This window comes from Helicobacter felis ATCC 49179 (assembly GCF_000200595.1).
Classification (GTDB): Bacteria; Campylobacterota; Campylobacteria; order Campylobacterales; family Helicobacteraceae; genus Helicobacter; species Helicobacter felis.
In genome coordinates this window covers 400967-1323712 of the sequence record NC_014810.2, presented here as the reverse complement: position 1 = coordinate 1323712, position 922746 = coordinate 400967, and the positions used below count along the sequence as shown (strand labels likewise).

General features: G+C 45.1%; 906 protein-coding genes, 23 tRNA genes, 3 rRNA genes, 1 other RNA gene, 14 pseudogenes and 1 other annotated feature (2 of these 948 only partly in view). Of the genes and pseudogenes, 495 read left to right on the top strand and 452 right to left on the bottom strand.

All coding sequences use genetic code 11. The features are described from left to right. From HFELIS_RS06740 to HFELIS_RS06685, 12 genes are all read right to left on the bottom strand, one after another. Window positions 1-448, bottom strand: the beginning of a protein-coding gene (locus HFELIS_RS06740; protein WP_231844160.1) for an SH3 domain-containing protein. 641 nt of this gene lie to the left of the window's left edge; 448 of the gene's 1089 nt are visible here — the first part of the coding sequence; the start codon lies at window positions 446-448; the stop codon falls past the left edge of the window. A 9-nt stretch (window positions 449-457) separates the two neighbouring features. Continuing rightward, window positions 458-1822, bottom strand: coding sequence for a S41 family peptidase (locus tag HFELIS_RS08795; RefSeq protein WP_013469796.1), 1365 nt, complete (start codon window positions 1820-1822; stop codon window positions 458-460). Window positions 1823-1964: 142 nt separating this feature from the next. Continuing rightward, on the bottom strand, window positions 1965-2807 hold the full coding sequence (locus HFELIS_RS06730; protein ID WP_013469795.1) for a thiamine-phosphate kinase: 843 nt from the start codon (window positions 2805-2807) through the stop codon (window positions 1965-1967). Next, window positions 2797-3627, bottom strand: a complete 831-nt coding sequence (gene nadC / locus HFELIS_RS06725) for a carboxylating nicotinate-nucleotide diphosphorylase (protein ID WP_013469794.1) — start codon at window positions 3625-3627, stop codon at window positions 2797-2799. The genes HFELIS_RS06730 and nadC overlap by 11 nt, the downstream gene beginning before the upstream one ends. Beyond that, window positions 3624-4628: a quinolinate synthase NadA gene (nadA, locus tag HFELIS_RS06720; protein ID WP_013469793.1), complete on the bottom strand. Its 1005-nt coding sequence runs from the start codon at window positions 4626-4628 to the stop codon at window positions 3624-3626. The genes nadC and nadA overlap by 4 nt, the downstream gene beginning before the upstream one ends. Further along, window positions 4621-5436, bottom strand: a complete 816-nt coding sequence (locus tag HFELIS_RS06715) for a phosphatidylserine decarboxylase (RefSeq protein ID WP_013469792.1) — start codon at window positions 5434-5436, stop codon at window positions 4621-4623. Before HFELIS_RS06715 ends, nadA begins: the two co-directional genes overlap by 8 nt. Further along, on the bottom strand, window positions 5436-5957 hold the full coding sequence (locus tag HFELIS_RS06710) for a DUF6115 domain-containing protein (RefSeq protein ID WP_013469791.1): 522 nt from the start codon (window positions 5955-5957) through the stop codon (window positions 5436-5438). The genes HFELIS_RS06715 and HFELIS_RS06710 overlap by 1 nt, the downstream gene beginning before the upstream one ends. Then, a complete protein-coding gene (locus HFELIS_RS06705) occupies window positions 5948-6490 on the bottom strand; it encodes a hypothetical protein (RefSeq protein WP_013469790.1) in 543 nt (180 codons plus the stop codon). Before HFELIS_RS06705 ends, HFELIS_RS06710 begins: the two co-directional genes overlap by 10 nt. Continuing rightward, complete coding sequence (mqnP, locus tag HFELIS_RS06700; protein WP_013469789.1) at window positions 6483-7358, bottom strand: menaquinone biosynthesis prenyltransferase MqnP; 876 nt, start codon at window positions 7356-7358, stop codon at window positions 6483-6485. The genes HFELIS_RS06705 and mqnP overlap by 8 nt, the downstream gene beginning before the upstream one ends. A 42-nt stretch (window positions 7359-7400) precedes the next feature. Beyond that, window positions 7401-8687 carry a ComEC/Rec2 family competence protein gene (locus HFELIS_RS06695; RefSeq protein ID WP_013469788.1) on the bottom strand — a complete coding sequence of 429 codons (1287 nt, stop codon included), beginning with the start codon at window positions 8685-8687 and terminating at the stop codon, window positions 7401-7403. Then, complete coding sequence (gene dnaB, locus HFELIS_RS06690; protein ID WP_013469787.1) at window positions 8684-10189, bottom strand: replicative DNA helicase; 1506 nt, start codon at window positions 10187-10189, stop codon at window positions 8684-8686. Before dnaB ends, HFELIS_RS06695 begins: the two co-directional genes overlap by 4 nt. After that, window positions 10189-11571, bottom strand: a complete 1383-nt coding sequence (locus HFELIS_RS06685) for a bifunctional ADP-dependent NAD(P)H-hydrate dehydratase/NAD(P)H-hydrate epimerase (protein WP_013469786.1) — start codon at window positions 11569-11571, stop codon at window positions 10189-10191. The genes dnaB and HFELIS_RS06685 overlap by 1 nt, the downstream gene beginning before the upstream one ends. A 59-nt stretch (window positions 11572-11630) precedes the next feature. On the opposite strand from HFELIS_RS06685, the gene gatC reads away from it, so the two are divergent. Continuing rightward, on the top strand, window positions 11631-11900 hold the full coding sequence (gene gatC, locus HFELIS_RS06680; RefSeq protein WP_013469785.1) for an Asp-tRNA(Asn)/Glu-tRNA(Gln) amidotransferase subunit GatC: 270 nt from the start codon (window positions 11631-11633) through the stop codon (window positions 11898-11900). Here the strand turns inward: gatC and HFELIS_RS06675 are convergent. The 4 genes from HFELIS_RS06675 to HFELIS_RS06660 are packed head-to-tail and all read right to left on the bottom strand — an operon-like array spanning window position 11897 to window position 16467. Further along, complete coding sequence (locus tag HFELIS_RS06675; RefSeq protein WP_013469784.1) at window positions 11897-12958, bottom strand: tetratricopeptide repeat protein; 1062 nt, start codon at window positions 12956-12958, stop codon at window positions 11897-11899. The two genes, gatC and HFELIS_RS06675, sit on opposite strands and share 4 nt — an antisense overlap. Window positions 12959-13001: 43 nt before the next feature. Then, window positions 13002-14285, bottom strand: a complete 1284-nt coding sequence (locus HFELIS_RS06670; protein WP_013469783.1) for a 2,3,4,5-tetrahydropyridine-2,6-carboxylate N-succinyltransferase — start codon at window positions 14283-14285, stop codon at window positions 13002-13004. Continuing rightward, window positions 14272-15357 (bottom strand): flavodoxin-dependent (E)-4-hydroxy-3-methylbut-2-enyl-diphosphate synthase, encoded by a 1086-nt coding sequence (gene ispG, locus HFELIS_RS06665; RefSeq protein ID WP_013469782.1) that lies wholly within the window; start codon window positions 15355-15357, stop codon window positions 14272-14274. The genes HFELIS_RS06670 and ispG overlap by 14 nt, the downstream gene beginning before the upstream one ends. 30 nt (window positions 15358-15387) lie before the next feature. Next, the gene (locus tag HFELIS_RS06660; protein ID WP_013469781.1) at window positions 15388-16467 is read right to left on the bottom strand and encodes an ATP-binding protein; all 1080 of its coding nucleotides are present in this window, start codon (window positions 16465-16467) and stop codon (window positions 15388-15390) included. A 140-nt stretch (window positions 16468-16607) separates the two neighbouring features. On the opposite strand from HFELIS_RS06660, the gene rpsJ reads away from it, so the two are divergent. The 30 genes from rpsJ (at window position 16608) to HFELIS_RS06510 (ending at window position 31582) form a co-directional block, all read left to right on the top strand. Then, window positions 16608-16922: a 30S ribosomal protein S10 gene (rpsJ, locus tag HFELIS_RS06655; protein WP_013469780.1), complete on the top strand. Its 315-nt coding sequence runs from the start codon at window positions 16608-16610 to the stop codon at window positions 16920-16922. 24 nt (window positions 16923-16946) lie between these two features. Further along, entirely contained in the window at window positions 16947-17519 is a 573-nt protein-coding gene (rplC, locus tag HFELIS_RS06650) for a 50S ribosomal protein L3 (RefSeq protein WP_013469779.1), read from the top strand. Between the two features lie 13 nt (window positions 17520-17532). Beyond that, window positions 17533-18141 carry a 50S ribosomal protein L4 gene (gene rplD, locus HFELIS_RS06645; protein WP_013469778.1) on the top strand — a complete coding sequence of 203 codons (609 nt, stop codon included), beginning with the start codon at window positions 17533-17535 and terminating at the stop codon, window positions 18139-18141. A 10-nt stretch (window positions 18142-18151) separates the two neighbouring features. Further along, the gene (locus tag HFELIS_RS06640; RefSeq protein ID WP_013469777.1) at window positions 18152-18433 is read left to right on the top strand and encodes a 50S ribosomal protein L23; all 282 of its coding nucleotides are present in this window, start codon (window positions 18152-18154) and stop codon (window positions 18431-18433) included. Window positions 18434-18442: 9 nt separating this feature from the next. Continuing rightward, complete coding sequence (rplB, locus tag HFELIS_RS06635) at window positions 18443-19273, top strand: 50S ribosomal protein L2 (protein ID WP_013469776.1); 831 nt, start codon at window positions 18443-18445, stop codon at window positions 19271-19273. Between the two features lie 2 nt (window positions 19274-19275). Then, entirely contained in the window at window positions 19276-19557 is a 282-nt protein-coding gene (rpsS, locus tag HFELIS_RS06630; RefSeq protein WP_013469775.1) for a 30S ribosomal protein S19, read from the top strand. Between the two features lie 31 nt (window positions 19558-19588). Next, complete coding sequence (gene rplV, locus HFELIS_RS06625; RefSeq protein WP_013469774.1) at window positions 19589-19918, top strand: 50S ribosomal protein L22; 330 nt, start codon at window positions 19589-19591, stop codon at window positions 19916-19918. Next, a complete protein-coding gene (gene rpsC / locus HFELIS_RS06620; RefSeq protein ID WP_013469773.1) occupies window positions 19919-20626 on the top strand; it encodes a 30S ribosomal protein S3 in 708 nt (235 codons plus the stop codon). It abuts the gene before it with no gap. 2 nt (window positions 20627-20628) lie between these two features. Further along, window positions 20629-21054, top strand: a complete 426-nt coding sequence (rplP, locus tag HFELIS_RS06615; RefSeq protein ID WP_013469772.1) for a 50S ribosomal protein L16 — start codon at window positions 20629-20631, stop codon at window positions 21052-21054. Continuing rightward, a complete protein-coding gene (rpmC, locus tag HFELIS_RS06610; protein WP_013469771.1) occupies window positions 21041-21232 on the top strand; it encodes a 50S ribosomal protein L29 in 192 nt (63 codons plus the stop codon). Before rplP ends, rpmC begins: the two co-directional genes overlap by 14 nt. Continuing rightward, the gene (gene rpsQ, locus HFELIS_RS06605) at window positions 21232-21495 is read left to right on the top strand and encodes a 30S ribosomal protein S17 (RefSeq protein ID WP_013469770.1); all 264 of its coding nucleotides are present in this window, start codon (window positions 21232-21234) and stop codon (window positions 21493-21495) included. Before rpmC ends, rpsQ begins: the two co-directional genes overlap by 1 nt. Then, window positions 21492-21860, top strand: a complete 369-nt coding sequence (gene rplN / locus HFELIS_RS06600) for a 50S ribosomal protein L14 (RefSeq protein WP_013469769.1) — start codon at window positions 21492-21494, stop codon at window positions 21858-21860. The genes rpsQ and rplN overlap by 4 nt, the downstream gene beginning before the upstream one ends. Next, a complete protein-coding gene (gene rplX / locus HFELIS_RS06595) occupies window positions 21860-22093 on the top strand; it encodes a 50S ribosomal protein L24 (protein ID WP_013469768.1) in 234 nt (77 codons plus the stop codon). The genes rplN and rplX overlap by 1 nt, the downstream gene beginning before the upstream one ends. 5 nt (window positions 22094-22098) lie before the next feature. Then, on the top strand, window positions 22099-22644 hold the full coding sequence (gene rplE / locus HFELIS_RS06590; protein WP_013469767.1) for a 50S ribosomal protein L5: 546 nt from the start codon (window positions 22099-22101) through the stop codon (window positions 22642-22644). After that, window positions 22644-22829 (top strand): type Z 30S ribosomal protein S14, encoded by a 186-nt coding sequence (locus HFELIS_RS06585; RefSeq protein WP_041302866.1) that lies wholly within the window; start codon window positions 22644-22646, stop codon window positions 22827-22829. Before rplE ends, HFELIS_RS06585 begins: the two co-directional genes overlap by 1 nt. Before the next feature lie 9 nt (window positions 22830-22838). Then, window positions 22839-23234: a 30S ribosomal protein S8 gene (gene rpsH / locus HFELIS_RS06580; protein ID WP_013469766.1), complete on the top strand. Its 396-nt coding sequence runs from the start codon at window positions 22839-22841 to the stop codon at window positions 23232-23234. Between the two features lie 9 nt (window positions 23235-23243). Beyond that, on the top strand, window positions 23244-23780 hold the full coding sequence (gene rplF, locus HFELIS_RS06575; protein ID WP_013469765.1) for a 50S ribosomal protein L6: 537 nt from the start codon (window positions 23244-23246) through the stop codon (window positions 23778-23780). Window positions 23781-23789: 9 nt separating this feature from the next. Then, on the top strand, window positions 23790-24146 hold the full coding sequence (gene rplR / locus HFELIS_RS06570; RefSeq protein ID WP_013469764.1) for a 50S ribosomal protein L18: 357 nt from the start codon (window positions 23790-23792) through the stop codon (window positions 24144-24146). Between the two features lie 8 nt (window positions 24147-24154). Next, window positions 24155-24595: a 30S ribosomal protein S5 gene (rpsE, locus tag HFELIS_RS06565; RefSeq protein ID WP_013469763.1), complete on the top strand. Its 441-nt coding sequence runs from the start codon at window positions 24155-24157 to the stop codon at window positions 24593-24595. 9 nt (window positions 24596-24604) lie between these two features. Further along, on the top strand, window positions 24605-25009 hold the full coding sequence (gene rplO / locus HFELIS_RS06560; protein WP_013469762.1) for a 50S ribosomal protein L15: 405 nt from the start codon (window positions 24605-24607) through the stop codon (window positions 25007-25009). Further along, the gene (secY, locus tag HFELIS_RS06555; RefSeq protein WP_013469761.1) at window positions 25006-26265 is read left to right on the top strand and encodes a preprotein translocase subunit SecY; all 1260 of its coding nucleotides are present in this window, start codon (window positions 25006-25008) and stop codon (window positions 26263-26265) included. Before rplO ends, secY begins: the two co-directional genes overlap by 4 nt. Then, complete coding sequence (gene map, locus HFELIS_RS06550; protein ID WP_013469760.1) at window positions 26265-27026, top strand: type I methionyl aminopeptidase; 762 nt, start codon at window positions 26265-26267, stop codon at window positions 27024-27026. The genes secY and map overlap by 1 nt, the downstream gene beginning before the upstream one ends. Further along, entirely contained in the window at window positions 27026-27244 is a 219-nt protein-coding gene (infA, locus tag HFELIS_RS06545) for a translation initiation factor IF-1 (RefSeq protein ID WP_013469759.1), read from the top strand. Before map ends, infA begins: the two co-directional genes overlap by 1 nt. Window positions 27245-27311: 67 nt before the next feature. After that, window positions 27312-27425 (top strand): 50S ribosomal protein L36, encoded by a 114-nt coding sequence (gene rpmJ / locus HFELIS_RS06540; protein WP_013469758.1) that lies wholly within the window; start codon window positions 27312-27314, stop codon window positions 27423-27425. A 2-nt stretch (window positions 27426-27427) separates the two neighbouring features. Further along, window positions 27428-27790, top strand: a complete 363-nt coding sequence (gene rpsM, locus HFELIS_RS06535) for a 30S ribosomal protein S13 (RefSeq protein ID WP_013469757.1) — start codon at window positions 27428-27430, stop codon at window positions 27788-27790. A 9-nt stretch (window positions 27791-27799) separates the two neighbouring features. Beyond that, the gene (gene rpsK / locus HFELIS_RS06530; RefSeq protein WP_013469756.1) at window positions 27800-28192 is read left to right on the top strand and encodes a 30S ribosomal protein S11; all 393 of its coding nucleotides are present in this window, start codon (window positions 27800-27802) and stop codon (window positions 28190-28192) included. A gap of 9 nt (window positions 28193-28201) precedes the next feature. Next, a complete protein-coding gene (rpsD, locus tag HFELIS_RS06525; RefSeq protein WP_013469755.1) occupies window positions 28202-28828 on the top strand; it encodes a 30S ribosomal protein S4 in 627 nt (208 codons plus the stop codon). Between the two features lie 11 nt (window positions 28829-28839). Continuing rightward, a complete protein-coding gene (locus HFELIS_RS06520; RefSeq protein WP_013469754.1) occupies window positions 28840-29850 on the top strand; it encodes a DNA-directed RNA polymerase subunit alpha in 1011 nt (336 codons plus the stop codon). After that, complete coding sequence (rplQ, locus tag HFELIS_RS06515) at window positions 29850-30200, top strand: 50S ribosomal protein L17 (protein WP_013469753.1); 351 nt, start codon at window positions 29850-29852, stop codon at window positions 30198-30200. The genes HFELIS_RS06520 and rplQ overlap by 1 nt, the downstream gene beginning before the upstream one ends. 41 nt (window positions 30201-30241) lie before the next feature. Beyond that, on the top strand, window positions 30242-31582 hold the full coding sequence (locus tag HFELIS_RS06510; protein WP_013469752.1) for an outer membrane family protein: 1341 nt from the start codon (window positions 30242-30244) through the stop codon (window positions 31580-31582). On the opposite strand, the gene HFELIS_RS06505 is transcribed toward HFELIS_RS06510, so the two are convergent. Beyond that, on the bottom strand, window positions 31574-32212 hold the full coding sequence (locus HFELIS_RS06505; RefSeq protein WP_013469751.1) for an ABC transporter ATP-binding protein: 639 nt from the start codon (window positions 32210-32212) through the stop codon (window positions 31574-31576). The two genes, HFELIS_RS06510 and HFELIS_RS06505, sit on opposite strands and share 9 nt — an antisense overlap. Beyond that, window positions 32212-33402, bottom strand: a complete 1191-nt coding sequence (gene lnt / locus HFELIS_RS06500; protein WP_231844159.1) for an apolipoprotein N-acyltransferase — start codon at window positions 33400-33402, stop codon at window positions 32212-32214. Before lnt ends, HFELIS_RS06505 begins: the two co-directional genes overlap by 1 nt. A gap of 209 nt (window positions 33403-33611) precedes the next feature. Here lnt and HFELIS_RS06495 point away from each other — a divergent pair, with 209 nt between their 5' ends. Genes HFELIS_RS06495 through HFELIS_RS09365 form a run of 11 tightly spaced genes read left to right on the top strand, consistent with a single transcriptional unit; the run spans window position 33612 to window position 44379 of the window. After that, window positions 33612-34169 carry a CvpA family protein gene (locus tag HFELIS_RS06495; protein ID WP_013469749.1) on the top strand — a complete coding sequence of 186 codons (558 nt, stop codon included), beginning with the start codon at window positions 33612-33614 and terminating at the stop codon, window positions 34167-34169. 8 nt (window positions 34170-34177) lie between these two features. Then, window positions 34178-35668: a lysine--tRNA ligase gene (gene lysS / locus HFELIS_RS06490; RefSeq protein ID WP_013469748.1), complete on the top strand. Its 1491-nt coding sequence runs from the start codon at window positions 34178-34180 to the stop codon at window positions 35666-35668. After that, entirely contained in the window at window positions 35661-36905 is a 1245-nt protein-coding gene (locus tag HFELIS_RS06485; RefSeq protein WP_013469747.1) for a serine hydroxymethyltransferase, read from the top strand. Before lysS ends, HFELIS_RS06485 begins: the two co-directional genes overlap by 8 nt. Window positions 36906-36914: 9 nt before the next feature. Further along, window positions 36915-37457: a DUF1882 domain-containing protein gene (locus HFELIS_RS06480; protein ID WP_013469746.1), complete on the top strand. Its 543-nt coding sequence runs from the start codon at window positions 36915-36917 to the stop codon at window positions 37455-37457. 20 nt (window positions 37458-37477) lie between these two features. Further along, window positions 37478-38470: an SPOR domain-containing protein gene (locus HFELIS_RS06475; RefSeq protein ID WP_013469745.1), complete on the top strand. Its 993-nt coding sequence runs from the start codon at window positions 37478-37480 to the stop codon at window positions 38468-38470. Window positions 38471-38498: 28 nt separating this feature from the next. Next, window positions 38499-38879: a RidA family protein gene (locus tag HFELIS_RS06470; RefSeq protein WP_013469744.1), complete on the top strand. Its 381-nt coding sequence runs from the start codon at window positions 38499-38501 to the stop codon at window positions 38877-38879. 8 nt (window positions 38880-38887) lie between these two features. Next, complete coding sequence (locus tag HFELIS_RS06465; RefSeq protein ID WP_013469743.1) at window positions 38888-40129, top strand: NAD(P)/FAD-dependent oxidoreductase; 1242 nt, start codon at window positions 38888-38890, stop codon at window positions 40127-40129. Beyond that, complete coding sequence (locus HFELIS_RS06460) at window positions 40126-41478, top strand: alanine/glycine:cation symporter family protein (RefSeq protein WP_013469742.1); 1353 nt, start codon at window positions 40126-40128, stop codon at window positions 41476-41478. Before HFELIS_RS06465 ends, HFELIS_RS06460 begins: the two co-directional genes overlap by 4 nt. Next, entirely contained in the window at window positions 41459-42595 is a 1137-nt protein-coding gene (gene alr / locus HFELIS_RS06455) for an alanine racemase (RefSeq protein WP_013469741.1), read from the top strand. Before HFELIS_RS06460 ends, alr begins: the two co-directional genes overlap by 20 nt. 48 nt (window positions 42596-42643) lie before the next feature. Continuing rightward, on the top strand, window positions 42644-43462 hold the full coding sequence (locus HFELIS_RS09370; RefSeq protein ID WP_013469740.1) for a DUF262 domain-containing protein: 819 nt from the start codon (window positions 42644-42646) through the stop codon (window positions 43460-43462). Between the two features lie 20 nt (window positions 43463-43482). Further along, complete coding sequence (locus HFELIS_RS09365; RefSeq protein WP_013469739.1) at window positions 43483-44379, top strand: HNH endonuclease family protein; 897 nt, start codon at window positions 43483-43485, stop codon at window positions 44377-44379. Here the strand turns inward: HFELIS_RS09365 and HFELIS_RS06445 are convergent. After that, window positions 44376-44771, bottom strand: a complete 396-nt coding sequence (locus HFELIS_RS06445) for a DUF1104 domain-containing protein (protein WP_013469738.1) — start codon at window positions 44769-44771, stop codon at window positions 44376-44378. The genes HFELIS_RS09365 and HFELIS_RS06445 overlap by 4 nt on opposite strands. Before the next feature lie 112 nt (window positions 44772-44883). On the opposite strand from HFELIS_RS06445, the gene HFELIS_RS06440 reads away from it, so the two are divergent. After that, on the top strand, window positions 44884-49767 hold the full coding sequence (locus HFELIS_RS06440; protein WP_013469737.1) for a restriction endonuclease subunit S: 4884 nt from the start codon (window positions 44884-44886) through the stop codon (window positions 49765-49767). A gap of 2 nt (window positions 49768-49769) precedes the next feature. Next, complete coding sequence (gene carB, locus HFELIS_RS06435) at window positions 49770-53042, top strand: carbamoyl-phosphate synthase large subunit (RefSeq protein WP_013469736.1); 3273 nt, start codon at window positions 49770-49772, stop codon at window positions 53040-53042. Between the two features lie 80 nt (window positions 53043-53122). On the opposite strand, the gene HFELIS_RS06430 is transcribed toward carB, so the two are convergent. After that, window positions 53123-53710: an Hpy99I family type II restriction endonuclease gene (locus HFELIS_RS06430; RefSeq protein WP_013469735.1), complete on the bottom strand. Its 588-nt coding sequence runs from the start codon at window positions 53708-53710 to the stop codon at window positions 53123-53125. Beyond that, on the bottom strand, window positions 53700-54500 hold the full coding sequence (locus HFELIS_RS06425; RefSeq protein WP_013469734.1) for a DNA-methyltransferase: 801 nt from the start codon (window positions 54498-54500) through the stop codon (window positions 53700-53702). The genes HFELIS_RS06430 and HFELIS_RS06425 overlap by 11 nt, the downstream gene beginning before the upstream one ends. Before the next feature lie 43 nt (window positions 54501-54543). Between HFELIS_RS06425 and HFELIS_RS06420 the strand changes: the two genes are divergently transcribed. The 11 genes from HFELIS_RS06420 (at window position 54544) to HFELIS_RS08540 (ending at window position 71912) form a co-directional block, all read left to right on the top strand. Then, window positions 54544-54963 carry a DNA-methyltransferase gene (locus HFELIS_RS06420; protein ID WP_049776960.1) on the top strand — a complete coding sequence of 140 codons (420 nt, stop codon included), beginning with the start codon at window positions 54544-54546 and terminating at the stop codon, window positions 54961-54963. Window positions 54964-55249: 286 nt separating this feature from the next. After that, window positions 55250-56428 (top strand): hydrogenase small subunit, encoded by a 1179-nt coding sequence (locus HFELIS_RS06410; RefSeq protein ID WP_013469731.1) that lies wholly within the window; start codon window positions 55250-55252, stop codon window positions 56426-56428. Next, window positions 56421-58193 (top strand): nickel-dependent hydrogenase large subunit, encoded by a 1773-nt coding sequence (locus HFELIS_RS06405; protein WP_013469730.1) that lies wholly within the window; start codon window positions 56421-56423, stop codon window positions 58191-58193. The genes HFELIS_RS06410 and HFELIS_RS06405 overlap by 8 nt, the downstream gene beginning before the upstream one ends. Beyond that, window positions 58177-58860, top strand: a complete 684-nt coding sequence (gene cybH / locus HFELIS_RS06400; RefSeq protein ID WP_013469729.1) for a Ni/Fe-hydrogenase, b-type cytochrome subunit — start codon at window positions 58177-58179, stop codon at window positions 58858-58860. Before HFELIS_RS06405 ends, cybH begins: the two co-directional genes overlap by 17 nt. A 3-nt stretch (window positions 58861-58863) precedes the next feature. After that, complete coding sequence (locus HFELIS_RS06395; protein ID WP_013469728.1) at window positions 58864-59406, top strand: HyaD/HybD family hydrogenase maturation endopeptidase; 543 nt, start codon at window positions 58864-58866, stop codon at window positions 59404-59406. Further along, window positions 59403-60980, top strand: a complete 1578-nt coding sequence (locus HFELIS_RS06390; protein ID WP_013469727.1) for a hypothetical protein — start codon at window positions 59403-59405, stop codon at window positions 60978-60980. The genes HFELIS_RS06395 and HFELIS_RS06390 overlap by 4 nt, the downstream gene beginning before the upstream one ends. 19 nt (window positions 60981-60999) lie before the next feature. Further along, the gene (locus HFELIS_RS08545) at window positions 61000-63795 is read left to right on the top strand and encodes a hypothetical protein (RefSeq protein ID WP_013469726.1); all 2796 of its coding nucleotides are present in this window, start codon (window positions 61000-61002) and stop codon (window positions 63793-63795) included. A 56-nt stretch (window positions 63796-63851) separates the two neighbouring features. Beyond that, window positions 63852-65210 carry a BspA family leucine-rich repeat surface protein gene (locus HFELIS_RS06380; protein ID WP_013469725.1) on the top strand — a complete coding sequence of 453 codons (1359 nt, stop codon included), beginning with the start codon at window positions 63852-63854 and terminating at the stop codon, window positions 65208-65210. Between the two features lie 131 nt (window positions 65211-65341). Further along, complete coding sequence (locus HFELIS_RS06375) at window positions 65342-66361, top strand: GDP-L-fucose synthase family protein (RefSeq protein ID WP_013469724.1); 1020 nt, start codon at window positions 65342-65344, stop codon at window positions 66359-66361. Continuing rightward, the gene (locus tag HFELIS_RS06370; protein ID WP_013469723.1) at window positions 66343-68526 is read left to right on the top strand and encodes a hypothetical protein; all 2184 of its coding nucleotides are present in this window, start codon (window positions 66343-66345) and stop codon (window positions 68524-68526) included. Before HFELIS_RS06375 ends, HFELIS_RS06370 begins: the two co-directional genes overlap by 19 nt. Further along, a complete protein-coding gene (locus tag HFELIS_RS08540) occupies window positions 68523-71912 on the top strand; it encodes a hypothetical protein (protein WP_013469722.1) in 3390 nt (1129 codons plus the stop codon). Before HFELIS_RS06370 ends, HFELIS_RS08540 begins: the two co-directional genes overlap by 4 nt. Window positions 71913-71926: 14 nt before the next feature. Here the strand turns inward: HFELIS_RS08540 and HFELIS_RS06360 are convergent. The 5 genes and pseudogenes from HFELIS_RS06360 to HFELIS_RS06340 form a co-directional block, all read right to left on the bottom strand. Continuing rightward, a pseudogene (locus tag HFELIS_RS06360) lies at window positions 71927-72448 on the bottom strand (restriction endonuclease subunit S); the annotation flags it as partial. An 85-nt stretch (window positions 72449-72533) separates the two neighbouring features. Then, window positions 72534-73109 carry a restriction endonuclease subunit S gene (locus HFELIS_RS06355; protein WP_013469720.1) on the bottom strand — a complete coding sequence of 192 codons (576 nt, stop codon included), beginning with the start codon at window positions 73107-73109 and terminating at the stop codon, window positions 72534-72536. 118 nt (window positions 73110-73227) lie between these two features. Then, window positions 73228-73746: pseudogene (locus HFELIS_RS06350) on the bottom strand (restriction endonuclease subunit S); the annotation flags it as partial. 11 nt (window positions 73747-73757) lie between these two features. Next, on the bottom strand, window positions 73758-74363 hold the full coding sequence (locus HFELIS_RS06345) for a restriction endonuclease subunit S (RefSeq protein WP_013469718.1): 606 nt from the start codon (window positions 74361-74363) through the stop codon (window positions 73758-73760). Window positions 74364-74401: 38 nt separating this feature from the next. Continuing rightward, window positions 74402-76465 (bottom strand): HsdM family class I SAM-dependent methyltransferase, encoded by a 2064-nt coding sequence (locus HFELIS_RS06340; protein WP_013469717.1) that lies wholly within the window; start codon window positions 76463-76465, stop codon window positions 74402-74404. A 103-nt stretch (window positions 76466-76568) separates the two neighbouring features. On the opposite strand from HFELIS_RS06340, the gene HFELIS_RS06335 reads away from it, so the two are divergent. From HFELIS_RS06335 to HFELIS_RS06315, 5 genes are all read left to right on the top strand, one after another. After that, entirely contained in the window at window positions 76569-77060 is a 492-nt protein-coding gene (locus tag HFELIS_RS06335; protein WP_013469716.1) for a KdsC family phosphatase, read from the top strand. Between the two features lie 7 nt (window positions 77061-77067). Then, window positions 77068-78294 carry a glycosyltransferase gene (locus HFELIS_RS06330; RefSeq protein ID WP_013469715.1) on the top strand — a complete coding sequence of 409 codons (1227 nt, stop codon included), beginning with the start codon at window positions 77068-77070 and terminating at the stop codon, window positions 78292-78294. Continuing rightward, window positions 78288-79313, top strand: a complete 1026-nt coding sequence (locus tag HFELIS_RS06325) for a glycosyltransferase family 4 protein (protein ID WP_013469714.1) — start codon at window positions 78288-78290, stop codon at window positions 79311-79313. Before HFELIS_RS06330 ends, HFELIS_RS06325 begins: the two co-directional genes overlap by 7 nt. Then, window positions 79310-80053: a glycosyltransferase family 2 protein gene (locus HFELIS_RS06320; protein WP_013469713.1), complete on the top strand. Its 744-nt coding sequence runs from the start codon at window positions 79310-79312 to the stop codon at window positions 80051-80053. The genes HFELIS_RS06325 and HFELIS_RS06320 overlap by 4 nt, the downstream gene beginning before the upstream one ends. Before the next feature lie 61 nt (window positions 80054-80114). Beyond that, window positions 80115-81569 carry a DASS family sodium-coupled anion symporter gene (locus HFELIS_RS06315; RefSeq protein WP_013469712.1) on the top strand — a complete coding sequence of 485 codons (1455 nt, stop codon included), beginning with the start codon at window positions 80115-80117 and terminating at the stop codon, window positions 81567-81569. A gap of 40 nt (window positions 81570-81609) precedes the next feature. Here the strand turns inward: HFELIS_RS06315 and HFELIS_RS06310 are convergent, their stop codons facing one another. The 10 genes from HFELIS_RS06310 to HFELIS_RS06265 all read right to left on the bottom strand — a co-directional run bounded on the left by HFELIS_RS06310 (window position 81610) and on the right by HFELIS_RS06265 (window position 91819). Next, a complete protein-coding gene (locus HFELIS_RS06310; protein WP_013469711.1) occupies window positions 81610-82518 on the bottom strand; it encodes a PDC sensor domain-containing protein in 909 nt (302 codons plus the stop codon). Next, entirely contained in the window at window positions 82508-83161 is a 654-nt protein-coding gene (locus HFELIS_RS06305) for a hypothetical protein (RefSeq protein ID WP_013469710.1), read from the bottom strand. Before HFELIS_RS06305 ends, HFELIS_RS06310 begins: the two co-directional genes overlap by 11 nt. After that, on the bottom strand, window positions 83154-84809 hold the full coding sequence (locus HFELIS_RS06300; RefSeq protein WP_013469709.1) for an ABC transporter ATP-binding protein: 1656 nt from the start codon (window positions 84807-84809) through the stop codon (window positions 83154-83156). The genes HFELIS_RS06305 and HFELIS_RS06300 overlap by 8 nt, the downstream gene beginning before the upstream one ends. 3 nt (window positions 84810-84812) lie before the next feature. After that, the gene (copP, locus tag HFELIS_RS06295; protein ID WP_013469708.1) at window positions 84813-85013 is read right to left on the bottom strand and encodes a copper-binding metallochaperone CopP; all 201 of its coding nucleotides are present in this window, start codon (window positions 85011-85013) and stop codon (window positions 84813-84815) included. Next, complete coding sequence (gene copA / locus HFELIS_RS06290) at window positions 84991-87189, bottom strand: copper-translocating P-type ATPase CopA (RefSeq protein WP_013469707.1); 2199 nt, start codon at window positions 87187-87189, stop codon at window positions 84991-84993. The genes copP and copA overlap by 23 nt, the downstream gene beginning before the upstream one ends. Then, window positions 87186-87890 carry a CDP-diacylglycerol--serine O-phosphatidyltransferase gene (gene pssA / locus HFELIS_RS06285; protein ID WP_013469706.1) on the bottom strand — a complete coding sequence of 235 codons (705 nt, stop codon included), beginning with the start codon at window positions 87888-87890 and terminating at the stop codon, window positions 87186-87188. Before pssA ends, copA begins: the two co-directional genes overlap by 4 nt. Beyond that, complete coding sequence (ftsH, locus tag HFELIS_RS06280) at window positions 87890-89806, bottom strand: ATP-dependent zinc metalloprotease FtsH (RefSeq protein WP_013469705.1); 1917 nt, start codon at window positions 89804-89806, stop codon at window positions 87890-87892. The genes pssA and ftsH overlap by 1 nt, the downstream gene beginning before the upstream one ends. Window positions 89807-89815: 9 nt before the next feature. After that, on the bottom strand, window positions 89816-90727 hold the full coding sequence (prmA, locus tag HFELIS_RS06275; protein ID WP_013469704.1) for a 50S ribosomal protein L11 methyltransferase: 912 nt from the start codon (window positions 90725-90727) through the stop codon (window positions 89816-89818). A gap of 15 nt (window positions 90728-90742) precedes the next feature. Next, window positions 90743-91117: a chemotaxis response regulator CheY gene (locus HFELIS_RS06270; RefSeq protein WP_013469703.1), complete on the bottom strand. Its 375-nt coding sequence runs from the start codon at window positions 91115-91117 to the stop codon at window positions 90743-90745. A gap of 81 nt (window positions 91118-91198) precedes the next feature. Then, window positions 91199-91819: an XRE family transcriptional regulator gene (locus HFELIS_RS06265; RefSeq protein ID WP_013469702.1), complete on the bottom strand. Its 621-nt coding sequence runs from the start codon at window positions 91817-91819 to the stop codon at window positions 91199-91201. Window positions 91820-91996: 177 nt separating this feature from the next. Here HFELIS_RS06265 and HFELIS_RS06260 point away from each other — a divergent pair. The 6 genes from HFELIS_RS06260 (at window position 91997) to putP (ending at window position 97490) form a co-directional block, all read left to right on the top strand. Beyond that, a tRNA-Pro gene (locus tag HFELIS_RS06260) sits at window positions 91997-92073 on the top strand. Between the two features lie 22 nt (window positions 92074-92095). Continuing rightward, window positions 92096-92172 (top strand) — tRNA-His (locus tag HFELIS_RS06255). Between the two features lie 37 nt (window positions 92173-92209). After that, window positions 92210-92286: transfer RNA gene (locus HFELIS_RS06250), tRNA-Arg, on the top strand. 1 nt (window position 92287) lies between these two features. After that, window positions 92288-92364: transfer RNA gene (locus HFELIS_RS06245), tRNA-Arg, on the top strand. Between the two features lie 112 nt (window positions 92365-92476). Further along, the gene (locus HFELIS_RS06240) at window positions 92477-96025 is read left to right on the top strand and encodes a bifunctional proline dehydrogenase/L-glutamate gamma-semialdehyde dehydrogenase (RefSeq protein WP_013469699.1); all 3549 of its coding nucleotides are present in this window, start codon (window positions 92477-92479) and stop codon (window positions 96023-96025) included. Beyond that, a complete protein-coding gene (gene putP / locus HFELIS_RS06235) occupies window positions 96015-97490 on the top strand; it encodes a sodium/proline symporter PutP (protein WP_013469698.1) in 1476 nt (491 codons plus the stop codon). The genes HFELIS_RS06240 and putP overlap by 11 nt, the downstream gene beginning before the upstream one ends. Before the next feature lie 190 nt (window positions 97491-97680). On the opposite strand, the gene HFELIS_RS06230 is transcribed toward putP, so the two are convergent. The 6 genes from HFELIS_RS06230 to HFELIS_RS06210 are packed head-to-tail and all read right to left on the bottom strand — an operon-like array spanning window position 97681 to window position 104104. Beyond that, window positions 97681-98424, bottom strand: a complete 744-nt coding sequence (locus HFELIS_RS06230; protein WP_013469696.1) for an MIP/aquaporin family protein — start codon at window positions 98422-98424, stop codon at window positions 97681-97683. A 9-nt stretch (window positions 98425-98433) separates the two neighbouring features. Further along, on the bottom strand, window positions 98434-99921 hold the full coding sequence (gene glpK / locus HFELIS_RS06225) for a glycerol kinase GlpK (protein ID WP_013469695.1): 1488 nt from the start codon (window positions 99919-99921) through the stop codon (window positions 98434-98436). A 1-nt stretch (window position 99922) separates the two neighbouring features. Continuing rightward, window positions 99923-101479 (bottom strand): glycerol-3-phosphate dehydrogenase/oxidase, encoded by a 1557-nt coding sequence (locus HFELIS_RS06220; protein ID WP_013469694.1) that lies wholly within the window; start codon window positions 101477-101479, stop codon window positions 99923-99925. A 10-nt stretch (window positions 101480-101489) separates the two neighbouring features. Then, window positions 101490-103325: a selenocysteine-specific translation elongation factor gene (gene selB / locus HFELIS_RS06215; protein WP_041302862.1), complete on the bottom strand. Its 1836-nt coding sequence runs from the start codon at window positions 103323-103325 to the stop codon at window positions 101490-101492. A gap of 1 nt (window position 103326) precedes the next feature. Further along, a complete protein-coding gene (locus tag HFELIS_RS09060; RefSeq protein WP_013469692.1) occupies window positions 103327-103482 on the bottom strand; it encodes a hypothetical protein in 156 nt (51 codons plus the stop codon). Between the two features lie 49 nt (window positions 103483-103531). Continuing rightward, window positions 103532-104104, bottom strand: a complete 573-nt coding sequence (locus tag HFELIS_RS06210) for a DedA family protein (protein WP_013469691.1) — start codon at window positions 104102-104104, stop codon at window positions 103532-103534. 50 nt (window positions 104105-104154) lie between these two features. Between HFELIS_RS06210 and HFELIS_RS06205 the strand changes: the two genes are divergently transcribed. The 3 genes from HFELIS_RS06205 to HFELIS_RS06195 are packed head-to-tail and all read left to right on the top strand — an operon-like array spanning window position 104155 to window position 106120. Then, window positions 104155-104970, top strand: coding sequence for a flagellar hook-basal body protein (locus HFELIS_RS06205; protein ID WP_013469690.1), 816 nt, complete (start codon window positions 104155-104157; stop codon window positions 104968-104970). A 53-nt stretch (window positions 104971-105023) separates the two neighbouring features. After that, window positions 105024-105677, top strand: coding sequence for an outer membrane protein (locus tag HFELIS_RS08785; RefSeq protein ID WP_013469689.1), 654 nt, complete (start codon window positions 105024-105026; stop codon window positions 105675-105677). Window positions 105678-105721: 44 nt separating this feature from the next. Next, a complete protein-coding gene (locus HFELIS_RS06195) occupies window positions 105722-106120 on the top strand; it encodes a DUF4149 domain-containing protein (RefSeq protein ID WP_013469688.1) in 399 nt (132 codons plus the stop codon). Here the strand turns inward: HFELIS_RS06195 and fliP are convergent. Then, on the bottom strand, window positions 106117-106875 hold the full coding sequence (fliP, locus tag HFELIS_RS06190) for a flagellar type III secretion system pore protein FliP (protein ID WP_013469687.1): 759 nt from the start codon (window positions 106873-106875) through the stop codon (window positions 106117-106119). The genes HFELIS_RS06195 and fliP overlap by 4 nt on opposite strands. A 68-nt stretch (window positions 106876-106943) precedes the next feature. On the opposite strand from fliP, the gene glmU reads away from it, so the two are divergent. Beyond that, the gene (gene glmU / locus HFELIS_RS06185) at window positions 106944-108242 is read left to right on the top strand and encodes a bifunctional UDP-N-acetylglucosamine diphosphorylase/glucosamine-1-phosphate N-acetyltransferase GlmU (RefSeq protein WP_013469686.1); all 1299 of its coding nucleotides are present in this window, start codon (window positions 106944-106946) and stop codon (window positions 108240-108242) included. An 82-nt stretch (window positions 108243-108324) separates the two neighbouring features. On the opposite strand, the gene HFELIS_RS09510 is transcribed toward glmU, so the two are convergent. Continuing rightward, window positions 108325-108459, bottom strand: coding sequence for a hypothetical protein (locus tag HFELIS_RS09510; protein WP_013469685.1), 135 nt, complete (start codon window positions 108457-108459; stop codon window positions 108325-108327). 189 nt (window positions 108460-108648) lie between these two features. On the opposite strand from HFELIS_RS09510, the gene rpsB reads away from it, so the two are divergent. The 7 genes from rpsB to radA are packed head-to-tail and all read left to right on the top strand — an operon-like array spanning window position 108649 to window position 115027. Further along, complete coding sequence (rpsB, locus tag HFELIS_RS06180) at window positions 108649-109437, top strand: 30S ribosomal protein S2 (RefSeq protein ID WP_013469684.1); 789 nt, start codon at window positions 108649-108651, stop codon at window positions 109435-109437. Continuing rightward, window positions 109424-110491, top strand: a complete 1068-nt coding sequence (gene tsf / locus HFELIS_RS06175; protein ID WP_013469683.1) for a translation elongation factor Ts — start codon at window positions 109424-109426, stop codon at window positions 110489-110491. The genes rpsB and tsf overlap by 14 nt, the downstream gene beginning before the upstream one ends. Continuing rightward, a complete protein-coding gene (gene metK, locus HFELIS_RS06170) occupies window positions 110484-111632 on the top strand; it encodes a methionine adenosyltransferase (protein ID WP_013469682.1) in 1149 nt (382 codons plus the stop codon). The genes tsf and metK overlap by 8 nt, the downstream gene beginning before the upstream one ends. Window positions 111633-111641: 9 nt before the next feature. Then, entirely contained in the window at window positions 111642-112259 is a 618-nt protein-coding gene (locus HFELIS_RS06165; RefSeq protein WP_013469681.1) for an NAD(P)H-dependent oxidoreductase, read from the top strand. Further along, window positions 112250-112819 (top strand): TlpA family protein disulfide reductase, encoded by a 570-nt coding sequence (locus HFELIS_RS09360; protein ID WP_013469680.1) that lies wholly within the window; start codon window positions 112250-112252, stop codon window positions 112817-112819. The genes HFELIS_RS06165 and HFELIS_RS09360 overlap by 10 nt, the downstream gene beginning before the upstream one ends. Further along, window positions 112819-113703 (top strand): signal recognition particle-docking protein FtsY, encoded by an 885-nt coding sequence (gene ftsY / locus HFELIS_RS06155; protein ID WP_041302858.1) that lies wholly within the window; start codon window positions 112819-112821, stop codon window positions 113701-113703. Before HFELIS_RS09360 ends, ftsY begins: the two co-directional genes overlap by 1 nt. Continuing rightward, the gene (radA, locus tag HFELIS_RS06150; RefSeq protein WP_013469678.1) at window positions 113687-115027 is read left to right on the top strand and encodes a DNA repair protein RadA; all 1341 of its coding nucleotides are present in this window, start codon (window positions 113687-113689) and stop codon (window positions 115025-115027) included. Before ftsY ends, radA begins: the two co-directional genes overlap by 17 nt. A gap of 43 nt (window positions 115028-115070) precedes the next feature. Here radA and HFELIS_RS06145 read toward each other — a convergent pair whose 3' ends face one another. The 6 genes from HFELIS_RS06145 to HFELIS_RS06120 all read right to left on the bottom strand — a co-directional run bounded on the left by HFELIS_RS06145 (window position 115071) and on the right by HFELIS_RS06120 (window position 122408). Continuing rightward, the gene (locus HFELIS_RS06145) at window positions 115071-115298 is read right to left on the bottom strand and encodes a hypothetical protein (protein WP_013469677.1); all 228 of its coding nucleotides are present in this window, start codon (window positions 115296-115298) and stop codon (window positions 115071-115073) included. Between the two features lie 74 nt (window positions 115299-115372). Further along, window positions 115373-117655, bottom strand: coding sequence for a GmrSD restriction endonuclease domain-containing protein (locus HFELIS_RS06140; RefSeq protein ID WP_013469676.1), 2283 nt, complete (start codon window positions 117653-117655; stop codon window positions 115373-115375). Continuing rightward, window positions 117652-119427, bottom strand: a complete 1776-nt coding sequence (locus HFELIS_RS06135) for a DUF262 domain-containing protein (protein WP_013469675.1) — start codon at window positions 119425-119427, stop codon at window positions 117652-117654. The genes HFELIS_RS06140 and HFELIS_RS06135 overlap by 4 nt, the downstream gene beginning before the upstream one ends. Window positions 119428-119527: 100 nt before the next feature. After that, window positions 119528-119833: a PIN domain-containing protein gene (locus tag HFELIS_RS09235; protein ID WP_013469674.1), complete on the bottom strand. Its 306-nt coding sequence runs from the start codon at window positions 119831-119833 to the stop codon at window positions 119528-119530. Between the two features lie 259 nt (window positions 119834-120092). After that, on the bottom strand, window positions 120093-120752 hold the full coding sequence (locus tag HFELIS_RS06125) for a hypothetical protein (protein WP_013469673.1): 660 nt from the start codon (window positions 120750-120752) through the stop codon (window positions 120093-120095). A gap of 156 nt (window positions 120753-120908) precedes the next feature. After that, a 16S ribosomal RNA gene (locus tag HFELIS_RS06120) occupies window positions 120909-122408 on the bottom strand. A gap of 819 nt (window positions 122409-123227) precedes the next feature. On the opposite strand from HFELIS_RS06120, the pseudogene HFELIS_RS09560 reads away from it, so the two are divergent. Then, window positions 123228-123409, top strand: a pseudogene (locus HFELIS_RS09560) (hypothetical protein). A 122-nt stretch (window positions 123410-123531) separates the two neighbouring features. Next, entirely contained in the window at window positions 123532-123918 is a 387-nt protein-coding gene (locus HFELIS_RS06110) for a hypothetical protein (RefSeq protein WP_013469672.1), read from the top strand. Window positions 123919-124106: 188 nt separating this feature from the next. Here the strand turns inward: HFELIS_RS06110 and HFELIS_RS06105 are convergent, their stop codons facing one another. Next, a complete protein-coding gene (locus tag HFELIS_RS06105) occupies window positions 124107-124832 on the bottom strand; it encodes a hypothetical protein (RefSeq protein WP_013469671.1) in 726 nt (241 codons plus the stop codon). Between the two features lie 72 nt (window positions 124833-124904). Here HFELIS_RS06105 and HFELIS_RS06100 point away from each other — a divergent pair, with 72 nt between their 5' ends. The 12 genes from HFELIS_RS06100 (at window position 124905) to mnmE (ending at window position 132317) form a co-directional block, all read left to right on the top strand. Further along, the gene (locus HFELIS_RS06100) at window positions 124905-125390 is read left to right on the top strand and encodes a peptidylprolyl isomerase (RefSeq protein ID WP_013469670.1); all 486 of its coding nucleotides are present in this window, start codon (window positions 124905-124907) and stop codon (window positions 125388-125390) included. 11 nt (window positions 125391-125401) lie between these two features. Next, window positions 125402-125644, top strand: a complete 243-nt coding sequence (locus HFELIS_RS06095) for a carbon storage regulator (protein WP_013469669.1) — start codon at window positions 125402-125404, stop codon at window positions 125642-125644. Next, window positions 125641-126426, top strand: coding sequence for a 4-(cytidine 5'-diphospho)-2-C-methyl-D-erythritol kinase (locus HFELIS_RS06090; protein WP_013469668.1), 786 nt, complete (start codon window positions 125641-125643; stop codon window positions 126424-126426). Before HFELIS_RS06095 ends, HFELIS_RS06090 begins: the two co-directional genes overlap by 4 nt. Beyond that, entirely contained in the window at window positions 126423-126884 is a 462-nt protein-coding gene (gene smpB, locus HFELIS_RS06085) for an SsrA-binding protein SmpB (RefSeq protein WP_013469667.1), read from the top strand. The genes HFELIS_RS06090 and smpB overlap by 4 nt, the downstream gene beginning before the upstream one ends. Before the next feature lie 14 nt (window positions 126885-126898). Further along, the gene (gene exbB / locus HFELIS_RS06080) at window positions 126899-127354 is read left to right on the top strand and encodes a TonB-system energizer ExbB (protein WP_104579071.1); all 456 of its coding nucleotides are present in this window, start codon (window positions 126899-126901) and stop codon (window positions 127352-127354) included. An 8-nt stretch (window positions 127355-127362) separates the two neighbouring features. Beyond that, window positions 127363-127761, top strand: coding sequence for an ExbD/TolR family protein (locus HFELIS_RS06075; protein ID WP_013469665.1), 399 nt, complete (start codon window positions 127363-127365; stop codon window positions 127759-127761). Between the two features lie 65 nt (window positions 127762-127826). Beyond that, the gene (gene rpmH, locus HFELIS_RS06070) at window positions 127827-127961 is read left to right on the top strand and encodes a 50S ribosomal protein L34 (RefSeq protein ID WP_013469664.1); all 135 of its coding nucleotides are present in this window, start codon (window positions 127827-127829) and stop codon (window positions 127959-127961) included. Then, window positions 127961-128329: a ribonuclease P protein component gene (rnpA, locus tag HFELIS_RS06065; RefSeq protein ID WP_013469663.1), complete on the top strand. Its 369-nt coding sequence runs from the start codon at window positions 127961-127963 to the stop codon at window positions 128327-128329. Before rpmH ends, rnpA begins: the two co-directional genes overlap by 1 nt. After that, window positions 128319-128648 carry a membrane protein insertion efficiency factor YidD gene (gene yidD, locus HFELIS_RS06060; RefSeq protein WP_013469662.1) on the top strand — a complete coding sequence of 110 codons (330 nt, stop codon included), beginning with the start codon at window positions 128319-128321 and terminating at the stop codon, window positions 128646-128648. Before rnpA ends, yidD begins: the two co-directional genes overlap by 11 nt. Beyond that, on the top strand, window positions 128635-130293 hold the full coding sequence (gene yidC / locus HFELIS_RS06055; RefSeq protein ID WP_013469661.1) for a membrane protein insertase YidC: 1659 nt from the start codon (window positions 128635-128637) through the stop codon (window positions 130291-130293). Before yidD ends, yidC begins: the two co-directional genes overlap by 14 nt. After that, complete coding sequence (locus tag HFELIS_RS06050) at window positions 130271-130969, top strand: Jag N-terminal domain-containing protein (RefSeq protein WP_013469660.1); 699 nt, start codon at window positions 130271-130273, stop codon at window positions 130967-130969. The genes yidC and HFELIS_RS06050 overlap by 23 nt, the downstream gene beginning before the upstream one ends. Then, window positions 130944-132317: a tRNA uridine-5-carboxymethylaminomethyl(34) synthesis GTPase MnmE gene (gene mnmE / locus HFELIS_RS06045; RefSeq protein ID WP_013469659.1), complete on the top strand. Its 1374-nt coding sequence runs from the start codon at window positions 130944-130946 to the stop codon at window positions 132315-132317. Before HFELIS_RS06050 ends, mnmE begins: the two co-directional genes overlap by 26 nt. Here mnmE and HFELIS_RS06040 read toward each other — a convergent pair whose 3' ends face one another. The 5 genes from HFELIS_RS06040 to HFELIS_RS06020 are packed head-to-tail and all read right to left on the bottom strand — an operon-like array spanning window position 132318 to window position 137406. Then, window positions 132318-133991 (bottom strand): hypothetical protein, encoded by a 1674-nt coding sequence (locus HFELIS_RS06040; RefSeq protein ID WP_041302854.1) that lies wholly within the window; start codon window positions 133989-133991, stop codon window positions 132318-132320. 42 nt (window positions 133992-134033) lie between these two features. Next, window positions 134034-135029, bottom strand: a complete 996-nt coding sequence (locus HFELIS_RS06035; RefSeq protein WP_041302853.1) for a hypothetical protein — start codon at window positions 135027-135029, stop codon at window positions 134034-134036. Further along, window positions 135020-136210: an HD domain-containing protein gene (locus HFELIS_RS06030; RefSeq protein ID WP_013469656.1), complete on the bottom strand. Its 1191-nt coding sequence runs from the start codon at window positions 136208-136210 to the stop codon at window positions 135020-135022. Before HFELIS_RS06030 ends, HFELIS_RS06035 begins: the two co-directional genes overlap by 10 nt. Then, window positions 136207-136812, bottom strand: a complete 606-nt coding sequence (locus HFELIS_RS06025; RefSeq protein ID WP_013469655.1) for a TerD family protein — start codon at window positions 136810-136812, stop codon at window positions 136207-136209. Before HFELIS_RS06025 ends, HFELIS_RS06030 begins: the two co-directional genes overlap by 4 nt. 9 nt (window positions 136813-136821) lie before the next feature. Next, a complete protein-coding gene (locus tag HFELIS_RS06020) occupies window positions 136822-137406 on the bottom strand; it encodes a TerD family protein (protein ID WP_013469654.1) in 585 nt (194 codons plus the stop codon). 113 nt (window positions 137407-137519) lie between these two features. Here HFELIS_RS06020 and HFELIS_RS06015 point away from each other — a divergent pair, with 113 nt between their 5' ends. After that, window positions 137520-138518 carry a HoxN/HupN/NixA family nickel/cobalt transporter gene (locus HFELIS_RS06015; RefSeq protein ID WP_013469653.1) on the top strand — a complete coding sequence of 333 codons (999 nt, stop codon included), beginning with the start codon at window positions 137520-137522 and terminating at the stop codon, window positions 138516-138518. Window positions 138519-138617: 99 nt separating this feature from the next. Next, window positions 138618-139646, top strand: a complete 1029-nt coding sequence (locus HFELIS_RS06010; RefSeq protein ID WP_013469652.1) for a HoxN/HupN/NixA family nickel/cobalt transporter — start codon at window positions 138618-138620, stop codon at window positions 139644-139646. Here the strand turns inward: HFELIS_RS06010 and HFELIS_RS06005 are convergent. The 14 genes from HFELIS_RS06005 to tatB form a co-directional block, all read right to left on the bottom strand. Next, a complete protein-coding gene (locus tag HFELIS_RS06005) occupies window positions 139612-140421 on the bottom strand; it encodes an urease accessory protein UreD (protein ID WP_013469651.1) in 810 nt (269 codons plus the stop codon). The genes HFELIS_RS06010 and HFELIS_RS06005 overlap by 35 nt on opposite strands. Next, entirely contained in the window at window positions 140421-141020 is a 600-nt protein-coding gene (gene ureG, locus HFELIS_RS06000; protein ID WP_013469650.1) for an urease accessory protein UreG, read from the bottom strand. Before ureG ends, HFELIS_RS06005 begins: the two co-directional genes overlap by 1 nt. Window positions 141021-141041: 21 nt before the next feature. Continuing rightward, on the bottom strand, window positions 141042-141719 hold the full coding sequence (locus HFELIS_RS05995) for an urease accessory protein UreF (RefSeq protein ID WP_013469649.1): 678 nt from the start codon (window positions 141717-141719) through the stop codon (window positions 141042-141044). A gap of 2 nt (window positions 141720-141721) precedes the next feature. Then, window positions 141722-142246: an urease accessory protein UreE gene (locus tag HFELIS_RS05990; RefSeq protein WP_013469648.1), complete on the bottom strand. Its 525-nt coding sequence runs from the start codon at window positions 142244-142246 to the stop codon at window positions 141722-141724. A gap of 13 nt (window positions 142247-142259) precedes the next feature. Then, window positions 142260-142847: an AmiS/UreI family transporter gene (locus HFELIS_RS05985; RefSeq protein ID WP_013469647.1), complete on the bottom strand. Its 588-nt coding sequence runs from the start codon at window positions 142845-142847 to the stop codon at window positions 142260-142262. A 143-nt stretch (window positions 142848-142990) separates the two neighbouring features. Beyond that, window positions 142991-144700: an urease subunit beta gene (gene ureB / locus HFELIS_RS05980; RefSeq protein WP_013469646.1), complete on the bottom strand. Its 1710-nt coding sequence runs from the start codon at window positions 144698-144700 to the stop codon at window positions 142991-142993. A gap of 9 nt (window positions 144701-144709) precedes the next feature. Continuing rightward, window positions 144710-145423: an urease subunit alpha gene (gene ureA / locus HFELIS_RS05975; RefSeq protein WP_013469645.1), complete on the bottom strand. Its 714-nt coding sequence runs from the start codon at window positions 145421-145423 to the stop codon at window positions 144710-144712. A 148-nt stretch (window positions 145424-145571) separates the two neighbouring features. Beyond that, window positions 145572-145659: transfer RNA gene (locus HFELIS_RS05970), tRNA-Ser, on the bottom strand. A 38-nt stretch (window positions 145660-145697) separates the two neighbouring features. Continuing rightward, the gene (locus tag HFELIS_RS05965; RefSeq protein WP_013469644.1) at window positions 145698-146081 is read right to left on the bottom strand and encodes a hypothetical protein; all 384 of its coding nucleotides are present in this window, start codon (window positions 146079-146081) and stop codon (window positions 145698-145700) included. Further along, window positions 146081-146287, bottom strand: a complete 207-nt coding sequence (locus tag HFELIS_RS05960) for a PP0621 family protein (protein WP_013469643.1) — start codon at window positions 146285-146287, stop codon at window positions 146081-146083. The genes HFELIS_RS05965 and HFELIS_RS05960 overlap by 1 nt, the downstream gene beginning before the upstream one ends. Then, on the bottom strand, window positions 146275-146817 hold the full coding sequence (gene rsmG / locus HFELIS_RS05955; protein WP_013469642.1) for a 16S rRNA (guanine(527)-N(7))-methyltransferase RsmG: 543 nt from the start codon (window positions 146815-146817) through the stop codon (window positions 146275-146277). The genes HFELIS_RS05960 and rsmG overlap by 13 nt, the downstream gene beginning before the upstream one ends. Then, entirely contained in the window at window positions 146814-147839 is a 1026-nt protein-coding gene (gene queA, locus HFELIS_RS05950) for a tRNA preQ1(34) S-adenosylmethionine ribosyltransferase-isomerase QueA (RefSeq protein ID WP_013469641.1), read from the bottom strand. The genes rsmG and queA overlap by 4 nt, the downstream gene beginning before the upstream one ends. Next, window positions 147832-148539 (bottom strand): twin-arginine translocase subunit TatC, encoded by a 708-nt coding sequence (gene tatC, locus HFELIS_RS05945; RefSeq protein ID WP_013469640.1) that lies wholly within the window; start codon window positions 148537-148539, stop codon window positions 147832-147834. Before tatC ends, queA begins: the two co-directional genes overlap by 8 nt. Further along, window positions 148532-148933 (bottom strand): Sec-independent protein translocase protein TatB, encoded by a 402-nt coding sequence (gene tatB, locus HFELIS_RS05940; protein ID WP_013469639.1) that lies wholly within the window; start codon window positions 148931-148933, stop codon window positions 148532-148534. The genes tatC and tatB overlap by 8 nt, the downstream gene beginning before the upstream one ends. 109 nt (window positions 148934-149042) lie before the next feature. Here tatB and rpoD point away from each other — a divergent pair, with 109 nt between their 5' ends. Genes rpoD through HFELIS_RS05920 form a run of 4 tightly spaced genes read left to right on the top strand, consistent with a single transcriptional unit; the run spans window position 149043 to window position 154053 of the window. Beyond that, a complete protein-coding gene (gene rpoD / locus HFELIS_RS05935; RefSeq protein ID WP_013469638.1) occupies window positions 149043-150908 on the top strand; it encodes an RNA polymerase sigma factor RpoD in 1866 nt (621 codons plus the stop codon). Then, complete coding sequence (locus tag HFELIS_RS05930; RefSeq protein WP_013469637.1) at window positions 150905-151360, top strand: low molecular weight protein-tyrosine-phosphatase; 456 nt, start codon at window positions 150905-150907, stop codon at window positions 151358-151360. The genes rpoD and HFELIS_RS05930 overlap by 4 nt, the downstream gene beginning before the upstream one ends. Then, a complete protein-coding gene (locus HFELIS_RS05925; protein WP_013469636.1) occupies window positions 151353-152648 on the top strand; it encodes a C40 family peptidase in 1296 nt (431 codons plus the stop codon). Before HFELIS_RS05930 ends, HFELIS_RS05925 begins: the two co-directional genes overlap by 8 nt. A 43-nt stretch (window positions 152649-152691) precedes the next feature. Then, window positions 152692-154053, top strand: a complete 1362-nt coding sequence (locus tag HFELIS_RS05920) for an FAD-dependent oxidoreductase (protein ID WP_013469635.1) — start codon at window positions 152692-152694, stop codon at window positions 154051-154053. Window positions 154054-154162: 109 nt separating this feature from the next. Here HFELIS_RS05920 and HFELIS_RS05915 read toward each other — a convergent pair whose 3' ends face one another. The 5 genes from HFELIS_RS05915 to HFELIS_RS05895 are packed head-to-tail and all read right to left on the bottom strand — an operon-like array spanning window position 154163 to window position 158831. Next, window positions 154163-154642, bottom strand: coding sequence for a methylated-DNA--[protein]-cysteine S-methyltransferase (locus tag HFELIS_RS05915; RefSeq protein ID WP_013469634.1), 480 nt, complete (start codon window positions 154640-154642; stop codon window positions 154163-154165). Continuing rightward, window positions 154639-156018 (bottom strand): glycolate oxidase subunit GlcD, encoded by a 1380-nt coding sequence (glcD, locus tag HFELIS_RS05910; RefSeq protein WP_013469633.1) that lies wholly within the window; start codon window positions 156016-156018, stop codon window positions 154639-154641. Before glcD ends, HFELIS_RS05915 begins: the two co-directional genes overlap by 4 nt. Window positions 156019-156020: 2 nt before the next feature. Then, window positions 156021-157106, bottom strand: coding sequence for a plasminogen-binding N-terminal domain-containing protein (locus tag HFELIS_RS05905; protein ID WP_049776955.1), 1086 nt, complete (start codon window positions 157104-157106; stop codon window positions 156021-156023). Beyond that, the gene (locus HFELIS_RS05900) at window positions 157099-157683 is read right to left on the bottom strand and encodes an NUDIX hydrolase (RefSeq protein WP_013469631.1); all 585 of its coding nucleotides are present in this window, start codon (window positions 157681-157683) and stop codon (window positions 157099-157101) included. Before HFELIS_RS05900 ends, HFELIS_RS05905 begins: the two co-directional genes overlap by 8 nt. Continuing rightward, window positions 157683-158831, bottom strand: coding sequence for a peptidoglycan DD-metalloendopeptidase family protein (locus tag HFELIS_RS05895; protein WP_013469630.1), 1149 nt, complete (start codon window positions 158829-158831; stop codon window positions 157683-157685). Before HFELIS_RS05895 ends, HFELIS_RS05900 begins: the two co-directional genes overlap by 1 nt. A gap of 86 nt (window positions 158832-158917) precedes the next feature. Between HFELIS_RS05895 and HFELIS_RS05890 the strand changes: the two genes are divergently transcribed. From HFELIS_RS05890 to flgK, 4 genes are all read left to right on the top strand, one after another. Next, on the top strand, window positions 158918-159103 hold the full coding sequence (locus tag HFELIS_RS05890) for a hypothetical protein (protein WP_013469629.1): 186 nt from the start codon (window positions 158918-158920) through the stop codon (window positions 159101-159103). A gap of 63 nt (window positions 159104-159166) precedes the next feature. After that, on the top strand, window positions 159167-159382 hold the full coding sequence (locus HFELIS_RS05885; RefSeq protein WP_013469628.1) for a flagellar biosynthesis anti-sigma factor FlgM: 216 nt from the start codon (window positions 159167-159169) through the stop codon (window positions 159380-159382). 62 nt (window positions 159383-159444) lie between these two features. Further along, entirely contained in the window at window positions 159445-159873 is a 429-nt protein-coding gene (locus HFELIS_RS05880; protein WP_013469627.1) for a hypothetical protein, read from the top strand. Between the two features lie 9 nt (window positions 159874-159882). Beyond that, window positions 159883-161703, top strand: a complete 1821-nt coding sequence (flgK, locus tag HFELIS_RS05875) for a flagellar hook-associated protein FlgK (RefSeq protein ID WP_013469626.1) — start codon at window positions 159883-159885, stop codon at window positions 161701-161703. Window positions 161704-161705: 2 nt separating this feature from the next. On the opposite strand, the gene HFELIS_RS05870 is transcribed toward flgK, so the two are convergent. From HFELIS_RS05870 to HFELIS_RS05840, 7 genes are read right to left on the bottom strand one after another with little or no spacing between them, the layout of a single operon-like run. Beyond that, complete coding sequence (locus HFELIS_RS05870; protein WP_013469625.1) at window positions 161706-162191, bottom strand: glycosyltransferase family 10 domain-containing protein; 486 nt, start codon at window positions 162189-162191, stop codon at window positions 161706-161708. Beyond that, window positions 162143-162832 carry a hypothetical protein gene (locus tag HFELIS_RS09055; protein ID WP_013469624.1) on the bottom strand — a complete coding sequence of 230 codons (690 nt, stop codon included), beginning with the start codon at window positions 162830-162832 and terminating at the stop codon, window positions 162143-162145. Before HFELIS_RS09055 ends, HFELIS_RS05870 begins: the two co-directional genes overlap by 49 nt. A gap of 30 nt (window positions 162833-162862) precedes the next feature. Next, the gene (locus tag HFELIS_RS05860) at window positions 162863-163663 is read right to left on the bottom strand and encodes a DNA-methyltransferase (RefSeq protein ID WP_013469623.1); all 801 of its coding nucleotides are present in this window, start codon (window positions 163661-163663) and stop codon (window positions 162863-162865) included. Continuing rightward, window positions 163656-164474 (bottom strand): type II restriction endonuclease, encoded by an 819-nt coding sequence (locus HFELIS_RS05855; RefSeq protein ID WP_013469622.1) that lies wholly within the window; start codon window positions 164472-164474, stop codon window positions 163656-163658. The genes HFELIS_RS05860 and HFELIS_RS05855 overlap by 8 nt, the downstream gene beginning before the upstream one ends. Window positions 164475-164503: 29 nt before the next feature. Next, window positions 164504-165571, bottom strand: a complete 1068-nt coding sequence (locus tag HFELIS_RS05850) for an LptF/LptG family permease (RefSeq protein WP_013469621.1) — start codon at window positions 165569-165571, stop codon at window positions 164504-164506. After that, window positions 165550-166125, bottom strand: a complete 576-nt coding sequence (gene pth / locus HFELIS_RS05845) for an aminoacyl-tRNA hydrolase (protein ID WP_013469620.1) — start codon at window positions 166123-166125, stop codon at window positions 165550-165552. Before pth ends, HFELIS_RS05850 begins: the two co-directional genes overlap by 22 nt. Before the next feature lie 2 nt (window positions 166126-166127). Beyond that, window positions 166128-166664 (bottom strand): 50S ribosomal protein L25/general stress protein Ctc, encoded by a 537-nt coding sequence (locus HFELIS_RS05840; RefSeq protein ID WP_013469619.1) that lies wholly within the window; start codon window positions 166662-166664, stop codon window positions 166128-166130. Window positions 166665-166722: 58 nt separating this feature from the next. On the opposite strand from HFELIS_RS05840, the gene HFELIS_RS05835 reads away from it, so the two are divergent. Continuing rightward, on the top strand, window positions 166723-167352 hold the full coding sequence (locus HFELIS_RS05835) for an outer membrane beta-barrel protein (RefSeq protein WP_231844158.1): 630 nt from the start codon (window positions 166723-166725) through the stop codon (window positions 167350-167352). A gap of 35 nt (window positions 167353-167387) precedes the next feature. Here the strand turns inward: HFELIS_RS05835 and HFELIS_RS05830 are convergent, their stop codons facing one another. Beyond that, on the bottom strand, window positions 167388-167984 hold the full coding sequence (locus tag HFELIS_RS05830; protein ID WP_013469617.1) for a peroxiredoxin: 597 nt from the start codon (window positions 167982-167984) through the stop codon (window positions 167388-167390). Window positions 167985-168106: 122 nt separating this feature from the next. On the opposite strand from HFELIS_RS05830, the gene HFELIS_RS05825 reads away from it, so the two are divergent. Then, window positions 168107-169861, top strand: a complete 1755-nt coding sequence (locus HFELIS_RS05825) for an ABC transporter ATP-binding protein/permease (protein WP_013469616.1) — start codon at window positions 168107-168109, stop codon at window positions 169859-169861. Here the strand turns inward: HFELIS_RS05825 and HFELIS_RS05820 are convergent. From HFELIS_RS05820 to HFELIS_RS05810, 3 genes are read right to left on the bottom strand one after another with little or no spacing between them, the layout of a single operon-like run. Continuing rightward, window positions 169806-170474 carry an HAD family hydrolase gene (locus HFELIS_RS05820; protein ID WP_013469615.1) on the bottom strand — a complete coding sequence of 223 codons (669 nt, stop codon included), beginning with the start codon at window positions 170472-170474 and terminating at the stop codon, window positions 169806-169808. The two genes, HFELIS_RS05825 and HFELIS_RS05820, sit on opposite strands and share 56 nt — an antisense overlap. A gap of 9 nt (window positions 170475-170483) precedes the next feature. Then, window positions 170484-171164, bottom strand: a complete 681-nt coding sequence (locus HFELIS_RS05815) for a di-trans,poly-cis-decaprenylcistransferase (RefSeq protein ID WP_013469614.1) — start codon at window positions 171162-171164, stop codon at window positions 170484-170486. Then, a complete protein-coding gene (locus HFELIS_RS05810) occupies window positions 171161-173974 on the bottom strand; it encodes an FAD-binding and (Fe-S)-binding domain-containing protein (protein WP_013469613.1) in 2814 nt (937 codons plus the stop codon). The genes HFELIS_RS05815 and HFELIS_RS05810 overlap by 4 nt, the downstream gene beginning before the upstream one ends. 55 nt (window positions 173975-174029) lie before the next feature. Between HFELIS_RS05810 and HFELIS_RS05805 the strand changes: the two genes are divergently transcribed. From HFELIS_RS05805 to crcB, 3 genes are read left to right on the top strand one after another with little or no spacing between them, the layout of a single operon-like run. Beyond that, complete coding sequence (locus HFELIS_RS05805; protein WP_013469612.1) at window positions 174030-174350, top strand: rhodanese-like domain-containing protein; 321 nt, start codon at window positions 174030-174032, stop codon at window positions 174348-174350. Continuing rightward, window positions 174350-175042 carry a uroporphyrinogen-III synthase gene (locus HFELIS_RS05800; protein WP_013469611.1) on the top strand — a complete coding sequence of 231 codons (693 nt, stop codon included), beginning with the start codon at window positions 174350-174352 and terminating at the stop codon, window positions 175040-175042. Before HFELIS_RS05805 ends, HFELIS_RS05800 begins: the two co-directional genes overlap by 1 nt. A gap of 12 nt (window positions 175043-175054) precedes the next feature. Next, window positions 175055-175438, top strand: coding sequence for a fluoride efflux transporter CrcB (gene crcB / locus HFELIS_RS05795; RefSeq protein ID WP_013469610.1), 384 nt, complete (start codon window positions 175055-175057; stop codon window positions 175436-175438). Here the strand turns inward: crcB and HFELIS_RS05790 are convergent. Beyond that, complete coding sequence (locus tag HFELIS_RS05790; protein ID WP_013469609.1) at window positions 175427-176155, bottom strand: EI24 domain-containing protein; 729 nt, start codon at window positions 176153-176155, stop codon at window positions 175427-175429. The two genes, crcB and HFELIS_RS05790, sit on opposite strands and share 12 nt — an antisense overlap. Before the next feature lie 72 nt (window positions 176156-176227). Here HFELIS_RS05790 and HFELIS_RS05785 point away from each other — a divergent pair, with 72 nt between their 5' ends. The 3 genes from HFELIS_RS05785 to efp are packed head-to-tail and all read left to right on the top strand — an operon-like array spanning window position 176228 to window position 178611. Further along, window positions 176228-177103 (top strand): peptidylprolyl isomerase, encoded by an 876-nt coding sequence (locus HFELIS_RS05785; protein WP_013469608.1) that lies wholly within the window; start codon window positions 176228-176230, stop codon window positions 177101-177103. Between the two features lie 8 nt (window positions 177104-177111). Next, complete coding sequence (locus HFELIS_RS05780; protein ID WP_013469607.1) at window positions 177112-178035, top strand: class II fructose-bisphosphate aldolase; 924 nt, start codon at window positions 177112-177114, stop codon at window positions 178033-178035. Between the two features lie 9 nt (window positions 178036-178044). Continuing rightward, window positions 178045-178611 carry an elongation factor P gene (efp, locus tag HFELIS_RS05775; protein ID WP_013469606.1) on the top strand — a complete coding sequence of 189 codons (567 nt, stop codon included), beginning with the start codon at window positions 178045-178047 and terminating at the stop codon, window positions 178609-178611. Window positions 178612-178697: 86 nt separating this feature from the next. Here efp and HFELIS_RS05770 read toward each other — a convergent pair whose 3' ends face one another. From HFELIS_RS05770 to pxpA, 5 genes are read right to left on the bottom strand one after another with little or no spacing between them, the layout of a single operon-like run. Next, complete coding sequence (locus HFELIS_RS05770; protein ID WP_013469605.1) at window positions 178698-179672, bottom strand: 5-oxoprolinase subunit C family protein; 975 nt, start codon at window positions 179670-179672, stop codon at window positions 178698-178700. Further along, window positions 179669-180565 (bottom strand): 5-oxoprolinase subunit B family protein, encoded by an 897-nt coding sequence (locus HFELIS_RS05765; protein WP_013469604.1) that lies wholly within the window; start codon window positions 180563-180565, stop codon window positions 179669-179671. Before HFELIS_RS05765 ends, HFELIS_RS05770 begins: the two co-directional genes overlap by 4 nt. 2 nt (window positions 180566-180567) lie before the next feature. Then, window positions 180568-181929 carry an acetyl-CoA carboxylase biotin carboxylase subunit gene (locus HFELIS_RS05760; RefSeq protein ID WP_013469603.1) on the bottom strand — a complete coding sequence of 454 codons (1362 nt, stop codon included), beginning with the start codon at window positions 181927-181929 and terminating at the stop codon, window positions 180568-180570. Window positions 181930-181932: 3 nt separating this feature from the next. Next, window positions 181933-182166, bottom strand: coding sequence for an acetyl-CoA carboxylase (locus tag HFELIS_RS05755; RefSeq protein ID WP_013469602.1), 234 nt, complete (start codon window positions 182164-182166; stop codon window positions 181933-181935). A gap of 9 nt (window positions 182167-182175) precedes the next feature. Next, complete coding sequence (gene pxpA / locus HFELIS_RS05750) at window positions 182176-182949, bottom strand: 5-oxoprolinase subunit PxpA (protein WP_013469601.1); 774 nt, start codon at window positions 182947-182949, stop codon at window positions 182176-182178. Window positions 182950-183114: 165 nt separating this feature from the next. Here pxpA and HFELIS_RS08770 point away from each other — a divergent pair. From HFELIS_RS08770 to HFELIS_RS05735, 5 genes and pseudogenes are all read left to right on the top strand, one after another. After that, window positions 183115-183255 (top strand): annotated as a pseudogene (locus tag HFELIS_RS08770) (sodium:solute symporter family transporter); the annotation flags it as partial. 9 nt (window positions 183256-183264) lie between these two features. Further along, window positions 183265-183423, top strand: coding sequence for a hypothetical protein (locus tag HFELIS_RS08935; RefSeq protein WP_013469599.1), 159 nt, complete (start codon window positions 183265-183267; stop codon window positions 183421-183423). Between the two features lie 9 nt (window positions 183424-183432). After that, complete coding sequence (gene rocF / locus HFELIS_RS05745; RefSeq protein ID WP_013469598.1) at window positions 183433-184407, top strand: arginase; 975 nt, start codon at window positions 183433-183435, stop codon at window positions 184405-184407. Then, window positions 184391-185527 (top strand): NAD(P)-dependent oxidoreductase, encoded by a 1137-nt coding sequence (locus HFELIS_RS05740; protein ID WP_013469597.1) that lies wholly within the window; start codon window positions 184391-184393, stop codon window positions 185525-185527. Before rocF ends, HFELIS_RS05740 begins: the two co-directional genes overlap by 17 nt. A 46-nt stretch (window positions 185528-185573) precedes the next feature. Beyond that, on the top strand, window positions 185574-186305 hold the full coding sequence (locus HFELIS_RS05735) for a hypothetical protein (protein WP_013469596.1): 732 nt from the start codon (window positions 185574-185576) through the stop codon (window positions 186303-186305). Here the strand turns inward: HFELIS_RS05735 and rlmN are convergent. The 8 genes from rlmN to rsmA all read right to left on the bottom strand — a co-directional run bounded on the left by rlmN (window position 186289) and on the right by rsmA (window position 195080). Continuing rightward, a complete protein-coding gene (rlmN, locus tag HFELIS_RS05730) occupies window positions 186289-187359 on the bottom strand; it encodes a 23S rRNA (adenine(2503)-C(2))-methyltransferase RlmN (RefSeq protein WP_013469595.1) in 1071 nt (356 codons plus the stop codon). The genes HFELIS_RS05735 and rlmN overlap by 17 nt on opposite strands. Continuing rightward, window positions 187359-188216, bottom strand: a complete 858-nt coding sequence (locus HFELIS_RS05725) for a glycosyltransferase family 25 protein (protein ID WP_013469594.1) — start codon at window positions 188214-188216, stop codon at window positions 187359-187361. Before HFELIS_RS05725 ends, rlmN begins: the two co-directional genes overlap by 1 nt. Then, a complete protein-coding gene (glmS, locus tag HFELIS_RS05720; protein ID WP_013469593.1) occupies window positions 188200-190011 on the bottom strand; it encodes a glutamine--fructose-6-phosphate transaminase (isomerizing) in 1812 nt (603 codons plus the stop codon). Before glmS ends, HFELIS_RS05725 begins: the two co-directional genes overlap by 17 nt. Before the next feature lie 8 nt (window positions 190012-190019). Next, on the bottom strand, window positions 190020-190259 hold the full coding sequence (locus tag HFELIS_RS05715) for a DUF2443 family protein (RefSeq protein WP_013469592.1): 240 nt from the start codon (window positions 190257-190259) through the stop codon (window positions 190020-190022). Window positions 190260-190261: 2 nt separating this feature from the next. Beyond that, window positions 190262-191239 carry a KpsF/GutQ family sugar-phosphate isomerase gene (locus HFELIS_RS05710; protein ID WP_013469591.1) on the bottom strand — a complete coding sequence of 326 codons (978 nt, stop codon included), beginning with the start codon at window positions 191237-191239 and terminating at the stop codon, window positions 190262-190264. Beyond that, window positions 191239-192267, bottom strand: a complete 1029-nt coding sequence (gene msrB / locus HFELIS_RS05705) for a peptide-methionine (R)-S-oxide reductase MsrB (protein ID WP_013469590.1) — start codon at window positions 192265-192267, stop codon at window positions 191239-191241. Before msrB ends, HFELIS_RS05710 begins: the two co-directional genes overlap by 1 nt. Window positions 192268-192269: 2 nt before the next feature. Continuing rightward, entirely contained in the window at window positions 192270-194108 is a 1839-nt protein-coding gene (locus HFELIS_RS05700) for a ribonuclease J (RefSeq protein ID WP_407918932.1), read from the bottom strand. Window positions 194109-194201: 93 nt separating this feature from the next. Next, the gene (gene rsmA, locus HFELIS_RS05690; protein WP_013469587.1) at window positions 194202-195080 is read right to left on the bottom strand and encodes a 16S rRNA (adenine(1518)-N(6)/adenine(1519)-N(6))-dimethyltransferase RsmA; all 879 of its coding nucleotides are present in this window, start codon (window positions 195078-195080) and stop codon (window positions 194202-194204) included. Between the two features lie 88 nt (window positions 195081-195168). On the opposite strand from rsmA, the gene HFELIS_RS05685 reads away from it, so the two are divergent. The 4 genes from HFELIS_RS05685 to HFELIS_RS05670 are packed head-to-tail and all read left to right on the top strand — an operon-like array spanning window position 195169 to window position 198350. Further along, on the top strand, window positions 195169-195438 hold the full coding sequence (locus HFELIS_RS05685) for a NifU family protein (RefSeq protein WP_013469586.1): 270 nt from the start codon (window positions 195169-195171) through the stop codon (window positions 195436-195438). A gap of 9 nt (window positions 195439-195447) precedes the next feature. Further along, window positions 195448-196065 (top strand): hypothetical protein, encoded by a 618-nt coding sequence (locus tag HFELIS_RS05680; RefSeq protein WP_013469585.1) that lies wholly within the window; start codon window positions 195448-195450, stop codon window positions 196063-196065. Then, window positions 196058-197386, top strand: coding sequence for a UDP-N-acetylmuramoyl-L-alanyl-D-glutamate--2,6-diaminopimelate ligase (locus tag HFELIS_RS05675; RefSeq protein ID WP_013469584.1), 1329 nt, complete (start codon window positions 196058-196060; stop codon window positions 197384-197386). The genes HFELIS_RS05680 and HFELIS_RS05675 overlap by 8 nt, the downstream gene beginning before the upstream one ends. A gap of 1 nt (window position 197387) precedes the next feature. Next, window positions 197388-198350, top strand: coding sequence for a transaldolase (locus HFELIS_RS05670; protein WP_013469583.1), 963 nt, complete (start codon window positions 197388-197390; stop codon window positions 198348-198350). Window position 198351: 1 nt separating this feature from the next. Here the strand turns inward: HFELIS_RS05670 and HFELIS_RS05665 are convergent, their stop codons facing one another. Further along, window positions 198352-200043 carry a methyl-accepting chemotaxis protein gene (locus HFELIS_RS05665; RefSeq protein WP_013469582.1) on the bottom strand — a complete coding sequence of 564 codons (1692 nt, stop codon included), beginning with the start codon at window positions 200041-200043 and terminating at the stop codon, window positions 198352-198354. Window positions 200044-200086: 43 nt separating this feature from the next. Then, window positions 200087-200971, bottom strand: coding sequence for an aspartate carbamoyltransferase catalytic subunit (locus tag HFELIS_RS05660; protein WP_013469581.1), 885 nt, complete (start codon window positions 200969-200971; stop codon window positions 200087-200089). Between the two features lie 15 nt (window positions 200972-200986). Here HFELIS_RS05660 and HFELIS_RS05655 point away from each other — a divergent pair, with 15 nt between their 5' ends. From HFELIS_RS05655 to HFELIS_RS05630, 6 genes are read left to right on the top strand one after another with little or no spacing between them, the layout of a single operon-like run. Continuing rightward, a complete protein-coding gene (locus HFELIS_RS05655; RefSeq protein ID WP_013469580.1) occupies window positions 200987-201487 on the top strand; it encodes a hypothetical protein in 501 nt (166 codons plus the stop codon). Further along, entirely contained in the window at window positions 201488-202189 is a 702-nt protein-coding gene (tlyA, locus tag HFELIS_RS05650) for a 23S rRNA (cytidine-2'-O)-methyltransferase TlyA (protein ID WP_013469579.1), read from the top strand. Beyond that, complete coding sequence (locus HFELIS_RS05645) at window positions 202158-203033, top strand: bifunctional riboflavin kinase/FAD synthetase (protein WP_013469578.1); 876 nt, start codon at window positions 202158-202160, stop codon at window positions 203031-203033. Before tlyA ends, HFELIS_RS05645 begins: the two co-directional genes overlap by 32 nt. A 29-nt stretch (window positions 203034-203062) precedes the next feature. After that, the gene (tkt, locus tag HFELIS_RS05640; protein WP_013469577.1) at window positions 203063-205006 is read left to right on the top strand and encodes a transketolase; all 1944 of its coding nucleotides are present in this window, start codon (window positions 203063-203065) and stop codon (window positions 205004-205006) included. Continuing rightward, the gene (locus HFELIS_RS05635) at window positions 205000-207306 is read left to right on the top strand and encodes a PD-(D/E)XK nuclease family protein (protein ID WP_013469576.1); all 2307 of its coding nucleotides are present in this window, start codon (window positions 205000-205002) and stop codon (window positions 207304-207306) included. The genes tkt and HFELIS_RS05635 overlap by 7 nt, the downstream gene beginning before the upstream one ends. Window positions 207307-207335: 29 nt before the next feature. Further along, window positions 207336-209201: a DNA translocase FtsK gene (locus HFELIS_RS05630; RefSeq protein ID WP_231844156.1), complete on the top strand. Its 1866-nt coding sequence runs from the start codon at window positions 207336-207338 to the stop codon at window positions 209199-209201. 1 nt (window position 209202) lies between these two features. On the opposite strand, the gene HFELIS_RS05625 is transcribed toward HFELIS_RS05630, so the two are convergent. The 11 genes from HFELIS_RS05625 to bamD all read right to left on the bottom strand — a co-directional run bounded on the left by HFELIS_RS05625 (window position 209203) and on the right by bamD (window position 217820). Then, window positions 209203-209607 (bottom strand): hypothetical protein, encoded by a 405-nt coding sequence (locus tag HFELIS_RS05625; protein WP_013469574.1) that lies wholly within the window; start codon window positions 209605-209607, stop codon window positions 209203-209205. Then, entirely contained in the window at window positions 209597-210358 is a 762-nt protein-coding gene (gene motB / locus HFELIS_RS05620) for a flagellar motor protein MotB (protein ID WP_013469573.1), read from the bottom strand. Before motB ends, HFELIS_RS05625 begins: the two co-directional genes overlap by 11 nt. Next, the gene (gene motA / locus HFELIS_RS05615) at window positions 210358-211128 is read right to left on the bottom strand and encodes a flagellar motor stator protein MotA (RefSeq protein WP_013469572.1); all 771 of its coding nucleotides are present in this window, start codon (window positions 211126-211128) and stop codon (window positions 210358-210360) included. The genes motB and motA overlap by 1 nt, the downstream gene beginning before the upstream one ends. Window positions 211129-211146: 18 nt before the next feature. After that, on the bottom strand, window positions 211147-211923 hold the full coding sequence (locus HFELIS_RS05610) for a HesA/MoeB/ThiF family protein (protein WP_013469571.1): 777 nt from the start codon (window positions 211921-211923) through the stop codon (window positions 211147-211149). Window positions 211924-211947: 24 nt separating this feature from the next. After that, the gene (locus tag HFELIS_RS05605; RefSeq protein WP_013469570.1) at window positions 211948-212565 is read right to left on the bottom strand and encodes an MBL fold metallo-hydrolase; all 618 of its coding nucleotides are present in this window, start codon (window positions 212563-212565) and stop codon (window positions 211948-211950) included. 98 nt (window positions 212566-212663) lie between these two features. After that, window positions 212664-212801 (bottom strand): hypothetical protein, encoded by a 138-nt coding sequence (locus tag HFELIS_RS09050; RefSeq protein WP_013469569.1) that lies wholly within the window; start codon window positions 212799-212801, stop codon window positions 212664-212666. Between the two features lie 59 nt (window positions 212802-212860). Then, window positions 212861-213628: a UDP-N-acetylmuramate dehydrogenase gene (locus HFELIS_RS05600; protein ID WP_013469568.1), complete on the bottom strand. Its 768-nt coding sequence runs from the start codon at window positions 213626-213628 to the stop codon at window positions 212861-212863. Then, entirely contained in the window at window positions 213625-213891 is a 267-nt protein-coding gene (gene fliQ, locus HFELIS_RS05595; RefSeq protein ID WP_013469567.1) for a flagellar biosynthesis protein FliQ, read from the bottom strand. Before fliQ ends, HFELIS_RS05600 begins: the two co-directional genes overlap by 4 nt. A gap of 10 nt (window positions 213892-213901) precedes the next feature. Next, window positions 213902-214735: a prephenate dehydrogenase gene (locus HFELIS_RS05590; protein WP_013469566.1), complete on the bottom strand. Its 834-nt coding sequence runs from the start codon at window positions 214733-214735 to the stop codon at window positions 213902-213904. Continuing rightward, window positions 214735-217170, bottom strand: coding sequence for an endopeptidase La (gene lon, locus HFELIS_RS05585; RefSeq protein ID WP_013469565.1), 2436 nt, complete (start codon window positions 217168-217170; stop codon window positions 214735-214737). Before lon ends, HFELIS_RS05590 begins: the two co-directional genes overlap by 1 nt. An 8-nt stretch (window positions 217171-217178) precedes the next feature. Further along, window positions 217179-217820: an outer membrane protein assembly factor BamD gene (gene bamD / locus HFELIS_RS05580; protein ID WP_013469564.1), complete on the bottom strand. Its 642-nt coding sequence runs from the start codon at window positions 217818-217820 to the stop codon at window positions 217179-217181. 114 nt (window positions 217821-217934) lie between these two features. Here bamD and fliW (HFELIS_RS05575) point away from each other — a divergent pair, with 114 nt between their 5' ends. From fliW (HFELIS_RS05575) to HFELIS_RS05555, 5 genes are read left to right on the top strand one after another with little or no spacing between them, the layout of a single operon-like run. Further along, window positions 217935-218333: a flagellar assembly protein FliW gene (fliW, locus tag HFELIS_RS05575; protein WP_013469563.1), complete on the top strand. Its 399-nt coding sequence runs from the start codon at window positions 217935-217937 to the stop codon at window positions 218331-218333. Next, complete coding sequence (locus tag HFELIS_RS08765; RefSeq protein WP_013469562.1) at window positions 218333-219718, top strand: pyrroline-5-carboxylate reductase dimerization domain-containing protein; 1386 nt, start codon at window positions 218333-218335, stop codon at window positions 219716-219718. Before fliW (HFELIS_RS05575) ends, HFELIS_RS08765 begins: the two co-directional genes overlap by 1 nt. Window positions 219719-219727: 9 nt before the next feature. Continuing rightward, window positions 219728-220408: a F0F1 ATP synthase subunit A gene (locus HFELIS_RS05565; protein WP_013469561.1), complete on the top strand. Its 681-nt coding sequence runs from the start codon at window positions 219728-219730 to the stop codon at window positions 220406-220408. Between the two features lie 3 nt (window positions 220409-220411). Next, the gene (locus tag HFELIS_RS05560) at window positions 220412-220633 is read left to right on the top strand and encodes a hypothetical protein (RefSeq protein WP_013469560.1); all 222 of its coding nucleotides are present in this window, start codon (window positions 220412-220414) and stop codon (window positions 220631-220633) included. Next, window positions 220630-221187 (top strand): thiamine phosphate synthase, encoded by a 558-nt coding sequence (locus tag HFELIS_RS05555; RefSeq protein WP_013469559.1) that lies wholly within the window; start codon window positions 220630-220632, stop codon window positions 221185-221187. The genes HFELIS_RS05560 and HFELIS_RS05555 overlap by 4 nt, the downstream gene beginning before the upstream one ends. Here the strand turns inward: HFELIS_RS05555 and modB are convergent. Then, entirely contained in the window at window positions 221175-221855 is a 681-nt protein-coding gene (modB, locus tag HFELIS_RS05550; RefSeq protein ID WP_013469558.1) for a molybdate ABC transporter permease subunit, read from the bottom strand. The two genes, HFELIS_RS05555 and modB, sit on opposite strands and share 13 nt — an antisense overlap. Beyond that, a complete protein-coding gene (gene modA, locus HFELIS_RS05545; RefSeq protein ID WP_013469557.1) occupies window positions 221855-222568 on the bottom strand; it encodes a molybdate ABC transporter substrate-binding protein in 714 nt (237 codons plus the stop codon). The genes modB and modA overlap by 1 nt, the downstream gene beginning before the upstream one ends. A 128-nt stretch (window positions 222569-222696) precedes the next feature. Here modA and HFELIS_RS05540 point away from each other — a divergent pair. Then, a tRNA-Pro gene (locus HFELIS_RS05540) sits at window positions 222697-222774 on the top strand. Window positions 222775-222842: 68 nt separating this feature from the next. On the opposite strand, the gene HFELIS_RS05535 is transcribed toward HFELIS_RS05540, so the two are convergent. Then, entirely contained in the window at window positions 222843-223748 is a 906-nt protein-coding gene (locus HFELIS_RS05535) for a DMT family transporter (protein ID WP_013469556.1), read from the bottom strand. A 119-nt stretch (window positions 223749-223867) separates the two neighbouring features. Next, window positions 223868-225079 carry a saccharopine dehydrogenase family protein gene (locus HFELIS_RS05530; protein WP_013469555.1) on the bottom strand — a complete coding sequence of 404 codons (1212 nt, stop codon included), beginning with the start codon at window positions 225077-225079 and terminating at the stop codon, window positions 223868-223870. Between the two features lie 80 nt (window positions 225080-225159). Between HFELIS_RS05530 and gltS the strand changes: the two genes are divergently transcribed. The 4 genes from gltS to HFELIS_RS05510 are packed head-to-tail and all read left to right on the top strand — an operon-like array spanning window position 225160 to window position 230470. Next, on the top strand, window positions 225160-226389 hold the full coding sequence (gene gltS / locus HFELIS_RS05525) for a sodium/glutamate symporter (protein WP_041302835.1): 1230 nt from the start codon (window positions 225160-225162) through the stop codon (window positions 226387-226389). A gap of 7 nt (window positions 226390-226396) precedes the next feature. Further along, window positions 226397-227428: a dihydrofolate reductase family protein gene (locus HFELIS_RS05520; RefSeq protein WP_013469553.1), complete on the top strand. Its 1032-nt coding sequence runs from the start codon at window positions 226397-226399 to the stop codon at window positions 227426-227428. Further along, entirely contained in the window at window positions 227398-228108 is a 711-nt protein-coding gene (locus HFELIS_RS05515; RefSeq protein WP_013469552.1) for a tRNA1(Val) (adenine(37)-N6)-methyltransferase, read from the top strand. Before HFELIS_RS05520 ends, HFELIS_RS05515 begins: the two co-directional genes overlap by 31 nt. Further along, on the top strand, window positions 228101-230470 hold the full coding sequence (locus HFELIS_RS05510; RefSeq protein ID WP_013469551.1) for a heavy metal translocating P-type ATPase: 2370 nt from the start codon (window positions 228101-228103) through the stop codon (window positions 230468-230470). Before HFELIS_RS05515 ends, HFELIS_RS05510 begins: the two co-directional genes overlap by 8 nt. 19 nt (window positions 230471-230489) lie before the next feature. On the opposite strand, the gene HFELIS_RS05505 is transcribed toward HFELIS_RS05510, so the two are convergent. The 4 genes and pseudogenes from HFELIS_RS05505 to HFELIS_RS09595 all read right to left on the bottom strand — a co-directional run. Beyond that, a complete protein-coding gene (locus HFELIS_RS05505) occupies window positions 230490-231011 on the bottom strand; it encodes a hypothetical protein (RefSeq protein WP_013469550.1) in 522 nt (173 codons plus the stop codon). Between the two features lie 24 nt (window positions 231012-231035). Beyond that, complete coding sequence (locus HFELIS_RS08530) at window positions 231036-231581, bottom strand: tetratricopeptide repeat protein (protein ID WP_081458346.1); 546 nt, start codon at window positions 231579-231581, stop codon at window positions 231036-231038. Window positions 231582-231599: 18 nt separating this feature from the next. Continuing rightward, window positions 231600-231716: pseudogene (locus tag HFELIS_RS09600) on the bottom strand (hypothetical protein); the annotation flags it as partial. A gap of 32 nt (window positions 231717-231748) precedes the next feature. After that, window positions 231749-231916 (bottom strand): annotated as a pseudogene (locus tag HFELIS_RS09595) (hypothetical protein); the annotation flags it as partial. 279 nt (window positions 231917-232195) lie between these two features. Between HFELIS_RS09595 and HFELIS_RS05490 the strand changes: the two are divergent. Next, on the top strand, window positions 232196-232735 hold the full coding sequence (locus HFELIS_RS05490) for an outer membrane protein (protein ID WP_013469548.1): 540 nt from the start codon (window positions 232196-232198) through the stop codon (window positions 232733-232735). A 122-nt stretch (window positions 232736-232857) separates the two neighbouring features. Here HFELIS_RS05490 and HFELIS_RS05485 read toward each other — a convergent pair whose 3' ends face one another. From HFELIS_RS05485 to ilvC, 16 genes are all read right to left on the bottom strand, one after another. Next, a complete protein-coding gene (locus HFELIS_RS05485) occupies window positions 232858-233385 on the bottom strand; it encodes a tetratricopeptide repeat protein (RefSeq protein ID WP_013469547.1) in 528 nt (175 codons plus the stop codon). Window positions 233386-233476: 91 nt separating this feature from the next. Further along, window positions 233477-233719, bottom strand: coding sequence for a hypothetical protein (locus HFELIS_RS05480; RefSeq protein WP_013469546.1), 243 nt, complete (start codon window positions 233717-233719; stop codon window positions 233477-233479). Next, window positions 233703-234086: a flagellar export chaperone FliS gene (gene fliS / locus HFELIS_RS05475; RefSeq protein ID WP_013469545.1), complete on the bottom strand. Its 384-nt coding sequence runs from the start codon at window positions 234084-234086 to the stop codon at window positions 233703-233705. The genes HFELIS_RS05480 and fliS overlap by 17 nt, the downstream gene beginning before the upstream one ends. Before the next feature lie 17 nt (window positions 234087-234103). Continuing rightward, on the bottom strand, window positions 234104-236158 hold the full coding sequence (fliD, locus tag HFELIS_RS05470) for a flagellar filament capping protein FliD (protein WP_013469544.1): 2055 nt from the start codon (window positions 236156-236158) through the stop codon (window positions 234104-234106). A 5-nt stretch (window positions 236159-236163) separates the two neighbouring features. Further along, window positions 236164-236535 carry a flagellar protein FlaG gene (locus tag HFELIS_RS05465; protein WP_013469543.1) on the bottom strand — a complete coding sequence of 124 codons (372 nt, stop codon included), beginning with the start codon at window positions 236533-236535 and terminating at the stop codon, window positions 236164-236166. Window positions 236536-236590: 55 nt separating this feature from the next. Next, the gene (locus HFELIS_RS05460) at window positions 236591-237838 is read right to left on the bottom strand and encodes a murein hydrolase activator EnvC family protein (RefSeq protein WP_013469542.1); all 1248 of its coding nucleotides are present in this window, start codon (window positions 237836-237838) and stop codon (window positions 236591-236593) included. Then, window positions 237835-238644 (bottom strand): hypothetical protein, encoded by an 810-nt coding sequence (locus tag HFELIS_RS05455; protein ID WP_013469541.1) that lies wholly within the window; start codon window positions 238642-238644, stop codon window positions 237835-237837. Before HFELIS_RS05455 ends, HFELIS_RS05460 begins: the two co-directional genes overlap by 4 nt. Further along, the gene (locus HFELIS_RS05450; protein WP_013469540.1) at window positions 238631-239302 is read right to left on the bottom strand and encodes a cell division ATP-binding protein FtsE; all 672 of its coding nucleotides are present in this window, start codon (window positions 239300-239302) and stop codon (window positions 238631-238633) included. Before HFELIS_RS05450 ends, HFELIS_RS05455 begins: the two co-directional genes overlap by 14 nt. Beyond that, window positions 239299-240447: a tRNA (guanosine(46)-N7)-methyltransferase TrmB gene (gene trmB, locus HFELIS_RS05445; RefSeq protein WP_013469539.1), complete on the bottom strand. Its 1149-nt coding sequence runs from the start codon at window positions 240445-240447 to the stop codon at window positions 239299-239301. The genes HFELIS_RS05450 and trmB overlap by 4 nt, the downstream gene beginning before the upstream one ends. A gap of 3 nt (window positions 240448-240450) precedes the next feature. Next, complete coding sequence (locus HFELIS_RS05440) at window positions 240451-241707, bottom strand: fibronectin type III domain-containing protein (protein WP_013469538.1); 1257 nt, start codon at window positions 241705-241707, stop codon at window positions 240451-240453. Continuing rightward, window positions 241652-242617, bottom strand: a complete 966-nt coding sequence (locus HFELIS_RS05435) for an RluA family pseudouridine synthase (protein WP_013469537.1) — start codon at window positions 242615-242617, stop codon at window positions 241652-241654. Before HFELIS_RS05435 ends, HFELIS_RS05440 begins: the two co-directional genes overlap by 56 nt. Continuing rightward, window positions 242614-243000: a Holliday junction resolvase RuvX gene (ruvX, locus tag HFELIS_RS05430; protein WP_041303266.1), complete on the bottom strand. Its 387-nt coding sequence runs from the start codon at window positions 242998-243000 to the stop codon at window positions 242614-242616. The genes HFELIS_RS05435 and ruvX overlap by 4 nt, the downstream gene beginning before the upstream one ends. 8 nt (window positions 243001-243008) lie before the next feature. Further along, window positions 243009-243815, bottom strand: coding sequence for a DNA-processing protein DprA (gene dprA / locus HFELIS_RS05425; RefSeq protein ID WP_041303264.1), 807 nt, complete (start codon window positions 243813-243815; stop codon window positions 243009-243011). Continuing rightward, complete coding sequence (gene minE / locus HFELIS_RS05420; protein WP_013469534.1) at window positions 243805-244047, bottom strand: cell division topological specificity factor MinE; 243 nt, start codon at window positions 244045-244047, stop codon at window positions 243805-243807. Before minE ends, dprA begins: the two co-directional genes overlap by 11 nt. Next, window positions 244044-244835, bottom strand: a complete 792-nt coding sequence (minD, locus tag HFELIS_RS05415; protein ID WP_013469533.1) for a septum site-determining protein MinD — start codon at window positions 244833-244835, stop codon at window positions 244044-244046. The genes minE and minD overlap by 4 nt, the downstream gene beginning before the upstream one ends. Then, complete coding sequence (gene ilvC / locus HFELIS_RS05410; protein WP_013469532.1) at window positions 244835-245848, bottom strand: ketol-acid reductoisomerase; 1014 nt, start codon at window positions 245846-245848, stop codon at window positions 244835-244837. Before ilvC ends, minD begins: the two co-directional genes overlap by 1 nt. 72 nt (window positions 245849-245920) lie before the next feature. Between ilvC and HFELIS_RS05405 the strand changes: the two genes are divergently transcribed. Together HFELIS_RS05405 and HFELIS_RS05400 are read left to right on the top strand one after the other, a co-directional pair. Beyond that, window positions 245921-248548 (top strand): phosphoenolpyruvate carboxylase, encoded by a 2628-nt coding sequence (locus HFELIS_RS05405; RefSeq protein WP_013469531.1) that lies wholly within the window; start codon window positions 245921-245923, stop codon window positions 248546-248548. A gap of 1 nt (window position 248549) precedes the next feature. Then, entirely contained in the window at window positions 248550-250277 is a 1728-nt protein-coding gene (locus HFELIS_RS05400) for a hypothetical protein (protein ID WP_013469530.1), read from the top strand. A gap of 35 nt (window positions 250278-250312) precedes the next feature. Here HFELIS_RS05400 and HFELIS_RS05395 read toward each other — a convergent pair whose 3' ends face one another. After that, complete coding sequence (locus HFELIS_RS05395) at window positions 250313-251143, bottom strand: outer membrane protein (protein WP_013469529.1); 831 nt, start codon at window positions 251141-251143, stop codon at window positions 250313-250315. Between the two features lie 205 nt (window positions 251144-251348). Here HFELIS_RS05395 and flgG point away from each other — a divergent pair, with 205 nt between their 5' ends. From flgG to HFELIS_RS05375, 4 genes are all read left to right on the top strand, one after another. After that, window positions 251349-252137, top strand: a complete 789-nt coding sequence (gene flgG / locus HFELIS_RS05390) for a flagellar basal-body rod protein FlgG (RefSeq protein WP_006016181.1) — start codon at window positions 251349-251351, stop codon at window positions 252135-252137. A 192-nt stretch (window positions 252138-252329) separates the two neighbouring features. Next, entirely contained in the window at window positions 252330-254288 is a 1959-nt protein-coding gene (locus HFELIS_RS08525) for a methyl-accepting chemotaxis protein (RefSeq protein WP_013469528.1), read from the top strand. A gap of 57 nt (window positions 254289-254345) precedes the next feature. Next, entirely contained in the window at window positions 254346-255635 is a 1290-nt protein-coding gene (gabT, locus tag HFELIS_RS05380; RefSeq protein ID WP_013469527.1) for a 4-aminobutyrate--2-oxoglutarate transaminase, read from the top strand. Continuing rightward, window positions 255632-257059: an NAD-dependent succinate-semialdehyde dehydrogenase gene (locus tag HFELIS_RS05375; RefSeq protein ID WP_013469526.1), complete on the top strand. Its 1428-nt coding sequence runs from the start codon at window positions 255632-255634 to the stop codon at window positions 257057-257059. The genes gabT and HFELIS_RS05375 overlap by 4 nt, the downstream gene beginning before the upstream one ends. Before the next feature lie 68 nt (window positions 257060-257127). On the opposite strand, the gene HFELIS_RS05370 is transcribed toward HFELIS_RS05375, so the two are convergent. From HFELIS_RS05370 to HFELIS_RS05350, 5 genes are all read right to left on the bottom strand, one after another. Next, window positions 257128-258009 (bottom strand): outer membrane protein, encoded by an 882-nt coding sequence (locus HFELIS_RS05370; protein WP_013469525.1) that lies wholly within the window; start codon window positions 258007-258009, stop codon window positions 257128-257130. 137 nt (window positions 258010-258146) lie between these two features. Further along, a complete protein-coding gene (locus HFELIS_RS05365; RefSeq protein ID WP_013469524.1) occupies window positions 258147-261266 on the bottom strand; it encodes an efflux RND transporter permease subunit in 3120 nt (1039 codons plus the stop codon). Then, window positions 261266-262210, bottom strand: a complete 945-nt coding sequence (locus HFELIS_RS05360; RefSeq protein WP_013469523.1) for an efflux RND transporter periplasmic adaptor subunit — start codon at window positions 262208-262210, stop codon at window positions 261266-261268. The genes HFELIS_RS05365 and HFELIS_RS05360 overlap by 1 nt, the downstream gene beginning before the upstream one ends. Continuing rightward, window positions 262207-263433, bottom strand: coding sequence for a copper resistance outer membrane protein CrdB (crdB, locus tag HFELIS_RS05355; protein ID WP_231844155.1), 1227 nt, complete (start codon window positions 263431-263433; stop codon window positions 262207-262209). Before crdB ends, HFELIS_RS05360 begins: the two co-directional genes overlap by 4 nt. A gap of 23 nt (window positions 263434-263456) precedes the next feature. Beyond that, entirely contained in the window at window positions 263457-263834 is a 378-nt protein-coding gene (locus tag HFELIS_RS05350; RefSeq protein WP_013469521.1) for a FixH family protein, read from the bottom strand. 112 nt (window positions 263835-263946) lie between these two features. Here HFELIS_RS05350 and fumC point away from each other — a divergent pair, with 112 nt between their 5' ends. The 13 genes from fumC (at window position 263947) to hsrA (ending at window position 274691) form a co-directional block, all read left to right on the top strand. Beyond that, window positions 263947-265338, top strand: a complete 1392-nt coding sequence (gene fumC, locus HFELIS_RS05345; protein ID WP_013469520.1) for a class II fumarate hydratase — start codon at window positions 263947-263949, stop codon at window positions 265336-265338. A gap of 1 nt (window position 265339) precedes the next feature. Continuing rightward, the gene (holA, locus tag HFELIS_RS05340; RefSeq protein WP_013469519.1) at window positions 265340-266317 is read left to right on the top strand and encodes a DNA polymerase III subunit delta; all 978 of its coding nucleotides are present in this window, start codon (window positions 265340-265342) and stop codon (window positions 266315-266317) included. A 62-nt stretch (window positions 266318-266379) separates the two neighbouring features. Beyond that, entirely contained in the window at window positions 266380-266802 is a 423-nt protein-coding gene (gene rpsF, locus HFELIS_RS05335; RefSeq protein WP_013469518.1) for a 30S ribosomal protein S6, read from the top strand. Continuing rightward, entirely contained in the window at window positions 266792-267241 is a 450-nt protein-coding gene (gene ssb / locus HFELIS_RS05330) for a single-stranded DNA-binding protein (RefSeq protein WP_013469517.1), read from the top strand. The genes rpsF and ssb overlap by 11 nt, the downstream gene beginning before the upstream one ends. Before the next feature lie 12 nt (window positions 267242-267253). Beyond that, a complete protein-coding gene (rpsR, locus tag HFELIS_RS05325; RefSeq protein WP_013469516.1) occupies window positions 267254-267508 on the top strand; it encodes a 30S ribosomal protein S18 in 255 nt (84 codons plus the stop codon). Between the two features lie 69 nt (window positions 267509-267577). After that, window positions 267578-268099 (top strand): LPP20 family lipoprotein, encoded by a 522-nt coding sequence (locus tag HFELIS_RS05320; RefSeq protein WP_013469515.1) that lies wholly within the window; start codon window positions 267578-267580, stop codon window positions 268097-268099. 23 nt (window positions 268100-268122) lie between these two features. Continuing rightward, complete coding sequence (locus HFELIS_RS05315; RefSeq protein ID WP_148229941.1) at window positions 268123-268527, top strand: hypothetical protein; 405 nt, start codon at window positions 268123-268125, stop codon at window positions 268525-268527. Next, entirely contained in the window at window positions 268514-269140 is a 627-nt protein-coding gene (gene lpoB / locus HFELIS_RS05310; RefSeq protein WP_013469513.1) for a penicillin-binding protein activator LpoB, read from the top strand. Before HFELIS_RS05315 ends, lpoB begins: the two co-directional genes overlap by 14 nt. A gap of 244 nt (window positions 269141-269384) precedes the next feature. Continuing rightward, entirely contained in the window at window positions 269385-270734 is a 1350-nt protein-coding gene (locus HFELIS_RS05305; protein WP_013469512.1) for a Na+/H+ antiporter NhaC family protein, read from the top strand. Between the two features lie 147 nt (window positions 270735-270881). Continuing rightward, on the top strand, window positions 270882-271499 hold the full coding sequence (locus HFELIS_RS05300; protein WP_041303256.1) for an LPP20 family lipoprotein: 618 nt from the start codon (window positions 270882-270884) through the stop codon (window positions 271497-271499). A 32-nt stretch (window positions 271500-271531) separates the two neighbouring features. Further along, window positions 271532-272143: an HP0838 family lipoprotein gene (locus tag HFELIS_RS05295; RefSeq protein WP_013469510.1), complete on the top strand. Its 612-nt coding sequence runs from the start codon at window positions 271532-271534 to the stop codon at window positions 272141-272143. Window positions 272144-272146: 3 nt separating this feature from the next. After that, window positions 272147-273874, top strand: coding sequence for an OmpP1/FadL family transporter (locus HFELIS_RS05290; protein WP_013469509.1), 1728 nt, complete (start codon window positions 272147-272149; stop codon window positions 273872-273874). A 136-nt stretch (window positions 273875-274010) separates the two neighbouring features. Further along, window positions 274011-274691 carry a homeostatic response regulator transcription factor HsrA gene (hsrA, locus tag HFELIS_RS05285; RefSeq protein ID WP_013469508.1) on the top strand — a complete coding sequence of 227 codons (681 nt, stop codon included), beginning with the start codon at window positions 274011-274013 and terminating at the stop codon, window positions 274689-274691. Here the strand turns inward: hsrA and HFELIS_RS05280 are convergent. The 5 genes from HFELIS_RS05280 to tsaD are packed head-to-tail and all read right to left on the bottom strand — an operon-like array spanning window position 274688 to window position 280773. Beyond that, the gene (locus tag HFELIS_RS05280; protein ID WP_013469507.1) at window positions 274688-275035 is read right to left on the bottom strand and encodes a hypothetical protein; all 348 of its coding nucleotides are present in this window, start codon (window positions 275033-275035) and stop codon (window positions 274688-274690) included. The two genes, hsrA and HFELIS_RS05280, sit on opposite strands and share 4 nt — an antisense overlap. Next, complete coding sequence (gene dapE / locus HFELIS_RS05275; RefSeq protein ID WP_013469506.1) at window positions 275025-276170, bottom strand: succinyl-diaminopimelate desuccinylase; 1146 nt, start codon at window positions 276168-276170, stop codon at window positions 275025-275027. The genes HFELIS_RS05280 and dapE overlap by 11 nt, the downstream gene beginning before the upstream one ends. Next, window positions 276167-278047, bottom strand: a complete 1881-nt coding sequence (gene mnmG / locus HFELIS_RS05270; RefSeq protein WP_013469505.1) for a tRNA uridine-5-carboxymethylaminomethyl(34) synthesis enzyme MnmG — start codon at window positions 278045-278047, stop codon at window positions 276167-276169. Before mnmG ends, dapE begins: the two co-directional genes overlap by 4 nt. Before the next feature lie 48 nt (window positions 278048-278095). After that, entirely contained in the window at window positions 278096-279694 is a 1599-nt protein-coding gene (locus HFELIS_RS05265; RefSeq protein WP_013469504.1) for a methyl-accepting chemotaxis protein, read from the bottom strand. Window positions 279695-279747: 53 nt separating this feature from the next. Further along, window positions 279748-280773, bottom strand: coding sequence for a tRNA (adenosine(37)-N6)-threonylcarbamoyltransferase complex transferase subunit TsaD (gene tsaD / locus HFELIS_RS05260; protein WP_013469503.1), 1026 nt, complete (start codon window positions 280771-280773; stop codon window positions 279748-279750). 48 nt (window positions 280774-280821) lie between these two features. Here tsaD and HFELIS_RS05255 point away from each other — a divergent pair, with 48 nt between their 5' ends. From HFELIS_RS05255 to HFELIS_RS05210, 9 genes are all read left to right on the top strand, one after another. Next, window positions 280822-281817: an agmatine deiminase family protein gene (locus HFELIS_RS05255; RefSeq protein ID WP_013469502.1), complete on the top strand. Its 996-nt coding sequence runs from the start codon at window positions 280822-280824 to the stop codon at window positions 281815-281817. Then, a complete protein-coding gene (hypF, locus tag HFELIS_RS08760; protein ID WP_013469501.1) occupies window positions 281817-284042 on the top strand; it encodes a carbamoyltransferase HypF in 2226 nt (741 codons plus the stop codon). Before HFELIS_RS05255 ends, hypF begins: the two co-directional genes overlap by 1 nt. Beyond that, window positions 284024-285013, top strand: a complete 990-nt coding sequence (gene hypE, locus HFELIS_RS05245) for a hydrogenase expression/formation protein HypE (protein WP_013469500.1) — start codon at window positions 284024-284026, stop codon at window positions 285011-285013. The genes hypF and hypE overlap by 19 nt, the downstream gene beginning before the upstream one ends. Before the next feature lie 171 nt (window positions 285014-285184). Next, window positions 285185-285997: a hypothetical protein gene (locus tag HFELIS_RS05240; RefSeq protein ID WP_041302828.1), complete on the top strand. Its 813-nt coding sequence runs from the start codon at window positions 285185-285187 to the stop codon at window positions 285995-285997. A gap of 81 nt (window positions 285998-286078) precedes the next feature. Continuing rightward, entirely contained in the window at window positions 286079-290908 is a 4830-nt protein-coding gene (locus HFELIS_RS09045) for a hypothetical protein (RefSeq protein WP_231844153.1), read from the top strand. Window positions 290909-291041: 133 nt separating this feature from the next. Beyond that, the gene (locus HFELIS_RS05225; protein WP_041302826.1) at window positions 291042-291800 is read left to right on the top strand and encodes a DNA-methyltransferase; all 759 of its coding nucleotides are present in this window, start codon (window positions 291042-291044) and stop codon (window positions 291798-291800) included. Between the two features lie 50 nt (window positions 291801-291850). Continuing rightward, a complete protein-coding gene (locus HFELIS_RS05220) occupies window positions 291851-292063 on the top strand; it encodes a hypothetical protein (protein WP_041302824.1) in 213 nt (70 codons plus the stop codon). Between the two features lie 301 nt (window positions 292064-292364). Further along, a complete protein-coding gene (locus tag HFELIS_RS05215) occupies window positions 292365-294122 on the top strand; it encodes a portal protein (protein ID WP_013469496.1) in 1758 nt (585 codons plus the stop codon). An 819-nt stretch (window positions 294123-294941) separates the two neighbouring features. Further along, on the top strand, window positions 294942-296057 hold the full coding sequence (locus HFELIS_RS05210; protein WP_041303250.1) for an RNA-guided endonuclease InsQ/TnpB family protein: 1116 nt from the start codon (window positions 294942-294944) through the stop codon (window positions 296055-296057). A gap of 54 nt (window positions 296058-296111) precedes the next feature. Here HFELIS_RS05210 and HFELIS_RS08750 read toward each other — a convergent pair. Further along, window positions 296112-296216 (bottom strand): annotated as a pseudogene (locus HFELIS_RS08750) (type II toxin-antitoxin system HicB family antitoxin); the annotation flags it as partial. Window positions 296217-296333: 117 nt separating this feature from the next. Here HFELIS_RS08750 and HFELIS_RS05205 point away from each other — a divergent pair. From HFELIS_RS05205 to HFELIS_RS05175, 7 genes are read left to right on the top strand one after another with little or no spacing between them, the layout of a single operon-like run. Beyond that, a complete protein-coding gene (locus HFELIS_RS05205; protein ID WP_013469493.1) occupies window positions 296334-296543 on the top strand; it encodes a hypothetical protein in 210 nt (69 codons plus the stop codon). A 9-nt stretch (window positions 296544-296552) separates the two neighbouring features. After that, complete coding sequence (locus tag HFELIS_RS08520) at window positions 296553-297263, top strand: hypothetical protein (protein WP_013469492.1); 711 nt, start codon at window positions 296553-296555, stop codon at window positions 297261-297263. Between the two features lie 44 nt (window positions 297264-297307). Further along, window positions 297308-298897, top strand: a complete 1590-nt coding sequence (locus tag HFELIS_RS09225) for a hypothetical protein (protein ID WP_197531839.1) — start codon at window positions 297308-297310, stop codon at window positions 298895-298897. Window positions 298898-298919: 22 nt separating this feature from the next. Further along, window positions 298920-299885, top strand: coding sequence for a hypothetical protein (locus tag HFELIS_RS05190; RefSeq protein ID WP_049776951.1), 966 nt, complete (start codon window positions 298920-298922; stop codon window positions 299883-299885). After that, complete coding sequence (locus tag HFELIS_RS05185) at window positions 299885-300775, top strand: hypothetical protein (protein ID WP_013469489.1); 891 nt, start codon at window positions 299885-299887, stop codon at window positions 300773-300775. Before HFELIS_RS05190 ends, HFELIS_RS05185 begins: the two co-directional genes overlap by 1 nt. Continuing rightward, a complete protein-coding gene (locus HFELIS_RS05180; protein ID WP_013469488.1) occupies window positions 300772-301251 on the top strand; it encodes a hypothetical protein in 480 nt (159 codons plus the stop codon). The genes HFELIS_RS05185 and HFELIS_RS05180 overlap by 4 nt, the downstream gene beginning before the upstream one ends. Window positions 301252-301260: 9 nt before the next feature. Next, window positions 301261-301878 (top strand): DUF1804 family protein, encoded by a 618-nt coding sequence (locus HFELIS_RS05175; protein ID WP_148229940.1) that lies wholly within the window; start codon window positions 301261-301263, stop codon window positions 301876-301878. On the opposite strand, the gene HFELIS_RS05170 is transcribed toward HFELIS_RS05175, so the two are convergent. The 8 genes from HFELIS_RS05170 to HFELIS_RS05140 form a co-directional block, all read right to left on the bottom strand. Continuing rightward, window positions 301850-302179, bottom strand: a complete 330-nt coding sequence (locus tag HFELIS_RS05170; protein WP_013469486.1) for a hypothetical protein — start codon at window positions 302177-302179, stop codon at window positions 301850-301852. The genes HFELIS_RS05175 and HFELIS_RS05170 overlap by 29 nt on opposite strands. Beyond that, window positions 302176-302466, bottom strand: coding sequence for a phage holin family protein (locus tag HFELIS_RS05165; protein ID WP_013469485.1), 291 nt, complete (start codon window positions 302464-302466; stop codon window positions 302176-302178). Before HFELIS_RS05165 ends, HFELIS_RS05170 begins: the two co-directional genes overlap by 4 nt. Beyond that, a complete protein-coding gene (locus HFELIS_RS05160; RefSeq protein ID WP_013469484.1) occupies window positions 302453-302725 on the bottom strand; it encodes a hypothetical protein in 273 nt (90 codons plus the stop codon). Before HFELIS_RS05160 ends, HFELIS_RS05165 begins: the two co-directional genes overlap by 14 nt. Beyond that, window positions 302722-303225, bottom strand: coding sequence for a DUF5675 family protein (locus tag HFELIS_RS05155; protein ID WP_013469483.1), 504 nt, complete (start codon window positions 303223-303225; stop codon window positions 302722-302724). Before HFELIS_RS05155 ends, HFELIS_RS05160 begins: the two co-directional genes overlap by 4 nt. Window positions 303226-303767: 542 nt before the next feature. Further along, window positions 303768-303959 (bottom strand): outer membrane beta-barrel protein, encoded by a 192-nt coding sequence (locus tag HFELIS_RS08745; RefSeq protein WP_081458345.1) that lies wholly within the window; start codon window positions 303957-303959, stop codon window positions 303768-303770. 225 nt (window positions 303960-304184) lie between these two features. Further along, window positions 304185-304523 (bottom strand): hypothetical protein, encoded by a 339-nt coding sequence (locus HFELIS_RS05150; protein ID WP_148229939.1) that lies wholly within the window; start codon window positions 304521-304523, stop codon window positions 304185-304187. A 142-nt stretch (window positions 304524-304665) separates the two neighbouring features. Next, window positions 304666-306234 (bottom strand): ribonuclease Y, encoded by a 1569-nt coding sequence (rny, locus tag HFELIS_RS05145; protein WP_041302822.1) that lies wholly within the window; start codon window positions 306232-306234, stop codon window positions 304666-304668. Then, window positions 306167-306772 (bottom strand): 5-formyltetrahydrofolate cyclo-ligase, encoded by a 606-nt coding sequence (locus tag HFELIS_RS05140; protein WP_158305099.1) that lies wholly within the window; start codon window positions 306770-306772, stop codon window positions 306167-306169. Before HFELIS_RS05140 ends, rny begins: the two co-directional genes overlap by 68 nt. 64 nt (window positions 306773-306836) lie before the next feature. Here HFELIS_RS05140 and greA point away from each other — a divergent pair, with 64 nt between their 5' ends. Genes greA through gmhA form a run of 12 tightly spaced genes read left to right on the top strand, consistent with a single transcriptional unit; the run spans window position 306837 to window position 316040 of the window. Then, window positions 306837-307328 carry a transcription elongation factor GreA gene (gene greA / locus HFELIS_RS05135; RefSeq protein WP_013469477.1) on the top strand — a complete coding sequence of 164 codons (492 nt, stop codon included), beginning with the start codon at window positions 306837-306839 and terminating at the stop codon, window positions 307326-307328. Further along, window positions 307315-307746, top strand: a complete 432-nt coding sequence (dut, locus tag HFELIS_RS05130; RefSeq protein ID WP_013469476.1) for a dUTP diphosphatase — start codon at window positions 307315-307317, stop codon at window positions 307744-307746. The genes greA and dut overlap by 14 nt, the downstream gene beginning before the upstream one ends. Further along, the gene (locus HFELIS_RS05125) at window positions 307746-308351 is read left to right on the top strand and encodes a hypothetical protein (protein WP_013469475.1); all 606 of its coding nucleotides are present in this window, start codon (window positions 307746-307748) and stop codon (window positions 308349-308351) included. Before dut ends, HFELIS_RS05125 begins: the two co-directional genes overlap by 1 nt. Continuing rightward, the gene (locus HFELIS_RS05120; RefSeq protein WP_013469474.1) at window positions 308348-309547 is read left to right on the top strand and encodes a hypothetical protein; all 1200 of its coding nucleotides are present in this window, start codon (window positions 308348-308350) and stop codon (window positions 309545-309547) included. Before HFELIS_RS05125 ends, HFELIS_RS05120 begins: the two co-directional genes overlap by 4 nt. After that, window positions 309544-310161: a type III pantothenate kinase gene (locus HFELIS_RS05115; protein ID WP_013469473.1), complete on the top strand. Its 618-nt coding sequence runs from the start codon at window positions 309544-309546 to the stop codon at window positions 310159-310161. The genes HFELIS_RS05120 and HFELIS_RS05115 overlap by 4 nt, the downstream gene beginning before the upstream one ends. Continuing rightward, on the top strand, window positions 310158-310862 hold the full coding sequence (locus HFELIS_RS05110; RefSeq protein WP_013469472.1) for a sulfite exporter TauE/SafE family protein: 705 nt from the start codon (window positions 310158-310160) through the stop codon (window positions 310860-310862). Before HFELIS_RS05115 ends, HFELIS_RS05110 begins: the two co-directional genes overlap by 4 nt. Further along, a complete protein-coding gene (locus HFELIS_RS05105) occupies window positions 310859-311383 on the top strand; it encodes a D-glycero-alpha-D-manno-heptose-1,7-bisphosphate 7-phosphatase (protein ID WP_013469471.1) in 525 nt (174 codons plus the stop codon). The genes HFELIS_RS05110 and HFELIS_RS05105 overlap by 4 nt, the downstream gene beginning before the upstream one ends. 10 nt (window positions 311384-311393) lie before the next feature. Further along, window positions 311394-312374, top strand: coding sequence for an ADP-glyceromanno-heptose 6-epimerase (gene rfaD / locus HFELIS_RS05100; RefSeq protein WP_013469470.1), 981 nt, complete (start codon window positions 311394-311396; stop codon window positions 312372-312374). Continuing rightward, window positions 312356-313783, top strand: a complete 1428-nt coding sequence (rfaE1, locus tag HFELIS_RS05095) for a D-glycero-beta-D-manno-heptose-7-phosphate kinase (RefSeq protein WP_013469469.1) — start codon at window positions 312356-312358, stop codon at window positions 313781-313783. The genes rfaD and rfaE1 overlap by 19 nt, the downstream gene beginning before the upstream one ends. A 1-nt stretch (window position 313784) precedes the next feature. Continuing rightward, the gene (locus HFELIS_RS09355) at window positions 313785-314666 is read left to right on the top strand and encodes a phosphoethanolamine transferase domain-containing protein (RefSeq protein WP_013469468.1); all 882 of its coding nucleotides are present in this window, start codon (window positions 313785-313787) and stop codon (window positions 314664-314666) included. Next, complete coding sequence (locus tag HFELIS_RS09350) at window positions 314633-315436, top strand: phosphoethanolamine transferase (protein WP_013469467.1); 804 nt, start codon at window positions 314633-314635, stop codon at window positions 315434-315436. Before HFELIS_RS09355 ends, HFELIS_RS09350 begins: the two co-directional genes overlap by 34 nt. Window positions 315437-315473: 37 nt before the next feature. Next, window positions 315474-316040, top strand: coding sequence for a D-sedoheptulose 7-phosphate isomerase (gene gmhA, locus HFELIS_RS05080; RefSeq protein WP_013469466.1), 567 nt, complete (start codon window positions 315474-315476; stop codon window positions 316038-316040). 1 nt (window position 316041) lies between these two features. Here the strand turns inward: gmhA and HFELIS_RS05075 are convergent, their stop codons facing one another. Genes HFELIS_RS05075 through HFELIS_RS05050 form a run of 6 tightly spaced genes read right to left on the bottom strand, consistent with a single transcriptional unit; the run spans window position 316042 to window position 321985 of the window. Further along, window positions 316042-316848: a shikimate dehydrogenase gene (locus tag HFELIS_RS05075; RefSeq protein WP_013469465.1), complete on the bottom strand. Its 807-nt coding sequence runs from the start codon at window positions 316846-316848 to the stop codon at window positions 316042-316044. Beyond that, the gene (locus tag HFELIS_RS08515; RefSeq protein WP_013469464.1) at window positions 316845-317426 is read right to left on the bottom strand and encodes an SH3 domain-containing protein; all 582 of its coding nucleotides are present in this window, start codon (window positions 317424-317426) and stop codon (window positions 316845-316847) included. Before HFELIS_RS08515 ends, HFELIS_RS05075 begins: the two co-directional genes overlap by 4 nt. 8 nt (window positions 317427-317434) lie before the next feature. Further along, the gene (locus HFELIS_RS05065) at window positions 317435-318499 is read right to left on the bottom strand and encodes a microcin C ABC transporter permease YejB (RefSeq protein ID WP_013469463.1); all 1065 of its coding nucleotides are present in this window, start codon (window positions 318497-318499) and stop codon (window positions 317435-317437) included. Continuing rightward, window positions 318499-320292, bottom strand: a complete 1794-nt coding sequence (locus tag HFELIS_RS05060; protein ID WP_013469462.1) for an extracellular solute-binding protein — start codon at window positions 320290-320292, stop codon at window positions 318499-318501. The genes HFELIS_RS05065 and HFELIS_RS05060 overlap by 1 nt, the downstream gene beginning before the upstream one ends. Then, window positions 320289-321269: a tryptophan--tRNA ligase gene (gene trpS, locus HFELIS_RS05055; RefSeq protein WP_013469461.1), complete on the bottom strand. Its 981-nt coding sequence runs from the start codon at window positions 321267-321269 to the stop codon at window positions 320289-320291. The genes HFELIS_RS05060 and trpS overlap by 4 nt, the downstream gene beginning before the upstream one ends. Further along, window positions 321269-321985, bottom strand: a complete 717-nt coding sequence (locus tag HFELIS_RS05050; RefSeq protein WP_013469460.1) for a methyltransferase domain-containing protein — start codon at window positions 321983-321985, stop codon at window positions 321269-321271. The genes trpS and HFELIS_RS05050 overlap by 1 nt, the downstream gene beginning before the upstream one ends. Before the next feature lie 55 nt (window positions 321986-322040). Between HFELIS_RS05050 and secG the strand changes: the two are divergent. The 10 genes and pseudogenes from secG to HFELIS_RS05000 form a co-directional block, all read left to right on the top strand. Continuing rightward, window positions 322041-322409, top strand: a pseudogene (gene secG / locus HFELIS_RS05045) (preprotein translocase subunit SecG); the annotation flags it as partial. 11 nt (window positions 322410-322420) lie between these two features. Continuing rightward, on the top strand, window positions 322421-322978 hold the full coding sequence (frr, locus tag HFELIS_RS05040; protein ID WP_013469458.1) for a ribosome recycling factor: 558 nt from the start codon (window positions 322421-322423) through the stop codon (window positions 322976-322978). Window position 322979: 1 nt separating this feature from the next. Beyond that, on the top strand, window positions 322980-323591 hold the full coding sequence (gene pyrE, locus HFELIS_RS05035) for an orotate phosphoribosyltransferase (RefSeq protein ID WP_013469457.1): 612 nt from the start codon (window positions 322980-322982) through the stop codon (window positions 323589-323591). Then, window positions 323581-324000, top strand: coding sequence for an RDD family protein (locus tag HFELIS_RS05030; protein ID WP_013469456.1), 420 nt, complete (start codon window positions 323581-323583; stop codon window positions 323998-324000). Before pyrE ends, HFELIS_RS05030 begins: the two co-directional genes overlap by 11 nt. Before the next feature lie 48 nt (window positions 324001-324048). Then, window positions 324049-325389 carry a flagellar hook-length control protein FliK gene (gene fliK, locus HFELIS_RS05025; protein ID WP_013469455.1) on the top strand — a complete coding sequence of 447 codons (1341 nt, stop codon included), beginning with the start codon at window positions 324049-324051 and terminating at the stop codon, window positions 325387-325389. A 46-nt stretch (window positions 325390-325435) separates the two neighbouring features. Beyond that, on the top strand, window positions 325436-326563 hold the full coding sequence (gene flgD, locus HFELIS_RS05020) for a flagellar hook assembly protein FlgD (RefSeq protein WP_013469454.1): 1128 nt from the start codon (window positions 325436-325438) through the stop codon (window positions 326561-326563). Further along, on the top strand, window positions 326560-328365 hold the full coding sequence (locus HFELIS_RS05015; RefSeq protein WP_013469453.1) for a flagellar hook-basal body complex protein: 1806 nt from the start codon (window positions 326560-326562) through the stop codon (window positions 328363-328365). Before flgD ends, HFELIS_RS05015 begins: the two co-directional genes overlap by 4 nt. Before the next feature lie 3 nt (window positions 328366-328368). Beyond that, a complete protein-coding gene (locus tag HFELIS_RS08510) occupies window positions 328369-330024 on the top strand; it encodes a DUF262 domain-containing protein (protein ID WP_013469452.1) in 1656 nt (551 codons plus the stop codon). 53 nt (window positions 330025-330077) lie between these two features. Beyond that, a complete protein-coding gene (locus HFELIS_RS05005) occupies window positions 330078-330626 on the top strand; it encodes a hypothetical protein (RefSeq protein WP_013469451.1) in 549 nt (182 codons plus the stop codon). A 26-nt stretch (window positions 330627-330652) separates the two neighbouring features. Beyond that, window positions 330653-331204 carry a hypothetical protein gene (locus HFELIS_RS05000; RefSeq protein ID WP_013469450.1) on the top strand — a complete coding sequence of 184 codons (552 nt, stop codon included), beginning with the start codon at window positions 330653-330655 and terminating at the stop codon, window positions 331202-331204. Between the two features lie 22 nt (window positions 331205-331226). Here the strand turns inward: HFELIS_RS05000 and HFELIS_RS04995 are convergent, their stop codons facing one another. Next, window positions 331227-332921, bottom strand: a complete 1695-nt coding sequence (locus HFELIS_RS04995) for an MBL fold metallo-hydrolase (RefSeq protein WP_013469449.1) — start codon at window positions 332919-332921, stop codon at window positions 331227-331229. Between the two features lie 79 nt (window positions 332922-333000). On the opposite strand from HFELIS_RS04995, the gene thrC reads away from it, so the two are divergent. Further along, window positions 333001-334443 carry a threonine synthase gene (thrC, locus tag HFELIS_RS04990; protein WP_013469448.1) on the top strand — a complete coding sequence of 481 codons (1443 nt, stop codon included), beginning with the start codon at window positions 333001-333003 and terminating at the stop codon, window positions 334441-334443. A 29-nt stretch (window positions 334444-334472) separates the two neighbouring features. Here thrC and HFELIS_RS04985 read toward each other — a convergent pair whose 3' ends face one another. From HFELIS_RS04985 to petA, 3 genes are read right to left on the bottom strand one after another with little or no spacing between them, the layout of a single operon-like run. Further along, window positions 334473-335330 (bottom strand): c-type cytochrome, encoded by an 858-nt coding sequence (locus tag HFELIS_RS04985; protein WP_013469447.1) that lies wholly within the window; start codon window positions 335328-335330, stop codon window positions 334473-334475. Next, window positions 335330-336559, bottom strand: coding sequence for a cytochrome b (locus HFELIS_RS04980; RefSeq protein WP_013469446.1), 1230 nt, complete (start codon window positions 336557-336559; stop codon window positions 335330-335332). Before HFELIS_RS04980 ends, HFELIS_RS04985 begins: the two co-directional genes overlap by 1 nt. Window positions 336560-336569: 10 nt before the next feature. After that, window positions 336570-337073 carry a ubiquinol-cytochrome c reductase iron-sulfur subunit gene (gene petA / locus HFELIS_RS04975; RefSeq protein WP_013469445.1) on the bottom strand — a complete coding sequence of 168 codons (504 nt, stop codon included), beginning with the start codon at window positions 337071-337073 and terminating at the stop codon, window positions 336570-336572. Between the two features lie 106 nt (window positions 337074-337179). Between petA and HFELIS_RS04970 the strand changes: the two genes are divergently transcribed. The 3 genes from HFELIS_RS04970 to HFELIS_RS04960 are packed head-to-tail and all read left to right on the top strand — an operon-like array spanning window position 337180 to window position 339374. Continuing rightward, window positions 337180-337704, top strand: coding sequence for a hypothetical protein (locus HFELIS_RS04970; RefSeq protein ID WP_013469444.1), 525 nt, complete (start codon window positions 337180-337182; stop codon window positions 337702-337704). Next, window positions 337705-338451, top strand: a complete 747-nt coding sequence (nadE, locus tag HFELIS_RS04965) for an NAD(+) synthase (RefSeq protein WP_013469443.1) — start codon at window positions 337705-337707, stop codon at window positions 338449-338451. Then, window positions 338448-339374, top strand: a complete 927-nt coding sequence (locus HFELIS_RS04960; protein ID WP_013469442.1) for a tetraacyldisaccharide 4'-kinase — start codon at window positions 338448-338450, stop codon at window positions 339372-339374. The genes nadE and HFELIS_RS04960 overlap by 4 nt, the downstream gene beginning before the upstream one ends. Here HFELIS_RS04960 and speA read toward each other — a convergent pair. From speA to HFELIS_RS09340, 3 genes and pseudogenes are all read right to left on the bottom strand, one after another. Further along, entirely contained in the window at window positions 339332-341212 is a 1881-nt protein-coding gene (gene speA / locus HFELIS_RS04955) for an arginine decarboxylase (RefSeq protein WP_013469441.1), read from the bottom strand. The genes HFELIS_RS04960 and speA overlap by 43 nt on opposite strands. Window positions 341213-341421: 209 nt before the next feature. Beyond that, a pseudogene (locus HFELIS_RS09505) lies at window positions 341422-342114 on the bottom strand (methyl-accepting chemotaxis protein); the annotation flags it as partial. Window positions 342115-342138: 24 nt separating this feature from the next. Then, window positions 342139-342393: pseudogene (locus HFELIS_RS09340) on the bottom strand (PAS domain-containing protein); the annotation flags it as partial. A 649-nt stretch (window positions 342394-343042) separates the two neighbouring features. On the opposite strand from HFELIS_RS09340, the gene HFELIS_RS04945 reads away from it, so the two are divergent. Next, window positions 343043-343342, top strand: coding sequence for a type II toxin-antitoxin system mRNA interferase toxin, RelE/StbE family (locus tag HFELIS_RS04945; RefSeq protein ID WP_013469439.1), 300 nt, complete (start codon window positions 343043-343045; stop codon window positions 343340-343342). Window positions 343343-343350: 8 nt separating this feature from the next. Here HFELIS_RS04945 and dxr read toward each other — a convergent pair whose 3' ends face one another. The 7 genes from dxr to HFELIS_RS04910 form a co-directional block, all read right to left on the bottom strand. Further along, window positions 343351-344454, bottom strand: a complete 1104-nt coding sequence (dxr, locus tag HFELIS_RS04940; RefSeq protein WP_013469438.1) for a 1-deoxy-D-xylulose-5-phosphate reductoisomerase — start codon at window positions 344452-344454, stop codon at window positions 343351-343353. Next, the gene (locus HFELIS_RS04935; protein WP_013469437.1) at window positions 344447-345223 is read right to left on the bottom strand and encodes a phosphatidate cytidylyltransferase; all 777 of its coding nucleotides are present in this window, start codon (window positions 345221-345223) and stop codon (window positions 344447-344449) included. Before HFELIS_RS04935 ends, dxr begins: the two co-directional genes overlap by 8 nt. Before the next feature lie 3 nt (window positions 345224-345226). After that, the gene (locus HFELIS_RS04930) at window positions 345227-346837 is read right to left on the bottom strand and encodes an SLC13 family permease (RefSeq protein WP_013469436.1); all 1611 of its coding nucleotides are present in this window, start codon (window positions 346835-346837) and stop codon (window positions 345227-345229) included. A gap of 70 nt (window positions 346838-346907) precedes the next feature. Beyond that, entirely contained in the window at window positions 346908-347963 is a 1056-nt protein-coding gene (locus HFELIS_RS04925) for a DNA-methyltransferase (RefSeq protein WP_013469435.1), read from the bottom strand. Window positions 347964-347971: 8 nt separating this feature from the next. Continuing rightward, entirely contained in the window at window positions 347972-348724 is a 753-nt protein-coding gene (locus HFELIS_RS04920; protein ID WP_013469434.1) for a pseudouridine synthase, read from the bottom strand. Continuing rightward, window positions 348724-352296, bottom strand: a complete 3573-nt coding sequence (gene dnaE / locus HFELIS_RS04915; RefSeq protein WP_013469433.1) for a DNA polymerase III subunit alpha — start codon at window positions 352294-352296, stop codon at window positions 348724-348726. Before dnaE ends, HFELIS_RS04920 begins: the two co-directional genes overlap by 1 nt. Window positions 352297-352350: 54 nt before the next feature. Continuing rightward, complete coding sequence (locus HFELIS_RS04910) at window positions 352351-353943, bottom strand: methyl-accepting chemotaxis protein (protein ID WP_013469432.1); 1593 nt, start codon at window positions 353941-353943, stop codon at window positions 352351-352353. 110 nt (window positions 353944-354053) lie between these two features. Between HFELIS_RS04910 and waaF the strand changes: the two genes are divergently transcribed. Continuing rightward, on the top strand, window positions 354054-355046 hold the full coding sequence (gene waaF / locus HFELIS_RS04905) for a lipopolysaccharide heptosyltransferase II (RefSeq protein WP_013469431.1): 993 nt from the start codon (window positions 354054-354056) through the stop codon (window positions 355044-355046). Here waaF and HFELIS_RS04900 read toward each other — a convergent pair. From HFELIS_RS04900 to HFELIS_RS04880, 5 genes are read right to left on the bottom strand one after another with little or no spacing between them, the layout of a single operon-like run. Beyond that, window positions 355026-356708, bottom strand: coding sequence for an SEL1-like repeat protein (locus tag HFELIS_RS04900; protein WP_013469430.1), 1683 nt, complete (start codon window positions 356706-356708; stop codon window positions 355026-355028). The two genes, waaF and HFELIS_RS04900, sit on opposite strands and share 21 nt — an antisense overlap. Before the next feature lie 9 nt (window positions 356709-356717). Then, the gene (locus tag HFELIS_RS04895; protein WP_013469429.1) at window positions 356718-357305 is read right to left on the bottom strand and encodes a hypothetical protein; all 588 of its coding nucleotides are present in this window, start codon (window positions 357303-357305) and stop codon (window positions 356718-356720) included. Then, a complete protein-coding gene (locus HFELIS_RS04890; protein ID WP_013469428.1) occupies window positions 357302-358135 on the bottom strand; it encodes an MlaD family protein in 834 nt (277 codons plus the stop codon). Before HFELIS_RS04890 ends, HFELIS_RS04895 begins: the two co-directional genes overlap by 4 nt. Next, window positions 358120-358902 (bottom strand): ABC transporter ATP-binding protein, encoded by a 783-nt coding sequence (locus tag HFELIS_RS04885; RefSeq protein ID WP_013469427.1) that lies wholly within the window; start codon window positions 358900-358902, stop codon window positions 358120-358122. Before HFELIS_RS04885 ends, HFELIS_RS04890 begins: the two co-directional genes overlap by 16 nt. Before the next feature lie 8 nt (window positions 358903-358910). Further along, complete coding sequence (locus HFELIS_RS04880) at window positions 358911-360020, bottom strand: MlaE family lipid ABC transporter permease subunit (protein ID WP_013469426.1); 1110 nt, start codon at window positions 360018-360020, stop codon at window positions 358911-358913. A gap of 104 nt (window positions 360021-360124) precedes the next feature. Between HFELIS_RS04880 and HFELIS_RS04875 the strand changes: the two genes are divergently transcribed. The 5 genes from HFELIS_RS04875 to HFELIS_RS04855 are packed head-to-tail and all read left to right on the top strand — an operon-like array spanning window position 360125 to window position 365291. Then, window positions 360125-360766, top strand: a complete 642-nt coding sequence (locus HFELIS_RS04875) for an outer membrane beta-barrel protein (RefSeq protein ID WP_013469425.1) — start codon at window positions 360125-360127, stop codon at window positions 360764-360766. A gap of 52 nt (window positions 360767-360818) precedes the next feature. Then, the gene (gene eno, locus HFELIS_RS04870; protein ID WP_013469424.1) at window positions 360819-362087 is read left to right on the top strand and encodes a phosphopyruvate hydratase; all 1269 of its coding nucleotides are present in this window, start codon (window positions 360819-360821) and stop codon (window positions 362085-362087) included. Then, window positions 362071-362562: a shikimate kinase gene (locus HFELIS_RS04865; RefSeq protein ID WP_041302815.1), complete on the top strand. Its 492-nt coding sequence runs from the start codon at window positions 362071-362073 to the stop codon at window positions 362560-362562. Before eno ends, HFELIS_RS04865 begins: the two co-directional genes overlap by 17 nt. A gap of 38 nt (window positions 362563-362600) precedes the next feature. Continuing rightward, window positions 362601-364088, top strand: a complete 1488-nt coding sequence (gene pta, locus HFELIS_RS04860) for a phosphate acetyltransferase (RefSeq protein WP_013469422.1) — start codon at window positions 362601-362603, stop codon at window positions 364086-364088. Window positions 364089-364091: 3 nt separating this feature from the next. Continuing rightward, a complete protein-coding gene (locus HFELIS_RS04855) occupies window positions 364092-365291 on the top strand; it encodes an acetate kinase (RefSeq protein ID WP_013469421.1) in 1200 nt (399 codons plus the stop codon). A 20-nt stretch (window positions 365292-365311) separates the two neighbouring features. On the opposite strand, the gene HFELIS_RS04850 is transcribed toward HFELIS_RS04855, so the two are convergent. From HFELIS_RS04850 to HFELIS_RS04840, 3 genes are all read right to left on the bottom strand, one after another. Continuing rightward, window positions 365312-366616 (bottom strand): methyl-accepting chemotaxis protein, encoded by a 1305-nt coding sequence (locus HFELIS_RS04850; protein ID WP_013469420.1) that lies wholly within the window; start codon window positions 366614-366616, stop codon window positions 365312-365314. A 102-nt stretch (window positions 366617-366718) separates the two neighbouring features. Continuing rightward, window positions 366719-368206, bottom strand: coding sequence for a 2,3-bisphosphoglycerate-independent phosphoglycerate mutase (gpmI, locus tag HFELIS_RS04845; protein WP_013469419.1), 1488 nt, complete (start codon window positions 368204-368206; stop codon window positions 366719-366721). Continuing rightward, a complete protein-coding gene (locus HFELIS_RS04840; RefSeq protein WP_013469418.1) occupies window positions 368206-369018 on the bottom strand; it encodes a hypothetical protein in 813 nt (270 codons plus the stop codon). Before HFELIS_RS04840 ends, gpmI begins: the two co-directional genes overlap by 1 nt. Before the next feature lie 96 nt (window positions 369019-369114). Between HFELIS_RS04840 and glyS the strand changes: the two genes are divergently transcribed. Genes glyS through HFELIS_RS04765 form a run of 15 tightly spaced genes read left to right on the top strand, consistent with a single transcriptional unit; the run spans window position 369115 to window position 385325 of the window. Then, the gene (gene glyS / locus HFELIS_RS04835; protein WP_013469417.1) at window positions 369115-371190 is read left to right on the top strand and encodes a glycine--tRNA ligase subunit beta; all 2076 of its coding nucleotides are present in this window, start codon (window positions 369115-369117) and stop codon (window positions 371188-371190) included. After that, complete coding sequence (locus HFELIS_RS04830; protein WP_013469416.1) at window positions 371165-372454, top strand: TolC family protein; 1290 nt, start codon at window positions 371165-371167, stop codon at window positions 372452-372454. Before glyS ends, HFELIS_RS04830 begins: the two co-directional genes overlap by 26 nt. After that, complete coding sequence (locus HFELIS_RS04825; protein WP_013469415.1) at window positions 372451-373509, top strand: efflux RND transporter periplasmic adaptor subunit; 1059 nt, start codon at window positions 372451-372453, stop codon at window positions 373507-373509. Before HFELIS_RS04830 ends, HFELIS_RS04825 begins: the two co-directional genes overlap by 4 nt. Then, entirely contained in the window at window positions 373509-376571 is a 3063-nt protein-coding gene (locus HFELIS_RS04820) for an efflux RND transporter permease subunit (RefSeq protein WP_013469414.1), read from the top strand. The genes HFELIS_RS04825 and HFELIS_RS04820 overlap by 1 nt, the downstream gene beginning before the upstream one ends. Then, window positions 376571-376843: a DUF3240 family protein gene (locus tag HFELIS_RS04815; protein ID WP_013469413.1), complete on the top strand. Its 273-nt coding sequence runs from the start codon at window positions 376571-376573 to the stop codon at window positions 376841-376843. Before HFELIS_RS04820 ends, HFELIS_RS04815 begins: the two co-directional genes overlap by 1 nt. Window positions 376844-376880: 37 nt before the next feature. After that, window positions 376881-377816, top strand: a complete 936-nt coding sequence (locus tag HFELIS_RS04810; RefSeq protein WP_013469412.1) for an NAD(P)H-dependent glycerol-3-phosphate dehydrogenase — start codon at window positions 376881-376883, stop codon at window positions 377814-377816. Window positions 377817-377825: 9 nt separating this feature from the next. After that, the gene (glyQ, locus tag HFELIS_RS04805; RefSeq protein ID WP_013469411.1) at window positions 377826-378731 is read left to right on the top strand and encodes a glycine--tRNA ligase subunit alpha; all 906 of its coding nucleotides are present in this window, start codon (window positions 377826-377828) and stop codon (window positions 378729-378731) included. After that, complete coding sequence (locus HFELIS_RS04800) at window positions 378725-379477, top strand: Nif3-like dinuclear metal center hexameric protein (RefSeq protein WP_013469410.1); 753 nt, start codon at window positions 378725-378727, stop codon at window positions 379475-379477. The genes glyQ and HFELIS_RS04800 overlap by 7 nt, the downstream gene beginning before the upstream one ends. Further along, on the top strand, window positions 379474-380199 hold the full coding sequence (locus HFELIS_RS04795; RefSeq protein ID WP_013469409.1) for a zinc ribbon domain-containing protein: 726 nt from the start codon (window positions 379474-379476) through the stop codon (window positions 380197-380199). Before HFELIS_RS04800 ends, HFELIS_RS04795 begins: the two co-directional genes overlap by 4 nt. Next, window positions 380189-381361: a lipid IV(A) 3-deoxy-D-manno-octulosonic acid transferase gene (gene waaA / locus HFELIS_RS04790; RefSeq protein ID WP_456236129.1), complete on the top strand. Its 1173-nt coding sequence runs from the start codon at window positions 380189-380191 to the stop codon at window positions 381359-381361. Before HFELIS_RS04795 ends, waaA begins: the two co-directional genes overlap by 11 nt. Beyond that, window positions 381345-382088, top strand: coding sequence for an RluA family pseudouridine synthase (locus HFELIS_RS04785; protein WP_013469407.1), 744 nt, complete (start codon window positions 381345-381347; stop codon window positions 382086-382088). The genes waaA and HFELIS_RS04785 overlap by 17 nt, the downstream gene beginning before the upstream one ends. Then, window positions 382085-382918 (top strand): prolipoprotein diacylglyceryl transferase, encoded by an 834-nt coding sequence (gene lgt, locus HFELIS_RS04780; RefSeq protein ID WP_013469406.1) that lies wholly within the window; start codon window positions 382085-382087, stop codon window positions 382916-382918. The genes HFELIS_RS04785 and lgt overlap by 4 nt, the downstream gene beginning before the upstream one ends. 24 nt (window positions 382919-382942) lie before the next feature. Then, window positions 382943-383980 carry a flagellar basal body P-ring protein FlgI gene (locus HFELIS_RS04775; RefSeq protein ID WP_041303220.1) on the top strand — a complete coding sequence of 346 codons (1038 nt, stop codon included), beginning with the start codon at window positions 382943-382945 and terminating at the stop codon, window positions 383978-383980. Next, on the top strand, window positions 383977-384279 hold the full coding sequence (locus HFELIS_RS04770; protein ID WP_013469404.1) for a hypothetical protein: 303 nt from the start codon (window positions 383977-383979) through the stop codon (window positions 384277-384279). The genes HFELIS_RS04775 and HFELIS_RS04770 overlap by 4 nt, the downstream gene beginning before the upstream one ends. A 2-nt stretch (window positions 384280-384281) precedes the next feature. Beyond that, entirely contained in the window at window positions 384282-385325 is a 1044-nt protein-coding gene (locus HFELIS_RS04765) for a sensor histidine kinase (protein ID WP_013469403.1), read from the top strand. Here HFELIS_RS04765 and HFELIS_RS04760 read toward each other — a convergent pair whose 3' ends face one another. After that, window positions 385326-386390, bottom strand: a complete 1065-nt coding sequence (locus HFELIS_RS04760; protein WP_231844152.1) for an O-antigen ligase family protein — start codon at window positions 386388-386390, stop codon at window positions 385326-385328. Between the two features lie 185 nt (window positions 386391-386575). Beyond that, window positions 386576-386848, bottom strand: coding sequence for a 30S ribosomal protein S15 (gene rpsO, locus HFELIS_RS04755; protein ID WP_013469401.1), 273 nt, complete (start codon window positions 386846-386848; stop codon window positions 386576-386578). 103 nt (window positions 386849-386951) lie between these two features. Between rpsO and flhA the strand changes: the two genes are divergently transcribed. The 9 genes from flhA to HFELIS_RS04710 are packed head-to-tail and all read left to right on the top strand — an operon-like array spanning window position 386952 to window position 397412. Then, window positions 386952-389150, top strand: coding sequence for a flagellar biosynthesis protein FlhA (gene flhA, locus HFELIS_RS04750; protein ID WP_013469400.1), 2199 nt, complete (start codon window positions 386952-386954; stop codon window positions 389148-389150). Between the two features lie 8 nt (window positions 389151-389158). Continuing rightward, window positions 389159-390247, top strand: a complete 1089-nt coding sequence (locus HFELIS_RS04745; RefSeq protein ID WP_013469399.1) for a DHH family phosphoesterase — start codon at window positions 389159-389161, stop codon at window positions 390245-390247. A gap of 17 nt (window positions 390248-390264) precedes the next feature. Beyond that, window positions 390265-390945: a hypothetical protein gene (locus tag HFELIS_RS04740; RefSeq protein ID WP_013469398.1), complete on the top strand. Its 681-nt coding sequence runs from the start codon at window positions 390265-390267 to the stop codon at window positions 390943-390945. Between the two features lie 5 nt (window positions 390946-390950). After that, window positions 390951-391949, top strand: coding sequence for a phenylalanine--tRNA ligase subunit alpha (gene pheS, locus HFELIS_RS04735; protein ID WP_013469397.1), 999 nt, complete (start codon window positions 390951-390953; stop codon window positions 391947-391949). After that, window positions 391949-394243 (top strand): YtpR family tRNA-binding protein, encoded by a 2295-nt coding sequence (ytpR, locus tag HFELIS_RS04730; RefSeq protein WP_013469396.1) that lies wholly within the window; start codon window positions 391949-391951, stop codon window positions 394241-394243. Before pheS ends, ytpR begins: the two co-directional genes overlap by 1 nt. After that, window positions 394240-395562 (top strand): 3-phosphoshikimate 1-carboxyvinyltransferase, encoded by a 1323-nt coding sequence (gene aroA, locus HFELIS_RS04725; RefSeq protein ID WP_013469395.1) that lies wholly within the window; start codon window positions 394240-394242, stop codon window positions 395560-395562. The genes ytpR and aroA overlap by 4 nt, the downstream gene beginning before the upstream one ends. Further along, a complete protein-coding gene (locus HFELIS_RS04720) occupies window positions 395543-396367 on the top strand; it encodes a 4-hydroxy-3-methylbut-2-enyl diphosphate reductase (protein WP_013469394.1) in 825 nt (274 codons plus the stop codon). The genes aroA and HFELIS_RS04720 overlap by 20 nt, the downstream gene beginning before the upstream one ends. 11 nt (window positions 396368-396378) lie before the next feature. Then, entirely contained in the window at window positions 396379-396693 is a 315-nt protein-coding gene (locus HFELIS_RS04715; RefSeq protein ID WP_013469393.1) for a thioredoxin family protein, read from the top strand. Window positions 396694-396752: 59 nt separating this feature from the next. Continuing rightward, entirely contained in the window at window positions 396753-397412 is a 660-nt protein-coding gene (locus HFELIS_RS04710) for a non-canonical purine NTP pyrophosphatase (RefSeq protein ID WP_013469392.1), read from the top strand. On the opposite strand, the gene HFELIS_RS04705 is transcribed toward HFELIS_RS04710, so the two are convergent. From HFELIS_RS04705 to HFELIS_RS04670, 8 genes are all read right to left on the bottom strand, one after another. After that, window positions 397409-400198 carry a hypothetical protein gene (locus tag HFELIS_RS04705; RefSeq protein WP_013469391.1) on the bottom strand — a complete coding sequence of 930 codons (2790 nt, stop codon included), beginning with the start codon at window positions 400196-400198 and terminating at the stop codon, window positions 397409-397411. The genes HFELIS_RS04710 and HFELIS_RS04705 overlap by 4 nt on opposite strands. Window positions 400199-400330: 132 nt before the next feature. Next, window positions 400331-401428: a citrate/2-methylcitrate synthase gene (locus tag HFELIS_RS04700; RefSeq protein WP_013469390.1), complete on the bottom strand. Its 1098-nt coding sequence runs from the start codon at window positions 401426-401428 to the stop codon at window positions 400331-400333. Between the two features lie 38 nt (window positions 401429-401466). Beyond that, window positions 401467-402192: a YebC/PmpR family DNA-binding transcriptional regulator gene (locus tag HFELIS_RS04695; protein WP_013469389.1), complete on the bottom strand. Its 726-nt coding sequence runs from the start codon at window positions 402190-402192 to the stop codon at window positions 401467-401469. After that, window positions 402192-403163 (bottom strand): porphobilinogen synthase, encoded by a 972-nt coding sequence (gene hemB, locus HFELIS_RS04690; protein ID WP_013469388.1) that lies wholly within the window; start codon window positions 403161-403163, stop codon window positions 402192-402194. The genes HFELIS_RS04695 and hemB overlap by 1 nt, the downstream gene beginning before the upstream one ends. 14 nt (window positions 403164-403177) lie before the next feature. Beyond that, the gene (locus HFELIS_RS04685; protein ID WP_041302805.1) at window positions 403178-404452 is read right to left on the bottom strand and encodes an ArsS family sensor histidine kinase; all 1275 of its coding nucleotides are present in this window, start codon (window positions 404450-404452) and stop codon (window positions 403178-403180) included. Between the two features lie 5 nt (window positions 404453-404457). Next, on the bottom strand, window positions 404458-405141 hold the full coding sequence (arsR, locus tag HFELIS_RS04680) for an acid response regulator transcription factor ArsR (RefSeq protein WP_041302803.1): 684 nt from the start codon (window positions 405139-405141) through the stop codon (window positions 404458-404460). 52 nt (window positions 405142-405193) lie between these two features. Further along, a complete protein-coding gene (locus HFELIS_RS04675; protein ID WP_013469385.1) occupies window positions 405194-405469 on the bottom strand; it encodes a CiaD-like domain-containing protein in 276 nt (91 codons plus the stop codon). Beyond that, a complete protein-coding gene (locus HFELIS_RS04670; protein WP_013469384.1) occupies window positions 405460-405729 on the bottom strand; it encodes a hypothetical protein in 270 nt (89 codons plus the stop codon). The genes HFELIS_RS04675 and HFELIS_RS04670 overlap by 10 nt, the downstream gene beginning before the upstream one ends. Window positions 405730-405797: 68 nt before the next feature. Here HFELIS_RS04670 and HFELIS_RS04665 point away from each other — a divergent pair, with 68 nt between their 5' ends. The 17 genes from HFELIS_RS04665 to pepE all read left to right on the top strand — a co-directional run bounded on the left by HFELIS_RS04665 (window position 405798) and on the right by pepE (window position 424509). Next, a complete protein-coding gene (locus tag HFELIS_RS04665) occupies window positions 405798-407051 on the top strand; it encodes a cation:proton antiporter domain-containing protein (RefSeq protein ID WP_013469383.1) in 1254 nt (417 codons plus the stop codon). Between the two features lie 54 nt (window positions 407052-407105). Continuing rightward, window positions 407106-408887 carry a M3 family oligoendopeptidase gene (locus HFELIS_RS04660; protein WP_013469382.1) on the top strand — a complete coding sequence of 594 codons (1782 nt, stop codon included), beginning with the start codon at window positions 407106-407108 and terminating at the stop codon, window positions 408885-408887. Further along, window positions 408884-409348 (top strand): hypothetical protein, encoded by a 465-nt coding sequence (locus HFELIS_RS04655; RefSeq protein WP_231844151.1) that lies wholly within the window; start codon window positions 408884-408886, stop codon window positions 409346-409348. Before HFELIS_RS04660 ends, HFELIS_RS04655 begins: the two co-directional genes overlap by 4 nt. After that, complete coding sequence (locus tag HFELIS_RS04650; protein WP_013469380.1) at window positions 409345-410844, top strand: DUF5644 domain-containing protein; 1500 nt, start codon at window positions 409345-409347, stop codon at window positions 410842-410844. Before HFELIS_RS04655 ends, HFELIS_RS04650 begins: the two co-directional genes overlap by 4 nt. A 10-nt stretch (window positions 410845-410854) precedes the next feature. Continuing rightward, window positions 410855-411172 carry a hypothetical protein gene (locus HFELIS_RS04645; RefSeq protein ID WP_041303214.1) on the top strand — a complete coding sequence of 106 codons (318 nt, stop codon included), beginning with the start codon at window positions 410855-410857 and terminating at the stop codon, window positions 411170-411172. A gap of 10 nt (window positions 411173-411182) precedes the next feature. Continuing rightward, a complete protein-coding gene (locus HFELIS_RS04640) occupies window positions 411183-411917 on the top strand; it encodes a tellurite resistance TerB family protein (protein WP_013469378.1) in 735 nt (244 codons plus the stop codon). Next, the gene (locus tag HFELIS_RS04635; RefSeq protein WP_013469377.1) at window positions 411905-412921 is read left to right on the top strand and encodes a TrbG/VirB9 family P-type conjugative transfer protein; all 1017 of its coding nucleotides are present in this window, start codon (window positions 411905-411907) and stop codon (window positions 412919-412921) included. Before HFELIS_RS04640 ends, HFELIS_RS04635 begins: the two co-directional genes overlap by 13 nt. A gap of 8 nt (window positions 412922-412929) precedes the next feature. Beyond that, window positions 412930-414009, top strand: coding sequence for a DNA type IV secretion system protein ComB10 (locus HFELIS_RS04630; RefSeq protein ID WP_013469376.1), 1080 nt, complete (start codon window positions 412930-412932; stop codon window positions 414007-414009). Window positions 414010-414076: 67 nt separating this feature from the next. After that, window positions 414077-414418 (top strand): 4Fe-4S binding protein, encoded by a 342-nt coding sequence (locus HFELIS_RS04625; RefSeq protein WP_013469375.1) that lies wholly within the window; start codon window positions 414077-414079, stop codon window positions 414416-414418. After that, window positions 414415-415545, top strand: a complete 1131-nt coding sequence (locus HFELIS_RS04620; protein WP_013469374.1) for a 2-oxoglutarate synthase subunit alpha — start codon at window positions 414415-414417, stop codon at window positions 415543-415545. The genes HFELIS_RS04625 and HFELIS_RS04620 overlap by 4 nt, the downstream gene beginning before the upstream one ends. Then, on the top strand, window positions 415545-416372 hold the full coding sequence (locus tag HFELIS_RS04615; RefSeq protein WP_013469373.1) for a 2-oxoglutarate ferredoxin oxidoreductase subunit beta: 828 nt from the start codon (window positions 415545-415547) through the stop codon (window positions 416370-416372). The genes HFELIS_RS04620 and HFELIS_RS04615 overlap by 1 nt, the downstream gene beginning before the upstream one ends. A 2-nt stretch (window positions 416373-416374) precedes the next feature. After that, on the top strand, window positions 416375-416941 hold the full coding sequence (locus tag HFELIS_RS04610; protein ID WP_013469372.1) for a 2-oxoacid:acceptor oxidoreductase family protein: 567 nt from the start codon (window positions 416375-416377) through the stop codon (window positions 416939-416941). Beyond that, complete coding sequence (lysA, locus tag HFELIS_RS08740; protein WP_013469371.1) at window positions 416938-418860, top strand: diaminopimelate decarboxylase; 1923 nt, start codon at window positions 416938-416940, stop codon at window positions 418858-418860. The genes HFELIS_RS04610 and lysA overlap by 4 nt, the downstream gene beginning before the upstream one ends. Beyond that, on the top strand, window positions 418850-419725 hold the full coding sequence (locus HFELIS_RS04600) for a DUF2156 domain-containing protein (RefSeq protein WP_013469370.1): 876 nt from the start codon (window positions 418850-418852) through the stop codon (window positions 419723-419725). The genes lysA and HFELIS_RS04600 overlap by 11 nt, the downstream gene beginning before the upstream one ends. A gap of 1 nt (window position 419726) precedes the next feature. Further along, window positions 419727-421385: a chorismate-binding protein gene (locus HFELIS_RS04595; protein WP_013469369.1), complete on the top strand. Its 1659-nt coding sequence runs from the start codon at window positions 419727-419729 to the stop codon at window positions 421383-421385. A gap of 29 nt (window positions 421386-421414) precedes the next feature. Next, a complete protein-coding gene (gene ppsA, locus HFELIS_RS04590; protein ID WP_013469368.1) occupies window positions 421415-423820 on the top strand; it encodes a pyruvate, water dikinase in 2406 nt (801 codons plus the stop codon). Further along, window positions 423817-424509: a dipeptidase PepE gene (gene pepE, locus HFELIS_RS04585; RefSeq protein WP_013469367.1), complete on the top strand. Its 693-nt coding sequence runs from the start codon at window positions 423817-423819 to the stop codon at window positions 424507-424509. Before ppsA ends, pepE begins: the two co-directional genes overlap by 4 nt. Here the strand turns inward: pepE and HFELIS_RS04580 are convergent. The 14 genes from HFELIS_RS04580 to thrS form a co-directional block, all read right to left on the bottom strand. After that, a complete protein-coding gene (locus HFELIS_RS04580) occupies window positions 424506-425303 on the bottom strand; it encodes an outer membrane protein (RefSeq protein WP_049776945.1) in 798 nt (265 codons plus the stop codon). The two genes, pepE and HFELIS_RS04580, sit on opposite strands and share 4 nt — an antisense overlap. 148 nt (window positions 425304-425451) lie before the next feature. Beyond that, a complete protein-coding gene (locus tag HFELIS_RS04575) occupies window positions 425452-425859 on the bottom strand; it encodes an outer membrane beta-barrel protein (protein ID WP_158305098.1) in 408 nt (135 codons plus the stop codon). Window positions 425860-426042: 183 nt separating this feature from the next. After that, window positions 426043-427062, bottom strand: coding sequence for an RIP metalloprotease RseP (gene rseP / locus HFELIS_RS04565; RefSeq protein ID WP_013469364.1), 1020 nt, complete (start codon window positions 427060-427062; stop codon window positions 426043-426045). Beyond that, window positions 427062-427637, bottom strand: coding sequence for a CDP-diacylglycerol--glycerol-3-phosphate 3-phosphatidyltransferase (gene pgsA, locus HFELIS_RS04560; RefSeq protein WP_013469363.1), 576 nt, complete (start codon window positions 427635-427637; stop codon window positions 427062-427064). The genes rseP and pgsA overlap by 1 nt, the downstream gene beginning before the upstream one ends. A 9-nt stretch (window positions 427638-427646) precedes the next feature. Then, window positions 427647-428261 (bottom strand): hypothetical protein, encoded by a 615-nt coding sequence (locus HFELIS_RS04555; RefSeq protein ID WP_013469362.1) that lies wholly within the window; start codon window positions 428259-428261, stop codon window positions 427647-427649. Window positions 428262-428275: 14 nt separating this feature from the next. Beyond that, window positions 428276-429067, bottom strand: a complete 792-nt coding sequence (locus HFELIS_RS04550; RefSeq protein WP_013469361.1) for an enoyl-ACP reductase — start codon at window positions 429065-429067, stop codon at window positions 428276-428278. After that, window positions 429064-429942 carry a 4-hydroxy-tetrahydrodipicolinate synthase gene (gene dapA / locus HFELIS_RS04545; RefSeq protein ID WP_013469360.1) on the bottom strand — a complete coding sequence of 293 codons (879 nt, stop codon included), beginning with the start codon at window positions 429940-429942 and terminating at the stop codon, window positions 429064-429066. Before dapA ends, HFELIS_RS04550 begins: the two co-directional genes overlap by 4 nt. A gap of 3 nt (window positions 429943-429945) precedes the next feature. Continuing rightward, complete coding sequence (locus HFELIS_RS04540) at window positions 429946-431286, bottom strand: M16 family metallopeptidase (protein ID WP_041302797.1); 1341 nt, start codon at window positions 431284-431286, stop codon at window positions 429946-429948. 6 nt (window positions 431287-431292) lie between these two features. Continuing rightward, the gene (pyrD, locus tag HFELIS_RS04535) at window positions 431293-432333 is read right to left on the bottom strand and encodes a dihydroorotate dehydrogenase (quinone) (RefSeq protein WP_013469358.1); all 1041 of its coding nucleotides are present in this window, start codon (window positions 432331-432333) and stop codon (window positions 431293-431295) included. Next, complete coding sequence (ppk1, locus tag HFELIS_RS04530) at window positions 432326-434347, bottom strand: polyphosphate kinase 1 (RefSeq protein WP_013469357.1); 2022 nt, start codon at window positions 434345-434347, stop codon at window positions 432326-432328. The genes pyrD and ppk1 overlap by 8 nt, the downstream gene beginning before the upstream one ends. Before the next feature lie 230 nt (window positions 434348-434577). Continuing rightward, complete coding sequence (gene rplT, locus HFELIS_RS04525) at window positions 434578-434928, bottom strand: 50S ribosomal protein L20 (protein WP_013469356.1); 351 nt, start codon at window positions 434926-434928, stop codon at window positions 434578-434580. Between the two features lie 76 nt (window positions 434929-435004). Next, complete coding sequence (gene rpmI, locus HFELIS_RS04520; protein WP_013469355.1) at window positions 435005-435199, bottom strand: 50S ribosomal protein L35; 195 nt, start codon at window positions 435197-435199, stop codon at window positions 435005-435007. Window positions 435200-435220: 21 nt separating this feature from the next. Further along, a complete protein-coding gene (gene infC / locus HFELIS_RS04515; RefSeq protein ID WP_197531894.1) occupies window positions 435221-435718 on the bottom strand; it encodes a translation initiation factor IF-3 in 498 nt (165 codons plus the stop codon). A gap of 11 nt (window positions 435719-435729) precedes the next feature. Then, a complete protein-coding gene (thrS, locus tag HFELIS_RS04510) occupies window positions 435730-437568 on the bottom strand; it encodes a threonine--tRNA ligase (protein WP_013469353.1) in 1839 nt (612 codons plus the stop codon). A gap of 282 nt (window positions 437569-437850) precedes the next feature. Between thrS and recA the strand changes: the two genes are divergently transcribed. From recA to HFELIS_RS04450, 12 genes are all read left to right on the top strand, one after another. Continuing rightward, complete coding sequence (recA, locus tag HFELIS_RS04505; RefSeq protein ID WP_013469351.1) at window positions 437851-438864, top strand: recombinase RecA; 1014 nt, start codon at window positions 437851-437853, stop codon at window positions 438862-438864. Window positions 438865-438873: 9 nt separating this feature from the next. Beyond that, window positions 438874-439125, top strand: coding sequence for a hypothetical protein (locus tag HFELIS_RS04500; protein ID WP_013469350.1), 252 nt, complete (start codon window positions 438874-438876; stop codon window positions 439123-439125). Beyond that, window positions 439125-439721 (top strand): AMIN domain-containing protein, encoded by a 597-nt coding sequence (locus HFELIS_RS04495; protein ID WP_013469349.1) that lies wholly within the window; start codon window positions 439125-439127, stop codon window positions 439719-439721. Before HFELIS_RS04500 ends, HFELIS_RS04495 begins: the two co-directional genes overlap by 1 nt. A gap of 12 nt (window positions 439722-439733) precedes the next feature. Continuing rightward, a complete protein-coding gene (locus HFELIS_RS04490) occupies window positions 439734-441356 on the top strand; it encodes a CTP synthase (RefSeq protein ID WP_013469348.1) in 1623 nt (540 codons plus the stop codon). Further along, window positions 441356-442264: a pseudouridine synthase family protein gene (locus HFELIS_RS04485; protein WP_013469347.1), complete on the top strand. Its 909-nt coding sequence runs from the start codon at window positions 441356-441358 to the stop codon at window positions 442262-442264. The genes HFELIS_RS04490 and HFELIS_RS04485 overlap by 1 nt, the downstream gene beginning before the upstream one ends. Before the next feature lie 134 nt (window positions 442265-442398). Then, the gene (locus HFELIS_RS04480; protein WP_148229938.1) at window positions 442399-444822 is read left to right on the top strand and encodes an N-6 DNA methylase; all 2424 of its coding nucleotides are present in this window, start codon (window positions 442399-442401) and stop codon (window positions 444820-444822) included. Window positions 444823-444926: 104 nt separating this feature from the next. Continuing rightward, entirely contained in the window at window positions 444927-445373 is a 447-nt protein-coding gene (rplI, locus tag HFELIS_RS04475; protein ID WP_013469345.1) for a 50S ribosomal protein L9, read from the top strand. Window positions 445374-445376: 3 nt separating this feature from the next. Further along, window positions 445377-445922, top strand: coding sequence for an ATP-dependent protease subunit HslV (gene hslV / locus HFELIS_RS04470; RefSeq protein ID WP_013469344.1), 546 nt, complete (start codon window positions 445377-445379; stop codon window positions 445920-445922). 8 nt (window positions 445923-445930) lie between these two features. Then, window positions 445931-447247 (top strand): HslU--HslV peptidase ATPase subunit, encoded by a 1317-nt coding sequence (gene hslU / locus HFELIS_RS04465; protein ID WP_269446231.1) that lies wholly within the window; start codon window positions 445931-445933, stop codon window positions 447245-447247. Continuing rightward, window positions 447244-448137, top strand: coding sequence for a GTPase Era (gene era / locus HFELIS_RS04460; protein ID WP_013469342.1), 894 nt, complete (start codon window positions 447244-447246; stop codon window positions 448135-448137). The genes hslU and era overlap by 4 nt, the downstream gene beginning before the upstream one ends. A gap of 31 nt (window positions 448138-448168) precedes the next feature. Further along, the gene (locus HFELIS_RS04455) at window positions 448169-449176 is read left to right on the top strand and encodes a L,D-transpeptidase Cds6 family protein (RefSeq protein WP_013469341.1); all 1008 of its coding nucleotides are present in this window, start codon (window positions 448169-448171) and stop codon (window positions 449174-449176) included. Window positions 449177-449219: 43 nt separating this feature from the next. Further along, window positions 449220-449549: a hypothetical protein gene (locus HFELIS_RS04450; protein WP_013469340.1), complete on the top strand. Its 330-nt coding sequence runs from the start codon at window positions 449220-449222 to the stop codon at window positions 449547-449549. A gap of 43 nt (window positions 449550-449592) precedes the next feature. Here the strand turns inward: HFELIS_RS04450 and HFELIS_RS04445 are convergent, their stop codons facing one another. The 3 genes from HFELIS_RS04445 to queC form a co-directional block, all read right to left on the bottom strand. Continuing rightward, complete coding sequence (locus HFELIS_RS04445; RefSeq protein ID WP_013469339.1) at window positions 449593-449958, bottom strand: heat shock protein transcriptional repressor HspR; 366 nt, start codon at window positions 449956-449958, stop codon at window positions 449593-449595. A 10-nt stretch (window positions 449959-449968) separates the two neighbouring features. Next, window positions 449969-450820, bottom strand: coding sequence for a DnaJ family protein (locus HFELIS_RS04440; RefSeq protein WP_013469338.1), 852 nt, complete (start codon window positions 450818-450820; stop codon window positions 449969-449971). A 65-nt stretch (window positions 450821-450885) separates the two neighbouring features. Beyond that, window positions 450886-451617: a 7-cyano-7-deazaguanine synthase QueC gene (gene queC, locus HFELIS_RS04435; protein ID WP_013469337.1), complete on the bottom strand. Its 732-nt coding sequence runs from the start codon at window positions 451615-451617 to the stop codon at window positions 450886-450888. Between the two features lie 26 nt (window positions 451618-451643). Between queC and HFELIS_RS04430 the strand changes: the two genes are divergently transcribed. The 13 genes from HFELIS_RS04430 (at window position 451644) to HFELIS_RS09550 (ending at window position 467519) form a co-directional block, all read left to right on the top strand. Beyond that, complete coding sequence (locus HFELIS_RS04430) at window positions 451644-452873, top strand: [cytidine(C)-cytidine(C)-adenosine (A)]-adding enzyme (protein ID WP_013469336.1); 1230 nt, start codon at window positions 451644-451646, stop codon at window positions 452871-452873. A 14-nt stretch (window positions 452874-452887) separates the two neighbouring features. Next, window positions 452888-453877, top strand: coding sequence for a tRNA dihydrouridine synthase (locus HFELIS_RS04425; RefSeq protein ID WP_041303198.1), 990 nt, complete (start codon window positions 452888-452890; stop codon window positions 453875-453877). Then, on the top strand, window positions 453877-454917 hold the full coding sequence (locus HFELIS_RS04420) for an outer membrane beta-barrel protein (protein WP_013469334.1): 1041 nt from the start codon (window positions 453877-453879) through the stop codon (window positions 454915-454917). Before HFELIS_RS04425 ends, HFELIS_RS04420 begins: the two co-directional genes overlap by 1 nt. 87 nt (window positions 454918-455004) lie before the next feature. Next, a complete protein-coding gene (gene exbB, locus HFELIS_RS04415) occupies window positions 455005-455454 on the top strand; it encodes a TonB-system energizer ExbB (protein ID WP_013469333.1) in 450 nt (149 codons plus the stop codon). A 3-nt stretch (window positions 455455-455457) separates the two neighbouring features. After that, the gene (exbD, locus tag HFELIS_RS04410; RefSeq protein WP_013469332.1) at window positions 455458-455847 is read left to right on the top strand and encodes a TonB system transport protein ExbD; all 390 of its coding nucleotides are present in this window, start codon (window positions 455458-455460) and stop codon (window positions 455845-455847) included. After that, a complete protein-coding gene (locus tag HFELIS_RS04405) occupies window positions 455813-456793 on the top strand; it encodes an energy transducer TonB (protein WP_013469331.1) in 981 nt (326 codons plus the stop codon). Before exbD ends, HFELIS_RS04405 begins: the two co-directional genes overlap by 35 nt. A gap of 101 nt (window positions 456794-456894) precedes the next feature. Continuing rightward, window positions 456895-457956 (top strand): phospho-N-acetylmuramoyl-pentapeptide-transferase, encoded by a 1062-nt coding sequence (gene mraY, locus HFELIS_RS04400; protein WP_013469330.1) that lies wholly within the window; start codon window positions 456895-456897, stop codon window positions 457954-457956. 55 nt (window positions 457957-458011) lie between these two features. Further along, window positions 458012-459235, top strand: coding sequence for a UDP-N-acetylmuramoyl-L-alanine--D-glutamate ligase (murD, locus tag HFELIS_RS04395; protein ID WP_013469329.1), 1224 nt, complete (start codon window positions 458012-458014; stop codon window positions 459233-459235). Then, window positions 459232-461139 (top strand): mechanosensitive ion channel family protein, encoded by a 1908-nt coding sequence (locus tag HFELIS_RS04390; protein WP_013469328.1) that lies wholly within the window; start codon window positions 459232-459234, stop codon window positions 461137-461139. Before murD ends, HFELIS_RS04390 begins: the two co-directional genes overlap by 4 nt. Continuing rightward, window positions 461132-463183: a methyl-accepting chemotaxis protein gene (locus HFELIS_RS09500; RefSeq protein WP_013469327.1), complete on the top strand. Its 2052-nt coding sequence runs from the start codon at window positions 461132-461134 to the stop codon at window positions 463181-463183. Before HFELIS_RS04390 ends, HFELIS_RS09500 begins: the two co-directional genes overlap by 8 nt. 8 nt (window positions 463184-463191) lie before the next feature. Continuing rightward, window positions 463192-463401, top strand: coding sequence for a hypothetical protein (locus HFELIS_RS04380; RefSeq protein ID WP_041302789.1), 210 nt, complete (start codon window positions 463192-463194; stop codon window positions 463399-463401). Next, on the top strand, window positions 463386-465449 hold the full coding sequence (locus HFELIS_RS09555) for a methyl-accepting chemotaxis protein (RefSeq protein WP_013469326.1): 2064 nt from the start codon (window positions 463386-463388) through the stop codon (window positions 465447-465449). The genes HFELIS_RS04380 and HFELIS_RS09555 overlap by 16 nt, the downstream gene beginning before the upstream one ends. Window positions 465450-465491: 42 nt before the next feature. After that, window positions 465492-467519, top strand: coding sequence for a methyl-accepting chemotaxis protein (locus tag HFELIS_RS09550; RefSeq protein ID WP_331429263.1), 2028 nt, complete (start codon window positions 465492-465494; stop codon window positions 467517-467519). A gap of 3 nt (window positions 467520-467522) precedes the next feature. On the opposite strand, the gene HFELIS_RS04365 is transcribed toward HFELIS_RS09550, so the two are convergent. The 4 genes from HFELIS_RS04365 to feoB all read right to left on the bottom strand — a co-directional run bounded on the left by HFELIS_RS04365 (window position 467523) and on the right by feoB (window position 471528). After that, on the bottom strand, window positions 467523-467852 hold the full coding sequence (locus tag HFELIS_RS04365) for a hypothetical protein (protein ID WP_013469324.1): 330 nt from the start codon (window positions 467850-467852) through the stop codon (window positions 467523-467525). Window positions 467853-467924: 72 nt separating this feature from the next. Next, window positions 467925-468929 (bottom strand): formamidase, encoded by a 1005-nt coding sequence (locus HFELIS_RS04360; protein ID WP_013469323.1) that lies wholly within the window; start codon window positions 468927-468929, stop codon window positions 467925-467927. A 124-nt stretch (window positions 468930-469053) separates the two neighbouring features. Then, on the bottom strand, window positions 469054-469554 hold the full coding sequence (locus HFELIS_RS04355) for a ferritin (RefSeq protein WP_013469322.1): 501 nt from the start codon (window positions 469552-469554) through the stop codon (window positions 469054-469056). Between the two features lie 72 nt (window positions 469555-469626). Next, on the bottom strand, window positions 469627-471528 hold the full coding sequence (gene feoB / locus HFELIS_RS04350) for a ferrous iron transport protein B (RefSeq protein ID WP_013469321.1): 1902 nt from the start codon (window positions 471526-471528) through the stop codon (window positions 469627-469629). A 132-nt stretch (window positions 471529-471660) separates the two neighbouring features. Here feoB and trpE point away from each other — a divergent pair, with 132 nt between their 5' ends. Then, the gene (gene trpE / locus HFELIS_RS04345; RefSeq protein ID WP_013469320.1) at window positions 471661-473169 is read left to right on the top strand and encodes an anthranilate synthase component I; all 1509 of its coding nucleotides are present in this window, start codon (window positions 471661-471663) and stop codon (window positions 473167-473169) included. Then, on the top strand, window positions 473166-473750 hold the full coding sequence (locus HFELIS_RS04340; RefSeq protein WP_013469319.1) for an aminodeoxychorismate/anthranilate synthase component II: 585 nt from the start codon (window positions 473166-473168) through the stop codon (window positions 473748-473750). The genes trpE and HFELIS_RS04340 overlap by 4 nt, the downstream gene beginning before the upstream one ends. Before the next feature lie 7 nt (window positions 473751-473757). Here HFELIS_RS04340 and HFELIS_RS04335 read toward each other — a convergent pair whose 3' ends face one another. Then, complete coding sequence (locus tag HFELIS_RS04335; RefSeq protein WP_158305097.1) at window positions 473758-474492, bottom strand: tetratricopeptide repeat protein; 735 nt, start codon at window positions 474490-474492, stop codon at window positions 473758-473760. A gap of 233 nt (window positions 474493-474725) precedes the next feature. Here HFELIS_RS04335 and HFELIS_RS04330 point away from each other — a divergent pair, with 233 nt between their 5' ends. From HFELIS_RS04330 to HFELIS_RS04285, 10 genes are all read left to right on the top strand, one after another. Next, entirely contained in the window at window positions 474726-475766 is a 1041-nt protein-coding gene (locus tag HFELIS_RS04330; protein ID WP_013469317.1) for a SurA N-terminal domain-containing protein, read from the top strand. Window positions 475767-475772: 6 nt separating this feature from the next. Continuing rightward, a complete protein-coding gene (locus tag HFELIS_RS04325; RefSeq protein ID WP_013469316.1) occupies window positions 475773-476825 on the top strand; it encodes a tetratricopeptide repeat protein in 1053 nt (350 codons plus the stop codon). 8 nt (window positions 476826-476833) lie between these two features. Beyond that, the gene (gene rnhA, locus HFELIS_RS04320; protein WP_013469315.1) at window positions 476834-477277 is read left to right on the top strand and encodes a ribonuclease HI; all 444 of its coding nucleotides are present in this window, start codon (window positions 476834-476836) and stop codon (window positions 477275-477277) included. Then, window positions 477271-477948 (top strand): ribonuclease III, encoded by a 678-nt coding sequence (gene rnc / locus HFELIS_RS04315; RefSeq protein WP_013469314.1) that lies wholly within the window; start codon window positions 477271-477273, stop codon window positions 477946-477948. The genes rnhA and rnc overlap by 7 nt, the downstream gene beginning before the upstream one ends. Beyond that, window positions 477945-479000, top strand: a complete 1056-nt coding sequence (gene aroC, locus HFELIS_RS04310) for a chorismate synthase (protein ID WP_013469313.1) — start codon at window positions 477945-477947, stop codon at window positions 478998-479000. The genes rnc and aroC overlap by 4 nt, the downstream gene beginning before the upstream one ends. Further along, window positions 478990-479544, top strand: coding sequence for a DUF2603 domain-containing protein (locus HFELIS_RS04305; RefSeq protein ID WP_013469312.1), 555 nt, complete (start codon window positions 478990-478992; stop codon window positions 479542-479544). Before aroC ends, HFELIS_RS04305 begins: the two co-directional genes overlap by 11 nt. Before the next feature lie 2 nt (window positions 479545-479546). Further along, window positions 479547-480914, top strand: coding sequence for an oxygen-independent coproporphyrinogen III oxidase (hemN, locus tag HFELIS_RS04300; RefSeq protein WP_013469311.1), 1368 nt, complete (start codon window positions 479547-479549; stop codon window positions 480912-480914). Further along, a complete protein-coding gene (locus tag HFELIS_RS04295) occupies window positions 480862-482238 on the top strand; it encodes a (Fe-S)-binding protein (protein ID WP_407918926.1) in 1377 nt (458 codons plus the stop codon). The genes hemN and HFELIS_RS04295 overlap by 53 nt, the downstream gene beginning before the upstream one ends. A gap of 31 nt (window positions 482239-482269) precedes the next feature. Beyond that, window positions 482270-483325 (top strand): NAD(P)-dependent alcohol dehydrogenase, encoded by a 1056-nt coding sequence (locus tag HFELIS_RS04290; protein ID WP_013469309.1) that lies wholly within the window; start codon window positions 482270-482272, stop codon window positions 483323-483325. Window positions 483326-483472: 147 nt separating this feature from the next. Continuing rightward, complete coding sequence (locus tag HFELIS_RS04285) at window positions 483473-484942, top strand: outer membrane family protein (protein WP_013469308.1); 1470 nt, start codon at window positions 483473-483475, stop codon at window positions 484940-484942. 123 nt (window positions 484943-485065) lie between these two features. Here the strand turns inward: HFELIS_RS04285 and HFELIS_RS04280 are convergent, their stop codons facing one another. From HFELIS_RS04280 to HFELIS_RS04220, 13 genes are all read right to left on the bottom strand, one after another. Further along, entirely contained in the window at window positions 485066-486556 is a 1491-nt protein-coding gene (locus tag HFELIS_RS04280; protein WP_013469307.1) for a Na+/H+ antiporter NhaC family protein, read from the bottom strand. A gap of 31 nt (window positions 486557-486587) precedes the next feature. Beyond that, a tRNA-Ser gene (locus HFELIS_RS04275) sits at window positions 486588-486675 on the bottom strand. Window positions 486676-486709: 34 nt separating this feature from the next. Continuing rightward, a tRNA-Cys gene (locus HFELIS_RS04270) sits at window positions 486710-486784 on the bottom strand. Between the two features lies 1 nt (window position 486785). Next, window positions 486786-486872 (bottom strand) — tRNA-Leu (locus tag HFELIS_RS04265). 42 nt (window positions 486873-486914) lie between these two features. Beyond that, a complete protein-coding gene (locus HFELIS_RS04260; RefSeq protein WP_013469306.1) occupies window positions 486915-487226 on the bottom strand; it encodes a TRL-like family protein in 312 nt (103 codons plus the stop codon). Between the two features lie 25 nt (window positions 487227-487251). Then, window positions 487252-487326, bottom strand: a tRNA-Gly gene (locus tag HFELIS_RS04255). A gap of 13 nt (window positions 487327-487339) precedes the next feature. Next, window positions 487340-488893, bottom strand: a complete 1554-nt coding sequence (locus HFELIS_RS04250) for a dipeptide ABC transporter ATP-binding protein (protein WP_041302787.1) — start codon at window positions 488891-488893, stop codon at window positions 487340-487342. A 6-nt stretch (window positions 488894-488899) separates the two neighbouring features. Beyond that, on the bottom strand, window positions 488900-489916 hold the full coding sequence (locus HFELIS_RS04245; RefSeq protein WP_013469304.1) for an ABC transporter permease: 1017 nt from the start codon (window positions 489914-489916) through the stop codon (window positions 488900-488902). A gap of 236 nt (window positions 489917-490152) precedes the next feature. Continuing rightward, window positions 490153-490734, bottom strand: a complete 582-nt coding sequence (locus HFELIS_RS04240; protein WP_013469303.1) for an outer membrane protein — start codon at window positions 490732-490734, stop codon at window positions 490153-490155. A 36-nt stretch (window positions 490735-490770) separates the two neighbouring features. After that, on the bottom strand, window positions 490771-491247 hold the full coding sequence (locus HFELIS_RS04235; RefSeq protein WP_148229936.1) for a hypothetical protein: 477 nt from the start codon (window positions 491245-491247) through the stop codon (window positions 490771-490773). Between the two features lie 7 nt (window positions 491248-491254). Next, a complete protein-coding gene (locus HFELIS_RS04230; RefSeq protein WP_148229935.1) occupies window positions 491255-492745 on the bottom strand; it encodes a hypothetical protein in 1491 nt (496 codons plus the stop codon). Between the two features lie 336 nt (window positions 492746-493081). Further along, window positions 493082-493333 carry a hypothetical protein gene (locus tag HFELIS_RS04225; protein ID WP_013469300.1) on the bottom strand — a complete coding sequence of 84 codons (252 nt, stop codon included), beginning with the start codon at window positions 493331-493333 and terminating at the stop codon, window positions 493082-493084. A gap of 228 nt (window positions 493334-493561) precedes the next feature. Then, complete coding sequence (locus HFELIS_RS04220) at window positions 493562-493744, bottom strand: hypothetical protein (protein WP_041302783.1); 183 nt, start codon at window positions 493742-493744, stop codon at window positions 493562-493564. 203 nt (window positions 493745-493947) lie between these two features. Here HFELIS_RS04220 and HFELIS_RS04215 point away from each other — a divergent pair, with 203 nt between their 5' ends. From HFELIS_RS04215 to HFELIS_RS04140, 16 genes are read left to right on the top strand one after another with little or no spacing between them, the layout of a single operon-like run. Beyond that, entirely contained in the window at window positions 493948-494340 is a 393-nt protein-coding gene (locus tag HFELIS_RS04215; protein ID WP_013469298.1) for an NAD(P)H-quinone oxidoreductase subunit 3, read from the top strand. After that, window positions 494322-494831, top strand: coding sequence for a NuoB/complex I 20 kDa subunit family protein (locus HFELIS_RS04210; protein WP_013469297.1), 510 nt, complete (start codon window positions 494322-494324; stop codon window positions 494829-494831). Before HFELIS_RS04215 ends, HFELIS_RS04210 begins: the two co-directional genes overlap by 19 nt. A gap of 9 nt (window positions 494832-494840) precedes the next feature. Continuing rightward, window positions 494841-495638 (top strand): NADH-quinone oxidoreductase subunit C, encoded by a 798-nt coding sequence (locus tag HFELIS_RS04205; RefSeq protein WP_013469296.1) that lies wholly within the window; start codon window positions 494841-494843, stop codon window positions 495636-495638. Continuing rightward, window positions 495638-496867, top strand: coding sequence for an NADH dehydrogenase (quinone) subunit D (gene nuoD, locus HFELIS_RS04200; RefSeq protein ID WP_013469295.1), 1230 nt, complete (start codon window positions 495638-495640; stop codon window positions 496865-496867). The genes HFELIS_RS04205 and nuoD overlap by 1 nt, the downstream gene beginning before the upstream one ends. Then, window positions 496864-497118, top strand: a complete 255-nt coding sequence (locus tag HFELIS_RS04195) for an NADH-ubiquinone oxidoreductase subunit E family protein (RefSeq protein ID WP_013469294.1) — start codon at window positions 496864-496866, stop codon at window positions 497116-497118. The genes nuoD and HFELIS_RS04195 overlap by 4 nt, the downstream gene beginning before the upstream one ends. Continuing rightward, window positions 497106-499541 carry an NADH-quinone oxidoreductase subunit G gene (locus tag HFELIS_RS04190; protein ID WP_013469293.1) on the top strand — a complete coding sequence of 812 codons (2436 nt, stop codon included), beginning with the start codon at window positions 497106-497108 and terminating at the stop codon, window positions 499539-499541. The genes HFELIS_RS04195 and HFELIS_RS04190 overlap by 13 nt, the downstream gene beginning before the upstream one ends. After that, on the top strand, window positions 499538-500530 hold the full coding sequence (gene nuoH, locus HFELIS_RS04185; protein WP_013469292.1) for an NADH-quinone oxidoreductase subunit NuoH: 993 nt from the start codon (window positions 499538-499540) through the stop codon (window positions 500528-500530). Before HFELIS_RS04190 ends, nuoH begins: the two co-directional genes overlap by 4 nt. A 10-nt stretch (window positions 500531-500540) precedes the next feature. Then, complete coding sequence (nuoI, locus tag HFELIS_RS04180) at window positions 500541-501164, top strand: NADH-quinone oxidoreductase subunit NuoI (RefSeq protein ID WP_013469291.1); 624 nt, start codon at window positions 500541-500543, stop codon at window positions 501162-501164. Beyond that, window positions 501157-501681 carry an NADH-quinone oxidoreductase subunit J gene (locus HFELIS_RS04175; RefSeq protein WP_013469290.1) on the top strand — a complete coding sequence of 175 codons (525 nt, stop codon included), beginning with the start codon at window positions 501157-501159 and terminating at the stop codon, window positions 501679-501681. Before nuoI ends, HFELIS_RS04175 begins: the two co-directional genes overlap by 8 nt. Further along, entirely contained in the window at window positions 501681-501983 is a 303-nt protein-coding gene (nuoK, locus tag HFELIS_RS04170; protein WP_013469289.1) for an NADH-quinone oxidoreductase subunit NuoK, read from the top strand. The genes HFELIS_RS04175 and nuoK overlap by 1 nt, the downstream gene beginning before the upstream one ends. Before the next feature lie 2 nt (window positions 501984-501985). Then, window positions 501986-503842 carry an NADH-quinone oxidoreductase subunit L gene (gene nuoL, locus HFELIS_RS04165; protein ID WP_013469288.1) on the top strand — a complete coding sequence of 619 codons (1857 nt, stop codon included), beginning with the start codon at window positions 501986-501988 and terminating at the stop codon, window positions 503840-503842. Between the two features lies 1 nt (window position 503843). Then, a complete protein-coding gene (locus tag HFELIS_RS04160) occupies window positions 503844-505340 on the top strand; it encodes a complex I subunit 4 family protein (protein ID WP_013469287.1) in 1497 nt (498 codons plus the stop codon). Between the two features lie 8 nt (window positions 505341-505348). Next, window positions 505349-506767 (top strand): NADH-quinone oxidoreductase subunit N, encoded by a 1419-nt coding sequence (locus tag HFELIS_RS04155; protein WP_013469286.1) that lies wholly within the window; start codon window positions 505349-505351, stop codon window positions 506765-506767. After that, the gene (locus tag HFELIS_RS04150; protein WP_013469285.1) at window positions 506757-509129 is read left to right on the top strand and encodes a DUF7494 domain-containing protein; all 2373 of its coding nucleotides are present in this window, start codon (window positions 506757-506759) and stop codon (window positions 509127-509129) included. Before HFELIS_RS04155 ends, HFELIS_RS04150 begins: the two co-directional genes overlap by 11 nt. 4 nt (window positions 509130-509133) lie before the next feature. Beyond that, the gene (locus HFELIS_RS04145; RefSeq protein WP_041302780.1) at window positions 509134-510123 is read left to right on the top strand and encodes an alpha-2,3-sialyltransferase; all 990 of its coding nucleotides are present in this window, start codon (window positions 509134-509136) and stop codon (window positions 510121-510123) included. A 9-nt stretch (window positions 510124-510132) separates the two neighbouring features. Then, window positions 510133-511527 (top strand): phosphomannomutase/phosphoglucomutase, encoded by a 1395-nt coding sequence (locus HFELIS_RS04140; protein ID WP_013469283.1) that lies wholly within the window; start codon window positions 510133-510135, stop codon window positions 511525-511527. On the opposite strand, the gene HFELIS_RS04135 is transcribed toward HFELIS_RS04140, so the two are convergent. Beyond that, on the bottom strand, window positions 511495-513354 hold the full coding sequence (locus HFELIS_RS04135; protein WP_013469282.1) for a 6-hydroxymethylpterin diphosphokinase MptE-like protein: 1860 nt from the start codon (window positions 513352-513354) through the stop codon (window positions 511495-511497). The two genes, HFELIS_RS04140 and HFELIS_RS04135, sit on opposite strands and share 33 nt — an antisense overlap. A 93-nt stretch (window positions 513355-513447) precedes the next feature. Here HFELIS_RS04135 and HFELIS_RS09495 point away from each other — a divergent pair, with 93 nt between their 5' ends. The 4 genes from HFELIS_RS09495 (at window position 513448) to HFELIS_RS04120 (ending at window position 515900) form a co-directional block, all read left to right on the top strand. Continuing rightward, complete coding sequence (locus HFELIS_RS09495) at window positions 513448-513573, top strand: hypothetical protein (RefSeq protein WP_013469281.1); 126 nt, start codon at window positions 513448-513450, stop codon at window positions 513571-513573. Window positions 513574-513585: 12 nt separating this feature from the next. Next, complete coding sequence (locus HFELIS_RS04130; RefSeq protein ID WP_013469280.1) at window positions 513586-514485, top strand: carbon-nitrogen hydrolase; 900 nt, start codon at window positions 513586-513588, stop codon at window positions 514483-514485. Continuing rightward, on the top strand, window positions 514482-515774 hold the full coding sequence (locus HFELIS_RS04125; RefSeq protein ID WP_013469279.1) for a Na+/H+ antiporter family protein: 1293 nt from the start codon (window positions 514482-514484) through the stop codon (window positions 515772-515774). The genes HFELIS_RS04130 and HFELIS_RS04125 overlap by 4 nt, the downstream gene beginning before the upstream one ends. Before the next feature lie 41 nt (window positions 515775-515815). Beyond that, window positions 515816-515900, top strand: a tRNA-Leu gene (locus HFELIS_RS04120). A gap of 5 nt (window positions 515901-515905) precedes the next feature. Here the strand turns inward: HFELIS_RS04120 and HFELIS_RS04115 are convergent. The 4 genes from HFELIS_RS04115 to HFELIS_RS04100 form a co-directional block, all read right to left on the bottom strand. Further along, entirely contained in the window at window positions 515906-516718 is an 813-nt protein-coding gene (locus HFELIS_RS04115) for an SDR family NAD(P)-dependent oxidoreductase (RefSeq protein WP_013469278.1), read from the bottom strand. Continuing rightward, window positions 516711-517727 (bottom strand): UDP-glucose 4-epimerase GalE, encoded by a 1017-nt coding sequence (gene galE / locus HFELIS_RS04110; RefSeq protein WP_013469277.1) that lies wholly within the window; start codon window positions 517725-517727, stop codon window positions 516711-516713. The genes HFELIS_RS04115 and galE overlap by 8 nt, the downstream gene beginning before the upstream one ends. A gap of 71 nt (window positions 517728-517798) precedes the next feature. Further along, window positions 517799-518365, bottom strand: coding sequence for a DUF535 family protein (locus tag HFELIS_RS04105; RefSeq protein ID WP_013469276.1), 567 nt, complete (start codon window positions 518363-518365; stop codon window positions 517799-517801). Further along, on the bottom strand, window positions 518322-518924 hold the full coding sequence (locus HFELIS_RS04100; RefSeq protein WP_013469275.1) for a hypothetical protein: 603 nt from the start codon (window positions 518922-518924) through the stop codon (window positions 518322-518324). Before HFELIS_RS04100 ends, HFELIS_RS04105 begins: the two co-directional genes overlap by 44 nt. A 184-nt stretch (window positions 518925-519108) precedes the next feature. Here HFELIS_RS04100 and HFELIS_RS04095 point away from each other — a divergent pair, with 184 nt between their 5' ends. Further along, a complete protein-coding gene (locus HFELIS_RS04095) occupies window positions 519109-519651 on the top strand; it encodes an acyl-CoA thioesterase (protein WP_013469274.1) in 543 nt (180 codons plus the stop codon). On the opposite strand, the gene pdxA is transcribed toward HFELIS_RS04095, so the two are convergent. From pdxA to HFELIS_RS04080, 3 genes are read right to left on the bottom strand one after another with little or no spacing between them, the layout of a single operon-like run. Continuing rightward, the gene (pdxA, locus tag HFELIS_RS04090) at window positions 519648-520568 is read right to left on the bottom strand and encodes a 4-hydroxythreonine-4-phosphate dehydrogenase (protein WP_013469273.1); all 921 of its coding nucleotides are present in this window, start codon (window positions 520566-520568) and stop codon (window positions 519648-519650) included. The two genes, HFELIS_RS04095 and pdxA, sit on opposite strands and share 4 nt — an antisense overlap. After that, on the bottom strand, window positions 520558-521337 hold the full coding sequence (locus HFELIS_RS04085; protein WP_013469272.1) for a pyridoxine 5'-phosphate synthase: 780 nt from the start codon (window positions 521335-521337) through the stop codon (window positions 520558-520560). The genes pdxA and HFELIS_RS04085 overlap by 11 nt, the downstream gene beginning before the upstream one ends. Before the next feature lie 8 nt (window positions 521338-521345). After that, window positions 521346-522302, bottom strand: a complete 957-nt coding sequence (locus HFELIS_RS04080; protein ID WP_013469271.1) for a glycosyltransferase family 4 protein — start codon at window positions 522300-522302, stop codon at window positions 521346-521348. A gap of 39 nt (window positions 522303-522341) precedes the next feature. On the opposite strand from HFELIS_RS04080, the gene HFELIS_RS04075 reads away from it, so the two are divergent. The 7 genes from HFELIS_RS04075 to HFELIS_RS04045 all read left to right on the top strand — a co-directional run bounded on the left by HFELIS_RS04075 (window position 522342) and on the right by HFELIS_RS04045 (window position 528611). Then, window positions 522342-522932 carry a phosphatase PAP2 family protein gene (locus HFELIS_RS04075; protein WP_049776943.1) on the top strand — a complete coding sequence of 197 codons (591 nt, stop codon included), beginning with the start codon at window positions 522342-522344 and terminating at the stop codon, window positions 522930-522932. An 89-nt stretch (window positions 522933-523021) separates the two neighbouring features. Then, entirely contained in the window at window positions 523022-524023 is a 1002-nt protein-coding gene (locus tag HFELIS_RS04070; RefSeq protein ID WP_013469269.1) for a cache domain-containing protein, read from the top strand. Window positions 524024-524036: 13 nt separating this feature from the next. Beyond that, window positions 524037-524399 (top strand): hypothetical protein, encoded by a 363-nt coding sequence (locus HFELIS_RS04065; RefSeq protein ID WP_013469268.1) that lies wholly within the window; start codon window positions 524037-524039, stop codon window positions 524397-524399. A gap of 30 nt (window positions 524400-524429) precedes the next feature. Then, window positions 524430-526106, top strand: a complete 1677-nt coding sequence (locus HFELIS_RS04060) for a methyl-accepting chemotaxis protein (RefSeq protein WP_013469267.1) — start codon at window positions 524430-524432, stop codon at window positions 526104-526106. Window positions 526107-526155: 49 nt separating this feature from the next. Continuing rightward, window positions 526156-526893, top strand: coding sequence for a UPF0323 family lipoprotein (locus HFELIS_RS04055; protein ID WP_013469266.1), 738 nt, complete (start codon window positions 526156-526158; stop codon window positions 526891-526893). Window positions 526894-526902: 9 nt separating this feature from the next. Continuing rightward, window positions 526903-528075 (top strand): glutathionylspermidine synthase family protein, encoded by a 1173-nt coding sequence (locus HFELIS_RS04050; RefSeq protein ID WP_013469265.1) that lies wholly within the window; start codon window positions 526903-526905, stop codon window positions 528073-528075. Next, window positions 528075-528611 carry a PepSY domain-containing protein gene (locus HFELIS_RS04045; protein WP_013469264.1) on the top strand — a complete coding sequence of 179 codons (537 nt, stop codon included), beginning with the start codon at window positions 528075-528077 and terminating at the stop codon, window positions 528609-528611. Before HFELIS_RS04050 ends, HFELIS_RS04045 begins: the two co-directional genes overlap by 1 nt. Here the strand turns inward: HFELIS_RS04045 and corA are convergent. From corA to gap, 3 genes are read right to left on the bottom strand one after another with little or no spacing between them, the layout of a single operon-like run. Beyond that, window positions 528608-529561, bottom strand: a complete 954-nt coding sequence (corA, locus tag HFELIS_RS04040) for a magnesium/cobalt transporter CorA (protein ID WP_013469263.1) — start codon at window positions 529559-529561, stop codon at window positions 528608-528610. The two genes, HFELIS_RS04045 and corA, sit on opposite strands and share 4 nt — an antisense overlap. Window positions 529562-529603: 42 nt before the next feature. Continuing rightward, on the bottom strand, window positions 529604-530824 hold the full coding sequence (locus HFELIS_RS04035) for a phosphoglycerate kinase (protein ID WP_013469262.1): 1221 nt from the start codon (window positions 530822-530824) through the stop codon (window positions 529604-529606). Next, window positions 530818-531810, bottom strand: a complete 993-nt coding sequence (gap, locus tag HFELIS_RS04030; protein WP_013469261.1) for a type I glyceraldehyde-3-phosphate dehydrogenase — start codon at window positions 531808-531810, stop codon at window positions 530818-530820. The genes HFELIS_RS04035 and gap overlap by 7 nt, the downstream gene beginning before the upstream one ends. 166 nt (window positions 531811-531976) lie before the next feature. Between gap and HFELIS_RS04025 the strand changes: the two genes are divergently transcribed. From HFELIS_RS04025 to HFELIS_RS08505, 7 genes are all read left to right on the top strand, one after another. After that, on the top strand, window positions 531977-532282 hold the full coding sequence (locus tag HFELIS_RS04025) for an HU family DNA-binding protein (protein ID WP_013469260.1): 306 nt from the start codon (window positions 531977-531979) through the stop codon (window positions 532280-532282). A 28-nt stretch (window positions 532283-532310) separates the two neighbouring features. Beyond that, window positions 532311-532387 (top strand) — tRNA-Arg (locus HFELIS_RS04020). Window positions 532388-532525: 138 nt separating this feature from the next. Then, window positions 532526-533776: a TolC family protein gene (locus tag HFELIS_RS04015; protein ID WP_041303180.1), complete on the top strand. Its 1251-nt coding sequence runs from the start codon at window positions 532526-532528 to the stop codon at window positions 533774-533776. A gap of 3 nt (window positions 533777-533779) precedes the next feature. Continuing rightward, on the top strand, window positions 533780-534481 hold the full coding sequence (locus HFELIS_RS04010; protein ID WP_197531884.1) for an efflux RND transporter periplasmic adaptor subunit: 702 nt from the start codon (window positions 533780-533782) through the stop codon (window positions 534479-534481). A 9-nt stretch (window positions 534482-534490) separates the two neighbouring features. Next, window positions 534491-537541 carry an efflux RND transporter permease subunit gene (locus tag HFELIS_RS04005; protein WP_013469257.1) on the top strand — a complete coding sequence of 1017 codons (3051 nt, stop codon included), beginning with the start codon at window positions 534491-534493 and terminating at the stop codon, window positions 537539-537541. Further along, window positions 537538-538107: a hypothetical protein gene (locus tag HFELIS_RS04000; RefSeq protein ID WP_013469256.1), complete on the top strand. Its 570-nt coding sequence runs from the start codon at window positions 537538-537540 to the stop codon at window positions 538105-538107. The genes HFELIS_RS04005 and HFELIS_RS04000 overlap by 4 nt, the downstream gene beginning before the upstream one ends. 59 nt (window positions 538108-538166) lie before the next feature. Continuing rightward, complete coding sequence (locus HFELIS_RS08505) at window positions 538167-539579, top strand: outer membrane protein (protein ID WP_231844198.1); 1413 nt, start codon at window positions 538167-538169, stop codon at window positions 539577-539579. A 23-nt stretch (window positions 539580-539602) separates the two neighbouring features. On the opposite strand, the gene HFELIS_RS03990 is transcribed toward HFELIS_RS08505, so the two are convergent. The 6 genes from HFELIS_RS03990 to dapF all read right to left on the bottom strand — a co-directional run bounded on the left by HFELIS_RS03990 (window position 539603) and on the right by dapF (window position 543967). After that, window positions 539603-539878, bottom strand: a complete 276-nt coding sequence (locus tag HFELIS_RS03990) for a hypothetical protein (RefSeq protein ID WP_013469254.1) — start codon at window positions 539876-539878, stop codon at window positions 539603-539605. Then, complete coding sequence (locus HFELIS_RS03985) at window positions 539878-540147, bottom strand: TrbC/VirB2 family protein (RefSeq protein ID WP_013469253.1); 270 nt, start codon at window positions 540145-540147, stop codon at window positions 539878-539880. The genes HFELIS_RS03990 and HFELIS_RS03985 overlap by 1 nt, the downstream gene beginning before the upstream one ends. A gap of 114 nt (window positions 540148-540261) precedes the next feature. Further along, entirely contained in the window at window positions 540262-540684 is a 423-nt protein-coding gene (locus HFELIS_RS03980) for a hypothetical protein (protein WP_148229933.1), read from the bottom strand. Window positions 540685-540818: 134 nt separating this feature from the next. Further along, complete coding sequence (locus HFELIS_RS03975; RefSeq protein WP_013469251.1) at window positions 540819-541616, bottom strand: HinfI family type II restriction enzyme; 798 nt, start codon at window positions 541614-541616, stop codon at window positions 540819-540821. Beyond that, on the bottom strand, window positions 541606-542676 hold the full coding sequence (locus tag HFELIS_RS03970; RefSeq protein ID WP_013469250.1) for a DNA-methyltransferase: 1071 nt from the start codon (window positions 542674-542676) through the stop codon (window positions 541606-541608). Before HFELIS_RS03970 ends, HFELIS_RS03975 begins: the two co-directional genes overlap by 11 nt. A gap of 493 nt (window positions 542677-543169) precedes the next feature. Next, complete coding sequence (gene dapF, locus HFELIS_RS03965) at window positions 543170-543967, bottom strand: diaminopimelate epimerase (protein WP_013469249.1); 798 nt, start codon at window positions 543965-543967, stop codon at window positions 543170-543172. 45 nt (window positions 543968-544012) lie between these two features. Here dapF and HFELIS_RS03960 point away from each other — a divergent pair, with 45 nt between their 5' ends. Continuing rightward, window positions 544013-545074 (top strand): AI-2E family transporter, encoded by a 1062-nt coding sequence (locus HFELIS_RS03960; RefSeq protein WP_013469248.1) that lies wholly within the window; start codon window positions 544013-544015, stop codon window positions 545072-545074. Here the strand turns inward: HFELIS_RS03960 and HFELIS_RS03955 are convergent. The 3 genes from HFELIS_RS03955 to HFELIS_RS03945 all read right to left on the bottom strand — a co-directional run bounded on the left by HFELIS_RS03955 (window position 545046) and on the right by HFELIS_RS03945 (window position 548978). After that, window positions 545046-546698 (bottom strand): L-lactate permease, encoded by a 1653-nt coding sequence (locus HFELIS_RS03955; RefSeq protein WP_013469247.1) that lies wholly within the window; start codon window positions 546696-546698, stop codon window positions 545046-545048. The two genes, HFELIS_RS03960 and HFELIS_RS03955, sit on opposite strands and share 29 nt — an antisense overlap. A 186-nt stretch (window positions 546699-546884) precedes the next feature. Beyond that, the gene (locus tag HFELIS_RS03950; protein ID WP_013469246.1) at window positions 546885-548270 is read right to left on the bottom strand and encodes a multiheme c-type cytochrome; all 1386 of its coding nucleotides are present in this window, start codon (window positions 548268-548270) and stop codon (window positions 546885-546887) included. Window positions 548271-548303: 33 nt separating this feature from the next. Next, complete coding sequence (locus tag HFELIS_RS03945; protein WP_013469245.1) at window positions 548304-548978, bottom strand: cytochrome c3 family protein; 675 nt, start codon at window positions 548976-548978, stop codon at window positions 548304-548306. Window positions 548979-549161: 183 nt separating this feature from the next. Between HFELIS_RS03945 and HFELIS_RS03940 the strand changes: the two genes are divergently transcribed. Then, window positions 549162-550268: a DUF2130 domain-containing protein gene (locus HFELIS_RS03940; protein WP_013469244.1), complete on the top strand. Its 1107-nt coding sequence runs from the start codon at window positions 549162-549164 to the stop codon at window positions 550266-550268. Between the two features lie 205 nt (window positions 550269-550473). Then, entirely contained in the window at window positions 550474-550848 is a 375-nt protein-coding gene (locus tag HFELIS_RS03935) for a hypothetical protein (RefSeq protein WP_013469243.1), read from the top strand. Here HFELIS_RS03935 and mnmA read toward each other — a convergent pair. The 14 genes from mnmA to HFELIS_RS03870 form a co-directional block, all read right to left on the bottom strand. Beyond that, window positions 550845-551885: a tRNA 2-thiouridine(34) synthase MnmA gene (gene mnmA, locus HFELIS_RS03930; RefSeq protein ID WP_013469242.1), complete on the bottom strand. Its 1041-nt coding sequence runs from the start codon at window positions 551883-551885 to the stop codon at window positions 550845-550847. The genes HFELIS_RS03935 and mnmA overlap by 4 nt on opposite strands. Before the next feature lie 64 nt (window positions 551886-551949). Next, window positions 551950-552306: a hypothetical protein gene (locus tag HFELIS_RS03925; protein ID WP_013469241.1), complete on the bottom strand. Its 357-nt coding sequence runs from the start codon at window positions 552304-552306 to the stop codon at window positions 551950-551952. A 10-nt stretch (window positions 552307-552316) separates the two neighbouring features. Next, window positions 552317-552643: a hypothetical protein gene (locus tag HFELIS_RS03920; protein WP_013469240.1), complete on the bottom strand. Its 327-nt coding sequence runs from the start codon at window positions 552641-552643 to the stop codon at window positions 552317-552319. 8 nt (window positions 552644-552651) lie between these two features. Continuing rightward, window positions 552652-553050, bottom strand: a complete 399-nt coding sequence (locus HFELIS_RS03915) for a hypothetical protein (protein WP_013469239.1) — start codon at window positions 553048-553050, stop codon at window positions 552652-552654. Beyond that, complete coding sequence (locus tag HFELIS_RS03910) at window positions 553040-554344, bottom strand: ATP-binding protein (protein WP_013469238.1); 1305 nt, start codon at window positions 554342-554344, stop codon at window positions 553040-553042. Before HFELIS_RS03910 ends, HFELIS_RS03915 begins: the two co-directional genes overlap by 11 nt. After that, window positions 554341-554613 (bottom strand): hypothetical protein, encoded by a 273-nt coding sequence (locus HFELIS_RS03905; RefSeq protein ID WP_013469237.1) that lies wholly within the window; start codon window positions 554611-554613, stop codon window positions 554341-554343. The genes HFELIS_RS03910 and HFELIS_RS03905 overlap by 4 nt, the downstream gene beginning before the upstream one ends. A 9-nt stretch (window positions 554614-554622) precedes the next feature. After that, entirely contained in the window at window positions 554623-554784 is a 162-nt protein-coding gene (locus HFELIS_RS09040; protein WP_013469236.1) for a hypothetical protein, read from the bottom strand. Between the two features lie 14 nt (window positions 554785-554798). Beyond that, window positions 554799-555092, bottom strand: a complete 294-nt coding sequence (locus HFELIS_RS03900) for a YkgJ family cysteine cluster protein (RefSeq protein ID WP_013469235.1) — start codon at window positions 555090-555092, stop codon at window positions 554799-554801. Between the two features lies 1 nt (window position 555093). Beyond that, window positions 555094-555507: a hypothetical protein gene (locus tag HFELIS_RS03895; RefSeq protein WP_013469234.1), complete on the bottom strand. Its 414-nt coding sequence runs from the start codon at window positions 555505-555507 to the stop codon at window positions 555094-555096. A gap of 207 nt (window positions 555508-555714) precedes the next feature. Continuing rightward, window positions 555715-557019, bottom strand: a complete 1305-nt coding sequence (gene purB / locus HFELIS_RS03890; protein ID WP_013469233.1) for an adenylosuccinate lyase — start codon at window positions 557017-557019, stop codon at window positions 555715-555717. Continuing rightward, complete coding sequence (locus HFELIS_RS03885) at window positions 557019-557963, bottom strand: thiamine pyrophosphate-dependent enzyme (protein WP_013469232.1); 945 nt, start codon at window positions 557961-557963, stop codon at window positions 557019-557021. The genes purB and HFELIS_RS03885 overlap by 1 nt, the downstream gene beginning before the upstream one ends. A gap of 11 nt (window positions 557964-557974) precedes the next feature. Next, window positions 557975-559198, bottom strand: coding sequence for a 2-oxoacid:ferredoxin oxidoreductase subunit alpha (locus HFELIS_RS03880; RefSeq protein WP_013469231.1), 1224 nt, complete (start codon window positions 559196-559198; stop codon window positions 557975-557977). Continuing rightward, the gene (locus tag HFELIS_RS03875) at window positions 559188-559616 is read right to left on the bottom strand and encodes a 4Fe-4S dicluster-binding protein (RefSeq protein ID WP_013469230.1); all 429 of its coding nucleotides are present in this window, start codon (window positions 559614-559616) and stop codon (window positions 559188-559190) included. The genes HFELIS_RS03880 and HFELIS_RS03875 overlap by 11 nt, the downstream gene beginning before the upstream one ends. Before the next feature lie 9 nt (window positions 559617-559625). Then, entirely contained in the window at window positions 559626-560186 is a 561-nt protein-coding gene (locus HFELIS_RS03870; protein WP_013469229.1) for a pyruvate flavodoxin oxidoreductase subunit gamma, read from the bottom strand. Window positions 560187-560845: 659 nt separating this feature from the next. Between HFELIS_RS03870 and HFELIS_RS08735 the strand changes: the two genes are divergently transcribed. Then, complete coding sequence (locus HFELIS_RS08735; RefSeq protein WP_013469228.1) at window positions 560846-561280, top strand: glycosyl transferase family 90; 435 nt, start codon at window positions 560846-560848, stop codon at window positions 561278-561280. Here HFELIS_RS08735 and HFELIS_RS03860 read toward each other — a convergent pair. After that, window positions 561277-561543, bottom strand: a complete 267-nt coding sequence (locus HFELIS_RS03860; RefSeq protein WP_013469227.1) for an EscU/YscU/HrcU family type III secretion system export apparatus switch protein — start codon at window positions 561541-561543, stop codon at window positions 561277-561279. The genes HFELIS_RS08735 and HFELIS_RS03860 overlap by 4 nt on opposite strands. Then, entirely contained in the window at window positions 561543-562160 is a 618-nt protein-coding gene (gene ribE / locus HFELIS_RS03855; RefSeq protein ID WP_013469226.1) for a riboflavin synthase, read from the bottom strand. Before ribE ends, HFELIS_RS03860 begins: the two co-directional genes overlap by 1 nt. A gap of 79 nt (window positions 562161-562239) precedes the next feature. Here ribE and HFELIS_RS03850 point away from each other — a divergent pair, with 79 nt between their 5' ends. From HFELIS_RS03850 to mrdA, 8 genes are all read left to right on the top strand, one after another. Further along, complete coding sequence (locus tag HFELIS_RS03850) at window positions 562240-563022, top strand: TatD family hydrolase (RefSeq protein ID WP_013469225.1); 783 nt, start codon at window positions 562240-562242, stop codon at window positions 563020-563022. Continuing rightward, on the top strand, window positions 563022-564104 hold the full coding sequence (locus tag HFELIS_RS03845; RefSeq protein WP_013469224.1) for a lytic transglycosylase domain-containing protein: 1083 nt from the start codon (window positions 563022-563024) through the stop codon (window positions 564102-564104). Before HFELIS_RS03850 ends, HFELIS_RS03845 begins: the two co-directional genes overlap by 1 nt. After that, on the top strand, window positions 564101-565126 hold the full coding sequence (locus HFELIS_RS03840) for a septal ring lytic transglycosylase RlpA family protein (protein ID WP_013469223.1): 1026 nt from the start codon (window positions 564101-564103) through the stop codon (window positions 565124-565126). Before HFELIS_RS03845 ends, HFELIS_RS03840 begins: the two co-directional genes overlap by 4 nt. Beyond that, window positions 565127-565705, top strand: coding sequence for a hypothetical protein (locus HFELIS_RS03835; RefSeq protein ID WP_041302773.1), 579 nt, complete (start codon window positions 565127-565129; stop codon window positions 565703-565705). A gap of 20 nt (window positions 565706-565725) precedes the next feature. Beyond that, a complete protein-coding gene (gene lptA / locus HFELIS_RS08730) occupies window positions 565726-566241 on the top strand; it encodes a lipopolysaccharide transport periplasmic protein LptA (RefSeq protein ID WP_013469221.1) in 516 nt (171 codons plus the stop codon). Then, window positions 566228-566845 carry a ribosome biogenesis GTP-binding protein YihA/YsxC gene (yihA, locus tag HFELIS_RS03830; protein ID WP_013469220.1) on the top strand — a complete coding sequence of 206 codons (618 nt, stop codon included), beginning with the start codon at window positions 566228-566230 and terminating at the stop codon, window positions 566843-566845. The genes lptA and yihA overlap by 14 nt, the downstream gene beginning before the upstream one ends. 94 nt (window positions 566846-566939) lie before the next feature. After that, on the top strand, window positions 566940-567290 hold the full coding sequence (locus HFELIS_RS03825) for a hypothetical protein (RefSeq protein ID WP_231844197.1): 351 nt from the start codon (window positions 566940-566942) through the stop codon (window positions 567288-567290). Beyond that, entirely contained in the window at window positions 567277-569049 is a 1773-nt protein-coding gene (gene mrdA / locus HFELIS_RS03820) for a penicillin-binding protein 2 (protein WP_013469218.1), read from the top strand. The genes HFELIS_RS03825 and mrdA overlap by 14 nt, the downstream gene beginning before the upstream one ends. 38 nt (window positions 569050-569087) lie before the next feature. On the opposite strand, the gene HFELIS_RS03815 is transcribed toward mrdA, so the two are convergent. Further along, window positions 569088-570356 (bottom strand): adenine-specific methyltransferase EcoRI family protein, encoded by a 1269-nt coding sequence (locus tag HFELIS_RS03815; RefSeq protein ID WP_013469217.1) that lies wholly within the window; start codon window positions 570354-570356, stop codon window positions 569088-569090. 29 nt (window positions 570357-570385) lie between these two features. Beyond that, window positions 570386-571006 carry a phosphoserine phosphatase SerB gene (gene serB, locus HFELIS_RS03810; protein WP_013469216.1) on the bottom strand — a complete coding sequence of 207 codons (621 nt, stop codon included), beginning with the start codon at window positions 571004-571006 and terminating at the stop codon, window positions 570386-570388. A gap of 48 nt (window positions 571007-571054) precedes the next feature. Between serB and HFELIS_RS03805 the strand changes: the two genes are divergently transcribed. Next, window positions 571055-571504, top strand: a complete 450-nt coding sequence (locus HFELIS_RS03805) for a phosphatidylglycerophosphatase A family protein (RefSeq protein ID WP_013469215.1) — start codon at window positions 571055-571057, stop codon at window positions 571502-571504. A 1-nt stretch (window position 571505) separates the two neighbouring features. Here the strand turns inward: HFELIS_RS03805 and HFELIS_RS03800 are convergent, their stop codons facing one another. The 9 genes from HFELIS_RS03800 to kdsA form a co-directional block, all read right to left on the bottom strand. Further along, a complete protein-coding gene (locus tag HFELIS_RS03800) occupies window positions 571506-572384 on the bottom strand; it encodes an outer membrane protein (RefSeq protein WP_013469214.1) in 879 nt (292 codons plus the stop codon). A 70-nt stretch (window positions 572385-572454) separates the two neighbouring features. Next, complete coding sequence (locus HFELIS_RS08725) at window positions 572455-573435, bottom strand: outer membrane protein (protein ID WP_013469213.1); 981 nt, start codon at window positions 573433-573435, stop codon at window positions 572455-572457. Window positions 573436-573516: 81 nt separating this feature from the next. Beyond that, complete coding sequence (locus HFELIS_RS03790; RefSeq protein WP_231844196.1) at window positions 573517-574473, bottom strand: metallophosphoesterase; 957 nt, start codon at window positions 574471-574473, stop codon at window positions 573517-573519. A gap of 157 nt (window positions 574474-574630) precedes the next feature. Next, the gene (locus tag HFELIS_RS03785) at window positions 574631-575332 is read right to left on the bottom strand and encodes a hypothetical protein (protein ID WP_013469211.1); all 702 of its coding nucleotides are present in this window, start codon (window positions 575330-575332) and stop codon (window positions 574631-574633) included. Between the two features lie 73 nt (window positions 575333-575405). After that, window positions 575406-577010, bottom strand: coding sequence for an ABC-F family ATP-binding cassette domain-containing protein (locus tag HFELIS_RS03780; RefSeq protein ID WP_013469210.1), 1605 nt, complete (start codon window positions 577008-577010; stop codon window positions 575406-575408). A gap of 30 nt (window positions 577011-577040) precedes the next feature. Further along, window positions 577041-578207: an MFS transporter gene (locus HFELIS_RS03775; RefSeq protein WP_013469209.1), complete on the bottom strand. Its 1167-nt coding sequence runs from the start codon at window positions 578205-578207 to the stop codon at window positions 577041-577043. Window positions 578208-578278: 71 nt separating this feature from the next. Then, on the bottom strand, window positions 578279-578683 hold the full coding sequence (gene nusB, locus HFELIS_RS03770; RefSeq protein ID WP_013469208.1) for a transcription antitermination factor NusB: 405 nt from the start codon (window positions 578681-578683) through the stop codon (window positions 578279-578281). Next, on the bottom strand, window positions 578683-579156 hold the full coding sequence (gene ribH / locus HFELIS_RS03765) for a 6,7-dimethyl-8-ribityllumazine synthase (protein ID WP_013469207.1): 474 nt from the start codon (window positions 579154-579156) through the stop codon (window positions 578683-578685). Before ribH ends, nusB begins: the two co-directional genes overlap by 1 nt. A gap of 9 nt (window positions 579157-579165) precedes the next feature. Continuing rightward, a complete protein-coding gene (gene kdsA / locus HFELIS_RS03760; protein ID WP_231844212.1) occupies window positions 579166-579942 on the bottom strand; it encodes a 3-deoxy-8-phosphooctulonate synthase in 777 nt (258 codons plus the stop codon). Window positions 579943-580064: 122 nt separating this feature from the next. Here kdsA and pyrF point away from each other — a divergent pair, with 122 nt between their 5' ends. Genes pyrF through HFELIS_RS03745 form a run of 3 tightly spaced genes read left to right on the top strand, consistent with a single transcriptional unit; the run spans window position 580065 to window position 582340 of the window. Continuing rightward, a complete protein-coding gene (pyrF, locus tag HFELIS_RS03755; protein ID WP_013469205.1) occupies window positions 580065-580766 on the top strand; it encodes an orotidine-5'-phosphate decarboxylase in 702 nt (233 codons plus the stop codon). After that, the gene (gene panC, locus HFELIS_RS03750) at window positions 580750-581568 is read left to right on the top strand and encodes a pantoate--beta-alanine ligase (RefSeq protein ID WP_013469204.1); all 819 of its coding nucleotides are present in this window, start codon (window positions 580750-580752) and stop codon (window positions 581566-581568) included. Before pyrF ends, panC begins: the two co-directional genes overlap by 17 nt. A 1-nt stretch (window position 581569) precedes the next feature. Next, window positions 581570-582340, top strand: a complete 771-nt coding sequence (locus HFELIS_RS03745; protein WP_013469203.1) for a hypothetical protein — start codon at window positions 581570-581572, stop codon at window positions 582338-582340. A gap of 11 nt (window positions 582341-582351) precedes the next feature. Here HFELIS_RS03745 and HFELIS_RS03740 read toward each other — a convergent pair whose 3' ends face one another. Both HFELIS_RS03740 and HFELIS_RS03735 read right to left on the bottom strand, forming a co-directional pair. Beyond that, entirely contained in the window at window positions 582352-583002 is a 651-nt protein-coding gene (locus HFELIS_RS03740; protein ID WP_013469202.1) for an outer membrane protein, read from the bottom strand. A 362-nt stretch (window positions 583003-583364) separates the two neighbouring features. Next, a tRNA-Ala gene (locus HFELIS_RS03735) sits at window positions 583365-583441 on the bottom strand. Window positions 583442-583578: 137 nt separating this feature from the next. Here HFELIS_RS03735 and gatA point away from each other — a divergent pair. The 9 genes from gatA to HFELIS_RS03690 all read left to right on the top strand — a co-directional run bounded on the left by gatA (window position 583579) and on the right by HFELIS_RS03690 (window position 595305). Continuing rightward, window positions 583579-584937, top strand: a complete 1359-nt coding sequence (gene gatA / locus HFELIS_RS03730) for an Asp-tRNA(Asn)/Glu-tRNA(Gln) amidotransferase subunit GatA (protein ID WP_269446229.1) — start codon at window positions 583579-583581, stop codon at window positions 584935-584937. Window positions 584938-584939: 2 nt separating this feature from the next. Beyond that, entirely contained in the window at window positions 584940-586385 is a 1446-nt protein-coding gene (gene guaB, locus HFELIS_RS03725) for an IMP dehydrogenase (protein WP_013469200.1), read from the top strand. 9 nt (window positions 586386-586394) lie between these two features. Then, window positions 586395-586595 carry a sulfur carrier protein ThiS gene (gene thiS / locus HFELIS_RS03720; protein ID WP_013469199.1) on the top strand — a complete coding sequence of 67 codons (201 nt, stop codon included), beginning with the start codon at window positions 586395-586397 and terminating at the stop codon, window positions 586593-586595. After that, entirely contained in the window at window positions 586592-587326 is a 735-nt protein-coding gene (locus HFELIS_RS03715; RefSeq protein ID WP_041302768.1) for a hypothetical protein, read from the top strand. The genes thiS and HFELIS_RS03715 overlap by 4 nt, the downstream gene beginning before the upstream one ends. Window positions 587327-587370: 44 nt before the next feature. Beyond that, window positions 587371-588309: a chemotaxis protein gene (locus HFELIS_RS03710; protein ID WP_013469197.1), complete on the top strand. Its 939-nt coding sequence runs from the start codon at window positions 587371-587373 to the stop codon at window positions 588307-588309. A gap of 61 nt (window positions 588310-588370) precedes the next feature. After that, window positions 588371-590764: a hybrid sensor histidine kinase/response regulator gene (locus HFELIS_RS03705; RefSeq protein WP_013469196.1), complete on the top strand. Its 2394-nt coding sequence runs from the start codon at window positions 588371-588373 to the stop codon at window positions 590762-590764. Between the two features lie 9 nt (window positions 590765-590773). Then, window positions 590774-591274: a chemotaxis protein CheW gene (locus tag HFELIS_RS03700; protein ID WP_013469195.1), complete on the top strand. Its 501-nt coding sequence runs from the start codon at window positions 590774-590776 to the stop codon at window positions 591272-591274. A gap of 44 nt (window positions 591275-591318) precedes the next feature. Next, window positions 591319-593358: a methyl-accepting chemotaxis protein gene (locus HFELIS_RS09490; protein ID WP_013469194.1), complete on the top strand. Its 2040-nt coding sequence runs from the start codon at window positions 591319-591321 to the stop codon at window positions 593356-593358. Between the two features lie 12 nt (window positions 593359-593370). Beyond that, a complete protein-coding gene (locus tag HFELIS_RS03690) occupies window positions 593371-595305 on the top strand; it encodes a transglycosylase domain-containing protein (RefSeq protein ID WP_041303163.1) in 1935 nt (644 codons plus the stop codon). Here the strand turns inward: HFELIS_RS03690 and HFELIS_RS03685 are convergent, their stop codons facing one another. The 3 genes from HFELIS_RS03685 to HFELIS_RS03675 form a co-directional block, all read right to left on the bottom strand. Beyond that, the gene (locus tag HFELIS_RS03685) at window positions 595306-596742 is read right to left on the bottom strand and encodes a Do family serine endopeptidase (protein ID WP_013469192.1); all 1437 of its coding nucleotides are present in this window, start codon (window positions 596740-596742) and stop codon (window positions 595306-595308) included. A 54-nt stretch (window positions 596743-596796) separates the two neighbouring features. Then, window positions 596797-598236 carry an amino acid permease gene (locus HFELIS_RS03680; protein WP_013469191.1) on the bottom strand — a complete coding sequence of 480 codons (1440 nt, stop codon included), beginning with the start codon at window positions 598234-598236 and terminating at the stop codon, window positions 596797-596799. Window positions 598237-598364: 128 nt separating this feature from the next. Further along, window positions 598365-598802 carry a hypothetical protein gene (locus HFELIS_RS03675; RefSeq protein ID WP_013469190.1) on the bottom strand — a complete coding sequence of 146 codons (438 nt, stop codon included), beginning with the start codon at window positions 598800-598802 and terminating at the stop codon, window positions 598365-598367. Window positions 598803-598955: 153 nt separating this feature from the next. Here HFELIS_RS03675 and HFELIS_RS03670 point away from each other — a divergent pair, with 153 nt between their 5' ends. After that, window positions 598956-600080, top strand: a complete 1125-nt coding sequence (locus HFELIS_RS03670; RefSeq protein ID WP_269446226.1) for an outer membrane protein — start codon at window positions 598956-598958, stop codon at window positions 600078-600080. On the opposite strand, the gene sppA is transcribed toward HFELIS_RS03670, so the two are convergent. Further along, on the bottom strand, window positions 600077-600934 hold the full coding sequence (gene sppA, locus HFELIS_RS03665) for a signal peptide peptidase SppA (protein ID WP_013469187.1): 858 nt from the start codon (window positions 600932-600934) through the stop codon (window positions 600077-600079). The genes HFELIS_RS03670 and sppA overlap by 4 nt on opposite strands. 57 nt (window positions 600935-600991) lie before the next feature. Here sppA and HFELIS_RS03660 point away from each other — a divergent pair, with 57 nt between their 5' ends. The 7 genes from HFELIS_RS03660 to HFELIS_RS03630 are packed head-to-tail and all read left to right on the top strand — an operon-like array spanning window position 600992 to window position 606929. Continuing rightward, window positions 600992-601210, top strand: a complete 219-nt coding sequence (locus tag HFELIS_RS03660) for a hypothetical protein (protein ID WP_013469186.1) — start codon at window positions 600992-600994, stop codon at window positions 601208-601210. Continuing rightward, complete coding sequence (locus HFELIS_RS03655) at window positions 601211-602563, top strand: MFS transporter (RefSeq protein WP_013469185.1); 1353 nt, start codon at window positions 601211-601213, stop codon at window positions 602561-602563. Between the two features lie 13 nt (window positions 602564-602576). Continuing rightward, complete coding sequence (locus tag HFELIS_RS03650; protein ID WP_013469184.1) at window positions 602577-603347, top strand: tRNA 2-thiocytidine(32) synthetase TtcA; 771 nt, start codon at window positions 602577-602579, stop codon at window positions 603345-603347. Between the two features lies 1 nt (window position 603348). After that, window positions 603349-604467 carry a TerC/Alx family metal homeostasis membrane protein gene (locus HFELIS_RS03645; RefSeq protein ID WP_013469183.1) on the top strand — a complete coding sequence of 373 codons (1119 nt, stop codon included), beginning with the start codon at window positions 603349-603351 and terminating at the stop codon, window positions 604465-604467. Between the two features lie 21 nt (window positions 604468-604488). After that, window positions 604489-605439 carry a catalase family peroxidase gene (locus tag HFELIS_RS03640; RefSeq protein ID WP_407918931.1) on the top strand — a complete coding sequence of 317 codons (951 nt, stop codon included), beginning with the start codon at window positions 604489-604491 and terminating at the stop codon, window positions 605437-605439. Then, entirely contained in the window at window positions 605440-606300 is an 861-nt protein-coding gene (locus HFELIS_RS03635) for an ATP-binding cassette domain-containing protein (RefSeq protein WP_013469181.1), read from the top strand. It abuts the gene before it with no gap. Further along, on the top strand, window positions 606300-606929 hold the full coding sequence (locus HFELIS_RS03630; RefSeq protein WP_013469180.1) for a class II aldolase and adducin N-terminal domain-containing protein: 630 nt from the start codon (window positions 606300-606302) through the stop codon (window positions 606927-606929). The genes HFELIS_RS03635 and HFELIS_RS03630 overlap by 1 nt, the downstream gene beginning before the upstream one ends. A 164-nt stretch (window positions 606930-607093) precedes the next feature. Here the strand turns inward: HFELIS_RS03630 and HFELIS_RS03625 are convergent, their stop codons facing one another. From HFELIS_RS03625 to secA, 3 genes are all read right to left on the bottom strand, one after another. Beyond that, complete coding sequence (locus HFELIS_RS03625) at window positions 607094-607339, bottom strand: RNA recognition motif domain-containing protein (RefSeq protein ID WP_013469179.1); 246 nt, start codon at window positions 607337-607339, stop codon at window positions 607094-607096. Window positions 607340-607416: 77 nt separating this feature from the next. Further along, window positions 607417-608649: an ABC transporter permease gene (locus HFELIS_RS03620; RefSeq protein ID WP_013469178.1), complete on the bottom strand. Its 1233-nt coding sequence runs from the start codon at window positions 608647-608649 to the stop codon at window positions 607417-607419. Next, window positions 608646-611228 (bottom strand): preprotein translocase subunit SecA, encoded by a 2583-nt coding sequence (secA, locus tag HFELIS_RS03615; protein ID WP_013469177.1) that lies wholly within the window; start codon window positions 611226-611228, stop codon window positions 608646-608648. Before secA ends, HFELIS_RS03620 begins: the two co-directional genes overlap by 4 nt. A gap of 78 nt (window positions 611229-611306) precedes the next feature. Here secA and lolA point away from each other — a divergent pair, with 78 nt between their 5' ends. Then, window positions 611307-611822, top strand: a complete 516-nt coding sequence (gene lolA / locus HFELIS_RS03610) for a LolA-like outer membrane lipoprotein chaperone (RefSeq protein ID WP_013469176.1) — start codon at window positions 611307-611309, stop codon at window positions 611820-611822. Here lolA and HFELIS_RS03605 read toward each other — a convergent pair. From HFELIS_RS03605 to metG, 5 genes are read right to left on the bottom strand one after another with little or no spacing between them, the layout of a single operon-like run. Then, window positions 611816-612943, bottom strand: a complete 1128-nt coding sequence (locus tag HFELIS_RS03605) for a glycosyltransferase family 4 protein (protein ID WP_013469175.1) — start codon at window positions 612941-612943, stop codon at window positions 611816-611818. The genes lolA and HFELIS_RS03605 overlap by 7 nt on opposite strands. Continuing rightward, entirely contained in the window at window positions 612943-613362 is a 420-nt protein-coding gene (locus HFELIS_RS03600) for a PaaI family thioesterase (RefSeq protein ID WP_013469174.1), read from the bottom strand. The genes HFELIS_RS03605 and HFELIS_RS03600 overlap by 1 nt, the downstream gene beginning before the upstream one ends. Before the next feature lie 2 nt (window positions 613363-613364). Next, on the bottom strand, window positions 613365-614165 hold the full coding sequence (gene cmoB / locus HFELIS_RS03595; RefSeq protein WP_013469173.1) for a tRNA 5-methoxyuridine(34)/uridine 5-oxyacetic acid(34) synthase CmoB: 801 nt from the start codon (window positions 614163-614165) through the stop codon (window positions 613365-613367). After that, a complete protein-coding gene (locus HFELIS_RS03590; protein ID WP_013469172.1) occupies window positions 614152-615102 on the bottom strand; it encodes a hypothetical protein in 951 nt (316 codons plus the stop codon). The genes cmoB and HFELIS_RS03590 overlap by 14 nt, the downstream gene beginning before the upstream one ends. Then, window positions 615102-616949, bottom strand: a complete 1848-nt coding sequence (gene metG, locus HFELIS_RS03585; RefSeq protein WP_013469171.1) for a methionine--tRNA ligase — start codon at window positions 616947-616949, stop codon at window positions 615102-615104. Before metG ends, HFELIS_RS03590 begins: the two co-directional genes overlap by 1 nt. Before the next feature lie 50 nt (window positions 616950-616999). On the opposite strand from metG, the gene HFELIS_RS03580 reads away from it, so the two are divergent. Next, window positions 617000-618169 (top strand): class I SAM-dependent methyltransferase, encoded by a 1170-nt coding sequence (locus tag HFELIS_RS03580; protein ID WP_013469170.1) that lies wholly within the window; start codon window positions 617000-617002, stop codon window positions 618167-618169. 39 nt (window positions 618170-618208) lie between these two features. On the opposite strand, the gene HFELIS_RS03575 is transcribed toward HFELIS_RS03580, so the two are convergent. Beyond that, window positions 618209-619153 carry a glycosyltransferase family 10 domain-containing protein gene (locus HFELIS_RS03575; protein ID WP_231844210.1) on the bottom strand — a complete coding sequence of 315 codons (945 nt, stop codon included), beginning with the start codon at window positions 619151-619153 and terminating at the stop codon, window positions 618209-618211. Window positions 619154-619389: 236 nt separating this feature from the next. Further along, window positions 619390-620715: an L-seryl-tRNA(Sec) selenium transferase gene (gene selA, locus HFELIS_RS08720; RefSeq protein ID WP_081458366.1), complete on the bottom strand. Its 1326-nt coding sequence runs from the start codon at window positions 620713-620715 to the stop codon at window positions 619390-619392. A 124-nt stretch (window positions 620716-620839) separates the two neighbouring features. On the opposite strand from selA, the gene HFELIS_RS03565 reads away from it, so the two are divergent. Next, window positions 620840-622423, top strand: coding sequence for a DUF2779 domain-containing protein (locus HFELIS_RS03565; RefSeq protein ID WP_041302761.1), 1584 nt, complete (start codon window positions 620840-620842; stop codon window positions 622421-622423). A gap of 82 nt (window positions 622424-622505) precedes the next feature. On the opposite strand, the gene HFELIS_RS03560 is transcribed toward HFELIS_RS03565, so the two are convergent. Then, window positions 622506-622961, bottom strand: a complete 456-nt coding sequence (locus HFELIS_RS03560) for an S-ribosylhomocysteine lyase (RefSeq protein ID WP_013469166.1) — start codon at window positions 622959-622961, stop codon at window positions 622506-622508. Between the two features lie 810 nt (window positions 622962-623771). On the opposite strand from HFELIS_RS03560, the gene HFELIS_RS03555 reads away from it, so the two are divergent. Then, on the top strand, window positions 623772-624593 hold the full coding sequence (locus HFELIS_RS03555; RefSeq protein WP_049776937.1) for an outer membrane beta-barrel protein: 822 nt from the start codon (window positions 623772-623774) through the stop codon (window positions 624591-624593). A 150-nt stretch (window positions 624594-624743) separates the two neighbouring features. Here HFELIS_RS03555 and HFELIS_RS03550 read toward each other — a convergent pair whose 3' ends face one another. Then, window positions 624744-625028, bottom strand: coding sequence for a hypothetical protein (locus tag HFELIS_RS03550; RefSeq protein ID WP_104726394.1), 285 nt, complete (start codon window positions 625026-625028; stop codon window positions 624744-624746). A gap of 124 nt (window positions 625029-625152) precedes the next feature. Between HFELIS_RS03550 and HFELIS_RS03545 the strand changes: the two genes are divergently transcribed. Beyond that, window positions 625153-626736, top strand: coding sequence for a DUF2779 domain-containing protein (locus tag HFELIS_RS03545; RefSeq protein WP_041302761.1), 1584 nt, complete (start codon window positions 625153-625155; stop codon window positions 626734-626736). A gap of 82 nt (window positions 626737-626818) precedes the next feature. On the opposite strand, the gene HFELIS_RS03540 is transcribed toward HFELIS_RS03545, so the two are convergent. From HFELIS_RS03540 to HFELIS_RS03530, 3 genes are read right to left on the bottom strand one after another with little or no spacing between them, the layout of a single operon-like run. Then, entirely contained in the window at window positions 626819-627274 is a 456-nt protein-coding gene (locus HFELIS_RS03540) for an S-ribosylhomocysteine lyase (RefSeq protein WP_013469166.1), read from the bottom strand. 11 nt (window positions 627275-627285) lie between these two features. Continuing rightward, a complete protein-coding gene (locus tag HFELIS_RS03535; RefSeq protein WP_013469165.1) occupies window positions 627286-628428 on the bottom strand; it encodes a cystathionine gamma-synthase in 1143 nt (380 codons plus the stop codon). Window positions 628429-628442: 14 nt separating this feature from the next. After that, a complete protein-coding gene (locus HFELIS_RS03530; protein WP_013469164.1) occupies window positions 628443-629360 on the bottom strand; it encodes a PLP-dependent cysteine synthase family protein in 918 nt (305 codons plus the stop codon). A 66-nt stretch (window positions 629361-629426) separates the two neighbouring features. Between HFELIS_RS03530 and HFELIS_RS09635 the strand changes: the two genes are divergently transcribed. Continuing rightward, on the top strand, window positions 629427-632195 hold the full coding sequence (locus tag HFELIS_RS09635) for an AAA family ATPase (protein ID WP_013469163.1): 2769 nt from the start codon (window positions 629427-629429) through the stop codon (window positions 632193-632195). After that, window positions 632192-633577, top strand: a complete 1386-nt coding sequence (locus tag HFELIS_RS03520) for an McrC family protein (protein WP_013469162.1) — start codon at window positions 632192-632194, stop codon at window positions 633575-633577. Before HFELIS_RS09635 ends, HFELIS_RS03520 begins: the two co-directional genes overlap by 4 nt. A gap of 2 nt (window positions 633578-633579) precedes the next feature. Here HFELIS_RS03520 and HFELIS_RS03515 read toward each other — a convergent pair whose 3' ends face one another. From HFELIS_RS03515 to alaS, 14 genes are all read right to left on the bottom strand, one after another. Continuing rightward, the gene (locus HFELIS_RS03515; RefSeq protein WP_013469161.1) at window positions 633580-634221 is read right to left on the bottom strand and encodes an ATP-binding cassette domain-containing protein; all 642 of its coding nucleotides are present in this window, start codon (window positions 634219-634221) and stop codon (window positions 633580-633582) included. Further along, window positions 634218-634832, bottom strand: coding sequence for an ATP-binding cassette domain-containing protein (locus HFELIS_RS03510; protein ID WP_013469160.1), 615 nt, complete (start codon window positions 634830-634832; stop codon window positions 634218-634220). The genes HFELIS_RS03515 and HFELIS_RS03510 overlap by 4 nt, the downstream gene beginning before the upstream one ends. Beyond that, complete coding sequence (locus HFELIS_RS03505) at window positions 634825-635598, bottom strand: ABC transporter permease (protein WP_231844209.1); 774 nt, start codon at window positions 635596-635598, stop codon at window positions 634825-634827. The genes HFELIS_RS03510 and HFELIS_RS03505 overlap by 8 nt, the downstream gene beginning before the upstream one ends. 5 nt (window positions 635599-635603) lie before the next feature. After that, window positions 635604-636578, bottom strand: a complete 975-nt coding sequence (locus HFELIS_RS03500; RefSeq protein ID WP_148229982.1) for an ABC transporter permease — start codon at window positions 636576-636578, stop codon at window positions 635604-635606. Further along, the gene (locus HFELIS_RS03495) at window positions 636553-638088 is read right to left on the bottom strand and encodes an ABC transporter substrate-binding protein (RefSeq protein ID WP_013469157.1); all 1536 of its coding nucleotides are present in this window, start codon (window positions 638086-638088) and stop codon (window positions 636553-636555) included. The genes HFELIS_RS03500 and HFELIS_RS03495 overlap by 26 nt, the downstream gene beginning before the upstream one ends. Before the next feature lie 107 nt (window positions 638089-638195). Next, window positions 638196-639071, bottom strand: coding sequence for a rod shape-determining protein MreC (locus HFELIS_RS03490; RefSeq protein WP_013469156.1), 876 nt, complete (start codon window positions 639069-639071; stop codon window positions 638196-638198). A 6-nt stretch (window positions 639072-639077) separates the two neighbouring features. Then, window positions 639078-640115 carry a rod shape-determining protein gene (locus tag HFELIS_RS03485; RefSeq protein WP_013469155.1) on the bottom strand — a complete coding sequence of 346 codons (1038 nt, stop codon included), beginning with the start codon at window positions 640113-640115 and terminating at the stop codon, window positions 639078-639080. A 13-nt stretch (window positions 640116-640128) separates the two neighbouring features. Next, window positions 640129-641469: an ATP-dependent protease ATP-binding subunit ClpX gene (gene clpX, locus HFELIS_RS03480; RefSeq protein WP_013469154.1), complete on the bottom strand. Its 1341-nt coding sequence runs from the start codon at window positions 641467-641469 to the stop codon at window positions 640129-640131. Next, window positions 641466-642260 (bottom strand): acyl-ACP--UDP-N-acetylglucosamine O-acyltransferase, encoded by a 795-nt coding sequence (lpxA, locus tag HFELIS_RS03475; RefSeq protein ID WP_013469153.1) that lies wholly within the window; start codon window positions 642258-642260, stop codon window positions 641466-641468. Before lpxA ends, clpX begins: the two co-directional genes overlap by 4 nt. After that, complete coding sequence (fabZ, locus tag HFELIS_RS03470; protein ID WP_013469152.1) at window positions 642257-642754, bottom strand: 3-hydroxyacyl-ACP dehydratase FabZ; 498 nt, start codon at window positions 642752-642754, stop codon at window positions 642257-642259. The genes lpxA and fabZ overlap by 4 nt, the downstream gene beginning before the upstream one ends. Window positions 642755-642819: 65 nt before the next feature. After that, window positions 642820-643365 carry a YbhB/YbcL family Raf kinase inhibitor-like protein gene (locus tag HFELIS_RS03465; RefSeq protein ID WP_013469151.1) on the bottom strand — a complete coding sequence of 182 codons (546 nt, stop codon included), beginning with the start codon at window positions 643363-643365 and terminating at the stop codon, window positions 642820-642822. A gap of 91 nt (window positions 643366-643456) precedes the next feature. Beyond that, window positions 643457-644413, bottom strand: coding sequence for an NAD(P)-binding domain-containing protein (locus tag HFELIS_RS03460; RefSeq protein ID WP_013469150.1), 957 nt, complete (start codon window positions 644411-644413; stop codon window positions 643457-643459). 1 nt (window position 644414) lies between these two features. After that, the gene (gene ccoS / locus HFELIS_RS03455) at window positions 644415-644612 is read right to left on the bottom strand and encodes a cbb3-type cytochrome oxidase assembly protein CcoS (RefSeq protein WP_013469149.1); all 198 of its coding nucleotides are present in this window, start codon (window positions 644610-644612) and stop codon (window positions 644415-644417) included. Then, window positions 644612-647230: an alanine--tRNA ligase gene (alaS, locus tag HFELIS_RS03450; RefSeq protein WP_013469148.1), complete on the bottom strand. Its 2619-nt coding sequence runs from the start codon at window positions 647228-647230 to the stop codon at window positions 644612-644614. The genes ccoS and alaS overlap by 1 nt, the downstream gene beginning before the upstream one ends. Before the next feature lie 107 nt (window positions 647231-647337). On the opposite strand from alaS, the gene HFELIS_RS03445 reads away from it, so the two are divergent. Continuing rightward, window positions 647338-647679 (top strand): hypothetical protein, encoded by a 342-nt coding sequence (locus HFELIS_RS03445; protein ID WP_013469147.1) that lies wholly within the window; start codon window positions 647338-647340, stop codon window positions 647677-647679. On the opposite strand, the gene HFELIS_RS03440 is transcribed toward HFELIS_RS03445, so the two are convergent. From HFELIS_RS03440 to HFELIS_RS03420, 5 genes are read right to left on the bottom strand one after another with little or no spacing between them, the layout of a single operon-like run. Beyond that, the gene (locus HFELIS_RS03440) at window positions 647662-647973 is read right to left on the bottom strand and encodes an SEL1-like repeat protein (protein ID WP_013469146.1); all 312 of its coding nucleotides are present in this window, start codon (window positions 647971-647973) and stop codon (window positions 647662-647664) included. The two genes, HFELIS_RS03445 and HFELIS_RS03440, sit on opposite strands and share 18 nt — an antisense overlap. Window positions 647974-648014: 41 nt before the next feature. Next, a complete protein-coding gene (locus HFELIS_RS03435; RefSeq protein ID WP_041302756.1) occupies window positions 648015-649292 on the bottom strand; it encodes an RNA polymerase factor sigma-54 in 1278 nt (425 codons plus the stop codon). After that, window positions 649292-650014, bottom strand: coding sequence for an LPS export ABC transporter ATP-binding protein (gene lptB, locus HFELIS_RS03430; protein ID WP_013469144.1), 723 nt, complete (start codon window positions 650012-650014; stop codon window positions 649292-649294). The genes HFELIS_RS03435 and lptB overlap by 1 nt, the downstream gene beginning before the upstream one ends. Further along, window positions 650007-650426: a tRNA (adenosine(37)-N6)-threonylcarbamoyltransferase complex ATPase subunit type 1 TsaE gene (gene tsaE, locus HFELIS_RS03425; RefSeq protein ID WP_013469143.1), complete on the bottom strand. Its 420-nt coding sequence runs from the start codon at window positions 650424-650426 to the stop codon at window positions 650007-650009. The genes lptB and tsaE overlap by 8 nt, the downstream gene beginning before the upstream one ends. Beyond that, window positions 650423-651898: a DNA polymerase III subunit gamma/tau gene (locus tag HFELIS_RS03420; protein ID WP_041302754.1), complete on the bottom strand. Its 1476-nt coding sequence runs from the start codon at window positions 651896-651898 to the stop codon at window positions 650423-650425. The genes tsaE and HFELIS_RS03420 overlap by 4 nt, the downstream gene beginning before the upstream one ends. 87 nt (window positions 651899-651985) lie before the next feature. On the opposite strand from HFELIS_RS03420, the gene ggt reads away from it, so the two are divergent. From ggt to coaE, 3 genes are read left to right on the top strand one after another with little or no spacing between them, the layout of a single operon-like run. Beyond that, complete coding sequence (gene ggt / locus HFELIS_RS03415; protein WP_013469141.1) at window positions 651986-653668, top strand: gamma-glutamyltransferase; 1683 nt, start codon at window positions 651986-651988, stop codon at window positions 653666-653668. After that, window positions 653668-654387 carry a spermine/spermidine synthase domain-containing protein gene (locus tag HFELIS_RS03410; RefSeq protein ID WP_013469140.1) on the top strand — a complete coding sequence of 240 codons (720 nt, stop codon included), beginning with the start codon at window positions 653668-653670 and terminating at the stop codon, window positions 654385-654387. Before ggt ends, HFELIS_RS03410 begins: the two co-directional genes overlap by 1 nt. Next, entirely contained in the window at window positions 654384-654977 is a 594-nt protein-coding gene (gene coaE / locus HFELIS_RS03405) for a dephospho-CoA kinase (protein ID WP_013469139.1), read from the top strand. The genes HFELIS_RS03410 and coaE overlap by 4 nt, the downstream gene beginning before the upstream one ends. A gap of 155 nt (window positions 654978-655132) precedes the next feature. On the opposite strand, the gene HFELIS_RS03400 is transcribed toward coaE, so the two are convergent. Then, window positions 655133-655312 carry a hypothetical protein gene (locus tag HFELIS_RS03400; protein ID WP_013469137.1) on the bottom strand — a complete coding sequence of 60 codons (180 nt, stop codon included), beginning with the start codon at window positions 655310-655312 and terminating at the stop codon, window positions 655133-655135. 110 nt (window positions 655313-655422) lie between these two features. On the opposite strand from HFELIS_RS03400, the gene HFELIS_RS03395 reads away from it, so the two are divergent. Next, window positions 655423-656190, top strand: coding sequence for a DNA-methyltransferase (locus tag HFELIS_RS03395; protein ID WP_013469136.1), 768 nt, complete (start codon window positions 655423-655425; stop codon window positions 656188-656190). Next, window positions 656180-656758 carry an HNH endonuclease gene (locus HFELIS_RS03390; RefSeq protein ID WP_013469135.1) on the top strand — a complete coding sequence of 193 codons (579 nt, stop codon included), beginning with the start codon at window positions 656180-656182 and terminating at the stop codon, window positions 656756-656758. The genes HFELIS_RS03395 and HFELIS_RS03390 overlap by 11 nt, the downstream gene beginning before the upstream one ends. Window positions 656759-656777: 19 nt before the next feature. Here the strand turns inward: HFELIS_RS03390 and HFELIS_RS03385 are convergent. From HFELIS_RS03385 to glmM, 3 genes are all read right to left on the bottom strand, one after another. Further along, window positions 656778-656853, bottom strand: a tRNA-Val gene (locus tag HFELIS_RS03385). Window positions 656854-656873: 20 nt separating this feature from the next. Continuing rightward, window positions 656874-657326, bottom strand: coding sequence for a signal peptidase II (gene lspA, locus HFELIS_RS03380; RefSeq protein ID WP_013469134.1), 453 nt, complete (start codon window positions 657324-657326; stop codon window positions 656874-656876). After that, window positions 657323-658660, bottom strand: coding sequence for a phosphoglucosamine mutase (gene glmM, locus HFELIS_RS03375; RefSeq protein ID WP_041302752.1), 1338 nt, complete (start codon window positions 658658-658660; stop codon window positions 657323-657325). The genes lspA and glmM overlap by 4 nt, the downstream gene beginning before the upstream one ends. Window positions 658661-658738: 78 nt before the next feature. On the opposite strand from glmM, the gene rpsT reads away from it, so the two are divergent. The 7 genes and pseudogenes from rpsT to HFELIS_RS09315 all read left to right on the top strand — a co-directional run bounded on the left by rpsT (window position 658739) and on the right by HFELIS_RS09315 (window position 662359). Next, window positions 658739-659014 (top strand): 30S ribosomal protein S20, encoded by a 276-nt coding sequence (rpsT, locus tag HFELIS_RS03370; RefSeq protein WP_013469132.1) that lies wholly within the window; start codon window positions 658739-658741, stop codon window positions 659012-659014. A gap of 3 nt (window positions 659015-659017) precedes the next feature. After that, a complete protein-coding gene (gene prfA, locus HFELIS_RS03365) occupies window positions 659018-660067 on the top strand; it encodes a peptide chain release factor 1 (protein ID WP_013469131.1) in 1050 nt (349 codons plus the stop codon). A 178-nt stretch (window positions 660068-660245) separates the two neighbouring features. Next, window positions 660246-660446, top strand: a complete 201-nt coding sequence (locus tag HFELIS_RS03360) for a hypothetical protein (RefSeq protein ID WP_013469130.1) — start codon at window positions 660246-660248, stop codon at window positions 660444-660446. 76 nt (window positions 660447-660522) lie between these two features. After that, window positions 660523-660879, top strand: coding sequence for a hypothetical protein (locus HFELIS_RS03355; protein ID WP_013469129.1), 357 nt, complete (start codon window positions 660523-660525; stop codon window positions 660877-660879). A gap of 376 nt (window positions 660880-661255) precedes the next feature. After that, window positions 661256-661549, top strand: a pseudogene (locus tag HFELIS_RS09485) (putative barnase/colicin E5 family endoribonuclease); the annotation flags it as partial. Between the two features lie 324 nt (window positions 661550-661873). Next, window positions 661874-662176: a hypothetical protein gene (locus tag HFELIS_RS09480; RefSeq protein ID WP_269446228.1), complete on the top strand. Its 303-nt coding sequence runs from the start codon at window positions 661874-661876 to the stop codon at window positions 662174-662176. Between the two features lie 39 nt (window positions 662177-662215). After that, window positions 662216-662359, top strand: coding sequence for a hypothetical protein (locus HFELIS_RS09315; protein WP_158652855.1), 144 nt, complete (start codon window positions 662216-662218; stop codon window positions 662357-662359). A gap of 454 nt (window positions 662360-662813) precedes the next feature. On the opposite strand, the gene HFELIS_RS03340 is transcribed toward HFELIS_RS09315, so the two are convergent. After that, a complete protein-coding gene (locus tag HFELIS_RS03340; protein ID WP_013469127.1) occupies window positions 662814-663206 on the bottom strand; it encodes a hypothetical protein in 393 nt (130 codons plus the stop codon). A gap of 162 nt (window positions 663207-663368) precedes the next feature. On the opposite strand from HFELIS_RS03340, the gene HFELIS_RS03335 reads away from it, so the two are divergent. Beyond that, window positions 663369-665015, top strand: coding sequence for an alpha-keto acid decarboxylase family protein (locus HFELIS_RS03335; protein ID WP_013469126.1), 1647 nt, complete (start codon window positions 663369-663371; stop codon window positions 665013-665015). Window position 665016: 1 nt separating this feature from the next. Here HFELIS_RS03335 and HFELIS_RS03330 read toward each other — a convergent pair whose 3' ends face one another. Beyond that, complete coding sequence (locus HFELIS_RS03330) at window positions 665017-666366, bottom strand: acetyl-CoA carboxylase biotin carboxylase subunit (protein WP_013469125.1); 1350 nt, start codon at window positions 666364-666366, stop codon at window positions 665017-665019. Window positions 666367-666374: 8 nt separating this feature from the next. Then, a complete protein-coding gene (gene accB, locus HFELIS_RS03325) occupies window positions 666375-666872 on the bottom strand; it encodes an acetyl-CoA carboxylase biotin carboxyl carrier protein (RefSeq protein WP_013469124.1) in 498 nt (165 codons plus the stop codon). Window positions 666873-666947: 75 nt separating this feature from the next. On the opposite strand from accB, the gene dcd reads away from it, so the two are divergent. After that, window positions 666948-667508 carry a dCTP deaminase gene (gene dcd / locus HFELIS_RS03320; protein WP_013469123.1) on the top strand — a complete coding sequence of 187 codons (561 nt, stop codon included), beginning with the start codon at window positions 666948-666950 and terminating at the stop codon, window positions 667506-667508. 51 nt (window positions 667509-667559) lie between these two features. Here dcd and HFELIS_RS03315 read toward each other — a convergent pair whose 3' ends face one another. Beyond that, window positions 667560-668138 (bottom strand): outer membrane protein, encoded by a 579-nt coding sequence (locus HFELIS_RS03315; protein WP_013469122.1) that lies wholly within the window; start codon window positions 668136-668138, stop codon window positions 667560-667562. 152 nt (window positions 668139-668290) lie between these two features. Continuing rightward, a tRNA-Asn gene (locus HFELIS_RS03310) sits at window positions 668291-668365 on the bottom strand. Window positions 668366-668480: 115 nt separating this feature from the next. Between HFELIS_RS03310 and HFELIS_RS03305 the strand changes: the two genes are divergently transcribed. The 4 genes from HFELIS_RS03305 to HFELIS_RS03290 are packed head-to-tail and all read left to right on the top strand — an operon-like array spanning window position 668481 to window position 672146. Then, complete coding sequence (locus HFELIS_RS03305) at window positions 668481-668735, top strand: YfhL family 4Fe-4S dicluster ferredoxin (RefSeq protein WP_013469121.1); 255 nt, start codon at window positions 668481-668483, stop codon at window positions 668733-668735. Further along, a complete protein-coding gene (locus HFELIS_RS03300) occupies window positions 668735-670198 on the top strand; it encodes a Ppx/GppA phosphatase family protein (RefSeq protein WP_013469120.1) in 1464 nt (487 codons plus the stop codon). Before HFELIS_RS03305 ends, HFELIS_RS03300 begins: the two co-directional genes overlap by 1 nt. Further along, window positions 670195-671211: a lipopolysaccharide heptosyltransferase I gene (gene waaC, locus HFELIS_RS03295; RefSeq protein WP_013469119.1), complete on the top strand. Its 1017-nt coding sequence runs from the start codon at window positions 670195-670197 to the stop codon at window positions 671209-671211. Before HFELIS_RS03300 ends, waaC begins: the two co-directional genes overlap by 4 nt. Then, a complete protein-coding gene (locus HFELIS_RS03290; RefSeq protein WP_013469118.1) occupies window positions 671208-672146 on the top strand; it encodes a lipid A biosynthesis lauroyl acyltransferase in 939 nt (312 codons plus the stop codon). Before waaC ends, HFELIS_RS03290 begins: the two co-directional genes overlap by 4 nt. Here the strand turns inward: HFELIS_RS03290 and lpxE are convergent. Further along, the gene (gene lpxE / locus HFELIS_RS03285) at window positions 672139-672705 is read right to left on the bottom strand and encodes a lipid A 1-phosphatase LpxE (protein ID WP_013469117.1); all 567 of its coding nucleotides are present in this window, start codon (window positions 672703-672705) and stop codon (window positions 672139-672141) included. The two genes, HFELIS_RS03290 and lpxE, sit on opposite strands and share 8 nt — an antisense overlap. 159 nt (window positions 672706-672864) lie before the next feature. Between lpxE and HFELIS_RS03280 the strand changes: the two genes are divergently transcribed. The 4 genes from HFELIS_RS03280 to HFELIS_RS09310 are packed head-to-tail and all read left to right on the top strand — an operon-like array spanning window position 672865 to window position 674746. Continuing rightward, window positions 672865-673395: a hypothetical protein gene (locus HFELIS_RS03280; RefSeq protein ID WP_013469116.1), complete on the top strand. Its 531-nt coding sequence runs from the start codon at window positions 672865-672867 to the stop codon at window positions 673393-673395. 39 nt (window positions 673396-673434) lie between these two features. Beyond that, on the top strand, window positions 673435-674103 hold the full coding sequence (plsY, locus tag HFELIS_RS03275) for a glycerol-3-phosphate 1-O-acyltransferase PlsY (RefSeq protein ID WP_013469115.1): 669 nt from the start codon (window positions 673435-673437) through the stop codon (window positions 674101-674103). A gap of 9 nt (window positions 674104-674112) precedes the next feature. Continuing rightward, window positions 674113-674460 carry a dihydroneopterin aldolase gene (locus tag HFELIS_RS03270; protein WP_013469114.1) on the top strand — a complete coding sequence of 116 codons (348 nt, stop codon included), beginning with the start codon at window positions 674113-674115 and terminating at the stop codon, window positions 674458-674460. Then, window positions 674453-674746, top strand: a complete 294-nt coding sequence (locus HFELIS_RS09310) for a TonB-dependent receptor plug domain-containing protein (protein ID WP_013469113.1) — start codon at window positions 674453-674455, stop codon at window positions 674744-674746. The genes HFELIS_RS03270 and HFELIS_RS09310 overlap by 8 nt, the downstream gene beginning before the upstream one ends. Here HFELIS_RS09310 and ruvC read toward each other — a convergent pair. Beyond that, window positions 674703-675200: a crossover junction endodeoxyribonuclease RuvC gene (gene ruvC / locus HFELIS_RS03260; RefSeq protein WP_013469112.1), complete on the bottom strand. Its 498-nt coding sequence runs from the start codon at window positions 675198-675200 to the stop codon at window positions 674703-674705. The two genes, HFELIS_RS09310 and ruvC, sit on opposite strands and share 44 nt — an antisense overlap. Beyond that, window positions 675200-676873: a methyl-accepting chemotaxis protein gene (locus HFELIS_RS03255; protein ID WP_013469111.1), complete on the bottom strand. Its 1674-nt coding sequence runs from the start codon at window positions 676871-676873 to the stop codon at window positions 675200-675202. Before HFELIS_RS03255 ends, ruvC begins: the two co-directional genes overlap by 1 nt. Window positions 676874-676942: 69 nt before the next feature. Between HFELIS_RS03255 and HFELIS_RS03250 the strand changes: the two genes are divergently transcribed. Continuing rightward, window positions 676943-677380, top strand: coding sequence for a hypothetical protein (locus HFELIS_RS03250; protein ID WP_013469110.1), 438 nt, complete (start codon window positions 676943-676945; stop codon window positions 677378-677380). On the opposite strand, the gene HFELIS_RS03245 is transcribed toward HFELIS_RS03250, so the two are convergent. Next, window positions 677377-677853 (bottom strand): DUF1104 domain-containing protein, encoded by a 477-nt coding sequence (locus tag HFELIS_RS03245; protein WP_013469109.1) that lies wholly within the window; start codon window positions 677851-677853, stop codon window positions 677377-677379. The two genes, HFELIS_RS03250 and HFELIS_RS03245, sit on opposite strands and share 4 nt — an antisense overlap. 63 nt (window positions 677854-677916) lie before the next feature. Beyond that, window positions 677917-678651, bottom strand: coding sequence for a DsbA family protein (locus HFELIS_RS03240; RefSeq protein WP_013469108.1), 735 nt, complete (start codon window positions 678649-678651; stop codon window positions 677917-677919). 115 nt (window positions 678652-678766) lie between these two features. Here HFELIS_RS03240 and HFELIS_RS03235 point away from each other — a divergent pair. From HFELIS_RS03235 to murG, 3 genes are all read left to right on the top strand, one after another. Beyond that, window positions 678767-678857 (top strand) — tRNA-Ser (locus tag HFELIS_RS03235). A gap of 81 nt (window positions 678858-678938) precedes the next feature. After that, window positions 678939-679352 carry a flagellar assembly protein FliW gene (gene fliW / locus HFELIS_RS03230; RefSeq protein WP_013469107.1) on the top strand — a complete coding sequence of 138 codons (414 nt, stop codon included), beginning with the start codon at window positions 678939-678941 and terminating at the stop codon, window positions 679350-679352. A gap of 3 nt (window positions 679353-679355) precedes the next feature. Next, on the top strand, window positions 679356-680423 hold the full coding sequence (murG, locus tag HFELIS_RS03225) for an undecaprenyldiphospho-muramoylpentapeptide beta-N-acetylglucosaminyltransferase (RefSeq protein WP_013469106.1): 1068 nt from the start codon (window positions 679356-679358) through the stop codon (window positions 680421-680423). Between the two features lie 69 nt (window positions 680424-680492). Here murG and murI read toward each other — a convergent pair whose 3' ends face one another. The 13 genes from murI to murJ form a co-directional block, all read right to left on the bottom strand. Further along, a complete protein-coding gene (murI, locus tag HFELIS_RS03220) occupies window positions 680493-681251 on the bottom strand; it encodes a glutamate racemase (RefSeq protein WP_013469105.1) in 759 nt (252 codons plus the stop codon). Next, a complete protein-coding gene (gene rho / locus HFELIS_RS03215) occupies window positions 681251-682552 on the bottom strand; it encodes a transcription termination factor Rho (RefSeq protein ID WP_013469104.1) in 1302 nt (433 codons plus the stop codon). The genes murI and rho overlap by 1 nt, the downstream gene beginning before the upstream one ends. 165 nt (window positions 682553-682717) lie before the next feature. After that, window positions 682718-683128, bottom strand: coding sequence for a methyl-accepting chemotaxis protein (locus HFELIS_RS09630; protein WP_456236128.1), 411 nt, complete (start codon window positions 683126-683128; stop codon window positions 682718-682720). A 1712-nt stretch (window positions 683129-684840) separates the two neighbouring features. Then, window positions 684841-688479 carry a phosphoribosylformylglycinamidine synthase gene (locus HFELIS_RS03205; protein ID WP_013469102.1) on the bottom strand — a complete coding sequence of 1213 codons (3639 nt, stop codon included), beginning with the start codon at window positions 688477-688479 and terminating at the stop codon, window positions 684841-684843. After that, the gene (gene purD, locus HFELIS_RS03200) at window positions 688476-689714 is read right to left on the bottom strand and encodes a phosphoribosylamine--glycine ligase (RefSeq protein WP_013469101.1); all 1239 of its coding nucleotides are present in this window, start codon (window positions 689712-689714) and stop codon (window positions 688476-688478) included. Before purD ends, HFELIS_RS03205 begins: the two co-directional genes overlap by 4 nt. A gap of 8 nt (window positions 689715-689722) precedes the next feature. Further along, window positions 689723-690880 (bottom strand): phosphoribosylaminoimidazolecarboxamide formyltransferase, encoded by a 1158-nt coding sequence (locus tag HFELIS_RS03195; protein WP_013469100.1) that lies wholly within the window; start codon window positions 690878-690880, stop codon window positions 689723-689725. Then, window positions 690880-691584, bottom strand: coding sequence for an IMP cyclohydrolase (locus HFELIS_RS03190; protein ID WP_013469099.1), 705 nt, complete (start codon window positions 691582-691584; stop codon window positions 690880-690882). The genes HFELIS_RS03195 and HFELIS_RS03190 overlap by 1 nt, the downstream gene beginning before the upstream one ends. Next, window positions 691572-692594, bottom strand: a complete 1023-nt coding sequence (purM, locus tag HFELIS_RS03185; protein ID WP_013469098.1) for a phosphoribosylformylglycinamidine cyclo-ligase — start codon at window positions 692592-692594, stop codon at window positions 691572-691574. The genes HFELIS_RS03190 and purM overlap by 13 nt, the downstream gene beginning before the upstream one ends. A gap of 9 nt (window positions 692595-692603) precedes the next feature. After that, entirely contained in the window at window positions 692604-694007 is a 1404-nt protein-coding gene (purF, locus tag HFELIS_RS03180) for an amidophosphoribosyltransferase (protein WP_013469097.1), read from the bottom strand. 2 nt (window positions 694008-694009) lie between these two features. After that, entirely contained in the window at window positions 694010-694720 is a 711-nt protein-coding gene (gene purC / locus HFELIS_RS03175; protein ID WP_013469096.1) for a phosphoribosylaminoimidazolesuccinocarboxamide synthase, read from the bottom strand. Beyond that, window positions 694717-695217 (bottom strand): 5-(carboxyamino)imidazole ribonucleotide mutase, encoded by a 501-nt coding sequence (gene purE / locus HFELIS_RS03170; protein ID WP_013469095.1) that lies wholly within the window; start codon window positions 695215-695217, stop codon window positions 694717-694719. Before purE ends, purC begins: the two co-directional genes overlap by 4 nt. A gap of 8 nt (window positions 695218-695225) precedes the next feature. Then, entirely contained in the window at window positions 695226-696650 is a 1425-nt protein-coding gene (gene cysS, locus HFELIS_RS03165; RefSeq protein WP_013469094.1) for a cysteine--tRNA ligase, read from the bottom strand. Between the two features lie 8 nt (window positions 696651-696658). Beyond that, window positions 696659-698086 (bottom strand): murein biosynthesis integral membrane protein MurJ, encoded by a 1428-nt coding sequence (murJ, locus tag HFELIS_RS03160; protein ID WP_041303149.1) that lies wholly within the window; start codon window positions 698084-698086, stop codon window positions 696659-696661. 114 nt (window positions 698087-698200) lie between these two features. On the opposite strand from murJ, the gene HFELIS_RS03155 reads away from it, so the two are divergent. Genes HFELIS_RS03155 through HFELIS_RS09475 form a run of 4 tightly spaced genes read left to right on the top strand, consistent with a single transcriptional unit; the run spans window position 698201 to window position 702065 of the window. After that, window positions 698201-699997: a FapA family protein gene (locus HFELIS_RS03155; RefSeq protein ID WP_013469092.1), complete on the top strand. Its 1797-nt coding sequence runs from the start codon at window positions 698201-698203 to the stop codon at window positions 699995-699997. Beyond that, on the top strand, window positions 699994-700539 hold the full coding sequence (gene ruvA / locus HFELIS_RS03150; protein WP_013469091.1) for a Holliday junction branch migration protein RuvA: 546 nt from the start codon (window positions 699994-699996) through the stop codon (window positions 700537-700539). The genes HFELIS_RS03155 and ruvA overlap by 4 nt, the downstream gene beginning before the upstream one ends. Window positions 700540-700541: 2 nt before the next feature. Beyond that, window positions 700542-701876, top strand: coding sequence for a class II 3-deoxy-7-phosphoheptulonate synthase (locus HFELIS_RS03145; protein ID WP_013469090.1), 1335 nt, complete (start codon window positions 700542-700544; stop codon window positions 701874-701876). Window positions 701877-701930: 54 nt separating this feature from the next. Next, a complete protein-coding gene (locus tag HFELIS_RS09475; protein ID WP_013469089.1) occupies window positions 701931-702065 on the top strand; it encodes a hypothetical protein in 135 nt (44 codons plus the stop codon). A 22-nt stretch (window positions 702066-702087) separates the two neighbouring features. On the opposite strand, the gene HFELIS_RS03140 is transcribed toward HFELIS_RS09475, so the two are convergent. From HFELIS_RS03140 to HFELIS_RS03125, 4 genes are read right to left on the bottom strand one after another with little or no spacing between them, the layout of a single operon-like run. Continuing rightward, complete coding sequence (locus HFELIS_RS03140; RefSeq protein ID WP_013469088.1) at window positions 702088-702408, bottom strand: hypothetical protein; 321 nt, start codon at window positions 702406-702408, stop codon at window positions 702088-702090. Next, window positions 702408-703184 (bottom strand): hypothetical protein, encoded by a 777-nt coding sequence (locus tag HFELIS_RS03135; protein WP_013469087.1) that lies wholly within the window; start codon window positions 703182-703184, stop codon window positions 702408-702410. The genes HFELIS_RS03140 and HFELIS_RS03135 overlap by 1 nt, the downstream gene beginning before the upstream one ends. Then, window positions 703181-703843 (bottom strand): ABC transporter ATP-binding protein, encoded by a 663-nt coding sequence (locus HFELIS_RS03130; protein WP_407918930.1) that lies wholly within the window; start codon window positions 703841-703843, stop codon window positions 703181-703183. Before HFELIS_RS03130 ends, HFELIS_RS03135 begins: the two co-directional genes overlap by 4 nt. Then, window positions 703840-704994 carry a hypothetical protein gene (locus HFELIS_RS03125; protein WP_013469085.1) on the bottom strand — a complete coding sequence of 385 codons (1155 nt, stop codon included), beginning with the start codon at window positions 704992-704994 and terminating at the stop codon, window positions 703840-703842. Before HFELIS_RS03125 ends, HFELIS_RS03130 begins: the two co-directional genes overlap by 4 nt. A 170-nt stretch (window positions 704995-705164) precedes the next feature. On the opposite strand from HFELIS_RS03125, the gene HFELIS_RS03120 reads away from it, so the two are divergent. Next, window positions 705165-707063 (top strand): methyl-accepting chemotaxis protein, encoded by a 1899-nt coding sequence (locus tag HFELIS_RS03120; RefSeq protein ID WP_041302745.1) that lies wholly within the window; start codon window positions 705165-705167, stop codon window positions 707061-707063. 1 nt (window position 707064) lies between these two features. Beyond that, window positions 707065-708228: a hypothetical protein gene (locus HFELIS_RS03115; RefSeq protein WP_013469083.1), complete on the top strand. Its 1164-nt coding sequence runs from the start codon at window positions 707065-707067 to the stop codon at window positions 708226-708228. On the opposite strand, the gene HFELIS_RS03110 is transcribed toward HFELIS_RS03115, so the two are convergent. Further along, window positions 708225-709052, bottom strand: a complete 828-nt coding sequence (locus HFELIS_RS03110) for a sulfite exporter TauE/SafE family protein (RefSeq protein ID WP_041303147.1) — start codon at window positions 709050-709052, stop codon at window positions 708225-708227. The two genes, HFELIS_RS03115 and HFELIS_RS03110, sit on opposite strands and share 4 nt — an antisense overlap. A gap of 215 nt (window positions 709053-709267) precedes the next feature. Beyond that, window positions 709268-710545 (bottom strand): isocitrate dehydrogenase (NADP(+)), encoded by a 1278-nt coding sequence (gene icd, locus HFELIS_RS03105; RefSeq protein WP_013469081.1) that lies wholly within the window; start codon window positions 710543-710545, stop codon window positions 709268-709270. 161 nt (window positions 710546-710706) lie between these two features. On the opposite strand from icd, the gene HFELIS_RS03100 reads away from it, so the two are divergent. From HFELIS_RS03100 to HFELIS_RS08480, 3 genes are read left to right on the top strand one after another with little or no spacing between them, the layout of a single operon-like run. After that, a complete protein-coding gene (locus tag HFELIS_RS03100; protein ID WP_013469080.1) occupies window positions 710707-711987 on the top strand; it encodes a citrate synthase in 1281 nt (426 codons plus the stop codon). Between the two features lie 18 nt (window positions 711988-712005). After that, on the top strand, window positions 712006-712443 hold the full coding sequence (locus tag HFELIS_RS09470) for a phosphoethanolamine transferase domain-containing protein (protein ID WP_013469079.1): 438 nt from the start codon (window positions 712006-712008) through the stop codon (window positions 712441-712443). Then, entirely contained in the window at window positions 712362-713558 is a 1197-nt protein-coding gene (locus HFELIS_RS08480) for a sulfatase-like hydrolase/transferase (RefSeq protein ID WP_148229930.1), read from the top strand. The genes HFELIS_RS09470 and HFELIS_RS08480 overlap by 82 nt, the downstream gene beginning before the upstream one ends. Before the next feature lie 38 nt (window positions 713559-713596). On the opposite strand, the gene hemC is transcribed toward HFELIS_RS08480, so the two are convergent. Genes hemC through HFELIS_RS03055 form a run of 8 tightly spaced genes read right to left on the bottom strand, consistent with a single transcriptional unit; the run spans window position 713597 to window position 719909 of the window. Next, window positions 713597-714514: a hydroxymethylbilane synthase gene (gene hemC, locus HFELIS_RS03090; protein ID WP_013469077.1), complete on the bottom strand. Its 918-nt coding sequence runs from the start codon at window positions 714512-714514 to the stop codon at window positions 713597-713599. Beyond that, window positions 714504-714863 (bottom strand): FxsA family protein, encoded by a 360-nt coding sequence (locus HFELIS_RS03085; protein WP_013469076.1) that lies wholly within the window; start codon window positions 714861-714863, stop codon window positions 714504-714506. Before HFELIS_RS03085 ends, hemC begins: the two co-directional genes overlap by 11 nt. Beyond that, complete coding sequence (proS, locus tag HFELIS_RS03080; RefSeq protein WP_013469075.1) at window positions 714863-716596, bottom strand: proline--tRNA ligase; 1734 nt, start codon at window positions 716594-716596, stop codon at window positions 714863-714865. The genes HFELIS_RS03085 and proS overlap by 1 nt, the downstream gene beginning before the upstream one ends. Next, entirely contained in the window at window positions 716596-717906 is a 1311-nt protein-coding gene (gene hemA, locus HFELIS_RS03075; RefSeq protein ID WP_013469074.1) for a glutamyl-tRNA reductase, read from the bottom strand. The genes proS and hemA overlap by 1 nt, the downstream gene beginning before the upstream one ends. Beyond that, window positions 717907-718794 (bottom strand): polyprenyl synthetase family protein, encoded by an 888-nt coding sequence (locus HFELIS_RS03070; RefSeq protein ID WP_013469073.1) that lies wholly within the window; start codon window positions 718792-718794, stop codon window positions 717907-717909. Next, entirely contained in the window at window positions 718794-719201 is a 408-nt protein-coding gene (locus tag HFELIS_RS03065) for a hypothetical protein (RefSeq protein WP_013469072.1), read from the bottom strand. The genes HFELIS_RS03070 and HFELIS_RS03065 overlap by 1 nt, the downstream gene beginning before the upstream one ends. After that, window positions 719194-719469 (bottom strand): DUF2018 family protein, encoded by a 276-nt coding sequence (locus tag HFELIS_RS03060; RefSeq protein ID WP_013469071.1) that lies wholly within the window; start codon window positions 719467-719469, stop codon window positions 719194-719196. Before HFELIS_RS03060 ends, HFELIS_RS03065 begins: the two co-directional genes overlap by 8 nt. Further along, complete coding sequence (locus tag HFELIS_RS03055) at window positions 719469-719909, bottom strand: Dps family protein (protein WP_013469070.1); 441 nt, start codon at window positions 719907-719909, stop codon at window positions 719469-719471. Before HFELIS_RS03055 ends, HFELIS_RS03060 begins: the two co-directional genes overlap by 1 nt. A gap of 117 nt (window positions 719910-720026) precedes the next feature. Between HFELIS_RS03055 and HFELIS_RS03050 the strand changes: the two genes are divergently transcribed. Beyond that, complete coding sequence (locus tag HFELIS_RS03050) at window positions 720027-720776, top strand: carbonic anhydrase family protein (protein WP_013469069.1); 750 nt, start codon at window positions 720027-720029, stop codon at window positions 720774-720776. On the opposite strand, the gene miaA is transcribed toward HFELIS_RS03050, so the two are convergent. Genes miaA through HFELIS_RS03020 form a run of 6 tightly spaced genes read right to left on the bottom strand, consistent with a single transcriptional unit; the run spans window position 720745 to window position 724725 of the window. Next, window positions 720745-721653: a tRNA (adenosine(37)-N6)-dimethylallyltransferase MiaA gene (gene miaA, locus HFELIS_RS03045; protein ID WP_013469068.1), complete on the bottom strand. Its 909-nt coding sequence runs from the start codon at window positions 721651-721653 to the stop codon at window positions 720745-720747. The genes HFELIS_RS03050 and miaA overlap by 32 nt on opposite strands. Further along, window positions 721653-721979, bottom strand: a complete 327-nt coding sequence (gene rsfS / locus HFELIS_RS03040) for a ribosome silencing factor (protein WP_013469067.1) — start codon at window positions 721977-721979, stop codon at window positions 721653-721655. The genes miaA and rsfS overlap by 1 nt, the downstream gene beginning before the upstream one ends. Next, complete coding sequence (gene nadD, locus HFELIS_RS03035) at window positions 721972-722550, bottom strand: nicotinate (nicotinamide) nucleotide adenylyltransferase (protein ID WP_013469066.1); 579 nt, start codon at window positions 722548-722550, stop codon at window positions 721972-721974. Before nadD ends, rsfS begins: the two co-directional genes overlap by 8 nt. Further along, window positions 722534-722986: a nickel-responsive transcriptional regulator NikR gene (nikR, locus tag HFELIS_RS03030; RefSeq protein WP_013469065.1), complete on the bottom strand. Its 453-nt coding sequence runs from the start codon at window positions 722984-722986 to the stop codon at window positions 722534-722536. Before nikR ends, nadD begins: the two co-directional genes overlap by 17 nt. A 46-nt stretch (window positions 722987-723032) precedes the next feature. Next, on the bottom strand, window positions 723033-724292 hold the full coding sequence (locus tag HFELIS_RS03025) for a GIY-YIG nuclease family protein (RefSeq protein ID WP_013469064.1): 1260 nt from the start codon (window positions 724290-724292) through the stop codon (window positions 723033-723035). Next, window positions 724282-724725 (bottom strand): hypothetical protein, encoded by a 444-nt coding sequence (locus HFELIS_RS03020; protein WP_013469063.1) that lies wholly within the window; start codon window positions 724723-724725, stop codon window positions 724282-724284. The genes HFELIS_RS03025 and HFELIS_RS03020 overlap by 11 nt, the downstream gene beginning before the upstream one ends. A gap of 132 nt (window positions 724726-724857) precedes the next feature. Here HFELIS_RS03020 and HFELIS_RS03015 point away from each other — a divergent pair, with 132 nt between their 5' ends. From HFELIS_RS03015 to HFELIS_RS03000, 4 genes are read left to right on the top strand one after another with little or no spacing between them, the layout of a single operon-like run. Continuing rightward, window positions 724858-725988 carry a succinyldiaminopimelate transaminase gene (locus tag HFELIS_RS03015; RefSeq protein ID WP_013469062.1) on the top strand — a complete coding sequence of 377 codons (1131 nt, stop codon included), beginning with the start codon at window positions 724858-724860 and terminating at the stop codon, window positions 725986-725988. Next, window positions 725982-727316, top strand: a complete 1335-nt coding sequence (murC, locus tag HFELIS_RS03010) for a UDP-N-acetylmuramate--L-alanine ligase (protein WP_013469061.1) — start codon at window positions 725982-725984, stop codon at window positions 727314-727316. The genes HFELIS_RS03015 and murC overlap by 7 nt, the downstream gene beginning before the upstream one ends. Further along, the gene (locus HFELIS_RS08900; protein ID WP_013469060.1) at window positions 727316-727660 is read left to right on the top strand and encodes a hypothetical protein; all 345 of its coding nucleotides are present in this window, start codon (window positions 727316-727318) and stop codon (window positions 727658-727660) included. The genes murC and HFELIS_RS08900 overlap by 1 nt, the downstream gene beginning before the upstream one ends. Next, window positions 727657-729873 (top strand): endonuclease MutS2, encoded by a 2217-nt coding sequence (locus HFELIS_RS03000; protein WP_013469059.1) that lies wholly within the window; start codon window positions 727657-727659, stop codon window positions 729871-729873. The genes HFELIS_RS08900 and HFELIS_RS03000 overlap by 4 nt, the downstream gene beginning before the upstream one ends. A 10-nt stretch (window positions 729874-729883) precedes the next feature. Here the strand turns inward: HFELIS_RS03000 and HFELIS_RS02995 are convergent, their stop codons facing one another. Next, on the bottom strand, window positions 729884-732574 hold the full coding sequence (locus HFELIS_RS02995; RefSeq protein WP_013469058.1) for an AAA family ATPase: 2691 nt from the start codon (window positions 732572-732574) through the stop codon (window positions 729884-729886). A gap of 32 nt (window positions 732575-732606) precedes the next feature. After that, the gene (lepA, locus tag HFELIS_RS02990; protein ID WP_013469057.1) at window positions 732607-734400 is read right to left on the bottom strand and encodes a translation elongation factor 4; all 1794 of its coding nucleotides are present in this window, start codon (window positions 734398-734400) and stop codon (window positions 732607-732609) included. Between the two features lie 75 nt (window positions 734401-734475). Between lepA and HFELIS_RS02985 the strand changes: the two genes are divergently transcribed. From HFELIS_RS02985 to acpS, 4 genes are read left to right on the top strand one after another with little or no spacing between them, the layout of a single operon-like run. Beyond that, window positions 734476-734799 carry a hypothetical protein gene (locus tag HFELIS_RS02985; protein ID WP_013469056.1) on the top strand — a complete coding sequence of 108 codons (324 nt, stop codon included), beginning with the start codon at window positions 734476-734478 and terminating at the stop codon, window positions 734797-734799. Further along, a complete protein-coding gene (gene rsmD, locus HFELIS_RS02980; RefSeq protein ID WP_013469055.1) occupies window positions 734799-735383 on the top strand; it encodes a 16S rRNA (guanine(966)-N(2))-methyltransferase RsmD in 585 nt (194 codons plus the stop codon). The genes HFELIS_RS02985 and rsmD overlap by 1 nt, the downstream gene beginning before the upstream one ends. A 12-nt stretch (window positions 735384-735395) precedes the next feature. Then, window positions 735396-735944 (top strand): flagellar basal body-associated protein FliL, encoded by a 549-nt coding sequence (gene fliL, locus HFELIS_RS02975; protein WP_013469054.1) that lies wholly within the window; start codon window positions 735396-735398, stop codon window positions 735942-735944. Next, entirely contained in the window at window positions 735941-736300 is a 360-nt protein-coding gene (acpS, locus tag HFELIS_RS02970) for a holo-ACP synthase (protein WP_013469053.1), read from the top strand. The genes fliL and acpS overlap by 4 nt, the downstream gene beginning before the upstream one ends. A 16-nt stretch (window positions 736301-736316) precedes the next feature. Here the strand turns inward: acpS and HFELIS_RS02965 are convergent, their stop codons facing one another. The 16 genes and pseudogenes from HFELIS_RS02965 to HFELIS_RS02895 form a co-directional block, all read right to left on the bottom strand. Further along, on the bottom strand, window positions 736317-737147 hold the full coding sequence (locus HFELIS_RS02965) for an HpaA family protein (RefSeq protein WP_013469052.1): 831 nt from the start codon (window positions 737145-737147) through the stop codon (window positions 736317-736319). 424 nt (window positions 737148-737571) lie between these two features. Then, complete coding sequence (locus HFELIS_RS09300; RefSeq protein WP_013469051.1) at window positions 737572-738402, bottom strand: hypothetical protein; 831 nt, start codon at window positions 738400-738402, stop codon at window positions 737572-737574. 212 nt (window positions 738403-738614) lie between these two features. Continuing rightward, window positions 738615-739229, bottom strand: coding sequence for a hypothetical protein (locus HFELIS_RS02955; protein WP_013469050.1), 615 nt, complete (start codon window positions 739227-739229; stop codon window positions 738615-738617). A 166-nt stretch (window positions 739230-739395) separates the two neighbouring features. Continuing rightward, window positions 739396-740895 (bottom strand): 16S ribosomal RNA (locus tag HFELIS_RS02950). Window positions 740896-741228: 333 nt separating this feature from the next. Further along, window positions 741229-742319, bottom strand: a pseudogene (locus tag HFELIS_RS09215) (DNA methyltransferase). 62 nt (window positions 742320-742381) lie between these two features. Then, window positions 742382-742668: pseudogene (locus HFELIS_RS09585) on the bottom strand (ApaLI family restriction endonuclease). Then, a complete protein-coding gene (locus HFELIS_RS09200; protein WP_269446227.1) occupies window positions 742658-742981 on the bottom strand; it encodes an ApaLI family restriction endonuclease in 324 nt (107 codons plus the stop codon). The pseudogene HFELIS_RS09585 and the gene HFELIS_RS09200 overlap by 11 nt, the downstream one beginning before the upstream one ends. A 225-nt stretch (window positions 742982-743206) precedes the next feature. Beyond that, window positions 743207-745579: a hydantoinase B/oxoprolinase family protein gene (locus HFELIS_RS02935; protein ID WP_013469046.1), complete on the bottom strand. Its 2373-nt coding sequence runs from the start codon at window positions 745577-745579 to the stop codon at window positions 743207-743209. A 10-nt stretch (window positions 745580-745589) separates the two neighbouring features. Next, complete coding sequence (locus HFELIS_RS02930) at window positions 745590-747731, bottom strand: hydantoinase/oxoprolinase family protein (protein ID WP_013469045.1); 2142 nt, start codon at window positions 747729-747731, stop codon at window positions 745590-745592. Window positions 747732-747740: 9 nt separating this feature from the next. Then, window positions 747741-748160 carry an acetone carboxylase subunit gamma gene (locus HFELIS_RS02925; protein WP_013469044.1) on the bottom strand — a complete coding sequence of 140 codons (420 nt, stop codon included), beginning with the start codon at window positions 748158-748160 and terminating at the stop codon, window positions 747741-747743. A 10-nt stretch (window positions 748161-748170) separates the two neighbouring features. Then, window positions 748171-750081, bottom strand: a complete 1911-nt coding sequence (locus HFELIS_RS02920; RefSeq protein ID WP_013469043.1) for a hydantoinase/oxoprolinase family protein — start codon at window positions 750079-750081, stop codon at window positions 748171-748173. Between the two features lie 27 nt (window positions 750082-750108). After that, complete coding sequence (locus tag HFELIS_RS02915; protein ID WP_013469042.1) at window positions 750109-750726, bottom strand: 3-oxoacid CoA-transferase subunit B; 618 nt, start codon at window positions 750724-750726, stop codon at window positions 750109-750111. Window positions 750727-750728: 2 nt separating this feature from the next. Next, window positions 750729-751424, bottom strand: a complete 696-nt coding sequence (locus HFELIS_RS02910) for a CoA transferase subunit A (protein ID WP_041302741.1) — start codon at window positions 751422-751424, stop codon at window positions 750729-750731. 14 nt (window positions 751425-751438) lie between these two features. Further along, window positions 751439-752623: a thiolase family protein gene (locus HFELIS_RS02905; RefSeq protein WP_013469040.1), complete on the bottom strand. Its 1185-nt coding sequence runs from the start codon at window positions 752621-752623 to the stop codon at window positions 751439-751441. A 111-nt stretch (window positions 752624-752734) separates the two neighbouring features. Next, window positions 752735-753406, bottom strand: a complete 672-nt coding sequence (locus HFELIS_RS02900; RefSeq protein ID WP_013469039.1) for a potassium channel family protein — start codon at window positions 753404-753406, stop codon at window positions 752735-752737. Next, complete coding sequence (locus tag HFELIS_RS02895; protein ID WP_013469038.1) at window positions 753403-754728, bottom strand: TrkH family potassium uptake protein; 1326 nt, start codon at window positions 754726-754728, stop codon at window positions 753403-753405. Before HFELIS_RS02895 ends, HFELIS_RS02900 begins: the two co-directional genes overlap by 4 nt. A 443-nt stretch (window positions 754729-755171) precedes the next feature. Next, window positions 755172-755480 (top strand) — a sequence feature (23S ribosomal RNA rRNA prediction is too short). Window positions 755481-755676: 196 nt separating this feature from the next. On the opposite strand from HFELIS_RS02895, the gene rrf reads away from it, so the two are divergent. The 4 genes from rrf to HFELIS_RS02865 all read left to right on the top strand — a co-directional run bounded on the left by rrf (window position 755677) and on the right by HFELIS_RS02865 (window position 760744). Beyond that, window positions 755677-755792, top strand: a 5S ribosomal RNA gene (rrf, locus tag HFELIS_RS02885). 194 nt (window positions 755793-755986) lie between these two features. Beyond that, window positions 755987-757132: a glycosyltransferase family 4 protein gene (locus tag HFELIS_RS02880; protein WP_013469037.1), complete on the top strand. Its 1146-nt coding sequence runs from the start codon at window positions 755987-755989 to the stop codon at window positions 757130-757132. 109 nt (window positions 757133-757241) lie between these two features. Then, the gene (locus HFELIS_RS02875) at window positions 757242-757790 is read left to right on the top strand and encodes a lecithin retinol acyltransferase family protein (RefSeq protein WP_041303142.1); all 549 of its coding nucleotides are present in this window, start codon (window positions 757242-757244) and stop codon (window positions 757788-757790) included. A 290-nt stretch (window positions 757791-758080) separates the two neighbouring features. After that, entirely contained in the window at window positions 758081-760744 is a 2664-nt protein-coding gene (locus tag HFELIS_RS02865; RefSeq protein WP_013469035.1) for a hypothetical protein, read from the top strand. Between the two features lie 11 nt (window positions 760745-760755). On the opposite strand, the gene gatB is transcribed toward HFELIS_RS02865, so the two are convergent. The 7 genes from gatB to HFELIS_RS02830 form a co-directional block, all read right to left on the bottom strand. Beyond that, on the bottom strand, window positions 760756-762177 hold the full coding sequence (gene gatB / locus HFELIS_RS02860; protein WP_013469034.1) for an Asp-tRNA(Asn)/Glu-tRNA(Gln) amidotransferase subunit GatB: 1422 nt from the start codon (window positions 762175-762177) through the stop codon (window positions 760756-760758). Window positions 762178-762208: 31 nt separating this feature from the next. Beyond that, a complete protein-coding gene (locus HFELIS_RS02855; protein ID WP_041302734.1) occupies window positions 762209-762502 on the bottom strand; it encodes a hypothetical protein in 294 nt (97 codons plus the stop codon). Between the two features lie 76 nt (window positions 762503-762578). Continuing rightward, entirely contained in the window at window positions 762579-763802 is a 1224-nt protein-coding gene (locus HFELIS_RS02850; protein WP_049777003.1) for a M16 family metallopeptidase, read from the bottom strand. Window positions 763803-764023: 221 nt separating this feature from the next. Then, the gene (locus HFELIS_RS02845) at window positions 764024-765070 is read right to left on the bottom strand and encodes a dehypoxanthine futalosine cyclase (protein ID WP_013469032.1); all 1047 of its coding nucleotides are present in this window, start codon (window positions 765068-765070) and stop codon (window positions 764024-764026) included. A 9-nt stretch (window positions 765071-765079) separates the two neighbouring features. After that, window positions 765080-767575 carry an outer membrane protein assembly factor BamA gene (bamA, locus tag HFELIS_RS02840; RefSeq protein ID WP_013469031.1) on the bottom strand — a complete coding sequence of 832 codons (2496 nt, stop codon included), beginning with the start codon at window positions 767573-767575 and terminating at the stop codon, window positions 765080-765082. A gap of 95 nt (window positions 767576-767670) precedes the next feature. Continuing rightward, window positions 767671-768687 (bottom strand): lipid A deacylase LpxR family protein, encoded by a 1017-nt coding sequence (locus HFELIS_RS02835; protein ID WP_013469030.1) that lies wholly within the window; start codon window positions 768685-768687, stop codon window positions 767671-767673. Window positions 768688-768749: 62 nt separating this feature from the next. Beyond that, entirely contained in the window at window positions 768750-770666 is a 1917-nt protein-coding gene (locus HFELIS_RS02830) for a methyl-accepting chemotaxis protein (protein WP_013469029.1), read from the bottom strand. A gap of 237 nt (window positions 770667-770903) precedes the next feature. Here HFELIS_RS02830 and HFELIS_RS02825 point away from each other — a divergent pair, with 237 nt between their 5' ends. The 7 genes from HFELIS_RS02825 to asd all read left to right on the top strand — a co-directional run bounded on the left by HFELIS_RS02825 (window position 770904) and on the right by asd (window position 778395). Further along, window positions 770904-771635 carry a (Fe-S)-binding protein gene (locus HFELIS_RS02825; RefSeq protein ID WP_013469028.1) on the top strand — a complete coding sequence of 244 codons (732 nt, stop codon included), beginning with the start codon at window positions 770904-770906 and terminating at the stop codon, window positions 771633-771635. A gap of 1 nt (window position 771636) precedes the next feature. Beyond that, window positions 771637-773082 (top strand): LutB/LldF family L-lactate oxidation iron-sulfur protein, encoded by a 1446-nt coding sequence (locus HFELIS_RS02820; RefSeq protein ID WP_013469027.1) that lies wholly within the window; start codon window positions 771637-771639, stop codon window positions 773080-773082. After that, complete coding sequence (locus HFELIS_RS02815; RefSeq protein ID WP_013469026.1) at window positions 773075-773746, top strand: LutC/YkgG family protein; 672 nt, start codon at window positions 773075-773077, stop codon at window positions 773744-773746. Before HFELIS_RS02820 ends, HFELIS_RS02815 begins: the two co-directional genes overlap by 8 nt. A gap of 9 nt (window positions 773747-773755) precedes the next feature. Further along, entirely contained in the window at window positions 773756-774211 is a 456-nt protein-coding gene (locus HFELIS_RS02810; protein WP_013469025.1) for a peroxiredoxin, read from the top strand. Between the two features lie 113 nt (window positions 774212-774324). Continuing rightward, window positions 774325-776028 carry a methyl-accepting chemotaxis protein gene (locus tag HFELIS_RS02805; RefSeq protein WP_013469024.1) on the top strand — a complete coding sequence of 568 codons (1704 nt, stop codon included), beginning with the start codon at window positions 774325-774327 and terminating at the stop codon, window positions 776026-776028. 64 nt (window positions 776029-776092) lie between these two features. Then, a complete protein-coding gene (hisS, locus tag HFELIS_RS02800) occupies window positions 776093-777403 on the top strand; it encodes a histidine--tRNA ligase (RefSeq protein ID WP_013469023.1) in 1311 nt (436 codons plus the stop codon). Then, entirely contained in the window at window positions 777400-778395 is a 996-nt protein-coding gene (gene asd / locus HFELIS_RS02795) for an aspartate-semialdehyde dehydrogenase (protein WP_013469022.1), read from the top strand. The genes hisS and asd overlap by 4 nt, the downstream gene beginning before the upstream one ends. Here asd and HFELIS_RS02790 read toward each other — a convergent pair. Then, the gene (locus HFELIS_RS02790; RefSeq protein WP_013469021.1) at window positions 778379-778885 is read right to left on the bottom strand and encodes a DUF2147 domain-containing protein; all 507 of its coding nucleotides are present in this window, start codon (window positions 778883-778885) and stop codon (window positions 778379-778381) included. The genes asd and HFELIS_RS02790 overlap by 17 nt on opposite strands. A 13-nt stretch (window positions 778886-778898) precedes the next feature. After that, window positions 778899-779396: a YhcH/YjgK/YiaL family protein gene (locus HFELIS_RS02785; protein WP_013469020.1), complete on the bottom strand. Its 498-nt coding sequence runs from the start codon at window positions 779394-779396 to the stop codon at window positions 778899-778901. Between the two features lie 90 nt (window positions 779397-779486). Here HFELIS_RS02785 and HFELIS_RS02780 point away from each other — a divergent pair, with 90 nt between their 5' ends. From HFELIS_RS02780 to HFELIS_RS02745, 8 genes are read left to right on the top strand one after another with little or no spacing between them, the layout of a single operon-like run. Then, window positions 779487-780083, top strand: a complete 597-nt coding sequence (locus tag HFELIS_RS02780; protein WP_231844193.1) for a DUF3943 domain-containing protein — start codon at window positions 779487-779489, stop codon at window positions 780081-780083. Window positions 780084-780143: 60 nt separating this feature from the next. Beyond that, the gene (gene ribA, locus HFELIS_RS02775; RefSeq protein ID WP_013469018.1) at window positions 780144-780731 is read left to right on the top strand and encodes a GTP cyclohydrolase II; all 588 of its coding nucleotides are present in this window, start codon (window positions 780144-780146) and stop codon (window positions 780729-780731) included. Continuing rightward, window positions 780731-780952: a MoaD/ThiS family protein gene (locus tag HFELIS_RS02770; RefSeq protein WP_013469017.1), complete on the top strand. Its 222-nt coding sequence runs from the start codon at window positions 780731-780733 to the stop codon at window positions 780950-780952. The genes ribA and HFELIS_RS02770 overlap by 1 nt, the downstream gene beginning before the upstream one ends. Before the next feature lie 2 nt (window positions 780953-780954). Next, window positions 780955-781395, top strand: coding sequence for a molybdopterin synthase catalytic subunit (locus HFELIS_RS02765; protein WP_013469016.1), 441 nt, complete (start codon window positions 780955-780957; stop codon window positions 781393-781395). Beyond that, window positions 781392-781919, top strand: a complete 528-nt coding sequence (gene mog, locus HFELIS_RS02760; RefSeq protein WP_013469015.1) for a molybdopterin adenylyltransferase — start codon at window positions 781392-781394, stop codon at window positions 781917-781919. The genes HFELIS_RS02765 and mog overlap by 4 nt, the downstream gene beginning before the upstream one ends. After that, window positions 781919-782395, top strand: coding sequence for a cyclic pyranopterin monophosphate synthase MoaC (gene moaC / locus HFELIS_RS02755; RefSeq protein ID WP_013469014.1), 477 nt, complete (start codon window positions 781919-781921; stop codon window positions 782393-782395). Before mog ends, moaC begins: the two co-directional genes overlap by 1 nt. Before the next feature lie 2 nt (window positions 782396-782397). Beyond that, window positions 782398-783153 (top strand): HpaA family protein, encoded by a 756-nt coding sequence (locus HFELIS_RS02750; protein WP_013469013.1) that lies wholly within the window; start codon window positions 782398-782400, stop codon window positions 783151-783153. Next, window positions 783153-785270, top strand: coding sequence for an LTA synthase family protein (locus HFELIS_RS02745; RefSeq protein WP_013469012.1), 2118 nt, complete (start codon window positions 783153-783155; stop codon window positions 785268-785270). The genes HFELIS_RS02750 and HFELIS_RS02745 overlap by 1 nt, the downstream gene beginning before the upstream one ends. Here HFELIS_RS02745 and flgL read toward each other — a convergent pair whose 3' ends face one another. Further along, complete coding sequence (gene flgL, locus HFELIS_RS02740; protein ID WP_013469011.1) at window positions 785271-787802, bottom strand: flagellar hook-associated protein FlgL; 2532 nt, start codon at window positions 787800-787802, stop codon at window positions 785271-785273. A 121-nt stretch (window positions 787803-787923) separates the two neighbouring features. Between flgL and rplU the strand changes: the two genes are divergently transcribed. The 13 genes and pseudogenes from rplU to HFELIS_RS02675 all read left to right on the top strand — a co-directional run bounded on the left by rplU (window position 787924) and on the right by HFELIS_RS02675 (window position 798315). Continuing rightward, the gene (rplU, locus tag HFELIS_RS02735) at window positions 787924-788235 is read left to right on the top strand and encodes a 50S ribosomal protein L21 (RefSeq protein WP_013469010.1); all 312 of its coding nucleotides are present in this window, start codon (window positions 787924-787926) and stop codon (window positions 788233-788235) included. Between the two features lie 10 nt (window positions 788236-788245). Beyond that, complete coding sequence (gene rpmA, locus HFELIS_RS02730) at window positions 788246-788512, top strand: 50S ribosomal protein L27 (RefSeq protein ID WP_013469009.1); 267 nt, start codon at window positions 788246-788248, stop codon at window positions 788510-788512. A gap of 36 nt (window positions 788513-788548) precedes the next feature. Next, window positions 788549-790132 carry an ABC transporter substrate-binding protein gene (locus HFELIS_RS02725; protein WP_013469008.1) on the top strand — a complete coding sequence of 528 codons (1584 nt, stop codon included), beginning with the start codon at window positions 788549-788551 and terminating at the stop codon, window positions 790130-790132. Window positions 790133-790150: 18 nt separating this feature from the next. Continuing rightward, window positions 790151-791155, top strand: coding sequence for an ABC transporter permease (locus tag HFELIS_RS02720; RefSeq protein ID WP_013469007.1), 1005 nt, complete (start codon window positions 790151-790153; stop codon window positions 791153-791155). Next, a pseudogene (locus HFELIS_RS02715) lies at window positions 791155-792014 on the top strand (ABC transporter permease). Before HFELIS_RS02720 ends, HFELIS_RS02715 begins: the two are co-directional and overlap by 1 nt. Before the next feature lie 9 nt (window positions 792015-792023). After that, entirely contained in the window at window positions 792024-792896 is an 873-nt protein-coding gene (locus tag HFELIS_RS02710; protein WP_013469004.1) for an ABC transporter ATP-binding protein, read from the top strand. Further along, window positions 792893-793693: an ABC transporter ATP-binding protein gene (locus HFELIS_RS02705; protein WP_013469003.1), complete on the top strand. Its 801-nt coding sequence runs from the start codon at window positions 792893-792895 to the stop codon at window positions 793691-793693. The genes HFELIS_RS02710 and HFELIS_RS02705 overlap by 4 nt, the downstream gene beginning before the upstream one ends. Window positions 793694-793696: 3 nt before the next feature. After that, window positions 793697-794692, top strand: a complete 996-nt coding sequence (obgE, locus tag HFELIS_RS02700) for a GTPase ObgE (RefSeq protein ID WP_013469002.1) — start codon at window positions 793697-793699, stop codon at window positions 794690-794692. A gap of 17 nt (window positions 794693-794709) precedes the next feature. Then, complete coding sequence (locus HFELIS_RS02695; protein WP_013469001.1) at window positions 794710-795351, top strand: tetratricopeptide repeat protein; 642 nt, start codon at window positions 794710-794712, stop codon at window positions 795349-795351. A gap of 406 nt (window positions 795352-795757) precedes the next feature. Beyond that, window positions 795758-796810 (top strand): restriction endonuclease, encoded by a 1053-nt coding sequence (locus HFELIS_RS02690; protein ID WP_013469000.1) that lies wholly within the window; start codon window positions 795758-795760, stop codon window positions 796808-796810. Window positions 796811-796867: 57 nt separating this feature from the next. Continuing rightward, a complete protein-coding gene (locus HFELIS_RS02685; protein ID WP_013468999.1) occupies window positions 796868-797677 on the top strand; it encodes a tetratricopeptide repeat protein in 810 nt (269 codons plus the stop codon). Window positions 797678-797689: 12 nt separating this feature from the next. Then, the gene (locus HFELIS_RS02680) at window positions 797690-798109 is read left to right on the top strand and encodes a sel1 repeat family protein (protein ID WP_013468998.1); all 420 of its coding nucleotides are present in this window, start codon (window positions 797690-797692) and stop codon (window positions 798107-798109) included. A gap of 17 nt (window positions 798110-798126) precedes the next feature. Then, window positions 798127-798315, top strand: coding sequence for an SEL1-like repeat protein (locus tag HFELIS_RS02675; RefSeq protein ID WP_041302731.1), 189 nt, complete (start codon window positions 798127-798129; stop codon window positions 798313-798315). A 191-nt stretch (window positions 798316-798506) separates the two neighbouring features. Here HFELIS_RS02675 and HFELIS_RS02670 read toward each other — a convergent pair whose 3' ends face one another. Further along, window positions 798507-799526, bottom strand: coding sequence for a VirB6 type IV secretion protein (locus HFELIS_RS02670; protein WP_013468996.1), 1020 nt, complete (start codon window positions 799524-799526; stop codon window positions 798507-798509). 84 nt (window positions 799527-799610) lie between these two features. Between HFELIS_RS02670 and HFELIS_RS02665 the strand changes: the two genes are divergently transcribed. Then, window positions 799611-800402, top strand: coding sequence for a hypothetical protein (locus HFELIS_RS02665; protein ID WP_013468995.1), 792 nt, complete (start codon window positions 799611-799613; stop codon window positions 800400-800402). Here the strand turns inward: HFELIS_RS02665 and HFELIS_RS02660 are convergent. Continuing rightward, on the bottom strand, window positions 800395-801147 hold the full coding sequence (locus HFELIS_RS02660; protein ID WP_013468994.1) for a type IV secretion system protein: 753 nt from the start codon (window positions 801145-801147) through the stop codon (window positions 800395-800397). The two genes, HFELIS_RS02665 and HFELIS_RS02660, sit on opposite strands and share 8 nt — an antisense overlap. A 56-nt stretch (window positions 801148-801203) precedes the next feature. Between HFELIS_RS02660 and HFELIS_RS02655 the strand changes: the two genes are divergently transcribed. Continuing rightward, a complete protein-coding gene (locus tag HFELIS_RS02655; RefSeq protein ID WP_013468993.1) occupies window positions 801204-803546 on the top strand; it encodes a VirB4 family type IV secretion/conjugal transfer ATPase in 2343 nt (780 codons plus the stop codon). A 12-nt stretch (window positions 803547-803558) separates the two neighbouring features. Next, entirely contained in the window at window positions 803559-804863 is a 1305-nt protein-coding gene (locus HFELIS_RS02650) for an anaerobic C4-dicarboxylate transporter (protein ID WP_013468992.1), read from the top strand. On the opposite strand, the gene nusA is transcribed toward HFELIS_RS02650, so the two are convergent. From nusA to HFELIS_RS02565, 17 genes are all read right to left on the bottom strand, one after another. Then, the gene (nusA, locus tag HFELIS_RS02645; RefSeq protein WP_013468991.1) at window positions 804860-805990 is read right to left on the bottom strand and encodes a transcription termination factor NusA; all 1131 of its coding nucleotides are present in this window, start codon (window positions 805988-805990) and stop codon (window positions 804860-804862) included. The two genes, HFELIS_RS02650 and nusA, sit on opposite strands and share 4 nt — an antisense overlap. A 63-nt stretch (window positions 805991-806053) precedes the next feature. Further along, window positions 806054-807325, bottom strand: a complete 1272-nt coding sequence (locus HFELIS_RS02640) for an HP0729 family protein (protein WP_013468990.1) — start codon at window positions 807323-807325, stop codon at window positions 806054-806056. 123 nt (window positions 807326-807448) lie between these two features. Further along, window positions 807449-816109 carry a DNA-directed RNA polymerase subunit beta/beta' gene (locus tag HFELIS_RS02635; protein WP_013468989.1) on the bottom strand — a complete coding sequence of 2887 codons (8661 nt, stop codon included), beginning with the start codon at window positions 816107-816109 and terminating at the stop codon, window positions 807449-807451. 122 nt (window positions 816110-816231) lie between these two features. Further along, on the bottom strand, window positions 816232-816606 hold the full coding sequence (rplL, locus tag HFELIS_RS02630; protein WP_013468988.1) for a 50S ribosomal protein L7/L12: 375 nt from the start codon (window positions 816604-816606) through the stop codon (window positions 816232-816234). Between the two features lie 9 nt (window positions 816607-816615). Then, a complete protein-coding gene (rplJ, locus tag HFELIS_RS02625) occupies window positions 816616-817098 on the bottom strand; it encodes a 50S ribosomal protein L10 (RefSeq protein WP_013468987.1) in 483 nt (160 codons plus the stop codon). A gap of 85 nt (window positions 817099-817183) precedes the next feature. Further along, window positions 817184-817885, bottom strand: a complete 702-nt coding sequence (gene rplA, locus HFELIS_RS02620; RefSeq protein ID WP_013468986.1) for a 50S ribosomal protein L1 — start codon at window positions 817883-817885, stop codon at window positions 817184-817186. A 2-nt stretch (window positions 817886-817887) separates the two neighbouring features. Continuing rightward, complete coding sequence (gene rplK, locus HFELIS_RS02615; RefSeq protein ID WP_013468985.1) at window positions 817888-818313, bottom strand: 50S ribosomal protein L11; 426 nt, start codon at window positions 818311-818313, stop codon at window positions 817888-817890. Window positions 818314-818322: 9 nt separating this feature from the next. After that, on the bottom strand, window positions 818323-818850 hold the full coding sequence (nusG, locus tag HFELIS_RS02610; protein ID WP_081458362.1) for a transcription termination/antitermination protein NusG: 528 nt from the start codon (window positions 818848-818850) through the stop codon (window positions 818323-818325). Between the two features lie 19 nt (window positions 818851-818869). Continuing rightward, on the bottom strand, window positions 818870-819049 hold the full coding sequence (gene secE, locus HFELIS_RS02605; protein ID WP_013468983.1) for a preprotein translocase subunit SecE: 180 nt from the start codon (window positions 819047-819049) through the stop codon (window positions 818870-818872). Between the two features lie 33 nt (window positions 819050-819082). Beyond that, window positions 819083-819158: transfer RNA gene (locus HFELIS_RS02600), tRNA-Trp, on the bottom strand. 22 nt (window positions 819159-819180) lie between these two features. After that, window positions 819181-819339 (bottom strand): 50S ribosomal protein L33, encoded by a 159-nt coding sequence (rpmG, locus tag HFELIS_RS02595; RefSeq protein ID WP_013468982.1) that lies wholly within the window; start codon window positions 819337-819339, stop codon window positions 819181-819183. Between the two features lie 9 nt (window positions 819340-819348). Then, window positions 819349-820548, bottom strand: a complete 1200-nt coding sequence (gene tuf / locus HFELIS_RS02590) for an elongation factor Tu (RefSeq protein ID WP_013468981.1) — start codon at window positions 820546-820548, stop codon at window positions 819349-819351. A gap of 47 nt (window positions 820549-820595) precedes the next feature. Beyond that, window positions 820596-820670, bottom strand: a tRNA-Thr gene (locus tag HFELIS_RS02585). Between the two features lie 5 nt (window positions 820671-820675). Beyond that, window positions 820676-820752, bottom strand: a tRNA-Gly gene (locus HFELIS_RS02580). 2 nt (window positions 820753-820754) lie between these two features. Further along, window positions 820755-820840, bottom strand: a tRNA-Tyr gene (locus HFELIS_RS02575). A gap of 3 nt (window positions 820841-820843) precedes the next feature. Beyond that, window positions 820844-820919 (bottom strand) — tRNA-Thr (locus tag HFELIS_RS02570). Between the two features lie 42 nt (window positions 820920-820961). Continuing rightward, the gene (locus tag HFELIS_RS02565) at window positions 820962-821663 is read right to left on the bottom strand and encodes a 5'-methylthioadenosine/adenosylhomocysteine nucleosidase (RefSeq protein ID WP_013468980.1); all 702 of its coding nucleotides are present in this window, start codon (window positions 821661-821663) and stop codon (window positions 820962-820964) included. Between the two features lie 105 nt (window positions 821664-821768). Here HFELIS_RS02565 and HFELIS_RS02560 point away from each other — a divergent pair, with 105 nt between their 5' ends. Next, on the top strand, window positions 821769-822797 hold the full coding sequence (locus HFELIS_RS02560; RefSeq protein ID WP_013468979.1) for a bifunctional 3,4-dihydroxy-2-butanone 4-phosphate synthase/GTP cyclohydrolase II: 1029 nt from the start codon (window positions 821769-821771) through the stop codon (window positions 822795-822797). A 17-nt stretch (window positions 822798-822814) separates the two neighbouring features. On the opposite strand, the gene HFELIS_RS08475 is transcribed toward HFELIS_RS02560, so the two are convergent. From HFELIS_RS08475 to bioD, 5 genes are read right to left on the bottom strand one after another with little or no spacing between them, the layout of a single operon-like run. Beyond that, on the bottom strand, window positions 822815-823501 hold the full coding sequence (locus tag HFELIS_RS08475) for a tetratricopeptide repeat protein (protein ID WP_148229929.1): 687 nt from the start codon (window positions 823499-823501) through the stop codon (window positions 822815-822817). Between the two features lie 11 nt (window positions 823502-823512). Further along, the gene (gene cmoA, locus HFELIS_RS02550) at window positions 823513-824211 is read right to left on the bottom strand and encodes a carboxy-S-adenosyl-L-methionine synthase CmoA (protein ID WP_013468977.1); all 699 of its coding nucleotides are present in this window, start codon (window positions 824209-824211) and stop codon (window positions 823513-823515) included. Continuing rightward, entirely contained in the window at window positions 824208-824984 is a 777-nt protein-coding gene (locus tag HFELIS_RS02545; RefSeq protein ID WP_013468976.1) for a thiazole synthase, read from the bottom strand. The genes cmoA and HFELIS_RS02545 overlap by 4 nt, the downstream gene beginning before the upstream one ends. Next, window positions 824984-825625 carry a superoxide dismutase [Fe] gene (sodB, locus tag HFELIS_RS02540; protein WP_013468975.1) on the bottom strand — a complete coding sequence of 214 codons (642 nt, stop codon included), beginning with the start codon at window positions 825623-825625 and terminating at the stop codon, window positions 824984-824986. The genes HFELIS_RS02545 and sodB overlap by 1 nt, the downstream gene beginning before the upstream one ends. 47 nt (window positions 825626-825672) lie before the next feature. Beyond that, complete coding sequence (gene bioD / locus HFELIS_RS02535) at window positions 825673-826332, bottom strand: dethiobiotin synthase (RefSeq protein WP_013468974.1); 660 nt, start codon at window positions 826330-826332, stop codon at window positions 825673-825675. A gap of 85 nt (window positions 826333-826417) precedes the next feature. Here bioD and HFELIS_RS02530 point away from each other — a divergent pair, with 85 nt between their 5' ends. From HFELIS_RS02530 to lpxB, 16 genes are all read left to right on the top strand, one after another. Then, window positions 826418-826834 (top strand): universal stress protein, encoded by a 417-nt coding sequence (locus HFELIS_RS02530; RefSeq protein WP_013468973.1) that lies wholly within the window; start codon window positions 826418-826420, stop codon window positions 826832-826834. Window positions 826835-826850: 16 nt separating this feature from the next. Then, window positions 826851-829058: an AAA family ATPase gene (locus HFELIS_RS02525; protein ID WP_013468972.1), complete on the top strand. Its 2208-nt coding sequence runs from the start codon at window positions 826851-826853 to the stop codon at window positions 829056-829058. Between the two features lie 8 nt (window positions 829059-829066). Beyond that, window positions 829067-829423 carry an aspartate 1-decarboxylase gene (gene panD, locus HFELIS_RS09295; RefSeq protein ID WP_013468971.1) on the top strand — a complete coding sequence of 119 codons (357 nt, stop codon included), beginning with the start codon at window positions 829067-829069 and terminating at the stop codon, window positions 829421-829423. 3 nt (window positions 829424-829426) lie between these two features. Then, the gene (locus tag HFELIS_RS09290; protein WP_013468970.1) at window positions 829427-829732 is read left to right on the top strand and encodes a YbaB/EbfC family nucleoid-associated protein; all 306 of its coding nucleotides are present in this window, start codon (window positions 829427-829429) and stop codon (window positions 829730-829732) included. A 42-nt stretch (window positions 829733-829774) separates the two neighbouring features. Further along, on the top strand, window positions 829775-830734 hold the full coding sequence (locus HFELIS_RS02510) for a DUF7488 domain-containing protein (protein ID WP_013468969.1): 960 nt from the start codon (window positions 829775-829777) through the stop codon (window positions 830732-830734). Then, the gene (locus HFELIS_RS02505; protein ID WP_013468968.1) at window positions 830721-831611 is read left to right on the top strand and encodes a polyprenyl synthetase family protein; all 891 of its coding nucleotides are present in this window, start codon (window positions 830721-830723) and stop codon (window positions 831609-831611) included. Before HFELIS_RS02510 ends, HFELIS_RS02505 begins: the two co-directional genes overlap by 14 nt. Then, window positions 831608-832375, top strand: coding sequence for a 5'/3'-nucleotidase SurE (gene surE / locus HFELIS_RS02500; RefSeq protein ID WP_013468967.1), 768 nt, complete (start codon window positions 831608-831610; stop codon window positions 832373-832375). The genes HFELIS_RS02505 and surE overlap by 4 nt, the downstream gene beginning before the upstream one ends. Before the next feature lie 49 nt (window positions 832376-832424). Further along, window positions 832425-833075 (top strand): hypothetical protein, encoded by a 651-nt coding sequence (locus tag HFELIS_RS02495; RefSeq protein ID WP_013468966.1) that lies wholly within the window; start codon window positions 832425-832427, stop codon window positions 833073-833075. Between the two features lies 1 nt (window position 833076). Then, the gene (locus tag HFELIS_RS02490) at window positions 833077-833703 is read left to right on the top strand and encodes a 6-pyruvoyl trahydropterin synthase family protein (protein WP_013468965.1); all 627 of its coding nucleotides are present in this window, start codon (window positions 833077-833079) and stop codon (window positions 833701-833703) included. Next, window positions 833700-834428, top strand: a complete 729-nt coding sequence (locus tag HFELIS_RS02485) for a 7-carboxy-7-deazaguanine synthase QueE (RefSeq protein ID WP_013468964.1) — start codon at window positions 833700-833702, stop codon at window positions 834426-834428. The genes HFELIS_RS02490 and HFELIS_RS02485 overlap by 4 nt, the downstream gene beginning before the upstream one ends. Continuing rightward, the gene (locus HFELIS_RS02480; RefSeq protein WP_013468963.1) at window positions 834428-835729 is read left to right on the top strand and encodes a DHH family phosphoesterase; all 1302 of its coding nucleotides are present in this window, start codon (window positions 834428-834430) and stop codon (window positions 835727-835729) included. The genes HFELIS_RS02485 and HFELIS_RS02480 overlap by 1 nt, the downstream gene beginning before the upstream one ends. Next, window positions 835729-836064 (top strand): hypothetical protein, encoded by a 336-nt coding sequence (locus tag HFELIS_RS02475; protein ID WP_013468962.1) that lies wholly within the window; start codon window positions 835729-835731, stop codon window positions 836062-836064. The genes HFELIS_RS02480 and HFELIS_RS02475 overlap by 1 nt, the downstream gene beginning before the upstream one ends. A gap of 77 nt (window positions 836065-836141) precedes the next feature. Then, window positions 836142-838298: a flagellar hook protein FlgE gene (gene flgE, locus HFELIS_RS02470; RefSeq protein ID WP_013468961.1), complete on the top strand. Its 2157-nt coding sequence runs from the start codon at window positions 836142-836144 to the stop codon at window positions 838296-838298. Between the two features lie 8 nt (window positions 838299-838306). Beyond that, window positions 838307-838651: a hydrogenase/urease nickel incorporation protein HypA gene (gene hypA / locus HFELIS_RS02465; RefSeq protein WP_013468960.1), complete on the top strand. Its 345-nt coding sequence runs from the start codon at window positions 838307-838309 to the stop codon at window positions 838649-838651. After that, entirely contained in the window at window positions 838648-839247 is a 600-nt protein-coding gene (gene mua / locus HFELIS_RS02460) for a nickel-binding protein Mua (protein WP_013468959.1), read from the top strand. Before hypA ends, mua begins: the two co-directional genes overlap by 4 nt. Beyond that, on the top strand, window positions 839244-840317 hold the full coding sequence (gene lpxB / locus HFELIS_RS02455) for a lipid-A-disaccharide synthase (protein WP_013468958.1): 1074 nt from the start codon (window positions 839244-839246) through the stop codon (window positions 840315-840317). Before mua ends, lpxB begins: the two co-directional genes overlap by 4 nt. Before the next feature lies 1 nt (window position 840318). On the opposite strand, the gene carA is transcribed toward lpxB, so the two are convergent. The 6 genes from carA to HFELIS_RS02425 all read right to left on the bottom strand — a co-directional run bounded on the left by carA (window position 840319) and on the right by HFELIS_RS02425 (window position 845979). Continuing rightward, window positions 840319-841449 carry a glutamine-hydrolyzing carbamoyl-phosphate synthase small subunit gene (gene carA, locus HFELIS_RS02450; protein WP_013468957.1) on the bottom strand — a complete coding sequence of 377 codons (1131 nt, stop codon included), beginning with the start codon at window positions 841447-841449 and terminating at the stop codon, window positions 840319-840321. Then, complete coding sequence (locus tag HFELIS_RS02445) at window positions 841449-842000, bottom strand: DUF507 family protein (protein WP_013468956.1); 552 nt, start codon at window positions 841998-842000, stop codon at window positions 841449-841451. The genes carA and HFELIS_RS02445 overlap by 1 nt, the downstream gene beginning before the upstream one ends. 160 nt (window positions 842001-842160) lie before the next feature. After that, the gene (gene ppa / locus HFELIS_RS02440) at window positions 842161-842679 is read right to left on the bottom strand and encodes an inorganic diphosphatase (protein WP_013468955.1); all 519 of its coding nucleotides are present in this window, start codon (window positions 842677-842679) and stop codon (window positions 842161-842163) included. Between the two features lie 8 nt (window positions 842680-842687). Further along, on the bottom strand, window positions 842688-843260 hold the full coding sequence (locus HFELIS_RS02435; RefSeq protein ID WP_013468954.1) for an adenylate kinase: 573 nt from the start codon (window positions 843258-843260) through the stop codon (window positions 842688-842690). After that, window positions 843257-845011 (bottom strand): aspartate--tRNA ligase, encoded by a 1755-nt coding sequence (aspS, locus tag HFELIS_RS02430; protein ID WP_013468953.1) that lies wholly within the window; start codon window positions 845009-845011, stop codon window positions 843257-843259. The genes HFELIS_RS02435 and aspS overlap by 4 nt, the downstream gene beginning before the upstream one ends. Window positions 845012-845028: 17 nt before the next feature. Further along, window positions 845029-845979 (bottom strand): chemotaxis protein, encoded by a 951-nt coding sequence (locus HFELIS_RS02425; RefSeq protein WP_013468952.1) that lies wholly within the window; start codon window positions 845977-845979, stop codon window positions 845029-845031. A gap of 63 nt (window positions 845980-846042) precedes the next feature. On the opposite strand from HFELIS_RS02425, the gene ligA reads away from it, so the two are divergent. After that, the gene (gene ligA, locus HFELIS_RS02420) at window positions 846043-848244 is read left to right on the top strand and encodes an NAD-dependent DNA ligase LigA (RefSeq protein WP_013468951.1); all 2202 of its coding nucleotides are present in this window, start codon (window positions 846043-846045) and stop codon (window positions 848242-848244) included. Window positions 848245-848247: 3 nt separating this feature from the next. Here the strand turns inward: ligA and HFELIS_RS02415 are convergent, their stop codons facing one another. The 5 genes from HFELIS_RS02415 to zwf are packed head-to-tail and all read right to left on the bottom strand — an operon-like array spanning window position 848248 to window position 854110. Continuing rightward, on the bottom strand, window positions 848248-849459 hold the full coding sequence (locus HFELIS_RS02415; RefSeq protein ID WP_013468950.1) for a sugar MFS transporter: 1212 nt from the start codon (window positions 849457-849459) through the stop codon (window positions 848248-848250). Next, window positions 849443-851107 carry a glucose-6-phosphate isomerase gene (gene pgi, locus HFELIS_RS02410; protein ID WP_013468949.1) on the bottom strand — a complete coding sequence of 555 codons (1665 nt, stop codon included), beginning with the start codon at window positions 851105-851107 and terminating at the stop codon, window positions 849443-849445. Before pgi ends, HFELIS_RS02415 begins: the two co-directional genes overlap by 17 nt. 10 nt (window positions 851108-851117) lie before the next feature. Beyond that, the gene (locus HFELIS_RS02405) at window positions 851118-852107 is read right to left on the bottom strand and encodes a glucokinase (protein WP_013468948.1); all 990 of its coding nucleotides are present in this window, start codon (window positions 852105-852107) and stop codon (window positions 851118-851120) included. Continuing rightward, window positions 852088-852768, bottom strand: a complete 681-nt coding sequence (pgl, locus tag HFELIS_RS02400; RefSeq protein WP_013468947.1) for a 6-phosphogluconolactonase — start codon at window positions 852766-852768, stop codon at window positions 852088-852090. Before pgl ends, HFELIS_RS02405 begins: the two co-directional genes overlap by 20 nt. Then, entirely contained in the window at window positions 852761-854110 is a 1350-nt protein-coding gene (gene zwf, locus HFELIS_RS02395) for a glucose-6-phosphate dehydrogenase (protein WP_013468946.1), read from the bottom strand. The genes pgl and zwf overlap by 8 nt, the downstream gene beginning before the upstream one ends. 92 nt (window positions 854111-854202) lie before the next feature. Here zwf and edd point away from each other — a divergent pair, with 92 nt between their 5' ends. The 15 genes from edd to mfd are packed head-to-tail and all read left to right on the top strand — an operon-like array spanning window position 854203 to window position 873191. Continuing rightward, a complete protein-coding gene (gene edd, locus HFELIS_RS02390) occupies window positions 854203-856002 on the top strand; it encodes a phosphogluconate dehydratase (protein WP_013468945.1) in 1800 nt (599 codons plus the stop codon). Then, window positions 856003-856632: a bifunctional 4-hydroxy-2-oxoglutarate aldolase/2-dehydro-3-deoxy-phosphogluconate aldolase gene (locus HFELIS_RS02385; RefSeq protein WP_013468944.1), complete on the top strand. Its 630-nt coding sequence runs from the start codon at window positions 856003-856005 to the stop codon at window positions 856630-856632. A 7-nt stretch (window positions 856633-856639) separates the two neighbouring features. Continuing rightward, window positions 856640-859420 carry a RecB-like helicase gene (locus HFELIS_RS02380; protein WP_013468943.1) on the top strand — a complete coding sequence of 927 codons (2781 nt, stop codon included), beginning with the start codon at window positions 856640-856642 and terminating at the stop codon, window positions 859418-859420. 8 nt (window positions 859421-859428) lie between these two features. Continuing rightward, a complete protein-coding gene (gene nhaA / locus HFELIS_RS02375; RefSeq protein ID WP_013468942.1) occupies window positions 859429-860739 on the top strand; it encodes a sodium/proton antiporter NhaA in 1311 nt (436 codons plus the stop codon). A gap of 58 nt (window positions 860740-860797) precedes the next feature. Further along, window positions 860798-861112, top strand: coding sequence for a preprotein translocase subunit YajC (gene yajC / locus HFELIS_RS02370; protein WP_013468941.1), 315 nt, complete (start codon window positions 860798-860800; stop codon window positions 861110-861112). Between the two features lie 3 nt (window positions 861113-861115). Continuing rightward, window positions 861116-862741: a protein translocase subunit SecD gene (secD, locus tag HFELIS_RS02365; RefSeq protein WP_197531871.1), complete on the top strand. Its 1626-nt coding sequence runs from the start codon at window positions 861116-861118 to the stop codon at window positions 862739-862741. Continuing rightward, on the top strand, window positions 862728-863699 hold the full coding sequence (secF, locus tag HFELIS_RS02360) for a protein translocase subunit SecF (RefSeq protein ID WP_013468939.1): 972 nt from the start codon (window positions 862728-862730) through the stop codon (window positions 863697-863699). The genes secD and secF overlap by 14 nt, the downstream gene beginning before the upstream one ends. A gap of 9 nt (window positions 863700-863708) precedes the next feature. Continuing rightward, entirely contained in the window at window positions 863709-864050 is a 342-nt protein-coding gene (locus tag HFELIS_RS02355) for a DUF6394 family protein (RefSeq protein ID WP_013468938.1), read from the top strand. Beyond that, window positions 864050-866464, top strand: a complete 2415-nt coding sequence (gene leuS, locus HFELIS_RS02350) for a leucine--tRNA ligase (RefSeq protein ID WP_013468937.1) — start codon at window positions 864050-864052, stop codon at window positions 866462-866464. Before HFELIS_RS02355 ends, leuS begins: the two co-directional genes overlap by 1 nt. After that, on the top strand, window positions 866461-866964 hold the full coding sequence (gene lptE / locus HFELIS_RS02345) for an LPS assembly lipoprotein LptE (RefSeq protein WP_013468936.1): 504 nt from the start codon (window positions 866461-866463) through the stop codon (window positions 866962-866964). The genes leuS and lptE overlap by 4 nt, the downstream gene beginning before the upstream one ends. Beyond that, window positions 866961-868124 carry a bifunctional folylpolyglutamate synthase/dihydrofolate synthase gene (locus HFELIS_RS02340; protein WP_013468935.1) on the top strand — a complete coding sequence of 388 codons (1164 nt, stop codon included), beginning with the start codon at window positions 866961-866963 and terminating at the stop codon, window positions 868122-868124. Before lptE ends, HFELIS_RS02340 begins: the two co-directional genes overlap by 4 nt. Beyond that, the gene (locus HFELIS_RS02335) at window positions 868114-868998 is read left to right on the top strand and encodes a M23 family metallopeptidase (protein ID WP_013468934.1); all 885 of its coding nucleotides are present in this window, start codon (window positions 868114-868116) and stop codon (window positions 868996-868998) included. The genes HFELIS_RS02340 and HFELIS_RS02335 overlap by 11 nt, the downstream gene beginning before the upstream one ends. Then, window positions 868985-869923, top strand: a complete 939-nt coding sequence (locus HFELIS_RS02330; protein ID WP_013468933.1) for a M23 family metallopeptidase — start codon at window positions 868985-868987, stop codon at window positions 869921-869923. The genes HFELIS_RS02335 and HFELIS_RS02330 overlap by 14 nt, the downstream gene beginning before the upstream one ends. Then, window positions 869836-870228, top strand: coding sequence for a bactofilin family protein (locus HFELIS_RS02325; protein ID WP_041302724.1), 393 nt, complete (start codon window positions 869836-869838; stop codon window positions 870226-870228). The genes HFELIS_RS02330 and HFELIS_RS02325 overlap by 88 nt, the downstream gene beginning before the upstream one ends. Continuing rightward, a complete protein-coding gene (gene mfd / locus HFELIS_RS02320) occupies window positions 870225-873191 on the top strand; it encodes a transcription-repair coupling factor (protein ID WP_013468931.1) in 2967 nt (988 codons plus the stop codon). Before HFELIS_RS02325 ends, mfd begins: the two co-directional genes overlap by 4 nt. On the opposite strand, the gene HFELIS_RS02315 is transcribed toward mfd, so the two are convergent. The 5 genes from HFELIS_RS02315 to HFELIS_RS02295 form a co-directional block, all read right to left on the bottom strand. Further along, window positions 873188-875656, bottom strand: a complete 2469-nt coding sequence (locus tag HFELIS_RS02315; protein WP_013468930.1) for a protein phosphatase 2C domain-containing protein — start codon at window positions 875654-875656, stop codon at window positions 873188-873190. The two genes, mfd and HFELIS_RS02315, sit on opposite strands and share 4 nt — an antisense overlap. Then, on the bottom strand, window positions 875649-876323 hold the full coding sequence (locus HFELIS_RS02310) for a vWA domain-containing protein (protein WP_013468929.1): 675 nt from the start codon (window positions 876321-876323) through the stop codon (window positions 875649-875651). Before HFELIS_RS02310 ends, HFELIS_RS02315 begins: the two co-directional genes overlap by 8 nt. Before the next feature lie 24 nt (window positions 876324-876347). Continuing rightward, a complete protein-coding gene (locus HFELIS_RS02305) occupies window positions 876348-877742 on the bottom strand; it encodes a protein kinase (RefSeq protein ID WP_013468928.1) in 1395 nt (464 codons plus the stop codon). Between the two features lie 316 nt (window positions 877743-878058). Beyond that, on the bottom strand, window positions 878059-879165 hold the full coding sequence (locus HFELIS_RS02300; RefSeq protein ID WP_013468927.1) for a Cj0069 family protein: 1107 nt from the start codon (window positions 879163-879165) through the stop codon (window positions 878059-878061). Window positions 879166-879217: 52 nt separating this feature from the next. Continuing rightward, window positions 879218-879436, bottom strand: coding sequence for a hypothetical protein (locus tag HFELIS_RS02295; RefSeq protein ID WP_013468926.1), 219 nt, complete (start codon window positions 879434-879436; stop codon window positions 879218-879220). 145 nt (window positions 879437-879581) lie between these two features. On the opposite strand from HFELIS_RS02295, the gene HFELIS_RS02290 reads away from it, so the two are divergent. Beyond that, window positions 879582-880052 (top strand): glycine-rich domain-containing protein, encoded by a 471-nt coding sequence (locus HFELIS_RS02290; RefSeq protein ID WP_013468925.1) that lies wholly within the window; start codon window positions 879582-879584, stop codon window positions 880050-880052. 70 nt (window positions 880053-880122) lie between these two features. On the opposite strand, the gene HFELIS_RS02285 is transcribed toward HFELIS_RS02290, so the two are convergent. Next, the gene (locus HFELIS_RS02285) at window positions 880123-882030 is read right to left on the bottom strand and encodes a motility associated factor glycosyltransferase family protein (RefSeq protein WP_013468924.1); all 1908 of its coding nucleotides are present in this window, start codon (window positions 882028-882030) and stop codon (window positions 880123-880125) included. A 16-nt stretch (window positions 882031-882046) separates the two neighbouring features. Beyond that, window positions 882047-883591 carry a flagellin B gene (locus HFELIS_RS02280; protein ID WP_013468923.1) on the bottom strand — a complete coding sequence of 515 codons (1545 nt, stop codon included), beginning with the start codon at window positions 883589-883591 and terminating at the stop codon, window positions 882047-882049. Between the two features lie 107 nt (window positions 883592-883698). Between HFELIS_RS02280 and topA the strand changes: the two genes are divergently transcribed. The 4 genes from topA to HFELIS_RS02260 are packed head-to-tail and all read left to right on the top strand — an operon-like array spanning window position 883699 to window position 887978. Then, window positions 883699-885981, top strand: coding sequence for a type I DNA topoisomerase (gene topA / locus HFELIS_RS02275; protein WP_013468922.1), 2283 nt, complete (start codon window positions 883699-883701; stop codon window positions 885979-885981). Then, the gene (locus HFELIS_RS02270; protein WP_013468921.1) at window positions 885981-886895 is read left to right on the top strand and encodes a radical SAM protein; all 915 of its coding nucleotides are present in this window, start codon (window positions 885981-885983) and stop codon (window positions 886893-886895) included. Before topA ends, HFELIS_RS02270 begins: the two co-directional genes overlap by 1 nt. A gap of 43 nt (window positions 886896-886938) precedes the next feature. Beyond that, window positions 886939-887547, top strand: a complete 609-nt coding sequence (locus HFELIS_RS02265) for a nitrate reductase cytochrome c-type subunit (RefSeq protein ID WP_013468920.1) — start codon at window positions 886939-886941, stop codon at window positions 887545-887547. 2 nt (window positions 887548-887549) lie between these two features. Further along, a complete protein-coding gene (locus tag HFELIS_RS02260; protein WP_013468919.1) occupies window positions 887550-887978 on the top strand; it encodes a hypothetical protein in 429 nt (142 codons plus the stop codon). Here HFELIS_RS02260 and HFELIS_RS02255 read toward each other — a convergent pair whose 3' ends face one another. The 4 genes from HFELIS_RS02255 to HFELIS_RS02240 all read right to left on the bottom strand — a co-directional run bounded on the left by HFELIS_RS02255 (window position 887979) and on the right by HFELIS_RS02240 (window position 891376). Then, window positions 887979-888392, bottom strand: a complete 414-nt coding sequence (locus tag HFELIS_RS02255; RefSeq protein WP_013468918.1) for a hypothetical protein — start codon at window positions 888390-888392, stop codon at window positions 887979-887981. A 104-nt stretch (window positions 888393-888496) separates the two neighbouring features. Beyond that, window positions 888497-889732 (bottom strand): MiaB/RimO family radical SAM methylthiotransferase, encoded by a 1236-nt coding sequence (locus HFELIS_RS02250; RefSeq protein WP_231844206.1) that lies wholly within the window; start codon window positions 889730-889732, stop codon window positions 888497-888499. 52 nt (window positions 889733-889784) lie between these two features. Continuing rightward, window positions 889785-890249, bottom strand: a complete 465-nt coding sequence (locus tag HFELIS_RS02245; RefSeq protein ID WP_013468916.1) for a phosphoribosyltransferase — start codon at window positions 890247-890249, stop codon at window positions 889785-889787. Beyond that, complete coding sequence (locus HFELIS_RS02240) at window positions 890249-891376, bottom strand: pyridoxal-phosphate-dependent aminotransferase family protein (protein WP_013468915.1); 1128 nt, start codon at window positions 891374-891376, stop codon at window positions 890249-890251. The genes HFELIS_RS02245 and HFELIS_RS02240 overlap by 1 nt, the downstream gene beginning before the upstream one ends. A gap of 72 nt (window positions 891377-891448) precedes the next feature. Here HFELIS_RS02240 and HFELIS_RS02235 point away from each other — a divergent pair, with 72 nt between their 5' ends. Beyond that, entirely contained in the window at window positions 891449-891898 is a 450-nt protein-coding gene (locus HFELIS_RS02235) for a hypothetical protein (protein WP_013468914.1), read from the top strand. Here the strand turns inward: HFELIS_RS02235 and ffh are convergent, their stop codons facing one another. From ffh to HFELIS_RS02220, 3 genes are read right to left on the bottom strand one after another with little or no spacing between them, the layout of a single operon-like run. Then, window positions 891899-893230 carry a signal recognition particle protein gene (gene ffh / locus HFELIS_RS02230; protein WP_013468913.1) on the bottom strand — a complete coding sequence of 444 codons (1332 nt, stop codon included), beginning with the start codon at window positions 893228-893230 and terminating at the stop codon, window positions 891899-891901. A 3-nt stretch (window positions 893231-893233) separates the two neighbouring features. Further along, a complete protein-coding gene (locus HFELIS_RS02225) occupies window positions 893234-895828 on the bottom strand; it encodes a valine--tRNA ligase (RefSeq protein ID WP_013468912.1) in 2595 nt (864 codons plus the stop codon). Between the two features lie 50 nt (window positions 895829-895878). Next, window positions 895879-897927: a carbon starvation CstA family protein gene (locus HFELIS_RS02220; protein WP_013468911.1), complete on the bottom strand. Its 2049-nt coding sequence runs from the start codon at window positions 897925-897927 to the stop codon at window positions 895879-895881. 160 nt (window positions 897928-898087) lie between these two features. On the opposite strand from HFELIS_RS02220, the gene ung reads away from it, so the two are divergent. Continuing rightward, window positions 898088-898825, top strand: a complete 738-nt coding sequence (gene ung / locus HFELIS_RS02215) for a uracil-DNA glycosylase (protein ID WP_013468910.1) — start codon at window positions 898088-898090, stop codon at window positions 898823-898825. 71 nt (window positions 898826-898896) lie between these two features. Next, the gene (locus HFELIS_RS09465) at window positions 898897-899019 is read left to right on the top strand and encodes a hypothetical protein (RefSeq protein ID WP_267891124.1); all 123 of its coding nucleotides are present in this window, start codon (window positions 898897-898899) and stop codon (window positions 899017-899019) included. Between the two features lie 84 nt (window positions 899020-899103). On the opposite strand, the gene HFELIS_RS02210 is transcribed toward HFELIS_RS09465, so the two are convergent. The 6 genes from HFELIS_RS02210 to HFELIS_RS02190 form a co-directional block, all read right to left on the bottom strand. Continuing rightward, complete coding sequence (locus HFELIS_RS02210) at window positions 899104-900231, bottom strand: NAD(P)/FAD-dependent oxidoreductase (RefSeq protein WP_013468907.1); 1128 nt, start codon at window positions 900229-900231, stop codon at window positions 899104-899106. Further along, window positions 900225-901325 (bottom strand): zinc-binding dehydrogenase, encoded by a 1101-nt coding sequence (locus tag HFELIS_RS02205; protein WP_013468906.1) that lies wholly within the window; start codon window positions 901323-901325, stop codon window positions 900225-900227. Before HFELIS_RS02205 ends, HFELIS_RS02210 begins: the two co-directional genes overlap by 7 nt. A gap of 41 nt (window positions 901326-901366) precedes the next feature. Then, entirely contained in the window at window positions 901367-902188 is an 822-nt protein-coding gene (locus tag HFELIS_RS02200) for a YihY family inner membrane protein (RefSeq protein WP_231844191.1), read from the bottom strand. Between the two features lie 17 nt (window positions 902189-902205). After that, on the bottom strand, window positions 902206-903045 hold the full coding sequence (locus HFELIS_RS02195) for a biotin synthase (protein ID WP_013468904.1): 840 nt from the start codon (window positions 903043-903045) through the stop codon (window positions 902206-902208). A 16-nt stretch (window positions 903046-903061) separates the two neighbouring features. Next, window positions 903062-903156: transfer RNA gene (locus HFELIS_RS08875), tRNA-Sec, on the bottom strand. Between the two features lie 87 nt (window positions 903157-903243). Continuing rightward, on the bottom strand, window positions 903244-903696 hold the full coding sequence (locus tag HFELIS_RS02190) for a phospholipase D-like domain-containing protein (RefSeq protein WP_231844190.1): 453 nt from the start codon (window positions 903694-903696) through the stop codon (window positions 903244-903246). 165 nt (window positions 903697-903861) lie between these two features. On the opposite strand from HFELIS_RS02190, the gene HFELIS_RS02185 reads away from it, so the two are divergent. From HFELIS_RS02185 to HFELIS_RS02175, 3 genes are all read left to right on the top strand, one after another. Beyond that, window positions 903862-905532: an AAA family ATPase gene (locus HFELIS_RS02185; RefSeq protein ID WP_013468902.1), complete on the top strand. Its 1671-nt coding sequence runs from the start codon at window positions 903862-903864 to the stop codon at window positions 905530-905532. Continuing rightward, complete coding sequence (locus HFELIS_RS09285; protein ID WP_013468901.1) at window positions 905529-907076, top strand: vWA domain-containing protein; 1548 nt, start codon at window positions 905529-905531, stop codon at window positions 907074-907076. Before HFELIS_RS02185 ends, HFELIS_RS09285 begins: the two co-directional genes overlap by 4 nt. Before the next feature lie 71 nt (window positions 907077-907147). After that, window positions 907148-907906 carry a TSUP family transporter gene (locus HFELIS_RS02175; RefSeq protein ID WP_013468900.1) on the top strand — a complete coding sequence of 253 codons (759 nt, stop codon included), beginning with the start codon at window positions 907148-907150 and terminating at the stop codon, window positions 907904-907906. 1 nt (window position 907907) lies between these two features. Here HFELIS_RS02175 and HFELIS_RS02170 read toward each other — a convergent pair. After that, a tRNA-Phe gene (locus HFELIS_RS02170) sits at window positions 907908-907983 on the bottom strand. A gap of 83 nt (window positions 907984-908066) precedes the next feature. On the opposite strand from HFELIS_RS02170, the gene HFELIS_RS02165 reads away from it, so the two are divergent. The 3 genes from HFELIS_RS02165 to HFELIS_RS02155 are packed head-to-tail and all read left to right on the top strand — an operon-like array spanning window position 908067 to window position 909632. Further along, window positions 908067-908834, top strand: a complete 768-nt coding sequence (locus HFELIS_RS02165; RefSeq protein ID WP_013468899.1) for an exodeoxyribonuclease III — start codon at window positions 908067-908069, stop codon at window positions 908832-908834. After that, window positions 908824-909306, top strand: coding sequence for a 4Fe-4S binding protein (locus HFELIS_RS02160; protein ID WP_013468898.1), 483 nt, complete (start codon window positions 908824-908826; stop codon window positions 909304-909306). Before HFELIS_RS02165 ends, HFELIS_RS02160 begins: the two co-directional genes overlap by 11 nt. Then, a complete protein-coding gene (locus HFELIS_RS02155) occupies window positions 909303-909632 on the top strand; it encodes a chaperone NapD (protein ID WP_013468897.1) in 330 nt (109 codons plus the stop codon). Before HFELIS_RS02160 ends, HFELIS_RS02155 begins: the two co-directional genes overlap by 4 nt. On the opposite strand, the gene HFELIS_RS02150 is transcribed toward HFELIS_RS02155, so the two are convergent. The 4 genes from HFELIS_RS02150 to panB all read right to left on the bottom strand — a co-directional run bounded on the left by HFELIS_RS02150 (window position 909629) and on the right by panB (window position 912397). Next, window positions 909629-910126 (bottom strand): hypothetical protein, encoded by a 498-nt coding sequence (locus HFELIS_RS02150; protein ID WP_041303102.1) that lies wholly within the window; start codon window positions 910124-910126, stop codon window positions 909629-909631. The genes HFELIS_RS02155 and HFELIS_RS02150 overlap by 4 nt on opposite strands. Window positions 910127-910169: 43 nt before the next feature. Next, window positions 910170-910528, bottom strand: a transfer-messenger RNA (tmRNA) gene (ssrA, locus tag HFELIS_RS08685). 64 nt (window positions 910529-910592) lie between these two features. Further along, complete coding sequence (gene ruvB / locus HFELIS_RS02145; RefSeq protein ID WP_013468895.1) at window positions 910593-911591, bottom strand: Holliday junction branch migration DNA helicase RuvB; 999 nt, start codon at window positions 911589-911591, stop codon at window positions 910593-910595. After that, the gene (gene panB / locus HFELIS_RS02140) at window positions 911591-912397 is read right to left on the bottom strand and encodes a 3-methyl-2-oxobutanoate hydroxymethyltransferase (RefSeq protein WP_013468894.1); all 807 of its coding nucleotides are present in this window, start codon (window positions 912395-912397) and stop codon (window positions 911591-911593) included. Before panB ends, ruvB begins: the two co-directional genes overlap by 1 nt. A 72-nt stretch (window positions 912398-912469) precedes the next feature. Between panB and HFELIS_RS02135 the strand changes: the two genes are divergently transcribed. The 12 genes in view from HFELIS_RS02135 to HFELIS_RS02080 are tightly spaced (at most 53 nt apart) and all read left to right on the top strand, a layout consistent with a single transcriptional unit that may run on beyond the window. Then, window positions 912470-913165, top strand: a complete 696-nt coding sequence (locus tag HFELIS_RS02135; RefSeq protein WP_049776998.1) for a hypothetical protein — start codon at window positions 912470-912472, stop codon at window positions 913163-913165. Further along, a complete protein-coding gene (locus HFELIS_RS02130; protein WP_013468892.1) occupies window positions 913140-913841 on the top strand; it encodes an outer membrane beta-barrel protein in 702 nt (233 codons plus the stop codon). Before HFELIS_RS02135 ends, HFELIS_RS02130 begins: the two co-directional genes overlap by 26 nt. Before the next feature lie 8 nt (window positions 913842-913849). Beyond that, a complete protein-coding gene (locus tag HFELIS_RS02125) occupies window positions 913850-914803 on the top strand; it encodes an outer membrane beta-barrel protein (RefSeq protein ID WP_013468891.1) in 954 nt (317 codons plus the stop codon). 34 nt (window positions 914804-914837) lie between these two features. Further along, window positions 914838-916166, top strand: a complete 1329-nt coding sequence (locus HFELIS_RS02120) for a M23 family metallopeptidase (RefSeq protein WP_231844205.1) — start codon at window positions 914838-914840, stop codon at window positions 916164-916166. Window positions 916167-916171: 5 nt separating this feature from the next. Then, complete coding sequence (locus tag HFELIS_RS02115; protein WP_013468889.1) at window positions 916172-916771, top strand: septum site-determining protein MinC; 600 nt, start codon at window positions 916172-916174, stop codon at window positions 916769-916771. Further along, the gene (gene lpxC, locus HFELIS_RS02110) at window positions 916768-917673 is read left to right on the top strand and encodes a UDP-3-O-acyl-N-acetylglucosamine deacetylase (RefSeq protein ID WP_013468888.1); all 906 of its coding nucleotides are present in this window, start codon (window positions 916768-916770) and stop codon (window positions 917671-917673) included. The genes HFELIS_RS02115 and lpxC overlap by 4 nt, the downstream gene beginning before the upstream one ends. Continuing rightward, window positions 917660-918151, top strand: a complete 492-nt coding sequence (locus HFELIS_RS02105; protein WP_013468887.1) for a putative glycoprotease family protein — start codon at window positions 917660-917662, stop codon at window positions 918149-918151. The genes lpxC and HFELIS_RS02105 overlap by 14 nt, the downstream gene beginning before the upstream one ends. A gap of 53 nt (window positions 918152-918204) precedes the next feature. Next, window positions 918205-919104, top strand: coding sequence for a homoserine kinase (gene thrB, locus HFELIS_RS02100; protein ID WP_041303094.1), 900 nt, complete (start codon window positions 918205-918207; stop codon window positions 919102-919104). After that, a complete protein-coding gene (locus HFELIS_RS02095; protein WP_013468885.1) occupies window positions 919094-919354 on the top strand; it encodes a YlxR family protein in 261 nt (86 codons plus the stop codon). The genes thrB and HFELIS_RS02095 overlap by 11 nt, the downstream gene beginning before the upstream one ends. After that, the gene (infB, locus tag HFELIS_RS02090; protein ID WP_013468884.1) at window positions 919351-922017 is read left to right on the top strand and encodes a translation initiation factor IF-2; all 2667 of its coding nucleotides are present in this window, start codon (window positions 919351-919353) and stop codon (window positions 922015-922017) included. Before HFELIS_RS02095 ends, infB begins: the two co-directional genes overlap by 4 nt. Beyond that, window positions 922017-922361 carry a 30S ribosome-binding factor RbfA gene (rbfA, locus tag HFELIS_RS02085; protein WP_013468883.1) on the top strand — a complete coding sequence of 115 codons (345 nt, stop codon included), beginning with the start codon at window positions 922017-922019 and terminating at the stop codon, window positions 922359-922361. The genes infB and rbfA overlap by 1 nt, the downstream gene beginning before the upstream one ends. Window position 922362: 1 nt before the next feature. Further along, window positions 922363-922746, top strand: partial view of a ribosome maturation factor RimP gene (locus tag HFELIS_RS02080; protein ID WP_013468882.1) — the 5' portion only. The gene runs 87 nt beyond the window's last position; only the first 384 of its 471 coding nucleotides appear in the window; its start codon is at window positions 922363-922365; the stop codon falls past the right edge of the window.

The following is a 922746-nucleotide window of genomic DNA, read 5'->3' as shown; positions in this document are numbered from 1 at the left end:
GGGCGACCACGCCTGCATAGTTAGGGTGATCTCCAAGATCAATAACATTAAGAGGGATACTCGGGGTAGTGGCTGTGTCTAAGTAGCCTTGATCTTGCACAAATGCGCTCACCTTAAGAGCAGGGATAGCCGCCTTAGTCCCCATCACCTTATACAAGTAAGTTGCGCTCAAACTCCCATCTTGTCCTGCCTTCCATACAGGAGTGAAGTTAAGCCGTTTGAGCTGTTTGCTATTTGGGATATGGAGCAACTCTGCTCCTAAAAACTTGGCTTGAGAAAAGAGTAAAACGCTGTAGTGCACAGCAAGCACCTGCCCCACATAAACGCTTTTAGCCCCGATTTCTTGAGCATCAAGCGCCTTAATATAAATGACCTTTGTTTGTGTATTCTCAGCCTCTGCGCACAAGAAAGCCCAAAACAAAAGCCAAATTCCTAAAAATATCCGCAAGGGTTTCCCCTACTTTTTTGTGTCTTTTTTATTGGCCATCAAAATGTCCCACACTTTTAGAGTGTCAATAGCGACCTTGAGTTGGATATCCGCACTAATATCTTTAGCTGTGATGGGCTTTTCCTCTTTATTAGAAGCAAACATCTTCGATTTGAGATTTTTTGAGTTCTTTTTATCCAAATCATGGAGCTCTTGCTCTAAGTGGTGTTTTAAATCCGCCTCTTTGATGCTAAAGCTATTATCCTCTTTGGGCACAGGACCGGGGTGAATTACAATGTCAGGCTTGATTCCTACTGCCTGAATGGTGCGCCCGCTGGGCAGATAGTAGCGCGCGATGGTGATCTTAATCGCCTCTTCTCTGCCCACAGGGAAAGTGGTTTGTACACTGCCCTTACCAAAGGTGTCTTCTCCAATAATAATGGCGCGCTTGTGATCTTGCAGGGCTCCTGAGACAATTTCACTCGCGCTCGCCGTGCCTCCATTCACCAAAACCGCAATGGGCAAATGCGCATAAGGCGCGCGCCCAGTGGCGCGATAAGCAATGTCCTCAGATTGGATACGCCCTTTTTGGGACACAATGAGTCCCTGCTTGATAAAGAGATTGGAGAGATCGATGGCTTGGTTGAGCAACCCGCCCGGATTAGAGCGCAAATCTAGCACAATACCCTCTAATTTGGGAACTTTTTTAAGTTCAGTAAGCACACCCTTAACCACATTGCGATCAAAGGAATTGACACGCACATAGAGATAGTTTGTGCCCTCGATCTTTTTGGCATGCACAGACTTAATTTTAATAATGTCGCGCAACATTTTGATCACCAAAGGCTTACTCTCAGATTTGCGCACAATGGTCAATTCAATGGGGGTTTTGGGTTTGCCCCGCATCAAGTTTACAGCATTATCAATAGTCATGCTCAAAGTGCTCTCAGAGTTGATCTTTAAGATCACATCCCCAGCTTTGATTCCAGCCCTAAAAGCGGGTGTGTCATCTAGAGGAGCGATCACAGTGAGCGCGCCATCGCGAATCCCCACAGTGATCCCAAGACCGCCAAATTCCCCTTCAGTCTGAGCTCTAAAATCTCTAAATTTTTTGGGAGTGAGATAAGAAGAGTGTGCGTCTAAATTGCTCATCAAACCATCAATGGCTTTATCTACAATATCATTAATGCTCACTTCATCCACATAATAATGCTCAATTTGTTCTACAACACTGGAAAATTTCTTTAACGCATTGATGCGTTCTTGAGTTGTGAGCTTGTAATTCTTTTTAAGACCTGGCTGAGTGATTTCGCTCTGGCTTGCTTCTAGCGCATTTATCACCAAAAAAACACTCAATACAGAAGAAACCACCCCCGCCATGAAAAATTTATTCATCACTGCCCTTTATGCACTTTAAACCGGGCATTCTATCCAAAACTCCTTGATTTTACAATAATCCTTAAGGGCGATGTTGGGTGTGTGTGCGCTCAAAACAACCAGCCTTTTTCTTTTCAAATATTTGGAATATTTCACTATGTCAAGCCGTATGCCACACCAATGCCCGGTAACGCGATCGCCCTCTACACACCCTGCCCACAACACTTAAACGCACCCGATGCGCGCGCGCCCGTCTGCTCATGGCTAAATAATCTTTAGGCGCAAAACAAAAGAGCATTTCGTATTCTTCTCCGCTTTTGTAAGCGCGCGTGCGGGGTTTGTGCAACTTAAAAGCGAGGCGATTGATCGCACTTAGGCGGTTGCATTCGCTCAAAAGTCCATCGGAAATATCTAGTCCTGCATGCAAGAATTGACGCGCGCCAGTTATAAAGCGCGCATGCTTTAAATACGGGGTGATGAACTTGTTTTTAGGGCTCACCTTGCCCCCCCTAAGTAGAGTTTGCAGGGCTTTATAACTCTGTCCTAGTGTGCCTGTGTGCGCAATGAGATCGCCCAAGCGCGCGCCCTTGCGCTCTAAGAGTTTGCGCGCCCTGCCTAGCATGGTGATGCTCAAATGCAGGCGATCCCCCACTGTGGTATCTCCGCCAACAATACGAATCTTAAATTCCTCGCATGCGCGCTTGAACCCTGCCACCAAAGCACGGATCGCGCTTTTATCCATGTGTCTATCCAAGCTCACTCCTAACAAAGCGTGCGTGGGCGTGGCGTTCATGGCAATCATATCGGAGATATTGACCACCATCGCCTTATAGCCAATGCGCTCAAAACCCAACCATTCGGGTTTGAAATGCACATTTTGGGCAAAAATATCTAGTGCGATCACCGCTCTCTTAAAGGGGGGTAGTAACACCCCATCATCTCCAAGCCCCCAAGTGATCCCGCTAGCCTGCAGGGTCTTTAAAAAATACGCTTCAAGATCCAAGTTTCATACTCATATCCACCCACACCGCTTGGTGGATGAGCGCCCCACTACTAATGGCATCTACCCCACTTTGCGCGTAGGCTAAAATATTCTCTTGGGTGATATTCCCGCTCGCCTCTAATAGCACCAAAGGGTAATGCGCGTTGCGGTAGGCGACCACTTCTTGAATATCTTGTGCGCTCATGTTATCGCACATCACAATGTCCGCGCCCACTTGCATAACCTCCTTAGCCATATCCACGCTATCGCACTCTATTTCAATCTTAGCCGTCCATGGGAGTTGTTGGCGCGCTTTGCGCATGAACGCCTGCAGATCGCCAATATGAGCTAAATGCGTGTCTTTGAGCATGAGCGCGTCATCTAGCCCTAAGCGGTGGTTTTGTGCCCCCCCATTGCGCACCGAATACTTTTCAAACACCCTTAAAAGTGGGCGGGTTTTGCGCGTGTCTAGCAACTTTAAGGGCAAACTTTTAAGCATGGCCACATAGCGTGCGGTGTGGGTGGCAATCCCGCTAGAATGCTGTAAAATGTTCAAAAGCACGCGCTCAATTTTGAGCAAGAGGGCATAATCTCCCCATAGTTCTAAAAGAATGTCTTTAGAGGCGTAGGGCGCGCCATCTTGGATATTCCATACCCTCCTAATGCCCATGTGCTCTAAGAGCATGTCCGCATACAAGTGCCCGGAAAACACGCCCTCCTGTTTGGCAATCACGACCGCCTTGACTTCCTTAGGTTCTGCCAATCTCTCAAAGAGATCACCTGAGCCTAAATCTTCTTGCAGGCATGCGTCTAAAAAGGCGAGAATAGCTGGGTCTTTCATGAAAGCTCCATCATGCGATCTAGAGCAACTTTGGCGAGCGCGCCAATTTGTGGATCGAGTTGTACGCAATTATAAGGGCGATGATTCTTATAGGCTTTAAGCACCTCAAAAAGGTCTTGCAAAGTGGTTTCGTTCATGGTCGGGCATTCGGGCAGAGTGCTCGAGAGCACAAAAGTAGTTTGTTCCCCTTGATAGGAGGGACGCAGGCGTTGGATAAAATTAAACTCTGTGCCCACGGCGACCTTTTGCTCTAGGGGCAAGCTTCTAATGAATTTGAGAATTTGACTGGTTGAGCCCACAAAATCGGCTAACTCCACTACGCTAGGATCGCACTCAGGGTGCACTACGATCAAAATCCCGGGATATTTTTGCTTAAAAAATTCCACATCGCTAGGTTTAAAGAGTTGGTGCACGGCACAAAAGCCGTTATAGTTGATCACATCAGCTTGTATGATCGCCTCCTTAGAGTCCATGCCCAAAGTCGCGCTTTTCAAGCCATGCATGTGGGCTAAGTTCGTGCCCAAACAGCGATCGGGTAAAAAGAAGATTTTTTGCCCCTTTTGGCGCGCGTGGGCAAAAATCTTAGAGGCGTTGGCACTGGTGCATACCAGTCCCCCTAGTGCGCCCACTTTTGCCTTGACCTGCGCGCTGGAGTTGATATAGGTAATGGGGAGGAGATTAAAAAGCCCATAGCTATTTAACACTTCCAAAGAGCGATCAAAATAGTTTGAATCGATCATGCGTGCCATCGAACAACAGGCGAGTTTGGGCATGATGACTTCCTTATGGGGAGCTAAAATTTTCACACTCTCGCCCATAAAACCCACCCCACAAAAGACGATCAAATTCTTAGGGTGCGCACTGGCTTGGCGCGCAAGCTCCAAACTATCCCCTACGATGTCGGCTAGGGCTACGATCTCATCTTTTTGATAAAAATGCGCCACTAACAGCGCGTCTAAATCCTCTAAAAGGGTTTTAATGCTTTGGGTCAATTCATCCATGAGTCTCTCCGATGGGGTGTAGCGTGCTTAAAAATTCCCCAAAACGCGCCTTGTGGTAGAGAGTGTCTGGGGGCATAGAGCAATCGCGCACAAAAAGTACAATGGTAGAGCCCATTTCAAAACGCCCTAGCTCTGCTCCCTTAGTTAGAGTGATGGGCGGATCGTAGCGCTTTATACTTAGGGGAGGATTGGTAGGGGCGTTGGTGTGGATGCTAGAATCAAAATGCATCACAATCTGCCCAACATTGAGCGCGCCCACGGCCACAAAGTAAAGCAGTGCACCCCTAGGGTCTTTAGCCACCACCACCACCCGCTCATTACACACGAACAAATGGGGGTGCTTATGTAAAGCCGAGTCGTTAACAGGAAAGAGCAAACCGGAGAAGTGGCGCGTTTCTAAAATCTGCAGATCGCAGGGGGCGTGGAAGCGGTGGTAATCTTTAGGTGAGAGGTAAAGGTTAAAATAGCTGTAAGATTCTTCTAGTTGTGAGCCTAGTAGCGCGCCCACTAGATAGGCTTTGCCCTTGATTTGCAAGGCTAGCCCCTCTTGCACACTCCCACATTCTTTGAGCACGCCATCACAAGGAGAGAGGAGGGCGTGAGGGTTTTGATCTAAGGGGCGGGGGTTCTTGAGTTCTCTAGTAAAAAGGGCGTTGAGAGTGGGATAGGATTCAAGGGGAGCAAACTCGCTTAAATCAATCTTGAAAATCTTAACATAGATTTTATTGATGAGTTTTTGAAAGGGGGTAGGAAAAGCACAGCGGGCAAATTTGCCAAAAAGCCTTGAGGCGGTGTTAGAGAGTGCCATTACTGCATGTCCGCTAGTTTTAGAATAAATTCGATCTCACCCTTGCCGGTGCGCAATTCTTTAGCAATAGAATCCACACTCCAGCCCTCCTTATACATCTTGATCACCTTTTTTTCATCAATGTCATCATTACTAGGGGTGAAGTGTCCGAATTCTTTAAATTTATTCTCTAGGACGATGATTTTTTCTTCCAAATAGTCGCGCTCTTTTTGGATAGAGTCTTGAATTTCTTTAATGTGGGCGTAAAGATTGCTCAAACTGGCGTTGAGGTTATTATTCACTTCATTTTTCACACTCGCCCCAATGCTGGAGGCGTTGAACTCAGCTTGCATTTGGCTCTCTTGAATCCATTTGCGGATTTTGTAAATCTCTTGGTTGATGGTATCTAGGGCTTTTTCTAGTTGTTTGGTTTTGCTCACAAATTCCTTATCCTTGATGTAGCTATAGGCGATCAAGCATAAGAAAATCAAGAGCACCACCCCCGTGATGATCCAAGTGAATTCATTCGATCCTAATTGCATGTTTTTAAACCTTTCAAACTGGCTAATTCTTGGGCAGCAATGTAGCTATCCATTTCTTTAATGTGGGCAGGGTGCATGCGCGCCACTTCTAAGAGTTTGGCATCAAAAGCGCGCGCGCTCAGAGCAAAGACACGATAAGGTGCATTGGGCAGAGAAAAGCGCAGATAATACGCGCAATTGAGCTCAAACAAGGGATCGCGCACGCCTAAAACCCCATGCCCTAACACCTCTAAAAGTCCCTGAGATTGCAGGGGAATAAAATGTCTTTGCTTAATCTCTAAGGCCTGTTCAATACGCATGAGTTTGTCATAAATATCGCTCAACGCCTTAAAAAGCATCGCGTCTTGATCCTTGCCATGGCTTAAAGCTTCCCAAGGGCGTGCTGTTTCACTTTGAGCTAATTGGAGGTATTCTTCTTCAAAATGGGGATCGTAGGGGGCGTATTCTAGCGGGATCGCACAGCGCACCAAGCGGGTAAAATGCCCATGTTGGTGGCAAATTTCCCTAAAACTCTCTAAATTTAGTTCAGGCATACAGACGCACTCCCCCATCTAGCAGAATGAATACAAAGAACACCACGCCCAAATAGCCATTGCTCACAAAAAAGGCTTTGGGAATGTTTTTGAAATCTCTATGCACTAAAAGTTGTTCATAAACCAAGATTCCTATAGACACTACTAGCCCGCTAAAAGCCAACCATCCCAAAGAGGCGCACCACACAAATCCCCCCCAGCACAGCACGGCTAAAACATGCGCTAAACGCGAAAGCTCTAAAGTTTTTTGCGCGCCAAACTTGGCCGGCACAGAATGCAATCCCACACGCTTGTCAAATTCCATGTCTTGCAGGGAATAGAGCAGATCAAAGCCAGCCACCCAGAAAACCACACCCAAAGCTAGAAACACACTCCAAAGCGGGATTTCTCCTAGCACGGCGACTACTCCGGCAATGGGAGCTAGCCCCAAGCTCACCCCCAAGATCACATGGGCTAGCGCGCTAAAGCGTTTCATGTAAGAATATCCCCCCAAGACCAGCAAAAAAGGGAAAGAGAGAACAAAGGCTAGGGCATTGATGAGGTAACTCACGCCCACAAAGAGCAGGGCGTTTAAAACACAAAAGAGGATTAAGCCCCCAAGCTGAATGCGCCCATCCACGCTAGGACGGCTTTGCGTGCGGGGGTTGTTGCGATCAAACTTGCGATCCACGAGGCGGTTAAAACCCATCGCAAAATTGCGCGCGCCCAACAGAGCCAACAAGCAGAGCAATAAGAGTTCAGGCCCACACCACAGACTAGCATAACGCTGCACACTGGCGACCACAATGGCGATTAAAATAAACATGCTCGAAAAAATAGTATGTTCTAACGCGACCAGCTCGCCAAACAGCTTGATCCTAGCCCACATCTCTGACCTCATTTCCAAATTCTTTATTATAACTGAATTTAGCTAAAACACCCGCCATGCCAATACAAGAAACAGCCCCCCACTCATTAAATACAGCCCCCAATAGGCGTATTTAGAGCGCACAGCAAGCAAGGATAGTCCTAAATAAGGAATTAGAAACCAAGCAGGGGTGTGGTAATTTACACTTGGAAGTTGCCACTCTAAGGCGCGTGTTAGAACAGAGTCAAAGAGCGCGCCCCAACCCAAAGCGTGCAAAAGGAGGGAGAGGGGAAAAAAGATCACAAAGACAAAGCTTAAAAGAACCCCGCTAAGTTGATACAAACTAAAGGGGGTAAAAAAGGCGTGCACAATGGGGAGCATACAAAGAAAAAGGGCTGAGTTAAACAAAAGGGCATAGAGGGGGGCAGAAAGTCTAGGGGTGTATTGAATGAAGAGGTAAATATAAAAGACTCCACAGACTGAGAGCAAAAAACCAATATTGACAATCAAATTAGGGAAAAAAGCTAGGCAAAGCAGGGCGCACAGCCCCAAAAGAGCGAAGTTAAACACCTCAAGGGCGCAAAAATAGAACCCAAATCCCAGCAGTGCCATCACAAAGGCGCGCAAAAAAGAAGGTTGGAAGTTGAGCAAGATGAGGTAGCCCAAGAGCAAGATAAACACCACCAAGCCCAAGTCATAATGGGCGTTGCGGTAGGGGAAAAAGCGTTGTTGGAGGGGGCGATAAAGCAAAAAGAGCAACCCATAGAAAAACGCGCCCAAAATCCCCAAGTGAAACCCACTAATCGCGATGATGTGGCTGATCCCAAGACGCATGGCGATCTCTCGTGTGGATTTGTCCAAAGGGTCGGCTAAAAAGAGGGTGTTGTAGAAATTGCCCATGCGCGTGTCTGCATGTTGGGCATTGATAAAAGCGCGTAAGCGCGTGTGCAGGTTTTGGCTGGGTTCTAGGGTTAAGTAAAAAGTGTGGAAATAGCAAGATTTAAAGAATTGCCAAAAAGAGCAAGAGGGGCTCATTTTGCCATAGGCGCGCACGCGTGCATGGATTAAATCCTTAAGTTTTTCTTTGCTGGTGGTGTAAAAGACATTCCCCCACGCATCTTTGAGTTGCAGGACAAAATAGGATCGCCCCTGCGCGTCCTGTTTAACATATTGCAAGCGCACCTGTGCGTGCAAACTCACGGGCTTTTTAGATTTAAAATGCTGGTATTGGGCGTATTTGATAGATAAACTCACGCCCCCCACACTTCCTAAAAAGACAAAGACACATAACCACTCTAGGGGTGTTTGTATGAGAGAAATATGAAAAGTAGAAGTTTTAATAAAGGTCAAAATAACTCATTGGCAGGGGTCAGCTCACTGGCAGGAGCAGGAGTAAACTTAGTGGGTTGCGCCTCTTCTTGTGGGGGGTTATCTTTAGCCTTGCGATCTTCAAAGCGAGTATAAGGTTTGTTGAAGGCGACTCTAATTGTCCCAATATCCCCATTACGATTTTTAGCCAAAATAATCTCAGCATCCTCCACGCCCTGATTACGTTGAAACTCCTCTTTGCGCTGGGTGTCAATTTGGACTTCGAGTTTTTTGACCTCTTCATGCTTGCCATCTTTGCGCAATTTGGCCAAAAGATCGTTTTGGGCGCGGTGTTTATAAACCTCATCGCGATAAAGAAAGAGCACTTGATCGGCATCTTGTTCGATCGCCCCGCTCTCTTTGAGATCGGAGAGAATGGGGCGTTTGTCCTCACGACTCTCTAGTGAGCGGTTGAGCTGGCTTAGGGCAATGATGGGAATTTCTAGCTCGCGGGCTAAGACTTTCAGCCCGCGCGAAATCTCAGAAATCTGGGCGTGGCGGGGCAGTTCGGTATGATTGCTAGACATCAACTGAATGTAGTCAATGATGACTAAGGCAATTTCTGGGTGCTGGGCTTTGATTTGGCGCATTTTGGAGCGGACATATTCTAAGGTGAGCATGCTAGTGTCATCAATAAATAGGGATTTATCGTTCAAGATTTGCGCGCTCGAAGTTAATTTTTCCCACTCATAGTCTTGAAGACGGCCCATTTTAAGGTCATAAGCATGCACAGAAGCCAAGCTTGAAAGTAAACGCAACATCAGTTGCTCTGCGCCCATTTCCATGCTAAAAAACGCCACACCTTTATTGTGGCTTAGAGCGGTTTGGGTGATATTGAGCACAAAGCTTGTCTTGCCCATAGCCGGGCGCGCGCCCACTACAATTAAATCCCCCTTTTGAAATCCAGCAGTGTAGCGGTTGAGTTCGCTAAAACCTGTATCTAAACCCAAGATTTGACTATTGCCCCTAAGTTTGGCCTCATAAATCATATCCATCGTGGTTTTAACCACTGTGGGCGCGTCTTTAAAGCCTCCGCGCACGCTTTGCACAGAGAGGGCGTAAATCTCTCGTTCCAAGTTATCTAAAATCTGCGCACTGGGGCGTTGGGCGTAGCATTGTTCGCGCCCATCCATGCAAATCCTCAAAAGGGAACGGCGCATGGATTCTTGCTTGATAGCCTCAATATAAGGTTCTAAATGCACGACAGGAGATGTAGCCATCACCTCAAAAAGGATTTTTCGATCTTTCTCACTAGAAAGTTTGCTTAATAGAATCTTGCCATCAATAGGGAGATTTTCTTGATGCAGTTGCCCGCAAAGTTGGAAAAGGAGGCCATGGATAGGATGAAAAAAATCGCTTGGCTTGAGCAAAGCCGCCATATTTTCGTAACAATCTCCCTCTAAAACCGCAGCAAGGACCATGCGCTCCATATCAAGAATAAAATCATCTTTGGGGGGGAGAATCTGCGCCGTTGAAAATGCCATCACAACCCACTTAAATGATTGATTAGAGATGTGGGAGTGAGCGCGTAACTTTGCGCTTCTGAGCGTCCTGCTAGAGCGTGGGCCAAACTCGCACTAATTGCGGCATCTAAAGGGCTATAACCCTGTGCGAGCAATGCGCCCACCATGCCCGCTAACACATCCCCACTTCCCCCCTTAGCCAAAGAGGGCGCGCCTAAATTGTTGATATAAATTTGTTCATGGTGTGCAATATAAGTATTAGCCCCCTTGAGCAACACCACTACATGGGGGTAGGCATGACTGAAAGCTTGCAGGTATCCTAAGCGCGATTCTAGCACTTGGGATAAATCCACTTTAAAACCTATAGCTTGGAGCAAGGCGGCAAATTCCTTAGGGTGGGGGGTGAGCACGAGTTGGCTAGAACCCTCTAAAATCTCTTTAAGATGGGGCAGGTAAAACATGTCCGCATCCAGCACACAGGGGGCTTGTTCTAGCATTTGTTCAAGACATGGCGGAGGGGTGCCCATGCCCATGCCCATTACAAACGCATTTGCTTGGGAGGGAATGTCTGGCGCATACATCAACTCTAGGGGTTTTTGCTCTACAAGCGCGTGATCCCCTAACACACTCACCAAACCCGCCCCAAACTTGAGCGCACTCAAACCCGCCAAAAAGCCCGCGCCCCTCTGCGTGCCCACCCACACACCCACATGCCCAAAATAGCCCTTGTGCACATTGTGCTTAGAGCGCAGGGGTAAGATCAAATCTTTTTCTTCTAGTAAAAACAGATCGCTAGGTTCTTCATAGGGCGCGCGCCCTATGCCCAAATCCCCCACCACGATTTCCCCTACAAAATCCTTAGCCACATCGCTAAACAGCGCACTTTTGAGCGCGCCCATGCTAATAGTGGTGTCCGCCTTGAAAGCTAGCGCACTGACGCGCCCTTGTGAATCTAATCCGCTGGGCACATCGCAGGCAATTTTCACCCCACTCATGGTATTCAAACGCGTGATCAAGTCTTGATCTTGCGCGCTCAATTCCCCTTTAAAACCCGAACCATAGAGGCAATCTAGCACAATCCCACAAGGCTCTATTTGATCTAGCATGCGCACTCCTGCGCGCCGTGTGCGCTCAAATTGTAGTTGGCATAGCGCACTTTTTGGGGGTTTGTGCGCATAACAACACACTTCATAGGCACTTCCTTGCAGATGTCGCGCTAAAGCGTAGCCATCGCCTCCATTATCGCCCCCTCCGCACACCACTAACACGCGCTGAGGTGGGTGTTTGTAAATCGCTTGCTGGAGAGCCATAGCTGCATTCTCCATTAAGAGTTCTGCGCTCACATGAAACTTTTCTTGGGCGCGCGCATCTAATTCTCGCGTGCTCGAATAGACAAATTGCATTAAAACCTCTTTATATCTGTGCTTAGGACATGGTAAAATGCTTCTAAAAAAGGATGCCTATGCATATTGATGAACCTCTGCTTCACAGACTAACTCAGCTTTCTATGCTGGAAATTGATGACCCTCAAATTCAAGAGCATTTGGAGGAAATCTTAGTCTTCATGGAAGCTTTAGAAACCCTAGACCTAGAGAACACACCCCCCTTAGAGCAACCCCCCACTCCTTTAAGAGCGGACACGCCCACACATGCCCCCTCAATCTCTACAGATATTTTATCCCACGCGCCCCGCGCCCAAGAGGGGTATTTTATCGTGCCCAAAATTCTTTAGCGTTCCAAAGACATAAAAAGCCGCCCGTAATTGGGATTGGCTTTAAGAAGTTTTTCTTTAAAAAGGCTGTAATTATCACACCCTGACTGCAGGCCGTAATTACACACATAAGAAAAGAGATCCAAAGCGCGCTGATCGTTTTGGGGCACACCCAAACCTTTTTGATAGAGCACACCCAAATTATTGCACCCTGAGAGATTGCCCCCCTGACAGGCTTTTTCAAAATACTTGGCTGCAAAGAAATTGTTCACAGGCACTCCCTGCTCACCCTTAGCATAAATCCAACCCAAATTAGCACAACCTTGAATATCTCCCGCATTGCATGCCAAATAATTTAAATCCACATTGCTCAGTTGTGCTTTATTAAAGCCATAGATATTTTTTACGTTGGACATCAGCCCTAAATTATAACACCCTAAATCACTTCCATGTTCGCAGGCGTATTTGTAGTATTCAATCGCCTTGTAGTAATTCTTGGGCACACCCACGCCATTAGCATACATCCAGCCTAAGTTATTGCAGGCCAAGACATCCCCCCCAGAGCACCCTACCGCGTAAAGCTGGGCAGCTTTTTCTTTATCATCTAGGGTGGCTTGTTTTTTGGAGTCATAGACTTGGGCCAGATCCGCGCACGCGCTCGCATCCCCCCCAGAGCACCCTAATTCGTAATAGCGTTGCGCTTTATCCATGTCTACTTGAATCCCCACACCATTAGAATACATCGTGCCCACGGCAAAACAGCCTGCCGGATTGCCTTGATCACAAGATTGCACAAACAATCTGAACGCGCTTTTATAATCCCCGCGCTTTACGGCTGTAATTCCTGCACTTAGAGCGTCTTGAGCCATTGCCGGAGGTGTGAGGCGATCGGTCATAGGCGGTGTAGCGGGGGGTTGTTGCAAAGTGGGAGGATTTTTAGGAGGGGTCGGGGGTGGGACGGGTGTTTCTTGAGCATTTTGAGAGGGTGGAGGAGTTGGGGTGGAATCAGCACCTTCGAGCCAAAGCACACATAAGAGCAACCCCAATAACCCACGCAACACGATATTTAAGGACATCATACAAACCCCTTAGAAAACTTGAGTTTGTATATTAACACAAAACTTAGTGGTGTAAACTTTCATTCAAAGCGATCTTGCGCACACTTCTAAAAGCGATCATCTTCCCACTCCGACTCTCTTGTCTGAAGTGCAGACCATGCAAGCCTGAGAGTTCCTTACCCTTGTAAAGTCCCTCAGGTTTGGGCGTAAAGGTAGGGTTGACTTTTTGTAACTCGTGCGCGCTCTTAGGAGCAATCTCAAAAATGGTTCCTGCTAGCACTCCAATACCTGCATCCACAATACAGCCATCTCCCAAGCTAATGCCCAGCACGCAATTAGCCCCCAACAAACAATTCTTACCAATACTGATAGGCTGGCTATTGCCTCCAGAGAGCACGCCTAGCACGCTAGCCCCTCCGCCTATGTCCGTGCCCTCACCCACCACTACAGAAGAGCTAATACGCCCTTCATTCATGCAAGCCCCCTCTACGCCTGCATTAAAATTAATGTAACTGGCTCCGGGCATCTGTGTATACCCCCCCTTGCCCAAATATGCCCCAAAGCGTGTTTTAGAGCTATCAAGTAGGCGGATGTTATCATGTTGGGGGATCATCTGCATTAAATAGCGTGGGAATTTGTCTACAAAATCAATGCAAGGGTATTTATCTTGCATTTTAAGCGCAATTTCGTGTTCGCGAAGCCATTCAAGTTCATAAGGTGTGTGGCCACTCCAAGCCACATTGGGCAATAGAGAAAAAATGCCCTCTAAATTCAAACTGCGCAAGGGGGCTTTACCCAAAGAAAGGGCAAGCAGTTTCATGTAAGCACTCTCCAAACTTAAACAAGGCTTATCCTCATAGATCACTACAAGATGATAATTATGGTGGTATTGTGTAGAGAGGTTAGTGGCGTGTTCTTTTGTGGCGAGCTCACAACTAGGGTGTACTTCTTGCACTAAGGATGTGTAGAGTTGATCGTTTTCTAAGGCTTTGGCTAACTCTAAGACCACTTGAATATTTTTGTGGCTGTTTTTATCATGCAAGACCTCTTGTAAAAAGGGAGCATAGAGTTCTAAGGCACGATGGATAAAGTTCTTATCAATCCCATAAACAACCTCGCTAACCCTCTCCTCCTCTTGCGCATACAGGGGTAGGCAATGCTTGATGGCTTCCATAAACACCGCATAGGAGCCTAAACACTCCTCTCCCCAGTTTAGCACGGGAAAAGTGGCGCACAAGGGTTTAGCACTCTTTTGCCCGCGTGCAATTTTAGCGATCCCAAAGGCTAAAGGTTTTCTATACTCAGGAGAATTTTGATAATCGCTTACGAAAAGTTTAAATTTTTGCATGGATGTCCTCTTTTTGTTGTTCTAAGGCTAAGGTTTGCACTTCGGTTACGAAAGTTTCTAAAAGTTGGTCTTCGGGGAGTTTGTGGATCACCTTGCCTTTTTTGATAATCAAACCGCTTTTTTTACCAAAGGCGATGGCTATATCGGCGTGTTTGGCCTCTCCTAGCGCATTGACCACACAGCCCATCACGCTCACATCTAGGGGAATTTTGATATGGGCTAGGCGTTGCTCGACTTGACTCATCATCGCCACCAAGTTGGACTCAATGCGCCCGCAAGTGGGGCAGGAAATAAAAGTAATGCCTTCTTTTTGCCGCCCACTATAGCGCAAAATCGCCTTAGCTACGCGAATCTCTTCCTCAAGTTCTCCCGTGATAGACACGCGCATGGTGTCTCCAATCCCCTCGCGCAGTAATTGCCCTAAGGCCATCGCACTTTTAATGCTGGAGTGGAACAAACTCCCTGCTTCTGTTACCCCCAAGTGAAAAGGGTAGGGCACAAGGGGGCGTAATTGCTGGTAAGCGGCAATCGTGCGCTCCACATCGCTAGCTTTGAGAGAAATTTTTATATTAGTAAAGCCGGCATCTTCTAAGAATTTAATATTATAAAGGGCGGATTGCACCATCCCCTCAGGCGTCGCGCCATATTTGAGCTCAAAGGGTTTTTCTAGGCTCCCTCCATTGACTCCGATTCGAATAGGCAAGTTGCGCGCATTACAAGCTTGGGCTACCGCCTTGATTTTCTCAGGCGCGCCGATATTGCCCGGATTAATGCGGATCGCATCCACACTTTCAGCTGCAATCAAGGCTAAATGATGGTGAAAATGGATATCAGCAATCAAAGGCAAAGAGGCGACTTTTTTAAGTTCTTTAAGAGCTAAGGCGTCTTTTTTATGGCGCACGGCTACGCGCACCAAATCCGCCCCGGCAAGTTTGAGGCGATCGATCTGGGCTTTAGTCGCCTCAATGTCGCAGGTTTGGCTAAAGGTCATGCTTTGGGTGCTAATGGGGGCATCACCTCCGATGAGAACATGCCCGATAGAGATTTGTTGCGTGGGAAAACGAGGGTGCAAAGGTGTCCTTAAATTTTGGGGGCATTATAGCTAATTTGCTAGCAGTGTGGGCAAAATCTCTAGGGCAAAGGTGGTAAAGCTGTAGGCGTGGTAGGTGCGCGTGTTAATCACGCCACTTCCTTCAAAGTTGATGGTGATGATGTATATATGCGTGATTTGGAAAGTGCAATGTTTTAAGAGATGATCTATCCGTGTTTCTAAATTTGTAGGGAATGCCCATGGGAGGAAGCAAAAAGTTTCTGTGGCTCTGCGTCCAATAAGCCAAGAATCCTCATAGAAAAGTTGATAAAAATATTGGCGGAGTTCGAGGGCGACCATGTTTTCAAAAACAGGAGGGAGAGGGTGGGTATGACTAAAAGCATAGGGTAGAGCGAAATCACAAAAATAAAGCTTTTTGGGACTCATTAAATTGGACTCAAGTGGAGGAACACAAAGGATACTTTGACTGGCCTGCAAAAACTGCATGAACTCATAAAGTTTATCTTTAGAGATTTTGAGAATTTTTTTAAGCTGTATGTAGAGATGGTGTGTGGTTACACTTAGAGATTGGAAGCGCAACAATGCCTTGAATATGGGCAGCTGATTGCCTAGAAACAAGGCATAAATTTCTTGTTTACGGCGAACTCTTTGAGTGGGGGACATGTGCAGAGTTTCTGGGAGATTGCCCTCTTTGAGAAAGCGGGCCAGTAGGGTATTGTTGGGTTCTTTTTTTTGCAATAGGGCGAACTCTTGAAAACGCAGAGGCCAAATGGATTTGCTCATAAAATTTTTTGGGGCTGAGGGTGTGTAGCCAATGAGAATAATAGGCTCTAAAGGAGGCAAAAAAATATCTTTAGGGCAGTGTTTAGCAATGAGAATATCCATGCGTCCCTCAACATGGAGTTTGATTAAAGTCTCTTTGAGCGCGTTAAAATCTAAGCGCGCATCGCTACCATCTATGTAAATAGGATGTTTGAAAGCATGGGCAATCCCTAGTGCGCATGCGCTCTTGCCTACCTTCGTACTTCCATAAAAATAAATTTTGGAGGCATTTAAAGCATGGAATCTAGGAAAAATTTCCTGTGTCATAGTGGCGTTTGTAAAGCCTTCTTCTAAGATAACATCCCACATGCGAGCATTCTATCAGAGTTTCCTTTAAATAAGGAAAACATTAAGATGCTCAAATGCGCAAAAAAGGCTCATGGCTTGACTAGATAAGCATTTTTGCCTAAAATCTAGGCTTTTAAAAATTTGACTTTAAGAGGATATGGATGGAAAAGATACGCCTCAAACTTAAAGCGTATGATCACAGGGTGTTAGATCGATCTGTGATGGCAATTGTAGAAGCAGTGAAACGCTCAGGGTCTGAAATCAGGGGACCCATTCCCTTGCCCACACGAAACAGACGCTACACGGTTTTGCGTTCCCCTCATATCAACAAAGATTCTCGAGAACAATTTGAAATTCGTGTGCATAGCCGTTTAATTGACATCATGTCAGCCACACCTGAAACTGTGGACAGCTTGATGAAATTAGATTTGGCTCCAGAGGTGGATGTAGAAGTTACCTCTATGGAAGGCAAATAGCCCACAATCAAAAGAAGGATGCAAATGGAATATTTGGTTCAAAAAATCGGCATGAGTCGTGTTGTGGGAGCACAGAGTGTGCCTGTTACTCTGCTCAAAGTCTTGGAGAGTAAGGTGTGTGAAATCAAGGATAAGCAGGTTTTGGTCGCTTATCCTCTGCACAAAACTCACAATAAAGCCATTGCTGGGCAACAAAAAAAATACAATCTGAGCAAGGAATTTAACCACTTTGCTACTTTGGACGCTCAAGTAACAGAATTGGGCGATCTGCCTTTAGAGCCTTTAGAGAGTGCTAAACATATCAAGGCCACTTTTTATACCAAAGGACGGGGTTTCAGCGGGGCGATGAAACGCTGGAATTTTCAAGGTGGTCCAGCAGCACATGGAAGTCGTTTTCATAGACGCTTAGGTTCGATCGGAAATAGAGAATGGCCCGGGCGCGTGCAAAAGGGTAAAAAAATGGCAGGGCATTATGGTAATGAAAAAGTTACTTGTCATAATGAAGTGCTTTCTTTTGATAAAGAAAGTAAAATTTTGGTGCTTAAGGGTTCTGTAGTAGGCTATGCTGGAGCCTATGGCAGGATCGCCATTAAGTAGGTAAAGGGAAGGTATGAAAGCGAAGGTACTAAATCAGCACTGCGAGCAGGTGGGGGAGTTAGAGTTACCTGCACACTTTAAGGAAATTAAAGAACACAATTTATACTTGTATGTCAAATATTATCGTGCTCAGGCTAGAGCTAACAGCGCGCAAACGAAAAATCGTGGGGCTGTGAGCGGGGGAGGTAAAAAGCCTTGGAATCAAAAGGGAGGCGGACGCGCGAGGGCTGGGAGTATCACCTCTCCTATCTTTGTAGGTGGGGGTGTATCTCATGGTGCGACCAATGAGCGCAACTACGATCTTAAGATCAATAAAAAACAGAAAAAGCTGGCTTTAGAATATGCTTTGGGCCAAAAAGCTTTAGCAGAAAAGTTGCTTATTGTAGATAAAGTGGATATTTCCAGCAAGAAAACAAAAGATGCCCATGCGTTTTTACAAAAGTTTGGTTTTCGGGATGTGTTGTTAGTTACTCACGCGCTTGAAGAATATAATTTTTTAGCATTTAGAAATTTGCCAAATTGTTATTTGATTGAAGCGAGCGAATTAAATGCCTATTTAGTGGCTACTTACAACGCCGTGGTTATAGAAAAATCCGCATTTGATGCGTTTGTAACAGCTTAAAGGAGAATGCATGGCAGACATCACAGATATTAAGTCTATTCTTTATACAGAAAAATCTCTATCCATGCAGGAAAGCGGGGTGCTTGTGGTGCAGACAGCCGCTAATATGAGTAAAAATCAGCTCAAGACGATTTTTAGAGAATATTTTGGTTTTGTGCCATTAAAGATCAACGCGCTCAGGCAACCAGGAAAGACCAAACGCTTTAAAGGTAGGTTGGGCCAGCGGAGTGAAACTAAGAAGTTCTATGTTAAGCTCCCCAAAGATGCTAATATTAACGCTTTAAGCGCATAAGGATAGAGTATGGCGATTAAAACTTATAAACCCTACACGCCTAGCCGTCGCTTTATGAGCGGTGTGGATTCTAAGGATATTACAGACAAGGCCAGCGTGAGAAAACTTTTAGTTAAGTTGCCCGTGCATGCCGGGCGCAACAATACAGGGCGCATCACAAGCCGCCACAAAGAGGGAGGGGCTAAAAGGCTCTATCGTCTCATTGATTTTAAACGCAATAAATTTGGTATAGAGGGTAAGGTAGCTAGCATTGAGTACGATCCTTACCGCAATTCCCGTATTGCTTTAGTGGTTTACCCTGATGGAGATAAACGCTATATTCTACAGCCTAGCGGATTGAAAGTGGGCGATGTAGTGATTGCCGCAGAAGAGGGATTAGACATTAAGGTAGGCTTTGCGATGAAACTAAGAAGTATTCCCATCGGAACCATTGTGCACAATATTGAAATGCATCCGGGTGCTGGAGGGCAATTGGCCCGTAGCGCAGGAATGAGCGCACAAATTATGGGAAGAGAGGGCAAGTATACAATTTTGAGAATGCCTAGTGCGGAGATGCGCTACATTTTAAGCGAATGTATGGCCACCATTGGTGTAGTGGGTAATGAAGATTTTATCAATACTAGCATTGGGAAAGCAGGACGCAATCGCTATAAGCGTGTGCGGCCTCAAACGCGCGGAAGTGCTATGAACCCTGTGGATCACCCCCATGGTGGTGGTGAAGGTAAAACAGGCTCTAGTGGCCATCCTGTTTCGCCTTGGGGTCTACCAGCTAAGGGTTATAAAACTAGACGCAAAAAGGCTGGCGATCGCCTAATCATTTCACGAAAGAAAGGTAAATAGCAATGGGAAGGTCGATTAAAAAAGGTCCCTTCATTGATAAGCACCTCATGGATAAAACACTCAAGCATAAAGCTAAAAAAGATAATAAGCCTATCAAAACTTGGTCGCGCCGTAGCACCATTTTACCTGAAATGATTGGGTTAACTTATAGCGTGCACAATGGGCGGATCTTTATCCCTGTTTATATTACTGAAAACCATGTTGGCTATAAGCTCGGTGAATTTGCGCCCACACGCACTTTTAAAGGGCATAAAGGCACAGTGCAAAAGAAGATAGGCAAGTAAACATGGCAGAAAAATACATAAAGGAATGCAAATGAGCACGGCGTTACTTCGATATAGCAGGCTGTCTCCCACCAAGGCGAGATTGCTGGCTAAACAAGTACAGGGCATGAATGCAGAGGTGGCCATTGCGCGCCTAGAATTCACGCCCAATAAGGCGGCGCGGATTCTCTCAAGAGTAATCAGTGCGGCCGTCTACAATGGTGGGCATGATTCTAAGTCTGTATCTGTTTTGAGCTGTCGTGTAGATGCAGGTCCCGTGCTCAAACGCCACATGCCCCGCGCTAGAGGTAGAGCGACCGCTATTCGAAAACCCACAGCGCATATCCTTGTTAAAGTAGGTAAAAAGGGAGGAAGCAACTAAATGGGTCAAAAGGTTAATCCGATTGGTTTGAGATTAGGAATCAATAAGAATTGGGCTTCTAGGTGGTTTCCCGGAACGCACGATACAGTGCAGAATATCGAGGAAGACCATCGTATCCGCAAGTTTCTTAAAAAAGAATTGTATTACGCAGGGGTGAGCGAAATCGTGATCGAGCGGGCTGCTAAAAAGTTGCGCATCACTGTTGTGGCTGCCCGACCAGGGCTCATTATTGGTAAGCAGGGTGTCGATATTGAAAAGATCAAAGTTTCTTTGAAAAATCTTATCAAAAGGGACATTGCCTTGAGCATTAAAGAGGTCAAACGCCCTCAAGCCGATGCACAATTGGTCGCTGAGAATGTGGCGACTCAATTAGAAAAACGGGTAGCTTTTAGAAGAGCTATGAAAAAAGTGATGCAAACAGCCATGAAGTCTGGAGCACGGGGAATTAAGGTGCGTGTTTCAGGGCGTTTGGCTGGAGCTGAGATCGCGCGCACAGAGTGGTATATGGAAGGGCGTGTGCCTTTGCATACTCTACGAGCTAAAATTGATTATGGTTTTGCAGAAGCTATGACCGTTTATGGAATCATTGGCGTAAAGGTTTGGATCTTTAAAGGTGAGGTGCTTCAAAAAGGTATCCAAGCAGAAAAACGCGAAGAAGAAGGCGAAGAGAGAACCCCTAGAGGGCGCACTAGAAGAGGGAGAGAATAGCTATGTTAATGCCTAAAAAAACGAAGTATCGCAAGCAGATGAAAGGCAGAAATCGGGGAAAATCTACTAGGGGGGTTAAGCTAGCCTTTGGAGATATTGGAATCAAGGCTGTTGAACATGGCCGTATCGATTCGCGTCAGATTGAGGCTGCAAGGGTAGCCATGACTCGCCATATTAAAAGAGCAGGTAAGGTGTGGATTCGAGTTTTCCCCGATAAGCCTCTGACAGCCAAACCCTTAGAAACTCGGATGGGTAAAGGTAAGGGTTCTGTAGAAAAATGGGTGATGAATATCAAACCGGGTCGCATTGTCTATGAGATGCTAGGGATTGAGGAGAGTTTAGCTAGAGAGGCTCTGACTTTAGCACAGAGAAAATTGCCTTTCAGGACAAAAATTGTAACTAGAGAGAGTGAAAATGAAATTTACTGAATTGAGAGAGAAGGATAGAAAGGAGTTAGAAAAGTTGCTCAAGGAAAAGAAGTTAGAACTCTTTGAGTTGCGTATCAAACTCAAAACCATGCAAATCAAAAACCCTAATGAGGTTAGAGCGGTGCGTAAAGACATTGCCCGTATTAACACTGCGCTCAGCGCCTTAAAGAGGTCTTAATGGAAACTAAACAACCCCATAAACGCACCATTCAAGGGAAAGTAGTCAATAAAATAGATGCTTGCAGTGCCGTGATTTTGGTGGAGAGAAAAGTATTGCACAAAAAATACCGCAAGATTGTTAAGCGTTTCAAAAAATACACCATCGACGATCGCCAAAATACCTCTCAAGTAGGAGATTTTGTGAGCGCGATTGAGTGCAAACCTATATCAAAAACTAAAACCTTTGCTCTTAAAGAGATTTTAGTGAAGGGAGTTTCATGATACAGAGTTTTACGAGGTTAGTTGTCGCAGATAATAGCGGTGGCAAAGAGATTATGTGTATCAAGGTTTTAGGAGGAAGCCACAAACGCTATGCGAGTGTGGGCGATGTGATTGTTGCTTCTGTCAAAAAAGCTATTCCTAATGGCAAAGTCAAGAAAGGACAGGTGGTTAAGGCGGTGATCGTGCGCACTAAAAAGGAAGTGCAACGCCCTAATGGTTCTCTGATTCGTTTTGATGATAATGCTGCAGTGATTTTAGATGCCAAAAGAGATCCCATTGGCACACGCATTTTTGGCCCCGTAAGCCGAGAAGTGCGTTATGCCAATTTTATGAAAATCATTTCTTTGGCTCCGGAGGTCCTTTAATGAAGTGCAAGATTAAAAAAGACGATATGGTCAAAATCATCGCCGGAGATGATAAAGGTAAGGTGGGCAAAGTGTTAGCTGTTTTCCCTAAGAAATCTACACTATTGGTAGAGGGTTGCAAGCTGGCTAAAAAGGCACTAAAACCAAACCCTAATGAAGAAAATCCTCAAACCGGGCATATTTTTAAAGAGATGCCTATCCACATCTCTAATGTTAAGAAAGAGAAGGAGTGAGCGCGATGTACGGCTTGAAGAGCTTCTATGACAAAGAAGTGAAGAAAAAGTTAGCAGAGGAGTTAGGGATTAAAAATCCTATGTTGTTGCCTAAGCTGGAAAAGATTGTGCTTAGTGTCGGGGCAGGGGATTATGCTAAAGATGCCAAGATTATGCAAAATATTGCCCAAACCCTCTCGCTCATCGCAGGCCAAAAGGCTGTGATCACTAAGGCGAAAAAATCTGTAGCAGGGTTTAAAATTCGCGAAAACATGGCGGTGGGTGTTAAGGTAACACTTAGAAATAAGATCATGTTTAACTTTTTAGAAAAATTGATTGTGATTGCACTTCCTAGGGTAAAAGACTTTAGAGGGGTTTCTAAAAATGGGTTTGATGGGCGGGGGAATTATGGTTTTGGTCTCAATGAGCAGTTGATTTTCCCTGAGGTAGTCTACGATGACATCATGGTTACACACGGACTCAACATCGCTATTATTACTTCTACAAATAACGATAAGGAGGCATTCAAATTGCTAGAATTGCTTGGAATGCCCTTTTCTAAAGGGCACTAATGGCTAAAAAATCGATGATCGCAAAGACCCATAGGAAAGCGAAGTTTAGGGCGCGGGCTTACACCCGTTGTAATATCTGTGGACGCCCCCATTCAGTCTATCGCGATTTTGGATTGTGTCGGGTTTGTTTGCGCAAAATGGGCAACGAGGGTTTGATCCCCGGTCTTAGAAAAGCTAGTTGGTAAGGGGCATACATGGTCAATGATATTGTCGCGGATTCTCTGACACGCATTCGGAATGCGAGCATGCGTCGTTTGGAGGTTACAGAGCTCTATTACGCTAAAATCGTGGTGTCTATCTTGGAGATTTTTAAAAATCGTGGTTTTATTACCAATTACCAAGTGGTGCAAAAAGAAGGGAAAAACTTTATCTCTGTGGAATTGGCCTATGATGATAAGGGGCGTGCGGTCATCAGCGAAATCAAACGATTAAGCAAACCGGGGCGCAGGCTTTATAAACAAGCCAGTGAGCTCAAACGCTTTAAAAACGGGTATGGGGTGATTGTGGTCAGCACCTCCAAGGGCGTGATCACTAATGAAGAAGCTTACAAGCAAAATGTAGGCGGCGAGGTGCTTTGTAGCATTTGGTAGGAGTGTGGCATGTCAAGAATTGGTAAAAGAGTGATTAAAATCCCTAGTGGGGTGCAGGTGAATGTTGAAGGCACTAACTTGCATTTTAAAAATAGCAAGACAAGCCAAGTTTTGGAGACGCGTGGGCGTGTTAACATCGTGTTGGAGGGAGATTCTCTACGCTTTGAGCCTGTTGGTGAGGGGGCGCAGAGTCGCGCGTTTTGGGGAACTTATAATGCCTTAGCGCATAATATTGTCGTAGGTTTGGATAAAGGCTTTAGCAAAGTCTTAGAAATCAATGGAGTAGGCTACAAAGCGGCTCTAGGTCATAAGGTTTTGGAACTCAGTTTGGGGTTTAGCCATCCGGTAAAACATCCCATCCCTGAAGGTGTGGAGGTGGTTGTGGATAAAAACACCATCACTCTCAAAGGGAGTGATAAGCAACAAATTGGCCAACTTGCTGCAGATATTCGTGCTTATCGCCCCCCAGAACCCTACAAAGGCAAGGGCATTAAATACAGCGATGAAATTATTTTACGCAAAGCTGGCAAAACCGCTAAAAAATAAGGAACGAACATGACAGCTAGTGTTTTAGCAAAAAAGAAACTCCAAAGAGTTAAGCGCAAAATGCGTGTGCGATCTAAGGTTTTTGGCACGCAGGAGCGTCCCCGTGTGAGTATTTTTAGATCCAATAAACATCTCTATGCCCAAGCCATTGATGATAACGCACACGCGACTTTGGCGCATGTGGATGGCAAAAAACTAGGGCTGGGGAAAAATGTAGAAGATAGCAAAAAGCTTGCGCTGATCTTTGCAGAAAGTCTTAAGCAGAAGGGAATCACTAAGGTGGTCTACGATCGCAATGGATACTTATACCATGGAGTCGTGGCTGCTTTTGCAGAGACTTTACGCGAACAAGAGATTGCGCTTTAAGGATGGGCATGGAGATTAATAGAGAAGAGTTTTCAGAAGTTGTGGTGAATATTGGGCGCGTTACTAAAGTAGTGAAAGGCGGGCGGCGTTTCCGTTTTAATGCCTTAGTGGTTGTGGGCAATAAAAATGGTCTTGTGGGCTTTGGCTTAGGCAAGGCTAAGGAAGTGCCAGATGCGATTAAGAAGGCCATTGATGATGCGTTTAAAAACATCATTGAGGTTAAGATCAAGGGCACGACTATCGCCCATGACATTGAGTGTAAGTACAATGCGAGTCGCATTCTGCTCAAACCCGCCTCTGAAGGGACGGGTGTGATTGCCGGGGGATCGACACGCCCTATGATCGAGTTAGCTGGTATTAAGGATATTTTGACCAAATCCTTGGGATCTAACAACCCCTATAATGTAGTGCGTGCCACCTTTGATGCGCTCTCTAAAATCAAAGGATAGGAGTTTTTTATGGCATTAGAAAAATTAAGTCCGGCTAAGGGCAGTGTCAAAAAAATTAAGCGTGTGGGTCGTGGACAAGGCTCTGGTATGGGTAAAACGGCCACTAGGGGAGGCAAAGGACAAACCGCGCGCACAGGTTACAAACAAAAACGCGGTTTTGAGGGAGGACAACAGCCCTTACAACGCCGTTTGCCTAAAGTGGGTTTTAGAAGCCGCACTAAGGGCCTAGTTTATGCGATCAATGTTTCTAAACATAAGGAAATTTTTGAGTTAGAAACTTTGAGTTTAGAGCTCATTAAAAAAGTGCATCCCTTTCCCTCCTATATTGAAAAAATCAAACTCATTGGGGCAGGAGCTAAGGATTTAGCACCCAAGATTCAAGATGAAAGAATTCGCACCAGCGGGCAAAAATGACAAAAGCCATTGCAACCAAGATTTTTATCACTCTAGGGTATTTATTCCTCTATAGAGTGTTGGCTTACATCCCCATTCCCGGGGTGGACCTAGCCGCCATCAAGTCCTTTTTTGATAGCAACTCTAGCAATGCTTTAGGGCTTTTCAACATGTTTAGCGGAAATGCAGTTTCTCGCTTGAGCATTATTTCTTTGGGGATCATGCCCTATATCACCGCCTCCATTATCATGGAGCTCTTGAGCGCAACTTTTCCCAACTTAGCCAAGATGAAAAAAGAGCGTGATGGCATGCAAAAATATATGCAAATTGTGCGCTATGCTACCATTGGGATTACCATCATTCAGGCTCTTAGTGTCTCCTTTGGACTGCGTTCTATTGGGCATGGGCCCAATGGGGCGATCATGGTTTCTATGCAAACTTTTTTGATTTTGGCCACTTTCTCCATGCTCACGGGTACAATGTTATTGATGTGGATTGGCGAGCAGATCACCCAAAGAGGGGTGGGCAATGGGATTAGCCTTATCATCTTTGCAGGTATTGTCTCTGGTATCCCTTCAGCCATTGCGGGGACTTTTAATCTTGTGAATACGGGTGTGATCAATGTTTTGGTTTTAATTGGGATCATAGCAATTGTCCTAGCAACTATCTTTGCGATTATCTATGTGGAGTTGGCTGAACGGCGCATTCCCATTTCTTACGCCCGCAAGGTGATGATGCAAAATCAGAATAAACGCATCATGAACTATATCCCCATTAAATTAAATTTGAGCGGAGTAATCCCTCCCATTTTTGCTTCTGCACTTTTGGTTTTCCCCTCTACGATTTTGCAGGCCTCTTCCAATAAGGTTTTACAGGCTATCGCAGATTTTCTCAACCCACATGGCTACGCCTACAATATCTTAATGTTTTTGCTGATTATCTTTTTTGCCTACTTTTATTCCTCCATCGTCTTTAACGCTAAAGATATTGCAGATAATTTGAAGCGCAATGGAGGCTTTATTGCGGGGCTAAGACCAGGTGAAGGGACTTCGAACTTCTTGAACACCGTGGCGAGTCGCTTGACTTTTTGGGGTTCTTTGTATTTAGCCATTATTTCTACTCTGCCTTGGATTTTGGTCAAGGCAATGGGCGTGCCCTTTTATTTTGGGGGCACGGCGGTGCTCATTGTGGTGCAAGTGGCCATTGATACTATGAAAAAGATCGAAGCACAAATTTATATGGGCAAATATAAAACCCTGAGTGCTGTAGGCTTTTAATGGCGATCGCCATCCGCAACCCTAAGGAGATTGAGGCACTACGTAGGGCGGGGGCTGTGGTGGGGCAGACTCTCAAATTGCTGAGTGAAAAAATCCAAGTGGGCATGAGCTTGTTGGAGTTAGATGCTTTAGCTGAAGAACATATCCACAAACTCAATGCCAAGCCCGCTTTCAAAGGGCTTTATGGTTTCCCTAACACGCTTTGCACTTCGCTGAACGAAGTGGCTATCCATGGGATTCCTACAGATTACAAGTTGCGCAGTGGAGATATTATAGGCTTAGATTTGGGGGCACAAGTACAAGGGTGGTTTGGCGATGCGGCGATCACTTTGGGCGTAGGAGAGGTTTCTAAAAAAGATCAAGCCCTAATTGCCTGTGCTAAGGATACGCTTTATGAAGGAATTGCCTACCTAGAAGTAGGGATGCGCTTTAAAGAGCTAAGTCATATTTTAGAAACTCTTATTAGACAAAAGGGCTTTGTGCCTTTGGAAAAATTTTGTGGGCATGGGATTGGGCGTAGCCCTCATGAAGAGCCCTCTATCCCTAACTACCTAGAACCCTCCAGTAAGCCCAATAGTGGTCCAAAAATTAAAGAGGGTATGGTTTTTTGTATAGAACCTATGATCTGTCAAAAACAGGGCGAGCCTAAAATTTTGGAAGACAAATGGAGTGTGGTGTCTGTAGATGGCTTGCGCACTAGCCATTACGAACACACTATCGCGATGGTGGGCAAAAGAGCGCAAATTTTAACGGAGGCTTGATGGCAAAAGATGATGTGATAGAAGTAGATGGGAAGGTGATTGAGTGTTTACCCAATGCTACTTTTAAGGTGGAATTGGACAATAAGCATGTTGTGCTGTGCCGTATTTCTGGGAAAATGCGCATGCACTATATCCGCATCGCGCTAGGCGATCGGGTGCGCTTGGAGCTCACGCCCTATAGCTTGGACAAGGGGCGGATCACTTTCCGTTACAAGTGAGTGATTAAGTTAGTTCTAACCAAAGATAGTTAGAATAGAGGTTTTGCTTAAGATAAGGAGAGAAAAAATGAAAGTTAGACCCTCTGTAAAGAAAATGTGCGATAAGTGTAAAGTGATCAAAAGGCGGGGTGTGATTCGTGTGATTTGCACCACTCCTAAACATAAACAAAGACAAGGATAGACATGGCAAGGATCGCAGGGGTTGATTTACCCAAGAAAAAACGCATCGAATATGCTTTGACCTACATCTATGGCATAGGCTTAAAAAGCTCTAGGGATATTTTGCACAAGGTGGGCATCTCCTTGGATAAACGCGTCCATGAATTGGGTGAAGATGAAGTTTCTAGTATCACTAAAGAAATTCAGGCTAATCACATAGTAGAAGGGGATTTGCGCAAAAAGGTGCAGATGGACATTAAAGCACTGATGGATTTGGGAAGTTATCGGGGCATTCGACACCGCAAAGGCTTGCCTGTGCGCGGTCAAACCACTAAAAACAACGCACGCACCCGCAAGGGCAAAAAGAAAACTGTAGGCAGTAAGTAAGGAGAGCGCATGGCCAAGAGAACCGGCATTAAAAAGAAAATTGTTAAGAAAAATATCGCGCGAGGTATTGTCTATATTGCCGCCTCTTTCAACAATACCAATATCACCGTTACAGACGAGATGGGTAATGCTATTTGTTGGGCGACTGCTGGAGGCTTGGGCTTTAGAGGGTCTAAAAAATCCACTCCCTACGCTGCCCAGCAAGCTGTAGAGAGCGCGATGAGCAAAGCTAAAGAACATGGCATTAAAGAAGTGGGCATTAAAGTGCAGGGGCCCGGAAGTGGGCGCGAGACAGCCATTAAGAGTGTAGGAAGCATTGAGGGCATTAAGGTGCTTTGGATCAAAGACATCACACCCCTACCTCATAATGGTTGCCGTCCTCCCAAAAGAAGAAGAGTGTAAGGAGAGTATATGGCAAGATATAGAGGTGCAGTTGAGAAATTAGAACGCCGTTTTGGGATTTCTTTATTTCTTAAGGGTGAACGCCGTTTGAGCGGCAAGAGCGCGTTGGATAAACGCGCCTATGGTCCCGGACAACACGGGCAAAGACGCGGCAAGATTTCAGACTATGGCTTGCAATTACGCGAAAAGCAAAAAGCTAAAGCGATGTATGGCATTTCGGAAAAGCAGTTCCGCTCGATTTTTAGAGAAGCCAATCGTATGGAGGGCAATACGGGGGAAAATTTAGTCCGCTTGTTAGAGCGCCGCTTAGACAATGTGGTTTATCGCATGGGTTTTGCAACAACGCGTAGTTTTGCGCGCCAGCTCGTAACACATGGACATATTTTGGTGGATGGTAAGCGCATGGATATTCCTTCCGCCTTTATTAAGAGTGGGCAAAAGATCGAAATCAAAGAAAAAAGCAAGGAAAACCCTCAAATCACGCGCGCAGTGGAACTCACCAATCAAGTGGGGATCGTGCCTTGGATTGATGTGGACAAGGATAAAAAGTTTGGCATTTTCACCCGTTATCCTGAAAGAGATGAAGTGAGCTTGCCTCTTGAAGAGAGATTGATTGTTGAGCTCTATTCTAAATAATAGGGGATTGCATGAAAGTGATTAAAGTAGCTCCACAAGCACCTATGGATATCAGTGTGGAGAAGATTAGCGATAGACACATCAAAGTGTGTGTCTCTGCCTTTGAAGCGGGTTATGCTATCACACTAGCCCACCCTCTAAGACGATTCTTGCTCTTAAGTTCTGTAGGCTATGCACCCATTGGGATCAAAGTTGAAGGGGTTAACCACGAGTTTGACTCGTTGCGCGGGATTTCTGAGGATATGGCTTTGTTTATCGCCAATTTGAAGAATATCCGCTTGGTTGGCAAGCATTTAGACAGCGCCCAGAACGATCAAGTGGTGGTGCATTATACTTTCAAAGGCCCAGCCAAATTAAGCGGTAAAGATTTAGAAAACGAAGAAATTAGCGTGGTCAACCATGATGCCTATCTAGCCACAATCAATGAAGATGCGCATTTAGAGTTTTCTCTTATTGTGCAAAAGGGCATGGGATATGTGCCTTCCGAGAGCATTCGAGGCTACATTTCTAGCGATTATATCCCCCTAGATGCCTATTTTACACCTATTAAAAAAGTGGTTTATAACATTGAAAACATGCTCGTGGATGGCAATCCCAATTTCGAGAAACTCATTTTTGAGATTGAGAGCGATGGGCAAGTAGACCCTCAACGCGCCTTCCAAGAGGCAATTAGAACCATGAACGCCCAAATGCACATCTTTAACACAAATATTGCCGATTACAAAGGCAATGCCCATTTAGAAGAGGGCTTGGAGAGAGACCTCTTGATGGAAATTGAGGGGCTGAATTTGAGCGCGAGATGCTTTAATTGCTTGGATAAAATCGGGCTTAAGTATGTGGGCGAGTTAGTGCTTATGGACGCTTACGAGCTCAAAAATATTAAAAATCTTGGCAAGAAGTCTTATGATGAAATTGCTGAAAAATTAGAGGGATTGGGTTATCCTGTAGGTTCTGAAATTTCAGCAGAGTTCAGGGCATCTTTAGAGACCAAGTTAGATAAAATCAAAAATCAGGAGAGTTAATGCGACACCAGAATCGTTTTAGAAAATTGGGCCGCACCAGCGCGCATCGAAAGGCCTTGCTCAAAAATCTTGCCATTTCTTTAATCACACATGAGAAAATTGAAACAGGGGTTTTCAAAGCAAAGGAATTGCAATCTTATATTGAAAAGCTCGTAAGCATAGCTAGAAAGGGCGATTTTAACGCGCATCGCTATGTGTTTTCTTATCTACAAGACAAACACGCCACTCATAAGCTAGTAACCGAGCTGGCCCCCAAATACGCCACCCGCAATGGGGGTTATACCAGTATCCACAGAACAGCTATTAGAAGGGGTGATGCTTCCATCTTAGCTTCTATTGCTTTTGTTTAACAAGCAAACTTTAGGGGCGATGCCTCTTACGAGTTTGAACCTTGCCTGAGTCTTTTTTGCTTTTTGTCCCTCTGTTCCTCTACGCCTTAGATTATCAGGTAAGTGGGCAGATGGGATCCTTTTCACGCATAGGTTTTAATAATTCCCCCATCAATTCTGCTAAGGGACTCTACCCCACGGGCAGTTATGTTACAGCTATTGGTGCATTGCAAATAGATATGGATTTGTTGCCCAAGTCCATAGACACCCAACGCTTGAAAGTAGGCATTGGGGGCGAGTTAGGTGGCTTGGCTTACGACTCGACAAAGACACTTGTCGATCAGAGTGGGGACAATTCAGAATTTCAACCGGCTAACTGGTATTATATGGGGCGTTGGGAGGGGTATTTGATGAACGCTCCTTGGAGACACTCGCGCTATGAGGATAGCGTGCATGCCAAAAACTACATTCTTTATAACGCCTATTTGGATTATAGCTATAAAGATATTTTTGGTATCAAGCTAGGGCGTTATGTGAGCAAAGAGGCTCTATTTCTAAGAGGCTTTAATCAGGGATTTGAAGCGTTTGTCCAATTCAAACATCTTAAGCTTGTGTGGTTTAGCACTTATGGGCGTGGGTTGGCTAATATCCAATTCATTCGGGATTTTTATGCGCCTGTGAGCTATGAGTTTCCTGATGGCAGACGCACTAATTATGGCATGCATGCTCTCAGTCTAGCTTGGAACTCCAAGCACTTTACTGTCATGCCATTTTTATGGTTTTATCCCAAAAATTTCAACGCGCCCGGTCTGCAGGCTAATGCGATCTTTACTCCGGGAAAATGGAAAATACAAACAGATGTCTTTGCGTGGTTTCCCATTTATAGTGCCACTCTAGCAAAAACCTACTATCGGGGTAATTTAGTGGGCAAAAATACCGCAACTCTATTGGTGCGCCAACGCTTTTACATCCATGATTATTACTTTGGTTGGGGTGTTTATAAGAATTTTGGTAATGCTAATGCGCAACTTGGATGGAATGGATCACCCGTGTCTTTTGACACCACGGATGACACCCCCTATGAAGATGCTTACACTAACCTCTATGATGCTAACGCCCTCACTGCCCACGCTCTCATAGGGGGCAAGTTTAAAAACTTTTCTTGGTTTCTCTTGGGCAAGATCACCACAGGTCCTAGGGCGTATGCGCAAAGTTTGGGCCTCACTTGCAAATACGATTGGAAGCATCTACATTTGATGTTGCGTATCAATGGCTATCAAATTTCTATGCACAGGGGTTATAAGGTGGCTTATTTTGACGCGCCTAATCAAAAATTTGCCCCCTCCACTCAAGATCGTAGCTATATGATGACATCCTTAAGCTATGATTTTAAACTACACTAGGCGTAAGCGTTGGTTTTCTAAAAGATAGGTGCGCGTGCAATGGCGCGCCATTTTCTCATCATGAGTGGCTAGGATCAACGCGCCTTGTTGGGTGTGGATATAGTTTTGCATCGCCTCCATAACTCCTAAAGCTGTAGTGCTGTCTAAGTTTCCTGTAGGCTCATCAGCAAAGATAATCTTGGGTTTCTTGGTGAGAATACGCGCGATAGAGAGGCGTTGTTGTTGCCCTCCACTGAGTTCCCCCACGCTTTGAGAGAGCACATGGGCTATGCCCAATGTTTCTAATAGCTCCTTTTGAATAGGTTGTTGGCTCAAAATTGAAGCCACTTGAAGATTTTCTAGGGCGTTGAAACCCTTAAAGAGATAATGTGCTTGGAAAATAATTCCTACATGGTGGCGGCGAATATCTAGGAGAGTTTTAAGAGGCAAGGCGTAGATATTGGGGTGCTCTAATAAGCGCACATGCCCCTCTAAGGGTGGCAACATGGTTGAGAGATGGTTTAAAAGACTGGATTTTCCACTCCCACTCACTCCCAATAATGCGATGGATTCGCCCGCTTTTGCTTGCAAATGGATGTCTTGATAGAGCCAGTGCTCAAAACGATGGCCTAAATGCGTGGCTTCTAACATTAAAAATCCTTGTTTTGATCGCCTAGGAGAGTAGGCATTAAGATATAGGAGGGAGAAAGATTGGTGCTGTGGATAATGATTTTTTGAAAACGCCGCGCATAATATTTTAAAAGCATTCTTTGCAAAAAGGGTTCAATACTGGGCACAAACCAACCATTATTGCTAATGACAATGAAAGTTTGCGGGCTGTGTGGGTATGCCTGCATGGAAGTGCCTTCGTAACAAACTAAGGGCCTAAATTTGAAGCCCGCGATGTCAAAATTTTTAAAGACTTCCCCGCTTCCCAATTTGAAAGCATTAGGACCAAAGAAAACCGAGTCAAGATAATTAGCTAAGAATTTGGGGAGAGGCATGGTTTCTCCAAAGGGGGCTAAAATCACCTTGTGGGCGTATTGATAGGTGTTGTTGTGAAACACATAAGTGGAGTTGTAGATGATATGACCCTTCTTATAGAGTCCGCCGGTGATGATAGTTATTTTTTCGCTCAAAGCAAGCAAATCAGAAAGCACCTCACTTGTATTAAGCACAAAGGGAAAGGCGGTTTCAGGCAAAATAACGATACTTTTGTGTGCCACGATGGCTTTTTGGATCGTTTGGAAATTTTGTGCTACGATGGTGTCTAAATGGGTTTGTTGCCATTTGACATCTTGGGCGGTGTGGGTAGTTACCACCTGCATAGGGGGCAAAATAGGGGGGATGGCTTGGGGTTGCCAATCTATACTCAAGGCCAGCAGAAAAGAGGCTAGGAACTTGGTATAGAAATGTGTGTGAGATTTTAAGAATAAAAGCCGCTCCCCTTCTGGTTGGGGTTTTAAAAGAGCGATAGCGCTAAGAATGCATAAAAAGCTGAGTTTATCCACTTTGAATACAGAGTAGGCAAAAAGAGACTCAGGCACAAACCAGTCAAAGCCAAAGGGGTGGATATAGCTAGCTAGCCAAAGACTAAGCACGCGATAAATAGGAGAAGAACGCCAACAAAGCAGGTAAAACACTCCGCCATAACAAAGAGCGACAAGGGCGATCATTAAGGGAACAAGAAAGCTATAATCGCTGTAGCGAAAACTCAGAGCAGACCAATAAAACATCCCTAGGCCTACTAAAAATCCAAACCCAAAAGCCCTGCGTTTCTCTACGCACAAATAAACCAATACGCTTAGAGGGGCTAACAAACTCTCTGTGGCTACAAGCAATAAGGGATGCTTTGTAAGAAGTGAGCCTATGTAGAGTGGAGTTAGAAAAATTAGGGCTAGCCCCCAGTGCACACGGAATACTAGCCAATCCCATGTATGATGTTTAAGCCCTAGTGAAGGCAACAGAACTCCTTAGACTGGATGTAAAATTAAGCTTACAGAGTTTATAATTCTAGGATAGATTGTCTTAAATTCACTTGGAATGCGTGATGGATTATATTGATGTGGCTTTAGTTGCTATTGTTCTTATTGCAGGTATTCGTGGTTTTTATAATGGCCTGATCGATGAAATTGCAGGCATTCTAGGAATTGTGTGTGGGGTGTGGTTGGGTTCTAGGTTTGCTAACGATGCAGGCGTGTTGTTCTCTACCCATGTGCATAATTTTCATAACACATCTATAGAAAGTCTTATCGGCTTTACGATTGTCTTAGCCGGTGTTTGGATCGCCTTTTTGATTGGAGGGGTGATCGTGAGCAAGGCGGTTGGGCTGAGTAACTTGGGAGCTATTGATAGGGTTTTGGGGTTTTTCTTTGCCTGCGCAAAGATATATCTTGTATTCGCTTTCTTGCTCTATGGGGTTTCTCATTTTAGCTTTATGAAACCTTTGGATACCTATCTGCGCGCCCACAGCCAGTTTTACCCCACCATGCAAGAGGTGGCCTCCTATGTGATGCGCCGACCTGAAGTGCAAAAACTAGGGGAAACCATTCAGAATAAAGCCAATGAAGTCAAACAAAAGAGTCAAGACGCATTTCCATCTAACTAAGAGTTTTCATGTTTAGTAATCCTTATATCCAGCAACGCATCCAAAAGGGTGATCTTCTACGCTCATTGGCGCAGAACCCTTATAACAACCAAGTCCAACGCACTCTAAGCAATGCGCAGTTTTTAGAAGCTTTTAAAACCCTCACAGAGGGGCAAAAAGACCCCGCTAGCTCCCATGCTTTAGTGGGACGGGTGCGCTTTATCCGTTTGATGGGCAAGGCTTGTTTTCTAAAAATAGAAGATCAAAGTGCGCTCGTGCAGGTGTATTTGTCTCAAAATGACTTGGGTAAAGAGGCCTTTGATAGCTTTAAAAAATGTGTAGAAGTGGGCGACATTGTGAATGTGGAGGGTTATCCCTTTGTTACTAAGACCAATGAGCTTAGTCTACACGCCACTTCTTATAAAATACTCACTAAAGCCATCGTACCTTTGCCTGAAAAGTTTCATGGATTAAGCGATATTGAATTGCGCTACCGCCAACGCTATGTGGACTTGATCGCCAACCCGGAAGTTAAAGAGGTTTTTAAAACTCGTAGCCAAATTGTGGCGATCATCCGCCGTTTTTTTGAGCAAAAGGGCTTTTTAGAGGTGGAAACCCCGATGATGCACCCCATTGCCGGAGGAGCCAACGCGCGCCCCTTTATCACCTACCACAACGCCCTAGAGGTGGAGCGTTATTTGCGCATTGCCCCTGAATTGTATCTAAAACGCCTTGTAGTTGGGGGGTTTGAAGCGGTGTTTGAGATCAACCGCAATTTTAGAAATGAGGGCATGGATCACTCCCACAACCCCGAATTTACCATGCTGGAATTTTATTGGGCGTATAAAACCTATGAAGACCTAATCGCGCTCACCAAAGAGCTCTTTGAAGAATTATTACAAGCGTTAAATTTACCCACACAGATCACTTACCAAGAGCACACCATCGATTTTAGCGCGATAAGAGTGCTAGGTTTTAAACAGGCTCTTATAGAGATTGGAGGGTTAGAAAATAGCATAGTAGAGAATAGTGCGCTTTTGCAAGCTTTCTTGGAAAAGCAGGGGGTTAAGCTGGAAGGTTTAATCACACATGGCAAATTGCTCGCTGAAGCCTTTGATTTGTGCGTGGAATCTAAGCTGATCAATCCTACTTTTATTACGGAATATCCCATTGAAATCAGTCCTCTAGCGCGCCGTAACGACACAGACCCTAACATTGCCGATCGCTTCGAGCTCTTCATCGCGGGTAAAGAGATCGCCAATGGGTTTAGCGAACTCAACGATCCCCTAGATCAATACCAACGCTTTGAAGAACAGGTGAGAGCAAAAGAGAGCGGGGATGAAGAGGCGCAATTTATGGATAGCGACTATGTGTGGGCCCTAGGGCATGGCATGCCTCCTACAGCCGGGGAAGGGATTGGCATTGATCGCTTGGTGATGTTGCTCACCAATTCTAAAACTATCAAAGATGTAATTTTATTCCCTGCAATGAAACCTGAAAATAAGGACAAACATGTCTAAAGTTTTCCATTTGGAACAGAGCGATCCAGAAATTTTTAATCTAATTGAGGCTGAGTTAACGCGCCAAAGCGAGCATTTGGAGATGATCGCTAGTGAAAATTATACTTTTGAGAGTGTGATGGAAGCGATGGGGAGCGTGCTTACCAATAAGTATGCAGAGGGGTATCCTTTTAAGCGTTATTATGGGGGCTGTGAAGTAGTAGATCAGGTGGAAAAATTAGCCATTGAGCGGGCTAAGACATTATTTAATTGCCAATTTGCCAATGTGCAACCCCATTCGGGCAGTCAAGCCAATATGGCAATCTACCACGCTTTGCTAAAACCCCATGACAAGATTTTGAGTATGGAGCTTAGCAGTGGTGGGCATTTAACCCACGCCTCTAAGGTGAGTGTTACCGGACAGCATTTTCAGGGTTTTCACTATGGAGTGAACCAAGAAGGCTGGATCGATTATGAAGAGGTGCTTAAAATTGCCCAAATCGTGCGCCCTAAATTATTAGTTTGTGGGTTCTCAGCCTACCCTAGAGAAATCGATTTCAAGCGCTTTAGAGAAATTGCCGACTCTGTGGGCGCGTTGTTGATGGGCGATGTGGCTCACATTGCCGGGCTGGTGGTGGCAGGCGAACACCCCCACCCCTTCCCTCACTGCCATGTAGTCAGTAGCACCACACATAAAACTCTCAGAGGTCCTAGAGGGGGCTTGATTCTTAGCAATGATGAGGAATTGGCCAAGAAGATCGACAAAGCCCTTTTTCCGGGCACTCAAGGGGGGCCTTTGATGCATGTGATTGCAGCTAAGGCAGTGGGATTCTTAGAGAACTTAAAACCTACTTGGAAGACCTACGCCCAACAGGTTAAAGCCAACACGCAAGTTTTGGTTGAGGGGCTTTTAAAACATGGGTTTGACTTAGTCAGTGGCGGGAGTGATAACCATTTATTACTCATGCGTTTTAAAGATTTTAGCGGAAAAGAGGCTGAAGAGGCTTTGGGAAGGGTTGGTATCATTGTGAATAAAAACACTGTGCCACAAGAAACAAGAAGCCCTTTTATCACGAGCGGCATTCGCTTAGGATCACCCGCACTCACAAGTCGAGGCATGAGCACAACAGAGTTTGCTTTTATTGCAGATAAGATTGCCGAAGTTTTGCACAATCTCAACGCAGATCACAGCTCCATTAAAGAGGAAATTAAGGCCTTGACACAAGGGTTTCAGGTCTATAATCAAGCAATTTTTTAAAGGAAGCCCATGGTAGAGATGGATTTACAGCTCATTAAAATGCAGACAAGTCATTACTATCTCAAGCAATCTGGTCTTGGAGAGCGCGTTACCTACTTAGGCCGTTGTTATTACGATAAATTTGAGCGAGTCGATGCCACTCTAACCTCTATGCTCATTCAAAAGCATTGGCGTAAGGAAATCACTCTTGCCCATAATTTAATCCTCCCTAATAATAAAGTAGAAAATATTGTTTTTGATTACAATGGACGCACTCCCGATCGTTTCTATCACAAGGCGCAGTTACTCTTGAGAGAAGAAGGCTTTATGAATTTTACCGCCTATGAAACCAGCACCCCCGGACATTTACATCTTTATGTGCATAAGGGACATACCGAACTTGGCGAGGGTTACCGCCTAGCTAAGACTCTCTCCATGAAACTTGCGCAAGGCTTGCCCAATGAATGGCGGACTTTTCCTAGTAGCGATCTCCCTCCTCAGTTTAATATTTTGGTATTACCCTATGATGTGTTTGCGAAGGAAAGAGGGGCAAGCTGGGCGCGGCATATGTAGTAGTATTTTAAAGGACATTTATGGACAACTCAGAATCTAATCAAGACTTCAATATCAATAAAAGACAATTTGATGAAGCGATCGAAGAGCACGAAAAAGGTTCTAAACTTAAAAAAATCTTGCTAGGCGGGGCTGTAAGTCTTATTATCCTAGGTGTGGTGTTGGTGGTGTTTTACAAAAGCACCCGTGAGCCCTCTAAAAACCCTCCTCTAACTCATGATTTAGGCTTACAAAAAGCAGACCCTAACACTTTTAATCAAAGCAATTTTGAGAGTCTCACTTTGGACTCATCTCCCAAAAAAGAAGAAGACAAGTTTGATCAAATTGTCAAGGACATTCAGGCCAAACAAGCTCAAAAGATGCCCGAAACCCCTGTTATGCTCCCAGCTAGTCCCTTAGACAAACCCACCCCTCCACCTGCCCCACCTACTCCAAAGGCAGAAACGCATCCAAAAACTGCACCCAAAAGAACAGAGCACAAAGAGGTTAAGACTGCCAACCATGAAAAACGCGTCTCCCATGCGCATGAAAAAACCAAGCATGAAAAAGAAAAACATGAGAAACACGAAAAAGTTGCGCACAAGACTCCCGAGAAACACCCTGTAAAGCCTCCTCATAAAACTGAGGCAAAGCCGGTGGTCAAAAAAGCACCCCCAGCCCCCAAAGAGGCTCCAAAAGTCGCTAAGGCTGAAGCAAAAATTCCACCCCCTCCACCCTCCAAAAAGCAAGAGATGCCCATCGATCATGTAAAACCTGAAAAGGTAAGCAAACCTGAAATCAAACCTGTAAATGCGGTGCCTAAAGGTTTTTATTTACAAGTGGGTGTGTTTAGCAAGATTCCTAATGTAAAATTTATGGAGGCTTTTATGAAATACCCCCATCAAATCCAAGACCTCAGTAATGGCCAAAAACGCTACCTTATTGGACCTTATGGCACTAAAAGTCAGGCCGATGCCAAGATGGAAGAAATCAAGAACAATATTTCCAAGCCTGTGCACATGGAAGTTAAGTAAGATTAGAACAACATAAAAAGGAGTCATTATGCCATCAAAACAACAAGTCAATACAGAACACGCCCCAAAAGCCATCGGCCCCTATTCCCAAGCCATTAAAAGCGGGGGGTTTGTTTTTGTTTCTGGGCAACTGGGTATCGATCCTAAAAGTGGAGAATTTGCTGGAGGAATCAAGGAGCAGACCAAGCAAGCGATGGAAAACATGCGCGCCATTCTCCAAGAAGCGGGCTTAGGTTTTAGTGCGGTGGTTAAAACGACTATCTTGCTTAAAGACTTAGAAGATTTCGCGGTGGTGAATGAAATTTACGGGAGCTATTTTAGCGAGCCCTACCCCGCGCGCGCGACTTTTCAGGTAGCCAAGCTTCCTAAAGATGGATTAGTAGAGATTGAAGCGATCGCCAAAGCATAGGGGGATTCATGCAAAAAGACATTGTCATTATTGGCGGAGGGATTGTAGGTTTGAGCTGTGCCTATGCCTTGCATAGGGCGGGACGACAGGTAACACTCATTGAGCAAAATGACGGCAGTCATGGAACTTCTTTTGGGAATGCGGGTTTAGTATCCGCTTTCAAAAAAGCCCCTCTTTCTAGTCCGGGCGTGGTGTGCGACACGCTCAAACTCATGCTCAAAGGACAAGCCCCTTTGAATATCCATTGGGGGCTCAATCCTCAACTCTATAAATGGCTGTGGAAATTTGTCAGAAGTGCCAATGCGAAGTCTTTAAAACGCACTTTGGCTTTGTTTGAACGCTATGGGTGGATGAGTTTGGAAGTCTACCACCAAATGCTAGATGAGGGCATGGATTTTTGGTTTAAAGAAGATGGGCTATTGATGATCTACACCCTGCAGGAAAATTTCGAGAAAAAGATCAAATCTTGCGCGCATTACGACCCGAGCACTTATGAAATCTTTGATCCTCGCGCCACGCTAGAATACATGCCCATTGCTAAAGAAGAGAATATTTGCGGGAGCGTGTTGCTCAAAGAAAACGCCCATGTGGATGCTAAAGAAGTGATGGAGAGCTTGCAAGCTTACCTCAAAAACGCAGGGGTGGAATTTTATTACAACGAAGAAGTGCGCGATTTTGAATTTAGCGGGCAAAAAATTAGCGGCGTGATCACTAATCATAATAAGTTTAGTGCTGATACCATCGTTTTAGCCACAGGGGCTAATCCCTACCTGCTCAAAAAGACCCATAATAACTTTTTGATGATGGGAGCTAAGGGCTATAGCATCACCTTTAAAATGCCCGAAGAACTTAAGCCTAAAACCTCTTCTCTATTTGCAGACATCTTTTTAGCCATGACTCCTCGCAGAGACACCGTGCGCATCACTTCTAAGCTCGAGCTCAACACCACAGATCCGGGCGTTGTGCGCGCTCAGATTGACAATATCAAGAAAAATTTCACCACTTTTACACGCCCCTTTGAAATGCAAGAGGTCAAAGAGTGGAGCGGGTTTAGACCTCTTACTCCTAATGACATTCCCTACTTGGGCTATGATGCGCGCTATAGCAACTTAGTGCACGCCACAGGTTTAGGCTGGCTAGGAATCACCTTTGGCCCAGCGGTAGGTAAGATCATCGCAGAACTTATTGCCTGTGGGTGCAATGAAAAGAGTGCGGATATCATGCTCTTTTCTGCCTTTTTCAGAGAATGAATGCCCTCAATTCTGCTTTAGAAATTGCCAAAGAATGGATATGGGGTTTGCCCCTGCTCATTTTATTAGTGGGCACAGGATTATTTTACACTTTCTTACTCCGGGGGATTCAATTTAGCAAGGCTGCGCATGCTTTTAAAGTGCTTTGCACGCGCGATAAACATTCCAAAGGCGACATTTCTCAATTTTCTTCTTTAATGCTCTCCATTGGCGCAACCGTGGGGATTGGGAGTATTATCGGGGTGTCTGTGGCGATTGTGATGGGGGGTGCTGGGAGCATTTTTTGGATGTGGGTTACTGGCATTGTGGGGATGGCAACTAAATACGCTGAGGGGGTGCTCTCGCTCAAATACCGCGAGGTGGGCAAGTTTGGCTACAAGGGTGGTCCAATGTATTACATCAAAAACGGCCTCAACATGCCCAAACTCGCCTTTGTGTTCGCGCTCTTTACTTTGATCGCCTCCTTTGGGATTGGGAGCATGACTCAAGCTAACGCGGTTTCTTCTATTTTATTACACCGCGCTTCTATGCCTACTTGGCTCTCGGGTTTACTGATCACAGCGATCACGGGGTTTATTTTGATGGGGGGAATCAAATCCATCAGCAAATTTAGCGATTATTTTGCCCCCTTCATGGTGTTGCTATATGTGCTCACCACCCTTTACATCGTGCTCACCCACCCTAGCGCGGCTTGGGACGCTTTAAAGTTGATTGTGGCCCAAGCTTTCCACCCCCAACCTGCCTTAGGAGGCATAGCTGGGGGGGTAAGTTTGCTCACCATTGTGCAAATTGGCGTGTCTAAGGGACTTTTTTCTAATGAGGCGGGTATGGGGAGTGCGGCCATTGTAGCGGCCGCCTCTAAGAGCGCGCACCCGGTTAAACAGGCCTTAATCACCATGTTACAACCTCTCATCATCACGATGGTCGTCTGCACCTCCACCGCTCTATTAGTGCTCATGACCCCAGTTTACCACCAACTCCATGACGCTAATTTGCTCACCTATGAGAGTGTGCGCTACTTTTATCCTAATGGGGGCTGGATTGTCTTTGCCTCTATTATTTTCTTTGCCTACTCTACAATAGTCGGGTGGGCTTATTATGGGGAGAGAAGCGTAGAATTTACCTTTGGGGTGAAATACATCATCGCTTACCGCCTGCTTTATTTGGTGGGTATCTTTGTGGGCGCGCTCACCAAATTAGAATTTGTATGGAATTTTTCTGACATCGCTAACGCGCTGATGGCCATCCCCAATCTCATCGCCCTACTCTTGCTCCATAAAGTCGTGCTAGCTGAAACTAAATCTTATTTTGCGACACCACAGGAAGCTTATGCGACCCACACGCGCTAGCTATGTAGAGATTGACACCCACGCCCTAGCGCATAATTTCCAAGTCATGCACGCCTTGTTGGGGACTAAGATGAGCGTTATGGCAGTGGTCAAAGCAAATGCCTATGGGTGTGGCGCGCTGGAGGCTAGTGCTGTTTTCTTAGAGCAGGGGGCGGGGTATTTGGGGGTAGCAACTTATGATGAAGCCCTAGAATTGCGCGCACGTTTTGCCCAAGTGCCTATTTTAATTTTAGGTTTCACTCCCAATCACATGGCCCAAGAGCTCATACAAGCCAACATTACCCAAACCCTCTTTTGTGAAAAGCAGGCGCGTTATTTCTCTGATGCCGCGCTTAAGCTAGGGCGCAAACTCAAGGTGCATATTAAAGTGGACACAGGCATGAGTCGCTTGGGCTTTTTCCCTACGCAACAGAGTGCGATCGCAATCGCTAAAATCGCTCAGCTCAAAGGCCTAGAACTAGAGGGAATTTTCACCCACCACAGCAACGCAGACGCGCTTTATAAGAATTACGCCCAAGAACAAGCCACGCGCTTTATAGAGTTTTTAGAGCAACTAAGGCGCATGGGCTTGGAGTTTAAATACCAACACATGGCCAATAGCGCGTGCGCACTGAGCATGCCCTCTTTTGGCATGAATATGGCGCGTATCGGACTAGCCCTTTATGGCTTACACCCTTCCATTTACACCCAAGATGCCCTAGAAAAAAAGGGTTTTGCTCTGCGCCATGTGCTCACCCTTAAAGCCCAAATTGTGAGTCTAAAAGACATCCCAGCCGGGAGATTGGTAGGCTATGGGGAAGATTACTATTGCACACAAACTACCAGAGTGGGAGTCTTGCCCTTAGGCTATGGGGATGGCTTTTCTAAAATCTTGGGCAACAAGGCTTGGGGGCTCTTGCATGGGCAAAAAGTGCCTGTGATCGGGGGAGTGTGCATGGATCAGTGCTTTATTGATGTGGGCGATATAAAGGCGCAAGAGGGCGATGAGGTGATTCTCTTGGGCGATCCTCAAAGTGGAGCTATGGGAGCGGGGGATATTGCTAAAATCTTAGGCATTATCAATTATGAGGCCATCACCATGCTCACCAAACGCCTCCCGCGCGTGTATTTATCCTAAAATTTTTATGCTAAGCTTCTAGCTTCAACTTTTTCATAGAGGTGTTTTATGGTGATGATGAAAACGGAGAAAAAGAGTATTTTAGAATATCTGTCTCAAAACAGATTTGTCATTCCCGTTTTTCAAAGACATTATGCTTGGGGTGAAGATCAGTGCACACAGCTTTGGGAGGACATTGTAGCGTTCTTTGAAGGGGAGGGGGGGGGCGATAGTGCCCAACTAGAAGATGACCCCTATTTTTTAGGCTCAATTGTCATGTACTCCTTTCAGGGGGCTAAGGAGCAATACATCGTTGATGGGCAACAGCACACCACAACTTTCGTTCTCCTGCTTAGAGCCATGCATGCCAAGCTCGTCAATGAGAATAACACCAATATAAAGGGAGTGATAGATAGCATACAATCCTGTTTGTGGCGTGTCGATCACATCACCAAAGAGCCCGACTACAACGCCCCTCATTTGCGCAGTGAGGCGGTTGCTGATGAAGAGCGCGCGATCTTGGAGCGTATCTTAAAAGAGGGGTTGCCTACAGAAGAGTTGATAGATGATAAAAATGCTTCCAATTACGAGAAAAATTACCGCTATTTTTGTCAGCAACTAGATGAGTTTGCTAAAAAATACCCTAATAGTTTCCATGCGTTCTGTGTATGCGTGTTGCGCGCTTGTATTGTGCTCCCCATTGGGTGCGAGGGACCAGATGGAGAAATGAGTTTAGAGTTTGCTCTGCGCATTTTTCACACCTTAAATGCCCGTGGACTTCCTTTAAACGATACCGACATTTTTAAAAGTGTGATTTTTACTTATAGGAAAGGGCAGGAGAGAGAAGCTTTTATCCAACGCTGGAAAGAGCTAGAACAGGTGGCCTAGAATTTCTCTTTAGGCAATACATGCATGTGGTGCGCGCGCAAAAAGGGGACAAGAGTCGTGAGATTGGCCTAAGAACTTTCTTTTTAAACAAACATAAACAGATGTTGCAAGATGGCTCTATCATGCAAAACATTGAAACACTTGGTCGATTTTGGCATGAGGAGGAGGTTTGTTCCAAATACAGCCTCAAATCGCTTCAATTTTATAATATTTTGGACCTCACTGAAAGCGAGTATTGGAAGTGTTTAGATTCTGCATATTACATGTATTGCCTAGAAAAGGGCAAGGATTATTTTAAGAATCACGAAGAGTTTTTGATGCGTTTGTGCGCACATCTCTTACTCTACAGCATTAGTAAAAAAACCATCAGCTTTAAAAATGTGATTTACAACGCCTACACCTCTTTATACAAAACCGGCACTATGGATTTTCACGCCGAAAGCAAAGACATTTTAGAGGGCAAAATTCTATCCGCTAGAAAAAATGAACGCAATTTCCGCAACCTTTTTAACACCTCTAGCAAATCTAGCAAGAAGCTTACTAAGGTCTTGTTGGCTCTCAACATGTATTTAAAATATCCCAAAGAGGCGGTGGGAATATGTGATCGGGCACAGATCGAGCACATCTTCCCCCAAACCACGCAGTGGCGCAGGAATTACACCGGCTGGGATAAGACTAAGGCTAAACCCTTCCTTGAGTCCCTTGGCAATAAGATGTTGCTAGAAAAACCCCTCAATATCAAAGCCAGCAATGGGTATTTTGATGATAAGAAAGTCCAATACGCTAAGTCTAATTTCCTAGAAGCCCAAGCCTTAGCCAAGCTCCCTCAAGACGATTGGTTGCAACAGGATATCGAAGCGCGCAACGAGGAGATTTACACGCGCTTACACACTTTCTTTAAGCAGTATGCGATCTAATGAGAACTCTTAGGGGCGCACCAAACACGGCGTTCTTTGCCCGTGCAGATGTCAATATTCAAACCCATCGCCTCAAGCTCTTTGGGGCTATATTTCTTTTTCGCCTTAGCTAAGTGCTTGCGCACCTGCTCGCGCATGTGCGAAAACTCTTTCCAGCTCATTTTGCTCAAATTCGCCCGCGCGCTCTGGCCAAAAGCCTTTTTAAACTCCTTTTGGTGCTCCTCATCAAGTGATCTCAAGCGTTTCACCACTTCCATGCGATAATTCAAGGCCTGACTAGCCGGCAGAGTGCCCGCGATTTTAAGCAACTCCTCATCGCTCAACTTAGCAAAATCCTGCCCCCAAGCCAGCCCCACAGCCAAAGAAGCCAATACTAAAGCGCGTTTATACATGTTTGTCCCTTTATATGGTATTGCTAAAGCATTCTAGCATGGATTGCGCACATGTAAGTTTGAGCCTTTTTAGAACTTTTAAGTTACAATGCCCCTTTTCTAAAGGCACGCCGTGATTACCAAAGACAACCTAAAAGAAGTTCTACAAGTCCTCAACTTCACCCAAGAGGAAGAGACCTACACCCACGCCTATGCAAACGGGGCCAAAATTATGGTGGATTTCAAAGCCCAGACCATTGACTATAGCCCACAAGACCCAAACTTCAAAGAGGGCGATTATCCTAGCAAGACCAATCCCAGCACGGGCTTTATCATCCACAGAAACACCACAACCAATTTTAGCTCCAATGAAAACTTTGTCTGCTTAGTGGCGGTGCATAAACTCCTAGAAAAAGGCTACGCCCCTAAGCACATCATTTTAGAGCCCACTTTTAAGGTCGGGCATGGGCAAAAGGCCTATGGGGATATTTTAGTGCTCGATCAAGAATTTAAACCCCTCGTGCTCATTGAAAATAAAACCTATGGGGAGGAGTTTAACAAAGAGTGGGAGAACATGCTAAAAAACGGGGGGCAACTTTTCAGCTACTACGCCGTGCATAAAGTCCCCTATTTATGTATATTAGCCTTTGGTTTTGAAGCCCCTACACTGCTCACAGAAAAGCATATCATTTACACCAAAGACAATGAGGACTATTTAAGACTCATCAATGCCAAAAGAAAACCTCAAGAGCAAAAGCGCGGGTTTGGCAATGAAAATAATAGCAATGTTGAGGATTATTACCGCGTGTGGAGCGAAACCTACCAATGCGAAAGCATGGACCTAGGCTTGTTTGGCAAGAACATTGAGCCCTACCACATCGGACAGAAACGCTACACTCTAAGCGATTTAGAAGTCGTGCCCTATGAGAAAATCAGCACGATTTACCACAAATTCGCCACGATTTTACGCCACCACTCCATTGGCAACTACGAAAACAGCTTTTATATTTTGGTGGATTTGTTCTTGTGCAAGGTCATGGATGAGCTCCAAAACGAGGGCAAAGATGAAGAAGAGCAAAGCCTTGACTTTTACTACAAGGGTCCAGCCGCTGATAGCCCCTTAAAATACTGCGATCGCCTTTTAGACCTCTATGCAAAGGGGGTTGAAGAGCTGTTTAAAAAAAAGGTGGTGAATGTCAAAAAAGAGGAAATCGCTAAACTTTTTGACACCGCCAAGCGTTACAAGGGCAAGTTTAAAAAAGACCTCGATGCCCTCTTTGACCAACAAAAATACTTCAACATCAAAAAATTTAACTTCATTGAGATTGAGAATGAGGAGGAGTTTCAGCTCAATTTTAAAATCTTGGTGCAAGTGGCGGACTTGATTAAAAAATTCTACATCTGTAAAAGCGAGAACAACCAATTTTTAGGCGACCTCTTTGAGGGCTTTTTAAACCGCCACATCCACCAAACCGAAGGGCGTTTTTTCACCCCCACCCCTATCACCAACTTCATCATCCACTCCTTGCCCCCCCTAACAAGCAACCCCAAAGTTTTAGACTTTGCCTGTGGAGCGGGGCATTTTTTAACCGAGTTTATGGCGCGCCACAAGGACGCTAAAGTATATGGCATTGAAAAAAACAAAGACCTCTCCAAAGTGGCTAAGCTCGCCTGTATTTTCCACAACCCCAAAAGCCCCTCTTTAATCATCTTCCAAGACGCTCTAGATCACATTCACCACACCCACAGCCAAGAATTTGAGATGGAAAGCTTTGATTATATCTTAAGCAACCCGCCCTACTCGGTCAAGGGTTTTTTAAGCACGCTAGACTCTAGCGTGATCAAAAGTTATGAGCTACACCACAGCGTAGAGGAAAAGAGCTATGAGAGCAACAACGCCATTGAGTGCTTTTTTATCGAACGGGCATGGCACTTTTTAAAAGAGGGCGGAGTATTTGCCCTCATCTTGCCCGTGAGTGTGTTACAAAAGGGAGGGATTTATGAGAAGACCCGCACTTTGCTTTTAGAGCACTTTAAAATCTTATGCATCGTGGAGCTCAACTCGCGCACCTTTGGGAGCACCGGCACGCAGACCATCATTTTATGCGCCCAAAAGCTCAAAAAGTACAGTGCAGACCTCATCGAGGCGTTGCAAGAAGTGGGCTTTGAGAACGCAGATTTGAAGAAAGACTTCGCCCAAAACGCCCTTTTAAACGCTTATTGCGCCTTTAGGGGCTACCCCCAAGAGGATTTTAAAGTCTTTTTAAAAGAGCAGAGTCTAAGTCTAGCATTAGAGAAAAGTTTTAAAGAGTATTTTGATGATTTCAACGCCAAAGAACCCAAGGTGTTTAAAAAAGCCATCCCCACCAAAAGCCAACAAAATGCGTGGTTTGAAGCCTCTAGCCCACAAGACAAGCGGGCGTATAAAGCAGAGTTAGAGCGTTATTTAAAAAGTGAGACTTATCAAGAAAGCCTAAAAGCGTGGCAAAGAGAACAGGTTTTAGCGCAAATCCACGCCCTAGAGCTAGAAAAAATGCTTTTATTTGCCAGCGTGCAAGAGGAGGAGGTGTTGATCTTAAAAAGCCCCCCTGAGAAAAAGGGCAATGCCAGCAACAAGGCTAAAATTGTAGAGTTTTTGGGCTATGATTGGAGCAAACGCAAGGGCGATGAGGGCATTAAATACACCAGCACCCAAACAGAGGACCCCGACAATCAGGCACTAAGCAACATCCAATCGGCTAAACACATCCAAACCCCCCTTTATAACCCCAGTAACCCAGATGACCCCAGCAAATTAGCCTATGCACTCAAAAGCTTTATGGGTTCTATTCTAGCAAACACCCCCCGCCCTAATTTGTTGCGCTATACCGACCAAGACCCTAATGGGTATCAGCTTTTTAGCACGCCACTAAGTGGGTTGATAGATTTTTCTAAAAGCGTCTTAGACAAAGCGATTAGTTTAAATCCCCAAAAAGCCCGCCAACAAATAACTTCTACTTACCCCATTGTGAAATTAGAAACTTGTGGCAAGTTTTTAATGGGAGGTACACCTTCAAGGAAAAACCCCCAATATTGGAACGGCACAATCAAATGGCTCACCATAGGCGATTACGCCGAATACCAAAGCATTACAGACACCAAAGAAAGGATTACAGAGGCGGGGCTACAAGCCTCTAATGTCAAGCTTGTCCCAAAAGGGGCCGTGGTGGTTTCTATCTATGCGACCATCGGCAGAGTGGGGATTTTAGAGGGGGAGATGACGACTAACCAAGCGATAGTTTCGATTATCCCTAACCAAGATTTTAGAGCTAGATACCTCATGTATGTTATCGGTTACTACAAGTTTCAGCTTTTAGATGAGGTCATCACCACTTCACAGAAAAACATTAATCTAGGCATTTTGCAAAATATGCGTATCCCAAAACCGCCCCTGCAAGTGCAAGAGCAAATCATTACAGAATGCGCTAAGGTGGAAAAACGCACCCAAGAGTTGCAAGAGGGCATACAGAGCTATCAAAACTTGATTTTAGCAGTTTTAGGGGTTTGTGGTGTGGCTAAAGACCCCAAAACCCCTCCAATCGAGCAAATCCTAAAAACCCTAGCTACCCTAAAGCTAGAGTTAGAGCCCACAGACCCCAAGTTAGAGGCGTTGAAAAACTTAGTCCAAGATTTGCCTAACCCACCAGCTGATGGGTGGGAGATGGCAAAATTGGGAGATATATGTGATTTTAGGAGGGGACCATTTGGCGGAAGTTTAAAAAAGGAAATTTTTGTCAAAAATGGATATAAAGTCTATGAGCAACAACATGCTATAAAAAATGACTTTGAAATAGGGAATTACTTTATCACACAAGAAAAATTTGATTCTATGAAAAGTTTTGAGGTTATACCCAATGATTTAATAGTCAGTTGCTCTGGAACAATCGGGAAAATTGCCATAGTGCCAAGCAACGCAAAGCAAGGTATTATCAATCAAGCTCTCTTGAGACTAAGACTAAAAAATGGCAGGACAAATAGCAAGACACTAAAAATAATCCTAGATAATCTCAATAACCCTTTTAATGAAAGAGCACATGGTGTTGCCTTAAAAAATGTGGCAAATATTGAAGTTTTAAAACAAATACAAATCCCCCTCCCACCCCTAGAGGCACAAGAGCAAATTATGAGCGTATTGACCCAAATCGAGCAAGAAATCGCCCGGCTCGATGATGAGATCGCTAGCCTTGAGGGCAAAGAACAAGAAATCTTAAAGGAGTTTCTTAGGCTAAGCAGAGAGAGAGAGAGAGAGAGATCGCAAAAACCTAAAGTAATCTTAGAAAAACTAGAGCGCGCCAAAGCCCTCAAAGAGTCCTATCTTGCCCTTCTAACCCACGCCCTAGAAAAAGCAGGGCTAAAACCCACCCTAGCCACGCTTTTAGACAATCTACCCACACCCCCCGCCAGCGGGTGGGATTTGGTGAAGTTAGGAGCGGTGTGTCAAATTCTCATCGGAGGCACGCCCTCAAGGAAAAAACCCGAATATTTTAAGGGCACGCATTTATGGGTATCCATTGCTGAAATGGACGGGCAAGTCATCACCAACACAAAAGAGAAAATTACAGACGAGGCAATCAAGGTTTCTAATGTCAAGTTAATCCCAAAAGGCACAACGCTTTTAAGCTTTAAACTCAGCATTGGCAAAGTCGCTCTAGCAGGTAAGGACTTATACACTAATGAAGCCATAGCGGGCTTAATTCCCAAAGATAACCAAGTTTTAGACCGCTTTTTATTCGCATTGTTTAAAGGCGGGGCAATCAATTTAGATTTAAAGGGAAATAATGCTTTTGGCAAAAGTTTAAATTCTCAGACTTTAAATGATGAGGTAAAAATCCCCCTCCCACCCTTGCAGGAGCAAGAGCAAATCGTGGACGTGATTGCCAAGATCGAGCAAGAGCGCACCGCCCTAGAAAACGCTATGAAGTCTTTAAAGGGACAGCAGGAAGCCACTTTAAAAAAATATCTGAACCCAGACATGTAACCATGCCCACAAAAACCCAAGCAACCCCCAACTTCTGCTATAATCCCCCTATGCAAAACTTTAAGAAAATTTTACTCATTGGATCGGGTCCCATTGTTATAGGGCAGGCGTGCGAGTTTGACTACTCCTCTAGCATCGCCCTTAAAACGCTTAAAAATTTGGGCTATGAGGTGGTGCTACTTAATTCTAACCCCATCACCATCAACACGGATAAAGCCCTAGCCTATAAAACCTATATTGAGCCCATTAACACGCAAAATGTGCTTAAAATTGTCGAGCAGGAGGGCATAGAGGCGATCTTGCCCACAATGGGGGGGCAGACTGCGCTTAATATCATGGTGGAGTTGCACCAGCAGGGGCATTTTGAGGGCGCTTTAAAACATGTCAAACTCTTAGGGGCTAAGATTGAGAGCATTTTAAAGGCAGAAGATCGGCGGGCGTTTAAAGAGTGCATGCTAAATATCGGGTTGGACTTACCCAAAGGGGGGTATGCCTACAGCGAGGAGGAGGCTTTAGGCGTGGTCAAGGAGGTGGGTTTTCCTTGTATTATCCGCTCAAGCTTTACTTTGGGCGGGGAGGGGAGTTCTGTCGCCTTTAATATTGAGGAGTTTAGGGACTTAGCCAAATTCGCCCTAGAAGCCTCGCCCATTAGCGAGATTTTGATTGAGGAGAGTTTATTAGGCTGTAAAGAGTTTGAAATGGAGGTGGTGCGCGATTGCAAGGATAATTGCGTGATTGTGTGCTGTATTGAAAATGTCGATCCGATGGGAATCCACACGGGCGATAGTATCACCATTGCCCCCGCCTTGACTTTGACAGATAAAGAATACCAACGCATGCGCGATGCCAGCTTTGCGGTGTTGCGCGCGGTGGGCGTGGATACGGGGGGGGCGAATGTGCAGTTTGCGATCAAAGATCGGCGTTTGTTAGTCATTGAAATGAACCCTAGAGTTAGTAGAAGCTCCGCGCTTGCTAGCAAGGCAACCTTGTTTCCTATCGCCAAAGTCGCCACGCTTTTAGCTCTAGGGCACACGCTAGAAGAGATACAAAATGACATCACCCAGAGCACGACCTGCTTTGAGCCCACGCTCGATTACATCATCACCAAGATTCCGCATTTTGACTTTGAGAAATTCCCCCAAGTGGATACAACTTTAGGGACTTCTATGAAGAGCATAGGCGAGGTGATGGGCATTGGGGGGAGCTTTAAAGAGAGCTTAATGAAAGCCTTAGAGAGTGATTATCTCTTAAAAAATCTGCGCGCCTTTTTAGAACAACCCCTAGATTTGGAGTTTCTTAAAAAAGAGTTGCGCCGCCCCAATCCTAAACGCCTTTTGTATGCTATGCATGCCTTTAGCGATGGCTTAAGTGTTAATGAGGTGCATGATCTATGCTACATTGACCCCTACTTTTTAAACGAGATCAAAGAAATCGTGCAAGCCCTTTTAGAATTAAGAGAAGCTAACAAACAAGCCCTGCTTAGCGACAAACAAGCCTTATTTAAACTTAAAAGCATGGGTCTAAGCGATGCACTGATCGCTAGCTTTTTAGGCGTGAGTGAGCTAGAGGTGCGCCAAGCCAGAGAGGCTTTAGACTTGCACCCTAAGATGTATCAAGTGGATTTGAGCGCCAATGAGTTTAAAAGCCCCACGCCCTACCTATATAGCACCTACGCCCCTTTTTTTCCCAGCCACAAAGCCCCTCCTAAATCCACACGCCAAAAGGTCATACTCATCGGATCAAGTGCCAATAAAATCGGGGTGGGGATGGAGTTTGACTATGCCCTAACTCACGCCAGCCTCGCACTTAAAAAAATGGGCTTAAGCCCTATTATTATTAACAATAATCCCGAAACCATCAGCACCGACCACGACACCAGCGACACGCTTTACTTTGAACCCATTACTTTAGAACATGTCTTAGAGATTGTGGCGCGCGAAAGAGATCATTTATTAGGCGTGGTGGTGGGCTTTGGGGGGCAAACCCCGCTTAAAATCGCCAAAGACTTAGAAGCCCTAAATATCCCCTTGCTAGGCACAGCCTTTAAAAACATTGAGATCGCCGAAGAGCGGGATTTATGCCACAAACTCTTAGATAGCCTCAATATCGCCTACCCCAAAGGGTTATGCGCTAACTCTAAAGAACAGGCTTTAGAATGCTTAGAAAATCTAGAATTGCCCCTTATCCTGCGCCCCAGTTTTGTGCTAGGAGGGGCTAAAATGCGTATTTTACGCAGTAAGCAAGAATGCCTAGACTACATAGAAAGTTATAATTTTGAAACCAGTCTTTTAATGGATAACTTCCTAGAGGACGCGCTAGAGCTAGATGTAGATGCCATTTGTGATTTAAAAAGTGTGTTTGTGTGTAGTGTGTTAGAACATATCGAGCCTGCTGGGATTCACTCCGGGGATAGTACTTGTTTTATCCCCCCAAGCCTAAATCCTCAAGTGTTAGAAGAAGTCTATAGTCAGACTCAAAAAATCGCTTTGGGCTTGCAGGTTTTGGGGCTGGTGAATATCCAATTTGCCTATAAAAATAACCAGTTATTCGTGCTAGAGATCAACCCGCGTTGCTCGCGCACTATCCCCTTTGTCTCTAAGGCTTTGGGATTAGACCTTGCGGCAATGGCCATTAGTGTGGTGGTGGGACAGAAGCTAGACACACGGGGCTTAGAATCTAAGGGCGCGGGGGTATTTGTGCCTAAGCCCTTGAATTATGTCTTTGTCAAAGAGAGTGTATTTCCTTTTAATAAACTTTATGGAGCGGATTTAGTGCTAGGACCTGAGATGAAGAGCACGGGCGAGGTGGCTGGTGTAGGGCGCACTTTGGCTGAAGCCTTTTATAAATCCCAACTGGCTTGTAATAACCCTATTAAGCTCTCAGGCAATCTCTTTGTGTCCTTGAAGGATGGCGACAAACAAAGGGCAATGCCCTTAATGCGCGCTTTTGTGAGTTTGGGTTTTAAGCTGTATGCTACTACCGGCACGCATAAAGCCCTGCAAGCTGAAGGCTTAGAGAGCGTGCAGGTGCTTAAAATCTCTGAGGGACGGCCTAATATTTCAGATTTCATGCTAAATCAGCAGATAGACATGGCGATTAACACCAGCGATCGACTCAATGAGGATTCTAAAATTATCCGCATGCAAGTGTTGAAAAATAAAATCTCCTACTTCACCACTCTTAAAGCGGTCGAAAAGGTGCTTTTAAGTTTGTTAGAATATTCTAAATTTAGCCACAATCCCTCGATGAGTTTGCAGGAATTACAGGGAGGCTAAGCGTGGCTTAGACTCAAAACAAAGTTTAGATTAAAAAGCAGATATTGGGATGTAAGGACAAAATTTTATACTAAAAGAGTTTAGAATTCTTTGGCTTCGTCGTTTTCGTGTTTTTTAAGATATTCGATCACCTTCTCTAAAAATTTGGGGTTGTCTTTAAATCTACCTAGCCCCGTGTTGCAACTATCGCATATCCACTCCCTACCCTTGCCGGTTTTGTGGTCGTGGTCTCTTACTAATTGAGCTGTAACGCCCACAATGCTTCTTTTCTCGCAAATGGGGCAGACAAAAATGCTTCCTTTAGATGGGGCTTTTGCGTCCATTTTGGCTTTTTCTGCAGGCAAGAGTTTTATACCATCAATGTTTTTACGGCACTCTCTACAACTCGGTCTTGTTGTTTTATTGCCCTTCGCGTCTGTTTGGTTGATTTCAAAATCCTCTGTGCTTTTTAAAACATGGCAAATGTTGCAGATTTTAACGCCAAACCCCTTGCCTGTTTTCCAAATGTCGATAGTTTCTAAGTCTTCAAAGGCGACGCGTAGCATTTCATTGACACCGATAAACCACACTAAAGCGTATTTTCCATTAAGGGCTCTAACCACCCCCACTGAATTTTTTAACACATGGCTTAGGGGTTTTGTGGCGATCACAAAATCATTACATCGCATGTTTAAAAATCCCCATGTATTTATCCAACCTTTGTTGTGCCAAGTCTATATATTCTTGGCTAATGTCAATGCCGATAAAATTTCTTCGATTTAAAAAAGCCATTTTGCAAGTCGTGCCGCTCCCGCACATCGGGTCAAGCACAAGGTCCCCCTCATTGCTCCATGACAGGATATGGTCTTGGGCGAGTTGTTCGGGATAAGTGGCGGGGTGTTTAAACGCCTCTTTGTCGTTTGTGGTGCCGCCCAGCCCTACAGCGTAATACCAAATATTCGTTCTTGTTTTTTCCTTTTTTAATTCTCTTGGGACTTTATGGTTTTTGCCATCGGCTTTTTTGTTTGCCACCAACATTTCCACCCCATGCCTTGCAGTCGCCTCCTTAAGGGGGTTAAAAGTCTTGGGTTTGCCCTTAGAAAAAACGAACATGTATTCGTAGCTGTTTGTGTAGGCGTTGGATCGCATGAAGGGGGTGTTTTTCTTGGCATAAATCATCACATCATGCACATTAAACCCGATTTCTTGGAAGTAAAGGGCGTGCCTAAAGCTGGTGAGGCTCTTGTTGCCATTTTTGATTTTATCGCCCACCACCCACACAGCCACCCCACCCTTTTTAAGGACTCTAAAAATTTCACAAGCCATTTTTTCAAACTCAAAGGTGTAGCCATTGTAGTGACGCAAATCATCATAGGGCGGAGAGGTCAAAACCATATCCACGCCACCACTAGGCACATGGCTTTTTAAAAACGCCACCGCATCGCTGGCATATAACCGATTGAGAAAACCACTATCCATAAAAAACCTTGATTGCAATTTAGGGGCATTATACACGATTGGGGTGGCAGGGCAAATATTTAATTCTATCCGCCATGCTAAAAAGTGCGATAAACATCCATGTCAGTTGCCTGTGCATTTATTAGAAAGACTGCTTTTAATGAGTACAGAAGAGGGCGAGGTGGTGCTTGACCCCTTTTTGGGCACGGGCACCACCGCCCTAGCTGCCAAAAGACTACAAAGGCATTTCATCGGCTTTGAAAAGGATGCGCAGTATTGCCAAATCTCCACAGAAAAACTTAAACTTGAAAACTTTGTGTCTAAACTGGGTGATTCTTTTGTAAGTTTCTACTTAAATGAAATCGTAACGCTACGAGATAGTGATTGGAACAAGCTCAAGACCTTTTTTGAGATTCCAGAAGACATCAAAGAGATCGACACGCAAAAAATCGTTAAAAAGCAACTTCTTAGTTTATTTGTGTAGGTTCGGCTAATTTGGCACGCCAAGGATGCACGGCCAACTCAGTGGGGAGTTTAAATCTTTCGTTGCAACCAAATTCAGCGCGGGGAGTCTTGAGCGCATAGACTTAAAACTAAGATGCAATGTCAAAAAGGGATTGAAAAACTTTGCACACACGCAAAGTGTTACTGATACCAAGTCGGGCACAAAATTAGTTCTTAAGCATTTTATGCTCACACAAGGAACTTAAGCCCGCTGATATTTGCTTTGATGTATTATTAAGGTCTTATTTTGAGATTAGGGGAACTTCATGCAAGAGTCCTATGACGCGCTTTTTAAGAGTATGACCGAACGCCTAGAGAAATTAGAATCTTTAAATGCCCACAATGCTGATAAGAATCTCCATGTGGAGATCGAGAAAGGCGGTTTTGAGCGGCGCGATTTTATGAAGTGGGTGGGCGCGATGACAGCCACTTTAGCCCTGCCAGCTAGTTTTGCGCCGCTCACAGCCAAGGCGGTGGAGATGGCTAACCGCCTCCCTGTCATTTGGTTGCACATGGCTGAATGCACGGGGTGTAGCGAGAGTTTGCTTAGAAGCGAAGACCCTAGCATTGATAGCATCATTTTCGATTACATCAACTTGGAATACCATGAAACCATTATGGTTGCTAGCGGCCACCAAGCGGACTTAAGCCTAGAACAAGCCATTGAAAAGCACAAGGGCAATTATATTCTTATGGTGGAGGGGGGTATTCCTCAGGGCACAGAGTATTTTTTAACAATGGGTGCTTTGGCGCGCACGGGGGCTCAAGAGTGTATCCACGCTGCCAAGCACGCTAAGGCAATCTTTGCTATTGGGACTTGTTCTAGCTTTGGGGGCGTGCAAGCGGCTTATCCCAATCCCTCCAATGCGCAAGCCTTAAGTAAAATCATTTCTCAACCCATCATCAATGTCCCCGGTTGCCCCCCAAGTGAAAAAAACATCGTGGGCAATATCATTTACTTTTTGATGTTTGACGCGCTCCCTCGCTTGGATGCCTTCAATCGTCCTACATGGGCTTATGGACGGCGCGTGCATGATTTATGCGAAAGACGCGGACATTTTGACGCGGGCGAATTTGTGCAACATTTTGGCGATGAAAACGCTAAGGAGGGGTATTGTTTGTATAAAGTGGGCTGTAAGGGACCCTATACCTTTAATAACTGCTCCACTCTGCGCTTTAACTCGCATACCAGCTGGCCCATCCAAGCCGGGCATGGCTGTATTGGTTGCTCTGAACCCAATTTTTGGGACACCATGAGTCCCTTTGAAGAACCTATCTCTAACCGCTTGATTGTGCCCATTACCAGCGCGTTTGGAGGAGTAGGAGCAGATAGAGTTGCAGACAATGTAGGAATCATTGCCCTAAGTGCAGCTGGGATTGGCATAGCGATGCACGCCCTTTTAGCCGGATTAAAAAAAGATGATCAAGGAGATGCCTATGTCTAAAAAAATCATTGTCGATCCCATTACCCGCATTGAGGGGCATTTGCGTATTGAGGTCGTTGTAGATGATAACAATGTCATCACAGACGCGCATTCTTGCTCAACCCTCTTTAGGGGGCTAGAAACCATCATTAAAAATCGCGACCCTAGAGATGCGGGCTTTATCGCCCAACGCATTTGTGGGGTTTGTACTTATTCGCACTACAAGGCGGGCATTAGCGCGGTAGAGGACGCTTTAGGCATTGTGCCCCCTTTGAATGCCCAGCTTGTGCGCTCACTGATGAATATCGCACTCCTCTTGCATGATCATGTAGTGCATTTCTACACTTTGCACGGGCTAGATTGGTGCGATTTGTTGAGCGCTCTCAAAGCCGATCCCAAAAAAGCCAGCCAAATCGCCTTTGATTATTGCGACTATCCCTTAGACACGGGCGAGGACACTTTAAAAGCGGTGCAAAAACGCGTGGGGGATTTTGCCAAACAGGGCGCGCTGGGTCCCTTTGCCAATGGCTATTATGGGCATAAAACTTACCATTTGAGCCCGGAGCAAAATTTGATCGTGCTCTCACACTATCTAAATCTGCTTGCTATCCAGCGTGAGGCGGCAAAGATGACGGCGATCTTTGGGGCTAAACAACCCCATCCCCAAAGCCTCACGGTGGGGGGGATCACCTCCGTGCGCGATGTGCTTGATCCAACCCGTTTAGCCGAGTGGAAAAGCAAATTTGAGATTGTAAAAAACTTCGTAGAGCGCGCCTATTACCCGGATTTAGTGATGGCAGCCCAAATGTTTAAAAATGAACAAAGTGTTTTACATGGCTGTGGGGTGAAAAACTTCATCGCCCATGAAGAAATCTTGCTCAGTCGGGACAAATATTTATTGAGTTCGGGCGTGGTGCTCAATGGCGATCTAAACACCTTACACCCCATTAATGAAGATTGGATCAAAGAGGATGTAACGCACTCGTGGTATAAATACGACAGCAAAGAAACAGAACTCCACCCCTATGATGGGCAAACAACCCCCGATTATACCGGCTTTAAAGAGGGGCAGAGTATAGGACTAAGTGGCAAACTAGAACCTAGCAAGGTGCTAGACACTCAGGGCAAATATTCATGGATCAAAGCCCCGCGCTACAATGGCATGCCTATAGAAGTGGGACCCTTAGCCTCTTTGGTGGTAGGCTTGGCAGCTAAAAACCCACACACGACAAAAGTCGCTACCCAGTTTTTAAAAGATACAGGCTTGCCCACAGAGGCGATCTTTAGCACCCTAGGGCGCACGGCAGCGCGCTGTTTGGAAGCTAAGATTTTAGTGGAAAATGGGCTACAAGCTTGGGATTCGTTGGTAGAGAATTTAAAATCCGATCAAAGCACTTGCGCGCCCTATGTGATTGATAAGAATAAAGAATACAAGGGGCGTTATATTGGGCAAGTGCCAAGAGGTATGCTCAGTCATTGGGTGCGCATTAAAAACGGCGTGGTGGAGAATTATCAGGCGGTCGTGCCCTCTACTTGGAATGCGGGCGCGCGCGATGCAAAAGGGCAGAGCGGACCTTATGAGATGAGCTTAATAGGCACAAAAATCGCGGATTTGACTCAGCCCTTAGAAATCATCCGCACCATCCACTCCTTTGACCCTTGCATCGCCTGCTCGGTGCATGTGATGGATATCAAGGGGCGCGATTTTGGCGAGTTTAGAGTCGATCCTAGCTTTGCGCGCTTTGATAAAGCTAAAAAGGAGGACTGCCATGCCCCATCCCAATAACACCCGCTACTATGCGCATCAAGAGTATTCAGGTTGGGTGCGCTTTTTCCACTGGGTGCGCGCTTTGGCGATTTTTGTGTTAATGCTCACAGGCTTTTATATCGCCTTCCCCTTTCTGCAACCCCGCTCGAGTGTTTATACAAACATGTATTTCTTGCAAGCCTATATCCGTAGCGCGCATATCATGGTCGGCTTTGTCCTCATTGCCATCTCTCTTTTTAGGTTTTATCTCTTTTTCTTTGATCGCAAGAGTCGCGAGGAACGCCTTTCTGTTAAGGGAATTTTTAGCCTGCGCACTTGGCTAGATCAGCTTAAAATTTACTTTTTAATGGGCAGGTATTCTTTGCGTCAGGGGCTGTATAACCCCCTGCAATTTGTGGCGTATTTCTCTCTCTGCGCGCTTTTGGTGCTGGTGATCTTGAGCGGTATTGTGCTTTACTATAATGTTTATCATGAGGGTTTGGGCGCGCGCTTACAACCTCTTTTTCAATGGTTTGAGGTGTTGTGTGGGGGGCTCTCCAATGTGCGCTATATCCATCACTTAGCAACTTGGGGAATCTGTCTTTTTATTCCAGTGCATGTTTATATGGTCGTGTTCCACTCCCTGCGTTTCCCCGATGGGGGCGCGGATGTTATGGTGAGTGGTCGCCGTTATATAAAAGGCTAGCGTGTGGATATTTTGGTGCTAGGGGTGGGGAATATCTTACTAGGCGATGAGGGGGTTGGGGTGCATTTGTGCAACCAACTAGCCCATAATTACGCTTTTGACTACCCTCATAAATTAGAATTTATGGACGGGGGCACCATGGCGCAGGCTTTAATCCCCTGGATTGTGGAATACGATAAGGTTTTGATCTTGGATTGCGTGAGCGTGGCTAACGCGCGCGTGGGCGAAGTCTTTTGCTTTGACTTTGAAAGCATCCCCCCTGAGATCACTTGGGCGGGTAGCGCGCATGAGGTGGAGATGTTGCAAACCTTGAGATTGACCGCTTTAATGGGCGATCTACCGCCCACGACCATTATCGGACTTGTGCCCTCCATTGTGCAGGAACACACGACCTTTGAACTCAGCGCGGAAATGTTGCAAGGCGCGCAGGTGGCTAGGGATTGTGCGCTGGAAATTTTGAGTAAATGGGGCGTGCGCATATCCGCTAAAGCCAATGCACAAAGTTTAACAGAGATCGCACAACACTCTTATAGGATGGCACTATGATGGTTTTTAGATTTAAATTTGAGCTACTAGGAGAATTTGGCGCGCAGATTGGTGCGTTGTTCATGGATTTTTTAAGCGCGCACGCGCACGTGCTGGGTTTATCCTATGCGAACACTACAGAGTTTTTTTATTTACAAGCCAGTTTAGAGCAGGCAGAAGACTTTACCAACTTAATAAGCCAACGCCTCCCGCTTTCTTTGAGTTTTCGTTTTGTCAGCGTGGAGGTGGTGCAGGATAAGATAGAATGGCAGACACAAGAGAGATTAAAACCCTGCATTGATGTTTTAGAAGAGCGCGTAGCCTTAGAAGAAAATAGCGCGCATTTTGGCACACTAGAGCCTAGAATTTCAACTTTTATCTATGCCAATCAGCCATGCCAAACACCTACAGAGGTCCAAGCAGCCTTAGACGATATGGTGCGCCGTTTGCAGGCAGGTGAAACCCTCATTGTAGAAACCTCTAGGGGACAAAAGGCTCTTTCTTGCACGCCTAAGGAGGACTCAAAAGTATTGTTTTTAGATTTGGCGAGTGTGCTCTCTTTAACGCGCATGGATGCCAAGAGCGCGCAAACACTCTGCGCCTTTGAAAAACCCAATCTCATCGCAACTTTAAAAGAGGTCTTTGTAGAGGAGTTTAAGAGTTTAGAAATTTGCGCAGGACTGCCCTATGATTTTGGACTAGCGCTTTTAGGGCGTTGCTTACTACAAAAAGGCATTTCCTATCTCTTTTTAAGCGAGAATGCAGGCGCTAAAGCTAATTGGAGCTACACCTGCACTATTTTAAGCATTCCAGAGCAGGTTTTCAGTGTCGCTAAAAATGGGCTTTTGCTCCCCCACACGCGCACGACCATGAGCCCTACTTTAGAATTTGTCAGTCAAGAAGCCCCTAAAGAACCTCATCTTCTCATATATTTAAACTTTGATCGCCCTAGTTGCTTTTGGATTTATGATGAGGGCGACTATAAACAGCTCATGCGCTTAGATTTGCCCACCCATCCTAGCGCGCTCATTAAGCAACTCCAAAGCAATGCCAAGGGGCGCAAACTCTATGCCAACTACCAAAAAGCTTACCCGGAACTTTGCGCGCGCTTAGCCCAAGAACCCTTCACACCCCTAGAGTCTAGCGCGAATTTGATGGATTTTTTAGCTGGATTGGTGCAGGTGCTAGGCTTTAGCCCCATCCATGACACACGCGCCATCACCAACTATGCTAAAACATTTTTGCGCACCAAAGGTCCGCATATTGATTTTAAACTCACCAAAGACCCTCCCAACCTCAACCCCGCGCCCACTCTTAGAAGCGCGGTGAGCTACACGCTGGGGGGCACGGACGCGCCTACCATGTGCTTTGGCGTGCTCGACTCTTTAGCGGAGTTTTTAGGCAATATTATCTATGATGCGCACACCAAATTTAATTTAGGCAAGGTCTATTTGTGTGGAAATGTCTTTTTAGAAAAGGTCTTTTTAGACCTCTGCTTAGAGTATTTTCCTAGAGAATGCGCCCTAACCTTTCCTCTAAAATACATGGATTACCACACCCAAAGCACATGTGAGCAACAAGTGGCGCAGTCATAGGCTCTTGCAGGACTAGCTGATGCATAGACGCTGGGCACGCGTAGGTTTTGCGTCTCTATTGCTAGTTCTTGTCTTATTGGCATGCGCATGGCTCCTCACACGCGTCCATCCCAAAGATGAAACCCCTCAACCCCCCAAATGGAGTTTAGATAAAGGCACTTTTTTAAACGCCTCACAAGAGATTTATCATTCCATGTTAGGGGCGTTTCAAGAAACCACTAAGGGGATGTTGTGCCCTAAGGGCTTTGATCCAGACATCTACTCCATGGATATGGTGAAGAAATATGCCCCCACTTGGATTAATCTAGCTAGCAAAATGGTAGATGCGCTCCCCACTATCAAAGCCATCCAAGCGCAGTTGCCCTCACCCCTCGCCCAAGAAATTAGAAGTTTTGAAATTTTGCACGCTATTGCGCTCATGCGCTATAAGATTCCGGGCATGGATTGTTATGACGATCCCGATTTCTACACGATGGTGGGAGATCCTGAAATCCAACCTCTCAACCCAGAGGTCTTTTTAGAAAATTTTTCTACCAGTTTAGAGGTGGTCTATCCCCTACTCATACAGGCGTTCAAACAAGGCTTAGATTTAAAGGAATATCTACGCTTTTTGGGCGAAAAGTTGAATTGGGAGATGAGTCCCATGCTCGAATATAGCTTACCCAAAATGGTGCAAGATTTTTTCCACAATTTCCGCCTTATTGCCTTCAAACAACCCTGCCTCTATCTCACCCCCCAAAACACGATCCAAACCTTCCCCTCCAAAGAACCCCTTTGCCAAATCCTCAAAGACAACCCTCCTCATGTTAGCGCGCCCCTGCCTAAAGGTTTGGTGCAAGCCTTTCAAAATACTCAAGATTTTCTCATACAGGCTTTTAATGATCACGATGAAAAGGGGATGACCCTTGCACAGATCAAGCCCGCCCTAAGCCAACACCTACAAGCTATTATCCACGCCACCCCTCTGCTAGCCCCCCTCAAAGACAAAGAGTGGGATCACCTGCTAGATTACACGCAATTCCAGCTTTTAACTCTCTTGCAAGCTTATATGCGCAAAGTCAATGAAACGAGTAATGATCTGCACCGCATCATACGCCCCGCCACCTTTATTGCGCAAGATTATTTACACATGCTAGATTTGATCTACCCCTCTTTGCTCCAAGCTAAAAAGCAAGGACTTGATCTTAGCTTGTATTTAAAGGCCTTGCAAGTTTCTAAGCCCCTGCAAGCTAGACCCTGCAAAAATTCCTGTGATCCTATTCCTGATATCGTCTCTAGGGCATATCCTAAAGATTTAATGGGCATGGGTTTAGCCAAAAAATTAGCTTTACACCAAAGAATAGTCCCCAAGCCTTGCAATCGTAACTCTACCGACTATTGTATAGAGTGGGACGATCTCCAATGGGATTTAGCTAGCCAATGGCTTAAGAGTATGGATACGCACACCCAAGAAGTTTTTCAATTATGGGATTTGCACGCCCAAAGACGCGTGGAGGCGTTTTTGTATAACCAAGAGTTTTATATGGATAGTATCCGCAGGTCTGAACTCATCTCGGCGGAGCGTTTGCGCGCTAATCCCACCCCCTGCTTTGCTCCCCAATACCTAAGCGCGCAGAGCGTGCAAAATTGCCAACATATCTTTAAAGCCCAGAGTTTTAACCCCCTCTATTTTAAGGATTACATAAGAAGTGTTAGACTCTTGAGCATAGGCAATAGCCCCTGCTTGTATTTGAATGCTCAAGAACAATTAAGCGGTTTTGACTCCAAAGAACCCGCATGCCTTGCCCTGCAGGATTGGGCACTCTACACCCCGCCCAAAGAGCTCACTTTGCCCGCTGTGTTCTTACAAAACCTAGATTCTATGCACACCCAGATGCAGCACGCCCTGCAAAATGCCCCCTGCAAGCAAAACGCGCCCCTTTTAAAACCCCTCCTCCCCAGTCTAGAACAACAAGCCCAAAACGCCCTAGAATCTTTGCCCCTATTTGCGCACTTTAAAACTAAACTAGAGAAATACGACAAATACAGCGATGGCACCAATTTAAAACAGGTCATGGAAGGCGAAGCTGTTGCCTTAAAAAAACACATGCAAACCCAAGCGATCATCTTTCTCTTTGCCCTTTTGGAGGGTAACTCTAGCCCGTGCCAGAAAAACCCCCTCTCTACCCAAGAGATTGCCCAAACCTTGGTGCGTGTGCTTGACTTTCTCTACAAACCTCTGCGTTACCAATCTCTGCTATCTGTCTATGATGCCTCTGAATATGTGAGCTTCCTTGCCCATCGTGCCAAGGATAGACCCCAAGCGCAATGGGCGCATGTTTTAGCCCCCCTTATGGATGCGCATAAATTTGAAGAAAACAGCTACAATGGCAAACGCGCCTACGCGCTTTATCAAGATTATAAAATCGCTTTGCTAGCCTATCAAATGGTGCGCGCAATCCCCACGAAACTACTAAGTTGGGATTTAGCCACAGCCTTTAAAGAGTCCAACTCTTTAGGGTGTCAAGTAAGGCAAACAGATCCCTTAGACCTCTCTACTGCAAGTCTTGCTAGACTCTTGAAGCAACCAAGCCCATCGGGCGAGCTAAAGTTTTTTGCCCTCCAGCGTATCGCCCAATTCTTAGAAGGTTTGGAGGTGGTGCTCATGGATCAACATGCGGGGGATAGCGTATTTTACTTGCCTAAACACCCTAGCGCGTGTCTGCACCCTGAATACCTGCGCCCCAGCACCCAAGCACAATGTGCCAATATGTGTCATAGTTTAAGAAAATCTACTAGCCAACGCGATTGGTTTGATAAAAATGAGGGGCGGTAGTATTTAGGGCTAAATTTATGCTAGACTCTAAGCCTACACTATTTGGGAGGTTTTTTATGCAACAAGTTTTAGAAAAGTTAGAGCAAGAGCTCAAAAATGTCAAGCGGGCTATGCGTTTGGGCAAAAGTGCCCTAGAAGAGGGCTTAGAAGTGCAACAAGAGGCTGAGGAACTTCGCGCGAGTTTTAGCGCATTTTCTGAAGGTTTGGGCGGTGCGCTAAAGGCTTTAAGAGAGCATTATGCTAGCTTAAAAGAGGATGACTTAGAGCTAGAAAAAAGCTTGACTAAGCTAAAGCACGCCCAAGCTAAGATAGTTGCGTCTTTAAGCGCGCTAGAGAAACCCAATAGCGCCCAAGAGGTCTTAGAGGTGCTAGAGGGCTTGCAAAATAGCGTTACAGATTTAGAGGGCGTGCTAGGCGCGATTGCATCCAAACCCAGCCAGCCCACGCCCCAAAATTTTTCTACACCTAAGGGTGCTAAAAAATATGTCCCCCAAAGCAAAGAGGAGCTTAAAAAATTAGTCGCCGATGAGAGTGTGCATCTAGGGGATATTGACATTAGCAAGATTACGGATTTGAGTTATGTGTTTTCGCATTCAACTGGTGTGGGTGTGCCCCCAGCCTTCACCCGCAAAAACTTTGAAGGCTTAGAAACTTGGGATACTTCGCATGTAACCGACATGCGAAACATGTTTAATAATGCTATCCACTTTGACCATGATATTTCAAGTTGGAATGTGTCTAGGGTAGAATGCATGAGCGGTATGTTTTCTCATTGTATATGCTTTAATCAGCCCTTAAACAACTGGAATGTGTCTAGTGTCATGGAGATGTGGTGTATGTTTTTTTGTTGTGAGGATTTTAACCAGCCCCTAGATAACTGGGATGTGTCTAGTGTGGAAAAAATGGGAGGTATGTTTACTAAGTGCAAAAATTTTAATCAATCCCTAAATAATTGGAACATCTCCAGTGTAAAAAGCATAGATGGTATGTTTAATGGATGCTCTAGTTTTAACCAACCTTTGGATAACTGGGATGTGTCTAGGATTACAAATATGTATCGTATGTTTCAAGATTGTGAGAATTTTAACCAGTCTTTAGATGATTGGAATGTGTCTAGAGTGGAAGACATGCGTGCCATGTTTCAAGATTGTAAAAACTTTAATCAACACTTAAATAGCTGGGATGTTTCTAATGTTAAGGATATGAAACACATGTTTAATGGTTGCACTAGCTTTAACCAACCCTTAGGAGACTGGGATGTATCTAGTGTCAAAAACACTTTTGGCATGTTTGCTGGTTGCGAACAATTTAACCAACCTTTGGATAGTTGGGATGTGTCTAAGGTTAAGGATATGGATTGCATGTTTGATGATTGCGACCGCCTCACAACCCTCCCCCATTGGTATCGCGCCTAAGATTGCTTCAGCTACACCCCTAAACTTTAAGCCCCGCGCTTAAGAAGTAAAGCGCGCACTTAAGGGTGCTAGCTTGCCTTGACATGCCCGCCCTGCCCTGCTATCATAGTTGTTTAAGACTAGGAGAGTGCATGCAAGAGGGTGATAAAATTTTTGTAGCCGGGCATAGGGGCTTAGTGGGGCGCGCGCTAGTGGCGTGTTTGCAAGAGCAAGGTTTTAATAACTTAATTTTAAAAACCCATTCTGAGTTAGACTTAACACAGCAAAATGCGGTCGAACAATTTTTTGAGATAGAACGCCCCGACATCGTCATTTTAGCCGCGGCTAAAGTGGGGGGGATTTTGGCTAATAACACTTACCGCGCGGATTTTATCTACCAAAATTTAGCCATCCAAACCAACACAATCCACTGCGCCTACAAGTATGGGGTTAAAAAACTTCTCTTTTTAGGCTCCACTTGTATTTACCCCGGAGAGTGCCCTCAGCCTATTAAAGAGCAAGCCCTACTCACCAGCCCCCTAGAGTCCACTAACGAACCTTATGCTATTGCCAAAATCGCCGGGCTTAAGATGTGCGAATCTTACAACGCCCAGTATGGGACTCATTTTATCAGCGCGATGCCCACCAATTTATACGGCGAGCATGATAACTTCGATCTGCAAAACTCCCATGTTGTGCCCGCGCTCTTAAGAAAAATGCACCTAGCCCATTTGCTAGAAAACAACCGCCTAGATTTGGTGTTGCAAGATTTGCAAGTGTCTAGCCAACAAGAAGCCTTAAATCTCTTAGAACAACACGGAGTGAGCGCACAAGGGGTGCAAATTTGGGGCAGTGGCGCGCCTAGACGCGAGTTTTTACATGTGCGTGATTTAGCCCGGGGGTGCGTATTCCTCTTAAAACACCAACAAGCTAGTGCTACACTCAATCATACCAACATTGGCACAGGGGAGGATATTAGCATTAGAGATTTAGCCAACTTGATTAAAGAGATTGTGGGCTTTAGGGGAGCGTTGGTTTTTGACACCTCTAAGCCCGATGGGACTTTGTTAAAGTGTAGCGATGTGAGTAAAATCGCTAGTTTGGGCTGGAGGGCAAGTATTCCCTTAAGAAAGGGCATTGAAGAAGTGTATCAATGGTATCAAAACAGGTAAGAAAACATTCTTGGGCTATCATCTCTATTTTCTTATTCTTCTTTATGCCTAGTTTTGGCTTAGGCGCACACACACCTACAAATCCCCAAGAACAAGCCTTTTTCAAGGCGGCTAAGGACCTCTATGATTCGCTTGTAAATGCCCACAACACCGCCTTAAAAGTGGCTCTTAAGGCAGAATGCGTGCCTAGCCAAATGGACCAATCGGCGATGACCCCACAGGTCGTGGCACGGCGTTACAAAACATGGATTAGCCTAGCTACCCAAATGATAGACCATGTGCCTTTTATGGCGCGCTTAAAAAACCTCCCCCTTTACAACCAAATTAGGAGCTTTGAGGCCTTGCATGTCTTGGCAATAGTGCGCGCTAAGATTAATAACGAGGTAGATTGTGAGGACGCGCTAGAACACGGCGCACCCCCTCCAAAGCCCCTTGAAGCTCAAAAACTCTTAGAGGTCTTGCAACAAAACCTAGAGTTTTTTTGCCCCTTACTACTCAACGCCTCTAAACAGGGCTTGCCCTTAGAATCTTTTTTGCGCACTTTAAATTGGGGAACTGGCTTTGTGTTCAGCACATACGATTACCAAAGCGCCCTGCTAGCACAACTGCACTTCTCCTCAGAGGACTACGACACCAAGCTCAAAACCTTAAAAGACATGTTAGCCAAAGATTCCTCGCCGACTATCTTGCGCCTTAAAATCCTAAGAGCGGGTCTAGATAATTTCCTCTTCAATAGATTCGATTATGGGATTGACGGGCAAGAAGAAATGGCTTACTATAAACAGGTCCAAAAAATTCTAGGCTTGAGCCTGCAAGATATACAGCGTTGGAAAAATTATTACGCTTATCGCTTTCAAACTTGGTTAAATGGTGTGCGCGCCCTAAGCACCTCTAAGCCCCCTATTCCTCTTGATCGTCTAAATATCTATGACTGCCTCAATGCCTCTAAAGAAGACATCCTAGCGTGCCAAGCCTTCTTAAAGAATCCCAGTGCGCCTCTCTATTATTACTTCCGCATAAGCCGCCTCATCGCCTTTGGTAATCAACCCTGCCTCTATCTCACCCCCCAAAACACGATCCAAGCCTTCCCCTCCAAAGACCCCCTTTGTCAGAGCTTACAAGCAAACCCTCCCCAAATGGGTGTAGTTGTGCCCTCCAATTTAGTCAAAGCCTTTCAAGAGGCACAAGACACCTTAATGTACATGTTAGATACACCCCCCCATGACCTCAAACCTTTTAAAAAACGCCTGCAAGCCATTTTGCAAGCCACCCCCCTAGCCTCTCTGCGGGGGGCTAAATGGCATCATTTGCTCGATTACGAACGCCTCCATCTTTTAGCCCTTCTGAGAGGTTCTTTGGGCTCTTTTGATTTTGACATGGATAAACACTATCCTGCATTCATTTCTGCCCCCATGTTGGCATACCATTACCTCCATCTGATCCATTTTTTCTACACCCCCTTAATAGAAGCCACTAAGCAAGGCTTAGACCCTAGCGTGTATTTAAAAGACCTCAAAAAATCCGCCCCCAAATTCCCCAACCCCTGCGCCCAAGATAAACTCTGCGCGCGCCCTGACAATACTCCAGAGAGCCCGTGGCTTGAAGATTTTAGAATCGCCAAATTAGGTAGTTATCTTGTAAGGAGGTATAAAGATGGTTATTCTTCTGAAAGTATTTCCCCTGTAGACTGGAATGTTCCCGCGTGGGATGAAAAGCGCGGGTTTTTATTTTATAGGGATTTAGCCAAATGGTGGACTCCTAAAGAGGCCCCGCTATGGGATTTGTATTATAAAAAACGCATTGAGGCGTTTTTTGCCAACAAAGACTTTTATATAGACACGCTATTACACCCAGAAAAAATTTCTGCAGATCGCTTGCGTGCCAACCCCACCCCCTGCTTCACCCCCAAATATTTAAACCAGCAGAGCGTGCACGACTGCCAACTAATCCTAGAAAAGCAAAGCTTTAACCAATCTAAAATCCGCGACTATTTAGAAAGCATGAGACTTTTAAGCGTGGATAATAGCCCCTGCTTGTATCTACACGCCAAAGAGCAATTACGCGGCTTTAACTCTAAAAACCCCCTCTGTCAAGCCCTGCAAACACGACCCCCTAATTTCTCTCCCCCAAGCCATATTTTAAAAAGGACACTTGTCAACCGATGAAAAAACATGCAGTATGGCCATGGTTTGTGATCCCTACCTTTCTAGCAGTCTTTTTACTGAGCTTTTGGTTTATCGCGCGCGCCCAGCACACACCCCCCAACAGCGCGCAATTCCCCCTAGACAAAGAGGCTTTTTACCAAGCCAGCCAAAACCTTTATGACTCCATCCTCAAGGCTGTTAAAGAGACCTCCAAGGAGGCAACTTGCAACCATGTAGACACCACTATTTATGATGCTGGCGAGCTCTACGACCATGCCAAGGCTTGGATTGATCTAGCTACAAAAATGGTAGATGCACTCCCTACAATTAAGCAGATTCAAGCCAGTTTGCCCAAGCCCCTAGCCATGCGCATTAGAAGCTTTGAAATTCTGCATGTCTTTTTTTTGGTGCGCGACAAAATTCCTAGTGTGAGTTGTTATAGTGATCTCTCCCCAGATGACATCTATGCCGATGGTGTCTTTAATCCTGATCCGCTTGACAAAGAAGCCTTATTAGAAAATTTTTCTACCAGTTTAAAGCTAGTTTATGCGCTCCTGATCCAAAGCGCGCAACAAGGGCTCGATGTGAGTGCTTACCTGCACTTTTTGGGGCAACAGACTAGCATCTCTAAACCTGAAGGATTTGAGGCGGAGGGCTTTTTAAAAGATCGCAATCTCGCCTCTGCAAACCCTACGATCTTCGCACAACTAAAAACTCTGTATTTGAGCGCAAGACCTATTCCCGGGCTGAGTATTTTTAGCATCGAATTAGGACCCTATACCGGTGAGGCTTATTACAATGAAATGTTCAAGCCTTTGGGCTTGGATGTAGAATTTTTTCAGGCGTTGAGTCAATCCTATGTTGCTGCACTTTATGTGCGCGCTGATGGTTTGCAAGAGATGGCCAGTCAAACTAAGCCCCTAGAGCAAACCCTTAAGAGTTTCCCCCATCTTTGCTTTAACACGGCATTATCTAAGCAGATGAAGGCAACATGCCACGATGTCTTGGCACGCCCTAATGCCCCCTTGCAAAAGTATTTACGCGCCTTTCGCCTCATAGGCTTTGACAACCAACCCTGCCTCTATCTCACCCCCCAAAACACCCTCAAAACTTTCCGCTCTAAAAATCCCCTTTGCCGTGTGTTGCAAGCCCACCCCCCTCAAATGGGCGCGCCACTACCTAAAGACTTGATGATAGCTTTTCAAAACGCTCAAGATTTTCTCAAAAATATATGGAATTCTCCTATGGATCAGGATGGCTACCTGCATCCCCCCTCCAATTGGTTTTTGACCCTGCAACAATATGTCCGTGCCATTTTACAAGCCACCCCCCTAGCCTCTCTGCAAGGCTCTAAGTGGGCTTACTTGTTAGATTATGAGAGCCTGCATCTCTTAGCCCTCTTACAAGGCTCGATTGCTCGATTCGACCCATCAAATTGGTCTATAGAGCCCCTGCTCTTTCTTGCTAGCACCCCCGCCCCCCTATTAGCTCAAGAATACGCACGCCTACTAGACTTCATCTACACCCCCCTCATCCAAGCGCACCAACAAGGGCTCGATCCTAACGCGTATTTAAGCGATCTTAAAACCTATTATAACTCCACCCATGTTTGTGAAACTAAAGACGCTTGCGCCCTACCCGCTGACATCCCCCCTAGCCCATGGCTAGAAGATTTTAAAAGTGCGCAACTGGCATGGGATCTAATTTGGGACAAGGATAAGTTTCATCTCCCTCTTGGCAGTGCTTGGGCTATGGATTGGTACGATGCCAAAGCTAGATGGTTGAAGAATCTTTCTGTTAACCAACAGCAGACCCTTAAACTATGGAATTTGCACTATAGGGCGCGCGTAGAGGCGTTTTTTTATAGCAAAAACTATTATATAGATACTCTCAAACACCCCGAGTACCTCTCTGCATGGTTGTTGCGCACCAACCCCACCCCCTGCTTTCACCCCAAATACCTAAGCCCAGCTAGCGTACAAAATTGCCAGCAAATCTTCAACACCCAAAGTTTTAGCCCCTCTGCGTATCGCGCTTATCTCACAACCTTTAGGCTCTTGAGCTTTGATAATAACCCCTGCTTGTATCTGCACACTAAGGATCAATTACGCGGCTTTAACTCTAAAAACCCTCTCTGTAAGGCCCTACAAGCGTGGGCACTCTACTCCCCTCCCAAAGAGATCGCCCTAGCTGCGCTATTTTTGCAACGCCTAGATACCATGCACACGCGCCTAGAAAACGCCCTACAAGAGGCGCATGCACAAGACCCCACCTGCAAGCAAGATCACGCGAGTCTGTTGCAAAGCGTGTTGCCTGAATTGGAACAACAAGCCCAAAGCGCGCTAGAATCTCTGCCTTTACTGGCTAATTTTAAACCCAACAATGATAAAGAAAAAGCGTTATTAAAGCGTATCCAACAACAAGCGATGTTGTTTCTCTTTGCCCTCTTAGAGGGGGGTTCTAAGGATAATTGCCAAAAAAACACCCCCGCTTCTACAAAAGAAATCGCCCAAACTTTTATGCGTGCTCTAAATTTTATCTACCAACCCCTCATGCGCGCCCACGCGCAAGGGTTAGATGCGGTGTGGTATGTGCACACCCTAGCGCGGATTCAAGAGTTTAAATATGGGGGAGGTTGTGGGGATTTGGGCAGAAGAATGCAGGATTTTATCAATAGTCGTCCTGAGTTAGGAAATGCCTATGATGGGCGCATTGCCTACACCATTTACCAAGACTTTGATAGCGTGTCCTTAGTTTACGACCTCATCATGGGCAATTCTAATCCCCATCTGGGCTACAATCTGCTCAACGCGCTCAAAATAGCCCGCACCCATGCGCGCCAAAAAGACTCTAAGGGGCAATGTATTTGTATCTGTTCTTGTAGCCTAGATGAGGACACGCATTTTTGGGGCAATTACTGCCTACCTACCAATCAAAATGACAATTATAAAGCCCTTGACCCTTCTAAAGAGAAAACCGCTACCCTGATGGACGAACAACAGCCCCTACGCCCTGTAAATTTCTTTGCCTTGAGGCGAGTCGCCCAGTTTTTAGAGAATCAAGGGACTTTGGAGATCGATCGCAATGATGATCTTTATAACACCTCCACGCTTTACAACGCCTCTACTTTCTTTTCTAAATACCCCGGGGCATGTTTGCGCCCGGAATATTTGCGTGCGAACACACAGGCGGAGTGCGCGCAGATGTTTAAGAGTGAACAATACGATGTGTCCGCCTTGAAGGCGTATTTGCAGGATTATATAATGGTGAGCATGCAAGGCGTGCCTTGTTTGTATTTAGATGAGAAAAAACAGGTTAAGGGCTTGGGTTCTGCTAGTAGGCTATGCCAAAGCTTGCTAAAACCCTTGAGTAAAAAGGGATGGTTTTATCACGATGAAGGACATTAGGGGATGGGTGGTATCTAGCGCGCCTTACTCACCACGCTAGCATACGCCCCTAATTTTTCCTCCCACAACGCTTCGACTTTCTCAATTTGTTGTTTCTCTAAAGCTTTGATAAAGTTTTCCATTAAGTCGTAGGCGATTTGCTTATGCGCATGGACGGGCAGGCTAAATTTTTCCTCTAAAAGCCTCTCTTTGTTGATTTCCCTATTAAAGCCGTATTTGTGTTGCACGCCATGCCTTAAAATCGTGGTGCAAAAAAGGGCTAAATGGCGGTTAAGCTCCTTTTCTTTAAGCCAAATGACCATGCAATGATCAGAAGCCACAAAGGGGTAGGGGTGGTAAAAGCAACTCCCCACACTCCCGCTATTGGCTAAAGTGATTTTGTTGGCATAGATTTTCATATAAGGAGGCGGGGCGACATAGCCATCCACGCCATTATTCATGGCACTTGAAGAGATATAAGCGATTTCCCCCTTTGTGTGATCCTCTTTTTTATAACGCCTCCCCCTTTCATAAATAAAGACTTCGCTAAAGCTAAATGCTTGCCATTTAAGATTTTCTAGGCTTACCCCCCCCCCCCAGTGGCAACAGGGCTGTTATCTTTAAGTTCCATTGATAAGTCCTTTAATTTTTATCATAGATTGTATCCTCATACGCCTTTAATCTTTGATCCCACAATGCCATAACTTTTTCGATCTGCTGCTTTTCTAGGGCTTTGATAAAGTGTTCCATTAAGTCGTAGGCAATAGTGCCATCTTTGTGAGTGGGTAATTTTATGAAAAGATTCTCTAAGATACCTTGTTTAAAGGAGGTGCTACCCCAACTAAAGGCACTAAAGGTTTTACGCATGCAAGTAATTAAGAATAAAGCCCTATACCGACTTAAGTATTCCTCTTTAAGCGTGAAAACTTTAATCTTATCCCCCGTAAAGTAGGGTTTGTCTTGGTAAAAAATCGTAGCAGTGTCCTGTCCAAAACTAATACTAGGAGCCTCATTTAAAAAAATAGGGTCTTCATCAATATAGCCCCTAATGCCGTTATTATTAGCTCCCCTAGCTACATAGGGGTATCCATCTATACAAAAGCGCACCTTATTAGCGTCAAATTTTCTCTTAGGGGTGTTGATGTGAAAAAGCTCTCCTACTCTAAACTCTCGCCATTTTAAGCCACTAAGAGTAACATCTACCCCCCCCCCCCGCATAAATAGGGGTTATTTTTGTCAAATCCCATCATTTAACCTTTAGAATTTTTAAAGAATCTTAGCTCACCCTTTTTTAAGGTGGATTAATACGCCCCTTAAAACTGGATTGAAAGCGTTCTTAGCCTTGATCTAGCACGCTAGTATATGCCCCCAACTTCTGATCCCACAACGCTTTAACTTTTTCGATCTGTTGTTTTTCTAGGGCTTTAATGAAGTTTTCCATAAATTCAAAAGCAATTGCGCCATTTGAATAAGTGGGCAAGGGGATTATTTCCTCTCTTAAAGCCTTTTGTGAGCGTTTGTGAGCATAAGAGTAGCCATAACACAGAGCTAAACGATTCAAGGCGGTTACAAAGTATAGAGCAATGTTGCGGTTAAAGGATTCAAATTTTGGGCGCAAAATCTCCACATGGTCGCTAGCACTAAAATTTTTAGTTTGATAAAAGCATGTGCCTAAAACTGCGCTATCAATGGTCAAGCAATGTCCTTTTTCTGTCCAAAAGTTGTAATAACCCGCAATGCCATTATTGGTAGCTTGGGTGGTTACATAGGGATAATCCCCTTTGCCGTATTTCTCTAGTTGTAGTTTAGGGGTGGTCTTGCTTCCGCTAATGATGAATAAATCTCTCATCCTAAACTCCCGCCATTTTAAGTTACTAGGGGTAGCACCATTGCCCCCCCCCCCCCGCGATTTGCAAAGTGCGCGCTAAAGATATTTAAGGCGTGTGCTTCCTCTGGGGTTAGCTTGGTGTCCTCCAATCCTGTTACTTTTAGATACGCTTGAAGTTCCTCCAAGCGCTCCGCTTGAAGTTCCTTTATAAAGGCTTCCATAGCCTCAAAAGCGATTTCCCCATTAGGGGTGTGGGGCAAGGGAATTTGCTCTTTAGACACCTTAGCCCAACCGGATTTATTGTTCCAGTTGTATTTAGCCAAGACCTTGTTAAGGCACACGACCAAAAACAAATATTGCGCGTGGCTTAACTCCCTTTCCTTAAACTTCAAAGCGTAGCAATCCTGCAAAAGCGCAAATTCTCTAGATTGGTAAAAGGCAGGCGCGTCCCCATTTGCCCCCACAGAGATCATATTTTCCAACACCTCAGCCCCCTCTTTTGGCATATAACACGCTATGCCGTTGTTTTGTGTGGTGCAAGTGATGGCGGAGATATACCCCTCTGTGGGCTCTGTGGGTAAAAACCGCTTTTGGTAGTTGTGCTTGGTAGGCTTAAACACCTCAAAAATCTCCCCTAATTGCACCCCCCGCCAGCTTAAGGCTACTAGAGCCTTCCAACTTGCTAGGCGGGGGTTAGCGACTTTCCCGCGCTATCGCCTTTAAGCACTAAAGAGACTTCATAAGCCAAAAACTCCGCTACGCTCCCCTTAAAATCGCCCATTTGGGGCATGGTGTCGATTTTTTGATGCTGGGCATAGGTCCAGTCCTTGCCCTTTAAATTGATGGTGTCCTCTATGTAGTGGTCTTTATAAAAGTTTGTTGCGCGCTTTTTACCCAGCACTAGGGCAATCAGCTCAGCGTAACGCTCCTTAGCGTGATCGGTGTCGCGTAAATTTGTGCTAGCTCTTGCCTTTTTGCGCGCCGCTCTTGTGTAGCCATCATGGCTAAAGTCGATGAATTTCACTAACTTATCTTCAGAGTGAGGTGTGCCTACTTCAAAGACATAAATGGCGGTCTGCACGCTGGATTTGCCCACAAATAGATCTAAGGGCATTTTAATGCTGGCTACTAAAGTGCTGTGCTCTAAAATCTGTGCGGTGTAGGGCCATCCATTCCCACTTCCGGCGTTTTCTTGAATAATCACCACCGCGCGCCCCTTCTCCATCCTCTCTAAGGCCCGTTCTACAAAAATAAAGCCCTTGCCCTTTGCGCTGTAGGGGGGGTTGAGTAAAAACACATTGGCGTTAAAGGGTTCGCCCTTAAGATCGCCCTGTTCGTAGTTGATAGGCTTTTTGGCTTCAAAATCCTCTAGGCTGTCCCTGTGTAAAAAATTGGTGCTCCCATCGCCCAGTAAGAGCATGTTTAAAATCCCCATGAGGTAAATTTCTGTGTTTTTCTCAATGCCTAGCATTTGTTCGTTTTTAATTTTGTTGATTTTATCCGCCCTAGCTCTGGGCTCTGTGATTTTTTCCTCACAATCTTTAAGCATTTTATTCATGCTAGAGATCAAAAACGCCCCCGATCCGGCGGCATAATCCCACACAAACGAGTCCTTATTGACTTGGGCGAGTTCCACCATCAAATCTACCACCTCACGGGGGGTTAAAACGACATCGTTTTTCTTATTGTCGGGGACATTGAGCCACTTAGTGAGGGTGTTAAACAACCTACCCGCAATGTCTGCCGTGCTGGTGAGCTTTTTAACCAAGGGATAAACCCCCTCTAAAAACCGCCCATAAATCCTTTTTAAAGGGCTTTCGGCAGTGTTGGCACTGGTGTAGCTGTTTAAAGACCACAGCTTAGAGTGGATAAAAACTTTCTTCAGTTCATCAATCACCATTTCGTTTTTTTCTAGAGGTAATTTCTTGGCGTTTAAAAAGGCTTTGATTTTTTTAATAAACTCTTGCCCATCGTGGGTGTCCTTGTCTTGCTCGCTTTTCAAATCTTCTAAGCCCAAAGCCCCTACCCCGGGGCGATCCTCTGTCTTTGGCACGCCTGTAGCCGCCATGATCATGCCAACCAACAAGGCAACCCGTTTGTTTTCCTCAAGGTCTAAAATGTCATCATTTAAGAACTGGTTGAGCTTGTTGAGTTGTGTCTCGGTTTGGCTCTCTAAAGTTTCAATCGCTTGAGCGCGCGCCTCCTCGCTGAGAGCAAGATTGTCTAGCTTTCTCTCCAGTTCTTCTAAATGGCTTAGAATGCTCAAGTCTTTAAAATCGCCGATCTTTTGGGGCACGGCTAGGTGTTTGGTGTTGAGATAGTAAAGGGCGTATTGCTTGTAGAGTTTGCCCGCTTCTTCATAGCCATTGATCCCTATGGCGATCGCCTCGTTATAGCTGTGGCTGTAATCTAAAATCGCATTGGCGTAGTGCAACGCCCCATTGAGGGCGTAATTTTTAATGGCGTTGGTGCTTAAATCTGGGCTGTGATCCTTGCCAAACTTGGCTAAACGCCCTTTAAGCCCCTTGACCTCGATCATCACGGGCAATTTGCGTGCGCTGGGCGTGTTTAAAAGCAATTTGAGATCGGGGTAATTCTTGCCACTCCCCCCGTTCTTTGAGGGGGCTTGTTCTAACGCCCTTTGGGTTTCCTCATTGATGGGGGCTGTTTTTGCGTAGTAGGCAATGTTAAGGGCTTCTAGCTCTTTTTTGATTCCGTATTCTATGGTTTCTTCTTGGCTGGGCATATTTTCCTTTCATCAAAATAGGGCATTATAGGAGATTTTGACTTTGCTTTAACCTCCTGCTGTGCTAGAATACCCCTTATTTTCCAAATATTAAAGGAATGCCATGCACCAGATTAAAGTCTTTTTATGCGATTGTGATGGCACGCTCACTGATGGGGGCATGTATTATTTAGAAGATGGACAACAATTTAAAAAATTCAGTGTCGCCGATGGGATTGGTTTTGAATTATTGAAAAGCGCGGGCATTAAAACGGGCATTCTTACCGGCGAGGTTACGCCCATCGTAGAACACCGCGCTAAAAAACTTAAAGTAGATTATCTCTATCAAGGCTGTAGCCCGCAGGGCAAATTAGAGGCTGCGCGTGAAATTTGCGCCAAAGAGGGGATTAGCCTAGAACAAGTGGCTTATGTGGGCGATGATGTAAATGATCTCCCCCTTTTGGAGCAAGTGGGGTTAAAAGCCTGCGTGCAAAACGCTCAAGAGAGCCTAAAGGCTTTGCCGGGGATCATTCTCTTAAACACGCAGGGGGGACAGGGCGCGCTAAGAGAGCTGATCAACCTGATTTTAGAACACCCTACAGAACTTAAAAGTTAAGCAAATCATGAAAGTTATTCACCTCAACGCTACGCTGACAGGGGGCGCGGCGCGCGCGTGTTTGCGCTTACATAGCGCACTTTTAAAAGAGGGGGTAGATAGTTTCGTGTGGGTGCAGGACACACGGGGCGGAGCGGTAGATGATCGCATCTTATACCCCAAAAGCACTCTAGGCAAATTTTGGGCGCATGTGCGCCCCTATTTGGATAAAGCCCCGATCTTGCTTTATCCCAAACGCAAAAAAGGAACTTTTAATTTAGGTTGGTTGCCCTTTAGCCAGGTGGTGAATGCGCTCAACGCCCTAAAGCCCGACATTGTGCATTTGCATTGGCTAGGGCGCGGGGTCTTGCCCTTAAGGGATTTGCCCAAAATCCACGCACCCTTAGTGTGGAGCTTGCATGACATGTGGGCTTTTAGTGGTGGAGATCACTACTACAACGATCAGAACGAACACACCTACAAACATTCCTGCATTTTAAATAGCCCTTTTGAGCGCGATTTGGCCACCTTAGGATTTAGCATGAAGCAAAGGGCTTATGCAAAAATTCCTCATTTATGTATTGTGGGGGTGAGTTCTTGGATTTCTAAACGCGCTAGCCAAAGTGCGCTTTTAAAAGATAAAACCCATGTTGTGATCCCTAATCCCATTGACATAGAACTTTACAAGCCCCTAGATAAAAACCTTTGCCGGCAACTCTTAGGGCTACCCACTTCTAAAAAATTAATAGGCTTTGGGGCGATGGATATTAGCGATCCTAATAAGGGTTATGACCTCTTATTAGAAGCTTTGGGTAAGTTAGAATCTACGCAGATAGAATTAGTAATTTTTGGCGCAAACGCGCGCGCGCCTCATCTATCCTTTAAAACCCACTCCTTAGGCGCACTACACGATAACACTAGCCTCATCGCCCTCTATAACGCCTTAGATGTGCTCATCGTGCCCAGCCGTCAAGAGAATTTAAGCAATGTAATTTTAGAAAGTCTGGCTTGTGGCACGCCTGTTGTGGGATTTGAGATTGGGGGCAATGGCGATCTGATTGCTCATCAAAAAAATGGCTATCTAGCCCGCCCCTTTGACACCACCGATTTAAAAGCGGGCATGGAATGGGTGTTAAATGCCCCTGACTATCCCAAGCTTTGTGCTCATGCGCGCGCGTGGGTGTTAGAGCGCTTTAGCGAAGCGGTGGTCGCCAAGCAGTATCGCGCGCTCTATGAGAAAATCACACCATGTTAGACTACCTCATCATCACCCCTTTACCCGTCTTTTACAAGGTGAATCTTTATAATAAATTGGCTAAGTCCCTAAAAATTTGCGTGGTGTTTTTGGCAAGCCATACCCAAGAGGTGCGCTCCAAAGATTTTAACACCCTAGAAAAGGCGTGCTTTGATTATCATGTGCTTTTTGAGGGCGCGTTGCAACAACGCCCTGCATGGAGTAATGTTGCTAAATTGCTCAAAATTTTAAGACAAAGACCCTATAAAACGCTGTTGTTAGGGGGTTGGGATTGCTTAGAGTTTTGGGCGGGGGCGTTTTTAAGTCCCAAATCATGTAATGGCGTGGTGGTGGAGTCCAGCATTATGGAAAGTGCTACCGGTGGGCTTAAAGGTTTTTTAAAACGCCTGTTTTTAAAGCGCATCTCTAAGGCGTTTGTGTGCTCGAATTTACATGCCAAACTTTTAGAAACTCTACACTTTAAAGGCGAAATCAAAATCACACACGGGGTGGGAATTATCAACCCCCCCCCACACCGCAGAGATAAGCGCCCCTATGCCCAAAAATTTATCTGTATCGCCCGCTTGACATCGGTGAAAAATTTAGAATTTTTACTTGGCGTGTTTGCTAAATTACCTAACCTATCTTTAAGCCTTGTAGGCACGGGGGAGTTAGAGGAGTCATTAAAAAACATGGCAAGTTCGAATGTGGTCTTTTTGGGGGCGGTGGAAAACACGCGCCTAGGCGCGCTTTTGTGCGCACATGATGTTTTGATCTTGCCAAGTCTTAGCGAACCTTGGGGTTTAGTGGTGGAGGAGGCTTTAGCTGTGGGTTTGCCTGTCTTGGTGAGCAAAGCTTGCGGAGCGCAGGTGTTGGTGCAAGAGGGAGTTAATGGGTATCTCTTTGATTCACAGGATGAAGCGCAGTTAAAGGAGCGCTTAGAGAAGTTAAACCCTGCTAGTTACCAAACCCTCCTAGAGGGAGCTTTAAGCTGGAGTTTAGAGGCTAAAGATCGAGAGCAGATCGGGGCGTATTTGTGAAAATTTCTATCATTAGTGTTGTTTTCAATGGGGCTAAAACCCTAGAAACCGCTATCCAATCTGTTTTGGCACAGCATTATCAAGAAGTAGAACATATCGTGGTAGATGGGGGGAGTTGTGATGGGAGTGTGGAGATTTTAAAGCGTTATGGCGCGCATTTGAGTTTTACAAGTGAACCTGATCAAGGACTCTATGACGCGCTGAATAAAGGCATCGCGCGCGCGCGCGGAGAGGTTATTGGCATTTTGCATAGCGATGATATTTTCGCACACCCCCAAGTCTTACACAAGGTCGCTAGCACCTTTCAAGAGAATCAAGAAGCGCAGATGGTCTATGGGGATTTGATCTATGTCAAAGACTCCCAAGTCGTGCGTTATTACCAAAGCGGGGAATTCGACCCTAAACTCTTTTTTTATGGGCGTGTGCCCGCACATCCGACTGTGTTTGTAAAAAAGAGTGTCTATGATCGTTTTGGGGGTTATAAGATCGATTATAAAATTTCTGCTGATTATGAATGGCTGTTGCGAGTACTGGTGTTGGGCGGGGTGGAGTGGGTATATCTTCCTGAAGTGTTGGTAAAAATGGGGGTTGGGGGTTTGAGCACGCGCGGGTTAAAAAGCCTTTGGATTGCCAATAAAGAAAATTTGCGCGCGTGTAGAGAAAATGGAATCAAAGCCCACTGGGGGACAATGTTATTGAAATACCCCTATAAAATTAAAGGATTGTTTAAAAGGTCTTAAAATTAAGACTTTTTAATTATTTAATGGACTACAATAATCTAAAAATCCTCTAGGAATGCAGATGTCTCAAATTCTCTCTTTTTGGCGTTACCTTGTGCCTGTGGGCGTGGGCTTGATTCTTTCTTTTTTGCCCGTTCCAGAGGGTTTAAACCCAGTGGCGTGGCTGTATTTTAGCGTTTTTATCGGCGTGGTTTTAGGCCTCATCATCGAGCCTGTGCCTGCCTCCTTTGTGGCTGTCATTGGAGTGGCGTTGTGCGTGCTCTTACGCATAGGTCCTAGCCCTGAGCATGTAAGCCCCAGTGCAGCCATCGATTGGGGCTTAAAAGGCTTTGCTAATAAAACCGTGTGGTTGGTCTTCATCGCCTTTATGCTAGGTTTGGGTTATGAAAAAAGCGGATTGGGCAAGCGCATCGCTCTATGGCTCATCTCCCATTTGGGTAAAACCACTTTAGGTTTGGGCTATGCGGTCGCTCTAGCCGATCTAGTTCTAGCCCCTTTTATCCCCTCCAACTCTGCGCGCAGTGGGGGAATCATTTACCCCATTGTGGCCAATATCCCCCCTTTAGTAGGAAGCCATCCGGACAAAGAGCCCCAAAAATTGGGGGCATATTTGATGTGGGTGGGGATTGCGATCACTTGTGTCACTTCCTCCATGTTTTTCACCGCCCTAGCGCCTAACTTACTGGCGATGGAAACCGCACTAAAAAGCAATGTGCCTGAAATCTCTTGGCTGGGCTGGTTTTTGGCATTCTTGCCCGCTGGGGTAGTGCTCTTTTTGCTCACCCCTTATCTAGCTTACCACCTTTGCAAACCCACGCTTAAGGGCTCGCAAGAGGCGTGTTTGTGGGCTAAAGAGGAGTTAAAGAAAATGGGCAAAATGCACCATAAGGAAATTTTGATGTGTGTTTTAAGTTTGCTCACTCTGGCCCTTTGGATTGGGGGCAAGGCTTTTGGGGTGCAGGCGACCACGACCGCGCTTTTAGCGATGGTGCTGATGGGGGTGAGCCGTATCATTAGCTGGAAAGACATTATTTCCAATAGCGCAGCCTATAATATTTTCTTCCTCTTTGGGGGGCTGATCACTTTGGCCAGCGGGCTTAAGAGTGTGGGCTTTTTGCAGTATTTGGGGGATTTGACTCAAAGTTTTATGGTGAATTTGGGCTTTTCTAGTCTTAGCATGGTGGTGATCTTGGTGATTGCTTTTTATCTTTTGCATTATTTCTTTGCGAGCACCACCGCCCATGTGAGCGCGCTTTTAACCCTCTTTATTAGCATGGGGGCGGGCATGGCTGGGGTTAATGTGCAAGAATTAGCCCTCTTTTTAATGTTGGGCTTAGGACTGATGGGGATTTTAACCCCCTATGGCACGGGACCCTCTTTGGTGTGGTATGGTAGCCATTACATACCGGGCGCGCAGTTTTGGAAGCTAGGGCTTATCTTTGGCTTGCTGTATTTGATCGCCCTTTGTGTGCTCTGCGTGCCTTGGGTGGAATTAGTGGCGCACCGCTGGCTATAGGGAAAAGACGCGGGACTATCCGCGTGCAATCTCTAAAACTTTAATTCTTGTTATTGGAGTCGTTAGCAGCTCCATAAGCAAATCTCACATAAATAGCTAAACTGATGAGCAGGGCAGAAACTCCAATGGTCAAATACACAGCATAGATAATTTTATTAGGCGCGCTAATGCTAAATTTGAAAACCAGCATCAAGGCTTCGATCGCTAGGGCGATGATAATCGAGCCCAAAAAGCGAATCATGGTGCGGTGGATGGCGTGGTGGCTATCTCCACTATTTTTACCTAAAACTTCTTCTTCAAAAATGGCTTTAACAAGGTCCACTGTAGCTAAGGCTAAGGTTAATAAGACAATGGGGTGGAAAACTTCTTTGACATCAAAACTACTAAAGTGCGTGAGAGCTGTGTAGAGACTTGAAAGACTTTTGATAAAGAGGAGCAGAGAAACAAGGGATAGGGTGATAGAGATGCCAAAGTACATCACCACGCTACTCTCTGCAAAAAGCTTATAATGCTTAGAAGAAGAGCTTAGGGCAATGGCGATCTTGATAGGGATGTGCATGCACACCACATAAAATAATTCTTCCTTATCATTATAGATAGGATAAGCAGCCGTAACCACCAATCCGCGATTGCTACGAGTGGGGTAGGGATTAGTTAAAATACAGCGGCGTTCCGTGATCGCTTCATAAAAATACCCTCTTTCTAGGGAATTTTGCGCAAAACTGCCCTTAGCTCTGCCTTCCTCATCAATCAAATCTCCATTTGCATCCAAAATAAAAATATCCTCTTTGATGCGCACTTCCTGCTTGATGCGCTCCATGGCGAGCTGAATATATCGTAAAGTGGGTTTTTTGAGGTAGTTCTTGATATTTTGCGTGAGAAGATAAGACACATAGGCGTAAAGCTCGTTTTTGACTTTGGCGTATTCGGTAACATCTTTAGAGAGCATGGCTAGTCTTTGAGGGGGATTTTAATTGGTTTTCTAAGGTTTGCAAGCTTTTTTGATAAAGCTTGTTGAGGGTTTGAATAAGCGCGTCATTGTAAATCTGCACATCGCTACGGCGATCATTAGGGTCGCTATCTAATCGGTTAGCTCTCAAAATAGGTTGTTGCACCTTTGCATAGATTTCCAAGCCACAAAAGGGTGCATGAAATGGCGCGCATTCAATTTTAAATGTGCTGGTAGCGACCAACAGACGCAAAACGCGCACGGGATCAACACCATCATTATCGGTAGCTTTAAGTAAGGCTTGGGTTTCTTTTAGGGTTTTTGGGGGTTTTTCAAAAGTTAAGCGAATAGTGCCTTGAAGTTTGGCACTCGGGGCGTTAGAAACACTAGGATAACCAAAATGCGCCAAAAGAAGACCCACGCCTTTTTGAAGGGCATCTGTGTAGTGCTTTTGGTAATAGTGAGGCACAAAATCCTTAAGGAAAGTCAGATGAGGCGGTTGTAAGGTGATTTGACTTTTTAAGGGCACTTGGGGGGCTGTGCTTTGGTAACTCAAATTCAAAGAGGGAGAGGTAAAAATTCCATGTGTGCAAGCTCCAAAGAATGTAAGGGTCAAAAACCCTAAGCAAAGCTCTTTAAGCAAAGGAGTTTCCTTGCAGCACACCACAATCTAAAGTGTAGATACGATCAGCAATCTCTAAATTTGCTTGATTATGAGAGATAAGAATGATGAGGCGATCTTCTCTCAAATTGTAGATTGTCTGTTTGATCCCCTCCTCTGTAACACGATCCAGAGCTGAGGTGGCTTCATCAAAGATGAGCACGCTAGCATCGCGATAAAGCGCGCGCGCGATGGCGATTCTTTGGCGTTGCCCTCCGCTTAAATTTGCCCCAAATTCCTCAAGTTGTGTCTCTATGCCTCCCATGTTTTGCACAAAATCAAGAGCTTGGGCTTGCACTAAACAAGCATGCACCTTCTCTTCTTGAATGTCCAAACCATAGGCGACATTTTCTGCAACACTGCCTTTAAAAATAAAAACCCTTTGAGTTACAATCCCGATGTGATCGCGCAGACTTTTTTGTTGCAAAGATTCAATGGGCATTCCATTAATCAAAATATCTCCAAAACTAGGCTCATAGAGCCGTAAAATCAAATTGATCAAAGAACTTTTTCCGCTCCCACTTTTGCCCTGTATGGCCACAATTTGATTTATTGCCAAGCGTAGGTTAATGTTCTGTAAAGCGTGTTGATTAGATTGCTCATAAGCTAGATTCACGCCTTTAAATTCAATGGTGCGAATAGGTTCTTGCAGAGTTTGTGTGCCATCACTAATAGCTGGAGTGCGTCCTAAGATTTCAGAAATTCTCTCCCCTGCTACAAACGCTTCTTGAAAATTGGAGGCAATTCTTACCAGTCGCTTAAAGGGTGTGTAGAGCATAAACAACGCGGTGATGAAAGAAAAAAACGCCCCCACGCTAATATGCCCTCTAATCACCTCCAGCCCACCTAAATAAATCACCAAAGCGATAGCTAGCGAGCCTAAAAGCTCCATCAAGGGCGAGGATATTTCAGCCACCGCGATATTCTTAAGCCCGAGCTTAAAAAACATTTCATTTTCTTTTTGGAAAGCTTGGGTCTCTAAAATTTCTCCATTAGAGGTCTTGATCACCTCGATATTGTGAAAAATCTCTGATAAGCGCGCGGTCATATTCGCATTGGTCTCTTGATTGGCTTTGGAAAGTTTTTTGACCTTGCGGATGATTTTACTCAAAGGAAAAGCCGCTAAGGGCATGATCACTAAACCCACTAAGGCAAGCTTAGGGCTTTGATAAATCACCACACCAATTAAGCCCAAAACGGTTAATCCCTCTCTAATCGACTCTGCTAGATAGTTAGACAAGCTAGCGCGCACCAAAGCAATGTCATTAGTGATACGCGCAATAAGCTCCCCTTTTCTAGTGCGGTTAAAAAAACCTATTTCCATTTTTAGAAGGGTTTCTAGCATTTGGTGGCGTAATTGTTTGATGATGTCCAAACCGATGTAATTTGTAAAATAAGTTTGAAGATACATGCCCGCACTCTTGCCAAAATATGCCAAAATCACCAAAAAGGGCAAAATGGTGAGCATATGCACATCTTTTTTAATAAAGATGTCATCTAAAGTTGGTTTGACTAAATAAGTCCCCCAAGCCGTGCTCAAAGCCACCACAATAGAGGCTAAAAAAACCACAATAAAAGACTTATAATGCCCCCGCAGGTGGGGGTAAAAACGCTTTAAAAAAAGTTTCAAATCTTAGCCTAATTCATAGCCCGCGTCTAAAATCGCCTCTTCAATCGCCTCTGCACTAGCAGGCGCGCTAAATTCTACTTGCACGCTTTGCTTGTCTAAATCCACTCCAATATAACTCACCCCTTCCAACTCTCCGACAAACTTTTCAATCTTATCCACACAATGCTGGCAGGTCATGCCCTTAACTGGAATGTCTATTTTCATGCGATCCCCTAATTTTAAAATGCGCTCCCCTGAGCCTTTGGGCGTTGAGCACCACGCTCACACTGCTCAAACTCATGGCCAAACTCGCCAACATGGGATTAAACATAATGCCCAACTTGTAAGCCACTCCGCAGGCTAGCGGAATTGCTATGCTATTATAGCAAAATGCCCAAAAGAGATTTTGTTTAATATTGGCGATTGTGAGCGCGCTAAGTTTCATCGCACTCACCACCGATTGGATGTCATTATTAAAACTCACCACATCGGCCACCTCTAAGCTCGCATCGCTCCCCTTAGCCATCACCACCCCCACATCGCTTAAAGCCAAGCTAGGCGCGTCATTAACTCCATCTCCGACCATCATCACCACTTTCCCCTGCGCCTTAAGCTCTTGAATGACCTTTAATTTGTCCTCCGGTTTAGCTTGTGCGTGGTAGTCTTGAATGCCTAGCTGTGTGGCAAGAGCGCGCACATTTTCTAGATTATCGCCACTTAAAAGAGTGGTTTTGACTCCTAAAGCCTTGAGTTCAGAGATAGCTTCTTTGCTCCCCTCTTTAAGACTATCTGCCAACACCACCACGCCTAAAATCTGTGTTTCTGTGCCCACAAAGACCTGAATACCCTCTAAAGTCCCAAAAGGATTTGGCAGATTAAAAAACTCCAAATTCCCCGCTTTGATGATCTGATCACCAACCACCCCCTTAATCCCAAAGCCGGGTTTAGCCTGCACTTCTTGCACCTCTTGCAAAGCGATTCCTTGTTCTTTAGCATGGGCTACAATGCCCTTAGCAATAACATGCTCGCTTTGTGCCTCCAAGCTTGCGCACAAGGTTAATAACTCTAGTCTGTCAACCCCTTCTGCAACGCGCACCTCTTGCACAAGAGGCGTGCCTAAAGTGAGAGTGCCAGTCTTATCAAAGATGACATGATTGACATTTTTAGCCTTTTCCAAACTCACCGCGTCTTTAAAAAATAATCCTAATAAACTCGCCTCTTTTTGAGCAACTAGCAAAGCCATCGGGGTAGCTAGCCCCAAAGCACAGGGGCAAGAAATCACTAAGATGGCAATAAACACTTCTAAGGCGCGTGTAAAATCCCCTAGAACTAACCACACCAAAAAAGCTATGCTAGCAATGCCTATGACTATGGGCACAAAAACTCCGGCTACTTTGTCAGCCAAGCGCGCGATGGGGGCTTTAGAACCCTGAGCTTTGGCAATGAGGGTTAAAATTTTGGCTAAAGTGCTTTGAGCTTTTGTGTGTGTGGCGCGCATCTGAAAGGTGGTCGTGGTGTTAAGAGTGCCCGCAAATAAATCCATTCCCTCTTTTTTATACACGGGCAGACTCTCTCCACTGAGCATAGATTCATCCACTTCAGCCTCCCCTTTAAAAAGCACGCCATCTACAGGAATATAACTTCCGGGCAAAATCTGTAAAATATCTCCCTTTTGCAAACTCTCAAGGGGCACTTCTACACTCTGCCCATTTTCTATTTTAAGCGCGTTGAGGCTTTGGTGGCGCATTAAGCTTTGCATCGCCTCTAGGGCTTTGTCTTTAGAATTTTCCTCCACGCGCTTGCCCGCCATCACAAAGAGCAAGATCACGCACACACTCTCAAAATAATACCCCTCTATGGGCGCGTGTGTGTAGGCCCTAAAAAGCAAGACAAGACTATACAGCAAGGCTGCACTTGTGCCTAAGGCAATGAGGCTGTCCATATTGGGTTGGCGCGCCCATAATGCCTTGAAGCCATGCACATAGAAATTGCGCCCCATGTGCATAACCATCAGGCTTAACACAAGTTGCACAATGCCATTAATAAAGGGATTTTTTAAAAAGGAGGGCAGGGGCAATAGAGGAGCAAACATGGAAAGAGCTAACACGCCTAGAGTGCCCAATAAAACCAAAGCTAGTTTGACATTTGGGGTTAAAAAAGAAGGGTTTAAAAACGTGTTGGGTGTGTCTGTAGCTACGCGAGGTTGGTAACCTAACTTTTCAATTTGCTTAAACACATCCTCTAGGCTAGCTTGATTTTCATCATAAACAACAAAGGCTTTTTTACTAATGAGGTCTACTCCCACCTCTTGGACAAATTTTTTACGCCCCAAAGCGCGTTCAATACCACTAGAGCACGCGCTACAAGTCATGCCCTCTATGTAAAATTGTGCTTTGGTCATTTAGGATTATGTTTAAAGATGATCTTAGTCATCAAGAAAAACCAGCGGATAATCCCATAAAACAGGTAACAGAACATGAAAGTGCCTAAAACTTCTAGTGGGCGCACAAAGAGCAGGAGCAAGAAAAAGACAAGCAAAACAAAGAGTTTTAAATTCCAGCGCACTTTTTTAAAGTTAGGATAACGGACATTGCTCACCATCATCACACCCAAAAAGACGATATAAACCAAAAAGAATTTGCCCCATCCTGCGTGCAAAATGCTGTATTTGGTGTCAATAAGCACCCCTAGCACCACTAACACCGCCGCGCTAGGAATGGGAATACCGATAAAAGAATAGGGGTCTGTGGTCTGCGTGGTTACATTAAAGCGCGCTAGGCGGATCGCTCCAAAAATCACAAAGAGCGCACAAGCTGCCATGCCCAAACGCCCGTAAAGATGCCCCACATAAAAATAAGCAATGAGGCTTGGTGCGACCCCAAAAGCGACCACATCGGCCAAAGAGTCAAATTCCAAGCCAAATTTGCTCGTAGTGTTGGTCAGTCTTGCGATGCGCCCATCCAACCCATCTAACACCAAACTGCCTACGACCAGCCAACATGCCATAATAAATTCCCCATGCGAAGCGTAAAGCATCGCCATCACGCCCAAAAAAATACTACTCGCCGTGAAAAGATTGGGGAAGAGGTAGAGCGGTTTCACTAGCTAGCGTGCTCTTCCAGGGGCACTAAGCGCGTTTGCAAATTATGACTAACTTCATATTCGCTGATGATCTCACGCACGCGCTCGCCCGTGATCACCTCTTTTTCAAAGAGTTCGTTCACCATCACCTCGATCGCGTCCTTATAGTCGCTCAAGGTCTGCTTGACATGGACATAGCGTTCTTCTAAGAGATTTTTAATAAACGAGTCCATCTCTTCAGCCATTTTTTCGCTAAACTCGCGTCCGCTTCCAAAGCCCCCGCCCAAAAACGAATTGCGTTGTTTTTCTAGCACCATCAACCCACTCACATCGCTCATGCCATAGTAGCTCACCATGCCCTTGATAATGTCTGTAGCGCGCTCCAAATCATTGCTCGCTCCCGTAGAGATCTCTTGCAAAAAGACATCTTCTGCTGCGCGTCCGCCCAATAAAACATCGATTTCAGCGATGAGTTCGTGTTTTTGCATGAGGTATTTGTTCTCTTCGGGGGTGTTGAGAGTATAACCTAGTGCTGCCATCCCTCTAGGAATGATAGAAACTTTATTGACCCGTGCCGAGCCCTTAGTCATCTCAGAGATGACCGCATGCCCGCTCTCATGGTAAGCGACAATCTTTTTCTCTTTGGGAGAAATGCGCCGACTCTTTTTCTCCAAGCCCGCAATGCCCCGCTCGACCGCTTCTTTTAAATGCTGTTGTTTGACTTCTTTTTGATTATTGCGCCCCGCTAGTAACGCAGCCTCATTGATGATATTAGCTAAATCCGCCCCGGCTAGCCCGGCGGTGAGTTTGGCGATTTCTTGTAAATCCACATCATTAGCCAATTTCACGGGCTTGATATGCACCTTTAAAATTTCTACCCGCCCCTTAAAATCGGGCTTATCAACCAAAACTTGGCGATCAAAACGCCCCGGTCTAAGCAATGCAGGGTCTAAAATCTCAGGGCGGTTGGTAGCGGCTAGCACAATCACGGGGGCGTTTTCTGAACCAAAGCCATCCATTTCAGCTAAAAGCTGGTTTAGGGTTTGTTCGCGCTCGTCATTCCCACTAATCATCCCCCCAGCCGCGCGACTCTTGCCAATGGCATCGATTTCATCGATGAAAATAATGCTAGGAGCTTCTTTTTTGGCAATGTCAAAGAGATCGCGCACGCGACTAGCCCCTAGACCTACAAACATTTCAATAAAACTACTCCCGCCCATAGAAAAGAAAGGCACGCTCGCCTCGCCGGCTACGGCTTTGGCTAGCAAGGTTTTACCGGTCCCGGGAGGTCCCACCAAAAGCACGCCCTTAGGAATTTTTGCCCCCAAAGAGGCATAGCGGTCGGGGTATTTGAGAAAATCCACAATCTCTACAACTTCTTCTTTAGCCTCTTCATTGCCTGCCATGTCATTGAAGCGCACTTTGGGCTTTTCAGCATTGATGAGCTTTTTAGAACTACCCATGCCAAAAATCCCCCCACCCATGTTTTTTTGCATCCGGCTTGCCATGAACATCCATAAGCCCAAAATCACCAAAACGGGCAAGAGCCAGCCCAAAATATCGGCAAAGAAATTGGACTCGCTAAAGCCTGAATAGTTGATCTTTTGGCTATCCAAGAGGGGCACTAAGGAAAGATCGGGCACGCGTTTAGCTACATAAATAGTTTTATTATTGCCCTCCTTACTGATAGCCTTAATAAGGGTTTGCCCAATGCTCACGCTATCTACTTCTTTTTTCTCAATGAGTTCTTTCATCTCGTGATAACTAATGTTCTTGGTGCTCGTAGAGAGAAAGCGATCACCAAAACCCTCATCTGAGTTCATCACCCGCATCGCAACAAAAATAATAATCCCAAAAATAGCAATCAGGAGTAGAGGATTTTGCAAAAGAGGCTTTTTAGAATTGGGGTCGTTTGGACCCTTGTGATTATTGTCCATAGAGATTCCTTATATTTGTTCCATGCGCTCTAGGCGTAGACACACCCACTCGTTCCGATTCAGGCATTCTAACACTCTAAAGCCCTCTGTATAAATTTCTAAAATTGTTTCCTTTTTAGATTCTAAAATTCCAGATAAAAAGATTAGCGTCCCTTCAGTGCTGACTTCTAACACTGCCGGATAGAGGTCTGCGATCACCTCAGGAATAATATTGATGGTGATCAAATCATAGGAGATGGGTTTGAGAATTTGCTCCATAGAGCCATGCCAAATACGATCTAGGGCCAATCCATTTTGGGCAAAATTCTTAGTGCTTTCTGTAATGGCCAACATATCTGTATCGCACGCGTGGACTGTTGCTCCCAGTTTCGCTAATGCTAAACTTAAAATTCCACTCCCACAACCCACATCTAAGGCTAACTTGCCTTTCAAATGCGGGAGGAGCGACAACATTTCTAATACCATCGCGCTGCTCTCATGTCTTCCCGTGCCAAATGCTAGAGCAGGATCAAGAATGATGGTATTTTCATCGCTTGAAGTCGATACCCAACTTGGCACAATGTGGAATTTACCGCAGGTGATAGGGGTTGTGTTCTCCTGATAGGTTTTAATCCAATCTAAAAGATCATGGGTGCTAGTGTGGTGATAAACCCCTATATGTTTTTGCTCAGTTCTTTGGGTGAGTGTCTTGCAAAATGAACGCAAACTCTGCAACAAAGGCGCAGGATCCTTGCTAGAATAAACAATAAAGGCTTGCTCAGGCACACCATCAGAACTACCCAAGCAGTCAAAATCCATGTCTTCAAGCGCGCTGAAAGACACTTCTTCAATTGCCTCTTGGGTGGTAGAGAGCAAGAAGTCAGCAAAAAGATCAGGGTATTTTGTGGGGGCGACAATGGTTTTGAAATAAATATCTCTCAAGCGTACCCCATGTTATCAGTCATTAGTCCCTAAAACGACTTCTAATTTTTCTTTAAGCACTTGGGGCGTGAAGGGTTTGACGATGTAGTTATTCACGCCCGCCTTTAAGGCTGTGATGACCTCCGCCTTGCCCCCTTCTGTGGTGATCATGATAATAGGCAGGTCCTTAAAACGCCCATCTGAGCGTACTTTTTTTACTAGGTCCAGGCCATTCATCTCAGGCATATTCCAATCCGTGATCAGTACCCCTGTGGTATCATTAGCATCTAGCTTCCCCCAAGCTTCTACCCCGTGCTCGGCTTCCATAATGTCCTCATAGCCCAAGCGTTGCAAGGTGTTTTTAATGATCCTTCTCATGGTAGAACTATCATCCACAACTAAAATTTTCAATCTCGCTCCTTGGTCAGCTTAGTCACATCGGCGCATGTTAGCATATTTAACTAACGCCTATCTTTAAAGGTGATTCTACCCTTAAAGACTAAAGGTGTGCAAGACCCCTACAACCCGCCCCAAAATGATAATCTCTTCTAAACTCTGTAGAATAATGGGCTTATAAGCTGGGTTATCGCTAATCAAAGAAACCTCCGGTCGCTTGCTGATTCGTTTGACATAGTATTCTCCTCCTAAATCTATGACATACACCGCACCTTCATAGCAACTGCCATCGTTTTGGAACAGCAAAAGGTCCCCCTCTTTAATAAGAGGCTCCATAGAATTGCCCATCGCCTGCAAAAGACCCAAATGCTCAGTGGAAACAATGCCAAAATGCCTTTTGAGAAAAGACTTGCTTTGAGGTAGAAAGGTCATATTACTATTATCATCATCAATCTTATCCCGTCTTATATGAGCTTTGACATCTTTGATATAGGGCACCATCACGACATCCTCAACCTTGCGATGCGTAGAAGTGAAAAAGTGCAGATCGGTATTGAGGGCATTAGCAAGTTTTTCTAAAGTATCTAAGGTAATGTTGCTTTTTTGCTCGCTCTCATAACGCTTGATGCTTTGCAAACTCACACCACATTTGAGCGCTAATTCCTCCTGTGTTAAGTTATTGGCATTTCTAAGTTGTTTAAGTTTTTCTTTAAGCATAGGAAAAACCTCCTTTTCAAAATTTTATACTTGTTGGCCTATACAATAGGATCGCTAAGATATGGTTAAAATGTGGCATCAGTGGCTTACCATATCTGCTATCTTGCTTATTTTTCACTCAAAACATAACTTGACAAATCGTAGAACTTTAGGTTATAATCGGGGTTTGTTACAAGGCGGGGCGTGGCGCAGCCTGGTAGCGCACTTGGTTTGGGACCAAGGGGTCGAAGGTTCGAATCCTTTCGCCCCGACCATTCGGCGTGGCGTTAGTTTATGGTGGGTGTAGCTCAGTTGGTTAGAGCACCAGATTGTGGTCCTGGGGGTCGTGGGTTCAAGCCCCATCATCCACCCCATATACATCAACTAAACACTCCCCATTAAAGTTTCTTTGCGCTTGTAGCTCAATTGGATAGAGCACCAGACTTCGGATCTGGGGGTTAGGGGTTCGACTCCCTTCAAGCGTACCATGCGCTTGTAGCTCAGCTGGATAGAGCAACGGCCTTCTAAGCCGTAGGCCGCAGGTTCAAGTCCTGCCAAGCGCACCACTTGTTACAAATCCGCACTCCCATGCACTTCTTTAGCGCACCCCAAAAGAACCTATTAACCTAAGTATTTTATACTCGAGAGTCTGCTTATTACACTTTTTTTGGAGTCAAAATGCCAACTCAGATACCCTCTGCCGATCTCATCAAATCTGCCCTCAATCTTGCCACAACCCTGCAAACCAAAATCAGCGATCATCTCAGCCATGAGGAAAAAAGTTTCCACAATAAAATGCAAAAACTTTTAGACAATCCCACAAATAAAGTCATGCTCATTGAGTTGCTAGATCGATCTTTTCGTTGCCAAAACAACCAAGCCCGCTTCAATCTCATTGAGTACACGCTTAAAAAATACGGTATTGCAGATTTCTTTAGTAGTTTTGAAAAATTTCTCCTCATGGGTTTTTTGTGCGTAGGCAAATTCACCCCCTCTATGAGCGTGCCCTTTTTTGTGGATAAAATCCGCAACAACACTAAGGCAATGGTTTTAGATGAAAGGAGCGATGCTCTCAAAAGCGTGATCGAACAACGAGAAGGCGAAAATATCACTCTAAATATCAACCTCATTGGTGAAGAGGTGCTTGGCGAATCAGAAGCGGCCTATCGCATGCACAAATACCAAGAGGCGATCAAATCTAGCTATATCAAATACATCTCTATCAAGATCACCACGATTTTTTCTCAAATTTATCATATTGATTTTGCCCATTCTAAAGCAGAAGTGGTCAAACGCCTAGACACCCTCTATGCCCTAGCCTTAGAGCAAAAAGAACAGCATGGCGTAGAAAAATTTATCAATTTGGATATGGAGGAGTTTAAGGACTTAGAACTCACGATTGCCGCCTTTATGGAGTCTATTGCCAAATTTCCTATCAGTGCCGGGATCGTCTTGCAGGCTTATATCCCGGATTCTTACCACCATCTCCAAACTTTACTCGCCTTTTCTAAAGAAAGGGTACTAAACGATCTGCCTCCTATTAAAATCCGTTTTGTGAAGGGGGCGAATATGGAAAATGAGGAGACGATCGCCTCACTCAAGGGTTGGGAATTGCCCACATTTTCTAGCAAACAAGACACGGACTCTAATTACAATAAAATGTTAGAGTATGTTTTGAGCGATGAGAATTATAAGTATATCCATATTGGCATCGCCTCGCACAATATTTTTGAAATCGCCTATGCCTACACCCGTATCCACGCGCTCAACGATCCTATTGCTTTAGAACATTTTAGTTTTGAGATGTTGGAGGGGATGAGTTTCCAAGCAAGCCGTGAACTCAAAGAGATGCATAAACTTATTCTTTATGCGCCCGTGTGCGATGCGGAGCACTTTAATAACGCGATTGCCTATTTGGTGCGCCGCCTAGATGAAAACACTGCTCCGGATAACTTTATGAAAGCCTTTTTTAATCTACAAGTCGGCTCACAAGCGTGGAAGGATCAAGAAGATCGTTTCTTAAAAAGCTTAAAAGGCATAGAAACCCTAGATAACCGCACCCGCCGCACCCAAGATCGCAACACTACCCCCACAGGCAAAAGCACTTACCCCAATCATCCCTTTGTCAATGAAAGCGACACAGATTTTACTCTCAAGGCTAATCGCGAGTGGGCGCAAAAAATCGTGGATAAAACGCGCAACGCCCCCCCCATTGAACTTGCCCCCGTTGTGGGCAAGGTGTGGTCTACTCAAGGGCTCAAGCGTTACGATGTTTCTGATAAGATCATGTACAAAAAAATCGCCTCTGTGTTTTTGGCCGATACCAACGCTATGCAAGAGGCCCTTAATTTGGCCCAAAAAAGTGCTTTTTCTAGTTTAAGTCTCCATGAAATCCATAACCTTTTAAGCCAAGTGGCTCAAAAATTTAGAGAAAGGCGTGGGGAGCTTGTGGGGTTGTGCGCCTTAGAAGTAGGAAAAACCTTTGCTGAAAGCGATGCGGAGGTGAGCGAGGCGATTGACTTTTTAGAATTTTACCCCCACAGCTTGCAAACCCTCTTAGAAGAATATCCCCATGTGAGTTTCAAACCCAAAGGAGTGGGCGTTGTGGTGGCTCCTTGGAATTTCCCAGTGGGGATTTCTGTAGGCAGTATCGCTAGCGCGTTAGCTGGGGGTAACTGCGTGATCTACAAACCCTCTAGTTTGAGTATGGTCGTGGGGTATCGTTTGTGTGAGTGTTTTTGGGATGCAGGGATACCCAGAGACGCGCTCATGTATTTGCCATGCAGGGGAGCGGATTTGAGCGCGCATCTCTTGGGTGATCCGGGTGTGCGTTTTGCTATTTTAACCGGCTCTGAGGACACGGCTTATGAAATGCTCAAAGCTAACCCTACCTTGCATTTAAGCGCAGAAACGGGGGGTAAAAACGCCACCATTGTTACAAAAATGGCAGATAGAGAACAAGCCGTTAAAAATATCATCCATTCTGCTTTTGGCAATTCTGGACAAAAATGTTCGGCGACTTCTCTACTCATCTTAGAAGAAGAGGTTTATGAGGATCAGAATTTTAAGAAAATGCTCGTGGACGCGACCAAATCTATGAGTGTGGGCGATCCACTGGATCTGTATAACAAGATTGGCACTTTAGCCTCCCCCCCCAGTCCCAAAGTGCAAAAGGCATTGCATAATTTAGAGCCCCATGAGGAATGGGTGCTCAAACCTGAATTTATCCAAGACAAACCTCATCTAATGAAACCCTGTATTAAATACGGCACACGCCCGGGGGATTACACCTATAGCACGGAATTATTTGTGCCCCTGCTCTCCGTGATGAAAGCTAAGGATTTAAAAGAGGCGGTAACTCTAGCCAATGGCACAGGTTATGGCTTGACTGGAGGCTTAGAATCTTTAGATGAGCGCGAATGGGAGTATTTTCAAGAAAATATCCAAGTGGGCAATGCCTATATCAATAAGCCCACCACAGGGGCGATTGTTCTACGCCAACCCTTTGGAGGGATTAAAAAATCTGCAGTGGGCTTAGGGCGCAAGGTGGGTAGTTACAATTACGCCTTGCAATTTGTCCATATTGAAGAAAACACGCCCCCAATTCCTGTAGAGGGGGCACATCTCCCCTTTATCCAAGCCTTAGAGGCCTGCCTAGACTCTCAAGAGAGCGCGCAGATTATTCTTAATCTTGCCCACAATTATGCCCATTATGTTAGTCATTTTAATACGCGCCATGAATTTGTCCACATTAGAGGAGAAGAAAATTGGTTTAGCTACACCAAAGTTGCTAATGTTGCCTACCGCATTACGCCTCAAGATGGTTTATTGGAACTCTTTAGCGTGCTTTTAGCCACAGCTATTTGCAATATTCCTCTAACCATCAGTGTAGATAACCCCCCTAGTAACCCCCATTTTAAACTTTTCTCAACATGCATAGAGAGCATGCAACATCTCTTTAAGCCCACAATAATTTATGAAGATTTGGACGCCTTTGCTGCCAAAGTAGGCGACTTCACACGGGTGCGCTATTTTGCCCCCGGCCCCGATCCTCTCTATGAAGCTAGCAGCACTTTAGGGGTGGTATTGGCCAACGCTAAACCTCTGTATTGTGGGCGTTTTGAGCTGCTTAATTACCATTTAGAAAAATCTGTCAGCATCTCTTACCATCGCTATGGCAATTTGGGCGCGCGGGGTTTACAAAATAAGGGCACGCATGCACATTAGTTATCAAATTTTTGTTGTTTTCGTGCTCTATTCAGCCTTAATGCTTTACATCGGGTTTTATTTTTATCGCAAGAACGAAACTACTGAGGATTACTTTCTAGGGGATCGCTCTATGGGCCCTGTGATCAGCGCGCTGAGTGCGGGAGCGAGTGATATGAGCGGGTGGCTACTCATGGGCTTGCCCGGGGCGTTGTATGTGGGCGGGTTGGTCAATAGCCATATTGCCATAGGGCTTACCATCGGAGCGTTTATCAACTGGTCTTTAGTGGCAAAGAGATTGCGCGTTTATACTAGTGTGATCGCCAACTCTATCACTATCCCCGATTATTTTGAAACCCGTTTTAGCGATGACAAGCACATCTTACGCTTCATCTCCGCGATTGTGATTTTGATCTTTTTTACCTTTTATGTTTCCTCTGGGTTAGTGAGTGGGGCAAAACTCTTTGAGGCCACTTTTGGAGTGGAATACACCCATGCCCTCGTGGTCGGCACTCTCATCATTGTTACCTACACTTTTTTGGGGGGTTACAAAGCCGTTTGTTGGACCGATCTTATTCAAGGTTTACTAATGATGGGTGCGCTCATTGTCGTGCCCTGCATGATGCTCTATCATTTGGGGGGCTTTGGGGCGGGTTTTGCAGAGATTGCCAAAATCAAACCGGAGAATCTCACCTTTTTACAAGGGACTTCTGCTGTAGCGGTGATCTCTAGCCTAGCTTGGGGCTTGGGTTATTTTGGCCAACCCCATATCTTGGTGCGCTTTATGTCTATTCGCTCTATCAAGGAAATCCCACAAGCAACCGCCATCGGGATTGGGTGGATGGCCATCAGTTTAGCTGGGTCTTGCTTAATTGGACTATTAGGCGTGGCTTATGTGGCCAAGTTTCATCTTAACCTTGCCGATCCAGAAAAAATTTTCATCCACATGAGCGCGACTCTTTTTAACCCTTGGGTAAGTGGAGTGCTCTTAAGCGCGATTTTAGCCGCTGTGATGAGCACAGCTAGCTCACAACTTTTAGTAAGTTCTTCTACCATTGCTGAGGATTTTTACTCTAAAGTCTTTAACAAACAAGCCCCGGTTAAAGTGGTGATGATAGTGAGTCGCGCTTCGGTGTTGGCGGTCGCCTGTGTGGCCTTTTTCATCTCTACCGATCGCAACGCTAGCGTGCTTAAGATTGTCTCTTACGCGTGGGCAGGCTTTGGGGCAAGTTTTGGCACGGTGATTCTTTTTTCTCTCTTTTGGGAGCGCATGACAAGGCTTGGGGCAATCATGGGGATGATCTTTGGGGCTAGCACGGTGATTTTGTATGATCAATTCGGTAAAGGATTTTTAGACATCTATGAGATCGTGCCCGGCTTTATCGCTAGTTCGATCGCCATTGTAGTTTTTAGCCTGTTAAGTTCTGTGCGTCCGGGCACTAAGGACGCGTTTAATCGCATGCTTGAAGAGATCAAAAAGGGTTAAATTTAAAGCCACATGTTTTTTAAAAAAAACTTGAGCGTGGCAGTTCTTGAGCATATAGCCTTTAAAGAGAGAATCAAGGCAGGCAAGGGAGTACAAAAAGGTAGCCAAGATCGCGCGAGTGCTTATGAAAGGTTGAGGATTGCATAAACCTATGGCGGACCTGCTATGATCATTGAGTTTGGAGGGTGAGCTAAGCTAAGAACATCTTTAACCCTGTAGCCAAGATTCCTCCCACAAAGGGGGCAAAGAAAGGAATCCAGCTATAAGAAAAATCCGCAGAAACCTTAAGGGGTAGGAGTGCTAGCACAATTCTAGGTCCCATGTCCCTTGCTGGGTTGATCGCATAGCCGGTTGTAGAACCCAAACTAAGCCCAATTGCCCACACTAGCAAAGCTACAGGCAACGCGCCAATACTACCTAGCCCGATTTTAGCATGCGCATCCTCAGCAATGGAAATTGAGGAATTGGCGATGTGCAACACCACAAAGACTAGCACAAACGCCCCCAAAGCCTCACTTAAAAAATTAGAAGCGTAGTTTCTAAGGGCAGGTTCTGTGCAAAAACACGCCCGCTTTGCGCCCTCATCTGTGGTGATTTTGAAGTGATCGTAATAAATGGCATAAACGAGCAACGCCCCTAGCATCGCCCCTACAAATTGCCCCACCAAGTAAAGCCACACACTCCCCCAAGAAACCTTGCCTAGTAGAGCTAAACTAATTGTGATAACCGGATTTAAATGCGCCCCGCTATGAGGACCAGCGACCACCACCCCTACAAACACTGCAAACCCCCACGCAGTTGTGATCACCATCCATTGAGCCGGTCCGCCCAAATTCCCGCACTTAGTGCCCTCCAAACAACACGCCGCGACCACGCCATTACCTAGCAAAATTAAAAGGGCTGTGCCCAAAATTTCATAGATAAGAATTTCCACATGTCCCCCTTAAGCTAGCCACGCTCTCACACCCTGAATAGCTTTTTGCCAAAAGTGCAACATTTCCTCCACCTTTGCCCTCTCAAGTTTGGGGTTGAAAGTTTGATTGATCGCCCACAAAGATTTGATTTCCTCTAAATCTTTATAAAAGCCCACTGCCAAGCCTGCCAAATAGCCCGCGCCCATCGCGGTGGTTTCGGTGTTTTGGGGACGGATAATGGGGGTGTTTAAAATATCTGCTTGGATTTGCATTAAAGAATCGCTCACACTCGCCCCCCCATCCACGCGAATTTCCCTAGAAGGGTGCCCAGCATCCTTTTCCATCTCTTTGATGATGTCATGCACCTGAAAGGCAATTCCCTCTAGGATCGCTCGTGCGATATGCCCATCTGTAGTCCCTCGACTGATCCCAAAAATGCCCCCTCTAGCATATTGATCCCAGTAAGGCGCGCCTAGTCCTGTGAGAGCAGGCACGCAGTAAACCCCGCCATTATCCTCCACCGTGGCGGCTAAATTATTAATATCTGCAGCGGTGCGAATCATTCTTGCTCCATCTCTTAGCCACTGGATTGCCGCTCCGCCTACAAACACGCCCCCCTCTAGGGCGTAATGGGTTTTACCCCCAATCTGCCAAGCGATCGTGCTTAAAAGGTGGTTTTGGCTAGTAACGGGGGTTTCTCCGGTGTGCATGAGTAAAAAACAACCCGTTCCATAAGTGCTTTTCACCATGCCCGGTTCCACGCACATTTGCCCAAAGAGCGCGGCTTGTTGATCCCCGGCAATGCCCGCAATTGGAATGGCACTCTCCACCCAGCGCGTGGCGGAATGCCCATAAATTTCACTCGAGGATTTGACTTCTGGTAGCAGGCTGGGGGGGATATTAAAGAGCTCTAGGAGCTCTCTATCCCACTGCAGAGTGTGGATATTATAAAGCATGGTGCGGCTCGCATTGCTCACATCACTCACATGCACCTTGCCCTTAGTGAGGTTATAGACTAACCAAGTATCTATGGTGCCAAAGCACAGATCCCCCTTTTCTGCTCTAAGCCGCGCTCCCTTGATATGATCTAAAAGCCAAGCAATTTTAGTGGCAGAAAAATAAGCATCGATCACTAGCCCCGTCTTGGCTTGAATCATAGAGGCGTGGGTTTTTTTAAGAGTTTCGCACAGATCGGCGGTGCGCCGATCCTGCCAAACAATGGCGTTATGAATGGGCTCGCCCGTGTGGCGATCCCATATAATGGTGGTTTCGCGTTGGTTAGTGATCCCAATGGCAGCAATTTGTTTAGCGTCTAAGCCCGCTTTGGCTAAAGCTTCCGTTAAAGTAGCAATCTGTGTTGCCCAAATTTCTTTAGCGTCATGTTCTACCCAGCCGGACTTAGGGAAAAATTGGCTAAAGGGTTTTTGCGCGATAGAGACCACCTGCCCTTGTTTGTTAAAAATGAGCGTCCTTGATGAGGTGGTGCCCTGATCTAAAGCCATGAGGTATTGTTGCATATTAATCCTTTGTGATGAGATGTGCCTTAGCCAAATCTTGGAAGCTTTGGATTTCTTGAGCGATTTTTGTTTGATCCCAGCCCAAATACTCCCCCATAAATTGCGCTACGCTAGGCGCGCTCTCATAAGCAGCTTTAGCGTCCAAGAATAAAAGGCGTATGCGCCTAGAAAGAACATCTTCTACACTCTGTGCCATTTCATGTTGGAGGGCATGCGACACTTGGGCAAAAGTGTAGGGGTAGTTGGGGTGGATTGGTTGGGCTAGGGTGGAGTTTTGAGCTTGGAAGTCTAAGATTTTGTGCGCATCCGTGCCATAGACGCGCAAATGCTCGGGGAGAGAATCTTGGCAGTAGCCATAAAGTTTTAGGGTTTTAGTGATACAGGGCTTGCTAGGCAAGAGTTGTTTTTGGATACAGGCATTTAAAGTTTCTTGAGCCATGTAGCGGTAAGTGGTCCATTTCCCTCCATTGATATGGACTAAATGGTTAGGGGAGATATAGATTTTATGATTGCGGGGGGCTTTTTTTGTCTCTGTATTGCCTGTAGCAATCAAGGGTCTAAGCCCTGCAAAGCAAGAGAGAATGTCTGATCTTTGTGGGGGGTTTTTTAAATAATCTTTCAGAGTGTCGAGCAAGAATTTTATCTCCTCTTCTAGGGGGAGGGGATTATCTTTAACTTCTTGAATGGGGGTGTCTGTGGTGCCTACTACGAGCTTATCATGCCAGGGAATGGCAAAAAGCACCCTGCCATCGGAGGTTTTAGGAATGATCAAGGCGTTGTCTGTGGGCAAAAATTTACGATCGAAGACCAAATGCACGCCCTGACTGGGGGTGATGTGGTTTTCCTGTGTGCTGGGGTCCATTTTGTTAATGGGGTTGGTAAAAACGCCCGTAGCGTTGATCACCACCTTGGCGCGCAGGGTGTAAGTTTTAGCACAAATGTTATCGCGTGCCACCACCCCACAAATTTTTTGATGATCATCTTGGAGAAGTTTTAGCACCTCCATGTAATTAATGAGAGTAGCCCCATGGGCATGCGCGCTTAGAGCTAGGGTGATTCCTAGCCGCGCGTCATCAAATTGCCCATCATAGTAGCGCACTCCACTAGTAAGCTTATTTTCTAGGATAGCTGGCAGAGCCAAGCGGGCTTTTTCTTGGGAGAGGATACTACTAGGTTTGGGGTTTAACTTGCCTGCCATTAGAGCATAAATTTTAAGACCAAAACCATAAAAGAGGGTTTGTAAAAAATTTGCACAAGGGATAATAAACGCCTGAGAGCGGCACAGATGAGGGGCGTTTTGAATAAGATAATTTCTTTCATGTAAAGCCTCATAGACCAGCGAAAAATTTCCCTGAGCCAAATAGCGCACCCCTCCATGCAATAATTTAGTCGAGCGGCTAGAAGTCCCATGCGTAAAATCCTTGCGCTCCAAGAGCAGAGTTTTATAGCCCCTCGTGGTGCTATCTAGGGCGATTCCTAGTCCAGTTGCCCCGCCCCCAATAATGATCACATCCCATAAATCTTTATTAAGATGATTTAGCTGATCAGTGCGTTGCATGTTATTCCTTTTAAGATTTTAAGGTGCGTTTACCCTGTGTGTTGATGGTTTTGCCTAAGCTATCAAAATATTCTAGGTAGGCGATGAGAAATTTACGCGAGAGAGGGAGGCGTGTTTTTAAAAGGGCAATGTCTAAATAGCCATGATTTTTTAGAAGTTGCTCCATCAATGCTAAAACCTCTTGTAAAACCCCGTAAGCCACAAACACATTATGACACAAGCGCACAATTTTACGGGCATGGCAGAGAGATTTGAGCGCGCTATCCCCAACCACGCGATCGATGTTCAATAAGTCGTAGAGATTGTAGGGAGCTTGGGGGGCGTATTTAGCCTGCTCAATGTGTTTATAAAGCGTGTCTTGCACTTTTGTTTGCGCCTGCTTGAGTGGCACGCCTTTGCGCACCCAAAGCCCTCCGGATTTCTCTAAAAAATGGGCTTTTTGTAGGGCTTCAAAAGCTAGGGTAGCTAGGTGTGCGCTGATATGACTATGCATAGCGCATAAGCCCTTGACACTCAAAAGAGCATAAGGGTTATGGCTATAAATCTCATGGATTTTGCGCTTGAGGTTTTCTAGGGCGGTGTCAGGATAGAGCACCATCGCTTGAGAATCTAAAATCGCGTGAGGGATTTCTTTGGCAATTTCTAGGGCTTGGGCGTGGTTGCGCCCAAAGCGTTGCAAGCAAGAGAGAAGTCCAAAACCCTTTTTGTGTGCTTGGCTTAGTAGACTAAAAGCCTCAGTCCAATTTTGCACCGCCAACGCCTGAAGTAAAGCGATTTTAAGGGGTTTTTTGAGCGGATCGATAATGGGGTTTAACACTAACGCGCCTCCCCACACCCGCCCAGAGCAACTTAAAATCAAACGATCGTAAAAACAGGCAAAAACTTTTAAATTAAAAATAAGAGTAGCAAAAGGGGGGCTTAAAAGTAAAACCTTAGCGTTGCATTTGAGCGTGCCTAATTGCACCTGCACCTCTTGATTATGCTTGAGCGCGGGGGCGTTTTTGGGCGGTAAGAGTTGCACATCTAACGCACTAAAACCACGCAACACTCCTTTTTGACTTAAGAACATGCCTACTTGTATTTCTGTAATTTTCACATCGCCTAGCAACAGGGCGGCGCGTTGGTGGGCATGCGCTTGGGCTACCTCAACGCCGTGTTGGTGTAGGGCTTTGATACGAATCGCTTTTTCTAAAGCGGGGATATAAGCCACTTGCCCGGTTTTAATCTCTCCACCTAGCAAGGTCCCACTCACAGCTACACCCCGTCCTGCCACCACAAACACGCGATCGATATAAAGTCTAAAGAGGTCTTTAAGCGCGTTATCTTGGGTTTGTTTAGAGAATGGATGAGTTAGCAAGAAGTTTTTGAGCACTTCAAGACTACTAGGATCGTAAATACTGCATTTAAAAAGTCCTAGAGTGTTTAGCTGGTATTCTTCAAGCGCGCTAGAAATGGCTTTTTCTAACTCTTGGGTTTGAGGACAGCGATCTATTTTGCTGATCACTACAAGTACAGGGATACGCAGGATAGACAGCACCAATAAATGCTCCAAAGTCTGCGCCTTAATGCCCTCTAGGGCATCGACCACCAATAGAGCCAAATCTAGGGCAAAACTCCCAGAAATCATGGTCGCTACCAAACTTTGATGCCCCGGGACATCTACAAATCCTAAGGTGCGCTGCGCCCCTCTAAGATGGCTAAAGCTTAGATCAATGGTCATCCCTCTCTCTTGCTCTTGGGTGCTCGTGTCCCCCTCAAACCCGCTCAAAGCTTTGATCAGCGCGCTTTTGCCATGGTCAACATGCCCACACACCCCTAATAAAAAATACGCCTCCTTTACAGCCACGCTACTCGACTTGTGGGGGTTCACCATCATTGGGGGCGACTTTGGGGGGTTTTTTATGTTGTTTGTGTTTTTTGGTAGGGGTTGTGGGATTAGTGGGGCACTGACAACAACCACTCAATAACAACAGCACTAAGCCCAAAGAAAGTAATTTGCTCATGTTTTCTCCTTAAAAGAGATGAATCCTAGCATTTTCATGGCAATTTTGACTAAACTTTCGCACTCACCTTTTTTAACACCCACCAAAGACCTATGAGCAACATACCAACACCCACAGGCACAAGGTAGGCATACCCACTTAGAGTATCGGCCAAACGACTCACCCACGCGCTAGCATAAAAGGCCACTAGACCTACAAGACAGGCCCAAAGCACGCACGCTAACGCATTTAACAGCGCAAACTTTTTTAGATCATATTTGCTAAAACCAATGGCTAGGGGTAAAGCACTCTTGATCCCATAAATATATTTATTACCCAAAATCAACCACACCCCATACTTTTGCAACCATATATGCACGAGGGCGAATTTACGCCGGTGTTTAGAAAAATAAACATAGAAGCCTTTTTTTTGGGTGCGCACCAACAAAGCCAACCCCATACTCCCTACAAAATTGCCCACGCCCGCCACAAGAATACTCATAGTAATATTCATCGCTCCCATAGAACTCAAAATAGCAGCGGCCACAATCCCCACATAGCCACTTCCTAAAGAATAGACAAAGAGCAAGAGATACCCCCAAGTGGAAAATAGATGTTGGAAATGCATAATGCTCTCTTGCATGTGTCCCCTTGATCTTTTTGGCTATAATATAGCACATACAAGGAGTTCACATGACAAATGGATATTATGACGCTACTGGGGGGATGGTTACAGAGTTTAACCGCTTGGATCAAATTTCAAACAACTTGGCCAACCTTAACACCAATGGATTTAAACGCGATGATGTTGTGGTGGGAGATTTTTTACACCTCTATCAAAACTACCGCGATCAACTGCCCCTACAGGATCAAACAAAACAGGCGGCAAAGTACTTAAACAGGAATCTTAATCGTGTGCCTATCATTAGCGAACGCTATACAGATTACAGCCTAGGGGCTGTGCAAAAAACAGATGGTGATTTGGATTTTGCTCTAAGCGATCCCAATGCCTATTTTGCCGTGCAAACTCCTCAGGGCATCGCTTTTACCCGTGATGGGAGCTTTACCATCGATTCGCAAGGGTTTTTAAGTACTAAAGAGGGTTACCATGTCTTGAGTCGCGAGGGGCTTGAGAGCGGGGGAGGGATTCAGATGTTACCCGGGGCGCGTGTGAGTGTGGGCAATAGTGGGGCAGTCTTTTTTCATGATGGTAATGAAGAGGTGCCCGGGGGCAATATCGCTGTGGTAGGGTTTCAGAGCCAAAAACTACTAAAAAAAATTGGGAATAATTTATACACCTACCCTCAAGAGAGAATGGCTGAAAGAGTGGAATTGAACGCGCCCATCGTGCATCAAGGATTTTTAGAAAAGAGCAATGTTAACGCCGTGCGCGAAATGACTCGCCTTATTGAGGCTAATCGTTTGGTAGACATGTATTCTAAAGTTTTACGCACTCATATGGATGACATGCACGCAGAGGCGATCAGTAAATTAGCCACGCGGGCTTAAAATAAATAAACTTCGCCCGATTTTTGCCTCCATGTTTACAAAAAGGAGTTTTTATGCGCACCTTAAAAACTTTAAGTCTTTTAGGGGCTTTAGTGGGGGGGTTGCAAGCAGAAAAGAGCGCGTTCTTTGTAGGAGCTATGTATGAAATGGGAGGGACCTCCTTTAGAGCGAAAGTATTAGGGCAGAGCAAGACAGGTGCTATCATACCTAAGAATGCTATCACACAAGGAGTTGGGGTGCATGTGGGCTACAACCAACTTTTTGGACAAAAGGGTTGGATAGGCTTGCGCTATTATGGCTTTTACAATTGGGGGATCACTGATTTTGGCAAAATTGTTTACAATAATGATGTGGCGTTCACTAATAATAGCTTCAATCTCTCGGCTTATGGGGTGGGCTTGGACTTGCTCATCAATCTGATCAATGCGGATGAATTTAGTCTGGGTGTTTTTGGAGGAATAGCAGTGGGAGCTAATACTTGGTGGACAGTCAAGGGTGGTAGTAATCCCCAAACAAAATTCCAATGGCTGTTTAATGGTGGGGTGCGCGCCGTCTTAACAAAATATCATGGGATTGAAGTAGGTTTCAAAGTCCCTATGTTGAACGCAAACTATACAGAATATTTCAACGGCGCAGAGGTTAATGAGAGTGTGATTCGCCTTAAACGCGATTGGGCGTTCACAGTAGCCTATTACCTTTTATTCTAATGTTTTTAAGATTTTGGCATGTTCTAATCCTTTTGGGACTAGGAATGGGTGTTGGGGTGGTGTTCTTTGCTGGGGCAGGGGTTGCTCCCATTATTTTTAAATCCGGTCTGCTCTCACAGGGGGATGCAGGGGTGCTCATGGGGCGTATTTTTGTGCGCGCTAACGCATTTTTGAACGCCTTAGGCGTGTTACTAGGCCTAGATAGCTTGTATCTTTTGCTCAAACGATCTAGACAGTCTTTGCTTGCACTCTCGGGTTTACTAAGCACAGCTTTGATCGCGCTATTTAGTTTCTATTACACCCCGCATATTTTGCACGCTCAAGCCATAGGCGCAACCACGACACAGGCCTTTGCCCAGATGCACGCACAAAGCGAGATTCTTTTTAAAGTTCTGCTTGTTCTGCTCTGCGCCAACTTTATAGGGCATGTATGGCGGCCTTAGCTGATATGCTTGAAACTAGCTACCAAGTTTTCGATCAAAAGATTGAAGCCATCTACCAAGATAAAAACTAGAATTTTAAAGGGCAAGGAGATCATCACAGGGGGGAGCATCATCATCCCCATTGCCATTAAAATGGAACTGACCACCATATCAATCACCAAAAAAGGCAGATAGAGTAAAAATCCGATCTGAAAAGCGGTTTTGAGCTCACTGATCATAAAAGCGGGCACTAAGACACTCAAGGGCACGCTATTAACATCTTTAGGATTTTCTAAGTTACGGATTCTAAAAAAGAGGGCCAAATCTTTTTCGCGCGTGTTTTTGAGCATAAACTCCTTAAAAGGCACTACCCCCCTCTCAAAAGCTTGCGTGTAGGAAATTTTTTCGGCCAAATAGGGCTTAATGGCGATCTTGTAACTTTTCTTAGCAGTGGGCTCCATAATGAAAAAAGTAAGGATCAAGGCTAAAGAAACTAGAATTTGTGTAGGCGGGGTTTGTTGCGTGCCCAAGGCGGTGCGCAAGAAAGAAAAGACCACAATCAGGCGGATGAAACTTGTCATTGTTAGCACCAAAGAGGGTGCTAAGACTAAGAGCGTGAGCACTAAGACAACATTTAGAGTAGTAACTAATTGTGTGGGTGTGTGCGGCGCGCTCAAAGATAAATCAATCGTAGGAATCACTGGGTCTTTGGGGAATTCTACCCCTCCAAGTCCTAGAGCTAAAATTAAAAGCCCTAACACTAATCTTAATAACAATGCGCACCTCGTTTTTATGAATCCCAAAGTATAGTGCATTTGTGTTAAAATCGCTTAAAAGGACATCTATGGCTCTCTCTATTGTGATTTTAGCTGCAGGCAAGGGCACGCGCATGCGCTCTAATGTGCCCAAAGTCTTGCATAAAATTTGCGGGCGTGAAATGCTCTTTTGGGTGCTCGATGCCGCTCTAGATTTGAGCGATGATGTGCATGTCATCTTGCAACACCAACACGCTCTCATTACAGAAAAGATTCAACACGCCTTTAACCACACAAATATTTCTTTGCATTTGCAAGATTTGCGCTTTCCGGGCACGGGGGGAGCTTTAATGGATACACATAAAAACCCCATCTCCACCAAATACGAACAGGTGCTTGTATTGAATGCGGATATGCCCTTGATCACCCAAGAATCCCTAAAACCCTTTTTAGAGATTAAAAACACCAATGCATTGGGGGTTTTTCATCTAGATCAGCCTGCAGGTTATGGGCGTGTGGTGCTAGAAGATGGGCGCGCAGTAGCCATTGTAGAAGAGAAGGATGCGGATACGCAAACCTTGAGTGTCCCTACCTTAAATGCAGGTGTTTATCTTTTTAGGCAAGAGTTTTTGCGCGCGTTTTTGCCCCAACTAGACAACCATAACGCACAGCAAGAATATTATTTAACGCAGCTGGTAGGTTTGGGGGGGGGAGATTTTACACCCATCTTTGTCAATCCTGCGTATTTTATGGGAGTGAACTCTCAGAGCCAGCGCGCACAGGCTGAAGAGGCGATGCTTCATCGCCTAAGAGAGGGTGCAATGGAGGCGGGGGTGTGCATGCAACTCCCCCACACCATTTATTTAGAAAAGGGGGTTAGTTTTGAGGGGGCTTGTGTGTTAGAGCAGGGGGTGCGGCTTGTGGGAAAATGCCATTTGAAAAATGCCCACATCAAGGCGCATAGCGTGATTGAAAATAGCGTGATTGAAAATAGCACCATAGGACCTCTAGCCCACACACGCCCGGGCTCTGAGATTATCAATAGCCATGTGGGTAATTTTGTGGAGACCAAACAAGCCAAATTGAACGGTGTCAAAGCCGGGCACTTGAGCTATTTGGGAGATTGTAGTATTGATCGGGGGAGCAATGTAGGCGCGGGCGTGATCACTTGCAATTATGATGGCAAGGCCAAACACAAAACCATTATTGGGCAGAATGTTTTTATTGGAAGCGATACCCAGCTCATCGCTCCTTTAAATATCCCCTCTAATGTCTTAATAGGGGCTGGGAGCACTATCACGACTAATATGCAAGAGGGCGATCTAGTTTTGAGCCGCACACCTCAAACTAACAAAGCGCAGGGGTATTTTAAGTTTTTCAAGCTTTAGTTAAGGGGTTTTAGAAGAGAGAGGATCGTTTTCAAAGCCCCCTCCTCCCTTGAGGGACCTAACCACCAGAAAGACCGAAGGGCTACTTGTTGCCTTTGTATTCCGGATGGTTTGGGTTGAGCTGGTTAGCGCGGTTATTTTGCGCATCTCTATAGGCTTGATTGTTCGGGTTGCACTGATTAGAGTGGTGATCCCGTTCGCTTTTGCTTTGTGCCATCGTTTTCTCCTTTCTATTAAGATGTTGTTATGCTAGCATATACATATGTATATTAAAAGTGTTGTTGTAAGTGCTTAAACTCTCCTTTATCTGAAGTGCGTTAAAATCGCGTGTCCTTTGCGACAAATCTACACACACCCATACTTAAGGTCTTCGGTCGGGTGTGGTGGCAAACTTTAAGGAGCAATAATGATCACAATGAAAGACTTATTAGAATGCGGGGTGCATTTTGGCCACCAAACAAGGCGTTGGAATCCTAAAACCAAACGCTTTATCTTTGGGGTGCGTAAAAACATCCACATCATCGACTTGCAAAAAACTTTGCGTTATTTCCGCTATACCTATAACATAGTACGGGATGCAAGCTCTGAGGGCAAAACTATCATGTTTGTAGGCACTAAAAAACAAGCCAGCGATGCACTCAAAGAATACGCAATGCAGGTCAATGTCCCCTATGTCAATTACCGCTGGCTAGGTGGAATGCTCACCAACTTTAGCACGATCCGTAAATCCGTGCGCAAACTAGAAATCATGGAAGACATGGAAACTAGCGGACAGATCGATCTGCTCACTAAAAAAGAGAAATTAATGATCTTGCGTAAAAAAGAGAAACTTGAAAAGTATCTAGGCGGAGTGCGCCACATGAAACAAATGCCTGACATGATGTTTGTAGTGGATGTGGTGAAAGAAAAAATCGCCGTGGCTGAGGCGCGCCGTTTGGGCATTCCCATCATCGCTCCCCTAGATACCAATTGCGATCCTGATTTGGTAGACTACCCCATCCCCGGCAATGATGATGCGATTCGCTCTATCCGCCTCTTTTGTAAAGAAATGGCTGAAGCGATTACAGAGGGTCGGGAACTTGTAGGCCGTTCTGAGGAATCTCAAGAAATGATGCCAGTGAGTGATGAGGAACGCATCGAGGTCTTAGAAGAATTACATCAAGAAGAGCAGGGAGAAGTCCATGAGTCAAATTAGTGCTGCACAGGTTAAACAACTTCGCGAGATCACCGATGCGCCCATGATGGATTGCAAAAAAGCCTTAGTAGAGTGCGGAGGGGATTTAGAAAAAGCTATTGAACATCTACGCCAAAAGGGTTTGAGCAAAGCGGTTAAAAAGGCTGATCGCGTGGCTTCTGAGGGAGTGATCGCCCTAGAGGTAGATACCAAACAAGCCACTATGTTAGAAATCAATAGCGAAACAGATTTTGTAGCCAAAAACGATCACTTTAAAGCATTAGTGGCTAAGAGTTTGGAGGTAGCTAAAGGTCAAGGGGTAGAGAGTGTAGAATCGCTCTATCAAGCCTCTGTAGAGGGGCAAACCTATGAAAGTTATCTACACGGCGCAATCGCTAAAATTGGAGAAAATATCGTAGTGCGTCGTTTAACCCATGAGAGTGCCAAAGAAAACGAAGCCTTAAATGGTTATTTGCATGCTAATCACCGGGTTGGAACAATCATTAAAATCACCCACACTAACCCGGCTAACACCGATAAACTGCGCGAATTAGCCCGCCAAATCGCCATGCATGCCGCTGCGATGAAACCCGTTGTTTTAGATCACCACGCCTTCACTCCAGAGTTTATCGCTCAGGAAAAATTAGCCCTAGTGGCTGAATTGGAAAAAGAAAACGAAGAGGCTAAACGCTTGGGTAAACCTCTTAAACATATTCCTACCTTTGTGAGCCACGCTGAGTTAACCCAAGAAGTGCTAAGCCAACAAGAGGAAGCCTATAAAAAAGAGCTCAAAGAGCAGGGCAAGCCGGAAAAAATCTTTGATAAGATCATTCCGGGCAAAATGGAGCGCTTTATTGCTGACAACACTCTTTTAGATCAACGCCTCACTCTGCTAGGGCAGTTTTTTGTGATGGATGATAAAAAGACCATCGCGCAGGTTTTAAAGGAGAAGGGAGCAGAGCTACAGGACACTTTAAGCATTAGTGCTTATGTGCGTTTTGAAGTGGGCGAGGGGATTGAGAAAAAAAGCGAAGATTTTGCAGCCGAAGTGGCTGCACAGATGGGTCATGAATAACCATTTATTCACCTCTGAGTCGGTTACTGAGGGGCATCCGGATAAAATGGCCGATCAGATCAGCGATGCCATTTTAGACTACATTATTGAGCGCGACCCGCATGCACGCGTGGCGTGCGAAACCTTGCTATCCAATGGCTTTTGCGTGATTGCAGGCGAACTTAAAACTAAAATTTATGCCCCCATGCAAGAGATCGCGCGCGCAGTGGTGCGCGACATCGGCTACACAGACGCGCTTTATGGTTTTGATTACCGCAGTGCGGCTGTGCTCAATGCGATTGGTGAGCAAAGCCCAGATATTAATCAGGGTGTAGATCGCGCCGATGGAGAAGTGGGTGCTGGCGATCAAGGCTTGATGTTTGGTTACGCCTGCAATGAAACCCCTTCTTATATGCCTCTACCCATTTATTTAGCCCACTCTATCACTTCTAGTTTGGCCCAAGCGCGCAAAAGCGCGACCCTGCCTTTTTTGCGCCCCGATGGCAAGGCGCAGGTTACAATCCGCTATGAAGATGGAAAACCTGTGGGGGTGCATACTATCGTGGTGTCTACCCAACATTCTCCTGAGGTGGATCAAAAGCATCTCAGAGAAGCCGTGATCGAGGAAATTGTCTACAAAGTGCTCCCTAAAGAGTTTCTTAATGATAATATCATCTACCACATCAACCCCACGGGTAAATTTGTGATTGGCGGGCCACAGGGAGATGCGGGTTTGACAGGGCGTAAAATCATTGTAGACACTTATGGGGGAAGTTGTCCGCATGGGGGCGGGGCCTTTAGTGGCAAAGACCCCTCTAAGGTGGATCGTAGCGCGGCCTATATGGCGCGTTATATTGCCAAAAATTTAGTAGCTAGCGGGGTTTGTGCTAAGGCAACTATCCAGCTTGCTTACGCCATTGGGGTTATTGAGCCAGTTTCTGTCTATGTGAACACGCATGGCACAAGTAAATATAGTCCTCAGGAATTAGAGGCCTGCGTGCGCGCCCTTTTTAAGCTCACTCCCAAGGGAATTATCCAAAGCCTCGATCTCTTGCGCCCTATTTATCGCCAAACGGCTGCTTATGGGCATTTTGGACGCGAGGGCTTTAGTTGGGAGCAACTAGACAAGGTAAAAGCTATTCAAGAGTATTTTAAACACTAAGGAGATCCTATGTTGTCTTTAGAAAAATTTCATTCTCTCTTGCAACGCCGTTTTGCATGCAAAAAATTTGACCCTAGCCGCCCGGTGGCTAAGGAAGTGCTTGAAGAAGTGCTCAAAGCCGCTTGGTTGGCCCCTAGTTCTTATAACACCCAGCCTTGGGAGTTTTTGGTTTTACAAGGCACGCATAAAGATGCCCTCCTGCCCCATGTGGGCTACAACGCGCAGATGATTCAAGATGCCAGCGCATTAGTGGTGGTGGGCTATATGCACTCTAGTATGCTCAAAGCTGATTATTTTGCCAGCTTTTGCCCCCCCTCTTATTTGGAGCGCATTGGCGATGGGGTGAATATTTTGCTTAAAGAGAGATTGCAGGGGGATTCAAAGCTCATTGATGGGTATTTAAAAGAGCAATGCTATATCGCTGTAGGGCAAATGTGTCTAGCAGCCACACTTTTGGGGGTGGATACTTGCATTATTGGCGGTTTTGATCCCCAGGGGGTTAAACAGGCATTGAGCACCTTTATTAACCCTCCCAAAATTGCCTGCCTAGTTGCGCTGGGCAAGGGAGCGATGCCTCCCACCCCTAAAGCGCGTAAGCCTAAGGGGAGCGCGATTCGGTGGCTCTAAAATACGCCCTTATTTTGCTTTTGCTAAGTCTGAGTGCTTGCTCTGATCAGCATAAGAAAAAAGAGAGCCCTCCCCAAGAGGTCGCGCCAAAAACTAAGGAAGTCCCCACAACATGGGAGTTTGTCGATCAAAAAGGTCAGGCGAGTGTCCTCAAACACACCCCAAAAGGGTTAGAGCTTCAAGGGGTATCCAACCAACCCATTTTTATACTATTCTTGAGTTTAGAGCCAAAGTTTGTTCCCTATAGTGCTCTGTTAAAGCATTTGCAGAGTAATTTTAAAGGCGTGAGTTTTGTTGCTGTGTTAGACAAACCCTATAAGCAAGAAGCTATTGATGCCTATCTCAAAGCCCACACGCCTAAATTTACTTTGCTCAACCCCAAAGACAATTTAGATTCATTGCGTGTGAGTTTGGGTTGTGCGCAGTGGAAACTCCCCTATTTTTTCCTCTATAAATCTGATGGCACTTTATATCAGAGCTATCACGGCGCAGTGGTTGAGGAGATGCTAGCTAAAGATATTCAAGACCTACTTAGCACCAACACTACGAAGAAAGAATGATGTTTAACTTTTTCAAAAAGACGATTCAAAATGTCGCCTCTTTGCTCAAAACTAAGGACGCGACTTTTAGTAAAGAGGAGATGGAGGAAATTTTAATCGGCTTTGATGTGCAATTTGACCTCGTGGAAAAGCTCTTAGAACACCTGCCCGAGCAAATCAAACGCAACCACTTAGAAGTCGCCCTCATGCGCTTTTTACGCAAAGAGAGTTATTACGATCAAGTGCGCTTCAAACCCGTTGACACCAAACCCTTAGTGTCTTTAATCTTGGGGGTGAATGGGGCGGGCAAGACGACCACGATTGCTAAACTAGCTAAAAAGCACCTACTCAACAAGCAGAAAGTTTTGCTAGGGGCGGGGGACACCTTTAGAGCTGCGGCCGTCAAACAACTCCAACTTTGGGGCGAGAAATTGCAACTAGAGGTGATTAGTGCAGGGCAAAATAGCGATCCTAGCGCGTTAGCTTACAACACCATTGAGGCGGGGATCGCGCGGGGGGTGGATCAAATCATCATCGACACGGCCGGGCGTTTGCACAACCAAACCAATCTAAAAAACGAGCTGTTAAAAATCTCTAGGGTGTGTAGCAAGGCACTAAATAACGCTCCTTATTATAAAATCTTAATATTAGATGGCACTCAGGGCAGTTCGGCACTCGAGCAGGCTAAGATTTTTCATGAAAGCTTAGAGCTGGACGGGGTGATTGTTACTAAGCTAGATGGCACGAGCAAGGGGGGGTGTATTTTGAGCATTCTTTATGAGTTGCAACTGCCCATTTTATACTTGGGCGTGGGGGAGAAAGAAAACGATTTAATCCCTTTTGAGGAAATGGAGTATGTCAAAAGCCTGCTAGATGCGATCTTTAAAGATGGGCAAGAAGTCTAGGGTTTTTGAGTGCCAACATTGCGGGTTTGTCAGTCCTAAATGGCTGGGCAAGTGCAATAATTGCAACCAGTGGGAGAGTTTTGTTGAGATCAGCCCCAAAGAGCTAGAAAACCTCAAACCCCTTAAAAATACCCCCAAACTCTCAGCTATCTCTATTAGCCAAGTGCAGCAAGAGAGTATCAGCACCTTTAGCTCCACGCAAAAAGAATTAGACATCGTGCTAGGTGGGGGGATTGTGCCCGGGGGACTGTATCTCATCGGGGGGGCTCCGGGGGTGGGCAAAAGCACGCTGTTATTAAAGGTGGCAGGCGGGCTAGCTAGCACGGGTTTGAGCGTGCTGTATGTGAGCGGGGAGGAGAGCGCAGGGCAGATTCGCCTAAGAGCGGACCGGCTTGCTTGCGTGCAAGAAAAGTTGTATTTACTCAATGAAATTGATTTAGACACGATCAAGGCGCATTTACTCGGGACTAATTACGCCGTCTGTGTGATCGACTCGATTCAAACCCTCTATTCTAGTGCGGTAAGCTCGGCTCCCGGATCGATCTCTCAGATAAGAGAAATCACCTTTGATCTGATGCGCCTAGCCAAGCAAGAGCAAATCGCCATTTTTATCATCGGGCACATCACCAAAGAGGGCTCGATTGCTGGACCTCGAGTTTTAGAGCACATGGTCGATGCCGTGCTTTATTTTGAGGGCGATCCTAGCAGAGAATTACGCATTTTACGCAGTTTTAAAAACCGCTTTGGAGCAACTAGCGAGGTGGGTATTTTTGAAATGCACACAGAGGGGCTGATGAGTGCTAAAGAAGCGTCTAAACTCTTTTTCTCCCAACAGCAAAGTTTGGCAGGGAGTGCTTTAAGTGTGGTGCTAGAGGGCTCGCGCGCGCTCATTTTAGAAATTCAAGCTTTGGTGTGTGAGAGTTCTTTAGCTAATCCCAAACGCCTAGCCACTAGCTTTGATACCAACCGGCTGCACATGCTCTTAGCTTTGCTAGAGAAAAAGCTAGAGATTCCGCTCAATCGTTACGATGTCTTTATCAATGTGTCCGGGGGGATAAAAATTAGTGAAACCAGCGCAGATTTAGCCGTGATCGCGAGCATACTCTCTAGCTTTAGAAATCGTCCCATTAGCAATAAAACCGCCTTTATTGGGGAGGTGGGGCTCACTGGCTCGGTGCAAGAAGTGCCTAATTTAAATGTGCGCCTTAAAGAAATGGAGAACTACGGCTTTTTAAAGGCGATTGTGCCCAAAAAGCCCAATTTAAAAACCTCTATTGCTTGCTATGAAGCTAAGGATGTGTCCCAAATCATTGAGTGGATGTGAATCAAAGTTTTTAAAGAATAAAATTTTTGTTGTGCAGTGGTCATCACTTTGGAACTGTTGTCTTGGGACGGACAATCTGTTTCCCCCGGGCAATATTGGAACTTAAAACTGCCACCAAATTCTCCATCGTGTAAGTAATGAGTTTGGCGGTATAGGGAGTTAACACACCCCATACCATATTTTTCCACTTAAGCAGAGTTGGAATAGGAGTTATGGGCGTGGTATTGGTAACAATATCTAAGAAATTAGAGCAATAAAACAAAAACTGCATCGATCTTTAGTCGGGGACTTTTAGAATCTCTGCACTTTAATATATAGTTCTAGGTTGCATCTAGCTCTCTAGGTTTAAAGCATCTCCTGAATTTTGTCTACTACGCTTTGGAGTTCTTTAAAGACATCCTGCCCCGAATTAAGATTAATAGGAATGCGTTGGGGTGCTTGCTTGTCTTCAATGTGCTCTAGGATGATTGTAGAGGTTTGGCTATTGGCAAAAATGGCAAAACCATTGAATACAAATTGGCGCACTTGCCTGCCATTTTCATAGGGTTCTAAGTTTTTAATTTTGCGTTTCAAACAACAATAGAGCGCATAGCCCAACAAATCGACTGCCTTTTCTGAATACTTTTTGACAAGCAAAAGGTAGGCTTTTTTTAACTTGCTATCATTAAAAAAATAGATTCGTCCACACTCTTTGCCCACTTCTGCATTGATAAAGCCAAACAATTCTTCTTGTTGGAGCAAGAGTTGCTCCCACCAAAATCTTTCTGTAAGCGACCAAGAAACCTCTAAAAGCTCTTGCCCTTGCTGTGAAATGTAGCTCTGTAGTATGTCTTGCATTTTTTCGTGCAATGTTCCTTGTGCGATATTTAAAAGGTTGTCTAAGAGTTTATGAAAGGAATGCTTTGGATATTTTTGGGGTTTAAAAGGTGCTTTTTCAAACAGCTTAAAGACAATTTGACGGTGGCGGAACATCCCCGTTCCATAGCGGTTGCCAAAAAATTGATTGGTGCTTGTAATGGAATAATCTCCAAAACACAACAGGGCTCTTTGGAACAAGCTAAGCGGATATGCGTCATTGATAAAAAACTTATCTAAAATCTCCATTGTGAGCGTGGCATAGTCTGTAAATTTTTGCAGATTTTCCTGCCCATCTATCTTGCTAAACTCCAGCAAAAAGCCCACATAACCCACCAAATAGGCATGGTTGCTTGTTCGATCTAAAATGTTTTCCCATGCCCCATCACTACAAATAAGTTGTGCTTTGCGTTGTTCTAGGCCAAAAAGTCCATGGAAGGTTTGTTTTTTAGTATTGGCCAAAAAGGCATGAAAGCCCTCTTTATGCGTTACACCCTTAGCAATGGCTTGAAAAAGACCAGCAAAACCACGGAGATCGGCAATATAAAGAAAGCTGTTTTCAATGAAATGCTTACACACCCTAGCGTAATCTTTTACATCCTTATCTAAAACCCCTTCTTGATAGACTTGGCTTAGGGCTAAGAGAGCAAAGAAATAAGCGATCTTTTTGTTCTCTAGTTTAGGCTCTTGGTTCTTTGGGGTTTTGCTCTTTTCTCCCTGTGCTTCAAAAAAGCTAGGGTCATTTATTGTTAGCAACTTTAATTCTAGGTATTTTTCCTGATTCTTGGCATTTTCTTTGCATTTTGACAATAAATCAATGGTTTGCCCCAAGACTTCTAAATTTTTCTCTTCTTGTAAAAATCGATACCAATTACCCTCATCAATACTGCGATCAGTAGAAAAAATTTTATCAAGATATTTATCTTGGTCGAAATCTCGATCTTGCAAGGCAAAAAAGGCATTAGCATAGTGTAAAAAGTGAAAAAAGCGTTGATCAAAAGCCTCTGCCTTGTCGCTTTCAAAAAAGTAATTGCTCCAGTGGTTATCCAACGCTAAAAGCCATTCATAGGCAATATCAGCCTGCTCCATAAAAGCCTTAAGGTTTTCAAACTTACTGAGCAACTTACCCCTTGCATTGAGCTTGATATACAACTCTTCACCCAGCTTAAACTCTTCCATATTGATCACATCAAAAGAGATGTTAGGGAGTCTGCTAATGTAGCGATCTAGGCTTGCCCCCTTATCTTTAAGGTGATCATAGATGAGATCGAGCATGTGGATCATCGCCTTAATGGTAGGGTCGTTTTCTAAGTCGCTCACATCCCCAAAAGAGCCTTCATATTGACTGATCACCTCGCTGGGCTGTTGCACCCACTCAAAATCTTCCTCTAAGAGTTTTCTGCAAAATTCTTTGGAGCTCTCTCTGGCGTGGTAGGTGAAATGACTCAGTTGCCCTTTAATCTCTTCGAGGCGATGGGCTTGTTTGTATAAAAGAAAATGCAAGAGCCATAGAGTGGTTACGCGTTGTTGGCCATCGATGAGCTTAAACACAGAGCCATCCTCATAACCATAGACTAAATCAAGATGCAAAGTCTTTTTTGTGCCCTCTAAAACTTCAAAAAGAGCCTTTAAAAATTTGTATGCGATGTCTATTTGGGATTTTCGCCCCTGTGCGTAATCTCTTTGGAGCATGGGTACTTCGACATACTCTACTTGTGCGTTCTTTAAAAATTTAAAGTCTAAAAACTCTAAAAAGGTGGCTGCTCCATTCATTGTTGCACCCCTTCATCTTCGATATATGCCTTAAGACGTTTTCTGATTTCTTCTAAGTAATCCTCTTGATCCTCTTTGGTGAATATATCCAGACTGCGACGCTCCGGTTTTGAAAACTCTTTGAAAAAGACCATTCTAGTGCCAATAGGAATAAGTTTTTGTTGGTCGTCCAGTTCTCTAATTTTTTCTTGCTTTTTGCTAAAAATGAGATTACCCAATGCGCTATTGGAACTTTTATCCAGCAAGGTGAGGTTTTGTAAAAGGTGTAATTTCCCATCCTCTAAAAATGCCTCATCGATTTTTTTAAGCAATCCTCTCTTCTCCAAGTGTTTAGAAAAATTTTCTAAGGACGGTGGTTTTTTTAAGAATTTTTTAATCTCCTCTTTGAGAGCTCCCTCTTCAAGGTGTTTTTCGACTTCTTTTAACCATTCTATGATCCTATATTTTAAGGACTCTTGGATGTCTCCCTCTAGCTCCTTTTGTGCCACTACGCTTTCTGAGTTTTGAGCATAGACATGTTCTAGAGTCCATTGTTCTAGCACAAAGCGGTTAAACTGGAAATATCCCACATCCTTAGCAATGTGGCATTCCATGTTAAAGAGCAAGAGGAGGGCTAATAACGTCCGCTTGTCATTATCTTCGTTATAGCTTAAAACTTCGCGTCTCTCTATATTAGACCGCATGCGGTTTTTGATTTGCTCAAAAAGATAAGCTGCTAAGGCTTTTTTAGGAAGTTTGATGGTTTGATCATCCTTGATTTGCACCCATTTTTTATACAAGGAGGCGATACTAACTCCCTCATAGATCAAAAACCCCACATAGTGAAAAATCTTTTTATCATCCACATCTGCGCTTGTTTTTCTCCTAGCCCAACCATTCAAGCTATCAATTGCCTTTTCTAGTTTGCTCCACTCCTCTCCCATAGATTTATCTTTATATTTTTGATAAAAATAATCAAACAATGCGCCTTGCTTTTGTGGAGTATTAACAGGTGCAATGGCTTTTAAATAGATTACAATTCTTTGGAGATCGTCAGACAGAGTGGGCTTTTCACCCTCTATAATCTGCCGACTATCCACGCTCGCTAAAACACAATAAACAAAATCCCGATCATCTCTTGCTTTTTTCTCTGCCTCGTACCATTTTTTGGCTCGTTTTGCTACCTCTTTTTCTGCGTGCGATCCCTTGGGTTGGGCCAAAAACAACGCCTTGATATTTTCCGCCTCTTCTAAGGGAATTTTCCCGCTATTGAGGCGCACAAAGACCTCTTTTTCCTCATCTATGCTTTCATGCCATAGCACTTTGCACCTATTAAGTAGAGTGCTTAAAAATTCTTGTTTTTTTACATGATCTGTCTGTTCAAAAAACCTCTCAATAGTCTCATAAGCCATTTTAAAATGGTAAAAATCGATATTAAGATTTTTCTCTTGCTTAGATCGCCTTGCAATATCGTGCAAAAACTCAAAACTCTTCTCTCTTGTCTCATAGACAAGAGAGAATAAATCTTTGTTGTCAAGATATTTAACGATTAGAAAAATCGTGGTGAGGCGTTGTTGCCCATCGATGACATGATAGATTTCATCCACTGCCCGAACCACAATAGGTTGCAGGCTATAAAATTCCTCCTGTTTGCTCTCTTGGATAAAATCTACAATATCCTCAAGCAAGGTTTTAACTTCTTTTTCACTCCAGCGATACCCTCTTTGATAAGCAGGGATTTTAAAAGTAAGTCCGGTCAAATCACTCACGGAACACAAGCCATTGGTTTGCATTAAACCTCCATCCTACGCTTTTCAATGTCAAAGTTGCATTCTAGTACAATTTGAGCTTGAGCTTGGATATAAAATGCGCAAAAATAGAGTTACAAGAGATTTAAAACTTGGAGATTTTATTAACACCTAAGCAAGAGAGTCTTGAGCCTGCTCTAAGACAACGAAGTCTTAAAGGTTTCTCTATTGCTCTTAATCTCAAGTTGATGCAGAACCGCAAGAGATCGATGTGTAGAGATAAATCTTCGGACACATCTCGTATTAAAGGGTCTAGTTGAACAATCACCCTATCTTGTTCGGCAAATTTAATAGTAGAGACAAAGCCGCTATCATTGGCAATTAAAATAATCTTTTCGACCTGCTTTTTAATAGTAGTAGCCAAAGAAGCGATATCTAAACCAATTTTCATATCTACCCCCTTTTTGGTGCAGGTTGAGCTGAAAATCCCCGTCGTTCAAGTCTTTTACAGATTTAGCTAAATTGGTGAGCACAGGGTGATCTTGGAGATGGGAGTAGCACACCCTAAGAAAAAATCCAATTCACTAAAGTGGCTACTTTTTTTGGGCAAACGAACATTGAAAAATTGAACGCTCTAGGAATCTTGGGCTACCTATACCAACACAACACCGAGCCAGCCGGCTAGTTGTATCAAACTTTCTTGGAGGTTCTCAAATTTCTAAGGATAATCTAATTTTCTCGCATAAATTTTCAATATCTAAACGATCTTTGGCATTGTCTAAAAGCTCAAATTCTCGTTTCTGAAAATCAATGCAGTGCAATAACTCAAAAATGATAGATTTATCTTTATAAGGAGCGACTAGACACATACTAGAACAATGGAAATTAGCACAAGAGAGCACAATAAAAGTATTGCAAGGGTGCAATAAGGGGTTTTTGTTGTGTAGCTTGAGCTTGATTACATCCCCAAAAGTGATTTGTTTGGCATGCTTGTTTTTATGGGATTCGCTCTGCAAAATAGCTTTCTTTAAAAAATACTCCACAAGGGGTTTTCTATGTGCCGATACAGGTTTAGCAATAAATACCTTGAGCAACCCAGCACTGAGCCCTGTTTCCATCGTATTGTTTTCTAAAATCTGTGTCTTTGGAACGATCCGCAGTTGATCGATCATCACTTCAATCAATTTCCCATGATCATTTATAATGTAATTTTTATGCGAAGGGTATTCTTTAGCTTGTTTATTCTGTGTTGTTTGTGGAAAGGCTAGGAAAAAATCTCTACCTTCATAAATGATAAAGTGAGGGCGTTTTTCTTTTTGTTCATGCCCCTCAGCATATTTATCTTGATACCAAACTAAATCAATAGGCATGCTAACATTCTTTATGCAAAATTCCTATTTTATCAAATTTAGCAAATAAAGCAAAAAAATTCAGAAAGATTAAAGATTTTGAAAGATCTTTAACACCTAAGCAAGAGAGCCTTGAGCCTGCCTTTAGACAACGAAGTCTTAAAGGGTTTCTCTAAGAAAGGAGGTGATCCAACCGCAGGTTCACCTACGGTTACCTTGTTACGACTTCACCCCAGTCGCTGTGTGTGCCGTGGGCAGTAGCTACCTTAGCATCCTGACTTAAGGCAAACACAACTCCCATGGTGTGACGGGCGGTGAGTACAAGACCCGGGAACGTATTCACCGCAACATGGCTGATTTGCGATTACTAGCGATTCCAGCTTCATGCAGGCGAGTTGCAGCCTGCAATCCGAACTGAGAGGCGTTTTTAAGATTGGCTCAACCTCGCGGCATTGCATCTCTTTGTGCACCCCATTGTAGCACGTGTGTAGCCCTAGGCGTAAGGGCCATGATGACTTGACGTCGTCCTCACCTTCCTCCTGCTTACGCAGGCAGTATTCTTAGAGAGCTCAGCACTACCTGTTAGCAACTAAGAAAGAGGGTTGCGCTCGTTGCGGGACTTAACCCAACATCTCACGACACGAGCTGACGACAGCCGTGCAGCACCTGTTTTCAGGGTCTAGCAAGCTAGACACTCCACTATTTCTAGCAGATTCCTTCAATGTCAAGCCTAGGTAAGGTTCTTCGTGTATCTTCGAATTAAACCACATGCTCCACCGCTTGTGCGGGTCCCCGTCTATTCCTTTGAGTTTTAATCTTGCGACCGTACTCCCCAGGCGGGATGCTTAAGGCGTTAGCTGCATTACTGGGGGGACAAAGCCCCCCAACAACTAGCATCCATCGTTTAGGGCGTGGACTACCAGGGTATCTAATCCTGTTTGCTCCCCACGCTTTCGTGCAATCAGCGTCAGTATTGTTCCAGCAGGTCGCCTTCGCAATGAGTATTCCTCTTGATCTCTACGGATTTTACCCCTACACCAAGAATTCCACCTACCTCTCCCACACTCCAGAGTTGTAGTTTCAAATGCAGTTCTATGGTTAAGCCATAGGATTTCACATCTGACTTACAACCCCGCCTACGCACTCTTTACGCCCAGTGATTCCGAGTAACGCTTGCACCCTCCGTATTACCGCGGCTGCTGGCACGGAGTTAGCCGGTGCTTATTCGTCAGATACCGTCATTATCTTCTCTGACAAAAGGAGTTTACAATCCTAAAACCTTCATCCTCCACGCGGCGTTGCTGCTTCAGGCTTGCGCCCATTGAGCAATATTCCCTACTGCTGCCTCCCGTAGGAGTCTGGACCGTGTCTCAGTTCCAGTGTGTCCGTTCACCCTCTCAGGCCGGATACCCGTCATAGCCTTGGTGAGCCTTTACCTCACCAACAAGCTGATAGGACATAGACCAATCCTTTAGCGATAAATCTTTCCCCCGTAGGGTAGTATTTGGTATTAATCACCATTTCTAGTGGCTATCCCAAACTAAAGGGCATGTCATCTATGCGTTACTCACCCGTGCGCCACTAATCCGCCTAGCAAGCTAGGCTTCATCGTTCGACTTGCATGTATTAGGCACGCCGCCAGCGTTCACTCTGAGCCAGGATCAAACTCTCCATAAAGTTTAAATCCTAAACTGGCTCTGTGCTCATAGATTTCTCTACAAGCACACAAGATTACTCTGTATAGACAAGTTGTGTCAATAACTAGAGTTCTTTAGCCAAAAACAAAAATCAAAAAACAAATTTTGGCTACAAGACTCTCTTGCTTAAATGTCAAAGATCGTTGCGTATGAAGTTTTAGCTTTTTCAACAGCCTTAACTTTGGCAAAACGCGATTATAGGATTTTAAAGCTTAAGGGGGGCTTAAAGTATTGAAGGGGTTTGTGTAGTCCAGCCTCTTTGTTTTATTCGTAACATTAAATCTCAATTTATTGTTTCGATCTAGAATTGAAGCTGACTTGAGATTGGGATTTTATAACTTAAAAATGCCTAAAGGTCGTTATGTGGATACCCTCACTATCAATTGGCATATCACAGAAGCTTGTAATTTCCAGGTAAGTATTGCTTTGCAAAATGGACAAGACATGATCAAAAAGAGATCTTGCATATGCCCTTCAAAGTGGGGCTTCTTTTAGAGGAAATTTCGTAATTGCCCTCTTTGCTGGATTTTAAGGTTTTGCGTCTCAACTTGGTGGGCGGTGAAATATTTTTATACTCAAAACCACTTTTACACATCCTGCAAGGAGCCAAGGCTAGAAACATGCATTTATCTGCCATCACTAATGGTAGTCTTTTAAATCAGCGTTTAAGACTCCTCGGCAGAAATCCCACTCGTCTTTAGCGGGTGGGATGAATGCCACTAATTCGTGGTATAATGCCTGCGTACATTTGTATCTACGGCAGGAAGTGCCGAAAGTTACGCCTTTGGAGATACGATGTGTGAGACCTGTAGGGAATGCGTTGGAGCTCAAACTCTGTAAAATCCCTACTATAGGGCACAGAGCGAGAACCAAACTCTCCCTACGGGCAACATCGGCCAAGGAAGCCCAAATGTCTTTAGCATTTGGGTACTTCACACGAACTCATTGCAACCTATTTTGAAACCATTGGCTTTAGTGTAGACTCCCTAAATGCCACGACGAACACAGCCATTGGGCGTGGCATTAAGAGAAAAGCAATGGATATCGCACAAATTAAAGCGGATATTAGTTCCACTCGCGCGTGCAATCCCCAAATGCAATAAATGCAATTAAAAATTAATACGGTTGTCAATTCATACAACTATGGGGAATACCTTGGGGATTTTATTCAAAGCGTCCAGCCCCACAAATGGAAAATTTTTAAAATGCTCCCCATCATCGATCGAAGTTTGGCGATCAATGATAAAGAATTTCAAGCATTTTTAGATAGACACCAACAATTCGCCTCGATCATCAGCTCGGAAAACAACGATGAGATAACACATTCTTACTTGATGCTCGATCCCTTTGGGCGTTTCTTCCAAAACCGCAAAGAGCAAGAGGGTTATATTTACAGCGCACCCATCATAGAAACAGGCATCCAAAAAGCATTAAAACAGATTCCCTTTAGTTTAGAAAAATTTTCGCAACGCTACTTAAACACGCAATGATCCCTAAACCACACTACAAAGGTGGCTTAAAGGCTAAAACATGCCACCATCGTTATTAAGAAAATCTTAAAACGCGCCTACACAGGGTTATCAGGCTTGCAACACTCAAGGCAGAACAAACCCTTTTGTCTGCTCTTGTTTGATGAGCTTAAAAAGCGTGCCTAAGGCAAAACAAAAGAAAACTCTGTTTAGAAAAGTTTGCGTTCTTTGAGGGTTTTTAAAAAGCTTAGTATGGTTTCTTTTTTGATAACCCATGCGTTGCGCTCATTTGCACTGATTAGGCCGGCAAAAACGCCATTAGCTCCAAAAAGAGGACGGCCATAGGGAATCTTAATGGATTTAAGGGAGATGGATAAAGCTTGAATTTGAAAAGCATTCTTTGGATTCACTTGAGGATAATAGAGGGGGAATGTAGGGGAAGCTGTTTGTTCCAAAGGATTCTGTGCGTATTTTCTATAAATACGTGCATGGTAGTAGCTCTCGGGCCTAATTTGGCAACCATCGTTAGTAAATACATGGGTGGAGAGCAACGCAAGACCCCGGTTGCGATCGATGGCTTTAACGCGCAAACGGGCCACACAAATGAGCATAGGCGCGCTATCATCTTGCATTTTGGCCATGATAGTTTGGGCATACATGCCCCGGTCAAAAACAAGGGTGGACGCAGTAAGATAGTGCCCGTTTGGGAGCAAGAGAGCATAACCTTGTTTGTAGTGGCCATCGTCAAAATAAGCTGTCAGAAACACACTGCTATAAATCCATTGAGGAATGGCACTTAAACGACGAGGAGGAGATTTTTTTTTCTTAGTTGGAGGTGTAGAAGTGGGAGATGATCTATGAATGAGGGAGGCATTCAGTCCTTCAGCAGACATGCCTAAAACCAAGAGAGATAACAAAGCACAAAGTCGCAACATCTGCACAAACCCATATGATTTTAAGCTCAAATCGGTAAAATGCCCTGATTATTTAGCAATGAAGGTATAATAATGAAACCACTTAAAACTTATAAGATCGATCCTAAAGCACTTGCTACTTATGGCTATGCTACCATTCTTACAAATAAAGGAAAAATTAAGATTCGCTTGTTTGGCGCAGACGCTCCTCAGACTGTGAGCAATTTTGCCACTTTAGCCAAGGAGGGTTTTTATAACGGCTTGAGCTTTCACCGCGTGATTGCCGGGTTTGTCGCACAAGGGGGTTGCCCTTTTGGTACAGGCACAGGCGGACCAGATCATCGTATTAAGTGTGAAGTGCAAAATAACCCTCACAAGCATAAAAGAGGAGCGTTGAGCATGGCGCATGCGGGCAGAGACACGGGGGGAAGTCAGTTCTTTTTATGTTTTGCACCCCAACCTCATTTAGATGGTGAGCATACGGTTTTTGGACAAATTGAGGATGCGGAGAGTCTTAAGGTCTTGGATTCTCTGCAACAAGGCGATGTGATGGAAACAATTCAGATCACAAATGACTAGGATTTAATGCAGTGTTGATTCTAGCTAGAAAGCTTGGAGAGGGGGTTGTCATTGGTGAAGATATTTACCTTAAGGTCATTTCTATTGACAAGGGAAGTGTAAAATTGGGGTTTCAGGCCCCGCTCCGGACACTTATTTTGCGTTCTGAACTCAAAGAAGCGATCGCAACAGAAAATAAAAAGGCTTCCGAGAGTGTGGATGATTCTATTTTAGCAGGTATTGGAAAGTCTATTCGGTTAGGCAAATTGTCGTGAAAGCCTTTGAATTTGAGGTTTTTCCCAAGATCAATATTTTTTTAAAGCTTATTGGTCGTGAGGGTGGTTATCACACTCTTATCTCTAGGCTTGCATTAGTCAAAGATAGCTTTAAAGACTGGATAGCCGTAAAACCCTCTTCTTGCTTTTCACTTAAGGGCGATTTTAACTGCTCCTTGTCTCAAAATACGATCTACAAAATGCTACAAATCCTCAAAAATTATCTAAAACCCTCCCTAGCGTCTTGCTTAGAACAACTCAGTATTGAGGTGCAAAAAAATATCCCTGTAGGTGCAGGGCTTGGGGGGGGGAGTGCTGATGCTGGAGTGCTTTTAAAAGAACTTAATACGCATTTGGAGTTAGGTTTGAGTTTAGAGCAGTGTTATGATATTGGCGCACAAGTAGGGAGCGATGTGAATTTTTTTATCTCGGGTTTTTCAAGCGCAAATGTCTACCACTTTGGAGAAGTGGTCGAGTCTTTTGAGGAAAACCCTATCTCCATAGAAATTTGCACACCTTTAAATACCGCTTGTGAAACACCAAAAGTGTATCAGGCTTTTGATTCTCTCCCTCCACCTACAAAAACAGGGGAATCGTGGTCTGCCACGCGCAGTGCCGATCTCTTGAAAAATTTTACACAATCCACACTCAACGATCTTTACCGCCCTGCTACAACTCTCTATCCCACTCTTAGAGAGTTTGAAGCGGGTTTAGACCCTCAGTTTAAATGGTTTTTTAGCGGTAGTGGGAGCAGTTTTTTTAGACTCAAGGAAGAGGCGTGAGAGAAATTGCACGCAATAAAAAAGCTTTCTTTGACTATGAAATCTTAGAAACCTTAGAGGCCGGTATTGTTTTAGTGGGCTCTGAGGTTAAGGCCATCCGCGCGGGCAGAGTGAATCTCAAGGATAACTTTGTTAAGATCGTGCGAGGCGAAGCGTTTTTATTTGGCATGCATATTTCACATCTCAAGACAGCCAATGTTCATTATAAGCCTGAGGAAACGCGGGTGCGTAAATTGCTTTTACATAAAAAACAGCTCGCTAAATGGTTTGCTCAAGTAGGTCAACAACGCTTGAGTATTGTTGCCTTGAAACTTTATTTCAACCAGAGAAATAGAGCCAAACTTCAAATAGCGTTAGTAAAGGGTAAAAAACTCCATGATAAGAGGGAAAGCATGAAAAAGAAAGCGTTAGAAATAGACGCAAAAATGGCACTTAAAAATCATTCTAAGGGATTTTGATGCAAAGCATGATGATGAAGGACATGATAGATTATGGCATTTTAGGGTTTTTGGCGTTTTTGTCCGTGATTGTGATCGCCATTGGAATCGAGCGGGTATGGTTTTATGCTACCGTGCGCGTAGATGATTACAATGACAAGCGCAAGCTTGAATTGGATTTGCACCGCCGCTTGACTTTAGTGGCTACCATCGGCTCTAATGCGCCCTATATTGGTCTTTTGGGCACGGTTACGGGGATTATGATCACTTTTATTGAGTTAGGTTCTACGGGCTCTGTGGACACTAAGGCAATTATGGTGGGACTTGCCCTAGCGCTCAAAGCGACAGGCATGGGCTTGATTGTGGCCATCCCTTCAGTAGTGATCTATAACATGTTGGTGCGCAAAAGTGAAATTATTGTTACTAAGTGGGATATTTACCACCACCCCGCACAAGAAGAAGCTTCCTATAATCGTTTAGATGTAGACTAGGCGGATTTATGAAAAAAATCGATTCGATGAATGTGGTGCCTTTCATTGACATCATGCTGGTGCTCTTGGTGATCGTGCTCACCACTGCCTCTTTTGTCTCCACTTCTAAGCTCCCTATCAACATCCCCAAAGTGGATCAGAGTTCGGATAAATCCCAAGATGTGTTGCATAAAAAGCAGGTAAACATTGCTATCTCACGCAAGGGTGAATTTTACCTAGACAAAAAGAAGGTGAGTTTTGAAACGCTCAAACAGAGCGTATCTAAATACGCTAAAGACACCCCTATTATTCTGCAGGGCGATAAAAACAGCAATTTAGATAGCTTCGTTAAGGTAGTGGATCTTTTGCAGACCCATAAGCTCAATGAACTCTACATCTTAGTGGAAGACAAAAACAAAAATCCCTAATGCGCTTTAGATAGTTTTTAGCCGACATTGGCTAAAATGCGCACTTTGATTAAAAAGGACAGATAATGAAACGCACTTACCAACCCCATAATACGCCTCGCAAACGCACGCATGGATTTCTAACGCGCATGAAAACCAAGAACGGACGCAAGGTGATCAAAGCTAGAAGAGCAAAGGGCCGCAAAAAACTCGCCGTTTAATGGTGGTGTCTTTAAAAACCAGTCGTCAGTTTAGTTATGTTTATAAAAAGGGTGTCAAAAAACACCATGGACTTTTCATGCTGTATACCCTCCCTTTAAATTCTACACATAGGCACTTTTTAGGCATCCAAGAATCTGTATTGGGTTTGAGTGTGTCTAAAAAAGTCGGAAATGCCGTGCAGAGAAATTTAATTAAAAGACGGGTGCGCGCGATTTTTCAGCATTTGCCTCTCAAGACCCCCCAAGCAATCGTATTTGTAGCCAAGGCGGGTTTGCACCAACTTCCTTATATAACCTTACAGGATCATATCCGGCAATGCCTGTTTTCGCGCGCTTCTCAGAGGACTAAGAGGCATCATGGTCTCTAAGATTTTTTACACCATCTTGAGATTTTATCAATGGTTATCGCCTCTCAAGGGCAGGTGTTGCCGCTTTTACCCTAGTTGTTCTACCTATGCTCTTTGGCTCTTGCCTCACGAATCACTTGGGAAAGCCCTCTTGAAAATCACAAGGCGCATCTTCTGTTGCCATCCTTACCACAAAGGTGGCATCGATTACCCCTTAGGCACAAGACCCTTAACTCCTATTTTTAGCCCTCCCATTGCGCCTTTGTATTACCTAGTTCCCATTAACTCCACAAACCCAGTGCCCTACTACATTTTGAAGGTTCATAGTGAAAGAAAATAACCTCCGCCTTATTCTAGCAATCGCCCTCTCTTTCCTCTTTCTCGCCATTTACACTTATTTTTTTCAAACTCCTCAAAAAACACAAGTTCCTTCTATAAGCACCACTCAAGCCCCCTCTGCCCCTAGTCTAGCGCAAAGCACACCCACTCCTCAAGCTCCACTGGATAATACCCCCATTATTGCGCATATTCACTCTCCCTCTATAGAAATTGAAATCGATGCTTTAGGGCGCATTGCACAGGTTTATCTCAAAGATAAAAAATTTACCACGCATAAAGATGAGGGCTTTATCGATCATGTTAAACGTCTTATGGGAATGAATCACAAACCTCTAAAACCCCTAGAAAAACTTCCTCTCTTGGGTGAAGGAGCGCTCAAACCTCTTGAATTGCGCTTTGTAGATAGCACACTCAATCAAGAAGCTTTTCACACGCCTTATAAAACCTCGATCAACGATCTAAAACTTACCGATGACACACAGACCCTAACTCTCACCCAAGAACTCTCACAAGTGGTTGTCAAAAAAATATTAACCTTCCACACTAATTTAAGTTACGATCTCAAAGTAGAAATTCTCCCCAAAACCTCCGTAAATACTGCTTACATTCTTTCCAACGGAAGCCGCCCGGTAGCTGATGACGATGGATATGCTTTTCATGGGGTGTTGCTAGGCACACAAGAGAAAAAGTTAGAAAAGATCGAGGATGGGGATATTAAAGAAGCCAAATCATTTAAAGACATTGCTTTTATCGCTAGCGTAGATCGCTATTACACCTCTTTATTTTTCTCTACTACTCCTCTTGCAACTATTATAGATAGCCAAACAGGTACGAAAAACCCTCTCCCTTTTGTCTCTTTAAAAGGCAATGCTGATTTGCACGGCTATATCGGGCCTAAAGATCACCGCTTACTAGAGCAAATTTCCCCCATGCTTACCGATGTGATCGAATATGGAATGATTACCTTTTTTGCTAAACCGGTGTTCTTGCTCTTGGATTATCTATATCGCTACACACATAACTGGGGCTGGGCAATCATCTTACTCACCCTCATCATACGCATTATCCTCTATCCTTTGAGCTATAAGGGTATGGTGAGTATGCAAAAGATCAAAGACTTGACTCCCAAAATGAAGGAATTACAAGAGAAATACAAAAGCGACCCGCAAAAACTCCAAATGCATATGATGCAACTTTATAAAAAACACGGGGCTAACCCTTTGGGGGGATGCTTGCCCCTACTCTTACAAATCCCAGTTTTCTTTGCTATTTACCGCGTGCTTTACAACGCTGTCGAGCTCAAAAGCGCGGAATGGATTTTTTGGATTCATGATCTCTCTTTGATGGACCCCTATTTTATTTTACCCATTTTAATGGGAATCTCTATGTATGCCCAACAAGTCCTCACCCCCAGCACGATTACAGACCCCACACAGGCCAAGATTTTTAAAATGCTCCCTCTCTTTTTCACCCTATTTTTGATCACTTTCCCGGCTGGTTTAGTCCTTTATTGGACCATTAATAATCTTTTCTCAATCCTACAGCAATGGGGTATTAATCAAATGCTAGATCGCAAAAAAGCGCAAGAAATCCAAGCGCATAAATCTGTGCGCAAGGCTTTAGATGATCACCATCACCGCTCCTAGTTTAGAAAAAGCTCTGCTGAAGGCTTCTATAGAATTAGCCTGTCCGATTGGCGATTTGGAATACGACATTGTTCAAGTCCCTAGCAAAGGCTTTTTGGGCTTTGGCAAAAAAGAAGCCATCTTACAAGTGCGCCTCAAGCAAAAAAACCCGCCTCCAGCTCCCCCTCCCCCCCCTCCTCCTTTGCCTAAAGAGGTTTCCCCCTCTAGTCCTACGGATAAAATTACAGAAATCCAAACCGAATTAATGGCCTTGCTCTCCTGCATTCCCTATCAAATCGATTCGATTAAGGTGGAGCTCTACGACACCCAGACTCTTTTGATCAAAATTGATGGGCAGGATTGCGCCTTGCTCATTGGGGAAAAGGGATACCGCTACAACGCTCTTTCCTACTTGCTTTTTAATTGGATACATCCCAAATACGGCTACAATATCCGCTTAGAGGTAGCTAATTTTCTCAAAGAGCAAGAAGAGATGATTGAAAATTATCTTCAAAGTGTGATTATGATGGTCCATGAGGTGGGCAAGGCTAAAACCAAGCCTTTAGATGGTGTGTTGTTACACATTGCCCTAAAACGCCTGCGAGAGACCTTTCCAAATAAATATGTCAGCTGTCAGAATAAAGTAGGTGGCCAATGTTGTGTTGTGGTGAATGATTTCTACAAACCCCAATCCTAGCACCATTGCTGCTATCGCCACTTCGCCCGGGCGCGCAGCAATTTCTATTATCAAAATCAGTGGCCCGGATAGTCTTGCGATTTTGCGCGCCCTCACCCACAAGCTCGATTTTAGCCCCAGAAGGGCGACTTTGGTGTGCATTTATGACCAACAGGGCGATCTTTTGGATCAGAGTTTAGCTCTTTATTTTAAAGCCCCACACAGCTACACGGGTGAGGATGTGGTAGAAATCCAATGCCATGGAGGGGTGGTGGTAGCCAAGCTGATCTTGCAGGCTTGTTTGCAGGCCGGGGCGAGTTTAGCACAGGGGGGCGAGTTTAGCAAACGGGCTTTTTTGAATGGGCGGATGGACTTTTCACAAATCCAAGCCTTAGGCACTCTTTTAGAGGCTAATAGCGCGCGCATGGTCAAGGCGATGGCACGGCAACTTAAAGGCGAACTTAGGGATTTTGTAACACACACCCGCCATGATATTTTGGCTCTACTAGCTAGCAGTGAAGCGCTTATCGATTATGCCGAGGAAGATTTGCCTTTAGACTTATATCCCCGTATGCACGCCCAGCTACAAGCCATTCTAGCCAAACTAGAAAACACTTTAGATGTTTCTCGCAATGCCCGCATAGAGGGGTATTGTCTTGGTTTGGTAGGAAAACCCAATGTGGGTAAAAGTTCCCTTCTGAATGCGCTGTTACTCAAGGATCGCGCGCTGGTGAGTTCTATAGCGGGCACGACTAGAGACACCATTGAGGAATACCTAGAATTGCAGGGCATAAGCCTTAAGCTCATCGACACGGCTGGAATCCGCACAGCGCAAGATGCTATCGAACAACTAGGGATTGCTAAAAGTCTTAAAAGCTTACAGGAGAGTGATATCGTCCTAGCTATCTTTGATCTCTCCACACCCTTAGAAAGTCAAGATAGGCAAGTGATCGCCCTTCTTTTAGAACACGCCAAAAATATCATTGTGGTTTTTAACAAAAGCGATTGCCCTGCGCAATTAGACACGCAAGAAGTTTTAAACCTCCTGCAAGGCAAGTTTTCTAGTGCCCTCACACTAAGCACCACCAACCCCACCCACTGCCTCCAATCTCTGCGCCAAGCCCTGACACCTCTTTTAGAAGACAATCCGCATGACACGCTTATCTGTGCTTCCCTAGCCCAACAACAAGCCCTAGAGTCTACGATTTCCCACCTCAACCATGCACAAAGTTTGCTAGCAACCCAAGAACTCGAGCTATTTTCCTACCATCTACAAGATGCGCTCAACTCTTTGGCTACTATCACTCAGCCCTATAATGTCGAAGAAATGTTAGATTCTATGTTTTCGCAATTTTGTTTAGGCAAGTGATCAAAACACCCAACCATAGTTAAAGAATACATTAAAATGGCGCACGCCATCATAGAGAGTCATACTTCCCATTAAATTCTTTGTATTAATAGTAAAGTGTAGGGGTTTTTGTAGCAGGGGGAAAGATGCTCCGATGCTGTATTTGGAGTGCTTGTAGCGGTAGTTAAAGCCCGTGGTCGCCTCTAAATTCCACGCATTAAAAAAAATTGTCTCTAAAAAATACATGTCCCACAACGCCCGCACACCTCCAAAAATCCCAAAGGCACTTTGGAAAGTTTTTTTAGAGATTTTAACGCGCTTCTTTTTCTTTTTGAGATAGGTATAATGGGTTTTATAAGTGGTTTTAAAATCTATCAAAATATCCATACCCGCACCCAGCCCCACTTGTGAAATCTTCTTGATATAGCCCAGACGTTTAGAAAAGTTGTATTTGGCGATGCCATAGTAAGACAAACCCACTACATTATTAAAATACTGCTGGTAACCACTTTTGAGATTGAAACCCACCATCGCGTCCGTGCTCACACCCTCAGAGGGTAGAGAATGAGAAAGGGCTTGTATAAAGCTGGAATTGTAAATAGGATTTGGCACTTGAGCGATTTGGGTGTAATTGATGGGGAGCTTGTTAGCCTCTCCTAATTGTTTCCATGCCTTGATCCCTAGCTCTACTAAACCCTCATCTTTGCCATTATTTTTTTTGCCATAAGTCATGTTGCCCTCATGTCCATAGCCCTTTGTGTGTCCAAATTCGTGTAAGATCACTTCCATAGGCCATTGCCAACCGCTTTTGTAATTTGTCCATGTGTTTACAGATTTTGGATTGATCAAGTTTGGTTGGACTCCAAAAATACTAGGGCTGGCCAATCCATCAATGCTTTCCTTCCCTGCTACAGGACTCAATACAGCCAATCCAAAACTCGCATTAGCGCGGTAGGTGTCTAGCACTGTTTGAGCTGGAATTGTTACGGGTTTTTTATTATTGTCCACACTGTCATAAAAACAAAACTTTGCCTTTAAAACATTATCTGCAAAATCTTGCGAGCTGATCAAGTACGCAAGATTAAGCATAACATCTGTAAGCTCTTTGGCTTGCTGAGGAGTGGGAGTAAGCCACTTAGAATCAGGAGCTTTAAGAAAACCCAAATTCAAATTGACACTGATTTGACTTAAGGCATTTAAAACATTTTGCGTGGTGGGGTCGGAAGCATGGGTAGCCTGAACACTAAAGCTAGAGTTAAGGGGTGCGTTAGCTAAAGCGGGCAAGAGATCGGGTTTGATATAAGTTTGTGTGAATTTAGGTAGGTAAGGCACACTTGCGACTTTGATTTGATTTCCTTGTGGCGTTTTCATATAGATGTCCACATTGCTCAACGTATAGGGCAGGAAGTTTTTAATTTCCAATCCTTTAGGACCTAAGTTAATTTTTACAGGAGCGGTGGTGCTAAAACGTATGGCAGGGCTGGTAATATCTGTGTTTGTAAACAAGGCAGAAGCGTTTTGCATCAACACTTGAGCGCAAAGGACACCCAACGGGCAAAGAGGTTTTTGACGAATATTTTCTACGCTATCTAACATGCCCGTCATAAACCCTCCCTCTAAGAAGAATCCGCTCTTAGGGTGTGCCATACAAAAATCCCACCCTAAGAGCATCACAGCGCAAAAATACCCACGCAAAACAGCCTCCTAAGAAAAATAGGACATTCTAACTAAAATGCCTTAAGGGCTCCATGCAGGAAAACCATAGGCATTGAGCGGAAAATGCGCAGAATTAACCAATCTTGTGCTCAAAAAAGACATCCCCATTGCCATTGTTTCGTTGAGAAAATGCAGTTGGCGCGTCATCTCAAGCAACAATTCTAATTGTAGGGCTTGGGCTTGTTGGGTGTATTGGCTATAAGCTTGGGCTTGTTCAATGGGGTCTTGAGCCTCTTGAAGCTGACTAGCCAAAGTGGCGTGCAGGGTTTGCAGGCGCGTTTGCAGGGCATTAGGAGAGAAGAACGCGCGCATTTGCTGTGTGCGTGTGAATAAAGACGCTAAATTAGATTGTAGGCGGGCGTGTTGCGCCTCTTGTAAATTAAAGCGCGCGCGATCGTATAGTGTCTGAAGCGCGCTATAGCGTTTAAAATCTCCAGCTAACAAGGCAGTTTGCATTTCTTTGACTCTATGATCTTGGTTTTGCTGGGCTTGGTCTTGTAAACTTGCCTCACACAGAAAAAACGCACGAGCAAAGCCTGTAAGAGGCGCGTTTTGTGGATTATGCTCCAAGTTTTCTAAAAGAATTTGCGCGCTTTGAGCCTGTTTGGAATGCCCTCTAATTTCTCCCCTCTCAAAGTCCAGCCAAGGACATTTTTGCTGGAGCGTGGCATAATGGCGTTTTTCTAAATCGCTATAGCGTTGTGCGAGCATATTAAAATTTGCTTGGCGTTTTTGAGCTTGCTCAAGTTGGGTTTGCAAATGTGCTAGCATGCTCTCTTGAGGGGCAAGACTACTAGCATGCAAAAAAGCCTCAGAGCGTTCTAAAGTTTTGCGCGCGGTTTCAAGAGTGGCTAACTGACCCTTAGCCTGCTCAAGCAAATGCCCATAAAGGCGCAAGCTCTCTTGTAATTTGGCGATGATGGTGCTTTCATTGGCGTTAGAAGTGGCGAGTTTGGCGTTAGCTTGGGTGTCTAGGGTGATGACTGCAGCTCCTTGTAGCCATGTGACTAAGAACAAGACCCATCGCATGCAAAATCGCCAAACAAAGCCCCCATATTCACGCCACACATAGATTTATGGGCGTATTTGCTCAGTATCTTTTCGGCTCCACATACCAGCACATCGCTACGCACCCCATGCGCTATAGACATCTGGGCCTCGATAAATGCGCTGAGTTGATCGCAAATTTTTAAGAGAGTCCCGCACACACTCTGATACTCATTGTGGTTATAGGTTTCCCATAGAGTGTCTAAGTCCACAATACGGGTTTGCTTGCTCTGTGGGTCGAGATAGCGATCTTTAAATTCCTCTTGGGTGAAGTAGAGCAGATCCGCCCTCAATTCAGGATTCACATAGCGCAAAAGTTTATTTTCCATCTCTTGGACTTCGATTTCTTTGAGATACGCATCCAAGCCCTCCACCCCGTGCTTGATGGGCGAAATAATATCGCGGGTCAAAATCTCAGGCAAATCGTGGAAGAGTCCGCCTAAAAAGTGGTTGATACGCATGCTCTCACACGCGTTCAGGTCAAAGCTCAGTAAAAAGGCGCACAGCGCGACATAGAGGGCATGCCCTAGCACGCTGGTAGGGGGCACGCGGGGGGTTTGACTCCAACGCTTTTGGAAGCGTAGCTGGGCAAACATGGAGGCGAGCAGTTTTAAATGGGGGACTTGGCTTAGGTGTTCTCCATCTTGCAAGAGGGCATTATCTAGGCTATCTTTAATCTCTTGCACCCCATACATTCTAGGGTTAGAATCGTAGATGAGGCTAAACTCCCATGCAGAAACATAATGGTGTGCTGCTCTTAAAAGGGTAAATTCTAAATCTTGTGGAGGGTGGCACAAATACGCGTGCAAATCCTCAAAAAGCGCATATCCCCGTAATTCTTCTTCCAACTCTCTTTGTACATAATCGGCCAAGGCTTGGCGGTGCGTTTCTAAAAGTTTATAATAAATAGGGGGTTTAATATCGGTGAGCACCACACGATTTAAAAATTCGTAAAAAAAGTAGGTGATGAGGCGGGAATAATTCACAGATTCGCGCGCATGTTTGGCAAGCAAGATCACCACCATCGCCTTATGCGCTTGTTTATCCAGTTCGCTAAACTCGACCGGGCAAGCTTGGTCATTCCAACGCCGAATCGAGGCGGCTATAAAAAGCCGTTTTAAAAGCTTGGGGTTGAGGTGAGGTTTTCTCAAAGATATTTGGGCACGGAGCGGACTAAAAGATTTTCTAGCTTATCGTCCGCAGTAGGTTCGCCAATGGCACTAAACTTCCACTCATCATTACGTTTGTAGAGCTTGCCCAAAATCATGGCCTCTTTGCCCGCAAAAGTCGCGTCTTTAGCGACATTGTAGGTTGCAAACACGCTATTAACGCGATCAGGGCTACCCTCATAAAGGCGGATACTCGCAAAGGGGATTTTATTAAAATCAATATGCGTATAAGAATTGAGCATAAAGACAATTTGATGCACGGCGGGGTCTAGGCTATCTAGGGCGATGTTGATCACCTCGTTATCTAGTCCATCATCTCCTCCCACATCCCCGGTGCGATCGTCCCCACTATGCCGAATCCCCGGAGCACTTTGCTTACCAAAATACACGCAATCTAATAAGTTTTTTTGCTCTCCAAAGAGGGCCACGCTCAAATCTAAATCCACTGCCTCAGTTTTGGTATTGCCAAAAAAGCCTTTTTTGCTGATGGCACCCCAATTAGCCCCCACGCAAAAGACCTTAAGCGCGCCTCCATCCTCTTTCTTGAGCGAAATTTTTTGCCCCTTGACTAGATTAACTGCCATGCCCTTATCCTAGCTCACCGCTACGCCAAATTCTTTACAAAAGCCTGCCAATCCATCCTTAAAGCCCGTGCCCACAGCCGCAAATTTCCATTCATTGCCTTCGCCGCGGTAGAGTCTGCCAAAGTTCAAAGCGGTTTCTACAGAAAAATCTTCTTCTAAATCGTAGCGCACAATTTCCTGCCCATCGTTTTCGTCCACCACACGCACAAACGCCTTACGCACCATGCCAAAGTTTTGCTTACGCACATCAGCTTCATGGATGGTTACCACAACATGGATTTCTGTAACATTGCTAGACACTTTTAAGAGATCGATTTTAATCACCTCGTCATCGCCTTCGCCAGCACCCGTCCTATTGTCTCCGGTGTGCACTACAGAGCCATCTTGACTAGAGAGATTTCCATAAAAGACAAAATCTTTTTCGTCATTGACTTTATTAGACGCATTGGTCAAAAAGACGGAGGCATCTAAATCAAAAGCACTGCCCGTATCGCTAGCATTCACATCCCAACCTAGCCCCACAAGGATTTTAGAGAGCCCGGGTTTTTCCTTGCTCAAAGAAACGCGTCCGCCTTTACTCAAACTAACAGCCATAGAAACTCCTCTTTTTGTAAATAAATCTCTCCACTTTATCATGGTTTAGTTAATGCGCATCGTTAAGACATTCTATGATAAAATATTACTAAAATTAAATGCAAGGTGGTTTTGTGCGTCAGTGGTTGCCTTATGTGCTCATCGTGATATTTTTACATGTGCTTGGTTTCGCTTTGCTTTTTATTGCAAACGATCCTAGATTTTATGCCACAGCTTCTTTTGCCTATTTGTTTGGAGCCAAACATGCCTTTGATGCCGATCACATTGCCTGCATTGATAACACCGTGCGTAAACTCTCTCAACAGCAAGAAAATGCTATGGGTGTGGGGTTTTATTTCTCTTTAGGGCATTCAAGCGTGGTAATTTTGATGACAATTGTGAGTGCTTTCGCCGTGCAATGGGCTAGCCAGCACACTCCCATGCTCAAAGAAATAGGAGGGGTGATAGGAACTTTAATCTCTGGTTTGTTTTTAATGATTGTGGGTATTTTAAATGCGGTGATCTTGGTGGATCTCTTTAAGATTTTGCAACGCACCCGCAACAATCAAGATTATAACCAAGAGGCGTTAGAAGCGATGCTACAGGATCGTGGCTTGATGAATCGCTTCTTCAAACCCCTGTTTGCTTTTGTGTCTAAAAGTTGGCATATTTATCCCATCGGATTTCTCTTTGGGCTGGGCTTTGACACCGCTAGCGAGATCGCGCTCTTAGGGCTAGCCAATGCCACGGTTAAAATGAGTGTTGTAGGCATGCTCTCCTTACCAATCTTGTTTGCCGCTGGGATGAGTTTATTTGATACCTGCGATGGAATTTTTATGGTGAAAGCTTATGATTGGGCGTTTAAAACCCCCTTGCGCAAGATTTACTACAATATCACTATCACGAGCCTAGCAGTGGTTGTTGCTTTAGTCATTGGCTTAGTAGAACTCTTCCAAGTGTTGAGCGAAAAAATGCATTGGGAACTTAGTGGGGTGCTGGGCTATATTCAAAATTTAGATTTTGGGGATTTGGGTTATTATTTGGTGGGGATGTTTTTACTGGTGTGGGCGATCTCCTATGGGATTTGGAAATTTGGACGCATTGAAGAGAGGTGGAGTGGGGGTGTGGCCTAAGCGGGTAAAAAATACACGCTTTTTACGCTTTTTTAGACAACACTGATAAATAATAATGGTTATCATGTTAGAATTTGCGAAAAATACGGAGATTCTAACATGTATGCTTGGTTACCTTATGGCGTGGTCATTACATTCTTGCACTTATTGGTTATTATCTTATTGGTTTTAGCAGACAATGCAACCCTCTATGGCACGGCTCTCACCGCTTACATCTTGGGGAGTCGCCACGCTTTTGATGCCGATCATATTGCCTGCATTGATAACACCGTGCGCAAACTTACCCAGCAAAAACAAGATGCTATGGGCGTAGGCTTTTACTTTTCTTTAGGGCATTCTAGCGTAGTGATTTTGGTAACTATTGTGAGTGCTGTTGCCTTTCATTGGATCAAGCAACACGCCCCTCTCTTAGAAGAAATCGGTGGAGCACTTGGCATGGGCATTGCGGGCGTTTTCTTGCTCTTAGTGGGTATTTTAAACACCTTTATCTTGATAGACCTCTTTAAAGTCTTGCATGCTAGCCGTGGAAACAAGCACAGTCAAGAGGCTTTAGAAACCATGCTTGATGAAAATAGTCTGATGAAACGCTTCTTTAGCTTTTTGTTTGGCTTCATTTCTAAAAGTTGGCATGTCTTTCCTGTAGGCTTTCTCTTTGGACTAGGTTTTGGCACGGCTAGCCAAATTGCTCTCTTGGCTTTAGCAAGCACGACCTTTGAAATCAGCATTTTAGGAATGTTGGCCCTGCCTCTTGCCTTTGCTGCAGGAATGACTCTCTTTGATACCTGCGATGGGATTTTTATGGTGAAAGCTTATGATTGGGCGTTTAAAACCCCTGTGCGCAAGATTTATTACAACATTACCATCACGAGTTTGGGGGTGGTTGTGGCTTTGGGGATTGGAACTATCCAGCTCTTCCAAATGTTGAGTGCCCAAATGCATTGGGAGTTTGGCGGTTTGTTAGGTTATATCCAAAACTTGGATTTTGAACATTTGGGTTACTACATTGTGGGCGTGTTTGTGTTGGTGTGGGCAATCTCTTATGGGATTTGGAAATTTGGGCGCATTGAAGAGAGGTGGAGCATGCCCTGTTCCCCTAGAGTAGGGCAGAGATCGCTTCGCGTAGATTGAGCAAGGGTTCAGAGCCACAGGCTAGGGCTTTGAGGCACAGACTGCTGTATTCTTGAGGCAAGCGGGAGGGCAGAGCACTGAGCCCGCCATTGAGCTTAGACTCTTCTAAGAGGGCTTGGATCGCCTCTTGTGCTAGCCGCTTGGTGAAGATGAGCATATTGAGATAGTGGGTGTAAGAATCGAACATGCATGGGTTGGTTAGTTCCATGCGCGCGGGGTCTAAAATCGTGTTATCCACAAAGAGGAGTTGGCAATTTTGGGAGTCTTGGTAACAGATCTCAAGCGTGGAATGGATTTTATTAAAGGCAAAGGCTTCCCCGTGCGCGATGCGCCCTGCTGCCATGATCTCGCTATAGAGCAACTCAGAATGAGGGTGTAGCACGATTTGCGTGTGGTTTTTAAAATGCGCGTTGGCAAAGGGAATGATGGGTAGGGGGGAAAAATCTAACAAAGCGTTTTCTTCCACCACCACATGCGTATCACGGCTAGCGTACCCATCTTCCGTATCAAAGATTTTTTCAAAACTCTGAGAAGAGAGTTTGAGTTGGCAACCCTTGCCTATTTCGATCTTAATATCCTGCGCATCGCCCTTCAGCATGCCCGCCCCCACGACTAAAAGCATGATCTCACTCAGCGCGCCTTTTTCATGGAAGGGAGGCATGAGCTTAAAGGGAGGACTAAAGTAGTTATCTGCGATCACGCAACGCCCATGTGCTCCGATCGCCGTCCTCAAATAGAGTTTAGAGGCTTGGGCGTAGGTAGTTTTGTGCTCCATTAGTCTTCTAACAGGGCGTATTTTTTGATCCAGCTAATCACCGCGTCCAAGCCCTCTTTAGAGCGGATATTGGTGAATAAAAAGGGTTTGTTGGGGCGCATTTTCTTAGAATCACGCTCCATCACGCCCAAATCCGCACCCACATAGGGAGCTAGATCGATCTTATTGATGATGAGCAGATCGGAGCGCGTGATGCCCGGTCCGCCCTTGCGTGGGATTTTATCTCCCTCTGCTACATCGATCACAAAGATCGTAAAGTCAGCTAGCTCGGGGTTAAAGGTGGTGGAGAGATTATCCCCTCCACTCTCAATGAACATGAGTTCAATATCGGGGAATTTGGCATGCAACTCCTCCACCGCCTCCAAGTTCATGGACGCGTCCTCTCTAATGGCAGTGTGCGGACATCCCCCAGTTTCTACCCCAATAATGCGCTCTCTGGGCATGACCGAATTTTTACATAAAAACTCTGCGTCCTCTTTGGTGTAGATATCGTTGGTGATCACCCCGATGCTGTATTCTTGGCTCATCGCGCGGGTGAGCGCCTCGATCAACGCCGTTTTGCCACTGCCCACAGGCCCGCAAACCCCTATTTTAACCATGATAATCCTTTTTAAATAGTGTTAAGACATATAAAGTCTGGAGTATAAATGCTCGTGTTGCATCGCTTTGATGTCGTTATGCACACTTGCCGCACACAGATACGACTCGTCCAAGCCCTCTAGGGTTTGTAAAATTTCTACAAAGCTCTCTTGTAGGGCTAATAAAATGCGTTGCCCGTCATTTTGGGCTAGAGGGATGGTTTTTACGCAGTTGATCACCGCGTTAGAACTCTGCGCATAAAGATAGTGCTTGAGGGCTATTTCTAAATCCAAGTCAAAGCAGGCGCAAAACACACCATAGCCGGTCGCATGCGTGGGAGTGGTGCTTTGTTGGGTGTAGGTGTGGAAAAAGGCATGGGGGGGTAAATTCAATGCCATGAGGGTTTTTAAAAAACGACTCCCTAGCTTTTGATTCGCGTTGCGCAATTCTAGGGGTGGAGTGGCTAGCGCGATGCGCTCTTCTATACGTAGTAGGGGTTCTAGCGCGTTCTCCCTAGCATAAGTATAGGCTAGCTTCAAGCTGAGTAAATCGCTGTATAAAAATTGTGTGCTTAAGAAAGCCTGCATGTAAGCTAGCGCGCTTGCTTTGTCAAAAACCTCTTTATGCTGGATATAGGTTTCTAGCCCAAAGGAATGCGTGTAAGAGCCAATGGGAAACATGGCATCGTTGATTTGTAAGAGCATGAAATCTGTTTGCATGGTTATCTTTTAATGATGGTGAGCTGATCGCTGTCTTGGAATTTTAAGGGCATGGTTGAGCCTAGCGGATCGGCATGGGGTGCGCTCACGCTAATGCGTCTAGAGCTATCCAATTTGCTTTTTAAAACCTCATGCCTTGCCCCCAGCTTTTCAAAAAGGATTTTAAGGGGTTTTTCAAATGGGGTTTTAAAACTCAAATCTTGCTCGCCGTAGTAAAGCGAGGCGTGGCGGTTGCCCACTTCGTAACAAATTTTAGCCACTTGGGCGTAGTCGCGCGCGTAGATACAGATCACTTCGGTAGGAATAATATTGATCGCGATCAGAGAGTGGGCATCTTCAAAGAGAATATCCCCATCGCTCAAACCCAACTTAGGAGGGTTTTTAAGCTTTAAAACAATCTCTGCGCCTTGTTGGGAGGTAAAACGCCCCATTCTTTTTTGGGCATCAAACCACTCCAAATCTATAAAATCTAGCCTCTTGGAACTAGCTCCCCCTTTAAGATTGCCCAACACGCGCTCTACTAGCAAGTGGCACACTCTATCAAGACCAGTGTTGGATAAAGAGTAGCCAAGCAGGAATCCAAGCGGTGATCACGCCCTCGACGATGGCAAGCCATGGAACAAATTTACCTAGACTCTTACCAAGTGCGCATTCAATCCAACCAGTGAGCCACAAAACACCCCAAGCAAGCCAAATGAAAGCCCACCAATCGCCCTCAGTGATTCCTAAGAGGCGGTGATCATCAAGCGCATCGGAATAGTGAGAAAGAATGGCCGCTGGGATAGTGTTGATGGTTACAAACAAGCAATACCAGCCATAGGGTTTCCAATCGAGATTGAAAGTGTTGTTGATGGCAGCATACAAGTAGGTAAAACCAAACAATAGACCAGTCGCTGGACCATAGAAGTTAATGAGGTGTTGAGACACCTGCGCGACATCTTCTGGACCAGTTGCAGGGGGGGTGGGGTGGAAAGTGGAATAAATGATAGCGACCACATTACACACAATGGAGAGTCCCCCCACAAAGTAGTTCATGATGGCTTTGCTTTTGGCATCCACATTTGCAAGCCCACTAACTCCGTTGCTGATCAGCACGACCGCAACATACAATAACACAAGACCTAACATTTACCATCCTTTTGGTAAAGATTTGAGGGTTTCAACGCGGTATAAAACACGAAAAAAAACCTCTCTTAAATCCATTATAAACTAGCAAAGTAAATCAATGACTCCCCTCTAAATTAACCCCCTCTATCCCCCTCCTTAGCCTCCTAGAACAAATTATAAAGTTGCGCTAGGCTCAATTCATCTGCTGCTTTAGAGGTTACCTCTTTGCCATCCACTTTCACCTTATAGGTTTCAGGGTTGACATCAATATGTGCGGTCACATCGTTGAATTTGAGGTCCTTTTTAGTGATATTGCGACAGTTTTTCACTGGCAATACCACGCGATCTAGCCCTAGTTCTTCTTTGATCCCTGCCTTGTAAGCCGCTTGGGACACGAAAGTGATATTGGTGTCGAATTTGTTTTTCCCATGGTGTCCAAACATTTCACGGTAATAGACGGGCTGAGGGGTGGGAATAGACGCATTGGCATCGCCCATTTGAGAGAGCGCAATAAATCCGCCCTTAATAATCATATTGGGCTTAATGCCAAAGAAAGCCGGACTCCAAAGCACGAGGTCGGCGTATTTGCCCACTTCCACAGAGCCCACATAGTCAGAAATCCCATGCGCGATCGCGGGGTTGATGGTGTATTTAGAGATGTAGCGTTTGATGCGGAAGTTGTCGTTATCGCCTTTTTCCTCTTTCAAGCGCCCAAACTCTTTTTTGTTTTTGTCTGCTGTCTGCCAAGTGCGTGTGATCACCTCGCCTACGCGTCCCATAGCCTGAGAGTCGGAGCTGGTGATAGAAAAGATCCCCATGTCATGGAGTTGGTCTTCAGCCGCGATAGTTTGGGGGCGAATCCTCGAATCGGCAAACTGCACATCTTCCTTGATACTTTTATCCAAGTGGTGGCACACCATTAACATGTCCATGTGCTCGGCTTCAGTGTTTTTGGTGAAAGGAATGGTCGGGTTAGTAGAGGCGGGTAGAATGTTAAATTCCCCTGCCATTTTGATAACATCTGGAGCGTGTCCACCCCCAGCCCCTTCAGTGTGGAAGGTATGGATGGTGCGCCCGGCAATCGCCTCTAGGGTGTCTTCTACACAGCCCGCCTCGTTAAGGGTATCGGTGTGGATAGCCACTTGCACATCGTATTCATCGGCGACATTGAGGCAGTGGTGAATAGCTGCAGGTGTGCTTCCCCAGTCTTCGTGGATTTTAAAACCAATCGCCCCTGCTTCAATCTGATCGCGTAAAGAGGGTTCGTAAGACACATTCCCCTTAGCCAAAAAGCCTAGATTCATGGCGTATTCTTCGGCTGCACGCAACATACTTTTTAGATTAGCGCGTCCGGGAGTGATGGTGGTCGCATTCGTGCCATCCGCAGGTCCTGTGCCTCCTCCAATCATGGTTGTAACCCCGCTGGCAAAAGCAGTAGGGATTTGTTGGGGAGAGATAAAGTGAATATGCGTATCGATGCCACCAGCGGTTACAATCAAGCCCTCAGCTGCCAAAGCCTCTGTAGCAGGACCTACGCAAAGATTATTATCTACGCCATCTTGCATGTCCTTATTGCCTGCCTTGCCAATGCCTGCAATCTTGCCGTCTTTAATCCCAATGTCGGCTTTGTAAATGCCCGTATAGTCCACAATGAGGGCGTTAGTGAGCACCAAATCTAATTCATAAGAGCTAGGGCTATTGGTTTGACTCATCCCATCACGGATAGTTTTACCGCCCCCAAATTTGATCTCTTCACCATAAGTGGTGCAATCATGCTCCACTTCTAAGATCAAATCAGTGTCGCCGAGTCTAACACGATCCCCGGTAGTGGGACCATACATAGAAACATATTCTTTTCGTGAAATCTTTTTCATGGTTTTTCCTTATTGTTTATCTTTAGTCGCTTCACAACCGCAGTTTACAGACCCAAAACCTTTTTCTTTAGCGCGTTTTAAGCCGAGTTTTTTACCATCGGCATCGGCTTGGCGATCCACCAAAGAATTAAAGCCATAGATGCGCTTATTCCCGCCGATGTCAATGAGTTCCACACTTTTTTCCTCCCCGGGTTCAAAGCGCACCGCTGTTCCAGATGCAATGTCTAGGCGTTTGCCAAAAGCTTTTGCGCGATCGAAGTCCAAGAGCTTATTCACTTCGAAGAAGTGGAAATGTGATCCCACCTGCACAGGACGATCGCCTTTATTTTTCACTTTCAAGCTAATGGCTTCTTTGCCGGCGTTAATAGTAATGTCCTCATTTTTTAAGAAGACCTCGCCGGGGGCTAATTTGCCATTATCCTCTACCGGAGTGTGGATAGTTACAAGCTTGGTTCCATCGGGGAAGTTAGCTTCAATCCCCACTTCATGAATCATGCTTGCTACGCCGTCCATCACATTTTCTTTTTTAAGCCAAGTCCTGCCTTCTTGCATCAAATCCGCCACGCTTTTATTACCATCACGCGCCTTTTCCATCACACGCGCGCTAATGAGCGCGACCGCTTCGGTGTAATTGAGTTTCACACCACGCGCCAAGCGTTCTTCTGCCAATCTGCCCGCATAATGGAGCATTAACTTGTCTAGTTCTTTAGGCGTTAGTTTCATCCTAAACTCCTTATTGAATTTCTATTGGTAGCCAAGCTATCAACGCGCGGATTCTAATCTAATTTTGATCGTTTTTTGTTAACATTTCTAAACAGCTAGATAATATTATTTATTCTTTCTTTATCTTACATCATAGGGATTTGAGAAGTGGCGGAGAGAAAGGGATTTGAACCCTTGAAGGCTTGCACCTTACACGCGTTCCAGGCGTGCTCCTTCAACCACTCGGACATCTCTCCAAAAAGTCTCTATTCTAGCGTATTCTCATTAAACCACCCTAAAGGTTTAAAAATTTTCTAAAGATCACTCCATCTATTCTCATTTTTAAAGCCTCCTCTAAATGCACTTGATTCTCTACGATCCATAAAATGCGCGCATCTAGCAAGTAATCATTAGCCAAACTTTGATAATCCTGTGGGTGGTTGTTTACCAACAAATAAGAGGGCTTAAAATTAACCATGAGGGCGTATTCCAAGAGGGAATTAACAAACACAGCGTATTTGACCCGCTCTTGTGTGCAGTGGCGGGCGAGATCGCAAGCGTTTTCTAAATGGGCGTAGAAATACACAATGGTGTCATTGGTGATTTGAGCGATCTGGGCGATCTCGCTTACAGTTTTAAAAGGAGGGCATGGGATCTGAGGATGTCCAAAAATGAGCATTAATGCCCTTTTTGTAAACAATGTTGGCTACAAAACACGCGCCCACGACTCACAATCGCCTCTTGACTAGAAACATAGGTCTTACAAACTGCGCATTCAACTAGGTTTTCTACCCCATCTTTTTTAGATGGTTTAGAGAGTCTGGTGATTTTAGAGAGGAGATGGATGATCCAGCCGATTAAAAATATAGCGATTAAAAATTGCATACTTCTTCCTTTTGGCGGTAAAAATACACGCGTTTTCCATAGTTAAAACACTCGCTAGGTAAACAAGCGATTTCTTGTTCTAGTAAACTCCCCTTGTAAAATAAGAAATGCCCTCCCGATTCTAAAAAAGGCGTGCTAAGGGTGATAAGTTCCTGTGCACCCATTAACGCCCTAGAAGTGATGAGCTCTACAGACATAGGGGGGAGGTCTTGGAGACGCACGCGCTTGAGGGTTATATTGTCTAAAGCTAAGGTCATTTTTACATGGTGGAGAAAAGCGATTTTTTTAGCATTGGGTTCTAGGAGGGTGAAATGCGCTTTAGGGCAATGGATAGCCAAAGGAATAGCTGGAAAGCCCGCTCCGCTCCCAATATCCAAACAAGTTTTAAAGGGCTGGATAAAATCCAACACCCGCACGCTGTCCGTAATCTGGGCTTGGACTTGGGTTAAATGTTTTGCCCCACTCAAAGCGTGGGTGCGATTCCATTCTAATAGAAGTGCGCTAAAGCGATCGAGTGTCTGCGTGTTCATAAAATGAGCATTCCATCGCCATAAGAATAAAAACGGTAGTGGTGTTCTATAGCGATCTTGTAGAGTTCTAGGCATTTTTCAAGTCCGACCATAGAGGCGACCAACATGATCAGCGTAGACTTGGGGAGGTGGAAATTGGTCAGCAAGGCTTGGACATGGGATACGGGATTGCCCGGATGTAAAAAGAGATCACAAGGCTTTAAGACATTCCCCCTTTTATAATGTTCCACTCCTCTAAGAGCTGTTGTGCCCACGCAGAGAATATAGGGGGCGTGATCTAGGGCGCGCTGGGTTTCCTCAGGGATAAACAACGCCTCAGAGTGCATGGGGTGTTGCCTAATATCTTCGCATTCCACGCCTACAAAAGTGCCCGCACCTACATGCAAGGTCAAAAAGGCGTGCTGAAAGTGGGCTAAAAGGTGTTCTTTGGCGCTCTCTGAGAAATGCAGTGAAGCGGTGGGTGCGGCGATGGCTCCGGCGTGCTTGGCAAAAACACTTTGATAGGTTTGCGTGTCTGTAGGCGTGTCGGCGCGCTTGAGATAGGGCGGGATGGGCATGTGTCCTAGAAGTTCGAGCATGTCTAACACCTCTTCCCATTTTAGGGGGTGTTGGTGGTGGTAAAAACACACTTGGCGTAAATTAGCAGGGGGAGTTAGCACTTCACAGCTATAGCCTTGATCTAGCTCGATCAGCCCCCCTTGAGGGACTCGCCCCTTGATTTGGGCATTAAAGTGGTGGAGGCTATGGGGGTTGTGGATCAAGAGTTCCACTTTACCTCCGCTCGCTTTGCGCCCATACAAACGCGCTTTGATAACTTTAGTGTCATTGAGCACCACAAGCGCGTCTTGGGGAAAAAAATCAAAGACATGGGCAAAAGTGCTATGAGTGATGCGCCCAGTAGCGCGTTTATAGACCAAGAGTTTGGCCCGCTCTGGGGGCAGTAGGGGGGTGGAGGCGATGTATTCGGCGGGCAGGTCATAGTGGTAACTGGAGAGTGAAAACTCTAAAGGAATGTCAGTCATGGATATTTTTAGGGGCGGGATTGACAATTTTAGCAATCAAGATCGAGAGCCCATAAAGCCCGATTAGAGGCAGAGCCATGCAAATTTGGCTCATCGCATCGGGGGGGGTGATGATGGCTGCGATGATGAAGATCACCACGATCGCGTATTTGAAATAAGCCTTGAGAGTCGCATCCGTGATCAGGCCCATTTTGGCTAGAAAAAAGGCTAAAACGGGCAGTTCAAACGCCACCCCAAAGCCCAAGATCAGCCGTGTAAAGAAACTCACATAACTAGAAGCCGAGATATTGGCTTCAAACACCGCGCTCCCAAAATTAGCCAAGTAATGAATCACAAAGGGGAAGACCACATAGTAGGCAAAACCCGCCCCTATGACAAACATCGTTGTGCCCGAGAAGACAAAAGGTAGAGCCATCTTTTTCTCATGCTTGTAAAGCCCGGGGGCAACAAAGAGCCAGAGTTGCCAAAAGATGATGGGCATAGCCAATGCTAACGAGGCAAAAAAACTTACCTTGATGGCTACCATCACTCCCTCAATGGGCGAGATTTGGATCAACTTGCCCGCATAAGAGGCTTTGATCCACGCAAAGATGCGATCCCAAAAGTTAAAGCATAGGAAGAACGCGCCCACCAGCACGGCAACACAAATCAGCAAACGCTTACGCAACTCTTCAAGATGCGGTTTTAAGTCTTCAAACATGGGTTTTCTTTGGGGGTTTTTCTAGGCTCACTTTAGGGCGAGGGGGTTCATCGGCTCGCACCTCATCAGAGAGCGCGTCTAGGGGATTAGCGCGCGCGATACTCTCTTTAAGGTCCTCTTGGACTTGTTGGAGGTCTTTGAGCTCGCGATCAAACGCGCCTTTTAACTTGTGTTGCTCCTCCTCAAAGAGCTTTTTATACTCTAAACTTTCTTGTTTTAAATTTTCGATGTGCAACTCTTGATCAAGGGTTTCTTTAGCCTCATTGAGGGTTTTTTTCACCGCCTTAAAAAAACGCGCTAAATCTATGATGGCTTGGGGGAACTTCTCCGGCCCTAAAAAGATAATGGCGACAATTAAGATCACAACCAATTCAAAAAAACCAATTCCAAACATGCGCGCATTATAGCATAGACATTTGCTAGAGCCTTAATTTATCAATAAGTTAATTTACATTAGAATAGGGTCATTTCTACATTTTTATCAATACTACTAGGATTGCCCCATGGAAAAGTCTAACAAATCTGCGAAAAATCTACCTAAACCCACTTTTCAAGAAGAACTTGAGGAGCTTTTTAGCAATTCAGGCAAGGATGTTTCTTACGAACAAATCCTAGATATTCTTCAAAAAATTCCAACTTCCTCCCAACTCAAAAAGATTAGGGAGCTTGCTTCAAAATATGAAAAGAATTTCGTGCACTCCTCTGAGTGCGCGCTCACTTCTCTTTCTGCCGATCGCAAGGTTGTTCGCAAAAAGACTAAGACCTTAGAAGAAGACAATGATGATTTGGATTTCATCAAGGAAAAGGAGCTCACTGAGTGGTCTAGAAGTGATAGTCCTGTGCGCATGTATCTGCGTGAAATGGGCGAGATTCCACTACTGAGCAAGGAAGAAGAAGTTGAGTTAAGCAAGCAAATTAAGCTGGGCGAAAATATTATCTTGGATGCGATCTGCTCTGTGCCTTATTTAATCGACTTTATTTACGGCTATAAGGACGCTTTGATCAATAGAGAGAGACGCGTCAAAGAGCTTTTTAAAAATTTTGACGATGATGAAACAAATTCTAAAAAAGAGGAAGAGAGCGAGCTAGAAGAAGAAGATGAAGACGCGCTTGAAGTGAAAAAAAATCTTTCCGAAAAAGATCGCAAACGCGTGGGGAAGGTGATTGAGAGCTTTAAGGCTTTGGATAAGGCCAAAAAAGATTGGCTTAAAACACTTAACACGCCCGTCCAAGAGGACGAGCTATTGCACGCTCTCACTCTGGCCTATAAGCGGCGCGTGCTCAAAGAAAGACTGTATGACTTAGGGCCTACCAGTAAGCTTATTGGGGAATTGGTCAAGGCGATGGAAACCTCGCTTAAAAGTGGGGATGGGTTTGAGAAAGAGCTCAAACGCTTGGAATACAAGCTCTCTTTGTTTAATGAGGCTTTGATTGAAAATCATAAGAATATCCTAAAAAATATCACCAATATGAGCAAAGAAGAGATTGCGGCAATGGTTCCAGAGGCTACGATGATTGGAAGTTACATGGAGATTAAAAAACTCTTCCAAACCAAAGAAGCTAGCGAAGACGGATTTGATTTAGAACCGGGCAAACTCAAAGAGATTTTAGAGCAGATCAAACGGGGTAAGCTCATCTCTGACAAAGCTAAAAATAAAATGGCACGCTCCAATCTGCGCCTTGTAGTGAGCATTGCCAAACGCTACACCTCGCGTGGATTGCCCTTTTTGGATTTGATTCAGGAGGGTAACATCGGGTTGATGAAGGCGGTGGATAAATTCGAACACGAGAAAAATTACCGCTTTTCTACCTATGCTACTTGGTGGATCAAGCAGGCGATCAGCCGTGCCATTGCCGATCAAGCCCGCACGATCCGCATTCCTATCCATATGATCGATACTATCAACCGCATCAATAAAGTGATGCGTAAGTACATGCAAGAAAATGGCAAAGAACCCGACTTGGATTTGGTTGCCAAAGAAGTGGGCTTGCCTCTTGATAAAGTTAAAAATGTCATCAAGATCACTAAAGAGCCCATTAGCTTAGAGTCGCCTGTGGGCAATGATGATGATGGCAAGTTTGGAGATTTTGTAGAAAACGATAAAGTTGTGGGCTCTATGGATCACATCATGCGCGAGGATTTAAAAACCCAAATTGATGGCGTGTTGGATCAACTCAATGAGCGCGAAAAATCCGTGATCCGTATGCGCTTTGGTTTGCTAGAGGATGAGAGCGATCGCACTTTAGAAGAGATCGGTAAAGAACTCAATGTAACAAGGGAGCGCGTGCGCCAGATTGAGAGCAGCGCGATTAAAAAGTTGCGTTCACCCCAATACGGGCGTTTGCTCAGAAGTTATTTGCGCATATGAAACCTCAAAGTCTTTTGTTTCTATGCTTGGGCAATATCTGCCGCTCGATGTTGGCTAGGGGGATTGCCCAGCACCATATCCAAGCCCAAAATTTATCTCTACGCGTAGATGGCGCAGGGATTTCAGCTTTTCATCAGGGTGAATCTGCCCACCCTCCCATTATCAAACTAGCCCACAAACATGGCATCAACATCGCGCATTTCACGAGCAAACCCATCACCCAAGCTTTAGCCGATCGTTTCGATTGGATTGTGGCGATGGATACTAGCAATGTGCAGGCCTTAAAGGATATGGGGATCACTCACCCTCATATCCACAAGCTAGGCAATTTTGGTTTAGAGGGCGTGGACATTCCCGATCCCTATTACTTCACTCGCGCACAAGATTTAGAAAAAGTGTATCAGATGATCGCGCAGGGCGTAGGAGAGTTATTGACACACTGCCATGTTTAAGGCGTTCTTACTCAGTGTTATGGTGTTGTTCTTAGGTGCAGAGGAGGCACTCTTAGATGACCTTAAGCTTCCTCAAAAAGCGCGCTTTTATTTGCCCAAACGCGTTTTACCCATTCCGCCTAGATCCAAACTGAAAGCTAGCTATCTCCAACAATGGTATGCCCCTTGGAATGGCATGGAGGTGATGCGCAATTTAGAAGAAGTCTTTTGGATGCAAAGTCTCTTTAAGGCGCGAGGGTTTGGTGCGGATCTCAAGCCAAATAACCCTAAGGCTCTTCAAACCCTTCAAGAAAGCATGGACATGGGACACTATCCAAGTGTAGCCATTAAAGCTATTGTCATTCGTGATGCTGATGTGCGCGCTGCGCCCACTCCAAAGCCCTATTATTTACACCCCTCTCCGGATGCCTTTGATCGTTGGCAAAATTCTATGATCTTTGCAGGCACGCCCGTGCTCATCACGCATTACAACACGGATAAAACTTACGCGCACATCCAAAGTAGTTTTGTTTATGGCTGGGTTAAGGTGAGTGATTTAGCTTTCATCGCACCCCATATGATTAAAAAACTTATGAGAGTCAAGCACTACCTCACACCCTTACAGGATAAAATTCCCCTCTACACACGCGCTAAAAAAATGCTTGGCTACATCCATATGGGTGAGATTTTGGCCAAAGTGCCCGGGAAGGCCCATCAAGTTTATACCTACGATAGAGATATTAAAGGTTTTGTGAAACTTGTCCCTGTGAGCATTGATGAGCACTTGTTCACATCCTTCCCCAGACCTCTAAAAGCCTCTGTAATCGCTGCTGTGATCGATACCATGCTAGGACAAAAATATGGTTGGGGAGGGGAGTTACAAAATCGCGATTGTTCGGCTTTTACAAGAGATAGTTTTGCGAGCTTTGGGATTTTGCTCCCCCGCAATTCTTTAGCCCAAGTGCGCTATGCGGACAACATGGTAGATTTAAGCCACATGCCCGCCAAAGAAAAAGAGACTTATATCATCAAACATGCTACCCCCTTTGCGACCATTCTTTGGCTTAAGGGGCATATCATGCTCTATTTGGGCGCACACCATCACCGTGCCATTGTTGCCCACAATATTTGGGCGATTTCCTTATCCTCCCAACACAACCAACAACTTTACAATATTGGCAAGGCCGTCATAACCACCTTAGAATTAGGAAAAGAAAAGGGAGGAGACTCAAAAACGCGCTTGCTCATCGATCGGGTAGAAGCGATGTCTGATCTTTATGATTATAGTTTAAAGTTAGCAGCACATTAATTGTGCTACAATCCGCATTTTTAAACAAACTTAAAGGGGATTTATGAAGCGTGATTTTGATGTGGTAATTGTAGGAGGCGGGGTTTCTGGTTGCGCCCTGCTTTGGACCTTGAGTCAATATACAGATTTGAAGAAAATTGCTTTGGTGGAGAGAAAAAGTGGGTTGGCTAGAGTGAGCTCGAATGCTAAGGCGAATTCGCAAACCATCCACGATGGAGCGATTGAAACTAATTACACCGCCCAAAAAGCTAGAAAAGTTAAATTGGCGGCTGAGAAAATTCGCCGTTACGCCCTGAATAAAAATCTACAAAATAAAGTTATCTTTGAAATGCAGAAAATGGCGATCGGTGTGGGCGATAAAGAATGCGCTTTTATTGCAAGACGGCATGAGGAATTCCAAGAAATCTACCCCGGTTTAACTTTCTTTGACAAGGCTAAACTTAAAGAGATCGAGCCCAAAATCATTATAGAAGAGCATGGCCTAGATCGCCCTGAGAATGTTGTGGGTAGTGGCTTTGAAAAGTATTGGTGTGGCATGAATTTTGAGCTTTTGAGTGAGAATTTTGTCGAGGAGGCAATGGCTCTCAATTCTGAAAACCATGTATTTTTCAACTTCAAAGTAGATAGAATTGAGTCCTGCATGGATGAATGGGCGGTCATTTCCGCAGAAGGTGATGAAATCTATGGCAAGTTCGTTTTAGTCGATGCAGGGTCGTATTCTCTGCCCTTAGCTCAATCTATGGGCTATGGCTTGGATTTGGGCTGTTTGCCTGTTGCTGGAAGCTTTTATTTTGTGCCCGGTGAATTGTTGCGGGGCAAGGTTTACACCGTGCAAAACCCTAAACTTCCCTTTGCTGCTTTGCATGGAGACCCCGATGTATGGATCAAAGGCAAAACCCGCTTAGGACCTACAGCTTTGGCCATGCCCAAATTAGAACGCCATAAAACTTCTTGCTTAAAGGGCATTAGCTGGGAACTGATCAAAATGGATTGCAATATGGACATTGCAAGCATTGTCTTTGACCTTTTCACGGAGAGAGACATCCGTAATTATGTGTTTAAAAATATGGTTTTTGAGCTTCCCTACATTGGTAAGCGTAAATTTTTGCACGATGCGCGTAAGATCATCCCCTCACTTTCTTTAAGTGATCTGCAGTATGCCTCTGGTTTTGGGGAAGTGCGCCCCCAAGTGCTCGATCGCACCAAGAAAAAGCTCGAATTGGGTGAGAAAAAAATTGTGACTCATAAGGGCATTACCTTCAACATGACTCCCTCACCGGGCGCGACCAGCTGTTTAGAAAATGCGCTCAAAGATGCTAAGGAAATCACCCAATACTTGGGCGCGCGTTTAGAGCTCGAACGCTTTTATGAGGAGCTTTCTCCTGATGAATTAAAAACACTATAGCGTTTAAAGCCGAATAAAGCGCGCTTTAAAGGAGGGGCAATATCTAGGGGGGCTGGAATTTTAACTAGAAAAAGCTAGATACTGAGGTTTTTTGTTCAAAGACAATCTGCTAAACACTCTTCACACAAGATCGCTCATGGGTTAAAAGCCACGCTTTGATGTCCACCCCACCTCCATAGCCTCCTAGATCGCCACTAGCGCGCACCACACGATGACAGGGGATCACGATGGGGCAGGGGTTGGCGTGGTTGGCATTGCCCACCGCGCGATAAGCTTTAGGGCTAGCGGTCTGCTGGGCGATTTGGGCGTAAGTGCGGGTTTGTGCGTAAGGAATTGTTTGTAGTGCCTGCCAAACTTGTTTTTGAAAAGATGAGCCTGCAAGGTCTAGGAGTAAGTTGAAATTATAAAGAATGCCCTTAAAATAATGCTCTAGGGCATTGATCACGGCGTGCATGGTTTCTGTAGGGGGATCATTTTGATTGGAGGTATGCGTAAAATCTATGACTTGTAAGCCTAGCGCGCTGGTGCGCACGCGCAAATAGGGCGCTGGAAAACCCTTAGGGGTTTTAAGAAAGTGTTGGCAACTCATAATCCCATTTTAAAGGGGTTTAAAATGTTGTTGGGATCAAACGCACTTTTAATGCGTCTAAACAACGCCATTTCCTCAGGGGTGAAAGCTAGAGGCATAAAACGCGCTTTAGATAAACCAATACCATGTTCTCCGCTGAGTGTGCCCTCTAGCGCGATCGCGCTTTTAAAAATCTCCTCCATGGCTTGCTGCCCCTTTTCTAGCTGTGTGGCGGGGTCTTCGAGCATGATATTGACATGCACATTTCCATCGCCCGTGTGTCCAAAACAAGGAATGGGTAAATTATAGGCTTGACTAATGCGCTCCACTTCTTGCAAAAGGGCGGGTAAACTAGCCCGTGGCACGGTAACATCTTCATTGAGTTTTTTCTTGCCATAAACACTAATGCTCTGAGAGGCGTTACGGCGCGCAAACCATAAATCTTCTTCTTGTTGGGCATTTTGAGCCACCCGGAAATCCACACATCCATTTTCTCTAAAGTGTTTTTCAATTTGCTCTAATTGCCAGCTGATTTGCTCAGGCACGCTCCCATCTACTTGGGTGATCAAAATCGCGCCCGCCTCAGTGGGTAACCCTTTATTGAATCGCTCTTCAACCGCTCTAATGCTCAGATTGTCTAAAAACTCCATGGCCACCGGGGTAACCCCACTGGCCATACTCTTATACACCGCCTCCATCGCGTCCTGAATGCTAGAAAACACCCCCATGGCTGATTGTTTAAGTTTAGGCTTAGCTAGGAGTTTTAAAGTGATTTCGGTGATCACAGCCAAACAGCCCTCAGAAGCGATTAAAATCCCGGCGACATTGAATCCGGCGACATCTTTGATTGTTTTTTTGCCCGCCCTAATCACATCCCCATTAGGCAAAACCGCACGCAGTGCCATCACATAATCTTTAGTGATGCCATATTTAGCTGCGCGCATTCCCCCGGCGTTTTCGCTCACATTCCCCCCCAAAGTGCTTTGATCCTGACTAGCTGGATCGGGGGGGTAAAAGAGCCCTCTTTTTTCCACTTCATTTTGAAAATGCTTATTGATCACCCCGGGTTGCACGCGCGCAATCAGATTTTTTTCATCAATTTCTAAAATCCGATCAAAATGCTTCTCAAGGCTCAAAACCAGCCCCCCATGCGCGCTCAACGCTCCCCCTGTAAAGCCACTCCCTGCCCCCCGTGGCACGATGATGATTTGATGTTCGTTGCAATAAGCCAAAATTTGGCGCACATCCTCTTCGTGTCTGGGGAAGATCACCCCATCGGGCAAATGGCGCTCCCTAGTGGCATCGTAGGCGTAGGCTTGCAAGTGGGCGGGGTCTGTGTAAAAATTTTCTGCCCCTACAAGGTTATTTAAATACTGGGTATGGGCTGCTGTTAGCATGCTCACTCCTTGTGTTGGTGTTTTTCCGCCTCTTTTTGTTTGCGCTTGGCCTCTTTAGCGCGCTTTTTAGCTTCTTTGGCTGCTTTTTTGCGGGCGCGCTCTGCTGCTTTTTCAGCTTTTATACGGGCTTTGCGCTCTGCTTTACTCTCTTGGGTCTCTTTAGCTTTTTTGGCCGCACTGGATGCGTCCAAACTTTGTTCTTCTTTGCGTTCTGCTTGCGATTCTGTGTGGACTACAGATCGATCTTCTTTAAGCTCCTCTTTGAGCTTTTTCTTGAGCGCTTTTTTCTCAGTTTTGCTTTTGGCTTGCTTTATATCTTCTTTAAACTCCGCGCGATTTTCTTTTTTGAGAGCGCGCTCTAACGCCTTTTGCGCCTCATTTTTTAGCAATGTGTCGTAAAAAGAAAAATAGTGTTTGCTCTTACTCCCGCTAAAGAGTTTGCCTAAAGTGCCCCTATCAATCCCTTCCACCCGAGAGTAAAATGGGGTGCTACTACGGGTAGCCTGCGAAGTGTCTAGGGGTTTTGACTCTAAGATTGCAAAACTTTGGCAATCCAAAATATTGAGTTTTTCCGTGCTGACAATAAAGAGCAGCCCCGTGCTATAGAGGTCGCACGCTCTGCGTAGAGAACGCGCGCTAGGATCAAAACCATTGAGGAGCGCGACCAATAAATCGGAATTAATAAATTCGATCTCCTTATAATCATCCTTGATTTTTTCATACAACTGCGCATCTGGGGCTATGAGAAATGCCTGATGATTAAATTCTCTAAAAATGGCTAAATAACCTTTTTTGGGCACCATGCGCGGTGTGGGCAGATGGCGTTGGTGCATCACGCTATAGGGACCATAGCGACCTATAGCGACTCCATTCTCTATGCGCAACACCTCCACCTGCGCAGCGATCACATTATAATCTGTGAGCTGTGCCAAAATATAGCCACTCTCACCCACTTTCAGATCGTAAGCTTGGAAACGCACGAGTTTATTGGTGCTATCCACCGCATCAATATTAATCTTAAGCGGCGCGCTCCACTCTTGAGCTCCTAGCAAACCCACACATAGGACCAACCATAAAATCTTAAACATGTCTTTGCTGACTCCATAGCAGAGCATAACCAAGACCGATACTCTTAGAAATATTAAAATCCGATAAAAAAGTTTGCACATTTTGGCGTGGGATGCGCACAAGTTCTATGCATTCTCCCTCTATGCCTCCTCCTAGATGGCGTTGTTGCCTTTGATCCACACAGACAAAAAACATACTCTGTTTGCTCCCACTAATACCTGTTGCCGAGCGAAAAACCCCAATAGGTTCTAACATATCAGGAGAGATAGCAAACCCGCACTCTTCTAGGACTTCTTCACAGGCGATTTCTTGGACACTTTTTCCAGGCTTGTCCACTAACCCGGCGCAGAGTTCATAGACATAACCATCTATTTTTTCACCACTAGAAGTGGCGTGCGCCCAAACAGCAGGCCTGAACTGCTTAACAACGATATAATTTTCCTCTTGTGTGTGGTAGATCAAAACCGCTACGCTGTCATGCACGCACACCATATCCCAACGCTTAGTAACGCCATTTTCTTCATAAAAAACGCTTTGGGGACGAATATAGGGCGAAGTCTCACATTTTTTAATGCAGATGCTAGGATAATGCACCATTAATAGAAAATCTTAAGGGTTTCTTTTTGAGCGTATTCAAAGGATTGGGTGTCTTTGAGAGTTTCTTGATAGGGGCGGATATAGCGGGCGAAGCGTTCCCTATCTTTGCCGCTCAATTGGCTTTTAGCCGTGCGGATACGCCCGAGTGGATCGATGGGGCGATCGTTTTTATACACCCCAAAGTGCAAATGCGGTCCTGTGCTCAAACCTGTGCTGCCCACTCTGCCTAGCATTTGCCCTCTTTTGACATAGCCATGCAATTTTAATCTAGGAGCAAAAGCACTCAGATGAGCATAGAGTAAGCGCAGATCTTTACCATACTTCACCTCAACCGTGCGCCCATAACCTCCTTTGTAGCCAATGAAAGAAATACGCCCTTCAGTGGCCGCATGAACGGCTGTGCCAAATCTAGCCGCATAATCTATGCCATAGTGAGGGCGCACCTCTTTTAAAATGGGATGCATCCTTCCATGGGAAAAACGCGAAGAGATGCGGGTGTAGCGCACGGGAGTTTCTAAAAAGAATTCCATAATTTCCTTACCCTGCGCATCGTAATATTTGCCACGATAGGCAAAGGCATAGCGAGGTTGCCGGCGTGTCTCAAGCATACTGGCCTGAATGCTAGGATAGCCAAAGGGGCGATCGAGGCGATGTTTGCGGGTGTAAACCACTACAAGTTGATCCCCTTTAACTACAGCGCGCTTAAAATTCACCGTCTTTTTGTAAATATCTACAAATTCCTGAGCTAATTTTACATTCCCTGTAGCTTTAAGAATATCCTGATAGGGAGATTTTTGGATACGCAAACCTAAGGTCTTTTGCACACTGCTAAAAACAATGGGGATAAAATCAATATGATAGCCATCTTGATTTTTAAAAAGACGCAATTGTACGGCCTCACTCACCGGGATCAAAGCCTGCAACAACGCGCCCTGATCATCTCTAAGAGTGTAATAAGCAACCCCTGCACGAATCTCCGTGCCCAATTCTTTATCTTGAAAGGGAAGATTGTAGTAAATCTTCGAATCGATCTTGTTCTTATCCAAGAAACCCAGTAAGGTAGCCCCTTTTTCCCAAACCAAACGCTCGCCCACTGCTCCAAAGCCACAAACCACACACAAAGCCCACATGCCAAATAGCCGCTTCATCTCTCTCCTTTGAACAACAAAGATGCGATTATAGTCTATAATAGCTTATACAAAATTCCAAATCTTGCCCTCTCAAGGAGAATCTTATGAAAAATTCAAGGCTTGATTTATGGTTAGTGCCCACTATTGTATTTGCGATCTTTTGTGGTGTCCTCTTTGCACTGATCGCCTTTGCTTTTAAAGATCCGGGAAGTAATTTTCAAGAAACGGGTGAAAAACGCCCTGCTACCCCAACAGAGTTACGCAAAGCCTTAGAGCAACATATGCGCTAGCTTAAGGTTTAATTTTTATTAAAACGGCCGATTTAAGCCAAAATTCTGCTAAAAGGATGCGCTATGATTAACTCTGTGGGTAGTGGTCACTCCTCTTTGACAACTTTTTCTACCGGCTACAACTCTGCACGCGCTCAAGAACACGCGCACCAAACCCATAGCGAGGAAGCTACAGCTGTAGACCGCGCAAGCCAAATTAAAAAATCTCTTGAAGCCGGGCATTATAAGGTAGATTTAGAAAAAACCTCTCATAAAATGGCACAGACTTTGCTTGGTTAGGGCGATACTGACGCTCTAGGGGCTTCTTGGGCGCGGTATGAGATCGCGTCTTAGGAGCTTGCATGCTTTCTGCCTACCTTCAACAATCTTTAGAGGATTTACAGACTTTAATCGATTTAACTTTGCAAGACCTTGAAGATATTAAGGTTGCTAAACACGAGGCGATCTTTGCACGCAACCCTCAAAAACAAGAACGGATCAAATCTTTTGAGAGCTGTAAGGCTCTCTTTGATCAGGGCATGCTCGATCTGATGGAAAAAAATCCAGGCACACCTCTTACAGAACTCTTAGACGATGCTAGCAGTGCGTGCTTAAAAGACATGCGCGCACATTTAGAGCGTCTTAAAGAGCTCAATGCAGATTATGCGCGGGTAGTGTTTGCTGTTTCAGAGTTTTATTCCTCTTTGATGCAACAGATCGTGCCTCATGAGAGCACAGGCTATTACAACCAGCGCACCGTGAGCAGTAGCTTTTTACGAGTGCAGGCCTAAAGGATTAGCATGGGCGGTATCCTCTCTTCTCTCAACACTTCTTACACCGGGTTGCAAGCCCACCAAGTGATGGTGGATGTTACAGGCAATAATATTTCTAACGCCAATGACGAGTTTTACAGCCGTCAACGCGTGATCGCGCGTCCTCAAAATAGCCTTGCCTTCACCGATCGCAATGTGAATATGGGCGTGAATGTAGAAACGATTCAGCGCGTGCATGATGAGTTTGTTTTTGCGCGCTATGCTAAAGCCAATCAAGAACACGCCTTTTACAGCACCCAGTTTGACAATTTGCGCGAGGCCTCCTCTTATTTTCCAGATATGAATGAGGTGGGGATTCAAAATGACCTGCAAAACTATTTCAGCGCATGGAAAGATTTGGCTAAAAATGCCAAGTCTCCGGCAACCAAACAGGCCTTAGCTCAAAAGACCCAAACCCTCACGCGCAATATCCAAGACACCCGCGCGCGTTTGGTGGCTTTGCAATACAAAGCAAGCCAAGAATTAGTTAGCTCGGTTAAAGAGGTCAATCGTATCGGCGCAGAGATTGCCAATATCAATAGACATCTTAAAGAAATGGAAGACTCCAAGACTCTAAAACAGGCTAATGAACTCAGAGACAAAAGGGATGCGCTAGAATTCCATCTCAAAGAGCTCATCGGAGGGAATGTGTCTAAATTCCATGTGCAAACCAACTCTGCCAATGATATTAAAGTAGCAGATTTTGATGATGGCTATGTTTTTAATGTGGGCTATGGTTTTAATATCGTAGATGGAGCAATTTTTCACCCTCTGGTGGTCGACAATAGTGATAATAAAGACCATCTTGCTCAAATCTATTTTCAGGGCGATGATTTTAAAACCATCAATATCACCGATAAAATCAATCAGGGCAAAGTGGGGGGTTTGATGGGGATTTATAATGACGGCTCGCATGGCACGATCAAGGGTAAGTTGCAAAATTATATAGACGCGCTAGACACTTTTGCTAAGGGTTTGATCGAATCCACTAACGCCATCTATGCCCAAAGCGCAGCCCACAATGTTCAAGGTAAAATCGTGGAATTTGAGGATCGCACCGCGCTTAAGGACACCAATTACAATATCAAAGAAGGAAGCTTTGATGTGGTGGCTTATAACACAGATGGAAAAGTGTTGGCCAAAAGAACGATTCATATCACACCTATTACTACCATGAAAGATGTGATCGCTCAAATCAATGCTAACACGGATGACAACCATGACAACAACACCACCAATGATTTTGACGATTACTTTAGCGCGCATTTTGACAACAAGACCAAGAAGTTTAGCATCCAAGCCAAGAACCCCTCTCAAGGGCTTTTTGTATCCATTAGAGATCATGGGAGCAATTTTACAGGGGCTTTAGGGCTGAATACATTTTTTGATGGCGATAGCGCGCGCAATATCGCGCTCAATAACACCTATAAAAAAGAGCCCACTGCCCTGCGCCCTTGGTTAGCCCCTATTAATGGAAACTTTGATGTGGCTAATATGATGCAACAACTCCAATACGACAAAATCGATTTCTACCAACATAAACTCAGCAATGCTCCTATGACAATTGAAGAATCCTACCAATTTGTAGTCAGCAAGGTGCACACTGAAGCTGAGAAGTCGCAACGCACCCTAGAGAGCAAAGAAGCTATTTTGGGAGTCGTTAAAAAAGAACATAATGCGATCTCTGGGGTGAGCACAGATGAGGAAATGGTCAATCTCATCAAATATCAAGGGGGCTATGCAGCCAATGCCAAAGTGATCACAGCCATCGATCGCATGATTGAAACACTTTTGGGCATGAAGCAATAGGATTAGGGAATTAACTTTTTGCGTATTTTTCTAGCTAGCTTTCTGCCTAGCAATCCAAGTAGGCTCGTGATGGAATGCGCGTCATCGTTATGATAAATCTCATGGGAATGGATCGCGTTCTGTAAAAATTCTAAAATTTTAGCAAAACTGAGGTTCTGATATAAACTGGGTTTCTCCTCTATGGTGTTGAGCGGGTGGGCGTGCAACATTTCTAAATAGGCGTTGTCGTGGGTGTCTAGGTAACGGATATAATCTAGGGCTTCTTTGAAATCCTTAAAATCGTGCACATTGATAAAACTCTTAGGGTTAAAATCTAAAGCTACGGCTGGATTGCCCCAATAAATAGGGATAGTGTGGGCAAAATACGCGTCTATAATCTTCTCTGTGGTGTAGCCATGCGCTTTGGAATTTTCAAAACAAAGATTGAATTTATATTGGCTTAAAAATTCATACTTGTTTGCAACGCGTTGCCCAATCGTGTTAAACACCCCCCCCCCCCCGCAACCGGGCGGTACGCACAAAGCTCTTGATAGCAGGCATTGCGCATGGGCGCGTTAAGATTGGAGGCGACAAAACTAGCAAACCCTCTCTTGCATGGATCGCTCTGCTCTCTAGCCAACGCGTCTATATGGGGGTGCTTGTCTTTAAAGAGGGTTGTAGGGGTGGCTTTAAGAGTTTGGACGATTTGAGGGTCGATTTGGAAAGGGCTATCAAGGTGAGCGCAACTTTCATAAAAACGATCCCACAAGCTCAAATAATAAAGAGGCACGCGCAAATAGCGTTCATGAAAACTCAAGAGATCAAAACCCATCCCAAAATCGTAAATATCAAAATTGATTCGTTCGTTTTCGCCGGTGTAACCAATACGCTTTTGTAGAAAACTTAAAATAGGCTTGTCCAAGCCCTCTAGCATGAAGGATGCGCCTATCACAATATCGCAAGGCTCTTTGGGGTGGGTTGAATAGGTGATCTCATATTGGGAACTTAAAATATGGTGAAAACACCAGCTTTTAAAATTCTTAATGCTATCCCCATGCCACCAAGAAATCCCCAATCTTAGAGGCTTCTTTTCTTGAGGATGGGGCAAGCGCGCCGAATCTACAAACACATCTAAAAGGGGTTGGAACATTAAAAACCTTTAGATAAATTTATGCTCACTCTAGCACAATTTAAGTTTTTTGTAATACTCTTCAAAGCTCTCATCTAAATCTAATTTGCGCTTTGTGGCAAGCTCTATAAACTCTTGTTCTCTTTCTATCCCTACAAAGCTACGCCCTAATAAATTCGCTGCAATGCCCGTAGAACCCGACCCACTAAAGGGATCGCAAATCAAGCTCTCTTGCTGGCTTGCCATAACAATTAAACGAGTCAGCAAGCTCAAGGGCTTTTGTGTAGGGTGTTTGCCTAGTTTTTTCTCCCAAGGGGCGATGGCAGGTAAGGTCCACACATCGCGCATTTGTTTATTCTCATTTAATGCTTTCATATGTTCGTAATTAAAAATATGGGCGTGTTTGGGACTTTTACGCGCCCATAGAATTTGTTCGCTAGCATGCACCAAAGTGCGGCATGAGAAATTAGGCGGAGGGTTGCTTTTGTGCCAAGTGATGAGGTTGATTAGCTTAAAACCCAACGATTGCAAGGCCAACCCCAAAGAAAAGAGATTATGATAAGTCGCGCTAATAAATAGAGAGCCTGTAGGCTTTAGGGCATCTTTGGCTAAACCCAACCACTCCATATTAAAGGCGTGCATGTGCTCTAACCCTTGTGATTTATCCCACGCGCCTTTATCCACACTCACAATCTGCCCGCTTTGAATGCTTAAGCCTCCGTTGGAGAGAAAATAGGGTGGATCGGCAAAGATGAGATCAACTTGTCCTTGCAAATGGGGCAACACCTCTTTGCAATCTGCATGGTAGAGTTTAAATTTTTGATCCAAACTCACAAAAACGGGTTCAAGCATGGCGCAACTCGTTTAAAAGGCTGTCTAGTTGGCTTAGGTTATAAATGCGCACGCTTTTATAGGCTTCCTGTAGTTTATTTTTAGCTTCTAACCACCCTTGCCCATCTGTGATCCAGATAAATTCTTTGTGCGGGTGCGCTTTAAAACGAGGGGCGAGTTCTTGATAAGCCCGCGCGACTTCGTTGAGTTTACTCCCCCCACTGCTGTAAAAATTACACTCCATAAAGTAAGTGGTTTGCTCTCCAAAGACCACAAAGTCGAATTTTTTAATGTCATTGCCAAAACTAGCATGCAAGTTAGCAAACTCTGTAACGCTCACCTGCACCCTAAACTTTAGATGCGCTTGTTTGAAGGCCTCTTCTAAGTGCTTTTCCATTAATGCCCCACTGCGGTTTTTACGCGCATTGCTATCTAACCCCACTTCAATCCCCAAGATCAAATCGTTCACATCTTTGATTTTATACGCGCTAAAGAGTTCTCTTAATCCGCTCTCTTGCAAAAGTGTGTAAATGCCCTTAGGACTTTGCAAATAATCTTGTAACGCCCCGTTTTTGACAAGTTCTTTAGGGTTTCTAATAGCCAGTAATAAGGGCAAGATGCTAAAGGCTTGAGGGCAGGTTTTAAAAAGTTGCTCTATTTTAACGGGCAAATCTAGCGCGCTCACGCCTAGCAAAGTGTTTAAGTAATTGGCGTAAATGCGGGTCTCTTCTTGGTTTTTAAGGCACTTTTTCCAATCCACAAAAAAATCTAAGGAGCGGTTGGTTTTTTGCAAAGTGGCTAAAAAGGTGGTGAAATCAACAATATTTGGCATGCGCTGTAAAAAATCCTTGGATTAAAGTCTTAAAGTCGAGTATCTAGTTTGCGGTAATGGTGCAAAGTGATCCCGCATAAAATGGCAAAAGGAATCACAATCCCAAATTCAGGGTAAAAAAGCCCGGCAATGCTGAATTTGCCCAAAGCAAAGAAAAGACCCCATAAGATCAAGGCAAGAATGATGAATTTTAAACTTAAGAGGGCAAGATTTTCATAGCGGGCTAAATTGGGGGTGTAACGGGCAATTAGAATCGCCGTGAGGGGCACAAAGAAAGGAGTCAAGATAGCCACATAGAGAAACCCTCGTATTTTCTTGGTGTCTCCATGTTGGCGATAAAGCACATGCAAGGATCGAAAAGCGTCCGTGATAGAAACCGCCGGCTTGTTTTGATAGATGGTGTCTAGCACTTTGGGGTGAAACCCTTTAAGAGTCTTGAGTAAGGGCGCATTTTCTACAAGCAAACCTTGATCTCCTAAGCCTAGCGGTGTGGGCAAAGTCGCGATAGTGGCTTGATGGAGCGTCCAATACTTATCTTTAAATGCGGCATGATCTGCTTGAGCAACAGCGCTCAATTCGTCATTTTTGAGCGTGAAGATTTTGATATTTTGCGCATTCTGCAAAAGAGGATTGATTTTGCCAAAATACACATAGTCATTATTGTATTTGACGAGCAGATTCTCAGAAACATTGCCCGCATTGTCCTTGTAAATAATAGCCATCGCCTTATCTTGCATGTAGACAAAAGGGGTAGCGTTCAGACCCACAAAGATGATAATAAAAAAGAGATTGATGGTGAGCATGGGATTTAAAATTTGCCGTATAGAGTAACCAATAGCAAGTAAGGCGCTGTATTGGTTGGAACGGATAAAGGTGATGTAAAAGAGGACAAGACCTAGCAGTAAGGAGATGGGCAAAGTGTAATTGAGGGCATACAAACCATCATAGACAAAGAAAAGAAGTAATAAATTCGCCGCATCGGGAAATTTATCGGCATATTGCAAGCTGTCTATGCCGATAAAAAACAGCTCTAAAGCCATCAAAATGACAAAGCAGTATTTGAGGTAATAAGAACCTACAAAGAACCAGAGACGCATGCGTTTTTATGAGGATTGAGAGTAAAGCGAGATTGCATGCGCGCAAAGTCATCATGCTCAAGATAAAAACTCAAGGCTTCTAGGGCTTGCTTAAACACTTCGTTTTTATGCGTCTCTTCTGTAGCCTCAAAGCATTGTAAAACATGACTGCGCGCGTCTGCACCCCGCCCGATACCAATTTTGAGTTTAAAAAATGTTTTTTGGTAGTGCTCTTCAATGGACTTCAATCCATTATGCCCTCCATTACCCCCTCCTTGCTTAAAGCGCAAGGCCCCTAAGGGCAGATCAAGGTCATCATGCACTACCAATAAGGTATCTATGTTTTCATGGTGGCGTAAAAACATGCTCAAGGCCTGCCCGCTAAGGTTCATATAAGTCATTGGCTTGAGCAAATAACAAGCATGTTGGGGGAGAGTAGCATAAAGATAGTGAGCATTGCCCTTGAACGCCACCCCGAAGCGATGCGCCAACAAGTCTAGCACATCAAAACCCACATTGTGGCGAGTGTGGGCGTATGTGGGCGTTGGATTGCCTAAACCTACGACCAGCCTCAAGGCTACTTTGCCTTAATCACTCCTACAACCGCATTGTTAGGATTTTCTAAAATTTTGACAGAAGCGGGCACTTTGAGATCACGCACCAAAATCACATCGCCCACATCTAAGGAAGACACATCTAATTCAAAACTAGAAATTAAATCTTCAGGTTTGCAAGCCACTTGTACACGGCTTTTAGAGATCATTAAAATCCCTTTATTTTTAAGCCCTACGGGTGTGCCATGCACTTTCACAGGCACATGAAACTTAGAAACAGCCCCTGTATTCAACACAAGCAAATCTACATGCATCAATGCGTTGCTTACGGGATCTTTTTGGTAGTTTTGCACCACGACTTGGTAAGCTTTTTCGCCCACTTTCACCTGAAAATCTAAAGTGGGTTTGTGTTTGAGAAAGCGAATAAAATCATTGGTGTGAAAAGTCGCATACACATTAGGCACATTGTGGCCATAAAGATTGGCGAGCAAATACCCCTCTTTGCGCAAAGTTTTTCTCTCAGATTTGGATAATTTGGCTCTGACTTGACCCTCTAACATGGATTTCCTTGTACAAAAAATAAGCGAGGATTCTAGCAAACTCTAGCTTAAGTTTGAGTTGTGCTACCCTTTTAACATGGTAGCGGTGTGGCGGTGTTTGGTGTGGGTTTTATTGGGTGGGGGTTTGCAAGCAAAAAATCTAAGCTATATGTCCTCATCTTATCAGATAAATCATGTCTTTCTTAATACAAAAAACACCTATGGTTTTATGCAAGGAGCTGCGCTCGCTTGGGGATATGAAATCAATCCAAACCATACAAAGGCTTATGCGCGCTATTATATTTTCATCGACTATGGCAATATTCTCCTAAAACCGCACAACACAGCCCAAATTAATTTTTTTACCTATGGTGTGGGGGGAGACTTATTGCTCGCCTACAATAAAAACCCCATCAATTCATGGGCATTATTTATGGGATTGCAAATGGGGGCTAGCACTTGGTTTTATAACCATAAAGTTAAAGACATTGTTATCAATACTTGGAATGCTTTTAGTGATTTGGTGTTCAAGCCCCAAAGGGCTTATTTCAGAGTTGCCATCAGGGCGGGGGTTCAGTTCCGTACCATTGTTACATGGCACATTGTAGATGTAGAAGCGGGGATAAAAGTATTTTTAAATCCTCCTGAGTCTAACAGCGTGGCTGAACGCAACTTTGTATTCTTTATCTCCCACGCTTGGCATTTTTAGAGTTGGATTTTCCAACTCTTCTGCAGACAGAAAAACTAGAGACGGCTAGCGTGATCTCTAAGATATTCTTTGACACCCTCATGAGTGGGTTTCATGCCCGCATCGCCCTTTCTCCAACCAGCAGGACAAACTTCCCCATGTTCTTCAAAGAAAATAAGCGCGTCTACCATGCGCAACATTTCATCCACATTGCGCCCTAAAGGGAAATCATTAATCACGGCATGGCGGACTTTTTGGTGTTTATCAATCAAAAAAGACCCACGCAAAGCGATCGCATCGTCAAAGAGCACATCGTAGGCCCTAGAAATTTCTTTTTTGACATCTGCCACCATAGGGAAGCTCACTTGGCCAATCCCGCCTTTATCCACCGGAGTGTTTTTCCATGCATAGTGCACAACCTCAGTATCAATAGACACCCCAATCACGCTAAAGCCTTTTTCTTCAAAATCTTTCACGCGGTGATCGAAAGCGATAATTTCAGAAGGGCAAACAAAAGTAAAATCTTTAGGCCAAAAAAACAGCACCGCACCGTTTTTGCCCAAATTTTTAGAAAGTTCAAAATCCTCAACCACTTGGTTATTACCTAAAACAGCGGTTGCTTTAAAATTAGGGGCCAACTTAGTTACCAGCATAAAAACTCCTTAAAAATTGATTCTGTGTCCAAAGACACGCAAATATAGTCAAAACAGCCTGAATAATCAAGGGGTGTTTTTGGATATAATCCACGCAAATCACTTCAAGGATTAAAGCCCCCATGCGCCCTAGAAAAAAAAGACGCGTCACTCCTCTTAAAATCTTTTTGCGCTCTCTCTCTCAAATGTTTTTCTTAATCACTAAGAGGGATAAAAAAATTTTAGTTGTGCTCACTTTTATGTCTATTTTGATGTCTTTTATTGAAGTTTTTTCCATTAGCATGATCATGCCCTTTATCACTCTAGCAAGCTCACCCGATCTCATCTTATCACACCGATACGCGCGCATGGTTTATGAATTCCTGCATTTCTCTACACCTCTAAACTTTGCCTTCTTTTTCAGTTTTTTTTTGGTAGGAATGTATCTGTTGAGGATGGGTTATAGCGTGCTCTTTGCCTATGTTAATAGCCGTTTTGCCTGCAAGAAAGCCCACACTTTAGCCCAAAGACTTTTTATGCGCCATCTTAGAATTTCTTATTTGGAACATATTAAAGTGAGTGTAGATAAAATCCGCGACATTGTTATGTCCAAGAGCGGGAGTGTGATGAATAGTTTCAACGCCCTCTTGAACATGTTAGCAGAATTGAGCATAATACTTTTTTTGTATTCTTTACTTTTGATCACTAATTGGAAAATGACTCTAGTTCTGACCGCTATTTTGGGCTTACAAATTTTCTTTGTTACCAAATATATGTCCAAATTCATTCGGAATAGGGGGAAGGTTTCTAGCAATTCGGCTGCTAAATCTTTTAAAGTGTTTTCCAAATTCTTTGGTAATTTTAAAATCACTAAACTCAAAGATAATTATGTTGAAGCGCACACTCTCTTTGCAGAGAACAGTCTCAAAGCTGCCCATGCCAATATTGCCTACCAGACAATACAAGTTATCCCCAATAAACTTTTAGAAACCACAGGTTTTAGTTTGCTTATTTTGGCAGTAGCCTATGTGCTCTACAAATATGGCGAAGCTAAAATGGTATTGCCTATCGTCTCTATGTACGCGCTCTCTCTCTATCGCATGCTCCCCTCAGTCAATAAAATTTTAGATCAATACAACATTATTTTTTATAACCAATATGCGGTGAATAGCGTGTTTAAAGACCTTCATAAGCCCATCCTAGAAGAAGGCAACCTCCCTCTCAAATTTGAACACTCCATCACTCTTAAAAATATCAACTTTTTTTACAAAATGTCTCATCCCGTTTTTGAAGACTTTAATCTTACAATCCAAAAAGGGCAAAGTGTGGCTTTTATCGGCCCTAGCGGGTGTGGTAAATCTACTTTAGTGGACATCATTATGGGCGTTCTCTATCCTAACAAAGGTGAAATTTGGATTGATAATCAACCCCTCAACCCTCAAAATATCCGCAGTTGGCGGCAAAAAATTGGTTATATTCCCCAAAATATCTATTTATTTGATGGGAATGTCGCTGAAAATATTGCCTGTGGAAGTCCCTTAAATGAGGAAAGAGTGATAGAAGTTTGTAAAATGGCGCATATTTATGACTTTTTATCCCAGCACAGAGGGATTGAGACCATCATAGGCGAGGGAGGGATCAATCTAAGTGGGGGGCAAAAGCAACGCCTAGGGATCGCGCGCGCGCTTTACGATAATCCTGAAATCTTGGTTCTGGATGAAGCCACCTCAGCTTTAGACACCCCTACAGAAAGCAAGATTATGGATGAAATCTATGCGATCGCAAAAGATAAAACTTTGCTTGTGATCGCACACCGCTTGAGCACAATCGAGAGATGTGATGTCAGAGTTGACTTAGGCGAGCTTCTTGCACAAAAGCCTGCAAATCCAGCTTCTTAAAATCTGTAATGTAGGCTTTAGGGAGTAGTTTTTGTAAATCTAGGTTATTATAGCCCAAAAAGGGAATTTGATTGGCCCTAGCGCTCTGGTAGTCATTTTTGCTATCCCCGATTAAAACCATTTCTGTGCTAGCGTAGCCATAATTTGCTTTGAGGTTGGCTAAAATTTTTGCCTTAGCGGGGGGGCTACCTTCAATGCTCTTAAAATAGGGCAACAAACCCAAAAACTCGCATAAAATCTGCAATTCATGGTGTAGGGCTGCTGAAGCGATATGAAAAATATATTTCGTGTGGTGCGCCTTGATAAAATCAAGGACTTCAGAGTTTAAATGACTTCTAGAAAAGAGATCTTTGGCAATGATTTGTCCAAATTCAGCAACTAAAGCCTCAACTTTAGCTTCCTCTATGGGTTGTTTTAAGATCTCTGCATAAAAATAAGCAATCTTTTCAAACCGACTGACTCCACCATTTAAGGCGTGGTAGGTATCAAAAGTCTTGAGGGCGTTGTCATCTGCGCTTGTGTGCCGTCTAAAGAGGGTTTTAAACCCCTCTGCTTTCAAATGCATGCTATCAAAGATCACCCCATCAAAATCCCAAACCACTACTTTTAACATGCGCTCTCCTCAAATCTTCCCAAATTTGCGTTGCCGCTGTTTGAAAATTTTAATGATCTCTTGTAAATGTTGAGGTGTAAAATCTGGCCAAAGCACGGGGCTAAAAAACAACTCCGCATAATTAGACTGCCATAACAAAAAGTTAGACAGGCGCATTTCTCCACCCGTGCGCACCAATAAATCCACATCGGGCAAACCAGCGGTGTCCAAATGCCTGCCAATGAGCTCTTGTAAATCCCCTTTAAGTCCTAATTCAAGCACGCGTCCACAAGCGCGCGCAATCTCATCTCTACCTCCATAATTGAGAGCTAAGATTTGTGTTAAGGCGGTGTGTTTAGCAGTTTCTTGCTCTAAATTTAATATGGTCTTTTGCAAGGCGGAGCTGAATTTTTTTAAATTGCCAATGGCTTTAAAGCGGATTTTATGTTCTAAGTAAGTCGGTCTCTCTTGGAGAAGATATTTTTTGAGCATGCGCATCAAAAAGTCAACCTCTGTTTTGGGGCGACTCCAATTTTCCGTTGAAAAAGCATAGAGAGTCAAATAGGCGATGTGGTTTTGGGCGCACCAAATAGTGATCTTGCGCAACGCATTGATACCTTGTTGGTGGCCATGCGTGCGCGGTTTGCCTTGTTGCTTGGCCCATCGGCCATTACCATCCATGATAATTGCTAGGTGTGTTAGAGCATTCATTGCGCGCAGGCATCTACCAAGTAGGCGATGTGTTGGAAAGGAATTTTAGAATGCTGGCTTAAGCCCACTTCGCAAGTGCTAGAGCTACAAAATCCCCGCTTTAACCCCTTATCCTTGTAAAATCTGCTGAAATCTAGCAAGGCATGTTGGTTGAGCTCAGGGGTCAAAAAGCCCTTATTGCCTGCAAAGCCACAACAACCCGTATCAACATGTTCAAACACTTGCGCGTCTACACATGCCCGTGCCAAGGCTAGCATTTTGTCCTGATAACCTAAGCGTTTTGAAGCGCACATCGTATACAAAGCTATATTTTCCTTTAGTGGCTTGAGATGCAAATATTCTAGCAGGATTTTATAGATGAAAATAGGCATGTCATAGATTTGCAGTCCCTCATTTTCTAATTTCTCCATTAAATACGCGCTGCACGCGCTGTGATCAAGCACAATGGGAATGGCACCATTTTGCGACAAGTTTTTTAAGAGTTGGGCGTTTTTTTGCGTATTCTGCTCGCTTAAGTCCTTGTAATTAATAAACGCCTTACCACAGCAAAACTTAGGTAATTCATGCGGATAGAGCACCCCAAAACCCGCCTTTTTACACAGAGATTCAAAGACTTCTTGCAAACTGCGCGGATCGGGCATGCGTTTTGAGGGAGAAAAAGCGCGATTCATGCAAGTGGAGAGATACAGCACATTTTTAATATTTGGTCGACTCATAAGCTTGTAGCTATTTTTTCTGGGCATGTAATTTAAGATGGTGGGCGTGCCTAATTTAGCGTGGAGTTTTTGGCTACATTTGTGGATAACATCCGCTCCCAAAGCCACCTGTCCCACTTGCACTATCCCAAGACCCACCTTAAGCCCCCCAACCATGGTGTCCATGTGCTTTAAAATCTCTTTAGCAAGCAGTGGGGCTTTTTCTTGCGCACGGCTTTTTAGCGCAATGGTCGCACTATCAATGCCTAGTGGACAGAGAGTAGAGCACATATGGCATGCCGCACAAGTTTCATCGCTCAGATATGCATAACCTTCTAGCAATTCCTCCAATAAAATCCGATCGTCTGTATGCCCTTCTTGAACGCGTTTTGTTAAATATGCGATTTCTCTTTGCAAGACAATGCGTTGGCGTGGTGTCAAAGAGAGGTAGCGACTCGGACAAATGCGCTCGCAAAACCCACATTCCATGCAAGGTTCTAACTCAGAGGCGATAGGCGCGCTCTCTTTTAAGTTCTTAGTGTGAATTTGTGAGTCGTCTGAAAGAATCACATCTGGATTTAAAAGCCCCTGTGGATCAAATAAAGCCTTGATGCGCTGGCAAATACTATACGCCTTAGTTCCCCATTCTAACTCAACAAAAGGGGCGACCATACGCCCTGTGCCATGTTCAGCCTTGATCGATCCTTGCAAAGAGACGACCATGTGGGCTAAATCTTCCATCAATGCGCTAAATTGCGCTCTCTCTTTGGGGTTCTCTAGTAGTGGGGTGATGACAAAATGCAAATTCCCACTCAAGGCATGCCCAAAAATCACGCTATGTTCTTTAAAGCCGTGTTTTTCTAATAAATCCTGCAAATGGGCGATCCCCTCTTGCAAATGTTCCATGTCAAAGCATAAATCCTCTGTGATCACGCTCGCCCCCGCACGCCTGCGCCCCGCTACAATGGGAAAAAGTCCTTTGCGGATTTTCCACCATGTGTTGTATTCTTGAGGCTTAGAACTTTGAGCAAGAGGTAAGATTGTGGACACAATCTGTAGTTTTTCTAGCACAAAGGCACTATTTTTCTCTAAGGTAGTTAAATCCGCGCTCTCTAGTTGAACTAAAATGCACGCATACCCGGGCTTCACCTCATTAAGCACGCTGGGCATCCCCTCCACGCCCTGCACGCTGGCCAAACATGCATAGTCCATGAGTTCGGCCGCACTGATTTTATTGGCATGTTGGGCTAAAATCCGCACCGCCTCTAAAGCGTTACTGAGGGTTTCATAAAAGAGCAAAAAGCAAGTTTTAAAGGGCAGGTCAGGGACACAATTTAACTCACAGCTGGCGATAAAGCCTAGCGTGCCCTCTGAGCCAATGAAAAGATGGCTTAAAATCTCCACAGGGTCGTCAAAATCGATGAGAGCGTTTAGACTATAACCTGTGGTGTTTTTGATTTTATATTTCTTGGTAATGAGAGCGTGTAACTCTGTGTCCTCTAAAATTTCTTGGCGCAGAGCTAAAAGTTCCTCCAAAAGGCTGGCATGACTGCCTCTAAAAGCCTGCACGCTCTGAGAGTCTGAAGTGTCTAAAAGCGTACCATCTACTAAAATCACACGGATAGATTTGAGGGTTTTGTAGCTATTTTGCGACACGCCACAACACATGCCACTAGCATTATTGGCTAAAATTCCCCCCACCATCGCTGTAGCAATAGTTGCCGGATCAGGCCCTATTTTTTGTTGGTAGGGTTTTAAAGCATTGTTAGCCTGCACCCCAATCACACCACAGCCCAAGCGCACGCTTTGCCCCTCATTTTGTGGGCAAATTTCTTGCCACCCCAAACTAGCCATCACAAGCACCCCGCTCCCGCATGCCTGCCCTGATAAGGAGCTACCCGCTGCCCTAAAGGTTAGGGGGGTGTTGTGCTTTTTGGCCAGAGAGCAAAGGCGCGTAACTTCGCTCTCACAACAAACTTTGACAACTAGCTTTGGGATGTAACGATAACATGAAGCATCGATGCCATAGACTACACGGCGCAAATAGTCCTTATAGATCCGATCCCCTAGAAATTGCTGGGCTTCTTGGTAAAAACTGGTATAATCGGGCACCATCACAAGCCTTTTTGATAGGATGGAATATTTTAGCACTTTTCATCAAAGGATAAATATGTTTAAAAGCGATTACACCCATCATCTTGTGGATGTAAAGGATGTTAACCTCAAAGATTACTGCATTATCGACATTAGAGATGCCAACGCCTATCGGCAATCGCATTTAAAAGAGGCCCGCCACATGGAAGACATAGAGGCGATCAAGGATTTCGCCCTAGCCCACCCAAAAGAAAAAATTTTATTGCAGTGTCGGCATGGCAATATGGCATCACACTATGCTAGCGCATTGCACAGCGCGGGGGCAGATAATGTCTATTTTCTTAAGGGTAATTTTGAAGAATTTAAAGATTTAGGCTTAGAGTTAGTGGAAAATTAGTGTCTTCCATTGTGGTGGTCAGTCCTACCCCCTATAAGGGGGATTTGGCCACCTCTTTGGTGTGCAATGAGATTGTCTATTTACCTTTGCAATGTGTAGATTTTACCCTTAGTTCCTCTCTGAGCGCGCCCATAGACCTAAAAACTCTCCAAGCCCTTGTTTTCACTTCTAAGCACGCCCCTCTAGCCTTAGAACATTCTCTAGGCAGTAGTTCTGCCTTAGCCTTTTTAAAAACCCTACCCGTCTTTGCATTAGCGATCAAAAGCGCGCAAGTGGCGCAATCCTTAGGTTTTCATGTGATTTTTACAGGGCAGAGTGCTCATGCCTTCAGTTTTGCTAAGGAAATCCAGCCCTATTTACCCTCCAACGCGCTCTTTGTGCGGGCTAAGATCACTGCCTCAAATAGCCTAGATCATTTGCCCTCTTTGATCGTCTATGAGAATCGACCTCTTGTATTGCCTCAAGAGTGTAAGCCAAAACCCTACTCTATTCTTATTTTCACCGCACCTAGTGCCTACCATGCCTTTGTGGCTAATTTTTCGTGGGAGAAGAGTTATCAGGCGATCGCCATTGGTGCGAGCACTTTTAAAGCTTTTGATTCTGCTATCTGTGCCCATCAAAGCCCTAAACCTAGCCTAGAAGCTTGTATTGCATTAGCCAAAACCCTCGCATCTTGTACTAAGATACCCTAAAAAAGGGGTCATATGCACTTTATGTTTTTGTGGGCTGCTTTGGGCGGAGCGTTGGGGGCGAGTTTGCGTTATTTTGTAGGCAAGATTGCGCCTACCAAGTTGTGGATTTGGCAAAGTTTCCCTGTGGGCACTTTTAGTGTGAATGTGATCGGGTGCTTTGTAATCGGCTTTGCGGGGCATTTGGCCCTCAAATCCGTGCTAAGTGATAAAATGAGCGTGTTTTTTATCACGGGGGTTTTAGGGGGCTTTACAACTTTTTCTTCCTTTGGGCTAGATACTCTAAAACTCCTGCAAAAGCAGGCTTTTAGTGAAGCAATCGCCTATGTGCTAGGCACCAATATTCTAGGACTCGTGTGCGTAGCGTTGGGTTGGAGACTGGCTAAGTTAGTGGGCTGATTTTTCCTGCGCCTTGACTTCTAAAAAGTAGCGCGTAAGCACAATGGTTTGCAATAAAGTGGCAAAAAAATTAAACACGGGGATTAGGGAAAAAAGATAGGCTGCAATGGAAATTTTATGGTGGCTGATCTTATGAGTTCTGAGCACTTGGGTGTAGTGGTCTTGATTAAAGATCGAAGTGGCAATGTCAAAAGAGAGTGTGTTCTTAAAAAAGAAGTAATGTGGGATCAAGGAAACAAAAACCCCGATAAAGGGAATGAAATAAAGCGGCGAACACACCAGTAAAAACATACAAAAATAAGCCAGTTGTTTGAGGAAGTGTTGCAAACAAAGTCCCATATCGCCAAAACCCTCTAGGGAGAGATTAGGATAATCTTTCTTGCGCACATATGCGACCACAATCGGGGTGTAGAAAATAGCCATCAAGACATTGCCAATGAGACTTAAAATTAATACAAACAAGCCCAGCAATGCATAGACAAAAAACTTAAAAACCAGTAAAAATAAAGTAGGTGTAAATCCTCCGCTATGGGCGTAACGGTACCAACTTGTAGGCAGGAAGCCCTCTAAGATACGCACAAAGTTATCTCCAAAATGGAGCAACAAAACCCCCCAAAATGCAAATCCAATGAGGAGGGGGCCTAAATTGACAAGTAGCATTTTCCAACTCAAAAAATCTTTCCAACTCTCTTGGATGGTGCGCCATGAACCTTTCATCTGTCCTCTTTGCTTTAAGTTTTGCATGATAGAATTAGAAAATGCTCATTTTACAATACTTTGGAGAAATTAATGGTTAAAAAAAGCGTGATTTTAGCGGGTTTGTTGGGTTTTGGCGTGTTGGGCGCGACAACTTTAGCCACCGTAACCTTTACAGGCAAAAAGGGGGGGAAATCAGAAGTCGTGAATATTACAGAGAGCGATTTTGATGTGCTTAAACAGAGAAATCCAAACTTCAATTTTAATAATTTGCAAGACAAACAAAAAATGGTGCTTTTAGACCAAGCCATTAGCAATCTTTTGATTGAGCGCGAAGCCAAAAAGGAGAATTTAGAAGATAGCCCAGAGTTTAAAAGCAACTTAGCGAGCTATAAAAAACAGCTTTTAGTCGAGGTTTGGGTAAAACATCGCGCTGAGATTATTGGTAAAGAACAAATCCCCGAGGATCAGCTAAAACAGTACTATGACACCAATAAAGATAGGTTTGTGCAACAAGAAGCGCAAGCGCGCCATATTCTTGTAAAAACAGAGGCCGATGCGCGCCGAATTATTTCTGAACTCAACAAAGTGCCTAAAACTAAGGTAGAACATGAGTTTATCAAAATTGCTAATCGCGACTCTATCGATCCCAACACTAAAAACACCAAAAACGGCGGGGATTTGGGCAAATTCCAAAAAAGTCAAATGACTCCTGAGTTTTCAAAAGCTGTTTTTGAACTCCGACCGGGCACCTATACAAAGACCCCTGTTAAAACCGAGTTTGGTTACCATGTGGTTTATCTTATGCACAAAAGCCAACCCGTTACTCCTACCTTTGCACAGGCCAAGCAAAGCATTATTGGCATTCTTAAAGAACAGCAATTTCAAGAATATGTCAAGGGGGAGCTAGAAAAATTGCGCAAGCAAGTTGTAGTAGACATCAAGCCTTTCCCCACATCTAAACATTAAGGATCGTCATGTTAGTCAAAGGAAGTGAAATCCTCAACAAAGCCCACAAGGAAAACTATGGCGTGGGCGCGTTTAATTTTGTGAATGTAGAGATGTTGCGCGCCATTTTCGAGGCAGCTGATAGCGCAAAATCCCCCTTAATTGTGCAAGCTAGTGAAGGGGCGATTAAGTATTTGGGTATTGACATGGTTTTAAGCCTAGTGCACACCATGTCTAAGCGTTACCCTCACATCCCCGTAGCCTTACACCTAGATCACGGAACGACTTTTGAGAGCTGTAAAAAAGCCGTAGATGCGGGCTTTACCTCTGTAATGATTGATGCCTCTCACCACCCCTACAAAGAAAATTTAGAACTCACTAAGCAAGTAGTCGATTACGCCCACTCTAAAGATGTGAGCGTAGAAGCCGAACTAGGCCGTCTGATGGGCATTGAGGATAATATCTCTGTAGATGAAAAAGACGCAGTTTTGGTCAACCCTGATGAAGCCGAAGAATTTGTCGAAGTGAGCAAGGTAGATTATTTGGCCCCTGCTATTGGAACAAGCCACGGGGCGTTTAAATTTAAAGGCGAGCCTAAGCTTGATTTTGAGCGTTTAGTGGAAGTGAAAAAACGCACAAACATCCCCTTAGTTTTGCACGGAGCTAGCTCCATCCCTGAAAATGTCCGCGAAGCCTTTTTATCCACAGGCGGGGATTTAAAAGGGGGCAAGGGCGTGCCCTTTAGCTTTATTGAGGAATCCATCAAGGGTGGGATCAACAAAATCAATATCGATACGGATTTGCGCCTAGCTTTCATCGCACAAGTGCGCAAAATGGCACAAGAAAACCCTGCTGAATTTGACCTGCGCAAGTATTTCAATCCGGGCATTGAAGCGGTAAAAGCGGTGATTATTGAGCGCATGCAGGTTTTAGGCAGCGCGGGTAAAATTTAAGGGGTACATATGGCTATTGGAATGAGTGAACTTAAAAAGAATCTCAAGATTGAAATTCAGGGCGTGCCTTACCGCATTGTCGAATACCAACATGTTAAGCCGGGCAAGGGTGCGGCCTTTGTGCGGGCTAAAATTAAATCTTTCCTAGATGGTAAAGTGATTGAAAAGACTTTCCATGCAGGGGATAAGTGCGAAGAGCCTAATTTAATGCAAAAACCCATGCAGTTTCTCTATCACGATGGCGCGTCTTATCAATTCATGGATGTAGAAAATTATGACCAAGTCGCCTTGAATGAGGATCAAGTGGGAGAAGCATCCAAATGGATGTTAGAGGGCTCACAGGTACAAGTTCTCTTTCACAACGACAAGGCAATTTCTGTGGAAGTTGCCCAAGTTGTGGCGCTAAAAATCACAGAAACACCCCCCAACTTCAAAGGCGACACCTCTAGTGGTAGCAAAAAACCCGCCACTTTAGAAACTGGCGCGGTGGTGCAAGTGCCCTTCCATGTGCTCGAAGGCGAGGTGATCAAGGTTAATACCCAAACCGGAGAGTATTTAGAAAAACTTAAAGCTTAAAAGTTCGCCTAGGTTCTAGGCTTTTGCTATATGGCTTGGCCCATTGTGGCAAACCTTTTTGCAGACAAGGAGCTACCAAGCGACTCCTAAGTCAAACTAGAAATCATCCTTTTGATTTTGTCTTGATACGCCTTACGGGCGCGCAAAGCCTCCTCCATATCAACCTTTTTAAACTGCACCTTTTGGTTGGGCGCAAACTGCCCTAGGCGATCTAAATCACAGCTAATCACCGTGCAATACATCGCAAACCCACCTCCACTAGGCGCGTCTCTTTGCAAGACAATGGGTTCATTCCCTCCGGGAGCTTGCATAGAGCCCACCGGGTAGCACGCATCGGCGATATTGCTAGGGTTGGAGCCCGCACCAAAGGGTTGGGGTAAATCTTTATAAGTGAATTTCTGCCCATTTTTGAAACGATAACCCAATCTATCCGCCTGCGTGGAAACCACAAAGGTATCGCTAAAAAGATTTTCTAAACTCTGTTCTGTGAGTTTATAATCTTGCAACCCCAAGATTACACGCAGGTTTTCGACTTCCTCTAAGTGTAATAAAAACTCCTCTGCCAAGCTTTTAGAACTGGGCTTGCCGGCGGGTCTGCCAATTTGCAAGACATCTCCCTCTTCTAGCTTTCTGCCTTTAAAACCCCCAATGCCTCCTAAAGGGTAGGTAGATTTAGACCCCATCACTACGGGCACATCAATCCCCCCGGCGATGGCAATATAAGCGCGCGCACCCTTTTTAAAATAACTAAAGCCCAGCTTGCCCCCAGCAGGGACTTTTAGGGCGGTGTTGCTGGGCATTTCCTGCCCATTGATTAAGGGCGTGGTGTGCGCCCCGGTAACGGCGATATAGGTTTCTGTTTCAAATTCTAGTTCGGGTGGCATCAAGGCTGCCTCTAGGGCGGCGGCGTTTTTATCATTGCCCACTAAAATATTAGCCGCGATAAAAGAAGCCTGATCGAGCGCGCCCCCGGGAGGGATACCTAAATGGTAATACCCATAACGCCCTAAATCTTCTACATAAGTCGCAATACCCGGTTTAATCACTTTAACAGAGCTCATGCAAGTGCCTTTAAGATTTGTTGGTTATAGCTTTTAGGATCGGCTTTCCATTCCTTTAAAGAAAAGGGCGTTTGGCGGATTTTAAGATCAAAAGTGCCTGCCTCCACCTCTTTAACATAAGTGTCATACTCTGCTTGCGTGCAGGGGGTGAATTTGATAATATCCCCGGGGTTTAAAAACACCATACTCTCCTTAAAATAGGGCAATTTCTGCTCTGGGTCCCACACGGGCGCGGGCGTGATCCCCATCATCTGATACCCCCCGCCTCCACGCACCGCATAGACGCACCCAAAGCACCCCCCATGCCCGATCGTAAGTTTTGGCGTGTCAATGCGCGCCACCGGATATTTGGGCACTTCGATTTGGGCTTTGCGCTCCACGAGTTGATACAACCACGGCAGTCCGGCTACAAAGCCTATCATGCTCACAAACCAAGGGCTCTCTGAATGGGCTTTGATAAAAGCCTCTACACTCTCATAGCCATTGATCTGGCGGGCGTATTCAATGTCGGTAATATTTGGGTCTAAAGTAGAACCCGGTTCGCGGCATTGGTGGTTATTGCGGAAACGCATTTGGCATTCGTGGGTATAAGGATCATTATACAAAACGGGCATTTCAATCAGGCGGGTTTGGATTTCTGTCTGCGCACCCACGACTTCTTTTTCTAAGGATTTTAAGATTTCTAAAGCCTTTTGATAGGGCAACACATCCGGATCAAAGGCGATCATATAAGAGGCGTTAGCCGGGCAAATCTCAGTAATGCCCTCAATCTGCATAACTCTTAGCTTGTTGCAAATTGCCATGGCTAAAAAGAACGCCTCTAAAGACATGCCATCTTCGCTCACCTCTACATATAAAAAGGTATCGCCTCCAAAGCTATATCTAAATGCCATCTCTAGCCTCCTAATTTATATTGCTCTAAAAAGTTAATGTCGTAATCGCCCCTTTGGATATGGGGATTTTCTACAAGAGCTTTAAAAAGTGGGGTTGTGGTTTTCACACCTTCAATTTTAAGCTCATTTAACGCGCGCCTAAGTTTGCTGAGTGCTAACTCACGATCTTGATCATAGACAATGAGTTTAGCGATGAGCGAGTCATAAAAGGGCGGAATAATGCGCCCATTAAAGAGCATGCTATCTAGCCGCACGCCAGAGCCCGTAGGGCATTGCAATTTGGTAATTTCCCCCGGGCTGGGGAAAAAGTTATTATGCGGGTCTTCGGCGTTGATGCGCACTTCAATAGAATGTCCGCGCAAAGAAATATCCTCTTGTTTGTAGCGCAAGGGTTCGCCATCGGCAATACGCAACATTTGGCGCACAATGTCAATGCCAGTTACCATCTCTGTAATGGCATGCTCTACCTGAATGCGCGTATTCATTTCTAAAAAGTAAAATTCTTTACTATTGGTGTCGTATAAAAACTCCAAAGTGCCCGCACCTTTGTAGCCCACATCAGCGGCCATGCGTGCCGCACCCGTGCATAGGGCTTGGCGTGTCTGCGCGTCTAAACTTGGGCTAGGGGCTTCTTCTAGCACCTTTTGTCTGCGCCTTTGCAGGGAGCATTCTCGATCAAAGAGGTGGATCACCCTCTCCCCATCGCCTAGAATTTGCACTTCAATATGTTTAGCATTCTGTAAATATTTTTCTAAATACACGCCCCCATTGCCAAAAGCCGCACGCGCCTCAGAAGTGGCGATATCAAATTGGCTGCGCAAATCTGCCTCGTCTTTGACAAATCTAATTCCCTTCCCTCCGCCTCCTGCGACCGCTTTGATGAGCAAGGGGTAGCCAATTTTAGAGGCTATCTCTAAAGCCATATCTACGCTGTCTAACACAGGACTACTTGGCATGATAGGCACTTGACTTTTTCTAGCCTGCTCTAAAGCCTTAGCCTTATCTCCCATCGTTTCAATGAGCGCGCTAGAAGGTCCTACAAAAATAATCCCCGCTTCCTCCACCCGCGCGGCAAATTTGGGGTTTTCGCTCAAAAATCCATAGCCCGGATGGATGGCATCTACTTGAGCTTGTTTGGCAATCTCTAAGACCTTATCAATGTTCAAATAACTCTTATGCGCTAAGTTTTCCCCTACGCGATAAGTTTCATCAGCCAGTTGGGAGGCTAGATTGCCCTCATCGGCATCGGTGTAGATAGCTACAGCCTTCATGTTGAGCTCATGGGCAGCTTGAATAATCCTAACCGCAATCTCGCCCCTATTGGCGACTAAAACTTTTTTAATTCTTTGAGGAGTGTATCCCATATTCTACTCCACCACAAAGAGCACATCGCCCGGATTGACAAATTGCTCGTTCTCCGCCTTAATTTCTTTGATTGTGCCCGCTACGCCCGCCTTGATCTCATTAAAGGTTTTCATCACCTCCACTAAGCAAAGAGTGGTGTCTGCTTGGACTTTTGAGCCCACTTCCACAAAGGGGGCGGCATCTGGGTTGGGTTTGCGATAAAAGGTTCCCGGAATTGGACTAATCACTTCGTGCATAATCTCTCCTTAAGAGTGGTGGATGGTGGGTTTTTGAATGGCGATGCCATTTTCTTCTAAGAGCTTTTTAGTCGCACTAATCAAAGATAGTGCTCCGGCAGTATCGCTATGAATACACACCGAATCGAAGCCCACCTCAATAGTTTTACCTGTAACTGTCTTAACTGTGCCCTCTTTGCAGGCTTGTAAGACTTTTTGGGCGACTTCTTCGGGCGTGTAGGCGCGCGCACGGCGCACCATCACCAACTGCCCATCATCGCCATAATCGCGATCGCCATAAAATTCGCGCACAAAGGGTTGTTTGAGTTCCTTTGCTACCTCATGCGTGATTGTCCCCTGCATGCAATAAATGGGCAAGTGGGGATCGATTTTATGCAAAGTGCTGATCAACTCTTCAGAGAAAGCCCGATCTTTGCTCGCATGGATATACAAGCTCCCATGGGGCTTAAAATGGTGCAATTTGCCCCCTAAAAAATGCACAAATTCGCGCAATGCGCCCAGTTGATAGAGGCAGTCATTCGTGAGTTCGGTCGGGTTAGCCACAATATGCCTACGCCCAAAACCCACCAAATCCCTAAAACCCGGATGCACCCCAATCTCTACGCCCTGCTTTAGGGCGTTTTGCACAGAGTGGCGCATGATATTAGGATCACTAGCATGGAAACCAGCGGCAATATTGCAACTGCTAATGAGCTTCATGATCTCATCATCTACACCATCTCCAATAATCCATGGACCAAAACATTCCCCCATGTCGCTATTTAAGTCTATATGCTTTTTCATCTCGCTCCTTTTACCATCGTAGTGGCAGTATGGCACAATAAGACTAACGCGCAGTCAGCAGTTATATAAATTCACTTTTAGGTCTTAAATGTAACACTTTGTTTACTTTTCGTGTTACAAAGTTCTACAAAAACCAAGACACCTCGTATAGCAAATGCGTGTTATATGCCCTTGACTTTTATTCTCATTTATCTTATTTCTAAGGTGGACAAAAGTCCTAGGGCACTGGTGAATCAAGCGGGTTTTGGCGCGCAGGATTTTCGCGCCCAAAGCGGGATTGGAATTTCAAGTGCAAACACACATTAGGAGGAAAGCATGGTTTTAGTCAATCTTGTTGCAGAATTAGGTGCAGCCAAACACGGGAGCAGAGTAGGCGTGGAGAAACTCAAAAGCCGTTTGATAGAGTGTTATCCACAAATCACAGAACACATGGCGCTTATCCGTCAGAGGCAGTGCGTGCTGGAGAGGTTTTAGGAGGAAAGCATGGTTTTAGTCAATCTTGTTGCAGAATTAGGTGCAGCCAAACACGGGAGCAGAGTAGGCGTGGAGAAACTCAAAAGCCGTTTGATAGAGTGTTATCCACAAATCACAGAACACATGGCGCTTATCCGTCAGAGGCAGTGCGTGCTGGAGAGGTTTTTTAGATATGCGAAGAATTTCGAGGATTACTACTTTTTTTGTAAAGATAGTTTGATCCCTACAATGCACGCCATCTTTAAAAGGGGAAGTTTCCCTCTCATTTTAAGCGCAGAACACTCTGGAGCCTTTGGGATTGCACAAGCCCTGCGATCTGTGCATCCTGATAAGAAGATAGGTATCCTCTATTTGGACGCGCATGCAGACATCCACACCGCTTATGATAGTGATTCGGGGAATCTGCATGGCATGCCTTTAGGAATGGTGCTCAATAGAATCCATAGCGGTCAAAATGTGCTAAACGATCAAGAAAAACACTACTGGGAAAGTCTTTGTGCGTTGGGCTTGGAGGATGGCGCACTAGATTTTGATCCCAAACACTTAATTTATTTTGGTGTCCGCAGCACTGAAGCGAGCGAGAGGGAGATGATCAAAAAGTATCATATCCCCCTTTTTAGTATAGAGGCGATTCGTGCGGATATGCCCGGTGTGGTGCAGCAGACTCAAGCCCTTTTGGAGGAAGTGGATTTGGTGTATTTGAGCCTAGATGTCGATGTGTTGGATGGTAAAATTTTCAGCTCTACGGGCGTGCGCGAAAATAATGGCCTGCAACCCCAAGAGCTCCAAGCGTTGTTAGATAGTCTCTTAAGGGCGTTTGGTGAGCGTTTGGCGTGTGTAGAAATCACCGAATACAATCCGGAGTTATGGAATGGTGAAGAGGAGGATGAAAAAGTTGTGTGGGGGCTTTTGACACGTGTTGTAGAACACGCGCTAAATAGAGATTCAAATCTAGTAAGGAGAGAAGATGATCGCTTTGCTTAAAGAAAGCATGGATTTAGAAGCGCGTGTGGGGCTTGTGCCCCAAGATGTCGCCCAGTTGACCCCGCATTTTAGCGTATTTGTTGAAGAAGACGCGGGGTTAAAAAGTGGTTATAGCAATGAAGATTATGCCAAAGTCGGGGCGCATGTTGTGAATCAAAAAAAGGCATGGGCACAACCAGTGTTAGTCAAATGCAAAGAACCCCTAGAGGAGGAATATCCGCTTTTACAAGAGGGTGCGGCCTTATTTAGTTACTTAGATTTAGCCTATAACAAACCCCTAGCCTCCATGTTGGTAGAAAAAAAAATTCTCTCCATCTGCACAGAAACCATCGCCGGACCCAAGCACAATTACCCCATTTTAGCCCCTATGAGTGTAGTAGCAGGCAAACTAGCCGCCCATCTGTTACAACATTATTTATTAGGCTTGGAACATTTGCCCGGAGTCTTTGGGCTTGGTGTAATGTTGGGTGGATTGGCTGGGCAAGCGCGCGCTAAGGTGGTGGTTGTGGGTGGGGGCGTGGTAGGGTTGGAGGCGGCTAAAATGCTCAGTTTAGCCGGGGCTAGGGTCGTGGTGTTGGAGCTAGATTATGCCAAATTGCAAAACCACCCCTACACTTCTTTATACCATTTAGAAATTTTAGGGGTGAGTGAGGAAAATATCAATGATGCCCTAGAGGGGGCGGTGGGGCTTGTGGGTGCGGTTTTAATCACAGCCACCAGCACGCCTAAAGTGATTTTAAGACGCCATTTAGCCCGCATGCAAAAGGGTGCAGTGGTGATTGATGTGGCTTGCGATTTAGGTGGGTGTGTGGAAACAATCCGCCAAACCAGCCACTCCAACCCGCTGTATATGCAAGAGGGGCTTTTGCACTATGGCGTGCCCAATATGCCCGGTATTTTGGCTAAAAGCAGTTCAATCGCCTATAGTCAGGCGAGTTTTCCTTATTTGCTCTATTTTCTCCAACATGGGCTTAAAGAGTTTTTGCAAGCTAACACACCATTAGTGGCCAACACTTTAGGGGGACTTAGCGCGTATGAGGGGTATCTCACCCAAGAGGGGATCGCTCAGGCATTCAATCTACCCTTTAAAAGCGCACAAGAGGTGCTTGCTCATCTATAAGCTTAAGGCGCACTGCGCTATATTGGGGCTTTTTAAAGGAAAAAGCATGGGTCGTGTAGGGTGGTGTGTGGGGGTTTTTGCGGTGTTTTCTATGGGTTGTTTTGGAATGTTCCCCTTTTTTCCTATGAGCGCGCTCTCTGAAGATAATCAAAATCAAATGGACGATCAAACCCAAAAGGTGGTCTATTACACCCGCCTCCAACCCCCCGTTTTTGATTCCTCTCCCACACCTCCGCCTAAAGATAGCGCGCTTTCTTCTCAAAATATTCACGGCACGCCTATTAATAATAGCATTGAGATTCGCCGCAGCGATCTATTAGCTGAGGTTCAAAATTCCAAAAAACAAGAGGCTAAAAAACCCCCTCTCTCTAGGCAATCTTTCCATGCCGTGCTCAACAACTGCGCTAAAGACGCGCTTTTTAACGAATTGGGGGCAGGTTTAAGTATCGACCCCCAACAAAAAGCTAAATGTAAAACCCTGCAAGCCCACTACAACAACACCCTAAATAAACATTATGCCCCTCTGCAGAAATCCTACACCACTCTTTTACAGGACATGGTAGGCGCGTGCCACACCCATGCAGATAGAATGGCCCTTTTGCAAAGCGCGTTTTTTAAACGCCTTAGCCCTCACATTAAAAGCCGCCAACAACGCGCTCTATTGAGCGCGCTCAAGCAAAATAAACCCTTAAGCCGTGAAAAGCTTCACGCTTTGCTCCAACAGCCTAATTTGGGTGAGCGATTTTATCGCTGTCAATACTTTATCCATGCTCCTTAAGGCGTTGTTCTCTAAGTTGCCCACAGGCGGCTGCGATGTCCTGCCCCTTAGAGATGCGAATTGTGCAGAGTAGGCCCTTTTGATTGAGAAAATCTGCAAAAGCCTGCACCCTCTCTAATTCTGGGCGTTCAAATTTGGAGTGGGGAGTAGAGTTGTAGGGGATGAGATTGATTTTGGCTTTAAGCCCATTGAGCAGTCTTAATAATTCTTTGGCATGGCTTAACGAATCGTTCACATCTTTAATCATCAAGTATTCAAACATCACCCGCTTGCGTTTGTCTAGGGGGAAGGCTTTAAGCGCGTTAATCAGGGCTTGCAAATTATAGACCTTGTTGATAGGCATCAGTTTGGAGCGCAAGCTGTCATTGACCGCGTGCAAAGAAATAGCCAACTGCACGCCCAAATTGAGCGCGCCCAAAGTCTGAAGGGCGGGCACTACTCCGCTTGTAGAAATAGTGATGCGTCTAGGAGCGATGTTGAGCCCCTCATGGGTGCTTAAAATCTCTAGCGCGTGCACCACCTGCTCAAAATTATGCAAGGGCTCGCCCATACCCATAAAGACTAGATTAATCCCCCTAGTGGGCTCTAGCTGGTGGGCACGCTTAAGAGCGACCACTTGCTCTACAATCTCGCCCGCGTTTAAATTGCGCACAAAGCCCCCCTTAGCGGTCGCACAAAACACACAGCCCACCTTGCACCCAATCTGACAACTCAAACACAGCGTGATTTTCTCTTGTGCTTCTCCCTCCCTAGCTTCTCGCATCACCATATACACACTCTCAAAACTATGCCCATCAAAGGTTTTAAAGAGATATTTTACGCTCTTATCCGCGCTCTGCTGGCACTCTAGCACCTCTAAGGGACGCACCTCAAAATCCGCGCACACAGCTTCCTTAAAAGCGTGGGGGAGATTGTGCATTTGATCTAGACTAGCATAACGCTGATAAAGCCACGCATAAAATTGTTTAGCCACAAAGGGCCTAAAACCATGCTGTGTGCAATAGTTTTGCCACTCTGCAAGAGTGAGCGCATAAAGGGAGGGTTTGCTTTGCATTAAAAACGCCTAAAAAGAAGATTGAAGAGATGTTGGCAAAACCAACGGATTTTTAAGGTGTAATTACAAAGCCGCAATAGCCACGATAGGGCTTTGAGTTTGCCTCTAAAATTTTGGATATTGGCGTGGGGCACTTGAGTGGGGGCGGGCTCTACTAATAAGGCATGGGATTTTAGAGTTAAAGTTTTTACATGATGGGTGTAGTGTGCGTCCATATAAGTGTCCACAGGCAAAATCCATTGAGGGGGGCAGTGCTCCAAGAGCTTTTGCGCACCCTGTGGACTTAAAACATAACCCTGTGTGCCCATCCCTCCATAGGGACTAAAGATCCAATCAAAATCATGGGTCAATGCGCTTTTAATTTGGTGGCGTTTGAAATAAAGTGTATATAAACGCACGACTTGGGCTAACCCCGTGTTAATCGCCTCCAAACCCAAAGCACACTTTTCATAAAAATCAAAGGTGGGCAAGATATCGTCTTCTAACACAATGATAGGTCTTTGCAATTTCACACACTCCTGCCAAAGCAGAAAATGACTTGCAAAACAACCTAGTTGCCCCAAACTTTGGAAGTTAACGCGCATGCGTAATGCAAGGCGCACAAGCTCAAGGACTTGGGTGCGTTTTGGGGTTTGAGGGGCAAAGTCATTGAGCACGGGGTGGGTGTGCTTGAAAGTGATCCCCTTGTTGTGGTAGTCCTTTTGCCCATGCACGGCTTTAAACACCTCAATGTGAAAGTTTTTATGTGCACTTTTTTTTAAGAGATAGTTTAAATGCCATAGCAAAGGAGTGATGTCCCTAGCCGAGTTGTCTAGGTGAATAATGTAAATGGGGGTGGTTTCACTCAACAGTAACACTTTTGGCTAAGTTGCGGGGTTTGTCTACATCTAACCCCTTGAGCTGTGCCATCTCTAGGGCGAAGAGTTGCAAGATCACCAGCATGTGAAAAAACTCGGGCATGAAGTGATCGTAAGATCGGGTTTGGATTTGAAAAGTAGCTTCTTTAAGTTTCGTAGGACTGAGGGCAAAAATGAGCGAATCGCGTGCGCGCAATTCCTCTACATTGCTTAAATTTTTGGCAAATAGGAGATGTTGAGGGAGTAAAGTGGTGCTAAGTAAGCTAGAGTCGGCTAGGGCAATGGGACCATGTTTCATCTCTGCACTAGCATAGCCTTGTGCGTGCACATAGGCGATCTCTTTGAGTTTGAGCGCACCCTCTAGGGCTAGCGGGTAGAAAACTCCCCGTCCCATGAAAAAATACCCCTTTAAATCCCGCTCTAAAATCTGCGCGCTCACTGCGCGCACTTCATCGTGTAATTCTAGCCCCTCTTGCATGGCTTTTAAACTCCCTTGCACGGCTTGGATTTGCGCTTTTAACTCCTCTGCATTCAGGGTATGCCTCTCTTGGGCGAGTTGCAAAGCCAAAAGCCATAAGATCAAAACCTGACTGGTAAAGGCTTTGGTAGAAGCCACGCTACGCTCTAGTCCGGCATGGGTTAAAAGTAGCTCATCAGCCATGTCTGCCATGCTTGAACTTTGAGTATTACATAAACTTAGAGTTTTTAGCCTCAAACTCTTAGCTAATCGCAGAGCCTCTAGGGTATCTGCGCTCTCTCCACTTTGAGAGATTGCAATAAAAAGTTCGTCTTTTTGGGTCGCAAAATGTGCGTAGCGGTATTCGCTGGCGAGTTCTACCTGCACCTTGACCCCGGCTAAACTCTCGATCAAGTATTTGCCCACTAGCCCGGCGTGGTAACTCGTCCCACACGCGCTAATGCTAATACAACTCACCCCCTCTAAAAAACCATCGGGCAATTCCAAATGCACACGATCAGCAGAGAGTCGCCCTAGCAAGCTCAGCACTTTAGGCTGTTCGTAAATCTCTTTTTCCATGTAGGTGTTAAAGCCCTCCTTATCGCTCTGCTGGGTGTCTGTGCTCACCGCTTGCACTTCCCCTAGAGCTTGCAAATCTAAGGGCTTTTGGAAATCCAACACTCCTACACTCCCCTCCTCTAAGCGCACCATCTGCCCTGCGTGCCCTATAAGCGCATTAGGCGCGCTAGCAAAATACACCCCGTTTCTACCGGTGGCAATGAGCAAAGGCGAGTGGTTTTTGGCATAAAAAATACAAGTAGGAAAACGCTCGTTAATGAGCAGAATCGCATACGCGCCCTCCAACTGGGCAATGGTGTCTTTAAAAGCTTGCAGGGCTTGTTCGAGGCTTTTAGCTCCACTCTGTTCTAGGTTTTCCTCAAAGAGATGCACCACCACCTCGCTATCGGTTTGGCTAGAAAAAACATGCCCTTTTTGTTCTAATTGCGTTTTAAGAGGGGCATAATTTTCAATAATTCCATTGTGCACTAACGCGCTGGTTTTATAGGTATGCGGGTGGGCGTTTTGCGTGGTGGGTTGGCCATGCGTGGCCCAGCGCGTGTGGGCGATCCCCACGCCTAAACCCTGTGTGCATACCCCTTGCACCAAGTTTTCTAGCGCGCTGATTTTACCACTGGTTTTAAACACCTGCAAAGGCGCACCCTCTCCCAGTAAGGCTAACCCCGCGCTATCATAGCCCCGATATTCTAGCTCTTTGAGACCTCCTAATAATAGCCCCACTCTCTGCTCAGTGCCCAAATAACCCACAATCCCACACATAAAAATCCTTAAAAAACTAACATTTCTCTTTTGTATTTGTTCAGCGCGTTAATACATTCCTTAAGCTCTTCGACATGTTCGCTAATTTGGGTGTAAAAAGCCATGTCTAAACCCTCTGGAATATCTAAACTCCCGCGCTTCATTAAAATAAAATCGCTCAAACTCACATTGGCTAACTTTAAAAGTAATTCTACTTCCTCTTTGGCGTTTTCAATATCTTTAATCAGTTGGTCTAAGCGTTCAAACATCGCTACTCCTTCAAGTCTTTAAGCCCTAGAGCTAGCAGGGCGTGCAAATGCACCACCCCGAGCACTTTTTTATGCGCATCTAGCACGATGAGTAAAGAAATTTGATGGGTTTCTATGAAATTGAGCGCATCTAGCACCAACATATTAGGGTCTTGAATGGTTTTAGGGTTCAAGGTCGCAAATTCTCTAGCTGGAGCAGAGCGATCAAAATGTGGCTCTAAAAGCGCGCGGCGAATATCCCCATCGCTTAAAACCCCTACAAGTTTTTGATTCTCATCGACCAAAAGCGCATTGCCCAAACCTTGATGGGTGGCTTCTAGCAGGGCTTCATGTAAAGAGGCTTGCGCGCTCACTAGAGGCAAGGCATGGGTGCGATAAATGTCGCGCACGCGCAGGTGCATTTTCTTACCCAGCAAGCCCCCGGGGTGATAGCGCGCAAAATCGCTTTGAGTAAAACCCTTATGCGCCATTAAACACACTGCCAAGACATCGCCTAAAGCCAAACTTAGGGTGGTAGAGGTGGTGGGCACCATGTTAAAACTACAAGCCTCTTTTTTAATGTTGAGACTTAAGTGGTGGTTAGAGAGCTTGCCTAGAGAGCTATTAGGGCTTTTGCTCATGCCTATAATCCCGCCACAAGGGATAAAACGCAGAGCCTCTAAGAGCTCTGCACTCTCCCCCCCATAACTGATCGCCAAGATGACATCTTTTTCCCCCACAATACCCATATCGCCGTGCAGGGCTTCAGTGGGGTGGAGAAACACCGCCTTAGTGCCTGTGCTAGTGAGCGTCGCGGTGATCTTACGCCCGATGTGCGCGCTCTTACCCACCCCCATTACCGCTACCAGCGGAGCGTTGGCTAAACAGGTGATAATGGGTTCTAATTTGGCATGGCTTAAAGACTCTTTAGCGTGTGTGAGCGCGTCTATGGCTAGATGGAGTGTGTTAGAGGCGAGTGCGCCGTAATCTAGGGAGTTCATTAACGCTTAATCTCTTTTTTGAGCATGGCTTTTTTGAGCATGGGAAGCAGATAACCATAGCCCTTAGCCTCCATGTCCTCTAGGGGAATGAATTTGAGTGCCGCGCTGTTGATACAATAGCGTAAACCCCCTAACTCTTTAGGTCCATCCTCAAAGACATGCCCCAAATGCGCCTTACCCACACGGCTACGCACTTCGGTGCGGATCATCGCATGGCTATCATCCTTCTCATACCCCACAACTTCTTTATTGATGGGCTTGCTAAAGGCAGGCCACCCACACCCACTATCAAATTTATCCGTGGAGAGAAATAAAGGTTCACCGGTGGTGATGTCTACATAAATCCCGGGTTTAAAGAGGTGATCATACTCATTTTCAAAGGGGCGTTCTGTATAGCTTTCTTGGGTTACCTTGTATTGTAGGTCTGTGAGTTGTTTTTTGAGCGTGGCTTGATCGGGCTTGTGGTAATCCTTGGGGTCAATCACCACCTCATCGGCTTTTTTTAGATCAATATGGCAATACCCCCCCGGGTTTTTCTTTAGATAGTCTTGGTGGTATTCCTCTGCCACTACGAAGTTTTTCAGCGGTTCTAGCTCGATGCGTACCTTTTGTTGGTAATAGGTCTGTAAATTGGCTAGGGCTTTGGCGATAATGGGCTCATCTTTAGGGTCTGTATAGTAAATCCCGGTGCGATACTGCCGTCCGCGATCATTGCCCTGTTGGTTTAAACTGGTCGGATCGATCACCTTAAAGTAGTAGAGCAAGAGTTTATCTAGGCTAACCTCTTTAGGATCAAACTCCACTTTCACCGTCTCAGCGTGATCGCTATTGTGCAATTCGTGATAAGTGGTCTGATCGCTTTTCCCATTAGCATAACCCACTAAAGCGTCTTTCACCCCATAAATGCGCTCCATATACGCCTCTAATCCCCAAAAACACCCCCCCGCTAGATAAATAGTATGCATTTTCTTCTCCTCTGCGTGTACTAACCCCACCAACACCAATACCCCCAATACCCACGCACGCATGGCTAGCTCACAAAAACATGACTCACAATGGCGGGGTATTTTTTGGTGTGCTTAAATAACGCCTTACGCAAGAAATGCCGCACACTCTCATCTAAGGACTTGTTATTGCCCAGCACATCTTGGCGCAGGGCTTTGATATGCAAACCTAAAGAATCCTGCAAATCCTCCAAGAAGTGGCGTTCTTCCTTGAGATTGACAATCCCCACACTGCTAATTTTAGAATGGGGCATGAGACTCTGCCCCTCTTTAGAGATGAATAACACCGCACTCAGCAAACCAGCACTGGCGATCTCCAAGCGTTCGTCCACGATCTTTTGCTCAATGCTGACATTATTGGTGTTATCCACATAGTGCTTTCCGCTCTTAATGCTCTTGACCTTGCGCATAAAGTTAGGATTGACTTCCACCTGATCCCCATCTTCCATCAAATAGATATTTTTCTCAGGAATCCCGCACGCCATCGCCGTTTCTTTATGCTTGGCAACATGGTTATACTCCCCATGCACGGGTAAAAAGAATTTAGGCTTGATCAGGCGCAACATGAGCTTTTGCTCCTCTTGGGCAGCGTGTCCGCTCACATGGATATCAAAAGCGTGGTGCACCACTTGCGCGTCTTTTTTCATCAAGAGGTTTAAAATGCTCGACACACTCGCCTCATTGCCCGGGATTGCCTTAGCGGAAATGATCACCAAATCGCTAGGCTTAATGCTGATGTGGCGGTGTTCGTCCGTTGCCATGCGATAAAGCGCGCTCATGGTCTCCCCCTGTGAGCCTGTGGTTACAATAAAGACCTCGTGATCGGGAAGTTTTTCGACCTCATGGGCTTCGATAAAAACCTTAGAGGGCAGATGGATATAGCCCAGTTCGCGCGCAATGTCTAGGTTTTTCTCCATAGAGCGTCCGATCACGGCAACTTTGCGGTTGTGGTTTAGGGCGTGCTGGATGGCTTGATACACGCGGTGGATATTGGAAGAAAAGGTGCTCATGATCACGCGTCCTTGAGCACTCTTAAAGAGATTTTCAAACACAGGTCCCACGCTGGTCTCACTAGGAGTAATGCCCGGTTTATAGGAATTGGTGCTATCACTCAGCAACAACATGACCCCCTGTTCGCCATAGTGGGCGAGGCGGTAAAGATCGGTGGGCAAGTTATCTACGGGGGTGTGATCGATTTTAAAATCCCCGGTGTGGATGATTGTGCCCACTTTGGTTTGAATGGCTAACGCGCTCGCGTCAATAATGGAGTGGGTGATATGAATCCACTCCACAATGAACTCGCCAATTTGAATCGGTTGGCGTTTTTGCACGATCTTAAAGAAACTTTTAAACTTCTTGAGTCCGTGTTCATCAAATTTATTCCCGATCATCCCCAAACTTAAGGGCGTGCCATAGAGGGGGAATTGCAATTCTTTAAAGAGATAGGGCACTGCCCCAATATGGTCTTCATGGGCATGGGTGATGAGCACACCTACAATTTTATCTTTAATGCTGTGTAGGTAGTTAAAATCCGGGATTAAAATATCCACCCCATGCATGTCCTCACTAGGAAAACTCATGCCCACATCGATGATGATCGCTTGGTGCATGGTTTCAATGACCATCATATTCCCCCCGATCTCGCCCAAGCCCCCTAAAGGAGTGATTTTAACACGGGCTTTGACATTGAGATCGAGTTTGTAATGAGGGTTGAGGTGGTTGATATGAATCTTGTTATTGGTTTCTACGCCAGCCTTGAGTTCCTTATGGAAGCCCAAATTGCCCCGCTCATTGGCTTTAGTGATGTTTTTGACCCCCGCTTGTTCAGGGTGCTGGGCATGGTGGTGTCCTCTGCCTTGTTTAATACGATTAGGACGAGGGTTTTTAGAAGGGGGGTCTGGGTTTTGGGGGGGTGTTTAGAGGGGGTTGTGCTGTCTATATTGTCTACTTGATCGGGTTTATCCATGATAAGCTCCTATTTTAGATTGTTGGATGAGATCACAAGCTAGGTCTAGGTAGTCTGTAGGGCTCAACTCGTGGGGGCGCGCTTGGGGCTTTAGGCCGTGTCTGCTTAAAAAAGTTTGTAGCACCTCTGGGGAACAAATCCCCTTGAGATTATTACTAAGGGTCTTGCGGTTGGCTTGAAAACACTGCTTGAGCGCAGTTTCTAGTTCTATAACCTCTAAAGAAGGGGCGCAATCTTGTAGGGGGTGTTTGATCAAAGCGATCACGCTAGAGCGCACCTTAGGGGGCGGGTTAAAGGCTTCTTTAGGCACTTCAAAACACAACTCCCGCCTAGTGCATGTAAGTCCAGCGAGCACACTCAGCGCGCCATAATCTTTACTCCCCACATGGGCGCAAAATTTCAAACCGACTTCTAATTGAGTCATCACAACCATTCCCACACAGAGGCTATCTCTGAGTGCACGGGCGATAATGGGCGTGGCGATGTAATAGGGCAAATTAGAGACCAAAAAATAGGGCCTGTCGCACAAAAAGCCCACACGGGGCACTCTAAGCCTCGTATTTGCCAAGACATCGTATGTGCCATTTCCAACCCCTTTGCGTTCCATCACATCGCCTACGACCAGCTCTAAACGCGCCCAAGACGCAGGACTAAGCCTACTTTTCAAACCTATAGCCAACGCCCTATCCACTTCGTAGGCGATCAAAGTCTTAGAGCCTAGCCTATCTAAAAGCCTAGTGGTGAGATCTCCCAAGCCAACCCCTATCTCCACCAACTGCACCTCATTGTTAAAGTGCTCGTAGGGGATGGATTGTAAGATCTGATCTAGATAAAAGGCATCGTGCAAAAAATGTTGCCCTAACAAAGCCATTATTAACCTTGCATTTCTAATTTATTCTAGCATGGGCTAGCTTAAACGCGTGGAAATAGCTATAATGTAAAGCTTTTAAGGAGTGCCTATGATCTTTAGCGATCAAGAATTACAAAAACCCGTAGAAAAAGCCTTAGAAAAAGTGCGTCCAATGTTGCTCAGAGACGGGGGCGATGTGGTCTTACTAGGAATCAAAAACGCTAAGGTGTATGTGAGTTTAGAGGGGGCGTGTAAAGGCTGTGCGAGCAGTGCCAACACGCTTAAATTTGGGATCGAGCGTTGTTTGCAAGAGGAGATTCACCCCGATATGCAGGTGGTGCATGTTTCTAAAGAGCAGTACCAAGCGCTTTTTTCTTAAAGGCAACCCTTGAATAATGACCCCAAAAAACGCTCTTACACCGCGCAGGGCTACAAGGCTTTCTTGCAAAAGCAGTATTTTAAAGCCCTGTTTCTGTGCTCCCAAGCCCTCTTTTTAGACCCCCTAGACGCGCACGCTAAAATTGGCTTGCTCTTAAGTGATATTGCCCTAGATTTTCCCAAAGAGGCGCATAGTTTTTACGAACTCTATCAAAATCTTCTGCATTCTCAACCGCGTCGCTATAAAGCTAGCATTCAGGGGCAGATTTTAGAACTCATCAGCTCCTTTGATGAGAGTTTGAGCAAGATGGCGCAGGCTTTCGGGCATGAAAACCAACTCAAAGCCGAGAGTTTGGATGGAATTTTATACGCCGATTTCAAGGCGATGTGCGTGGGCAAGGATTTTAAAGAAATCTTTGAAAATTTGATGTTCAGCACAAAGGTGATCTTTGAGCGTAAAGAGGATTTTTACGAGTTTTTAGAAAATTTAGTCGATCACCAATTTTATGAGATGTCTATTGCCTACATTGAAAACATGCGCGAACTGCTTTGGTATGACCCGCGCGTGATGGCGTTGTTGCAAAAAGCCCTGCGCTTGGAAAAGGCTCAGGAGGGCAAGCATGATTAATGAACGCGTGCGCTTTCAAAATCGGGTCTATGAAGCCTTGAGCGAAGACACACGCGAGTTAAAAGAGGGCGTGTTGCTGGTAAAGACTCCTACTAACGCGCGTTTTATCCCCCCTCATACGCCCTATATAGAGGCTTCAGAACTTAAACACTATCTCAATGTAAATATCCCTATCATTGGGATCACCGGCACCAATGGCAAAACCACCACCGCCGCGCTGATTGCGCACCTGCTCCAAGCTCTAGGGCATTCTTGCGCTCTGCTGGGCACGCGGGGCTTTTTTATCCATAACGCTCAAGTTAAACCCAAAGGGCTCACCACGCCTAGTCTATTGGAACTCTATAGCGACATTGCGCGCGCGCGCGCAGAGGGGGCAAAATTTTTCGTTATGGAAGTGAGCTCGCATGCCATCGCGCAAGAGCGCATTTTAGGCTTGGAATTTGCCGCCAAAGTGCACACTAATATCACTAGCGATCACTTGGATTATCATGGGGATATAGAAACTTACCGCGCGATCAAAAACCAATTTTTGAGCGATGAGGGTTTAAAGATCGTCAATTTGGATGACCCGCATGTGCGCTTTAATCCCACAAATGCCTATGGCTACGCCTGCGAGCGTAAAACCCATTTGAGCGTGAACGCTTACAGCCTGCAACCTGAAATTAGCGCGCATGTGGAGTTTCACGCCGATCCTAGAGCACGGCGCGATCCTAATAGCAATGCAGAAATGGGGATCGTGCACGCGCCCCTGATGGGCTTACACAATCTGCACAATCTCTTAGGGGCACTGCTGTGTGTGCGCGCCCTCACTAAGCAACCCTTAGAGAGTCTTTGCTCTCTACTGGGCGATTTCCCCGGGGTGGAAGGGCGTATGGAAGTAGTGCACCAAAACCCCCTAGTGGTGGTGGATTTTGCCCATACCGCCGATGGATTTGTACAGATTTTCAACAGCTTTAAGGCACAAAAAATTAAGGTAGTTTTTGGGGCTGGAGGGGATCGAGACAAGAGCAAACGCCCCTTGATGGGACAAGTAGCAAGCACGCACGCGCTTAAAAGCTATATCACTTCAGATAATCCTAGAAGCGAAGAACCTTTAGCCATTATTGAGGACATTTTAAGCGGGATCGCTTCAGAATTGCGCACGCGCGTGGTGGTAGAGCCCGATCGCAAGCGCGCCATTGAGCTAGCCCTCAGCGAGTTACAAAGCGATGAGGTGTTATTAATTTTAGGCAAGGGGGATGAATGCGTGCAGATTATAGGTCAAGCGCATTTGCCCTTTGATGATCGCGCCCTAGTGCGCAACTTTTTTCATAAGGATTGATATGCAAGATTTTTATCTCTGGTGTGATTTTATCGAGCGGGGGTTTTTAGAGGGAGAGTTTCGCACACTCTTAGCGCAGGGGCAGATTGTAGGGGCGACCTCTAACCCCGCACTCTTTGCCCAAGCGATCACGCATTCTCAGGCTTATAAAGATGCCATTAGCGCATTTAAGGGCGAGAGCTCTAAAGCCCTCTATGAATCTCTAGCCATTGAGGATATCCAGCGCGCTGCAGATTTACTTTTACCTCTTTATGAAAAAAATAAGTCTACAGGCTACATTAGTCTAGAAATCGATCCCTTTTTAGAGGGAGATGTGAACGCGTGCGTGCAGGAGGCCAAACGCCTACACCAAGCCCTCGCACGCCCTAATGTGATGATCAAAATCCCAGCTACACTCAGCGGCTTAGAAGCGATGGCGCGCTTAAGCGCGCACATGCCCATCAACGCGACCTTAGTCTTTTCCCCCACACAGGCCAAAGAGTGCGCTCTAGCCTTGAAAAATGCCAAGCACATGGGCGTGATTAGTATCTTTGTCTCTAGGTTGGATGTGGCTCTGGATCGCTTTTTAACACAAGCTTCCATCACTACAGCCCAGCGCACCCAACTCGCCCACCAACTAGGGATAGCCAACGCTTTGGAATGCTACCAACACATCCAAAACCTCAATCTCCCTCATCTCTACCCCCTTTTTGCAAGCACGGGGGTTAAAGAACCTACTCTACCCAAAGATTACTACATCCAAGCCCTTAAAATGCCCCATAGTATCAACACCGCCCCCCTAGAGGCGGTGCATACTTACCACAACGCCCCAAGCCCCGCCCCTAAAATCCTAGAGTTCTCCCCCCTCAAAGATCAACTAGAGAGTCTAGACTTTGATCTCAACCAAGCCTATATCGAATTGCTTAACGCGGGTTTAGTGAGCTTTCAAGAATCATTTAAAGCCCTACTAAATAGTTTTAAATAGATTAATCTGTTTTATAGTCATTGGTTTTATGGGCGATCTGCTGGACGAGGTATTTAGATTCTTGCATGATATTTTTCATGCCCTCCGCATTCTGCAGGGTTTTGCTCGCTAAGGATTGCACAGAAACCACCTTATTAATAATGATTTGAGTGTCTTGGACTAAATTCATAAAGACAGCATTCATTCCTTCGATGCGCCCGATGAGCTGTTTCAAATAGTCGGTGGTTTGCGTAGAGGTGTTTTGCACCGAGTTACTGAGTGTATTCGCCTTTTCGATGCGTGCGGCTTGCTGGTTCATACGGTGGCTGACATCATCGACATTTTGCGTAATGGTGGAGAGTGTGGTGTTCACCTCCATCAAAGCTTTTTGGGTGCGTGTGGCCAAACTGCCCACTTCTTGGGCCACTACGGCAAACCCGCGCCCATGCTCACCCGCGCGCGCGGCCTCAATAGCCGCATTGAGCGCAAGCAAATTGGTTTGTTTGGCGATTTCATCAATACTCTCTAAGATATTTTTAGCGTTATTGGTGCTTTGACTCAGCGCTTCGATCTGAGCAATTAACTCCCTCTCATTATTAACATCCTCGACAATGGACTCGCATAAGGAAATCACACTCCCCCTACTTTGTTCGAGCAAAGTGATAGCTTTAGACAACTCACCCACAACCCCCTGCACATCTTCATTAGCAGAATTGAGATTGCTAGAAAGCTTGATTCCATCATCTCTAATTTGCGTGATGGTTTGGGTGGTTTGCTGGATGGCATCTGTGGTGTGTAGCATCGCGCTCTCTAAGTGCAGAGCAGAATCTTGGCTTTGATGGCTATAGTCCTTGATCTCATTGTTGAAGGCGCACACATGTTCTAAAAAGCTATTGATGTTTTGCGCGCTGGTGCTAATTTCATCATTCCCCTTAATGCGGATACGCGCTGTCAGATCCTTTTGCGCGCTTGCAAAATTGCGCACCACCTCCACCAACGCGCCCAAGCGTTTGAGAATCCAAAAGTGGTTGAGAATAAAGGCGATGATGATGATGCCCAGAGTGATCGTTAAAGTGGCGTATATGAGATTGCGAAAATTGTGATCGGCCAAAGTGTAGGCTTGTTGTTCTGCCTTTTCCATCGTTTTATAAATCGCGCTCACATAACTCACCGCCACCATGACAAGATCGCTGACTGGGTCATGGTAGGCATAACTCACACAATCCTCTGTTGTGGTCTCTGGAGCGGGGCGTTTGAGATGACAACGATAAAAGCCCCCCTTAGAATCGCTCAAAGCCCGGTTGATAAACTCTTTAAAATAGTAATCCCCGCGCGTGCCCTGAAAATCTAACACCTTTTTACCCACTAATTCCGGACGGATATTATCCGTGATCAAAGTGCCATCTTTTTCTAAAGCGATGATATAAAGCCGCCCCTTAGCCGCATTGATCTTTTCAAAATAAGTTTTGCTCATGTGCAAGGCGTCTTGTCTAGAATTGTGCTTAAAATACTCCACAATGCCCGAAACAGCAAGGAATATATTGTATTTGATACCGGACTCGCGTTTGGCCAATGCGTTGGAGTTAAAAGTCTTTAGCGTTCTTTTAAAACTCTCCCTTTCCATGTAATTGCTCAATGAAGCCACAATGATCCCTAGAGTGCACAAAGAACCCAAGATAACAAGAATGATCTTCCAACGCAAATTTAAAGACATTAATTTCCTTATGTAAAAGCCTCTCCCATCCCTCATAAAAGGTTTAGGAATCTAGAAGCATAGACTCTATCAACGCCATGCGCAAATACACACCTAATTTGACCTGCTCTAGCACCAAGCAACGCGGATCGTCTAAAAGCGCATCTTCAATATCAATATTGCGGTGCACGGGTCCGGGGTGTAGAATGGGAATGGGGCGATTTTGCAGGCGCGCGCGCGTCAAGCAGAAATCTTTGGCGTAGTCTTTGAGCGATCCATAGGTTTGTAGGCTATGCCTCTCGGTTTGGGTGCGCAGACCCATCACCACATCAGCAACTTCTAAGGCCTCCGCTAAAGAATGCGTGCTAGGGCAAGAAGTGGGGGGCAAGAAGTGGGGGGGAGCGGCTAAAAGTATCTTCATTCCAAAGCGGGGCAGTAGTTCCATATTGCTATTAGCCACGCGTGAGTTTTTAATATCCCCCACAATGGCGATAGTCTTACCTTCTAGCGCGCCCTCAAAGTGGTTATAAAGCGTGAGCAAATCTAGCAGGGCTTGGGTGGGGTGGGAGAGCGTGCCGCTCCCCGCATTGATAAAGCCACAGCGCAGGTTTTTGGCAAAATAGAGCGCAGAGCTAGAATGGTGGTGGCGCGTGATGATGAGATCTACGCCCATCGCCTCAATATTGTGCAAGGTGTCTAGCAAGCTCTCCCCTTTGCTAGTCGAGCTTTTTTGGACATTGAAGACACTAAAATGGGCTTGCAGACGCGCAGCGGCATTTTGGAAGCTAGCGATCGTGCGGGTGGAGTTTTCAAAGAAAAGGGCGAGGATATTTTTATGGGCTAAATTAGCAGGCGTGGCTTTTTGGTGCAAAAAGGCATTGGCGCGCTGCAGAAGGGCCAAAATTTCGCTATCATTAAGGTTTTGGGTATGGACAAGTTGGGTTAACATAATTGGGATTATAGCATGAGCAGGGTGTTTTTATGCCTCTTGGTGTTAGGGCTAGTTGCTTGTAGTGATAGTTTCATAGAGGCTTACAAACCGGATTTTTTAGCCGAAAAGCGCACACAAGCCACCCGCAAGGGCGAAGTGATTGTGAATCTGCGCCCTGTGGTCAGCGCGCTAGCTACGCATTTAAACGATGTCGATCCCGTTGCTTACCACGCGCGAGAGTTTTTCTTTGTAGAAATTTTTACCGAAGATCAAAGCTTTTTGGATAACGATGCGATCTCTTATAAACTCTATGGATTACACGGATTTGAAACTCCGGCTTGGGTGCGCGAGATTGGTAAAGACGAGTTTGATCGCGTGCTCTACACCACCAATAAATACGCGCGGGGTTTTCTAGTGGCCTTTGACAAACTCAACCACATCGCACAAGAGGAAGCCAAATTAGAAATGGACATTGTAGGTTTAGGAAAAATCATGTTCAACTTTGCCTACAGAGTGCCCGCCCCTGCCTTTTAGATGCGTCTAGATCAATTTTTAGTGCACAAAGGGCTAGCCCAGAGCCGATCACAGGCTAAAGACTTAATCCTGCAGGGCAAGGTGGTCAGTGAGGGACAGCTTTTGAGCAAGCCTAGCTTAGAGGTGTCTGCTTGCCTAGAAGTGCAACTACTCCAAAGGGTGTTTGTGAGTCGGGCCGGAGAAAAATTATGGCATTACTTGGCGCGTTACCCTTTAAATTGTGCAGGTAAGGTGATCTTAGATGTGGGCTCGAGCAAGGGAGGCTTTGCACAAGTCTTACTAGAAAGGGGAGCTAAAAAGGTGGTCTGCGTAGATGTGGGCACCAACCAGCTAGATATGCGCTTAAGAGCACATCCTCGTATTCAAGTCATCGAGCAATGCGATATCCGCCACTTCACCCCAAAAGAGAACTACGACCTACTGACCTGCGATGTGAGTTTTATCTCTTTGAGTAAAATTTTAGGGGTTTTATGCGCTTTGAGCGCGCGGGCTTTGGTGTTGTTCAAGCCCCAGTTTGAGGTGGGCAAAGAGGCTAAGCGCAATAAAGCGGGTGTGGTGTGTGATACAGCGCGTATAGAGGCGCGCCTTCAAGAGTTTGTCGCAGAGATTGAGGCGTTGGGGGGGCGAGTGTGCCACATTTGCCCCTCAGAAATTAAGGGCAAAGCGGGCAATGCAGAATTTTTTATCTACTTTGAACAATAAAGACTTATTGAGCCTAGCCATAGGTAAGTTTGATGGCGTGCATTTGGCGCACCAACGCCTCTTAAGCGCGCTATACCCACAGGCAGGGGTGTTGGTGGTGGATCGCTTTGAGCCACCTAAAGCACTCACCCCTTTAAGAGAGCGCGCATGTTTGCTCGCTTCTTATGCGCAAAATCTCTATTTTTTGCCCCTAGAGCAGGCACGCCATATTAGTGCGCGCGATTTTATCGCTCTGCTCACCCAAAAATTCCCCCGTTTGCAAAAAATCGTAGTGGGCTATGATTTTAAATGCGCACAAGGGCGATCGATGGGAATAGAGGAGTTGCGCGCGATGTTAAGCCCTCAAATCCATTTGGAGGTGATCACAGAGATTAAAATTAAGGGCATTTCTCTACACTCCTACCATATCAAAACCTGCATTGAACGGGGTGATGTGCTCTTAGCGCGCAAATTCTTAGGCCGTCCCTTTGCTCTGCAGGGGGTAGTGATCCCCGGACAACATTTGGGGCATGAGCATCTCTATCCCACTTTAAATATCAATACTCACAGCCTGCAAACCCAACTCTTGCCCTGTGCGGGAGTTTATGCAACCGATGTGCTGTTAGATCAAAAGCGTGTGCGTGCAGTGAGTTTTTTAGGGCATCGTTTGAGCACAGATGGGCAAATGGCCTTTGAAACCCACATTTTAGATCAAGAGATCACCACGCCCCCGCCCTCTTTACGCGTCTTATTCTTAAAGAAAATCCGCGACAACCGCCATTTTACTCATTTAGCTGAACTCAAAGCCCAAATTAGCCAAGACATCGCTCAAGCGCGCGCTCTAGATTCAGAGCAAGTCTGCTAGAATGAGGGCATTTTTTCAAAGGTTTTTGTATGGATAATCGGTTAAAAGAGCAGGATTTACCCCTCTTACAAGAATGCGCCCAAACTCTGCGTTTTTTGAGCGCGGACATGGTGCAAAGGGCCAATAGCGGGCACCCCGGCGTGGCGATGGGCTTGGCAGAGGTGGGGGTGGTGTTGGGGCGGCATGTGCGCCTCAACCCGTCTAACCCGCATTGGCTCAATCGGGATCGTTTGGTCTTTAGTGGGGGGCATGCCAGTGCATTTGTATATGCGCTCTTGCACCTATGGGGTTTTGATCTGAACTTAGAGGATCTAAAGGCTTTTAGACAGCTCGATTCTAAAACCCCCGGGCATTTAGAGTTTAAGCACACTCCGGGCGTGGAGATCACCACAGGGCCCCTAGGACAGGGTTTTGCCAACGCAGTGGGTTTTGCTTTGGGGGCTAAGATCGCCCAAAACTTGCTAGATAGCACAAGCATTAGCCATAAAGTTTATTGCCTCTGTGGAGATGGGGATTTGCAAGAGGGGATCAGCTATGAGAGCGCGTCCTTAGCTGGACATTTGGGACTAGATAATTTGATTGTGATCTATGATAGCAATGCGATCACCATTGAGGGGGACACCAACCTAGCCTTTAGTGAGAATGTGCGCGAACGCTTTAAGGCGCAAAATTGGGAGGTGTTGGAGGGCGATGGGCATAATTTCTTAGAAATCGATCGCTTGTTAACGCGCGCCCAAGCCACCACAAAACCTACTTTAATCATCGCTAAAACCACCATCGGCAAGGGGGCTTTAGGTTTGGAGGGAAGCGCAAAGGTGCATGGCGCGCCTTTGGGGGCAGAGGTTTTAGCGCGCTCTAAGGAGGCTTTGGGTTTGAGCGGGGATTTTGTGATCTCTGAGCGGGTAGCGCACGCGCTCAACATGCAAGAAAAGGGACAACGCCTAGAGTTAGAGTGGCAAAGCTACCTAGAGAGTCAGCCCGATCTAAAGGCACGCATTGCCCACTTGCAGGCTAAAGACTTCTCTAAAGTCCAATACCCCACTTTTGAAGCGGGCAAAATGATCGCCACACGCGCGAGCAATGGGGCGATCTTAAACGCCTTGAGTGAGGCGTATTTAGGCTTTTTGGGGGGGAGTGCCGATCTTGCCCCCTCTAATAACACCCATTTAAAAGATCAAGCCGACTGCCTGCCCCCCCACTTTGGGCGCAATCTGCATTTTGGCATTCGTGAGCACGCTATGGGGGCTATGAGCAACGCCCTAGCTAATTATGGCTTGTTTGTGCCCTTTTGTGCGACCTTTTTTGTCTTTAGCGACTATGTGGCCCCTAGCTTGCGCTTGAGCGCGCTGATGGGCAATCAAATTTTCTACATTTTTACCCATGATAGTATTGGGGTGGGCGAGGATGGTCCTACCCACCAGCCCATCGAACAATTAAGCCATTTAAGGGCGTTGCCAAATTTCTATGTCTTTAGACCCATGGACGCACATGAAAATGTGCGCTGTTGGCAGGTAGCACTCTCTTTAAATAAACCTTGCGCCTTTGTGCTCTCGCGCCAAAACTTGCCCGTGCACCCTAATATGCCCCTAGAGAGTGTGCAAAAAGGGGGGTATGTGGTGCATGCCCACCCTAACCCTCAAATCACTCTAGTGAGTAGTGGGAGCGAGGTTAGCCCCTGCTTAGAGGCGGTGCAAATTTTGCAAAATCAAGGTGTGGGGGTGCAGGTGGTCAGCGTGCCCTGCTTTGATCTGCTTTTAGAGCAGGATAAAACCTATTTAAAAAGCCTGTTTAAAGGTAAGGTGTTGGCAGTAGAGGCAGGACGGGGGCTGGAGTGGGGGCGTTTTGCCCACGATGTGCTAGGCATGGAGAGTTTTGGCAAGTCTGCCCCCGGGGGCGTGCTCTTCGATCATTTTGGCTTTAGCGCGCAAAATATCGCTAAGAGGGCGTGCACGCTCGTAGAAGAGTCATGTTAGATTTAAATACCCCCCCTACTTTGTATGTCTTTAGCAGCCGCCGCGCTTGTAATGCCTTTTATGCTAAACAACTCGAAGGGTTTTTGCCCACCGCGTGGAGTGTGCAGGAGTTTTATAATCAGATCAGTTTTGTGGAAGGGTTGGTTAAAATCCCTGAGAGTGTGCGTCAAGTGCTCTTGATGGAGGCGATTAAAGAGGTGACTAAAAACGCAGAGGAGAGAGAAGCACACCTGATCGTTTTTGAGAAAAGCTTTTTGGGTTATTTGGATGGAAGTAACTTTGTGGCGCGCTTTTTTAACGAGTTGGCCAAGTTTAACATTGACATCGCCCAAATCCCCACTAAAGACATCTACGGAGATTACCAACACCACTTAGAAGTGCTAGAGCGCATCCATAGCCACTATAAAGCCTCTTTGCAAGCGCGGGGCTACTACGATCCCATTTTGGGCATACGCCCCACTCTTATACCTGAAGTTTTATGCAAATTTGAGCGCATTGAATTTTACCTAGAGGGCTTTTTGAGCAAGTTTGAACAAGAGATGCTGTTAGAAATTGCCTCCCATGCGCCCTTGTTTATGCACATCACCAGCGATCGCTATAACCAGTCTTGTTTGCGCTTTTTAGGGGTTAATTTAAAAGAGGAGCATAGCTATATCTTAGACATGCAGGCTTTAAGCAGAGGTGAAAATCCCATTGTGCAAGCCACCCCTCAAACCCCCTTGTGTGCGGATCATATCTCTATTTATGCCTTTAACCAACGCTTAGATCAAGTCGGGTTAGCCTTACAAAGGGTGCAGGAGTGGTTAAGCGAAGGGCTAGACCCTAGCACTCTGGCCATCATCACCCCCAGCGCGGAGATTTTAAGCGCGCTTAAATTATTGGATTTAGGGCACAATCTCAACTTTGCACGCGGAGAAAATGTCCAAGAAGTGTTTGCGCCCCTTTTTAAAGATTTAGAAGCACTCAAAACTACCCTGCAAACTTGCCAAACCTCCAATCCTCTTATCACCCTTCAAGAACACACCCAAGCCCTCCTAGAAAAATACACTGCTCATAAGCTTCAAGATTTTCATCAGGAATTTTTTGAAACCTATCATGCCATTGCTTCTAACTTGCAACAATACAGCGTAGTGGATTTACTAGAACTCTATATGCGCAATTTGCAAGAGGTGCGCCTCGATCACACCACCGGAGGCAAGGTTAAGGTTTTAGATGTCCTGGAGTGCCGTGGTTTGCACTTTGAGCGCATTGTGATTTTGGATTTCAACGATCGCCTAGTCCCCAGCGTGCAAGATAGCGATCTCTTTTTAAACACCTTTACACGCACTGCCTTAGGCATTCCCACCCTAGAGGATAGAGAAAATCTGCAAAAACACTATTATTACCAACTTCTTAAAAACACCTCCCATGTGGACATCGCCTACAGCTGTGCGCAAAATGCTATCCCCTCTAAAATGCTCGCAGAACTAAGCTTAGAAACGCCCTTACCTGAAAAAGAAGAGAACGAGTTTGTGATTTTTCCCCAAGCACGCACATGGGAGTTCGTTCCAGATAAGATCATTGAGCGCATCCCCTCAGATTTTAAATTCAGCGCGACTAAAATTAAGGATTTTATGGCGTGCAAACGGCGTTTTTATCTGCAGTATTTGGCAAAACTTACCCCCGCTCCACAAGAGAGTTTTAACATGGGGTCTTTGTTGCACACCATCTTAGAAGCTTATTACAGCGGATCGCATTATCAAAACACCCATGCCCCCATCACTTTTGATTCTTTCTTAAAGACTGCCCAAAGTTTAGAGAGCTACGCAAATTTGAACGCGCTCCAACGCCTAGAATTGGAAGTGGTCGCCCAAAAGCTCGCCCCTTTCTTTGCTTGTGAGACAGGGAAACTCGCCCGAGCGCAAGTGGTGGCGTGTGAACAACGCTTTGAAACCTCTATTGGAGGCTTTAGCTTTAGTGGGATCATCGATCGCATCGATCAAAACAGCGCAGGCGGTTACGATCTGCTAGACTATAAATTTAAAAGCGCGCTTAAGCCCCAAGAAGAAGGTTATCAGCTAGCTATCTACGCTTTAGGAGCACAATCTCTAGGTTATACCCCTGAACATATTTATTTCTACGATCTTAAAGAGGGCTGTTTGCTAGAAAAATCTCTCTCTGAGTTACAAGAGGATCAAGAGGGGCTATTAGAAGTTTTAGAGAGTTGTCAGCAGACAATCGATTTTGATCAAACAGAGGATCGAAGCGCTTGCACTTATTGCGCCTATGTGGATATGTGTGGGAGAGAAACATCAAATTAATTCTTGGGCTAGTCTATGGTCTCTTGGGATTGTTTTTTCTAGCAATCGTCTTTGGGCCTAGCGGGCTTGCAGGGGCGTGGGGGAGCATGGTGGCGCGAGGGAGTGCCGCTTATTTTGGCGCATGCGCCTACATTCTCCCCCTTTATTTAGCCTTGATGGTGTTTTTAATGCGTAAAGCCACTCTGCGATCTTTAGAGCTGTTGTTGGCTAGTTTGCTGGGGTTTTTAGCCCTAGTGTTAGGGCAGGCCTTAGTGGGGGCGCAAGGCTTGGTGGGTCAAGCCCTCTTGGAAGTGCTAGAGGCGTTTGTGGGGGCAGTGGGAGCGTGGCTTCTCACACTGGGGTTAATTCTCTGTGCGCTTTTTATTATAGCACCGACACAATTTAAGGCTGTGGCTAAAAATCTTTATGACTATCTCCTGCAAACCCCCTCAAGTTTACGCGCTTGGGCGCATAAAAAAGTCCAAGCCTACCCCAAACCCCCGCGCTTCAACCCCCCTTCCCCCTCTTCACCCTCCTTTAAAGTTAAGGTAACCTCCTACCACCCCCCCACACAGCCCCCCCAAAACAACCTAACCCCCTTGCCTCAAAACTACGGCGTAGAGCTCGCACCAAAAACTCCCACCCCCTCTACGCCTATGGGGGCTTATATGGATTTGCTCCAACAACGTCGATCTTTGCAGAGTTCAGAAATCCCTCAAGAATTCCCTCCAACTCCCCAAAATGCCCCCAAAGATTCTAATCCTCCCCAAAATGCCTCTCTGCCTAGCACAAACTTGCTCAATTCTCCCACTCCTCCTAAACACACCCCTGATCAAATCCAAACACAGGCACAAAATCTCTTGAGCAAACTACGCATGTTCAAAATTGAGGGAGAGATTGTGCGCACCTGCGTAGGGCCAGTGGTGAGCACCTTCGAATTTCGCCCCGCCACGCATATTAAAGTGAGTAAAATCATGGGGCTCTCTGACGACTTGGCGATGGCGTTGTGCGCCCAATCCATGCGCATCCATGCCCCCATTCAAGGCAAAGATGTTATGGGATTTGAAATTGCGCGCGATACAAGCGATCCTATTTGTTTGAGAGAAATCCTAGAAGATCCCATTTTTGCCCAAACCTCCCATAAACTCGCCCTAGCTTTGGGTAAGGACACGCGCGGAGAGGTTTTTGTGCTAGATTTAGCCACCTTACCCCATTTGCTCATTGCAGGCACTACCGGGAGTGGGAAGAGTGTGGGTTTGCATACGATGTTGCTCTCATTGCTCTACCAACACACCCCTACAAGTTTACGCCTCTTGCTAGTCGATCCCAAACGCGTAGAATTTAGCGCCTACACAGATATACCCCACCTCATCACGCCCATTCTCACCGACCCTACTCAAGCTATTAATGCGCTCAAATGTGCAGTTGAGGAAATGGAACGGCGTTATAGCGCTATGAGTATCCTGCGGGTGAAAAATTTAGAGGGCTATAACGCTAAAAGCGCGGACAAATTGCCTTTTTTGGTGATTGTGATCGATGAATTAGCCGACTTGATGATGACAGGAGGCAAAGAAGTAGAAGCTCCTATCATTCGCATCGCTCAAATGGGGCGCGCGTGTGGGATTCATCTCATTATTGCCACCCAACGCCCTAGCGTGGAGGTGCTTACAGGACTTCTTAAAACCAATTTGCCTACAAGATTGAGCTTTAAAGTGGGTTCTAAAATCGATTCGCGCATCATTTTAGATAACGATGGAGCGCAAAATCTCTTAGGCAGGGGGGATATGCTGTTAATGCAAAATAGCCAGCTGCAACGCCTGCACGCTCCCTACACTACAGAAGAAGAGATTGATACAGTTACAGAATTTTTGCGCGCCCAACAAGGTGTGTGTTATGATCCAAGTTTTACGCCGTGATTCAAGAGGGAGGTTCAAAATCCGGATGAAGGATTTGTGTCCCAAAATTGCTCTTAATCTCCACTCTTAGAGTTTCATCACAAAAAACTTCATAGCGCATTTTTTCATGCAACATGAGCGTGTAACTAGGCAAAATGGGCAAGAAAGAGCAACGCCCTTCATTGAGGGTTACGCTTTCTACGCGCACCTTATCTGTGATTGCCTCAATCTCTAAGATTCTCTTAGCGCGCCGCACGCCGTATTGTTGTGTCCAAAACACATAGGAAGGGTTTTCTAAATAAATGCTCGCCTTAAAAGGAATAACAGGGGGCTTTTTCTCTTCTCTTAAAAGCTCATCACCTGTAGGGAGTCTTTGCGCATAGAGGCAGATCACACTCAAACATAGAGCTAGAATTTTACTGCCCATTGAGACCCTTGTTTAAAATAGAACTGATTTTATTAATATTCTCAGGATTGGTTGAAAAAAAGATTTCTACGCGATTGTTGCGCATGCGATTTTCAATGCTGTCATTGGGCACAATGGGATTGTTAGCGCCATAGGAAGTAAAAGAGAGTTTTTGCGGGTTGATACCATCAGCGATGAGCTCGCGCATCACCTTGCTAGCACGGCTAGCTGCTAGCGCATAATGATCCTTAAAGGGAATGTGTGCGGGTATGGGCGTGTTGTCTGTATAACCCCTAACATTAATTTGGACTTGGCTTGGAAGGGCGCGGATAATGCTAGCGATGCGCCCAATGTATTCTTGCATGGTGGCGTTGATTGTATCCCCATAGGGTTCTGTGAAAATCAAACTAGAGGGGAGTTTGAGCACGGAGCCTTGATCGGTTTGTTCTAACACACTTCCCTCTCCAATCTTTTTAATAGTGGTCTGCGAAGGGTTGGATTGTTGGGTAGATTCGCGCTCTTCTATAGTGTCTTCTTGGCGACCGCCCGGAGCAGGAGGAATGGGGATCACAGGTTGGAAGGAATCTGGAATAGGGGCGTAGTCAAAAATCTTTAAAAATTCTTTCTTGAGAGCTTTGACTTTAGCCTTATTTACCACAGAGATCGCATATAGAGCAATGAAGAGCGCAAGCAAGAGCGAGAGGAAATCTGCATAAGGAACCGCCCAGCGTTCCCCTGCTGGACACTCTACTTTTTTAGCTTTTTTAGACATTATTCAAACTGCGATTTTTTAGGTTCGCCCGGAGCGATGTAGTTGAGTAATTTCATTTCCAAGTCCCTTGGGTTGTCCCCATTAGCAATTCCGATCACGCCCTCTAAAATCAAAATCTTCTCCTTGAGAATGTCTTTAGATTTATTTTTTAGTTTGTTTCCAAAAGGACCAAAGAGCGCATAGGAACACATAATCCCGGTAACGGTCGCGGTAAATGCCCCCGCGATCCCTAGTGCCATCTCTTGGGGATTGTCTAGTTTTTGAAGTGCCAGCATCAACCCTAAAACCGCTCCAACCAGTCCAAAAGTAGGCGCGCTCTCCCCTGCTGTGATCCAGTAATGCGCTGCGCCATGATAATGCTCTTCTAATTCCTCAATGGCCACCTCTAAACTATCTTGCACGGATTTAATATCCTTACCATCCACGATCATAGAAAATCCATTGCGGGTAAAATCATCTTCAATTTGGGCGACTTTGGACTCCAAAGACAGCACCCCATCCTTACGCGCCTGTGTGGATAGTTCAACAATGGTTTTAATGGTCTCTTGCAAATTGATCTTGGGATTGAGAAAAACAATCTTGATCTCTTTATAAGCTGCTTTGACATGGCGTGCGTGCGTGCTCACCATCGCCGCACAGAGGGTTGTAGGGATAATGATGATGAGCGAACTTAAGTGCACTACATGGGCGGGGTTACCCCCTTCCATAATGTCGCCCACACTAATAGCAAGAATCGCAAAAACCACACCAAGTACAGATGATAAATCCATAGAACGCCCTTTTTAAAATTATTGCTGTGGGTAGTCTTCTAGGCTTTTGATCCCATGCTCTCCACACACACGGCATTTAGGATTGCGTTGCACGCTGACATGCCTAAAATTCATGGTTTTTATATCCACGCCCAGTAAGGTATTTGTCAGCAAGGGAAAACCTAAGAAATACTTAATAGCCTCAGCCGCTTGGATACAACCCAACAAGCCGGGCACCACTCCAAAAAGGCCGGCCTTAAAAGTGGGGTTAAGTTTAGGATCGGGCGGGGTGTCAAAAACACAGGAAAAACACGCGCTCTTTTTAGGTAAAATCGTCATAACTTGCCCGCGGTATTTCAGCACACCAGCATGACTATAAGGCTTATGGCTTAACACACAAGCATCATTGATTAAAAATTTACTCGCAAAATTATCGGTCGCATCGATGATAAAGTCGTAACGATTGATGATTTCTAACGCATTCTTAGCATCAAGAGTGATAAAATGAGTCTCCACTTCCACTTCTGGGTTGAGGGCAAACATCTTGCGTGCAGCGGATTTGACCTTAGCACCATTGATTTCTTCGGTAGTGTGGATAACTTGGCGCTGGAGATTGCTCAGTTCTATAATATCAAAATCCAAAATCCCGATGCGCCCGATCCCAGCTGCAGCAAGATAAAGGGCATTAGGAGAACCCAAACCCCCCGCACCTACAATCAACACGCTGGCGTTTAAAAGCTTTTTTTGCCCCTCTTCACCCACATCTTCTAACATCAAATGGCGTTGGTAGCGTTCCTTTTGGGTGTCGCTTAACATAGGTATCCTTGTCGATAAAATAAATTAGAGATGGGCAATCCACGCCTTCATATGGGGTTGCTCACTTTTAAGGGTAGTCGGTTGCCCGTGTCCGGGATAAATGGGTTTATCCTGAGAGCTTTCTAAGGCTTCAAAACGCTTTAAAGACTCTTTCATGTCTGCAGGGTTGGAATAAGGGAAGTCATAACGCCCGATACTGCGCTGAAAAATAAAATCCCCACTGAAGAACACCCCTCCTAATTCGATCATCGAGCACCCCGGTGTGTGTCCGGGGAAGTGCCAGTAAGTAATGGGGACATTACCAATTTCAAAAGTAAAGGTATCCTTGTGGCAAGCTATGGGGTGAATGTCTTTTTCTAGGCAAGGGGTCAGCCCTAGAGAAAAACAATCTGAGGTGAGCATAAAAATATCCTCACTAGGGGCATACAAAGGCACAGAGGGCAGGGCATTTTTAAGCGCGTGCGCATCCCAAATGTGATCGTAGTGCCCATGTGTGATGAGGATTGCTAAGGGCTTTTGGGTATTCTCTAGCACCCACTCTAATGCTCCAAAACCCGGGTCGATGATAAAATCCCCCTGCTCTAAGCTAGCGATATAACAATTTGTTTGGGTGTTTCCAAAAGCCTTCACTTTGATCTGCATCACAATCCTTTGCCCTATTCTAGCAGATTTTTACTAAAGCTACTAACCCCAAATTTTCAAAATATCTTTTAAAGTTTTGGGGTTTGCGGGTGTGGCATTTAGGTTTCGATTTCTATGTAAGTTAGGGGGATATTAGAGTAATAATTTCCACTTGTGATTTCTACCGCTCCCTTGAAGAGGTAAAAGTTTCTAGCATAGGCAATCTCAAGGGGTTCAGTGGCGTTGATTTCTCTCATTAGCCTTAACTCTCTCTCATGCCCCCTAGAGTCTAGCTATGCGCATACAAACCTCCTCATTAAGTGAGAATACACACCTCTTCTTGCAAGATGATCCCAAAAGCGTTAAAAACCCGCTCTTTGGCTAGTTCGATCAAATCTAGAGCTTCTTCAAAATGCGCCCCTCCTAGATTGATGAGGAAGTTAGCATGCGCGCTAGAAAAACCCACCCGCCCCAAACTAAACCCCTTCATCCCTACCGCCTCTAACAGCCTGCCGGCAAAATCCCCCGGGGGGTTTTTAAAACAACTCCCAAAGCTGGGTTTTTTAGGGTGAAAACGCATGCTTTGGCATTCTTGCAGAACGCTTTTTCTAAAACCCTGTATCTTTTGCAAACGCACCCCAAAGACCACACCCTCAAATACGCTCGTGCGATAGCCTAGACCTAGTGCCTCCAAATCTAGCCATGTCCCATTGATATTAGCTTGTAAGATCACATCGCTCATCTGATAGGCTTTCATCCCCGCGTTCATCTTAAGCAGTCCGCCCACACTTCCGGGCAGGGCGCTTAAAAACTCCAAACCCCCTAAATTGTGATCCCTGAAATAGCTAAAGAGTTTTTGCGCGTTGGTTTTAGCCCCCACCTCTATAAAACTTCCCTTATCCTCTATAGTGTCAAAACAGCGATCTAAAATCGCCAAATTGCGCGCGTGGGGGGACACTAACAAATTATTGCCCAAGCCCACCATCTGCACCTCATAGCTCCCATAAGTGCGCAGGAGTGCCACCTGCACCTTGCCTCCGATTTCCACACTAGAATATTTGGAAAAATCTAAAACAAGGCTCAAGAAACCAGCTTAGGGATGAGCTTAAAGAGCATGCTAGTGTAATCTAAGAGCATGTTGAGCATCCAAGGCATGGTGATCACAATCACGGCGATCACAGCTAAGATTTTAGGCACAAAAGAGAGGGTCATTTCATTAATTTGTGTAGTGGCTTGGAAAATGCTTACCAAGAGCCCCACCACCAAGCCCACCAAGAGCACGGGCAAGGAAATCATCAAGGTGATCTTGTAGGTTTCAATGGCAAGTTTCATTAACTGGGCTTCCATAGTTACCCCCCTACATAAATTCTTGCAAGCGGTTGGCTTGTTGCATCCATGTTTGCAGTTTCTCCCACTCTTGGGCTTCTAGCCAACCTTTCACTTGTTGCATTTCTGTAATGAAAAGCTCTAACGCCTCCAAGATGCGCCCTTGATTTTGCGCAAAAATCCCCCGCCACATATCCGGCGCACTCTTAGAGAGACGACTCATATCCCTAAAGCCCCCTGCAGCTAGGGATAAGATATTTTGAGGGCTCTCTTGGGCTAAGACTACATTAGCTAGAGCGTAGCTAATAGCATGGGGGAGATGGCTTACAAAGGCGACATGGCGATCGTGTTCGTCCGCGCGCATTTTGACCATTTGCATACCAATCGCACTAAAGAGTTCTCTAGCGCGCTCTGTGTGCATAGACGCGCTCTGTTCTGTGTCCACCAACACCACGATTTTATGTTTATACAGGCCTTTTAACGCGGCTTTAGGACCATGAAACTCTGTGCCACACATCGGGTGTGTAGCGACCACTTGAGGGCGGATAGTTGGGGGAATGGCGCGCACAATCTCCCCCTTAGCCCCGCCGATCTCAATAATTGTGGTTGTTTTGGGGGGTTGTAACTGCTTGAGAATATCTATAATGCCCTGCAAAGGGGTCGCTAAGATGAGAACATCACATGTTTGCATGTGCTCAAAATCTAGGCATTCCTCCACTAGTCCTAAACTCAAGGCCATTTGGGCATGTATGGGGTTACTATCAAAACCTAACAAGCTTTTAATGCCTAGCTGGGCGCGCACCTCCTGCAAGGCTAGCCCCATCGAACCCCCCATCAGACCTAGCCCAATAATGCCTACGCGCATTAGGGCACCAAGGCAATTTCTAGCACATCCTCAATATGGCGCACAGCTTTAATTTCCATATTTTCTTGCACCTCTGTAGGAATGTCTTTTAAATCTCTTTGGTAGTTCTTCTCAGGGATCAAAGCGGTTTTAATGCCCGCTTTATAACTAGCAATAAGCTTTTCTTTTAATCCGCCAATGGGCAAAACCCGTCCGCTCAAAGTGAGTTCGCCCGTCATCGCCACATCAGCGCGCACTTTTTTATCACATAAAATAGAGGCGATGCTAGTGGCCATAGTGATCCCTGCACTAGGACCATCTTTAGGAGTCGCCCCTTCGGGCACATGCAAATGAATATCATAGAGATTATAGATTTTGCCCTCTTTAGATTTTTTCTTTTTGGGGGTGAGCATGTCCTCATCAATGAGCAATTTCACTACAGAATGCGCAATATGGGCGGATTCTTTCATCACCTCGCCCAAAGACCCCGTGAGCTTTAAATTCCCCTTGCCCTTGAGTTTGATCGCCTCGATTTTGAGCACATCCCCGCCTACACTTGTCCACGCTAGACCATTGACAATTCCTAGCGCGTCTTCCTTGTCGATGGGATCGATTTCAAAAACGATTTTGTCTAAAAATTCGGGGATATTTTCAGGGGTGATATGGAGTTTACGGCTAGGGCGACCCCGCTTGCGCGCGTTGGGTTGTTCTTGGGTTTTAGACGATTTTTCTTCTTTGGGGGTCTTTTCCTCTTGATCGTGCAAGATTTTTTTAGCGCATTTGCGCATGATGGTCGCAACAGCGCGTCTAAGCCCACGCACCCCTGCCTCTCTAGTGTATTTTTCAATGATGAGTTGCACCGCTTCGGGGGTGAAAGAGACTTCAGTGCTTTTAAGGGCATGCTTTTTGAGCTCTTGAGGGATGAGGTAGTTGCGCGCGATTTGCTCTTTTTCTTGAGGGGTGTAACTGGACACGCTGATAAACTCCATGCGATCTCTTAGGGGAGGGGGGATGGTAGCGGTGTCATTAGCGGTAGCAATGAAGATGATCTTAGAGAGGTCAATATTAAAATTGGTGTAATAATCCCTAAAGCTGGTATTTTGCTCAGGGTCTAAAATTTCTAAAAGCGCGCTAGCTGGATCGCCACGCATGCTCTTATCCACCTTATCAATCTCATCGAGCACCATCACGCAATCCATTTTCTTAGCCTCGATCAAGCCCTGCACAATGCGCCCGGGCATAGAACCTAAATAAGTGCGGCGGTGTCCTCTAAGTTCGTTGACATCTTCTAGCCCGCCCAAAGCGATGCGCACAAGCGGACGGCTAATCGCCTTAGCAATGGAGTTAGCTAGGCTGGTTTTGCCCACTCCGGGGGGACCATAGAAACATAGAATTGTGCCCTTAGTTTCTTTATTCTCCTGTTTGCGCAAGCGCATTAGCTCCATCGTAGCAAAATATTCTACAATGCGCTCTTTAGGCTTTTCTAGGCTGTAATGATCGACATCTAGCTGTTTTTCCACTTCTTTGACGGAGAGATGTTTTTGACTATATTGTCCAAAAGGGATTTCAAGCACCCACTCGATGTAATTTTGCAAAATCCCCACATCCGAGCTATCTTGATGGATGCGACTCAAGCGCTCGATCTGTTTTTTAATCTCTTTATGGATTTCTTTGGTGATAAAAGGCTCAATAGCACTTAGTTTTTGGAAGTACTCTTGGATTTCCTCATCGCGTTGTTTGTCAATGCCCAATTCTTTTTGGATTTGCTTAAGTTGTTCTTTAAGAAAGTATTCCTTATTGACGCGCTCCATTTTGCTATGGACTTTGCTTTTGATCTCTTTTTGGAGTTTTTGGGTTTTGGTTTCCTCCATCACTAGATCGATGAGGTCTAAAAGTCTCTCCTCCGTGTTGTCATTAGCAAAGAGCTTGTAAGATTGTTCTTTTTTGATGCGCAACGCAGAGGCAATCAAATCCACAATACGGTTAGGATCGCTATTATCATCAATGGCGCGCAACAAATCTGGAGGAAAAAACTGGCTAATATTAGCTAAATTGCCCACCTTCTCTTTGAGAATCTCTAAAATAGCGCGTATTTTGTCATGGTCATAATCCTTATAGGTGATCACCTCTACCATCGCCTCTAAAGGGTCGTGGGATTGGATATTGACAATGCGTCCCTTGCAAATCCCTTGAAAGAGAATTTTCATGCGATTGTCAGGTAAAACCACCTTGCGTACAATACTCCCAATCACACCCACATCATAAAATTTGTCCGCTTCCTGTTCCCCATTTTTAGCACAACTTACAAAAATCAAATCGTTTTTGTCTTGAGTAGCTTTGTTGGCTGCCTTGATATTAGCCTCACTGTTGATAAAAATAGGCGCGATCATGAAAGGGTACATAAAAGTTTCTTCCTCCACGATCACGGGCACTACACTTGGAAATTTTTCAATCATCTGTTCCCTTACCAATTAAATATCGCCACATACCAGGGCATATAAGATTTTTTAGGATGCGTTTCTTTTTCTAAAACCTCATCCACGCGATCTAAATAGCGTTTCACACCCTCTTTTTGGTGGCGTTTTTTATAGACATTAGCGATCGCGCGGTTGAGCTCATTTTGTCCTAAAATGAATTTAACCTGCATGTATTCTACTTGGTTAATAAAACGGCTATTGGGATATTTGTCCACAAAATCGTTCAACATCCCAATGGTGTTAGACATAAACTCTTGATCCTTGCTGTGGTTTTTAAAGGAATAGTAGCGCGCTTGGAGCTTGAGGTATTTCAAATAGTCCACATTGCTCTCATTCCCAAAGCGTTTGATGTATTCATCAAAATAATACTCGGCCAACACAAATTCCTTTTTCTTTAAATGCGCCTGCCCTAGAGCCAGCATGGCCACAGGCACAAGGGGCGAGTTAATGTGTTCGCTTTGCAAGGAAGAATAGTAATTGTCCGCAGTCTCTAAATTCATAAATAAAATTTCGCGCAAAATTCCTTGATACCAAAAGATTGCCGGGCGGTTGTAAATAGCATCCTTATTTTTCTTGGCACAGCCCAACCACAACAGCGCACACGCCAAAGAAAGCCACAAAACCCGCATTCTAGAACCTTTCATGCTCAAAGGTTGTCATTATACCAAAAATCCCCCGCTAGATTGATTTTTAGAGTGGATTGTAGTAAAATTGGAGCTTTTACATTATGTGCAAGGGTTGGAATGTTATTTAGTGTCAAATCCCCCATTTTAGGATTTGAGCAGGTCTCTAAAATGGAGTTAGAAAAAATTGATGAAGTGTTTATGCGCCTACGCAACGCCGATGACATCGCTCCCACCTTTACCCTTGTAAATCCCTTTGCCTTGCGCAATTACGAGTTTGACATTCCACTCGGTCTACAGGTTTTGCTCAACCTCGATCAGGCTCAGAATATTTTGATTGCTAATATTGTGGTGCTCCAAAAGCCTCTTAAAGAATCTACCATTAACTTTTTAGCCCCGCTAGTCTTTAACTTCGATCACCAACTCATGGCGCAGGTGGTGCTGGATAGTGCCAAGTACCCCCAATACCACATCTCTGAACGCATTGCTCAATTTTATCAGGAGGATCAGGAGTCCTAATGAAAACGCGTTTACTCATTGTGGGTTATGGCAACATGGCGCGTGCCATATTAAAGGGCTTTGCTAAAAACGCCTCTAAACTCCAAGATCACCACATCCAAATCACGGGGCGTGATCCGGAGAAAATCCGCCCTTTTTTGGAGACTTTGCCCCTTGAGGTGGAAATTGTGCCTGCACATAAGCATGTTGAGAAATATTGTGAAGAGGTAGAGTCAGCAAACGCACAAAGATATGAGATACAAGAATACGCTGTTGGCGGTCCTTATGGGTGGGGAAAGCTTGTGCCAGAAGCCACATGCGAATCTGGGTATCGATCTGTAAATGATGTCAATGTGGAAAAGGCGGTTGTGCTCCTGACTATGAAACCCCATGCTTTAGAGAGTTTCTCCTATCAGGGCACAGCTCTTTTAGTGCTGAGTGTCTTAGCGGGGGTAAGTGTGGATGCGCTTAAAGAGCGCATTAAAAGCCATGCCTATGTGCGTTGCATGCCCAATGTTGCTGCCGAGTATGGGCTGTCTGCAACAAGCTATTATGTGGATACTGCGTATCATCCCAAATATTTAAAAGTTCAAGATCATGACTCATATAATAAACCCAACGAACAAGAGGAAGACTTTGAATGGTTGTCTGAGTGGCTATCCAGAAAATTCCCCCATGATTTTTTAGAGGGGGTAGGGTATCTTCTAGGTATCGATCCTAGCATGGTAGATGTTGACGCATTTGTCAGCAACACTATAGATAAGGTGATGGGTGAAGTCAAAAATAATTTTCCTGAGGCTTCCAAAACATGTGCTGAATTTGAAGAATATGTGCTAAACCATATGCACTCTCTAAACAATGTTGCCTTTGAATCTGAGTTGCAATCTTATCTCAAAAAGCAACACCAACATGTTGTGAGGTGGATCAAAAAAGCCTACAAATCAATACTGGCTAACTACGATCAAAATTACGATCTAAGGCGTCAATTAATCTACAGGCATCGAGAAGACCTGAAGAAGCAAATTAGTTCCTACGCTCAAACAATTTTAGAATGCTTTGGAAGTTGTGTAGAGGTGCAAAGCGAAGCCCTCATTGACGCTTCTCTAGCCACCAATGGGAGTTCTTTGGCTTTTTTAAGCATGGCAGCTCAGGCTCTAGTGAGTGCGGGCGTGCGGGAGGGTTTAAGTGTGGATCAAGCCTCAGAGCTTGTAGAGCAGAGTTTTAAGGGTTTTGCCCAACTCTTGCAAGAGAGCGACCCCCAAGAGATCATCGATTCCATCTGCACCCCCGGGGGCGCGACCATCGCGGGTTTAAGCGTGCTGGAAGAAAAGGCGTTCAAGGGTATTTTAATGCAGGCGTGCCATATCGCTGTGCGCAAAGGGCGCACCAAGTTTAAATCATCTTAGGAGTAAGACATGGAGCATCGGTTATTCACTTTTGCAGGGTTGTTGAGTTCAGATCACAGCTTTATTGTTGGGTTTTACACCATCGTGTGCGCGCTAGCCACTCTCATTATTGGCAAGATAGCCGCGAGCAAATTACAAATGGTGCCCTTTGGTTTGCAAAATGTCTATGAGGCGACCATTGAGGGCATTTTACATGTGGCTAAAGATGTGATCGGGGAGGATTTAGCCCGTAAATATTTCCCCCTAGCGGGCACTATTGCGCTTTTTGTGTTCTATTGCAACATGATAGGTATTATCCCCGGGTTTGAAGCCCCTACGGCTAATTGGAGTTTTACCCTCGTGCTCGCCCTCATTGTCTTTTTTTACTATCACTTTGAGGGGATTCGCACCCAAGGACTCATCAAATACTTTAGTCATTTTCTAGGCCCAGTGAAATGGCTCATTCCTATCATGTTGCCCGTAGAAATCGTTTCTCACCTCTCTAGGATCATCTCGCTCTCTTTCCGTCTCTTTGGAAATATCAAGGGCGATGACATGTTTTTGCTCATCATGCTCTTATTAGTCCCATGGGTCATTCCCATCGCGCCCTTTATGGTGCTCTTTTTCATGGGAATCTTGCAAGCTTTTGTCTTTATGATCTTGACCTATGTCTACTTAGCCGGTGCGGTCATCGTGGATGAAGATCACTAGGCGATGGAAAAAGCCACTCTCATCGCCCTTTTAGATTTCTTTGCCGGTCTTTTTGTAGGGATCGCGCTGACCTGCGGAGGGTTGAGCCTTTTTATCTTTAGAGATTGGGATATGAAGGTAGCGATCTTTGTTGCTCTCTTTGTCTTTGGACTTTTTAGCTTTTTTGCTCTGCTTTCTAAATCCATCGCTGCCTTGCTCAAAGACAGCCCACGCGAGCGCATTTGATCGAATCTTATTGCATCACCCCGCCTTTTTTAAGCACACGCAACCTAGAGGATTTTAAAACCACCCTTTTTAAAAGCTTTAGCACCCACCGCCCTAGTCGCGCCTGTTTGCGCGCCCCGTGCGCGCCCCCCGATTTACTTGCCTGTTTTGTGGAACTCTGTAAAACTTTTGCAATAACTAGCTATCTTAATCTCCCCCTTCTCTCTAGCAGTATTGATCAAGCCCTCCAATACGGCTTTTTTGGTGTGCATGCTAAGGGGCACGCGCTTGCAGAATTGCCTAGCATTCCTCCCACTCTCTCTAGTTTTTACAGCGCGCATAGCGCACAAGAGGTGCAACAAGCCCTAGATTTAGGGGCGCATTTTTGCACCCTAAGCCCCATTTTTCCCACTCCTCACAAATCCCCTCCTTTAGGTTTAGATTATTTGGATCAACTCACCCCCTTACAAAAAAATCGCCTCTTTGCTTTGGGTGGGATTGTGAGGATCGAGCAAGTTAAACTCATCGCCTCAAAGGGTTTAAGAGGGTTTGCTAGTGTGCGCTATTTTTTATAGGCATCTTGTGCCCTCTTTTGCCACCAGAGAATCCCAAAGAGTAAAACAAAGCTCACACCAGAAAGCACTAAGGCGTATTGATTAGCCAGTGTATCGTTATTGGCTTCTGAGGCAATAAAGATCGCCACGCTAGCCACGCGTGTTTTTCCCTCAATATCCCCTCCTAACATGATGACTACGCCAAACTCCCCGATAGTGTGCGTAAAGGTAGTGGTGATGGCCAGCCACAAACTGGGTTTAATATTGGGCAAAAGCACTCTAAAAAAGGTGAAAAGTTTGCCCTTACCCAAAGCGTAACTAGCTTCCTTGAGCGAGGGGGGCAAATTAGCTAGGGCGTGTTGGATGGGGTTAACCATGAAGGGCAGAGAAAAGATCACGCTGCCCAAGATTAGCCCCTCAAAGCTAAAGACTAGGCGCAGGTGTAAGTATTTGTCTAAGAAAAGTCCTAGTGGGCTGGTGGGAGATAAAAGCAATAAGAGATAAAAACCTAGCACTGTGGGAGGGAGCACTAAAGGCATCCAAGTAAGGGTTTCTAAGAAAGTTTTAAGTAAACCCTGCCTGTGCGCTAAATAAGCTCCTAAAGCTAACCCTATGGGGAGTAAGATGAGAGTCGTGCAGGCGGCTAGAGTAAAGGTGAGCTTGAGAGTGGTGAAAAAGGTGTGATCCACTAATCCACAATATAGCCGTAATTTTTCAAAATCGCGCGCCCTGTTTGCCCAAGGATAAATTGTTCAAACTCTCTAGCAAGAGGGTTTTTTCCCCCTGCCTTGGTGAGCACTAAAGCCTGTTCAATGGGTTGGTAATACTCTTTGGGCACAATGTAGTAGTGCTTAGAATCGCGGCGATCCATCAAAGAGAGCGCGCTAAAGCCCAGCTCAGCCCCTCCGCTGGCGACATATTGGTTAGCTTGGGCGATGGAGTTGCCTAGTAAAATCCTAGATTTAAGAGTTTGGGCGAGCTGAAGTTTTTCAAGCACTTCCATGCTAGCCTTACCATAGGGGGCTAAAGTGGGGTTAGCTATAGAAAGGTGTTCAAAAGAGCCTTTTAAGACCTCTAAAGAAGGCACTAAGCGCGTTTTGCTCCATAGCACAAGCACACCCTTTGCGTAAACTTTGGGGGTGTAGGGGGTGATCTTGTCCTCACTCAAGCGTAAGGGTCGTTTCTTATCCGCGCTCACAAAGAGATCAAAGGGCGCGCCTTGTCGGATTTGATTATACAGCTTGCCCGAAGAACCAAAGCTCAAAGACACCTTAACATTTGGATGTTCTTTTAAAAAAGCTCGCTTAATCTCTTCTAGTGCTTGAGTAAGATTAGCTGCCCCAGCGGCATGAACCTCTTTGGCCTCTTTGGCTACACCTACAGAGAAAACCAACAATATCATTCTTAAAAATCGCCATGCAGATTGCAACACTGTCCACTCCCTCATGATGTGAGATTATAACATAAACCCCCCGCCACCAGTTTAAGTTAAAATTAATGCGTGTAGGGGTAAGATAAGAGCTTTTGAAACGGAGTATGGCGCAGCCTGATTAGCGCGCACCCTTGGGGTGGGTGAGGTCGTGGGTTTGAATCCCGCTACTCCGACCATTCTCTTCTTTTTAACCTTTTTCTTGCAATGAAGTTTTTTAATCCGGACTGTGGCTAGCACGAGACTTTTATCCTCTATGTGTCTTTTTGCGCGTTTGGGTGGTGATAAGTATCCCTGAAATCACAATAAGCCCCATCCCCACTCCCTCTCCAATGCCCAGCCATGGGTCTCCAAGCAATATTCCAAAGAGACTGCTCCAAATTAGGCGCGTGTAGTTCATTGGGGAGATAATCCCCACTGGCGCGCTCATATAGGCTTTAGTGAGGAAAAATTGCCCTAACATGCCCGTGAACCCAATCCCCATAAAAACCCATAGATCCCACTGCCACCAGCTCCCATCAAAGCGTAAGGGATGGTAGCCTGAAGCAAAGGGAGACAGATGTATAAATAGTCCTATAAAACCCAAAACACTTAGACACAAACTAAAAACAAAAACCACAAAGCCTTCATCATAATATTCTTTTAGGCGGTTTAAACTGCTGTAAGCGATGGCCACCAATAAGCCATTGAGCACACCACAGACAATCTGTCCCCATGAGAGACCGCTAGTATATGGATTAGCAACCAAGATCACACCCATCACTCCTAATAAACCTGCCAGTAGCAAGCGCGGACTTATGGGTTCTTTAAAGATAAAAAAGGCGATGGCGATTGAATATAGGGGCGCACTTTGATTAAAGGCAGAAGCGGTGCTCAAAGACATAATATAAATGTTATGGCACATTAAAATCATGCTAGTCGATCCAATCACCATGCGCCAACCTAATAAAAAAGCCCCTCCTTTTTTGTGCGCTTTAAAACTAAAGGGTTTGGCGTAGTAAAGCAGAGTTAGAAATAAGAGCATAAAAAAGGAGCGATAAAAGATATTTTCTAGGGGCGAGTAATAGTGGCTCATCATTTTAATCAATGCCCCCATGACTCCCAAATTCAAGGCACTCAACGCCATATAAAACAAACCCAACTTGACATTCATGCGAGAACTCCAAATGGCAAGCACGCTCGCTCTAATTAAAATTTAAAGCATGAGTTTACGTGGAGATCTTACAACAAGCAGGCCAAACAAGCTTTGCAAGGAAACCTTAGAGTAGAAATCTAGCGCACAATCACTTCGTAGCCCAAACCTTGTTTGGTGAGTTCTTCTAAGAAAGGATCGGGGTCGAGTTGTTCTAAGTTAAAGACTCCCTTAGAGTTTTCTCCGCCCCAAATGCCCTTGCAAATCATCATCGCCCCAACCACAGCAGGCACGCCAGTCGTGTAGCTGATGGCTTGCGATCCCACCTCATCATAGCATTTCTGATGATCGCAGACATTGTAAATATAGAGCTTTTTCTCCTGCTTGTTTTGACTACCGCGGATATAGCACCCGATATTAGTTTTACCCGTTGTTTTACCTGCAAGACTAGCTGGATCGGGCAAGAGTTGTTTTAAAACTTGGATGGGCACTACTTGCGCGCGTCCCCCCTGTGCGGTAGGCACTTCCACCGGATCGATATGGAGCATACCCACATTGGCCAAACAACGCATATGGTTTAAGTAGTTTTCTGAGAAAGTCATAAAGAAGCGAATCCGCTTTAAACCCTTGATATGTTTGACCAGCGACTCTAACTCCTCATGGTAGAGCAAGTAGGAATCGCGCTCACCAATGCCCGGATACGCCCATGTTTGCTTAATTTCCAAGGGCTTGGTCTCTACCCAAGAACCATTTTCATAGTAACGCCCCGGTGCGCTCACTTCTCTTAAATTGATCTCAGGATTAAAATTGGTCGCAAAGGGGTAGGGGTGGTTGCCTGCATTGCAATCTAAAATATCAATATCGTAAATCTCATCAAAGTGGTGTTTTTGCGCGAAGGCACAAAAGACATTGGTAACCCCGGGATCAAAACCACTTCCTAGCAAACCAAAAATCTGGGCTTCTTTATACGCCTTGTCAAAGGCCCATTGCTCTTTATACTCGAATTTAGCGACATCGGGATGTTCATAGTTAGCCGTGTCTAGGTAATTGGTCTTAGTCTGCAAACACGCCTGCATGATGGCCAAATCCTGATAGGGCAGAGCGACATTGATCACCACTTTAGGGCGGTATTTCTCAATGAGGGCGACCACTTCCTGCACACTATCCGCATTGACCTGCTCACAAACCACCTCGCCCAAACCTCTCGCTTTGACTTCTTTGGCGATTTGTTGGCATTTGGAAAGCGTGCGGCTAGCCAACACCACTTGGCTAAAAACTTGGCGATTTTGGCACAGCTTATGGGCAACTACGTTACCAACCCCCCCAGCCCCAATTTGCAAGACAACGGACATCTCTTCCCTTTTATGATAACACGATGATATGTGCTATTATAAGCTAAATATTTTAACGCTTTAATTAAATGGGGTTAGCAATGCAAACGATCACTCTTGATGTTTATGGGACTTTGGTGTGCATGGTAGGGGTGTTGTTGCTAGGGCGTTGGATTATTTCTAAAATTAAATTCTTGCGCGATTACGACATCCCTGAGCCCGTTGTAGGGGGTGTTTTAGTCGCCATTGCCATTATGATCGCCCACAAATTCTACGACTTTAAATTGGTGCTCGATTCGGGGCTGAAAACCCCTCTCATGCTGACTTTCTTTATCACTATTGGTTTAAGCGCGGATTTTGCCTCTCTAAAAAAAGGGGGGAAAATGTTGGGCATTTTTGTCGCGGTGGTGGGAGTGTTTGTGGTGATTCAAAACGCCGTAGGGGTAGGCATTGCTAGCTTGATTGGTGCTAATCCTCTCATGGGGCTTTTAGGAGGCTCAATCTCACTTATTGGCGGGCATGGCACCAGTGCGGCGTGGTCAGATGTCTTTATCAAACCCCCTTATGGCTTTGCTGAGAGCCTAGAGGTGTCCATCACTTGCGCAACCTTTGGGTTAGTGAGCGGGGGGCTCATCGGCGGGCCTGTGGCGCGCTACCTGATTAAAAAATACAAACTAGAACCCAGCCAGCAAGATAAAGAGCGCATGGAGCAAGAGCCTCCTAGTGCGTTTGAAACCCCTAGAAAAGAGCGCCTCATCACGGCAAGCAGTTTTATAGAAAGCTTGGCTTTGGTGAGCATTGCCCTGTTGGTAGGCACTCTGATCTCCAAAATGGCGCATGTCAAGGTGGGCGGGGTTACTTTGCCGACCTTTGTATGGTGCTTATTTGTGGGGGTGCTCTTGCGCAATCTGCTTTCTTATTTTAAAATCCACAAGGTCTTTGATCGCGAGGTGAGCGTGATTGGGAATGTAAGCCTCAACCTCTTTTTGGCCTATGCTTTAATGAGTATTGATTTGGTCAAACTTGCCCATTTAGCTCTGCCCATTATCGTCATTTTGAGCGTGCAGGTGGTGGTGATGATCCTCTATAGCATTTTTGTAACCTTTAGAGTCTGTGGCAAAAACTACGATGCGGCGGTTTTGAGCGCGGGGCATTGTGGTTTTGGTTTGGGCGCGACCCCTACAGCGATGGTGAACATGCAAACCATCACCACCCACTACGGGCATAGCCATGTCGCTTTTCTAGTTGTGCCCTTAGTGGGAGCGTTTTTTGTAGACATCATCAACGCTGTGGTGATCAAAAGCTTCTTAGCCCTGCCCTTCTTCTCTTAGGCACGCCATGTTTGAACTCTTAATGCAATCTTGCCTTGATAAGGCTTGGGAGGTGCAAACTTTAGCTTTGCCTAATCCTAGTGTAGCCTGCATGGTGCTAGATCAAAATTACCGCCTTTTGAGTCTGCAGACCCACACCAAAGCCCATACCCCACACGCCGAAGTGCGCGCTTTAGCAGAAGCATTTAACGCGCTCTCTGCTGTGCCTTTCCCTAAAGACATCGACCCCCTAGACAAGCAAGCTAATTACAACTTTTTAGCCCAAAATCATAGCGATCTTTTTAAAGAGTGCACCCTTCTAGTAACCCTAGAGCCTTGTAATCATTTTGGCAAAACCCCCCCCTGTGCGGCTCTGTTGTGCGCGCTCAAGCCTAAACGCGTGATCGTGGGCGCACTAGAACAACACCCTCCAGCTCAAGGGGGCTTAAAACGCCTGCAAGAGGCCGGTATTGAAGTGATCGTGCTGGATTTGCCCGCCTGCTACGATCTGCTCTATCCCTTTAAGTGTTTGTCTAAGAGAGGAGTTTTTAATCTCTTTAAAATCGCCACAAGACTAGATGGCAATTATCAGGGCAAAATTTCCGGGACCAAAAGCCTTAATTTCACCCATAATCAGCGTGGGGTTGCCCAAACTCTCATTATCTCAGGGCAGAGCGCGCGCACCGATCGCCCTCTGCTCGATCACCGCTTTGCTGACCCACTCTATCAAGATAGGCTTTGTGATGTCGCCATTTTAAGCCGTAACCCCGTGATCGATCGCTCTTTACCCCTCTTTGGCGTGGCTGGGCGTGAAGTCCGACTCTATACCCGCGTGCAGGATTTACCCCTGCATACCGGCTTTAATATCATTGAGGGGGGTTGGCATCTGCTCGCTAGTCTGCAAGATCATATTGATATGCTCTTAACCCATACCAACACCTCCCTAGAGCCCCACCAACCCATCCCCCACCACGCCAAAGCCCACTTCACCCCCCACCACGCCCAGATTTTAGATCACGACCTGCTCACATGGCACTCTTGCGGCTCTACCAACCTTTAGGGGGGTATGCCTACAATAGCGACAGCCTCTTTTTGGTCCATTTCGCCCGTCCCTTTATCAAAAAACGCGCCAAACTCTTAGATGTGGGCGCAGGCTGTGGGGTGGTGGGCTTGCTGTGCGCTAGAGAGTTTGCTAACCCCCTAGATTTGATCGAGATCGATCCCAACCTAGCCTTTTTTGCCCAAAAAAACAGCGCACACGCCCCCCATGCGCGCGTGATCTGCGCAGATTTTCTACATGCCAACTTAGATACTTATCACTGCATTATTTCTAACCCCCCCTACTATCACCTCAACAGCCCCCAAAGTCCTAACCCCCAGATCGCGCGCGCCACCAACCAAAGCTTTTTACCCTTAAGTGCGTTGTGCGCTAAAGCCTACCGCCTTTTAAAACCCCAAGGCTATTTCATTCTCTGCTACCATGCCAACTTAGCAGATAGCCTGCTTTTTGCCCTGCAAAATGCCAAGCTTAACCCCGTATGTGTGCGCTTTGTGCACCCTTTTGCACACAAAAAGGCGACTTTAGTGCTCTGCTGTGCGCGCAAGAGTTCTAAAAGTCTGCTAGAAGTGCAAGCCCCCTTAATCACACACAACTCCAAAGATCAGCGCGATGTAACTCCTGAGGTGGCGCGCATTTACGCCCACGCTCAAACCTACAGCATTAAGGCAACACTTGGATAAAATCCCCTGCGCGCATTGCCAGTTGCTCTACCCCCCCCACGCTCTCAAAAAAGCCCCCAAGCAAGACCTCTATTTTTGCTGTGCGGGCTGTGAGAGTGTGTATTTTTTACTGCATTCTTTAGAATTAGAGAACTTCTATGACAAATTAGGAGATAAAACCCTCCAGCCCATACAAGCCCAAAACCCCATCTCTACCCACTACGACACCCCTCAATTCTTAGCAGACTTTACCACACCCACCAAAGAAGGCCTAGAGGTAGCGCTCATTTTAGAAAATATCCATTGTGCGGCCTGTGTGTGGCTCATCGAACATGTGCTTTTAAAACAAGAGGGGGTGAATAGCGTGCAGGTCAACTACACCACGCACCGCGCTTATATTGACTTTGAACCTCAGAAAATCCCCTTATCAAAGGTGCTAAACACTATTGAGGCGATCGGGTATCGTGCGCGCGTCTTTGATCCTAAAGTTGAGAGCGGGGGCAAGAGAGCGCATTATCGCCATTATGTCGCCCTCGTGGTGGGCATTTTTGCAACCATGAATGTGATGTGGATTGCTATTGCCAATTATGCGGGCTATTTTTCCGGGATGGATGCGAGTATGGCCTTCAAGCTCAATATCGCCTCGTGGATTTTGAGCAGTTTGACCCTCTTTATCACGGGGGCAGCGTTTTTAAAGGGCGCGTTTTATGGGCTCAAAAATGGCTTTTTTGGCATGGATTTGAGTGTGAGCTTGGGCGCGCTCACCACCTATATTTACTCCATTTATGCCACTTTCCATGCCCAAGAGCCCTATTTTGAATCGGTGAGTATGATCATCACCCTCGTGTTTATCTCCAAATTCTTAGAACTCAAGGCCACTTTGCGCGCCAACGCCCTGCTAGATGGTCTGCAGGGCGCACTGCCCTCTCAGGTCTTGCTCTTGCGTGAGGGGAAACGCGTTTTAATCTCTCCCTCTGAGGTGCAAATAGGGGATCGCATTGAAGTTTTAAGCGGGGAGTGTGTGGCCTTAGATGGGGAGCTAGAGAGCGCGCACGCGCAGGTGAATAGCCAAATTGTCAATGGAGAGATCACCCCCCTAGACTTGCACGCCGGGCAGAGTGTGCTCTCAGGTTATAGCAATGTAGGGGCGAGTTTTATTTACCGCGTGAACACCCCCTTTAAGCAGTCCTTTTTAAGCCAAATGGTGCGCTTGGTCCAAAAGAGTTTTACCCAAAAGCCCCAAATCCAACTCCAAGCAGATAAACTTGCCCACCGCTTCACCCAAGTAGTTTTGTTCATCACTCTAGCCAGCTTGTTGGGCTGGGGGTTTATAGGCGGGGTGTGGGAGCGCGCGCTGGTAATTAGTGTGAGCGTGCTCATCATCGCCTGCCCCTGCGCTTTTGCTCTGGCCACGCCTATTGCCCTTGTGCTAGCAAGCAATCGGGCGTTAAAGCAGGGGATTTTGTGCAAACAAGCCGCTAGTCTAGAAACTTTGGCCAAAGTGCAAAGGCTCTTTTTGGATAAGACCGGCACGCTCACCACGCCAGCACTCCAAGTGCAAGAGTATCAAACATACGGGGATTTTAACCCCTCTTGGCTCTTAAGCTTGGTGTTACACAACCCCCACCCTATTTCTAGGGGGGTGAGTGCGTGGTTGCAAGAACACTACAACGCCCAAAGCACACCCCTAGAATCTCTATCTCAAGAGGTGGGAGGCTTGAGGGGAGTAGTTGATGGGCATGTTTTGTTTGGGGGGAGTGTAGAGTATTTGCGCGCGCAGGGGGTAGAGGTTGTGGAACAATCTTTAGAAAGCCATTTTGCCTATAGTGTGGATGGGGAATTAAAAGCTCTTTTTAGCCTGCACGCCCCCCTAAAACCTGACAGCACGCAGAGTGTGCGCGCCCTGCAAGAAATGGGGCTAGAGATAGAAATTTTAAGCGGGGATTCTAGTCCACAGGTGCAACACATCGCCCAAAACTTAAGGGTTGCCTGCCACGCCCCCCTAAGTCCGGAGCAGAAATTAGAGCATATCCAAAGGGCGTTAGCGCGTGGGGAAGTGGTGGGCATGGTGGGCGATGGGATGAATGATGCGCCCGCTTTGGCTCAAAGTCAGGTGTCTTTGTGCATGTATGAGGGGCATGATCTAAGCTTGTTGCATAGCGATGTGATTTTGCTCAACACCTCCTTTAAAAGCGTGTGCAACACCTTTAAAATCGCCAAACAAGCCCATAGGCGCGTGCGCCAAAATCTCCTCATTAGCGCGCTTTATAACGCCCTGCTCATCCCCTGCGCGGTGTGTGGACTCATCAACCCCCCCCTAGCAGCTCTAAGCATGAGCCTAAGCTCGCTTTTGGTGGTGGGGAATAGTTTTAGGAAATTTTAGAAGTAGTGAGGAGCTACCTTTAAACCTTGATAGGTAAGTTACAATCCTTGCATTTTTTGTACCCATTGACAGCTGGCATGTCATTGCCCGTGAGAGGATTTTTGATAAAATTGTGTTTGGTGCTCCCCAGTTCTTTTAGTTGACAACGGCTACAAACTTTGATTATCCGACACTGTTCATCCTTACCCTTTTCATCAAAAGAATGCCACACTTCCGTTTTAGTTTCTTTACAACGCGCACAAACGCTTACTTGCGTACAACTTTGATCTGCATAACTCCAGCCACCAAATTGGTGTTCTACTCTAGTTTCTGCTTTTTTGCAGTGCGCACAAGTACGCGCCTGAGTGCAATCCTGATCCTTTTGATAGTCCCAATCGCCAAATTCGTGTTTTTGGGTGGTAATATATTTCTTACAATCCGGACAAGTTTTTCCTAGAAAACACTTAGGTTTGCCCTTTACATGTGCATATTCCCCCGCATGCACCCCAACTCCGCATTTAACACTCTTAGCTACACTTTTAATAGCATCCCATAATCCCATCATATTTCCTTTAAATGACTATTTCTAATTTCTAACACATTCAAGTGCCGCTTGAGCCAATTGACTCACCTCTTCATCACCAATCTCGATAGCTTTTTGGTAATGAGCAACGGCCTGAGCAGGATTTTTTGGCACACCCCTGCCTAGTTCATAAAGACTGCCTAAATGGTAGTAGCCCCAAGCACATCCCATTGAGCTAGCTCTCAAGTAGCACGCTCGGGCCTTTGAATAGTCTTGCACAACGCCTTTGCCAAGTTCATAGATTAGACCCAGCCCATCAAAGGCCCTCGCATATCCCATAGTGGCCGATTTTTCTAGGCATTGCCTAAACTTAATCTCATCTTTTGGTACGCCCTGTCCACTATAATACATCTGCCCCAATGTGTAGTAAGCTTCTGCACTTTGGGCATCTTCTTGTTGAATCGCCTCGTGCAAATACTCTAGTGCTTTAGCATAATCGCCATTTTCACGAGCTCGTTTGGCTATTTGGCATAAGGTTGCCTCTTCGCTTTGTTCTTTGTCTTGTTGTTTAAGAAGGTCAAGCATTTCTTGAGCATCAACATCTCCCATATCAACCGCTTTTTGTAAATATTCTTTAGCTTTAGAATAATCTTCTTTAAGACCACATGCAGCACTTTTTGAATAAAAATTCCTAACGCTGTGTAGGCCTCTGCGTACCCTCCTTCTCCTGCTTCTTGATAATATTCCATCGCTTTAGTAATGTCTTGTTCTACACCCTTTCCACTTTCATAGATATAGCCTAAAATAAAATAAGCTACTGGAAATCCCGTATTGCCTGATTGTTTATAACATTCCACCGCAGTATCATAATCTCCTTGCTTTTGCGCTTCTATAGCAATATCAAAATACAATTTAGACGCCTTTTTGAGATATTCTGAGGCCATTTGTTTATCTCCATTTTCATGGGCATCATATGCACTAATAAATAGCGCATCTGCTCCAATGACTGCCTCTTCCAAGCTTTCATAAGAATCCATGCCAACCTCCATTTTTCTGCAAAATCCAGTGTTTATATAACCAACACCGGTTTTAGCATTCTAGCAAGAGAGAGAGAGAGAGAGAGTCAACTTACTATCTCATAATAGTTTAACTATGAGATTAAAGCCTCTTTTAGGGCGTTTACTCTAAAATTGAACCCTACAATTCATTTTAAAGGGTCTTTGATGTTGTTGCAAAAAAGTTTAGCTGTTGTGGGTCTGGTGGGTGCGTTGGGTTTGGCTATTTCACCTTTGCACGCGGAAAGAGATGGGTTTTATGTGAGTGGGGGCGTGCAATACGCGTATTTCACCACTAAATGGAATGGAAGTGGCAACATCGGAGGGATAGATATCCGCGGGGGTTATCAACAATTCTTTAACAAGAGAAAGACTTTTGGAGCGCGCTATTATGGCAACTTTAGCGTGAGCGGGGGGAGTGGTCTGAGTAATTTTAGCTATGGCGTGGGCGCAGACGCGCTCTATGACTTTTATGGCACTAAAAAATATGTCGTAGGGGTTTATGGTGGGCTAATGTTGCTTGGGAGTAGCTGGGTGTTCCAACATGGATCTGTGTCTAACTTCCAACTGCCTATTAATGTGGGGGTTCGGGCTAATTTTCTCTACCACCATGGCGTAGAGGTGGGGATGCTCATCCCTATCATCCCTGCTTACAATGGTTTACGCCGCGCGGTAGCCATCTATGCTAACTATGTGTGGCGTTTTTAAAGCAACTTAAAATTTAAAGGCTAGGGCATGGCCATTTTGATGGTTAGCATGCCCTCTTGCTAGTGGGCATGGGGATTAATATCGGAGTGGGAACGGCGCTAGGGGTTTTTGGCTAGTTTGGCCTAATCTCCGCTCATAACTAAGCCATAAATAATCGCCTTGCACGCATCTGCTTTGGGATCGAGAAGACTATTGGGATCCACCTTGGGTTTAACTTTGCTTTTACGGCAAAGAGCTAAGTAATGCGCCACCTTTTTCTTACTCTGAGGCACACCCGCCCCATCATGATACATTTGACCTAGAGTAGCATAGCCCTCACCCCAGCCCATTTGGCCTGCCTTTTCGTAGTTTTGGATGGCTTTTTGAGTGTCCTTTTTCACGACCTTTTCACAACCTGATTGATACAGCTCGCCCAAACCAGCATAACCTGCAAAGTCTTTTTCTTGGATAGCTTGTTTGAAGTATTTGAGGGCTTGTTTACAATCCGTAGTGGGATCTGTGGAAGTATCCATCCCGCTACTCGCACCAAAATGGGCCATCGATGCTGCTTGACCATTTTTATAAGCTTGACTCTCGCCCAACTTGGCCGCTTGCAAGGATATACTTGTAAGCAACACCGCCACAGACACACGCCACATAGATTTAGTCATCACCTTTATCCTTTATATGGATTTTAAGGCAGGCAGTTTAGCACACTTAGACAAAGGGCAAATAAGTTTAAGCATTAATGTTCTTGAAGGGCTAATAGGGAGCTATTTCCATAAAACGGCGCGCGGCCTTGAGCTGGCGCATTTGTACACCCAAATGTTGCTGGGCTTCCTGCAAACGCGCGATCGTTTGGGCGATAAGCTCTCTGGCTATTTGCAGGGTTTCTAAATCTGCTTGTTGGGCATTCTCTAAGAAGGGACAATTTTCAACCAAAGCCCCCGCCTTCTCCAAGTTATTTTCTAAAAGAGCGATCTTGAGTTCATCGACCCAATTCATGTTGGTGAATCTCCCGCCATGCCTCTAAAAGTCCACGCGCGACCCGTATCACAAGATTGATCTTTTCTGCGTCATTTTCCATATTTGCTTGAGTGAGCACTTTAATTTGATGGGTGTAGAGACCTGTCAGATAAACAGCGACCTCGCCTCCTCTCTCATAATCCAAAACATTTAAAAGCTCGGTAAAAATATCCGTAACCTTGTTAATGTAGAGAATCTTCTTTTCAATATCACCCATTTCAATGTGCCTTTGGGCTTGAGCGCAGAACTTCAAAATACCCTCATAAAGCATCTCAATGAGCTTGGCAGGCGACTCCACAGTAACAGAATTTTGTTGGTACAAATTGTAGGCGTTGGCTCGAAACATCTTATCCCTTCTTAACATTAGTTTTTCTTAGCAGCAGCTTGATCGATCATCATCTGCACAGCGTTAAATGATCGGTTAGCCTTAGAAATCTGCTCGTCATAGGCAGCAAAACGCTCTGCCATGATGTCATAGCGGGTTTTTAATAACTCCATAGCGTTCTCTTTATCTTTTTTGAGGCTTTTGGCATCTTGATCTAGAGAGTCTTCATAGAGCTTCAAACGCGCATGACCACCATCGACCAAATTAGCCAAAACTTTATCCACGCGCTCAAAGATTCCATCTTGGTGGGTTTCCTTGCCCCCCATACTCTTCACATCGCTTCCATAAAAGAAGTCTTGGGTGCCTTGCGGATCGGCGTTGATTGCGCTAGCAAGACGGCTTTCGTCTAAACTCATCTTGCCATGGTCATCTAGCATGATCCCATACTTCATCAAGCTAGCCACGCCCTTGCTATTAGTGATTGTAAAAGTAACTGCACTGATAAGTGAAGAGCGGATAGTGCGGATATCGCTCACTCCATTAAAGATCCCGGCAATTCTTGTGTCCGGATCGTAACGGGTGGTCTCATCTAATTTTGGCATCAACTCATTATAGGCTTTGACAAACTCTTTGACATTATCGATGATCGCCTTGTCATCTCGTGTGATGCTCACAACAGCCCCCTTGCCCGGCTCTGTTGTGCCTAGCAAACTTAAAGACACGCCATTAATTACATCATTAACTTCATTGGTAGGGCGCGTGATACTAGCCCCATTGTAGGTAAATTTAGCATCGCTAGCACTCTGTAAGTTTTTAACAGAAAAGAGTTCTTGAGCATTAGCATAAGAGCGGCTAAACCCCTCTGAGAGGCCTAAATCTTTGAGAGCCTTTTTACCCTCTGCATTAGCTCCGGTTAAGCGTAATTGCCCGCTGGCACTATTGAGCACTAACTTCCCATCCGCGCCCACAGACGCGCTCAAACCTGCAATGCCATTGACAGCTTTAATCAGAGCGTTAGCGTTGTCTTGACTAGAATTATGTTCAGCTGTGATCGCCCCCATGTCAATGTTTTGTCCATTCAGACTAATAATGCCTTTGATCTTGCCAGATTGCGGGGCGGTGAGGGCTTTTAGTAAATCACCCTCAGCTTGGGATTTATCTTGGATGAAACCTAGTTCGCGCGCCTTAGCCCCCCCTACCTCTACGCTCAAACCTCGTTTATCATTGATCACCAAAGATTTACCCTCATTGATGACCCCCACATTTAACTGCCCATTGTCTGCTAAAGATTTTGTAGCGGGATTATCCTCTAAGGCTTTTTGGATGGCTGCACGCAGAGCCGCGTTTTTACTCTCAATAGAGCCCTGCAACTTGAGAGCGATAGGAATTTCTATCACATTTTGTTCGTCATGCACTTTGATAAAAAAATCATCCTCAGGCTTTGTCTCGCTCTTGGCTTCTAAATTAATGGTCGCATCATTGCTCAAATGGGAGATGACACTAGAACCAAAAAAGATACGATTATCCGCGCCCGTGCCCTTACTATTGATCATTAGCTGATAGGGTTTATTCCCCCCGGTTTTCATCACAATCCCCATCACCTTGCCATCAGTAGCATCCGTGATTGCCTGAGCGACATCGCTTAAGGTCATCCCAGCTTTAATTTTAACCGCGTAATCCTGATGATTGGTATAAAAATGCAAAGTAGTATCAAACTGCGCAAACGAGTCGTCTCTGGAGCTAAAATGAGTGCCCACCTCATTAATATCCCCCTGTGCTAAACTCTCTACATCCACTTTGATATTTTGAATGGGGATACCCGGACTCACACTCACTTTAAGCGCATCCCCGGTTACATTGCTATGTCTAGCTGTATAAGTGGAATAATCGCTTAGAGCTCTGACAGGTGTGCGCAAATTCCCAAGCAAAGTTTGGATTTCTACAAGGGCTTTTTGTTTTTCTAAATTGGCCTCCATCTTTCTCTCGATGGGTTTAACCATCGTGTTTTCGTCCGCTTTTTTAAGCTTATCGATCACATCGTAGTTTAAAACTTTGCTACCAATTCCCAAAGAACTTAATTGCCCTACTGCCATTGTCTTTAACCCTTCTTATCAAAGAGAATCCCCACAATATCGCGCATTTTCTTGCTCAACTCGATCACCGCTTGGGGTGGGATTTCACGAATCACCCTATTGCCCCGATCGTCCTTGATGGTTACTACCAAGCCTCCAATATCTTCATTGTAGCTAAAGGTAATGTCCGAATGCATGCGCTTCATCTTCTCATTGAGTTCCTTACTAAGCTTCTGCAAATCTCGTTCCGTTAACTCTTGTTTTAAAGACTCGACTTCAGTTTTTTGATGTTCTGAGGGATTGGTCTGTAGGGACACATGTTTATTATCGGGAGTGGATTGAGACAGGAAGTGATTTAAGTTAGAAACATCTGAAACACCCATAATATTGCCGGACATGGATTCTCCTTAAATACACCAAGATCGGCAAGGGTTGGTTGTTTTTGATAAACAATTAGGGATTTTGCGCGATAAGTTCTAGGGGATTGATGTGTTTGTCTTTAAGAGTTACTTCAAAACTCAATCTTTGATCGATGCGCCCAATCACATAGCCCTTTTGTACATGCAGGCCATGCTTGATCGTGGGGGCGATTTTATCTAATTGGGAATAAATGGTGTGCATCCCATCTTTATGTTCGATGATAATGACTTTTTTTAAGATCGGGACTTCTTTAGCATAAACCACCCGTCCATCAAAAACACTGCGCACTACAGCATTGGGTCTTGTAGGCACAAGCGTGATCGACTCATTAAACACTTTAAGCCGGTAAACAGGATCAAAATAAGGTCCAAATTTTTGCACTATTTTATAACTACTCAGGGGAGAAATGGTTTTGGGTCCGTGATAGGCAATAGTAACAATATCACGATAAGAACTGGCCACTTGTCTAACTTCAATGGGAGCTTCTATGCCTCCAAGTGCAGATTTTGACCCTTCTTCATTATTGCTTGCTTTTTTATTCTCCATCTCCTTTTGTTTGGCAAGTTTGACAATATTGAGCGAGGCCAAGAGCTGATCTAGCCCTCTGCGTTCCTTATCCAAAGTCTCTAGTTTCTTGTTGTAGACTTGAAGTTCGGCGCGCATGCTCTCAATTAATTTTTGTTGCGCTTCTACTATGAGTTGTAGATCGTGTTTCCTATCTTTTTGAACATCGATGGTGGCACTAATTTTGGCAATGCTATCAGAGATTTTGGCGATTTTGGCGTTGACCTGCTCCTCTTGAATGCTTAAATTTTCTAAGCGATTTTTAGAACTCTGACTTAGCCGCTTAAAGAGTTCTTGAAGCATCAGATCCTCTGTGCTGACAAGGTCTTGACTCTCCAAAACCATGACAAATACAATGTCTTTTAGTAGTAGGGTTGTTACCTCATCTTGTATCTTTAGACGATTTTTTTTGAGACTGTTTAAATAAGTGCGGTATTCGCCTAAGGTCTTTTCTTGAGCTTGGTTTTGGGCTTGGTTTTTATCGATATTTTTTTGAATATCGCGAATTTGCCTGGCGAGCTCCTGACTTTGCTTGTATTTTTGGTTAATCGCATTGCCCAAAGTATTAAGATGATTGCTAAGTTTAGTTTTCTGCGCCGTGGCTTCTTGTAATTTGTTGGTATTAAGATGGATATTGCGCTCGATCTCCTCGATTCCCTCTTCTTTAGAGGCAGCACAAAGCAAGCCTATCAGGAGAGCGAGCACACATTTTCTCATGCCCCTCTCCTTTGAATCACCACCACCCATACGCAAGTTAGAGAAATGGCGAGCGAAGCTCCTAAAAAGATCGCTAAATCTTCCTGCCACAAAAATAAACCATTTTCTAAACCAAGAGTGTTTAAAATCGTTTGGAATTTTTGCTGTGAGATCAAATACGCCCCACCCAACAACACCCCCACACTTGCCAACACCGAATCAATCAAAGCCAATCGGAATAAAAAACCATGCTTGATTCGCATAGGCGCGCCCAAGAGGTCCATAATCTCAATACGCTTAGAATATTGTAAATTCCACACCCGAACCTGTTTGATCAAGAGCAAGACAGAGAGCAATCCTATTAGCAACGCAAAAATTAAAGTGCTCTCCTTGAGTAAAAGCAAAAGGCGGTATTCTTGATCATGGGTTTTGCTAAAGACCTCTACCCTAGAAACCCCGGGTATTTTTAACAACCGATGGTGGATTTGTTGCAATTCCTCAGAAGTAGGAAATTGGCGGAGCTTTAGGGAATAGAAAAAGGGCAAACTCTTTTTAAGATTAGCAAGACTGCTAGGGCTAAGATTTTGTTGCAATCTTTGCAAAATAGAATCGGGGTTAAGCTGCTCTAAGGAAATGCTCGCGCGGATATTTTGGCGCACAAACTCTAGTGTCAAAGGCTGTTGACTCACTATAGTAATGGTGTAGTTTTTGGAAAGTTGTTTCTCACGCACATCTACAGCGCGCAGAGTCCACAGCACACTCTCCAACCCAAAGAGAAGCGCCATTAAAGGCAACAAAAACGCTAAATGTTCCTTAAGTGTATTCATGCACCTCTCCATCCTTGATATAAATCTTGCGGTAAGGCACATTGAAATTACTGGGGATGCGGTGTGTAACCACCACAATCGTGATGTCTAATTGTTTGTTGGCCCCTTTGAGCAAACTCCAAATCATATCACTAGAATAATCATCCAAGTTACCCGTAGGCTCATCTGCCAAAATCAAAAAGGGTTTGTGCGCGATAGCGCGCGCCATCGCCACGCGTTGTTGTTCTCCCCCACTTAACTCTAAGGGATAGCGGTTAGATTTATAGAGTAAATCCACATGGGCTAAGAGTTTTTCTGCTTGGATATTGCATTCCTCTTTTTTATAGCCATTGATGAGCATGGGCAATTTGATATTTTGCTCCACCGTCCACTCTTCAATGAGCTTATAATCCTGAAACACCACACCAATATGGCGGCGCAATTCATTAATAAAAGCCTTTGAAGCGCGATTCACATTAATGTTACACACTTCTAAATTCCCTCCTAATAGGGGGAGATCGCCATATAAAGATCGCAATAGCGTGCTTTTACCACATCCGCTAGGCCCTGAGATAAAAACAAAATCTTTGCGCTCCACTTTCAAATTTGCCCCGCGAATCACCCACTCGTCTTTTTTATAGCCTAGAGATAAATCTCTTGCTAGCACAATACTGCTCACAATACCTCCCTAAGAGTTTCTAATAGTTTTCGTTGCGCCCATCTATTTGCCTCCGTGTTGTAAGGCATGCCTCCTACATAGCTTAAATTTTGTCCATCCCACAGAGCAATTTTATTTGTAGGGGCTATAAAATCCCCAAAACTGAGCACCAAGACCCAAAGTTTGTTGCACTCCAACACATCTTGGATGTGCAAAAAATAATTCTCCCCCTTAAAATGCCTTTGATTTAACACTTCTTGTAGAGTTTTGGGTGCGCCTTGCAACGACTCATTTCCTAAAAGGATAGTTTTAGAAGATGAGAAATGATTTTGAGGCGCACACACTCTTAAATCATAAATATTGCGATCCTGCTTAAGCCAGCGTTGTTCATACTTACTAGGCACGGCCACAGAGGCATTTGTGTCTGTGCTGTAGGCACAATTCTCTTGTTGGGCAAGGCGCAAACTCTCTTGAAAATAGTTCCAACTATCCGTGCGTAACCACAAAGTGGCCCCTTCTTTGAGAACTCTGAGCATATTCTTAAGGGTCTGAGTCCCCATCACTCTTCTTGTAGGGTTTTTATCCCAAGGCACGGGAAAATGCAAATCCAAACTAAGGCACACATTAGAGGGAAGCACCTCTAAGAGAGCGCGCGCATCCGTGCGCGCCACATAAAGGTTTTTAAGCCCTAAAAGCTCTATTTGCCTTAAAACTTGCTCTAAGCTAGGGGTGTGGACCTCTAGGCCTATGTAAATCTCTTGTGGGTGGTTTTTGGCCTTTTGTAACAAATGCCTCCCTGATCCAAATCCAATTTCTAAATGGAAGGCATCAAACTTTAAAAAATCTTCTCCCTCTAATAAAAATGGGCTTGTTTGAGAATACTTAGCCTCTGCCAAATTACCCACCACTCCCTCGCAATGGCGCGCCAAGATGGATAAAGCCTTTTGCAAGATTGCTACAGGAACAGGCCGCGTAGATTTTTCACCCTTAAAAAGATAGCCTTCTTGGCGCGCGATTTTATGAAGACAAAAATCATGTGTGGGACTTTGCACATGGATGAGGCTTTTATGCGGGTAAAGACAACTCTTTGCCTCGTAGAGAAAATGCAAACCCTCCTCTTGAAAAGGAAAGGAGGTAAAAACTCTAGTCGCGTTAAAATGGGGCATCAACTAACGATCCAAGCGCAATTCGACCTCTTTACTTGGACGCGACTCCAACCCATCCCCATCCACACTCACCACCTGATAGCGGTATTTTGTCCCGGTTTCCATCGCCTTATCGACAAATTGTGTGCCTATGATGGAGCCGTAGCGCAAGGGTTTGGAGTGGGAGTTATTTTCAAAACGATACACTGCATAATCGCGCACCCTTGTCCCCTTAATCGCCTCCCAAGTGATGATGGCGCGCCCATCTTCAATCGTGCCTTTTGTGATAACGGGTGTAGGAGGTCTTGGCAAGGTCGCTCCCTTGATCGCCTCTTGAGGCATATTGCCCTCAATCCCATCTTTGTCTACAGCCACAATCTTATAAAATCTATCTGTCCCATCTGTATTCACATTGTCGATATACTCGGTGGCGCGGGTTTGGGCAATTTCTTTATACTTGCCATTGAGATCATCGGCGGCATAAATCCTATAACCCACAACATCCTTTTGTTCAGCAGGACTCCATTTGAGTTGCACGCGCCGTGTGAGAGCTGTGCTGGCTTGAGTGCCATTTACTAGAGGTGGGGGGTTTTTTGTCTTGCCTATTACAACAGCACTGGGCAAAGACTTTGCGCCCTCAAAATCCTCAGCAATCACACGGTAGCGGTGGGTTTGCCCATCCCCTAGCTTGCGATCAAAATATTCCACAAAAAGGCGGTTTCTCACTGCCCCAATATTGACAAATTTCCCTTGATCGTCCTCTCTTTGGATGATGTATTTAGCAATGCTAGGATTAGGATGGGGAGTCCAAAAAACTTTGATTTCCCTAGGTGTGGTCATGCTCGCAAAGACATTTTCCACAGGGTTAATAAACGAAGTGCGCACATTGATGGTTTTAGACATCTGGGAAAGCTCGCCATTTTTCCCTATCGTGGCGATTTGGTAGTAATACTGGGTTTGGGGCGTGAGATTGTCATCGTAGTAATGCGTAGCAAAGGGGTTGCGGACCACACCTACGCGCTTAAAATTTTGGTCCTGCTGGGTGCGGTAAATCACAAAACCATCGATGCGCTCAGGGTGGCTAATGGGCAACCATTCAAAACCTACAGATTGCACATCGTTGATAGTTTTAATTCCCTGCACGACTGGAAGACTTGTATTCATCGCCTCCATTTCTGAGTGATCGGCAAAAGAGAGAGTGTTATTTTTTTTTGAGGACGCACAATTAGACAAAAAGAGTGCTAAAACGCTCAAGAAAACTAGCTTCTTGGAGACACCCATACCAATTATTTCCTTGCAAGTGGGATTGTGCGCATTCTACCATGTCCTTTAAAAGTTCGGCTTTAAAGAGGTGTTGGTGGCCGGTTCTAGGGTGAATAAGATAAAGAATATAGGCATGCAACATCGTGCGCTTTGCGCTCCCCTCTTTGGCCCCATAAAGTCTATCCCCCAAAATGGGCCGCCCTAGACTTTCTAAGTGTGCGCGCACTTGATGGGTGCGTCCGCTATAAAGGCGCGCGCCCACAAGTTGGCATTTGAGTCCATCAAAAAGAGGGACAAAAAAGGTTTTAGAGGGTTTCCCTCCTTTGACTTTAAGCGCATCTAAATTCGCCCTTTTGAGGCGGTTTTTAGGGTGTCTGCCCAAATGGCATTCTACAAATAGAGGTTCGCGCAAATGCCCCTGTATCAATGCCACATAATAACGCCCCATTTGGCGGCTCTGTAGTTGCGCGCTCAAGTGGGCATGGCAGGCGTTGTTCTTGGCTATCACTAACGCCCCGCTGGTCTCCTTATCCAAGCGGTGCACAATCCCGCAACGACTTGTGCCATTAAGATTTGAGAGTTGATAACCCTTAGCCACCAAATAATCCACTAAGCTCTCTTCTTTGAGGCTGGGGGCAGGGTGCACGGCTAAGTGAGGGGGTTTGTTGATCACTAATAAATCCTCATCTTCATAGAGGCATTCAATGTTAAGAGTTGTGGGCAAAGGTGTTATTTCTGCCGTTGGGGGTTCTTGCACACACACATAACTTCCGGGTTTGACTTCCACCCCCCCTTTTTGACATATTTTTCCATCCATAGACACCAAGCCCGCCTTGATACACCCCAAAACTTGACTTCTAGAGATATTTAACTCTTGGGCGAGGAGCTGATCGAGTCGCCCACTCTGCCAAATCACCCACTCTTTCATAATCCTAAATAACGCTCCAAAAGAATACAAGCTGCCAAGCTATCTAGGATTCCATTCTTGCGCGCCTTTTGGCGTTGTTTGTAAGGAAGATGAAAAATGCGCTCTTGAGCTTGTGCACTGCTATCATCTTCATCCACATAAAAAATAGGTGCAAAGTCCAAGCCCTCTATAAAATGTTGCACGCGCGCGCGCGTGTCGGTGTAGCAGGCGTTGGGCAAACCTACAACCAAACCTACAGCGCGCTTATTCTCTAAAAAAATTTTAAGATCATGGCGGGCTTGATCGCGGTTATGGCGCAAGATAGCAGGCATGGGCAAAATGGTTTCTTGGGTGTAGAGGGCTAACCCGATGCGCTTTAAACCCACATCACAGCCAACCAAGATTTGTCCGCTCACGCCAACACCATGCGCCCATGTCGGCGCGTGATCAAGCCCTGCAATTCGTATTCATCTATTAAAGTCCCATAACGGGCATAGGCTTGCTCACAAGTGGGGTTTGTTTTAAAAAAGCTGAGGTGATCCTCAAGGGGTGGGGTGCTAGGAGGGTTGAGCTTATAAGTTTGGCATAGTGTTTGGCAAAACGCCTCTATATCGTAAATGCTCTGCGCTTTGCCCTCTGCTAAAAGTACCTGTGTGCCCGGGCTCTCTGCTAGTCTATGGGGCAATACAAACAGGGGTTTTTGGGCATGCAGGGCGTATTTAGCACTGGACATCGATCCGCTGTGTAGATTTGCCTCTGGGATGATCACTACATCGCTTAGAGCAATCACCAAACGATTGCGCTCTAAAAAAGAATATCTATGTGGAGTGGTATTTTGAGCGTATTCGCTTAAAATAAGCCCCTCTGTAGCGATTTGCTCAATAACGCGCGCATTGCTGGGGGGGTAGAGATAATCTAGGCTACAGGGGGCGATCATGATTGTGTGGGGCAGGGCGTGTTGTTGGGCAATAATATCCACGCCCAACGCGCCCCCGCTCACCACCACCGCGCCTAATTTGGCGATCTCTTTAGCCAACCATGCCGTGTGTTGTTGGGTGTATTGGCTAGGTTGGCGTGTGCCCACGATGGCAACTTTTAAAGGGGTTTGTAACAATTCTTGATTGCCGGTGTAATAGAGTTCTTTGGGAGGGTTTTTGACACGCCCCAATGCAAGAGGAAGAGCTTTTAGCTTGGAGTAAGAAAAATGGCTAACTCTCAGGATTACCCTTTGAGTTGCGCTCAAGGATGATTTCAACCTCTAGGGTATCCATCTCTTGGTTGGAGCTTGTGCGCACATCAATTTTAGTGGTGGCGATATATTTTTGCACAACCGCTAGGATTTCTTTTTTCATCTCCTCCATGTAGGGGATGCGCATGCTTCTCTCATAGGCTAGCACCAAAGTTAGCCGATCCCTAGCCCGCGCGCTCGATCCCCCCTTAAACCACTTCATGCAAACCAACCCTTGATAGTCCCTACCAGACCTCTTTTAGTTCTAAACTCTGCAAATTCCACTTCCTCGCCCAAAACACGCCTTGTGATTCTTTGAAAAGCTAGCGCGCTAGGGCTTTGGGTGTAGATCACTGGCTCGCCGGTGTTGGTGGCTGAAACAATTTTATCATCTTCGGGCACTAGACCAATGAGAGGCAGAGCTAGGATTTTGAGCACATCCTCATTAGAAAGCATTTCTTGTTTTTCAACCAAGTCGGGCTTGATACGATTGATAAGAATGTGTTTGACCATCTCTTGCCCCTTGCAACTCTTGGCATCGATGATACCGATCACGCGATCGCTATCGCGCACACTGCTAACCTCTGGGGTTACTACAATGATGGCGCGATCGGCAAAGAGCACGGCGTGCTCAAATCCGCTCTCAATCCCAGCTGGAGAGTCGATGAGCACAAAATCAAATTGGGCATTGAGCTGTGCTATGAGAGCCTGCACTTTGGCTTTATCTAGGATATTTTTATCCTTGCTTTGAGAAGCGGGCAAAAAATAGAGATTTTTATTTTTCTTATCGTTGATCAAGGCTTGGGGTAATTTACAATTCCCCTCCATCACATCGATCACATCATAGACAATGCGATTTTCCAAGCCCAAAATCATGTCCAAATTGCGCAAGCCGATGTCAAAATCCACAGCCACGACTTTTTTATTTTGCAAGGCTAACCCTATGGCTAGATTAGCGGTAGTAGTGCTTTTGCCTACTCCGCCCTTGCCTGAAGTAATGGTGATAACCATCAATTTCCCTTAAAAAGATAACTGCGTAAATGCGCCCCCACTTCTTCTAGGGGGTGCTGTGCTAGTTGTGCACGCTGATGATGCATTTGGGCAAAACCGCGCGTTTTTTCCTCAAGAAACTTTTGGGCAAAACCCCCCCCTTCAATTTGCTTTAAAATCTCTTGCATGCGCGCTTTCATTGAGCTGTCCACAAGATAGCCCCCACTGAGCAACCCGCCATATTCTGCCGTGTTGGAAATGTGCTCTTGCATCATAGCCACCCCCTTAGAATAGATCAAATCGGCGATGAGCTTGATCTCATGCACGCACTCAAAATACGCCAACTCTTTAGGATAACCCGCCTCTACCAACACCTCAAAGGCATGGCGCAACAAATGCACTAGCCCCCCACAAAGCACCGCCTGCTCTCCAAAGAGATCGCTACAAGCTTCGTGTTTAAAAGTGGTTTGCAAAATCCCCACGCGTCCACAACCCAAAGCGCAGGCATAGGCTAGGGCGATTTCTTTAGCGTTGTGGGTGCTATTTTCCTGCTCTACGCCCACCAGCGCAAAAAGACCGCTATTATTTTGATAATTTTCTCTAAGAGCTCTCCCTGGACCCTTAGGGGCTACCAAAGCCACACCCACCCCCTCAGGCACGCAAATCTGTTTAAAGTGCACGCTAAAGCCATGCGCAAAGATCAAAGTTTGACCGGGCTTTAAATAAGGGGCGATTTCTTGGGTATACACCTCTTGGTGCAATTCATCGGGCAGTAAAATCGCTAGGACATCTTGACTCTGCGCGCAAGAAGCCACGCTGTGCACCTCAAAGCCCTCCTCTCTAGCCAGCGATGCGCTCTTGCTTGTTTCATGCAAGCCCACCACGACCTTAACCCCACTATCGCGCAAATTGAGCGCGTGCGCGCGCCCTTGTGCCCCATAACCTAGCACCCCTACGCTTCTTTTTACGATGTGCTCCACACTCCCATCTGTGTCCGTATAGATAGGCAAGAAACCATCAGAAACCCTAGACATCGATTTCCTTTTGTATTATAATTTAGATATGGATTTTAAGAAAAAATAACTTAAACTTGTGCAGGGGAAGCGATGCGCCAACACCCGCAGGTAGAACGAGAACTCGAGTTTCTCCACGACTTGGTCGTAAATGTTTTAGACACTTTCAGCCCCACCATCACAAACCACTTTTTGCGCCTTAAAAACCTCTTTGAAAATACGGAGCACTCCCAAGAACAGATAGAGATAGCTTTCAGGGAGATCGCCGCCTCTGAGCAGATCTTAGGCGTGATCAAGGCTTTTTCTCTCTACAATATCCTAATTAATATCGTAGAAGAACGGCATAAAAACCAACAACCCGCGCGCTTGCAAGAAACCTACCAAGAATTGCTAGATACCGGTTTTGAGGCAAAAAAGTTAAAAGGCGTGTTAGAGAATATCCAGTTTTACCCCGTTTTCACTGCCCACCCCACCGAGTCGATGCGCCGCACTTTCTTAGAAGCTATTCAAGAGATGTATCATGACCTTTCTTTAGTCTTTGACAATGCGTGTAACCAAGACATGGTCACACATGCCAAAAAACATCTAAATTACCGCTTAGGTCTTTTGTGGAAGAGCCACTTAATACGCCAAGAGAGACTAGAAGTTCTCTTTGAGTTGGACAATCTACTCTATATTTTGCAACATTCGATTTTGCCTAGCTGTCGCGATCTTTTGGGGACAATTCAAAAAATGCTAGATAAACCTCTTGAACATTGCCCTTTATGCTTAGGGAGTTGGATCGGGGGCGATCGAGATGGCAATCCCTTTGTGAGCAACGCCCTTTTACAGCAGGTGGTCAGTATCCAGCATGAGTTCATTATCAAGACCTACTTAGAATATACCGCCAAACTCCAAAGAGAACTCTCCATCGCCCTAGATTTCTGCCCCATCTCAGAGGCTTTAAAGATCGATCTGCAAGACTCTTACCACCAACTTGATCCCACCAGCGCGCGCCTGCATGTCAAAGAGCCTTTTCGCGCAAAGCTGATTTTAATGGAGCAAAAACTCAAAAACCGCCTCATCGCTTTGAGTGCGCCCCTAGAGATCGAATTTGCTTATAAAAATCCACGCGAACTCTTAGAGGACATCGATCTTTTGTTAGAAAACCTAGAGCCTAGTCTGTCTCAACCCTTATTGGATTTTAGACATCTTGTTCTCTTGGCTGGATTTCATCTCTTGTCTTTGGATTTTAGAGAACATAGAGATGTTTTTCTTTATGCCATTAGCGAGGTGTTTTGCCATTTGGGCTTGGCAACTAGCGATTTTTACGCCTTAGAAGAGGAGGCTAAATTAGAGATTCTTAGCCACGCCCTAAGCCAAGAGCCCACCACTCTACAATCTTTGATGGTGAGTCCGGAGTGTAAGCGTCTCTTAGAAGCCTTTAGCCACATCGTGTGGGCTAAGAGTCGTATCGGTGCTGAAATTTTTCACTCCATCATTGTTTCCATGACCACGCAAGCAAGCGATCTGCTCTGTGTGCTGTGGTTGGCTAAACAAAGCCGCCTAGTCAGTAAAAATCTCAAAATTTATATCACGCCCCTTTTTGAAACCATCGCCGATCTCCAGCACGCCCAAGTAATCATGCGCACTCTTAGCCAAAACCCCCATTACCGCGCTTATTTGGAGATTATGGAGTTTAAACAGGCGATCATGGTGGGTTATTCGGATTCGAGCAAGGATGGGGGTATTTTTGCGAGCAATTATAATCTTCATAACGCCATCAGCGCGCTTGTAGATTTAGAACAAGAATTAGGGATTAAATTTATTCTTTTCCATGGACGCGGGGGGAGTGTGAGTCGGGGTGGGGGGGATTTACAAAACGCCCTTTTGAGCGCGCCCGCACACAGCGTTAAAACCACCCTAAAGCTCACCGAACAAGGGGAGACCATTAGCTCACGCTACCTCAACCCAGCTAGCGCGCACTCTAATTTAGCCAATGTCATGGGCGCGCTTTTAAAAAAGAACACTTTGGATCGTTATTCTCCCCTGCCCAAAGTCCCCTTGCACTCCTCTTTAAAAACCATCTCAGAAGTTTCTTATACTACTTATCGCGATCTCATTTACCACACCCCGGGCTTTTTAGACTACTTTAAACAGGCAACTCCCATTGCCTTTATTCAAGAACTTAATTTAGGTTCGCGCCCCTCTAAGCGCAAAGAGAGTAGTAAGATCGAGGATTTGCGCGCCATCCCTTGGGTCTTTGCATGGACACAAAACCGCAGTTTGTTGCCCGCGTGGTATGGGGTGGGGAGTGGTTTAGAGAGTGTGGGGGATTTTGAGGCGTTGCGATCGCTTTATGGCAAAGATGGTTTTTTTAAAGCGGTGTTAGATAACATTGCCCAAGCCCTCTTAAAAGTGGATTTAAGCATTGCTAAAGAGTATCACAAATTCGCTATCCATAACCCCAGTGCTCTAAATATTTGGGAGCGCATTGAAAAAGAGTTTGTAAAAACCATGCGCGCGGTTTTGATCATCCGCTCAGAAGACAAATTGCTGGATAAAGACCCTAGTGTGCAAGAAGGTATTCTTTTGCGCACCCCCTACATTAACGCCCTCAATCACTTACAAATTGCTCTCATCTCTGCTTTTAAGCAACAAGAGGGGGATTTAGAGCAGCTTAAAATTTACATCCATAGCACCATTGTAGGAATCGCTCAAGGCATGCGCAACACGGGCTGACATGAAAAAATGCTTAATTCTAGTTCTTTTTCTCTGCGCTCAGGCGCAAGCCCTGCAAATCCAGCTTTTAGAAAACCTCAATCTACACGCCCGCGGGGGCAAATTTAGAGGGTATGTTCTTTATAAAAATGCCCCTCAAAAACATCTAATAGTGCATGGACACTTCCAACTCTTGGGGCGCGATCTGCTCTTAGAGGCCACCTCTTTGCAAAAACTCAAACCCCACACAAAAACTCTACGCCTCTCTAAAGTGCAGGCTAAACAACGCCTAGAAAAAATCCCCGCTACAATCCCTAAGAGAAGCCGCGTGTTTTTTAAAGATGCCAACCCCCAGCAAATGGCACTTTTATTAGGTCTCAACCCTAAACAATACGCCCAGGATCAAAATTCTATCTTGGGACAAAATCGCACCGATTCTATGGGTTTGACACACACCACACAAGATAATTTGAATCAAAATGCGCGCGCCTCTAACACCAAATCCTACAGGCGTTCTAGTGCACGCACGCGCTCCTACCGCTCTAAGAGTGTTCGTTCTAGCTCTAAGCGTTCTAGCAGGTCTGCCACTTCACGCGCCCACTCTGCACGCGCACCCCGCATCGCGCACCCCACCCGATCGCGCGCTTCTAGCACGCGCTCTACGCGTTCATCAAGCCGATCCAATCGTAGCTCTAACTACACTTCACGCACAAACCCTACCCCTCAAACGACCCTTTCTCAATCCCATAATTCTAGCACCCCTCAAGTCTTACAGCCTCAAAATTCCTACACGGCTCCTAACCCCTACACTCCAACCCCTCCACTAATGCCCATCCCTAATTCCTACATCCCACCCCAAGCCCATAATGCCTCCCCTAGCGCATCTGCGCCCACTTCCACCTCTCCAAAAAACCCCACCACGCTACCAAGTCCAAGCACTTCTCCAAACCCCACCCAAACTCCTCCAACAACTCCTAAGAACTTAGCTAGTGTGCCCCAAACCACCTCTCCTACACCTAGCCCCGGTATGGGGAGTTTTGAGGAAGTGCCTTGTGGGAATTGGACCTATGATGATGAAAAATTAGAGGCTAGTCGCCCTACCGTGTTAAGATCGCTAGATAAAGCCAGTGGGCAGTATTTGAGCATGGGAGCATGCGATTTTAGTGCCGATGCCTCTAGTGGCAAAACTGGTAAAATCACTCTAGCCTACACTCAACTCCCCGATAAGATTGAGGTTTTAGGTCCTACAAAAACCACGCACACTTTTAGTCTAACCCGGGCTTCTGTAGCGACTAGGCGTTGTTATAAAGCCCGCACGCGCCAATGTTTTTGGCCTGAGCAAACCAAACAAGAATGGAGCAGCACCTACTCCACCACCACCACTAAAACCACCAAGACTTATCAACGCCCCGTGCAAGTGGGAGCTTCTGCTCCTACGGAATTGGTGCGCCTCCTTGTCGAACACAAAGCCGAGCGCAAAACAGATGTCAAGATCAAAGATTTAGGCTTGAGCGAGGATTTTATGAAATTTGTAGAGGTTTATGAAAAACAATATTTAGAAGATAGCCTTAAAAACTCGCCTGAATACACCCAATGGGAAAAAGATTTTGCCCGCCCCGGGCAAGGAAGTTGCGCAGAATACAAAGTTGAAGAGCCGGCTAAGAGCCTTAAAGTCCTCCCTAGTATCAAAAATACTAGCGTTATCTGTGTGCGTAGAGGGGATTACTTGTTGGAAAAACCCCAGTCATAGAGCAAGAGCTGGCGCGCTCGCGCCAAAGCAGAGTTTTAAAAATTCACCACATAATTAGCAAAGAACACGATCAAGCGTCTAAACTCCAAACTACCAATGGATTGACTTTTATCAACGAAATAAGGTGTGGTGATCACAGGCGCGCGCACCCCTATCTCAAACCCATTGTGTTTGCTTATATTGCCACGCACTCCAAAGTTAAAGGCAAATTGCACATAATTAGGGGAATAACTGGCTTGTTTGCCCAGTTTTTTAGCTCTTTGTTCATAAGAAGTTTTTGTAGAAGTGCAGGCCACCCCATTTTTGTCTGCACTTACATTGTAGTTGACAGTAGCGCATGAGTTGTTGCCCTCGCCCAAGAACCAAGAAGTGCCCCCTAGCATGATACCTCCAAAAATCCCAAAAGAGCGCGTGTCGCTTTGAAAGAAATCAATGAGCACATCCCACCCCGCGCCATAAAAAAGATTGGTGAGCGCGCCATTTGTTAGAGTGTAAGAAATAGTATTAACACTGCCATCGCTATTAAGCGTAACATTATAGTCTTGCGGGTAGCTGTAAGCCCCCCCCTGCGCGCTAAACATGGCGTAATAGCGCATCCCAAAGCGTTTTTTCTTGCCAAAGAATTGTTTATAACCTAACTGCACATCGCCCCCAAAGAGATTTCCTGAAGTGGCATCGGTAGTCGCACTATCCAATCCTTTACTAGAAAAAACACTATTAGCACTCCCCCCAGCGCCCATATTGGAATACTGGAATCCAATAGAAAAATACCCGCCATTATTCCCAGCACTCAAAGGTGCTAAAGCGCAACACATCCACGCGCCCATTGTAAAAAATTTCCTGCGTATGAATTTATGAACTAACATAACACTTCCTAATAATACAAAAATATGTTTAGTATTCTAAAGAAAACTAAAAGTGTTGTCAAGGTGTTTAATATTTTCTAAATATACACCAAAAATTAAAAATTAGACACTCTTTGGATGGAAAACTAAGGGCCGTGGCATGGATTTTAAGACTTGAAAAAAAGAATTTAGGTTAGAATAAACCACTCCAATACAAAGGCTAGTTATGCTACGATCTCTTTATAGCGCGACCACCGGGATGTTAGGCCAACAAACCCATATCGACACCACCTCTAACAACATCGCCAATGTCAACACTGTGGGCTTTAAAAAACAGCGCGCTGATTTTAATGACCTCTTTTACCAAGCTTTGCAATACGCGGGCACTTCTACCTCTGATACCACCAAGTCCCCCAATGGAATTGAGGTGGGCTTGGGCGTGCGCACTTCCAGTGTTACCAAAATGTTTTCACAAGGCAGTCCCAAAGAAACTGAAAATAACCTAGACATTGCTATCACGGGTAAGGGTTTTTTCCAGATCCAAATGCCCGATGGCTCGACTGCTTACACGCGCGCGGGCAATTTTAAAATTGACGATCAGGGCAATATGGTTACCACTGAGGGGTATTTGCTCATCCCTCAAATCACTTTTCCCCAAGACACCACCCAAATTAGTATCGGGGTCGATGGCACGGTGAGCGTAACACAAGGCAATGCGAGCACTTCCAATGTGATTGGACAGATCACTTTGGCCAATTTTATCAATCCGGCCGGCTTGCATGCTTTGGGAGATAATCTTTTGGCTGTAACTTCGGCAAGTGGTCCAGCTATCGTGGGGAATCCTAATGGAGATGGCTATGGACAATTGCGCCAAGGCTTCTTAGAACTTAGCAATGTGCGTCTTGTTGAGGAGATGACTGACTTAATCACCGCCCAGCGCGCCTATGAAGCTAATTCTAAGACTATCCAAACAGCAGATAACATGCTCCAAACAGTCAATAGCCTGAAACGCTAGGGCATACTTCCTTTTGTAGAGAGTATTTTCTCATTGCTTGAATACAAGCTAGACTTGGTCTGGCTTGTTATGTGTTCCTAAAATCCTTGCAGCTTAAAGCCAATTTTCAACACTCTATTGAGGAGTGTGTTACCTAGATCATCGATTTTTTAAGCCATGTTATCATTGTAGAAAACAACTAGAGGAGATTTTATGTTTTTCAAATGGAGTAAAAATCGCCAATTAGAACCATCAGCCCCCACTCGCACCACAAACTTCTTTATCTCTCAGCAAGAGTTAGCACACCTAAAAATAGAGGCAATGGCCCTAATTGCCTTTGTGCCCGCCTCCATAGATTTTAAGGCAACGGTAGATACGCTTGAGAGGCAGTGTGCCAATGTCCGCGTGCGTTTAGCACTCCAAACAGCTGGACAAATTGGTTGCAACCCGAATAATCTTTACAATCTTAACTGCCCAGATCAAATTCTTATCCATCTTTTGAGTCCCGATCTGTTTGTAGCTATTGAGACTTTTATGGTGGACACACTTTGTGCAGATCTGCAAAGAGGGGAAATTAGCATGGATTTAGACACGCGCAAACATAAGATCAAAGAGCAGATCGAACAGCATGTGCGCCCTTCCATGCATGTCGGACCTAGTGATACCTTTATTTTGAGCTATTTTCCAGGTTTGACCTCTTCGGAGAGCTTTTTCTTAGAGGGTTTGATCAGTTCCAATGTGCCCTTAAGCAATCTAGTTGGGGGGAGTGCGGGGGGTAAATTGGATTTTAAAGAATCTTTGCTCTCTTTTAATGGACAAATCAGTGGCCAAAAAGCAGTGTTAACTTATTGTAAGTTACGACCGGGTTATCATTACGACATTTTTACCACACATAATTTTGCAAAGACTTCTACTTCTTTTATCATTGGAGAGTGTATTCCAGAACTCAGACAAGTTAAATCTTTCCTTATCAATAAGGAGCTCGTGAGCGCAGCTGATGTCCTTTGCGCACATTTCAAATGCTCACAAGAGGAATTGACTCAAGCGTTGGTGGGTTATACTTTTGCAGTGGAAATGTATGGGCAAATCTTTGTGCGCTCTGTGGGCACCATCAATGCAGATAAGAGCATCACATTTTTCTGCGACCTTTATTTTGGCGAGCGACTCTTTTTGGTCAAATCTGGGAATTTTGTACAAGACACGCAACAAGCCTACACAAAATTTTTAAGGGGACGCAAACCATTAAGTATTTTGCTCAATGACTGCATCCTACGGCGACTCAACAACCAGACAGCCTTAGATCAATTTAAAGAGTTGGATAATTGCCCCATTAGTGGCTTTTCTACCTTTGGAGAAATTTCCTTTAGCCTGCACCAAAACCAAACCCTTACGGCTCTTTGTATCTTTAAGGGCGAACCAGATAAAGTCGCTCCACGCAACTTTTTCACCCATTTTAGGGATACTCTTTTGCACTATGAACGAATCAAGAGCAATCGTCTTAAAGCAAATGTTGTCATCAAAAATACTTTACTAGAGCAATACGCGGGCTATAATCAGATCATGAGCACAAATCAAACCCATCTAAGAGACATTGCGACCAAAGCAACTGCCAACAATGAATATGTCCGCACAGTGCGCCAAGAAGCCTTAAAACTCCATGATTCCATGAGCAGTCTCAAAGAACTTTCTGCAACTCTATCGCACACTGTAGATACGATCAATCAACATACGATAGAAGTTTCAGAAGCACTGCAAAAAATCGATCGCGTGTCTTACCAGACGAACCTACTCGCACTCAATGCTTCTATTGAGGCTGCGCGTGCAGGATCGCATGGACGCGGGTTTGCAGTGGTGGCTGATGAGGTGGGCAATCTGGCCAATGGAGTCCAGCAACGCCTAGAAGAGATTCAAAGCACCTTCGCTTCGATGGGCAAGGCGGTGAAAAATATCGAAAATGCTGCCAAAGCAGTTCTTAATGCCTCTGATGAGAACAACGCGAGTTTAGACTCTTTGCATGGAGCTATGACATCTTTAGAAACGCAATCCCAAGAGATGGAGAAAATAGCCCAACAAAGCCTAGTAGATCTTGCTCATGTGCAAGAGCAGATCGAGGATGTGAAAACTAATATCCAACAAAACCAAGAGTTAGTGAAAAAATTGCACCTCTCTTAGAGGGCTTGTTTAAGTATTTGCTATACAATTCCTACATCAAAGAAGTAAGGAGTCAACATGGATGATTTGCGCGCGCGCAGAATGGCTGCCACACCTAGAGGCATCGGGATTGTGTGTGATTGGTTTATCAAAGAAGCGCAGAATGCCACGCTCACTAGCACGGATGGGCGCGAGTTTATCGACTTTGCGGCTGGAATTGCGGTTTTAAATGTGGGGCATCGCCACCCGCGCGTGATCAAAGCCGTGCAAGAGCAGTTAGAACACTTTACCCATAGTGCTTACCAAGTTACCCCCTATGAAAGTTATGTAGAATTGGCTGAAAAAATCAACGATCTAGCTCCCATCAGCGGGGCTAAGAAAACTTGCTTTTTTACCACAGGGGGCGAGGCGACAGAAAACGCCATCAAAATTGCCAAAGGGCACACCAAACGCTATGGAGTGATTGCCTTTGGGGGCGCGTTTCACGGGCGCACTTCTATGGCAGTGAGCATGACTGGCAAAGTTTCTCCCTATAAGGCTGAGATTGGCGCAGGAATGCCCGGGGTTTATCACGCCTATTATCCCAACGCCTTGCATGGGGTGAGCACCAAAGACGCGCTAAAAAGTTTAGAGTTCATTTGTAAAGCCTCTATCTCTGCTTTAGATGTGGCAGCCATCATTTTTGAGCCCGTGCAAGGAGAAGGAGGCTTTAACCCCGCCCCCCTAGATTTCGTGCAAGGCTTGCGAGAGTTTTGCAACACGCATGGGATTGTTTTAATCGCTGATGAGGTGCAAACTGGCTTTGCGCGCACGGGGAAAACTTTTGCAATGGAGTATTTTAGTGCCCAAGCCGACCTAATTTGTATGGCTAAGAGTTTAGGCGGAGGGTTGCCCATTTCAGGCGTAGTGGGGCGCGCGGATTTGATGGATTCTTTGAGCGCAGGAGGGATGGGGGGCACTTATGCGGGCAACCCATTAGCTACCAGTGCTGCCCTAGAAGTGCTTAAAATTATCCATGATGAAAAATTGAACGCGCGCGCGTTGGAGCTAGGTCAAGAGCTTATGGACTTTTTAAACCATCTCAAAAAAGAGGAAAATATCCCCCAAATGGCGCAAGTGCGGGGCTTGGGCTCTATGGTCGCCCTAGAACTCTTTGAGGGGGATCATCCCAGCTCTGAGCTAGCCAAAGCCATTCAAAAAGAAGCGATGGATCGCGGGCTTTTATTGCTCACATGCGGATCGTATGCCAATGTGATTCGCTTCCTCTACCCACTCACTATCCCCCATGCCCAATTTAAAAAAGGTTTGGACATTTTGGCCCAATCCATTAAGCAAGCTATCAAATCTTCCAAAAAGGCTATTTCATGAATTTTGACCTCCTTAAACACCCCTTTGTGAGCGCGACTCCTAAAGAGGGTTTTATTCCTGTAGTCAACCCGGCCACTCTTCAAGAGATTGCCTATGTTAAAAGTGTCTCTCAAGAACAAGTTGAGCAGATCATCTCTCAAGCCTACAGGGCGCAAAAAGAATGGGCGGGCAAACTCGCCCTAGAGAGGGCCAATATTTTGCTCCAATGGCGCGCCTTGCTCTTAGAAAATTTAGAAGATTTAGCCCGCATTCTCACCCAAGAGATGGGCAAGCCCCTCAAAGAGGCGCGCTCTGAAATTACCTATGGGGCGAATTATCTGCGCTGGTTTGCCGAAGAGGCGCGCCGTGTGGATGGGGACATTCTGCCTAGCGTGGTGGAGGGGCAAAAAATCTTAGTGCTCAAACAGCCTATTGGGGTGTGTGCAGCCATCACCCCCTGGAACTTCCCCTCAGGGATGATCGCGCGCAAGGCCGCCCCTGCGCTGGCTTGTGGGTGTAGTATGGTGGTCAAACCGGCAAGCCAAACCCCCCTAAGTGCGTACGCGCTCGAAGTTCTAGCCCTGCGTGCGGGTGTGCCTGAGGGGGTGATTAGCGTCATAACAGGGGACACGCGTATGATCTCTGAGGTGCTTTGTCAAAGCGAATGGGTGCGTAAACTCAGCTTCACAGGCTCTACAGAAGTGGGCAAGATTTTAGTTAGACAGAGTGCTAACACGCTTAAAAAGCTCTCTTTGGAGCTAGGGGGTAATGCGCCCTTTATTGTCTTTGAAGACGCGAATTTAGAAAAGGCGGCTGAGGGGATTTTGCATTCCAAATTTAGAAATAGTGGGCAAACTTGCGTATGCGCCAATCGTATTTATGTGCAAAAAAGTGTGTATGAGCCCTTGAGCAGTATTTTAAAACGCAAAGTAGAAGCCTTGAAACTAGGCAATGGCTTAGAAGAATCCACCACACAAGGACCTCTTATTGACTCTAAAGCGGTGGTTAAAGTGCAAGAACATATCATGGACGCCACTAGCAAGGGCGCGCAGATTTTAAGCGGAGGCAAGCCTAGCACGCTAGGGGCAAGTTTTTTTGAGCCTACCATTTTGACCGGGGTTACTCAAAGCATGGCGGTGGCTAAAGAAGAAACTTTTGGACCTCTAGCCCCGCTTTTTAGCTTCGAGCATGAAGAAGAGGTGTTAGCATGGGCAAATGATACCCAATACGGGTTGGCGGCCTATTTTTACACCCAAAACCTTGCGCGCGTCTTTAGAGTGGGTGAGGCGTTAGAATATGGCATGGTTGGGGTAAACTCGGGGCATATTTCCACAGAAACCGCGCCCTTTGGAGGGGTGAAGCAAAGCGGCATGGGGCGTGAGGGTTCTAAATATGGCATAGAGGATTACTTAGAAATCAAATACATGGGTGTCAAGTTAGATTAAAGGGAAGGTGGAGAGGGTTTACTTGCTTAAGTGGCGTAGCAAGAGCCTTTTGCTACGCATCAATTTATCTAGAAGTTATAAACATAGTTCCAGTACAGGGCTACATTGCGTCTAAAGGCGAGTGTAGCTTTTGAGTTTTTTCCCCCTCCGATCAAGGCATTCAGATGACGCGTGTTTGTGATTGTGAAATAAGGGGCATCGATGGTAGGGATGCGCACACCAAACTCAAAGCCTTGATGTTTGCTTAGATTAGTCCTAAAGCCCATATTGATGATAAACTGCACAAAAGTAGGGGAAAATTTGGCACTAGCCCCAGTATTCATACCGTTGATATAATAAGCCAATGAACTCCAAGATTTATCCATAGTTGTGCCACAAGAATGCTCGGTAATTTTAGGCGCACGAGAATAAGCAGGCCATCTACAACTGGCATTTCCTGTAGCCTTGCCCATAATCCATGAGCTTCCTCCAATCATCACACCGGCAAAAACTCCTAGAGTGCGTTCGTTTTTCTCATAGAAGTTAAAAAGAGCGTCTAGACCCGCTCCATAAAAGAGATTGCTAGCAGGCTGATTAACAAACCCACTACTAATACCACTAAACTCCCCCCCCTGTCCGCTAAATATGCCATAGTAGCGTAAGCCAAAATGTTTTTTTTGACCAAAAAATTGCCTGTAGCCAAATTGAATATCTACCCCAAAAAGATTGCCATTCATAGCAGTTGGCATAGCATATGGTAAGAGCTTGTCATTTTCAACGGTCTGTAAACCCAGTGTATTTGCCCCAGGAAGACTTCCATCAGGCATTACAATAGCTGTTTTATCTGTGCTCGTTCTTCCAGCAAAATTTGAATATTGAAACCCACCCTGCACATACAAACCGCTCTCTTCAGCACCCAACAGACACGCGCCACACAAACTGCCAACTAACACCGCTTTTTTCAAAACCACAAGCCACCTTTTCTTAAAAATTTATGCAGTATCCGTTAAGTTGTCTAAAGCGATGCTTAAAATTATGCACCCTTTAATGCAGTGGCTAGAGCACCACATCTAGCTTAAATTTAAACATTTTGTTGATTGGATGATATTTAAGGGCGCAAATTTGAGAGTTTATCCCCCTTGTTGAAATTTTGCGCGCTTTTAATCACAAAATACGCGCTAGGGATGATAAAGAGGGTCAAAACCACGCTAGTGATCATCCCCCCTAGCATGGGCGCGGCGATGGCGTGCATGATCTCAGAGCCTACCCCGTGCGAATACATGATAGGGATCAAAGAGACCAAGATACTAAAAAAGGTCATCAATTTAGGGCGCACGCGTTGCACCGCTCCGTGCATGATCGCCTCTTTGAGTCTAGCGCGGGTGTGCTCACCCTCTTTTAAGAAATGTTGGTAAGCGTCCTCCAAATAGATGATCATCACAATTGCGGTTTCAGAGGCGACACCCAAGAGGGCTAAAAAGCCCACTAGAGCGGCGATACTCAAGTTAAGCCCCATGAGCTGCATAAACACCAGCCCCCCCAAAAAGGCAAAGGGCAGAGTAAGAAAGCAGAGTAAGGAATTGGTAGTATTCTTGAGCGCAAAGACGATGAGAATAAAAATCACAAAGATGCTCAAGGGCACAATGTAGCGCAAAGTGGCAAAGGCTTCATCTAAATATTGGCTCTCCCCGGAAAACTCGTAATAGTAGCCGCTGGGGAGCTTGAAACTCTCTAAGGCTTTAAGCGCGGCTTGGCGGTAAGTCTCTGAACTCACCCCATTTTTAGGCACGATGTAAATAAAATGCACTCCTAGCCCCTTTTCGCTTTTGAGCACGGCCGGGGCATTTTCATAGTAAATATTAGCAAAGGTGCGCAGAGGCACAAAACTATAGGGGGTTTTGATGTAAAGATTTTCTAAACTCTCAATATTGTTGCGTTGCACATCTTTAAGGCGCACAGAGATAGGGTAACTCTCTACCCCGTCTAAAAGGGTACTAATGGCAGAACCTCCCATGCCAAAATTCACCATATCTAGCACATTCTGCTTAGTGATATTGTATTCAGCAAGCTTTTCAGGGCGCAGATCCACATTAAGATAATAGCCATTATTAGACTTCTCAGCAAAGACAGAGAGAGACTCGGGGAGATTTTTGAGTTGTTGCTCCATGCTAATGGCGAGGCTTTGCAAGAGCGCGGGGTCTTTGCCATAGAGTTTAATGCCTAAGGGGGTGCGAATCCCAGTTAAGAGCATGTCAATGCGGCCGCGAATGGGGTAGGTCCAAGAATTAACCAAGCCTTTCACCTGTAGGGCGTGCTCAAGCTTTTCTCTAAGTTGCTTGTAGGTGATTTGCTCCTTCCACTCCGATCTAGGCTTGAGCTCAATATAGGTTTCTAGCATGGAGAGTGCGGCCGGATCGGTGCTGGTATTTGCCCGCCCGGCTTTGCCAAAGACCTGTTTGACCTCATCTAGGCTTTTGATAATGGCGTTAGTTTTTTCTAAATATGTTTTAGCCGTGTCAATGCCTACCGCATTCGTGGTTACGGGCATGTACATCACCACGCCCTCATTGATGGCCGGGATAAACTCCCAGTTGAGCTTTTTATAGGCAAAGTAAAGCCCCCCTAAGCCTAGCACGCTTAGGGCTAAAAAGAGAAATCTAAAGCGCAACACAAAGGAGAGCATCGCCCCATAGGTGCTAATAAAAAACGCGTTGATGGGGTTTTTAGCCTCTTCGCGGATTTTACCCTTGATAAAAAAGATCATCAAAATAGGCACAATGCTAATAGAAAGCAACGCCCCAATCAACATCGCAAAGGTTTTAGTATAAGCTAGGGGGGAGAAAAGCCGCTCTTCTTGCCCGCTTAAGTTGAAAATGGGCAAGAAGGACACCACAATGATCATCAGGGCAAAGAAGATCGCCGGTCCGACTTGTTGCACGCCCTTAATGATCGCACTTTGGCGCGCGCGCTCATCTTGCATATTGGTGTGTTGCAAATACTTATGCGCGTTTTCTACCATTACAATCGCCGCATCCACCATCGCCCCAATGGCAATAGCAATCCCCCCCAAGCTCATAATGCTCGCCTCAATATTAAAAAAGTGCATCAGCAAAAAGCTCAAGCACACACATAAGGGCAGAGTGATGATCACCACTAGCGCGCTTCGTAGGTGCAATAAGAAGAGCGCGATGATGACTAAGACGATGACACTTTCTTCTATGAGTGTGTGGATGAGATTAGCCACCCCCTTTTCAATGAGTTCGCTACGATCATAGACGGGCACGATCTGCACATCTGGGTTACTCTCTTGCAAAGTGGCGATCTTTTCTTTAATGCGCCCTAAAATGCTATAGGTATCGGCATGGTAGCGCACCATCACCACCCCGCCTACTACTTCGTCCGTGCCATTGAGATTTGCCACCGAGCGGCGCGGCTTGGGGGTTAAGTTGAGCGTGGCGATGTCTTTGAGCTTGATGGGGGTGAGATTGGGGGTTTTGAGCACAATCTCCCCCAAATCTTTTAAGCTCTTGGTGTAGCCTTGCGCGTGGATGATCTTCTCAAAGCCATTTTCTAAGATCACCCCCCCGCCCATGTCCGCGTTGGATTTTTTAATGGCTTGCACCACATCGGCGACACTTAGATCGTATTTGATCAATGCGTCATTATTCAGCGTAACCTCGTAGTTTTTCTCAAAACCCCCAATACTGGCGACCTCGCTCACCCCATCTACCCCCAACAAGGCGTAGCGAAAATAGAAATCCTGTAAGGTTTTCAACTCAGCTAGATTCTTAGTTTTACTTTTGAGCGCGTATTGATACGCCCAACCAATGGAAGTGGCATCGCTGCCCATCTCTACCTTGACCTCTGCGGGTAGGCGCACGCGCGCCATCTGCTCGGATACGCGATCGCGCGCAAAGTATAAATCTACCTTGTCTTTAAAGATGATGTAAATCAAACCCGTTTCATAGCTAGAAATCCCACGCACGGTTTCAATATCAGCAATCCCCATAAAATTAGACACCAAAGGATAAACTGCCTGTTCTTGCACCACTTGGGGGCTTTGGTTGGGGTAGCTCACCTGCACGACCACCTGCGTGGGCGAGAGATCGGGCAGGGCGTCTAGGCGGGTGTTCTTGATGGCCCATAGCGAGAGCAAGAAGAGCAACACCACCGTCAAGATGACAATGAGCTTATTTTTTAAACTCCATGAAATGATCGTATTGATCATCACTCATCTCCGTTATTGATCGCGTCCGCATCTAAAATAAAGAGGGCGTTTTTAGCCACCTCATCCCCTTGAGCCAACCCCTCTAAAATGGTGTAACTCCCATCGCTATTGCGCTTGACCTTGACCTCTGTGAGTTCAAACTCTCCATCCTCTTTTTTAAAGACGATGGTTTTATCATTTTTGACTAACACCGCCTCTTTGGGCAAGACTAGACCTTTTTGGGCTTTTTGATACAGAGTTACCTTAGCAAACATGTTGGGGAAAAAGAGATTTTGCGGGTTAGTCAGCACAAAGCGCACCTGTAACATTTTAGTTTGAGGGTTGATGAGTGGGTTGATATTGTCTAGTTGTAGGCTAAAATCCCCCTTGATGCCCTCTATGCGTGCGCGTGCGCTGTCCATATGACGCACAAAGTCTAAATCCTCTTGATTGACTTGGGCGATCACATAGAGCGCGCTCAAATCTACAATTTCATAGAGAGTTGCCCCACTCTTGACAAAGCCCCCCTCTTGGATATTCTTAGCAAAGATCACCCCATTAAACTGGGAGCGCATGGGAATGCGGTTGTGGATTTTTTTATCTTTGATGATATTGGCGATTTCTCCCTCTCCTACCCCCAGTAAGCGTAATTTTTCTTTGATCTCTTCGACCTGTCTGTTGAAATGCAGGGCTGAAAGTAGTTCGCTTTGCACCCCTATGAGCGCGGGCGCATACACACTAAAGAGTTTCTGCCCTGCCTTGATGGGCTTGTAGGTTTGATTGGCATAGAGTTTTTCTACATAGCCATCAAAGCGCAGGGTATAGGTGAAGCTCTTTTGTTCGTCTGCTTGCAAGCTGGCATAATACTGCCTAAAGGGGGCGATTTCTTTAAGGGTAACCTTAATAGTGTCCTGTGCGCCCCATAACATGCCAAGTAGAGCTACACATAATCCAATAACTCTCATGGAAGTCCTTTTAAATTTTCTAAAGCCAAATAGGTCGTATTGAGCTCGCTAAGGGTGTCGATCTTAGAGAGCTTGATATTAATGGCATCGTTAAAGGCGTTGTAATAGGTGTTGTAATCCCCGCTAGCAGAGATCAAATTCTTTTCATAAATCTGCACAATGCGCCCACTTGCCTTTAAAATGGTTTCAATGCTAGAGAGATTCTTTTGGAGTTGCGCCATTTTTTTAAACAATTTCTTAGCGCGGTGGCGCACTTGGTTAATGGTGTTATCAATATTATTCAGTGCGACTAAGTGCTCTTGTTTGCGCTGTTGCAAGGTATTGCTCTGTTTGCCATAGATGGGTAGAGGAATGGCTACCCCAATGGTGAACATGTCAAAAATGCGCTGTCTGAAGAGATAATTAGCCGTAACATTGATGTCCTCTAAAAAACTCTTTTTGGCTAGAGTGATATTTTTGCGCGCCTGAGTGTCTTGCAAGCGGGCGATTTTGATGTCATAATTGCTTGCCATGATATTTTGCAATTCCTGCGCGTTGTCTAAAGCCATGTTTTGGGGTGCTAGAGAGAGTAGATCGCTTTGGCTAAAAGTGAGTTCGCTGATATTGATCTTATTGTCTTCTAGTGCGTCTTGTAAATCGTTTTGTTTGATCTCTAGCTGGGATTTAAGCACTTCAATTTTGGCAATAGCGATTAAATCCGGGTTGCTCGCATGTTGGGCGTTGTAGAGTAGGTTCTCTAGGTTATTTAAGGCTTCTTTTAATAGGGCTATTTTTTGGGTGTTCTTATAGACCTGGATCGCGTTGGTGAGCACGCCAATAGCGATCTCTTGCTTGAGTTTTTGCAGTTCCAAGAGCTTTTTTTGGCGTTCTAAATCTAGCACTTGGGCTTGGGTGTGCCTCTTAGTATTCACATCAAATTTTTGGCTCAAACCAACACTAATACTTTGCATGAAGCTAGAATCGAGGATAAAGAAATTAGACACATCGGCGTTGTTATAGCCCACATACAAAATCGGATTATCCCAGCGCGCGGTAGCTCTAGCTTGGGCGCGCAAACTCTCAATCTGGGCTTGTAAGCTGGCAATTTTAGCGTTCTTGTGCAAAAATTTATTGTAAATGCTGGGCAAGTCTAGGCGTTTGTTTGGCAGGGACGCACTCACACTCACAGACTCTAGACTAGTGTCTGAGTGCCACGCCTTTAGCCCCCCCAACGTAAAAAGCACCCCCCAGATCAAAGCCCTTAACTTCATAGATCGATACTGCCCTTGCCTCTGTAGGTTTTTCCTTCTTTGGTTTTAATATCTACTTTAATTTGCCAAGTACCCCCCATAGGTAGATTAACTTTGACATCATAAACCCCATCTTTTTCTTTCACTTGGGCGTTTTCGTGCATGGCGGGCATACCGGGCATTTCAGGCATGCTAAATTTCACCTTGACATGCGCGCCTTTGAGGGGTTTGCCCTTGAGAGTGGGACTTAAAGTAAAATGGTTATTGCCACTCACGGGCTTTTGATCGGATTTTAAAAGGGTGTCCACCTCTTTAGCCTTGATCTTTAAATCCCACGCTTGTAAGCTCCCCAAACTCAAGGCGCACGCTAACGCCAACACATGCCATTTTTTCATCTAAACTCCTTACAAAATAAGATGACACTATGATAGTGTGTTTCTGTGGATCATTTGTGGAAATTAAAGTTAGGCGTGTTAAAATTTCTAATCTTATTGCCAAAGGAGTAACATGTCTTATCGCACTGAACACGACACTATGGGCGAGGTGAAGGTAGAGGATAGCAAGTATTGGGGTGCGCAAACCCAAAGGAGTTTTGAGAACTTTAAAATCGGTGTAGAAAAAATGCCCCCCGCGCTCATTAGAGCCTTTGCTAAATTAAAGCGTTCTGTAGCGGTGGTGAATGCACAACTGGGCAAATTGGATACGCAAAAATCCCAAGCGATCGTGCAAGCCTGCGATGAGGTGATCGCTGGGCAATTAGCCGACATGTTTCCCTTAGCCATTTGGCAAACCGGGAGTGGGACACAGACTAATATGAATGTGAATGAAGTGATTGCCAATCGCGCCACCGAGATTTTAGGTGGGAATTTTAGAGAAAAAAAGCTCATCCACCCCAATGACCATGTGAATATGTCCCAAAGCTCTAATGACACTTTCCCCACAGCTATGCACATTGTGAGCGTGCTAGAATTGCATAAAACCCTTTTGCCCGCGCTAGACAAACTGCACGCCACTTTGCAAGCCAAAAGCCAAGAATTTAAAGACATTATTAAAATCGGACGCACCCATCTGCAAGACGCCACTCCCCTAACTCTAGGGCAGGAATTTAGCGGGTATGTGAGCATGTTGGAGCATTCTAAAGCGCAAATTATGCAGAGTTTGGAGCATTTAAGCGAGCTAGCTATCGGGGGCACAGCGGTGGGCACAGGGCTAAATGCCCACCCCCAACTCTCTGAAAAAGTCGCCGCCGAGTTAAGCCAACTTACCGGCTACACTTTCAAAAGCGCGCCTAATAAATTCCACGCACTCACTAGCCATGACGGCCTCACCTTTGCACATGGTGCGCTTAAAGGTTTGGCGGCTAATTTGATGAAAATTGCCAATGACATTCGATGGCTAGCCAGTGGTCCGCGCTGTGGTTTGGGCGAGATCAATATCCCTGAGAATGAACCGGGGAGCTCCATAATGCCGGGCAAAGTCAATCCTACTCAGTGCGAGGCTTTGACGATGGTGGCTGTGCAGGTGATGGGTAATGACGCAGCAATCGGCTTTGCGGCCTCTCAGGGCAATTTTGAGCTCAATGTCTTTAAACCTGTGATCATCTATAATTTCTTGCAAAGCTTGGAGTTGCTTGCCGATGGCATGGAGAGTTTTAACGCCCATTGCGCGGTGGGAATCACGCCCAATAAAGAAAAAATTGATCACTATTTGCACTACTCTTTAATGTTAGTAACCGCGCTCAATCCTCATATCGGCTATGAAAACGCCGCGAAAGTAGCCAAAAACGCCCATAAAAAACACATCAGCCTCAAAGAATCCGCAGAGGAGCTAGGATTAGTCAAGCCAGAAGATTTTGACAAATTCGTCAATCCGGCCAACATGATCGCGCCTAAGGCGTGAGTTGTATCACCAAGAGTTTTTAAGTTATTTGGAGCGGGCTACGCCCCGCGTGGCGTTGCTCTATGGCGAACCTTTTTATATCGATCACTATGTTAGTGAACTTTTAAAACGCTATGCTCAAGCAGAGCAATACCGCTATTACTTTGGCGATTATGATTTTAAAGCAGTATTGGAGGTCCTAAGCCAAGATTCGCTTTTTGGAGAGGGAAGCGTGGTCTTACTAAAGTTAGATAAAAAACCCGCTAGCAAAGAAATTACCGCCTTGCTAGAAGCTGTGGCTACCTGTCCCAAAAGCGCGCTCATTATTGGTTTCTATCCTCTTAACAAAAATACTTACACTCAAGAATGCAAGCAATTTAGCAGTCAATTCAAGCACCCTAAGCTGATGGAAACGCTTGTAGAAGTGCGCTTTTTCCCTCCTAAGCCCTCTGAATTTTTGGAATTATTGCAAAAAAGGGCGCAGGCACTCAAATTGAATGTCGATTCTCAGGCGTTATCTCTCTTGCTTGAATATAACGACATAGGCATGGCTTACCAAGAACTTGACAAATTGGCCCTTTTGGGGCGACCTATCAACACCGCCGATGTGCAAACACACATGCATGGAGGGGGGGCTATAGAAGCAGAAAGGCTTTTTGAAGCGTTGTTTGAGCGCAAGGGGGATAGTTTAGCGATCTTAAATCGCTTGCAACAAGAAGGTTTAGATGGAGTGGAGTTAGCGCGCGTTGTGGGGCGTTATTTCTACCAACTCGCACTATTTGCTATGCACTTAAAAATGCATGGGGGCGTGCAGGCTAAGGAAATTTTGGGCTTTAACCCTCCGCCCGCTGTATCTGCGCAATTGCGCCAACGCTGCACTCAGCTCAAAGCTCCTATCGAGACTTTTGAAGCGATCAGAGATTGGCATGTGCAAAGTATGCGGGGCGATACAGAAGCAGGGTGGCGTTTTTTAATTAAAATACAAGATTATATTAGTTAGGATAGCGGGCTTAGACCTTGCTCTTCTGTGTTGCAGAAGGGCGTTAACCAAAAGGAGATTTTTTGAAGCACTATGAGACGATGTTTATCCTCAAATCTACGATGGTAGAAGAGGAGATTAAGGAAAAATTAGCTTTTTATCAAGAAGCGATTAATAAGCAAGGTGGAGTGATAGAAGCCACTTTGGATATGGGAATCCGCCAACTTGCCTATGAGATCAAAAAACAGAAGCGCGGTTATTACTTTGTAATCTACTTTAAAGCCCAAGCGCATGCGGTCTTGGAGCTAGAGAGGTTATACCGCATTAATGAGGATGTTCTCCGATTTATTATTCTCAAATACGAGAGCAAAAAAGAACAAAAAGCTTGGCAAACTTTAGTCGATCGCGCCTTGAAAAAACCCGGCACAGAAACCAAACAACGCCTTAAAGAACAGGCCCCTGAGAGCACTAAGGCCACAGAAACTCCCAAGAACGATGTACAATAAGGTTACCTTAGTGGGGCACTTCACACGCGATGTGGAGTTGCGCCATCTACCCAGTGGAAGCCCTTTGGGCAAAACAGGGATTGCAAGCAATCATGTTTTTAAACGCCAAGATGGGAGCAGGGGTGAGGAAACTTGTTTTATAGATTTGGAGCTATGGGGGCGCACTGCAGAGATTGCTAGTCAGTACCTACATAGAGGTTCTAAGGTGCTCATTGAGGGGCGTTTAAAATTTGAAACATGGAGCGATCAGCAAGGCAACAAGAAAAGCAAGCATGCGATTGTGGTAGAAAACCTTGTGATGCTGGATTCTAAACGCGAGAGTCAAGGGGGAGGGGCTTGGGAGCAAAAACCCCCTTTGACAAACAATTACAACTCTGCGCCCAAAAGGGAGACAGAGCCAATCCCTGAGATTAATATCAGTGATGACATGCCATTTTAAGAAAGGATAACTATGGAAAAAAAAAGATACTCTAAACGCTATTGCAAATACACAGAGGCCAAGATCGAGTTTATTGACTATAAGGATCTCGAACTACTCCGCTATTCTCTCTCAGAGCGCTATAAAATTATGCCTAGGCGTTTGACTGGCAATAGTAAGAAGTGGCAAGAGCGCGTAGAGGTGGCGATCAAGCGTGCGCGGCATATGGCTTTGATTCCCTATGTGGTGGATCGCAAAAAAGTGGTAGAAAACCCTTTTAGAGTGTGATTAAGAGTTAAAATTGGTCTAATATGCTAGACTTCGCACTGTCTTTTGAATCTTTGACAAGGAGTTTAAATGGTTTCTCAAAAGCTTAAGTGGGCGTTTTTGGCAGGTAGCATTGTAGCCGCTTTGGTTATCGCGGGGTGCGGTGAGCCTGAGTCGGGCGTGAGCAAGGCCAACAAAGAATATAGTGCTCAAACTAAAGGTGCGCCTAAGTGGGTTAATGGCGATCTTAACGATGTCAATATGCACAGCAAAGAATATAGCTCTACATTCTTAGGAAGAGGTGAATCCGAAATTTTAGAAGGGGATGTGAGTTACGCTACAGAACAGGCTGCACTCTTAGCGAGGGCTAATTTAGCCACAAATCTTAAATCTACATTAACTAAAGATGTGCAAAATCAGAAAAGCAGTAGTGGCAAAGCGATGGAAAAAAACACTAGTGCTATGATCAGCGAAAAGGTGGATCGCGAGCTCACGGCAACTAAGCAAATTGCTCGTTGGGTCGGTAAAGATAGAGTGTGGGTTTTGGTTGGCCTAGATCAAGACATTGTTTATAAAATCCGTGCGGAACTAGGATTAAAGCCTAAGCAATAATGCTCAAAAAGGTATGGGGGGTTTTGGGATTGTGCCTTTTGGGGTGCGCGAGCGGTGCTCCTAAGTGGATTACTCGGTGTGCTGATCCTGCGGCTGTCTATAAAGATAGCGTTTTGGCTTGCGGAGTGTCTGAAATTTTGGAGGGGGCTAGCGATGATGCTTTGAATCTTGCAGCTATGCAGGCGCGTTCTAAGTTGGCAGATTTTGTCCTTTTAAAACACAAAAGCGACTCTTCTAAGGCAAGCGTAGAACTTCGGGGGACACGAATCAAAGCCGAGTGGGTAGCGCAAGAGAGAGCTTATGTGTTAGTGGAGATGGACTCTCAGGCGTTGGCGGCTTCTAGCATTGTTCCAAAACACAAATATCCAACTCAGGAAGATCCTAAAGAACAAATTAAACAGAAGGCAGAAGAAGATGATAAAAAATAAAAAAGTTTGGGCAAGTTGCGTAGTGGGTGCCTTGGTATTGGCAGGGTGTGGGGGCAATAATGTAAGCTATATTGCTCCTCAAGATCAGGCCAAATATGCGACAGCAGGCTTAGATTATCATGACATTGAAGCGGCTGCAAAAACGGCTGTAACCTCTATGTTGCAAAGTCCAGATGTTCAGGGTCTTAGCAAACCTAAGTATGTGATTGCAGTTTCAGATGTGATTAATGACACCATGCAACATTTTGATACCCAGCAACTCACACAACTTGTAATCCAAACTCTTAAAGATCAAATTCATGGTAAATTCTATGTAACCAAGGCGATTGCAGGGAGTGGGGGCAGTGAGGATGCGATGATCAATCGGGCGCGCCAATTACGCAACAACGATGAGTTTAACCAAGAAACTACCAAAGAGAAAGGCACTTTAGATGCCCCCGATCTTTCTTTGAGTGGAAAAGTGATCCAAAGAAATGCTAAAGTGAGTTCGAGCAAACAACGCATTGACTATATTTTTATCCTCTCTTTGACTAGCATTGGCAATGGTTTAGAGGTGTGGAGTCGAGAATTCCCTATTTCTAAATTGGGTAGCAACAAGTCTGTGTCTTGGTAACTGTCTTTTAGAGTTTTTTAAGAGTGCCACTGGGCGGTGGCGCGTTTTTCTTTTTAATTCAGTCTTTTTATGTTCTTGCAGGGTTTTGTGCTATAATAAAGACTTCTAATTTTCTGTTTTAAGGGGTTTTTATGGTGTCTTTTGTGGTGGCACAGAGAGCTAAGCGTTTTTCCTTACACCTTAGCGATCTGATGTGTATGGGCGATTTTTTTTCTTATCCCCATTCTACACATAAAGGACATGCATGCAAGAGTTTAAACAGGAGACTTACCACACCCAACCTAGCGCGCTAGGACTTATTCCTTTCTTTGTTTTTATTGTTGTCTATTTGGGCACAGGAATCTATTTAGAATTGGTGGGGGTTAACATGGGTTTTTACCAACTCCCCGGGCCCGTGGCTGCAAGTGTGGGGGTGGCTAGTGCTTTTTTGCTCTTTAAAAGCGATCTTAATCAAAAATTTGATGACTTTCTGACTGGTTGTGGAGATAAGAATATTATGACCATGTGTGTGGTCTATCTCTTGGCCGGGGCTTTTGCTGTTGTGAGTAAAGTGATGGGGGGTGTGGATTCTACGGTGAATTTAGGATTGACTTACATTCCCGTGGAATACCTTGCTGCAGGCTTGTTTGTGATCGCTTCTTTCATTTCTACGGCGATTGGCACGAGTGTGGGCGCAATTGTTGCCCTGGGACCCATTGGGGTGGGTTTGGCCGAACAAAGCGGGCTCTCCATAGCACTAGCTTTAGCCGCCGTGATGGGAGGGGCCATGTTTGGCGATAATCTCTCCATCATCTCAGACACCACCATTGCTAGCACACGCACTCAAGATGTGGCCATGAAAGATAAGTTTAAAATCAATCTCTACATCGCTTTGCCTGCAAGTCTGTTCACTATCGCGTTACTCCTCATTTATGGACGACCTGTTAATGTTGTGCCTCTGCACCCTCATGATTTCCAGTTTGTCAAAACTTTGCCCTATCTCTTTGTTTTAACGCTGGCCCTGTTGGGTTTAAATGTATTTTTGGTTCTTTTTGTAGGGATTTTGCTCTCTGGAGCGATTGGACTCTACTATGGTCATTTCACACTCTTAAGTTTTGGCAAAGAAATTTATCATGGTTTTTCTAGCATGCAGGAGATTTTTTTACTCTCTTTATTAACTGGAGGGATTGCCTTTATGGTAACGCGTGAGGGGGGGGTAGCATGGGTCATTTCTAAAATTGAAAAACTCATCATAGGACCCAAGAGCGCAAAAGTAGGCATGGCAGGCTTAGTGAGTGTGGTAGATTTAGCTGTCGCAAATAACACGGTGGCCATTGTGATTGTGGGTGAGATCGCCAAAAGAATTAGTGTAAAATTTGGTGTGGATCGGCGCGAGAGCGCAGTGATCTTGGATATTTTCTCATGCATTTTTCAAGGCTTGATCCCCTATGGCGCGCAAATGCTCATTTTGCTCGGATTTGCTAAGGGAAGTGTGGGTTTTTTATCTGTGCTTCCTTTATTGTGGTATCAGGGACTCTTGGGGGTCTTTACATTGCTCTACATTCTTTGGAGACCTTATAGCGCATGGGTGCTCAAGAATGCCACCAAAATATAGGCTCTGTGTCCTGTTCATGTTTTCATCATATTTTTATGTTATAATAGGGGATTAAATCATTAAAAAAGGTGAGCGATGAAGCAAAAGGTGCGTGTGGGTCAGACTTGGCGTTTTGCCCCCCTACCTCTATGTGTAGGCCTAGTGTTGATGGTGGCCGGGTGCGGGTTTAAGCGAGCAGGGACGGCGCAACTTATTCCCCCTTCTGCTACAGGCTTGCAGGCCCCCATTTACCCCCCTACCACTTTTAACAGCACTAGCCGTCCTCCTATGCCACAAGGCTTTTCACCTAGGGGGGTAACTAATCCTGCTCCCGTAGCATCCGCTCCTGCTACGCCCGCTCCAGAGCCTCGCTTTGATAACTCGGCACAAAGTGGGATTTCTAACAGCGCGCCTACCCCAGCGATGGTTCCCAACACGCCCGTTCTCACTCCCACCAATATTATCGAGTTGAGTGCTGTGGGTATGGGAGTTGCGCCCGAGTCCACTATCTCGCCTTCTCAAGCTTTGGCCTTAGCTAAACGCGCGGCTATTGTGGATGGCTACCGCCAGTTGGGCGAAAAAATGTATGGGATCAGAGTGAACGCCACTGACACGGTGAAAGACATGATTTTACAGAACTCTGTGATTAAAACTAAAGTAAACGCCCTAATCCGCAATGCCGAGATCACAGAGACGATCTATAAAGATGGTTTGTGTCAGGTGAGTATGGAACTTAAATTAGACGGGCGCATTTGGTATAGCGTATTCAATGCAGGGCGGGGCTAGGTCGCCTAAGTGTTTCTGTGTAATGCTAGGGTATGGCTATCTTTCCTAAAACTTTCTTCATAGCCCTAAGTTTAGGGCTCTTTTTTGCCGCTTGTGGACACAAGACACCTAAACCTAAGAAAACCTCTAAACACGAAAAAGTTTCTAAGCCTAAGCCTAAAAAACTTTCCAAACAAGAACAAGAACAACAGCGCAAAGCTCAAGAAGCAGAGGCGCGTAAGAAGGCCTTAGAACAATTCAAACTTATTTATATTTACACGCCCGTTTTCCGCTTTTATGATTATGGCACCATTGGGCATGACCCAGAGGGTAATGTCCAACTTACTTTATATAAATTGAGCAAAAAAATAGGCACTATCACTATCAAGAAAAGCTATCTTTGTTTTTCTAGCACTTGTAGCCCCAAATGGACGGCTGCTAAGGATATGTTCGGAAGCGTGAGTTATGCTAATCTCTTTGATGACATTGTCTTAGGACACGATATTTTTAAAGGAGTTGGCAAGCGCATTGAACCCAATGGTGATCTCATTCAACGCTTTGTGCAAAATGGACAGGTAGTTTATTACGAACGCAAACCGGGTAAAATTTTGTTTCAAAATATGAGTGCAAATATTGCGGTGGTGATCGAGCAATACCACCCTTGAACAATGCGTCTTTGGCTCAGATATTTTTATGTTTGTCTGCCTATAGCTGTAGGAGCTAATGGATTTAAGGTTTCTGAACAAAGTCTCAATGGCACCGCTCTAGGCTCTGCTTATATTGCTGGGGCGCGCGGAGCAGATGCGAGCTACTATAACCCCGCTAATATGGGCTTTAACAACGATTGGGGCGAAAATCAAAGTGAATTTGAGGTTACCAGCACGGTCATCAATATCCCCGCTTTTCAATTTATGGTGCCTAGCACCAATCAAGGTCTATATTCCATCACAAGCCTCAAAATTGACAAATCTAAGGAAAATATGCTCGCTATTGTCCAAGCTTTGGGTTTAGGAAGTTTGGCCTCAGAAATTGGCAAAACTCTAGTTGACGGTGGATTAAAGACAGTGATGGAACTTGTCCAAAATCTGCAAAATCTTACCAATCAAAAAGTTACCACAGTGGCCTCTTTGCCCAGTAATCAGGTCGTGCGTGGTTGGACAGGCACGACCAATTTTGTGCTCCCTAAGTTTTTTTATAAAACCCGCACCCACAATGGCTTTACTTTTGGGGGGAGTTTTACCGCTCCCTCTGGGCTGGGTATGAAGTGGAATGGCTTAGGCGGAGAGTTTTTGCAAAATGTGTTTATTATGATGGTGGAGCTTGCCCCTAGCATGAGCTACACGCTAAATAACCGCTTCTCTGTGGGCGTGAGTGCGCGCGGATTATACGCAACGGGGAGTTTTAATAACACCGTTTATGTCCCTCTGCACGGAGCTTCTGTGCTCACTGGAGATCAAATTTTGGGTTTGCCCAATAATGTTTTTAGCCAACAAGTGCCCTCAAGCATGCGCACACAACTTGCCAGCATTGGCGACACCGCAGCTACTAACTGCAAGGCTGACATGGATCAAAACTCCCCACAATGTCAGGTTTTCTATAACCAACTTAAAATGGTGATGAAAAATAGTGGGTTGCAAGAGGCTATCTCTGATCTCTATGGCACTTCTCAGGTGGTGCAACAGAGTAATGGGAGCGCGTGGAGCGGGGGTTATAAGATTGCTGCAAGCATGCGCATTTTTAATAGTGGCATGTTTTCCATAGTTTATAATAGTAGCGCGACTTTTAACATGAAAGGTAGTTTGACTGCTTTAACCAAGCTAGGACCTAGTCTAGGCAATGTGCTCACTAAGGGCAGTTTGAATATTAATGTTTCTCTGCCTCAGGTGATTAATATCGCCTATGCCCATGAGTTTTTCAAACACCATTTGCGTGTAGAGGGCGTGTACGAACGCACCTTTTGGTCTCAAGGGAATAAATTCTTAGTAACTCCAGACTTTGCTAATGCCAGCTATCAAGGCATCGGGGGCACCGTGCAGTTTTTGAGCTCCTCTACGCTTAAAAAGATGGTAGGGCTTGCAGATTTTAATAGTGTGATGAACATGGGGGCGGGTTGGAGAGACACCAACACTTTTAGAATTGGCACAACTTACATGGGCAGAAACTTACGCCTAATGGGCGCACTAAGTTACGATCAAGCCCCCAGTCCTCAAGATGCCATTGGTATTCCCGACTCTAATGGCTACACGATCGCCTTTGGAGCAAAATATAATTTTAGAGGATTTGATATTGGTTGGGGGGGGACTTTTACCTTTAAGAGTAACCGCAAAAGTTATTATCAATCCAATAATATTGGCCAACTGCGCATTTTTTCTGCCTCTTTGGGTTATCGCTGGTAGGCGCGTTTTTAGTGAAGATGGTAGAATCTGCCCCATTCAAATCTTTCAAGTTTTGATGTCATTGAAGCCATTGCTATCGAAACCTGATTGTGCAAAATATGTTATAATTCTTTAAGTTTGACAACAAAGGATTTTGATGCGCATTTTATTAGTGGAACACGATGCTCACTTGAGCAAACAGATCGGTGTTTATTTGGGCGAAAAGGGTTTTCAGGTAGACACAGCGGAGAATTTGGAGGATGGGGAATACTACATCAGTATCCGCAATTACGATCTGATCTTAGTCGGTTTGGAGCTCAGCGATGGAAGTGGGCTAAATCTCATCCCCTATGCTAAGTCCAAACATCCTACTATTGTAAGTATCATGCTCACTAACAAAGCCTCTAGCGAACAGGAAATCAAGGCTTTTAAAGAGGGTGTGGATGATTTCATCGTAAAACCCTTTGATTTTGGCGTGTTAGCCGCTAGGATTGAGGCGCGCTTGCGCTTTTGGGGTTCAAGCATTATTGAGATTGAGGACTTAGTCATCAACCCTGATGAGGAAAAGATTATCTACAAAGGCAAAGAAATTGAGGTGAAAGGCAAACCCTTTGAGGTACTCACCCATTTAGCCCGCCATCGCGATCAGATCGTTTCCAAAGAGCAGTTACTAGATGCCATTTGGGAAGAGCCAGAGTTAGTAACTCCTAATGTGATCGAAGTGGCGATCAATCAGATTCGCCAAAAAATGGACAAACCCTTAGGCATCTCCACTGTAGAAACCGTGCGCCGCAGGGGGTATCGTTTTTGTTACCCTAAAGGTAGCTCGGAGCATTAAAACGAGATAGCATTTTGGCTACTGAGCAGATATTGCAACACTTCAGAGGCGTTGGTAAGTCTGCCCACGGCGACCTTTGCGCCAAAATGCTCCACACAGGTTTGACAAGAGAGAATTTCTACCCCTAGTTTTTCTAAATTTTCTAAAGTCTGCAAGGCTTGGGTGTTGTCTATATGGGTGTTGTGTGTGCTCAAGAGCACCCCACGATTTAAAAAAATGACCTTTTGGGGTAGCAAATCTTTAGACACGCCCACAAGGCTGTGTAAAAAACCCACCGCCACTTTAGCCCCCAAATCCCCCTCTCCGATTTTATCTGAACTGAAAACTAAATGCTTATTTGCCATGCGCTTCCTTAATAATAAGATGTAATAATTCTACAAAGACCGCACAAAGATTATTCAAATCTTCAATAGATACGCATTCATCAATGGAATGGATATGGCTATTGAGCAGACCAAATTCTACCACCTCCACTCCGCAGGCAGCAAAAAAACGCGCATCGCTAGTGCCTCCATAAGTGTTGAGCGAAGGCGTGCGCTCAAGCACTGCGGTGATAGCCTCTTGAATGTGCCCAACTAAGGCGCAGTTTTGAGAACTCAAAAAGGGCAGAGAATTTTGCTGTAAAGTTATACTGCAAGGGACTTTTTCTAAAATAGCGTCTAAGAAATGGGCCACATCCTCTAGGGTAACTTGGGGGGAATGGCGCACATTAAAACAGATTTCTAGGGTTTGAGGGGTAACATTCTCTGCGTCTGAAATGCTTTTTAGCGAGGTAATGACCAACCTAGAGGGCTCAAAATGGGCATTGGCTTTATCCAAGTGCGCATCGGCGATGAGATTGAGCTTATCAGCGATAAGATTGATAGGATTGAGGGAGGTTTTAGGGTAGGCAACATGCCCGGGAATGCCCTGCACTATGATTTTCCCTCCAATAGACCCCCGCCTTCCGATTTTAACGCTATCGCCTAACAACTTGGCACTGGTAGGTTCAGCGACTAAGGCATAATGGGGCAAGAGATTTTTTTCTTGCAAGACCTCGAGCATGTATTTAGTCCCAAAACGCGCAGCGCCCTCTTCATCGCTAGTGAGCAAAACAGAGAGAATGAGGGGGGGAGGATTGTCTGCAAGCTCAGCACACACGGCGTGCAATGCGCTTAAAAAAGCCCCTATTCCTCCTTTCATGTCCTGTGCTCCGCGCCCATACAAAATATCATCCTCCACCACGCCCTCAAAGGGATCATGCTTCCATCCCGCCCCTACAGGCACGACATCAATATGCCCGGCAAAGCAAAAATGCAGGGGAGTTTGGGCAGGATCACCAAAGCGTTTGTAAAAAAAGACATTGCTCACGCCATTTTGATCGGCGCGCAACACTTCAAAGTCTCTCAAAACCGCCCCGACACAATCAAAAATCCCTTCCTCTTTTGGAGTGATGGTTTGGTAACTGATGAGCTTTTGAGTCAGTTGCACGACATTCATGAAAGCACCCCCTTAGCCTTAGCGTGCAGATGTAAGTAGAGTTGCAAAACCTCGATATTAGCCGGGGTGATCCCACTGATATAGGAAGCCTCTAGTAAAGTTTGAGGGCGGTGTTTGCTGAGCTTTTCAATGGCTTCTAAACCCAGCCCGGTGATTTTTTCAAAATTAAAATCTGAGGGAATTTTGCTCTCTCCTAAGTTCTGCATTTTGGCGATGGATTCGCTCTGTTTTTCAATATAGCTATGGTATTTGCATGTGATTTTGACTTGTTCGAGCACCACGCTATCTAAATTTCGCAAACACTCAAAAAAAGCCCGCAGATCCGCCTCCTCAAAGCCATCCCGTCCGGCTAAAAACACGCCATTACATTTATCATTAATAGGAGTTTGGTTTAAGGCTTGGAGTTTTTCTAAAGTCTGTTTATTAGGAGTGATTGTGGTGTGTTGGAGAGTGTGCAGGGCTTGATTGATTTGTTCTTGTTGGGCTTGGAGTTCTTGATACTCTGAAGCACGCATTAAACCTAGCGCGTGGGCGTGCGCGCCTAGTCTCAAACGGGCGTTATCCTCTCGGAGTAAGAGGCGGTATTCCGCACGCGCAGTGAACATGCGATAGGGTTCTTGCGTGCCCTTGCACACTAAATCATCAATCATCACCCCGATATAGGCCTCATTGCGCGCCAACACAAAGCTTTTTTGCGCTCCTAACCCTAGTCCTAGCGCAGCATTGATACCGGCCATCAACCCTTGGGCTGCCGCCTCTTCATAGCCGGTAGTGCCATTGATTTGCCCAGCCAAATAGAGATTGGGAATCTTTTTAGTTTCTAAAGTATGTTGCAATTGGGTAGGTTGCACGAAGTCGTATTCAATGGCATATCCATAGCGCGTAATTTGGGCATTCTCTAGTCCCTTGATAGAATGTATAACTTGCTCTTGAATTTCAAAGGGGAGGGAAGTGCTTAAGCCATTGACATAGTATTCGCTAGCAGAGCGGGTTTGGGGTTCTAAAAAAAGTTGGTGGCGCTCCTTATCTTTAAAACGGCAAATTTTATCCTCAATGCTAGGGCAATAGCGCGGGCCCACGCTTTCAATCTGCCCGCTAAACATGGGAGCTTGGTGTAAATTAGCCTCTATGATCGCATGGGTGTTAGGATTGGTGTAAGTCAGATAGCAGGGCAGTTGGGTTGGGTTAAAATTGTGGGTTTTATGGCTGAATTTGGGAGGGATAGAGTCGCCATAGTGGGGCTCTAATTGGCTAAAGTCAATGCTAGCTCCGGCTAATCTAGGGCAAGTGCCCGTTTTAAGCCTGCCCACTTGTAAGCCTAACGCGCTTAAATGTTTGGAGAGTTCAATAGAAGCGCTTTCGCCAAAACGCCCGTTTTGGCTTTGGTGCGTGCCAATGTGCACCAAACCTTGCAAAAAAGTGCCCGTAGTGAGAATAACCTTTTTGGCGCGATAGATTTTACCAATATGGGTTTGCACCCCCACCACAGCCCCTCCCTCTAGCAACAGAGTTTCTGCCATTTCTTGAGAAACACTTAAATTAGGGGTTTGTAGGGCAAGATTGCGCGCCTCCATACGGTAAATATCCATGTCAATTTGAGCGCGCGTGCCCCGCACAGCAGGCCCTTTAGAGGCATTTAGTATCCGACATTGTAACGCGCTTTTATCGGCCAAAAGCCCCATAACTCCCCCCAAAGCGTCAATCTCTTTTACCAAGTGTCCTTTGCCCAATCCCCCAATGGCCGGATTACAGCTAGCTAGAGCCATATTGTCCACTAAAAGGGTGAGCATGTGCACACGCGCGCCCATCTTCGCTCCCACAAGGGCAGCCTCTAAGCCTGCATGCCCTCCTCCAACAACCACAATATCCACTTCCATGAAAACCCCTTTTTTGGGGTTATTATACCCCAACAACCCCAATACACCCTAGACTTTGAACTTTCCAAACTCACTTTCTAATTCCTGATTTTTGGTAACTAGCTTCAGGCTATGTCCTTCTAGTTGCTTGCGCACTGATTTAACCTCACTAAAGATATTAAGAAAATCTAAGGTAACTTGGTTGAGCTCCTCCATTCTAGCCACGACAACATCCGTGCGGTCGCGGGTTTCTTGAGATTTGTTCTTGGTGTTGTCAAGGTTTTCTGTGGCGTTTTTGGCATCTGTGATGAGCAAAGAGGTTTGTTCAGAAACCTCTTGAGACTGGGTGGCTACGCTTTGAATGCGTGTGCCCATATTCTCAATGCTTTGAGTTACCATATTCACCATCGCAGTGATGTCCCCCAAAGATTTCTGCGTTTTGCTAGCCAAATCGCGCACCTCATCGGCCACCACCGCAAACCCGCGCCCGTGTTCGCCCGCTCTAGCGGCTTCAATGGCAGCATTCAAAGCTAACAAGTTGGTTTGGTTGGCAATGTCATCAATGATGGTGAGCACGCCCTTAATTTCATTGGCATGGCTGACTAACGCGCCAGACTCGGTAGCGATTTCTTGTTGGCTTTGGGCAGAAGCTGAAATCATATCTACGGAGTTTTGGATTTTTTCTACGAACGCTCCTAAAATCACCCCAGTTTGATCTAAGTTTTCAATGGTATCTCCTAGGTTTTCCTTAGCTAATTGTAGATTTTCACTTACCTGATGGTTAATACTTTTGAGATTTTCTACCGATTTAAATTCACGATCAGCCGCTTCACTAAGAGTTACTGTAGAGGCCTTGAGCGCAACTCCTATTTGGTTATTCTCCTCTACAATACCCTTACCAATTTTGACAATCTCTGCGATTTTGGCGACGAATTGGTTGATAAAATTACAAGCAGCCCCAATCTCATCTTTGGATTGGATGGTGAGAATCTTAGTGAGATCAGCTTCTTTAGAAGATACCAAATCCTGCGCCGTGTTTTTTAAATTATTCAAGGGGCGGATGACATCTTTTTGCACCACGAAGGCGATGAGGGCAATGATACCTAGGGAAATGCCTAGCATCCAAGTAAGGGTTTTAGTGCTCAGAGTGTCTGCGTTACGATGAATTTCTTCTAGGGAAAGTTTAACCTGCATCACCCCGATCATGTCCCCTACCTTATTGTTCGTGTGGCAGGCAACACATCCCTTATCTCCTACCAAAGGCTGTAAAACACGCACATGCCGTTCTCCATTCTCTCCATCCCGCACACTCACCTCTTGAGGTGTGTTAGGATGCTCAAAATATTTCACTACATCAGGATCTGTTGTGAAAGTATCATTGAGTCCAAAGAGCTTAATATCCCCCTTGCCTGGGTAAAACTTCATCTTCACTCCCGGGAGCTTGTTACTATCATCAATGGCTTTGTGAATAGCTTCAGTTGTTCCTACAGTGATGGCTTGCACAATGGTATTAATGATCGAAGCGTTGATACTTTTTGCAACTGAGCGGCCCTGAAGTTCAGCCAAAGTAGAATAATCCCGCTTGATCAGTGTAAAGATAGAGAACACAAAAGCACCCATCAAGACGAACATATAAAAGAATGCACGCGTCTGCAGATTTATATTCATACAACTCCCATGCGTGTTTTATTTTTCAGGGTATGAATATAGTAAAAACATTTTTAAGCGTGCATAATTTCGGTTTGGGCGTTAATATCCAGAGTGTGTAGATTACTAAACTCTACATTGTGGTAGCTCACCACCCCCGCGCGCCCAATCATTGCTGCATTATCCGTGCAAAACTCTAGGGGAGCTAATAGCAGTTCTATGCCAAATTCTGCACATAGTTTTTCTAATTGCGTGCGGATGTAGGCATTTGCACTCACCCCTCCCACCAAGCCTAGAGTGCTTACTGGGGTAGTTTGTAAATAGGCGCGCAATTTGTGCAGTAAGTGCGCGCAGGCGACCTTTTGAAACCCCGCACAGATACGCGCTTGCATTATTTGACTTAAAGGCTGTTCTTTAGCCACCGCCAAGCGCACGGCGTTTTTGAGCCCTGAAAAACTAAAAGCCAGCGCGCTTTTTTGCTTAAGGGGCAAAGGAAAGGGATATTCCTCTCCTGCAGGACATAAACGCGCCAACTTTTCTACCACAGGACCGCCCGGATAACCCAAGCCTAGCATGCGCGCTACCTTGTCAAAACTCTCTCCTAAGCTATCATCCAAGCTTTGGGCGATAATGCGCATGTCTGTAGGCGTGCGTGCCTCTATGATAAGAGTATGTCCCCCAGAAACCAGCAACACGCTTAGAGGAAAACGCGGGGTAGCTTGATTAATAAACAGAGAGTAAAGATGCCCTTTGAGATGATCTATGCTAATAAGAGGCAGATTTAGGCTGAGTGCTAGGGCCTTGCCCATCATCAAGCCCTCTAAGAGAGTGATAGCCAATCCCGGACGCGTGGTAAGAGCGATAGCCTTGAGCGGGGCAAAGGGATTGGGGTTCTCTTGGGCTAAAAACTCTTTAGCTCTTTGGAGCAGTAGGGGCAAGTTATGCGCATGCAGGCGCGAGGCCAACTCGGGCACCACACCCCCATGCGCGCTGTGTTCTGCCTCTTGGGAAATCTTGGCATGCCAAAGTAATTTAGCGTCCTCTAGGCGCGTGAGGGCAAGCGAACTATCATCACAACTACTCTCAATACTTAAAAGCATCTTTTCTCTTTAGGGTATAATGCGCACCATTATACTACAAGGGCAAAAATGGCACGATTTAAGGCAGAATGGGAAGAGCAGAGTGCGATTTTAATGGCATTTCCGCACGCCTCTAGCGATTGGGGCGCGTATTTGTCAGAGGCGCAAGAATGCTTTTTAAACATTATCAACACTCTAGCGGGCTATCAGCGCGTGTTAGTCTGTGTACACACTAGCGACAGCGCAGGAATCGATCGTTTGAGCCGTCTGAGCAATGTTGAGGTGGTGCTCTTAGACACTAACGACACTTGGGCGCGCGATTTTGGACCTTTGTGCGTGGAAACCGCTGGGGTGCATTTTTATTTAAGCTTTGTGTTCAACGCATGGGGGAACAAATACCAAAGCAAACTAGACAACACCATTAGCATGAAACTCGCCCAAAAGGGGTTTTTGCGCCACCCTCTGCGCTTTGTAGATGTGGTTTTGGAGGGAGGGAGTTTAGAATGCGATGGGGCAGGCACACTTTTAGCCAACCGCTATAGCTTGCTCAATTCTAATCGCAACCCAGATCCGGAAAAATCCATCGCTAGGATCAAACAAGAACTCAGTCTTTCACGCATTTTATGGATCGACACCCCGCCTCTAGCCGGAGATGACACAGATGGGCACATCGACACTCTCGCGCGCTTTTTAGACCCAGAGACCATTGCCTATGTGAGTTGCAACGACCCTACTGATCCCCAATACCAACCCCTAAAAGCAATGGAGCAAACCCTGCAGAGTTTTAGAACTTTGGAGAACAAACGCTATAAACTTATTCCCCTACCTCTGCCCAGCCCCAAATACTACCAAGATCAACGCCTGCCCGCCACTTACGCGAACTTTTTATTTGCCAATAGTGGAGGGCAACGCGTGCTCTTTGTGCCCACCTATGACGACCCCCTAGATGCCCATATTTTAAAAACCCTAGAAAAACACACTCAAATAGAGGTCGTGGGCGTGGATTGTTCTTTTTTGATCCGCGAACATGGGAGTTTGCACTGCGCGACCATGCAACTTTACTAATGCGCCAAATTTGGGTGCGTGGGCAAGTGCAGGGGGTGGGCTTTAGACCCCTTGTTTATCAAATCGCTACGCAACTGGGCGCGTGCGGGTTTGTGCGCAATGTGGGCGGAGCGGTGGAGATCGTGTTAGATAAGTCTCTAGAATCTCCCTTTTTAGCCCAATTGCACGCCAAGCTCCCCCCACAAGCCCAAATTTTAGAACTCACCACCCAAGACATAGACATAGATACACCCCCCTTTTCCATCCAACCTAGCCTAAGCGCGCCCCACAGCACAGACCCCCTACCCCTAGACAAGGCCACTTGTGCGCCGTGTTTGCAGGATACTTATGATCCAACTAGCCGTTTCTATGGCTATGCCTTCACAACTTGCGCACATTGTGGTCCGCGCTTTAGCATGCTAGAAAATCTCCCCTTTGATCGCGCGCATACTTCCATGCGCACCTTTGAGATGTGTCCAGAATGCGTGCGCGATTACCACGACCCACAGAGTCGGCGTTTTTTTGCCCAAGGGCTCTCCTGTCCAAAGTGTGCTATAAGACTGAGTTTCCACACCCCCGCAGGGATCAACACCACCACCCCCCTACAAGCCTGCTTACAGACCCTACAAGAGGGGGGTGTGGTAGCGATCAAGGGAATCGGAGGGTTTGCTTTAATGGGCGATGCGCGTAACATAGAAGTAACTCAGCGTATAAGAGAAATCAAAACACGCCCCTTTAAGCCTTTAAGCGTGATGGTGCGCGATTTAGACATGGCGCGTGATTTAGCTTACCTAAACTCTCTAGAGGAACAAATCCTACAAGCCAGCAGTGCGCCTATTTTAATTGCGCGCGCTAAAGTCTCCCTAAACCCCCTCATTGCCCCCAATTTAGACACTTTGGGGTTATGTTTGCCCTACACGCCCTTACATCATTTGATCGCGCGCGCGCTCAATATCCCCCTCATTTTTACCAGTGCCAACCACAAAAGCGCGCCCATTTTCCATACTTTAGAGCAGGTGCGCGCGTTAGGTGTAGAGGGCATTTTAGATCACGCCCGCGCGATTGTCCACCCTATAGAAGATAGCGTGGTGCGCGCGAGTGGGGGGGCTGTGGGGGTGGTGCGCTTGGGGCGGGGGTTAGCTCCTTTGAGTCTGCTTAACGCAGACACGGCTTTACTCTGTGGTTTTGGGGCACAAAGCAAGGCTTCTGTATGTTTTGCCCAAGATTTTAGCCTTATAAGCCCTGAGATGGGCGCGCTGGAGAGTGTAGAACACACACAACATTACCAACATGCCCTAAACTTCTACTACCATCTAAGAGGCACGCCCCAAGCTTGCGCTATTGACCTGCATCCGGGCTATATCTCTAGCCAACTAGGAGAAGAAAAAGCCTTAGAGTGGGGCGCGCAACTTGACCAAGTGCAACACCATGAGGCGCATTTTTACGCCTTGTTGGGCGAATACGCCCAAGAAACCCCCCTTCAAGAGGGGCAAAAAGTGCTAGGCTGGATTGCTGATGGCTTTGGGTTGGGCTTACAAGGGTGCTTATGGGGCTGTGAAGTCTTTGAGGCAGAATACAAGGGCTTTTGGGATGTGCGCAGAATCTATAGCTTAGAACCCTTTGAGATTTTAACCACCCCCAAAGCCCTTAAGGATAGCTCTTATTGCGCCTATGCCCTAGCGCGTGCGCACAATTTGCAAGCCCTTTTAGAGCGTGTCCCTATGCTACACCTAGAGATCATTAATCAAATGTTAGATGCGCATCTACAAACCCGATTAACCACCTCGCTAGGACGGCTTTTTGATGCGGTGGCGTGTTTTTGTGGGGTGGGGGGGCTTAACACTTATGAAGCCCAAAGCGCGGCGCAATTAGAGAGTTTGGCACGCTCGCTAGAGAGTAATGCGCGCTATCCACTCGAATTAAAGCACAATCATATCAGCTATCACGCTCTGCTTACAGAATTGCAAACAGATATTTTAAAAGGACAAGAAGCTCTAAGCGCGCGCAAATTCCATAACGCCTTAGCCCACTTGGCTTTAGAATTGCACACGCGCCACCGCGCGCCTTTACTTGTGGGGGGCGGGGTGTTTGCCAACGCGCTTTTGTGTGAGGAAATTCATAAGCTTTTGGGGAAGGGGGTCTTTTTCCCTAAAAAATTGCCCTTTGGAGATGGAGCGATCGCTTATGGGCAGGTGGAGTATCTGAAAAATCAAGAGAGGAGGCGCGCATGCAACATGTCGCTTTGAGTTGTGGAAATGGAGGCAAGGAGAGTTTAGAGCTCATTGAAAAGGTGTTTAAGCCCTATTTACAGGAGTTTTTGAGTGCAGATGGTGAGGACGCAGGGGTGTTTGAGGCGGGTTTGTGCGCGTTAAGCACTGATAGCTTTGTGGTCGATCCGCTCATCTTCCCCGGGGGAGATATTGGTAAATTGAGCGTGTGTGGAAGTGCCAATGATGTGTGCGTGCGTGGGGCGCGCCCAGAGTTTTTAAGCATGGGTTTTATCTTAGAAGAGGGGTTAGAGATCGCGCTTTTAAAGCAGATTTTAGCTTCTGTGCGTGTGCAGTTAGAGCTAGGTGGACTTAAATTGCTCTCACTAGATACTAAGGTCGTGCCTAAGGGCTGTGTGGATAAGATTTTTATTAACACCACCGCACTAGGGCGTGTGCTCTACCCGCATTTGAGCGCGCGCAACCTCAGAGCGGGGCAAAGCGTGGTTGTGAGCGATTGCATCGGCGCGCATGGGGCACTACTCTTTTCTTTGCGCCATGAAATCCAATTACACACTTTGCTACAAAGCGATTGCAAACAGCTCTTTAGTGTTTTAGAAGGGGTGTTAAATAGCTCTTATAAAATTTATGCCATTAGAGATGCCACACGCGGGGGGCTAGCTGCAGTGCTCAATGAATGGGCTCTAGCCTCTGGTGTGGGGATCGAGCTAGAAGAGTCTAAAATCCCCATTTTGGAGGGAGTAGCTGGGGTGTGTGAGATTTTAGGGCTTGAGCCCTACGCTTTAGCCAATGAGGGGGTGTGTGTGCTCAGTGTTGCAGAAACAGACGCTTTAGAAGTGTGCGCGCTCCTTAAAAAGGGGGGAGCAAACCCAGCCATCATTGGGCGCGTGGTAGAAACACACCACCCTTGTGTACACCTACTGAGCGCATGGGGTTCTAGGCGTTATTTAGAACTCCCTGAGGGCGAACTCTTGCCTAGAATTTGTTAGGGATTAATAGACTCCTATAGCGCCATATTTTAGTTTTGATGATAAAAGATGCTCTTCGCCCCGTATCTCCACTAAGGCGAAAAGAAACCCCCTAGAAAAGGGGGGTTTTTGCGCTAAATTTTCTACAAACACAAAAGAATAACTTCAATTACGCGCCTTTAAAAGGAGAAGATGCGCCAAGACATTCTAAAAATTAAGGATGCCAAAGACTTAAGCGAAGAACAAAAGCATCTTATCTACAAAGACACCAGTCTTGGTAAGTATATTTGGAACGCCCTGAGCAAAGAGGATAATGACGCTCTAAGGGAATATCAAGAGGACATCAAGGGGCGGAGTTTAGTGGCAGATGTTTCTAAGGCAATGACTTTTTTAAACAACATTGCCGCACACAAGAATATTAAAGAACTCTTTAGCTCCAGCGACCCCAAAGTCAAAGAAAAATACCGCCAAGAGGCCCAAACTCTAGCTAAGGGTTTTGGGTTTGAAAAGGCGGTGTTTGATGAAAAGGGGGAGATGTTTGTAGCCAAAGAGGGCCAGCTTTATAAGGTCAATGATAATTTTTTTGACCAATTCCCCAATCTTTTAAAAGCAAACGCCTTTTCTATGGCTGGAAGCATTGCCGGGGGAGTTTTAGCCGGCAAAAAGGGCGGGATAGCAGGCATGATAGCAGGGGGCGCGCTAGGGGCTTTTGGAGGGGGCGGACTAGATGCGCTCTTGACTAACTTTGTGCTAGAGCGTGAGAACAATTTTCAAGAAAATCTAGCCCATATGCTCCAAGAGGGCGCGCTCAATGTGGTGGGCGATGTTGCTGGTATCCTGCTAGGTAAAACCATTAAGGGCGTAGCCAATAACGCGCACAAAATCGCGCACAAAGTTAGCGATATTGCTGAGTATGTGCCTTTTGTAGGGATGGGCATGCGCGCGCTCAATGGAAATGTCAAAGCCGCCCAAAGATTGATAGATCAGGTGCGCACCCCTGAGTAACAAGCCGCGCTTAAAGAGTTTGGGGAACAATTTGGCGCAGGGGCAAAGTTTTACACTCCTAATTCTGCTTTAACCCAGACTATGAAAGAGAGGTTTGGGGAAACTTCGCCCATGTTTAAGGCGTATGATATTGTCAATAATATCTTAACTTTGCCCAAACATTCTGAGCGTCAAAGTGCCTTTATTGAGCAGATTCGCGCCGATGAGAGCGGGACTCTATTGGCCTTTATGAGCGAGGCGGCTAACTCTAGCCCGCGCGCGCACAACACGCTCAAAGGCATTTTAAACAAAACCACGCGCAACCTAGAAGCCCAATTAGAGCAACTGCACTTAAACCCCGCAGACATTAAGACTATCTTTGAGGATTTAGACAAGGGCACTAGGCAGAGTTATGCAGAGGCTACAGAGCGCATTATCCCCGAGGTGTTAGAGGGCTTTAAGACCACACTTGAGCCTAGCAAAGTCAAAAACATCTACAAGGAGCTAGAAGAACAGGGACTTATGCTAGAAGCCCGTCCCTTTTTAAAGCACATTGAGAACAATATCTACAATCCAGAGGGGGTAAGCTTCACTCAGCTTAACAACGCGCTTAAAACGCTCAATAGCCACGCCAAACACGCCAGCAATCCGGGGCTAAAGGATTATATCCGCAACACCACGCAAAATATTTTCCGTCATGACATTAAAGAGGGCATTGATGACCTTTTTAGCCAGCTCCCTACAGAAATAGGGAAAAAATACCAAGAACTCTATCACACCACTCTCAAAGACTACGCCACCATGAAAGAAACGCTCAAGATGGTGGATGGGGGAGGATTAAAGCTAAGAGATGCCAAACGCAGCGAGGCAAAGGCCTTAGAGGGCTTGCTCAAATACGCACAAGGACAGGGAGAAGCAGGGCTAGATAACCTCACGCGCCTAAGCAAGGGCTTAAGCCCAGCTAATAGAGAAGTGCTAGAGCTCAACATGCTAGATCGGCTTTTTAAAAGCTCTTTGTTTGAAAATGACGGGCTAAGGGTTTTTGATAGTCAAGCCTTTTTTAAAAGATTAGAGGGGCTTAAAGAGGGGACTTTTTCTAGCCAAGCTTCTAAGGACTTTATCGATATTGCCAGCGGGTTTAACCGCCTTTTTAACCAAGATGCTAAGATTGCCGCCGCTTTAAAAGCCAACACGGGCGAGCAAGTAGGCTCTTCGATTGCCACCAGTGTTTCAGGAGCTGTACAATACCAAGTTACAAAGGCACTCTTTGGGCTTGTAGTGCGCACAATGTTTCATATTCCTTTTGCTAAGAGCATCAATAGCAAGGTCAGCCAAGCGGCCCTAAGATACCACATCAAAGCCGCGCTGAATAAGAGTGTTAGCGTAGGAGATTTTAAACAACACCTACGCGCTCTAGGCCAAAGAGTCGAGTTTGACAACGCCACCAAAGCCCTTATTAGAGAGATTGAGGGGGGATTACCACCGGATGATGGAGGGGGAGGAATGCCACTAAAAGAGGAGCCTAGTCCTTCTAGCGCAGAACCTAATAAAGGAGGAGGGAAGTCCAATAGAGATGGTGATGGGGAGATTAAACCCATTGCTGTCATTGAAAAAGCAGAGGACAAAGAGGCATTTATTAAAAGCCTTGATTTGAGCGCGCATGCTACGCCTATACCTGTAAGTTTAGATGTGGAAGGGTTTTTAAAGACATTAGAGGGCGTTAAAAATCATAAAAACTTTATTGAGCATTTGGCAAGCAGGGAAGATGGGGCAAGTCGCTTAGCTTACCTTAATCTTGTAGAGCCAACACTCAAAAAGCCTAACATTGAACTAATTTTTAATGACCCTGCAAGAAAAAAATATATCAAAGCTTTCAAGGATAAAAAAGGCAAAACCCTAAAATATATACTTGTTACAGCCAATAACGATGAAATTCTCATTACAGGTTTGCCAGTTAGACAAATAAGCTACCTGCAGAAACAAATAAGAGATGCGGACATTATCCACTCTTTCATTCCGCCGGGTAGGCTTGCTAGTGAGCAAGGTGCTTTAACACCGAGTGGGCTACCAGCTACAGAACTTACCACCCCTGAGCTTAAAAATCAAGCCCAAACCCTTTATAACACCGCCAAAGAACAAGAAGGGGGGTTTAGGGGGTTATTAGAGGGCATACCCGGGCAACACAGCCTAGAAGCGGGGAATTTGCTTAAGAGTGTAGAGAGTATTGAGAGCAAGATTAAGCGCAAAAGAGGGGATATAGGGGGCATTAATGACTTTTTAAGAGGTGCGCTGATTGCGCCCAGTAGAGAGCATTTAGACTCTCAACTTGTAAATATTACCAAGCACCTACAAACACAGGGTATTCCCCATAAAATCGAATATAAGCAGAATACTAGCGGTTATAAAGGCGTGCATATCCAGTTTAATTATAATGGGGTAGGGAGTGAGATACAGCTACACACTGCCCAAAATTGGGAGATTAAAAAGCAATTAGACGAGATTTATCATGTGTTGAGGGAACAAGAAATTAACCCGACTCTAACACAAGCAGAGTGGGAACGCTTAAACCGAGAGAGCAAGAGATTAGCTCAAGATTTCGATGTAGATATTAACCTTTTCACATCGTTTGAAGTTATTTCTACAGAGTCTAAATCTGCAGCATCGCTAAATTCGCGGAATGCGACAAACGAAGAGAACTTAACCCACATCTTGCGCTTGAAATCATACTCAAAAACACCCCCCTCATCAGATGCAAGCGCATACAACCGCCCAGACTCTGTATTAAACCAAAAAGAGGAGATTTTAACCGGTGGTAAAGGTACAGATTCAGACATACAAGCTCCTTTAAAAGAGGATAGCACACCCCCCCTTAAAAAGCCTAGCATTAGAGAACAAGCTCTAGCCTTTAGACAGGAGCAAAAGAGAAAAGAACAAGAAGCCCTAGAGGCTAAAGAGGCTAAATATAAAGCAGAGAGGCAAGAGCAAGAACAGGCCTACCAAGCTAGCCTAGCCCAAAAAGAGAGTCAAGCAGGCACTAAGGAGAATCAAAAAGATTTAAAACTCGGCACGCCTATTGCCATGCAAAGATTACAAGGGCGTTCTAGCAGTGTGAGCCTAGATGATGATCACATTTACCCGCTAGATTTTGTTGTGGTCAAAGCCAAAGACATTAAACCTAGTTTTAACACAGGAGTGGGCACACAAACCCGCACACAAACTAATTCTAAGATGGTCGAGCAGATCGCCCAAAACTTCAAGCCTGAAATGGTGTTAAATAGAGGCGGGTTTGATGATCTGCCCTTGATTTTGAGCGATGGGCAAGTGATAGCGGGCAATCATAGGGCTAAGGGCATGCAAAATTTTACACCCCAAAGCAGACACACCTATGAGCAAGCTATCTTAGAACATTACGGGCTAGAGCTTAAAGGCGATGAACTCTTAATGCGCACGCCTAAAAATGAGCTGGACACACAAGAAATTATTAATCTAGCCTCAGCTAGCAATAAAGAAAGAGCGCACACCTACGGGGACAAACTTATCGCCGCTTTAGGCAAGTACGACTCTAAAATCACCCCTGACAACCTAGAAAACTATTTAAAACAAAGCCATGATGTGCAGGAATTAGCCCAAAATGTAGGCCGTGCCCTAGACACACAGGCTAAAGAGCCCGATATTGAGGGGGCTAATTTAGCCCTACTAGCCCAAAGCGCGCGCAACACACAAGATTACACCCTTTCAAAAGCTCTCAATGATGCGCAAAAGACTTTAGACATTGAGGATTTTAGCAAGCTTAAAGAGATGCTAGTCAAGAATGCGGGCAGTTTTTATACTTTACTAAGAGATTCTAGACTGCCTAATTTGCATCTAGCCCCCTATTTGACCCAAAGCATTCCCTCAATGGCGCACGCGCTCAAAACTACACGCCAAGAGAATTTTACAAAGCTGTATGAGACCTTGAGCGATCTACTCAAAACCACCGATGAGCACGGCATTAATGCTTTAGTAAAAATGAACCCCGGAGTGTATGACGCGATGGCGTCCGAATTATTAGGCGCGTCTTTAGCGCGTTTTGTGCGCTTAGAAAACCCAGCCCAGAGTTTTTACGAGTTTTTGAAAAACGCCCCTGAAGGCTTGAATGCGCTCGTTGCAGATACCTTGTTAAAACGCATAGAAGGCATTCCCTCTAAGCCTTTAAATGAGGCCAATGTTTACGACTTTATTTCTCTAGCCATTAATAGCGGTGAGAAAAGCCCAATTTCTAGCAAGCTCAATGACCTATTGCCTGAATTTGAGAAAAAGGCTAGGGAGGCTAAGAAGATTTTAAAGGGCGAGGACAAGATAGTGGAACCTAACCCCGCTTTTGGGGAGAACTTTAGCGAGTTTGAGGGTAAGGGCGCGCAAGTCCTTTTAGATGGCAGAGGGCGAGCGGATTTGTTAGACCCCAAGAAGTTATCTAAGGTTGAGCAGGAGAGTGGGGAGATTAAACCCATTGCTGTCATTGAAAAAGCAGAGGACAAAGAGGCATTTATTAAAAGCCTTGATTTGAGCGCGCATGCTACGCCTATACCTGAAAGTTTAGATGTAGAGGGGTTTTTAAAGACATTAGAGGGCGTTAAAAATCATAAAAACTTTATTGAGCATTTGGCAAGCCGTACCGATGGGCAAAGGCGTTTAGAATACTTGCACTTAGTAGAGCCTACATTAAAGAATCCAGATATTGAACTTATCTTTAAAGCACCCGCAAAAAAAGAGTATGTCAAAACATTTAGACAAGAGGGTAAAAAAGACCTAGTCTATTTGTTGGTTACTAAGGATGATGATGCGCTTTTGATCACTGGGATCGTAGATGCTAAAAAAGGATATGTCAGAGGACGGATACAACATGCGGACATTATCCACTCTTTCATTCCGCCGAGCAACCAAAAACGATAAATCGTTGAGTGGCCTGCATTGCTAGGCTACTTTAACCAGTCTTAAAAGTGGCTTAAACCTAAAACAAGGCTTGAAAATGAAGAAAACTTTTCTTCTGTGTTTAAGGCGTTAAATCCACAAAAAAGGAGAGCAGTTGCTAACCCCCTATCTTAACCAAATCTTTCATGCTGACGCCTTAGAGTTTATGCAGGGCTTGCCTGAAAACTCTATAGATTGTGTTTTGATTGACCCGCCTTATTGTAGTGGGGGTGTGAAGTCTTTGTCAGATCGGCGCAAAAGCACCAATGACAAATATTTGATAACGCGCAAAGATGGAAAAGTTTACCCCGAATTTATAGGCGATGGCAAAGACCAACGGGCTTACACCATGTGGATGGGCTTTATCTTTGCCCAAATAGCGCGCGTGTTAAAGCCTAATAGTTACTTCTTTAGTTTCATTGATTGGCGCATGTTACCCGCACTCTCTGATGCCGTGCAATTAGCAGATTTAGCTTGGCGAGGTGTGATGGTATGGGATAAGGGGCGTTCTGCTAGACCCTTTAAGGGCGGGTTTAAACAACAATGCGAGTTTATTGTCTGGGGCACTAAGGGGGTGCTAGAACCCCAAGAGTTTTACGGCTACGGCTACAAGGAGGCCAAAATCCACCCCAATACCAAACAACACGCCACGCAAAAGCCCTTAGAGATTTTAAAACATTGTTTAGAGATTGTGCCTAAGGGCGGGATAGTGTTAGATTGTTTTTGTGGTTCAGGGAGTACAGGAGTGGCGTGTGCGCAAATGGGGCTAGATTTTATCGGTGTAGAAAAGTCCGCCCAATATGCTCAAATCGCTCAAGAGAATTTACAAAGGGCTTTTAAAAATAAAGCTTCTTTGTTTGATGCTGTGGTTTAACCCTTGTTTCAAGCGCGCATTATGGTTTTAATGCCCTAAAAAGGGTGTTCATGCGTGTTCTTGTGGTGGTTTTGGGTGTGTTTTGCTTAGGTTGCACGCCGCGTGTGGTGTATAAAGATGTTTATATCCCAACTAAGTGCCAGATTGTCAGGCCTGCTAGACCTAGCAAAGATTTAGAAGTGTTGGAGTATTTAAGAGAGCTATTAGCCTACACAGAGGAGTTAGAAAAGGATTTAGAGTTTTGCACAAAATCCAGCCCGTGATAGCTCCACATTTTTTAACCCTTGCTTTATGGGCTTGTGTTTTGCTAATATTAGCGCGTGTCTTACTTCCAGACACATTTTCCTTTTCTCGCGGTTAACGCGGCTCATTTTTCCCTCCCCCCTTCTTGTAAGGGGGCATTAAAACTTTAACCCTTGTTTGTATTTTTTTAATGTGTTAGCATTCGCGGCGTGTTGATGCAACACAAGTACCGCGCTTTTTGGGTTTAGCGTGCGATCTTTGTTTAAAGGCGCGAGCGAGTTCTCTTGGCTTCTTGCGCCGCACCCAAAAAAAAGGCAATCAATGCGAGATTTTGCACAAATCAAAGAAGATTTTAAAAACGATTACCAAGCCGCGCAAAACTCTATTATGGAGTTTAAGCAGGCAGTGGCCTATTATCATGGTAACCAACTACCCGCAGATGTGTTAAACATCATCTTAGAGCGCGGGCAGACCCCCATAGTCGAAAACATCTACAAGATGATTATTAATAAAATCTTGGGCTATAAGATACAAAGCATTCAAGAAGTGCGCTTAACCCCGCGCCAAGAAGAAGATAAACCCCTAGCGGACTTACTCAACGACCTCTTAAAATACTTCTCTCAGAAAAAGAATTTTGATAAGGAAATGATCAAGCGCGATAGGGATTTAATCATGGGGGGATTAGGGGTGATTGAACTTTGGGCAGTGAGTGATGCGCAGGGCAATATTGACATAGAGATTAAAGCCCTTGACCCGCAGAGTTTTATCATCGATTATTTTAGCACGGATGCCAACGCTACAGACGCGCGCAGATTTCATAAGATGATGTTAGTTGACAAGGAACAAATAGAGCGCATCCTTCCTAATAGCGAAGTGATTTATCAGCACACCCAGCATCAAGAGCAGATCGCGCGTCTGGTGGAGAGTTGGTATAAAGAACGCGATGAGCTAGGGGCTTGGGTGTGGAATAGATACCTTTGGAGTGAAGAGGGCGGGATTTACCAAGTGGAGTTCAAGCCCTTTAAAAACGCTTTGCACCCCTTTATCGTAGCCAAGTTTTACATGGATGAAAAAAATCACTATTACGGGCTTTTTAGGGACATCAAACCCATGCAAGATTATATCAACTACGCAGAAAATCGCATGGGGAATATGATGGGCTCTTTTAAGGCGATGTTTGAGGAAGACGGGGTAAGTGATATGGATGAGTTCGTGGAGAACATGAGCCTAGATAATGCCATTGTGAAAGTGCGCCCTGGAGCCCTCAAAGATGGCAAAATCCAGTTTATGAACAATCAGGCCGATATTGCAGCCCTGAGCGCAAAGGCTGAGCAAAAAAGACAGCTTTTAAAGATTTTAGCCGGGCTAAATGATGAGAGTTTGGGCATGGCTTCTAATCGTCAAAGCGGGGTCGCCATTGCCCAAAGACGCGAGAGTGGACTAATGGGCTTACAAACCTTTCTTAAAGCCAGTGATGACATGGATAAGCTCATTTTTGAGCTAGCCGTGAGCCTGATTAGCCATTATTTTACCAAACCGCAGGTGTTCCGCATTGTGGACGCTAAGGTAGGGGATAGATATTTTTCCATCAATGATGGCCAACACAACACTATCAAGCCCTGCAAGTTTGATTTAATCTATAAGACGCAGCTAAAAACAGAGAGCAAGGACGAGCGTTTTAGCCACTGGAATGAGTTATTAAAGGTGGTGAGCCCCATTCGCCCCGATCTAGTGCCCCAACTCTTACCCCTCATCCTCAAAGACATGGATAGCCCCATAGTTGCCGATGTGCAAGAAGTGATTTTACAAGCCCAACAAGCCCAAGAACAACAAGCTAAGGCCCAAGCCCCTTATAATGAGCAACTCCAAGCCCTAGAGTTGCAGAAAATCCAAGCCCAGATTTTAGAATTGCAGGCTAAAGCGCAGAAATACTCCCAACAAGGCGCGTTAGTGCAAGCCCACACCACCAGTGAGGAGATTAGCCAAGTGCAGGCCATAGAGGGAGCAGAAGGAGAAAACAAACGCCCTAAAGGCTCAGAATGGCAAAAATACCCTAGCGCGCACCATTTGGAGTATTAAAAGAGTTGTGTGAGGAAATTGTTAAGACGTAAGAATTTTTGTTAAAGCACTTCGCTTAAGGGTTTGCTAGAGGCTAGGCCTCTAGCCTTACTTTAGTCTAGTCATCTTAGTTTGGCGTTTAACTTATTTAAGACCACGCGGCGGTAGTCTGTAAGTTAGCTGTTAGGGTTTTTAGCTACAATGGTGCTAGTGGTTTCCCCCGCCCTTAAAGGGCGAAGGGAGGTTTTAATATAATGGTTGTGTCAGAACCACTAAAACCAGTAGCACCACGAATATTTTCATGTTGGGTTCTCCTTTCTAGGAGCTCACCCACTAACTCCCCAACCCTCAAAGCCTTTAAGACCGATGCGCCAAATGACACAAAAAGAGAGCCCAACACTGCGCTAGGCTTATTCTAGCATGATTGGTTTTTGCAAAAGCTGTAAGAGGATGTTTAGGGTTTTTAGCTACAATGGTGCTAGTGGTTTCCCCCGCCCTTAAAGGGCGAAGGGAGGTTTTAATATAGCGGTTGGGTGAGAACCACTAAAACCAATAACACCACGAATATTTTCATGGCAGGGTCTCCTTTCTAGGAGTTCCCCCGCTAACTCCTCAACCCTCAAAGTCCCTTTTAAAAGACTGATACTCCAAATCACCCAAAAGCAACCCTACCATTGTGGCTAAATTTTATTCTAGCACAAAAGTTTAAGTTTACTTAAGCAGGTTTCTCATAACTTCTTTTACGATTTTAGCAACCGCGCCGTAAACCCCCTAGCTTTAGCTTAAGCGGATTAAGGCTCATGTTTGGTCGTTTTCAAGCAAAGCATGTATAATAGTTCCATGTTAATCGCTTACAAGCAGAAACTCTACAATTCAAGCAAGAATAAGCAGATAGACAAACTCCTACGCCTTTATGGCATTTGCTACAATCATTGTATCGCTTTGCATAAGCGGTATTATAGGCTCTACAAGAAGCACTTGAATTTCTACGCCTTGAAAAAACACATAACCAAGCTAAAGAAAACCACACGCTTTGCTTTTTTGAAAACTCTAGGCTCTCAAACCTTGCAAGAGCTAGTAGAGAGGATAGACAAGGCTTATAAAAAATTTTTTAAGAAACAGGGCAGACCCCCTAGATTTAAAAAGGTGGCTAACTATCAGTCTTTCACATTTTCACAATGTGGTTACAAAATCCAAGACAATATTATTTCTTTTAATGGCTATCGCTTTAAGTTTGTCAAAACCTACGACCTTGTAGGCAAACCCAAGACCTTAACCATTAAAAGAGATAATCTAGGCGATTATTTCTTGTGTTTGGTGTGCGAAAAAGAGGACGAGCCGGCGAAAGCAGAATGCTTGAAGCCGTTTGCGAGCGAGCCCGCATGCGGTAATAGCGTGGGGCTTGACTTCGGCTTAAAAACCTTTCTCACCTGCTCTAATGGCACACAAATCCCATCGCCTTTATTTTTCTCTAAGTTTTTGCCTTTGATTAAATCTTGCTCTAAATCTCTATCTAAAAAGAAAAGAGGTAGCCATAACCGCCTAAAAGCTAGGCTAAGACTTGCTAGATTGCATAGGAAAATCAAAAACCTAAGAACAGACTTTTTCTACAAGCTTGCCAATAGCCTATCTAAGCAATACGCCACTATTTTCATTGAAGATTTAAACCTGAAGGGTATGGTTAAACTTTGGGGGCGCAAGGTCAATGATTTGGCTTTTGGTGAATTTGTGGCTATCTTGGAGAGAAAAACCCAAGTGATTAAGATTGATAGATTTTATCCTAGCTCTAAGACCTGCTCTAGCTGTGGGGCTGTTAAAAAGGACTTGAGCCTAAAAGATAGGGTTTTTTCTTGCCCCTCTTGTGGGTTTTCTTTGGATAGAGATTTAAACGCAAGTATAAATATTCATAGAGTGGGGGCATCCACTCTTGGAGTAGAGGCTGTAAGACCCGCCTAGCGGGCTAGCCTTGTTGATCCCAGAATCCCCTAGCTTTAGCTATGGGGAGTATGTCAAAGCTTCCTCGTAGTTTTCTCCTTGCGACACACAGCCCTGCAAAGAGGGCACAAAGGCAAAATACCCGTCCTTATCTTTTTCTATGACAGCATTAACAAGCATGCGCTCCCTTTAATCTTTGATTTACGCCAAATCCCCCAAAGGGTAGCTTAAGTTAATTAACCCTTGAAAACTCTGATTTTTTAGGCTTTAATATTTTATCTTAGCAGAAAGGCAGACATGGATTTTTACATCATATTTGACATGGAAAAAATCAAAGAGCGTTTTGGAAGTATAAGCCATTTGGGAACACAATACTCTATGAGCCCAAACTACATCAGAGAATACTATAACAATCGTTTCGCCCCAGCTAACAAGTCTAGGAAGCTTGACATCTTTAAAAAGATGCGTGATGACGGATATATCCGTTTTTCAGACAAACCAGAATAAGGAGAAAACATGGACACAACACCAGATACAACCCTACAACCAACGCCTGCGCAGAGTGCGCCCTTAGCACAAACAGATGCGCTAACCCCTACAAAAGACCCCGCAGATGCGCCTGAACAAACACAAGCCGCGCTAACCCCACAAAAAGACTTAGACGATGCCCCAACTCCTAAGGGAACATGCAAACCCGACAGGTTTTACGCCTTAATTGAGAACAACACGATTGTAAATATCTTTAGCGGGGAAAATTTAAAGGAATACAACCCGGCGCAGTTAGACATTAGAGAATTGCCCAAAGGCGAAGAGAAGTTTTTTGCTATTGGTCTTTCTTTGGGAGAAAATGCAGAGCTGCTGCCCTTGAGTTTGGAGCAGATGAAAGAGCGGCAACTAGACTTTTTAAATGACGACTTCACTATGGAAGTCCAAAGAGTCCAGCGCGAATACATTCCCTTAGAAGAGGTGTTAACTTTTGAACTACAAAGACAGGAAGCTTTGAGCTTGAAAGAAGGAGGCCCTACGCCCTTTTTAGATCAACTCGCCCAAACAAGAGGGGAAAACAAAGAGGTCTTGGCGCGCAAAATCCTTAAAAAACACACCGAATACATGCAATCTTTAGCCTTTTTAGTGGGCAAACGCCACAAGTTGCGCAACCAAATAGAAGAGTCTCAAAGCGCGCAAGAGATTATTAATGTGCGCTTTAGTGAGGCGTTGAAACTCTAGTGCCTCTTGCTTGGAGTCGCGATAGCGATAACTATGTAAGGTTTTTGCGCAAGCGGTTAAGGCATCACTTAGGGCTTTATACAGACATTAGAGATAAGTATAAGCTCAATATTGGGGAGAAAATCCTCAAGTCTCAGGCTTACGCCTATGCTAGGCACGAGGCGGATAAACATTTTACCCTTGTTGGTGAAGCCATTTTAAAGTTTGTAGTAGGCTTTGTTTTGCAAGTGGTCTCGGTGATTCTCTCAGCGGGGGTGAATGCGCGCGAATCTGGAGGCGAAGGCTTTAAGGAAGAGGTCGCCATGGGCCTAGCCTCTAGCGTGCTAGACTTTGTCGCTAATGTAACTCAAAGCGCGTTGCAAGAAAACGCCCAAGCTTCCCTAGAATTCTACGCTAAAATCAGTGCGAGTCTGCAACAAGCAAGAGATTTAATACACGGACTAGATCAAAGCGCGCATAACAGGGTTTCAAGCCTGATTTATCAACCTTATAGCATTTTCCCCAAGGGGGCTATTTGGGAAGCCCAAAAGCCCGGAAGTCTAGGTTTTGTTGCCGGGTTAGAGGGCTATGACCCCACAAAAGGTATACAGGGGACTTATCAAGAGAGTTTAAAAGCCGAGCAACTTAACAACCGCGCGCATCGCCATTTGGGCGGAAACACCAACTACGACCCGCTCAATTTGCCCTTTCCAAAAGCGCGCTTTGAGGAGAATTTTAGGCGTGTGATGGAGTCTATTAAAGCGGGACTAGAAAAACGCCAAAAAGAAATCAAGGAGGGCTTTAAAGAGCTATGCGCCAATTACTTTGGAGCTTTTGACACTTCAATCCCTCAAAGACTTTTTAACGAACACATGCGCGCAGAAATCCATCCGCGCATCAACCAGCTCAATATCCGCAGCTTTCTAGAAAAGATGAAATATTACCCCAATGGGGAGAGATTGCCCTTATTTGATAGCATGGCTTACCCCAAGCCTTTAGAATTGCCCCAAAACGAGCATGCTAGACAGGGGCGTATAACGATTGTTCAACGCGAAAATAGGGGTAAGGCATGGTTACAAGATAAGCGCGCACCGGGGGGATGGACTAATGCCGATGTAAAATATTTTGATAGGACTTTTGTCTTTGGCGCAAATGGGCGCATGCTTGAGGCTAGCGAGGAGTTTGACTATTCTTTTGTGGTGGTAAAGGATTATACTTTTTGGAAAGAAAAAAAGCACTACGAGGGGCATGTGAAACGCGAGCTTAGAGGCTTTGAAAAAGGTAAATTAGTCATCTTAGAGCGTCAGCGCAAAAGGGCACTTCCTAAAAAAAGCGCGCAAGTGCTAGAGTATGAGAAGATTAGGGGCGTAGAGCCTCCGCCTTTAAGCCTAGAAGAAGAGATTAAACTCAAAGAGGCGTATGACGCTTATATTAAGGCCTTTTGGGGGTGTTTTGAGATTGAACTCTTAGGAGTTACGGATAATAACCGCCCCTTGAGGTATGCTAGGGAGAAAGGTTGGAACTCAGGGGATGTATTTTTTTACACCCCTCAAAAGAACTTAAGTGAGTTGGAGAAAAAGAAACAAAACATGTTTAAGGAGTTTATTTACTGGTTTTTTCTCAAGATTGATGAGGAGGCACTTAAAGATTTTTAACCCTTGATTTAAGGGGGGTTTTATGTTTAAATGGCGCGCAAAAAGGCTAAACATGGAGCTTTATAATAAAGTCCAAGAGTTACTAGAAGCCAACAAGCGCGCCAAAGCAGAGAGCATGGGCCTTTTAGAGCTCGCGCGCACGACTTTAAGCAAGCAGATCAAGACCCAATTTGAGGCCAAAGCTACAGAGTTGCAAGAAGCTTTTAACAGAGTGGTGGAAACTCAGATACAAAACACACAGCTGGGCCTAGATGTGAGCGCGCGCTTGGAGGAGTTGGCTAGCCAAGAAGTGCAAGCCTTTAAACCCAAACTAGAGCAGGGGATTAAAAACGCGCTTTTAGCACAACTAGATCACCAAATGATAGCCGCGCAAGTGCAAGAGGCCCTAAAAGCAGAAATCAATGACAAGCTTGACCTAGAACAGATTTTAGGCGCAGAGGGGCTAAGTGCCTTTTTAGAGCGCGTGAGTGCTCAGATCGCACAGAGTGCTAGCACACGCACGCAAGAGGTCTTAGATGGAGCGTTGTTAAGTTTTAACCAAAGGGCAGAAAATCTCTTAGAAGAGGAGCTTATCCCTTTGGTGAAGGGACAAATCGCTCACATTGATTTTAGCTTTTTGAAAGCCCAACATGAGGTCTTTTACCCCGCGCTCAAAAACCATCTAAAAGATATGTTCTTTGAGGAATTGCAAAAGGACTTTATGCAGACTTACTGGAAAAATTTTATAGAAGACATTCTAGCCCAGCAGGCGCAAATGAGACGCTTTAAAGAGATGGAGCTTGAGGCTCAAGGGCATTTAGAAAGTTTGCTGTTGGGCAATGCGCTTAAGATGTTGCAAGAGCAGGAGATGACCCTACAAAAAGCCCGTCTTGAAGACTTGCAACTTGCTAACCAAATCCAAGCAGAGGTCAGACGCAAGGAACTTATCAAACAGGGCATTCTTCAAGAGCCAAGCAGAGGCACGCGCACCTATAGAGGAGATAGCTAATGAGCGCGCTGAGTGATGTTGTGCAGGAATTAGGTTTAAAGGCAGGCCAAGCCAGTAAAGAACTCACCCAAGCGAGCGCGCAGGCGCTCAAAAACGCCCATGAGGCAGCCCCTGGGGGCACTAAAGCCCTCATAGCTACAGAGCCTGAGGAAAATAAAGACCAGACGAGCGCGCGCGATTTTAGTCCTTATATCATCAACGATGAGGATTTAGCTCAGCCTGCACCACAAGGCCCATCAGCTCCGCCATCAACGAACATTAAAGAGCTAGATGACAAAATCGCCAAGCGGCAACTGAGCATGTTTGATTACTATCTAGCGCGCAATTATCTAGGGCTTGATTTAGGAGGGTTTTTAGCAGGAGGCTTAGAATTAAAGCAGAAAATAGCTAACCGCACCAAAGCGACCGCAGATGTCTATGAGACGATTAGATCGCTGGACTTGGGGGATAATATCATCAACAAAGCTCAAGACAATAGCGGGACACCTAGCGGACTAGCTAGAAAGCTCAACCAAATCACCGGCGGTTTTATTCCCTTAGGCGCAGAATTAGCCCAAACAGATACCGCGGTCAATCAATACACCTATGCGACTGCGCGCGCACTCACTGGGGGCAAGGTTACTAATCAGACCTTAGATGATTTAAAACATATCACCCGCTTTGGATTAAGAGGGGCAAAAGAAAACACCGCAAGATTAGGGGAAACTCAAAACATCAACATCAATTATTTAATCAATAGCATGCGCAATCTGCAAGCTTTAGGGGGCAATATTACCCCGGACATGCTCGCTAAATTGCAAGAGTATAAGGCTAAGGCGCGCTATATCCAAGAAAAAGGGGGGGATATTGATATTAAAGAATACAATGCGCTTAGAAAGGGCAGAGAATGATAGGGCAAAAAATTTATATGGGCCGCACATCTTCATGGGGCTATGATGTGCCCCCCGGTGGAGCTAGAGAGTTTTTAGTCACCATTACGGGGTGTTCAGGAGAAGATCGCCAATGGGGGGATAATGAGAATGAGGGCAATAGCGAGGTTTACTATAATCGGGGGAATAGCGGACCTGTGGTGCTCTTTAGCGCGGATGAGTTAAATATCCGCGTTGCAGGAGGTGCAGGAAGTGCAAGAATGCTCAGAAGACGCGGAGAGTGGCACTCTAGAGAAGAATCCTATTATAAAGATGGATGGGAGAAATTTTGGGGGAAAAAGCGCTACCGCACCATTAGATGGTGGGAGTGGGGGGGTGTGATCAATCAAAGAAAACCCGTGCAAAGTGGACAGAGTGTAAGCTTTGTGTGCAGTGCTTCTACTAAGCTAAGTTGCACTTCATCCAAAGAGTTTAGCCTATGCGTGTATGAAATTTAAAAGAGGTGTATGATGCCAGCCGCTTATAAAAATCGCGAGGAAATCCGCGCTTATTATGAAACACACGACACCACGCTTAAAGAGATTTCTGAGAAATACGGGGTAAGCTACCGCACACTGACACGCTGGCGTGTCGCTGGAGATTGGCGGGCTAAAAGGGCCATTGAGCAGGTGCAAGTAGAAGTGATTAGAGATGACTTGAGCAAACAGGGGCTTAATACTTTCTTAGGGGCAAAAAAGCAAGAAATTAAGCAGGCCATTAGAGAAAACTTAAAAGATATTGATGTTGAGCCGGGCGTATTGGAGTGCATTACAGAGGCTTCTAGCGAGGATATTCTGCTAAGGGCGATGAGTTTACACTTTATTAATAAAAACATGTTGCTAGCGGCCATTATCGCTAGGGACGAGCTTTTGAAGATGTTAGAGGATGCAGAGAGCAAAAAGGGTTCTGCGCTCATTATTGCTGCTGCTGAGAAGGTGGCTAAGATGTTTGCCGAGCTTAAAATTAGTTTGTATGGCAAAGAAAGTCTATTGCCTGAGCAGAGCGCGCGGCAAAATGACTATTCTAAGATGACCACCCAAGAGCTTTTAGCGATTGCTAATGAGAAGGATGAAAACTCGACTTAAAAACCTCTAAGAGCTCTTGCACGCCTCTTAACTTCTCTTCACAAGTCTTAAGCTGAGCTAAAGCCTTAGGGTCTTTGTAACGCTCTCTAATCACCTTAATTTGGGTTTGTTTTTGTTCGTGGTATTTCTTGGTGTCTAACTCTAGGGCTTTAATTTGTTGGTTTTGGGCCTGCAAGTGTGCGCGGGTAGTTTCTAAGCGTTCTTTAAGTAGGGCGTTTTTTTCTAACAGAGCCTTCACTCCCCAAAGTGCCCCGCTCAAGGCTAAACCTAAAGCTAGACAAAGATAAAGCCAGTAGTTCACTTCTTAAAACTTAAAACATTGCGCACGATCTCAATCGCTCTATCAATGCCAAAGTAGCCTACACTTGCAGAAATGCCCACTTTAGTGAGGTAAGTGAGTTGGGTGGTTTCTAGCATAGCAAATACGCACAAGCAGATAAAGCAACTGGTGAACATCACCACTAGGGCGTGCCTAAGGCTAGATTTGGGGTTATTAAAATAATTCAGCGCGCCTGAGAGAATGCCAATGAGGCCAATGGGCAATAATTGAAGGTACTCACTTACTCTAAAAATCTCATTGAGCAGCATTTTTAGCCTCTTTGGCTTCGGATTTCTTGCGGGCCTTGTCCAAATCCTTTAGCACATCTTTAATAATGGGTTGTTGCTCTTGTAGGCGTTTTAGACTGTAGTGGTGTGTTTTGGCATAATCCGCGCAAGTGTTGAGCACATCTAGGGTGGTGTTATATTTTAGAAAGTAGTGGATGTTTTGGGCGATACTTAACACCAATCCAAAAGCCACAAACAAGCCCACCCAAATTTTTACCTTTTCTTTTTCCTCCTTGCTCATGCGTTATCTTTGATGCTTAGAGTGAAGTTTTCAATGCCATAACGCTCGCAGAGTTGGTAAAACTCTAGGGTAGCTTGTGTGGAGTTAGTTAACTTGCCTGTTTCTTTGTTGTAGCCCTTGCCTAGCAGAATACAGCCTAAACTATCGATAGCGTCATTGCCGATGTGAATCATGATACGCCTGTTAGCAAATTTAGCATTATTGGGGTCATGTAGCCAAATGGCGCGGTGTCTGCCATGAGCCCCTTTATTTCTGTATTCAGGCGGGACGCACACAGAGCTATCTGTCCAATGCAGAGTGTAGTTGCGCGCTATGATGGGCTTGTCTTTGCCGCTTTCATCTGTGGGTGTGCCCGCGTTTTCCATCGTGTAGCAGGAGTAGACCTCCTCCCCCCCCTCAGAGACAACGACCAGCTGCCCCAAAGTACCCGCTTCTCTTTTGCCATTTTTGCTAACTACAGGCGTTTCTTGTGTCCTTGTGAGAATAACCTCAAAACTCATAAAAAGCTCCTCTTAGGTTTTGTGGATAAAAATTTACTCAAGATTGCACACAGAAAAAAGGGTTAAAGCTTTCAAAAAAGAAAAGTGCGCTTGCTTGTCTTGGGGGTTTTTATGCCTTGTCTCCCCCTTAAAACATTTTTAAAAAATTTGCATTGACCCCAGACAAGCGACAACCCCATTACACTCCCTTTAGAGGCTCATATGCTATCATACATTCGCACGTACAAATGTGCCTACTAAACCCCGCGCGCTAATCCCTGTATCACTCATCCGTTTTGCTGGTTTAATCTGCTTGACACATTGACTAATCTTTGGCTAGAATTTCGGGCACTTTAAGGCGTTCTTTGACTTGTCAGCGTGTTAAAATTGAGCCAGAAAAAGCACTTTGGCACACTTAGCCCCCATGAGGTCCGTAAAATAGGGGGTTTTGTGTGGTGATGATGAGTTTTTGGACGCTTGGCCTTAAGGGTTGAGGAGTTGCAGAGGGTGGCTCAAGTTGTAAGTGTAGCACTTTTTGCAGGCGTTGCTTTGTACACATGTAATCAAGGAACTCCCCCATTCCATGTACTCCCTGCTAGAATAAGTCCTAAAAAGACCCCCTGAGTGTAAGCTCCCCGCTCGAAAAAATTATAAAGTCCATCCACGCCTACGCCATAAACGACATTAGCAATTGTTGCAGAGAGGATTCGCCTAAATTGGCAAGCGCATTGCTCATATTCTGGAGCTGTGTATATGATGCCTTTATTGAAATGGGTGTGTCAGAACTAAAGGCTTGATAGAGTGGGTCAAATGTTTATCATAAAAAGTTGTTAGCTCACTTTTGATAGGCTCGACAACTTGAGTTTGTTTTGGCTTAAAATTTGTTTCCACCTGTTCGGTTAACATTTGAAATAAACCCCCCAGCACCTTTGTAGTGTTGTTCTGATGGTGGTATTAGCAGCACTAGCAATCCCATTTGCCTAAGTTTGTAGAGCTTGGTGATCTGCACTAATGGCTGCTTGAATATTATTAGTTTGTGGCGCTTGGCCTTGTCCATCCCAATCTTGGAGTGTCGTGAGCTGATTTTCTGCATCTGTTACAGCTTGGATCGTATTAGTTTTTGGTGGATTGGCAGGTGGTTTGCCCTTTGTGCTAAAAATGCTATTTGCGGGCACGCGATCAGTGGTTTGTGAAAATTGAATCGTGCTATTTGTTTGCGCGTTTGTGCCATAAGATTGAGTTACGCTCGAATATTGGACACCTAATGCACCATAAAAACCGCTGTTTTCTGCCCCAAGCACACAGAATGCTGTAGTCAATACTTTAAAAAACGCACTTTACTATTCCTTATCACTATAGTTGATAATTTGAGAATAACATATAAATGAATATTTCAAATTTAAGCAGGCGCATGTAACCTGCGATTTGGTGCAAAACACCATCAAATAATCATGTTAGCGCTTATCGCGCTGTGGCTTTAGCTACTTTTTCACGGATGACATGCACCACCACTTCGCCGGGGTATTGTAGGGTGGTTTCAATTTCTTTAGCGATGTCTCTAGCCAGTAGGGCGATCTTAGAGTCATTGACGCGCTCAGGGCAAACAATCACGCGCACCTCACGCCCAGCATCCATAGCAAAGACTTTTTTAACCCCTTTTCTCTTAGTAGCGATGCGCTCAAGTTCATGCATGCGTGCTAAAAAGTTCTCCGCGTCTTTGCGCCGTGCCCCGGGTCTAGTGGCTGAGAGCGCGTCCGCAGCGCATACAGCAGCACATTCGATACTTTTAATTTCCTCGCGATCGTGGTGGGCGTAGATGGCGTTGATCACAACGGGGTGTTCATGATGGCGTGTGCACACCTCTGCGCCCAGTTCCACATGGTCCCCCCCACATTCATAAGTGAGTGCTTTACCAATGTCATGGAGAATCCCTGCACGGCGCGCAAGTTTAGAATCCCCCCCTAGTTGTGTGGCGATGTCTCCAGCTAAGGTGGCTACCTCTATGGAGTGCATTAGGGCGTTTTGTCCATAACTGGTGCGGTAGCGCATTTTACCAATGAGACGTTTAAGTTCCTCGTGCATGGAATCTAATTTGAGCTCTAATAGCACCTCTTGAGCGTCTTGCAAGATCGCTTCTTCCATGTTAGCTTCCACGCGTTGGTATACGGTTTCAATGCGCGCGGGCTGAATGCGTCCATCTTGAATCAATTCCTCTAAGGTGCGCTTTGCAATCTCACGCCGATAGAGATTAAAACAGCTTAAAACAATATTCTTGCTCTCTTCATCAATCATCACTTCCACACCACAGACTCGCTTAAAGCTGTCGATATTTTTCCCCTCTTTGCCGATAATACGCCCAATAAATTCGCTATCAGGCAAGCTCACCGCGCTGGTGAGATTTTCCATCGCAAAGTTACTTGCAAAACGCGCCGTAGCGTTAGCGATCACAAAATTAGCTCTTTTTCGGGCTTCCTTTTTGGCTTCTTTTTCATAACGGCGCACTAAGGCCGCCTTTTGCAATAAAAGCTCTTCTTCGAGTTGGTGCAAAAGCAGTGTCTTAGCTTCTTCTTGCGTATAACCTGAAATTTGCTCTAAAGTGGCGCACATTTGGGTTTTGAGGGCTTCGCATTCATGGCGCATTTGATCCTGCGCGCTTCTTTGATCTTCTAAATCTTGCTGATCTTTTTCTAGGGTTTGTCGGGCCTTCTCTAGGCGTTCTTGCTCTGTGTGTAGATAGTGTTTGTGGTGCTTTTCTTGGGATTTTAAATTTTCTAGGCGGTCTTGGTATTCCTGAGCTTGGGCGCGGATTTTTTGATCAAAATCGTATTGGAGGCGTTCTAGGAGTGTTTGAGATTCGACTTCTTTAGTTTGGTAGAGTATTTGGGCTTGGTAGAGCAACATATCGGCCTTGATTTTGGCCTGCCTTAGATAATTCTGACCTGAAGTGCGTAAAAATTTACGGCTAAGATAAACGCTCAAAATCGCTGTCAAAAGACAGGAAATCAAGGTAATTGTGAAAATACTTGGCATCAATAGACCTTTTATAAGTATTAGGAGTGCGTGCATCGATGCAGCGCGTGCTTACTATATCATGCTTAACACCTAGTAAACTTTTGGTGCGTAAAATTTTACGGGCAACAAAAACCAATTCTGTAGATTTTCTGCGTGAAAAGAAAGTATCATAATAGCCCTTACCAAAGCCTATACGCCGCCCACTACCATCTATTCCCAACACAGGCACGAGTGCTAAGTCAAGTTTAGCCACTGCCAAAGAGGGCGAGGGTTCGTAGATGTTATAGAGTTTTTTGCTTAGGGGGAGGCGATAGGGCGTGGGTTCTAAAAGATTGTGGCGTATGATGGGCACAAAGACCTTAATTTTATGACGGCGCGCCCAGAGGATCAAGGGTTTTATATTGGGTTCGTGAGGGAGGGGGCAAAAAAGCAAAACAGAGCGTTTGCCTTGTAGCGCGCCTTTAAGATGTGTGATGATTTTATGATCGCGGATATCCCAACCACGATTTTTATTCAAAATTCTCTTGCAGAGGGCACGAAACTGAATTTTATCCATAGCAAATACTAGCATATCAATTAAGCATGTATGCTATATAATGGGAGCTTTTTAGGAGTGATGGATGCAAGAACCCATGAGTAAGTATGGATATGAAAAGATTTGCGCGGAATTAAAGCGTCTTAAAGAAGTGGAGAGGCCTTGTGTGATCCAAGAGATCGATCGCGCCCGCGAACATGGAGATTTGAAAGAGAACGCCGAATACCATGCTGCAAAGGACAAACAGGCCTTTATTGATGCGCGTATTGCTGAATTAAGCCAAACTTTGGCCAATGCGCAGGTGATTGATCCATCAACATTGAGTCATCAAAAAGTGAGCTTTGGCAGCACGGTAAAAATCCTCAATTTAGATAATGACAAAGAGTTTTGCTACACCATTGTAGGCCGCATGGAGAGCGATCCTAGTCGTGGGCTAATTTCCTTTGGATCGCCCATTGCTAAAAGTTTAATGGGCAAACAAAAGGGAGATGAGGTGATCGTTGTGTTGCCCTCAGGAGAAAATGAATTTGAAATTTTAGATATTTTCTATCAAGATATTGACTATGCTAAAAGTTAAGCTACAAAAACTCCACCCCAATGCTCACATTCCGGCCTATCAAAGCATAGGAGCTAGTGGGTTTGATCTGTGCGCTTTGGAGGGGCTAGAGATTGCTCCTCAAAGTGTGGCTTTGGTGCGCACGGGTTTAGCCATCGAATTGGAAAAGGGCTATGAAGTGCAGGTGCGCTCTCGATCGGGACTGGCTTTAAAACACCAAATTATGGTGCTCAATTCGCCTGGAACCATTGATAGTGATTATCGCGGAGAGTTACAAGTGATCTTGATGAATTTAGGGCATGCGCCCTTTGGCATCAAGGCAGGAGATCGCATCGCTCAAGGGGTGTTGTGCCGTGTGTTTCAAGCGGAGTTTATACCGGCTGTGGAGTTAGGAGCGACACAAAGAGGAGAATCAGGTTTTGGGAGCAGTGGGGTTTAATGGATATTAAAGAGAATTTAAAGCAGGTTAAAGAGGAATTTAGGGGCGATGAAAAGATTTTAGAGAGCGCTTTTAGGATTGAAAGACTCTATAAAAAATATAAAATTTTTTTATGGCTGGCTGTAATCGGAGTGGGGCTTTGGTGGGGGTATACGCGCTTTTTAGAATACCAAGAGAATCAAGCGCGCGCTCAGATCACGCGCCTTTATAATGAGGTTGTAGCCAATCCTAATAATCTCGCCCTCCGCAATGAGCTCAAACAAAAAGCCCTCCCACTCTATAACCTTTACACCTATGCCCAAGCCCTTAAAAAAAGCGATGTGGCAGTTTTAAAGGAATTAGCACAGAGCAAAGATTCTATAGTTGCCCCCTTAGCGCGCTATTATGTGGCCTCTTTTAGTAGAGATTTAAAAGCGTTGCAAGAGGTGAGGTTAGAGGGGATGCAAGCTTGGATCGCCCTGCAACGCGCCTACTTGACTTTGCAAACTCACCCTAATAGCAACCTGACCAGCATTTTAGCCCCTATCACACCCGATTCTAGTCTCTATCAAATTGCCAATGTTTTACGCCACTACAACCCTCCCCTTGCCAAAGAGAAGAAGTGATTAAATTTTTTTACATTGCCATCGCCCTGCTGTGCTTAGGTTGTGGATCGCGTAAAAATTTTGAACCCCCGGCCTCTAAAATCAAGGGCGAGTTTCGCTTCAGTAAGCAACTCAAAGATCCCATCACCTTTACCAACCGCTACGGGGCGATCTTAAAAAATGGGGGTGTGATTGATGTGGAGGGAATCACGCCTCTCAAACTCACCAAAAAAATGTACAAAGAAAGTTCGTTTCTTAATCAAAGCCAAGACTATTATATCTTGGCTGAGGATTGTTGGCGTAGTCATAAGCAAAATGGCCCCAAACCCAAGAAAACCAAGAATCTCAAACTCACAGATAAGCAAGCACAGCAGGAGATAGTAGAAAATATCGAATCCATTGATGAGCAGGTTGTCCTCTACGATCGTTGCCACCATTTAGAATTGGTGAGCACAACTCCTAGCGCGCGGCCCTCTATTTTAATTCCCATAGACACCTACCCCTTGAGCGCAAGTGTGCAGGGCAAACACTTGGCTGTGGTGATGGCGGACAATTCGGCCAATATTTATGACATCCCTAGCCGTAAACTAATTTTTAGTGAAAAAGGTTCATCCACGGTCGCCATTGATTCTTTGGTAGCTGCTCCCGTCTTTTTAGACAGCGTAGTCGTCTTTCCCATGCTTGATGGGCGTTTATTAGTCGTGGATGTGAGCACAGACACCCCTAGAGTGGTGCGCAATATCGTGATTAATAGTGAAAAGTTCTTTAATAATGTGATCTATTTAAAAGTGGATGGAGAAAACATGTTTGCTGCAACTACAAAGCGGCTTGTTTCCGTGGTCTCCGGTCAAGAGTTTAGTTATGATGCAGATATTGTAGATGTGCTCTATAAAGATCATCATGTTTATGTGCTCACTTTAGATGGGCGTATTTTGCAGATGGATCGCACCCTCAACGAGCAGAGTATGGGCGTGGTGAAACTCCCCTTTGCCATGCTCACAAGTTTAGTCGTTACGGATAAAAAACTCTACACACTAGAAAAACGCGGCTATCTTGTAGAAGTGGATTTGGCGCATTTTGATGACTATCGAGTTTATAGCATTAAAAATGTGTCTAAAAGCTTCTTTGGAGGACGGCTAAACAAGATGAACTTTTATAGCAAAGACAAGATTTATTACGATCGCTTCTATGCAGACTTTAATCAAGATGCCCCATGATTTTGTGCGATATTGGCAATACACATCTGCATTTTTATGAAAATTCTAAAATTAGCACCTACACACCCCAAAACCTACCCCCCAAACTAGAGGGCGCGGTGTTTTTTATTAGCGTGAACACACAACACACCCAAGCCCTTTTAAATATCTGCCCTCAAGCTCAAGACATCGCGCCTTTAATTCATTTACCCACTTCTTATCAGGGGCTAGGAGTGGATCGCAAGGCGGCATGTTTGGGTTTGGGTTCAAAAAGTGGTGTGGTGGTGGATGCAGGCAGTGCCATCAGCCTTGATATTATGGAAAATAGCCAGCATTTAGGCGGGGTTCTTTTGCCCGGTCTTAGTGCCTACCAAAAAGCCTACAAAAGCATCGCGCCTATTTTAGATCAACCTCTTGATAGAGATATTGATTTGGAACAATTACCCCAAAGCACCGCTCAGGCGGTGAGTTTTGGGACTCTGCAAAGTGTTTTATTATTATTAAAAAAAGTTATTGGCGACAAACAAGCCTATTTCACCGGGGGCGATGGGGCGTTTTTGGCGCGTTTCTTTCCCAAAAGTGTCTATGATCCTCTGCTTGTTTTTACAGGCATGCAAAGGGCGTTAAAACAATGATGGAACTCTTGGCTCTTTTTTTAAGCGCGTCCGTGATGTCTTTAGGGCATTGTGTGGGCATGTGTGGGGGAGTCGTGCTCGCCTACTCTCAGAGCAAATTTAGCCCTCAAACCCCTTTAAAAGTCCAAATATACGCCCATCTTCTCTATAATTTAGGACGCTTGAGCACCTATATGCTTGCTGTTTTGCTACTAGCCCTCTTGGGACACACTCTCTTAGAAATGGTGGCGCACTACAGCGCGATCCCGCGCTTTAAACTGCAGGGGGTGGTGATCATGGGCGTTGGCGCGCTAATTTTCTTGCTCGCCTTTGGTTTTCTGCTCAAATGGCATTTAAATTTAGGTGTATTTTCCAAACTTTTTAAAGCCACTTTGGGGAGCTCTAAACTCTCTAGTTTTTACTTACTGGGCGCGCTCAATGGCTTATTGCCCTGCTCGTTAGTGTATTATTTTTTACTCAACGCGTTAGCTAGCTCGGATTTAGCCCATGCCCTCATGAGAATGCTAGTGCTCTCTTTGGGCACTTTTGCCCCCTTGTTTGTGCTAGGTTTGCTCTCAGGGCGTTTTTTGAGCATGTCCGCACGCGCTATTTTTGCCAAACTCGCCTTTGTGCTCATGCTAGGTTTTGGAAGTTATGATCTCTACAAGGGCTTTTTGATATTTAGTGGGCATGCCCACCACCACATGGAAATGACGCATTGAAACGCAAAGCCTTGTTTTTGGATCGCGATGGGGTGGTGAATGTGGATAGGGGATATGTGCACACCTGCGCGGATTTTGAGTTTATGCCCGGTATCTTTGAGCTATTGGCTCACGCTAAAGCTTGTGGTTATTTATTACTGCTAGTTACTAACCAATCGGGCATTGGGCGGGGGTATTATAGCGAGCAGGATTTTGAAACTCTTAGTGCCTACATGCAAGAGCAATTACAAAAGGTGTTAGGTTTTGGCTTGGATCGCATTTATCACTGCCCGCATGCCCCCACGCACCATTGTTTTTGCAGAAAACCCCAAATTGGCATGGTCAAAACCGCTTGTCAAGATTTTGAGCTTGATTTGACTCAAAGCGTGATGTTGGGGGATAAAAAAAGTGATATGCAGTTTGGACACAATGCAGGCATTGGCACGAATTTATGGCTACAAACATGCCCACAAACACCTTTAGAATACGCGCACTCTATTAGCACCCTGCAACAAGTGCTAGATTTTTTAAAACACTCTTGAAAGGATTGATATGCCCTACATCACTTCTAGTTTAGACAACAAAACCATTGTGATCACAGGAGGGGCGGGCTTTATTGGGAGCAATCTCGCGCTCTATTTTCAAAAACACCACCCTAATGCCAATGTGATTGTCCTAGACAAATTCAGAGATCAAACCCCTCCTAGCGACAGCTTGGGACATTTTAAGAATTTGCTCAATTTTCATGGGGAGATCATCACTGCGGACATCAACCACGACTTGAGCGCGCTAAAAAAAATTGACTTTGACTACCTTTTTCATCAAGCCGCTATCTCAGACACCACACAGCAAAATCAAGAATTAGTGATGCGCACCAACCACCAAGCTTTTATGAAGTTGCTCAAAATCGCCGATAAAAAGGACGCCAGAGTGATTTATGCCTCCTCAGCCGGGGTTTATGGCAACACCCCAGCACCCAATCGCGTAGGGTTTGGCGAAGTGCCTGAAAATGTCTATGGTTTTTCCAAATTGTGCATGGACAAGAGTGCGCAGGCCTTTGCCCAAGAGAGTTACGGGCGCATTATCGGCTTGCGTTATTTTAATGTCTATGGTCCGGGGGAATTTTACAAGCACAAAACCGCTTCGATGATCTTACAGCTAGGCTTGCAGGCCTTGCAAGATCAAGAGGTAAAACTCTTTGAATTTGGGGAGCAAAAACGCGATTTTGTCTACATTGAAGATGTGATTGCGGCAAATGTCAAAGCGATAGAAGCCCCTAGAAGTGGGGTTTACAATGTAGGGAGTGGAGTGGCTCGCAGTTATAATGACATTGTGGCAATTCTCAAACAACATCTAGGCGATTTTAAAACCACCTACATTAAAAACCCTTACCCCTTTTTTCAAAACCACACTTGCGCGGACATTGAGGCGACTTGCAATGATTTAGACTACACGCCCCGCTACAACCTAGAAGAAGGAATTAAGGAATACATTCCCGTGATTAAAGAGCTAGCATGCAAAACTGGTTGTTAACACCCCTTAAAACTCCCCGTGTGCTCGTGGTGGGGGATATTATCTTAGATCACTACATTTGGGGAATGAGTGAGCGCCTCTCCCCTGAAGCCCCCGTGCAGGTGGTGGAAGTGCAAAGGGAGAGCTACAAACTAGGGGGGGCGGGGAATGTGGTGGATAATTTAGTGGCCCTAGGAGCGCAAGTAAGCTTATGTGGCGTGGTGGGCGAAGATGAGAGCAAAACGCGCGTTCTTGAAAATCTACAAAGTTTAGGCGTGGATACACAAGGCGTTTTAAGCGACACCCAACGGCCTACATGCCAAAAAAGCCGAGTGATGATTTCAAGACAACAGGTTTTGCGCGTGGATAGAGAAAAGCGCACCCCCATCTGTGAAAATCTGCGCGCGCGCCTGCTAGAAATAGCCCAAAACCTCTTGCAAGAAGCCGATGTTTTGATTCTATCTGATTACCAAAAAGGGGTTTTAGACAAAGAGTTTTGCCAAAACTTAATCCACAACGCTAAAGCACAAAATAAACTTGTGTTATGCGACCCCAAAGGAAAAGATTATTCTAAATACGCCCACGCGACCCTCATCACGCCCAATAAAAAAGAAGCCCAAATGGCTACGGGCATTGAGATTACAGACGATGTGAGCTTAAAAGAAGCGTTATTATTTTTTAAAGACCATTTGCATATTTCTATCCCTCTGATCACCTTGAGCGAAGCGGGTATGGCTTTTTTGCAGGGGGATCGCTTGCTCAAAATCCCCACCATTGCCAAAGAGGTTTATGATGTGAGCGGGGCGGGGGACACTGTTATTGCCGCTTTGGCTTTTGGGTTGAGTGTGGGTGTGTCTATCTTGCAAGCCTGCACCTTTGCTAATGCAGCAGCAGCGGTGGTGGTGGGCAAGGTGGGGAGTGCGCGCGCCTCTTATGCAGAAGTGCTGGACTTTTTGCACTCTTATCACCATCAAGGCCAAAAAATCTTAGACAAACTTAGCGCTAGCCATCTTTTACACGCCATGCGCTCTAAAAAAATTGTCTTTACCAATGGCTGTTTTGATCTCTTGCACCGCGGGCATGTGCAGTATTTACAAGAGGCTAAAAAATTAGGGGATATTCTCATTGTGGGACTGAATAGCGATGCTTCAGTGCGCCGCTTAAAGGGGGAGAGTCGCCCTATTTGTGATCAAGACGCGCGCGCGGTGGTGCTGGCTGGCTTGGAATGTGTGGATTTTGTGGTGATCTTTGAGGAGGACACCCCCTATGAGCTCATTAAAGCCCTCAAGCCCCATATTTTAGTCAAGGGGGCAGACTATAAAGACAAAGAAGTCATAGGGCGGGATTTGGTCGATCAAGTGGTCTTGATCGATTTTGTCAAGGGTTATTCCACCACGCAAACCATTGCTAAGATCGCCGGTAAAAATTAGCGTGGTTGTCTTAGATACGCGCTTTTTTCTTTGCGTGCTTAGCTTCGCGCTGGCGGGCGGGTTTTCTCCAGATATCCATCTAAGTTACCCGCTCAAGGCGATCGCCAAGAATGGCTTTTACAGCGCGGTGTTTTTCTATGTGGCTTACACTCTGCTAAGTTTTTTGCCCATGCGCGCTAGAGAGTGGGGTAAAAATATTTTGCTGGTTTTGAGTTTGGCTAGCGCGTTTGTGCGCTTTTTTATGGGGTATTATTTCAATATGGACATCAACCAAGCTCTCATGGAGACCTTGCAAGATACCAATGTCCATGAAAGCCTAGCGTTTTTAAAAGCGCATGTATTGCCCCATGGCGCGCTGTTTTTAGCCCTGTTAGCATTCTGTGTGCTGTTTTTGTATGTTGTGCGTTTTAAATGGGAATTGAGTAGGCGCGTGCATTTAATTTTGTTGGTATTCATGAGCTTGGGCGTGGGCGCGCACATGGGACGCACCGCTTATCTATTTGCCCAAAGAGGGATGGCAGGTTGGAGTCCTCCAGAAGTTTGGGAAACTCTACCCCTCATCAAAGAGGCTAGAGCCCTGTATTTTAGTCTGCGCTATAGCACTCAAGTAGCGCGCCAAAGCTTGGATCGCCCCTTTGCTAAAGACTATCTGCGCGTGGACAAAGAGAGTGTGCCCTATGTGGTTTTAATTGTGGGTGAGAGTGTGTCTAGGAACTTCATGGGGGTTTATGGCTACGCTCTACCCAACACACCCTTTTTAAGTAGCCTCAAAAACAGAGAGAGAGAGAGAGATCGCAAAATTTATTTGTCTTTGAAGATGCGATCTCCGCCTTTGCAAACACCGCCCCTGTGTTGCAGACTTTGCTCAATTACAGCGATGTAGAAAATCGCCACACTCCATGGTATTTTCAAAGAAGTTTGGGGGATATTTTCAAATTAGCGGGCTATCAAACCTTTTGGCTGACTAATCAAGATCCTGCCCAAGCCAATAATGCCTATAAACTTCTACCTAAACGCTTTGAGAGTTTTTATAGAACTTCCTCTTTAGACACCAGCGATCAAGCTTTGTTAGATTTGTTTGAGCAAAAGGTTAAACCCCAGCTTGGGGCTAAAAATGCCATTGTTTTTCACCTCATCGGTAGTCATATCCTCTATCACGAACGCTTCCCTAAAAGTTTTGCTAAATTTAGTCCCGCGCAAATCCCCACTCAAGGCTTGCATATTAAAGACAAGGCGCAGTTACAAACCCTAGCCGATTATGTCAACTCCATTTACTACACCGATAGTGTCTTGCGACAAATCTTTAAGCTGTTTGAAAAAAAAGACGCGCTCATTCTCTACCTCTCCGATCACGCCCAAGACATGTTTGAGAGCGGCAACACTTATGGGCATCGTTGCTCAATTTATGGCGTGCAAATCCCCTTTATCATCTATGTAACCGATCTCTTTAAGCAAAAACACCCTAGTAAAGTGCAACAACTCGCCCAAGCGTTGCATAGACCTTTTATGAGCGATGATCTGATCCACACTCTCTTGCCTCTAGTGGGTATCCATACTAAAGATCATTTAGAGAGTAAAAATTTACTAAGCCCCAAATTTGATGAAAAGCGCCAGAGAATCTATTGTGATGATAAAGTGTATCCCCACCCCTAGCGTGCTATAATCTGCCCATCTTTTCTAAAGGATTGGAATGCAAGAATTGATTTATGCCGAATTTAAAGATCACCTAGAAGTTGCCCAACAAACCTTACAAAATTTAGCCACAGAGATAGAAAAAGTCGCCTCAAAGTTGGTTTCTGTGTTGCAAGGCGGGCATAAGATTTTAATTTGTGGGAATGGGGGAAGTGCGGCTGATGCGCAACATTTTGCTGCCGAGCTGACCGGTCGCTATAAAAGAGAGAGGCGTGGACTTCCAGCAATAGCTCTGAGCACGGACACCTCAGCACTAACCGCCATTGGCAATGATTATGGCTATGCCCATGTCTTTGCGCGCCAAGTGGAGGCTTTGGGGCAAAAGGGGGATTGTTTGGTGGGGATTTCTACCAGTGGCAACTCTGAAAATGTGCTCTTAGCCCTGCAAAGGGGGCAGGAGCTGGGTTTAAGCTCTCTGGGGCTTAGTGGAAGAGATGGGGGCAAAATGCGCGCTCTATGCGATCATAACCTCATTATTCCTAGCCACGACACCCCGCGCATCCAAGAGATGCATATTTTGATGATCCATTTGCTTTGTGAGCAAATTGAGCGGGCTTTTGTCTAGGTTAAAAGACCTCTTGCATGCTCTTTAAAATCTCTGCATAAGGGATTTTTTGGGCGCAAAAATAGCCAAAACTCAAAGCTGCTTGGGCGATGAACATCGCGCGCCCATCTAAGACCTCTGCGCCTATATCTTTAGCTAATCTTAAAAACGGGGTTTGCACGCTGTAAATCAAATCATAAGCCATGTGCGCTTTAGCTAAAAGGGATTTAAGGATGTCCAAATCAAGCGGATAAGTTGCCCCGTCCATCCCCGCGCTCGTGGTGTTTACCAATAAATCATAGCTCTCTAAAGGGAAGTGCGGGGGGTGAAAACATGTTAAGCCCTGCGCGTAAAAAGTTTCAAGCCTCTGAGAGCTACGATTAAAAACATGCACCTCCACCCCCTGCGCACACAACCCGGCCACCACCGCCCGAGCACTCCCCCCAGCTCCTAGCACTAAGACTTTTTGGGGCTTGAAGTTTCTCTCTTTAAGGGGGGCATAAAACCCCTCAATATCTGTTGTGCGCCCCACTATGCGTCCTTTTTCATAGACCCAAGTATTGAGAGCTTGGATTGCTTGGGCCTGCCCCTCTTGCACATCGCTTAGATGATAAGCGTCTTCTTTAAAGGGGGCAGTGATATTCGCCCCGCTTAAATTTAATGCTAAAAATGTCGCTTTAAGACTGCTACCCTCTTCTAATAAAATGGCTTGGTAATGCCCCCTAAAACCTAACTCTTTTTCAAAGTCCCCAAAAGCTTTATTGTGCAAAAGAGGGGATTTAGAATGGGCGATCGGGTTGCCAAAAACCCCAAAAAACTTCTCTTTCATGGCACTCTTTCCAAGTAATCTAAAAACACCCAACCTCTCTTAGTGCGCCCCCAACCATCTTTGATCTCCAACACTTGCACTTTTTGGGCATGCATTAACTGCTGGGTAACCCGGGCATGGATATTGGGCAGGGCGCGCACATTTAAGACATTCACAACCACAATGTAGGTTTTAAACTTGGGTGTTTCCGGTTTTATAGGTTTGATTTGAGGCGTTACAACGGGTTGAGGAGCGGGGGCTGTTGGTGTGGGAGGTGTGGAGGGTGGTGCTGGGGGGGGTGGTGTTTGTGGGAGGACTTTGGGAGGTGTAGATTCTACTACAGGGGGTTTTTTCTCCAAAGGTTTAGGAGCAGATTTAGGAGCAGATTTAGGAGGTGGGGGGGGTGTCTGTGTCTTGGCTTGAGCGGGGGGCGTGGGGGGCTTTATCTCAATGGGGGTAATGGGAACGGGGGTAGCAGGAGGGATAAGTATGTTTGCGGTGGAGCGTATTTGAAAAAATACGCCTACATACACCCCAAGCAAGCCCACTACCCACAAGCTCGCTAAACCATAAAGTCTCAATACCTTAAAATTATTCACATCAATTCCTATCGTTTATCAAAATCAATCCTTGGATCTACAAAGCTATAGGTCAGATCGCTTATCAAATTCACCACCAAGCCCAACAAGGTAAAAATATACAAGGAGGCAAACACAACCGGATAATCGCGATTGACAATGCTCTCAAAACCCAACAAGCCTAACCCATCTAGGCTAAAAATCACCTCAATTAATAAGCTCCCACTAAAAAACACGCCCAAAAACGCGCTAGGAAACCCGGCAATGACTAGAAGCATCGCGTTTCTAAAAACATGGGCATAAAGAATGCGCCCCTCAGAGCACCCTTTAGCGCGCGCACATAAGATATAGAGCTTGCCCATTTCATCTAAAAAAGAGTTTTTAACTAAGAGTGTCAGGCTTGCAAACCCCCCAATGCTCATACAAACTACGGGCAAAGCGATATGCCATAGATAATCTTTGATCTTAGCTAAAGCGCTCAAACTCTCAAAATTCTCACTCACCAAACCCCTTAAGGGGAAAATCTGCCAATAAGTCCCTGAGGCAAAGAGCACAATTAAAACAATAGCAAAGAGGAAGGCAGGAATGGCATTAGCAATCACAATCACCACACTACTGGCCACATCTAGGCTAGAATTATTGCGTCTAGCTTTGTAAATGCCTAGAGGGATTGAGATCAAATAGATAAGCAAGGTGCTAAAAAAGCCTAGAGAAATTGAAACGGGAAGTTTTTCTTTAATGAGATCGATCACGCTAATTTGGCGGTAAAAACTCTGCCCAAAATCAAACACCAAGTATTTTTTGAGCATGTCCACATAGCGCGCCCAAATGGGCTTATCAAAACCATAAAGTTTATTGAGTTCGGCATACAGCGCAGCGTCCATGCCCTCCGCGCCCTTGTAACGGCTCGCTTGGAATTGTTTTTCTTTCATAGAACTATTATTAGCTTCTTGATTATTCGCCCCGTTAAGTTTAGCCATCATCTGCTCCACAGGTCCCCCCGGCGCGCTTTGGATGATGAAAAAATTGATGGTGATGATGCCTAGCAAAGTGGGGATGATGAGCCAAAGTCTTTTGAGGATGTAGCGCGCCATCAATGTCCTTTTTGCAAAGTCTTATCCCACCACAGCATGGGTGAAAAGCCATAAGGGGGCGAAATCTTGGGCATACCAATTTTATCCCAAAAGGCAATATGAAAACTCGAACTATAAAGCTGAGGCACGACATAAAAGCCCCAAAGCAAGACCCGATCGAGCGCGCGCACAAAGTTAATCTGACTCTGCCTATCTGGCGCGTTAATCAGAGATGCAATCAAGGCATCAATGACTGGATTAGAAATCCCGGCATAATTGCGACTCCCTGCTAGATCCGCACTACTACTGCCCCAGTAATAGCGTTGCTCATTGCCCGGGAATAAAGACTGCCCGATCACTCCTACAATCATATCATAATCAAATTTTTTAAGCCGGTTGGTGTATTGGCTCAAATCCACCTTTTGCACATGCATGGTGATTCCTAGAATTTTAAGATTGCGTGCATAAGCTAGGGCTAGGCGCTCTAGCCCCTGACTTTTGAGCAAGAGTGTGAACTCAAAGGGTGCGCGGGTTTTAGCATTGATGAGTTGGTTATGCTCCACAATATAGCCGGCATCATGCAGAAGTTTTTGGGCGTATTTGAGATTTTCGCGCAGATTTTCCCCCACTTTGCGTGCCCCATCTGTGCGCGGAATGGTGTAGGCTTGGGTAAAAATTCTAGGGTTATAAGCTTCTAGCTGTGGGCGGTAGCGATCTAAAATTTTAAGTTCTGCGCCTTGTGGAAGGCCCTCAGAGGCAAAAACAGAGTTAGCAAAATAACTATTGGTGCGCTTATACTGAGAAAAAAAGAGGTTTTTATTCGCCCATTCAAAATCAAAGGCGTAAAACAAGGCTTCGCGCACCTTGATATTTTTAAAAAGGGGCTTGCGGGTGTTCATAAAAAACCCTTGCATGCCAGCGGGCAAAGAGTGCGCAAAAGCTTTCATGTGAATCTTGCCCTGTTTAATAGCCTTGCCCACATAGCCCCTTGCCCACACTTTTGCCGTGTTCTCAAAACGCCAATCATAAGCTCCGCTTAAAAAGGCTTGCAGGGCTACTGAGTCGTCCTTGTAGTATTCATAGACAATGCGATCAAAATTATACTGCCCCTTGATGGCGGGCAAATCGCGCGCCCAATAATTTTTGTTGCGCGTGTAGGTGATTTGCTTGCCCACTTTAAAAGAGCTGACTACATAAGGTCCGCTAGAAACTGGAATGAGCAGGGGGTCGCTAAAACTATGTTTTTCAAAAAAATGTTTGGGAATGACTTGTAATTGCCCTAAGATCAAGGGGAGTTCTGTGTTAGTCTTGTCTTTAAAAACAAATTTGACATGGTAGGGATCAAGCACAACCGCCTCTTGCACATCGCCATAGTATTGTCTAAGAACCGGACTCCCCTTTTGCATGAGAGTGTCAAAACTGAATTTGACATCTGTAGCCAAAATGGGCACACCATCGCTAAATCTAGCCCGCTTGTCGATCCCAAAGATCACATAGCTATGATCCTTAGCCACTTCAATATCATTGGCAATGAGGGGGTATTCTGCGTAGGGTTCGTCCAAACTTTGGACTAATAAGGTGTCATAGACTAATTCTAAACCGCTAGCCTTTGTGCCCTTGAGTAAAAAGGGGTTGAGGCTATCAAAGGTCCCTAGCGCATAGTCTCTTAAAGTGCCCCCTTTGGGCGCGTTGGGGTCAGCATAATCAAAATGGGTGAAGTGGTCCTTGTATTTGGATTCTTGACCTAGCGCGATGTAGGGGGTGGCTTGCAGACTAGAAAAAGCTAGGGCAAGCAGAATAAGGAGCAATTTCACAACAAGCCCATTAAAGTTTTAGCCCGCTGGTAAGTTTCTGAGGCGATGGGCTGCACGGCTCTTAAACCCTCTTGGAGCACTTGCAAGACATGATCTTGCGCCTGAGATAATTGATCATAAGCCTCTCTAATGGGTCTAAAATGCTCGACCACCACCTCAATTAGGGCTTGTTTAAACGCGCCATAGCCCATCCCCTCAAAGGCTTGTTCTACTTGCTCTGGGGTTTGTTGGCTCAAAATGGCGTAAATATGCAATAAATTATAAATGCCCGGGCGTTTTGGATCAAAGCGCAACACGCCTAGTGAATCGGTGGCTGCTTTTTTGATCTTTTTGGCAATGAGGCTAGGATCGTCTAGCAAAAAGAGGGCATGCAGATTGCCCGGATGCGACTTGCTCATCTTAACTAGAGGATCATCAAGTCCCATCACCCGCGCCCCAGTAGGTGCAATAAGTGCCTTAGGGATTTTAAAGCAAGTGCCAAAGTTTTTATTAAAGCGCATGGCAATATCGCGTGTGAGCTCTAGGTGTTGTTGTTGATCCTCGCCCACAGGCACGCAATCAGCTTGATAGAGCAAAATATCTGCAGCCATCAAAACCGGGTAATTAAAAAGCCCAGCTAGAGGGCTCTTGCTCTTCAAACTCTTATCTTTGAATTGAGTCATGCGACTCAAATCCCCCATAGAAACCCCACAATTAAGCAACCAACACAGAGCCCCGTGTAAATCTACTTGGCTTTGTATAAAAAGCTTGGATTTTTTAGGATCAATCCCGCATGCCAGCAGTAAAGTCGCCATTTGCAAGGTTTGTTCATGGAGAATCTTAGGGTCTTTGGGGGTGGTGATGGCGTGTGCATTCACCACGCAAAAAATACTCTCATAGCGATCTTGCCACTCCACCCATTGCTTAATCGCCCCTAGATAATTGCCCAAATGTATCCCCCCTGTGGGCTGTATGCCTGAAAATACCCGTTCTCTCATTAATGTCCTTTCTTTGATTGTCCTACCAGCATGACCACTTCATAACTTAGCAAAGTGTAGGGGGCGTGCAATCTTAACGCTTTGGCGCGCTTGAAATCCAAGCCCCCCCCTAATAGCCCCGTGTGCTTGAGGTGGGCTAAAAACTCTGCGCGCGTGTTAAAATTTTCTTGAAATTTTTCTATCCATATTTTGGATTGAAAACCTGCAAAATGTGTTTGGAGGATTTTTAAAATCTCTGCCTTGCTTCTAAGCGGGGAGGGCGTGCCTAAAAAGGTATGAAGCTCTTTTAAACTGGCGTTGGTGTGGAGCGCGAGGGCGATATGATCGCAGTGTTTAGCCAACTGCGCGCAAAGTTTTTCAAGATTTTGCGCCCATTGCAGAGAGGAGGCAGCAATACAAAGGCTAGCGCTCAAATCCACCTGTTCAAAATCTGCATGCACTAAGCGCACGCGATGCGCCCCCACACCCTCACGCGGGTGTTCTTGCAACATCCCCAAAGCCTTATCCACCCCGATAAACTCCGCTGTGCTGATCTTAAAGTTTTCCAACTCCCTTAAAACCCCCCCCTCTCCACAGCCCAAATCAAGAATGCGTTCATAAAATCCCGGAGAGCATTCTTTTAAAAGGTGTTGGATCACGCGCTGTTGCACGCGGGCATAACGGGCGTAAGTTTTGGCGGCTTTGTTAAAAGAATGGCGGATGGTTTTAACTTGCATGAGCGTATTTTAGTAAAAATTTGCTAAGATGGGCGTTTATTTCTATGGAGAACTCATGAGCAGTGTTTTATTGGTTTTGCAAATCATCTTATCCCTATTGATTGTAGTTGTGGTGCTTTTGCAAAAGAGCGCGAGCATTGGTTTAGGAGCTTATAGTGGGAGTAATGAATCCCTCTTTGGAGCTAAGGGACCGGCTAGCTTTTTGACAAAATTGACCATGTTTTTAGGCTTTTTATTCTTAGCAAATACGATCACTTTAGGTTATTTTTACAATAAAGAATACAACACCAGTATTTTAGATAGCGCCAAAGTTGCCCCACTTATCCCCTCTGTGCCCAATGCGCCTAAAAATCCCCTGAATAACCCCTTAGGCAACCCTCTTTTACAAAACGCTCCCAAAGCCAACCCCCTAAAAACCACCCCTTAAGGATTACAATGTTAGATACCATTTACAAGCAAACTCAAAATCAAATGCATAAAAGTTTAGAGGCTTTACTCAGAGATTTCACCACTTTGCGCAGTGGCAAGGTTTCTATTAGCTTAGTAGAAAATGTGCGCGTGGATTATTATGGCACGCCCACCCCGCTTAACCAAGTGGGCTCAGTGATTGCTAGCGATGCGAGCACTTTGAGCATCACCCCTTGGGAAAAAAACTTGCTCAAAGATATTGAGCGCGCGTTACAAGAGGCAAATTTAGGAGCTAATCCTAATAATGATGGAGAGAGTGTGAAACTCTTTTTCCCCCCCATGACCTCAGAGCAACGCAAAGAAATCGCTAAAGAGGCTAAAGGAATGGGTGAAAAGGCTAAGGTCGCCGTGCGCAATATCCGCCAAGACGCTAATAACCAGATTAAAAAGCTAGAAAAAGACAAGGCCATTAGCGAAGATCAAGGCAAGAAGGCTTTAGCTGAGGTGCAAAAGATCACTGACAGCGCCATTAAAAAAATTGAGGAAGTTCTCAAACACAAAGAAGAAGAGATTTTAAAGATTTGACATGGATATTCAAAGCATTTATAAAAGTTGTGGCGCGCTCTTAGAGGGGCATTTTCTCTTAAGCAGTGGCAACCATTCTAATTTTTATCTGCAGTCAGCCAAGGTGCTTGAAGACCCCAAATTAGCCCAACAACTTGCCCAAGCCCTCGCTAAGGAAATTTTAAAAGCGGAGGTTTGTGTAGATAGTGTTTGCTCTCCGGCTTTGGGGGGGATTTTAGCCGGCTATGAATTGGCGCGCGCGCTGGGAGTGCGCTTTATTTTCACTGAGCGCGTGAATGGGGTAATGACCTTAAGACGAGGTTTTGAGGTCAGCGCACAAGAGCGTATTCTCATCTGTGAGGACATCGTCACCACTGGGGGTTCAGCCCTAGAGGCCATGCAGTGCGTGGAATCTTTAGGGGCGCAAGTGATCGCCTTTGCCAGTTTGGCTAATCGGGGGATTTGTGCGCGCTATGGCACACAAAACACTTCTAAAGCCACCTGCAAACTCCCTACGCACTTACCCTTTTTCTCTCTAGCAGATTTTGATTTTGCTATGTATGCTCCCAATTCCTGTCCTTTATGCGCAACTAGCAAACCCGTTAAGCCGGGCAGTCGCGGGAATGAAAAGTAGGTTTTTACAAACCTACCGCGCTTTATATGCCCTGCCTCGCCTCAAGGCTTTGCTAGTGGATATTTTCATGCTCTACACGCCACTGCTTTATTTTGTAACCTATGTGATCTTAGGGTCAGCGCAGAGTTTTAGAGAACATCAAGGTGCGATTTTAGCCTGCGTGGGGGTTTATGGCTTGATCAGTGCGTTATTTGTGCGTGTAAGTGGCCAAACTCCCGGATGGCGTTATGTGGGTTTGATCCTTGTAGATAAACATGGAAATAAGATAGGTTTTTGGCGTGCTTTGGCGCGTTTTTGGCTGTGGCTAGTGGTGGCGGGTTCGCTTGCTGGACTCTTCACCCCTCTTTTTACGCGTGATAAACGCCTTTTGCATGATATTTTGAGTGGAGTGAGTCCAAAGCGCGTTTAAAATGGCACTATCTTTGCTTGCCCCTCTTTAAAAAAGCAAAGGATTGGCGTGGCACTCAACCCTCTAACCTTAGAGGCAAGTAAAACCTCCTCCAAACATAGCAAGGCGCATGCGGGGGGCAAGGATGCGCTTACAGACAAAAGCGCGTTTAAAGCCCTTTTAGAGGGTAAAAAGAAAGGTTTAAAGCCCCTCAAAGCCTCAGAAGTCCCCCATGATCTCAAAAGTGCTAAAAATAAAAAAAAGCACGATAAAGAAGCACTTGATCCTAATTTGCTCGCCCTTGTAGATGCTAAAAAAATTCCCTTACCTGAATTGAACAAGAAAACCCACACAGAAACCAAAGAGGTTAAAAAAGACGTTAAGGGTTTAAAAGAGAATCTTGAAAAGCCTACGCTAGGAGACATTAAAAAGCTAGACAACGCCAAAAAGCTCAAACTCAGCACCCTTAAACATGAAAAGGGCACGCCTAAAGCAGAAGCACAAACAGAAAAACCCCCTCTCTCTACGCAGAGTTTACTCAAGATGAAATCTCTCAAGGATAAAAAACTCTCTTTAAGCAAGTCCAAAGAGACCAAAGCTTCCAAAGAACACACCATAGATCAAAAAACCCAAGCGCACAAACAAGCTGACCTAAAACATACGCCTCTAAGTCAATTGCTCGCACAACCCATGGCTAAGAGCAAGACAGATCCCAAACATGCCCCGCACAAACCACTAAACCCACACTTTAAAGACAACGCCACTAACGATCGCGAGATTAAACAGGCGTTTAAAGAAGCCTTTGAAAAATTCCCCCCAACTCCCCTCACTACCGCCCTCACACATCTACAAGGACCTATGGCTAATAAACCCACTCAAGAGGGGGAAAAAGAAGAATCTAAGATCGCCATCAAAGAGAGTTCTAACCACACACATGTCCAACATTCTAATCATACAGATAAGGAAACCCCCAAAGCTCCCCAGATTAAAGAAACTCTAAAGAATTTTGCTACCGAGCTCAAACAAGAGCTACAAAATTTTAAGCCCCCCATCAATAAGCTTTCTATGGAGCTCCACCCAGATAAATTGGGCAAGGTGGAGGTGGTGATCCAGCAAGTGGGGAAAAATATCCAAGTGAGTGTGGCCTCTAGCGCGCCTGTGAGCGCACTGCTCTCTGCACATAACACAGAATTACGCCAAAACCTCTCCCAAATGGGCTTTAATAATGTGGATGTGAGCTTTGTAACCCAAGATGGGCAGGGTTTTAGCAACAACCCTCAACAACAGCAAAACCCCCAACAAGATCAGCCCCATCAAGGGACATTAGCCAGCGCGCCACCCTCCAGCAAAGAGGAAAACCCACCCCCCTCCACCCTAGAGCCTCCAAAGAGTGCAGGGCTTTACGCTTAACTTAATTGGGTATAATGTCCCCCTATATTATCAAGGGAGATGAGGCATGCCCATTGATTTAGCAGAAGTAACTGGGGCAAAGGCGGCGATGGAGAAAAAGAAACACGAGCCCAAGATCGCCAATGGCTTAGACAAAGACGCGTTTATGAAGTTGTTTTTAGAGCAACTTAAAAACCAAGACCCTACCGCGCCTATGGAAACAGATAAGATTATCACACAAACCGCACAGCTCACCCAAGTAGAAATGCAAGAGGAGAGCAAAAAGACCATGAAAGAGGTCGCCAATGCGATGCAATCAAGCAAGGAGACCAACCAATCGCTCAAAGACTTTCAAGGCAAACTTAAGGACACTTTGGAGCACCTAGATAAGGGCATGGACAATAGCCTTAAGGCTAGTGCGTTGCTAACAGAGGCTTCCGGGCGCAATAGTGTTACGATGATTGGTAAAATTGTAGAAACCGATGTCAAGGGAATCAATGTGGGCAAGGGCAAGGTAAACTTTACTCTTTACTTTGATCGCCCCATTAAAGCCTCTGAGGGTAACCCGGGGGTGCAAATTTTTGATCAAAACAAACAACTCGTGCGCACTCTTTCACTAAAAGATAAGAATGGCAAACAGGGGTATGTGAATTTTGAGTGGGACGGCTTGAATCAAGAAGGCAAGCCGGTCAAACCGGGCACTTATGAGATCATGGCCGAATACAATTTAGACCCTAGTAGCAATAAATACCTGCACACGCGCATTGGTAGAGGTGAGGTGCAGAGCGTGGTTTTTAACAAGGGTAAGCCAATGTTACGCATGGGAGAGATGGTTTTACCTATGGATAGCGCGCTAGAATTTTACGACAAACCCAATTCACGCCATGAGCAAGAACAGCATGAGAGTTTAGCCCACTTAGTGCAGGCAAAACTCCAAGAAAAGCCCACCACACCCCCCAAAAAAGAGGACAAGCCTGCCCCAATCGCCTCTTCTAGCACCAATCCTGCTACACCACACCCCAAAACCCCCAACCCACAAGAGAAGACAACCCAAAACCCCCTAGCCTCTAAAACTTCTCCATCTGCACCCCAAAAAGCCAATGCATTGCCCAAATCTGCCCCACACACTCCCAACCCGCTTTTAAATGCCTCTAAAGCACCTAAGCCCAACCCACAAGAGAAGAGTTTGACATGAATGACACCATTCTTAACGCCTATTCAGGGATCAAGACCCACCAATTTGGAATTGATAGCGTTTCTAACAACATCGCTAACATCAACACCGTGGGCTATCGCCGCAACGATCCGGAATTTAAATCCCTCTTTGCCTCGCATTTAAACACACTGGGAGGCAACACGGTTACAGCCAACGATCGCAACTATGGGGCTGCAGCGGGAGGAAATGCCATTTCTAGCAAGGATGGGGAGTATATGCCCAGCGACTCGGATTTTAATATGGCGTATCAGGGGAGCGGATGGTTCATTGTAGGACCTAATAAAAATGGGAGCATGCAAATTAATAAAGATGGCTACCAGCAGGCTCAAGAGAATTTTTACACCCGCGATGGCAATTTTTTACGCGATGCGGATGGTTACATTGTCAATTCACATGGTTATTATGTTTATGGGGTGGATTTGCATAAAATCAAAAATGGGGTGTTGACAGCTGGCAATAAGGAGGAGGAGGACAAAGCCCTTAAGAGTGGCAAATTGAGCACGCTCTACCTCCCCAAAGACATCCAATACCAACCCGTGCAAACCACCAAGCTAAACATTAGCTTGAATTTGAACGCTAAAAACCATGTGCGCCCCGCTGAGGAATATCTTTTAGATGACAATGGAGAAGTCATTCAAGATCGCTTTTTAAATCAGGACGCTAACGCTTTGGCCAATGACGATAACGAGCCTTTGGATTTAGCCATGCACAGAGAATTAGAAATTATGATCGTTAAGGGCGATTTAGCTCAGGACACGGTGTTTAAATATGGCACGGGTGGACCTGAAAAAAATGAATTCCGCACTTTGGGCGATTTAAAAAATCTGCTGAAAAGCAAGCTCAATTTGGATTTAACCATTGGCAAGAGCGACCCAACAGAGACAAAATCTGCCCTATTTTTGCAAATCAAAAACCCTAGCGATCCGACTGCCACTTTGGCTATCCGTGGACCTATGGCTGAAAAATTAGGCTGGACAGCTAACGGGATGTTTCTTAAAAAGAATGAAACTCGGGATTCTGTAGGAGTTCGTATCCCCTTTTATAGCACCACGGCTGAGATTTATGACAAGGGAGGGCAAAAATACCTGCTCAAGAGCGATTTTTTTATGAATAGTTCCAAAGACCCCGCCGATCCCAAAACACAGGAAAAATGGGATGTGGAGAGTTCGATTATTGAGGTGCGCGATAGAACCCCTATCACGACAAAGCCGGTTAGACAGAGCGTAACCTTTGATAAAGAGGGCAAAATGCACGCCAACCCAGTAACCCTAGATTTTAAGGGATCGCCACTGACTTACTCCATTGATAAGAGCGATGACTACACTTCTAGTGATGTGCCCTATGATGATTCTAAAATCTATCAAATCTCTCAAGATGGTAAGCCTAAGGGGCTTTTAGCCAATATGCGTATTGATGATGATGGGGTGATTCATCTCATTTTTACCAATGGCGCGTTGGAGACGATGGGACGTGTGGGGATCGCAACCTTTATCAATGATCAAGGGCTTAAAAAAGTGGGGAGTAATCTCTTTGACATTCAAAACGCCACGGTGAATGGGCGCGCCGCCCCTTTAAGCGGAAACCCGATTATTGGCTGGGATCGCGATGATGGCAAGCTCAAATTTGGCAAGGTGATGCACAAATACCTAGAAACGAGCAATGTCAATGCCGGGCACTCCCTGACTAATTTAATTTTAATGCAACGCGGCTACTCGATGAACGCCAAAGCTTTTACAACGGGCGATGATCTTATTAAAGAGGCGATTAATTTAAAAAGGTAGAACATGCCCTGTAGCTATGTAGAGAAGACATTCAGAGAAATTGTTTCTCTCTTGCACAAGGGAGAATACCAAATCCCGCGTTTCCAACGCGATTTTGTGTGGAAAAAAGAACAGGTCGCCGGTTTTATCGATAGCATTTTACGGGGCTTTCCTACTGGAAGCTTTGTTTTATGGAAAACCAAAGAAAAGCTACAGGCATGCCGTGAGATTGAGAGTTGCGCGCTCATTGAGCCCGATCCCAATGAATCCGTGCATTATATCCTCGATGGTCAGCAACGCATGACCGCTCTCTTTTTAGTCTATCAGGGTTTGCAGGTGCGCAAAAGTGCTAAGATTGTTGAGAATTATCAAGATATTTTACTAGGCATAGAGCCTAATGAAAACGGGGAGTATTGCTTTGCTAAAAATCCTAAAGAAGAAATCACCGCGCAGGTCGTGCGTGTCTATGATTTGTTCAACCAAAGCATTCTGGATATTCAAGAAACATACCAATTAAGCATCGAAGCCGCGCGCCAATTTGATAAATTTAAACAAAAGATTGAGGATTACCGCTTCCCCATTATTGAGATCACAGACACCCCCCTAGAAGAGATCATTGAAATCTTTTCGCGCATCAATACGGGAGGCACAAAACTAAGCAGTTTTGAGGTTCTGTGCGCTAAATTCTACATGCCTCCAGAAGCCGACTCTACCCAAACTTTTATTGTGGAAAAAGGCTTTGATTTAGAGGAAAAGTTCCAAAATCTCAACGAAGAGTTAGAACACCTAGATTACGGATTTGATAAAAAACAATCCGTGGTGATTTTACAACTTCTCTCTTATTTGGTGCGTTATAAAGCATCTGGCAATCTCACAGAAAAGATTTCCATCCCCACTCTCTTAAAACTAGACCCAAAGGTGGTGCAAGAGCAGTGGGACTTTGTCGCTCCTTGTTTTAAGAACGCTGCCCAGTTTTTAAAGCACGATCTTAAAATCCCCTCCTTTGACTTTTTGCCTTCTGTGGGCTCTTTAATGCTTATAGCGTATTTCTTTGCCCTCAGTGAGCATAAAAGTCCCAATGCGAATCAAATCGCTAATTTAAGACGGCTTTTCTTTAGGGGCGCGTTTTTTAGTAGCAAGATAGTAGGCGATACCCTGCTTAAGCAATTAGGCTTGGTTGAGCACATTTATCAAGAAAATCGTATCAATTTTAAAGAAGAGCTCCCCTTTTACACGATCACTAAAGAGTTTTTAACAGAGGAAAAGCTCAATGTCAAAAGTGGATTACAAAGAGGGGTTTTGTGCGTGTTAGCCACCTTAGAGCCTAAAAATTTTGACAACAATAGCAAAGTGGTTTTAGACAATCTCTTTATACAGATCAGGCAAAAAAGAAACCTGCACCACTTCTTCCCTAAAAATCACCTCAAACATATTGGTTTTAAGGACAACACGGATGTGATCGCCAATATGACCCTCATTGACGCGCGCCTAAATCAAGCCATTAAAGACACGCCCCCTAAGCAATATATTCAAAAATATCAGCAAAACAACCCCCATTTAGAGCAAACCCTAGCCACCCATTTAATAGATTTAAACGATCTGCATGTGCTAGAAAATTATGACGCGTTTTTGCAAATGCGCGCGCAGAAAATCTTAGAAGCGATTAAAAAACTTACTTGATCCAAAGGTTAAGATTCTATAACAAGTGTTTCAAATGCATTGAGGACATGGAGATGAAAAACTTCTTAGGTATGTTGGTGCTACTTGGTCTATTGCACGCTGCAGATACACAATCAAACATGCGCAATCTAAAAATACAAATTCAAGACCTTCTCTCTTTTAATGTCAAAGACGATCGTTACAGCTTTAGCAAAGAGACAACTTATGACAAATCTTTGGACATTCCTCTTAAAATCTGCATGTTAATTCGGCACAATCAAGTCCTCTTGTCCCAGTTGTGCGCAAGCGCGGGCACGCAAATAGATGTGGTCTACAAATTTCCCTATCTGACTATCGAGTCGGGCGGGTATGAAAGAGATGGCATTTATTACACCTACTACACCACGCTTAAATTAGTGGACAAGACTTTTTATCTGCACCAATTTAGTCAACAAAGCTTTAGGTCTAAAGGAGATAAACACCCCACGCGTACATGGATTTTTTACCGCCAACCCCGCGATGATTCCAAAAAACGCCATCTTATGACTTTAAAGGATCTCAAAGATGGTTTTTATAATAGGTTAGAAGCGCAGTGTCGCCGCAATGGTTATTGTATAGACTGATGGTTTGGTTTTCTAAGGAGTGAAGGATGAAAAAGTTTTTAGGGTGGGCGTTTTTGAGTCTATTGTACGCTACAAACACGCAACAACTATATACGCATAATTTAAAAAAGCAAACCCAAGACCTTTTGTCCTTTGATGTGGGCAACAAGCATTACAACTTTAGTAAAGAGATTTTTTATAAAAACACCCCTGATAAGCCGGATATCGTTTGTGTGCGTTTCCAGCGCAACCAACAACGCTTACCCGCCCTATGCGCTGTTAGCAAGGGCAAAGATGTTAAGATGGATTTAGCGTATAAATTTCCCTACTTAACCATCGAACAGGGCTACTATGCAAATGACTTTTATTATAAAACCTACTTCACTTTTAGGTTATTGCAAGAAAATTTTTACCTGCACCAATTTAGCGAGCAAGTTTTTAACTCCAAAGAGGACAAACACCCTGTGCGCACATGGATTTTTTACCGCCAACCCCGCGATGATCCTCAAAAACGCCATCTTAGCATCCTAGGCGATCCTACTATAAGTTTTGATGAGCTAAAAAAGCGATGCTATCAAAATGGCTATTGCAAAAATTGATGGAGTGCCTTCTAGCTAAATCTTATCCCAAAGTTACGCTATAAGCCTTGGGGGAGCTGTAAAGATGGCTAAAATGATGCCAAAAATTGGCTTCGTAAGCGTTAGGGTTGCGCTTGATACGGCAATGAAAACCTCGTAGCATCTCCTCAAAGGGGAGGTGATTTTCTATAACGCAGGCTAAAATTTCTTTGCGCACCCGTAGCTGCATCACGCGATACCCCTGTGCGGACTCGATGAGCACGCTTTTAGGGATCACCTTAAAACTTTGGGTAGCAAAATTAGCCTCCACAATGGGGGCGACAACCTGTTCAAAGTTTTCGTTAGTGGGAATGAAACTCACAATTTGATTAGCTTTATAGCCAGCAAGCTTGAGAAAACCCATGAGTTTTTGAGGTTCATAAGTAAAAGTCTTGGCGTAGAATTGGGCGTATTTGACGGGGACCTCTTTTTTAAGAACATGAATATCCTCTTTCCACTGCACCATATCAGCGACTTTAAACTCCAAAGTGAGATCATCGGTAGGGGTCAAACATTTGACAGGAGTTTCGCGGTGCGTGCGGCTGTAGAGATCGCAAATCTTTTTACACTCTTGCACATCATTAAAGGTATTGCTAACTTTTAGAGCGGGTTCGCGCTCGTGAATATAGGGTGTTGCAATGGGCAAAACATAAGCAGGTTGAGTGATATTGATGAGATTCTCTAGTTGCTGTTTAAGCCCTTCTAAATGCGCGTTATGTAGAGCCTTTTTTTCTTGATCGTTATAATTATCGATACAAAAGGGGAAGCCAGAGGTTTCTCCAAAAAAAGCGGTGCAGAGCAAGGTTAATCCACTGGGCAAATTAAAGCGGTTGATGTAATTAGAATAGGGATTGATGAGCACATCATGCCCACAAAGACACAAATACAGCCCGCATTCCTCAGAACCATCCCCGGCTTTCAACACACTAAATTGAAAAGAAGAGTTAAACTCATAAATTTCTTGAAACTCCAAAGGAAAGATATTAGAAAAACCTAAGTTTTTGAGCGCGCGCACCACACTCTTAGAGGGAAAATTGCCCACGATAAAAGGCTTACTCTTAGGCACAAAAGCTAAAGTTTGGGGGTGCAAACAACTAGAACGATTTGAGGAAATAAAAATAAAATCTGCCTGCACCAAGCAATGCACCGCTTCTTTACAACTCGCTTTTTCTAAATAGCCTCCCCCTAAAAAAGCAGGACCTAGCAACCATGGATCGGTGATGAATTTAACCCCTCCTGCTTCAATATACAAACAGGCGTGGTTGAGATAGCGGATTTTAAAGTCTCCCTTAAAACTGGATTGATAGGGGTTGGCTAAATCTGTAGAAGTTTCTATTTGGAGGGTGCGCCCCTCTAGGCGGTATTTGAGGGGTTGTTTTTTGCGTCCATTGTCATAGCTTAAAGTGTTAAGATGGAGATTCCATGCACAATGCGGGCATGAGGCGATGCCACTTTTGTGTAAGAGTTTATCCCCTCTGTGATCGCAAATGGTGTCAATGATCCAATTCACCTCTGGCTTTTCGCCCATTTTGACATGTTTTTTCATATTGACAATGAAATTTCCCATGTCATTAACGCCTTCTAGCAAACCCCTTACAGAGAGACTCTGAGTATTGGTAGCTGTTTCAAAAAGCCCCACACGGCGCAATTTGATTGCTGCGGGCGCAGAAGAAGCTTTTTTAGGCGGCAAAGCGGACATAGACACTCCATAGGCTGAAAATAAAGGGCTATTATACTAAAGTTATTGCCAAATTATCCCCACGCATAAAGGAAAAAACATGGCACACATGATAGATACACGAGATGCCCATTCTCTAGGTAGCTTTACAGATTCTCTACTCAATCCGGCTCAAAGTAGCGGGCTTTGTGCCCCTCAAAGTCTGCCCCAAATAGACTTTTCAGGCTATCTAAACTTGAATTACACCCAACTAGCCCGCACACTCTTTCAGGTCCTAGAACTTGATCTTGATCCCGATCTCTTAGAAGTAGCTCTCGATCGTTATCATGCCTTTGAGGCTCTTGCCCCTTTGCGCACGCTTAAACCCACCCTGCATGTCTTAGAACTTTTTCATGGCCCCACTCTAGCTTTTAAAGACATGGCACTCCAGCCCTTTGGGGTGTTGCTCTCAGGATTGGCTCAAGCGCGCGATGAAAAGTATCTCATTATGGTGGCCACTAGCGGGGATACAGGTCCAGCGACTTTGGCTAGCTTTGCTAATCTGCCTAATACCTACGTCTTTTGTTTGTATCCAGCTGAGGGTACAAGCCTAATCCAAGCTTTGCAAATGCAGAGCATGGACGCACCCAATCTCAAGGTAGTCGGATTGGAGGGAAATTTTGATGACGCTCAAAGCGCGCTTAAAGCCCTTTTAGCCGATGAATCTTTTCAAGCACATTTAGCTCAAAAAGACTTGCATTTGAGCGTAGCCAATTCGATCAATTTTGGGCGTATCATCTTCCAGATGGTCTATCACATTTGGGGATATTTGGAGTTGGTGCGCCAAAGGACGATTACCTATAGCGATCCTATTAAAATTCTCATTCCTAGCGGGAATTTTGGCAACGCTCTAGGCGCGTTCTATGCTAAAGCGATGGGCTTACCTGTGGAAAAAATCAGCGTGGTGTCTAATGCTAATGATGTGCTCACCGAGTTTTTTAATACAGGGGTTTATGATCTGCGCTCCCGTAGTTTGCTCAAAACCCCCTCCCCAGCCATGGACATTCTCAAAAGTTCCAATGTGGAACGCCTGCTGTTTGCTCTCTTTGGCTCTGCACGCACTAAGGAGTGCATGCAGCAACTCCAAGATCAAAAATATTACGCCCTCACTTCTAGCGAGCTACAGAGCTTGCGCGCGCATTTTGAGGCGTTTAGCTGTGATGACGCGCATTGTTTAGACACCATCGCACGCATTTATGGCGATCACCACTACCTAGCAGACCCCCACACCGCTACCGCGCTTTATGCTTACGAACGCCTTAAGAGTCGCCTACCCTGTGTAGTGGTTTCCACTGCCTCGTGGAGCAAATTTGCCCACACCACCGCCCTAGCTCTAGGCAAACAAGCCAAAGACGATCAGGAAGCTTTACAAGTTTTAGCCAAAGAGGGGATCACCCCCCCAGCCAGCGTGCAAGAGCTCTTAAGTAAGCCCCTTGTGCATCAGGATCGCGTGGGTGTGAGCGACCTACAACATTACATTAAAACATGGTTAAAAAATTTCTAGCGCGCGTTGCGCGCTAACCCCCCTTTGTTTTAATGCACTTCGCGCCACACCTTTTGTTTCCACACATAGGCAAGCAAGGTCATCACGGCAAAGAAGACCATGATTTTAATGCCTAGCGCGTCTCTTTGGTGTTTCTTGCTATCGCCCACCTTTTCTAAGTAATTGACAATTTGCTCTTGAGACTCTTTATTCAAGCCCACTCTAGGCATGGCTGTCCCGGGTAAGAGTTTTTGAGGATCGTTGATAAAGACCTCGAGTTTTTCGCGCCCGAGCGAGCGAATCATCATAGAGAGATCGGGGACCTCTGCGCCCAAGTAGCGGTGCAAGTCTTTAGGATCACTGAGCGCGTGCTCTTTGTCGTATGCAATGCTATGGCAACGCTGGCAGGCTTGAGCAAAGACTTCTTTATCTTCCAATTTTTTAGGCGCGATAGAAGTTAGATACGCCACAATGTCGGACAAGTCTTGATCGCTAAACTGCGCAAAAGCAGGCATGGGATAGGGGTTATCGTCCTTGTATTTATGCGAAAGTTTGGCAGTCTTGACAGGGTCTTTGATAAAATGGGCTAAGAATTGGGGGTTTAGCACACTGCCCACATGGGAGAGATCGGGGGGCACAACCCCAAAGCTTGCTCCAGCACTCGCATGGTCCATAGGGGCGGGGATTTTTTGGCTTTCAATGCTATGGCAGGCCACGCAGTTTTGCGCGACTAAATCCTTACCCTTAGCCGCATCGCCCTTACTCAAATCAATGGGCTTTAAATCCTTAAAGGCAAAATCAGCCGGGGGCATTTTGGGCTCCATCACGCTATGGGCGTAGGGCTCCACACCCCAATAGAGCGCGCCAATCACCACAACCAAAATAGCTAAGATCTTCAATTCTTTCATTACGCCCCCCTTTTCTTTTCAGCGCGCGCAATGAGCGGTAAGACCACAAAGAAGAGAGCCAAAAAGACGATGGAAGCCACAAAGCCCACATACTTATTATTGCCCACGGGGGGGAGTTTGCCATAAATGGTTAGCACCACCATGTCAATCACTAACACCCAAAACCAAACTTGAAACGCCTTGCGTTGGTGGGCGGGCTTGACCACAGGACTATTATCCAGGAAGGGCAAGAGGAAGAAGATCACTTGCGCCACACCAAAAGCGACCAGTCCTAAATTGCCATTAAAGAAGAAACCGCGTAGCACTTCATAGCTCCATAGAAAATACCACTCGGGGTAAATATGGTGCGGGGTTTTAAGGCTATTGGCGCGCTCGAAGTTGATAGGATCCATCGCAAACTCGTAGTGGTAGCACACCAAGTAAAAGAAAAAGACCATGAACGCGCAGACTACAAAAATATCTTTGGAGAGGAAGACAGGCCAAAAGGGAATGACTTTAGATTCTTTCTTTTTGCCCTCCTTAAATTTCTTCTCTTCGGCTTCAAAATCTAACACTTCGCCCTCTTGGTTATTGACATGGGGGATACGCAAGGAATAAAAGTGCATGCCCACAATAGTTAAGATCACTACAGGCAATAAAAAGACATGCAACATAAAAAAGCGTGTGAGGGTCGCATCGGCTACGACATAGTTCCCTCTAATCCACACGAGCAAGTCAGGACCAATCACGGGGATTTTGCCAAAAAGTTCAGTAATAACAGAGGCTGCCCAATAGCTCATCTGCCCCCAAGGTAGCATGTAGCCACTAAAGGCCTCTGCACTAAAGATCACAAATAAAAGCATGCCACTAATCCAAATCATCTCCCGACCCTTTTTATAAGAGCCATAGTAGATCGCTACAAACATGTGGATATAGAGAATTACAAAGATCATGCTAGCCGCTGTGGCGTGGATGTGCCGCCAAAGCCAGCCGTAAGCGACCTCTTGCATGATGGTAAAATTCACGCTGTCATAGGCGAGCTTGGCATCGGGTTTATAATACATTAAAAGGAAAATCCCCGAGATGACCAACAGACCAAAAAGGGTGAGCAAGATCACCCCCATCGCCCATAAAAAGTTAATGTTTTTGGGAATCCAATATTCTGTTGCCAACACTTTGGTAAGTTTCTTCACCCCTAAGCGTTGATCTAGCCAATCCACAACCCCCGTTGCTTTCTTTATTTCTGCCATATTCTATCCTTTACGCGTGCGCGACCATATTTTTATACTCTGGCCCCACTTCGCCAAAGGTGATCTTAGAACCCTCTAATTTGAAAGGGGGGATTTCAAAGGGGCGAGGAGGTGGGGTGCCCGGGATATTCACCCCATTGCTAGTAAAACGCCCGCCATGGCAGGGGCATAAAAAGCCTTGTTGGTTGGATTCAAAATTAGGGATACAGCCTAAATGCGTGCAAATTTGAATCCCTACGGTGAAAACTCCATCCTGAATTTTGAAGTCGCGCTTAGGATCAAAGGCATCTTGAGGGGTTTTTTTGATGATATACACCGGTTTGCCCCGCCACTCCACGCTAGAAAACTCCCCATCTTTCATATTACTCACATCCACACTTGTAAAGCCCGCTGAAACCACACTAGGCAAGGGGTCCCAAGTTTTTTTCATGGCAACCAAGCTAGCGATCGCGCCTGCGCCCGCTACCCCAGCTAAAGCCATGCTTAAAAAATCGCGCCGATTCATCTCCGCCATCATCACTCCTACACTTTTTAATTGCAAAATGGGATTTTACATGAAAAAGTCTAATACTATCCTTTTAGGCGCAAGTGTGTTAAAATGGGGGGTTATGGAGTAGAACATGGGTATTAACATTCAAGGATTGGTAGGGTTTTCATGTTGCATCGTGGCACTTGGGTCTGTGCTCCATGCCCTAGATTCAGCTCGAGTTAAAGAATGTTATCAGGTTTTGGGGGAGGAGTGTGGGTTATGGACAAAGGGCTTTGATCAGATTCAAAAGATCGTGATTCATCCGGTAAAAATAGACCTCACCCAAGAGCAAATTAAGGCAATACAGGGAAGCGAAGAGATTAAGGGGTGTTTAGCGTGGCACTTTAACCCCAAGAGCTTAAAAAAGTTTTTTAAGAGAAGTGAAACCTATCCGGTTTCGCCTCTTGAAGGCTATGACGATTTGATTTGCCACATCATGGGGAGTTTCATGCTAGAGGGGCAAAAATACACCTTTAATATTAATGGAGGCGGGCATTTTGAGATTTACGACTCCAAGGGCAAGGTTTATTACTTAGGTTGTAGGCTTGAGCAGTATAATGACGCTGGGGATATTGTTCCTAATCCCAAATGCGCTAAATTTTTACCGGATTTTTAGATGAAAAACACCCTCGATCAACTCCTCTTATTTTTGCAAACCCAGAGCGCGCAAAGGGGTTTTAAGCGTTTTGTCGTGGGGATGAGCGGGGGGGTGGATAGCGCGTTGGTGGGGGTGTTGTGCCAAAGAGTTTTACCCACGCATGCGCTTTTGATGCCTGCTATCCACCCCTCTAGCGCAACAGAGGATGCGATTTTGCTCTGCGAGCGTTTTAGCATTCCCTACACACAACGCCCCATCGCGCCCTATGAGGCGTTATTTAAAGAGCAAAACCCCCATGTGAGTTTAGGACGGCTGGGCAATTTCTGTGCGCGCATGCGCATGAACTTACTCTATGATTTTTCGATGGAGATTGGCGCGTTGGTGGTGGGCACGAGCAATAAGAGCGAGATCATGCTAGGTTATGGCACGCTTTTTGGAGATTTGGCATGGCTCATTAATCCCATTGCCCACCTTTTTAAAAGCCAAGTCTATAGCCTAGCTCAAGAGCTAGACATTCCTAAAAATATCCTAAATAAAGCCCCCAGCGCAGACCTTTTCAGCGGACAGAGCGATGAGGCAGATTTAGGCTTTAGTTACGCGCTCATTGACCCCCTCTTGCAAGAAATCAGCGCGCGTTGGGATAACCCGGCACGCATTGATAGTCATTTGCTCTGTAATCTAGGTTTTGCGCCCGACTTGGTGGCAAGCATTGTAGCTAGGGTGCAAAGAAATGCCTTTAAAAGCCAACCTCCTAGTTTCCTATGACTTGGCTTGAGCACTACTTTTACACCCCTAGTAGGGGGCAGAAACTCTTAGCCTATACTCTCTTGCCCGTGTCGCTCATTTATGGGAGTATTGCGCGTTTAAAGCGCACCCTAGCCCCCTATGAGGATTTAGGAATCCCTATTATCAGCGTGGGCAACTTAGTGGTGGGAGGAAGTGGCAAAACCCCCTTTATTTTAGAGCTAGGCACAATTTTAGAACCCTTGCATGTGGGCGTAGTTAGTCGGGGCTATGGGCGCGCTTCTAAGGGACTTGTAGTAGTGAGTGAGCGGGGGGAAGTTTTAGTGAGCCCCAAAGAGGCAGGCGATGAAGCGTTTTTGTGTGCGAGTCGTTTAAAGGCTAGCGTGGTGGTGAGCGCGGATCGCAAAACCGGAATTTTAAAGGCTAAAGAGTTGGGCGCGCAGGTGATTTTATTAGATGATGGGTTTCGCTTTAATTACAAGAAATTAAATATCGTGCTCAAGCCAGAACGCGCGCCTTATTTTGATTTCGTGTTGCCCAGCGGGGCGTATCGGGAGTTTTTTGGGGGCTATAAAGAAGCAGATTTGCTCTTGCAAGAGGGGAAAGATTACACCCGCAAGGTATGGGTGCGTGATCCTAGCCCTAGAATGCTCTTAGTTAGCGCGATCGCTAATCCTAGCCGCTTAGACCCTTACTTGCCAGAAGTAGTGGGCAAACTCTATTTTAAAGACCATGCCTATTTTGATCAAACCCTCTTACAAAAAGCCTTTGAGCAACACGGAGCGACTTCCCTGTTAGTTACTACTAAAGACGCAGTCAAACTGCTAGACTGCCCCCTGCCTTTGAGTGTGCTAGAACTCTCTTTAAATATTTCTAAAACCCATCTTGAAACGATTTGTCATTACGCTAATACCTGCTCCTGTGGGGCGAGCGTGCGCAAATAGCCATTTTCACTCAGCATCACATAGAGTCGCCCAAGTATTTCTTGCTTATCCTCCAAATCTAAAAGCGCGCTCTCTTCGATCTTTTGCTTTAAGAGTCGCTCAATCTCTTTAGTGTCGTAGTCCAAATCCTCCAACGCGTCTAAGATTGTCTGAGCCTGCATGATGTTTTCAATAGAATAAGGTTCTTTTTCGCCCACCTCATGCACATACACACAGCACTCTGTAGGGTGAGTGAAAAGATTATGGCGCATGCCTAGCACCTCTTGGTAAGCACCCACTAGAAAGAAGCCTAAAAAATACTCCTCCTCGCGCACATTCACATCGTGCAAAAAGAGGGGTTTATTTTTGTTAAAACTGATCTCTCCATCGCTATCACAAGTAATATCCCACAAGCTCGCACTTCGTGTAGGCGCGCTCTCTAGTTTGTGCAAGGGCATGACCGGGAAACTTTGTTTCAAGCCCCAATAATCGGGCAAACTTTGGAAAAAAGAGCAGTTGAGCAAATAGCGTTCTTGCACCTGCTCTTGAATGCGGATAATGTCGTTATGATCCTTGTGGCGCAAAAACCCGATGGCTTTTTTAATGATGAGGTGTCCCAACACTTCCGCATTACTACGATCTTGCAGATCAATATAACCCAAATCAAAAAGCGTAAAGAGCGATTCCATATGCTCTAAGCTGTCATGCAAGTATTCAATGGCGTTTTTGGCGTTGATATTATGATAAAGATCTTCCATTTCGGCCACTAGGGGGGGGTTGTGCTCCTTGAGGTGCAAAATGCTCTCATCATAATCTTGAGAAAAAAGTTCTAACACGGGAGCAACCAACACGGCATGTGTAGCGCTGATAAAACGCCCCGATTCGATAAAAATATTGGGTTCTAACTCCTGCTTGTGCTTGACAATTTCTTTAAGCAAAAACACCACATCCCCAGCAAATTCCTCTAGGGTGTAGTTGCGCTCGCATTGGTGTTTGTGCTGGGCGTACTCAATGGCCAACCCACCCCCAATGTTCACGCTATCTAAATTAAACGCCCCCATTTTGCGCAGTTCGGCATAAATATTGCCCGCCTCCTTGAGGGCTTTTTTAAGCGGGGTGATGTCGCTAATCTGGCTACCAATGTGGAAGTGAATCATGCGCAGTTGGGCTAGCAGGGCATGATCTTCTAAAAGGCGCATCGCCTCAAGTAGTTCTGTGCTAGCTAGTCCAAACTTAGCGTGAATGCCCGTGCTCTTAGCCCACATCCCCACCCCTGAGCTGTGCAAGCGCACGCGAATCCCAATTTTAGGACAGAGCTTATTGCTCCCAATCCCACGCGCACGCGCCACCTCTAAGATAGTCTTTAGCTCGTTGAGCCCTTCAATGGTTAGGGTAATATCTGCGCCCATGCTAGCAGCAATAAAGCCCAACTCGATCATCTCGCGATCTTTAAAGCCATTGACCGTGATGGGTGCGCCTTCTTGGACATAGCTCATCGCTAAAATCAACTCGGCTTTACTGCCCGCCTCTAAACCATAACAACCCTTAAAGCGTTTGGAAATTTCCACTAAGGGCAACACAAAATGAGGCATGTGATTCACCTTGAGGGGGAAAACCGCTTTAAACGCCCCGCTATAGTGGTACTGCTCGATCGCTTGAGAAAACATGTTAAAGAGTTTGTTAACCTGCTTGCTAATCAGATGAGGGAAGCGTAATAGCAAAGGCCCCTTAAAGCCCTGTTCGCGCATGTCTTGCACAATGTCTATAAGGCTCGGGCGCGCCCCCGCATTCACCTTTACCAAACCCTCATCGATCAAAAAATTCTCTCTACCCCAATAATCCAAGCCATAAGTTTGCATGCACACCCCTTAAAAAAAGGGGCAGTATAGCAGAAATGCAGGGGTTATGTCTTATGACTTAGAATCAAACACATCATGAGGTTCAGGGTTAAAAAAGTTTCCCTACAAAAAGCGATCTTGCATTCTAAAATCTTTTTAAAAACTGCGCCACCATTTTATGGCAGCAATAGCTCAAAGGCAAGTTTTATGGGCGATGTTTATAGATGCTCTGATTTTAATAACGCTCCAATTTCGCTAGTCGCCTCACTGGTTTTGCTAGCAAGTTTGCTCACTTCATCAGCCACCACTGCAAAACCGCGCCCGTGTTCACCTGCGCGCGCGGCTTCGATAGCGGCATTGAGCGCGAGCAAGTTAGTTTGTTTGGCAATGCCATCAATTTTGCTAATGATGGTGCCGATGTTTTCCAAATTTTCTTTGATTTTTAGATTAAATTCTTCTTCTTTAGCAATAAATTCCTCTTGTTTCTTTTGCGCATCAATGTTGGAGAGCACGCCCACAATGCGCCTCGTGCTAGAATTTTCTCCTTGTTGTTGGGTGGCTGTTGCTTGGAATTTGTAAGCAAAATAATGCGGATCGTTGTAATGTTTGAGAAAAATTTCTATGCTCAAAGGAGCAATCGTCTTATTTTCTTTGAGATTTTGGCGCAATTGTTCTAAGATTTCTAAAAAGGGGGCTTTGCTCTCAGGAGAAAGACAGGAAATTAAAGTCTGCAAAGACGCTTGATCGGTATGGACGACATCTTGAGCCAAGCGAGGGGAAAACCAGCAAGGATTCTTAGAAGAAAGCAGATCTTCATCTTCTAAGAGAATATCAAAAATGCGATCAGAAATGAGAGAAAGCGAGAGTGTGAAACGCTCTATGATATTATCCAAATCTGCCTTGTGGCGGATTTCATTATCCATATCTTGAAAAGAACCTGCAATGAAAATAGGATTGCCTTGAGTGTCGCGCTGAATGTCGCCACGAGCATGGAAATATTTGTAAGTGCCGCTTTTGGTTTTAATGCGGTAGGTAGTGGCATAAACGGTTTTACCGGTTTTATCGGCCAATGCAGCATTAAAATGCGCGAATACACGATCTATATCATCGGGATGGAGGCGATCGGCCCACGAAGACAAAACATTAGGAAACTCTGTTTCGTCTTTAAAACCCAATAATTCACGGAATCTTTTAGACCACATAAAGGGCGTTTTTCCATCCACCTGACCATTGGATGGATAATGCATGTACCACAACCCGTTAAAACTAGCATCTGCCATACTCTGCGCGATATAGCGATTGTTTTCTAAAGTTTGGTGGTGTTCTTTAAGGGTTCGTATTTCTTGAGTAAGATTAGCTCGATCTTCTAGTTGCCGATCCATAGCTTGGCTAAACTGCATAAAGGCTTGCACTAAATTGCGGGCTTGATCGCAAGGAAATTCTGTTAAGGCTTGGAGTTTAATACGGGCGGTGTCTAGTGTCTTAGATTCTTCCCATTTAATTTGGGATACAATGGAGGTGAGATTCTCTAAAAACCGCCTATAGGGGGTAGCAAACATAGAAATTACCTTTTGTGAAAATGGAACATATATTATACAAAAAGCTAGCCTCCATTATACAAAAAAGATAGCTTCTTTGTCGCAGAAGTTTTGATAAAGTAATTTTGATTGTCAGGATTCTCAAATTGTTCAAGGTTTAGGCGACAGATCGGGGTTTGATGGCATGTGCGTTGCGCGATTTTTAAGAGCAACATAAAGTTATTCAAGTACGATTTGATCCCATTTTTTAGAAAGGAGTTTTGTTTTTTTGGCTATGTGTTTGGCGTTCATCAAAGGAGATTAAAGGAGAAAAATGAAGGTACAAAACCAGCGCGTTTTTTTGGAACTTAAGAAGTTGTGTCAGATGACCAGTCTATTTAAAAGGATGCTCAAAAGTCTCAATCCTCAAGATTTATCAAAACTCAAGATAATGATTCGGACAATTCTATCTGGGAAACAACTACCTCGCAACTATGCAAAACACCCTCTTAAAAGTCAAGCGACTTATCTTGACTGCCATGTAAGACCCGATCTTGTGTTGATCTATCGCCATGACAACTCAGGCTTGCTTCTAGTTGATCTTGGCAAACACAATAAAGTCTTCAAAAAATAGTTTTTTATCTATATAGACGCGCGCACCTGCGCGTCCAAAGTGTAAATATCCTCTAAATTAGCCAGTGATTTAGTGGCGTTGCTAAAACGCGCTAAACTCTCTTGCACCACCCCTACAATCTGCCCAAAGGAAATTTGACCCTTGATAAAGGCTTGGCACGCCACTTCTGCGCTCGCATTGAGCACCACGCCTAATTTGGGGTTCTCTAAAAGCGTGTCCTTGAGAGCCCATAGGGGGTATTTGCGCGTATCTATGGGCTCAAACTTCAAGGGGGGTAGATCACATAAATCTAAAGGCGCGATGCTGGCTTGCTGGCAGGCTTGCTTGGGGGCTAGGGCGTGGGCGATGGGGAGTTTCATATCTGGAGTGGAGAGCTGGGCGTGCAGACTTTGATCTTTAAAGCGCACGAGGGCATGCACACTAGAAGTGCGCTCAATGCACGCATCAATACAGGTAATGCCAAAGAGCCAACGGGCTTCCAACACCTCAAAGAGTTTATTGAGCATGTTAGCCGCGTTGATGGTGATATGCGCGCCCATGTCCCAATTAGGGTGTTTTAAGACCTTTTCTAGGCTTTGATAAGGGATTTGCTCAGGTTCTAAATCCCGCAGTGCCCCCCCGCTCGCGCTCAAGTAGAGTTGTGCGACCTCTTGAATATCCCTACCTTGTAACAAACTCCACAACCCAAAATGTTCGCTATCAATGGGGATCATGCCCTTTGTATCTAGCAACCAACCTGCCACGACCAAGGATTCTTTATTGGCTAGGGCTAGGGTTTTGTTGTGTTGCAGCGTGCTCAAGGTGGGCTTTAGTCCGGCAAATCCGCTTAAAGCATTTAAGATCACTGGGGAGCGGCACGATTCTAACATCTCCTCTAGCCCCTGCGTGCCTGCAAAAAGGGCGACCTGAGAGGGCAAATTCTTTAAAAATCCCTTACTAGGCTGGGGCAAAAAGACTTTTTGGGGCTTGTGGGCGTGGATTTGCTCTAAGAGCAAAGCTTCATTGCGCCCACCACTTAAAGCCTCCACACCAACCCCTAGAGTTTGCGTCACTTCTAGGGCTTGAGTTCCAATGGAGCCCGTGCTCCCTAGGATCACCACGCTTTTAGACATGGGCAAAGAGGAGTAAAAAATGCAAACTTACCCCTCCAAAAAGCATCGCATCCAAGCGATCTAAAATCCCCCCATGCCCGGGCAAGCATGCCCCGCTGTCTTTAACTTCAGCCCTGCGCTTGAGATAGCTCTCAAACAGATCGCCCAAGATCGCACTCAAGGCGACTACCACGCTCATCCCCAACGCCCCCACAAAACCCACACTCCACAGCCCGGCTAACCCTCCTAGCAAACTCGCCAAAGCTAATCCGATCAAAGAGCCCTCTAGGGTCTTTTTGGGAGAAGTGGGGCTTAGGGGGATTCTGCCTAGCAATCTGCCCCCAAAATACGCCCCCACATCAGCGACCACCACGACCACCACTAGCCACAGCACCCCCCGCACGCCAAAATCCTTAAATAACGCCAAGAGCACCACAAAGGGCAAAGTGGGGTAAAGGAGGGGTAAGATTTGCCTGCTATCCTTACCCCTAAAAGCTAGAGCCCCGGCAAAGAACATCCCCACAAATAACGCGCTCTCAATGGGGCGCGGGCTAATGTAAGCAAGCCCCCACACCACTAAAGCTAGCCCATAATGCCAAAACGAAAAGCTAAGAGCATGGATTTTTTCATAGAGTTTTAAAGCCTCGTAAAAACCTAGCAAATACGCCACGCCTAGCACCGCCCATACCAGACGCACATCGTTAAAAGCTAGCACAACCCCCACCAAGATCACTAAAGCTACCCCCGTGATGTAGCGCGTCTTTTCTCCCTGCAACTTAGAAAAATCCATTCTCTAACTCCTTACAAAAATTTGACCTACTAAAGCGTAGGTGATAAGACTAATGAGCACAATCCCTAAGACATTGAGCCATAGCCCGGCTTTAATCATGTCTTGCATTTTGACATAGCCCGAGCCATAGGCGATCGCATTGGGTGGCGTGGCTACGGGCAACATAAAAGCGCAGGTAGCTGCTAGGGCTACCGGAATGGTAAAAAAGAGGGCTTGGGAGTGTTCATAGCCCAAGCCCAAAGCCACGCCCCCAATCACGGGCAAAAAAGCCGCAGCCGTGGCGGTGTTAGAAGTGATTTCGGTCAAAAAGATCACTAAAGTAACCACCAAGAGCATTAAGAGCAATAAGGGCAGATGCGCCAAGTGCCCAACTTGATGCCCGATCCACAAAGATAGCCCGCTTTTGCTAAATTGCGCGCTGAGTGCTAGCCCGCCTCCAAAGAGCAAGAGCACATCCCAAGGGAGTTTTTTCATCATCTCCCAATCAATGAGGCGGGTTTGCTGTGCCGGGATGATGAAGAGTGCAATAGCCACCCCCATAGCGATGATGGAGTCTAAATTAGCGATCTTGATTCCCATAGAGTGCAAGAGACTACCTAAAGACACCCAGCTCAAAGAAGCGAGCACAAACAAGCCTGCAACCCAGAGTTCCCCCGCGCTCATCGGTCCTAACTTTTGCAACTCCTTAGCAATCACCTCTTTGCCCCCGGGGATTTCTTTAATCTTGATGGGAAAAATAATGTAAGTTAGCAGAAACCACGCCCCTATGAGCATGAGTAAGGCAATGGGTACGCCTAAGATCATCCACTGCCCAAAGCCAATTTTTAAATGAAACGCCTCTTGCATGTAGCCAGCTAGTAGGGCGTTAGGGGGCGTGCCAATCAAGGTGGCTAGCGAACCAATGGAAGCGCTATAAGCGATACCCAACATTAAACAAATACTAAAATTGGTGCGATAAATAGGCACACCGGGGGCATCCTTGCCCTTATGCACAATGGTATGCAATGCGCCCCCATGGGTGGATTGGTAGGAGAGGGGATCGTCTGCAGAGAGGGGATTGGCTTTATAATCTCTCTCTTGGAGCAATTTTGCCACAAGGCTTAACACGCTCAAGCCCACAGGCATCATCATCACCGCCGTAGCGGTGTTAGAAACCCACATGGACAAAAAGGCAGTCGCCAACATAAAACCAGCGACCAATGCCCTAGGGCTCGTGCCCACAAGTAAGATGATTCTGAGCGCGATACGACTATGCAGATTCCAGCGTTGCATCGCCATCGCCAACACAAAGCCCCCCATAAATAAAAAGATAATAGGACTCCCATAGGACGCGCCCACCTCTTTAAAGCTCGCCACCCCTAGCGCGCTAAAGAGCACGAGAGGGAGTAGAGCGGTAGCCACCAGCTCGATCGCCTCGCTCATCCACCAAGCCCCCATCAAGACCGCCACCCCTGCCACAATGGGCAGAGAATCTAATTTAAGCCCGGGCTTGGTGAGGGTGTGTTTAATCTCATCCAAATGCGCATGGAGGGCATAATACACCCCTATTGCCAACACCAACCCCACAACAAACCCGACCAAAGGCACATTGAACTTAAAACTTTTCTGTGACATTTAAAAACCCTCATGTTAATTTTCTTAGTCTAAGCCATAGGGATTAACATTTTGTTTAAATCTTGAGAATCTAGGCGCGGGCGTTGTAGGCGTAGCGTAGTAAATCTACACTCACAAACTCCCCTTGCCAAAAGACATAAAAATATGTCCAACCATTGTGATTTTTTTTGTGTAGGTGTTTAGCCGCCATTTGGTGGATACTCAAATGTTCTTGGTGATCATGCAAGCGATCCTCTAGCAGATAACAAATGTAATTTTGCTCTTTGTCATAAAATTTCTGTTTCTCTTGCAAAAAGCCCGCTTTGCAGAGTTGTTTTAAGCTCACTTTGGGGGGTTTGATCTCTAGGCTAGCCTCTATAAAAGGGTTGCTTAGTGGGGTGATATTAGCGATGCGCTTGGTGGCTTCTTGCACGAAGAGGGGGTCTTGCTCGATGCCTAAAAAATGGCGTTTGAATTTTTTAGCAATCGCCCCCGTAGTGCCCGTGCCAAAAAAAGGGTCTAAAATCAAATCCCCGGGCTTACTGCTAGAGAGAATGATCTTTTCTAAGAGGGCTTGGGGTTTTTGGGTGGGGTGGAGCTTTTTCCTATCCGCTCCTTTGAGGCGTTCTGCCCCCATGCAAATGCTTATATGCCATATACTGCGTTCTTGCTTGTTGTGATTGAGGGCTTTCATAGTCTTATAATTAAAGGTGTAGCGCGCACTCTTATCTTTAGCACACCAAAGCAGGCTTTCATGGGCGTTGCAAAAGCGACTACCCCTGAAATTGGGCACGGGATTAGGTTTAGCCCAGATGATGTCATTGAGAATCCAAAAACCCAAATTCTGCATTAAATAGCCCAAGCGGTAGATATTTTGAAACGAGCCCATCACCCAGATACTCCCATGCGCTTTTAACACGCGTCTACACTCGCTTAGCCATGCCAAACAAAAAGAATCGTAAGCCTGCAGACTCTCAAATTGATCCCATGCTGCACGCACACCCATAAAGACCTCTCCATTATCACGCAATAAATCCCCCTGTGTCTGCATAAAATAGGGCGGATCGGCGATGATCAAGTCCACACTCTCAGAGGGCAGGGTGGGCAAGAGTTCTAGGCAGTTTCCCTGCAAGATTTTGTCTAGCAATGTCTGGCTTATAATTTGGTGTCTTTGAGAAAAGTGTGTAGGTGCTGGTATTCTTTAGGGTTTAAATAGCGCGTTTTGCCTTCAGGGAGGGCGTTAAGATGGGTAAAGCCATAGGACACGCGTTGTAAATCTAGCACAGCGCGATCAAAATGGGCGAAGAAGCGGCGTAATTCTCTATTCTTACCCTCTGTGAGGGTGATTTTGAGCTTAGAAAAATGCGGGTGGTTTTTAATGATATGGCAGTGCGCAAAGGGGGGGAGCTCTAGGCTCTGTTTGGGGTTGTTAGGGTGTGCGCCTTTGTGGGAGCAAATCCCATTTTGCATGCCCTCTAAAATCTCGGGAGTAATAGGGCCTTGAATTTTGAGCAAATACACCCGCTCTAGCGCGCTATGCATCAGCGCACTAGCCACTCCGCTATGATCGCTGAGGAGCAAGAGCCCGCTAGAGGCAAAGTCCAAACGCCCCACAGGGATAAAATGGGCGAATTTACGATCCAAACTCTCAAAGATGGTGGGGCGGGCGCGATCATCTCTGCGCGCCACTAACTCCCCCTTAGGCTTGTGGTAGATCACCACGCTATAGCGGGGGGCTTTGGGGATTTTGAGCAATCTGCCCTCTATAAAGATTTTATCCTCTTTATTAAAGGGCGTGGTAAAGCTGGCGACTTGGTGGTTGATTTTGACCTTGCCCTCTGCAATCAAGGTATCGGCTTGGCGGCGTGAGCAGTGGGCATAACGGGCGATAAACTGGTTTAAGCGCATCAATCCACCCACTCGTAATTTTTAAAACTCTCTTTGATCTGCGCGCTCACTTTTAGGGGGGTGCTGATGGTGATTTTCTTGTCTTTCTCTTTAAACACCACACAGAGGGCACGCTCGCCCTTGTGGGCATTGGCGACTTCTTTTAAATGCGCGAACAACTCCGCAGGCACGCTAGTATCCACCACCAAGCACAAGGGCTGCCCCTGCAAGCACGAAGTGGCTTTGTTAAAGTCAGCTTGCAAATCCAAAGGTTCGATGTCGCTAGGCTGGGCTTCTGCTTTGTAGCGCACTTTGGCGATTTTCTCTGTGCTGATTTGCTCTAGGGTTTTGATCTCTAAGAGGCGCAAGCGCGCGACCTCCTCTTGCTCCTCCACCTTGCATTTAAAGGCTAGGGGCAGATTGGTGTCTAAATGCTCTAAGGCGTTGAGTTGTTTTTCAAAAAGCATGAGCTCAAAGCGCCCAGACAAATCCACGATCACCGCCTCGCCGTAAGGTTTTTTGCTTTTCTTGCCTAGCTTGCGCTTGAGTTCTAAAATCTTGCCCACTAACACGACATTACTCCCAATTTCCACGCGCTTAATGTCCGTGCTCTTAAGGATATTTTTTAAGGGCTTGATTTGATCTTTAAACTCGTTGAGCGGGTGCCCTGAAAAGTAAATGCCCATGCATTCGTATTCAAAATCTAGCAAAGTATTGATGTCGTATTCTTCATAGGGGGTTAGCTCCAAATGCGCGCGTTCAGTCTGCGCGTCTGCAAAGAGTCCGGCGCGCATTTGGGCGTTGGTTTTATCCTTTCTGCGCCCCTCTTCACAAATGGCATCCAAGTTCTCTAACATAGTGCGCCGATTGTAGCCCAAGTTGTCTAAACTCCCAGATTTGATCAAGGGTTCTAAAATGCGCTTGCTAAACTTAGAAAAGTCGATTTTGCTAATAAAATCTTGCAAATCTTTAAATGCACCATGTTTCTCGCGGATTTCTACCAGAGTGCCCAAAGGCCCTTCGCCCGCCCCCTTGATTGCCTCCAAACCAAAGACAATATGCTTTTTTCCCCCCTCTTCTTGCACCCTAAAGCGCACATCGGACACATTGACATGGGGGCGTTGCACTTCAATACCCATTGAGCTCGCCTCATCCACATAGTGGGCAACCTCCTCAATGTGGCGGCATTCACTGCTAATCATCGCAGCCATAAATTCGTGCTTGTAGTGGGTTTTGAGGTAGGCGGTTTGGAAGGTGAGCATGGCATAGGCTGCTGAGTGGGATTTGTTAAAGCCATAGCCGGCAAATTTGACGATCAAATCAAAGAGATCGCCCGCTTTGTCTGCCTCATAGCCTCTTTTGCGCGCCCCCTCAATGAATTTGGCGCGATTATCCGCCATAATTTGCGCGTCTTTTTTTCCCATCGCACGGCGGATCAAATCCGCCTCACCCAAAGAAAAGCCCCCGATGGTCTGCACGATCTGCATCACCTGCTCTTGATAGACAATTGTTCCATAAGTGGGGCGTAAAATGGGTTCTAACGCGTCAAAGGCATAAGTGATAGGTTCTAGTCCGTGTTTGCGATTGACAAAATCATCCACCATCCCCGACTCCATAGGCCCGGGTCGCCCTAAGGCGATAATGGCGATGATGTCCTCAAAACAAGAGGGGCGCAGGCGTTTATTCAAGGTCTGAAACATGCCCGATTCAATTTGGAATATCCCAATGGTGTTACCCTCTTGAATGGTTTGATAAACGGAAGGATCGTCCATATCCACACTCAAAAAATCGATCTTTTGGTGCGCGTATTTTTCAATGAGCTTGAGCGCGTCATCGATCACGCTTAGAGTTTTGAGCCCCAAGAAGTCAAACTTAATTAAATCCACCGCTTCTAGGTATTTCATCGAATACTGGGTAACAATGCCTCCCGTGCGCTCGCTAGTATATAACGGGGTCTTATGCCACAATTCGCGCTCACTATCCACCACCAATGCAGCCGCATGCTTGCCCGCTGAGCGGTTCAGATTCTCTAGGTTTAGGGCAAATTCCCAAACCTGTTTGGCGGTTTTGTTGGTATTGATGAGCATTGCGATCTTGGGTTCTAATTCAAAGGCTTCTTTAAGGGTGATTCCTAGACGATTAGGAATGAGTTTAGCCATCTCATCGGCTTCTTTATAGGGCATATCCAGCACGCGCGCCACATCGCGAATCACCCCTTTAGCTAACATCTTGTTAAAGGTGATCACTTGGGCGACATTGTATTTTCCATATTTGGAAACCATGTAATCAAGCATTTCGCCCCGCCGTCTTTGGCAAAAATCCGTATCAATATCGGGCATGCTCACGCGCTCGGGGTTCAAAAAGCGCTCAAATAGCAGATCGTATTTGAGCGGATCAATGTCAGTAATTTGCAAACAAAAAGCAACCAAGCTCCCCGCCGCAGACCCGCGCCCCGGACCCACCGGGATTCCACTCTCTCTAGCATGGCGGATAAAATCCCATACGATGAGCATATAGCCGGCAAATTTCATCTCCACGATAGTTTTAATCTCGTATTCTAGGCGCTCTTGGTAAGTGGCGTGTTGGCTAGGATCGATGATCTCTAGGCGTTTTTTCAAGCCCTCTCTAGCTTTGTGGGCAAAGTAGAGCGCGTCTTCTTCAAAGTCTAACCCCTCCTTGGTGGCGTATTCTTTGGTGAATTTAAAGCGCGGAGGGGTGGGGGGGTTGGAGTCATCTTTTAGGTCTAGTTCTAGTTGGCATTTGCGCGCGATCTCTTGGGTGTGCTCTAGGGCTTCGGGGATGTCGGCAAACAACTCTGCCATCTGTGCGGGGGATTTGATATAAAACTCATGCACGGAGTGTTTTAAGCGGTCCTTATCCCCAAAAGTTTTATTCATCGCCACGCACATAGCAACCTCTTGGGCGCGCGCGTCTTCTTGTTTGGTGTAGTGGGTGTCATTGGTGGCGATGAGTTTAATACCGGTTTGCAAAGAGAGTTTGATGAGTTGCTCGTCAATGTAGAGTTGATCGGTAATGCCATGACGCATGATTTCCATATAGAAGTCGTCTCCAAAGATGTCTTGGTATTCGCAGGCGATGCGTTTGGCCTCTTCATAGCCCTTTGCGCCGTATTGTTTATTTTTGGGGTTGTTGAGGTTGAGATGCCAATTAATTTCCCCTTGCAAACACGCGCTCGAGCAGATCAAACCCTTAGCGCGTTCTTTGAGCAGTTTTTTATTGATACGAGGAAAATAGTAAAAGCCCTTGAGAAACGCCTGTGAGCTTAGATACATCAAGTTGGCATAGCCCTCTTGATCTTTGGCATAGAGGCATAAATGGAAGCGTTGGCGGGATTGTTTGTCCTCTAAGTTTTCGGCGTTATGCAAATAGGTTTCAATCCCAATAATGGGCTTGATTCCCTCTTTTTTCATACAGGTGTAAAAGTCGATCGCCCCAAACATGTTTCCATGATCGCTCATGCTCACACTAGTCATGCCCAACTCTTTAATGCGCTGGGCTAAGATTTTAATTTTATTTGCCCCATCCAAAAGGGAGTATTCGGTGTGTAAGTGTAAATGGGTGAAGTTTTCCATATGCGTCCTTTGCTACATACTAAAGCAGAGGGGCTAAAAAGCCTCTTAAGCGTTTTATACCTTGAATTTGGAAAACTCCGAGTCGAGTTGGGCGTTGTTGTAGAGCATGGTGCGCACATTTTCCTCTAATTTGGCGCGTTCATTTTTCATGCCCTTAAACATGTCCACTAAATCTTGGGTAACTTTGGCGATTTCTTGGATTTTGTGGCAGATTTCTTGATTGCTGGTAATGGCTTTTAGTGAGGTTTGTTTAGACACAGACAGGCTCTCTTGCACGCCCTTAATATTATCTACCAATCCAGAGGCCTCGCCAGAAATTTGCTCAGACTCTAAGGCAATCTTTTTAATGCGCCCGCCCATACTCTCGATGCTTTGGGTTACCACATTAACCATACTAGCGATTTCTGCCAAAGATTTTTGAGTTTTTTCGGCAAGTTTACGCACTTCATCGGCCACCACCGCAAAACCTCTGCCATGCTCGCCCGCTCTAGCGGCCTCAATGGCAGCATTCAGAGCTAAGAGGTTAGTTTGATTGGCGATGTTTTCAATGATGGATAACACCCCTTTAATCTCGTTGGCTTGAGTGATAAGTGTCGTGGAATCATTGGCGATCTCAATCTGATTTTTAGACGCGTCTAAGGAGAGTTGCACATAGCCATTCATGCTTTGAGAGAACTCCTGCATCATACGATCCGCGCTCTGGATTGTGGTTGTGGCGTGCTCAAGCAAATCTAGGGCTGCACTAGAATTTTTGCCCACCTCTTGGCTGAGCTGGTGCATGGTTTCAATGCTCGTAGTTTCGTGAACTTCATTAGATTTGAGACTCTGAGAGGTTTCCTTGATAGAGTGGCTAATGGCCACATTTGAAGAGAGGATATTTTTCCCACTCTGCACAATGCCTTGAATCTTTTGGATAAAGAGATTGAAAAAATGCGAAGTGCTCCCCACCTCATCTAAGACCTTGCTTTCTAGGCGTTGGGTGAGGTCTGCCTCTTTGCTCTGAGTGAGCATGCCTGCCATGCTCCTTAAGCGCGTCAAGGGTTTAAATAAATCTTTTTCCACCATCACAAACATGATCAAACTGATCACTAAAAAAACCGCCAAAATATACGCCAGCGTTTTAAGGGTGTTGCTAAAAATTTGATCATAGGTTCTTGTGAGATCAAATTGCACATTCAAGATCGCAATCACATCGCCTAATTGAGAATTGACATGACAATTCAAACAAAGCTTGTCGGCAACAAAGGGTTGGCGTAACAACACATAGTGCTTACCCTGCTCTTGAATAAGATGGATGCTTTTAGTGCGTTCTTTTTGTTTAAAAATGCGTTGCATATGCGCATCTTGCGTAAAATCTTCATTGAGCCCAAAAAGCGTGATCACCTCCTTAGAGGGCACAAAGCTCACATGCGCTCCCTCAATGTTTTTACTATCATTGATCACGCGTTTAAGCTGTTGTGGATCCCCTGTCAGTGCGGCTTCCTTGACACTATTCATAAGCGCTTGGTTTAAAACATGGATGAGATCAATGCTTTGTTTGGTGGCCAACCTCTCATAGCCTATGTGCAAAGAGAGATACACCACCCCCATCACAAGTAGAAACCCTACAATGGCATAGAGGGTCGCTTTAGTTCTGATACTTTTCAATATAGCCGTCCGTATTTTGTGAACTTAAGTAATATTGCATGTCCCATTATTATAATATATTTACAATATATTAATCATATTATTACTCTTAGGAATTGAGAATAAAAGCGATGAAAATTTTATTGCGTTTACCAAACTGGCTAGGCGATGGGGTGATGGCCACACCGACTATAGAGGTTCTAAGGGCATATTATCAAGAAAGCACGCTCATTTTAGTGGGTTCGCCTGTGGTTTGTGCGCTTTTTAAAGACAATCCCAACACGATAACCCTAGTTGATGAGACTAAAAAAACCAAGAGTCGGGCTTTAGCTACTTATCAATTGGCTAAACAAATTGGACCCTGCGATCTAGCCATCACTCTCACCAACCATTTTTACAGCGCATTATTACTCTATTTAACAAAAACTCCCATGCGCATTGGCTATGCCAAATTCCCCCGCACCCCTCTACTCACCCATGCCCTCAAACCCCTAAAACATGCCCACCAAGTGGAGCGTTATTACCATTTACTACACACCCATTTACCCCACCTAGACCCCACACCCCCCCCGCTCAAATTGCACGCACACAGAACGCCTATCTCTAAGCGTATCGGGCTTAACCCGGGGGCAGCCTATGGGAGCGCGAAGCGTTGGAAACCGGAGTATTTCGCCCAAGTAGGGGCGTATTTTTTAGATCAAGGCTATGAGGTCTATTTGTTTGGCGCGCGGACAGATTTAGAGACAGCCCATCAAATTATGCAACTCATCCCTCCACACCCGCGTCTACTCAATCTTTGCGATCAAACCACTTTAGCAGAATTGATAGATTGGATTGGATCGCTCACACTCTTTATCACCAATGATAGCGGTCCTATGCACATCGCTACCGCTTTGCAAGTCCCCCTAATCGCGCTCTTTGGTCCTACCAACATGCAAGAAACCAGTCCATGGCAACACCCCCGCGCAAGTCTCATCAATAAAAATCTGCCTTGCGCGCCCTGTAAAAAACGCGCTTGTCCGCTCAAACCCGGAGGAGATATTAAACCCCATGCCTGCATGGACACCATCACCCCTCAAGAGGTGATCGCAATAGCCAAAGATTTATTGAATCAATCTCTCTAGGGCTTTTAAGGCTTCTTGGGCCTTTTGGTTGCCAAACTTAGCCGCGCGCTTGAAGCATTCCATAGCTTTTTGCAGATCATGATCTATGCCTTCTCCTTGATAATAGATCACGCCCATATTGTACATAGCATTAGAACTGCCTCCATCAGAAGCTTTTTGGAAGTGCAATAAGGCCTGTTGCATGTCTTTCTCCACCCCATCTCCTTGACTATACATTACCCCCACATTATAATCATCCTTGATACTGCCTAACTGCGCCGCTCTGTAAAAATACGCAAAAGCCCTAGAGGCATCCTTTTCTACCTCCTTGCCCATATGGTAGAGCGAACCTAAATGGTGCAAGGCGTTAATGTTATCCATATTGGCCGCCTCTTCAAAATAAAAGATCGCTTGGGGGATGTCTTTGGGTGTGCCCCTGCCATGTTCGCACATCACCCCTAAATTGTAATAAGCCTTATCATCGCCCAGTTTTGCCGCCTCTTGAAAATAAGAAAAAGCCTGCGTGGTGTCCTTTTCCACTCCTAACCCTCTATTATAAATCACGCCCAAATTGTAATTTGCCTTGGCATGCCCGAGTTTAGCTGACTGTTGGAAATAATCCAAAGCTTTGGATTCATCTTTGGGCACACCTTGTCCATTAGCATAAACCACACCCAAATTATATAGGGTTTGCGCCTTTTGATTGTTCACTTGAGTATTCATTGCACTTAGGTTAGCAAATGCCTGCGTGTCGCCCAAATCTGCAGCTTCTTTGTAGTAGGCAATGGCTGTGTATTTGTCCTGTTCTACCCCTTTACCGGTGCGGTATAAATTAGCCAAACTGGAGAGCGCGCCTGCATCGCCCATTTCTCCTGCTTCCTGATAGAGGGCAATCGCTTTGTCCATGTCTTTTTCTACCCCCTCTCCATCTTCATACATGCTTGCTAGGGTGCATGTAGCCTTAGCAAATCCTGCCTGTGCAGATTCTTTAAAGAGTTCTAAGGATTTATCGCCATCCTTTTCCACCCCTTCGCCATTTTCATACATGACAGCTAAGTTATAGCTAGCGCGCGCATCGCCCAAATCTGCGGCCTGTTGGAAATAATCTAAGGCCTTAGCAAAGTCTTTTGCCATGCCCTGTCCAGCATAATGCATGCTCCCCAAACTCACCAAAGCCTTGACACTGCCCCGATCGGCTGCTTGTTGGTAAAACTCTAGGGCTTTGGCATAATCTACACCCACTCCATTCCCGGTGCGATACATCAAGCCCATATAATTTAAGGCGTTCACATCATCTAAACTTGCCGCATGCTTGAAGTAATCAAGGGCCTTTTGATAATCTTTTTTCACCCCCTTACCCAAATTATACATCACTCCCAAATTGACAAAGCCCTGACTATCCCCCAAATTAGCGGCCTGTTGGAAGTAGTCAAGCGCTTTCGTATTATCTTGGGCTACCCCTCGCCCATTAGCATACATCACACCCAAATAGACCAAAGCCCTAGAACTCCCAAGCTCTGCGGCGTTTTGGTAGCTGGCTAAAGCCTCCTCATAGTGGCGTTCTTTATAGGCTTGATGGGCAAGTTTGAGAAACTCTCCATAGACGCTCTGCTCTTCCCCTTTGGTTTCAAAATCCTCCTCTAGGTCTTCTTGGACATCTTGGGATATGGAAGAGGGTAGCATGGATGCTCCTTACAAAGTGGTTTTAATTTGCAGGGCGACCTCTTGGAGGGCCTGACTGGCCATGTTTTGTAATGCAGTGATAGCATTTATGGGAATATCTAGGGTTTTTGCATCGGTTTGCAAAGTTACTTTTTGTTGCTTGATCACTATAAAGCTATTGGCAGTTGCGCTGTTGACAACTCTTAGGATAATTTGAGCATATGTTCCATCTTTGCCCTCTACAAACCCCAAAGAGAGCACATTGAGTTGCACGCTTGCACGCGCCCCGCTAGGAACTCCTAGCGCCATGCATTGGCGCATCGACTCTAAAATGAACATATTTTTTAATAGATTGCTTGGCAAATCGGCAAACTTTTGGCGCACGCTCCGCTCAATTTTCCCATCCATGCGCTTAAAAATCATGTCCTTAGAATTGTAAAGATCAGCGACCACAACCCCCACTAGAGCCACTTTCTTACTACTAGAACAAGCATTAGAGGGGGGAGTTTGGGTGTTGAGGTCATATACGCTAACCTCTGGTAAAACCTGTTTGAGATTGAGATTTAAGCAACCGCTCAACAAAGGCACAAGGCATGCTCCGCTGATCCAAACTCTCATTTTTGTTCTCCAAAGAGGGTTTTATAGGGATTGGCATCAAACTTGTCCATCAACAAGGACCCCTTTTGCACGAATTGATCGATATTGCGCAAACTCAATTCTGCCTGAATTAAAAGAGGGGTGAGCATGCTTTTTAAGTCATATTGTCCACCCTGCACTTTTTTATCCACATCTGTAATCAATTGATTGCCATGTTGGAGCAGAGTATCCCCCTTGCTTAAAGCCCGATCCGCCTTGACCAACAGGGCATCAAGATTATTTTTTATGGTGTCCAAGCCCTGTGTCGCTTGCTGGACAGAGGCAATAATTTTACTCAGATTGGCGATGTTTTCAGGACTGAGCATTTTATCGATATTCTTGATGATGTCTAGCATTTCTGTAGAAATATGCCCCGCGCTATCGCTCAATCTCTCCAACAGGCCTTGCTCATAATGCAAAATGCGCTCGGGGTCCTTCTTGGTGTAAAACTCTTTAGATCTGCCCTGAATCAAGCTCAAATATTTTAAACCCACTAAACCTTGAGAAGCAACTTTAAGAGTAGCATCCTTGCTTACGGGCACTTTGCTCTTAATGTCAATAGCGAGTTTAACCACACCCAAATGTTTAGGGTCAAAGCCTACGCTCTTGATCGTGCCTACTTGGATTCCCTTATAGTTAATGGGAGTGTTAGCCCCAACCCCTCCCAAGTCTTTATCTGTATAGACCACATAGCGCATATAATCCTCTTCTTCAAAGTTGACATGCCCTAACCATAAAATAAAAATCACCATACACGCCATGCATGCTAGAAAAATCCCCCCAATGAGCGTGTAATTTACATGCCTTTCCAAAATTTTTCTCCTCGAGTGGAATTGAATAAATTGCCCTCCTCTAGGGGCACTTCCTTAGTGTGTTGCACAAATTCGCTCAAATTACCATCAAAGCTAATCAGACCATCTTTGAGCATAATAAAACGATCGACCGCATTTTTAATAGAGTCCAAATCATGGGTAATCATCACCACAGTCAGATTTAACGCTTTTTTTAAAGAGAGAATCAATGCATCAAATTTATCGGCTGAATAGGGGTCTAGCCCGCTGGTGGGCTCGTCTAAAAAAAGAATGTCCGGGTTAGTGGCCATTGCGCGCGCTAGCCCCACGCGCTTTTTCATCCCTCCGCTCAGTTCATAGGGGTAGAGATGGTGGACTTTCTTACTCAATCCCACACGATCTAGCCACATTTTAGAGATTTCTATGATATTTCTCTTGGGGTAAGCGCTGTGCTCCTCGAGCATGATTCCTACATTTTCTAGCACACTCAAAGAACTATAGAGCGCGCCAAATTGAAACAACATACCAATGCGATGGAAAAATTTATCCCGCTCAGACTCTTTGAGTTTCCAAATATCCATGTCAAAGATGCGGATCGTTCCTCTTGTGGGTTTATTGAGCAAAATCATGCTTCTTAACAAAGTGCTTTTACCGCTCCCACTTCCCCCCAAAATGGCCAAAACTTCCCCCCGATACACCGAAAAATTCACGCCCCTATGAATCACATGGTCGCCATAAGAAGTGTGGAGGTCTTTAACTTCGATCAAACGGGGTGTGTTGTGTGTCATGCATAGACTTATATATTGAGTTTGCTAAAAATAACAGAAAAGAGCGCGTTTAAAAAGATGATCCAAAAGAGCGCGTTCACCACGCTAATAGTTGTCAGTGTGCCAATGGATTCTGTATCGCCCTTCACTTCAAAACCACGCATACAGCCCACAATAGCGATCGCAAAGCCCCAAAAGGGAGCTTTGATGAGTCCTACAAAAAAATGACTCAAACCCACATTTTCATGCAAACGCGCGATGTAGTGGTTAAATGTAACTCCTAGCTGGTATTTGATCGCCACCATTGTCCCCAAGAGCGCGAACGCATCGGCAATAAAAACCATCAGGGGCATCACGATCACTAAGGCTAAAACACGGGGCAACACCAGCCATGCAAAGGGGCTTAGACCCATCGTATGCATTGCGTCTAATTCTTCGGTGATCTTCATCACCCCAATTTGCGCTGTGAAGCTAGAGGCACTGCGCCCCGCCACAACCAAAGTAAGAATAAAGGGCCCCATTTCTCTAAGCGCGAGTTTAGCGGTCATCTCAATACTCATGAGAGGAAAGCCTAATTGTTGGAGCTGGATCGCCCCTTGCAAAGCGATCGCAAAACCCACCACAAAGACGGTTAGAATGCTCACAGGCAAGACTTTAAAACCACTCTCATGGATATGGTGAATGAGGGGCGTGAGGCATAGAGTTTTGGGTTTGATGATCGCGCGCCCTAGAAAATAGAGCACCATGCCACAAAAATTAAAAGTATTGAGCATGGTATTAAAAAAATCCACTATACTTTGCCCTAGCTTATTGAGGGGGTTGATTTTTGGAGGCTTGCTATGTTCTCTGCTAAGAATACTAGGGTCTTCTTTAACCCAATGTTGCACCACTTCCAAGACATGGGCGTTGTAGGCATTGGCATTCAAAATCGCAGGTTTCTTGCGCCCCAAAAGATCGTAGAGGAGCATGAGAAACACAAAATCCAAACGCTCCACTTCTCTAAAATCCACCGCCCGAATAGGGGGCGCGTTTTTCAGGAGTTTTTCCAAACGCAAGAGAGTCTGTGCGGGGGTTTTAAAATCCCAATTGCCGCGCAAGAATAAAGTACCTAGTTCTATGTAACCCACAGACTCGCCCACAACATCCCCTAATGCGTAAAATAATCAGTCAAAATGCAAGGTGTGCTATTATACAACAAAACAAGAAACAAGATTAAGTCGTCAAATTGCGCTGTATTAGGATATTGCTACTAGCTATTGGAGTGTGTGCAGGCGCGCCACAAGAAAAAATTTGGATTAAGGAACAAGATACTTACACGCGTCTATACAACCAAAGGAAGCAACTCAAATTAAAAAATGGGGGGTATTTTGGGATGGGCTTTGGGGTGATTAAGATTCAAAAGGACTATCAAAATACAAAAATAGAGAGTTTTCCGGCTATTTTGAGCGCTAAGGGCGGGATGCAGACTTTTTTCAAAAATTATATTGGTATCCGCGCTTTTATCGCTTTGGATTTAGCCACTTCCAAAGCAAATTGGCAATCCAAGCCCAACCCCTCCAATTCCTTTCTTGGTGTGGCGAGTATAGGTTTAGAAATTCCCTTAGAAATTCATCTAACTCGTTCTTATAAGCACTATATAGGGGTTTATGGGGGGATAGGCTTGGGCGCAGTGCTCTACACAGACAACGCGAATTTTAGCTTTGCCAAACATGGTGCGATCCATACAGCCGGCTTGATCGCACAAGGAGGGGTGTTTCTCACATTTTACAACAAGCATCGCCTTGAGCTAGGCTTAAAACTCCTACCCACAAGCCACACTTTACTCAACTCTGATAGTTTTCAAACCTCTTTGCTGTATAACTGCATGTACCTGTATAAATTCTAATTGTTAAACCCAATATCTTTTGCTAACATGCCCCTTTTGCAAAGGAGCAGGTATGCAAATTCAAGACATTCAGGCGAGCGAGGTTTTAGACAGCCGGGGTAACCCTACCCTAAAAGTTAAAGTTATTTTAAGCGATGGAAGTTTGGGCGTAGCGATTGTGCCTAGTGGAGCGAGCACGGGCAAGAGAGAGGCTTTAGAGTTGCGCGATCAAGACCCCCAACGATTTTTAGGTAAAGGTGTTTTAAAGGCTTGTAACTTTGTGCAAACTCAGATCAAAGAAACTCTTCTAGGTCAAGACCCCTACCAACAGGCTAAGATCGACTCTTGCTTGCAGGCTTTAGATGGCACGCCTAATTACGCCCATTTGGGGGCTAATGGGGTGCTGGGCGTGTCTATGGCACTTAGTCGTGCCTGCGCGCGCTCTTTAAATTTGCCTCTTTATGCCTATTTGGGTGGGATTAATGGCTCAACTCTGCCCGCTCCTATGCTAAATATCATCAATGGGGGCGCGCATGCTAATAACCGCTTGGATTTTCAAGAATATATGATCATGCCCTTGCGCTTTGAGAGTTTTAAGCAGGCTTTGCGCGCTAGTGTGGAGGTCTATCACACACTAAAGGGCATGTTAGCCCAAGCCGGACACCCCACTAGCGTGGGCGATGAGGGGGGGTTTGCTCCTAATTTTGAAAACAATGCGCAGCCTTTGGAGTGGATTTTAAAAGCCATTGAAAAAGCAGGCTATAAACCCGGGGAGCAAATTGCCTTAGCTTTGGATGTAGCCAGTAGTGAGCTTTTAGACTCCAGCAGGCACTATGTGCTCTCTAGTGAGAATAAAAAGCTAGAGGCTAGCGCGCTCATTGAATATTACGCCCAGCTTGTAGACAAATACCCCATTGTCTCTATTGAAGACGCACTAGGCGAGGAGGATTATCACGGGTGGCAGGAGCTCACCAGCAAGCTAGGGCATAAAGTCCAACTTGTGGGCGATGATTTGTTCGTTACTAATGAAACCCTCTTAAAAAAGGGCATTGAGCAACAACTTGCTAATGCCATTCTCATTAAACCCAATCAGATTGGCACGATTTCACAAACCCTGCAAACCATGCGTTTAGCACAAAAAGCGGGCTATGCTTGTGTGATGAGTCATCGCAGTGGGGAGAGTGAGGATAGTTTTATTGCCGATTTTAGTGTCGCGCTCAACACAGGTCAAATTAAAACCGGCGCTCCCACGCGAGGCGAACGCACCGCTAAATATAACCGCCTCTTGGAGATTGAAGAGTCTATTCAAGGCGCATATGCGGGGAATGGGCTATTTGTCTAAAATTTGGCTCATCGGGTTTATGGGCAGTGGAAAAAGCACTTTAGGCGCACTGCTAGCCCAAGCTCTAAATCATCGCTTCCTAGACACAGATTTACAAATTAGTGCCCAAACACGCACAAGCATTGCACAAATTTTTAAAGATCACTCAGAAGCTCATTTTAGGGAGCTTGAGAGGCAATTAGTCGCTACCCTTGAGCAAGTGCAAACCCCTCTTGTGATCGCCACAGGGGGGGGGTTGCCCATTTACACGCCCCTAAAAACGGGGATTGTGATTTACTTGTATTTGGACTTTGAGGCGATTGTAGCTAGGCTTCAAGCCGATTCTAATCCTAGACCTCTTTTTAAGGATCGTGATAGTCTTTATAGTCTTTATCAGAGTCGCGCCCCAATCTATACAAGTATGGCACACCATACCATCTCAGCTCACCAAAAACCCTCTCAAGTTTTGCAAACTCTCTTAGAAGTGCTAGGTTAAGTTTGTTATAATAATTCCACCAAAATAAAAGGAGATTTATGGGTCAGGGAATTTTGCTTATCGCTTCTGCTCATCTTGAAGAGCAATTAATTAAAAGTCTTGAGATAGTTTTAGGGGCACAAAAACAGAGCTTTAAGGTTGTGGATGCCAACTTAGGAATCGCTCTTGAAGACCTTGTTGCTAAATCAGAACAAAACACTTTTCTAACCCTCTTGAACGCCTATCAAGCTTTAGACTACGAATTTGTTTTGCTCAAAGGAAGTGTATTAGCCCCCCTGCAGGCTCTTGATCCTTTGTTTCTACACAAATACGCCCAACATCTCAATCTGCCTGTGATCAACGCGCTGGAGGGAGATGCAAAAGCCTGCATGCGTGTCCATGCGAGTTTTGAACATGCGGGAGTGGCTAATCCTATCACCTTTGCCCATGCAAGTCAAAATAATTTAAATTACATGATTGTGGATTTACAAACTTCTAGCGATTTAAAAGGCCCACAGCTTGATTCCATCTATCAAGTTTTAAATAACACCAAGAGCGCGTGTCTGAGTCCTCTGAGGTTTCAAGCAAGCTTGTTGAAGCGGGCTAAAAACGCGCTCAAAACCATTGTTTTGCCCGAGAGCCATGATCCTAGAATTTTACAAGCAGCGCACATTATCTTGCAAAACCAAGCCGCCAAGCTCATTTTACTAGGCAAATCTGAGCAAGTTTTAGAAAATGCGCAAAGTTTAGGGCTCAATTTAGAAGGATGCCAAATCATTGATCCTAGCACTTCTGAACATCTTGAGGACTTTGCCAACACTCTTTATGCTTTGCGGCAAAGCAAGGGTTTAAGTTTAGAAGAAGCCCATAAACTCGTCAAAACTTCGACTTATTTTGCAACCATGCTGGTTTATAGTGGGCATGCCGATGGCATGGTTTCAGGAGCCACACACACCACCGCTGACACCGTGCGCCCTGCCCTGCAGACCATCAAACTCCATCCGGGCGTGAGTTTAGTTTCTAGTGTCTTTTTTATGTGCTTGGACACGCAGGTTTTAGTTTTTGCTGATTGCGCCATCAATCCCAATCCCACTAGCGAAGAACTTGCTCATATTGCCTTGAGTTCTGCGCGCACGGCTAAAAGTTTTGGCATTGAACCGCGCATTGCTATGTTGTCTTATTCTACGGGAACATCTGGAAAGGGAGCAGATGTGGACAAAGTTACCCAAGCTGTGGAGATTGCGCGTAATTTGGATGAAACTTTGGTCGTTGATGGGCCTTTGCAATTTGATGCAGCGATTGATCCAGCCACAGGAGCTAAGAAAATGCCCGGAAGTGTTGTCGCCGGACATGCTAATGTCTTTATTTTCCCAGATTTAGATGCGGGCAATATTGCCTACAAAGCGGTGCAAAGAACCGCTAAAACTTTAGCTATTGGTCCTGTATTGCAAGGGCTTAAAAAACCCGTGAATGATTTAAGTCGTGGATGTCTGGTTGAGGATGTGATCAACACCATCATCATAACCGCTATTCAGGCACAAGGGTAATCCATGCGTATCCTTGTTTTAAATTTAGGCAGTTCTTCTATTAAATTCCAGCTTTTCAACACTGCCACACAAGAGGTTTTAGCCCGCGGGCTTGTAGAACAAATCGGCGGGGAGTGCGCTCAAGCACAGGTCTACACCCAAGATGGGCGTATGGAAATGAGCAAGGAATGCTTGCGTATTAACACTTATGAAGAAGGGCTTTTGCATGTAGAAAATAGCCTGCGCAATTTAGGCGTGCTGCAAAGTTTTGGGCATGTGGATGGTGTAGGCCATCGCGTGGTGCACGGGGGGGATCTATTTATTCAGCCAACTCTCATTGACGATCGAGTCATGGAACATATAGAGAAGCTCGCTTTTTTGGCCCCTCTGCATAATCCTACGAATTTAATGGGTATCAAGACAATCAAGAAACAAACTCCTCAACTTCCCCAAGTGGCTGTTTTTGATACTGCTTTTCACCAAAGTATTCCCGCCCATGCCTTCATGTACGCCTTACCTTATCATTTTTATGAAACTCACAAGTTGCGCCGCTATGGTTTTCATGGCACCTCACATAATTTTGTGGCTCAGGAAGCCGCTAAATTTTTAAACATCCCCTATGAAAAATTTAACGCAATTTCTCTGCATTTAGGCAACGGGGCTAGTGTGTGTGCGATCAAAAATGGCCAAAGTATAGACACTTCTATGGGACTAACCCCCCTAGAGGGTTTGATTATGGGCACGCGTTCAGGCGATTTAGATCCTAGTCTTTTGAACTATATTGTTCAAATTAACCATAAAAGTTTTGATGAGGTCAATAATATTCTTAATAAGGAAAGTGGACTTAAAGGGATTTGTGGCAAAAACGATATGCGTAGTGTGGAAAAATTGATCGAAGAGGGAGATGAAAAGGCCATCTTAGCTTTTGATATGTACGCTTACCGTATTAAAAAATATCTCGGTTCTTACCTAGTTGCATTAGGACATGTTGATGCTTTGATCTTTACTGGTGGAGTAGGGGAAAATTGCGCACGGCTACGCAAAGATGTGTGTGCCAATTTGGAAAATTTTGGCATCGCCCTCAATCATGCAGCTAATACAAACCTTCCTAAAGGCATTGTTAACCTAAGTCAACCTCAAACGGCGATACAAATTTTGCGCGTCCCCACTAATGAAGAATGGGCTATCGCCACAGAAACTGCAAAAATCATTCAAGCGCATTAAAACGCCCCGCATGCCTGAAGTTATGCTCGCATGCCCTCTGAAACTTTGATACTGGCCGCTCTGATTTTCCCCATGAAATCTTTACTCTCATGGGAGAGAGCGACCGTCTTCTCAGATTCTTGAGTCCCTGCGGTGATATTGATCACCACATGAGCGGTGATTTCCTTGATCGCATCGATGATTGCTCCAATTTCCATGACAGATTTATCAGTGCGTTCGGCCAACTTGCGCACTTCATCGGCCACCACCGCAAAGCCTCTGCCGTGTTCGCCTGCCCGCGCGGCCTCAATAGCAGCATTAAGGGCAAGCAGATTAATTTGATCGGCGATATCTTTGATGGTCTGTGTGATTGAGGAAATCGAATCAGATTGTGTGCTGAGCGTGTTGATTTGATCGGCACTGTTTTTGATCGTTGTTGCCACGCCTTGAATGCTCTCGGTTGTCTTTTCAATCATCTTGCTTCCCAAATCCGTAAGCTCTTGATTTTCCTTGATGAGTTCTAGGGTCATTTGGATTTTTTCTTCTTTAGAAGTTACATCCCAAGCGAATTTAATAAATTTATAAATCTCTCCATCGCTATTAAAAACAGGATTGTAGCTCGCTTCCAAATAGACTTTTTTTCCATCTTTATTCAGGCGTACAAAGGTCCCACGCGTAAAATGCCCCTCTGCAAGATGATCCCAAAAAGTCTTGTATTCAGAACTCTTGGCGTATTTTGGATCGCAAAAAAGAGCATGTTCCTTTCCTTTGATTTCCTCCAGACGATACCCCATTAACTTTAAGAAATTTTCATTGGCTGAGAGGATTCTTCGCTGCGCATCAAATTCAATCATGGCCATACTAGCAAGCGCGGCCTTGTATACAGACCGCAGTTCATTTAATTCTAAAATTTTACCAGTAACATCGGTAGCAAATTTGATCACCCCTTGTACCTTGCCTTCTAAATCAAGAATGGGGTTATAAGTAGATTCAAGATAAATAGGCTTGCCCTGCTTTGTCAGGCGTTTAAAAGTGCCTCTTTGAAAGAGCCCTGCGCGCAAATCGTCCCAAATCTGTGTGTATTCTTTGGAACTGACAAATTTGGGATCGCAAAATAGAGAATGGTGTTTGCCCTTGATCTCTTGAAGGCCATAGCCCATCAGTTTCAAGAAATTATCATTAGCGTTTAGAACAACCCCATTAGTATCAAATTCGATGATCGCCATTGAACGATCAATGGCTTCATAAACACGACTCAGTTTGCTTGCCTTAGCGCTTAAGGAGGTGATAAGCTGATCTTGCTGAGCAATCTTAGCTTGGTGTTTACTGGAAGTGAAAAATGGCATACAATACTCCTAAAATGGTCCAAAAACCAAAAGTCAGCGATTGTAGTCAAAATACATTAATAAAAAAATACCAAAAGAATAAAATTTCCAACGCGCCTTTGTTTAAAAAAGCGCGGAATCCATGCTTGCAGGAATGGGCAAGCCCATAAGTTTTAACACACTGGCTGCCACATTGTTTAGGCCTCCATTTTTAATCTGTCTCACCCCCTCACCCAAGACAAAACAATAGACTTCAAAAGTGCTATGGTTAGTGAGCATGCCCCCATCTGTAGCGCGCATTTGCTCACAATTTCCATGGTCGCTGGTGAGTAGCATCGCATAATTTAGCTCTTGAGCTAAATGTAAAATCTGCCCCAACTCTGTGTCTATAGCCTCTACCGCCTTGATCGCCGCTTCTAAGTTGCCCGTATGCCCCACCATATCCCCATTAGCAAAATTGACAATGATGAGGTCTTTGCCCGCGCGCATTCCTGCACGCACAGCCTCCCCTACTTCAGGAGCACTCATCTGTGGGCAGAGGTCGTAAGTGCTCACCTTGGGGCTTGGGATCAGAACGCGCTCCTCATTTTCAAAAGGGGTTTCTACACCCCCATTGATAAAAAAGCTCACATGGGCGTATTTTTCGGTTTCAGCAGTATGAAGCTGGCTTAACCCCGCTTGTGCCACCACAGAAGCTAAGCATTCCTTAATCTCTTCTTTGGGGAATAAAACCGGATGATTAAAAGAAGCGCTATAAGGGGTCATGGTGGCTATGGTCAGCTCAGGCGCACCAGCCCCACACTCAGGCAGACCTTTAAAAACCTCTAAATCTCCTCCCAACACCTGGATAATCTGACGGGCGCGATCGCTGCGAAAATTGACCATAATCAAACCATCTCCATCAAACATGCCTGCATAATCACCAAAACTAGTCGGCTCAAAAAACTCATCGCTGATATTTTGCGCATACATGCTATGGATATACTCTTCAGGGCTAAGGGGGCTTTTATTGCACGCATGCGCGATGCTCTCATAAGCCTTTAGGGTGCGCTCAAAGCGTTTATCTCTATCCATGGCAAAAAAACGCCCTGAGAGGGTGGCAATGGCGATATGCTCATTGCAAATACTCTGCACAAGAGCCAAATACTCTAAAGCACTTCTAGGAAGCACATCGCGCCCATCACCAATTAAATGCAACCAAACCTTTTTGCCCGATCGCTCCAACAAGAGAGCCATGCCCATGAGATGATCGATGTGGGCGTGCACGCCTCCATCACTCATCAAGCCCAAAACATGCACCACTTGACTTTGGCTCACCACATGTTGAAAAGCTGGATTATCCTCTAAGAGCTCTTGATCGAAAGCCTTAGAAATGCGCACCAAATCTTGATCAAGCACCCTGCCCGCCCCAATGCACATATGCCCCACCTCTGAATTGCCCATTTGATCGGAGGGCAAGCCCACACTCAAGCCATGCGTTTTGAGCAGGCTATAAGGGAGATTGGCCAACATCCAATCATAGGTGGGTTTTTTGGCATGATAAAAAGCATTGCCCTCAGTAGAGGGATTATAACCAATCCCATCGGTAATGACTAATAGAGTCTTTTGCATTAAAACACCGGAGATTCTTGGAGTAAGAAGATAGAATTGTCTTTGCGCTTTTTGTGCACGGGTTCAGGTTGTGGCACAGGTTCGATCTTTTGAGGGGGAGGGGGAGGGGGAGGAGGTGTGGGTTTTTTGTGAGGGCTGGGTTTGGAGTGAGAAGATCGTTTTTTAGTGTTCTTGCCTTTGGGGCGCACCTCTATAGGACGATGATTTTGCGCATAAGTGAGATGTTTGGCCTCTGGATTGTTGTGGGTGTCTACACTCTGCTCTAAGGCAGGCATCACGCCTCGTAAGACTTTAATTTTTGCCAAAATGTCTTGATAGTATTCTGTAGCCACTTGGTTTAAGTAGTCGTTTTTTTGCCAACGCAAACCTTTATGATAGGATTTAATCATATCTTTCAAATTACCCTTATAAGTGCGCCGCCAACTCACTAGCATATCTAGCGCCACTTTGGAGGCAAAGGCCCGATCGCGAATCAACATATCCCCATAGACATTTTGCATAAAGCGGGTGTCCCGCTCGTTGTAGAGTTTAATGACCGCAGGAATATAGGCATGGTAAATCCCTGCACTCGGATCGCCAAAATTCACGCGGTACATGCCAGCACAAGATTCTTTCCAAGCAATCGCAGCCATCTCGTAACCTAGTTCCTGTTTAAAGCCATAGCGGTAGGCGTAAACTATGATGTCTTTTTGTTTATCGCTAAATTTTAAGGGATCATTGCATTCGGCCAAATCTGCCTTTTGCGCTCCAAGCAGACCACAAAGACCAAATAATCCAAACAACACGCCTCGCCACCCATGCACTCTATCCATCCTAACCTCTGTTAAGCGTATTTATTCTGTAATTGGGTATAATACTACAAAAACCCTTTAAGCACCGTTCATACTCAATCACAAAGAGGAGATCGCTTGAATCAAGCCCTACTCATAGAAATTTTAGTTGAAGAAATGCCCGCTAAGCCACTCTTAGATGAGTTGCCCAATATCCCTAAAAAATTTTGCCATTCCCTGGAAAAACATGGGTTAGGTGGCACGGCTTTAGAAGTCTTTTACACGCCCACTAGGCTAGTGCTCTATGCTCCAAACTTCCCCACCCACACGCCCGCCATCACAGAGGAATTTTTTGGTCCTCCTTTGGACATCGGCACGAATGTAGAAAAAGGAGTTAAAGAGGGAACTAGAGTTCTAAACCCCATTGGGCTTAAATTCTATGCCAAGCTCAACCTACCCCCCAATCTTGAGGTGGGCATGAAAAATAATAAAGAAGTTCTATACGCCACCAAGCGCACAGAACCCATTCCTACAGCCACCCTATTAGATGATATTTTGTTGCACTTTTTAGGCGCGCTGGATTTTGGAAAAAGCATGGCTTGGGGCGCGCTCAAAGCGCGCTTTATCCGCCCCATTCATAATCTTTGCGTGATCTTTGGCTCAGAGGACATTGATTTATCAGCATGCACAAACACCTATGGGTGCAGTGCTAAACGCGCGACTAAATTACACTTCTCTAAGGGGTTTGGCTACCATGACACCCCGGACATCTCTACTTATTTTAAAACCCTAGAAGAGGGGTTTGTCATCTTAGATCCTCTAAAACGCCGAACTAGAATTTTAGATCAAATCCACGCCCTAGAGGACCAACATCATATGCGCGTTGAGGTCGACCCCGAATTGCTAGAGGAAATTATAGCCATCACCGCCTACCCCACCGCTCTTTATGGAGAATTTGAAGCACATTTTCTACAACTCCCCACTGAGATCGCCACTACCTCTATGCAAACTCACCAACGCTATTTCCCCACTTTTAAAGATTCTAGCTTGCACCATGGTTTTGTTGTTGTGAGCAATCTGCCAAGTAAGGGAGATTTTAGCCAAATTATAGCGGGGAATGAAAAGGTTTTAAAAGCCCGCTTGAGTGATGCGATCTTTTTTTACCAAAACGATCTGCAAACATCACTAGAATGGGAAGTAGTAGGTCCTAAGCTGGAGCAAATTTCCTTTATGCAGGGGCTTGGTAGCTTAAAAGATAAGGTAGAGAGAGAACAACGCATAGGAGCGTGGCTAGTGGATCGCTATGGCGAGGAATCCATGCGCCCCCTTGTGCAAAAAATCCTAGAATTGGCCAAAGCGGATTTGTGTAGCGAAGTGGTTTATGAGTTTCCCGAATTACAGGGGATCATGGGGGGATATTATGCCAAACACCACAACCACCCCCAAGAAGTGTGCCAAGCCATCCAAGAGCAATATCTCCCCACTTCTGAAAACGCGCCCCTGCCCTCTAGTTTGCTAGCAGCTTTAAGCGCATTGGCTATCAAATTAGACACCCTTTTATCTCTTTTTAGCGTGGGCAAAATCCCCACAGGTTCTAAAGACCCCTTTGCTTTGCGCCGTGCTTGCAATGGAGTCTTGCGCATCTGCTTGCATTACCAATTAGATTTCAATTTAGCTAGCGATTTGCAGACAATCGCGCGTTTTTATGCCCCCTTTGAGTGGACGCTTTTACAAGATTTTATCTTAGAGCGTTTTACGCATGTATTAGGCGACTTCGATCCCTCTTTTTACAGGGCCGTTTTAAAAGGGCTTCAAACTCTTAAAAGTGAGAACTATGGAATCTGCCAAATTGCCCACAAAGTGCAAGCCCTGCATGTCTTTTTTGCCCAAGAAAATACGGCTGATTTGGTGGCTATTTTTAAGCGAGTCGCTAATATCACACAATTAGATACCCTACTTCAAACTGACCCCGCGCTCTTTACAGATTCCAGCGAACACGCCCTCTATGAAACTTATGAAAACATCGCTCGTATGGAATTTGGCAATTTTTTAGACAAGCTCAAAGCCCTAAGCCACCTTAAACAACCCTTGGAAAACTTTTTTGAAAAAGTGCTTGTCAACGATCCAAACTTGCAGGTGCAAAACAACCGCAAGGGCTTATTGGCATTGATTTACCATGCATTTTTGGATGTGGCGGATATTAAAGACCTCTAGGGTGTGGATTCGCCTTTTTATCCTATATGGATTGTGCGCCCTTTGTTTGAGTGCGCGCACCTTTTCTGTCGCTGAGTTCTTTAAGCGCGTAGAACACAACTCGCTTGATTTGATCCAAAAAAAGGCGAACTTTATTAGCCTTTTGGAGGAACAAAAATCCACCAATTCTTGGGATTTTCCTTTTATCAGTCAAGAAACCTCCATTGTGCGCAACTATCAGGGCATCGCCGAAGCCCAACCCCGCACGGTTTTAATGATCAAGCCAAAACTTCCATGGGTGAGCCGTCTTTTAGCGCGCAGTCTCTCTTTGAAGAATGTGCAATACCGCAAGAGTTACGAGCTTAGTCGTAATCTTGCCTTCATTGGAGCAAAACGACTCTATCTCAATTACACGCTCAATATTGAGAAGCATAAAATCTACGCCCAAAGAGAGGCGATCTTTTTTTCCCAGCTTGAGGCCGCTCAGAGTAAGGTCGCTGCTGGAAGTATGTCTAAAAAGGACTATATCAACTTCAAAAATTCTTATTTAGAATCTAAGCTTGCCAAAATCAATATCCAAAACCTCATCATCAATCAAGAACGCTTGCTACACACCTTGCTAGCCATTGTCGCGCCCGTTGAAAATGACGCCCCTTTTAGCGATCTGATGGATGCTGCCCATGTTGTTAAAATCCCTGAGCTCAAATTTGACTATGTGCATTTGGGCGAACACGCTCTAGAGCGCATTTTAGATCGGTCTTTGTATGTGCAGGTCTTGGATTTGAGCGCTAAAGATTACCGCGTGAACGCCAACTTAGCCAATCGCGATGTTTTTAAAAACTTTGAATTTGGTTTGGGGGCGGAGAGCTATAACTCTGCTACGAACCTCTCCATGGAGTTTAGCATTCCTCTCCCCCTCACGCCTAAAAATATTCACATGAAGCGCAAATTTTTAGCCCTAGAAAATGGAGCACGGGCACAAAATGAAGTTACAAAGCGCAATATCCATATCAACGCCAACGCCTATCTCAACCAACTCAAGACGACTGAGCGCTACATGCGTATCCAAATCCAAGCGATTGATAATAAAAAGGAGTTAATGGAAATGGGAAGGGTTGCCTATGAGGCTCAAAAAATTGGTCTCTTTGAATATCTTTTTTATCAAAATGCGTATATGGACGCTCTCATCGCCCTAGCAGAGGCCAAGATGAAATATGTGGACACCACCGCGCTCTTAGAAGAAACTTTGGGGGAGAGTCTAACCATAATAGGAAAAAAACATTGAAAAAAGCATTGATTTTTATTTGCGCGTTGTTCTTACACGCTTATGAGGAAATTAAGCTCACTCCCAAAGAAATTGCAAGTTTAAATATTCAGGTGATCCCTCTGGATCAACATTTGTATTCAAGAGGGTTGCCTTTTAATGCCAGCATTGATTTTGACAATCTCAATCTCAAACACGCGGTTGTGCAAAGTTTGAGTTTTGATGCGAGCGTGGTCGCCATTTATAAGAGTGAGGGTGAACGGGTGAAAAAGGGCGATCTCATCTGTGAGATCAGCTCGATCGATCTGAGCAATCTTTATTTTGAGCTCCAAAATAATCAAAATAAATTCAAGGTCGCCCTAGATGTCAGCACTAAGGATAGACAGCTCTATAAAAAAGGCGTAATCTCTAAGAGAGAATACCAAACCAGCCACCTAGCCAGTGAAGAACTTCGCCTAAGAGTTGCCCAACTAGAGAACACCTTTAAGGGTTTTGGCATCGATGCCAAGCACCCTAAGGGAAGCTATGGGTTTAGAATTGTGGCAAGGCAAGGGGGCATTCTCTCCATAGCCCCTAAAGTGTTGGGGGAGCGTATCCGCGCTTTCACGCCCTTTATGCGTATTTCACAAAATAACGATCTGATTGCGCGCATTAGTATTCCCATCGATCTTTCTAAGTATATTAAACAGGGCGCAGTGGTGCTCAATAAAAACGCTCAACCCATCGGACATGTGCAAAGTGTCTCTGTGGTGTTAGATAAAAATTCTAACACTATCTTAGCCACTGCACGTATCAAAGGAAATTACCATGTGGGTGAAATGGTGGAACTCTTTATAGAGGGGGCTAGACCTGCTAATTCGCTTTTAATCCCTGCCGATGCGCTGATCAAAAACGATCAGGATTATTTGATCTTTGTGCGCACCCCTGTAGGCTTTTTACCCACCCCTGTCAAAGTACTCGAGGAGCGCAGCCGTGCTTTTCTCATCCAGCAAGGACAAATTGATCTGCATGGCAAAATTGCCGCCGGGGCGTTAGTGAATCTCAAGGGCATTTTGAACCATTTTGGGGAAGATTGATGCTAGATAGCCTCATTGCCTTTTGTTTAAGACAACGCCTTTTGGTGCTTTTGTGCGCGCTAACCCTTGTAGGTTTTGGATTTTATAGCTTTTTAAACACACCCATAGATGCTTTCCCGGATATGGCCCCGGTTCAAGTTAAAATCATTCTCAAACTTCCGGGCAGCTCGCCTGAAGAGATGGAAAATAATGTCGTGCGCCCCCTAGAGCTAGAACTCTTGGGGCTACAAGGGGAGAAATCCCTTAGAAGTACTTCTAAATACTCTGTATGCGACATCACCATTGATTTTGAAGAGGGGATGGACATTTACTTAGCCCGCAACATGGTAGATGAAAAACTAGCCCTAGTCTTGCCCGATTTGCCTGAGGGGGTGGATGGAGGTATCGCGCCCATTGTAACCCCTCTTTCAGATATTTTTATGTTTACCATTGATGGTAGCCTAGATGGAGCAAGCAAACGCCATTTGCTAGATTTTGTGATCCGCCCCTTACTGCGCACCATTCCGGGAGTAGCCGATGTAAATTCCATAGGTGGCTTTAGCCGCGCCTTTGTTGTGGTTCCGGATTTAAATGATATGGCTAGATTGGGTGTGAGCATTAGCGATTTGGAACACGCGCTTAGAGCTAATTTGAGCAATAGCGGGGCGGGGCGGGTTGATCGCGAAGGTGAGACTTTTTTAGTCAAAATCCAAACGATGGCTAGCACCCCTGAGCAAATTGCCCATATCACCATCCCTACCACAATGGGGCATCTGCATATTAAAGATTTTGCTAAGGTGATCGCTCACCATCGTACCCGTTTGGGTTTTGTTACCAAAAATGGAGTGGGAGAGACCACTGAGGGGCTTGTGCTCTCTTTAAAAGGGGCAAATTCTAGGGATATTATCCAACGCGTGCGCGCTAAAATAGACAATGAGATCAAACCTTTATTACCAGCAGGCGTGCATATCCATGTTTTTTACGATCGCTCTGAGTTTACACACAAGGCAATTAGCACGGTGGGCAAGACTTTTATTGAGGCGATCGTGCTCATCATTGCTACCCTCTTTTTATTCTTAGGCAATTTTAGGGCAAGTGTGGCTGTGGGGGTGATCTTGCCCTTGAGCTTGAGTGTGGCGTTTATTGGGATTAAATTAAGCGGTCTCTCCTTAAATCTGATGAGTTTGGGGGGGCTCATCATCGCCATTGGCATGCTCATTGACTCGGCGGTGGTGGTGGTTGAAAACGCCTTTGAAAAACTTAACCACAACAAGACAAGCCCCAAATTAAACACGATGTATCGGGCGTGCAAAGAGATCGCCCCCTCTGTGGTGAGCGGGATCATCATTATCATCGTGTTTTTTATCCCCATTTTATCCTTGCAAGGCATTGAGGGTAAGATGTTTAGACCTTTGGCTCTAAGCATTGTCTTTGCGCTCTTGGGAACTTTAATTCTCTCCATCACCATTATACCCGTGATGAGTTCTTTAGTGCTCAAAAGCCAGCCACACCAAGAGACCTTTCTAGTGCGCTTTTTGCACAAAACTTATACTCCTCTTTTAAACTTTGCTTTGCATAACCCTAAGCGCATGCTCATTGGGGCGTTGGTGTTTATGGTGGCTAGTTTGTCTCTTTTTGCTTTTGTGGGGAAGGCTTTTATGCCTAATTTAGATGAGGGGGATACCGTGCTTACCATTGAGAGCATCCCCTCCATCTCGCTAGCCCAATCGCGCGCCTTAATTTTGGACATTGAAAAAACCCTCAAGGCGCGCGTGCCAGAGATTCAATCTGTAGTGGGGCGCACGGGTTCTGATGAGTTGGGGCTAGATTTAGGCGGGCTCAACCAAACCGACATGTTTATTTCCTACATCCCCAAAGATCAATGGAGTGTGCCTAATAAAGAGGCGTTATTAGAAAAAATTCTCAACGCCTTAGAGGGTTTTAAAGGGATTAACTTTACCTTTACCCAGCCTATTGAGATGCGTATCTCTGAGATGCTTACAGGGGTGCGCGGGGATTTGGCGGTGAAAATCTTTGGCAATGACATCCCCACTCTCAACGCCCTTAGCGCACAGATTGTAGAAATCATTAAAAGTGTGCGCGGGTCTAGTGAGGTGCTAACAGAGCTCAATAAGGGTATTAATTACCTTTACATCAAACCCAATCGGGACACGATGGCTAATGTGGGGATTACTAGCGATGAGTTTGCTAAATTTCTCAAATCCTCTTTGGAGGGGTTGTTAGTTGCCTTCATCCCTACGGGCATTTCACGCACGCCTGTGATTATCCGCCAAAACCAAGATGTCGCAACTAATATCACTTTACTTAAAAGCTTGGAGATGACTTCTAGCCGCGATGTCCCTGTTCCTATTACCTCCATTGCGACACTGCAAGAGGTAGATGGTCCGGTGTCAATCGTGCGCGAGAATGCCAAACGCCTAAGCGTGGTGCGTAGTAATGTTGTGGGACGCGATTTAGGAAGTTTTGTGAGTGAGATCAAGGCTAAAATTCACAATCAAGTCCACTTGCCCCCCAATTACTATATCACCTATGGCGGGCAGTTTGAAAACCAAGAGCGGGCTAATAAACGCTTGGCAACCATTATCCCTCTAAGCATTTTAGCCATCTTTTTTATTCTCTTTTTTGCCTTTAAAAATGTCCCTTTAGCTCTGCTCATTCTTTGTAATATCCCCTTTGCCACCACAGGCGGACTCATTGCCCTTTTTATCAGCCATGCCTATCTCTCAGTGCCTGCTAGTGTGGGCTTTATCGCCCTGTTTGGAATCGCCGTGCTGAATGGCGTGGTGATGGTCGGATATTTTAAAGATTTATTGATGCAGGGCAAACGCCTTGATGAGGTGGTTTTTATGGGGGCGACAAGGCGTTTACGCCCCGTGCTTATGACTGCTTGCATTGCCGGCTTGGGACTTATCCCCCTTCTTTTCTCCCATGGGGTGGGCTCAGAAGTGCAAAGACCCTTAGCAATCGTTGTTTTAGGGGGGCTTGTTACCTCAAGCACGCTAACTTTACTCTTGATCCCGCCCATGTTTATGTTACTTGCTAAAAAAATCAAGGTCATTTGATGTTATTAGAAATCTACACCCCCTCCCCTGTGCAAGATAGCCTGCTAGATTATCTCTTAGAGAAAGGCTACACGCATTTTTACCTCTTACCCGCCTTTGTCTATGGCACACCCCAAGCACAGATGAATATTTGCGAGCAAGTGAGCGGGCGCAAGGAATGCGCTTTGGTGCGTTTATTCTTGCCCGAGCAAGAAGCTAGACAATTAGCCACAGAGATCAAAAAACTTTATCCTCAAAGCGCGCTCTATCTTTTCTCCAATATTGCAATTTAGCAAGCTATGCTAGAATGGCACTTTTTAAAGGACATGCATGAGTGTTGTAGTTTTTGGGGGCGGGGCTTGGGGGCGGGCGTTAGCTTTTGCCTTTGGGCACACAACCCCGACTAAAATTGTCTCTAGGCGGGATTTAAGCGAGGTTTTGCTCCCTTTAAATAAAAATTTAGTGCTTAAGGGGCATTCTCTCATCACACAATGCGATCTGCAAGAAGCTCTTCAAGCCTCTTTGTGTGTGGTAGCTATTAGCGTGCAACACCTGCGCGCTTGGTTTGAGCAAACTAAGCTCCCCTCTAACACGCGGGTTTTAATGGCGTGTAAGGGGATTGAGCTTGGGGGGGCTTTTGTGAGCGACATTGCTCAAAGTTTTCTACCCTCTGAAAATCTTTGTTTTCTAGCTGGTCCTAGTTTTGCTAAGGATGTGAGCGCAAGCCTGCCATGCGCGCTAGCCCTGCACTCCACAAATGCAGAGTTAGCACAAACCTATGCCAAGATTTTCCCTAGTTTTATGCGCACCTACATCCAAGAAGACATTATCGGGGGCGAGATCGCTGGGGCTTATAAAAATGTGATCGCCATTGCAGCAGGAGTGTGTGATGGCTTGGAGTTAGGACAGAGTGCTAAGGCTTCCTTACTCTCTAGGGGGTTAGTGGAGATGTGCCGTTTTGGGGCGCATTTTGGAGGCAAGGCACAAACCTTTCTAGGACTCTCAGGGGCGGGCGATCTGTTTTTGAGCGCAAACTCTGTGCTCTCTAGGAATTACCGCGTAGGTTTAGGGCTTGCTAAACATCAGAGCCTTGAGGCGATTTTACAGGAACTGGGCGAGGTGGCTGAGGGGGTGAAAACTACAGAGGCGATCCTCCAAATCGCCACTAAAGAAAATATCTATACCCCCATTGCTACAGAACTCTATGCCCTCTTGCAGGGCAAAAACCCCCTAGAGAGCATGGGGGCACTTTTACAACGATCATAAAGGTTTGCCATGACTTTTTCACGCATTCTATTAACATTGCAGGATTTTTGGCAGGATCAGGGGGCTTTAGTGCTCCAGCCCTACGACTTGCCAGCAGGGGCGGGCACTTTCCACCCAGCCACTCTACTTAGAAGTTTGGACAGCCAAGCTTGGAGTGTCGCCTATGTCGCCCCCTCACGCCGCCCTACCGATGGGCGTTATGCCCAAAACCCTAACCGCTTAGGCAGTTATTACCAATTCCAAGTCCTCATCAAGCCCAGCCCGCTCAATATTCAAGAGCTCTATCTTAAAAGCTTGGAAGTGCTAGGGATTGATTTTAGAGAACATGATATTCGCTTTGTGGAGGATAATTGGGAGTCGCCCACTTTGGGAGCTTGGGGCTTGGGCTGGGAGGTGTGGCTAGATGGCATGGAGATCACTCAGTTTACTTATTTTCAACAAGTGGGCGGATTGCCCTGCCACCCGACCCCAGTTGAAATTACCTATGGGTTAGAGAGATTAGCCACCTACATACAAAAGGCTCAAAGTGTCTTAGACATTGTGTGGAGCTATAGAGAGGGCAAACCCATTTATTATAAAGAAGTGCACACCGAGAGCGAATACCAGTTTAGCCATTACCATTTTCAACATGCCAATTTGGATTTTTTATTTGAGAGTTTTGAGAGAAACCAACAAGAAGCCCAGCGTTGTTTAGATCAAGGCTTGAGTTTAGTCGCCTATGATTTTGTGATCTTAAGCACGCATTTTTTTAATGTTTTGGACGCTAGAAAAGCCCTCTCTGTAGCCAAGAGACAAGAATTTATTTTAAAAATCCGCACTCTAGCCAAAGCCTGCGCCACTCTCTATAAGTCCCAAGAAGATCAAAGACAAGAGCGCTTAAATGGGGATTTCAGCGCGCCCCTATTCCCATGCTAGCCCATCTTTTCAACTTCTTAAACCAACTCTCCCCCTTTGAGTTGCAAGCCCCATGGGATAATAGCGGGATCAATCTAGGGCATTTGAGCGCGCCCTTTGATCAGGTGGTGATCAGCTTAGAAGCCACCTTAGAGCTCGCCCTAGAGGTCCCCCCCAAAACCTGCATTCTTGCCCACCACCCCCTATTTTTCAAGGCAAGCAAGAACTTTAACCCCACTCTCTACCCCTATAACATCGCCACCCCTCTTATTCAAAAGTCTTGTGCGCTCATCGCTCTTCATACTAATTTTGATATAACCCACCTCAACGCCCATTTTGCTAATTTGCTAGGTTTTGAAAACCTTAAGTCAGAGGGCTTTGCTCTAGTGGGCGCGATCACACCTACTAAATTAGAGAATTTGCTCGAGCACATTCAAGAGAGACTACAGCTCCCCTATGTGCGTTATGTGTGCGCGGAGCATAACATCGAACATATAGCGATCGTGTGTGGAGCGGGCGCGTCTTATTTGCAGGATTTAGCTCATATCCCCAAAGGTCTTTGTCTGATTACCGGAGATGTCAAGCACCATGACGCGATGGCAGCAAAGAGCATGGGCGTGAGTGTGATTGATGTAGGGCATTATGAGAGTGAAAAATATTTTGTGCCCTTGTTGCACTCTCTGCTAGCAACTTGGTTGCAAACTCAGGCAAAGCATGTTAGACTGCACGATTGCAAAAACCCCTTCCATTTTAAAGGCATGGCATGAACGCACACCTCAAGCAACTTATTGAGATTTCGCATTTAGATAAAGATATCGAGGCTTTAGAGCCACAGATTCAAGCCAAACGCACGGATTTAGATAAGGCCCTCGCCCAACGCCAAAAACAACAAGCCGAGTATAGTGCTCTTGAAGAAGAAAAGGGAGGCTTAAAGCTCCAAATTAGCAAAAATGAGCAAACTCTCCATGAAATCAACGCCAAGATTGATAGTATTCAAAAAAAGATCGCTCAAATCAAATCTGAGCGCGAATTGCGCTCTTTGAGCATTGAAGAAGACATCACTAAAGAGCGGGCCAACCAAGCTAATAAGGAAATCGAGCGGCTAGAAAATGAGATCGCGCATAAAAATAGATTACAGGCGACCCTACAAGAAGATTTAGAAAAATTAGCAGAGCAGATTAGCGCGCTTGAGCAACGCGTAGAGGAAGACACCGCAACTATTAAGGCGCAACAGCAAGAGATTTTTCAAAACAAGCAAATTTTGGTTTTAAAAATGGATCGCAAACTCATCGCTTTTTACGAGAGGATTCGCCGTTGGGCAGGCAATACCTGTGTGGTGCAGGTGCGCAAGCAAGCCTGCGGAGGTTGTTTTATCCGCATCAATGATAAAACTTACGCCGAAATTTTGCGCAGTCAAGACATTTTGACTTGCCCACATTGTGGGCGCATTCTTTATGCCAATCGCGAAGTGAGCACTAATTCTCAATAAAATCTATTTGGGCGTGTTGTGCATCGCCCATGTGCTTGCTTTGCCCCTCATCGCGCTTTTGCGCTTGCGCGCCAAATACAAATACTCTTTAACAGCGCGTTTTTTTGCCAAAGGGCATGCGTTGGATTTTAAGCCCATTTTGTGGTTTCATGCCTGCTCTTTTGGTGAAATCAAATCTTTAGAACCTCTACTAGCCCTCTTTAACAACACCCCCATTTTACTCACCACCACCACCCAAACCGGCTACAATCTTGCCTGTAGCACTTATGCCAATAACCCCCATATCCAAGTGCGTTTTTTGCTTTTTGAAACTTTATTATGGCTTTGGCGCAAGGATTTAGATCACTTGCAAAGTCTTGTGGTTACTGAGGCGGAGTTATGGTATCAAGTGTTTAGTCTAGCTAAACAAGTGGGGGCACAAACTTTCTTGCTCAATGCGCGCATTTCCACACGCTCCTATGGGCGTTACCAACGCTTTAGGGCTTTTTACACCCAACTCTTCAAGCAGATAGATAGGATCTACGCCCAAACCCCCCAAGATTTAGAGAGATTACGCTCACTGGGTGCGCGACACCTTGAAATTTTCCCCAATCTCAAGCTTTTCAACACCCCCAAAATCACCACGCACCATCCAAAGCCCCCCAAACCCCTATTTTTAGCTGCCAGTACACACCCGGGCGAAGAGGCTCTTATTTTAAAGGCTTTTCTTGCCCTGCAAACTGCGGCTTTTTTGGCTATTGTTCCGCGCCACCCTGAGCGTTTTTTAAAAGTTAAAGAACTCTTGGAAAGCCAACATCTTGATTTTATGACATTCTCGCAAGAAGGGGTTACTTGGAGCAAGCAGATTCTACTTGTAGACGCGCTAGGGGTGCTCAATGATTTTTATGCCATCGCTGATGTGGTGATCTTGGGGGGGTCTTTTGTCCCTGTGGGGGGGCATAACCCGCTTGAGCCTGCCTTTTTTCACACCAAACTCATCAGTGGCAAGCACATTTTTAACCAACAAGCCCTTTTTGCTTGTGTGCAAAATTATGTTTTGATCGAGCAAAACGCCTTAAAAGAAACTTTGAAGTGCGCCGATCAGCTTGTCCCTAGCTACATTGACCAACAAGGGCATTCGATCCAAACACTGAGCAAGGCAATTTATGCAAGCAGCCTATAAGCTTCTCAGCGCACAAATGGGCATTTCACACAAGCAGGCGCAAAAACTCATTGATTTAGGGCGTGTGTGTTTAGGGGGGCGTAAACTCACACTCGCGCGCCAGTTATGCCCTCTGCAGAGCAAATTTGAGGTGCAAAACTCTAAAGCACAAATTCTTTATCAAGAGACAGATTGGTTATTTTTAAATAAGCCTGCTGGAGTGAATAGCTACGCTTTAGAAAAACAACACCCCCCCTACAAACTTTTACACCGCCTAGATTTGCCCACAACCGGAGTGCTCGCCCTAGCCCAGAACCACGCCCACGCGCAAGGTTTAGAAGCCTTTAAAAAAAGAGCTGTGTATAAAGAATACATCGCTTTAGTGCAGGGTGTGATTAAAAAGCCCCAAACTCTGCGCATGCCCTTAAGAGTGCAAAAGAGCCACATAGAGGATGCTAAAGGCTTTGTAAAAACCTTGCTCGATCCTGCTGGTCGCCCTGCTTGCACGAAAATCACTCCCCTTAAGCAATACAAAAATAAAACCTTGCTTAAAGTGGTGATTACAACCGGGATCACGCACCAAATCCGCGCGCATTTGAGCGCACTGGGTTGTCCCATTGTAGGGGATGTGCTCTATGGGGGCAGGTCTCATCAATACTTTTTCTTGCACGCCCACCGCTTAAAGATTTTAGACCACTACATACAAGCCCCGCTCCCATTTTACTTTGAAGAGGAGTTAACCCCTTGAGTTTTTGGAACACCATTTATAGCCATTTTAGCCCGATTGCCTTTAGTCTCTTTGGAATCAATGTCCATTGGTATGGAATCGCCTATGTGAGTGCCTTACTCATAGCTTTTTTTGTGGCTCTGCGCGCTATCAAAAAAGACCCCGTGCGTTTTCCTATCTCTAGGTCTCTTTTTGAGAGTTATTTTCTCTATGCAGAGGTGGGCGTGATTTTGGGGGCGCGGCTGGGTTATATCTTAGTTTATGATCCCAATACCCTTTACTACCTCAAAGCCCCTTGGCAAATTTTTAACCCCTTTTATGAGGGAGAATTTGTAGGGATTCGCGGAATGAGTTACCATGGGGGTTTGGTGGGGTTTTTAATCGCCTCTCTGCTTTTTAGCAAGATCAAACAACAAAACTTTTTGATTTATCTCGATCTTATCGCCATTTCCTTACCACTGGGCTATGTCTTTGGGCGCATTGGCAATTTTCTCAATCAAGAACTCTTTGGGCGCGTTGTTCCTCAAGGCGATGCTTTTGGACAAAAGATTGGAATTTTAGTCGATGGGGTTTTGCGCTACCCTAGCCAACTCATCGAGGCTTTTTTAGAGGGGTTGGTGCTCTTTTTTGTGGTGATGGTGGCTAAAAGATTTACTTCTGCTCCGGGCATGCTTATGGTTGTCTATGGTTTGGGGTATTCGCTCGCGCGCTTTGTCTCTGAGTATTACCGCGAGGCAGATGTGCAAATGGGGTATTATTTTTGGCATTTGAGCATGGGGCAAATTTTAAGCCTAGTGATGGCCGGGATTTCTTTAGGATTATGGGGTTATATCGCGTGGAAAAAAGATTAAGTAAGTTTAGTTAGAATGTTTGGCATGGAATGTTTAAAATACTTCTTGGTGTTTGTGTTCTGTCTAGGGAGTCTGCGAGCAGAAAAGATTGAAGATATTGCTAATATTGTGGGTGTGCGCGATAACCAGCTGGTGGGCTATGGGCTTGTGATTGGCTTGAATGGCACGGGGGATAAATCCGGCTCTAAATTTACGATGCAATCTATCGCCAATATGCTAGAGAGCGTGAATGTTAAGGTTTCGCCTAATGACATCGCTTCTAAGAATGTGGCTGCGGTGATGATCACCGCTTCCTTGCCCTCTTTTGCACGGCAGGGAGATAAAATTGACATCCAAATCTCTTCTATAGGGGATGCTAAATCTATCAATCATGGGGTCTTGGTGATGACACCCCTGACAGCCATTGATGGAAACATTTATGCTATTGCTCAAGGCAGTGTAAGTTTGGGCAACTCTGCTAACCAACTCTCAGGCACTGTCATCAACGGAGCGACCATTGAACGGGAAGTTTCCTACGATCTTTATAACAAAAATGGCATGACTTTGAGCCTTAAAAAACCCAATTTTAAAAATGCGATTAAAATCCAAGAAACGCTCAATAAGGTCTTTAAGGAAAAAGTCGCCCTAGCTATCGATCCCAAAACTATCAAGCTTAAGAAACCCACAAACCTTACGATGGTGGAGTTTTTAGCCTTGATTCAAGAGGTGAATATCAATTACAGCCATCAAAATAAGATTATCATTGATGAAAAATCTGGCACTGTGGTTGCTGGGGTGGACATTGTGGTGCATCCGGTGGTGGTAACCAGTGGGGATGTTACGATTAAGATCACCAATGAGCTTTTAGAACCCAAAAAGGGCAAGGCTAAAAAGGATATTCAGAAACTAGGGCCTAAAACCATGTTTGATACCAAAGAAAACATTCTAAGCACACCGAAAGCGACCATTGCAAGCGTGGTCAAAGCCTTGCAAAAAATCGGGGTGAGTCCTAAGGGGATTGTCTCCATCTTAGAGGCAATGAAAAAAGGGGGGGCCATCAGTGCAGAAATGGAGGTCATATGATTAAAAATAACCTAGATATTTACAACAGCTACCTAGCTAATAAACTCGATGCTAAAAAGTTAAAAGGTGATGATAGCAAGCTTAAGGAGCAAACCGATGCCTTTGAGTCTTTGTTGCTCAAATTTATGCTCGATACCGCTTTAAAATTAGACAACCCTCTCTACCCTAAACAGGCTGGGAGTGAGATTTACGAATCGATGTATAAAGATTCTTTGTCTAACCAACTCAGCGGGCACTTTGGTTATAGCGAGCTTCTTTTTAATTTTCTCAAGGCACAAGAAGAACAGAAGAAAGGTTGAGAGTGGCGTCTGACAACCATGAAGAAGAGGGGATTTTACACAAGATCGGGGATCGTCAAGAGCTCTTGGCTTTGCTCAATGAGTTTATTTTGCAGAGTTATCGCGTTGAAAAAGAGTTTAAAGATTATAAAGCTCTTTATGAGTGGGTGATTGAGATTCTGCCCCAAGCCATTTGGGTGCTCAATGAAAATAAGAGTTTTTTTTATAAGAATAGTAAGGCTTTAGAAAATCAGGATATCTTTGAAAAAGCGCGGGCGTTGGATTTCAATACAGAAATCGAACACGAGGGTAAAAACTACCTTTTTCAGCATAATAAGATACAGGGCAAGGAGATCATCACCGCCACAGATATTACCAAGCAAAAACGCCAAGAGAGATTGGTTTCTATGGGCAAGATTTCTGCGCATTTGGCCCATGAAATCCGCAACCCTGTAGGCTCTATTTCTCTGCTCACTTCAATCTTGCTCAAAAAAGTAGACCCAAAAATACAGCCCATTGTCTTTGAATTGCAGAAATCTCTTTGGCGTGTGGAGCGTATCATCAAGGCCACTTTGCTCTTTTCTAAAGGCGTGCACGCGAACAAAGTGCTTCAAAGTCTAAGCTTGCTCGAAGATGAGATCACAGAAGCGCTCAATCAATACACCTACACTAAAGAGATCGCCCTAAAAACGCAGATCGCCCCCATCAGCGCGCACTACGACCTGAGCTTACTGAGTATCGCCTTGCAAAATTTCCTTTATAACGCCATTGATGCCATTGAAGAGGGGGCTCAAGATGAGGGGGTGATTGAGGTGCGGATTTTTGAAGAGGGGGAGTGGATTGTATGCCATATCCAAGATGATGGTAAAGAAGTGATGGATAAAGAACTTCTTTTTGAACCCTTTGAAACCACTAAACTAAAGGGCAATGGCTTAGGGCTGGCTCTCTCTTTGCAAGTTGTAGAAGCGCATGGGGGTAGAATCACTTTGCTAGATACAAAAGAGAAGATTTTTGAAATCCGCTTTTTAAGAGATTTAGAACAGTCTTTAAGGGGAGAAAATCACTAATTAGGCGCGTTGTGGCTTGGTAGATTGCGTAGCTATGACACCCAGAGCCACAATGCCCATAAAAAAACTTCCCTCAGTAAAAAAGGAAAAGGGATCAAACCCCATAGCAAACACTAGATAGAAAACCAACATGCTCAACACAAGCAAAGAAACTTGAGGATTGATGCTAAGCCGCCGCCAAAAGAAAAGCCACACCACCGCCCAAAACAAAAAAAGCACCCCCAAACCTACCAAACCTCGACTAGCCAAAGTATTAAGAATTTCATTCTCATATCTTTCAGCACAATTAATATCCTCTGCTTTTCTATAGGAATGCGCCAAAGCTAAAATCTCAGATAGTCGCTTACACTTGGTGCTTGAACTCATGCCAAAAATAGGCGAAAGACGCATGATGGCAAACGCGACTTTCCAGCGCGCCAAACGCAGGCCGGTGCTAGTGTCAGGGTCCTTTTGAGCATAGAGTTTGAGATCGTGGGTGAACGAGTCGGTGGTTGACCTAGCGGTTTGTAAAACCCCTCGTTTTTCTAGGAAATGATCAAGGGCAAACAAACTAGCAAAACCTGCAACAATGACTAACATGTAGGTCAGAGCGCGTAAAGACTTCTGGACATACAATACCAATACAGAAAGGAAGACAAAGCCGACAAAAAAGGCAACCATTGCTGTGCGGGTTCCGCTGAAAAGCACGACCACAAAACCTAACAAGAGGGCTACACTAAATAGTATCTTTTCACGCCGTTCTTTAGAATAAAGCGCGTAGATATAGCACCCAAAAATGGCGATGCTGGTGAGCACGACAAAAGCCATGATGCTACTCCAACCACTGACCCGCCCTATGTTTAAAAAAATTCTTTGGATCAGGGCGATGCTTCCATTGAGCGTGCAAGCGATCGCCATGCTTTTAAAAATCCATGTTTGTTTGAGATTTAGATTAGCCCCACTCAAACACACCAAAATGACCGCCCCAAAAATATAGATCAAGGGCATTTCCAAAGTGGGCAAATTGTAACGCCAGCTTGCTAGATCGCTTTCTATAAAGAGGGGGGGCAACACACTTAAGAACATTAGAACACATGCAACTATTAACCACCTAAGACCCCTAGAAAGTTTTAAGGGAGGTCTGTAGGTGAAATAGTAGGCAAGCGCGCTGAGCACAAGCACAATGATCAGCGTGTGAGCACTCGCCCTCTTAAAAGAGAGCAAAAAGAATAAAGCGAAGAGAAAGTTGAAGGTTTGAGAAACCCAAGACATTAACGATTTTTGATGCCTAGGGCTCCGATAAGCTCCATATAACGATCATGGTGAGTTTTCTTGAGGTATTTAAGAAGATTTTTTCGATGCCCCACTAATTTAAGAAGCCCCAGACGACTAGAATGATCTTTGGGATTATTCTTTAGATGGGTGGTCAAATCCGCAATCCTGCGACTCAAAAGCGCGATCTGCACTTCACACGAACCCGTGTCGTTTTCCTGACGGGCAAACTGCCTAATAATTTCTTGTTTTTTCTCCGTATTTAAAGCCATGGAGACCTCCTATAGGAATTAGATAAGCGGGCATTATAGCCTAAAAAGTCAAAATTTACACGAAAAGTTGTAAAATAGCGCGAATTTGTGAGCAAGGAGTAGAGTGGCGCGTGACAAACAAAAGGGTCTTTTGAAAAAGACCTTTCCTTTTTTTAGGGAACTGACTCGCTCTAAAGACTTGACCGTAGTCGCTTTTGTGATCGCCATTTTGGGGATCATCATCGTGCCCCTACCTCCCTTTTTATTGGATTTTTTGCTCACCATTTCTATCGCCCTCTCTGTGCTCATTATTTTAATTGGGCTTTATATCACCAAGCCCACCGACTTTAGTGCTTTTCCTACGCTTTTGCTCATTGTAACCCTCTATCGCCTCGCGCTCAATGTCGCCACCACGCGCATGATTTTAACGGAGGGCTACAAAGGACCTAGTGCGGTGAGCGACATCATTAGCGCCTTTGGGGAGTTCACGGTCAGCGGGAACTATGTAATCGGGACAATCATCTTTAGTATCTTAGTGCTGGTTAATCTCTTAGTTGTAACTAATGGCTCAACGCGCGTAACTGAGGTGCGCGCACGCTTTGCTTTGGATGCGATGCCCGGTAAGCAAATGGCCATCGATGCGGATCTAAACTCCGGGCTCATTGATAGTGATGAGGCCAAAAAACGCCGTGCGGCTCTCACTCAAGAGGCGGATTTTTACGGCGCGATGGATGGGGCAAGCAAATTTGTAAAGGGCGATGCGATCGCCTCAATCATCATCACCCTTATTAATATCATCGGGGGCTTTTTGGTGGGGGTGTTTCAAAGGGACATGACCATTAGCTATAGTGCCTCCACCTTCACTATTTTGACTATTGGAGATGGCTTGGTGGGACAAATTCCTGCGCTCATCATCGCCACCGCTACGGGCATTGTCGCCACCCGCACCACCCAGCACGAAGAAGAAAACTTTGCGAGCAAACTCATCACCCAGCTTACTGATAAAAGTAAGACTTTGGTCATTGTGGGCTGTATCTTGTTGCTTTTTGCGAGCGTGCCCGGCTTGCCCACCTTTTCGCTCGCTTTTGTAGGGAGTTTGTTTTTATTCATCGCGTGGCTCATTTCGCGCGAGGGCAAGGATAACCTCTTTAGCAAGTTTGAAAAGTGGCTGAGTAAAAAAACAGGAGTCGACCTCTCAACTAAAACCACCCCCCAAGTAGAACAAGCCCCCATCACCCGCCCGCAAAAAAGCGCAGAGGAAATCAAAAAAGAGGAAGAGCAGGCGATTAATGAGGTGCTTAAAATTGAGTTTTTGGAACTCGCTTTGGGTTACCAACTTATCTCCCTAGCCGATGTCAAGCAGGGGGGGGATTTGCTCGAGCGCATACGAGGTATTCGTAAAAAGATCGCTAGCGATTACGGCTTTTTAATGCCTCAAATTCGCATTCGAGATAATCTCCAACTCCCCCCAACCCACTATGAAATCAAGCTTAAAGGGGTGAGTATTGGAGATGGGAGCGTGATGCCCGATCGCTTTTTGGCGATGAATACGGGCTTTGCAGGCAAAGAGATCGAGGGTATTCCCACCAAAGAGCCCGCCTTTGGTATGGACGCACTTTGGATTGAACCCAAAGACAAGGAGGAGGCGATCATTCAAGGCTATACCATCATTGACCCCTCTACCGTGATCGCCACACATACCAGCGAGTTAGTCAAAAATTACGCCGAGGAGTTTATTACAAAAGATGAGGTCAAATCCCTTTTAGAACGCCTAGCTAATGATTACCCAGCGATCGTTGAGGAGGCTAAGAAAATCCCTACTGGGGTGATTCGCTCCGTCTTGCAAGAACTCCTGCATGAGAAAATTCCCATTAGAGATATGCTGACGATCTTAGAAACCATCACCGACATCGCCCCTAGTGTGCAAAACGACATCACTATTTTGACTGAGCAGGTGCGCGCGCGCCTCTCAAGAGTGATCACCAATATTTTTAAATCTGAGGACGGCACGCTTAAATTACTCACTTTGGGCACGGCTACCGAGCAATTTCTCTTAAACAAACTCAAAGACCAAGCCTCCGGGAAATTCTTACTCTTAAACGCCACTGAGATGCAACAACTCATTGAAAATATCTCTGCTGAGTCTATGAAAATTTTACAACGCGGGATCGCTCCGGTGATCCTCATTGTCGATCCCGAGTTGCGCCGTCCGCTCTCTACCAAGATGGAGCAGTTTAAGATCGATATTGTGGTCTTAAGCCACGCTGAGTTAGACACCAATGCCAAATACGAAGTGCTAGGCACGATCAATATTAATTTTTAAGGAACATCATGCAAGTTTTTCATTTATCCCACATTGATTTAGATGGCTATGGTTGCCAGTTTGTGAGCCGTCATTTTTTTGAGCAGATTACCTACTACAACGCCAATTATGGCAAAGAAGTGTCCGCGAGGCTTAAGGAAATTATCAGCGCGCTAAACAAGCAGAGCGCCCAAAAGGCGTTGATTTTGGTAACAGATTTAAATTTAACTTTAGGCGAGGCGGAGTTTTTGCAAAAAGAAAGCGAGGCGTTACGCTTACAGGGCAAAGAGATAGAAATTTTGCTTTTAGATCACCACATCACAGGACAGGATGCCGCACAGGCGTATTCTTGGTATCATTTAGATGTGGATCGCAGCGCGTCTAAAATCACCTTTGAGACCTTAAAGGAGCGTTACAAACCTTTACAAGAGGACGCGCTAGACAAACTCACCCCCATGGTAGAGATGATTAACTCTATTGATATTTGGAAAGAGGAAGGTTTTGGGTTCGAGTTGGGCAAGGTGTGTATGCGCATGATCTCAAGCACGCATGAGCTCAACCGCTTCATGTTTGATGTAGAGCACCGCGCCTATAAATTCGCCCTGCTAGACCATGTGCCTTCCTATATCCACCAAGACAGGGGCGCAGTAGCCTTTGATAACGATCTCTTCAGACTAAAAAAGATCGCCTTGGGAGGAGACCCTGATACCCAGACAATGGACAATATCGCATCTAATGCGCAAGTCTCCCTGCTCTCGCAAAAAAAGGAGGCTTGCAGTGTGGTGTGTGATGGCAAAAAGGGGTTTTTGAGTTACAACATGGGGGGTATTAGCGTGTTGGCCAATCTCTTTTTGCGCGAGAATCCGGAATTTGACTTCTACATGGATGTGAGTTTTAGGGGCAATGTGAGTTTGCGTTCCAGCAACAAATGCGATGTGAGTAGCATAAGTAAACAATATTTTAACGGAGGGGGGCATAAAAATGCTAGCGGGGGCAAAATTGAAGGTTTTAAAGAAAGTTTTAGCTATTATGACATTAAAGAACAATTAGAGAGAGTCTTCGCGCAAGAGGTTACTGGGGGGTCTGATGGTTTTTTTGCTAACCGGTTCGTGTTTTAATCTTTAAAGGAGTCTTTATGAGGTCATGGGTTGTTGCTTCTTGCCTAGCGTTAGCTGTAGCTACGGGGTGCACGAAATACAGCGTAGTTCCTGAACATGTTACAAAATATAATAATGGGGTGCAGGTGCTCACCTCTAACCAAGCAAGCTCTAAGGTGCAAATTGAAGTGGCACAGAAACAACTGAAAGGTTTGGATAATCCACCTTTGGTGGTCTATGTGGGAGCGCAGATCACAGGTGGCGATCCAGTTGATTTTGACAGTAGCCACATTACAGTTAACGAGGGACAAACAAATCTCCCGGTGCTCAATTTTAAACAAATGATCCGATCAAGTTATGATTTTGATCCTGTGTTGCAAAAATTCAATATTGCCGTGCCCTCTACTCCTGTTTCTACAGACCCTCTAGCATCGCCCATGTTCTATTATGGTCAGGGTAGTTTTTTAGCTTACGATGTGATGAGTTCTATCCCTTTTATGATGATGGATGATGCGCAAACCCAAGCGATCATGCAAGATGAGCGCCAAGCTTTCAAAATCATGGCCATCAACTATTTGAGACGCTCCACTCTTAAACCCGATGGCAAGGCTAGAGGAGGCTTCGTGGTGATCGATCCTAAACATATCACACCCGGAACACTCGTGATTAAAGTTGTGCTCAATAAAGATGTGCACACCTTTAAAATTGACATTAAGTAGATCTTTTGCAAACACTAGACACTTTTTTAGATCAGATTTCTAGGGTAACTGCCCTCAAAGAATTGGAAGACTTGCGCCTGCAGGCTTTGGGTAAAAAGGGAGTCCTTACCCAAGAGTTTGCCCAGCTTAAAAACTTAAGTGGGCAAGAAAAGGCCCAAAAAGCCCAAGAACTCAACCGGTTTAAGGAAGCTTTCACCCACGCCCACGCGAAGCGTAAACAGGTTTTACAGGATTTAGAGTTAGAGGCCAAATTACAGGCAGAAAAGATCGACCCCACTCTAGCCAATACCCACCTTAGCGCAAGTTTAGGTCATCCACTCAGCTACACTAAAGATCGCATCATTGAGTATTTCACCCAACTGGGTTTTAAATTGCACTTAGGCGCGTTGGTTGAGGAGGAGTTTTATAATTTTGATGCGCTCAATATGCCTGCTTACCACCCCGCGCGCGCCATGCAAGACACCTTTTATTTCAAAGATCATAAACTTTTACGCACCCACACTTCCCCCACTCAAATCCATGCCATGCAGACCCAAAAACCCCCGATTAAAATGATCGGTGTAGGCCCTACTTTCAGGCGCGATTACGACACCACACACACCCCGATGTTTTCCCAAGTGGAGGGGTTAGTCGTGGATTCTAAGAATAGAGTGCATTTTGGACACCTTAAACAAGTTTTAGAGGACTTTTTGCATTATTTCTTTGGAGATATTAAGGTGCGCTGGCGCTCTAGTTTTTTTCCTTTTACAGAGCCTAGCGCAGAGGTGGATATTAGCTGTGTGTTTTGCAAACAAGATGGGTGTAAGGTGTGCAAACACACCGGTTGGCTAGAGATTTTAGGGGCGGGATGTGTGCACCCCAATGTCTTTAAGCATGCGGGTTTGGAGGAAGTGAGCGGATACGCCTTTGGGATGGGGATCGAACGCCTCGCCATGCTCACCTGCGAAATCAATGATCTGAGAAGCCTTTTTGAAACCGATTTGAGATTGTTAGAGGCCTTTTGATGTTACTCAACACATATATTTTGCAAGATTTCCTAGAGGGCGCACTGCCCAGTGTCTCCACTTTGTGCGCAGATTTGAGTCGTATTGGGCTAGAAGTGGAGAGCGTAACACCTTTTAATCTGCCTGCTCAAGTAGTGGTCGGCAAGATTTTAGAGTGCATAAAACACCCCAATGCCGAAAAACTTAGCGTCTGCCAAGTGGATAATGGTAAAGAGATTTTACAAATTGTCTGCGGGGCGAAGAATGTCAAGGCGGGGCAGTTAGTGGCTTTGGCGTTGCAGAGAGCACATTTACCCGCCTGTAATCTACACATACAGCCTAGCACATTGAGAGGTGTTCAGAGTTTTGGCATGCTCTGCTCTAGTGTTGAGCTAGGTTTGCCTAAGCTCTATGAGGGGATTTTAATTTTAGATAGCAGTTTGAATAAAGATCAGCCCTTAAAACTAGGCACACCTCTTAAAGATTTGCCCTTTTTTACCGGCACGCTTTTAGACATCGCTCTCACGCCCAATCGCGGGGATTGCTTGAGTGTGTTGGGTGTAGCGCGTGAGCTTAGCGCGCTCTATAAACTGCACCTAAAAACTCCCCCAAAACTCTCTTATAGCCTCCTAGAAGCCCTCCCCACTCTCCCCCAAAACCTACCCCCCTGTGCTCTAAGTTATGGCGTGCTCCATTTGGACACGCCCTTTTTACCCCTAGGGATCGCGCTTACTCTAGCTTTACAACATAATTTGCAAGAGAGTTGGATTGCCAATCTTTTAGAATATAGCACCTATCTTAGTGGGGTGATTTTGCAGGCTTACCCGTCTGTACCCTTGCAAGTCCACGCAGATACACAGGGCTTTTTGCACACCCAACACGCTGGCAAGAATCTAGCCACTATTGGGGTGTATGCCCCCACTCCCCCCCAAACCTCCCCCTATTTGCTAGAAGCCAGTTTTATAGAACCCAGCCATTTATGCCAAAGCCTGCACAAACACCCTCAAGAGAGCACCCCTGCTATTATGCACCGCACCCAGCGCGGGAGCAATCCGCAGGTGCAAGAAGGCTTAGAGTGGCTAGCCTCTGTGCTTGCGCGTTTTTACCCTAATGCTAGACTACAGGTGAGCGCGCCGGTGAGCACCTTGACTCCTTCAAGCCTTCAACTCAGCCTTATAGAGGTGGTCCAAGTTTTGGGCATGGAGGTTAGTTTAGATCAAGTGCGCGCAATCTTAGAGGGGCTAGGTTTTGGGGTGGAAGTAGCAGGGGATGCACTCACTCTGCATGTCCCCCCCTACCGCCATGACATTGAGGGCGTGCATGACATCGCCGAGGAGATTTTGCGCTTTGTGGGCATTGACAACGCCCCTAAAGCCCTCCTGCATACTGCAGAAACTAGCAGTGCTAACCCCCACTACGGCCGCTACCGCTTTGAAAGAAATTTGGCTACAAAAGCCCTAGCCTTAGGTTTTAGGGAGGTGGTGCATTATCTCTTTGCTAATAAAGAAAAATTAAAGGCGTTGGGTTATCCCACTTTGCAAGAAAATTTAGACCTACTCAACCCTATCAATCAGGACTTCAACACCCTACGCACTTCTCTAATCCCCGGACTCTTAGAGGCCAATGCGCGCAATAAAAACTTAGGCTTTAAGAGCCTTACCCTTTTTGAGCTAGGGAACATTTATAATACAGAGCGTGAGGAAAGGGCTAGTCTAGCTTTTCTAGCCAGCGGGCTTAAAACTTCCCCCCACTACCCCCATCCTAAGGGGCAGGCTTGGGATTTTTACCACTTTGCACACACGCTCTCTAAGGTGATCGGGGCTTTTAGCCTAGAGTCCATCACTTCCACACAAGATCGCTCCTATTTGACCACCACCTACCACCCCTACCAAAGCGCATGGATGATCCAAGAGGGGCGCAAGATTGGAGTGCTAGGAGCAATTAACCCCGTATTAGTGCAAAAAGAGGACTTGCTAGAAGGCTTTATTGCTGAGATCGATCGCGCGTGCTTGCACCAAAAGCCCTACAGGGCTCAAGAGTTTTCTAAACTTCCTACTAGTTTTAGAGATTTGACCCTTCTTGTAGACAAAAATTGTTGCTTTGCTAATCTCAAGCAATGCCTCTTAGAGGCGCGCATTCCCCATTTAAAAGAGGTGTTCCCCCTAGACATCTATACGGAGAATGCCCAGCAGATCGCCTTAAGTTTGCGCCTTAAAATCCAATCTCAAGAATCTTTGACAGATACCCAATTACAAGCCATCACGCAGCAGGCTTTAGGCGCGCTAGAGCGTGATTTTAACGCCAAACTCAAATGATACACATCGCCCCTGCACCAAAATTTAATCTCACCTTAGAACACCTACCCGCAGACAAGTCTTTAAGCCATCGCGCCGTGATCTTTGCGCTTTTGTGCGCACGCCCTTGTTATGTGCAAAATTTTCTCAGAGGGCAGGATTGCCTAAGCACACTTCACATGGCTAAAACTCTGGGTCTTAGAGTCCAACAGAGCACCCCCAACACTCTTAAACTCACTCCACCTAAAAAATTTTTATGTTTCAAAGAGCCCTCTAAACCCCTGAATTGCCGCAATTCTGGCACGACTATGCGCCTTTTTAGCGGGTTGCTCGCTAGCAGTCAATTCCAAAAAAACCATTATATCTTGGTGGGCGATTCTTCTTTGAGCAAACGCCCTATGGGACGCGTGATCACCCCCTTGCAGGTGATGGGCGCACAAATCCGCGCACGCGCAAACCACACCCTAGCCCCCTTGAGCATTCTTAGCACGCCTCTGCAGGGCATGAAATACACAAGCCCTATTGCCTCTGCGCAGGTCAAAAGCGCGTTGCTCCTAGCCACTCTGCAGGCCAAAGACCCTCTTATTTTTAGCGAACCCTCTTTGAGCCGCGATCACACCGAACGCATGCTAAAAGCTTTGGGGGCTAAGATACAAATACAAGATCGTAGCGTCCGTTTAGAGCCCCTAAACCAGCCTTTAGATAGTTTTGAGTGGTCTATCCCTGCTGATCCTTCTAGCGCGTTTTATTTTGCCTTAGCGGTGGCTTTAGTGCCCCAAAGCGCGGTGTTGCTTAAAAATGTTTTGCTCAATCCTACACGCATCGAAGCTTTTAAAGTTTTAGAAAAAATGGGCTTGCATGTGGAGTTTCACCCACACAGCACGCAGATTGAGCCTGTGGGAGATATTTATGTTAAACACCGCCCCTTAAAAGCCCTTGAGATCAAAGAAAATATCCCCTTCCTCATTGATGAATTGCCCGCTTTGGCTGTAGCGATGAGTGTGGCTAAGGGGGTGAGTCGTGTACAAAACGCCCAAGAGTTGCGCGTCAAAGAGAGCGATCGCATCGCCACCACTCTAAGTAATTTAGCCAAGATGGGCATCACATGCCAAGCTTATGCGGATGGGTTTAGCATTCAAGGAAGCTCGCTTAAACGCCCCCAAGAGCCCCTAGAGAGTTTTGGAGATCACCGCATCGCCTTAAGTTTTGCAGTGGCGTTATTGGCCTGTGGGGGGAGTTTGCGCAATAGCGCGTGTATGGGGGTTTCTTTTCCCAATTTTATAGAGATTCTAAGAGGTATCACCTCTCTTAAGGAAATGCATGCAAGTGAAAATGGCTAAGAATTATGGCTTTTGTTTTGGGGTGAAGCGCGCCATTGAGATCGCCCAAAAAAATAAAGACAGTCTGACTTTAGGCTCGCTCATCCACAACCCCAAAGAGATCAAGCGCCTAGAACAAGATTACAATGTGCGCGTGCAAGAAGATGTGAACACGATCGAGCCTCATAAAAAGGTCATCATCCGCACGCATGGAATCCCCAAAAACGACCTATCCAAGCTTAAAGACAAGGGCGCACAGATCATTGATGCGACTTGTCCCTATGTGATCAAACCCCAGCAGATCGTAGAAAAAATGAGCGCAAAGGGGTATCAAATTGTGATCTTTGGAGACGCTAACCACCCTGAAGTCAAGGGGGTAATCAGCTATTCGAGCACACCCCCTCTAGTGGTCAACTCTTTAGAGGAATTGCAGACTCAAAAGCTGGGTAAAAAGATCGCCCTAGTCTCCCAAACCACCAAGCAAACCCCCAAACTCTTAGAGATTGCGAGCTTTTTGATTGCACGCTGTGCGGAAGTGCGCATTTTTAACACCATCTGCAACGCCACCTTTGATAACCAGGAAGCGGTCAGAGAACTCAGCCAAGAGGTGGATATTATGGTGATTGTGGGGGGTAAAACCTCTTCAAACACCAAACAGCTTTTTCACATCGCTAAGGAATTTTGTTCGGACAGCTACTTAGTGGAAGATTTTAATGATCTCAATCCAGAGTGGTTTAGCGGTAAAAAGCTTTGTGGAATCAGCGCAGGAGCTTCCACTCCCGATTGGATCATTGAAAAGGTGAGAGTCCAAATTAGTCAAATTTAAAAGGAAATAAGATGATTAACACAATCACAAGCGCAGATTACCAACAAAAAATCCAACAAGGGATTGTTTTGATCGATGTGGGGGCTTCTTGGTGTCCGGATTGCCGCAGAATAGAGCCTATTATGGAGCAGTTGGCCAAAGATTATGCGGATCGGGTGAGTTTTTATAAGGTGGATTTTGATGTGAGTGAAGATCTTAAGGAAGAATTAGCTATCAGACGCATCCCCACCTTGATTTTTTATAAAAATGGTGTGGAGGTAGGAGATCGCTTAGTAGAGCCGGGAAGCCGTGGTCCCATTGAAAACGCGCTAAAAGCACTTTTATAAGAAAGTCCCAAAAGCTTAAAACATCGTGTTAAGGCCTAGATACTAAACAAGAAGTTTTAATGCAAATCATTCTCTCTAGCAATAACCCTAAAAAAATACAAGAATTACAAGCTATTTTGGAGGGCATGGAGGTCAAAAGCTACCGCACATTTTTAGAGAATATAGAGATTGAGGAAAATGGGACAAGTTTTGAGCAAAACGCGCGCATCAAGGCTCAAAGAATTTACCAGCTTTTGCCAAAAATGCAGGAAGATTTTTGTGTGCTTGCTGATGATAGCGGGCTTTGTGTGTCCGCTCTAAAGGGCATGCCCGGCATTTATAGCGCGCGCTTTGCCTCAATCAAAGAGGGAGCTAGAGACATCGCTCAAGGGCGTTTTCAAACCCCTCAAACCCCCTGCGATGACACACAAAATAACCTAAAATTACTTGCCTGTTTAGAGGAATTAAAGATCACTCAATCGCTAGCCTCTTTTGTGTGTGTCATAGCCGTGTGCGCGCAAGTTGGAGGGCGATTTTATGAGCAAGGTTTTAGGGGTGAGTGCAAAGGGAGAGTTTGTAAATCCCCGCTTAACCCCCAAGCTTTTGGCTACGATCCTCTATTTATTCCAGAGGGCTACACCTTAAGTCTAGATCGCATTCAAGAAAAAAATGCAATCTCACACCGCTTTTTGGCTTTGCAAAAAGCGCGCCATTTTTTAACATCTCTTAAGACAAATTAAGCCATCTCTTTGAGCAGAGCAACCCCCGCTTCTTTGGCGTGGGCTTGATCAAAGATTATAGCCGGGACTTTAGGACGCGCAGAGACCACAATCACCGCCATAGGTTTTAAAATGGCGTTGATGTGAGGGAGGGTTTGTTGCGCGCCTGCGCGAATCTCTTTAAAAAACGCTTGTTCCCCATACTGGGCGATTGTGTTATCTATCATCATTTGAAATGCCTGCATTTCTTTTTCATCCATGCGAAACAAGAGGGCTAAATACTGGATATACCAAAAAAAGAGGCGATAAATCTTCACCTGATCGTCCTCAATCCACCTGCCAAAAATGTTTTTACCCAGCTTAGTTCCTGCTAGACCTCCAGCGATCCCACCCACAAACGCCCCCACGCCCGTGCCAATTCCGGGCAAGAGCATAGTCCCTATAGTTGCCCCGGCCATCGCCCCGCCCATGCCTCCTGCTACTCCTGTTGCATTCACGGCGATATTTTTCACGCATTGCATGCCTGAAATTTTGCCCCTTGCCATTTGGGTAACCTCAATCCCGCTAGTAACAAGCATAGTCGCCCCAGCCACCACAAGATTACTCCGAATAACAGAATTAGCGCTCGAGTTGATCACCCTTTTAGAAGCCGCACCCGCCCCCCTTCTGCCCAGCTCTGCTAAACCCCGCCCAATAAAATTCCCATTAAAATTAAAATTGATCGCGCTCTCCAAAAAGCTTTTTAGCACCGTGCGCTGGGCTTGCATGGCGATCATAGAGACTAAAAAGGCCTTACCCGCGCTAGCGGTGCTAGCAAACAGCGCGCTTTTTAGGGATTCTTTAATGCTTTTACCTCTAAAGAGCAAAAACGCGCTATTGCATACAAAGGATACCCCAAAGGCACTAGCTGCCACCACTGAGGCGCGTTGCGCATCAAACTTTAGGCTCTCTTTGGTGCAAAACTTAGTGGCATTCACCGCTTCTCTATAGGTTACACTCCCTTTTTTCACAATCTTATACGCCTCGTTAGGATCGCTCACCCCCCTAACCTTGCCTTCTTGAATGCTCTGCTTCATTTTGGCAACCACCCCCTCATACTGCTCTTTGGGCACTTCTACTACCATCGCCTGCCCCTCTTTATTGTAGTAGCGGTACTCCCCATTGTCATTTAGAAGTTCATTAAAAGTCCTTGTAGCGCTCTTGCAGTATTTGGTTTGGATTTCCATCCCATTGACAAGGCGATCTGCCCCATCTTTAAGATTATTATCCCCCACAATGATCGCATTTTTGCCCGCGCTTAAATCCGTGCGGTTGTTGAGGATTTCAGCCATGTAGCCATGCCCGGTGCTTGCATTAGCAAGAGGCTTATAGAGTTCTACCCAATTTTGCGCCACCACAATATTATTAATGGTGATCCCACTTAAAATATCTGTAACGCGTTTGAATTGCCTTTCTTGATCTTCTCTTAAGGCTTGATAAAAGGCTGTAAAATCTTGATCCTCAAGCGCGGGGCTGAGAGTGTCGCTAATTTGCATGCACACTTGTTCTGTCTGCTTACACTCTTGGGAGCAAAAATATTCGCCCTCTATGTCGTTTTTGGGCATGAGTTTGCCACAAGAACTACACGCGCTGTAATTGTCTAATTTTTCAAAAGGGAGGTAGTAACATTGATTTTCAATGGCGTATTGAGCAAAGGATAAATTGGGCACGCTTTGGGCTAGAGTTTCTACGAAAGCATCGGGGTCTTCTTTATGGGCCTGAGAATAAATTTCTTTGAGTTCGTAAGCTCTCTCTTTGCTAGCTTGTTTCAAATAGGGATCATCGCTACGATCTAGGGTAAATTCCAAAAAGGGTTCTTTAGAAAAAGCTGTATAAACATCTTTAGCTCTGCATTTTTCTTTAATCTTGATGATATTTTCTATGCTTTGGGCGAGCAGACCTAGAGTGCTGTTATAGAGCAATAATTCTAAATTGTTGGGGATTTTTAACACGCTCAAGTCCCTAAACTCCATTTGACGGGCTAATAAATCCTTTTGTAATTGGGTGGCTAAGGTGGTATATTTGTCTTTTTGGGCTTGGAGTTTGAGATGCGTACTAGGGATTAGAAATAAAATCAAGGCACGATCGAGGGCTTGAAAAGCGCTCAAAAAGGGCTTGATGTTAACACGCACCTTCACAGAGGGGCTAAAATACCAGCGCAAGAGCATAAAGAGAGCAAAATAACCCCAAAGAACTTCTTCATGCAGGGGAAACTTAATAGGCAGGTGGTGGAATGTGAAGGCGCAAAGCCCCCACAATAAAAGCGCGCAAAGCGCGAACGAAGCGATGTATTTTGCCTCCGCACGCACAATGTCTTGGTAGCTTTTGCTAGATTTAGACACAAGTTTTCTAATCTGCTCTGCTAGGCGTTGGCTAAAAAGGAGGCGCAAAGAAGTCAAGAGATTTAACAATACCAATGCACTCAAGGCAATTTGTATCCATGTGAAATTTAAAGCGTCATGCCACATGGCTAATAAACAACGCTGAATATGGCCCCAAGCTTGATAGAAAGTGAATGAATCGTTTTTGATAAAAAGCGTGATCACTTGGGCTAGAAAATTCCAATATTTTTGAGAAAATAATGTCCATAGTGCCACTAATGTGAGCCCTGCTAATAACAATTCCACGCACAAGCGCGCCACTGCTCTTACAAAGCTAAAAAGCTTAGAAGAACTTTGAGAAAAGCAACCATAGACATAGTAGACCAACAGCCACAAACCCAAATAAGAAAGACCAAATTTAGCCCCACTGAGGAGAGTTGCTCCCATAATTGTCCCTATTATGTGGATTAGTAAATCTGTATAATAGCATGGAGTCGATCATCTTTTTGAGACTCCAACCTTTTTGCGGCTTTCTTTCCCCAACCCATTTCTAGTCTTACGCGGTTTGTAATGGATGCTTTAGCGATCCTTAAGGGGCACAAAGGGGCGTTTGGGCTCGCCGGTATAAGTAGATCTAGGGCGGATAATGCGGTTATTAGCCCGTTGCTCTAGGGCATGCGCCATCCATCCGGCCGCGCGAGACATCACAAAAAGCGGGGTGTAATAGAGGCGTTCTAAACACATATAATGATAAACTAACCCCCCAAAGAAATCAATATTATCAGGCAAGCCCTTTTCTTTTTTAACCTTATCTCTAATAGCTAGGGCGATGTCAAAGAGAAGCGGATCGCCCAAATGTTTTAGCTCTTTGGCTAACTCAACCCCCACTGCACTTCTAGGATCGGCTTGCTTATAAATGCGATGCCCAAAGCCCATGATTTTTTCTTTTCTAGCAAAGAGAGCATCGACTTCTTGCAGGGCCTCTTGCACACTTTTAAAACGCAGAATAAAAGCAATAGCCATCTCATTAGCTCCCCCGTGCAAACGCCCCTTTAAAGTATTAATGCCCGTAACTACGCAGGAATGGATGTCTGCGAGAGTGCTGGCTGTGATGCGATTGGCGTAAGTGGAAGCATTAAATTCGTGTTCGGCATAAAGGGTAAGCATGGCATCCATCGCCTTGATCTCTACCTCTAAGGGGGGCTGTTGGCGCAAGAACTCTAGCAGATAAGTAGCCATGTTTGCATCAGAGCGTAGAGATATTTTTTGGCCATGTTTGTGGTAGTGATGCCAATAGATGAGTATGGCAGGTAAAGCGCCTAAAATTTGCACGGCTTTTAAGTGTTGATTAGAGAAATCCAACGCCTCACTAGCCACACAGCCTAAAGCTACAACCCCGGCCTTGAGCACATCCATAGGGTGCGTGCTAATGGGTAGAGCTTCTAAGACTTGGCGCACCACTAGGGGGAGTTGCCTAAACTCTTGTAATTGGGCTTTAAAGGCGCAAAGCTCGGATTGGTTAGGCAAATGCCCCACAAGCAAGAGATGGGCGACTTCTTCAAATTCTGCCCTCTGCACTAAATCCTCAATGCTATAACCTCTATAGTTAAGCCCCTCGCCCGTGCCTACGGTGCAAATTGCCGAAGAGCCCACGACAACGCCTGCTAAACCATCCATAATTGCTCCTTAGTTGAGATGGGGGATTATAGCAAGTCTTACTCCCCAATATTGCTATACAGAGCGATCACATCCTCATCTTCTTCGATGCGATCTAGAAGTTTCTCTGTTTCTGCTAAAGCCTCAGGACTTAAAGTGATCGGACTTGTGGGGAGGCGTTGCAAAATGGCTTTGTGTATAGGGAGTTTTAGGGTTTCAAAGCCCTCATTGAGTTGTTTGAAGTCTTGGTAGTCTCCGATAGCAAAAAAGCTCTCTTCTTCCACTTCTAAGCTCTCTAGTCCGTAATCGATCAAGCTCAATTCTAAATCCTCTAAAGAGAGAGAGAGGGCTTTTAAATCCTCTAAACGCCCCTCTAAGACACTTTTGCGTGAAAACATAAACTCTAGCGATCCATTAGGCACCATACTAGCCCCGGGAGTTTTATTAAAATAGCTTTTGAGATTAGCCACCGTGCGTGTGGGGTTGTCTGTCATGCATTCCACAAAGAGCAACACCCCATGATTTGCTTTACCCTCATAGCTCACCTCTACTAACTGCCCTTCTTTGCTATTGGCGCGCTTGATAGCTGCCTCAATATTATCTTTGGGCATGTTTTGGGCTTTGGCGTTGAGTATGGCCGTGCGCAATTTGGCATTGCTACCTGGATCGCCTCCGCCCTCTTTGGCTGCCATAGTGATCGCCTTGGCTAATTTGGGAAAAATCTTACTCATCTTATCCCAGCGTTTTTCCTTTGCTGCGCGTCTGTATTCAAAAGCCCGTCCCATTAAAATCCTTTCTGTAAGAGTTGTGCTATTTCTTTGGCGTGGTAACTAATAATAATGTCTGCTCCCGCGCGCTTAAAACTTGTCATAGTTTCTAAGAGCAAGCGGTCGTAGTCCATAAGGTTATGGGATTGGGCTAACTTGAACATGGCATATTCCCCACTCACATTGTAGAGGGCAAGGGGTAAAAGCGTGCGCTCTTTAATCGCACGCACAATATCCAAATAAGCTAAGGCGGGTTTGACCATTAAAATATCCGCCCCCTCGCTTGAATCGTTTAGACTTTCTAAAATAGCCTCGCGCCTATTAGCCGGATTCATCTGATAGCCCTTGCGATCGCCAAATTCGGGCGCAGATTGGGCGGCATCTCTAAAAGGACCATAGTAACTACTAGCAAATTTGCTCGAATAACTCATAATGGGCAAAGTAGTAAAGCCATGAGAATCTAGAGCATGGCGCAAAGTGCTCACCATGCCATCTAGCATAGCACTAGGAGCTAGCATATCCACCCCACTTGTGGCTAAAATCAGGGCTTGTTGGGCTAGAATCTCTAGGCTAGCGTCATTATCTAGGCATTGATGCGAATCTAAAACCCCACAATGCCCATGGTCGGTGTATTCGCAAAAACACAGATCGGCGATCACATAGAGGTCAGGAAAACGGGCTTTGATAGCTCGTGTGGCTTTGGCAACGGGGTGATTTTCATTGAGCGCGCTCGATCCCTTAGAATCTTTATAGGCAGGCAAACCAAAGAGCAAGATCGCGCGCACGCCCATATTCTGTAACTGAGCGCACTCTTCTAAAAGGCTATCTAATCCCATTTGAAACACGCCGGGCATAGAGGCAATAGGCGTTTTCCCCTCGCCTTCGCGCACAAAAAGAGGGGCGATAAAATCATGGATATGTAGGCGTGTTTCACACACTAGATCGCGCAAAACCTGACTCGAACGCAAGCGTCTTAGGCGTTTGAACATGGGCATCCTTTAGTTTATTTTACTGTTTTTTTGTGAGGGGGGGGGGGGGTGAAAAGGGGAGAAAACTCTCGCATAATGCAATCATGGATACTAAATACATTCATTCCCTTTTGATAATCATAAGTCAACACAAAACCCAAAGTGTCTAGGGCGGTTTTGATAATATACATACCTAGACCAAAACCATGCGCTTCACTTTGGTGTTTGTGCTGAAAATAGGGTTTAAAATAATGGGCTAAATCTTCTCTCATAGGTTGCCCCTCATTGGAGATCACAAGGTTTTTCCCTAAAATGGCGACTTTAGCTTGCTTGTTGGGGCTGTATTTGAGCGCATTGTCTAGCAAATTCTTAAAAACAAGGGCAAAGAGTTCAAAATCTGTTTGAAAAGTGCAGTTAGACACTGCCGCGCATATGGAGGTGCTGTTGTGATCCAGTAATAGCATATTTTTTACCCGCTCTAAGAGTTCCTCCATAGTGAAAATTTCCTTAATCACTTTGTAGTTTTTAGAGGAGAGTTGCTCGATACGGGCAAACTGCTCAATGAGGGCATTTAATCTTTGAAAAGTCCGCACCAATCTCTCTTTTTGGATTTTGTTATCCACCATCTCGGCAACAATGATCCCCTTTGTGATGGGAGTGCGCAATTCATGCATAATGGCGCGCAAAAATAAAATACGCGACTCATTGAGTCCCTTGATTTTTTTAATGGCGCTATCAAAAGCAGAAGCCAAATCCCCGATTTCATCTTGTTGGGCGATTTTGCACTCAATATCCATCTCTCCATTGGAAAAGAGATGCACTTTTTTGCGCAACTCGTTAATAGGCATAAATCCTCGCAACACAAATACGAAGATCATTGTAATCAAAAACCCTCCGACAAACATAGCAAAGTAATAGTTGTGATAAGAGGTTTTTTGAATCTCATGGTAGAGCACAGTCCCTCCGTTGCCCTTAAGAGAGATAAAAATCATATTACCCACTTTGAGAATGCTCGCCAAGGGATTGTCATCACGCTCAATTTTTTCATTTTGCGCTGCCAATACTTCGCGTAACTCTTCTTGAGTAATTTCTTGAAACCCTAATTCATGCAAATACACCTCAGCGGAGTAGCGGTTGTGCTGGTCGGCCAAGACTTGATTGATAGTGGTTACAAATTGTTGGTGGCGGATTTGATTTTGGAAGTTTTCATGATCGATTTGGGAACGAATAAAATAATAAGAAAACGCCCCAAAGCTTGATAGAGAGATGACAAATAAAAAAACAATCTTGCTAAAGATAGACAAAGTGATCTGGGCTAATATTCTAGTTTATAGCCCACCCCTCGTACAGAAATAATATACTTGGGCTTTTTAGGATCGTCTTCAATCTTAGAGCGCAAGCGCCCAATAATAACATCAATACTCTTATTAGAGCTCTCTGGATTGATGGATTCAGATTCGATGGCAATCGATTCTCTAGAAAAAACATAGCCCTTTTTACTGATCAATAGGGTTAAAATTTCGTATTCTGCACGAGTCAAATCGAGTTTTTTATTATGCATATAGACTTCTCTAGCATCTTTATCAATTCTAAAAAGATGGCTTTTGGAAGTGTCCTCACTTTCAGAGATAGGTTTTTTATTATAGCGTCTCAAAAGAGATTGGATTCGCGCCAAAAGCTCTTTGGGATCGTAGGGTTTTGGGATATAATCATCCGCTCCATATTCAAGCGCTTTAATCTTGTCATCAATATCATTGCGGGCTGAGGAGATAATGATGGGGATGTCCCTTTGTTTGGAAATCTTACGGCACACTTCTAAGCCATCTAAGTTAGGCAAAGTCAAATCCAATAGCAAAAGATCGTAGGGTTGGGTTGTGGCTGCACTAATGCCTGTATAGGGTTCATCATAATTCACAATCGTAATGCCATGTTGATGAAAAAACTCGCTCAAAATTTCAGCAAGTTCAACATCATCCTCTATCATTAAGATTTTGATCACAGATACACCTTGTCAGAAATTCGCCTAAACATCTTGTACACCTTCAATAAAGTTAATCCTGTTGGTAAACTTTCAGTCTTTCTTGCACGACAAAAAGTTGGTATTGCAAATAGTTAAGCACCAAATCGAGTTTAGTGGGTAAATCCTTGATCTGATGGGCTCTAAGACCCTCAAATAATACCAAAGTCTTTTGCTCAAGGTCTCTTAAAAAGGCTTGTTCTTCTTGGGACATACACACAGAGGGCTTGGCTTCAGTTGCCGTCTTGGGCTTGGGGTCTTTTTGCCCGATTTCATCTAAAGTCTGTGCAATAATATTTTTTAATTCCATTCCAACAACCATTTTTCAATCGCTTGCAACTCTTCAAGGCTTTCGGCTTGGATAAATAGTTTTTGCATCTTTTGGACCTCGAAGCGTTGTAAGGGAGCGTATTCACGCAACTGAGCACTAGGCTGACTCAAGCGCTTGACACCGCTTAAAGCCTCTGCATTGGTAGGTTCTTTCTCTAACACACTATTATAAACCTCTAGGGCTTGTGATTTGAGGCCTTGTAACTCATAGACACTAGCCAAGGCAATTGTTTGTTCCAAAAAACTCTCCCTGTTTGTCTGTTTATTATACAATGCGGGCTTTTAAGCATTGCTTTAATGGATGTCGCATGGAATTACACACATTATATATTATTGTCGCAGGACTTGGGCTAAGCGTAGTGAGCGGACTCTTGCTCAAGCGCATGGATATGCCCATCATTATTGGCTATATCTTGACGGGTCTCATTTTAGTAGCTCTTTTTCATATCGATGAGTTTGAATCTCTCTCAGATATTGCAGATTTTGGGATTGTCTTTTTGATGTTTATGATTGGTCTAGAATTCAATTTTGACAAACTCAAAACGATGAAGCAAGAGGTTTTGATCTTTGGTGGTCTGCAAGTTGTGCTGACTTCGCTAGCCTTTGTCATCTTTGGCTACTATGTGATGGGGGCTTCTTGGGGCTTTTCTTTGGTGGTCAGTATGGGTTTCTCCCTCTCTTCAACGGCAATTGTGCTCAAATTTTTTGAAGAGAGCAAGCAACTGGCTACACCTGTGGGCAAAATTGTAGTGGGCATTTTAATTTTTCAAGACATTGCCGCCATCCCTATGTTGCTTATTTTGGTTTTAATGGGAGATTCGCAAGCCAATTTGGTAAACCTCTTGGTCAAAACAGCGGTCTCAGCAACCATTATTCTTCTCATCTTGCTATTGCCCGGAAAACAAGTGGCTACAAAAGTCCTAAGCTTGGCAGCAGAGACGCGCTTACCCGAATTGTTCATGGCGACTATCCTGCTCATTGTTTTTGGAGCGGCAAGTTTGAGCCATTTTTTTGGCTTTTCTATGTCTTTGGGTGCTTTCATAGCGGGTATGGCTATTTCCAAATCCCGTTACCATGTCAAGGTTCAAGACGAATTTGCTCCTCTTAAAAATATCTTCCTAGGACTTTTTTTTGTAACAGTGGGCATGCAAATTAATATCAAGTTCCTATTTGCCAATTTTTTTGCAGTGGTGCTTTTGCTGAGTTTTACAATGTTTTTAAAGATCACAACCCTATACTTCATCTTGCGTTTTTTCAGAGATACTAAAAGTGCCATCAAAACAGCTCTTTCGTTAGCGCAAATTGGAGAATTTGCCCTTGTTGTTTTTTTGACCGCGAGCAAACAACATGTGTTGACCTTGCAAAAACACCAAGGTTTGCTAGCTCTTTTAAACGAGAAGGGGATTATCCATGTGCTTCCTCAAGACATCCAACAATTCTTGGTGCTCATGATCATTTTTTCCATGCTAGTAACCCCTTTCATGCTCAAATACTTAGACTCGTTGGCCAGTTTTATTTTGCACAAAGAGGGCGCGCAAAACGCCAAAAAGGCTAAAAACTAAATAGTCCATAAATCATGCTAAAATACGCCCCAAACTTATAATAAAGGATCAGTGATGAGCCCTACTAAAATGAGCAAAAAAGAAATCTCTGCAGACACCCAAACCCTAGAGCATCGTTGGGATTTAAGCGCGCTCTTTAAGAGTGTAGAAGACCTAGATGCGCACATGGCTAGTTTGGATAAGAAAATTAAAGCCTATGAAAAGAAATACGCCAATAGCTTTGCCCAGCTCGAAGCCGGAGGTTTTAAAAAGGCGATGGAAGACTATGAAGAACTCAGTGAGGGCATCTCTAGAGCGATGAGCTATGTCTTCCTCATCTTGTCAACAGATATGGAAAAGAGCGATTTGGCTTCCAAATACCAGCTTTTATGTAGCGAACTAGGGCAACATCTCCTCTTTGTTGAAAATGAATTTTGCGCCCTAGATAGTGCCAAGCAAGAAGCCTTGATTCAAGCCACTCCCAAATATGCCTACACTCTGCGCGTGCTCTTGCAACAGAAAGCGCATATTTTGAGTTTGGCTGAGGAAAAGGTCCTTTTAGCGACCTCTAGCGTGGGCGTGGATGCTTTTTCTCAACTCTTTGATAAAACCCTGACTGCTCTCAAAATTCCCTTTCAAGATCGCCTCGTAAGCGAGGAAGAAATCCTCTCGGAATTGCACAATCCTGATCGTAAATTGCGCAAAAAAGCCCAAAAAGCCCTTACAAAAGCCCTTAAAAAGAACGAAATGGTGCTCACTTATGTGCTCAATATGGTGCGTAAAGACTTGCATATTGATACCAAGTTACGCCACTATGAAAAACCTGAGAGTTTCCGCCACCTTTCCAATCAAATTCCTCAGGCTAGCGTGGATAGCATGTTAGAAATTGTCAATGACAATTACGCTCTTGTGCAACGCTACTACAAAATCAAATCCAAGCTTTTGGGCTACAAACTCAAAGACTACGATCGTTATGCACCCATTGACACCAAAGAAAACCCCATCACTTATCAAGAAGCTCTTGATTTGGTGCTCAAAGCCTATAAAGACTTCTCCCCAAAATTCCACAGCATCGCCGAGCAAGCATTGGCGCACGGGTGGGTGGATTCGCATCCGCGCCCTTTAAAACGCGGAGGTGCGTTTAGCGATAGCACCGTGCCTAGCGCGCACCCCTTTGTGCTGTTAAATTTTACCAATAACCGCCGTTCAGCCTTTACTATCGCCCATGAATTTGGGCATATGATTCACCAAACTTTGAGCAAACAAGTGGGCTATCTCAACGCCAACACGCCCCTGACCACTTCAGAAACCGCATCTGTTTTTGGGGAAATGCTTTTGTTCGAGAGTCTTAAACCAAGTTTGAATAAAAAAGAATTGCGCAATATCTATGCGGGCAAGTTAGAAGACATGTTTTCGACCATGTTTAGACAGGTGGTGATGACCAATTTTGAACGCCGTATCCACAGCACGGAAAACGAGCTCAAAGCGGAGGATTTTGACACTATTTGGCAGGAAGAAAACGCCAAAATGTTTGGTAAAAGTGTCAAGCTCACCAAAAATTACGCCCGTTGGTGGAGTTACATCCCCCACTTCATCCATTCGCCCTTTTACTGCTATGCCTATAGCTATGGACAACTTTTAGTGCTCGCCCTCTTTGGGCTATACCGCCAAAAACAAACCCCTAGCGAGAAAAAGGCCTTTGTGGAAACCTATACGGAATTTTTGAGCAAGGGAGGCAGTCAAAGCCCTGAAGAATTGGTCGGGATGTTTGGGTTAGACATTGCCGATAAAGAATTTTGGAAAATTGGCATGGGCGAGGTGGAAAAAATGCTAGGTGAATTTGAGGACTTGCTTTGAGGGATTTAGGCGTGCGCTATAACGCTATGGTTAACCAACACTGCTTGGATAACCTCCATTTTCTACATACCAATCGTGTGAATTTTAGCGTCTTTTGCGATCTCTCAAAGGTGCGTTTTGAGCCTTTATTGCCTCGGGAACTCTTGGAGGGGTTTGGGCATTTTGTTTTATTTGTGCTTGCAGGCTACACCTTTGAAAGCCTGAAAATCTACCACCAAGAAATCAGCTTTGAAGCGGGCTTGGGCGATGATATTGAAACCACGGTGAGCATTGCCCTTGAAGGGATTGTACAAATTATCATCAAGGACAAAAACGATGCCAATGTGGTGCTTTTTAACCGCTCCGATCCTAAAAATATTTTTGTAGACAGCAATGAAGCGCAGATTCAAGACTCTAAGGACGCTTTTTTAGCCGATCCTAGAAATAAAGAAATCTTGCAGACTCTCCAAGGTGATGAATGAGTATCTTAAAATTACATCTCAAGGTTTTTAGATTTGATGCCACTAAAGACTACAACCCTGCCTACCAGTCTTGTATTGTGGAATATGCTCCAAATTGGCATCTGAGCGATGTTTTAAGCCACATTCCCCTTAGAGATTTCGGCTACGATAAAACCTACTTGGGGTTGCGCTTAAATGAGGTGGCTGTTTTTGAGGATTTAGCGGTCTTGGATTTAGTAACGCGCTTTTCTAAAGAGTGGGTGTTAGAACCCTTGAGCACTAGATACGCCCGCCATGACCTGCTTATGGATGAGGAGGCTATTTTAGAGGGCTACCAACGGTTTTTCCACAGCGCGCCCTTCCTCACTCACGAGGAACGCTGCGCACTGAGCAAATACACCAATATCAACTTTATCCAATTAGATTACCCTGAGGGGTATTTTGGGGATGGTTTTTTTCTCTACATTAAGTGGCTAATGGGGCGTTACCCACACCGCGCTAAGGATTTGCTCCAAAGCATTGCCGATCCTAAATACGGTGTGATGGGCTTTGTGAGTCCCCATCCTTACCTTTACCCCACAAGCGCGCGCATTGATACTGAAATCTACGATTTGCAAAAAATGTTGATCCAAAGCTCTAATTGTCCGGTAGCTAACAATGCATGGGCGCGCTTGGGTAAAAATTTCGAATCCAAATACCAATTTAAAACTCCCCATCTCGCCAAAGATCAGGGCGATTTTTTGCTCTTTAATGCCTACGATAAGGCCTTTAATAGCGCGCCACTCTTAAAAAGTGTCAAATCTCTTTTGGAACGCTTGGGAGTGCGCGTGATTGAAGCAGAATGTTGTTTTGATGGGGGTTATTGGGGACGGCTAGGGAATTTGGAAAAGTTCCTCAGTGCTAACGCCTATAACATGGCTCTTGCTCAAAAAATGGGTGTGCCCTTGCTGTTGTGCGATCAAGATTCCTATGCTAACGCGCTGTATGCCCAAGAACTTCTACAGAATCAGGAACTTAGAGAGAAAATTAACACCACTCTCTCCCCCTATGGTTTGGAATATCAAGACGCGTCATTGACATACTTAAACACACATCTAAAAAATCTTGGCTTAGAACTTAAAAAAGTTTTTGAGGGTTTTTCAAGCGTGCTATTTGCCCCCGAAGAAGAGAGCTATGCACCCCTTTTTGATTCCTTAAAGTTAGCTTGTAAAACCCCTCTTTTTGCCAAACAAACATGCGCCCATCTGCTAGATATTAACACGCCTTTAGCGTTAAAGCGTTTTGGAGCGATGCGCTATGATGCCATCGATCTAGGGGCTGATTTTTTACTCACCACCTCCATAAGCCAGTTTCACATGTTAGATAGCTTGGCTAAACAAGCCTCCAAAGCTTGCCAAAGAGATCATGATAGCACTAGCACCCTCTTTTTATCTCAGCTCCTCTTGCTTGGAATGGGTGAAAAAGATACCGGTATGCTTGGTTTGGATGCCCACCAACATCCTTTTATTTTCCTCTAAGGGAGTTAGAGTGCAACTAGGCTTGAAAATCCTCTTTGCCATAGCCTTGAGCATGGGGTGGTATGCCATCAATGGAGAGGATTCTGCCCAGCTTTCCTTGCTCATCTTTTTATTTATGCTAGCTCTTCTCTTGCTCAAGCCTATTTCTTTTCAATCACCAGAGAGACGCGAAGATTATATCCAGCAACTCAAACACAATTACGAGCGCAGAATAGATTTAAAGAAAAAAGAAAAGGCAGAAAAAAAGCGGCTATCTCAAGCCGTTACAGAACGGGATTATAAAAAAGAACGCGAAAAGACCAAGCGTGTCGATCATAAATTTTTTTAAGTGAGGTTACATGGAAGTGATCTTAGTGATAGCTGTAGCAGCGGTGTTGATTTATCTTTATTACACCCTGCAAAACTATCTTAAAAATCCCCTGCATTCCCCCCAAACTACACCACCTGTTGCAGAAGTGCCTAGTTTTTGCGCCCTACCTACCCCTGAGGAAAAATTGCGCCAAAGCGAAGTGGGTATCACCACTCTTTTGATCGCTCAAGTAGCTGCGCGCTTGCCAGATAGCCCTCTCAAGCAGGCTCTTATCCCCCTCTTTTTAAAACAACAAGAAGATCTAAAAGAACTCTATAAAAATCCGGACAAACCGCCCCTAGAGGATCTTTGCATGGATTTTATGGAGGTTGCACATGGTGAGTATAAGAAACGCCTTAAACTTGTGGAATTTTTCTTTGTGCTGGCCTATGCGCCGGGATTTTTAGAAGAAGAGGCCAAAGAAGCTCTTTTGGATGTAGGGGCTTTTTTAAAACTTGAGAATAGCGATTTTAATGCTCTTTACGATCATTTTGAGCAACTGGCCACGCAAAAAACCTATAAAGTCATCTTGGCCAAGATTGTTGATTTTGGGAGTTTTCAAACTCAAGTAGAAATGTATTATCTCGATTTTATGGACGCAAAAACATGGAATAAAAGCTATTATCCCGATCGCATGTGTGTTCTTTGGAGCTTACAAGAGCGCTACAGTGCCGTGCGCTCAAAAATACCCGACACCTCTTTGCAACACGCATGTCAAGACTAACCTATGGGTTTCATTTACGCCATCAATTCAAAATACACGGCTTTTTCCTAACCTTACTTATGGGGTTTGTCATAGCAAAGGCGAATCCTAATCTGCCTACCATCACTCCGCCCCCACCTACTCACACAGAAGAATCCGATGAGGAAGAGGTGCAAGAAGAAGAGGAGCCACTCCATTCCATGCAAGACCTCCATGCCATTCAAGGGAGCTTTTTTCACAAACGGCGCACAGATCTAGACAACACTCTTTTTATTGATGCCCATTTGGGTGAGACCTATAAAATCCGTCTGCGTTATGCAATGGTTACTATGTTTATTTTCAACGAACCCATTGCAGAGGTAATTTTAGGCGACTTAGTAGGTTTTAGTAGCAAAATACTCAGAGAAACGCACCAAAATAGTAATGTTTTACTCCTCAAGCCTTTGCAGATTGGGATTGATTCTAATTTAAGTGTCATTGGCAAGAGTGGTAAAATTTACGCTTTTTATATCTTTTCTACGACTTACACGAGCAACAAAAACCCTGCGCTCAATGTTTATGTTTCTAACCGACATTTTTTTGAGCACCGCTCTAACACCCCGGGTTCTCTAGCACTTTTGGGTTCAGAGCCAACACCACCACCCCAACAGACTACAGACAATAAAGACTATTTGATCATCGGGCAGGGAATTAATAGCATGCGCGTGGATCGATCTCAAATCCAGCGTAACTATAAAGTGCTTGGAGCTAAAAAACGGGCATGGTTTTGTCTGTGGCTGTGCAAAGTGGCTAGAAAACAACCAATCAAACCTTTGGAAATCTTCAATGACGCGCATTTTACTTATTTTAAATTCAACCATCTGCTCTCTCAGATTAAATTTCCCGTAGCCTATAAAGTCGTGGATGGCTATGACAACCCCATTAATACACGCGTTGTGGGCGATTACCTCATCGCTGAAGATATTGCGGATAAATGGACTCTTCGAGAGGGTAAACTCCATGCTTGTATCCGCCGCATCCGCTAATCCATACAATGAAAGGCGCGTGGCTTAAAAAAATCCTCTCTATTATTGCGATTGCTATAGCCATCATCACCATTTCATTGTGGGTGCACCGCCCTAAAACTTCTCAATCACCCACAATCATAGAAGCCAAATACCCTCTAGCAGATTACCATTTTATCCCCCCTCAAGAACCTCCCGCTCCTCCCCCGCAAGTCTCCTCTGATTATGCAGAGCTTAAAAGCCAACTCCAAGAAGCCACCGCACGCATCCAGCAACTCCAAGAAGAGCTAGATCATCAAATGTCAGTTTCTGAAAACTCTCCACCACCGCCCACTCCCCAAGAGGACACTCAAAGAAACGATTTATTAGCAACGCGCATCCAAGCTTTTAAATCCAGCCATGCAGAAAAGATACAAGAAAACACTACAGAGGAGTTTGACAACCTCAAAGCTAAAGACACCGCCACCCATCAAAATAGACTTTTTAGAACTATCACGGCCGATAAGATGATTCCAGCTTTTCTTATCACGCCCATCAGTTCTAAATTAGCGGGCAAGGCCATTGCGCAGGTGGAAAGCGATGTGTTTGCTAGCATGGGCAAAACTATCCTCATTCCTAAGGGCTCTAAAGTGATTGGTTACTACAATAATACCGATAAAGTGGGAGAATACCGCCTGGACATCGTGTGGACTCGAATCATCACGCCCAAAGGGGTCAATATCATGCTCACTAACGCTAAAGGTGCAGATATTAAAGGTTATAGTGGCCTTGTGGGTGAGATGATGACTCACAATCTCCAGCGTTATGGCTTACCCTTGCTAGTTTCTACTCTCTCCAATGGGCTTTTGATCGCCTTGACCTCTGCAATCGCCAATAAAACGGGTAAAAATAATTTTTTTGGAGATTATCTTTTAATGCAGATGACGCGTCAAACGGGCATGGGATTAAATCAAATCGTAGCGCAAATTCTTAGAGATAAAAGCCAATTAAACCCTGTGATTATCATTAGAGAGGGTAGCCGTGTGTTTATTTCGCCTAATTTAGATATCTTTTTTCCTTCTGCCAAAAATGGAGAAATTCAAGTAGAGGTTGTAGAAACGACCAAGTAAATATTAGTTGCATTTTAATATTTAAATGCTAAAATTGCGGGATTTTTTCACAAAATAAGGAGTTTTGATGTCCAAGATGGTAGCTCCTCAGGGTGTGCCCGTTTGGGTGAATGAGGCGCGTTGTAAGGGTTGTGATTTATGCGTATCTGTATGTCCGGCAGGGGTACTGGGTATGGGTGTGCGCTTGGATCACATTTTAGGCAAAGTGGCTAAGGTGGCTTATCCAGAGAGCTGTATTGGATGTTGTAAATGCGAACTAGGTTGTCCGGATTTTGCAATCTATGTCGCTGAGAAAAAAGAATTCAAATTTGCTAAGGTGTCCAAAGATGCTGAAAAGCGAGGTGTGAGAGTGCGGGCCAATCATTACATGCTCTTAGAAGAGAGTGTTGCAGAGGGGAGGGGTCGATGAGAGAGGTGATTTCTGATGGCAATGATTTAGTGGCTAAAGCCGCTATTGATGCGGGTTGTCGCTTCTTTGGAGGTTATCCCATCACACCTAGCTCAGACATCATGCATGCGATGAGCAAGCTCTTACCCGCGCATGGGGGGCATTTTATCCAAATGGAGGATGAAATCGGGGGCGTGTGTGTGTCTTTGGGAGCGAGCATGAGCGGAGTTAAGGCGATGACGGCTAGTTCAGGACCGGGAATTTCTCTCAAAGTGGAACAAATCGGCTATGCGTTCATGACAGAAACCCCTCTTGTGATCGTGGATGTGATGCGCTCGGGTCCCTCCACAGGGATGCCCACAAGGGTTGCACAGGGCGATATTAGCTTTTTAAAACACCCCTCGCATGGGGATTTTAAATCCGTAACTTTGGCTCCGGGCAATTTGGAGGAAATCTATAGCGAAACCTTGCGTGCCTTTAACCTCGCTGAAATGTTGATGACTCCCGTCTTCTTACTCTTAGATGAAACCATCGGGCACATGTATGGTCGGGTGCAATTGCCCGACTTGCAAGAAGTGCAACAAAGCGTGGTGAATCGGCGTGTCTTTGAGGGCGATCCTAAGGATTACCAACCTTACGGCGTGCCCCAAGATGAGTCGGCAATCCTCAATCCCTTTTTCAAGGGCTATCGTTACCACATCACGGGCTTGCACCATGGTCCCATTGGTTTCCCCACAGAGGATGCCCAAATTGGAGGCGCGCTCATCGATCGCCTCTTTAACAAAATCGACTCTAAAAGCGACATTGTGTGCAAGAATGAAGAGATGGATTTAGAAGATGCAGATGTGCTCGTGATCGGCTATGGCTCGAGTGCGTTAGCCATCAAAGAGGCGTTAAAAGATCTAAAAGCGCAAAACTATCCCAAGAAAATCGGCTTTTTCCGCCCCCTTACACTTTGGCCCAGCCCCCAAGAACGCTTGAAAGCTTTAGGCGCACGCTTTGAAAAAATCCTTGTGGTGGAGCTCAATAAGGGGCAGTATGTGCACGAAATCGAACATGTAATGGGGCGCAAAGTAGAGGCGTTACTGCAAGCTGATGGGAGACCTTTCACCCCTAGGCAGATCGCGCTAAAAATAAAGGAGCTCTAATGGCATTTGATTATGACGAGTATTTACGCGTAGATAAAACCCCCACGCTCTGGTGTTGGGGCTGTGGCGATGGAGTGATTTTAAAATGCATCATCCGCGCCATTGATAGCTTGGGCTGGAATATGGATGATGTGTGCTTGGTGAGTGGGATCGGGTGCAGTGGGCGCATGAGTTCGTATGTGAATTGCAACACCGTGCACACCACACACGGGCGCGCGCTAGCTTACGCCACGGGGATTAAGTTAGCCAACTCCAAAAAACATGTGATCGTAGTGTCTGGGGATGGGGATAGTTTTGCCATTGGGGGCAATCACACCATCCACGCTTGTAGGCGCAACATCGATTTAAATTTAGTCTTGGTGAATAACTTCATCTATGGGCTGACTAATTCGCAAACCTCCCCCACTACACCTAATGGCATGTGGACGGTTACCGCCCAAAGTGGCAATATTGACAACCACTTTGACCCCTGTGAGATCACCATGGCTGCTGGGGCGAGTTTTGTGGCGCGCGAGAGCGTGCTCGATCCTAAGAGATTGGAGCGCACTTTAGCGGAGGGCTTTAGTCATAAGGGCTTTAGCTTTGTGGATGTACATAGCAATTGCCATATCAATTTGGGGCGCAAAAACAAAATGGGCGAAGCGGCCCAAACTCTGGCGTGGATTCAATCCCGCTTAGTGAGCAAACGCCAATATGAAGCCTTGAGTCCTGAGGAGAGGGAGGGCAAGTATCCTACCGGTGTGCTCAAACACGATACTTCTAAGATGGAATATTGCGAGGCGTATGAGGGCGTGATTGAAAAAGCTTCTAAGAAAGAGAGGAGCTAGCCATGAGTTTGGAATTGCGTTTTACCGGTGTAGGCGGACAGGGGGTTTTGTTGGCGGGGGAAATCTTAGCTGAGGCTAAGATTGCTAGCGGGGGGTTTGGCACCAAGACCTCTACCTACACTAGCCAAGTGAGAGGCGGACCTACCAAAGTGGATATTATTTTGAGCTCTGAGGAGATCATTTACCCTTATGCTAAACAGGGCGAGATCGATTTTATGCTCTCGGTGGCACAGAGCAGTTACAATCTCTTTAAGGAGGATGTCAAGCCCGGGGGCGTGGTGGTGGTCGATCCTAACTTAGCGCACCCCACTCCAGAGGACGAAGCCAAGTTTCAGCTTTACAAAATCCCCATTATTACTATCGCCAAAGATGAAGTGGGCAATATCATCACCCAATCCGTGGTTGCCCTAGCGATCACAGTAACACTGATGGAGTGCGTGGATCGCGCCCAAGTGATCGAAACGATGATCTCCAAAGTGCCGGCAAAAGTCGCAGAACTCAATAAAAAAGCCTTTGACATTGGAGAAGCACACGCGCTAAGGGCATTGGAAGCCAAAAAAATCTCTTGAATAAAGACAGCATTGTGCGCATTGCTAGCGCGCACCCTACCCCCTTTTATCTCTACGACTTTGACCAAATCAAGGAAGCGTTTTTAGAGTTTAAAAACGCCTTTAGCGGGGCTAAATCCCTGATTTGCTACGCCCTCAAGGCTAATTCTAATTTGAGCTTGTTAGCCCATTTGGCGCGCTTGGGAGCAGGGGGCGATTGTGTCTCTATTTATGAAGTGCGCCGCGCCCTGCTAGCAGGCATTCCCTCTTACAAAATTATCTTTAGTGGGGTGGGCAAGCTGGAGAGCGAGATTCAAGAAGCCTTAGAGAGCAAAATCTTATTTTTAAATGTGGAGTCTTTTGAGGAACTTCAGCTCATTGAGCGTATCGCCACAGATTTGAACACTCCCGCGCGTATCAGTGTGCGGGTCAATCCTAATATCAATGCCCAAACTCACCCCTATATTTCTACAGGTCTATGGGAAAATAAATTTGGCGTAGAAGAAAAAGAAGCCGTGCAAATGTTCATGTTTGCCAAGCAATCTCCCTTTTTAGAGCCCGTGGGTCTGCATTGTCATATTGGCTCCCAACTCATTGAACTAGAACCCATCAAGGAAGCGGGCGAAAAAATGCACGCTTTGGCACGCTTTTTAATGGCTAGCGGGGTAGAACTCAAGTTTTTAGACATGGGCGGAGGTTTGGGCGTGGATGAGGGCAAGGGCGCAATTAGCATCGCAGACTACACTAAACCCCTTAAAAGCATCGCACAAAAACTAGACCTCACTTTAATCTGTGAGCCGGGGCGCAGAATTGTGGCAGATAGTGGGGTGTTGGTGAGCCGTGTGCAGTATGTCAAACCCGGGGCGCGTAAGAATTTTATTATTGTGGATGCTGGAATGAACGATCTTATGCGCCCTGCCTTGTATGGAGCGCGCCATAGTGTGGAGGTGCTCAATACCCAAGAGGGCACAGAGGCGATCTATGACATTGTGGGTCCGGTGTGTGAGAGCGCGGATTGTTTTTTAAAAGAAGTGCCTTTAAAGGGAGTAACTAGGGGGGATTTGCTCCTTTTTAAGCAGGTGGGGGCTTATGGAGCGAGTATGGCAAGCCACTATAATAGCCGTCCTAAGATTTTAGAGCTAGGTGTAGAGCAGGATCGCGTGCGCATTTTACGGGATAGAGAAAGCTTTTTTGACAACATCACCCATGAGATCGGGCACTTAGAGAGTGTGGGTATCCATGCCAAAAGAGCACAGATTGATCAAATTGATGAGGCATTAAGCAAACTTTTAAACGCCCGTTTAGTCTTAAGCCAAGAGATTGCTAAGGAAAAGCAAAGAGAAGCTTTAGGCGTGTATAACCCTGTGCGAGAAGCCCAGATTTTTAAGAAAGTGGGGGGACAATTAGAGAGCATTTATACAGAGATTTTAGGGGTTTCAAGGGGACTAACCAGCCCTGAAAAAGTAGGGGTTAGCACCAACGCCAACACAGCTAGAAGGCTTTTGGGGCAGAAGTTTAAGTTGAAACTCTACAACCCTCTAGCACTTTTTGAGGCGATTTTGCTTAAGGGCGTGGATTATGGGCTTTTAGAGGTGCGGGGGAGTGATGCCTACGCGCAAGGGCTCAAAGCCTTAGCAGAACTCATTACACAACAACGCCTAGAGATCGCCCATAGCTTTAAAATTGCCGGCATATGGTGTTTGCTCGTGGGGCGTTTTGGCTTTTTGGCACAGGACAACCCCACACGGCGGGCGTGGTGGTTTGATCCCACACATACAAGACAAATACAAGCCCTTTTGAGTGGGTATGACAATCCCTACTTTTTAGCTACACCGCTAGGGTGTTTGCTAGAAGCTAATATAGACCTAGAATTGCCCACCCATTTAGAGCCCCTATGTTTGGGAGCTTATTCCACCACACGGAGAACAAGTGGAATTTAAACCCTTAAGTTTGGAGTTAAAAGGGCTATTAGACACGCATTTGCAGGCGGATCACTTCAGCGTGTCGGATGTGAATTTTAGCAATTTGTATTTGTGGCAAAACGCTCGGGACATTCGCCTAGCCCTTGTGCATGGCTGCGTGGTGATCCGCACCCAATACCCTAAGCAAACCCCCTTTTATTTTTACCCCATTGGGGCAGGGGATAAAAGGGCGGTCATTCAAGCCCTCTTAGAGTTAGAACCTAAACTAGAACTACGCGCCCTAGAGGAAAAACACAAGCAAGAATTAGAGGCGTATTTTCCTGATGCCTTTCACTTTGAACCTCAGCGAGATCGCTTTGATTATGTTTATCACACCGCCGATCTCATTGCCCTGCAGGGCAAAAAATACCATAAAAAGAAAAACCACCTCAACGCCTTCTTAAAGCAATACCCCCATTTCACCTACGAGCCCATCAGCGCGCACAACCGCGATCAGATTGTGGATGCCCTCAAGCAGTGGCGCGCTTTGGGGCAGGAAGATCGAGCTTTAGATGAGGAACATCAGGGCATTTTAGGCGCACTAAAGGTCTTTGAGACCTTGCAATTACAAGGGGGGGTTATTTGCATAGAGGGGCGCATTGTGGCGATGAGTTTTGGGGAGAGAATTAATGCAGATATGGCAGTGATCCACATTGAAAAAGCCGATCCGCGCGTGCGTGGGGCTTACCAGACGATTAACCAACAACTCTTAGCCCACGCCTTTAAAGACTGCCCCCTAGTCAATAGAGAAGAAGATTTAGGCATTGAGGGCTTACGCCAAGCTAAAATGGGCTACCACCCTGCCTTTTTACTACAAAAATTCCACGCTATCTATAAGGATTGACATGCAAGAAGCCATCTTTGGGGAGTTTCACTACACCCAGCCCCTGCAGAGTTTTCAAGCCTTCCACCACGCCCAATTACAGGATTTATGTGAGCGTATGGATGCACAACGCCACACAGGCTACTTTGTGGGTTATATCCACTACAACGCTCTAAGCACAACCCATAGCACCACTCCCATTGCTTACTTTACCCAGTTTGCTAGCAAAGAACCCTACACCCCTAAGCCCCCAGAAAACATGGTTTTTCACCCCCAAATCAGCACCCCCATAGACTTTAACACCTACGCCCATCAATTTAATACCGTTCAAGAGGTATTTAGCAAGGGAGAATGCGCGCAGGTAAATTTAACTTTGCCCCTGCATCTTACAACCCACGCCCCTGCGCGCGCTATCTTTGAACAAGTGCTGCGCAACCAACACACCCCCTATTGCGCTTTTTTGCCCAGTCCCTTTGAAACTATTTTAAGCTTTTCGCCCGAATTGTTTTTTGATTTGGATTATACTACGCAGAGCATACGAGTCAAACCCATGAAGGGCACGATCGCGCGCGGGGCAACCCCAGATCAAGACGCACACAACCGCGCCTTTTTGCAAAACGATCCTAAAAACCGCAACGAAAATACAATGGTGGTCGATCTCTTTGCTCAAGAACTCGCCCAAATCGCCCACAAGGTGGAGGTTACACAGCTGTGCGAAGTGGAAGCCCATCCGACCCTTTTTCAAATGACCTCTACTTTGGTGGGCGCGCTTAAAAACCCCCAGCTTTTCCCCATTTTGCAGGCGATTTTTCCTTCCAGCTCAGTTACTGGCGAACCCAAAGCAAAAAGCATGCAACTCATACAAGATTTAGAACAACACCAGCGGGGCGTGTATTGCGGAGCGATTGGGGTGATAGATTCTAAGCAGGCTCTTTTTAATGTGCCCATCCGCACCATGAGCGCGCCACCACAGAGCCAAACCTACACCCTGTGTGTGGGCAGTGGGGTAACTCAGGCTAGCCAGCTTGAATCCGAATACCAAGAGTGTTATTTAAAGAGTTTCTTTATTCTGCCTAAAGTGGAATTTAGCCTCATTGAAACCATGTTAGTGCGCCACTTAGAAATTTGCCATAAAGAACTGCACGCTCAGCGTCTAAAAGCAAGCGCGCATCATTTTAATTTCGTCTATGAAAATTGGCTAGAAACTTACCAACCTACCCAAGATGGCATTTTGCGTCTTTTATGGCATAAGGATGGGAGTCATAGCCTAGAATACAGCCCCCTAGAACCCCCCAAAAGCACTAAACTCCTTTTAGCTCAAAAACCCCTAGATCCGCATAACGACTTTTTAGCCCACAAGACCACCTACACCCCTTGGTATGAAGAGGCGCGCGCGCTCATTGCTAAAGGGCTTTGTTTTGATGTGTTGCACTATACCCCTGAGGGACTCTTGAGCGAAGGGGCGCGTAGCAATTTGCTTTTAGAAATAGAAGGGCAACTCTATACCCCCGCTTTTCATGGAGGGCTTTTAAAGGGAGTGGGGATCACACGCTTGATTGAGGCGGGGCGTTGCACTCCTAAGGAATTGAGTTTAGAGGACTTAAAACGGGCGGATAAGATTTATGCCACCAATGCCATTAGGGGCGTGGTGGAGGTCAGGCTAGAAGAGCCCATGTTATAATTTTTCACACCACATCATAAAGGGGTCTTATGCGCTATATCAAATTTTATAAAGAGATCAACAACAAAGACATCAATCTAGTCGGGGGGAAAAATGCGAGTATTGGAGAGATGTTTCAAGAACTCGTGCCCAGTGGGATCAAAGTGCCTAATGGTTTTGCCATTACCAGCGATGCCTATTGGTATCTTTTGGAAAAGGGGGGCATTAAAGCCCAGATTGTAACTTTATTAGAGGGCGTGGATGCGACCGAATTGGATGTGCTCAAAATGCGCTCTAAGCAGATTCGCGATCTCATCTTTGGCACACCCCTACCTGCTGACCTGCGCGATGAAATCCTGCAAGCCTATCAAATGCTTAGCGATGAATACAATATGCGTGAAGCCGATGTAGCGGTGCGTAGCTCGGCTACGGCAGAAGACCTGCCCGATGCCTCTTTTGCGGGCCAACAAGATACCTATTTGAATGTCAAGGGCAAAACCGAACTCATCCACTATATCAAGGCGTGTCTAGCCTCGCTTTTTACCGATCGCGCTATTAGTTACCGCGCTTCTAGGGGCTTTGATCATCTCAAGGTCGCGCTAAGTGTGGGGGTGCAAAAGATGGTGCGTGCGGATAAAGCCAGCGCGGGGGTGATGTTTTCTATTGATACCGAAACAGGCTTTAAAGACGCGATCTTTATCACTTCTTCTTGGGGCTTGGGGGAGAGCGTGGTGGGGGGATTGGTCAATCCGGACGAGTTTTATGTCTTTAAACCCACTCTAGCACAAGGCAAAGAACCCATTATTAAACGCCAGCTAGGCGATAAGAGTAATAAAATTGTCTATGCCTCTCGAGGGAGTGAACACCCCACTAAAACCATTTCCACCACTCCCAAAGAACAACAAAGTTTTTCTTTGAGTGATAGCGATATTTTGAGTTTAGCGCGCGATGCAGCCATCATTGAAGCCCATTACACCAAAGAAGCGGGGCAATACCGCCCCATGGACATCGAATGGGCAAAGGATGGGGATAGCGGAGAGATTTTCATCGTGCAAGCGCGCCCAGAAACAGTGCAGAGTCAAAAGCAGAGCCAAAAGGTGTATGAAAAGTATCACTTCAAAGGCGCGCCCCCTAAAGAAGTATTGCTCACGGGTAAGGCGATTGGGGGCAAGATTGGCATTGGAAAAGTGCGCGTGATCAATAGCCTAGATCACATGAATATCTTTAAGGAGGGGGAGATTTTAGTTACAGATAATACCGATCCGGATTGGGAGCCCATTATGAAAAAGGCGAGCGCGGTGGTTACCAATCGGGGTGGGCGCACCTGCCATGCTGCCATTGTGGCTAGAGAAATTGGCGTGCCCACCATCGTAGGGGCGATTGGGGCAACCGAGTCGCTTTATACGGGCATGGAGGTTACCATCTCGTGCGCACAGGGGGAAACGGGCTATATCTATGCAGGCGCACATGCTTTTGAAGTGGAGCGTATCGCTTTGGATGCCATGCAAGAGCCCAAAACTAAAATTTATCTCAACATTGGCAACCCAGAAAAGGCGTTTAAATTCTCCCAATTACCCAATCACGGCGTAGGGCTAGCGCGCATGGAACTTATCATGCTCAATCAGATCAAAGCCCACCCCCTAGCCCTCGTGGATTTGCACCACAATAAAAGCGTGCCCGAGCGCGATCAGTTGGAAAACTTAATCGCAGGCTATGAGAGTCCTAAAGATTTCTTTGTCAAAAAGATCGCTGAGGGGATGGGGATGATCAGTGCTGCCTTTTATCCTAAGCCGGTGATTGTGCGCACCAGCGATTTTAAGTCTAACGAATACATGCGCATGCTAGGAGGAAGCGCATACGAACCTCATGAGGAAAACCCCATGTTAGGTTTTAGGGGGGCTAGTCGTTATTATTCAGACCTTTATAAGGAAGCCTTTGCGTGGGAGTGTGAGGCTCTATGTATGGTGCGTGAAAAAATGGGACTGAGCAATATGAAAATTATGATCCCCTTCTTGCGCACCATCGAGGAGGCTAAAAAGGTCTTAGAAATTCTGCGCAAAAATGGACTAGAATCGGGCAAAAACGGGCTAGAGATTTATATCATGTGCGAGTTGCCCGTCAATGTGATCTTAGCCGATGACTTCTTGAGCTTATTTGATGGCTTTTCGATTGGTTCGAATGATTTAACCCAACTCACTCTAGGCGTGGATCGAGACGGGCAATTAGTCAGCCATGTTTTTGATGAGCGCAACCCGGTGATGTTGGAGATGTTTAAGCGCGCCATTGAGGCGTGTCAAAAGCATGGCAAGTATTGTGGGATTTGCGGACAAGCCCCCAGCGATTACATCGAAGTAGCAGAGTTTCTAGTCAAGCATGGCATTAGCTCCCTCTCGCTCAATCCTGACTCAGTGATCGCCACTTGGAATCGCATTGTGCAACTAGAAAATCAGGCATGAATTTACTCCTGCTCTCTGGCGCGCTCTATCAGGGCAAGTTTTTAACCTACGCTCTGCCTTGGATTCAAGATTTTATCACACGCCACGAGCTTAAGGGAAAACGCCTCGCTTTAATCGCCTATGGGAGCGTGCTTAGAAGTCAAGAGGAATGCGAAACCAACATGTACGCACTCTTAAAAGATTTTGGCGTGGAAGTAGTGGGCGTGCATCAAGGATTAGAGATTATCCACACCTGCGCGGGTTTTATCATGAATGGAGGGAATAGTTTTAAACTCTTAGAAGGTTTGTATCAACATGATTTATTAGAGGTGATTAGGGAGCGCGTTAAAGCGGGTGTGCCTTATTTGGGCTGGTCGGCTGGATCCAATGTGGCGACTCCTAGTATCCACACCACCAATGACATGCCCATCACTTACCCCCCTAGTTTGCAGGCTTTAAATTTAGTGTCCTACCAAATTAACCCGCATTTTCCTACTAGCTCGGTTCACCATGAGGGCGAGAGTCGCCAAGAGAGAATCGCCGAATTTTTAGCCCTCAATCCTCAAGCGATCGTTTATGGCATGCCCGATGGGGGCGCGTTTTGGGTGCAAGGAGAGCAACATATCCCCCTGCATATAGCTAGCCAACCCTTTTACAAGTTTGCGCACCGCCAACCTTCCCAACTTGTAGAAACCAAACCTGCGGTTTAGAAGTTGTAGATATAGTTCCAATAGAGAGACACATTGCGTCTATAGGTTAAACTTGAACCGCTTAAACTTAAACCTGTCGCCTTATCATCGTGAATTGTAAAATAGGGATCGTCAATAGTAGGGACACGCACACCAAATTCAAAGCCTTGATGTTTGGTAAAGTTAGTTCTAAGACCAACATTGACAATGAATTGCACGAAAGTGGGTGAGAAAGTAGCTTTGCCTCCATCTTGGTTAATTTGTTCTGCCTTGCCACTGTGGTAAGAGGTATGATTCCACCATGAACTCGCCCCAATCGCCACACCGGCAAAACCCCCAAATGTGCGCTTATTTCTTTCATAGAAGTTAAAGAGGGCGTCGATACCCACTCCGCCAAAGACATTAGCAGAGTTTATACCCCTAACAGAACTGGTGAAGTTTGCATAAATAGGGCTATCCCTTCCTATTTGTAGACTAGCTATGCCATAGTAGCGTAACCCAAAATGTTTTTTCTGACCAAAGAATTGTTTGTATCCAACTTGGATGTTTATCCCATAAAGATTACCATTGTAGGTGATGATATTGTTGTTATAGTAAGTGGGGATATGGGTAGAAGAATTGGAGGAGTAGTTTATTACATTTGTACTTACACTTGAAAAATTGGAATACTCAAACCCGCCCTCTACAAATGCGCCATTATCCTCTGCACTTAGAGGGGCTAGAGTAAAAAAGCTTAATGTGCTGGCTAATAAAGTCTTAGAGAGCAGGCGCGTAGCGTTTGCTGTTTGCTGTTTGCTGTTTGCTGAACATACCAAAACTTCCTTTATCAATGTGAAATAAAGATCAGAATAATAGCACCTATCAAGCTTTAATTTGATTAAACTTATTGAGAAAGTTTGTAAGGGACGATGTCTTTTTGGTGGCAGTTGCGCAAAGTTCCCCAGCATGTCCCCCATGTGTAATTCACAAACACAACAATATCTCTATAAGTTTTATAACTCCTAATTGTAGGGATGCGATCTTCTGCCATTTGATGCGTTTATTCCATTTGTAGCTCCCATTTAGAGCTCTTGTATAAGCGTATGTAAAGCGCAAACCCACATTGATCATAAATTGGAAATTGGCATAGGAGTTGTTGGGCAACTTCCAAACACTCCCCCCACCAGCTCCCCCCACAAAGCCCCCAAAAGTCCATGTGGTGTTGTCTAGGAAATTAAAGAGTAAGTCGAGAGCACCCCCTGCAAAGTAATTTTGCAAGGTGTTATGGTTACCAAATTGGCGGTTAAAAAGGGCGTAGAAGCGCATTCCAAAAGGGCTACTCTTGGCGCAATAGGGGCTATTCTTAGATTTTTTTTGGCATAAAAAACTCATCCAACCCATTTCTACATCGCCCCCATAAAGATGTTCTTTTTTAAGGGGGGGAGCGTGGAGAGTAAAGGCGCATACTGAAAACCACCCCCTAAAAAAATACCCGAATCCTCAGCTCTCAAGGGTGCGTAAATCGACACAACAAGGCTAGCTAAAAGAGTTTTACAGAGGTGAAATTTTGAAGGGTTAGCCTGCCAAGCGGCGCACATCGTTAAACAAGCCTAGAGCCATCAAGGCGATGAGTAAAGCTATGCCTAGCAAATTGAGCTTTTCTAAATGCTCGCTTTTGAGCTTACGCTTAGTAAGGCTTTCATAGAGCACGATGACCATCTGCCCTCCATCTAGCACGGGAATGGGCAAAAGATTTAACACCCCTAAATTGATCGAAATAAAAGCAACACTCAAGAGTAAGGCTAGATTTTGTTGGTGTGCCATAAAATCCACAATCCCTACTACCGAGCTAATTTCAGACACACTCACCACGCCTATAAAAAGTTTTTCAATCCCTTTAAAAATCAGCGCGCACATATCCACAAGCTGGCCAAAAGCGCGTTGTGTGGATTGCAAAAACCCATAGCGTATCCATATCTGCTCTTTAGATGGGGCGATGCCTATAAGTTTGGTTTGCACGCTCTCTTTAAAGGCGTTTTGCGTGGTTTTGAGGGTGGGGGTGAGGGTGATATGGAGGAGTTGATCGCGCTGAATTTGTAGTGTAATAGCCCCTTGTGTGCGCTGGATGGCTTGATAAAGAGATTCCCAATCCTTAATGGCTGTGCCATTCACGGATACAATGCGATCCCCTACTTTGATTCCACTTTTGATAGCGGGCATCTCAGGGGCGAGTGCGCCCACCACAGGGGCTAAACTGGCATGCCCTACCAAGCCTACGCCCAGATAAATCCCAAAGGCAAGCAAGAGATTAAAGAGGGGACCCATGCTTAAGATAACGAGCTTTTTATAAAAAGGTTGGTTAGGGTAGCTCTTTGGATTCTCTATAGGGTTTTCTTGAAGTTTGACATAGCCTCCTAGCGGGATCACAGAGAGAGCGTATTGGGTGTTGCCCAAGTGTTTAGCCCAAAGTTTGCGCCCAAAACCGATACTAAAAACTTCCACTCCCACCCCGCACACACGCGCTGCTACAAAATGCCCCAATTCGTGGAAGAAGATCAAAAAGCCTAAAGCTATAATGGAGGCAAGCCAGCCCACTAAACTTCCAAAGTCCGCACAAGGCGGTAGTATTTGATCACATAATCCATACCCGAATAGAGGGTAGCAAAGAGGGCAAGGGCAACTAAATAATACCCCACGACCACACTGCCCAAGTGCAGGTCCGCCAAAAGAGAGCTGATGGCAATAATTTGTAAGAAAGTTTTATATTTGCCCAAACGACTCACTGCAATGCTTTTACCCATGTTGGAGACGGAGATTCTCAAACCTGCGATGAAAAACTCTCGCCCTAAGATTACAAAGGGAACCCACGGATTGATGCGATCTAAGTAGAGCAAACCTAAAAAGGCAGCCAAGATGAGGATTTTATCGGCGAGGGGGTCAAAGATTTCTCCAAACAAGGTTTTGAGGTGGTAATTTCTAGCGATATAGCCGTCTAAAAAATCCGTGAGCGCGGCACCCAAGAAGATCGACGATTCGATGTAGTTGGCATAAAGTGTGGATAGCTTGAATACCGATTCCCCATGCAAAATAAAAAAGAGCAAAAAAATCGCTAGGAAAATGCGTAGGATGGTTAGAATATTGGGGATATTGCGGGCAAATTTGGCTAGCATAAATGCCTCTTAAGGGCAACTAATTTGTTTGAGTCGCACAAAACCCAGCATAATCATGCCCCAACCTGCTAATGCCCCCAACGCCCCCAACGCCCCCACTCCAAAAATGACAATTCTATATACGTGTGCATTCCCTAAAATTGCCCCCACAGATAAAATGAACGCAAAACACAGCCCTATAACCAACACTCCGCGCTTGAATAAGGGGTCTTGGGTTACGCGTGTGAGCTCTGCACACAAGCAGTAACTATAGTAAGCATAAAAAACTAAGGTTAAAAACTTGAGCAACGCCATACCTACAATATCTACAATGCTTTTAGACAACAACAACCCACACAAGGATAAAAGCGCGTCAGCAATATAAGGAAAGGCGGCATACCTAAACAGCAAGAGATTACGGCTCACCTTTGCTAGTTTGTAATAGCCTACTACTTGGGCTATAAACATGGTGAGCCATAAAAAAAGATAAGACTTGAAAATCGCGAGAAGTCCTTTGAAGTCTAAGAACCAAGAGAGCAAGCCGATAGAAACAGCGAGCCAAAGCACCAACCCCAACGACATCGCAACAAGGATATATCTCCTAGCACTTTGGAGTTCGGGACTATTCTCTATAAAAATGGTCATACAAGGATCAACCCTTATTTAAAGGTTGTGCCACCATCTACAACGATTGTTTGTCCAGTTAGCCACGCGCTCTGAGTCGGGTCGCATAAAAAATACACTGCACCGGCTAAATCTGTAGGATGCCCCATGCGCTTTAAGGGAGATTGTTCTTCTACTTTTTGCTTAATTTCTGCATAGTCTGGGAAGGCTTTGAGCGCATCCGTATCAATAGGCCCTCCACTTACCGCATTCACGCGGATTCCAAACTCGCCCAAGTCTGTAGCGGCGTATTTAACCATGGTTTCCACTGCATTTTTGGAATTACCATGTCCGGCATAATTGGGCATATAGACTAGGTTGCCTGTAGAGCTCAAAGAAACGATCGCTCCCCCGCCTACAAGCTTCATGCGTTTGGCGGCCTCTTGTGCTCCCACGACAAAGGCTAGCACGGTGGCGGTGTAGATATTGTTTAGACCCTTAGGCTTGAGACGCATAAAGGGAGCAAACCCCCCTACCACAGAGCGCCCATAGATGATCGCATTAGAAACAAAGCAATCCACGCGATCAAAATCTGTATCAATTTGCTTAAACAGATCAATATATTGTTCAGGTTCTAAAATATCTAAGCGGTAGGGCTTGGCTTTTACCTTATAAGTCGCTTCAAGATCGGTGGCGATTTTGGTGGCCTCTTCCTCGTTTTTATTGTAAGTGAACGCTACATTGACTCCATTTTGGGCAAATCTATAAGCAATTGCCTTACCAATTCCGCGTGTCGCTCCACTCACCACTAAGGTTTTACCCCGCATGGTTTGCTCTGATACATTCATGCCAATACCTCGTATTTCTCTAAGATGGTTTCTAAATAATGTAAATTTTCTACGCTAGGAGCCACTAGGGGAAGTCGGTAAACTAGATGAGGAAGCAAGCCTGCCATGTGCATTGTTGCTTTGATAGGAATGGGGTTAGTTTCACAGAAGAGAGCTGTATTGATGTCATAAAGCTCTGTTTGGATCGCGCGCGAAGTGGCTAAATCCCCTTTGAGCGCGCTTTGCACCAATGCAGAAATTTTATTAGGGAGTAAATTCCCCGTTACAGAAATCACCCCCACACCCCCACAAGCCATAATGGCATGGTTGAGTTTATCCTCACCGCTGTAGATTAAAATCCCTTCAGCAAAGCGATCCAAATCGGGCAATCTTTGCATCATCCCGGAGGCCTCTTTGATCCCCACGACATTTTTGACCTCTTTAAAAAGTCTAGCTGCGGTTTGTGTGGCAATTTGCACCCCTGTGCGCCCGGGCACATCATAAAGAATTAAAGGAATTTCTACAGAGTTAGCAATAGCTTTATAGTGCTCAAAAAGTCCTTGCTGAGTGGGGCGGTTGTAGTAAGGACTCACGCATAAAATCCCATCTGCGCCTACTTTCTGGGCGAAAGTAGCCAACATGATCGACTCGCTGGTCGCGTTGCTCCCCACACCGGCCAAAACCTTGACCCCTTTAGGTTTACACACCTCAATGGCGATTTCAATACAACGCATGTGCTCTTGATGGGTCAGAGTTGCCGATTCGCCAGTGGTGCCCACAGGCACGCACGCGTCCATACCCTGTTTAATCTGACGCTCGATGAGTTTGGCGTAGGTCAGCTCATCGACTTGTAAATCCGCTTTAAAGGGGGTGATTAAAGCACTCAGAGCATTCATATTTTAAGGCTTAAGCACGACACTACTATAGACATTATCGCGGAAGTATTCATTGGCGACACGGACAATATCTTTAACCTCCAACGCGTCAAACTGGGCTTGGTATTCTGCAATATCTTTAATATCTCCTTGTGTGAGATATTCGGCAAAGATTTCAGCCACATCTGAGGAATCTTCCAAGCTGGCGATGAAATCTGCGCGGTGATTTACTTTAACTTTATCTAGTTGCTGTTGGGTGATTCCGCCATGTTTGATTTGATCTAGGATGTTTAAGATTTCTTGCTTGATTTTGAGAGCTTCTACATTTTGGTTAGCCCCTGCAATAAACAAGAACACGCTCGCGTCTTTGAGCTCCATATTTTGGGCAAATACCTGAGAAGCCAAACGCTTTTGATCAACCAAATCTTTTTTAAGCAAACTGCTATCGCCCTGAGTGAGCAATTTGGCTAAAGCGTTGAGGGCTACTTGATCTTTGTGGGCAAAAGGAGGGACTTTATAGCCAATGGCCAACCACTCTAAAGAAAGGTCTTGTTTGTGGATAGTGGTTTCTCTCAAGCCATTTTGTAAAGGCTCTTGCATATACACCCCGGGGATGTTGCTAGCCGTGTTGTTTTTGATAGGGCCAAAATGCTTTTTGGCTTGTTCAAAAACTTGTTTGGGGTCTAAATCCCCCACTACAAGCACGATAGCATTTTTAGGTTGGTAATACAAGGAGTGAAAATCTTTAATATCCTTGAGCTTCCAATTTTTGATGTCTTCCATAAAACCGATGGGAGTCCAATGGTAAGGGTGGTACACAAAAGCGGTATTGAAAAAGCGGAAATACAAATAGCCCAAAGGAGAGTTATCTGTGCGCCATAATCTCTCTTCGGCAACAACCTCTCTCTCGGGCAAAAATTCCTCTTCTTTAAGTTGCAAAGACCCCATCATTTCCGCAAAAAGCTCTAAGGATTTATCTAAATGCGTGTTGCTCGCCTTGATAAAATAACGGGTGTAATCAAAGCTAGTAGAAGCGTTGCTCACCCCTCCAAAACCCTTTACAATCGCATCAAATTCGCCCTCTTTTAAATGCTTAGTGCTTTTAAAATTCATGTGTTCGAGCATGTGGGCGATCCCACTTTTACCCATCATCTCATTGCGCGAACCCACTTTGTAGAGCACATCTACCTCGATCACCCCGCTTTTATTGGCCAAGGGCACAGCGACAACCTGTAAACCATTGTCTAAAGTCGTGCTGTAGTATTTAGGCAAAAGCGCACAAGATGGGCATTTCTGTTCTGTTGCATCAGCCATGAACGCTCCTAATAAAATTAAGATTGAAACCCGCAAAATCCACAACAACATTCCTAATCACCGCCCAATCCCGATAGCCTCTTTTAAGGAGGCTAGAGAATCTCTTTGGAGTAATTTTACTATATCTTGATTGATTTGTCTACAGATCAGCGGGCCTTGATAAATAAAACCCGTGAAAACCTGCACAAAATGCGCGCCCATTTTAATCCGCGTATATGCCTCTTGCGCGCTATCAATCCCCCCTACAGAAACCAAAATCGCCTTTCCAAAAAATGCCTGTGCAATGTGCTTAAAAACTTCTCGGCTCTTAGCTTTTAAAACTTGCCCACTAATCCCCCCCACACTCTTAGCCCCGGGCAAAAGGCTATATTCCATTGTGGTATTGGTCGCGATAATCCCATGTGCGCCATGTTCAAGCGCGCTAGCACAGACTTTTAAAAGCGCATCACTGGGCAAATCGGGGGCGACTTTTAAAAAAAGTGGCTTGTGTGTGAGCGCGCGCGCCATGCTAAAAAGTTCGCCCACAAAGGCGTTATTTTGCAAGTCTCTAAGATTGGGCGTGTTGGGCGAGGAAAGATTAAAAACATAATAGTTGCCCACTCCTAGGCTTGTTGTTAGCACGCTTTGATAATCTTCTAGGGCTTTTTCTAGGGGGGTGTCTTTATTTTTGCCCACATTGACTCCCACAAGACAATTTAAAGGACGCACACGCTCTAAGCGTTGCACTAGGCGTGTGATACCCTTGTTATTAAATCCCATCGCATTTTGCAAGCTCTCTTGTTCAGGAAATCTAAATAAACGGGGCTTAGGGTTGCCATATTGAGGGCGCGGGGTGGCCGTGCCCACCTCAACCCCTCCAAAACCTAGCTGATTTAACCCAGCTAGCATGGTGGCGTCTTTATCAAACCCGGCCGCTAGACAGATAGGATTGGGCATGCGCATACCTAAAATCTCATTTTCTAGCATGGGATGTTGGTAGGGGCGCGCTAGCCAAGGACATCCACTTAAAAACTTCAAGCCCTGCTCGGCTAAGGCGTGCGCACTCTCAGGTTCCAACGCAAACAAAAGCTTTTTGGCCACATCATAAACTCTAGCCATGCGCTTTTTCCACCTCCTGTTCGAAAAAAGCCTGCGCATCAAAACAGACATCCTCGCATGGGGTTTTGCTATAAGTGCCATCGGGCTCTAGCGCATAAGACTGGGCAGTATCTCTAAGCTGGGTATGCAAAATATGAAATAATTTACGCTGGATTGTCTTAGAGGGGGCAGGAATTAGCAACTCTACGCGTTTGTCTAAATTGCGTGTCATCATATCCGCACTAGAAAAGTAGAGTTTAGCAGGGTCGTGGGCAAAGTAGTAAATACGAGCGTGTTCTAAGTATTTGCCCACAATGGAATAAACGCGGATATTTTCACTCATGCCCTCTACTTGAGGACGCAAACAACAAATGCCCCGAATAATAAGATCGATCTTCACTCCCGCACGCGACGCTTCGTAGAGGTCTTGAATAATGTCCGGATCGACTAAGGCGTTAGCCTTTAGAATAATACGCCCCCTTTCTTTAAAGCGCATTTCTGCTTGAATGAGATTGTGCATTTGATCGCGAATCTGTCTGGGTGCCATAAAGAGAGTTTGTAGATGCGTTTTGCCAGACACTCCTGTGCTAAGAGAGTGGAATAACTTTAAGACATCATAAGCAATCTGTCTATTGGAGGTAAGCAGACTGATGTCTGTATAAACTTTGGCTGATTGGATATTGTAATTACCCGTGCTCAAATGCACATACTCTTTAATTTGATCCCCTACTTTGCGCACCACAAGGGCGAGTTTGGCATGCACTTTCAACTTAGGTAAGCCATAAATGACATGCGCACCAGCATCCTCTAACTCTCTAGCCCAATGTAAATTATTTTCTTCATCAAAGCGCGCTTTGAGTTCTACAAGCACGCTCACTTGTTTATGGGGAGCAGCTTCTGTCAATGCCTTCACAAGGGGAGATTCCTTACCCACACGATAGAGAGTCATGCGGATAGAGAGCACTTGCTCGTTCTTGGCTGCATCTTGGATAAATTGCACAATGGGATCAAAGCTCTCATAAGGGTGGAAGAGAAAAATATCTTGTTTATCCAGCAGATCAAACATATCCGCATGATTTTCCAAATCACTTAAAGGGGGGAGCACCTTAGGATGAAAAGTGGGGGCTTTGAGCGCGCTATACCCTTTGGCATTCACTAATTCCCATAAAGAACCCAAGTTTAATAGAATATGGCTTTTATAGACATCCACCCCGGGCATTTTATGTTTCACAAATTCTAGTAATTTTTCATGCGACCCGCTCACTTCCAAGCGCACCACATCGCCCCGATTACGCGTCCTCAAACCCTTGCTAACCAACTCCGCTAAATCATGCCCCTCATCCTCGATAATCTCCATATCCGCATCGCAGGTTACTCTAAAAACCATGCTAGCCAACACATCATGTTTTTCAAAAAGCAGAGGGGCAAATTCGCGCACCACTTCCTCAACAGGGACAAACAATCCTTTTTCCACTTCTACAAAACGCTTGACTACCGCAGGGATTTTAATAATTCCGTAGATTTTATGCGCATGTTTGTAGCGTTTTAAACTCAGCACCAACCCAAAGCTTAAATTACTTAAAAAAGGAAAAGGGCGCGCTGAATCTAGCACGATGGGCACGACTAAAGGGTAAAGGGTATCTTCAAAGTAATCTTGCAATTTGTTTTGATGTTTTTGACAAAGCTCCTGCACCCCATCCACTAAGCACAAACCCGCATCGGCTAGTTTTTCCTTGAGGTGCAAAAATTGCTCCTGCACCACGTGTTGCTCGGTGCGCAAATAGTGGTGGATGCTCTTAAGCTGTTCGTCATGACTCATTTGACCAGCCCCCACCTTAAGCCCACCCTCCTCACTCAAGTGCTTAAGTCCAGCCACGCGAATCATGTAAAACTCGTCTAAATTCGTGCCATAAATTGCTAAGAACTTCAGACGCTCTAAAAGAGGTAGCCTAGTATCGCAAGCTTGATCTAAAACCCGCGTGTTAAATTGTAGCCATGAAAGTTCTCGGTTGAAAAATAAACGCCCCAAACCCATGCCAAAACTTTACTGTATTGATAGGCTTATTTTACAATATTAGGGTTAATCAACGAGTAATCTCATTCAAGTAATTTCAGGTAGCATTTTTAAAAATGGAATGTAGAGATTTTTAAACAATTCTTTAGATCGTAAAACAACGCTTACTAGCTGAAGGATGGGGCGCATTAGCAAAGCGCGTGAAGGTAAAATTACTAAAAATACTCGGCGCGCATTAACGCGCCTTTGAGTTAAAGATGCACTTTAACTTGCTCTAATAACGCGCTAAAAGCGTGCGCGTCTGACATCGCCATATCCGCTAAGACCTTACGATCGAGCTCGATATTTGCGCTCTTTAAAGCGTGCATGAACCTAGAATAACTCGTATTGTGCATGCGACATGCCGCATTGATACGCACAATCCACAGACTTCTAAAATCGCGCTTTTTCTGCTTGCGATCCCTAAAGGCATAGCATAAACTGCGTTCTAATTGTTCTTTGGCTTTTCTAAAATGCTTACGGCGTCCGCTATAAAACCCGCGCGCTAGTTTTAAGACTTTTTTGTGGCGGCGGCGGCGCACCACACCGGTTTTAACTCTCATAATTTTCCTTTACCTTATAGGTGTGATTTAGATCAAACTTTCCCTGTTTGTGCAAAAGGCACGCAAGGGGGATTTACTACGCTTTACACAACATGCTAGCTACAGAATGCAAATTCGTAGGGTGCACATAGTGGGGGCTATTGAGATTGGCTTTTCTCTGAGGGCTTTTTTTAGTCAAAATATGGCTTTTAAAAGCACTCCCACGCTTGATCAAGCTCTTTTTCACCTTGAAGCGTTTGGCTGCCCCACGATTGGTTTTCATCTTAGGCATGTCTTCTCCTTTCTGTTAAATTTACTTTTTTTGAGGCACGAAGAGCCACATCACAAAACGCCCCTCTGTCTTGGGTTCTTTTTGCGCGTCCGCAATATCGCTCATCATCGCATGCACGCGTTGCAGGACATCTAAACCCGCTTTAGGGTCGTGACTCTCTCTTCCACGCAAGACCACTTTAAATTTGACATGCTTGCCCTCCTCTATAAACTCCCTAGCGTGTTTGACTTTGTAATTGATGTCGTTTTGGGCGATCTGGGTGGAGAGTTTGATCTCTTTGATCTCGATCTGCTTTTGTTTCTTTTTAGCTTCTTTGAGTTTTTTCTCGGCTTGGTAGCAGTATTTGCCATAGTCCATCACTCTGCACACGGGGGGTTTAGCATTCGCACTAATGAGCACTAAATCTAAGCCCTTGTTGCGTGCGATTTTTAACGCCTCTGCTGCGCTGATAATGCCAAATTGCTCGCCTCCATCGCCCACGCAACGCACTTCTCTAAAGGAGATCGCGTCATTCAACAAGACATCCTTACTCAAAAACTAACCTCTTGCATTTTCTCTTGACACATGTTGATAAACTCCTTGCTGTCCATAGTGTATTGTTCTCCTAAAGCGCGATCGCGAATAGCTAGGGCATTCTCCTGGGTTTCTTTAGCCCCTATCACCGCAATCAGGGGCACTTTTTGTTTTTCTAAGGTGCGGATACGCTTGGCTAAACTCTCATTTTTGTTTGCCACTTCTGCAAAAATGCCTGCATGGCGTAGTTGGGTGCAAAGGTCTTGTGCGTAATCGTGTTGGTCTGCAGAAATGGGCACGAGCGCGACCTGCACGGGTGCAATGAAAAATGGGAAATTTCCGCCATAGTGTTCTGTAAGCACGGCGATAAAACGCTCAAACGATCCTAAGATGGCGCGGTGAATCATCACAGGCATTTCTGGGCTGTCTTGTTCGCTCGCATAACTGAGATGAAAACGCGCGGGTAGATTCATATCCACCTGCACGGTGCCACACTGCCATTTGCGCCTAATCGCGTCCGTGATTTTGATGTCAATCTTAGGTCCATAAAATGCCCCCCCGCCCTCATCGACCTTAAAGGGCACACCCTGTTCCTCTAGGGCCTCTTTAAGCGCGCTAGTGGCTTGCTCCCACACCTCATCGCTCCCGATGTATTTAGTAGGCTTGGTGGAGAGCTCCATTTCATAATCAAAGCCAAAAGCTCCCATCACCCTTTTAGTGAAGGCTAAAATCGCTTGCACTTCTGCTTTGATCTGATCAAAACGGCAGAAAATGTGCGCATCATCTTGGGTGAATTCACGCACCCTCAAAAGTCCATGCAAAACCCCGCTTTGCTCATGCCTATGCACCACCCCGTATTCATAAAAACGCAAGGGGAGATCGCGATAAGAGCGCAGAGCGTGCTGATAGACCTTGATATGCCCCACACAATTCATAGGCTTAATGCCGTATTCCACCTCATCAATGGTCGTAAAATACATGTTTTCTTTGTAATTTTCATAATGCCCGCTGATCTTCCACAAGCTACTCTTAAGGATTTCAGGACCGCGCACGGGCTCATACCCACTACGCAACAATGCCACACTCAATAAATCCTCTATACGCTTACGCAAACGCATACCATTGGGTAGCCAAATTGGCAAACCTGCCCCCACTTCCTCATCAAATCTAAAGAGTCCTAATTCCTGCCCTAATTTGCGGTGATCGCGCTTTTTAGCTTCTTCTAATTGAGTTAAATAGTCTTTTAGACTCTGCTTGGTGGCAAAGGCGATTCCATAAATGCGCTGTAACATCTCTTGGCTAGCGTCTCCTCCCAAGTAAGCTCCAGCCAGCTTAGTGAGTTTGAAGTGCTGTAGAAACTTTGTATTGGGTAAGTGGGGACCCCGACACAAATCCTCAAACTCCCCTTGCGCGTAAATGCTCAATTTGTCATCGGGGATATTGGCCATCACGGCTCGTTTAAGAGAGTCATTTTTAAAGCGTTGCTGGGCTTCTTGGCGGCTACAATAGCTTTTAGTAATGGGGTGGGCGCGCTTGGCGATTTCTAACATCCTAGCCTCAATGCGCGCTAAATCTTCCTCTGAAATCTTGGTTTGGGTTTTAAAATCGTAGTAAAAGCCCTCTTCTACCACAGGACCGACAAAAAATTGTGCATCGGGGTAGAGTTGTGCAATGGCTTGTGCCATCAGGTGCGCGCAGGAATGGCGCAGAATTTCTAAAGCCTCTTGACTTTCCCCAAATAAGATAGCTTGTGCGCCCGCTACCGGTTGCCCTTCTTGCAAGAGTCCTAACTCTTGCGCACTCTGCATATCGTAAATCACCTCTGCCTTTTTAACCCCTATAAGTTCGCCTGACAATGATATTTCCTTTTAAACATTTAACACTTTAACATCCGCTTGAACCAAAACCACATTGCACCTGCGAGTCCACTTTTTCAGCTTGCGGATCTTGCATAGGTTGCAAACACCCTACCAAACATAGCGCACACACAAACCCTAGCAACCTCAGCATGGACTCCCTGAAAAATGCAAAAAAATATGCCCGATTTTGCCACATCTTAAGTTAAATATTTCTTTATTTCACTAAGTTAGTTTTAGCAATACTTTTGTTAGAATGGCAACTTTTACTAAGGGGAACACATGGACGAACAAAAACAAAAAGCCTTAGACTTGGCCATCAGACAAATTGATAAAACCTTTGGCAAGGGTGCGTTGATGCGTTGGGGGGATAAAGAAATTGAGCCTATTGAGGCCACTTCTACGGGCTCTTTGGGTTTAGATATGGCGCTAGGTATTGGGGGTGTGCCTAGGGGGCGCATCATAGAAATTTATGGCCCTGAATCAAGTGGAAAAACAACACTCACTTTGCATGTCATTGCACAAGCGCAAAAAGAGGGAGGAGTCTGCGCCTTTATTGATGCCGAACATGCCCTAGATGTCGAATATGCCAAGAAGCTAGGCGTGGATGTGGATAATTTGCTCATCTCTCAGCCAGATACCGGTGAAGAAGCCCTAGAGATTTTAGAAACTCTAGCGCGCAGTGGAGCCGTGGATGTGATCGCGGTAGATTCTGTAGCCGCACTCACTCCCCGCGCGGAGATCGAGGGAGATATGGGAGATCAACATGTGGGTTTGCAAGCGCGCTTGATGAGTCAGGCCTTGCGCAAGATCACGGGCGTATTACACAAAATGAACACTACTCTTATTTTTATCAACCAAATCCGCATGAAAATTGGCATGATGGGCTATGGTAGTCCAGAAACCACCACCGGGGGCAATGCGTTAAAATTCTACGCTAGTGTGCGCTTGGATATTCGCCGTATCGCTACCCTCAAGCAAAACGATCAATCTATAGGCAATCGCGTCAAAGTAAAGGTTGTTAAAAATAAAGTCGCTCCGCCTTTCAAAGAGGCAGAATTTGATGTGATCTATGGCGAGGGGATTAGCCGTGTTGGCGAGTTGATTGATTACGGAGTGAAATTGGAGATTGTGGAGAAAAATGGCGCATGGTTTAGTTACCAAGATAAAAAATTAGGGCAGGGCAAGGAAGCTTCTAGGTTGCTACTCAAAGAAAATCCAGAATTAGCCCTAGAAATTGAAGCAAAGATTAAAGAAAAATTGCATTTTTCTCAGAAAACCCCATCTCTCTCTTAAAGGATTGCCATGTTTTTAACTTTGTGGCAATTGACTTATTTGTACCGCTATGTACTCATGGGTTTTGCGGGGCTTGTTCTTTTAGGGCTTTATATCGGAAATTTATTGTTTGGAGACACTTCCTTTGAAGTGCTCAACACTCTTAAAGAAAAACAAGCGAGTTTGCAAGCTAGCGCGCAAAATCTGCGGTATGAAAACGCTAAATTACAAAAACAACTCTTTGAACTCAAAGAGCTTGAACCCCGCTTAAGTACACCTTGATGCGCACTTTATTTATTCTGATTGTATTTGCCCTGCATTTGCTTGTTGCTAGAGATGATCCCTTTGAGCCTGCTAAGAAGATGGACAATCACCTAGATATGTTTGATGAAAATGTGGCCGATTATTTTAAATCTATCAAGTTTACCCTCCCTACTACTGCGCGCGTACTTACCAAGATCACCATCACTTATCAAGACCTTGATGCTTCCATTCATACCAAAGAGATCAATATTGGCCAACGCATCGATTGGCACTATCCCTTAAGAATTACCCAAGAAAAGGCGTTTTTACAGCCCGAAGAGAGCACCTATCAGATCGCAAACTTCACTTTTTGGATTCGCGAGAATAAGCTATACCTACGCACCACCTCTAAAATCCAGCGATCTTTTATTTTGCTCGATCCTTATCGCATCGTGATTGATATTGATCGCGAAGAACCCACGCTAAGAGAAACCCTTAAGATTTACAAGAAACGGGTCAATGAAGTGGTGCTCACAACTCACACCAATTTTTATAGATTTGCCATCGCTCTTGATGGACGCTATAGCTATAAAATTGCGCAAAAAAACAATTATCTCATCGTTACTCTCTATTAGAAAAGGATCGCTATGGCAACCAAATTTATTTTTATCACAGGGGGGGTATTGAGTTCTTTGGGCAAGGGTGTAGCCTCTAGTTCTCTAGCCCACTTGCTTAAACTCTGTAATTTTAAGGTGGATATTCTCAAAATCGACCCCTATATCAACATTGACCCGGGAACCCTAAGCCCCTTTGAGCATGGCGAAGTCTTTGTAACTGCGGATGGGAGTGAAACAGATTTAGACATCGGACATTACGAACGCTTTTTGAACAAAGATTTTTCCAAAGAAAACAACTTCACCACCGGGCAAATCTATCTAAGCGTGATCGAAAAAGAGCGCGAGGGCAAGTATCTAGGCAAAACTATACAGGTGATCCCCCATATTGTAGATGAGATCAAAGAGCGGATCTTAAAGCTAGGCGAGGGAAAAGATTTTCTCATTGTAGAAGTGGGGGGCACTGTGGGGGATATTGAGGGCATGGTGTATTTAGAAGCGATAAGAGAGCTTAAGAACACTTTAGGACGCACGCGCGTGGCTAATGTGCATGTAAGTCTAGTGCCCTACATTCCCACCAGTCAGGAACTCAAAAGCAAACCTACCCAGCACTCCATTATCGAGTTGCGCCGCTTGGGAGTGAGCGCACATATCATCTTGGCGCGCTGTAGCCAGCCCTTAAGTCTTGAGCTCAAGAGAAAGATTGCCAGTAGTTGCGATGTGCCTGTAGAGAATGTCATCGAGGCTAGGGATGTGCCTAGCATTTACGCCTGCCCTTCAGAATATCTCAAAGAGGGTTTGTTAGAGGCGATCTGCACCCATTTTAATATCCAAGCCCAACCAGACACCCAAAAACTGCAAGTATGGGACAACCTCGTAACCCATATCCTCAACCCCAAGCGCACGATCAAAATCGGCTTTGTGGGTAAGTATGTGCATTTGGTCGAATCCTATAAAAGCTATTTAGAGAGCATGGTTTGTGTGGGCGCGCATTTGCAGGTAAAAGTCGAAGTGGTCTTTATTAATAGCGAAGAGCTGGAATTGCAAGAGGGCGAAACAGAAGCACATTTGCGCGCGCGTGTGGCTACAGCCCTAGATCATCTACAAGGTATTTTAGTGCCCGGGGGCTTTGGGACGCGCGGGATTGAGGGGATGATCAACGCCATCACGCACGCCCGCACGCACCATATCCCCTTTTTAGGGGTGTGTTTGGGAGCGCAGTTGATGGTGGTTGAGTTTGCAAGGCATGTTCTAGGTTTGCACGGAGCGCATTCGAGCGAATTTGATCCTAAATGCGCGCATCCGGTGGTGCATTTGCTAGAGAGTCAGGAGAATATCACCCACAAGGGTTCTAGCATGCGCTTAGGCACGCACACCATCGCGCTCAAAGAGGGCTCGCCCATTGCGAAGGCTTATGGCGCGCTGGAAGTCCAAGAACGCCACCGCCACCGCTACACCATCAACAAGGCTTATGTAGAATCCTACGCCCAGCATGGTTTAGAAGTGGTGGCACACAGCCCCCAAGATCAGCTCATAGAAGGGCTAGCCCTCCCTGCAGAGAAGTTTTTTATAGGAGTCCAATACCATCCCGAATTTACCTCCCGCCTCATTGCTCCTAATCCTCTCTTTAAGGCTTTTGTGCAAGCCTGCTTGTAATGCCCTTTGTGCGCGAAGTCTTTGAGATTTCCACCCCTACACCAGCGTGGCGCTTTGTCGCGCAAGTGTTAAACTGCAACCCCGCGCGCGCCCAAAGCCACATTGATCGGGGGCGTTTGCGCACTCTTGAGGGGGTGCGGGTGGGCAAATCCGCGCACATAGTCGGTCAAGTTGCTCTATTACACTTTAAAGCCTCAGAGTCTGCAAATTTACACCCTATCTTTAGCAGTCCTTATTTTGACATCTACTACAAGCCTAAAAATCTCTACTCTCACCCTAAAAATTACAAGAGTCATAGTCTTTATGAAAGCGTGTATGCGCATAACCCTGAGGCGCGCCTCATCCACCGCCTCGATTATGAGACCAGCGGATTAGTGATGGTGAGTACACAGAAGCGTTATGAAAACGCATTAAGAGAGCTTTTTAGCGCGCGTCAAATTAAAAAAACTTATGAGGCATGGGTGCAGGGGGATGTGCGCGCTTACGCACAAGGTCCTTTTAGTGTGATCTTAAGAATTTTAGAACCCAAGATCAAGATCAAGCACGCGGATTTGGCCATCCGTTGCCAGATTGCCAAAGAGGGCAAGCCTAGCGCGACCACTATAGAAATTTTAAACTTTTGTCCTCACACCCAGCGCACACACCTTAAAATCACTCCCCTAAGCGGGCGCACGCATCAAATCCGCCTGCACTTGAGCGCGCTAGGTTTCCCCATTGTGGGCGAACCGCTCTATACAGACGACGCGCACGCACGCGCCTATTTAGATGCCAAAAAAGCAGATTTTCAAGGCAGCTTTAAGTCCCTGCAAACCCAACTCGCCTTAGAAGCTATAGAGTTAAAATTTAGCCTTTTTGGTTTGAGGTATGGGATTAGTTGCTCTTATTACAATAAGAGGACTGACATTTAATGAATCTCTCTAGGATTTTAATAATAGATTTTTGCAACGAAGGATTATTATGGAGAAAGCAATATGGAATTAAGAGCAAAAACGGGCGTTTCAGGGGATGTTGCAAGAATTTGTAACTTTGGTAGATGAAGATTATGAGCGAGCAAACTACGAACAAGTTGAGGGATTTTATCTCGGGTAAAGAAATTAGGGAAAGCCCTGAAGAGAAAGAGGCGGTGCAACCATTTTTAAAGATACTCCACGAAGACTATGGTTATCCCAAAAATCTCATACAAGCACACCCACAATACAGAGTCAAGGCAAGCCCATCTGACAAAAAAGGTTATCCCATTGACATTGCTGTTTTTGAAACAATACAGAATGAGAAAAGGCTAAAAATTGTCGTGGAGTGCAAGAAAAAAGATAGAAAAGATGGAATAGAGCAACTAAAAGACTATCTTAGATTTTGTGAAGCGCACATAGGCATTTGGTTTAATGGTAAGGAGAGTGTTTATATCCAAAAGATAGAGAAGTCTGGAAATATTACTTTTGAAGAGATAACGGCTTTCCCCAAGCACAATGAAAAATTAAGCGAGATAGGAAAGTATCTAAGAAAAGATTTAAAACCCACGCACAACTTAAAAGAAATTTTTAAAGAGATTAGGGGGCGGATTGTCGCTAACAGCACAGGCGTGAATCGAGATGAACAAATCGCTAAAGAGATGATTTTATTGATCCTTTGCAAAATTTACGATGAGCGTTTTACTGCTCATGATCAAATGGTGAGATTTAGAGCATCGATAGATGAGAGTGATGAAGAAGTCAGCGGTAGAATTAATGGACTTTTTGCGGACATACAGCAGAAGTATGACGATGTTTTAAATAAACAAGATGCCATAACCTTTGATGGCAAAACCCTAAAATTAGTGGTGGGCAAGCTTCAAAATATTTGTATCACTGAAACTGATAGGGACAGCGTGGGGGATGCGTTTGAAGTTTTTATAGGATACTCGTTAAAGGGTTCTCAAGGGCAGTTTTTTACGCCCAAAAATGTAGTGAGATTAATGGTGGAAATTGTCGCGCCAGACAAAAAGCACACCATCATCGATCCAGCGTGTGGGAGTTGTGGGTTTTTAGTTGAGTCGTTAAAATACCTTTGGCATACCCTAGATGAAACCATTGAAAACGAAATTTCCAGAGCCGAAGAAAAGATGGCTTTGGCGATCAAGAACATTAGGGGAATTGAAAAAGACAGCTTTTTAACAAAAGTGGGCAAGGCCTATATGACCATTTTGGGCGATGGCAAGGGGGGTATCTTTTGTGAAGACAGCTTGGAATTGCCCAAAAATTGGGGCGAGCTCACAAAAAGCCAAATAAAACTAGAAAACTTTGACATCTCCTTTTCAAATCCGCCCTTTGGAAAAGATATAAGAGTAACGGGCAAGGATAAACTAGCCCAATATGCGTTGAATTTAAATAAGAAGGAAGGCAATGTTTCAACGCTGTTTTTAGAAAGGAATTTACAACTTTTAAAAAAGGGGGGCAGATTGGCGATCATTTTGCCTGAAACCTACTTCCACGCCCCCAGCACGAGATATGTCAGAGAGTTTTTATACAAACACAATATCGAGTGGCTCATTGACATCCCCCACAACACATTTAGACCGCACAACAACGCCAAGTGTATCATCTTAATCCTCCAAAAGGACGCAAAACAACAGAGATTTATCCATATGGCTGTGGCTGAATTTGCAGGACACGATCATAATGGCAAAGTGATTTATAATGCTGATGGCAGTGTCAAAGACGACACGCTGACAATCATTGATGAAGTGAAGGGAAGGGTAGATGAAAAGAAATACACCTTTGAAGTAGAGGCACACAGGGTGATTGAGAGTGATATTTTAATCCCTAGATACTTTTGGAAAAGTAAAGAACTTGAAATCGCAGACATTGCCCATAGAAAAAATCTAAACACGGTTTCTTTGCAAGAGTTGATCGATCATGCGTGCATTAGTTTTTTTGACGGGCATGGCTCGCCTAAAGGGGAGCTAAAAGGTGAGGGTTCAATTCCCTACATAAGAGTTAAGGACATTGTGAATTGGCAAATCTACAAAGACCCCACAGCCATGATTCCTTTAGACGAATATAATAGGCTTTTTTCTAAGGCTAAACGACTCAAGCCAAAAGATATATTATTTGTCAAACGAGGAAGCTACAGAATAGGTAGCGTGGCAATGGTTTCTCCAAACGACACGCATGTTATTCTGACAAGGGAAATATTAGTCCTTAGAGTAAATACGCAAAACGCTACAAAGCAATATGGGATAACACCCGAATATTTGTTATATGCGATGTCTCATATAATTACTTATAAACAACTTGAAAACAAAATTTTTATAGACACGACCTTACCAAACATTGCCGATAGATGGAAAGAGCTAAAAATCCCCATCCCTAAAGATATTAGCCAGCTAGAGCAAATCACAGAAAAGGTCAAAAACGCCATCACTCAACAATGGGGATTTTTAAATGCAGTGAATGATTTAAAAAATCATCATGATGTTTTTTATACTTGACTTATCAAGACAGGTTATTTAGTCCTTAAATAAGCAAGATTTTCTTAAAGGCATTTTAAATCTAATGCTTTATAATAGCCAATTTTAACAAAAAAGGGAGTTGCATGAAAGTTTTACTACTAAAAGATGTGAAAAATTTGGGCAAAGCGGGGGATGTGTGTGAAGTGAAAGATGGTTATGGTCAAAACTTTCTTTTAGCTAAAAATTTAGCCCAACTTGCCACTTCAGCTACTATCAACAACTACAAGGCTAATCAGAAAAAACGCGCAGAGTTAGAAGCCCAAGAACTCGCCCACAAACAAGAGATCGCCAAAAAGTTAGAGAGCATCACTCTACAAATCGTTAAAAAAGTGGGGGCAAATGGGGCGTTGTTTGGATCGATCACCAAAGAAGAAGTTGTCGAAGCCCTGCGCGCGCAACATTCTTTAGAGATAGATAAAAAAACACTCGAGCTAAAAACCCCTATCAAGAGCACCGGGATTTATGAAATTGAAGTCAAACTAGGGGCTGGGGTGCATGGCGTGTTAAAAATTGATGTGGTGGCTGAGTAATAGATGTTCCATGCAACTACAATTTTAGGCTATAAAACGCATTTTGAGGGCAAGGATTACGCCATCATCGGGGGCGATGGGCAAGTGAGTTTTGGGAATTGTGTCCTCAAGGGCAACGCGACCAAGATTCGCACTCTTTATCACGGACGAATTTTAAGCGGATTTGCTGGAAGCACTGCGGACGCTTTTAGTCTCTTTGACATGTTTGAGCGCATTTTGGAGGGCAAAAAAGGGGATTTATTTAAAAGCGTGGTGGATTTTAGTAAGGAATGGCGCAAGGATAAATTTTTGCGCCGTTTAGAGGCGATGATGATTGTCCTCAACAAGCAATCCATCTTTATTTTGAGTGGAACGGGGGATGTGGTCGAACCTGAGGATGGTAAGATTGCCGCTATTGGGAGTGGGGGCAATTACGCGCTGAGTGCAGCGCGCGCTCTGGATCAATTCGCCAAACTGCCCCCTAAAACTTTAGTAGAAGAGTCGCTCAAAATTGCCGGAGAAATCTGCATTTACACCAACACCAACATTAAAATCTTGGAATTACCATGAAATTAGAAATGACTCCCCAAGAGATTGTAGATTATTTGGACGATTATATTATCGAACAAAAAGACGCTAAGAAAATGATCGCTATTGCTTTGCGCAACCGCTGGCGCAGGTTACAACTGCCCAAAGAGTTGCAAGAAGAAGTAACCCCTAAGAATATTTTAATGATCGGCTCAACGGGGGTTGGCAAAACAGAGATCGCACGGCGCATGGCCAAGATGATGGGCTTACCCTTTATTAAAGTGGAGGCAAGCAAGTATACTGAAGTGGGTTTTGTGGGGCGCGATGTGGAGTCTATGGTGCGTGATTTGGTCGCCACGAGCATTAATTTAGTGGAGAACGAACACAAGGAAAGAAATAGAGAAAAGATCGAAGAGCTTATTGTGGAACGCATTGCTAAAAAGTTGCTCCCGGCTTTGCCTAATGGGGTGAGTGAGACCAAAAAGGAGGAATACGCCTCCAATTTTGAAAAAACCAAAGAGAAGATCAAGAGCGGGGCTTTAGATCATGTGCAAATTGAGATCGAGTTGCGTAAAAAGCATTTAGAGGGAGACTTTAACGTGCCTCCTGAAATTATTAAAGTGCAAGAGAGTCTGATTAAAGTCTTAAATCGTGAGGGGGAGAAAGTCAGCAAAGAGATGAGCATCAAGGAGGCAAAGGAAGCTCTGCGCCATGATGTTTCCCAAACGATTTTGGATATGGAACGCGTGCAGGCTGAGGGCGTGGAGCGCGCCATGCAATCTGGGGTGATCTTTATTGATGAAATTGACAAGATCGCTGTTGGAGTTAAGGAGGGAAGCCGCCAAGACCCCAGCAAAGAGGGCGTGCAGCGCGATCTTTTACCCATTGTAGAGGGGAGTGTGATCAATACCAAATATGGCCCTGTGGCCACTGATCATATTTTATTCATTGCAGCTGGCGCATTCCAATTAAGCAAGCCTAGCGATCTCATTCCTGAACTACAGGGGCGTTTCCCCTTGCGCGTGGAATTAGAAAGTCTCTCTGAGGAGATCATGTTTGCTATTCTCACACGCACCAAAAGCTCGATCATCAAGCAATATCAAGCTCTCTTATCTGTGGAGGGTGTAGAACTTGTCTTTGACCCAGAGGCCCTTAGAGAGTTAGCTAGACTTTCTTATTTGGCCAATCAAAATGCCGAAGACATCGGCGCGCGCCGTTTACACACCACTATTGAAAAGGTCTTAGAAGATTTGAGCTTCAATGCATCTAGCTACAAGGGGCAACAAGTGTTGATCACAAAAGAAAATGTTGCTAAAAAGCTAGAAAATCTTGTGGATAATGTGGATCGCGCCCGTTTTATTTTATGAGTAAAGCCGGTTTTATTGCCCTCATTGGTCGCCCCAATGCCGGCAAGAGCACCTTGTTAAATGCGTTGGTGAATGAACACTTAGCTTTAACTTCGCACAAAGCGCACGCCACGCGCAAGGCTCTTAAAGCTATTGTGCCTTATACAGATTCTCAAGGGAATGCCTGCCAAATGGTGTTTGTAGACACACCCGGAATCGCCTCGCCCAAAAAACTTTTAGAGCAAGCCATGCAAGAGGAGAGTATGCGGGCTTTGCAAGATTGCGATTTGGTGCTTTTCTTAGCAAGCGTGCATGATGACTTAAGAGATTATGAGAACTTTTTAAGTTTTGCTAGCACAAAACCCCACATTCTAGCACTCAATAAAATCGACACCCTCACCCATGCAGATCTGCTTGCCAAGATCGCGCCCTATCAGGCTTATGGCGATAAATTCCATGCCTTAGTGCCCTTGAGCGCGAGCAAATATAAAAACATAGACATTTTATTAGCCAATGTGGCAGAACTCTTGCCCGAATCTCCCTTTTACTACGATCCCCAAAGTTTAAGCGATGCGCAGATGCGCGAGATTTATGCAGAGATGATTCGCGAACAACTTTTTGTGTATCTAAGTGAGGAGATTCCCTATGCGAGCGCGGTTGTATTGACGCATTTTGAGGAGGGGGACAAACTTGATCGCATCAAGGCACAAATTGTTGTAGAAAAAGAAAGTCAAAAAAAGATGATCATTGGCAAGGAGGGGAATGTCATTAAAAAAATTGGCCGTGCAGCCCGCTTACAGATGGAATCTTTGGGGGGCAAAAAAGTTTTTTTGCAATTAGAGGTTGTGGTGTGTAAAAATTGGAGCAGGGAAAGAGAGGGGTTAAAAAAAATGGGTTATGTGGTAGAATAGAGGCATTTTTTAATTTTTAATAGGGGTGTTTATGCTTAAAAGGGTTTTATGGGCACGGGTTTTGTTAGTTGCGTTTCTCTGCGTTGTGGGTCTGCGCGCGGACACCTTGATGGGTTTTGTGAAGGCCTATCATAAAAAAGGGATCGCCTCTATCGAACGACTCTTGCAATCCTATTTGACCCAAAAAGAGTTTTGGGAAGATGTGCTAGAAAAACATGACATCAGCTATGGCTACTATGAAGATCTTGACTACCTTTTTGTCATCAATAAGGCCGATCCAAAATTAATTCTATATGCTTTGCAGGGCGAAAAGATTGTTAAGGTCAATGAGAGCACCGCCTTAGTAGGCTCTAAAGCGGGAGAGAAAATTACAGAAGGGGATAAGGCCACGCCTATTGGGGTTTATCAGATTCTAAAAAAACTCACAGGTTTAGATGCCTATTATGGGCCTTTTGCCCTAGAAACCAATTATCCCAATCCTTTTGATGTGGCGCGCAAACGCAACGGGCATGGCATTTGGATCCATGGCCTGCCTTTAGATGGCAAGCGCGATGAGCTCAACACCAAAGGTTGCATTGCCATACAAAACCCCATTTTAAAAGATTATGGCACACGCCTCAAGGATAAAAAAACCTTACTCATTGTTTATGAGGGAGAGTTTAAATACGCAACCCAAGATGAATTAGCGGCCTTGCTTAGTTCTCTTTATACATGGCGCAGTGCATGGGCAAAAAATGATCTTGTGAGTTACATGAATTTTTATGCTCCAGATTTCAAACACGCCAATGGTATGGATTATAAGACTTATGAAAAATTTAAAACCCATGTTTTTGGCAAAAATGAGGATAAAACTATCCGCTTCTCTAAAGTCAATATCACTCCCTATCCCAATAACGATCACAAGCGCATCTTCCGTATCGCTTTTGATCAAGATTACGATGCCTATAAGAATAAGAAACTGGTCTATTCCTCTCATGGGACTAAAGTCCTTTTTGTGGCACTTGAAAAGGGTAAAATGCAGATTTTGGTTGAAAAATAGAGTATAATTTCAAGTTGGGGGAAATTTATACAAAAGGGAGTTTATGCGTTTTAGGTCAGTGTCTCTAGGTGTGTGTGTGTGTGTGGGTTTATTGGTGAGCGGATGCACACGCACGGTAGCAGCAAAGTTTGATCGCAATGTCAGTTATTCGGTGCAACTTAACAGCAACGATTTTAAAATAGGTGGTGTGGTCAGCGCAGAAATGCCTTACGATCCCGCTAATCCTAACATGACAGAATTGTTGCTCAATAAAGCCGTTGCGGAATGCCAATGCGACACGATTCTTTTGCCAAGATATGAAGTGATCAAAAAGGCTTTTAAAGCTCCTACCATCAAAGTTACCGGCAGAGCGGCAACTTTTAAAGAAAAATAGTTCTGTAGTCTGCCTGCCCTGCCTTGCAGGCGGGGCAAAACTCTTAAGCTTTCTTAAATAAAATCAATTCGTAAGAAGTTTTTTCAAGGCGTTTCACTTCGGGCTTTGTGGGGACATTTGTTTGCAAATGAGTTTGAAGCTCCTCATTTAAGCGATCTAATTCATCTAGGCGATCTTTAAGACGCAGAATAATATCCACTCCGGCCAAATTCACACCCATATCGCGCGTGAGGCGTAAGATTGTCTTGATTTTATCCACATCTCTTTGAGAATAGAGACGCATTTTGCCATCCGTGCGCTTAGGTTCTACCAAGCCCTCCTTTTCATATTGGCGCAAAGTTTGGGGGTGCACCCCTAAAATCTTAGCCACCACGCTAATTAAATACAGTGGCGCATCATAATCTAGCATGGGCGATCCTTTAGGGGAGTTGCTGTAAAGCCTGTTTGACCTCTATGCTCATGTGATCGGTGTGGGGCAAGATCACATTAGCGTTCAAATACAGATCTCCCATCTGTCCGCTCTTGCGGTTTTTAACCCCGAGTTCTTTGAGGCGGAATTTTTGGGCGTTTTTGGTATTGGGGGGAATCTTCAAAGACACATCTTTATAGAGGGTCTGAACATCTACTTTACCCCCAAATAACGCCGTTTTTAAAGGCACATCAAAACTCTTTGTTAAATCATCTCCATTCCTTGTATATTCCTTATCTTCTAACACATGCACTTTTAAAAGCGCGTCCCCACGCATGCCTGCTTGTTGGTGTCCCTTACCCCGCGCGCGCAACACCTCACCCTCTTTCACACCCGCAGGAATCTTGATTTCAAAACTCTCATTGGCAGAAACTTGTATCTTGCGTTGTGCGCCCAACACGGCTTCTCTCAAGCTAATTTGCAAATCGATTTGAACATCTAGCATATCCCGATTGAAACCAAAACCCGTATTCCTAAATCCCGTATTAAAACCTCCAAAACCTCCCCCAAAGATTTGAGACAAAATGTCATCAAAATTCGCACCTCCCCCCTGTGTGCGGGCAAAGTCGCTAAAATTCTGCCCCCCAAACATGCTATCTCCAAACTGATCGTATTGGGCGCGTTTTTGGTTATCACTCAAGATTTCATAGGCGGCGTTGATCTCTTTAAACTTCTCTTCGGCTTCCTTACCCTTGTTAAGATCGGGGTGGTATTTACGCGCCAATCTGCGGTAAGATCGCTTGATTTCCTCCGGACTGGCGTTTTCGCTGACTTCTAAAGTTTGGTAGAGACTTTTTCCCATTGTGATCCTTTTTTTAAAAATTTAGAATCATTATAGCATAAAACTTTAGTCTTATACTATCAATTTTATTTAGTGTCTAAAAACTTCATATAACCCTGTTGGCGCAGTTGGCATGCAGGACAGACCCCGCACCCATAGCCAAACTCATGGCGACTCTCTCGCACTCCCTCATAGCATGTATGGGTGTGCTCTAAAATCAACTCTAACCCCCCCAAAGCGTGGGCGAGCTGGAACTCTTGGGCCTTACTAGAAAACATTAAAGGAGCTAGCAGATTAATCCCCTCTTTTTTGCCAAAAGCCCCCAAATTCAAGCTAGTTTGCAAACTCTCTATAAAATTTTGCCGACAATCAAAATACCCGCTATAATCCTGCATAGACACCCCTAACAACACCGCTTGCGCGCCCAAATTAAAGGCGTAAGCGTGCGCTAGCGTGATAAAAAGCGCGTTGCGATCGGGCACAAAGGAGCTAGGCAGGTCTTGGGCTTGGGGGTGGGGCGTGTTGAGCGCGTGGGAAGTGTGGGCAAAAAGGGCAGAAGTGCTGATTTCTTGCAAACAAGAGAGATCAAGCACCTTATAGGGCAACTCTAGCATGCGCGCGATTTTGTGCGCTTGGGCGAGTTCGATGGCGTGTTTTTGATCGTAATCAAAGCCTAGTAAATAAGTTTGTTCAAAAACGCGTTTTGCCCAAAGAGCTAGAGTGGTGCTATCCTGCCCCCCACTAAAGCAGAGCACACAGGTGTGTGTTTTAAAATCTTGAATGGTGAGCATTTTTGCTAGATCAAAGGGATGCAACATGATGGACCTTTTAGAATCATTATAACATGGCCGATTGGGACACCTCTTTTTTGCGCTTAAAGCGCGCTCTGCCCTCCAGTCTGCTAACTTTGCACGCTATGATCGAGCAGGGGGGTTATCAAGCATGTATCGTGGGGGGAAGTGTACGCGATCTGCTCTTGGGTAAAGAGCCCAAAGATTACGATCTGGCCTCTAGCGCAACTCCAGACCAGTTAAAAGCTCTCCTAGAGGGCATGGAGGGGATAAAAATTATAGAGCTAGGGCGTGCCTTTGGCACTTTAGGGGTGGGCTTTGAGGGGTGGCTTTTTGAGATCACCACTTTTAGGCAGGAGGGAGAATATAGAGATCACCGCCACCCTAGCGCATTAAAATTTGTAAAGTCCATAGAAAGCGATTTAGCACGGCGTGATTTCACCATCAACGCCCTAGCCCTCCACCCTCAAAAAGGACTTTTAGATTTATATAGTGGGCTGGAAGATTTAAAAAAAGGGGTTTTAAGGTTGGTGGGCGATCCGACTTTGCGCCTGCAAGAGGACGCTTTGCGGATTTTACGCGCCCTGCGTTTTTCTAGCGTGCTAGGTTTTAGTTTGGAAGAGGTTACTCAAAAAGCCCTATGGGAACAAGCCCCCTTACTAGAACACATCGCCAAAGAACGCATCTGCATGGAGTTTTTTAAACTCTTGCTGGGGGATTTTGTGCGCTCTTGTGCGCCTTTTCAATCTCTCTTAGAAAAGACTTTAAAAGCGCGCTTAAAGCCCTTAGAGGGATTAGAAAACACCCCTTTGAATTTGCGCGCGCGCTTGCTCTATTTAGCCCAATCTTGGGACACCCAAACCCTGCGTGATTTTTGCACGCGTTTAAAATTTTCTAAAAAACTCACCCAATCCTTACACAAACTGCATGCCCACTTCCCCCTAGAGCCCCAAGAACCCTCCCGCCTTTGGATCAAAACACAATTACAAAGTTTGTATTTAGGCGAACTGCGCGCTTTGCTAGGCTTTTATCAAACCCAAGACCCCGTTTTAAGCGCGCGTTTAAAAAGTGAACTTAAAGATATTTTGCACAAACGCGAAGCTTATGCGTTGCGCCATTTGGCGATCAAGGGCACAGACTTGTTAGAACTTGGTTTTCAAGGCACGCAAGTGGGCGCGCTTTTAAAGGCGTGTTTAGAGGGGGTGATGTGCGGGGCTGTGTGCAATGAGAGAGAAGCGTTATTACAATATGCCAAAGAATGCCCCGCGTTAAGAGAAAATTAGTTAAAATGCCCCACATGTCTAAACTCCAATTTGATAATTTATTATTTTTAGCCCCTTTAGCGGGTTATACGGATTTGCCTTTTAGAAGTGTAGTGAAACGCTTTGGGGTAGATGTAACCGTGAGCGAGATGGTGAGTAGCCACGCGCTCGTGCATGCTTTTGAGAAAACTGCTAAGATGCTAGAGAAATCCCCCCATGAAAACCCTTTTAGCGTGCAAATTGCCGGCTCTAAAGTAGAGATTGTGCAAAGAGCGGTCGAGTTGCTTAACCAAGTGGAGGGAATCGACATTGTAGATTTTAATTGTGGTTGCCCAGCCCCCAAAGTGGCTAACCATGGCAATGGGAGCGGACTCCTTAAAGACTTAAACCACTTAGTCAAGCTTTTAAAAGTGGTGCGTGAGCACACTAATAAACCCTATACCAGCGTGAAAGTACGCTTAGGCTTTGAGCGCAAAATTCCAGAAGAGATCGCACATGCGCTCAATGATGCCCCTGTGGATTTTGTGGTGGTGCATGCGCGCACGCGCGCGGATCGCTACAAAAAAGAAAAGATTGATTATGAAAGTGTGCGCTTGATGCGCTCTATCTTAAATAAACCCTTGATTGTCAATGGCGAGATTGACAGCGTAGCCAAAGCCCAAGAGGTGCGCGCCTACACAGGGGCGCAGGGGGTGATGATCGGGCGGGCTAGTTTGATCAAACCTTGGATTTTTTGGCAGATCAAACACAACACACAGGAATTACCCCCCGTGCTTAAAAAAGATTTGGTCTTGGAACACTTTGATAAGATGGTGGAATTTTACGGAGTCAGAGGGGTGGTGATGTTTCGCAAGAACTTACACGCTTATGCTAAGGGACATGCGGGGGCGAGCGCGTTTAAGGGAGTGGTCAATAGCATGAGCGATCCATTAGTGGCGCGCGCGCAGGTGGAGGAGTTTTTTAGCCAAGCGCAGGATTTGCACGATCTCCCTCAGATTATCACCCTGAATAATCAAAGCGTCTAATGTTTAAGAACTTAATAGTTTTGGGGGCGGGGTGTTTGCCCTTGATGGGGGTGAGCAATCATATTTTTACAGGCGCGCGCTTAGGGGCAAGCATAGGTTTTGAGGGCAGTTATGGCCAGCAGGTGAGCATGGTTAATCCGAGCACAAAACCGGATGGATCACCTGCTTGTCCTAGCAATAATTGTAAGGGGGATGAGCTCATCGGGTTTTATACGCGCGACAAACAGCCGAGTTTTGCTTTCACCTACACGGTGGGCGATGAACTTTTTTTTGACAAATTGGCGATTAGTGGAATGCGGGTTTATGGGACTATGGAATACACCCATGCAGCACTAGGAGAGCGTTACAAGGTAGAGAATAAAGGGGGCAAAAATTACGATCCTCAATACATCAAAGCCGTTGATCCCACTACGGGGAATGTGATTCCTCAAGCGGTTACAAATGGCAACCCTCCCCCTGATGGCTTTAAAAATGTGGGGGGTGATTTGGCTGTGCCTAATAACTACAGCTCTCCTTGTGCTAGATTAAGTGCAAGTAACCCCTTGGGACTTTGCTCTACCCCAACCCCTCAGGAAAGTTTGCTCCAACATCCGGCCAATGCGGTCTCTCTAGGCCTGAATGTTGATTTTTTTCTTAATATACCTATAGATTACTTGGTGAAAAAACATACGAATTCTTTGGCAAAAAAGCTTCACTCTCAATTTCTCTTTTTAAATCTCTTTTTGAAATGGGGGATATTTGTGGGTGGAGGTGTGGAGTACACGATGTTTTGGAGCGATCGCTTTGTTAATCAGGCATTAGGCAAAAAAACACGCTTTTTTGCTGCTGGGAGTGGCTTTTTTATAAATGTGGGGACACAGCTGTATGTGGGCAAACATAACCGTCTCACGCTAGGATGGAAATTTCCTTGCTATAAATTTAGTGCGCAAAATTGGTATAACTATGGCAATAGCAATCCGGGCACACAGCAAACTTTAAAACAAACCTTGAGTATTACACCCCTCAGTCAGTTTTTTCTAGGCTATGCGTATCTTTTTTAACTTGGTATTATAAAAAATTTTATTGAACTTGACTTTTTATTACAAAACAAATACAATCGGCCCTATTTTTAACACTGAAGGGCATGCATGGGTGAAGGGTTTTCAGCAAAGCTAGTCGGCGAATATGTGGATATTGGGGTTTTTAGCGTGCTAGGAATTATGGGGTTTTTAGCGCTATGGTTCACTATTGAGCGCATCATTTTCTACGCGCGTATAGACTTTAGTCTTTATGAAGACCCGGATAGATTGGATATGGATTTGACAAAAAACCTCACCATGCTCTATATCATCTACTCTAATGCCCCCTATGTAGGACTTTTAGGCACTATTTTAGGCGTGATGGTTACCTTTTATGACATGAGCACAAGCGTGACCGGTTTAGACGCTAAAGCCATCACTTTAGGACTCTCCTTAGCACTCAAAGCCACCGCTTTTGGGTTGTTAGTAGCCATTCCCACCCTAATTGTTTATAATGCCTTTTTACGCAAAGTGGACATTCTTTCAGAGCGCTTTAGGCTGTATCAAAAAGGGGCTTAGAACATGAAAGTCAGACTGAAGCGGGGGGACGGCCTGAATGTTGTGCCTTTCATTGATGTGATGTTGGTGCTTTTGGCATTAGTGTTGAGCGTGTCTACTTTCATTGCAGAGGGCAAGATTAAGGTTAATCTCCCTAGCGCGAGCAGCGCACAAAAAATACATCAAGAAGAGAAAAAAATCACCATTGTGGTGAATAAATCCGATGAAATTTATGTAGACGACAAACCCCAAAGCTTAGAAGACTTAAAAGGTTTGATTGCTAAGACCGATCCTAAAATTTTAGTAGATTTGCGTAGCGATAAAGATTCTAAATTCGGCACCTTTATTGAGATTATGGACATTCTCAAAGCCCAAAATCATGAAAACTTCTCTATCTCTACAGCAACAAAGTAAATTTTCTAACCGCATAGGGTTTCTAAGTGCCACTGCCCTATACGCTCTGTCATTGTGGTTTTTTTTAGTCAATCCGCCCAAAATAGAACAATTAGCCCATGTGGGCACGCAACGCATGACCATGAGTTTAGCCAGTATCAATACACAATCTGCACAACTCCAACATGCCCAAGCTGCCAAGAGTGCAGCACCAGCACCCAAACCTCAAGAAAAACCAAAGCAAGAACACAAGCCCCATCACCATAAACCCAAACCTCATCCTAAACCTAAACCTAAACCCCAACCAAAGCCCAAGCCCACTCCTAAACCAGAACCCACGCCAAAACCCACCCCCATTCCCAAACCAGAACCCAAGCCCGAGCCTAAACCCGAGCCTAAACCCATTCCAAAACCCGAGCCTAAGCCAGAACCCAAACCCGAGCCAACTCCCCCTAAACCAGAACCCAAGCCCGAGCCCAAACCAGAACCCGCTCCTTCAAAACCCGAGCCCAAACCAGAACCTGCCCAACCGGCTAAGTCTGCATCGCAAGAGAGCTCGCAAGATGCCAATAGCAATGCCAAGTCCGCTAATAGCAATGCAAAAGCTAATAAGCAACAAAAACAAGCCGAATCTAATCAGAAATCTGAGGGAGCGCAAACAAGCGCGATGGCCTATAACCCCGGGGTGAGCAATGAATTTTTGATGAAAATTCAGATGGCCATTTCCTCAAGGAATCGATACCCTCGCATGGCGATGGTGCGCGGAATTGAGGGAGAGGTGTTAGTAGAATTTGTGATCAATGCCGATGGCACGACCACAGATATTAGGGTTGCCAAGAGTTCTGGATCGGATATTTTAAACCATGCCGCTATGCAAGCAGTCAAAGAGGCTTCTAGACTTTTTCCCACACCTAAGCAAACCGTGCATCTTAAGATACCCATTGCCTACACCATAAAAGATGAATGAATGTTGAAGGCGTTTTTTTACACCTGAACTCAAGAGATTACAAGCTTAAAGCTAGGGGGCTTATGTTAAAATTTAGTATCCCACTTCATTAAAGATTGGCAATGTTGTACTATCTCTATACTTTCTTTGGTGTGAATATTTTCCAGTATCTTACTTTCCGCGCAGGTTTAGCCTTTTTTATTAGCTTTTTTGTCTGTGTCTATTTGATGCCTAAGTTCATCACTTGGGCCAAGGCGACCAAAAGAAGTCAGCCTATTTCTAACTACATTCCTCACCAAAATAAAAAAGACACACCCACGATGGGGGGCATCGTGTTTTTAGGCACAGCTATCGTAGCTTCGTTACTAACAGCGAGGTTAGACAATCCCTTTGTGCTACTAGCTCTTTTTAGTTTGCTCGCCTTTGGTGCGATTGGCATGCAGGATGATTACACCAAAATCCGCCAAAAAAAGAATGCCGGCATTTCCGCACGCCTCAAAATGGGCTTGTTGCTCGCCGTGTCTTTGGGGATTGCTTATTGTCTCTCCCATTTAATGGAAGAAAAAGACCTCTATGTGCCCTTTTTGAAAAACCCTATTTTCTCTTTCCAAGATCACCCCTTTTTACTGCTAGGTTTTTGGGTGTTGGTGTTTATTTCTACAACCAATGCTGTTAATCTGACCGATGGCTTAGATGGCTTGGTTACCGTGCCTAGTGTCTGCGCTCTACTAAGTTTAAGCGTCTTTATTTATGTCGTGGGCAATGCGGAGTTTAGTAAATATTTGCTTTATCCTAAGGTAATCCATAGTGGGGAGGTCGTGGTGGTTTCTTCTGCACTGATGGGAGCTTTGCTAGGCTTTTTATGGTTTAATGCTTTTCCGGCTGAAGTGTTTATGGGAGATAGTGGGAGTTTAGGTATTGGAGGTTTTATCGCCTATATGGCTATTATCACTAATAATGAAATTTTATTATTTTTAATCGGCTTGGTTTTTGTGTTGGAAGCCACTTCGGTGATTTTGCAAATAGGGAGTTATAAAGTGCGTAAAAAGCGAATCTTCCGCATGGCGCCCTTGCACCACCATTTCGAATCCAAAGGATGGCCTGAAAATAAAATTATTTTGCGTTTTTGGATTGTGGCAATCTTAAGCAATCTTGTGGCGTTGCTCAGTCTGAAAGTGCGTTAATTCAGGCTTTCTATGCTAGAGTTTAGGCTCTTAATTAGGCTATTAGGTGGATGATATGATCTCTCTGCTTGGACATGGGCGCACGAATCGAGCTCTTGCTAGCTATTTGCACCAGCGCACCTTTCCCTACCGCATTTATGACGATGCTATCTTGACACCTCAAAGCGATTTACATGGCCAACCTCTCCTCCCCTCAGCGCATTTTGATCCTCAAACCTCTTGCCTAGAGATTGTCAGCCCCGGATTTCCTCCTACACACCCCTTAGTTTTGGCCAGCAAACATCTTATGAGTGAATACGACTATGTCGCTTCTCTTGTGTCTGTGCCCACGACTTGTTTTGTGAGTGGAACTAATGGAAAAACCACTACTACAGAAATGCTAGGTCTGCTTTGCGCGCCCTTTGGGGGGATGGTGGGGGGCAATATCGGCGTGCCCCTCATTGAGTTGCCTCAAGCTCCTTTATGGATTTTAGAAACCAGCTCCTTTAGCCTGCACTATACGGAACGCTACGCGCCCAATTTTTACGCCCTGCTCCCTCTAGCCCAAGATCATGTAGGCTGGCATGGGAATTATGAGGCGTATGTAGAGGCGAAATTAAAACCCCTGCGCCTCATGGATAAAAAAAGTCCTGTATTTTTGGAAGCAACCCTTAGAGATCATATTTTAGTGCGCGAGGCTAAGGATTTAGACCTAATTTTTTATGAAAATTCAAACCACCTAGCTGAAAACATGGGTTTAGATAGATCGCGTGTGCGCTTTAAAGAACCTTTTTTGCTTGATGCGCTTTTAGCCTTGAGCGTGGCTAAACTGATGACAGGACAGGCAGATTACGATCGCCTCAATAGCTACACGCTGAAACCCCATCGCTTAGAAGAAATTGTCGATTCGCAAGGGCGCACATGGATTAATGACAGCAAGGCGACCAATGTGGACGCCACACTTAAAGCGTTGGCATGTTTTGCTGATCGCTTTGTGCATTTGATTGTAGGAGGGGATACTAAGGGCGTGGACCTAACTCCGCTTTTTGAAATTCTAGCTAGTATGCAGACACGCATTTATACCATTGGAACTAGCGCGCAAACGATGGTAGAAATGGCTCATCGCTACAAAGTAGATGCGTTGTTATGTGGAGATTTAGAGCGCGCTGTGGATGCCATCAAAACTTCTTTAAAAAAAGATCAAATCGCGCTCCTCTCTCCTAGTGCGGCTAGTCTGGATCAGTTTAGCTCTTATCAAGAACGGGGCGAACTTTTTAAAACATGTGTGTTAGCCCCATGAAATTCCTACGCGCCCTTTTCCTCTGCCTTGTGTGTGTATGCACGCTAGCGCGCGCAGAAGACGACCCGGATGTTGTCGATCTCTATTTGCTTTTAAAACAGATTAACCAGCTCAATCAGGTGATCGCCCGTTACGAGAAAGATCCCACAAAACGCTCTGAAATCCCTCTTTATAGCGATCAAAAAAACGATCTCATCCACGCCTTTGCGCTCCGCCTGCTCAATAGTCAGGAACAAATCGGTATTAACATTAAAACGAATTTAGAGCAACAATATAAACTTAAAAAAACCTTGCTCAAAAATAGCCACACCAATGATATTTATGCGTATATCCATAGCACTCTCGAGCTCAAAATCCTAGAAGCCGATCAGCAGATGTATGATTTCTTAAAAAAATTGCGCACCACTCTTGACTTTTTCAGTCAAGAAAAAGATATTAACGCGCTCAGCATGGCCACTTTACTTAAATTTGAAGAGGCCTCTTCAAGAAGTTATGCCATCCCGACCAATCTCGACTCGATTAAGACACAACAACTTCAGGAACTTCTGAGTGATTATAAACTTAAGCTTAGAACTTATGTAGAAGTGTTGCACTACATTCAGAAAAATCCCCGTCAGGTGCTCGCTAAGAATATCCTTTTTAATATTGACATGCAGTGGATCTTAGAGCGCGTAGCTGCAGTCATCAATAAATTTTTTCCCTCTTCGCACGGGTTGCAGAGCGCTAAGATTTTACTCTCTCTTGTCCTGCTTTTATTCTTGCTCACACTAAGAAAGCTCATCACCACGCTTTTTATCCGCTTTTTGGATCTCTTTGTGCGCTTTAGCCGCAAAAATGAACAAGTGCAGCAAAGAATCCGCAATAGCATTATCACTCCCATTTCTACTTTTTTGCTTATCTATAGCTTTGACATTTCCATAGATATTTTGCATTATCCCCACCCAGCTCCCATTAAGTTCAATATGTACTTGGGCGTGATCTATATTTCTCTCTTGGGTTGGTTGGGGATCGCGCTTTTTAAAGCTTATGGCGCGGCCCTCTTGGCTACTTTAGCTTCTAAAAAGAATGGCTTTAGACGAGAAGTGGTGAATCTCATTTTAAAAGTGGCTTATTTTTTCATTGTTACCATTACGATTCTAGCCATGCTCAAACAGCTAGGCTTTAATATTTCAGCCATCATTGCCTCTTTGGGTATCGGTGGTTTGGCAGTCGCTTTAGCGGTTAAGGATTTGCTGGCCAACTTCTTTGCCTCAGTAATCCTGCTCTTGGACAATTCTTTTGGGCAAGGGGATTGGATTGTGTGCGGGGATGTGGAGGGCACGGTAGTGGAAATGGGTCTTAGACGCACCACGGTGAGGGGTTTTGACAACGCACTGTTATTTGTGCCTAACTCAGAGTTAGCCGGCAAGTCTATCCGTAACTGGAATCGCCGTAAAGTGGGGCGCAGAATTAAAATGAATATTGGCCTCACTTATAGTTCCACCAGAGAGCAACTTAGCCAGTGTGTGTTGGCGATCCGCACGATGCTAGAAGAGCACCCCCATATTGCTAAAATCTCTGATTTGGACGCCTCTGCCAAGCAAGAGTTAAACGCCCAGCACGATTACATGATGGATCGCGAACACATTGTTTCTATCGATGATTTAATGGGGTATAAATCTAACCTTTTTGTGTTTGTAGACAATTTTGGAGATAGCTCGATCAATATTTTAGTTTATTGCTTTTCTAAAAGTGTTGTGTGGGGAGAATGGTTGGCCATTAAGGAAGATGTGATGCTAAAAATTATGAAAATTGTCGAGGAATTAGGTCTAAGCTTTGCTTTCCCTTCTCAAAGTCTCTACTTGGAGAGTGTGCCACAAAACCTGCAATCATCGCTTAAAGATTTAAAGGATTTAAATGGTTAAGTTGAAGCTTGGAGTCAAGAGTGTCATGATGATGTCTGTGATTCTGCTTTTCTCTTTTGTTGTATTGGGAGCTTATTTTGTCCATGAGGTTACGAAAATATTAATGCACAATGCCAATATTTCAGTCGCCGCACAAGCCTCCAACAAAGTCATAAACATCACCCTAGATCTCAATGCCGTATCAATCTCTTTGCTCAATTATACAACCTATTTTTCTGGTTATGGATTTGCGTTTTTAAAAGATGCCCCAGAGAAGACCTTACAAGATAATATCAAAAAATTAGTCCGTCATAAAAAATTTGTCGATGAAGCGTGGCTAGTTTTTGTGCATGACCAACAACCCTATGTTAGCTACGAGGTCTTTGAAGAAACTGACGGAAGTGTGAAGCTCTACAAGAACACTCCTCTTATCTTGCAATCTCCTCTACTTAAACAAGTTATCCAAACTCGTAAGCCTAGTCGTAGTTCCACCGATTCAACCCTTCTGCTTGATAACAAACAACATTTTGGCTACACTATGGCCATGCCTATTTTTGATGCATCGCAAAAACTTGTCGCTGTAGCTGGCATATTTTTGAGCATGGAAGTCTTGCAAGATATCTATTTTCCTACAGCAAGCAATGAAAATGGATTTTTATTAGGAAAGGGTAATCGCATCTTTGCGATCAATCGCGATCACAATCTTCAGGGCAAGAATTTTCACGATGTTATGAAAAGCGAAGAAGTAAAAGCTATCGAAGAGTTTAGAGAAAAAGCCTCTGCAAACAGCCAAAAACTCACAAGTTTTTATTCTGATGTGTTGCACTCAGAGGCAATTTTGGCCATGCACACTTTCCACCCCCTAGATGTCATTCCTCAAATGCACAACTGGATGGTTGGTGCGGTCATTTCTAAGAGCGATCTTTATCAATACGTAGCGCATATGCGGACAGGCATTATATTTATCTTGATCATTATTTATGTCTTCACGATAATCGCTGTCTTTTTCTATATGCACAAAATTGTGGGCCGTGTTAACTGCGTTTCTAAAACACTGCAAAGTTTCTTTAAACTTCTTAATCATGAAAATGTCGAGGTTGTGATTGTTGAACCACAGGGTAATGATGAACTTGCAGACATGTTGCACCTAATCAACAAAAACATCAGCAATATTCAAGAGACATTCACTCATGACAACGCTGTCATGCAAGATATGACCTCTGTGGCAGCTGCAGTGGAACGGGGCGATATCACCCAACGCGTGTACACGCAAGCCAAGACTCCCAATCTCTCTGAGTTAATACAAACTACCAACGCCATGATTGCCTTTTTGGAACAGCGGGTGGGCACGGACTTAAATACGATTTTACAAGTGGTGCGCGCCTATCAGAACTTAGATTTTACTTCCAAAATCAAAAAACCCAAAGGCGATTTTGAAATAGCGACTAACCAACTAGGTAGCGAAATCGTGGCAATGTTGCGCACCTCTTTGAATTTTGCCAATATTCTGAATACAAAATGTCAGGTTTTAAAATCTAGTATGGACGAACTTGTCGCCCAATCCATCCAACAATCCAAGGAGATTAAACAAACTACACAGGGTATCGAAACAATCACCCAAAACATCACTGCTGTGAGCAATAAGAGCGATGGCATGATTGCCCAAAGCCACGAGATTAAAAATGTCGTAGAGATGATTTCAGACATCGCTGATCAAACCAATTTATTAGCTCTAAATGCTTCTATTGAAGCTGCTAGAGCAGGAGAGCATGGACGCGGTTTTGCTGTGGTGGCTGATGAAGTGCGCAAACTTGCTGAGAGAACACAAAAATCTTTAGGTGAGATTGAGAGCAATATTAATGTGCTGGTGCAAAGCATCGCGGACAATTCAACAGCGATCAAAGAACAGGCCGATGCGGTGTTAGATATTAATCAGGTCATTGCGCAATTTGATGCCAACTTGAGCCACAATGTCAGTATCGCCAATAAATGTTTGGATATTAGCAAAGATATTGAGGCGGTCGCTACGGATATTTTAGATGACACTAATAAAAAGAAATTTTAAGGATAGGCGTGGCAAAACTTCAAAACTTCAAAACTTCAAAACTTCAAAACTTCAAAACTTCAAAACTTCAAAACTTCAAAACTTCAAAACTTCAAAACTTCAAAACTTCAAAACTTCAAAACTTCAAAACTTCAAAACTTATCATTATTCCTAGTTCTTTGAAAACATCTTTAACGCCACATCGCGAACAAAAGGGAGTTACATGTTCAAAAACATGAAATTGGGCACGAAGATTGTTTTGGTGATCTCTTTGATCTTACTCCTCATGTATGGAGTTTTAGCCACCGTCTTATTGATAAACGCCACTTCCATGCTCAGAGACAATGCGGAAAAGATCTTAAAAGAGCAGACCACCATTAAAGCCAACGCTGTTATCCGTGCATTGCACAATATTAGCCGTGCCATTACCAATTTTGCAAGCTACATGGTATCTAACCCTAAAATTTTGTTAGAAGATGCCAAAATGCAGGCCATGCTCACTAGCCTCATTGAAACCAATGACAGAGGGCATATCCGCGAGGCCCTCTTGGTTATTTTAGATTCCCAGTCCAAACCACAACAAAGTCTAGGCGTTTTAAAGACAAAAGACAATCGCATTGAAATTTTCCACAATAACCCTAGTATTCTCGATGCCATTGCAATGCGTAGGGCGTTAGAGACTAGAGAGAGTGCTAGAAGTTCCACAGTGCCCATGAGCGCTTTAAATGGAGAAAAAATTTTTGGCAATATTGTCGCTCTGCCCATCATGTATAATGGACAAATGATTGCTATTGTAGGAGTGCTGATCGATTTTGGGCGTATCCAAGATCAATATTTTCCCGAAGGTGATTTAAACGGCTTTTTGATCGGACGGCGCGATACAATCTTGGCTATCCACACCAATCATTCCATACAAGGCCGCAAATTTTTGGAGGTGATGTCGGGTGCGGACTCCCAACAAATTATTGATTTTCGCAAAAATGCCAAACCCGGAGAGACAAGAATTGTTGAATGGTATTCAGAAAATCTTAAAGCCAATACCATCGCGACTCTCTATGCTTTTAGACCCTTTTCGCGAATTTTGCCCCGTGTTGATTTTAATTGGGTGGTTGCATCTGCCATAGATAAAAAGAAAGTGTTTGCCGATCTGTATGTGATGCGTAAAATTATTATCTTTGGGGGGATTTTGACCATCATTTGTATTATTTTGGCCCTCTATTTCTTCTTGCACAATCAAGTGTTAAAGCGTCTCCAAGAGATGGGAAATGTTTTAGAGTCCTTTTTTAAATTTTTACGCCATGAAGCAGATGATATTCGGTTTTATAAGGTGCGCTACAATGATGAAATTGGGAAAATGTTTAAAGGCATTATTGAGAATGTCAGCCACATCCAAACCACCTTTGCTACAGACAATAAAATGGTAGGACAAGCCACTTTAAGTGCTACCAGTGTTGAAAAAGGTTTGATTGTGGCTGATCATCTGCAATGCGAACAAGGAGCTACCCCTCAGATTTGCGAGCTCATCACAACTTTGCACACTATGATTACCAGTTTAGAGAAAAAAGTTGGATCGGATTTAGGAAAAATTTTAAGTGTGGTCCATGCTTATCAAAATTTGGATTTTACGAGCAATATTGATAATGCAAAAGGAGATGTAGAATTAGCTATCAATCAATTAGGCACAGAGATTACAAAAATGCTCCATGTGTCTTTAGGTTTTGCCAACGCCTTGAGTGAGAAAGCCATAGGGCTGAAAACAAGCATGGACAAACTGGCACAAAACTCAGAACAACAAAGCCAAGAGATTAAAAACACCACAGAGAGCATTGAAACCATCACCCAACGCATTAGCGATGTGAGCGCTAAGAGCGATAGCATGATTGCCCAAAGCCAAGAGATTAAAAGTGTGGTCGAGATGATCAGAGACATTGCCGATCAAACAAACTTGCTCGCACTCAATGCGGCTATTGAAGCTGCTAGAGCAGGAGAGCATGGACGCGGTTTTGCTGTGGTGGCTGATGAAGTCAGAAAACTTGCCGAGAGAACACAAAAATCTCTAGGAGAGATTGAGAGCAATATTAATGTGTTAGTGCAAAGCATCGCAGACAATTCAACAGCAATCAAAGAACAAGCCGATGCGGTGTTAGATATTAATCAGGTCATTGTCCGATTTGATGGAAACTTAAGCCATAATATCGAGATCGCCAATGAATGTTTGAGTATTAGCAGGGATGTCCAGCGCATTGCTACAGATATTTTGGAGGATACAAACAAGAAGAAGTTTTAGGAGTGTTAGGTGTTTAAGAATCTGCGACTCGGCCCTAGAATTATGTTGATTCTCTTTTGCACCCTTTTGGTTACTTTTGGAGGGCTGAATTTTTACCTCTTGGCCATTATGAACGCAAGTTATCGAGATAACTCAGAACAGATTCTCAAGGAGCAGGCAAAATCGAAAGCTGCAAAGGTGATTATGGTTTTGCACGCTGTAGGACGCACTCTGCACAATTTTAGTGCCTATTTGAGCGCAAACACATGGGAACTTGGCGAAACTGATGAAATGCGCGCGATGTTAGCCAAGATTGTAGAGTCTAATGCAGACATTTATATCCGCCAGGCATTTTTAATTCTGCTGGATAGCAACCAGCCTAGACGGAGTTTAGAGGTTGTCAAAACTGCAGATGGAAAGTTTTTCCAAGCGCAAAATAGCCAAAGCATATTGCATTGCCCTGTGGTGGATAAACTATTGCAACAACAAAAAAATACCCGAGACCTTGTCAAATCGACCACTCTCATAGATGGGAGTAAGGCTTTTGGCACTACAATAGTCGTGCCTATTAAATCTCGTGAAAAAACTATCGCGCTCGTTGGTGTTTTTGTAGATTTTAGCTACCTGCAACAGCAAATATTCCCTATGGGCGATCAAAATGGCTTTATGGTGGGCAGTGATGATAGTATTTTAGCCATCCACCGCGATCACACTCTTCAAGGCAAGCAATTTACAGAGGTGATGAAAGATCGGGCTTCTCAGAGTGTGTTAGATTTTAGAAGAAATTCGCGTCCGGGTGATGTGGGCATTGCAGAATGGCATTCTCCTGTGCTAGATCGCGATATTATCGCTACACTATATAGTTTCACACCCTTTGATCGCGTTTTAGATGATAAATCGCATAATTGGGTTATATCTGCTGTTTTTAGCAAAGACAAGGCTTTTGAGGAACTCAATGAAATCCGCCATGTGATTATTATTGGGTGCTTGATCACATTTTCAATCGCAATGAGTGTTCTTTACTTTTATATGCGCATTCAAGTTGTGCAAAGATTAAATAATATGCTGAAAATACTTATGGATTTTTTCAGTTTTTTAAGGCATGAAAAAACTAATATACAATTAGAGAAATCTCTATATCGTGATGAATTAGGCATGATGCGCAACACTATTTGTGATAATATTTCTAAAATCCAAACCACCTTTGCTACAGACAATAAAATGGTAGGACAAGCCACTTTAAGTGCTACCAGTGTTGAAAAAGGTTTGATTGTGGCTGATCATCTGCAATGCGAACAAGGAGCTACCCCTCAGATTTGCGAACTCATCACAACTTTGCACACCATGATTGCCAGTTTAGAGAAAAAAGTTGGATCGGATTTAGGAAAAATTTTAAGTGTGGTCCATGCCTATCAAGATTTAGACTTCACAAGAAATATTGAAAATGCGCAAGGAGATGTCGAATTAGCTATTAACCAATTAGGCACAGAGATTACAAAAATGCTCCATGTCTCTTTAGGTTTTGCTAATGCCTTGAGCGAAAAAGCTGTAGAGCTTAAAACAAGTATGGACAAGCTGGCGCAAAACTCAGCACAACAAAGCCAAGAGATTAAAAACACTACAGAGAGCATTGAAACCATCACCCAACGCATTAGCGATGTGAGCGCTAAGAGCGATAGCATGATTGCCCAAAGCCAAGAGATTAAAAGTGTGGTCGAGATGATCAGAGACATTGCCGATCAAACAAACTTGCTCGCGCTCAATGCGGCTATTGAAGCTGCTAGAGCAGGAGAGCATGGACGCGGTTTTGCTGTGGTGGCTGATGAAGTGAGAAAACTTGCCGAGAGAACGCAAAAATCTTTAGGTGAGATTGAGAGCAATATTAATGTGTTAGTGCAAAGCATTGCAGACAATTCAACAGCAATCAAAGAACAAGCCGATGCGGTGTTAGATATTAATCAGGTCATTGTCCGATTTGATGGAAACTTAAGCCATAATATCGAGATCGCCAATGAATGTTTGAGTATTAGCAAGGATGTCCAGCGCATTGCTACAGATATTTTGGAGGATACAAACAAGAAGAAGTTTTAGGGGCTATTTTCCCTTATAGGTCGCTACTCTGCCAGTGAGGCGAATCCGATCCCGCCCAAAAGTTTTCCCAATAATTTCATAACGCGGGAAAACAATCGTATCGCATTTATTGGCCGCAATGGCTTTATTGAGCAACATCTCGTAGATATGAGGATTAGATGGATCGTAGGGAATCTCCGCAGTAACTGAGCGCCCTATCTCGAAATCATTGGCATTAAAATAGATAGTGTATTGAAAACCTTGCACTCTAGCATCTATAACAGGCGAGCAACCGGCAAAAAACAACCCACCCAACACGCCCCCGGCTACAGCTAGAAAAACTTTCTTGTGCACAGAAAATCCCCTTGGTCTTTTATCTAAATTTTACCAAAAGAATTTGAATATCCCCCTCCTTATTAATAAAACCTACTTCCCGAAACGCCCACCAGTAGTAGGATAGCCATAAATTGAACCATCTTTGATTTTCATATGATCCTCCCAAGGCAATTTGTATTTGCCAGCAGCCAAATCTTTGATGTAGGTCAAGCCTGCATCGCTTTCACCTCCGGGTTTGGCCACATACCCGCGGTGTCCTAGATTGTAGATGTTGTTTTCCAAGCCCCAGCTTAGGCGCGCATTGTCAGCCATTTTAGGATAGATCTCCCCAGTTACAATCTCCCATGGGTTGCGATGCCCTTGCACAAGGGTAGTGCCATCAAAATTACAGATTTGCCCTTCTCCAAAATAGTAGAACACATTGTCATAGCCGGCCAAATTCACGCTCACGGTATACATCAAGTTGTGCCATGCATTGGAGCGGTTAGTCAAAATCCATTGATCGTTAACTTGGGTGCTATAACCAGAGATGCGGATATAGACATTGCACCCTTTGTAAGCCGCTTCGCGTGCAAGCTCTGGGATCATGCCATCATGGCAGATACACACGGCTAGTTTTGAGCCTCCCGGACCCTCACACACAGGCATGCCCAAATCCCCGGGATACCAAGGTTCGATAGGATTCCAAGGGAAGAGTTTGCGGTATTTCAACACAATTTCGCCCTTAGGGTTAATGATGATGGCGGTGTTGTAAGGATTTTTGTTAGGATCGGGATTGCGCTCCATTATAGAGAACACCCCAAAAACCCCGGCCTCTTTGCACGCCTGCGCATACATCTGGGTTTCTTTACCCGGCACATCGAGCAAAAATTCCTCACTCAACCACTTAGCAGTGTTTAGCCCCTGTGTGCTGTATTCAGGGAAAATGATAAGCTCCACGCCCGGATAACCCGCTTTAGTGGCGTGCAAAGTCCTAATAATGCTCTCAATATTTTTATCAATATCTGCCCGACTATTCACAATAGGCACAGGGAATTGAATTGCCGCAACCAAGAAACCTTCAATGGGTTTACCCATACTTCCAATGCTACCCATAAAAACTCCTACTATTGGTTTAGCAATTTGCATTGCTGGCGGAGTATTAAAAAAATATCTCTAATGGAAAGTTAATAAGAAAAAAATTAAAAAGTGCGATTGCCCCCAAGGGGGCTATGTGAGATTACTTTTGATCTTTGGCAATACTGCGGATGTATTGATCGGCCAAATACAATCCATGCCCGCTCTCACCCATCAATTTGATTTTATCCAAGATGTTTTTGAAGAGCACTTCTTCCTCGTGTTGTTCAGCCACATACCATTGTAGGAAATTAAAAGTGGCGTAATCTTTAGTGCTAAGCATTTTATCCACAAGGGTATTGATGGAATGGGTGATGTGCTGCTCGTGTTTATAGGCTTTTTCAAAAACCTCTACGAGATTTTTAAACTCGTGTTCAGGGGCTTTGATTTCTTTGAGGTGCACACCCACTTCATTTTCATTCAAGTAAGTGATGATCTTAGTCGCGTGCGCGTATTCATCACTAGCATGCTCAAACAAGAACAAGCCCGCTCCATCAAAGCTATGGGTATAGCACCAAGAACTCATGCTCATATACAGATTGGCTGAGAAAAACTCATCCATCACTTGCGCGTTAAGTAATTTAATTGTTTCTGAAGGCAACATACAAAACTCCTTTATTTAGTTTGTATCATTATTATATCATAAATGAGAAATATAAGTCAAGAGATATTCACCTCAAAAGAGAATAAGGCATAATTTAGTCGCATAAAAAGCTATTAATGAGAATAAATAGGCCACCGCTGTGGTGAAAATAAAGAGATAAAGCACAAATTTTACCCCACCGGCTTCTTTACCAAAGGTAATTGTCGCGGCAAAACAGGGGATGTAAAACATAACAAAGACGATAAAGGCGATGGCAGAGGGCACACTCACATGTTTTTTGAGCGCCATACGGAATGATTTAGATGCTTGGCTGGTGTCCCCTAGCGCGTAAAGCACACCTAAAGTAGAGACGACCACTTCCTTAGCCATAAAACCCGTTACTAAGGAAATAGAAAGCCGCCAATCAAAATCCATCGGCTTAAACAGTCCATCAATACTGCGCCCCGCACGCCCCACAAAGCTATTTTCTAAAATCTCTTGTTGTTTTTTCTCCTCTAAACTAGCTAGAGCTTCTTGTTTGGCGCTGGCTTCTAAAGAGCTAGCCTCAAGGTGTGCTTGTTGGGCTTGGTACTTCTCTAACATTTGGGTATCCCTAGGGTAGGCAGAGGCAAACCAAATGAGAATCGCCCCGCCCAAAATGTAAGTGCCCGCTTTTTTGAGATAAGAGAGCGATTTGGTGTAAATGCTGTACCAAATCACTTTGGGGCTGGGCATGCGGTATTTGGGCATTTCCATCACAAAGGACTCTTCTTGCCCCTTAAAAACGCTGAGTTTGAGAAATTTTGCCATCAAGAGAGCCACAACTGCACCCAAGACATAGATCAAAAAGAGAACAAAACTCGCGTATTTATCCGGGAAAAACGCTCCTACAAAGAGCACATAAATAGGCAAACGCGCGCTACAGCTCATAAAACCGATTACAAAGAGAGTGATGAGTCGCTCATGTTGGTTTTGCAAAGTGCGTGTCGCCATATAGGCAGGCACAGAACAGCCAAAGCCCGTAATTAAGGGGATAAAACTCTTACCATGCAAACCAAATTTGTGAAAAATCCCATCTAATAAGAACGCCACGCGGCTCATGTACCCAGTAGCTTCTAGCAAAGAGATTCCCAAATACAACACCACAATTAAGGGTAAAAAAGAAAGCACCGCCCCTACCCCTCCGATGATCCCATCGCCTAAAAGTGAGCCAATTTGAGCATTAGGGATATGGGTTTTAAGAGTTTCAGCTAGCCATGCAAACCCATCATCTACATAGCCTTGCACCCCTCCTCCCACTAGAAAACTCATAAAAAACACAACGAACATCAAGCCTAAGAAAATAGGAACACCATAAATAGGGTGCATGAGGTATTTGTCTATTTTTTGCGTGTAGGTGGGCATGCCCGCTTCACGGCGCGATACCTTTTTGGCTAAATCGTGGCAAAACACTGCCATCTCTTCTTTAGATTGGACGCTTAGAGTTGTAGAGCGTTGGGTTTGGCGGTGCAAAGTGATAAGTTGCTCTAAGAGTTGATCCATGTTAAAATGCGCGTGTGCAGAGGTGGGAATACAAGGAACTCCCAAATCTTTAGAAAGTGCATCTACATCAATTTGTAACCCCTCTTTTTGGGCTTCATCCCACATATTGAGTGCCATCAGCACCTTATGGGGTGTGTGGAGTAATTGCGTGCTCAAACTCAAATTACGCTCTAAGTTAGTGCAGTCCAATACATTTAAGATCAAATCAAAGTGTTCATTCTCTAAAAATTGCCTACTGACTTTTTCTTCGATCGTAAAATCATTTAAAGCATAGATGCCCGGCAAGTCTACAATGGTGATCTTGGTGTTGTTGTAAGTCGTGCTCACTTGGGTTTTTTCCACCGTAACCCCGGCAAAATTACCCACTTTCAAGTGCGCCCCACTGATTGCATTGATGAGAGAACTCTTGCCCACATTGGGTTGCCCCACTAAAGCCACCACAATTTCTTCCATGCGCTCTCCAAATTTTAAGGTCAATTCTTAAAATCAAAACTAAAAATATACTACTAACAGGCTAAAATTTCACATAAGAGTAAAAAACTTGAGTTAAGTCCATTGCGCTACAATACGCCCCAAAGGATAAGAATGATTATTTTGGAGCAAAACGCCCCCTATGTTCCCCATCCGCTCGCTTTATATGCCAAGCTTCAAGGTCCTAACACTCTTTTATTAGAGAGTGCTCAAGCGGACAATAAAGCGCACACTAAATCCATTATCTTAAATCAAGCCTGCTTGAAACTCACCTGCCAGCATTCCAGTGTCAAGATCGAAGCTTTGAATACAAACGGGCAAGCCCTTTTGCACAAACTCGCTAACTTTGTAGGTGTGAGTCCCACAGACAAGAGTTTAAGCCTACACTACCCCAAAAATACGCAATTACAGGACGAGTTTTTAAAACTGCAAATGCCCAGCCCCCTAGATGCTTTGCGCGCCGTGTTTGCATGTGTAGAGCAACGCCCCCAAAATCCCTATGGGCTATTTTGTGCGGGGTTTTTTGGCTTTGAGCTCATCGGTGCGTTTGAGGATTTGCCCATTTTAAGCGTGCAAGATAATAGCGCGCCGGATTTTGTCTTTCTTGTAGCACAAACTTTAGTGCTCATCGATCACCAAAAACAGAGCACCCAAATTTTTGGGGCTTGTTTTGCCCCACAACACCAAGCCCAAATCCAAGAACAAATCGCGCAGCTTGCCGCGCTTGCTAACACCACACAAGAGGATTTTAGCCCGCAATCTCACCCTCAAGAAAGCACTTTAAGCACAAATTGTAGCGATGAGGCTTTTGGATGTATGGTCTCTAAGCTCCAAGAAGAAATCAGGGCTGGGGAGATTTTCCAAGCTGTGCCCTCTAGGAGTTTTTATTTATCTTGTAAAGACCCCTTGAGCGCTTATTTTTATCTCAAGGCACAAAATCCTAGTCCTTACATGTTTTATTTGCAAATGGAGGATTTTACACTCTTTGGGGCTAGTCCTGAGAGCGCGTTAAAATACGATGCCTCCACTAATTTGGTGCAAATTTACCCCATTGCGGGCACAAGAGCGCGGGGTAAAAACCCGGATGGCACGATTGATCACGACCTAGATAACCGCCTTGAACTGGATTTACAAAGCGATGCCAAAGAGAGGGCAGAACATATCATGCTAGTGGATTTAGCCCGCAATGACATCGCTAGAGTTGCCAAACCCCATACAAGACTTGTGAGCAAATTATTGAAGGTAGAAAAATACGCCCATGTGATGCACCTCACTTCAGCTGTGCAGGGGGAGCTCAAAGAGGGTTTAGACGCTCTGCATGCCTATAGAAGTTTTATGAATGCGGGGACTTTGAGTGGCGCGCCTAAAATTGCTGCGCTCAAACTCATCGCTCAACTTGAGGGCAAGAGGCGGGGTTCTTATGGGGGTTCGATAGGCTATTTATGCGCCGATGGATCGATGGATACTTGTATTATTATCCGCTCTGCTTTTGTGCAAAATCAGCGGGCTATTATCCAAACGGGCGCGGGCATTGTTTTAGATAGCCTTATTGAGGCTGAGATCGCCGAAACAAAGGCAAAAGCACAATCTGTAATTTCTGCAATCTTAAAGACACATGCATGAAAATTTACTTCATTGATAATTTTGACTCGTTCACTTACAATCTTGTTTATGACTTAGAGGGTTTGGGGCATTCTGTGTTGGTTTTGCGCAACACCACCCCAGCCAATACGCTTTTTGAGAGGATGCAAGGTGAAAAAGAAAAAACCCTTCTTTTTATCTCCCCGGGACCTAGCGACCCTGAGCATGCCGGGCAACTGCTCCCTATTCTAGCTAAGACACGCGGGCATTTCCCTATTTTGGGGATTTGCTTAGGGTTGCAGGCTTTGGCACAGAGTTATGGCGCGCGGGTTGTGCGCAGCCCTGCCATTGTGCATGGAAAAAGCTCCCCCATCACTCTAAAACCCTTTGAGGCTTTTAAGGGGCTAGGAGATTGCTTACAAGTGGGGCGTTACCATTCTTTAATGGTGAGTGATTTGCCAGACTGCCTGCAAGTGATCGCCCATTACCAAGACATTATCATGGGAATTTACCACCCCCAAGACAAAGCCCTAGCCTACCAATTCCACCCTGAGAGTATCATGACCTTGAAAGGTGCGCAACTGCTAAAACAAAGCTTGGATTTTTTGATAACCCCCTCTTAAACTCTCTCTAGTCGCCCTTGGATTTAATTCTATTGAGAATTTCAATGGCATCTCCGCTTCCTATCTTAGCCGCCTTTTCTAAGTATTCCCTAGCTTTGGCTAAATCTTTAGAGACACCCAAACCATTAAAATACATCACTCCAATATTAAAATAAGCCTCCGCATCTCCCATTCTCCCCGCTTTCTTCCAATACTCCTTAGCTTTCAGAGCATCTTGTGGAACTCCCTGTCCATTTGCATACATAAAACCTAAATCACTATAAGCCCCCGCATTTCCCTTTTTAGCGGCCTTATTAAAATATTCAAAAGCCTTAGCATAATCCTGTTTAACGCCTTGCCCATCGCGATACATGGCCCCCAAGTTGTAATAAGCCTTAGCATAACCCATGCTAGCAGCTTTTTGGTAATATTCTAGGGCCTTGCTATCGCTCTGCTCTACACCCTTACCATTGTCATACAGCAAACCCAAACGAAAATACGCCTTTGCATACCCCTTTTTAGCGGCCTTATTAAAATATTCAAAAGCCTTAGCATAATCCTGTTTAACGCCTTGTCCATCGCGATACATGCCTCCCAATTTATAGTAAGCCTCAGCGTTGCCTCTTTTAGCAGCTTTTTGGTAATACTCTAAAGCTCGGGTATAGTCTTTATCGGCTTGGGCTTTTTTACCCACTATAAAATGCAATTCTCCGCCCTGATCTTTATTTCCATCAAGGGAATATGCAACGCCACTAGAAACCAAAAACGCAAACAAAACCCTAGATAGCAAGTGATTTGATTTTAATAACATCTTTTGAAACTCCAAATTGTTTTATTTTCTCAAAATTCTTTAAAAATGCAAAACGCATTCTAGCATAAATTCTAAACAGCAGATTAACAAACAAGCAGAAATCATTTACTTTAGCGTAAACCTATTTTAATATTTTTCTTAGTGCGCTTATACTAGACTCGCGCGAGTCCATTAAAAGAAAGAGTTTGTCAAGTTTTTTAAAACTTATCGGCTTTGTTTGCGTATTTTTCTATCTGTTTGGGGCGAGCGCGCAGGGGAAAGACTCTAAAGTCGAATCTGTTACAGGAAGTGGGGTTGGGAGTAAAAATTTAGATCGGCAGGTAAGAGATTCTCTTAAAAAACCCCTTCCCAAAGAGAGCCAAGAAACCCAAAATCTACCTAAAATTCCACCAAAAACCACCAAAGCAGCTCCCCAAGATAAGCAAGAGCAAGAGGAGCTTAAAGAAGGCATTATAGGAGGGATTGCCATCACGGTTAACAACGATCCCATCACTATTTACCAAATTGAAACACAGGAAAAAGAGCATCATATTAGCCGTCAACAAGCTGTTAATGCATTGATTTTACAACGCATCCAAGCCCAAGAGATCAAACGCCTTAAAATCGACATTGAAGATGACAAGATTGACGCGGAGATTGAAAACATCGCGCGGCATAATGGTATGGATATGCAAGATTTCTTGCGCACACTTGCTAGTGAGGGGATCAACCCAACGACCTACAAAGCACAACTAAAAAAACAACTAGAAACTAGAGAATTGTTGCGCAACATTCTGCTTTTTAATACCAATACAAATAGCGAAACTAAAATGCGCGAATATTACAACGCCCATAAGAGCGAATTTAGTGTGCCTAGCGAGATTATCACCATCCGCTACACAGCTCAAGACACCCAAGCCCTCACCAAAGCCTTAGAAAATAGAAATTTAGATATTCCCGGAGTTACTAAGGGTGAGGAAAAAATCAATATTAAAACCCTCAATCCCCAAATCGCCCAAATGTTTTTGAGCACGCAAGAACACACCTTTACCCCGATTTTAAATGCGGGAGGGGGAAATTTTGTTTCCTTTTACATCAAAGAAAAAATAGGAAAAGAAAATGTTTCATTCAGCCAAGCCAAACATTTTATTGCCAATAAATTGATTGAGGAGCAACAGGATAAAATCCTAGCCGAGTACTATGAAAAACTCCGTGTCAAAGCCAAAATTAAATTTCTACAACACTAGGGGCGCGTGGAGCAATTAGCTTATGTCTATAAAGATTCTCTCTTTAGCGTAGCGATCCTGATTGCCTTCATTGGGGTGGTGATCTTATTGGACTATTTCCGCTCGCTTTTTAAACACAAAAAAAATCTCAAGGCTCTGAATGCCCTCTCTCGCTCTTATACTTCCATCGATCTAGCCTTTGAAGTGCAACAGCTCTTAGCCAAAGAACAAGAAAGTCCTTTGGAAGTGCTAGGAATCAAAACTTGGATGTTTTTAGCCAAACATTACAGCGATCATGGGAGTGGCGAGCAGGCGATCACAATCTATTTATCTTTGCTGTCCAAATACCCCAAAGATCGCGCTCTTCTCTTAAAAAATTTGGCACAGACTTATATTGCGATGGGTTATGTGCAGAAGGCGCATGATATTTTATTAGAAGTGTTGCGGATTGAGCCTAGAAACATCGGCGCGCTTCAAGAAATGGTGCGGGTGTATGAGATCTTATGCGCCCCTCAAAAAGCCCTAGAAGTGCTAGAATGCTTAGACGAACTAGAAGCCCCAGATTTGCTAGACACCTACCATTACCTGCAAATGCAAATTCTCATGCAAGAAGATCTGAGTTTAGGGGATCGCAGCGCGCGCATTCTTACACTAGGACACCATCATCCTAAGCTTTATAAACTCGCGCTCAAGCATTGTAAAACTTATCACAAGGCTTTATTTTTGCAAGAACTTCCCCATTTGGACAAGGGAATAGAATACATTGATTTACTTTGGGATTTACAATGGGAGGAAATCACTCCTTTATTGACACAACTTAACGCACAGGTGCGCGAGATTTTCATTTCTAAAGGTTTTATAAAGGGCACTTGTTCTCATTTGGAGCTAGAGATTTACCACTGCTTTAAGGACAAATACCCTCTAGCGTTACATTTTAGCTACCGATGCCCTGCGTGTAAAAATCTCTCTCCCTTTGATACCCATCGTTGCGTATCGTGTAACGCTTTGGGGGTTAAAGAAGTCGTGCTAGATTTGAGCGCGCAGAGCCCAGACTATCACCAACAACTCAATCTAAATTAGGGAATAAAATGGAAGAAATAGAACTTTTTTGCGATGGCTCGTCTTTGGGAAATCCGGGTGCTGGGGGCTATTGCGCGATTTTGCGCTATCAAGGTCAAGAAAAAATTATTACCGGTGGTGCGCCCCACACCACCAACAACCGCATGGAACTTAGCGCGGTCAATGCAGGGCTTAAAGCCCTTAAAAAACCCTGCCATGTCGCTTTGTATAGCGATTCGACCTATGTTTGCGATGGCATTGCCAAATGGCTAAAAGGTTGGCAGGCGCGCAATTTTGCTAAGGTTAAGAATGTGGATTTATGGCAGGAATTTTTAAAAGTGTCCGCCCCCCATAAGATCACCCCCCATTGGATTAGGGGGCATGCCGGGCATGTCCAAAATGAACGCTGTGATGCCTTAGCCAAACAGGAGGCATTGGCTTACCAAGCACAAAGTAAAGGAGTTTCATGTTAGAAAAATTACAAGAGAGGCTAGCTTATCATTTCCAAGATATGAATCTATTACAACAAGCCCTCACCCACAAAAGCACCAAAACCCCCCACAACAACGAAAGGCTAGAGTTTCTAGGCGATGCGGTGTTAGATTTGGTGGTCGCAGAGATTTTGTACGCCCGTTTTGCCGATCTGCAAGAGGGCGATCTCTCCAAAATGCGCGCCTCTTTGGTGAATGAAAAGGCGTTTTTCAAGCTCGCCTCCTTTTTGCAGTTGCAAGATTGTATTTTGATTTCCCCAGCAGAAGCCAATAACCACGGGCACACTAAACCCTCAATCTTAGCTAACGCCTTTGAGGCTTTGATGGGAGCGATCTATTTAGAAAGCGGGTTAGAGCCCATTAAAACCTTGATGACACGCTTTTTAGATCATGTCTATCCCGATCTCTCTTTACAGAGCACCTTTATGGATTATAAAAGTGCCTTGCAGGAACTCACCCAAGCGCGCTTTAAGGTCGTGCCCACCTATACCCTTAAAAGCGAGAGCGGCCCCGATCACGCTAAACAATTTGAAATGCAGATTTTTATTTTAGATAAACTCTATGGCACTTGCACGGCTAAGAGCAAAAAGGAAGCCCAGCAACTTTGCGCCCAAATGGCTTACCAACAACTCCGCATGGAGGGGAGCGCGTGAGCTTGGTATTGCGCACCTTTGGGGAATCGCATGGGGCTATGGTGGGGGGTGTGCTAGAGGGCGTGCCTGCCGGGCTCAAATTAGATTTAGACTTCATCCAAGCGGAGGTTAATAGGCGTAAAAGTGTGAATGCCTTCACCACTCCACGCCAAGAAGAAGATAAAATCGAGATTGTGAGCGGAGTTTTTGAGGGAGTGAGCACGGGCGCGCCCATCGGCTTACTTGTGTCTAATAAAAATGTGCGCTCCAAAGATTATGACAATCTTAAAGAGACTTTTCGCCCCGGGCACGCGGATTTTACCACCTTTGCTAAATACGACATTAGAGATCATCGGGGCGGGGGGCGTAGCTCAGCACGAGAGAGTGTGATCAAAGTGGGTGCAGGAGCGATTGCTAAATTGCTCTTAAAAGAAGTGGGCATAGAGATCGCTAGCGGGGTTGTTAGTGTGGGGGGTGTAGAGGCTCAAGAGTTAGATTTTGCACACGCGCTAAAAAGCCCCATTTTTAGCCTAGACAAACAAACCCAGCAAGCCCAACAAGAGGCGATCTTGCAGGCAAAAAAAGCAGGAGATAGCTTGGGTGGGGTGGTGTTGGTGCGCGCTTGGGGGCGTGCCTTGTTGGGTTTGGGCGAATTTGGCGACAGATTAGATGCGCGTATTGCTTATGCAATGATGGGACTCAATGGAGTCAAGGGGGTATTTATGGGCGAGCCTAAAGCTGCTAGCATGCAAGGAAGCATGTATAATGACGCACTAGGTTTTCATGGGTTTAAGAGCAATCGTTGCGGAGGGGTGTTGGGGGGTTTTGGGAATGGAGCGCCCTTAGAGGTGTGGGTGCATTTTAAGCCCACTTCTAGCATTGCCCTGCCCCAAGAGAGTATCAACACCCAAAAAGAGGGCGTGCAAATCCACTTAAAAGGGCGGCATGACCCATGCATTGCTATTCGGGGGAGTGTGGTGTGTGCGAGCTTATTAGCTTTGATCTTGGGGGATTTCGTGTTGAGCAACACGCACGCGCGCCTAGATCAAATTAAGGCAAGTTATGGCTGTTAGGGATTTTGTGCTAGAATGGGAGCGAAAGGTAACAAGTATGGACAACACTTCTCAAGCCAAACTTAATACAGATGGCATGCAAGAGATTTATCAAAGTTTAGAATCGGGCAAGAATAGAGCCCGCGCCAAGAGGATCGCGCCCGATCAAATGCTTTTAGAATTGCAAGAGGGCGCGCTCAACACCCAAGAGGCTTGGTTTGTGCAAGATGAGCAAGATCATAAATTCGTGGTGATTCCTGAGGTGCTGTTACAATACATTGTACAGGTGATTCAAAGAGCGTATGAAGAAAAAATTATGGTCGAGTTGGAACGGGATATGGCAACTCTCACGCCTATTGACTTTAAGGACGCGATGGCAGTTGCCTTTAAAAAGCTCGAGGGCATGCGCGCGAGTGATGGGAGTTTGCCCCGCATTTCTTCGCTGGATTTTGTCAAGCAACTCAAGCGGCAACACCCTAATTTGTTTTTCAACTTGGCAGAACTTTTAGAGTCTAAAAAAGAAGAGTATCCAGATTTGGACGACTTAGAAAACATCCCCTTTTAGCCGTGAAACCCCTAGACTTCCAACAATTCGCCCAGCACTCCAAGCCCGGTCCTAGATACACCAGCTACCCTACAGCAGTAGAATTTCATACCAACTTCCAAGAGAGCGATTTGATCCAAGCCTTAGAACGCACGCCCACACAAACCCCTCTCTCTTTGTATTTTCATCTCCCCTTTTGTAAGAGCCCTTGCTATTTTTGCGCCTGCAATGTGATTTATAGTAGTAGCGAGCGCAAGAAAGAACACTATATTCTCTATTTGCAAAAAGAACTCGAACTTTTAAAACGCTATCTTGACACAGGGCGCGAGGTGGTGCAACTACACTTTGGTGGGGGCACACCCACTTTTTTTAGCGCGGAGCAACTAGAGCGCATTATTAAGAACATTGAGGCGACCTTTTCTAACTTTGCCCCCGATGCTGAATTGGCTTGTGAGGTCGATCCGCGCCATTTTAATCGCGATCAAATGCGCGTGCTTAAAGAACATGGCTTTAATCGCTTGAGTTTTGGCGTGCAGGATTTTGAGTTAGAAGTGCAACAGGCGATCAATCGCTTACAAAACTTTGATCTCGTGCGCGAAAAAGTGGAGCTAGCCCGTGAGTTTGGGATCAACTCGCTTAATTTTGATCTCATCTATGGCTTGCCTTTCCAAAGTGTGGCTAGCTTTGAAGCCACTTTAAAACAAGTCTTACAGCTAAATCCCGATCGCCTCGCCATCTTTAATTACGCCCATGTGCCTTGGATCAAGCACACCATGAAAATAGACCCCGCCACTCTGCCCACTCCTAGTCAAAAATTAGAAATTTTGCGCTTCCTCATTACCTTTTTAACCCAGCATGGTTATGAAATGATTGGCATGGATCACTTTGCTAAAAAAGATAATGAACTTTATCTAGCTTTGCAGAATAAACAACTCAGGCGCAATTTTCAAGGCTACACCACTAAAAAGTTTTCCCAAACTATCGGGGTGGGGGTTACTAGCATTGGGGAGGGGCTAGACTATTACACCCAAAATTTTAAGGATTTAAAGGCTTATGAGAACGCGCTTAATGAGGGGCATTTACCCGTAGAGAGGGGCATTGCTTTGAGTGCAGAAGATCGCCTGCGTAAAGAGGTGATCATGCACTTGATGAACAATTTAGAGCTGGATTTTAGCACCATTGAGCGAGCGTTTAACATTGACTTTAAGACTCATTTTAAACAAGCCCTAGAGGCACTAAAACCCTATGAGCAAGAGGGCCTAGTGAGTATGGACGCACAGGGCTTAAAGACCAGTCCTACGGGGGCGATGTTGGTGCGCAATATCGCGATGGTTTTTGATGCGTATTTGGACAAACACCATGGGGCTCAAAAGTTCAGCAAAACCCTCTAAACTGGAGGCGTGGCTAGATAGCGACATTGCGCGCACTACGCAAGCCTGCGTGAAGTGTGGCAAATGCGTGCCCAGCTGCACTATTTATCGTATCCATAAAGATGAAACCACCTCCCCGCGCGGGTTTTTAGACCTCATCGCTTTAGTCAAACAAGAGAGTTTAGAGCTCAACACCCCTCTAAAACATATCTTTGAGAGTTGTTTTCTCTGCACTACCTGCGTGCAGGTCTGCCCTTTTCATCTGCCCATAGATAGCATGATTGAAAAAGTGCGTGTTTTGAGCGCGCGCAAACATGGGATCGCTTGGCATAAAAAGCTTTACTTCTATTTGCTCAAACATCCTCGCTTGATGGACTTTATTTTTTCTCTCTGTAGCGTGAGCGCGCCCTGTGCTTTTAAACAAGTGGGAGATAAAATCCATTGGCGTTTTCAATCCCTCGCGCCCAAAAGTTTAGCCAAACGCGCGCTTTTTCCCTTTGCACGCACTAGCTTTTTACGCACCCATCAAGGCACAATCCCTCCCAAAGCCCCCTTAGAGAACATGCCCGCTAAAAGTGTGGGGATTTTTATCGGTTGTTTGGGTAATTACAACTACCCTAGCGTAGGCAAGAGTTTATTAACGATCTTAGACAAGCTCAATATCAGCGCGCACATCCCTAAACAATTTTGTTGCGGTGCGCCTGCCTTTTTCACTGGGGACATAGACACCGCTCTTTATTTGGCACAAAGAAATGTGGATTTACTCACAGAAACAGCCATGCACACAGAGGCGATCTTAGTCCCTGAGGCGACTTGCATTAGTATGCTCAAAAAAGATTATCAACATGTTTTTGAGAGTATCCCTGATCCTAAAGCGCGCCAAGAGTGGTTAGAAAAATGGCGCAAGGTAGCAGACAAATTACAATTTGCCTCTAGCTTTTTGACTCATGATAGCGCGCTTTTAGAGGTGCTTAAAACCTACCCGAAAAACCCCCTCACTCTAACCTACCACGATCCCTGCCATGCTAAAAAAGTCTTAGGCGTGTATAAAGAACCCCGCGCACTTTTAGGGGCAAATTTTAGCCTAAGTGAGATGGCTGAGAGCGATCGTTGCTGTGGCTTTGGAGGGGTGAGTATGCAGAGCGATCACTACACTTTAAGCGTGCAGGCAGGTTTGCCAAAGGCTCAAGACATCGCCAACACCCACGCCCAAGTGGTGAGCGCAGAGTGTTCGGCTTGCCGTGTGCAACTCAATAACGCTCTGCACCAAATAGACGCGCCTACGCGTTTTCTCCACCCCTTAGAGCTCATCGCCCAAGTTTTGCAAACCCCCAAAACATGCTAGAATCCCCCTTATTTCCATATAAAGGTTATCTATGCAACGCATTCCAGCTAGAGGTTTTGCTATCCACTCTAAAGAGGGGAAATTCCAACCTCATGAATTTACCCGCCACGCTTTGGGTGAAAAAGATGTTTTGATTGATATTCATTACTGCGGGATTTGCCATAGCGATGTGCATTCAGCTTACAGCGAGTGGCATGAGGGCACTTATCCTATGATTCCCGGACATGAGATTGCAGGTGTGGTCAAAGAAGTCGGCGCACATGCGCGTAAATTCAAAGTGGGCGATAAGGTGGGCGTGGGCTGTTTTGTCAATTCCTGCCGTGCCTGCGAGCCATGCGCTCATGATCACGAACAATTTTGTTCTAAAGTGGTCTTCACTTACGATTGCCCCGATCACTTCCACAATAACGAACCCCACATGGGCGGGTATTCTGATTGCATTGTTGTGGATGAGGATTATACTATTCGTATTCCTAACGATGCGCCCTTAGAAAAAATCGCCCCTCTCTTTTGTGCAGGGATCACCACCTATTCCCCTTTAAAATTTTCCCAAGTCAAAGCAGGTTCTAAGGTTGGGATCGCGGGTTTTGGCGGATTGGGGCATATGGGTTTAAAATACGCTTTAGCCATGGGAGCTGAGGTGAGTGTGATAGGGCGCAGTGAGGCTAAGAGAGAACAGGCCTTAAAAATGGGGGCCAAGCATTATTACAGCGATGTAAAGGACGCTAAGGGGGCTAATTTGGATTTAATCCTCTCCACCATTCCCACGCACTACAACATGAGTGCCTATTTAGACGCACTTGCCTATGGGGGCGAACTCTCCATTGTGGGTCTGCCTCCTAAAGACAATCCTCCGACTTTGAGCGCTTCGACTTTGGTGATGCGTGGGAATAAAAAAGTTTATGGCTCACTGATTGGAGGGATTAAAGAAACCCAAGAAATGTTAGATTTCTCCATCTTGCACAATATTTACCCTGAAATCGAGCTAGTTACCGGTCAAGACATCGATCAAGTTTACTACAACCTCACCCATTCTAACGCTCAGTTTCGCTATGTCATTGATATGAAAAAGTCGTTTGGGGCTTAATCTACTCACCTATTTTACCTCACAACTAAGACCCCGATAGCTGTTGGGGTTTATTATATGTGTTCTTTGTATGCCATTTGTGGTTTGTTTAAAAAGATGTAAGTCTTGTTTTGATTAAAATAACAAATACACTTTTAAAGGATTCCCATGCACACACCACGCGCTACAGGTAATCAGCTCTTTTGCAAAATATTTTTAGGCACTGCTTTTGTCTTATGCGTCCCTTGCTTGGCTTTTGATTATAAATTGAGCGGGTTTGCTAACCAAGCTGCCACCATTGGCTTTAACCAGCATGCCATAGATAGATACAAGGGGATTTATCCCATGCAACAATATGCTACAATTGCAGGTTCTCTATCTCTCAAACTTAATTTTTTGCCTAAAAGTCTGGCCCAAAAGGGGCATGATTTTAGGGGAGGTGTTGGGGGTATGGTGGGTGGGGTGCTTTATGATGGAACGAAGCGCTTCTTAGGTGGCTCCATAGTGTATCAAAATTTTGGTTTCTATAATGGCTTTTATGGCGGGATTAAAGATGTCTTACAAAGCGACTCTGATGAAGTGATGATTGCCAAACGCGCTAGGCTCAATAACGCTAGCCGTTTTTATGTGGTCAGTGATGCGTATTTGGAATACAATTATAAAGATCATTTTGGAATCAAAGGTGGGCTGTATCGTTCTAAGGCGGCTTATAAAAGCGGGCAAACCGCAGGATTTGAAGCTTACGCCCAATTCAAGCACTTCCAATTATGGTGGTTTAGTTCTTGGGCGCGCGCTTTTGCTACAGGCCCTCGTTTGAGAGATTGGTATGCCTCTAGGGTCGTTTTTAGCGGAGGTTATCATAAAAATGCGCAGGGAGGTTACACTCCAAGCGGGCATAAAGTGTCCTATGGCACACACGCCATCCAACTGACTTACAAAAAACACCATTTTTTAGCCGAAGGTTTTTTCTACTTTTCGCCCAAAATGTTTAACGCGCCGGGCTTTAAAATTGGCTGGGATAGTGATCCCAATTTCAGTGGCAAGGGTTTCCGCTCTAACACCGAGTTGAGCGCGTTTTTCCCCTTCTATTATCCATGGATGCTAATTAACAGCAAGGGAGGAGCCATTTATCGCTATGACAACCCGGCCACAGCCAATGGGCAAAGCTTGACCATCAAACAACGCTTTGATATTAACCAATTTTATATTTTAGGCATTTTCTATAAGAACTTCCGCAATGCCAACGCTTATATAGGCAATACGGGCAACCCATCCGGTGTGGAGCTTTATAGCAATAGCCTTTGGGCAGGTTATGTGGGCACTGCGCTCAAAGCCAATGCGGTAACAGGGTCTTTTATTTATGGAGGCTTGCATTTTAATAAAAAATTTATGTGGCGTATGATGTGGCAATGGAGTAGCGCGCCGGTTTCTTATGAAGGGCGTGTTGTGCTCTCTTTAGGCTACCAATTTACTGCCAATCTAAAAGCCCTCATTGATTTGGCTTATTATGGAATCCACACCAATAATGGCTATCAAGCCGGCTTAAACGCTTATTGTAACCCTAGCGCCCATATGTACTGCAAAGGTGGCTATCAGGATCGTAGCGCACTTTATACCCAGCTCATCGCCTCTTTTTAACCCTTTTGTGCTTCTCATTCTCCCAATCTCAGGAGTAAAAACATGGCTTTTTCTGCTTATAGCCTCCAAAGGTAGCATAGGCGGGGTTTGTAAATATTTATGCACCCCTCCTTAAAAGAGGCTTTAACGCGTAGAATAACAGCGCTTGAGAAGATAAAAAAACCCCACCAACAACCCTAAACCTGCTACAAACCCTATCATCCTAGAGGCGGTGAAGCTAGTTATTAAAAAGGCTAGCAATGCGCACCCTGCCGTGAGGGTCGCATAAGGTAATTGGGTGATAAAATGGCTTTGCACCGAGCAACCCGCCCCTGTAGCAGAGAGAATAGTCGTGTCTGAAATAGGCGAGGCGTGATCCCCATAAACCGCCCCCGATAAGATCGCCGAAACCACTAAAACTAAATCCCCTCCCATTGTCGCGCTCATGCTAGCCCCAATGGGCAACATGATCGCAAAAGCCCCCCAGCTAGTGCCTGTGCTAAAGGCGATGAAGCTTGAAATCACAAACAACACCACACTCAGCCACACACTCACGCCCTGAAAATGCCCTACAAGACTGGCTAAATACACCCCGGTTTGCAGGTCATCGCGAATCAGCGGACCAATCGCCCATGCCAAAATGAGCACTAAGATCGCCCCCTGCATGCTCTTAAACCCTTGAATGCTAAGAGGGATTAGCGTGCGTGCTTGCAGATATTTTCTGGCTAAAAACAAAGTGATGCCAAGAGAGATAAGCCCCCCAGCAAAGAGAGAAAAACTGGTTTGTGTGTTTTTGAGGATGTCTAGCAGATTGGAACTTTGAGCGTTAGCATGACCGGTATAAAAAATCAGCGCGCAGGTGCTCAAAATGAGAGTTGCGACACTGCTAAGTAAGAGCGATACGGGGGCTTTAGCACCATCTTGTTGCACAGGAGGGTTTAAATCCTGCACTGCGACATTTCTATAGCGCGCCATAGCGGGCAGATTGATTTGCCATAGAATAGTCAAAAAGACCGCAATGAGAGCAAACCACGCGTAATAATTGCTAGTGATACTGCTTAACAAGAGTGCAAAACTATTTTCAATCCCCTCATTTTGCATCACCCCCACAATATAAGCTCCCCAGCTCGAAATAGGCATGAGCATGCACACGGGCGCAGAGGTGGAGTCGATGATATAAGCCAAGCGTTCGCGGCTGCTTTGGTGCGCGTCATTGAGCGATCGACTCACCTGTCCGACAATGAGGGCGTTAAAATAGTCATCAATAAAGATAACCAAGCCTGCAAAGAGGGCGACAAATTCAGATTGGCGCGCGCTTTTGATGTAGTTTTTCGCTTTGAGGACGAAGGCTGTAGTCGCCCCAGAAGCGGCGACAATTTGAGTCAAAATTCCTAAGATAATCAAGAAAGCAAAAATATAGATACTATTGGTGTTGAGGTTGAATGCGGGGGTGTTGCTGTAAAAAACCGCGCTCAACCTTGTATAAATGAGGGTTGAGGCGTTCCAAAGGCTATCACTCACCAACCACGCGCCCAAGACAATCCCACTAAAAAGCGAGAGCGCGACGCGTTTAGTGAGCACCACCATAGCGATCACTACAACGGGCACCAACAAACTTAAAACAGAATGCCCCATGATAACCTTGATAAAAAATGAGAAGATACGCTGGCCGGGAGAGAGGGATTCGAACCCCCGGAGGTGTTACCCTCAACGGTTTTCAAGACCGCCGCTTTCAACCACTCAGCCATCTCCCGTCATCAATCAATCAAAAAATAGAATGGCAAATTTTGGAGGCGACACCCGGATTCGAACCGGGGAATCAAGGTTTTGCAGACCCATGCCTTACCACTTGGCTATGTCGCCATGGTGCCCAAAGCCGGACTTGAACCGGCACGGTATCGCTACCGAGGGATTTTAAGTCCCTTGTGTCTACCTATTCCACCACCTGGGCAAAATTGCACAGCCCCCTAAGTCTATGCGTTTAAAATGATAATCAGTCGCCTCTGACAATGGTGGTATACTTGCCATAAAAGCCTAGATAATTTTCTACTTTAGTATCTACAGTCTTGATGTCAGTAATACCACCAGCTTTAGCTGCTGCCTCTACGGAGCAATCTCCAAGCGCGACAATGCTCAAATAGCTTTGACAAACAGCACGCCCTTCTTTGGAGTATTTGGCATCTTTTCCAGACACAGGAAGTTTAACACCGGTGTAAAGAGTGCCCACGGGAATAGAAGTACCACACCCTGTTATCAACAAGCCAACACACGCACATGAACTTACAATTTTAACAAGGTTCGCCATTGTAACCCTCGCAACTTAAATAAACTGGAGCGGGAAACGGGGATCGAACCCGCGGCCCCGACCTTGGCAAGGTCGTGCTCTACCACTGAGCTATTCCCGCAAAAATCGCTATCTTAGCAGGACTTATCTAAAAAGTCAAGCCGTGTTTGTAAAAGCCTTTGGGTATAGGGGTGCTTGGGCGCGCTAAAGACTTCGCTAGTTTTGCCACTCTCTACAATCTGCCCCTTTTCCACCACCAACACAGAATCACAAATGCTCTCAATCACATCCAAATCATGGCTGATAAAAAGATAGCTCAAATCTAGTTTTTCTTGCAAATCTAGGAGCAAGCCTAGCACGATTTTTTGCATACTCTTATCCAGTGCTGAAGTGGGTTCATCCATCACCACCACTTGGGGGTGTAAAACAATCGCCCTAGCAATTGCCACGCGTTGGCGTTGCCCTCCACTGAGCTCAAAGGGATAATAAGACAAAAATTTCTCCTCCAAGCCGACCGCTTCCAAGCTCGCGCGCACCATTTCCAAACTCCCCTTAATGCCCGCACCATGAAAAGCCTCTAGTAAAATTTCTTGCACGCTCCAGCGTGGATTGAGCGAGGCATAGGGGTTTTGAAACACCATCTGTAAGGACTTGCGGTAGGGTTTAAAACTCTTGCGGTTGAGTTGATGCACGCTTTGCCCTAAAACAAATTGTTCCCCCACTGAGGCGATGAGCTTTAAAATCCCTAGAGCTAGCGAACTCTTACCACTGCCAGACTCCCCGATGATCCCCAAAGTTTGGCGTGCGTGCAAGCAGAGATCAACCCCCGCTATTGCTACACGCACAACATTAGCCCCCAAAAAGCGTTTTTGCACATAGCGCACCCCAAAATCTTTTAATCTCAAGGTTTCTGCGCCCTGTTCTAAGGGTTTTTTATGGGGCAAATGGCGCGCCTCTAGGAGTAGCCGCGTGGTGGGGTGTGTGGGGTTCTCAAACAGAGTCCCCATCGTATTGTGCTCGCATAATTGCCCATTTTGTAGGACATAGACATATTCGGCTAACCACTGCACCGCGCCCAAATCGTGGCTAATAAATAAGATTGCCATGTGGTTTTGCGCGCTCAGATGTTTTAAAAGGTCTAAAATCTGCAGCTGCACCTGCGCATCTAGGGCGGTGGTGGGTTCATCGCAGATCAAAAGCTTGGGGCGGTTGATAATGCTCATAGCAATGCTCACGCGCTGGTTTTGCCCCCCGCTGAGTTGGTAAGGGTAACGCTCTAAAAGGTCTAAACTCAAGCCCACTTGTTGCATCACTTCCTCTAAACGCGCTAACGCCTCTGCTTTGGGACATTTTTGATGCAGGCGCAAACTCTCCATGATTTGGTGCTTGATTTTATGCAGAGGGTTGAGCGCGCTTAGAGGTTCTTGGGCGATGTAGGCGATGTCCTTCCCCCGAATATTGCGCAGATGGCTAGGCTTGAGGGTGAGCAAATCGGTATTTTCAAAAAGCACCTTACCGCTCAAGGGGCGCACAAAGGGGACTAATTGCAAAATAAGGCGCGCTAGCGAGCTTTTTCCACTCCCACTCTCTCCCACTAAAGCCACTCTCTGCCCTGCCTCCACGCTCAAGCTAATATCTTGGAGCAAAAACCCCCCCCCACTTTGGCATGCACTCTCTCTAGGCGCAATAGAGCTTTATTTGAAGTTGGTGGCGTCAAAGGCATCTCTCACTCCTTCCCCGATAAAAACTAAAATAGATAACAAAAGCGCGATCGCAAAAAAGCCCACTAATGCCAAATGTGGGGCATAAAGGTTGTTTTTACCCTGTTCTAAGAGTTCCCCTAAGGACGCGCTTCCAATGGGCATCCCAAAGCCTAAAAAATCTAAACTTGCCAACGCCCCCACACTCCCAGCCATGATAAAGGGGATATAAGTCGTGGTGGCCACCATCGCATTGGGCAAGATGTGATAAAAGATCACGCGCGCATCGCTCACGCCCAAAGTGTAGGAGGCGCGCACATAGTCCATATTGCGCCCGCGCAAAAACTCCGTGCGCACCACTTGGGCTAACCCCATCCAAGAGAACGCCAACACTAGACCCAAGAGCCACCAAAAGCTAGGGGTGAACATGCTAGAGAGAATGATGAGCAAAAAGAGCATGGGAATCCCGCTCCAAATCTCAATAAAGCGTTGCCCTAAGAGGTCTAAGAGTCCGCCATAATACCCCTGCAACGCGCCCACAGCCACACCCACCACCACACTAAAGGCACTCAACAAGAGCGCAAAGAGGATAGAAACCCGATACCCATAGACCAAGCGCGCCAGCACATCGCGGGCTTGATCGTCCGTGCCTAGCCAATGTTCCCAGCTAGGAGGTGTGGGCGCGCTCTGTTTTAAATCCATAATAATGGTGTCATAAGAATAGGGGATAAGGGGGCGGATCACTAACGCATCTTTGAGTAGGTGGTTTTTAACATAGGGGTCGTTATAGTCCGCACTGGTGTAAAAATCCCCCCCAAAGGTGGTTTCAGGATAATCTTTAAAGATAGGAAAATACGCCTTGTGATCCTTGTAGATAAATAAGGGCTTATCATTCACCCACAACTCCGCCCCCAAACAGAGCACAAAGAGGGTAACAAAAATAATAAGCGCGTAAAACGCCCTATTATTTGCCTTAAAAGCCTGCCAACGCCTTGCATGCACATTCACCATAACAAACCCCTTTTAGTGATGCATTATTTTACTGCAAAAAGTCTACAGGGGGCTGGGAAAATAGTGCAAATAATTGCTTTTTAGAGGTTAATTTTTGGCATAACACATAAAATTTAGTGTATGTGGCAGGGGCAACAATCGTAAAAGAGGGAAGGCATGAAGGCAACCGCTACAAACCGCCTAGAAATTGTATACATAGTTGAAATACATCGCCACATTGCGTTTATAGGTAGTTTCTAGGCTAGAGCCATGCCATGTAGATTACCTTTAAAGTAGTAGTTTGTGGCTAGAGGGATGCGCAGACCTATTTCAAAGCCATTGTGTTTGTTTACATTGGTTCTAAACCCAATGTTGAGAGGGATTTGGAAATAAGTAGAATTCATTTTGGCTTTACCTCCTTGCTCATTGATGCGACTCATTTCTGTATGCAAAGTGTGGTAGCTTGGAACAACCCAACTGTTCCCTGCAAGCATAAAGCCTAGAAACATTCCTGTGATGTATCTGCCATCCTTACTTTCATAGAAGTTATAAAGGGCGTCCATACCCACGCCATAGACAAGGTCGTTTAGACTTGCAATATTTTTGTCATAAAATACCCCTCTTTGGTAACTAAAACTGCCGTAATAGCGCAAACCCCAGCGTTTTTTCTTGCCAAAAAATTGTTTATAACCGACTTGGACATCCACTCCATACATGTTTGCATGAGAATTCATGGTTTGGTTGGCTAGACCTATCCCCCCAGCTGTCGCTAAAAACTCTTGAGGACTGGTTTTTTGGTAGGCTTGCAGTTCTTGCTGAGTGGCTTTGAGGTAAATCAAGAGTTTATTAAGATTTTCGATGATTGACTGGGTTTCTTATTGTATGGAATTTGCAGGTAATTTTGCAGAAATTGCCAATGGGATAGTTCCACTAGCCAAGCCCTCTAATAAGGTGGCGCGCATTTGAGAAGCTTGAGCCACCAAAACATGGAGATTAGTTTGCATGGCTTTTAAATCTATCATGTTATCTTGCATGCTATGTTCAAAATTTGCAAGGTTCTTTTGGAAAGAGGGGTTAATTGCACTTGCTATCTGGATGGTTAAGCCACTATCCATACTGACATATTTTTGCATTCCGGATATAATACTTTGTATAGCCTGAGCGGGTGTATTTTGATCCAAAGTGCTGATGATGGCACTCACGGCGTTTTTAATTGTTTGTTCCACCTGACTAAAGTAGTTATCTATAGCTGATTGGATGTTGGTTTCTGTTTTATGAATCAAGGAATCAATGAGATTTTCAAGAGATGTAGTGTTGGAAGTTTTATTGCTTGTTTTCCCTTCTTTATCCATTTTGTTGCTAGTAGAAGCTATTTTTATCATGACCAACACCTGTTCCTGAGTTTGTTTTTGGGCTAGAGGTTGGGTGAGAGTTGTGGCTCTGTATTTGGTTTTGAAGATTGGCAATAGAAGCTTGTGCTGTTTTGACTGCCTGTTGCGCGTTAATTACATTTATACTAGCGTTATCTTGATCTATCTTAGCGTTTTGTAACGCAACTTGAGCCTGTCTTATTTGATTTTGCGCATTTAGATTGTTTGAGCTTGCTGTCCCCTGAGCTGCGCTGGCTTGGCGCACCTTTTCTTGTGCCACACTAAGTGCTTGTTGTGCAGTGGTTACGGCTTGTTGCGCTTTTTGCAGTGCGGCTTGGTCTTTTGTTAGGCGATTTTTAGCGTCTGCATAGTCTTGTTGTGTCTTTTGTATAGTCTCTTCCCCAGAAGATATGTCGTCTTGATCCATTCGTATTTGGATTTGTTCTGCATCTATTTTGTTCTGTATTGGGGATACCTTGTCTTGCATCTGCTGATTATAAGCTGCAGTTGCAGATTGCAGTGTTGCCTCTGCTGCTTTGTAGGCGGTATCTGCTTGGGCAAGTTTTGCTTCTGCCTCCTTTAATGCCGCCTCTAAGCTACTTGTAGTCTGCCAAGACATTGGATATTTTAGATTCATTTTTGCTTGCTCAACCTCAAATTGCGCATTGCTATAATTGATTTTTGCTGTATCATAGGCATTCGATGCTTTTTGATACTTATCCAACCATGGCTTGATTTCCTGTTGTGCAGCCACTAACTTGGGCTGATTCACCTTAAGCACTTGTTCATTTTTAACAAGATCCTCTTTTTCAGCTTGGATATCCTCGTTGAATTGTTGAATAGTATCAAGGTATCCTTTCATAGAACCCTGATCTCGTTCTACTTGTTGACTGACAGAGTATTGATTTGACTGGGCTTGCCCAAGTGTCTCTTGTTGTTTGTGAAATTGTTTTTGGGCATCCGCATAATTTGCGTCTGCATTCTGCAAAGCCGCATTAGCTTGGTTAACCTTTTCTTGTGCTATGTTAAGTGCTCGTTGAGCAGTGGCTATGGATTGTTTGGCATTGATTTGTGCCGATTGGGCTTTTTGTAGTGTTGCTTGGTCTTTTATGAGTTGATTTTGTGCGTCCGCGTGGTTTGCTTGCGCCCTCTGCAAAGCTACATTAGCTTGACTAGCCTTTTCTTGCGCTATGTTGAGTGCTTGTTGAGCAGTGGCTACATTGCCTCTAGCATTTGCTAGGACCTGCTCAGCATTCTTTAATTGTCCTTGTGCGGCACTTAGGAGATGTTGGAGTTGTTGCGATTCTGTAAGAACAAAAACTTGAGGATTTAACATTGACACTAAGGTTTGGCTGGTCAAGAAATTTGTGTCTACAATCTTTGTGTTTCTCATATCTTTACTCTCAATCCCCTGCAAAAAAGAATTTAAGAGAGTTACAACAAGTGCTAGACACAAAGGATAACTTGAATATCTGCGCAAAGAGTGCCTATTGATTTGTTTAAATGACTTTCTCGCAAAATTTCCTTTATTGGTTGTGTTTTTGTATGTGGCTACTTACCCCATCACAAAAAAGTTTGTTGGTAAGTTGGTAATTAGATATAAACATCGGGGGGTTAAGGGTAGGGCTATCTAAAAACTCTGAGCATAAAAAAGAGCGAGCATCGCTTATTGTGTTTGCACCACCGTTTTATCTATACTAGAGTGATGCTAGCTAAATTGCCCTCACTTAGATCAAATGATCTTAGAGTGCAGTTGAAATGAAACTTAGGAAAAGTCTGAGGCTTTACAAATGGGGGGAGGGGGGGGGGGTAAGACTCATTGGCGGTTTTGTTTTGGATTATTATTGTTTGATTGCTGTAGGAAGTTATTTACATTCACAGCGGTTACTGGAGCTGTAGAGCTGAAAGGATTCTTTTGCAACTGAGGACCTACTTGGCTCTTAGTAGCTTGGGTCATATTAGAATACTGAAACCCAATTTCTCCATAAACTCCTCTGTTTTCAGCGTTGAGAGGGACTAAAATAAACCCCAAAAGACCTAGCATTACAACTAGCGACACTTTTTGCATGAAATCTCCATTCTTCTATACTCTGATTAGATCCAAAACATCACAAAGTTCAATATTGCTACAGAAGGTCCATTGCAACAAATTTTATTGAAAAACTTTATTTAAGCCAACAGATATAGCACTCACACGAGCAAAAAACTGTAAACCAGCCAACTGAGCTGAGACACAGTTAGGCATGATGACGCAGACAAGATTTTTAGAAAAGTTAGTTTTGTTGGAGGGGGGTGATCATTTCTTTTTAAAGAGGTGATCGAATAAACTAAGAGGGACTTCGCGCATGCTTTGCCCACACTTGGGACAAGTGTTGCCCATTTGGGCTAAGTCCGCTCCACTCAAGCAATCACTCTTAAAGCGCACAATCTTAGAATATCCACAGGAGCAGATAAGTTTATAGGGTTTAGGAGCTAGCATGACCAACCTTTCTTGTAAGCAGATTTCATGATTTCCTTCATGCTTCAATACGGCCATTTGAACATTAGAATCGCCATTTTAGCATATTTTGCCTTGTCAAATCCGCATTAAAAACTAAACTTGGCATTCCTACACCCCGCCAAAAGTTAGAATTAATTAAATTATGCTTTAATACTTTGTTTATCTTTCATTAGGGAGCACATGTGGGCGTAGAGAGTGTAACAGGGCACCCTTACTTCGGGGTGTTTGTTTTATTAGTCTTTAGTTTTCTGGTCTTTAATTGGACCTTGCAAATCCAGCGTTTTCTTAGCCGAAGACTCGCGCGCAGGCAAAATGAGAAATTAAAGCTTGCCGCTTATGAGTGCGGACCGCTCGCTCTAAAACAACAAAACCGCTTGAGTCATCAATTTTACGCCATGGCGGTGCTCTTCATTCTCTTTGATGTAGAAATTGTCTTTATGTTTCCTTGGGCTTTGGATTTTAAAGAATTGGGATTTTTTGGCTTTTTTGAAATGGTGAGCTTTTTAGGCTTGTTGGTTGTGGGTTTTGTTTATGCCCTAAAGAGAGGAGCGTTAGAATGGCACAGCATGCAGTGAGTTATTTAAAAAATGGGGGGCTACCCATTGCTCTAACAACGCTAGATAAGTTGCTAAATTGGGGGCGCAGTAATTCGCTTTGGCCCCTCACTTATGGGTTGGCGTGCTGCGCGATTGAGATGATGGCCACAGGGGGTTCGCGCTTTGACTTTGATCGCTTTGGCACGATTTTTAGAGCATCGCCTAGACAATCTGATGTGATGATTATAGCGGGCACTCTCACTAAAAAGCACGCTGAGTTTACCCGCAGACTCTATGATCAAATGCCCGAGCCTAAATGGGTGATCTCTATGGGTTCGTGTGCCAACACGGGAGGGATGTTTAACACTTATGCTACCGTGCAAGGGGTCGATCGGGTGATTCCTGTAGATATTTATCTGCCCGGGTGCGCGCCTCGCCCTGAAACCCTGCAATACGCTTTAATGGTCTTGCAGGATAAAATCCGCCGTCAAAAGGCATTACCCGAAAACAACACCAAACGCTTGGTTTAAAGAGTTAAAATGGTTAGAAAACAACGCCCTAATGCTAATGTCCAAAAACAAGTCCATTATTCCGATCGCTTCTATGTGGTCCCACCCACACCCAAAACCCCCATCGTAGGTTCGCCCTATGAGGTGATTTTTAACCATATCAACTATTACCACAAGGTGCTAGAAAGTTTTATAGAAATAGACACAGCGGTTTTTGTTATAGAGGTTAGCGAGGTGGCACAGGTGGCTGAAAGGTTAAAGAATTTGGGCTATGAAACCTTGAGCGAGATGAGTGCAATCGACTTTTTAGAAAAGCGAGGGGAATTTGAGCTGTTTTATCAATTTTTATCCTACTTGCCCGGATATGCTAATAAACGCCGACTACGCCTAAAGGCGGTGCTGAAAAAAGAAGAAAATCCCCCCACACTCAGCCACTTATACCGCTCGGCTCTGTGGAGCGAGAGGGAGGCTTATGACATGTTTGGCATTGTGTTTGAAAATCACCCCCATCTAAAGCGTATTTTAATGCCCGATGACTGGGTAGGCCACCCACTATTAAAATCTTATCCGCTTAAGGGCGATGAACATGCCGCATGGTATGAAGTGGATAAAATTTTTGGCAAGGAATACAGAGAAATCATAGGACCAGAGCAAAGGGATAGTGCAAGAGTAGATGAGAGAGATACTTTTAACTTCTCTAAGATTGGTCATGAACAATCTAAAGGTTTGCCCTTAGAAGACAAACCACAAAAATACACCTTTGAAAAATCCCTTTTTGTCAAAGATTTACACAGCAAAGACCCCACAGAGTTAAAAGAGCGTCCCTAATGGCACAGATTTTTACCAAACTCAAACCGCAATTTGAAAATGTCCTTTTTGAAAGGGACGATAAGCAAATGGTGATCAATTTTGGTCCACAACATCCCTCTTCACACGGGCAACTGCGCTTGATCTTAGAATTAGAAGGCGAGAAAATCACCAAAGCCACACCAGAGATTGGCTACTTGCATCGGGGTTGTGAAAAGCTGGGCGAAAACATGACCTACAACGAATATATGCCCACTACCGATCGCCTAGATTACACCTCTTCGACCAGCAATAACTACGCTTTTGCCCATGCGGTAGAAACTTTATTAGGCGTGCAAATTCCCAGACGCGCGCAGGTGATCCGCACCTTGCTTTTAGAATTAAACCGCGTGATCTCCCATGTGTTTTTCTTGAGCGTGCATGCTCTGGATGTGGGGGCGATGTCGGTGTTTCTCTATTGTTTTAAAACCCGCGAGTATGGGCTAGACTTAATGGAGGATTATTGTGGTGCAAGGCTCACCCACAACGCCATTCGAATCGGGGGCGTGCCCCTAGATTTGCCTCCCAACTGGCTAGAGGGGCTAAAAGCCTTCATCAAAGAAGTTAGAGACATGCATAAACTTATCAGTGGCTTGCTTGATAGTAACCGCATTTGGAAAGCCCGCTTAGAGAATGTGGGCACGATCAGTCAAGAGCAAGCCAAATCATGGGGGGCAAGTGGGATCATGCTAAGGGGCACGGGGATTGCCTATGATGTGCGCAAAGAAGAGCCCTATGAGCTTTACCCTGAACTAGATTTTGATATTCCTGTAGGCAATCATGGGGACAGCTACGATCGCTACCAACTCTATATGCTAGAGATTGAAGAGTCTTTGCGTATTTTAGAGCAACTAATCCCCATGTATGCTCCCACAGAGCCACAAATCATGACACATGCCCCGCAGTATTTTAGCGCACCTAAAGAAGATATCATGACTCAAAACTACGCCTTGATGCAGCATTTCGTGCTGGTAACTCAAGGTATGCGCCCGCCCCGTGGAGAGGTTTATGCCCCTACAGAGTCTCCCAAAGGCGAGCTGGGCTTTTTTATTCATTCTGAGGGTGAACCCTATCCTTACCGCTTAAAAATCCGTGCGCCTAGTTTTTTTCACATAGGCTCTATGCAAGATATTTTAGTGGGGCAGTATTTAGCTGATGCGGTTACTATCATTGGCTCAAGCAATGCGGTTTTTGGGGAGGTGGATCGATGAAGCGCTTTGATTTACGGCATTTAAGAGATGAGCCAAATAGTGTGGTTTTAGAGCGCATGGGAGCGATTTTAGATAGCAGTGTAAGCCCGGGGGAAGTGGTGATCTTTATGTTTGAAGTGGTGGATTTTGACATTGTGGAGCAGAGCGCGGAGGCAATTCAAGCTAGGGGAGATGTGCTGATGAATTCTTTGCGTTTTAATCGGGTGGATTGGACTTTAGTGGTGAAAAAGGCTAACGCATGCCAAGCATAGAAATAGATGGGCAAAAGGTAGAGTTTAGCGAGGGGCAGACAATCTTAGAGGCGGCGCGCAGTGCGGGGGTGTATATCCCTGCTATTTGCTATCTGAGCGGGTGCTCACCCACAGTGGCTTGTAAGATGTGCATGGTGGAGGTGGAGGGCAAAAGGGTTTATGCTTGCAACACCAAACCTAAAGCCAACACCAAAGTCGCCACAATGACCCCTGCGCTCGTGGCTGAACGCCAAATGATCATGCAAACCTATGATGTTAATCACCCTTTGGAGTGTGGGGTGTGCGATAAAAGCGGAGAGTGTGAATTACAAGACATGACACACCGCACTTTAGTGGATCGCCAGCCTTTCAGTGTGCGCGATAACTTAAAGCCCTTTGCCTTTTGGGCGCAAGCCTCCTACGATCCAAACTTATGTATCATGTGCGAGCGTTGTGTAACCACTTGTAGCGACAACATTGGTGATAGCAATCTAAAGGCAAGTAAGGCAAGCTTGCACGCTCCTGATAAATTTAAAGAGAGCATGCCTAAAGACCCTTTTGGCGTGTGGAGTCGCAAACAAAAGGGCATGATCGCCTTTGTGGGCTCCACCCCTTGCTATGATTGCGGGGAGTGTATCGCTGTGTGCCCTGTGGGGGCGATTGTCTACAAAGATTTTAGTTATAAAGCCAATGCGTGGGAGCTCAAACACATCGACTCGACTTGTATGCATTGTGCAGCCGGGTGCTTGCTTGATTACCAAGTGCGCCACTTTGACACTTTGGGCGAGCAACAACGCATTTTTAGAGTGGGCAATGATTTCTACCATAACCCTATCTGTGGAGCGGGGCGTTTTGCCTTTGACTTGCACGCCTCTAGGGAGGGGAGCACCAACATAGAGCAAGCCGTACAAAAACTTAAAGAGGCGAAGGCGGTGTATATCGGGGGAGATTTAAGCAATGAAGAAGCTTACTTGGTGGAGCAAATACGCAAAAAATGTGGCTTTAGCCTGCATAACGACAAACTCCACGCCTTCCAAGAGTTTTTGCGTGTCTTTAACCCCAAATGGCACGATTTAAAAGATTTAAAAAGTTCTAGTTGTGTGTTAAGTCTGGGATCACGCCTTAAAAATGAAAACCCTCTACTCAAATACGCTTTGGCTAATGTGCTTAAAGTGAATAAGGGCACAAGCTTAATTTACGCCCACCCCCTAGAAGATAGCGCGTTGGAGAAAATTTGCCGGAGTGTGGTGCCTGTGTGCCACGCTGTAGGGGCAGAGGAGATCATTTTAGGAGCGTTTTTAATGGCCTTAGGGGTCAATAGCCCCAGTTTGGAGAGCTTAAAAAATAGCCAAGTGTTGCCAGAGCCTACCCTTAAGCCAGCTCCCAAAGCCCCCAAAGAAGCCCAAGAAACTACAGAGAAAACCCCCACAGATGAAGAGCATGCCTGTGGCCTAGAGGAAACTAAGCTTGAGTCCAAAGCCGAAGACAAACCCCCCGTATTTGCCATGCTTGAAAGCGTTAAGCTAGACAGCCCCACTTTTGAGAAAATCAAAGCCCTCATTGAAAAAGCCCCCAGTGTGGCTCTTCTAATCGGGCCAGAAATTTACACCCACTCCAAAGCCCACAACATAGCTCTAATGTTGCAAGAGGCAAGCACCCTAGAGAAACTTAAAATCTTTTTAATCCCTCCCACAAGCAACGCGCTAGGCATTGTGTCGCTTTGCAATTTGGAAAAGGACAGCCACGCTAGCCCGAGTGTGGGTGTGCGCACAAAAGGAGATTTTATCTTAGATAGTGATTGTGTGGATGAGAGTGGGCAGGCGCACAATGTGGTAGATTTTATTTTGCCTAGCTTTAACCAAGTAGAAGCGACTATGACAAATTTAGAGGGGCGAGCCTTACCCCTGCGCCCGGCTTTGGCTTATGAAGGGCTAGATTTAGCTGACATCGCCCAGCACTTCGGCCTATATGGGGAGAGTTTAGTAGAATACACCCACGAACTGCCCCAAGAAAAGGGCTTTTTGGGCGTAGCTTATGATGACTTAACAAACTTTTACGCCAATGACAAAAGCAATTATCGAGGGTATAAACTTAAAAGCACACCTAGCCAAGCTACAGAACCAAGCACACCTATAAGCCCGCTAGAGAGCGTGGGCGAGTTTAACGCCTATTTGCAATTTGCCGAAACGCAGTTCAACACCCACACACTCAAAAGCCAAAATCTACAGCTCAAAGAAGGGATTTACACCTCTAAGGAATATTTAGAGAGTTTGGGACTTGAAGAGGGCGCGCAAATCACCTTAAGCAAAGGGGCGCGCACCCTCACGGGTAAAGTTTATATAGACCACAGCCTAAAGCGAAATGTATTCATGGTAAGCCCAAGCCTAGATAAAGCGCAAGTCTTTTCTAGTCCTTTTGAAACCTTGCAATGGGAGCGCGCATGAGTGCTGAAATCATTGAAACCTTGATCAAAATCTTGGTAGTGGTCCTTGTCTTTGCCGGGCTTGGAGCCTTTGGGACTTATTTAGAGCGCAAGGTGTTAGCCTACTTCCAGCGCCGACTAGGCCCTACTTATGTTGGTCCTTTTGGGCTCTTGCAAGTGATCGCCGATGCGATCAAGCTTTTCACTAAAGAAGATGTGATCCCTCAAAATGCCAACCGCTTAATTTTCTCCATTGCTCCGGTAATCGCGATGGTGAGCGCGTTTGTGAGCATGGCGCCCATTCCCTTTTTTGGGGATTTTACTATTTTTGGGCACACTATCAGCCCCATCATCTCAGACATCAATGTCGGGTTGTTGTTCTTTCTAGCGGTGGGTTCAGCGAGTATTTATGCTCCCCTTTTAGCCGGGCTAGCCTCCAATAGTAAATACTCTTTGATTGGGGCAGCGCGGGCGACTATACAACTTCTAAGTTTTGAGGTGGTGAGCACCTTAACGATTTTAGCCCCGATCATGGTGGTAGGCTCTCTGTCCTTAGTGGAGATCAACCAATACCAAGAGGGTGGCATGTTGCACTGGCTCGTGTTTAAACAGCCTTTAGCCTTCTTTTTATTCTTGATCTCTAGTTATGCCGAGTTAAACCGCACCCCCTTTGACTTGCTTGAACATGAAGCCGAGATTGTCGCCGGCTTTTGCACGGAGTATAGCGGGCTTAGATGGGGCATGTTTTTCTTAGCTGAATACGCCCATTTGTTCGCCTTTTGTTTTGTGATCTCTCTTATTTTCTTTGGAGGTTACAATGCGTGGGGCTTTATCCCGGGCGGCATTGCGATCCTAATCAAAGTCTGTTTCTTTGTATTCTTATCCATGTGGGCACGGGCAACTTTCCCCCATGTGCGCCCTGACCAACTCATGCGCATGTGCTGGAAAATCATGTTGCCTTTAGCCCTAATCAATATCCTAGCCACTGGGCTAGTGCTTTTACTTTTTTAAGGAGGTGCTTATGGGGCAAAAATATAAATGGCTCGATCCCAAAAAGTCTAGTCCTAAGTTGCTAGAGACGCTCAAAACTAGCTTTGGATTAGAGTTATTTAAGGGCTTGGGGCTCACTATTAAAGAGTTTTTTAGCAAGGAAGTTACTATCCATTATCCTATGGAGGTTTTACCCTTAAGTCCTAGATACAGAGCTGTGCATCATCTCCAACGACTCTTAGAATCGGGCAATGAACGCTGTATTGGGTGCGGGTTGTGTGAAAAGATTTGCACGAGCAATTGTATTCGCATTATCACTCACAAGGGCGAGGATGAGAGAAAACATATAGACAGCTACACCATTAACTTAGGGCGTTGCATTTATTGCGGGCTGTGTGCGGAAGTGTGCCCAGAGCTTGCCATTGTGATGGGACAACGCTTTGAGAATAGCAGTGTGCAACGCTCACAATTTGGGGGTAAGGCAGAGTTTCTAACCGATATACAAAGTGCCAAAGATCATAGCCATGTCGAGTTTGCCGGCTTTGGCGCGCCCAGCAACAACGCTAGCAAACGCTTGTGTCAAACCCCCCTAGATTACGCTCTAAAGGATGAGGAGGTCAAAAAAGACAAAGAGGAGAAGGAAAACCATGTTTGAAACTCTTGCCTTTTATTTCTTTGCTGCCTTGACTTTAGGCATGGCTTTTGTGGTGGTAACCACTACAAATATTTTATACGCCATGACCTCTTTGGCTACAGCGATGGTTTTTGTATCGGCTTTCTTCTTTCTCTTGGACGCTGAATTTCTAGGCGTGGTGCAAATTTTGGTCTATGTAGGGGCGGTTGTGGTGATGTATGCCTTTGGTATGATGTTTTTGAACGCATCACAAGAGGTGCAAGAGAGGGCGCACGCCCCTAAAATTCCTGCTCTTTTAGTTATGGTGCTAGCTGTCGTGTTGGTTGCCTTGTTAGGCGCACCTTTTATTGCACAATATGCCTACACCTTGCAGGAGAGTTTGAGTCCTAGCGTAGACATCTCTAATACGAAATTGATCGGGTATGTGCTCTTTAGTAAATACTTGGTCGCCTTTGAGGTGGGAGCGTTCATGCTCTTAGTGGCTTTAGTTGGGGCCATAGCAAGCGCGCTCAAAAAAAGCCCCAAAAAGGAGAGTTGATGGTTACCCTAGCGCATTATTTGGTCTTTGCTTCTTTGCTCTTTTGTGTAGGTTTGTTTGGTATGTTGCGGCGCAAGAATATTTTAATGCTCTTTTTTTCTACGGAAATCATGCTCAATGCGATCAATGTCGCCTTTGTAGCAATCGCCCATTCTCTAAAAAACATCGATGGGCAGATTTTCGCGCTTTTTATGATCGCAGTAGCGGCTTCTGAAGTGGCTGTAGGACTAGGTCTTGTAATTTTGTGGTACAAAAAATACAAAACCTTAGACATCGACACTCTAGCTCGCATGAAAGGTTAAGCATGGAAGCTGGCATGTGCGCGTCTATTGCGCTAAAGGCGGTGTTATTTCTGCCTCTTTTGGGGGCTCTTTATGCAGGTTTATGGGGGACGAGCCCAAAGAGTTTGCATGTGGGGGTTATTAATTCGACTCTCTTAGGATTGGCGTTTTTGGGAGCTTTATATCTCTTAAATTTGAGCCTGCATGGACAACGAATCGAAGCCACGCTTTTTGAATGGATGACCTTGGGGGGCTTTAGTGTGGGCTTTTCTTTTGGGGTCGATCCCATTAGCGCAGTGATGATTGTAGTGGTAACTTTGGTCTCTTTTCTAGTGCATGTCTATTCGATCGGGTATATGTGCCATGACAAGGGCTATAACCGCTATTTTAGCTACCTCTCTGGTTTTGTTTTTTCTATGCTCATCTTGGTGTTGAGTGATAATTTCTTGGGGCTGTTTGTGGGCTGGGAGGGCGTGGGGCTGTGTTCTTATTTACTCATTGGCTTTTGGTATGAAAGAGAGAGTGCGAATAACGCCTCGATGGAAGCCTTTGTGATGAATCGTATTGCTGACTTGGGGATGCTCATGGGGATTTTGCTCGTGTATTGGACTTTTGGCTCCCTGCAATACTCCGTAGTCTTTGCCAATATTTCTAGTGCAGACCCCCATATTTTATTTTGGATGGGTCTCTTGCTCTTTGTGGGGGCAGTGGGCAAGAGCGCACAATTCCCCTTGCACACTTGGCTAGCCAATGCGATGGAGGGGCCCACACCTGTATCTGCTCTCATCCACGCTGCGACAATGGTTACCGCTGGGGTGTATTTGGTGATTAGAGCACACCCACTCTATAGCGCATTGCCTGAGTTAGGTTATGGTATTGCATGTTTGGGAGCATTTGTAGCATTGTTTGGGGCAAGTATGGCGTTAGTGAATAAGGACTTAAAACGCATTGTGGCGTATTCCACTCTCTCGCAACTAGGATACATGTTTGTGGGGGCAGGGCTTGGGGCGTATTGGATTGCGCTTTTCCATCTTTTTACCCACGCCTTTTTTAAAGCCCTGCTATTCTTGGGCGCGGGCAATGTCATGCACGCCATGCACGATAAACTAGACATTAGTAAAATGGGCGGATTGTATAAACCTATGAAAACCACGGCGATTTTAATGGGGCTAGCCTCGCTCGCCCTCTGCGGGCTTTACCCCTTTGCCGGTTTTTTCTCTAAGGATAAAATTTTAGAAGTTGCCTTTGCTACGGGGCATCACGGGCTCTTTTTAGCCTTGCTTATTGGCGCGCTTTTTACGGCCTTTTATAGCTTTAGACTTTTGATGTTGGTTTTCTTTGCCCCTAAAGCGCATGATATTGAACACCCTCACGAAGCCCCAAGTTTCATGCTTTGGGCCATGTTGCCCTTAGCCATTTTAGCCGTGATTGCCGGGTTTTTTGAGCACAGCTTTTTTCATTTTGTCTCAAAGGCAATTTCTGTGCCCTCCTTTGCCGATTACCCTGTGCCCCAAATGCTCTTGTTAGCTCTTACCACTATCGGGGTCTTGTTTTCTATTGCCTATGCCGTGCAAAGGTATAAAAAGGGCTTTAGTCCAAAAGAGGGAGGGTTTTTCTACCGCTTGCTCTTAAACCAATACTATATCCCAGCTTTGTACGGGGCGATCAGCCGGGCATTTTTGTGTCTAGCCTCTTGGATATGGCGTAAAATTGAGGTGCGTTTGCTCGATACCTTTGTAGATACCATCGCTAAAATCCCCACTCTTTTAGGGCAAATGCTAACTCCCATGCAAAGTGGGAATTTAAGCAGTGCGCTCAGATGGATGGCCTTTGGGGTGGCAATGGCGTTGTTGATGGCGATTTTGAGTTTTTGGAGATAGCATGGATTATTTACAATTACTGCCTTCTCACTTGTTGAGCGTGTTGATTCTTTTGCCTATGGTGGGAGCACTACCTCTTTTTGGCATGCGTGATGATCATGCCAAAACCTATGGTGTCATGGTAGCAGGTGTGGAACTCATATTAGTGTTTTGGCTTTGGGTGCTTTTTGATCCTGCTCAAGCAGGCATGCAGTTTGAAGAAGTGGGCGCATTGGGGTTTTTAAGCCAATATGGTATTGCCTACCATGTGGGCATAGATGGGATTTCACTCTTTTTATTGGTGCTGAGTGCCTTTGTGATTTTCCTATGCGCGCTCTATGTGCATGAAAACCAACAATCCATGCTGATCGCTCTCTTGCTGGTTGAGGGAATGTTGATGGGCGTTTTTAGTGCTCTCAATTTGATCTCCTTTTATCTCTTTTGGGAAGTTTCTTTATTGCCCGTCTTGTATATGATTGGGCGTTTTGGGGTGAGTCTTAGGGTTTATTCAGGTCTTAAGTTTTTCCTTTATACCTTTGTGGCTTCGTTATTTATGTTGCTAGGCATTCTTTATTGTGGTTATGCCTATGCGAGCGTTGCCGGGGGATGGAGTTTTGATCTTTATGATTTAGGGCAGGTGGTCTTGCCCGATCATGTGCGCTTTTGGGTCGCTCTAGCGTTTTTCTTGGGGATTGCAGTCAAGATTCCCATTTTCCCCCTGCATTCTTGGCTACCCCATGCCTATGGTAACGCTCCTATTTTAGGCTCTGTGGTGTTAGCTGCTCTGCTTTCTAAGATGGGTACTTACGCGTTGTTGCGTTTCTTTATTCCTCTCTTTCCTGAATGCGTACAAACTTTCTTTTTACCCCTTTGTGTGCTCGCGCTCTGTATGGTGATCTATGCAGGTATCTTAGCCTGCGCGCAAAAAGAGATGAAACGCCTCATTGCTTATAGTTCCATGTCGCACATGGGCGTGGCTCTCTTGGGAATATATGCACTCAATGTCGAAGGTGTAGGGGGCGCGCTTTTTACCCTTATCTCCCATGGTCTTGTGAGCAGCGCACTCTTTTTGCTAGTAGGAATTTTTTATCAACGCTATGGGTCAAGTAAAATTGCCCTCTTTAGAGGCATGGCGCACTCTATGCCCGTTTATGCGACCTTTTTTATGATCGCTACCCTAGCCAATGTGGGTTTGCCCCTTACAAGTGCTTTTGTAGGCGAATTTTTAAGCCTCTTGGGCTTTTTTCAAAAATCCCCCATTTTGGCCATTGTGGCAGGAAGCACTATTGTTTTATCAGCCATCTATATGCTAGCCTTGTATAAAAAGGTCTTTTTTGGTGCGCCTAGAAAATCCCTAGTTTTAAGCGATCTCTCTTGGGGTCAAAGGGGTATTTTGGGTATTCTAATGGCAGCTATTTTATTCTTTGGCATTTACCCCAAACCTTTACTGAGTGCGTTTGAAGCGAGCACCAAACTTTTGGTGCAAAACGCTCAAACCCGCCTACAAGTCTCGCCATAAGGATTGCTATGGACTTCTCTTTTTCGATTCAAGAATTTAACTTTGTTAGCATCTTGCCTATGCTGATTGGGATGGTAGGAGGGGTGTATGTCCTTCTTACTAATGTGTGTCGGGGGCAATTTTCGCGCAACCTGAATGTGTTTTTAGTGCTCTTCATCCTTGCTTTAGATTTTTGGACTCTTTTTTTGCCCATGGGCGCTCCTTCTAGCTTTTATAATTTGATCACAACCGATCCCATCTCTTTGATGGCGCAAAAGTTCATTGTAGCGGCAAGTTTTTTACTCATGTGGCTTGTGTTGAGCAAAGAACGCTTTTCAGAGTTTCAAACTCCCGAGTTTTACCCTCTTTATTTATTTATGGTAACTGGTTTCCAAATCATGGTTTCTAGTAACCATCTATTAATCATTATCTTGGGCCTAGAGAGCGCTTCTTTATCCATGTGTGTTGTTATGGCACTGAATAATAAACATGGCGGACTTGAAGCAGGTTTAAAATACTTTACAATGGGTGTGCTAGCCAGTGTGTTTTTTTCTATGGGGGCAGCATTGCTCTATTTGCTCACAGGCAGTCTCAATCTCTCTGACATGTCCTTTACAGAGAATTTTAGCCCCGTGGTGCTCTGTGTGTGTGCGGCAATCTTTTTGCTTGGTGCGGTGGGTTTTAAGGTTTCTTTAGTGCCTTTCCACACTTGGATGCCTGATATTTATGAGGGAAATAACCCCGTTCTTGCGGGCTTTATTTCCATTGTGCCCAAAATTGCCGGACTTGTGGTGGCGTGGCGGATATTTGCCTTTTTCCTCAGCACGCAAATTATTTTCATACACGCGCTCTTTTATTTCTTAATAGCCCTCACAATCACTATTCCAAATCTTATGGCTCTTGTGCAAAAGGATGCCAAGCGTATGATGGCCTATAGTTCCATTTCACATACCGGCTTTGCGCTTGCATGTGTCTTTGGGGGATGGGTAGAAACGATGTTTGCCTACTGGTTATTGTTTTTGATCACTAATGTTGGAGCTTTTGCTCTGTTTTGGGGTGTGAGCACTAAAGAGGACGCTTTAGCACACTGCTATCATTACCCTTTTGCACGCTTTAACGGCTTGATTCACACCAAACCCCTTCTAGCTCTTCTAGGAGCTGTTTTCTTGTTTTCCCTAGCGGGCATTCCCCCCTTTTCCATGTTTTGGGGAAAAGTGATGATTTTGCAAAACCTCCTCGCGCAACACAATCTATTTTTAGCGATTGTGATGGTGGTTAATAGCGCGATTGCGGCCTGCTATTATCTGCGTCTGTGCGTGGCGATGTTTTTTGCAACCCCTAATACTTCAGGGGCTTTGAACGCTAGCTATCCTGTCTATGCAGTCCTTTTTGGCACGGCTATTCTTTGCTTAGGTTCTATTTCTGTGCTCCAACATTATGCACTTTAAACGCGCGTTTTTATTCTTGGGGCTTTTGTGTGCCCCCCTTTTTGCCCTCACTTTTAGCATCACTCAGGGCAAGGAGGAAGATCAAAATTTTGCAACCCTCACTCTTAAACATGACACGCCTTTTGTGTGCACACAATCCCCTCTTCCCCCTAGAATCATCACCTGCGTGATCCACTCCACCCCCAAGCCGGGCTTTACCCCCATGAACACAACTTTTTTTGACATCTCCTATGACATTAAAGACTATGTGTTTTATTTATACATCAAACCCAAATTCAAACAACAACTCTTCGCCCTGCCTCATGACTATAAGCGGCACATCCCCATTCAAAGCGCTCCTACAAACACCTCTGACACTTGGCAAATTGTAGGTTTTAGCGAGAAAATCCCCTTTCTTACTCCTAAGAACCATACTCAAGAATCTTATACGGGCTTGGATTTTCCTATTATCATCGAGGATGCCCAAACTCCCTATATCCAAGAACTGGGCGTGGATAACCAACCCCTCAATTATTCTAAAGGGGCAGATTTAGACGGCTATTTGCAGGTTAAAAAGCTCATGGGTGAACAATCCTATTTGGCGGCACTCAAGGCGATTGGGAATATTTTTGAAACCTATCCTAAAACCCTCTTTAGAAAAGACCTGTATCTCTATGAAATGATCGCCTTGGATAAACTCAACAAGCGCCAAGATCTCTTGTTGCAGATTGGGGAACGCTGGCTTAAACTCTATCCAGCAGACCCTAAAGTTCCCCATGTGCTCTACCTAACAGGCACGGCCTACGATCGCATTAACCACGCTAAACAGGCACAAAACCAATTCCAACGCGCCATTATCGAGTATCCAGGGAGTCGTTACGCTCCCCTCTCACAAATGCGTTTGGCTGAACAAAGTGCTAATGAGGGCAATAATAGCGGCGCACTTACCCTTTTTCAAAAAGCCTACAGCGGAGCTAAAGATATTGAGAGCGCGAGTCTAATTGCCTTTTCTTGGGCGCGTTTTGATCTAGAAGCCTATGGAGGCAAAAACGCCCCTATACTTGTTCAAAAAATTTTAGAAGCTAATCCTAAGTTTTTCCTAAACTACCCCACACAATCCTACGACTTCCTCACCAATCTAAAAACCCATGCCCTTTTTGCTCCTGCAATTGCTATTGCTAAAATTCTAAGCGATCAAGACAATAACCCCACTATCAAAGAAAAAGCTTCCTTTGATCTAGGTTTTCTCTACGCCAAAAACAACCAACCCAATAAGGCTCACATTGCTAACTTAGAATATTTGGATAATTTTAATAACGCGATGCACATCCCCTTGGTGAAGCAAAGAGATAATGAAATCCTCTTTTTAATGCACGGGAGTTTTGAAGAAAAACTAGCTCGTTTTAATCAAATCCTTAAAGATTTTCCCCAAGGTTCTAGTGAACATCAGAAAGCCTTAGAATACAAAGCCCAGATGTTGCTTGAAGAGCGCTACTATAGCCAAGTTTTAGGTATGGCTCCTGATCTTGCTATGAATTCTGAACCCATGCAACAAGCCTTAGTGGCTTTGGGAAGAAACGCGGTTAAAGAGGGTGATTGTCGGAGTGCAGTAGACTACCTCGTGCAAGTGGCGCCTCTCCAGCCCAATGTTTTCACTCAAGAAGAGCAACTAGAAGCTTTTGATTGTCTTTATAACGCCAAACTTTACAACCAAGCTGGGGTATTTGCCAAAAATGGCTTGCAAAAGAGTCCAGAAAATCCTGAAAAACGAATCGATTGGCTCTATCGTCAGGCCAATAATCTCTATAAACTTGATGATTTTCAAAATTCCTTACTTGCAGCTAAGGACGCTTTCACTCTAGCCACTCTCAAAAAAGCCCAACATTACTATGACATTGCTTTTGTCTTATTTACAGATTACATGCGTACCAATAACCCTTCCCAAGCTCTCGCTCTTTTCCCTCAGCTCCAAAAATGGTTTAAGGGCGATGCGCGCATGATTGATGTCTATGGGCTTTTATTGCAAAATGAGGCCAAAACCACCAACAACCCCACCACTTTGCAGCTTTACGCTACAAATCTCATCGCCTTGCAAAAAGCTCACCAAAACGACTCTTTCACGCCCTATGCCCAACAACAACTTATCAGCGCGTTCATGCGAGAGGGCAAGCTAGATCGTGCACTTGAAGAAAATCAGGCTTTGCTTAAGAAGAGTTTAGAGCCTCAAGAAAAGCAACACACACTTTATATGCAAGGAAGTATTTTAAAACAACAAAATAGAATTCCAGAGAGTCAAAAGGCTTTTGGTGCTTGTATAGCCATTAAAAGCGCCTCTGCTTGGAAAGACCTCTGCCAACAAGCCTTAAGTTTATTGCAACCATAAGGAGATTAATGTTACCCCCCCCCCCCCCCGCAAACCCCTCATTATTGCTGGCAATGGCCCAAGTATCAAAAACCTAGACTATAGTTTCTTCCCCCCAGATTTTGAAGTCTTTAGGTGCAATCAATTTTATTTTGAGGATAGATATTATTTGGGGAACGAAGTCAAGGCATGTTTTTTTAATCCCTCTGTCTTTGAGTTGCAAATGAACACCGTCCGCATTTTAGATGGGCGTAACGAATACACCTTATGCGATTTTTATTGTAGCACTCTTGGTCCAAATCCCTATATTAATGGCAAACCAACGCCCATAAGAGAATTTTTAGATAAACGCTACATTGGCATACGCACCACTCATAACATGCTAGAGGGCTTAGAACCCTTCCAAAACCTACAAGCTAAATTTATAAATCTTAAAGGCCAATGGTTTACTTCCGGGGTGGTGATGCTTATTTGCGCCATCGCCTTGGGTTATCAAGAAATTTATTTGGCAGGCCTTGATTTTTATGCAGATGGACCCGGGCATTTTTATGCTAATCAAAGCGCGTTTTTTAAAATCCACTCCGACTCATCTCATAACAAAGACCTAGACATTGAGGCAATTGAATTAGCTAAACAATACGCTAAACTTTACGCCCTTGTGCCAAATAGCGCGCTCTCTGAAATCTTGCCCCTAAGCCCACACAAAAACGCCCTAAGCATAGAAACTAAAGAGAGGCTAAAATTAGGACAAACCAAGCCGGAGGACTATATTAGCGATGTGATCTTGCCACCTCATTACCTTGAATGTAAAAAGACTTCAGAAAAAAGTCGCAAAGAGGTTTTAAAAGAATTTTTAGATACTAGAGGGGCGTGTTCAGGCAATCTTGTGTTCGAATCCCTGCGTTTTGGCCGCCGTGTGTGCTGTGATGTTTATAAATTTGGCCGGGCGTGCTTGGCTTTATGTAAACCCAAGAATTTTAAACTTATATTTAAACGCAATAAACCTACTCCATAAAGGATTTTGATGCCATTAGATTCGAGCATTTTTAGGGAATACGACATTAGGGGGATTTTTGGGCAGAATTTAAACGAATCTTGCGTGCGCCAAATCGGGCTAGAATTGGGCGCTCTCATGGCTAAGAGTTGTGCTAAAGTGGCGCTAGGCTATGACGCGCGCACCCACTCACCCATTTTATTTGAGTGGCTTAAAAGCGGGCTTGAAAACTTTGTAGAAGTCTATGATTTAGGGCTCATCCCCACCCCTGTCGCCTATTTTGCTACCTTTAACTCCATTGAGGGCGTGCAAATCCCCCACTCTATTATGATCACCGGCTCGCACAACCCCCCTGAATATAATGGTTTTAAAATCACTCTAAATCAAAAACCCTTCTATGGTCAAGCCATCCAAGAGTTAAAAGTTAAAATGCTGGATAACCCCACACCCTATAAGTCTACACCCACTACCACCCACAAGCTCAAGGCAAAGCAAGCCTATCATAGCTACCTCATTAACGCCTTTTCTCATCTTAAAGACTTCTCCTATAAAATCGCCCTAGATTTTGGTAATGGCGTGGGGGCTTTGGGGTTAGAACCCGTGCTAAGGGCGTTAAATATCAGTTTTGATAGTCTGTATCCTAATCCGGATGGCACTTTTCCTAACCACCACCCCGATCCTAGTGAAGCTAAAAATCTACAAGATTTACAAAAACACATGCAAGCGCACAACATCCCCATAGGGATCGCCTTTGATGGGGATGCGGATCGCGTTGCCTTGCTCACACAAAATCACATTTACGCAGGCGATGAGTTAGCCATTCTTTTTGCCCAAAGCCTAGCAAGAGAGGGGATTAAACCCCTTGTGATTGGCGAGGTCAAATGTTCACAGGTGATGTATGACACCATTAACCAGCTAGGTCAAGCGCTGATGTATAAAACAGGGCATAGCAATTTAAAAGTCAAGCTCAAAGAAATTAACGCCCATTTTGCTGCTGAGATGAGCGGGCATTTATTCTTTAACGATCGCTACTTTGGCTATGACGATGCTCTCTATGCTGCTCTGCGCATTTTAGAGCTATTTTTACACTCCACGCCTACAGAGTTAGAGGGTGTCATTAACGCCCTGCCCTATTCGTATAAAACCCCTGAAGAAAAAATCCATGTCTTAGAAGAGGAAAAATTTGCCCTCATTGAACAACTTAAAGATGTATTAAAAGGACAACTTCCTTCAAATTTTCCGCCCATTGTGGAGGTGATTGACATCGATGGGGTGCGTGTGGTTTTTGAACATGGCTTTGCTTTGGTGCGCGCTAGCAACACTACGCCCACGCTAGTAACCCGCTTTGAGGGCAAAGACGAAGCCTGCGCCCAAGAATATAAGGAGGCGCTCTTAAGTCTCTTGCAACATAGAGGCACGCATTAGCTCTAAAGTGTTTAAGATCACACTTTGCGCGTGGGCGTAAAAGGCTGGCAATTCTGCTTGTTGGAGCAAAAGCCCTCTTGCTAGCAGATGTTGGCAGATGTGCGCTAGCGACCCCTCAAATAAAATCCCCATTAAGGGGTCTTGTGCGCTTAAATCCATGCTAAGTGTGCTGAGTTGATCCACCACTTGGTACAAATCTCTTTTAGTATGGAGGGGTTGTTGGAAAATCTTGAGTATTTGGGCGTGGAAAGAAACATAAGATTTGGAGTTTATTTGGACTTGAGGGGTGGGCTGAAAAGCTGTTTTGAGCCTAGTTAGCGCGCGCGCTTTGTTGATGGGGGGTAATTGTAGGTCTTTGGGGCGTGTGGGGTGCGTGTTGGCAATCAATGCCCCGTTAGATAAATTATACACCTCGCTTTTATGCTGTTTAAAGGCTAAACCCATTTGATCCCTAGAGAGAATAAAAAGCCCGTCTGCAAAAACGCGATCCCCAAAGTTAGAGGGGATAGCCAACGCTCCTTGTGGAATCTCCACGCCTTCATGCCCATAATACGAACCCCTAGCATGCTTACTCCTCCCCTCAATATAGCCACAATCCAGCCCGCATAAAATCAAAGTCTTAGAAAATAAACATGCCAAACTCACTCCCGCATTGCCTACAAAGGGCGCGCTGTATTCTATAGCCCACTCTTTAAGGGCATACCCGCTCGCACTCCCCCCACGCATAAACATGTAGCTCTCTTGAGCTAAACTAACCGCGCCCGGATTGCACATATTGGCATAAAGTAAGGGGGTGTGATCTAGGGGGGCTTGTAAAAGGACATCTTTAAGATAGTCGATGCGTTCGATCTCAATTTGAAAATCTATGGCAATTTGGCGGGCTTTAAGGGGTTTGAGAGCCGTCCCACAGCTAAAAATAATCATGCGATCCTGATGAGCCTCTATAAAATCTAGCAGAGTGTCCAAGCTGGGACCATTGCCCACCACACAGATAGGTACATCTACGCGTGTGCAGGTTTTGGGGTTGAGAACCAGGGGGGATTTTTTGAGGTTTTTAAAAGTATTCTTCAAGCCTAACATCTCATCCTCAAAACTTCCCCACCCGCGCAATGCGCTAGATTTTTGGGCATTAAAGCTCTCTAGCGCGCGCGCACTAGCCGGGCTCGTGTAAGGCTTAAATTCTAAATGCAAAAAACTATGGGTGATCTTTTTGGTGCTAAAAATCCTATGCAAAAGCGACTCTGAGAGCGTTTTTAAAAATAGAACACACCCTTTTGGGGGCGTGGCTTTAAAAAGTTTGGCATAGTCTAAAAAATACGCGCTCAAACGCAATAAATCGGGATGTTCCTCAAAGATATACAAGGCATGAAAAAAAGCCCCCTCCTCTAGCAAAAGGGCTAAGAATAACCCCCCAGCCAAACCAAAAATCGCGCTAGGTGGGTAAAAATTTTCCCCAAAATCCCATACATCTTGCCCACTCCCTGTTTGAAAAATCTCTTGACAAGCTTTGTGGGTGAGGGGCAGGTTTTCTAAATCAAAATGTCCTAACTCTACTCCATTTCCTTTAAGTTGCCATTTTGGATTGTGCCAAATACCACGCGCCCACTCTTGAGATATTTCTAGCATTTTATGTTCTCCATCTTCATAAGGGAAAAGCAAATCCCCACTCTCAAGGTGGAGAATATTAAAACCCTGCGGGCTGTTGAGGAGATTATAAGCAGAGGGTGGGGCGAGCAATAGCGCGTGAAGTTTGGGCAGATGGGTTTGAAAAAATTCTAAATTCTTTACAAAGCGTTCTTTGAGGGCTTGCTCACTCAGATCAAGCATTAAATACCTTTTAATTAGATAGGGATTTATAACACATAGGTTTAATTTAGCCCCTTGATTTTAGCTATAATTGTTTTTTTCTAGGAGGCGATAGTGAGTGCAGATTACCCTTTTAACTACGATGAAGACGATTATTTAGAAGATGAGGATTCCTATTATAACTATGAGGAAGACGATTATGATGAATTGGATGGGTTTGAGATTGATGAAGACGATTAGCCACACGGAGGAATGCCCTTGAAACCTGCAAAAATCCACACTGCCATCTTGCAACATGCCTATTGTGGCGATCGCAATTCTACTTTAGAACACAGCGCGGCTATGCTAGCGCATGCCAAACAATTACATCCAAAATTAGATTTGGTAGTTTTGCCCGAACTACACCCTTATGCTTATTTTTGCCAATGTGAAGACCCTAAGCACTTCGTATTGGCGCAAAATTATGCTGAGGATGTCGCATTCTTTAGCAATTTGGCAAAAACTTATGGTGTTGTGTTGGTGAGTTCTCTGTTTGAAAAACGCATGGAGGGAGTGTTCTCTAATACGGCGGTGGTGTTTGAGCGAGACGGGCACGTAGTCGGGATACAGCGCAAAATGCACATTCCAGACGACCCGCGTTTTTATGAGAAATTTTACTTCACCCCCGGGGACACTTTTGCGCCCATCCAAACCAGCGTAGGGAATTTAGGGGTTTTGGTGTGCTGGGATCAGTGGTATCCAGAGGCTGCGCGTATCATGGCATTGAAAAAAGCAGATATGCTCATTTACCCTAGTGCGATCGGGTGGTTTAACGATCCTAGTGAGAGCGATACGGATAAAATCTTGCAAAGAGAGGCATGGTGGGGGGTGCAACGCGGGCATAGTATCGCTAATGTGATTCCTGTCATAGGGTCTAATCGTGTAGGGCTCGAGTTAGACCCCTCAGGGCACACGCAGGGGTTAAAATTCTTTGGCTCAAGCTTCATTTATGGGGCTTTTGGGAAGGAGCTAGCGCGCGGGGGCGAGCAAGAGGAAATCGTTTATGCTTGTATTAATTTAGAGGAGAGCAGGGCGACCCGTCTGATGTGGCCCTTCTTTAGAGATCGCCGTATTGACGCCTATCAGGAGATTCTAAAAAGAGTGGTGGAATGATCTTAAGTAACGCGGCGGTGGTGTCCGTGGTGGTGATGGTGGGCTTGAGTTTGGCGCGGCTCAATATCCTGCTAGCCATCATTGCGGCTAGCTTAGTGGCGGGCGTGATGGGGGGCTTGAGCGTGGTTAAGACGGTCGAGATCATGATTGCTGGCATGCAGGGCAATTTAGAAACGGCCTTGAGCTATGTTCTCTTGGGTGCGTTGGCGGTGATGATCTCAAGCGGAAATCTGATCAAAGTTGTCCTATACAAGCTAGTCGGCGTGATGGATCAAAAAGCCACGATTTTATGCTTTTTCATCGCTTTTGTGGCGTGTTTTTCTCAAAACCTCATCCCCGTACACATTGCCTTCATCCCTATTCTTATCCCGCCTCTGTTGCATTTGATGAACCGCCTGCAGCTAGATAGACGCGCCGTAGCGTGTGCGCTCACTTTTGGACTACAAACCCCTTATATGACCATCCCAGCGGGCTTTGGGCTGATTTTTCAAAATCTCCTTGTAGAGCATTTGAATAAGAATGGTATCCCTACGACCCTCTCCCAAGTGGTGGGGGTGATGTCTATTGCAGGGTTTGCCATGCTTGTAGGTTTGGTAGTAGCGGTGTTGGTGCTTTACAAGAAACCTCGTGTTTATCAAGACAACCTCGTCATCCATACCGATAAACCGCCCCGATTGGAATGGCGCGATTACCAAACTTTAATCGGGATTGTACTCGCCTTTGGGGTGCAACTCTCTACAGGCTCTCTGCCTTTGGGGGCGTTTATAGGCTTGATGGTGATGTTAGCAGGGGGGGTGATCAAATGGAAAGACATGGATAGCGTCATTGATGAGGGCGTAAAAATGATGGCCTTTGTGGCTTTTGTCATGCTAGTGGCTGCAGGCTTTGGGGAGGTGTTGCAAAAAACCCACGCGATCGCAGATTTAGTGAGCGCGACCTCTAGTATGGTGTCTACTAAGTTGGAGGGGGCGTTGTTGATGTTGGCGATCGGGCTTTTCATCACCATAGGTATTGGAACCTCCTTTGGCACGATTCCTATCATCGCTGCTTTTTACTGCCCTTTATGTGTAGCGCTGGGTTTTAGCACCTCAGCGACCATTCTTTTAGTGGGCATTGCCGCCGCACTTGGGGACGCAGGCTCACCCGCCTCAGATAGCACCATTGGCCCCACTACGGGCTTAAACGCCGACAAACAGCATAGTCATATCTATGATACCTGTGTGCCCACCTTCTTGGTTTATAATATCCCACTCATCGTCTTTGGCACCATTGGGGCGTTGTTGCTCTAAGGGGGCTTTAAACTTGTGGGGGGTATAATGCGAGCTTTTACGCGGAAGTGGCGAAATTGGTAGACGCACCAGACTTAGGATCTGACGCCGCAAGGCGTGGAGGTTCGATTCCTCTCTTCCGCACCACTCTTTTACTTTAAAATCCGTTTTCTTAAGATTGTGTCATAAAGTTTATCCGGTAGCCATTTTTTTGCCCATACTAATAAATGGGCATATTTGCCTACAAGGTAGCGCGTTTTTGGGTGAGGGTTTTCTAGGGCTTGAAGAATACTTTTAGCCACAAGCAAGGGTTTATCCGCGTCTTTATAAACATTTGCATAGAATCGCGCGCTTTTATCTAGTTCTTCTTTATAAGGGCTAGGCTGGCTTACATACGCCCCAAAAGCCCCCTCTCCCCATTTGGTTGTAATGGCCCCGGGCTCAATCAACACCACTTGCACTCCAAAGGGCACTAGCTCTACACGCAAAGCATCACTATAAGCCTCTAGGGCATATTTGCTCGCATGGTACCAGCCTAAAAACATGCTAATGGATCGCCCCGCGCTTGAGCTTACATGGATGATCTTAGGAAAATGGGGGTTAGCGCGTAGTGCCCCTAGTAGCAGGGAATTAAGCCTGCCAATACTAAAGAGATTGAGCTCAAAGAGTTGCCTAGCCTGCTCTAAACTCTGCTCTTCTAAACTCCCAAAGAGTCCGCGTCCGGCATTGTGAATCACTCCATCTAAATATGGTTCTTTAGATAAAATCTCTTGTGCGCAAGTTTCTAGTTGGGTCAAATCGCATAGATCGCAATCCAGGCGCACGCATTGGGGATGTTCTAGCTCTTTGAGCGCGCTCACCTGCCTAGAGAGGGCGTAAAGTTTGTAGCCCTTTTTTAATAAGAGGTGCGCGCATTCTAAACCGATCCCACTACTCGCCCCCGTGAGCACCACCACCTTAGACATGCTGTTTGCCTAAATATTGTTCCCATTCATACGCACTTTTGATAATGCCCTCTAAATGGTCAAATTGGGGTTTAAAGGCCGTTTGGCTTAAAATCTTAGTATTATCGGCAATCAAGCTTGCCGGATCGCCCGCACGCCGATCTTGTAACTCTACCTTGAAATCCACCCCTGAAACCTCTTTGACTTTATCGATAACTTCGCGCACACTATAGCCCCGCCCATAGCCTACATTGTAAATCTCACTCTTAGAGGTGCTTAGTAGGGTTTTAAAGGCTTCTAAATGCGCTAAGGCAAGATCATCTATATGGATGTAATCTCTAATGCAAGTGCCATCTGGGGTGGGGTAATCTGTGCCAAAGATTGCCATCTTGGGGCGTTTATGTGTGGCGCATTCACAGGCGACTTTAATTAAATGCGTGGCGTTCAATGCTCTTTGTCCTAAAGCATAAGGGCTAGAATAATCATTGAAACGAGTCGCCCCGGCCACATTGAAATAACGCAAAATCGCACAAGAGAGCGGGCTATCTAATAAAATGCGTTCGCTCATCATCTTGGAAGCACCATAGGGGTTAATCGGATTTAAAGGGGTGTCTTCACTGATAGAATGATTATTATGTGCATAGACGACAGCGGTAGAAGAAAAGAGAAAATGTTTAATGCCATATTGCACACAGAGTTTGACAAGCTGTAGAGTGTTGAGAGTGTTGTTTTCATAGTAGGCTAGGGGCAGGCGCATGGACTCTTCTACTAAAAGCTTGGCTGCAAAGTGCAAAACCCCTTGAATCTTTGCGCACCTGCTTTGCAACAAAGCATCTAGGGCTTGAGTGTCGCTTAAATCTAGGTGCACAAACTCTACGCGTTCTTTATAAAAATGTTGCAGAGTTTGGGCATGGATTTCAAACCCTGTGCTGAGATTATCGAGGATAAGGATTTTATAATTTGTGCGTTCTAAAAACCACCGCGCCACACTTGAGCCAATATAGCCGCAGCCTCCTGTAAAAACTAACATGCAAAGCCCTTTTTAGATAAATATTATCTAAATTTGGCTTTTAGAGCAGTTCTCCATTTTATGACCTATTTTTAATCGTATTTTATTACCAATCTTCCTTGGAGATTGTTTTCTATTTCATCTAAAAGTTTCCAGCGTTTTTTGCGGATAGAGCGTTTTTTTTGGGGATAGTATGTGATATCTCTGTGGGTGTGGGGTAAATTGTAATATGAGCGTCCCTCGATCTCTACCAAATCTACCTCATCTGCTCCACGTTTCATAAAAAAATCATCGTAATCGCGTATAAGTCCCTGATGATTCGCAGACCTAGCATAGCTTACTTGTGCTACACCTGGGATACCTAGAGTTGTATTCAATCCTAAAATCCGCGTGAGAATCTTTTGCAACTCTGCTAAAAAAGCGGCTGGGTGGCAACAGCAATGTTTGGTCAAAAATTTAACATGCTCTTGTGTTAATCCCTTTCCTCCTTGCACACAAGCAACAAGCAACTGTAGTTGGGGAGTAATACAAAATGAAGAATGGTATAGCGTGGAAATATTTTCTTTTTTATAAAGAATTTCTAGTGTTAAAAAACCTTCTGTATAAAAATAGTGCTTAAGTGCTAGACAGAAAGAATATGTCCCCCCCCCCCCCCGCATCTATGAAAGTGTAAAACTCCACACGCCTTAAAGTTAAAAAATCCTTACGCTCAGATCCATCGTATGCCTGCAAATTTTGTAGGATTTTCAAGTTAAATACCAGCCACTCCATGCGCTCCGTGTGAGTGAGACGAGCATCTCCAAAACCCAAATAAACGGCAAAAAGACGTTCAAAAGCCTTTTCATGAGGAACAAGAGTTAGAAGTGTTCTCATTAAAATGCCATTTTCTTTCAGCCAATTTTCCATTTTATCTAGCATTGATTGCCAAATTCTTTCATCCAAACCATGGTCGCAATTTATTTGTTGCAGCATTGCGACATTTAGTTCAGAATCGCGTCGAGAAAACCACCACAGAACCTTTAAAATTCTTAAACAATTAATTCTACAGAAGTTAGGAAAAAGACGCCTCACTACCTCAAAGCTTAAAAGCACCACGCGTTTTGAAAATGACTTGCAAGTCTTGATAACGCGGCGCATATCACTCTTTAATCTCTCCACATGTGTGTTAGATCGCATCTTGCCACGCGCTTGTTTTAAAATTTTTTCTATTTGCAACATTTACCAACTCCATTGATCTTAATGAGGGTTAATAAGACTTATTGAGTCTTAAATAGAGGCACGACAAAATCAAATAACAAAACTATTATAACGCAATAATCAGATTTTAGGCCAGATTAAAAAGCCTGTTGAATAAGCGTTATCTAAATTTAGTTAGATTACCCTTTTTTTTCAAGGAGTTTTTATGAGTGAACAAGAAAAATTACGCGTAGACACTACTGCGAGCGTGGGCGATCCTAGACAACTCACCATGTCGTTTCTAGTAACCCCTAGTATGGTTAATTTTAACAATGTTATGCACGGGGGCGAATTGCTGAATTTGCTCGACAAAGTGGCTTATGTTTGCTCCTCACGCTACTGTGGTTGTGGCACGGTAACTTTGAGCGTGGATCGCGTGCTCTTCAAACATCCTATTCCTATTGGCACGCTGGTAACTTTTTATGCCAGTATCAACTATGTAGGCACCAAGAGTTGCGAGGTGGGGATTAAAGTTGTCTGTGAAGATTTTAAGGCTAAAACGGCAGTGCACACCAATAGCTGTTATTTTACAATGGTGGCTATGAAAGATGGCAAAACCATGCCCATGCCTCCCTTTATTCCTCAAACAGATAAAGAGAAAGAGCGCCATGAGCGTGCTATCCGCCGTAAGGAAATGCTAAAACGCACCCAAAAAGCCGCCCTCAAAGAGGAGCAAGAACGCCTAACCCAAGCCCAACAAAGTAGTTAGGCTAAAAGGTAATAAATCACATTGCAGTAGCTTTTGATGCTTGCCTTGTTTTGGTAGGCGATGTCAAAAGCGCACCCGTGATCCACGCTAGCGCGCCTGATGGGTAGATTCAAAGACACATTGATACTCTCTTCAAAATACAAGGCTTTAAGGGGAGCTAGCCCTACATCGTGGTAAAGCGCGGCAAAGTAGCGGTACTTTTCTCTAAAATGGGGCGCAAAGGCACTATCAGCAGGGATAGGACCTAAAAATTTAGGGGCTTTTAGGGCTATGTTGGCCTTCTCGATCGCCTCCTGCACGATGCTATCCTGCACCCCAATAGCCCCCCCATCTCCACAATGTGGATCAATCCCTAAAACCACGATTTCGCGCGCTTGTGGTAGTGCACCCCCCAAGGTGTATAAAAACTCTGCCAAAGGTTTTAAGCGCACACGATCACTCACCGCACTTAAAGGAATGTGATCGCTAAAGAGAGCGACCCACAGACTAGGGCAACCAAGCATCATGATCGCCTCTTGTTTGTAGCGATCTCTTAAAAGCGCGGTGTGTCCGGGTGCGCTCACTCCGGCTAGTTGCCATGCTTTTTTATGGATAGGCAGAGTGCACACACCGCTGATCTGCTTGGTATCTGCTAAATCTAGGGCGTGTAAAAAACTAGCGTAGCTGTAAAACCCACTAGACTTATCCACTTGGGCAGGCTTGATGAGAGGCATAGGGGCTGTAGGCTCTGCGCATTGCATAGTTTCTAGGGCGTGGGTGTAGGCGTGATCTAAGAGTGTGTTAGCCTGCTCTAAAAGCTCTCTATGCACGCAGTAGATCGGTTGGCAGGTTTGGTTGATGTGTTGGTGGGCTTTAAGGGCGATCTCTAGACCTATCCCATTGGCATCTCCAATAGAGATCGCAATTTTAGCGCGCAATTCTGATCGCCTCTTGCATGTCTTGAAGGGCACGCTCCAAGCCCACCATGATTGCCCTAGCCATGATGGCATGCCCGATGTTGAGTTCTTGCAAACTCTGTATGCGCGCTATAAGTCCTACACTAAAGTAATTTAACCCATGCCCAGCGCACATTTCTAAGCCCATTTTTTCTCCCGCTAACGCGCTTTGCTCCAACTCTTGCAAGCTTGTAGTGAGCATGTGTTTTAGCGTGGCATTATCTTGGGGTAAGTTAAGGCGGTTTTTATGATGCTTGAAGTTGGAATACAAAGTGTTGTAGAGATTGCTAAATTGGCCCGTGTGTAATTCCACCACACGCACCCCTAGAGAGCGCGCGCGCTCCAAATTTTCCAATCCCGGGTCAATGAAGAGGGCAACCTCTATCCCATGTTCTAAATAAGTTTGAATCGTTTGGGGTAATTGGGGATGCTCTAAGTTAAGTCCCCCCTCTGTAGTGATTTCTGCGCGCTTTTCGGGCACTAGAGTTACCTTAAAGGGGCGTTGTGCGCATAAAATTTGGGTGATCTGTGGGTCGATCGCACATTCCACATTCACGGGCATGGGGGTGTGTTTGATCACGCTAGCTAGATCGTCTTCGTGGATATGGCGGCGATCCTCTCTCAAATGCAAAGTGATCAAATCCACACCCACATTTTTAGCAATAAAAATCGCCTCTAGGGGGTCGGGTTCGTGGATTTTGCGCGCCTCCCTGAGCGTGGCGATGTGATCGATGTTTAAACCTAAGCGCATAAAACTCCTTAAGGGTGATTTCTTAGCCATTGATAACTGAGCGAATAGATCCCTATAAACGCTCCCACAAGCATTAAAAGCGCATAAGGTTGTTGGCGATAAAGAAAACTAAGCAACATAAAAGGCAAATTCAAGCCCACCACAACAAGCCCTGTTAAAGCATTGGGATTTAGAGGAGTGTTTTGGCGCGACAAGGCTTTAAAAAGCAAGGTGTGCAGGTGCAGGGCATCGGGCAGAGTGGCTTTTTGTTTTTGGAGTTTGCGCCTAGCAATGGAAAAAAGCACCTCTGTAACTGGATACACCATTAATGCCAATCCAAACCACACGCTCACCACGCCTCTAAGGGCTAAATCCATTAAACTTGCCCCACACACCAGCCCCAAGAGGTAAGCCCCCCCATCGCCCAAGAAAATATAGCCCTTAGGGAAATTGAGCACCAAGAAGCCTAACACCCCTAACAAGAGGGCTAAAAGTGCGGGGTTGGGCTCAATGGTGTATAAAATCCCCAATACCGCTACGCTCAACCCCCCCGCCAGCCCATTAAAGCCATCGATGATATTTATCGCATTGATCACCCCCACGAGCATAAAAACGCTAAAAAACCACGCAAACCAAAGGGGTAAGGTAAGCAGAGGATTAAAATTTGTCAAAACAAGCGACCCCGTACTCACCAGCAAAGCCACACCCGCACTTTGCAATAAAAGACGCTTTTTAGGGCTTAAGGGACGGTTGGTGTCTTCTAAAAATCCGCTCAGAAATACCAAAATCCCGCCCGCTAGCATGTTCCAAGATAACCCACCCCCAAGCAAAAACACGATAAAAATCCCCAATCCCCCCGCGCGCGGAGTCCTTTGGGTGTGGAAACCTTGGGGTTTGTGGGCGTTATCCACAAACAAAGACGCGCGCTTGGAGTAAAAAATGACCCCCAACGCACAACAAAAACTCAGCAGGAAATAGACAAGCATGTCCAATATTATACCTAACAAAATGCTATAATGGGGGTTATGCGAAAAATCATGCGAGCGGGTTTAGCGTTGTTGCTCTGTGTGCGCTTGGAGGGTGCGCCTAGCGCACAAGAGGTCAAGGTGTTAGAAGATATTGGGGATGTCTTGCGCTTGATGCCCATCTTTGTAGGCGTGGTGAGTTTGGGCATGCGCGATTATAGAGGGATGGCGGAATTAGCCGTAGGAAGTGTTGTAACTCAAGGGGTGATCTATGGAATCAAGGGAGCGTTTCAAAGCGCGCATGATCGTGGGGCGAAAGTGCCCTTTGCTAAACGCCCTTGCTGTGATAGCTGGCGGGGGATGCCCAGCGGGCATGCGGGCGGGGCATGGAGTGCAGCGGGTTTTGTTTTTTATCGCTATGGCTGGAAGCCTGCTTTGCCTGTGATCGCTCTAGCTGTGCTCACCGATGCGAGCCGTGTGGTGGCGCGCAAACACACCATCTTGCAGGTGGTGGTCGGGAGTTTGATCGGCTGGGGCTTTGCTTACCTCTTCACTTCTAAATACCGCCGTAATTGGGAGCTCTACCCTGAAATTGGGCTAGATGAGAAAAAGGGGATGCACTACGGTTTGGCCGTACATTACCGCTTTTAGGGATAGCGGTTTGAACACCTACACTCTAAAGGAGGCACAATGCGCTTAAGCTTGAAAATTCTTATCAATTTCTTTTATCCATACTAAGTTTGGGCATTGTTTTAAGTGTGGTCGCCGATCACAAACGCCAACAATTTGCGCACAATCTCATCAAAGCGAGCGAACAGCAAAATCTCACTAAGAAAGAGGAAAACCTCAAGCGCATGTATGAGCTTTTAGAATATTCGTTGCATATTTTTAACACCACTCAAGATAAAGAGATAGCTCTACAATCTGCGCTCAATCTTATTTCAAAAATCAATAACAATCCGGACATTTATTACATTGTCGTAGTGGATAAAACCGGTAAGGTGGTTTACGATCCAGTTGTGCCCCATATGCAAGGTCAAAACGGCTTAGATGCTAAGAGCGCAGATGGAGTCTATTATGTGCGCCGCTTCTTAGAATTGGCCAAAGCGGGTGGGGGTTATGTGCGTTATGTGATGCCTAAAGTGGCCGGGGGTGTGCCTGAACCCAAAGTAGCTTATGCGCACTACGATCCTCAAGAAGACCTAATTTTCGCGGTTACCTCTTACTATAGCGACATCCATCAGGACTTTAAGGTTTTAGAAAACATCACCAAAGTCCAAGCTTCTAAAGACTCAAGAGATTTGATCTTGTGGAATTTCATCATTATTGTAGCTGCCTTAGTCATTTCAGCCGTGTTTATGCATCTGCTAATTTTTAATCGCTTCAAGTCTCTTGTCTCCAGGGTTGCTACCTTTGTTTATGGTGATAGGGATTTAACAAGTCGTTTTGAGGTGGACGATTCTAAAGATGAAATTGGAAAAACGGGCACTTATATTAACCAGTTTGTCGAAAATATCCACAGAGTGATGAAAAATATTTCAGCGCACAGCATACAAAATCGATCTTTGGCCGATTCTTTGCATGGCATTATCACAAAGTCTACAAACACAACAAGAGAAAATATCCAAAAGATCAAAACACTCCATGCCACTTCTTTGGAGCTCTCTGGGATTATCCAAACATCTTTGAGCGAAAGCAGAGATCAACTCTACCATTGGCCTGATTGTCCAAGAGATCAGTGATGTAGCGACTCAAATGGGATACAACTCTAAAAAGATCAAGAGTTTGAGTGAAAATAGTTTGGAGGTGCAACAAAATTTTAAGGGCATGAGCGAAGATATAGAAACGATGGTAGAGAACACGCAGGGGTTTATCCAACACTATATCCAAACAAGCCAAAATATCACCACAATGATTGATAATCTTACGATCATTGAAAATGGCGTTCAGAAATCAGAACATAATGCCAAAGAAGTTTTGCAACTTTCTAATTCTTTGCACAAATCCACAACCGCTCGATGCAGACATCAATCAATTCAAGCTATAAATTGGCCGCAAAAGTCCAAAATTAAGTCCTTTAAGCATTGCCTGCTTTTAGGTGTTTGCGTGATATATTAACACATTTTGATATTCTCTGAAGGGGTATTTATGCGCCTAAGTCTTAAAATCACAGGCAATCTCTTTTTATCTTTAGTGGTGTTGGGAGCGATTCTCGTCTTTGTGGCAGACTACAAAAGACATCAGTTAGTGCGAAGCATCATCAAAAAAACCAAGCAAGAGGGCATTCAAAAGAAAGAATACGCTCTCAAATACATGTATGGCCTGATTGAGCGTTCCTTACATTTATTCTACCAAACACAAAACAGGCAGGAAGCCTTGCGCTCCTCCCTAGAATTGCTCAGAGAAATTAATGGAGACACTAGCATTTATTATATTATGGCCGTAGAGAAAACCGGACGCGTGCTTTTAGACCCTACCAATCCAGACAATGCAGGCAAGAATGGTAATGGTTTTGTGAGCGCAGATGGAATTTACTATGTCAAAGATTTTATAGAGCAAGCCGATGCAGGAGGCGGGTATGTGCGCTATAAAATTCCTAAAAATGCGCAGGGTAAGCCTGAATCCAAAGTAGCTTACGCCCACTACGACCCTTCTGGAAATATTATATTGGCAGTTACCTCATACTACAGCGATATTACCAAGGATTTTAGTGTTTTAGAGTCGCAGGTAAAAAGACAGGATAGTGATGACTCTAAGGTTTTAGTGGTGTGGAATGTAAGTATCATGGTGGGTATTATGGCCATCTCGGCTATTTTGATGTATTTCACTATTTTTAATCGCTTAAAAGCCCTAGTTACAAAGATCGCTACTTTTACGCATGGGGATCGGGATTTAACAAGCCGTTTTAAAATAGACAACTCCAAAGATGAAATTGGACAGGCAGGCACTTATATTAATCACTTTGTGGAGAATATCCATGAGGTGATGAAAAATATCCAATACCATAGTGTTGAAAATAGAGCATTAGCCGATTCACTGCAAAAGATTATCACTAATGCCACTAAAGATACACAAGCTAATGTGCAAACTATTAAAGAGCTCTATGCCTCCTCTTTGGATTTTTCCAACACAATGAAAGTTTTGGTCGGTGAGGCGCAGGGAGTGGGCGATAAATTGGGCAAAACTCAAGATTCAATCAATATTTCCAACACATCCCTCAGCGGTATGCTAAATCATATTTTAGAAGTCGCTCAAACCGAAGAAACTCTCGCGTTACAAATCGAACAACTTAGCAAAAACGCAGGTAGTGTCAAAAGCATTCTGCATATTATTAATGACATCGCCGAACAAACTAATTTATTAGCACTCAATGCTGCTATTGAAGCCGCACGCGCAGGCGAACATGGAAGAGGTTTTGCAGTAGTAGCTGATGAAGTGCGTAATTTAGCCGCACGCACCCAAAAATCTTTAGCAGAGATCAACTCTACCATTGGCCTGATTGTCCAAGAGATCAGTGATGTAGCGACTCAAATGGGATACAACTCTAAAAAGATCAAGAGTTTGAGTGAAAATAGTTTGGAGGTGCAACAAAATTTTAAGGGTATGAGCGAAGATATAGAAACGATGGTAGAGAACACGCAGGGGTTTATCCGCAATTACACACAAACAGGTGAAAACATCAATACGATGATTGGCAAACTCACCCAAATTGAGAAAAACGCCCAAAAATCTGCCAAGAGTGCTAATGAAGTGCTTGAATTGGCAAATTCTCTGCATTCTTCTACCGCAGATTTGGATGCCGACATCGGGCAGTTTAAGATATAACTTTGGCAAAATTATGCTAGCATAGGGGCTTTTAAAAAGAAGGATGAAAATGCGCACACCTTTTAGGAAGATTTCAGATTATGCTATCGTGGGGGGTCTTAGTGCTGTGGTTGTGGTGGCTTTAGCGGGTTGCAAGGACGATTCGCACAGCACTCAAGAAAAGCCCAAAGAAACGAGCCAACAAACCCAACAGGTTAAAAAGGGCGCGTTGGTCATCTTGCAGGAACAGCCTGATAAGAGTTATAAGGTCGCTGAGGAGTATCCAAGCGATAAAACACGGGTGGTGATGCGCGATATGCAGGGCAAGGAGCGCATGCTCTCTGATGAGGAAGTGCAAAAGCTCATCAAAGAGGAAGAGGTTAAAATTGACAATGGCACAAGCCAACTCACTAAGCCCCCTGCTGAGGGAGGAGGATCTGGACTAGGCATTGGTGCGGCTATTTTGGGGAGTGCGGCCGGGGCTATTTTGGGAAGCTATATAGGCAATAAACTTTTTAACAATCCCAACTATACTCAAAACGCCCAAAGAAATTACAGCTCACCCCAAGCCTACCAACGCAGTCAAAATAACTTTAGGGGCACCTCTAGCACACCTTCTAGCGGGACGCGTAGCGGGTTTTTTGGATCGCAAAACCACAGTCCAACGACAAATGCTCAGAGCCCAGCCAACACCGGACAAACTAGGCCTACAGCTCATCCAACCACCCCCTCAGCTCCCACACAAAGCACTACACAGCAGGGGCGTAGTGGCTTTTTTGGAACGCAGCGCGGATCTAATATTTCTTAAAGGATAACCATGCGCCTTAACACTTTAAATCCCCTAAGTAAGCAAGCCCTAGAGGAGATCGGGCTAGATTGGCACACCGATCCCGATCAAAGTCCTTATATCAGCAATGATCTAGTTGTGGTGAGCCAGCAAGAAGCAAATGCCTATTATGAGGCTTGCAATGAGCTTTACGATATGTTTGTAGAGACTGCTCAGATGGTCATTGAACAAGAACGCTTTTTTGAGTTAGATATTCCTAATAGCTTGATTCCGATGATCAAACAAAGCTTTGAGGAAGATGTGCATTGGCATATTTACGGGCGTTTTGACTTGGCTGGAGGATTAGATGGCCAGCCTATAAAACTCTTGGAATTCAACGCTGACACCCCGACCATGCTCTATGAGAGTGCGGTGATCCAGTGGGCTTTGCTCAAACACAATGGCTATAATGAAGACCTACAGTTTAATAATATCCACGAAGCTCTCACACAGAATTTTAAACGCCTTGTAACTTTGAGCGAGGATGTGAGTCAATTTGAAAACATGTATGAGGGTTGGAAGATTCTTTTTTCCAGTGTACGGGGGAGTGCTGAAGAAGAGAGAAGTGTCAAATTTTTACAAGATGCTGCACGGAGCGCAGGCTTTGAAACGCATTTTGCCTATATGGATGAAGTGCAGTTTAACCCTGAGGAGGGGGTCTTTTTTGAGGGAGTGAATTACGAATTTCTGTTTAAACTCGTGGCTTGGGAGAGTATCGCTATTGATGAGCCCGAGCTAGCTTTGCTCATGCAAGACATGATGGCTAACCAAAATACGATTTTTTTGAACCCCGCTTACACGCTGTTATTCCAAAGTAAACGCTTTTTAAAAGTACTTTGGGAACGCTACCCTAACCATCCCTTGCTCTTAGAAGCTAGTTACGAACCCTTGAAAAACAAAAAACAAGTGCGCAAGGTTGCCTTTGGCAGAGAGGGAGCGAATGTGCAGATTTTAAACCCAGATTTAAGCGTTGTTCACCAAACACAGGGGGTTTATGGCAATCATAAACCAGTGTATCAAGAATACGCCCCACTCAACCAAGTGGGCGAATTTTACTACCAACCCAATGTCTTTTTTGCCTATGAAGCGTGTGGACTAGGCTTTCGTAAAGGGGGACTTGTGATGGATAATTATTCTAAATTTGTCAGCCATGTTTTGCAGTGATGCGTGTTCAAAGCATCTATAAATTTCACGCCTATGCAAGCGTGTTTTTCTTGCCTTTTGCGTTGTTGTTTGTCATCAGTGGGGTGGCTTTCTTTTTAGATTTTGGTTCTAATAGCGGGGCCAAGATCACCAAGTGGAGCGTGCCCCTTGTGGCTAAAGAGAAAGAATTAGAGTTTCTCCTAGATTTTTTGAAACAAAAAAATATCGCCCTGCCCTCTAAAATCGAGCCTAGGAGGCATAAGGGGGCGTTGCTCATTGGCACGGCAGGCTATGAGGTCAATATTAACTCTCAGGGGGATAAAAGCGTCATTACGAGCATACATCGTAGTGTATTGGGCATACTCATGCAGGTGCACAAGGGCAAAGCCGGCAAACCCCTTGTAATCTTTGGCATTGTCTTTGGGGTGTTTTTGTGTTTGTTTTATCTGAGCGGATTGCTCATGGGCTTTAAGCGCAATAACACAAAAGGCATTCTTAACGCGTTTGTCTTAGGCTTAATTGTGCTAGGGGGCCTGCTTTGGTTTGCTCTCAACTAGAGCCAACCTTTCTTTTTAAAATATAAAATGGGTAGGATAGTCGAAACGACCATCGCGACAATCGCAACGGGATAACCAAATTCCCAACGCAATTCAGGCATCACCTCAAAGTTCATTCCATAAATAGTGCCAATCAAGGTAGGGGGCATCATCGCCATCGTCGCTACGGTGAAAAGCTTGATAATCTTGTTTTGCTCCACATTGACTTGAGAAGTGAAAAGGTTCTGAATATTATCTAGGGCGTTGAGATTAGCCGTGCTAAACTCTACCAAAGAATTAAAATCCTTGATGATAATGTTGAAGTCTTTCTTAGTTTCGCTATCGACTTTATTGCTCTTTAAAAGGGCAGTGATGATGCGCCGTTTGTCAAAGAGCGAGTCCCGTAATTCCATGTTAAATTCTTGCAAGAAAGAGAGAGAAATTAGGGTTTCCTCGTGAGTGCAGGCTTCTAAATCAAAGACGATTTGCTTACGCAAGGCACTGGTTTCGCGATTAACCTCTTCTAGGCAATCCGCACCCTTTTCAAAATAGAGTTCTAGGATTTTGCCCAAGATGTCAAAACCATCATGGAATTTTTTAGGGCTAGCCAATACGCGCCGTTGCACTTCTTGGAAAATGGGAAAATCACCATGGTAGAGGGTAAAAAGAATATTATTGGCAATAAAGTAGGTGATCGCTTCGGTGTGGAAAGCTAGAGGCGAGTCTTTGTAGATAAAGTAGGTGTTGATAGTGATAGAGGTGCTGTTTTCCCAATACTTGACTACCGCGCTTTTTTCAGGGTCTTCGTAGAGATTAAGGTCGTAATTTTGGGCGATACAATAGAGTTCGGCAAAAGTGGGGTTGATGAGCTCATACCATAGGATATTTTGCTCTTCAAAGGGAAAATTTTCAAAATCTTGAAAGGTAAAAACTTCTACAAGTTCGTTATTTTTGGCAAAGACATTGATCATGCCCTCTTCTCCTGCAACACGACGGGCATGGTTCACTCTTTGTCATGATTTACGATCCAAGACTTCGAAGGCGACTAAAATTTTGCCCTCTAAAAGTTCCAAACTCGCTCCCCCACCTGTAGAAATAAAGCTAACACTATCCTTATAACCTGCACGGGTGAGCACATCAATGGTATCCCCTCCACCAATCAAAGAAAACGCATAAGTGTTAGCGATACTATGGGCAATTTGAAAAGATCCCCGACTAAATAAAGGCACTTCATAAACTCCAAGCGGACCATTCCAAAGAATAGTTTGGCTACTTTGAATCACTAAAGAAAAGAGCTTAGAGGTCGCTGGACCAATGTCCACGGCCATATGATTTAAAGGGATGTCTTGAGCGGGAGTAATTTGCACTTGATCGGTGTGTTCTAGGTGAGTGGTGCTCACTACATCTACAGGTAAATAGACATGCACGCCTTTTTGTTTGGACTTTTCTAAAATATGAAGCGCGTCTTCAATGAGGTCATCTTCTACTAAGGAAGATTGCATGTTGTAGCCCAATGCCTTTAAAAAGGTGTTGCTCATCGCGCCCCCGATGATAATTTTATCCACGCGATCTAAAATGTTGCGCAATAAAGTTAGCTTAGAACTGACCTTAGAGCCTCCCACCACTAAGAGCACAGGGTGTAAAGGATTAGCCAAAGCTTTGGCAAAAGAATTGATTTCCTTTTTAAGCAAAAAGCCAGCAACTTTAATAGGCACAAATTCAGCGATTCCATAGGTGCTTGCATGTTTGCGGTGACTTGTGCCAAAGGCATCATTCACATAGACATCACACAGACTAGCTAATTGCTTAGAAAATTCAGCGTCATTCTCCTTTTCGCCCCTGTAAAAACGCAGATTCTCCACTAAAATTACGGGGTGTTTGTGTTCTGCTTGGAGCTTTTGTGCCATAGCCAAAGAATGGGCAAACAAGACTTCTTTATTGAGCAGACGCTCCAAGCGTTTCACCAAGTGGCTAAGAGAAAATTGGCTCTCATGTTGGCCATCTAGTTTAGGATCAGGGCGGCCCAAATGCCCTACTAAAATTACAGACTTTGCTCCATTGTCAATACAATAATTGATAGTGGGGATACTCTCGCGGATACGCGTGTCTTCCATGATATTGAAATCTTTATCCAAAGGCACATTGAAATCCACACGGATAAGCACATTTTTATTTTGTATTTCTACATCTTGAATCCCCAAAACCTCTTGCATGCGTTTGATTCCAGCTAGCATGTCGCTCCTTTTATCGTATAGTAGGCCATATCCACAAGCCTTCGAGAATAGCCCATTTCATTATCATACCACGCCAATACCTTAGCGTGATTTTTATCCAAAACCAAAGTCTGATCTTCAATATACACCGCACTAAAGGGGCTGTCAATAAAATCGCTGGAAACGCGTTGGTGGGTGTCAATGCCCAAAACCCCCTGTAAGTTAGTCCGACTAGCTAACTGCATGCTTGCATGGATACCCTCTAAACTCATTTCTTGGTGGGTATGCACACTCAAATCAATCAAGCTCACCACAGGGGTAGGCACGCGCAAAGCCAAACCTTTAACCTTGGGGGCTAGATGGGGTAAAATATGGGCTAAGGCTTTGTTAACTCCTGTGCTAGTGGGGATCATATTCAAAGCGGCTGCGCGTGCCCGGCGCAAGTCTTTATGTTTAGAATCTAGGAGGTTTTGATCGTTAGTGTAGCTGTGGATTGTGGTCATCAAAGCGTGTTCTATGCCAAAGTGTTCGTCCAACACCAATAATAGCGGCGCGAGCGCGTTAGTGGTGCAAGAGGCGTTAGAAATGATAGGCTCGTCATTATATTGCTTATGATTGACCCCATAAACGAAAGTGGGGGTATTTGTAGCAGGCGCAGAGATCACCACTTTTTGCACGGCGTTTCTTAGATGCGCCCTAGCGAGGTCATAGTCGTTAAATTTGCCCGTGCATTCCAGCACCACCTGCGCGTTCCCAAAATCTAGCTTGGCGGGGTCGCGTTCATGCAAAACACGCACAAACAAACTATTACCCATGCACAAACCCTCTTCATTGACCTTTTCCACGCGTTCATCGTGCTTGTGCAAGGAATCGTAGCGCAGGAGATGGATTAGAGTGTCCAGCTCGCAAGTAGAATTGATGGCAACCAACTCCATGTTTTTATGTTGCGCCACAATACGCGCGGCACACAAACCAATGCGCCCAGTCCCATTGATTGCTACACGCACCAACTTAACCCCTTTAAATTTTATTGTGGGTACTAAAATTTGACTAAACCTCGCATTTTACAATAGCTAGCTTGAAGGGCTCTTAAACGCGGAATTGACACGATTGAGGGTTTTTGTAGTATAATGCGTGTTTGTTTTTAAAATCATTTTACTAAAGGATGGTCTGATGAAAAAATTGGAGTTTATAGATTTAATGCAAAAAGAGGGAGGGTTTAAGGATAAGAAGGACACTGAATTAGCGTTCAATAGTTTTATTAAAGCTATTGAAAAAGCGTTGAGTCAACATGAGAGCGTAGAGTTGGTAGGTTTTGGCAAATTTGAAGCTGTTTTGCAGAAAGGCAAAAAAGGCAAGGTACCCGGTAGCGACAAGACCTATACTACCAAAGATAAAATGGTGCCTAAGTTTAAACCCGGAAAAATCCTTAAAGATGCAGTAGCCACCCCTCCAAAAATTGGAAAAAAGAAAAAATAGTTCCCTCCGTGCGCCTTTTGGCGCACTTGTCCTTGTAGCTCAGTTGGATAGAGCGCACGATTCCTAATCGTGAGGCCGTGGGTTCAAATCCCGCCGAGGACACCACTATCAATTAACCCCGATGTGTCTTAAAAATGGAGTTTAAATTTGCGTTCTAAGCTTTTTTTATGGCTATATAGCTTGTGCGTCTCATTTGCGTGTGCCCTTGAGCTAGATGCTTACCATCCCGCTGATTCTTTGAGGATTCAGGAATTAGAGGTTGCAGACGATCGAAAATTTTCAACAATAGCTACAAGCGGCGCTCTAGGTCTAGCCCAACTTATTAAAAATGCCAATAACAACTATTCTTTACAGGCGGCTCGCCTACAGGTAAGTCAGGCCCTTAAGAACCACACCATCGCTAAAGCGGCTTTTTTGCCCACTCTAAATAGCAATTACACTTTTAACCATCGCAACAGGAATACTATAGATTTCCCCGAATACAACATGCAACTCCTTAACACTAAACTTGATTTAAATATTTTCAAGGGTTTTAGCACAATCAATGGCGTTAAGGAGAAATCTGCGACTTATCGCTCTAATGTAGCCAATATGGAATATACGAGGCAGACTATCTATTTGCAGGTGGTGCAACAATATTATCAGTATTTCAACAACATGGCGCAACTTGTCGCCCTCAAACGCAAGTTAGCCGAATTGCGTTCAGACATCAAACGGGTTAGCCAACTCTTCGATCAAGGATTAACCACCATCGATAATTTAGAGAGCGCGAAAGCTCAGGGAGCTTTGAGCGAAAATGATATTACAGATATGGAATTTGCGATTGAGCAAAACCGCCTGACTTTGGAGTATTTAACCAATTCTAAAATCCCTTCTTTGAAGCGCACCACCATTTTAGAACCTAATCTGGGCATTAGGGAGCGCGCCGATCTGCGATCCTTAAGAGAGCAAATTACAGCCATTTATTACCAAAATAAACAGCTCAATTACTATCCTAGCGTTGATTTGACCGATGATTGGCAATACTACATCCAAAAGCCCGCTTTTGCTCGGGGCGCAAATAATAGACTGGGCAACCTCTTCCCTAACCAACAAAACACTTTAGCGGTTGTGGTGAGTTTGGATATTTTGAGCGATATTGGCCTGAGTTTGCAAAAACAATCCATCCGCTTAGGACAACTGGCCCAAGAAAAAAATCTCGTTTATAAGAAGTTGGAACAACAAAAAGACGAACAACTTTACCGCAAATCCTTAGATATGGCGCGTTCCAAAATCCGTAGCTCTGAAGCGAGCTTAAAATCTGCCACCGTGTCTTATGAGAGTATCAAGAAAAAATATAACGCGAGTTTAGTAGATTTCACCACTTATCTTAGAGCGTTGCGCACTCGTTTTGATGCAGAAGTGATCTATAACCAATCACTCAATAACTACGAAATGCAAAAGGCCAATTATATTTTTTATAGCGGCCACCACATCCAAGATTATGTGCGCTAAGGATTGATCATGAAAACTATTCTATATGTCTTACTGCTATTGGTAGGACTTCAGGCTAAAGAAGTGTATGCGATTTTCAATGTAGAAGCGCTTGAAGATGCGAATTTAACGCTGGATTCCTCCGGAATTGTGGATGCGATTTATGTCGATGTGGGGAGCGTGGTTAAAAAGGGAGAAGTGCTGCTCACTCTTTATAACAAAGATAAGAAATCTCAAGTTAATTCGATCATCCAGCAATACGATTTTATGCAAAAACAATATGAACGCTATAAGAAAATTGGGAGCGCGATTGATAAAAATACACTAGATAAATACTATGCAGATTATAGAAAGCTAGAATTCGATCGCAATTACGCCCTAGCAGTAGTGGAAAAGACGATCTTAAAAGCGCCCTTTGATGGTGTGATCGCTAGTAAAAATATCGAATTAGGCGAAGGGATGGGGGCCAATAACACGGTGCTTTTCCGCTTGGTGAGCAAGAGGGCAAAAATGCTCCTAGAGTTTGACTCTAAATACCTCTCAAATGTCAAGGTGGGAGACAAATTTATCTACAGTGTTGATGGCAAGCCAGAGAAAAAGCAGGTTACCATTACCAAAATTTACCCCACCATTGATACCAACACGCGTAAGGTGAGTGCAGAAGCCCTACTACCCCCCAATAGCCCATTGGTGCCGGGGGTCTTTGGGGATGGGTTTATCCAATAGGGGGGTCACGTGTATAAATTTGCCATTGAGAGACCTGTTACTACCTTAATGTTTGCGCTCATGGTGGTCTTTTTTGGGACCATGGCCCTCAAAAAGATCAGTGTCGCGCTTTTTCCCAATATTGACTTCCCCATTGTAGTAGTCAAAACCAGCTACCCGGGTGCGAGTGCAGACATTGTAGAGAGCAAGGTAACCGACAAGATTGAAGAAGCGGTCATGGGGGTGGATGGGATCAAAAAAGTTACCTCCAATAGCGCGCGCAATATTAGTATTGTGGTGGTGGAATTTGTGCTAGAAAAGCCTATCACCACAGCTCTCAATGACATCATTAACAAGGTGTCTTCTGTGAGTTTTGGCGATCCTAATATCCGCAAGCCTGCTATTGATAAGGTGGACACCAGCGGGCAGGCGATTCTCTCTATCTTTTTAACCAGTAAACAAAAATCTCTAGCCGAGATCAACGATCACGCCAAAAATATCATCAAGCCTATGTTACAAAAGATTGAGGGCGTGGGCGGGGTGCAATTACAAGGCTTTCAAGAAAAGCAGGTGCGCATCTATGCCGATCCTAGCTTGATGAATAAATACGGGCTCACTTATGTAGACCTCTTCAACGCCCTAAAGACCCAAAACCTAGAGATGGACGGGGGTAAGATTGTTGGGGACAAAAAAAATTACGCCATTTTAGTCGATGGCAATAGCTACACCCTAAAGGATTTAGCTAATATCCAAATAGGTAATCATGTGCGCTTAGGCGATATTGCTACTTTGGAAAAGGGGATTGATCCAGACATCACCTATGCGAGTTACGGGCACGATCAAGGCATCGTGCTAGAAGTGCAAAAAATTGCCGGGGCTAATGAAATTAAGATTGTAGATGGGATTTATCAAGAAATGGAGGCGATGCGCGCCATTAGTGCAGATTATGAACTGCACCCTTTCCTAGATACCACCGATTACACCCGCCACTCTATCAAAGATGTTAAGTTTGACTTGATCTTGGGGGGGATTTTAGCAATCTCTGTCGTCTTTGTGTTTTTGCGCAGTTTCTCTATCACCTTTGTTTCAGCCATGAGTATCCCCATCTCTGTAATGGGGACTTTTGCGCTCATCAATTGGATGGGCTTTTCGCTCAATATGCTCACAATGGTCGCTCTCACCCTCTCCATTGGGATTATTATTGACGATGCGATCGTAATCATTGAGAATATCCACAAAAAATTAGAAGCGGGGATGGATAAAAAGACCGCTAGTTATGAGGGTGTGCATGAGATCGCCTTTGCAATCATCGCCATTTCGGCTATGCTTTTATCTGTTTTTATCCCTGTGGGGAATATGAGTGGGATCGTGGGGCGTTTTTTCCAAAGTTTTGGGATCACGGTTGCCCTAGCCATTGTGATCTCTTATGTGGTGGTGGTTACAGTCATCCCTATGTTGAGCTCTATTTTAGTGAGTCCCAAACCCTCCGCACTTTACAAACGCACCGAGCCCTTTTTTCAGGGCATGGAAAAGACTTACGCGCGCTTGTTAGGCTGGATTTTGAATCATAAATTGATCATAGGACTAATGGTAGCAGGGGTATTTTTTTCGTCCCTACATGTAGCCAAAAAGTTAGGCATGGAATTTATTTTACAAGAAGATCGGGGCATGTTCTATGTCTTTGTGAAAGCTAAAACCGATATTAGCCTTAAAGAAATGCTCAAAAAAATGCAGGCCTTGCAAACCGTGATTGAGAAAGACCCCGATGTGGAGTTTGACTCTATGCAGATAGGCTATGGGAGTGTGCAAAGCACCTTTAAGGGGAAATTCTATGTGCGCTTAAAAACTCCCCATGCTCGAAGCCAATTTGCTGTTATGAAGGACTTGAGGGGTAAACTACATGCTTTGCCTGAGGCGAAGGATTTGGTTTCTATTAACCTATCTCAAGTGCCCTTAATTGGTGGGGGGGATAGTTCGCCCTTCCAAACCTTTGTCTACGCCTCCTCGCAGGATTTGGTCGATAAAAGTGTGGCGGGTCTGAAAAAATTCTTGCTAGAGAGTCCGCAGATGAAAGGCAAAGTCGTAGGTTACCACACCAACACTTCAGACTCTCAAATCCAATACCAGTTGAGAGTCTTGCGTGCGGCTAGTACAAAATATGGCGTGAGTGCCCAAGAGATCGCCTCTGTAGTGAGCGATGCGTTCTCTGGAGAAAACCGCGTGAGCTATTTTAAAGAGCATGGGCACGAATACGACATCATTATCCGCGTCCCTGCTAACAAAAAAACAGAGATCGATGCGATCAAACGCCTACAAATCCGCAATAAAAGCGGCAAATTGATGTTTTTAGATGGCTTGATTGAAATTACAGAACGCAAAGTCGCCTCTAATATCACCCGTTACAACCGCCAACGCAGTATTACCGTGCTAGCTAGGCCTGCTGAGGGGGTAAATTTAAGCGAGCTATTAAACCAAGTGCAACAACACTCTCAAGAATGGCTAGCCAAAGGCGCAACCTACACTTTTGCCGGCGATGCAGACAAACTTAAAGAAACCGGTGCTGCTTTTAAAGTGGCGATCGCTACAGCTTTTATTCTCATCTATATGATCTTAGCTGCCCTTTATGAATCTTTTTTAGAACCTTTAATCATCATGATCACCATGCCTTTAAGTTTCTCTGGGGCGTTTTTTGCTCTAGGTCTAGCCCACCAACCCATGAGCATGTTCTCTCTTATGGGCTTAATTCTTTTAATTGGAATGGTGGGCAAAAATGCCACTCTGATTATTGACATTGCCAACGATCGGCGTAAAGAGGGGCATGGCATTGAGAAGGCGATCATTTTAGCCGGCGAATCGCGTTTGCGCCCTATTTTGATGACGACCATCGCGATGGTGTGCGGGATGTTGCCCTTAGCTTTGGCGAGTGGGCAGGGTGCGGCGATGAAATCTCCTATAGGGATTGCGATGAGTGGGGGACTCATGGTATCTATGATGCTAAGCTTATTAGTTGTGCCTATTTTTTACCGCCTTTTAGCTCCCTTAGATGATAAAATTAAAAAATTTTATCAAGGATCGCAATGAGGGCATGGGCTCTAGGGCTCTTGCTTGTGGGGAGTTTGTGGGGAGTTAATAACAACGCTCAAAGAAATCGTGTTTTTATTGGCGTGATGACGGGGTTTAGAACCGCTCAACTTTCTATCACTCCATGGGGTAACGCCTTTTTGTGGGGGATTAAGGGTGGCTATCAGTATTATGTCGGGCAAAATGTCTCCCTGCGCACGACCATTGATTATACCCAAACCCTCAAACCCACCGCTTTCCACACAAGGGTAGATTCTCTGCTAAGTTGGAATGTAGGAGTGATCAACGATTTTTACCGCCTCTCTAAGAAAATGCTCATTGGAGTCTATGCAGATATTGGATTTGGCTACTTTCAAAGCGCAATGACTTTAAATAGCTCTATTCAAGCACGCAGTTTCATGGGCTATAACGCTGTGCTGGATTTTGGGCTAGGAGGCACACTAGAGCAACAGCACCGCGTGGAATTAGGGTTAAAATTTCCCTTTGGAGAAGTATGGTCTATTAAAAACCCCTCTGTTAGCCTGCGCGCTTTTTATTGGATCGCCTCTTATGTTTATTTGTTTTGAGGATGTAGAGAATGCAGATACGAGTATTACTAAAGGCTTTAATAGTATTATTGGAAGGTTTGCATGCAGAAAGTGACGGATTTTACGCACAAGTAGGATTCCAGTATTCTAATATCACTCAAGACAATGCAACTAGCAAGGTAGGCACTCAGGTTGTGCAGACCCCATATAAAACCGTCAGGCTTGATCAAGCGTTTCCCTCACCTATAGGGACCAACTGGTTAGCACCAAGTGCGACTGATGTCAAATTTACCAATCAAAACAACGACAACCCAGCTACAAAGCGCATACAAAACCTAAAAACCTTAGTGGATTGGGATGGAAAAACTGACATCAATGCAGCTAAAACAGGGTATGAGCAAGCTGAAGAGCAACTCATTCCCAAATGGGTGGCCTACACTATTGAAAGTGCCAATACAAAAATTCCTAACGCGCCCAATCAAGTTATAGGAGGCATGTTAGGTAATTTAGGGGTAGCGACTCGACAAGTGGAGCTGTATCGCAATCTATATAGGCTTAATCAAATCCAGTTCTCTCAGCTTCAGAGCGCTTTTTGGACCTTTGAGACAACTAGCCGACAAGCAGCAGAAGCTTTGGGTTTTGATCAAGTGGGCCTCTCATTTCCTCAAGGAGGTAGCACTACTATTCCTAGTTTACAAGCCCAAATTCTCAATTTAGAAAATGCGGCCAACACTCTAACTACTGCGTTAGTCAACGCACTCACAAGCGTCTCTAATGGGAATCTTGTGGTAAAACAGATGCATCAAAGACAGCATATTGATTCAACCATCCAGCAAGTTTCAAGCCAAGTTTCTGTCCTTGCTAAAGCCACTCAAGAAGTTTTAAGTAAGTATTACAAAGAGCATCGTTCAGAGTTTGTAGGCCATTACACCCGTACCATTAAAAAATATCTCCCCACCATGCAACACAGCTACACCCGCTCTAATCTCTATGGATTCAATATACAGGCGGGCTATAAGCAATTCTTTGGCGGGGCGAAGCGTTGGGGCGTGCGTTATTATGGTAGTTTTAGCTACAATGGAGGAGGTCAAGGCAAAACAAATAGTATGAATAATTTTATCTATGGGGTGGGTGTAGATGGTCTGTATAACTTCTTTGAAAGTAGCGATCAAAACACCACGAGCGGACTCTTTTTAGGGCTGATGCTAGTGGGAAGTTCATGGGGAGCTAAAAACACGGCATTAACAACGATTGTAAATACTTGTGATAATAATAGTGCCTGTAAACTACAGAGGAAGCAGAGTTATTTTCAATTACCTTTGACCTTCGGCTTTAGAATCAATCTTGGAAAACACAATGGTTTTGAGATGGGGACGCGCATTCCCTTATTGCCTATTTTAAACTACTACGCCACTACAGTGACAAATTACGCAGAGATGGGCACTTACAAGCAACAAATAGGTTTTAGGCGTAATGCTTCGGCGTATTTTAATTATGTGTATAATTTTTAATAAAAACTTAGAAATTTGAACGCTTAGGCGTAAAAATCATCGCTAGGAGTTTTGATCTGAGAGTGAGCGATCAAAATGTCTGCAATGTCTTCATCAAAAAATTCTAAAACACTAAAGAATGTTAAAAACCCTCCATATAGGAGCAAGCTATAGAGGATACCCAGCCATGGCAAGAGCACAAAGGGGATAAAGATCGCTAAAATCCAAGATTTGGCGTTCAACCAAAGAAATTTATCTTTCGTAGAGATTTCCTTGAGGTTGGGCACAGAAACCACCAACACAGGGTAACCAAAGCTCATCAAAATAACCCCATAAACCACGAGGCCAAAGCAGGGGCTTTAAAAAAGAGCATGATCCCAAGCACCACACCCAAGATAGTGAAGAAAATTTCGCGCCAACGATCTAAATTGCGCCATACATAAAAGGCGATCCCAATGAAGATCAACATCAAAATCCCCTTAGCGGTGTTACTCTTTAATTGCTCTTCAATGGCATTAAAAAAACCCTCTGCTCCCTGCGCATACAAACCACAGACCCCAAAACCCCAAAGCACCCCTAAACGCCTCATCTCTCACCTCTTTAAAGTTCTCAATTTTAACACATTTAAAGAAATGCACAAGAATGCTGACCCTAAAAATGCGCCCCTACGCGGTGCGAACGCGCCCGCATTTTTAATCAAGCTTTAACTAAACGCCACCACCACTGCACTAAAGACCGACTTAATTCCGCTCGCCACAGATTTAACCGCATTGCCTACAGCACTGATAGCGGACTTGATCCCACTCACCGCGCTAGAAACAATGGACTTAGAGCCTGAAGCGATTTTCTGCCCCACCGCCGAGCCTGCCATGTAAGCTAAAGTTGCGCCTATGAAACCGCTCACAGCCACCCCTATAGGTCCAAGAACCACACCAAGACTTGTAAGTGCCCCCATCAATAGCCCTTCACCAGCAGCGGCAAAGATAATACCCGCAATGGTGGATAGAGAGTTTTCATGCAACTTCTCGATCGCCTGTTCGCTGGTGATTTCGCCCTTGCCACAGCGGTTGCCACAAAAATATTTTTGCGCCAAAGATTTTAGGCAAAAGTCCTTTCCTGCTATCACTCTTTGCGTCTTTTATTGGGTCATTTCTTCGTTAAGAGGTGTAAAAATGCATCTATACCTCGAGAAACCCTCTAACTAACAATTTATCTAATAAAACACAACCTCTCACTTAACCAGGTTTTGGCACTTAGATTTTAATGACTTGAGCTACGGATTCTGGAGTAAAGCGCGTCAAAGGCTTTAATGTTCTCATCACTGTTACAAAAGCTCGCTAAATAGGTTTCTAGATCTGTGTAGCTTGTGTTTAAAAATGCATCGAAAAAGCGTTGTCCTCGGTAGATGTGGCTATGTTCGGGAATATAAATATTGCCCTTCATTTTCTTATTGGTAAAGTAAAACAAAATAGGCACAAGCGCATCTGGCGTTGTTACAGACAAGGCACGCAACAAATAGGCGTAAGTTTTAATGAATTTGCGGTTAATATCCACAAATTTACCCGTATCGTGGTCGTCATTGTATTTAATTTCTAAATAATAAATTTTCTGACTCTCTTTGTCTTTAAAGAGCAGGTCAATGTCGTGGGTAAATCTAATGAGATTATCTTCTCTTTGGTTATTGATAAAAATTTGGGTGCAAAGTTGCTTAAAAGCACTCTCAAGGTCTAAATTTTTTATTTGACATACCGTAATGTAGTGGTCGATAAGAGTTTCATTTGTTTGAGTTAAAGCAAATGTATTTTTTCTTTGTCCGCTGAATCCCAAAATTTCATAGCGTGCTTCTTTGGCGATTAAGTTTTTCATTAGCACTTCTATAAAGTTACCAAATTGGATATTCATGCTCTGCAAAAGTCCGCCTAAAATGCGGTATTTTGTGGGGATAAAGTGGAGTTTTTGGCTGTGTATTTGCATGAGCTGTGTGATTTTAGAATCCAAGCAATTTTTTAAAATCTCTTGTACGCTGGCATAAATGAGAGCTTGATAATCATTGTGCATGATTATCCTTGTCGTATAAATAGCGCAGATCATTTAAGGCGGTCAGTTGCCCCTCGTGTTTTGTGTAAAAATAGTCCCACCCATTGTGGTTAATTTTCTTTAAAATCTTGGCACTCATTTTGTGGATGGAGAGCACCGCTCCGCTACTATCTTGCACCTGCCCACTTTGTAAAACTTGGCATTGTTCCACCCCACTTGGAGAGCATAAAACCTGCCCCACCTGCAAGTATCCTAAATCCACAAGGGTCTTCATGGGCACTTTGGGGGGCTTTTTCTCGCATTCTAAGCGACTAAAAGCGTTCATTTTAATAGGCGTGTTTTTTATCCTAGCTAGAGCGGCTTGGATGTAGTTGGAGTCTTGTTCAATGCCTAAGAAGTTGCGCCCCAAGCGTTTAGCCACTGCTCCTGTAGTGCCCGTGCCAAAAAAAGGGTCTAGGACTAAGTCCCCCGGTCTTGTTGCCATCAAAAGCAACTTTTCTAAAAGTTTTTCAGGCTTTTGGGTGGGGTGGAGCTTATGCCCCTGCTTATCTTTGAGTCTTTCAGCCCCCACACATAGGGGGATTTCCCAAATGGATTTTTCTTGCTTATCCCCATTTAGGGCTTTTAGAGTTTTGTAATTGAAAGTAAAAGAGGCTTTTTTATCTTTGGCGCACCAAAGCAAAGTTTCGTGAGCATTGCATAGGCGACTACCATTAAAATTAGGCACAGGGTTAGATTTTGCCCAAATGATGTCATTAATCACCCAAAAGCCCAAATCTTGCATCAAAGCCCCTAAGCGGTAGATGTTTTGGAACGAGCCAATGACGCAAATACTGCCATTAGTTTTTAAGACCCGTTTGCACTCTGTAAGCCATGCCTCACAAAAGCTATCATAGTGAGCAAAGTCCTTAAATTTGTCCCACTCCTCAGCCACGCCTGCAAATTTTGTCCCGCCCACTCTCAAAAGCTCCCCTGAAGTTTGCATAAAATAGGGCGGGTCGGCAAAGATAAAATCCACACTGCTACTAGACAAAGTCTTTAAAAGGGCGGCACAATCGCCCTGTAAAATCGTGTTCTGCATAGCAGAATATTAGGCAAACTTAAATGAAACTATGCTTTGAGCTACCAAAAACTCAAGGCTACATGCTTTTAAGATGGAGCGTGCTTCGTGGGGAATTGTGATAAGGTCTTGAGGCTTGTCTACAACTCAAAACTTTTTTGGCGACCTAATTTTTTCTCAGTTGCTGATTGCAAGACTTGGGTTTGTGGCTTAAGAGTTTCAATCTCTGCTCTTAAGGCTATTTTTCCTCCATGTTTTTCGATCCTCTAACACCTCTTGGATCACCTGCAAATCCGCCTCTATTCCAAACACCCCACACAGCGCGTTTAAAATTTCTGTATCTTAATGCGAAGATCTTGACAGAAAAACAGATGTGAATTAAGAGTTTTAGCCGATGCGTTCAAATATTTTGCAAAATTTGCGGGCTTGCATAAAACCCTACCTCTAACAATATCTAGTAAAAAATATTCCAGCATCCCTTGCGCACCTCTTTATGCAAAAACTTGGAATGCAACTAAAATAAATCGGCGCGATAACCTTTAAATGCAGATTTTTCTAGGATAAATCCTATAAAGTGCACCTGCCCTTGAAAATAGAGCTCATCATCCCGCAAATACCAGTTTAAGGCTTCTCCGCTAGGAGGGATCAAAACGGCCTGTGGGTTGTGATTATGCTGATAATACGCGCATGCAAACACTGCTGCCATTCCTGTGCCACAAGCCAAAGTGATGTCTTCAACCCCGCGTTCATAGGTGGCTAATTTAATGGTGCGTGGGTCTTGGATATAGGCAAAATTGACATTGGCATCAAAGCGCGCGCGCAAAGTTTGCATTTGAGGGGTTTTGTGCGTGGGGATTTTATTAGGATGATCCACAAAATGCACTAAATGAGGCACGCCTGTATCCAACAAATGCCAAATTTGCCCCTCTAGTTGCAAACTCTCTAAGCGCTTGGGCGCGCCCAAATTGCTCTGCACAACCCCCCCTTGTGGGTTCAAATTTAACACTTCTAGGCTAATCACCCCTGCCCCACTTAAAAAAGTGTGCTTTGAGGGGGCCAAACCTTGTTGATAAGCATAAAGCCCCACGCATCGACTTGCATTCCCACACATGCTAGCGCAACTTCCATCGGCGTTATAAAATTCCCATGTATAAGCGTGTTTGCTGTGGGGTAATAGCACAACTAGACCATCTGCTCCAAAACCATAATGGCGATCACAAATCCGTTTGGCTAGCGCGCTGCGATCTTGGGGGGTGAATTGGTGAGTGATTAAAAAGTCATTCCCACTGGCACAATATTTATGTAAAAGCATGGTTAGCCTTTTTGGGTATTATAGTGCAAAACTAATGAGGTTGGCATGCGCCCGGTGTATTTCTTTTGGCTCTTATTTTGTGTGGCGTTTTACTGGATGCTCTATCTTTATGAAGATTTTTTGATGGATTTACTCATCGCTGGGCTATTGTGTGTAACTATCTTTTGGCTCAAAGAGTTTTTAGACAAATACATGCGCGATCTCTTTAGCTCTTTGCTCTGCGTGGTGGTGCTGTTAAGTTTTTTGGTCATACCTCTTTACTTCATTATCCACCAAAGTGTCGATTTCCTCTCCCATATCAACCTTGAAAAACTCTCTTTCTTTTTTAATAAATTCAAGGCGGATGTGCTCATCTTCTTGGATCGCTTTCCTGCCATCAACACAGATGCCAAAAACTTTATCTCGCATCTCTCGGCTCAATCCATCATGTCCTATGTTTTGCGCTTTAGTAGTGATATTGGTAAATACAGCCTAAAATTGGCTAGTGATACGGTGATGGTTCTAGTGTTTTTATTCCTATGTTTCTTTTATGGCCGCCACTTCTATAGCTATATTTTAGAAATCCTCCCCTTTGAGAAAATCCAAAGTAAGGGAATTTTTAGAGAAGTGGCCGGCATTTTGCGCGTGGTCTTGCTCACCTCAATCATCAATGTCGTGTTGCAGGGAGTGGCTTTTGGAGCGTTGGTGGTGTGGTTTGATCTAGATTGGCTCTCTTTGGGGATTTTATACGGCCTAGCTTCGCTTATTCCTATTGTGGGCGGGTCTTTGGTGTGGATTCCTGTCGCTTTGTATGAAATGTATCGCGATCACACAACAATTGCTATTGTAATAGCTATTTACTCTATCGTGCTCATCGGAGGCTTGATTGATAGCCTGATCAAACCTTGGTTAATCGGGTTTATCAAACACAGAATTCTTAAAATCTCTTTGAAAATCAATGAGATACTGATCTTTTTCTCTATCTTGGCAGGCATTAGTAAATTTGGATTTTGGGGGATTGCGGTGGGGCCTACTATCACCGCTTTTTTTATCGTGCTTTTAAGACTTTATGAACACTCTTTCATCAAGCCTAAGATCCTCAAGCAACGGGCACAACTTGAGGAATGAGATAGGCAATCACACTGATCACAATGCCCATGAAAAGCACAAAAACAATGGAGTATTTCACCGTGAATTTAAAGAGATCAGATTCTTTACCCGCTAATCCTACAGCCGCACAAGCGATCGCAATACTCTGAGGGCTGATCATCTTGCCTAGAGTGCCCCCCACGGTATTGGCTGTGAGCGTAAGCACTTCTGGAATTTTAAGATTGTTGGCTGTGAGTTGTTGTAGCGAACCAAAGAGTAAATTAGAGCTTGTATCGCTCCCGGTGAGAAATACGCCCACCCAACCAATGACAGGCGAAAAGAAAGTAAAGGCTTTGCCTGTATGGGTAAGAGCTAGGGCCATAGTTGCAGAGATCCCGCTGTAATTGGAGATGTAGGCAAAACTGAGCACTAAGCCAATGGTCAAAATAGGAAAGCGCATTTCTTTTAAGGTATCGCCAAAGACATGCACCGCATCGCTTGCTTTAACACGCAAGACAAAGATACTCACTAATGCGGCTACCAAAATGGAAGTCCCCACGGTGTTAATTAGGGGCAGTTTGAAAATCACAGGGCTAGTTGCGCTCTTGCCCTCAAGCACAAAGGGCGCGCTTTTTAAAATTTTCTGACTAATGCTATCAAATTCAAAATAGAAGTTAGAGAAAGCTAAAGCTCCACCTTTGGCAAAGAGAGCCTTAAACCAAGGTTGAGTCCAAATAACAATCGTAGCGATCAAAATAACAAAAGGTGCCCACGCCACTAAAACCTTACAAATGTGATGTTGCTGGTGCGTGTGGGTAACTTCTTTACCATCACTCCTAAAAATGTGCTTAGGTTGCCAAAAACGCAAGAATACAGCAGTCGCTACGAGTGAAACGATTGCAGAGAGAATCCCGGGGAGTTCTGGCCCTAGATAGTTTGAGCTCAAATACTGCGCAAAAGCAAAGCTAAAAGCAGCTACAAACACGGCTGGAAAAGTTTCTTTGATCCCGCGCACACCATCCATTAAAAATACGATAAAGAAAGGCACAAGCAAACTCACAAAAAATAAGATTTTGCCTGCCATCGCGCTAATGGCCAACGCGCTCACACCCACCGCTCCAGCCATCGCAGTGATGGGAATGCCCACCGCTCCAAAGGCAACCGGCGCCGTGTTAGCAATCAGGCATAACCCGGCCGCATAGAGGGGGTTTAACCCTAAGCCTACCAAGATTGCTGCCGTGATAGCCACAGGTCCACCAAAACCAATCGCCCCTTCTAAAAATGATCCAAAACAAAACCCAATCAAGATCACCAAAATGCGGTGATCTGGGGTGATGGATTGCACACTCTCTTTAAGAATTTCAAAATACCCAGATTTGACACTGAGTTTATAGAGAAAAATCGCTGCGATGATGATCCATGCGATGGGCCAAAGACCATATAAAAACCCATAAACAAAGCTAGCTCCCACCATTACCGGGGGCATTTTATACACAAGAAGAGCGATGAGCGCAGAGAGCACCACACTTAAAAAAGCAGCAGTATGGCCCTTAAGCTTAAAAACAATCAATGAGGCAAAAAATAACACGATGGGCAAAGCCGCCACTAACGCACTCAACCATACATTGCCCCCTAAAGGGGCATAAATCTGGTGCCACTCCATCTAGAAACTCCTGAAATTTTATTTCAGTATAACATGTTAGGTAAGCATAGGGAGATTTTTAAGTCGCTACAGGTGCGCGTGTGGCAGAAATTACTCGTTTTTTTAGCTCTCAAATCTCAAGGAGCTAGCATCGATATTAAATCAAAGGTTAATTAATTAGAGCCCCTAACGGGGCTTGAGAGGAGATCAATCCTCAATCTGGTTAGTTTTGAGGCGTTTGGCGTAGATTTTGCGCAACTTTCTGATGTCTTGTTGGAGCTCAAACACCCCGTGCCAGTGGGAGTAATCGGGCGCGCCCATAATTCCGCCTTGACGCATGCGACGACCTTCATGATGCCACAGATGGTAGAAAATGCGTTGGAACTCATCATTCCACATATCTTTATCCAACAAGTTTTTCTTAGCAAGGGCTTCTTTCATTTTGAGCGCCTCGTTGTAATACTCATTGTAGAGCAGGATATTCTTATCGGCCATCGTAAAGAAATTATTGATATGGGCGGAATTATGGCAATCGATACAACCTGCCTTCATCTCCGCGCGCGCGGCATCCGGACCCTTAGGATTGCCCGCTAGAGGATTGCCCTTAGTGATTTGGTAATTATCTCTGTAGGCATCGCTAGCAGTCTCATACCCTCCTGTGCGTAGTTGGCTCAAAGGCATAAAGAGATTCCATTTTAAACGCCGACTCACATTGTGAGTTACCGCGCTCTTAGAGTTGCCACTCATGTGGCATGTTGCACAGGTGGGGGCTCTAAAATCAGGCACTTTCCAAGTCCCCGGAGCCGCATCAAAATTCCATGTGTTGCCCTCAGAGTTGAAGATATGCCCGTGCATAGAGTTGTTATAAATCTCAATATCGGGGTGATCAGGGCCTAAGTGGCAGCTTGCGCAGGCGGCAGGTTTTCTAGCCTCTGCAAGAGAGAATTTATGTGCGCTATGACAACTGGCACAATTACCCACAGAGCCATCAGGGAAGGCCGTGCCAATCCCATAAGTGGGCCAAGTCTCAGGGGTGGGGCGTCTGTTTTTATCTAACTTGATGATAGATCCATGGCATTGGATACAGCCAGTGGCTTCTGGGGCATGTTTTAAATCCGGATGTCCGCGCCCCTCTACCATTTCCATCAGATCGCGCATGCTTGCTTTAGCCCAAACCTGCACCGCGCCTCTAGCATGCCCGCTATGTCTAAACTCTTTGGTTTCTTTTTCATGGCACTTCCCGCAGGTATTGGTAGAAACTAGCACGGAGATAGGCACTTTGGAACCTTCATGCCCATCCATCGTGAGCATAGGGCTATCGCGCGTAACCGCATGGCAGTCAATACAGGTTACCCCCGCGTGCGCGTGTCTGCTCATCTTCCAATCGGCTACAATGCCCGGATGTTTTTTAGCATGGCATTCCACACAGCCCTTAGCCTCTGCTTTCATATCTCTAAAAGTCTTCAAAGGTAATTGAATATCCATGGCGTTGTCGATGCTAGTCCCCCCCTGAGAGTGCGCATTTAAAACCCCTAGTGCTACACCAAATACCAAGACCAAGAACGCACAGCACTTAGTCTTAAAAGCAAGCATAGTAATCTCCTTGTAGTGAATTTGATAGCATCATCACTCCTTGTTATGGGTCTTATCAGGTTGTATCAATTCTTTAACCACCTCTTTTGTAGATGGATTGATAGACACTTCTCTACCATCGATCACAAAATCTCTAGGGTAGGGCTTGTAATTTTCTTTAAGGTATTCTTTAAGATGCAAGCCTAGATTTTTGTGTCCCACTTCGTCTAAATGGCATTCCACACATTTTTTTTGACTAAGCCCCTCAAAGTAATCCCGATGAGGTAAAAAGGACTTCATATTCGAGGAAGTAGCGCGCATCAAATTACTATGGCAGTGCAAACAACCCGAATCAAAGACATATTCCTTAGCGCGGCGGCGGTTTTTCTCCCAATCCAATTTTTTAGGGTCTTTAAAAACATTCCCATAGACATCTTCCATGCCCAAAATTGCCTTACGCACGAAATAGTTCACCACATTATTATGAGGCAGATGGCAATCCACACATCTCGCTTTAAAACCCACAGCATTGTTGCCCCCATGTTTGTCCAGATGATAAGCGTCTATTTCAGGTTTCATAATATGGCAGACTCCACAGAATTTATCATCCGCTGTCCACTCTACAGCCTGCACAGTCAAAACGCTCAAAAAAACGCCCACCACACAGCCCCCTAGAAAAATCCAAAATAAAAAATGCCTCTTGTTTTTAAGGGTTTCTACAACGCCCATTGTGTCCTCACCACTAACAATCTCAAAATGATTACATAATAAGGTTAACCGGCAAAGAATTATATCTAAAGATTAGTAATTCTCATTTATAAATCCTAAATGATGGATAGAAAATACGACTACGCCCCCACGCACTCAATATCTCGATTCTGTATAATAATGATAAAACACTAAAGGACAAGCATGGATGATATGATTACATGCCCACATTGCAAGCAAACTATCCAAATTAGCGCGTTGTTATCCAAGCAGGCCCAACAAAAAGCCGAGCAACAAATGGCGCAAGAAAAAGCGCGTTTTGAGTTGGAATTGCAACAAAAACGCGCGCAATACCAGCAGGCTTTTAAGGACCTTGAAGGACAAAAACAAGAAATTGCCCAGCAAAAACACGCATTAGAACAACAAATCCAGCAGGAAGTGCAAAAAAAACTTAATCAAGAACGCCAACAAATGCAAATTAAAATCCAGCAAGAACAAGCGCAACAATTACGCGCACAACAAGAGGCATTAGAAAAGAGATTACAGGCCACCTACGAGCTCAAACTTAAAGAAAAAGAGATGCAAGTAGAACGCCTAGAAAAAGCTGCCCAAGAGGTGCAAAGAAAAGCCCAGCTTACTTCTCAGCAACTTCAAGGCGAAGCGCAAGAATTGGCCATTGAAGCGTATTTGCGTGAAAATTTTCCCCTAGATAGCATTGAAGAGGTGAAAAAAGGACGCAGGGGTGGGGATTGTGTGCAGATTGTGCATGATTATAAATTACAAAATTGTGGCGTGATTTGCTATGAGAGCAAGCGCACGCAAAGTTTTAATGAAGAGTGGATGGAGAAATTTAAGGAGGACATGCGCGAGGCTAAAGCGCATATTGGAGTGTTGGTTACCCAAGTATTGCCCAAATCTCTAGATCGCATGGGGCTTTATCAGGGGGTGTATGTGTGCACATTCCAAGAGTTTAAGGGACTTTGTGGGATTTTGCGCCAAATGATCATCGATCGTGCATGGGCGCAAAAAAGTCAAGAAAACAGGGGGGATAAAATCCATGAGCTTTATAATTACCTAGTGGGTCCAGAATTTGCCAAAGAGGTAGAAAACGCGCTTCTCACCTTTAGGGAGATGCAAGCGGATTTGGAGAAAGAAAAACAGGCGATGGAAAAGCTTTGGGCCAAAAGGAGTAAACAAATCCAAAAGATGGTAACCATCACAGCGCGCACGCGTGGCTCTATTGAGGGGATTGCAGGCAATGCGATCGCGCCCATTAAGGCTTTAGAGTTAGGTAGAGATGATGATTTTTAATTTTATTTGATAAATCTTACGATTTCTTTGAAATATAAAAATATATTTACATCCAATGAGGCGCGCTACTCCACACAAGCGCACCGTATTTAGAGCAGGGTCTCTACCAAAGAGTTTTAAAAAGCGCAGTGGAGCTGTTGCCGTGAAAAACCCTTAAGTTTGTCCATGTTAAAATGAGAATCCAAATCACCCTTAAGGAATGGCGATGGGATTCATTAAATCGCTGGCCATCATGCTATTTTTTTTAACCTGTGCAAATGCTTATGTGTTAGAAAGTTTGGGTTCTGAGGTCCATCTAGGGTTTTACCATGTGCCTCCCAACTCGCTAGTGTGGAAAAAACGCCGCGAAAGAAAAGGGTATTCTTATAAGAAAAGACTGGGTGCTTTTCTTAGAGGCAAGCCTGTTCCTAGTTTAGAAAGTGTTGCGGTTTACGAGGCCCGATCCATGCACTTGGGTCAATATGAAGATTTTACCAACAAATTTCAAAAGCATGTCAAAATCCACCTGCCCCAAATGGGTAACCATGTCAAAGCCTCTAGCATGGGGGCTTGTCATGTCAACTTGCATTGGAAGTTTTAAGCATAACTTTTAGTAATCACCCCTCCACCCAAGACACGATCTTGATCATAAATCACCAACGCTTGCCCCAATGCCACGCCATAAACGGGGTTTTCAAAACGCGCGCGGATAGTGTCATCTTCTAAACGAATATGTGCGCTAGTAGGCGTGCTTCGATAGCGCACCTTAACTAAATATTCTCCCTCTTTAAAATTGCTAGGCAAAGATTTATTGCGCGCCTCCAAAGTGCAGATGGCTAAAGCCTCCTTTTGCCCTACGATAATCTCATTCTTAAGCGCGTCAATGCCCACCACAAAATGGGGTTCATGCGCGCCCTTGATCGTAAAACCCTTGCGCTTACCAATGGTGTAATGCATATAGCCCCTGTGCGTGCCTACTACCTCTCCTTTGAGATTGCGCACAATACCCTCTTGATCCACTTGCACATGTTTTTTGAGCGTGTCAATGTAATTAGTTTCCACAAAGCAAATTTCTTGAGATTCCTTATAGGTTTGCAAGTCCCCCAAAAAGGGCATTTTTTCTAGGGCTAGGGGTTTGATTTCACTTTTGAGCAAATCCCCTAAGGGGAAGAGCAGGCGATCGATAGCTTTTTGAGGCAAAGCGTAGAGAAAATAACTTTGATCCTTACTGGTGTCTTTTGCTTCTTTGATGCGCAACACTCCCCCCACCTTCTCTAAGCGCGCATAATGCCCGGTGGCGATTTTTTCACATCCTTGATTTAGAGCAAACTCTAAGCCTAGTCCAAATTTCATCAAGGGGTTACACAGCGCGCACGGGTTGGGGGTTTGCCCTTGCTCATAGGCTTGCACAAACGCGTCATAAACGCCTTGTTTAAACTCAGCCTGTAAGTCCACCACCTCAAAGGGGATATTTAAAAACTTTGCCACTTCTTGGCAGTTGCGGATATATAGCGCGTGCTTTTCCTCTTTGCCATGTAACTTGAGATAGACTCCTAGCAACTCATGCCCGGCTTGTTGCAATAAATACGCGCTATAAGAGCTATCCACCCCCCCACTCATCAAAACGGCGACTTTCATTTTAGGTTCTTTTAAGTTAGATGGCAAAACCTAGTGTGTTTTTCCTAAGATTTTACTTAAACCATCACTGCAGAACCAGCATATCCTTATCCCCAAAATTCTTTTCTAAATCCTCATCTAAGCGTTTGACTAGATAAATTTTTATAGGCGCATTGGGGGTGATGGTGTTTTGTTGTTTGTCATAGGGGGTGAGCGTGATTTTTAAACGCCCATCGCTTTGTTTTTCTCGTATCGCCACAGCCACCATGTTGCTATTGCTTTTTAAGCTTTGCATTACTTCCCCCTCTTTAAAAAAGGCAATCACCTCTTTCATGCTCAAGGTTTCTTGTTCGATGGCTATAGGTGCTCTCTTACGCAAGACAATTATAGACATCAAAGCGACTGCTACAACCACGATTAAGACAATTAAATAAGTTGGCATGCCCTCCCCCTCACTTCAAAACGATCATTTCTTTATTGCCAAAATTCCTTTGAGTTTCAGCATCGACTTGTTCGCTCTCAATACCCTCTGCTTCCCCTTCAATTTCCCCTGTTGCTGTATTAAAGAGACAATTCACAACGCCATACTCTCCATTGTCCAGCCTTTCCTTAATAGAGGTGGCAATTACCTTTTTATTTTGCTTTAGGCGTTGCAATCTCTCTGGGTCTTTAAACCAAGCCACAATATTTTTAAAGAAATTTAAAATACGCGTCCAAATGCGCTTGACCCACTCCCATACGCTCCTAAAAAACTCTAGGACATTGCCAATGATACCCATCTTATCCCCTATTTCAACATAATCATGTTTTTGTTGCCAAAGTTCTTTTTCAAGTCCTCGTCAAGTTCTTTGGTGATGACTTGTAAAAATGGGTCTTTTTCACTGGTCATGGGGGCGTTCTTTTTATCCATAAAGCAACAGCTTAAAATAATTCCCTCACCCGGTTTTTCCTCTCTAGTTAGACTCGCTGCACTGTGTAGATTGGGGTTAAAATGCTCTTTGACCCACGCCAACAACTCTTTAAAGCTGTATTTGTCTTGTTTGACCTCTGTGTAATTCCACGCTTGCAAAAAGGTGTCTTGACTGAGTAACTTCCTAAGATCCTCTAACAAAAAGCCTTTTTCTTTAAGAAACGCTACCAATTCCTCAATCAATTTTCCGCTAGGACTTTTGCCATTATTGATCATTTTTTCTCCTTATGGTTTTGAATTTGCCTTTTTTCAAGTTGCTTTTAATCCGCTGACTCAAACTTTCTTTTCTGTTTTCCTCCTTATGGGTTTTTTCAAATTCCTTTTTGGCTGTTTTAAATGCCTTTTTGAAGTAGGTGAAATTTGGCAACGGCTCATCCTCTTTTGCCGCGCTAATCAAGCCATTTAAAATGGCGTTTTTAATCTCTCTGCCCGAAAAACCCTTAGCCATTTTGCTTAAAACCTCTAGCTCCTCTTGAGAAAATTGTGCCATGCCTTTTTCATAAAGGGCGGTAGGGATGTGCTTTAATATGATTGCCTGCCTTTGCTTGGCATTGGGTAATTCAAAGCTAATGGAGCGTAGGATTCGGCTATGAAAGGCTTTATCATAGTTTTCTAATAAATTCGTGGCAAAAATCACAATGACGGGGCGTTCCTCCAACAGCTTTAATAACTCGCTACGCAAAGAATTGACCGCCTGATCGGCACTCTGGGTAACATTAGAAATGCGCTTACCCAAAAAGCTATCGGCTTCATCAAAGAATAAAATCGCCCCACTCTTTTGCGCCAAATCAAAGGCAGCGACTAGATTTTTAGGCGCGTCCCCCACGAATTTAGACTCAATGTCGGCGTAATTGCCATGGATAATTTGCTTGCCTAATTCTTTGGCGATGATGTGCGCGCTCATGGTCTTGCCCGTGCCCGGTTTGCCATGAAAATTGATGATGGTCTTAGCAATCCCATCGACCTCTTTAAAACCCCACTCCTCATAAATCAAATCTTGCTTTTGCACTAGAGTGATGACCTCTAAAATCCCCTTTTTGGTTTTCTTATCCAGCTCGATTTTCTCTAGGCTGTAGCGGGGGTCTTCCACCCGTAGGTTCAAACTCGGGGCGTTTTCTTGCTCTTGCTTGATGGCTTTTTTGTCCTGCGCCTGCTTGTTCAAGTGCTCTTGTAGGGTTTTAGTGCAGTTGATCGCCAAGTAAAAATGTGCCCCGAGCCCTAAGAATTTGCCCTCGCTCAATGCCTCGTTAATGGGGTGGTTGAGCCTTGAGAGGAGTAAAGAAATACCCACTTCCTCCGCTGATGTGGGCTTGTATGATTGGGTTTTGACTTGGATTTTATGCGTTCCATTTGGATCAAACACCCCCACTAAAGCCACTTCTTGCACACCACTAAAATCGTAGTCTTGTTTTTCTAGCACCTCTTTGACTTCTGCGCCAAAAGCCTCTAGCTGTTTTGGATCGACTTGTTTGATCCAGTCGTTTTGGATAAAGATCGCTTCTGTTTTCATAGGGTCATGCCCTCTCTAAGATTGTTGTATGCCTCCTCCTCTTTGACCTTGAGTTCCATTGAATCGATCTCATCACCATGTCTATCTAGCAATCCAACTTCAACTTCCACATAATCTCCCATATCATACATAGCTTGAACCTTAGCTGCGAATGCCTTAAGTTTCCGTTTCTTTTCCTTGACTCGATTATAAAATTCCATGATTCCTATGATCACGGCCCCAGCGATCGCCGCTATTGCTAATCCCCCTAAAATAAATGGTAAAGGCATTTGTTCTCCTTATTGTTTATTGGTAGTTTTGTCATCAAAACTCACTTTTGCTTGCACATAACCCCCCTGCTCATACATTTTTTGAATACGCGCTTCTGCCCTAGTACCATTGTCATCAAGATCAACACTAATCTCCACATAATCCTCTCCTATCATCCATGGTAAAGCCATCTTTTTCTCCTTATTCATTTTTCAACTTTAACCCTCAAAATCTCTTCTACACCCTCTTTTTCCTGTAGCATCTGGCAGGCTTTGAGATTGAGGGCGTAAAACTCCTCTAGGCTGTAGTGTTTGTAAAACACCTTTTCATACATCTCATCGATCCTGCAAATTTGGGGGCGGTTCTCATAGATCAAACACCGCTGGGTTTGTGGGTCTAAGTGGCGACACACGCCATTACCCAAATCAAAGGGGGCAAGCTCTTTAACTCCACTGATATTACGGCAACACGCCCCGCAAATGGTGCAAGGAAAACCCATGCTAAAGATTAATTAAATTCTTACCCTGATCGGTGAGCACTAGCATCGCCTTAGTCCAATCGGCGTAAATAGTGGCTAAATTGGGTTCTAGCTCAAAGGTTTTAATCATTGTGTCCAACACCTCCTTTTCGCCCTCGTGCAAGGCTTCCAAGTGGGTTAAGCGATCTGCCATTGCGAGTGCCATAGTTTCTAGCAACACGATTTTTTGGTGTTCTTTTTGCTTAAAAGTCTTTAAAGTGGTCGCTAGATCGAATTTGTCAGCATCGTAAGCGATGTCCTCAATCTGCATTTCTAAGCAGTATGTGGCGATCACACCCTTTTGTGCGTCTGAAAAATCATGATTGCTCCAAGCAAAATGGTGGGCGATCTGTAAAAACGCCTGCTTTTCCTCTGTATTTAACGCGCCTAAAAACATGCCAACTCCTCTTTTGAAATATTTATAATAATATTCTACCCCCCCCCCCCCCCCCTGTCAAGCAAAACGCACTAAGAGGGAGAAATAAACATTAAAAAGTAAAAATTAGTAACAAAATAGTAATAAAGATGTTAGAGGTGGAAGATTTAAGAGTTTTTAAAGAGAAAACTTTGGGCTGAGTACCCAAAGATTTAAGGTTGTAAGGCTTTAATCCCCAAAGACGCGGGCGAAAATACGCGGGATTTGGCGTAGATAATAATCTGTTTCAAAGCAATCGGTAATGAGAGCGCGATCCACTTCTTTTAAACGCTCTTCGGCTAAAAGGTGTTCTAAAAAGCTCGCGTTCTGGCCTTGTTGCAAGAGTGCCCACACGCGCATGGCGTTTTCTTGCACAATGGTATAACTTTGCGCCTTGCTAAAGCCTAGTTTGGGCAATTCTAAGAGCACACGTTGGGAAAAGACCAGCCCCCCCGTGCGCTCTAAATTCCTACGCATGTTTTCCGGATAAACGACCAAATCTTTTAAAAGATTGGTGAGGCGGTGCAAGAGAAAATCTAGGGTGATAAACGCGTCCGGAAGCACGAATCGTTCTACCGAGCTATGACTAATATCTCTTTCATGCCAAAGGGCGACATTTTCCATCATCGGGATCGCATAAGCGCGAATCATGCGCGCTAAGCCGGTGATATTTTCGCTCAAAACGGGGTTACGCTTGTGGGGCATGGCCGAGCTGCCCTTTTGTCCCACGCTAAAAGCCTCTTCAGCTTCGTAAACTTCCGTGCGTTGGTAGTGGCGGATATTAATGGCGATCTTTTCACAACTGCTCGCTAGTAAAGCTAGGGCGTTGCACACACGCGCGTGGCGTTCCCTAGAGATGACTTGATTGCTAATTTTAGCCACTCCCAAGCCCAATTCCTGACAAACCAACTCCTCCAGTTCAAAGGGGCTATGTGCCATGTTGCCCATCGCCCCGCTGATCATCCCTACGCTGACCTCTTTACTCACCTCTTGCAGGGCTTTAAGGTGCGCGCGCATGTCATCATACCACAACGCCCACACCAACCCAAAGGCGATGGGCTCGCCATGCACCCCATGGCTTCTGCCTACCATGACCACCTCTTTAAACTCGTAAGCGCGCGCTTTAAGCACACTTAAAAGTTCGTGCATGTCCTCAATAATAAGGGCTAAACTCTGCTTGATGAGCAGGGCTAAAGCGGTGTCAATGCAATCACTAGAGGTGATTCCATAGTGAAAAAAACGCTCAGAATCGCCTAAGGTTTTGCTCACCGCTTGGATGAAGGCGATGATGTCATGCTTGGTGGTTTTTTCAAAATGATGGATGTCTTCTAGCTGAAAACTGGCCTGCTGGATTTGATCGCAAGTTTGAGAATCCATCAGCCCTAAGGCGTGCCAACCCTTAGCTACCGCCTTTTCCACCTGCAGGTAGGTTTCAAACTTATGCTGTTCGCTCCAGAGGCGCGTCATCGCCTCTCTAGCGTAGCGCTCCAGCATTAAACTTTGGCCTCTTCTCTGCGTTGTAAATATTCCCAACGCGCATCTACATCTTTTTGCAGGGCTTCAATGATGTGCTCGTTTTCCTTTTTAAAGAGGTGGGCAAAACGCTTTTGGGGGCCCAAATAGTCGCGCACAGGTAAGATATTGCGCGGGCGGTAGGTGATTTTAAGCTCTTGGCCATGGAAGACTTCAAAGAGAGGGAAGATCAAGCAATCCACGGCTAAATCTGTCATTTCAATGGCTAAAGAAGAATGGTATTTCCACTCAGTAGGACAGGGACTAAGAGCGTTGATAAAGCAGGGGCCCTCAGTGTCCAAGGCGGTTTTGATTTTTTTATTCATGTCCTTCCACTTATTGGGTGCCATTTGCGCGGCATAAGGAATACCATGGGCTGCCATGATCAAGGTCAAATCTTTCTTACGCTCTTTTTTGCCATAGCTCACTTTACCCGCTGGAGTGGTGCTAGTGCTCGCGCCCATAGGGGTACTGCCACTGCGTTGCCCGCCGGTGTTGGCGTAGTTTTCATTATCTAAGCAGATGTAAGTGATGTCGTGCCCGCGTTCCATACAACCACTGATGAATTGAAACCCGATGTCATAGCTCGCGCCATCCCCCCCAAAGGCGACAAATTTAGGGCGTTGCCCCGTGTATTTGCCCTTGCGCGCGAGAGCCTTGTACATGCTCTCTACCCCACTAATAGCTGTCGAACCATTTTCAAAGCCAATATGAATCCAAGGCACATCCCAAGAAGTGTGCGGATACACTGCAGAGCAGACTTCCAAACAACCGGTAGAATTGCCCAGCACAATAGGACCATCTACAGCGTTGAGCACTTCGCGCACGATGATCCCATGCCCACAGCCCGGGCAGAGTAGGTGCGAACCTTCGAATTTTTCAGCCGATTGGCTAAAACTTTTGAGTGTTTTAACTTCTTTAACCATGCACTCTCCTTTTAAAAATAAGACAACTCGGGTCCGTTGAGCCCGATGAATTGTTGGGTGGGGTGGGTGAGCCCGCCTTTTTTAGCATCCTGAGACAAAGCTTCAAAGATACTATCTATATCTGCTTGGGTCAAATCCCGACCTCCTAATCCGTAAATGTAATTACTCAAAACAGGGCGTTTAGAGCCGGGGGCTTGATAGAGGCTTGCGGCCACCTCATTAAAGAGCGCGCCCATCGCTCCAGAGGGAGAACTGCGATCCATCACCGCGACCGCTTTGGCATTTTTAAGCGCGTTAGCCACCAACTCAAAGGGGAAGGGGCGCAGTACATGCGTGGTTACCACGCCTGCTTTGATACCCTGTTCGCGCGCTTTTTTGGCTGCCACGATAGCGGATTCCCAAGTCGTGCCCAATGCAAAAATGATCACTTCCGCATCGCTAGTTTGGAAAGTTTCTACTAGGCGGTATTGTCTGCCGGTGATTTTGGCAAAATCGTTAAAAATGCCCTCTAAGATTGTGCTAGAGTGCATGATCGCATGGTGGAGTTTGGCCTTGTGTTCAAAATGCCACTCCTCCTCCGCCTGCGCCCCAAAGCTCACGGGCTTATCAAAATCTAGCATGGGGTGCACACTCACATAATCGCCCACAAATTTATAAGCCACCGCATCGCTTAAAGGGCGCACATTCTGCACAGTGTGAGAGGATAAAAAGCCATCTTGATGCACCATCACCGGCACGCGCACTTCTTTATGTTCGGCCAATTTGAACGCCATTAGGGTAAAATCATAGACCTCCTGAGGGTTGCAGGTGCACAGATTGATCCAACCACTATCACGCCCCAGATACATATCTGAGTGGTCGCAGTGGATGTTTAGAGGGGCAGCTAGAGCGCGGTTAGCCACATTGAGCACGATGGGCAAACGCATCCCTGAGGCTTGATAAAGCACTTCAGTCATTAGAGCGAAACCTTGCGAACTGGTCGCGGTGCTAACCCGCCCCCCAGCAGCAGCAGCACCCACACACGCGCTCATAGCCGCATGTTCGGATTCCACAAGCACAAATTCCCCGTCCACATAGTCATTATCCTTAAACGATCCGTAGTTCTGGATAATAGGCGTGGAGGGAGTGATCGGGTAAGCAGCCACAACATCTACTTGAACTTGCCTGAGCGCATGCGCGCTAGCAGTGCACCCATCCCATGCCTCTACTTCGTTCAAATGATAACTAGAACCCATTGTAACCCCCTTCTGTGCGGTAACTTTTCTTTTTCAACCCTTCGGCTTTTTGAGGCCACTTGGTGAGCGCCTCTTCTAGGGGTTCCAAATTGTCAAACATGAGCAGAGATTTAGGATTAGTGGGGCAGACATCCACGCACACCCCGCAACCTTTGCAGTGATCATAATCCACTCCGCTCATCTTGCCCTCCCTAGAGAGAATGGAAGCATCCGGACAATACACCCAGCAGTTAAAGCAGTTGATACACACTTCTTTATTGTGCACGGGTTTTTCTACACGCCAATGGGAAACGCTGTCAGTAAAAGAACTCTCTTGGGTGTAGGTGCGCTCATCATTGTGCTTATGAAGCTCGTCTTGACCCTGTTTTTCAAAGGGGAAGAGCACGCCCCCTATTTCAAATTCTTGCCAATTTTTCATGTTAATCCTTTATTGCACTTGGGCGTAAGCCTGATCGATAGCCATCATGTTGGCATCAATCAAAGCCTGAGGCATTTTTTTACCCAACACCTCTTTAAAGGTGTTTTTAAAAAAGTCCAACTCCAACATACCAGATACCTTCATCAAAGCCCCCAACATAGGCGTGTTAGGAATGGGGCGTTTGATGGTGTCCATGGCAATTTTGATACAATTCAAGGTATAAACCTTTTTGCTGGCCAAGTTAGGCTTTTTCTCAAACAATTCATCCTTGCTTAGGTGAGTGGTGATGATATAAGTGGTGTCCGGTTTTTCATTTTCTGTAATGTCTGTAATGAAAGTCAAACCCGGATCGATTACCAAAACATAATCGGGATTCATAAATTTTTCGTGATTTAAAATAGGCTCAGAATCGATGCGGTTATAGGCGGTCATCGCTGCCCCTCTTTTAGCCGAACCATAGACTGCAAAACCCTGCACCTCTTTGCCGGTAGTGGTGAGCACATCGGCCAAGCCTTTTGCGCCGGTAACCGCGCCCTGCCCGGCCCTAGCATGCCATCTAATTTCTAGCATTTAGTTCTCCTTGTGGCGTTCAATATAGTTAAACTGCGTAGGAGATTATACAGAATTTTCAGTAAATCTTAGGCAGTTTTTGTGCAGAATATGGTAGATTTTAAGAATGAAACACACACAAAACGCGTTCATCTACAATTTAAAATCGTTGCTATTGTGTTTGCAGCCTTATCTCCCTTGTCAAAATTTAAGATATAAAAAACGCCTAGATCGATTAAAAAACTTACCTGATAATGCGTTAGAAGTCCTCAAAAAGCGCGTCCAAAAAGCATGCATGTTGCCTCCTTGTTCTCAAATCCACTCTAAGCCCTTAGGTCTTATTAAAGGTCTATCACTGGGGAGCCGTTACTATTACGATTTTATGAAACATTTTAGGTTTTTCCCCCAAAATTTGCACTATCACCTCGAATATGGGGATGTGAATTACAATTTGCTATTTCCCTCTCTTTGTAAGAGTAGGCCTATTCCCATTACCACGTATTCTTACAATGTCCTCTTGCCCTTAGACACAAGACGGCACTTTAAATATATTTTCCCCACCTCTAGCATTCCTTTTACCTCCAAGCAAAATAAACTTTTTTTTAGGGGCGCGTGCGTGCAACCTCATCGCCTAGATTTCTTGCAACGCTATTTTAACCACCCCCTGATGGATTTAGGCCATGTGGGTGTGCAGACCCCCCCATTTAAGCCCTTTCAACAAGCCAAAAACCAGTATTGCTACACACCTAGAATACAAATTCATTCTATCCTTAGAAGGCTATGATGTAGCGAGCAATCTCAAATGGATTTTAAGTTCTAACTCCATCGCCCTGATGCCTCCACCAAAATTTGAGAGTTTCTTTTTAGAGAGCCAATTACTCCCCAATGTGCACTATATTCCTATTAAAGATGATTATAGTGATGTGGAGGCACAATTAGAGTTTTTTAGCGCGCGCCCTAAGGATTGTTTAGACATCATTTCCAATGCAAACGCTTATGTGCGCGCCTTTAGCTCACCCTTAGAAGAGTGGGTGGCTTTTTTGGTCCTGCGTAAATACTTCTACAAAACAGGTCAAATTGACATCTCCCCTCTTGAGACCTCCCTTTTTGCTTAACTCATCTGCGCTCCACTCTCTGCATTCTGCAACCAAATAAAGACCTCCACCACGCTCGCATAGAGTTCGGGAGGAATGGGCGTGTCTAGGCGCACATCTAAGAGCGACTCCACCAAGGCCTCATTGCAAAAAAGAGGCACATCAAAGGCTTTAGCCTTATCTACGATCGCGCGCGCGACCACCCCCACCCCACTAGCCACTACTTTGGGCGCGCTGTCTTGTCCAACATTGTAGGCGAGGGCTACGGCTTTGGGCAATGCCATTAGTAACTCATCGCGATACGATCAATATCCTGCCAGCTCAATCTAGAGCGAGGGGCTTTGAGCAGATGGGCTACAGAGCGCACTAGCAGATCGCTTTCTAAATTGACTCGCCGCCCTTTTTCATAGATAGCAAAGAGGGTATTCTCAAAGGTATAAGGGATAATCGTTAGATTAAAACCATTTGTATGCACTTGACTTAGAGTCAGACTCACCCCATCGAGCGCTACTGAGCCATGAGGAATACAAAGTTGGAGAAAATCCCTAGGGGCTTGGATTTGCACACACACTTGATTAGCCAAAGGCTTAATATCCATGATGACTCCAATCCCATCAATATGCCCCTGCACGAAATGCCCATCGAGACGATCGCTCGCTCTCAAGGCGGGTTCTATATGTACGCGCGCCCCGGGAACATAATTCTCTAAGGCAATCGACTTTTGAGTGTGCGCGCTCAATTCTAGGGCAAACCCCCCCTTAAAAAGCCTAATCACGGTTAAACATGCTCCATTGACCGCGATGCTATCGCCTAGTTTGGGGCGATAGTCGCTTAGGATTTCTAACACATTGTGATCAAAGGCTTTAATGGGGGCAATTTGATGGATAACTCCGCTAAACATCTCAAACTCCCTTAAGGCAAATTTAAACCATATCCTCTAGGATTATAATATAATTAGGCCAAATTATGCGGAGGACTTGATGTTGGAGTGGATAGACACGCATTGTCATTTGGATCATCATCTTTATAATGCAGATATAGAGCAAGTCATCAGAGAGGCTAGAGAAACAGGAATGCTCCAAGCCATCATCCCCGGAGCTGACCCTAAAGATTTACCTAGGGCGCTGGATTTGTGCGCTTCTTATCAGGAGCTTTATTTTGCTGTGGGGGCGCATCCCCTAGATTGCCAACACTTTGATCTTGCAGAGTTAAAGCACTATATCCAACACCCCCAGTGCGTGGCGGTGGGCGAATGCGGTTTAGACTACCACCGCCTAGATTCTAATGACGAGGACACAAAAACCCATCAAAAAGAGGTTTTTAAAGCGCAGATAGAACTTGCCCTAGAGTATCAAAAGCCCTTGATTGTGCATATTCGAGAGGCCAGTCAAGATGCTTATCATATTCTCAAAGCCTACCCACATTTGCGTGGGGTGTTGCATTGTTTTAATGGGGATGCGATCTTGTTAGGACTTTCTGAAAATTTTTACTACGGCATTGGAGGTGTAGCCACCTTTAAAAATGCCAAGTCTCTTCAAAATATTCTGCCTCAAATTCCCCTAGATCGCCTGCTCTTAGAGACCGATGCCCCCTATCTCACTCCCCACCCTTTCAGAGGCACACGCAACGAACCCAAATACATCCCTCTAGTGCTTCAAAAACTCTCTGAAATTTTAAAAATAAGCCCTACAGATTTGGCACACACGACCAATACCAATGCAACGACACTTTTTAGTCTAATGCCTCATGCTAAGGTCTCTTAATGAGACGCATGTTTGCAATCGCCACTTTGTTGGCATGGCAGGGTTTTGCCCACGCCCAACCTATTAATACCGCCCTCAATCTCAAACCCCTCAATGGCTTTGGGGTGGATGCGCGTTTTTTAGCCAGTGTGGATAACTCCCAAACCCTACAAAATGTGCAGGAGGCTTGGGATCACTTCGTAAAACACTATGATAGCAATGGAGTTTTTATCCCCACCATTAAAAGCATGCTCATTCAGGCAGACATTCCTGTAGAGTTTCTATTTCTAGCGATGGCTGAGTCAAATTTCTCCACAAAAGCCTATAGTGTCAAAAAAGCCGTAGGCATTTGGCAACTCATGCCTGAGACAGCTAGAATGCTAGGTTTAGAGGTCAGCACTTTCGTGGATGAGAGGCGTGATCCCATCAAGAGCACTCAGGCTGCGATCAAATATTTGCGCATCCTCTATAAACAAACCAAACAATGGTATTTGGTCGCTATGGCCTATAATTACGGCCCTAGAAGGGTGCTAGAAGCTATCCAACAAGCTGGGAGCGATGATATTAATGTTTTATTAGATGATGAAAAGAAATTCATTCCTAGAGAAACGCGTGGTTATATCCGCTCAATCTTGAGTTTTGCTATCGCCTTTAATAATTTAGACACATTGCGGCACAAAGAATATCTTTTGAATCGAGGGGCGCGCACCAGTCTTGTCGCCTTAAAAATGCATGGAGGCACTTTGCTCTCTCATATCGCCCAAAGCGCGCGCCTCTCTTTGGCCGAGTTTAAATCTTATAATGAGCAATTTCATTATAATTTTCTGCCCCCCAATAAAGCCTACATGATCTATATTCCTTATGAAAAGCTCGCTTATTTTAAACAGCACTATGTGCCTTCCTACCCCTTAAGTGCGCTGGTAACGCACCGCGTGCGTCCTAGAGAAACCCTAAGTTCCATCGCGCGCAAGTTTCATACCAGTGTGGCCCTCATTAAAAACACTAATCATCTTAAAAGCGCGCGTTTGAGTCGCAACCAACATTTAGTCATTCCGATTTTGCGCAAAGATCACAAAGATTTTAAAAGAGTTGCTTTCAAATGAGTGTTCAGGTGTCTAAAAGTCTATGGCTAGCAAGTTTTGGGGCGTTAGGATTGTTTTTAGGGTGCGCTCAAGAGACCGCAAATGGTAACTCTCACTCTCTTTTTTCCAAACAAGAGAGTTTGCGCGCCTATAAGGATGCGCTAGATTATGATGGCTCCTCGCCCCCTCCCAAAAGGTCATTCTGGCACAAACACAACCATAAGTCCTCAAAAGCTCAGAAGATGCCCGAACAACCCGAACAGGAGGAAGAAGGAGTGCAAGAGGGGAGTACAGCCCAAGTGTCTACATCAAGTTTAACTGCAGGCATGATCAATTCGGAAGCGATGCAAAGAGCCACCATGCGCCCTTATCGTGTGGGGAGCAAAATGTATTACCCCACTAAGGTTGATATTGGCCAAACTTTCGATGGCTATGCAAGTTGGTATGGGCCTAATTTCCACGCTAAACGCACCAGCAATGGGGAAACTTATAATATGTACGCCCACACCGCAGCTAATAAAACTCTGCCCATGAACACCATTGTCAAGGTTACCAATAAGGATAACAATAAAAGCACCATTGTGCGCATTAACGATCGTGGTCCCTTTGTGGCTAACCGCATTATCGATCTGTCCAATGCTGCTGCCCATGACATCGATATGGTGGGTAAGGGAGTCGCGCCTGTTAAATTAGAAGTGATAGGTTTTGGTGGGGTGATTTCCAAGCAATACCAAAAGACTTTAGAAAAAGCCCCCCAAGCCACCACTCTTAAAAAAGAATTTAAAGTTGGTGAAACTCAAGAGAGTGTGAGTGGGGGAAATTTTTCTTTACAAGTGGGTGCTTTTAGAAGCCAAGAAGGCGCACAAAAGGCTGAAGAAAGTCTCAAAGCAACCCTCAAAAAGCCCTACTACACCCAGATTGCATCTGGTAGCAAAGATAATCAACCTATCTACCGCGTTTTTATCAAGGGTTTTCAAAGCGAGGCAGAAGCGAGTGATTTTGCCAAAAACATGGGCAAGCCTAGTATCTTGGTGCGCGAATAAGTGCGCTTGAATGCTCTATGGAAGTTTTTTATAGGTTTGGGCTTGGCGATGGCAGGACTCATCAACCTTTATCTCAAACCGCGCCCCTCCATTATCTTTGATTCTAAGGATTTTGTTAAAATTGAGGTGCGCGGGTTTGAGGCAATCCAAACGAACCCTAGCGGAACGGATTTGAGTGTTCGCGGGTCTAGGGCATTGCAGTATGGCGATCACGAAGTGCTCTATGATTTTACTCTGAGCAAATACGATACAGACACTAAAGTTCAAGAGCACGCCAGAGGGGAAGTGATGGTGCACAAACAAGAACTCTACACCTTCCCTAAAGGGGTGCTTTACACCACCAGCAGTGGGCAGAGTTTTTGGAGTCAGCAGGGAGTTTACGATCACAAAAAGCAAACCTTTCAAGGGCAAGGAGCTTTTAGAATGAATGGTCCAGAGGGCAATATTCAAGGCGAGGACATCGCTTACAACCATGTGCAAGGGATCGTGCAAGCCCGCCATGTGCACGCTATTATTGATATGGAAGAGGCTAAAAATGCGAAATTCTCCCATTCCAAATTTAAGAGTTTGAAATTTTGAGATGGCTTGTAATATATTTGATGGCGGGGTTGCTTTGGAGCGCGCCTCTTAAAGAAACTTTAGAAGTGAGCGCGGATAAATTCACCGCTAATGAAAAAAAACGCATCACCATTATTGAGGGGAATGTGCACATTAAAAAGATGCAGGACACACTCACGGCCAATAAAGTGATCATTTATACCAATGCCAAACGCAAACCCATTAAATACGAGGCCATTGGCGCGGTGAAGTTTCACATTGTAACCCAAGATGGCCGTCAAGTGAATGGGCATTCAGACCGCCTGATTTACGATGCGATCAAGCAGGAATACCGCCTATTGCAAAATGCTGTGGTGAATGAAGTGGGTAAAATCAATTCGATCAAGGGCGAAGAGATCATTTTGAGTAAGGAACGCGGGTATGCAGATGTCTTTGGGGGCAAAAACAAGCCGGCCAAATTTGTTTTTGACATGGACGATATCCAACAAGAGAAACAAAAAGAAAAGCAAAAAGCACAAAAAACCCCCCATAGCAAAAAAACCCATGAAGCCCATTAAAATCATAGAGAGTAATTTTTTAAGATCGGCCTATAATTTGGCGCAATGCCCCCCAGCATGTATGCCAGAAGTGGTGTTTGTAGGGCGCAGCAATGTAGGCAAGAGCACTTTGATCAACACTATTTTAGAGCGCAAGCTAGCCAAGAGTTCGGCCACACCTGGAAAAACCCAAGCGGCGAATTTCTTTTGCACGCGTTGGCAAATTCCCCCTGCTAAAATCTTAGATTTTATCTGCATTGATTTGCCCGGCTTTGGATATGCTAAGGTGTCCAAAGAGATCAAGGGGCAATGGGCGGTATTTTTAAGCGACCTGTTGATTCAACGCAGTTCGATTAAACTCATCCTCCATCTCATTGATGCCAGACATCCTCATTTGCCTTTAGATGTAGAAGTGCGCGGCTTCTTAGAGAGCGTTTTACGCCCCGATCAAACCCTCAAACGCGTGTATACAAAATTTGACAAACTCTCTAAAAACGCCCAACATACTCTCTATCAACAGCAAAACACGCCTTTAATCAGCGCACAGGGCGCGTTAAACCCTAAATTTGACTCTCTTGGTGTACAAAAAACCATCCTAGAGGCCTTGTTTGACACGCGAATCTAAGTCTAAATTTCATTTTCCATTTCTATTTTTCTTGGCATGGTTGGGGTTTTATTTTTATAGCAATTTAAGAGACATTTATGCATGGCTTCCCCCCATGCTAGGGTTTCTCTTCGCGCTTTATCGGCACACTCTTGCCCAAGAACAGCCTTCCACGCGCCTTTTACTTTGGATTTTTGCCTGCTTGCTCTGTGTGGAGTTTATTCACATGCAACCCTTAGGGGTGTTGATCTTGCTCTTTGCCCTCTATGAAAAACTTGTGGTGCGGTATCTTTTGCGGGTTTTTCAAGAGAATGTTTTTGGGGATTTTGTCCACGCTCTCTTGATTTACTTGATCTATTTTGCGATTTTAAGTTTGTTGTCTGGTTACTATAACGATATATGGGGCGATGCGATTGGTTATAGCTTCTTAGAATTTTTGCTTTGGAGAATCTATGCAAGGGTTTAAGATGCGTTTCGTGATGGGCCTGCTAGGTTTAGTGTGGGCGGTGCTCATCTTCAAAATTTTCATCCTCACCATTAAAACTAATGACTATTTTGAGCAGCTTGCTCTGCGCAACATGACTAAAAAAGAAATTTTAGTGCCTACGCGCGGAATTATCATGGATCGCAACCATGAATTGTTGGCGATTAATCAACTGGGTTTTAGTATTGCGCTTGCTCCGGGGCTAAAAAGCAGTGTAGTAGAAGACAAATTAGAGATTTTAGAGCGTTATTTTCCTGATCTTGATAAAGACGATGCGCTGGATAATTACCAAAAACAAAATTCGCGCTATAACCATAACGCCATTCCTATTTTAGATTTTGTGTCCTACCCTGCGATGCAAACCCTTTATGCTAAACTCTTGCAAATTCCAGAGATTAGCATCAATGCGGCCAACAAACGCCACTACCCCAACAACGCCCTAGCTTCGCATGTCATCGGCTACTTGGGAGCGGCTGATACTAAGGACATTGCTGCTAACCCTACTAGTCAATACACCCACACCATCGGTAAAACGGGGTTAGAAAAAGAATACAACGACCTTTTGCAGGGCGAACTGGGCTACAAGATCGTGAGCGTGAATGCGCTCAATCAAGAGCTTGAAGTCCTTGAGAGTAAAGAGCCCAAAACCAATAATAACCTTGTATTAAGTTTAGATAAACGCCTCCAACTCAAAGCAGACACTCTTTTTGCAGACAAGAGAGGGGCGATCATTGTGATGGATGTGCGCAATGGGGAAATTTTAGTCGCAGGGAGTTATCCTGAATACAATCTCAACCATTTTATCGGGGGGATCAGTGTTTCAGAATGGAAGAATCTTCAAGACGATCCGGGCAATCCTCTATTGAATCGCCTCATTAATGGACTCTACCCGCCCGGCTCTGTCGTGAAGATGGGCACGGGTTTAAGTTTTTTAGAAAACTTGCCCATGAATGAAAATACCTTTATTTCTACTCCGGGTTATATTGAAGTGGGCAAGCGCAAGTTTCGCGATTGGAAAGCTGGCGGGCATGGAGAAAGCAATTTATACAAAGCTATCAAAGAATCTGTAGATGTCTATTTTTACAAATACGCCCTTGATTTGCCCATTGAAAAGCTAGCTAAAACCTTTGGACAAATGGGTTTTGGGAAAAAAAGCGGGGTGGATTTACCCAATGAATTTGTAGGTATCTTGCCCGATCCAAGCTGGAAGATGAAACGCTTTGGGACGACTTGGAGTGTGGGCGACACCCTCATCACATCTATTGGGCAGGGCTCATTTCTCACAACCCCCCTGCAGGTTGCTAACTATACGGCATTATTAGCCTCAGGCAAACTTCCCACTCCTCATTTTTATTTGGAGGGGGATTTTAAGCCCAAAGATGTTTTAGATTCTTTTCAAAAATCTAAATTGCCCGCGTTGCGCAAGGGCATGTACGAAGCGTGTAGCCAGCAGGGGGGCACGGCTTATAAGAGCACGCGGGGGGTCAAAGTGAGTTTGGCATGCAAAACGGGCACGGCGCAAGTGGTCGCTATCGATCAAAACACCATGACGCGCATTAAAGAGAGCCAGATGGAATATTCCCAACGCTCGCACGCGTGGATCACCGCCTTTTTGCCCTATGAAAAGCCCCAATATGCTATCACAATTTTAGTGGAACACGGACAAGGGGGGAGCAAAAACGGCCCCCTGCTCAAAGAAATGGCCAACGCGTTGGTGGATTTGGGGTATGTTCAACCTTAATGTGGCATGGAGCACACCGCTAGATTTAAACAGGGGTTTCACGCCCTGCAGATCAAAATCCTTGCAAATTTTTCCTTGCCCTCAATGTGGGGGTTATATTTTGAGTGTTCGGCGACCTTGTAGCCACATTCCAACACGCCGTTTAAAATAGGGGTGGCAGACACCGCAAAGGGCAGGTCGTAATCTGTGGGGATATGGCTGTAATCGACCAGCAAAACTCCGGCATCGTCAAATCTTTTATATTTTTGGGGGATTTGCTCTAGGGGCAGAAATTTGAGCCTAGAGATATTGGGGCGGTTTTTGATGGGTAAATTCGTGTACCACGCCCCAGCGGCGCGCACTAATTGGCGTTTGGGGTTTAAAAACCAATGCACTTCATTAAACCCGGGACGCACTTTCCTTTTCGCAAAATAGGGGATGTAAGCTGTGGTGATGCAATTAGCGATGTTAGACAAAATCAAAAACTTCTTTTTGCTTTTGACGAGCAAGCTCCAATACTCGATCGCGCGCGAAAAGGGCGGATTGGTGCACACAATATCAGCTTCTTCATTCAAAATCCTTAAGGACTCCTTTTCTTCAAAGCCCCCTGTATAATTGGGCGGGGTGTGCTTCATCTCGTGCGCCCCCTCTTTAGTAAAAATATAGCCTCTTGAGCCGGCATTAAATAAATCTTGTTTGCTTCCATAGTGGGTGCAGATAAGCTTTTTAAGCTTTAATCTAAAGAAGTGCTTTAAAAAGTAGAGCGCAAAGGCAGAAGAGTCGCTATAGTCCCTATTTTCCCCAATGGCATCATCGCAGTTGCAAAACACGACTTTATCTTGCCACACTTTTAAGGGGTAGTGGGCAATCTCCTTTTCGATGTCCTCGTATCTTGTGTAAAACTCGTCATTTTTAACCCTCTTGGCTTTGTTTAATAAATCAGCCCACTCCATGCCCTGATCTTTGAGGCTAGCCACATTTTTAGGCTTAATTTGTGGCGTTTTTTTAGGGGACTTGAGACTCACTTGGGCTAAAAATAAGGGGTGGGCTTTAATATAGCTCAGATACATCTCAAGAAGGCTAGGGTTATAAAAATAGATTTCGCGGGTTTGCACTTCTCTTAAATGCGCAAAAGTATTTTTAATGTCTTGCTCTACGGCGCGCATATTGGCCACTTCGCAAGTAAAAAGATAGCTGTAGGTGTTTTCTTGGGATTGCCCCGTAATGCTGTTGTATTCTTTGAGTCGTCTTTTTAGGTCATTGGTGATCCCCATTTTGCACTTGCTAGGCTCTAGGCTGGATTGGACAATGTAGAGGTATTCTCTCATGGTGTTCCCTAAAGGTTTATAGACGCGTTTTAAGCTTTGAGATACTCTAAAATCTCTCTCAAATCCAAAGAGCGCGCGATGATATCTGCGTGCTCTTTGGTGATCTCTTTGGCATTAAAGGCGATGCTCAAATCAGCGAGTTTAAACATACTGATATCATTAGCCCCATCACCTATAGCCAAGGTGTGCTCAACTTGTAATAACTCTTGCAGACTAGCCAACATCTCGGCCTTAGAGTCAGAGCGCATCATAGGGCCGCTCACTTCACCGGTTAAACGCCCTGCACTCACATGCAAGGTGTTGCTAAAATCCGCATCTAAGCCTAATTTTTCTTTAAAATAGCCAGTCGCCCATTTAAAGCCCCCGCTAAAACACACCACCTTATAGCCCAACGCATGCAAGCCTTGCACCACTTCTTTAGCCCCTTGATGCAAGGGCAAACTCTCGCACGCCTTTTTAGCTGTGTGGATGTCCATGCCTTTAAGCAGAGCCACACGGCTAATCAGACTTGTATAAAAATCCGCCTTGCCCTCCATCGCCTGCGTGGTTACAGATTTTATTTGTTCCCCCACTCCATAAACCTCGCCCAAAACCTCCAAAGTCTCCGCATCCACAAGCGTAGAATCAAAATCAAACACCGCTAATTTCATACCATTCCTTAAAATCTTTATTCTAACCAATTTTGTTATAATGCGCACATGGATGTACGCGAATGTTTTTTAACCCTTTTTTATTCAGGCAGATTCCCCAAGGGACCGGGCACGGCTGGGAGTGTGGTCGCCTTGTTTCTAGGCTTGCCTATTTTGTATTTTTCGGCGAACACTTTATTTTTATGCGCTTTTTTGATTGGATTGGTGGCTATTAGGCAGATCGATATTTACGAGGAACAAACCCAAACCCATGACGCTAAACACATTGTGATTGATGAATTGGTAGGGATGTGGATAGCGATGGCGATCGCAGGTCTTAGCTGGCTGGGCGTGATCGCTAGTTTTGTGTTTTTCCGCCTCTTTGATATTTATAAACCCTCTTTGATTGGCAAGATTGATCGCGATGTCAAGGGGGGGCTAGGCGTGGTGGGTGATGACGCGCTAGCGGGCTTGTGCGGGGGCTTTTGCGCATTACTCCTCACGCACCTATTTTCTTAGGTTAGAAATTATAAACATAGTTCCAATACAAAGAGGCGTTGCGCCTAAAGGTTATAGTGGTTTCACTCCCTTTACCGTCTGTCTTTGCCTTATAATAAGGATCGTTGATGGTGGGGATACGCGTTCCAAACTCAAACCCTTGATGCTTGGTAAAATTTATTCTAAAGCCAAAATTGAACACGAATTGCACATAGGTAGGCGAGAACGAGGCTTTGCTAATATTGCCATCGTTAGTTTGTTTTTCTAAATTCTTAAAACCATCATTCATGCTTATGCAACCTCCATTTTGATTGGCATACACACATGATTTGTCTTTTAGTGTGGGGTCTATGAGAGGTTCTCCCATCAACCAAGTGCTACCTCCAACCATCACACCGCCAAAGATGCCATAAGTTTGATCCTCTTTTTCATAGAAGTTATAGAGCACATCGATCCCTACGCCATAGAAAAGATTAGCAGAAGGTTGGGTGTATGATTTGTTCTGACCGGTCTGTTTGTTCGTCTGCTCATTGGCATTATAATAACCCCCCGCCTGCCCGCTAAACATGCCATAGTAGCGCAAGCCAACACGCCTTTTTTTGCCAAAGAATTGCTTATACCCAACCTCTATATTTCCACCATAAAGATTGCCATTATAATGGGTTGTGGTTGTGGATTGCACGCTCGCTGATTTGACAACAGAAGTTACAGTGCCTGAAAAATTTGAGTAGTAATTAACCCCACCTTGTATGAATGCGCCGTTGTTTTCCGCACTCAAAGAGGTTAAAGCTAAGAGGGAGAACATACCAGTTAGTAAAGTTTTGGAAAAATGAAATTCTGAGGGAGTAAGTGCCACACATCCGCTTGCTGGTTGCTGGTTGCTGGTTGCTGTTCCTAGCATAACACAAGTTCCTTTATCAATGTGAAATAAAGGTAGATTGTAATACAAAACCAACAAGCTGTCAAGCTTCTTAGAAATTATAAACATAGTTCCAATATAAAGAGGCGTTGCGCCTAAAGGTTATAGTGGTTTCGCTCCCTTTACCGCCTGTTTCTGTCGCTCTTTTTTGTGTTGCCTTATAATAAGGATCGTTGATGGTGGGGATACGCGTTCCAAACTCAAACCCTTGATGCTTGGTAAAATTTATTCTAAAGCCAAAATTGAACACGAATTGCACATAGGTAGGCGAGAACGAGGCTTTAGAGATGTCGCCTTGGTTAACTTGTTTTTCTCTATTTTCAAAAGAATCGTTCATGCTTATGCAATCCTCTTTATCATTCTTATAATTACATTTTCCATTTGTTTTGCCTTCTCCCATCAGCCATGAGCTCCCTCCAAACATTACACCAGCAAAGATGCCATAAGTGCGGTCGTTGTTTTCATAGAAGTTATAAAGTACATCAGCCCCTACGCCATAGAAAAGATTTGCAGAGGGTTGGTAGTATTTTCCTGCTTTATTATAAGAGTTCCCCCCTTGTCCGCTAAACAAGCCATAGTAACGCAATCCAAAATGCTTTTCTTGACCAAAGAATTGTTTGTATCCAAATTGAATATCTACCCCATAAAGATTGCCATTTGAAGCTGTTTCTCTCTTAGAGCTAGGGATACCATTTGGGTAATCATGTTGCACAATTTTTTGAATCAAATCATGCACTTCCTCTTCAGTTTGCGGTGGCCCCTGACCTCCTTGTTGTTCCTTTTTGAGTTTTTGATACAGGCTTGGTTCAATCGCTTGAATCAACTCCTGCGCACTCACTGGTTTAACAACAGTAGTTGCCATGCCTGAGAAATTGGAATATTGAAACCCGCCTTGTATAAACGGACCACTATCTTCTGCGCTCAAAGGGGCTAGAGTAAAGAGGGTTAACGCGCTGGTTAAAAACGCTTGAGACAGATGAGATGTTGAGGGGATAACACGGCAACACCTTGTTTGGTTATTTGATTGTGGCATGGTGCAAAATTCCTTTATAATTGAAACAAAATCAAATGCTAGCCAAAAATGAAAGGCGCTGTCAAGAATCTTTACTGAATGTTAAGCTTGATTTTCAGGCTTTAAGTGGATGGACACGATTTCGCTCTTGGTGAAGATACGCACAGGGGGACCCCAAAAGCCACAACCGCTACTCACAATCATTTGGCAATCTTTTAAATGGTAATGCCCATAGATGTATTTTTGATCCAGCCACACCAAGAGGCTAAAGGGGAATATCTGCCCAGCATGGGTATGCCCGCACAAGAGCAAATCGGGTTTTTGTTCCAAATATCTTAGGGATTTGGGTTGGTGGGAGAGTAAAACACTGGGCAGATTGGGGTTGACTTGGGTAAAGATAGTCTTAAAATCGGGTTCAAAACGCTTAAAGCGATACCCTATAAGGTCATTCACCCCCATTAGATTAAGCCCTGCCACTTGAACACTCTCATTTTGTAGCACGCGCAAATGATTCTTTTTAAACACTTCAACAAGCGCATCCACCCCGTGGTAATATTCATGGTTACCCAGCACACAATACACGCCGTATTGAGATTGGATACTTTTAAGCGGGGTTAAATCCTTTTGTACCAACTGAGCCTTTAAATCCGCCAAATCCCCCACAATCACGACGATATCTGGCTGAAGCGCGTTGATACGATCGACAATCTCTTGCAAGTAATCTTTTTTAAGATACGCGCCTATGTGTGCATCGCTGATCATCACAAGGTGGCACGCTTCTTTTAAATTCTTGAGCTTGACGCTGCGCCTTGTGATCACAAGATTAGTGGCATTGTAAAAACCCTTTGCCATAGAGGGAAAGAAAACCCCTAATAGACCTATATCTAAGAGTTTTTTAAGGCTTTGGCGTCTGTGTGTGTCTATGCTTTGAGGAAGTGTTTTAAGCGCGATGAGGTGCAATAATAGCAGGCAGAACAGAATAAAACTTGCGGCCATACTCAGCCCGCCTAGGGCATACAAGAAAGTCTGTAATGTCTCCAAATGGGCAAAAATTTTCATTTGCACGACCCGATAGAGAATGTTTAAACCATACAGACAAATAGGCAGAAAGCGCAAAAAGGGATAGGTAAACTTCCTTAGCCTCATATAGCTAAAGAGATTCATGCAAAAGAAGACAAGAAGAAAAACCAAAGTAAAAGTTCTTATGCTCATACCATCAAGTCCTTTCCCATTCTTCTAAAACCGCTTTAATAGCTTTTTTGATGGGAATTTGTACATCGATGGGCAATTCTTTTAGGCTGGCTCGAATCGCGTCAATTTCTTTAAGTGTTTTGCTTTTTAAAAAAGATTCCCTCTGATTTGTCTCAAGTTTAATCAGAGTATCTAAATCGCTTTGCCCCTCTATAGCCTCGATAATTCCTTTAAAAATTGCCCAAAGGAAACGAAGATACACCACATTTAAAAGAAACAGAATACACAGAAAAAATATAACATCTTCGGTTGGATGCACAGGTGCGCGGCTCGACACAGCAAGCAAAATAAAAAGTCCTAGCAACCACCCACAAGCGCACACCATCCCTAAAATGAAGCGTTTTTGTTGGAAAAGCACCACAAAAGGGAAAAACACGGCCAAGAGAGAGTTTTTAGGGAATTGCTTTAAACCTTTATATTCTTGAGTGGATTGTACCCAAAAAATGATCAGAGTGGCCACAATAGCAAAAGCCAAAAGAGCCATGTCGCTATAGGTTGTGATAAAAATATTTAGCATCAAAATGGGCAAGAAAGCGATGAGCGTGTCTTTTAAACGCCGTTGCAAGACAAAAAATACCCAAGGGCAAATCACTAACGCCACACTCTTCACAAAAACCTCCTGCAAAAGAAAAAGAGTATAAGAAAGGAGTATAGCCAAATTGGGCATCCCCCAAATAAATTACCCTTAATCACCCTTGTGTCGCCCGATACTTGCGCCAAAACAGGTTTACTTGACTTAGTCAATCCCCCTTGCTGTCTAAATACTCCTCATAACTGCCCTTAAAATCTAACACTTTTGCGCCCTTGTTGGTAGGTAGTAGCTCAATGATGCGATTGGCATACGCGCTAATGAGTTCGCGATCGTGACTGACACAAATCACCGCGCCTTCAAATTTATACAGCGCCTCGCCTAAAGCGATGATCGCCTCTAGGTCTAGGTGGTTAGTGGGCTCATCGAGCACCAAGAAATTACCCCGCTCTAGCATGATCTTAGATAAAACCATGCGGTGTTTTTCCCCACCACTCAGCGCGCTCACACTCTTTTCTTGCTCCGCCCCGCTAAAGAGCATGCGCCCTAAAGCATTACGCACCTCGCCACTCTCAATCTTTTTATTGAAGTTAAAAAGCCATTGATACAGACTCTCCTCCCCTTGAATGCTCTCGCTCACATCTTGGGGGAAATAGCCCCTCTGCGTGGTCGCGCCCCATTTGATACTCCCACTATCTGGAGCCAACTCCTCGACCAAGATTTTACACAGCGTGCTCTTGCCTACCCCATTAGGTCCAATGAGGGCGATCTTATCCTTAGGCGCGATTTTAAGACTAACCTTGTTTAACACCACCAAATCCCCATAAGACTTAGAAATCTGGCTACACTCTAGGGCTTCATTCCCAATGGTGCGGTGGGGCTTAAAGACAATGCTAGGATCGCGCCTGCTAGAAACCTCAATGCTTTGGATATCTAGCTTTTCTAATTGCTTTTGACGGCTAGTGGCTTGGCGCGCCTTGCTCGCATTGGCTGAAAAGCGCGCGATAAAGCGTTCTAGCTCCTCTTTTTCCTTGAGTTTTTTATTGCGCTCGGCTTCCTTTTGTTTGGCGATCAAAGTGGAAGCGATATACCAATCATCATAATTTCCGCTAAATTCCCGCAGAGTGTTGAAATCCAAATCTAAAATATGCGTGCAAACAGCGTTTAAAAAGTGGCGATCGTGGCTGATAATTACCATTGTGCCCTCATGGCGTTTCAAGTTTTCTTCTAGCCATGCAATGGCGTTTAAATCTAGGTTGTTAGTGGGTTCATCTAGTAGCAAAATATCAGGCTTAGGGAAAAGCACTTGGGCGAGCAGAATTTTAAATTTATCGCTACTAGGCAGGCTTTGCATTAAGTCATTGTGGCGACTGGCTGGAATCCCCAAATCTTCTAAGATTTTTTCTACCACCACCTCGCACTCATACAGCGGGTCTTCTTGCACGCAGATCATCTCTAGCTCAGCCAAACGGGCATTGACCTTGTCATCGCTCAAATCCGCTTCTGCATAAAGCTTTTCTTTTTCCTTGAGCGCGTCATAGAGAATCTTATTGCCCATTAAAACCGCGTCTTTGAGGCTAAACTCTTCAAAGGCGTATTGATCTTGACCTAAAACCCCCAATCTTAGCCCTGAAACTATACTAATCTCTCCGCTACTGGGTTCAATTTCCCCAGCTAAAATCTTTAAAAAGGTGCTCTTGCCCGCGCCATTTGCCCCAATGAGTCCGTAGCGTTTGTGTGCGTCTAATTTGAGATTGACATTTTCAAAGAGCTTTTTAGTGGCGTAGCGCATGCTAACTTGGGTGGCTTGTAACATGGTGATCCTGTGTTTTTAACTCAAGTATAACTACTTTACATGAAAACTTGCCTTTTTAATGCCAAAACTTAAGATACTCAAGGCACTTAAAGCAAAGAGAGCCGCGCACAGCCCGTTAAAATTGACATTTAAATGCGCCACCAACCCACCAGCTAAAGAGGCAAAGGTGATCCCCACATTAAAAGAAGCCTCATTGAGCGCGATGGTGTCATTTTGGGTATGGGGGGTAAAAATGCGGGCTAAATGGTTGCACAACATTTTAAGCGGGGCGATGCAAGCAAAGCCAAAAAAGCCAAAGCCCATGACATTGGCAATTAAAACCCACTTGGGTAGGTAGTAGCTAAAACTCATCGCGCTCAAGGCTAAAATCTGCATGGTGAGCAAAAAGCTTAAAGAAGCAAAAAAGCCTCTTAAATCTGCTAATTTGCCCCCAAAGAGATTGCCTACTATAGCGGCAATGCCAAAGAATAAATACGCATTGGCAATGCTCACTGGGCTAAAGCCATGTTGTTCTAGGAGCACACGCAAATAAATATAGACCACAAACATCGAGCCACAAGAAAAGGCGGTTACCAAAAAGCCCTGCCACACGGGCGCAAAACCAAAAGCCACCCATAGGTTTTTAAAATTTGCTTGTTTGCTACCAAGTTTAGGCATGACAAATAGAGCGCAGAGGGCGACTAAAAAGCTCACACAGGCAATCAACAAAAAGGGGGCTAAGAGCCCATAATGCTTAGAGACCAAAATGCCTATAGGCACGCCCGTAACTAACGCAATGGTTAGCCCGCTGACCATCAGGCTTAACGCCATGGTGGTTTTGGACTTGGGCGCAACCTTGATACTAATGATAGTAGCGATCACAAAAAAGAGCCCATGCATTAATCCCCCAATAAAGCGCGCCACCAGCGCAACCCAGAGGCTAGAACTAACAAACATGATCGCATTAGAGAGAGAAAAAAGCCCAAGAGTGAAAATGAGCTGGTTTCTGTAATTAAAAGAGGAGATGAGCACGCTCACAATGGGTGCGCCCACCACCACCCCTAAAGCATAAAGCGTGGCTAGATTACCCACTTGGCTATCAGACACCCCATAATACACGCTAAGTTGCGTCAAAATCCCCGAGACAATAAATTCTGCCACCCCCAAGCAAAAGCTAGAAAACGCCAACAATATAATAATACGCAGATAATGCCGCATGCTACACCTTGTAAATGGCACATTCTAGCATGCTTTATTATATCAATATGTGCCGATCTTTTGGCTGTAATTCAGTGGGATTTTTGTTTGCATAGTGCGTCCAAGATCGCGTTGATGAGCTTGGGCGCGTTGTCTTCGCCATAGTTTTTGGAGAGTTCGATCGCCTCGTTGATCACTACTACCGGATTAGTGGGGGTGTGCAAAATTTCATACGCGCCTAAGCGCAAAATCGCACGCTCCATAGAACCTATGCGCGCCAAATCCCAGTCTTTTAAAAGGGGTGTGAGCGCGTTGTCCAAAGATGGTAAATGTTCTAGCGTGCCCTCCAAGAGGTCTAGGGCGAAGCGTTGTTGGGCGTTTTTGATTTTCTTTTGGGTGAAAAAATCCGGCGCACTCTTTAACATGGCTTCGTTCCCACTTTCATAGGCATACAGCAAGCTCACCACCGCCTCTCTAACCTGACTGCGTGTTGCCATTAAATTTGAGGGTAGAGATTAAGCAATTCGATCAAGGTTTGCATCGCCTCAAAGCCCTTATTGCCCGCCTTAGTGCCCGCACGCTCTAAGGCTTGTTCGATGCTATCAGTGGTAAGCAGTCCAAAACTCACGGGCAAGCCGTATTTTAAGGTGGTGTTGGCAATGCCCTTAGTGGCCTCCGCGCTCACATAGTCAAAATGTGGGGTTGCTCCTCTAATCACTGCTCCTAATACACACACTCCATCATAATTTTTAGAGCACAAGAGTCTGTCCAACACAAAGGGCAGTTCATAAGCCCCGGGGACTCTGACCACGCTCAAATGCGCTAAATTGCCCCCATGCCGTTTGAAATTATCTAGCGCACCCTCTACTAAGCGATCGCTCACCAAATGGTTAAAACGCGAAGCCAAAATCGCGACCTTTTCCTCCCCCTTAAGGCATAACTTGCCCTCAATATTTTTAAATTCCGCCATTGTAATCCTTTAGTGATGTTGTAGGCACGCTTGCAAGGTCAGTAAATCCTCCACTAGGGGGGCTAATTGTGCGGTGGGGATCATATTAGGCCCATCGCTCAAGGCGTTTTCTGGGCTCAAATGCGTTTCCATAAAAAAGCCATCTACGCCCACGGCTGCGCTTGCGCGCGCCAAACAAGGCACAAAAGAGCTATCTCCTCCGCTCTTGCCCTGCGCGCCCCCGGGCATCTGCACGCTATGAGTGGCATCAAAGATCACGGGCGCAAAAGCGCGCATGATAACTAGAGAGCGCATATCCACCACCAAATTCCCATACCCAAAACTCGCCCCCCGCTCGCATAAATAAATCCCATGTTCTAAACAGGCTTCATAGTTGGGGGTTTTGTAGGCTTGCTTGGCGCGGGTGTTCAAAGCCTTAAGCGCGCTATATTGCATGTCTTTGGGGTGCATAAACTGCCCTTTTTTGATATTAAGGGTGCGTTTAGTCTTAGCGGCTGCCACAATCAAATCGGTTTGACGGCATAAAAACGCTGGGATTTGCAAAACATCCACCACCTCAGCCACCGCCCCAGCCTGCGTGCTCTCGTGGATGTCGGTTAAGAGTTTGTAGCCAAATTTACTCTTAATGTGATCGAGCATCTCTAAGCCCTTTTGCAAACCCGGACCGCGATAACTCTCTAAACTGGTACGATTTGCCTTATCAAAACTGGCTTTAAAGTAAAAATCAATGCGCGGGTCATCTGCTAGAGGTTTTAAAGCTTGGGCGATAGATTCTAGGGTGGGCATATCTTCAATCACGCAAGGACCGGTAATCAGCACGCATTTAGGGATTGACAAACTCTTATCCTTAAGTTGTATAATGGCGCATTGTAATTAGTTTTTGCTGAAAAAACCACAAGGAAATATGTATGCAACTCTGTTTGGCGCTGGATTTGAGCGAAAAAAAGGCGTGTTTAGATTTATTAGCACAACTTCGGGGCTTAGAACTTTGGATCAAATTAGGTTTAAGGGGTTTTGTGCGTGAAGGTCCTCAATTCGTGCAAGAAATCCAAAACATGGGCTTTAAGGTGTTCCTAGATTTGAAATTGCATGACATCAACTACACCATGCAGGAAGCCGCGCTAGAATGCGCTAAATTGGGTGTAGAGATGATCACCTTGCACGCGAGCGCAGGAGAGAGCGCGTTGAAAAGCGTGGTGGAAAAAATGCGCGCTTTGAGCCGTGCGCCCTTGCTCATGGGGGTTACTATTCTAACTAGCCTAGACTCACAAGAGGTGGAGCAAGTCTATCACGCCCCCTTGCAGACTCAAGCCCTGCACTTGGCACAACTTTGTTTTAAAAGCGGGCTAGATGGGGTGGTCTGCTCGGTGTTAGAGAGTCTAGCCATCAAGCAAGCCACCAAAGCAGACTTTTTAACCTTGACCCCGGGCATTCGCCCCAATTTGCAAGATAGCCAAGATCAAAAGCGTGTGGGCACCATTCAAGACGCCTTACAAGCGAGGGCGGATTTTATCGTGGTGGGCCGTCCCATTTACAACCACCCCAAACCGGCAGAGTTTGTAGCCCAAATTTTAGAACAAATAGGAGGTTTGCATGCAAGTATGCACTAAGGCTAGCCAACTTGCCTCCTTTTGGGGGCAAAAAATCGGCTTTGTGCCTACGATGGGCGCACTGCACCCCGGGCATGCTAGCTTGATTGAGCAAGCCAGAGCGCAAAATGATGTGGTGGTGGTGTCTATCTTTGTCAATCCGACCCAGTTTGGCCCCAATGAGGATTACCAAGCCTACCCTAGAACTCTGCAAGCAGATTTAAAGCTTTGCGAGAGTTTGGGCGTAGATGTGCTCTTTACTCCAGACTCCGCACAAATTTACCCCTTTGGTGTGCCAGAGAGAATCACCCTCCAACCTCCCGCCTCTCTGTTAGGCTTTGAGGCAGATATGCGCCCTAAGCATTTTGATGGGGTGTTGCAGGTGGTGCTCAAACTCTTTAATCTCGTGCGCCCTAAACGGGCGTATTTTGGGCAAAAAGATGCCCAACAACTCCTCATCATCCAACGCATGGTCGCCGATCTCTTTTTAGATATAGAGATTATGCCCTGCCCCATCGTGCGCGATCATGATGGTTTAGCCCTAAGTTCGCGCAATGTGTATTTAAGCTCTGAGGAGCGAGTAAGCGCGCTCAAACTTCCCCAAGCCTTAAACACCATACAAAAGGCGATCGCACGAGGAGAGCGCGATAGCGCGAAACTCATAAATTTAGGCTTAGAAGTGTTGCAAGGGCTCAAGGTGCATTATTTGAGTGTGTGCGATCGCCAGTTAGTCCCTTTAAGTCAAATTGAAGCTAATCAAACTTTGATCTTGGCTGCGGTGCAAGTGGGACGGGTGCGCTTATTAGATAATTTGTGGGTGTGAGATGAAACAGACAGATATAGATATTGTGGTAGAGGTGCTTAAAATCATTGGCGAGCCCATTAGTCCTAATCATATTTATGGCAGAGCGCAAGAGTTGTACAAACAAGGCAAGATCAAACACATGTTTCAATGGGGTGGTAAAACCCCCGAACAAAGCTGTAGCGCAACCATTTATGAGGCCTTAAAAATTCCCGACAAACTCCCCTTTATCAAAGTGCAAGACAAGCCAAAGGTTTTAATCGCCCTCAAAGATTCATCTTTGCTTACGCCTAAACCCGCTCCTAAAGAACAACCCCCCAAAGAGCCTGTCTGTAAAGAACGGGATTTGCACCCGCGTTTAAGCTACATCGCCTACCACCAATGGGGACTTTATACCAAAACCATTTACCATGAGGAGAGTAAAAAGTCTAAAAAGGGTATGGATAAATGGATTTACCCGGACATGGTGGGGGTGTCTTTTGCCTATAAAGACTTTGAATCCCCCAATGTGCGCAGTTTTATTAAAAAGTTTGACACCCTGCCCATTAAGCTAGTGAGCTTTGAGCTTATCGGGGTGATTGTCTTAGACATAGAGCGTATTGAGCAAAGCGCGGTTTTACTGAGTGCTAAAGAAAAAGAAAATTTGGACTACCAAACACTAGCTAAACTAGCCCAGCGCAATGAAAATTTTGACAAATTTCTTAAAAGCGTGGCGGATTTTGAGATCGAAAACCCCCAGCGTTACAAACACGAATTTGATAGCATTCTTAGAGATCTGCCCCCTCTAAACTAGGGGGCGTTGGTTTAGAAGTTGATCACATAGTTAGCAAAGACTCCCACTGTGCGTCTGAGGGTTTGCATGCCATAGTCGCCCTTCTTAGCAAAACCTTCTATGTTTTTGGTTGCTTCAAGCTTGACATAAGGGTCATCAATGGTGGGGATGCGCACACCAAACTCAAAACCTTGATGTTTGGTAAAGTTCATTCTAAAGCCAATGCTAAATAAGAACTGCACATAGGTGGGAGAAAAGGTAGCTTTTGCCCCATCAACATTGTTGTAACCCGCTACGGCTTGTTTAGAAGCTTCGTTCAAAGTTTGGCAGTTGCCATTGTTATCTGTGATTGCGCATTGCCCATCGTATTTAGCTTCACCCATCAGCCATGAGCTCCCTCCAACCATTACACCGACAAAAGCCCCATAAGTGCGATCGGAGTTTTCATAAAAATTATAGAGAAAATCTGCGCCCACGCCATAGAATAAATTTGCAGCCGCCTGATTGACTGTAACAGTCGTATAAAGTGGCTGACTTGTATACGAGCCACTCCCCCCCTGTCCGCTGAAAAAGCCATAATAGCGTAAACCAAAAATCTTACCTCCCCCAAAGAATTGTTTGTAACCTACTTGAATATCCGCACCAAAGAGGTTGCCAGAGAAAGTTGCATATTGTTTTGCCACTTCTGCAAATCCTGCACCCTGTGTTTTTTGACCATACTGAAAATTGGAATACTGAAAACCGCCCTCTATAAATACGCCATTATCTTCTGCGCTTAAGGGGGTGAGAGAGAAAAGTGTAAGAGTGGTGCTTAGAGCGAGCGCGCAGACGCTACGCTTGTGGCTTGTGGCTTGTGGCTTGTGGCTTGTGGCTTATAAGAGACATACGAACCTTTCTGTTTAGTGAAAATAGGCTTAAAATTCTAGCGTACCTCAGCGCACTTGTCAAGAGTTTGTCTTAAAATCTAACAAAAATAAGAGCTTTAGCTAAATTCTTTTAAGCGAATTGATTTTAAAGTGGGGGATTTTTAAAAGAGACGGGGGAATGGTGGAGTGTAGGGGGATCGAACCCCTGACCTCAACGCTGCCAGCGTTGCGCTCTCCCAAACTGAGCTAACACCCCAAAAGTGCGCATTCTAACATGTTTTAGCTAAGATTTCAAGCCCTCATTTATGTAATCCCCGCAAAACCCTATATAAGACCTTATTTGGCTTTCTTAGAGAGTTTTTACCCGGCATTTGTTAGAATAGGGCGAAAATCATCAGGAAGACCATGCTAACTTTAGAAGAAGCCTTAAAGCTTTCCCCCCAAGCCTTAGAGGAATACAAACAGGAATTAGCCCAAAATGTGCAAGAAAAATCTGAGTTAAACGCCTATGTCAGCGCGCCTAAGTCTAGCGGTGCGGGCGCGCCCATTCTCATTAAAGATAATATCAATGTGCAGGGTTGGGAGGTCACTTGCGGTAGCAAGATTTTAAAGGGTTATATCGCTCCTTATAACGCAACTGCTATCGACCGCCTGCACCAACATGGCATGTGTGCCTTTGGACTGGCCAATATGGACGAGTTTGCGATGGGGAGCACGAGCGAGTCTAGCTGTTATGGTCCGGTTAAAAACCCTAGAGACACTAATCGCGTGCCCGGAGGCAGTTCTGGGGGCTGTGCGAGCGCAGTAGCGGGGGGAGTTGCTATTGCAGCACTGGGGAGTGATACGGGAGGCTCGATCAGACAGCCGGCTAGTTATTGTGGGTGCGTGGGACTCAAGCCCACTTATGGGAGGGTGAGTCGCTATGGTTTGGTGGCCTATAGCTCTAGTTTGGATCAAATTGGGCCCCTTACCCAAAATGTGCGCGATTGCGCGCTTTTGTTCGATGCTATCAGCGGACACGATCCTAAAGATTCTACTAGCGTAGCCCTAGAGCCTAGCCAAACTTTTAAACATCTCAACCCTAAGCGGGCTTTGCGTGTGGGGGTCTTAGAAGAGTCTTTAAAAGACGCTAGTATTGAGGTGCAAAAGGCTTATGCAGATAGCCTACACACCCTAGAGAAGATGGGGCATACTTTGGTGTCTCAGCGCATGGGCGATCACAAGCACCACATCGCTGCATATTATATTCTGAGCACCGCAGAGGCTTGTTCGAATTTGGCTCGCTTTGATGGGGTGCGTTATGGGAATCGCCTAGAGGGCAAAAACCTTAAAGAACTCTATGTAAAAACCCGTTCACAAGGGTTTGGGGCTGAGGTCAAGAGGCGCATTATGCTAGGGAATTTTGTTTTAAGCAGTGGGTATTACGAGGCTTATTACCTCAAGGCGCAAAAGGCGCGCGCCCATATTGTGCGCGAGTATAAAAAACTCTTTGAGAGCGCGGATGTGATCTTTACTCCCGTAGCTCCCTCAATCGCCCCTGAGTTTAACGCGCACGCCACCCCACTAGAAATGTATTTGAGCGATATCTACACCGTGGGGGTGAATTTAGCCGGCTTGCCTGCGATCTCTTTGCCTGTGGCCTATCATGGAAAATTGCCTATTGGCATGCAATTTATCGGGCCCGCTTTTGAGGAACAGCAAATTTTAGATGTGGCTTATGGTTTAGAAGAAATCTTAGAGTTGAAAGGATAGGTATGCAGCTTTTAAAAACGGCCCTTACTTTTGAGGATGTCTTATTAGTGCCCGCCCATTCGGAAGTTTTGCCCAAAGAAGTGAGTTTGGCTTCTAAATTGAGTAAAAATATTGGCTTGAATATCCCCTTTGTGAGCGCGGCGATGGACACGGTTACCGAGTTTGACACCGCGATCGCGATGGCGCGCTTGGGAGGCATGGGCATTATCCATAAGAATATGGATGTTGAAGCGCAGGTCCAGCAAGTACTCAAGGTTAAAAAAAGTGAGAGCGGGGTGATTCATGATCCTATTTACATCCACGCAGAGGCTTCATTGGGCGAGGCTAAGGCGATTGCGGACAACTACAAGATTTCGGGTGTGCCCGTGATCGATGCGCATGGGATTCTCATTGGGATTTTGACCAATCGCGATATGCGTTTTGAAACCGATTGGAGTAAAAAAGTGGGCGCGGTGATGACCAAGCCCCCTTTAGTAACTGCTCCGGTAGGTGTGAGTTTAGAGCAAGCCCAAGCCATCATGCACCAGCACAAGATCGAAAAACTTCCCCTAGTGGACGAGCACAATGTGCTAAAGGGTCTGATCACCATTAAAGACATCCAAAAGCGTATCGAATACCCCCATGCCAACAAGGACGCTTTTGGGCGTTTGCGCGTAGGGGCGGCCATTGGGGCTAACCAACTCGATCGCGCGCGCGCTTTGGTCAAAGCGGGGGTAGATGCGTTGGTTTTAGACAGCGCGCACGGGCACTCACGCAATATTTTAAGCACCCTCGAGGAGATTAAAAAGGAGCTTGAAGTTGATGTTGTGGTGGGCAATGTGGTAACCGCACAAGCCACTAAAGACCTCATTAGTGCAGGAGCAGATGGGGTTAAGGTGGGCATTGGTCCAGGGAGCATTTGCACAACCCGTATTGTGGCTGGGGTGGGTATGCCCCAAATTAGTGCGATTGATGAATGCTACCAAGAGGCCAAAAAGCATGATGTCCCCGTGATTGCCGATGGGGGGATTAGGTATTCTGGAGATGTGGCTAAGGCGTTGGCAGTGGGTGCGTCCTGTGTGATGGTGGGGAGTTTGATTGCTGGCACACAAGAATCCCCGGGGGATACCCTCATCTATCAAGGTAGGCAGTATAAGAGCTATAGAGGGATGGGTAGTATCGGGGCGATGAGTAGAGGGAGCTCGGATCGTTACTTCCAAGAGGGGTTAGCCTCAGAAAAACTTGTGCCAGAGGGCATTGAGGGGCGTGTGCCCTATCGGGGCAAAATTGCGGACATTCTCTACCAGCTTGTGGGGGGTTTGCGCGCTTCTATGGGCTATTTGGGCGCGCCTGATATCCCCACATTCACCCAAAACGCCCAATTTGTGCAGATCACAGCTGCAGGCTTGAAAGAGTCCCATGTACACGATGTGGACATCACCAAAGAAGCCCCCAATTACCACACCTAAAGGAAAACCATGCACTTAATTATCAATGGGGAATTGAAACATTTTGACGAGGCTTTGAGTGTCCAAACCCTTATAGAAACTTTGGGCATTGATGGGCGAGTCTGTGCGATCGCGCGTAATAGCGTGGTGGTTAAAAAGGAGGACTGGGCGCATACCCAGCTCCAAGACAACGACCGCCTAGAATGCTTGCAATTTATGGGGGGAGGGTGAGTGCCTCTTTTCCCTCTCTATCTAGCGATGCGATCTTCATTGCGGACGCGCACCACAAACAAGATAGCTCCACTTTTCCCCTCCTTCTAGATCAACTCTTAGACAAGCCCCCTAGTCAAGTGTTTTTGATGGGGGATATCTTCCATATTCTAGTGGGCAAGGTGGCTAGCAGTGTGCGCCCCCATCAAGTCATCTTAGAGAAAATCCAAACCCTCAGCCATGTGAGCGAGGTTTTTTACTTTGAGGGCAATCACGATCTAGGCTTGCATGCCCTCCCTTTCTTCCAACGCGTGCGCGTTTATTCTAGGGCACAACAACCCGCCTTTTTTCTTTGGAAAAATCGCCTCTTTGCCCTAGCGCATGGCGATCTCTTTGTGGGGTGGGGGTATGAGTTCTATATCTCTTCACTAAGGCGTTTTGGGAATGTTTTAGGCTATTTGGATCGGGCATTTTCTAGTTTATACCCTGCCCTACAAAAACGCATTGATGCCAAGCGCATTAAAACTTTGGAGTTCAACCAAATAGAGTTAGCACATTTTGCCCAAAGGCGTTTAAACCTGTACCGTGCGCACGCGCAAAAAAATAGTGCGGATTTGGGGGGTGTGATTGAGGGGCATTTTCATCTTGGAGAGTATTACCAAAATCCACACACGCAAGAATGTTATTGGGGATTGCCTAGTTTTTATTGTAGTCGCCTAGCCCCCACTCTCAAGGTCATGTCTAAAAACTAGCGAAATTAGGGTAAAATTTAGCCAAGAACACTATAGGGTATGGCATGACCGAGCAAAGTCTGGATACAGCGTTAAATTTAGGCGAAATCGAATTGGTAGATTTCCGCATTTTTGGCTTGCAGGGGGATCAGCCTTACGAGGGTATTTATGGAATCAATGTCTCTAAAGTGCAAGAGATTATCATGATGCCTGAAATCTTTGAATTTCCCACGCATTTAGATTATGTCGTAGGGGTTTTTGATCTGCGCTCTGTGGTGATGCCTCTGATCGATCTTTCTATTTGGTTAGGGATTGTCGAAGATAGCGCGCGCATTGAGGAAAAAGTCGTGGTGATCACGGAGTTTAGCAATGTAAAGATGGGCTTTATTGTGCACGAGGCCAAGCGTATTCGGCGCATTAGTTGGAGTGATGTCAGGCCTGCTGTTTTTAGTGCACATAGCAATGCGGGCAAGGATCGCATCACGGGTACAACTAAAATTGAGGGGGATCAGACCCTCTTGATTTTAGACTTAGAGAGTGTGCTCAACGATTTTGAGTTACATGTTGAACATAGCTCAAGAGACACTCTCAAAAAGCAACACGCTAAGAAATTTGAAGGCACGGCGTTATTTTTAGATGATAGCCGCGCAGCGCGCAAGATTATTAAAAATACCTTAGTGCAATTAGGTTTTGAAGTGGTGGAGGCCGTAGATGGGGAGGACGGATTAGCCAAGTTAGAGCAGCTGTATAAACAGCATGGGGAAAACTTAAGCCGTGTGCTCAAGCTCATCGTATCCGATGTGGAAATGCCCAAAATGGATGGCTACAATTTTTATTCTAAAATTCAAGATGATGCGCGTTTTGCCAATATTCCCGTGTTGTTCAATTCTTCTATTTGTGATGACTACAGCGCACAGAAGGCCTTAGATTTAGGGGTGAGGGGCTACTTGGTGAAATTTGATGCCAATCGTTTTGCTGAGGAAGTAGCTAAAATTCTAGGATAAGCTAAATCAAGTATAATTTGCTACAGGTGTACGATCATATATTTTAAGAAAAGGTGCTTATATGGATGATATGCGCGAGATCATGGAGGATTTTTTAGTAGAAGCCTTTGAAATGAACGAGCAACTTGACCAAGACTTGGTAGAGTTAGAGCACACACCCCATGATTTGGATTTGCTCAATCGCATTTTTAGGGTGGCGCACACTATCAAGGGTTCAAGTTCTTTCCTTAACCTAGATACGCTCACCCATTTAACCCACAATATGGAAGATGTGCTCAACCGCGCCCGCAAGAACGAACTACAAATCACCCCCGATGTGATGGATGTGGTTTTGCGCTCGGTGGATATGATGAAAACCTTGCTGGTTACCATCCGCAATACCGGATCAGATGCCAATGCGGGCTTGGATATTTCAGGCATTGTTAAGGAATTGCAAGCCATCGCACAGGGCAATCCTGAAGGCGCGGAAGCAAGCACACCAGAAGCAACACCTCCTCCCCAAGAAAACACCGATCAAGAATCTACCCCCACCCCAGAGACACAAACCCCAACCTCTCCTACAGACGCTACTCCAAGCACAGATAACCCCCTAGCAAGCGAACCAGAGGTTGATTACGCCAACATGAGTCCTCAAGAGGTGGAACAAGAAATCGAACGCTTGTTAAAAATCCGTCAAGAGGCAGACAAAGCACGCCGTGCGCAGAAAAAAGAGGAGCTTGCTAAAAATCCTCCCCCTCCCCCTCCTAAAGAAGCCCCCAAAGCCCCTCCCAAAAACGCAGCCCCTAAATCCACTAAGGGTAAGGAACAAGATAAATCTGTGGCTTTGGGTGTGGAACAGACCGTGCGCGTGGATGTGCGCCGTTTGGATCACCTGATGAACCTCATCGGAGAGTTGGTGCTAGGTAAAAACCGCCTGATTCGTATTTATGGAGATGTGGAGGAGCGTTACGATGGGGAAAAGTTCTTAGAAGAATTAAACCAAGTGGTGTCTTCTATTTCAGCAGTAACCACAGATTTACAGCTTGCCGTGATGAAAACGCGCATGCAACCCATCGGCAAAGTCTTTAATAAATTCCCCCGCATGGTGCGCGATCTCAGCCGTGAGCTGGGTAAAAGTATCGATTTAGTCATCGATGGGGAAGAAACCGAACTAGATAAATCCATTGTAGAAGAAATTGGCGATCCACTGATTCATATTATCCGCAACTCCTGCGATCACGGCATTGAAAAGCCTGAAGATCGCAAGATGCTAGGCAAACCTGAAACCGGGCGCGTGGAACTCAGTGCTTACAATGAGGGCAACCACATCGTGATTAAGATTACTGATGATGGCGCGGGGCTCGATCCAGAGAAGCTGAAAGAAAAAGCCATTGAAAAAGGCGTGATCACTGAGAGAGATGCCGCTACCATGACAGATAAAGAGGCGTTGAATATCATCTTTAAACCCGGCTTCTCTACGGCCAAGACTTTGAGCAATGTCTCTGGGCGAGGCGTGGGAATGGATGTAGTCAAAACTAATATTGAAAAACTCAATGGGATTATTGAGCTTGAATCTGAAGTGGGGGTCAAAACCACTCAAAAACTCAAAATTCCTCTCACTCTAGCCATTATCCAAGCCTTGTTAGTGGGCGTGCAAGAGGAATACTACGCGATCCCTCTCTCTTCTGTGTTGGAGACCGTGCGCATTAGCCAAGATGAAATTTATAGCGTGGATGGCAAGAGTGTTTTACGCCTGCGCGATGAGGTGCTCTCTTTAGTACGCCTAGCAGACATCTTTAAGGTGGATGCGATTTTGGAAGCCTCTAAAGAAGTCTATGTGGTAATTATCGGACTAGCTGATCAAAAAATCGGGGTGATTGTGGATTACCTGATCGGGCAAGAAGAGGTGGTGATTAAATCTTTAGGTTACTATCTTAAAAGCACTAAGGGGATTGCTGGGGCTACGGTGTGTGGAGATGGCAAGATCACTTTGATCGTGGATGTGGGCACGATGATGGAGATGGCTAAAAATGTCAAGGTGAATGTGAATCATCTCATCGACCAAGCGCATAGCTCCAATGCCAAAAATGCGCCTAGTGATTATGTCATCTTAGCCATCGATGATAGCAGCACAGATCGGGCTATGATGCGCAAGTCTTTAAAGCCTTTAGGAGTTACTGTGATTGAGGCGACTAATGGGCTAGAGGGTTTAGAGATGGTTAAAAATGCGGACAAAATCCCCGATGCCGTGTTAGTAGATATTGAAATGCCCAAAATGGATGGCTATGCTTTTGCAGCTGAAGTGCGCAAGTATAATAAATTTAAAAATCTGCCACTCATTGCGGTAACTTCTAGGGTTACAAAAACCGATCGTATCCGTGGGGTGGAAAGCGGGATGAGCGAATACATTACCAAGCCCTATAGTCCGGAATACTTGGCCAATGTGGTGAAACGCAGTATTAAATTAGAGAACTAAGGAGAGAGCATGAAAGATGCAATGGCCCTCAAAGAAATCTTTGACAAGCAGAAAAATAAAGACGAGATCAAGACTGAGGATACTGAAGAGATTTTACAATTCATTGGATTTATTATTGGGAGTGAGGAATACGCTATTCCTATTCTTAACATTTTAGAGATTGTCAAACCTATCGGCTACACGCGTGTGCCTGAAACTCCTAATTATGTGTTAGGAGTGTTTAATTTACGAGGCAATGTTTTTCCCCTTATTAGTCTGCGTTTAAAATTTGGCCTGCCTCCTGAAAAGATAAACAAAGACATGCGCTATCTTGTAGTGCGCCATAATGACCAAATCGCCGGTTTTTACATTGATCGCTTGACTGAGGCGATCCGCATTAAACAATCCGACATCGATCCCGTGCCTGAAACTCTTGTCGAAAATAATCAGCTCATTTTTGGAATCGGTAAGCGCGAAGACAAGCTCGTCTCTATTCTTAAAGTTGAAGAAATTCTTAAAAAGGATTTTTGATAGCTTCCTTTTATTTTTGCAGTATCTAATTTTAGGAGATAGCCATGTTAAAACGCGCCAAAATTGGCGTTAAAATTTTATTAGCGGTATGTATTACACTTGCCATTTCTATCGGAGTTTTAGGTTGGATCATCGGTGCAAAAGTCCAAGAAGCTGTTAAGAAGCATTCTATATCCCAACTTGCTGAAGGCACTGCAGAGTCCGCTGCAAGAATACAGCGCGTGGTGAATCGTCTGTTTGTACAGTTTGAAAAATTTAGCGCAACGCTAGCAGAAATCGAACCCACGCAGCCCACACAAGAAAAGAAGCTATCCCAATCAATCCAAAAATTTTTCTCTGAGAGTCCTGATACTAAACGCGTTAGGGTTAGATACCTAGCTACACCTCAAGATACAACAACTATTTACAGAAAGAATTTCACTTTGGAAACACTTAAGGAGGGTGATCTGCAAGATCCAACTCTCGATCGTGTCCTCAAAGATGGAAGCATCCATAAAAGTCCTGTTGCATTTGAAGAAATCGGAGACAACAAGTATTTTGGATTTGAGATTGTCCTTCCTTTAACTAAAAAAGGGCAGTTGGTTGGTGCAGTTGGCATCTTCTTGGATATTAAGAATATTCTTGTCCTTGTGCGGCGCAAGAATAAAGACACTTTTATGTTGCAACAAGATGGAATACTTTTGACAAGTGGTGATGCAGAGATAGATCGCAAGGCGCAAGGACACTTTCTTGCTGATTCTAATCCAGATCCTACCGCGCGTGAACTCCAAGAATTTGTGCGTAGTGGCAAGTCAGGATTGGTAAATTACCACACTATCCGCACCAAACAAGATGTATTTTTAATCGTAAAAAACTTTAAAGTTTGCACAAATATTAAGAATGATAGCTCTGATTTTAAATGGATAATGGCACGCTATATCCTCCAAGAAGATGTCTATAGCATTTCTCGTGAAGTCTACACCATTATCTCCATCGCCTCAATTATCATCATTGTCATCTTTACTGGGATTGTCCTAGTAATGGTGCGCCATTTTGTCGGGCAACCCATTACAGATCTTTCTGAAACATTGAACGCCTTTTTTAATCTGCTCAATCAACGAGATGTGCACACAAAGATCGTCGTCAAACCAGCTGTAAGCTACGATGAAATTGGGATCATGCAACGCTCCATTAATGAAAATATTCTTAAGATTCAAGAGCATGTCGAAGCAGATCTACTATGCATGGAAAATGTTTCTTCCGTTGTGCAATCTATTAAACAGGGAGATTTTAGTCGCGAAATTAATAGCACACCCGCTAGTGCAGATCTTGTCCAGCTCAAGCAGTTTTTCAATGAGATGATTCGCTTTTTGCGTGAGCGTATCGGAATGCATATGCAAAGCATTAATGAAATATTTACTCGTTACCGCGATTTGGATTTCTCGCAAGGTATTGCGCATCCTTCAGGAGAGATGGAATACACCCTAGATGCGCTAGGAGTTGAGATTAAAAGAATGTTGCAGACCTCTTTACAATTTGCTAGCGCTCTAAGTGGCGAGTCTAAGAATTTAAAAGATTGTGTGGGACAACTCAAAGAGAGCGTCAATCAACAAAACCATAGTCTGATCGCCACTTCCCAGTCTATCGCAGAAATCACTGCCAGTATTCAAGAGATTAGTGTGAAGAGTGAGGCGATGATCGCGCAAGGTCAGGATATCCAGCATATTGTAGAAATCATTAAAAACATTGCCGATCAGACAAACTTACTCGCGCTCAATGCCGCCATTGAGGCAGCGCGTGCGGGAGAGCACGGCAGAGGCTTTGCGGTGGTGGCCGATGAAGTGCGCAAATTAGCAGAACGCACTCAAAAATCCTTAGGTGAGATTGAGAGCAATATAGGTGTTTTAGCCCAAAGTATTGGAGATACCAGCGAATCTATCCGCGCCCAAGCGCAAAATGTGGAAAACATCAACACCACTTTAGACGCTTTTAAGGCAGATGTTACGCATAATTTAGAGATTGCGCACACCTCTTTAGAGGTGAGCAATAATATTGATCGCATTTCCTCAGACATCTTGCAAGACGCTAACAAGAAAAAGTTTTAAGGCATGGTACAAATCCTAAGAAAAGTTCTTTGGGTTCTCTTTATTTTACCCGTGCTCATTGGAGGGGTTGTGGGTGGGGGCTATTTGCTCTTTTTATGGGGGGAGGCAGGAGGAGAGGTGCAAAAAATCGTGCACTATAAACCCGATCTAGCGAGCAAGATTTTAGACGCTAAGGGACGCTTAATCGCTAATCTCTACGATCGAGAGTTTCGCATTTACGCCCCATTTGAGGAAATTCCTCCCAAAATGATCGAAGCTTTGCTTGCGGTTGAAGACACTTTATTTTTTGAGCACAATGGAATTAATTTAGACGCTATTATGCGCGCTTTTTTAAAGAATTTACGCCATCAAAAATATAGCGAGGGGGGGAGCACCCTTACCCAACAACTGGTGAAAAATATGCTTCTTACGCGCGAAAAGACTTTGGATCGCAAGATTAAAGAAATGGTGCTTGCGCTCAAACTAGAGCAAAAGATCAGCAAAGAAGCGATCCTAGAGCGTTATTTAAACCAAACTTTTTTTGGGCATGGTTTTTATGGGATAAAAACCGCTAGTTTAGGTTATTTTAAAAAGCCCCTCAAGGCTTTAACTCTCAAAGAAATCGCCATGCTCATGGCACTCCCTAGAGCCCCCTCTTTTTACGATCCTACTAAACATTTAGATTTTTCTCTCACACGGGCTAATAGCATTGTGCGGCGCATGGCCAATTTAGGTTGGATCACCAATCAAGAGATGCAGAGCGCCTTGGCCGAAGTGCCCAAAGTTTATCGCACCACCACGACCCAAAATATCGCCCCCTATGTGGTAGATGAAGTGATGCGCACTTTGGGCTTTTTGCCCGATCTAAAGACAGGGGGCTATACGATTAAGCTCTTTGTGGATTTGGATTATCAGGACTTAGCCCGTCAGGCCCTCATACATGGTTATGAGAGCATTAGCTCTAAATTGCATGAAGAGAGCGATGACACTCTCAATGGCGCGATTGTGGTTACAGATTCTAAGAGTGGACACATTTTAGCGATGGTAGGAGGCGTGGATTATGCTAAAAGTTCTTTTAACCGTGCCACACAGGCTAAACGCCAATTTGGGAGCAGCATTAAACCTTTTATTTATCAAATTGCCTTTGAACATGGGCTCTCAAGCGCATCTTTAATCCCAGATGTGGCGCGCACTTTTAACAGCAGTGCGGCTAGGAATTGGCGGCCTAAGAATTATAATCATAAATTTTCTGGCTTTATCACTCTTAAAAAAGCTCTGACCAATTCTGTCAATCTCGCCACAATCAACCTTGTAGATACGATTGGGTTTGACACCATTTATCAAGGTCTCAATAGTTTTGGATTTGCGGATTTGCCTAAAAATATGTCTATCTCACTGGGCAGTTTTGGAATCTCACCCCTAGAAGCGAGCATGCAATACTCACTATTTTCAAATTATGGCACTCTCTTAGAGCCGGTTTTAATTTCAGAGGTGATCGATGCCCATGGGGAAGCCAAATTACTTCAAATGATTCCCCCTAAAAAAGTGCTTCCCCCAGCTCAAGCCTTTTTAACTCTTTCCATCCTTAAAGAGGTCGTGCAAAGAGGCACGGGCAAGAGGGCGCATGTGCCCGGCATTGAGGTTGCCGGCAAAACGGGCACTTCTAACAACTACATAGATGGGTGGTTTTGTGGGTTTAGCCCTAGCTTGCAAATCATTGTATGGTATGGACGCGATGACAATAGCAGTATTGGGCAGGGAATGGGAGGGGGTAATGTCGCCGCTCCAGTTTTTGCGGACTTTTTAAAGAACGCCTTAAAGCTCAACCCAGCTCTTCCGCGCCATTTCTTCGTTCCAGAAGGCGTGATTAAGCAGAATATTGATGGGGAAACTTATTATGGCACATCTAAAACTCCCATCCAGCAAAACCAACAAACAGAAGAAACCACAGCCCCCCTCCTTTTCTAATTACTTGGCGACAATTTGTTTGTATGTGCCCAAATTAGGATCAAAGACTAAAAAGCGTTTGAGTTGATTTTTGTACTTAATAAGAGCTCGGTTAAAATCTTCCACGTTGCGCACGGCGATCATTTCAATCTGAGTGATCACATCTCCGCGTCTAAACCCAATCTCTTCTGCCTTAGAATTGGATTTGACATCTTCAACAAAGACTCCTTGAATTTCCTCAGGGAGGCGTATGCTTTTACGCATTCTTGGAGTTAAAGTTTGCACTTTGAGGCCACTGAGTTGCCCGCCCGAACTCTCATGGGGCGTTTTTGTTTCTGTTCGATTGGGATTTTTGCGCTCGCTCAAGACAAGACTAATGAGGTGATCTTTTTTGTTGCGGATAAATTTAAGTGTGATGCGTTGGTTGGGACTGAGCGACCCAATAGTGTTGCGCAAATCGGCATCGCTCTTGATCTTCTTGCCATTTACCTCTGTGATCAAATCCCAAATCATCAAACCCGCTTTTTGGGCCGGCGAATCTTTCTCAACGCCCACGACAACCGCGCCCTCTTGGCCATTATAGCTATTAGCCAATTCATTACTCACGCTTTGAACACTTACACCTAAATAGCCCCTATGGATAGTGCCGGTTTTGATGAGCTGGGTTACCGTGCTTTTGACGGTGTTAGAGGGGATCGCAAAACCGATGCCATGGTTACCTCCTGTATTGGAAAGAATGGCCGTATTGATTCCTACAAGTCCGCCACGGCTATCAATGAGCGCGCCTCCTGAATTACCCGGATTAATGGACGCGTCAGTTTGGATAAAGTTTTCGTAATTGTTAATACCAATGCCACTTTTATTCAGAGCTGAGACAATCCCCTGCGTAACCGTTTCACCCACACCAAAGGGATTGCCAATCGCAAAAACCAAGTCGCCCACTAAAATATCGCTACTATTGGTAAATTTAATAAAAGGGAGGCCGGTTTTTTTGATCTTGATGACAGCTAAATCTCCCTCTGCATCTGTGCCTACTAAAGTGGCGATGTATTCTTTATTACTACCGGGCAGAGTTACCGTGATTTTATCTGCCTTATCAATCACATGGTTGTTAGTAACGATATAACCATCAGCAGAAATGATCACCCCACTTCCCAAAGCCCTCTCCACGCGATCCTTAGGGATGGCATTATAAAGGTCGCCAAAAAATTGCTGGAAAAAAGGATCGTTGAACAAGCCTCCACCCACAAAACCACTTTTGATCTTTTTTTGTGTGGAGATATTGACCACAGCCTTAGTCGCTTCTTTGACGGAGGTATTGTAAGAATAAATGGTGTTAGAGCTATTATCTGCACCTATGCGCTTTTGCACTTCTGGCATGTTTTGAATCTGAATATTCCCCCCTCCAACCGCATACAAGCTCGCTACTAACGCTACGCTAATTGCCATCAACCGCATAAAATTCCTTTTGAAATGTGAGTGTAGGGGCGCATTGTATCTAAATTTTGCAAACTAAAGCCCCTGCTGGTGCTGGTAGCCCCATTTGTCTTTAGTGAGATAATAGCCCACATAACAAAAAATAGCATACCCGATTGTTAGATACGCTCCGATGCGCTGTTCAGGGTCCATGTAAGCTCCAATGACCCCGACAATAGACCCACTAATCCCTACTAATTGGATAAGGGGTAAGAAGGGCGCGCGGTAGGGCAACTCGTCTAAAGATTTGCCTGAAGCCACAAACTGCTTTCTAAAATTATATTGTGCCACGCTCACGCTGATCCACACGATGATCACGCTAAAGCTAATGGTATTAATGAGGGCTTGAATAATCTTTTCAGGCGCATATGTTTGAGTGAGCATGCCCAAAAGTGTAAAACCCATGGACAAATACATCGCATAAATAGGCGTGCCCTGCTTGTTGAGTTTGGCAAAGATGGGGGGGAACATTTTCTTTTTGGCCAAACCATAGACCATCCGACTAGAGGCATAGACTCCCGAATTGGCTGTAGAGAGTATGGCAGTGATGATGACAAAGTTCATAATATCGGCCGCATAAGGAATCCCCGTGCCTATGAAAGGTAGAGGGATGCGCTCTAGCGTGCTCACAAAAGGACTTTGTGAAATGCTCGAATCTGTCATGGGCAAAAAAACAGAGATGACAACAACAGAACCTAAAAAGAAAAACACAATCCGCCATAAAGTGGCTTTAATGGCTTTGGGCATCGCTACGCTGGGATCTTTGGCCTCCCCAGCAGCCACGCCTACGATCTCTGTGCCTGTGTAGGCAAAGATCACCGCTAAAATCACCCCAAAGACGGCGTAAATCCCCTTGGGAAAAAATCCAGCTTCTAAACCTTGCGCTGGGTTGGGATGTGCGGTGTAAAAATTCGCCAAAACATGGCCTAATCCATGCAAATAAATTTGATAGGCAATGCCAATCAAACCCAACACAATAAAAATAGCCACGGCCAGCACTTTGATAGAGGCTAGAAAAAACTCCCCCTCAGCAAAAATTTTGACGGAAAAGGCGTTCAGCACAAAAATAAGGGCAATGCAACACATCACCCAATCTTTCACAGGCACATCTGGAAACCAGCGTTTCATCAAGAGGCCTACTGCGATGTATTCCACTGCCACAGTGATGATCCAACCTGCCCAATACATCCAAAAAACCATGTAGCCTGTCGCTGGGCCAATAAAACGCGTAGCATAATCCCCAAAACTCCCCGTGCTAGGATAAACGCTGGCTAGTTCCCCTAAAGAGAGGATAATAGAATAGACAATCACTCCACCTACAATGTAGGCTAGCAGAGTGCCCAGGGGGCCAGCATTGGCGATATTGCCCCCTGTGCCTACAAACAGCCCCGTTCCAATTGTCCCCCCCAAAGCGATCATTAAAACTTGCCGTAATTTGATGTCCCGTTTTAAATGTTCCTGCTGTCCCTCTTTCATAAATTTCCTTTTATACAAAAACCTTTTATTGAAGCGTGCCCGAGCCGTTTTAAATCCGCCTTGATAGGGTATGCCAAGCAAAGAATTTCAGGTAGTGAGGGGGTAAAATTGTGTAGTCCGCACACATGCTAGGCAAACCACATCCATTTAGCACAAATCACAATCCCCACACCCAAAGCTAGTACAAGAGGATGGATAATAGGAGCTAGAGGATTAGCTCGTTTGAAAAACTTACACAGCAAAGAAAAGATCACTAAGGCAAAAATAACACAAGCTAGAGTTACCTTGAGCAAAAGAAACTTTTGAAAGGGGGTTTCTAGCCACCCCTTCTCTCCTCCCACATAATTGCTTAACATCATCCCGCCTGTGAGCAAAAGAAGTAAAACGCAAAGGGGCATAATTTTAATCGCATGCGATCCAATCGCTTCTTCAATGCGATTAGCCAAATCGAGAGGAAAATGCTTTTTGGCCCGTGAGAGAATGACTACATCAAAGAAAAGATAGCCAATAAACACAATCGCACAGAAAAGATGGACCACCAAAACATATGGGTAAAGAGCTTGCATGACAAAACTTTAGCTTAAGATAAAATCAAACACCGATTATATCCTAAAAAATTGGCTAATCTTGATCGCAGTAAAAGATTGTGATATAATAAAAAATACTTTCTTGTAATACTTTACTTAAGGGATAATGGGCTAATGATAGTTAATAACTCTATGCGCGTATTATCAAAAGACATTTTTCTACGCTTTAGTCTTTGTGCAGCATTAGGAATAGGGCTTCTGCCTGCAGAGAAAAATGCAGGATTTATTGGAATTAGCTTACAAGTAGGACGGGCGGATAAAAAACTTGTGGGGGAGAAAAATGGGAAGATTTTTCAAATTCCTCAAGGCACGGTTGTTCTCACTGCAGCTAAACCAACGGAGGCCTATAGTAGTAGTAGTAGTAGTAGTACATTTAATGGAAGCACTGGGGGCAATGATTGTAACCCGGGGAATTGTAAAGCAGAATGGGATACTAGCGCAAACATGGCTAGCGACAATGCCAAAACCCCACAAGGTGCAGAAAACCCAGGGAGAAACGCGCCCATGTTTGGGGTGGGTGTGATTGCTGGCTACAAACAATTTTTTGGCAAAAAAAGGTGGTTTGGTCTGCGTTATTATGGCTTTTTTGATTATGGGCATAGCAATTTCTCTAACGCCACCGCCTCTAATTACACCAGTGTGTTTTTCCAAAATGACGACAAGGTCAATATGTACACCTATGGAGCAGGCACAGACATGCTCTTTAACATTATCAATAAAGATAAATTTAGTTTTGGTTTCTTTTTAGGGGTGCAGTTTGCAGGCAATACTTGGAATAGCAATAAGGTCAGTCGTTTTAATCAAGGCTACATGATTGGCACGGTGTCTGGGGTGTGCGCCTATATTCCAGATAGTGGGAATCCTTGCCAGTCTTCAGGAGGTGGAGGAGGTGGAGGAGGTGGAGGAGGTGGAGGAGGTGGAGGAGGTGGAGGAGGTGGAACGCAGACGGGCACAAATGGGGTCGTCAATCCTAATAGTCTTGTCACCACTGGAGCTCTTGCAAGCCGTGTACAAAGCACGCATTTTCAGTTTTTGGTCAATGTGGGGATTCGCACCAATATCATTGAACACCACGGGGTGGAGTTTGGCATTAAAATCCCCACCATTCCCCTCCTCTACTATCAAGGAAGTGCTAATAAAACAAGTAGCACCTCTAACGATGTATGTCCTAGCGGTTCATGTACTGGTAAATACACTTTGAGCGAAACCTTTAGACGGCAGTACTCCATGTATTTGCGCTATATTTATAACTTCTAGCGCAGTTGGTAGCCTAGAACCTGGCTCAATACTTGGCTACTGGATTGTAAAAATTTATCCATAAACATTTCCAAGCGATCTTTTTTAAGCCAAATAGGGTTTTTAACCTGAGTGAGCTTTTGCAGGGCGTAGACAGCCTGATCGTAAGTGCCCACATGATCGATGAGGTGCAAGTTGGCCGCTTGTGTTGCGCTAAAAATCTTGCCCTCAGCAAAGATATTAGATTTTTTAGGGTCTAAACCTCTAGCTTTAGCGACATCGCTCACAAACATATTGTATTGTTCGCTAAGCAAGTCCCCCAAAAACTGCTTTTCTTTATCTGTCCAAGCGCGCGTAAAAGTCCCCACCTCTTTATACTCTCCCTTAGCCATACCTTGCGATTTGATTCCTAATTTGTCCATCAAAGCGGCAATGTTAGCTCCACTAAAGATCACCCCAATAGAGCCCACCAACGCGCCCCGATTAGCATAAATCAAATTAGCCTGCATGCCTGTATAATAACTCCCACTAGCCATCACTCCCTGCACATAGGCGACAACTGGCATGGTTTTTCTAAGCGTAGCCACTATGTCGCTTAACTCCACACTTGCACTAATGCTCCCTCCGGGCGAATCGATGAGCAAGAGCACCCCCTTAATGCTAGGAATTTTAAGCACTCTATCTACCTGATCGCGAAAACTCTCGCTCTCAAAAATGGGGCCATGTAGGTAGATTTTGGCTAAATTTGGCTGGGCATGCCCCTCATCTTTGTTAAGCGAAAAAGCAAAAAAGAGAAGACTCAAAAAAACGAAAGTTTTAAAATACTTGGTGATAAAATCCAAGGGAGCGGTGATGATTTTGAATATTTTAGACATAATTTTCCTTAGTAGGGTGGATTTAAGACATGCTATAATAACAAAAAAAGAGATGATATGGCATGTAAGTTCTGTCCCAAGATTAAAGGGAGCGATCTCTTATTTGTGCTTGTGGCCGGAATCGCTTTTTATGGGGTGTATACCTACCAAATGCGGCAAGTTGAAAAAGAAACAGAAACCCAACGCGCGCAAGCGTTTAAAAAATTACAAGAAGCCTGTGTTTTACAACACAACAAAGAAGCATGCCAAAAAGTCTTCCCGGGCAAAGGACCTTAGTTGTTTAAACAAATTCTCCCTCTTGTGTTCGTTTCCTCATTACGCTTTTTAGGCCTTTTTATTGTCTTGCCCGTTATTTCCCTTTATGCGGCAAGTTTCCAAGCGTCCGCCTTGATGATGGGTTTAGCGGTAGGCGGGGCTTACCTCACCCAAATCTTGTTACAAACTCCTATTGGAATGCTCAGCGATCGTTTCAGCCGTAAAAAAGTCGTGGTGTGGTGTTTAGGGGTCTTTGTATTAGGTTCTTTGATCTGTTTTTTTGCACAAAGTGTAGGTTGGCTTGTAGTGGGGCGTTTTGTGCAGGGAATGGGAGCTGTAGGAGGGGTTTTAAGCGCGATGGTCGCTGATGTGGTGGAGGAGGAAAAGCGCACGCACGCGATGGCGATGATGGGGGCGGGGATTTTCTTGAGCTTCACTGTGGCGATGGTGGTGGGTCCTAGCGTAGGCGTGGCTTTTGGGGTAGAGTGGTTATTTTTTATCACAGCTATTTTAAGTATTTTTGCGATGATTCTTATGGCTTTTAGAGTTCCCGAACCTCCTAAAATTCTCTACTCTCTCAAAGAGAAACCCCGTCTCAGCGATGCGCTTAAAAACAAGGACATTTTTATTATTAATTGTTGCTCCTTTTTTGAAAAGTGTTTGATGACCCTAATTTTTGTGCTCATCCCTCTAGCCATTGTGCATGAGTTTAAAATGGATAAAAGCGTGCTTTGGAAGATTTACACAGCTGGAGCAGTGCTGGGCATGGTGAGTATGGCTCCTGCGGCCATCATTGCGGAGAAATTTGGCAAGGCGAAGGCGGTTGTACTAGCTGGGGTGGCGTGCTTTTTATTTGCCTATGCATGCCTAGCCTACGCCGATCGCAACACCACCTCTCCCATCCCTTGGCTTTTCATTATGGGAATTATGATTTTCTTTGTAGGTTTTGGTATCCTAGAGCCCATCATGCAATCCTTGGCGAGCAAATTTGCCAAAGCGCACCAACGCGGGCTGGTGTTAGGCATGTTTGTAACCTATGGCTATACGGGCTCTTTTGTGGGAGGGCTTTTAGGAGGTATAGGCTATACCTATTTGGGCGTGGAAAAATCTGCTTTTATTATCATGGGGGCATGCGTGCTTTGGGCTGTGCTCGCTCTTTGTTTGAGCAACCCTAACAAACAACAAAATGTTTATTTTCCCTTAGATGCCTTTGAACGCCAAAAATTTAGCGCGCTAGAAGAATTGCCCGGAATCCTAGAGTGGTATGTTAATGAAACGCAAAATACCATCATTGTCAAATATGATGCCTCTTTGCTCAGCGAAGAGCAAATCATCCAACACTCTCAAGCATTTAGAAAACCCTATTCTATTTAAAAAAAGGACACTTATGCCCTACACCATCAGTAAAAAAATTCTCAACACAGTTGGGCGCACTAACGCTACTTACAATCTCATCAACGAGGGCGATCGGATTTTAGTGGGTCTGAGCGGAGGCAAGGATTCGATCCTACTCTCTTGCTTGCTTGCGCGCATGAGAGCGCATGCTCCCTTTAACTTTGAGTTTAAAGCCATCACCGTGCATTATGGCCTTAATGAAGACTTGGAATGGTTGAGTCAACTTTGCACTGAGCAAAATATCCCCTATGAGATTGTGCGCACCAACATCGCCCAAACCATCCGCGAGAAAAGACGCGAACAGAGTTCTTATTGTAGTTTTTGCTCGCGTATGCGCCGCGGAGTGCTCTATAATTACGCCCTAGAAAATGGCTATAACAAGCTCGCCCTAGCCCATCACCTCGATGACGCGGTAGAAAGCTTTTTTATGAATTTTACCTATAATGGCAGTCTGCGCAGCATGCCCCCCATTTACAAAGCAGAAAATGGGCTTTTTGTGATCCGCCCGCTCATCCACATCCGCGAGCGCCAAAGTATTGACTTTGTCAAATCCCAAAACATCCCCACAGCTCCTGATTGTAATTGCCCCGCCAAACAACCCGACTCAGACAAGCCTCCCATCGCTAGGTCTGCGACTAAATATTTTTTACAAGAGATGGAGCGCAACAACCCTACCCTCTTTACTTCCCTTAAAAACGCCTTTTGCAATGTGCATGCCAATAGTTTTAGCGATCAAATCTTCTTAGACGCACAAGGAGCCTAGCATGGGTTTAGACCTCATTGTTTTTATTGTATTTATGGTGGCTGCATTGGTGATTGACTTTAAAGCGCACCAACAAGACCAAGTCGTTACTCTCAAGAGTGCGGGACTTTGGTCCATCTTTTGGGTAGGAACAGCCTTAGTCTTTGCGCTCTATTTATTTTGGCATGATGGCAAAGAAAGCATGTCCCTCTTTTTAACCGGGTATGTGTTAGAAAAAGCCCTCTCTGTAGATAATCTCTTTGTAATCATGGCGATTTTTAGTTGGTTTAAAATCCCAGATATTTATCGCCACCGCGTGCTTTATTATGGCATTTTAGGCGCGATCATCTTCCGCCTTATTTTTGTCTTGATCGGAAGTGGTTTAATGCACCTCTCAGGCTATGTAGAAATTCTCTTTGGTCTGTTGGTGGGCTATAGCTGTGTGGTCATGCTCAAAAACCAAAACCAAGAAGAATCCGAGCACAAAGAGGAAGATTACTCCCAACACATGGCCTATAAATTGGTCTATAAATTTTTCCCCGTCTATCCTAAATTAGTCGGTCATGATTTCTTTATCAAAAAGTCAGAATTGCAAAATTTGGAAAAAAATTTAGAAGGCCAAGAGGTGAATGCCTTCCACCACCAAAGCGCTTTTGAAAAAGCTAAACTGATCGCCACACCCTTATTTCTCTGCTTGGCCGTGATCGAACTGAGCGATGTGATGTTTGCTTTTGATAGCGTGCCTGCTGTGATTGCAGTGAGCAAAGAACCCTTGATTATTTACAGCGCGATGATGTTTGCGATTTTGGGGCTAAGAAGCCTTTATTTCGTCTTGGAAGTGCTCAAGGGGTATTTGGTGTATTTAGAAAAAAGTGTCGTGGTGGTGTTGGGCTTTATCAGTCTCAAGCTCATTTTAGGCGCAACCAAGCATCTTTTTGGCTTTGGTTTGGAAATCAGTCCCACCATTAGCCTTTACATCGTCTTAGGAGTGCTTGGTGGGGGTGTGTTGCTCAGTGTGCTTAAAAAACAAGAGAGTCAAGAAAAAACCCCGCATACAGATAGCAAATTTGAAAATTTAGAACAACGCTTGAGCGTGGTGGAGCAAAAATTAAAAGATTTAGAGGGCAAACAAAAAGATTAAAAAAGGAGTTGCATGCAGAGGCTGAAAAGGGTTCTATTCCCGCTACTAGGAGTCTTTTGTCTGTGCGCCCACGCTACAGAGGTCTATGATGCCCAAAAAATCGCGGATATTTTTTACCGCCTCAATGGCGAGGCGACTCATCCGCACAAAAAAATCAACCATGCCAAGGGATTTTGTGCCACCGGGCACTTTACTCCCAAAAATGCCGCGTATTTTGATATTCCTCTCTTAAAACAAACCACCCTAAAAGCGCAGGTGCGTTACTCTCTGGGTGGGGGTAACTTACAGGCTAGCGATGCCTCTAAAGCGCGCGGAATCGCGCTAAGCTTGCAAGGAGCCAAGCAATCCTGGACGATGGTCATGCTCAATACAGAAATCAATTTTGCGCGCACTCCTGAGGAATTTGGGCGTTTTTTTGAGATGCGCATTCCCAAAGAGGGCAAGCTCGATCAAGCCTACATTAAAGAGAGGATGCAAAAAGTCCCCTCTTATGCTAATTTTGCGCGTTATATGCAAAGTGTGGGGGTAACTTCTAGTGTAGCACACACGCCCTATTACAGCATCCACACTTTCTTTTTTAAAGATTCTAAAAGCAAGCTTCTGCCTGCGCGCTTTGCCCTTTTGCCTTTAGCTAAAGTGCGCACCTTGAGCCCAGAAGCCCTAAAAAAAGCCAAAACAGACTTTTTAGAGCAAGACTTTAAAAAGCAAATTGCTAAACACCCCATAGGCTATAAAATGGTGCTCATCTTGGCCAACCCGGGCGATCCCATCGATGACACCACGCAGTTATGGCATGGAAAACACAAAGAAATAGAGCTAGGACGCTTGGAAGTGGGCACATATAGCGGGCATGGATGCAATCAAGAGGTTTTTATGCCCAACAACCTGCCCGATGGGATTGAACCACCTAAAGACCCTCTTTTTCAAGTCCGCAATGAGGTTTATGCTCTCACTTTTGCAAGGCGGCAATAAGTGTTAGAACTTGCTCTGAGCAAAACACTTACAGGCGCGCAGGGCCCCTTTTGTTTAGAGGCGCATTTAAATTTGCCTGCAGAACAAATTAGTGCTATTTTAGGCCCTTCAGGTGTGGGTAAAAGCACGCTCTTACGCCTCCTTGCCGGCTTAGAGCAACCCGATCAAGGTCGCATTGTTTTTAAAGATCAAGTTTGGCTAGACACCAAGACTAAAATTTGCCTACCCCCCCAACAACGCCCTCTAGGTTTTGTCTTCCAAGATGGCGCGCTTTTCCCCCACTTAAATGTGCAGGAAAATATCACCTTTGGAAACAAGAATCCGCACACCTTTAAAGAAGTGGTAGATTTAATGGGACTTGAAGGGCTATTAAAACGATCTATTCACACTCTTTCAGGGGGGCAAAAACAGCGCGTAGCCCTTGCGCGCGCTTTACTACGCGCGCTTGGAACTAAGGACGCGTTATTGTGTTTAGATGAACCCTTGAGTGCCTTAGATGCGCCCAGTCGCCATGCGCTCCAAGAGGAACTAAAACGACTTAGTCAACATTTCAAACTCACCATATTGTTAGTTACCCACGATCTCCAAGAAGCGGTTGTTTTGGCCGACCATTTGGTCCATATCCATGTCCATGAAGATAAGCATTTTTGCACATCAGGAGATTTAAAAACTCTTTTAAACGCTCCGGTATCCCCCTCTTTGCTTGGGCGTGTTCTCCGCATTCAAGACAATATGTTAACCCTTGCCTTAGCCCAGCAACACCTCCAAGTGGCTTGTCCGCCAAAGTCCATCTTAAATGTAGGGGATTGGGTATGGCTGTGTTTTAAGGACTCTTCTTGGAGTTTGCGCAAGGCAGCCTGATGAATGTTCATGTGCGCGAAGTCAATGCTGAACTTTTAAGACAACTTCAAAAAGCTTCTCTGTCTATGTTTATGAGAGGTTGTTTTAGCATTTTCAGAGGCTCTATTTCTGCACGCGTGAGCGCGCGCCGCTTCGTTATCAATAAAAGAGATGCAATTTTTGATAGTTTGAGCGGAGATTCTTTTATGGTTGCCCAAGACACGCCAGATTATCGCTGGCAGGAGGCAAGCAAAGATACACCCATCCATGCACGCATTTATCAGGGGTGTAACGAAGCGCGCTTTGTGGTTTACGCCCGCCCGCCCTATGCGATCGCCTACTCTTTAGGCCATACACGCCTTGCACCCTTAGATTATATGGGGCGTACCCTTTTAGGAAATACAATCGAAATTTACGACCCAAAAGGTTATGGGGAGTGGCAAGAGCGCGCCCCGGCAGATATCTTGCGCCACTTGCAAGAGGGCGCGCGCAACTATATTTTTATTAAGGGATGTGGCATAGTGGCTTACGATCGCGAATTGCCCGGTCTATTAAAAACCCTTGATCTATTAGAGAGTAGTTGTCAAATTCTCCAACTAGCCGGTATGATGGATCATAGTTATGAAAACGATAAACGATTTGAAGTGTGAGGCACAGATAAAAAATGTTCCTGCACAAGTCAAAACATAGCAGAAAACCTCAAATAGAACAACACGCCAAAAGACTCAAAGGATTTCTGCAATAAGAAAAGAAAACTCTAAAAAACCTACAGAACAAGGGAAGAGCACCGCTCATCCCCAATAATTTGCTAAAACTAACGCCTAGGATTGGCCTCTGTAACGCGGATTGTGCGGCCCATAAAATCTGTATTGTCTAACGCGCTGATTGCCTTGGATGCGTCAGCATCTTCCATCTCTACAAAACCAAAACCTTTAGGTCTTTTGGTTTCGCGATCCTGAATAAGCTTCACGGAATGCACCGCTCCAAACTGACTATAAAGTCCCTCAACTTCCTGCTCTGTCGCGCTATAAACCAAGTTCCCAACATAAATATTTTTCAAGGGCTATCTCCACCAAATTTCTCGCCAGTCTAAGACCAACAGACTCCCTATTTTATTATAGTCTAGCTTAAATTACCCTACTCATTGCGCAAAACAGCGAGGGCATCTACACTTGCTGCTTTGCGCGCAGGGTAATATGAGGAGAGTGCTACAATGCACAATGCGCCTACTAGAGTGCCTGCAAAATCCACCATAGAAAGATCGAGGGGTAATTTATCGATTCCATAGACATCAGCAGGCAAAGAGATAATAGGAAAGGTGGCCAATATCCACATCACAATAAAGGCTAAAATTACGCCTAGAATAATACCCCCCACTCCAATCACCGCGCCTAAGTAAAAAAAAGCCCCTCTAATCTCTTGGGTGGTCGTGCCTAGGCTGAGTAAAAGGGCAATCTCTTTGCGCCGATTCATTACCACCATGAGTAAAGAACTAATAATATTGAGACTAGCCATTAAAATAATGAGCATCAATACAATAAAAAGTGCGCGTTTTTCTAGTGCCATCGCGGAAAAGAAATTCCCATTTTGTTGCCACCAGCCCTCAATATCCGCCCCATCATTGGGGATACTTTTGAGCGCTTCTTTAATTTTTGGCATATCCTCCATAGCATGGGCAGAATAGATATGCACCCCATCATAGATTCCCGGGGGCAAATTACGAATCGCGCTCAAAGCCTCTAAACTTGTGTAAAGATAGCTATTGTCATAGGCGTGCAAGCCCGATTCAAAAAAACCATCGACCCTAAAGCGTTTCATCGTAGGGGAGAGCACAAAGCCGGTAGGTTCTAGTTTTGTAAAAAAGAGATCAATTTGAGTGGCATGTCCTAGTGAGAGAGATTGGGCTAAAGTCTTGCCTATGACAATATGAAAAGGGTTGCTTTTAAAAGATTCAATTTGTGTTGGGGAAAGTCCCTTTTTTAAAACACTATTGAGCTGCAATTCTTTATCCATATCCACGCCAAATAGCATGCCCCCATTCACCATGCCCTGCGAGCGCACCACCACTTGGGATTGCAAATACGGGCTAAAGCGCAAGTTGGGGAATTTTTTCTCTAACGCGTTTAGAGTATTTTGTGAAATGCCAGAATAGCTAGTGGTATAGAGAGTGAGCGGATAATTCATGACAAAAAGCTTGTCTTCAAATTCCTTACTCATACCATTCATGATCGCCATCGCAACAATCAAAACCATCACTCCCACGGCGACCCCAAAGAAGGCCAAAAGGGCGGTGATACTAATAAAAGGCTGGTTTTTATCAAAGCGCAGGTAACGGCGCACCAAAAAAGAGATCAGGGCATGGGTTTTCATTCCGGTTTGGCGAAAATCCCTTTCTTGGGCCCGCTTTTGGCATGGCAATGTTTATATTTTTTGCCACTCCCACAATAGCAGGGGGCGTTTCTAGCAATGTTTTTAGGCGCGTTTTTGGATTCCATCTCCCAGTTGCTCAAGCCCAATTCGATCTCCGAATCGTTAAAATTAAGTTCCTCGTGCGCTTCCTCTAGGTCAGTAAAAAAGCGTTCTGTCTCCTCATGGCTGCGCGCGCCCAATTCCAACTTATGAAAAGTCTTGATCGCCTCTAGTTTAATGGAGTCGATGAGCTCCAAAAAGAGATTGTAGCTCTCTTTTTTATATTCCACTAAAGGGTCTTTTTGGTTATACCCTCTTAGACCTATGCCAGTTTTAAGATTGTCCATGGTGTAGAGGTGCTCGCGCCAAGCGTTATCTAAAATTTGCAAATAGATAATGCGCTCAATCTTGTTACGATCCTCAATATCTTGCATTTTAGTTTCGTATTCTCTCTCCAACGCCTCCACAATAAAAGCCTCCAAACCGGCCAAGCTAGCATCTTCAAGAGCTTCAAAATCAAGATGGGTGTTAAACTCCTCTTGCAAAACATGGGCGATACTCTCTAAATCTTGTTCACTAAACTCTTGGGCTTCAAAGGCTTGTTGAGCCTCTAAGATTTTCATCACGGCATATTGGCGATTCTCTTGAATGCGCACACTAATATCGTAAGTTTCATCTAATAATTCGTTGCGGAATTTATACACCGTCTTTCTTTGCTCATTGGCCACATCATCGTATTCTAAGAGATGTTTACGGCTTTCAAAATGCAGGGCTTCGACTTTCTTTTGAGCGTTCTCCACAGAGCGCGTTACTAGCCGTGATTCGATAAACTCCCCATCCTTAAGACCTAATTTCTCCATCACCCCCTTAATGCGATCGCTCCCAAAAATACGCAATAAGCTATCCTCAAGGCTCAAGTAAAATTGACTAACCCCCGGGTCTCCCTGCCGCCCGCTGCGTCCTCTAAGCTGGTTATCAATACGCCGACTCTCATGGCGCTCTGTGCCAATGATATACAGCCCGCCTAAAGCCTTGATCTCCTCACTCAGCTTAATATCCACCCCGCGCCCAGCCATGTTAGTAGCAATGGTTACCGCTCCCTTAAGCCCAGCATCTTTGATGATTTCAGCCTCTTTGGTGTGTTGTTTGGCATTGAGCACGGTGTGGGGAATACGCTCTTTTTGTAACAGGGCGTGCAAGACCTCGCTTTTTTGAATGCTCGCCGTGCCTACTAAAACCGGTTGCCCATTGGCGTGCAATTCCTTGATTTTGGCCACCACCGCTTCAAATTTTTCCTTCTCACTTTTATAGATGAGATCGTTTAAATCCTTGCGCTGGATGGGTAAATTTGTGGGCACAGAGACCACTTCTAAATTATAAATCTCTAAAAACTCGGTCGCCTCTGTTTGGGCTGTGCCCGTCATGCCCGCTAATTTCTCATAAAGCCTAAAGTAGTTTTGAAAAGTGATGTCGGCTAGGGTTTGGGTTTCCTCCTTGATGCCTACTTGTTCTTTAGCCTCTAGGGCTTGGTGTAAGCCCTCACTAAAACGCCGCCCCTCGCTCAAGCGCCCGGTAAACTCATCTACAATCACCACCTCACCATTTGCTACGACATAATCTTTATCCCGGGCAAAGAGATAATGGGCTTTTAAAGCCTGATCTAAATGGTGGGAGAGAATCGCATTTTCTAGGCTATAGAGGTTGTCTACCCCAAACAGCTCTTCAGCCTTTTTAATGCCCTCTTCGCTGATGAGAATCACGCGATTTTTTTCATCAATACTAAAATCCTGCCCGGCTTGCATGTTTTTAGCGACTTTGTCAGCCCGCTCGTAATTTTCCATGCGCTTGTTCACGGGCCCAGAGATGATGAGCGGGGTGCGGGCTTCATCAATTAGAATCGAATCTACTTCATCGATGATCGCAAAGACATGTTCTTTTTGCGCCTTTTGCTCTAGGGCGTATTTCATGTTATCGCGCAGATAATCAAAGCCAAATTCATTATTTGTGCCATAGACAATGTTATGGGCATAGACCTCTAGGCGCGCTTCATCAGCAATCCCGGCTGTGACAACCCCCACGCTATAGCCCAAGAAATTATAAAGAGGCTCCATCTCTCTAGCATCGCGCTGGGCTAGATAATCATTCACGGTTACTACATGCACACTGCGCCCACTCAGCGCATTTAATGCCACCGCTAAGGTAGCCACTAAGGTTTTCCCCTCACCTGTTTTCATCTCAGCGATCTTGCCCTCATGCAAGACCATCCCCCCGATGAGTTGCACATCAAAATGGCGCATGCCCAAAATACGTTTAGAGGCCTCGCGCGTGATCGCAAAACTCTCAGGCAAAACCTCTTGTAAGCTTTTTTCTTCATTTCTAACTTGGGTTTTCAAGTTTTCAAACCGGGTGCGTAGTTGGGTATTGTCCAATGCTTGGATTTCTGACTCTAGGGCATTGATCGCCGCTACGCGTTTTTGATAGACCTTAAGGGCACGCTGATTCTTAGTGCCAATAATTTTACTCACAAGACTTTTAATCATGTTCACCACTCATGTATTTGCGTAAGCGAGGATTTTAACAAATTTTTATACAATCGCGCCTAAAAGAAAAGGGGCTCTATGGGTTGGGTTTTGGCCTTTTGCTTGAGTGTGGTCAGTCTTTGGGGAGTGGAGCTGCATGTCAAAACTTTCAAGGCACATTTTAAGCAGGTGGTCATAGGTGAGGGACCTATTAACCCTGTTTATGAGGGCGAACTCTTTGCTAAGATACCCGATGCTGCTAAGTGGGTCTATAACAAACCCTCTAAGAAAGAAATCTACATGCGCGATAACCATGTCTTGGTGTATGAGCCACGATTAATGCAGGCTACCCTCACTAAATTAGATCAATCTTTAGATTTGTTTACTATTCTCAAAAAGGCTAAATTGCAAAAAGACGGTCGTTATAAGACCAAAGTCAAGGGCACAACCTATTACTTCACCCTGCAAGACCAACTCCCCCACACCCTAGAATTTAAAGACAAACTTCACAACAAGGTAGAGATCACCTTTAGTGCTATCCAAACCGACATGCCCTTAGAAGACTCCATGTTTATCTTCACTCTGCCTCAGGGCGTGGATTTGGTGCGTCAATAAATCTTTTTAAAATCCTCAATCACTTCTTGATACATCGCTAGGGCTTGCTCAATCGCCTTATCTAAGGTGTAACGCGTGGCGTTTTGCACATAGCGATCCTCTGCTTGCAAGCGTTCCTCTGGGTGATCTAGCCACCAATCAATTTTATCTGCCAAATCTCTAGGATCGTTGGATTTAAACAAAGAGCGATCGTCCAGGGCAAATTGATTGGTCGCGCTGATCTTGCTATCTGAGATAATGGGCACAATCCCGCAAGCCATCGCCTCCAAACACGCGATCGCCTCCCCTTCCACATCGGCCGTGTGCACATACAAATCGCATTGATAGAGCAGTTTCACAAGCTCGTCAGGCTCTAAAAAGCCAAAGTCCACCCGGTGGGCTAATTTACTCGCATGTTTTTGCAAAGAAGCAAGCTGAGGTCCCTGCCCCTTGAGATGTAATTGGATTTTTGCGGCGTGTTTACTTAAGTGAGCGGCTTCTATAAGGACTCGCTGGTTTTTCTCTGGAGAATAACGCCCCACCATCGCAATGTGATAGAGATCATCGCTTTTAGTGTTGTGAGGGCGAGGAGCGTACATAGGATCAAAGCCATTGGAGATAGCGTATTTTTTTCCTCCATAATTGTGTTTGATTAACTCAGACTTGATAAAAGGGGAGGGACAGTGGATATGTGTGAAGTGCTGGTAATAACTCTGCTTGAACCACCAAAAAAGCAGTCGATTGAGCCAACCTAAATTTTGCAATCTCATGTTATAGGTGATATGCTCGGGTTGGAGGTGGAAAGCCCCTACAAAGGGAATTTTCATCGCGCGCGCCACTTTAAGAGCCACTTTTTCTAGCTTAAAGGGTAAAAAAAGATGCACAATATCCGCCCCCTCAAAGGCTTGGCGCAAAGTTTTTTCATGGGGTTTACCAAAAAGAATATGTTGTTTGTGCGCTAATTTAGTAACCAAAGGGATATAGCGTTCTTTGAGGGCATAAAACCCCTCTCCCTGCACAAAGGGGGCGACCACGCGCACACTGTGCCCATGCTCTCTTAAGGCCTTGCAAAAACGCGCAGCGGTCATGGAAGTCCCATTGCTCTTATTTTCAAAGCTATCCACAACCAAAACAATAACCACTAATCTTCCTTAAAATTAAACTTAAAGGGGCGTTTTTCAAAGACTAAAATCTCAAAATCCCCCTCAAAAACTTTGATCTCCATAAACTCTCCCTCTACCCGTATGGTGGATTTTTTAGAACTGGTGTGGGTAATGGTGGCGTTAAAGTAAATCTCTTGTTTTATCTCAATGGGAGCTAGAAGATTGACCTTCATTGAGGAAATCAAACTATTCTTTTTGTTGAGCGCGCATAGGGCTGCAAAACTCGCCGCGCCCACGATAAAGCCTGCATGCACGACATCGTCTTCACAGAGCATAAACTCCTTAGGGGTCAAACAAACCGTGGCCTTACCCGACCCAAAGGAAATCAATTCTGCGCACAGATTTTGATCTAATCTCGTGCAAACTAGCAACCCTTCTTCTAAAGGAGCATCTGCCATATTCATCCTTTTTGCAAAATAAAATACCCCCTACAGGGAGCAGGATAACCCTCCACACTCTTAGAAACATCGCTAGAATCTAAAAAAGACTCCAAACTCAAACCCTCAATCCAGATTGTTTTGCGCTGTTCTTCTAAGGTAGTTGGGCACTTTGTTAACATAACACAGCTAGTAAAACCGGCTTTAAAAGCCCAATTCTCTAAGGCCTTAGGGCTGGGGATAAAAAAAACATTGCTCATTTTAGCATAAGTGCGCGGGCACAAGGCGATTTCTAGGGAACTTTCATAAATAAGAGTGTCTAAGATCAATACCCCTCCTTTTTTCAAACCCATGTGCAAGGCTTTAAGCGCATTATGGGGGTCTTTGCGATGGTAGAGCACTCCCAAACAAAAGATCACATCAAAACGCTTGGGGTAGGTGCGCAAATCCTCCACCCCCAAACTTTCATAAGTAATAGGAAGTTTTAAGAGATTATTAATGAAATCAAATTGGCGTTGATACAGCGCGCTAGGATCAAAGCCGGTCAAACTCTTAGGATTTTCTTTAGCCATGCAAAAGAGATGGTAGCCATTATTACAACCCACATCAGCGACATCCTTATTTTGCAAAGAAACCGCGCCTTTAAGAATCTCCCATTTAAAATCACTGCGCCACTCACTATTAATTTTAAAGCCTCGATCGCCCTGTTCAATCATAAAGGGACCTTTGCGCCAAGGCCGCAAGCTCCACGCTTCCTCATAAAGATCGCGCTCAAAATCCTCTACAAAAAGGCGAATGCCCGATTCAACACTAAAATTTGCCAAATAGACTCTTTGAAGCGTGTTTAAAAGCAAGCAGATGAGGGATATTCACATCGCCAAAGATTAGCCCCAAAGAAAATGGTCGGAGCAATAAAGTTTTAAGATGATCCAAATCTTCATAAATATGGCAGGGAGTGTCTAAGGGCACAGGGCTAAAAATTTGCACCACATGCCAGGGGGCTAAGTTATGGATATACTCTAACAAAGCTTGCAGACTCTCCACCTCTAGCCCGCCAACTAAAATCTTATGCCCTTGCGTGCTGGGTTCTAGGGCATCATTGACATAAAAGGGGCGCATCAAGGCTAAAGCTCCCAAGTGTTCTAGGCGCGCTTCTAACCCGAGCACTTCACAGGCAAACAGGGCCTGCGCTAAATCAGGGGCATAAAAACTAGGTAAATGGAGGTCTAGGCGTTGATCTTTATAGAGAATACTCAAAGAGAAAAGTTGTTCTAGCAAGATATTAAATGGCTGATGTATTGGCAAGGTGATCTCTTGTTCAAAATAGCGTTTTAGTTGGGGATTGTAAAAGATCACATGACCCATTTGATCTAAATCAAGATTTAAAAGTTCCACTTCTGCGCCCTCAAAAAAAAGCACTTTGGGATTTTCTACAATTTTAGAGAGGATGGTAAAAGTGATTTTAGAAACACAGAGCGCACAAACTCCCAAAAGGTGGTAGCGCAACAATCTAAAGAGGGCCTGATCCAAATTAGAAACATAAATCCAAGCAATCTCAGGATCGCTAATTTCCATGTTTTGGTCGTATAAAACTCCATAAGCTCCATTTTCTATTGCTGTTTGAATATCTTGGGACTGCAGGGCTACAAAAAGCGCGCCCCTTGCCCTCTTTGGGTTGGTCGTAGCGTGCGCAAAGGCGCGGATATAAGGCGTGCTTTGAAGCACGCCCCTAGTGATCTCTACCACCTCAGCCACATACACTAGCTAATAGAACTCCCCTCTTTAACCGCGCTACAAGGGGCGATGAGGTGCAAGCCTTCTTGATCTTGTGCGCTTAAGATCATCCCCTCACTCACCACACCTAACATTTTTCTAGGCTCTAAATTCAACACCGCGCAAACCTGCTTACCCTCTAAATCTTGTGGTTGGTAGTGCTTGGCAATGCCTGATAAAATGGTGCGCGTGCGATCTCCAAAATCTACTTTCAATAACAAGAGTTTATCACTTCCTTGAAGCCTTTCTGCCTGCAAAACGCGCCCCACGCGCAAATCTAACTTTTGAAAATCCTTAATGCAGATGGTGGGCATGCTAGAAGCTGGGGCGGGGGCAGGGGTTTTAGGGGGCTCTTGGCGGGGGAAGAGGGGCGGAGTTTTTTCTAACACAAGGGAGAGGGGCTTTTGCTCACAGATCGCACTAAAGCCTTTAGGACTCAATTCCACACCCAGCAATGTGGCTAATTTTTGCGCACTCTCTGGGATAATGGGGTAGAGATAGTAGACAGATTTAACTAAAAGCGTGGCTATCAAACCCAATAACGCCATGATCTTTGTTTGATCTTGCATTTTCCAAGGCTCTGTGCGCGCAATTAAGGCGTTCGCGCCCTCAAAGACCTTCCATAAATCCTCAAGGTATTTATGCGGTTGCATCGCCTCCATATGCCCATCTAAGGGGGCAAAAAGCGCATGCAAAGTTTCATAGTCTTCTTTGTAGTGCTCAAGGGTATGAGTGCTTTGCACACGCCCCTCAAAGTAACGCCCCGCCATGCCACTCAGTCTTTGCACTAAATTGCCTAGCGTGTTGCTTAAATCCGCATTGGCACGGCGCAAAAGGGCTTCTTGGGAGAAATCCCCATCTTGTCCTAAAGGCACTTCGCGCAAGAGAAAATAACGCAATACATCCCTGCCATAGGTTTGCGCTATGCTTTGAGCACAGAGCACATTGCCAATACTCTTGCTCATTTTCACCCCCTCAATGGTCCACCACCCATGCACGCAGAGATGTTTAAAAAGAGGGAGTTCTAAACTCATCAAAAAAGCGGGCCAATAGATGGCATGGAAGCGCAAAATATCCTTACCCACAACATGGATTGCATGATCAAAATAGCCCATTTTCCCCCCATTAGGGTAACCCAACGCGCTTACATAGTTTAGCAACGCGTCCAACCACACATAGACAACATGTTTAGGATCGTTAAGATTCTTGGGCAATTTGATCCCCCATTCAAAACTTGTGCGTGTGATCGAGAGATCGTGCAAGCCCTGCTCAATGAAGCGCAAAACCTCATGCGTCCTATAGGTGGGCAAAATGGTCTTGGGATTTTTGGCATAGAAATCCAAAAGGCGATCTTGATACTTGCTTAGGGCAAAAAAATAACTCTCTTCTTCTAAGATACTCGTTTCTCTCTGACAATCCGGACAGCGCGCCTCCCCAGTTACAAAGCTCTCACAGCTCACACAATAAGCCCCCTTGTAAGTGCCTTTGTAAATATCCCCCCGTGCTAACATCGCCTCAAAGGCATACTGCACAGCAAACATATGAGAGTCATCCGTAGTGCGGATAAAGTGATCATAATCAATTCCAAAAAAATCCCATTGATCGCGGAATTTAGAACTGATCTTGGAGGCGTATTCTAAAGGGCTTACTTGGTGTTTGAGCGCGCTTTGGGCGATCTTTTGCCCATGCTCATCAGTGCCAGTGAGTAAAAAAACATCATCAGCGCGCAGGGCATAATATTTTTTGAGCATATCCGCAATAAAAGTTGTGTAAGCATGTCCTAAATGTGGGACATCATTGACATAATAAATAGGTGTAGTAACGAGCTTTTGCATGCACTTCCTTAAAGTCTAAAAGGCTTATAATAGCATAAAAGGATGCGCAAATGTTAGCCAAAATGCTACTAAAATCCAAACTCAAAGCCTTTAAAAATGGCGATTACCGCGTGATTTTTTGGGATAAAGAGGTTTATACCAATGGCACCAAAACCCCAAAATTTACCATCAAATTTAACCGCCGCCTTAAAAGAAGCGACATCAAAAAGGACATGTCTTTAACTATGGCTGAGGCCTACATGGATGGAGTGATTGATATAGAGGGTTCTATAGATGAATTGATGCGTGTTCTTTATTTGCACACTAATTACGCGCATTTACACAGACATGACGGGGCTATCCCCATCCAAGCTTCCGCTAAAGAGAGCGCTAATATCCAAAGCCATTACGATCTGGGCAATGATTTTTACCGCCTTTGGCTAGATGAAACTTTAAGCTATTCTTGCGCTTATTTTAAAACCCCAAAAGACACTCTGCAGCAAGCCCAACTCCAAAAAATCGATCACACCTTAAAAAAGCTCGACCTCAAACAGGGGGAAAAGCTTTTAGATATTGGCTGTGGTTGGGGCTATCTCTCGATCCGCGCTGCACAAGAATACCATGTTGATGTGGTGGGTATCACTATTTCTGAAGAACAATTCAAAAAAGCTAGCCAACGGGTAAAAGATATGGGGCTGGAGGACAGCGTTACTATCAGATTGCTCAATTACCAAGATTTAGATGGCATGCATGAACGCTTTGATAAGGTCGTGAGCGTGGGCATGTTTGAGCATGTGGGTAAGGAAAATCTTCCCTTCTATTTTAAGAAGGTGAAGGAAGTTTTAAAAGTGGGAGGGACTTTTTTACTCCATAGTATCCTGTGCTGTTTTGAGGGCACTACCAACGCGTGGATGGACAAATACATTTTTCCGGGCGGGTATCTCCCCTCTCTTAGAGAGGTGATCTCTATCACAGCTGAAAGTGATTTTCATTTAGTCTTTGCGGAGAGTTTGCGCCTACATTATGCCAAAACCCTAGATATTTGGCTTGAGAATTTTCTCCAAAATCAGGACAAGATTGTGCGCATGTACGATCAGAGATTTGTGCGGATGTGGGAGCTCTACCTTAAAACATGCGCTTCGGCTTTCCGCGTGGGCAGTGTAGACCTCTATCAACTTCTCTTCACTCACAGCGTGGATAATAGTATCTCCTTAACTCCCATTGAACATGTTTATCGTTAAACTCCCATTCATACGCATTCTTATTTGAACAAAAAGATATTAGGGTCTCTTGCGCTTCCATAATTTTTTATGGAGCTTTTTGAGGAGGAGTTGCAGATGTTCTCTTCCAGAGCATGCTTCTAGCACGGTGTCGCGGCTTGGATGCCGATATTTGTACACACTGTTACTAAGTACACGGACCTGCTCGTGATAGTTATGCGGACTTTCTATCGCATTGACCAAAAAGTCTAAGATTTTCTTAAAACTCAAATCATGGCAAAATTTCGGTTTGCCTTCCACAATGCTAAGCGGGTGAGCATGGAGCATTTCTAAATAGGCATTGTCATGGGTGTCCAAATAGTGCACAAAATCGATCGCCTCATCTAGGTTGGCAAAATCATGGACATTCACAAAACTTTTAGGGTTAAAATCCAAATGCACTAACGGATTACCCCAATAAATAGGAATAGTGTGGGCAAAATAAGCATCCACAATTTTCTCAGTGGTATAACCCATGCCACAAGAGTTTTCAAAGCACAAATTGAACTTATATTGGGCTAAAAAGTCATGTTTATTAGATACGGGTTTTCCTATAGTGTTAAACACTCTCCCACCCCCAGCCACAGGGCGATACTCGTTGAGTTGCTGGTAAAAATTATTGCGCATGGGGGCTCCCCAGTTGGAAGCCACAAAACTAGCAAACTCTCGTTCAAGAGGATTTTTCTGTTCTCTAGCTAGGGCATCTAAATGAGGGTATTTGTCAGCAAAAGAAATTTTAGTGCATGTGGAGTTAAGGGGTAGATGGAGTGTCAAAGGAGAGTGTAGCATCTCGTGCGCTCCATCCAGTCTAAAAGGAGGATTAGACGCATGAGTAATGATGTGCAAGAACCAATGGAGAGACTGGTAATAAAGAGGCACGCGCAAATAGCGATCTCCAAACTCCAAATGATCAAAACTCATGGCAAAGTCGTAGACATTAAAATCAATGCGCTCATTTTCTCCCATAAACACAAGACGCTTTTTGGGATTAGTCAAGGCTTGGTACAACTCTTCTAGTGTTCTATGGTGCACTCCAAGGAGGCAATCACAATCCGCCTTTTTATAACGAAACATGTATTGGTGCGGAAAATGTATAAAAAACCACCCTTAAAATCATTAAATCGCGATCATTGTAGTCTAAATTTAAAGCTTTTTGTGGGGGGGGGGGGGGGGGGGTAGCTTGGTGCTCTCAACAAAGGCATCTAAGAGGGGTTGGAACATGAAAAACCTTTATAAAAATTTTCTAAAACTTCTTGCACACAACACACTAACGCGCGCATGTCCTTTTCAAAAAGCGCGTAGACATCTAGCACCACGCAATCAGAGCGCACCACTCCAGCTACGCCTCTTTTATAGAGGGCGTGATAAAGGGCTTTGCAATCTATATTAGCTTGTAATTGCACCCCAAAACTCTCTAAAGCCCCCATCTGCACGCCCCCGCCTACGCGCGCTTGCGTGGGGATCACAAAGGCTTTTAATCCGGTTATCTGACTTAAAGCGCGGTGTAATTTCAAAGCTTTATTCAGCAAAGCATCTTTATCTTGCTCTAAAAGAGTTTGCAGAGGAGTTTTTTGCCCTTGTAAATAGTCTTGTAAGCTCTTGGTGAGTAAAAAAAGCGTGATTTTATCCACCCTAAAAGCACGATAAAGCGGGTGCGTGCGCAGGGCTTCTATATATTCTCTTTCCCCTAGCACAATCCCAGCCTGCACGCTTCCTAGTAACTTATCCGCACTAAAGCTCAATAGATGCGCGTTCTTAAGGGCTTTTTTAGTGTGCTCTAAACTTTGCACACTCCCCAAATCCTCATAAAAGATCAAACCTCTTTCTTGGGCTAGGGCAAAAAGAGATTGAGAAGACGCGCTGGCTACAAACCCCTGCATAGAAAAATTGCTCCAATGCACGCTAGCAATTAGTGCGCTGGTATCATTACAAGCATTCTTATAATCGCGCAAATAGGTTTTATTGGTGCTGCCCACTAATTTAAGATGAGTCGCACTCTCTAAGAGTTCATGCGCTCTAAAACCTCCCCCAATTTCTACCAACTGCCCATAAGAGAGCAAGGTTTGTTTGCGCTTAGATTTAGGAGCAAATGCGCTCGCCACCAACACTAACGCGCTGGCGTTGTTATTGAGAATGAGCGCATCTGGGGCGTTAAAAAGTGCTTTTAAAAGATTTTGCGCCTGAAAAGCGCGCTCAAAACGCGTAGCGCGCTCCAAATCTACCTCTAAATCCACATAACCGCTTAAAATTTCCAATTCTCTAAGCGCGCCACTCTCCAAAGGCGCGCGCCCTAAATTGGTGGAGAGCAACACCCCCGTAGCGTTATAGACCTTTTTAAAAGGGGGGGCTAGCAGGGCTTCATAGCGCGCTTGGAGCGCATTACACCACTGGGCTAAGTTTTCATAAGTGCATTGATTTAGCCGACACTCCTCCAGTAATTCATTAGCCAAAGCCTTTAGAATCGCGCGATCGTAGTCTGCAAAACAAGGAGCATTTAACAATGTGTGCATAGCGGGTAGGGATTGCATGGGGGGCATTGTAGCACAGATTCCTCGTGCTTTTGATTTTGTTCGCTTAAAAGAAATGATTAATGCTTGTTGGCATAAAACACAGTAAAATCAAATTCTCAATTTAATCTCCAAAGGAGAATCCATGCATTTGTCTAAATCTAAATTTTTAAAAGGTATGCAGTGTTCTAAAATGCTGTGGTTAGATAAACACAACAAAGAAGCGTTGCGAACTAACCCAGCGTTTTTGAAAAAAGCACAAAGTGGGCAAGAAGTGGGGCAACTGGCTCGGGATTTGTTCCCCGGTGGCAAAGAGATTGCCTATAATCCAGATGATATGGCGGGCATGGCAACGCGCACAAAGGAATTGATTGATCAGGGTGTTAAAATCATCTACGAAGCCACCTTTGAATATCGAGGGATTTTTGTGATGGTGGATATTTTGGAGATTGAGGGCAATCGTGTGGTGCTCAATGAAGTGAAAAGCTCTACAAACATCTATAAGGACAGCAGGGCGCAACATCCCAAAGAAGAATATTTGTGGGATTTGGGGATACAATATTATGTTTTGGCAGGTTTGGGTTATAAAGTTGAGGGGGCGTATTTGATCTGCCTGAACAACACTTACATTAGAGAGGGTGCGCTAGATTTAAAAAGTTTGTTCTTAAAAAACGACTTGTTAGAGTTCGTTGAGGATTTCCAAAGTGAAATCTCTGAGCATTTGGCACATATGGAACAAATCCTAGCAAACCAACAAGAACCCAAAATCGCCATTGGCAAACATTGCAACGCCCCCCATGAATGTTCAGCTAAGTCTTATTGTTGGGAAGAACAGCAGGGGATTAAAGGGCATGATCATATCTTTGCCCTTGCAAGACACGCATTTAGTGATAAAATTATGAAGCTGTATCAAGACAAAAAAATCTTTTTTAAAGATTTAAAAGAAGAAGACATCCAATCTTTCACCTTTGCTCAAAGAATGCAGATAGAATACACCAAGACAAACACGCCACACATACAGAAAGACGAAATCAAAGAATTCTTGGCGACTCTCAAGTATCCCCTCTATCATTTGGATTTTGAAACCTATCAGTCCGCCATCCCTCCATTTGATGGGGTGAAACCCTATGAGCAAATCCCTTTCCAGTATTCGATCCACATAGAGCATGAGGATGGGCGCATAGAACACAAAGAGTTTTTAGCAGATTGTGGCACAGATGGGCGTTTAGAATTAGCCCAAAAGTTAGTCGCCGATATTCCCAAAAATGCCTGTGTGTTAGCCTACAACTCTGGTTTTGAAAAAAGCGTGCTTAAAGGGTTAGCGGATTTGTTTGCCACTAACGCAGGATTTAAGATAGATAAATTGCGGGATTTGATCGATTTTTCCGACACACAACTCCCTCAAATAGTCAAGGATCTATTGCAAATCAGAAGCAATGTATTAGATTTAATGACTCCATTCCAACGGGGGCATTACTATGATCCAAAAATGGGTGGGAGTTACTCCATTAAGAGCGTTTTGCCCGCTTTAGTGCCCGACTTTGAAAAGGCTTATAAGGATTTGGAGCTCGTGCATAATGGCGAGGAAGCGATGGAGGCTTATGCTAAAATGCCTCACATGTCTAAAGCCGAGCAAGAAAAAACCAAAAAAGCTCTTTTAGAATATTGCAAGCTGGACACTTTGGCAATGGTGAAGGTGTTGGAGGTGTTGAGAAGAGTTGCGGCGTAAGGTTTTGCTTTTTAGGAGGGGGTTTTAGTTCCAACTCCCATCCTCTTAACTAGGCTTTTTTTGCGCGCTCCTGGCTGTACGCCTAAAGCACTTCGCTCCACTCAGCGCGTTTGGCTAAAAAGGCGCGCGCTAAGGTTTGTGCGCCCTCTAAGGTGTGGTTAGCTGCCCAACCACATTGTTTCTCATTGCATGCAGGCACTTCTTTAGCTTTGAGCACATCTCGCATGGTCTTTTCCAAGAGTTCTAAAATTTCGTTGTAATTGTCGTGGTTGAGCACCAACAAATAAAAACCCGTCTGGCAACCCATAGGCGACCAATCTAGTATATAGTTGGCGTGGTTGCGGATGAGTTCAGCGACCAAGTGTTCCAAAGAGTGCAAACTGGGCATGTCCATGTGCTCTTGATTGGGCTGTTTGAGGCGCACATCGTATTTAACAATCATATCGCCATGTTGTCCCCTCTTGCGATCGGCTACACGCACATAGGGGGCTTTAACTTTAGTGTGATCCAAATTGAAACTCTCAACATTCATTTTCATAAATTACTCCTTTAATCCAGTTTAGCAAGGGCTTGCTCTAAATCCTCTAGCAAGGGGGGGGGGGGGGGGGTAGCTTGGTGCTCTCAACAAAGGCATCTAAGAGGGGTTGGAACATGAAAAACCTTTATAAAACTTTTTAATTATCTATAAGCATCCGTATGAGAATTGCTTTAAATGCGTTTTTACTCTAAAATTCTTACAAAGAGGTTTTATCCCTGATACCCTCCCATAAAAGCTAGGAGATTCTACCTCTAGTACAAATCGTGGCCTCAAACAAACAGCGCGCTTAAAATCTGTTCTCTATTGCTAAGGTTAATGCCCCAAGGGTATTACCGTGCTTACCCTATAAAATCCTACAAGGTTGAGATTTCTCAAAAGCTTTTGCATGTCCGCAAGCATTAATAGCAAACTCTGCTAGAGGCAACGCTTTTAGTCGCTTAAGCTTTAGCTAGGGGCTTTAGGGTGCGCTAGATACTTCCATAAACCACCACTTCCTAAAAGAGGGAGGCTAAACAGAAATTAGATTTTAAGCTGACTTTTGCTGTTTATGGTCCGCAAGGCTAGATCCACTGATAGATGGAGATTAGTACTAATTGTCATTGCGCTTAATTGAGTGATCAGAATGAGCGTATTAGCTCTTAGCACTGATGGCAAAGTTTTGCGCGCGGATGGATAAAGTCGCTGCTTTAAAGAAATGATTTATAGCGTGGATAAAAACTCTTTTAGTGTTGGGTTGAGTTTGAAGGATTTTTAGGACAACTTGGTACACTTATGCTACAATAGCCCCTTAAATTTCACAAAGGAAGAGGAATGGTTTTTAGCAAACGTGGCGCGTTTCTTTCTGTTTTTTTTTTAGGAGGCTTAGGGTTTTTGGGCGCAGAAACTAATGGTGCTTTTTTGGGGGCAGGGTTTCAGTATTCTTACTTAGCCGGTGCTGATCACTACACCAAACTCAACACCACTCAAACAACTCCTTTTCAAGTAGATGAACTAGCTATTGAAAGTAATTTATATGGGGGGGATTTACAGGTAGGCTATAAGCAATTTTTTGGCACAAGCAAGCGTTTTGGCTTGCGTTACTATGGCATGTTTAGTGGACACACGGGCAATTATTATAAAAGTGGTTTTAACACGTCAGCGCAATATATGGCGATGACCACAGTAGGTAGAGCCACAAACTTTTTCTATGGGGTTGGCATGGACGCGCTGTATAACTTTTATGAAAACAAGGCTAAAGAGCGTTCTTTTGGAGTTTTTGGGGGCTTTGTGATTGGGGGAAGCAGTTGGTATTTAGATAAGGGTTATCGCAATTCTCTATGTCTGACAACCTATCTTGGAAATCCTGCAAGCTGTGTATCTGTCAATGCATCTTTGGGGGCCAAATACAAGGACACACAAACTAAATTTCAGCCCACCTATGTGCAATTTGCCTTTAATCTAGGCTTTCGTTTGAACTTTAGCAAACATGTGGGGGTGGAAACGGGTGTGCGTGTCCCTGTGATCAATGATCCCTTCTTTAAAGGCAAGAATACCACAGATGATGGTGAGATTCCTGGAGGCAATGGTTCAACAGAGGAGTTTGCCTTTAGGCGTACCATTGTCTTTTTTATTAACTATGTCGCTAATTTTTAACTTAACCAGGTGTCTAGGGCATAACTTGCAATATCTTACAAGGCACGCCTAAGGACTCCCCATCGCCCAAACGCCCCCGTAAGGGTAGCAGAGATAGGTAGAGTGGCTAAAGCAGTGGTTCCTACAAGCCACCGCCCCGCTAAAGCACTGCTAAAGGTTAAAAGCACTCAGCGCGCCACTCTCCAAAGGCGCGCGCCCTAAATTGGTGGAGAGCAACACCCCCGTAGCGTTATAGACCTTTTTAAAAGGGGGGGCTAGCAGGGCTTCATAGCGCGCTTGGAGCGCATTACACCACTGGGCTAAGTTTTCATAAGTGCATTGATTTAGCCGACACTCCTCCAGTAATTCATTAGCCAAAGCCTTTAGAATCGCGCGATCGTAGTCTGCAAAACAAGGAGCATTTAACAATGTGTGCATAGCGGGTAGGGATTGCATGGGGGGCATTGTAGCACAGATTCCTCGTGCTTTTGATTTTGTTCGCTTAAAAGAAATGATTAATGCTTGTTGGCATAAAACACAGTAAAATCAAATTCTCAATTTAATCTCCAAAGGAGAATCCATGCATTTGTCTAAATCTAAATTTTTAAAAGGTATGCAGTGTTCTAAAATGCTGTGGTTAGATAAACACAACAAAGAAGCGTTGCGAACTAACCCAGCGTTTTTGAAAAAAGCACAAAGTGGGCAAGAAGTGGGGCAACTGGCTCGGGATTTGTTCCCCGGTGGCAAAGAGATTGCCTATAATCCAGATGATATGGCGGGCATGGCAACGCGCACAAAGGAATTGATTGATCAGGGTGTTAAAATCATCTACGAAGCCACCTTTGAATATCGAGGGATTTTTGTGATGGTGGATATTTTGGAGATTGAGGGCAATCGTGTGGTGCTCAATGAAGTGAAAAGCTCTACAAACATCTATAAGGACAGCAGGGCGCAACATCCCAAAGAAGAATATTTGTGGGATTTGGGGATACAATATTATGTTTTGGCAGGTTTGGGTTATAAAGTTGAGGGGGCGTATTTGATCTGCCTGAACAACACTTACATTAGAGAGGGTGCGCTAGATTTAAAAAGTTTGTTCTTAAAAAACGACTTGTTAGAGTTCGTTGAGGATTTCCAAAGTGAAATCTCTGAGCATTTGGCACATATGGAACAAATCCTAGCAAACCAACAAGAACCCAAAATCGCCATTGGCAAACATTGCAACGCCCCCCATGAATGTTCAGCTAAGTCTTATTGTTGGGAAGAACAGCAGGGGATTAAAGGGCATGATCATATCTTTGCCCTTGCAAGACACGCATTTAGTGATAAAATTATGAAGCTGTATCAAGACAAAAAAATCTTTTTTAAAGATTTAAAAGAAGAAGACATCCAATCTTTCACCTTTGCTCAAAGAATGCAGATAGAATACACCAAGACAAACACGCCACACATACAGAAAGACGAAATCAAAGAATTCTTGGCGACTCTCAAGTATCCCCTCTATCATTTGGATTTTGAAACCTATCAGTCCGCCATCCCTCCATTTGATGGGGTGAAACCCTATGAGCAAATCCCTTTCCAGTATTCGATCCACATAGAGCATGAGGATGGGCGCATAGAACACAAAGAGTTTTTAGCAGATTGTGGCACAGATGGGCGTTTAGAATTAGCCCAAAAGTTAGTCGCCGATATTCCCAAAAATGCCTGTGTGTTAGCCTACAACTCTGGTTTTGAAAAAAGCGTGCTTAAAGGGTTAGCGGATTTGTTTGCCACTAACGCAGGATTTAAGATAGATAAATTGCGGGATTTGATCGATTTTTCCGACACACAACTCCCTCAAATAGTCAAGGATCTATTGCAAATCAGAAGCAATGTATTAGATTTAATGACTCCATTCCAACGGGGGCATTACTATGATCCAAAAATGGGTGGGAGTTACTCCATTAAGAGCGTTTTGCCCGCTTTAGTGCCCGACTTTGAAAAGGCTTATAAGGATTTGGAGCTCGTGCATAATGGCGAGGAAGCGATGGAGGCTTATGCTAAAATGCCTCACATGTCTAAAGCCGAGCAAGAAAAAACCAAAAAAGCTCTTTTAGAATATTGCAAGCTGGACACTTTGGCAATGGTGAAGGTGTTGGAGGTGTTGAGAAGAGTTGCGGCGTAAGGTTTTGCTTTTTAGGAGGGGGTTTTAGTTCCAACTCCCATCCTCTTAACTAGGCTTTTTTTGCGCGCTCCTGGCTGTACGCCTAAAGCACTTCGCTCCACTCAGCGCGTTTGGCTAAAAAGGCGCGCGCTAAGGTTTGTGCGCCCTCTAAGGTGTGGTTAGCTGCCCAACCACATTGTTTCTCATTGCATGCAGGCACTTCTTTAGCTTTGAGCACATCTCGCATGGTCTTTTCCAAGAGTTCTAAAATTTCGTTGTAATTGTCGTGGTTGAGCACCAACAAATAAAAACCCGTCTGGCAACCCATAGGCGACCAATCTAGTATATAGTTGGCGTGGTTGCGGATGAGTTCAGCGACCAAGTGTTCCAAAGAGTGCAAACTGGGCATGTCCATGTGCTCTTGATTGGGCTGTTTGAGGCGCACATCGTATTTAACAATCATATCGCCATGTTGTCCCCTCTTGCGATCGGCTACACGCACATAGGGGGCTTTAACTTTAGTGTGATCCAAATTGAAACTCTCAACATTCATTTTCATAAATTACTCCTTTAATCCAGTTTAGCAAGGGCTTGCTCTAAATCCTCTAGCAAATCTTGGCTATCTTCAATGCCTACTGACAGGCGCACTAATCCGTTCTTAATCCCTGCAGCCTCGCGTTGCTCTTTGGGAATGCTCGCATGGGTCATTAGTGCGGGCACACCTACCAAACTCTCCACCCCGCCCAAACTCTCGCCCAAAATGAATAAGTTTAAGCTCTCCACAAAGCGGATGGCTTGGCTGTCCTCTTTGAGCGTGAAAGAGAGCATCCCGCTAAAATTGCGCATCTGGATTTTAGCTAGCTCGTGGTGGGGGTGTGTGGGCAAACCGGGGTAGTAGACTTTTTGCACTTTGGGATGGGTGTTTAAAAACTCTGCTATACAAAGGGCGTTTTTTTGGTGCGCTTGCATACGCAGGGCTAAGGTTTTCATCCCTCTTTGCAAGAGCCAGCTATCCCAAGGCCCTAGCACTCCTCCAATAGCGTTTTGAAAAAAGGCAATCTGTTCGGCTAAGTCTTGGTTATTGGTGCTTACAAGTCCAGCAACCACATCGCTATGCCCGCCTAAGTATTTTGTCCCGCTGTGCACCACAATGTCCGCACCCAAACTTAAGGGGTTTTGGGCGTAGGGAGTCGCAAAGGTGTTATCTACAATCGTTAGCAAATGATGCGCTTTGGCAATGCCGCTACAAAGTTTCAAGTCGGTGATTTTGAGCAGGGGATTACTAGGGGTTTCTAAATAAAGGGCTTTGGTGTTAGATTGAATGGCCTTTTCTATTTGGGTGGGGGTAGTGGTGTCTATGATGGTGCAAGTAAGCCCGCACCTAGCGAGCACCTTGTCAAATAGGCGGAAAGTCCCTCCATAAATATCATCGCCCAGCAAGACATGATCGCCTTGTTTTAAGAGCGAGAACACGGCGTGAATGCCTGCTAGCCCTGAGGCAAAGGCAAAACCCTTGAGTCCACCCTCTAAGTCTGCAATCAACTCCTCTAGGGCAAAGCGCGTAGGATTGCCTGAGCGCGAGTATTCATAACCCTTATGCCCTCCTATGCCCTCTTGGCGGTAGGTGGAGGTCTGATAAATGGGCACGCTCACCGCCCCTGTTGCTCTATCCTCGCTGATGCCCCCGTGGATGAGTTTTGTTTGCATGCGCATGTGATTTCCTTTTTTCATAAATAAATACCCTTAGAGAGATAACGATCCGCCATATCAGGGAAGATTGTCAAAACCACGCTTCCCTTTGGGAGGCGTTGCACCTCACGCAAAGCTGCCACAAAAGCTGCCCCACTAGAGCTCCCCACCAATAAACCACTTTTTCTAGCCAACTCTCTCGTGCAATCAAAACCCTCTTTATCTGTGATGGTTTCAAAGCCATCAATCTCCAAATCTGCAAAAAAGGGCGGGATAAACTCCACCCCAATGCCCTCAATTTCATGGGGTCCGGGTTCTCCTCCATTTAAAATCGAACCCTCCGGTTCTACCCCAATAAGACGCAGGGAGGGGATTTTCTCTTTGAGATATTTAGCTGTGCCTGCAAAAGTACCCCCGCTCCCAATTCCTGCTACAAAGCTAGTAATCTGAGTGCCTAATTCTTGGAAAATTTCAGGGGCTAGGGTGTGGTAATAGGTTTGGGGATTGAGCGGGTTTTCAAACTGCAGGGGCAGGTAGCTATGAGGAATATTTTTAGCTAATTCCTTGCTTTTGGCAATCGCGCCCTTAATACCCTCCTTAGTGGGGGTATTGACAATCTCTGCTCCTAAGGCGCGCATAATTTGTTGTTTTTCTAGACTAAATTTTTCTGGGACAACAAAAATAGTTCTTAGGCGGTGTTCTAGGGCGACTAAAGCTAGGGCAATGCCCGTATTGCCCGCAGTTGGCTCAATGATGGTGGTTTTGGAGGTGATCTTGCCCGTTTTTAATGCCTCTTTTATGAGGTATTGGCCTAAGCGATCTTTAATGCTCCCTCCCGGGCTTAAGTGCTCCAATTTGGCATAAATGATCGAGCCTTGCGGGATGGGGTAATCTTGGCTAGTGAATTTAAAAATGGGGGTAGAACCGATAATGTCCGTCATTGCGGTGATGATCATGATTTTCTCCTATTAAAGAGTTTAGCCTATAATGCGGATTTTTAAAATAACATTAAGAGGCAGACCATGCTAGAGATCACTTGGAATACAGAACAAAGAAAAGCGTTTCAGGGGTTATTGCGTGAGTTCGTGCAAGCGATAGATAAAAAGGTAGCTAGCGGGGATTTGACAACAGGGGGCATGCAACCTAGCAAGTTGGCAGAAAAATTTGATCATGTCTTGTCTGATCTGCACTATAAAAGTGGGGTTTCTTTTGGATCGGGGCGCTTGGCTCAGAGTCCAGCGGTGATTTTCTGCCCCACTCGCATTCTAGGGGAAGGTTTTGTCAATGGAACAAAGCCTCAACAGAGTCGTGGGTTTTACATTTGGTTTGCCTATCATTGGAAAGATTCTGAGGAAAACTTAGAGTATGAAAAGGGTTTTCATTTGGCTATGGGCAGATCTGTGAATGAAAGCGGATTGGCCGCGTGCCAAAAGTGCCCGGCTTATCAAAAGATTTTTGAGGAGCTTAACCCCAAGTATGAAGTTTATGATAACTTAGAGGATGACTTAGAGAAAATCACAGATCATTTTTTAGAATTGGTGGCTATTTTCAATGCGATCCCCCCAGAGGACTTTAAAGGAGATGATATGGAAAAGATAGAGTGGAGCACAGAACAGAAATCAGAGTTTTTAGAGTTGTTGCAGGAGTTTGTGGGTTTAGTGGATGGAGCTGTGCGGGAGTGGGAAGCGCAGGGGAGGCGCAAAAACTCTAACCCCCCTTTGGAAAATGAGCGTGAGGTGCTTTCAAATAACCTTAATGCGTTTGCAAAGGAGTGGGGGTATCAGTCCTATATTCACATGGGTGGTCAGAATTTTGGAAAAAAGGGGTATGCAGGAATTGTCTTTTTTCGTGAAGAAATTTTGAAAGATGGGTTTATTAACACCGCCACAGCCACCCATCATCGGGGCTTTGATATTTGGATTGGTTACAATTGGCATGGCAAGGTAAAGGGTGTCCCTACAAAAGGATTTGTTTGTTGCATAGGTATAGATTGGTGGGATAAAGAAAACTTTGAAAATTGTAAAAAATGCCCAGCGTATAAGCATTTTTTTAAAAATAAAAGAAAGTCTATAAAGTCGCAAAAGTATTTTGATACTTATGACAACCTAGAGGACTTTAAGCAAAACATCACAGGCTACTTCCTAAAATGTGCTAATGCGCTTAATGCTGTCCACATAGATAACTTTAAAAAAAATCCTTCACAAACACCCCAAGAAAACCACAAAGGAGAACCTATGAATAATAAAACCCCCCTAAACCAAATCCTCTTTGGACCTCCCGGCACGGGCAAGACTTATAACACCATTCATAAAGCGTTGGAGATTTTGGACTTTACAAGTGATCAAGCCATCGTAGAGAAATTTAAGGCATTAGAAGAACAGGGGGAATTTAAAAAACAAATTCCCCAAGGAGATAGCGAGGAAGACAAAAGAGCTCGCGCTAAACTCTTGTTTGATTATTGCAAAGATCGAGGGCGTATTGACTTTGTAACCTTCCATCAAAGCTATGGTTATGAAGAATTTGTAGAGGGAATCAAGCCAGAGATGGCTAGCCAGCAGGTGTGCTACAGAGTCGAGGACGGGATTTTTAAGAGAATGTGCCAAGAGGCTCAAAAGGCTTTAAAACCTGAAAATTCAGATACAGGCGCACAAGAAGAAAACATGAGCACACAAGAAGACATGGACTATCTAGATCGTCTGCTCTGTAATTTTGTCCAATATGTGGGAGAAACCACGAATCAAGGCAAAGAATTTGCCCTAGATGAGGGAGTCGATAGATCGGCAACCATCAAAGAGATTACCGAGCGCAAAGGCATTAGCAAGATTACTCACAAAGAAGTCTCTATGTTTTCTTTCAAGCTTGGAGGTTCTGTCAAAGAGGACAGCACATCCTTAGGAAGAGGTATTATAGAGAGAGATTATTTTAAATTTAAGAGGGGAGAGATTGTAAATGCGCAGGCTATCAAACCTTGGGATGCAGGAAGCAAACAAGAAAGTCTAGGTAACAACACATACTATTATAAACTTTTTGAAAAAATGAGGGAGTTTGAACAAAACCACTTTAAAACACAAGCACAATCCCCCAAAGCTCCCCCCAAGCAACCCTATATTCTTATCATCGATGAAATCAACCGGGGCAATATTTCTAAGATTTTTGGCGAGCTCATTACCCTTATTGAGCCTAGCAAACGACTAGGTAGTAGCGAGGAATTGCGGGTTACTCTGCCTTATAGCAAAAAGCCTTTTGGCGTGCCCGACAATCTTTACATCATCGGCACGATGAACACCGCCGATCGCTCTATCGCCTTGCTAGATACCGCCCTGCGCCGTAGATTTACCTTTGTAGAGATGATGCCTGATTCTACTTTACTTAAAAATTGCGCAGGGGTTGATTTGCAAGCCCTTTTAGAAGCAATGAATGCGCGCATAGAGTTTTTGCTCGACCAAAACCACACCATCGGACATAGCTACTTCTTGGGACTAAAAGATTTGTCAGATTTGCAAGATTGCTTTAAAAACAAGATCATCCCGCTCTTGCAAGAGTATTTTTATGACGATCACGCCAAGGTTGAAGCAGTGTTAAATGGCAATGGCATGCTGGCGGTTAAAGAGGTCCAAAAAATGGGGGCTGTTTTAGGAAAACTCGTAGAGGACTTTGTAGATGCGGATAAAAAAGTCTATGACATGACAGAGGCTACGGGGTGGGGGGTTGCTGTTTTTAAAAAAATATACGAGACAAACAAAGATAACTCTATCAAGTCTGACACACAGCCCTCAGTAGATAATCCATGAAAACCACCCCCACGCTCTATTTAGCCGAATACCAAGCCTTTAGCGAGACGGATATTGCAGAGTGTTTAAAAGAACACAGGGCTAAAGCCCCTCGGATATGGGAGGCTTTGCTAGATTTTGCCCACCAAGAGGGCAACCACACCTTTTTGAGGTTTAAAAACAAGCGCACCCTCAAGACCCAAAACTATGTGGGCTTAATCCAAGTTCAAGGTTTTTGCATTGAGATACTGCCCAAAATTTGTGGACACGACCTAGATAAGGATCATGTCCCCGGGTGTCCAAAACAAATCCCCAAACTCGATCGCTCCAAGTTTCAAGATCAGGTTAAGAAGTTTGTAAAGTCGCAAGATAGCCTAGAGCCTCCACACAAACCCGATTGCCCCCTCTGCCATGCTAAAGCGGTGCTTTATAATTGCCTGATCACTCTCAAAGACGCGCCTTTTAAACAGAGCCAATTTTCCCAGCTCCATAGCGCGCATTTGCCTCTGCTAGATATCTTTGTGCAAATGTTTTTAGACGCGTGTGCCCAGCTCATTAAGCGGGGGTTGAAGCGGGATTATCTAGCTATCTCTGAAAATCGCCACTATCTTAAGGGTAAGTTAGAGTTCGCCAACCACCTCAAATATAATTTGATTCACAAAGAACGCTTTTACACCACTAGCGATGAATATAGCCTAGATAATCCGCCTAATCGCCTCATTAGATCCACGCTGGAAATGCTTAAAACCTTGAGCCTAAGCCCCAAGAGCCAAGAGAAGTTAAATAGCGTGCGCTTTGTTTTTGATGAGGTGCGTGTTAGCACCCACATAGAAAGAGATTTTGCTAAAAGTGCGCATGCTAGTCGTTTTAAGGAATATGAACATCTTTTGGCATGGTGCGATCTGTTCTTGCGCAAAAAATCTCTGACTCCTTATAGCGGGACAAGCCGTGCCTATGCGTTGCTATTTCCTATGGAGAAACTTTTTGAATCCTTTGTAGGGCATTGGCTTAAAAAAAGTTTAGAGGGCTATAGCGTGGGTTTGCAAAAGCAAAACCGCAAATATCTAATGTTGGATCAACAAAATAGAAGGTGTTTTGAAATGTTCCCAGATATTGTGCTTGAAAACGACACAGAAATTACCATTTTAGACACCAAGTGGAAGTTACTTAAAGTGCAAAAAGATATATCCCATGCCGATCTTTACCAGATGTGGGCGTATGCGAGCAAATACGCTTTACCTCAACAAGATCGACCCACGCGCCAAGTGCAAGTGTGGTTAGTTTATCCTCACCAAGAGACAGAAGCAATACAGCCTTTGACTTTTAAGGCCAGCGAGCTATTTAAACTAGGGGATATTGCGCTTTCTGTGCGTTTTTTCCCACTCCATATCAAAGGTGATTAGGCTCACTCTACTAATCTCCCCTTTTCTAAGATCAAGTGGCGTTTAAAATACTTTTGAGCAATGGGACCATCATGGGTGATGCAGATGATAGTGGTGTTAAAGCTTTTTTGATAATCCATGAGCACATCCATGATTTCATATTTTAGGCGTTTATCTAAAGCACTGGTAACTTCATCTAAGAGCAAAATAGGAGCTTGGGTGAGCATGGCGCGCGCAATTCCTAATCTTTGCCTCTCTCCTCCACTAAGTTCTCTAGGAAAACGACTTAAAAGGGTGGGTTTAAGTCTGGCGTGCTGTAAAATCATCTCTAAAAGATCATGGCTTTTAAAACGCTGGCACACACTGCTTAAGAGCGCGCTCACGCGTTTGGCTGGATTTAAGGCGTTGAATTGATCTTGAAACACATATTGAATTGTTTGTCTAAATCGTTTGTGCGGGATTGTAAGAATATCCTCATTTTGGTATAAAATCTGCCCCCCGTTAAAAGACTCAAGGCGGGCGATACATTTAACTAAAGTGCTCTTGCCACTCCCACTAGCCCCCATCAACGCCACAGCCTCCCCCTTGTGAATTTCCAAATGAATATCTTGTAGAATGCGCTCCTCCCCATAACTCTTTTGCAACCCCACTACTTGCAAGCTCATCCAAAATACTCTTTCTTAGACCCAAAATAAGCCATCTGTCCACTTTCTAGCACCAACACCTCTTGGCAAAGTTTGAAAGCCACTTCCTCATCATGGGTGATCACCACTCTTTGAGCATCCAATCCTAGCAGTAATTCTATAACACTATTTGTATTGGCACTATCTAGCGAGCTTGTTACCTCATCTAACAAGAGGATTTGCACCTCTAGGGCTAAATTGAGCGCAATTTGCACACGGCTAGCCATGCCCCGACTAAGCTCATAGGGGTAGAGTTGCCACACTTTAGTAGGGACACTCAGACGCTCAAAGATCCCAAACGCCTTTTCTAGCTTATCTTTTAGCACCATCTTAAAGGTGTCCTTAATTTTAAGATTGGGAAAAAAGCAACTGATACAATCCTGAAACACATAACCCGCGCGTGCATTTGTTTCTAATTTGGTGTAACTAAGTTTGAAGTGGGGGGGCAAAATGCCACAAATCGCCTTACACAGCGTGCTTTTACCACTCCCACTACTCCCCAAAATGGCTAAATGCTCAGATGTGCAAAAGCTCACCCCTTGTAAAATAGCTCCTTTGGGGGTGCTCACTTGTAAATGTTCAACTTTAATCATGCTCACTCACCCAATCGCCTGCCCAAGACAAGACAAACACCACGCTAAAAACCGCCAAACCCGGAACCAACACCAGCCACCACACCCCCGTAAAAATTGCTGCAGAGGCTTCATTTAGCATATTGCCCAAACTCGCCTCCCCCACCCTAAGCCCTAAGCCAAAAAAACTTAAGAGCGCTTCTGCGCTGATGGCATGCGCGCATGTATTCACAAAAAGCACGAACACGCTAGCCTTAGCCACGGGCAACATTTCAGAAAACATGAGCGCAAAACGCCCTGCCCCTAGTCCCTTTTCATTCAACACAAACTCGCAGGTGCTGATATTAGCAAAGGTATCATAAAGCACCTTTGCCATATTGCCCCACAAAAACAACGCCAAAAGCCCGCTCAAGGCTAGAATGCTAAAACCATGCGCGCTAAAGGCACTGAAAAGCAAAACGAGCAATAGATTTGGTAAGGACAAAAAGCCATCTAAACAGCGCAATAAGAATATACGCGCCCATTTGGGAGCGTTGAGGGTAGTGAACACGAACACAAAGGCGATCAATAACGCAAGTAGTCCGCTTAAAAGCCCGATTAAAATTGAGTTTCTTAAACCAAATAAAAGTCTAGAAAATTCGTCCCTGCCTAAAAAATCCGTGCCTAAGAGATAGGTGCTACTTGGGGGTAGTTTGAGCATGTCTAAATTGACCTGCGCAGGATCAAAGGGGGCGCAAAGGGGCAATAAGACAAGCACAACAAGCACCAAAAGACCATAGAGAATCATCTTTTTCAAACGCGCCATCTTGGATTTAAGATTTTTGCCACCACTTCCACAAAGAGATTAAAAATCACGACTACAAAAGTGCTTAGCAAAATGATACTTAGAGCTAGTGGGTAATCTTTGCTCAATAGGGCACTAATGGTGGTGCTACCCAGCCCTCCGATAGAAAACACGCTTTCTACTACATAAGTGCCCCCTAAAATCCCGGCTGCATTGCTCCCAAAATAGCTCACAATGGGCAGTAGAGAATAGCGCAAGACTAATTTAATGATATTGCCCTCACTCACCCCCCATGAGCGATAGCTGGTAATAAAGGGCTCTTTGAGGGTGTCTAGCACCACTGAACGCACTAAACGGGTGTAAATGGCTAGGTGCGAGAGAGTGAGCACGGCTACAGGGAGCACCATGTGGTGTATTAAATCGCCCAAACTCGGCTCAACTCCTAACTCATAGACTCCTGAGCTAGGGAACAAGCCCAAGAGCACGCTAAAGATCATAATAGCCATCAAGCCTAGCCAAAAACTAGGGATGCTAAAAAACCCCAAAGTGGCAAACATGATTGCCCTATCCCACAGAGAATCCTTAAAAAACGCGCTCAAGCTCCCTAATAAAATCGCTAAAATAAAGCTCAAAACAAAACTTGTCAACCCTAAAATGAGAGTGTAGGGCAGGCGATCTTTAAGAATGTCAACAACCCTCTCCCCACTAGCCAAGCTCACGCCTAAATCCCCATGCACAGCCCGCCATAACCACTCCACATAACGCACCAAGAGGGGGCGATTCAAGCCTAGATTATCTAGCATACGCTCTTTAATAAGAGGATTAGCCGCCTGAATGCTATCTCCATAGACCCCAGAGACCACACTCCCGCTAGAAAAATCCAGCATGACAAAGATTACAAAACTAAAAACCCCTAGGAGTAAAAATACCCCAACTACCCTTTTAAGAATAAAGAAACTAATCTTTGCTCCATGTAGCAACATCATAAGTAAAGCGCGCGCCGTGATGCCCTAAAATCGTGGGTTTTATGCCATGGACATTGCTCCGATAAGCTAAGGGATAGCGCAAATAAACAAGGAAGGCAAAGGGGGGGTTATTGTGCAAAGCCTGAATGAATTTGGCATACCAAAACTTGCGCTTAGAGTTTTGATCGGTGGTGCGCGCCTTTAGCAAGGCTTCGTCTACGGCTTTATCATGGTAGTGGTTGTAATTCCAGCCATTTTCATTAGTGCTCGCATCCATTTTAGAGCTAAACACCCGGTAAGTTTGCACATCCGGATCCAAAGGGCTGCCCCAGCCGATGATGAAGCTATCTACTTTATCGATTTCAAACGCGCCATGGTTTTTGATGATGGCGTTGGCTTTAATGCCGATCTTAGCTAGCTCGCTTTGCAATATTTTAGCTAGGGCAACTCGGAGAGGGTCGCTATTAAAGGCGTAAATGTCAAACTCTAAAGGCTTACCATTTTTATACAAGAATTTACCCTGTAATTTCCAACCCTCTTTGGCTAAAATCTCTTGGGCTTTCTTGGGGTCATAGGGGTAGGCTTTGGCATTCTTATCATTAGCCCAACTGACCTGAATAGGGTTATTGGCCACAAAACCATAGCCGTGTAAAATCTTTTGAGCGATGCGGTGGCGATTAATAGCATAATTAATAGCCTGCCTAATTGTCAAAGATTTTAAGAGGTCATTATGAAAATTAAACATCAAAGCCCGGTAATCCGCACTCTTCATGTCCATAATTTTAATATGGGGATCATGTTCTAAGCCCTTAAGCAAATTAGGCTCAACCAAAGCGACATCTAGCGCGCCGTTTTTAATCTCATAGGTGCGCACATTGTAATCGGGCACGATTTTTAAAATCATCTTTTTGGTTTTGGGTTTACCCCTATAAAAATGCTCATTGGCGACAAAACTAATAAAACTCCCCTTTTGCCACTTGACAAATTTAAAAGGACCTGTGCCGATGGGGTGTTGGTTATAAGAATCCGTATTTAAGTCTTTGCCCTCCAAAAGGTGCTTAGGCAACATGCCAATGCTGAGCGCGTCTAAAAGCGGTGGGAAGGGGGTTTTGAGGGTAATTTTTAGCGTGCAAGGGTCTAAAATATCTACACTCTTCACCTCCTCAAAACTTGCGCGTGCGGGGGCGTTGAGTTTGGTGTTTAAAGCCTGCTCAATGGTGAATTTCACATCCTGCGCGCTAAATTTTTGCCCATCATGCCAGAGAGCATCCTTTCTTAAATGAAAAGTCCAAGTTAAGCCATCTGGGCTAACTTCCCAACTTTTAGCCAAATCTGGCTCAATTTTCATATCCGCGCTAAAACGCGTGAGCCCGCTAAAGACAAAGTCTAGCGCGCTGTCATGGTCCTCATCAAAAAGAGGGTTGATGCGGGTTGTTTCATTTTCAACACCGATCACAATAGTATCTTTAGGCGTAGCGGCAAAAATTTGGGCAATAAACAAGCCAGCTAGTAAAAACTTTTTGATCATAGATTCCCTTTAAATGCTATGTTTTAAGTATTAGTATTATTTGTTGAAAAGTTGGTTAACAAGGGAGGCAAAACCCCCAAATTGAGCAAGTTTTCTAAAACTAAACCTTAGGTTTGTGGACTAGGGGGCGGGGGTGGCGAGATTACAAGGGTGGTATAAAAAAGCATGCGATCTAAGTGTTCAAGTTGTAAGAGGGCTTTTTTATAGGTGTAATGATTGCTAATTTTAGCCACTTTGCCCACGAAGATTCCCGCGCTAAAGATTCCATCCAGCCCGCTTGTAACCACCACATCTCCGGCCTTCAAAGGGGCATAGGCGGGCAAAAAATCCACATAAGTTTTGAAGTTTTGATTAGTGATAAAGCCATAATAAACTTTACCTCCACTTTTGATCGCCACGCTATAACTCGCCTGTGCGTCCCCGTGCAAAAGTCCCACAAAACGCCCATTCTTTTGAAGAGCAATGCCTATAGCCCGCCCAAAAGCTACCATGCCAAAGATTTGATCGCGTGGGTAAGTGCCTTGCACATCTAAGAGAATTTCATAGGGGTTATTAAGTTGCGCAAAGCCATAAACGCGAGTGAGAAGAAAATGAGGCGCTTGGTATAAAGGTGTGGGCGTTTTCTTGGCAGATGGGGTAGGAGTGCCTAGATTTTTTTTGGCATCTGGAGTCGTGTCCGTAGGGGGTGGGGTGTGCGCTAAGTTAGACAAGTCATGAATCTCTAAGGCTAGGGCTTGGTTGCGTGCATTCAGGTCGGCATAAGAGAATTGCAAGCGCCGGTAAGCCTCTAATTCTACTTGGTATTTGGCGATCGTGCTAGCTTGATCGATATGCCTTTGATAGGCGTTGGCAATCGCCTCGCGCAACTGCGAGAAGCCTATCTTAATCTTGTCGCTTAAAAAGCTGCTAGACCCTCGAATGTTGAGTGCCCACAACGCACAAGCAATCAGCACTAAAATAAGTACGGTGCGTTTGTGGAGCACGGATGCCTACAAATCTCCTAAGCTACTCAATAAATCCAAATCTTCAATAGCGCGACTCGTGCCCCGCGCTACGGCTAGAAGGGGTTCTTCGCCCACAAAGACGGGCAATTTTACAATATTACTCAAATATTTATCCAGTCCCCTAATGAGCGCACCCCCACCGGTGAGCACCACGCCATTTTCTACAATATCCCCCGCTAAATCGGGCTTGACTTCCTCTAAAACCGCCTTAAGCGCGTTGCTAATTTCGCGGATTTGCTCTTTGATCGCCTCGCGCACATCCTCGCTACTCAAAGTGATGGTGTTTAAAATCCCACTCACCTGATCGCGCCCGCTGACCTCCATAGTCAAAGGGGGATTGAGCTCGATCGCCGAACCGATGGCAATTTTAATCTCTTCGCCCGTGCGCTCGCCAATTTGTAAGTTATAGGTTTTGCGCACATAATCTACAATGCTCGCATCGAGTTTATTCCCTGCCACGCGGATACTCTTGCTCACCACAAGCCCGCCTAAACTGATCACGCCAATCTCTGTAGTGCCCCCGCCAATATCTACAATCAAACTCCCCTGAGGGTCTTTAACCGGCAAACCCGCCCCAATGGCTGCTGCCATTGGTTCTTCAATCAAGAACACTTCGCGCGCGCCCGCACTCATCGCGCTCTCTTTTACTGCCTTGCGTTCCACACTGGTCAAGCCATAGGGCACACAAACCATGATGCGTGGGCGGATTAGTGTCTTGCGTTGGTGGGCTTTTTCGATGAAGTAGCGAATCATCTTTTCAGTGATTTCAAAATCAGCAATTACTCCATCTTTCATGGGGCGAATCGCTTGCACCCCAGCAGGGGTTTTACCAATCATCTCTTTAGCTTCACTGCCCACGGCTAAAATCTCTTCCATGCGATCGTATTTATTGAGTTTAACCGCTACGATAGAAGGCTCGTTGATAATAATGCCCTGCCCTTTGACAGAAACCACAGTATTAGCTGTTCCTAGATCAATAGCAACATCATGTGAAAAAACACCAATTAATTTATTGAGGATCATAGACTTCTTTCTCTTAAGATGGCATGGGGAGGGTTTTATTCTTTTTGATATAAAGAGGTTTTTCGGTCTGCAGAACACAACCTTTGGTGATGACCACTTGGTAATCTTTTAAGCTAGGCAGATCAAACATCACATCTAGGCTAAAACTCTCAATAATGGATCGCAACCCTCGCGCCCCCACTTTGCGCTTAATAGCTTGATTGGCGATCTCTTCGATGGCTTCTGGTTCAAATACCAAATCCACATCGTCCATTTTAAAGAGCTGTTGGTATTGCTTAATAAGAGCATTTTTAGGTTTGAGTAGGATGTCTACCATTGCTTCTTTGGAAATGGGCTTGAGGGTAGAGATTACAGGTAAGCGTCCGATAAGCTCGGGAATTAGGCCATAATTAATCAAGTCTTCAGGCCCTACTAGGTGTAAAATATCCTCTAGTTGTTCTTTGGTTTTCTTTTCATTACCAAAGCCTAGCACATTGCTATGGATGCGGCGCTTGATGATGTCAATAATCCCATCAAAAGCCCCCCCACAAATGAAAAGAATGTTGGTTGTGTCGATCTGGACAAAATTTTCATTAGGGTGTTTGCGCCCCCCCTTAGGGCTGACATTCACCACACTTCCCTCAATGATTTTAAGCAGGGCTTGTTGCACGCCCTCGCCGGACACATCGCGCGTGATAGAGCGGTTCTCTGAGAGGCGCGCGATCTTGTCAATCTCATCAATAAACACAATGCCCCTCTGGGCGCGCTCTACATCTCCATCGCTGGCCTGCAAAAGACGCGTTAGGATATTTTCCACATCCTCGCCCACATAGCCCGCCTCTGTCAAACTGGTCGCATCGCTAATAGCAATAGGGATATTTAAAAAGCGCGCTAAGGTCTGTGCCATGAGAGTTTTCCCGCTCCCTGTGGGCCCTACCAAAAGAATATTGGATTTAGAAATCTCAACATCATCAAGCGATTCGTTCTCAGAGGCTTTGATTCTTTGGCGTTGTTTTTGCTTTTCTTGATGATTGAGTCTTTTATAGTGATTATAGACAGCCACACTAAAAACCCTCTTCGCCTCTTCCTGACCCACGACATAATTATCAAGAATTTCTTTAAGCACATTGGGCGAGGGCACAAGGGTGTCTGAAGACTTGCTAGCTTGAGGCAGAGAGTTTTCAATTCTCTCAAGGCGTTGCAAATCTAGGGCACTGGGGTGCAGATCAGTATGAAGCTCTTTATAAAGGTATTCGATACAATATTCGCAAATGTGGGTGTCTTTGCCCGATTTGCGAGAAGAAAAAACAAGACGGCGTTGGTAGCCTAAAGTGCTCTCAGGTTTATTGCAAAAGCTACAATAACGGGTGTTCATGCATCCTCCTCTTGAAAATGCGTAGCTTTAAAGGCGATGCCTCGTTGGCTTTCTAGGATAAAATTACAAATTTCTTGAGCGTGGGGGTTATCTGCGTGTTCTTGAAGCAATTTATTAGCGCTATCTCGGATGGAATGTTCCTGAAAGAGTTTTTTATAAAACATGCTAATGAAGTCAATTTCTGCGGACTTTAAGAGTGTGCGCATGCGGTGGCGGTTGATGCCTTTGATAAAGGCGCGATTTCCCTCTACAATGCAATAAGGGGGCACATCCTTACCCAGCGCGCTCGCCCCAGCCACCATACACCCCTTAGCGATACGCACAAATTGGTGGATCGCTGTTACGCCACCAATATTGACATAATCACCCACTTCAATATGCCCGGCTAGGGTTACGCCATTGGCCAAAATACAATGATTGCCAATTTGGCAGTCATGGGCGACATGCACATAGGCCATTAAAAGATTATCATTACCAATACGCGTTACGCCACCTCCACCTTGAGTGCCCGGGTTGATCATGCAATATTCGCGAATCAGGTTGCGTTCCCCGATCACAAGTTGTGTTTCTTCGCCATCGTATTTTAAGTCTTGGGGAATGGTGCCCAAAGTGGCATAAGGAAAGATAGTCGTGTTTTTTTGAATAGTCGTATTACCCAAAAGAGTAACATTATTATAAAGTTCTACGCCCTCTTCTAAGGTAACATGGGGACCAATGACGCAAAAATGCCCGATCCGTGCAGATGGAGCGATGCGGGCTTTAGGATCGATAATAGCAGTGCTTGCAATCATGCTTGCTCTCCTGAGTTCCTTTTACCGCTCTCTTTATCCACGATCATGGCCTTTAACTCCGCTTCTGCCATGATTTTATCATTAACCCTAGCTGTGCCCCCTACTTGCCAAATCATACCCTTATATTTGAGCACCTCCAAATGATAGTGGAGCTGATCGCCCGGGATTACTGGATTGCGAAACTTGACAGAGTCGATAGTCATAAAGTAGACCAATTTAGTTTGTGCAATCTCTGGACTCACTCCAAACAAGCTCACAAAGGCTAAAAGCCCGCCCGCCTGCGCCATGCCCTCTACAATGAGCACCCCGGGGTAAATGGGTTTGCTGGGGAAGTGCCCAGTGAAAACCTCTTCATTATAGGTAATATTTTTATATGCATGCACTTGTTTATAAGTTTCTAGGCGCACCACTCGATCCACAAGCAAAAAAGGGTAGCGGTGAGGGAGAATCTGAGCGATGGCATGGATGTCCATCTCTAGCACACAATTTTGCATACCAAAGCCTTTACGCAGAATTCAAGTAAAACCCCGATTCTAACATGCTCAAGTTTAAAACTCTATTAGCGACGCATTTGAGGGTATTTGAACTCCACGCGCCCCAAGCCTAAAATATGCCCGCGAATCGCATCGTGCAACTCGTTAATGAAAAAGGGAGGTTTTAAATCCACATGCGCGATGTCCAAAGCATAGACCTGAATCAAATAATGGTGATCCCCATTGGGGGGCATGGGTCCAATGTAGGTGCTATTGGCCAAATTGGAGGCGTGTTTTTCCTCTGGGCTCAAAGAGGAGCGCAAATATCCCTCTGTAAGCGAGTTGATCCCCTGAACAATCTGTTTATTTTCCAAAGAGGCGTTTTCGGCTAACTTTGTGCCTATGATATTGCCCACCACCCAGTGGATAAAGGGCTTACCTACCACAGGGGCGGCATCGTCATCTACAATTTCTAGGGCATAGCTCTTAGCTCCGCTCACGCCTTCCCAGCTAATCTCAGGCGATCGCTTGGGCAAACCATGATCTAAGAACTCCGCGCTCGCATTGCCCCCAAATTTAAGATCTAAAAACCCTTGTGTGTCTGTATGTACAAAAACCTTAAAAAATTGCATCCGTTCTCCTTTGTGTTGTGTTGGTGTGGCGCGTGGTTGGGAATAGGCAACCCCTACCAAAACGCAGGCTAGCCATAGCGCTTTAAGCGCACTAGAGCAAGCGACTTTTAAGCACCTGAGCCACTTCAAAGCCCGCATTCAATCCGATCCCAATGCTCGCCCCGGATTTATAAACAATGTCGCCCACAATGTATAAATTAGCAATACTGCTTTCATGTTCGGGGCTCACAAGGGGCAAGTTACTTTCACTTAGGGCTACCTTACATTTTTTGAGAAACTCTAGGGGAGTGGAGCCTCCAATAGCAAAGAGGACGCGATCAAAAAGGGCTTGTGTCCCGTCTTTAAAATGCACCTGCACCTTGCCATCCTCCCCGCTCAAACCCTCAATATCCACGCCCAATTTTTGGTTTAAATTCCTCTCAAAAGCTTCCTCTAAATTCCTCAAATTGTCCTCATTCACACGGCTAAAAGTGGTCTGGCGGTAGTTGAGGGTGGTGTTATTGGTATTAGAGAGCGCGATAGCGTATTCCACTGCCGAATTGCCCCCGCCCACTACTAAAACATCTTCTTTTTCTTTGCAATCATTAATAGTATAGACCACTTGGCGCATCACCTCTACGGGGATGGGATAGGAGGGGCGATTGGGTTGCCCCATCTTGCCAATAGCAATCACCACGCTCTTAGCCTTGAAGACTTGATTAGACCCGCTCACCACTTCAAAATAATGATCTTTTCTAACCACATTCTCAATACTGGTTTTATAAGCCACTTCAATATTATGTTCCTGTAGGGCTTTTTCCATCACCTCTAACGCGCCCTCTTTATCCGTGTCGCTAAAAGGAATATGCCCCTTAATATCCACAACCTGCTTACGATAATCTTTATCTACGCGCTTATGGGCCTTGTAATATTTGCGTATCATCCCACAACTCTGCGCTTCTTTTTCACATAAGAGCACCCTAGCGATCCCATTGAGCTTACACTCCACAGCAGTGGCAATCCCGCTAGGTCCTGCCCCTACCACCACGACATCATATAACTCGCCCATATTATCCTTTCTTCTTAGACTTAACTTCCTCTTGTTTGGCAGTGCGTAGATCGCTAGGGCTGTCATAGAGCAAAACTTCTAACATCTTTTTCTCATCATTAAATTGCTTGCCCTTGAGCCCCCATAAAAAGATGAGCAAGCCAACTAGCCCCAAGATGAGCGAAACAAAGAGCATCAAAAAGAGCGTATTGGTGTGCATCAGCCTGCCATAAAATCCAAAGTGCTTTGTTTGAGTGTTTGGACTAAATGATCAATTTCTTCAGGGGTGAGCGCGCCCCCTTGCTTTTGAATGAGCAAAGACACATAATCGCGTTTGCCTCCCCCTTTATGTCCATAACCTAGGGTGTCTAGCTGGCTTTTCAAGCGAGTCAATAGAGCTAGCATATCCTCACTCCCGACAGATTTAAGCGACAACTCCAAGCCCTGTTTTTGTAAATTAGGATAGAGAAAGAGTGCGACTAAATCTTTTTGTTGTTTTTTATGCGTGTCGATGAGTGCCAAAAACTCCTTAAGGTGTTCTTTTTGGGCGTGCAAAAGGGCGAGTTGTTTATTGCGGATAGAATGCCACTGCACCAAGTGCGCACAATTTGGCTTGGGCGTAGCAGATTGCGCCTTCGTGTCTAAAGCCTTGAGCAGATCAGAGGTTTTTAACTTTTGGCGCGCTTGTCTGAGAGTGGCGCGCTCTTGGGCGATGAATTGGTAATACGTCTTCCCACACACCGCCTCAATGCGCCTCACCCCAGCGCTCACGCTTGAGCTCTTGGTAATGGCAAAACCCCCAATGTGCGCGCTATCGCTCACATGCACCCCTCCGCATGCCTCTAGGCTACCAGCAATGCGCACCACGCGCACCTCTTCTAAATATTTGTCTTCAAACAACATCACTGCCCCGCTCTGTTTGGCAGCTTCTGCTCCCATGTGCTCGATATTGGTGCTAGCTCCCATGCTAATTTGGGTATTTACAAACTCTTCCACCGCTTCGATTTCAGCATCGCTCAAGGCGCGGTAAAAACTAAAATCAAAGCGTAGGCGCGTGGTTTCTATATGACTTCCCTTTTGCTGAATTTGGGCGTTTTTACCCTCAGCTTGTGCAGCTCTGCCCAAAACTTCCCTAAGAGCTAGGTGTAATAAATGGGTTGCGCTGTGGTGTTTGGCAATCTCGGCGCGATCAATCACTTGGGCTATTACGCCATCCCCTACGCGCCCCTCCCTTTTAAACTCCACAAGGCTAATATTGATCGCACCCACTTTTTGGGTGTCTAACACATGGGCGATCGGGTTGTGTGTCAAGTCCAACAACACACCCTTATCCCCAATGGGTCCTCCACCTTGAGGATAAAAGGGAGTTTTGTCCAACACGACATAGGCTTTTGTATTTTGCGCGGCACTTTGCACAGAAACTAGCGCACCCTGATCATCGGGCGCATACAACGCGCGGATGCTCGCTTTCAAACTCTCATGGTGGTAACCCTCAAAAGCATTTGGCTCTAATTTGCTCAAATCCAAAGTTTTTAGGCTATCTTTGGCTCCACTCTGTTTAAATTGCGAGCGCGCTCTTTGCTCCTGCATACACGCCTCATAGCCGGCCAGATCGACCTCAATTCCTTTGTCTCTAAGCATGTCCATGGTCAAATCTAGGGGAAAACCGTAAGTGTCATAGAGCTTAAACGCCACCGCGCCGCTAAAAATTTCATTGCTTTCTGCGAGCGCGCTCTCAAAAAGATGCATGCCCTTTTCTAGGGTGTTTAAAAATAACTCTTCTTCTGCTTTGCATTCGGCTTGCAAACTCTCTTGTTGTTCTTGTAAAATGGAGTAATCGCGCATGGAGGCGCACACACTCCCTAAGATTTTATAGAAAAAGGGCTCGCTGAGTTCGCGCCCTTTGGCATGCTCGAGTAAGTAGCCATGCCTTAGCGCACGGCGCAAAATACGGCGCAGGACATAGCCCCGCCCCGTGTTGTCAAAATACACCCCCATAGCCAGTAAAAACACCACGCTTCTAGCGTGATCGGCTAGCACTCTAAAGGATTCTTTATGCGCGCTGTAGGGCAAATCAAAAACCTCTTCAATGCACGCCATTAAAGGCTTAAACAAAGAGGAGTCAAAGTTGTTTTGCACGCCCTCCAGCAGAGCCTGCACCCTCTCCAGCCCCATACCCGTGTCAATGCAAGGCTGACTTAAAGGGGTGAGCACGCCCTCTTTAGAGCGATCGTATTGCATGAACACCAAGTTCCAAATCTCTAAGAAACGATCCCCCTCGCCCCCGAAATAGTCTTGCTCAGAATGGAAAGCCTGCGCGCCCTGATCGATGTAAATCTCACTGCAATACCCGCAAGGTCCCGTGTCTGCCATCTGCCAAAAATTGTCCTTATCCCCCATTGTCTTGATATGACTCTCAGGCACGAATTTTTGCCACAACTTATAAGCTTGCGTGTCTTTTTCATGCACACTAATGTAAATATCTTTGTTTTGAAAGCCTAGTGTTTTATGCACAAAATCATAGGCATAGGCGATCGCCTCTTCTTTAAAGTAATCAAAAAAGGAGAAATTTCCCAACATTTCAAAAAGAGTATGGTGGCGGTTAGTGTAGCCCACATTTTCTAAGTCATTATGCTTGCCCCCAGCGCGCATGCACAGCTGGGCACTGGTAGCGCGCGGGGTAAAAGGCGCGACTTTACCTAAGAAAATATCTTTAAACTGCACCATGCCCGCATTGGTGAAAAGCAAGCTGGAATCATCGGGCACAAGGCTAGAGCTAGGCACACGCACATGGTTTAAGCGTTCAAAGTGCTGTAAAAAGGCGTTTTTGATGTCCATAGGTTCTCCAAATTCCGCATTATAGCACATCGCATTGGGTTTCTGTTAGATTTTGATTATTTTTAGAAAGTTAGAATGGGAGAGTAAATTCCATGAAAGGATTTTATATGGATGCATTAGTTCAAAATATTAAACAAGAAAACCTATCAGAACTCCTAGAGTTAGCCAAAAAATTAGGCTTTAGCGTAGAAGTCTTTGAGCCTAGGCCTAGCGACCTAGAGATTTTTGCAAACACTCCTGCAGATGGAGCGACTACAACACTACAAGAACAAGGGTGCGGATGTGAATCTAAACCCCACAATTCTAGGGTCTGTAACTCTTATTACAACCCTCTCAACACACACCGCCGAGATCATAAGCGCCACGCAAGCAACGCACACAATCGCCACCACCATAGAGATCACAGAGATCACGGCGGTCACAGCGACCACTCAGAGCCATTTCTCTAGGGCGCGGATCGCTTCCAGGTGGGACTCATCCTGCCCCTCGTAAGTTTGGTAGCGTTTGATCGCCTCTGTATAAAGGTCTTTGGCCTTTTGCAGGTCTTTGGAAACGCCTAAACCCGTTTCATAAGCTTTACCTAGGGCATAGAAGGAATAGCCAAAGTCGCTTGTACCCAAAGCAATATGCTTAAAATGTGAAAAAGCTTGCACATAGACATGGGCTTGGTGGGGGGCTGTGGGGGTGCTCAGACTTGCAAATAAGGCAAACAAGGCATCATCACTTAGTTTCAATGTCTCCATAGGCTTCCTTTTGAAAAAAGAGAATTTTAACACGCCTTGACTTAAGGCGCGCGCAAACTGTAAAGTTTTTTACGCTCTGAAGAGCTAGCGATGTTTAAAAGTTTGCGGTATTTGGTAATAGTGCGGCGCACGATTTTAAGTCCAAATTTATTTTCAACCAATTCTAATAATTTCATATCACTCAAAGGGCGCTGAGGATTCTCCTGTTTGACACTCTCTAAAATAAAATCTTTGATAGAGGTGTTGGAAATATCTCCCTCTAATGCTGTAGTAAAAAAGCTTTTGATAGGGAAAGTTCCACGCGTGCATTCCAAATATTTATTAGCGATGGCGCGCGAGATGGTGCTAGTGGAATAGCCAAATTCATTAGCAATATCCACTAGGCGCATAGGTTTGATCTCCTTGCCTTTAAAAAAATCGTATTGGTATTCCACGAGCATTAATCCAATTTTTAAGAGTGTTTGCTGGCGCATTTGTAGCGCGTCCACCAAATCCCTAGCTTCCTTGAGTTTTTCCTTGAGATAACCGCAAGGCTCTTTAATATTCAATTCTTCGATCACAATTTTAGGATAATACGCATCATTAAGACGCACAGAAATCTCACCATTGTCCTCACAAATAAAAAGATCAGGAATCACGGGCAAAGATACCTCATCAAAATCAATAGCAGGAGGATTTTTAAAAGAAGTGATCACCTTCATGGCTTTAGGATAAGCCTTCAAATGGCTAAAATCCTTATGCTTTTCAAGGTGGTGCACAATCTTAACACAGAGATCGTAAGTGGGCGTGTCTAATTCTTCATGGTGGGTAAGTTGGAAAAGAAAGCTCTCCTCTAGGCTCACTGCTCCCACTCCCGGAGGGTCTAAATAGGCAAAGCGTTGGCGCACTTTTTCATAGTCTTGCGCGTCTACGCCTAAGGCCAAAGCCTGCGCCTGCACATCCCCTTCAAAATATCCTTCGCGATTAAGGTTTTCTATAATGTCGTGGGCAATCTTTAAAGAAGTCTCTGTAGGAAAAAGGGGGGGCAAGAGTTGTTGTTCCAAACTCTCATAAAGAGTAGAGGCATAAACGCTCAAACTCTCAATTTTATCTGTCATAGTGTTTTTGAGGCTGGGGCGAGGGGGCTTGTAAAATTTTTGACTACTAAAGTCCGTGCTCAATGCACTTTGCACGCGCACACAAGGATTGTCTTGAACATAGCCTTGCAGAGTTTCTTCCATCTCTAGGGGTCCGCTTTGTAAAATAGGTAGCCAACTCTTAAGCGTTGCAGAAAGCTTGCCTTTGGGGGCAGGGGTGGGGGTGGGGCGTAAAATAGCCATCATGCTTTAAAATGCTCGCCCAAGTAGTGTTTTCTGACCAGTTCATTGTCATAAATTTGATCACTGCTACCACTAGCGAGCAAAGTCCCACTCTTGATCACATAAGCCCGATGGCACACGCTCAAGGTTTCGCGCACATTGTGATCGGTAATGAGCACCCCGATATTCATCTCTACAAGGTGTTCGATGATCTTTTGAATATCCAACACTGCAATAGGATCCACTCCAGCAAAGGGTTCATCAAGCAGAATGAATTTAGGGCTTTTGATGAGCGCGCGTGCTATCTCTACGCGCCGCCTCTCCCCCCCGCTCAAAGACATGCCCTTGCGATCTTGAATAGCCTGAATGTTAAACGCCTCTAGCATCTCCTCTATGCGTTGCATAGCTTCCTTAGAGGTTTTAAAAGTGGTCTGAGCAGCCAACATGAGATTGTCCAAAACACTCAAATCCTTAAAAATGCTCGATTCTTGAGGGAGATAGCCAATCCCCAAATTAGATCGCTTATGCAAAGGATAACTAGAGAGATCGATGTCATTAAGCGTAACTTTTCCTCCACTAGGTTGCAAGAGCCCGCAAATCATATAAAAAGTCGTCGTTTTACCCGCGCCATTGGGCCCTAGCAAGCCCACTACCTGTCCACTCTCTACCTCTAAGGAAACATCATGCACGATCTTGGTCTTTTTGATCTGTTTGCTCAAATTGATCGCGCTGAGTTTATCCATTATTGAACCTATAGCAACAAAGACGATCTCTTCTCTCTAGGGTGATGATCAGCACTTCAAAACCTGCTTGGATGAGTATTTTCTTTAAAGTCTCCGTCCCCCATTCTACAAAATGCACGCCTACATATTGCAAATGATCCAAAACACCCATCAACAAAAGCTCTTGAACATCTTTGCGGTAAAAATCATAATGGTAAATCTCAAATTCGCCTCCGGGGTAGTGATGCGCTAAAGTAAAAGTAGGCGAAGTGGCTTGAAGAGCGTGGTGGCGTGCGCAAAAGCGTTGTACTAAAGTTGTTTTACCACTAGCCAAATCACCTCGCAACAAAACAATTTGATGTTCTTTGCGGTGTTGGTCCAAATGATCCAACACTCGATCTAAATCCTGCAGTCCTGCTATGATCTCTTTCAAGATTTTTCCACCTTGACATCAACAATCCCTAAATGCTCTTGCATCGCCCCTACTAAATTGGAGTTTTCTTGCATGAATTGCTCGCGTAAATTCGGAGCTGTGGGGGGAGGAGTTGCAGAAGGAGGGGGGGGAGGCTCTGAGGGAGAAGTAACCTTTAGGGCTTGAGCCTGCACGCCCTCACCAAAGACCTCTGCTACAAGTTGTTTGATCAACTCAAAATGTTGCATCAAAATTCCTTTAGCATGGGCATCCGCTCTTGAAACCCACCAAAGAGTTTTATTTTCAAAAGCATGGAATTGGACAAATTTTTTAAAGAGGTTGCCCAAATCGGGATTATGAGCATGAATCCTTACAATAAGCTTCTCAAAAAGTTCTTGAGGGGTGGGTTGTTTGGGTGGTGCTGGAGGTGGTGTTGGAGTTTGAGTGGGTATTGGTGCTGGGCGTTGAGAGAGTGATGGCGCTTGAGGTGTGGGCGTTGCTTGCATTTTGAGCGCGCTCAGAGTTAAGACAAAACCCCCATCCACGCCCGCATGCAAAAGAGACTTGGCTTGGGCCAAAACACCCATCCACGCATCCACTAAATTCAGTGGAAAAGTTTTATGGAGCAGAGCTTCTTTAAGAAAAAGAGACATCTCATCAAGCACCACTTGCGGGTCGTATTCTTCAAAAAGTCTCAAAGAGTCACAGATGCGCTCCGGATTATCCCTAAGAGCTTGAAAAAAATCATGCAAAACTTGCATGTCCACTAGACCTAACATCCGTGTAATCATCTCAAGAGTGAGGGGACCTGCACTGTAATTAATGGCCTGCTCAGTGAGAGTTAAAGTGTCTCGCAAGCTCCCTCCCCCACTTCTAGCTAATATCTCTAAGACCCCCTCTTGGTATTGCACGCCCTCCAAACTTAAGATGTGTTGCAAATGCGCCACAATGGCTTTAGGGGGGATTTTTTTAAAATGAAAATGCTGGGTGCGGCTAAGAATGGTGGCGGGGAGTTTGAGAGGATCTGTAGTGGCCAAAATGAATTTGACACGAGGAGGAGGTTCTTCAAGCGTTTTTAGCAAAGCATTAAAGGCTTCCTTAGTGAGCATGTGCACTTCATCGATAATAAAAATCTTAAAAGCTCCCATGCTAGGTTGGTACTTGGTCTGCTCAATCACTTCTCGTATGTCTTCAATACGGCGGTTAGACGCGCCATCCATTTCGATAATGTCTACATGCTTATTTTGTAGCGCATCAACACAATTAGCGCAGACATCGCAGGGAGTGCTGGTGGGGGCTTTTTCACACTGCAAGGCGCGGGCAAAAATGCGCGCGCTAGAAGTCTTGCCCGAACCCCTAAGCCCACTAAACAAATAGGCATGCGCTAAACGCCCCTGCTCTAAAGCCAAACTTAGGGTTTTAGACACGCTTTCTTGTCCTACCAAATCCTGAAAATGTTTAGGGCGATATTTAAGAGCTAGAACCACAGGCATCCTTTTGGATTTGTGGCATTATAGCCTATTTGTGCTAGCTGTAAGTCTAGCTGTGTTAAGATATTTTAAGAAACATCAGGAGTTAGCATGGTGAGAGTATGGCGTGTAGCGGTGGTGCTATGGGCAAGTGTGGGGATAGCTAGCAGTGTTCTTGCGGCAAGTTTACCCCCCATTAAGGGCAGAGCGTTAGCTCTCTCTAGTCATCCTTTAGCAGATAAAATCGGACAAAAGGTTTTAGATGAGGGAGGGAATGCGATCGATGCGGCAGTAGCAATGGGTTATGCCCTAGCGGTGGTGCATCCGGTGGCGGGCAATTTAGGCGGGGGTGGGTTTGCAGTAATTCACCTAGCCAATGGAGAGAATATTACTTTAGATTTTAGAGAAAAAGCTCCGCTTGGAGCGAGCAGAAACATGTATTTAGATAAAAATGGCAATGTGATTCCTAAGCTAAGCACGGATGGCTATTTGGCTGCTGGAGTTCCGGGCACTGTGGCAGGATTAGAAGCCATGCTCAAAAAATACGGCACAAAAAAGCGCGCGGTGTTGATCCAGCCTGCGATTGAGCTAGCACAAAAGGGTTTTAGACTCACCCAAAGGCAGGGAGAAACCATGCTAGATGCCAAACCTCGCTTTGCCAAATATGCCAGCAGTCGCAAGTATTTTCTTAAAAAGGGTTTGGTCGCCTATAGCGCAGGGGATCTCTTGGTGCAAAAAGATTTGGCTAAAACCCTCACTTTGATTAAAAATGGCGGAGCACAGGCTTTCTATAAAGGTCCTATCGCTGATCTGATCGCAAAAGATATGGCTAAAAATGGAGGAATTATCACTAAAAAAGATTTGGCTAGTTACCAAGTGGTGTGGCGCAAACCCATTGAAGGGAGTTATCGGGGCTATAAAATCATCTCTATGGCACCTCCTAGCTCTGGAGGGACACATATCATAGAAATGCTAAACACAATGGAAAATGCTAATATCCATGACTTGGGCTTTGGCTCTAGCAAGACTATTCATATTATGGCGGAGGCGATGCGCCAAGCCTATGCCGATCGCTCCGTGTTTATGGGCGATCCAGACTTCATTGATGTGCCCACAGCTAGACTTACCGACAAGGATTATGCAAAGAAGATTTATCAAGGCATTCCCAAAGATAAGGCATTGGACAGCGCAAAAATTAACCCCGGTTTGGGACAAATCCATGAGGGCAAGAACACCACGCATTACTCTGTTGCAGACAAATGGGGTAATGCGGTAAGTATCACCTACACCATTAATGATTACTATGGCAGTGCAGCAGCGATAAATGGCGCGGGCTTTTTACTTAATAATGAAATGGATGATTTCTCTATCAAGCCCGGTGTGCCCAATCTTTATGGACTTGTAGGGGGAGACGCTAATGCAATTGAGCCGGGCAAAAGACCCCTTAGCTCCATGTCGCCTACTATTGTGCTCAAACAGAATAAAGTCTTTATGGTGGTGGGTAGCCCCGGAGGGGCGCGCATCATCACCACCGTGTTGCAGGTGATCAGCAATGTCATCGATCATGGCATGAATATCTCTCAGGCTGTGAGCGCGCCACGCTTCCACATGCAATGGTTGCCCGATGAAATCCGCACCGAACCCTTTGGCATGGTTAAAGATGTGCAGGAAAATTTAGAGAAAATGGGTTACAAAATTGTTGTGAAGCCCGTTATGGGTGATGTAAATGCGATTGTTGTGGATCAAAAAAGTCGCCTCATGTATGGGGCACAAGACCCTCGTAAAGAGTTTTAATGACACACCATTTAGAAATTGTCGGAACAGATTGTGCACAAGTAGGGATCGTGCGTCATGACACACAGGAATGGATGTTTTTTCAAAATTATCCCTTTATTCAAAGTGAGTTATTGGCACATGTGAGCGCGTGCGTGCACCCCAACCCTAAACGCGCGCTCATTACCGGAGGGTTTGATACCCAAATCGCTTTTGAATTGCTAAAGCACGAAGACATGCATGTAGATTTTGTGCAAGAAGATCGCGCAATGTTAGAAAACCTACACACCTTTTTGCCTCAATTTCAAGAGACTAAAACCCATGCGCGCTTCAAGCTTTATGATAGGATTTTAGACCTAGATTTACAGCCCTATGACATTATCATCTCTTTAAGCACCCTCAACGCCCACCAAGTGGACGGCTTGCAACGCATGCTAGCCCCTAGGGGTTTCATGGTCTCAGTCGCTCCTAGTCCTCTTCTCGAGCAAGAAGCCTTTAAGGACACGCTCAAAGATTTGCAAACCTGTGCGCAAATTCTGATGCCTTTTAACACCCCCTACGCTCCCACGCCTCAGATTTATCTTTTTATTTCTAAACATTACCACCCCCTAGCGGATATGTTGCTCCAAAAAATCGACATGCTCGATGGCTTGCGTTACTATAATGCTGAAATCCACCATGCTGCCTTTGCCCAGCCTCAGTGGCTCAAGGGCGCGTGCGCGCGTTTGCTTAAAAATTGAATTTAAAACACGCCTTTGTGCTCACCGGGGGGATTGGCACGGGCAAGAGCACGGTAGCTAGTCTCTTAAGCCTGCATGGCTATAGCGTGCTGGATGCGGACAAAATCGCCCATGAACTCTTTGAGCAACACAATACAGAGATCGCCCAGCTCTTCCCTGAGGTGGCTACAAACAACACCATCACGCGCCAAGCTCTAGCCCCACTTATCTTTACTAACAAGAGCGCGCGCACCAAATTAGAGTCCTTGATTCACCCCAAAGTGCGCGCTAAAATGTTAGAGCAAGCCCAAGAACTAGAAGCCCACCACCAGCCCTATTTTTTAGACATCCCGCTTTTCTTTGAAATTGAGGGGATCAAGACCTATGGGATTTCTCAAGTGGTGTTGATTTACGCGCCTAGAGAATTGCAGATTACCCGCCTGCAAACGCGCGATGGCTTAAGTTTAGAGCAAATAGAACAACGCCTCAACACCCAGATGGATGTAGAAATTAAAAAGTCCCTAAGCCCCTTCGTGTTGGATAATTCTAAAGACTTAAAACACTTGCAAGCAGAGGTAGACAGATTGCTAGCCCAAATCAAGGGGAGTTAATACTCATATTCAGTAGGCCCCTTGTCTAGTGATTTAGGGTCTACCCCGCCACGAATATCAAAGCACCCGTCGTGTTCATTGGGCTGTGATTGTAGATTTTTGCAGGAAAGTTAGCATTCTTATGGCAGAGCTCTTCGTAGTAATCTGCCTTTTTCTCATCTTGGGGCACGCAGGGTTTTTTTGTCGTCTTCATTTTTATCCTCATCGGGAAATACAAGATTCCAAGCCTCATCACAACTTGGATCATAAAACAAGGTATCTCGTCCATTCAGACAAAACAACCCAGCCACAAGCCACACCCAAAACGCATTTTTTAGACTAAACAAACCTTGCATTAACAACCCTTTTGGCTAGAAAGTAGTGTATCTCTTTAAGCTTCTACTGAATAGAGACGCGCGCAAATGTGTTAGAATGTCGAGCTCACTATGATCACAATAGGTAATCTATGAAACAAGATATTTTTTTTACCCATAATCAAAGCCGCCTTTATCAAGCTAGCGCGCTTAATTCAGCTCTCTTGCCCCAAGAGTGCCTAGATTGCATCATCACCTCCCCGCCCTACAATGTGGGCATTGCCTATAACGCCAGTCAAGACGCTCAAAGCTACCAAGAATATTTAGACTTTAGCGCGTGTTGGCTGGAGAATGTTTATCAATGGACTAAAACAAGCGGGCGTTTGTGCCTGAACATCCCCTTAGATAAAAATAAAGGCGGAGCGCAGAGTGTGGGAGCGGATTTGATCACTTTGGCTAAAAAAGTGGGTTGGTCTTATCATAGCAGCATTGTGTGGAATGAAGGCAATATCTCTAGGCGCACGGCGTGGGGAAGTTGGCTAAGCGCGTCTGCCCCCTATGTGATCGCCCCTGTGGAGCTCATTGTCATTTTGTATAAACAAGTGTGGAAAAAGCCCTTTAAGGGCGTGAGCGATATTAGCAAGGAGGAATTTATGGCATGGACTAATGGACTTTGGAGCTTTAATGGAGAATCTAAAAAGCGCATTGGACACCCTGCACCCTTTCCTAGGGAATTGCCTCGGCGCTGTATCAAACTCTTTAGCTTTGTGGGGGACACTATTTGCGATCCCTTTAGTGGGAGCGGCACAACTATGATCGAAGCGCACTTAAACCAACGCGCCTTTATAGGGATTGAATTAGACCCTACCTATTGCGCCCTCTCTTATGAACGCTTTTTAAAGGTCCTCAATGAGCATTAGCCAACAAGATTTGATTATGGAGTTTTTCAAGGCCCATCCTCACAGAAACATCGCACACCCGGAGGTGGTCGATTGGGTGGTAAAAGAATACAAAGAGCGCACAGGCAAGGTATTTAGAGACCCCGATCGAGGCATTAGAAAACTCCACCAACAGGGACACTTAATCAAGGTTGGCAAGGGGGTGTATCACTATGATCCTAATTTCACCTTACGCCCAAATTTGGAAGATTTTAGCCCCGCGCTCAAAAAGCAGATTTTAGAGAGAGATGGGTATAAATGCGTGATCTGTGGGGCAGGGCAAAAGGAAGGCGTAGAGTTGCATGTGGATCATATTAAACCTAAAGATTTGGGCGGGCAAGCCAGCTTAGAAAATGGGCAAACTCTGTGTGCACGGCACAATTTCTTAAAGAAAAACTTTAATCAGACTGAAACAGGCAAAAAGATGTTTATGCGCTTATTAGAGAGCGCGCGCAAGAATAAAGAACATGACCTAGTGGCCTTCTTAGAAGAGGTCTTAAGTGTTTATGAAAAGCACGGCATTAACGGACATATAGAGTGGAAGCGATAGGAGAAAACCTAAAGTCCAATGGTGGCCACGACTGGACTTGAACCAGCGACCACTACCATGTCAAGGTAGTGCTCTACCAACTGAGCTACGCGACCACAAATTGCCAAAACCCGTATTATACTTGCCCTTGCTTGTCTTTTGCCTTAAAGCTCTTTAAAATAAGTAACCCCACCCCCACATCAATGAGCACATCAGCCAGATTAAAGATCGCAAAATCAAACTTATAGTGCCAGTAAACATAGTCAATCACATGCCCGTGCACAAAGCGATCGATCACATTAGAGCTTCCCCCTCCTAGCACCAAACCAAAAGATAGGGCATGTTGGGTAAAAAACTCCTTTTGCCGCCACAAAAACACCCCAACACCTACCAACAACACTATTTGCAAATATTTAAGCCATGTTCCCAAAAAATGCAACATGGAGAAGGCTACACCATCGTTATAAGCCAATACAATAGAAATTACCGGCCCCTCATAGCGCAAGCCCTGTAAGATCAACTGCTTTACGGCTTGATCGGCAAAAATAGCCAATACAAAGGCGAGCCAAAAAATCAAGACAGATTTCAAGTTAAATGATCTTTAAAAAAAATCTGTAATTCCTGAGCGCGTTTTTCTAGTAGGGAGCGATCCTGCCCTTCCAATAAGATACGCAAAATATTCTCTGTGCCTGAATAGCGGATCAGATGACGGATATTTTCTTGTTCTAAATTTTTAAGCATTTCTTTAAAGTGAGGGAGCTTTTCTAAAGGCTTCTTAGTTTTAATGCGGACATTTTCTAGGAGTTGAGGATACAATTCAAAGGGGCTTAACACCTGTGAGCTACGCTTGCGGCTTTCAATCACACACGCAGCCACCTGTAAAGCGCTCATAATTCCATCACCCGTTTTAGAATAATCCCCAAAAATGATATGCCCGCTTTGCTCACCTCCAAAATTAGCCTCTTGCTCTTGCATGCACGCGCTCACAAATTTATCCCCCACCTCACAACGCACCAAAGAAATCCCCTGACCACTCAAATATTCTTGCAGGGCTAAATTGCTCATAGTGGTTGCCACAACTTTATTACTAGCCAATTTGGTGCGTTGTTTTTGATACATAGCTAAAACCCCGATGAGTTTATCTCCATGCACCACTTGCCCCAATTCGTCCACCACGACCAACCGGTCAGCATCCCCATCTAAGGCGATTCCTAAATCTGCCCTATAACGCTTCACCTCTTGGCTGAGACCTAGAGGGTAAAGGGCTCCACATTGGGCGTTAATATTGCTCCCATTAGGTTCATCATTGATCACAATCACATCTGCGCCCAACTCACTAAAGACAATGGGAGCGACTTTATAGCCCGCTCCATTAGCCACATCAATCACCACGCGCATACCCTGTAAACTCAAATGCTTAGGGAAAGAGTTTTTCAAATGCACAATATAGCGTCCTATCACATCATCGATGCGCTTAGAGCTCCCAATAGCCACCCCACTTTGATAGCTACTCTCTAGCCGCTTGGAATCAGCAAAAATTTTTTCAATCTCTGCTTCGCTCTGTTTTTGCAACTTGTAACCAAAGCGATCAAAAAACTTGATTCCATTGTCTTCAAAGGGATTATGGCTAGCACTAATCATCACTCCCGCATCACAGCGCATATTTTCAGTTAAAAAGGCGATGGCTGGGGTGGGCATAGGACCTATTTGCATCACATCATAACCCACAGAAGTGAGCGCACTCACTAAGGCGTTTTCAATCATGTAGCCACTCTTGCGCGTGTCCTTACCCACTAAAATTTTACGGCTTGCGCCCTGCTCTTTAAAATAAAGCCCTGCTGCAATGCCTAGTTGTATCACAAACATGGGGGTGATTTCCACTCCCGCTCTGCCCCTTACTCCATCTGTGCCAAAAACCATCATCTACCCTAATTTTAATCAGTCTTTAATGCTGTGTAAGCTAAAATTTTGCCATGTTATTTTTGATAAAAGGATTAAGTAGTGGCTAACCATAAGTCCGCAGAAAAGCGCATTCGCCAAACCCTCAAACGCACAGAACGCAATCGTTTTTACAAAACACGCCTTAAAAATATTGTAAAGGCTGTGCGCGAAGCTGTGGCGCATAATGATGTGCCCAAAGCCCAAGATGCTTTGAAAGTAGCTAATAAGGAATTGCATAAATTCGTAAGTAAGGGAGTTTTAAAGAAAAACACCGCGTCTAGGAAAGTGTCTCGTTTAAATGCGAGCGTGAAAAAGATCGCCCTTGCCAACGCTTAAGCCGTGCTATCTGAAAAACTCCAAGCGATTGTTCAACGCTACGATGCAATCGCGCACTCTCTCACACAACCCGAAGTTTTAGGCGATATTAAGCAACTCACAGAGCTTAGCAAAGAGCAAGCTGGTTTAGAGGAATTAGCCCAAGTGGCTAAGACCTATTTGCAGACCCTAGAGGGTATCCAAGAAAATAAGTCTCTATTGGAGGATAAAGAACTAGGCGAGCTGGCTAAAGAAGAGCTTAAGGTCCTAGAGGAAGAAAAGTTAAGCCTAGAGGAGCGCATCAAAATTTTGCTCATCCCCAAAGACCCTAACGACAACAAGAATATTTACTTAGAATTGCGTGCGGGCACTGGAGGAGATGAAGCGGGTATTTTTGTGGGCGACTTGTTTAAAGCTTACTGCCGTTATGCAGATTTGAAAAAATGGAAAGTAGAGATTGTCAGCTCCAGCGAGAATAGCGTAGGGGGTTACAAGGAGATGATCGCTTTAATCAAGGGGCAGGGGGTGTATTCGCGCCTAAAATTTGAGGCGGGCACACACCGCGTGCAACGCGTGCCTGAAACCGAGTCACAGGGGCGTATCCACACTTCTGCTGTAACTGTAGCGATTATGCCTGAGGTGGATGATGTGGAAGTGAATATCAACCCCAATGATTTACGCATAGAGGTGTTTAGAGCAGGCGGGCATGGGGGGCAATGTGTGAACACCACAGACTCGGCGGTGCGCATCACTCATATTCCCACAGGCATTAGCGTGTCCATGCAGGATGAAAAATCTCAACATAAAAATCGCGACAAGGCTTTAAAAATCCTCAAAGCCCGCTTGTATGAAAAGCAGATCGAAGAGCAACAACAGGCCAATTCTGAAAGCCGTAAAATGCAGGTGGGCAGTGGGGATCGTAGTGAACGCATCCGCACTTATAACTACCCACAAAACCGCTTGAGCGATCACCGCATTAACTTAACCCTTTATAGCCTAGAGGAGATCATGCTCTCGGGCAATTTAGATCCAGTCATCGAGCCCTTGATCGCACACGCCCAAGCACAGGGGTAATTCTTTTCTTGTAAAAGCTGAAATCTTAGCACATTTCTCATTGAGATGGCTAATTCTAGCCCGCGCGCAAACTGCTCAACTCCTACTACAAGGACATCAAAGACCCCGGATTAAAAGATTATCTAGCTAACCACATCAAGGGTTTTATCAAAAGAGATATCGGTACAGGCATTTCTAGTTGGCCCAAAAGTTAGGCACACAAGATTGCCAAGTCTTAGAAATACACTTGCTCAATCGCATGTTTGAAAGAAGCGCGTATGAGGGGGAAAATTTAAAAGTCTTTGATCGCAACGCCTTTTTTAAGAATTTGGAGAGTTTGTGCGCCAAAGAGGGGTCTTTTAAACGCGGGAAGTTGGATCAAATTCAAACTGCAGATTAGATTTAAAGCGTTTAGATAATTCAAGGCGCAAAACACACAGATTAAAATTAAGGGCACGCTCAAGCAAGAGGGGGTGGTGTCTTATGTTTATGAGTCTCCCCATGCCAGCGTGCACACCACCCAAAACAAACAAGACATTAAAGTCTTTGATGTGCATCCTAGAGAAACCCCACCTAAAGGAGAAAGGGGTAATCCTCTAGAGGAGGAGTGGCTAAAAGCCTTTAATCTTAAAAGCCTTGATGAGCCCTTTATGCCCAGCTTTAGCCCTGCAGTGCAACAAGCTTTAGAGCCCGTGCTCAAGGGGGAGCAAATCCAATTAACCCGCGGGAGTTTGGCTAAATTGGCAAAAAGGCAAAGAGATAGTCTGTTGCCCCATATCAAACCCGCTTTAGAGCAAAGCGATATGATTTTAAGAGAAAAGAGAACGCCCTAATTTTTGTTAAAGATATTGGAAAACATATTATTTTACCAATGTAGCACGCTCAAAGGATGGAGCTTGGAGTATCCGCACTAATTCATTAAAACTTTAAACAGGTTAAAGAATATTGTGGGCGATTTAGGAGAAGTGTTACACATTAGCGAGAAAGTCCCAAATATTCTCGCTGAGACTTTTAAGGTTAAAACATTTTCTAACCAACTCGTGGATAATTATAGCGCAATAGGATTTAGGGATACCATACCCCCCTTACATGTAGCCTAACCCCGCTTTTGGGGAAAATTTTAAAGGGTTTGAGGGGAAGGAGGCGCAAGCGGTAGCAAAGCTTTTAAAAGAGCAAAGAAGGCAAGTCGCCGAGACGTTTTATAGGGAGGATTTAAGGCATATTGATTTGGTTTGGGGAGAAGTGCACGATGAAATGGGCAAAATTAAAGGGCATGGTTTAAGTAAGATTTTAGAGAATCATCTAGACGACTTTAAAGACTTTGAGGGGGCTAATGCTTTAGAGAAATTGGGGAATGGGATTGAGCAGATAGTGCAAAGGGGCGAAATTGCCAAAAGACAAGGCAGGGCAGAGGCTTACAATATCGAATATAACGGCTTTGTTGTGGGAGTTAATAAGGGTTACAATAAGCAAGGCGATAACTATTGGGTTGTTACAGCTTTTGACAAGAAAAAACCTATTGGAGAGAAAACCCCTAAGACAGCACGCGCTAAGGATTTAACTAAAGAGGCGGACAATCTCCCTTTAAACTCCAATAAAGAACTTACCACACCCCCCCTTAAAAGTTTAACGCCCTTACAGCGGGCTTTAGAGCGCAAAAAGGCCAAAGAAGAGGCTAGCAAACAAGCCCTAGAGGCTAAAGAGGCCAAATACAAGGCCCAAATAGAAGAGCAGGAGCTAGAAAGAGAGGTTGCGCTAGCCCAAAAAGAAAACCAAGCGGGCACTAAGGAGAATCAAAAAGATTTAAAACTCGGCACGCCTATTCCTATGCAAAGATTACAAGGACGCTCTAGCAGTGTCAGCCTAGATGATGAGCGCATTTATCCGTTAGATTTTGTCATTGTGAAAGCCCAAGATGTCAAACCTAGTTTTAACACGGGTGTGGGCACACAACAACGCACACAAACTAACTCTAAAGTTGTCGAGCAGATCGCCCAAAACTTCAAGCCTGAAATGGTGTTAAATAGAGGCGGGTTTGATGATTTAGTTATCGCGGGCAATCATAGGGCTAAGGGGGGATGCAAAACTTCACCCCCCAAAGTAGACAAGTCTATGAGCAAGCCATCTTAGAACACTATGGTGTTGTAGCTTAAAAGCGATGAACTCTTGTTGCGCACGCCTAAAAATGAGTTAAACACACAAGAAATTATTAATCTAGTCTCTGCTAGCAATAAAGAGAGGGCGCACACCTACGGGGATAAACTTATCGCTGCTTTAGGCAAATACAACTCTAAATTAGCCATGAAGAGTTAGAAAACTATTAGATGGATGATTGAAGATTGGACAGAGAGAATGTAAGTAGTAGCACAAAGACACGACGCGGTGTGGGTAATGTTTTTTGACAAGCCTATCAAAAGCTGAATTTTTTTAGGTTTCACCTTGCTTGTGCTTTGGGATTATTGGGCTAATGCCATCAACACAGCGTAACTAGACGATCATAATTGCTTTTTTAAGTTCTATAGAGGATTCCTCTGAACTCGTTCATAGTTCAAATTCTATATATCTTAAAGATACCTTGCTCTCTTGTAATAATATTTGCCGGTGCGCTGTCATTTCCTTCAAGCGTTGAAACTCTTGTTGTATGCCATGCATTAGAGGAATTGCTACTGGCCACAATAACCTTGACCACCATGAGTCTCCCGAATCTATGGTGAGGGGTTTGTTTGTTTCTGCCTCCGTTTCTGTTGCTATGTTTTTGGTTTTAATACTAAACATCATTTTGATGCATGGCATTTTCAAGGCAAACCCATTTAGAAAACCTATGTATTTCTTGTTCTGCATCTAAGCAAATCCCATGCGTGTCTTTCCCCAAGAGTTGGGCTAAAGCACTTAAGTCTAACTTAAACTGATGATCCCATTGATCCCAAATAGTGTTTTCATCTGCTTTAAAAATAGGACTGGCCAAAAGATAAAACAAAAGAGCTTGGTGTGTTGGATGGGGTTGATGGCAGATTCCCTCATACAAGCTTTGGGCTAATTCGTGTTTCTCTTTTTCTAATGTCATTCTGTGCTTTTGGATCAAACCCCTCAAACTTACTTTCGCGCTTTCTAAGTCTGTGGCATTTAAAAGTTGGTGTTTAGCTTGCAGGTAATCTTTCATAAAGGTAATCCTCTATTTTAGGGAGCATTATAACCACTCTTAGTTATGGGTTATCTTCTTTTTAAGCCAATGCGCTTTATTGTTTGTTGATAACGATAAAAAGTTATAATGCACGCTGTTATTGGTTTTTTGATGTTTTTAAATTTTCTAGGAGACTTCAACATGAAAACGACAATCGGGCAGTATTTGTTAGACAGACTCAAAGACTATGGAATTAAATATATTTTTGGTGTGCCGGGGGATTATAATTTGGGGTTTTTGGACCTCATAGAAGACGATCCATATTTGGAATGGGTGGGGAATTGCAATGAGCTCAACGCTTCTTATGCTGCCGATGGTTATGGGCGCATTAAGTCTATGGCGGCTTTGGTAACCACTTTTGGGGTGGGAGAATTGAGCGCCATCAATGGTATCGCAGGGGCGTATGCAGAGAGTGTGCCCGTGGTCAAAATTGTGGGGATGCCCTCTAGGAATGTTTCTAATAATAAGTGTCTTGTGCACCACACACTAGGTGATGGCGAGTTTATGAAGTTTTTTAACATGTATAAGGAAGTTACGACCGCCCAAACTATTTTAAATAAACAAAATGCCAAAAATGAAATCGATAGGGTGTTAGCGGAGTGCTATCTGCAAAAAAAACCCGTTTATATTGGGATTCCTGTGGATGTGCCCAATATTCAAATTGCGATGTCCTCCCCCCTACGCTACAAACCCAAGAGCGATAAGAAAATCCTCAATACCTTTATTGAAGCCTTGAAACAAGAAGTAAAACAAGCCCAGTCTGTGATTGTGTTGGCCGATTATGAGGTCAATCGCCACTGCCTCAACCAAGCTCTGCACGATTTTATTGAAAAAACTAATCTGCCTATTGCTTCGCTAGCAATGGGTAAGGGGGTTTTTCCGGAAAATCATCCTAATTTTCTTGGGGTTTATAATGGCATTTTGAGCGATGAAAAAGTTACTAAGGCGATTAAAAGCTCGGATTATGCGCTTTTAATTGGGGTTAAACTCACCGACTCGCTCACGGCTGGGTTTAATTACATCTGCCCTGAACCCACCCCCACTATTGAAATCCACCCCTTTTATAGCAAAATAGGCGACAAAATTTACAGCGATATTTTGATGCAAGATGTCTTAAAAAGAATCTCTGCTCTCAAATTTAACGCCACATTACCTCCCAAACAACCCCATAAACCTAAGCCAAAATTAGAGGGCAAGCTCACTCAAGAGGTATTTTTCCAAGCGATCGAACAACATTTGCGCCCTGAGGATGTTTTGATTGCTGAACAGGGCACTTCATTTTTTGGAGCGATAGATATTAAATTGCCTGATGGGGTGCGTTTTATAGGGCAGCCACTTTGGGGCTCAATTGGTTATACTTTTGGCGCGTTGCTAGGGACTTGTTTAGCAGATAGAAAGCGCAAAAATATTCTGCTAGTGGGCGATGGCTCCTTGCAACTCAGCGCACAAGAACTCTCAACCATGCTTAAAGAAAATATTGCTCCGATTATCATTGTGATCAATAACGATGGCTACACGGTGGAGCGCTGTATTCATGGGCCTAATCGCAAATACAATGACATCAACATGTGGCATTATACGAAGTTACTTGATGTCTTTGATGCCAACTTGCAACGCCATGCACTCGCCTTTAAGGTTTCTAATATAGAAGATTTTTCTCAGGCCTTGAAAAGCGCATATCAGCATGCGGACAAATTAGTGTTGATCGAGGCTTTAATGCAGAGAGAGGATGCGCCCACCCTGCTAAAAAAGCTAGGTGAGCTTTTTTCAGCACAAAATAGCTATTAGTTTAGACCTCTAGGTATTTGGTGTGGATTTTGTTTTGGCGGAAATCGGGGTTATCAAGCATGTTAAGGTGAAAAGGGATAGTGGTTTTAATGCCCTCGACCTTAAATTCTTTAAGTGCGCGTTTCATCTTTAAAATGGCTTGATCGCGATTAGGGGCGTGCACGATGAGTTTGCCAATCATCGAATCGTAGAAAGTGGGCACGCTATAGCCGGCGTAAACATGGGTATCCAAACGCACACCAATCCCACCCGGAGCAATCCAAGTCTTAATCGTGCCTGCAGAGGGATAAAAGCTTTGTGGGTCTTCAGCCGTGATACGGCATTCTATGGAATGCCCCTGTAAACAGATGTCTTGTTGTAGAGGGAGTTTTTCCCCCTCTGCAATGCGGATCATCCACTCGATGAAATTCAGTCCGCTCACCATCTCGCTGACCGTGTGCTCAACTTGCAGGCGGGTGTTCATTTCCATAAAATAAAAATCTTGACCATTTCCATCTAGCAAGAACTCAAAAGTTCCCGCCCCCACATAGCCAATGTGTTTGGCCGCTTTCGTGGCGGTTTCTAAAAGTCTGGCGCGCACGCAAGGGTCTAAAACCATCGCAGGCGTTTCCTCGATGAGTTTTTGTTGCCGTCTTTGGGTAGAACAATCTCTCTCGCCAATGTGTAAAACATTGCCATGTTTGTCGGCTAAAATTTGCACCTCAATATGCTTGGGGTCTTTGATGAATTTTTCAATATAGACGCTTCCATCTCCAAAAGCACTCAGCGCTTCGGTTTCAGCAGCCAAATAGAGATTTTTTAATAGGCTAGGGTCTTCAACCACACGCATCCCTCGCCCCCCACCTCCATTAGCTGCCTTAATAATGATGGGAAAACCGATTCGTTCTGCGACCTTAAGGGCTTCTTCATAACCCCGTAAAACCCCCTCACTCCCCTCAATCACAGGCACACCCGCCTCCCTCATCACTGCTTTAGCCTTAGATTTGTCTCCCATTAAGGCCATCACTTTAGCATCAGGTCCGATAAATTCGATCCCATGATGAGAACAAATTTCTACAAAATTTTGATTTTCGCTTAAAAAACCATAGCCCGGAAAAATCGCATCCGCTTCAAAAAGTTCTGCTGCGCTAATAATCGCTGGCACATTGAGGTAACTCTCAGTGGATTTAGGTCCACCAATGCACACTTTAGCACTCGCCGTATTGAGATAGTGCGCGTCTTTATCTGCGCTCGAATAGATGGCGATAGATTGTTTGCCCATTTCGGCAATGGTTTGAATGGCGCGCAGGGCGATTTCCCCACGATTGGCAATCAAAATGCGTTGGAGATTTTTAGTTTTGGGCGCTTGCATGTAACCCCCTAGAGTTTTTCGATCTTGACAAGTTGTGTGCCGTATTCCACAGCTGTAGCGTCATCTACCTCGATAGCAAGCACCTTACAATCGCATTCTGCCTCAATTTCATTCATAATTTTCATCGCTTCTACAATCCCGATTGTTTGCCCTTTTTTGATGATGTCTCCCACGCTCACATAGGGGTTTGCGTTGGGGGAAGGGCGGTGGTAAAAAGTGCCTACCATAGGTGAGAGAATATAATCCCCCTGTTCTTTAACACCGCTAGAAACACTGGCTGCTCCTGCAGTGCTACTGAGCGCGCAAGCACTAGCCGTAGGGGTTTGGATAAAGGTGGGGGCTGTTTGTGTCGGCACTGGTTGGCTTAAAATAGGTTCAGGATTTGAGGAAACCCTTTTGGTGTTTTTGTCTAGAGTAAGTTCTAGATTTTCTAATTTAAGCTTCATATGGCTCACACTACTTTGATCAAAAGAGTGGATAAGGTCTTGGATATCTGCAATCTTCATAATTTTCCTTGATGATAGATGGCTGGGATCAGCTGTAGTATAATAACATGATTTTTAAATCGTGAAAGGGCAGGAATGGGACTAAAGGCAGATACATGGATTGAGAAGATGAGTTTAGAGCACCAAATGATCACCCCCTTTTGTGCTAAACAGGTGTCTAAGGGGACTATTAGTTATGGTCTCAGTAGTTATGGTTATGATATCCGTGTGGGTTCAGACTTCTTGATTTTTGAGCCTCAACAAAATGGTGTGGTTGATCCAAAAAATTTTGATTCTAACTTGGTGCGCGCAGTGCATACAGAAGACGCGGTGCTCATTCCTCCTAATGCCTTTGCTTTGGCTCATAGTATCGAGCGCATCGCTATGCCTAAGGATGTGTTGGCAATCTGTTTGGGCAAGAGCACTTATGCGCGTTGTGGAATTATTGTCAATGTAACCCCTTTTGAACCCGAGTTTGAGGGGCATATTACGATTGAAATTTCTAACACCACTTCTTTGCCTGCTAAAGTTTACGCTAACGAAGGAATCGCTCAGGTGATTTTTTTACAAGCGGATAGCGTCTGTGCGGTGAGTTACAAGGATAAACAAGGGAAGTATCAAGGACAAAGTGGGATCACCCTACCCAAAATCGGCTAAGATTAAAAACCTCTGCGCTTTCAAGCGCAGGCAAACCCCCCTCAAACTAAACTAGAAAGTGAAGACATAGTTGACATACCACGCATAGTGGCGCTTTTGCTTTTCAACATAGCCCCAATTTTCAGGCACCATAGGAAACTTAATGCCCGCTTCAAAAGCAGAGTGTTTCATGATGCGCATTCTACCACCCACATTAAAGAGGAACTGGAAAGCTGTGTGTTGCACATTTGCAAAGGTAGCGGTGTTGCCGGCAAGTTGGATACCACCCACAATCCCCATAGAGAAAGGCTCAGTAGCGATAAAGTTTACGATCGCATCGGCCGCACCACCATAGGTATAAAGATTCCATTTATCGGCGTTGGTAGCTCCCCACTGATTGCTATTGTTCCAATCTAAAAAGCCATAGACTCGACCTCCAAACCAATCATTGGCAAAACCTACACCACCAACTTGTACGCCCATACCATAAACATTCCAACCTTTTGAAAGAGGCGCGCTATAATTTCCCGCTTTACCTTGTTGGTAACCAAGACCGACAAAGAAGCCATTTGTTTCAGCCTGTGCTACCTGAGACCCACCTAGTGCCATCAAGGCCATGAAAGCCAAACTCTTTGTTGTTTTAAAAGCCATTTAAAAACTCCTTACCAAAATTGATGTAAACAGCAAAGCGAATAGCGTTCCACTTTGCTATTTACAATCCGCTCTATTATCGGCCAAAAAACGAACACTAAAGTAAACAAAAACTAATTTTTCAGAAAGCGAAGTTTTGAGGAAAAAGAAACTGGCTCCAGATGTAGGATTCGAACCTACGACCAAGCGGTTAACAGCCGCCTACTCTACCGCTGAGCTAATCTGGAACACAGATCAAATTATACTTTACTTTTGCCCTATTTGTCAAGTCAATTTTTAGTTTTCTCTTAAGTTTTGCTTTGCTATGATGAAAGCCCTACATCTCAATCGCAAAGGTCAAATGTGTCTTTACTTGTTAGTCAAGAATGTATCGCCTGTGATGCGTGTCGCGAAGAGTGTCCCACAGAAGCCATTGACGAAAACGATCCCATCTACAACATTGATCCCGATCGTTGCACAGAATGCATTGGTTATAGTGATGAACCCAATTGCGTGAGTGTTTGTCCTGTAGATGCCATTATGCCCGATCCTAACAACACGGAAAGCCTTGAAGAACTTCAAGATAAATACCAAACACTACAAGACTCCGAACTCTAATGGCCAAAATCACCACTGTTATTGATATTGGCTCGAATTCTATGCGCATGGCGATTTTTAAGAAGACGAGCCAGTTTGGATTTTATTTGCTCTATGAACTCAAATCTAAGGTGCGCATTTCTCAGGGCACCTACGAACACGGCGGGGTTTTACAAAAAACCCCCATCAAACGCGCCCTTAAAGCCCTCAATGAGTTCAAAGAAATCGCCGAAAAATACAAGAGTAAAAAGTTGCTCTGTGTAGCTACAAGTGCGGTCCGCGATGCGCCCAATGCCCAAGAATTTATCGCCTTAGTGCGCAAAGAATGCGGGTTGCGTATTAAAGTGATCGATGGTAAAAAAGAGGCCTTTTATGGAGGGGTGGCGTGTGCCAATCTCTTACACCATAAAGATGGGATCACTATTGATATTGGCGGAGGGAGCACAGAGTGCGCGCTCATCCAAGAGGGTAAGATCGTCGATTTGCTTTCCTTAAATTTAGGCACCATCCGTCTCAAAGAGCTCTTTTTTGATAAGAATGCCCCTTTGCAAAGTGCTTTAGACTTTATCTATAAAGAGTTTAAAAAGATCCCTGCGCACTATAAAAGCGATCAGGTCTTTGGAGTGGGGGGCACTATCCGCGCCATTGCCAAACTTGCTATGCGCCGTAGTAACTACCCTATCGAAGTGGTGCATGGCTATGAAATGGGGGTGAGCGAACACTTGGATTTTATCCATGAAATCGCCCAAAGCTCAGAAGCGCGCCTAGAGGTCTTGGGCGTGAGCGAGGATCGCCAAGATAGTATTCGTAGCGGTGCGCTGATTTTATGGGCGCTCTTGCAACACTTAAACCCTGAAAAGATTGTAGCTAGTGGGGTGGGGGTGCGTGAGGGCGTGTTTTTAAGCGATATGCTCCGCAACCATAAACACAGCTTCCCCAAAGGCATTAACCCCTCTATTCTCTCCTTGCTCGATCGCTTCTTGCCCCATGCCAAACACAGCCAAGAGGTCAAGCAGGTTTGTGTCAAGCTCTTTGAAGCACTCCGACCCCTGCATTGCATTTCTGAAGAATATCTTTACCACCTTAAAATCGCCGGACAACTCTCTAGCATTGGCAAGGTGTTGAATTTTTACGGCGCGCATAAACACGCCGCCTATTTGGCTCTCAATGCCCTTAGCTATGGTTTTTCGCACCAAGAAAGGGCGATCATTTGCCTCTTAGTGCAATTTAGTCAGAAAAAAATCCCCAAAGATAGCAACATTGCCCATATCAGTGCGATCATGCCCCCGATTTTGACCCTGCAATGGTTGAGCTCTATCTTAGGTTTAGCTGAAGCCCTTTGCACCACACGCGTGCCCAAAGACATCACCTACACCCTCAAGGGTAAAACTCTCCAAATTAAAAGCAACAAAGAGCTTTATCTCTGCCAGGAGGCGATCCGTAAATTAAACACCCCCGTTTCTATGGATATTGAATTTTTATGAAGGTGGGCATTATCCGCCTCTCTGCGATGGGGGATGTGATCGTGAGCGCGGTTTTCTTGCCCTTCCTCAAACAACATTATCCCCATGCCCAGATTCATTGGTTTGTAGATTCTCTTTTTGCCCCCCTACTCAAACACTCCCCCTACATCGATAAGCTCCACATTCTCCCCTATAAACAAACCTTGCGCACTAAGAATCCCCTTAAGATTTGGCGTTTTTTGCGCTCGCTCAGAGAGATCGAAAGTTTAGATATACTAATCGATATGCAGGGATTGTTTAAATCTGCTCTTTTAGGGGCGTGGCTCTCTAAAAAAGCTTTTATAGGATTTGACCGATCGTCAATCCGTGAGCCTTTAGCAAGCTTTTTTTATAACCATAAGGTGGCTATTCCTTACAGCGCACACATTCTCAAACGCAACCAGGCGGTGCTAGAAAAGGGTTTTTCTATGCTAGGCGCGTGCGCATGGGATAATTACTTAGAACAACGCCACCAAGCTTTTTATTTGCCCTCTTGCCCTACTCTTAAAGAATTGAATAACCCACGCCCTAAAGTTTTATTTGTGCTGGAGGCTTCTAAACCTAATAAGATCTATCCATGGGAAAACTTCGCACAGGTGGGGCGCGCCCTCCAAAATATAGGCCTAGAGATCGTGCTCTTATGGCACACACACCTAGATCACGCCCAAGCTCTTTATAATGCCCTCAAACCCCATATTGCCACTACCCTGCTCCCGCCTTTGCCACTAGAGAGCGTGAAAACCTTAGTTTCTAGTATGCACGCTGTAGTGGGAGGAGATACGGGCATTGTGCATTTGGCATGGGCTCTGCAAATCCCTTCTGTAACCCTTTATGGCAACACCCCCAAAGAGCGCTTTGAGCTCAAGGGAAAACACCATATCGCTTTAGTGGGCAATGCGCAGGCCAATTACTCCAAAAAGGACTTTTCGATTCAAAACATCCCCCCCCAAGAAGTCGCTCAAGCTATTTTACAAGTGCTGAAAGAAACTCCATGAGTGTGCGCAGAGAATGGGGGATTTTCTGCGCACACGCGCTCAAGTGGGGAGCAAATGCTCTAGGCTGGATTTTAGCTAAACTCCCTCACCGCGCCTTTGTGTGCTGTGTGCGGGGACTGGGTTTTGTGATGGCTAAATTGGATCGGCGGCGCTATTGGGACGCTAGAGCGAATTTAGATTTTGTGTTTCCTGAAATGGGGCGCGCACAAAAAGAGGCGATCATCAGGCGGGGCTATGACAATTTAGCTTTTATCGTGTTGGAGAGTGTGCGTGTGGTGTTCTTACCTCAAGAGATTTACCAAGCCCGCTTTAGCCGCATCAACCAACGCCATATTTTTGACGCGCTCCAAGAGGACGGACAGGCGGTCATGATGGGCTTGCATTTTGGATATTGGGAGGCGATGGGGACTTATTTAGCACAATTTTATCCCGCACAAGAAAGAGGATCTTTGGGCAAACTGACCAAACTAGATCCGCTCAATACTATGCTAATTCAAAGGCGCGAAGCCTTTGGTGTGCGCTTTATCAACAAAATAGGCGCGTTTAAAGAGCTTTTAAAAATTTACAATAGAGGTAAGGGTTTGGTAGGGATTTTGGTCGATCAAAACATCTCGCCCAAAGAGGGGGTTGAGGTGGAATTTTTTGGGCACAAGGCGACCCACACCACCATCGCCTCGATTTTATCCCGCCGTTACAATATCTCTATTGTTGCTATAGCGGTGGATTTTAACGAGGATTATAGCCACTACACCGCCACTTACTACCCCCCCATCAGGGCTAAAAATACCTCTAATGCGCAAGCAGATATCTTAGAAGCCACGCAGGCACAAGCCACCTTGAGCGAGCAAATTATTAGAGAACACCCTGAGAGTTGGTTTTGGTTTCATCGGCGTTTTAAAAGCACACATCCAGAAATTTATCAAAGACCTACTTAAAACGATTGGTTAAAAACAAAACACACAGCACGCCCACACTAAAACCGGCAATGAGCGCACCGATAGTGTGGGCGTTGTAGTAAATGCGCGCACCCATTGTTAAAAAGGCTAGAGGCAAAAAGATCAGCCACACCCAGCCGTAACGGCGCACTAAGAAGGCTAGAGCGCAGGCAATCATGGAGGAATGCCCACTAGGCATGTTTTTAGAGCTTCCACTAGGGCGTTCGCCCAAACGCCTACCAAAGATCACAACATTATTCAATCCCCATTTGAGAGAATGTGTGGCGATGGTAGTTGCAATGCTCACATGCACAATTTGAATTAAGCCTACTACATCTCTTTTTAGCAAGGGCAGAGCAAAAGAGGCGATGGTGGGCACAAAGCGCGCATAATGCTCAGTGGTGCTAAAAACTAGGGGAACTTGGGGTTGTTTGGCGATTTTAGGGAAGGGGGTGATCGCCCCAATCACAAAGAGCAAAAAAAAACAAATGATGCTTTTATAGGGTAAACTCTTAGGCAAACTCTGAGAATAAATAGTTTTGAACTTGGTGCGATTCATAGGTCTTAAACTTTAAAAAAGTCCTTTCTTAAAAAGATTAGTGAGAAAAGTTGAAGTTTTAAAAACTATAAAAGTCTCTAATTTGCGCCTGTAAAAATCTCGCGGTGGCCAAAGCGTTATTTTAGCGCATTTAAGTCCTAGAGTGCTATAGTTTGCCCTATGAAAATGCTTAAATTTGTGTTGTTGTTATTGCTCTGTGCCTGTGTGCCTAAGCCTTCGCCTTTGGCTAGTTTGGTAACCTTTGATATTGCTTATGAGGGCCATGCGGTTAAAACCTATTGGCGTAAAGTAGGGGATCAAAACTCTAAGGAATTTATGCTTGGGAGCAATAACTGGTTTTTATTATTGTTGCGCGATACTTTCAGAAAAGCCAAAGTCCAAAGCCGTCTTTTAGAACCCGGGGTTTATTATCTAGCTTCCTTTGAGGTGCAAGTGGGGGATCGCTTGCTCAAAAGCCAAAACACTTTGCCCAGATGGCGCACAGGTTGGGATCATGTCCATCAAAAGCCACTTTTTTTAGCCTTTGAGGTCAAGCCCCACACGCCCTTAAAACTCCCTCCTATTGAACTGTCTATCCGGCATATCCCAAGAGATAAAAAACGAGGAATTCAAGAGAGCTATAAGGTCAATTTTTTATTTAATGACAAACAGAGGGTTTTGATTCCGGGGCGTTACATCAAGTCGTTTTGATTTTTCGTTATAATTTAGCTTTTAAGATAAGGGCAATACATGGAAAATCTTTTAAGTTTTTTGACAAATATCAATGTCATTTTCTATCTGATTGGATATTTTGTGGGCGGGATTCCCTTTGGGTATTGGATTGTCAAAATGCGCTACAAGGTAGACATTACTAAAGAGGGGAGTGGAGGCACTGGTGCCACTAATGTAGTGCGCGTGGTGAAACATCTTGACTCGACTCGAGCTAAGAAATTGGGCACAAGTGTGCTGGTCTTGGATTTGCTCAAGGGAGTGTTTTGTGTGTTATTGAGCAAACTCGCGGGGTTGAGTTATGAAACGCAATGGATGGTTGCCATTATGACTATTTTAGGGCATTGTTATTCACCCTTTTTGAGTTTTAGGGGGGGTAAGGGTGTGAGCACCACAATGGGGGCGGTGCTTTTGCTTATCCCAGTAGAGAGTTTGATTGGTTTAGCATTATGGGCGTTTGTTGGTAAAAAACTCAAAATTTCCTCTCTAGCCTCCATTGCGGGTGTGGGATTAGCAACCTTGCTGATTTTCATGATTCCCATCTTACACATCCATTTGCCCGCGTCCATCAATGTGGACGCGCAGGTTGGCACACGCACCCCGATGGTGCTCATTTTTCTTTTCACCCTCTATAAACATTGGCCTAATCTACTCAATCTCTTTAATGGACAGGAAAAAAAGATTTTATAGGAGGAAGCAGTGGTTTTAGTGATTCAAGACTATAAACTAGATGCCATCATTGGCACACAACAAAGCGAACAGACAAACACTCAACCTTTAATCATCAACCTAGAAATTAGTTATTCCTATAAAGATATTAACCAATATTTGGATTATATGGATATTTTAGAAGTGGTGCAAAATAAATTTTCTACCACTTCTTACACTCTTTTAGAAGAGGCTTTAGAGGAGATTAGCGCGTGGCTCAAGCAATGTTTTCCTAGTATCACAAAGATTAGCATGGAGATCAAAAAGCCTCAAGCATGCCAACGCGCGCTTGTAGGGGTGCGCATGTGTAAAAACTTTGAAAGGAGTGAGCATGACTAAAATTTCTGCAAGTTTAATGGCGATAATCATGTGTCTGAGTCCCTTGGTTGCGCTTGATCAGGGCATAAAAAAGCAAGCTAGCAAACCTCCAAAAACACATCAAAAATTTGAATACAATAACACAGAGACCATCAAGCACAAAGAGTTACAGCAACGACAAAGCAACGAACCTAGCGATCTCTTTAAAACTGATGCGAGTATTAATGTCTCGTCCAGTTCTCAGACACAATTACGCGGGCTTTCTAGCGATTTAGCGCGTGTGAGCATTGATGGGGCATGGCAATAGCGTGGCGTTGCTGGGCATGTGTGAGCGCGACCGCTAGAGCGTCAGTGATGTCTAAAGGCTTGATCGCATTTTTAAGTCCTAGGATTTTTCCGACCATAAAAGCGACCTGTTCCTTGCTCGCCTTACCATGCCCACTGATGGCGCGTTTGACTTGCAAAGGTGTGTATTCACTAAACTTGCCCACGCTTTGCAGGATTTTTAAACTTAAAGCCCCCCTGAATTGAGCAAGTTTGAGCACGCTTTTAGGATTGTGAGCGTAGAAAATATCCTCCATAGCAACCTCTGTAATGGGATAGGCGTTTAAAATCTGATTGAAACCTTCTACCATTTCTAAAATTTGGGTTTGCAGGGGGGCATTTTGGATGTGGATAAAGCCCGCACCAATTAACTTACTATGCACATCTACGATCCCATAGCCACATTTACGACTTCCTGGATCGATACCTAAAATCATTAAGAATTAAATTGGTTAATATTTTGATCTAGCACCTCTGTGATTTCGCGCAAATGATCGGTCGCCTTGAGAATTTTAGCCGCTTCGCTAGCGTTGCTTACATTGATAGCATCAATGCCATCAAATTGGGGTTTCATGCTCTCTATATCTTGCTTGGTCCCTACAAAATTCCCGATGGAGGTATTGACTTGCTGGACTACAAACTCAAGATTTGAATTCATATCCTTGAATTTATCCTGCATTTCTAGTCCTACATTGTTAAGCTCCTCAATCTTTTTGGAGTTAAAATTCATTTGAGTTGAAACATCATTAATTTCTTGGACAATAAGACCAATGGTAGAATTAATCTCTGAGAGGCTTTTTTGGGTGCGTCCGGCTAAATTACGCACCTCATCGGCCACCACTGCAAAACCTCTGCCATGTTCGCCCGCCCGCGCCGCCTCAATAGCAGCATTGAGCGCGAGCAAATTGGTTTGATCGGCGATGTCATTGATAATATGCAAAATGCTTTTGACACTATCTGCGTTTTTGCTCAGTTGCTCCACCTTGCTGGCCAGTTCCTCCTCTGTGCGTGAGGCTTCAGTGATTTGGCTAAAGAGAGTAGAGATTGCGCTGTTAGAAATTTTAATAGAACCCTGCACATCCACAAGGCTTTTTTGACTCTCTTGGGCTTGGTCTAAAGATGTGCTTAAAAAGCCATTGATTTCATTTATTTTATCCTTAATTTGGTTGATCATAGCCGTGCGCTTGCCCATCTCTCCTAAAACATCCACAATGACTTGTCTAAGTGTGCTTGCTATCTCTTTGCCATTCTTGCTTGTGTCTTTGATGTCATTAAAGAATCTCTGCATGTGTTCTACAAAGTGATTCACGCCCTGCCCCACTCTTGCAATCTCATCACTACCATTTATGCGGATGCGTTGGGTGAGGTCGCGCTCTCCCTGATTAAAGTTGTACATCATGCGCACCAATATATGCAAGCGTCTGATAATGGTGTAGTAAACGAGCAGGGAGGTTGTGATAATGAAAAAAACTACGATGCATGCAATATAGTAAATCAAATCATGGAGATTTTTAGAAGCTTGTTGTTTGATTTCCTTGCGTGTGCGCTCAGTAGCGTTCAAAATATCGCTAAAGTAAGAAGTAGAGACAATCACCATGTCGCTTACAGGATCGTAATGGCTATAAGCGACTTTGGGTTCGGGACTACCTCCTGCAAATTTGGGCATTTGATAGTGGGTGTAACCCCCACCTTTGCGCGCTTGTTCAATGTAGCCCCGCACATAATAAACACCATCCACACTTGCAACATTCAAACCACTTTTACCCACAGTATTGGGATTAACAGGATCAAAAAGCACGGTGCCCTGCATATCCACCACAACCATGTAAATCATGCCTTTGTCATTATTGATGTCGCTAAAATACTTTAAAGCCATCTTTCTAGCTTCTGCTTTAGGGAAATTCTTATAATAGATAGCGATTGCCTGCTCAATAAGGTGAGTATCGTATTTTAAAGTGCTTTCCCTATGCCGCATATCTCCCTCCTTTTCGCTAGTAATAACAGAATGAATCAGGCGGTATTGCTTATGATCGGCTATGGCAATAATCACGACACCTACGATGGAAAGAGAGAAGAGAACCGCCCCTATAATTTTAACGCCAAGATTCATACATACCTCATTTTTTGCCCGATTCTAACAGAAGTAGCATAAAAACGACTAAATACGCTAACATGAATTATGGATACAGACATCATTTTAATGCAAGGCGACACCACCGCTGGACTCTTTAGTCCAAGCGCGCGCGCGCTCAATCGTGCAAAACATAGTCCTCAAAATAAGCCTCTATTGCAGGTGTTAAGCAGTTTGTATGCTCTGCCTGTGCGCGTGCCCTCCATCCACCGCTCTTTTGTCCGCCGTGCGCACAAAACAAGTTTTATTTACCCGACCACCCCTCCTCAAAGCTACCGAGTGATCCAAAACCCTCAAGCACAACACCCATTAGAAACTCTAGGACAACTCTACAGCACATCTGCTAATTTAAGTGGAAAAGATTTTGATTTACAATGGGCTCGCAAAGTAGCCACAATCATTATTGAAGATAAAAAGAAACTCCACCAAGCCCCCCCCTCAACTATTTTCAAGTTGTCGCGCACGCGCAAAAAACGCTGGCGTTAGTGTTTCGCTTTTTTAGAAGGTTGTGTAGCACCACTAGGTGTAAAACCATTTTTTTGCAAATCTTCGTAAAAAGTCTTAGATTGTAAAGTGGCTTTCCAATGGTTTAAATAGGCATACTCTGCTTCCACTTCTTGTTTAAGATTATTGACATTGTCTATCCTGACCAAAAGGGCTTTTTTGATCGCATCTAGGCGTTTTTGGCGTTGAGCAGGGCTAAGTTTGGCGATATTTTTAGCCAAGACATCCTGAAAATGCTTTTGAAAATCTGCCTGATGTTTAGGGGTCATCTTATTGTAGCGATTCTTCATCTCACTAAGATAATTGATCACTTTATTTGCCTCTACTTTGCCTGCCATGTCTAACATTTCTTGATCTGGTTTGGCGTGGTATTCAGGAAAAACATTTAACCCAATATCTTGTGCCCCCAAACTACAAAAGAGTCCCGCCATCACAGCCACACTAAAAAACTTCATTTCGCTTCCTTATTGAAAAATTTAAGCTCGCATTATAACATTATTTATTTTTTTTCTCAAAGATTATTGATATTCATAAATAAAAGGCACGCTCTCAATCCCCGTTTCTAAAATCTGCTTGGTAATTTTTTCGACCTCTTGAATTTTATCATCAGACACCTCCCCGGGCTCGTAATTGGTAGCGTAAATTTTTTCCAGTAAAGCAATCTTAGTTTCTGTGTTGCGCGCCTGTTTGATTTGTGTCAATATGTCTGCTGCTTTAAGAGTAGATTTTTGTCCCAAAAGACCCACAACAACCATGTGCACATTAGCGTCCTTAAGCCGTTCACGGACATGCCTTAACTCCTCCTGACAATGCGGACATCTAGGATCAGAAACAATGTAAATATTTTTAGCTTTCTTGTTTTTGGAGACCAAATCGATGACATAGCTTTTAGGCAAACCGCTAAATAACGCATTAAGTTTAGCCCCATTGCCCTGTTTGAAGTTATGCAAACTGGTTTTGTGGTAAACGCCATTTAAAAGCGCAATATCTTGATTATCCTTGCTAAAAAATACATTTCCTAGCCCTAACACCACACTCCCATCTTTATTGGCCAATAGGGGAATATGATATTTTGTCTCTGGATCTTCAACAACCACCACTTGAAAATTTTTATCAGAATTTAGGGGTAATACTTCCAAAACACGCACCTCTTTTTTTACTTGTTGCTGAATCAGATTGACCACATTATCACCCACCCCTTCAGCACTCAGCAAACCCACACAAACACACATGGCACAAATAATCTTACGCATCCAAAACCTTAGAAGTAGAATTTGTCTTGATCTTACTATCAAATAACTAATAATGGACTTTGATATTTACAAATTAAGATAATTGTTAACTTAAAGTGATTATAATTTGAGCTTTGGACAGGTGGGTGAGTTGGCTGAAACCACATCCCTGCTAAGGATGCGTAGCTGCAAGGTTACCGAGGGTTCGAATCCCTCCCTGTCCGCCACTCTTTTAAATTTCTCTCACTTTTTAAATTTTTTGGAACACCTTTTGCTAAGACTTGGGCATATTTGCTTAAAGGAACAGCATGCATTACCAACTCAAAGCTCCCATTCTTGGATTTGAAAATATGATGGAAGTAGAGCTCACCAAAATTGACGAACTCTTTAGTAAAGTAAGTAGCTTAGATGGTGCTATTAGTCTAGTCTTGGCCAACCCCTATAAACTTAGAGAATACAGCTTTAGTATTCCTAAATACATCGAATTGCTCCTAGAATTGGATGGAAGTTCTGAGGTAGAAGTTTATTGCGTGGTGGTTGTGCAAAAGAACTTAGAAGATTCTATGGTGAATTTCCTCGCACCTTTGATCTTTAACCCCAATAATGGCTATGCGGCACAAATCCCCCTATCCATCATGGATTATCCGGATTTTGGCTTTAGAGAAACCATTAAATCTTTTGTCCCTCCATTTCAGGCAACCTTGCAACAAGCAAGTTGTTAGGCCGTGTTTGCCATCACAGGCGGAGGGACAGGGGGGCATTTATGCATTGCTAGAGCCCTAGCTCAAGAGCTTAAAAGCCGTCATCAAGATTTAATCTACATTGGAAGCACTGCCGGCCAAGATCGCGCTTGGTTTGAAAATAGCCCCCTGTTTGCAGAACGCTACTTTTTGAAGAGTAGCGGGGTGGTCAATAAAAGTTTTTTTAAAAAGATTCCCGCTTTATGGGCGCAACTCAAAGGAGCTAAAATAGCTTTGGGTTTGCTAAAAAAGCACCGTGTGCAAGCTCTCATTAGCGTGGGAGGTTTTAGCGCAGGGCCGGGGAGTTTGGCCGCTATGTTTTTAAGCATCCCCCTTTATATACATGAACAGAATGCTATTCAAGGCACGCTCAACAAATACACCACTCCTTATGCTAAACGCGTTTTTGGCAGTTTTGAAAACGAAAACCTGAGTAAAAAATTTTATAAAACCTCCTACCCTGTGCAAGAAGTCTTTTTTGAGAAAGCGCGCATCCGCAACCAAGTGAACACAATTCTATTCTTAGGGGGCTCACAGGGGGCTAGTGCTATTAACGAATTTGCCCTTTTGTGCGCTAGGGATTTGCTTCAAAAAGGTTTAAAGATCATCCACCAATGCGGGACACTCCACTACGATCGCATCGCCGCCCTTTATAAAGGTTTGGGGATTTTAGACATGGTAGATCTCTTTGCTTTTGATCTAAATTTAGTAGAAAAGATGAAGCAGGCTGATATTTGCGTGAGCCGGGCTGGAGCTAGTAGCGTGTGGGAGCTTTGTGCTAATAATTTACCGGCCATGTTTGTTCCCTATCCCCATGCCGCCAATAACCACCAATATTTTAATGCCTTAGAATTTGAACAAGAGGGCTTAGCCAAGATTGTCTTCCAGCATGCCCTACACCCTTCCAAACTCTTTGATTTTATTGAGTGGTTGCAAACCCCTAAAACACAAGGTCTCTATATTTCTGAGGTGAGCTCAAAACTCAGAGAAAAGATCGCCAATGATGGCGCGCATGTGATTGTAGATCGCATTTTGGAAGATTTAAACATTTAAATTAAATGCAAAGCATATTGAAATTATAGGGCGGATATTAGAAAAAATTAAGTGGCACTAATTGATAGCTTAAACTTCTAACCATGCCTTAGCTTGGACTTTGAGGGTTTTTACATCTCCACTAGCAAAAAAGCGCACTTGGGGGGGGTGGTTAAGAGGGATTAGGTGGTGTGTGTCTTGCAAATAATGCACGATCGCATCGCCGGAATGCACCAAAGCGCAAGGGTGGTTAAAACGCGTCTGAAAATAGTTCTGTAGGCTTGAGGCGATCAAAGGAAAATGTGTGCAACCTAAGATGAGCACGGTGGGGGCGTTTTGGATGTTTTCAAAGTAGTGTTGCATACAAGCTCGTAAAAGCGCGCCCTCTAACACCCCCTCCTCAATCAAGGGCACAAAAAGCCCGGTGGCTAAACTTTGCACATTAGAGTAACCATGCGCGCTTAAATGCTGGGCGTATTGCCCCGAGGCAATGGTCGCGCGTGTGCCCAGCACTAAAATAGGGGTGTGCTTGTTGGGGAATTGTTGGATGGTGGCTAAAATGCCTGCCTCAATCACGCCCACAATGGGGATAGAAGAATGCGCGCGCATTTTTTCTAAAGCCAATGCGCTCACCGTGTTGCACGCCACGATCAACATTTCAATTTGGTAGGGCTTAAAAAACTCCAACGCCTCTAGGGCAAAGTGCTCGATGGTGGCTTTATCCTTAGGGCCATAGGGCACGCGCGCGGTGTCCCCATAGTAGATAATCTCTGCAAACAAGCGCGCTTGCAACACGCTTTTAAGCACGCTCAAGCCCCCCACCCCGCTATCAAAAATCCCTACACGCACTAAGAACCCTGATTCATCAAGTCCAAAAACTCGGCGTTGTCCTTTGTAGTTTGCATTTTAGAGTAGATAAAATTCAGAGCTTCCACATCGTCCATTTGTTGCATCACATTGCGCAACACCCAAACTTTGGTCAGCTTATCCTTGCCCAGCAAGATATTATCCTTGCGTGTGCCGGACTTGAGCACATCAAAGGCGGGGTAAATGCGCCGATCGGAAATGCTACGCGCGAGCACGATCTCGCTATTGCCCGTGCCTTTAAATTCCTCAAAGATCACCTCATCCATGCGCGATCCGGTTTCAATGAGAGCCGTAGCGATAATGCTCAAACTCCCCCCCTCCTCAATATTGCGCGCTGCGCCAAAAAAGCGTTTGGGTCTATGCAGGGCATGCGCATCCACACCCCCGCTTAAGACTTTGCCACTAGAGGGGGTGATTGCGTTGTAAGCACGGGCTAGGCGGGTGATCGAATCTAGCAAAATCACCACATCCTTACCCATCTCTACACGCCTTTTAGCTCTCTCTAGCACCAATTCGGCGATGCGCACATGGTTATGAGAAGGCAGATCAAAAGTGGAGCTAAAGACTTGGGCGCGCACACTGCGTTGCATGTCTGTAACCTCTTCAGGGCGTTCATCCACCAGTAGAATAATAAGTTCCATTTCTGGGTGGTTAGCTGTAATGCCGTGCGCGAGCTCTTTCATGAGCTCGGTTTTGCCTGTGCGGGGCGGAGCGACAATGAGCGCACGCTGTCCCTTGCCAATAGGGCTAAAGAGATCAAGCATGCGCCCGGTAACTTTGGTAGGTTCGTATTCTAACTTGATTTGCTCGGTAGGAAAAAGCGGGGTTAAGTTGTCAAAGAGAGGGCGGTTTCTAATTTCATCTAAAGGCAGGTAATTAACCGCCTCAATTTTTAAGAGGGCATAGTATTTTTCTTGATCTTTAGGGGCGCGCACCTGCCCGGTTACGATGTCGCCATTGCGCAGGGCGAAGCGTTTAATTTGGGAGTGGCTGACATAGGTGTCGTTTTGATTATCTGAAAAGCTTCCATCCATCCCCCTTAAAAAGCCATAGCCCTCATTGGACATCTCTAAAATGCCCGTGAAGAGGATATAGCCCCCCTGAGAGACCTGATTTTTGAGGATTTCAAACATCAAATCTTGGCGTTTGTATTCTTGGGGGTTTTCGACTTTGAGTTCGTTGGCGATTGCTAAAAGTTTTTCGGTGGGTTTTGCGCGCAATTCTTCAATGCGATACCCACTTACAGGGGTATGGGTTCTTTGTTTATGTTGCTCGTGAGCCATTAAAATCCTTAGGAGAGGATGGAGTCAAGCCAAACCTACGCTGATATAAAATTTAGGGAAGCGATTAAAAGCTCCACTTTAACATGGATAAAATTACAAATGGCTTACATGCGGGCGTGCAGGGCTAGCATAAGCTAACCCAAGCAAGCCAAAATGCCAAGGAGTCTAAAATTTCTTGCGCTCCACATCTTGTAAGATTTCTTGGGAAATGCGGTTAATATCTTGAGAAGCCCCCAAAGAGTCGCGCGCAATAGCGATATTGCTCTGAGTGTCCTGTTTAAATTCCTCCAAAGACTGGTTAATGAACTCCACTTCCTTAGTTTGATTTTGAATGCTGGCTGAAGTGTCTGAAATACTTTGCACCAAGACATTAATATTGGTCTCGATCTCACTCAAAGATTTTTGGGTGCGCTCGGCAAGTTTGCGCACCTCATCAGCCACTACCGCAAAGCCCCGCCCATGCTCACCCGCGCGTGCGGCTTCAATGGCAGCGTTCAGTGCCAATAAATTGGTTTGATCGGCGATATCGCGGATAATCTCCACAATGTTTTTAATATCCTGTCCCTGTTGGATCATCCCCTCGCTCTTGTGCGCCACTTCTGTAATCCCACTAGTGATCCCTGCGATACTTCCAATGGTCTTATCTAGGCTATTGTTTTGGTTATTAGCCACCTCATTAAGGCGATCCACACAACTATTAAGCACCCCTACCTTATTGTTTAATTCTTTAGCAAACTCTGCAGAAGTGCCAAGCATGCGCCTAGTTTCAAGGGCTAATCCATCTAGCACCACCTCAATATGTCCACTTGCCTTGGGGATTCCCTCCCTAAAATCATATTGTGCATAGCGTTCAAAGGCTTCGTTAATGGTTTTCATATGCATCCCAATATTTCTCTGCATATACAAAATGATGTTGTTGATATTCTTCTTGAGCTCTACTAAAGAGGGGTTGCTCGGTTCTGCGCTAATGGTTTGGCTAAAGTCCCCCATCTCAACTTTAGAAGCTACATCAATACTATTTTGCACAGCCTTTTCATCTTGCAAGAGAGTCTTTTGAACCCGCAGAATGTTTTCATTGATGGAACTTTGAATTTTTCCTAAATCATCTGCGCTTGTAGCAGGGATAAGTTTGATCTGATCGGGCGCGACTTCATGGCGCAAGATTCTAAAAAAATTCTCCAAATTCCTAGCCACATTTTGGATGCGCCGACTGATCAAGACATACAAAAGCCAATAGATGATACCAATCACCGTTACTAAACCGACAACTCCAGCAACGCGCACTGTAAGCTTGATCGAGTCAATATCTCTGAATACCCGTTTTTCACTACGCACTCCCACTACAGCCCAATAGTATCTCTTAGCAGGGTCTTTAAAAATACTGAAAGGAAACACTGCTGCGTAAGACATGTCATGAGTTACTTGAGAGTATATTTCAAGCACCCTTCTCTCCCCCCTTTGCACAAAGGGGAGGACTTGTTGGCTAAAATCCGCATGGATTTCCTGCCATGCACGCCCACGCCATTGTTTATTCCCAGAAACCACCAGTGAAGTGCCATCTTGGGCAACTAAATTAAATTTAGTATCTCCCACCCCATAAGCTTGAAGCACATAATCAAAGCGATCGATGTTAATGAAAACAAGAATGGCTCCTTTAAAAACCCCTTTTTCATCCTGAAGAGGATAGCCAATATCCACGCCATAAATAGTGCTTCCATCTTGCATCTTACGCAAATAGGGTTTGCCTAAGATAAAATCTTTCTTTTGCTTGGCAGTTAGATAAAGAGGGTGTTGGTAGAGATTGGGTGCGGAAGTAACTTCAATCTTGCCTGATCCGGTAAGACTATTAAGGTTGTCCCCTTGGCTGGTGGTTTTTTCAAACACTAAGGCGTTCTTACGATCATTTTCCATCGCAATGGAGAGTGCAAAAACACTTCTGGTGTAATAGACATACTGGCTCAAAAGGGCTTTATCAAAGCTAATATCTGAGGAATCCCTTAACAAAGCTGCTCTTAAAATGTGCAAACGCACCAGCAAGCGCGTGATGCTATCTTGCACTCCTTGACCGGCATTGCGCACTTGGGCCTGCAAACGGTTAAGAGCCTCCTCTTCTAAAAGTTTCTCCACTTTGAAAGAGATAATATAACTCAAAACAATAACAAGCACTACCAAGACCGATCCGATCACCAAGACCATTTTATTCCGCAAGGCCATGTTTTTAAACATTATCTATCCTTTTTGGTCAGTGTAACAAAATAATATTGATACTCCCACAAGATACACTATTTTTATTCAAAATACCCCACCGCGCCCTTGAAAATGTCCATTTTAAAATTCCCCGGAATATTCTTATAAAGCAGATGTTTAAAACGCTCTGTATGCCCCATTTTCCCAAAAACACGCCCACAAGCAGATGTGATCCCCTCAATATTGCACAACGATCCGTTAGGATTAGACTCTGCGCTCAGCTCGCCCTCTAAGTTAACATACTGGGTAGCGATTTGATTTTGACTAGCTAATTTTGTGAGGGTTTGAGTGGGGGCATAAAAACGCCCCTCCCCATGCGAGATGGGCACAGCATAAATCTCTCCAACTTGCGCACAAGAGAGCCATGGCGAAGCGTTAGAGAGGACTTTTACATAAGCAATCTTAGATCGATGGGCTAAAAGGGTGTTGTGTAAAAGAATGGGGTCTTGGGGGCTAAGAGGTCGAATTTCCCCATAGGGCAATAAGCCCAATCTTAGCAAGGCTTGAAAGCCATTACAAATCCCTCCAATGAGTCCATCTTGTTTGTTTAGCAGTTGCATGATCGCCTCTTGCAAGCGCGGGCTAGAGAAAAAAGCTTGAATCATCTTGCCCGCCCCGCTAGGCTCATCTCCCCCCGAAAATCCTCCCGGAATAAAGAGAATTTGACTATTAGATATAGCTTTTTGCATGCGCACAAGCGACTCGCTTAAATGTTCAGGGGTGAGATTAGTAATCACTAGAGTTTGCACCAATGCGCCCGCCTGCTTAAAAGTGCGCTCTGTATCTTGTTCGCAGTTAGTGCCCGGAAATACCGGAATAAGCACTCTAGGTTTGGCGATCTTAAGCTTAGAAGTTAAAATAGGGGTTGGAATAGGGGAGGGAAGGGGAGGGTTTGAGGGCACAACAACACGGCTAGGATACAAAGATTCTAGGGGGCTTTCAAAAAGTTTTAATAATTTCTCTAATTTTAAACTCTGCGATCCTCTTTGCAAACTTGGATCGCTCATTGTTTTGCCCAATATCACCCCAAAATCAAGTGCGCATGCGCTCTCCACAACAAAATTCCCATAACCGGGCGCAAACAAAGTTTCTAAATCAAGCGCAGGCTCTAGATTCACCCCAATGCGATTACCCAAAGACATTTTAATCAGCGCGTCTGCTACCCCTCCTCTGCCTAGAGCATAGGCAGCAAGGATATGCCCCTTTAAAATATGGGTGTGGATGCGCTCAAAAATGCCCTCAAAATCATAGGGAAGTCCATAAGAATCTAGGGGAGCTTGGATGAGATAAATAAAATGATTAGGGGCTTTAAACTCAGGCGAGATTAAATGTGTCGCCTCTTGAGCGCAGAAGGCAAAAGAGATAAAAGAGGGGGGGACGCTCAAATCCTCAAAACTCCCACTCATCGAATCCTTGCCTCCTATGCAAGGAATTTGGAGTCTGTGCTGGGCTAAAAAAGCTCCAAGCAACACCCCAAAGGGTTTTCCCCATTTGAGCGCGTCCCTGCCCAAACTCTCAAAATATTCTTGAAAACTCAAATAAATCTCTTCAAAGCGCGCCCCGCAGGCAATGAGTTTACACACCGACTCCACAACAGCACAATACCCCCCCCTCGTGGGGTCTTGGGCGCAAAGATAGGGGTCAAACCCAAAGGTGGCTAAGGAGCAGGTTGAGGTGTCCTCAAAGGGGATGAGGTGCGCCATTGCTTGGATGGGCGTGGCTTGGTATTTCCCCCCTAGGGGCATAAAAATTGTGTTGCTTCCAATGGTGGAGTCAAATCTCTCTACTAAGCCTCTTTGCGAGCAAAAATTAAGGTCTGTAACTAACTGCTTTAAATCTAAGAGAAAATCATAGGCGCGCTTTGGTGAGGGCGTGGGTTTGCCAAGATAAGCATCAGCGTGGCGTTTTGCCCCCTGGCTGTGCAATAGACTCATAGGGATATTAGCTACAATTTTATCTTCAAACACCATCTCTAAAGAACCGCTAGTAGTGATAGTAGCTACAGGCGCGCTTAAAAGATTTTCTGAGGCGCATAACTCCTCAAAAAGAGGCAAATCTTTAGGATCAATGAGCATCGCCATTCTTTCTTGCGACTCGCTTAAAGCCAAATCAAAGGCACTTAGTCCCGTGTATTTGGTAGGCAGTGCGCTTAAATCAATGCGTATCCCACTGGAGCTAAGTTCACCCAGCGCGACACTCACCCCCCCAGCTCCCAAATCATTACACCGCTTGATTAAAGTAGAAAATTGGGGATTTTGCATTAATCTTTGCAGTTTGCGCTCTTCTGGGGCGTCTCCTTTTTGCACCTGTGCTCCGCAAATCTCTATAGAATGCGCGCTGTGCGCTTGAGAAGAACCACTAGCCCCCCCTAAACCATCGCGCCCCGTGCGCCCCCCTACCAAGAGCACAATATCTCCGGGCATAGGCGTTAAAGAGCGCACATTCTCTTGAGGGGCTGCTCCTAGCACCGCCCCTAATTCTAAATGTTTAGCCTTGTAGCCCTCATGGTAAATCTCTGCAACTAGACCCGTAGCCACCCCGATTTGATTCCCATAAGCACTAAAGCCCTCAGAAGCACCTAGCGCGATTTTTCTTTGGGGGAGTTTGCCCGCTCTAGTTTGAGTAATGGGCTCAAGAGGGTTAGCACAGCCTGAGATACGAATCCCAGCATAAACCACCCCGCGTGCGGACAAGGGATCGCGAATTGCTCCCCCAATGCAAGTAGAAGCCCCCCCGTAAGGCTCGATCTCTGTAGGGTGGTTGTGGGTTTCATTTTTGAAAAAAAGATAATAGGGTTTTTTGCCCGTGGGGGTGTTAAGCTCGATGGCTAGAGTGCAGGCGTTGTTCTCCTCGCTTTGCACCCACGATGTGGCTTTGCCCTGTTTTTTTAAGGACGCGCCCATAAGGGTAGAGAGGTCCATGAGGCTAATGGGTTTGTGCGCCCTGATCTCTTGGTGTAGTGCGTAGTAGAGATCGTAAATTTCTTGGCTCAAGGGATCGTCTGTGCTAAAGGTAAGCTCTGTAAAAAATGTGCCATGCCGACAATGATCCGACCAAAAGGTGTCTAAAATTTTAAGTTCTAGGGCGTTTAGGTGTGGCAGGTGTTCTTGAATGAGGCACAAATCCTCAGGGCGTAAAGAGAGTTGGTGTTGGGCAATCAGGGGGCTAAAATCTGTAAGGGTAGAAAAATCCTTTAGAGTGGCGCAAAAGGGCTTATCTAAAAGCACGCGCGCCTTTTGCAGAGGGAGGGGGATGGCGTGGTTTTCTAAAGGATTTTGCAAGTAATCTAAAATCTTGGCTTGGTGCTTAGGGTTAAGCTGACCATAGAGTTTATAGATAGTGGCGCATTCGACATCAATATTTGGGGTTTCTGGGTAGAGCATTTGCAAACACTGCAAGGCTGCATGGCTTCTTGGATCAAACTGCCCCTTGAGGGTTTGGAGGGCAAAATGCCCCGCACAATCTGATAGGTCTAGCTCCGCGCTACAAATTTCTGTCTGTGGGGTGCAAAAGAGCATTTGGGCGCGCTCAAGTTGTTCTTCTGTCAAACCCTCTAGCAAATACGCCTGCACACAAATAATTTTTTCAAGCGTGGGAATGGCTAAAATATCCTTGAGTGTGGCGCACAGATCGCGCTCTAAAAAATCAAACCCCTCTTTTTTGCGCACATAGACAATCATGGCAGTCCCGCCCCGATGTCTTGGCGATAATGCGCAGGGTTAAAATCAATTTTTAAGAGGCGTTGATAGCTCTCTTTGCGGGCTTCTTGCAGGCTGGGCGCGACACTTGTAACACTGCACACCCGCCCCCCAGCATTGACTAATTGATCACCCACCTGCTTAACCCCGGCAAAACAAATGTCAAGATGAGAGGGGTAGTTAATGGGGTGTCCTGTTTGAAAGATTTTTGGGTAACCCTGAGAAGCCAAGACCACACAGCAAGAGGAAAGGGGAGCAAAATTCACCTCTTGCTTGGCTAGGGTTTGGGTAGAGCAGGCCTGCATGATCTCTAATAGATCGCTTTGCAGGAGGGGGAGCAGAGTTTGGGTTTCTGGATCGCCAAAACGGCAATTATATTCAAGCACTTTGACCCCTTTGGGCGTGAGGATGAGCCCAAAATACAAACACCCTCTAAAATGCAGATTTTCCTCTTGGATTCCCTTAAGAGTGGGGATTAAGATTTTCTCCTCACACTCTTTAGCAATTTGAGCGCTCCAGTAAGGATTGGGCGCAATACAACCCATCCCCCCCGTATTCAAACCTCGATCCCCATCTAAAGCGCGTTTATAATCCATCGCTGGGGGCATGGCTTTGAGTGTCAAACCATCACAAAAGGTGAGCAAAGAAGCCTCAGGTCCTTGCAAAAACTCCTCAATCACAACCCTTTTTCCACTCTCCCCAAAAACACCCTCTTGCATCATCGCCTCTAAACTCTCTTGCGCCTCTTTGGCATTGTGAGCGATGATCACACCCTTGCCAAAGGCGAGCCCATCAGCTTTGATCACACAGGGAAACTCCACTTTTTCTAAATATTTCAGGGCTTCTTGCAAGCAGTCAAAACTATCATAGCTTGCTGTGGGAATGTTGTGTCTTTGCATAAAGTCTTTGGCAAAAATCTTACTCCCCTCCAAGCGCGCCCCGCTTTTTCTAGGTCCAAAGCAGGCAAAACCTGCCTCCTCAAGCACATCGACTAAGCCATCTACAAGAGGATTATCTGGGGATACGATGATGAAATCTAGGGCTTCTTGTTTGGCAAAGTTTAAAATGCCTTGCTGATCGTCTACGCTAATGGGGACACAGCGAGCCTCACGCATTCCGGCATTGCCCGGAAGCATAAAAATTTGGCGATTGGGGGCTAAGATTTTTTTTAAAATCGCATGTTCGCGCCCCCCACTTCCAATAATGGCAATTTTCATGAGTTCTCCTAGTGGTGGAATAAGCGGACATGGGTGAAAGCCATGACCATATCAAGCCCGTTGCAGGCTTGAATCACTTGCAAATCCTGTTTGCTCCCCCCGCTTTGAGCAATGTAGCGCACCCCGCTTTTATGCGCGCGCAAAATGCTATCACTAAAGGGGAAAAAGGCATCACTGCCCAAACTCACCCCGCTCACACGCCCCAAATAATCCGCTTTTTCTTGTGCGCTTAAGGGGGGCACAGGGCGTTTTAAAAGACTTAAATCCTCATCACTTAAACCATGTGTGAGGTAGGCATAGATGAGATTATCCTTAGTGGGGCGATTTAAACCCTCTATAAAGGGCAAATCTAGCACCTTGGGGTGGACACGCAAATGCCATAAATCCGCCTTGTCAGCAGCGATCTTAGTGCAATGGATACGGGATTGTTGCCCTGCTCCTACGCCAATCACCTGCCCCTTGTAGGCCAAACAGATCGAATTGGACTGAGTATATTTGAGGGTGATCAAAGCTAAGATCAAATCCTCTTGGGCTTGCTTGGGGAGGGTTTTGTTGTGTGTGGGGATGTCTTTGAGCAGATCAGGGGTGATTGTTAAAGAGTTGCGCTGTTGCTCAAAGGTGATCCCAAAGACATCGCGCCTCTCTAGCTCTGGGGGGGTGTAATTAGGATCAATTTGCAAGATCACATACTGCCCCCCTTTTTTACGCTTGAGAATTTCAAGAGCCTCAGGAGCAAAGGCGGGGGCAATAATGCCATCTGAAACCTCTTGGGCTAGCAATTTGGCACAAGCCACATCGCATAAATCACTGAGGGCGACAAAATCCCCAAAAGAACTCATACGATCCGCTCCCCTTGCACGCGCGTAAGCGGAGGCGATGGGGGAGTCTTGGCATTCTGCAAGATTTTCTAAAAAATAGGCTTGGAGGCGTTGCTTTTCTAGGGGCTGGGCTAGCGCGGCTGAGGTGGGGCTGAGGTGCTTAAAAGAAGTGGCTGCAGGGCGCTTACTCGCCTCTTGAAGTTCTTTAACAAGCTGGTAAGCATTGAGCGCGTCTAAAAAGTTGATGTAGCTAGGCGTGCCATTGAGAATGGCAAAAGGGAGATTACTTGATAAGATTTTAGCTTGGGCTTGGTGGGGGTTAAAGCCGTATTTGAGGGAGAGAGACATTAGCAATCCTTGCTGTATTTATTGTAAATGTAGGTTTGGACTTGATGGGTGTCTAGGTGCACAGATTGCACACACAGCGCGATCTTATACTCCAAATCCAAGCCTTCCCAAAGGGTGTTACCCAGCTCCTCAAGAGTAGAGGGGAGCACAATAGGTTTAGGTTCGCCCTCAAAGGAGGGCAGAGGGTTAGCGTCATGATTATAAGTGTGTAAGAAATGCCCCACACCGCTCGCACTCTCATAGTTAAAGGAAAAACGCGCACAAGTCCCCTGTATATTTTTGACTAAGCCCATTTGGTAGCTAAAATTTTGGGGTTGCAAGTGAATCAGCGCGCTGATCCTAGGGGTAAAATGGGGGGAATCGGGTTCAAAACTCTGTTGGTTTAGGGCGTGTTGAAAATCCTGTCCTGAGAGCAAAGACTGCTGTAATATCTGGGTTTGACTCCCATTAGTGATGATGATATGGTTATTTTGCTGCACGATGGGAGGGTAAAAGATCAAAGAGGGGTCAGCGACACTTTGAGGGTCTACAAAGGCAATTTGTAGATTCTTACCCTCTAGGCTAAAAAAGCGGTTTTGGCTCTGCGCGCTACGCCCCATTAAAAAATAAGCTAAAAACACATGGGGGCTCTTGGGGGCTCTACCCACAATGATCCCGCGCCCAAAATAGCGTTGGTTTTGCAGAGTTTCACTTAAGAGTCGCATAGCTCTACTCCTCTGCCTTCTTGCACTTCTCCAATTTTATAAGCCTCTTGATCGCATGCTCTTAAGAGCTCTAAGGCTTCTTGGGCATGCACAGCGGGCAAGATAACCACCATTCCAATCCCCATATTAAAGACATGAAACATCTCCTCTTGTGCTATGCCCCCCTCTTGGGCTAGAAAGTCAAAGATGGGCGGGGTTGCAAAAGTGTTTTTAGTAATTTTGGCTTGCAAACCTGCAGGCAGAGCGCGCGGGACATTCTCATAAAACCCCCCACCCGTGATATGGGCTAGGGATTTGATGGGGAGGTGCTCTAAAAGCTTTAAGATCGCTTTGACATAGATTTTTGTTGGGGTTAAGAGGATTTGAGCAAGGTTTTGCCCTGCAAGGGTGTAGGTAGAGGGATCAATAGAGCGATCTTGTAAAATCTTGCGCACCAAAGAAAAACCATTAGAATGCAAACCACTAGAAGCTAGCCCAATGATGGCATCACCTGCGTGCACATTTTCTACATTTAGAAGTTTGCTTTTATCCACAATCCCCACACAAAAGCCAGCTAGATCGTATTCTTTGGGCGCATAAAAGCCGGGCATCTCGGCAGTCTCTCCGCCCAACAATTCACAACCTGCCTCGATGCAACCTTGCGCCATGCCAGCGACAATGTGTTCTACCTTGCTAGGCTCATTTTGGGCCAAAGCGATGTAATCTAAAAAGAAAAGAGGTTTAGCCCCAAGACAGATCACATCATTCACACACATCGCCACGCAGTCCACCCCCACACTCTCATGCCCTCCAAAGGCAAAAGCTAGCTTTAACTTGGTGCCCACGCCATCAGCCCCGCTCACTAACATAGGTTGGCTAAACCCCTCCAAATTGAGCGCAAAGAGCCCCCCAAATCCCCCTAGAGTGTTGGACTCTTGAATACGGGTGCGTGCGATGTGCTTTTGGATGCGCTCTACAGACTCATAGCCCGCCTGAACATCCACCCCGGCATTTTTATAATGGCTGTGCATCAAAATCCTTTAAATATGAGTTGGTGCGCTGAGGCGGATTTGCTCGCTAGGAATGGGAGTAGGATACCCGCCTCCAAAACATGCTGCACAAAATCCTAACCCCTCAAGCATATAAGTAATCCCCTCTAAGGGCAAATAGACCAAAGAATCCACACCTAGAATTTGGGCGATCTGCTCAGTAGAATGCTTGCAGGCGATGAGATGTTCTTCGGAGTCTATATCTGTGCCATAAAAACAGGGGTGGATAAAGGGGGGGGAGCTGATACGCATGTGGATTTCTTTCACGCCCACATTGCGCAGTAGCGTAGCGATACGCTTGGTGGTGTTGCCCCGCACAATCGAATCATCAACCAGCACGATCCGCTTGCCCTTTAAATTAGGAATAATGGGGTTGAGTTTGAGGCGTAACTTTTCCTCGCGCTCTGCTTGGGGGGTGATAAAAGTCCGACTGATGTAGCGGTTTTTAATAAAACCCACAGCATAAGGGATGCCCGAAGCCTCCGCATAACCCAGTGCTGCATCAATCCCTGAATCGGGCACACCCACGACAATATCTGCCTCTACCGGGTGGATTTTGGCTAAATATGCCCCCGCTCTCAAGCGGGCTAAGTGCACACTCTTGCCCTCAAGCACCGAATCCCCCCTAGCAAAATAAATATACTCAAAAGAGCAGATTTTAGAGGTCGCCTTTTGAGGGATATGACTTGTTTGAATCCCCTCTGCTGAGAAGCTCACCATCTCTCCGGGTGCGATGTCTTTGAGTGCAGTCGCCCCTAGCGCGTCTAAAGCGCAACTCTCAGAAGCCACGACCGCGATCCCCTCAGCGGTTTTGCCATAACAAAGGGGGCGGAATCCAAGGGGGTCGCGCAGGGCGATAAGTTTACTAGGCGACATGATCACTAAAGAATACGCCCCTTGAAGATGGGGGGTTGCAGCTTGGATCGCCTCTTCCAAACTAGAAGTTTTAAGTCTGTTTTTGGCGATGAGATAGGCGATCACTTCCGTATCACTAGAGGTATGAAAAATATAGCCTTGTAACTCCAACTCACGGCGCAACTCCAAAGAGTTAACCAAATTTCCATTATGCACAACGGCTAGGGGCTCTTTGATGTGGTTAATAAGAATAGGCTGGGCGTTGGTGCGGTTATTAGGTCCGGTGGTGCAATAGCGCACATGCCCTATGCCAATCTCCCCAGCTCCCAATTTTTCTAAAATTTGGGGCTTAAAGACATCCCCTACAAGCCCGGTATTTTTGTAATAGGTGAAGTGCCCCTTAGAAGAGATGGCAATCCCACAACCCTCCTGCCCTCTGTGTTGCAAGGCGCACAGCGCGCTAAAACATAGGGGGGCTAAGTGCGCGCTCTGTGGGGAAAATGCGCCAAAAACTCCACATTCCTCTCTAATACTGCGCATGCCTAACCTTGGGAGATTTTATTTAAAATCATTTCATAGGCTTCACACACTCCGCCTAAATCTTCTCTAAAACGATCCTTGTCCAACTTCTCCCCGCTTTGGGCATGCCAAAATCTACAAGTGTCCGGAGAAACCTCATCGCCTAAAATAATCGTGCCCTGCGCGTCCTTACCAAATTCGAGTTTAAAATCTACAAGAATGATGTCTAGCTTTTGAAAGTATGCCTCTAAGAGGGTGTTAATTTTAAGGGCTAAAGTCTTGATAGTGGCGCATTCCTCAGGGGTAGCTAAATTTAAAATGCGCACATGATCGTCATTGATAAAGGGATCGCCTAGCGCGTCATTTTTATAACAAAACTCTACAAGTGGGGGAGCGAATGCTCTAGCTTCCTCAAATCCTAAACGCTTGCAAATTGACCCAGCCGCGCGGTTACGCACAATCACTTCTAGGGGGAACATTTTTAATTGTTTGACTAAAGTTTGAGTAGGACTCATCTCTTGAACCAAATGGGTTAAAACCCCATGATCGTTAAGATAACTCATCAGCGTGTTGCTAATGCGGTTATTCAAACGCCCCTTACCCTGCAGAGTGGCTTTTTTAGCCCCATTAAAAGCGGTGGCTTCGTCCTTATACTCCACGATATAATGCTGTGGATTGTCTGTGCTGTAAACTTTTTTGGCCTTGCCTTCATAGAGAAGTTTTTGTATGTTCATGAGTTCCTGCTGTATTCAAGATGGATATTTTGGTCTTCTTTAAGAATTTGCATCGCTTGTTGCTGGCGCTTTTGAGCGAGCTTGTCTTGGAGTTTGGGAGAGTTTAGGGCTAAAATCTCTATAGCCAATAACGCGGCGTTCTCTGCGGCGTTGATCCCCACACACGCCACAGGAATGCCTGCGGGCATTTGCACACTGGAAAGCAAAGAATCTAGCCCCTGTAAATCATTCCCACGCATGGGAATAGCGATTGTAGGCAAAGTGCTCAAAGAGGCGATCACCCCGGCTAAGTGCGCAGCCTTGCCCGCTGCAGCGATCAAAACCCCAAAGCCTTGATCGCGCGCCTGCACAGCAAAAGCTTTAAGGGCTTCAGGGGTGCGGTGGGCTGAAAAAATATGCGCCTCAAAGGGGATTTCAAATTCCTCTAAAATCCCAAAGGCTTTTTGGACAATTTCTAAATCACTCTTACTACCCATAATAACGGCGACTTTTTGCATAAAACCTCCTATAAGCGTTCCCAAAGGGTTTGTTGGGGGGTGTCCATAAGTAAAATCCCCTGATGGGCCAAATCTTCACGGATGCGATCGGCTAGGGCAAAATCCTTTGCCTTTTTGGCTTCTAAACGGCGTGCGATTTGCTCTTCAATATGGGCTAAAAGAGTGGCGTCCACGCCTAATTGAAAATAGGCAATGGGGTCTTTGCCCCCCAAACCCAGCAGGGTATTCACATAGTCAAGATCTTCTAAGATGGCGCAAGCCATAGAAGCGCGGGTTTGTTTAGTGGCTTGATCAAGAATCTCATTGCACACATGGACATGTTCTTCTAACACGCTTAAAGCCTTAGAAATGTTAAGATCGTCTTGGAGGGCTTGTAAAAATGCGCGTTGAAAATTTGGATTAGGGCTTGGGGGTGGGGTTTTTGTAGCGCATTCTAAGGCGCGTTTTTTAAGGCGATAAATCTTATCAAGGCGTTTTTTACTAGCTAGCAAGTCCTCTTCATTAAAATGCAAGACCGCTCGGTAGTGGATTCCCAAAAGATAATTGCGCACAATCTCCCCATCATAGATTTTTAGCGCGTCCTTGACATAAAAACTATTGCCTAAACTCTTGCTCATCTTCTCCCCGGAGATATTTACAAAGCCATTGTGCATCCAATACTTGGCCAACTCTTGAGAAAAGGCGCAACGGGTTTGGCAGGCTTCATTTTCATGGTGGGGAAAGAAGAGATCGCTCCCTCCGGCATGAATATCAATCTGATAAGCTTGATCATGGTAAGCCATGTTAGCAAAAATCATGCTAGAGCACTCCAAATGCCACCCGGGCCGACCTTTACCAAAGGGGCTTTCATAACCTACATCGCTTTCCCCCTTATAAGATTTCCACAGGGCAAAATCTTGGGGGTGGCGTTTTAGGGGGTTGTCCTCTAAGCGGCTCACATCGGCTTCATTGTAAATGTGTCCGCTCAAAGAGCCATAAGCTTGATCTTTATGGGTGTCTAAATAAATATCATGATCTATTTGGTAGGCATGCCCCTTGTCTAAGAGTTGTTGGATGATATTAAACATTGCTCCTAGGTGGGCGGTTGCTTTGGGTTCTAGGTGGGGTTTTTGCACGCCTAAAGCCTGCATGTCCGCTGTGTAGCTCTCAATATAGCGCGCGCTCAAAGCAGAAGTGCTAACCCCCTCTTGAGCGGCTTTGGCGATGATCTTATCATCAATATCGGTAAAGTTTTTGACCATCTCTACAACATACCCACTCTGCTCTAGGGTGCGCCTGAGCAGATCAAAGGCGATCGCACTGCGCGCGTGCCCTAAGTGGGCATGATCGTAAACCGTGGGACCACAGATATAAATTTTCACATCATGACCCACAAGGGGTTCTAAAAGCTGTTTTTGCTTTGTCTTGCTATCATAAATATAAACGGCTTGCATGTGCGCCCTCAACTCAGGTATTGAAATAGATAAAATGCCCTCAAGCACCATAAGAAAAGATAGAGGATAGCCGCCTCTAAACTCAAAAGTGCCACCAACCCCACCCCTTTTTTAACCTCGATCATGCCCAAAAAGCGCTTAAATCCAAAAGCCTTAAGATTTAAAAAGCAGAGCATGCAACCCGTCAAACTACTCGCTAGAGCTAATCCGCTTGCTCTAAGAGGTCCCATGCACACCAGAGCAGCTACAAAGCCAAAGATCAAAGAATAAAGAGAGATTTTAGCCGCCTTTAGCTGTTGCCCTTGTGCATAAAGCCAAAGAGAAAAGATTTTAGAGAGACCAAAGGGCAAAAGCCCCACAAGATACATTCTAAATACTCCAGCACTCTCTAGCACATCTTGAGCTCCAAAACGCCCCCGCTCAAAAAGTAAAGAGATGATCTCTTCACTGAGCACCATCCCGCCCAAACTAGAGGCAAGCAAGGTAAAACTTAGGAAGTAAAAGGCATTTTGCATATGCACAAACGCCTCTTGAGACTTGCCATTTTTCAGAGCCTTAGCGATGGTGGGAAAAAGGGCGGTAGAAATGGCGATGGCAAAGAGGGCTAGGGGAAGTTGAAAAATGCGATTAGCATAATAGAGATAAGAAATACTACCCGCGCTCAAAAAAGAGGCGAGCAGGGTGTCCAAAAAGGCGGAGAGTTGGCTTGCTGAATTGCCCAGCACGCTAGGGAAGAATTTTTTAAAGAAATCCTTGAGTTCTATTTTCAAAGAATCTTTGCGCTTAAAGCCGAATCTAAGCCCTAGATAAAAAAGTCTCACATAGCCCAAAGAATATAGAGGGTAAAAGTGCGCCAACACCTGCGCTACCCCCCCCAAAAGCACGCCATAACTCAAATAATAAACCACTTCCAAAGAAGTCTTATCTTTAGCTAGACAGAGCGCGGCAATCATGCCAATATTGAGCAAAATTGTATGGTACGCGCTCACAAAGAAGCTATTTTTATACTGCAAGAGTGCGCTAAAAAAGGTGCTTAAGAACACTAAGAGTAGATACCAAAAATTTAAAGCCACGATGTCTTGAGCTAAAGCGATGGTATGGGCATCAAAACCATAGGCGAGCAATCTTGTAAAAAAGGGGGCGTAAAAATGCACTACCACGCTCAAACACAGCAAGCAAAGGCTAAAGATAGTGAGCACACTCAAACTAAAAGCGGCTTTGTGGCGGCTATGGATAAAGGCGGGCAAGAAACTCTGACTAAATGCCCCCTCTGCAAAAATACGCCTAAAGAGATTAGGAAATTTGAAAGCCACAAAGAAAATATCGCTATAAACCCCGCTTCCTAAAATGGACGCACTCAAGAGATCGCGCACAAAGCCGGCCACTCTAGAACATAAAATCCCCGAGCTATTGGTAAAAAAGAATCTCTTGAGCAAAAGCACCCCTGCAAGCAAAGAGCGCATTCTATCCTAAAAAAGATAAAAACACACCCTTAAGCACAAGCACGCTAAAATAGACAGAAAAGCTATAGGAATGAAGGAGAGTTGCGCATGGCATTTTACTCTAAGGTTGTCAATGATTGTGGAGATATTCACTTGGAGTTAGAGAAAGTGGCTCAAACCCATGGTTTGGACATCGAGGAGCTCCATTTTGACTTGCTCAAAGTGCATACCTTGATACGCTCCAATCCTAAAGATGTGTTTAAATTGGCTTCTCAAGAAGAGGCTAAAAAAATCAACGAAGAAGTTTTTTTTAACGATAAACAAAACGAAGTCATCCAACGCTACGACATTTGCATCAAGAAGAAATTATTTGAATATTTTTTCAAATTACAAATTTCAGAAGACAATACAGAGCTTTACATTATCTTTGAAAGCCCCTTTATGTTGGTAGATGATGAAAAGCTCTTCCAAGAAGTGTATACAGCCATAGAGGCTCAAATGGCTTATCATAAGATTTTATTACGGCAAATGGACACCCAGCACGCCACCCTAAAGAAAAATCTATTGCACTATATGCAAGACAATCAACGGCCTAATCAAATGTTGCTCAAGCGGGCTTCATACCGCCCCAATAAGCCCGGCCAAGTGAATTTTATGCTTAAAAAAGTTTGGGAGGAAAAAAGCGGGCAAAAAGCCCCTGCTAATGCGATTTATGGTGCGGGAGTGGGCGATGCGGTGCTAGAGTATATCAAACCTATTCAAGGAATCAGTGGGCGGGATTTGATGGGGCAATATATCAAGGTCAAGGAAGAAAAGCCCATAATCACTACTTTTGAGTGCAGTGCCGATGCTTTTGAGATCAAAGAGAGTCCAGATAAAGTTGTCTATTTTTCTAAAGTCCCTCAATACGCGACCCTCATAGGTCAAGTTCTTAAGAGCTTTACAAAAAATAGCTTTGTAGAAATGAAAAGCACCAACACACCTATGTTTTTAGGAGGTGTGCAAAATGGGATGATTCTCTCTATTAGTGCGAAAAATGAAATCGATAACGCGATTGAGAGTAATTTAGAAATCGAAGCCCAAGAAATTCACATCAAAGGCAATGTGGGTAAGAATGTCCGCCTATTAGCAAAAAAAGTGATCATAGAGGGGCAACTACACAATGAGAGTCGCGTGGAGGCTGATGAGGTGTTTGTGAGCAACAATAAGGGCGTTTGCAAAGGAAATAAAGTTGTATGCAAATACGCCGATAGGGGGAGCATTATCGCCCAAAAATGTGAGGTGGATGCGAGCAGTGGGGCGCAGATTTTTGCTAGAGAAATCCATATCAAGCAACTCAAATCTAACAACACTCTACATTTTTCTAAAGAATGCGCTTTAGAGGGGGTGGAGGGGAGTGAGAATCGCTTTTTGTTCTCCGCCTTTGCTGATCCAGACACTAAGCGTATCTTAGAGGAAACTAAGGCGCAAATGGCTTTTCACAAAGAAAAGGCACAAAGAGTGATGGCGCAGTATCAAGATCTCAATTTCTTTTTGCAGAAAAACCAAGACACAATTGATAAGATTAAAAACGCGGACGCTATGGCGCGTAAAGCTTTAATGGAAGAAGAATCTGTACAACGCATTTACCATGACTTTATGGATTGTTTGCGCCGCATCAAAGTCTTGCGCGCCTACTTGCTCAAAATTCAGGATTTTAACCACAAATCCATAGAACGCCTAACTTCCATTGAATCTAACATGCGCGATGCGCGCCTCACGCGTAAGGGGCCTTGGCCAGCCTTCAATAGCATTGCTTGTAACCGCATTTATACGGGGCGTAAAATCCAAACTCTCCAAACAGAGAATGGGGAGATGGTGGATTTTAAATTAGATGGCACTACTTTAGTGCGGACCAAATCATGATTGTAGGGCTTATAGGCCATGTGCATAGCATCGAACCTACACTGATAGCTCTCAATGTGAGGGGAGTGGTTTATGGCGTGCAAGTAAGTTTACACACCAGTAGCCTCTTGCAAGAAGGGCAGGAAGTTCATTTATATACCTCTCTTATTAGCAAAGAGGGCGATCAGAGCCTCTTTGGCTTTTTGGAACTGGAGGAACGCGCGCTGTTTGTGCGTTTGATTAAAATTAGTGGCGTGGGTCCCAAGATTGCCTTAGCAATTCTCTCTGTCTACACCCCCTTGGAGTTTGCTACTCTACTAGAGACACAGCATACTAAAGCCCTCCAAAAAGTTCCCGGAGTGGGGAGCAAATTGGCCTCTAAGATCATGTTTGATCTTGAGGGTTATCTCCCCTCAGCGCACCAAGACCCGGCTTATATTCAGGCAGTCCAGGCTTTAGAGAGTTTAGGGTTTAAAAGTTTAGAAGTGCAGAAAGTGTGCGCGGATTTAAAAGGTTTGAGCACTGAAGAGATGATCAAAGAAGCGTTACAGAAGTTGAGGTAAGCATGCAAAAAAATTGGCATACGCGCTCTTGGCGTGATTTTCCCATTTTACAACAACCCAAATACCCCGATCCTCTAGCCTTAGAGGCGGTAGAAAAGCAGTTAAAGAGTTACCCACCTCTAGTCTTTGCCAAAGAGATCCGTAGTCTGAAAACAGCCCTCAAAGAGGCGTGCGCAGGGCGGGCGTTTTTATTGCAGGGAGGAGATTGTGCAGAGAGTTTTAACAACTTTAGCGCGGACGCCATTAGGGATTTATTTAAGGTGATTTTGCAAATGGGCGTAGTGTTGGCTTTTGGGGGGCGTTGTCCGGTGATCAAGGTGGGGCGCATTGCCGGGCAGTTTGCCAAACCTAGAAGTCAAGAAAGCGAATGTATTAATGGAGTAGAAGTGCCCATTTATCGTGGGGATATGATCAATGGCACGGCCCTAGAGACAAGAGAGCCTGATCCCAAGCGTCTTTTACAAGCTTACCACCAAAGCGCGGCGACCTTAAATTTATTACGCGCCTTTGCTAAGGGCGGATTAGCCGATCTCAAAGAGGTGCACCGCTGGAATTTGGACTTTGTAAAAAATAATGATTTTGGGCAACAATACGAAGCCTTGGCCATGCAAATCACGCAAGCTCTCGACTTCATGCAGGCTTGCGGGGTGCGCAATATTCCCGCCCTCAAAGAAACAGATTTTTACACCAGCCATGAGGCTCTATTGCTCAATTATGAAGAACCTCTTGTGCGCCAAGATAGCTTGAGCGGGCAGTGGTATAGTTGTTCGGCCCATATGTTATGGATTGGAGAGCGCACAAGGGGAGTCGATCAAGCGCATGTAGAGTTTTTACGGGGTGTGGGCAACCCCATTGGCATTAAGATCGGTCCGAATGCGACCCTAGATCAGATGATTGCGCTTTGCAATATTCTCAACCCAGAGAATGAGGCGGGGCGTTTGAGCTTTATTGTGCGCATGGGCAGTGCCATTAAACAATTTCTTCCTCCTCTTTTGGAGGGCATGCTCAAAGCGCAAAAAAAGGTGGTTTGGGTGTGTGATCCTATGCATGGCAATACGATCAAGACCCAAGAGGGGATCAAAACCCGCTCTTTTGTGCAGATTCTCCAAGAGGTTAAGGATTTTTTCCACATCCACCATGCACTAGGAAGTCATGTTGGGGGGATTCACTTAGAAATGACGGGACAAAATGTAACCGAGTGTCTAGGGGGTTCGCAAGCCATCAGTGAAGAATGCCTTAAACAAAATTACAACACGCAGTGCGATCCGCGATTGAATGCTACCCAAGCATTGGAATTGGCTTTTTTGCTAGCCCAAATGCTCAAGGGGAAGGATTAAAATTTTTGGCTATAATGATTCTCAAAAATTTCTAATTTTAAATAAAGGATAGCGATGCGTTGGTGGCTCTTAGCCGGAGTGGCGGTGGTGTTTTTGAATGCTTGTGCAGAAAGTAAGGCTCAGGTCTTAGAAGATGAAAAGGATTACACGCCTTCTGAAAAAACCATTTGGCAACCTGAGCAAAAATAAGGAAATCAGTCCGCGTTTAAAACTACAGAGTTTGGTTTTTGAGGCGGGCTTGGTTTTCTTGATCTTGGGCTTCTTTAGCGTGCGCGCAGTTGTTTTTAAAGGTTTTGCTCATTAGATTGATGGTTCCCTTAGAAGTGAATGCCTCGTGGCATTTTTTAAGCATATGTTCGCGAGTTTTTTGGTGTTTGCGGTAATAGGCGGTGGAATGAGGGAAACCCAAATGGAATTCAAAAGCAGGGATGCGCGAACTCTTATCCCCATAACATTCATTACTGCAATAATCCCCTTGAGCAGATAAACTACTCACAAGTCCCACACACAAGATTTGACAAATTTTTCTCATTACAACTCCAAGTGTTTTAAGATGAGATAGCGCACAAGCGCATAAAGACCTATAATCTTAAGACATTCTAAAATTAAAGCGCTTAAAGCGCTCAAAGAAGCTTGGGTTTCTAAAAAAGGGAAATATACATAGAGGGTAAAAAGTGGGTCTGTAGAAGCGCTTTCTTGATGAAAAAATACAGAGGGGAGAGCTAGAGTGGCGTTGATTAAGGCAAAAAGCAAAATCCCCCAAAAAATCGCCCACCGCTTGAGTTTTAAGCTATGCAAGAGGGCAAAAATGGCCAAAATCTTTAAAATAGAGAGAGTAGCAACAAGAAAGAATAAAAGCGCATCTTGCAATAATCGAAGGCCATGCTGAGTTAAATAAAATTTCACACCCTCTATAAATTCCCCAAAGGATCTACTTGCTAAGAGGGCATCTAGGGTATTTGCTAAGATAAGGGCTATCAATCCAAGAGCTATCCAAGCCAAATTGCTAGCGATCTTGGCCATGAGAATGCGATCCACACTTAAGGGCAAACTCCAAGTTAAAAAAGCCTGTTGGCCAAAGAGATCTTGTTGCGTAGTGCGCAAAAGGGCTAGAAAAATTAAAACAAAAAGGACAATAAATCCTGAGATAAGAAAAATATTAGCCAAAAGAAAAAAGACAGGGGAGTTTAAAAAGAGGAAAACATGCACGGGGTGTTGGATCATCTCCCAGCAGAGAATCAAAAAGAGATAAAGACCCAAAATAGGGCGGCAATGCTCTAAAAAATCCCTTTTAAAGAGCTTGATCACCGCGCCCATTCCTTGTAGGCTTGTTCTAAATCTGCTTTCTTTTCACACACAAGTATCTTTCCCTCTTTAAGAAAAATCGCGCGGTGGGCGTAGGGCGCAATCTCATAAATCAGATGAGTGGCCAACAAGACACTTGCTTGGGCGCACTGCTCTAAAATGAGGGCTAAAATTTCTTCACGCGCACAAGGGTCTACCCCCCCCAAAGGTTCATCTAAGAGAAAAAGTTGGGCTTTCCTAGAGAGAGTTAGGAGAAGTTGCAAGCGTTCTTGCATGCCCTTTGAAAAGTATTTAAAAGGAGTTTGAAGAGGGATTTTAAAGCGTTCCAACAACTCTAAGGCCCGTTCTCTATTAAAGTCTTGAAAAAAATCTTGATAAAAATCGAGCATTTTAAGGGCGATAGCTTGGGGCGCGATAAAATTCTGATCGCTCAAATAAGCGATGATTTTTTTACTCTCTAAGCCTATTTTGTGGCCTTGAATCATGATCTCACCCTGATAGCGAGCACACAGTCCAGCAAGAATCTTAAGCAAAGTGCTTTTACCCACCCCATTAGGACCAAGCAAAGCTACCATTTCTCCAGCATGCAGGTCAAAACTAATATTATCTAAGATTTTACGCCCAAAACGGCTTTTACAAAGATGGCGCACTTGTAACATCAGTAAGAAAACTTTGTAAAGAGCACAAAAGAAGAATTGCCAATGGTGTTGGCCACTTTAGAGGAGCGCGAATAGACATAACCAATGCCTGCATCTAGGATCATTTTGCGGTATTGCCAAATCTTGTAATTTGTCATTAAAGAATATTCTTGATAAACCCCATAAGCCAACATCATATCCACTCTTACTTTTTTAGTGCCCATGCCTCCAAAAAGATAACCCGTGATGGTGTTGTTAGCAAAATAGATGGCCGGCACGCCCACGGAGTTGATTCCCCGTCCATAGAATTTGCTCTTGTCATTAAAGGACCAAAAAAATCCTTTCCCCAAAGCCGGCACAATGTAAAACCCCGCTCCAAAATTGAAAATTTTGTAGGTAAAGGTTTGATCGATCCAAAATAACCCGCTTTGATCCTGTTTGACAATCCCGCCGGTAGCGCCGTATTGATAAATTCCATGCACAATCGTATAAGATTTAAAACCCTTAGGCATTCCCACTTCATACTGCATTTTAATCCCAGTTTGAATTAAAGAACCCACCCCCTCTGAGGGGAGTTTCGTATCGGCTAGAAAAAAGGGAGAAATTTCAAAACCTTTATTGGCATACCCTCCTCCTAAGGCCACCACCTCGCCTCCCACATACTTTTTCTTAGAAACCGGATCGTAGGACGCTAGGGCGTTGATTCCTGTAGCAATTCTAGGCCCTTGCAAATCATTGCCCTGATAGCCCGTATAGAGCAAAGAATCCATAAAAACGCCCCAAAGCCGCCAATCATTGCGGTGGATAAAGAGGCTACCCCCCTGAATATTGCCCTGAATCCAATCAAAATCTACAAAATTCGTGTTGAAACGCCCGATCGCAAATTTAAGCCGTTGGGTATCAAATTTAACATAGGCATCGGAAATATCCCCCATGCTCAAATAAGGGCGCATGTTGCTCTCCACACTCCCTAGCACATTACCAATGCTGACAATGGGTTGAAACTTTTTATTGTGGCTATAAACATTCCACGCCCCAATCGCCCCAATTCCAAAAGCCCAACCATTGTTAAAAGAAAAATTTGTCCCCACACGCGCATCAAAACCGATATAGCTATGAGGTTTGTGCCCCGTGCCTTGATTGTAGATCAAACCCAAATATCCAAAGGGATCCATGGTAATCTCAGAGGCCAATAAGGATACACTCCACAACAACACACACACAAGGCCACGAAACAAAGAAACACCCCTTAGGAAATATTCTATTATACACAAACTCGGCAATCGGGCAATTAAATGAATCCATGTTAAAATACCCTGACTTAGAAAATTCACAAGGATTACAATTGGGTTTTAAGCAGAAAATCGCTTTGATGTTAGTGGGTGTACTGACTTTGAGTTTTGGCACCTTTGGTGTTTTTGTAGAACGCTTTGTACACAGCATTTTTATGAAAAACACCACACAAGAACTTTTAAGTATTGTGCGCATCCATAGCGATTGGATACAAGCTTGGAATCAAAAAACCCTAGAATTATTTACAAATAGCCAGCATGTCGTGCTTGAACATGGTGTGCAAGATCTCAATGAGCTAAAAATTGCCCTCAAATACACGACAAAAAACTTAGATGCCTTTCAAACTTATGTTGGCCTAGAAAATGGGGCTATGTATGCAGACTCTATGGAGGCTCCCAAAGGCTACGATCCGCGCGTGCGCCCTTGGTATCAAAATGCCAAAACAACCAATAAAATTTCGGTCACTAGAGTCTATGCAGATAAATTTACTGGCAAACTTGTGATCACCTACAGCGCGCCTCTTGTTATCAAGGGTAAATTCGTGGGCGTTTTTGGCAGCGATATTTCACTCAACTTTTTTACCTCACACACTAAAAGAATGGCTACAGAAGCTCTAAATTTCTTAGATTTAACGGATGCTTCAGGGGTCGTATTAAGTTCCAATGATGTTCCTATAGGAGGAAGTATCACTAAAAGCCAAGCTCTCCAAGACAAGGCGCAGACTATTTTGAATCACAAAGAGGGTGTTGAGATAGGCAAGGACGCACAGGGAGAGAAAATTCTTATTGTGTATTCCACAGTGCCTGAGTATGGCTGGAAAGTCATTGCGCGCATTTCGCTCAAAGAGGCCTTTAAGCATATCTCAAAATTGCGAGTCCTCATGCTGATTATCTCCTTTTTGAGCCTTTTTAGCACATTGACTATTGTCGTATCTTGGCTCTATTATTTAATGCGTCCTTTAGATCGCCTCAAACGCTTGAGTTTAGATTTAACCGCTGGAGATAAGGATCTAACAAAACGCCTACCTTGCGCAAACAAGCATAGCAAACAAGATGAGATCGCAGCCATCACACGCAATATCAATGCCTTTATTGAGCAGATGCAAAGCGTGATGCGCCACTTTAAAGAGATTAGTAGTCGGCGCACTAAGGTATCGGTCACTCTTATAGAGAGCACAACCAATGTGCATGCGAGCGCTAATCGCGCGATTGTGGTGGTAGAAGAGGCGGTCAGCAGAAGCCAGCACAATATAGATACAATTTTAGAGCATGTTAAAAATGTGGAGGATAATAACCAAAAACTCAACCAAACTGGCGCGTATTTAGGCACTGCACACGAGCAAATGAGAGAGCTCAACACGCGTTTAGAACACAATGCTAGTCAAAGCGTGGAATTTGCTCATAGACTAGAAGAAACCGCCAAAGGGACAGAGAGCATCAAAGAAGTGTTAACCATCATCGATGATATCGCCGCACAGACGAATTTACTCGCGCTCAATGCGGCCATTGAGGCAGCGCGTGCGGGCGAATATGGCAGAGGTTTTGCGGTGGTGGCCGATGAAGTGCGCAAATTGGCAGAAAAAACCCAAAGCAGTTTGATTAGCATTGACACCACCATTAATGAAATGGTGCAAGGAGTGCAAGACATCAACCAGCATTTAGGACAAAATGCCAAAGAACTCAGCCAAACCTCAGATCTAGCAACTAGCGTGCAGGAAGTGATGCAACAAAGCGTGCAGGGGATTGAAGAGGTGATCGCTTGCGCGCGCAAAGACACACAACACCTCCAAGAGGTTGTGCAGGATAGCCGCGACATTAGCCGGGAAGTCAAAGAACTCAGCGCGCTTGCACACTCAGAACAAAAAGATATTGAAAACATGCGCACTAACCAAACTTCCCTAGACGATCTCTACAGCGCATTGAGTAAAGAAATCGATCAATTTAAGGCCTAACATGTTTAAAAAGCTTCTCATAACACTACTGGGGCTTGTTTTTCCTATGCACGCCCTAGATTATTTCCAAGCTCTTGATCAGGTGAAATCGTGGTCAGAGGATTTTGTGCGCCAGCAGGGGTATAAGAGCTCAAAAGAGGGCAGTTACACACTCTATTCTAAAGCCACCGGGAACACCTTTAGGATTGCCAATCAAAATTACACATTGATCTATGCCATCAACACCACCAAAGATCACACCCGCCCCTCTGTAGTGTGCACGGGAATTCTCTTTAAAGGGAAGTTTTACAGGGGTTTTTGTCTGCAGGGCTATGAGAAACTTAGCATGGAGAACACTAAGGATTCACTACTGATCAAATTGATCCAAACCCCTATTCATACCCCCACTGCAAATACCCAAGCTCAAATTTTCTTGGCTTTTAAGGATGTTAAAGGCACTTTTTATCTCACCCGTTATGCCAAGCAGACTTTAGATAGCGCACTTTTTCCCAAAGCAACCCCTAAGATCTTTTATGAGCAGGAAAGCCCCACTTATGCGATGGGTGATGTCAATGACAGGTTATTAGAAAAATTACAAGATCAAGCCGCTAGCCCCACCGGTGCGCGCTCCTCTCAAAATTCCACATGCTTTACAACCGATGCGCACAACTTTAATAGCCCTGCTCCTTGCGAGTCCACACATCAAATCAAAATACAAGAGTTGCTTTCTTTCAATGTGAACAACGATCGCTATAGCTTTAGCAAGCGCATCACTTACACAGATAGCCCTGAGTCTCCTAGCTCTATTTGTATCCTGACGCGCCACAATGGCACATTACTTAGCCGAACCCTTTGCATCCATCAAGGACAGGTGGATTTGGCCTATAAATTCCCCTATTTAACCTTTGAGATGGGACAATACGACTCTTCTACTGACAATATCTACACCAAACTCTATGTTACTTTCAAGCTAGTAGAGAACACTTTCTACCTGCACCAATTCAGCCAACAATTCTTTAGAGTGGGCGAGAATGGGAATAAGCAAGTGGTGCGCACTCTGATTTTTTATCGCCAAAGCAGAGACGATCCTAAAAAACGCCATTTGATGTCTTTGGATAGCTTGGAGCCCGGGTTCACCCAAGAACTACAGGCGCAGTGTTATGACAAAGGATATTGTATAGATTAGCCTGTGATCAGCTTATAGAGCGTGGCTGTAATGCTCAAAGCGTAAATGCAGAGCAATAACACTTTATGGATTCTCTCATTGGCTAATAAAATGAGTTTGATCCCTATGCCCACGCCCACCAGCGCGCCTAGCCCTGTGATGGATCCAGCCTGCAGGGCGCGATCGTCTAACACGCCCGAGTGGTATAGAGAAATGACCCCCGAGAGAGAAGAAAAGATCACAAAGAATAACCCTAGAGGCACGATTTTATGGGTGTCGTATTTGAGGAAATAGCCCAAGAAGGGCACCATTAAAATCCCCCCGCCCATGCCAAGAGGGATAGAAAAAATCCCAGTTACAAAGCCCGCTAAAATCAAAATTCCGTGTTCTCTGCTAATTCCCCATGTAAAAGATTTGATAGGCTTGGGTTTATGAGGCTTGGAGTGCATCTTAAAGTGCGCGCTGTGCTGATTTGAGGCATTAGAAGGGCTAAAAGCGTATTTGACAAATGTGTAGCACACCACCACGACAAAGACCCCCATTAAAATGCGATCATCGATCAGCTTAAGTAAAAAACTTCCCAAGATCGCCCCCATCAATCCCCCCATCGCAGCAAAAAAACCCTCTTTTAAATCCAAGAGCCCTTTTTTATAGTTGATAAACGATCCCACCAAAGAGGAAAAAAGCATTTGGGAGAGAGAAATCCCTACTGCATGGCTGTAGCTAAAGCCGGCAAAAATGGCCGCAGGCACGACAATCTCGCCTCCCCCAATACCAAAAAAGCCCGCTGTAATGCCCGTAACAAAGCCCACTACGCCCAATACAAGAGCTTGCGTGTGTTCCAACATGACGATCACAATTTCATCCTCTGTCGATCAGAATACATTTTTCTCCTACGGTGTAAGTTTTTGGAGCAAGTTTGAACTTTTAACAAAAACCCCTATCAAGTTTACATCCAGCTCTTTTTTAGAACTTAATGTGATTTGCTATTGTGTAGATTCTTTGGACATCGGAATTCGTGCATAAGCCTACAGACTTACTCCTCCCCCCTTTTTTTTGCCTACAAATGCGCGATGATCACCTCGCCAAATTCTGAGCTAGAAACCTCCGTAGCGCCCTCCATCAAGCGCGCGAAGTCGTAAGTTACTTTTTTGCTCTCAATGGCTTTTTGCATGCCTTTTACAATCAAATCTGCCGCTTCGATCCAACCCATGTGGCGCAACATCATCTCCGCGCTCAAGATAATAGAGCCCGGATTGACTTTATTTTGTCCAGCGTATTTGGGGGCGGTCCCGTGTGTGGCTTCAAACATCGCTACGCTGTCATTCATGTTAGCACCCGGAGCGATCCCAATTCCACCCACCATTGCAGCCAGCGCGTCTGAAATGTAGTCTCCATTGAGATTCATCGTGGCGATCACATCGTATTCGGCCGGGCGTAGTAAGATTTGTTGCAAGAAAGCATCGGCGATCATGTCTTTGATCACGATTTCCTTACCGGTTTTGGGGTTTTTAAGCGTGCACCAAGGGCCACCATCCAGCAATTGTGCCCCAAACTCTCTTTGAGCCAGAGCATAACCCCATTTCATAAACGCCCCCTCTGTGTATTTCATAATATTCCCCTTGTGCACGAAGGTTACGCTATGGCGATCGTTATCGATGGCATATTGGATCGCCTTGCGCACGAGCCTCTCTGTGCCCTCTAGGCTAATAGGTTTAATGCCTACACTGCTAGTTTCCGGGAAACGGATTTTAGTAACCTTGAGCTCTTCTTGCAAGAATTTAATGAGCTTTTTGGACTCGGGAGTGTTTTGGTTAAACTCAATGCCCGCATAAATGTCCTCGCTATTTTCACGGAAAATCACCATGTCTACCTTTTCAGGGTTTTTAACAGGGCTGGGGCTAGAATACCAACGCACGGGGCGCAAGCAGACATATAAATCCATTTTTTGGCGCAGGGCGACATTGAGCGACCTAAAACCCTCGCCTACGGGGGTGGTTAAAGGACCTTTAATAGACACTTTAAAATGGTTGAGCGCGTCAATGGTATCGGGCAAGAGCCATTGTTCTTCTAAGCTCAATTCTGCATGGTCTTTAAATTTGTTAAAGCATTTTTCGCCCACAAAAACCTCATACCAAGCGATTTTTTTCTCTCCGTTGTAAGCTTTGTGCACGGCCGCATCCACGACTTTACGCATCACGGGGGTAATATCTACACCAATACCATCGCCCTCAATAAAAGGAATGATGGGGTTATTAGGGACATGCAATTTACCATGTTCATAAGTGATAGCCTGTCCCTCTGTAGGCAAAGGTAAGTACTTGGGTTTGTAAGACATAAACTACTCCTATTAAATTGAGATAGGGCATTTTAGCATAAAGAGGATTGATAAAGTTTTGGGTGTTTCAAAAATACTTGCCCTGAAGGTGCAATCTTTAAAAGAAACTTTGATTTAATCTTTGCGCGGGTATAATGGAATCAAAACACGAAAGGAATCTCATGTCTGTTACCCTGATTGACAACACTACCCAAGAACGCTATGAATTTGAAACCATTAAGGCCACACGCGGGGCCAATGCGATCGATTTTTCTAAGCTGTATGAACGCTCAGGGCTTCTCTCCTATGATCCCGGTTATGCCTCCACTGCCGGGTGCAAATCTACCATTAGTTATACAGATGGGCAAAAGGGAGAACTTTACTACAAGGGTTACCCACTAGATGAATTGGTAGAAAAATATAAATATAGCGATGTGTGTCGCCTATTGTTGACAGACGCGCTCCCAAAAAACGCCGAGGAATCCCTAGAATTTGAACTCGAATTGCGTCATCGTAGCTTTGTGCATGAGACCCTACGCAATATGTTCCACGCCTTCCCCACCGACGCTCACCCTATGGCTAAACTTAGCAGTGGGGTTTCCATTCTCTCCACTTTCTATTCCGATCATGAAGTTATGCGCTCAGAAGAGGATTACCAAACGATGGCTAGGCGCATTGTCGCTAAAATGCCCACTTTGGCGGCCATTTGTTACCGCAATGAGATCGGTGCGCCCATTATTTACCCCGATGTGAGCCGTAACTACACCGAAAACATTCTTTTCATGCTCAGAGCCTACCCCCATGAACGCCTCAAGCAAGGTCTCAAAGGCCAAATAGAGATTTCTTCCTTAGAAGTGGAAGCCTTTGATAAAATTTTAACTTTGCATGCCGACCATGGCCAAAACGCTTCAGCCACTACCGTGCGCAATGTCGCTTCCACAGGCGCGCACCCCTATGCAGCCATTAGTGCGGGCATTAGTGCGCTTTGGGGGCATTTACATGGCGGAGCCAATGAAAAAGTCTTGTTACAACTAGAAGAAATCGGGGATGTTAAGAATGTAGATAAATATATCGCCCGCGTGAAAGACAAGAACGACCCCTTTAAACTCATGGGCTTTGGGCACCGTGTCTATAAAAGTTACGACCCACGCGCGCGCATTCTCAAAAAGCTCAAGGATGATTTACAAGCAAAGGGCGTTAAGATGAATCCTAAACTAGATGAAATTGCCGCTAAGGTTGAAGAGGTCGCCCTGAATGATGAATATTTTATTGCGCGTAATCTTTATCCCAATGTAGATTTTTATTCTGGCACGATTTTAAAAGCCCTGCAAATCCCTGTGCGCTTCTTTACCCCCGTCTTTGTGATCGGGCGCACAGTGGGCTGGTGCGCGCAACTCTTAGAGCATGTCAAAAACACTCAAGCAAGGATCGCCCGCCCCCGTCAAGTCTATGTAGGGCAGTGAGTTTTTAAAATTCTTTAAATGTTTCGTAAGCTTTTTTCTAAGCCTCTCCCCTTCTTTGCAGTTTTGATCGCCTATAGTGCGATCTCTCTTGTGTTATTCCACGCTCCTCTATTGCGCTACATTTTGGATCATCAAGGTGGATTAGGGATTATATTGAGCGCTGGCATTGCCTACATTTGCGCGACCAATGTGCTATTTATTGTCTTTTCCATGTTGGGCAATCGGTTTATGCAGGTGCTGATGGCATTTTTTAGCATAGGTAATGCCATTGCCTTTTATTACATCCACACCTACCATGTCTTTTTGACCAAAAACATGATGGGCAATGTATTAAATACAAATACTCATGAAGCAAGTGAGTTGTTAGGGGGTGGTTGTGGCTTTATGTGTTGGTGGGCTTGGGTGTGGGAGTGTTTTTTTATGCTCTCTCCATTAAAAAGACTAAGTTTAAGATAAAAGCTTGGGTGTTTGTGGGTTCTCTTGGTTTATGCACTATTTGGGCATTCAGCCATGCCAAGCAGTGGCTCTTTTTTGATCACCACGCTAAATACATCGGCGGGCTGGTCCTACCCTATAGTTACAGCGTGAATGCTGTGCGGGTGGCTCTAGCTTCCCTACATCAAAGCCCCCCTAAACTCTTGGATAATGTCCATCTTAAGGCTAATAAGGCAGTTGTGATCTTAGCCATTGGAGAAAGCGCACGGCGGGCTAACTATGGAATTTATGGGTATGCTAAAGCTACCACACCCAAGTTACAAGAGCGCTTGAATCATCAGGAAATTTTAGCCCTTAGGGCCACTTCCTGTGCCACTTACACCACAGCCGCTCTCTCTTGCATACTCACAAGCCAAAAGGGCTATGAAAATCTCCCCTCTTTTTTGCACCGACAAGGCGTTAAGGTGGTGTGGCTCAGTCTCAATAGTGCCGAACCCCCCATGAATGTTGATTGGAAACCTAGCAAAGATACATGGCAAAACTGGCTCAAATCTCAAGGTGTAGAAGCCAAGACACTTAATTTTGATATGGCTCTAGCGCGCGCGTTGCCCTTTTTGACGGCGCGCTACCCCGATGATAATTTATTGATCGTTTTGCACCTCAAAGGCTCGCATGGCCCCCTGTATGTGGATAAGATACCTCGCAATTTTGCTCCCTTTAAACCTATCTGCACTAACAGCGAGCCTAACACCTGCGATCTTGAGAGTTTAATCAACGCCTATGACAATACTATCGCTTATAACGATTTAGTGCTAGACACCATGATGGACACCTTGCAACACACCCAACGCCAAGCGTTGTTATTGTATATGAGCGACCATGGGGAGAGTTTGGGCGAACATGGATTATACTTGCACGGCACGCCTTTTCTGCTTGCCCCTAGTTTTCAAAAAGAAGTTCCTTTTATTATCTATGCTAATAATTCCTTTAAAAAGGCGCATGTGTTTAAAGCTCTCCAAGACCAATATTCCCAAGAGATGATTTTTCCTAGTATCTTGGGCGCATTTGGGGTGCAAGGCTCTAGCAATGCTTACAATCCTAATTTAGACATCTTTAAATCCTATGGGCAACCCTAAAAATATTAAAACAGTCTTAAGCAAAGCCAAGCGGTGTTTTAATGCATCTGCGCTTGGGCAAGGATTTCTAGCGCGCCTTTTTGTTTGAAGGTGTGGGCCAGGTTATGGGCGAGTTCTTGAGCGCGATCGCGCGGGGCTGAAGCGCGCTCTTTAATGAAAGTTTTGCCATCTACTAGCCCCACAATGGCGCGCATTTCAATGTGCTCTCCTTGCAAGCGCGCATGCACGCCTAAGGGCACTTGACACCCTCCCCCCAAAGCGCGCACAAAATCGCGTTCTAAACCACAGCAAAGCGCGCTATTGGGGTCATTCAAGCTAGTGATTTGATCTAAAAGAGGGTGGTTAGCGCGCATTTCAATGCCTAGCGCGCCCTGCCCCATGCTAGGAATCATCTCCTCTAGGCTCAAGGGCACTCGGTAAGGTAGCTCAAGCCCTAAGCGCTCCACCCCCGCACAGGCTAAAATAATTGCCTCAAAGTCCCCCCTCTGCAAGCGTTCTAAACGCCTTTGCACATTCCCGCGCAGGCTCAAGGGGTCTGTATCTGTGCGCAAGGCCTTAAGTTGCATGGCACGCCTAAGCGAGGTCGTGCCAATGCGCGCATTAGGGGGTAAAGCTTGTAGGTTGGGGTATTTGTAACTTAAAAAGCAATCTTGCGGATTGGCGCGCGCGCTCACACAAGCGAGCACTAGCCCCTCTTGCAAATCTACAGGCACATCTTTGAGCGAATGCACGGCTAAATCAATCTTCCCCCCAAGGAGCAAGACCTCTAACTCTTTGGTAAAAAGTCCCTTGCCCCCGATCTTGGCTAGGGGCACATCTAAAATCTTATCCCCCTTAGTTTTCACGATTTTAATTTCACTCTCTAAGCCTAGAGGTTTTAAGAGTTCTTGCACATGTCTAGCCTGCCAGAGGGCTAAAGCACTCCCTCGACTCCCAATGACTAATTTAGCGCCCATCTTTATCTAACACCTCAACATCAATGATTCCATCATCTTTTTTAGGGGGTTTTCTCAGCCAAGCCACTAGCAGAGCCAAAAGTCCAAAGACATCACAAAGCACTCCGGGCAAGATGAGCAACAACCCACCAATGGTGCGCAAAAACACCCCCTCCATCCACGCCAAAGGATCGCGATCTCTTAAATCTAACGCTTTGAGTGAACCTTTTAACAACGCGCCCCCACCCAGTAATGCACTTAAAACCACTTCCAAAAGGAAAGCAAAAAGACCAAATTGTCCCACTACGCTCATGATCAAAAAAACCTCAACCACGAGGTAAAAGACCCCTAAAGCAAATAAAAAGGGCATTAGTTGCGCGCTTCTAAGAGGGTGGATACGATCGCCTCGCGCGCAATCACACGCTTACTCAAACCCTGCCTTGCGATGAGCTCAAATTGCCCCTCTAGGGCTTGTTTGCCTACGATGAGCGCATGCGAGCATCCGATGAGCTCAAAATCTGCCATCTTGGCCCCAAAGCGATCGATCCTATCATCTAATAACACATCCACGCCCGCCCCCTTGAGCTCTTGATAAAGTTCTTCGCCTAAACTCTCTAGGGCACTATCTTTAGAGTTGGCCACCAACACCACCACCTCAAAAGGTGCGCTTGTCTTGCTCCACACACAGCCCTTTTCATCGCTATTTTGCTCTAAGATCGCGCTCATCAAACGACTCACCCCAATCCCATAACAGCCCATTTCAAAGTATTGCAATTGCCCCTCTTGGTCTAAATAACGCGCCTCTAGACTCTTAGAATACTTATTGCCCAATTTGAAAATATGTCCCACCTCAATACTGCGCTGTTCGCTCAAAGTCCCCTGACATTCCGGGCAAGCATCCTCAGGACGCGCTTGGGCGATGTCTTGGTAGTTGAGGTTAGCAAAGGTGGATAAATCCACGCCCACGAAGTGTTGATCCACTTCATTAGCCCCACAGATCAAACAATCCGCCTCCTGCAAGTCCACATCAAAGATCACCTCTATGTCGGGCACAAGATTTTTAAGCCCATAAGCCCCGATATAGCCCACCGGCAAGCCTAACTCTGCGATCTCGTGTGCGCTCATCTCCTCTAGGGCTAGAGCGTTTTGCTGGGCACTTCTATTAAAGGCATTCAGGGCTTTAGTTTCCTCTAATTGATCATCCCCTCTTAGAAAAAATACCACGGGGCGCACTCCCTCGTGTAAACGGGCTTTTTTAATCACTGCTTTCATCAAAAAGTAAGCAGGCACTTTAAAGAACGCGCTGAGTGCCTCGATAGTAGGGGTGTTGGGGGTGTGGAATTTGGCAAACTGGGCTTTGGGGACATTGTCAGGTTCGGGGCGTTTAGCGCGTTTGGCAATCTCTACATTAGCCGCATAATTACATTTTTGGCACACGATCACGCTATCCTCTCCGCATGCGGCTAAAACTACAAATTCCTTACTCTTGCTCCCCCCAATCGCTCCGCTATCTGCCTCCACCGCGCGGAAATTGAGCCCCAAACGGCTAAAAATCTCGCTATAGGCTGCATGCATGCGCTCAAATTCCTTATCCAAGCACTCTGTGCTAGCGTGGAAACTATAAGCGTCTTTCATCACAAACTCGCGCGCGCGCATCAACCCAAAACGGGGGCGGATTTCATCGCGAAACTTAGTATGGATTTGGTAGAGATTTAAAGGGAGTTGTTTATAACTTTTGATATGGGATTTGGCAATCTGTGTAATCGCCTCTTCATGCGTAGGGGAGAGCACACAAAGATTATTTTTACGATCAGGGAAACTTAAAAGCTCTTTACCATATTGTTCAAAACGCCCGCTTTCCTGCCACAAGGACGCAGGCACCACAAAACCCAAAGTGCACTCCTGCGCGCCATAAGAATCCATCACTTCTTTAACCACTGCGCGGATTTTGCTCAAGACCTTATGGCCTAAGGGCAAAAAGTGGTAAAGTCCGCTTCCCATCTGCTGGAGATAGCCCCCCTGCACCATAAACTGGTGGCTTTTGAGCACCGCGTCTTTAGGCACTTCCTTAGTAGTGGGAGCAAAGAGTTGAGAAAAACGCATTAAAATCCTTCCTCGCTAAATTCGCATTTGTAGCGGTTGATAAACAAGCTCTCCTTACCCAAGTTAAACAAGGTTTTTAGAGTTTCGCCCAACATATCGCTCTCGGGTTTGTGGGCGTTCTTTTTGAGGGTAGCGGTAGGGTGGTGTAAAAAGGTGTTAAAAGCGTTGTGTAGAACGCGCGCCACGCTCTGCTCATACTCTGGGGGCAAAAAGCCCTTTTTGATGGCGCGCTGCAACTCTTTGAGCGCGGCCTCTTTAGCTAACCCTCTTAGGTCTTTGATAAGGGGGTCGACCTCCAAACTCTGTAACCATTGGGCAAATTGGACGCTAAATTGCCCCACGACTTGGTAGGCGCGGCGGGTGTCTTTTTGGCGTTGTTCCACATTCTGGGCGACCACTCCCTGCAAGTCATCTACACTATAGAGCCAAATATTAGGTTGCGTGGGGGGTTCAATGTCCCTAGGCACGGCTAAATCAAACCACCACCGCCTAAACTCACAAGGGCGCGCCATTTCTTGAGTAATGACACTCTGAGGTGCGCTCGTGGCACAAAATAAAAAGGCGTGCGTGTGGATTCCCTGCTCTAAGGCACTAAAGGATTGCACTTGTAACTTAGGGTTGTCTAAGCTCTTAGTAAAATCTTTAGCACGCTCTATACTGCGGTTATAAAGTTCCACTTCAAAACCCTTGGCTAGCAGGTGTTTGCACACCAAGCGCCCCATCTCTCCTATACCTACCACCATCGCGCGTTTGTCTACTTTTTCTGTATCCAAAATCTCCAATGCCTGCTTGACGGCTACAGAAGCGATAGAAACCGCTTGAGAGGAGATCGCCGTAGCGTTGCGCACCCCTGCCGCACACTTAAGCGCGAAATGAGCCAAACGGCTCAAATGTTTAGCACACAAACCCGCTTGCAAGCAGAGTCTAAAGGCTTCTTTAAACTGCCCGGTGATTTGGGTCTCTCCCACTACCAGACTATCTAAACTGCTTGCTACGCAAAAAACATGGTGGATGGCATGTTCTTGAGCATGGGTTTCTAGGCTAGCTTGTAGGCTTTTGATGTCTACTTGTTTGGCATGCGCGAGGGCTTTAAGTAGATGAGAGGCGATTTGATCGGGCGCGTGCGTGTAAAGGTAAAATTCTACGCGGTTACAGGTGCAAAGTGCCATCATTTCGTGCGCGCTGGGGTGTTCTTTTTTAAAGTGGGCTAAAAACTCCAACAACGCCTCTTGCTCAAAGGCAAGTTTCTCACGGATCTCAATAGGCAAGAGTTTATGGCTAAACCCTAGAGTGAGATAGACCGCTTGCATTTAAAACTCCCGCTCGATCAAACTAGAGGCTACTTTTTCTAGGGCACTATGCCCCTTGATGGCTTGTAGGGCGCGATGGGCGTAGTGGTGGATGTGTTCTAAGACTTTAGGGGCGATATGATGGGCTTCAAATTGTTGCGCACACCACGCTAAGGCTTGTTCATCAGCGTTTTTAAAGCAGGCTTGTAGGCGCTCTTGGTTAGAGGGGTCTAGGTGTTGGTGCAGTAAAATATAAGGTAGAGTGCTTTTACCCTCTTTAAAGTCGCTAAAAGCTGGTTTGCCTAAAACTTCTTTAGGTTGGGTGATGTCTAGCAGATCGTCCATAATCTGAAAAGCGATCCCAAAATTGAGTCCAAAAGTGCGGTAGGCTTGGGAGTCCAACCCTCCTAGCAGAGCTGCGCCTGCACAACTTGCGACCATTAAAGAGGCGCTTTTGTCTTGGATGATATCGATATAGCGTGTTATGTCTGTGTGAAAAGTATCTGAGGCGCGCACATCTTTAATTTCTCCCCTAGAGAGTTCCATCACGCTATGGGCGACTAATTGGGCAATCTCTGTGTCTAGTTTTGTGAGCTCTAAGAAGGCTTTAGCGTAGAAGACATCGCCTAGCATGATGGCATTTTGGTTGCCAAAGATATGGTTGATAGAATCGTGCGCGCGCCGTGTCTGGGCGTTGTCGATCACATCGTCATGCAAGAGCGAAGCGCTTTGAATCATCTCGATGATGGCGCAAAAGTCGATGAGCTGGGGGTGTTCTGGGCAAATGGCTAAGATGAGCTTACTGCGCAACATCTTCCCTTGCCCCAACAAATTCGCCATGCGCTCCACCTCCGCGCTTTGCACTTGGGCTAAAAACTGCTGGATTCTTTGGGCAATCTGTTCTAACATTAAGGTTGTTCGATCCATTTGAGTTTATCAGAGGCGCGCACGCGCAAAGAAGCTTGATCGTGCGCGGAGTCGAATTTTTTAAAGGTGAGGGCGAAGTAGGGAGGGTTGGGGTCTGCGCCCTCACTGGTATGAGACTGAGCGACTTCTTTGAAGAGATCGAGTCTAAAAGTGTCGCGTTGAAAATCCGGGTAAAGAATGAATTGGTAGGGAAAGTTATTGCATTTGAGATGCACCACCAAACCACTATCCTTAAAGAGAGTCCAGCGCAAGGAGAGGGGTTTTTTAAATTTGCCTAGCTGTAACTCCCCCTTGTAAACCTGATCCTTTTTGAGTTCTAGGATTTTATCTAGGCCCTTTGCTATAGCCATTTGGGTTAAAATAATCAAAATAGTAAAAAGCCTATTCATGCCCTAAAATATTGGCCATGGAGGTCATCACCAAATCAATTTTTTTAGTTTGCACGCGCCTCTGCAGGGCGAAGTCGCACTTGCAAGTCTTAAGCGACTCTTCAAGCTTTTCCTCTAGTCCCGCTTCTTCCAAAAGTAACGCACTGAGGGCCTGTAACTCTAAAAAGCGTTCTAGCTCGGCGCGCACTAATTTTTGGCTAGCGTGCAAAAGCACATCCTGCCATTTTTCTACGGGGTCTCCCTCAAAAACTTCTAAATCTTCCAACATTAAGCCAAGCTTGCCTTGAGCATCCATAGGGCTTTTTGGAGTTTGGCTAATTCTTCATCAGCATAAGATGCGGTAACTTTATCGCCCGCTTCATCGGCCACTTTGGAAAGTTGCCCAAAGTGCTTTTCTAAATGCTCATAATCCTTTAGGATAGCTTCAAAAACTTCTTTAGAGTGGAAAGTGTGCTTGCTCTCTTCTTTGACATGGGCGAGTTTAAGGGCTTCTGTCATCGTAACCACAGGAGTTCCGCCCAACTGCGCGACACGCTCTGCCAAATCATCAAATTTTTCGGCAAATTCTTCATAAACCGCTTGGGTGAACTTATGCACCACATGGAAATCATGCCCTTTAACATTCCAATGGAAGTTATGAAGCTTTACAAATAAAACTAAGCTATCTGCTTGTAACTGCTTGAGTAATTCAACCACTTTTGTTTTCATAAAAAACCTTTTTGTTTTAAAATTCTAGCACCAGCTAGTGTCCCATTCTAGCCTAAAATAGTTAATAACATCGAATTTTGCTATAGTTGCATCGCAGTCTGTAAAGAAAGGAAACGGATGTTTAAGAGTTTTATCTACTTATTATTGGCCGTAGTTTTTTGTAGTGCGGGCGAAGAACATTGGGGCTATGATCACTCTACAACGCCTCACCAGTGGAGTAATTTACACGAAGATTACGCGATGTGCGAACATGGACGCCACCAATCTCCCATCGATATTGAACACTATTACGACGCTCCAGACAAGGAAAATCTAGGGGTTTTCTACCAAACAAATGCAAGGCCTATTTCTTTGGGTTATGCGCACCATACACTCGTGGCAAAGTTCAACACGCCTAAAAATCACATTTCTTACCGCGACCATGTCTATAAGCTAGTCAATCTACACTTCCATACCCCGATGGAATTTAGTATCCACAAACACCGCCAACCTTTGAGCATGCACATGGTGCACCAAGACGCTAAGGGCTTACTACTCGTCTTGGGAATAGGGTTTGAGATTGGCGCACCTAATGAAATGATCGCCCGTCTTTTGGAAGCCTATGCGCACCAACAAGTCCCCCAAGCTCTCGATTTAGAAAACTTACTCCCCTCCACTATCCACTATTACCATTTCAATGGTTCGCTCACCACTCCTCCCTGCACGGAGGGTGTGGCGTGGTTTTTCATTGAGGAAACTCTAAGTGTTTCTAAAGAGCAATTAGCAGCCCTGCAAAAAATCATGCACTATGTCAAAAACAACCGCCCCGCTCAAAAGGACTACAATAGCGTGATTGTTAAGAGTTCTGCGGTGTTGCGTGAGCCCTAATGTATGCGATCACCGCCTCATAGAGGGGATTAACTTCTAAAGGGGTGATGTCTTTAAATTGCGTCTTATTAAAAGTGGCCTGTCTTTTAGCCAGTTGGCAGGTGTGGGTGTAGATCGCCTCTTCTAATTGTTTGAAATTGAGCTTGCCCTGCAAATATTCCAAACACTCCTTAGGCCCAATCGCCTTAAAGGGCTGATGATCACTACCATATTGGTGCGCCAAACTCTCCACCTCTGCAACAATTCCCTGCCTGATCATGTTTTTTGTGCGCTGAACGATTTGGGCGCGCAAAATTTCCTTAGGCAGGCTGAGGGCATAGAGCTTTACGGGCAGATGAAAAGGGATTTTAGGATGGGTAGCAAAATACACGCTAGGAGGGGTGTTAGTGGCTAGATAAATTTCTAGTCCCTTTTGGATGCGGTAGGTGTCCTTAGGGTGGATTTTATGCGCATAAGTAGGGTCTATTTGGGCTAAAAAGCCATAAGGGTTAGCCAGTTCTCTTATATGCACACGCACACCCTCACTAATGGAGGGCATAGGACTTAGTCCCTCTAAAATGCTTTTAAGATAAAACCCACTCCCTCCCACGAGCAACAACACTCTCTTTTGGGTGTGTGCTAAAGCCTTTTGCAATTCTTGGGCAAAAAGGGGAGCGTTGTTGGGCTGGTGGATGTCTAAAATATTCACCGCATAATGTTTGATGCGCTGTAAATCTTGCGCGCTGGGCTTAGCAGCTGCAATATTGAAATCTTTATACACACTCAGTGAATCCAAAGAAAAGATTTCTGCGTCCAAATCCTGGGCGAGTTTGAGGGCTAAAGCGCTCTTGCCACTCCCACTTGCCCCTAAAATGGCAATGAGAATCGGGCTGGTCACTAGGGAGCTTTGTAGGTGGTCAAAAACCCTTCTAAGTCAAAGCGCACGCGTTGATCGTGGGTGAATAAATGCACCATGATATCTCCTAGATCGATGATGATCCACTCTTCATTTTGCGCGTCTATGGCGTAAAACTGCTCACCTAAAGGCTTGAGGGTGCTTTTGAGATGATCGAGCAGGGCTAGGGCGTGCTTGGGGGCTAGAGTGGTGGCAATAACCACCTTTTGGGTTACATAAGCGCGACCGCTTAGATCAAAAACCACCACATCGGCAGCCTTTTTATCTTCGAGCAACTCTACAATTCTATCAATTCTGGGATCAGACATGGGTTTCCTTAAAAGCTTGAATCACGCCCCCTTGCAGGGTAGCAGGGAGGTGGTGGGGGATTTGGTGTTGGGCCAAGAGGGTTTTAATCTGGCTGGATGAGATGCGTTCTTGGATTTGAGGCAGGGGGATGTAAAGAGAGGAGGAGGAATCTAGGGGGTAGCCTTCTCGTTGCACAATCACAAACTCGGCGAGCTCTCGCATTGTCGTATAACCCTCCCATTGATCCAAGTGCGCTAAATTGTCCGCGCCCATCACAAAATACAGCTTACTGGGACGCAAAGTGCAGTGAAAATGCAACACGCTCTCCACGCTGGGCACGGGGCGTTGGGCGCAAATCTCAAAGTCGCTCACTTCAACTTTCCCCAAGCCTCTTAAAAGTTCTTGCATCCATGTATACCTCTGAGTGGCACTAAAACAAGGCGCGCCTTTGAAGGGGTTTTGATAGGCCACCAGCACGATCAACCTATCGATGTCCAAGCACTCTAAAACCTGATGAATGACCTCTAAATGGGCGATGTGGGGGGGATCAAAGCTTCCCCCATATAAGGCAATTTTAGGTGTTTTGCTCAAAGCTAGATGCCTTTGTGAGCTTGGAAAACTTCACTCCTTTAAGTCCTCCAATTTCTAGGTGCAAGCGCATAATTTCTGAGGGTTTGCCATTAATAATGATTGTTTCTAAGCAATTATTAGAATCAAGATGCACATGAGTGGTGCACATGATGGTGATATGACTCTCATGCTGAATATCGATGATCTTTTGATTGAGCTCGCGTTGGTGGTGGTCGTAGATAATCACCAAAACCGCCACAGTGAGCCCTTCTTTAGTCGTGCCAAAATTTTCATCATTGGACCAATTATCCTCTACCAATTTTTCACGGATCATATCGCGCACTAATTCAGATCGCGAAGAATAGCCATTTTTAATGATACGATTATCTAATTCATCTAATAAATTTTGTTGCAAAGATACAGAAAATCTAATAATGGTATCGTCTTTGTGCTCCATAAATTCCCTTATTTGCAAAAATACCCGCATTCTAGCCTAATTTGGCTTATTGCGCGTTAATCTGGCTTAAGAATTTGGTGCGGTGGAAAGTGATAGCGTAACGATGCGCCTCATCTCTCAAGCGTTGTAAAAACTGCAAACAAGGGTCGTTAGCTTTTAAGTGCAACACCCGGTCGCGCGTGTAGATCACATCGGGCACATCGCCCAGCGATCGCCGTGTTCTGCCCTTAAACTTCGCCTTGGCAATGCCTAGCACCTCTACACTGTGCCCCGCGCTTTGTAAAACCTGTAGGGCGATACGCACCTGCGCCCTGCCCCCATCTATAAGCCACAGATCGGGAGGGTGTTGTAATCTCTGAACGCGTCTCTCTAAGAGTTCGCGCATTTGGCTATATTCGTCTTTGCCCTGCAAGACATAACGCCGATACGCCCTTTTCTCCCACTTGCCTTCTGAAAACACCACCATGCCCCCCACACAATGGCTTTTAGCGTGGTGGCTCACATCAAAGACCTCAACGCGTGTTACAGGGGTTTTTAGCCCCAATAAAATTTGCAGGGCGCGCGCGCACTCTTCTAAAGGATAGGCCAAGCGTTCTAAAAGGTTTTGGATTTTGCTCCAGCGATCGCGCCAAATGGCCGCCTCTTCAAAGCGCTCTTGAGAGGCTAAAGCGCGCATACGCGCCTGCAAACGTACACTCAATGCGGGCAAATTTTCTAAAAGCGCGACCCCCTCTTGGAGCAAGAGCGCATAATCTTGGGGACTGATCTTGCCCTCACAAGGGGCTAAACAGCGTTTGATCTCATAGAATACACAAGCGTGTTTGCCCCGCACACAGCTAGGGCTTTGCACTAAGGGGATAAAATCTAGCACACTCTCTAAAATTTCCTTAGCCCCCAAACTAAAAGGGCCAAAACAGCGCAAGTGTTTTCTGGGGTGTCTTTGTAGGTGGAGCACGGGGTAGGGTAGGGTGGGGTCAAAACAGACATAGGGATAAGTTTTAGAGTCCTTGAGCAGAATATTATAGCGGGGTTGGTATTGCTTGATGAGACGATCTTCTAGCAGTAGGGCTTCATGCTCACTAGGGGTTAAACGCCATTCCACACGCGCGATTTTGGATACCATGTCGCGCACACGCGCGTTATTTCTAGGGTTGGGCACAGCGCGCCCCGCCTGCAGAGTGAAGTAACTTAAAATGCGTTTTTTGAGATTCTTTGCCTTACCAATATAGAGTAGTTTCTCAGTGGCGTCCCAGTAGAGATACACCCCGCAACTCTCTGGAAGATGTTCAAGTTGGCTACTTTGCATGTTGTTGGATGCATGCGCGGATACGCTCAAATGCGGCTTTGAGTTCGGGGTCGCTAGCGTGGTTGGTGAAGTTGCCCTGCGCGCATTCGTGGTAATAGAGTTTGGGGGGCTTGGGGGTGAATTTTGTTCGAATCACTTGGGGTACATAGGCTTTAACTTCTAGTGGATCGGGAATCTCTAAGTCTAAGCGTTTGACTTCTCGGAGCAGAATTTGGCTAAATTCTTGGGCGTGTTGGCAAAAATAATTGTGCGCGCTCGGGTGGTTAAAAGCAAGCCAGAGTTTAGAGTTTTTAATTATAATAGAGCTAATCGCCCCTCGAACGCAGAGGGGTAAAAAAAGCTTGAGTTGGTTGAGTTTGAGGCGCATATCTAGGGGTTTTAAAAAGGGTTTGTTTTGCAATACAGAAGACAGAATATCTTTCGAATCTTTCATGGTGTCATATTAGCATGTTTGCTAGCAGGCTGTGGCTACAAAGCCCCTCCTTTTTATAAAACAAAGTCCTCTCCCTACCCTCAAGCTCCCATGCCAAGTTCTGGCCATTCCATCCAAGAAGGTAACCCCTGAATGCAATTCACCCCCTATCCCTTTGAACGCCTAAACGCCCTCTTGCACGGGCTAAATCCCCCTAAGATTTTTGATCTGAGCATTGGCGAGCCCCAGTTTCCCACACCCCCATCCATCCAACAAGCTCTACAAGCCCACACGGACACGCTCAGGTTTTACCCCAAAAGCGGAGGGGAGGACTTTCTCAAAGAAGCCCAAATGAGTTTTATAGAGCAGCATTTCCAAGTGCGCTTAAGGATGGAGCAAATCTTACCCACCCTAGGTTCTAAAGAAACGCTTTTTAACTTCCCCATCTTTTATCTGCATGACAAACCTCAGCCCAAGATCGCCATGCCCGATCCCCTCTATCAAGTGTATTTAGCCAGCACGCAAGTTGCCAAAGCTACGCCTCTTTTTATGCCCTTAAGCTCTGCTAATGGCTTCACCCCTGAGCTAGACCCCGCGCTCAGGCCTGACTTAGTAATTTTAAACTCTCCTAACAACCCCACCGGGCGCACCTTGAGTTTAGAAGAATTAAAAGTTTGGGTCTTGCGCGCCCTGCAGGAAGATTTTCTATTGCTCAATGATGAATGTTATAGCAATATTTACGCCTCCACACCTCCGCCCTCTATTTTGCAAGCCTGTTTAGAAGTGGGTAATACTGACTTTAAAAATGTCCTAGCCATCAATTCCATTTCTAAGAGTTTGAGCGCCCCGGGGGTGCGTAGCGGCTACATTGCTGGAGATGCTAATATTTTGAGCAAATACAAGATTTTTAGGGGCTATAGCGGGTGTGCGATTCCTTTGCCCTTGCAATATGCTAGCGCGGCAGGGTGGTTAGATTTTGAACAACAAGAGCAAATCCGTCAAGCCTATGCGCGTAATCTACAACTTGCTCAAGAAATTCTAGGCGTGCGCGTTTTCCCTACAAGTTTTTATGTGTGGCTTTACGCCCATCATGGAGAGGATTTTGCCCGTCATCTCTTCACCCACACAGGGATTAAAGTCCTTCCCGGGGGCTTTTTAAGCCCGAGTGATAGCCCCCATAGCGCGCCCTTTGTGCGCGTAGCACTCGTCTATGAAAATATGCGCCCTATTTTAGAAACCTTAAAAGGTGCGCACCAAATCTATCTAAAGAGCCTGTCATGTTAGATCGCCCTATCCACACCTATAAAATCCACTTTATTGGCATTGGAGGCATTGGTATTTCAGGACTGGCTAAATACCTTAAGGCACAGGGCGCGGTGGTGAGTGGCTCAGATTTAGTCCAAAGCACTATCACGGATTATCTAGCCAATTTGGGCATTCCTATCACCATTCCCCACAACCCTAATGCGCTCAGTGATCAAGAAGTGGTGATCCACTCGGCCATTATCAAGGTGGACAATGTTGAAATTGTGGCGGCGATGGAGAAAAATTGCGTCATTCTCTCGCGCAAACGGGCGTTAGAATACATTTTAGGGGATAAGCGTGTTTTTAGTGTATGCGGGGCGCATGGTAAGAGCACCACGAGCGCGATGTTAAGCGCGTTATTGCCCCACTTTGGAGCGATTATCGGGGCGACTAGCAAGGATTTTGGCTCGAATGTGCGCGAGAGCGATAGCTCTAGTCTAGTCTTTGAAGCCGATGAATCCGATCAAAGCTTTTTGCATTCTAATCCCTATTGTTCGCTAGTAACCAATGCTGAGGTAGAACATTTAGAGGGTTATGATTACAATTTAGAGGCGTTTTATCAAGCCTATACAGACTTTTTAAAGCTAGCTAAAAAACGCGTGATTAATATCAGCGACCCTTTTTTAAAAGAGTGTAGCCTAGAGGCGATCCGCCTAGACCCTGCGCGCGACATCAGTCAAATTAGCTATTTTTTAAGAGAGGATGAGCCCTATACGCGTTTTAAGCTTAAAGATTACGGCTTTTTTGAGGTATGGGGTTTGGGGGCGCACACAGCCAGCAATGCGGCTCTAGCTATTTTGGCCGCTCTTGAAGAACTGCCCTTAGAGAGTCTGCGCGCCAATCTGCTCAATTTCAAGGGTATCAAGAAACGCTTTGATATCATTCAAAAAGACTCGCTACTGCTCATTGATGACTACGCCCACCACCCCACCGAAATTAGCGCGACTCTGCAGGCCCTGCAAACCTACGCCCAACTCAAAGGGTTAAAAGAGAGCATTGTCATCTGGCAACCCCATAAATTTTCTCGCCTCTTGGATAATTTAGAGGGTTTTCAGGAGTGTTTTAAAAATCCCATTGTAAGCCAGCTCTACATCTTGCCCGTGTGGCGCGCCGGCGAAAAACCCCGCGAAGTGGATATGCACACCCTCTTTGGGCATTTGCAACCCACATTTATCGACTCTATGTGGCGCACTTCAAAGGGCTTAGAACTCTTTGTGCAGGGGGTCAAAATTCGCACCTTGCATAGCGGGCTAGTGATAGGCTTTGGGGCAGGGGACATCACCACCCAACTTAGAGGGGAGGTTTAATGGGGGCGTGGATCGTTTTAGGCTTAGTCTTACTCTTGCTATGGCTACTGCTCAAAGATTTTGGGTTAGTGCGCTTGAAACAAAAGATCTTAGGCGCGCTCGTGCTCACACTCTTAGGGGGCGTGGTGGGGTTTTACACCTATGAGCAAGATCGCATTAATCGCGCCCAAATGGATTTACAGCGCGCCTTTTTACGCGGGGAAACTTTACTATGTGGCCATGTAGAGGTCAATAATAAAAACTTCAATCTTGTTACGGGCACTTTAAGTTTTTTAGGCAAGCCCAATGGTCCCATGAAAGACACCTTGATCGATTTGCAATCCTGCCAGAAAAAGACCTCTTGAACACGCTAGCTAGCCAATTAGATTTAGAACGCTTTTTAGAGCGTTTTGCAAGCTTTTTAGCCCGCCCTAAAGAAGCCACAACTCTAAGTCTGCGCCCTAACACTTGGGAACATCTACAAGAATTTGAAAACCTAGAGTTCAACCCCCCTAGTGCGCTGATTTGTCTCAAAGAAGCCCTAAAAACCTTTAAAAAAGGCGGGGTGTGGCGTTTGGAGATTTTATTAGAATTTGTCAAAATTGCGCGCTATTTTGCCTATCTAAAAGCGCGCGCACGCCCCAAAGATCACCCCCATTTATGCGCTTATTTGGCCAATATCCACTTTCCTGCACCCCTCTTAGAGCTAGAAACACACATGCAAGATACCCCTACTCTCAAAGAGGGTTTTTACCCGGAATTAGACGCGTTATCAGAGAGTTTAGCGCGTTTGCAAGCCCAACAAAAACAAGTATTTCAGCAAATTTTAGGGCGATCAAGTCTGCAAGCCTACTTAGCAGATCGCCAAGTGCATTTTGTGCAGGGGATCGAAACTTTGCTTTTAAAACCGGGTTTTTCTGCGGTGCTTAAGGGCGCGGTGGTGGCGCGCTCGCACAGCGGGCAATTTTACATAGAACCCCTAGAGGTGAAAAATTTGGCGCGTAAAATCCAAGAGACGCGCAATAAGATAGAAGAGAGTGTGATGCACATCTGCACGCAGTGGAGTGAAACCCTGCGCCCTCATTTTCTATTTTTGCGTTTTATCAACCATGAATTTGACTATTTGGATCACTTGCAAGCGCGCGTAAATTTTGCCAAAAGCGCGAATCTAAGCTTTATCAAACCCAACACGCGTGGGCATTTTGTGCTCAAAAATTTTGAACACCCCAATTTAAACCACCCCAAGCCCCTTAGCTTAGATTTTAGCCAATCCCTGCTCTTGGTAACCGGGGTGAACACGGGGGGTAAGACGATGCTTTTAAAATCTGTGCTCTCGTGCGCGTGGCTAGCTAAACACCTTTTGCCCTTTAGAATCAACGCGCACCACTCCCAAATCCCTTATATGGAACATATCCAAGCCATCATCAACGACCCACAAAATAGCCAAAACGACATTTCTACCTTCGCTGGGCGCATGCTCGATTTTAGCCATGCGCTTAACACCCCTCAACTCTTGCTAGGCGTGGATGAGATCGAACTGGGCACGGACGCCTCTGAGGCGAGCTGTTTGTATAAGGTCTTGCTAGAGGAGTTGCTGATCAAGGGGGCTAAAATCGTGGTAACCACGCACCACAAACACTTAGCTTTGCTCCTAGCCAAAAACCCCGCTGTGCAACTGCTTGCCGCCAATTACGACCTACAAGCCCAAATGCCCACCTACACTTTTACCCCCGGACTCATTGGCAAGAGTTACGCCTTTGAGAGTGCCCTGCGTTATGGCGTGCCTTTGGATTTGATCGATCAAGCGCGCACGCTCTATGGCGCAGAGCAGAGTCAGCTTAACGCCTTGATTGAGCGCACCAGCGCGCTAGAGCAAGAGCTTATCCAAGAGCGCGCCCAATTAAAACACACCCAACAGGCCCAAGAGCGCGCATACCAAGAAAAGCTAACCAAGCTAGAAAAAGCCCAAGAGGCTAGAGAAGCAACACAAAGGAGCTTAGAGCAAAGCTATACACAGGCCTTAAGGCAACTCCAAGAGGCCTTAAAAGAATTTGAGCGCACCCATAATAAAAGCCACGCCCACCAGCAAATCCAAGCCATCCAAGAGAGTTTAAAACGGCCTGCCAAACCTACCCTGCAGAAACAAAATTTTCAGGTGGGGGATTTTGTGAGCTATGGCAAATTAAACGGGGAGATTATCGCGCGTAGTGGCGGGCTTTACAATATAGCCTTAGAAAATGGAGTAAAAATTAAAGTTAGACCCGAAAAATTGATCTTAAAACCCAAGCCCTCCGCCCCCAAAGCGCAGGTGCGCCTCCAGCACAAACCCCAAGCAAAAGGACAAATGCGCCTAGATGTGCATGGACTAGATGTACAAGAAGCCTTAGAAAAAACCCAAAACTTCCTAGCCAACGCGCTTCTAGCGGGCTTTGAAGAGGTGTTGATCGTGCATGGTAAGGGCAAGGGGATTTTACGCCAAGCTCTCAAAGAATGGCTTAAAAAACACCCTAAGGTGATTTCTTTTGAGGACGCGCCCTACAATCTGGGCGGTTCTGGGGCACAGATGGTAAAATTATAGCCCCCACCCCTCACAACTCACTCAGCATCACTTTTACACCCCCTAAATGATCAAAATCAATGAGGCATCTTAAACCATAATAATTTTCTAAATCAAAGCGTAGGGGCATAAGCACTTCATGGAGTTTTTGATCCAGTCCACTCATGCCAACCCCTTCCTTAAGCGCGTTTTTGACCAACAAGTGTTTAGCTTCTTGACTAAATTCCAAAACACTTCCTTCAGCCCTAAACTCTTCTTGGAAAGGTTTTAAACGGCGATCCAAAAGTTCTGTAAGCATCTCTATATCCACAGCTTCAAAGACCACACGCACAGAAAAACGGCGCAAAAACTCGCGCTTCATCCCGCATTCGATCAAATCCTCATTGCTAAATTGGGGGAGTTTTTCAGATGAGCTATTATCTTTCCACAACTTTTCAAAATGCCCTAAGACAATAAAGAGCATGTGATCGGTTTGCAGAGTGATAGTTTCTCCACTAGCTCGGCCTCCATAGTCAAAAGAAACAATCCCCTTTTCAATTACTTTTAAAAGCTCGTTTTGCACCCCTTGTCGCCATTCTTTATCATGCCAACTCCCCTGTCCTAATTTATCAATCTCATCTAGAACCAACACCCCCTTTTGGGCTTTTTGGATATCTTTGTCTGCACTGCTATAAAGCGTAGCAAACATTTGATTAGTTTCATTGCCAATATAACCAGTAGGTGTGAAAGAAGCGGCATTAGCAATGCAATAAGGAAGGTCTAGATATTTAGTCGCCATCTCGATTAAAAAAGTTTTTCCACTGCCAGAAGGTCCAATACAGATGGCGTTAGCTTTTTCTAAACTAGATTGCCCCCGTATGCGTTTGTAGTGATCGCTAAAAACTAAACTCATTTGTTTTTTGGCCTGCTCTTGTCCAATCACAAATTGATCTAAATACGCCTTGATGGCTTTGGGAGAGTATTTTTCATGGGAAGCTTGAGAGGTTTTAGGAGCAAGAGGAGGGGTTTTTGGAGCAAGAGATGTGAGCACCTCATCCTGCGCATTTTCTTTAAGGAATAAGTGTTGTGCTTGGAGAAATTTTCTAATAAAAGCCTCTCTATCATCAAAAAACAAAGCCTCCATCTCTATATCTATACCTATAGTTTTGGCATACCACTTAGCAAACCCTTCTGCTAAGGCTGTTTTTTCCGTGAGAAATTGACTTTGATCTTCGATCTCCAAGTTAGTCTTTTCTTTAAGAAATTGATCCTGTGCTCCTAAAATCGTCCGTATAAAAGCCTCTCTATCATCAAAAAATAAAGCCTCCATGTTTGCATCTATCAGATGCAAACAGTGCAATATAAAATCCTCCTGCAAATCTGTGCTCAAGAGGGGGAATTTTGAGGGGGCGCGCGGTGTGGGGGGCGTGTAGGTGGGGATGAGATCACCCAAAGTGCTTAATATTTCCTCTCTTTCTTTTTGACTACGTGTTGAAAAACTTAAAAGAAAGCGCACAGCCTCTCTATTATTGGGTTGTTCGCTTAAAAACACATGGGGTTTAAAATCGGGATTGGGCGCAATCACAACACGCTTGTCTTCTTTAAAGAGGGCAAGAGGCAAATTTAACTGGTCTATGAGCGCCCATGAAATAGGACCTTTTAGGGAGCGATAGTCATGATAAAAAGCTCCCTCAAAATCTTGGGCTTGTTTGGGGTCTAGACGGGCTAGTAATTGATCGCAAATAGCCCTTGTTTCCAAAGACCCGTTAAAAATTTCCAACAAGCGTTGAGCGATCCATATCCATAAAAGTTGCTCTATGTAGTAGTGATCTTGTCCTTGTAGTGTAAAGTGGTATTTTTTTAAATAGCTATCTTCTTTGGGCTGATCAAGTTTATAATCTACCATGCGCTCAGGGGTGAGCACGCCATGGTATTTTTTCAAACAGAGTTTAGCGAGCTGTTTGCGCACCTTGCGCCTGAATTTAGGCTTTCGCTCTGGGCGTACAAAGCCATCTATTATGCCCGCCAAATCTTTTTGAAGTGTCTTGATAGCTCCTGATAAAAGCGTGTTTAAAAGTTTAGGGTCAAATTTAGGCAAATTAGATAGAGGCGTGTAGGTGGTTTGGAAGATATAAGTATCGCCCCAGCGGTATTTTTCTAGAGCAGGAGAGAGAGCTTTGGGGAAAAGGCGCAAAGATTTGAGGGGAATTTTTACCTGAGAATTAGTTTGATTACAAATTTTCTCAATCTCGATCTCAAGGGAGAAAGACCATGCTTGCAACGCCTCTTCATGCAAACGCTTATCAAAATCTTTTTCTTCTTCTGTATTTAACAAGGCTAGATGGGCCATCATCTCATATTGAGAGAATTTTGGATCAAGATGGGCATAGGGCTTATAGAGATCGATCAAAAAATCGATCACTTCTAGACTATTTTCAAAAATAATCTCCTGCTGGACAGCCTGTCTCTCTCTACTAATGCCTCCAAAAAAGTAATAGGCTCTGTAGGGGTATTCTTGCAACCATTCTAATTCCTCTGCCCCTTCCAAGACATAGCGATCTTGATCTTCTGCGATCTTCTCCCAAGCTAAATGTGAGCCTTGAGCTTGGTGAAAGGGTGTTAAGGTAACCCAGCCGAAGTTTTTATAGGCGTGATCAGCCATCCAAGCCAAACAACCCGCTCTCTGCAGGATCAAATACCTTTTGAGTTCGTAAACATCCATGTCTTTTTTAGATTGTCCCACGCACACCCCCTTAAATAAGGTCTCTAACTTCTCTAATCTACCTTCAAAATCGCCAAAAACGCCTCTTGGGGCAAATGCACCTTACCAATGGCTTTCATGCGTTTTTTGCCCTCTTTTTGTTTTTCTAGCAGTTTGCGCTTACGGGTGATGTCCCCCCCGTAGCATTTCGCCGTAACATTCTTGCCTACAGACTTCACGGTTTCGCGCGCAATGATCTTATTACCAATGCTAGCTTGAATGGCGACCTCAAAGAGCTGACGGGGGATCAAGGTTTTCATACTCTCTACCAACGCCTTGCCCTTTTCATAGGCCTTAGAGCGATCCACAATAATACTTAGCGCGTCCACCACCTCAGAAGCCACGCGGATATCTAGCTTGACTAAATCTCCCTCTTGGTAATCAATAGGTTCATAATCAAAACTCGCATAGCCCTTGGTGCAAGATTTAAGCTTGTCGTAAAAATCCATCACAATTTCATTACTAGGGATCGCATAAGTCAACAACACGCGGTTTTGATTTAGGTATTCCATTTTCTCTTGCACTCCGCGTCTTTTGTTGAGCAAACTGATCAAATTACCCAAATACTCGCTAGGGGTGATGATGCTCGCACGCACAAAGGGCTCTTTAATGCGGGCAATACTCCCCTCAGGAGGCAATTCGCTAGGGTTTTGCACCATGAGCACCTGCCCATTTTGCAAATGCACTTCGTATACAACGGTGGGTGCAGTGGCGATCAAATCTAGTTTAAACTCTCTCTCTAGGCGTTCTTTGATCACCTCCATGTGCAAAAGCCCCAAAAACCCCACCCGAAAACCAAAACCTAAGGCTACGCTACTCTCAGGTTCAAACTGCAGGGCAGCATCGTTAAGCTGGAGTTTAAGTAGCGCATCTCTTAGGGCTTCAAATTGATCGCTCTCAATGGGGTAAAGCCCGGCAAAGACGAAAGGCTTGGCTGGAATAAAGCCCTCGATAGCTTGCGCGGTGGGGGTATGCGCGTCTGTGATGGTGTCGCCTACGGCAATGTCTGTCAAGTTTTTAGACCCCAAGGCAATGATGCCAATCTCACCACATTCCAAAGTGCGGGTTTCGATTCTGTGCAGAGGGTGGGGGTAGTAGAGTCCTAAGACACTATGGCGTTTTTGACTCCCCATCACTAAGACCTCTTGACCCACTTCTAAGCGTCCCTCTTTCAAACGCACCAAAGCCAACGCACCTAGATAATTATCAAACCAAGAGTCGTAAATGAGGGCTTTGGGCGAGGCGGTTGGATCGCCTTTTGGGGGGGGAATTTGGGTGATGATTTTTTCTAATAGTTCAGTGATGCCTAGTGCGTTTTTGGCACTCACACAAGAAGCCTCTGAGCAATCCAGCGCGATGGTGTCCTCAATGTCTTGTTTGATCGCGTCCACATCGGCATTGGGTAGGTCGATCTTATTGAGCACGGGTAAAATCTCTAGGTGGTTGTCCATCGCGATATAGACATTAGCTATTGTCTGCGCCTCCACACCCTGAGTGGCGTCCACCACCAATAACGCCCCCTCACAAGCGTGCAAAGAGCGCGACACCTCATAGCTAAAATCCACATGCCCGGGGGTATCGATGAGATTTAAAATGTAATCTACCCCCTCAAAGCGGTAATTCAAACGCACAGACTGGGCTTTGATAGTGATCCCGCGCTCTTTTTCAATGTCCATGGTGTCTAGGACTTGGTGAGTCATCTCGCGCGCGTCTAAACCCTTGCAAGCCTGAATCAAACAATCGGCTAAAGTGCTTTTGCCATGATCGATGTGGGCAATGATAGAAAAATTGCGGATGTACTTTTGCACAGATTCCCTTAAGGTAAGCGTTTTCAAACTCAAGATGTGCTAATAATAGCACAGAATGCGCGCAAAAGAAGAAAGATGAAAATAGCCCTAGATTGCCACTCTTTGCTTTTAACGCATGTATTAGAATCTTATTTGCAAGATTTTTTGAGCACGCCAGAAAATTGCGATTTCATTTTGAGCGATCATAGGGTGGATAAACCTGTAAAAACAACTTATCTTATTGGTTCAGGAGATGATTTTCACATTGGCGTGCCCTTCACGCGTGAAAGTCTCTTAGAAGGTTTACAAGAACTCTATAGTCAAAAAGTCCAAGCGGAGAGCCTAGAGAGCAAAGTGCAAGGCTTGTTGAGCGAATACACTCGTAAGCTCTTGGATTTAATTCAAGAGTATCGCCCCTAATGTCTCAGCCTTCTTTACCGGTTTTGCGCATTTTAAGCGGGGCGTGCAAGGGATTAGCTTTGCACATGCCCTCCAGACAAACCACCCGCCCTACCAAAGCAGTGGTGCGCGCCTCATTATTGAATGTCTTGCGCCCCATTATTGCCACAAGTGCCTTTGTAGAAGTGTTTGGAGGGAGCGGGAGTGTGGGGTTAGAGGCCTTAAGTTGTGGGGCACAAGAGGCGTTGTTTTTTGAGCAAGACAGGGAGGTTTTTACTCTTTTGCAAGAAAACATCCGCCTTTTCCAAAAGAGATTGAAACAGCCCTTAAAAGCGCAAGCCATTCAGGGAGATAGCTTGAAGCTATTGCCACAATACCTCCATTCTTTGAGCGCGGCACAGATAATTCTCTATTTAGACCCTCCTTTTAACATGCCTTTGCAAGCTTGCTTTGTTTGCCTAGAAAATGTGCAAATACCCCCCTCCAGCGTGATTATCTTTGAACACCAAAGTCAAGAGATCATGCCTAGAAATCTAGTAAGCTTTAGTATAATCAAACAGAGCAAATTTGGGCGCACTAGCTTAAGTTATTATTCTAAATCATAAAAAGGACTCTAAATGCCAGAAGAAGCAAAAGCTCCTAAAAAGAGTAAGGCCATGTTGTTTGTTGTGATGGGGGCGGTGTTGGTGATGCTCATTTTAGTGGGTGTGATTGTGTTTTTGTTTATGAGCAAAAATGCTGAACCCAATGGGAATGCGCCCAAGAGTGGCGGAGCAGCTGCACAACAAATGCGCAACGCACAAATGAATAATAATACCGATGAAGGCTCCTTGATGGTGCGCTCTTCAGATTATCTGTCTTTGGGGCCACTCTACCCCCTCACCGGAGCTTTTGTGGTGAACCTGATTAGTCAGAATGGACGGCGTTATTTAAAAGCTAGTGTGTCTCTTGAGCTCAATGATGCTAAATTGCTTGAAGAGGTTAAAGTTAAAGAGACAGCGATTAAAGATACCATTATTGAGATTCTTTCCTCGAAGTCTGTAGAAGAGATCACCACCTTAAAAGGCAAAAACAGGCTCAAAGAAGAAATTCGTAGCAATATCAATAGCTTTTTGATCGATGGTTTTGTCAAAAATGTCTTCTTTACAGATTTTGTGATTCAGTGATTGGGATTGATTTAATTTCTATAGAGCGTATTTCTAAGGCACTCGATCGTTACCAGCAGCATTTTCTAGATCGTTTCCTCTCTCCTTACGAGCAAACTCTTTTTGTTAAGCCTGCTAGCCTGGCCGGGGCGTGGGCAGCTAAAGAGGCTTGCTCTAAAGCTTTAGGCGTGGGCATAGGCACGCAGTTAGGCTTTTTAGATATCTGTCTTAGTAAAAATATCAAAGGTGCCCCCCTCATTTCTCTTATCCCAAGCAAAATGGTTTTTTTTCGTTTACAAAGCCTGCATTTGAGCATCACACATGATATGGGTTGTGCTATCGCTGTGGTTATGCTTTGCCCTACCTCCAATATTTAACAACCTTGCAGCAAAGCTATTTTCTAATTTGATCAATGGCTCTTCTGTATTGCTTTAAGTCAGCACCTTCAACCCAATCAATCAGCTTTTTGATCACCACTCCATAGACTTGATTGAGAATTGTGTGGATGGCATTGTCATGGTTGCTGTCTGTATGGTTGCGGCTATCTAAACTTGCTTCATCAAAGCTATCCAAGCTTGTTGCGCCACGACTAATAGAGTTTGCGCCAGCAAAACTATCAGAATTAGCTTGTTGGAAATAAGATAGGTGGGGGTGTGTGATGGCTTGTTCTGCGCCCACATTGATAGCAAAGTTATGAGTGGTCCTTCCGGTTTTTGGCTCAAAGAATTTGAACAAAACCGCTCCAGCGCTTTGATCCACCGTGCTTTTCATATTTGTATCTTCCGGATGCTCTGTGTTGATGTCGGCATCTTCTAGTATGCCTACCCATCCCCTGATTTTTAAAATAGTGTAGATGTTATTCTTTTGCTCTGGTGTTAGATTTTGCGCCGATGCTAGGCGTATGATGTTGTAACCCTTTTTTTGATAAATCTCTTGGACTTGTTTAATCAAGGCGTTTTGGAATTTCTGGATATAGGGCTGGACATTTTCATCTGCTTGAATGTGTGGGTCTAAAATAGCGATGGTGTGGTTATTAGGCTCCTCTTGTGCAATATCGATGGAATAATTAAAGTTTAGGGAGGTGGAATCTTTGATTTTTTTATCCGCGATTGCGCGCTTTTTTTGGCTATTTGTAGCTGTTGATCCAGTGTCTTTAGCGCAACTTGAAAGCACAAGGGATATTCCTGTGAGTGTTAATAAAATTCCCTTTGTTATTGTTTGCATGCGACTCCTTCAAATTAAAAGGTTGTTATTTTGGAATTTTTTATGGCTATATTAGCAAAACAATCCTTGCCTCTATTTAGCATATAGAATTGTTTTAAGCACAATTAAAAACGATTTATGGGCGTTTGCACTATTTATTGACTATAGTCGTAGTAGTAGGGGGCGTGAAAATGTGAAAAAGTGGCCTGAAGTGCGTTGTTTAGGGGGTTGTACTGAGGTTAAAATAAGGTTTATTTTGGCCACATTTGGCCACAAAAAAATTTTTAAAGGTCGTTTTTCCGCCCTTTTTTGGTCTTAATGGAAGAAAAATGTGCCTAAAAAGGCATATTAAACCTTATTTGGTCACATGGGTGTGCCAAAATAAGGCTCAAATTAGGTTAGTTTAAGCTAAGGGGTAGTTTTAGTGTTCTTTATAAGGGCGCAATCAATAGGTTGCGTCTTCATTTTGCATGTCCAAAATGACCTGATCGATGACTTGGCGTTGGGATTTTGTGAAGGTGTATTGCGCTTGCACAAGTCTTTTAACGCGGGTTAAAACCCGTGCATCTACGATAAAGAGGGATACAAACTTATGGTAGGCGGGCAAAGCTATGTACATATTTTCTTTGTAAATGTCTGCGCTATTGATTGCCTTATCAATCGTAAATAGCAAAATACTTTTAAGATGCTCAGATTTGAGGTGTCTGCGATCCAAATTCCAAATAAACTTCCGGTATATCAGAGAGGAGAGCATCCTGCGGGCATTAAAATAAGCGCTCTCTTTGGCACTAGTTTCGTTAGAAAAATCCACATCTCCTCCGCTGACTCCATAGCCCACTAAGAAATGATTCGATTTCACCACCATTACTTTATTATCCGGGATATCCTCCACTTGCACATTTTCCCATTCAATGTTTTCCTTAGGCAAAGAGGTGTCTTGCTTGGATTGTGGATTTGTAAGTTGCTTGTCTAAAGCGTCCATTTTTTTGGTGTTAGCAACGACAAGCGCGCTGAGTTCTTTAAGCGTGTTTTCAAGTTTAGCGTCTCCGGCGTGAGAGACCTCTGAAACTTCATCTTGTTTTTTTTCTTCAGTTTGAGAGGGGGGTGTGGGTTGCACTTCTTTGCGATCTTGTGGCGTGTTCTGTCGTTCGCGTTTTATTTCTTTGGTGTGGCGATCCCTCTCTTTGAAATCCGGTAGAGCGTCTGCGCTTTGATAAACACTGCATGCTGAAAAAGTTCCTAACATCAACGCGCTTACTAAATAGGTCCGTTTCAATCTATTCTCCTTACGCAAAATTCTAATTATACCACGCTCTACGCAATCGCATCTATAAGTCCACCTTGTCGTTACTTTGGTGGCGTGTATGGATGGATGAAAATATGAATAAAAGAAGATTGAGTGACCCAAGCAAGAGAGTCTTGAGTTGTGAGAGCGCAAAAACCCTTAAAAAGTTTCCCTAAAAAAATTGTAGTTATCTGAGATTGCCCTCACTTGGTTTTGATCAGTCCTTGTTCTATTTGGCACGCGATTGTTTGGCTCTTAGGGTCAAAATACGCGCAGATTTGACGGAGTTTGTCTTGCTTAATCCCGGCTAAAACCCAAACCTTTTTATCATTAGTCCATGTGGCTAACTTTTCTGTATTGACAGCGATGTGGTCATATACATCTCGTTCTAAGATGGCTGTTTTTGTTGCTGTCATGTCGCCCATCCCTATTATATTGCCTCTGTTATCTCGTATCACAGTTTGGCGCGCCAACTGCACTCCTATGAAGATCGTGCTCCAGTAATTAGGGCAACAAAAAATGTGTTTGCCGTCGTCAAGAGACATTTTAATGCCATGAAATAAATTTCTTGTAATCTGCTGTTGCGCTTTCATCAGGGCGATTTTGAGGGCAGTCGAGACATCTCCATTCACGATTTTAGCCTCACCCACGCCTAGCCCCCATCTTTTGTAACCTTTAAATGGCACGGCATCTAAATCCCCAACCACCCATTTAGGGGCGTTGGCAAACTGGCTCTTGTAATCCTGCGCTCCCTCTTTGGCATCCAGCATAACTGCTAAAAGGCCCAAAAAGACCAAAATTTTGAAAAAATGCCCCATCGAGAAATCCTATATTGATAAAAAGGGGATGGTACACCAAAAAATTAAATGAGTCTTAACAAGCTTCAAATTTTAACGATGGAAATTTTAAACAAACCCTTAACACCTAAGCAAGAGAGCCTTGAGCCTGCCTTAAGACAACGAAGTCTTAAAGGGTTTCTCTAAGAAAGGAGGTGATCCAACCGCAGGTTCACCTACGGTTACCTTGTTACGACTTCACCCCAGTCGCTGTGTGTGCCGTGGGCAGTAGCTACCTTAGCATCCTGACTTAAGGCAAACACAACTCCCATGGTGTGACGGGCGGTGAGTACAAGACCCGGGAACGTATTCACCGCAACATGGCTGATTTGCGATTACTAGCGATTCCAGCTTCATGCAGGCGAGTTGCAGCCTGCAATCCGAACTGAGAGATGTTTTTAAGATTGGCTCAACCTCGCGGCATTGCATCTCTTTGTACACCCCATTGTAGCACGTGTGTAGCCCTAGGCGTAAGGGCCATGATGACTTGACGTCGTCCTCACCTTCCTCCTGCTTACGCAGGCAGTATTCTTAGAGAGCTCAGCACTACCTGTTAGCAACTAAGAAAGAGGGTTGCGCTCGTTGCGGGACTTAACCCAACATCTCACGACACGAGCTGACGACAGCCGTGCAGCACCTGTTTTCAGGGTCTAGCAAGCTAGACACTCCACTATTTCTAGCAGATTCCTTCAATGTCAAGCCTAGGTAAGGTTCTTCGTGTATCTTCGAATTAAACCACATGCTCCACCGCTTGTGCGGGTCCCCGTCTATTCCTTTGAGTTTTAATCTTGCGACCGTACTCCCCAGGCGGGATGCTTAAGGCGTTAGCTGCATTACTGGGAGGACAAAGCCCCCCAACAACTAGCATCCATCGTTTAGGGCGTGGACTACCAGGGTATCTAATCCTGTTTGCTCCCCACGCTTTCGTGCAATCAGCGTCAGTATTGTTCCAGCAGGTCGCCTTCGCAATGAGTATTCCTCTTGATCTCTACGGATTTTACCCCTACACCAAGAATTCCACCTACCTCTCCCACACTCCAGAGTTGTAGTTTCAAATGCAGTTCTATGGTTAAGCCATAGGATTTCACATCTGACTTACAACCCCGCCTACGCACTCTTTACGCCCAGTGATTCCGAGTAACGCTTGCACCCTCCGTATTACCGCGGCTGCTGGCACGGAGTTAGCCGGTGCTTATTCGTCAGATACCGTCATTATCTTCTCTGACAAAAGGAGTTTACAATCCTAAAACCTTCATCCTCCACGCGGCGTTGCTGCTTCAGGCTTGCGCCCATTGAGCAATATTCCCTACTGCTGCCTCCCGTAGGAGTCTGGACCGTGTCTCAGTTCCAGTGTGTCCGTTCACCCTCTCAGGCCGGATACCCGTCATAGCCTTGGTGAGCCTTTACCTCACCAACAAGCTGATAGGACATAGACCAATCCTTTAGCGATAAATCTTTCCCCCGTAGGGTAGTATTTGGTATTAATCACCATTTCTAGTGGCTATCCCAAACTAAAGGGCATGTCATCTATGCGTTACTCACCCGTGCGCCACTAATCCGCCTAGCAAGCTAGGCTTCATCGTTCGACTTGCATGTATTAGGCACGCCGCCAGCGTTCACTCTGAGCCAGGATCAAACTCTCCATAAAGTTTAAATCCTAAACTGGCTCTGTGCTCATAGATTTCTCTACAAGCACACAAGATTACTCTGTATAGACAAGTTGTGTCAATAACTAGAGTTCTTTAGCCAAAAACAAAAATCAAAAAACAAATTTTGGCTACAAGACTCTCTTGCTTAAATGTCAAAGATCGTTGCGTATGAAGTTTTAGCTTTTTCAACAGCCTTAACTTTGGCAAAACGCGATTATAGGATTTTAAAGCTTAAGGGGGGCTTAAAGTATTAGATCGGTATTCAAAACACATATCTCGTACAAGCGCAAATAGGATCTTCTATATTCTATTTGCAAAATCTTTTTGTACAATTATCTACAGGTGAGCCTCCACATTGTGTTTTTAATGATGATCATGTTGTCTGGCACGGTTTCTCTTGTCAGCAAACCATCCACTATCAAAATCGTAAAACTGCAACGCCTTTTTTTGGCTGCTGCATCGAGTAAATGGATAGCTTCTGCAATCGACTCCTCTTGCTTTTTGATTTTCAAAGCAACAGGCGCGCCTAAATAATGCTTTTTAAGCAATGCGTCTATGCCTTTATTTCTTTGCACAATGGTGCAATCGAATTGATCAAGAATTGCTAGGTCGTGGTCGTTCTTTGTTTTATAGGCATCTACACCGACCTTTAATAAACGAGAATGTGTTTTGCAGGGTTTATCCAAACGCTGTTGTGTCAAATGGATCGCTTCTTGGCTAATATCTATGCCGATGTATTCTCTGTGTAACAATTTTGCGCTTACCAATGTCGTTCCACTGCCACAAAAAGGGTCTAAGATAATATCGTTTTCATCGGTGCTAATTTGAATAAGACGCTCTAAGAGCTCAATAGGTTTTTGGGTGGGGTATCCAACCCTTTCTTTGGCTTTAGGATTGAGAAAAGGGATTTCCCATACATCTGAGAGAGGCACACCTCTTTTTTCTTTAGCCATAACAATCGCACCCTCAGTATTTCTTTTATAGCGACACTTTCCCTTTGCATTACGCTCTCTTTGCTGTAAAATTTGATCGATGTTGGTTGTCGGGGAGTAATCCTTAAAAAGCGTGTTGAATTTGTAATGATCTGTTTTAGAATAAAAAAAATCGTTTGGTGGTTGGGAATCAGCCCTTTTTGCGCATTGGACCACCTCTTATATGTCCAAATAATTTCACTCCTAAAATTGTTTTCTCCAAATATTTTATCTAGCAAAACTTTCAAGTAGTGGGATGCGGAGGTGTCGCAGTGGCAAAAAAGATTACCGCTTGCTTTCAACAAACGATGCATTTCTTGTAAACGGGCCTCCATATAGCTAAGATAGGTTTCTTTGGATTCCCATAAATCTGCAAAAACATATTCTTTTCCCTGAGAATCTACTAATTTTTGTCGTTTTTGGCTGTAAAAAGGAGGGTCTAAATAGATCATGTCTATAGAATCAGGGCCGAACCCTTGCATTATCTGTAAACAGTCGCCCCTGTACAACATTTCTACCTTCTTGTTGTGGCGATTTTTTCTAAGATTTCCATCAGATTGATGCCCGTATAGTCCTGAATGTAGTCCCATGCTAAATCTCCATAATAATACTTGCCACCAACCCCTAAATATAAAGTTTCAAGCGTTTCTTGGATTTTTTTGCCTGCGCTCTTTGAGGATAGTAAAACATCACCCTAATTGGTTTGTAACCTTTCTGCTTAATCGCCTTGACACGCGTGTGTTCTTTGGTGATATGATCGCCATCTGTGGTCGCGTCTCTCCATTTAATTTCATTGGGCATCCTTATTAACAAGACAATCGATCTCAAAGGTTTTTGGCCTTGCACCAAGCGTGTTGGCAATTTTCATCTTTTCAGCCTCATTGTATTTGTGCTTAAAGCATGCAAAAGTAGCTTCTTCTAAGAACGCTCCGGCATGCTTGTATAAAAACCGCCCTTTGTTTTGGTATAGATCGATTAAATTTCCCTCCTTGTCTGATATGCCTAAAACTCTGTAAATTAAATAATGTGAATTATCATCACTTTTCATTTCTGTCATTCTAACATCGACCTGTTTTTTTAAATCTCTGGCATGTGTATCCGCTATCTTTTTTATTGCGTCATAGACTTTTGAATCCGCAGAAATATCCTTATTTGCATCTTTTACACTCTAAAAACTCTTGGGGTTTTTTGGGTATTACCATGTAAATTTAGCTAGTCTGCTTGGCTAAACGCCCGATCCCCCCTTCTTGTATGCGGTGGGCATGCCTAAGGGCAATTGAAGTGATAAAGCATTCCTTAAAATTAGAAACTAGCCAAGCTTAAAGCTTGGCAACAAAGACTAAACCAACTTAGGTCTAACCCCCCCCTCGTATTTGATTTCTAGCTCTTCAACCCGTTTTTCAAGCTGGGCAATTTTAACCACATGGCGGTTGGGCATCACCACTAGGGGGATGTCTTTAAGTTTGCCCTTCACGCGTTTGGGTCCGTGGTGATCCCACACGGTGGCGATCAACTCCTCGGGGTTTTTCTCACCCCAAGAGCCATAGTAGTAAAGGTCTTTAGGCGGTTCGTCCTTGACATGTTTTTTGACAAATTCATCATAGGGCAGACCCCTTTTTAAGCGGGCTTTGCGCTCATTGGCACGCAATTTAGCAGTGGCTTCTACATCCACCACAAAGGTTTCCTTATCCCACACCACTTTATAAATATTAGAGGCGACATGCTCAGAAATGCGCCCTATTTGCAAATCCTCCATCACCATCTCAGGGTCGCGCTCGAGCACATCCCCATAACCGCCCCCACAACCTTGAGAGATCATATACAACTCGCCTTCTTGGGAACGGTCAAATTGCAAGCCCATATGGTAGGTTGTGTAAACCCCGCCTTTAAAGGGGCGTTCATTCATCACACGCTCCATAGAGAGGTCAAACTCTTCGGGATTCTTTTTAATGATCTCAAAAATATTAATTCCCTTGACCATCGCTAGAGGGTAAGTCGCACACCCATAACCCCCAAAGAGTCCGGGCACACTGGAGAACTTTGCTCCCGATGTAACGGTCATAAAGCCCCATTCGGGCGTGTTGCGCGCTGCTACGATCATTTCATAGCCCATGCCCCCTCTAAACTTGCCAAAGCCCTGATTGTCGCGCACCACGCGCTTACTCACAAGTTGCAAAAAGGGCACTTCCTCTTCCATCACTTCCTGTTCGCCGATGTCTGCCATTGCACAGAAGAGAGGTGCAACCGCATCCTCGCCGTCCCTAAAGGCTTTTGCTCCCCCACCCATGCCATTGAGATCTGCGCAAAGATTGCCCACTTGTTCGCCATGCTGGGTTTCTCCGCCCCATAAAAAGTCGTTGATTTGGTTAAACCAAGGGGCAAGCACATTAGCGTATTTGGTGTGCATGGAAAATTGCAATTTGGCATAAGCGATCTGTAAGGCACTAAAGGCGCGGAAAGAGGCTTGTAAGTTCTGCCCATTGGGTGCGTCATAAGAACAATCCCCCCAAGTGCCCTCATCAGAGATGATTTCAATGGGAGAGAGCGCGCCGGTGGAGCGGGGCAGATCAGGCCACCAGTGGTTTAAAATCGCTTGGGCAAAGAACGCCTTAGTTGAGGCTAAGGGCGAATTGATAGCGCGGTTAATGATCTCTTTGCCCGAGCCCCTTAAATCCACAGTCATGTGGTCGCCCTTAACCGTGATTTTACAAGCAAATTTAATGAGGATATTTTCTTTGAGTGTGGAATCGACAAACTGCTGCACAGTAACCACGCCATCAGGCATGGCAGCAATACGGCGGCGCACTTCATTTTCCACATCCTCCACAGTCATGCGAATCGCCCCCACAAAAGCATCGATGCCGTATTCATCGATCATGCGATCCACAATGTCCATCACGCGGCGCACTGCTCCCATTTTGACCTTAATATCTGCGAGCATGAGCTTTGGATCGCGCGTGGAGTGCTGCAAGAAAGTTAGCAAGTCGCGGCGTAATTTACCCCGCTCCACAATTTTCATCGGACTCCCGCGCAAGCCATCATCAAAGGGGGTTTCAGAACCTGAGGGCATGCCTCCGGGCTCACACGCGCCATTTTCGCCCTCATGGATGGTCGCGCCCACCCATGCGATAATCTCCCCATTGCGAATCACGGGAGTGAGCATGGATTGATCGGTATTATGCACGCATCCAAAGCGCGCATCATTATGGAAAAAACCATCGCCCGGATGGATGCCCACAGTGGGTTCATCTTTCCAATACTTCATGATGTAGCGAATCGGGTGGTGCAACACGGCAGCAAAGGCAATCACCCCGCGATTGGACATGTAGCACACATCCCCACTAGCCGTATAGACCGCTACGGACAAATCCGCCCACTTTGCTCCCGGGGCTGCCCCCATGCTCTCGCACATTTCAAAGGCTTCATCCAGCGATCCGCTCAAACGCCTGCGGATACGATCGTAAAGCAAGGGGTTAGCTCCTTTTTTAAGCACTTCATCTTCTAGGGGGGTGCGCTTGGCGATGGAGTGGTGGCGCATAATTTCAGGATCTGGTCCTAAAAAGAGCGTGGTCTCGTTCATGAAATCATCGACCCAAGCTTGCTCTTCTGCGCTCAATTCCTTTTTATCGCTTTTGCCAACCGCATGGTGGTGGTTGTGCGCGTGCGGGTGGTTGTGGGCATGGACATGTGTTCCTTGATTTTTATTTGGCATGGGATTCTCCTTATTTTGCATTGACATTATCTTTTAGCAACCAAACTGCCCCTTGTGGGGTGGGCTCGATACGCCAGTTCTTTTCGACCAAATAGGTCGTGCTCTTTGTGGTTACAATGGCAGGTCCGTGGATCACATACTCAGCGGTGAGCACGCTTTCATCATAGATAGGGGTCTGGATGGGGTCTTTTTCATCTACGAAATGCACTTTGCGGTGGCTTTTAGCAGGGGGAGTGGTGCGCTTGTGTGTGGTATAGAGTTCTTTAAAATGCACCACATCAGTATTAATAAAAGTCGCCACGCGCACGGTCTGCACGCGCACGCCTGCCTCAGGAGCCTCTACCCCCTTGCCATAACGCTTGGCATAGACATCTGAGAAAGTACGGATAGCGCGTAAAACATCGCCTACATGGTTAAAGCGGTTGATGTCGAGCACTACAGAAGTGGTAACACGCTGGTTGCCATAGCGCATGTCCATCTCCAAGCGGTGTTGCACGCCTGAAATATCGTAGCCCTGCCGTTTTAAGTCCTCTTTGCCCTTACGCTCCAATTCCTCAATGTATTCGTTCATGCGCTCATACTCATCAAAGAGTTTGCGTTCAATGGGCTCGTAAAGCACGATATAACCACTGCGCTCATGGATGTGTAGGGGTTTCATATTGCCCGCTCCTAATGCTGAGAACACAGAAGCAAAAGGAGGGAATAGGATTTTTTGGATACCTGCGTGGTGGGCAATGCCACAAGCATGTAAAGGTCCATTGCCTCCATAAGCGACCATAGTAAATTCATCCACATTCCCCCCATTTTTCCTAAGCTCCATCTCAATCCCGATTGCCATTTGCTCATCTACAGTGCGTTTAATTACCTTAGCGACCTCAATAACATCCAAATCAAGAGGATCGCAAAGATTGTCTTCAATCATAGCCTTAGAGCGTTTGGGGTTGAGGGGGATCACCCCATTAGCATAGTTATCTGGATCGAGATAGCCTAAAAGCAAGTCCGCATCCGTAACCGTAGGATTTAGTCCGCCACGATCGTAACAAGCAGGCCCGGGATCAGAACCCGCGCTCTCAGGTCCGATTTTGACCGCTTGGTGGATGCGATCGTAGGTGGCAATCGATCCGCCTCCCGCACCCAAAGTGTTTAAGTGGATCATAGGCAGAGTTACAAGCCAACGGCAGATGACGGGCTGGAAGTCGTAGTGTTTGACCCCGCCTTTGGGCAAAATCCCAATATCAAAGGAGGTCCCACCCATGTCCATACAGACCACATTCCCAATATCGGTAGTTTCTGAGAGGTGTTGGGACGCGCTCACTCCGCTTACAGGTCCGGAGTGGATAGTTTGTAGGCTGTCTGTGGAGTTACTCTGTGCCATCCCCCCGCTGTTATGAATCACCAACATGGGTTTGTCATAGCCACTATCGCGCAGGTTGGAGCTCAGTTGGCTTAGGGCATGGAACATGATTTCATACAAAAACGCGTCAATGATGGTCGTGTTGGCGCGCACATATTCCCCCTTACGCCCAGAAACTTGCGAACTTAAAATCACCGGAATCGCGCCCAGTTCGTGCGCGGGGTATTCCTCTAGGATAGTCTCTAGCACAAGTTGCTCATGGCTAGGATTCTCTGTGGCGTTGGTGAGCGCAACTACAATAGCTTGCGCGCCATTATCCACCAAATCGCGCACTTGCTTTCTGACATCCTCTTTTTGTAAGGGGACTAAAATTTCCCCCACGCTATCCACACGCTCTTTAACCGAGCGCACCATGCGGCGTGGCACGATCGGGTCGGGGCGTTGGGCATTGGGCATATTGCCCTGTTCTGTAACATCTAGCCCCTCGCCATAGCCCTTACCCCTTGATAAGTGGATGGTGTCCTCAAAACCATGCGTAACAATCGCGCCCACTCTAGGACCCTTGCCCTCAATGAGAGCGTTTGTGCCTAAAGTGGTGGCATAACGCACACTATCTACTTCTTTGAGCACTTGCTCTCTAGTGAGTCCTGCCATTTTGCAAGCGTTATCCAAAGCCGCATTAAAGCCTAAGGACAAATTATGATGGGTGGTGAGAGATTTAGATTCAATATAAGTCCCATTCCATGCAAAGAAGCAATCCGTGAAAGTCCCGCCAATATCTACAGAAATGCGTTTCATGCAAGCTCCTTACTTCTTATCAAACTTGGCGCGCAAATCCGCTTGGGCGTTTTCACCCGGTCCATAATGCACGCTAGTTTCAGGGTTTTGCCCAATTTCTTGCCAACGCCTTTTAAGATCATCAATATCCCAAAGCATGTCAATGGTGGGGGGATAGTGGGGAGGGACATACTCGGTTTCAATCTGAGTCCCGCAAGTGGGGCAATAGTATTCATAGATGCGACAGAATTTGGGATCGGGGGAGAAGGTGTATTGGTAGCGCTTAGGGTCTAAAATGGGGGGGTGAATCTCCTCAGGGTTGCGATCGTAAATGAGTGTGCCTTTTTTATAAGTGTCTCTTGCATCGCCAAAGTCATGCCCACAAATACGGCACAACCACCTCTCACTTTCTAAATCAATCATCAAATACTCAGTCATGGGAACACGCATGTTTTACTCCTTAAGATTTATCGTCTAAAATCAAATCGCCATTGTCTGTAACTAGCAAACTCCAACCCTCAGGCACCCGCGCGGTGAAGAAAGGTCCCTCTACAATGGCAGGTCCCTCCATGTAAGCCCCCGTTTTTTGTTCCACGAGATAGATCACCGGGTAGGAGTGCGATCCCTTTTGATCGGTAACTTCCCTAGAACCGCTAATTTTGGGCGTGGTGTGGTGCTTGGGGACGCTCGCGCGCAAATTGGGATGTGAGAGTTCGTAGCGCACATGGTAGGCTAAAATACGCTTTTGATCCTTGTTGATTTGGGCGGTGTCCTCTAGGGTGGTGGTGTGGCTCTCTGAGCCATCGGCATTTTCCACAATGACTTTCCACTCACTCTTACAATCTTCAAAGGCATAACCCTCTTGGAACATGTAGCGTTTTGCCTGATCGTGCATTTGGGCTTGGATTTTCTCCACTTCAGGTTTTTTAAGATCGGTGATGTCCATCTCAAAACTCTTGGCTACATCTGAGAAACTAATCCCATAGGCTGAGAATACCGCCGCAAGCTTGGGCACAATCACCCTTTTAATGCCTGCTTTTTTTGCTGCTTGACAAGCATTCATAGGACCCCCGCCTCCAAAGGCTGCCAAGACTGTATCGGCTTGCACTTGGGGTTTCAAACACTCGGCTAATTTCTCGCCATAGGCTTCCTCTACGGCAAAAAGGGCTTTTTCAAAGGACACACCTAAGGGCTTGGCGATTTTTTCGCTAATCACTTGGATCGCGCGCTCCTTGTCTAGTTTTTGTTGCCCATTCAAATAGGTATCTGGGTCGATGATGCCCAAAGCTACATTCACATCAGTGATAGTAACTTCCTTGCCTCCAAAACCAAAGCAGGCTGGTCCGGGGGCTGCCCCTACGCTGTCTGGTCCTACTGTAATCCCTCCCTTGTCATCCACACGACAGATTGACCCTCCTCCAACTCCAAAGGACTTCACATCGCTCAACTCAAAGGAAACTTGGACTCCCTCAACATACCCCCTCCTTGCTGTTTTGATTTTATGCGCTTCCACTTCGCCCACATCTGAGGTAGTGCCCCCCACATCCACCATCAAGACATGGTTAAAACCATAGGCCTTAGCCAAAGCCTTTGTGCCTTCAATTCCCCCGCGAGGTCCTGAAGAGTAGGTTTTTAAAGCAACGGACTTAGCCACCCGCGAAGACGCGCCATCATTACGATAAATCAAGAGGGGATTTTTGATCTTATGGGCGCGTAGCCGATGCTCTGCAGAGTATAAAAAACGCTCCATAGTGGGGTGTAGAAAGCTATTGAGCAGAGCCGACCAAATGCGTCTAGTGCGGCTGGTGTCATGGGTAAATTCCCAAGAGAAGAGCACGGGCACAGATCCTAGCAAATGTCTAGGGAATTGCAATAAGAAAGAGTGTTTAAAAAACTTTTCCTCATTTTGATCCTTAATAGCAACCACGAGTCGCTCTGCGCCCTTGTTGGTGAGGGTATTCACCGCTGCGACCAGTTCTTCTTCCATTTTTTGGGCATCGCGAAGATGTTTGAGCAAGAAGAGGCGATCGCCCACCAAACTACTGAACAAATCCCGTTGGTTTTTCGTAGCTGTTAGATTCGCTTCTAACTGATCGTTATCGGTAATAAGTCCTAATTTAGGTCCCTTACGCTCCACTAAGGCATTCGTTCCCTGAGTTGAAGAGTAGCGGATGAGATCGGTGTTGTGCAACAACTTAGCCAAGCTGTCCTCGCCATAAATTTCCTCGCTTGCCTGCGCAATACCCTTAAAAAAGCATTCTGACAAATCCACGGGTGTTGTCAGGGTTTTGGTGTAACGCACCTCCGAGCCACGCACCACGCAAATATCTGTCAAAGTGCCTCCATTGTCTAAATTGACCAAGTACTTCATGTATCTCCTTTCATGTGTGATAAATTCTTAAGGCAAGGGCGCAGTATTCACCCCATCAGCCAATTCTAATGGGATGAATTTCCCCCCTTTGATTTCAAAAACTCCTAAATTAGTGATGACTTTAGAAACGCATTTAGGACCTGTGAGGGGCAGACTACATTCCTTGACTAATTTTAAATTGCCCTTTTTATCGGTGTGTTGCATGATCACAATGACTTTTTTTGCGCTCGCCACTAAGTCCATCGCCCCCCCCATGCCCTTAACCAATTTGCCCGGCACCATCCAGCTAGCCAAATCCCCCTGAGCTGAAACCTCCATCGCGCCTAAAATCGTTAAATCAATATGTTGCCCACGAATCATCGCAAAGCTCTCTGCCGAGCTAAAGTAGCTCGCCCCCACACTCTGCGTAATAGTCTGCTTCCCTGCATTGATCAAATCCGCATCCACTTGCTCTTTTGTGGGAAAAGGCCCCATGCCCAGCATGCCATTTTCACTTTGCAACATGACATTGATATTTTTGGGGATGTAATCGGCTACGAGTGTAGGAATGCCAATCCCCAAATTGATCGAATACCCATCTTTAATATCCTCTACTGCCTTTTGTGCCATTTGCTGGCGAGTCCAACCCATATTGCTATAATCCATCGCTATTCTCCCTTTTTGAGTGTGAGTTGTTCGATGCGTTTTTCAAAGCTCCCCTTGAAAATGCGATCCACAAACACCCCGGGAACATGGATAAAATTAGGATCGAGCGCGCCTAATTCTACGATTTCCTCCACTTCTACAACGGTTACTTGTGCGGCTTTTGCCATCATGGGGTTAAAATTCATTGCGGTCTTATTGAAAATGAGATTGCCATACGGATCTGCCTTGTGGGCTTTGATAAAAGCAAAATCTGCTTTGAGCGCGGTTTCTAAAATATAGGTGCGCCCCTCAAATTCCTTATGCTCCTTGCCCTCCGCAATGATAGTTCCCACCCCTGTAGGCGTGTAAAAGCCCGGAATCCCTGCCCCGCCTGCTCTAATGCGTTCGGCTAAAGTGCCTTGTGGATTAAACTCTACTTCTACTTCTCCTGCTAAAAATTGTTGCTCAAAAGTGGCATTTTCGCCCACATAGCTAGCGATCATCTTTTTGATCTGCTTGTTTTTCACCAACAAGCCCAGCCCAAAATCATCCACACCCGGGTTATTAGAAATGCAGGTGATATTTTTCACCCCGCTTTTACTTAGAGCTAAGATAGCGTTCTCTGGAATACCACATAGCCCAAAACCCCCAAACATGATAGTCATGCCATCTTGCACGCCCGCAATGGCTTCTTCAATATTGCTAATTACTTTGTTCATAGGCATCCCTACCTCTATAATCTCTCAATGAGCATTGCGACTGCTTCGCCACCGCCTACACACAGACACGCCACGCCTAAGTGTTTGTCATGTCTGTGCAAGGCATGTACAAGGGTGGTGAGAATACGCGCGCCACTAGCTCCTATGGGGTGCCCTAGCGCGATCGCTCCCCCATGTACATTGATTTGAGTATCTTTAAGCTCCAATTCTCTTTGGGTTAAGAGTCCCACCACTGCAAAAGCCTCGCTGATTTCATAGAGATCAATATCGCTAACTTTTTTGTGGTTTCTTTCTAAGAGCTTTTGAATAGCAGGAGCAGGCGCAGTGGGGAAGAGATGGGGATCGTGGCTGAAAGAGTTGTAATCTAGGATTTTAGCTAAGGGTTTGGTAGAGGTGTCTTTTGCTAGCTCCTTGCTAGCAATGACCAACATACTCGCTCCATCGCTAATTTTGCTGGCATTAAAAGCGGTGATCGTGCCCTCTTTATCAAAGGCGGGCTTGAGTTTTAAACCTTTTTCAAAATTAACTTTGCTGGGCTCTTCATCTAGGCTAACTAGCTCCTCCCCTTTTTTGCTTTTAATGCTAATGGGCACGATCTCAGAATCAAAAGCCTGAGTCTTGATCGCCTCAAGAGCTTTTTCATAGCTATGTTTAGCAAAATGATCCTGCTCTTCTCTGCTCAAGCGGTGGTTTTTAGCGCACCCCTCGGCAAAATCCCCCATTAAGGCATATTGGTAAGCATCGCGCAAACCATCTTTAAACAAGCTGTCCTCTAATTTGGCATCGCCCATTTTAAACCCCCCTCTACTCCCCATCAACAAATGAGGGGCTAGGCTCATGTTTTCAATCCCTCCTACTAAAGCCACCCTAGATCGCCCTAAGGCGATTTCACTCGCACCCAACATCACCGCCCTCAAGCCAGACCCACACGCCTCGTTAATCAAAAAGCAACCCACAGAATTAGGCAAATGGGCGTTCAGGGCGACCTGCCTAGCAGGAGCCTGCTTCAAACCCGCACTAATCACATTGCCTACAATACATGTATCCACCAAGCCAGAATCAAACCCGCTCGCTTTGAGTGCTTCCACACCCACCACACTTCCTAGCGTCGTGGCTGGCACACTGGATAAACTTCCATTAAAAGACCCAATAGGGCTTCGTTTCGCGCTATAAACATAGACTTCGTGCAAGTTTTTCATGGCAACCCTTTTAGAATTCTTGGGTGCTACTCTAACACTAGCTAAACTGTGTTTCGTTAATAGAGATAAAATTAAAATGATAAAGAGAACAGAACGATACGCTCGGTAACATCATTTATCAAACTTAAGTATCTCTTTGCTACTCATAAAATTTTCGACTTCCTTGGCATGTCCAAAAAGCAGGAGAATATCCCCATCTTGCAGGACTAATGCCAAATCCGCGTTGTATTCCCATTTGTTAGCGCGTTTTAGCGCGACAATTTTTAGATCGGCTCTAAAGAAGCTTAAAAAATGTTGTGCGGTTATGTCATGATGGGCGTGTCCGACATTTAAGCGCACTATTTTCATGCTATTGGTGATGTCGATCACCTCTAAATTTGGGTTGAAAGAAAGTCCTTTAACCAATCTTTTAGCTGCATCGCGTTCGGGATAAATTACACGATCGGTGCCAATTTTAGAAAGAATCTTGCCATGGATGAGAGTAGAGGCTTTGGCTATAACTTCGCCCACTCCGATCTCTTTAAGTGCCATCACGCTCAAGATCGAAGCTTCGACATTCTGCCCAATACTCACAATCGCCGTATCCACCGATCCAATTCCGGTATCCCTTAGGGCATTAATGTCGGTGGTGTCGATGATAAAAAGATTGTCGCAAATTCCTTTAAAAGGCTTGGTGCTTTCTTCATTAATATCTACTGCAATCACTTGCTCGCCATTTTCTAGCAAGCCATGCGCTACATGCCCTCCAAATTTTCCCAAGCCCAAAACGGCATAAGTTTTCATAAAACAACTCCTTCTTCTGGATAACGCACACTACTTTTTTTACCCTTACGCACCAAAGCCATACTGAAAACCAAGACCCCAACACGCCCCATAAACATAAGAACAATAATATAAAGTTTGCCAAAATTGCTAAAGGTAGCCACAAAAGAGAGATTACCTCCATTTCCTGTGCTCGCCCCCACCGTGCCAAATGCAGAGCAAATTTCAAATAACAAGGGCAAAAAATGCTTGTTTTGCGTGTCATCTGTTGCACTCAAAATCATGGCGGAGAACACAATATAAAAGGTGGCAATAATTCCAATCAAAAAAGACTTTTTAACAATGGATGCGGGGATTGTTCGTTGGAAAAGCACCACCTCTCGATCCTTGAGAGTGCAATAGGCATAAAACAAAAGCACCGTAACCGTAGTGATTTTGATGCCTCCAGCCGTACTTCCCGGAGCAGCTCCAATCACCATTAATAGAGAAGAAAAGAATAAGCTTTGGTCATGTAGACCCGCCATATCAATGCTATTAAAGCCCGCTGTGCGCAAATTTACAGAAATAAAAAAAGTGCTCAAAATCTTATGTGGCCAATCCAAGTGCCCTACACTCTTGGGATTATCCCATTCAAAAATGAGCAATACAGCTACCCCCACAACAAGACAAACCACTGTAGCAATAAGCACAATGCGGGTGTGTACACTTAAACGAGGACTATGGCGGTAGCTATAACATTCGCGCAACGCTAAAAAACCAAGACCTCCTAAGATAATGAGGGCGCAAATTGTTAAATTGACCACAATATCGTCCCGATAATCTGATAAATTGCTTTCAAAAATGCTAAAACCGGCATTGTTAAAAGCTGAAACAGCATGAAAGACCCCAGCCCAAAGCGCTCTATGCCATGGCATATGTGAGAGAAAATGCAAGGTTAAAATGAGAGCTCCCACACTCTCGATAGCGAGAGTGAAAAATAAAATTTGTTTGAGGTAGCGGATAATGCCCTGCATGTTGGGATAATCTAGAGACTCTTTGAGCAACATGCGGTTCTTAAAATCCACTTTTTTACCAATAAAGAGGAACAAGAGACCAGCCAAACCCATGTAGCCAAACCCTCCTGCCTGAATTAGAGTCAAAATCACTATTTGTCCATAAATGCTAAAATCGCTGGCCGGATTGGCCGTGATTAGACCTGTAAGACAAACCGATGAAGCAGTGGTAAAAAATAAATCTAAAAAAGGGATGGCTTTGGTGCGCATTGGCTCCAAACTCAACAAAAAGGCACCCAACAAAGCCAAGAGAACATAGCTAATAACAATGGTGCTAAAAGTCTTATTCACGACTGAGTGCCTGATATAAAGGGATAGGAAAAACTGCAACTTTGCTGCAAAATCTCAACTCTTGAAGATTGTCGCAACTTTGGGGATTGTAAAACCAAATTACTCAATTTCATTGTGTATCCTTTGTTTAGATTATATCCAATCTAAATGGACACATTTTCTAAACTCCCAAAACTCCCAAAACTTTAAGCCCCTCCTAAGCTTTACAGCTATATAATGCGCTTTTGCCTAAGCAAATGGGGGTTGCAGTTAATCCTGTAGCTCGAGCATTTAGTTTAGTGTTTTTTGATGTTTCATTGTCAATAGCCTATGTAAAGGTAAAAACTACAAAGCCAAAGAATTATACTCAATAAGGCGGTAGAAATCTTATCAAGGCAGTTTAGCGGATATGCTAACTGAAACAAACAAGATATTTAAGAGTAGATGGTGGATGCCTTGGGTAGTAGAGGCGATGAAGGACGCACTAGACTGCGATAAGCTGCGTGGAGCTGTCAAGAAGCTTTGAGGCGCAGATGTCCGAATGGGGCAACCCAACTTGCAGCAATGTAAGTTACTCTATTTAGAGAGCGAACCTAGCGAAGTGAAACATCTCAGTAGCTAGAGGAAAAGAAATCAACGAGATTCCCTCAGTAGTGGCGAGCGAAAGGGGAAAAGGGCAAACCAGATAGCTTTCCNGAAGCTGCATGAAGACACTATGTTTGTAGTAGGGTGGGTGTGTAAGTGCAGCAATGCATTTTAGCTAACCACTACTAATAGAGCGTTTGGCTTGTTTGGTTGATAAGGTATCACCGCCTTGTTGAGTGTAATCAAAGCTTTGTAGCAAACTGGAGCGTAGGTTATTGACAGCTTGAGGACAAAGTGCTAGAATAGCGCGTTTGTTCTTGAGTGGGTGTTGTTTAGGCTTAGAGCTTTTAAGCTTGGCAACACCTAGAAAAGCTTCTTGCTTTTCCCTGTGTCCCTAGTGGAGAGGAAATACCCAGCCCCATCCCGAACCTGGAAGTCAAGCTCTCTAACGCCGATGATACTGCCCTTTGCAAGGGTGGGAAAGTAGGGTGATGCGGGGGAGTTTAGCAGTCTCGCTTAATTCTTTATTTTATCACTTTTCTTATACCTGCTTGTCTTGTCTAGAAACCCGCATTTTGTATTAAACACCACGCACACGGTCCATTGGGTCTACATTTCTACACAAAAATTTTTAATCTTTATGCTATAGTTAGGAAAAATCAAGGGTTATTTTCTGAAAAAAATTGTTATCAATGTGTCTGTCATTAGTGGAGAATTAACAGGGTTGGGGGTGTATGCTCTCACCTTTGCTCGCACGCTAGAGGAGCACTTTAAAAATACGGATGTCAACCTTACATTTTATGCCAATGGATGTTTTTACACCGATTTAAATGCATGGCTAAACACCTCCCTAGTGCCACAAACCCCTACAGCCCCAAATCATCACCGGCCTTTGCTAGATTTTGCCAAAGCTGTCTTGGGCATGAAGCTTTATTTATCTTTAAAATATAATCTCTTGCACTTTATAGAAAAACAAAAGTCTAAAAAACATGATCAGAAAAAATTTGATTTATACATCGAACCCTCCTATTTGGGGACTACACTCAATGCTCAAAAAACCTTGGGTTGCATCCACGATTTGCCTCTATGCGATGAACAAGCGTGGTTTGTCAATCAAGAATTGAAGATGTGTTGGAAACACCTTGTCTTGCCCAAGATGGCGACTTATACAGAGGTGATCTGCTTTAGCCAATGCGTTAAAAAAGAGATTTTAAAGACATTTGGCTTTTCTCAAGAGGCGGTGCATCCCATATATCACGGGCTAAGAGAATATAGAGACACCCACTTAGAGGCCATGCCTTCCAATTTAGGGGAATTTATTTTAGTGGTGGGGGCCAAGGCGAAACGGCGCAATGTACGCGGGCTCATCGATGCTTTCAAGCTCTTACCCCAAGAGTTGCAGAATCGCTTTAAAATTGTGCTCACGGGTGCGCCCAATAATTTGGACACAGAGGATGAGCAGTATTTTAAACAAGACTTCATTATCAATCTAGGCTATGTATCCGATGCTTTGCTGCAAACCTTATACGCACATGCACATCTGCTGTGGTGGGGTAGCTTTGCTGAGGGCTTTGGCTTGCCTATGGTAGAAGCGATGCGCGCTTCCTGTGTGGTGCTGGCAAGCGATGTATCTTGCATGTCCGAAATTTTAGGCGATGCGAGCTTTTATTGCAACCCCTATAATGTTACAGACATCGCTAAATCCCTAAAAAGTGCCCTGACTGATGAAGCTTTGCGCCAAAAGTGCATCCAAAAAGGCTTGGAGCGCTCCAAGTTCTTTGACTTTAAAAAAAGCATGCAAAAGCATTTGGAGATTGTGGAACGGATGTTAGGGGAATAATAGTAAGAGTTTGTGGGATCACATGCATGGGCTTGAAATTAAATTTCAGACTCTAAACTCAAATAAGTTCCAAAATTCTTGGAGTTTTAGAAATAAAAAGGGGAAAATGATGTGGCCATGGTTACTGGGTGGTTTTTTAGGATATTTTGGATATAAGGGCTGGAAGCGCACACAGGGCATTGTCAAAGAACCTGAAATTGGTAGCGTGCTTTGTTGTGATTTATTTGGAAATATTGCCGAGCACTCGGGCATTTATGTAGGCAACAATCGAATTGTCGAATTGCTCAGCACGGGCGAAGTGGTTCAATCTAGCCCAAAAGGTTTTGTGGATGGATTGCCCTTTGCTACAGAGATTTATGTTTTTGCCAAACACCAAAAAACAGGAGAAACAAATGCAAAAGGTGAGGAATATGTGCTATCAGTGGGTTTAAAAGAAGTTGCCAAAAAAGCCCAAGAATATGTGGGCAAGAAATTTAAGTATGCCAAGGTTCCGAACTCTGAAGAGTATAATTGCCACAAATTTGTGTGCCATTGCCTATTAGGCGAAAAAGATGATAGTAGTTACACTTTGACAGATATCAAAAAGGCGATCCGCAGGTGCTATAAACTCTCAGATGAAGAAGCGGGTTTTTACGAGTGGGATGTTAAGCTATCCTAAACCATCACAAGCGAAGAGATTTAATGAGCTACTACAAACTGAGCTCACTTACGATCTACTTTGCGATATCAATCTTTTTTCTAACCCCAAAGATCGCACTAACTGCCATAAGTTCGTGCAATGGTGTTTAGTTGGCAAATTCAAAGACAAATACAGAACGCGCCTTAAAAAAAACTCACAAAATCCATCTAAGACACTCCGCCTACATAAAATTTAAACACTTAAGCTAAAATTCCCTGTGTTCTCTAAAAATATTTAGCAATGCCTCAGTGCAAAATTCAAGGATAGTCATGACTTTTTCCACTCTCTCAGAAGAACCCCTTAAAAACGCCCTACGGGAACGCTATTTCAAAGATTTTACTTGTAGTGGGAGTTGGATCGACTTTGAGGTTTATGCGCCTGAAGGCAGTTTGTATAGAAATATCCCCCTGCTTTGGGCAGAAGCTAAGGCAGGAATTTACGATCCTAAAAAGGCGTTAACTCAATTAATCTTAACGCTTTTAAAGCACCCTCAAGAGCATTTAGCCCCTTTTTTAGGGGCTTTTGATAGTGTGCGCTTTAGCGTGGTGGATACACAGGAACTAGAACCCCTTCTAGCCAAACTCTCCAAGAAAAGCTACACCAGCGCACCCAGTAATACGCAATCTGCAGAGTTTCAAGAGGTGTACACGCTGTTAAGCCCACTCTTAGACACCCACCTCGTCCATTACGAATTTGCGACCCAAGAAAAGGAGCTAAAAAGTTTTATCCAATCTCTACACAGCATCCCGAACTTAGCGACCCCCATTGACAAGAATAACTTTGTGCATGTGTATCAGGCGTGGGTGCAAAAGGTCAAACCCTCTATTAATTTAGATTGGTCTAAGGCTAAACAAGTGGGCATTTTAGACGCGGATTTTTACCTAGCCGATCTGCTCTGTGAGGACAACCACACCATAGGCCAGCTCAACACTCGCCTAGTAGGAGATCATTACCAATTTGATAGAGAAATTGACCCATTAGGGTTATTTAGCACCAAAAGCGCGCTCTTCAAGGACAAGCAACAAGCGCACAAAGAGTTTTGGAAGACTTATAAGCGTCCCCCCGCTACGCAATATCAAGATTTCATCCTCCGTAGGCGCGATCTCTTAGTGCCCCCAGATGTGCGCGAGCGCAAGGGAGCGTTTTACACTCCCCCTATTTGGGTGGCCAAATCTCAAGAGTATTTAGCCCACTTCTTAGGAGTGAATTTTCAAGAGGAATATTTTATTTGGGATTGTGCAGCAGGCACGGGTAATTTGCTCGCCGGGCTCTCTGAGCCTTACCGTATTTTTGCCAGCACCTTAGATAAAAATGATGTAGAGATTATGAAAGAACGCGCGTTAAAGGGACAATTAGCTTTAAGAGAAGAACACATCTTTGCCTTTGATTTTTTAAACGACCCTTTTAGCCAGCTCCCCCAACCCCTCCAAGAGATTTTAAACGATCCCAAGCAACGCTCTAAACTCATCATTTACATCAACCCCCCCTATGCAGAGGCGGGGAGCAAGACCCAGATTTCTAACACGGGCAGGAATAAGAGTGAAGTGGCATGTTCTAAGATCGCTGAGACTTACGCCAAAGAACTCGGCAAGGCCAGAAACGAACTTTTTGCCCAATTTTTCATGCGTATTCTCAAAGAGATTGCCCCTGAAGCAAAATCCCAACCAAAAGAAGCCCCCCTTACGGGGGAGAGCTCTTATGAGCGGCTGAACCACACAAACTTAAGCCCCAAAAAAGAGAACTTAATGTATAGTACGCGCTCAGAGCCCTTACCATGTTTCTTGGACATGGCTGGCTCCTTAGAACGGGATGTTGCCCCCTTTCAGGGGCAAGTAAATTCTAACAAATCTCCTCTTAAAATTAATGGCCCTATCTTAGCCAGTTTCTCCACACTCAAAACCCTTAATTCCAGCAATTTTAAAACCTTTAGGGAGCATTTCAAAGCGCACTTTTTGGGGGGCTTTATGTGCCCGGGGAACACTTTTGATAATGTAAAGGGAAGTTTTCCTATCGGGTTTTTACTATGGGATTTGGGCGAGCCGGCAAAAAGCAGTATGCTTTGTAGCCGTTTGCGAGTGAAGCCGATAAAAAGTAGTGATCCCACCCCAGTTAAACTAGATGTCTATAATTCTAAGGGGGAGTTTATGGGCGTGAAAAGTTTTAGGGCATTGGAGGGCGTGCCTAGTATCAATGAGTGGGTGCGCCAATTTAGAAAAAGCAAAGAACCCGTTTTAGCATATCTAGCCACAGACGCGCCCGATTTTGCCAATCAAAATAAAATGTGTATCACCAATGAGCCCGGAAAAGGGCATATTATTATTATTATTACTACCCCTCAAAACCTCTTCCCCTTGTGTGTGTATTTCTCTGTGCGCCGTTGTATTCCCCACTCGTGGATAAACCACAATGACCAATTCTATGCCCCTTATGATAAAAGTTGGCAGGAAGATTTAGAGTTTTTGGGCGATTGTTTAGTCTTTATGCTTTTTTCTGGGAAAAACCGCATTTCTATCCAGCAAGGGGCTAATCACTTTATCCCCTTTACAGAAAAAGAAGTCCGACCTAAGGGGCGTTATACCCACCACACCCTCCTAGACTTTTTAGCCGGCAAATTAGAGCCAGAAACAAGCGCGCTTTTTGCCCCTACCCAATCGCTCTTGCCCACCTTTGGTGCGGTAGCTAAAGAGGTTTTAAATAAGGGGCGTGAACTCTATGCCTACTACCACACCCAAGAAACTTCTAACCCCAATGCAAGCCTGTATGACATCAAGGAGTTTTTTAGTGGAAGGGATGCTAAGGGCAAGCTCAACCCCCCAAGTAAAGCCACAGACACGCGCTATAAAGACTTATACGCTAGCCTGCAAGAGAGTTTAGAGTCTTTGCGCGCGCTAATCACCCCCAAAGTTTGGCAATACGGGTTTTTGAGAGAGTGAAAAGTCTGCAACTACCCCTCTAACTTCTCTTTTAAAAGCGCGTTGAGCGCGCTAGGATCCGCCCCTTTCATATTCTTTAAAATCTGTCCTACAAAAAAGCCTAAAAGTTTGGTTTTGCCGGCTTTGTATTCTGCTACCTTGTCTGGGTGTGCAGAGAGAAGCGCCTCAATGGCGTGCAGTAAAGCCCCCTCATCTTGCACTTGAGCTAGTCCTAGCTTTTCAATGAGGGCATCTACATCGCTAGGCTGGCTGGAGTCTTGGGCTAGAAGTGCGTCTAAAATCTCCTTGCCCGCCTTGCCTGAGATTTTTTTGCTATCAATGCGTTGCACTAGAGTGCCCAAAGTTTGCGCGCTCACTTTGCAATGCTCTAACTCCTGCCCCTCTAAGCGTCCTAGCAATTCTACACACAGCCAAGACACACTAGCCTTTACACTCGCTCCCATGTCAATCATCTCTTCAAAATAGCGCGCAATGGCAACATCGCTCACTAGCATGCTCGCGTCTTCAGCCTTGACTCCTAGCTCTATGTAGCGCGCTTTTTTGGCATCGGGCAACTCGGGGATTTGTTGCTCTAAGAGGGCTTGGGGGATGTGCACGCGCCTAAGATCCGGATCGGGGAAGTAGCGATAATCCGCCGAACCCTCCTTATCGCGCATAGATTGGGTGACTCCTTTGGTGGTGTCAAAAAGCCTAGTTTCTTGCACCACTTCGCGCGCATAAGTGCCCCGCTCAAAGGCTTCGATCTGGCGTTCCACCTCATAATCAATGGCTTTTTGGATGAATCTAAAGCTATTGAGGTTTTTAATCTCTACGCGGGTGTAGAGTTTGTCCTCACCCTTGGGGCGAATAGACACATTGGCATCACAGCGAAAATTGCCCTCCTGCATGTTGGCATCCGAAATGCCCAAAAAGCGCACAAGTGCGTGTAATTTTTTAAGATAACTGATAGCTTCCTGCGCGCTACGCAAATCCGGGCGACTCACAATCTCTAGTAGAGGCGTGCCCGCGCGGTTCAAATCCACCTTAGAAAATTCCCCCTCATGGATATTTTTCCCCGCGTCTTCCTCCAAGTGCGCGCGCTCGATGCCGATGCGTTTTAGCCCTGTTTCTGTCTCAATGTCTAAATAGCCCGCGCCTACAATGGGGATTTCAAATTGTGAGATTTGGTAAGCCTTAGGCAGGTCGGGGTAAAAATAATTCTTGCGCGCAAAGATGGAGTCTTGGTTGATCGTGGCATTAATTGCCATCCCAAAGGCGATCGCCTTTTTTAGTGCGGCTTCATTGAGCACGGGCAGGGCTCCGGGCAAGCCTAAGCACACCGGGCAGGTGTTGCTATTAGGAGTGTCTTTAAAGCTAGTCGGACAACTACAAAAAATTTTGGTTTGGGTGTTGAGCTGGGTATGTACCTCTAACCCGATAATGGTTTCAAACATGAAAACTCCTTTATTTGTAATTAATGTGGCGTTACAAATGTTGTATTGTATCAAGCAGAGCAAGAATACAAAATGGACCACCACAAGCAACAAAAGAATAGACAATCAGAGCAAGTAAGATAAGACCAAAAATAGACCTCATCACACCTCTCCAAGAGCCATGCTCGCTTATGTTATCTCTAAACATCGCCACAACGCCCCCTATAAGTCCAATTACCACCAAGCATACTATGAAAACTACTATATAAGGGAGTGAGGACATCAAGGCGATCAGTCCTAAAGTTAGTGGGATACCAAGCAATGCAATTAATAATAATTGCAACATCACCCACCTCTAAAATACCTTTTAAACAACCCCACACAAGTTCCTCTACAAACCTGACAATAAGATTTGTAAAAGATTATTTGTGCTCCACTGGGGCCATCTTTTCCTCTTGTGCTACTTTTTTGGCTTGAAGTTTAGGATCCATAGTCAAAACGCTGAAACTCAAATCTGCCACCTCTGGGTGGGATTTGATATAGGCGTTGATTTCCTCTAATTTGAGATTTTTGATACGCTCTAGCATGATTTTGTCATAGTTGAGAGGGAGTCCTAAATAGAAGTTGTGGAATTTGTTAGTCAGTCTTTCCCCCAAAGTTTCATTAGCTAGGGGCTCAGATCCTAGCAAAAACTTCTTAGCTCCGTCTAACTCCTCTTGAGTGATGCCTTTGTCTACAAATTCTTTCACGACTTTCTTAATTAGGGCGATGCTCTTGTCTTGATTTTCTAATTTAGTTTGTAGATACCCAGTCGCGCAGTTGATAATGCGTGAGAGTTGTATACGCATATATGCGCTGTAAGCCAAGCCCTCTTTAACCCGAATGGTGTCCATCAGGCGAGATCCAAAGCCACTAGAACCCAATACAAAACTCATCACTTTGGCTAAAGGTAATTCTTTTTCTAGGTCCTGCATATGAAAAGGGGAACCAAAGTAGATATAGGCTTGCTGGGTGTCCTTATAAATGACTTTTTCTTGGGGTTCTTTGGCAGTTACAAAATGGGGGGAGAAAAAGGGTTTATTGGAGGGGAGGGTTTCTAAAAGGGGTTTGAGTTGATCAAGAACCTGATTAGTGTCTAAATCTCCCCCCATCACAATGATCAGTCGTTCGATATCTAGCGCGTCTTCTAGGCGTTTTTTTACATCCTCCAAAGAAATGCTTTGAATGCTTTTTGGTGTGCCAATGGCTGGATTGGCTAGGGGTGTGTTGGCAAAAAGAATTTTATTAAGTTCAAGTTGGGCCAAATAGTCAAAATTGCTCATTTTAGTTAAAGCGGCTGCGGTCATGCGCTTTTGCACCTTTTCAAGTGCGCTAGGAGTGAGATTGGGTGAGCGCAAAAGATCGATCAAATAACCAACCGCCTTTGATTCATACTCTTTAAGAAAACCTAAATCGATGTGTAGAGATTCTAGGCGAATGTCCGTATCTAGTGTGATGGCTAATTGTTCCAACTGTTCGGCAAATTTTACATTGCCTAATTCTTTAGTGCCTTCATTGAGCATCGCCGCACTGAGTTTAGACAATCCGTATTTGTTCTTATCCATCAAATTCCCCCCACCAATAAACATCAGGCGGACAGCTCCCATTGGCAAAAGGTGGTTTTCCTCATAAATCACAGGGATTTTAATTCCCTTGATCTCAAAGTACTTGATGCCTTCGCCTACACGATCGCGCTTGATCACTCTTGTTTTTTCCTCTTCCACTTTTTGTTGCGTATCTTTCATCCAAACTCCTAAGCTTATTAAAATCAACACAGCCACAACCAGCAGAAACGCATAACGGACACTCTTCATGTTAGACCTTGAGTTTAATATCTCTCTAAAATTTCATAGGCCGTATTGCGTTTGGCTGCTTTACCTCCCAAATCCGCCACAAGGGCGACCATTTCTTCCTTGTCCATGCAAAAACTCGTGCCTGCCGCCTTGACCACATTCTCCTCCATCATCACACTACCCAAATCGTTCGCTCCAAAAAGCAGGGCCAACTGCCCGATCATCGCCCCTTGCGTTACCCATGAACTTTGGATATTGGCTATATTATCCAAAAAGAGCCGACTACAGGCTAACAAACGCAAATAACGATTGCTACTCGCCTTTTTAATATCGGGTCTTTCTTGTTGTAGGGGGGTGAAATTGGGTTGAAAGCTCCAAAGAATAAAGGCGCGGAATCCTCCCGTTTCATCTTGCAGGTTGCGCACACGCTCCAAGTGCTCGATCACATCCTCATTGGTGTCTACACTCCCAAACATCATGGTGGCCGTGCTTTTGATTCCGCATTTGTGCGCTTGCCTGTGCACTTCAATCCAGCGATCAGCACTGAGTTTTTTGGGCGCAATGACATGGCGCACCCGGTCGCTTAAAATTTCTGCCCCTGCCCCCGGAATGGAGCTAAGACCTGCGGCCTTCAAACGCTCCAAGACCTCAACTAAAGAGAGTCGTGAGATTTTAGCGATGTAATCAATTTCCACAGCTGAGAAGCCATGAATAGTGATAGTGGGGAATTTTTGAGCGATGTGAGAAACTAAGTTTTCATAGTAGTCAATTTTAAGCTGAGGGTGCACTCCACCCTGAAATAAAATCTGTGTGCCTCCAATAGCGATCAATTCCTCAATCTTGGTATCAATTTCTTCAAAACTGAGCAGGTAGGCATCTTTGTCTTTAAGGGTGCGTTTGAAAGCGCAAAACTTGCAATCCACAAAACAAATATTGGTGTAATTGATGTTGCGATCCACAATAAAGGTCGTGGTGTTTTCTGGATGCAATTGCTGTTTTTTAGCTAAAGCCATCCGCCCCAATTCTTTAAGGGGTTTGTGCGCCATCCATTCTAAAAGTATTTTTCTGTCCAGTCTTTGCATGTGTGTCCTTTAAAAACGCGTGCCCATAGAAAACTCAAAGCGTTGGGTTAGATCGCCAAAATTAGGATTGAAATACAAGCCCCTTTTACTACTCCAGTCGTTGAAAAAAGCAATGGGGAAAATCAAGACCAAAGGACCCATGGGCGAAATCCACTCAATTTGTAGTCCTGTAGAGGCGCGCCAAGTGCCATGTTCATAACCCGCCCCAATCACGCCATAATCTTTAAAGTTTACATCTGTAGAGAGTGCGTTATGCCAAAAGCCTCCAGATTTGCTAGGAGTTTTAAAGGTCAAAAAGCCCCAGTCAAAAAACCACGCCACGCGCATTTTAGCCGCTTTGAGCAAGCCATAACTTAACTCCACAGAACCCGTATACAGCCCATCACCCCCAACCCACATGCCCTCAGGTGTTCTGGGGGTGATAGAGGCATTTCTAAAGCCCCGAATGGTGGTTACGCCCCCTAGATAAAAGACAGAGTTTAGGGGCAAATAGTCTTCTGTGTTATAACGGAAGATATAGCCACCCTGAGTTTTAAAACGGGCAATCAGGTCAATCAGCAGATATTTTTGCAAATGGTGGTAGGCGGCAAATTTGCCATAAACTTTCATATTGCGCACATTCCCCCCCAAACCATTCCAGGAGTTAAGCCCTCCAGGTGAAGGCAAACCGGCCATTGCAATATAGTTAGAAAAGGTGAAGCCGTTTTTGGGGAAGTAGTAGTCATCTGTGTTGTCAAAGTTACTACTCAAAGTAAAAGAGCTGGTAGTGGGAGTGTGGTAGTCGCGATTCCAAAGGCCATGTAAAGGCTGGCCATTGTTACCTGTAGCAACCACCCCATTTGGATATTTAATCACCGTATTTTGGCTACTATAAAACATCTCATAAAGCGGGCTAGAAAAGCCCACGATTTTATTAAGGCTATAGGTATAGCCTAGATTCATGCTAAAGGTGTTGGTGAGCATACGCCCTGCAGTGGCGCTAAACCCCCCCCCTTGCTGGATGTAGTTGTAGCTAATGATGTAGTCGGCAAAAAGGCTTAAGGAAGTGCTGTAACGGCTGTCAAAAATGCGTGGGTTGGTCAAGGTGAGGTTACCTGAAAACATCCGCCCACTCCCTCGAATCCCATAGCTATTTCCCCCACCCCCTGTGGCGATATTAGCATACAAACTCATGCTCTGCCCGGTCCCAAAGAGGTTTTTCTCACTCACACTCCCATTGAGCATGAGTCCCCCATAACTCCCATAACCTAAGCCAAATTGGAGTTGCCCCGTGCGCCCTTCTTCTACATTGACCAAAATGTCCATCAGTTGGCTATTGACGCGCCGTTCTTCAATCTTAACCTTAGAGAAAAAGCCCAAACGGCGCAGCGCGTTCTCTGAGTTAGCCACTTTGGTGAGGCTGTAGCGCTCTTTTGGGTTGAGCCACACCTCACGGCGGATCACCCGATCGCTGGTGCGCTGGTTGCCTGAGATAATGATGTCATTGATATAAACCAAGTCCCCGGTTTCAATGCGATAAATCACCTTCACCTTGCCATGTTTTTCATCTTTATCTAAATCCGGCTTGACCACCGCAAAAGCATAGCCCTGATCGGCAACTTCTCTTTTTAAAATCTGTGCATCAGCGCGCATGTTTTCAATGTTAAAAACCGCACCCTTTTGGATTTTAATAGCTTTTAAAAGTTTAGGAATGGGCACGACAGGCTTATCAATCTGAATTTCTATGCCTGAAACGCGGTATTGAATCCCCTCTCTAATTTTGTAGTAAAGTTTGGCTTTGTGGGTAGCAAAGTTGGTGTTCAAAAAGGGAGAGGACACATTGACATCTAAAAAGCCGTTGCGCAAGTAGACATCTTGAATGCGCATCGAATCGTATTCTAATTCATTCAGGTGTAATTTCCCGGAGTTCAAGCCCCACATCCACCCCATAAAATCGCGTTGTTTGTTCGCGCTCAAAGATTCCACCACGCGGGGCTTGAGCTGTTCGCGCCCCTCATAAGTAGATTTAGTGATGTAAATGTGGTTGCCCCGATTCACCTGAAAGACAATGCGGTAAGCTCCTCCATTAGCCAAAGGTTCAAGGCGGGTCTCCACCACGCTACCGTAATAACCCTGTTGTTCTAGTGCGGCTTTAAGAATGTATTTGGCATTTTCTAATTTAGTTTCGTCATAGGTATCTCCCTTTTTGATCCCCATTTGGGTGTAAAGGGTTTCCTTTTCCTTTTCTGTGCCATAGCCCTTAATTTCTACCCCTGCGATTCTGGGCTTTTCTTTAAAGTGAAAAACAAGCTTGCCATCCTTGAAAGTTGCGTACACATCTTCAAAATACCCTTGATTATACAGGGCTAAAATCGCTTCATCAATCTTTTTTAAATCAAGAGATTCGCCCTTTTTGATCTTGACAATCTCGCCAGCAAGCATGTCGGACATATAGGAAAGATTTTCGTATTCAATACTTTTAATGCGACTCTCTTGGGCATCTAAAACACAGAAAAACTGCCCCACATAGACAAAGATAACCGCAAGAAATTTTTTAATGAGTGCTCCTAATTGGCCTAGCTATGAAGCCCGAATTATACTCTTTAAGCCTTAAGTTTTTTTCAAAACGCCAAACTAACTTCCGCTGTGCCAATGTTGTGGCTTAGAGGCTGATCGCGAAAAGTCTTACTAAGATTTGTTGCTACAAACGCGAGCCTAAAACCCTTATAAAGCAACGCGACACCTCCCTCAACTGCAAAGAGAGCGGGGGGGAGAAAGGTTACATTTCTAGTGTCCAGGCTATTACCCTGCACGAAAATATCTAAGGGCGCGTAAGTTCCACTCGCCCCCACAAAGCCATAAATGGAAAGCCTATCGCTATAGGGAAAACCCCCGCTAAAATTGGAATTGATCTTATTGGGCCCAAAGTCTGCGTCTAAATTATAACCCATGCGCAGCATCGAACCTAGTCTAAACTGCGTGATCGCATTGCCTAGAGTGATCGTAGCTCCCGGGAGCATGTCTATAGAAAAAAAGCGGGTAGTGAGCAAAGGGAGTTTGTAGAGGTATTGGTAAGTGAATTCAAAAATAAATTCATTGCGCAACTGGTGCGCCCAACCATAAAACTTCTTATCCCCGCGCATGTTATGAATCCAATCCTGTATCTCTTTAGCAAAGGCATGGGGTCCCACTGTGCCAAAAGAAAAATTTAATTTTTCTAGGACATGTTGACTGCGTTGGAATATCCCAAAATCTGCTCGAAGCCAGCCGGCATAGAGATGATCATGGGGGACTACTCCGGTGATGAGGCGATTTTTTAAACTTGGGGTGTAAATGCTCTGTGTAACAGAAATGCTAAAACGAGTCATTTTAGGAGATTTATAAAGCAGGCTCAAATAACGACTCCACGCCATCCAAGAGTGGCGGTGCGCTGCGCCCCAAAAATTATATTCCTTACTTGCATAGCCCACACGATTCCCCGCTGTGTAATAGCGATCCACCGGATACACATAGGCATCATTTTCGCTGAGAAGATCGATGTATTGTTTTTGATGAGGAGTTAGGGAAGTGGGAGTTTCTAGCAAAGAGCGCGCAGAGAGCCCCACACAAAACAGTAGAAGTAAACAAATTCTAAACATGGCATCCCTCAAGACTGCGTAAAACTAAATTGCAAGATGTGAGGATATTCTTTTTTGTTGGCTTAAGTCTTAAATTTCCCCAATTCGTGAGCAAAAACATCCGCTGTTTGGTTTAAAGAGGTGCTCGCTTGGGCGACAGCTTTTACGCTCTCTTGGTTAGAAGTGGCTAGATTCTCAATGGCATGGATTTGTTCCATGATATTTTGGGCTAATTTAGCCACCTCCTTAAAGGCTTGCACATCCTTGATAGTAGTGTTGATGATGGTTTGAATGCCTCTTACATTCTCATCAACGACACCTTGCAAACTGTGGGCGGCCTCTGAAACCTTGACAATTTCTTGGGCATTGCTGTGCAGATCTTTACTGATGTCATTCACGCTTTGCACCACGCCATTAATCACGCCATGCACTTCGCCCAAGCTAGATTGGGTTTTTTCAGCCAGTTTTCTCACTTCATCAGCTACCACTGCAAACCCGCGTCCATGTTCGCCTGCTCGGGCCGCTTCAATGGCGGCATTGAGCGCAAGCAAGTTTGTTTGATCGGCAATGTCTGCGATGATGGTCAAAACCTTTTTAATTTCTTCGGTGTCTTTAGAAGCTCGCTCTAATTTATTGGAACAATCCACGCCTAACTGGGCATTTTTGCCCAAACCACGGCTAAATTCCTCAATGGTGGTGCGCACTTTCTCTAGGGTGTGTGTGGTGTCCATTAAGTTATCGCTATTGCTTGCGGCGTTATCTGCACCTGTGAGAATATGGGCAATCACATCCTCACCATTGTGCACCACTACCTTGATACGCTGTTGTTCTTCAGTAGCGTTATTGGAAACCTCACTAGACCTATCGTGCAGGTCATGGGCGATTTGAGTGTTTTGCGTGCTATTGTGCTTGATGGTGGAAATAACGCCATGAGTTTTGTCCAAAAAAGTGTTGAAACTCTTGGAAATCACGGCAATTTCATCTTTGCCATGCACGGCTAGGCGTATGGTCAAATCGCCATCTTTGGAAGCTAAGGCTTGGATGAGTTTAGTCAGTCTTTTCAGGGGTTTAAAGAGAATGTTGAGCAGGATAAATAGCAAAATAATAGAAATAACCGTAGCGATGATAGAAATGGCAATAATAGTTTGTTGGATAATGCTTAAATCTTTGAGCACAAAATTTTTATCGCTCACCGCAAGAACCTTCCAAGAAAAGCCCGGAACAGTGGTGTAAACATAATACTTAGGTTTGCCATCCACATCACTCTCAATCAAACCATCATGGTGTGATTGAATTTCCTTAAAAATACTTGCTTTTTCGGGGTAGACTTCCAAAAACCTTTTGCCCTGTTCTAAGGGTCCAGAACCTAAAATAAAACCCTTTTGATCTAAAAAGTAGATGCGCACATCATTTGTTGAATGATCCTTAGCACTATCTTCGACATAGGTTAGAGGGATATCCGATCCCAACACGCCTTTAAAAACGCCATTTTGGATAATAGGAACAGCATAGGAAACAACAAGGCGACTGGTAAAGAGGTCTATATAGGGCTCTGTGATGATGAGACCTTGAGCATTTTTAGCTTGCTTGTACCATGCCCTCTGGCGTGGATCGTAGCCTTTGGGAATGTGTCCCACAGTTTTATAAATCCGCCCATCTTCAAAAGCAAAGTGTAAATCCGTGCTGTCCATACCATACTGCACATAATCTAAGACTTTCTGCACGGTGCGGATATCATTTAAATCCATTTTGTCGAGCTGTTTAGAAGTGTTTTGAAGCGCACCACGGATGGCATCATCCCAACCCTTGAGAGAATAGGACAACAGATCGACGGTTTTCTCTAATTGGATTTTGGCAGTCCTCGTCATACGGGAATAGAGCCTGTAATTCAAAATGCCAACAGTAACCGCAAAACTCGCAGATAGCAAAATAGCAAAAACAAGCGCAACTTTTGTCTTGAAACTCATAGCAACCACCCCAACTTTTAAGATCAAGATCATTAGATCATTAGATCATTAGATCATTAGATCATTAGATCATTAGATCATTAGATCATTAGATCATTAGATCATTAGATCATTATCCTAATGATAATATAAAAAAATTAATCTATATGATACAAACACAATTTTTAATAAAAATTACCGCTTTTATAATAAAGTAGCTCGCTCCAATTTTCCTCATATTTCCCATATTTTGGATACAATGAAAAACATGTTTTAGACTAAAGGATTTTTATGAAAGTGTATTTTTTTGCCACTTGTTTAGGAGGGGCTGTTTTTAGCCAAACCGTGCTTAATTGTATCAAACTCTTGCAAAGAGAGGGGGTTGAGGTGGTTTTTAAAAAAGATCAAACTTGCTGTGGGCAACCTAGCTATAATTCGGGTTACTACACCCAAACCCGCGAGATTGTGTTGCACAATGTGCGCCTTTTTAAAGAAAATTACCCCGTGATTGTGCCCAGCGGTTCTTGTGTAGGCATGATGGCGCATGACTATTTAGAACTCTTTGAAGGACTTCCTGAATATGAGGAGGTGAAAAGCTTTGCCTCAAGGGTTTATGAACTCTCTGAGTTTTTAGACAAAAAGTTAGATGTGCACTATAGCGATATGGGCGCACCCATTAAAGTTACATGGCATTCTAATTGCCACGCTTTGCGGGTTTCTAAGGTGATTGAGAGCGCTAAGAAGATCATCGCTCAACTCTCCAATGTGGAACTCGTGCCCCTGCAAAGAGAGGAGGAATGTTGCGGTTTTGGGGGGACCTTTGCGGTCAAAGAACCTGAGATTTCCAATGCGATGGTGCAGGAAAAAATTAAAGACATTGAAGATCAAAAGGTAGAATGCATTCTCTCAGCCGATGCGGGCTGTTTGCTCAATATCAGCGGAGCGATGGCCAAAATGCGCAGTAACACCAAAGCGATGCATTTTTACGACTTTCTAGCCCAAAGAATAGGCATAGGAGCTTAACATGATACACACCCATAGCGATCATGATTATGAACATGTTATTAACGAGAAACTGGGCGATACGCAGATGCGCACGAATTTGCGCTCTGCAATGGATACCCTTATTCACAAGCGCAAGGATTTACTCACAAGCCGTATCCCAGAATGGGAGACCTTGCGCACTATGGGACAAAACGCCAAATTAAAAGTTTTGTCCAAATTAGATACTTATCTACAACGCTTTGAAGAAAACGCCACTAAAAATGGCTTTGTGGTGCACTATGCGAGCACGGCTAAAGATGCTAATGAGATCATTTACAACTTAGCTAAGGAGCGCGCAGTTACGCGCATTCTTAAGGGTAAATCAATGGCCAGCGAGGAAATCGGTTTTAATCAGTACATGAAAGAAAAGGGCATCATCGCTAAAGAAACAGATTTAGGCGAGCTCATTATCCAACTCATCGATGAACACCCCGTGCATATTGTAGTGCCTGCTATCCACAAAAACCGCCACCAAGTGGGCAAGATTTTCCAAGAAAAACTAGGCGCGCCCTTAGAAAGTGAACCAGAAAAGCTCAATGGCATCGCTAGAGAGCACATGCGCGGGGAGTTTGAGGGCTTTAAAATGGGGATCTCAGGGGTGAATTTTGCTATCGCCAATGAGGGGGCCATTTGGTTAGTGGAAAATGAGGGTAATGGGCGGATGTGCACCACCGCCTGCGATATTCATGTAGCAATCTGTGGGATTGAAAAAATGGTGGAGAGTTTTGAAGATGCGTCAATTTTAAATAACCTGCTCTGTCCTAGCGCGGTGGGCGTGCCCATCACTTGTTATCAAAACATCATCACCGGGCCACGCAAAGAGGGCGAATTGGACGGCCCTAAAGAAGCGCATATCATTTTATTAGATCACAACCGCTCTAATATCTTGGCCGATGAAAAGTATTACCGCGCCCTCTCTTGTATCCGCTGTGGGACTTGTTTAAACCACTGCCCAGTATATGATAAAATCGGCGGGCATGCCTACTTAGCCACTTATCCCGGACCTATTGGAGTGGTGATCACCCCCCAACTCTTTGGATTGGATAATTATGAACACATCGCTAATTTATGCAGTTTGTGCGGGCGTTGCGGGGAGGTTTGCCCGGTGAAAATCCCCTTGCCTGAACTCATTAGAGATTTGCGCTGTGAAAAGGCGCACGAGGGGCGGGGCGTGGTGCGGGGCTATAAAAATGCCAAACATAGTAAATGGGAGGAATTGGGAATGAAGGCTTTTGCAAAATTGGCAAGTAATGGCACGGCGTGGCGGCTTATGCTGACCTTGAGCGGGTGGTTTGCCCCACTGGGTAAATTTGTGGGGCATTATACCCCTGTGCTCAACAAGTGGCTCAAACACCGCGAAATGCCTCAAGTGGGAGGAAGTGTGCATGCCAAAGTAAAATCTCTAGCGGGGGTGATTTATGAGTAAGCAAGTTGTCTTAGAACGCATCCAAAACGCGCTCAAACGCCATAGTATTTCTCATCAAGATATCCCTTATAAAAATATGATTGTGGACACTAAGGAGGATTTGCTAGAGGAATACAAGTATTACCAAGATTTAAACCGTGCTGAGGTGGTCGACTCTAACCCTGAAAACCTGCTTGCAGAGATAGAAAACGCCCTAGCCGCCTTTGAGAGTCAAAAACTTCTCTATGCTACAGATTTACCCTGCGATTTGGAGGCACTAGGGGGAGCTTATACAAAAATCCCCTATGATAAACCCGTAGAAGAGTTTAGGGAGGAAATTTTTAATATCGATACAGCGATCTTAAAAGCAACCTGTGGGGTGGCTAATTTGGGTATTGTGGGTGTGGTTTCCTCCCCAGCTAGTCCGCGCCTAACCTCGCTCATCACCCTCAAATGTATTATCTTGTTAGAAAAATCTAAAATTGTACGCAATTTGGCACAAGGCTTAGAAGCACTTAAAAAGGCAGGCATGCCTCAAGATGTCAAAATGCGCGATGAGGATTGTAAGCATTGCCTGCCCACTAACATGCTCCTTATTGGGGGCCCTAGTCGCACGGCAGATATTGAGTTACAAACCGTCTTTGGTGTGCATGGCCCTATGGCTGTGCGTGTAATCTTATATTAGGGAGAAACGATGCGTTTAGAACCAAATACCCTAGCCCCCGCTTTCACACTCAAGAACGCGCAGGGGCAGAATGTGAGTTTGAGAGACTTTTTAGGCAAAATTGTAGTGCTTTACTTCTACCCTAAGGACAACACCCCCGGATGCACCATAGAGGCGCAGGACTTTACTAGACTAAAAGCCGAATTTATGGCTAAGGGCGCGCTGATTTTAGGGGTAAGTCCAGATGATGCCAAGAGTCATTGCCATTTCATTGAGTCTGAAAAATTAGACATTGAGCTTTTAAGCGATCCTAGCTTAGAAGTGTTGAAAGCCTACGGGGCTTATGGCACTAAAAACATGTATGGCAAAGAAGTAGAGGGCGTGATTCGCTCTACCTTTGTGATCGACAAAGAGGGCAAGATCGCCCACGCGCTTTACAATGTCCAAGCCAAAGGCCACGCCCAAAGGGTATTAGGCTTGCTCTGATACTCTCCTTGATTTTTCAATTTGTCTATGGAGCACCATAGGCAAAAAGCTGTCCTTGCCAACATGCATTAGTAGGCATGTTTCCTTTCATAGAATTGTTCAAAAGGAGCTCTGTGGTATTCGATCTGCGCAAAAAAATGATTCTAATTGTTCTAGGTTCTTTGTGTACTTTGGTGTTGATTTTGACCATTCTAAGTCAATATATAGAGCGTGAAGTGCTCGATAAAGTTATCGGAGCTTTTAATCGCAACGCTCTGATCAAGCGCGAATTAGTGATTCAACATGATGTGTTTTTGATCAAGTCTGGAATTGAGGAATACTTTACAAGACATCCTAAAGATGTGGCTTTAAAAATGACCATTGACTATTTTAAGAAGATCAATGCGATCAAGGGGCGCGCTTATGTGCTAGCGTTGCGCAAAGATGGGACTTTAATAGTTGATAGCGTGCATCCGGAGCTAGTGGGCAAGAATGTTTTAGATGTTCAGGATAAAAATGGAGGCTTCTTTTATAAAGAATATATCCAGCGCGCTTTAAGCGATCCTAAAGGGGGTTTTTACAGACATAATCTTAAACGCCCGCACCCCTCTTCAGAAGGCGAAGACTGCGTCAGTTATTCCTATTACGATCCAATAAGCGATCTTGTGATTGTTACGGTAAGTTATGTGAGCGCCATTTATAAAAGTATGGAAAAGGCAAGGGAAAATGCCAATGCTTTGGCGACCGAAAATTTCCGCATCCTGCTTTATACAGCATTTTTTTCTACTTTGGTGATTATCGGTATTGCTTCCATACTCAGCCATGTTCTTATTATCAGGCGTTTACATGCCTTGGTATCTGTGGTGAAAGAATTTAGTCAAGACAAGGGAGACAAGGACCTTACCCGCCGCATTCGGCTTAAGGGAAATGCGCGGGATGAAATCAGTTTGAGCGCGGATTCTATTAATGCCTTTCTGGAGCGCATTTGTGTGCTCAATAATGAGATTAAGAATTGCGGTAACCAAAGCCACACTTGCGCCCTGCAACTTGGCGATGCGATGCGCCATACCACAGATGAGATGAAGAAAACAGCCCAAACGATCACGCACATTAAAAATGAGGGCACAAAGCTTTCTAACGACATTAATGAGGTGAATATCAATGTAGAGGGAGTGATCGCAGAACTGGGTAAGGCATTGGTGCTATTGGAGGAGAGTAAAAACGGCGTGCATAAATTGCATGAGGCGATTTTAGAAGACGCGCACAATGAAAGAGAACTTGCCTTGCAAATGGAAACGCTTAATCAAAGCGCCAATAATGCAAAGAACATTTTAGAAACTATTGATGAGATCGCCAAACAAACGGATTTACTCGCGCTCAATGCAGCCATTGAGGCAGCGCGGGCAGGCGAGCACGGGCGGGGGTTTGCCGTAGTGGCACAAGAAGTTAGCAATCTAGCTACGCGCACGCAAAAAGCACTCATGGAAGTCAACACCACAATTTCAACTATTATGCAAGATGTGGATGAGGTAGGGAATAAAATGGGGCAACAAACTTTGCGTATTGAAGAGGCCAGTGCCTTAAGCGCATCTGTGCAAGAAAGTTCTATCAAAACCTCCGCGTATTTGGCAAATCTGATCGAGCGCATCAAAGAGGTTAATTTGGTCTTTATCAAGCTTGGGCACAACACGCAAGCAATTATAGGCGATGTGATTTCTGTGGAAGTGTCTGCGAGCGACACGCTTAAGAATGCTAATAAAATGGAGCTTATGATGGAACACTCTAAGAGTGTTGTCGAACAAATCTACCATAAAACCAACGAATTTAAGACGACATAAAGAAGGACTCTTTTAGTCCTCTTCTAAAATTGCTATAATTGGCCCATTTCAATAAAGGATCGCTATGATCACTCCTAAAACTTTGAGTGGCTTTAAAGACAGACTCCCCAAAGAGGCAATGGCCAAGGGAGCGGTGCTAGACAAATTGGCCAGTGTGTTTAGAAGTTTTGGATTTGTGCCCATCGAAACCCCCCATTTGGAATACGCCTCCATCTTAACCCAAGAGGAGGGGGAGATTCAAAAAGAAATCTATCTATTTAAAGATCATGGCAAAAGAGAAGTGGGATTGCGCTTTGATCAAACCATTCCTTTAGCGCGTTTCATCGCCCAGCACCACCACGCTTTAGGTCTGCCCTTTAAACGCTACGCTATTGGCAATGTCTTTAGAGGAGAGCGTGCCCAAAGAGGGCGTTATCGAGAGTTTACCCAATGCGATTTTGACTTCATCGGGAGCAAGAGCTTGCTCTGTGATAGCGAGATCATTCAGGTGATCATCGCTAGCCTGAAAGCTTTAGGCTTAGATGAATTCAGTGTGTGGATCAACCACCGCAAGATTTTAAATGGCCTATGTGAACACTTTGGTTTGCACACTCAAGAGGAAATTCACGCGCTCTTGCGGGTGGTGGACAAACTGAGCAAGATCGGTCAGGAGGGCGTGCTCTTGGAGCTTAAAGCCCTTTTTCCACAACTGCAGTTTACAGACTTGCTAAAGATTATCAACACAAAGCAAAATGGCGACCCTCTAGAGTTTTTTAAAAGCGTGGCTTATTTGAAGGACTATAACCCTACTTTAAAGGAGGGCTTGGAGGAGTTAGAGAGTCTTTTTAATCTTCTACTCTGCCTAGAGATCAATCCCGAACATTTTAAGGTAGATTTTTCCATCGCTAGGGGGCTTGGCTACTACACCGGGATCGTCTATGAAACTACGATCAACTCCCTAGCGACTTTAGGGAGTGTGTGCTCTGGGGGGCGTTATGATAATCTTTCTAAGAGCTTTAGCACCCAGAGTTTGCCCGGTGTGGGCGCATCTATTGGGCTAGATCGCTTGCTGGTAGGCTTGGAAGAACTTGAGTTGGTGGAGAGCAAATCCACGAGCGCACGAGTGTTAGTGGTGTGCATGCACCCCTCTCATTTTGCTTATGCTAGTCAGGTTGCCCAAAAATTCCGCCAAAGCGATGTGAATGCCGAACTCTACCCGGAGGTTGAAAAACTTAAAAAGCCTTTTAGCTACGCTAACCAAAAGGGGCATGAATTTGTGGTGGTTTTAGGAGAAGAAGAAGTGCGTAACAAGAGTTTGACCCTCAAGAACATGACAACAGGCGTGCAGGTGAATCATCTGAGCTTTTTAGGCGCACTGGCGATGGTGAACGAATGAAGGGCTATAATGTCGCCCTTGTAGGGGCAAGCGGAGCGGTGGGCTTGGAGATCATCACGCTTTTAGAGCAGTGGGATTTTCCTCTTAAGAGTTTCAAACCTCTAGCTAGCAAGCGGAGTGCGGGGGCAAAACTTAGCCTTATGGGGCAGGAATACGCGATTTTGCCAACCACCCATGAGAGTTTTGAGGGAATAGACATCGCCTTTTTTAGCGCGGGGAGTGGAGTGAGTAAGCTCTTTGCCCCCAGCGCGGCTAAGGCAGGCGCGTTGGTGATTGATAACACCAGCTTTTTTCGCCTAGAAAAAGACATCCCCTTAGTGGTCCCAGAGGTCAACGCGCAGGATTTAAAAGATTGCCCTAAAAATATCATCGCTAATCCTAACTGCTCGACTATCCAAATGGTGCAGGTGCTTGAACCCCTACATCAGGCTTTTGGGATCGAGCGGGTTTGTGTGAGCACTTATCAGGCGGCTAGTGGGGCGGGCAAACGGGGGATCGAAGAGTTGCAAGCCCAGATAGCAGGTAGCCAGTGCTCCCAAGTCTTCCCCCACCCTCTAGCCTTAAATGTGATTCCCCAAATCGATGTTTTTATGCCCTCTGGCTACACCAAAGAAGAGATGAAAATGGTGCAAGAAACCCATAAGATCATGCATGCAGATTTTCCCATCAGCGCGACCTGCGTGCGCGTGCCCGTTTTGCGTAGCCATAGCGAGAGCATCAGTATTCACTTCAAGCAGGCTATAGACGCTTACCAAGCCCAAGAAGTGCTTAAAAGCGCGCCTAATATCGTGCTCTTAGATGATCCTAGCAAAAATCTCTACCCCATGCCTATTAATGCTAGCCACACGGATCAAACCTTTGTAGGGCGTGTGCGATCCGACTTGTTTGATTCTAAGATTTTACACTTGTGGTGTGTGGCCGACCAACTCAGAGTCGGCGCGGCCAGCAATGCGGTGAAAATTGCCCTAGAGTGGATCAAGAACCATCGCTAGGGATAGCTTTAAGAGTTTCTAAGACCTGAGAAAAATCCGGTTTGGTGATCTCGTGGTCTTTGAGATAAGCGTTATCCACCTTTCTCCAAATGAAGGTCTTGCCAAAAAACCCCCGTTTATCAAAACTAGGGCGGAATTTTAAATCTCCGTTTTTTTGTTGCCAGACGCGCACATAGTAGGTGCGCCCATCGTAAAAATTATACGCCTTGCCGCTCTTGTATAAATTGTCTTTAACATGAGTCAACCCGTATAAGAAAACCACGCCTTTATCACTGCGATCTCTAAGGGCTGGGTTTTTATTGTAAATATCTTTACGGGCTTTAGAACCATCTGCATTGGCGATTCCATAGGCATAATACCTATCCCCATGTTTGAAAAACTCCACATAGGAACTTTTCATATAAAGGAACGATTGGGTTTTATACACTCCCTCTAAAGTGTTGGCTCCAAGAAGCACCGCTGAACTCACAAAAAACCAATAAGAATGCATTAATGAACTCACCTTATAACTTTAATTTAATCAACTCTTTAGGCACTTTGGCCACAACCTTGCGCACAAGCTTAGAATCCATGGGGCGCGTGGTGTGCGCATCATAATCCATAAAAATTCCTAGCATCCCCGCATGCATGGGAATAGCGCATGGATTAGAGTGTGCGTAGTAGGTTTGGCGATCTATGCTGGCATCATAGGAATCTTGCACCTTCAAATCTGTAATGTCGTTCCAAAGCACGAGCTCGCTCCCCTCTACCACCAAGAGAAAATCCACATACGCCCTATGCGTCTCTAAAACCCCATCTTGCGTGGGGCGATAAACGATTTCCATCGCATGCATGCCATGCTCTAGGGGACGCTTACTAGATCCTTCCTTTTGATTGCGTAAAGCCTGATGCCATGCATGCTCACTTGTAAGCATATTTGTTAGATAACTATAAAGTGTCTCAAGTTCTCTAGTTTTTCTAAACAAGTGCTCTAAAGTGTTGAGTTTACCTAAAATAGCCATTTTATCCTCCAAAGTGCGAAGTCTAACAAGAAAATCCTAATGGATTTTAAAGTTTTCTTTTGCAAAAATCGTAAAAAACTAAGGTGTGTTGTGCCATCTTTGGATTCTTTCATGGCAGGTTACACCCCCAACGATCGCCTAAGGTATTTGTGTATCAGTGTTGGAATCTTAGCTCTAGCCTTTCTTTTAGGGCTTGTGGGGCTTTATTTGATGCCTGAGAGTGTAACACATTGGAGCAAAGAAAAGTTTGGACTGCATAGTTGGGCTATCAATGTGGAACTAGGGCCGCAGATGGATCGCGATCTCTTCATTTTTAATTGGGTCTTGCACCCCTATTTTGGCGCGATTTATTACATGCAGGCTAGAGTTGCGGGGTATTGCAAGCGCGCTTGTATTTTCTTTACTTTTTTGGTGTCCACTTTTTTTTGGGAGTATGGTTTAGAGGCTTTTGTGGAGATTCCCAGCTGGCAAGATCTCATTTGCACCCCCACTTTAGGGCCTTTGGTTGGGGAGCTTTTTTTCCATGCAACCCACCATATTCACAACCGCCAAAAAAAGTTATGTGGGTTTAAGAGTTTAGGTGCTGTGGCTCTCTTTGGCATGGATTTTATTGGCTTTTTGATTCAAAATTCAGGTTTAGCTAAAATACTTGGTATTCATAATAAAAATACTTTCAAGAAAAATTAAGTAATTTTTACCAAAATGTTGTTTTTGCGTGGTAGAATGTTTGGCTCAAAAAGGTAATTTATGGAGCGTTTTGTGCAAATTTCTAGTGAAGCGGGGTTACCCACTAAGTTTGGGGAATTTCGCATCCAATCTTTTAGAGAGACAAGAGAGGGGCAGAGTTTTGACCACCTCGTGGTGTTTACCTCATATCTGTCTAGTCCTCCCCTGGTGCGCTTGCACTCAGAATGTTTGACCGGGGATGTTTTTGGATCGCAAAAATGCGATTGTGGCGAAGAATTAGCCATGGCCTTGCAGAGAATCCAAGCCCATCCACAAGGAGGCATGCTCATTTATTTGCGCCAAGAGGGGCGAGGAATCGGTCTTTTTAATAAGATCAACGCCTACGCCTTGCAAGATCAAGGCTATGACACTATCGAGGCCAACCGCGCCATTGGTTTTAAAGATGATGAGCGCGATTATGACATTGTAAAAGATATTTTAGAACACTACGGCATTCAAGAAATCTGTCTTTTAACCAATAATCCCCAAAAAGTAGAAGCTTTAAGCGCGTTTGTGAAAGTGGAGCGGCATAGTATCATTGTGCCCAGTAATTGCCACAATGCGCAGTATTTAGAAACCAAGAAAAATAAGATGGGGCATCTGCTCTAATGGTGCGCGTGGAGTTTTTGGGCCCTATTCAAGAAGCTAGCCTAGAGCTTGAAGTGAGTAGTTTGCTTGCGCTTAGAGAGATTTTAGCTCAAAAAGAAAGCCTGAAGCCTTGGTTGTCTATTAGCGCAGTCGCTCTCAATGGGGTTTTAATAGACGATCTGCATACTCCTTTAAAAGAGGGGGATCATATTGTGCTCTTGCCCCCCGTGTGTGGAGGTTGAGGGTGCTAGAAGTCTTTGATGGGGCTTTGAACACCGCTAAACTTTATAGCAAATGGGAGAGGCTTTGCCAAGAGAAAAACGCGGGGGCTTTGTGTGTTTTTACCGGCATAGTGCGGGGCGAAGGGCAAAATTTTAAAGGCTTAAGCTTTGATGTGCATTTACCCTTATTGCAGACATGGTTTAGTGCGTGGGAGCAACGGGGCTATGAAGTGGGCGTGAAGTTGTGCATGGCACATGCTAAGGGAGATGTGGAAGTGGGCCAAAGTTCTTACATGGTTGGCTTAATTTCTGCGCATAGAAAAGAAGCCCTAAACATGTACGCTCTCTTTATTGAGGATTTTAAACACAACGCCCCCATTTGGAAATACGAACTTAAGGAGGGGCAGAGGATTTATGCTCAAGATCAAAGCCACCCCTTGAAAGGAAGCGGGTTATTAGCATGAAAGAGGTTAAAGTAGGGATTGTGGTAACTAGCGATCGCGCTAGCTTGGGAGTTTATGAGGATAAAAGCGGGGTGGCTATCCAAGAGGTGTTACGCGAATATATTTTAAATCCTCTGAGCTTCGTTTATCACCTCATTGCAGATGAGCAGGACATTATTGAGCAAACACTGATCGCTCTAAGCGATGCACAATGCGATCTTATTGTTACCACAGGGGGCACAGGACCTGCGCCAAGAGATGTAACCCCAGAGGCCACACAGGCAGTGTGTTCTAAAATGTTGCCCGGTTTTGGGGAATTGATGCGCACGGCCAGCTTAAAGTATGTCCCCACAGCCATTTTATCAAGACAAACAGCGGGCATTAGAGGATCAAGCCTCATTGTCAATTTGCCCGGCAAGCCCAAGAGTATTAGAGAATGCTTAGAGGCGGTGTTTCCAGCTATTCCCTATTGTATTGATTTAATTGGAGGGGCTTACATTGAGGCTAACTCAGATCACATTCAGGTTTTTCGTCCTCGCAAGTAATGTTTAACCATCTTGATTCTCATAATAATCCCACTATGGTGGATGTCAGCTCCAAAGATCGGAGCGTTAGGGTTGCGTTAGCGTGTGGCAAAATTTGCATGAGTAAACAGGCCTATCAAGCGGTTTTAGACAATCAAGTTAAAAAAGGTCCTGTGTTGCAGACGGCGATCATCGCAGCAATTATGGGAGCCAAGCAAACCAGCGCGCTCATTCCTATGTGCCACCCCTTGCCTCTTGCAGGCATCCATGTGGATATAGTGGAAAAAGAAGAAGAATGCGCCTTTATTCTCAAAGTTAGAGTAAAATGCCAAGCACAGACGGGGGTAGAAATGGAAGCCTTAAGCGGGGTGAGTGTAGGGCTTTTGACGATTTATGACATGGTAAAAGGTTTGGATAAATCGATGACCATACAAGAGATTTATCTGGAACACAAAAGTGGGGGAAAAAATGGAGAATATTTTAGAAATAAGGAGTGAGAATGGCGTGGAAGCGGTATTTAACGAGTGTAGGGTTGGTGTTTTTATTGGCTGGTTGTGGCCCTAACATCATTGTTACCAATCAAGTGCCTTTGCGTTTAGCCTACCAAACCAGCGCGCACCAAGCCCCAATCACTAATCAAGAGGTCATTCTTCTCAAACCCGTTTTACAATACAGCGACAATATCGCTAGAGAATACGAACTTAAATTTAGACAACAAATTGTTTTGAAAATCCAAGAACTCCTTAAAAATCAAGGCTATAAGGTCGCTCTTGTAGATGTGAGCGATAAAAACGATTTGCCTTTTGCACAAAGGCGCGATGGGTATTTGGCATTAGAAACCACCGGAGAAATTGTCTTGCGTCCCGATCCCAAAACCACAGAGCAGAAAAAATCCAGCCCCGGGCTCATTTTTTCTAGTGGTATGGATGTGATGAAAGGTAATCTTGTCGCGATGGGCTACCTTAAGGTTGTGTTTGTAGAACCTCTAAGTGGGGAGTCTGTAGATTCGTTTTTGATCGATTTGAGCGAAATCGACATTAAAGAGCCCTTTATCAAGTCTAGCAAATCCGAACACACTGGAGGGTTGCTAAGTTCCCTCTACAAAGGTAAGGATAACTCCAATGATGCCATCAAAAAAGCCCTCAACACAATTTTTAAATCCGTGATGCAAAAAATGGATCAGAGCATCACCCAAGCGCGTTTAAAGACCTATGCTAAAGACATTGCAGAATTAAAAGCCCGCAAACCTTACTAATGCGTGTTGTATTCTCTAGCTCTAAAAGAGGGCAACAATTCCTAACTCTTGTGCTTGACACTTTGGTGTTTAGCCTCTTTTGCACGGCTTTTTTTGTCCTAATGCGTCTGGGTTTTATCGCCTATATGGGCATCTACAAGGGCGCGTTGGTGCACGCTAGCGCGCACTTGGATCAAATAGGACAGGTATTAGTGAGTGGTCTAAAATACGATAATCGAATTGTGGCTGCCCTTGGACTTATTTATTTGCTTTTGGGACTTCTTAGTCCGTTTAAAATCCGCCCTAAAGTGCTCCGTGGATTTGCGTATTTTGCACTCAGCTTATGTCTTTTCTTGCAAATAGCTAACATTACTTTTTATGGCATCTATGGAGATGTCTTTGATAGCAATCTTTTACAAATTTTTACAGAAAGTCCAAAAGTTATTTTGGGTATGGCCTTTACAGGTGAGTATTTTATTGGCACAAAACTTTTGATTTGGGTGTTTTTGAGTGTGCTAAGTGCTTATCTTTATCGTGTCCTTCAACCCTCATACACTCTGATTCTTGCCCTGCCTCTTAAATGGACACTTGGTGGGGCTATGTGTGTTTTGGCCCTTTTTATGCTTGTTTCCATCAACTCCCGCCTAGCTTTAACCGGCGTGTCTTTAGATTTCATTGCTCACTCCGTTCAAAATCCCTTTTTGCGCCAAATTACTCCGGGGGCTTTTCGCGATCTTTACTTAGTTTTTAAAGACTATAGAAAAAGTCATCATGTCCACTTTTCTGACTTCACTTCCAAAAGCCCTCTACAAGCAGGCATTGATTACTTTAATCTCCCCAAAGACACTAAGACCCCTCTTGATCTCTACAAGCTTTTAACCCACACGAGCCAAAATCCCAAACTCCCTACCATTACCCATGTTTTCTATATCGTGTCCGAGTCGCTCTCTTCATGGCATTTTGACCCCCAATTTGACTCTATTGGTCTCACACACGCGCTCAAAAGCCTCAATGACGGACAACATGGTTTTATTTTCCCCCTATTTTTAGAAAACGCAAAACGCACGGTGAAAAGCTTAGATGTGCAGATCACCGGACTTTTTAACATCAACGATACGAATTTCGTCAATATGGGCGTGAACATTCCAAGTTTGCCCACCGCCATTGGCAACCAAATGAAAAATCTTGGTTTTGAAAACACCTTTTATTATGGAGGCAGTGGGATTTGGAATCGCCTTGATCGCTTTACTAAAAAACAAGGCTTTGCGCATTTTATCTTCAACACATACCTACTGGATTTCGCCAAAGAACAGCTAAAGATCAATCCTAAGGCCTACCCACAACCCCTAGAGAGTAATTGGGGTGTGCATGACAATATCTTGTTTGACTACATCCTTAAAAACACCCCTATCAACAAGAAAACTTTTAGCATGGTGATGACTTTAAGCAACCACCCCACCCGCAATGTCAATCTAAAAGCCTTTGGCGTGCCTGTAGAAAAAATTGAAACCTTTGTCAAAAACTCCAATGATAAAAATATGCCAAGCGCTAACTTTTTAGGGCACATCTTTTGGTATGACAAAATCCTAGTAGATTTTATTAAAAAGGCGAGTGCTAAATTCCCCAACGCGCTTTTCATCATCACGGGCGATCATTTTGATCGCAGTTTTACCCTTGCTAAGGATAATTACTTTTGGACTAAAAGCGTGCCTTTAATCCTCTATGCCCCAAGTCTAAACCCTAAGCTTGCCACCTGCGTAGGATCGCACATCGACATTCCCGCTACGATTATGGAACTTGTCGCTCCAAAGGACTATGAATATGTGAGTTTTGGCAAGCCTCTTTTTAGCAATGAGGATTCCTCTCAAAATTGCGAACAGAGAAAACCCTTTGTGTGGGGGCAATCCAAGAATTTTGCGCTAGGTTTTGATGTCGTGGGGGCGCAAAGCCAAACAAGCAAATTAGACTTTTTGTATATGGATAACGCCCCGCTCCTGTATGTTAAGGACCACCAACGCACAAAAGGCGCAAACCTGCCTGCAGATTTGCAATTAGGCAAAGAGCTTACAGACAAAATGCAAATCGCCAATGGGCTAAGTTGGTATTTGCTTTTTAAAGGCAGGGTGATCAACCCCTAGCTAAAGATAATGTGTTAAACCCATTTGGTTGATCTTGCTGCTTGAGGAGAGCACAGCATCGTAATTATTGCGCAATTGAGAAAACTTATTATAAGTTTCGGCGATGTCCGTGCCCACCGTGTCGCCCCGGATAGCTTGCACTTGGGATTTAAGCACCTCGTTGCGTCTTAAGATATGGGCAAAGCTACGGCTATGCGCGCCATTGGTGGCGATAATCTTTTCGATGTGATCGCTCAAGTGATCTACCAACTCGATATTATTTTGAATCCCCAAATTGCGCATTTGTTCGTTGTAGTTGCCTTGCAGGGCATCGGGGCGATAAATCCCACTGCGTACAGAGTCAATCACCCCATCTAGCTGTTTAAAAAAGTTGATATGGGGTTGATCAATGGTGAGCGCATTGTTAGCGTTCAAGCGGATAGAGGGGGTGTCTTTTTTGATCAGATCTGCTGAAAAGTCATCTGCCTTAGCGTCAAATAACATGAATTGCATCAAGGTTTTAGAACGCATTTTATCTTGGATAGTCATTTGCCCATTTTCATTTAAACGCACATCCACCCGCGTGTCTGCTTGTTTTAGCAAAGATAAAAAGGCTTTCTTACTTTCTTGAGAGGGAGCTTGGGCTTGGGCTTGTTTGTAGGACTTTGCGTCTTGATTGCTATAGTCCATTGCCAAAGTGATTGCGTCCATGAGTTGGCGGTAGGTAAAATCATTGGGCTTAGTGAGAGTGGGCGTGCTGTCATTGCGGTTATAGAGTGGAATTTTATAGGGCGCGCCTCCGCTTTTGCTAGGCAATTCCAAAAATGCCCCTTGGTTTTCTAAATTTAATTTAGCCTCTAGGGGTATTCCATTGTGATCGCTGAGTTTAAGAATGTAGCTTTGCTCACCTATCTGTGTGCCCATCACCTCAGAGAGCTTGGTTGCGCCAGTGGCGTAGTCCATAGTCTTAGGGATCACTTGGGAGATATTGCCCACCAAGTGCGCTCCGTTATGGGTGAAGTAGGTTTTTTGGTATTCATTCGCATAATCTGTAGGCAGGGCTTTGACCTTTTTTCCCTTGCCATCCAAAGTTCTTAGTTTAAGACTTAGACCATGCGCGCCATCAAAGGGAGGTGTTTTGCTATCATGGGCTTGGTTTTTGATGTTTTTATCAATTAGGCGTAAACGCCCATCCTCAGAGAGTTCTACTTGCAAATCACCCCCAAAATGCGCCTTGATTGTGTTCATCACATCCTGCAGAGTTAAATCCACGCTTAAAACAATGGGTTCTAAAGGTGTGGGATCGATGGTGCCATCTTTATGATTGGGGCGTGTGCCACTAATTTCTAAAGAAGTGGCGCTAGGGCCTAAAATCTCGCTGAGTTTGGTGTTGCGATTGGCTGGGGTGTTATCTTGAGTGATAAATGGACTCGAGAGGTCTAAAATGCGGTGATCGTAGGGATTACTCACACCTTGCAAGCTAGAGAGGCTGCGATCTGTCAAAAAAGGACTTTTGACATAGCTTGTAACACGCGCGTTGCTCGTGCGTAGCTGTTCTAAATTATCCACATCCCGATCGCTAGAGATCATATGAAAATCAATCGTGGCGTTTCCGGTAGTTAGGTCCTTGATCTCAATTTCTCCCCACGCATTCAAGCTAACATCCACAACTTTGTTATCTGAAGTGTTACCATAAGCGCGTCCAATTTGATCTAGTAGATCGTTGACTGTCGTGGCATCTTCTTTTTTAGTGTAGGCTTTATCTAGGGCAAACTTTGCTTTAAAAGCACCTCCGTCAGGGCGCACCCCTTGCAAGTAAAAATATTCTTTAGAGTCATTACTGGGATCATCATCGTTATCCCCAATGAGATCGCGCAGAGTGTCCCCAGTTTGTATGAAAACTTCCTGAGGTTCAGCAGTTCTATTGAGCGCGTCCATAATATCTGGGTGCAACTTGCTTTGGTTAAACATTTTAATATTGGTAGTGATGTGTTTTTGTTTGTCGAGGTCTTTTCCTAAAAAGAGGGCCTTACCGGTTACATTGTAGGGCACAAGATTATTTGAGCTCACCAATGCGTTAAGATTTTCATCATTACCATAGTAATTTCCCTTAGAATCAAAAGGCTTACGATCCACCTTGCTGCCCGCAAAAAGATATTCGTCTCCAATGGAAGTGTTGGCGACATTGATCATATGCGCTTTAAGTTTTTCTAGATCGAGAGCAATAGCTTGGCGCGAGGTGTTAGAATGCACATCGCTAGCAGCCTGGATTAATTTTGTTTTGAATTGTTCCATTGTGCTAGAGAGTTCGCTCAACGCTTTGTCGGTGTTGAGTGTTGAAGTGTGGGCACTCTTGGCGACATCGATATTTTGATCGAGGGTGTTTTCCTCAAAACCATATTTGAGATTTTGATCATTGATATTGCTATCTTGATAGCCATTTTGAATCTTGAGCCCTGAAGCGATCTTGGTATTAGCGGTGTTGAGCTTATTTTGCAAGGTATTTTGGTAATAGTTCATTTGGTTGTAGCGACCGCTATCACTGATACGCATAACTTCCCTTTTATCTGAATTATCATAATGAACATGCAAGATGTATGCCATGTATGGCAACTTTTTTTAAGCTTTTTCGTGTTAAAATGAAAGCTAAAATTTTTGTTTTTAGGATTTTGCCATGTATGCAGTGTTTAAAAACGGGGGCAAGCAGTATAAAGTGCAAGAGGGCGATATTGTTTTATTGGACAAGCTTAGTTTAGAGCCCAAGGCGCATTTAGAATTAGATCAAGTGTTGGTAGTGTCCAAAGAGGGTGGCGTTGTTTATGGCACTCCCCTAGTGAGTGGAGCAAAAGTTGAAGCGGAAGTGATCAATGAGGGGCGGGGTAAAAAAGTGATCGTCTTCAAAAAGCGCCGCCGTAAAGATAGCAAAACCAAAAGAGGTTTTAGACGGGATTTTACCCGCGTTAAAATTACAAAGATCGTAGCATAAGGAGCAGTCAATGGCACACAAGAAGGGTCAGGGAAGTACACAGAATAATAGAGATTCTGCAGGAAGACGCTTAGGCGTTAAAAAGTTTGGCTCAGAGTTTGTCAGAGCAGGCAATATCATCGTGCGCCAAAGGGGCACCAAGGTGCATCCGGGTAAAAATGTCGGCATGGGCAAAGATCACACACTTTTTGCTTTGGTCGATGGTTTTGTGCACTTTAGCTACAAAGACAAAGAACGCAAGAAAGTGAGCGTGTTAGCGCAACAAGATCAAAATTAGATCATCCTTTTAAGGAGGGGGAGAGTAGGAGTGAATATGAGAGGCTTGTTGTGGGGGGTTTTTTGGGTTTGGTTGCTAGGGGGAATTTTGGGGGCTACCGGCAAATTTGGGGGGACTTTGATCTATGCTAGAGGCGCAGATGGTTCGAGCATGGACCCAGCCCTAGTAACCGATGGAGAGAGTTACGCCACCACAAGCAATATCTATGAAACTTTGGTGCGTTTTAAATACGGCACTACAGAAATTGAACCCTCTTTGGCAACGAGTTGGGAAGTTTCCAAGGATGGTCTCACTTACACTTTTCACCTGCGAAAAGGCGTTTATTTCCACACAACCAAATATTGGAACAAAAAAGTTGAGTTTAAAGCTAAGGATGTGCTCTTTTCTTTCAAGCGCCAGATGAAGACCAATAAGCCCTATTACAAAGATGGAAGAGGGTATGTATATTGGGAAAGCATGAATATGTCGAGCATTATCAAGGATGTCCAAGCTTTAGATGACTACACTGTCAAAATCACTCTCAATAAGCCTGAAGCTCCTTTTTTAGCGGATTTAGGTATGGATTTTCTCTCTATTTTGAGCGCGGATTATGCCAATTATCTTGCAAGCCAAAACAAAGAGGCAGAACTTTCAAAAAAGCCTATTGGCACAGGCCCTTTCAAATTTGCCCTTTGGATCAAGGATGAAAGGGTGATTCTAACCAGAAACGATCAATATTGGGGTCCTAAGGCCTACTTGGATAAAGTCGTTATTCGCGTTATTCCCAACCCCTCTTCTCGAGTGTTGGCCTTACAAAAGGGTGAAGTGTCTATGATCAGCGCGCCTAATCATAGTGAAGTCGCCAATTTAGAGAGTCTTCCTAATGTGGTGGTGGACAAAGACCCTGCGCTCATGGTCTCTTGGATCAGTCTTAACACTCAAAAGAAGCCTTTCAGTAATCGTTTGGTGCGCCTAGCACTCAATTACGCTATCAATCTTGATGATTACATTAAAGTTGTCTACGAGGGCTACGCCAAAAAGGCGGTTAATCCCCTACCACCGGGCATGTGGAGCTATAATACAGACATTAAACCTTATCCCTATGATCCAGATAAAGCCAAACAACTTTTAAAACAAGCAGGGTATCCAGATGGTTTTAGCACCACTCTGTACACAGCCTCGCGCCATAGAAAACAGGCGGCCGAGTTCATCCAAGCGCAACTTCTTAAAATAGGCGTTAGAGTTAAAGTTGAGTTTTTAGAATGGGGAGCATATCTAAAAAAGATGGCTATGGGTGAGCATGAGATGGCTTTCAGTGGTTGGCGCGCTGATACGGGCGATCCGGATAATTTCCTCTACACCCTTTGGAGCAAGCACGCCGCCTTACAGATTCCCTCACAAAATCACTCTTTCTATAAGAGTGTCGCTTACTCAGATTTAGTGACTCGCGCCAAAGGGGTAACAGATGAACGCGAGCGCACCAAACTCTACAAAGAGGCGCAGGTCATTTTTCATAAAGATGTCCCATGGATACCCCTAGTTTATCCGGATGAAATTATCCCGCATTTGGCTAGTCTCAAAGGTCTCAAGTTAACGGGGGTGCAACTTAACCGCTTTGCGAATTTTTATTTTGATAAATAAAATCGCAGGGAAGCCTCTTTGTTAAGTTTTATTCTCAAACGGATTCTTTGGACTATCCCCACCCTTTTTGGGGTAACTATCATTGTGTTTGCGATGGTGCACTTGGTGCCCGGCGACCCTGCCTTGATGATCTTAGGCGAGCATGCTAGCAAGGAATCTGTAGAGGCCTTGCGGGAGCAAATGGGGCTAAATAAACCTCTCTTAGAGCAGTATTTTCTCTATATCAACCACATTTTTCATGGCGATTTTGGAAAGTCCTTTATGTCTGGCGAGCCCGTGATTGAAGAGTTCTTGCAACGCTTCCCGGCCACTATCGAGCTCTCTTTGAGCGCGCTAATCATCTCGATCATTTTAGGGCTTTTTGTCGGCATTTTGGCCGCTATTAAACGCTATAGCTTCTTTGATTACACTAGCATGAGCCTAGCTCTTGCCGGGGTGTCCATGCCGGTCTTTTGGCTGGGTTTGATGCTCATTTATTTTTTCGGTGTCAAACTGGGTTGGTTTCCAACTTATGGGCGTTTGAGCGATCAATTCTACCTAGACGGTCCTACAGGTTTTTATCTGATTGACAGCCTGCTAGCCCATGATTATGAGGCTTTTGTAGACGCGCTCAAGCATTTAATTTTGCCTGCCACCGCTCTAGCTACCATTCCCACCGCCATTATCGCGCGCATGACGAGAGCTAGCATGCTTGAAGTGGCCAAAGAAGACTATGTGCGCACGGCTAAAGCTAAGGGTTGTTCTCCTTTTAGAGTGATCGCTATCCATACCCTGCGTAACGCGCTTATCCCGGTAACCACCGTTGTAGGTTTGATGCTTGCCGGCCTGCTAGGAGGGAGCATTCTAACAGAAACCACCTTTTCATGGCCGGGGGTGGGTAAGTGGATGGTCAATGCTCTCAACCAGCGCGATTTTCCTATTATCCAAACTTCTAGTCTCATTGTGGCGGTGATTTTCATCACAGCTAATTTGCTTGTGGATATTTTATATGCCTTTATCAACCCTAGAATAAGGCTCTCATAGTGGAACGCTTTACAGAATTTTGGGGGCAGTTTAAAAAGAATAAAGCAGCAGTGGTGGGGGCTTGGATCGTGCTTTTTTTGATCCTCTGCGCTTTGTTTGCTCCCGCACTCACCGAACATAACCCCTATGCCCAAAATGTCCAAGAGAGATTAAAAGTACCTGTTTGGGAGGCTGGAGGGAGTTCTAAACACCTGCTTGGCACAGATGATTTGGGGCGCGATGTTTTCACCCGCCTGCTCTATGGCGCGCGCATTTCACTGACGATCGGAGTGGTTTCCATAGGGATCGCTCTCTCTCTCTTGGCATTGTGCTAGGACTGGTGGCAGGCTATTTTGGCAGACGGACTGATATGATCATCATGCGCCTTATGGATTTAATGCTCTCCTTGCCCTCTATTTTGCTCATTATTATCGTAGTGGCGATTTTGGGACCCTCCCTATTTAATGCTATGTTAGCGATTGGAATCGTGGGCATTCCGGGCTTTGCGCGCATTGTGCGTGCCTCTGTCTTGGCCGAACGAGAGAAAGAATATGTCATTGCCTCTAAGGTTAATGGTTCAGGACATTTGCGCCTCATGTTTAAAGTTATTTTTCCTAACTGCGCCGTGCCCATCATCGTGCAAGCCACGATGGGTTTTGCCTCTGCAGTGTTAGAGGCTGCTGGTTTAAGCTTTTTGGGACTGGGCGCACAACCTCCCACGCCAGAGTGGGGAGCGATGCTCTTAGACGCGATGCAATACCGCAACACAGCCCCCTGGCTCATCATTTTCCCGGGTGGAATGATCTTTTTGACCGTGATGGGCTTTAACTTATTGGGTGATGGGATCATGGACGCGCTCGATCCCAAACACACGCGCTAGGGGTGGTTTATGCAAGAGACTTTGCTCAAAGTGGACAATCTTAAAACCTATTTTTTCACCGATAAGGGCATTAATAAGGCGGTGGATGGGGTGAGTTTTGAGCTTAAAAAGTCTCAAACTCTGTGCATTGTGGGGGAGAGTGGGAGCGGGAAGAGCATTACCTCGCTCTCCATTTTAGGGCTGATTGACAAACCGGGTAAAATTGTGGATGGGGTGATTGAGTTTAATAGACAGGACTTGCTCAAGCTCACCCAAAAGCAAATGCAAAAAGAGATTCGAGGCAAGAAAATTAGTATGATTTTCCAAGAACCTATGACTAGCCTTAATCCCTCTTATACGATCGGCTTTCAAATTAGCGAGGCGCTCAAAATCCACCACCCCAATTTGAGTCGCAAAGAACGCTATGAGCGCGCGCTGGCTGAATTGGAGCGCGTGGGCATTCCGCATGCTAAAGAGCGTTACAACGACTATCCCTTTAAGCTCAGCGGAGGGCAACGCCAGCGGGTGATGATTGCCATGGCGATGGTGTGCGCGCCTGAGCTTTTAATCGCCGATGAGCCCACTACCGCCCTAGATGTTACCATCCAAGCCCAAATTTTAGAACTTATGCAAGAGTTGCAAGCCACTAAGGGCACTTCGATACTTTTCATCACCCACGATCTAGGCGTGGTCGCTCAATTAGCTGATGCGGTGGTGGTGATGTATAAGGGGCATGTCGTGGAAAAAGCCAGTGCTAAGGAGCTTTTTAATGACCCGCGCCACCCCTATACTCAAGCCCTACTAAATGCTATCCCTAAGCCGGGCAAGGAGCACCGCAAAAAACGCCTCCAAACTGTGGATGAAAATGTGAACTATTTAGAGTTTCCTAGGGAGATTCGATGATTTTAAGAGCTAACGATCTATGCAAGACCTACTGCATTTCTCAAGGACTTTTTAAGCCCCCAAAGCTCATCCACGCGGTGCGCAATATCACCTTTAAGGTGCACCCGGGAGAGATTTTAAGCGTGGTAGGAGAGAGTGGTTGTGGGAAGAGCACTACGGCCAAACTCTTAATGGGAATTGAGAGTCTTAGCTCAGGAGAGATTTTATTTAATGACAAGAGTTTAACTCAATTTAGCAAAGCCGATTGGCAGGAATACCGCAAACATGTACAAATGATTTTTCAAGACCCTTATTCTAGTCTTAATCCTAGATGGCAGGTGGGAGACATCATCGCCGAGCCCCTCTTGCTCAATACAAACTTTTCCAGACAAGAGCGGCACGAAAAGGTTTTAGAGATGATGGATTATGTGGGACTTAAGCGCGAATGGATTGAGCGTTACCCCCATCAATTCTCAGGAGGGCAACGCCAACGCATCGGAATTGCGCGCGCGCTCATTATCCGTCCTAAAGTGGTGATCTGTGATGAGCCCGTTTCAGCCCTAGATGTCTCCATTCAAGCCCAAGTGCTCAATCTATTATTGGATTTGCAAAAAGAAATGGGCTTGACCTATGTTTTTATTAGCCACGATTTGGGCGTGGTGGAGCACATTAGCGATCGTATTTTGGTGATGTATCAGGGGGAAATTGTGGAGCGCGGAGATGTGGACGCGCTTTTAAGCGATCCTAAAGACCCCTACACCAAAAAACTTTTAAACGCCGTGCCCCATTTAGAAAAATCCATGCAACGCTTTTCTTGATCCATGTTTGTAGATAGTGTAGAAATTTTGATTGCTTCTGGCAAGGGCGGTCCGGGAGCGGTGAGCTTTCGGCGGGAGAAATTTGTGATCAAGGGCGGTCCAGATGGGGGTGATGGGGGTGATGGGGGTGATGTGTTTGTGCAAGTGAGCAATAACACCGACACACTGGGGGCTTTTAGAGGCAAAAAGCATTACAAAGCCAAAAATGGCGCGCCCGGAGGTCCTAAGTTGTGCAGTGGAAAAAAGGGAGAGAGTGTTACCCTCATTGTGCCTCCAGGGACACAGATTTATGATCAGCAAAGCGGGGAACTCTTGGGGGATTTTATAGAATGTGGCGTGCCGGTCAAGCTCTTGCAGGGAGGCAAGGGGGGAATGGGCAATGCGCGTTTTAAAAATGCCGTGCAACAACGCCCCACCTACGCGCAAAAGGGGCTAGAGGGGGTGGAGTTGAGCGTGCGCTTGGAGCTAAAACTCATTGCTGATGTGGGTTTGGTGGGCTTTCCTAATGTGGGAAAAAGCACTCTAATTAGCGTGATCTCTAATGCGCGCCCCAAAATCGCTAATTATGCCTTCACGACCTTAGTGCCTAATTTGGGTGTGGTGAGCGTGGGGGATTTTAAAGAATTTGTGATCGCCGACATTCCCGGAGTCATAGAGGGGGCTAGTGAGGGCAAGGGCTTAGGGCTAGCATTCTTAAGACACATTGAGCGCACGCAGTTTTTACTCTTTGTGCTGGATGTAAGTTTGGATTTAGAGGCGCAGTATCAAAAGTTGCGCCACGAATTGGGCGCGTTTTCGCCCATTCTGCAACAGCGCGCCTTTGGGGTGGCGATCAATAAAATAGACCTGCTCCCCCCTGAAGAGCTTGCTAGTGTTCTAAACGCCTTTGAAAAGAGTTTAGACCCCAAGCCCGCCTTTATTCTGCCCCTCTCCGCGCATACCACCACCAATACCGCTAAATTAGTGCAAGTGTTGGCGCAGAATTTGGGCAAAGGCTAATCTTATAAGGAGTTGGCATGTTAAAGAATCGCTTTTTAAGTCTTGTGGGAGCTTTGTTTTTGTCTGTGGGATTGTGTGGGGCAGAGAGCGCAGAAGAGGTTTTTAAAAAGGCGATGGATTACTACAGACAAAAGAATTATACAAAGGCGTTCGAATATGCCAAAAGAGCGACAGACTTGCGGAATGCTGATGGATACGATATTCTAGGTATTATGTATTGTAAGGGACAAGGCGTTAAGAAAGACCTTCATAAAGCTTTTGAATATTTTAAAAAAGCTACGGAGGGTGGAGTTGCTAGAGCTTATGAATATCTAGGTATCATGTATGAGGAGGGAGAAGGAGTGAATAAAGATTATAGAAAAGCCTTAGAGTATTACCACAAAGCCGCCGATGCGGGGGAGACTAGTGCTTATAATATTTTAGGAAACATGTATTATTCCGGTAAGGGAGTGGTGAAAGATTACAAAAAAGCTTTGCAATACTACCACAAAGCCGCCGATGCGGGGTTTGCTGTTGCTTATAATAATTTAGGGGTGATGTATACTAATGGCGAGGGCGTAGGGGTGGATAAAGAAATGGCTTATGAATATTTTAAAAAAGCCTGCAAAATGGGGTATGAATCAGGTTGCAAGAACGCCAAGAGTCTTTTGGGGGATTAGATACTTAGAATCTTTATATAGAGATTATACGCCTTGAGTTTATAGCCAGTCTTAGGCGCAAAGGGCGGATTTTGTAGCTATCTATCATAGTGAGCTACAACAAACAAGAATATCCCAAAGCATAAACTTTTTAAGAGAGAGAGTTAGGAGATTTACGCGCGTATGCCGCCTTAGTGCTACAGATAAAGGTCTACCCCCTTGACTACCATTTTTATGTTGGAGACAGCACTCTTGCCCTAGGTTTTGCTTTAAAAACTTTCTATTTTTAATTCTTTTGTGCTAAGATAAGTCCTTTTGCTTTAAGGAGTTTTGCTTGCTTCTCATTAGATTTACCTCCCCCCCCCAATAAATTAAACTTTCCTTCTAAATTTTATCTCCCTAATCTTTTGGTTTCTGCGGAGTGCCTATGATGTGGCTCATCCTTGCAGGAATAACCCTTGTTTGTGTTGTTGTGATCCAACGCTTCAAAGCACCGCCCAACACTCCTAGCCAAACTCTCCAAAGACCACCCCCTAAACAACCCAGCGCACCCACCCCCGCGTCAAGTGATTTACACGCATTTGAGATAGAAAAACCCCATGGGTATTTTGATCAAAACACTAAAAAGGAGAATAAAAACATGGAAAAGGGGCGTGAGTATGAAAATTTTATCGCTCAGGAGTATGCCCAACAAGGCTATGGGCTCATTTTTCATCGCGATCTAGGCAAACAAGATCAAAAAATTGATCTCATTGTGGCTAAGGGTGAGGAGGTGCTTTTTATCCAATGTAAAAACTGGAATAAAAAAACGGGTCATCGTGTGGGTTTGGACTATGTCCAAGAGTTTTTACAAAATTGCGATGCCCTAGAAAAAGCAGAATATCGAGGCAAAAATTGCCAAAGACTTCTAATACTCTCTAGCCCCGTGCTAGAAAAAGAGGCGTGGCAATTTATCAAGGAACACACCCAAGACCTACGGGTGGATTTTAAAATCATAGAACACAAAGAAGGAGTTAGTATGGATTACGCCAAAAAATATAGGGATTTAGTGGCCGCTTATTATGCAGGTCAGGGCTTCAATGTCAAACGATACGATGAGAGTAAAGACAATCAAGAGAAACATTTGGCATTCACCCGCATCGATTTGATTTTGCGCAAAGACAAACAAATCATCTTTGCGCAGTGCAGAAACTGGAATCCAGATGGAGAACATAAGATCGATGCCAAGTATTTAGAGAAGTTTCTGCAAGATTGCCATGGCTATCAAAGCCATTTGTATCGCGATGATTTTGAGTATTACAAACAATGCTTCTTTAAAAATATCGTAGTGCTCAATAGCTCTAAGCTACTCGTCCCCGATGCCTTTGAGTTCATCAAGAGCCAAAAGGATAAAAAAGAGCATGAGCGGGTGTTTTATGAGGTGCTAGTCCCCTCATCTAGTATGGACAAGGTGAGCAAGTATGAGAGCAAACATGAGTAAACATTTGAGGGAGAATATGGACTTTAATGAAAATCTTGCTGATCGAGGAGCATGCTAATGAGTTTTTGTAGAAATAGTTACAGCATGTCCGTGTTGATGAAAATCATCACTGGGTTTTTGGTGTTGTGGGTAGCATGCGCGCCTTTGAGGGGAAGTAATTTTGATGAAGGTATCGGCCCTCTTTTGTATGAGGGAATCAATGCGGAATCTCATCATAACTATAAGAAGGCCTACAAAATTTACCAACAAGCACATGAGTCAGGCAATGTGTTAGGCACTGCGCTTTTGGGTAAGATGTATGCCTATGGTTTAGGGGCTGAGGCCAACCCCGGTAAGGCTAAAGTTTATTTTCATATTGTGCTCAAAGACACCAAAGTCAAGCATGAATCAAGGCTTACGATCAGCTATGATCAAGCCGGAGAAGTAGGCAATGAAAGATATTCTCCCACCTTTTTGAGTGCGGCTATGATTGTGGCTAATTTAGGTTTAGCTCATCTCTACCAAGAGGGTTTGGGCATGGGCAAAAGTCCTAGAAAAGCCTTTAAACTTTATAAGCATATTTTAGTGAGGATGGGTGCCAATAGGGGCCATGGATTTATGCTAGGAATGTTCATGAACATGGCAACTTTGGGACTTTCTGGAGCAGTGGCTGGACATAGCCTTAAGTTAAAAAATCTCCCCGTTGCACTTATACAGAAACTCCCCTACATCAAAACTCTCGTGTCTCAGACCCTTTATGAGATGGGCATGGCTTATAAAATGGGTATTGGTACGGGTAAAAGCCGTAGCAAGGCTAAAGAATGCTTTCAAATGGCGATTGATTTGGGTAGCAACCAAGCCCTAGAAGCCATGCGCGATCTCCAATAGGTAAGGATACATATGTTGTTTAATTTGCACAGATTAGTGTTATTGTTAGGATTTATTTGGCTAGCGTTGACTCCTTTGAGGGCGTTTGACTTGGACACTTCGCTAGGACCGCAAGCTTTGCAAGGTTTTGAGGCCCTCCAACAACATAATGATAGAGAGGCTTTTAAGGATTTCAAGCGAGCGCATGAAAATGGCAATGTTTTAGGCACGACTCTTTTAGGGATTGCCTATATGGAGGGTAGGGGGACAAAAGTAGATTATTATCTGGCTAAAACCTACTTTGATTCAGCTTTACGGATTTTAAAGACTTGGCGCGAGGGGAGTGGAATAGGAAATATGGCTTCCTCTCTGACACCGCTACAATCTTCGACTGCTCTTCTCGTTGCCAACTATGGTTTGGCTACCATGGCAGCAAGGCTTAGGCATGCCTAAAGATCAATCTAAAGCTTTTGCATGCCTCATCTTTTAAAAATCCAATAGCTAAGGAATATACTGCTCAAACTCTTTATCAAATTGGAGTAGCCTATAAAATGGGCATTGGCACGGGTAAAAAGCGTAAAAAGGCGATCAAGTTCTTAGAAAAGGCCGTGGAGTTTGGCAATAAAGAAGCGATGCAAGCTTTAGAGGGCTTGGAGTAGTATTTATATGACATAAGTCCTAGTGGCAATTGGAGTAATCGGATTTTGTTTAAGCGCGCATGGCAACTTAGTTTGCTTTTACTTGGTGCGATGTGGCGTGTTCTGCGCGTGCACATGGGCTCTTTTGCATTTCTTGCATGCGATGAGAGCAGGCGTTAAGAATAACTATAAGGGAAAGTGTTGATAAAATTTTAATGTCCATGTGTGTTCCTAATGGTAGTAGTTGGGGTGCTGGGCTGAGAGAGTGTTTTGATATTCAAGGTCATTTCCTGAGGCTTGGAATTACTTTTATGGCTCACATGGATATTTGCAGAGGGGTTGAGATTTGAGACATTTTGCACTAGCGCGCTCTTGCTTAATGCCACTAGCTGGATAGCATCTTGCACGCCCCCTTGTGTGTGAAAAAGAGATTGGATAAAGTGGGGAATACGCCACACAAGAAAGAGCTCTAAAAGCGCGCTGATGATAACCATAAAATACACTTCATAATTGGAGGCAGAGGCGGGGATGAGGGTTTGGAGAATCTGCGCGTTATAGCAGGCACAAAGCACCATGAGGGGTTGGTAAAAACTAAGCCCCGCGCATTTTTTTAAATATAGCCAAAGAATGGGGCGCAAACTGGCAAAAAAGCCTAAGGGAAGCACCAATATTCCTAAGGCAAGCCAAAGATAAATTTCAATAGACACGATGAGGCTTAGGGCTAAGATTAAAGTAAGTAACGCCCCCTCACAGAGTAACACCCCTATTGTTAGCAGAGTGGTAGCATTCAAACTTAGCGCGCCCATTGTGTGCATGATCAACTCTAGCGTGTGGAAAGCTTGGTTGATTAAAAAGGCGAAGTTGAGGTGTGCGCCCTCCACTCCAAAGGCAAAATTGGCATGTTGCAAACTAGATATGATGATTTCCATTAGAGCGTTTGAGGGAATGAATAGCGCGCTTTTAAGATACTCGTAAAAATCATGGGGGTGTTTCCACGCGTAATTAAAAAGGGTAAAAAAGCCCGCAAAACCCGCCAAAGAAAAGAGTGTTTTTGTGGCAAACATATCGCCCAAGCGTACCCTCTGGTATGCCCAAACCATCAAAGCTAAACTTAAAACTCCATTGTAAATGAGGGGGAGGTGCAAGTTTTCTAGTATCTGATCTCCCAAACTGGATAAAAGCTGTTGTGTGGGTTCTATAAAGAAACTTAGGAGATGTTGGTAAGGCTCCACGATCGACTTTCTTGCATTCTAACGCGTTGTGTATACAAATTGGTAGTATAATCCAAGTTTTTAAATTCTGCTCAAAGGTTTTAGATGAATCCCCTGCACACTCTCTTAAAAGACTCTCAAAAACGCTTGATTGTGGACGCGCGCGCCTATGCCCATAAGGTGCTCATGCAACACAAGCCCTATCCATGGCATGACCCCACTCTTTATAGCAACTACATGAAACAGGTCGCCTCTTTGCTCAGAGCAGATGTGTTGGTGTTGCGTTTTGACAAACTCTTAGAGGAGGAGCTTAAAAATAATACCTCACTTGTAGCCAAGATGAAAGAGAAAACTCGCAGTGGTTACGCTCTCAAGGTGTTTATGGCCGATGAGGAATTGCGCACCATCACCAGCTCGCTCATCAATACCGCAACGAATATTTTGCATGTGCATGTGCTCACACAACTTCCCTCCCCCTTAGACCTCTTGAAAATGACGGCTAGAGCTGTGGGGGCTAGTGAGGAATTTGAAGAAGATCAGATCGAAAACGCGGGCATTTATTATGCCGATTGGTTGCGATCTTATAAGGATTCCAAAGTGTGCGGTCTTCTCTTTGATGCCAGAGATCATGCGTTCAATTTAGAACTCTACAAACCCATTACCAACACCGCAGAAGGGTATGGCTGGGTGGTGGGCTTTAGGGAGTTAGAAGCCCTGCATTTTGTGGGGGAAAAAGCCCCTATTCCGGTGCTAGATTCGGATTTTTGGATCGATGCGAGTGCTGGGGGGGCGTGCGCTGGGGGGGCGTGCGTGAATCGGGTGTTTTTTACAGAAATCCATCAAGACGCTGTGCCTGAGGCCGTGCTAGAAAAGCTTAAAGAATTTGAACTTACTTGAAATCCTGCATTTGAGTAACGCTGTATTGGGTAACCTGAAAACCTGTAGGGTTTTTGGGTAGGGGGGTGTTGTCAGACTTGGGAGGGGACACAAAAGCGTAGCTTAGGGTGATGTTATATCGTTTTTCATAAACAGGTTTGCCCTCATGGAAAAGCTTGGCCTTGATTTGCACATGGCTAATTTTAGAGCCCTGCACCCCCTCTAAAATAGCGATGTGGATAATTTGAATATCTCGCTGGATTTTGCTGTCCGTGTAAACACTATTTTTAGAGGCGACCAATTCCTCAAAAAGTCGCCACACCTTGCTACTGCTTTGCAGACGCACGATCTCATAGCGTTCTTGATCATCAATCCCATTAATGGACTCGCGATTGAGGATATAATGCCCAATAAGAGAGCGCACAAGAGCCTCATTGCTTGAAATACTTCCATCAGCGCGCTGGATAATGGCGTAATGCTTGTCTTGGTTAGCAAAATCTATAAAATGGTGTTGGGTTTCCTTGAGGGGCAGAAGAACAACGATGGCAATCGCTAGACTTAGACTAATCACACTCAACAAAGCCACGAGCTTATAGGCAATCGCGGTGTGTTTGCGCTCCAATCTAAAGACGCTGTTTAAATCCATGTGCTTAAAGTTAAAACCATCGATCTTAGTCTTGATCTCTTCTTCAAATTGAGCTTGTCTAGCCTCCAAACGCTCCAAGAGTTCTTTTAAAAGTTGTTCACGCAGAAAATCATCTCTCATAAGGGAATTATAATTAACCCGGGCTTAATGCAGAATCCTTATAATTTTTCCTAGCAATGTGGCATAGGTTAGGCAATTTTTTACGCACCAAAGCTTGGGATTTTTTAACCGGCACCTTCCCCAAAGTCTATTCTATGACTGAGGAAAACAATATTTTGGGGCTTTATGATGCGCACTTTATCCTCACCAAACAAGAGCAATTAGTGGGCATGGTAGAAATTGAGGGTTTGAGTTTGAGTGCTATGAGCAAGGAGGATTTAGAGGGCTATTTTGAGAGCAAGCACCATGCCTTAAGCCAGCTTGATGGGGTGATTTTGCGCATTTACACCAAACGCCGCCGTGTTCTTTTGGAACAAAACCCTTGCGTGCAAAATGCGCACGCCCAAGCCATTATCCAAAGCTTTGAGAGCAAAGCGATCTATGAGACACGCTATTATTTAATCTTTGAAACCATCACCAAGCCCATTCAAGGCTTTTTTGCGACAAAAAAACTCCAGCTCACTACTGCAGAGGATCAACCCTACGCGCACAAACTCTCCCTTTTAAACCAAGCGATCGCACAAATCCGACACACGCTTGCCAGCTTTAAACCCACTCTTTTAAGTGGTCGCGAGGTCCTTGAGTTTTACGCTTCTTATATCAATGGGGTTAGTCTTCCTCTCAAGCCCTCGCAGGGTTTTTTAGAGGATAGCTATATCGCCACTAATGTGCATTTTCATCAAAATTACTTTGTGCAAGAGAGGCACAACACGCGCATTTATAATTGTATTATTGGGATTAAGGCATATGGGAGTCAAACCATCACTTCTATAGCCCTCTCTACCTTGCTCCATCACCAAAAAGAGTTAGACATTATCTTTTCAATCAAGCCTCTGAGCACTCAAGAAGCCCTAGCCTTCCTCCAAGAGAAAATCCGCCTCACCTTTACAAAGCTGGTGCGTGCAGAGTTAGAAAATTACTATGAGCTCATCAAGGCTAAACGCCTCTGTTTGCAACAATGCGCGCTCAATATCCATCTTAAAAGCCCGGATTTAGAAACCTTAAACCAACACGCCCAAGAGGTGTTGAGTTTGTTAGCTAATGAACACTTAGTCGGCGTGGTAGAAACTTTGGGCTTGAAACCGGCGTATTTTTCTTTTTTCCCGGGGCGCATGCATCTTAATCCAAGATTGCGTTATCAAAGCGCGCAGGCTTTGGCATGTTTGGTGGTGTTTGAGCGATTCAATCGGGGTTTTAAAAGCAATTCTTGGGGGAATATGCCCTTAAGTGTGTTTAAGAATTTGGATCACTCTGCCTATCTCTTTAATTTTCATAACCAAGAAGTGCGCCATTTAGGCGTAGCCAAACACAATATCGCTAAGGTGAATGGGCACACGATGATCATCGGAGCGACTGGGGCGGGCAAAACTACTTTGATGGGGTTTTTGATGATGAGCGCGCTCAAATACGATCATCTCAACATTCTAGCCCTCGATCGCGCCTATGGTCTTTTCTCTTGCACGCAGTATCTTGGAGGGAATTACAATAGCGGGGCGCATTTTAAAATCAACCCGCTTTCTTTAGAATATTCCCAAGAAAATCACGACTTTTTGCACTCCTTTTATCAAGCCATGCTCAATCTAACGCCCCAAGACATCGCAGAAAACAACGCCATTCATAAGGCTTTGCATAGCCTCTATTCTACTCTACCCCCCAAAACCTTTAGCCTTCAAGATTTTAAAGAAACTCTGATTCATAACTCTAAACTCGCTCTAGCTTTAGAGTCCTATTGTAACCACCCCCTTTTTAGTGCCCTAGAGGATAGCCTAGAGCTTAACAACCCTCTAACCACGATCAACATGGACGCTATCACCCTCAACCCTAAGGATTTAGGACTTTTAGCCTATTACATCTTTTATAAACTTTTTCATCTGTCCTTGCATGCCAATCGGGGGTTTTTATTGTTCGTGGATGAGTTTAGAAGTTACGCTCAAAATCCAAGCCTCAATGCCCACATCAATACCCTCATCACACAAGCGCGTAAGGCAAATGGGGTTGTGGTGCTCGCTCTCCAAGACATCCATCAGCTCGCACAAATGCAAGATGCCAAGAGTTTTCTAAAAAACATGGGCACTTTGATCATTTACCCTCAAAAACATGCCCAAGACTTGAGCTCTGAGCTAGGTGTTGCTCTCAGCCAAATGGAGAGGCATTTTTTAGAAACCACCCCCCTACACGCGCGCCAAGTTTTGATCAAAAACATGAATGATGGGAGTTCTAATATTGTAGATGTCAATCTTGAAGCCTTAGGACCTTATTTACAAATCTTTAATTCTAATGCCACTCATGCCAGATATTTAGAAGAGCTTATGCGCGCCCACCCTCAAACTTGGCGCACCCATTTGCTCAAACAAACTTAAGAAAGGAGAGCGATGTTACTCACATTGCAAATTGCTGTGCTCTTAGGAGCGATTTATTTGGGCGTGCGTTTAGGGGGAATGGGTATTGGTTTTGCCGGGGGATTAGGCGTGGTGGTCTTAAGCTTGTTTCTAGGAATGCGTCCGGGTAATATCCCTTGGGATGTAATCCTTATTATCATGGCAGTTATTGGGGCGATCTCTAGCATGCAACTAGCCGGAGGGTTAGATTACTTGGTGAGCGTGGCTGAGAAAATTTTGCGGCGTAACCCTAAACACATTAATTACCTAGCCCCGCTAGTTACTTATATCCTAACTTTGCTAGCGGGCACGGGACACACTTCTTTTTCTATGTTGCCCGTCATTGTAGAAGTGGCTAAGGGGCAAAATATTCGCCCCTCTCGCCCCCTTTCTCTAGCCGTAGTTTCTTCGCAAATAGCCATCACTGCCAGCCCTGTCTCAGCTGCCGTGATCGCCATGAGCGGCTTTTTAGAGCCCTTTGGAGTGTCTTACCCTATTTTGCTAGCCATCTGTATCCCTACTACACTTGTTGGCTGTATGCTCACTGCCTTTGTCGTGAGCACCTTTTTTCCTAACGCGCTAGAAAATAGAGCTATCTCAACAACCTCCACCCCACACTCCCACCAAGAGCTCCCCAAGGGGGCTAAACTCTCGGTGTTGATCTTTATACTGGGTATTGTTGCTGTGGTGTTCTATGCGACTGCTATTTCTAAAAACATCGCTTGGATTAAGCCGGTTATTCTCCCGCGCAATGATGCCATCATCAGCTTCATGCTCACCATTGCAGCCTTGATTGTGATGGTTTGCAAACTCAAATGTAACGAACTGGTCAACACCAGCACTTTTAAAGCGGGTTTGAGCGCGTGCGTGTGTGTGCTAGGTGTGGCGTGGCTAGGAGATACCTTTGTAAAGGGCTATATTGAGCCTATTAAAGCTCTTGCTTCCTCTTTATTGGTGCACTATCCCTTTTTGCTCGCTATAGGCTTGTTTTTTACGAGTATGCTTCTTTATTCTCAGGCAGCCACGACAAAAGCCCTAATTCCTAGCGTAATTTTGGCTTTGGGCATTACCCCAGAACATAGCGAACATGTTTATATTGTGGTGGCTTCCTTTGCAGCTGTTTCAGCCCTCTTTGTCCTGCCCACTTACCCCACTTTGCTAGGGGCTGTGCAGATGGATGACACGGGCAGCACGCGCATTGGCAAATATATTTTTAACCACTCCTTTTTTGTGCCCGGAGTACTCGCGATCGGCTTTTCTGTAGCCTTGGGCTTTTTACTAGCCCCTTTATTGCTTTAAGATTGGGGGGGAGTTGGGGGGGTTTTAAACAAGGATTCTAGCATGCTCAGACCGCTCTTTTTAGGGCTCTCTTCCTCAGCCAACACATTAAAATCGATCTCATAACCAGTAAGCATGCATGCCAAACGCACATTGACTCCACTCTTGCCAATGGCTTTACTCTTTTGATCGGCCTGCAAAGTTACTAGGGCATTTTTTTGAATCTTATCTTCTAGGGTCTTTTGGCTCAATTCGATTTTAACAATGTTGGCTGGTGATAGAGCGTTGGCGATGTAAATTTCAGGCACTTCGTTATAGTGCACGCAATCGATACTCTCATTGCACAGCTCTTTGCTGATCGCATTGATGCGTATTCCCTTGACCCCCACAGTCGCTCCGATGGGATCGATGTGGACATTGTGCGAGCGCAGAGCTAGCTTAGCGCGATCCCCGGGAATGCGCGCGATCCCCATGATCTCGATTTCTTTATCTGCAATTTCAGGCACTTCCAAATGTAAAAGGGCTTCTAAGAATTTTGGCGTAGTTCTTGAGAGTTCCAAAACTAGACCCTGTTTGCTGAAGTGCACGCTTTTAAGAATAGCGCGCAGAGTGTCCCCCACCTTAAAACTCTCCCCCTTAATGCGATTACGCAAAGCCAACACTGCCTGCACGCCTTCAATCTCTACAAAGGTGTTTTGATTTTTGTCTATATCTAAAACAACTCCCCTCACAATGGTATTGAGCATGCCTTTGTATTTTTGGAAGTATTGATCTTCTAGGCTTCTTTGGATGTTAAACTCCAAGTCCTTAAAAAGGGCGTTGACCGCTCCGCGTTTCATGTCCTTTAAGCTAATTTCATAATGTAGTAAATCATTAGGTTTTAAAGAAGGGTCGTCTTTGAGGACTTCTGTCAAGGCAAGTGTATTAGTGGGGTCTGCGACAAGCCTAGGATCGTCATCAGCACACACTTCCACCACATGCAAGAGAGTAAAATCCTTATTGCTATCATCAATCATAAAATTTGCTTGCGGGTCAATGGTGTTTTTGGCGACTTTGAGAATGCTATTTTTCACCACCTCTTTAACCATTTCTAAACTCAAGCCCTTTTCATAGGCAATCAACTCTACAATGTCTAAGATTTTTTCCATCTACATCCTTAAAGTATCGGGGTGTTTTTATATAAAAAAAGAGAATCCTAGTATAGCAAAACCTTATCGATTGCGTATGACAATATGCATTGTCTGAGGATTTTTAGATTTAAATTTAGCGGGCACTGGCTTTGAAGAGGCGAGTGTAGGTTTTTGGGGTGCTAGAGAGGGTTTTTGAGTGGAAGAGGATGGTGGAGATGGAGGCTTAATTTCATGGCGGACTTGGAGCATGTTTTTAACCAAGCTATTAGGAATTTTTATTGTCTTCTGATCGATTGCTACGCCTAAAATTTGACTTCTTGTGAGTTGGGCTTCTTGGAGTGTAATAGCTCGAGCGTGCACGCCTTCATTGCGAATCTTAGCAAACTTCTCAAGCTCATTGGGCAGTTGTTCTAGGGCAAAGGAAGCACTAAATGGGGGTAACTTTTCTTTCAAATCATAAAAACTGCGGTGTCTTAAAAGATCTTGGCATGCTTTAAAATCAATGTCCTTTTTAAAAACATTCTTGCATTGCCATATGTCTTCTAGCGTTACTTTTTTATGCTTTAGTGAGCAATCTACATTTAAAATCGCTGGTTCGATCGTGCTTAAAAATCCGATGAGATCTTTAATTAAAAGATAAGATTCTTGTTCTAACACCTTGGAATACTTGACAAGCATGGTGCTAAAATCATAAAGAGGGTCTTGTTTATTGGCCTGATACTCCAATTCAGCATAAACGATGTTATCCAAGCTTTCATAGTGCAGGCTGTAGGCGGATACCCCTAAGTTGACATCGATCAAAGATTGTTTGGTGTTTCTAAAATTCTGGGTTTTAAACACATTGGGATAAAATTTTTCCTGCCTCTCAAAATAATTATGAGGCTCTTTCATATTAATGATTAGGGGGTAGTCATAATCGTTCCCATAAAGTCTAAAAGTGTGATCGCCATAATTGGGCGTGGTGAACTTAGGCAAATGCTTATCACGCACCACAATAAAATTATTGCGCTCTAACTCTCTTAAATCCGTTACGATAAACCACGCCTCTACATCGTGTTTTTCCTTTTGATAATAGTCAGGAGCTCTGACTTGATCTAAATGGCTTTGTACCGCCTCCACCTTAGCCACAAAAAGATTGTCCCAATCTGTTAAGAAAAGTTGCAAAAAATTCGTGCTGTTCACATTTTTATAAATATCTTGCAAGGTTTGGAGGAATTTATGTTCCTTGTCTTTAGACTTGGAACGAATCTTGCCAAAAGCTACCCTTTTTTCCTTTTTGAGGATCTCTAAGTGCAACTCGATCACATCTTTTTTGTAAAAAGGGTTATAAAGAAGAAGCAAATTGAAAATCATAGCAGGCCACCCTTCTTAAGAGTTATCAAAACCCCTAATACTACTAAAACCGCGCTGTAAAAACGCTTTTAAGGTAGCCTGCGCCCTAGCGCGCTAAAAAAGCCTCAACCCCCTTCTTTTTTCTCACTCTACTTCTTCGAGTTGGAGACAGATACGCTTATCCTTATAAAGTCCTGTGCCCACAGGAATCATGCGCCCTAAAACTACATTTTCTTTCAAGTCCTCCAAGAAGTCCTTTTTCATAGCGATACTAGCCTCTGTGAGCACTTTAGTGGTTTCTTGGAAGCTAGCCGCAGAAATAATGCTATCGCTCCCAATGGCCGCACGCGTGATCCCAAGCAAAACAGGTTCGGCAATGGCGGGCTCTCCTTTGAGAGATAAAACGCGTTGGTTTTCTTCCCTAAAGTGCTTCTTGCTCACCAAATCCCCCTCAATAAACTTACTATCCCCGCTGTCTAAGATACGCACTTGGCGCAACATTTGTGAAACGATGATTTCGATGTGCTTGTCTGCAATGTTCACTCCCTGACCGCGATACACCTTTTGCACTTCGCTGACAATATATTTGTGCAACTCTTTCTCTCCACTAATGCGCAAGATGTCATGACTGCTCACCACCCCCTCTGTGATCGCCTCACCCGCGTGCACAAATTCGTTGGGGTGGACCAAAATTTTCTTGCCTTTATCTACAAAATGTTCTGAACGACTTCCATCGCTAGCTTCGATCACCACCCGCTCTTTATTGCGCACAGCTTTACCAAAGCTCACGATCCCATCTTTTTCAGAGAGAATTGCGGTGTCTTTAGGCTTACTTTTGCGCGCCTCAAAAATATCTGAAACACGGGGCAAACCACCGGTAATATCCTTAGACTTAGCCGTAGCTTTGGGCACTTTAGCCAAAATATCTGCTACTTCTACCTGCGCCCCATCATTGACCATAATAGCAGTTTTGGACTCGAGAGGGTAGGTGATTTCCTCCCCTGTTTCTGCCTCAATCACCAAACATGGTTTTAGATCATTGGGGATATAGTCATTGACGGTCATGGTGCTAATATTAGTGTTTTGATCCTCAACCTGAGTTACACTTACTCCAGGAACGATATCTTGAAAATACACTTTACCTTTTATATCCGCAATAATGGGCGTGCTATAAGGGTCCCAAGTGGCAATGAGATGTTTTGCCTCCTGATTGGCTTTTACTAGCAATGTCTTGGGCTCTACAGGACTATTATCACCTGTTTCAATGACAGAACCGCGGGCGATATAGTGGCGGATCGCCTCGCGATCGTTTTCATCAGCTACCACCGCAAAAAGCCCTTTTTCAGAAACCACTGCCCCCACTTGAATATCCCTGAAGCGCTCCAAGTGATCGTCTACAAGGTTGTAATATTTCACCACGCCTTTTTCTTTAGCGTAGATATCCTGAGTGATTGGATCGTTATCATTAATCGTGATCTCTGAGGCGTAGGGGATGCGGTTGGGCACATTCCAACTATCTTTAATAATATCAGCGATACTGCCCCCCTTGTGCACTTTATGACCACTGCCATAGGGGAGGTAGATTTTACCCTCGATTTTACCGCTCACCCCAGCTAACTCATTGGGTTTAGCCACATCGCTTTTGCGCAATACAAAACGCGCTTCTTGCGCTCCATTGAGCACGCTTAAGACCACTTCTTCATGAGAGTTATCAATGCGGATTTCGCCATCAAAGGGAGCCTTGATCTTGGGTTCTACCACAAGAATCGCTGCGTTACGGCGATTAGCAATGATATTTTTTCCCTCTTTGTTTTTGTAAGTCTTGACATTAAAGAAGCGCACAAAGCCTTCATTATTGGCCACGATTTCGCGCTCCTCTTGGCTACGCGATGCGGTTCCACCTACGTGGAAAGTGCGCAATGTGAGCTGAGTTCCGGGCTCGCCGATGGATTGAGCGGCCACTACGCCCACAGCTTCCCCGGGTTTGACCATCTTGCCCTCACCCAAATTCAAGCCATAGCACTTAGCGCACACGCCTTTATGCGCTTTACAGGTAATAGGGGTGCGGATGGTTACAGATTTAATGCCCGCTTCTACAATTTTCTTAGCCTTTTCCTCATCAATTAGAGTATCTGTATTGAGCAAAATTTCATTGGTGAGGGGATCGATGATGTCTTCAACTAAAACCCGCCCAAAAATGCGCTCTTCTAAAGGCTCGATGAGCTCGCTCCCCACAGTAATATCCGTGATTTCAATGCCTTCATGTGTGCCACAATCCTCTTGAACGACCTTGACATTTTGGGCAACATCGATGAGTTTACGAGTCAAATACCCCGCAGTGGCAGTTTTTAACGCGGTATCTGCTAGCCCTTTGCGCGCCCCGTGCGTGGAGTTAAAATACTCCAACACATTCAAGCCCTCTTTAAAGTTAGAAATAATAGGGGTTTCAATAATGCTACCATCTGGTTTGGTCATTAATCCACGCATTGCTGAAAGTTGTCTGATTTGTGTTGCCGAACCACGCGCGCCACTATCAGCCATCATATAAATGGAGTTAAAGCCTTGTTTATCCTTAGCGATAGCCTCCATCATTTCTTTACCCATCACATCGTTCACTTCTGTCCAAATGTCGATGATTTTATTGTAGCGTTCCTGTTCGCTTAAATGTCCCCCCTCAGACTGCCCTTGAATCGCCTTAACCTGCTCTTTAGCATTTTCTATCAAATGCGCTTTGTTGTGGGGTGTAATAATGTCCTCTATGGAGATCGAGATTCCCGCTTGAGTGGCGTAGCGGAAACCTAGCATTTTCAAATTATCCAAGAACTGCGCTGTTTTGCCGATCCCTCCTTCTTTATAGACAAAATCTACCAAAGCGCCTATGTCTTTTTTCTTCATCACCTTATTCCACAAATGGGGTGGAACAAACTCAGGTAGAATAGATTTAATGACTAAACGGCCTGCCGTGGTTTCAAGAATATGGCGGTCTTGCAAAACCCGCACTTTAGCATGTAAATCCAATTCTTTGGCATCAATGGCTACTAAGACCTCCGCCACGCCAGAAAAGATTTTGTGTCCGCCCAACACATCCTTTTTTTCTAAGGAGAGATAATAGATCCCAAGCACCATGTCTTGGCTTGGCACAGCCACAGCCTTACCACTTGCAGGTAAGAGAATATTCATGGAACTGAGCATCAAGACCTTACATTCTGTGATCGCCTCTTGGCTTAAGGGCACATGCACGGCCATTTGGTCGCCATCAAAGTCCGCATTAAAGGCAGAACACACCAACGGGTGCAACTGGATCGCCTTGCCATCAATGAGTTTAGGGTGGAAAGCTTGAATGGATTGTTTGTGCAGAGTGGGCGCGCGGTTGAGCAAGACAGGGTAGCCATCTACAATTTCCTCTAAGCACTCCCAAACCTCATTGGTTTTCTGCTCGATCATGCGTTTAGCTTGTTTGAGGGTGGTTGCAAAGCCCTTTTCTTCCAATTTGGAGAGCAAATGTGGTTTAAAGAGTTCTAGTGCCATGTTTTTGGGCAAACCACATTGATCCATTTGTAAATTGGGACCTACCACGATGACGCTACGCCCTGAGAAATCCACGCGCTTACCTAGTAAGTTTTGGCGGAAACGCCCTTGTTTCCCCTTAATGATTTCTGAGAGGGATTTAAGAGGGCGTTTGTTCGCACCTTTAACTGCATTAGCATTGCGCCCGTTATCAAAGAGCGCGTCCACGCTTTCTTGCAACATACGCTTTTCATTACGCACGATAATTTCTGGCGCGCCCAGCTCCATAAGGCGTTTCAAGCGTTGGTTGCGGTTGATCACACGGCGGTACAATTCATTAACATCACTCACAGCAAATTTACCCCCATCTAGTGCTACTAGAGGACGCAGATCCGGAGGCAAGACTGGCAGAGCAGTGAGCACCATCCACTCGGGGCGATTGCCGGAATTTAAAAAGCTTTCTACGACTTTAAGGCGTTTGATGAGCTTCTTTTTCTTGGCATCTGAATTTGTGCCCTTGACTTCTTCTTTGAGGCTATTGAGTAGATGCACCAAATCCAATTCCTCAAGCAGGTTTTTAATCACCTCCCCTCCCATATGGGCTACAAAACCATGATCTTCATAACGTCGCGCGACACTTTGAAACTGCTCTTCATTGAGAATGTCATATTTGCATACCGGTTTGGTGTTCTCTAAATCATAGAAAGCCTCTCCGGGTTCTTGCACAATATAAGCCTCATAATAGAGCACGCGCTCTAGGTCTTTCATTTTGATGCCCAAGAGCGTGCCAATACGGCTAGGTAGTGAATTGACATACCAAATGTGCGCTACGGGAGTGGCTAGCTCAATATGCCCCATACGGAAAGAGCGCACCTTAGAGCTGGTGATCGCCACGCCACATTTTTCACAGCTTCCAATGGTCTTATAGCGAGGCTTTTTATACTTCCCACACAAGCACTCATAATCTTTGGTAGGTCCAAAGATTTTCATACAAAACAACCCATCCCGCTCGGGCTTGAGGGTGCGATAATTGATGGTTTCAGGCTTTTTGACCTCCCCATAACTCCACTCCCTGATTTTATCCGGACTAGCTAAGGTGAGTTGGAAAGAGCTAAAATCTTTGGGGCGTTCGTCTTCTTTGATGGCAATGGGCTTGGGCGCGCCAAATTCATCGACTTCATCCCCAAAAATACTAACTTCTAGGCCTAGAGATTGCAGCTCTTTAGTGAGCACATAAAAAGTCTCAGGGATTTCAGACTCGCCCACATGTTCGCCCCGCGCTACGGCTTTATAGGCGTTTTCGCGTCCTTTAATATCATCAGACTTAATGGTAAGCATCTCTTTGAGGGTATGGGCTGCTCCATAGGATTCTAAAGCCCAAACCTCCATCTCCCCGAAGCGTTGGCCTCCAAAGAGCGCTTTACCTCCTACGGGTTGCTGGGTTACCAAAGAATAAGGTCCTGTGCTTCTAGCATGCACTTTTTCATCTACAAGGTGGTGGAGTTTGAGCATGTACATGTAGCCCACATTGACCCGCTCCTTCATCTTTTCACCTGTGCGTCCATCATAAAGCTCTACTTTACCATCTGGATCAATTTGGGCGAGTTCAAAGAGGCGTTTGAATTGTTCCTCACTAATGCCTTCAAAAACAGGGATAGCAAATTTCACCCCAGAACTCCAATCCCGCGCATAGGCAAGCAAGGTTTCATCCGGGCAATTTTCTAGCATTTTGGCTAGACTATCGTTTTGGATATTGACCACATGGGCGATCTCAAGCATTTTGGCGCGCAATTTAGCAAGCATATCTTGAGTATGACTTTTGAGCAACGCGTCAATTTGTCCACCTAATTGTTTGCCCACTAAACCTAAATGCACCTCTAGGATTTGCCCAATGTTCATCCGACTTGGCACGCCAAGAGGATTAAGCACAATGTCTACAGGTTCGCCATCGGCAGTATAGGGCATGTCGGCAATGGGCACGATATTAGACACAATGCCCTTATTGCCGTGCCGTCCAGCCATTTTATCCCCCACTTTGAGCTTGCGCTTAGTGGCAATGTAAATCTTAACTTTTTTGATCACTCCATTGGGCAGAATGTCATCTTTTTCTAAAATAGAAAGCTTTTCTTCATGCTCTTGGCCTAAGATTTTTTTCTGCTCCAAGAAGTTGGTCTTAATGTGCTCAAATTGATCTTGAACAGCCTTCCTATATTTTTTGGCCAAAGAGGCTAAACCAAAGCGGTTGATCTCCATCACGACATCTTTGGGGATTTTGCTCCCTTTAGGATAAGTAATGTCATTGAGGGTAGTGCTCTCCTCTAGGGGCTCTTTAGAAAAGAGCGCGCTAATTTGCAAAAGCTCCTCTCTATTGAGCATGGTCAAGCGATCGAAATGTTCAATATCTAGCGTGGCTTTTTCCTCCTCATAGGCACTCACCGCGCGCGCATCCTTTTCATAGCCTTTTTTGGTAAGGATATGCACTCCGATCACAACCCCTTCTAAAGAGGGAGGGCAGTAAAGCGATTTGTTCACCACATGCCCAGCCTTGTCCCCAAAAATAGCGCGCAATAAACGCTCTTCGGGCGTGCTTTTCATCTCCCCTTTGGGCGACACTTTGCCCACTAGAATCATCCCAGCATTGACATAAGTCCCGATTTTTACAATCCCTCCGCTGTCTAAATGCGCCACTTCTTCCTCTTTGACATCAGGAATGTCTGCGGTAAATTCCTCAATGCCATGTTTGAGTTCGCGCGCTTCGACCTCTTTTTCATAGATGTGCACAGAGGTAAAAACATCGTCTTTAGTGATTTTTTCACTCACCACGATCGCGTCTTCAAAGTTGTAACCATTCCAAGGCATGAACGCCACACGGATATTTTTCCCTAAAGCCAATTCGCCAGAATCCATGCTAGGGCCATCAGCAATGATTTGTCCAGCTTGCACGCGATCGCCTACCTTGACAATGGGAGTTTGGTTAAAGCAGGTGTTTTGGTTGGTGCGTAGATTTTTTTGTAATAAGTAGGCATCAATATAGGTTTGCTCGCCCTCACCTAAAATATAAATGTTCTTAGAATCCACCTTTTCTACAATCCCACTGCGCGTTGCTTTGACACTTCCCCATGAATCGCGCGCAATAATGCTCTCAATGCCGGTCCCCACAATAGGAGTTTCTGCTTTTAAGAGGGGCACGGCTTGGCGTTGCATGTTGGTCCCCATCAAGGCGCGGTTAGCATCGTCATGTTCTAAGAAAGGAATAAGAGAGGCCGCCACGCCCACAAGCATGCGCGAGCTTAAATCCATCAAGGTAACCTTGTCTTTTTCGCGCATGACAATTTCCCCACTCACGCGGGTTTCTAAAAAGTCATCTTGAATATAACCCTGTGCGTCTATGCGCGTGCTAGCAGGAGCGATCACCTGCCCTTCTTCTTGGATGGCGGTTAAATAGACCACCTCCTCACTCACTTTACCATTGATCACTTTTTTATAGGGAGCTTCGATGAAACCTAAATCATTCACCCGTGTAAAGGTAGAGAGGGTGTTGATCAACCCGATATTTTGCCCCTCAGGGGTTTCAATAGGACAAATGCGCCCGTAGTGAGTGGGGTGCACATCTCTAGCCTCAAAGCCCACGCGATCCTTAACCAAACCCCCTTCACCCAATGCAGAAATACGGCGTTTGTGCGTAACTTCTGAGAGTAAGTTAGTTTGATCCATAAACTGAGAGAGTTGTCCGCTCATGAAAAATTCTAAAATCGTGCTGGTGATCGTTTTGGAATTGACTAAATCATGGGGCATCAAGCTTTCCAAAGCATTGTTCATGGTGCTCAATTTATCCTTGATGGTTTTTTGCATTTTCATCAAGCCTTCATGGAGCTCATTAGCTAAGAGTTCGCCCACCGCACGGATTCTACGATTGCCCAAGTGATCGCGATCGTCAATCTGCCCCTGTCCATTCTTAATCTTGATCAGGTATTTCATGGTGGCGATGATGTCCTCGTGGGTGAGCACGGTTACATAATCGGGCACTTTAACTTGGAGCTTATGATTCATTTTCATGCGCCCCACCATGGTTAAGTCGTAGCGCTCGGGGTCAAAAAAGAGCTGTTGCACATAGGCTTTAGCTACATCAGGGGTTACAGGATCGCCCGGGCGCATCACTTTGTAAATGCGAATAGCGGCTAAGGCACTCTCATCCTCGATTTTTTCACTCTGTCTAAGCAAGCGCAATGCGTCCGCATCGCCCAAGAAGGATTGAATCAAGGCCACATCATGCCCTAAGGCCAAGTCATTGGCGATCACAAATTCACTGATGCCTGCCTCTTGGATTTTTTCTAATTTGGAGGTTTCTAGTAGAGTGAGACTATCTAACAACACCTCCCCTTGTGCATTTAAAACAGGTTCGGCCAAGTAGCGGTTGCGCAATACATCACTAGGATATTCCACCCACTCAATCTTGCTTGCTCGAAGATCCCTAGCCTTTTTATTGCTCAGTTTTTTGTTGGCAACAACGAGCACATTACCCTTATCATCTTTGAGATCAAAATCAAAATGTTGATCCAAATTAATATCTGCAAAGGGGATATAATATTTTTCCCCCACACAGCGCACCTTTAAAAGGGGATAAAAGATACGGATAATATCCTGTTTACTATAGCCTAACGCACGGAAAAGAATGGTGGCAGAAACTTTACGGCGTTTGTTGATGCGCACATGTAAAGTGTCCTTAGCATCGTATTCAAAATAGAGCCATGAGCCACGATCGGGAATAATTTGACCGGTGTAAATGAGCTTATTGGCACTGGTAGTAGATTTTTCCTCTTTAAAAATCACACCGGGACTGCGGTGCAATTGGTTAACCACCACGCGTTCTACCCCATTGATGATAAAGGAAGTGCGATCGGTCATCAAGGGAATTTCACGGATAAAAATACTTTGTTCCTTAATATCTTTGGGACCTAGTCTCTCCTCTGTCTTGGGATCTTTTTCCCACAAAATAAGACGGATTTTGATTTTAAGAGGCACAGAGTAAGTGATGCCTCTCTCCATCGCCTCACGCACTGTGTACTTACTCTTACCATACTCGCACCCATCGTATTCCAAAGTGATGCGGTTTTGGGTGTCGTGGATGGGAAAAACGGATTTAAACACCCGCTCAATCCCACTTTCACGCCCCCCTTTAGGGTGGAGAAAAGCCTCATAGCTATTTTTCTGCAAAAGCAATAAATTGGGAACTTCCAACTCCTGAGCCATTTTAGTGAAATCCGCACGCAAGCGCTGAGTCAAGGCTGAATACTGCATGTTAAACCTTTTTGGAATATGTAAAGTTGGCATTGTAGATAAATAGCCACACGCATTTACCTAAAATGTCTGCTTTAGCAAATACGCATGAAAATCCCCTTCATTCCCCCTCCAAAAACGACTTACTTGATTTCAGCCTTCGCTCCGACTTCTTCAAGTTTTTTCTTAATACTCTCGGCTTCTTCTTTATTCACACCCTCTTTAAGCACATGAGGAGTTTTTTCTGTGGCTTCTTTAGCTTCTTTAAGACCTAAGCCGGTGATTTCGCGCACCACCTTAATAACCTTGATCTTCTCAGCCCCAGTTTCAGCGAGCACGACACTAAATTCAGTTTTTTCTTCCACCGCCTCAGCTGCTACGCCCCCGCCTGCTCCAGCTACAACTGTTGGAGCAGCACTCACGCCAAATTTTTCCTCAAACGCTTTCACCAATTCAGAGAGTTCTAAAACACTCAAACCCCCGATATAATCTAATAGCTCTTCTTTGCTAATTGCCATGCTAATCCTTTATGCTTCTTCTTTTGATTTTCGTAGATTGTCCAAGCCAGTAACAAAATAACGCGCCGGCGCGCTCCAAACTGACAACAACATACCGATGAGTTCTTCTCTGCTGGGAAGCTTAGAGACCGCTTCGATATGCGTGCCATCAACCGCTTGTTTTTCATACAAGCCACATTTGACGCGGAAATGGTCCTTATGTTCCTTAGCAAAACCTATCACTAATTTAGAAAGGGCGATCTGATCTGTGCCCCATACAAATAAATTAGTTTCTTTGAGCTCCAAAGACTCTAATTGTGCTTCCTTGAGCGCAAGGCTGGCTAGAGTGTTTTTGATCACCTGCACACTAACGCCCTGCGCGCGTGCGGCACGGCGTAATTGCTCCAAGTGTTTCACGCTCAAACCCTTGTAATCGCACACGGCTAACGCCTCCATGTCTGCGAAAGCACTCTTCAGCGTAGCGACTAACTCTTGTTTTTGTTCCTTATTCATGGTTCCTCCTTTCCGACTTGACTTCCACAAGGCACCCCAAAAGGGCGATTAAACCTTAGTCCTTGTTTCTTCAGTCTAAGATCAACTACTTAATATCCATTAACTCTTGGGCATTGAGCCGCACGCCCGGAGACATGGTCAAAGACACCACACTATTGCGGATGTATTTCCCCTTAGAGGTGCTGGGTTTGAGTTTATTGACCGCGCGCACCAATTCGAGCATATTTTCTTTAATTTGCTCGATTCCAAAACTCACCTTGCCCACAGGAGCATGCAAATTCCCCTTTTTATCCACACGGAAATTCACCTGCCCGCTTTTGGCATTGCTCACGGCTTTTTTAATATCCATCGTAACCGTGCCGGTTTTGGGGTTGGGCATCAAGCCTTTAGGTCCTAAAATACGCCCTACTTTTCCCACAACTGCCATCATGTCTGGGGTAGCAATCACCATGTCAAAATTGGTATTCCCATTTTTGATTTCTTCGGCCAAGTCCTCACCCCCGACCACATCAGCCCCCGCCTCTCTAGCCTCATCTAACTTAATATCCTTAGCAAAAACCGCGACACGCACTTTTTTACCTGTGCCATGGGGTAAAACCACTGCTCCGCGCACCATTTGATCGGCGTGTCTTGGATCTACTCCCAAGCGCAAAGCCATTTCGATGGTTTCATCAAACTTTGCAGAGGCTAAGGATTTGACCACGCCAACGCCCTCATCTAGGCTATAAACTTTCTCTTTCTCAAATTTACTAGCTAATTTCTCTAAACGCTTTGCTACCTTTGCCATCTCTATCCTTCTACTTCAATGCCCATGCTCTTAGCACTGCCCATCACAATGCGTTTTGCCGCTTCTAAATCTGTGGTGTTGAGATCCTCTAGCTTATTTTTGGCAATCTCTTCGACTTGTTGCATGCTCAACTTACCCACTTTGTTTTTTAGGGGATTGTCCGCACCCTTCTCCACTCCACTTGCTTTTTTGATAAGGTCAGTCATAGGAGGCTTTTTGGTGATAAAAGTAAAGCTTTTGTCCTGATAAACCGTGATGATCACGGGAATATTGAAATTCCCCATGTCCTTAGTCTTCTCGTTAAACGCTTTACAAAATTCCATAATATTTACACCCCTCTGCCCTAGAGCAGGCCCTACGGGTGGAGAAGGATTTGCTTTTCCTGCAGGAATTTGTAATTTAATCTCGCCGACAACCTTTTTTGCCATGCACTCTCCTTAAATGATTTTTTCAACTTGAGAATAAAGAATCTCAATCAAGGTGTTGCGCCCAAAAATAGACACATTCAGTTTCAACTTGCGGTGTTCTACATCGTATTCTTCCACAGTAGCGGTGAAATTGGCAAAGGGACCTTCGATGATGCGCACCACTTCGCCCTTTTCATAGTAGATCTTAGGTTTAGGGGCAGCGCGATTAGTAATTTTTTCTAGGATATTGCCAATGTCTGCATCGCTTAAGGGCGTGGGTTTTTTGCTCTCCCCAATAAAGCGACTCACCCTTGGGAGAGATTGAATCTTATGCCATAGCACCGTGTCTAAATCTACCTTGATAAACACATACCCGGGGTAGAGACTGCGTTCTGTAACTTTATTTTTACTTTTTTTGGAAAGCTCGATCACATCCTCAGTAGGTACAATCACCTCTTGTACGCGATCTTTGATATTGTTTTCATGCACCATGTTCTCAATGGCTTTTTTAACCGCCTGCTCGCTACCTGAGTAGGTTTGAATCGCATACCATTCCATACCCATTCAAAACCTCCTTTTAAAGAATGCTAGCGACAAAGAAAGACAAAACAAGATCGATTAAAGCTAAAAATAGCGTGATAATGCTCACCACTACAAGAACAGAAATGATTGCATTGCGAATCTGTTCCTTGAGTGGAAAGATTACCTTTAATAGCTCTTCTTTTGTCAGTTTATAATAGGATAGCCACTTTTTCATTCTACCAACTTTTTTTAAGTTTACGCATCCTCATGGCAGGCCAGGAGGGACTCGAACCCCCAACAATCGGTTTTGGAGACCGGTGCTCTACCATTGGAGCTACTGACCTTCACCCCCTCCAATACCCCCCCTTAACTCTTGAGTTTAACCTCTTTATGTGTAGTGCGCTTATTCTCCCTAGGGCAGAACTTTTTGAGCTCCAGTTTCTCCGTATTTGTCTTGGCATTTTTGGTTGTGCTGTAATTAATTTCTGCACAATCCGCACATTTCAAGCCAACTTTGATTTTCATGCTCAACCCCTACTCGAGGATCTTAGTAACCACACCTGCGCCCACAGTTTTACCCCCTTCACGGATGGCAAATTTAGTGCCCACTTCTAGCGCAATAGAACTAATGAGTTCCACCACGATTTTAGTGTTATCTCCGGGCATGATCATTTCAGTGCCTTCAGGCAGAGTAATAGAGCCAGTTACATCGGTGGTGCGCACATAGAATTGAGGGCGGTAGCCGTTAAAGAAAGGAGTGTGTCGTCCGCCTTCCTCTTTGGAGAGAACATACACTTCGCCTTCAAATTTCTTATGAGGAGTGATGGAGCCGGGTTTACAAAGCACCATACCGCGGAAGACATCTTCTTTTTTAGTACCACGAAGCAATACGCCCACATTGTCGCCCGCTTCACCTTTATCAAGTTCTTTACGGAACATTTCCACGCCGGTAACGGTGGTTTTTTGGGTGTCTTTAATGCCCACAATTTCCACTTCATCGCCAATTTTGACCACACCGCGTTCAATCCTACCAGTTACAACGGTGCCACGACCTGCAATAGAGAACACATCTTCTACAGGCATCAAAAAGGCTTTTTCAGTGTCGCGCTCAGGGGTGGGCACATAACCATCTACTTGTGCCATCAAATCCAACACTTTTTGACCCCATTCGCCAATATTGCCAGTTTTGGCTTCTTCTAAGGCCTTAAGTGCAGATCCAGCGATGATAGGGGTGTCGTCTCCGGGGAAGTCATAAGCACTCAAAAGTTCGCGCACTTCCATTTCTACGAGGTCTAAAAGTTCTTGATCGTCCACCATGTCTTGTTTGTTCAAGAACACTACGATATGAGGAACACCCACTTGGCGTGCCAATAGAATGTGTTCACGGGTTTGGGGCATAGGACCATCAGCCGCAGATACAACGAGAATTGCGCCATCCATTTGGGCTGCACCAGTGATCATGTTTTTCACATAGTCGGCGTGTCCGGGGCAGTCCACATGGGCGTAGTGGCGGTTTTCTGTAGAGTATTCAATGTGAGAAGTGGCGATGGTAATGCCTCTCTCTTTTTCTTCGGGGGCGTTGTCGATATTGTCGTAATCTTTGAGTTCAGCTAAACCTTTTAGGGATAGTACGGCAGAAATCGCTGCGCTCAAAGTAGTTTTACCATGGTCAACATGCCCAATGGTACCCACATTGACATGGGGTTTGTTTCTTTCAAACTTTGCTTTTGCCATTTGTGCTCCTGTATATAAATTTTTAAAACCTGTTTAGGGATAGCTACTGGAGCCCATAAGCGGAATTGAACCGCCGACCTCTTCCTTACCAAGGAAGTGCTCTGCCCCTGAGCTATATGGGCGACCCTGGAGCGGGAAACGGGACTCGAACCCGCGACCCTCAGCTTGGAAGGCTGATGCTCTAGCCAACTGAGCTATTCCCGCGCTGGTGGTGAGACGTGGATTCGAACCACGGAAGGCGAAAGCCAGCAGATTTACAGTCTGCCCTCGTTGGCCACTTGAGTATCTCACCTAATGGAGCTGGCTAAGGGACTTGAACCCCCAACCTGCTGCTTACAAGGCAGCTGCTCTACCAATTGAGCTAAGCCAGCACTAACACAAATTTCGATTATAACACTTTTTATATCTACTTGTCAAGAGGTTGCTAATTTTTCTAGCATGCTGAAGACAAAGCGCGCGCTGGTTTGGGAACTTTGCGCCAAAAAGCGATCGAAATCCTGCGGGGCTTCTCCATTGGCATTATCGCTCACACTGCGCAAGACACAGAAAGGCACACCAAAATTCGCACACACAAAGCCCACACTCGCTCCCTCCATTTCCACCACATCCGCCCCAAAATCGCGCACCAATTCCGCCTTGCGTTCTTTGGAGCTGATAAATTGATCGCATGTAGCCACTATCCCGCTTTTAAGCTCTATACCCAAATCTTGGGCTACGCTCTGAGCTAGGGCATTTAGTTTAGAATTGCTTTCCACAAAAACCATACTCTCAGGAATAAAGCCTATGGGATGCCCAAAGGCGCACAAATTTACATCCGCTTGGCAGAGTTTGGTCGCTAATAAAAGATCGTTAATCTGCAAGTGAGGGGCAAGCCCCCCAGCCACTCCGCTAAAGATAAGTTGTTGCACTCCATAGCGTAATAACATCGTGCTGGCAGTGGTAGCGGCATGCACCTTGCCAATCTTGCTATAGGCTAGAACGATGCGCATGCCCTTAAAAGGAATGGTATAAAACACATTCCCTCCGATATTTTCCTGCGTGTGCGTGCCAAATAATTCTAAAAAAGGGGCGATCTCCTCAGGCATTGCGCCCATCACGCCGATGACTTTTTCCATAAATATCCTTGTTGCAAAGGGCGTATTCTAACATGGTTTTTTTAAATTCTGAGTGTTGTTTTCATTTTGTGCTACAATGACACGATCAATGTAAAAGGGACCATCATGCAAGGCGTTTTAGAAAGAGTGCAGGAGGCTATTACAGCCATCCAACAAGGACATCTTATTATTCTTATGGATGATGAAGATCGGGAGAATGAGGGGGATTTGGTCATGGCGGGGGAATTTAGCAACCCAGATAAGATCAATTTCATGGCTAAACACGCGCGCGGACTCATCTGTGTTTCGCTCACTAAAGAACTAGCCCATCGTTTTGAGTTGCAACCTATGGTACCTCACAATGACTCTAAACATGAGACAGCTTTCACGGTCTCCATAGACGCACGCCAAGCTAAAACAGGCATTTCGGCTTATGAGCGATCTTTGACCATTGAATTACTATGTGATGAAAAGACCAGCGCGCAGGATTTTGTGCGCCCCGGGCATATTTTCCCTCTCGTGGCTAAAGATGAGGGGGTTTTGGTGCGCACAGGACACACAGAGGCAAGCGTGGATTTATGTAAATTAGCCGGGCTAAAACCGGTGAGCGTGATTTGTGAGATCATGAAAGAAGATGGTTCGATGGCACAACGGGGGGATAAGTTTTTACTTGATTTCGCTCAAGAGCACGGGCTTAAGATTCTCTATGTGTCGGATTTAGTCAGCTACCGCCTTCAAATGGAAAATCTCGTGCATCTTGCCTACAGCGCGCCGGCGTGTTTTATGGATTACCACTGCACTTATATTAAACTTATGGATCACCTCCAACGCGAACACCATGTTTATCAATTTGGCAACCCTGCCGTGCCTTTAGTGCGTTTCCATGTGGTGCAGAACGATTACGCGCTCTTGAGCCAGCCCGAGCAATATAACTTCTTTCTAAAAGCCCTGCAGACATTGCAAACCCAAGGGGGTTATCTAGTGTGCATTAACCCCCAAGCTAAGACAGATACCATGAAAAGTTTTGGGGTGGGGGCGTTGATTTTAAAGAGTTTGGGTATCCAAGATTTTAAGCTCATCACCACTCAAGATAACCCTGAATATACGGCTTTAAAGGGCTTTGGCTTGAATCTGCTAGAGACTTTGCAACCTTAGCATTTGCAAAAAACCCCTTAGTGTTTTAGCTCCTTTAGGAGCCAACAAGAAGTGTCAAAACCCATATTGCAAGCCTTTTGGTAGTATTGGCGCGCTTTTTCTATGTCGCGCTTGACACCTTTACCATGTGCATACATAATCCCCAAATTACTGTAAGCTGCAACCTCCCCCATATCTGCTGCCTTTTGGTAGTATTGCATGGCTTTAGCGTAATCTTTTGGGATGCCTTCATCACCCTCATACATCAACCCCGCATCGAGATAGCCTGCTGCATATCCCATGTCGCCTGCTTTTTTGAAGTATTGCAGGGCTTTTTTATTATCTGGCTTCACAGCGCACCCGAATCTATCGCAATCGCCACCCACATTATACAGATAGCCTAGATTAAAATAAGCCTCCGCATTCCCCAAATCTCCCGCCTTTTTGTAATAGAACAACACCTGCGCATAATCACTAAAACCACTATCATAGTCGCTATATAGATCCCCCAAACCGACATAGCCCTTAACGCTTCCTAAATCTGCCGCTTTTTGAAAGTATGTGAAAGCCTTGTCATAATTTTTGCGATGGTAAGCCTTTTGAGCTACAGAGAGGTATTGTTTAATTTGTTGGGCTTTTGTTGGGTTTTCATGGGCAACAACACTTCCCACACAACATAGACTAATAAGAGCTATTTTAAGGATGTTTTTAGCAATGCGCGTCATCTTTTTTCTCTTTAGGTCTTGCGCGCGATTAAGAGCCCAAAATTCACCCATTTAAACAGCACCTCTACATGTTTAAAACCCGCTTGCTCCAAAAGAGCGGTGTTTTCCTGCAAACTATAGGGCACGAGCACATTTTCTAAAGCTTCGCGCTTGAAGCTAATCTCATTGAGGCTATAGCCCTGTGCTTGTTTGTAAAGATAGTAAAGCTCGATCATTTGTTTATCTAAAATGCGATCCAAGCTCATCATTTTCTCTGCCACTACCAAAACCCCCCCGGGCTTTAGGGCTTGGAAAATACGCCCTATCAAGGTTTGGCGTTGCAGGGGGCGGATAAATTGCAAGGTGTAGAGCAGGCTGACAGCTCCGGCATTGTCTAAAGAGGTGTGTAAAAGGTCTTCACAGCGCCAAGTTACATGAGAGTCCTGTAGCTTTTCTTGTGCTTTTTCTAGCATGCTTGGGGCGTTATCTACGCCCACTAAGAGGGTGTCTTGGGGGAGCATAGGGGCTAGAGTGGCTAAAAAATTGCCCGTAGAACAGCCCAAATCATACACCACGCCCTCCAAATCTTGGGCGACAAAGTGGCTCGCTAATTTGAGGGTTTCTTGGTAGTGGGGGATGGAGCGCTCCAGCATGTCATCAAACATGCCCGCCACTTGGCTGTCAAACTCAAAGCGTTTTGGCAGGGGCGCACAAAAGAGGGTATCTTTCAAAGTTGGGCTAGTCCAAAGACCGGAGAGCTAGGACTAGCATAGGCTTTTTTAGGAATGCGCCCGGCTAGGTAACTTTTGCGCCCAGCTAATACGGCAAATTTCATGCTCTCTGCCATCACCACCGGATCGCTAGCCAAAGCGATCGCCGTGTTGGTCAAAACCCCATCTGCGCCTAGCTCCATTGCAATGCTGGCATCGGAGGCACAGCCCACGCCCGCATCCACAATCACGGGCACTTTTACAGCCTCCTTAATAAAGCCAATGTTGTAGCGGTTTTGAATCCCCAGCCCGCTCCCAATGGGGGAGGCTAGAGGCATCACCGCGCTCGCTCCGGCATCTTCTAGCTTTTTAGCCATAATCGGATCGTCATTGCTATAAGCGAGCACACAAAAACCCTCTTTAGCCAAGACCTCACAGGCTTGCAGAGTTTCAAGCACATCCGGATAGAGTGTTCGATCATCCCCGATAATTTCTAGCTTGATAAAATCAATCCCGGTAGCTTCCCTGACAAGCCTAAAAAGGGCGATCGCCTCTTGAGCGGTGCGACACCCCGCGGAGTTGGGCAAAAAACTAATACCCGTATCTTTAAAGGTGTCTAATAAATTTTCGCTATTGGGGTCGGTGATATTCACCCGGCGCACCGCCACAGTGATCATCTCCGCCCCGCTAGCTAGGGTCGCCTGCTTGGTGGTGGCAAAGTCTTTATATTTTCCACTCCCTACAATCAGACGGGAGTGGAAATTTTTAGCCCCAATACTTAAAATGTCTGCCATTAGGCTTTCTTATGCACGAGCTCGTTAATGTAGTGATCCACAGAACCCAAACCCTCTTTTTTTGCCCATTCGTAGCATTTAGACACAAAGTCCCAATTCACATGAGCATAGAACTTTTCCAAATACACGGGACGGGCGTTTTTGTGATCGATGTAGTAGGCATGCTCCCACACATCTACGACTAAAATGGGGATTTTATGCTCGGTTACTGGTGTATTGGCATTGCTGGTTTGCACGATCTCGATTTTTTGGGTTTGGGGGTTATAAACTGCCCAGTTCCAACCTGAGCCAAAAAGAGTGGTCGCGCTTTTAATAAAGGCTTCTTTAAAGTCTTCTAGCGAGCCATAATCGGCGATCAAAGCTGTTTTAAGCTCCTCGCTCATAGGGGTTTCTTTAGGACTCAAGCAATCCCAATAAAAATCGTGGTTGTAAATCTGAGCAGCGTTGTTAAAAATCCCCCCTTTGGACTTGGTCAAAATGCTAAATAAGCAACTATCTTTAAACTCGCTATCTTGGATCAAGTTGTTGAGATTATTGACATAGGTTTGGTGGTGTTTGCCATGGTGGAACTCAAAAGCGGTAGGGCTTAAAAAATCCCCCATGCTATCCTTGCTATAGGGCAGTTGGCGTAAAGTAAACATGACATCTCCTTCAAATTAAATTGAGCGCACATTATAACACCAGATTCTCAACAAGGGACCAATATCGCATCTAAGAGACGCGCGCTTTGCTCGGGGAACTCCAAAATAGGGGTTTTTAAGGTCGTGTTGAGGTGCTCAATGTAGGGTTTGCAGATCTGAGTGTAGGCGCGTCTATCGCGCACATTGATGAGCATGTGGTGAGAAATTTTATGGGCATTGAGATATTCTTGATTTAAAAGGAGATTGTTGAGCATGCCTAGATGATCGGTATTGACAATCAAAAGTCTTGCCTTAAGAAATAGGCAAAGATCGATGATCTTATTTTTGGCATCTAAGGGGGCCAACAACCCTCCCACACCCTCTACAATGAGCAGATTGCAACGCTCCTGTAGCATGTCAAGTTTTCTTTTAATTTCCTTAAAATCTATCACAATGTGGGGTTCAAAACGAGTCGCCACAAAGGGACTAGCTCCTAAAACATAGCGACAAAAACTAATGTCTTCTAAGCTTAAATGCGCCTCTGTTTGTAAGTTTTCTTGTAGAAATAACTCTGCATCGCTCTCCTCTTCTGAATTGACACCGGTTTCAATGGGTTTAGCTAAGAGAGTTTTGATTCCACGCGCCTTACACAACCTAGCAATTTCTAAAGACAAGGTGGTTTTGCCCACGCCCGTATTGGTTGCGCTCACAAAGATAGGGGCATACATTCAAGAAATCCTTTATACATTTCTAACGCAAAAGCTTAAGCTTATTTCTCTTATAATGGCTTTAACAACTATGTAAAGGTGGCGCATGCTAAGGGTGCTTTTTGGAATCAGCGACACACAAGAATGCAGGACTGGATTAGAGGCAACCCTCAAACTCTTTAAAAAGCTTAAAGATGTCCATTTAACACTTGTGCATGTGAGTCCAGAGGTACTCATTTACCCAGAGAGTGGGATTATGAACTATAGTCAGGCTGAAGTCATTGCCCACGAACAATCCAATCAATTGTTGGAAGAATTTAGTGAGCTATTAAAACAGGAGGGTATTGCATGCGAAGGCTTACTCAAAGTGGGTAGTCCGGTAGATGTGATCTTGGAAATGGCGCCCGGTTTTGATCTCTTGGTCATTGGTGCAAGCGAATCTTCTGCCTTTTACAAGATTTTTGGTTCTCATCAAAATAGCTTTATTGATAATTCTCCTATTCCTGTTTTAGTTGCCAAATGAATTTTAAAGGTCGCTAATGCCCTCCATCACTACAAGGCTTTATCGTATTATTAATTCTGCTACTGCTTTAGCCACTAAATTAGCGCACCACTATGTTACAGTCGAGCACATCTTCTTGGTCATGCTCAATGATAAAGAGGTGCAACACTTCTTAAAACAGCTTGATATGGACATTGTGGACGCTAAACAGATGGTACAAAACTACCTACTCGAGCATGTGCCCTCTTCTGTAGACACAGAGAATCGCAAACGGCCCAAGCAAAATAAGGAACTTTTTGATCTCCTCTGCGCGCTAGATGATTATGCCAAAGAGTCACATTATCGTGTCATGGATGTCCAAGATTTCTTGCTCGTTTTGTTGCAGGAAAATAGAAGCTACAGTGCCAAAGTTTTGACTTCTTTTCAAATTGATGAAGTGCGCATCTTAGAACATCCCCCCCTTTCTTTTTCCAAAGAAAAAATCTCAGCCTTGCAGAAGTTTGCTAAAAATCTTAATGCATTAGCGCAAGAAGCGCGTATCGATCCGGTTTCTCATAGAGATAAAGAAATTGCTAGGGTGATTGAAATTTTGGGACGGCGCAAGAAAAATAACCCCCTACTGGTGGGTGAGCCGGGAGTTGGCAAAACGGCGATTGCCGAAGGACTTGCCCTCAAGATTGTCCAAAAAGAGGTGCCCTCTTTCTTGCTAGAGCGCACAATTTATGCTTTGGATTTAAGCGCGATGGTCGCTGGGAGCAAGTATAGAGGCGAATTTGAAAAACGGCTTAAAAAGACGCTAAGAGAATTGCAACGGGATAAGGGAAGTATTCTATTCATTGATGAAATCCATACCATATTAGGAGCGGGAGCCTCTAGTGCTGGCGCATTAGATGGGGCAAATATTTTAAAACCCATGCTTGCTGATGGGTCTTTGAGCTGTATTGGCGCGACCACTTTTGAAGAGTTTCGTTCTGTTTTGGAAAAAGACAAAGCCTTTTGCCGGCGTTTTAGTAAAATTGATATTTTAGAACCCTCCAAGCAGGATTGTTACGGCATTTTAGACAACCTCTCAAGCTATTACGAACGGCATCACCATGTGCGTTATAGCAAGGAGGCGCTCAAGGCTTGCGTAGATCTTTCAATGCATTATTTGCATGAAAATTTTCTCCCAGATAAAGCCATTGATTTGATGGACATGGCCGGTTCATTTAAAAAAATTTACGCCCCAAGCACCAAAGCACCTTTGATTTCCAAAGAGGATATAGAAAACGCCCTCTCTTCTAAAATCGCCATCCCTAAATCTCATATCAGTCTTGAACACAAAAATCATCTTAAAAATTTGGAAGAGCAACTTAAAAAAGAGGTTGTTGCGCAAGATGGCGCCATTGAACACCTCGTAAAAGCCATCAAAATCCACGCCTCCGGCTTAGTTGGAGAGCAAAAACCTATTGCGAGTTTTTTATTTGTAGGACCTAGTGGGGTGGGCAAGACAGAATTAGCCAAAGCCCTAGCCAAGCACATGCACTTGCACCTAGAACGCTTTGACATGAGCGAATACAAAGAAGCCCATAGTATTTCCAAACTCATTGGCGCGCCCTCTGGCTATGTGGGCTTTGATCAAGGCGGACTTTTAGTCAATGCGATTCGCAAACACCCTCATTGTGTGCTACTACTCGATGAGATCGAAAAAGCCCATCCAAACATTTACGATTTACTCTTGCAGATCACAGACAACGCTACGCTTACGGACAATAGCGGGCGCAAGGGGGATTTTAAACACGCAATTTTGATTCTAACTTCCAATGCCGGTAGCGATGCGTTGGGGTCTCTAGGATTTTTAGAGGATCGTAGTCATAAATATAGTCGGGCTTTAAAAGATTTATTAAGCACTGAGTTACGATCCCGCTTAGATGCGATTTTGACCTTTAACCCCTTGACTTTAGAGCATTTGGAGCGCATCGCACGCAAAGAGTTCCACAAGCTAGAAACCCTTCTAGCTCCTAAAAATATTACTCTCACCCTAGATAAAAGCGTGGCCACACATCTAGCCTCTCTTTGCCTCAAAGACCCTTTAGGAGCGCGGGTGATGCAAAAGTTAGTGCACGATCATATCAAAGTTAAACTCAGTGATGCAATTCTCTTTGGAGGTCTCAAAGAGGGAGGAGGCATACGAGTTTCTATGAAAAAACAAGAGATCTGCCTTACCTCCAAGCAGAAGAGTCATAAAAAAATTCGAGATACCTAAGGAATTCGATGCTTTCCGTTTCTGTTCTTTATACTAAAATCCACCGCGCAGTGGTAACAGATGCAAATTTACACTATCAGGGCTCTATCACCATTGGCAAGCACCTGATGCAAGCGGCTAAACTCCAAGAATGGATGCAAGTAGATGTGGTTAATATTAATAATGGGGAGCGTTTCAGCACCTATGCCATTATGGGCACAGACAATGAAATTTGCGTGAATGGTGCGGCTAGCCGCAAGGTGCAAATTGGCGATCAGGTGATTATCCTTGCTTATGCACAAATTCCCCTCGATCATGTTTCTGCGCACAAACCCCATGTCGTTTTGTTAGACAATAACAACACTATCTTGCAAAAAGAGGATTGATTCATGTTAGATTTTAGTCAATTAGGTGGGCTTTTATCCCAACTTCAAGATCAGCTAAAAGATATGGAAGAAAAAAATAAAGATACAGAGTTTAACACCAAGAGTGGAGGCGGACTTGTCAAAGTTAAGCTCAATGGCGCGGGGGAAGTGTTAGATATTCAGATTGATGATAGTCTTTTGGAGGATAAAGAAGCTTTGCAGATTTATTTAATGAGTGCGTTAAACGAAGCCTACAAGCAGGTGGAGGAGGCGCGCAAAAACTCGGCCTTTGGCATGCTCGGTGGTTTTAATCCTTTTGGTGGCAAATAGATTTTGACGCTCAAAAATCTTTCTCTTGCCTTTGTGTTTCTTATGCCCTTGGGGGCTTATAATTTTTCACAATGCGTGCGTTACCATCACTTGGCCACTCGAGGGGACAGCCTCTCACTAGAGTGGCAAAAACACCAGGTCGCATTTTTGCGATCTCTTACACCTCCTAAAGGGGTAAAAATTCTCAAAGCCGATCCTTTTATGGGTTTTTACCTCATCAACGCGCCCAAAACTCGATTTGCTTACCACCTCTTAGATATGGACTCTAGGGCCTATAGGTATCCTTTGGCAAGTGTCAAACAAGACGCGCTTCTAGGCAAAATTTTAGAAAGACAAAAAGGTTTTTTAGACTTTGCTAAATTCTCTGCACCCGTGCCCACTAATGCGGTGGTGAGTAATATCTGCTATCAAATTTATGGCATAGGGGTGGGTGGCCACTCTTTTATAGAAACCAAGTATCTCAAACGCTTTTTGGCGCAAAAGACACCTTATTATGGGGATATTGGGGTGCGTGTGGGGGAGGGGATGGTTGTGGAGCGCATCGATCCTTTTTTTGCGAACAACCCCTTTGTGGAGCGGGATGTGATCATAAGTATCAATGGAGAACACATCGCCAACCCCAATGCCTTTGAGTGGGTGGTGAGCAACTTGACCTATGGAAGTCTTGCACATATAAGCATCAGACGAGGCGATACACTCAAAGAGTTTAAGGTCAAAGTAGGCCGCCGTTATGGAGGCTTTTTACTGCCAGATACCTTCTTAGAGCGTTTTGGAATTGTCCTAGATGACAAGCTCACTATCACACAGGCGCGCCATCTTCGCTATCCTCTCAATGTGCTTAGAGTCGGGGATCGCATCAAATGGATCAACAAAAGGCCGGTATTGGTCAACTGGCTTCCCCCGCACCGCGCCTTGCAAAGAGCCTTGAGTGCGGCCTCTATGCAAGGATATATTGAGATGTTGATCTTAAGAAAAGGACTTGAAATTTATGTCCGTCTCTAAAGTCTCCTTAAGTTTTTATACTCATGTTTGTGAAGCTTTTGAAGAGTATCTCCACAAAGCTAAACCAAGATTAGACACCTTCCATCCTTTTTTTGAAAAAGCCTTTTGGGAAATGCTAGAAAATGGAGGCAAACGCTTTAGACCTAAACTCTTTTTGGCGGTGCTCTGCGCCTTTGAAGAGAAGATAGAGACTATCCATGCGTGTTTTCCTATAGCTCTCGCTTTAGAAGTGCTGCACACCTATTCGCTCATCCATGACGACCTGCCTTGTATGGACAACGCCGACACACGGCGCTACCACCCTACCTTGCATAAAAGCTATGATGAAACCACCGCAACCTTAGTGGGCGATGGACTCAACACTTATGCTTTTGAGTTGTTGGCGACTAACTCCCTACCCGATCGTCTCAAAATTTCTTTAATCACCACTCTAGCCCAATGTGGCGGGATTGGAGGGATGGTTTTAGGGCAGGCTTTAGATTGTCATTTTGAGCACCAAACCCTTAATCTGCAACAGCTAGAAACCCTACACACCCTAAAGACCGCTAAACTCATCGCGGCGAGTCTAAAAATGGGCGCGCTTATTGTCTGCGATTCTTTGGAGACAGATATAAGTCATTCTCTCTTTACTTTTGGGCTAAAACTAGGGTTATTTTTTCAAGTGCGCGATGACATCATCGATCGCACCCAAAGCCCTGAAGAATCGGGCAAAAGCACTCAACTAGACACCTTTAAGAATAACTATGTCAATCTTTTGGGGCTTCAAAAAGCTCAAGATTACTTGCAAAATCTCAGAGGGGAATTATTAGAGGCCTTGCAGGCGTTCCCCACTGCTCTAGCTTTCTATCTACAGATTTTGCTTAAGGAATTGGCATGAAACCTCATATTTTGCTGACCAATGATGATGGTTATGAGGCTAGAGGACTTTTAGCTCTCAGAGAGGCACTAAGTGCTGTGGCTGATGTTATGGTGGTCGCTCCCAAGAACGAGCGATCGGCGTGCGGGCATGGAATTACCATTAGTTTGCCTTTGCGTATTGAAGAGATTGGGCAGGATTATTTCCGCGTGGATGATGGCACACCTAGCGATTGTGTGTGTTTGGCAATCTCCATGAGCCAACGCCCTTTTGATCTGATCATCTCAGGCATTAATCATGGTTCTAACATGGGTGAAGATGTGCTTTACTCAGGCACGGTAGCAGGTGCGATTGAGGGCACTCTGCATAAAATCCCCTCCATTGCCCTCTCTCAAAGCATTCAAGATCGCTCTAAATTTGCCCGGCACGATTTCACGCATGCGACCCAAGTCGCCCTAGAATTAGTGCAGCGTTTTTTACAAAAAGGTTTCCCTTTTAGTCTCAATGCCCGCAAATTTCTCAATGTCAATATTCCTCAAGGTGCCCATAGAGGTATCAAAATCACCCAAAAGGGCAGACGACTTTATACTAACAATGTCCACCTCAAAACAGACCCTAAAGGCAAGCAGTATTGTTGGTTGGGGCTTAATCCTTTAAAATGGGAGGATAGAGAGGGAGATCTAAGCGATTTTGAGGCGATCGCTCAAGGGTTTGTCTCCATCACCCCCATCACTCTAAATCTAACCAGTTATGCTGACTTGCAAACTCTGCAAGAATGGCTATAATGCGCAAACTTTGCAAACTTTGTAGTAAAATGGGAGTGTGAGGATATTTATGCGAATCTATCATTTTTTAGCTGTGTCGGTGCTCGCCATGTTTTTATTCACCGGTTGCCACCGCCTTAACATGGGCTATTTCTCTGAGGTGCGCGGAGATTATGCTTTCAATTATAATTCGCCCATTGTTGTGGTGCATGACAAAGAGGACATGGTAAGCTCCTATTATCTTTCCTTTATCGTCTACGAATTGCAACAACTAGGCTTCTACAATGTCTTTAAAGCCCAAGACTTCCCCCTATCCCAAGCTAAAAATGTGATCTATGTGCATGTGGTGCGCAATATCTCAGCCCTGCCCGTTTATACCTACAATTACACCCTCATCGATCACGCTAGAAGCAATCGCTGTTACTGGCATGGGGGGCAGTTTTACTGCTCAAAAGTCCCTACAGATTTTTACGCTGTGAATGGGTATTCTGTCTATTCTAAAATGCTGGTAGGGTCGCATTTTATCTTGGATTGGTGGGATAATGTGCTCAATAAACGCGTGCTTTACATTGATGGAAGCGTGAGTGGAAACACTTGTGGCTATAACCGCCTCTATGAAGATTTGATTGAGAGCACCATTAAGCGCATCGATTTCACCCGCTCGGAGCATTACCGCTATTATGGCCGTTTGCCCCTCTACATGCCCTGTTATAAGCGTTAACATGCAAATCCGCCGTCTATTTCATTTCTGCGCTAGCCATATTGTCAGAAACTGCAGTTCTAAACGATGCGCGACTAGCATACACGGACACAATTACCAAGTTGAGGTTTTTTTAGAAGCGCATCAGCTTGATAAAGCGGGCATGGCTCTTGATTTTGGGATTTTTAAAAACGAGATAGCGAGTTTTATTGATTGCTTTGATCACGCCCACCACTTTTGGAACAAGGAAACTCAAGACCTCCAAGACTTCATCACCTCAACTTGTGCGCGCTATGTTAAACTTAGTTTTAATCCCAGCGCAGAGCATTACGCCCTGATGTTTCATCTATTCTTAGATGCGATTTTGCGAGCCACAGAGTTGCACAATGGTGAGGTTGTGTCTGTGTGCTCTGTGCGCGTGCATGAAACTTCTTATGGCTATGCTCAAAGCTTTAGTGAGGATCTAAAAAATCCTAATCTGATGGATTCTATCTCTTTAGAGAGCGTGCAATTTTCACACGGGATTATAGAGGAAATGCCTAACCCTCGTCTTTTAGAGCAACTTAAAACCTACCACAACACCCTAGAGTGCGCCATCTGTCCGCCCAAAAAACCCTTTTCTAGCTCTCCACCCTTAGCCCAAATATGACCTTGCCCTTTGTAGAGAGCTTTTATAGTTTGCAAGGGGAGGGCTCATGTGTGGGGCAACCGGCTATTTTTATCCGGCTGGGGGGCTGTAATTTTAAATGCACCGGTTTTGGGGTGCAAAGCGATATTGAGGGCAAAAAAGTGCTAGGCTGTGATAGCGCGTATGCGATCTATCCTAATGCTAAGTGGCAATATCTCAACAGCACACAAGAATTATTAGACAAACTTCCCCCTTTTAATTCGAATCGTCCCCCCTTGATCGTGCTTACCGGGGGTGAACCCTCTTTGCATTTTAAAAATCCCATTTTGTTAGAAGCCTTAGAGATTTTATTAAAAAGAGGGCATGGAATTTGGGTAGAGAGCAATGGGAGCGTGTTTTTTGACTTTAACCCGCCTTTAGATTCTTTGCATTTCACCCTAAGCCCTAAACTCTCCTTTGCTCAAGAGAAAACCCCCCTAAAACCCCTACAACATATTTTAGATCACGCCCTTGAGGTGGTGTTTAAATTTGTGCTGCACTGCCCTACAGATGTAGATGAGGTGCAAGTTCTATTAAAGCAACTGCGCTTTAAAAAACCCCTTTTGATCTATCTTATGCCCCTAGCCACCGACATGCAAACTCTGCAAGAGGGCTTAAATAGCTTGGCGGGTGTGTGCTTGGAGCATGGTTACTCTTTAGGGCAGAGGTTACACATCCAGCTTTGGGGCAATGAGGCGGGGCGTTGATGTTAGAAGCGTTTCGCGCCCATATTGAGGCTATCAGCAGGGAGGATGGCACACATCAATTTAGCCTAGATAGCCTGCTCACTATGGGAGATGGCGCGCGTGCGTTAGAATTATTGCACCAAGCCTTGCAGGAAAAAAGACAGATCATTCTTGGGGGGGATTATGATTGTGATGGGATGAGTGGGAGCGCTTTGGTGCTTTACTTCTTTAAAGAGGTGCTAGACCACCCGTATGTTAATTATATTATCCCGCGCCGTAATACCGATTGCTATGGCATGAGTGTGGAGCTTTTTGAGCAATACGCTTACAAACGCCGTCTTGTACGCACGCGCTATATTCGCGGACAACCCACAGGAGGGCAAGCCCTAGATTTTAATCACAGCCTTTTTATCACCATTGACAATGGCGCAACCATCCCTGATAGCGTATGTGATTTTTTACACGCTCACAACACGCCCTTAATCCTGAGCGATCACCACGAATTTTTAGAGGGGCGTATCCCTGCTTGCGATGCCTTTGTGCACCCGCTCTTAAGCGATGATCACCCCTTTAAGGGTATTAGCGGGGCATGTGTGGGCTATTTGCTCATGCTCGCCTATGCCAAACACTACAAAGTAAAAATGCGCTTGGATCAACTGCAATACATGCAGGTTTTAGCTGGTCTTAGCACTATTGGCGACATGATGGATTTAAGCGCGCCCTATAACCGCCAACTTGTCCAACGCATGGATCACACCCTAAAAACCCAAATGCCAAATTCCATTAAAGCCCTTTACCAAGCCCATAAATACCCCACCCCCTATAAACTCAGCGCGCTCGCTTGGGACATTATTCCCCTGATTAATGCCGTAGGCAGGCTTGATGGCATTGAGGGGTTTTGTCATTGTAATTTGGTCGTGGATTTGCTAGCCAGCAAAGAGGCTAACCCGGATTATGCTCTGCTTTTAGTGCAAACCAACCAACAGCGCAAAGAATATATTCGCACAATCAAAAAGACCTTAAAGCCCACACAAAGCGGAGGGCTTGTGCACGCGGGCGGGCGAATCCCAAGAGGCTTACTTGGCATGCTTGCTAATCAATTCTTAGAGGGCGGAGGGCATGTGTCCTTATGTTGGCGTTATGAACAAGAGAGTATCGAAGCGTCTTTGCGCTCCAAAGAGGCGGATTTAATGGAAATTCTTAGCCAGCTCAAAGAAAAAGGGATTGATGTGCAGGGCGGGGGGCACAAACAGGCTTGCGGAGTGGTCTTTGCTCGCCAAAATGATTTTCAACAAGCCCTAGAGTTTTTAGGCACGCTTTGATGCTCTTTAAAGTTCCTAGTTTAGAGATTTTTTTTAACCCAGAGTTTATCGCTCTTTACAAACGAGGCGAACCCTACGGAGTGGGCAACCCCACACCTTTATTTGAAGTGTGCGCGCCTTTAAAATCATGGCGTTTTCTAGGCAAAACCCAACAACATGTAGAACTTGTCTTAGAAGATGGTGCTGCTTGTTTGGTGTGCAAGTGGTGGTTTTGCCCCTCTGAACACCATAGCCTTTTTCAAATAGGTGTTCCACTCTGCCTAATAGGAGAGTATGATCCTATCGATCAAGAACTCAAATGTGTGCGCGTAGGCGATCCATCCTTGCCCTCATGAATTTTCTTAACCATCAAGAAACCTGAAATAGGAATAATCTTTGCTTTAGTAAGGTAATTTTTCACTAAAGGATCCCCATGCTTCGATCGCTATGGTCTGGCGTTAATGGAATGCAAGCCCACCAAATCGCTTTAGACATTGAAAGTAATAATATCGCTAATGTCAACACCACCGGCTTTAAATATTCCCGCGCTTCTTTCGTGGATATGCTCTCTCAAGTCAAATTGATCGCTACTGCCCCTTATAAAAACGGCCTAGCTGGACAAAACGATTTCTCTGTAGGTTTAGGTGTGGGCGTGGATGCCACAACTAAAATTTTCTCTCAGGGCAATTTACAAAATACAGATGTCAAAACAGACTTAGCTATTGAGGGCGATGGTTTTTTTGTGATCAGCCCTGATCGCGGTGTTACGCGCAATTTTACCCGTAGTGGGGAATTTTTATTCGATGCAGAGGGCAATTTAGTTACCACAGGGGGTTATGTGGTGCAGGGTTGGGTGCGCGATCCTAAAGACATGGGCTCTAAGGGAAGTGAAACAGACATGCTCAAAATTGACAACACTAAACCTTTGCAAAATATCCGCATCGATCCGGGCATGGTTATGCCAGCGCGCTCTAGTAGCAAAATCTCTATGCGCGCTAATTTGAATGCGGGCAGACATGCTGAACAAACTGGGGCAATTTTTGCCCTCGATTCTTCGAGCAAAACTCCCTCAGATGGTGTCAAACCCCAATACGATTCCTCAACCAACTTGACCCAACTTGCCGAAGATGTGGGCTCTCTTTTTAATGAAGATGGCGATGCGTTTTTACTCAATGAAGATCAGGGGATTTGGGTGAGCTATAAAAACTCCGCCATGACTAAAGCCATCAATGTTTCCAACTCTAACAGCACTCTTGAGCTTAACGGAACTAAAATCTCCTTTACTAACGACTCTGCTGTAAGCCGTATTTCTAGCTTAACAGCCGCCCAAGAAGCCATCAACGCCGTTAAAGATAAAACGGGGGTAGAGGCCTATATTGACAATGGACAATTACGCCTAGAAAACAATAACAATAGAGAGGGTGATGAACATGTCAAAAACATCATCATCACGGGCGCGGGCACGGGGGCTTTTGCCCAATTTGCTAAGGGGGATCAAGACATCACCGCCTTTAGATACCGCTACACTGAAGGTGTAAAAGCCGACCCAACTACAGGGCAGTTTAAAACTACTGAGGATTTGCGCGCGCTCATGCAAAGAGATGCCAATATCGTTAAAAATCCCAAGCTCAAGGGCAATTATAAAGATTCAGCGGCTTCTGTTTCTGTGGTGGTGAATAAAGATGGGATGTTTGAAATCACCAATAAAGATGATGGTAACCCCACTAGAGAAGATTTAAGTATCTTTGTTACCAACTACGCCTCAGACAAAGTAACTAGCAATGTCTTGTTTGGGAAAACAATGGGCGCGCTCAATACCGCCTCTTTAATTGAGGGTGGGGTGTCTACGGCTACCTCAAAACTTAGCCACGCTATGCATGCAAGCAGTATCGATTTGGTGGATAGCTTGGGAACTAAACACACCCTGCGCTTAGAGTTTTTCAAAAGCGGGGGAGCTGAATGGCGTTTTAGAGTGATCGTGCCTGAACCGGGCGAAATTGTGGGGGGATCGCCCGCACGCCCTAATGTCTTTGAAGAGGGGCGTTTGCACTTTAATAAAGATGGCTCTTTGGCTGGCATGAATCCTCCCGTCTTGCAATTCGATCCTAAAAATGGCTCTAAAGCCCCCCAACGCATCACTCTTAGTATGGGCACAGCTGGAGGCTTTGATGGAATCACCAGTGTAGATAAGATTTCAGAAACCTATGCCATTGAGCAAAATGGCTACCAAGCAGGGGATTTAATGGATGTGCGCTTCAATGGGGAGGGCGCGCTCTTGGGCTCTTTTAGCAATGGAAAGACTCTAGCCCTTGCTCAGGTAGCCATGGCTAGTTTTGCCAATGATGCGGGCTTACAGGCTATTGGAGGAAGTGTGTTTTCAGAAACGGGTAACTCGGGCAAGGCTTTGATTGGGGCGGCCAACACAGGGCGCAGGGGCGCAGTTTCTGGCTCGAAGCTAGAGTCTAGCAATGTGGATTTGAGTCGGAGCTTGACTAATTTGATCGTGGTGCAAAGAGGCTTTCAAGCCAACTCCAAAGCGGTAACCACTTCCGATCAAATTTTAAACACCTTGCTCAATCTTAAACAATAGGGCTTAGTGTGCATGAATACTCCGTAGTTTCCTCTTTAATGGATTTGTGTGAGGCGCATGCGCGCAAGCACAACGCCACCAAGATTGAGCGCGTGGTCGTGAGCATTGGGGAACGATGCGCGATGGATAAACATCTGTTTATGAGCGCGTTTGAAACTTTCAAGGAGGAATTAGAGATTTGCAAGGATGCGATCTTGGACATTGTAGAAGAAAAGGTGGAATTAACTTGTCTGGCATGTGGGCATGTTTTTGTGCCTGAGAGATTGGACTATGGCGCGTGTGAGCGGTGCAAAGGAGCGGTGCGCATGAGCAAGGGGACAGAGATGAAGCTCCTTACCTTAGAAATGCTATGAACGATTCTATTTTTCAGGAATTTATCCAAAAAGCCCCCGATATTAAGGAAAAATGGGAGATCGTGCGTCTTTTTGAGGAGGAACGCCAAAAGTTTCAAGAAGAATTACAAGCTTATGAAAATGAGATCGCTCAAGCGCGTAGCGCGCTTAAAGCTCTGCGTTCAGAATTAATGGAAGCCAAAAACCATCTCAAAGATTTAGAAAACCGCCACCAAAATAAAAAAGAAGAGATCAAAACCCTCCAGCAAGAACTTTTTACGCACAAGGTGCAACGGGATTTAGTGCTCAAACAGAAAAATAGAGAAGAACGCTTAGAGCAAGATGAGGAGCTATTACCCCAGCCGGTGAGCTTTGTAGAGATTTATCTTAAAGATCGCAGTGTGGCCAAGGCGCGCCCAGCCAAGCGTTTTTTTGGCGATCAGCTTTATCGCAAATACCGCGTTCTTCTGCGTGAAAATAAAGCCCTCAAAGATCGCATTTTTGAGTTAGATTTAGAAAATAGCACGCTCAAAATTGAGCTCAGAGACATCAAAACCAAAGAGTTTTTGAGAGCAAATGGCTATTTAGAAGAGGAGTCCTCTAAGGGGGATCAATGAAAATTTTAGTGAGCGCGCTGGAAGTGAGCGCGAATGTGCATTTAAAGGTTTTGCGCGCGCGTCTTAAAGATGTCGAATGGTTGGGCATTTATGAGCCTATAGAACCTACCGATCGCCCACTTTTTAGCCCTAAAAATTTTGCCGTGATGGGTTTTAAAGAGGTTTTGGGCAAACTCTTATTTTTCTATAAAATGTTGCAAAAAATGTGCCTTTTAGCCCAAGAAGCCGATGTGATCTTATTGATGGACTCCTCTTCTTTTAACATCCCTCTAGCTAAACGCATTAAAAAAAAATACCCCCAAAAGCCCATTATTTATTACATCTTGCCCCAAGTGTGGGCGTGGAAAAGTTGGCGCGCAAAGACTTTGGAGCGTTATTGTGATAAATTGGGCGCGATTTTACCCTTTGAATTGCAACATTACCGCGAAAAAGCTAGTTATGTAGGGCATCCGCTCTTAGATGAGATCGCTTACTACAAGGACACTCCACAAGGAGAGGGAGTCGTGTTTATGCCCGGGAGCAGAAAACAAGAAATACGCGCTCTCTTCCCTATCTTTGTAGAGGTGGCTAAGACAATTTCACAGAAGCGTATCTTGGTCGTGCCGGCGCATTTGCAAGAGAGCGACTTAAAGGCTCTCTATGGCGCGAACTTGGATCTCTTTGAGATTTCTTACAACGCGCATGAAAGTTTGTATCAGGCTAGCTTTGCTTTTATTTGTAGTGGCACGGCGACTTTAGAAGCTGCGCTCATTGGTACGCCCTTTGTGTTAGCCTACAAAGCTAAAGCCCTAGATTTTTTCATCGCTAAACACTTGGTAAAACTCACTTGTATCGGACTTGCCAATATCTTTTATAACGCCCTGCACCAAGAACCCCCGGGGAGAGGAAAAACTATGCTCCATCAAGAATTTATTCAAGAAGATGTCAACCCTGCTAATCTTTTAGAGGTGTATACGAAGATGGATAGGGCGCATTTTGTGCAGGAGGCTAAAAGATTGCGCGGCTATTTAGTTAATGGGAGCGCTACCCAAATTGCCACTTGGATAGAGGAATACAGACAAAAAACCTAGGTCAATTCTTGGAAGTGTGGTTACCCACAAGGCGGGCAAACTCTTTAAAGATATATAGTCCATCGCTAGGTCCCGGACTGGCCTCTGGGTGGTGTTGCACGGAGAGGATAGGAGAATTTTTGTAAGCTACCCCCTCAATCGTGCCATCAAAGAGATTTTTATGTGTGATGGTAGCGATACTGGCCAAACTCTCTGGGACACAATAATTATGATTTTGTGCGCTGATTTCTATGCGCCCGGTGTGGCAATTTAGCACGGGGTGGTTGCTTCCGTGGTGGCCAAATTTGAGCTTGTAGGTGGGATGACCATGCGCCAAACTTAAAAGCTGGTGTCCCAAGCAAATCCCACAAAGAGGGATGCCCGCCTCAATCAAGAGCGCGATTTCTCTTGTCGCCTCTTTAAGTTTAAGTGGATCTCCCGGCCCATTAGAGAGCAACACGCCCCCAATCAAGCCTTGTTTATAATCCTCCAAAATGCGTTCTGCCTTGCTCTCATGCCCATAGAGACGCACGCCCAAACCCACTGCCCCCAAATTATTTAAAATGCTCTGCTTGATCCCAAAATCCATAACCCCAATATGTTTCTTGACGCGTGTGAGGGGTTTATAATCCAAAGTGTGAAAATCATAATGCCCGTGCGTTGGGGGTGTGGCTTTGTGGGAAACCATAGGAATTACATTCAAATCACGCAAACGGGGCGTGTTTTTTAAAATTTCCTCTAGCGCACTTTTTTCTATAGGAGTTGTAGAAATGGCTAGCTGCATCGCCCCCTCATCACGCAACATCCCCACAATGGCGCGCGTGTCCAAACCACAAATGCCCAAAATCTGTCTTTTTTGTAGCCACGCGCTCAAACTTCCCTGTGCCCTAAAATTAGAATAGACTCTAGGGGCATGGCGCACCAAAATCCCGGAACAACAACTAGAGGATTCTAGGTCTTGATGATTGACTCCTACAACTCCAATCTCAGGCGCGCTAAACACTACAAACTGGCCATAATAACTAGGATCGCTAGCAATTTCTTGGTAACCACACATGGCCGTGTTAAAAACTGCCTCCCCCACAGCCACGCCTAAAGCTCCAAAACTCTCCCCCTCAAGAAAAAGTCCATTTTCAAAAAGCAAAGAGGCCATTATAAAAAGCCCCTACGGCGCAATTCTTCCTCATACATGCGCTCAAATACCAAGTCGTAAGCATCGCTACCTACAGGAAGTTTGCGCTTGTAATGCTTGATTTTTTCAGCCACTTCTAACTCCACACTCTCATACAGCTTGGCGTAAGTATCCATAGACTTAAAAATAATGTTGCGAATCATGTTTTCTGAAACCGAAAACATCAGTAAATCCGCATCCAAGATATTCTCCAAGATCGCATGGGAGAGCGCATTACAGCGATCCTCCCAACCTAGCACAAACTCTTCCTCTGAGGCTAATTGTTTTTTAATTTTCCAAAAGAGTAGTCTCTCATCCATGCGCATAAACTCGATTTCATCTAAATGTTCTTCTAAAATCTCACGCGCGCGCGCATCAATATGCGCTTCTTGTGCGACATTTTTTTGGAGCGTGTCCGCAATGATGCTTGTGATCTCCTCAAGAGTGCCTCGCAATTCTAGCAAAGGGGATCGTGCCAAATCTTGGGCAATTTTGTGTACAATGTAACCGACATGATTAGATTTTAACCTCATAGACACCATCCTCTAAAACCCTAATTCTAACCCATGCTTGCTCAAAGATCACTGAGAAATTTAGGCAAAAAAAAGCTTAAAGTCTAAGCTTGCAGATTTTAGGGCGAAACAATCAGAAAATAAAGCGTTTTATCTTACAAGGAGAGTTTGCTCTCCTAGTTCATTGATTATTTAATATCGCCTTTTCTAGCACCTCTTGGGCTTGGGCTTTGTTGCCAAAGCCTTTCACCTTAACCCATTTGTCTTTTTCTAAGTCTTTGTAGGTTTCAAAAAAGTGCTTGATTTTCTCTAGGGTGATGGGAGGGAGATCCTCTAGGCTTTGGATTTTAGCATAGCGTGGATCGATTTTTTCCACCGGCACTGCTAAAAGCTTTTCATCTACCCCGCCCTCATCTTCCATAAACAACACCCCAATTAAACGGCATTTGATCACACTGCCTGCTTGCAGAGGATCGTCATTGAGCACCAAAATATCAGCTGGGTCGCCATCCCCTCCCAAAGTATGGGGCACAAAGCCGTAATTAGCAGGATAAACCATGGAGGGGTAGAGCACGCGATCGACCACCACCGCACCGCTGTCCTTATCTACCTCGTATTTCACTTTAGAGCCATAGGGGATTTCAATGATCGCGTTGATCGCATCGGGATTTTTACCGGTTTTAATGTGTTGGATTTGCATAGTTGTCCTTATAAATTGGTTTTAATGTAGTTTTCAATGTCGCTCACAATCTCTTCAATGCCCCGTTCGCCATTGATTTCTTGATGCACCTCAAGGGCTTTATAAAACTCTAAAATACTCTCCAAAGGCTCGCTATAAACCTGCATGCGCTTGTTAAAGACTTCTAAATTGTCATCATCCCCTCTTGAGCGTCCTAAAACCCTCTCCCTAGCCACCGGCTCGCTCACCTTGACCTCTACAACGCCCTTTAAGCGCACTTCTTCTTGGGCTTTAAGCATGCGATCCAGGGCTTGCATCTGTTCCACACTGCGCGGATAGCCATCAATGATAATCACATCTCTAGGCGCGCTTTTAATCGCGCTGATAATGGTATCAATCACAATATCCAAAGGCACGAGGTCGCCCTTATTGGTAAATTCTGCAATCCGTTTTCCGCGCTCTGTTTGTTGCGCGATCTCTGCGCGCAAGAGATCGCCGGTGGAATAATGCACCATTTGCTCGCTATTGCGCTGGGCAATAAGCTGTGCGTCTGTGGTCTTGCCACTCCCGGGCGCGCCGATGATCAAAAATAGGTTTTTCATGAATGTGTCCTTTTTGGGTTTCTTAAGCGGATATGCAATTCTCTTAATTGCTCCTCAGAAGCCTCGCTAGGGGCTTGGCTGAGCAGGCAAGTGGCTTTTTGGGTTTTGGGGAAGGCGATCACATCGCGGATACTGGGCACTTTGGCAAGCAACATCACCAAGCGATCGAGTCCTAGAGCAAAACCCGCATGGGGAGGTGCGCCGTATTTCAAAGCCTCTAAGAAAAAGCCAAATTTTTCTTGGGCTTCTTGGGGGCTAATGCCTAGTAGTTCAAAAACTTTAGCCTGAGTCTCTTCTTTGTGGATGCGCACACTTCCCCCGCCCAACTCTACCCCATTGAGCACGATGTCATAGGCGATCGAGCGCATTTCTTCTAAATCCGTGTTCTCTAGGTCTTTGGGCATGGTGAAAGGGTGGTGTGCTGCGCTGAGTTTCCCCTCCGCACTTTCAAACATGGGGAAATCCACCACCCACAAGAGATTAAAGACATTTTCATCTATCAATCCCAAATCCTGCCCCAATTTCAGGCGCAAACGCCCCATGTAATCCCACACGACTTTTTTAGCCCCCGCGCCAAAAAAGAGAATATCCCCTACCTGCGCCTGTGTGCGCGCCAAGAGCTCTTCTAAACGCTCAGGGCTTAAGAATTTCACCAAGGGACCCTTAGCTCCCTCAGGCTTGATCTGCAAATAAGCCAAACCTTGCGCGCCAAAGCTGCGCACGAAGCTTTCCGCCTCGCTCAAATACTTACGGCTACAAAAGCTATCCCCCCCGGGCACGCACAAAGCTTTAAAGCGATTTTTCTTAGAATCGCTAGCAATGCTCCTAAAAATCTCGTTACTGCTATCCACAAACAGATCGCCCACTTCCACAAGGGGTAACTCAAAACGCAAATCGGGCTTGTCGCTCCCGTATTTTTCCATCGCCTCCATATAATCCATGCGCTTAAAAGGAGTGGATACTTCCACGCCCACACTCTTAAAGACGGTTTGTAGCAGAGTTTGAGCGACTTCTAGCACATCCTCTTGGGTGCAAAAACTCATCTCTACATCCACTTGAGTAAATTCAGGCTGGCGGTCCGCGCGCAAATCCTCATCTCTAAAACATTTTACGATTTGATAGTAGCGATCCATCCCCGCGACCATTAAAAGTTGCTTGAAGAGTTGAGGGCTTTGGGGCAGGGCAAAAAACGCACCATCATGCACACGGCTAGGGATTAAAAAGTCGCGCGCGCCCTCTGGGGTGGTTTTAGCCAGCATAGGGGTTTCGATTTCTAAAAAGTCTAGGTTATCCAAACAATCGCGCACGGCTTTAGCCACACGGCTACGCATCTTAAAGATTTCATAACTCTTAGGGGAACGCAGGTCCAAAAAGCGGTATTGCAGGCGTAAATCCTCATTCACACTCGAGTCGCCTATAGTAATGGGGGGAGTCAAACTCTTATTTTCAATGCGCAAACTCTCTAGCACGACCTCAATTTTTCCGGTTTTAAGTTTGGGGTTTTCCAAGCCCTCCCCTCTCAAGCGCACGATTCCATGTGCGATCAACACGAACTCATGGCGCACGAGATTAGCCTCTTGGTAAGCTGGAGATTGCGGGTCGCAGACCAACTGCACCAACCCGCTTTTATCGCGCAGATCGATAAAAATTACCCCCCCATGGTCGCGGTAATTATGACACCACCCGCATAACTCTACGCGCTGCCCTAGCAACGCTTCGCCCACTTGGGCACACAAATGTGTCCTTAACATGGTTGTTCCTTTATCATTTAAGCTTGCAAATACGCGTGTAAGAGTTCGCGGATTTCATCCGGATGGGATTTGATCACAAACCCATCAGCATGCAGAGAATCGGCGAGTTGTTTATTGGATTCACTGCTCATAGAAGAGTTGATAATCACGGGCAGGTGCTTAGTGCGTGCGTCTTCCTTGATGCGCTTGAGCACCTCAAAGCCGGAAACAAGGGGCATTTCTAAGTCGGTAATCACCGCCCCCACGTGATTTAACATACCCTCTTCAAAAAGCCGTTTGAGCAACGCTTCGCCATTGGGAAACGCCTCATATTTGAGTTTAAGGCTTTCGACAATCCGCTCTAAATTTTTCATAGCTACTTGCGAATCCTCGGCAATCAAAATCAACTTATCGCTTTTGATGGCTTCTACAAATTGCGTTTTGAGCTGATCGAGTTCTTGCAAATCGGGGAAAGTGTCTATAAGCATGCGTTCCACATCTAAAATCTGAATCACGCGATCCTGCTCAAAGCGCGTGATCGCGCTCACCTTGCCCCCCGCTCCAAAACCCTGTTTGTCCCCCACGCTAATATCCCCCCAACTTTTATGCACAATGCGCTTGATGGCAAAGATTTTCAGTCCCACCACACAGCTAGAAAACTCGCACACGATGACTAGATTTTCCTTGCTTTGCACAGACACATCGCTCAAATCGCGATCAGGATTACTAGCTTCGTAATGCAACCAACGATTAATATCAATGAGGGGCACGGATTCGCCTCGAATGGTCAAAAATCCTAGCATCATGCTCTCATTGCCCCCCACAGTCTCGGTTACATCTCCATCATAATAAATGATCTCGCGGATTTTAAAAATATTGATCCCATAGAGTTCGGCATCATTCTTGCTATCATCACTAAGGGTGAAACATAAAAACTGCGCCTCATTATTCAGGTGCAAGGAAATAGTAGAATCCACATCGCCAATCAAGCCTATCCTTTATCTTAACCTAAACTCCGCTACAATGCCCGCCATTATAGCAAAGACTGGACAATGATACAAACTTTTCAAGACTACCAAGCTTGCGTAGAACGCGCCTGTCAATACGCCCATCACTACTATGTATTAGATGACCCGCTCGTTAGCGATTTTGAATACGACACGCTCTACCAACAAATCCAAGATTACGAGCACGCACACCCTGAGCAAATTTTAGAACACTCTCCTACCCAACGCGTGGGGGACGCTCTGCTCTCTTATTTGCCTAAACACACACACCTAGAGCGCATGTGGAGTTTGGATAATGTTTTTGATTTAGAAGGTTTGCAAACTTGGATCGCGCGTATTTTTAAGGTTTATCCACATGCCCGCTTCACCTGCTCGCCTAAGCTCGATGGGGTTTCTCTCAATCTCTTTTACGATCAAGGTAAATTAGTCAGTGCTACCACGCGGGGCAATGGCATTGAAGGCGAGCTTGTAACCCATATAGCTAAAACCATCCCCTCTATCCCTTTGCGCATCGCTCCCACAGAACCCCTAGAGATTCGCGGAGAGGTAACCATTGAGAACGCAGATTTTGAAAAGATCAATGCAGAGAGAGCAAAGTTAAACCAGCCCCTTTTTGCTAATCCACGCAATGCTGCAGCGGGGAGTTTGCGCCAGCTAGACCCACGCATCAGTGCCAAGCGCAAGCTGAGTTTCACCCCTTGGGGCTTGGGGCGTTGCGCCCCCACTTTGCCCAGCTTTAAAGCCATGATGGATTGTTTGCTAGAAAATCACTTTTTACCCATGCCCTTTAGCCTGTGTGGGAGTGTGGAGGAAATCCAACAGGTCTATACAGAACTGCATGCCCAAAGAGAGCGCGCCAAAGTGGGCATGGATGGCATGGTGGTGGTAGTGGATGATTTTGCGATGCAAAAAGAACTAGGTTTCACCCTCAAAGCCCCGCGCTTTGCCATTGCTTACAAATTCCCCGCTCTTGAAAAACACACCCGTTTATTGGAGGTTATTGCACAAGTGGGGCGCAGTGGGGCGATCACTCCGGTAGCGCGCTTAGAACCTGTCAATTTGGACGGCGCACAGATCGCGCGTGCGACTTTGAATAGCTACACAGACATCCAGCAAAAAGACCTCCAGCTCAATGATATGGTGGTGGTGCTTAGAAGTGGGGATGTGATCCCTCAAGTGATCAAACCCTTAGTGCATTTGCGCGATGGCAGCCAAAAACCCATCATCCCCCCCAACCACTGCCCTAGTTGTGAGAGCCTCTTAGAACAACAACCTCTTAATATCTGCCCTCAATGCCACTTGCCTCTTTTACTTAAAGATAAACCCAATTTTTGCCCCTCTTGCGCGCGCTTTGCTCCCCATGCCCACCTCAAAAACGCGCGCTCTTGTCCTTCATGCGCGCAAGCACTAGAATACAAACCCTTTTGTTACCGCTGTAACTTGGATTTGAGCGCCCACGCGCGCGCTCTCTGCTGTGTTAATCCCTCTTGTAGTGCAAAATTGCATGCTAGCTTGGTTTATTTTGCCTCCAAACAAGGACTAGAGATCGCCGGATTGGGGGATAAGGTGGTCAAACAACTCTTAGAAGCCAAATTGATTAGCCAAATTAGCGATCTCTACACTCTACGCCTAGAGGATTTGCTCCAATTAGAGGGTTGGAAGCATAAACGCGCCCAAAATCTGCTAGATGCCATCGCCAAAACTAAACACGCTCCTTTGTGGCGTTTCATTAACGCTTTGGGGATTGAAAATATCGGTAAGGGAGCGAGCAAGAAGCTCGCAGGTATTCTAGGCTTGGAGGTGTTTGATCAAGATTATAGCGGGTATCAACGCGCCTTTAAAAAGATATTTCAGGGAGCTAGAGAGGATCAAAAGGGGGATTATAAAAGCGCGCGCGCGTTTTGGGAGTTTGTGCAGACCCATAGGGCAAAAATCGCGCATTTAATGCGCCTCATTGAACCCACCATTGCAGAAAAGCGCGCTCCTCAGTGTGGATTTTTTCAGGGCAAGGTGGTGGTTATTACGGGGAGTTTTTCTATTCCTAGAGATGCGTTAAGGCAATATTTAGAAGATTTAGGCGCAGAAGTCAAGGGACATTTGAGCGCTAAAACCGATTTGCTTTTGTGTGGGGACAAACCCGGAAGCAAGTTAGAAGAGGCCAAAAAACACAACATCTCCATCATGGGAATTGACGCGTTGCGCGTGCAATTTAAGAAAAGCACACCCCCCCCTCCTTTTACTCTCTAATCCTTAGTTATCCTCTGCACTGATCTTATAGCCATAGAAAGCAAAAAAGATAATATAAAAATAACAAACTAGAGGCACAAGATAGGAAGTGATGATGCCCATATAGTCTGCGACAATCCCTTGCACAGGGGGCACAAGCGCACCCCCCACAATGGCCATACAAATTACCCCAGAAGCTTGGCTTGTAAATTTGCCTAAATTTTTAGTCGCCAAAGAAAAGATAGTGGGGAACATAATAGAGTTGAAAAGTCCAATGGCAAGTAGGGCATAAACTGTCAAGAGATTATCAAAGGCAATCGCCAAGGCAATCAATAACACATTCATCACGGCGTTAAAGCCCAAACATTTATTGGGCGCGATTTTTTGCATGATCGCACTCCCAAGAAAACGCCCAATCATCGCTCCGCCCCAATAAACACTGATATAGGTCGCCCCTACTTTGGCTTCCATACCGGCGACTTTTTCCATAGTAAGGATTAAAAACGACCCAATAGAAACCTCTGCGCCCACATAAAAGAAAATCGCCAAAGCTCCTAGCACCAAATGGGAGTATTCAAAAACGCTTTTTTTACCATCGTGGTTTGCTTCACTGATTTTTTCAGCGCGATCGCGCACATCTGGAAGTTTTAGCAGATAAACAAGAATGCCTAACAAGATCAACACCCCGGCAATCATCAGGTAAGGCATTTGCACAGATTGCGCGTCTTTGACCTTATCAACAATGTGAGTGGTGTCCGCAATAATAAGCGATGCCCCAAAAATAGGCCCTAAGGTCGTGCCTAGTGAATTAAAGGCCTGCACCAAAGTGAGCGCGCTCGCCTCTTTGCCCGGAGCCAACAGAGTCACAAAGGGATTACCTGCAGTTTGCAAAAGCACGACTCCACTAGCCAAAATAAAAAATGCGCCTAAAAAGATAGGGTAAGAGGCAGTAGAGGCAGCGGGGTAGAATAGAATGCAACCCAAAGCGGTGAGCAAAAAACCCCCCACCACGCCTGCCGGATACCCGATCTTATCTAGGAGTTTTCCAAAAGGCCCTCCAGTGATGAAATAAGCCCCAAAAAAACAAAGTTGCACTAAAGCCGCTTCAAAATGGTTGAGATCGAAAATTTTTTTGAGATGAGGAATGAGAATATCGTTTAATACTGTGATAAAACCCATAGCAAAAAATAGGGCTGTCAGCGCGCCTAACGCAAAACCATTACTCTTTGTCTGCATGGAAAACTCCTTTATTATAAGTTTGGTAGAGATGGATGAGGTGTTTAGTGGAGCTATCATGGGGCTCATGGGCATGCCCCTCGCGCAGTTGGAGTAAAATGTCTTTAGCAAGCTCTTTACCCAGTTCTACGCCCCATTGATCAAAGCTATTAATATCCCAAATCGCCCCCTGCACAAAAATTTTATGTTCATAAAGGGCTACCAAACTTCCAATACTCTTAGGGGTGATCGCATTGAGTAAGATCATATTGCTAGGGCGATTGCCTGAAAACACCCGATGGGGCGCGATAACGCGCGCGCGCTCGGCCTCCATGCCTTTGTCTAGGAGTTGCTGATAGGCTTCTGTGTAATCCTTGCCCTTCATAAATGCTTCTGCTTGCGCAAAGACATTACTTAAAAGGATTTCATGGTGACCGGGCAAATTCCCCTCTTTGCTCAAAGAAGCGATAAAATCAATGGGGGTTAAATGTGTGCCCTGATGGAGCAACTGAAAAAAGGCATGTTGGGAGTTGATCCCCAAATCACCCCAAATGATGGGACCCGTGTCGTAATCCACCACCTCGCCCGCTAGCGTGGTGCGTTTGCCATTACTCTCCATGTCCAGCTGTTGGATAAATCTAGGAAAATAGCGCAGATACTGATCGTAGGGCGCGATCAAATGACTCCCTGCATCAAAAAAATTTACATACCAAATTCCTAACAGAGCCAAAATCACGGGCATATTTTCTTCAAAAGGAGCGTTTTTAAAATGCCGATCCATCTCGTAAGCCCCCTCTAGCAGGTCTTGGAAATTCTCCTTACCCAGATAGATCATAATGGAGAGCCCGATGGCTGACCATAAACTATAACGCCCTCCCACCCAATTCCAAAACTCAAACATATTTTTGGTGTCGATTCCAAAATCTTGCACGGCTTGTTTGTTGGTAGAGACTGCTATAAAGTGTTTAGCAATGTGGGCTTCATCATGGGCATGGGCTAAAAACCACGCGCGCGCACTCAAAGCGTTAGTCAAGGTTTCTTGGGTGGAAAAGGTTTTAGAGGCGACAATAAAAAGCGTGGTTTCTGGGTGGATTTTATCTAACACGCTTTGGATTTGAATCCCATCCACATTAGAAACAAAATACATATTTAGGCGCGGATGGGCATAGTGCCTAAGAGCCTTACACACCATCAACGCCCCCAAGTCTGAGCCTCCAATCCCAATATTGACCACATCGGTGATCACCTGATTGCTATAGCCTAGCCAGCGCCCACAACGCAGAGCATCGCTAAAATCTGCCATGCGCGTGAGTACATCGCGCACTTTGGGCATCACATCCTCCCCATCCACTACCACACTCTCCTGAGATTGGTTGCGCAAAGCTGTATGCAACACCGCACGCCCCTCTGTGGCGTTGATCTTTTCCCCTGAAAACATCGCCTCAATCTTGCGCTCTAGGCCGCACTCTTTGGCCAAATCCCATAAAAGTTTTAAGGTCTCGTCATTGATGCGGTTTTTAGAATAGTCTAAACAAAGACTACCCACTTTGAGAAAATAACGCGTGGCGCGCTTGGGATCGCGTGCGAACATATCCTTCATATGCATTTCTTTTAAATGCTCAAAATGCGCGTTCAATGCCTTAAAAGCAGGTAGTGTTGTTAGACCCATGGTTAACCTTTCAGATTGTTTTGACCTTTAGATGGTTGTCTAGGGCGACAGCTACACCCTTGATTCCGGGATACTGAGATAGCACCACATACACCGGAATAGCTGCCAAATACGCCGCAAAACGCCCCTTATTTTCAAAGCGCAAGCGGAAGGGCGAGGTTTTAAAATAATCAATGAAGCGTGGGATAATCCCCCCACACAAATACACCCCCCCGCGCGCGCCCAAAATCAAAGCCATGTTAGAGGCCACCGTGCCTAAAATGGTGCAAAAAATATCCAAAGTCAAACGGCATAGGGGGGATTTGCCACTCAGGGCCTGCTGGCTGATGAGCTCAGGGGTCATCTTGCTAATTTTAATCCCCTCACGATCAGCCAAAGCGGCATGGATGAGCACCAAGCCTGCCCCACTTAAAAAACGCTCGGCAGACACATGCCCGTATTTTTTGCGCGCATACTGCCAGATCATAATCTCGGTGTCATCAAAGGGCGCAAAACTCACATGCCCACCCTCGCCCGCTAAGGCTGTGTAAGAGCCATCACAGCAGGGAATGAGCGCGCTCACCCCTAATCCCGTGCCCGGTCCTAAAACCACCTTAGGCGCGTCGATCCCGCACACATTCCCCCCTACCTGTAGCAACTCTTCGGGGTCGATTTTAGAAATGGCATGGGCTTGAGCGGTAAAGTCATTGATCAAAATCAATACTTCCAATTTGAGGGCTTGGCGGGTGGTTTCGATGGAAAACGCCCAGTGGTGGTTGGTCATCTGCACCCAATCGCCCATCACGGGGTTAGCGATGGCAATGGCTGCGTATTTCACAGAGGGGTTATTGACTTTAGCCAAATACGCCTTGATCGCATCTACCACGGTGTTATAGTCCTGACAAGCCAAAACCTCAATGGATTCGATTTTATCCGGGGCGACTTCTAGGCCAAAGCGCGCGTTCGTGCCTCCAATGTCGGCGAGCAGACGGGGGTAAGTTTTATCGGGCGTAGAAGACATTACAGAGCACCTTTTTAGAATGTAAGATATAGGAAATGGGAAGTTTGGGGTTGATCCCCTTGGTGGCCTCATCAAAAACTCTGCGTTTTTCCTCTCCAGAGATGAGTAACCAAGTTTCTTTACAACTTTCTAAAGCGTGCAAACTCATGCTAATGCGCTTGTGGGGAGCGTTTTGCGGTGTGGTGAGCACGAGGGGCTGGGTGGTGCTTAGGGCGTGCTCGTATTCAGATGCTTCAGGAAAAAGCGAGGCGGTGTGTCCGTCCAAACCCATGCCAAGCAGTGCCAAATCGGGTTGTTGGTAACTCTCTAGGGCTTTTTCTAAGATCGTTTCAGGGGGCAGACTAGCGTCTGTAACTAAGGGCGTAAAGGGTGCTTTGATGTTAAATTTAGAGCGCACCTTATCTAAAAAATGCCTATGGATCAAAAGCGCGTTGCTATCTTTGTGATCGGGGGGGACAATGCGATCATCAACTAGGCTCAAGGTGCAACAATCCCAAGGCACATCTTGTTCTGCCAAACACTCTAAAAAGGGAATCGGACTTTTGCCCCCTGAGAAGGCAAGGTGTGCGGTCTTGTTGTCAAGATCGCACAGGCTCTGTGCAAACGCATAGGCTAGCTTGGCATAAATTTCTGCACTAGAGTGCTCTATAAACTCAAACACGATCTTCCCCCTTTGCCCATGTGCGCCCCTCTCTCTCTAGCAGTTCAAAGGCTTCTTGTGGTCCAAAGCTTCCGGCTGGGTAGAAATACAAGGGAGTTTTATTGGCTTGCCATGCCTGCAAGATGGGATCGAGCCACACCCAAGCGGCTTCTAGCTCGTCTTGGTGGTTAAACGCGCTTTGGTTGGAATCAAACGCGTCTAAGATGAGGCGTTGGTAAGCGTCCATGCCACTTTCTAGCGCGCTTTGTAGCACGAGGGGAGTGCTGGCATGCAAATTTAAAGAAATAGCAGGGTTGGGCTGTATCCTAAAGACAAGAGAACCCCCCCCCTTAAAGCTAACCACCACTTCCACAAAAGAGTCTCCCATGCGCTTGCCCGTGCGCAGATAAAAGGGCACACCCACCCACTCAGAGCGCGTGATCTCTAGTTTGAGCGCGACAAAGGTTTCTGTTTGGCTTTGCGGATTGACATGGGGTTCTTGACGATAGCCTATGAAATCCCCATGCGCGCTATATTGAGCGCGAATCACTTGCTTGGCTAAGTGCTGGGATTCTAGGGGTTTGAGGCTTTGGAGCAAGGAGAGTTTAGCTTGGCGGATTGAGTTGGCATTGAGGCTAGCAGGCAGGGGCATGGTGAGCAAGGCTAGCATTTGGAGCATGTGGTTTTGGAGCATGTCGCGCAACGCGCCCATAGGGTCGTAAAAGCCTCCCCGACTCTCCACCCCCAGAGTCTCACAAACGCTAATTTGCACATGGTCGATATAATCTTTACTCCAAAAGGTTTGAAGTAGAGGATTAGAAGCGCGTAAATACAAGAGATTTTGCACACTCTGCTTGCCCAAATAGTGATCGATACGATAAATTTGGCTCTCTTGGTAGTGCTGGGCGATACTCTTGTGAATGGCGCGCGCAGAGTGTAGGTCTACCCCCAAAGGTTTTTCTAACACGATCTTCACTTCAGGTGCGTTCAGCCCTACTTGGGCTAAATGCACACAAGCGGTGGCGAAAAACTCCGGAGCGATAGAGAAGTAAATAAGGGTATTGGGATGGAGGGGGCGCGTCTTTAAGACCTTAAAATCCTCTGCCCGAGTTAAATCCATCGCCACATAATCGATCTGTTGGGTAAAACTCTCCCAAGAGGCGGGATCGCAAATCTTAAGGCGCGCTTTGACCTTGGTGTCCAGCGTTTGCAAAAATTCCTCACGGCTAAAGCGCGAGCGTCCTGTAGCCAAAATACTAGGGGTTAATAACCGATCTTCATAAGCCCTATAGAGCGCGGGGAAAATCTTGCGTAAAGCCAAATCCCCCGTTGCACCCAGCAAAATAAAATGACCCTCACGCATATAAATCCTTAGGCAACCCATCTAGCACATGGGATATTTTTACCAAAAAGATAGCATACTTTGCGCATGCACAAGACACACAAGGATTATCTATGGCATTAAAAGCTCTCAATCATGTTACAAAACTTATCATGGAACGCAGCAAGCCCACCCGCCAAGCCTACCTAGAGCGCATCGCCCAGCATCAAGGCAAAATCGCGCGTAAAGACTTGGGTTGTGCGAATTTGGCGCATACTTACGCTAGCCTGCCTCCCCACCTCAAAGACACCATCAAAGACACCCAAAGGCGCAATTTTGCGATTGTCTCGGCATATAATGATATGCTCTCTGCCCACCAGCCCTTTAAAGCTTACCCGGACCTCATCAAAGAGGAGCTTTTAAAATATGGCTTGAGCGCGCAGTTTGCCGGAGGCGTGCCGGCGATGTGCGATGGGATCACGCAGGGCTATGAGGGCATGGAGCTCAGTCTTTTTTCGCGCGATGTGATCGCGATGAGCACGGCGATCGCTCTTAGTCATAATGTCTTTGATGGGGCGTTTTACTTGGGCGTGTGTGATAAGATCGTGCCCGGCTTGCTCATTGGGGCGTTGCATTTTGGGCATTTGCCTAGTATTTTCGTGCCCTCGGGTCCGATGAGTAGCGGGATTTCTAACGCGCAAAAGTCTAAGACACGCGAACTCTTTGCACAAGGCAAAATCTCACGAGACGCGCTTTTAGAGAGCGAAATGCAATCTTACCATTCTGTGGGCACTTGTACCTTTTATGGCACAGCCAATTCTAACCAAATGATGGTCGAGCTGATGGGCTTGCACTTGCCTAATTCCGCCTTTATTAATCCTACCACCTCCTTAAGGCAGACCTTAGTCAAGGTAGCCGCTACCCACATGGCAACCCATAAGGTCAAACCCATCGGGGAGTTGCTGAGTGAAAAGAATATTGTCAATGCTATGGTGGGCTTGATGGCAACAGGGGGTTCAACTAACCACACCATCCACCTAGTAGCCATTGCCAAAGCTGCCGGGATTATCATTAATTGGGATGATTTTGATGCCATCTCTCAGATGACCCCTCTGCTAGCACGCGTCTATCCTAATGGTAAAGCCGATGTGAATCAATTTGAGGCAGCTGGAGGCTTGGCGTTTGTGGTGCGCGAGTTGCTAAGTGCCGGGCTCTTGCATGAAGATTGTGAGACGATCATGGGAGAGGGGCTAGAGGCTTACACTAAAAACCCCTATCTCATAGAGGGCGCACTCACCTACCAAGAGGGGGCACAAGAGAGTTTAGATACCAACATTGTGCGCCCTATAAAAGAACCTTTTAGTGCAGATGGAGGCTTGAGAACGCTCAAAGGCAATTTAGGGCGTGCGGTGATCAAGGTTTCTGCTGTTGCTCCAGAACACCAAAAAATCCAAGCCCCCGCGCTCATCTTCCACTCCCAACAAGAGTTTTTAGAGCGTTTCAAACAAGGGGATTTGAATCGCGACTTTATCGCCGTATTGCCCTATCAAGGACCGCGCGCCAATGGCATGCCAGAATTGCATAAACTCACCCCCATTTTAGGCACTCTGCAGGATCAGGGCTTTAAGGTGGCGTTGATCACCGATGGGCGCATGAGCGGGGCATCGGGCAAAGTGCCTGCAGCCATTCACTTGAGCCCGGAAGCTCTGTTAGGCGGGGCGATCGCGCTTTTGCAAGAGGGCGATGAGGTGCTTTTGGACGCACAAGAGGGAGTTTTACAAGCTTTAGTAGAACCTGAAGAGTGGGAGAGCAGAACGCCCAACCCCGTCCCACGCGATCACTTTGGAAGTGGGCGCGAGCTTTTTGCTAGCTTTAGAAGTGTAGCCACCAGCGCAGAGAGCGGGGCAACCAGTTTTGGAAAACGAGGAGAATAAATGCAAGCACAAGAAATTTTAAACACCGGTCCGCTAATTCCTGTCATCACTTTACAAGACCCTAAATGGGGTGTGTCTCTGGCTCAAGCCCTTTTGAAGGGGGGAATTAAGATTTTAGAGATCACTTTGCGCACCCCCGGCGCGCTAGAGGGGATTGCCTTGATTGCTAAAGAAGTGCCTGAAGCCATCGTAGGCGCGGGCACAATTTTAAATGTATCCATGTTAGAGCAAGCCCAAAAAGCAGGGGCGCGTTTTGCCATCAGTCCGGGGATCAATGCCAAATTTGCACAGGAGGCTAAGAGTGTGGATATCCCCTTGATTCCGGGAGTAGCGAGCGCAGGAGAACTGATGTTAGCTTTAGAATACGGTTTTAGTGCGCTCAAACTCTTCCCGGCTGAAGCAGTGGGGGGGGTGAAATTGCTCAAATCCTTTAGCGGTCCTTTTGCGGGCGTGCAATTCTGCCCTACGGGGGGGATCAGTTTAGAGAATATGCGTAATTATTTAGCCCTAGAGAATGTCGCTTGTGTGGGGGGCTCATGGCTCACTCCTCAAGACTTGATGGCAAAGGGGCAATGGGATCAAATTACCCAAATTGCTAAACAGAGTGTGGCACAGGCGCGTTTGCTATAATAACAGCATGAAACAACCCATAAATACAAACCCCCATTTGGTTTTGCGCGCTTCTGCAGGAAGTGGGAAAACTTTCGCATTGGTTTTGCGCTATGTGGCTCTTCTCTTGCAGGGAGTGCGTGCTCATGAAATTTTAGCCATCACTTTCACTAATAAGGCTGCTGCTGAAATGCAGGGGCGTGTGCTCAAAGCCCTTGAAGAATTGCTAATAGATGCCACAAGCAACCCTGTAGAGTTTAAAAACCCCGCCCTTTTGCAAGCCCTGCAGGACACTTACGGACTTGATTTAGGTTTCATCGCGCCCCGCATTCCTGCAGTTTATGCGCGCTTTATACAAGATAAGCCCCAAATCATGACCATTGATGCTTTTTTTCAAAGGGTGTTGCGCAAGTTTAGCCATTTTGTGGGAGTGAGCGCGCAGTTTGTCTTGAGCCACCTAGACCCCCAAGAGAAACTTTTAAGTTTTATCCAAGCCCTTAAGTCTAAAGACAAGGAGAGTTTGAGGCGTTTTTGCGCGCATGTTTTGAATGCGAGCAAAAGTTTTAATGCCACAGAAGCCTTAAAGTCTATTTTGGACCTTTATTATAGTGGCGTGCAAATGCAAGTTTCACAGGTTGGCGTGCTCAACTTATCCGCCTTAAAAGAGGAGATCTTAGAGCGTGCGCGAACACTCCAAGCACAAATCCACCAACGAGTCCCCACTCAAAGGGCTAAAGATGCGCTCAAGTGCGCGAATCTCCAAGAAGTGTTTTCTTGCCATAAGCCCATCACAGAGGGCGCAAGCTATTACTATTTTAAAAAGTATGGGCTTGAGGACCTCAATTCTGATTTTGAAGCCCTTAAGGAGAAAATCATCTCCTATTACAAATGGCAAGAAATCCTAATATTCCAAGAGGTTGAGCGTTTTTTAGACCTCTATGCGACCCACACACACAGCCCTACCCAATTAGACTTTAACGCCATCGCTCTAAAAACACATGCCCTCTTAGCAGGGAATTTGGTAGATAGGGATTTTTTCTACTTCCGTTTGGATGGGCGCATTAGCCACATTTTAGTGGATGAATTTCAAGACACCAGCGTGTTGCAATACCAAATTTTGCAACCTCTGATTGCAGAAATCAAGGCGGGCAGAGGGCAGAGTTTAGCAGATCGGAGCGTGTTTTTCGTGGGCGATGTCAAACAGAGTATTTATGGTTTTAGGGGGAGTTATAGCGATCTCTTTACCCATGCGTGCGCGGAATTTTCTAGCAGCGAATTAGACACCAATTACCGCAGCGATAAAGCTGTGCTTGACTTTGTCAACGCCACTTTTTCTAAAAAATTTGAGGGACAATACAGCGCGCAAAAGGCACATCCAAAAGCTAAAGAGGGCTTTGTCAAAGTGTGTAAAGTCCATGATCTCTTAGAAGCCCTCTGTGCTGAAGTGTGTGCCCTGCTAGAGGCCAAAGTCCCTCCTCAAGAAATCGCTATTTTGTGCTTTAAAAACCAAGATGCGATCACCATTAGAGATTTTTTGCTCCAAAGCCCTCAGCCTTCTTTGCAAGGTGTGGCCTTGATAAGCGAAACAGACACGCGTCTTTTGGCCCAAAGAGAGGCGAAAATTTTACTACACGCCCTCAAGCACGCCTTAGTGCCCCAACAAAATAAACCCTATCACATGGCTTGCATGGCCAAACTCTTAGGCTTGCCTCTGCACACACCCCTGCAACTCCCCCCCTTTAACTCTAGTCTTAGTGCCTATCTTTTAGCCACCATGCGCGCTTTCCAACTCTACAGCGATCCTGCACGCCACTTACTAGAACTCTCACTCAACCAACATGACATCGAGCAATTTATCGCAACACTTGAAAAAGAGGCGCTAGGTTTTAACCACACGGCCACACAGGGAATCAAGATCATGACCATTCATAAGTCTAAGGGCATGGAATTTGGGCATGTGATTGTGGTCGAACCCTTTAGTAACAAGAGACCGGACACTTCTAAGTTTTTCACCCTCTATGATCAAAAACGCCTCAGACCTTTTTACCGACAAAAATACAGAGAAAATTTTGATTCAGAGTATACCAAAGCCTTAGAAACCCTTAAAAAGCGCAATGTTCGCGAAGATCAAAATGTCCTTTATGTGGCTTGCACACGCGCCAAACACAGCTTGATTGTGATTCAAGACTCCCATAAAAGTGTTTTTAACTGGGAAGAGATGCAAGTAGGCACTATTACGCCTGCGCAAACTCTCACTTCTCCTCAAACAACAGCATCTAACACCCCTGCGCTCTTGGAAAATCAAAAGGCTTTTGGTAGACAAAACGATCACCTGCACAAGCAAATTTCTAGCTCTCCTGATGCGCTAGCCCTGCGTTTTGGCCAAGCCCTACATAAAGCGTTAGAACTTCACTATGGCTATGGAATTGCCTTAGCGCAGTTACAACCCTACTTACAACACCATTTTGCCTTTATGAGAGTGGAAGCCTCCCAAGTGCTTAAGCGTTTACAAGCCTTGCAACAGGAACAAACTTTTCAAGAACTCTTAGAGCGCGGAACACCTAGTGTAGAACTCTCTTTTAAAATCGATCAAAGCGTGTTGCGCATGGATATGCTCATTAACAATCCTCAAGAAAAACAACTATGGATTTTAGACTATAAGAGCGGGTCTACCTACTCCCATACACACCAGCAACAAATCTTAAGCTATCAAGAGAGTGTGCAACGACTCTACTCCGACTACTCCGTGCAGGCCACTCTCATCTACGCCCTGCAATCGGGCATACAAATACGCCCCATCTCTTCATAAGGACAGCGATGACGCAACCGCCTAAGAACCTCTTTTTAGACTTTGTTAAGAGCGAATCCTTTGGGGGGATTTTTCTTTTTATTAGTGCCGTGTGGGCAATGATCTATGCTAATTCCTTTTTATCCTCTTATTACTTTGAACTGTGGCACACCAAAATAGGCTTTAATGTGGGCAGCTACTTTTTTGGCTTTTCCATCCACCAGTGGATTGATGATGTGCTCATGGCAATCTTTTTTCTCTTGGTAGGACTAGAGATCAAGCGCGAGGTGATGTATGGGGAACTTTGCGGATTCGCGAAGGCAGCCTTCCCCGTGATCGCCGCTTTGGGGGGTATGATAGTTCCCGGACTCATTTATCATAGCTTGAACATGGGCACTTCTAGCGCGCATGGCTTTGGGATTCCTATGGCTACCGATATTGCCTTTGCTTTGGGGGTGATCTTGCTCTTAGGCAAGCGTGTGCCTCCTGCGCTTAAAGTGTTTCTAGTTACTCTGGCAGTGGCAGATGATTTGGGTGCGATCGTGGTGATTGCGATTTTTTATAGCTCCAATTTAGACATGACATGGCTAGCAGGATCGGGAGGGATTTTGCTCGTGCTCATCGCACTGAATAAATTTGGGGTGCGCTATTTGTGGATGTATCTACTCTTGGGAGTGGGGCTATGGATCACCACGCATAATAGCGGGATTCACGCCACCATTGCCGGGGTCGCGCTGGCTTTTACCATACCCATTAAGATCACCCAACGCAAGCAAGTCGTGCATAGCTTTAGCGCGATGATGGAGAGTTTTAAAAGTGCCTTTAACCCCCACACCCACAGCACCAATAAGCCCCTAGATCAAGACCAGCGCGACATTCTCTACACCTTGCAAGACGCTACTAGAAACCTGCAAAGCCCTTTAGAGCGTTTAGAACACGCTTTGCACCCCTATAGCGCGTATTTCATCATGCCCTTATTTGCCCTAGCCAATGCGGGGGTGGCCATCGGAGGAAACCTCAATTTCAAGGTAGATGAAATTCTATGGGGTGTAATCTTGGGCTTGGTTTTGGGCAAACCCATAGGAATTTTTATTATCACTTTTTTAGCTGAAAAACTCAAAATTGCTAAACGCCCCGATGGGGTGAGCTGGGCGCAGATTTTAGGCGCAGGGATGCTTGCAGGCATTGGCTTTACCATGTCTATGTTCATGGCTAATTTGGCTTTTGACAATAAGGACGCGATGGAGGTTTCTAAGATTGCTATCTTATTAGCTTCGCTTATCTCAGGTATATTAGGCACTCTCTATTTAGTGGCGATCCACAAAAAGGGCAAATCTTAAAGCCAAAGCTTAAGTAAAGTTATTATAATCCAAGTTTTGAATCTCACAAGGGAGTTTTATGAACCAAACTAAGGAAATCCTGACCTCCATTTTGCCCCTCTTGGTGCTCTTTGCGATCTTTTATTTTCTAATTATCCGCCCCCAACGCGTGCAGGCTAAGAAACATAAAGAAATGCTAGACAATCTCCAAAAGGGCGATAAAATTGTCTCACAAGGGGGGCTCATCTGTGAGGTGATCAAACCTGAGGCTAATTTCTTTAAGGTGAGGTTGAACGAAGGTTTAGAGGTCAAACTTGCTAAAAATTATGTGGCGTATAAGCTAGATGAGGAGAGCCCCAACAATCCGGTTTCTCTCAAGAAAGAGGCGCAGTAGTCTTTGGGGCGGGTGTTTAACGCGCGCTTACTGATCTTTGTGATCGCGCTGGTCTTTGGCGTGGGACTCTCTTTACCTAGCCTCTTGCAAACTAAGGGACCCAAGATCACCCTAGGGCTAGATTTAAGAGGGGGTTTAAGCTTATTGCTAGGGGTGCAGATCGAGGAAGCCCTTAAGAATAAATACACCTCTATAGCCACCTCGCTAGATTATGCGCTTAAGGCACAAAACATCTTGGTAAAAGATTTGCGCTCTTCTCTGCAGGGTGTGGAGTTTGATCTGCTAGACCCCGATGAAACTAAAGCTTTGGATAAAATCTTAGAGGATTTTAAAAAGGATGGGGCACAGGTCGAACACGCCCAAGAACACTATACCCTCTCTTTGAGTTTTGAAAAAGCGCAGACCTTCCAGCAACAAACCCTTTTGCAGGTCATCAACACCATTAGAAACCGCCTCGATCAATTCGGGTTAGCCGAGCCCACCGTGCTACAACAGGGTAAGGACGCGATTCTAGTGCAATTGCCCGGGATCAAAACTCTTGCTGAAGAGCAACGGGCTAAGGACTTGATCACCAAATCCGCCCATTTACAGATGATGGCAGTGGATGAGGAAAAAAACCCCTACTTAGCAGAATTGAGCCCGGAGGAAATCCACAAACTAGGCGATGTGGTTTTGCCCTATGCGCCCCAGAGTGGGGGGCGGGGTCAATTGCTCTTAAGAGCCATCCCAATCTTAGATGGAGAAATGCTTACAGACGCGCAGGTGGCTTATGATAAAAATAACCAACCCGTGGTGAGTTTTAGCCTCGATTCACGGGGAGCTAAGATTTTTGGGGATTTTTCCGGGAACAATGTAGGCAAGCGCATGGCGGTGGTCCTAGACAATAAGGTCTATTCTGCGCCCTACATCCGCGAGCGTATCGGAGGGGGGAGCGGGCAGATTAGCGGAAGTTTTAGTGTGGAACAGGCTAGCGATCTAGCTATCACGCTTAGAAGTGGGGTTTTGAGCGCGCCTATCAGCGTGCTAGAAAAGCGCATCATTGGACCCAGCTTGGGGGCAGATAGTATCCGCACTTCTCTAATTGCCCTAGCTGGGGCGTTTGTATTGGTCATTGCTTTTATGATTTTCTACTACTCTATGGCTGGAGTGATCGCTAGCGTGGCATTGGTGGTCAATCTCTTTTTAATCATCGCGGTGATGGCACTCTTTGGGGCAACCTTGACTTTGCCGGGTATGGCGGGGATTGTGCTCACTGTGGGCATGGCAGTGGATGCTAATATCATCATCAATGAGCGGGTGCGCGAAGGACTTAGGGGGAATGAAAGTGTAGCCCAAGCCTTGCGTTCAGGCTATGCCAACGCTTCACGGGCAATCTTTGACTCCAATCTCACCTCTTTAATCGCCTCCTTCTTGCTCTATGCTTATGGCACGGGCTCGATTAAAGGTTTTGCGCTCACCACAGGCATAGGTATTCTAGCCTCGATTTTAACCGCCATCATTGGCACACAAGGCTTTTACCAAGCCATCGCCCCCAAACTTTCTAAAAAGAAGGGGCTTTATTTTTGGTTTGGGATCAGCTTGAACACCCACCCTAAATCTCCCAAAAAGGTTACACATGGAGCTCTTTAAACGGGTGCGGGTTTTGGATTTTATGAGCTATGCCCGTTTTACTCTGCCCTTTTCGGGCGTGCTCGTGCTTGTCTGTGTGTTTTTGATGTTTTTCAAGGGGTTTAATTTAGGGGTGGATTTTGCCGGGGGGAGTGTGGTGCAGGTGCGCTTTGAGAAGGTGGTTAGCGTAGCTAAGGTGCGCGAGGTGGTATCGACCCAATTTAAAGGCGTGCAGGTGAGCGAGTTTGGCGCGCCTGAGGAGATGGTGATCAAAATCCCCCTTTTAGCCACCCAACAGAACACAAAACAAGATTTAGGCGTGCAGATCAGCCAATTACTCCACCCTTTGGGGAAGTTTGAAATCCGCAGATTGGATAGCGTGGGACCTAGAGTGGGAGATGAGCTCAAAGAAAAGGGGGTGTTATCGCTGGTTTTGGCAATCATCGCGATGATGTTGTATGTGAGTTTCCGTTATGAATGGCGTTTTGCTCTAGCGGGCGTGCTAGCTCTAGCGCATGACACTTTGGTTACTGCGGTGAGTGTGATCGTGTTCAACATCGATCTCAATCTAGAGGTGATCGCCGCTTTGCTGACCTTATTAGGCTATTCGATCAACGACACCATTATTATCTTTGATCGTATCCGTGAGGGCATGCTAGCGCGCAAGCAACAGGATTTAAACCCCCTCATCAACCAAGCCATTTCTAATACCCTGAGTCGCACCCTTTTAACCTCGCTCACGGTGTTTTTCGTCTTAGTAGTGCTCTATCTCTTTGGTTCTAAGATTTTAATAGGCTTTTCTCTGCCTATGCTAGTGGGCACAATTGTAGGGACTTATAGCTCTATCTTTCTAGCACCTAAACTTGCGGTGTTACTGGGCTTTGATTTGAGCCGTTACCACGATAACGAGCTTAAAAAACTCAAGCGCAAGCAGGAAAAAGAACGCCTGCGCCAGCTTTACGAGCATGGGCGTGTCTAAAGGAGAAGCATGGACTGGGGTCGTGTCGCCTTTGTGATCTTTAGTTTGGGAAGCACCACTTCGTTAGCTGGTTTCTTGTATGAACCCAATGTCGTAACACTTTTTACAGCCTTAGCCTTAAATTTCATCACTGCAACTCTAAAAATTGGGGTGCAAAAACGCTTCGCTTCTGAACTCTTGGGAGGCTCCATCGCAGCCCTCTTGCACCTCATTCCTGCCTTTATCTTTTTTCAGATTCTCAATAACCCTATTTTTGCCTACATGCTTATCATTGGCGCGTTATTGAGCAATGTTTTTTGTATCGTTGTGTTGATTATCGATGGAAGTAAACCTACAGACACGGAGTATTGATGCAAACTTATAACGCACATGCCATAGAAGCCAAATGGCAGAACATTTGGGCACAAAGTGGGGTATTTGAACCTCTTAAAGACTTTAGTAAATCCAAAAAATACATCTTAAGCATGTTTCCCTATCCTAGCGGGGCAATTCACATGGGGCATGTGCGCAATTACGCCATTGGGGACGCGCTAGCGCGTTATTACCGCCAAGTGGGCTATAATGTCTTGCACCCAATGGGCTTTGATGCCTTTGGCATGCCTGCAGAAAATGCGGCAATTCAATATGGTATCCACCCCAAACAATGGACTTATGAAAATATCTCTAAAATGCGCGAGGAATTTAAGGCTTTAGGATTTTCCTTTTCTAAAACACGAGAATTTGCTACCTGCGATCCCAACTACACCAAGATCGAGCAGGGCTTTTTTTTACAAATGTATGAAAAGGGTTTGGTCTATCAAAAAGAAGCATGGCTGAATTGGTGTCCTAAAGATCACACGGTGCTAGCTAATGAACAAGTGGTAGAGGGGAAATGTTGGCGTTGCGATACCCCTGTGGTGCAAAAGCAAATGCCCCAATACTATCTTAAAATCACCAAATACGCCGAAGAACTTTTAGCAGAACTCAAAACCTTAGAAGGGCATTGGCCTAGCCAAGTCTTGCGCATGCAAGAAAACTGGATTGGCAAATCTCAAGGTTTAGCCTTCCACTTCGCCCTAACCCCTGCAAGCATGGCCATTTTACAAGACCAGCACGCCCAAATCGAGGTCTTTACCACTCGCATCGACACCATTTACGGGGTTACCTTCCTCGCTCTAGCTCCCGGGCACTCTATTGTGAGCGCACTTTTAGAGGGCAAGCATTTAGACCCTGCCAGTGAGCAAGCCATTGTAGAAATGCAAAACACCAATGCGCGCACCCGTGCCTTAGAAAAAAAGGGGGTTTTATTGCCCTTGCATGCCCTGCACCCTCTAACCCAAGAGCCCATTCCCATTTATGTGGCTAATTTCGTGCTAGAGAGCTATGGAAGTGGCGCGCTCATGGGTGTGCCTGCTCACGACTCGCGTGATGGCGAATTTGCTACTTTGTTAAATATCCCCATTAAACGAGTGATTAATGAGGAAGGGGTGTTAGAACATAGCGATATTTACAACGGACTTACTCCAGAGCAAGCGCGCAAGAAACTAAGCGATCTCTTTGAGGAGCAAGGCTTAGGGCAACGCATCACTCACTACCGCCTGCAAGATTGGGGAATCTCGCGCCAACGCTACTGGGGTGCGCTCATCCCGATGGTGCGCTGTGATCACTGCGGACTTGTGCCCGAAAAGCACGCAAACCTGCCTATCTTGCTCCCCGAAGATGTAAAAATTGATGGAGAGGGCAACCCCTTAGAAAAACACCTAGATTTTAAGGCATGTTTGTGCCCTAAATGCGATCGCCCCGCTCAAAGAGAGTGCGATACGATGGACACCTTTTTCCAATCTAGTTGGTATTTCCTGCGCTACGCTACACCCAAAGAACTTTGGGACACACAAGCCTTTGACCCCCAAGAACTCGCTTATTGGTTAAGTGTGGATGAATACATCGGGGGGGTGGAGCATGCGATCTTGCACCTGCTCTATGCGCGCTTTTTTACTAAGGTGTTGCGTGATTTAGGTTATCTAAAACTTAATGAACCCTTTACTTGCTTGACCACGCAGGGAATGGTGCTTAAAAACGGGGCAAAGATGAGCAAGTCTAAGGGGAATGTGGTCAGTCCTCAAGAGATTGTAGAAAAATACGGCGCAGACATCGCGCGACTCTATATCCACTTTGTCGCCCCGCCCAATAAAGAACTCGATTGGAATGACAAAGCCCTAGAGGGTAGTGCGCGCTTTATTAGACGCTTTTATGAAAAATCTTTTCTAGCCCAACCTCACACCCAACGCCCTACACTAGAAAACCTAAACCCTGCAGAAAAAGAAGCGCGCGCTAAAGTGCATTTAGCCCTGCAAAAAGCCCATGCCATCTTTGAGAAAAAACAACCCGGTTACCCCTTTAATACTCTCATTGCCGCGTGCATGGAAGCCCTCAACGCTTTAGAAAAAACCACTAACCCCGCTCTTTGGAGCGAAGCCTACTACATCTTAACCCATATCTTAGAACCCTTGATTCCCCATGTCTGCTCTGAGATCGCTGAGAGGCTTTTCAAGTGCCAAAACTTCCAACCCCAGCAAGTGGATTTACAAGCCCTAGAGCAAGACAATATTGAGATCGCCATTACTATCAATGGCAAAAAGCGCGCCAGTATGATCGTGGCTAAGGATTTAGATCGCACCGCCCTATTAGTCCAAGCTAAAGAGCAGGCGCATAAATGGTTAGAGGATAAGGAGATTCTTAAAGAAGTGGTCGTGCCCTCTAAGTTGGTGAATTTTGTCTTGCGATGAGAATTTGGATTGTAAGCTTGATCTTTATTTTGGGGGCATGTGGGTATAAACCCATTGCCACCTTTGCAGAAAATGCGCTAGGGCAGGGGATTTTTGTGCGCCTCGTGGTGAATCTGCCCAACCCGCGTAACTCCGTGCAGTTTAAGGACATGCTCAATCGTATCATTGTGCAACGCTTTCAAAACACCTTGACCAGCGAAGAGAAAGCCGATTCGATCATCACCATAGAGATCACGAAGGTAATAGACACCTCCATTAGCCAAAACCAAGAGGGTTTTACCACCTTTTATCGCGCGACTGCCTATGTAGATTACACTTACGACAATAAAAAAGGGGTGGTCAAAAAATTTAGTGATAGCGGGTATTACAACTATGCGGTATCCTTACAAAACCCCCTCACCACTTACAATAACCGCCTCTATGCGATCTCTCAAGCTCTCACCCAGACTTTAACCCAATTTGTCGCCCAAATCGCCTACGAGGGCAAGTTGAACAAATGAATTTAAACGCGTTTTTAACCTCACTGGGGCAGGAATACATTCCCTTTGACCCCGCGCGCTTTCCTAAAATCTATGCGCGTTTCTTGGAGCACTTTAGCGACAACATACCTAAAATCCAGATTGTAGGCACCAATGGCAAGGGGAGCACGGGGCGTTTTCTGACTTTAATGTTAGAGCAAGCCGGCTTTAGGGTGTTGCATTTTACTTCTCCCCATCTGCTCACCCTCAACGAACGCTTTTACAAAGATCGCGCTTTAGCAAGCGATGCAGAGTTAGAACACGCCCACGCACGCCTGCAAGCACTCCGCTTAGACCCCAAGATCAGCTTTTTTGAATACATGACCTTGCTTGCCCTCATTCTTGCGCAAGATTGCCATTATTTGGTCGTAGAGGCAGGATTAGGGGGGGAATTGGATAGCACCACGCACCTACACGCGCGCTGTGCGCTGATCTTTACCCCTATAAGCTTGGATCACACCGATCGCTTGGGCGACACTTTAGAGCAGATCGCTCATACCAAATTAAAAGCCCTCTGCACTCTTGCCCCCAACACTCCTATTATCTTAGCCCTCCAAGAGCCCCAAATTACCCAACAAGCCCACCAAATGGCACGAGAACACGCCTTGCATCTGTTTCCCGTTAGCCCCCCTCAAGAGATCGCCACAGATTACGCCCACCAACACCACTACCCCCCCTTTTTAGCCCAGAACTTCCAAAGCGCGCTCACCACTTTAAAAGCGCTTAACATTCCCTACAGCCCCATTCCTGCGCTCAATTTAAGGGGGCGTTTTGAGCGCCTAGACGATCGTCTGATCTTAGATGTAGCACACAATGTCAGTGGGGCGCAAGCCCTTAAATGCGCCTTACAGGCTAGCTTTGGGGATCAAAAAATCCACTTGATCTATCATAGCTACGCTAGAAAAGACGCGCGGGGTGTTTTGGCGTGTTTAAAACCTATCATCGCACAGGTGTGGGTTTTGGAATTTGAAGACCCTCAACTGATGGACACCCTAGAGCTCGCAAACATTTTAGAGGATATGGGTATAGCGTGGGTGCGCTTTAGTTGGGAGGCTTTTGAGGCGATGCGCGCGCCACTTTGGGTGGTCGGGGGGTCTTTTAGTGTGGTGCGCACCTTTTTAAGGGGGTATGATGCAAGATAAACTCGTGCTGACCATCATCGATGAGGGCGGTTCTAAACAGCTCAGACTTTCTAAGAATGTCAAGTTATACGCACTTGTGGTGTCTTTGGTCGTGTTTGTAGGGGTCGTGATTGGAGGTGTGGGCTTGGCGTTGCTAGTCAAACGGCTAGGGAGAATGAGTTTAGAAAAAAGTATTGTAGAATCCCGACACCAAGAGCTTTATCATAAAAATATGCGACTCAAAGAGGAGTTGCGTCAAAAAAGCCGCGAGATCGCCATAGTGAGCCAACAGATCAAGAGTTTAGAGCGTATTTTGCATGTCCAAAAAGGCAAGAAGCTTGATTTTGAAGTTTATAGCCATGTTAATTTACAAGCCCTACCCATGACAAGCAAGACCCTAGCTCTAACTCTTATTCCTAATGGCATCCCTCTAGCCAGCTACACCCATAAGAGTTTTACCCCTCCTCCAAAATACCACGCTGGCTATGAATTTAGCGCGCCTGCTAAAACCCCAGTTTATGCGAGCGCAAGTGGCATTGTAGATGTGGTGCTTTTGAGCAAACAAGGCTATGGTAATTTGGTGCGTTTAGAACATGCCTTTGGGTTTAGCTCCATTTATGCGCACTTGAGTCAAATTGTGCTCAAGCCCCATAGTTTTGTGCAAAAGGGCGCGCTTGTGGGTTATAGCAGCGCGCAAGGATTGCATTATGAAATCCGCTTTTTAGGGCAGGTGGTAGACATGCCCTCTTATTTAAATTGGAATTTAGGCAATTTTAACGCCCTCTTTGGAGATCCAGACATTAACTGGAAAAATCTTTTCTACAGCATCCAAGACATCACACAAACCCAAGATTACCATAATCCCAACATGGAAGACTCTCATGTGGCTCAATAAACGCTTAATTCTAGTCTTCACCTATCAGGACGGGAGTAAGTCGATCAATGTGCACGCCATTTATAAACAGATTGCCTATTATGGATTGCTTTTTTTACTCAGCGTGATCTTGTTTTTAGTGTTTGTGCTCTATGTCTTTGATCGCGAGATTGGGAAAACGCGGGCACAAACTAGGACTTTACGCACCGAGCTTGACAAAGGTCTAAAAGCCCATGCGCATCTCAACGAGGAATTGCAAAATTATTTAGAAGATTTATTATTGGCAGGGGAAAAAGTCAATGATCTTGAGGAGGTTGTAGGAGTGCAAAACCCTCCAGAAGATAAAACCCCTTTGAGCGCGCGTTTAGATGTAGCAAGTATCACGGGTGCGCAAAAGAGTTTTATCATGCGCTTTATCCCCAATGACAACCCCCTAGAATCCTATAGACGCGTTTCTAGCCCCTTTGAAAAGCGTTACCACCCCATTTTACACCGCATGAAAAACCATACCGGCGTGGATTTGAGCACCCCCATAGACACACCGGTATATGCGAGTGCTAATGGTGTGGTGGGGTTAGCTGGCAATGGGTGGAATGGGGGTTATGGACGGCTCATTAAGCTTTATCACCCTTTTGGGTTTAAAACCTATTATGCTCATTTGCATAAGATTGTGGTCAAAAATGGGGAATTTGTCAAAAAAGGGCAACTCATTGCCTATAGCGGGAGCTCTGGGATGAGCACAGGACCGCACCTGCACTATGAAGTGCGTTTCATGGATAAACCCATCAATCCCATCCACTTTATCCGCTGGAACATGAAAAACTTTGATTTTATCTTTACACAGGAAAGGAACATTGCATGGCCATCTTTGCTAGCGACAATAAACAACCTACTAACGGATCCGCGACTATCATCGCACAAAGCACAAAATTTAAAGGCGAAGTGAACACTGATTGCCATTTACACATTGATGGCGTGATTGAGGGAAGTATCCAATCTAGTCATACGGTTGTTATTGGTAAAAATGGAGTTGTGTTAGGAGATATTACAGCTTCTAGGCTAGTTGTCAATGGTAAGCTCAATGGCAATGCCCAAGCTGAAGTGATTGAAATCATGCCTTTAGGCATTGTGGATGGTAAGATTGTAAGCTCCGAACTCATCATCGAGCGCAAGGGAATTTTAATTGGAGAAAGCCGTCCCAAAGAAAACGCCCACCCATTACTAGAAAATAGGGCGGATTCTAAAGCTTGATTCAAGCTAGCCTTTATCAAGCCCTTTTAAAGGGGTTTAAAAGCGAGGTTTTGATCGTGCAAGATGGCGCGCAGGCGCGCCAAGCCTCTCAAGTGGTGCGTTTCTTTGCCCCCCAAAAAGCCCTCTTTGTTTTCCCAGAACTTAGGGCCCACTACTTGGATGACATGCGCGCTTTTAGTGCGGAAGTCAGCACGCTTTTAAGCCAATTACGCCTCTTTTACCAAGCTAAAGAGGCTAAAAAAGATTGCTTGCTCATCACCCCCTTAAGCGCGATTCTCCACCCCCTCCCCAAACCCTTTTTATGCCAAAGTTTCAGCATCCAAGCTTTAGAAGCCTGCCCTTTATCTGAGTTACAGACACGCCTACGCGCCTATGGCTATGAATTTGTGGATATGGTGGAATTGCCCGGGGAAGTGAGCGTACGCGGGGACATTATAGATATTTTTACTCCCGGATCATCCAAACCCCACCGCTTGAGCTTTTTTGGAGAGGAATGCGAGGACATCAAAACCTTTGATCTAGCCACCCAGTTAAGCGACCCAGAACTCTTAGAGTGTTTAGAAATCCCTCCTGCACTCTTTAGTCTCACCGAGCAACAACGCACCACCCTTTTAACCCGCCTAGAGAATTTGCAAACACATAGCCTAGTGCCCGATATTGCCTCTTTGGGTTGGTGGGTGTTGCAAGACTTCGGAGTGTATCTGTGGGAAGAATACAGCGCGCTTTTAAGCCCAGAGGCGCACCAAGAAGCCCAAGAATACGCCAGTTTAGAAAGTATTGCGCAGTTAGAAAAAATCCTAGCTTTGCCCCAACTTGAACACCCTTCTGGATGTGCAGATTTAAAACTACCCCTAAAAAATCTCGCTGATTTTTGCGCTTTGCACCCTGAGCATTGCATTACGCTTCTGCACCGCGCCCATGCGAGTTTGCCCCCTTTGGAGTCGCCTGTAGAGTTTATCCTCTCGGATTGTGTGTTGCACTTTAGCACCCCTACTAAGATTTTTATCTCTTTGCACTCCTACCCCAAACCCCCCAAAGCCAAACCCCTAAACTTTGCTTTAAGTGAGCTCAACAGCGGGGATTTTGTGGTGCATGAAGACTATGGGGTGGGGATTTTTCAAGGATTGGTACAACAAAATATTTTGGGGAGTGTGCGCGACTTCATCGCCCTAGAGTATCAAAACCACGATCGCCTCTTTGTGCCGGTGGAAAATCTGCACTTATTAGAGCGTTACATCGCCCCCAACACGCCCACGCTGGACAAACTAGGCAAGGGGAGTTTTAGCAAGCTCAAAGCCAAAATGCGCGCGGAGCTTCTAGGATTGGCTGAGGATATTATCAGCGCGCACGCCGCGCGTATGTTGCTTGAAGGGGTGCAAATTACCCCCGATCCCACCCAACTAAAAGCTTTCCACCACGCGCGCCCCTTCAAGCTCACGCTAGATCAAGAACGCGCCATAGAAGAGGTCTTAGGCGATCTAGCCAGCGGGCATGTGATGGATCGCCTGCTCAATGGAGATGTGGGTTTTGGTAAAACTGAAGTCGCCCTTGTGGCAATCTTCGCCCTCGCCTTAGCAAAACGCCAAAGCGCACTCTTTGTGCCCACGACACTTTTATCCAACCAGCATTATGCTAGCCTGCAAGCCCGTTTAAGCCCCTTTGACATCACCATTGCCAAACTGGATCGCTTTAGTAGGGATAAGGCACGCATTCTAAAAGACTTGCAAGAGGGGCGTATTGATGTGGTGGTGGGCACGCACGCGCTTTTAGAGGCAAAGTTTAAAGATTTGGGGCTGGTGGTGGTCGATGAGGAACATAAATTCGGGGTCAAACAAAAGGAGGCGATCAAGGCTTTAAGCCAAAATGTGCATTTGCTCAGTATGTCCGCTACCCCTATTCCTAGAACCCTAAGCATGGCTTTAGCCCAAATCAAGGACATCAGCTACCTAGCCACCCCTCCAGAGAGCAAACCCCCAAGCCGCACCTTTGTCAAAGAAAAAACCCCTGCCTTGCTCAAGGAGATCATTTTAAGGGAACTGCGGCGCAAGGGGCAGGTATTTTACATCTATAACCATATCCAAAGCATGCCTTCTGTGCAAAAGAGCCTACAAGACCTTTTACCCCATCTTAGGGTGGAAATTTTGCACTCTAAAACCCCTGCCGCTCAAGCGGAAAGCTTGATTTTAGAGTTTGCACAAGGGGGCTTTGAACTCTTGCTTTGCACTAGCATTGTGGAATCGGGGATTCACCTGCCCAATGCCAATACGATCATCATCGATCACGCCGATAGTTTTGGATTAGCCGACTTGCACCAGCTAAGAGGGCGTGTAGGGCGGGGCACACATGAGGGATTTTGCTACTTTTTGGTAGAGGACAAACAAGATCTAAGCCCAAGCGCGACTAAACGCCTGCTTGCCTTAGAGAAAAACTCTAGCTTAGGGAGCGGGGCGCATATTGCTTTGCATGACTTAGAAATCCGCGGTGGGGGGAATCTGCTAGGGAGTCATCAAAGCGGGCATATTAAAAGTATTGGCTACGCGCTGTATGCGCGCATGCTCGAAGATGCCCTGCAGGAAAAGAGTGGGACTATGCAGGCGCGATCCAGTGTAGAGCTTAAACTCGCCGTGAGCGGGTTTTTAAACGCAGAGTTGATCACTAGCGATGCTCTGCGCTTAGAGTTGTATCGGCGTTTGTCCCACTGCCAAAGTAGCGCGCAAGTGGTGGAGATCGCACACGAAATAGAAGATCGTTTTGGGACACTGGATAGCATGAGTGCGCAGTTTTTAGCCATCATACGCATTAAAATCTTGGCTAACCAACTTGGCATCCCCAAGATCACCCAGCACCAACAGCATATCACCCTGCACCTCCCTAATCCCGTGTATCTGCAAGCCCCCAGTAAGGACGATAACGAGGTGCTCAACACTTTGCTAGGGTATTTAGAGCGTGCTCAGGTGTGTTAATCCTTAGCCGGACTTTTTAAGTTCCCTATCTTGGCGCGTAACTTTTGCTCCGATTCGCTTAAGCACTCTGCGCTCTCTTTAACCAACATGATCACACTGCAATCATCAAAGGTTTTTTCTTTAACCTTTGTTTCTAGTAAAATTTTTAGGGAATCTTGCACTTGATCGCGCATGCCCGGTGCGCGCGCGACATTCATATAATCTTGCAATACGGTTACTAAGGTGCGCTCTTTATTTTTATAAAAAGACTCGCCCGCCCCATCAGACATCAGCACAAAGCCCGTAAAATTCTTATCGCTCAATTTGCCCTTAAACACTCTCGCACTTAAAGGGGCATCCTTAGAAGTGGTGAAAGTGGTTTCATTCCCAAATTCGCCATTGTCCGGGTGGCTTGCCACCGCTAAAGTGCGATCTTTTAGCACCCCACAGATACCATCGCCCAAGTGCAATAACAAAAACTCATCGCCCTTAATAGCCACTGCAAGCAAAGTAGAGGCGAGATCGTGCAAATCGCAGGCTTTATTTTGGATCACCTGCTGGAGTCTTTGGCAGTTATTCTGCAGTGTAAATTTAAAGCGCGGAACAGAGGGGCTAGATTCTTGAAACTCTTTTTTAAAGCGTTCTACGAGCGCTTTTTCCGCCTCAAAGCCTTTTTCTAGGTCATTGATACAAGAATCAAGGGGGAGGGCATTGAGGGCGCGTAAATCTTGGACGCGCCAAGAAGTTTGTTCTTGGAGCTGTTGGACACACACTTGTAAATCAACACAGCAGCTCCCCAAAGAATCCAAGCGTTGTTTTAGCGTTTTCTCTAGGGTTGCCACCTCGCTTTGAAAAACTTCTAGCCGTTTTTGGTGCTCTTGCATGTTTTGAAAATCGCGCGCCTGTGTTTCTAGGGTTTTGATGTGATCTAGAAGGGCATTGTATTTGGGTGCGATCAAAACCTCTCTATGCCTTATATCACCAAAATGTGTCTTTGAAACTTGCCCGGGCAAGCTCAAGCTTAGGGCTTTGAGATCAAGATTAAGCTGTTTGCTTTGCGCAGCGTAATCCTCATAGAGTTTAAAGTCTTTTTGCAAATTTTCTTTTTGGGTTGTAAACAAGATAGCTTGCAGAGTTGAAAACTCATAGGGCGCGCTTAAACTATTTAACTTGGTTTGGAGTTTGTCTAAATGCTCGTTTAAATTCTCCTCTAAGTGCAACACATCGCGCTTTAAATCTTCAAACTGCCTTTTTAGGCGCGCGCGTTCTTGCTCTTTGGTATGAATCTCATTTAAAAGATCGCTTTTATAGGCTTGTGTGGTTTTGTTGGCTTGCTGGATTTGCGCCCTGATTTCCTCAAGATGCCTCCTAAGCTCTTTGTGTCTGCTCTTCACAATGATTGATAAAGAGTCTAAACTTTCCTCATCCCATTCCTTAAAATCAACTCTTTCTATCTTGTCTAAGAACGCTTTATAGCTCTCAAAACAGCGCACAATTTGTTGTTTTAGGGTGTTTTTATGGCTGGTGATCGCTCTTTGTATCTGCTCTAAATTGTAGTTTTTGAGGGCTTTAGAGGGCATGGTTAGTGGCGTGGAGCTGGGTCTAAAAGGAGAGATATTTTCTAAGGTGTGGAGCACCCTCTCAGACTCTGCTTGAGTGTCGCTTCCTAAACCCACTAAGTCCAAACACGATTGCAAAAACCTTTTAAGCCCCCCTTTGCGCTTGCTTTTGGCTTTTTCAGTAGCCTTATCGATCTTATCTTTGATGGTATAGTATTGTTTCTCTATGGGGGCGAGCTGTTTAAATAATTCTTTAAAACTCTCTTCACTAAAGAGTGCCCAGTGCGCCCTCTTAATTTCCTCCTCTAATTTTTCAAGCGTGTCTTTAAGTGGGCTAAACTTAAGTTGGTAAGCCTCCCCGCTAAAGCCTCCCTTTAAATTCTTAATCTTATCCCCCATGCCTGTTAGGGCTTGTTGGATGGGTTGCTGGGCTGTTTGTTTGCGTTTTTCATGGTTTTGATGGGTGCGTTCTTGTAGAGTTTGCAGAGTGTCTACTAGGGGCAAGCGGTGTTCTGCTTGCCAGTTTTGAATCGCTTGGATTTCCTCTAAAATGGCTTGAAAAATGCCTTCAATATCGCTTTTATCGCGCTGGAGCGCGTTTGTTTTTTGGATAGACAATTCTTGTAAGGTTTGTAATACACGATCTAAAAGCGCAGTGCTTACCTCTTTTTGGTTGGGCATGTTGGTGTAGCGCGTGAAGTTTTCACGCAAGTCTTGTGTAACGACCTTTAGCGTCTCCTCTGCGCCTAAATGGGAAAATTTAGCCGAGCCCGCCCCATCGGCAAGGGCGATGATAGCCACTTCACTGGGGTTGCAAGTTGTGGGCTCAGGGGGGTCAATCTTATCTTGGCAGGGAATGGGTGGGTCTTCTAGCTCATGCCCCCTGCCCTGCACGGCAGCCCCGATAGTGTGCCAATTTTCAGACATTCATTTCCGCCCAATCATCCATAGGGGGCATCGCCACTGTTTGCCCGGGGCGTGATTGGGAAACCACGGCGATACTGGCTGCCAGCCATTTAAAAAACTCTTTAAAATTCAAGCCCTTCAACTTGACAGGACGGCGCAAGGGAGAAAACTGCCCTAAAGTGTTCGCATCGCCTCCCTCTACAATGATGGGAAAGATCGAGAGTTTCTTATTATTAGCTAGATCGCTTGATCGCCTAGACGCACTGCTAATATCATCTGTGGGTTCGCCATCGGTGATGATGACTAGCCATGGCTGGAAATATTCCGTGCCGCTGTCTTTATATTCTTTTTTGCGCTCTTCTAGTCTGTCTAGGGCTTCATTCACCGCTGCACCCATAGGGGTATATCCCCCTGCATTGAAGCTAGGGGCGGATTTATCGCGGATACTTTCAAAGTCTTGCACGAGACTCACCCCACTATCTCCAAAAGTTACAATGCACACATCCGCGGCTTGTTTGGCGATGGGGTGATCATTCACGGCTTGGTAGAACAAATCCACGCCTTGATTGACCTCTCCAATGGGCGCGCCACTCATAGAAGAACTGGTATCTAAACAAAGACACACCGGCACTCTCTTAGTGGGGTTGTCGGCTAACTCGTTGTCGTACTCTGTATCTAAATCATTCATCGTTACTCCTTTGTTGTGATGGATTTATAATTGCTGGTAGAATTTGTTAAGAGCATTTAGCCATTTGGGAGGGGAGAGGCGTTTTTTAGCACTATAAAACTTGCCCCCTTTTTGAAAACTCTCATGAAAATATTCTTGTAATTGAGGATTCAAACGCGTCCAGCCATCCCTAGCCCTCCCCTGAGGCACTAAGGACATATCACCCCCACTTAAGGGGTAGGCAAATGCGCCCTGTTTCATTGCCTCATCGCGCCCTAAATCTCTGTGGTTGTAAGGATGCACGCCTAGAGTGAGGATCACAAATAACAAGCAAGCGATCGCAAAGTATTCATCGCTCTTAGAGCGCATCACTTCGGTCATGTGTTTGCCCAAGTGATCGGGCACAAGGTAGGCAGGATCAGCAACGGGGCAGGGGTATTTATCTATTTGGTAGCTATCACAATCAATAAAGAACATCTCCGCATTTTGGGTAAACATCAAATTATTCGGATTGATGTCGCCAACTAAAATCCCCTTGTCATGTAAAGACTGGATGGTCTTTAAAAAATTCATGCACAGGCGCACCAAATCCTTCATGCCCCAGTTAGGGATGTGTGCTTTTCTATCTTTAGAACCCCCTAAAATGTGCTGCAAGGTCTTACCCTCTGCCTTGGGCATCAAATAACCCACACATTCGCCCTGCTGGTTTTTAAGCAGGCATGAAGGCATGCACACCTGCTTACTAACTTTAGTTTTAACCAGCAGAGCGAGCTTTTTGGGGGTGTAGTCGGGCACGCCCCCAGTCTGCACGCTCTTATGCTTGTGCCCATAAATCTTAGCCAGCATGGGTGTGTTAGTGGTGTAAATAATCCCCTCGCCCCCCTGACTTAACACCTGAACAAGGTTTGTGCTGTGTTGTTTGCCGCTGTGATCATAAAACACCTCTTCCCCCTCTTGGGGCACAGAACTTAATTGCAACTTGCCCGTAGAAATATGAGGTTTGTGGTGCTTGGGCTTGCTGATGTCCTCTTTAACTTGGGCATTAAAAAACTCAAAGCACTTTTTAGAGACAGAGAGAAAGAGGATTGTGTTTTGTTTGGAGCGCGTGGCGATTTGGGCTAGGGCTTTGTTTCTAGTGAAAAGTAAGCTTTTTTTGGATTTGATGATTTTGGTGAGTTCGTCTGGCACACTGATAATGTCCCTTTGGATAGAGAGATACCTTTTATACGCCTTTTGATAGTGCGCATCGCTTTGGCGCTGCTCGTTGATGCGTTCTAAGACATCTTCAGGGACACCGATTTTCCTTTGGGTTTTTTGTAAAACCTCTTTAAGGATGTCGTTGTAAATTTTCCAAAAAACACCCTCCACTAGCGCGCTCTCATCAATCAAAAGCGTGTCATGGTTTTTTACCAAGATCAACAAATCAGGCTTTTGCTTCATAGAAACCAAACTCCTCAACCCCAAAATCTCCAATCCGACCCTAGTTCCCTAGTCCCGGGTGAATGGGTGAATGGGTGAATGGGTGAATGGGTGAATGGGTGAATGGGTGAATGGGTGAATGGGTGAATGGGTGAATGGGTGAATGGGTGAATGGGTTATTATAGCACAAAAAGGATAACAGGTTCTTGAAACTTTTTGCAATATCCATCAAAATGGATATGGCCTTGAGCAACTACCAGATTGCGGTGGTGCTAGCAAGCTCTTTAGGGGTTAGAAGTGCCCTAGCCCCATTAAGGAAGTCAAAAGGTATTAACCCTTAGCTTAGTTTGTCTTCCACGATGTCAATGATGGTATTGGCTACCTTGCGTGCAGTTTTGTCTAGGAATTCTACCGGAGATGTAAAGCCCACACAAGAGCAGTTGATTTCGCCTAAAATGTAGCGATCTTTGCCATGCTCATCGGTGTCTAAAATAAAGTCCGCAGTCCAAATCAAGGGCAGGTCGTAATTGCCCAGTTTGCTTTGGATTTGGGGGAGGTGTTTTAAGAAGTAGTGCACTAAATCATTCCATTGCTCAGGCTTGTCGTAGCGATACTTTGCGCCACTAAACAAAGTTGCGCTAAAAGCGTCCGCGCCCTCAGCGGGTTTTTTATGCACTACATAAATAGGGTGTTTGTAGAGCATTAAAATACGGATTTCGCCCTCTTTAATGCGGGGTAAAAAGGTCATGTCTACTAACATACCATTATCCCCCACGAGGTATTTTTCACAAAAATCCATGAACTCGCCTAATTGGCGGTGTTCTACATGATTATCCACCGCTTCGGTGCACTTGATTTTGGCATTCAAGGGCACTTCGCTCACCCCTGCAGGTAGAGGCTCTTCAAGTTGCACGCGCCAAATGCCCTCACCAGTAGAGCCGCGATTTTGTTTGAGCACCCTCTCACCCTTAGCTAAAGTTTTAGGGAAGGTCTTTTTAAAGTCATGCTTGTCCGCCCAAGTGACTCCGATGCGTTTGGCTTCCTCTTTGTCATAATAGGCGTAGGTGTCATCGGGCACTAAATCCGTATCGGCGAGTTTGGTGAGCGCATCCTTTGCCCCATAGCCAATCATCGCGTCTGGATGGGGCATACCAATCACGCCGTTATCACAAAGTTTGCGCAAGAGATCAAAATAAAGTTTTTCCTCTTTCAAGTTACCCGGATTTACGCGAGAAACATAGGCATCGGCGTGCGTTTGTACATATTCATAGACGCCCTTAGTTTTCTCGCCATCTTTCAAGAGTTCATCGGTAAGAAATACAACCTCTGCTTGCCACCCGAGTTTTTTTAGATAGTCCATCATGGGCATGGTGTCGCGTCTGTGCCCGTCCCTGCCTTTATCTGTGCCTCCCACTGCCTCAAAAAACACCACATGCTTTTTCATCATGTCCTCCAAAAGATTTATTGCGGTTACACCCGCTAGTGTTATTGTAGCATTATTGTGGAGGGATTTGAGCAGAATCGATAGCCTGGATCAGCTCTTGAATTTCCTGATTATAGACTTCCTCATTATGAAGTTTTTCCAACATTTTAAAACCTGCCTCGATGATAGCAAAAAGCTCTGGCTTGGTATAACGCCAGCGTTGCAGGGTGCGGGTGGTAATCTTAAGAATCCTAGCTTTATCTCTTTGAGTATATTTGACAGGGGACGCCACAGCAATTTTCCATAAAAATTTGTTGAGCGGGAATGTATGTATTTTTAACTTTAATTTAAACAGCGAAATATAGTCGCTTTTTTAGTGATAATTAAGAAATATTTTCGTATATTAGCTTTGCACCTAAATTTACAAGGAGTTCAAAATGAGTCTTGCTGTTAATAAGTTGGATTTAGAGCCCATTATCGTCAAAATAATGGACAAGGAAGAAGGTTTAGGTTGGGAATTAGAATATGCTCAAGTTATCGCAGAAGAGTATAAGAGATTCCTTACGCTTTGTTTGGAGAATAGAGATCAGGCAATCGTGCCTCCTAAAGATGTCGATGATTTTTGGCACTATCATATTTTGGACACACAAAAATACGCCCAAGATTGCCAAGAAATTTTTGGCTACTTCTTGCACCACTTCCCCTATTTTGGCATGCGTGGGGATCAAGACGCGCAAAACCTCCAAGATTCTTGGAATGACACATGTCAAAAATACCTTGCACGCTTTGGCATGCCCTCTGCACTCGTGCAAGAAAAAGTTTGGCGTGCTACGGGGAGATGTCCTAATTGTGGTCGAGGCAATGAAGGCGTATTTATGCAAACGCGCCCCACTCTAAAAGCTGTCTAAAAAAGGGTTTTCGCCATTAGGCTTACCTCTTAAGGGGGAGGGTGTAGGCGCGCTTGAAAACTTTAAAAGCTTACTCCCAAGTTTGTAAAGCTTGTTCTAAGACTTCTTTTACGCAGGTGATGCCTCCTGCCAAACTAAAGAGCCAATATTTGTGGGCATAAATCCATTCTAGCTGTTTGGCTTGTAACTCTTCTTGAGTAAAAGTGGGCTTGACAACAATCTTAGCGATGTCTAGTTCTTGATGGAAGATATAGGATTGAATCGCATCATTAAAACATTGGTTGAACTTAACTTCCTTAAAAAGCGTTTTTAAATTATCAATTTTTTCACTCAACGCCTCAATGCGCTTTAAATTTAATTTTTCTAGGTCATTTTGAGCATTGAGCGATTCGATCTCTTCTAAGAATGCCATTATCTCCAAAAAGAGGGCTTCGATTTTTTCCTTGCACTCTTGGGCATACTCAATCGCATCTAAACAGGTCTTTTTAGCTTCCTCTAACCAGCGCGCGCTCTGCTCTGGGCTTGGGGGGGTGAGTTGCATGGGGGCTTTGGGCTCTAAGGCGGGCAAATCTGCTTTAATGCGTGCGATCGCTTCTTTAAAGGGAAGTTCTAAAGTGCCCCTAATGCGCGCCCCGCCCTCTGTAGCGTTGATCACCTCTAAATTATAGGGTGTGTGGTAAATGTCCTTTTCAAAGAAATCTAAAAAGAGCTTCCAAATGCGCGTGCTCTCTACCTGCCCTTCTCCTCCATAGGCTTCAATAAAAATTTTCTCCCCTTCTTCTTTGGGTTTGATCTCTTGCGCGCCATAGATCGCTCCACTGGCATGACTCTCTCCACTGGGCGCAAAGCTCAAATCTTGCCCGATGAAAACACAGCGCTTAAAGCGCGCATGCACCACGAGTTCATAGGCCATGTTAGCCGCGCTCATGCCAATGCCTAAATAGCCATAGTCGTGTAGGTTAAACAAAGAGGTGTAGCCAAAGGGGCGTAGGCTAAATTGAATAGTGCCCTTGCTAATGGCTTGGCGCAAACTTTGATGCACAATGGAAGTGATGGCAAAGATCACACCCTCTTGGGCCCCCTTAGGGGTATCTTGATAGAATTTCGCACTAGCTTCCACACGCTCCAAAGAAAAGACCAGATCGGGTTTGATCCCATGCGCGTGTAAAATGGGAAAAGACGCATCAATGCAAAAGAGGGTCGCATAAGGAGCGATCTCTTTGAGCAAGGGGAGTTGTTTATTGAGGCTTGGACCAGTAGAGACAATAATTGCCGTGTTATAGCGCGCGTTGCGCATCTTGAGGGCTTGTACTAAGTTAATCAGAGTGGGAGTTTGCACCACAAAGGGGAGATTTTGCACATGGTGCTTGATCCCAATGATTGCGTCTTTAGCGTCATTGCCCACGCCAATCACCGCATTTTCAAGGGCTTTGATAAAGTGTTGGTTAATGAGGGTAAAATCTTGGACATATTGCTCATAATAAGAATGGGCAATGATGAGTTCATAGACTTTAGCGTAAATTTTGGCATGTTTGTCCATCATAAAAAGCGAGGCGATCAAGGGGTAATCACACGCGCCAGAATGCAGTAAGATCAAACGATCACTTTGTATTTCTTCACTAAAATCTAGTAGATTTAAGATAATGAAGATGATTTCTAACTCAGGTTCAATCACCACTAAGCGTTTAAGTTGCTCTACACCCAAGAATAAGCGCATGAGTATACCATTGCCTGCCCCGTAAAAATACAGGTAGGGAATGTACATGTAAGCGTTGAGTTCTTTAAAACGCTCTAAATTTTCCTCTAAGGGTTTATGGGCAAAAAGAGGAGTGTTAGTGGAAATATCCACAATATTAAAGGCATCTTGTTGCATAAAAACTTCGTACTTAAGATTACTCTTAAGTTTACTCAGTTCCAAAGCCAACAGGGGGTCTTTGCGTTGCAAAACCCCTAAATTTTTTTCATAGATGTTAGACAAGCCTACCCCACCCCCTCTACTGCAAGAGTCTCAAGACATTTTGTTGCACCGCATTGGCTTGTGCCATTGCAAAGCTTCCACTTTGGGCCAAGATATTGAATTTAGAGAAGCTTGCACTTTCTTCAGCGAAATCCACATCACGGATTTGTGATTCAGCGGCCTTCACATTCACCTGAGTTACGGAGATGTTGTTGATGGTGGTTACCAACTCCATCTGCACAGAACCCAAGTCTGAGCGAATCTTATCTAGTTGGATGCGCGCGCTCTCTGCCATATCCATCACCATCATCGCCCCGCGCAAACTTGTAACCCCGGCTCCAATTCCCTTAAAGTTAAAGGCAGCTTGGGCAGCATTGGCATTCCCACCACCGGCACTAGCGGCATTGGCATCAAAGACCCCGCGGATAGCCTGTAAATTTACAGTGTATTCTGCAACCCCTTGTGCAGAGTGCAAACCGACATGGCTAAAGTTCACCCCGCTCACGATAATGTCGCGCGCATTTTCTTTGGTCAAGGTCAGACGGCCCACAATCGCGTGCGCATTCCCTGAGATGCCTCTAAAATTCCCCCCGCCAAAGACATGCCCAGTTTTGCCATCTGCATGCACAGAGATAGCGCGCCCATCTGTAGAACGCAGATTGATACGACCCTGTATGTCTGTATAGGCCTCTACACCGGTGCGCTCTTTTACAGAGTTGATCGCGTTCGTCAATCTCCCATCGCGGTCGTTATGCTGGACATCATTCACATTTCCAATCAAGACTCCATTGATGGTTAGTCCATTGATGGTGCCCGATTCTACAGAGTTCTCACCCGTACCCAAAACCACAGCAGTAGCGCGCACGCCTAAAGTGCTAGAGTTCTTGTTGATGACATTGACCAACGCACCAAGCCCCGTACCTGCGCTGGTGGAGATTTTTACAGACTCTAACTTAAAGTCATTCACCGCATCGGCTTGTTTGAAGTTGAGCGTAACCTCTTTGAGGTTTTGCGCGCCCGCACTCACTTCCATTCCACCGCGATCCATCGCGGAGGTTTCAAAGCGCACATGCCCGATCTTATCTGAGCCTGTAGGACCAATCGAAGCTTTGATTGTGGTGTTGGAATACGCTCCGATTTGAAACTCTTTATTAGAAAAGCTCCCTGCTAGCAACTGCTGACCATTAAAGCTCGTTGTGTTAGCGATATTGTCTAGCTCTTCTAAGAGGCGCAAAATATCACTTTGCAACGCCTTTCTAGTTTCAGCAGTTTGTCCATCTTGAGCGGCTTGCACGGCTTTAGTTTTGACTGTATCTAAGATTTTGATTTGCTCGTCCATCGCCTTATCTGCAGTTTGCACCACCCCGATTGCATCATTAGCGTTGCGCACAGCCTGACCTAGACTTGCGCTTTGACTTCTTAGGCTATCTGCGATCGCCATCCCTGACGCATCATCAGCGGCCTTATTGATCCGCAAACCTGAACTTAACTTTTCTAAAGAGGTAGAGAGATCACGATTGTTGCGTACCCCGATAGTGTGTGCATTCAACGCGGCTACATTCGTATTGATTCTGAAACTCATCTGTGCATCCTTTGCGATAATATGCTCACACGAAGCAATAGCTATTCCATGTTTTCAAACAATCCATGCACAAAAATAGTTTATAATGCGAAGAAAACGAGGTATTTATGGGTAAAAACACCAAACTCATCATTGTGGAATCCCCCACTAAGGCTAAGACCATCGCGCATTTTTTAGATAATAGCTATGAAGTGATTGCCTCTAAAGGTCATGTGCGTGATTTGAGCAAGTATGCTATGGGAATTAAAGTGCAAGATAATAAATTTATTCCTAAATACGCCATAGATAAAGATCATGAAGAAATTGTGGCGCAAATTTTGCAAAAAGCTAAGAACGCACAAGAAATTTATATTGCTACAGATGAGGATCGCGAGGGCGAAGCTATTGGTTACCACATCGCTTATCTCATTGATCAAGCAGGCAATAGAAGCAAAGACCCTTTAATAGAAATGCGCGCCTTAGAGGAACAGAGTCAAACCAAAAACCCCCATCCTATTTTTGCTTTTCCTCGCATTGTTTTCCATGAGATTACCAAAACTGCTATCTTGCACGCACTCAAACACCCTAAAACCCTTGATGTGCACAAGATCAACGCCCAATTAGCCCGTAGACTTCTGGATCGCATTGTGGGTTTTAGCTTAAGCTCTCTATTGGCTTCTAAAATCTCTAAGGGCATGAGCGCGGGACGCGTGCAGAGCGCAGCGCTTAAATTAGTGGTGGATCGCGAAAGAGAAATCAAAGTCTTTAAACCCATTATCTACTATGAGATTACAGGCACGATCGCGCAGGCGAGCGTGAGTTTACAAAGTTACCGCCATGAAAAGATCAAAAAACAAGGGCTTAGGGATTCTAAGGAAGCTTTAGAGATGGTTGCTAATTTAAGCGCGCAAACCTACCAAGTCCAAGAGATCAGCACCAAAGAGAAAAATACCCCTTCTCCTCCTCCTTTTATGACCTCAACTTTGCAACAAAGCGCTTCTAATCAGTTGGGTTATAGCCCTTCTAAAACGATGAGCATTGCCCAAAAACTCTATGAAGGTGTGATGACTTCAGAGGGGGTGAGTGGGGTGATCACCTACATGCGCACAGACAGCCTTAACATTGCCAAAGAAGCCATAGAATCTGCGCGTGTCTTTATTGAACAGACTTATGGCGCGCCCTATGTGCCCAAAAAACCTAAGGTTTATACTTCCAAAAACAAGAGCGCTCAAGAAGCCCATGAGGCGATCCGCCCCACTAATCTGGCCTTCACACCTGCGATTGCAAAAGACTATCTCAAGCCCGAAGAGCATAAGGTCTATACATTAATTTATCAACGCTTTTTGGCTTCTCAAATGAGCGATGCGCGCCTTGAGAGTCAGAGTGTGTCCTTTGCCTGCGAGTCTTTAGGGGCAGTGTTTAAGGCTAGTGGACATAAATTGCTTTTTGAAGGATTCTATAAAGTTTTGGGCAATGGAGATAAGGACACACTCTTGCCCTCTTTTACACTCCATCAAGAAGTGCGCTTAGAGAAATTAGAGGCTAAAGAGTGCAGCACACAACCCCCCGCGCGTTATTCAGAGGCCTCTTTGATCAAGACCTTAGAGAGTCTAGGAATTGGAAGGCCTAGCACTTATGCGCCCACTATTGCCCTACTGCTTAGCCGAGACTATGTATCTTTGCAGCAAAAACAGCTCACACCCACTCCTAACGCTTTTAGCGTGATAGAGATTTTAGAAAAGCACTTTAGTGAGATTGTGAACGCCACCTTTAGCGCAGGATTGGAGGATAAGCTCGATGCGATCGCTAGCCACGAGCTCAACTGGCAAGACATGCTTTTAAAATTCTACACCCCCTTTATGGCACAAATTGAAGAGGGCAAGATTCAAATTGCTTCTCAAAAAGTGAGCGCGCCCACGGGCGAATCGTGTCCTAAATGTGGCGCGCCTTTGGTGCAACGCACGGGTAGATACGGCGTTTTTGTGGCTTGTAGCGCTTACCCTAAATGCAAGTTTATAAAATCTGAAGTTGTTCAAACAGAAGATTTAGGCGTATGTGAGAAATGCGGTGCGCCGATGGTGAGCAAAAGAGGGCGTTTTGGAACGTTTGTGGCTTGTAGTGCTTACCCCACTTGCAAGAACATCCGCAATGAAGAGAGCAAAAACACCCCCGCCCTTGCCAAATGCCCACAATGTGGAGGAGATGTGCGCGCCAAAAGAGGTAAGAGAGGAATGTTTTATGGTTGCGACAATTACCCTAGCTGTAAATTCATCTCTAATTATAAACCTGCTCCAAAACCATGTCCTGAGTGTGGGGGCTTATGTGTGATGAAAATCTACAAAACAAAGCCAAGTGTGCAAGAATGTTTGCAATGCCATATCCAAGTAGAAATAGAGGGTGAGCAGGTGTGATGGTAGGTATTGTCTTTGGTCCTTTAAAATCGCGGCGTTTTGGGTGGTCTTTGGGAATTGATCTGAGTGGGGAGATAAAACAATGTAACTTTAATTGCATTTATTGCGAACTCAAGGCCCACAAGCCCATAGACAAGATGGAGCAAGTCATTCCTCTTAGCACACTTTTAGATGCGGTGCACAGCGCGCTGCAAACCCATAAAAATACGCCCTTAGATGTGCTCACAACCACTGCTAATGGGGAACCAACACTCTATCCCCATCTCTACGATTTTATCACCCAGTTAAAAACACCCCCCGGGTTAAAAACCTTGATTTTAAGCAATGGATCACGCTTTGCAAATTTGCAGGTGCAAGAGGCGTTAATGCACTATGACATTGTCAAATTCTCCCTAGATGCCGCCCTGCCTAAGGCTTTTGCTAAAGTGGACAAGCCTAGCAAGCAAATACACCTAGAACAACTCTTAGAGGGGATTGCTGATTTTAGCGCGCGCTATGCAGGCATGCTCATTGCTGAAGTGTTGTTGGTTAAGGGAGTGAACGATAGTTTGGAGAATATTCAAGCCATTGTGGATTTTCTGCGTCCGCTCAAATTAGCCCGTATTGATTTGAGCACCATCGATCGCCCTCCCTCCCATAATGCCAAACTTTTGAGCACTTCCGAACTTTTAAAAGTGGCCACACATTTTGAGGGTTTGCCCGTGAGTTTAGCTCTGCGAGATTTGGCTGTGCAACCAAACTTTTTGTTAACAGACCTGGAACCTCGGTCTTTTTTAGATTTGCTCAAACGCCGTCCATTAAGCACAGAAGAAGCGCGCTTTTATCTGCCTGCACAAATTTTACACCACTTGCATCAAAAAGGAGTTGTAGAAATTAGAAAAATTGGAGCTGTGGATTTTTACTATCCATGCTAAAATACACGAGCAATCGTTGTTTAAATCAATACAAGGATGATCAATGCGACACAGAATGCGTTTTGCGGTTTTATTAGGAGCGGTTTTATTAGGGAGTTTGTGGGCGGCAAACCATCACCACAGATCCCACAAGGAGTTTAAGGAGGAAAGGGCCCCTGAAAAGCCGGTCCCCTTGCTGAGCGATACAGAGATTGGGTTACGCAAAGTGCCTTTAGAGGATGAACAAAGTCTTGTCTTAAATGCCTATGATTTTCACAAAAAAGCCCCCGGAGAGAGTCAACGCTTTGAGCGCGCGTATGAAAACGCACCGCCCATGATTCCCCATGATACAACCGGATTATTGCCCATTACTCGAGAAAGTAATCAATGCTTGGGTTGCCATATGCCTGATGTGGCTAGCAGTGTGGGCGCAACGCCAGTGCCTCCCTCTCATCTTTTTGACTTCCGCAATGACCGCCCAACTAAAGAGGGCAAAATTAGCGATGCGCGCTTTAACTGCACTCAGTGCCACGCCCCACAAGCCAATACCCAGCCTGTGATTAAGAACAATTTTAAACCCGTATTCACTAAGAAAGACCTAGAATTTCGTTCAGACTTTATGGATGTGGTGAATGTGGGCGTGAAAGACTGGAGTCAAAAGGTAAAGCGTTAAGTATGGACATTAAAATTTTAACGCACTTGGGAGTGGCGGTGTTTGTGGGGGGGTGTTGGGTGGGCGATCCTGCTGATGTAGACCCCAATCTTCCAGACATAGACACACTGAATGAATGCGCGCAAATTAAAGACGAATGCCGTGGCAATAAAAATGGCGACATTGCCACCACCGCGCCTTCTAAAAATTGGGGGAGTTTCCATACCATTTCTTTAAGTGGGGTAAAAATGGCGCATGGAGGCAAGTTTGCGATTTCGCCTCTGCCCCCCTCAGGAGGGAGTTACATCCCCTATTATCCCATGAATCCTATGATGTATCCGGGAATGTATGGGATGTATCCGATGATGGGCATGTATCCGATGAACATGTACCCTTATGGGATGTATCCTATGACAATGGGCATGCCCATGATGTATGGGCCTTGGTGGTGATCAATAAATGGTTACATGCTCAGGTTTGCAAAATAAAACGAGTTCTTTTCCATTTTCCAAGCGATAAAGCTCAATTGAGCCTTGATCGAGCACAAAATCCACACTGCAATCATTGAGTGAGACTTCCACGCGCCGCATTTCAGGTTCTTTACGATCGGTTTTAATGCTCAAAATGACTCCATTAAAGGCCATAGGGTCTAATTTAAGCCGTTGACTAAAATTAGGGATGAGAACTTCAATCACCTTAAGGACAATCGTAATATCATCGTCCTCTTGACAAGTTTCCACTTCGCTCGCACTGCATTTGGCCTGCACTATCACCTGGTGCGCTTCAAAATGCACCCTATATCTCCCCTCTCCCCTCTCATGCAAAGAAATCTTGCCTCGAATACGATTCTTGACATAGATGCTCATGAATCTCCTTTTAATTTAAAATCAAAAGGGTTATTCTAGCATAAACCCTTAATAACTTGGCCCTAACAAATGCAAGACTGGAAAATAGCAAAAATCAGAACAGGCTATTCTACCACTTTGCCTAGCAAAATTCCCTTCTCATAGGTATGACAAAGAGCTTTATAATGCCCGGGAGGCGTATAATCTAAAAAGCTTTCATTGATCAAAATCTCTCCATCGATTTCCAAGCCCCAACGCCTATCACGCGCCTTCAAAAAAAGCCCATCCTCACTCAAGCCCTCCACAATGATATCCAAAGTCTGTCCCACAAGTTGTTGCATGGAGGTCTCTACTTGTGCTTGCACAAGCGCATTAATTTGATCCAAGCGGGCGTTAATCACTTTACTTTGAATTTGGGGCATTTCATAGGCTTTTGTGCCCTCCTCAGGACTAAAGGCGAAAAGATTGATGCGATCAAAACTAAAACTTTGCAAAAATTCCTGCAACTCTGCAATGTCTGCCTCTTGTTCGTGCGGATGCCCTAATAACAGCGTGGTGCGCAAAAAGCTAGCCGGCACAGCGCGCATAGCCTCCAAAAGCCTGACATGCGTAGCTTTATTAGAATTACGGCGCATAGTTTTGAGCATGGAATCTGAAATATGTTGAATGGGCATGTCAAAATAATTCATAAAAATGGGGGAATTAGCGATAGTCTCAATAAGCTCTAGGGTGGTCGTGGTAGGATAGAGATAGAAAATGCGCGCGCTTTTAAGCGCACCCTGCTTGTCAATAGCCTTAATCAACTGAACTAATCCGTCTTTTACACCCTTATCTTTAAGATAAGAGCTTGAATCTTGGGCGATGAAGCTCACATCGCTAAAACCCTGTTTGACTAATTGTTCTATCTCTACCAATACATTCTTTATCTCTTTGCTTTGCAGGCGGCCTTTAAAACTAGGGATAGCACAAAAACTACAACTTTGATTACACCCCTCTGAGAGTTTTACATGGGCATGCACTTGCGATCCGATGATGGTGCGCTTTTGTGTCCCGGCTAAAAAAACCTGCTTGGAAAATTGGCTTTGTTTTTGGGCTAATAGCGTGTCGATTTTGTCATAATCGCCCACCCCAGTAAAAATGTCAATTTCGGGCAATTCTTTAGCGAGTTCCTGTTTGTAACGCTCACTCAAACATCCGCTAGCCACCACTAAAGCCCCCTCTTTGCGCCCATTGATCGCCTCAAGCAAGACCCTAATGCTCTCCTCTTTGGCAGATTGGATAAATCCGCAGGTATTAATGATGATCACATCGGCTAGACTCATCTCAGAGGTGAGTTCATAATGGGCGAGCTTGCCTAACATCACCTCGCTATCTACCAAGTTTTTAGAACAACCCAAAGAAACAAGGTGTAATTTAGGCAATGTAATCTCCCTGTGTGTCTACCTCCCAAAAAAAGTCGATCCAAGAAGTAGCTTCTTTGAGGATATAATCCGCCTTAAATTGCGCGCTTTTTTGGGCGAAAAGCACCGCGCTTTTAAAGCAGACTTGAGGGTATTTCTCCTGCAAAACTCGCATCACTCCCATAAAGCTCTTCCCGCTATCAATAATCTCATCCACCACTAAAATATTTTGGTGCTGGGGTTTTAAAAGCGGGACATTGTGAATTTCTAGGTCTCCCTGTGTGCGATCGGAGCTATAAGAGCTCGCATTGATAGCATAAACCTCTTTGATATCCCAATGCAAGCCCAAAAAATGCGCCAAAGTCATCCCCCCACGCAAGATAGAGATGATAGCTTGGGGTTTAAAGTCCTTTTGCACCATTTTAGCCAAATCCACCACATCCTGCCTAAACTCATTATAGCCATAGTAAAGATGCATTAAACCCCCTTGTAGTAGTGTTGCATGAAAGCCTTGATCGCTACGCCCTCAAAACTAGGACGCAAGCCCAAATCCACTAGACTTTGTTCTAAGGCATTGAGCATCCACGCGCTTTGGTAGATCTCGATGATCCCCATGTGGTTGATGCGCAAAAGATAATCTTTTAAGGCATCTTGCCCTCCGGCCACCAATACCCCGTATTTGTGGTGTAAATGCTTTCTAATGTGGCTCGCCTCTTGATGGTAAATCACAGACATACAAGGAGCAGGACTTTTAGGATAGAGGGAAAACCCTAAAGCCTCAAGGGCTAAATTCGTGCTTTGGGCGCGCTTTTTGGTGGCTACATACAAGGCATCTAACCCGCCTAAATCTTGCAGGCTATCAAAGTAGGTTTTTAGGCCTAAAATATGAGAGATACCAGCAGTAAAAGCGGTGGTATTTTTTTGTTGGTTTTTCAACTCTAGGTCAAGATTAAAATAATAGCCCTTATTTTCTAACCTTGAGAGGGCAAAATCGCTCAAACCTAAGAAACTCAAACCCACAGGTAACATAAAAGCCTTTTGACTTCCCCCAATGAGCACATCAACATGGTCTGTCTGTAGGGGTTCGACCCCTAAAGCGGTGATCGCATCGATGATCGTAATGATCTCTGGGTTATGGGCTTTGACTGCCTGAGTGATGCCCTCAAAATCCAAGCGCAAGCCCCCCGAAGACTCGCACACCTGCAGGGCGATAGCGTGGATGGTAGGATGAGCCTGCAGGGTTTCTAGCACCTGTTTGGGGGTAATGGGAGTGTCCCATGGACTTTTAAGCTCCAAAACATTTAAACCATGTGCTTGGGCGATCTTGGCAAAGCGTTCGCCAAACTTGCCATTATTGAGCACCAAGAGGGCGGGCTCTTTTATGGGGCGCACAAATTGCAAAAGAGCGGCTTCCATCGCCCCCGTGCCACTGCTCACCAAAGTTAACACCTCAGCAAGCCCGATCATCTCTTTTAGTTTTTCACGCACAAAAGCAAAGATAGCTTCAAATTCAGGAGTGCGGTGGTGGATAGTAGGTTGGCTCAGGGTGTTAGAAATACTAGGGTGAATGGGTGTTGGTCCGGGGGTGAAGAGTAGGGATTGCAAAGCGACCTTCCGTCAGTAAATAAGTTTGAGTATAGCACAGAGGGTGTAGAATGCGTCTTAAAAAGGCTTGTGATGCGCATTTTCTTATGCTTTCTTTATTTGTCTCTAGGTTTAATGGCCTCATCATTTCAGATTCAAAATATTAAAGACACAATTTATCAAATGGCTCTCTATCAGGCTAAAGTTAGATACAATATTGGGATTTTAAACAATAAATTAAGTACCCTTGCTTTAGATATCCGTGCACATAGAGTGCAAATGGATAGTGCTTCAAGCGCGCGTGTCCTCGAAGTATTTAGAGAAAATGCCGCGCTTTTCCGTGTTTTGCAAGATTATTATGAACATAACAATGACCATTTTGATTATTTGGAAGGAATTTTAGATGGCTATAAATCCATCGCTAAGGACATGCAACTTGCTACACCTCTACAAAATTGTATGCCCCTTATGCACGAAATCCTTACGCAATTCCAAGCCATTGTGATGTTAGAAAAGCAACTTAGCGATCTCATTGAGCAATGATCAGGCCTTGCCTCCTTTTTTTTGCAAAGCTTGTAAAAAGTTGGGGATAGCCCCCTTAGCGCTCAATTTTTTAGCAAATTGCCCCATTTGCTCAAAGCGTTTTAAAATGCGATTGATCTCAGCCACATCCAACCCCGCGCCCAAAGCGATGCGCTTTTTGCGGCTTCCATTTAAAATAGCTGGATTCTCCCTTTCTTTGGCCGTCATAGAGGCGACCATCGCTTTAATTTTTTTAATCTCTGTGGAGTTTTCTAAATCCATGCCCTTAAGCGTGCCCGCTACCCCGCTAAGCCCGGGGATCATAGAAACTAAAGAACTCAGCGAGCCTAATTTTTTGATTTTCTCAATTTGTTCTAAAAAGTCGTTGAAGTTTAATTGCCCTTTTTTGAGCTTTTTAGACAGATTTTTGGCATCTTTGACATCGATCACGCTGGCTGTTTTCTCTGCCAAGCTCACAATATCCCCAGCACCCATCAAGCGTTGAGCGATGCGATCAGGCACAAACACATCTAAATCTGGAATCTTCTCCCCATGCCCAATGAAGCGCAAGGGGATTTGTAATTGATGGGCAATACCTAAAGCCACCCCGCCCTTAGAATCGCTATCAAACTTGCTTAACACCACCCCGCTAAGACCTATTTCTGTGTGGAAAGTCTGCGCCGAGCGCACTCCATCCTGCCCACTGAGCGCATCAGCCACATAAAAGGTTTCAAGGGGATTTAACAAGTTTTTTAAAGCTTTGAGCTCCTCCATCAGAGGCTTATCAATAGCCAAACGCCCCGCGCTATCCACAATCACCACATCAAACTGCCCCTCTTGGGCGCGCTTTAAAGCCCCCTTAGCGATGTCTAAGACGCTACCCTCTTGGTGGTAAACCTCTATGCCAATTTGCTCCCCTAAAACTTGCAACTGCTCAATAGCGGCTAATCTCTCTAAATCACACGCCACTAACAACACTTTCTTATGCCGGGTTTTAAGATAGTTGGCTAGTTTGGCGCAAGTGGTGGTTTTACCCCCCCCTTGCAGTCCGCACATTAAAACGATGGTAGGAGGCGTGGGGGCGTAAACAAAACCACTAGAAGCCCCGGGCACGCTCAAAATTTCTAACAAACTCTCTTGCAGAGAATCTAAAAACTGCTGTTTGCCAATGCCCTTAGCTTTGGTTTTAGCCTCAATATTTTTGACTAATTCTTTGGCGACCTTGTGATGGACATCATTGCGTAAAAGAGCCTTTTTAAGCTCATCTAGGGCTTTTTCTAGGGCTTTTAAGTCATCTTGAAAACGGATTTTACCTAAGGCGTTTTTAAAAGATTGTGTGAGGGTGTCAAACATGTATTATCCTTGCAACATAGAGAGTTCTTTTTGTATTTGGGCTTGCTTTTCTTGAATGGTTTTGAGCCGTTCATGCAAGTTATCTAAGAGGGCTTTGGGGGCTTTGGCTAAGAATTGTGGGTTGTCTAAGTTTAATTTCGCCTGTTCTTTTTGCAATTTCTCTAATTGTGCTTTTAAACGCCCCACAAGCGCGCTCACATCTACCCCCTCTAAGCTCACATGCACAATGCCAAGCTCGCCCGTGTCGCTCAAAGCTTTAGGCGGTTTGCTGCTACTCAAATGTACATGGGCAATTTTACTCAGTTTGCTAATAAAATGCCTATCCTCAGTTTCTAGGGCAATTTGGCTTTCAATATAAGCTTGTTCAATGGGAGTGTTGAGCAAAATTTTTAGGCGTCTTAGAGCTGTAATGCTCTCTTTAATCAAGTTAAAGCGTGTCTCTAAAGCCCTATTTTGTCCAGTGTCTGCAGGGTAGGGGCTTACCATAATCGAGGGGCTCTGCTCTAAGGTGCTTTTATTGAGGTGTTGGTAAAGATATTCGCTCACAAAGGGCATAAAGGGGTGCAAGAGACACAAACCCTCTTTAAAGACGCTGACAAGTTCGCCAAAAACTCGGCTAGATTGCTCTGTATTTTTGTAAGCTTTAGAAAACTCCAAAACCCAATCGCAAAACTCGCCCCAAAAGAAACGATAAAGGGCAGTGGTAGCATCGTTAAAGCGGTAGAGTTCGAGTGCGCTACGCACCTCTTTAGTGGTCGCATTTAAACGGGATTTGGCATAAAGCCCTAAATTAGTTTGATAGTCTGTAACCTCTTGGGCTTGCTGTGTGCTTAAAAAGAGAGCAGCGTTGTAGAGTTTGTGGCTGAAATGTCGGGCTTGCTCTAAGACTTTGGGGTTTAAGCATAAATCCCGCCCCTGCACGCACAACATCGCTAAGGCAAAACGCAGGGCATCGCTCCCATAGGTTTTAATGAGTTCTAAGGGGTCGATCACATTCCCCTTAGATTTGCTCATTTTCTCCCCATTTTCATCGCGCACCAAAGCATGTAAATAGATGTGTTTAAAGGGGAGCGCACCTAGCAAACTCTCTCCGCTCAAAAGCATTCTAGCCACCCAAAAAAAGAGAATATCAAAACCGGTTATGAGCACACTATTAGGGTAGAAATCTTTTAAATCATTCAAATTAAACTTCACCCCCTCAAAGCCCTCTAACCCCTCTTGGGCAAAACCCAAGGTGCTAAATGCCCAAAGCCCGGAGCTAAACCAAGTGTCTAGGACATCTGAATCTTGTTCTAGGTGGGTGTCTTGGCATTGTGGGCAGTGAGTGGGCAAATCTTGGGGGACGAATTGATGCCCCTTAGAACAGGTGAAAACAGGGATACGATGCCCCCACCATAATTGACGGCTAATACACCACGGGCGCAACTCTTGCATCCATGCGTTGTAATTATTACGCCAATGGGGGGGGTAAAATTGCGCCAAACCTTGCGCCATTTTTTCTATAGAACCTTTGGCAACTTCTTGTTTAACAAACCATTGTTTGGAGATATAGGGCTCAATGGAGCTAGCACAGCGGTAGCATTTGCCCACTTGGTGGGGGTGATCTTTGATCTCTACAATAAACCCGCCAGCTTTAAGTGCTTGCACAATGCCCTCGCGCGCCTCAAGGCGATCTAATCCGGCAAACTTCCCTGCATGCGCGTTTAAAACCCCCTTTTGATCAAAGATCACTAAGGGTTCTAGTTGGTGGCGTTTGCCCACTTCATAGTCATTGGGATCATGTGCAGGGGTTACTTTGACACACCCGCTCCCAAAACTAGGGTCTACAAAAGAATCGGCAATGATAGGAATAGGGCGTTTGCTCAAGGGCAAAAGGGCGTTTTGTCCGATGAGGTGTTGGTATCTTTCATCCTCCGGGTGCACCATTAAGGCGACATCTCCAAAAAAGGTTTCTGGGCGCGTGGTGGCAACCACCACCTCCCCGCCTCTCTCTAAAAGATAGCGCAAATAATACAGTTTGCCCGCCTCTTGCTCATACTCCACTTCAATATCTGCTAGCGCCCCATCCTTGCAACACCAGTTGATCATATAGGTGTCCTGCACGATCAAGCCTTGATCAAACCATGTTTTAAAGGCGATTTTTACAGCCCTCTCCAAGCCAGCATCCATGCTAAAGCGCAATCGACTCCACGCACAAGAAATCCCCAATTCTTGCATCTGCTCTACAATCTGCCCCCCGCAAGACTCTTTCCACTCCCAAACTTTTTTAACAAAGGCTTCTCTTCCAATCTCCTCTTTTTTGATCCCTTGAGCTAAAAGCTGTTTTTCAACCACATTTTGGGTCGCAATCCCAGCGTGATCTAAACCGGGCTGATAGAGCACCCTGTAGCCATCCATGCGCTTAAAGCGCACTAAAATATCTTGCAAGCTTAAAGTGAGAGCATGCCCCATGTGCAAGCGACCGGTTACATTGGGCGGGGGCATGATGATAGCAAAGGGGGGCTTGGTAGAATCGCTGTCTACCTCAAAGTAGCCCCGATCTTGGCAAATCTGGTAAAAATGCTTTTCTAAGGCTGAATCAAAAGGGGGGAAATGCATAAAAATCCTTGGGAATTTTCCCCCTATTCTAGCCTGAAGTGGCTTAAGGGTTAGGGGGTTTCACACAGCGGGGGGCTGATTTTGTTGTAACGATAGGCATTATAGCAAATACGCACGCTGGCAATAAACACCATGAATGCAACCACCATAAAGAAAACACACAAGATCGCATCGATAATGTGGTTTGTTAAACTCTGCTTTAAGATAGAAAGAACTTCAGGCTCTTGCGTATGGCTGATTTTTTCATAGAGAATCTGCGCAGTAGCCACATGAGAAACATGGTTAGCCACCTCATTATCACTTCTTGGCATAACTTTTAAAGTACCGCTATAAAAAGTAATTCCCAAGATCAAGACTGCGGGGATAGCTGTTACTAGCGAATACCTAAAGCGTTGCATTTTAAAGAGAATGGTGGTGCTGAGTAAAAGTGCCATGCCTGCTAACATTTGATTACTCACACCAAATAGGGGCCAGAGGGTATAGATTCCTCCTTTAGGATCGATAGCCCCTTGATAGAGAAAATGCCCCCAAAAGCTCACACAAAGAAAAGTCGCTACAAAAACGGCAACCTGAGAACGCGTATTACCTAAAGGCTTATAGAGATGACCTAAAATGTTTTGAATCATAAAGCGGGCGGTGCGTGTGCCTGCATCTACGGCAGTGAGAATAAAGAGAGCTTCAAAGAGGATTGCAAAGTGATACCAAAATGCCATCACAGCAGGATTGCCCACGATGTGATAAACCAGCATGGACAGCCCGATCGCAAAGGTGGGCGCGCCTCCCGTGCGACTCAAAATACTGTGCTCACCAATATTACGGGTCAATTCTTGGATTTCTTGGGGGGTAATGGTAAAGCCCCAAGAACTGATCACTTTGGCGGCTTGAACAATATCTGCACTTATCGCGTTTTCTGGCGCATTGATCGCAAAGTAAAGCCCGGGGTGCAAGATAGCTGCCATGATCAAAGCCATAATCGCAACCACCGATTCCATTACCATCGCCCCATAACCCACCGCGCGCGCGTGGCTTTCTTTTTCAATGATCTTAGGTGTCGTGCCTGAGGCGATCAAGGCATGGAAACCGCTAATCGTCCCACATGCAATAGTAATGAAGAGAAAAGGGAAAAGACTTCCGGCAAAGACCGGTCCCGTGCCATCGATGAAAGAAGTTACTTTAGGGATTTGCAAAGGAGGGGCGACCACAATCACGGCGATCACCAAAACTAAGATCACCCCGATTTTCATAAAAGTGCTCAAATAGTCGCGCGGTGCCATTAAAAACCACACGGGCAAATTAGAGGACACAAAGCCATACCCAATCACAATCCACGCGAGCGTGGTGGCTTTGAGGGTAAAAATCGCGCTTAAGTTAGGATCGCTCGCCACAACTTTACCATAATAGATCGCTGCCAATAACAACCCAAAGCCAATTAAAGACGCCTCTAGCACCTTGCCCGGGCGCAAAAAGCGCATGTAAAGCCCCATAAAAATAGCAATTGGGATAGTCATGCTAATAGTAAAAAGCCCCCAAGGAGAATGCGCTAATGCCTTGACCACCACCATTGCTAAAATCGCGATGATGATGATCATAATGCCCAAAATCCCTAGCATCGCAAACCAACCCACCACTGATCCCATCTCGTCTTTGACCATTTCGCCCAAAGACTTGCCATTGCGCCGCATGGACATAAAGAGCACCACAAAGTCATGCACACAGCCCCCTAAAACGCTCCCAATTAAAATCCACAACACAGAGGGTAGATAACCCATTTGGGCGGCCAGAATTGGTCCTACTAGAGGACCAGCCCCAGCAATAGCCGCAAAGTGATGTCCAAAGGTAATAGGTTTGCTTGTAGGCACATAGTCGCGCCCATCATTGCGCACGCATGCAGGCGTGGCGCGCGTGTCATCTAAGCGTAAAACTTTATAAGCCACAAAATGGCTATAAAAGCGATAACCCAATGAGTAAATGCAAATAGCCGCCACCACAAGCCAAAGCGTGTTGATACTCTCGCCCTTGTGCAAGGCTAATACTCCTAAGCATACCGCCCCGATAATAGCCACGATCGCCCATAAAAGATTGCCTAAAGTCTTGTTCACATATACTCCTGTGATCTGTTTGGATTTAAAAGTTATACATTGCAATTCATAAAAAAGACTTTTTAGTGTCTATAAGGCGGTTTGAAAACTCCATTCATTCTGTAAAGATTTCCCAATGGACAATATGGCATATTTAACCCATTTGCTTTAAAGGATATGTATGCTTTTCCATGCCTTAGAACGCCTGCCCCCTGAATGGAGCGCGTTTTTACAGCCCGCGATCCAAAATTCCCATTTCAAGCATTTGAATCATAATTATATGCAAGCACTGACAGAAGCCCAAAAACACCAAACGCGTGTATTCCCACTCCCTAATGCGCTTTTTAAGACCTTTGAAGCCACTCCTCTAGAGTCCCTGCACACTATTTTGCTTGGCCAAGACCCCTACCATGGAGTCTTCACCTATAAAAATCAAGAACATCCCCTTGCGATGGGTCTAAGTTTTAGTGTGCCCACCCATGCGCCCATTCCTAAGAGTTTGCAAAATATTTATAAGGAATTGCAACAGAGTTTGCACATTTTCCCACCCAAACATGGTAATTTACAATCTTGGGCCAAGCAGGGGGTGTTATTGCTCAACGCCATCTTGAGCGTAGAAAAAAACAAGGCCAAATCACATGCGCATTTGGGGTGGGAGAGTTTTACAGATTTAATCTTGGTCCAACTCTCCAACTTGCAGAGACCTTTAGTGTTTATCTTTTTAGGGCGTGTGGCTCAAGAAAAAATTAAACTTTTAAACCCTAATCCTCAGCATTTGATTCTAAGTGCGCCCCATCCAAGCCCTCTAGCCCAACGCAAACCTCCCTTTTTTCTAGGCAGTGGCATTTTTTCACGCGCGCAGAACTTCTTAAAGCAGAAAAACATTCCAATGCGTTGGGATTTAGATGAGAGTTCTTGACAAAAGAAAAAATTTAAGATAGAATTTGGGTTTTGTGCGCCCTCCAAAAGGAGGGACACCTGCAACTAATCTTGGTTGTTGCTGTTATTGCTATTGTTGCGGTTGCTGTTATTGCTATTGTTGCTGTTATTGCGATTGCTGTTGCTGTTATTGCTGTTGCTGCTCATAGCCTTCGTCTCCTTTCGTATATTTGAAGGTCAAGTTACCTTGAAACTTCATGGAGCTACTATAGCGTATATTTCGTTTACTTTTGTAAACGGCTTGATCTGCCTTGAGGACTATTTGGCTAATAAAAATCTCTTCCAGTTCCATTCAATGTATTTTTTGAGCCAAGTTGCTACCCTGCTACGCACATAAAAAGGACCTATTTGTCCTATTGTGTAACCTGCGCCAAAAGAACAGAGGGTGCCTTGAGGCGTATACGCAAAAGGCTTTTTAGGTTGGCCTATGCCCGTACGCGCCAACTCTTTGGCTAGATAAATCCCCATTTTGCGGGCAAGTTGTGCAGTCGGGGGGTAAAAACGCCCTTGTGCAGTTTTAACCCCTGCACAATCTCCTAAAATAAAAATTCCTTTACCGGGCAAATGAGTAGGTTCTAAAAAGTTATTGACTTCCACACGCCCGCGCACACCTTTTAAGAACGCTGAGTTGTCAATGACCTCACTCCCACGCACCCCACAAGTCCATATGAGAAAATCTGCCAAAATTTCCTTTTGTGTGCCCTCTTTTTCAACTAAAACGCCCTTAGACTTGCAGGCTAAAATTTTTGTCCCCATTTCCATCGCCACGCCTATTTTTTGCAGATAATCAAACCCTTTTTGAGCGAGCGCGGGCTTGAACATGGGTAAAATCGTTGGCATTGCTTCTATACAGGTGATCTGAAACGCCTTGCCCTGAGAGATGATAGGCAGAGTGTCGCTCAACGCCCCTACTAACTCCACTCCGCTAAACCCTGCCCCACACACCACCACGCTAAAGGGGCGTTGCTCTTGGAAGTTCTGCAGGGCTTCTAAGAGCCTTTGATGCGTCTCTTGGGCATTTTCAAAATTGGTAATGCTTTGTGCGCACGCTTCTACCCCGGGCACGCCAAAACTCTCGCTTTTAAACCCTAAGCCAACGATGAGTTTGTCATAGCGATAGCTTCCCTCCTGCCCGATCACAAGTCCTTCTTGAATCTCCAAGATGCGATCTTGCACAAACTCCACTTCTTTGGGCAAAATTTCGCTTAAAGGGAGTGTGTATTGCCCCTTGAGCCCGGCCAACACTTCGTGTAAAAGCACACTGAAATAATGCAAAGGAGTTTGAGAAATCAGGCGGATACGATACTGAGAGCGCGCCTTAGCTGGCAAACTTTTAATAAAAGAGAGAGAGGCATAACCTCCCCCTAAAACCAACACCTCTACCATTTAATTTTGACAACCGGTTTGATGAAATTGGCCGGCTTGTCCTTCATCCACGCGAGGGCTTGGGCAACTTCTTCAAATCTTCCTTCAAGTCTATGGGTGATGATGGGCTTGACATCAAGTTTTTTAGTTTGTAAGAGGCGTGCGAGTTTTTCCATGCGATAACGCCCTCCCGGAGTTAAGCCTCCTTTGATGGTTTTATGCCCCATGCCCACATCCCAATGCAGGCGCGAAACACGCAGATAATCCCCTGAACCAAAGTAGTTTACATTGGACACCACGCCTCCATTAATCACACACGCGCAAGCATCGCTTAAAACATCTGTGCCCCCTCCAGCGATCAAAATTTTATCAGCCCCTTTGCCCTTAGTTAATTCCATGATTTGCTCTTGCATGGGGGCTTTGCTAAAGTCGATAAAATGGGTTGCGCCATAGTGCTTGTGCGCCACTTCATAGCGAAAAGGCACGCAATCCACCGCATAAATCTCACTAGCTCCCATTAAATTTGCCCCTGCTAAAGCCATCAAGCCTACCGGACCCAAGCCCACCACAGCCACGCGATCACCGGGTTTAATGTCTGCTTGCTCGGCGCAATGAAAGCCGGTGGTAACCATGTCGCTAAGCATCACCGCTTCGCTAGGATCGACCCCTTCGGGCAGGTGTCCCAAATTCCCATCCGCGTCATTAATATGAATTTTTTCAGCAAAAACCCCATCTTTAAAATTAGAAAATTTCCAACCGGCTAAAGGGGCTTCTTCATGTTGGGGATAACCTCTTTGTGCCCCTGAGGAACTCCAATTAGGCGTGATAGCTGGAATGATCACCTTGTCCCCGGGTTTGAAATCCTTGACTAAATTCCCCACTTCTACAACTTCCCCCACTCCCTCATGCCCTAAAAACATGTCTGTGCGCTCTCCAATCCCCCCCTCATAGCAGGTGTGTAGGTCTGAAGTGCAGGGCGCGACTGCAATCGGACGCACAAGGGCATCATGCGGACCACATTCTAATTTTTGACGCACGGGCACCACGCACTCTAAATGCTCTTTTTCAATAATACCCACCTTACCAATGCCAAGCATCGCAAAACCCTTAATCATTAAAACCCCTTTCAGTTGAAATAGACTTGAAGTATAGCACGCTAGGTTGAATGACTGCACAGCTGCACACCATAAAGCCCTAACAAGAGTACCAGCCAAGAGATATAGATATAGGACATAAAAAACCACAAAATAGAAATCGATCCATATAACTCGTGGTAAGTGCGGTTGTAGAGAATGTAGTAAACAAAGCCCCACTTCATCAATGTCCAACAAAGACTAGTGCCCCCACTCCACACCAATAGATGCCATTTGTGTTTAAAAACTTTTTGAGTGGGGAGGAAAAAAAGGAGTAAAAAATAGACATAGAGAGTTATCCATCGCAACAGGGCCAATAAGTAAGGGTTGTGGATATTGCGGTGGATATAAATATGAGCCACAATGAGCATTAAGAGCGCGATCACTAGCACAAGACCCGTTCCCAACCCCCAAAACAGAAAAATTTTAACACGCCCTAAATGGATGTATTTTCTAGGAGGGGCGTTGAGAATTTGGGAGGCAATATAGCGGTAGTTTTCACAAAATAAGAAAAAAGCTAGCGCAATGAAAGCAATTTCTATAATCCCTAGCGTGCGGTTATTGCGCATAAAAGATTTCAAGAAAAGATCCCCAATTTTCATAAAATCCGGACTATTGGGCAAGAAAAAAGTTTCCACTTCAAAGGTTTTTGAAAAGGGACTAACAAAGATCAAGGCGATGAAAAGCAACACCGGAGAGAGGGAGAGAATGGTATAAAAACTTAAAGAAGAGGCGTAATAGAAAATCCTAGCAAGTTCATCAAAATGGGACTCGAATTTGGACTTATAGAGGTGAAGGCAATAATAAAATAGGGCGCGTGCGCGCCCAAAGGCACGCGCTAGCAAAAGGCGAAACTTGGACATTAATGGCAGGTGGTGGCGATTTGTAGACCGCACTCCTTCAGCATTTCAAGATCCTTAGTAGGGGCATCGCCCTTAGTGGTCAAATAATCTCCCAAGACGATCGCCTGCACGCCACAATCAAAGATTTCTTTTTGTGAATCTTTAAAGACCACTTCGCGCCCACCTGCTATCATCAAACGCGCTTTAGGTAAAAACTCCCTAGCTAATACCAAGCATTCTAGCGCCTCTTCAGAGCTCATAATGGGTTGTTTGATAGGCAGGGAGGGGCTGGGAATGAAAAAATTAATGGGCGTGGTCGCTGGGGCCAGAGATTGTAAGACGCGCAACATATCGATGCGATCTTGATAACTCTCGCCCATGCCAAAAATCCCCCCACTACACAGACTTAGACCCACTTTTAGGACATTTTCACAAGTTTGGTAGCGTTCCTCCCACGGGTGGGTGGAACAAATTTGAGGGAAGAAATTTTGCGAGGTTTCTAGGTTGTGGTTATAGCTGTCAATGCCATTTTCTTTTAAAAACTTTAAAGACTCCACATCGGCGCGCCCACAACAAGCAATCAGGTGCAGATCGGGCACTTCCTCTTTGATCGCGCGCCCCAAGCTAGCGATGTAATCACATTTTTTAGAATCCAAACCCCGCCCAGAAGTTACAAGGCAAAAACCTAAAGCGCCAAATCCCCGCAGAGTTTTGGCCTCATCAACCACTTCTTCAATTTTTTTAAACTTATAACGGCGGATTTTACCTTGATGGTGCGAACTTTGAGTGCAGTAAGCGCAATCCTCACTACAATCCCCACTGCTGACATTAGAGATAGAACATAGAAAAATTTCCTGCATGATAATCCTTTAAGGGCAAGAGAGCCAAAGAATCGAACTTTGCAACGCTTAGGACACCTAAACGCTCTTTGGGTTTGAAGCCCAAGGCACGCACCAGCCATGCTCGCTCTCCGCTGGCATTATAACAGATTGAATCCCTATTTTAGATAGCTCAAACTTTGAGTAAAGCTATTTTTGTATGGAAAGCTCTAAGCGCATTCAAACAAACTCCACGCCCATGCAATCTTGAATAAATTTCTCATAACTGCCTAGCGGTCGAATATCAATGCTATAAACTCCCTCTTGAATTTTTTCTATGACCACACAATCCAAACCCAAAATTTGCATTTTTTCATAAGCGGTAAGCTCCCCTTCTTGCAACCTCAAGACTGTTTTTAAAAGCCAGTTGGCTAAAGCATTATTAGGATTGCTCATAAGTGCCTTACTATTATCTTGGCAGAGTTTTGCTTGTAAAATCTGTCCAAGTGGAGTTTTCAAATCAAAGGGTGTATCCCGGGGAGGGAAAAAATGTGGGGCTAATTGATGGATTTGTGCAGGCACAGGGATATACACCTCGCCGTACTTCCTGGCTCTACCCCCTGCGTTCCATTGGTTTAAGCCACTTCGTTCTGGCACGGCGTGGGTTTTTGGGCTATATAGAGGCAAGATCACATAATCACGCCCGGCAATTTTGGGCGTTGTGATATTCCCCCACAGGTGGTTTTGGAGTGAAAGGAGTAAGGTATTCTAATACAACAAACTTAAATCTGTAGCCTCGCTTTAGTCCTAAAATACGCAACAGGCTACGCTATAATATCCCTTTTACAAGGAGGCTTTATGTCTTACAAAAGCAGAGTTAAAAATCTCATTGCCGAGTTAGAAAAAGATTTATATGAGCGTGAGGAGTGCGTGCGCTTGGTGTTGCTCGCCATGTTTGCCGGTAAAGCCATTTTCTTATACGGACCGCCCGGCACAGCCAAATCCATGATCGCTAGAAAAGTCAGCCTTGCCTTTGGCGAACCTAAAGACTTCTTTAGCGCGCTCATGCACCGCTTTTCCACCCCTGAAGATATTTTTGGTCCAATTGACATCGGGCAGTTGAAGCAAAACCGCTTAGTGAGAAACACCAAAGGTTACTTACCCACCGCTAGCTTTGCCTTTTTAGATGAAATTTGGAAAAGCTCACCCGCCATTTTAAACACCTTACTAACCATCATTAACGAAAGGCTTTTCAAAGAGGGCGACACGGATATTAAAGTCCCCCTAAAGGGCATTGTGTGCGCGAGCAATGAATTCCCTCCCACCAATCAAGGGCTAGAAGCCCTTTACGATCGCATGCTTTTGCGCTACTTTGTAGAGCCCTTAAAATCTAAAGAGAATTTTCTCAAACTGATTACCAGCCAAGAGGGCAGGAGTTCTAGCCAACACGCCTTTAGCCTAGAGGAATTAGAAAGTATCCACCAACAAGCCGCCCAAATCCCCTTTAGCCAAGAAGCCCTAGAGAGTTTGCATACCATCAAGGCGACCTTAGAGCAACTCAAACACAACCCCGCCTTAGTGGCAAAATTCTTAGGCGAGAGCGCGCCCACACAAGAGGAGCAAGAAACTACAGAGTCCGATTCTAATTTGATTGCTACCCCCTCTGATCGGCGTTTCAAACAATGCGCCCAGCTTTTGCAAGTTGCTGCCCTTTTAAGCGACCAACCCCAAGTTACCACCCCCGATCTTGCCTTGCTTAGACATTGTTTATGGGATAGCCTAGAGCAAATCCCCTTAGTCAATGCGATTTTAGCGCAGGTGCTCAAAAGTAGCCATGCAAAGGCTAGGGACTTGGAAAAGGCGCAAGAGAGCTTAAAATACCTAGAGTGGGTGCGCGCCCACAAGAGCACAGAGGAATTTGAGAAAACCTACCAGCACGCCCACACAGAGATACAAGCCCATACCAGCGAGTTAGAGAGAAACTTACATGAGATGAGCCAAAAGGCGAATGTGTTTTTATCCTCTAAAGATCAAAAGATCGCCTTTGCGAGCACACAGGAATTATTGCAGGAGTTTAAGGTGTTGTCTTTACAATTAGAGGAGGTATATAAAAACCCTCCAACTCCACAACCGCCAGAGCCTAGCAAGCCCGCAGAGGTGCAGGATAGCAAAGGACTTCGTAAAAACATTACCAATATCATTAGGACACATGGAGACATTCAAGATGTTGCAGTGATCAAGACCGAAGAGTTTAAAAAAGCTATTAGAGATATTGCCAAAGCTTTAGTAGCATATTGCAATGGCAACACGACTGAGAGCGACTTGCGAAAGACTTTGGCAACATTGCGTTACCCGTCTCATTTACTAGGTAGTATTCCACATCATCCAATTTTTAAAAGTATTGTTACTTCTATTGGCAATGGTTCAGATAGTTTTATGAAGAATTTGGAGGATCCTATTCACAACTGCATTCCCCCTCTCTTAGAGCTTGCCGAAAAAATGAAACAAGACTACCAAAACACCAAATGAACGACCTCCAAACCTACGATCTCTTACAAGACCCTGAGATCGCCGCGCAATTTGAGCTAGCTTGCCAAGAAAAGGACAGCCAAATTAAAGAGGCTTTAAAAAACCACCCTTTTTTTGAGGAGAGTCTCGCCCACTACCAACGCAAACACGCCCACCTAGAACAAAAAGATTTAGTAGCAAATACCCGCGCCCAGTTTCATGCCCATAACCCCCAAGAGGATTTGAGTTTTATTGACACCCAAGAAAAAGCGTTAGAAAAATCCAAAGATAAAGATAGCGATCGCGCTACCTTACACCGCTTTATTTTAGATAAATGGCGGGGCATTTTAGACAATAAAATCAACGCCTGGAAACAAGCCACACAAGCCAAAATGGAGCAGGATTTTTTAGAGCGCATGCGCGCATGGTTTAAAGCCCTATGGCAGGCAAAACAGCTGACCAAACAAGCCCCCGAACTCTTTGGCACAAGTGGGTTATTTATGGACGCTAAGGGGCTAGCCCTAGAATCCCTAGATTTAGAGGGCTTAGGCGATTTAGAGGCACAAAAACGCGCGTTAGAAAATTTAGAGGGGCTGGATACGGATATAGAGACCCAACATAGAGGGCATGCGTTTTCTGTGGGCTCTAGCCCTACACGCCTAAATCTCGCCCAAATTAAAGCCCTCTTTAACCAAATCCAAAACAACAAAGCCTTAATGCAAATTTGCGATTTACTAGGGCGCATGAAAGAGATGCAACAAGAAATGATTAAAGAGATGATCAAGGAGCTTAAAAGCTATTCTTACACAGAACGCCACCCTACCAGAGATTATAAAGAGGAGATTTGCGGGATTCATTTGAGCAATGATTTAGAAAATTTAATCCCCCAAGAATTAGCCTTGCTCGATGACCCCGATTTAGAGGTGTTGTTTTACCTGAAATTCACAGAAAAACGCCTCTTTTGTTTTGAAAAGCAGGGCTATATAGACCACCATTTGGAGGGTGTAGAGGAAGTGGAGGTGGAAGTAGAAAAGAAGCAAGAAAAAGAAGGGGAAAAAGGACCGATCATTATCTGCGTGGATACCAGCGGGTCGATGAGTGGTGATCCTGAGCTTATTGCTAAGGCTTTGACTTTGTTTTTAGCCGTGCATGCCAAGAGAGAAAAACGGGCGTGTTATTTGATTAATTTTAGCGAGGGGACAACCGCGCTAGATTTGAGCGGTGGGGATTGGATGGCTAGACTCAATAACTTCTTAACCTTTAGTTTTAGGGATGGCTGGGAAAATGTGGATTTAGCCATCAAGCAGGGCATAGAGCAGATGGAGAAGGAAAACTATAAGAATGCAGACCTTTTAGTGATCTCAGATGGCTACTTTACCAACACCAACATGGGCGACCTTGCTAGGCAAATGCAAAACAAACGCCAAGATAAAAACCGATTTTATTTACTCGATGTCAATGGCAACTCAGGGGCAAAACATGCCTTTGATAAGCATTGGGTGTATGATAGCCACAACCAAAATATCCGCACGCTGTGTGAGTTAAGTAATGATTTAGGAGCGTGAGTTAGATTTGGACTAAATCTCTCTAATAGAGCTTTGTTATAATCGGCGAAGAGTCTATTAGGGAGAGTGTGATGGAGTTAGAATGGTATGTGTATGTGATTGTAGTTGTGGTGGCTTTTTGCGCGGGGTTGGTGGATTCCATTGCTGGGGGTGGGGGGTTGATTACCATGCCAACTCTGCTAGCTTTGGGGATTCCTCCCCACTTAGCCCTAGCCACTAATAAACTTCAGAGCAGTTTTGGGAGTTTCACGGCTACGCTGAATTTTTGTCTAAAAGGCATGGTTTCTTTAAGAGAAATCGCCTTTGGGGTGGGGTGCGTGGTGGTGGGCGCAGGCTTGGGCACAACCCTCATTTTATGGCTCAAAGCAGACATTTTGCGCCTACTCATTCCTATTTTCTTAAGCTTGATCTTTATTTACACCTTGCTAGCTCCCAAAGTAGGCGAAGGCGATAGCCATCCTAAGATCAAACCCACCCTTTTTTACGCCATTTTTGGGTTGGGACTAGGGTTTTATGATGGCTTTTTTGGGCCGGGCACGGGCTCGTTTTGGACTTTTGTAATGGTCGCGCTCTTGGGATTGAATATGAAAAAAGCCACCGCACACACTAAAGTTTTTAACTTCACGAGTAATATTATTAGCCTGAGCGTGTTTTTAATCGGGGGGCAGGTGATTTGGGTGGTGGGGCTTTTAATGGGCTGTGGGCAGATGTTGGGGGCGTGGGTGGGCTCTAATTTGGTGATGGCTAAAGAAGTGAAGTTTATCCGCAGGGTGTTTTTGTGTGTGGTGGGGGCGACTATTCTAAAATTATTTTGGGATTTTGTGCGTTAGATGGTGGCTTGAGGCGGAATCGAACCACCGACACGAAGATTTTCAGTCTTCTGCTCTACCGACTGAGCTATCAAGCCATAAACTGAAATTATACTATACACTTCCCTAAAATTTAACTTAAAATTGTTATAATCCTGTGGATTTTTCTAAAGGAGAGGTTATGCGCTTAGTTTCTTGGAATGTGAATGGCTTGCGGGCGTGCATGCAAAAGGGCTTTAAGGATTTTTTACTGAAGAGTGGGGCTGATATATTTTGTGTGCAAGAAACCAAAATGCAACCCGATCAGGCGGATTTTGTCTTTGAAAATTACCATGCTTTTTGGAATAGCGCGCAAAAGAAGGGCTATAGCGGGGTGCTGACCTTGAGCAAAAGCGCGCCTTTGGATGTGCGCTATGGCTTGGGATTAGAGGAACACGACACAGAGGGGCGCGTGATCACATGTGAATATGAATACTTTTATTTGGTTAATGTTTACACGCCCAATTCTCAAAGAGGGTTATTGCGCCTGCCTTACCGCCTGCAGTGGGAAAGTGTGTTTAGGGAATTTTTACAGAATCTAGCATCGCATAAAGAGGTTTTAATATGTGGCGATTTGAATGTTGCTCATACTGAAATCGATTTGACTAATCCTCAGAGTAATCGCTATAACGCGGGTTTTAGTGATCCAGAGCGCAACGCTTTTGGCCAATTACTCCAACTGGGCTTGATCGATACTTATCGCCATTTTTACCCCGATAAAACAGAGGTTTACACATGGTGGAGCTATATGAATCAATCTAGGGCGCGCAATATTGGTTGGCGCATTGATTATTTTTTAGCCTCTCAAGGCCTGCGATCCCAGCTTAAAGACGCGTGTATTTACGCTCATATTTTGGGGAGCGATCACTGCCCGGTGGGTTTGGAAATGAGTATTGAGCATGGATGCTAAAAAACCTTTTAGGGAAATCTTTAAAGGTCTGAAACGCAAGCCTTTTCTTATCCCTCTACCCTATTTTAACTCTCAAAAAGTGCAAGATTGCCTAGATTGTGCCGGGGGGTGCGCCTTGATCTGTCCTGAGCATATCATTATCAAAAAAGAGGCTACACGCCCTTATTTGGACTTTAAAGAGCGGGGGTGTACATTTTGCCGGGAATGTGTGCGCGTGTGTGCTCAGGAGCACGCGGGAGTGTTAGAGGGCACTAGAGAGAATCGCATAGACACATGGGCGCTCATCGATTCGCAAACATGCCTGAGTTATCAAGGTGTGGTGTGTTTCACATGCAAGGATGCTTGCCCTGAGAATGCGATCATTTTTCAAGGCATGTTTGCCCCGCGCGTGCACAATTTATGCACGGGGTGCGGCAGGTGCGCGCCAAGTTGCCCTAGCCAATCTATTTTATTTGTGGAGAAAACAACATGAATATTTCTAGTGTGATTGTTAAGGTTCAGTTGGAGAGTTTTGAGCAGAGCTTAAAAGCAATTGAAGCTTTAGAGTATGTGGAAGTGGGGGCTTTTGATCGAGAAAAGCAAGTGATTATTGCTTTGATTGAAGCCCCTAGTGTGCAGGAGGAATTGCGGGCTAATAAAGAGATTGAAAACATCCCCGGAGTCTTGAGCGCACATATGCATTTTAGCTATTCGGACGAAAATCCCCTGCCTCCTAATATCCAAGCTAGCTTAGAAAAAATAGAAAACACAGACACTAAAGCTGTGCGCTATAGCGGGGATATTAACAACTGGCTTTAGTTGGCCTTGCGGGTGTTGAGCCATTGGGCTTTGAGGTCCATGGCAGTGTGTAGAGAGTTTTGAAGTTGCTCAAGTAGGGCGATCAAAGGACCAAGATCGGTGTCCCATTTGGGGTCTTTGAGCTCTTTTTGTAGAGCATCCACAAGATCGAGGGCTTTATCTAAGTCAATTGGGTGTTCCAAAGCTTTTTTGAACGCCATCTCAAAACCCTCCTTTTTTTTAGGACCTCCGGGGGGATTTTCACTAGGAGCGATCACACTCTTAATATTTTTGATTTTCTGATAAAGACCATCCAGCTTTTTGACTATTCTATAATCGCGGCCATTATCGATGGCATCTTCTAAAATTTTATTGCTAATCACTACTAAACTACTCACCAAAGCAACGCTTTTGGCTTCTTCTTTGGAGAGCGCATGGACATCAATACCTAGTAGCGAAGACACCATACCTAGCATCCACACAACAGGTATTAAAAAATATTGCTTAAAAATCATTGGTGTATTCAATCCTCTTTCTAAGGGGAAAACATTGTAAAAATGGTGGAGCTGTGGGGAATCGAACCCCAGTCCAAAAATCACATCCATCCGTGGACATCTACATGCTTAGAGAAGTGTTAAAAATTCGGGTTCTCTCTAAGCCACCTCTCCAGCTTTTAAAAGACCCCTAGCTCTAAATCTTACTCTAAAAAGCGAGCACTTTTTAAAGGCATCTGGCAAAAAGTAATGGAACGCCTGCAGGACACCAGCGACCCCACAAACTTCCAGCTCGCTACGCAGCTTTAGCGTAGTTGGGAGCGTAATTAGGATTGTTTACGGTTATTGTTTGTGTCGTTTTACAAGAGACACTTGGCATGCAATCCACGCTATGCAACCCTTGTCGAAATCCTGTTCAGCCCCAAAAAACTTAGCAAAAAACCAAGTAGCGTAGTATAGCATGCTATGCTTACGATTTTTTTAATTTTTAGATCAATCTAGGGCAAGTTAGCTTGAGGGTTTCATAGGTTTTAAGCGTAGCGATACGCCCCTTAGCCGTGCGTTCTAAGTACCCATTAGCTAGCAAAAAAGGCTCGATCACCTCTTCAATCGTGCTTTCATCTTCATGCAAACTCGCGGCAATAGTATTCAGCCCTAGGGCTTTGTTTTTAGCATTGGCCAAGAGATTGAGATAGAGCAAGTCTAGGGCATCAAAACCATGCGCATTCACGCCCAATTCCTCTAGGGCAAAAAGCGTAGTCTGTAAAGAAATGCACAATTCATTGGCGTGATCGGCAAAGTCGCGCACGCGCCTCAGCAATCTTAAGGCAATGCGGGGCGTGCCTCTTGAGCGTTTGGCAATCTCTATACTAGCCTCATCCTCTATCTCTTTTTGCAATTTCACACTGGCACGCGTGATAATTGTAGCGAGTTCTTCTATGCTATAAAATTGCATGCGAAAATGCATGCCAAAGCGTTCGCGCAAAGGATTAGAAAGCAGTCCCGCGCGCGTGGTCGCGCCTATGAGTGTAAAGGGGGCTAAATCGATCTTAATGGTCTGTGCGGCTGCTTTAGAGCCGATGATAATATCTAATCTAAAATCCTCCATCGCCGGGTAAAGCACCTCTTCAATCGCTGGACTTAGGCGGTGGATTTCATCAATAAAAAGAATGTCTTTGGGGTTGAGATTGGTTAAAAGAGCGGCCAAATCGCCCGTTTTTTCAATCATGGGGGCGGTAGTAACTTTGATATTAGCATTAAGTTCTTTGGCGATGAGGTGGCTTAGAGTGGTTTTACCCAAACCCGGAGGACCAAAAAAGAGCACATGATCGAGGGTGTCTTGGCGTTTAAGAGTGGCGCTAATAGAAACCTGTAATAACTTTTTAATTTGCTCTTGTCCAATGTAGTCCTCCCATAAACTAGGGCGCAGACTTAAATGTTCCTGCTCTTCTAAGTTAAGGGCTTCCACACTCACAAGTCTTGACATCAATAGCTCTCTTGTTCAGAGGGAAAATGCCCCGTTTGGATGTCTCGAATATAGTCTTGCACCGCCTGTTCAATCAAGGCCGCCCCCTCTAAATACGAGCGCACAAATTTAGGCTTAAATGCTTTGAATAGTCCAAGCATATCACTAAAGACTAAAATCTGTCCATCACACCCCGCCCCGCTCCCTATGCCTATGGTGGGGATGTCTAAGCGAGCAGTGATTTTTGTGGCTACAGATGCGACCACACCCTCTAAAACCACTAAGCTTGCCCCTGCCTCTTGCACACTTAAAGCATCCTCTAAGACTTGTTGCGCGCTCTTCTCTGTCTTACCTGCAATCTTATAGCCCCCCACTCCGCGCACACTCTGGGGCAAGAGTCCCACATGGCCTACCACCGCTAATCCCTCTTGCACCAATCGTTTAATCAAAGGTGCGCGCGCCTGCCCTCCCTCTAGCTTGATCGCATCTGCGCGGGTTTGTTGGTAGAATTTTAAGGCATTTTTGAGGGCTTGTTTTTCATTAGTGTAGCTCCCATAGGGCATATCTGCCACCACGAAGGCGCGTTGAGTGCCTCGGCACACCGCCTTAGTGTGGTAAAGCATTTCTGCCATGCCTATACTCAAGGTATCTGGCATGTGGTTAAAACTCATGTTCAAGCTGTCCCCTACCAAAATCAAATCTATATAGGGATCAAAAAGAGTTGCAAAGAGCGCATCATAAGCGGTGATCGCGCTGATTTTGCAAGGGCTTGCGCCTTCTTTGGGGTGCTTTTTACGATACAGAGAATCTAAGGTGATTTTTTTCATGACTGCACTTTTTGAGAGATTTTACCTTTAAAATGCTATGATAGGGCTAAAAATTTAGGGTGTGTCTTGGAAATTCGTAAGGTGCTACAGGCATCTTTTTTTATCTTTTTTTATACACCATCACTATGGGGTATTGATTATAAAACTCTTGATCCCAAATATTATAAATACATTAAATTCTATGGAGAGTATACGGATAAAGAAATCGCCCTACTCATTGATAGCATCAAGGACGCGGAGAAAAAAACAGGGCTGTTGTTGGGGGTGAGTACGGGGTTTTTTTATAATAGCGCTATCAAGCACGCCATGCAGGAGGGAAGCCTAGAGGGCAAAAACATGGAATATCTTTGGAGTGTGGGGGCGCGGTTTGGTTATCAAACTTTCCGACCTTCTCTTTTTGCCAAAACCATGCGGCCTAATTTCATCGGTCGTCGGATTTATATCCAATATATTGGGGCGATCCCTAAGCAATCCAATATTGGGACTATTGGTTATCAAAGCGCGACTATTAATGCAGATTTGATGATCGATCCTAACTTGCCCTTTGTGAGGCGTTATCTCTCTGTGGGATTTTTATTAGGAGTGGGGGTGGGAGTGGTTAGTCAAGGGAACAACACCTCATCTTTTTTTGGCATGATGGCTAACACAGGAATTGCCTTTAGTATCTTAGGGCATAATCGCGTGGAACTTGAGCTTAAAATTTTGGCCAATAAAGATATTTCATGGTGGGGGGGATTGATGCATGTGGGGTATCAATATGTCTTTTAGACATGGGATATGGTTGTTTGTCTTGATTTTTGAAATATGTTGGGGTGGGACTTTTACGCGTGAAAAACGCTCTCCAAAAGCTCAGAAAGATTTTGAAATTTACATGCTCAAGGGGCAACTTTATGAAATCCAAGAGCTCAAGCTAGCCCAAGAGGTAGCCAAAAAGCGCAGTGGAGTTTTTATAGGGGCCCTTTTAGCCCAAACCTCTTTGCAGATTGCCGGAACTAAAGTGGATAGCTTACCTCTCTTTTATGGAGTGCGGGCGGGTTATCAAAAATACATCGGAAGCGATGTAGGAGGCGTGCGGGTTTATGGAGAATATTTGGGGGGAGTGAATAAAAGTGTTTTGCAGGCCAATCAAAGCAGTAGCTATCAAATGGCGAGCGCAAATGTGGATTTGATTATGGATAAATCTATCGATGCGAAAAGGAAATACGCCATTGGAGTCTTTGGCGGGCTTGGTGTGGGCTGGAATGGATATAAGGATTACCCAAGCGCAACGCATAATCCTAATGGGTTTGGCCTGGTGGTAAACTTAGGTGTGGCTCTCACTTTGGATCATCGCCACCGCCTTGAGCTAGCCCTCAAAATGCCCCCTCTCAAATCTAGCCATGCCTTTGCCTACGCCTTTGCTAGTGGCAATATTTATTACATTAGTTATAATTTTTTGCTTTAGGGAAGGCAATGGACGCGCTATTGGCTACACTCACAGAACACACAAAGACAAGTCCTAAACCCCCTGCTCCACCAACACAACAAGCTGTGCCCAATGTTCCTAGCGATCCAGAAATTGAAAAACTCAAAGAAGAGATCAAAAAACTAGGGGGCAAGCCCGAAACAGATTTTTCCGATTTTAAAGAAATTGAAAAGAATGACAAAAATAAAAACCCAGCTTTCAAGGCCAAAAAGATTGAAAACTACCAAATCGCGAAAGAAAAAAGCGGTTTTTTCTTAGGGGGTGGCTATGGAGTAGGGCTTTTGGAAGGATCGTATCAAGGGAATAGTGTTTTAAACACAACACTGGGTATCAATGTTCCCAATGATGTTTTTAACAACAATGTGTCTCTGAGTGGCTGGGCCAACATGCTCAACTTAGAAATAGGCTACCAGCAGTATTTTAACCCCTATTTTGGCACGCGCATTTATGGTGATCTGCTTGTGATCCCCGGTTTGGCTACAATTAGTCGCCTCAACAAAGAACAAAATTCTAAGGGATTTGGCAAATGGATTTATGGGCTAGGGTCTTTGAATATGGACGCATTAGCTGACATCGCCCTTGATAAAAAGAAAGAGCATTTTATAGGGGCTTATGTGGGTTTTGGTGTGGGGATGATGGTTTTAAAAAGCCTGAGCGCGCCCGCTTTTAGTGCAGTGCTTGCTAATGGCTATAAAAGCCAGCATGTCCTATGGAACATGCTCATGCAAGCCGATTACACCATTAATTTAGGCCTAGCTTTCACTTACAAACGCCATTTGCGTTTTGAATTGGGCACTAAGATACCCCTAACTTATTTGCGTTTAGGGATGGAAACAGCTGCGACCTACCATAATGGACAAAATAGTCGAACCCTCATTGGAGATAAGATTGGCTTCAAACGCTCAACTTTTGGTATGTTAAGTGTACTTTATGTTTTTTAGGAAGTGAATTGTGTGGCGATGGATTGTATTGATCATGTTAGTTGGTTGTGGCTATCTGAGCTATAACTATCTCATTACTAAAGATGGGCAGGGAAAAATTGAGCTGGTAATGCAGGTCGCTCCGGATAAACAAAATGGGATTGCAGAAGCTGAGGTAACCCACCCCACCCATTGGAATCTCAAACACCGCATGCGTGTTACCCTAGAGACTAAGGCCAAAATCCGCTCCTACCATGTTAGAGTCTCTACTAGCGATCATCTTGTCGTCTATGAAAAAGAACAGATTGTCTTAGATGAGCCTAGTCGTCTGAGTTTTGAGTTGCCTAAACCTAGTATCCAACTTAGCGATCAAACTCTTTTGCATTATGAGATTCGCATGCGCGATTGGAGCAACGCGCATTTTTTTAGCGGTAATTTAAGCACGGCTAACTTTGATCTCACTTTAGACACCACGCCTCCAACTCTGCAGATTATTTCCCAATCCTCTAGCATCACTTATGGTGGGAGCGCTTTAGTTGTCTTTAGCGTTGAAGAAGAATCTTTAGATGCCGCATGGCTTAGTGATGGCAAACAGAAATTTAAAACTTTTCCTTTTGTTAAAGCCAAGCACTATGCCGCTATTCTGCCTTGGTCTTTACAGCAACGCGCCTTTAGCGCCACCATTATTGCTCGCGACAAGGCTTATAACACTAAAATCATCCCTCTCAACTTCACTAAAATCACCCGGATGCCTTATTACAGGCGTGATATTGAGTTAAACAAAAAATACGCAAACAAAGAAGCGGCCTTGCAGGGTCTTAAGACACATCCAGATTTTGAGCGCACTAAAATGCGGCTCAATCTTGAAGAAATTGTTCAAGCAGATCTTGACAATACCATTGCAGACATAGCGCGCTTGAATCCTTTTAATCCTTTGGCAATGTCCAAACCTAGAGTCTTGCTCCCCTTTGGTGCGCAAAAACGCTATCTTTTTCAAGGGAGTCTTTTGGGGCAGGCGTTGCACGCTGGTGTGGATTTTATGACCAAACACTCTAAAATTCAAGAGAGCAACGAGGGGCGTGTGGTCTTGGCTGAAGAAATTCAAAGTTATGGTAAGGGGATTTTAGTGGCCTATGGTTTAGGTCTGCATGCCTTTTATGGAGGCCTTTCAAAAATCCTTGTAAAAAAATCCGATCTAGTGGAATCGGGTCGGGTTTTGGGCATTAGTGGCTTTAGTTATGCCAATAAGCTCGATCATGTGCATTTTGAGATGTTGGTGCAGGGAATCCCTGTCTATCCCCACGAATGGATGGATGCAGGGTTTATCCAACGCTTTAATGCTGTGTTGCAAGAGGCGCGCCAACGCATCCAAGAAAAAAGGTAGAGCAGGTGCTACAAACTCGACAAAAGCAAGTGCGTTGTTTTGAACTTGGTGTGGCCAATAAGGATCAGTATCTGAATTTTATCTGCAAAAATGCGCCCCTTTTGCAAGATTATCTTCTCCTTTTTAAAACACCGCTTGAAACCGAAGTTTTGGAGGCCTTAGAACGCTACGGGTTAGCCTACAGCGTGTGCGCTAAAGACCTCAAGGGCAGAAACAGCGACCAAATTGTGATTTACGATGCGATAGAGTTTGCGCCCAAAAATGTTGCCCCTCCCCAACCACCCCCTTTAGAGGATGTGCGAATTTACGAGCGGCATATACGCAGTGGCGAGGAAATTAACAGCCCCCATAGTTTAATTTTCTTGGGCAATATCAACCATGGGGCCAAAATCCATTCTGAACAAAATATCAGTATTTATGGGCATTGTGAGGGGATCGTCATTTGCATGGGTGCTTGTATGGTGCTTAAAAGTGTGCATTCTTCTTATATTGCCTTTCAAGGATCGATTTTAGATCAGGCGCAACTAGAGCGTATCAATGCCAATGATAAATTAAAACTCATTACTAGAAAAGACGATATAATCAACATAAAGGATATTCCATGAGAGAAAGAACGATTGCAAAAAGCGTAGAAGTTATCGGGATTGGCTTGCACAAAGGAGTGCCTGTGAAAATGACCTTAGAACCTCTAGGTGCGGGTTCAGGTATCGTATTCGAGCGTTCCGATTTAAAAAGACAAATGCCTTTAAAACATGAGAGTGTTGTAGACACCACAATGGCCACGACTTTAGGCTCTCCTGAAGATCCAAAAGCGCGCATTTCCACTGTGGAGCATCTGTTATCTGCAGTGAGCGGTTATGGGATTGATAACTTGAAGATTTCTGTAGATAATGAAGAGATTCCCATTATGGATGGATCAGCTATCGCTCATTGCATGTTATTGGATGAAGCAGGAATTGTCGAACTAGACGCTCCCAAGCCTTTCATGCGCATCACAAAAGAAGTCGTTGTCCAAGATGGCCCAAAAAGTGCTAAATTAAGCCCAAGTCCTCTTCTCTCCTTTGATTTTGGAATCAATTTCGCCCACCCTATGATTTGCGAACAACATTATCATTTTAAATTTTCCAGACGAGCGTATAAAGATCAGATTGCTAGGGCGCGTACCTTTGGTTTCTTACAGGAGGTAAATTATTTGCGCTCCATTGGACTTGCCAAGGGCGGAAATTTAAACAATTGCATTGTCCTAGATGAGCATGGAATTGTAAATAGAGAGGGTTTGCGCTACGAAGAAGAGTTTGTGCGCCATAAAATTTTGGATGCAATGGGAGATTTGGCATTTTTGGGGATGAATGTCATCGGAGCCTATAGTTCTTACATGGGTAGCCATAAGCTTAACGCTCTTTTGGTGCAAAAAGTGTTAGAAACTCAAGCTTATGAGGTGGTGCATCTTCCCCAGGGGCAACACGAGGAAACCACCTCTTTACAAATGGCTCTTGCTTACAACTAAGGAAGGACATAAACCTTGTGCGCTCGTAGTGCTCTCTTTAGAGAGTCCTGTGCAAATGGGGGTTTATGTTGAGGGCAAATTGACTCAGGCTTTTGAAAGTTCAGAGAAAGCGAGTGTGGCACTCGCAGCTTTGAGCGCGCAGGCGATCGCTTGGTGCACTTCTTACAAATTAAATTTAGAAGCTATCTTTTATGCAACAGGTCCGGGGAGTTTTAGCGCTATGAAACTTACCCATGTTTTTCTGCATACTTTATCGGTGGCACAAAATATCCCTCTCTTTGGCGCATTGGGTTTTGTCTTTAATGCTTACCAACCTATTAAAGCTTTTGGGAAAAACTATTATTGTTACAAGCATGGGCAAATTACCCTTTGTGTGTTAGAGGAGGCAACGACAACTCCTATGCAACTCCCTGACTTTTTAGATCCTAAGTTGTTTGCAAAAAATCCAAAACCTCTCTATCTTTTACCTCCTGTTTAGCGCAAAATCACAGACTTTAGGATATAATGCACCATCAAAATCTAGGAAATGATTTGGTTGTCAGTGTGCCTGCCACAAGCGCGAATTTGGGACCGGGGTTTGATTGTTTGGGCCTGAGTTTGGATCTTAAGAATCGTTTTAGTGTCGTGCCATCTACTTTTACAAGTATTAAAATTCAGGGCGAAGGTGAGGGCTACTCTAAATTTCTGGTGGATAATATTTTTGTCAAACTTTTTAAGGCAAGACTTCAAAAAGAGGGCATAGAGGAGAATTTTGAGTTTCTCTTCCAAAACACTATCCCTATTTCTAGGGGGCTTGGGAGCAGTTCAGCCATCGTGGTTGGAGCTTTAAGCGCGGTTGAGCATTATTTGCGTGGCCACCTAGATAAAGAGACAATCTTAGAAACAAGCCTTATTTATGAGCCCCACGCAGATAATATCACTCCGGCAATTTTTGGAGGTTTCAATGTGGCAACTTTAGAGAGAGTCGCAGGGAACACGCCCTCAAAAAAAGTCCACCACTTGCGCACCTCTATCCCTAGCTACCTTAAGGCCGTGATGGTGATTCCTGCGCACACAATTTCAACTAAAATATCGCGCCAAGCTTTGCCCAAGCGTTGTTCCCATCATGATGCTAGTTACAATGTAGCGCATGCAAGTCTGCTATGCATGGCCTTCATGCAAGAGAGATGGGATCTTTTGCGCGTGGCCTCTAAGGATCGCTTGCATCAAGATGGACGCATGAAGCTTTACCCTGTGCTCTATGGAGTGCAGAAATTGGCGTTAGAAAATGGCGCATTGATGAGCACCCTATCAGGGAGTGGATCGTCTTTTTTTAATCTCTGCTATGCTGAGGAAGCGCGCCATTTGCATAAAAAATTACAGGAAAAATATTATAATTTTAGGGTTTTGACCCTAGACTTTGATAATCAAGGAGTGCAGGTTGCAGATTAAGGGTTTTTTTTCTAAAAACGCTGTGCGCATGTGCGTGTGTTGTCGGGAGCGCGCGTTACAGGAAAATTTATTGCGTTTCAGTATCCAAGAAGGCAAAATTATTTCTTTTTGTGGACAGGGGCGTAGTTTTTATTTGTGCAAGACATGTTTATATGCTAAGGATGTGTGTAGACAGATTCTTAAGGTCAAACATGCTCCCAAAAATAAAGCGTATATTGGAACTTGGTTAGAAGAGGTGAGAGCGTCATGAGCGGCATTCCATTAAAAGATTTTGTCTTAGAGCTGGGTCGAACGGATGTAAAAATAGTGATCGAAGCGGCCAAAGAAATAGGCATAACTCTTAAGGCAAATTCAAGCCTAGATGAGGAGACGGCGGCTAAACTTTACGATTTTATCAAGAATAAGCGCAATGTGCGCGCGCCAAAAACAGCATCGCCTGCACCTCAAAAGCCCCAAACTCCAAAAACACAGAGCGCCCCTAAAGAAGAAGACACTCCCCCACCCCAAGCTGCCCCTGTAAAAAGGAGCGCGCACAGGAAACGCAGTATTGAGATTGTGAGCACGGGGACAACACCACCTCCTGCACCCAAACCGGTTAGCCCTCCGCCTGCCCCCTCTTTAACTCCTAAGGTTGAAGACATTAAAACCGCTCCCATTGCCCCCCCTCCCCCCTCTCCCCCCTTGAAGGTAGAGGAAGTCCCCCCCACTTCCACTCCCCAAGAAGTTACGCCCCCAACACCTAGCCCTCTTTCTAAGCGCACGCGTGGTATCCGCATTGTGAAGCGCACAGACCAAGAAGAGGCGGCTTTGGCAAGGGCGAATCTTGTTTCCATGATGAGCCATAAAGAATCCACAGAAAAAAAGCCAAAAAAACCGGCCAAATCTAAAGGTGTTGCCAAACCTAGTAGTAAAAATCGCGCGCATCGTTTGGATTTTTCCCAAAATCGTGATTTTCATGACCTCTATGAGGATGAACAAGATGAGATCATGCTCTTTGATTTCCGCGCTCAAGACTTAGAGATACAACAAGAGGAAGCGCCATCACGTTCCATTACAGACAAGGTTAAAATCCAGCGTAAAACCCCTTGGGTGAATGAAGGGGGCATTCGCCGATCTGTGAAAAAAAGGCGGGTTTATCGTCCTGAGAATACTCAAAAGAGCGTGCAAAATAGCATTAGCATATCTGAGGAAGTGCGGGTTTATGAGTTTGCACAGAGCGCTAATCTCAACTTAGCCGATGTAATCAAAACCCTCTTTAATTTGGGCATGATGGTAACCAAGAACGACTTTTTAGATCGGGATGCCATTGAGATTTTGGCCGCTGAATTTGGCCTAGAGGTGGCAATAGAAAACGCGCAAGTTTTCATCGAAGATGAGGAAAATGAGCAGGTAGAGGATTTGAGCGAGCGCGCCCCTGTAGTAACTATCATGGGGCATGTCGACCATGGTAAAACCTCTTTGCTAGACAAAATCCGCAACCAACGCGTGGCTGGAAGTGAGGCAGGGGGAATCACCCAACACATCGGGGCTTATATGGTGCAAAAGGGGGATAAGCAAATTGCTTTTATTGACACGCCCGGACACGAAGCCTTTAGTCAAATGCGCAAGAGAGGGGCGCAGGTTACTGACATCGCCATTATTGTGATCGCTGCTGATGATGGAGTTAAACCCCAAACTATTGAGGCGTTTAAGCAAGCCAAAGAAGCGGGCGTGCAAATCATCGTGGCGATGAATAAGATCGATAAAGAAAACGCCAATGTGGACAAGCTTAAGGCCGAGTGTGCGGAATTAGGCTTTAATGCGCGGGATTGGGGCGGAGAGATTGAATTTATCCCCATTTCAGCCAAAACCGGGCAGGGCATCGATCATCTCTTAGAAACCATTTTGATCCAAGCGGAGATTATGGAACTCAAAGCCTCGCCTAGTGCGAGCCCCAAAGCAGTAGTGCTAGAGGGCAGTGTAGAAAAAGGGCGGGGTGCGGTAGCAACTCTCATTGTGCAGCAGGGCACACTCAGGGTGGGCGACCCAGTGGTTGCCGACATTGCCTTTGGTAAGGTGCGCACCATGACAGATGATCAAGGCAAGAGTATTAAAGAACTCAAGCCCTCACAAGTGGCTCTCATCACCGGCCTTAGCGAAGTGCCTATGGCTGGCTCGGTGTTAGTGGCTGTGGATAGCGAAAACACCGCTAGGAGCTTGGCGCACAAAAAAGCGACTTACTTACGCCAAAAAGCCTTAAGCAAGAGCACTAAGGTGCACATAGACGAACTAGCTTCAATGGTGGCTAATAAAGAGTTGCAAAATATCCCTGTGGTGCTCAAAGCGGACACACAAGGTAGCCTAGAAGCCATTAAGCATAGTTTGTTAAGCCTCAATAATGAGGAAGTGAGCATCCAAGTCATTAGCGCAGGGGTGGGCTCAATTAGCGAGAATGATTTAAGTTTGGTAGCTAATAACTCCCATGCGCTTGTGTTAGGTTTTAATATCCGCCCTACAGGCAATGTGCGCACTAAGGCTAAAGAATTGCGAGTTACTATCAAAACTTATAGCGTGATTTATGCGCTACTAGATGACATGAAAGCTCTCATAGGTGGCTTGATGAGTCCCATTGTAGAAGAGGAAGACACAGGGCAGGCACAAGTGCGCGAAACCTTTGTGATTCCTAAAGTGGGCACGATTGCTGGGTGTATGGTGGTTGATGGGGTGATCAATAAAGGCATTAAAGTGCGCTTGATTCGTGAGGGCGTGGTGGTGCATGTGGGCAAAATTATCTCACTCAAACGCTTTAAAGACGATGCCAATGAAGTTTCCAAAGGCTATGAGTGTGGAATCATGCTAGATCACTACAATGATGTGCGCGTGGGCGATGTTTTTGAAAGCTTTAAAGAAATCCAAAAAACAAGGACACTTTAATGGATAGTGTGCATGCTAAACGCCTCGATGCGGGGCTTTTGGAGTACTTGCAAGAAGCCTTGAGCACACTTAACGATCCTAGACTAAGTGGACTTACTCTCACCCAAGTCCACTGCTCAAAGGGCAAATACCATGCCCAAGCCTATATTGATGGCTCATGTTTAGAGGCTGAGGAGCAAAAAGAGGCGATCAAGGCTCTTAAGAAAGCCACGCCTTTATTAAGAGCGTATGTGTTACAGGTGAGCGGATGGTTTAAGTGCCCCCATTTTGTTTTTGCTATCGATCCTAGCCTAGAAGCCCAACAACGCTTAGATCAACTCTTTGCACGCATTGCTAAGGCTTAAGATGGACACCTCGCAACTAGAAACTCTTTTAGAAAACACGCTACAAAGTATTGGTTGTGCCCTCTATGATGTCGCTTTTTTAAAAGAAAACCAAACCGACATCTTACGCATTAGCATTAAAGCCTTAGAAGGACCTACAAGTTTAGATGTATGCCAAGAAGCTAGTTTGCTCATCTCGCCCCTTTTAGATGTGCATGCTCCCATTGCAGGATCTTATACCCTAGAAGTGAGCTCTATGGGCTTGGAGCGCACACTGAGCAAACGGCGGCATTTTGAACTCTCCATTGGGGAATTAATAGAGTGCAAAATCTTAGATAACACCCGTCTAAGGGGCACTCTTGAAGCCCTAGAGGGTGAAAATATTCTTTTAAACATAGAGGGGACG

Bases quoted from the DNA above. Each gene is read 5' to 3' on its own strand.
- HFELIS_RS06470 (WP_013469744.1), top strand. From the start codon at position 38,499: ATGCCATCAAAACAACAAGTCAATACAGAACACGCCCCAAAAGCCATC.
- HFELIS_RS02685 (WP_013468999.1), top strand. From the start codon at position 796,868: ATGAGTTTTTGTAGAAATAGTTACAGCATGTCCGTGTTGATGAAAATC.
- HFELIS_RS09370 (WP_013469740.1), top strand. From the start codon at position 42,644: ATGGTGATGATGAAAACGGAGAAAAAGAGTATTTTAGAATATCTGTCT.
- HFELIS_RS05240 (WP_041302828.1), top strand. From the start codon at position 285,185: ATGCGCCAAGACATTCTAAAAATTAAGGATGCCAAAGACTTAAGCGAA.
- HFELIS_RS03315 (WP_013469122.1), bottom strand. From the start codon at position 668,138: ATGGCTTTTAAAACAACAAAGAGTTTGGCTTTCATGGCCTTGATGGCA.
- HFELIS_RS02925 (WP_013469044.1), bottom strand. From the start codon at position 748,160: ATGCGTGTTCCCATGACTGAGTATTTGATGATTGATTTAGAAAGTGAG.
- HFELIS_RS03670 (WP_269446226.1), top strand. From the start codon at position 598,956: ATGCGCGTATTATCAAAAGACATTTTTCTACGCTTTAGTCTTTGTGCA.
- HFELIS_RS04700 (WP_013469390.1), bottom strand. From the start codon at position 401,428: ATGGATGGTTTAGCAGGCGTTGTCGTGGGCTCTTCGGCAATTTGCACC.
- HFELIS_RS05405 (WP_013469531.1), top strand. From the start codon at position 245,921: ATGCGCCAACACCCGCAGGTAGAACGAGAACTCGAGTTTCTCCACGAC.
- carA (WP_013468957.1), bottom strand. From the start codon at position 841,449: ATGGCCTCTTTGCTTTTTGAAAATGGACTTTTTCTTGAGGGGGAGAGT.
- carB (WP_013469736.1), top strand. From the start codon at position 49,770: ATGCCCACAAAAACCCAAGCAACCCCCAACTTCTGCTATAATCCCCCT.
- HFELIS_RS02120 (WP_231844205.1), top strand. From the start codon at position 914,838: ATGTTAGTTGGTTGTGGCTATCTGAGCTATAACTATCTCATTACTAAA.
- rplB (WP_013469776.1), top strand. From the start codon at position 18,443: ATGGCGATTAAAACTTATAAACCCTACACGCCTAGCCGTCGCTTTATG.
- HFELIS_RS02505 (WP_013468968.1), top strand. From the start codon at position 830,721: ATGTCCGTCTCTAAAGTCTCCTTAAGTTTTTATACTCATGTTTGTGAA.
- HFELIS_RS06315 (WP_013469712.1), top strand. From the start codon at position 80,115: ATGTCTCAAATTCTCTCTTTTTGGCGTTACCTTGTGCCTGTGGGCGTG.
- HFELIS_RS05520 (WP_013469553.1), top strand. From the start codon at position 226,397: ATGTTTGAACTCTTAATGCAATCTTGCCTTGATAAGGCTTGGGAGGTG.
- HFELIS_RS05255 (WP_013469502.1), top strand. From the start codon at position 280,822: ATGGCACGATTTAAGGCAGAATGGGAAGAGCAGAGTGCGATTTTAATG.
- exbB (WP_104579071.1), top strand. From the start codon at position 126,899: ATGAAGGACATGATAGATTATGGCATTTTAGGGTTTTTGGCGTTTTTG.
- HFELIS_RS09055 (WP_013469624.1), bottom strand. From the start codon at position 162,832: ATGTTCCAACCCCTTTTAGATGTGTTTGTAGATTCGGCGCGCTTGCCC.
- HFELIS_RS05790 (WP_013469609.1), bottom strand. From the start codon at position 176,155: ATGAAAGGTTCATGGCGCACCATCCAAGAGAGTTGGAAAGATTTTTTG.
- ribH (WP_013469207.1), bottom strand. From the start codon at position 579,156: ATGGCGGAATTTAAAAATATTGAGGGCAAGTTATGCCTTAAGGGGGAG.
- asd (WP_013469022.1), top strand. From the start codon at position 777,400: ATGAAGGGCTATAATGTCGCCCTTGTAGGGGCAAGCGGAGCGGTGGGC.
- dnaE (WP_013469433.1), bottom strand. From the start codon at position 352,296: ATGGAAAACTTCACCCATTTACACTTACACACCGAATACTCCCTTTTG.
- HFELIS_RS05965 (WP_013469644.1), bottom strand. From the start codon at position 146,081: ATGCTCATTTTTGGACATCCTCAGATCCCATGCCCTCCTTTTAAAACT.
- HFELIS_RS04895 (WP_013469429.1), bottom strand. From the start codon at position 357,305: ATGAGAGTTTGGATCAGCGGAGCATGCCTTGTGCCTTTGTTGAGCGGT.
- HFELIS_RS03085 (WP_013469076.1), bottom strand. From the start codon at position 714,863: ATGCCCTTTTTATTTGCTTTAGGGGTCTTTTACCTCGTGGTTGAGGTT.
- HFELIS_RS03975 (WP_013469251.1), bottom strand. From the start codon at position 541,616: ATGCACAATGATTATCAAGCTCTCATTTATGCCAGCGTACAAGAGATT.
- HFELIS_RS02160 (WP_013468898.1), top strand. From the start codon at position 908,824: ATGGATGCTAAAAAACCTTTTAGGGAAATCTTTAAAGGTCTGAAACGC.
- HFELIS_RS03775 (WP_013469209.1), bottom strand. From the start codon at position 578,207: ATGCGGCATTATCTGCGTATTATTATATTGTTGGCGTTTTCTAGCTTT.
- HFELIS_RS05300 (WP_041303256.1), top strand. From the start codon at position 270,882: ATGGTGGCCGGGTGCGGGTTTAAGCGAGCAGGGACGGCGCAACTTATT.
- HFELIS_RS05210 (WP_041303250.1), top strand. From the start codon at position 294,942: ATGTTAATCGCTTACAAGCAGAAACTCTACAATTCAAGCAAGAATAAG.
- corA (WP_013469263.1), bottom strand. From the start codon at position 529,561: ATGATCAATGTCTTTGCCAAAAATAACGAACTTGTAGAAGTTTTTACC.
- HFELIS_RS03300 (WP_013469120.1), top strand. From the start codon at position 668,735: ATGGCCAAAATCACCACTGTTATTGATATTGGCTCGAATTCTATGCGC.
- rpsC (WP_013469773.1), top strand. From the start codon at position 19,919: ATGGGTCAAAAGGTTAATCCGATTGGTTTGAGATTAGGAATCAATAAG.
- lptB (WP_013469144.1), bottom strand. From the start codon at position 650,014: ATGGATAAACTCAGCGCGATCAATTTGAGCAAACAGATCAAAAAGACC.
- HFELIS_RS03915 (WP_013469239.1), bottom strand. From the start codon at position 553,050: ATGATCAATAATGGCAAAAGTCCTAGCGGAAAATTGATTGAGGAATTG.
- yajC (WP_013468941.1), top strand. From the start codon at position 860,798: ATGAACCAAACTAAGGAAATCCTGACCTCCATTTTGCCCCTCTTGGTG.
- thrC (WP_013469448.1), top strand. From the start codon at position 333,001: ATGGCACACATGATAGATACACGAGATGCCCATTCTCTAGGTAGCTTT.
- purF (WP_013469097.1), bottom strand. From the start codon at position 694,007: ATGCGCAGTATTAGAGAGGAATGTGGAGTTTTTGGCGCATTTTCCCCA.
- gatC (WP_013469785.1), top strand. From the start codon at position 11,631: ATGCATATTGATGAACCTCTGCTTCACAGACTAACTCAGCTTTCTATG.
- HFELIS_RS02255 (WP_013468918.1), bottom strand. From the start codon at position 888,392: ATGAGCATCTATGTCAAGAATCGTATTCGAGGCAAGATTTCTTTGCAT.
- HFELIS_RS03395 (WP_013469136.1), top strand. From the start codon at position 655,423: ATGAAACAAGATATTTTTTTTACCCATAATCAAAGCCGCCTTTATCAA.
- HFELIS_RS04575 (WP_158305098.1), bottom strand. From the start codon at position 425,859: ATGAGTTTTTTATGCCAAAAAAAATCTAAGAATAGCCCCTATTGCGCC.
- HFELIS_RS03955 (WP_013469247.1), bottom strand. From the start codon at position 546,698: ATGGAGTGGCACCAGATTTATGCCCCTTTAGGGGGCAATGTATGGTTG.
- serB (WP_013469216.1), bottom strand. From the start codon at position 571,006: ATGAAATTAGCGGTGTTTGATTTTGATTCTACGCTTGTGGATGCGGAG.
- HFELIS_RS03800 (WP_013469214.1), bottom strand. From the start codon at position 572,384: ATGCTAGGAACAGCAACCAGCAACCAGCAACCAGCAAGCGGATGTGTG.
- ytpR (WP_013469396.1), top strand. From the start codon at position 391,949: ATGTTACTCAACACATATATTTTGCAAGATTTCCTAGAGGGCGCACTG.
- fliL (WP_013469054.1), top strand. From the start codon at position 735,396: ATGCCAGAAGAAGCAAAAGCTCCTAAAAAGAGTAAGGCCATGTTGTTT.
- gltS (WP_041302835.1), top strand. From the start codon at position 225,160: ATGCAAACGATCACTCTTGATGTTTATGGGACTTTGGTGTGCATGGTA.
- HFELIS_RS04105 (WP_013469276.1), bottom strand. From the start codon at position 518,365: ATGCGGGGGGGGGGGGGGACATATTCTTTCTGTCTAGCACTTAAGCAC.
- copA (WP_013469707.1), bottom strand. From the start codon at position 87,189: ATGACCAAAGCACAATTTTACATAGAGGGCATGACTTGTAGCGCGTGC.
- HFELIS_RS04050 (WP_013469265.1), top strand. From the start codon at position 526,903: ATGCGCCTTAACACTTTAAATCCCCTAAGTAAGCAAGCCCTAGAGGAG.
- HFELIS_RS05715 (WP_013469592.1), bottom strand. From the start codon at position 190,259: ATGTTTGAACGCTTAGACCAACTGATTAAAGATATTGAAAACGCCAAA.
- HFELIS_RS05560 (WP_013469560.1), top strand. From the start codon at position 220,412: ATGGAAAAAGCCACTCTCATCGCCCTTTTAGATTTCTTTGCCGGTCTT.
- HFELIS_RS06520 (WP_013469754.1), top strand. From the start codon at position 28,840: ATGAAAGTGATTAAAGTAGCTCCACAAGCACCTATGGATATCAGTGTG.
- glcD (WP_013469633.1), bottom strand. From the start codon at position 156,018: ATGCTAACAGCAGCCCATACCCAGTATTTAAATAACCTTGTAGGGGCA.
- waaC (WP_013469119.1), top strand. From the start codon at position 670,195: ATGAAGGTGGGCATTATCCGCCTCTCTGCGATGGGGGATGTGATCGTG.
- gmhA (WP_013469466.1), top strand. From the start codon at position 315,474: ATGCAAGAATTGATTTATGCCGAATTTAAAGATCACCTAGAAGTTGCC.
- HFELIS_RS06685 (WP_013469786.1), bottom strand. From the start codon at position 11,571: ATGCAATTTGTCTATTCGAGCACGCGAGAATTAGATGCGCGCGCCCAA.
- ftsY (WP_041302858.1), top strand. From the start codon at position 112,819: ATGTTTAACTTTTTCAAAAAGACGATTCAAAATGTCGCCTCTTTGCTC.
- rplA (WP_013468986.1), bottom strand. From the start codon at position 817,885: ATGGCAAAGGTAGCAAAGCGTTTAGAGAAATTAGCTAGTAAATTTGAG.
- HFELIS_RS09365 (WP_013469739.1), top strand. From the start codon at position 43,483: ATGCATGTGGTGCGCGCGCAAAAAGGGGACAAGAGTCGTGAGATTGGC.
- hypE (WP_013469500.1), top strand. From the start codon at position 284,024: ATGCAACATGTCGCTTTGAGTTGTGGAAATGGAGGCAAGGAGAGTTTA.
- HFELIS_RS05375 (WP_013469526.1), top strand. From the start codon at position 255,632: ATGAATTTTGACCTCCTTAAACACCCCTTTGTGAGCGCGACTCCTAAA.
- HFELIS_RS04075 (WP_049776943.1), top strand. From the start codon at position 522,342: ATGCGAAAAATCATGCGAGCGGGTTTAGCGTTGTTGCTCTGTGTGCGC.
- HFELIS_RS05185 (WP_013469489.1), top strand. From the start codon at position 299,885: ATGAGCGCGCTGAGTGATGTTGTGCAGGAATTAGGTTTAAAGGCAGGC.
- nuoH (WP_013469292.1), top strand. From the start codon at position 499,538: ATGAGTGCTGAAATCATTGAAACCTTGATCAAAATCTTGGTAGTGGTC.
- HFELIS_RS03710 (WP_013469197.1), top strand. From the start codon at position 587,371: ATGACCGAGCAAAGTCTGGATACAGCGTTAAATTTAGGCGAAATCGAA.
- queC (WP_013469337.1), bottom strand. From the start codon at position 451,617: ATGTTGCATCCCTTTGATCTAGCAAAAATGCTCACCATTCAAGATTTT.
- HFELIS_RS02380 (WP_013468943.1), top strand. From the start codon at position 856,640: ATGAAACAACCCATAAATACAAACCCCCATTTGGTTTTGCGCGCTTCT.
- hsrA (WP_013469508.1), top strand. From the start codon at position 274,011: ATGCGCATTTTATTAGTGGAACACGATGCTCACTTGAGCAAACAGATC.
- HFELIS_RS04960 (WP_013469442.1), top strand. From the start codon at position 338,448: ATGACTTGGCTTGAGCACTACTTTTACACCCCTAGTAGGGGGCAGAAA.
- HFELIS_RS02820 (WP_013469027.1), top strand. From the start codon at position 771,637: ATGATACACACCCATAGCGATCATGATTATGAACATGTTATTAACGAG.
- HFELIS_RS03485 (WP_013469155.1), bottom strand. From the start codon at position 640,115: ATGATCCTCAATAAATTAATTGGTGTTTTTTCACATGATGTTGCTATT.
- HFELIS_RS05360 (WP_013469523.1), bottom strand. From the start codon at position 262,210: ATGAGAGTTATTGGATTATGTGTAGCTCTACTTGGCATGTTATGGGGC.
- alr (WP_013469741.1), top strand. From the start codon at position 41,459: ATGCGACCCACACGCGCTAGCTATGTAGAGATTGACACCCACGCCCTA.
- hemA (WP_013469074.1), bottom strand. From the start codon at position 717,906: ATGCAAGCGGTCTATCTCACTCTAGGGTTTAGCCATAAACTCTTGCCT.
- HFELIS_RS06505 (WP_013469751.1), bottom strand. From the start codon at position 32,212: ATGTTAGAAGCCACGCATTTAGGCCATCGTTTTGAGCACTGGCTCTAT.
- purD (WP_013469101.1), bottom strand. From the start codon at position 689,714: ATGAAAATTGCCATTATTGGAAGTGGGGGGCGCGAACATGCGATTTTA.
- leuS (WP_013468937.1), top strand. From the start codon at position 864,050: ATGCAAACTTATAACGCACATGCCATAGAAGCCAAATGGCAGAACATT.
- HFELIS_RS08520 (WP_013469492.1), top strand. From the start codon at position 296,553: ATGGACACAACACCAGATACAACCCTACAACCAACGCCTGCGCAGAGT.
- rpsH (WP_013469766.1), top strand. From the start codon at position 22,839: ATGGTCAATGATATTGTCGCGGATTCTCTGACACGCATTCGGAATGCG.
- HFELIS_RS03335 (WP_013469126.1), top strand. From the start codon at position 663,369: ATGAAAACGACAATCGGGCAGTATTTGTTAGACAGACTCAAAGACTAT.
- rpmH (WP_013469664.1), top strand. From the start codon at position 127,827: ATGAAACGCACTTACCAACCCCATAATACGCCTCGCAAACGCACGCAT.
- HFELIS_RS04760 (WP_231844152.1), bottom strand. From the start codon at position 386,390: ATGTTCTTAAGTGTGTTGCCCCCCCTCTTTATAGAAAGCGATCTAGCA.
- HFELIS_RS05030 (WP_013469456.1), top strand. From the start codon at position 323,581: ATGAAAAGTAGGTTTTTACAAACCTACCGCGCTTTATATGCCCTGCCT.
- HFELIS_RS04555 (WP_013469362.1), bottom strand. From the start codon at position 428,261: ATGACCATTTTTATAGAGAATAGTCCCGAACTCCAAAGTGCTAGGAGA.
- secA (WP_013469177.1), bottom strand. From the start codon at position 611,228: ATGATTAAAAGTCTTGTGAGTAAAATTATTGGCACTAAGAATCAGCGT.
- HFELIS_RS03190 (WP_013469099.1), bottom strand. From the start codon at position 691,584: ATGCGACTCTTAAGTGAAACTCTGCAAAACCAACGCTATTTTGGGCGC.
- gatB (WP_013469034.1), bottom strand. From the start codon at position 762,177: ATGTTTGAAACCATTATCGGGTTAGAGGTACATACCCAGCTCAACACC.
- HFELIS_RS04640 (WP_013469378.1), top strand. From the start codon at position 411,183: ATGGAAGTGATCTTAGTGATAGCTGTAGCAGCGGTGTTGATTTATCTT.
- HFELIS_RS02790 (WP_013469021.1), bottom strand. From the start codon at position 778,885: ATGCATTCTTATTGGTTTTTTGTGAGTTCAGCGGTGCTTCTTGGAGCC.
- HFELIS_RS02415 (WP_013468950.1), bottom strand. From the start codon at position 849,459: ATGCAGACAAAGAGTAATGGTTTTGCGTTAGGCGCGCTGACAGCCCTA.
- ureB (WP_013469646.1), bottom strand. From the start codon at position 144,700: ATGAAAAAGATTTCACGAAAAGAATATGTTTCTATGTATGGTCCCACT.
- HFELIS_RS09630 (WP_456236128.1), bottom strand. From the start codon at position 683,128: ATGATCCAACAGGGACAGGATATTAAAAACATTGTGGAGATTATCCGC.
- HFELIS_RS05655 (WP_013469580.1), top strand. From the start codon at position 200,987: ATGAGCAGGGTGTTTTTATGCCTCTTGGTGTTAGGGCTAGTTGCTTGT.
- HFELIS_RS05960 (WP_013469643.1), bottom strand. From the start codon at position 146,287: ATGCAATTTTTAATCGCTATATTTTTAATCGGCTGGATCATCCATCTC.
- HFELIS_RS04405 (WP_013469331.1), top strand. From the start codon at position 455,813: ATGAAAACTTCTCTATCTCTACAGCAACAAAGTAAATTTTCTAACCGC.
- HFELIS_RS03390 (WP_013469135.1), top strand. From the start codon at position 656,180: ATGAGCATTAGCCAACAAGATTTGATTATGGAGTTTTTCAAGGCCCAT.
- HFELIS_RS06585 (WP_041302866.1), top strand. From the start codon at position 22,644: ATGGCTAAAAAATCGATGATCGCAAAGACCCATAGGAAAGCGAAGTTT.
- HFELIS_RS06240 (WP_013469699.1), top strand. From the start codon at position 92,477: ATGCCAACTCAGATACCCTCTGCCGATCTCATCAAATCTGCCCTCAAT.
- infA (WP_013469759.1), top strand. From the start codon at position 27,026: ATGGCAAAAGATGATGTGATAGAAGTAGATGGGAAGGTGATTGAGTGT.
- HFELIS_RS04355 (WP_013469322.1), bottom strand. From the start codon at position 469,554: ATGTTGCCTTCAGAAACAATTAAATTACTTAACGCGCAAGTGATGGAT.
- HFELIS_RS05365 (WP_013469524.1), bottom strand. From the start codon at position 261,266: ATGATCAATACGATCATTTCATGGAGTTTAAAAAATAAGCTCATTGTC.
- HFELIS_RS02290 (WP_013468925.1), top strand. From the start codon at position 879,582: ATGAGTCTTGCTGTTAATAAGTTGGATTTAGAGCCCATTATCGTCAAA.
- HFELIS_RS05490 (WP_013469548.1), top strand. From the start codon at position 232,196: ATGTTGTTGCAAAAAAGTTTAGCTGTTGTGGGTCTGGTGGGTGCGTTG.
- flgG (WP_006016181.1), top strand. From the start codon at position 251,349: ATGCTACGATCTCTTTATAGCGCGACCACCGGGATGTTAGGCCAACAA.
- HFELIS_RS02405 (WP_013468948.1), bottom strand. From the start codon at position 852,107: ATGTCTTCTACGCCCGATAAAACTTACCCCCGTCTGCTCGCCGACATT.
- HFELIS_RS09475 (WP_013469089.1), top strand. From the start codon at position 701,931: ATGCGTTGGTGGCTCTTAGCCGGAGTGGCGGTGGTGTTTTTGAATGCT.
- HFELIS_RS04820 (WP_013469414.1), top strand. From the start codon at position 373,509: ATGCTAGATAGCCTCATTGCCTTTTGTTTAAGACAACGCCTTTTGGTG.
- HFELIS_RS05995 (WP_013469649.1), bottom strand. From the start codon at position 141,719: ATGCAAACAGATTTCATGCTCTTACAAATCAACGATGCCATGTTTCCC.
- rfaE1 (WP_013469469.1), top strand. From the start codon at position 312,356: ATGCAAAACTGGTTGTTAACACCCCTTAAAACTCCCCGTGTGCTCGTG.
- HFELIS_RS05785 (WP_013469608.1), top strand. From the start codon at position 176,228: ATGGTTAAAAAAAGCGTGATTTTAGCGGGTTTGTTGGGTTTTGGCGTG.
- HFELIS_RS06110 (WP_013469672.1), top strand. From the start codon at position 123,532: ATGCAATTAAAAATTAATACGGTTGTCAATTCATACAACTATGGGGAA.
- HFELIS_RS05485 (WP_013469547.1), bottom strand. From the start codon at position 233,385: ATGACTAAATCTATGTGGCGTGTGTCTGTGGCGGTGTTGCTTACAAGT.
- HFELIS_RS02305 (WP_013468928.1), bottom strand. From the start codon at position 877,742: ATGAAGCAAAAGCCTGATTTGTTGATCTTGGTAAAAAACCATGACACG.
- HFELIS_RS04285 (WP_013469308.1), top strand. From the start codon at position 483,473: ATGCACACACCACGCGCTACAGGTAATCAGCTCTTTTGCAAAATATTT.
- HFELIS_RS04770 (WP_013469404.1), top strand. From the start codon at position 383,977: ATGATTAAAAATAACCTAGATATTTACAACAGCTACCTAGCTAATAAA.
- ppsA (WP_013469368.1), top strand. From the start codon at position 421,415: ATGCGCTATATCAAATTTTATAAAGAGATCAACAACAAAGACATCAAT.
- mua (WP_013468959.1), top strand. From the start codon at position 838,648: ATGAACGATTCTATTTTTCAGGAATTTATCCAAAAAGCCCCCGATATT.
- HFELIS_RS04290 (WP_013469309.1), top strand. From the start codon at position 482,270: ATGCAACGCATTCCAGCTAGAGGTTTTGCTATCCACTCTAAAGAGGGG.
- rplV (WP_013469774.1), top strand. From the start codon at position 19,589: ATGAGCACGGCGTTACTTCGATATAGCAGGCTGTCTCCCACCAAGGCG.
- purM (WP_013469098.1), bottom strand. From the start codon at position 692,594: ATGCACAGCCATTATAAAAATGCCGGGGTGGATGTTCAGGCGGGCTAT.
- infB (WP_013468884.1), top strand. From the start codon at position 919,351: ATGAGCGGCATTCCATTAAAAGATTTTGTCTTAGAGCTGGGTCGAACG.
- HFELIS_RS06640 (WP_013469777.1), top strand. From the start codon at position 18,152: ATGGCAGACATCACAGATATTAAGTCTATTCTTTATACAGAAAAATCT.
- HFELIS_RS06705 (WP_013469790.1), bottom strand. From the start codon at position 6,490: ATGCCTGAACTAAATTTAGAGAGTTTTAGGGAAATTTGCCACCAACAT.
- fliQ (WP_013469567.1), bottom strand. From the start codon at position 213,891: ATGGAAGCCCAGTTAATGAAACTTGCCATTGAAACCTACAAGATCACC.
- HFELIS_RS09500 (WP_013469327.1), top strand. From the start codon at position 461,132: ATGGTTAAGTTGAAGCTTGGAGTCAAGAGTGTCATGATGATGTCTGTG.
- tatC (WP_013469640.1), bottom strand. From the start codon at position 148,539: ATGTTTGAAGACTTAAAACCGCATCTTGAAGAGTTGCGTAAGCGTTTG.
- HFELIS_RS03850 (WP_013469225.1), top strand. From the start codon at position 562,240: ATGTTGGAGTGGATAGACACGCATTGTCATTTGGATCATCATCTTTAT.
- fumC (WP_013469520.1), top strand. From the start codon at position 263,947: ATGTCTTATCGCACTGAACACGACACTATGGGCGAGGTGAAGGTAGAG.
- HFELIS_RS04935 (WP_013469437.1), bottom strand. From the start codon at position 345,223: ATGGATTTTTCTAAGTTGCAGGGAGAAAAGACGCGCTACATCACGGGG.
- HFELIS_RS02475 (WP_013468962.1), top strand. From the start codon at position 835,729: ATGCTCTTTAAAGTTCCTAGTTTAGAGATTTTTTTTAACCCAGAGTTT.
- HFELIS_RS05110 (WP_013469472.1), top strand. From the start codon at position 310,158: ATGATGGAACTCTTGGCTCTTTTTTTAAGCGCGTCCGTGATGTCTTTA.
- HFELIS_RS02155 (WP_013468897.1), top strand. From the start codon at position 909,303: ATGAATATTTCTAGTGTGATTGTTAAGGTTCAGTTGGAGAGTTTTGAG.
- HFELIS_RS04615 (WP_013469373.1), top strand. From the start codon at position 415,545: ATGGCATTTGATTATGACGAGTATTTACGCGTAGATAAAACCCCCACG.
- purB (WP_013469233.1), bottom strand. From the start codon at position 557,019: ATGCTGGAGCGCTACGCTAGAGAGGCGATGACGCGCCTCTGGAGCGAA.
- HFELIS_RS02660 (WP_013468994.1), bottom strand. From the start codon at position 801,147: ATGAGAGATGATTTTCTGCGTGAACAACTTTTAAAAGAACTCTTGGAG.
- HFELIS_RS03940 (WP_013469244.1), top strand. From the start codon at position 549,162: ATGGATGATATGATTACATGCCCACATTGCAAGCAAACTATCCAAATT.
- rpsR (WP_013469516.1), top strand. From the start codon at position 267,254: ATGGAAAAAAAAAGATACTCTAAACGCTATTGCAAATACACAGAGGCC.
- HFELIS_RS06475 (WP_013469745.1), top strand. From the start codon at position 37,478: ATGGACAACTCAGAATCTAATCAAGACTTCAATATCAATAAAAGACAA.
- HFELIS_RS05515 (WP_013469552.1), top strand. From the start codon at position 227,398: ATGGCACTCTTGCGGCTCTACCAACCTTTAGGGGGGTATGCCTACAAT.
- HFELIS_RS02300 (WP_013468927.1), bottom strand. From the start codon at position 879,165: ATGAAAAAGCATGTGGTGTTTTTTGAGGCAGTGGGAGGCACAGATAAA.
- HFELIS_RS06375 (WP_013469724.1), top strand. From the start codon at position 65,342: ATGCAAGAGGGTGATAAAATTTTTGTAGCCGGGCATAGGGGCTTAGTG.
- HFELIS_RS05590 (WP_013469566.1), bottom strand. From the start codon at position 214,735: ATGCGCGTAGGCATTATTGGGCTAGGTCTGATGGGGGGTTCGATGGGG.
- ureA (WP_013469645.1), bottom strand. From the start codon at position 145,423: ATGAAACTAACGCCTAAAGAACTAGACAAGTTAATGCTCCATTATGCG.
- rplE (WP_013469767.1), top strand. From the start codon at position 22,099: ATGTACGGCTTGAAGAGCTTCTATGACAAAGAAGTGAAGAAAAAGTTA.
- HFELIS_RS04610 (WP_013469372.1), top strand. From the start codon at position 416,375: ATGAGTTTGGAATTGCGTTTTACCGGTGTAGGCGGACAGGGGGTTTTG.
- HFELIS_RS06410 (WP_013469731.1), top strand. From the start codon at position 55,250: ATGCAAGAGTCCTATGACGCGCTTTTTAAGAGTATGACCGAACGCCTA.
- HFELIS_RS05305 (WP_013469512.1), top strand. From the start codon at position 269,385: ATGCAAGAGTTTAAACAGGAGACTTACCACACCCAACCTAGCGCGCTA.
- HFELIS_RS03140 (WP_013469088.1), bottom strand. From the start codon at position 702,408: ATGAGAAAAATTTGTCAAATCTTGTGTGTGGGACTTGTGAGTAGTTTA.
- HFELIS_RS05215 (WP_013469496.1), top strand. From the start codon at position 292,365: ATGCGAGATTTTGCACAAATCAAAGAAGATTTTAAAAACGATTACCAA.
- HFELIS_RS04635 (WP_013469377.1), top strand. From the start codon at position 411,905: ATGTCAAGACTAACCTATGGGTTTCATTTACGCCATCAATTCAAAATA.
- HFELIS_RS05190 (WP_049776951.1), top strand. From the start codon at position 298,920: ATGTTTAAATGGCGCGCAAAAAGGCTAAACATGGAGCTTTATAATAAA.
- HFELIS_RS02875 (WP_041303142.1), top strand. From the start codon at position 757,242: ATGTGGCCATGGTTACTGGGTGGTTTTTTAGGATATTTTGGATATAAG.
- HFELIS_RS05815 (WP_013469614.1), bottom strand. From the start codon at position 171,164: ATGAATGCTCTAACACACCTAGCAATTATCATGGATGGTAATGGCCGA.
- rsfS (WP_013469067.1), bottom strand. From the start codon at position 721,979: ATGTCTGATCCCAGAATTGATAGAATTGTAGAGTTGCTCGAAGATAAA.
- HFELIS_RS09050 (WP_013469569.1), bottom strand. From the start codon at position 212,801: ATGAGAGAAATCAACGCCACTGAACCCCTTGAGATTGCCTATGCTAGA.
- HFELIS_RS03330 (WP_013469125.1), bottom strand. From the start codon at position 666,366: ATGCAAGCGCCCAAAACTAAAAATCTCCAACGCATTTTGATTGCCAAT.
- proS (WP_013469075.1), bottom strand. From the start codon at position 716,596: ATGCGTTTTTCTCAACTCTTTGCTCCCACTACTAAGGAAGTGCCTAAA.
- HFELIS_RS03970 (WP_013469250.1), bottom strand. From the start codon at position 542,676: ATGCAGAACACGATTTTACAGGGCGATTGTGCCGCCCTTTTAAAGACT.
- HFELIS_RS02655 (WP_013468993.1), top strand. From the start codon at position 801,204: ATGTGGCATAGGTTAGGCAATTTTTTACGCACCAAAGCTTGGGATTTT.
- HFELIS_RS02195 (WP_013468904.1), bottom strand. From the start codon at position 903,045: ATGCAGGAAATTTTTCTATGTTCTATCTCTAATGTCAGCAGTGGGGAT.
- HFELIS_RS05265 (WP_013469504.1), bottom strand. From the start codon at position 279,694: ATGAATATAAATCTGCAGACGCGTGCATTCTTTTATATGTTCGTCTTG.
- HFELIS_RS03950 (WP_013469246.1), bottom strand. From the start codon at position 548,270: ATGCTTGCTTTTAAGACTAAGTGCTGTGCGTTCTTGGTCTTGGTATTT.
- dut (WP_013469476.1), top strand. From the start codon at position 307,315: ATGCTAAAAGTTAAGCTACAAAAACTCCACCCCAATGCTCACATTCCG.
- HFELIS_RS06380 (WP_013469725.1), top strand. From the start codon at position 63,852: ATGCAACAAGTTTTAGAAAAGTTAGAGCAAGAGCTCAAAAATGTCAAG.
- HFELIS_RS05675 (WP_013469584.1), top strand. From the start codon at position 196,058: ATGATTAATGAACGCGTGCGCTTTCAAAATCGGGTCTATGAAGCCTTG.
- HFELIS_RS05050 (WP_013469460.1), bottom strand. From the start codon at position 321,985: ATGCAAGTTAAAACCATCCGCCATTCTTTTAACAAAGCCGCCAAAACT.
- HFELIS_RS02815 (WP_013469026.1), top strand. From the start codon at position 773,075: ATGAGTAAGCAAGTTGTCTTAGAACGCATCCAAAACGCGCTCAAACGC.
- HFELIS_RS06220 (WP_013469694.1), bottom strand. From the start codon at position 101,479: ATGCAACGCACTGATCAGCTAAATCATCTTAATAAAGATTTATGGGAT.
- flgE (WP_013468961.1), top strand. From the start codon at position 836,142: ATGCTTCGATCGCTATGGTCTGGCGTTAATGGAATGCAAGCCCACCAA.
- HFELIS_RS03825 (WP_231844197.1), top strand. From the start codon at position 566,940: ATGCTAGGGTTTCTCTTCGCGCTTTATCGGCACACTCTTGCCCAAGAA.
- HFELIS_RS04495 (WP_013469349.1), top strand. From the start codon at position 439,125: ATGCGCACTTTATTTATTCTGATTGTATTTGCCCTGCATTTGCTTGTT.
- aspS (WP_013468953.1), bottom strand. From the start codon at position 845,011: ATGTTAAGGACACATTTGTGTGCCCAAGTGGGCGAAGCGTTGCTAGGG.
- topA (WP_013468922.1), top strand. From the start codon at position 883,699: ATGGGTAAAAACACCAAACTCATCATTGTGGAATCCCCCACTAAGGCT.
- HFELIS_RS03055 (WP_013469070.1), bottom strand. From the start codon at position 719,909: ATGAAAACAAAAGTGGTTGAATTACTCAAGCAGTTACAAGCAGATAGC.
- HFELIS_RS03520 (WP_013469162.1), top strand. From the start codon at position 632,192: ATGAAAACCACCCCCACGCTCTATTTAGCCGAATACCAAGCCTTTAGC.
- HFELIS_RS09235 (WP_013469674.1), bottom strand. From the start codon at position 119,833: ATGAAAATTGGTTTAGATATCGCTTCTTTGGCTACTACTATTAAAAAG.
- HFELIS_RS03840 (WP_013469223.1), top strand. From the start codon at position 564,101: ATGAGTGTTCAGGTGTCTAAAAGTCTATGGCTAGCAAGTTTTGGGGCG.
- HFELIS_RS02830 (WP_013469029.1), bottom strand. From the start codon at position 770,666: ATGATCTTGATCTTAAAAGTTGGGGTGGTTGCTATGAGTTTCAAGACA.
- lptA (WP_013469221.1), top strand. From the start codon at position 565,726: ATGGCGGGGTTGCTTTGGAGCGCGCCTCTTAAAGAAACTTTAGAAGTG.
- glpK (WP_013469695.1), bottom strand. From the start codon at position 99,921: ATGCAACAATACCTCATGGCTTTAGATCAGGGCACCACCTCATCAAGG.
- HFELIS_RS03245 (WP_013469109.1), bottom strand. From the start codon at position 677,853: ATGAAGTTTTTTAGTGTGGCTGTGATGGCGGGACTCTTTTGTAGTTTG.
- HFELIS_RS04695 (WP_013469389.1), bottom strand. From the start codon at position 402,192: ATGGGACGGGCTTTTGAATACAGACGCGCAGCAAAGGAAAAACGCTGG.
- nikR (WP_013469065.1), bottom strand. From the start codon at position 722,986: ATGGAGCACAAAGACGATACCATTATTAGATTTTCTGTATCTTTGCAA.
- HFELIS_RS08785 (WP_013469689.1), top strand. From the start codon at position 105,024: ATGCGCACCTTAAAAACTTTAAGTCTTTTAGGGGCTTTAGTGGGGGGG.
- tatB (WP_013469639.1), bottom strand. From the start codon at position 148,933: ATGTTTGGAATTGGTTTTTTTGAATTGGTTGTGATCTTAATTGTCGCC.
- HFELIS_RS05065 (WP_013469463.1), bottom strand. From the start codon at position 318,499: ATGGCGCGCTACATCCTCAAAAGACTTTGGCTCATCATCCCCACTTTG.
- HFELIS_RS02385 (WP_013468944.1), top strand. From the start codon at position 856,003: ATGCAAGCACAAGAAATTTTAAACACCGGTCCGCTAATTCCTGTCATC.
- HFELIS_RS08900 (WP_013469060.1), top strand. From the start codon at position 727,316: ATGGGGGCGTGGATCGTTTTAGGCTTAGTCTTACTCTTGCTATGGCTA.
- HFELIS_RS02245 (WP_013468916.1), bottom strand. From the start codon at position 890,249: ATGCATCTTTACTATGGCTATAATGAGTTTAGGCAGGATGTGGTGGAT.
- mnmE (WP_013469659.1), top strand. From the start codon at position 130,944: ATGATTTCTACAAACCCCAATCCTAGCACCATTGCTGCTATCGCCACT.
- mraY (WP_013469330.1), top strand. From the start codon at position 456,895: ATGTTGTACTATCTCTATACTTTCTTTGGTGTGAATATTTTCCAGTAT.
- HFELIS_RS09285 (WP_013468901.1), top strand. From the start codon at position 905,529: ATGAACGACCTCCAAACCTACGATCTCTTACAAGACCCTGAGATCGCC.
- rplL (WP_013468988.1), bottom strand. From the start codon at position 816,606: ATGGCAATTAGCAAAGAAGAGCTATTAGATTATATCGGGGGTTTGAGT.
- HFELIS_RS02315 (WP_013468930.1), bottom strand. From the start codon at position 875,656: ATGTCTGAAAATTGGCACACTATCGGGGCTGCCGTGCAGGGCAGGGGG.
- HFELIS_RS05840 (WP_013469619.1), bottom strand. From the start codon at position 166,664: ATGTTAGAGGGTCAAGTCAGAGCCAAATTATCCAAATCTGAGAGAAAA.
- HFELIS_RS03495 (WP_013469157.1), bottom strand. From the start codon at position 638,088: ATGATCAAAAAGTTTTTACTAGCTGGCTTGTTTATTGCCCAAATTTTT.
- HFELIS_RS03290 (WP_013469118.1), top strand. From the start codon at position 671,208: ATGAGTGTGCGCAGAGAATGGGGGATTTTCTGCGCACACGCGCTCAAG.
- rpmC (WP_013469771.1), top strand. From the start codon at position 21,041: ATGAAATTTACTGAATTGAGAGAGAAGGATAGAAAGGAGTTAGAAAAG.
- HFELIS_RS02690 (WP_013469000.1), top strand. From the start codon at position 795,758: ATGATGTGGCTCATCCTTGCAGGAATAACCCTTGTTTGTGTTGTTGTG.
- dapE (WP_013469506.1), bottom strand. From the start codon at position 276,170: ATGAATGTCGTGCAACTGACTCAAAAGCTCATCAGTTACCAAACCATC.
- HFELIS_RS04650 (WP_013469380.1), top strand. From the start codon at position 409,345: ATGAGTATCTTAAAATTACATCTCAAGGTTTTTAGATTTGATGCCACT.
- plsY (WP_013469115.1), top strand. From the start codon at position 673,435: ATGGAAAATCTTTTAAGTTTTTTGACAAATATCAATGTCATTTTCTAT.
- ffh (WP_013468913.1), bottom strand. From the start codon at position 893,230: ATGTTTGACACCCTCACACAATCTTTTAAAAACGCCTTAGGTAAAATC.
- copP (WP_013469708.1), bottom strand. From the start codon at position 85,013: ATGAAAATAGACATTCCAGTTAAGGGCATGACCTGCCAGCATTGTGTG.
- HFELIS_RS03535 (WP_013469165.1), bottom strand. From the start codon at position 628,428: ATGCGCATGCAAACAAAACTCATCCACGGGGGCATCAGCGAGGATAGA.
- HFELIS_RS03630 (WP_013469180.1), top strand. From the start codon at position 606,300: ATGAATGTTCATGTGCGCGAAGTCAATGCTGAACTTTTAAGACAACTT.
- HFELIS_RS04625 (WP_013469375.1), top strand. From the start codon at position 414,077: ATGTCCAAGATGGTAGCTCCTCAGGGTGTGCCCGTTTGGGTGAATGAG.
- HFELIS_RS03100 (WP_013469080.1), top strand. From the start codon at position 710,707: ATGTCTGTTACCCTGATTGACAACACTACCCAAGAACGCTATGAATTT.
- HFELIS_RS04430 (WP_013469336.1), top strand. From the start codon at position 451,644: ATGGCCGATTGGGACACCTCTTTTTTGCGCTTAAAGCGCGCTCTGCCC.
- HFELIS_RS05850 (WP_013469621.1), bottom strand. From the start codon at position 165,571: ATGCGTCTCTGGTTCTTTGTAGGTTCTTATTACCTCAAATACTGCTTT.
- gabT (WP_013469527.1), top strand. From the start codon at position 254,346: ATGGATGATTTGCGCGCGCGCAGAATGGCTGCCACACCTAGAGGCATC.
- rpsE (WP_013469763.1), top strand. From the start codon at position 24,155: ATGGAGATTAATAGAGAAGAGTTTTCAGAAGTTGTGGTGAATATTGGG.
- HFELIS_RS05765 (WP_013469604.1), bottom strand. From the start codon at position 180,565: ATGGCATTTAGATATAGCTTTGGAGGCGATACCTTTTTATATGTAGAG.
- HFELIS_RS05125 (WP_013469475.1), top strand. From the start codon at position 307,746: ATGGATATTAAAGAGAATTTAAAGCAGGTTAAAGAGGAATTTAGGGGC.
- HFELIS_RS02565 (WP_013468980.1), bottom strand. From the start codon at position 821,663: ATGGAAAAAGTCATCGGCGTGATGGGCGCAATGCCTGAGGAGATCGCC.
- HFELIS_RS09310 (WP_013469113.1), top strand. From the start codon at position 674,453: ATGACTAAAATTTCTGCAAGTTTAATGGCGATAATCATGTGTCTGAGT.
- rpsS (WP_013469775.1), top strand. From the start codon at position 19,276: ATGGGAAGGTCGATTAAAAAAGGTCCCTTCATTGATAAGCACCTCATG.
- HFELIS_RS03875 (WP_013469230.1), bottom strand. From the start codon at position 559,616: ATGAAAAATTGGCAAGAATTTGAAATAGGGGGCGTGCTCTTCCCCTTT.
- HFELIS_RS06310 (WP_013469711.1), bottom strand. From the start codon at position 82,518: ATGCTCTCTAAAGATGTTACCGAATACGCCAAAGTCAAAAACGAGCTT.
- HFELIS_RS03115 (WP_013469083.1), top strand. From the start codon at position 707,065: ATGTTTAAAAAGCTTCTCATAACACTACTGGGGCTTGTTTTTCCTATG.
- HFELIS_RS05830 (WP_013469617.1), bottom strand. From the start codon at position 167,984: ATGCTGGTAACTAAGTTGGCCCCTAATTTTAAAGCAACCGCTGTTTTA.
- HFELIS_RS04130 (WP_013469280.1), top strand. From the start codon at position 513,586: ATGCCCTTGAAACCTGCAAAAATCCACACTGCCATCTTGCAACATGCC.
- HFELIS_RS05920 (WP_013469635.1), top strand. From the start codon at position 152,692: ATGAAGCGTGATTTTGATGTGGTAATTGTAGGAGGCGGGGTTTCTGGT.
- selA (WP_081458366.1), bottom strand. From the start codon at position 620,715: ATGCAATCCCTACCCGCTATGCACACATTGTTAAATGCTCCTTGTTTT.
- msrB (WP_013469590.1), bottom strand. From the start codon at position 192,267: ATGCGTGCGTGGGTATTGGGGGTATTGGTGTTGGTGGGGTTAGTACAC.
- exbD (WP_013469332.1), top strand. From the start codon at position 455,458: ATGAAAGTCAGACTGAAGCGGGGGGACGGCCTGAATGTTGTGCCTTTC.
- HFELIS_RS05900 (WP_013469631.1), bottom strand. From the start codon at position 157,683: ATGGTGCATTATCCTAGCATCTGCATTAAAAAATGTGAGACTTCGCCC.
- HFELIS_RS05505 (WP_013469550.1), bottom strand. From the start codon at position 231,011: ATGGGATTATGGGATGCTATTAAAAGTGTAGCTAAGAGTGTTAAATGC.
- modA (WP_013469557.1), bottom strand. From the start codon at position 222,568: ATGATATTGTTGGTTTTCTCTGTAGGTGTAGCCAAAGAGGCCAAAGAG.
- HFELIS_RS05005 (WP_013469451.1), top strand. From the start codon at position 330,078: ATGAAAAACTTCTTAGGTATGTTGGTGCTACTTGGTCTATTGCACGCT.
- HFELIS_RS05440 (WP_013469538.1), bottom strand. From the start codon at position 241,707: ATGGGTGTCTCCAAGAAGCTAGTTTTCTTGAGCGTTTTAGCACTCTTT.
- ppk1 (WP_013469357.1), bottom strand. From the start codon at position 434,347: ATGGGTTTGGGGCGTTTATTTTTCAACCGAGAACTTTCATGGCTACAA.
- HFELIS_RS06105 (WP_013469671.1), bottom strand. From the start codon at position 124,832: ATGTTGCGACTTTGTGCTTTGTTATCTCTCTTGGTTTTAGGCATGTCT.
- HFELIS_RS05610 (WP_013469571.1), bottom strand. From the start codon at position 211,923: ATGTTAAGCGACACCCAAAAGGAACGCTACCAACGCCATTTGATGTTA.
- HFELIS_RS06465 (WP_013469743.1), top strand. From the start codon at position 38,888: ATGCAAAAAGACATTGTCATTATTGGCGGAGGGATTGTAGGTTTGAGC.
- hemC (WP_013469077.1), bottom strand. From the start codon at position 714,514: ATGGGCGCTAAATTAGTCATTGGGAGTCGAGGGAGTGCTTTAGCCCTC.
- HFELIS_RS05535 (WP_013469556.1), bottom strand. From the start codon at position 223,748: ATGAATGTCAAGTTGGGTTTGTTTTATATGGCGTTGAGTGCCTTGAAT.
- HFELIS_RS03745 (WP_013469203.1), top strand. From the start codon at position 581,570: ATGAAACAGACAGATATAGATATTGTGGTAGAGGTGCTTAAAATCATT.
- icd (WP_013469081.1), bottom strand. From the start codon at position 710,545: ATGTCTTACAAACCCAAGTACTTACCTTTGCCTACAGAGGGACAGGCT.
- HFELIS_RS06020 (WP_013469654.1), bottom strand. From the start codon at position 137,406: ATGGCTGTTAGTTTGAGTAAAGGCGGACGCGTTTCTTTGAGCAAGGAA.
- HFELIS_RS02650 (WP_013468992.1), top strand. From the start codon at position 803,559: ATGTTACTCACATTGCAAATTGCTGTGCTCTTAGGAGCGATTTATTTG.
- greA (WP_013469477.1), top strand. From the start codon at position 306,837: ATGCAAGAACCCATGAGTAAGTATGGATATGAAAAGATTTGCGCGGAA.
- rpmG (WP_013468982.1), bottom strand. From the start codon at position 819,339: ATGAAAATCAAAGTTGGCTTGAAATGTGCGGATTGTGCAGAAATTAAT.
- nuoK (WP_013469289.1), top strand. From the start codon at position 501,681: ATGGTTACCCTAGCGCATTATTTGGTCTTTGCTTCTTTGCTCTTTTGT.
- HFELIS_RS06425 (WP_013469734.1), bottom strand. From the start codon at position 54,500: ATGGATAGTGGTTTTCTCAATCGGTTATATGCCAGCGATGCGGTGGCG.
- HFELIS_RS06075 (WP_013469665.1), top strand. From the start codon at position 127,363: ATGAAAAAAATCGATTCGATGAATGTGGTGCCTTTCATTGACATCATG.
- HFELIS_RS02530 (WP_013468973.1), top strand. From the start codon at position 826,418: ATGCTAAGGGTGCTTTTTGGAATCAGCGACACACAAGAATGCAGGACT.
- HFELIS_RS05205 (WP_013469493.1), top strand. From the start codon at position 296,334: ATGGATTTTTACATCATATTTGACATGGAAAAAATCAAAGAGCGTTTT.
- HFELIS_RS05665 (WP_013469582.1), bottom strand. From the start codon at position 200,043: ATGTCTTTAAATTTGCGTTGGAAGATCATTCTTGTTATCTTGGGTTCT.
- lpoB (WP_013469513.1), top strand. From the start codon at position 268,514: ATGATAAAAAATAAAAAAGTTTGGGCAAGTTGCGTAGTGGGTGCCTTG.
- HFELIS_RS05350 (WP_013469521.1), bottom strand. From the start codon at position 263,834: ATGAAAAAATGGCATGTGTTGGCGTTAGCGTGCGCCTTGAGTTTGGGG.
- HFELIS_RS02335 (WP_013468934.1), top strand. From the start codon at position 868,114: ATGCAAGATAAACTCGTGCTGACCATCATCGATGAGGGCGGTTCTAAA.
- HFELIS_RS02695 (WP_013469001.1), top strand. From the start codon at position 794,710: ATGTTAAAGAATCGCTTTTTAAGTCTTGTGGGAGCTTTGTTTTTGTCT.
- HFELIS_RS03255 (WP_013469111.1), bottom strand. From the start codon at position 676,873: ATGAATCTTGGCGTTAAAATTATAGGGGCGGTTCTCTTCTCTCTTTCC.
- HFELIS_RS02920 (WP_013469043.1), bottom strand. From the start codon at position 750,081: ATGAAGTACTTGGTCAATTTAGACAATGGAGGCACTTTGACAGATATT.
- feoB (WP_013469321.1), bottom strand. From the start codon at position 471,528: ATGGAAGAAATTGTGGTGGCTTTAGTGGGGCAACCCAATGTGGGCAAG.
- HFELIS_RS04115 (WP_013469278.1), bottom strand. From the start codon at position 516,718: ATGTCTAAGGTGGTGGTGCTCACGGGGGCGAGTAGTGGGATCGGTTTA.
- HFELIS_RS04620 (WP_013469374.1), top strand. From the start codon at position 414,415: ATGAGAGAGGTGATTTCTGATGGCAATGATTTAGTGGCTAAAGCCGCT.
- HFELIS_RS04055 (WP_013469266.1), top strand. From the start codon at position 526,156: ATGCGCACACCTTTTAGGAAGATTTCAGATTATGCTATCGTGGGGGGT.
- HFELIS_RS04140 (WP_013469283.1), top strand. From the start codon at position 510,133: ATGCCATTAGATTCGAGCATTTTTAGGGAATACGACATTAGGGGGATT.
- HFELIS_RS04795 (WP_013469409.1), top strand. From the start codon at position 379,474: ATGAACGCACACCTCAAGCAACTTATTGAGATTTCGCATTTAGATAAA.
- murC (WP_013469061.1), top strand. From the start codon at position 725,982: ATGTTAGATCGCCCTATCCACACCTATAAAATCCACTTTATTGGCATT.
- pyrD (WP_013469358.1), bottom strand. From the start codon at position 432,333: ATGGCTAGAGTTTATGATGTGGCCAAAAAGCTTTTGTTTGCGTTGGAA.
- HFELIS_RS05435 (WP_013469537.1), bottom strand. From the start codon at position 242,617: ATGAAAGAGTGGGTGATTTGGCAGAGTGGGCGACTCGATCAGCTCCTC.
- HFELIS_RS02490 (WP_013468965.1), top strand. From the start codon at position 833,077: ATGCAAATCCGCCGTCTATTTCATTTCTGCGCTAGCCATATTGTCAGA.
- HFELIS_RS02835 (WP_013469030.1), bottom strand. From the start codon at position 768,687: ATGTTTAGAATTTGTTTACTTCTACTGTTTTGTGTGGGGCTCTCTGCG.
- HFELIS_RS03025 (WP_013469064.1), bottom strand. From the start codon at position 724,292: ATGCAAAGTAGCCAACTTGAACATCTTCCAGAGAGTTGCGGGGTGTAT.
- HFELIS_RS02165 (WP_013468899.1), top strand. From the start codon at position 908,067: ATGCGCTTAGTTTCTTGGAATGTGAATGGCTTGCGGGCGTGCATGCAA.
- HFELIS_RS05320 (WP_013469515.1), top strand. From the start codon at position 267,578: ATGGTTTCTCAAAAGCTTAAGTGGGCGTTTTTGGCAGGTAGCATTGTA.
- HFELIS_RS09490 (WP_013469194.1), top strand. From the start codon at position 591,319: ATGTTAAAACGCGCCAAAATTGGCGTTAAAATTTTATTAGCGGTATGT.
- HFELIS_RS05115 (WP_013469473.1), top strand. From the start codon at position 309,544: ATGATTTTGTGCGATATTGGCAATACACATCTGCATTTTTATGAAAAT.
- rpmI (WP_013469355.1), bottom strand. From the start codon at position 435,199: ATGCCTAAGATGAAAACCAATCGTGGGGCAGCCAAACGCTTCAAGGTG.
- HFELIS_RS02750 (WP_013469013.1), top strand. From the start codon at position 782,398: ATGGCGTGGAAGCGGTATTTAACGAGTGTAGGGTTGGTGTTTTTATTG.
- HFELIS_RS05780 (WP_013469607.1), top strand. From the start codon at position 177,112: ATGTTAGTCAAAGGAAGTGAAATCCTCAACAAAGCCCACAAGGAAAAC.
- HFELIS_RS04595 (WP_013469369.1), top strand. From the start codon at position 419,727: ATGCAAGAAGCCATCTTTGGGGAGTTTCACTACACCCAGCCCCTGCAG.
- rho (WP_013469104.1), bottom strand. From the start codon at position 682,552: ATGGCTCACGAGCAACATAAACAAAGAACCCATACCCCTGTAAGTGGG.
- HFELIS_RS02340 (WP_013468935.1), top strand. From the start codon at position 866,961: ATGAATTTAAACGCGTTTTTAACCTCACTGGGGCAGGAATACATTCCC.
- HFELIS_RS02825 (WP_013469028.1), top strand. From the start codon at position 770,904: ATGAAAGTGTATTTTTTTGCCACTTGTTTAGGAGGGGCTGTTTTTAGC.
- HFELIS_RS02435 (WP_013468954.1), bottom strand. From the start codon at position 843,260: ATGAAAAACCTATTTTTGATCATCGGCGCGCCCGGGAGTGGCAAGACC.
- yidD (WP_013469662.1), top strand. From the start codon at position 128,319: ATGGTCTCTAAGATTTTTTACACCATCTTGAGATTTTATCAATGGTTA.
- HFELIS_RS04085 (WP_013469272.1), bottom strand. From the start codon at position 521,337: ATGCGCTTAGGTTTAAACATCGATCACATCGCCACGCTCAGGGAGGCG.
- HFELIS_RS06370 (WP_013469723.1), top strand. From the start codon at position 66,343: ATGGTATCAAAACAGGTAAGAAAACATTCTTGGGCTATCATCTCTATT.
- HFELIS_RS03505 (WP_231844209.1), bottom strand. From the start codon at position 635,598: ATGATTCTCTATGGTCTTTTGGTGCTTGTTGTGCTTGTCTTATTGCCC.
- hisS (WP_013469023.1), top strand. From the start codon at position 776,093: ATGATCACTCCTAAAACTTTGAGTGGCTTTAAAGACAGACTCCCCAAA.
- HFELIS_RS06125 (WP_013469673.1), bottom strand. From the start codon at position 120,752: ATGCCTATTGATTTAGTTTGGTATCAAGATAAATATGCTGAGGGGCAT.
- waaF (WP_013469431.1), top strand. From the start codon at position 354,054: ATGAAAATTTTATTGCGTTTACCAAACTGGCTAGGCGATGGGGTGATG.
- nusA (WP_013468991.1), bottom strand. From the start codon at position 805,990: ATGGAAAAAATCTTAGACATTGTAGAGTTGATTGCCTATGAAAAGGGC.
- nadC (WP_013469794.1), bottom strand. From the start codon at position 3,627: ATGAAAGACCCAGCTATTCTCGCCTTTTTAGACGCATGCCTGCAAGAA.
- ggt (WP_013469141.1), top strand. From the start codon at position 651,986: ATGGTGAGAGTATGGCGTGTAGCGGTGGTGCTATGGGCAAGTGTGGGG.
- hslU (WP_269446231.1), top strand. From the start codon at position 445,931: ATGACTCCCCAAGAGATTGTAGATTATTTGGACGATTATATTATCGAA.
- queA (WP_013469641.1), bottom strand. From the start codon at position 147,839: ATGACTGACATTCCTTTAGAGTTTTCACTCTCCAGTTACCACTATGAC.
- HFELIS_RS05710 (WP_013469591.1), bottom strand. From the start codon at position 191,239: ATGAACTCCCTAGATTACGGCGCACTCGCCTCTAACACACTCCATCTA.
- HFELIS_RS09470 (WP_013469079.1), top strand. From the start codon at position 712,006: ATGTTTCGTAAGCTTTTTTCTAAGCCTCTCCCCTTCTTTGCAGTTTTG.
- HFELIS_RS06430 (WP_013469735.1), bottom strand. From the start codon at position 53,710: ATGCGATGTAATGATTTTGTGATCGCCACAAAACCCCTAAGCCATGTG.
- HFELIS_RS05670 (WP_013469583.1), top strand. From the start codon at position 197,388: ATGCAAGATTTTTATCTCTGGTGTGATTTTATCGAGCGGGGGTTTTTA.
- ruvA (WP_013469091.1), top strand. From the start codon at position 699,994: ATGATTGTAGGGCTTATAGGCCATGTGCATAGCATCGAACCTACACTG.
- rfaD (WP_013469470.1), top strand. From the start codon at position 311,394: ATGCCCTACATCACTTCTAGTTTAGACAACAAAACCATTGTGATCACA.
- HFELIS_RS03155 (WP_013469092.1), top strand. From the start codon at position 698,201: ATGGCATTTTACTCTAAGGTTGTCAATGATTGTGGAGATATTCACTTG.
- HFELIS_RS02785 (WP_013469020.1), bottom strand. From the start codon at position 779,396: ATGGCTATTTTAGGTAAACTCAACACTTTAGAGCACTTGTTTAGAAAA.
- rlmN (WP_013469595.1), bottom strand. From the start codon at position 187,359: ATGCAAAGCAAACCCTCCCTTTATGCGCTCACTCTTGCAGAGTGGCAA.
- lpxB (WP_013468958.1), top strand. From the start codon at position 839,244: ATGAAAATTTTAGTGAGCGCGCTGGAAGTGAGCGCGAATGTGCATTTA.
- HFELIS_RS04305 (WP_013469312.1), top strand. From the start codon at position 478,990: ATGGCTGTTAGGGATTTTGTGCTAGAATGGGAGCGAAAGGTAACAAGT.
- HFELIS_RS05855 (WP_013469622.1), bottom strand. From the start codon at position 164,474: ATGCCAAATATTGTTGATTTCACCACCTTTTTAGCCACTTTGCAAAAA.
- HFELIS_RS05755 (WP_013469602.1), bottom strand. From the start codon at position 182,166: ATGCACGAAGTGATTAGTCCAATTCCGGGAACCTTTTATCGCAAACCC.
- purE (WP_013469095.1), bottom strand. From the start codon at position 695,217: ATGCAAAAAGTCGCCGTTATTATGGGTAGTAAGAGTGATTTAGAAATT.
- pxpA (WP_013469601.1), bottom strand. From the start codon at position 182,949: ATGAAAAAGCATATAGACTTAAATAGCGACATGGGGGAATGTTTTGGT.
- tsf (WP_013469683.1), top strand. From the start codon at position 109,424: ATGAGTCAAATTAGTGCTGCACAGGTTAAACAACTTCGCGAGATCACC.
- HFELIS_RS05860 (WP_013469623.1), bottom strand. From the start codon at position 163,663: ATGCTTGAACCCGTTTTTGTGAGTTTGGATCAAAAATTTAAACTCTAC.
- HFELIS_RS06485 (WP_013469747.1), top strand. From the start codon at position 35,661: ATGTCTAAAGTTTTCCATTTGGAACAGAGCGATCCAGAAATTTTTAAT.
- rpsB (WP_013469684.1), top strand. From the start codon at position 108,649: ATGATCACAATGAAAGACTTATTAGAATGCGGGGTGCATTTTGGCCAC.
- rpmJ (WP_013469758.1), top strand. From the start codon at position 27,312: ATGAAAGTTAGACCCTCTGTAAAGAAAATGTGCGATAAGTGTAAAGTG.
- HFELIS_RS08475 (WP_148229929.1), bottom strand. From the start codon at position 823,501: ATGACGCGCATTGCTAAAAACATCCTTAAAATAGCTCTTATTAGTCTA.
- lon (WP_013469565.1), bottom strand. From the start codon at position 217,170: ATGATTGAAAAATTTCCAAGTGTAGTGCCCGTGATCGTGGAGGAAGAA.
- HFELIS_RS05465 (WP_013469543.1), bottom strand. From the start codon at position 236,535: ATGTCCGGCAATATTATGGGTGTTTCAGATGTTTCTAACTTAAATCAC.
- tuf (WP_013468981.1), bottom strand. From the start codon at position 820,548: ATGGCAAAAGCAAAGTTTGAAAGAAACAAACCCCATGTCAATGTGGGT.
- HFELIS_RS05760 (WP_013469603.1), bottom strand. From the start codon at position 181,929: ATGGGATACACTCCTCAAAGAATTAAAAAAGTTTTAGTCGCCAATAGG.
- HFELIS_RS05290 (WP_013469509.1), top strand. From the start codon at position 272,147: ATGCGTCTTTGGCTCAGATATTTTTATGTTTGTCTGCCTATAGCTGTA.
- HFELIS_RS04830 (WP_013469416.1), top strand. From the start codon at position 371,165: ATGTGGCGGATATTAAAGACCTCTAGGGTGTGGATTCGCCTTTTTATC.
- HFELIS_RS03805 (WP_013469215.1), top strand. From the start codon at position 571,055: ATGGATGTACGCGAATGTTTTTTAACCCTTTTTTATTCAGGCAGATTC.
- HFELIS_RS02265 (WP_013468920.1), top strand. From the start codon at position 886,939: ATGCGACACAGAATGCGTTTTGCGGTTTTATTAGGAGCGGTTTTATTA.
- HFELIS_RS04810 (WP_013469412.1), top strand. From the start codon at position 376,881: ATGAGTGTTGTAGTTTTTGGGGGCGGGGCTTGGGGGCGGGCGTTAGCT.
- HFELIS_RS04850 (WP_013469420.1), bottom strand. From the start codon at position 366,616: ATGCCATTTTTCACTTCCAGTAAACACCAAGCTAAGATTGCTCAGCAA.
- HFELIS_RS06210 (WP_013469691.1), bottom strand. From the start codon at position 104,104: ATGCAAGAGAGCATTATGCATTTCCAACATCTATTTTCCACTTGGGGG.
- HFELIS_RS02965 (WP_013469052.1), bottom strand. From the start codon at position 737,147: ATGCAAACAATAACAAAGGGAATTTTATTAACACTCACAGGAATATCC.
- rplX (WP_013469768.1), top strand. From the start codon at position 21,860: ATGAAGTGCAAGATTAAAAAAGACGATATGGTCAAAATCATCGCCGGA.
- fabZ (WP_013469152.1), bottom strand. From the start codon at position 642,754: ATGCAAAATTGTGTGCTAGAGATGGACATCCATGCCATCGCTCAGATT.
- tlyA (WP_013469579.1), top strand. From the start codon at position 201,488: ATGCGTCTAGATCAATTTTTAGTGCACAAAGGGCTAGCCCAGAGCCGA.
- HFELIS_RS04245 (WP_013469304.1), bottom strand. From the start codon at position 489,916: ATGGTGAATGTGCATGCAAGGCGTTGGCAGGCTTTTAAGGCAAATAAT.
- HFELIS_RS06715 (WP_013469792.1), bottom strand. From the start codon at position 5,436: ATGGCACTCTCTAACACCGCCTCAAGGCTTTTTGGCAAATTTGCCCGC.
- nusB (WP_013469208.1), bottom strand. From the start codon at position 578,683: ATGGCAACACGCAGTCAGGTTAGAGAGGCGGTGGTGAGCTTGCTGTAT.
- HFELIS_RS02665 (WP_013468995.1), top strand. From the start codon at position 799,611: ATGAATCCCCTGCACACTCTCTTAAAAGACTCTCAAAAACGCTTGATT.
- HFELIS_RS02150 (WP_041303102.1), bottom strand. From the start codon at position 910,126: ATGATTTTTAAGCAATATTTTTTAATACCTGTTGTGTGGATGCTAGGT.
- HFELIS_RS05175 (WP_148229940.1), top strand. From the start codon at position 301,261: ATGATGCCAGCCGCTTATAAAAATCGCGAGGAAATCCGCGCTTATTAT.
- HFELIS_RS04125 (WP_013469279.1), top strand. From the start codon at position 514,482: ATGATCTTAAGTAACGCGGCGGTGGTGTCCGTGGTGGTGATGGTGGGC.
- flgK (WP_013469626.1), top strand. From the start codon at position 159,883: ATGGGCGGTATCCTCTCTTCTCTCAACACTTCTTACACCGGGTTGCAA.
- HFELIS_RS03020 (WP_013469063.1), bottom strand. From the start codon at position 724,725: ATGAAAGATTCGAAAGATATTCTGTCTTCTGTATTGCAAAACAAACCC.
- mrdA (WP_013469218.1), top strand. From the start codon at position 567,277: ATGCAAGGGTTTAAGATGCGTTTCGTGATGGGCCTGCTAGGTTTAGTG.
- ureG (WP_013469650.1), bottom strand. From the start codon at position 141,020: ATGGTTAAAATAGGGGTTTGCGGGCCTGTGGGCAGTGGCAAAACGGCG.
- gpmI (WP_013469419.1), bottom strand. From the start codon at position 368,206: ATGCAAAAGACTCTATTAGTCATTACCGATGGGATTGGTTATAATCCC.
- rbfA (WP_013468883.1), top strand. From the start codon at position 922,017: ATGGATAGTGTGCATGCTAAACGCCTCGATGCGGGGCTTTTGGAGTAC.
- HFELIS_RS05740 (WP_013469597.1), top strand. From the start codon at position 184,391: ATGATCGCTTTGCTTAAAGAAAGCATGGATTTAGAAGCGCGTGTGGGG.
- HFELIS_RS09040 (WP_013469236.1), bottom strand. From the start codon at position 554,784: ATGGCTTTACCATGGATGATAGGAGAGGATTATGTGGAGATTAGTGTT.
- nhaA (WP_013468942.1), top strand. From the start codon at position 859,429: ATGACGCAACCGCCTAAGAACCTCTTTTTAGACTTTGTTAAGAGCGAA.
- HFELIS_RS03125 (WP_013469085.1), bottom strand. From the start codon at position 704,994: ATGGATCCCTTTGGATATTTGGGTTTGATCTACAATCAAGGCACGGGG.
- HFELIS_RS02125 (WP_013468891.1), top strand. From the start codon at position 913,850: ATGGACGCGCTATTGGCTACACTCACAGAACACACAAAGACAAGTCCT.
- rplQ (WP_013469753.1), top strand. From the start codon at position 29,850: ATGCGACACCAGAATCGTTTTAGAAAATTGGGCCGCACCAGCGCGCAT.
- rplK (WP_013468985.1), bottom strand. From the start codon at position 818,313: ATGGCAAAAAAGGTTGTCGGCGAGATTAAATTACAAATTCCTGCAGGA.
- HFELIS_RS04340 (WP_013469319.1), top strand. From the start codon at position 473,166: ATGAAAATTTACTTCATTGATAATTTTGACTCGTTCACTTACAATCTT.
- HFELIS_RS04035 (WP_013469262.1), bottom strand. From the start codon at position 530,824: ATGCTAGCTGGAATCAAACGCATGCAAGAGGTTTTGGGGATTCAAGAT.
- exbB (WP_013469333.1), top strand. From the start codon at position 455,005: ATGGGTGAAGGGTTTTCAGCAAAGCTAGTCGGCGAATATGTGGATATT.
- HFELIS_RS03145 (WP_013469090.1), top strand. From the start codon at position 700,542: ATGCAAAAAAATTGGCATACGCGCTCTTGGCGTGATTTTCCCATTTTA.
- sppA (WP_013469187.1), bottom strand. From the start codon at position 600,934: ATGTCTAAAATATTCAAAATCATCACCGCTCCCTTGGATTTTATCACC.
- mnmG (WP_013469505.1), bottom strand. From the start codon at position 278,047: ATGGAAGTGGATATTGTGGTTGTTGGAGGAGGGCATGCAGGCTTAGAG.
- HFELIS_RS06460 (WP_013469742.1), top strand. From the start codon at position 40,126: ATGAATGCCCTCAATTCTGCTTTAGAAATTGCCAAAGAATGGATATGG.
- HFELIS_RS02855 (WP_041302734.1), bottom strand. From the start codon at position 762,502: ATGTTGCAATTATTATTAATTGCATTGCTTGGTATCCCACTAACTTTA.
- HFELIS_RS03780 (WP_013469210.1), bottom strand. From the start codon at position 577,010: ATGTTACAAGCCACCCAAGTTAGCATGCGCTACGCCACTAAAAAGCTC.
- HFELIS_RS04800 (WP_013469410.1), top strand. From the start codon at position 378,725: ATGCTAGCCCATCTTTTCAACTTCTTAAACCAACTCTCCCCCTTTGAG.
- HFELIS_RS04900 (WP_013469430.1), bottom strand. From the start codon at position 356,708: ATGCTACCCTCTTCCATATCCCAAGATGTCCAAGAAGACCTAGAGGAG.
- HFELIS_RS02185 (WP_013468902.1), top strand. From the start codon at position 903,862: ATGTCTTACAAAAGCAGAGTTAAAAATCTCATTGCCGAGTTAGAAAAA.
- HFELIS_RS06710 (WP_013469791.1), bottom strand. From the start codon at position 5,957: ATGCAATTAGGATCGAATGAATTCACTTGGATCATCACGGGGGTGGTG.
- HFELIS_RS04980 (WP_013469446.1), bottom strand. From the start codon at position 336,559: ATGGCAGAAATAAAGAAAGCAACGGGGGTTGTGGATTGGCTAGATCAA.
- HFELIS_RS04060 (WP_013469267.1), top strand. From the start codon at position 524,430: ATGCGCCTAAGTCTTAAAATCACAGGCAATCTCTTTTTATCTTTAGTG.
- HFELIS_RS04785 (WP_013469407.1), top strand. From the start codon at position 381,345: ATGCAAGCAGCCTATAAGCTTCTCAGCGCACAAATGGGCATTTCACAC.
- HFELIS_RS02330 (WP_013468933.1), top strand. From the start codon at position 868,985: ATGTGGCTCAATAAACGCTTAATTCTAGTCTTCACCTATCAGGACGGG.
- HFELIS_RS05160 (WP_013469484.1), bottom strand. From the start codon at position 302,725: ATGAGCAAGGAGGAAAAAGAAAAGGTAAAAATTTGGGTGGGCTTGTTT.
- yihA (WP_013469220.1), top strand. From the start codon at position 566,228: ATGAAGCCCATTAAAATCATAGAGAGTAATTTTTTAAGATCGGCCTAT.
- rplU (WP_013469010.1), top strand. From the start codon at position 787,924: ATGTATGCAGTGTTTAAAAACGGGGGCAAGCAGTATAAAGTGCAAGAG.
- secF (WP_013468939.1), top strand. From the start codon at position 862,728: ATGGAGCTCTTTAAACGGGTGCGGGTTTTGGATTTTATGAGCTATGCC.
- HFELIS_RS03990 (WP_013469254.1), bottom strand. From the start codon at position 539,878: ATGAGCTTTGGTTACCCTGTGTTGGTGGTTTCTGTGCCCAACCTCAAG.
- HFELIS_RS05895 (WP_013469630.1), bottom strand. From the start codon at position 158,831: ATGAAGCGGCTATTTGGCATGTGGGCTTTGTGTGTGGTTTGTGGCTTT.
- HFELIS_RS05885 (WP_013469628.1), top strand. From the start codon at position 159,167: ATGATTAACTCTGTGGGTAGTGGTCACTCCTCTTTGACAACTTTTTCT.
- HFELIS_RS03790 (WP_231844196.1), bottom strand. From the start codon at position 574,473: ATGAAAATTTTTGCCCATTTGGAGACATTACAGACTTTCTTGTATGCC.
- HFELIS_RS04710 (WP_013469392.1), top strand. From the start codon at position 396,753: ATGCAAATCATTCTCTCTAGCAATAACCCTAAAAAAATACAAGAATTA.
- lolA (WP_013469176.1), top strand. From the start codon at position 611,307: ATGGGTTGGGTTTTGGCCTTTTGCTTGAGTGTGGTCAGTCTTTGGGGA.
- HFELIS_RS04455 (WP_013469341.1), top strand. From the start codon at position 448,169: ATGCTTAAAAGGGTTTTATGGGCACGGGTTTTGTTAGTTGCGTTTCTC.
- lpxE (WP_013469117.1), bottom strand. From the start codon at position 672,705: ATGAATCGCACCAAGTTCAAAACTATTTATTCTCAGAGTTTGCCTAAG.
- HFELIS_RS02480 (WP_013468963.1), top strand. From the start codon at position 834,428: ATGTTAGAAGCGTTTCGCGCCCATATTGAGGCTATCAGCAGGGAGGAT.
- HFELIS_RS09480 (WP_269446228.1), top strand. From the start codon at position 661,874: ATGCAAAGATTACAAGGACGCTCTAGCAGTGTCAGCCTAGATGATGAG.
- HFELIS_RS02935 (WP_013469046.1), bottom strand. From the start codon at position 745,579: ATGCCAAATAAAAATCAAGGAACACATGTCCATGCCCACAACCACCCG.
- clpX (WP_013469154.1), bottom strand. From the start codon at position 641,469: ATGAACACCCGTTATTGTAGCTTTTGCAATAAACCTGAGAGCACTTTA.
- HFELIS_RS05140 (WP_158305099.1), bottom strand. From the start codon at position 306,772: ATGGATAAAATTCAGTTTCGTGCCCTCTGCAAGAGAATTTTGAATAAA.
- HFELIS_RS03935 (WP_013469243.1), top strand. From the start codon at position 550,474: ATGGGATTCATTAAATCGCTGGCCATCATGCTATTTTTTTTAACCTGT.
- HFELIS_RS03340 (WP_013469127.1), bottom strand. From the start codon at position 663,206: ATGAAAGATTACCTGCAAGCTAAACACCAACTTTTAAATGCCACAGAC.
- era (WP_013469342.1), top strand. From the start codon at position 447,244: ATGAGTAAAGCCGGTTTTATTGCCCTCATTGGTCGCCCCAATGCCGGC.
- HFELIS_RS03650 (WP_013469184.1), top strand. From the start codon at position 602,577: ATGCCCTACACCATCAGTAAAAAAATTCTCAACACAGTTGGGCGCACT.
- HFELIS_RS02235 (WP_013468914.1), top strand. From the start codon at position 891,449: ATGCGCATTTTCTTATGCTTTCTTTATTTGTCTCTAGGTTTAATGGCC.
- rpmA (WP_013469009.1), top strand. From the start codon at position 788,246: ATGGCACACAAGAAGGGTCAGGGAAGTACACAGAATAATAGAGATTCT.
- HFELIS_RS03410 (WP_013469140.1), top strand. From the start codon at position 653,668: ATGACACACCATTTAGAAATTGTCGGAACAGATTGTGCACAAGTAGGG.
- mqnP (WP_013469789.1), bottom strand. From the start codon at position 7,358: ATGTGGGCTAGGATCAAGCTGTTTGGCGAGCTGGTCGCGTTAGAACAT.
- putP (WP_013469698.1), top strand. From the start codon at position 96,015: ATGCACATTAGTTATCAAATTTTTGTTGTTTTCGTGCTCTATTCAGCC.
- rnpA (WP_013469663.1), top strand. From the start codon at position 127,961: ATGGTGGTGTCTTTAAAAACCAGTCGTCAGTTTAGTTATGTTTATAAA.
- HFELIS_RS05480 (WP_013469546.1), bottom strand. From the start codon at position 233,719: ATGAATTGGGTCGATGAACTCAAGATCGCTCTTTTAGAAAATAACTTG.
- HFELIS_RS03560 (WP_013469166.1), bottom strand. From the start codon at position 622,961: ATGAAAATGAATGTTGAGAGTTTCAATTTGGATCACACTAAAGTTAAA.
- mnmA (WP_013469242.1), bottom strand. From the start codon at position 551,885: ATGAAAGTCGCCGTTTTGATGAGTGGGGGGGTGGATAGCTCTTATAGC.
- HFELIS_RS06390 (WP_013469727.1), top strand. From the start codon at position 59,403: ATGATGGTTTTTAGATTTAAATTTGAGCTACTAGGAGAATTTGGCGCG.
- HFELIS_RS02910 (WP_041302741.1), bottom strand. From the start codon at position 751,424: ATGAACAAAGTAATTAGCAATATTGAAGAAGCCATTGCGGGCGTGCAA.
- HFELIS_RS03065 (WP_013469072.1), bottom strand. From the start codon at position 719,201: ATGAATAGGCTTTTTACTATTTTGATTATTTTAACCCAAATGGCTATA.
- HFELIS_RS04390 (WP_013469328.1), top strand. From the start codon at position 459,232: ATGAAATTCCTACGCGCCCTTTTCCTCTGCCTTGTGTGTGTATGCACG.
- HFELIS_RS02955 (WP_013469050.1), bottom strand. From the start codon at position 739,229: ATGGGGCATTTTTTCAAAATTTTGGTCTTTTTGGGCCTTTTAGCAGTT.
- bamD (WP_013469564.1), bottom strand. From the start codon at position 217,820: ATGCGGGTTTTGTGGCTTTCTTTGGCGTGTGCGCTGTTGTGGTTGGGC.
- HFELIS_RS02905 (WP_013469040.1), bottom strand. From the start codon at position 752,623: ATGAAAAACTTGCACGAAGTCTATGTTTATAGCGCGAAACGAAGCCCT.
- metK (WP_013469682.1), top strand. From the start codon at position 110,484: ATGAATAACCATTTATTCACCTCTGAGTCGGTTACTGAGGGGCATCCG.
- petA (WP_013469445.1), bottom strand. From the start codon at position 337,073: ATGGCGGAGATGAATCGGCGCGATTTTTTAAGCATGGCTTTAGCTGGG.
- speA (WP_013469441.1), bottom strand. From the start codon at position 341,212: ATGCAAACTTATGGCTTGGATTATTGGGGTAGAGAGAATTTTTTGATC.
- ssb (WP_013469517.1), top strand. From the start codon at position 266,792: ATGTACAATAAGGTTACCTTAGTGGGGCACTTCACACGCGATGTGGAG.
- HFELIS_RS03510 (WP_013469160.1), bottom strand. From the start codon at position 634,832: ATGATTAAAGTTGAACATTTACAAGTGAGCACCCCCAAAGGAGCTATT.
- HFELIS_RS06660 (WP_013469781.1), bottom strand. From the start codon at position 16,467: ATGTGGGATGTTATCTTAGAAGAAGGCTTTACAAACGCCACTATGACA.
- HFELIS_RS04210 (WP_013469297.1), top strand. From the start codon at position 494,322: ATGGCACAGCATGCAGTGAGTTATTTAAAAAATGGGGGGCTACCCATT.
- HFELIS_RS06330 (WP_013469715.1), top strand. From the start codon at position 77,068: ATGAAAGTTATTCACCTCAACGCTACGCTGACAGGGGGCGCGGCGCGC.
- HFELIS_RS03785 (WP_013469211.1), bottom strand. From the start codon at position 575,332: ATGCCCAATTTGGCTATACTCCTTTCTTATACTCTTTTTCTTTTGCAG.
- rplR (WP_013469764.1), top strand. From the start codon at position 23,790: ATGACAGCTAGTGTTTTAGCAAAAAAGAAACTCCAAAGAGTTAAGCGC.
- HFELIS_RS02205 (WP_013468906.1), bottom strand. From the start codon at position 901,325: ATGATTAAGGGTTTTGCGATGCTTGGCATTGGTAAGGTGGGTATTATT.
- HFELIS_RS05660 (WP_013469581.1), bottom strand. From the start codon at position 200,971: ATGTTAACCCAACTTGTCCATACCCAAAACCTTAATGATAGCGAAATT.
- HFELIS_RS05930 (WP_013469637.1), top strand. From the start codon at position 150,905: ATGAAACCTCAAAGTCTTTTGTTTCTATGCTTGGGCAATATCTGCCGC.
- HFELIS_RS08530 (WP_081458346.1), bottom strand. From the start codon at position 231,581: ATGGGAGATGTTGATGCTCAAGAAATGCTTGACCTTCTTAAACAACAA.
- HFELIS_RS02270 (WP_013468921.1), top strand. From the start codon at position 885,981: ATGGTAGGTATTGTCTTTGGTCCTTTAAAATCGCGGCGTTTTGGGTGG.
- HFELIS_RS05735 (WP_013469596.1), top strand. From the start codon at position 185,574: ATGGGTCGTGTAGGGTGGTGTGTGGGGGTTTTTGCGGTGTTTTCTATG.
- HFELIS_RS05810 (WP_013469613.1), bottom strand. From the start codon at position 173,974: ATGGTGCCCGATTATACCAGTTTTTACCAAGAAGCCCAGCAATTTCTA.
- HFELIS_RS04280 (WP_013469307.1), bottom strand. From the start codon at position 486,556: ATGGGGCATTCTGTTTTAAGTTTGTTGGTGCCCGTTGTAGTGATCGCT.
- rplI (WP_013469345.1), top strand. From the start codon at position 444,927: ATGAAAGTTTTACTACTAAAAGATGTGAAAAATTTGGGCAAAGCGGGG.
- HFELIS_RS05645 (WP_013469578.1), top strand. From the start codon at position 202,158: ATGCAGAATTTTTTATCTACTTTGAACAATAAAGACTTATTGAGCCTA.
- HFELIS_RS04175 (WP_013469290.1), top strand. From the start codon at position 501,157: ATGTTTGAAACTCTTGCCTTTTATTTCTTTGCTGCCTTGACTTTAGGC.
- recA (WP_013469351.1), top strand. From the start codon at position 437,851: ATGGACGAACAAAAACAAAAAGCCTTAGACTTGGCCATCAGACAAATT.
- HFELIS_RS03815 (WP_013469217.1), bottom strand. From the start codon at position 570,356: ATGAGAGAATACCTCTACATTGTCCAATCCAGCCTAGAGCCTAGCAAG.
- surE (WP_013468967.1), top strand. From the start codon at position 831,608: ATGAAACCTCATATTTTGCTGACCAATGATGATGGTTATGAGGCTAGA.
- HFELIS_RS05180 (WP_013469488.1), top strand. From the start codon at position 300,772: ATGATAGGGCAAAAAATTTATATGGGCCGCACATCTTCATGGGGCTAT.
- HFELIS_RS04995 (WP_013469449.1), bottom strand. From the start codon at position 332,921: ATGTCCGCTTTGCCGCCTAAAAAAGCTTCTTCTGCGCCCGCAGCAATC.
- HFELIS_RS04445 (WP_013469339.1), bottom strand. From the start codon at position 449,958: ATGCTAGATTATGATGCGCCACTGTATTTAATTAGCGTGGTGGCTAAG.
- HFELIS_RS05625 (WP_013469574.1), bottom strand. From the start codon at position 209,607: ATGGGCAGTAAAATTCTAGCTCTATGTTTGAGTGTGATCTGCCTCTAT.
- flgD (WP_013469454.1), top strand. From the start codon at position 325,436: ATGCCCATTGATTTAGCAGAAGTAACTGGGGCAAAGGCGGCGATGGAG.
- HFELIS_RS03910 (WP_013469238.1), bottom strand. From the start codon at position 554,344: ATGAAAACAGAAGCGATCTTTATCCAAAACGACTGGATCAAACAAGTC.
- HFELIS_RS03240 (WP_013469108.1), bottom strand. From the start codon at position 678,651: ATGCGTAAGATTATTTGTGCCATGTGTGTTTGTGTGGGTTTGCTGAGT.
- HFELIS_RS04500 (WP_013469350.1), top strand. From the start codon at position 438,874: ATGTTTTTAACTTTGTGGCAATTGACTTATTTGTACCGCTATGTACTC.
- HFELIS_RS03420 (WP_041302754.1), bottom strand. From the start codon at position 651,898: ATGCCTGTGGTTCTAGCTCTTAAATATCGCCCTAAACATTTTCAGGAT.
- secY (WP_013469761.1), top strand. From the start codon at position 25,006: ATGACAAAAGCCATTGCAACCAAGATTTTTATCACTCTAGGGTATTTA.
- alaS (WP_013469148.1), bottom strand. From the start codon at position 647,230: ATGGACATCAAAAACGCCTTTTTACAGCACTTTGAACGCTTAAACCAT.
- rplC (WP_013469779.1), top strand. From the start codon at position 16,947: ATGGAATATTTGGTTCAAAAAATCGGCATGAGTCGTGTTGTGGGAGCA.
- HFELIS_RS03465 (WP_013469151.1), bottom strand. From the start codon at position 643,365: ATGCAATTTTTTAAGGTTTTTGTACATACAGACACACAAGGGTTTTTA.
- map (WP_013469760.1), top strand. From the start codon at position 26,265: ATGGCGATCGCCATCCGCAACCCTAAGGAGATTGAGGCACTACGTAGG.
- HFELIS_RS03675 (WP_013469190.1), bottom strand. From the start codon at position 598,802: ATGCAAGCTCTTTACCCATATGTTTTGGTGGTCCATCTTTTCTGTGCG.
- HFELIS_RS03060 (WP_013469071.1), bottom strand. From the start codon at position 719,469: ATGTTGGAAGATTTAGAAGTTTTTGAGGGAGACCCCGTAGAAAAATGG.
- HFELIS_RS04260 (WP_013469306.1), bottom strand. From the start codon at position 487,226: ATGGCGAACCTTGTTAAAATTGTAAGTTCATGTGCGTGTGTTGGCTTG.
- HFELIS_RS06495 (WP_013469749.1), top strand. From the start codon at position 33,612: ATGGATTATATTGATGTGGCTTTAGTTGCTATTGTTCTTATTGCAGGT.
- rnc (WP_013469314.1), top strand. From the start codon at position 477,271: ATGTTAGAAAAATTACAAGAGAGGCTAGCTTATCATTTCCAAGATATG.
- HFELIS_RS03195 (WP_013469100.1), bottom strand. From the start codon at position 690,880: ATGTCTCTCTCCCTCAAATACGGCTTTAACCCCCACCAAGCCCAAGCT.
- HFELIS_RS05925 (WP_013469636.1), top strand. From the start codon at position 151,353: ATGTTTAAGGCGTTCTTACTCAGTGTTATGGTGTTGTTCTTAGGTGCA.
- zwf (WP_013468946.1), bottom strand. From the start codon at position 854,110: ATGCGTGAGGGTCATTTTATTTTGCTGGGTGCAACGGGGGATTTGGCT.
- HFELIS_RS03440 (WP_013469146.1), bottom strand. From the start codon at position 647,973: ATGGAGACATTGAAACTAAGTGATGATGCCTTGTTTGCCTTATTTGCA.
- flgL (WP_013469011.1), bottom strand. From the start codon at position 787,802: ATGCGTATCAGTGATAGCGGTCGCTACAACCAAATGAACTATTACCAA.
- ppa (WP_013468955.1), bottom strand. From the start codon at position 842,679: ATGCAAATCCAACACATTAAAACCGGTAAAAATCCCGATGCGATCAAC.
- HFELIS_RS04160 (WP_013469287.1), top strand. From the start codon at position 503,844: ATGGATTATTTACAATTACTGCCTTCTCACTTGTTGAGCGTGTTGATT.
- HFELIS_RS02745 (WP_013469012.1), top strand. From the start codon at position 783,153: ATGCGTGTTGTATTCTCTAGCTCTAAAAGAGGGCAACAATTCCTAACT.
- hemB (WP_013469388.1), bottom strand. From the start codon at position 403,163: ATGTTCAAACGCCTAAGACGCTTGCGTTCGAGTCAGGTTTTGCGCGAT.
- HFELIS_RS05530 (WP_013469555.1), bottom strand. From the start codon at position 225,079: ATGTCCGTTGTCTTGCAAATTGGGGCTGGGGGGGTTGGTAACGTAGTT.
- nuoI (WP_013469291.1), top strand. From the start codon at position 500,541: ATGGGGCAAAAATATAAATGGCTCGATCCCAAAAAGTCTAGTCCTAAG.
- fliS (WP_013469545.1), bottom strand. From the start codon at position 234,086: ATGTTTCGAGCCAACGCCTACAATTTGTACCAACAAAATTCTGTTACT.
- HFELIS_RS06325 (WP_013469714.1), top strand. From the start codon at position 78,288: ATGTTAGACTACCTCATCATCACCCCTTTACCCGTCTTTTACAAGGTG.
- HFELIS_RS05455 (WP_013469541.1), bottom strand. From the start codon at position 238,644: ATGAATACACTTAAGGAACATTTAGCGTTTTTGTTGCCTTTAATGGCG.
- HFELIS_RS03500 (WP_148229982.1), bottom strand. From the start codon at position 636,578: ATGTTGCTACATGGAGCAAAGATTAGTTTCTTTATTCTTAAAAGGGTA.
- fliW (WP_013469107.1), top strand. From the start codon at position 678,939: ATGCATTACCAACTCAAAGCTCCCATTCTTGGATTTGAAAATATGATG.
- ribE (WP_013469226.1), bottom strand. From the start codon at position 562,160: ATGTTTAGCGGAGTTATCCATCAAATTGCCCCCATTAAAGCCTTTGAT.
- rplF (WP_013469765.1), top strand. From the start codon at position 23,244: ATGTCAAGAATTGGTAAAAGAGTGATTAAAATCCCTAGTGGGGTGCAG.
- glmU (WP_013469686.1), top strand. From the start codon at position 106,944: ATGGCTCTCTCTATTGTGATTTTAGCTGCAGGCAAGGGCACGCGCATG.
- HFELIS_RS06145 (WP_013469677.1), bottom strand. From the start codon at position 115,298: ATGCAGTTTTTGTTTTATTGCTCTAATTTCTTAGATATTGTTACCAAT.
- HFELIS_RS04100 (WP_013469275.1), bottom strand. From the start codon at position 518,924: ATGTTGCAAATAGAAAAAATTTTAAAACAAGCGCGTGGCAAGATGCGA.
- HFELIS_RS02210 (WP_013468907.1), bottom strand. From the start codon at position 900,231: ATGGTAGAGGTGTTGGTTTTAGGGGGAGGTTATGCCTCTCTCTCTTTT.
- rplT (WP_013469356.1), bottom strand. From the start codon at position 434,928: ATGAGAGTTAAAACCGGTGTGGTGCGCCGCCGCCGCCACAAAAAAGTC.
- rocF (WP_013469598.1), top strand. From the start codon at position 183,433: ATGGTTTTAGTCAATCTTGTTGCAGAATTAGGTGCAGCCAAACACGGG.
- HFELIS_RS04775 (WP_041303220.1), top strand. From the start codon at position 382,943: ATGGAATGTTTAAAATACTTCTTGGTGTTTGTGTTCTGTCTAGGGAGT.
- HFELIS_RS09555 (WP_013469326.1), top strand. From the start codon at position 463,386: ATGTTCAAAAACATGAAATTGGGCACGAAGATTGTTTTGGTGATCTCT.
- HFELIS_RS04425 (WP_041303198.1), top strand. From the start codon at position 452,888: ATGTCTAAACTCCAATTTGATAATTTATTATTTTTAGCCCCTTTAGCG.
- HFELIS_RS04970 (WP_013469444.1), top strand. From the start codon at position 337,180: ATGGGTATTAACATTCAAGGATTGGTAGGGTTTTCATGTTGCATCGTG.
- HFELIS_RS02710 (WP_013469004.1), top strand. From the start codon at position 792,024: ATGCAAGAGACTTTGCTCAAAGTGGACAATCTTAAAACCTATTTTTTC.
- rsmD (WP_013469055.1), top strand. From the start codon at position 734,799: ATGTCTCAGCCTTCTTTACCGGTTTTGCGCATTTTAAGCGGGGCGTGC.
- HFELIS_RS08765 (WP_013469562.1), top strand. From the start codon at position 218,333: ATGAAAACGCGTTTACTCATTGTGGGTTATGGCAACATGGCGCGTGCC.
- HFELIS_RS04630 (WP_013469376.1), top strand. From the start codon at position 412,930: ATGAAAGGCGCGTGGCTTAAAAAAATCCTCTCTATTATTGCGATTGCT.
- HFELIS_RS04025 (WP_013469260.1), top strand. From the start codon at position 531,977: ATGAAAAAATTGGAGTTTATAGATTTAATGCAAAAAGAGGGAGGGTTT.
- HFELIS_RS02930 (WP_013469045.1), bottom strand. From the start codon at position 747,731: ATGAAACGCATTTCTGTAGATATTGGCGGGACTTTCACGGATTGCTTC.
- HFELIS_RS09045 (WP_231844153.1), top strand. From the start codon at position 286,079: ATGAAAGAGAGGTTTGGGGAAACTTCGCCCATGTTTAAGGCGTATGAT.
- HFELIS_RS06195 (WP_013469688.1), top strand. From the start codon at position 105,722: ATGGGTGTTGGGGTGGTGTTCTTTGCTGGGGCAGGGGTTGCTCCCATT.
- HFELIS_RS04065 (WP_013469268.1), top strand. From the start codon at position 524,037: ATGGGATACAACTCTAAAAAGATCAAGAGTTTGAGTGAAAATAGTTTG.
- HFELIS_RS02130 (WP_013468892.1), top strand. From the start codon at position 913,140: ATGTGGGGTATCAATATGTCTTTTAGACATGGGATATGGTTGTTTGTC.
- bioD (WP_013468974.1), bottom strand. From the start codon at position 826,332: ATGTATGCCCCTATCTTTGTGAGCGCAACCAATACGGGCGTGGGCAAA.
- rpsO (WP_013469401.1), bottom strand. From the start codon at position 386,848: ATGGCTTTAAATACGGAGAAAAAACAAGAAATTATTAGGCAGTTTGCC.
- HFELIS_RS08545 (WP_013469726.1), top strand. From the start codon at position 61,000: ATGCATAGACGCTGGGCACGCGTAGGTTTTGCGTCTCTATTGCTAGTT.
- murD (WP_013469329.1), top strand. From the start codon at position 458,012: ATGATCTCTCTGCTTGGACATGGGCGCACGAATCGAGCTCTTGCTAGC.
- rpsJ (WP_013469780.1), top strand. From the start codon at position 16,608: ATGGAAAAGATACGCCTCAAACTTAAAGCGTATGATCACAGGGTGTTA.
- HFELIS_RS03680 (WP_013469191.1), bottom strand. From the start codon at position 598,236: ATGAAAGAGGGACAGCAGGAACATTTAAAACGGGACATCAAATTACGG.
- pyrE (WP_013469457.1), top strand. From the start codon at position 322,980: ATGGATATTCAAAGCATTTATAAAAGTTGTGGCGCGCTCTTAGAGGGG.
- rpsQ (WP_013469770.1), top strand. From the start codon at position 21,232: ATGGAAACTAAACAACCCCATAAACGCACCATTCAAGGGAAAGTAGTC.
- HFELIS_RS03435 (WP_041302756.1), bottom strand. From the start codon at position 649,292: ATGGCTATTTTACGCCCCACCCCCACCCCTGCCCCCAAAGGCAAGCTT.
- HFELIS_RS04295 (WP_407918926.1), top strand. From the start codon at position 480,862: ATGCGTATTTGGACAAACACCATGGGGCTCAAAAGTTCAGCAAAACCC.
- tkt (WP_013469577.1), top strand. From the start codon at position 203,063: ATGGATAATCGGTTAAAAGAGCAGGATTTACCCCTCTTACAAGAATGC.
- HFELIS_RS04665 (WP_013469383.1), top strand. From the start codon at position 405,798: ATGGAATTACACACATTATATATTATTGTCGCAGGACTTGGGCTAAGC.
- HFELIS_RS04930 (WP_013469436.1), bottom strand. From the start codon at position 346,837: ATGTCACAGAAAAGTTTTAAGTTCAATGTGCCTTTGGTCGGGTTTGTT.
- HFELIS_RS03900 (WP_013469235.1), bottom strand. From the start codon at position 555,092: ATGGGTTTTCCTTGCACCATTTGCGGGGCGTGTTGCCGTAATATCAGT.
- HFELIS_RS03895 (WP_013469234.1), bottom strand. From the start codon at position 555,507: ATGTTTTTAGGCGCGTTAAATACAGAGGAAAAGCAGGCGTTTTTACAG.
- HFELIS_RS06480 (WP_013469746.1), top strand. From the start codon at position 36,915: ATGGTAGAGATGGATTTACAGCTCATTAAAATGCAGACAAGTCATTAC.
- HFELIS_RS05165 (WP_013469485.1), bottom strand. From the start codon at position 302,466: ATGCTGCTCAATGAGATTTTTAGAGTAAGTGAGTACCTTCAATTATTG.
- panB (WP_013468894.1), bottom strand. From the start codon at position 912,397: ATGAAAAAAATCACCTTAGATTCTCTGTATCGTAAAAAGCACCCCAAA.
- HFELIS_RS02495 (WP_013468966.1), top strand. From the start codon at position 832,425: ATGCGAATCTATCATTTTTTAGCTGTGTCGGTGCTCGCCATGTTTTTA.
- HFELIS_RS05400 (WP_013469530.1), top strand. From the start codon at position 248,550: ATGAAAAAATGCTTAATTCTAGTTCTTTTTCTCTGCGCTCAGGCGCAA.
- HFELIS_RS04135 (WP_013469282.1), bottom strand. From the start codon at position 513,354: ATGCTTGATCTGAGTGAGCAAGCCCTCAAAGAACGCTTTGTAAAGAAT.
- HFELIS_RS04045 (WP_013469264.1), top strand. From the start codon at position 528,075: ATGCGTGTTCAAAGCATCTATAAATTTCACGCCTATGCAAGCGTGTTT.
- HFELIS_RS03205 (WP_013469102.1), bottom strand. From the start codon at position 688,479: ATGATTGTCTATGTGCGCAAAAAAGAGGGGTTTGATTTTTTAGAGCGC.
- HFELIS_RS02635 (WP_013468989.1), bottom strand. From the start codon at position 816,109: ATGCAGTATTCAGCCTTGACTCAGCGCTTGCGTGCGGATTTCACTAAA.
- HFELIS_RS02705 (WP_013469003.1), top strand. From the start codon at position 792,893: ATGATTTTAAGAGCTAACGATCTATGCAAGACCTACTGCATTTCTCAA.
- HFELIS_RS06675 (WP_013469784.1), bottom strand. From the start codon at position 12,958: ATGATGTCCTTAAATATCGTGTTGCGTGGGTTATTGGGGTTGCTCTTA.
- ligA (WP_013468951.1), top strand. From the start codon at position 846,043: ATGATACAAACTTTTCAAGACTACCAAGCTTGCGTAGAACGCGCCTGT.
- pgsA (WP_013469363.1), bottom strand. From the start codon at position 427,637: ATGCTAGCCAAATTTGCCCGCAATATCCCCAATATTCTAACCATCCTA.
- kdsA (WP_231844212.1), bottom strand. From the start codon at position 579,942: ATGCCCACCCTAGAATCTATCGCCCAAGCTTTAAAACCTCTAGCAGAT.
- HFELIS_RS04235 (WP_148229936.1), bottom strand. From the start codon at position 491,247: ATGGATAAAGAAGGGAAAACAAGCAATAAAACTTCCAACACTACATCT.
- lpxC (WP_013468888.1), top strand. From the start codon at position 916,768: ATGAGAGAAAGAACGATTGCAAAAAGCGTAGAAGTTATCGGGATTGGC.
- edd (WP_013468945.1), top strand. From the start codon at position 854,203: ATGGCATTAAAAGCTCTCAATCATGTTACAAAACTTATCATGGAACGC.
- HFELIS_RS02865 (WP_013469035.1), top strand. From the start codon at position 758,081: ATGACTTTTTCCACTCTCTCAGAAGAACCCCTTAAAAACGCCCTACGG.
- HFELIS_RS03905 (WP_013469237.1), bottom strand. From the start codon at position 554,613: ATGCCTTTACCATTTATTTTAGGGGGATTAGCAATAGCGGCGATCGCT.
- moaC (WP_013469014.1), top strand. From the start codon at position 781,919: ATGTTTAACCATCTTGATTCTCATAATAATCCCACTATGGTGGATGTC.
- HFELIS_RS05915 (WP_013469634.1), bottom strand. From the start codon at position 154,642: ATGAGTTGCCAACACTTTCTTAAAACCCCTAAGGGTTTTCCAGCGCCC.
- rpsK (WP_013469756.1), top strand. From the start codon at position 27,800: ATGGCCAAGAGAACCGGCATTAAAAAGAAAATTGTTAAGAAAAATATC.
- HFELIS_RS03515 (WP_013469161.1), bottom strand. From the start codon at position 634,221: ATGAGCTTGCAAGTAGTGGGGTTGCAAAAGAGTTATGGGGAGGAGCGC.
- HFELIS_RS02175 (WP_013468900.1), top strand. From the start codon at position 907,148: ATGGAGTTAGAATGGTATGTGTATGTGATTGTAGTTGTGGTGGCTTTT.
- frr (WP_013469458.1), top strand. From the start codon at position 322,421: ATGTTAGATACCATTTACAAGCAAACTCAAAATCAAATGCATAAAAGT.
- rpsD (WP_013469755.1), top strand. From the start codon at position 28,202: ATGGCAAGATATAGAGGTGCAGTTGAGAAATTAGAACGCCGTTTTGGG.
- HFELIS_RS02325 (WP_041302724.1), top strand. From the start codon at position 869,836: ATGGCCATCTTTGCTAGCGACAATAAACAACCTACTAACGGATCCGCG.
- HFELIS_RS06335 (WP_013469716.1), top strand. From the start codon at position 76,569: ATGCACCAGATTAAAGTCTTTTTATGCGATTGTGATGGCACGCTCACT.
- HFELIS_RS02900 (WP_013469039.1), bottom strand. From the start codon at position 753,406: ATGAAAACTTATGCCGTTTTGGGCTTGGGAAAATTTGGAGGGCATGTA.
- hypF (WP_013469501.1), top strand. From the start codon at position 281,817: ATGCGCCAAATTTGGGTGCGTGGGCAAGTGCAGGGGGTGGGCTTTAGA.
- HFELIS_RS03705 (WP_013469196.1), top strand. From the start codon at position 588,371: ATGGATGATATGCGCGAGATCATGGAGGATTTTTTAGTAGAAGCCTTT.
- glyQ (WP_013469411.1), top strand. From the start codon at position 377,826: ATGACTTTTTCACGCATTCTATTAACATTGCAGGATTTTTGGCAGGAT.
- HFELIS_RS05605 (WP_013469570.1), bottom strand. From the start codon at position 212,565: ATGCAGATCAAAGTGAAGGCTTTTGGAAACACCCAAACAAATTGTTAT.
- dcd (WP_013469123.1), top strand. From the start codon at position 666,948: ATGGGACTAAAGGCAGATACATGGATTGAGAAGATGAGTTTAGAGCAC.
- HFELIS_RS02545 (WP_013468976.1), bottom strand. From the start codon at position 824,984: ATGGCAGACATTTTAAGTATTGGGGCTAAAAATTTCCACTCCCGTCTG.
- HFELIS_RS02525 (WP_013468972.1), top strand. From the start codon at position 826,851: ATGCCCTCCATCACTACAAGGCTTTATCGTATTATTAATTCTGCTACT.
- HFELIS_RS06445 (WP_013469738.1), bottom strand. From the start codon at position 44,771: ATGTATAAACGCGCTTTAGTATTGGCTTCTTTGGCTGTGGGGCTGGCT.
- rsmA (WP_013469587.1), bottom strand. From the start codon at position 195,080: ATGGCTTTGTTAGGGCAACATTTTTTGCACGATGCCTTTTATCTAGAT.
- guaB (WP_013469200.1), top strand. From the start codon at position 584,940: ATGCAGCTTTTAAAAACGGCCCTTACTTTTGAGGATGTCTTATTAGTG.
- lysS (WP_013469748.1), top strand. From the start codon at position 34,178: ATGTTTAGTAATCCTTATATCCAGCAACGCATCCAAAAGGGTGATCTT.
- HFELIS_RS08935 (WP_013469599.1), top strand. From the start codon at position 183,265: ATGGTTTTAGTCAATCTTGTTGCAGAATTAGGTGCAGCCAAACACGGG.
- HFELIS_RS04190 (WP_013469293.1), top strand. From the start codon at position 497,106: ATGCCAAGCATAGAAATAGATGGGCAAAAGGTAGAGTTTAGCGAGGGG.
- ccoS (WP_013469149.1), bottom strand. From the start codon at position 644,612: ATGCACACCAATACGCTCTTTTTGATGCTCTTTGTTTCGCTCATCTTG.
- HFELIS_RS02725 (WP_013469008.1), top strand. From the start codon at position 788,549: ATGAGAGGCTTGTTGTGGGGGGTTTTTTGGGTTTGGTTGCTAGGGGGA.
- HFELIS_RS05220 (WP_041302824.1), top strand. From the start codon at position 291,851: ATGCGTGTTCTTGTGGTGGTTTTGGGTGTGTTTTGCTTAGGTTGCACG.
- HFELIS_RS08725 (WP_013469213.1), bottom strand. From the start codon at position 573,435: ATGCCACAATCAAATAACCAAACAAGGTGTTGCCGTGTTATCCCCTCA.
- fliW (WP_013469563.1), top strand. From the start codon at position 217,935: ATGTTATTTAGTGTCAAATCCCCCATTTTAGGATTTGAGCAGGTCTCT.
- cysS (WP_013469094.1), bottom strand. From the start codon at position 696,650: ATGCAAGCCGTTTATATTTATGATAGCAAGACAAAGCAAAAACAGCTT.
- HFELIS_RS05825 (WP_013469616.1), top strand. From the start codon at position 168,107: ATGCGCCCTAGAAAAAAAAGACGCGTCACTCCTCTTAAAATCTTTTTG.
- HFELIS_RS04095 (WP_013469274.1), top strand. From the start codon at position 519,109: ATGAGTGAACAAGAAAAATTACGCGTAGACACTACTGCGAGCGTGGGC.
- efp (WP_013469606.1), top strand. From the start codon at position 178,045: ATGGCTATTGGAATGAGTGAACTTAAAAAGAATCTCAAGATTGAAATT.
- HFELIS_RS03880 (WP_013469231.1), bottom strand. From the start codon at position 559,198: ATGGGTTCTAGTTATCATTTGAACGAAGTAGAGGCATGGGATGGGTGC.
- HFELIS_RS08510 (WP_013469452.1), top strand. From the start codon at position 328,369: ATGCCCTGTAGCTATGTAGAGAAGACATTCAGAGAAATTGTTTCTCTC.
- HFELIS_RS05000 (WP_013469450.1), top strand. From the start codon at position 330,653: ATGAAAAAGTTTTTAGGGTGGGCGTTTTTGAGTCTATTGTACGCTACA.
- HFELIS_RS04450 (WP_013469340.1), top strand. From the start codon at position 449,220: ATGCGTTTTAGGTCAGTGTCTCTAGGTGTGTGTGTGTGTGTGGGTTTA.
- HFELIS_RS04220 (WP_041302783.1), bottom strand. From the start codon at position 493,744: ATGCTAGCTCCTAAACCCTATAAACTTATCTGCTCCTGTGGATATTCT.
- HFELIS_RS03460 (WP_013469150.1), bottom strand. From the start codon at position 644,413: ATGGGCGAGTTATATGATGTCGTGGTGGTAGGGGCAGGACCTAGCGGG.
- pepE (WP_013469367.1), top strand. From the start codon at position 423,817: ATGAATTTACTCCTGCTCTCTGGCGCGCTCTATCAGGGCAAGTTTTTA.
- obgE (WP_013469002.1), top strand. From the start codon at position 793,697: ATGTTTGTAGATAGTGTAGAAATTTTGATTGCTTCTGGCAAGGGCGGT.
- pta (WP_013469422.1), top strand. From the start codon at position 362,601: ATGGGTCAGGGAATTTTGCTTATCGCTTCTGCTCATCTTGAAGAGCAA.
- HFELIS_RS04000 (WP_013469256.1), top strand. From the start codon at position 537,538: ATGAGGGCATGGGCTCTAGGGCTCTTGCTTGTGGGGAGTTTGTGGGGA.
- HFELIS_RS03540 (WP_013469166.1), bottom strand. From the start codon at position 627,274: ATGAAAATGAATGTTGAGAGTTTCAATTTGGATCACACTAAAGTTAAA.
- HFELIS_RS04080 (WP_013469271.1), bottom strand. From the start codon at position 522,302: ATGCTTGTCTATTTCCTGCTGAGTTTTTGTTGTGCGTTGGGGGTCATT.
- HFELIS_RS05770 (WP_013469605.1), bottom strand. From the start codon at position 179,672: ATGAGCTCTGTTAAAGTGATTAAACCGGGTATTGCGACTTATGTAGAA.
- glmS (WP_013469593.1), bottom strand. From the start codon at position 190,011: ATGTGTGGGATTGTGGGTTATTTGGGCACTGAGCAGAGAGTGGGGCTA.
- HFELIS_RS05565 (WP_013469561.1), top strand. From the start codon at position 219,728: ATGGAGCATCGGTTATTCACTTTTGCAGGGTTGTTGAGTTCAGATCAC.
- nusG (WP_081458362.1), bottom strand. From the start codon at position 818,850: ATGGAATGGTATGCGATTCAAACCTACTCAGGTAGCGAGCAGGCGGTT.
- HFELIS_RS04440 (WP_013469338.1), bottom strand. From the start codon at position 450,820: ATGGGAAAAAGTCTCTACCAAACTTTAGAAGTCAGCGAAAACGCCAGT.
- HFELIS_RS05685 (WP_013469586.1), top strand. From the start codon at position 195,169: ATGATCTTTAGCGATCAAGAATTACAAAAACCCGTAGAAAAAGCCTTA.
- HFELIS_RS06265 (WP_013469702.1), bottom strand. From the start codon at position 91,819: ATGCTTAAAGAAAAACTTAAACAACTTAGAAATGCCAATAACTTAACA.
- nadE (WP_013469443.1), top strand. From the start codon at position 337,705: ATGAAAAACACCCTCGATCAACTCCTCTTATTTTTGCAAACCCAGAGC.
- HFELIS_RS02640 (WP_013468990.1), bottom strand. From the start codon at position 807,325: ATGATTTTCAATTTGCTTCTTCTTTATAACCCTTTTTACAAAAAAGAT.
- HFELIS_RS05460 (WP_013469542.1), bottom strand. From the start codon at position 237,838: ATGAGAAAATGTGTGCTCGCTCTCCTGATAGGCTTGCTTTGTGCTGCC.
- HFELIS_RS03885 (WP_013469232.1), bottom strand. From the start codon at position 557,963: ATGGTTAAAGAAGTTAAAACACTCAAAAGTTTTAGCCAATCGGCTGAA.
- rplP (WP_013469772.1), top strand. From the start codon at position 20,629: ATGTTAATGCCTAAAAAAACGAAGTATCGCAAGCAGATGAAAGGCAGA.
- HFELIS_RS06050 (WP_013469660.1), top strand. From the start codon at position 130,271: ATGATCACCATCACCGCTCCTAGTTTAGAAAAAGCTCTGCTGAAGGCT.
- HFELIS_RS02915 (WP_013469042.1), bottom strand. From the start codon at position 750,726: ATGGATTATAGCAATATGGGTTGGACTCGCCAGCAAATGGCACAAAAG.
- HFELIS_RS06670 (WP_013469783.1), bottom strand. From the start codon at position 14,285: ATGCAAAAATTTAAACTTTTCGTAAGCGATTATCAAAATTCTCCTGAG.
- HFELIS_RS05395 (WP_013469529.1), bottom strand. From the start codon at position 251,143: ATGTTAGTTCATAAATTCATACGCAGGAAATTTTTTACAATGGGCGCG.
- HFELIS_RS02445 (WP_013468956.1), bottom strand. From the start codon at position 842,000: ATGAGGTTAAAATCTAATCATGTCGGTTACATTGTACACAAAATTGCC.
- eno (WP_013469424.1), top strand. From the start codon at position 360,819: ATGCAAATTCAAGACATTCAGGCGAGCGAGGTTTTAGACAGCCGGGGT.
- rny (WP_041302822.1), bottom strand. From the start codon at position 306,234: ATGCCAAGTATTTTCACAATTACCTTGATTTCCTGTCTTTTGACAGCG.
- HFELIS_RS03400 (WP_013469137.1), bottom strand. From the start codon at position 655,312: ATGCAAGGTTTGTTTAGTCTAAAAAATGCGTTTTGGGTGTGGCTTGTG.
- rplD (WP_013469778.1), top strand. From the start codon at position 17,533: ATGAAAGCGAAGGTACTAAATCAGCACTGCGAGCAGGTGGGGGAGTTA.
- dapA (WP_013469360.1), bottom strand. From the start codon at position 429,942: ATGAATGCTCTGAGTGCTTTAATCACCCCCTTTAAAGCGGATTTACAA.
- HFELIS_RS05295 (WP_013469510.1), top strand. From the start codon at position 271,532: ATGGCTATCTTTCCTAAAACTTTCTTCATAGCCCTAAGTTTAGGGCTC.
- panD (WP_013468971.1), top strand. From the start codon at position 829,067: ATGCTTTCCGTTTCTGTTCTTTATACTAAAATCCACCGCGCAGTGGTA.
- trmB (WP_013469539.1), bottom strand. From the start codon at position 240,447: ATGCCCCATTTTAACGCGACTAGAGTTTTTACCTCCTTTCCTTTTCAA.
- HFELIS_RS03280 (WP_013469116.1), top strand. From the start codon at position 672,865: ATGAAAATGCTTAAATTTGTGTTGTTGTTATTGCTCTGTGCCTGTGTG.
- HFELIS_RS04360 (WP_013469323.1), bottom strand. From the start codon at position 468,929: ATGGGTAGCATTGGAAGTATGGGTAAACCCATTGAAGGTTTCTTGGTT.
- HFELIS_RS05075 (WP_013469465.1), bottom strand. From the start codon at position 316,848: ATGAAAGAGAAGTTTTTTGGGGTTTTTGGCAACCCGATCGCCCATTCT.
- HFELIS_RS04865 (WP_041302815.1), top strand. From the start codon at position 362,071: ATGGGCTATTTGTCTAAAATTTGGCTCATCGGGTTTATGGGCAGTGGA.
- HFELIS_RS04540 (WP_041302797.1), bottom strand. From the start codon at position 431,286: ATGTTGTTGTGGATTTTGCGGGTTTCAATCTTAATTTTATTAGGAGCG.
- HFELIS_RS03925 (WP_013469241.1), bottom strand. From the start codon at position 552,306: ATGCCAACTTATTTAATTGTCTTAATCGTGGTTGTAGCAGTCGCTTTG.
- dnaB (WP_013469787.1), bottom strand. From the start codon at position 10,189: ATGGCATTTTCAACGGCGCAGATTCTCCCCCCCAAAGATGATTTTATT.
- rplO (WP_013469762.1), top strand. From the start codon at position 24,605: ATGGCATTAGAAAAATTAAGTCCGGCTAAGGGCAGTGTCAAAAAAATT.
- HFELIS_RS02485 (WP_013468964.1), top strand. From the start codon at position 833,700: ATGACCTTGCCCTTTGTAGAGAGCTTTTATAGTTTGCAAGGGGAGGGC.
- tsaD (WP_013469503.1), bottom strand. From the start codon at position 280,773: ATGCTTTTAAGTATTGAGAGTAGTTGTGATGATAGTTCGCTTGCCCTC.
- HFELIS_RS04205 (WP_013469296.1), top strand. From the start codon at position 494,841: ATGGTTAGAAAACAACGCCCTAATGCTAATGTCCAAAAACAAGTCCAT.
- rplJ (WP_013468987.1), bottom strand. From the start codon at position 817,098: ATGAATAAGGAACAAAAACAAGAGTTAGTCGCTACGCTGAAGAGTGCT.
- lptE (WP_013468936.1), top strand. From the start codon at position 866,461: ATGAGAATTTGGATTGTAAGCTTGATCTTTATTTTGGGGGCATGTGGG.
- glmM (WP_041302752.1), bottom strand. From the start codon at position 658,660: ATGATGGTTTTTGGCACAGATGGAGTAAGGGGCAGAGCGGGAGTGGAA.
- HFELIS_RS04740 (WP_013469398.1), top strand. From the start codon at position 390,265: ATGAGGTCATGGGTTGTTGCTTCTTGCCTAGCGTTAGCTGTAGCTACG.
- nuoD (WP_013469295.1), top strand. From the start codon at position 495,638: ATGGCACAGATTTTTACCAAACTCAAACCGCAATTTGAAAATGTCCTT.
- galE (WP_013469277.1), bottom strand. From the start codon at position 517,727: ATGTTAGTTTTTACAGGAGGCTGCGGCTATATTGGCTCAAGTGTGGCG.
- HFELIS_RS04945 (WP_013469439.1), top strand. From the start codon at position 343,043: ATGAAGGTACAAAACCAGCGCGTTTTTTTGGAACTTAAGAAGTTGTGT.
- rplN (WP_013469769.1), top strand. From the start codon at position 21,492: ATGATACAGAGTTTTACGAGGTTAGTTGTCGCAGATAATAGCGGTGGC.
- HFELIS_RS05820 (WP_013469615.1), bottom strand. From the start codon at position 170,474: ATGTTAAAAGTAGTGGTTTGGGATTTTGATGGGGTGATCTTTGATAGC.
- HFELIS_RS04420 (WP_013469334.1), top strand. From the start codon at position 453,877: ATGTTTAAGAACTTAATAGTTTTGGGGGCGGGGTGTTTGCCCTTGATG.
- HFELIS_RS09635 (WP_013469163.1), top strand. From the start codon at position 629,427: ATGCTAGAGATCACTTGGAATACAGAACAAAGAAAAGCGTTTCAGGGG.
- lpxA (WP_013469153.1), bottom strand. From the start codon at position 642,260: ATGATTGCAAGCACTGCTATTATCGATCCTAAAGCCCGCATCGCTCCA.
- HFELIS_RS04155 (WP_013469286.1), top strand. From the start codon at position 505,349: ATGGACTTCTCTTTTTCGATTCAAGAATTTAACTTTGTTAGCATCTTG.
- HFELIS_RS02260 (WP_013468919.1), top strand. From the start codon at position 887,550: ATGGACATTAAAATTTTAACGCACTTGGGAGTGGCGGTGTTTGTGGGG.
- dxr (WP_013469438.1), bottom strand. From the start codon at position 344,454: ATGTCTAAAAGCGTGGTGATCCTAGGGAGCACGGGCTCCATTGGAACT.
- minE (WP_013469534.1), bottom strand. From the start codon at position 244,047: ATGAAGTGGTTTAAGGGGGGATCGAGCGCGCGGGCTAGGGATCGGCTA.
- HFELIS_RS02845 (WP_013469032.1), bottom strand. From the start codon at position 765,070: ATGCAAAGACTGGACAGAAAAATACTTTTAGAATGGATGGCGCACAAA.
- HFELIS_RS04715 (WP_013469393.1), top strand. From the start codon at position 396,379: ATGATTAACACAATCACAAGCGCAGATTACCAACAAAAAATCCAACAA.
- HFELIS_RS03985 (WP_013469253.1), bottom strand. From the start codon at position 540,147: ATGAGGCGTTTAGGGGTGCTTTGGGGTTTTGGGGTCTGTGGTTTGTAT.
- HFELIS_RS02250 (WP_231844206.1), bottom strand. From the start codon at position 889,732: ATGTTAGGCAAGCTCGCCCATTATGAACTCACCTCTGAGATGAGTCTA.
- ruvB (WP_013468895.1), bottom strand. From the start codon at position 911,591: ATGTCAAGACTTGTGAGTGTGGAAGCCCTTAACTTAGAAGAGCAGGAA.
- HFELIS_RS03575 (WP_231844210.1), bottom strand. From the start codon at position 619,153: ATGGGAGAAAATGAGCGCATTGATTTTAATGTCTACGACTTTGCCATG.
- HFELIS_RS03920 (WP_013469240.1), bottom strand. From the start codon at position 552,643: ATGGGTATCATTGGCAATGTCCTAGAGTTTTTTAGGAGCGTATGGGAG.
- HFELIS_RS06025 (WP_013469655.1), bottom strand. From the start codon at position 136,812: ATGGCAGTTAATCTAGTCAAGGGGCAAAAAATTTCGCTCAAGAAAGAG.
- pyrF (WP_013469205.1), top strand. From the start codon at position 580,065: ATGCAACTCTGTTTGGCGCTGGATTTGAGCGAAAAAAAGGCGTGTTTA.
- HFELIS_RS06005 (WP_013469651.1), bottom strand. From the start codon at position 140,421: ATGGAGCACAAAACTACCTACGCCCAAGCCTCTAAACTCTATTTGAGG.
- HFELIS_RS03050 (WP_013469069.1), top strand. From the start codon at position 720,027: ATGTTTAAGAGTTTTATCTACTTATTATTGGCCGTAGTTTTTTGTAGT.
- HFELIS_RS06405 (WP_013469730.1), top strand. From the start codon at position 56,421: ATGTCTAAAAAAATCATTGTCGATCCCATTACCCGCATTGAGGGGCAT.
- HFELIS_RS04840 (WP_013469418.1), bottom strand. From the start codon at position 369,018: ATGGATAGAGTGCATGGGTGGCGAGGCGTGTTGTTTGGATTATTTGGT.
- HFELIS_RS08540 (WP_013469722.1), top strand. From the start codon at position 68,523: ATGAAAAAACATGCAGTATGGCCATGGTTTGTGATCCCTACCTTTCTA.
- HFELIS_RS02310 (WP_013468929.1), bottom strand. From the start codon at position 876,323: ATGAATGATTTAGATACAGAGTACGACAACGAGTTAGCCGACAACCCC.
- HFELIS_RS03565 (WP_041302761.1), top strand. From the start codon at position 620,840: ATGCATTTGTCTAAATCTAAATTTTTAAAAGGTATGCAGTGTTCTAAA.
- ribA (WP_013469018.1), top strand. From the start codon at position 780,144: ATGGAGCGTTTTGTGCAAATTTCTAGTGAAGCGGGGTTACCCACTAAG.
- HFELIS_RS03015 (WP_013469062.1), top strand. From the start codon at position 724,858: ATGCAATTCACCCCCTATCCCTTTGAACGCCTAAACGCCCTCTTGCAC.
- trpS (WP_013469461.1), bottom strand. From the start codon at position 321,269: ATGAGAGAACGGGTATTTTCAGGCATACAGCCCACAGGGGGGATACAT.
- HFELIS_RS04550 (WP_013469361.1), bottom strand. From the start codon at position 429,067: ATGAATGTATCAGAGCAAACCATGCGGGGTAAAACCTTAGTGGTGAGT.
- HFELIS_RS08525 (WP_013469528.1), top strand. From the start codon at position 252,330: ATGTTTTTCAAATGGAGTAAAAATCGCCAATTAGAACCATCAGCCCCC.
- HFELIS_RS02680 (WP_013468998.1), top strand. From the start codon at position 797,690: ATGTTGTTTAATTTGCACAGATTAGTGTTATTGTTAGGATTTATTTGG.
- rpsM (WP_013469757.1), top strand. From the start codon at position 27,428: ATGGCAAGGATCGCAGGGGTTGATTTACCCAAGAAAAAACGCATCGAA.
- HFELIS_RS04225 (WP_013469300.1), bottom strand. From the start codon at position 493,333: ATGCAAAAAGTGTCGCTAGTTGTAATGCTAGGTCTTTTGGGGTTTATT.
- HFELIS_RS06340 (WP_013469717.1), bottom strand. From the start codon at position 76,465: ATGCCCAGCCAAGAAGAAACCATAGAATACGGAATCAAAAAAGAGCTA.
- HFELIS_RS02850 (WP_049777003.1), bottom strand. From the start codon at position 763,802: ATGGGAGCTGTCCGCCTGATGTTTATTGGTGGGGGGAATTTGATGGAT.
- HFELIS_RS03845 (WP_013469224.1), top strand. From the start codon at position 563,022: ATGAGACGCATGTTTGCAATCGCCACTTTGTTGGCATGGCAGGGTTTT.
- hslV (WP_013469344.1), top strand. From the start codon at position 445,377: ATGTTCCATGCAACTACAATTTTAGGCTATAAAACGCATTTTGAGGGC.
- HFELIS_RS03860 (WP_013469227.1), bottom strand. From the start codon at position 561,543: ATGGCATTGCCCAAAGCCGTAGCCCTCGCCTACAATGTTGGACAAGAC.
- cybH (WP_013469729.1), top strand. From the start codon at position 58,177: ATGCCCCATCCCAATAACACCCGCTACTATGCGCATCAAGAGTATTCA.
- HFELIS_RS03870 (WP_013469229.1), bottom strand. From the start codon at position 560,186: ATGCTAGAAATTAGATGGCATGCTAGGGCCGGGCAGGGCGCGGTTACC.
- HFELIS_RS03945 (WP_013469245.1), bottom strand. From the start codon at position 548,978: ATGGGCGTTGTAGAAACCCTTAAAAACAAGAGGCATTTTTTATTTTGG.
- HFELIS_RS04485 (WP_013469347.1), top strand. From the start codon at position 441,356: ATGCCCTTTGTGCGCGAAGTCTTTGAGATTTCCACCCCTACACCAGCG.
- ung (WP_013468910.1), top strand. From the start codon at position 898,088: ATGCTTTTCCATGCCTTAGAACGCCTGCCCCCTGAATGGAGCGCGTTT.
- pgi (WP_013468949.1), bottom strand. From the start codon at position 851,107: ATGGGTCTAACAACACTACCTGCTTTTAAGGCATTGAACGCGCATTTT.
- rsmG (WP_013469642.1), bottom strand. From the start codon at position 146,817: ATGAACACGCAGACACTCGATCGCTTTAGCGCACTTCTATTAGAATGG.
- HFELIS_RS03660 (WP_013469186.1), top strand. From the start codon at position 600,992: ATGGCATGTAAGTTCTGTCCCAAGATTAAAGGGAGCGATCTCTTATTT.
- HFELIS_RS04150 (WP_013469285.1), top strand. From the start codon at position 506,757: ATGCACTTTAAACGCGCGTTTTTATTCTTGGGGCTTTTGTGTGCCCCC.
- HFELIS_RS04745 (WP_013469399.1), top strand. From the start codon at position 389,159: ATGCAAGTTTTTCATTTATCCCACATTGATTTAGATGGCTATGGTTGC.
- HFELIS_RS04660 (WP_013469382.1), top strand. From the start codon at position 407,106: ATGAGCCCTACTAAAATGAGCAAAAAAGAAATCTCTGCAGACACCCAA.
- HFELIS_RS05635 (WP_013469576.1), top strand. From the start codon at position 205,000: ATGTTAGATTTAAATACCCCCCCTACTTTGTATGTCTTTAGCAGCCGC.
- motA (WP_013469572.1), bottom strand. From the start codon at position 211,128: ATGGATTTATCATCTGTACTTGGTGTGGTTTTTGCGATTCTTGCTATT.
- HFELIS_RS05015 (WP_013469453.1), top strand. From the start codon at position 326,560: ATGAATGACACCATTCTTAACGCCTATTCAGGGATCAAGACCCACCAA.
- HFELIS_RS06140 (WP_013469676.1), bottom strand. From the start codon at position 117,655: ATGAATGGAGCAGCCACCTTTTTAGAGTTTTTAGACTTTAAATTTTTA.
- HFELIS_RS03620 (WP_013469178.1), bottom strand. From the start codon at position 608,649: ATGAAAACCCATGCCCTGATCTCTTTTTTGGTGCGCCGTTACCTGCGC.
- metG (WP_013469171.1), bottom strand. From the start codon at position 616,949: ATGCAAAAGCTCGTTACTACACCTATTTATTATGTCAATGATGTCCCA.
- HFELIS_RS04720 (WP_013469394.1), top strand. From the start codon at position 395,543: ATGCAAGTGAAAATGGCTAAGAATTATGGCTTTTGTTTTGGGGTGAAG.
- HFELIS_RS09060 (WP_013469692.1), bottom strand. From the start codon at position 103,482: ATGAGCAAATTACTTTCTTTGGGCTTAGTGCTGTTGTTATTGAGTGGT.
- sodB (WP_013468975.1), bottom strand. From the start codon at position 825,625: ATGTTTACTTTACGCCAACTGCCCTATAGCAAGGATAGCATGGGGGAT.
- HFELIS_RS03530 (WP_013469164.1), bottom strand. From the start codon at position 629,360: ATGATCATCACCGCAATGACGGACATTATCGGTTCTACCCCCATTTTT.
- rnhA (WP_013469315.1), top strand. From the start codon at position 476,834: ATGGAAGAAATAGAACTTTTTTGCGATGGCTCGTCTTTGGGAAATCCG.
- HFELIS_RS03545 (WP_041302761.1), top strand. From the start codon at position 625,153: ATGCATTTGTCTAAATCTAAATTTTTAAAAGGTATGCAGTGTTCTAAA.
- HFELIS_RS05280 (WP_013469507.1), bottom strand. From the start codon at position 275,035: ATGGCAAATAAGCATTTAGTTTTCAGTTCAGATAAAATCGGAGAGGGG.
- ftsH (WP_013469705.1), bottom strand. From the start codon at position 89,806: ATGGACAATAATCACAAGGGTCCAAACGACCCCAATTCTAAAAAGCCT.
- HFELIS_RS03070 (WP_013469073.1), bottom strand. From the start codon at position 718,794: ATGTTAGAACAGATTGCCCAAAGAATCCAGCAGTTTTTAGCCCAAGTG.
- HFELIS_RS06100 (WP_013469670.1), top strand. From the start codon at position 124,905: ATGAAACCACTTAAAACTTATAAGATCGATCCTAAAGCACTTGCTACT.
- HFELIS_RS04480 (WP_148229938.1), top strand. From the start codon at position 442,399: ATGAGCGAGCAAACTACGAACAAGTTGAGGGATTTTATCTCGGGTAAA.
- crcB (WP_013469610.1), top strand. From the start codon at position 175,055: ATGCACTTTATGTTTTTGTGGGCTGCTTTGGGCGGAGCGTTGGGGGCG.
- HFELIS_RS04490 (WP_013469348.1), top strand. From the start codon at position 439,734: ATGGCAACCAAATTTATTTTTATCACAGGGGGGGTATTGAGTTCTTTG.
- nadA (WP_013469793.1), bottom strand. From the start codon at position 4,628: ATGGATGAATTGACCCAAAGCATTAAAACCCTTTTAGAGGATTTAGAC.
- HFELIS_RS02355 (WP_013468938.1), top strand. From the start codon at position 863,709: ATGGACTGGGGTCGTGTCGCCTTTGTGATCTTTAGTTTGGGAAGCACC.
- aroA (WP_013469395.1), top strand. From the start codon at position 394,240: ATGATACACATCGCCCCTGCACCAAAATTTAATCTCACCTTAGAACAC.
- HFELIS_RS02770 (WP_013469017.1), top strand. From the start codon at position 780,731: ATGGTGCGCGTGGAGTTTTTGGGCCCTATTCAAGAAGCTAGCCTAGAG.
- nuoL (WP_013469288.1), top strand. From the start codon at position 501,986: ATGGAAGCTGGCATGTGCGCGTCTATTGCGCTAAAGGCGGTGTTATTT.
- HFELIS_RS05890 (WP_013469629.1), top strand. From the start codon at position 158,918: ATGAAAAATTCAAGGCTTGATTTATGGTTAGTGCCCACTATTGTATTT.
- panC (WP_013469204.1), top strand. From the start codon at position 580,750: ATGCAAGTATGCACTAAGGCTAGCCAACTTGCCTCCTTTTGGGGGCAA.
- HFELIS_RS02225 (WP_013468912.1), bottom strand. From the start codon at position 895,828: ATGCATTTCCCCCCTTTTGATTCAGCCTTAGAAAAGCATTTTTACCAG.
- HFELIS_RS04855 (WP_013469421.1), top strand. From the start codon at position 364,092: ATGCGTATCCTTGTTTTAAATTTAGGCAGTTCTTCTATTAAATTCCAG.
- accB (WP_013469124.1), bottom strand. From the start codon at position 666,872: ATGAAGATTGCAGATATCCAAGACCTTATCCACTCTTTTGATCAAAGT.
- ilvC (WP_013469532.1), bottom strand. From the start codon at position 245,848: ATGTCTAGGGTTTCTGATGGTTTCTTGCCTATCTATACGGACACAGAT.
- HFELIS_RS08735 (WP_013469228.1), top strand. From the start codon at position 560,846: ATGTGGGTGTGCAGACCCCCCCATTTAAGCCCTTTCAACAAGCCAAAA.
- HFELIS_RS04920 (WP_013469434.1), bottom strand. From the start codon at position 348,724: ATGCGCTTAAACCAGTTTATCGCCCGTTATGCCCACTGCTCACGCCGC.
- trpE (WP_013469320.1), top strand. From the start codon at position 471,661: ATGATTATTTTGGAGCAAAACGCCCCCTATGTTCCCCATCCGCTCGCT.
- HFELIS_RS05880 (WP_013469627.1), top strand. From the start codon at position 159,445: ATGCTTTCTGCCTACCTTCAACAATCTTTAGAGGATTTACAGACTTTA.
- HFELIS_RS05155 (WP_013469483.1), bottom strand. From the start codon at position 303,225: ATGAGTTTTGAGGTTATTCTCACAAGGACACAAGAAACGCCTGTAGTT.
- HFELIS_RS04885 (WP_013469427.1), bottom strand. From the start codon at position 358,902: ATGACACACAACACACCCCGTTTGATCGAAGTTAAAGACCTCCACACT.
- HFELIS_RS03960 (WP_013469248.1), top strand. From the start codon at position 544,013: ATGCGCCCGGTGTATTTCTTTTGGCTCTTATTTTGTGTGGCGTTTTAC.
- mog (WP_013469015.1), top strand. From the start codon at position 781,392: ATGAAAGAGGTTAAAGTAGGGATTGTGGTAACTAGCGATCGCGCTAGC.
- HFELIS_RS05985 (WP_013469647.1), bottom strand. From the start codon at position 142,847: ATGTTAGGTCTTGTGTTATTGTATGTTGCGGTCGTGCTGATCAGCAAC.
- thiS (WP_013469199.1), top strand. From the start codon at position 586,395: ATGCACTTAATTATCAATGGGGAATTGAAACATTTTGACGAGGCTTTG.
- HFELIS_RS04815 (WP_013469413.1), top strand. From the start codon at position 376,571: ATGTTATTAGAAATCTACACCCCCTCCCCTGTGCAAGATAGCCTGCTA.
- HFELIS_RS02510 (WP_013468969.1), top strand. From the start codon at position 829,775: ATGCCCTTGGGGGCTTATAATTTTTCACAATGCGTGCGTTACCATCAC.
- HFELIS_RS08795 (WP_013469796.1), bottom strand. From the start codon at position 1,822: ATGAATAAATTTTTCATGGCGGGGGTGGTTTCTTCTGTATTGAGTGTT.
- HFELIS_RS04705 (WP_013469391.1), bottom strand. From the start codon at position 400,198: ATGGGAGCAACTCTCCTCAGTGGGGCTAAATTTGGTCTTTCTTATTTG.
- rpoD (WP_013469638.1), top strand. From the start codon at position 149,043: ATGGAAAAGTCTAACAAATCTGCGAAAAATCTACCTAAACCCACTTTT.
- HFELIS_RS09550 (WP_331429263.1), top strand. From the start codon at position 465,492: ATGTTGATTCTCTTTTGCACCCTTTTGGTTACTTTTGGAGGGCTGAAT.
- minD (WP_013469533.1), bottom strand. From the start codon at position 244,835: ATGGTTATCACCATTACTTCAGGCAAGGGCGGAGTAGGCAAAAGCACT.
- HFELIS_RS06135 (WP_013469675.1), bottom strand. From the start codon at position 119,427: ATGCAAACCAATGGCTTGTGTTCCGTGAGTGATTTGACCGGACTTACT.
- dapF (WP_013469249.1), bottom strand. From the start codon at position 543,967: ATGCTTTTACATAAATATTGTGCCAGTGGGAATGACTTTTTAATCACT.
- HFELIS_RS03445 (WP_013469147.1), top strand. From the start codon at position 647,338: ATGGATGCATTAGTTCAAAATATTAAACAAGAAAACCTATCAGAACTC.
- HFELIS_RS03250 (WP_013469110.1), top strand. From the start codon at position 676,943: ATGGATACAGACATCATTTTAATGCAAGGCGACACCACCGCTGGACTC.
- HFELIS_RS02810 (WP_013469025.1), top strand. From the start codon at position 773,756: ATGCGTTTAGAACCAAATACCCTAGCCCCCGCTTTCACACTCAAGAAC.
- HFELIS_RS02560 (WP_013468979.1), top strand. From the start codon at position 821,769: ATGCAAGGCGTTTTAGAAAGAGTGCAGGAGGCTATTACAGCCATCCAA.
- purC (WP_013469096.1), bottom strand. From the start codon at position 694,720: ATGAACATACAAAAACTTCTCTATGAAGGCAAGGCCAAAAAAGTTTAC.
- fliD (WP_013469544.1), bottom strand. From the start codon at position 236,158: ATGGCAGTAGGGCAATTAAGTTCTTTGGGAATTGGTAGCAAAGTTTTA.
- HFELIS_RS05805 (WP_013469612.1), top strand. From the start codon at position 174,030: ATGTTTAAAAGCGATTACACCCATCATCTTGTGGATGTAAAGGATGTT.
- HFELIS_RS03600 (WP_013469174.1), bottom strand. From the start codon at position 613,362: ATGGCAGATGCTCCTTTAGAAGAAGGGTTGCTAGTTTGCACGAGATTA.
- motB (WP_013469573.1), bottom strand. From the start codon at position 210,358: ATGTCTAAAAAAGCTAAAAAAGTAGAGTGTCCAGCAGGGGAACGCTGG.
- HFELIS_RS03580 (WP_013469170.1), top strand. From the start codon at position 617,000: ATGTTAGCCAAAATGCTACTAAAATCCAAACTCAAAGCCTTTAAAAAT.
- HFELIS_RS03550 (WP_104726394.1), bottom strand. From the start codon at position 625,028: ATGCAATCCCTACCCGCTATGCACACATTGTTAAATGCTCCTTGTTTT.
- HFELIS_RS04675 (WP_013469385.1), bottom strand. From the start codon at position 405,469: ATGGAATTAAAAAATATTATTGCACAGACTTTAGATGAAATCGGGCAA.
- HFELIS_RS02280 (WP_013468923.1), bottom strand. From the start codon at position 883,591: ATGAGTTTCAGAATCAATACGAATGTAGCCGCGTTGAATGCACACACT.
- HFELIS_RS03555 (WP_049776937.1), top strand. From the start codon at position 623,772: ATGGTTTTTAGCAAACGTGGCGCGTTTCTTTCTGTTTTTTTTTTAGGA.
- HFELIS_RS03700 (WP_013469195.1), top strand. From the start codon at position 590,774: ATGAAAGATGCAATGGCCCTCAAAGAAATCTTTGACAAGCAGAAAAAT.
- HFELIS_RS06205 (WP_013469690.1), top strand. From the start codon at position 104,155: ATGACAAATGGATATTATGACGCTACTGGGGGGATGGTTACAGAGTTT.
- HFELIS_RS05905 (WP_049776955.1), bottom strand. From the start codon at position 157,106: ATGTTTAAGATTTTATGGTTGGTCCTATGTGTGGGTTTGCTAGGAGCT.
- secE (WP_013468983.1), bottom strand. From the start codon at position 819,049: ATGAAAAAGTGGCTATCCTATTATAAACTGACAAAAGAAGAGCTATTA.
- HFELIS_RS06165 (WP_013469681.1), top strand. From the start codon at position 111,642: ATGTTGTCTTTAGAAAAATTTCATTCTCTCTTGCAACGCCGTTTTGCA.
- HFELIS_RS09290 (WP_013468970.1), top strand. From the start codon at position 829,427: ATGTTAGATTTTAGTCAATTAGGTGGGCTTTTATCCCAACTTCAAGAT.
- HFELIS_RS03645 (WP_013469183.1), top strand. From the start codon at position 603,349: ATGGGTTTAGACCTCATTGTTTTTATTGTATTTATGGTGGCTGCATTG.
- HFELIS_RS03685 (WP_013469192.1), bottom strand. From the start codon at position 596,742: ATGCGGTTGATGGCAATTAGCGTAGCGTTAGTAGCGAGCTTGTATGCG.
- radA (WP_013469678.1), top strand. From the start codon at position 113,687: ATGGGCAAGAAGTCTAGGGTTTTTGAGTGCCAACATTGCGGGTTTGTC.
- HFELIS_RS06010 (WP_013469652.1), top strand. From the start codon at position 138,618: ATGTATGCTTGGTTACCTTATGGCGTGGTCATTACATTCTTGCACTTA.
- HFELIS_RS04195 (WP_013469294.1), top strand. From the start codon at position 496,864: ATGAAGCGCTTTGATTTACGGCATTTAAGAGATGAGCCAAATAGTGTG.
- ruvC (WP_013469112.1), bottom strand. From the start codon at position 675,200: ATGATTTTAGGTATCGATCCAGGAAGTCGTAAATGTGGCTATGGGATC.
- HFELIS_RS04985 (WP_013469447.1), bottom strand. From the start codon at position 335,330: ATGAAAGAATTGAAGATCTTAGCTATTTTGGTTGTGGTGATTGGCGCG.
- HFELIS_RS06355 (WP_013469720.1), bottom strand. From the start codon at position 73,109: ATGCGGGGGGGGGGGGTAGATGTTACTCTTAGTGGCTTAAAATGGCGA.
- HFELIS_RS09510 (WP_013469685.1), bottom strand. From the start codon at position 108,459: ATGGCACAAAGCAAAAGCGAACGGGATCACCACTCTAATCAGTGCAAC.
- HFELIS_RS02985 (WP_013469056.1), top strand. From the start codon at position 734,476: ATGAAAATAGCCCTAGATTGCCACTCTTTGCTTTTAACGCATGTATTA.